At 69.1% G+C, this 922746-nt stretch carries 746 protein-coding genes, 13 tRNA genes, 28 pseudogenes and 4 riboswitches (2 of these 791 only partly in view); of the genes and pseudogenes, 409 read left to right on the forward strand and 378 right to left on the reverse strand.

What is annotated here, in order from left to right; genetic code table 11:
* From OIE13_RS07380 to OIE13_RS07450, 15 genes are all read left to right on the forward strand, one after another.
* Positions 1–557: the 3' portion of a class I SAM-dependent methyltransferase gene (locus OIE13_RS07380; protein WP_326641707.1), read on the forward strand. The gene continues 517 nt to the left of window position 1, outside the view; 557 of the gene's 1074 nt are visible here — the last part of the coding sequence; its start codon lies beyond the left edge, outside the window; its stop codon occupies positions 555–557.
* Positions 557–868 (forward strand): hypothetical protein, encoded by a 312-nt coding sequence (locus OIE13_RS07385; protein WP_326641705.1) that lies wholly within the window; start codon positions 557–559, stop codon positions 866–868. The genes OIE13_RS07380 and OIE13_RS07385 overlap by 1 nt, the downstream gene beginning before the upstream one ends.
* Positions 868–1281 carry a nuclear transport factor 2 family protein gene (locus tag OIE13_RS07390; protein WP_326641703.1) on the forward strand — a complete coding sequence of 138 codons (414 nt, stop codon included), beginning with the start codon at positions 868–870 and terminating at the stop codon, positions 1279–1281. The genes OIE13_RS07385 and OIE13_RS07390 overlap by 1 nt, the downstream gene beginning before the upstream one ends.
* Positions 1282–1295: 14 nt before the next feature.
* The gene (locus tag OIE13_RS07395) at positions 1296–2426 is read left to right on the forward strand and encodes an ABC transporter substrate-binding protein (RefSeq protein WP_326641701.1); all 1131 of its coding nucleotides are present in this window, start codon (positions 1296–1298) and stop codon (positions 2424–2426) included.
* A gap of 148 nt (positions 2427–2574) precedes the next feature.
* Positions 2575–3405, forward strand: coding sequence for an ABC transporter ATP-binding protein (locus OIE13_RS07400; protein ID WP_326641698.1), 831 nt, complete (start codon positions 2575–2577; stop codon positions 3403–3405).
* 19 nt (positions 3406–3424) lie between these two features.
* Positions 3425–4276, forward strand: a complete 852-nt coding sequence (locus OIE13_RS07405; protein ID WP_326641696.1) for an ABC transporter permease — start codon at positions 3425–3427, stop codon at positions 4274–4276.
* On the forward strand, positions 4273–5043 hold the full coding sequence (locus tag OIE13_RS07410) for an SDR family NAD(P)-dependent oxidoreductase (RefSeq protein WP_326641694.1): 771 nt from the start codon (positions 4273–4275) through the stop codon (positions 5041–5043). Before OIE13_RS07405 ends, OIE13_RS07410 begins: the two co-directional genes overlap by 4 nt.
* A gap of 30 nt (positions 5044–5073) precedes the next feature.
* Positions 5074–6435, forward strand: coding sequence for a M20/M25/M40 family metallo-hydrolase (locus OIE13_RS07415; protein ID WP_326641692.1), 1362 nt, complete (start codon positions 5074–5076; stop codon positions 6433–6435).
* Positions 6432–7688, forward strand: a complete 1257-nt coding sequence (locus OIE13_RS07420; protein WP_326829780.1) for an Ohr family peroxiredoxin — start codon at positions 6432–6434, stop codon at positions 7686–7688. Before OIE13_RS07415 ends, OIE13_RS07420 begins: the two co-directional genes overlap by 4 nt.
* Before the next feature lie 83 nt (positions 7689–7771).
* A complete protein-coding gene (locus OIE13_RS07425; protein WP_326641688.1) occupies positions 7772–8614 on the forward strand; it encodes an IclR family transcriptional regulator in 843 nt (280 codons plus the stop codon).
* A 77-nt stretch (positions 8615–8691) separates the two neighbouring features.
* Positions 8692–9894 (forward strand): CaiB/BaiF CoA transferase family protein, encoded by a 1203-nt coding sequence (locus OIE13_RS07430; RefSeq protein WP_326641685.1) that lies wholly within the window; start codon positions 8692–8694, stop codon positions 9892–9894.
* 64 nt (positions 9895–9958) lie between these two features.
* Positions 9959–10867: a cyclase family protein gene (locus OIE13_RS07435; RefSeq protein ID WP_326641683.1), complete on the forward strand. Its 909-nt coding sequence runs from the start codon at positions 9959–9961 to the stop codon at positions 10865–10867.
* Positions 10860–12296: an MmgE/PrpD family protein gene (locus tag OIE13_RS07440; protein ID WP_326641681.1), complete on the forward strand. Its 1437-nt coding sequence runs from the start codon at positions 10860–10862 to the stop codon at positions 12294–12296. Before OIE13_RS07435 ends, OIE13_RS07440 begins: the two co-directional genes overlap by 8 nt.
* Positions 12289–13794: a dihydroorotase gene (locus OIE13_RS07445; protein WP_326641679.1), complete on the forward strand. Its 1506-nt coding sequence runs from the start codon at positions 12289–12291 to the stop codon at positions 13792–13794. Before OIE13_RS07440 ends, OIE13_RS07445 begins: the two co-directional genes overlap by 8 nt.
* Positions 13795–13837: 43 nt before the next feature.
* On the forward strand, positions 13838–14749 hold the full coding sequence (locus tag OIE13_RS07450; RefSeq protein ID WP_326641677.1) for a LysR family transcriptional regulator: 912 nt from the start codon (positions 13838–13840) through the stop codon (positions 14747–14749).
* Between the two features lie 20 nt (positions 14750–14769).
* Here the strand turns inward: OIE13_RS07450 and OIE13_RS07455 are convergent, their stop codons facing one another.
* The 5 genes from OIE13_RS07455 to OIE13_RS07475 are packed head-to-tail and all read right to left on the reverse strand — an operon-like array spanning position 14770 to position 19808.
* The gene (locus tag OIE13_RS07455) at positions 14770–15651 is read right to left on the reverse strand and encodes a serine hydrolase (RefSeq protein WP_326829781.1); all 882 of its coding nucleotides are present in this window, start codon (positions 15649–15651) and stop codon (positions 14770–14772) included.
* Positions 15648–17252, reverse strand: coding sequence for an N-acyl-D-amino-acid deacylase family protein (locus OIE13_RS07460; protein ID WP_326829782.1), 1605 nt, complete (start codon positions 17250–17252; stop codon positions 15648–15650). Before OIE13_RS07460 ends, OIE13_RS07455 begins: the two co-directional genes overlap by 4 nt.
* Positions 17249–18013: an amino acid ABC transporter ATP-binding protein gene (locus OIE13_RS07465; RefSeq protein WP_326829783.1), complete on the reverse strand. Its 765-nt coding sequence runs from the start codon at positions 18011–18013 to the stop codon at positions 17249–17251. The genes OIE13_RS07460 and OIE13_RS07465 overlap by 4 nt, the downstream gene beginning before the upstream one ends.
* A complete protein-coding gene (locus OIE13_RS07470; protein ID WP_326641669.1) occupies positions 18013–18933 on the reverse strand; it encodes an amino acid ABC transporter permease in 921 nt (306 codons plus the stop codon). Before OIE13_RS07470 ends, OIE13_RS07465 begins: the two co-directional genes overlap by 1 nt.
* A complete protein-coding gene (locus tag OIE13_RS07475; RefSeq protein ID WP_326641667.1) occupies positions 18924–19808 on the reverse strand; it encodes an ABC transporter substrate-binding protein in 885 nt (294 codons plus the stop codon). The genes OIE13_RS07470 and OIE13_RS07475 overlap by 10 nt, the downstream gene beginning before the upstream one ends.
* A 69-nt stretch (positions 19809–19877) precedes the next feature.
* Here OIE13_RS07475 and lysA point away from each other — a divergent pair, with 69 nt between their 5' ends.
* The gene (gene lysA / locus OIE13_RS07480; RefSeq protein WP_442811619.1) at positions 19878–21236 is read left to right on the forward strand and encodes a diaminopimelate decarboxylase; all 1359 of its coding nucleotides are present in this window, start codon (positions 19878–19880) and stop codon (positions 21234–21236) included.
* A gap of 302 nt (positions 21237–21538) precedes the next feature.
* On the opposite strand, the gene OIE13_RS07485 is transcribed toward lysA, so the two are convergent.
* Positions 21539–22054 carry a MarR family winged helix-turn-helix transcriptional regulator gene (locus OIE13_RS07485; protein WP_326641663.1) on the reverse strand — a complete coding sequence of 172 codons (516 nt, stop codon included), beginning with the start codon at positions 22052–22054 and terminating at the stop codon, positions 21539–21541.
* A gap of 39 nt (positions 22055–22093) precedes the next feature.
* Between OIE13_RS07485 and OIE13_RS07490 the strand changes: the two genes are divergently transcribed.
* Positions 22094–23020 carry an EamA family transporter gene (locus OIE13_RS07490; protein ID WP_326641662.1) on the forward strand — a complete coding sequence of 309 codons (927 nt, stop codon included), beginning with the start codon at positions 22094–22096 and terminating at the stop codon, positions 23018–23020.
* Between the two features lie 172 nt (positions 23021–23192).
* On the opposite strand, the gene OIE13_RS07495 is transcribed toward OIE13_RS07490, so the two are convergent.
* Positions 23193–23561: a nitroreductase family deazaflavin-dependent oxidoreductase gene (locus tag OIE13_RS07495; RefSeq protein WP_326829784.1), complete on the reverse strand. Its 369-nt coding sequence runs from the start codon at positions 23559–23561 to the stop codon at positions 23193–23195.
* A gap of 60 nt (positions 23562–23621) precedes the next feature.
* Positions 23622–23880: riboswitch (cobalamin riboswitch) on the forward strand.
* A 138-nt stretch (positions 23881–24018) separates the two neighbouring features.
* Between OIE13_RS07495 and metE the strand changes: the two genes are divergently transcribed.
* Both metE and OIE13_RS07505 read left to right on the forward strand, forming a co-directional pair.
* Entirely contained in the window at positions 24019–26346 is a 2328-nt protein-coding gene (gene metE, locus OIE13_RS07500) for a 5-methyltetrahydropteroyltriglutamate--homocysteine S-methyltransferase (RefSeq protein WP_326829785.1), read from the forward strand.
* Positions 26347–27445: 1099 nt separating this feature from the next.
* Positions 27446–27973 (forward strand): hypothetical protein, encoded by a 528-nt coding sequence (locus tag OIE13_RS07505; protein ID WP_326641657.1) that lies wholly within the window; start codon positions 27446–27448, stop codon positions 27971–27973.
* A 100-nt stretch (positions 27974–28073) separates the two neighbouring features.
* On the opposite strand, the gene OIE13_RS07510 is transcribed toward OIE13_RS07505, so the two are convergent.
* The 5 genes from OIE13_RS07510 to OIE13_RS07530 form a co-directional block, all read right to left on the reverse strand.
* A complete protein-coding gene (locus OIE13_RS07510; protein WP_326641655.1) occupies positions 28074–28622 on the reverse strand; it encodes a GNAT family N-acetyltransferase in 549 nt (182 codons plus the stop codon).
* Between the two features lie 37 nt (positions 28623–28659).
* Positions 28660–29262 carry a superoxide dismutase gene (locus OIE13_RS07515; RefSeq protein ID WP_326641653.1) on the reverse strand — a complete coding sequence of 201 codons (603 nt, stop codon included), beginning with the start codon at positions 29260–29262 and terminating at the stop codon, positions 28660–28662.
* A 94-nt stretch (positions 29263–29356) separates the two neighbouring features.
* On the reverse strand, positions 29357–29635 hold the full coding sequence (locus tag OIE13_RS07520) for a hypothetical protein (RefSeq protein WP_326641651.1): 279 nt from the start codon (positions 29633–29635) through the stop codon (positions 29357–29359).
* 119 nt (positions 29636–29754) lie between these two features.
* Positions 29755–29964, reverse strand: coding sequence for a DUF397 domain-containing protein (locus OIE13_RS07525; RefSeq protein ID WP_326641649.1), 210 nt, complete (start codon positions 29962–29964; stop codon positions 29755–29757).
* Positions 29955–30785, reverse strand: coding sequence for a helix-turn-helix domain-containing protein (locus OIE13_RS07530; protein ID WP_326641647.1), 831 nt, complete (start codon positions 30783–30785; stop codon positions 29955–29957). The genes OIE13_RS07525 and OIE13_RS07530 overlap by 10 nt, the downstream gene beginning before the upstream one ends.
* 181 nt (positions 30786–30966) lie before the next feature.
* On the opposite strand from OIE13_RS07530, the gene OIE13_RS07535 reads away from it, so the two are divergent.
* Positions 30967–31437 (forward strand): ATP-binding protein, encoded by a 471-nt coding sequence (locus tag OIE13_RS07535; RefSeq protein ID WP_326646840.1) that lies wholly within the window; start codon positions 30967–30969, stop codon positions 31435–31437.
* Between the two features lie 323 nt (positions 31438–31760).
* Here the strand turns inward: OIE13_RS07535 and OIE13_RS07540 are convergent, their stop codons facing one another.
* The 3 genes and pseudogenes from OIE13_RS07540 to OIE13_RS07550 all read right to left on the reverse strand — a co-directional run bounded on the left by OIE13_RS07540 (position 31761) and on the right by OIE13_RS07550 (position 33492).
* A complete protein-coding gene (locus tag OIE13_RS07540) occupies positions 31761–32567 on the reverse strand; it encodes a WD40 repeat domain-containing protein (RefSeq protein WP_326830269.1) in 807 nt (268 codons plus the stop codon).
* Positions 32544–32747, reverse strand: a pseudogene (locus OIE13_RS07545) (DNA-directed RNA polymerase subunit alpha C-terminal domain-containing protein); the annotation flags it as partial. The pseudogene OIE13_RS07545 and the gene OIE13_RS07540, both read right to left, overlap by 24 nt.
* A gap of 268 nt (positions 32748–33015) precedes the next feature.
* A complete protein-coding gene (locus tag OIE13_RS07550) occupies positions 33016–33492 on the reverse strand; it encodes a DUF6194 family protein (RefSeq protein WP_326829786.1) in 477 nt (158 codons plus the stop codon).
* 87 nt (positions 33493–33579) lie between these two features.
* Between OIE13_RS07550 and OIE13_RS07555 the strand changes: the two genes are divergently transcribed.
* From OIE13_RS07555 to OIE13_RS07570, 4 genes are all read left to right on the forward strand, one after another.
* Positions 33580–34308 carry a MerR family transcriptional regulator gene (locus OIE13_RS07555; protein WP_326829787.1) on the forward strand — a complete coding sequence of 243 codons (729 nt, stop codon included), beginning with the start codon at positions 33580–33582 and terminating at the stop codon, positions 34306–34308.
* A 236-nt stretch (positions 34309–34544) separates the two neighbouring features.
* Entirely contained in the window at positions 34545–34679 is a 135-nt protein-coding gene (locus OIE13_RS07560) for a hypothetical protein (RefSeq protein ID WP_326829788.1), read from the forward strand.
* Positions 34680–35101: 422 nt separating this feature from the next.
* Positions 35102–35941 carry a sulfurtransferase gene (locus OIE13_RS07565; protein ID WP_326641637.1) on the forward strand — a complete coding sequence of 280 codons (840 nt, stop codon included), beginning with the start codon at positions 35102–35104 and terminating at the stop codon, positions 35939–35941.
* 329 nt (positions 35942–36270) lie between these two features.
* Positions 36271–37923, forward strand: coding sequence for an MDR family MFS transporter (locus OIE13_RS07570; protein ID WP_326641636.1), 1653 nt, complete (start codon positions 36271–36273; stop codon positions 37921–37923).
* Positions 37924–37988: 65 nt separating this feature from the next.
* Here OIE13_RS07570 and OIE13_RS36565 read toward each other — a convergent pair.
* Together OIE13_RS36565 and OIE13_RS36570 are read right to left on the reverse strand one after the other, a co-directional pair.
* Positions 37989–38186, reverse strand: a pseudogene (locus tag OIE13_RS36565) (malic enzyme-like NAD(P)-binding protein); the annotation flags it as partial.
* Positions 38183–38287, reverse strand: coding sequence for a hypothetical protein (locus OIE13_RS36570; RefSeq protein ID WP_442811710.1), 105 nt, complete (start codon positions 38285–38287; stop codon positions 38183–38185). The pseudogene OIE13_RS36565 and the gene OIE13_RS36570, both read right to left, overlap by 4 nt.
* Positions 38288–38421: 134 nt before the next feature.
* Between OIE13_RS36570 and OIE13_RS07580 the strand changes: the two genes are divergently transcribed.
* The 3 genes from OIE13_RS07580 to OIE13_RS07590 all read left to right on the forward strand — a co-directional run bounded on the left by OIE13_RS07580 (position 38422) and on the right by OIE13_RS07590 (position 39419).
* Positions 38422–38697, forward strand: coding sequence for a hypothetical protein (locus OIE13_RS07580; RefSeq protein WP_326829789.1), 276 nt, complete (start codon positions 38422–38424; stop codon positions 38695–38697).
* A 274-nt stretch (positions 38698–38971) separates the two neighbouring features.
* Entirely contained in the window at positions 38972–39109 is a 138-nt protein-coding gene (locus OIE13_RS07585; protein ID WP_326641630.1) for a hypothetical protein, read from the forward strand.
* Between the two features lie 13 nt (positions 39110–39122).
* Positions 39123–39419: a hypothetical protein gene (locus OIE13_RS07590; RefSeq protein WP_326641628.1), complete on the forward strand. Its 297-nt coding sequence runs from the start codon at positions 39123–39125 to the stop codon at positions 39417–39419.
* A gap of 124 nt (positions 39420–39543) precedes the next feature.
* Here OIE13_RS07590 and OIE13_RS07595 read toward each other — a convergent pair whose 3' ends face one another.
* From OIE13_RS07595 to OIE13_RS07605, 3 genes are all read right to left on the reverse strand, one after another.
* Entirely contained in the window at positions 39544–42972 is a 3429-nt protein-coding gene (locus OIE13_RS07595) for a chromosome partitioning protein ParA (RefSeq protein WP_326829790.1), read from the reverse strand.
* 166 nt (positions 42973–43138) lie between these two features.
* The gene (locus OIE13_RS07600) at positions 43139–43831 is read right to left on the reverse strand and encodes a hypothetical protein (RefSeq protein WP_326641624.1); all 693 of its coding nucleotides are present in this window, start codon (positions 43829–43831) and stop codon (positions 43139–43141) included.
* On the reverse strand, positions 43821–45038 hold the full coding sequence (locus tag OIE13_RS07605; RefSeq protein ID WP_326641622.1) for a hypothetical protein: 1218 nt from the start codon (positions 45036–45038) through the stop codon (positions 43821–43823). The genes OIE13_RS07600 and OIE13_RS07605 overlap by 11 nt, the downstream gene beginning before the upstream one ends.
* A gap of 206 nt (positions 45039–45244) precedes the next feature.
* Between OIE13_RS07605 and OIE13_RS07610 the strand changes: the two genes are divergently transcribed.
* Together OIE13_RS07610 and OIE13_RS07615 are read left to right on the forward strand one after the other, a co-directional pair.
* Positions 45245–46099 (forward strand): helix-turn-helix domain-containing protein, encoded by an 855-nt coding sequence (locus OIE13_RS07610; RefSeq protein ID WP_326641620.1) that lies wholly within the window; start codon positions 45245–45247, stop codon positions 46097–46099.
* A gap of 60 nt (positions 46100–46159) precedes the next feature.
* The gene (locus OIE13_RS07615; protein WP_326641618.1) at positions 46160–46543 is read left to right on the forward strand and encodes a hypothetical protein; all 384 of its coding nucleotides are present in this window, start codon (positions 46160–46162) and stop codon (positions 46541–46543) included.
* Between the two features lie 256 nt (positions 46544–46799).
* On the opposite strand, the gene OIE13_RS07620 is transcribed toward OIE13_RS07615, so the two are convergent.
* The 5 genes from OIE13_RS07620 to OIE13_RS07640 form a co-directional block, all read right to left on the reverse strand.
* Positions 46800–47924: an RNA-guided endonuclease InsQ/TnpB family protein gene (locus tag OIE13_RS07620; RefSeq protein ID WP_326829791.1), complete on the reverse strand. Its 1125-nt coding sequence runs from the start codon at positions 47922–47924 to the stop codon at positions 46800–46802.
* On the reverse strand, positions 47855–48088 hold the full coding sequence (locus OIE13_RS07625) for a helix-turn-helix domain-containing protein (protein ID WP_326829792.1): 234 nt from the start codon (positions 48086–48088) through the stop codon (positions 47855–47857). Before OIE13_RS07625 ends, OIE13_RS07620 begins: the two co-directional genes overlap by 70 nt.
* A 6-nt stretch (positions 48089–48094) precedes the next feature.
* A complete protein-coding gene (gene tnpA, locus OIE13_RS07630) occupies positions 48095–48493 on the reverse strand; it encodes an IS200/IS605 family transposase (protein ID WP_326641612.1) in 399 nt (132 codons plus the stop codon).
* Positions 48494–48621: 128 nt separating this feature from the next.
* Entirely contained in the window at positions 48622–48828 is a 207-nt protein-coding gene (locus OIE13_RS07635; protein ID WP_326641610.1) for a hypothetical protein, read from the reverse strand.
* The gene (locus OIE13_RS07640) at positions 48825–49220 is read right to left on the reverse strand and encodes an effector-associated constant component EACC1 (protein WP_326641608.1); all 396 of its coding nucleotides are present in this window, start codon (positions 49218–49220) and stop codon (positions 48825–48827) included. The genes OIE13_RS07635 and OIE13_RS07640 overlap by 4 nt, the downstream gene beginning before the upstream one ends.
* Positions 49221–49630: 410 nt before the next feature.
* On the opposite strand from OIE13_RS07640, the gene OIE13_RS07645 reads away from it, so the two are divergent.
* Positions 49631–50287, forward strand: a complete 657-nt coding sequence (locus tag OIE13_RS07645) for a response regulator transcription factor (protein WP_326641606.1) — start codon at positions 49631–49633, stop codon at positions 50285–50287.
* Between the two features lie 75 nt (positions 50288–50362).
* Here the strand turns inward: OIE13_RS07645 and OIE13_RS07650 are convergent, their stop codons facing one another.
* The 3 genes from OIE13_RS07650 to OIE13_RS07660 form a co-directional block, all read right to left on the reverse strand.
* A complete protein-coding gene (locus OIE13_RS07650; RefSeq protein WP_326829793.1) occupies positions 50363–51250 on the reverse strand; it encodes a hypothetical protein in 888 nt (295 codons plus the stop codon).
* Entirely contained in the window at positions 51247–52029 is a 783-nt protein-coding gene (locus OIE13_RS07655; RefSeq protein ID WP_326829794.1) for a MerR family transcriptional regulator, read from the reverse strand. Before OIE13_RS07655 ends, OIE13_RS07650 begins: the two co-directional genes overlap by 4 nt.
* Positions 52030–52264: 235 nt before the next feature.
* The gene (locus OIE13_RS07660; protein ID WP_326829795.1) at positions 52265–52693 is read right to left on the reverse strand and encodes a type II toxin-antitoxin system VapC family toxin; all 429 of its coding nucleotides are present in this window, start codon (positions 52691–52693) and stop codon (positions 52265–52267) included.
* 268 nt (positions 52694–52961) lie between these two features.
* Between OIE13_RS07660 and OIE13_RS07665 the strand changes: the two genes are divergently transcribed.
* Both OIE13_RS07665 and OIE13_RS07670 read left to right on the forward strand, forming a co-directional pair.
* The gene (locus OIE13_RS07665; protein WP_326829796.1) at positions 52962–53699 is read left to right on the forward strand and encodes a helix-turn-helix domain-containing protein; all 738 of its coding nucleotides are present in this window, start codon (positions 52962–52964) and stop codon (positions 53697–53699) included.
* 336 nt (positions 53700–54035) lie between these two features.
* Positions 54036–54419 (forward strand): metalloregulator ArsR/SmtB family transcription factor, encoded by a 384-nt coding sequence (locus OIE13_RS07670; protein WP_326829797.1) that lies wholly within the window; start codon positions 54036–54038, stop codon positions 54417–54419.
* Positions 54420–54734: 315 nt separating this feature from the next.
* Here the strand turns inward: OIE13_RS07670 and OIE13_RS07675 are convergent, their stop codons facing one another.
* A complete protein-coding gene (locus OIE13_RS07675) occupies positions 54735–55904 on the reverse strand; it encodes a macrolide family glycosyltransferase (RefSeq protein ID WP_326829798.1) in 1170 nt (389 codons plus the stop codon).
* 483 nt (positions 55905–56387) lie between these two features.
* Between OIE13_RS07675 and OIE13_RS07680 the strand changes: the two genes are divergently transcribed.
* Both OIE13_RS07680 and OIE13_RS07685 read left to right on the forward strand, forming a co-directional pair.
* On the forward strand, positions 56388–56750 hold the full coding sequence (locus tag OIE13_RS07680) for a type II toxin-antitoxin system RelE/ParE family toxin (protein ID WP_326829799.1): 363 nt from the start codon (positions 56388–56390) through the stop codon (positions 56748–56750).
* Positions 56747–57064, forward strand: a complete 318-nt coding sequence (locus OIE13_RS07685) for a helix-turn-helix domain-containing protein (protein WP_326829800.1) — start codon at positions 56747–56749, stop codon at positions 57062–57064. Before OIE13_RS07680 ends, OIE13_RS07685 begins: the two co-directional genes overlap by 4 nt.
* A 57-nt stretch (positions 57065–57121) precedes the next feature.
* Here OIE13_RS07685 and OIE13_RS07690 read toward each other — a convergent pair whose 3' ends face one another.
* A complete protein-coding gene (locus OIE13_RS07690; protein ID WP_326829801.1) occupies positions 57122–57436 on the reverse strand; it encodes a hypothetical protein in 315 nt (104 codons plus the stop codon).
* 270 nt (positions 57437–57706) lie between these two features.
* Here OIE13_RS07690 and OIE13_RS07695 point away from each other — a divergent pair, with 270 nt between their 5' ends.
* From OIE13_RS07695 to OIE13_RS07705, 3 genes are all read left to right on the forward strand, one after another.
* Positions 57707–58564: a helix-turn-helix domain-containing protein gene (locus tag OIE13_RS07695; protein WP_326641596.1), complete on the forward strand. Its 858-nt coding sequence runs from the start codon at positions 57707–57709 to the stop codon at positions 58562–58564.
* Positions 58561–58797 (forward strand): DUF397 domain-containing protein, encoded by a 237-nt coding sequence (locus OIE13_RS07700; RefSeq protein WP_326641594.1) that lies wholly within the window; start codon positions 58561–58563, stop codon positions 58795–58797. The genes OIE13_RS07695 and OIE13_RS07700 overlap by 4 nt, the downstream gene beginning before the upstream one ends.
* 377 nt (positions 58798–59174) lie before the next feature.
* On the forward strand, positions 59175–59570 hold the full coding sequence (locus OIE13_RS07705; protein ID WP_326829802.1) for a hypothetical protein: 396 nt from the start codon (positions 59175–59177) through the stop codon (positions 59568–59570).
* A 62-nt stretch (positions 59571–59632) separates the two neighbouring features.
* Here OIE13_RS07705 and OIE13_RS36575 read toward each other — a convergent pair whose 3' ends face one another.
* Positions 59633–59971, reverse strand: a complete 339-nt coding sequence (locus tag OIE13_RS36575; protein ID WP_442816047.1) for a 3'-5' exonuclease — start codon at positions 59969–59971, stop codon at positions 59633–59635.
* Complete coding sequence (locus OIE13_RS07710) at positions 59972–60931, reverse strand: UvrD-helicase domain-containing protein (RefSeq protein ID WP_326830270.1); 960 nt, start codon at positions 60929–60931, stop codon at positions 59972–59974.
* A gap of 44 nt (positions 60932–60975) precedes the next feature.
* Here OIE13_RS07710 and OIE13_RS07715 point away from each other — a divergent pair, with 44 nt between their 5' ends.
* On the forward strand, positions 60976–62286 hold the full coding sequence (locus OIE13_RS07715; RefSeq protein WP_326638736.1) for an ISAs1 family transposase: 1311 nt from the start codon (positions 60976–60978) through the stop codon (positions 62284–62286).
* A gap of 28 nt (positions 62287–62314) precedes the next feature.
* Here OIE13_RS07715 and OIE13_RS36580 read toward each other — a convergent pair whose 3' ends face one another.
* Both OIE13_RS36580 and OIE13_RS07720 read right to left on the reverse strand, forming a co-directional pair.
* Positions 62315–62554, reverse strand: coding sequence for a UvrD-helicase domain-containing protein (locus tag OIE13_RS36580; protein WP_442816048.1), 240 nt, complete (start codon positions 62552–62554; stop codon positions 62315–62317).
* Between the two features lie 80 nt (positions 62555–62634).
* Positions 62635–63327, reverse strand: a complete 693-nt coding sequence (locus tag OIE13_RS07720) for a hypothetical protein (RefSeq protein WP_326830342.1) — start codon at positions 63325–63327, stop codon at positions 62635–62637.
* Between OIE13_RS07720 and OIE13_RS07725 the strand changes: the two are divergent.
* Positions 63235–64547: pseudogene (locus OIE13_RS07725) on the forward strand (protein kinase domain-containing protein). The gene OIE13_RS07720 and the pseudogene OIE13_RS07725 sit on opposite strands and share 93 nt — an antisense overlap.
* Here OIE13_RS07725 and OIE13_RS07730 read toward each other — a convergent pair.
* The 6 genes from OIE13_RS07730 to OIE13_RS07755 are packed head-to-tail and all read right to left on the reverse strand — an operon-like array spanning position 64537 to position 74531.
* Complete coding sequence (locus tag OIE13_RS07730) at positions 64537–66639, reverse strand: DEAD/DEAH box helicase (protein WP_326641582.1); 2103 nt, start codon at positions 66637–66639, stop codon at positions 64537–64539. The pseudogene OIE13_RS07725 and the gene OIE13_RS07730 overlap by 11 nt on opposite strands.
* A complete protein-coding gene (gene brxD, locus OIE13_RS07735) occupies positions 66636–67943 on the reverse strand; it encodes a BREX system ATP-binding protein BrxD (protein WP_326829803.1) in 1308 nt (435 codons plus the stop codon). Before brxD ends, OIE13_RS07730 begins: the two co-directional genes overlap by 4 nt.
* Positions 67940–70678 carry a BREX-2 system phosphatase PglZ gene (gene pglZ, locus OIE13_RS07740; protein WP_326829804.1) on the reverse strand — a complete coding sequence of 913 codons (2739 nt, stop codon included), beginning with the start codon at positions 70676–70678 and terminating at the stop codon, positions 67940–67942. Before pglZ ends, brxD begins: the two co-directional genes overlap by 4 nt.
* Positions 70675–73242, reverse strand: coding sequence for a hypothetical protein (locus OIE13_RS07745; RefSeq protein WP_326829805.1), 2568 nt, complete (start codon positions 73240–73242; stop codon positions 70675–70677). Before OIE13_RS07745 ends, pglZ begins: the two co-directional genes overlap by 4 nt.
* Positions 73134–73706: a DUF6079 family protein gene (locus OIE13_RS07750; RefSeq protein ID WP_326641575.1), complete on the reverse strand. Its 573-nt coding sequence runs from the start codon at positions 73704–73706 to the stop codon at positions 73134–73136. The genes OIE13_RS07745 and OIE13_RS07750 overlap by 109 nt, the downstream gene beginning before the upstream one ends.
* A gap of 3 nt (positions 73707–73709) precedes the next feature.
* A complete protein-coding gene (locus OIE13_RS07755; RefSeq protein ID WP_326641573.1) occupies positions 73710–74531 on the reverse strand; it encodes a DUF7008 domain-containing protein in 822 nt (273 codons plus the stop codon).
* 244 nt (positions 74532–74775) lie between these two features.
* Between OIE13_RS07755 and OIE13_RS07760 the strand changes: the two genes are divergently transcribed.
* Positions 74776–75213 (forward strand): hypothetical protein, encoded by a 438-nt coding sequence (locus tag OIE13_RS07760; RefSeq protein WP_326829806.1) that lies wholly within the window; start codon positions 74776–74778, stop codon positions 75211–75213.
* 318 nt (positions 75214–75531) lie between these two features.
* On the opposite strand, the gene OIE13_RS07765 is transcribed toward OIE13_RS07760, so the two are convergent.
* From OIE13_RS07765 to OIE13_RS07780, 5 genes and pseudogenes are all read right to left on the reverse strand, one after another.
* A complete protein-coding gene (locus tag OIE13_RS07765) occupies positions 75532–76575 on the reverse strand; it encodes a protein kinase domain-containing protein (protein ID WP_442816061.1) in 1044 nt (347 codons plus the stop codon).
* A gap of 58 nt (positions 76576–76633) precedes the next feature.
* Positions 76634–76792, reverse strand: a pseudogene (locus tag OIE13_RS36585) (hypothetical protein); the annotation flags it as partial.
* A 65-nt stretch (positions 76793–76857) separates the two neighbouring features.
* On the reverse strand, positions 76858–81486 hold the full coding sequence (locus OIE13_RS07770; protein ID WP_326829808.1) for a DEAD/DEAH box helicase: 4629 nt from the start codon (positions 81484–81486) through the stop codon (positions 76858–76860).
* 93 nt (positions 81487–81579) lie between these two features.
* Positions 81580–84897, reverse strand: coding sequence for a hypothetical protein (locus OIE13_RS07775; RefSeq protein WP_326829809.1), 3318 nt, complete (start codon positions 84895–84897; stop codon positions 81580–81582).
* A gap of 303 nt (positions 84898–85200) precedes the next feature.
* Positions 85201–86226 (reverse strand): hypothetical protein, encoded by a 1026-nt coding sequence (locus tag OIE13_RS07780; RefSeq protein ID WP_326641563.1) that lies wholly within the window; start codon positions 86224–86226, stop codon positions 85201–85203.
* A 297-nt stretch (positions 86227–86523) separates the two neighbouring features.
* Between OIE13_RS07780 and OIE13_RS07785 the strand changes: the two genes are divergently transcribed.
* From OIE13_RS07785 to OIE13_RS07795, 3 genes are all read left to right on the forward strand, one after another.
* A complete protein-coding gene (locus tag OIE13_RS07785) occupies positions 86524–87000 on the forward strand; it encodes a hypothetical protein (RefSeq protein WP_442811617.1) in 477 nt (158 codons plus the stop codon).
* Positions 87001–87291: 291 nt separating this feature from the next.
* Positions 87292–89235: an FHA domain-containing protein gene (locus tag OIE13_RS07790; RefSeq protein WP_326641561.1), complete on the forward strand. Its 1944-nt coding sequence runs from the start codon at positions 87292–87294 to the stop codon at positions 89233–89235.
* 82 nt (positions 89236–89317) lie between these two features.
* The gene (locus OIE13_RS07795) at positions 89318–91678 is read left to right on the forward strand and encodes a serine/threonine protein kinase (RefSeq protein WP_326829810.1); all 2361 of its coding nucleotides are present in this window, start codon (positions 89318–89320) and stop codon (positions 91676–91678) included.
* Between the two features lie 188 nt (positions 91679–91866).
* On the opposite strand, the gene OIE13_RS07800 is transcribed toward OIE13_RS07795, so the two are convergent.
* The 8 genes from OIE13_RS07800 to OIE13_RS07835 all read right to left on the reverse strand — a co-directional run bounded on the left by OIE13_RS07800 (position 91867) and on the right by OIE13_RS07835 (position 102593).
* A complete protein-coding gene (locus OIE13_RS07800) occupies positions 91867–93930 on the reverse strand; it encodes a prolyl oligopeptidase family serine peptidase (protein ID WP_326641556.1) in 2064 nt (687 codons plus the stop codon).
* 83 nt (positions 93931–94013) lie between these two features.
* Complete coding sequence (locus tag OIE13_RS07805) at positions 94014–95705, reverse strand: ABC transporter ATP-binding protein (protein WP_326829811.1); 1692 nt, start codon at positions 95703–95705, stop codon at positions 94014–94016.
* A 144-nt stretch (positions 95706–95849) separates the two neighbouring features.
* Positions 95850–97655 carry an ABC transporter ATP-binding protein gene (locus OIE13_RS07810; RefSeq protein WP_326829812.1) on the reverse strand — a complete coding sequence of 602 codons (1806 nt, stop codon included), beginning with the start codon at positions 97653–97655 and terminating at the stop codon, positions 95850–95852.
* 71 nt (positions 97656–97726) lie between these two features.
* Positions 97727–97858: a SapB/AmfS family lanthipeptide gene (locus OIE13_RS07815; protein WP_326641550.1), complete on the reverse strand. Its 132-nt coding sequence runs from the start codon at positions 97856–97858 to the stop codon at positions 97727–97729.
* Positions 97859–97907: 49 nt separating this feature from the next.
* Positions 97908–98036: a SapB/AmfS family lanthipeptide gene (locus OIE13_RS07820; RefSeq protein WP_326641548.1), complete on the reverse strand. Its 129-nt coding sequence runs from the start codon at positions 98034–98036 to the stop codon at positions 97908–97910.
* A gap of 4 nt (positions 98037–98040) precedes the next feature.
* Positions 98041–100695 carry a class III lanthionine synthetase LanKC gene (lanKC, locus tag OIE13_RS07825; protein ID WP_326829813.1) on the reverse strand — a complete coding sequence of 885 codons (2655 nt, stop codon included), beginning with the start codon at positions 100693–100695 and terminating at the stop codon, positions 98041–98043.
* 148 nt (positions 100696–100843) lie between these two features.
* Positions 100844–101581, reverse strand: coding sequence for a sensor histidine kinase (locus tag OIE13_RS07830; protein WP_326641544.1), 738 nt, complete (start codon positions 101579–101581; stop codon positions 100844–100846).
* A gap of 295 nt (positions 101582–101876) precedes the next feature.
* Positions 101877–102593, reverse strand: a complete 717-nt coding sequence (locus OIE13_RS07835) for a M50 family metallopeptidase (RefSeq protein ID WP_326641542.1) — start codon at positions 102591–102593, stop codon at positions 101877–101879.
* A gap of 108 nt (positions 102594–102701) precedes the next feature.
* Between OIE13_RS07835 and OIE13_RS07840 the strand changes: the two genes are divergently transcribed.
* The 3 genes from OIE13_RS07840 to OIE13_RS07850 are packed head-to-tail and all read left to right on the forward strand — an operon-like array spanning position 102702 to position 104824.
* Entirely contained in the window at positions 102702–103178 is a 477-nt protein-coding gene (locus tag OIE13_RS07840) for an amidohydrolase family protein (protein WP_326830271.1), read from the forward strand.
* Between the two features lie 13 nt (positions 103179–103191).
* The gene (locus OIE13_RS07845) at positions 103192–103668 is read left to right on the forward strand and encodes a nuclear transport factor 2 family protein (RefSeq protein WP_326641539.1); all 477 of its coding nucleotides are present in this window, start codon (positions 103192–103194) and stop codon (positions 103666–103668) included.
* 10 nt (positions 103669–103678) lie between these two features.
* Complete coding sequence (locus OIE13_RS07850; protein WP_326829814.1) at positions 103679–104824, forward strand: magnesium and cobalt transport protein CorA; 1146 nt, start codon at positions 103679–103681, stop codon at positions 104822–104824.
* Between the two features lie 81 nt (positions 104825–104905).
* Here OIE13_RS07850 and OIE13_RS07855 read toward each other — a convergent pair whose 3' ends face one another.
* The gene (locus OIE13_RS07855; RefSeq protein WP_326641535.1) at positions 104906–107122 is read right to left on the reverse strand and encodes a thiamine pyrophosphate-dependent enzyme; all 2217 of its coding nucleotides are present in this window, start codon (positions 107120–107122) and stop codon (positions 104906–104908) included.
* Positions 107123–107379: 257 nt separating this feature from the next.
* Between OIE13_RS07855 and OIE13_RS07860 the strand changes: the two genes are divergently transcribed.
* A complete protein-coding gene (locus tag OIE13_RS07860; protein WP_326641533.1) occupies positions 107380–108249 on the forward strand; it encodes a universal stress protein in 870 nt (289 codons plus the stop codon).
* Between the two features lie 6 nt (positions 108250–108255).
* Here OIE13_RS07860 and OIE13_RS07865 read toward each other — a convergent pair whose 3' ends face one another.
* Positions 108256–108855, reverse strand: coding sequence for an SACE_7040 family transcriptional regulator (locus OIE13_RS07865; RefSeq protein WP_326641531.1), 600 nt, complete (start codon positions 108853–108855; stop codon positions 108256–108258).
* 92 nt (positions 108856–108947) lie between these two features.
* Here OIE13_RS07865 and OIE13_RS07870 point away from each other — a divergent pair, with 92 nt between their 5' ends.
* Genes OIE13_RS07870 through OIE13_RS07885 form a run of 4 tightly spaced genes read left to right on the forward strand, consistent with a single transcriptional unit; the run spans position 108948 to position 114727 of the window.
* Positions 108948–110516, forward strand: a complete 1569-nt coding sequence (locus tag OIE13_RS07870) for a carboxyl transferase domain-containing protein (RefSeq protein ID WP_326641529.1) — start codon at positions 108948–108950, stop codon at positions 110514–110516.
* A gap of 8 nt (positions 110517–110524) precedes the next feature.
* Positions 110525–112561 carry an acetyl/propionyl/methylcrotonyl-CoA carboxylase subunit alpha gene (locus OIE13_RS07875; RefSeq protein WP_326829815.1) on the forward strand — a complete coding sequence of 679 codons (2037 nt, stop codon included), beginning with the start codon at positions 110525–110527 and terminating at the stop codon, positions 112559–112561.
* A 52-nt stretch (positions 112562–112613) separates the two neighbouring features.
* A complete protein-coding gene (locus tag OIE13_RS07880; RefSeq protein ID WP_326641525.1) occupies positions 112614–113567 on the forward strand; it encodes a hydroxymethylglutaryl-CoA lyase in 954 nt (317 codons plus the stop codon).
* A 2-nt stretch (positions 113568–113569) separates the two neighbouring features.
* Positions 113570–114727: an acyl-CoA dehydrogenase family protein gene (locus tag OIE13_RS07885; RefSeq protein WP_442811614.1), complete on the forward strand. Its 1158-nt coding sequence runs from the start codon at positions 113570–113572 to the stop codon at positions 114725–114727.
* Positions 114728–114974: 247 nt separating this feature from the next.
* Here OIE13_RS07885 and OIE13_RS07890 read toward each other — a convergent pair whose 3' ends face one another.
* Positions 114975–115478: a MarR family winged helix-turn-helix transcriptional regulator gene (locus tag OIE13_RS07890; RefSeq protein ID WP_326641521.1), complete on the reverse strand. Its 504-nt coding sequence runs from the start codon at positions 115476–115478 to the stop codon at positions 114975–114977.
* A 79-nt stretch (positions 115479–115557) separates the two neighbouring features.
* Between OIE13_RS07890 and OIE13_RS07895 the strand changes: the two genes are divergently transcribed.
* Positions 115558–115980 carry a DoxX family protein gene (locus tag OIE13_RS07895; RefSeq protein WP_326641519.1) on the forward strand — a complete coding sequence of 141 codons (423 nt, stop codon included), beginning with the start codon at positions 115558–115560 and terminating at the stop codon, positions 115978–115980.
* A 431-nt stretch (positions 115981–116411) separates the two neighbouring features.
* The gene (locus OIE13_RS07900; RefSeq protein WP_326641517.1) at positions 116412–117227 is read left to right on the forward strand and encodes a hypothetical protein; all 816 of its coding nucleotides are present in this window, start codon (positions 116412–116414) and stop codon (positions 117225–117227) included.
* Here OIE13_RS07900 and OIE13_RS07905 read toward each other — a convergent pair.
* The 3 genes from OIE13_RS07905 to fxsA all read right to left on the reverse strand — a co-directional run bounded on the left by OIE13_RS07905 (position 117163) and on the right by fxsA (position 120277).
* Complete coding sequence (locus OIE13_RS07905) at positions 117163–119148, reverse strand: tetratricopeptide repeat protein (RefSeq protein ID WP_326829816.1); 1986 nt, start codon at positions 119146–119148, stop codon at positions 117163–117165. The two genes, OIE13_RS07900 and OIE13_RS07905, sit on opposite strands and share 65 nt — an antisense overlap.
* Positions 119145–120020, reverse strand: coding sequence for an SIR2 family NAD-dependent protein deacylase (locus tag OIE13_RS07910; protein ID WP_326641513.1), 876 nt, complete (start codon positions 120018–120020; stop codon positions 119145–119147). Before OIE13_RS07910 ends, OIE13_RS07905 begins: the two co-directional genes overlap by 4 nt.
* A 77-nt stretch (positions 120021–120097) precedes the next feature.
* Positions 120098–120277, reverse strand: a complete 180-nt coding sequence (fxsA, locus tag OIE13_RS07915) for an FxSxx-COOH cyclophane-containing RiPP peptide (protein ID WP_326641511.1) — start codon at positions 120275–120277, stop codon at positions 120098–120100.
* A gap of 253 nt (positions 120278–120530) precedes the next feature.
* On the opposite strand from fxsA, the gene fxsT (OIE13_RS07920) reads away from it, so the two are divergent.
* Positions 120531–123068 carry an FxSxx-COOH system tetratricopeptide repeat protein gene (gene fxsT / locus OIE13_RS07920; RefSeq protein ID WP_326641509.1) on the forward strand — a complete coding sequence of 846 codons (2538 nt, stop codon included), beginning with the start codon at positions 120531–120533 and terminating at the stop codon, positions 123066–123068.
* On the opposite strand, the gene OIE13_RS07925 is transcribed toward fxsT (OIE13_RS07920), so the two are convergent.
* On the reverse strand, positions 123065–124372 hold the full coding sequence (locus tag OIE13_RS07925) for an HEXXH motif domain-containing protein (RefSeq protein WP_326641507.1): 1308 nt from the start codon (positions 124370–124372) through the stop codon (positions 123065–123067). The two genes, fxsT (OIE13_RS07920) and OIE13_RS07925, sit on opposite strands and share 4 nt — an antisense overlap.
* Before the next feature lie 695 nt (positions 124373–125067).
* On the opposite strand from OIE13_RS07925, the gene OIE13_RS07930 reads away from it, so the two are divergent.
* Positions 125068–126243 carry an FxsB family cyclophane-forming radical SAM/SPASM peptide maturase gene (locus OIE13_RS07930; protein ID WP_326829817.1) on the forward strand — a complete coding sequence of 392 codons (1176 nt, stop codon included), beginning with the start codon at positions 125068–125070 and terminating at the stop codon, positions 126241–126243.
* Positions 126240–127550, forward strand: coding sequence for an HEXXH motif domain-containing protein (locus OIE13_RS07935; RefSeq protein WP_326829818.1), 1311 nt, complete (start codon positions 126240–126242; stop codon positions 127548–127550). Before OIE13_RS07930 ends, OIE13_RS07935 begins: the two co-directional genes overlap by 4 nt.
* Positions 127551–127556: 6 nt before the next feature.
* Here the strand turns inward: OIE13_RS07935 and fxsT (OIE13_RS07940) are convergent, their stop codons facing one another.
* Complete coding sequence (gene fxsT, locus OIE13_RS07940; RefSeq protein WP_326641501.1) at positions 127557–130088, reverse strand: FxSxx-COOH system tetratricopeptide repeat protein; 2532 nt, start codon at positions 130086–130088, stop codon at positions 127557–127559.
* Between the two features lie 192 nt (positions 130089–130280).
* Between fxsT (OIE13_RS07940) and OIE13_RS07945 the strand changes: the two genes are divergently transcribed.
* The 3 genes from OIE13_RS07945 to OIE13_RS07955 all read left to right on the forward strand — a co-directional run bounded on the left by OIE13_RS07945 (position 130281) and on the right by OIE13_RS07955 (position 133549).
* Positions 130281–130445 (forward strand): hypothetical protein, encoded by a 165-nt coding sequence (locus OIE13_RS07945; protein ID WP_326641499.1) that lies wholly within the window; start codon positions 130281–130283, stop codon positions 130443–130445.
* A 195-nt stretch (positions 130446–130640) separates the two neighbouring features.
* Positions 130641–131531 carry an SIR2 family NAD-dependent protein deacylase gene (locus tag OIE13_RS07950; protein WP_326646838.1) on the forward strand — a complete coding sequence of 297 codons (891 nt, stop codon included), beginning with the start codon at positions 130641–130643 and terminating at the stop codon, positions 131529–131531.
* Positions 131528–133549 carry a tetratricopeptide repeat protein gene (locus tag OIE13_RS07955; protein WP_326641497.1) on the forward strand — a complete coding sequence of 674 codons (2022 nt, stop codon included), beginning with the start codon at positions 131528–131530 and terminating at the stop codon, positions 133547–133549. Before OIE13_RS07950 ends, OIE13_RS07955 begins: the two co-directional genes overlap by 4 nt.
* Here OIE13_RS07955 and OIE13_RS07960 read toward each other — a convergent pair.
* The 5 genes from OIE13_RS07960 to OIE13_RS07980 form a co-directional block, all read right to left on the reverse strand.
* Complete coding sequence (locus OIE13_RS07960) at positions 133533–134780, reverse strand: MFS transporter (RefSeq protein WP_326641496.1); 1248 nt, start codon at positions 134778–134780, stop codon at positions 133533–133535. The two genes, OIE13_RS07955 and OIE13_RS07960, sit on opposite strands and share 17 nt — an antisense overlap.
* 259 nt (positions 134781–135039) lie before the next feature.
* Positions 135040–136821, reverse strand: coding sequence for a hypothetical protein (locus OIE13_RS07965; RefSeq protein WP_326829819.1), 1782 nt, complete (start codon positions 136819–136821; stop codon positions 135040–135042).
* A gap of 64 nt (positions 136822–136885) precedes the next feature.
* Positions 136886–137836, reverse strand: coding sequence for a carbohydrate kinase family protein (locus tag OIE13_RS07970; RefSeq protein ID WP_326829820.1), 951 nt, complete (start codon positions 137834–137836; stop codon positions 136886–136888).
* A 7-nt stretch (positions 137837–137843) separates the two neighbouring features.
* Positions 137844–138785, reverse strand: a complete 942-nt coding sequence (locus tag OIE13_RS07975) for a pseudouridine-5'-phosphate glycosidase (protein ID WP_326829821.1) — start codon at positions 138783–138785, stop codon at positions 137844–137846.
* Between the two features lie 123 nt (positions 138786–138908).
* Positions 138909–140006, reverse strand: a complete 1098-nt coding sequence (locus OIE13_RS07980; RefSeq protein ID WP_326641489.1) for a YeiH family protein — start codon at positions 140004–140006, stop codon at positions 138909–138911.
* A gap of 70 nt (positions 140007–140076) precedes the next feature.
* Between OIE13_RS07980 and OIE13_RS07985 the strand changes: the two genes are divergently transcribed.
* From OIE13_RS07985 to OIE13_RS08015, 7 genes are all read left to right on the forward strand, one after another.
* On the forward strand, positions 140077–141036 hold the full coding sequence (locus tag OIE13_RS07985) for a LysR family transcriptional regulator (RefSeq protein ID WP_326641487.1): 960 nt from the start codon (positions 140077–140079) through the stop codon (positions 141034–141036).
* The gene (locus OIE13_RS07990; protein ID WP_326641486.1) at positions 141017–142531 is read left to right on the forward strand and encodes a phytoene desaturase family protein; all 1515 of its coding nucleotides are present in this window, start codon (positions 141017–141019) and stop codon (positions 142529–142531) included. Before OIE13_RS07985 ends, OIE13_RS07990 begins: the two co-directional genes overlap by 20 nt.
* Before the next feature lie 94 nt (positions 142532–142625).
* Positions 142626–143333 (forward strand): response regulator transcription factor, encoded by a 708-nt coding sequence (locus tag OIE13_RS07995; RefSeq protein WP_326641485.1) that lies wholly within the window; start codon positions 142626–142628, stop codon positions 143331–143333.
* A complete protein-coding gene (locus tag OIE13_RS08000) occupies positions 143330–144730 on the forward strand; it encodes a sensor histidine kinase (protein ID WP_326641484.1) in 1401 nt (466 codons plus the stop codon). The genes OIE13_RS07995 and OIE13_RS08000 overlap by 4 nt, the downstream gene beginning before the upstream one ends.
* An 86-nt stretch (positions 144731–144816) precedes the next feature.
* Positions 144817–145671 carry a dioxygenase family protein gene (locus tag OIE13_RS08005; RefSeq protein ID WP_326641483.1) on the forward strand — a complete coding sequence of 285 codons (855 nt, stop codon included), beginning with the start codon at positions 144817–144819 and terminating at the stop codon, positions 145669–145671.
* Between the two features lie 116 nt (positions 145672–145787).
* Positions 145788–147314 carry a glycosyltransferase family 39 protein gene (locus OIE13_RS08010; RefSeq protein WP_326641481.1) on the forward strand — a complete coding sequence of 509 codons (1527 nt, stop codon included), beginning with the start codon at positions 145788–145790 and terminating at the stop codon, positions 147312–147314.
* Positions 147315–147530: 216 nt separating this feature from the next.
* Positions 147531–148184, forward strand: a complete 654-nt coding sequence (locus tag OIE13_RS08015) for a TetR/AcrR family transcriptional regulator (RefSeq protein ID WP_326641479.1) — start codon at positions 147531–147533, stop codon at positions 148182–148184.
* 139 nt (positions 148185–148323) lie between these two features.
* On the opposite strand, the gene OIE13_RS08020 is transcribed toward OIE13_RS08015, so the two are convergent.
* The 11 genes and pseudogenes from OIE13_RS08020 to OIE13_RS08070 form a co-directional block, all read right to left on the reverse strand.
* Positions 148324–148596, reverse strand: coding sequence for a hypothetical protein (locus OIE13_RS08020; RefSeq protein WP_326641477.1), 273 nt, complete (start codon positions 148594–148596; stop codon positions 148324–148326).
* A 64-nt stretch (positions 148597–148660) separates the two neighbouring features.
* On the reverse strand, positions 148661–149512 hold the full coding sequence (locus tag OIE13_RS08025) for a helix-turn-helix domain-containing protein (protein WP_326641475.1): 852 nt from the start codon (positions 149510–149512) through the stop codon (positions 148661–148663).
* Positions 149513–149624: 112 nt separating this feature from the next.
* Positions 149625–149849: a hypothetical protein gene (locus OIE13_RS08030; protein ID WP_326641473.1), complete on the reverse strand. Its 225-nt coding sequence runs from the start codon at positions 149847–149849 to the stop codon at positions 149625–149627.
* A 107-nt stretch (positions 149850–149956) separates the two neighbouring features.
* Positions 149957–150403, reverse strand: coding sequence for an acyclic terpene utilization AtuA family protein (locus tag OIE13_RS08035; RefSeq protein ID WP_442811613.1), 447 nt, complete (start codon positions 150401–150403; stop codon positions 149957–149959).
* A 67-nt stretch (positions 150404–150470) separates the two neighbouring features.
* Positions 150471–151283 (reverse strand): enoyl-CoA hydratase-related protein, encoded by an 813-nt coding sequence (locus OIE13_RS08040; RefSeq protein ID WP_326641472.1) that lies wholly within the window; start codon positions 151281–151283, stop codon positions 150471–150473.
* Between the two features lie 215 nt (positions 151284–151498).
* Positions 151499–151810 (reverse strand): annotated as a pseudogene (locus OIE13_RS08045) (ATP-binding protein); the annotation flags it as partial.
* Between the two features lie 80 nt (positions 151811–151890).
* Positions 151891–153140, reverse strand: a pseudogene (locus OIE13_RS08050) (acyl-CoA carboxylase subunit beta).
* 82 nt (positions 153141–153222) lie between these two features.
* Complete coding sequence (locus OIE13_RS08055; protein WP_326641469.1) at positions 153223–153576, reverse strand: gamma-glutamylcyclotransferase family protein; 354 nt, start codon at positions 153574–153576, stop codon at positions 153223–153225.
* Positions 153577–154054: 478 nt separating this feature from the next.
* On the reverse strand, positions 154055–154258 hold the full coding sequence (locus tag OIE13_RS08060; protein WP_326641468.1) for a DUF397 domain-containing protein: 204 nt from the start codon (positions 154256–154258) through the stop codon (positions 154055–154057).
* Between the two features lie 32 nt (positions 154259–154290).
* Positions 154291–154488: a DUF397 domain-containing protein gene (locus OIE13_RS08065; RefSeq protein ID WP_326641466.1), complete on the reverse strand. Its 198-nt coding sequence runs from the start codon at positions 154486–154488 to the stop codon at positions 154291–154293.
* Positions 154489–154495: 7 nt separating this feature from the next.
* On the reverse strand, positions 154496–155314 hold the full coding sequence (locus OIE13_RS08070) for a helix-turn-helix domain-containing protein (protein ID WP_326641465.1): 819 nt from the start codon (positions 155312–155314) through the stop codon (positions 154496–154498).
* A 291-nt stretch (positions 155315–155605) separates the two neighbouring features.
* On the opposite strand from OIE13_RS08070, the gene OIE13_RS08075 reads away from it, so the two are divergent.
* Positions 155606–156004 (forward strand): ATP-binding protein, encoded by a 399-nt coding sequence (locus tag OIE13_RS08075; protein WP_326641463.1) that lies wholly within the window; start codon positions 155606–155608, stop codon positions 156002–156004.
* Entirely contained in the window at positions 156001–156237 is a 237-nt protein-coding gene (locus tag OIE13_RS08080; RefSeq protein ID WP_326641461.1) for a hypothetical protein, read from the forward strand. The genes OIE13_RS08075 and OIE13_RS08080 overlap by 4 nt, the downstream gene beginning before the upstream one ends.
* Before the next feature lie 122 nt (positions 156238–156359).
* Here the strand turns inward: OIE13_RS08080 and OIE13_RS08085 are convergent, their stop codons facing one another.
* Positions 156360–156983, reverse strand: a complete 624-nt coding sequence (locus tag OIE13_RS08085) for a hypothetical protein (protein WP_326641459.1) — start codon at positions 156981–156983, stop codon at positions 156360–156362.
* Between the two features lie 270 nt (positions 156984–157253).
* Between OIE13_RS08085 and OIE13_RS08090 the strand changes: the two genes are divergently transcribed.
* Positions 157254–158381 (forward strand): IS4 family transposase, encoded by a 1128-nt coding sequence (locus OIE13_RS08090; protein WP_326829822.1) that lies wholly within the window; start codon positions 157254–157256, stop codon positions 158379–158381.
* Here OIE13_RS08090 and OIE13_RS08095 read toward each other — a convergent pair.
* Positions 158283–160460 carry a recombinase family protein gene (locus OIE13_RS08095; protein ID WP_326641456.1) on the reverse strand — a complete coding sequence of 726 codons (2178 nt, stop codon included), beginning with the start codon at positions 160458–160460 and terminating at the stop codon, positions 158283–158285. The two genes, OIE13_RS08090 and OIE13_RS08095, sit on opposite strands and share 99 nt — an antisense overlap.
* Before the next feature lie 268 nt (positions 160461–160728).
* Here OIE13_RS08095 and OIE13_RS36590 point away from each other — a divergent pair.
* A pseudogene (locus OIE13_RS36590) lies at positions 160729–160983 on the forward strand (IS4 family transposase); the annotation flags it as partial.
* Between the two features lie 635 nt (positions 160984–161618).
* Positions 161619–162998, forward strand: coding sequence for a group II intron reverse transcriptase/maturase (gene ltrA / locus OIE13_RS08100; protein ID WP_326829502.1), 1380 nt, complete (start codon positions 161619–161621; stop codon positions 162996–162998).
* 188 nt (positions 162999–163186) lie between these two features.
* Here the strand turns inward: ltrA (OIE13_RS08100) and OIE13_RS08105 are convergent, their stop codons facing one another.
* From OIE13_RS08105 to OIE13_RS08115, 4 genes are all read right to left on the reverse strand, one after another.
* Positions 163187–164200: an IS630 family transposase gene (locus OIE13_RS08105; RefSeq protein WP_326829503.1), complete on the reverse strand. Its 1014-nt coding sequence runs from the start codon at positions 164198–164200 to the stop codon at positions 163187–163189.
* A gap of 324 nt (positions 164201–164524) precedes the next feature.
* On the reverse strand, positions 164525–165145 hold the full coding sequence (locus OIE13_RS08110) for a DUF6461 domain-containing protein (protein ID WP_326641454.1): 621 nt from the start codon (positions 165143–165145) through the stop codon (positions 164525–164527).
* 81 nt (positions 165146–165226) lie between these two features.
* Complete coding sequence (locus tag OIE13_RS36595) at positions 165227–165595, reverse strand: NucA/NucB deoxyribonuclease domain-containing protein (protein WP_442816062.1); 369 nt, start codon at positions 165593–165595, stop codon at positions 165227–165229.
* Entirely contained in the window at positions 165490–170649 is a 5160-nt protein-coding gene (locus tag OIE13_RS08115; RefSeq protein ID WP_326829823.1) for a DNRLRE domain-containing protein, read from the reverse strand. The genes OIE13_RS36595 and OIE13_RS08115 overlap by 106 nt, the downstream gene beginning before the upstream one ends.
* A gap of 1607 nt (positions 170650–172256) precedes the next feature.
* Here OIE13_RS08115 and OIE13_RS08120 point away from each other — a divergent pair.
* Both OIE13_RS08120 and OIE13_RS08125 read left to right on the forward strand, forming a co-directional pair.
* Positions 172257–172379, forward strand: a complete 123-nt coding sequence (locus tag OIE13_RS08120; protein ID WP_326641450.1) for a hypothetical protein — start codon at positions 172257–172259, stop codon at positions 172377–172379.
* Positions 172380–172526: 147 nt separating this feature from the next.
* Positions 172527–173483 carry a TIGR01777 family oxidoreductase gene (locus OIE13_RS08125; RefSeq protein WP_326829824.1) on the forward strand — a complete coding sequence of 319 codons (957 nt, stop codon included), beginning with the start codon at positions 172527–172529 and terminating at the stop codon, positions 173481–173483.
* A gap of 307 nt (positions 173484–173790) precedes the next feature.
* On the opposite strand, the gene OIE13_RS08130 is transcribed toward OIE13_RS08125, so the two are convergent.
* Both OIE13_RS08130 and OIE13_RS08135 read right to left on the reverse strand, forming a co-directional pair.
* Positions 173791–175692: a serine/threonine protein kinase gene (locus OIE13_RS08130; protein WP_326829825.1), complete on the reverse strand. Its 1902-nt coding sequence runs from the start codon at positions 175690–175692 to the stop codon at positions 173791–173793.
* Positions 175693–175892: 200 nt separating this feature from the next.
* A complete protein-coding gene (locus tag OIE13_RS08135; RefSeq protein WP_326641444.1) occupies positions 175893–177254 on the reverse strand; it encodes an FAD-binding oxidoreductase in 1362 nt (453 codons plus the stop codon).
* Between the two features lie 333 nt (positions 177255–177587).
* Here OIE13_RS08135 and OIE13_RS08140 point away from each other — a divergent pair, with 333 nt between their 5' ends.
* From OIE13_RS08140 to OIE13_RS08150, 3 genes are all read left to right on the forward strand, one after another.
* Positions 177588–178016 carry a hypothetical protein gene (locus OIE13_RS08140; protein WP_326829826.1) on the forward strand — a complete coding sequence of 143 codons (429 nt, stop codon included), beginning with the start codon at positions 177588–177590 and terminating at the stop codon, positions 178014–178016.
* On the forward strand, positions 178006–178824 hold the full coding sequence (locus OIE13_RS08145) for a hypothetical protein (protein WP_326830272.1): 819 nt from the start codon (positions 178006–178008) through the stop codon (positions 178822–178824). The genes OIE13_RS08140 and OIE13_RS08145 overlap by 11 nt, the downstream gene beginning before the upstream one ends.
* Positions 178825–178907: 83 nt before the next feature.
* Positions 178908–179846 (forward strand): diacylglycerol/lipid kinase family protein, encoded by a 939-nt coding sequence (locus OIE13_RS08150; protein ID WP_326641440.1) that lies wholly within the window; start codon positions 178908–178910, stop codon positions 179844–179846.
* Positions 179847–179870: 24 nt separating this feature from the next.
* On the opposite strand, the gene mads6 is transcribed toward OIE13_RS08150, so the two are convergent.
* The gene (gene mads6 / locus OIE13_RS08155) at positions 179871–181487 is read right to left on the reverse strand and encodes a methylation-associated defense system protein kinase MAD6 (protein WP_326829827.1); all 1617 of its coding nucleotides are present in this window, start codon (positions 181485–181487) and stop codon (positions 179871–179873) included.
* A gap of 403 nt (positions 181488–181890) precedes the next feature.
* Here mads6 and OIE13_RS08160 point away from each other — a divergent pair, with 403 nt between their 5' ends.
* The 9 genes from OIE13_RS08160 (at position 181891) to OIE13_RS08200 (ending at position 191381) form a co-directional block, all read left to right on the forward strand.
* On the forward strand, positions 181891–182289 hold the full coding sequence (locus tag OIE13_RS08160) for a phage holin family protein (RefSeq protein WP_326641435.1): 399 nt from the start codon (positions 181891–181893) through the stop codon (positions 182287–182289).
* Positions 182286–182987 carry a DUF3618 domain-containing protein gene (locus OIE13_RS08165; RefSeq protein WP_326641433.1) on the forward strand — a complete coding sequence of 234 codons (702 nt, stop codon included), beginning with the start codon at positions 182286–182288 and terminating at the stop codon, positions 182985–182987. The genes OIE13_RS08160 and OIE13_RS08165 overlap by 4 nt, the downstream gene beginning before the upstream one ends.
* Before the next feature lie 759 nt (positions 182988–183746).
* Positions 183747–184574 (forward strand): HpcH/HpaI aldolase/citrate lyase family protein, encoded by an 828-nt coding sequence (locus OIE13_RS08170; protein WP_326641431.1) that lies wholly within the window; start codon positions 183747–183749, stop codon positions 184572–184574.
* Between the two features lie 179 nt (positions 184575–184753).
* Positions 184754–185950, forward strand: coding sequence for a sensor histidine kinase (locus OIE13_RS08175; RefSeq protein ID WP_326641429.1), 1197 nt, complete (start codon positions 184754–184756; stop codon positions 185948–185950).
* A 239-nt stretch (positions 185951–186189) separates the two neighbouring features.
* Positions 186190–186951, forward strand: a complete 762-nt coding sequence (locus OIE13_RS08180) for a LytR/AlgR family response regulator transcription factor (protein ID WP_326641427.1) — start codon at positions 186190–186192, stop codon at positions 186949–186951.
* Positions 186952–187253: 302 nt separating this feature from the next.
* Positions 187254–187601, forward strand: a complete 348-nt coding sequence (locus tag OIE13_RS08185) for a hypothetical protein (protein WP_326641425.1) — start codon at positions 187254–187256, stop codon at positions 187599–187601.
* A 49-nt stretch (positions 187602–187650) separates the two neighbouring features.
* Positions 187651–189150 (forward strand): sodium/solute symporter, encoded by a 1500-nt coding sequence (locus OIE13_RS08190; RefSeq protein ID WP_326641423.1) that lies wholly within the window; start codon positions 187651–187653, stop codon positions 189148–189150.
* Between the two features lie 231 nt (positions 189151–189381).
* Complete coding sequence (locus tag OIE13_RS08195) at positions 189382–189711, forward strand: DUF485 domain-containing protein (RefSeq protein WP_326829828.1); 330 nt, start codon at positions 189382–189384, stop codon at positions 189709–189711.
* Positions 189708–191381: a solute symporter family protein gene (locus OIE13_RS08200; protein ID WP_326641419.1), complete on the forward strand. Its 1674-nt coding sequence runs from the start codon at positions 189708–189710 to the stop codon at positions 191379–191381. Before OIE13_RS08195 ends, OIE13_RS08200 begins: the two co-directional genes overlap by 4 nt.
* A gap of 105 nt (positions 191382–191486) precedes the next feature.
* On the opposite strand, the gene OIE13_RS08205 is transcribed toward OIE13_RS08200, so the two are convergent.
* The 10 genes from OIE13_RS08205 to tnpA (OIE13_RS08250) all read right to left on the reverse strand — a co-directional run bounded on the left by OIE13_RS08205 (position 191487) and on the right by tnpA (OIE13_RS08250) (position 203374).
* Complete coding sequence (locus tag OIE13_RS08205) at positions 191487–192410, reverse strand: aldo/keto reductase (RefSeq protein WP_326641417.1); 924 nt, start codon at positions 192408–192410, stop codon at positions 191487–191489.
* Positions 192411–192711: 301 nt separating this feature from the next.
* Entirely contained in the window at positions 192712–194211 is a 1500-nt protein-coding gene (locus OIE13_RS08210; protein WP_326641415.1) for a WS/DGAT/MGAT family O-acyltransferase, read from the reverse strand.
* 371 nt (positions 194212–194582) lie between these two features.
* Positions 194583–195893 carry a sulfite oxidase gene (locus tag OIE13_RS08215; protein WP_326829829.1) on the reverse strand — a complete coding sequence of 437 codons (1311 nt, stop codon included), beginning with the start codon at positions 195891–195893 and terminating at the stop codon, positions 194583–194585.
* A gap of 92 nt (positions 195894–195985) precedes the next feature.
* Positions 195986–197671, reverse strand: coding sequence for a DNA polymerase/3'-5' exonuclease PolX (gene polX, locus OIE13_RS08220; RefSeq protein ID WP_326641412.1), 1686 nt, complete (start codon positions 197669–197671; stop codon positions 195986–195988).
* A 241-nt stretch (positions 197672–197912) separates the two neighbouring features.
* Positions 197913–198548, reverse strand: coding sequence for a DUF4142 domain-containing protein (locus tag OIE13_RS08225; protein WP_326829830.1), 636 nt, complete (start codon positions 198546–198548; stop codon positions 197913–197915).
* 324 nt (positions 198549–198872) lie between these two features.
* Positions 198873–199847, reverse strand: a complete 975-nt coding sequence (locus tag OIE13_RS08230; RefSeq protein ID WP_326641409.1) for an aldo/keto reductase — start codon at positions 199845–199847, stop codon at positions 198873–198875.
* Positions 199848–200245: 398 nt separating this feature from the next.
* Positions 200246–200533, reverse strand: a complete 288-nt coding sequence (locus tag OIE13_RS08235) for a hypothetical protein (RefSeq protein WP_326641407.1) — start codon at positions 200531–200533, stop codon at positions 200246–200248.
* A gap of 106 nt (positions 200534–200639) precedes the next feature.
* A complete protein-coding gene (locus tag OIE13_RS08240) occupies positions 200640–201782 on the reverse strand; it encodes a baeRF10 domain-containing protein (protein ID WP_326641405.1) in 1143 nt (380 codons plus the stop codon).
* Positions 201783–201818: 36 nt separating this feature from the next.
* Entirely contained in the window at positions 201819–202715 is an 897-nt protein-coding gene (locus OIE13_RS08245; protein ID WP_326829831.1) for a Gfo/Idh/MocA family protein, read from the reverse strand.
* Between the two features lie 209 nt (positions 202716–202924).
* Positions 202925–203374 (reverse strand): IS200/IS605 family transposase, encoded by a 450-nt coding sequence (tnpA, locus tag OIE13_RS08250; protein WP_326829832.1) that lies wholly within the window; start codon positions 203372–203374, stop codon positions 202925–202927.
* A 19-nt stretch (positions 203375–203393) separates the two neighbouring features.
* On the opposite strand from tnpA (OIE13_RS08250), the gene OIE13_RS08255 reads away from it, so the two are divergent.
* A complete protein-coding gene (locus OIE13_RS08255; RefSeq protein ID WP_326829833.1) occupies positions 203394–204554 on the forward strand; it encodes an RNA-guided endonuclease InsQ/TnpB family protein in 1161 nt (386 codons plus the stop codon).
* 294 nt (positions 204555–204848) lie between these two features.
* Here the strand turns inward: OIE13_RS08255 and OIE13_RS08260 are convergent, their stop codons facing one another.
* Together OIE13_RS08260 and OIE13_RS08265 are read right to left on the reverse strand one after the other, a co-directional pair.
* A complete protein-coding gene (locus OIE13_RS08260) occupies positions 204849–205538 on the reverse strand; it encodes an SDR family NAD(P)-dependent oxidoreductase (RefSeq protein WP_326829834.1) in 690 nt (229 codons plus the stop codon).
* Between the two features lie 192 nt (positions 205539–205730).
* Positions 205731–206765: a zinc-binding dehydrogenase gene (locus tag OIE13_RS08265; RefSeq protein WP_326641399.1), complete on the reverse strand. Its 1035-nt coding sequence runs from the start codon at positions 206763–206765 to the stop codon at positions 205731–205733.
* A gap of 345 nt (positions 206766–207110) precedes the next feature.
* Between OIE13_RS08265 and OIE13_RS08270 the strand changes: the two genes are divergently transcribed.
* On the forward strand, positions 207111–208547 hold the full coding sequence (locus OIE13_RS08270; protein ID WP_326641397.1) for a glutamate--cysteine ligase: 1437 nt from the start codon (positions 207111–207113) through the stop codon (positions 208545–208547).
* An 88-nt stretch (positions 208548–208635) separates the two neighbouring features.
* The gene (locus tag OIE13_RS08275) at positions 208636–209682 is read left to right on the forward strand and encodes a hypothetical protein (RefSeq protein WP_326641395.1); all 1047 of its coding nucleotides are present in this window, start codon (positions 208636–208638) and stop codon (positions 209680–209682) included.
* A gap of 84 nt (positions 209683–209766) precedes the next feature.
* Here OIE13_RS08275 and pcp read toward each other — a convergent pair whose 3' ends face one another.
* The 10 genes from pcp to OIE13_RS08325 all read right to left on the reverse strand — a co-directional run bounded on the left by pcp (position 209767) and on the right by OIE13_RS08325 (position 217626).
* On the reverse strand, positions 209767–210393 hold the full coding sequence (gene pcp / locus OIE13_RS08280) for a pyroglutamyl-peptidase I (RefSeq protein ID WP_326641393.1): 627 nt from the start codon (positions 210391–210393) through the stop codon (positions 209767–209769).
* Positions 210390–210767 (reverse strand): thiol-disulfide oxidoreductase DCC family protein, encoded by a 378-nt coding sequence (locus OIE13_RS08285; protein ID WP_326641391.1) that lies wholly within the window; start codon positions 210765–210767, stop codon positions 210390–210392. Before OIE13_RS08285 ends, pcp begins: the two co-directional genes overlap by 4 nt.
* Before the next feature lie 28 nt (positions 210768–210795).
* The gene (locus OIE13_RS08290; protein WP_326641389.1) at positions 210796–212649 is read right to left on the reverse strand and encodes an endonuclease/exonuclease/phosphatase family protein; all 1854 of its coding nucleotides are present in this window, start codon (positions 212647–212649) and stop codon (positions 210796–210798) included.
* Between the two features lie 85 nt (positions 212650–212734).
* Positions 212735–213655, reverse strand: coding sequence for a hypothetical protein (locus tag OIE13_RS08295; RefSeq protein WP_326641387.1), 921 nt, complete (start codon positions 213653–213655; stop codon positions 212735–212737).
* Between the two features lie 101 nt (positions 213656–213756).
* The gene (locus OIE13_RS08300) at positions 213757–214644 is read right to left on the reverse strand and encodes a hypothetical protein (RefSeq protein ID WP_326641385.1); all 888 of its coding nucleotides are present in this window, start codon (positions 214642–214644) and stop codon (positions 213757–213759) included.
* Between the two features lie 235 nt (positions 214645–214879).
* Positions 214880–214954: transfer RNA gene (locus OIE13_RS08305), tRNA-Val, on the reverse strand.
* Between the two features lie 14 nt (positions 214955–214968).
* Positions 214969–215040: transfer RNA gene (locus OIE13_RS08310), tRNA-Gly, on the reverse strand.
* Positions 215041–215113: 73 nt separating this feature from the next.
* Positions 215114–215184 (reverse strand) — tRNA-Cys (locus OIE13_RS08315).
* Between the two features lie 25 nt (positions 215185–215209).
* Positions 215210–215281, reverse strand: a tRNA-Gly gene (locus tag OIE13_RS08320).
* Between the two features lie 92 nt (positions 215282–215373).
* Complete coding sequence (locus tag OIE13_RS08325; protein WP_326829835.1) at positions 215374–217626, reverse strand: N-acetylmuramoyl-L-alanine amidase; 2253 nt, start codon at positions 217624–217626, stop codon at positions 215374–215376.
* Between the two features lie 153 nt (positions 217627–217779).
* Here OIE13_RS08325 and OIE13_RS08330 point away from each other — a divergent pair, with 153 nt between their 5' ends.
* The 7 genes from OIE13_RS08330 to OIE13_RS08360 all read left to right on the forward strand — a co-directional run bounded on the left by OIE13_RS08330 (position 217780) and on the right by OIE13_RS08360 (position 226091).
* Entirely contained in the window at positions 217780–218055 is a 276-nt protein-coding gene (locus tag OIE13_RS08330) for a hypothetical protein (protein WP_326641381.1), read from the forward strand.
* Between the two features lie 11 nt (positions 218056–218066).
* Positions 218067–219887, forward strand: coding sequence for a glutamine--fructose-6-phosphate transaminase (isomerizing) (gene glmS / locus OIE13_RS08335; RefSeq protein WP_326641379.1), 1821 nt, complete (start codon positions 218067–218069; stop codon positions 219885–219887).
* Positions 219888–220020: 133 nt separating this feature from the next.
* Positions 220021–221052, forward strand: a complete 1032-nt coding sequence (locus tag OIE13_RS08340; protein WP_326641377.1) for a tripartite tricarboxylate transporter substrate-binding protein — start codon at positions 220021–220023, stop codon at positions 221050–221052.
* A 4-nt stretch (positions 221053–221056) separates the two neighbouring features.
* A riboswitch (cobalamin riboswitch) is annotated at positions 221057–221258 on the forward strand.
* A gap of 116 nt (positions 221259–221374) precedes the next feature.
* Entirely contained in the window at positions 221375–223654 is a 2280-nt protein-coding gene (locus OIE13_RS08345; RefSeq protein ID WP_326641376.1) for a ribonucleoside-diphosphate reductase subunit alpha, read from the forward strand.
* A gap of 77 nt (positions 223655–223731) precedes the next feature.
* A complete protein-coding gene (locus OIE13_RS08350) occupies positions 223732–224727 on the forward strand; it encodes a ribonucleotide-diphosphate reductase subunit beta (protein WP_326641374.1) in 996 nt (331 codons plus the stop codon).
* A gap of 45 nt (positions 224728–224772) precedes the next feature.
* Entirely contained in the window at positions 224773–225903 is a 1131-nt protein-coding gene (locus tag OIE13_RS08355) for a mechanosensitive ion channel family protein (RefSeq protein ID WP_326641372.1), read from the forward strand.
* Between the two features lie 11 nt (positions 225904–225914).
* The gene (locus tag OIE13_RS08360) at positions 225915–226091 is read left to right on the forward strand and encodes a hypothetical protein (RefSeq protein ID WP_326641370.1); all 177 of its coding nucleotides are present in this window, start codon (positions 225915–225917) and stop codon (positions 226089–226091) included.
* Between the two features lie 63 nt (positions 226092–226154).
* Here the strand turns inward: OIE13_RS08360 and glgC are convergent, their stop codons facing one another.
* Positions 226155–227381, reverse strand: coding sequence for a glucose-1-phosphate adenylyltransferase (gene glgC / locus OIE13_RS08365; RefSeq protein ID WP_326641369.1), 1227 nt, complete (start codon positions 227379–227381; stop codon positions 226155–226157).
* 171 nt (positions 227382–227552) lie between these two features.
* Between glgC and glgA the strand changes: the two genes are divergently transcribed.
* The 3 genes from glgA to pgeF all read left to right on the forward strand — a co-directional run bounded on the left by glgA (position 227553) and on the right by pgeF (position 231207).
* Positions 227553–228752 carry a glycogen synthase gene (gene glgA / locus OIE13_RS08370; protein ID WP_326641368.1) on the forward strand — a complete coding sequence of 400 codons (1200 nt, stop codon included), beginning with the start codon at positions 227553–227555 and terminating at the stop codon, positions 228750–228752.
* 361 nt (positions 228753–229113) lie between these two features.
* Entirely contained in the window at positions 229114–230421 is a 1308-nt protein-coding gene (iscB, locus tag OIE13_RS08375; RefSeq protein WP_326829836.1) for an RNA-guided endonuclease IscB, read from the forward strand.
* A 99-nt stretch (positions 230422–230520) separates the two neighbouring features.
* Positions 230521–231207, forward strand: coding sequence for a peptidoglycan editing factor PgeF (pgeF, locus tag OIE13_RS08380; protein WP_326646835.1), 687 nt, complete (start codon positions 230521–230523; stop codon positions 231205–231207).
* Positions 231208–231397: 190 nt separating this feature from the next.
* Here pgeF and OIE13_RS08385 read toward each other — a convergent pair whose 3' ends face one another.
* From OIE13_RS08385 to OIE13_RS08395, 3 genes are all read right to left on the reverse strand, one after another.
* Positions 231398–231805, reverse strand: coding sequence for a nitroreductase family deazaflavin-dependent oxidoreductase (locus OIE13_RS08385; RefSeq protein ID WP_326641364.1), 408 nt, complete (start codon positions 231803–231805; stop codon positions 231398–231400).
* A gap of 67 nt (positions 231806–231872) precedes the next feature.
* Positions 231873–232700: a sirohydrochlorin chelatase gene (locus OIE13_RS08390; RefSeq protein ID WP_326641362.1), complete on the reverse strand. Its 828-nt coding sequence runs from the start codon at positions 232698–232700 to the stop codon at positions 231873–231875.
* 150 nt (positions 232701–232850) lie between these two features.
* A complete protein-coding gene (locus OIE13_RS08395; protein WP_326641360.1) occupies positions 232851–233408 on the reverse strand; it encodes a GNAT family N-acetyltransferase in 558 nt (185 codons plus the stop codon).
* A gap of 258 nt (positions 233409–233666) precedes the next feature.
* Here OIE13_RS08395 and OIE13_RS08400 point away from each other — a divergent pair, with 258 nt between their 5' ends.
* Entirely contained in the window at positions 233667–234794 is a 1128-nt protein-coding gene (locus OIE13_RS08400; protein ID WP_326641358.1) for an alpha/beta hydrolase, read from the forward strand.
* A gap of 14 nt (positions 234795–234808) precedes the next feature.
* Here the strand turns inward: OIE13_RS08400 and OIE13_RS08405 are convergent, their stop codons facing one another.
* A complete protein-coding gene (locus tag OIE13_RS08405; RefSeq protein ID WP_326646834.1) occupies positions 234809–235234 on the reverse strand; it encodes an Lrp/AsnC family transcriptional regulator in 426 nt (141 codons plus the stop codon).
* 149 nt (positions 235235–235383) lie between these two features.
* On the opposite strand from OIE13_RS08405, the gene OIE13_RS08410 reads away from it, so the two are divergent.
* On the forward strand, positions 235384–236238 hold the full coding sequence (locus OIE13_RS08410; protein ID WP_326641356.1) for a tryptophan 2,3-dioxygenase: 855 nt from the start codon (positions 235384–235386) through the stop codon (positions 236236–236238).
* 22 nt (positions 236239–236260) lie between these two features.
* Here the strand turns inward: OIE13_RS08410 and OIE13_RS08415 are convergent, their stop codons facing one another.
* The 4 genes from OIE13_RS08415 to OIE13_RS08430 are packed head-to-tail and all read right to left on the reverse strand — an operon-like array spanning position 236261 to position 242759.
* Positions 236261–237070 carry an Fpg/Nei family DNA glycosylase gene (locus tag OIE13_RS08415; RefSeq protein ID WP_326641354.1) on the reverse strand — a complete coding sequence of 270 codons (810 nt, stop codon included), beginning with the start codon at positions 237068–237070 and terminating at the stop codon, positions 236261–236263.
* A gap of 33 nt (positions 237071–237103) precedes the next feature.
* Complete coding sequence (locus OIE13_RS08420) at positions 237104–237517, reverse strand: ribosomal maturation YjgA family protein (RefSeq protein ID WP_326641352.1); 414 nt, start codon at positions 237515–237517, stop codon at positions 237104–237106.
* A 29-nt stretch (positions 237518–237546) separates the two neighbouring features.
* Positions 237547–238839, reverse strand: a complete 1293-nt coding sequence (locus OIE13_RS08425; RefSeq protein ID WP_326641350.1) for a M1 family metallopeptidase — start codon at positions 238837–238839, stop codon at positions 237547–237549.
* Between the two features lie 32 nt (positions 238840–238871).
* Positions 238872–242759 carry a Pls/PosA family non-ribosomal peptide synthetase gene (locus tag OIE13_RS08430; protein ID WP_326641348.1) on the reverse strand — a complete coding sequence of 1296 codons (3888 nt, stop codon included), beginning with the start codon at positions 242757–242759 and terminating at the stop codon, positions 238872–238874.
* A 212-nt stretch (positions 242760–242971) separates the two neighbouring features.
* On the opposite strand from OIE13_RS08430, the gene OIE13_RS08435 reads away from it, so the two are divergent.
* Positions 242972–243367 (forward strand): methyltransferase family protein, encoded by a 396-nt coding sequence (locus OIE13_RS08435; protein WP_326641346.1) that lies wholly within the window; start codon positions 242972–242974, stop codon positions 243365–243367.
* A gap of 31 nt (positions 243368–243398) precedes the next feature.
* On the opposite strand, the gene OIE13_RS08440 is transcribed toward OIE13_RS08435, so the two are convergent.
* Positions 243399–244385, reverse strand: a complete 987-nt coding sequence (locus tag OIE13_RS08440) for a helix-turn-helix transcriptional regulator (RefSeq protein WP_326641344.1) — start codon at positions 244383–244385, stop codon at positions 243399–243401.
* A 358-nt stretch (positions 244386–244743) separates the two neighbouring features.
* On the opposite strand from OIE13_RS08440, the gene OIE13_RS08445 reads away from it, so the two are divergent.
* From OIE13_RS08445 to OIE13_RS08505, 13 genes are all read left to right on the forward strand, one after another.
* Positions 244744–245112: a hypothetical protein gene (locus tag OIE13_RS08445; RefSeq protein WP_326829837.1), complete on the forward strand. Its 369-nt coding sequence runs from the start codon at positions 244744–244746 to the stop codon at positions 245110–245112.
* A 152-nt stretch (positions 245113–245264) separates the two neighbouring features.
* Entirely contained in the window at positions 245265–245420 is a 156-nt protein-coding gene (locus OIE13_RS08450; RefSeq protein ID WP_326641340.1) for a hypothetical protein, read from the forward strand.
* 66 nt (positions 245421–245486) lie between these two features.
* Positions 245487–246785: a SidA/IucD/PvdA family monooxygenase gene (locus OIE13_RS08455; RefSeq protein ID WP_326641338.1), complete on the forward strand. Its 1299-nt coding sequence runs from the start codon at positions 245487–245489 to the stop codon at positions 246783–246785.
* Between the two features lie 30 nt (positions 246786–246815).
* Positions 246816–247181 (forward strand): cupin domain-containing protein, encoded by a 366-nt coding sequence (locus OIE13_RS08460; protein ID WP_326641336.1) that lies wholly within the window; start codon positions 246816–246818, stop codon positions 247179–247181.
* Entirely contained in the window at positions 247178–248713 is a 1536-nt protein-coding gene (locus OIE13_RS08465) for a class I tRNA ligase family protein (RefSeq protein ID WP_326641334.1), read from the forward strand. Before OIE13_RS08460 ends, OIE13_RS08465 begins: the two co-directional genes overlap by 4 nt.
* Complete coding sequence (locus OIE13_RS08470) at positions 248710–249969, forward strand: ATP-grasp domain-containing protein (RefSeq protein ID WP_326829838.1); 1260 nt, start codon at positions 248710–248712, stop codon at positions 249967–249969. Before OIE13_RS08465 ends, OIE13_RS08470 begins: the two co-directional genes overlap by 4 nt.
* A complete protein-coding gene (gene ddaH, locus OIE13_RS08475; protein ID WP_326641330.1) occupies positions 249966–250814 on the forward strand; it encodes a dimethylargininase in 849 nt (282 codons plus the stop codon). The genes OIE13_RS08470 and ddaH overlap by 4 nt, the downstream gene beginning before the upstream one ends.
* Positions 250811–251188, forward strand: a complete 378-nt coding sequence (locus tag OIE13_RS08480) for a hypothetical protein (RefSeq protein ID WP_326641328.1) — start codon at positions 250811–250813, stop codon at positions 251186–251188. Before ddaH ends, OIE13_RS08480 begins: the two co-directional genes overlap by 4 nt.
* Complete coding sequence (locus tag OIE13_RS08485; RefSeq protein WP_326641326.1) at positions 251185–252990, forward strand: ABC transporter substrate-binding protein; 1806 nt, start codon at positions 251185–251187, stop codon at positions 252988–252990. Before OIE13_RS08480 ends, OIE13_RS08485 begins: the two co-directional genes overlap by 4 nt.
* Positions 252983–254344 carry a cation:proton antiporter gene (locus tag OIE13_RS08490; protein ID WP_326641324.1) on the forward strand — a complete coding sequence of 454 codons (1362 nt, stop codon included), beginning with the start codon at positions 252983–252985 and terminating at the stop codon, positions 254342–254344. Before OIE13_RS08485 ends, OIE13_RS08490 begins: the two co-directional genes overlap by 8 nt.
* Position 254345: 1 nt before the next feature.
* On the forward strand, positions 254346–255584 hold the full coding sequence (locus tag OIE13_RS08495) for an ATP-grasp domain-containing protein (protein WP_326641322.1): 1239 nt from the start codon (positions 254346–254348) through the stop codon (positions 255582–255584).
* Complete coding sequence (locus OIE13_RS08500) at positions 255581–256888, forward strand: MFS transporter (protein WP_326641320.1); 1308 nt, start codon at positions 255581–255583, stop codon at positions 256886–256888. Before OIE13_RS08495 ends, OIE13_RS08500 begins: the two co-directional genes overlap by 4 nt.
* 12 nt (positions 256889–256900) lie before the next feature.
* Positions 256901–257947 carry an FAD-dependent oxidoreductase gene (locus OIE13_RS08505; RefSeq protein WP_326641318.1) on the forward strand — a complete coding sequence of 349 codons (1047 nt, stop codon included), beginning with the start codon at positions 256901–256903 and terminating at the stop codon, positions 257945–257947.
* Here the strand turns inward: OIE13_RS08505 and OIE13_RS08510 are convergent.
* The 3 genes from OIE13_RS08510 to OIE13_RS08520 are packed head-to-tail and all read right to left on the reverse strand — an operon-like array spanning position 257931 to position 259864.
* Positions 257931–258617 carry a hypothetical protein gene (locus tag OIE13_RS08510; RefSeq protein WP_326641316.1) on the reverse strand — a complete coding sequence of 229 codons (687 nt, stop codon included), beginning with the start codon at positions 258615–258617 and terminating at the stop codon, positions 257931–257933. The genes OIE13_RS08505 and OIE13_RS08510 overlap by 17 nt on opposite strands.
* A gap of 33 nt (positions 258618–258650) precedes the next feature.
* Positions 258651–259484: an AfsR/SARP family transcriptional regulator gene (locus OIE13_RS08515; protein ID WP_326641315.1), complete on the reverse strand. Its 834-nt coding sequence runs from the start codon at positions 259482–259484 to the stop codon at positions 258651–258653.
* A gap of 41 nt (positions 259485–259525) precedes the next feature.
* Entirely contained in the window at positions 259526–259864 is a 339-nt protein-coding gene (locus OIE13_RS08520) for a hydroxyisourate hydrolase (RefSeq protein ID WP_326641313.1), read from the reverse strand.
* Positions 259865–260118: 254 nt separating this feature from the next.
* Between OIE13_RS08520 and OIE13_RS08525 the strand changes: the two genes are divergently transcribed.
* Positions 260119–260268: a hypothetical protein gene (locus tag OIE13_RS08525; RefSeq protein WP_326641312.1), complete on the forward strand. Its 150-nt coding sequence runs from the start codon at positions 260119–260121 to the stop codon at positions 260266–260268.
* 358 nt (positions 260269–260626) lie between these two features.
* Positions 260627–263713, forward strand: a complete 3087-nt coding sequence (locus OIE13_RS08530; RefSeq protein WP_326641310.1) for an AfsR/SARP family transcriptional regulator — start codon at positions 260627–260629, stop codon at positions 263711–263713.
* Positions 263714–263776: 63 nt separating this feature from the next.
* On the opposite strand, the gene OIE13_RS08535 is transcribed toward OIE13_RS08530, so the two are convergent.
* Positions 263777–265417: a DUF885 domain-containing protein gene (locus OIE13_RS08535; protein WP_326641308.1), complete on the reverse strand. Its 1641-nt coding sequence runs from the start codon at positions 265415–265417 to the stop codon at positions 263777–263779.
* Between the two features lie 313 nt (positions 265418–265730).
* Between OIE13_RS08535 and OIE13_RS08540 the strand changes: the two genes are divergently transcribed.
* Positions 265731–266195: a DUF397 domain-containing protein gene (locus OIE13_RS08540; RefSeq protein WP_326641306.1), complete on the forward strand. Its 465-nt coding sequence runs from the start codon at positions 265731–265733 to the stop codon at positions 266193–266195.
* Positions 266196–266422: 227 nt separating this feature from the next.
* Here the strand turns inward: OIE13_RS08540 and OIE13_RS08545 are convergent, their stop codons facing one another.
* The gene (locus OIE13_RS08545; RefSeq protein WP_326641304.1) at positions 266423–267517 is read right to left on the reverse strand and encodes an XdhC/CoxI family protein; all 1095 of its coding nucleotides are present in this window, start codon (positions 267515–267517) and stop codon (positions 266423–266425) included.
* 33 nt (positions 267518–267550) lie between these two features.
* The gene (locus tag OIE13_RS08550) at positions 267551–268201 is read right to left on the reverse strand and encodes an SRPBCC family protein (protein ID WP_326641302.1); all 651 of its coding nucleotides are present in this window, start codon (positions 268199–268201) and stop codon (positions 267551–267553) included.
* 203 nt (positions 268202–268404) lie between these two features.
* Between OIE13_RS08550 and OIE13_RS08555 the strand changes: the two genes are divergently transcribed.
* The 14 genes from OIE13_RS08555 to OIE13_RS08620 all read left to right on the forward strand — a co-directional run bounded on the left by OIE13_RS08555 (position 268405) and on the right by OIE13_RS08620 (position 286588).
* Positions 268405–270465 (forward strand): hydantoinase/oxoprolinase family protein, encoded by a 2061-nt coding sequence (locus tag OIE13_RS08555; protein WP_326641300.1) that lies wholly within the window; start codon positions 268405–268407, stop codon positions 270463–270465.
* Complete coding sequence (locus OIE13_RS08560; RefSeq protein ID WP_326829839.1) at positions 270462–272330, forward strand: hydantoinase B/oxoprolinase family protein; 1869 nt, start codon at positions 270462–270464, stop codon at positions 272328–272330. Before OIE13_RS08555 ends, OIE13_RS08560 begins: the two co-directional genes overlap by 4 nt.
* A 156-nt stretch (positions 272331–272486) precedes the next feature.
* The gene (locus OIE13_RS08565) at positions 272487–273323 is read left to right on the forward strand and encodes an IclR family transcriptional regulator (protein WP_326641296.1); all 837 of its coding nucleotides are present in this window, start codon (positions 272487–272489) and stop codon (positions 273321–273323) included.
* A gap of 272 nt (positions 273324–273595) precedes the next feature.
* Entirely contained in the window at positions 273596–275077 is a 1482-nt protein-coding gene (locus OIE13_RS08570; protein WP_326641294.1) for a sugar ABC transporter ATP-binding protein, read from the forward strand.
* Position 275078: 1 nt separating this feature from the next.
* The gene (locus OIE13_RS08575; protein ID WP_326641292.1) at positions 275079–276095 is read left to right on the forward strand and encodes an ABC transporter permease; all 1017 of its coding nucleotides are present in this window, start codon (positions 275079–275081) and stop codon (positions 276093–276095) included.
* A 31-nt stretch (positions 276096–276126) separates the two neighbouring features.
* Positions 276127–277215, forward strand: coding sequence for a sugar ABC transporter substrate-binding protein (locus OIE13_RS08580; RefSeq protein ID WP_326829840.1), 1089 nt, complete (start codon positions 276127–276129; stop codon positions 277213–277215).
* Between the two features lie 61 nt (positions 277216–277276).
* Complete coding sequence (locus tag OIE13_RS08585) at positions 277277–278146, forward strand: FAD binding domain-containing protein (RefSeq protein ID WP_326641288.1); 870 nt, start codon at positions 277277–277279, stop codon at positions 278144–278146.
* Positions 278146–278664 (forward strand): (2Fe-2S)-binding protein, encoded by a 519-nt coding sequence (locus tag OIE13_RS08590; RefSeq protein WP_326641286.1) that lies wholly within the window; start codon positions 278146–278148, stop codon positions 278662–278664. The genes OIE13_RS08585 and OIE13_RS08590 overlap by 1 nt, the downstream gene beginning before the upstream one ends.
* Before the next feature lie 6 nt (positions 278665–278670).
* A complete protein-coding gene (gene cutA / locus OIE13_RS08595) occupies positions 278671–281073 on the forward strand; it encodes an aerobic carbon-monoxide dehydrogenase large subunit (protein ID WP_326829841.1) in 2403 nt (800 codons plus the stop codon).
* Positions 281070–282539 (forward strand): amidase, encoded by a 1470-nt coding sequence (locus OIE13_RS08600; protein ID WP_326829842.1) that lies wholly within the window; start codon positions 281070–281072, stop codon positions 282537–282539. The genes cutA and OIE13_RS08600 overlap by 4 nt, the downstream gene beginning before the upstream one ends.
* The gene (locus tag OIE13_RS08605) at positions 282536–283717 is read left to right on the forward strand and encodes a CaiB/BaiF CoA transferase family protein (RefSeq protein ID WP_326641279.1); all 1182 of its coding nucleotides are present in this window, start codon (positions 282536–282538) and stop codon (positions 283715–283717) included. The genes OIE13_RS08600 and OIE13_RS08605 overlap by 4 nt, the downstream gene beginning before the upstream one ends.
* A complete protein-coding gene (locus tag OIE13_RS08610; protein WP_326641277.1) occupies positions 283714–285201 on the forward strand; it encodes a carboxyl transferase domain-containing protein in 1488 nt (495 codons plus the stop codon). Before OIE13_RS08605 ends, OIE13_RS08610 begins: the two co-directional genes overlap by 4 nt.
* Positions 285198–286061, forward strand: a complete 864-nt coding sequence (locus tag OIE13_RS08615; protein WP_326641275.1) for an SDR family oxidoreductase — start codon at positions 285198–285200, stop codon at positions 286059–286061. The genes OIE13_RS08610 and OIE13_RS08615 overlap by 4 nt, the downstream gene beginning before the upstream one ends.
* Before the next feature lie 164 nt (positions 286062–286225).
* On the forward strand, positions 286226–286588 hold the full coding sequence (locus OIE13_RS08620; protein ID WP_326641273.1) for an arsenate reductase family protein: 363 nt from the start codon (positions 286226–286228) through the stop codon (positions 286586–286588).
* A gap of 233 nt (positions 286589–286821) precedes the next feature.
* Here OIE13_RS08620 and OIE13_RS08625 read toward each other — a convergent pair whose 3' ends face one another.
* A complete protein-coding gene (locus OIE13_RS08625; RefSeq protein ID WP_326641271.1) occupies positions 286822–287754 on the reverse strand; it encodes a nitroreductase/quinone reductase family protein in 933 nt (310 codons plus the stop codon).
* Between the two features lie 539 nt (positions 287755–288293).
* On the reverse strand, positions 288294–289865 hold the full coding sequence (locus tag OIE13_RS08630; protein WP_326639485.1) for an IS1182 family transposase: 1572 nt from the start codon (positions 289863–289865) through the stop codon (positions 288294–288296).
* Positions 289866–290078: 213 nt separating this feature from the next.
* On the opposite strand from OIE13_RS08630, the gene OIE13_RS08635 reads away from it, so the two are divergent.
* Both OIE13_RS08635 and OIE13_RS08640 read left to right on the forward strand, forming a co-directional pair.
* Entirely contained in the window at positions 290079–290825 is a 747-nt protein-coding gene (locus OIE13_RS08635; protein ID WP_326829843.1) for a hypothetical protein, read from the forward strand.
* Between the two features lie 19 nt (positions 290826–290844).
* Positions 290845–291744, forward strand: coding sequence for a hypothetical protein (locus OIE13_RS08640; protein ID WP_326641267.1), 900 nt, complete (start codon positions 290845–290847; stop codon positions 291742–291744).
* A gap of 264 nt (positions 291745–292008) precedes the next feature.
* Here the strand turns inward: OIE13_RS08640 and OIE13_RS08645 are convergent, their stop codons facing one another.
* The 7 genes from OIE13_RS08645 to OIE13_RS08675 form a co-directional block, all read right to left on the reverse strand.
* Positions 292009–294063, reverse strand: coding sequence for a DNA/RNA non-specific endonuclease (locus OIE13_RS08645; RefSeq protein WP_326829844.1), 2055 nt, complete (start codon positions 294061–294063; stop codon positions 292009–292011).
* Positions 294064–294570: 507 nt separating this feature from the next.
* Entirely contained in the window at positions 294571–295971 is a 1401-nt protein-coding gene (locus OIE13_RS08650; RefSeq protein ID WP_326829845.1) for a DUF6297 family protein, read from the reverse strand.
* On the reverse strand, positions 295968–296603 hold the full coding sequence (locus tag OIE13_RS08655; protein ID WP_326641262.1) for an ABC transporter ATP-binding protein: 636 nt from the start codon (positions 296601–296603) through the stop codon (positions 295968–295970). Before OIE13_RS08655 ends, OIE13_RS08650 begins: the two co-directional genes overlap by 4 nt.
* A gap of 181 nt (positions 296604–296784) precedes the next feature.
* The gene (locus OIE13_RS08660; RefSeq protein ID WP_326641260.1) at positions 296785–297963 is read right to left on the reverse strand and encodes a Cmx/CmrA family chloramphenicol efflux MFS transporter; all 1179 of its coding nucleotides are present in this window, start codon (positions 297961–297963) and stop codon (positions 296785–296787) included.
* A 444-nt stretch (positions 297964–298407) separates the two neighbouring features.
* Complete coding sequence (locus OIE13_RS08665; protein WP_326829846.1) at positions 298408–299289, reverse strand: nickel/cobalt transporter; 882 nt, start codon at positions 299287–299289, stop codon at positions 298408–298410.
* Positions 299286–300032, reverse strand: coding sequence for a hypothetical protein (locus OIE13_RS08670; protein ID WP_326829847.1), 747 nt, complete (start codon positions 300030–300032; stop codon positions 299286–299288). The genes OIE13_RS08665 and OIE13_RS08670 overlap by 4 nt, the downstream gene beginning before the upstream one ends.
* An 87-nt stretch (positions 300033–300119) precedes the next feature.
* The gene (locus OIE13_RS08675) at positions 300120–301811 is read right to left on the reverse strand and encodes a metallophosphoesterase family protein (RefSeq protein WP_326829848.1); all 1692 of its coding nucleotides are present in this window, start codon (positions 301809–301811) and stop codon (positions 300120–300122) included.
* 417 nt (positions 301812–302228) lie between these two features.
* Here OIE13_RS08675 and OIE13_RS08680 point away from each other — a divergent pair, with 417 nt between their 5' ends.
* The gene (locus tag OIE13_RS08680; protein WP_326829849.1) at positions 302229–302744 is read left to right on the forward strand and encodes a hypothetical protein; all 516 of its coding nucleotides are present in this window, start codon (positions 302229–302231) and stop codon (positions 302742–302744) included.
* 156 nt (positions 302745–302900) lie between these two features.
* Here the strand turns inward: OIE13_RS08680 and OIE13_RS08685 are convergent.
* Positions 302901–303227 (reverse strand): annotated as a pseudogene (locus OIE13_RS08685) (transposase); the annotation flags it as partial.
* A 183-nt stretch (positions 303228–303410) separates the two neighbouring features.
* Here OIE13_RS08685 and OIE13_RS08690 point away from each other — a divergent pair.
* A complete protein-coding gene (locus tag OIE13_RS08690) occupies positions 303411–304280 on the forward strand; it encodes a bile acid:sodium symporter family protein (protein ID WP_326829850.1) in 870 nt (289 codons plus the stop codon).
* Between the two features lie 106 nt (positions 304281–304386).
* On the opposite strand, the gene OIE13_RS08695 is transcribed toward OIE13_RS08690, so the two are convergent.
* On the reverse strand, positions 304387–304509 hold the full coding sequence (locus tag OIE13_RS08695) for a hypothetical protein (RefSeq protein WP_326641247.1): 123 nt from the start codon (positions 304507–304509) through the stop codon (positions 304387–304389).
* Between the two features lie 334 nt (positions 304510–304843).
* Here OIE13_RS08695 and OIE13_RS08700 point away from each other — a divergent pair, with 334 nt between their 5' ends.
* Entirely contained in the window at positions 304844–306328 is a 1485-nt protein-coding gene (locus OIE13_RS08700) for a HEAT repeat domain-containing protein (protein WP_326641244.1), read from the forward strand.
* A 653-nt stretch (positions 306329–306981) separates the two neighbouring features.
* Here the strand turns inward: OIE13_RS08700 and OIE13_RS08705 are convergent.
* From OIE13_RS08705 to OIE13_RS08720, 4 genes are all read right to left on the reverse strand, one after another.
* Positions 306982–307056: transfer RNA gene (locus OIE13_RS08705), tRNA-Val, on the reverse strand.
* A 17-nt stretch (positions 307057–307073) separates the two neighbouring features.
* A tRNA-Cys gene (locus OIE13_RS08710) sits at positions 307074–307144 on the reverse strand.
* A gap of 25 nt (positions 307145–307169) precedes the next feature.
* A tRNA-Gly gene (locus OIE13_RS08715) sits at positions 307170–307241 on the reverse strand.
* Between the two features lie 117 nt (positions 307242–307358).
* Positions 307359–308012, reverse strand: coding sequence for an amino acid-binding protein (locus OIE13_RS08720; RefSeq protein WP_326829851.1), 654 nt, complete (start codon positions 308010–308012; stop codon positions 307359–307361).
* Between the two features lie 90 nt (positions 308013–308102).
* On the opposite strand from OIE13_RS08720, the gene dusB reads away from it, so the two are divergent.
* Both dusB and OIE13_RS08730 read left to right on the forward strand, forming a co-directional pair.
* Positions 308103–309224, forward strand: coding sequence for a tRNA dihydrouridine synthase DusB (gene dusB, locus OIE13_RS08725; RefSeq protein WP_326829852.1), 1122 nt, complete (start codon positions 308103–308105; stop codon positions 309222–309224).
* Positions 309225–309234: 10 nt separating this feature from the next.
* On the forward strand, positions 309235–309405 hold the full coding sequence (locus OIE13_RS08730) for a TAXI family TRAP transporter solute-binding subunit (protein WP_326641238.1): 171 nt from the start codon (positions 309235–309237) through the stop codon (positions 309403–309405).
* Position 309406: 1 nt separating this feature from the next.
* Here OIE13_RS08730 and OIE13_RS08735 read toward each other — a convergent pair whose 3' ends face one another.
* The 3 genes from OIE13_RS08735 to OIE13_RS08745 all read right to left on the reverse strand — a co-directional run bounded on the left by OIE13_RS08735 (position 309407) and on the right by OIE13_RS08745 (position 314017).
* Complete coding sequence (locus OIE13_RS08735) at positions 309407–309925, reverse strand: DUF2087 domain-containing protein (protein ID WP_326641236.1); 519 nt, start codon at positions 309923–309925, stop codon at positions 309407–309409.
* A gap of 116 nt (positions 309926–310041) precedes the next feature.
* Positions 310042–312534 carry a DEAD/DEAH box helicase gene (locus tag OIE13_RS08740; protein WP_326829853.1) on the reverse strand — a complete coding sequence of 831 codons (2493 nt, stop codon included), beginning with the start codon at positions 312532–312534 and terminating at the stop codon, positions 310042–310044.
* Between the two features lie 172 nt (positions 312535–312706).
* Positions 312707–314017 (reverse strand): acyltransferase family protein, encoded by a 1311-nt coding sequence (locus OIE13_RS08745; RefSeq protein ID WP_326829854.1) that lies wholly within the window; start codon positions 314015–314017, stop codon positions 312707–312709.
* Between the two features lie 250 nt (positions 314018–314267).
* Between OIE13_RS08745 and OIE13_RS08750 the strand changes: the two genes are divergently transcribed.
* The 3 genes from OIE13_RS08750 to rbsK all read left to right on the forward strand — a co-directional run bounded on the left by OIE13_RS08750 (position 314268) and on the right by rbsK (position 317470).
* Positions 314268–315518 (forward strand): sensor histidine kinase, encoded by a 1251-nt coding sequence (locus tag OIE13_RS08750; RefSeq protein WP_326641230.1) that lies wholly within the window; start codon positions 314268–314270, stop codon positions 315516–315518.
* Positions 315509–316156, forward strand: coding sequence for a response regulator transcription factor (locus tag OIE13_RS08755; protein ID WP_326641228.1), 648 nt, complete (start codon positions 315509–315511; stop codon positions 316154–316156). The genes OIE13_RS08750 and OIE13_RS08755 overlap by 10 nt, the downstream gene beginning before the upstream one ends.
* A 417-nt stretch (positions 316157–316573) precedes the next feature.
* Positions 316574–317470, forward strand: a complete 897-nt coding sequence (rbsK, locus tag OIE13_RS08760) for a ribokinase (protein WP_326641226.1) — start codon at positions 316574–316576, stop codon at positions 317468–317470.
* Between the two features lie 7 nt (positions 317471–317477).
* On the opposite strand, the gene OIE13_RS08765 is transcribed toward rbsK, so the two are convergent.
* Positions 317478–317879 carry a GlcG/HbpS family heme-binding protein gene (locus OIE13_RS08765; RefSeq protein WP_326641224.1) on the reverse strand — a complete coding sequence of 134 codons (402 nt, stop codon included), beginning with the start codon at positions 317877–317879 and terminating at the stop codon, positions 317478–317480.
* A 268-nt stretch (positions 317880–318147) separates the two neighbouring features.
* Here OIE13_RS08765 and OIE13_RS08770 point away from each other — a divergent pair, with 268 nt between their 5' ends.
* Together OIE13_RS08770 and OIE13_RS08775 are read left to right on the forward strand one after the other, a co-directional pair.
* Positions 318148–319017 (forward strand): class I SAM-dependent methyltransferase, encoded by an 870-nt coding sequence (locus OIE13_RS08770; protein ID WP_326641222.1) that lies wholly within the window; start codon positions 318148–318150, stop codon positions 319015–319017.
* A 36-nt stretch (positions 319018–319053) separates the two neighbouring features.
* Complete coding sequence (locus OIE13_RS08775; RefSeq protein ID WP_326641220.1) at positions 319054–320091, forward strand: phosphotransferase enzyme family protein; 1038 nt, start codon at positions 319054–319056, stop codon at positions 320089–320091.
* A gap of 305 nt (positions 320092–320396) precedes the next feature.
* Here the strand turns inward: OIE13_RS08775 and OIE13_RS08780 are convergent, their stop codons facing one another.
* Positions 320397–322193, reverse strand: coding sequence for a tetratricopeptide repeat protein (locus OIE13_RS08780; protein ID WP_326641218.1), 1797 nt, complete (start codon positions 322191–322193; stop codon positions 320397–320399).
* A 417-nt stretch (positions 322194–322610) separates the two neighbouring features.
* On the opposite strand from OIE13_RS08780, the gene OIE13_RS08785 reads away from it, so the two are divergent.
* The 4 genes from OIE13_RS08785 (at position 322611) to OIE13_RS08800 (ending at position 325730) form a co-directional block, all read left to right on the forward strand.
* On the forward strand, positions 322611–323324 hold the full coding sequence (locus tag OIE13_RS08785; protein ID WP_326641216.1) for a class I SAM-dependent methyltransferase: 714 nt from the start codon (positions 322611–322613) through the stop codon (positions 323322–323324).
* A 12-nt stretch (positions 323325–323336) separates the two neighbouring features.
* Positions 323337–324269, forward strand: a complete 933-nt coding sequence (locus OIE13_RS08790) for a Ppx/GppA phosphatase family protein (protein ID WP_326829855.1) — start codon at positions 323337–323339, stop codon at positions 324267–324269.
* Positions 324270–324306: 37 nt separating this feature from the next.
* On the forward strand, positions 324307–325125 hold the full coding sequence (locus OIE13_RS08795) for a DUF1206 domain-containing protein (protein ID WP_326641213.1): 819 nt from the start codon (positions 324307–324309) through the stop codon (positions 325123–325125).
* A gap of 164 nt (positions 325126–325289) precedes the next feature.
* The gene (locus OIE13_RS08800) at positions 325290–325730 is read left to right on the forward strand and encodes an ATP-binding protein (protein WP_326641210.1); all 441 of its coding nucleotides are present in this window, start codon (positions 325290–325292) and stop codon (positions 325728–325730) included.
* Between the two features lie 79 nt (positions 325731–325809).
* On the opposite strand, the gene OIE13_RS08805 is transcribed toward OIE13_RS08800, so the two are convergent.
* From OIE13_RS08805 to OIE13_RS36600, 9 genes and pseudogenes are all read right to left on the reverse strand, one after another.
* Positions 325810–327000, reverse strand: a complete 1191-nt coding sequence (locus OIE13_RS08805; RefSeq protein ID WP_326641208.1) for a DegT/DnrJ/EryC1/StrS family aminotransferase — start codon at positions 326998–327000, stop codon at positions 325810–325812.
* The gene (locus OIE13_RS08810; RefSeq protein WP_326829856.1) at positions 326997–328088 is read right to left on the reverse strand and encodes a GNAT family N-acetyltransferase; all 1092 of its coding nucleotides are present in this window, start codon (positions 328086–328088) and stop codon (positions 326997–326999) included. The genes OIE13_RS08805 and OIE13_RS08810 overlap by 4 nt, the downstream gene beginning before the upstream one ends.
* Positions 328089–328347: 259 nt before the next feature.
* A complete protein-coding gene (locus OIE13_RS08815) occupies positions 328348–329508 on the reverse strand; it encodes a DegT/DnrJ/EryC1/StrS family aminotransferase (protein ID WP_326641204.1) in 1161 nt (386 codons plus the stop codon).
* Positions 329509–329578: 70 nt separating this feature from the next.
* Complete coding sequence (locus OIE13_RS08820; protein WP_326641203.1) at positions 329579–331129, reverse strand: lipopolysaccharide biosynthesis protein; 1551 nt, start codon at positions 331127–331129, stop codon at positions 329579–329581.
* Positions 331130–331445: 316 nt separating this feature from the next.
* The gene (locus tag OIE13_RS08825) at positions 331446–331568 is read right to left on the reverse strand and encodes a hypothetical protein (protein WP_326647124.1); all 123 of its coding nucleotides are present in this window, start codon (positions 331566–331568) and stop codon (positions 331446–331448) included.
* A gap of 101 nt (positions 331569–331669) precedes the next feature.
* Positions 331670–332053 (reverse strand): histone-like nucleoid-structuring protein Lsr2, encoded by a 384-nt coding sequence (locus tag OIE13_RS08830; RefSeq protein ID WP_326641202.1) that lies wholly within the window; start codon positions 332051–332053, stop codon positions 331670–331672.
* Positions 332054–333090: 1037 nt separating this feature from the next.
* On the reverse strand, positions 333091–333285 hold the full coding sequence (locus OIE13_RS08835; RefSeq protein WP_326641199.1) for a hypothetical protein: 195 nt from the start codon (positions 333283–333285) through the stop codon (positions 333091–333093).
* Between the two features lie 6 nt (positions 333286–333291).
* Positions 333292–333492 (reverse strand): annotated as a pseudogene (locus OIE13_RS08840) (DUF5925 domain-containing protein); the annotation flags it as partial.
* Positions 333489–334042, reverse strand: a pseudogene (locus OIE13_RS36600) (LysR family transcriptional regulator substrate-binding protein). The pseudogenes OIE13_RS08840 and OIE13_RS36600, both read right to left, overlap by 4 nt.
* Here OIE13_RS36600 and OIE13_RS08855 point away from each other — a divergent pair.
* From OIE13_RS08855 to OIE13_RS08920, 14 genes are all read left to right on the forward strand, one after another.
* Positions 334041–334439 (forward strand): DMT family transporter, encoded by a 399-nt coding sequence (locus OIE13_RS08855; RefSeq protein ID WP_326641195.1) that lies wholly within the window; start codon positions 334041–334043, stop codon positions 334437–334439. The pseudogene OIE13_RS36600 and the gene OIE13_RS08855 sit on opposite strands and share 2 nt — an antisense overlap.
* A gap of 662 nt (positions 334440–335101) precedes the next feature.
* The gene (locus OIE13_RS08860) at positions 335102–335656 is read left to right on the forward strand and encodes a peptidoglycan-binding domain-containing protein (protein ID WP_326829858.1); all 555 of its coding nucleotides are present in this window, start codon (positions 335102–335104) and stop codon (positions 335654–335656) included.
* A 104-nt stretch (positions 335657–335760) separates the two neighbouring features.
* The gene (locus tag OIE13_RS08865; protein WP_326641191.1) at positions 335761–337500 is read left to right on the forward strand and encodes a methylmalonyl-CoA mutase family protein; all 1740 of its coding nucleotides are present in this window, start codon (positions 335761–335763) and stop codon (positions 337498–337500) included.
* Positions 337497–339647, forward strand: coding sequence for a methylmalonyl-CoA mutase (gene scpA, locus OIE13_RS08870; protein WP_326641189.1), 2151 nt, complete (start codon positions 337497–337499; stop codon positions 339645–339647). Before OIE13_RS08865 ends, scpA begins: the two co-directional genes overlap by 4 nt.
* The gene (meaB, locus tag OIE13_RS08875; RefSeq protein WP_326829859.1) at positions 339631–340617 is read left to right on the forward strand and encodes a methylmalonyl Co-A mutase-associated GTPase MeaB; all 987 of its coding nucleotides are present in this window, start codon (positions 339631–339633) and stop codon (positions 340615–340617) included. The genes scpA and meaB overlap by 17 nt, the downstream gene beginning before the upstream one ends.
* 476 nt (positions 340618–341093) lie before the next feature.
* Positions 341094–342452 carry a cytochrome P450 gene (locus OIE13_RS08880; protein ID WP_326641185.1) on the forward strand — a complete coding sequence of 453 codons (1359 nt, stop codon included), beginning with the start codon at positions 341094–341096 and terminating at the stop codon, positions 342450–342452.
* Positions 342449–343342, forward strand: a complete 894-nt coding sequence (locus OIE13_RS08885) for a terpene synthase family protein (protein ID WP_326641183.1) — start codon at positions 342449–342451, stop codon at positions 343340–343342. Before OIE13_RS08880 ends, OIE13_RS08885 begins: the two co-directional genes overlap by 4 nt.
* Positions 343339–345000, forward strand: a complete 1662-nt coding sequence (locus OIE13_RS08890; RefSeq protein ID WP_326641181.1) for a prenyltransferase/squalene oxidase repeat-containing protein — start codon at positions 343339–343341, stop codon at positions 344998–345000. The genes OIE13_RS08885 and OIE13_RS08890 overlap by 4 nt, the downstream gene beginning before the upstream one ends.
* Before the next feature lie 197 nt (positions 345001–345197).
* Positions 345198–347780, forward strand: a complete 2583-nt coding sequence (locus tag OIE13_RS08895; protein WP_326641179.1) for a sensor histidine kinase — start codon at positions 345198–345200, stop codon at positions 347778–347780.
* Positions 347781–347880: 100 nt separating this feature from the next.
* Entirely contained in the window at positions 347881–348312 is a 432-nt protein-coding gene (locus OIE13_RS08900; RefSeq protein ID WP_326641177.1) for a roadblock/LC7 domain-containing protein, read from the forward strand.
* On the forward strand, positions 348309–348695 hold the full coding sequence (locus OIE13_RS08905; RefSeq protein ID WP_326641175.1) for a DUF742 domain-containing protein: 387 nt from the start codon (positions 348309–348311) through the stop codon (positions 348693–348695). Before OIE13_RS08900 ends, OIE13_RS08905 begins: the two co-directional genes overlap by 4 nt.
* Positions 348676–349317: a GTP-binding protein gene (locus OIE13_RS08910; protein WP_326641173.1), complete on the forward strand. Its 642-nt coding sequence runs from the start codon at positions 348676–348678 to the stop codon at positions 349315–349317. The genes OIE13_RS08905 and OIE13_RS08910 overlap by 20 nt, the downstream gene beginning before the upstream one ends.
* A 178-nt stretch (positions 349318–349495) precedes the next feature.
* On the forward strand, positions 349496–350281 hold the full coding sequence (locus OIE13_RS08915; protein ID WP_326641171.1) for a polyphosphate kinase 2 family protein: 786 nt from the start codon (positions 349496–349498) through the stop codon (positions 350279–350281).
* A gap of 278 nt (positions 350282–350559) precedes the next feature.
* A complete protein-coding gene (locus OIE13_RS08920; RefSeq protein ID WP_326641169.1) occupies positions 350560–352011 on the forward strand; it encodes a bifunctional phosphatase PAP2/diacylglycerol kinase family protein in 1452 nt (483 codons plus the stop codon).
* A 132-nt stretch (positions 352012–352143) separates the two neighbouring features.
* On the opposite strand, the gene OIE13_RS08925 is transcribed toward OIE13_RS08920, so the two are convergent.
* The 3 genes from OIE13_RS08925 to OIE13_RS08935 all read right to left on the reverse strand — a co-directional run bounded on the left by OIE13_RS08925 (position 352144) and on the right by OIE13_RS08935 (position 354676).
* Positions 352144–352518 carry a hypothetical protein gene (locus tag OIE13_RS08925; RefSeq protein ID WP_326829860.1) on the reverse strand — a complete coding sequence of 125 codons (375 nt, stop codon included), beginning with the start codon at positions 352516–352518 and terminating at the stop codon, positions 352144–352146.
* Positions 352519–353461: 943 nt separating this feature from the next.
* On the reverse strand, positions 353462–353737 hold the full coding sequence (locus OIE13_RS08930; RefSeq protein WP_326829861.1) for a TFIIB-type zinc ribbon-containing protein: 276 nt from the start codon (positions 353735–353737) through the stop codon (positions 353462–353464).
* A gap of 45 nt (positions 353738–353782) precedes the next feature.
* Positions 353783–354676, reverse strand: coding sequence for a phosphotransferase family protein (locus OIE13_RS08935; protein WP_326641164.1), 894 nt, complete (start codon positions 354674–354676; stop codon positions 353783–353785).
* A 58-nt stretch (positions 354677–354734) separates the two neighbouring features.
* On the opposite strand from OIE13_RS08935, the gene OIE13_RS08940 reads away from it, so the two are divergent.
* The 3 genes from OIE13_RS08940 (at position 354735) to OIE13_RS08950 (ending at position 357104) form a co-directional block, all read left to right on the forward strand.
* Entirely contained in the window at positions 354735–355634 is a 900-nt protein-coding gene (locus OIE13_RS08940) for a TIGR03619 family F420-dependent LLM class oxidoreductase (RefSeq protein WP_326641162.1), read from the forward strand.
* Between the two features lie 24 nt (positions 355635–355658).
* Complete coding sequence (locus OIE13_RS08945) at positions 355659–356090, forward strand: nuclear transport factor 2 family protein (protein WP_326641160.1); 432 nt, start codon at positions 355659–355661, stop codon at positions 356088–356090.
* Positions 356091–356321: 231 nt separating this feature from the next.
* Entirely contained in the window at positions 356322–357104 is a 783-nt protein-coding gene (locus OIE13_RS08950; protein WP_326641158.1) for an HAD-IIA family hydrolase, read from the forward strand.
* 87 nt (positions 357105–357191) lie between these two features.
* Here OIE13_RS08950 and OIE13_RS08955 read toward each other — a convergent pair whose 3' ends face one another.
* A complete protein-coding gene (locus tag OIE13_RS08955; protein WP_326641156.1) occupies positions 357192–357830 on the reverse strand; it encodes a hypothetical protein in 639 nt (212 codons plus the stop codon).
* 241 nt (positions 357831–358071) lie between these two features.
* Between OIE13_RS08955 and OIE13_RS08960 the strand changes: the two genes are divergently transcribed.
* The gene (locus tag OIE13_RS08960) at positions 358072–358443 is read left to right on the forward strand and encodes a hypothetical protein (protein ID WP_326641154.1); all 372 of its coding nucleotides are present in this window, start codon (positions 358072–358074) and stop codon (positions 358441–358443) included.
* Positions 358444–358502: 59 nt separating this feature from the next.
* On the opposite strand, the gene OIE13_RS08965 is transcribed toward OIE13_RS08960, so the two are convergent.
* Positions 358503–358946, reverse strand: a complete 444-nt coding sequence (locus OIE13_RS08965) for an NUDIX hydrolase (protein ID WP_326641152.1) — start codon at positions 358944–358946, stop codon at positions 358503–358505.
* A gap of 28 nt (positions 358947–358974) precedes the next feature.
* Between OIE13_RS08965 and OIE13_RS08970 the strand changes: the two genes are divergently transcribed.
* The 4 genes from OIE13_RS08970 to OIE13_RS08985 all read left to right on the forward strand — a co-directional run bounded on the left by OIE13_RS08970 (position 358975) and on the right by OIE13_RS08985 (position 361293).
* Complete coding sequence (locus tag OIE13_RS08970) at positions 358975–359193, forward strand: hypothetical protein (RefSeq protein ID WP_326641149.1); 219 nt, start codon at positions 358975–358977, stop codon at positions 359191–359193.
* A 129-nt stretch (positions 359194–359322) separates the two neighbouring features.
* Positions 359323–359499 carry a hypothetical protein gene (locus OIE13_RS08975; protein ID WP_326641147.1) on the forward strand — a complete coding sequence of 59 codons (177 nt, stop codon included), beginning with the start codon at positions 359323–359325 and terminating at the stop codon, positions 359497–359499.
* A 5-nt stretch (positions 359500–359504) separates the two neighbouring features.
* Positions 359505–360191, forward strand: a complete 687-nt coding sequence (locus OIE13_RS08980; RefSeq protein WP_326641146.1) for a DnaB-like helicase C-terminal domain-containing protein — start codon at positions 359505–359507, stop codon at positions 360189–360191.
* Positions 360192–360267: 76 nt separating this feature from the next.
* Positions 360268–361293 carry an IS630 family transposase gene (locus OIE13_RS08985; protein ID WP_326829862.1) on the forward strand — a complete coding sequence of 342 codons (1026 nt, stop codon included), beginning with the start codon at positions 360268–360270 and terminating at the stop codon, positions 361291–361293.
* Positions 361294–361460: 167 nt separating this feature from the next.
* On the opposite strand, the gene OIE13_RS08990 is transcribed toward OIE13_RS08985, so the two are convergent.
* Positions 361461–361742, reverse strand: a complete 282-nt coding sequence (locus OIE13_RS08990) for a transposase (RefSeq protein WP_326830273.1) — start codon at positions 361740–361742, stop codon at positions 361461–361463.
* Positions 361743–362373: 631 nt separating this feature from the next.
* Here OIE13_RS08990 and ltrA (OIE13_RS08995) point away from each other — a divergent pair.
* On the forward strand, positions 362374–363753 hold the full coding sequence (ltrA, locus tag OIE13_RS08995; protein WP_326829863.1) for a group II intron reverse transcriptase/maturase: 1380 nt from the start codon (positions 362374–362376) through the stop codon (positions 363751–363753).
* Positions 363754–365243: 1490 nt separating this feature from the next.
* Here the strand turns inward: ltrA (OIE13_RS08995) and arfB are convergent.
* The 11 genes from arfB to OIE13_RS09050 all read right to left on the reverse strand — a co-directional run bounded on the left by arfB (position 365244) and on the right by OIE13_RS09050 (position 376731).
* Entirely contained in the window at positions 365244–365666 is a 423-nt protein-coding gene (gene arfB, locus OIE13_RS09000; RefSeq protein WP_326641142.1) for an alternative ribosome rescue aminoacyl-tRNA hydrolase ArfB, read from the reverse strand.
* A gap of 253 nt (positions 365667–365919) precedes the next feature.
* The gene (locus tag OIE13_RS09005; RefSeq protein ID WP_326641140.1) at positions 365920–366540 is read right to left on the reverse strand and encodes a TetR/AcrR family transcriptional regulator; all 621 of its coding nucleotides are present in this window, start codon (positions 366538–366540) and stop codon (positions 365920–365922) included.
* Positions 366541–366546: 6 nt separating this feature from the next.
* Entirely contained in the window at positions 366547–367380 is an 834-nt protein-coding gene (locus OIE13_RS09010) for an ABC transporter permease (RefSeq protein ID WP_326641133.1), read from the reverse strand.
* Positions 367377–368342: an ATP-binding cassette domain-containing protein gene (locus OIE13_RS09015; RefSeq protein WP_326641131.1), complete on the reverse strand. Its 966-nt coding sequence runs from the start codon at positions 368340–368342 to the stop codon at positions 367377–367379. Before OIE13_RS09015 ends, OIE13_RS09010 begins: the two co-directional genes overlap by 4 nt.
* Positions 368343–368427: 85 nt before the next feature.
* Complete coding sequence (locus OIE13_RS09020) at positions 368428–370059, reverse strand: amidohydrolase (RefSeq protein WP_326829864.1); 1632 nt, start codon at positions 370057–370059, stop codon at positions 368428–368430.
* Between the two features lie 30 nt (positions 370060–370089).
* The gene (locus OIE13_RS09025) at positions 370090–371505 is read right to left on the reverse strand and encodes an amidase (protein ID WP_326641127.1); all 1416 of its coding nucleotides are present in this window, start codon (positions 371503–371505) and stop codon (positions 370090–370092) included.
* A complete protein-coding gene (locus tag OIE13_RS09030; protein ID WP_326641125.1) occupies positions 371502–372329 on the reverse strand; it encodes an ABC transporter ATP-binding protein in 828 nt (275 codons plus the stop codon). The genes OIE13_RS09025 and OIE13_RS09030 overlap by 4 nt, the downstream gene beginning before the upstream one ends.
* A complete protein-coding gene (locus tag OIE13_RS09035; protein WP_326641123.1) occupies positions 372322–373290 on the reverse strand; it encodes an ABC transporter ATP-binding protein in 969 nt (322 codons plus the stop codon). Before OIE13_RS09035 ends, OIE13_RS09030 begins: the two co-directional genes overlap by 8 nt.
* A complete protein-coding gene (locus OIE13_RS09040) occupies positions 373290–374153 on the reverse strand; it encodes an ABC transporter permease (protein ID WP_326641120.1) in 864 nt (287 codons plus the stop codon). The genes OIE13_RS09035 and OIE13_RS09040 overlap by 1 nt, the downstream gene beginning before the upstream one ends.
* Positions 374150–375100 carry an ABC transporter permease gene (locus tag OIE13_RS09045; RefSeq protein WP_326641118.1) on the reverse strand — a complete coding sequence of 317 codons (951 nt, stop codon included), beginning with the start codon at positions 375098–375100 and terminating at the stop codon, positions 374150–374152. Before OIE13_RS09045 ends, OIE13_RS09040 begins: the two co-directional genes overlap by 4 nt.
* A gap of 8 nt (positions 375101–375108) precedes the next feature.
* A complete protein-coding gene (locus tag OIE13_RS09050) occupies positions 375109–376731 on the reverse strand; it encodes an ABC transporter substrate-binding protein (RefSeq protein ID WP_326829865.1) in 1623 nt (540 codons plus the stop codon).
* 162 nt (positions 376732–376893) lie between these two features.
* Here OIE13_RS09050 and OIE13_RS09055 point away from each other — a divergent pair, with 162 nt between their 5' ends.
* Positions 376894–377985 (forward strand): LacI family DNA-binding transcriptional regulator, encoded by a 1092-nt coding sequence (locus tag OIE13_RS09055; protein ID WP_326641114.1) that lies wholly within the window; start codon positions 376894–376896, stop codon positions 377983–377985.
* A gap of 368 nt (positions 377986–378353) precedes the next feature.
* On the opposite strand, the gene OIE13_RS09060 is transcribed toward OIE13_RS09055, so the two are convergent.
* The 7 genes from OIE13_RS09060 to OIE13_RS09090 all read right to left on the reverse strand — a co-directional run bounded on the left by OIE13_RS09060 (position 378354) and on the right by OIE13_RS09090 (position 382931).
* Positions 378354–379052 (reverse strand): 2-hydroxychromene-2-carboxylate isomerase, encoded by a 699-nt coding sequence (locus OIE13_RS09060; protein ID WP_326640864.1) that lies wholly within the window; start codon positions 379050–379052, stop codon positions 378354–378356.
* Between the two features lie 149 nt (positions 379053–379201).
* Positions 379202–379702: a 3-hydroxyacyl-ACP dehydratase FabZ family protein gene (locus tag OIE13_RS09065; protein ID WP_326641112.1), complete on the reverse strand. Its 501-nt coding sequence runs from the start codon at positions 379700–379702 to the stop codon at positions 379202–379204.
* Positions 379689–380075: a 3-hydroxyacyl-ACP dehydratase FabZ family protein gene (locus OIE13_RS09070; RefSeq protein WP_326641110.1), complete on the reverse strand. Its 387-nt coding sequence runs from the start codon at positions 380073–380075 to the stop codon at positions 379689–379691. Before OIE13_RS09070 ends, OIE13_RS09065 begins: the two co-directional genes overlap by 14 nt.
* A 13-nt stretch (positions 380076–380088) precedes the next feature.
* Positions 380089–381180 carry a beta-ketoacyl synthase N-terminal-like domain-containing protein gene (locus OIE13_RS09075; RefSeq protein WP_326640860.1) on the reverse strand — a complete coding sequence of 364 codons (1092 nt, stop codon included), beginning with the start codon at positions 381178–381180 and terminating at the stop codon, positions 380089–380091.
* Positions 381177–382397, reverse strand: coding sequence for a beta-ketoacyl-[acyl-carrier-protein] synthase family protein (locus OIE13_RS09080; protein ID WP_326640858.1), 1221 nt, complete (start codon positions 382395–382397; stop codon positions 381177–381179). Before OIE13_RS09080 ends, OIE13_RS09075 begins: the two co-directional genes overlap by 4 nt.
* A gap of 31 nt (positions 382398–382428) precedes the next feature.
* Positions 382429–382680: an acyl carrier protein gene (locus tag OIE13_RS09085; RefSeq protein ID WP_326640856.1), complete on the reverse strand. Its 252-nt coding sequence runs from the start codon at positions 382678–382680 to the stop codon at positions 382429–382431.
* 41 nt (positions 382681–382721) lie between these two features.
* Entirely contained in the window at positions 382722–382931 is a 210-nt protein-coding gene (locus OIE13_RS09090; protein WP_326640854.1) for an MbtH family protein, read from the reverse strand.
* A 420-nt stretch (positions 382932–383351) separates the two neighbouring features.
* Between OIE13_RS09090 and sbnB the strand changes: the two genes are divergently transcribed.
* The 16 genes from sbnB to OIE13_RS09170 all read left to right on the forward strand — a co-directional run bounded on the left by sbnB (position 383352) and on the right by OIE13_RS09170 (position 422043).
* The gene (gene sbnB / locus OIE13_RS09095; RefSeq protein WP_326641108.1) at positions 383352–384398 is read left to right on the forward strand and encodes a 2,3-diaminopropionate biosynthesis protein SbnB; all 1047 of its coding nucleotides are present in this window, start codon (positions 383352–383354) and stop codon (positions 384396–384398) included.
* Positions 384399–384420: 22 nt separating this feature from the next.
* On the forward strand, positions 384421–385401 hold the full coding sequence (gene sbnA / locus OIE13_RS09100) for a 2,3-diaminopropionate biosynthesis protein SbnA (protein ID WP_326640852.1): 981 nt from the start codon (positions 384421–384423) through the stop codon (positions 385399–385401).
* A gap of 158 nt (positions 385402–385559) precedes the next feature.
* Positions 385560–389999, forward strand: a complete 4440-nt coding sequence (locus OIE13_RS09105) for an amino acid adenylation domain-containing protein (RefSeq protein ID WP_326829866.1) — start codon at positions 385560–385562, stop codon at positions 389997–389999.
* A 456-nt stretch (positions 390000–390455) separates the two neighbouring features.
* The gene (locus tag OIE13_RS09110; protein ID WP_326829867.1) at positions 390456–406466 is read left to right on the forward strand and encodes a non-ribosomal peptide synthetase; all 16011 of its coding nucleotides are present in this window, start codon (positions 390456–390458) and stop codon (positions 406464–406466) included.
* Positions 406467–406632: 166 nt separating this feature from the next.
* Entirely contained in the window at positions 406633–406905 is a 273-nt protein-coding gene (locus tag OIE13_RS09115; RefSeq protein ID WP_326640844.1) for an acyl carrier protein, read from the forward strand.
* Positions 406906–406959: 54 nt separating this feature from the next.
* Entirely contained in the window at positions 406960–408192 is a 1233-nt protein-coding gene (locus OIE13_RS09120) for a beta-ketoacyl-[acyl-carrier-protein] synthase family protein (protein ID WP_326829868.1), read from the forward strand.
* Between the two features lie 3 nt (positions 408193–408195).
* Positions 408196–410013, forward strand: a complete 1818-nt coding sequence (locus tag OIE13_RS09125) for an alpha/beta fold hydrolase (protein WP_326640841.1) — start codon at positions 408196–408198, stop codon at positions 410011–410013.
* Positions 410010–411143, forward strand: a complete 1134-nt coding sequence (locus tag OIE13_RS09130; RefSeq protein WP_326640839.1) for a beta-ketoacyl synthase N-terminal-like domain-containing protein — start codon at positions 410010–410012, stop codon at positions 411141–411143. The genes OIE13_RS09125 and OIE13_RS09130 overlap by 4 nt, the downstream gene beginning before the upstream one ends.
* A complete protein-coding gene (locus OIE13_RS09135) occupies positions 411140–411487 on the forward strand; it encodes a 3-hydroxyacyl-ACP dehydratase FabZ family protein (protein WP_326640837.1) in 348 nt (115 codons plus the stop codon). The genes OIE13_RS09130 and OIE13_RS09135 overlap by 4 nt, the downstream gene beginning before the upstream one ends.
* Positions 411484–411948: a 3-hydroxyacyl-ACP dehydratase FabZ family protein gene (locus tag OIE13_RS09140; protein ID WP_326640835.1), complete on the forward strand. Its 465-nt coding sequence runs from the start codon at positions 411484–411486 to the stop codon at positions 411946–411948. The genes OIE13_RS09135 and OIE13_RS09140 overlap by 4 nt, the downstream gene beginning before the upstream one ends.
* A 1-nt stretch (position 411949) precedes the next feature.
* Entirely contained in the window at positions 411950–412681 is a 732-nt protein-coding gene (gene fabG / locus OIE13_RS09145; RefSeq protein WP_326640833.1) for a 3-oxoacyl-ACP reductase FabG, read from the forward strand.
* A 16-nt stretch (positions 412682–412697) separates the two neighbouring features.
* A complete protein-coding gene (locus tag OIE13_RS09150) occupies positions 412698–413822 on the forward strand; it encodes an acyl-CoA dehydrogenase family protein (protein ID WP_326830274.1) in 1125 nt (374 codons plus the stop codon).
* 348 nt (positions 413823–414170) lie between these two features.
* Positions 414171–415721, forward strand: coding sequence for an argininosuccinate lyase (locus OIE13_RS09155; protein WP_326641100.1), 1551 nt, complete (start codon positions 414171–414173; stop codon positions 415719–415721).
* A complete protein-coding gene (locus tag OIE13_RS09160; protein ID WP_326641098.1) occupies positions 415711–417957 on the forward strand; it encodes a pyridoxal-phosphate dependent enzyme in 2247 nt (748 codons plus the stop codon). Before OIE13_RS09155 ends, OIE13_RS09160 begins: the two co-directional genes overlap by 11 nt.
* A 136-nt stretch (positions 417958–418093) precedes the next feature.
* Entirely contained in the window at positions 418094–421144 is a 3051-nt protein-coding gene (locus tag OIE13_RS09165; RefSeq protein WP_326641096.1) for a non-ribosomal peptide synthetase, read from the forward strand.
* Between the two features lie 2 nt (positions 421145–421146).
* A complete protein-coding gene (locus OIE13_RS09170) occupies positions 421147–422043 on the forward strand; it encodes a GHMP family kinase ATP-binding protein (protein WP_326641094.1) in 897 nt (298 codons plus the stop codon).
* Between the two features lie 118 nt (positions 422044–422161).
* Here the strand turns inward: OIE13_RS09170 and OIE13_RS09175 are convergent, their stop codons facing one another.
* A complete protein-coding gene (locus OIE13_RS09175) occupies positions 422162–423064 on the reverse strand; it encodes a TauD/TfdA family dioxygenase (protein ID WP_326641092.1) in 903 nt (300 codons plus the stop codon).
* Positions 423065–423084: 20 nt separating this feature from the next.
* Here OIE13_RS09175 and OIE13_RS09180 point away from each other — a divergent pair, with 20 nt between their 5' ends.
* Positions 423085–423357 (forward strand): hypothetical protein, encoded by a 273-nt coding sequence (locus OIE13_RS09180; RefSeq protein ID WP_326641090.1) that lies wholly within the window; start codon positions 423085–423087, stop codon positions 423355–423357.
* A gap of 191 nt (positions 423358–423548) precedes the next feature.
* On the opposite strand, the gene OIE13_RS09185 is transcribed toward OIE13_RS09180, so the two are convergent.
* A complete protein-coding gene (locus tag OIE13_RS09185) occupies positions 423549–424361 on the reverse strand; it encodes an integrase core domain-containing protein (RefSeq protein ID WP_326641089.1) in 813 nt (270 codons plus the stop codon).
* 78 nt (positions 424362–424439) lie between these two features.
* Positions 424440–424513, reverse strand: a tRNA-Met gene (locus OIE13_RS09190).
* 97 nt (positions 424514–424610) lie between these two features.
* On the opposite strand from OIE13_RS09190, the gene OIE13_RS09195 reads away from it, so the two are divergent.
* The 4 genes from OIE13_RS09195 (at position 424611) to OIE13_RS09210 (ending at position 429442) form a co-directional block, all read left to right on the forward strand.
* Positions 424611–425444, forward strand: a complete 834-nt coding sequence (locus OIE13_RS09195) for a hypothetical protein (RefSeq protein ID WP_326641087.1) — start codon at positions 424611–424613, stop codon at positions 425442–425444.
* A gap of 269 nt (positions 425445–425713) precedes the next feature.
* Positions 425714–427252, forward strand: coding sequence for an alkaline phosphatase D family protein (locus OIE13_RS09200; RefSeq protein ID WP_326641086.1), 1539 nt, complete (start codon positions 425714–425716; stop codon positions 427250–427252).
* Positions 427253–427814: 562 nt separating this feature from the next.
* The gene (locus OIE13_RS09205; protein WP_326641085.1) at positions 427815–428234 is read left to right on the forward strand and encodes a phosphatase domain-containing protein; all 420 of its coding nucleotides are present in this window, start codon (positions 427815–427817) and stop codon (positions 428232–428234) included.
* A 677-nt stretch (positions 428235–428911) separates the two neighbouring features.
* Positions 428912–429442 carry a hypothetical protein gene (locus tag OIE13_RS09210; protein ID WP_326641083.1) on the forward strand — a complete coding sequence of 177 codons (531 nt, stop codon included), beginning with the start codon at positions 428912–428914 and terminating at the stop codon, positions 429440–429442.
* 170 nt (positions 429443–429612) lie between these two features.
* Here OIE13_RS09210 and OIE13_RS09215 read toward each other — a convergent pair whose 3' ends face one another.
* Complete coding sequence (locus OIE13_RS09215) at positions 429613–431067, reverse strand: FG-GAP repeat protein (protein WP_326829869.1); 1455 nt, start codon at positions 431065–431067, stop codon at positions 429613–429615.
* A 95-nt stretch (positions 431068–431162) separates the two neighbouring features.
* Here OIE13_RS09215 and OIE13_RS09220 point away from each other — a divergent pair, with 95 nt between their 5' ends.
* Positions 431163–432392 carry a cytochrome P450 gene (locus tag OIE13_RS09220; protein ID WP_326641076.1) on the forward strand — a complete coding sequence of 410 codons (1230 nt, stop codon included), beginning with the start codon at positions 431163–431165 and terminating at the stop codon, positions 432390–432392.
* Positions 432393–432396: 4 nt separating this feature from the next.
* Here the strand turns inward: OIE13_RS09220 and OIE13_RS09225 are convergent, their stop codons facing one another.
* Positions 432397–432660: a hypothetical protein gene (locus tag OIE13_RS09225; protein ID WP_326829870.1), complete on the reverse strand. Its 264-nt coding sequence runs from the start codon at positions 432658–432660 to the stop codon at positions 432397–432399.
* Between the two features lie 243 nt (positions 432661–432903).
* Between OIE13_RS09225 and OIE13_RS09230 the strand changes: the two genes are divergently transcribed.
* From OIE13_RS09230 to OIE13_RS09250, 5 genes are read left to right on the forward strand one after another with little or no spacing between them, the layout of a single operon-like run.
* On the forward strand, positions 432904–433854 hold the full coding sequence (locus tag OIE13_RS09230) for an STM4015 family protein (protein WP_326829871.1): 951 nt from the start codon (positions 432904–432906) through the stop codon (positions 433852–433854).
* Entirely contained in the window at positions 433851–434990 is a 1140-nt protein-coding gene (locus OIE13_RS09235; protein WP_326641072.1) for an STM4014 family protein, read from the forward strand. Before OIE13_RS09230 ends, OIE13_RS09235 begins: the two co-directional genes overlap by 4 nt.
* 32 nt (positions 434991–435022) lie before the next feature.
* Positions 435023–435829, forward strand: a complete 807-nt coding sequence (locus tag OIE13_RS09240; protein ID WP_326641070.1) for an STM4013/SEN3800 family hydrolase — start codon at positions 435023–435025, stop codon at positions 435827–435829.
* Between the two features lie 56 nt (positions 435830–435885).
* Positions 435886–437247 (forward strand): STM4012 family radical SAM protein, encoded by a 1362-nt coding sequence (locus OIE13_RS09245; protein ID WP_326641068.1) that lies wholly within the window; start codon positions 435886–435888, stop codon positions 437245–437247.
* Positions 437244–438278, forward strand: coding sequence for an STM4011 family radical SAM protein (locus OIE13_RS09250; RefSeq protein WP_326641066.1), 1035 nt, complete (start codon positions 437244–437246; stop codon positions 438276–438278). Before OIE13_RS09245 ends, OIE13_RS09250 begins: the two co-directional genes overlap by 4 nt.
* Before the next feature lie 33 nt (positions 438279–438311).
* Here the strand turns inward: OIE13_RS09250 and OIE13_RS09255 are convergent, their stop codons facing one another.
* Both OIE13_RS09255 and OIE13_RS09260 read right to left on the reverse strand, forming a co-directional pair.
* The gene (locus OIE13_RS09255; protein WP_326641064.1) at positions 438312–438929 is read right to left on the reverse strand and encodes a TetR/AcrR family transcriptional regulator; all 618 of its coding nucleotides are present in this window, start codon (positions 438927–438929) and stop codon (positions 438312–438314) included.
* 59 nt (positions 438930–438988) lie between these two features.
* Entirely contained in the window at positions 438989–439339 is a 351-nt protein-coding gene (locus tag OIE13_RS09260; RefSeq protein WP_326641062.1) for an SbtR family transcriptional regulator, read from the reverse strand.
* A 9-nt stretch (positions 439340–439348) separates the two neighbouring features.
* Here OIE13_RS09260 and OIE13_RS09265 point away from each other — a divergent pair, with 9 nt between their 5' ends.
* Positions 439349–439609, forward strand: a complete 261-nt coding sequence (locus OIE13_RS09265) for a DoxX family protein (RefSeq protein WP_326641060.1) — start codon at positions 439349–439351, stop codon at positions 439607–439609.
* Between the two features lie 143 nt (positions 439610–439752).
* Here OIE13_RS09265 and OIE13_RS09270 read toward each other — a convergent pair whose 3' ends face one another.
* Positions 439753–440406 (reverse strand): biliverdin-producing heme oxygenase, encoded by a 654-nt coding sequence (locus OIE13_RS09270; protein ID WP_326829872.1) that lies wholly within the window; start codon positions 440404–440406, stop codon positions 439753–439755.
* Positions 440407–440724: 318 nt separating this feature from the next.
* On the opposite strand from OIE13_RS09270, the gene OIE13_RS09275 reads away from it, so the two are divergent.
* The 5 genes from OIE13_RS09275 (at position 440725) to OIE13_RS09295 (ending at position 446684) form a co-directional block, all read left to right on the forward strand.
* The gene (locus OIE13_RS09275) at positions 440725–440910 is read left to right on the forward strand and encodes a hypothetical protein (RefSeq protein ID WP_326641055.1); all 186 of its coding nucleotides are present in this window, start codon (positions 440725–440727) and stop codon (positions 440908–440910) included.
* Between the two features lie 131 nt (positions 440911–441041).
* Complete coding sequence (locus tag OIE13_RS09280; protein WP_326829873.1) at positions 441042–442520, forward strand: ABC transporter permease; 1479 nt, start codon at positions 441042–441044, stop codon at positions 442518–442520.
* Complete coding sequence (locus tag OIE13_RS09285; RefSeq protein WP_326641051.1) at positions 442517–443572, forward strand: ABC transporter ATP-binding protein; 1056 nt, start codon at positions 442517–442519, stop codon at positions 443570–443572. Before OIE13_RS09280 ends, OIE13_RS09285 begins: the two co-directional genes overlap by 4 nt.
* A 527-nt stretch (positions 443573–444099) precedes the next feature.
* Positions 444100–446469, forward strand: a complete 2370-nt coding sequence (lon, locus tag OIE13_RS09290) for an endopeptidase La (protein ID WP_326641049.1) — start codon at positions 444100–444102, stop codon at positions 446467–446469.
* 83 nt (positions 446470–446552) lie between these two features.
* Positions 446553–446684, forward strand: a complete 132-nt coding sequence (locus OIE13_RS09295; RefSeq protein WP_326641047.1) for a hypothetical protein — start codon at positions 446553–446555, stop codon at positions 446682–446684.
* Between the two features lie 246 nt (positions 446685–446930).
* Here the strand turns inward: OIE13_RS09295 and OIE13_RS09300 are convergent, their stop codons facing one another.
* The 4 genes and pseudogenes from OIE13_RS09300 to OIE13_RS09315 form a co-directional block, all read right to left on the reverse strand.
* Positions 446931–448502 carry an IS1182 family transposase gene (locus tag OIE13_RS09300; RefSeq protein WP_326639485.1) on the reverse strand — a complete coding sequence of 524 codons (1572 nt, stop codon included), beginning with the start codon at positions 448500–448502 and terminating at the stop codon, positions 446931–446933.
* A gap of 125 nt (positions 448503–448627) precedes the next feature.
* Complete coding sequence (locus OIE13_RS09305; RefSeq protein ID WP_326639485.1) at positions 448628–450199, reverse strand: IS1182 family transposase; 1572 nt, start codon at positions 450197–450199, stop codon at positions 448628–448630.
* 125 nt (positions 450200–450324) lie between these two features.
* Positions 450325–451896 (reverse strand): IS1182 family transposase, encoded by a 1572-nt coding sequence (locus OIE13_RS09310; RefSeq protein WP_326639485.1) that lies wholly within the window; start codon positions 451894–451896, stop codon positions 450325–450327.
* Between the two features lie 125 nt (positions 451897–452021).
* A pseudogene (locus OIE13_RS09315) lies at positions 452022–453592 on the reverse strand (IS1182 family transposase).
* A 623-nt stretch (positions 453593–454215) separates the two neighbouring features.
* Between OIE13_RS09315 and OIE13_RS09320 the strand changes: the two are divergent.
* The 6 genes and pseudogenes from OIE13_RS09320 to OIE13_RS09345 all read left to right on the forward strand — a co-directional run bounded on the left by OIE13_RS09320 (position 454216) and on the right by OIE13_RS09345 (position 460235).
* Positions 454216–455241 (forward strand): annotated as a pseudogene (locus OIE13_RS09320) (ATP-binding cassette domain-containing protein).
* A gap of 173 nt (positions 455242–455414) precedes the next feature.
* Entirely contained in the window at positions 455415–456950 is a 1536-nt protein-coding gene (locus OIE13_RS09325; protein ID WP_326829874.1) for an acyl-CoA synthetase, read from the forward strand.
* A 29-nt stretch (positions 456951–456979) separates the two neighbouring features.
* Positions 456980–457111, forward strand: coding sequence for a hypothetical protein (locus OIE13_RS09330; protein ID WP_326641042.1), 132 nt, complete (start codon positions 456980–456982; stop codon positions 457109–457111).
* A 432-nt stretch (positions 457112–457543) separates the two neighbouring features.
* Positions 457544–458422, forward strand: coding sequence for an oxidoreductase (locus OIE13_RS09335; protein WP_326646832.1), 879 nt, complete (start codon positions 457544–457546; stop codon positions 458420–458422).
* A 179-nt stretch (positions 458423–458601) separates the two neighbouring features.
* Positions 458602–458727, forward strand: coding sequence for a hypothetical protein (locus tag OIE13_RS09340; protein WP_326641040.1), 126 nt, complete (start codon positions 458602–458604; stop codon positions 458725–458727).
* A 170-nt stretch (positions 458728–458897) separates the two neighbouring features.
* On the forward strand, positions 458898–460235 hold the full coding sequence (locus OIE13_RS09345) for a S1C family serine protease (protein WP_326641038.1): 1338 nt from the start codon (positions 458898–458900) through the stop codon (positions 460233–460235).
* Positions 460236–460298: 63 nt separating this feature from the next.
* Here the strand turns inward: OIE13_RS09345 and OIE13_RS09350 are convergent, their stop codons facing one another.
* The 4 genes from OIE13_RS09350 to OIE13_RS09365 form a co-directional block, all read right to left on the reverse strand.
* Positions 460299–461036 (reverse strand): ABC transporter permease, encoded by a 738-nt coding sequence (locus tag OIE13_RS09350; RefSeq protein WP_326641035.1) that lies wholly within the window; start codon positions 461034–461036, stop codon positions 460299–460301.
* 1078 nt (positions 461037–462114) lie between these two features.
* On the reverse strand, positions 462115–462690 hold the full coding sequence (locus OIE13_RS09355) for a hypothetical protein (RefSeq protein WP_326641033.1): 576 nt from the start codon (positions 462688–462690) through the stop codon (positions 462115–462117).
* Between the two features lie 180 nt (positions 462691–462870).
* Positions 462871–463329, reverse strand: coding sequence for an ATP-binding protein (locus OIE13_RS09360; RefSeq protein ID WP_326641031.1), 459 nt, complete (start codon positions 463327–463329; stop codon positions 462871–462873).
* A complete protein-coding gene (locus OIE13_RS09365) occupies positions 463326–463589 on the reverse strand; it encodes a hypothetical protein (RefSeq protein ID WP_326641029.1) in 264 nt (87 codons plus the stop codon). The genes OIE13_RS09360 and OIE13_RS09365 overlap by 4 nt, the downstream gene beginning before the upstream one ends.
* A gap of 381 nt (positions 463590–463970) precedes the next feature.
* Here OIE13_RS09365 and OIE13_RS09370 point away from each other — a divergent pair.
* The 3 genes and pseudogenes from OIE13_RS09370 to OIE13_RS09380 all read left to right on the forward strand — a co-directional run.
* Positions 463971–464210: pseudogene (locus OIE13_RS09370) on the forward strand (helix-turn-helix domain-containing protein); the annotation flags it as partial.
* 225 nt (positions 464211–464435) lie between these two features.
* Positions 464436–465224, forward strand: a complete 789-nt coding sequence (locus OIE13_RS09375; protein ID WP_326647123.1) for a hypothetical protein — start codon at positions 464436–464438, stop codon at positions 465222–465224.
* A 10-nt stretch (positions 465225–465234) separates the two neighbouring features.
* A complete protein-coding gene (locus tag OIE13_RS09380; protein ID WP_326641027.1) occupies positions 465235–465708 on the forward strand; it encodes a hypothetical protein in 474 nt (157 codons plus the stop codon).
* 399 nt (positions 465709–466107) lie between these two features.
* Here OIE13_RS09380 and cydC read toward each other — a convergent pair whose 3' ends face one another.
* The 4 genes from cydC to OIE13_RS09400 are packed head-to-tail and all read right to left on the reverse strand — an operon-like array spanning position 466108 to position 471460.
* Positions 466108–467808, reverse strand: a complete 1701-nt coding sequence (cydC, locus tag OIE13_RS09385; RefSeq protein ID WP_326641025.1) for a thiol reductant ABC exporter subunit CydC — start codon at positions 467806–467808, stop codon at positions 466108–466110.
* Positions 467805–469481, reverse strand: coding sequence for a thiol reductant ABC exporter subunit CydD (cydD, locus tag OIE13_RS09390; protein WP_326829875.1), 1677 nt, complete (start codon positions 469479–469481; stop codon positions 467805–467807). Before cydD ends, cydC begins: the two co-directional genes overlap by 4 nt.
* A 16-nt stretch (positions 469482–469497) precedes the next feature.
* Positions 469498–470265 carry a cytochrome d ubiquinol oxidase subunit II gene (locus OIE13_RS09395; RefSeq protein WP_326829876.1) on the reverse strand — a complete coding sequence of 256 codons (768 nt, stop codon included), beginning with the start codon at positions 470263–470265 and terminating at the stop codon, positions 469498–469500.
* Positions 470266–470275: 10 nt separating this feature from the next.
* Positions 470276–471460 carry a cytochrome ubiquinol oxidase subunit I gene (locus tag OIE13_RS09400; RefSeq protein WP_326641019.1) on the reverse strand — a complete coding sequence of 395 codons (1185 nt, stop codon included), beginning with the start codon at positions 471458–471460 and terminating at the stop codon, positions 470276–470278.
* Positions 471461–471626: 166 nt separating this feature from the next.
* Here OIE13_RS09400 and OIE13_RS09405 point away from each other — a divergent pair, with 166 nt between their 5' ends.
* Entirely contained in the window at positions 471627–471956 is a 330-nt protein-coding gene (locus OIE13_RS09405) for a PadR family transcriptional regulator (protein WP_326641017.1), read from the forward strand.
* A 166-nt stretch (positions 471957–472122) separates the two neighbouring features.
* On the opposite strand, the gene OIE13_RS09410 is transcribed toward OIE13_RS09405, so the two are convergent.
* Both OIE13_RS09410 and OIE13_RS09415 read right to left on the reverse strand, forming a co-directional pair.
* Complete coding sequence (locus OIE13_RS09410; protein ID WP_326641016.1) at positions 472123–472812, reverse strand: permease prefix domain 1-containing protein; 690 nt, start codon at positions 472810–472812, stop codon at positions 472123–472125.
* Positions 472813–473010: 198 nt separating this feature from the next.
* Positions 473011–474072: a pentapeptide repeat-containing protein gene (locus tag OIE13_RS09415; protein WP_326641014.1), complete on the reverse strand. Its 1062-nt coding sequence runs from the start codon at positions 474070–474072 to the stop codon at positions 473011–473013.
* Between the two features lie 163 nt (positions 474073–474235).
* Here OIE13_RS09415 and OIE13_RS09420 point away from each other — a divergent pair, with 163 nt between their 5' ends.
* Positions 474236–474850, forward strand: a complete 615-nt coding sequence (locus tag OIE13_RS09420; RefSeq protein ID WP_326641012.1) for a lamin tail domain-containing protein — start codon at positions 474236–474238, stop codon at positions 474848–474850.
* A 91-nt stretch (positions 474851–474941) separates the two neighbouring features.
* Here OIE13_RS09420 and OIE13_RS09425 read toward each other — a convergent pair whose 3' ends face one another.
* Positions 474942–475361, reverse strand: a complete 420-nt coding sequence (locus OIE13_RS09425) for a VOC family protein (protein ID WP_326829877.1) — start codon at positions 475359–475361, stop codon at positions 474942–474944.
* Between the two features lie 208 nt (positions 475362–475569).
* Between OIE13_RS09425 and trxA the strand changes: the two genes are divergently transcribed.
* On the forward strand, positions 475570–475941 hold the full coding sequence (trxA, locus tag OIE13_RS09430; protein WP_030908921.1) for a thioredoxin: 372 nt from the start codon (positions 475570–475572) through the stop codon (positions 475939–475941).
* A gap of 189 nt (positions 475942–476130) precedes the next feature.
* On the opposite strand, the gene OIE13_RS09435 is transcribed toward trxA, so the two are convergent.
* From OIE13_RS09435 to OIE13_RS09445, 3 genes are all read right to left on the reverse strand, one after another.
* Positions 476131–477462: a class II 3-deoxy-7-phosphoheptulonate synthase gene (locus OIE13_RS09435; RefSeq protein ID WP_326641006.1), complete on the reverse strand. Its 1332-nt coding sequence runs from the start codon at positions 477460–477462 to the stop codon at positions 476131–476133.
* Positions 477463–477525: 63 nt separating this feature from the next.
* A complete protein-coding gene (locus tag OIE13_RS09440) occupies positions 477526–478743 on the reverse strand; it encodes an FAD-dependent oxidoreductase (RefSeq protein WP_326829878.1) in 1218 nt (405 codons plus the stop codon).
* A 146-nt stretch (positions 478744–478889) separates the two neighbouring features.
* Positions 478890–479132 (reverse strand): hypothetical protein, encoded by a 243-nt coding sequence (locus OIE13_RS09445; RefSeq protein WP_326641003.1) that lies wholly within the window; start codon positions 479130–479132, stop codon positions 478890–478892.
* A gap of 599 nt (positions 479133–479731) precedes the next feature.
* On the opposite strand from OIE13_RS09445, the gene OIE13_RS09450 reads away from it, so the two are divergent.
* Positions 479732–480241, forward strand: a complete 510-nt coding sequence (locus tag OIE13_RS09450; RefSeq protein ID WP_326641001.1) for a hypothetical protein — start codon at positions 479732–479734, stop codon at positions 480239–480241.
* Between the two features lie 30 nt (positions 480242–480271).
* Here OIE13_RS09450 and OIE13_RS09455 read toward each other — a convergent pair whose 3' ends face one another.
* Positions 480272–481600: a sensor histidine kinase gene (locus OIE13_RS09455; RefSeq protein WP_326640999.1), complete on the reverse strand. Its 1329-nt coding sequence runs from the start codon at positions 481598–481600 to the stop codon at positions 480272–480274.
* Entirely contained in the window at positions 481597–482265 is a 669-nt protein-coding gene (locus tag OIE13_RS09460) for a response regulator transcription factor (RefSeq protein WP_326640997.1), read from the reverse strand. Before OIE13_RS09460 ends, OIE13_RS09455 begins: the two co-directional genes overlap by 4 nt.
* Before the next feature lie 356 nt (positions 482266–482621).
* Here OIE13_RS09460 and OIE13_RS09465 point away from each other — a divergent pair, with 356 nt between their 5' ends.
* Together OIE13_RS09465 and OIE13_RS09470 are read left to right on the forward strand one after the other, a co-directional pair.
* Positions 482622–483767 carry a branched-chain amino acid ABC transporter substrate-binding protein gene (locus OIE13_RS09465; protein ID WP_326640996.1) on the forward strand — a complete coding sequence of 382 codons (1146 nt, stop codon included), beginning with the start codon at positions 482622–482624 and terminating at the stop codon, positions 483765–483767.
* Between the two features lie 21 nt (positions 483768–483788).
* On the forward strand, positions 483789–484568 hold the full coding sequence (locus OIE13_RS09470) for a hypothetical protein (protein WP_326640994.1): 780 nt from the start codon (positions 483789–483791) through the stop codon (positions 484566–484568).
* Between the two features lie 469 nt (positions 484569–485037).
* Here OIE13_RS09470 and OIE13_RS09475 read toward each other — a convergent pair whose 3' ends face one another.
* Positions 485038–485751 (reverse strand): CHAP domain-containing protein, encoded by a 714-nt coding sequence (locus tag OIE13_RS09475; protein ID WP_326640991.1) that lies wholly within the window; start codon positions 485749–485751, stop codon positions 485038–485040.
* 18 nt (positions 485752–485769) lie between these two features.
* Positions 485770–485908, reverse strand: a riboswitch (cyclic di-AMP (ydaO/yuaA leader).
* A 577-nt stretch (positions 485909–486485) separates the two neighbouring features.
* Between OIE13_RS09475 and OIE13_RS09480 the strand changes: the two genes are divergently transcribed.
* Together OIE13_RS09480 and OIE13_RS09485 are read left to right on the forward strand one after the other, a co-directional pair.
* Positions 486486–487526 (forward strand): hypothetical protein, encoded by a 1041-nt coding sequence (locus tag OIE13_RS09480; protein WP_326640989.1) that lies wholly within the window; start codon positions 486486–486488, stop codon positions 487524–487526.
* A 140-nt stretch (positions 487527–487666) separates the two neighbouring features.
* Positions 487667–488869 (forward strand): DUF6716 putative glycosyltransferase, encoded by a 1203-nt coding sequence (locus OIE13_RS09485; protein WP_326829879.1) that lies wholly within the window; start codon positions 487667–487669, stop codon positions 488867–488869.
* Positions 488870–488923: 54 nt separating this feature from the next.
* Here OIE13_RS09485 and OIE13_RS09490 read toward each other — a convergent pair whose 3' ends face one another.
* A complete protein-coding gene (locus OIE13_RS09490; protein ID WP_326640986.1) occupies positions 488924–490552 on the reverse strand; it encodes a (2,3-dihydroxybenzoyl)adenylate synthase in 1629 nt (542 codons plus the stop codon).
* A 401-nt stretch (positions 490553–490953) separates the two neighbouring features.
* Between OIE13_RS09490 and OIE13_RS09495 the strand changes: the two genes are divergently transcribed.
* On the forward strand, positions 490954–494385 hold the full coding sequence (locus tag OIE13_RS09495; RefSeq protein ID WP_326640985.1) for an amino acid adenylation domain-containing protein: 3432 nt from the start codon (positions 490954–490956) through the stop codon (positions 494383–494385).
* Between the two features lie 31 nt (positions 494386–494416).
* Here OIE13_RS09495 and OIE13_RS09500 read toward each other — a convergent pair whose 3' ends face one another.
* From OIE13_RS09500 to OIE13_RS09515, 4 genes are all read right to left on the reverse strand, one after another.
* Positions 494417–495706, reverse strand: coding sequence for a polysialyltransferase family glycosyltransferase (locus tag OIE13_RS09500; protein ID WP_326640983.1), 1290 nt, complete (start codon positions 495704–495706; stop codon positions 494417–494419).
* Positions 495703–496632, reverse strand: a complete 930-nt coding sequence (locus OIE13_RS09505) for a glycosyltransferase family 2 protein (protein ID WP_326640981.1) — start codon at positions 496630–496632, stop codon at positions 495703–495705. Before OIE13_RS09505 ends, OIE13_RS09500 begins: the two co-directional genes overlap by 4 nt.
* A 253-nt stretch (positions 496633–496885) precedes the next feature.
* Entirely contained in the window at positions 496886–498946 is a 2061-nt protein-coding gene (locus OIE13_RS09510) for an N-acetylneuraminate synthase family protein (protein ID WP_326640979.1), read from the reverse strand.
* Between the two features lie 391 nt (positions 498947–499337).
* Positions 499338–500297 (reverse strand): alpha/beta hydrolase, encoded by a 960-nt coding sequence (locus tag OIE13_RS09515; protein WP_326829880.1) that lies wholly within the window; start codon positions 500295–500297, stop codon positions 499338–499340.
* 239 nt (positions 500298–500536) lie between these two features.
* Between OIE13_RS09515 and OIE13_RS09520 the strand changes: the two genes are divergently transcribed.
* The 4 genes from OIE13_RS09520 (at position 500537) to OIE13_RS09535 (ending at position 503955) form a co-directional block, all read left to right on the forward strand.
* Complete coding sequence (locus OIE13_RS09520; RefSeq protein ID WP_326829881.1) at positions 500537–500818, forward strand: hypothetical protein; 282 nt, start codon at positions 500537–500539, stop codon at positions 500816–500818.
* Between the two features lie 84 nt (positions 500819–500902).
* Positions 500903–501625, forward strand: coding sequence for an MgtC/SapB family protein (locus OIE13_RS09525; protein WP_326640973.1), 723 nt, complete (start codon positions 500903–500905; stop codon positions 501623–501625).
* Positions 501626–501892: 267 nt separating this feature from the next.
* Positions 501893–503320, forward strand: coding sequence for an AAA family ATPase (locus OIE13_RS09530; RefSeq protein ID WP_326640971.1), 1428 nt, complete (start codon positions 501893–501895; stop codon positions 503318–503320).
* Positions 503317–503955, forward strand: coding sequence for a hypothetical protein (locus OIE13_RS09535; protein ID WP_326640969.1), 639 nt, complete (start codon positions 503317–503319; stop codon positions 503953–503955). Before OIE13_RS09530 ends, OIE13_RS09535 begins: the two co-directional genes overlap by 4 nt.
* A gap of 18 nt (positions 503956–503973) precedes the next feature.
* On the opposite strand, the gene OIE13_RS09540 is transcribed toward OIE13_RS09535, so the two are convergent.
* The 3 genes and pseudogenes from OIE13_RS09540 to OIE13_RS09550 all read right to left on the reverse strand — a co-directional run.
* Positions 503974–504552, reverse strand: coding sequence for an alpha-amylase family glycosyl hydrolase (locus OIE13_RS09540; protein ID WP_326829882.1), 579 nt, complete (start codon positions 504550–504552; stop codon positions 503974–503976).
* A gap of 92 nt (positions 504553–504644) precedes the next feature.
* On the reverse strand, positions 504645–507617 hold the full coding sequence (gene pulA, locus OIE13_RS09545; RefSeq protein WP_326830275.1) for a pullulanase-type alpha-1,6-glucosidase: 2973 nt from the start codon (positions 507615–507617) through the stop codon (positions 504645–504647).
* Positions 507615–508022, reverse strand: a pseudogene (locus OIE13_RS09550) (pullulanase-associated domain-containing protein); the annotation flags it as partial. The gene pulA and the pseudogene OIE13_RS09550, both read right to left, overlap by 3 nt.
* A 667-nt stretch (positions 508023–508689) precedes the next feature.
* Between OIE13_RS09550 and OIE13_RS09555 the strand changes: the two are divergent.
* From OIE13_RS09555 to OIE13_RS09570, 4 genes are all read left to right on the forward strand, one after another.
* Complete coding sequence (locus OIE13_RS09555; protein ID WP_326829883.1) at positions 508690–510306, forward strand: glycoside hydrolase family 13 protein; 1617 nt, start codon at positions 508690–508692, stop codon at positions 510304–510306.
* A complete protein-coding gene (locus OIE13_RS09560) occupies positions 510296–511348 on the forward strand; it encodes a LacI family DNA-binding transcriptional regulator (RefSeq protein WP_326829884.1) in 1053 nt (350 codons plus the stop codon). The genes OIE13_RS09555 and OIE13_RS09560 overlap by 11 nt, the downstream gene beginning before the upstream one ends.
* Positions 511349–511676: 328 nt before the next feature.
* Positions 511677–512915: a right-handed parallel beta-helix repeat-containing protein gene (locus OIE13_RS09565; protein WP_326640962.1), complete on the forward strand. Its 1239-nt coding sequence runs from the start codon at positions 511677–511679 to the stop codon at positions 512913–512915.
* 95 nt (positions 512916–513010) lie between these two features.
* The gene (locus OIE13_RS09570; protein WP_326640960.1) at positions 513011–513655 is read left to right on the forward strand and encodes an amino acid-binding protein; all 645 of its coding nucleotides are present in this window, start codon (positions 513011–513013) and stop codon (positions 513653–513655) included.
* Positions 513656–513834: 179 nt separating this feature from the next.
* Here the strand turns inward: OIE13_RS09570 and OIE13_RS09575 are convergent, their stop codons facing one another.
* On the reverse strand, positions 513835–514050 hold the full coding sequence (locus OIE13_RS09575) for a hypothetical protein (RefSeq protein ID WP_326829885.1): 216 nt from the start codon (positions 514048–514050) through the stop codon (positions 513835–513837).
* Positions 514051–514108: 58 nt separating this feature from the next.
* On the opposite strand from OIE13_RS09575, the gene OIE13_RS09580 reads away from it, so the two are divergent.
* Positions 514109–514684, forward strand: coding sequence for a hypothetical protein (locus tag OIE13_RS09580; RefSeq protein WP_326829886.1), 576 nt, complete (start codon positions 514109–514111; stop codon positions 514682–514684).
* Between the two features lie 279 nt (positions 514685–514963).
* Here the strand turns inward: OIE13_RS09580 and OIE13_RS09585 are convergent, their stop codons facing one another.
* The gene (locus OIE13_RS09585) at positions 514964–515470 is read right to left on the reverse strand and encodes an ABC transporter ATP-binding protein (RefSeq protein WP_326829887.1); all 507 of its coding nucleotides are present in this window, start codon (positions 515468–515470) and stop codon (positions 514964–514966) included.
* 297 nt (positions 515471–515767) lie between these two features.
* On the opposite strand from OIE13_RS09585, the gene OIE13_RS09590 reads away from it, so the two are divergent.
* Positions 515768–516832 (forward strand): LacI family DNA-binding transcriptional regulator, encoded by a 1065-nt coding sequence (locus OIE13_RS09590; protein WP_326829888.1) that lies wholly within the window; start codon positions 515768–515770, stop codon positions 516830–516832.
* A 232-nt stretch (positions 516833–517064) separates the two neighbouring features.
* On the opposite strand, the gene OIE13_RS09595 is transcribed toward OIE13_RS09590, so the two are convergent.
* The 6 genes and pseudogenes from OIE13_RS09595 to OIE13_RS09620 form a co-directional block, all read right to left on the reverse strand.
* Positions 517065–517391, reverse strand: coding sequence for a cupin (locus OIE13_RS09595; RefSeq protein ID WP_326829889.1), 327 nt, complete (start codon positions 517389–517391; stop codon positions 517065–517067).
* Between the two features lie 66 nt (positions 517392–517457).
* On the reverse strand, positions 517458–518078 hold the full coding sequence (locus OIE13_RS09600; RefSeq protein ID WP_326640951.1) for an AAA family ATPase: 621 nt from the start codon (positions 518076–518078) through the stop codon (positions 517458–517460).
* 375 nt (positions 518079–518453) lie between these two features.
* Positions 518454–519071, reverse strand: a complete 618-nt coding sequence (eda, locus tag OIE13_RS09605) for a bifunctional 4-hydroxy-2-oxoglutarate aldolase/2-dehydro-3-deoxy-phosphogluconate aldolase (protein ID WP_326640948.1) — start codon at positions 519069–519071, stop codon at positions 518454–518456.
* Positions 519068–520024, reverse strand: a complete 957-nt coding sequence (locus OIE13_RS09610) for a glucokinase (RefSeq protein ID WP_326829890.1) — start codon at positions 520022–520024, stop codon at positions 519068–519070. The genes eda and OIE13_RS09610 overlap by 4 nt, the downstream gene beginning before the upstream one ends.
* A 43-nt stretch (positions 520025–520067) precedes the next feature.
* Positions 520068–521936 carry a phosphogluconate dehydratase gene (edd, locus tag OIE13_RS09615; protein ID WP_326829891.1) on the reverse strand — a complete coding sequence of 623 codons (1869 nt, stop codon included), beginning with the start codon at positions 521934–521936 and terminating at the stop codon, positions 520068–520070.
* A 50-nt stretch (positions 521937–521986) separates the two neighbouring features.
* Positions 521987–522208, reverse strand: a pseudogene (locus OIE13_RS09620) (glucose-6-phosphate dehydrogenase); the annotation flags it as partial.
* A 300-nt stretch (positions 522209–522508) separates the two neighbouring features.
* Here OIE13_RS09620 and OIE13_RS09625 point away from each other — a divergent pair.
* Positions 522509–523711 carry an ROK family transcriptional regulator gene (locus OIE13_RS09625; protein ID WP_326640942.1) on the forward strand — a complete coding sequence of 401 codons (1203 nt, stop codon included), beginning with the start codon at positions 522509–522511 and terminating at the stop codon, positions 523709–523711.
* A gap of 49 nt (positions 523712–523760) precedes the next feature.
* Here the strand turns inward: OIE13_RS09625 and egtD are convergent, their stop codons facing one another.
* The 5 genes from egtD to OIE13_RS09650 form a co-directional block, all read right to left on the reverse strand.
* Positions 523761–524741: an L-histidine N(alpha)-methyltransferase gene (gene egtD / locus OIE13_RS09630; RefSeq protein WP_326829892.1), complete on the reverse strand. Its 981-nt coding sequence runs from the start codon at positions 524739–524741 to the stop codon at positions 523761–523763.
* A gap of 89 nt (positions 524742–524830) precedes the next feature.
* Positions 524831–525547 (reverse strand): ergothioneine biosynthesis protein EgtC, encoded by a 717-nt coding sequence (gene egtC / locus OIE13_RS09635; RefSeq protein ID WP_326640938.1) that lies wholly within the window; start codon positions 525545–525547, stop codon positions 524831–524833.
* On the reverse strand, positions 525548–526885 hold the full coding sequence (gene egtB / locus OIE13_RS09640; RefSeq protein ID WP_326640937.1) for an ergothioneine biosynthesis protein EgtB: 1338 nt from the start codon (positions 526883–526885) through the stop codon (positions 525548–525550). It abuts the gene before it with no gap.
* 70 nt (positions 526886–526955) lie between these two features.
* A complete protein-coding gene (gene egtA / locus OIE13_RS09645; protein WP_326829893.1) occupies positions 526956–528233 on the reverse strand; it encodes an ergothioneine biosynthesis glutamate--cysteine ligase EgtA in 1278 nt (425 codons plus the stop codon).
* Positions 528234–528901: 668 nt separating this feature from the next.
* Positions 528902–530434: a S1 family peptidase gene (locus OIE13_RS09650; protein WP_326640934.1), complete on the reverse strand. Its 1533-nt coding sequence runs from the start codon at positions 530432–530434 to the stop codon at positions 528902–528904.
* 629 nt (positions 530435–531063) lie between these two features.
* On the opposite strand from OIE13_RS09650, the gene OIE13_RS09655 reads away from it, so the two are divergent.
* Positions 531064–531642: a ClpP family protease gene (locus tag OIE13_RS09655; protein ID WP_326640932.1), complete on the forward strand. Its 579-nt coding sequence runs from the start codon at positions 531064–531066 to the stop codon at positions 531640–531642.
* Between the two features lie 222 nt (positions 531643–531864).
* On the opposite strand, the gene OIE13_RS09660 is transcribed toward OIE13_RS09655, so the two are convergent.
* A complete protein-coding gene (locus OIE13_RS09660) occupies positions 531865–532590 on the reverse strand; it encodes a DUF2470 domain-containing protein (RefSeq protein ID WP_326640930.1) in 726 nt (241 codons plus the stop codon).
* A gap of 88 nt (positions 532591–532678) precedes the next feature.
* On the opposite strand from OIE13_RS09660, the gene rpsD reads away from it, so the two are divergent.
* Positions 532679–533293 (forward strand): 30S ribosomal protein S4, encoded by a 615-nt coding sequence (gene rpsD, locus OIE13_RS09665; RefSeq protein WP_326640928.1) that lies wholly within the window; start codon positions 532679–532681, stop codon positions 533291–533293.
* A 67-nt stretch (positions 533294–533360) separates the two neighbouring features.
* Here rpsD and OIE13_RS09670 read toward each other — a convergent pair whose 3' ends face one another.
* Genes OIE13_RS09670 through OIE13_RS09680 form a run of 3 tightly spaced genes read right to left on the reverse strand, consistent with a single transcriptional unit; the run spans position 533361 to position 534158 of the window.
* Positions 533361–533495 carry a hypothetical protein gene (locus OIE13_RS09670; protein WP_326640926.1) on the reverse strand — a complete coding sequence of 45 codons (135 nt, stop codon included), beginning with the start codon at positions 533493–533495 and terminating at the stop codon, positions 533361–533363.
* 26 nt (positions 533496–533521) lie between these two features.
* Entirely contained in the window at positions 533522–533830 is a 309-nt protein-coding gene (locus OIE13_RS09675) for an acyl-CoA-like ligand-binding transcription factor (RefSeq protein ID WP_326640924.1), read from the reverse strand.
* A 13-nt stretch (positions 533831–533843) separates the two neighbouring features.
* Positions 533844–534158 (reverse strand): TetR/AcrR family transcriptional regulator, encoded by a 315-nt coding sequence (locus OIE13_RS09680; RefSeq protein WP_326640923.1) that lies wholly within the window; start codon positions 534156–534158, stop codon positions 533844–533846.
* A 163-nt stretch (positions 534159–534321) separates the two neighbouring features.
* On the opposite strand from OIE13_RS09680, the gene OIE13_RS09685 reads away from it, so the two are divergent.
* Positions 534322–534813: a TetR/AcrR family transcriptional regulator gene (locus OIE13_RS09685; protein ID WP_326640922.1), complete on the forward strand. Its 492-nt coding sequence runs from the start codon at positions 534322–534324 to the stop codon at positions 534811–534813.
* 261 nt (positions 534814–535074) lie between these two features.
* On the opposite strand, the gene OIE13_RS09690 is transcribed toward OIE13_RS09685, so the two are convergent.
* Both OIE13_RS09690 and OIE13_RS09695 read right to left on the reverse strand, forming a co-directional pair.
* Positions 535075–535308: a hypothetical protein gene (locus OIE13_RS09690; RefSeq protein ID WP_326640920.1), complete on the reverse strand. Its 234-nt coding sequence runs from the start codon at positions 535306–535308 to the stop codon at positions 535075–535077.
* 4 nt (positions 535309–535312) lie between these two features.
* Positions 535313–536671: a S8 family peptidase gene (locus OIE13_RS09695; protein WP_326829894.1), complete on the reverse strand. Its 1359-nt coding sequence runs from the start codon at positions 536669–536671 to the stop codon at positions 535313–535315.
* A 171-nt stretch (positions 536672–536842) separates the two neighbouring features.
* Here OIE13_RS09695 and OIE13_RS09700 point away from each other — a divergent pair, with 171 nt between their 5' ends.
* Positions 536843–538897 (forward strand): spermidine synthase, encoded by a 2055-nt coding sequence (locus tag OIE13_RS09700; protein WP_326829895.1) that lies wholly within the window; start codon positions 536843–536845, stop codon positions 538895–538897.
* Positions 538898–539001: 104 nt separating this feature from the next.
* Here OIE13_RS09700 and OIE13_RS09705 read toward each other — a convergent pair whose 3' ends face one another.
* Entirely contained in the window at positions 539002–540345 is a 1344-nt protein-coding gene (locus tag OIE13_RS09705) for an LCP family protein (RefSeq protein ID WP_326829896.1), read from the reverse strand.
* Between the two features lie 110 nt (positions 540346–540455).
* Complete coding sequence (locus OIE13_RS09710) at positions 540456–540611, reverse strand: hypothetical protein (protein ID WP_326829897.1); 156 nt, start codon at positions 540609–540611, stop codon at positions 540456–540458.
* Between the two features lie 785 nt (positions 540612–541396).
* On the opposite strand from OIE13_RS09710, the gene OIE13_RS09715 reads away from it, so the two are divergent.
* Together OIE13_RS09715 and folP are read left to right on the forward strand one after the other, a co-directional pair.
* Positions 541397–542266 carry a LysR family transcriptional regulator gene (locus OIE13_RS09715; RefSeq protein WP_326640910.1) on the forward strand — a complete coding sequence of 290 codons (870 nt, stop codon included), beginning with the start codon at positions 541397–541399 and terminating at the stop codon, positions 542264–542266.
* 97 nt (positions 542267–542363) lie between these two features.
* Positions 542364–543197: a dihydropteroate synthase gene (folP, locus tag OIE13_RS09720; RefSeq protein WP_326640909.1), complete on the forward strand. Its 834-nt coding sequence runs from the start codon at positions 542364–542366 to the stop codon at positions 543195–543197.
* A gap of 10 nt (positions 543198–543207) precedes the next feature.
* Here the strand turns inward: folP and OIE13_RS09725 are convergent, their stop codons facing one another.
* Genes OIE13_RS09725 through OIE13_RS09735 form a run of 3 tightly spaced genes read right to left on the reverse strand, consistent with a single transcriptional unit; the run spans position 543208 to position 545706 of the window.
* Complete coding sequence (locus tag OIE13_RS09725) at positions 543208–543522, reverse strand: TetR family transcriptional regulator (RefSeq protein ID WP_326829898.1); 315 nt, start codon at positions 543520–543522, stop codon at positions 543208–543210.
* A gap of 59 nt (positions 543523–543581) precedes the next feature.
* Positions 543582–545018, reverse strand: a complete 1437-nt coding sequence (locus OIE13_RS09730; RefSeq protein ID WP_326640905.1) for a sensor histidine kinase — start codon at positions 545016–545018, stop codon at positions 543582–543584.
* Positions 545019–545031: 13 nt separating this feature from the next.
* Positions 545032–545706, reverse strand: a complete 675-nt coding sequence (locus tag OIE13_RS09735) for a response regulator transcription factor (protein WP_326640903.1) — start codon at positions 545704–545706, stop codon at positions 545032–545034.
* Between the two features lie 193 nt (positions 545707–545899).
* Here OIE13_RS09735 and OIE13_RS09740 point away from each other — a divergent pair, with 193 nt between their 5' ends.
* From OIE13_RS09740 to OIE13_RS09750, 3 genes are read left to right on the forward strand one after another with little or no spacing between them, the layout of a single operon-like run.
* Positions 545900–547060: a LolA family protein gene (locus OIE13_RS09740; protein ID WP_326640902.1), complete on the forward strand. Its 1161-nt coding sequence runs from the start codon at positions 545900–545902 to the stop codon at positions 547058–547060.
* The gene (locus OIE13_RS09745) at positions 547057–548085 is read left to right on the forward strand and encodes an ABC transporter ATP-binding protein (protein WP_326640900.1); all 1029 of its coding nucleotides are present in this window, start codon (positions 547057–547059) and stop codon (positions 548083–548085) included. The genes OIE13_RS09740 and OIE13_RS09745 overlap by 4 nt, the downstream gene beginning before the upstream one ends.
* Positions 548072–549079 carry an ABC transporter permease gene (locus OIE13_RS09750; RefSeq protein WP_326829899.1) on the forward strand — a complete coding sequence of 336 codons (1008 nt, stop codon included), beginning with the start codon at positions 548072–548074 and terminating at the stop codon, positions 549077–549079. The genes OIE13_RS09745 and OIE13_RS09750 overlap by 14 nt, the downstream gene beginning before the upstream one ends.
* Positions 549080–549170: 91 nt before the next feature.
* Here the strand turns inward: OIE13_RS09750 and OIE13_RS09755 are convergent, their stop codons facing one another.
* Positions 549171–549911 (reverse strand): YcnI family copper-binding membrane protein, encoded by a 741-nt coding sequence (locus OIE13_RS09755; protein WP_326640896.1) that lies wholly within the window; start codon positions 549909–549911, stop codon positions 549171–549173.
* Between the two features lie 43 nt (positions 549912–549954).
* A complete protein-coding gene (locus OIE13_RS09760) occupies positions 549955–550482 on the reverse strand; it encodes an MFS transporter (protein WP_326829900.1) in 528 nt (175 codons plus the stop codon).
* 167 nt (positions 550483–550649) lie between these two features.
* Between OIE13_RS09760 and OIE13_RS09765 the strand changes: the two genes are divergently transcribed.
* Positions 550650–551057: a hypothetical protein gene (locus OIE13_RS09765; protein ID WP_326640892.1), complete on the forward strand. Its 408-nt coding sequence runs from the start codon at positions 550650–550652 to the stop codon at positions 551055–551057.
* A 79-nt stretch (positions 551058–551136) separates the two neighbouring features.
* On the opposite strand, the gene OIE13_RS09770 is transcribed toward OIE13_RS09765, so the two are convergent.
* The 3 genes from OIE13_RS09770 to OIE13_RS09780 are packed head-to-tail and all read right to left on the reverse strand — an operon-like array spanning position 551137 to position 553698.
* Positions 551137–551886 (reverse strand): ABC transporter ATP-binding protein, encoded by a 750-nt coding sequence (locus OIE13_RS09770; RefSeq protein ID WP_326829901.1) that lies wholly within the window; start codon positions 551884–551886, stop codon positions 551137–551139.
* 3 nt (positions 551887–551889) lie between these two features.
* Positions 551890–552678 (reverse strand): ABC transporter permease, encoded by a 789-nt coding sequence (locus tag OIE13_RS09775; RefSeq protein WP_326829902.1) that lies wholly within the window; start codon positions 552676–552678, stop codon positions 551890–551892.
* A gap of 33 nt (positions 552679–552711) precedes the next feature.
* Positions 552712–553698: an ABC transporter permease gene (locus tag OIE13_RS09780; protein ID WP_326829903.1), complete on the reverse strand. Its 987-nt coding sequence runs from the start codon at positions 553696–553698 to the stop codon at positions 552712–552714.
* 76 nt (positions 553699–553774) lie between these two features.
* On the opposite strand from OIE13_RS09780, the gene OIE13_RS09785 reads away from it, so the two are divergent.
* The 3 genes from OIE13_RS09785 (at position 553775) to OIE13_RS09795 (ending at position 557654) form a co-directional block, all read left to right on the forward strand.
* Positions 553775–554911, forward strand: coding sequence for an alpha/beta hydrolase fold domain-containing protein (locus OIE13_RS09785; RefSeq protein WP_326640886.1), 1137 nt, complete (start codon positions 553775–553777; stop codon positions 554909–554911).
* Positions 554912–555235: 324 nt separating this feature from the next.
* Positions 555236–556840 carry a serine/threonine-protein kinase gene (locus OIE13_RS09790; RefSeq protein WP_326640884.1) on the forward strand — a complete coding sequence of 535 codons (1605 nt, stop codon included), beginning with the start codon at positions 555236–555238 and terminating at the stop codon, positions 556838–556840.
* A 394-nt stretch (positions 556841–557234) separates the two neighbouring features.
* Positions 557235–557654: an ester cyclase gene (locus OIE13_RS09795; RefSeq protein WP_326640882.1), complete on the forward strand. Its 420-nt coding sequence runs from the start codon at positions 557235–557237 to the stop codon at positions 557652–557654.
* Between the two features lie 93 nt (positions 557655–557747).
* Here OIE13_RS09795 and OIE13_RS09800 read toward each other — a convergent pair whose 3' ends face one another.
* The 4 genes and pseudogenes from OIE13_RS09800 to OIE13_RS09815 all read right to left on the reverse strand — a co-directional run bounded on the left by OIE13_RS09800 (position 557748) and on the right by OIE13_RS09815 (position 559474).
* Positions 557748–558233, reverse strand: a complete 486-nt coding sequence (locus OIE13_RS09800) for a UTRA domain-containing protein (RefSeq protein ID WP_326830276.1) — start codon at positions 558231–558233, stop codon at positions 557748–557750.
* A gap of 42 nt (positions 558234–558275) precedes the next feature.
* Positions 558276–558392, reverse strand: a pseudogene (locus tag OIE13_RS09805) (GntR family transcriptional regulator); the annotation flags it as partial.
* A gap of 298 nt (positions 558393–558690) precedes the next feature.
* On the reverse strand, positions 558691–558978 hold the full coding sequence (locus OIE13_RS09810; RefSeq protein ID WP_030909250.1) for an HU family DNA-binding protein: 288 nt from the start codon (positions 558976–558978) through the stop codon (positions 558691–558693).
* A 322-nt stretch (positions 558979–559300) separates the two neighbouring features.
* A complete protein-coding gene (locus OIE13_RS09815) occupies positions 559301–559474 on the reverse strand; it encodes a hypothetical protein (RefSeq protein ID WP_326640877.1) in 174 nt (57 codons plus the stop codon).
* 163 nt (positions 559475–559637) lie between these two features.
* Here OIE13_RS09815 and mihF point away from each other — a divergent pair, with 163 nt between their 5' ends.
* Positions 559638–559946: an integration host factor, actinobacterial type gene (gene mihF, locus OIE13_RS09820; RefSeq protein ID WP_326640874.1), complete on the forward strand. Its 309-nt coding sequence runs from the start codon at positions 559638–559640 to the stop codon at positions 559944–559946.
* A 211-nt stretch (positions 559947–560157) separates the two neighbouring features.
* Here mihF and aceA read toward each other — a convergent pair whose 3' ends face one another.
* A complete protein-coding gene (gene aceA / locus OIE13_RS09825) occupies positions 560158–561450 on the reverse strand; it encodes an isocitrate lyase (protein WP_326640872.1) in 1293 nt (430 codons plus the stop codon).
* 401 nt (positions 561451–561851) lie between these two features.
* Between aceA and OIE13_RS09830 the strand changes: the two genes are divergently transcribed.
* Positions 561852–563321 carry a helix-turn-helix domain-containing protein gene (locus OIE13_RS09830; protein WP_442811608.1) on the forward strand — a complete coding sequence of 490 codons (1470 nt, stop codon included), beginning with the start codon at positions 561852–561854 and terminating at the stop codon, positions 563319–563321.
* Positions 563322–563344: 23 nt separating this feature from the next.
* Here OIE13_RS09830 and OIE13_RS09835 read toward each other — a convergent pair whose 3' ends face one another.
* A complete protein-coding gene (locus OIE13_RS09835) occupies positions 563345–565189 on the reverse strand; it encodes a hypothetical protein (protein WP_326829904.1) in 1845 nt (614 codons plus the stop codon).
* Positions 565190–565320: 131 nt separating this feature from the next.
* Here OIE13_RS09835 and OIE13_RS09840 point away from each other — a divergent pair, with 131 nt between their 5' ends.
* Entirely contained in the window at positions 565321–566271 is a 951-nt protein-coding gene (locus tag OIE13_RS09840; RefSeq protein WP_326640866.1) for a glucosyl-3-phosphoglycerate synthase, read from the forward strand.
* Positions 566272–566397: 126 nt separating this feature from the next.
* Here OIE13_RS09840 and OIE13_RS09845 read toward each other — a convergent pair whose 3' ends face one another.
* From OIE13_RS09845 to OIE13_RS09870, 6 genes are all read right to left on the reverse strand, one after another.
* A complete protein-coding gene (locus OIE13_RS09845) occupies positions 566398–567096 on the reverse strand; it encodes a 2-hydroxychromene-2-carboxylate isomerase (RefSeq protein WP_326640864.1) in 699 nt (232 codons plus the stop codon).
* 149 nt (positions 567097–567245) lie between these two features.
* The gene (locus tag OIE13_RS09850) at positions 567246–567575 is read right to left on the reverse strand and encodes a hypothetical protein (protein WP_326829905.1); all 330 of its coding nucleotides are present in this window, start codon (positions 567573–567575) and stop codon (positions 567246–567248) included.
* Position 567576: 1 nt separating this feature from the next.
* Positions 567577–568668, reverse strand: coding sequence for a beta-ketoacyl synthase N-terminal-like domain-containing protein (locus OIE13_RS09855; RefSeq protein ID WP_326640860.1), 1092 nt, complete (start codon positions 568666–568668; stop codon positions 567577–567579).
* The gene (locus OIE13_RS09860) at positions 568665–569885 is read right to left on the reverse strand and encodes a beta-ketoacyl-[acyl-carrier-protein] synthase family protein (RefSeq protein WP_326829906.1); all 1221 of its coding nucleotides are present in this window, start codon (positions 569883–569885) and stop codon (positions 568665–568667) included. The genes OIE13_RS09855 and OIE13_RS09860 overlap by 4 nt, the downstream gene beginning before the upstream one ends.
* 31 nt (positions 569886–569916) lie before the next feature.
* Positions 569917–570168 carry an acyl carrier protein gene (locus tag OIE13_RS09865; protein ID WP_326640856.1) on the reverse strand — a complete coding sequence of 84 codons (252 nt, stop codon included), beginning with the start codon at positions 570166–570168 and terminating at the stop codon, positions 569917–569919.
* Positions 570169–570209: 41 nt separating this feature from the next.
* Complete coding sequence (locus tag OIE13_RS09870) at positions 570210–570419, reverse strand: MbtH family protein (RefSeq protein ID WP_326640854.1); 210 nt, start codon at positions 570417–570419, stop codon at positions 570210–570212.
* Positions 570420–571009: 590 nt separating this feature from the next.
* On the opposite strand from OIE13_RS09870, the gene sbnA (OIE13_RS09875) reads away from it, so the two are divergent.
* The 11 genes and pseudogenes from sbnA (OIE13_RS09875) to OIE13_RS36605 all read left to right on the forward strand — a co-directional run.
* Complete coding sequence (sbnA, locus tag OIE13_RS09875) at positions 571010–571990, forward strand: 2,3-diaminopropionate biosynthesis protein SbnA (RefSeq protein ID WP_326640852.1); 981 nt, start codon at positions 571010–571012, stop codon at positions 571988–571990.
* A gap of 38 nt (positions 571991–572028) precedes the next feature.
* Complete coding sequence (locus OIE13_RS09880; RefSeq protein ID WP_326829907.1) at positions 572029–585810, forward strand: non-ribosomal peptide synthetase; 13782 nt, start codon at positions 572029–572031, stop codon at positions 585808–585810.
* A gap of 424 nt (positions 585811–586234) precedes the next feature.
* Positions 586235–602512, forward strand: coding sequence for a non-ribosomal peptide synthetase (locus tag OIE13_RS09885; protein WP_326829908.1), 16278 nt, complete (start codon positions 586235–586237; stop codon positions 602510–602512).
* Between the two features lie 231 nt (positions 602513–602743).
* The gene (locus OIE13_RS09890; RefSeq protein ID WP_326640844.1) at positions 602744–603016 is read left to right on the forward strand and encodes an acyl carrier protein; all 273 of its coding nucleotides are present in this window, start codon (positions 602744–602746) and stop codon (positions 603014–603016) included.
* 54 nt (positions 603017–603070) lie between these two features.
* Positions 603071–604303 (forward strand): beta-ketoacyl-[acyl-carrier-protein] synthase family protein, encoded by a 1233-nt coding sequence (locus OIE13_RS09895; RefSeq protein WP_326829868.1) that lies wholly within the window; start codon positions 603071–603073, stop codon positions 604301–604303.
* A gap of 3 nt (positions 604304–604306) precedes the next feature.
* Entirely contained in the window at positions 604307–606112 is a 1806-nt protein-coding gene (locus OIE13_RS09900; protein WP_326829909.1) for an alpha/beta fold hydrolase, read from the forward strand.
* Positions 606109–607242 carry a beta-ketoacyl synthase N-terminal-like domain-containing protein gene (locus tag OIE13_RS09905; protein ID WP_326640839.1) on the forward strand — a complete coding sequence of 378 codons (1134 nt, stop codon included), beginning with the start codon at positions 606109–606111 and terminating at the stop codon, positions 607240–607242. The genes OIE13_RS09900 and OIE13_RS09905 overlap by 4 nt, the downstream gene beginning before the upstream one ends.
* The gene (locus OIE13_RS09910) at positions 607239–607586 is read left to right on the forward strand and encodes a 3-hydroxyacyl-ACP dehydratase FabZ family protein (protein ID WP_326640837.1); all 348 of its coding nucleotides are present in this window, start codon (positions 607239–607241) and stop codon (positions 607584–607586) included. Before OIE13_RS09905 ends, OIE13_RS09910 begins: the two co-directional genes overlap by 4 nt.
* Entirely contained in the window at positions 607583–608047 is a 465-nt protein-coding gene (locus tag OIE13_RS09915) for a 3-hydroxyacyl-ACP dehydratase FabZ family protein (RefSeq protein WP_326640835.1), read from the forward strand. Before OIE13_RS09910 ends, OIE13_RS09915 begins: the two co-directional genes overlap by 4 nt.
* A gap of 1 nt (position 608048) precedes the next feature.
* Positions 608049–608780 (forward strand): 3-oxoacyl-ACP reductase FabG, encoded by a 732-nt coding sequence (gene fabG / locus OIE13_RS09920; protein WP_326640833.1) that lies wholly within the window; start codon positions 608049–608051, stop codon positions 608778–608780.
* A 16-nt stretch (positions 608781–608796) separates the two neighbouring features.
* Positions 608797–609018: pseudogene (locus OIE13_RS36605) on the forward strand (acyl-CoA dehydrogenase family protein); the annotation flags it as partial.
* A 78-nt stretch (positions 609019–609096) separates the two neighbouring features.
* Here OIE13_RS36605 and OIE13_RS36610 read toward each other — a convergent pair.
* Both OIE13_RS36610 and OIE13_RS09930 read right to left on the reverse strand, forming a co-directional pair.
* Positions 609097–609249: pseudogene (locus OIE13_RS36610) on the reverse strand (methyltransferase domain-containing protein); the annotation flags it as partial.
* A 171-nt stretch (positions 609250–609420) separates the two neighbouring features.
* A complete protein-coding gene (locus OIE13_RS09930; RefSeq protein WP_326640830.1) occupies positions 609421–610122 on the reverse strand; it encodes a CBS domain-containing protein in 702 nt (233 codons plus the stop codon).
* 162 nt (positions 610123–610284) lie between these two features.
* Between OIE13_RS09930 and OIE13_RS09935 the strand changes: the two genes are divergently transcribed.
* Complete coding sequence (locus OIE13_RS09935) at positions 610285–610980, forward strand: GntR family transcriptional regulator (RefSeq protein ID WP_326829911.1); 696 nt, start codon at positions 610285–610287, stop codon at positions 610978–610980.
* Positions 610981–611008: 28 nt separating this feature from the next.
* Positions 611009–612016 carry a 1-aminocyclopropane-1-carboxylate deaminase gene (locus OIE13_RS09940; RefSeq protein ID WP_326640828.1) on the forward strand — a complete coding sequence of 336 codons (1008 nt, stop codon included), beginning with the start codon at positions 611009–611011 and terminating at the stop codon, positions 612014–612016.
* A 104-nt stretch (positions 612017–612120) separates the two neighbouring features.
* Here the strand turns inward: OIE13_RS09940 and OIE13_RS09945 are convergent, their stop codons facing one another.
* Positions 612121–613083: a threo-3-hydroxy-L-aspartate ammonia-lyase gene (locus OIE13_RS09945; RefSeq protein ID WP_326640827.1), complete on the reverse strand. Its 963-nt coding sequence runs from the start codon at positions 613081–613083 to the stop codon at positions 612121–612123.
* Between the two features lie 318 nt (positions 613084–613401).
* Between OIE13_RS09945 and OIE13_RS09950 the strand changes: the two genes are divergently transcribed.
* Together OIE13_RS09950 and OIE13_RS09955 are read left to right on the forward strand one after the other, a co-directional pair.
* A complete protein-coding gene (locus OIE13_RS09950; RefSeq protein ID WP_326640825.1) occupies positions 613402–614031 on the forward strand; it encodes an SRPBCC family protein in 630 nt (209 codons plus the stop codon).
* A gap of 359 nt (positions 614032–614390) precedes the next feature.
* Complete coding sequence (locus tag OIE13_RS09955) at positions 614391–614816, forward strand: cold-shock protein (protein WP_326640823.1); 426 nt, start codon at positions 614391–614393, stop codon at positions 614814–614816.
* 295 nt (positions 614817–615111) lie between these two features.
* Here OIE13_RS09955 and OIE13_RS09960 read toward each other — a convergent pair whose 3' ends face one another.
* On the reverse strand, positions 615112–615732 hold the full coding sequence (locus OIE13_RS09960) for a S1 family peptidase (RefSeq protein WP_326640821.1): 621 nt from the start codon (positions 615730–615732) through the stop codon (positions 615112–615114).
* 363 nt (positions 615733–616095) lie between these two features.
* Between OIE13_RS09960 and OIE13_RS09965 the strand changes: the two genes are divergently transcribed.
* Entirely contained in the window at positions 616096–617424 is a 1329-nt protein-coding gene (locus OIE13_RS09965; protein WP_326640819.1) for an aminotransferase class V-fold PLP-dependent enzyme, read from the forward strand.
* Positions 617425–617578: 154 nt separating this feature from the next.
* On the opposite strand, the gene OIE13_RS09970 is transcribed toward OIE13_RS09965, so the two are convergent.
* Complete coding sequence (locus OIE13_RS09970; protein ID WP_326640817.1) at positions 617579–618691, reverse strand: extracellular solute-binding protein; 1113 nt, start codon at positions 618689–618691, stop codon at positions 617579–617581.
* 712 nt (positions 618692–619403) lie between these two features.
* Here OIE13_RS09970 and OIE13_RS09975 point away from each other — a divergent pair.
* Positions 619404–623285, forward strand: a complete 3882-nt coding sequence (locus OIE13_RS09975; protein WP_326640815.1) for an NB-ARC domain-containing protein — start codon at positions 619404–619406, stop codon at positions 623283–623285.
* Positions 623286–623333: 48 nt separating this feature from the next.
* Here OIE13_RS09975 and OIE13_RS09980 read toward each other — a convergent pair whose 3' ends face one another.
* Positions 623334–623624, reverse strand: coding sequence for an IclR family transcriptional regulator domain-containing protein (locus tag OIE13_RS09980; protein ID WP_326640813.1), 291 nt, complete (start codon positions 623622–623624; stop codon positions 623334–623336).
* Here OIE13_RS09980 and OIE13_RS09985 point away from each other — a divergent pair.
* Entirely contained in the window at positions 623544–624308 is a 765-nt protein-coding gene (locus OIE13_RS09985; RefSeq protein ID WP_326640811.1) for a class I SAM-dependent methyltransferase, read from the forward strand. The genes OIE13_RS09980 and OIE13_RS09985 overlap by 81 nt on opposite strands.
* Here the strand turns inward: OIE13_RS09985 and OIE13_RS09990 are convergent.
* The 3 genes and pseudogenes from OIE13_RS09990 to OIE13_RS10000 all read right to left on the reverse strand — a co-directional run bounded on the left by OIE13_RS09990 (position 624292) and on the right by OIE13_RS10000 (position 625472).
* Positions 624292–624717: an MmgE/PrpD family protein gene (locus OIE13_RS09990; RefSeq protein WP_326640809.1), complete on the reverse strand. Its 426-nt coding sequence runs from the start codon at positions 624715–624717 to the stop codon at positions 624292–624294. The two genes, OIE13_RS09985 and OIE13_RS09990, sit on opposite strands and share 17 nt — an antisense overlap.
* Before the next feature lie 58 nt (positions 624718–624775).
* Positions 624776–624970: pseudogene (locus OIE13_RS36615) on the reverse strand (MmgE/PrpD family protein); the annotation flags it as partial.
* A gap of 70 nt (positions 624971–625040) precedes the next feature.
* Positions 625041–625472 (reverse strand): CoA transferase, encoded by a 432-nt coding sequence (locus OIE13_RS10000; RefSeq protein WP_326829912.1) that lies wholly within the window; start codon positions 625470–625472, stop codon positions 625041–625043.
* Between the two features lie 125 nt (positions 625473–625597).
* On the opposite strand from OIE13_RS10000, the gene OIE13_RS10005 reads away from it, so the two are divergent.
* Complete coding sequence (locus OIE13_RS10005) at positions 625598–626362, forward strand: IclR family transcriptional regulator (RefSeq protein WP_326640804.1); 765 nt, start codon at positions 625598–625600, stop codon at positions 626360–626362.
* A gap of 139 nt (positions 626363–626501) precedes the next feature.
* Here the strand turns inward: OIE13_RS10005 and OIE13_RS10010 are convergent, their stop codons facing one another.
* Positions 626502–626669 carry a hypothetical protein gene (locus OIE13_RS10010; protein ID WP_326640802.1) on the reverse strand — a complete coding sequence of 56 codons (168 nt, stop codon included), beginning with the start codon at positions 626667–626669 and terminating at the stop codon, positions 626502–626504.
* Positions 626670–627269: 600 nt separating this feature from the next.
* On the opposite strand from OIE13_RS10010, the gene OIE13_RS10015 reads away from it, so the two are divergent.
* Positions 627270–627740 carry a signal peptidase II gene (locus OIE13_RS10015; RefSeq protein ID WP_326640801.1) on the forward strand — a complete coding sequence of 157 codons (471 nt, stop codon included), beginning with the start codon at positions 627270–627272 and terminating at the stop codon, positions 627738–627740.
* A gap of 168 nt (positions 627741–627908) precedes the next feature.
* On the forward strand, positions 627909–628529 hold the full coding sequence (locus OIE13_RS10020; RefSeq protein WP_326640800.1) for an L-threonylcarbamoyladenylate synthase: 621 nt from the start codon (positions 627909–627911) through the stop codon (positions 628527–628529).
* Between the two features lie 27 nt (positions 628530–628556).
* Here the strand turns inward: OIE13_RS10020 and OIE13_RS10025 are convergent, their stop codons facing one another.
* Entirely contained in the window at positions 628557–629003 is a 447-nt protein-coding gene (locus tag OIE13_RS10025) for a hypothetical protein (RefSeq protein WP_326829913.1), read from the reverse strand.
* An 81-nt stretch (positions 629004–629084) separates the two neighbouring features.
* Here OIE13_RS10025 and OIE13_RS10030 point away from each other — a divergent pair, with 81 nt between their 5' ends.
* Positions 629085–629468 (forward strand): hypothetical protein, encoded by a 384-nt coding sequence (locus tag OIE13_RS10030; protein WP_326640795.1) that lies wholly within the window; start codon positions 629085–629087, stop codon positions 629466–629468.
* Entirely contained in the window at positions 629465–630427 is a 963-nt protein-coding gene (locus OIE13_RS10035) for a carbohydrate kinase family protein (RefSeq protein ID WP_326829914.1), read from the forward strand. The genes OIE13_RS10030 and OIE13_RS10035 overlap by 4 nt, the downstream gene beginning before the upstream one ends.
* On the opposite strand, the gene OIE13_RS10040 is transcribed toward OIE13_RS10035, so the two are convergent.
* The 6 genes from OIE13_RS10040 to OIE13_RS10065 all read right to left on the reverse strand — a co-directional run bounded on the left by OIE13_RS10040 (position 630420) and on the right by OIE13_RS10065 (position 635336).
* Positions 630420–630740, reverse strand: a complete 321-nt coding sequence (locus OIE13_RS10040; protein ID WP_326640792.1) for a plasmid stabilization protein — start codon at positions 630738–630740, stop codon at positions 630420–630422. The genes OIE13_RS10035 and OIE13_RS10040 overlap by 8 nt on opposite strands.
* 159 nt (positions 630741–630899) lie before the next feature.
* Entirely contained in the window at positions 630900–631901 is a 1002-nt protein-coding gene (locus OIE13_RS10045) for an ABC transporter ATP-binding protein (protein ID WP_326829915.1), read from the reverse strand.
* Positions 631898–632056 carry a hypothetical protein gene (locus OIE13_RS10050; RefSeq protein WP_326829916.1) on the reverse strand — a complete coding sequence of 53 codons (159 nt, stop codon included), beginning with the start codon at positions 632054–632056 and terminating at the stop codon, positions 631898–631900. The genes OIE13_RS10045 and OIE13_RS10050 overlap by 4 nt, the downstream gene beginning before the upstream one ends.
* A gap of 5 nt (positions 632057–632061) precedes the next feature.
* The gene (locus tag OIE13_RS10055; protein WP_326829917.1) at positions 632062–633975 is read right to left on the reverse strand and encodes a dipeptide/oligopeptide/nickel ABC transporter permease/ATP-binding protein; all 1914 of its coding nucleotides are present in this window, start codon (positions 633973–633975) and stop codon (positions 632062–632064) included.
* Entirely contained in the window at positions 633965–634948 is a 984-nt protein-coding gene (locus tag OIE13_RS10060; protein ID WP_326647109.1) for an ABC transporter permease, read from the reverse strand. Before OIE13_RS10060 ends, OIE13_RS10055 begins: the two co-directional genes overlap by 11 nt.
* 31 nt (positions 634949–634979) lie before the next feature.
* Complete coding sequence (locus tag OIE13_RS10065; RefSeq protein ID WP_326647122.1) at positions 634980–635336, reverse strand: hypothetical protein; 357 nt, start codon at positions 635334–635336, stop codon at positions 634980–634982.
* Here OIE13_RS10065 and OIE13_RS10070 point away from each other — a divergent pair.
* The 12 genes and pseudogenes from OIE13_RS10070 (at position 635293) to OIE13_RS10125 (ending at position 646415) form a co-directional block, all read left to right on the forward strand.
* A complete protein-coding gene (locus OIE13_RS10070) occupies positions 635293–635955 on the forward strand; it encodes an ATP-binding cassette domain-containing protein (RefSeq protein WP_326829918.1) in 663 nt (220 codons plus the stop codon). The genes OIE13_RS10065 and OIE13_RS10070 overlap by 44 nt on opposite strands.
* Positions 635952–637130: an ATP-binding cassette domain-containing protein gene (locus OIE13_RS10075; protein WP_326829919.1), complete on the forward strand. Its 1179-nt coding sequence runs from the start codon at positions 635952–635954 to the stop codon at positions 637128–637130. Before OIE13_RS10070 ends, OIE13_RS10075 begins: the two co-directional genes overlap by 4 nt.
* A 222-nt stretch (positions 637131–637352) precedes the next feature.
* Complete coding sequence (locus tag OIE13_RS10080; protein ID WP_326830277.1) at positions 637353–637919, forward strand: TetR/AcrR family transcriptional regulator; 567 nt, start codon at positions 637353–637355, stop codon at positions 637917–637919.
* A pseudogene (locus OIE13_RS10085) lies at positions 637919–638821 on the forward strand (acetyl-CoA C-acyltransferase); the annotation flags it as partial. The gene OIE13_RS10080 and the pseudogene OIE13_RS10085, both read left to right, overlap by 1 nt.
* Entirely contained in the window at positions 638818–639555 is a 738-nt protein-coding gene (locus tag OIE13_RS10090; protein ID WP_326829920.1) for an SDR family oxidoreductase, read from the forward strand. The pseudogene OIE13_RS10085 and the gene OIE13_RS10090, both read left to right, overlap by 4 nt.
* The gene (locus OIE13_RS10095) at positions 639552–640307 is read left to right on the forward strand and encodes an SDR family oxidoreductase (RefSeq protein ID WP_326829921.1); all 756 of its coding nucleotides are present in this window, start codon (positions 639552–639554) and stop codon (positions 640305–640307) included. Before OIE13_RS10090 ends, OIE13_RS10095 begins: the two co-directional genes overlap by 4 nt.
* Positions 640308–640348: 41 nt before the next feature.
* The gene (locus tag OIE13_RS10100) at positions 640349–642139 is read left to right on the forward strand and encodes an acyl-CoA dehydrogenase (RefSeq protein WP_326829922.1); all 1791 of its coding nucleotides are present in this window, start codon (positions 640349–640351) and stop codon (positions 642137–642139) included.
* Between the two features lie 31 nt (positions 642140–642170).
* Positions 642171–643256, forward strand: coding sequence for a cytochrome P450 (locus OIE13_RS10105; RefSeq protein ID WP_326829923.1), 1086 nt, complete (start codon positions 642171–642173; stop codon positions 643254–643256).
* A gap of 510 nt (positions 643257–643766) precedes the next feature.
* Entirely contained in the window at positions 643767–644396 is a 630-nt protein-coding gene (locus tag OIE13_RS10110; RefSeq protein WP_326640771.1) for a hypothetical protein, read from the forward strand.
* Between the two features lie 59 nt (positions 644397–644455).
* Positions 644456–645013 carry an SdpA family antimicrobial peptide system protein gene (locus OIE13_RS10115; protein WP_326640770.1) on the forward strand — a complete coding sequence of 186 codons (558 nt, stop codon included), beginning with the start codon at positions 644456–644458 and terminating at the stop codon, positions 645011–645013.
* On the forward strand, positions 645007–646029 hold the full coding sequence (locus OIE13_RS10120) for a sporulation-delaying protein SdpB family protein (protein WP_326640768.1): 1023 nt from the start codon (positions 645007–645009) through the stop codon (positions 646027–646029). Before OIE13_RS10115 ends, OIE13_RS10120 begins: the two co-directional genes overlap by 7 nt.
* On the forward strand, positions 646026–646415 hold the full coding sequence (locus OIE13_RS10125; protein ID WP_326640765.1) for a thiol-disulfide oxidoreductase DCC family protein: 390 nt from the start codon (positions 646026–646028) through the stop codon (positions 646413–646415). Before OIE13_RS10120 ends, OIE13_RS10125 begins: the two co-directional genes overlap by 4 nt.
* 114 nt (positions 646416–646529) lie before the next feature.
* Here OIE13_RS10125 and OIE13_RS10130 read toward each other — a convergent pair.
* The 12 genes and pseudogenes from OIE13_RS10130 to OIE13_RS10185 form a co-directional block, all read right to left on the reverse strand.
* Positions 646530–646733 (reverse strand): annotated as a pseudogene (locus tag OIE13_RS10130) (transposase); the annotation flags it as partial.
* Positions 646734–646965: 232 nt separating this feature from the next.
* The gene (locus OIE13_RS10135) at positions 646966–647997 is read right to left on the reverse strand and encodes a CaiB/BaiF CoA transferase family protein (protein ID WP_326640763.1); all 1032 of its coding nucleotides are present in this window, start codon (positions 647995–647997) and stop codon (positions 646966–646968) included.
* Between the two features lies 1 nt (position 647998).
* Positions 647999–648736: a cyclase family protein gene (locus tag OIE13_RS10140; RefSeq protein WP_326830278.1), complete on the reverse strand. Its 738-nt coding sequence runs from the start codon at positions 648734–648736 to the stop codon at positions 647999–648001.
* Between the two features lie 184 nt (positions 648737–648920).
* Positions 648921–650588: a class I adenylate-forming enzyme family protein gene (locus tag OIE13_RS10145; RefSeq protein WP_326640758.1), complete on the reverse strand. Its 1668-nt coding sequence runs from the start codon at positions 650586–650588 to the stop codon at positions 648921–648923.
* Positions 650581–651114 carry a Zn-ribbon domain-containing OB-fold protein gene (locus OIE13_RS10150; protein WP_326640756.1) on the reverse strand — a complete coding sequence of 178 codons (534 nt, stop codon included), beginning with the start codon at positions 651112–651114 and terminating at the stop codon, positions 650581–650583. Before OIE13_RS10150 ends, OIE13_RS10145 begins: the two co-directional genes overlap by 8 nt.
* The gene (locus OIE13_RS10155; RefSeq protein ID WP_326829924.1) at positions 651111–652304 is read right to left on the reverse strand and encodes a thiolase family protein; all 1194 of its coding nucleotides are present in this window, start codon (positions 652302–652304) and stop codon (positions 651111–651113) included. Before OIE13_RS10155 ends, OIE13_RS10150 begins: the two co-directional genes overlap by 4 nt.
* Positions 652301–653203: a hypothetical protein gene (locus tag OIE13_RS10160; RefSeq protein ID WP_326640754.1), complete on the reverse strand. Its 903-nt coding sequence runs from the start codon at positions 653201–653203 to the stop codon at positions 652301–652303. Before OIE13_RS10160 ends, OIE13_RS10155 begins: the two co-directional genes overlap by 4 nt.
* A gap of 165 nt (positions 653204–653368) precedes the next feature.
* Positions 653369–654100 carry a hypothetical protein gene (locus OIE13_RS10165; protein WP_326640752.1) on the reverse strand — a complete coding sequence of 244 codons (732 nt, stop codon included), beginning with the start codon at positions 654098–654100 and terminating at the stop codon, positions 653369–653371.
* 38 nt (positions 654101–654138) lie between these two features.
* A complete protein-coding gene (locus OIE13_RS10170) occupies positions 654139–655143 on the reverse strand; it encodes a formylglycine-generating enzyme family protein (RefSeq protein WP_442816050.1) in 1005 nt (334 codons plus the stop codon).
* A gap of 27 nt (positions 655144–655170) precedes the next feature.
* Entirely contained in the window at positions 655171–656226 is a 1056-nt protein-coding gene (locus tag OIE13_RS10175; RefSeq protein ID WP_326640748.1) for an ABC transporter substrate-binding protein, read from the reverse strand.
* 67 nt (positions 656227–656293) lie between these two features.
* Complete coding sequence (locus tag OIE13_RS10180; protein WP_326640745.1) at positions 656294–657118, reverse strand: ABC transporter permease; 825 nt, start codon at positions 657116–657118, stop codon at positions 656294–656296.
* Positions 657111–657926, reverse strand: a complete 816-nt coding sequence (locus OIE13_RS10185) for an ABC transporter ATP-binding protein (protein WP_326640743.1) — start codon at positions 657924–657926, stop codon at positions 657111–657113. Before OIE13_RS10185 ends, OIE13_RS10180 begins: the two co-directional genes overlap by 8 nt.
* Positions 657927–658160: 234 nt before the next feature.
* Here OIE13_RS10185 and OIE13_RS10190 point away from each other — a divergent pair, with 234 nt between their 5' ends.
* Genes OIE13_RS10190 through OIE13_RS10215 form a run of 6 tightly spaced genes read left to right on the forward strand, consistent with a single transcriptional unit; the run spans position 658161 to position 665476 of the window.
* Positions 658161–658907 carry an IclR family transcriptional regulator gene (locus tag OIE13_RS10190; protein WP_326640741.1) on the forward strand — a complete coding sequence of 249 codons (747 nt, stop codon included), beginning with the start codon at positions 658161–658163 and terminating at the stop codon, positions 658905–658907.
* Entirely contained in the window at positions 658908–660359 is a 1452-nt protein-coding gene (locus OIE13_RS10195) for an aldehyde dehydrogenase family protein (RefSeq protein WP_326640740.1), read from the forward strand.
* Between the two features lie 11 nt (positions 660360–660370).
* Positions 660371–661135: an SDR family NAD(P)-dependent oxidoreductase gene (locus tag OIE13_RS10200; RefSeq protein ID WP_326640738.1), complete on the forward strand. Its 765-nt coding sequence runs from the start codon at positions 660371–660373 to the stop codon at positions 661133–661135.
* Positions 661132–662079: a cyclase family protein gene (locus OIE13_RS10205; protein WP_326640736.1), complete on the forward strand. Its 948-nt coding sequence runs from the start codon at positions 661132–661134 to the stop codon at positions 662077–662079. Before OIE13_RS10200 ends, OIE13_RS10205 begins: the two co-directional genes overlap by 4 nt.
* A 12-nt stretch (positions 662080–662091) precedes the next feature.
* Positions 662092–664440, forward strand: a complete 2349-nt coding sequence (locus tag OIE13_RS10210; protein ID WP_326640734.1) for an arylsulfatase — start codon at positions 662092–662094, stop codon at positions 664438–664440.
* Positions 664441–664468: 28 nt separating this feature from the next.
* On the forward strand, positions 664469–665476 hold the full coding sequence (locus OIE13_RS10215; RefSeq protein WP_326829926.1) for a TIGR03619 family F420-dependent LLM class oxidoreductase: 1008 nt from the start codon (positions 664469–664471) through the stop codon (positions 665474–665476).
* 19 nt (positions 665477–665495) lie between these two features.
* Here the strand turns inward: OIE13_RS10215 and OIE13_RS10220 are convergent, their stop codons facing one another.
* The gene (locus OIE13_RS10220) at positions 665496–666023 is read right to left on the reverse strand and encodes a hypothetical protein (protein WP_326640730.1); all 528 of its coding nucleotides are present in this window, start codon (positions 666021–666023) and stop codon (positions 665496–665498) included.
* Here OIE13_RS10220 and OIE13_RS10225 point away from each other — a divergent pair.
* The 5 genes from OIE13_RS10225 to OIE13_RS10245 all read left to right on the forward strand — a co-directional run bounded on the left by OIE13_RS10225 (position 666001) and on the right by OIE13_RS10245 (position 671022).
* Positions 666001–666123: a hypothetical protein gene (locus OIE13_RS10225; RefSeq protein ID WP_326640728.1), complete on the forward strand. Its 123-nt coding sequence runs from the start codon at positions 666001–666003 to the stop codon at positions 666121–666123. The two genes, OIE13_RS10220 and OIE13_RS10225, sit on opposite strands and share 23 nt — an antisense overlap.
* Before the next feature lie 120 nt (positions 666124–666243).
* A complete protein-coding gene (locus OIE13_RS10230) occupies positions 666244–667041 on the forward strand; it encodes a PIG-L family deacetylase (RefSeq protein ID WP_326647106.1) in 798 nt (265 codons plus the stop codon).
* Positions 667042–667148: 107 nt separating this feature from the next.
* On the forward strand, positions 667149–668765 hold the full coding sequence (locus OIE13_RS10235) for a penicillin-binding transpeptidase domain-containing protein (protein WP_326640726.1): 1617 nt from the start codon (positions 667149–667151) through the stop codon (positions 668763–668765).
* An 80-nt stretch (positions 668766–668845) separates the two neighbouring features.
* Entirely contained in the window at positions 668846–669436 is a 591-nt protein-coding gene (locus OIE13_RS10240) for a phosphoribosylanthranilate isomerase (protein ID WP_326640724.1), read from the forward strand.
* 662 nt (positions 669437–670098) lie between these two features.
* A complete protein-coding gene (locus OIE13_RS10245) occupies positions 670099–671022 on the forward strand; it encodes an ADP-ribosylglycohydrolase family protein (RefSeq protein ID WP_326640722.1) in 924 nt (307 codons plus the stop codon).
* Positions 671023–671186: 164 nt separating this feature from the next.
* Here OIE13_RS10245 and OIE13_RS10250 read toward each other — a convergent pair.
* Positions 671187–671325, reverse strand: a tRNA-OTHER gene (locus OIE13_RS10250).
* Between OIE13_RS10250 and OIE13_RS10255 the strand changes: the two genes are divergently transcribed.
* The 4 genes from OIE13_RS10255 to OIE13_RS10270 all read left to right on the forward strand — a co-directional run bounded on the left by OIE13_RS10255 (position 671322) and on the right by OIE13_RS10270 (position 675403).
* On the forward strand, positions 671322–671714 hold the full coding sequence (locus OIE13_RS10255) for a hypothetical protein (RefSeq protein WP_326640720.1): 393 nt from the start codon (positions 671322–671324) through the stop codon (positions 671712–671714). The two genes, OIE13_RS10250 and OIE13_RS10255, sit on opposite strands and share 4 nt — an antisense overlap.
* A 243-nt stretch (positions 671715–671957) precedes the next feature.
* A protein-coding gene (locus OIE13_RS10260) for an IS3 family transposase (protein ID WP_442811606.1) occupies positions 671958–673135 on the forward strand; the annotation gives its coding sequence in 2 pieces (ribosomal slippage) (positions 671958–672216 and positions 672216–673135; 1179 coding nt in all).
* A gap of 330 nt (positions 673136–673465) precedes the next feature.
* A complete protein-coding gene (locus OIE13_RS10265; protein ID WP_326829927.1) occupies positions 673466–675025 on the forward strand; it encodes a tetratricopeptide repeat protein in 1560 nt (519 codons plus the stop codon).
* Between the two features lie 15 nt (positions 675026–675040).
* Positions 675041–675403 (forward strand): ASCH domain-containing protein, encoded by a 363-nt coding sequence (locus OIE13_RS10270; protein ID WP_326640714.1) that lies wholly within the window; start codon positions 675041–675043, stop codon positions 675401–675403.
* A gap of 231 nt (positions 675404–675634) precedes the next feature.
* Here the strand turns inward: OIE13_RS10270 and OIE13_RS10275 are convergent, their stop codons facing one another.
* From OIE13_RS10275 to OIE13_RS10305, 7 genes are all read right to left on the reverse strand, one after another.
* Complete coding sequence (locus tag OIE13_RS10275; RefSeq protein WP_326829928.1) at positions 675635–676027, reverse strand: hypothetical protein; 393 nt, start codon at positions 676025–676027, stop codon at positions 675635–675637.
* A 104-nt stretch (positions 676028–676131) separates the two neighbouring features.
* Entirely contained in the window at positions 676132–676593 is a 462-nt protein-coding gene (locus OIE13_RS10280; protein WP_326640710.1) for a hypothetical protein, read from the reverse strand.
* Positions 676590–677114, reverse strand: coding sequence for a hypothetical protein (locus OIE13_RS10285; RefSeq protein WP_326640708.1), 525 nt, complete (start codon positions 677112–677114; stop codon positions 676590–676592). Before OIE13_RS10285 ends, OIE13_RS10280 begins: the two co-directional genes overlap by 4 nt.
* 162 nt (positions 677115–677276) lie before the next feature.
* A tRNA-Arg gene (locus OIE13_RS10290) sits at positions 677277–677349 on the reverse strand.
* Between the two features lies 1 nt (position 677350).
* Positions 677351–677426, reverse strand: a tRNA-Met gene (locus tag OIE13_RS10295).
* Positions 677427–677831: 405 nt separating this feature from the next.
* Positions 677832–678191, reverse strand: coding sequence for an imine reductase family protein (locus OIE13_RS10300; RefSeq protein ID WP_326640706.1), 360 nt, complete (start codon positions 678189–678191; stop codon positions 677832–677834).
* Positions 678192–678722 carry an NAD(P)-dependent oxidoreductase gene (locus OIE13_RS10305; protein ID WP_326830279.1) on the reverse strand — a complete coding sequence of 177 codons (531 nt, stop codon included), beginning with the start codon at positions 678720–678722 and terminating at the stop codon, positions 678192–678194. It lies immediately after the preceding gene.
* A 456-nt stretch (positions 678723–679178) separates the two neighbouring features.
* Here OIE13_RS10305 and OIE13_RS10310 point away from each other — a divergent pair, with 456 nt between their 5' ends.
* The 9 genes from OIE13_RS10310 (at position 679179) to atzF (ending at position 688432) form a co-directional block, all read left to right on the forward strand.
* Positions 679179–679742 (forward strand): carboxymuconolactone decarboxylase family protein, encoded by a 564-nt coding sequence (locus OIE13_RS10310; RefSeq protein WP_326640702.1) that lies wholly within the window; start codon positions 679179–679181, stop codon positions 679740–679742.
* A gap of 120 nt (positions 679743–679862) precedes the next feature.
* Positions 679863–680597 carry a GntR family transcriptional regulator gene (locus OIE13_RS10315; protein ID WP_326640700.1) on the forward strand — a complete coding sequence of 245 codons (735 nt, stop codon included), beginning with the start codon at positions 679863–679865 and terminating at the stop codon, positions 680595–680597.
* A complete protein-coding gene (locus tag OIE13_RS10320; protein ID WP_326640699.1) occupies positions 680578–682110 on the forward strand; it encodes an ABC transporter ATP-binding protein in 1533 nt (510 codons plus the stop codon). The genes OIE13_RS10315 and OIE13_RS10320 overlap by 20 nt, the downstream gene beginning before the upstream one ends.
* 34 nt (positions 682111–682144) lie before the next feature.
* Positions 682145–683212 (forward strand): ABC transporter permease, encoded by a 1068-nt coding sequence (locus OIE13_RS10325; RefSeq protein WP_326640697.1) that lies wholly within the window; start codon positions 682145–682147, stop codon positions 683210–683212.
* Entirely contained in the window at positions 683199–684113 is a 915-nt protein-coding gene (locus OIE13_RS10330) for an ABC transporter permease (RefSeq protein ID WP_326640695.1), read from the forward strand. The genes OIE13_RS10325 and OIE13_RS10330 overlap by 14 nt, the downstream gene beginning before the upstream one ends.
* A gap of 12 nt (positions 684114–684125) precedes the next feature.
* The gene (locus tag OIE13_RS10335; RefSeq protein WP_326640693.1) at positions 684126–685268 is read left to right on the forward strand and encodes a BMP family ABC transporter substrate-binding protein; all 1143 of its coding nucleotides are present in this window, start codon (positions 684126–684128) and stop codon (positions 685266–685268) included.
* Entirely contained in the window at positions 685265–685858 is a 594-nt protein-coding gene (locus tag OIE13_RS10340; protein ID WP_326640691.1) for an isochorismatase family protein, read from the forward strand. Before OIE13_RS10335 ends, OIE13_RS10340 begins: the two co-directional genes overlap by 4 nt.
* Positions 685855–686556 carry a biuret amidohydrolase gene (gene biuH / locus OIE13_RS10345; RefSeq protein WP_326640689.1) on the forward strand — a complete coding sequence of 234 codons (702 nt, stop codon included), beginning with the start codon at positions 685855–685857 and terminating at the stop codon, positions 686554–686556. The genes OIE13_RS10340 and biuH overlap by 4 nt, the downstream gene beginning before the upstream one ends.
* Positions 686557–686641: 85 nt before the next feature.
* On the forward strand, positions 686642–688432 hold the full coding sequence (atzF, locus tag OIE13_RS10350) for an allophanate hydrolase (protein WP_326640686.1): 1791 nt from the start codon (positions 686642–686644) through the stop codon (positions 688430–688432).
* 112 nt (positions 688433–688544) lie between these two features.
* Here atzF and OIE13_RS10355 read toward each other — a convergent pair.
* The 3 genes and pseudogenes from OIE13_RS10355 to OIE13_RS10365 all read right to left on the reverse strand — a co-directional run.
* Positions 688545–688841 (reverse strand): annotated as a pseudogene (locus OIE13_RS10355) (5,10-methylene tetrahydromethanopterin reductase); the annotation flags it as partial.
* 137 nt (positions 688842–688978) lie between these two features.
* On the reverse strand, positions 688979–689461 hold the full coding sequence (locus tag OIE13_RS10360; protein ID WP_326640685.1) for a RidA family protein: 483 nt from the start codon (positions 689459–689461) through the stop codon (positions 688979–688981).
* On the reverse strand, positions 689458–690264 hold the full coding sequence (locus tag OIE13_RS10365) for an IclR family transcriptional regulator (RefSeq protein ID WP_326640683.1): 807 nt from the start codon (positions 690262–690264) through the stop codon (positions 689458–689460). Before OIE13_RS10365 ends, OIE13_RS10360 begins: the two co-directional genes overlap by 4 nt.
* Before the next feature lie 110 nt (positions 690265–690374).
* Between OIE13_RS10365 and OIE13_RS10370 the strand changes: the two genes are divergently transcribed.
* Positions 690375–691325: a DUF6282 family protein gene (locus OIE13_RS10370; RefSeq protein WP_326640681.1), complete on the forward strand. Its 951-nt coding sequence runs from the start codon at positions 690375–690377 to the stop codon at positions 691323–691325.
* Between the two features lie 107 nt (positions 691326–691432).
* On the opposite strand, the gene OIE13_RS10375 is transcribed toward OIE13_RS10370, so the two are convergent.
* Complete coding sequence (locus OIE13_RS10375) at positions 691433–692227, reverse strand: polysaccharide deacetylase family protein (protein ID WP_326640679.1); 795 nt, start codon at positions 692225–692227, stop codon at positions 691433–691435.
* Positions 692228–692491: 264 nt separating this feature from the next.
* Between OIE13_RS10375 and OIE13_RS10380 the strand changes: the two genes are divergently transcribed.
* From OIE13_RS10380 to OIE13_RS36620, 10 genes are all read left to right on the forward strand, one after another.
* On the forward strand, positions 692492–693496 hold the full coding sequence (locus tag OIE13_RS10380) for an ABC transporter substrate-binding protein (protein WP_326829929.1): 1005 nt from the start codon (positions 692492–692494) through the stop codon (positions 693494–693496).
* Positions 693493–695004 (forward strand): FAD-dependent oxidoreductase, encoded by a 1512-nt coding sequence (locus tag OIE13_RS10385; protein WP_326829930.1) that lies wholly within the window; start codon positions 693493–693495, stop codon positions 695002–695004. The genes OIE13_RS10380 and OIE13_RS10385 overlap by 4 nt, the downstream gene beginning before the upstream one ends.
* A complete protein-coding gene (locus tag OIE13_RS10390; protein ID WP_326640674.1) occupies positions 695001–695411 on the forward strand; it encodes a nuclear transport factor 2 family protein in 411 nt (136 codons plus the stop codon). The genes OIE13_RS10385 and OIE13_RS10390 overlap by 4 nt, the downstream gene beginning before the upstream one ends.
* Before the next feature lie 95 nt (positions 695412–695506).
* Entirely contained in the window at positions 695507–696373 is an 867-nt protein-coding gene (locus OIE13_RS10395) for an ABC transporter ATP-binding protein (RefSeq protein ID WP_326640673.1), read from the forward strand.
* Positions 696370–697158, forward strand: coding sequence for an ABC transporter permease (locus OIE13_RS10400; protein WP_326640671.1), 789 nt, complete (start codon positions 696370–696372; stop codon positions 697156–697158). Before OIE13_RS10395 ends, OIE13_RS10400 begins: the two co-directional genes overlap by 4 nt.
* Before the next feature lie 20 nt (positions 697159–697178).
* Positions 697179–698180, forward strand: a complete 1002-nt coding sequence (locus OIE13_RS10405; RefSeq protein ID WP_326829931.1) for an ABC transporter substrate-binding protein — start codon at positions 697179–697181, stop codon at positions 698178–698180.
* 62 nt (positions 698181–698242) lie between these two features.
* A complete protein-coding gene (locus tag OIE13_RS10410) occupies positions 698243–699232 on the forward strand; it encodes a hypothetical protein (protein ID WP_326829932.1) in 990 nt (329 codons plus the stop codon).
* Positions 699229–700497: an amidase gene (locus OIE13_RS10415; RefSeq protein ID WP_326640666.1), complete on the forward strand. Its 1269-nt coding sequence runs from the start codon at positions 699229–699231 to the stop codon at positions 700495–700497. Before OIE13_RS10410 ends, OIE13_RS10415 begins: the two co-directional genes overlap by 4 nt.
* Positions 700494–701552 carry a histidinol-phosphate transaminase gene (hisC, locus tag OIE13_RS10420; RefSeq protein WP_326640665.1) on the forward strand — a complete coding sequence of 353 codons (1059 nt, stop codon included), beginning with the start codon at positions 700494–700496 and terminating at the stop codon, positions 701550–701552. The genes OIE13_RS10415 and hisC overlap by 4 nt, the downstream gene beginning before the upstream one ends.
* Before the next feature lie 114 nt (positions 701553–701666).
* The gene (locus OIE13_RS36620; RefSeq protein ID WP_442811605.1) at positions 701667–701945 is read left to right on the forward strand and encodes a hypothetical protein; all 279 of its coding nucleotides are present in this window, start codon (positions 701667–701669) and stop codon (positions 701943–701945) included.
* On the opposite strand, the gene hutI is transcribed toward OIE13_RS36620, so the two are convergent.
* From hutI to hutH, 5 genes are read right to left on the reverse strand one after another with little or no spacing between them, the layout of a single operon-like run.
* Positions 701885–703054, reverse strand: coding sequence for an imidazolonepropionase (gene hutI, locus OIE13_RS10430; protein WP_326829933.1), 1170 nt, complete (start codon positions 703052–703054; stop codon positions 701885–701887). The two genes, OIE13_RS36620 and hutI, sit on opposite strands and share 61 nt — an antisense overlap.
* Positions 703051–704388: a formimidoylglutamate deiminase gene (locus OIE13_RS10435; protein WP_326829934.1), complete on the reverse strand. Its 1338-nt coding sequence runs from the start codon at positions 704386–704388 to the stop codon at positions 703051–703053. Before OIE13_RS10435 ends, hutI begins: the two co-directional genes overlap by 4 nt.
* Positions 704379–705602 (reverse strand): allantoate amidohydrolase, encoded by a 1224-nt coding sequence (locus OIE13_RS10440; RefSeq protein WP_326829935.1) that lies wholly within the window; start codon positions 705600–705602, stop codon positions 704379–704381. The genes OIE13_RS10435 and OIE13_RS10440 overlap by 10 nt, the downstream gene beginning before the upstream one ends.
* Entirely contained in the window at positions 705602–707257 is a 1656-nt protein-coding gene (gene hutU / locus OIE13_RS10445) for a urocanate hydratase (protein ID WP_326829936.1), read from the reverse strand. The genes OIE13_RS10440 and hutU overlap by 1 nt, the downstream gene beginning before the upstream one ends.
* A 58-nt stretch (positions 707258–707315) precedes the next feature.
* Positions 707316–708854, reverse strand: coding sequence for a histidine ammonia-lyase (gene hutH / locus OIE13_RS10450; RefSeq protein ID WP_326640655.1), 1539 nt, complete (start codon positions 708852–708854; stop codon positions 707316–707318).
* Positions 708855–708945: 91 nt separating this feature from the next.
* On the opposite strand from hutH, the gene OIE13_RS10455 reads away from it, so the two are divergent.
* Complete coding sequence (locus OIE13_RS10455; protein WP_326640653.1) at positions 708946–709731, forward strand: IclR family transcriptional regulator; 786 nt, start codon at positions 708946–708948, stop codon at positions 709729–709731.
* Between the two features lie 64 nt (positions 709732–709795).
* Here OIE13_RS10455 and OIE13_RS10460 read toward each other — a convergent pair whose 3' ends face one another.
* Positions 709796–710014 carry a hypothetical protein gene (locus OIE13_RS10460; protein WP_326647121.1) on the reverse strand — a complete coding sequence of 73 codons (219 nt, stop codon included), beginning with the start codon at positions 710012–710014 and terminating at the stop codon, positions 709796–709798.
* On the opposite strand from OIE13_RS10460, the gene OIE13_RS10465 reads away from it, so the two are divergent.
* The gene (locus OIE13_RS10465) at positions 709958–710326 is read left to right on the forward strand and encodes a phosphopantetheine-binding protein (protein ID WP_326829937.1); all 369 of its coding nucleotides are present in this window, start codon (positions 709958–709960) and stop codon (positions 710324–710326) included. The two genes, OIE13_RS10460 and OIE13_RS10465, sit on opposite strands and share 57 nt — an antisense overlap.
* Before the next feature lie 193 nt (positions 710327–710519).
* Here OIE13_RS10465 and OIE13_RS10470 read toward each other — a convergent pair whose 3' ends face one another.
* Positions 710520–711545, reverse strand: a complete 1026-nt coding sequence (locus OIE13_RS10470; RefSeq protein ID WP_326640649.1) for an aldo/keto reductase — start codon at positions 711543–711545, stop codon at positions 710520–710522.
* Between the two features lie 117 nt (positions 711546–711662).
* The gene (locus OIE13_RS10475; RefSeq protein WP_326640647.1) at positions 711663–712292 is read right to left on the reverse strand and encodes a hypothetical protein; all 630 of its coding nucleotides are present in this window, start codon (positions 712290–712292) and stop codon (positions 711663–711665) included.
* 199 nt (positions 712293–712491) lie between these two features.
* Here OIE13_RS10475 and OIE13_RS10480 point away from each other — a divergent pair, with 199 nt between their 5' ends.
* The 4 genes from OIE13_RS10480 to OIE13_RS10495 all read left to right on the forward strand — a co-directional run bounded on the left by OIE13_RS10480 (position 712492) and on the right by OIE13_RS10495 (position 716647).
* On the forward strand, positions 712492–712938 hold the full coding sequence (locus OIE13_RS10480; protein ID WP_326640645.1) for a MarR family winged helix-turn-helix transcriptional regulator: 447 nt from the start codon (positions 712492–712494) through the stop codon (positions 712936–712938).
* 114 nt (positions 712939–713052) lie between these two features.
* A complete protein-coding gene (locus OIE13_RS10485; protein WP_326647105.1) occupies positions 713053–713544 on the forward strand; it encodes a hypothetical protein in 492 nt (163 codons plus the stop codon).
* A gap of 325 nt (positions 713545–713869) precedes the next feature.
* Complete coding sequence (locus OIE13_RS10490) at positions 713870–714541, forward strand: hypothetical protein (protein ID WP_326640644.1); 672 nt, start codon at positions 713870–713872, stop codon at positions 714539–714541.
* Between the two features lie 987 nt (positions 714542–715528).
* Entirely contained in the window at positions 715529–716647 is a 1119-nt protein-coding gene (locus tag OIE13_RS10495) for a right-handed parallel beta-helix repeat-containing protein (protein ID WP_326829938.1), read from the forward strand.
* 191 nt (positions 716648–716838) lie between these two features.
* Here OIE13_RS10495 and OIE13_RS10500 read toward each other — a convergent pair whose 3' ends face one another.
* On the reverse strand, positions 716839–717483 hold the full coding sequence (locus OIE13_RS10500) for a recombinase family protein (protein WP_326829939.1): 645 nt from the start codon (positions 717481–717483) through the stop codon (positions 716839–716841).
* Positions 717484–717866: 383 nt separating this feature from the next.
* Between OIE13_RS10500 and fdhA the strand changes: the two genes are divergently transcribed.
* Entirely contained in the window at positions 717867–719090 is a 1224-nt protein-coding gene (gene fdhA / locus OIE13_RS10505; protein WP_326640637.1) for a formaldehyde dehydrogenase, glutathione-independent, read from the forward strand.
* Between the two features lie 137 nt (positions 719091–719227).
* Here the strand turns inward: fdhA and OIE13_RS10510 are convergent, their stop codons facing one another.
* The 3 genes from OIE13_RS10510 to OIE13_RS10520 form a co-directional block, all read right to left on the reverse strand.
* Complete coding sequence (locus OIE13_RS10510) at positions 719228–719707, reverse strand: hypothetical protein (RefSeq protein WP_326640634.1); 480 nt, start codon at positions 719705–719707, stop codon at positions 719228–719230.
* A gap of 185 nt (positions 719708–719892) precedes the next feature.
* Positions 719893–722106 (reverse strand): cytochrome P450/oxidoreductase, encoded by a 2214-nt coding sequence (locus tag OIE13_RS10515; protein ID WP_326640632.1) that lies wholly within the window; start codon positions 722104–722106, stop codon positions 719893–719895.
* Positions 722107–722261: 155 nt separating this feature from the next.
* A complete protein-coding gene (locus OIE13_RS10520) occupies positions 722262–723344 on the reverse strand; it encodes an NAD(P)-dependent alcohol dehydrogenase (RefSeq protein ID WP_326829940.1) in 1083 nt (360 codons plus the stop codon).
* Positions 723345–723419: 75 nt separating this feature from the next.
* Here OIE13_RS10520 and OIE13_RS10525 point away from each other — a divergent pair, with 75 nt between their 5' ends.
* The 10 genes from OIE13_RS10525 to OIE13_RS10570 all read left to right on the forward strand — a co-directional run bounded on the left by OIE13_RS10525 (position 723420) and on the right by OIE13_RS10570 (position 734087).
* Positions 723420–724889 (forward strand): aldehyde dehydrogenase family protein, encoded by a 1470-nt coding sequence (locus OIE13_RS10525; RefSeq protein ID WP_326640628.1) that lies wholly within the window; start codon positions 723420–723422, stop codon positions 724887–724889.
* Between the two features lie 258 nt (positions 724890–725147).
* Complete coding sequence (locus OIE13_RS10530; RefSeq protein WP_326640626.1) at positions 725148–726134, forward strand: zinc-binding dehydrogenase; 987 nt, start codon at positions 725148–725150, stop codon at positions 726132–726134.
* Positions 726131–727597 (forward strand): amidohydrolase family protein, encoded by a 1467-nt coding sequence (locus OIE13_RS10535; RefSeq protein ID WP_326829941.1) that lies wholly within the window; start codon positions 726131–726133, stop codon positions 727595–727597. The genes OIE13_RS10530 and OIE13_RS10535 overlap by 4 nt, the downstream gene beginning before the upstream one ends.
* Positions 727594–728262, forward strand: a complete 669-nt coding sequence (locus OIE13_RS10540; RefSeq protein ID WP_326640622.1) for a flavin reductase family protein — start codon at positions 727594–727596, stop codon at positions 728260–728262. The genes OIE13_RS10535 and OIE13_RS10540 overlap by 4 nt, the downstream gene beginning before the upstream one ends.
* A 119-nt stretch (positions 728263–728381) precedes the next feature.
* Positions 728382–729491 (forward strand): BMP family ABC transporter substrate-binding protein, encoded by a 1110-nt coding sequence (locus tag OIE13_RS10545; protein WP_326640621.1) that lies wholly within the window; start codon positions 728382–728384, stop codon positions 729489–729491.
* 1 nt (position 729492) lies between these two features.
* The gene (locus OIE13_RS10550) at positions 729493–731079 is read left to right on the forward strand and encodes an ABC transporter ATP-binding protein (protein ID WP_326640619.1); all 1587 of its coding nucleotides are present in this window, start codon (positions 729493–729495) and stop codon (positions 731077–731079) included.
* A complete protein-coding gene (locus tag OIE13_RS10555) occupies positions 731076–732272 on the forward strand; it encodes an ABC transporter permease (RefSeq protein ID WP_326640617.1) in 1197 nt (398 codons plus the stop codon). Before OIE13_RS10550 ends, OIE13_RS10555 begins: the two co-directional genes overlap by 4 nt.
* Complete coding sequence (locus OIE13_RS10560) at positions 732269–733183, forward strand: ABC transporter permease (protein WP_326640615.1); 915 nt, start codon at positions 732269–732271, stop codon at positions 733181–733183. Before OIE13_RS10555 ends, OIE13_RS10560 begins: the two co-directional genes overlap by 4 nt.
* A 59-nt stretch (positions 733184–733242) precedes the next feature.
* Entirely contained in the window at positions 733243–733695 is a 453-nt protein-coding gene (locus OIE13_RS10565) for a VOC family protein (RefSeq protein WP_326640613.1), read from the forward strand.
* A complete protein-coding gene (locus OIE13_RS10570; protein ID WP_326640611.1) occupies positions 733677–734087 on the forward strand; it encodes a nuclear transport factor 2 family protein in 411 nt (136 codons plus the stop codon). The genes OIE13_RS10565 and OIE13_RS10570 overlap by 19 nt, the downstream gene beginning before the upstream one ends.
* A 170-nt stretch (positions 734088–734257) precedes the next feature.
* Here the strand turns inward: OIE13_RS10570 and OIE13_RS10575 are convergent, their stop codons facing one another.
* Both OIE13_RS10575 and OIE13_RS10580 read right to left on the reverse strand, forming a co-directional pair.
* Positions 734258–735337, reverse strand: coding sequence for a TauD/TfdA family dioxygenase (locus OIE13_RS10575; protein WP_326640609.1), 1080 nt, complete (start codon positions 735335–735337; stop codon positions 734258–734260).
* 440 nt (positions 735338–735777) lie between these two features.
* The gene (locus OIE13_RS10580) at positions 735778–736119 is read right to left on the reverse strand and encodes an ArsR/SmtB family transcription factor (RefSeq protein WP_326640607.1); all 342 of its coding nucleotides are present in this window, start codon (positions 736117–736119) and stop codon (positions 735778–735780) included.
* Positions 736120–736282: 163 nt separating this feature from the next.
* Between OIE13_RS10580 and OIE13_RS10585 the strand changes: the two genes are divergently transcribed.
* Complete coding sequence (locus tag OIE13_RS10585; RefSeq protein WP_326640605.1) at positions 736283–736477, forward strand: DUF1918 domain-containing protein; 195 nt, start codon at positions 736283–736285, stop codon at positions 736475–736477.
* A 151-nt stretch (positions 736478–736628) separates the two neighbouring features.
* Here the strand turns inward: OIE13_RS10585 and OIE13_RS10590 are convergent, their stop codons facing one another.
* Positions 736629–736844, reverse strand: a complete 216-nt coding sequence (locus OIE13_RS10590) for an alpha/beta hydrolase (RefSeq protein WP_326830280.1) — start codon at positions 736842–736844, stop codon at positions 736629–736631.
* Between the two features lie 496 nt (positions 736845–737340).
* Here OIE13_RS10590 and OIE13_RS10595 point away from each other — a divergent pair.
* From OIE13_RS10595 to OIE13_RS10625, 7 genes are all read left to right on the forward strand, one after another.
* Positions 737341–737412: transfer RNA gene (locus tag OIE13_RS10595), tRNA-Gly, on the forward strand.
* A gap of 120 nt (positions 737413–737532) precedes the next feature.
* Positions 737533–737605: transfer RNA gene (locus OIE13_RS10600), tRNA-Pro, on the forward strand.
* 361 nt (positions 737606–737966) lie between these two features.
* Positions 737967–738056, forward strand: a complete 90-nt coding sequence (locus OIE13_RS10605) for a potassium-transporting ATPase subunit F (RefSeq protein ID WP_326640603.1) — start codon at positions 737967–737969, stop codon at positions 738054–738056.
* The gene (gene kdpA / locus OIE13_RS10610) at positions 738056–739717 is read left to right on the forward strand and encodes a potassium-transporting ATPase subunit KdpA (RefSeq protein WP_326640601.1); all 1662 of its coding nucleotides are present in this window, start codon (positions 738056–738058) and stop codon (positions 739715–739717) included. The genes OIE13_RS10605 and kdpA (OIE13_RS10610) overlap by 1 nt, the downstream gene beginning before the upstream one ends.
* Positions 739717–741840, forward strand: coding sequence for a potassium-transporting ATPase subunit KdpB (kdpB, locus tag OIE13_RS10615; RefSeq protein ID WP_326647103.1), 2124 nt, complete (start codon positions 739717–739719; stop codon positions 741838–741840). The genes kdpA (OIE13_RS10610) and kdpB overlap by 1 nt, the downstream gene beginning before the upstream one ends.
* Positions 741840–742700 carry a potassium-transporting ATPase subunit C gene (locus tag OIE13_RS10620; protein ID WP_326640599.1) on the forward strand — a complete coding sequence of 287 codons (861 nt, stop codon included), beginning with the start codon at positions 741840–741842 and terminating at the stop codon, positions 742698–742700. Before kdpB ends, OIE13_RS10620 begins: the two co-directional genes overlap by 1 nt.
* A 49-nt stretch (positions 742701–742749) precedes the next feature.
* Positions 742750–745314, forward strand: a complete 2565-nt coding sequence (locus OIE13_RS10625) for a DUF4118 domain-containing protein (RefSeq protein ID WP_326640598.1) — start codon at positions 742750–742752, stop codon at positions 745312–745314.
* Positions 745315–745393: 79 nt separating this feature from the next.
* Here the strand turns inward: OIE13_RS10625 and OIE13_RS10630 are convergent, their stop codons facing one another.
* Positions 745394–745717 carry a cation:proton antiporter domain-containing protein gene (locus tag OIE13_RS10630; protein ID WP_326640595.1) on the reverse strand — a complete coding sequence of 108 codons (324 nt, stop codon included), beginning with the start codon at positions 745715–745717 and terminating at the stop codon, positions 745394–745396.
* A gap of 254 nt (positions 745718–745971) precedes the next feature.
* On the opposite strand from OIE13_RS10630, the gene OIE13_RS10635 reads away from it, so the two are divergent.
* A complete protein-coding gene (locus OIE13_RS10635) occupies positions 745972–746916 on the forward strand; it encodes a sulfite exporter TauE/SafE family protein (RefSeq protein WP_326640593.1) in 945 nt (314 codons plus the stop codon).
* A gap of 518 nt (positions 746917–747434) precedes the next feature.
* Here the strand turns inward: OIE13_RS10635 and OIE13_RS10640 are convergent.
* The 16 genes from OIE13_RS10640 to OIE13_RS10715 all read right to left on the reverse strand — a co-directional run bounded on the left by OIE13_RS10640 (position 747435) and on the right by OIE13_RS10715 (position 766981).
* Entirely contained in the window at positions 747435–748424 is a 990-nt protein-coding gene (locus OIE13_RS10640) for a zinc-dependent alcohol dehydrogenase (RefSeq protein ID WP_326640592.1), read from the reverse strand.
* Positions 748417–749064, reverse strand: coding sequence for a hypothetical protein (locus OIE13_RS10645; protein WP_326640590.1), 648 nt, complete (start codon positions 749062–749064; stop codon positions 748417–748419). The genes OIE13_RS10640 and OIE13_RS10645 overlap by 8 nt, the downstream gene beginning before the upstream one ends.
* Complete coding sequence (locus OIE13_RS10650; protein ID WP_326640587.1) at positions 749061–750086, reverse strand: phosphotransferase family protein; 1026 nt, start codon at positions 750084–750086, stop codon at positions 749061–749063. The genes OIE13_RS10645 and OIE13_RS10650 overlap by 4 nt, the downstream gene beginning before the upstream one ends.
* Before the next feature lie 275 nt (positions 750087–750361).
* Entirely contained in the window at positions 750362–752332 is a 1971-nt protein-coding gene (locus OIE13_RS10655; protein WP_326640585.1) for an alpha-ketoacid dehydrogenase subunit alpha/beta, read from the reverse strand.
* Positions 752329–753513: a CaiB/BaiF CoA transferase family protein gene (locus OIE13_RS10660; RefSeq protein ID WP_326640582.1), complete on the reverse strand. Its 1185-nt coding sequence runs from the start codon at positions 753511–753513 to the stop codon at positions 752329–752331. Before OIE13_RS10660 ends, OIE13_RS10655 begins: the two co-directional genes overlap by 4 nt.
* A complete protein-coding gene (locus tag OIE13_RS10665) occupies positions 753510–754217 on the reverse strand; it encodes an SDR family NAD(P)-dependent oxidoreductase (RefSeq protein ID WP_326640580.1) in 708 nt (235 codons plus the stop codon). Before OIE13_RS10665 ends, OIE13_RS10660 begins: the two co-directional genes overlap by 4 nt.
* A gap of 26 nt (positions 754218–754243) precedes the next feature.
* Positions 754244–754870, reverse strand: coding sequence for a TetR/AcrR family transcriptional regulator (locus tag OIE13_RS10670; RefSeq protein WP_326640578.1), 627 nt, complete (start codon positions 754868–754870; stop codon positions 754244–754246).
* A 3-nt stretch (positions 754871–754873) separates the two neighbouring features.
* A complete protein-coding gene (locus OIE13_RS10675) occupies positions 754874–756118 on the reverse strand; it encodes an acyl-CoA dehydrogenase family protein (RefSeq protein WP_326640576.1) in 1245 nt (414 codons plus the stop codon).
* Positions 756105–757667 (reverse strand): class I adenylate-forming enzyme family protein, encoded by a 1563-nt coding sequence (locus tag OIE13_RS10680; protein WP_326640574.1) that lies wholly within the window; start codon positions 757665–757667, stop codon positions 756105–756107. Before OIE13_RS10680 ends, OIE13_RS10675 begins: the two co-directional genes overlap by 14 nt.
* 46 nt (positions 757668–757713) lie before the next feature.
* A complete protein-coding gene (locus OIE13_RS10685) occupies positions 757714–759207 on the reverse strand; it encodes a sugar ABC transporter ATP-binding protein (protein WP_326640572.1) in 1494 nt (497 codons plus the stop codon).
* On the reverse strand, positions 759204–760316 hold the full coding sequence (locus OIE13_RS10690; RefSeq protein WP_326640570.1) for an SMP-30/gluconolactonase/LRE family protein: 1113 nt from the start codon (positions 760314–760316) through the stop codon (positions 759204–759206). Before OIE13_RS10690 ends, OIE13_RS10685 begins: the two co-directional genes overlap by 4 nt.
* Positions 760313–762439: an ABC transporter permease gene (locus OIE13_RS10695; protein WP_326640569.1), complete on the reverse strand. Its 2127-nt coding sequence runs from the start codon at positions 762437–762439 to the stop codon at positions 760313–760315. The genes OIE13_RS10690 and OIE13_RS10695 overlap by 4 nt, the downstream gene beginning before the upstream one ends.
* Before the next feature lie 99 nt (positions 762440–762538).
* Positions 762539–763618, reverse strand: a complete 1080-nt coding sequence (locus OIE13_RS10700) for a sugar ABC transporter substrate-binding protein (protein ID WP_326640567.1) — start codon at positions 763616–763618, stop codon at positions 762539–762541.
* 46 nt (positions 763619–763664) lie between these two features.
* On the reverse strand, positions 763665–764681 hold the full coding sequence (locus OIE13_RS10705) for an ABC transporter permease (protein ID WP_326640565.1): 1017 nt from the start codon (positions 764679–764681) through the stop codon (positions 763665–763667).
* Positions 764682–764863: 182 nt separating this feature from the next.
* Entirely contained in the window at positions 764864–765691 is an 828-nt protein-coding gene (locus OIE13_RS10710; RefSeq protein WP_326829942.1) for an SDR family NAD(P)-dependent oxidoreductase, read from the reverse strand.
* 90 nt (positions 765692–765781) lie between these two features.
* On the reverse strand, positions 765782–766981 hold the full coding sequence (locus OIE13_RS10715; RefSeq protein WP_326829943.1) for a thiolase family protein: 1200 nt from the start codon (positions 766979–766981) through the stop codon (positions 765782–765784).
* A 198-nt stretch (positions 766982–767179) separates the two neighbouring features.
* Between OIE13_RS10715 and OIE13_RS10720 the strand changes: the two genes are divergently transcribed.
* On the forward strand, positions 767180–767827 hold the full coding sequence (locus tag OIE13_RS10720) for a TetR/AcrR family transcriptional regulator (RefSeq protein ID WP_326640559.1): 648 nt from the start codon (positions 767180–767182) through the stop codon (positions 767825–767827).
* Between the two features lie 45 nt (positions 767828–767872).
* On the opposite strand, the pseudogene OIE13_RS10725 reads toward OIE13_RS10720, so the two are convergent.
* The 3 genes and pseudogenes from OIE13_RS10725 to OIE13_RS10735 form a co-directional block, all read right to left on the reverse strand.
* Positions 767873–768043: pseudogene (locus tag OIE13_RS10725) on the reverse strand (IS110 family transposase); the annotation flags it as partial.
* An 88-nt stretch (positions 768044–768131) separates the two neighbouring features.
* Complete coding sequence (locus OIE13_RS10730; protein ID WP_326640557.1) at positions 768132–769040, reverse strand: bifunctional helix-turn-helix transcriptional regulator/GNAT family N-acetyltransferase; 909 nt, start codon at positions 769038–769040, stop codon at positions 768132–768134.
* A 142-nt stretch (positions 769041–769182) separates the two neighbouring features.
* The gene (locus OIE13_RS10735) at positions 769183–769389 is read right to left on the reverse strand and encodes a hypothetical protein (protein WP_326829944.1); all 207 of its coding nucleotides are present in this window, start codon (positions 769387–769389) and stop codon (positions 769183–769185) included.
* Between OIE13_RS10735 and OIE13_RS10740 the strand changes: the two genes are divergently transcribed.
* The 3 genes from OIE13_RS10740 to OIE13_RS10750 all read left to right on the forward strand — a co-directional run bounded on the left by OIE13_RS10740 (position 769360) and on the right by OIE13_RS10750 (position 772114).
* Positions 769360–769779 carry a DoxX family protein gene (locus OIE13_RS10740; RefSeq protein WP_326829945.1) on the forward strand — a complete coding sequence of 140 codons (420 nt, stop codon included), beginning with the start codon at positions 769360–769362 and terminating at the stop codon, positions 769777–769779. The genes OIE13_RS10735 and OIE13_RS10740 overlap by 30 nt on opposite strands.
* Before the next feature lie 92 nt (positions 769780–769871).
* The gene (locus tag OIE13_RS10745; protein ID WP_326640549.1) at positions 769872–770522 is read left to right on the forward strand and encodes an LUD domain-containing protein; all 651 of its coding nucleotides are present in this window, start codon (positions 769872–769874) and stop codon (positions 770520–770522) included.
* Between the two features lie 137 nt (positions 770523–770659).
* On the forward strand, positions 770660–772114 hold the full coding sequence (locus OIE13_RS10750; RefSeq protein WP_326640547.1) for an MDR family MFS transporter: 1455 nt from the start codon (positions 770660–770662) through the stop codon (positions 772112–772114).
* A 226-nt stretch (positions 772115–772340) separates the two neighbouring features.
* On the opposite strand, the gene OIE13_RS10755 is transcribed toward OIE13_RS10750, so the two are convergent.
* Entirely contained in the window at positions 772341–773048 is a 708-nt protein-coding gene (locus OIE13_RS10755) for a helix-turn-helix domain-containing protein (protein WP_326640544.1), read from the reverse strand.
* Positions 773049–773272: 224 nt separating this feature from the next.
* Here OIE13_RS10755 and OIE13_RS10760 point away from each other — a divergent pair, with 224 nt between their 5' ends.
* The 12 genes from OIE13_RS10760 (at position 773273) to OIE13_RS10815 (ending at position 788769) form a co-directional block, all read left to right on the forward strand.
* Positions 773273–774829 (forward strand): ABC transporter substrate-binding protein, encoded by a 1557-nt coding sequence (locus OIE13_RS10760; protein WP_326640543.1) that lies wholly within the window; start codon positions 773273–773275, stop codon positions 774827–774829.
* 50 nt (positions 774830–774879) lie between these two features.
* Complete coding sequence (locus OIE13_RS10765; protein WP_326640541.1) at positions 774880–776562, forward strand: amidohydrolase; 1683 nt, start codon at positions 774880–774882, stop codon at positions 776560–776562.
* Positions 776555–777919: an amidohydrolase family protein gene (locus OIE13_RS10770; RefSeq protein WP_326640539.1), complete on the forward strand. Its 1365-nt coding sequence runs from the start codon at positions 776555–776557 to the stop codon at positions 777917–777919. The genes OIE13_RS10765 and OIE13_RS10770 overlap by 8 nt, the downstream gene beginning before the upstream one ends.
* The gene (locus tag OIE13_RS10775; protein ID WP_326640537.1) at positions 777916–778860 is read left to right on the forward strand and encodes an ABC transporter permease; all 945 of its coding nucleotides are present in this window, start codon (positions 777916–777918) and stop codon (positions 778858–778860) included. The genes OIE13_RS10770 and OIE13_RS10775 overlap by 4 nt, the downstream gene beginning before the upstream one ends.
* Complete coding sequence (locus tag OIE13_RS10780) at positions 778857–780794, forward strand: dipeptide/oligopeptide/nickel ABC transporter permease/ATP-binding protein (protein ID WP_326640535.1); 1938 nt, start codon at positions 778857–778859, stop codon at positions 780792–780794. The genes OIE13_RS10775 and OIE13_RS10780 overlap by 4 nt, the downstream gene beginning before the upstream one ends.
* On the forward strand, positions 780791–781792 hold the full coding sequence (locus OIE13_RS10785; RefSeq protein ID WP_326640533.1) for an ABC transporter ATP-binding protein: 1002 nt from the start codon (positions 780791–780793) through the stop codon (positions 781790–781792). Before OIE13_RS10780 ends, OIE13_RS10785 begins: the two co-directional genes overlap by 4 nt.
* An 81-nt stretch (positions 781793–781873) precedes the next feature.
* Positions 781874–783124 (forward strand): M24 family metallopeptidase, encoded by a 1251-nt coding sequence (locus OIE13_RS10790; protein ID WP_326640531.1) that lies wholly within the window; start codon positions 781874–781876, stop codon positions 783122–783124.
* Between the two features lie 17 nt (positions 783125–783141).
* A complete protein-coding gene (locus OIE13_RS10795; protein ID WP_326640530.1) occupies positions 783142–784170 on the forward strand; it encodes a thiamine pyrophosphate-dependent dehydrogenase E1 component subunit alpha in 1029 nt (342 codons plus the stop codon).
* 75 nt (positions 784171–784245) lie between these two features.
* Complete coding sequence (locus tag OIE13_RS10800) at positions 784246–785226, forward strand: alpha-ketoacid dehydrogenase subunit beta (RefSeq protein ID WP_326640528.1); 981 nt, start codon at positions 784246–784248, stop codon at positions 785224–785226.
* 25 nt (positions 785227–785251) lie between these two features.
* Entirely contained in the window at positions 785252–786181 is a 930-nt protein-coding gene (locus OIE13_RS10805; protein ID WP_326640526.1) for an NAD(P)-dependent oxidoreductase, read from the forward strand.
* Between the two features lie 294 nt (positions 786182–786475).
* Positions 786476–787930, forward strand: coding sequence for an NAD-dependent succinate-semialdehyde dehydrogenase (locus OIE13_RS10810; protein WP_326640525.1), 1455 nt, complete (start codon positions 786476–786478; stop codon positions 787928–787930).
* A 194-nt stretch (positions 787931–788124) separates the two neighbouring features.
* Positions 788125–788769 carry a hydrolase gene (locus OIE13_RS10815; RefSeq protein WP_326829946.1) on the forward strand — a complete coding sequence of 215 codons (645 nt, stop codon included), beginning with the start codon at positions 788125–788127 and terminating at the stop codon, positions 788767–788769.
* Between the two features lie 55 nt (positions 788770–788824).
* Here OIE13_RS10815 and OIE13_RS10820 read toward each other — a convergent pair whose 3' ends face one another.
* On the reverse strand, positions 788825–789892 hold the full coding sequence (locus OIE13_RS10820; protein WP_326640521.1) for a hypothetical protein: 1068 nt from the start codon (positions 789890–789892) through the stop codon (positions 788825–788827).
* Between the two features lie 146 nt (positions 789893–790038).
* Positions 790039–790341 (reverse strand): AMP-binding enzyme, encoded by a 303-nt coding sequence (locus OIE13_RS10825; protein WP_326640520.1) that lies wholly within the window; start codon positions 790339–790341, stop codon positions 790039–790041.
* Here OIE13_RS10825 and OIE13_RS10830 point away from each other — a divergent pair.
* On the forward strand, positions 790330–790539 hold the full coding sequence (locus OIE13_RS10830; protein ID WP_326640518.1) for a hypothetical protein: 210 nt from the start codon (positions 790330–790332) through the stop codon (positions 790537–790539). The two genes, OIE13_RS10825 and OIE13_RS10830, sit on opposite strands and share 12 nt — an antisense overlap.
* Positions 790540–790789: 250 nt before the next feature.
* Positions 790790–791995: pseudogene (locus OIE13_RS10835) on the forward strand (RNA-guided endonuclease InsQ/TnpB family protein); the annotation flags it as partial.
* Positions 791996–792913: 918 nt separating this feature from the next.
* Here the strand turns inward: OIE13_RS10835 and OIE13_RS10840 are convergent.
* Together OIE13_RS10840 and OIE13_RS10845 are read right to left on the reverse strand one after the other, a co-directional pair.
* On the reverse strand, positions 792914–794704 hold the full coding sequence (locus tag OIE13_RS10840; protein ID WP_326640515.1) for an ABC transporter ATP-binding protein: 1791 nt from the start codon (positions 794702–794704) through the stop codon (positions 792914–792916).
* Between the two features lie 215 nt (positions 794705–794919).
* Positions 794920–796725, reverse strand: coding sequence for an ABC transporter ATP-binding protein (locus OIE13_RS10845; protein WP_326640513.1), 1806 nt, complete (start codon positions 796723–796725; stop codon positions 794920–794922).
* Between the two features lie 465 nt (positions 796726–797190).
* Here OIE13_RS10845 and OIE13_RS10850 point away from each other — a divergent pair, with 465 nt between their 5' ends.
* Positions 797191–798426: an MFS transporter gene (locus OIE13_RS10850; protein WP_326640511.1), complete on the forward strand. Its 1236-nt coding sequence runs from the start codon at positions 797191–797193 to the stop codon at positions 798424–798426.
* Positions 798427–798537: 111 nt separating this feature from the next.
* On the opposite strand, the gene OIE13_RS10855 is transcribed toward OIE13_RS10850, so the two are convergent.
* The 3 genes from OIE13_RS10855 to OIE13_RS10865 all read right to left on the reverse strand — a co-directional run bounded on the left by OIE13_RS10855 (position 798538) and on the right by OIE13_RS10865 (position 800605).
* The gene (locus tag OIE13_RS10855; RefSeq protein WP_326640509.1) at positions 798538–798666 is read right to left on the reverse strand and encodes a hypothetical protein; all 129 of its coding nucleotides are present in this window, start codon (positions 798664–798666) and stop codon (positions 798538–798540) included.
* A gap of 73 nt (positions 798667–798739) precedes the next feature.
* Complete coding sequence (locus tag OIE13_RS10860; RefSeq protein WP_326640507.1) at positions 798740–799786, reverse strand: LLM class flavin-dependent oxidoreductase; 1047 nt, start codon at positions 799784–799786, stop codon at positions 798740–798742.
* Positions 799787–799954: 168 nt separating this feature from the next.
* Positions 799955–800605, reverse strand: a complete 651-nt coding sequence (locus OIE13_RS10865; protein WP_326640505.1) for a class I SAM-dependent methyltransferase — start codon at positions 800603–800605, stop codon at positions 799955–799957.
* 202 nt (positions 800606–800807) lie between these two features.
* Here OIE13_RS10865 and OIE13_RS10870 point away from each other — a divergent pair, with 202 nt between their 5' ends.
* Positions 800808–801224: a hypothetical protein gene (locus OIE13_RS10870; RefSeq protein ID WP_326829947.1), complete on the forward strand. Its 417-nt coding sequence runs from the start codon at positions 800808–800810 to the stop codon at positions 801222–801224.
* Positions 801225–801363: 139 nt separating this feature from the next.
* Here OIE13_RS10870 and OIE13_RS10875 read toward each other — a convergent pair whose 3' ends face one another.
* Positions 801364–801981 carry a hypothetical protein gene (locus tag OIE13_RS10875; protein ID WP_326640501.1) on the reverse strand — a complete coding sequence of 206 codons (618 nt, stop codon included), beginning with the start codon at positions 801979–801981 and terminating at the stop codon, positions 801364–801366.
* Between the two features lie 333 nt (positions 801982–802314).
* Here OIE13_RS10875 and OIE13_RS10880 point away from each other — a divergent pair, with 333 nt between their 5' ends.
* From OIE13_RS10880 to OIE13_RS10900, 5 genes are all read left to right on the forward strand, one after another.
* Positions 802315–803118: an SAM-dependent methyltransferase gene (locus OIE13_RS10880; protein ID WP_326640499.1), complete on the forward strand. Its 804-nt coding sequence runs from the start codon at positions 802315–802317 to the stop codon at positions 803116–803118.
* A gap of 383 nt (positions 803119–803501) precedes the next feature.
* A riboswitch (S-adenosyl-L-homocysteine riboswitch) is annotated at positions 803502–803576 on the forward strand.
* Positions 803577–803591: 15 nt separating this feature from the next.
* Positions 803592–807329 carry a methionine synthase gene (gene metH / locus OIE13_RS10885; RefSeq protein ID WP_326640497.1) on the forward strand — a complete coding sequence of 1246 codons (3738 nt, stop codon included), beginning with the start codon at positions 803592–803594 and terminating at the stop codon, positions 807327–807329.
* 244 nt (positions 807330–807573) lie between these two features.
* Entirely contained in the window at positions 807574–808623 is a 1050-nt protein-coding gene (locus OIE13_RS10890) for a hypothetical protein (protein WP_326640495.1), read from the forward strand.
* Between the two features lie 336 nt (positions 808624–808959).
* Positions 808960–809418, forward strand: coding sequence for a hypothetical protein (locus OIE13_RS10895; protein WP_326640493.1), 459 nt, complete (start codon positions 808960–808962; stop codon positions 809416–809418).
* A gap of 454 nt (positions 809419–809872) precedes the next feature.
* Entirely contained in the window at positions 809873–813076 is a 3204-nt protein-coding gene (locus OIE13_RS10900; RefSeq protein WP_326640491.1) for an AfsR/SARP family transcriptional regulator, read from the forward strand.
* Between the two features lie 190 nt (positions 813077–813266).
* Here the strand turns inward: OIE13_RS10900 and OIE13_RS10905 are convergent, their stop codons facing one another.
* The 6 genes from OIE13_RS10905 to OIE13_RS10930 form a co-directional block, all read right to left on the reverse strand.
* Complete coding sequence (locus OIE13_RS10905) at positions 813267–814538, reverse strand: Zn-dependent hydrolase (RefSeq protein ID WP_326640489.1); 1272 nt, start codon at positions 814536–814538, stop codon at positions 813267–813269.
* The gene (locus OIE13_RS10910; RefSeq protein WP_326640487.1) at positions 814535–814711 is read right to left on the reverse strand and encodes an MbtH family protein; all 177 of its coding nucleotides are present in this window, start codon (positions 814709–814711) and stop codon (positions 814535–814537) included. The genes OIE13_RS10905 and OIE13_RS10910 overlap by 4 nt, the downstream gene beginning before the upstream one ends.
* Positions 814712–814799: 88 nt before the next feature.
* Positions 814800–817910, reverse strand: coding sequence for a condensation domain-containing protein (locus tag OIE13_RS10915; RefSeq protein ID WP_326640485.1), 3111 nt, complete (start codon positions 817908–817910; stop codon positions 814800–814802).
* Between the two features lie 19 nt (positions 817911–817929).
* Complete coding sequence (locus OIE13_RS10920) at positions 817930–818538, reverse strand: TIGR00730 family Rossman fold protein (RefSeq protein WP_326640483.1); 609 nt, start codon at positions 818536–818538, stop codon at positions 817930–817932.
* 10 nt (positions 818539–818548) lie between these two features.
* Complete coding sequence (ccrA, locus tag OIE13_RS10925) at positions 818549–819889, reverse strand: crotonyl-CoA carboxylase/reductase (RefSeq protein WP_326640481.1); 1341 nt, start codon at positions 819887–819889, stop codon at positions 818549–818551.
* Positions 819886–821382 carry an amino acid adenylation domain-containing protein gene (locus OIE13_RS10930; protein WP_326640479.1) on the reverse strand — a complete coding sequence of 499 codons (1497 nt, stop codon included), beginning with the start codon at positions 821380–821382 and terminating at the stop codon, positions 819886–819888. The genes ccrA and OIE13_RS10930 overlap by 4 nt, the downstream gene beginning before the upstream one ends.
* A 143-nt stretch (positions 821383–821525) precedes the next feature.
* Here OIE13_RS10930 and OIE13_RS10935 point away from each other — a divergent pair, with 143 nt between their 5' ends.
* The 8 genes from OIE13_RS10935 to OIE13_RS10970 are packed head-to-tail and all read left to right on the forward strand — an operon-like array spanning position 821526 to position 840245.
* Positions 821526–826133 (forward strand): SDR family NAD(P)-dependent oxidoreductase, encoded by a 4608-nt coding sequence (locus OIE13_RS10935; RefSeq protein ID WP_326829948.1) that lies wholly within the window; start codon positions 821526–821528, stop codon positions 826131–826133.
* Positions 826130–827827 carry a fatty acyl-AMP ligase gene (locus tag OIE13_RS10940; RefSeq protein ID WP_326640475.1) on the forward strand — a complete coding sequence of 566 codons (1698 nt, stop codon included), beginning with the start codon at positions 826130–826132 and terminating at the stop codon, positions 827825–827827. The genes OIE13_RS10935 and OIE13_RS10940 overlap by 4 nt, the downstream gene beginning before the upstream one ends.
* Positions 827824–830694: a beta-ketoacyl synthase N-terminal-like domain-containing protein gene (locus OIE13_RS10945; protein ID WP_326640473.1), complete on the forward strand. Its 2871-nt coding sequence runs from the start codon at positions 827824–827826 to the stop codon at positions 830692–830694. Before OIE13_RS10940 ends, OIE13_RS10945 begins: the two co-directional genes overlap by 4 nt.
* Positions 830691–832286, forward strand: a complete 1596-nt coding sequence (locus OIE13_RS10950; RefSeq protein ID WP_326640471.1) for an amino acid adenylation domain-containing protein — start codon at positions 830691–830693, stop codon at positions 832284–832286. The genes OIE13_RS10945 and OIE13_RS10950 overlap by 4 nt, the downstream gene beginning before the upstream one ends.
* 8 nt (positions 832287–832294) lie before the next feature.
* Positions 832295–835420: an amino acid adenylation domain-containing protein gene (locus OIE13_RS10955; protein ID WP_326640469.1), complete on the forward strand. Its 3126-nt coding sequence runs from the start codon at positions 832295–832297 to the stop codon at positions 835418–835420.
* A 13-nt stretch (positions 835421–835433) separates the two neighbouring features.
* Complete coding sequence (panD, locus tag OIE13_RS10960) at positions 835434–835862, forward strand: aspartate 1-decarboxylase (protein WP_326647102.1); 429 nt, start codon at positions 835434–835436, stop codon at positions 835860–835862.
* Complete coding sequence (locus OIE13_RS10965; RefSeq protein WP_326640467.1) at positions 835859–836158, forward strand: phosphopantetheine-binding protein; 300 nt, start codon at positions 835859–835861, stop codon at positions 836156–836158. The genes panD and OIE13_RS10965 overlap by 4 nt, the downstream gene beginning before the upstream one ends.
* A gap of 22 nt (positions 836159–836180) precedes the next feature.
* Positions 836181–840245: an amino acid adenylation domain-containing protein gene (locus OIE13_RS10970; RefSeq protein WP_326640465.1), complete on the forward strand. Its 4065-nt coding sequence runs from the start codon at positions 836181–836183 to the stop codon at positions 840243–840245.
* Between the two features lie 138 nt (positions 840246–840383).
* Here the strand turns inward: OIE13_RS10970 and OIE13_RS10975 are convergent, their stop codons facing one another.
* Positions 840384–841151 (reverse strand): ATP-binding protein, encoded by a 768-nt coding sequence (locus OIE13_RS10975; protein ID WP_326829949.1) that lies wholly within the window; start codon positions 841149–841151, stop codon positions 840384–840386.
* Positions 841152–841398: 247 nt separating this feature from the next.
* Here OIE13_RS10975 and OIE13_RS10980 point away from each other — a divergent pair, with 247 nt between their 5' ends.
* The 3 genes from OIE13_RS10980 (at position 841399) to OIE13_RS10990 (ending at position 843644) form a co-directional block, all read left to right on the forward strand.
* Complete coding sequence (locus OIE13_RS10980) at positions 841399–842775, forward strand: helix-turn-helix domain-containing protein (protein ID WP_326829950.1); 1377 nt, start codon at positions 841399–841401, stop codon at positions 842773–842775.
* Between the two features lie 234 nt (positions 842776–843009).
* A complete protein-coding gene (locus tag OIE13_RS10985) occupies positions 843010–843234 on the forward strand; it encodes a FitA-like ribbon-helix-helix domain-containing protein (protein WP_326829951.1) in 225 nt (74 codons plus the stop codon).
* Positions 843231–843644, forward strand: a complete 414-nt coding sequence (locus OIE13_RS10990; RefSeq protein ID WP_326829952.1) for a type II toxin-antitoxin system VapC family toxin — start codon at positions 843231–843233, stop codon at positions 843642–843644. Before OIE13_RS10985 ends, OIE13_RS10990 begins: the two co-directional genes overlap by 4 nt.
* 737 nt (positions 843645–844381) lie before the next feature.
* On the opposite strand, the gene OIE13_RS10995 is transcribed toward OIE13_RS10990, so the two are convergent.
* From OIE13_RS10995 to OIE13_RS11020, 6 genes are all read right to left on the reverse strand, one after another.
* Positions 844382–845587 (reverse strand): MFS transporter, encoded by a 1206-nt coding sequence (locus OIE13_RS10995; RefSeq protein WP_326829953.1) that lies wholly within the window; start codon positions 845585–845587, stop codon positions 844382–844384.
* 149 nt (positions 845588–845736) lie between these two features.
* The gene (locus OIE13_RS11000; protein ID WP_326640432.1) at positions 845737–846840 is read right to left on the reverse strand and encodes a GntG family PLP-dependent aldolase; all 1104 of its coding nucleotides are present in this window, start codon (positions 846838–846840) and stop codon (positions 845737–845739) included.
* A gap of 137 nt (positions 846841–846977) precedes the next feature.
* Positions 846978–848285, reverse strand: a complete 1308-nt coding sequence (locus OIE13_RS11005; RefSeq protein WP_326829954.1) for an ATP-grasp domain-containing protein — start codon at positions 848283–848285, stop codon at positions 846978–846980.
* Positions 848282–849313 (reverse strand): PLP-dependent cysteine synthase family protein, encoded by a 1032-nt coding sequence (locus OIE13_RS11010; RefSeq protein WP_326640430.1) that lies wholly within the window; start codon positions 849311–849313, stop codon positions 848282–848284. The genes OIE13_RS11005 and OIE13_RS11010 overlap by 4 nt, the downstream gene beginning before the upstream one ends.
* Positions 849310–850215, reverse strand: a complete 906-nt coding sequence (locus OIE13_RS11015) for a GHMP family kinase ATP-binding protein (protein WP_326829955.1) — start codon at positions 850213–850215, stop codon at positions 849310–849312. Before OIE13_RS11015 ends, OIE13_RS11010 begins: the two co-directional genes overlap by 4 nt.
* Positions 850212–851711, reverse strand: a complete 1500-nt coding sequence (locus OIE13_RS11020; protein WP_326640425.1) for an argininosuccinate lyase — start codon at positions 851709–851711, stop codon at positions 850212–850214. Before OIE13_RS11020 ends, OIE13_RS11015 begins: the two co-directional genes overlap by 4 nt.
* A 127-nt stretch (positions 851712–851838) precedes the next feature.
* On the opposite strand from OIE13_RS11020, the gene OIE13_RS11025 reads away from it, so the two are divergent.
* Both OIE13_RS11025 and OIE13_RS11030 read left to right on the forward strand, forming a co-directional pair.
* Positions 851839–852573 (forward strand): helix-turn-helix domain-containing protein, encoded by a 735-nt coding sequence (locus tag OIE13_RS11025; RefSeq protein ID WP_326640423.1) that lies wholly within the window; start codon positions 851839–851841, stop codon positions 852571–852573.
* A gap of 6 nt (positions 852574–852579) precedes the next feature.
* Positions 852580–853236 carry a response regulator transcription factor gene (locus OIE13_RS11030; protein ID WP_326640421.1) on the forward strand — a complete coding sequence of 219 codons (657 nt, stop codon included), beginning with the start codon at positions 852580–852582 and terminating at the stop codon, positions 853234–853236.
* Positions 853237–853281: 45 nt separating this feature from the next.
* Here the strand turns inward: OIE13_RS11030 and OIE13_RS11035 are convergent, their stop codons facing one another.
* The gene (locus tag OIE13_RS11035; RefSeq protein WP_326640419.1) at positions 853282–853542 is read right to left on the reverse strand and encodes an SAV_915 family protein; all 261 of its coding nucleotides are present in this window, start codon (positions 853540–853542) and stop codon (positions 853282–853284) included.
* A gap of 416 nt (positions 853543–853958) precedes the next feature.
* Here OIE13_RS11035 and OIE13_RS11040 point away from each other — a divergent pair, with 416 nt between their 5' ends.
* The 4 genes from OIE13_RS11040 to OIE13_RS11055 all read left to right on the forward strand — a co-directional run bounded on the left by OIE13_RS11040 (position 853959) and on the right by OIE13_RS11055 (position 858896).
* On the forward strand, positions 853959–854771 hold the full coding sequence (locus OIE13_RS11040; protein ID WP_326829956.1) for a potassium-transporting ATPase subunit C: 813 nt from the start codon (positions 853959–853961) through the stop codon (positions 854769–854771).
* Entirely contained in the window at positions 854768–856423 is a 1656-nt protein-coding gene (kdpA, locus tag OIE13_RS11045; protein WP_326829957.1) for a potassium-transporting ATPase subunit KdpA, read from the forward strand. Before OIE13_RS11040 ends, kdpA (OIE13_RS11045) begins: the two co-directional genes overlap by 4 nt.
* A 54-nt stretch (positions 856424–856477) precedes the next feature.
* Positions 856478–856855, forward strand: a complete 378-nt coding sequence (locus OIE13_RS11050) for a hypothetical protein (RefSeq protein ID WP_326640413.1) — start codon at positions 856478–856480, stop codon at positions 856853–856855.
* A 61-nt stretch (positions 856856–856916) separates the two neighbouring features.
* The gene (locus tag OIE13_RS11055; RefSeq protein ID WP_326640411.1) at positions 856917–858896 is read left to right on the forward strand and encodes a DUF6571 family protein; all 1980 of its coding nucleotides are present in this window, start codon (positions 856917–856919) and stop codon (positions 858894–858896) included.
* A gap of 88 nt (positions 858897–858984) precedes the next feature.
* On the opposite strand, the gene OIE13_RS11060 is transcribed toward OIE13_RS11055, so the two are convergent.
* Together OIE13_RS11060 and OIE13_RS11065 are read right to left on the reverse strand one after the other, a co-directional pair.
* On the reverse strand, positions 858985–859428 hold the full coding sequence (locus OIE13_RS11060; protein ID WP_326640409.1) for a hypothetical protein: 444 nt from the start codon (positions 859426–859428) through the stop codon (positions 858985–858987).
* Between the two features lie 320 nt (positions 859429–859748).
* On the reverse strand, positions 859749–859889 hold the full coding sequence (locus tag OIE13_RS11065) for a hypothetical protein (protein ID WP_326640407.1): 141 nt from the start codon (positions 859887–859889) through the stop codon (positions 859749–859751).
* 403 nt (positions 859890–860292) lie between these two features.
* Here OIE13_RS11065 and OIE13_RS11070 point away from each other — a divergent pair, with 403 nt between their 5' ends.
* Positions 860293–860970 (forward strand): hypothetical protein, encoded by a 678-nt coding sequence (locus tag OIE13_RS11070; protein WP_326640405.1) that lies wholly within the window; start codon positions 860293–860295, stop codon positions 860968–860970.
* Positions 860967–861338, forward strand: coding sequence for a type II toxin-antitoxin system PemK/MazF family toxin (locus tag OIE13_RS11075; protein ID WP_326640403.1), 372 nt, complete (start codon positions 860967–860969; stop codon positions 861336–861338). Before OIE13_RS11070 ends, OIE13_RS11075 begins: the two co-directional genes overlap by 4 nt.
* A gap of 144 nt (positions 861339–861482) precedes the next feature.
* On the opposite strand, the gene OIE13_RS11080 is transcribed toward OIE13_RS11075, so the two are convergent.
* Positions 861483–862133, reverse strand: coding sequence for a 4'-phosphopantetheinyl transferase family protein (locus tag OIE13_RS11080; protein ID WP_326640401.1), 651 nt, complete (start codon positions 862131–862133; stop codon positions 861483–861485).
* Positions 862130–862969: a metallophosphoesterase family protein gene (locus OIE13_RS11085; RefSeq protein ID WP_326640400.1), complete on the reverse strand. Its 840-nt coding sequence runs from the start codon at positions 862967–862969 to the stop codon at positions 862130–862132. Before OIE13_RS11085 ends, OIE13_RS11080 begins: the two co-directional genes overlap by 4 nt.
* 277 nt (positions 862970–863246) lie before the next feature.
* On the opposite strand from OIE13_RS11085, the gene OIE13_RS11090 reads away from it, so the two are divergent.
* The 4 genes and pseudogenes from OIE13_RS11090 to plsX all read left to right on the forward strand — a co-directional run bounded on the left by OIE13_RS11090 (position 863247) and on the right by plsX (position 866604).
* Complete coding sequence (locus tag OIE13_RS11090; RefSeq protein ID WP_326640399.1) at positions 863247–864353, forward strand: M4 family metallopeptidase; 1107 nt, start codon at positions 863247–863249, stop codon at positions 864351–864353.
* A gap of 10 nt (positions 864354–864363) precedes the next feature.
* On the forward strand, positions 864364–864684 hold the full coding sequence (locus OIE13_RS11095; protein ID WP_326640397.1) for a protealysin inhibitor emfourin: 321 nt from the start codon (positions 864364–864366) through the stop codon (positions 864682–864684).
* 55 nt (positions 864685–864739) lie between these two features.
* Positions 864740–865195 (forward strand): annotated as a pseudogene (locus OIE13_RS11100) (AMP-binding enzyme); the annotation flags it as partial.
* Between the two features lie 437 nt (positions 865196–865632).
* Positions 865633–866604, forward strand: coding sequence for a phosphate acyltransferase PlsX (plsX, locus tag OIE13_RS11105; RefSeq protein ID WP_326640395.1), 972 nt, complete (start codon positions 865633–865635; stop codon positions 866602–866604).
* A gap of 65 nt (positions 866605–866669) precedes the next feature.
* On the opposite strand, the gene OIE13_RS11110 is transcribed toward plsX, so the two are convergent.
* A complete protein-coding gene (locus OIE13_RS11110; RefSeq protein WP_326640393.1) occupies positions 866670–866789 on the reverse strand; it encodes an NAD(P)-binding protein in 120 nt (39 codons plus the stop codon).
* Positions 866786–867136 (reverse strand): toxin-antitoxin system YwqK family antitoxin, encoded by a 351-nt coding sequence (locus OIE13_RS11115; RefSeq protein ID WP_326640391.1) that lies wholly within the window; start codon positions 867134–867136, stop codon positions 866786–866788. Before OIE13_RS11115 ends, OIE13_RS11110 begins: the two co-directional genes overlap by 4 nt.
* A gap of 79 nt (positions 867137–867215) precedes the next feature.
* On the opposite strand from OIE13_RS11115, the gene OIE13_RS11120 reads away from it, so the two are divergent.
* Complete coding sequence (locus OIE13_RS11120) at positions 867216–867959, forward strand: sulfite exporter TauE/SafE family protein (protein WP_326640389.1); 744 nt, start codon at positions 867216–867218, stop codon at positions 867957–867959.
* Positions 867960–868079: 120 nt separating this feature from the next.
* Here OIE13_RS11120 and OIE13_RS11125 read toward each other — a convergent pair.
* A pseudogene (locus OIE13_RS11125) lies at positions 868080–868415 on the reverse strand (transposase); the annotation flags it as partial.
* A 470-nt stretch (positions 868416–868885) separates the two neighbouring features.
* Here OIE13_RS11125 and ltrA (OIE13_RS11130) point away from each other — a divergent pair.
* From ltrA (OIE13_RS11130) to OIE13_RS11140, 3 genes and pseudogenes are all read left to right on the forward strand, one after another.
* Complete coding sequence (gene ltrA / locus OIE13_RS11130) at positions 868886–870160, forward strand: group II intron reverse transcriptase/maturase (RefSeq protein WP_326640388.1); 1275 nt, start codon at positions 868886–868888, stop codon at positions 870158–870160.
* A 399-nt stretch (positions 870161–870559) separates the two neighbouring features.
* Positions 870560–893077, forward strand: coding sequence for a non-ribosomal peptide synthase/polyketide synthase (locus OIE13_RS11135; RefSeq protein ID WP_326829958.1), 22518 nt, complete (start codon positions 870560–870562; stop codon positions 893075–893077).
* Between the two features lie 93 nt (positions 893078–893170).
* Positions 893171–893248, forward strand: a pseudogene (locus OIE13_RS11140) (IS5/IS1182 family transposase); the annotation flags it as partial.
* 45 nt (positions 893249–893293) lie between these two features.
* Here OIE13_RS11140 and OIE13_RS36625 read toward each other — a convergent pair.
* A pseudogene (locus OIE13_RS36625) lies at positions 893294–893395 on the reverse strand (hypothetical protein); the annotation flags it as partial.
* Between the two features lie 216 nt (positions 893396–893611).
* Here OIE13_RS36625 and OIE13_RS11145 point away from each other — a divergent pair.
* From OIE13_RS11145 to OIE13_RS11155, 3 genes are all read left to right on the forward strand, one after another.
* Positions 893612–893959: a bifunctional 3-phenylpropionate/cinnamic acid dioxygenase ferredoxin subunit gene (locus OIE13_RS11145; RefSeq protein ID WP_326640382.1), complete on the forward strand. Its 348-nt coding sequence runs from the start codon at positions 893612–893614 to the stop codon at positions 893957–893959.
* Positions 893960–894029: 70 nt separating this feature from the next.
* On the forward strand, positions 894030–895181 hold the full coding sequence (locus OIE13_RS11150; RefSeq protein ID WP_442811601.1) for an aromatic ring-hydroxylating oxygenase subunit alpha: 1152 nt from the start codon (positions 894030–894032) through the stop codon (positions 895179–895181).
* A 72-nt stretch (positions 895182–895253) separates the two neighbouring features.
* Positions 895254–897542: an FdhF/YdeP family oxidoreductase gene (locus tag OIE13_RS11155; RefSeq protein ID WP_326640378.1), complete on the forward strand. Its 2289-nt coding sequence runs from the start codon at positions 895254–895256 to the stop codon at positions 897540–897542.
* Here the strand turns inward: OIE13_RS11155 and OIE13_RS11160 are convergent.
* Positions 897508–898305 carry an IclR family transcriptional regulator gene (locus OIE13_RS11160; RefSeq protein ID WP_326829959.1) on the reverse strand — a complete coding sequence of 266 codons (798 nt, stop codon included), beginning with the start codon at positions 898303–898305 and terminating at the stop codon, positions 897508–897510. The genes OIE13_RS11155 and OIE13_RS11160 overlap by 35 nt on opposite strands.
* A gap of 132 nt (positions 898306–898437) precedes the next feature.
* Between OIE13_RS11160 and OIE13_RS11165 the strand changes: the two genes are divergently transcribed.
* The 3 genes from OIE13_RS11165 to OIE13_RS11175 all read left to right on the forward strand — a co-directional run bounded on the left by OIE13_RS11165 (position 898438) and on the right by OIE13_RS11175 (position 901533).
* A complete protein-coding gene (locus OIE13_RS11165) occupies positions 898438–899631 on the forward strand; it encodes a choline dehydrogenase (RefSeq protein WP_326829960.1) in 1194 nt (397 codons plus the stop codon).
* 181 nt (positions 899632–899812) lie between these two features.
* Entirely contained in the window at positions 899813–900457 is a 645-nt protein-coding gene (locus OIE13_RS11170; protein WP_326640374.1) for an NAD(P)/FAD-dependent oxidoreductase, read from the forward strand.
* Entirely contained in the window at positions 900442–901533 is a 1092-nt protein-coding gene (locus tag OIE13_RS11175; protein WP_326829961.1) for an FAD-dependent oxidoreductase, read from the forward strand. Before OIE13_RS11170 ends, OIE13_RS11175 begins: the two co-directional genes overlap by 16 nt.
* A 308-nt stretch (positions 901534–901841) precedes the next feature.
* Here the strand turns inward: OIE13_RS11175 and OIE13_RS11180 are convergent, their stop codons facing one another.
* The 11 genes from OIE13_RS11180 to OIE13_RS11230 form a co-directional block, all read right to left on the reverse strand.
* Entirely contained in the window at positions 901842–902645 is an 804-nt protein-coding gene (locus tag OIE13_RS11180; RefSeq protein ID WP_326640370.1) for an SDR family NAD(P)-dependent oxidoreductase, read from the reverse strand.
* A 24-nt stretch (positions 902646–902669) separates the two neighbouring features.
* Positions 902670–903614: a carbohydrate ABC transporter permease gene (locus OIE13_RS11185; RefSeq protein WP_326640368.1), complete on the reverse strand. Its 945-nt coding sequence runs from the start codon at positions 903612–903614 to the stop codon at positions 902670–902672.
* Entirely contained in the window at positions 903598–904476 is an 879-nt protein-coding gene (locus OIE13_RS11190) for a carbohydrate ABC transporter permease (RefSeq protein ID WP_326829962.1), read from the reverse strand. Before OIE13_RS11190 ends, OIE13_RS11185 begins: the two co-directional genes overlap by 17 nt.
* Positions 904477–904553: 77 nt before the next feature.
* Complete coding sequence (locus tag OIE13_RS11195) at positions 904554–905912, reverse strand: ABC transporter substrate-binding protein (RefSeq protein ID WP_326640364.1); 1359 nt, start codon at positions 905910–905912, stop codon at positions 904554–904556.
* Between the two features lie 67 nt (positions 905913–905979).
* Positions 905980–906969 (reverse strand): dihydrodipicolinate synthase family protein, encoded by a 990-nt coding sequence (locus tag OIE13_RS11200; protein ID WP_326640362.1) that lies wholly within the window; start codon positions 906967–906969, stop codon positions 905980–905982.
* Between the two features lie 160 nt (positions 906970–907129).
* Positions 907130–907873 carry an amidohydrolase family protein gene (locus tag OIE13_RS11205; protein WP_326640360.1) on the reverse strand — a complete coding sequence of 248 codons (744 nt, stop codon included), beginning with the start codon at positions 907871–907873 and terminating at the stop codon, positions 907130–907132.
* A complete protein-coding gene (locus OIE13_RS11210) occupies positions 907863–908750 on the reverse strand; it encodes an amidohydrolase family protein (RefSeq protein WP_326829963.1) in 888 nt (295 codons plus the stop codon). The genes OIE13_RS11205 and OIE13_RS11210 overlap by 11 nt, the downstream gene beginning before the upstream one ends.
* Entirely contained in the window at positions 908747–909853 is a 1107-nt protein-coding gene (locus OIE13_RS11215; RefSeq protein ID WP_326640355.1) for a mandelate racemase/muconate lactonizing enzyme family protein, read from the reverse strand. The genes OIE13_RS11210 and OIE13_RS11215 overlap by 4 nt, the downstream gene beginning before the upstream one ends.
* Entirely contained in the window at positions 909850–910608 is a 759-nt protein-coding gene (locus OIE13_RS11220) for an amidohydrolase family protein (RefSeq protein ID WP_326640353.1), read from the reverse strand. Before OIE13_RS11220 ends, OIE13_RS11215 begins: the two co-directional genes overlap by 4 nt.
* A complete protein-coding gene (locus tag OIE13_RS11225; protein ID WP_326640351.1) occupies positions 910605–911339 on the reverse strand; it encodes a creatininase family protein in 735 nt (244 codons plus the stop codon). Before OIE13_RS11225 ends, OIE13_RS11220 begins: the two co-directional genes overlap by 4 nt.
* 47 nt (positions 911340–911386) lie before the next feature.
* Complete coding sequence (locus OIE13_RS11230; RefSeq protein WP_326640349.1) at positions 911387–912208, reverse strand: IclR family transcriptional regulator; 822 nt, start codon at positions 912206–912208, stop codon at positions 911387–911389.
* A 130-nt stretch (positions 912209–912338) separates the two neighbouring features.
* On the opposite strand from OIE13_RS11230, the gene OIE13_RS11235 reads away from it, so the two are divergent.
* The 5 genes from OIE13_RS11235 (at position 912339) to OIE13_RS11255 (ending at position 919260) form a co-directional block, all read left to right on the forward strand.
* Positions 912339–912992 carry a bifunctional 4-hydroxy-2-oxoglutarate aldolase/2-dehydro-3-deoxy-phosphogluconate aldolase gene (locus OIE13_RS11235; protein WP_326640347.1) on the forward strand — a complete coding sequence of 218 codons (654 nt, stop codon included), beginning with the start codon at positions 912339–912341 and terminating at the stop codon, positions 912990–912992.
* Complete coding sequence (locus tag OIE13_RS11240; RefSeq protein ID WP_326640345.1) at positions 912985–913932, forward strand: sugar kinase; 948 nt, start codon at positions 912985–912987, stop codon at positions 913930–913932. The genes OIE13_RS11235 and OIE13_RS11240 overlap by 8 nt, the downstream gene beginning before the upstream one ends.
* A 417-nt stretch (positions 913933–914349) precedes the next feature.
* Positions 914350–916860, forward strand: a complete 2511-nt coding sequence (locus OIE13_RS11245) for a hypothetical protein (protein ID WP_326640343.1) — start codon at positions 914350–914352, stop codon at positions 916858–916860.
* Positions 916860–918743 carry an FG-GAP repeat domain-containing protein gene (locus OIE13_RS11250; RefSeq protein ID WP_326829964.1) on the forward strand — a complete coding sequence of 628 codons (1884 nt, stop codon included), beginning with the start codon at positions 916860–916862 and terminating at the stop codon, positions 918741–918743. Before OIE13_RS11245 ends, OIE13_RS11250 begins: the two co-directional genes overlap by 1 nt.
* A 112-nt stretch (positions 918744–918855) precedes the next feature.
* The gene (locus tag OIE13_RS11255) at positions 918856–919260 is read left to right on the forward strand and encodes a RidA family protein (protein WP_326640339.1); all 405 of its coding nucleotides are present in this window, start codon (positions 918856–918858) and stop codon (positions 919258–919260) included.
* Between the two features lie 88 nt (positions 919261–919348).
* Here OIE13_RS11255 and ligA read toward each other — a convergent pair whose 3' ends face one another.
* From ligA to OIE13_RS11270, 3 genes are all read right to left on the reverse strand, one after another.
* Positions 919349–920938, reverse strand: a complete 1590-nt coding sequence (ligA, locus tag OIE13_RS11260) for an NAD-dependent DNA ligase LigA (protein ID WP_326640337.1) — start codon at positions 920936–920938, stop codon at positions 919349–919351.
* A complete protein-coding gene (locus OIE13_RS11265) occupies positions 920938–921489 on the reverse strand; it encodes a DUF6444 domain-containing protein (protein WP_326640335.1) in 552 nt (183 codons plus the stop codon). The genes ligA and OIE13_RS11265 overlap by 1 nt, the downstream gene beginning before the upstream one ends.
* 128 nt (positions 921490–921617) lie before the next feature.
* The gene (locus OIE13_RS11270; protein ID WP_326640333.1) at positions 921618–922190 is read right to left on the reverse strand and encodes a Tn3 family transposase; all 573 of its coding nucleotides are present in this window, start codon (positions 922188–922190) and stop codon (positions 921618–921620) included.
* On the opposite strand from OIE13_RS11270, the gene OIE13_RS11275 reads away from it, so the two are divergent.
* Positions 922176–922746: the start of a hypothetical protein gene (locus OIE13_RS11275; RefSeq protein WP_326640329.1), read on the forward strand. It continues 1118 nt past the right edge of the window; 571 of the gene's 1689 nt are visible here — the first part of the coding sequence; its start codon is at positions 922176–922178; its stop codon lies off the right edge, out of view. The two genes, OIE13_RS11270 and OIE13_RS11275, sit on opposite strands and share 15 nt — an antisense overlap.

A 922746-nucleotide genomic window follows, 5' to 3' on the forward strand; every position in this document is an offset into this window, starting at 1 on the left:
TGGTCGACATCGGCTGCGGCTTCGGCAAGAGCACCCGCCCGCTCGCGAACCGCTACCCGCAGGCCGAGGTCATCGGCATCGACTTCGCCGCCCCCGGTCTGCGCCTGGCGCACGCCGAGGCCGAGGCCGAGGGCGTCGCGATCACCTACCTCCAGGGTGACGGCAGGGCGACCGGTCTGCCGGACGGCTCCTGCGACGTGGTCACCGGCACGATGGTGCTGCACGAGATGCCCGCCCAGGCCGTGAAGGAGACCATCCAGGAGGCCGCACGCCTGCTGCGGCCCGGTGGGGCGCTCCGCTTCCTGGAGTTCCAGCCGACCGGTGACCCGTTCAGGGACGCGACGATCTTCGAGCACGCCGAGCGCAACAACGAGCCCTTCTTCCATGACCTGTTCGCCTCCGACCTCCTGGAGTTCTGCCGCGAGGCCGGTCTGACCGACACGTCCTGGTCACCGTTCGACGAGCGCAACGACGGTGTGCGCCCCGAGGGCTGGGGCGACCGGCGCGAATGGCACTTCCCGTGGGCGGCTCTCGCCGCGAACAAGCCGGAGAACTGATGAGCGACGAATTCGACTACTTCCGCGACCGTCACCTTGGCAAGCTGCTCGACCTGGCCCTGCAGCTCAGCACCGACCTGCACGTCGCCAACCAGCGGCTGCACGGCCTGGAGGCGCTGCTGGTCCGCCACGGCGTCGTCGCCGAGGGAGAGCTCGACTCCCTGGTACCCGACGAGGCGGAGCGCCGGATCCTGGAGCGCCAGCGCGACGCGATGATGAACCGCCTGATCAGGATCATCGCGGAGAGCGGTCCCGCCGAGCACCCGCTGCGCGACCAGTGGGAGGCCGCCCTGGCGGCCAAGGCCGGCTGATGGCTACCGGCACGGCGGCCAAGCTCGTCGACCACTACCTGCGACTGTGCGAGGACCGCGACCTCGACGAGGCCGCCAGGCTCCTCGCGCCGGGGGTGCGGCTCGTCTTTCCCGGGGACCTGGTCTTCACCTCACTGCCGGAGATGGTCGCCGGCGCAGGTGGCCGCTACCTGTGGGTGCGCAAGAACCGCGAACGGTACTTCGAGGGTGAGGGTGACGACGACGCCACCGTCGTCACCTCCCTGGGCACCCTGTACGGCGAGGACCTGGCCGGAGCCCCCTTCTCCGGCATCCGATACGTGGACGTGTTCGTCATCCGCGACGGTCTCATCGCCGAGCAGCACGTCTACAACGACCTCACCGAGGCCGGGTTCCCCCTCCCCGGTCTGACACCCCCCACCCCATTGGTTTGATAGAGGTGCCGTACGTGAAGAAATCCCTGCGACTGGGCGTTGGCGCCCTCACCGTCGCGACACTGACCATGCTGGCCGGCTGCGGTGGAGGCGACACCGCCGCACCCGAGGGCGCCGATGGTGCCCAGGCCGCCCGAGGAAAGATCACCTTCGCCATCGCCTCGGCGGTCATCGGCCCCAAGGAGGAGGTCGCCGCCTACGCGGTGGCCAAGGACCAGGGCTTCTTCGACGAGCAGAACCTGGACGTCGAGACCATCAACACCGACGGGTCCGTGGCCGCCATCCAGGCCGTCGCGTCCGGCAGCGCCGACATCACCGCCGCCGACGCGGGCTCGATCCTCGCCGCGGCGGAGAAGGGCGTACCGGTCAAGGCGATCGGCGGCCTGGTGCAGAACTGGCCGTGGGTCATGGCGGTCAAGCCGGGCAGCGATATCAAGAGCGGCGCCGACCTCAAGGGCAAAAAGATCGGTGTCATCAGCCTGGCGTCGGGTTCCAGCCCGTACGCGCGGGGCTACGTCCGCGAGGCCGGGCTGGACCCGGAGAAGGACGTCGAGCTGCTGCCCGTCGGCGTGGGCGCGCAGGCCGCCGGCGCGATCAGCAGCGGCCAGGTGGACGCGCTCGCGCTCTACACCCAGGCGTACGCCACGATCGAGAACTCCGGCGTCACCTACGAGTATCTCCCCAACCCGGACATGTTCCAGGGGATCCGCTCCATCACCTTCGCCGTGCGCAAGGACACCTTCGACGAGAAGAAGGACGTGCTGACCCGCTTCCTGCGCGCCGGCTACCAGGGCATGCTCTTCTCCGCGGTCAACACCGAGGCCGCCACCCGCATCGGCTACCAGGTCTTCCCGCAGATCCTGGCGGGCAAGTCCGCCGAAGACCGGATCGCCGACGACACCAAGGTCATGGCGGCGTGGCTGAAGACCTCGACCCCCACCACCGGCGAGCCGGAGACCTTCGCGGACTGGGGTGCGATCAGCGACCAGGAGTGGACGAAGACCGCCGCCTACACCAAGGGCGCCGGGCAGATCACCAAGGACCCGGTGATCGCCGACGTCTGGGACGCGAGCCTGCTGCCCGCGGCCAACGAGTTCGACTCCGCCGCGGTGGTCTCCAAGGCCAAGGCCTACAGCCCGAAGTAACCCGAGGCGTACGCCCGAGGTGACCCGTGGCCGCACACCCCGGAGTATGCGGCCCCGGGTGACCCGGGGCCGCACCGCCAGAAGTGGATCAGGGCCGGAGCGACCGGCGACCACGACCGACACACCCGAGCATCGAAGAGGAGGGCCGATGGCCATCAGGACCCCCGGCCGCCGCCAGGCCACCGCCGCATCGGCACCGGTGGACGAAGACGCGTGGATCGAGGTGGCCGGCCTGCAGAAGCTGTACCGGCCCCGCAGGTCGGAGCCCACCCATGCGCTGTCCGACATCGGCTTCACCGTCAGGCGGGGGGAGTTCATCTCCGTCGTCGGGCCCTCCGGATGCGGTAAGACCACCCTGCTGAAGATCCTTGCCGGGCTGATCCCCAGGAGCGAGGGCGTCGTCCGCGTCGCGGGACGGGACGTGACCAAGCCGCTCCCCGAGGTGGGCATGGTCTTCCAGGCCGCGACCCTGCTGCCCTGGCGCACCATCCTGGAGAACGTGATGGTCCCCGTCGAGGTGCAGAGACTCGACGCGGCCGTCTACCGCGAGCAGGCCAGGAACCTGCTGAACATGGTCGGCCTGGACGGCTTCGGCGACAAGTACCCCCATGAGCTCAGCGGCGGCATGCAGCAGCGCGCCGGGATCTGCCGGGCCCTGGTGCACGACCCGTCCGTACTGCTCATGGATGAGCCCTTCGGTGCCCTGGACGCCATGACCAGGGAGTACATGAACGTCGAGTTGCTGCGTATCTGGAAGGAGAGCGGCAAGACCGTCGTCCTGGTCACCCACTCCATCCCCGAGGCGGTGTTCCTGTCCGACCGGGTCATCGTGCTCAGCTCCCGCCCCGGGCGGATCGCCGAGATCGTCCCGATCGAGCTGGGGCGCCCCCGCGATCTCAGCGTCATGTCCTCCGACCGCGCCGGGGTCTACGTGTCGCGAATCCGCCAGCACTTCAACGCCGCCGGCGTCATCGACTGACGAGGTACACACCATGACAATGACCAAGGCCACTGACGGCCGCCCCGCCCGTCCGCCGGGCCCGGCACGGAAGAAGAACCGCCTGAGCGGGTTCGACCTGCGCGAACGCCCCGAGCTCATCATGGTTCCCGGGGTCTTCCTGATCGTGGTGCTCGCCTGGGAGTTCCTGGTGCAGCCCCTCGGCATCGACGACTACGTGCTGCCCCGGCCCTCGCAGATCGTCGCCTCGCTGGGCACCCAGCTCACCGACGACCAGTTCTGGTCGCACCTGCTGGTCACGCTCCAGGAGTCCCTGGTCGGCTTCGTGATCGGCGTCGGCGCGGCGATGGTGCTGGGCACGCTGATCTCGCAGGTGCGGCTGGCCGAGCGCACGCTCATGCCCTACATCGTCGCCTTCCAGACGGTGCCGAAGGTCGCCCTGGCACCGCTGTTCGTCGTCTGGTTCGGCTTCGGCATGACCAGCAAGATCGTCATGGCGGCGGTCATCTCCTTCTTCCCGATGCTGGTCAACGTCATCGAGGGGCTGCGCTCGGCCGACGCCGACCGGATCCAGATGCTGACCGTGTTCGGCGCGGGCAAATTCCAGGTGTTCCGGATGGTCCGGCTGCCGAGCGCGCTGCCCTTCATCTTCGCCGGGCTCGACATCGGGATCGTCTTCGCCATCCTCGGCGCGGTCGTCGGCGAGTTCATCGGCGCCAAGGAGGGCCTGGGCTACCTGCTCCTGCAGACCAACTACAACTTCGACATCTCCGGGATGTTCGCGGTCCTGGTGGTGCTCTCCGTGCTCGGCCTCATCGCGCACTCCCTGATCCGTCTCGCCCAGCGGCGCTTCGCCTTCTGGGCCGAGGACAGCCGGGTGATCGGCGCATGAGCGATCCGAACCGCTTCGACGGCAGGGTGGCGCTGGTCACCGGCGCGGGCAAGGGCATCGGCGCGGCGATCGCCGCCACCCTCGCGGCCCGCGGCGCCCGCGTGGCCCAGGCCGACGTGACCTCCGGCGACGACTGGCAGGCGCCGCTGCCCGAGAGCGACGGGCACACCCGCCACCACGTCGACGTCCGCTCGGCGGAGTCCTGCCGCGCGTTGGTCGCCGAGGTGCTCGCCGCGCACGGCCGCCTCGACCACCTGGTCAACAACGCGGGCATCGTACGGCGTGGGCCGGCGGTCACGATGAGCGAGGACGACTTCACAGACGTCCTCGACGTCAACCTCACCGGCACCTTCCGCATGTCCCAGGCCGCCTACCCGGCACTGCGCGACGCGGGCAGGCCGGGCGGCGAGAGCACCGCGAGTGTGGTGAACATCGGCTCGACCAACGGTCACATCGCGGTCCTGGACACCCTCGGCTACTGCGTCAGCAAGGCCGGGGTGATGCACATGGCCAAGGTGCTCGCCCTGGAGTGGGCCCCCGACGGCATCCGTGTCAACGCCGTCGGACCCACGATCGTGCCCACGGACATGACCGTCGACGTCCGGGCCAGCTCGGCGTACATGCAGGACAAGCTGGCCACCATCCCCCTGGGGCGGATGGCCGGCCCCGGAGACGTCGCCAACGCGGTCGCCTTCCTGCTCAGCTCCGCCGCCGCCATGACGACAGGCCAGACGGTCTACGTCGACGGCGGAGTGACCATCCACTGACAACCGGCAGACCCTCGCGAGGAGCACCCCATGCCCAAACCAGACGTCACCGCCGCGCTGGCCGCCGTCGACGCACACCTCGACACCTTCGTCGAGGAGCTGCGGCAGCTCTGCCGGATCCGCAGCCGCCGCCAGGAACCCGACCAGATGGTGGCCACCGCCGAGTTCCTCGCCGCCTCGATCGGCCGCTGGGGCGGCACCGCCGAGGTCATCCCCTGGGAACACTCCCACCCGTACGTGCTGGGCGAGATCGGCGGCGGCGAGCCCGCCCTGCTGCACTTCAACCACTACGACGTCGAGGTGGAGCCGACCGGAGACGAGGAGCGGTGGATCAGCCCGCCGTACGCGGCGGAGATCCACGATGGGCGGCTGTACGCGCGAGGCGTCGCCGACGACAAGGGCGCCCTCATGTCGCGCGTCCACGCCGCGGCCGTGTGGTGGCTGTCCGGCCAGGAGGCGCCGGTCACCAGCCGTTACATCATGGAGGGCAAGCAGTGGCTGCACAGTCCCGGCCTCGGCTCGTTCGTCCGCGCGCACGCCGACCGGCTGGCGAGCGACGGCACCCTGTGGGAGAACTCCTGGACCGACGCCCAGGGCAGGCCGCTGCTCAAGCTCAGCGAGAAGGGTGTGCTCTACCTCAGGCTGACCGCCACCACACTGACGCGTGAGCTGACCAGCCAGAACACCGTGCTGCTCCCGTCGGCGACCACCCGCCTGGCCACGGCGCTGGCGAGCCTGCAGCGTCCCGACGGCACCGTCACCGTGGAGGGCTTCGCCGACGACGCGAGAGTCCCCACCGACGAGGAGCGGGAGCTGCTGGCCCAGCTGCACTTCGACGGCGACTTCCTGCGCGCCAGGGCCGGAGTCGACTCCTTCATCGGCGGCCTCGACGACGCCCAGGCGGCGGTCGAGATCCGCACCAGGCCCACCCTGACCGTCGCCGGCATCACCGGGGGCGACAACCGTGACGACATCACCCTCGGCATCCCGGCCACCGCCGTCGCCAAGGTGGAGATCCGCCTGGTCGCCGGGCAGGACCCCGAGCGGGTGCTGCGGGTCGTCGGCAAGCACCTGGCCGACGGCGGCTTCGGTGACATCGCGATCGAGGTCATGGCCACCAGCAGCCCGAGCATCACCGACCACCGCGATCCGTTCGTGTCGCTGGTCGCCGACGCGGCCCGCCGCGTCTACGGCGCCGAGCCCGTCATCGAGCCGTACACGCAGTGGATCGGCAACCAGGGTGTCATGGGTGGGCGCCCGATCGTCGGAGTCGGCGTCTCGCGCGCCGACTCCGGGGTCGACGGCCCCAACGAGAACATTCTTGTGGAGGACTACCGCAGGGGTATCAAGCACGTCGTCGAGGTCATGGCCGCGATGGCGGTGGACCGATGAGCGCCACCCACCTGCGCGGTGCCTCCGAGCGCGGCTACCTCGACCTGCCCTGGGGCCAGGTCCACTACCGGCGCGCGGGCGACCCCTCGGCGGTCCCGCTGCTCATCCTGCACCAGTCGCCGCTGTCGTCGGCGACCTACGAGCCCGCCCTCGCCGCCCTCGCCGCGCACGGCCTGCACGTCGTCGCGGTCGACACCCCCGGCTTCGGGATGTCGGACGCGCCCGGTGAGCAGTGGTCCATCCCCGACTACGCGGCGGCGACGTGGCGGATCGCCGACGCCCTCGGCCTGGGGAAGGTGCACCTGCTCGGGCAGCACACCGGCGCCGTGGTCGCCGCCGAGGCGGCGCTCACCGCCCGTGAGCGGGTGAACGGCCTGATCTTCCAGGGGCTGCCGCTGTACGACGACGCCGAGCGCGAGGAGAAGAAGGCCTCCTACGCGCCGGGCTACGAGCTCGCCCACGACGGCGGCCACCTGTCGACGATCTGGGAGCGGGTCCACTGGCTCTACCCGAGGATCTCAGCGGAGTCGGCCAGCCGCCAGGTCGCCGAGTATCTCAGCGTGGGCCCCGACTACGCGGTCGCCTACCGCGCGGTCTTCGACCACCGCCTGGACACCGCCGCGCTCGCCGGCATCCCCATGCTGCTGCTGCATGGCGGCGACGACGTCGTGGCCAGGATGAACGACGTCGTCCAGGCGGCGCTGCCGGGCGTGCCGCTGGTCAGCATCCCCGGCGGCACCGACTTCGTCGCCGAGGAACAGCCGGAGATCTTCGCCAGGGCGGTGGCCGAGCACGTACTGGCACACCGGGCCGCGCAGCCGGACGCCGCGTTCAAGCCGCTCTACACCGCGACCGTCGAGGTCCAGGGCGGTCGCGCGGGCAGCGCGCGCTCGCTCACCGGCTCGCTGGACCTCGCTCTCACCCGGCCCGCGGCCCGCACGCCAGGCGACACCGGAACCGACCCCGAGGAGCTCTTCGCCGCTGGGTACGGCGCCTGCTTCGCCAGCGCACTGGCGATGGTGGCGCGGCGCGAGCGGATCGGCCTCGACCCGGTGAGCGTCACCACGTCGGTGACGCTCGGCTCCGTGCCCGGCGGGAAGTACGCGATCGCCGCCGCGCTCAGGATCGCCGCGCCGCACGTTCCGCAGGCGGACCTGGAGCGGCTCGTCGGCATCGCCGACGGCATGTGCCCCTACTCCAACGCGGTCCGGGGTAACGCTGACGTCACGATCGAGGTTCTCGGCGCTCCTTAGGACAGCGTTGCCCTATGACATTCACATGATCTTCCCCCCTTACGTGCCGCCCGCCGCGTGCGCCCCGACCAACCGAGGAAACCATGACCACCGATGACATCGGAGAGGACCGGGAGCCCGAACGCTCCCGCTCCGGTATCGCGCGGGTTCTCGCCGTGATCGATGTCATCGGCAGATCGCCCCAGCCCCAGGGTGTCTCCACCATCGCGCGGCAGACCGGCCTGCCCAAGGCCGTGGCGCACCGCATACTGCGGGAGCTGGTGACCGGCCAGTTCCTGAGCTTCGACGAGGACAGGAAGCTCTACCGTCTCGGCCCCGGGGCGCTGAGCGTCGGCCTGGCCGCCATGCGCGAACTCGACGTGCCGGCCGTCGCCCACCGCCACCTGGTGGCGCTGGCCGAGCGGACGGGCGAGACGGCGACGCTCTCGCTCCGCCAGGGCTGGTCGCGGGTCTACGTCGACCAGGTCCTCTCCTCACAGGAGATCCGCATGTCGGTGGCGCTGGGCACCAGCCACCCCTTGCACGCGGGCTCCTCCTCCAAGGCGATCCTCGCGGCGCTGCCCGACGCGGAGGTGGACGACTACGTGGCCCACCACCGCCTCGACAGCGTCACCGACGCCACGATCACCTCCACGACCGCGCTGGGCGAGGAGATCATCCGGATTCGCACCCTCGGCTACGCCGTCAGTTTCGGCGAGCGGCAGTCGGGGGCGACGAGTGTGGCGGCGGCCTTCCGCGGCGCGACCGGGCAGGTCGTCGGATCGGTGTCGGTGTGCGGGCCGCAGGACATGTTCACCCGCAGCCGGAGGGAGTCGCTGGGGGAGTGGGTGGCCGCAGCGGCCGCCGACATCTCGGCCGACCTCGGCTTCCGTACGGCGGACCGGGACCGGGACGGGGAGGGCGGTCGCGTGACACCCACTCCGTGAGACGGCGGAGGCGGCCTGCCGTACCGGAAGCAGACCGGAAGAATATCGATGAAACCATTTCTGACCTGGGGGTAAGCATGCGCGACGGGCCATTGGAAGGTCTGCGAGTCGTCGACGCCTCGACGATCCTGGCGGGGCCGCTGTGCGCTCAGATCCTCGGCGACTTCGGTGCCGGCGTGGTGAAGATCGAGCATCCGACGGCGGGCGACGGCATGCGCGGCCACGGCGAGTCCAAGGACGGCGTCTCGCTGTGGTGGAAGGAGATCTCCCGCAACAAGCAGACGATCGGGCTCAGCCTGTCCGCGCCCGAGGGGGCCTCGCTCTTCCTGCGGCTGATGGAACGCACCGACGTGCTCATCGAGAACTTCCGGCCAGGCACCCTGGAGCGCTGGGGGCTCGGTCCCGACAGGCTGCACGAGGTCAACCCCGGGCTGGTCATCGTCAGGATCACCGGCTTCGGGCAGACGGGGCCGTACGCGGGGCGGGCCGGGTTCGGCACGCTCGCCGAGGCGATGAGCGGCTTCGCCCACCTGACCGGCGAGGCCGAGGGACCACCCACGCTGCCCGCCTTCGGGCTGGCCGACAGCATCTGCGGCATCGCGGCCTCCTCGGCGACGATGATGGCGCTCTGGGAGCGCGAGCGCGACCAGGAAAAGCGCGGGCAGGTCGTCGACATGAGCCTGCTGGAGCCCATCATGACGGCCGTCGGCCCCTCGCCGACCGTCTACCAGCAGCTCGGGATCGTCGAACACCGGCACGGCAACCGTTCCACCAACAACGCGCCGCGCAACACCTACCTCACCTCCGATGGCCACTGGGTGGCGGTTTCGACCAGCGCCCAGACGATCGCCGAGCGGGTGATACGCCTGGTCGGGCACCCCGAGGTGATCGACGAGTCCTGGTTCGCCACCGGCGCGGGCCGCGTCCGGCATGTGGAGCTGCTGGACAGGCTGCTCGGCGACTGGATCGCCGCCCGCACCCGGGAGGAGGTCGTCGCGGAGTTCACCTCGGCGGGCGCCGCGGTCGCCCCCGTCTACGACGCCCGTGACCTCGTGGAGGATCCCCACGTCCGCGAGACCGGGATGCTCACCTCCGTCGACGACGCCGACCTTGGCTCCGTGCTGATGCACAACGTGATGTGGCGGATGTCGCGGACACCGGGCCGGATCCGGTTCACCGGCCGCGGCCTGGGAGCCGACACGGAGCATGTGCTCGTCGAGGGGCTGGGCTGCGACCCCGCGACCCTGAGCGACCTACGAGAACGAAAGATCATCGCCTGATCCGCGACGGCGCGGCGACGCGTCGATCGGGGGGACAGACGGACATCGGGAGAGACGAGACGACGTGAGCACATCCACCACCCTGGCCACCTCGCCGGGAGAGACGGTAAGCGACCCCCTACTGGAGGCGGTACGCGGCGGCGTGACCGTGTACGACCTGGGCCGCCCGTTCTACGCGGGCATGCCGCAGTCGCCCAACCACCCCGCGTACACCCACACGCTCCCGCGCCGCCACGGCGACAAGGTGCGCCCCGACGGTGGGTCCGCGGCCAACGACATGCTCGTCATGGGCACCCACGTGGGCACGCACATCGACGCGCTGGCCCACGTGTCTCACGACGGCAGGCTGTACGGCGGCGTGGACGCGGCGGCGGCCTGTGTCGGGGGCCGCTACCCCGACCACGGCATCCACACGGTCGCGCCGATGGTGTGCAGGGGCGTGCTGCTCGACATACCCGCCGCGTTCGGAGTGGCCTCCTGCGAGCCGGGCTACGAGATCACCCCGGCCGACCTCGACAGGGCCGTACGGGAGCAGGGCACCGAGGTCGAGGCCGGTGACGTCGTGCTGATCCGCAGCGGGTGGGGCAGCCGTTTCTCCGATCCCGACCGCACGGCCTACATCGGCTCCGAGTCCGGCGTCCCAGGGGTGGGGGAGGCGGGGGCGTACTGGCTGGCCGAGCGCGGGGTGCGCGCCGCCGGGGCCGACACCATCGCCTTCGAGTGCCTGGCCCCGGGCCAGGGGCACAGCGTGCTGCCCGCGCACCGGGTCCTGCTGGTGGAGTCCGGCGTCTACATCATCGAAACGATGAACCTGGAGGAGCCGGCCCTGCACGGTGTGCACGAGTTCACCTTCGTGCTGTCGCCGCTGGCGCTCTTCGGCGCCACCGGCTCGCCGGTGCGGCCCCTGGCGGTGGTCGGCCGCCCGCCGGCGCGGGGCGCCGAGGCCGAAGGGCAGGGCGGTCGCCGTGGCTGAGCCGACGCTCGGCCGCCAACTGGCCGACTTCGCCGTCGACACCTCCTACTCGACGCTGCCCGCCGACGTCGTCGACAGCGTCCGCAAGCGCGTGCTCGATGTGATCGGGCTGTGCGTGGCCGCGCACCGGCTGCCGACCAGCACCGCCATCGTGGAGTACGTCCGCGACCAGGGCGGGCGCCCCCAGGCCCACGTGGTGGGCGGCGGCTCCGCGGTGCCCGCACCGCTGGCCGCCCTCGCCAACGGGGTGCTCGCCCACTCCCTCGACTATGACGACACCCACCTGCCCTCGGTGCTGCACCCCAGCGCCTCGGTGGTCCCGGCCGCGCTGGCCGCCGCCGAGCTGGCCGGGGCGTCCGGCCGCGAGACGATCCACGCCATCGCGATCGGCCTGGAGGTGTGCGTACGGGTCGGCATGGCGGGCTACGACCGCGAGGCCGGCAACTCGACGTTCTTCGAGCACGGCCAGCACGCCACGTCCATCTGCGGCGCCTTGGGCGGCGCCGTCGCCGCGGCCGTGCTGCTCGGCCTGCCGCGCGAGGGTGTGCTCGACGCGCTCGGCGTCGCCGCCTCCACCGCCTCGGGCATCATCGAGGCCAACCGCACCGGCGGCACCGTCAAGCGGCTGCACTGCGGGTGGGCGGCGCAGTCGGCGGTGACCTCGGCCGAGCTGGTCAGGCGCGGTTTCACCGGGCCGCCGACCGTGCTTGAGGGCAGGTTCGGCTTCTTCCAGGCGTTCCTGCACGGGCGGTACGAGGCGTCGGAGATCACCTCCGGTCTCGGCATCGACTGGGCGGTCCCCGGGATCTTCTTCAAGCCCTACCCCGCCAACCACTTCGTGCACACCGCGGTGGACGCCGCGATCGGGCTGCGCGAGCAGGGGCTCGACCCCTCCCGGGTGGAGAGCCTGACGCTTGGCGTACCCGCGCCCGTCATCCGGACGATCGGCGAGCCCATCGAGGGCAAGCGCACTCCCGAGACCGGCTATCAGGCGCAGTTCAGCGGTCCGTACGCGGTCGCGGCCGGGCTGCTGGGCGGCGGCGGCCTCGGTGTGGGGCTGGCGGACTTCACCGACGAACTGGCCCGCGACCCGCTCCGCCGGGACCTCATGGCAAAGGTCGAGGTGGTGGCGGACGAGCGGGCCACCGCGATCTTCCCCCACCAGTTCCCCGCGGTGCTGCGCGCCCGCGACACCGACGGCCGCGAGTGGAGCCAGGAGGTGCTCACCAACAGGGGCGGCCCCCAGCGGCCGCTCTCGGCGGACGAGCTGGCGGCGAAGTTCCGCGACAACGCCGAGGGGCGGCTGTCGGCCGCCACCATGGACGCCGTGACCGACCGGGTGGTACGGCTCGACGAGCTGGACCACATCGGAGACCTGCTCCGCCTGGTGGCGGAGCCGCAGTACGCGACAGGAGACGGCCGTGACTGAGTACGACCTGCTGGTGAAGAACGTCCGCGTGGTCTCGCACGAGCGCGACGAGCCCATCGAGGCGGACATCGCCATCAAGGACGGGCGGATCGCCCGGGTGGAGCCCGGCCTGGACACCTCGGCGGCCCGCGAGGTCGTCGACGGCGGCGGCAAGCTCGCCTTCCCCGGCGTGGTGGACGCTCACCAGCACTGGGGCATCTACAACCCGCTGGGCGAGGACGCCGTCTCCGAGAGCAGGGCGAGCGCGCAGGGTGGCGTCACCACCGCGCTGACCTACATGCGGACCGGCCAGTACTACCTCAACAAGGGCGGCGACTACGCCGACTTCTTCCCCGAGGTGCTCGACGCCACCGCCGACCGCGCCTACGTCGACTACGGCTTCCACCTCGCGCCGATGTCGCGCGGCCACATCGGGGAGATCCCCGACCTGATCGAGCGCTTCGGCGTCACCTCGTTCAAGGTCTTCATGTTCTACGGCAGTCACGGCCTGCACGGCCGCTCCGCCGACCAGAACTCCTTCCTGATGATCCCGCCAGGGGAGCGCTACGACTACGCGCACTTCGAGTTCGTGATGCGCGGCGTGCAGGCGGCCAGGGAGCGCTTCCCCGACCTGGCCGACGAGATCTCGCTGTCGCTGCACTGCGAGACCGCCGAGATCATGAGCGCGTACACCAAGATGGTGGAGGACGCCGGCGACCTGAGCGGCCTGGCCGCCTACCACGCCTCCCGGCCGCCGCACTCCGAGGGCCTGGCCGTCTCCATCGCCTCCTACCTGGCCCACGAGACCGGCCTGCCCACCATCAACCTGCTGCACCTGTCGTCCAGGAAGGCGGTGGACGCCGCGGTCCGGATGGCCGGCGCGTTCCCGCACATCGACTTCCGGCGCGAGGTGACGGTCGGCCACCTGCTGGCCGACATCACCACCGCGCACGGCCTCGGCGGCAAGGTCAACCCGCCGCTGCGGCCCCGAGAGGACGTCGAGGCACTGTGGGAGTACGTGCTGGACGGCACCGTCGACTGGGTGGTCAGCGACCACGCCTGCTGCCGGGACGAGACGAAGTTCGGCGAGCCGCGCGATGACATCTTCGTCGCCAAGTCGGGCTTCGGCGGGGCCGAGTACCTGCTCCCGGGGATGATCACCGAGGGCCGTCGCCGTGGCCTGTCCTACGGCCGGATCACGGCGCTCACCTCGCAGAACCCGGCCAGGCGCTACGGCCTGCGTACCAAGGGCGCCATCGCGGTCGGCCTGGACGCCGACCTGTGCCTCGTCGACCCGGACGAGACCTGGACCGTCCGGGCCGCCGAGTCGGAGTCGACCCAGGAGTACACCCCGTTCGAGGGTTTCGAGCTGACCGCTAAGGTCACCGACACCTTCGTCCGGGGCCACCGGGTGCTCGACGCCGGCAAGATCGTCGGCGACCCGGTGGGCCGCTACGTCCACCGTCCCGCCGGCGGGCGCCGAGCGGTCCGGGCGAGCGGGGTGGGAACGGCTCCGTGACCCCCCGCTGTCCGGCCGCTTCGCCGACGCCGATACTGGAACGGTGCTGAGCAGCCAACGCCTGCGGGTGCTTCTGGAGATCTTCAGGACGGGGAGCATCGCGGGAGCCGCCCGCACCCTGCGGCTCTCGCCCTCCGCCGTGTCCCACCAGCTCTCCAAGCTGGAGGAGGAGGCCGGCGTGGGCCTGGTCGAGCGGGGCGCGCAGAGCCTGCGGCTGACCGCGGCCGGGCGGCGGCTCGCGACCCGGGCGCAAGAGGTGCTCGACATCATCGAGGCGGCGGAGAAGGATCTGCTGGCGCAGGCCAGGGCCGACGCCGGGCAACTGCGGATCGGTTTCTTCGCCTCCGCGGGATACCGGTTGCTGCCGCTGGCGCTGTCGACCTTCACCGCCCGCCATCCCGCCGTGGAGCTCGATCTGGTGCTCGGCCAGCCGCACGAGCTCCTGCCCGACCTGGAGCGCGGCGCGCTGGACGTCCTGGTCGTCTTCGAGCACGCGCTCGATCCCTGGAAGCCGCCGGAGGGGGTCGAGGTCATCCACCTGTTCGACGAGCCGCAGCTTCTGGTCGTGCCGCCGGGCCATCCGGCGGGGCAGCGGCAGCGGGTACGGCTCGCCGACCTGGCCGGCGAGCCGTGGATCACCACGTACGGCACCGACACCCCGGTCTCGGTGCTGGAGCGTGCCAGCGCGCTGGAGGGGTTCAGCCCGATGATCCGCTGCCGCAGCGACCACTACGAGGTCACGCTCGGACTGGTCAGGGCCGGGCTGGGGGTGGCGCTGGTGCCCAGCCTCGGCGCGCAGAGGGCCTCGGGCATCCAGGTGTGCAGGTTGGACGGCCCCCGCCTTTATCGCAGGATCGGCGCCGCCACCCGTCCGACCAATCCCAACCCGGCGCTGCGCTCCTTCATCGACTACCTGCGCGACGCCTCGGCCCAGATCCGCAACGCCCTGCGCTGACTCCTCCGGCGTGTCCCGGGTCAGCGGTCGAGAGGCAGGCCGGCGAGAGGCAGGCCGGCCAGGCGGCCGATGGCCAGGCCGGCCTGGCGGGCACGCTCCACCAGGGCGTGCTCGCCTCCGGCGGGACCGTTGGCCAGCACGGCGTAGCCGATCCGGCGCTCGGCGCCGATCATCACACCCACGTCGGCCCGCACGCCGACGTCGGTGCCGGTCTTGTTCGCCACCCACACCGTCCCGGCGGGAACGGAGCCGGGGATCTCCAGGTCCTCCGGCTCGCTCGGCAGCAGGGCGGGAACCAGGCTCCGGTCGGTGTTGCTGGCCATCCAGCCCAGCAGGAGCCGGGTCCACTCCCGCCGGCCGTCGAGCCCGGCCGCGAACCGGGCGAGCTCGCCCGCCGTACCGACGGCGAAGGTCGGCGGGTGCGAGGGCAGGCGCGGCTCGCGGATCCGGTCGAGGATCCGCGTCCGTGCGAAGCCGAGTGCGGCGGCGCCCTCGGCGACCCGGTCCAGGCCGAGCCGGCGCAGCAGCGCGTTGGTCGCGGTGTTGTCGCTCACCGACGCGGTGAGCACGGCGAGATCCCCGATCGCCCAGCGGCGGCCGGACAGGACGCCGAGGAGACCGGAACCTCCGCAGCGGTCGTCCTCGCGCAGCTCCACGATCTCGGTGGGATCGAGTTCCCCCTCGGTGATCCCCCGTGCCAGCACGGCGAGCAGCAGCAGCTTGCCGACGCTGGCGAGGGGCAGTTCGGCGTCCTCGTCGACGGAGATCAGCCTCGGCACCGACACGGCCACCCTGGCGATCACCGGGGCGGCGCCGCTCTCACCCGGGAGGCCGATCCCTGTCATCGCCCCATTCTCCCGGAACCCGGTGTCCTTCCCGAGGTCACCGTCATTGTCGGTCACGTGGCCAGCACCGTCCCCGGCCGGGCGCCGGTCTCGGCACCGTCGCGGATCACGCTCTCACCGGCGACGATCACCGAGTGGACTCCTGTCGGGGGGACCAGCGGCGCGGCGAAGGTGGCGCCGTCGGCGATCGAGGCGGGGTCGAAGACGACCAGGTCGGCGTGGGCGCCGTCGCTGATCACGCCGCGCCCCGTCAGCCCGAACCTGGCCGCGGCCATGCCGGTCATCTTGTGCACCGCCGTCTCCAGGTCGAGCAGTCCCAGCTCCCGGGTGTAGTGCCCGAGCACGCGTGGGAACGTCCCGGCCCAGCGCGGGTGGGGACGGCCGCCGGGCTTGGGCACGCCGTCGGAGCCGATCATCGAGTACGGCGCGGTCAGCACCCGCCGTACATCGTCCTCGATCATGGAGTGGCTGATGATCGTGACCTCGCCCTGCTCGGCGACGAGCAGGGCGGCGGCCACGTCGAGGGGGTCCTGGCCGCGGGCGGCGGCCAGCTCGGCGATCGTGTGCCCCTCCGTCTCGGGGTGGCGTGGCGCGCAGGCGATCGAGATGCGGTCCCAGCCGCCGTTGCCGACGGTGTTCTCCCAGCCGGGGAAGCCCTCGGCGATGGCCCGGCGCATCCGATCGCGCTGGCCGGGGTCGGCCAGCCGCGCCATCAGCGCGGACACCCCACCGTCCGAGGCCCAGGGCGGGAGCATCGCGCCCAGCGCCGTGCTTCCCGCGGTGTAGGGGTAGACGTCGCAGGTCACGTCCATGCCCTCGGCCCGCAGCCCGGCGATTCTGGGCAGGGTGCGCTCGGTGAGTCCCCAGGCGTACTTGCCCGCCGTCTTGTGGTGGGAGACGTGCAGCGGGGCGCCGCTCCTGCGCGCGATCTCGACGGCTTCCTCCAGAGCCTCCTCCACGCGCGACATCTCATCGCGCAGGTGGGTGACGTACGGCTTGCCGTGCCCGGCCGCGACGGCGGCCAGCGCGACGACCTCGTCGGTACTCGCGTAGGTGCCGGGGGTGTAGATGAGCCCGCTGGAGAGCCCGGCCGCGCCCGCCGAGAGCGCCCGGTCGAGCAGCGCGCACATGGTCTCCAGCTCGCCGGGGGCGGCGGCCCGATCGACGGGGCCGATCACTCCGGCGCGGAGCGTGCCGTGCCCGACGAGGGAGGCGAGGTGGTTGGCGCGGGGCACGGCCGCGTGCGCGGCGGCGAACTCGGCGAAGCCCTCGTACATCCCGACGTCGCCGCCGAAGTAGACCCGGCTCTCCGCGCGCATCGCGGCCAGCCGTTCCGGCAGGGCGGGAAAGAGGCTGGAGCCGCAGTTGCCGCAGATCTCCGTGGTGACACCCTGCAGGACGGCGGCCTGGACCATGTCGCCGCCCAGTTCCCCGTCGATCAGGGTGACGCCGTCGGAGTGGGTGTGCACGTCGATGAAGCCGGGGGCGACGACGAGGCCGGTCACGTCCTCGGTGTGGCGGGAGCCGGCCGGGCTTCCCGGGGGCAGCAACGTGAGGCGACCGGCGAGGACGCCGACGTCGGCGAGGTGGGCGGCATCGGGCGCCGCCGTGCCGTCGACCACCAGGCCGCCTCGGAGCAGCAGGTCGAAGTGGGTCACAGGACCTGCCCGAGGAAGGTACGGAAGCGTTCGTGGCGCGGGTTGGCGAGCACGTCGCGGGGGTCGCCCTGCTCGACGATCACCCCGCCGTCGATGAAGACCAGGCTGTCGCCGACCTCGCGGGCGAAGCTCATCTCGTGGGTCACGACCATCATCGTCATCCCGCTGGCGGCCAGATCCCGCATGACCGCGAGCACCTCCTGGACCAGCTCGGGGTCGAGCGCGCTGGTCGGCTCGTCGAAGAGCATGAGCTTGGGGTCCATCGCCAGGCTGCGGGCGATCGCCACGCGCTGCTGCTGGCCGCCGGAGAGCTGGGCGGGGTAGTGGTCCGCACGGTCTGCCAGGTCCACCCGTTCCAGCAGTTCCAGCGCCCTCCTCCTGGCGTCCCTCTTGGAGATGCCCTTGACGACCACCGGGCCCTCCATGACGTTCTCCAGCGCCGTGCGGTGCGGGAAGAGGTGGAAGCGCTGGAACACCATGCCGATGTCCTGCCGCTGGCGGCAGAGCCGGGTGGGGCTCAGGTGATGGAGCCGGTCGCCCTGTTCGGCGTAGCCGATCAGGTCGCCGTCCACCCGGATGCGGCCGGAGTCGATGGTCTCCAGCCGGTTGACGCAGCGCAGCAGTGTTGACTTGCCGGACCCGGACGGGCCGACGACACAGACCACGCCGCCTACGGGCACGTCCAGGCTGATGCCTTTGAGCACCTCGACGGAGCCGAAGCACTTGCGCACCGAGCGGATGCTCACCATGGGTTCGGTCATCAAACGTTCCCCCTGCTGAACGGCCGCAGGTTGCGGCGGACTCTGACCTGCAGCGCGTGGTGGCCGCGCTCGAACCGCTTCTCGATGAAGTGCTGGCCGACGCTGGCGATGGTGGTGAGCACGATGTACCAGATGGAGGCCACGATGAGCAGCGCGATCACCTCGAAGTTGCCGAGGTAGATGCGCTGGGAGACGGTCAGCAGCTCGGCCCCGGCGATGACCGAGACCATCGAGGTGGTCTTGAGCATCGAGATGAACTGGTTGCCGGTGGGAGGGATGATCACCCGCATCGCCTGGGGGAGCACCACCCGGCGAAGCACCTGCCGGTGCGACATGCCGAGCGCCTCGGCCGCCTCGCGCTGGCCGGGGTCCACCGAGCGGATGCCCGCCCGGACGATCTCGGCCATGTAGGCGCCCTCGTTGATCGCCAGACCGAGCAGGGCCGCGGTGAAGGGCGTGATCAGCTCGTTGGCCTGCCACTCGATCAGCTTGGGGCCGTCGAACGGCACGCCGATGCCGAAGGAGGGGAAGACCAGCCCGATGTTGAACCAGAAGATGAGCTGGACCAGCAGCGGGGTGCCGCGGAAGAACCAGGTGTAGAGCGCGGAGGCGCCCCGCAGCACGGGGCTGCCGGACAGCTGCATCACCGCGGCGAGGATGCCCAGCGCCAGGCCGATCACCATCGACAGCACGGTGAGCTGGATCGTGACCCACAGGCCGCCGAGGATCCTGCCGTCCATCAGGTACGCGGCGATGACGTCCCAGTGTAGGTTCTCGTTGACGATGATCGTGTAGGCCAGCCAGACCAGGATGAATCCGGCGACCGTCGCCATGATCCACCGGCCGGGCCGCGGCGGGCGGAGCGCGTCGATCGGCAGGTGCGGATTCTCGGTGTCCGCGGCGGTTCCGGTCACTTCCACGGCTTGGTGTTGACCGTCACCTCGGGCACGGCGTTGCTCGCGACGCCGTACTTCTCCAGGACCGCCTGGTAACCGCCGTCGGCGGTCAGTTCCTGCATGGCCTTGGCCACGGCGTCGCGCAGCGCGGTGTTGCGCCGGTCGATCGCGATGCCCCAGGGGCCGGCGTCGTACTGCTCGGGCAGCACGTCGTACTTGCCGGTCTCCTTGGCGTACATCGCCGCGACGGGCGAGTCGACGATGGTGGCGACCGCGCGGCCGGAGTCGATGCTCAGCAGGCCGGTCGGTGCGTCCTCACTCTGCATGATCTGCATCTTCTTGGCGCACTTCTCGTCCTGCCGCTGCCCGATCGCGAGGTTCGAGCTGCCCTTGGCCAGCACGACGGTACGACCGCACAGGTCCTCAAGGGTCTTGATGCCCTCGGGGTTGCCCTTCTTGACCATGATGGCCCCGCCGGCGTTGAAGTAGTCGACGAAGTCGACGGCCGCGCGGCGCTCCTCGGTGTCGCTCATCGAGGACATCACCACGTCCCAGCGGCCTGCCTGCAGGCCCGGGATCAGGCCGTCGAAGGCGGCGTTGGTCACCTTGGCCTTCAGACCGAGCTTGGTCGCGATCGCGGCGGCGAGGTCCGGGTCGACGCCGGTGAGATCCTGGGTGCCCGGCTTGTACATCTCCATCGGCGGGTAGCCCTCCGAGGTCGCCATCCGGAGCTCGCCCGTCTTGCGGACGGCCTCGGGCACCAGGTCCTTGGCGGTCTTGCCGGCCGCCGCGCCGGCGCCCGCGCCGGCGTCGGTTCCCGACGACGAGCGCCCGCAGCCTCCGGCGAATGCCGATACCGCCAGCGCGACAGCAATGACCGAATACAGGCGCTTTGTCACGAAACCTCCTAGTTTGCGAATAGTTGAGTTTATGGTGTCGACGGGAGGTAACAGCCCCAACACACGTGAATGCTTGCGAGCCTTAGCATCGAAAACTTCGCTGCTAAGACCGGACAAAAGCCATCAGTCCCTACCTTCGACCTCATGACCTTGGTGATGGAGAACGGCTGGCCGCGCACTGCGGCATGGACCGGCGGGGAACTCCGCATCGGCGGGATCGGCGTGCGGGAGCTCGCCGCCGAGTTCGGCACGCCCGCCTACGTCCTCGACGAGGAGGAGTTCCAGGGCCGCTGCGCGGAGTGGCGGGAGGCGCTCCCCGACGGGGAGGTGCACTACGGAGGCAAGGCCTTCCTCTGTCCCGAGGTGGTGCGCTGGCTGGACACGGCCGGACTCTGCCTCGACGTGTGCACCGGGGGCGAGCTGGCCGTGGCCCTGGCCGGGGGCATGGACCCCGCGCGGGTGGTCTTCCACGGCAACAACAAGTCGGTCGCCGAGCTGCGCCGCGCCGTCACCTGGGGCGTCGGCTGCGTGGTCGTGGACTCCTTCACCGAGATCGAGCGCCTGGCCGCCCTCGCGGACGAGGCGGGGGTACGGCAGCGCATGATGATCCGGGTCACCCCCGGAGTGGAGGCGCACACCCACGAGTTCATCGCCACCGGGGGTGACGACTCGAAGTTCGGGTTCTCGCTCAGCGCCGGACTGGCGGCCGAGGCGGTCCGCCGGGTCCTGGCCACCACCTCGCTGGAGCTGACCGGGCTGCACTCCCACATCGGCTCGCAGATCACCGACCTGGGCGGCTTCACCCTGGCCGCCCGCCGGATGGCCGACTTCCTGCTGGCCTGCGAGCTTGAGCACGGCGTGACGATCCCCAAGCTTGACCTCGGCGGCGGCCTGGGAATCGTCTACCGGCCCGGCGACCCGGTCCCGCCACGCCCGGCTGAGGTGGTCGCGGCGCTGCGTGCGGCCGTACCCGCCCGGGTGCGGCTCGCCGTCGAGCCGGGCCGCTCGATCGCCGGACCCACCGCCGTCGCCCTCTACGAGGTGGGCACGGTCAAGGAGATCCCCGGCGTCAACACCTACGTCAGCGTGGACGGCGGGATGAGCGACAACCCGCGCCCCGCCATGTACGGCGCCGCCTACACCGCGCTCCTGGCCTCCCGCTCCTCGGACGCCCCGCTGCGTAAGGTCACCGTGGTCGGCAAGCACTGCGAGAGCGGCGACGTGCTCGTCCGAGACCTGCCGCTGCCCGCCGACGTACGGCCCGGCGACCTGCTGGCGATCCCCGCCTCGGGGGCCTACCAGCGGTCGATGGCGAGCAACTACAACCATGTGACGCGGCCCCCGGTGATCGCCGTCCGCGACGGGGCCGCCAGGGTGATCGTGCGCCGGGAGACCGAGGAGGACCTGCTCCGCCTCTACCTGCGTTGAACGTGCCGGGCTGGGACCGTTCCCGGCCCGACGCGGCGCCGACGTCCACACCCAGGGAACCCACCCGACGGCTGGGAGCGAATCGCGGCTGGGCCGTGCGCTCACCCTAGCCGGCGCGACCAGAGGACGGGCGTCAGGATCGTGTGGTGGCCACGGCCACCACACGATCCTGGAGTGTCCCGGCCGGCGACCTCCCGGTCGGGGGGACGGACATCGACCATCGTGTGGGACGGCGGATTTCAGCGGCGTGCGGGTGGAGGGCCTGAGCCCGCCCGAGCTGGGACGCCGTCTGGGCGCCGGGCTCAGGTCTCTGTCTGGAGAGGGGTTTCGAAGCGGGTCAGCCAGGTGGTGAGGAGCGATTCGAGGTGTGCGGACTCTTCGGGGGTCAGCTCGTCGAGGAGGCGGCGTTCGTTGCGCATATGCTCGGCGAACGCCCGGTCGATCAGCTCCTTGCCCGCGGCGGTGAGCGCGACCACCCGTCCGCGGCCGTCGCTCTCGCTCGGGCGACGGGTGACCAGCCCGTCACGTTCGAGCCGGTCGATGCGTTTGGTCATCGCACCGGTGGTGACCATGGTGAAGGCGGCGAGCTCTCCGGGGGCGCGCTCGAACGGCGCGCCGCCGCGTCGCAGGGTGGCGAGGACGTCGAACTCTCCCTCCCCGAGCCCGTACCGCCGGTAGACGACACAGAGTTGTTCGGTGAGGTGCCCGGCGAGGCGGTGCAGGCGCCCGATCACACCCTGCGGGCTCACATCCAGGTCCGGCCGCTCGCGAGCCCATTCCTGCTGGATGCGGGCTACATGATCCAGGTGTTCGCTCATGCCTGCAATATAGCTTCCAGAGAAGCTATATTGCCTTCTATGGAAGCTAATTTTCGCTGGGCGTTGGTCACGGCGATGGCGCCGATCACCTGGGGGACGACCTACTTCGTCACCCACCAGTTCCTCCCGCCCGGCTACCCCCTGTACGGGGCGGCCATCAGGGCGCTGCCCGCGGGACTCCTGCTCCTCCTCATCAGCAGAAGGCTTCCTTACGGGGCGTGGTGGTGGAAATCCCTGGTCCTCGGAACTCTCAACATGAGCGCGTTCTTCGCGTTGATCTACCTGGCGGCTCAGCTGCTTCCGACGAGCATCGCCTCGACGATCATGGCGACGTCGCCCGTCGTGATGATGCTCCTGGCCTGGTCGCTGCTCTCGGAGCGCCCGCGGATCCTGCACCTGGCCGGAGCCGGCGTCGGCATCGCGGGGGTGTGCCTCATGCTGTTCACCGGCGCGGCCGCCGTCGACGCCCTCGGCGTGCTCGCGTCCGTCGCGGCCATGGTGATGTCGTCGGTCGGCTACGTGCTGGCCAAGAGATGGAACGAGGATGTCGACGTGCTGTCGTCGACCTCGTGGCAGCTCATCGCCGGGGGAGTCGTCCTGCTGCCCTTCGCCGTCGCGGTGGAGGGCCCGCCGCCGAGCCTGGACGGACCTGCGATCCTCGGGTTCGGTTATGTCAGCGTCGTCGCGACGGCTCTCGCCTTCGCCGCCTGGTTCGCCGGACTACGGCACCTGTCGGCGGGAACGGTGGGACTCGTCGGGTTGCTGAGCCCGGTGACCGGGGTGCTGATCGGTACGACGATCGCCGGAGAGGCGCTCACCGCGCAACAGTTCTGCGGGCTGATGCTGGCACTCCTCGGCATCCTCCTCGGGCAGCCCGTCGCGGCCCGCCTCGTCGCGATCAGGCGGCAACGACGCCGGGCAAGGCCGGCAGGGCCTGCCCGGCGTCGAGAACGAATCAGCCGCTGACAGTGCCGTGTGGCCACGGACTTCGACTCCGACTCCGACGGCGCTCGGTCGGCGCCCTCCTGAGCGCGGATCCGACGGCACCCGGTCGGTCTCTCATCCCGGTCACGCTAGGCGATCAGGATCGGCCCCCGCACTCCGATATCGAGCCAGGCCGATGGCACCTGGAATATCGTCAGCCTGCGGCCAGGTCCATGCGGAGGAACTCGGTGATGCGGAGCAGCCTCGGTGGGCGTGGCACCTCATCGGAGAGAGCCTGGAACGCCTCGTCTTTCCCGACGAGGCGTGGGGCGGCGAGTTCCACCTCCCTCCCGTCGACCCGGAGCCGCGCCCCGTCGGCCGCCAAGATGTTCTGCACCCAGTCCGAGCGCGATCCATACACCAGAACGAACAGGTAGCCGCCGTCGACGGGGTGCGTATCGAGCGGCGTGCGGTACGTCGTGCCAGAGGTGCGACCGACGTGAGTCAGCACCGGCCATGTCCCGCTCGCGATCGCGCGAGGGTTGAACACCCGCTTGTTCACGTGCCCCCACCACTTCGGCATCGGCATCGGGGTCTTGGCGGGGCCGATCGCTCCCCTGTCACCTGGGGGAACCGAATGCGTCTAGGCTGGACCCGCAGTCGGTTCGCCCTGCCCTCCAGGCAGGCGCGTCGTAAGAGGGAACCCGGTGCGGCCGGCGCTCGCCTGTTTGGCTCGCGAGCTCGCCAATTCCGGGACTGCCCCGCAGCGGTGAGTGGGAACGACCGCCGTCAAACGCACTGGGTCCGAGTACCGGACCGGGGAAGCGACGGCCAGTAGATGCCCGGGCGAAATCCCGGGCGTGCCCGCGAGTCCGAAGACCTGCCACTGCCCGCGTGCGACCACGCACGCGGTGACTTCGGTGACCTCGAGGGCGGGTCGGCGCTGCGAGCGGGCACCAGATCAGGGTGCTCGCCGGTCAGCCGTTCCTTCGCGCCCATGAGAGCACCGGGGTTCTCCATGACTCGCGAAGGAGAGTTTCGTGGCTGAGACTTCCGCCACCCCCGCATCACTCGCCACCGTCCACGGCTATCCACGCCAGGGGCCGGACCGCGAGCTGAAGAAGGCGATCGAGGGCTACTGGGCGGGCCGCGTCACCGCCGATGAGCTGCATGACACCGCGGCCCGGCTGCGCCGCGACAACTGGCGGCACCTGGCCGGTGCCGGCGTGCGGGAGGTCCCCACCGGCGACTTCTCACTGTACGACCACGTGCTGGACACCACCGTCATGGTCGGCGCCATCCCTGAACGTCACCGGGCCGCCGTCGAAGCAGACGCCCTGGACGGCTACTTCGCCATGGCGCGCGGCACCCAGGCCGTCGCTCCGCTGGAGATGACCAAGTGGTTCGACACCAATTACCACTACCTGGTGCCGGAACTGGGGGCGGACACCGTCTTCACCGCCGATCCGGCCAAGCAGGTCGGCGAGCTGCGTGAGGCTCTCGCACAGGGGCACAGCCCGCGTCCGGTGCTGGTCGGCCCGGTGACGTACCTGCTGCTGGCCAAGCCCGCGCCCGGCATGGACCCCGGCTTCGACCCGACCACCCTGCTGGACCGGCTGCTGCCGGTCTACGTGCAGGTGCTCACCGCCCTGCGCGCGGCGGGCGCCGAGTGGGTGCAGCTGGACGAGCCCGCCCTGGTACAGGACCGCGACCAGGCCGTGCTGGACGCCGCGGCCCGCGCCTACCGGGAGCTCGGCTCCCTGACCTACCGGCCGAAGATCCTGGTCGCCAGTTACTTCGACCGGCTGGGAGAGGCGCTGCCGGTTCTGGCCGAGGCGCCGATCGAGGGACTGGGCCTGGACTTCACCGGCCCGGCCGCGGCGAACCTGAACGACCTGGCCAGGGTGGGCGGGGTTGTCGGCAAGCGTCTGATCGCGGGCGTCGTGGACGGCCGCAACGTGTGGATCAACGACCTGGAAAGGTCACTGTCCACCCTGGCCACCCTGCTCGGCCTGACCGACCGGGTGGACGTGGCGGCCTCCTGCTCGCTGCTGCACGTCCCGCTGGATGTCGCGCTCGAGCACGGGGTGGATCCGCAGGTCGGCCGCTGGCTTGCCTTCGCCCGGCAGAAGACGGCCGAGATCGTCACCCTGGCCAGGGCACTGAGCGAGGGCACCGGCGCCATCGCCGGGCAACTGGCCGCCAACCGGGCCGATCTCGCCTCGCGGGCGGCCTCGGCGCTCACCCACGACTCCGCCGTACGGGCCCGTAGCGCGGCGGTCACCCCGGCCGACGCACGCCGCTCCCAGCCCTATCCCGAGCGGGCCGTCGCGCAGCGTGCCCGCCTTGGCCTGCCGTTGCTGCCGACGACCACCATCGGCTCCTTCCCGCAGACCACCGAGTTGCGGGCGGCCCGCGCCGACCTACGCGCCGGACGCATCGACGCCGCCGCCTACGACGAGCGGATCGCCTCCGAGATCCGCTCGGTTCTGGTCTTTCAGGAGGCGGCGGGCATCGACGTCCTGGTACACGGCGAGCCCGAACGCAACGACATGGTCCAGTACTTCGCCGAGCAGCTCAACGGATATCTGGCCACGCAGCACGGCTGGGTGCAGTCCTACGGCACCCGCTACGTGCGGCCGCCGATCCTCGCCGGAGACGTCTCCCGCACCGAGCCCATGACGCTGCGCTGGACCCGCTACGCCCAATCCCAGACGGCGCGTCCCGTCAAGGGCATGCTCACCGGGCCGGTCACCATGCTGGCCTGGTCCTTCGTCCGTGACGACCAGCCCCTGGCCGAAACCGCCCGCCAGGTGGCGCTGGCCCTGCGTGATGAGGTCGCCGACCTGGAGGCCGCCGGCACCGCCGTCATCCAGGTCGACGAGCCCGCCCTGCGTGAGACCCTGCCACTGCGTGCCGCCGACAGGCCCGGCTACCTGGCCTGGGCAGGCGAGGCCTTCCGGCTCACCACCGGCGGGGTGCGGGCCGACACCCAGATCCACACCCACATGTGCTACGCCGAGTTCGGGGAGATCCTGGCCGCGATCGACGACCTGGACGCGGATGTGATCAGTCTGGAGGCCGCCCGTTCGCACATGCAGGTGGCGCGCGAACTCGCCGAGGCGGGCTACCCGCGCGAGGTAGGACCAGGGGTCTACGACATCCACTCCCCGCGCGTCCCCGGCGTCGGGGAGGTCGCGTCCCTGTTGCGTAAGGGGCTCGATGGTATCCCGGCCGAGCGGCTGTGGGTCAACCCCGACTGCGGCCTGAAGACCCGCGGCTGGTCGGAGGTGCGCGACTCCCTCGACAACCTGGTCGCCGCGGCCCGTGAGATCCGTAAAGAGGTGGCCGACCAGCCATCGGCCTGACCCGTCCGGTCCCGGCGCGGCATCGCGCCGGGGCCGGATCCCGTCGCCGTTCGGCCGGCTGGATCGCTGCGAGGCGAAGGCTCCGGCAGCGATGGCGGCGAAGAGCCGGTGGCGTCGCGCCTCGCCAGCGCGGCGGCGAACCGCTCCTCACAAGAGTGGGTCGCCTCTCCCAGGCTGATCTGGCGGGGCACCGGTGAGGTGACCGGTGGCGGGGCGCCGGTCACCGTTTTCTCGCCGCGGGCCAGACGACGGATCTCGTCCAGGTTCGTGCTCGTACCCGCGGGCAGGACGGCCTGGGAGCCGGGCCGCCGGATCGTCACGCGTCCCCGGCCGGCCACCAGCGCCTCCTCGGTGTTCAGGTCGACGACCAGCGCGGTGTGCTCGTCGATGCCCAGGACGGCGGCGCCCGGCGGCAGTTCAGGTTCCATCCGGGTCAGCCGCCGCTCGCCCAGGTAGCAGTAGCGGGTGTCGTGGGTGCCGCCCTCGGCGTTGTCGTAGTGCGGGACGACCGCTACCTTGAGGCCGAGGACGCCCAGCAGGTCCAGGCCCGGCCGCCAGTGGGGGGCGGCGCCCACCTTGTAGATCTCGTACACCGGCACGGTCGCCACGCCCGCCGTGCAGGCGGCGGCCGAGGCCAGCACCGTCGCCCCCTCCCGCGCCCGGACACGGGCACGCAGGTCGCCGGCGACGTGCGTCGAGACCCATCGATCGAGGGCGAAGGTGGGGCTGCCGGGGCCGGAGAACACCCAGTCGGCGCCACCGACCTCGTCACCGACCTCGACCTCCAGGCCGACGCTGCGCGCGAAGTATCCCCGGGCGCGGGCGGAGATGTCGGCGGCGTTCTCCTGGAAGGCATACGGGGTGTCGAGCAGCACCGCCCGCGCCCCGCCACCCAGCTGGCGGATCACCGCGCGATGGACCTCGACCATCGTCGGGCTCGTCTCGCCCGAGCCCATGAGCACCAGCACCCCAGGCCGTCCCGCCATCGAGTCCCGCCTCTCTGTCGTCCTGCGCCAAGCCACGCACAGGAACGCTCCGACGGCAATAGCATCTCTGCGATAAACACGTTGTTGCATAATCAATGCAACAGTGCGGCCGGATGACGGGACATCATGTGAACGAGCAGCTCAGCCACCTCGTACCGGTATCGGTCGAGATCCTGTTGCTGCGGGCCGACCCGGCGGGCGCATGGCGCTACCGGCGCATCGTGACCTCACTGGACAGAGGAGAAAACCCGGACCAGGCGGTCCGCCGCGCCGGCGGCCTCACCGCCGAGGCGACGTCCACCGTGGTGCACTCCACGAGTTGGCGCTACCAGCCCGAAGGCCAGGTCGTCCTGACCTACGCCGTCTGCCCCGATCCCGCCGCCCACCTGCCGGCGATCGCGCTGACGGATTTCCAGCTCGTCAGAGGATCCGCGCCTTCGGCGCCGTCACCCGAGCACCTGCAGGTCGAGAACGTGGTCGCCCACGCCCTGCGGCACCTGGCCTTTCTTGTGCTGACCGACCCGGTCGTGGGCGAAGCCCTCACCCGCGACCCGGCCCTGGCCGCCGGCTTCGACGCCCTCAAGCGCAACGCCGTACCGCTTGGCGTCGCCGGAGGACTACGGCCCGTGGGGGAGCGGTGAGGACGCTCGCGGGCATGGGAGGGCAGGTCGGCGGAGATGCCGACTCGGTCTCGTCGGATAGCTTGCAGATTCCTTGCAATTGAGAGGATTTCGTATTAAGTCAACGTAAGTGGCGATCAGGGACCAGGCAATGGGTGCCTCGGCGCGACATGATCAGTTGCTCGTTGCCCGTCAGGGCGACCGCTCGCCACCCTCGGGCGCGGTAGAGGCCCAGGGCCGCGGCGGCGCAGGGGTGGGTGGTCAGCCAGTGCATTCCCGGCACGGCGCGGGCGAGCACGGCGTCATGGAGCGCGGCTCCGAGCCCCAGCCCGCGCCGCTGCGGCAAGACGCCCAACTCCTTGAGCGTGAAGTCCTGGCCCGGCTCATGACAGGTCAGCCTCGCCAGGTGCGAGCAGCGCACGCCGTAGGCGAAGCCGTACAGCTCCTCGCCGCCGAGGGCGAGGGCGAGCACGAACCCGGGCTGCTTACTGTCGGCGAGCAGCCGCGCGGCCACCCCCCGTGCGGCGGGGTACGGCTCGCGCCAGGGCGGCAGGGTGAAGACGTCGCCGCCGACGTCGGCGATGGCCACAAGGTGGGAGGCGGCGGCCTTCGGGCCGACCACCTGGATGTGGAAGGAGGCGACGCCCAGCCGTCCGGTTGGACCATTCACCAAGGAAGGACGGACGGTGGGCGCCGCGGTCATCGGGTCAGACGCCCTTGGCCTCGGTGAAGCGGGCGATGACGTCGTTCCAGTTGATCAGTGACCACAGCTTCTGCACGTAGTCGGGGCGCACATTGCGGTACTGCAGGTAGTAGGCGTGCTCCCAGGCGTCGAAGACCAGCAGCGGCGTGGTGTTGAGCCCGACGTTGCCGTGGTGGTCGTAGACCTGCTCGACCACCAGGCGCCGGCCCAGCGGCTCCCAGGCCAGGATGCCCCAGCCGGAGCCCTGCACGGTCGCGGTGGCGGTGGTGAGCTGCTTCTGGAACGCCTCGAAGGAACCGAAGTGCTCGGTGATGGCATCGCCCAGCTCGCCGTCGGGGCGGTCACCGCCATCGGGGGAGAGGTTCTGCCAGAAGATCGAGTGCAGCACGTGCCCGGACAGGTTGAAGGCGAAGGTCTTCTCCAGGCCGACCAGCCCGCCGAACTCGCTCTTGTCGCGGGCCTCGGCGAGCTTCTCCAGGGTGTCGTTGGCGCCCTTGACGTAGGCGGCGTGGTGCTTGGAGTGGTGCAGCTCCAAGATCTCCCCGGTGATCGCGGGCTCCAGGGCCGCGTAGTCGTAGGGCATATCCGGAAGGGTGTAGTCACCCATGGGTGTCTCCTCTGCGAGCTCTAATGCATTTATCTCGCAACAACAATAATCATGCAACTACCCGAGACGGTGCGCGGCATGCCGCTGCGGGTTCTCAGCAGGTCCGGCAACACCGGCAGCAGCCGCGCAACACCTGGCCCGGGGGGGTGACCTCGAATCCGGTTCGTGCCATCAGGCTCGCGGCCGTCTGCGCCAGGTCCTCAACGGCTACATCGGCCAGGACCCCGAACACGACCGTGAGTACGATCAGAGCGGCTCCGCCCACCCACAAGGGCACGCGCAGCCCGGCCACCGACGCCAGTGCTCCACCCGCCACCCCGCCAACCGCGCCGACGGCGAGCATGACGCCAAAAGCGCCCTCGGACAGGTGCATGCCACACCACACTGCAGGGCTTGTTGCAGTGCTGGACCGGCGCGTGCCCTACCTGCTACCGCGATCTCCCCGCCCCAACCGCAGTCCCTCGGCACCCACCAGGCTCAACCGAAGTACTACTAGTCGAAGTCGCCGTTCCTGATGCCGTTGATGAAGGCGGTCCATTCGGGGGTGGTGAAGATGAGGGCGGGGCCGGTGGTGTTCTTGCTGTCGCGGACGGCGTGGCGTCCGCTGGACAGCCTGGCGACCTCGACGCATTCACCGCCGTTGCTCGCCGAACGGGTGGACTTGATCCACTTCGCCGCTGCCAGTTCCCGGTTCAGGTCCATCGCTTGATCGTCTCCTTGATCAGCTTCAGCGATTCGCGCTGGGACAGTGCTTCGACGCGGATCGTCTCGTATCTCAATGCTAGGACGGCGACCTCGTCGGGTCGATCGGTCACTTGACCCGCACTGGCCGACTCGACATAGGCCGCGTTGAGCATTCCCCGATGCGCCTGCGCGACGACGAAACCTCCGCTGACGCCGGTCGTCGTGCGGGCCTGGGTCGGAAGGACTTGGAGCGCGATGTCAGGACGTTCGCCCGCCTCGGCGAGGTGCTTGAGCTGTGCCGCCATCACGTGGTCCTCGCCGACAGGACGGAACAGGACGCTCTCGTCGATGACCGCCCACAGCATGGGAGGGGTCGGCCGGCTGAGGATGCTCTGACGGTCCATCCGGGCCGACACGTACTCCTCCAACTGCTCGGAGGTGATGCGGGGCTCGCCGCGCAGCATGGCCTCGGCGTAGTCACGGGTCTGAAGCAGGCCGGGAACGACGAGAGGTTGCCAGGCCCTCAGGGTTTCGGCCTCCCGCTCGATCTCGATCCAGGGTCTGAACCAGTCGGGTAGGTGGCTGCCCACGTGGTTGAGCAGGTCCCACAGGTCGGTGAGGGCGGTGCCGAGCTCCAGGACCTCGTCGATCTTCTCGGCCATCTCTCTGGGCGCCTTCCGATGTCCGAGTTCCACCATGCTCACCAGGCTGACCGACCACCCGATGCGGTCGGCCAGTTCCTTCTGGCTGAGACCTGCTTCCTTGCGGCGCCTGCGTAGTTCTGCGGCGAAATATTCCTTTGGGGAGACTGTGGGGCTAATGCCCGGGGAGATGGACATTTCCCTTCCTCTCGTTAATGCACGACCCTCCACACATATCTGTGTAGTGACCGTGAGTCCGGGGTTGCTACCGAGCGTAGTCCTTTTTTGGGAATCTCGGAATAGACATCGGGTAGACGCCGGGAGTTGAGGCGAGAAAGCCCGAAAGGCGGACCAAAGGGCTGGGTGAAAGGGCATCGTGATGCAGTCGACCAGAAAGTCAGGGGAGATCTTCCTGCGGAGAGAACCGGAATCGGTTTCGCGCGCACGGGAGATGGTGCTCGATCTCCTCGGCGCCGATCATCCGGCCTACGAGCAGGTGCGGCTGGCCGTCTCCGAGATCACCACGAACGCCGTCGAACACTCGGAATCCGGCCCGGTAGGGGACCTGGTCATGGTCGTACTGAAGGTGGTCAACGACTTCGTCCACATAGAGGTCACCGACCCCGGTTCCGAGTCCAGCAAACCACACATAAGGGAGAATCAATCCACGAATGCGGAAGACGGACGAGGGCTTTTCATCGTCAACCAGCTTTCATCGGGAAACTGGGGCATTCGCGACTTCGGTGCCGGTGGCCGGACGGTATGGTGTGCGATCCCGGCAAATCCCTCAGGCTCCGATGAAACTCCGGTGGATATGTATGTCATTCCCGCCGTCCAGTCGGAGGCGTAGCATTCGGTAATTTTCTTCAAGCGAGGAATGCGCTCAAAACCCGGTCCTCGACCGTCATGGTGTGTACGTCTTCCTTCGGAAGAGCTGCCCCGAACCTGAATCGGCAGGGGCCGCCGCCTCCACGCCGGGCGAGGCGTGGCTGTGAGGTTCTCTCCAGGCCCTGTCCCCACTGCGGTCAGGTGGCGCCCCGCCGCGTTGTCGTCGGTCACCGAGGCGCGCCGCGACTCCCTCCTCCGTCTCGCGAGGCACCACCTGACCGATCCTCGCCACGGCGAGATCCGCCAGGCAGGGCCTGGTGCGTTTCGACTCTCCGTTCTGACAGGTCACGGATGTGGTGCTGAGATGTCCCACAGTCGTGTCGCGCTATCGTGGCCGGCGGTGGCCAGCAGGTGTCCGCCGGGGTGGAAGGCCACCGAGGCGACGGTCCCGAGGTGGCCGCTGAACAGGGCGACGGTCTGGCCGGCGGCGTCCCACAGCCGTACGGTGCCGTCCTCGCTCGCGGTGGCCAGGTAGTGGCCGGCTGGGTGGAAGGCCGCCGACCAGACGGTGTCGGTGTGGCCGGTGAACAGGGCGATGAGCCTGCAGGTGGAGACCTCCCACAGCCGTACCCCGTAATCCCAGCCCGCGGTGGCCAGCAGATGGCCGTCAGGGTGGAAGGCCACCGTGTGAACAGATCTGATGTGGCCGGCCAGGGGAGTGCCGACGGGCTTTCCGGTGATGGCGTCCCACAGCCGCGCCGTGTCGTCCTCGCCGGCGGTGGCCAGCAGGTGGCCGTCGGGGTGGAAGGCCAGCGTGTGGACCGGCTCGGTGTGGCCGGTGAGCGGAACACCGACGGGCCGGCCGGTGGTGGTGTCCCACAGCCGTGCTGTGCGCTTGGCACTGGTGTCCCACAGCCGCGTGTGGTCGCTGTCAGGCCGGAGGGGCGCGGTGTCGGTGTGGCCGGGAAGGGAGGCGCCGACGGGCCGGCCGGCGCTGGTGTCCCACAGTTGCGTTGTGTCGTCCCAACCGGCGGTGGCCAGCAGGTGGCCGCCGGGGTGGAAGGCCACCGCGCGGACGGACGCCCGAGAGCTGTGCCGGATGAGGGCGGAGTGCTCCCGGACGCCGTCGGGTGGGGCGGCTCGCAGGGACAGGCCGACGTCGGCAAGCCTCTGCTTGACATCTTCGGCCAACTCGGAATTGAAGCCCTCGATGGCCAGCAGATCCCGTTCGCCGAGGGCGGTCAGCTCGCCGCAGGTGTGGACGCCCACGCGCTTGAGACTGTTGTACGCACGGACCGTGAGGTTGAGTTCCTCGATGGGCAGAGCCAGGTCGCCGCCCGACGAGTACCCCAGGCACAGTGAGTCGTGGTCCGTTGTCCATGACTGGCGCAGTGACACCGTGGACCTTCCTTAAGATCACACTCTCCCCGCCGGGAGTCTTTCCACCGCCTGCCGAGGTGTCAACACGCGCCGTTCCGTACAGGCGCCCTCCGGCACTGCTCACACCGCGGTTGAGGTGGTCGTGTGCCGGATCTGCCGGACCCGGGAGCCTGATGGCACACCGCCGGTGTCCGGGCTACAGGGGGAACCTCACCTCACGTCAGCGCGCCGTAGATTCAGCGCGTCGCTCATAGCGCGAGCGTGCGAGGTGATGGGCCGTACACAGCAGCTCACGCGTTGCGGCTTCAGTACGCGAGCCCGGGTTCACCACGGCCAGCCAGCCGACGGTGCCGTAGACGGGGTGCGCGATCACGGTGTCGGTGGCGCTGGGGTCGACCTCGACGGTGGCTGATTCGCGTGGCGCGTGACCGGTCCACCGGATGAACGCCTCCTTCCCGGGGGAGATGTTCACGCGGAAGGTGTCCGGCCGGTCCAGGCGCGATGCCTCGTCGCCGGGGTAGTTCTTGGTCACGACCGTCGCGAAGGGCTGGGTCGTTGTCGGGGTGACGCCATCAGGTGCGTAGTAGAAGAACGTGTCGCCCCAGCTGATCTCCGGCGAGCCGTCGCCGGGCGCCGGCCTAAGGGTCAAGACGCCGTCGAGGCCGTCGATGAAGCTGATGATCTCGTCTATGGTCATGTGCTCCAGCGTTGCATTAAAGTGCTTGTGGAGACTTTGGGGCTGAGGGTTAGGGGCTTCAGGGGGTCAGGTCTCAAATCGCGGGACATGCGTACCGTCGATGTCGCGCGGCGTGCCGGGTACTCCGTCCAGCAGGTGCGCAATCTCGAACGCGACGGTGTGCTGCCGCCGGCGACGCGCACGGCCACGGGCTACCGGATCTATGGAGAGATACATCTACAGTCCGCGTTGGCCTACCGAGCCCTCGCAGCAGGCGCGGGTCCGATTGAGGCCAAGAAGATCGTTCGGGCCGTCCATCGGTTCCCTGCCTCGCAGGTGCTTGCCCTTCTCGACGCGGCGCACGCCCGGCTCGACGCGGAGCGCACGGAACTGAGGCAGGCCGAGGAGGCCGCCCAGACGATCTCCAGCGAGCCGATCGAAGACGTATGCGCATCGGACTCGATGGGCGTCTCCGAACTCGCCGCCGCCCTCGGCGTGCGCCCTTCGACGTTGCGGCACTGGGATGCGGAGGATCTTGTCGTCCCTGACCGCGACTCCGCGCGAGGAACGCGACGGTACACACCCAACCAAGTGCGGGACGCACGGATCGTTCACCAACTGCGCAGGGCCGGTTACCGCATCGCACCCCTTCGGGCCCTCATGCCGGAGCTACGGCGCGCCCGCCGATTGGCGGATGTCGCCTCCGCACTGGCTGCCAGAGACGCCGGCATTACGGCTCGCTCCAAAGCCCTCCTCGATGGTGCCGCCGCACTCGGCGCTGTGCTCTCGTCCGCCACCTCGGCACCCCGCGACCCTGCCGACGCGAAACCCGCGTAGGCGCACCCCAAGTCCCACGAGTGTTTGTGGGTCCGGATCGGACCATGACTTAAAACCTACTAAATCGGTATGGAAATATGGCTTTTATGTTCGCGGCGCCGGCTGTTGACAACGGCTTGATAGTGACTGTTTGCTATCAAGCATTATGGAAGGACGACGTCCCCGAGTGGACGCGAGTCGGCGGCGTGAGGAGATCCTCGAAGCCGCTCTGGCCGAGTTCGGCCATAAGGGGCTGCATGCCGGGCGTCGACGCCGACAAGGCGCATTCCTTTGTCGCCGAGGGGATGCTGTACATGGCCTCCGCAGCGATGGATCTGCCGACCCGGATCAAGGAGGACCCGTGGGTCGAGCGGTTTCCGACCTCGGGCTGAGCGGTGTTTTTTTCGACATTTGATAGTGATTACTCACTACAAAGGAGATGTGACATGACCACAGCAACCGCCTGTCGCCGCCGGCAGAGCACCGCGGCCACCGGCCGGGGAGGGGCCGCCACCGCCCTCCCGCTGCCCGCCTGAACCGGGCCGGGGGGCAAGCAGCTGGATCTCCTCTCAACCCGCCCAACGAGGATGTCGTGATCGACGCCGTCGACCTGAGGGGTACACCAATGTCACCTATTCTCGAATCGGTGACACTTGCCGACATCGCCGGGGGAGAACTTCCCGGCCATGTTCGCGAACTCGCCGGGTGACCCCAACGCCTGGGTGACCCACTGGTTCCAAAGCCCCGGCCAAATCCAGGAAACAGGCCGCAAGGTCTGATTCACGCCATAGTCGAATCTCAGGGGGACGAAACGATGAGCGGGAGCTCCACCGGACTGATCACCGCGGACGAGCTGGCCGAACGACTCGGGTCGGGGTCGCGTGTCCGGCTTCTCGACGTTCGCTGGCAGCTCGGTGACCCGCACGGCCACCGCGCCTATCTCGAAGGCCACCTGCCAGGTGCCGTCTTCGTCGACCTGGACACCGAACTGGCCGCCCCGCCCTCTCCCGAGGGCGGGCGCCACCCGCTGCCGGACCTGGACACGCTCCAGCGCGCCGCGCGCCGCTGGGGGCTGGACGACGGTGACGAGGTCGTCGCGTACGACGCCGGTGGCGGTCTGTCCGCGGCCCGCGCGTGGTGGCTGCTGCGCTGGGCGGGGGTGTCCTCGGTTCGGCTGCTCGACGGCGGCCTGCGGGGCTGGACGGCGGCGGGCCATCCGGTGGAGACCGGCGAGGTCCGGCCAGAACCGGGAGGCGTGACGCTGACCTCCGGCGCCCTGCCCGTCCTCGACGCCGACGCCGCGGCCGAACTCGCCGGCACCGGCGTGCTGCTCGACGCGCGGGCGGCCGAGCGCTACCTCGGCCGGACCGAGCCGATCGACCCGCGCGCCGGCCACATCCCCGGCGCGGTCAACGCCCCCACCGGGGAGAACCTGACGCCGGAGGCGACCTTCCTCGACGAGGAGGCACTCGCCGTCCGCTTCGGCGCCCTCGGGGTGAAGGAGGGCACGGCGGTCGGCGTCTACTGCGGTTCGGGGGTGACCGCCGCGCACACCGTCTTCGCGCTGGAGCGGATCGGGATCCACGCGGCCCTGTACGCCGGGTCGTGGTCGCAATGGTCCAACGACCCCGACCGGCCCGCGGCCACCGGCTGACGGGGACTCGCCCACCGTGCCTTGGTGAGCGCAGCGGCCGCCGCGAGCCGCCGTGCCCTCCGAGGATGGTGGGCAGGGTGCCTGGACCCCCAGCCGGGACACGGGTACGGAGGTCTTGGACAGGGGCCGGTCTGGGCCGTGAACGGTGTCGCCGCCGGAACACGTACCCGACCAGGGTGTGATAAGCGGGGCATGGGATAGTTGGAGTGACGACGGGGCGCGGTGTTGACATCGCCGCCCGTCGGCCCGGGACGATCGTGTCCCGCGCCGCGCCTCCTGCCGCCGTCACCGCCGCACAGAGCGAGCGGAGACCCGCGGAGAAGTCTCTCGTGGATCATCCCCCTGTCATGCCCGACGCCCTCGCGCAGCTCAAGGCCCTTCCCTTGACTTCGCCTCCCGCCCCCGTTCCTTCCGCCGCCGCCCTACCCGGGGCGCCCGATTCCCCCTTATCCCCGCCCGAGGTTCCCGTCTCCGCCGCGTTCGAGGAGACTTCCTCCGCACCCGCCCCCCGGCTCGGGCGGGTCTTCGTCGCCCTGCTGCTGGTCACCTTCCTGTCCGCGCTGGATCAGACGATCGTCGCCACGGCCCTGCCCGCCATCGTCGGAGAGCTCGGCGGCCTGGAACACATGTCGTGGGTCGTGGCGGCCTACGCGCTCGCCGCGGCGGTCGCGATGCCGGTCTTCGGGAAGCTCGGCGACGCCCTGGGGCGCAAGTCGCTGCTGCTCGGGTCGATCGTCGTCTTTCTGGTGGCGTCGGTGCTGTGCGGCGCGGCCCAGGACATCGTCCAGCTCGTCCTGGCCCGCGCCCTGCAGGGCCTCGGCGCCGCGGGACTGATGATCCTGTCGCAGGCCGTGGTCGCCGACCTGGTCCCGCCGCGTGACCGGGGCAGGTTCCTCGGCCCGCTGGGCTCGGTCTTCGGCGTCGCCACGGTGGTCAGCCCGCTCATCGGGGGGACGCTCACCGACGGCGCCGGATGGCGCTGGATCTTCTGGATCAACCTGCCGCTCGGCATCGTGGCGCTCGTCCTCGTCGCCACCTCGCTACGGCTCCCGAAGCGGCGGCTGTCGGCCCCCCTCGACGTGACGGGCACCGCGCTGATGGCCGTCACGACGACCGCGCTCGTCCTGATCGGCACCTGGGGCGGCACGCTCCACGGCTGGGCGTCCCCGACGATCCTGGGCTTGGGCGCGTTCGCCGTGGTGGGAACGTTCCTGTTCGTGCTCGCCGAGCGCCGTGCGGCCGATCCGCTCATCCCGCTCGGCCTCCTCGCCGACCGCACGGTCCTGGTCGCCGGTGGACTGAGCATCGTGGTCGGTGCAGGGCTGTTCAGCGTGGTCAGCTACGTGCCGTCGTACGTCCAGATGGTGTACTCGATGAGTGCCACCGCGGCGGGCCTGTTCCTGGTGCCGCTGACGCTCGGCCTGCTCACGGCGAACATCGGCACCGGTCTCCTGATCAGCAGGTTCGGGCGCTACAAGATTTACCCGATCGTGGGCACCGCCCTCGCCGCCGCCTCGACGCTGCTGCTCGGGTCGATGACCACGCAGACGCCCTGGTGGCTGCTGGCCGCCTACCTGGTGTTGCTCGGCCTCGGGGTCGGCTGCTTCATGCAGGTCTCGATCACCGCGGTGCAGATCGCGGTGCCTCAGTCCTCGGTCGGCACCGCCACCTCGACCGTCGTCTTCGTACGGGAGATCGGCGTGACGGTCGGGGCGGCGGTGATCGGTTCGGTGTTCGCCAACCGGGTCGCCGCGGGGCTGGGCCCCGTGCTCGGCGGGGCCGGTGACCCGCACCGCCTGACCCCCGAGGCCGCCGCCGCGCTGCCTCCCGCCACCCGCGCGCTCGTCGCCGGCGCGTACGCCGACGGCCTGGTGCCGATCTTCCTGTGGTTGGCGGTGGTGTTCGGCGCGGGACTGGTGCTGGCGCTGCTGCTCAAGGAACGCCCGCTCACCGGATCACCCGGCACGGCCGCCGACGGGTAGCCCTCCGCGACCGCGACCGTGGCCGAGACCTCCCTCAGGTTGTCCACCTGGGGCAGCAGGGAGGCGCCCGGGGCCGAGACGTCCACCATGCCGCCGACCGCCTCGGCGGCGGCCTGGAGCATGCCGTCGCTGACCCGCCGCGCTCGCGACACGACCGCGCCCAGTCCCAGCCCCGGGTACAGCAGGGCGTTGTTGGCCTGAGCGATGACGTAGGTGACGGCGTTGTGAGTAATGGGGGCGATCGGGATGCCGGTGGCGATCAGGGCGCGGCGGTGTAGACGGCCAGCTTGCCGACGGCGATGCCGGAGCCGCCGCCCACCCCCCAGTCCCCGATGCCCAGGATCTCCTCCGCGTCGGAGCTGATGGCTGCACGCCTTCCCGGACACCGAACCCGCTACCGCGACATCCGCCCCGCAGTGGCCTGAACACCAACCGCCATCGCTCAGGAGAGTCGCCCACGCCCACGGCTGGTGGCCCTTCTTCCGTCACTACCCGGAGATGCTCGCGGCGATGTTCGTCGGCATGGCGATGTTCGTCGGCATGGCGGTGCTCGGCGCCGCCGTGCGCGCCGGCCTGGCGCTCGCGGGCCTGGAGTTCCCGGCGCGATCGGAGGCGGCCGCCCTGGAGATGGCCGTCAACATGTCCGCCGGGATGATCGCCTGGATGCGCTACCGGGGCCACGGCTGGGCCGCGACGCTGGAGATGGCCGGCCGTGCTGCGTTTTGCGGCGGCGCCGACGTTCTCGTCGCCGCGCAGCTCGTGTTCCTCGCATGAGCGGCGCGCACGGGTCCGGACCTGTGCGCTCCGCTTGAAGCCGCTTTTGCCGTGGCGTGGGTCCTGTCCTGCCTGCGCCTCCCGTTCGGGTGATGCCTTGACCTCGGGTAAAACATTGCGGGAACCGTATCGACTGGTCCTTACTTCGGGTAAACAGTAAGAAAAGCTCCCGTCCGGCCCATGTCGTCGGCTGGTTTCCGCCCGGTGGACGCCGGAGTATCGGCGCCCGGCGTCTGGCCGGGACATCAAATGATCAATCGGAAGTCGACCCGTCATGAGTGCACACGTTCACGTCCGTCTCGACCACGGCCTGACCATGAACGAAAAGAGCGAGCTGGTCGAGCTGAAGCACTGCCAGTGTGGCGCCGTATGGACCACGACCCACTGGGCCGGGGACGGCGACCTGGAGTGACCGCCGGGCGGCGGTGGCCGGGGACCGCACGCTGTTCTCGCGGTCTTCGCGGTCTTCGCGGGACGACATCGACGAGCGGCTCAGGGAGTGGATCACGGCCGATGCGCCGATCATGATCGACAGCCCGTCCCCGTCCCTGTCGGCGCGGCGGATGTGGCACTGCTCGCTGCCCGAGGGGGAGGCACGCATACCCTGCGGCGGGACGCATGTCTCGCGGACCTCCGAACTGGGTCCCGTGCGGGTCTCCCTCTCCCTCCAGGACGCGGAGCTCACGATGCGCACCGTCGTGGGCCTTCCCGCACAGCGGTAAGGTCTGGCCGCGCGGGAGGGGCCGGCCGCGAGGGGAGGTCGGCTCGCGGTCCCACCGGGCCGGTGAGCAGCGGCCCAACCCGCTCACCGGTCTTCTCGCTGATCCGCTCATCGGTCTTCCCCGCTCATCGGCTCACCGCCGAAGCCAGGGCGCGCACCCGTTCGGCGTTCTGGTCGTGCCCGATGACGACCGGTGGCTCGTTGTACGGCATGGCGTCGGAGGAGCGGCGCAGTTTGACGTACTGGCCGCAGGCGTCGACGGCGTAGGGCTCCATGTCGTCCTGGAGCGCGCCGATCACCGTGATCCCGTACGTCTCGCCGATCCGGCGGAACAACGCCACGGCCTCCCTGCGGTGCTCCTTGCCGAGGTTGCGGCCCAGCTCGTCGAGGACCAGGCACAGGTGCCCGCCGCCGGAGGACGCGATCGCCGCCGCGCAGACCAGCTTCACCGCCTTCTCGTCCATCAGCGCGGTGTTGGCCCGCCGGTTGTACGGCACGAACCCCTGCCCCTCACCCCTGCGCCACTTGGGCGTCACCCGCCACGCCCAGCGCTGCTCGGGGTCGGCGGGAGCGGGAGGCACGGGGAACTCCAGCGTCGCGCCGTAGCCGCCGTAGGAGGTGTCGAGCTTGTCGAACTCCTCGGCCACCCGGGTCAGCCGCGCCCTGATCGCGGCGGTCAGCGCGGCCCGGTGCACGGCGGTGGACTGCGCTGCCTCCTCGGCGCCCCTGGCCGCGGCCGTCAGGTCGCGCTGCCGGGTGGTGATCTGCGTCTCGATCTGGCGACGCCGGTGCCGCTCGTACTCCTCCTGGCCGCGCAGGTAGGACGCGAGCGCCGAGCACACACCGGGGAACGTCGCCTGCTCGCGGGCGGTGCGCCCGGCCCCGGGCGCGGTCCGCTCCCTGACCAGGAAGCGCAGCTCCTCGGGCATCTCCTCGTCCTCACCGGGGAAGGTGTCGCGCAGCGCCTCGTCCAGGCGGCGCTCGGCGGCTCGCCACCACTCCTCGGCCGTCAGTGGGCGCTCCTGCTCGTCCAGGGTGCCCAGCCACTCGCGGGCACCGTCGACGGTTCCGCCCCAGTCGTCGGCCAGCGCGGCAAGCCTGAGAGCCTCGCGGTCGGCGGCGATTCTCGCCGCCTGCTCAGCGGCCTGGTCGCGGTCGGACTCGTGCCGGGACCTGCGGCCCTCCAGGCGCTCGACCTCCATGCTCCTCGTACGGGCACGGAAGTCCAGCGTGCTCGCCCGGCGCTCGGCCTCGCCCACCTTCGGCGTGACCTCGGCCAGCGCCCCGGCCAGCTCGGCGAGCGCGCTCCGCCGCCCGGCCAGCCGCCGTTCGATGTCGGCCAGCTGCACCGACGCCTTGGCCCCCTCAAGCCGCCGGCCGGCCTCGGCCACGGTGTCCTCGGCGGCCCGCACGGCCGACGCGGCGCTCTCCTGCGTGTCGCGTGCCCGGTGCAGCCGCTGCTCGGCGGCCTTGATCCGGGCCTCCCTGCCGGTGACCGCCACCTCGAACGACCCCACGACGGTGACTCCCGCCGCGCTGACCAGAACCGAACCGGGCAGCGCGTCCAGCGCCCGCGCCGCGGCCTCCAGATCGGCCGCGTCAACGATCACCGCGTGTTCGTGCGGCCACCCGCGCGACCCGAGCGCAGGAGCAGCCTCCTCGTCCCGGGCCTGCTCGGCGACGTCGATCGCGTCGAGCAGGCCCGTCGCTCCGACACCCGCTCCGGCGAGCGCGTTGAGCTGTGCCGCCGCGGGGCCGCCCTCGGCGTCGTCCAGCGCGGCCTTCGCCCCCTCGACCTCGCGGTCGGCCACGCCCAGTGCTTTCAGCGCCTCGTTCAGCCGTGTCCTGGCCTCGGCCAGCTCCGCGCCCGCCGTCGCCACGTCGCGCCCGTCGGCCAGACGGCGCTGCTCCTCAAGCCCGGGGATCCAGCCGCGCAGCTCGTCCACCGAGTTCTCCGCCACCGCCCGGTCGGCGTCCAGTTTCGCGGCGCGTGCCTGCAGGGTGGCCAGCTCCCTTCGGGCCTCGGCCAGGCCGCGCTCCAGGGTGTCGTCCTTGAGGGTGGCGATCTCCGCCCTGATCTCGCCGATCGCCTCCGTGGCGCGCTCGCCCGCCGCGCGGGCCCGCTCCAGCTCCACCGCCAGCGCCTCGTCCCGCTGCCCGGCGTCGGCGAGCCTGCGCGCCAGCCGTCCCCGCCAGCAGCGCATCGCCTCGGCCAGCCGGACACGGGCACGGTCGCGCCGGTCGAAGGTCTCCAGGAGCGTACGGGACTCGCCCTCGAACTCCCGCAGCATCTCCACGGCCCGCGTCGCGCGCACCCGCCTGGCGTGCTCGTCGCGGCGGGCCTCCCGCTCCTGGTCGAGCTCGGCGTCCAGACCGGTCAGCGCGGCGATCGCCTCGAAGACCCGCTCAGGGGAGATCTCGTTGAGCGGCTGGGAGAGCAGGTTGGTGGCGACCTTGCTCCGTACCGAGGTGGACAGGAACGACACGCACCTGACCCGGTCGCCGTACAGGAATCTGGTCAGGTCGCGCGCCACCACGTCGCGTCGGCCCGCCGAGCGGGGCAGCGCCGCCCACAGCGCGTCGGCCCGCGTCACCCGCTCCGCCTCCGAGGTCGCCGACGCCAGGTGCACTCCCCGGGTCCACCTGATCTCCAGGTGCGGGGCCTCCTGGTTGACCCGCAACCACACGGTCACCGCGTCGTCCAGGGAACCGGTGTCCGCGGGGCTTGTGTGTACGGAGCCGGCCGGCGCGAAGACGCCGACGATGTAGCCGTGGTCGGCGCTGGCCCAGGTCCGGCCGCCCCCGCCCGCGGCGAGTTCGGCGTTGAACAGCAGCTCCGACACCGACTTGGCACCCGAGGCGAAACGCCACTGCTCGTCTCCGAGCAGCGCGGTGATCATCGCGATGAACGACGACTTGCCGGCACCGTTGGAGTCCTTGGGACCGGCGCCCGCGACCACGATCAGCGTGCCCGGCACGGTCGGCACCGGGTGGGTCGAGAGCCGGGAGATGTTGACCGGCTGCACGGCGATCAGCACCCGGTCACCCACCACGTTCTCGGTCGGAGCGGTGGCGCGGATCTCCACGGGGACCAGACTCGCCTGCGTCCCGGCCGAGGCCACGGAGGTCTCGGTACTCGTGGCTCGACCCCTTTTGGCCGGAACATCCTCGGTCGGAGCGGTTACGGCCCGACTGCCCTCGGCCGGAACGTCCACGGTCCGAGTGCTCGCACCTCGGCGGCCCTTGGCCGATGTGTTCCCGGTGCGGGCGTTTCCGGCTCCGGCGGCTCGGGTGGCTCCGGCGGCTCGGGTGGCTCGGGAGGTTCCGGTCTGGACGGCTTCGACCGTGTCGGTGTCGGTGTCGGTGTCGGTGTCGGTGCCGGTGTCGGTGTCCGTGTCCGTGCCCATGCCCGTGTCCGTGCCGGTGCCGGTGCCGGTGTCCGTGTCCGTGTCCGTGTCCGTGCCCATGCCCGTGTCCGTGCCGGTGCCCGTGCCGTCGGCCTCCGCGCGGCTCCCGCGTGAACTCTTCGCGGCCTGGTTCCGCTGGTCGGTCAACCCCGTCGTTCCTTTCTTCCATCCTGTTCCCGGTGCCGGGAGCGCCGGGTCCTCGGCACCTCCCACCGGGGTCGACTCATCGCGCGGTGTGGTCGCTGCACTCCCGCTCACCGCCGGTTGGCCCGTACGGCCGCCGCCAGCGGGGTGTGCGGCCCCGCCGCGAGGATCAGTTCCTCCTGCAGGCGCGCATCAGCTCCCGCAGTTGGGCGTGGGACGCGGGGGGCCAGGAAGCGCACCGGGGGCCGAGCCGTACGAAGCCGTCCGCGACCTCCAGCCAGGCCGAGTCGTGCAGGCGGCGCAGCGCGCCGATCGCCCAGTTGCGCATCAGGTCGTCGCCGCGCCCGATCAGTGCCCGGTACGCGGACAGCACGTCGTCCACCGTGGCCGGAGTGCCCGGCCACGGGTCGGTGGTCAGGTCGCTCCAGCAGCACCGCAGCGCCGCGGCCAGCACCCGCCGGGTCTCGCCGGATCGTTCCACCGTGACCGGCGCGACCTGGTACTCCTCCAGAAGCGACGGGGTCGCCCCATCGGGCCAGACCGGCAGCGCCATGCCCGTCCCGTCACCGCGCCCCAGTCGCGCCATCCCCACCGGAGCCGCCTGCCCGGCACGGAGCGCGAGAGGCCCGCCCGCCCTGGCACGGACATGTGCCGTCGCGGACGGCTCGGCCTCCGAGGCCCGCGGGTATGTCTCGATGGCACGGACATGTGCTGTCACGGACGGTTCAGGTGCGACTCCCTGGACCCGCGCGTACGTCTCGGAGCCGGCCTCCCCGGTCGTCACCGTGTGCCCGGATGCCTCGGCGTCGGCGCTCGCCGGTCCGGTCGTCGAGGCCGGTACGTTTCGCGGATCAGCCGACACCGCCGGTCCTTTCCAGATGGCCGTGGGAGAGCCAGGCGGGCTCGGCGCCGGGGATGGCGGTGAGACCGTCGGACCAGCGCAGGCGATAAGGGGAGTCGGGGCGCAGGTCGGCCGAGACGAGGTCGGCCAGCAGGCGGCGGGCCGAGACCCACTCGCCGTCGGCGGTGAGCAGCTCCTCCAGCCGTGCGGTGGAGCGCCCGGCGAGGGCGGCCTCGGCCACGGCGGTCAGGTGGTCGAGGCCGTCGGTGGCGGGGTCGTAGGTGTCGGCGGGGCCGGTGTCGGGCAGAGCCGAGCGCGGGGGAGTGGGCTGGGCGGGCGCCGGGCGGGGGCTCTCGTCCACGGCCCTGACGATCGCCGCCGGGTCGTGCCAGGGGGCGGGGGCGTCGAAGACGAAGCCGTCGAGCACCGAGGCCAGCCGCTCCTTGCTCGCGGTCTGGGCGAAGGTGCGCCAGAGCTCCGCGGGGAGCAGCGTCAGGTTCCTCGTCGTACCCGCGGAGTCGGCCAGGCGTCCGGCGGCGCGGCGCGAGGCGTCGCTGTAGGAGTAGATCGCGGCGCGCAGCTCGGTGCAGACGCGGTCAAGGTCGGGCCAGCGGGTGAGGATGGTGCCGTGCAGGTTCTGCGCCCGCCGGGCGATCTCCTCGGTGCCCCACAGCTTGGGCGCCTGCTCGCGCAGTTCCTCGATGGTGCCGCCGGTCAGCGTGATCAGCTCCAGGGCCCAGAGCCGGAAGGCACGCGAGAGGTTCTGCGCGCTGGTACGGGCCTCCTCCATCGTCGTGCGGGGGTCGGCCACGTTGAGGTCTTCGAGCGCGAGCAGCCGGTGCATCTCCGACTGGCCGCCGTCGTCCATCATCCGGCGGATGAACATCAGCCCCACCACGCTGGTGAACGACGCGCGGTAGCGGAGCTGGTTGGGTTTGGGGAACACCTCGCGGATCGCGCCGAGGCCCCGCAGGACCCGGAGCCGGTTCTCGAACCGGTCGAGCGGATAGGCGCGGCAGACGTGACGCATCTGCTCGTGGGTCAGCCATTCCTCGCCGGCCTCGGCGAACGCCGCGAACAGGGTCTCGGCGATGTCGACCAGCGCGGGGTCGTCCACCACCGCGCCGCTGTCGCGGGCGAGCGCCGCGAACATGCGGCGGTAGGTCGAGAGCACGGCCTCCTCGGTGAGGGCCGAGTCGAGCGTGAGCTCGTGGTTCGTCTCTGGCACGCGCCCTACCGTAAGGCTTGTGCCCGACATCCCTGACCCGCACGAGCCAGAAGCGCAGATGGGGCGGGTCCGTCGGATGCCTCTCGCGGAACGGAGTGGGAGCGTGCTCACCATCGTTTTCGCAACTATTCGCAACTTTCAGGACAGATCGCAACATCCGACGTACGGTCGGAGGATCAACCCCCCGCGGTGACGAGGTGACGGAGATGGCGACCTCCACAGCACGCATCGACGAGGCCAAAGGCATCCTCGCCGCCCGGCTCAGAGCGCTCCGCGCCGACGCCGGGCTGACCGGGCGAGCGCTGGCGGCCAAGACCGGCCTGGACCACACCAAGATCTCCAAGATCGAGAACGCGGTCCAGATGCCCAACCAGGCCGACATCCGGACGTGGTGCGAGGCCTGCGACGCGGACGAGCAGGTGGTCGACCTGATCGCGGCCGCCCAGAACATCGACGCGATGTACACCGACTGGCGCCGCCTTGAGGAGAGCGGTCTCGGCCACGTGCAGCGCTCCTTCCAGCCGCTGTACGACAGGACCCACCAGTTCCGCGTCTGGCAGCACTCGGCCGTCCCCGGCCTGCTCCAGACCGGCGACTACGCCCGGGGTCACCTGCGTGCCGTCATCGACTTCCGTGGCATCCCCGACGACATCGACGCCGCGGTCGCGGCGAGGATGAAACAGCAGGAGATCCTGCGCAACGGGAGCAAGCGGTTCGCGTTCATCGTCGGTGAGCAGGCACTCCGCACGCCGCTGGTCGGCCCGGCGGAGATGGCCGCCCAGCTCGACCGGCTGGCGGAGCTGACCTCGGGTGTCGCGAACGTGTCCTTCGGCATCGTTCCCGCGACGATCAGGCCGCCGCTCATGCCGCCGGAGAACTTCTGGATATACGACGCCAACCGGGTCCGCGTCGACACCGTGCCGGGCCAGATCCAGCACAAGGCCCCGAGCGACGTGGTCGTGTACGAGAAGGCGTTCCGGGCACTGAGCGGTGCCGCGGCCTACGGGCAGGAGGCCCGCGTCCTGCTGCGTTCCGCGGCCGCCGCGTTCCGCGAGATATGAACTCGCAACATCGCGCAACATGGTTGAGGCGGCCATCTCATGATCTCTAATCTCGCGAGTGTGACCGTTGATCACACATCCCCCGAAGATCTCGCGCCTCACCCAGCCGAACTCCGGGCCCGTGAACTGGCGGCCCTGCTGGCCCGAGCCCACAACATCCCGGCTGACGTCCACCGCCTGCCGTCCGGCAAGGTAGTCGTCTCCGTCTACTACGGGCTGGTCGCCCGCCTCGACGACGCCTGCCGTTTCTGGTGGGTCGTCCCGGCCTCTACCGGCCGGCACAGACCGCTGTGGACGAGCGCCGCCACCCCGGTCGCGGCCGCGTTCCGGATCGCCGCCCACTACCGGGAGATACGGGCCCATCCGCTGACCCACCTGATCTGCGGCGGCTACCTGCTGACCGACGTCCTGCTGGAACACCACGCCGCCGTCGCCCCGATCTGACGCCGCCGAGATTGCCGCTGTCACTGCTGCGCAGCAGTGGCCTCTGGACCGTGGAGTAGGGCAGGGCCTGGTATTCGGGAGGGGTTCCGGTTGTCAGGTCCGTCGTCGCCTGGGTCGCCAGGTGGAGCTCGTTGGCCTGACCGACCAGACCGTGTCCCACGTAGTAGAGGACGAGCACCTCGGTCGCCTGCCGGGCCGCGTCGTCAAGAAGGCTCGCGAAGTGTTGCGGATCCGCTGGTTGAAGCGCTCCCCACGGCTAAAGCCGGGGGATTCCAGCCGGCCCGGACGCCGCTGTTGCGGTGGTCTGCGCTGCTGTTGCTTGGCGGCCGGCCTTCCGGCCCACGCGGTTGCGTGGTCTGCGCGCCCCAGCTCGCACACCCGGCCTGGGCTGTGCGAACTCCGCCCTCCCGGCGGTGAGTACGTTCTTGGCGGCGTTCACGTCGGCGTGTTCGGTGTGTTTGCAAGAGGTGCACCGAAAGACCGCTTGGCTCTCGCGGGACCTCCGATCCACCACCTTGCACACGTTGCACGTCTGACTCGTGTACGCCGGGTTGACAGTGATCACGTGGGTGCCCGTATACCGGGCCCTACCACGGGTGGCCACCTCGATCCGGTACCAGCCCTTGTCCAAGATGGACCGGTTCAGTCCGGCCTTGGCGGCGGCCCCGTTCGGCAAGAACGCGCCCGGCTGCTCAGGGTCTGGCCTGGGTTCGACGCCGGCGGTCATGTTCTTGGTCTTGAGCGCCTCGAACATGACCATCTCAAAACCCGTGGCCAGGGTATGGGCGGTCTTGGCGGCGAAGTCCTCCCGGCGTCCGCGGACCGTCCGCACCATGTCGGCGACCCGCGCGGCGGCTTTCTTGCGCCGAACCGACCCCTTCGTGGTCCGGGCGAAGTCCCGCTGAAGCTTCTTGACATGCTCGACCTCCCGATCACGGGCGAACACCCGGTGGTGGAAGCGGCCGTCCGAGCGGGTCACGACCTTGACCACGCCCCGATCGATCCCCACGGCGCTGCCGGGGCCGGCGTGCCGCTCAGGCGGGGTGACCCCGTCCTCGACGAGAAAGCCGATGTACCAGTGCTCGCCGTCCCGGCTGACGGTAGCGTTCTTGACCTTCCCGCCGAGCGGGCGGGTGATCCGGAAGCGGACCCAGCCGAGTTTCGGCAGCCTCACCCGCGCCCAGCGCCGGTTGAGCCGCTCGACCGTGATTTTCCCGCCCTCGGGGAACCGGAAGCTCGGCGGATTGGCGGCCTTCGACTTCCAGCGGACTTTCCACGTGCCGTGCTTGGCACACGCCTGATCCAGGTCGATCAACGCCTGCTGGGGACAGTGACCGGGTACCTCGGCCAGCCAGGGGAAGTCATCTTTCGCCTCAGCCACCTGGCGGCCTGGTCGTGGTAGCCGATCCACCCACCGCGCCGACGGTGGATCCGGCGCTGTTCCAGCGCGGTGTTCCACACCGACCGGCACGCCCCGCCGATGCGTTCGGCGAACTCCCCCTGTTCGGGGGTGAGGTCCAGGCGGTACCTGCGTCCGGTGAGCATCGGCGATCACCGGTTCTTCTGGTTCTCGACGTAGCGCTTGACCACGTCCGGGGGCGCACCGCCCACGGTCGCCACGAAGTAGGAGTTCGTCCACAAGGTCGGCAGCTTCGACCTCAGCGCCGGGAATTCCTCGCGAAGCAGGCGAGAAGTACGGCCTTTGACGGCCTTGACCAGCTTGTGGATCCCGAACTGGGGGTCCACCTCGACCAGCAGGTGAACGTGGTCGGGCATGACGTCGAGCTCCACCGGCCACGCCTCCTTCTCCTCGATCACCTCACGGATCAACTGTTTAAGCCGTTCTTCGATCCGGCCGCCCAGAACCCGCCGCCGGTACTTGGGGCACCACACCACGTGGAACGCGCACTGGAAGGCGATGCTGCTGTTCGTCCGGAGCGTCACGGTCACACTGAGTCACCATACAGAAGGAAGCTATCTACCGCTCAAAGATTCGATTACCCATCAAGGAGAACTCTCATCAGGTTCAGAGCACGCTCGGGCCTGGCGGCCCTCCCGCGCCGGGCTTACCCCCATGGCTAAAGCCAGGGACCCGCGCCCGGCATCTCCGATCGACGCACCTGGTGAGCCGTGCGGGGATCCAGGCCGGCCCTGTCCACCAGGCAGTCCCCGAGGTCCTGAACCGTCGTACGGCTCGCCGGCACGGAGGGCAGGTGTGAACCGGGAACGTAGCTTCCCGAACCGACGAGCAGCACGCGCGTTCCCTCGTGGGACAGCAGGCTCACCGCTCAAGCTCCGATGGGCGACCCGCGACGGTTTCGGCGATCGGGTGACCCGCGACGGCTTCGGCGATCTGGCCGGTGAGCGCCCGTACTCCTTCCGGGGTCAGCGACTTGACCCCTTTGGCGGTCACCTCGATCTCCTGACCGTCGCGCGAGATCCGGATCGAGACCTCGCCGGGTCGGCTGTTCAGCCAGGCGATGACGATGCCGGCGAGGGCCGCCACCGCGCCCCCCGATCCGAGGGCCACCTGGAGGAGGTCGGTCGTCGGGCCGAGCTCGTGAGGTGCCCCGTCCCGTTCGAGAATTCGGACACGTCCGCGGAATTCCGGTTCCTCGATCAGCCACGAGTAGAGATTACGAAGCTGGTCGGCCTCTGCCCGTAAGAGTGCGTCCACGATTCCTCGCCACCTTTCCGCCTGCCGTCAATTTAGCCGCGACTTAGCCGCGACCCTGATTATGGTGGCCGGTTCGAGTAGATCGCCAGAACGGGGCTGCTGCGCGGCGTCGGTGGAGGGCGATCCGACGGGATGCTGAGCAGTCGGTCCTCATTCGGGCCGGATATCCACGCAGTCGGTCCTCATTCGGGCTGGATGTCCACGCCGATTACCTGATCCACGGGGCGCGGCCCAGGTGGGGCTTGCGCTGGAAATCCTCTCTTGCGAGGACGATAGCCTCATGTCGGGTGTTTCGGTGTTTAACTCTGGTACGCAGTAATCAGCTGAATTCTGTGGGTAGTCTCCTCGCGTGTGGGCAGTGGCCCCGGGCCAGGCACGAGCGCACCGCGAAACGACGGGGGAGACAACCCATGATCAGCGTCCTGATCGCCGAGGACATGCACCTGGTCCGGGGGGCCATGGTCGCCCTGCTCTCCACCGAGGACGACATCAAGGTCGTCGGCGAGGTCGGTCACGGCGACGAGGTCGTCCGCTCCTGTCTGCACCATCGGCCGGACGTCGCGCTCCTCGACATCGGCCTGCCCGGCACCGACGGCCTCACCGCCGCGGCGGAACTGCGCAGAAGGCTTCCCGACTGCGCGACGGTGATCCTGACCGGACTCGCGACCCCGGCCGCGCTGCACCGCGCACTGGACGCCGGCGCGCGCGGCTTCGTCGTCAAGGACACCCCGGCGGGCCAGCTCGCCGACTGCGTGCGCAGGGTGGCCGCCGGTCAGCGGGTCGTCGACCCCGAACTGGCCGTCGCCACCCTCAACGCGAAGCCGAACCCGCTCACCGCACGCGAACTAGAGGTCCTGCAGGCCGCCGCCGAGGGCGCGCCGGTCGGCGAGATCGCCGACCGGCTCTGCCTGTCCGGCGGCACGGTCCGCAACTACCTGGGACGAATCCTCACCAAGGTCGGTGCCCGCACACGAGTGGAAGCGGTCAGAATCGCCAAGGAGGCGGGCTGGCTCTGGTCCGACGACCTGGCCGAACTCGGCCTGATCCGCTATCGGAGGACAGGGTAGGCGCGTCGGCCGGTGAACCCTTTGAAGAGATGCCCATTCCCTACGATGAGGCCATGGGCAGCCGGTCAGGGCTCCCTACGAGGAGGCCATGGGCAGCCGGTCAGGGCGGGCAGGGGGTTCGGGCGCCGATGCGGTCGCCTGTGCTCCGTCGAGGGCTCGCCGGATCGCGGCGACGGCGGCGTTCGGGTCGTCGGCGTAGAAGCGGAGCCGCCGGGCGGTGACGACGGCTCCCAGCGGGCGCACCGCGGTCACCGGCTCCGCCAGGTCGACGACCAGGTTCGTCTGGGACGACACCGCCAGGGAAAGCTCGTCGCCGGTCACCTGCAGGAGCCTCTCGTGGTCGTAGCGCCGGTCCACCCGTACCGACTCGACCAGCGCCATCGGCACACGGAGATCGAACAGGGCGCCCCAGCGGAGCCTGAGCTCGCCCGGTGCGGCGACGTGGGGCCGGGTGATGCCGGCGGCCGTCATCGCCAGCATCGTGACCACCGCGTACACGTCCAGGACCGTTACGACCGCGTGGACGACGGGCCAGGGCAGCAGGATGGCCAGAACCACCGTCTCGATCACGCACACCACGAGCAGGATGAGCATCATGGGGGTCTGCTCGCGGGCGTAGCCGATCGCGACGGCGTCGCCGTGAACTCCCTGCCGCCGCCCGGCGACCAGGTATCCGATGCTCGCCGCGGCTTTCGCCTCATGCGCCGTCAACCGCAGGATCGGCTCGGGAACCAGCTCCCGCAGTGCCGCCCCGGCAGCCTCGGCGGCCGTCAGGCCCTGTGACCGGTGCCTCCTGAACGCCCCGGCCAGCAGGAACGCCTCCACCCCGACGAGGGTGGCGACGGCCACCTCGGCCACCACGATCACCGGCATCGGGACGGGGACGCCCGCGACCAGGCACACCACCAGAGCCATCTCAGCGGGGAGCACCGCGTAGGCGATCGCGCGGACCAGCCGTCTCATGACAGCCGTCCGGTGAGAAGCCGCAACGTCTCGCGTACGACCTCGGCCTGGGCCGGGGGAAGCTCCGCCAGGAAGGTCTCGCCGAGTGGATCGGTGGAGGCCCCCGGGAGATCGGAGCCGAGGAGGGCCAGTAGGTCGGCCGGGATGTGGTCGGCGAACTCGGCGTCCAGTGAGGGGATCCGCGGATCGTCGGCGGTCGCCTCGGTCAGCTCACCGAGCCTGCGGTAGAGCTCGTAGGAGCGGGCCACGGCGCCGGGGTCGGTGGCCATCGGCCGCATGGCGGCGAACAGCCGTTCCCGATCCTCGGGAGTGGCGGTCGTGTCCATCAGCGCGAGCAGTTCGCGGTCCCAGGCCGCCGGCGCGGGTTCCGGCAACTCGCTCGCAGAGGCCGACATCGCACCGAACAATCCGGCCAGTCCGGGGGAGACCACGTCGTCGGGGTCAAGATCGGCGCCGGAGGCCTTTTCCAGCAGCACCGCCAGCCGGGACCGGCGCTCCTGGATCGCCCGCTCCTGGCGGGCGAGGTCGGCGTCCAGTTCGACGAGCACCTCGTGCAGGTCGCGGCCCCGGTCGTCGGCCAGGACGTCGCGCACCTCCTCAAGGGCCAGGCCGAGTTCGGTGAGCCGCCGTATCCGTGCCAGCTCGACCGCGTCCCGCAGGCCGTACGCGCGGTAGCCGTTGGGTCGTCGCGGTGGTTCTGGCAGCAGTCCCTGGTGGTGGTAATGACGTACGGCGCGGGTGGTGATGCCGACCAGCGCCGCGACCTCTCCGATTCGCATACCTGCATTACAGACGTTGACGTCGCGTCAAGGTCAAGCTCCTCCCTGACCGCGACCTACCGCGGGGGCCCTCCTTCACGAAAGCGGTGTACGGGCGCCTCGGGGCTGAAAGCGTGGCGAGGGCGAGTGATCATCTATGTCAGCGCTCGTCACGCCCCTTCGGCGAGTCTCCAACACCGGCCCGCGCCCGTCACCGTCGCGCAGCGGCCCCCTCCAGGGGGTGGTGCCGCGGGGATCAACTCGGCCGTAGCAGTTCGACGAGTTCCGGGGCGATGCCCGGGAGTTTCCGGTCCGCGGTGAGCAGTGCGTCGGCCCCTATTCCACGTGCGGTCGCGATGATGAGGGCGTCCGGTACGCGAATTGTCAGGTCCGCGGCCCTGAGCAGGTCCGCGGCCCTGAGCAGGGCCGCGCTCTCAGTCGTCGCCTCGTTCACCTCGACGATCCGGTCGATGACGGCGGCACGGAACGCCCCGAGCATCTTCCCGGCTGTGACGCCCTTGCGAACCGCGCCCACCCGCAGTTCGCTCCAGGTGATCACGGAGATGGCGAACGAGGCCGCCTTGTCCTCCCAGTGGCGGACCGCGTCACGAGCATGGCTGTGCAGCGCGTCATCGGGATGGAGTAGGCCGGCGATGACGTTGGTGTCGAGCATCACGGTCGGCACTCGTCATCTCCAGCTCTCGCGGTTCGCCTCGACGAGCCCTACTTCCACCCTTCGGCCCCGACGACGTGTGACCATCGAATAGCCCATCTAGCTCAGCGGACGTGCCTCGGAGGTGGCGGTGACGATCGCGCCGAACACGAGAAGGGTCACCGGATCCGCAAGCGTGGCGGTCATCGTGCGGGCGTCGTACGTGGGCATGGGCGTCACTGTAACCGCGTTGAGCAGTCTGCTGCGTCTCTATGCTTCGGCATCGGTAGGTTGAGTTCTCATGGACAGCGCAGAATTTCTGGATCAGGTGCGGGAGCTACGCGGCCAGGGCAGATCTCCGAAGGAGATCGCTCGCACGTTGGGTGTGTCGCCATCGGTTGTTGCCCCGCTGATACGGGCTGTCGCGGCGGAGAACCGTGCGACGGCTCCTGCACCGGAGATTGTTGGTTGCTGGGTCAACGTCGGCTGGAGTGTGGGCCTGTCAATTGACGAGGGGCGCGGCTGGGTGGACGAGGCCGCGTCCGAAGACGGGACCGCGGGCATAGTGAGCGTGCTGGTCGCCCGGCGGCATCGCTGGGACAAGGTGGCGGTGTGCGGCTACCTGGTAGATGTGTACTGCCTGGGGGTGAAGAAGGCTCTGGGGCCTGACATCATGGATGAGCTGGCTCTGCTTCGGTTCCTCCCTGACTACTACTCCGCCTATTCATCCGGGTGGCAGGAGGCGCCAATCGAGCTCGCACAGGACATCGTCTTTGGCGCGATCGAGTACGCGCGCGGCCTTGGCTTCGAGCCCGCTGCGGATTTTGCGCAGACCGCCGACCACCTCGGCACGTGGGAAGGGCCGTCCGCGATCACCTTCGGCAAGGACGGCCAGCCGTTCTACATCTCAGGCCCGCACGACAATCCCCGGAGCGTCGTCAAGACCCTTGAACGAACGGTTGGGATAGGCGACTTCCACTACATCGTCACGGTACCGGAACGTCCCTTCGGGCTTACCGGCCATGCTTGGGGCGGGTGATCTGCCGAGTCGGGTGATCGTGGGAGCGGTCGTCTTACGGCAGGTAGCTTCCCCCGAGGACTTCGGGATATAGCTCCGAGGGCTGGCTTGCTTCCGGTCGTCTCGGGTCCTGCCGAACGATCACCATGCCCATGCTCCCTGGCAGATATGACCGGGGTACCGGCAGACCAACACCACCTCCCGCACGCGCGCCTGGATTGCGCTGAACACGGGACATGCGAGTCCTCCTTCGGTGAATGGGATGCCGGTCACCACCCGGCTCTGTTTAGATGAACATCTAGACAGTGATTCGACTTCAGCTTGCAATGCTGTCTAGAGGTCTGTCAACTTAGAGGTATGTCGAAACAAGCATTGCCGATCGTGGACCTGGCCGGGGCTGATGAGGCCGGGCAGGCGTGCTGCGCGCCGCTGGTGTGCGAGCCGCTGAAGGTGGCCGAGGCCGAGGAGCTGGCGCCGTTGTTCAAGGCGATCGCCGACCCGGTGCGGCTGCGCCTGCTGTCGCTGATCGCCTGCCACGAGGGCGGCGAGGCGTGTGTGTGCGACCTGACCGGCGCCTTCGAGCTGACCGGGCCGACCATCAGCCACCACCTGAAGGTGCTGCGCCAGGCGGGGCTGATCGACTGCGAGCGGCGCGGCACGTGGGTCTACTACTGGGTGAATCCGGGCGTGCTGGAGCGGCTGTCGGCGATTCTGGGGCCGCGCGTCACGGCGATGGCATGAGCGGAACCGCGCAGGCGCCGTCCGCACCGGCGGCCGAAGCGGCGGTGTCGGCTCCACGCTGCTCGCGGCGCTGATCGCCTCCACCGAGGCCGCCGGAATCTGGACGATCCAGTCCGGCATCTTCCCCGAGAACACCGCCAGCCTCGCGCTGCACGCACGCGCCGGGTTCCGGGTGATCGGCACCCGGGAGCGGATCGGCTGCCATCACGGCATCTGGCGTGACGTCGTGCTGATCGAGCGCCGCAGCCCGGTCATCGCACTGTCATGATGTCGGCCTCGCGGGGCAGGGTGGTCCTGCCCCGCGAGGCCGAGGGCTCAGCTCAGGAACGACTCCACCGCTTGCACGGCGCGGTCGACACCGCCGTCAGCCCGTACGGTCGCACGGATCTCCGCCAGGCGGGCGGCCACCTCCGCCGATCCCGCGACCTCCTCGACCGAGGAGCGCAAGGTCGCCGACGTGACCTCCTCGGTGGGCAGATGCCTTCCGACACCGAGTTGTTCGAGCATGGCCGCGTTGCCGAACTGGTCCACGGCCTGGGGGATCGCCACGGTCGGCACGCCGAACCACAGCGACTCGACGCATCCGCCCATTCCCGCGTGGGTGATGAACGCCGAGGCCTCGGCCAGTACGGCCAGCTGCGGCACGGTGCGGTGCACCTCGAAGCCGTCCGGGAGCGGACCGAGATCCGCAGGGTCGATGTTCGCGCCCACCGCGAGTACCACGTGCCAGTCCGAACCGGCGAAACCTTCGAGACACGCCCGGTAGATGTCGAGCTTGTCGTTGTAGGTGGTGCCGAACGAGACGAGCAGCACCCGCCTGTCATCGCCGGGCGGCGTCCAACCGGTGTCCGCCAGCCGCTGGGGAGAAAGGCACGGCCCCACGAACCGGACGTTCGACGGCACCCGGTCGGCGTTGGGCTGCATCGCACGCGGGATCAGGGAGAGGGCGTGGTCAGGGCGTGACTGCCAGTCCCAGGCGTCCCGCTCGATGCCGTTGTCGCGTAGCCAGGCGGTGAGCGCCGTGTAGTAGCGCTCGCCCGACTCCGACGTCCGCATCGCGTCGATGTGTTCGGCCAGGTCCTGCTCGTAGCCGTCCCACGCGACGAGCGTGGGGGAAAGCTGCACGGCGGGGATGCCGGACCGCGCGGCCAGCACGGGTGCGAGCAGCCCGCCGATGTCATAGAGCAGGAGGTCGGGCCGGTCGTCGTCGTAGCGGTCGATGAGGTGCGGCAACACCGCGATCGCCTCGTCGAGGAAGACGTGCATGGCCGAAGCCGGGTCGTCCGGCCAATCGGCCTCGCTGGTCGGAAGCAGTGAGGGATGGGCGACGATTTCGGCGCCGGTGGGCTCCACCAGCCCGGTCAGGGCCTCACCGACCGCGTAGCTCACTCGGTATCCACGGGATACGAGCTCGGTGATGATGGCCAGCGAGGGATAGATGTGACTCGGCGCAGTGCAGCCGATCATGGCGATGTGTTCGCGCATACGCATGATGTCCTGTCGGTTCTCGAACGAGGTGTTCCGACGGCGCGCAGGAGAAGACCCGAAAGGACAGGGTCGCTCAAAGGGGGCCGCCCGATGGCGGGCAGGCCCGGCGGTCGCGCCGTGTCAGGCCGAGCGCAGGCGAATGAAGTAGATCATGCGCGAGAGCCTAACCTATCCGTCCATTTCGGCCCACCGAATTATTGCCGAGACTTGTGCCTACGACGACGGTGGAGTACGTCGAGTGGGTGCCCGAACTGGTCGAGCGGATCATTCTCCGGCTTCCGAACATAGATTCCATCTGGCAGCACAGGTTTCAAGGTCCCAAGCCTTCAGAGAGACAGCCGTACAGGAGGCGGCGGTCCGAAGGAGGTGGCTCAGACACGACGACGAGGCAGCTCATGTCTCGCGTAAGCCTGACGCAGAGGGGATTCCTAGCCGTACACCACACACTGCAGATGTATACCGTTCGCTATACTGCAACATGTGGCTGCCGAAGAGTGGGATGTCTACATCGTCGACGAGGTGAGTGAATGGATAGAGCAACTCGACGACGCGACACACACGCGCGTCGTGCAAGCGATCGATGCTCTCGCCGAAGGAGGACCAGGTCTGGGGCGGCCGTTGGTCGATACGATCACCGCCTCACGACTCCAGAACTTGAAGGAACTCCGGCCGGGTACCGTGCGCATCCTGTTCGCCTTCGATCCATGGCGGTCCAGCATCCTGCTGGTAGCGGGCGACAAGGCCGGGCAGTGGAACGCCTGGTATAGGCAGGCCATCCCACTCGCCGAGCAGCGCTATGAGATCTATTTGAAAGAACCTCAGGTGGAGGAGGACAGATCATGACGGGATACGTGCGCTGGAAGGATATTCGCGCCGAGCACGTCGAGCGTGCCGGTGGCGAGGAAGCGGTGGAAGCGGGCAAGCAGGAACTTCTCGCCAAGGTACAGGGACACCGCCTTGCCGAGATCCGCCACAGCCGCGGGATGACCCAACAGGACATCGCACGACGCATGGGGGTCACCAAGGGCCGTATTTCGCAGATCGAGCAAGGCAAGATCTCTGGGCAGGATGTTCTCGCCCGGTACGCCACCGCCTTGGGCGGTCGACTCCATCAGTCGATCTACTTCGACGACGGTGACATCGCTGCCATCGCCTAACACGAGACTGTATGGGTTTCGACACACCCAAACAGCTCCATCAACCAGAAGCGATCTTTACACACTTGAAGTTACAGGCCCGTTGGTACCCGGTGGTGGGTGTTGGAGTTCGACGTCGTTGATCTGGGTCAGTAGGTCTTGGACGTTTCTGGCTTCGATGGGTTCGGGGGTGTTGGTGTTCCAGGTGGGGAAGGCCCAGTAGCGGCGGGCCCAGTGGCGCCAGAGGATGACCCATCCCGGATGGCGGGCTTCCAGGTCGCGGGCCAGCTCGGTGGCGTTGTCCGTGCTTGCTGCGGGTGGGTCGGTACGGGCAGGATCTGTGCCGCGGCGGCGGCCTTTGGGGCGGAGGGGTTCGTTTGCCGGTGTGACCATGGGAACCATCGCTTTCTGCCAAGTCACCGTGGGGTGGGGAGGCCGGCGTCCCGGACGAGGGGGGACCAAGTCCAGGGACGCCGGCCTTTTTGTACGGTCCGCGCCCGGCGCGGGGGAGCCGTCGGCGTGGACCGGCTCCGGGGTCGGCGGGGATCGAGGGGCGATCCCGGCTGCCCGGAGGTCGGGAGGTCAGGGTTGGTGAGGCCGGGTGGGGAGGTCGAACCAGACGCCGCTCCGAGCACTACGCTCCCCACGAGGAAGGAGGTGGCCATGCCCGTCGAACCCACCCCGCGGCGCCGCCGTCTGGGCGCAGAGCTCAGGCGCATCCGCGAAGCCCTCGGCTGGACCCAGGAAGAGGCGGCGAGCCGCCTCGGCTACCAGTCCCTCTCCACGGTCAGCAAGATCGAAAACGGGCTGCAAGGATTGAAGATCCAGCAGCTTCCGCACTTCTTCGAGGTCTTCGGCATCACCGACGCCGCTCTACGAGAAGAACTCCGCGACCTCGTACGCCGCGCCGGCGAAGCCGACTGGTGGCAACGTTACGAGGGCGTGGTCGATGACCCACTCGGCGACTACCTTTCCCAGGTTGAAACTGCCAATGGCCTGTTCGTCTTCAATCCACTCGCCATCCACGGCCTGCTCCAGACCTCCGAGTACGCCCGAGCGGTGACCGAAGGAAGCAGGGTCTGGAAGACCCCCGAAGACATCGACCACTTCGTGGCCCTGCGACTGGAGCATCAGCGCACCATGCTGGAGCGTCGACCTCCGCTGAAGATCTGGGCAGTGTTCCCCGAGGGCCTGCTGCGACAGGAAGTCGGCGGCCGATCCTGCATGCGTGCCCAGATCGAGCACCTGATCCACCTCGCCCGTACCAACCCCACCGTCACCATCCAGGTTCTGCCGTTCTCCGCCGGAGCCCACGCGGGAATGGACGGCCCGTTCATGCTCATGTCCTTTCCCACCGGCCGAGACCTGGTGTGCGTCGAGTCCTTGCGCGCCTCCCTGCACTTGAACGAACCTGAGACCGTCGAGCTTTATCGCACGACCGGCGACCTGCTGAAGTCCGACGCCCTGTCGCCGAAGGCCTCCCTCCCGCTTCTCACCACGATCGCCAAGGACCTCTCGTGAACAAGAACACCCTCCCCCCCGACTGGATCGAGACCCAGCTCCGCAACGCTCGCTGGCAGACCAGCAGCCTCAGCAGCGGCGGCACCAACTGCGTCCAGATCGCCTTCCTGGAGCAGGGCATCGTGGCCCTGCGCGACTCCAAGAACCCCGAAAAGGCCCCGCACCTGTTCACAGACGCCGAGTACGACGCCTTCACCGGCGGCATCGAACGCGGCGAACTCCGACGTCCCTGAACTTGCGAGCCCATCTGAATGAGACGGAATGATGGTGACCGCTGACCTGGCCATATGAGCCAACCGTGACCCTCGTGTCGTCGTCGCGTCGGATGCCCAGGCGCTCGACGCGGCCTTCGTGGAGTTGAACGAGAAAAGGCTTGGTGACCTCGGGGCATCAGATTCGATGTCGTCGGCCGACGGGGCGGGGCCAGGGGCCGAGTTCGGAGGGCGGGGGACCGGGGGGCGGACGAACCGGAGCGACAGGATGATTGATAAGGGCTGTTGGCGGAGAGTCGCTTCAGATGGTCGGTTCTCCTGGTTTGATGTCGATGGGCGCTGAAGCAAGATCGCCGCGTCCTCTGTTGTCCTTCTGACTTCATGCTGGAGGCCCCCCGATGACCGATGACAGGAAGAGGCTGACCGCCTCCGAGGAGCGCCTGGTGGCACTCGCGGACGAGCGCGCTTTCAAGGTCTTGAGGAGTCCGACAGTGAAATACCTTGAGCTTGAGCACGCAGGTCAAGGCCAGGTCGGCTACGTCGGACGCGAAACGCCGCAGGGAACCATCTCCGTGCTTGTCTCGCCTGAGACCGATCTCGGGCGCCTGACCTCAATTCCCGGGCTCACCATTCCTGACAAATTCCGCTTTGGTGCCGCTATGATCAAGTTCCCTAAAGGCATGAACAAAGGGAAGGAAGAGAGCCACTATGGATATCGGATCGTCTGCGCGGACATCACCGCCTACTGCCGTCTATTGGAACGGCTGGTCAGTGAAGAGTGCGGCCCCGTGTGATTGGCGATGTGACTCCACTGGTGGTCTCTTTGGTAGCCGTAATACTTTTCCTCGGTAGCTGATCAAATAGCAACGGTAGAAAACCGGGCGCGGGTCAGGCCGACATACAGAATTCGGTGCTCTTCGTTTTCCGAATCTAGTCCTTTACGGAGTGTCTCATGCTCCCCAGAGGTTAGCCGCACTGCGACTCGATCCCATTCGCATCCTTTGGCTTGGTGGATTGTTATTCCGAGAATACGGTAAGGATGAGTGTTCGTTACACGTTTTTTAATATTTTCGAGCTCTCGGTATGGGCCTGTTTCCGGAAGGTATTGCTCGGTCTCATGCCGGATAGAAAGGGAAAGTTTTTTCCATGTATCCTGAACCGGGTCGGAGGCGAGAGAAGCCAGAACGCCGCCCAATCACTCGAAAAGGCGCTGCGGGGCGGCGGGGTCGAGAATCCCCAGGTTGCGAAGGGCATCGTTCAGAAAGGTGGACGACAGCCCGAACTCGACTTGTGTCAGTTGGTTGAGCAAGAGAGCGACTGCCGACTCTGCGGCTGTGTGAGGTGGCCCGAACGAGAGCGGAAGGATTTCCGTACCCGCACTCCAGAGAGACTGCCACTTCCAGGCAAGGGCGACATCGACTTTCTCCCCTTCCCCCGCAGAGAGTTCGACAGGTTTGCGTGCGCGTAGACACTCTGCAAGCAGGATGGTTTCGGGAGAACGGAAGCGGAAGGATTCAGACAGCGGGCAGCTGATGAAGCCGTACCGGGACACGAGTTTGTGAACGAGTTCGGGAGTAGCACCCCGGAAGGCGTATAGAGCCTGCCAGGGGTCGCCGATGATGGTTGTTTTGATGTCCTGCTCGCAGGCCATGCTGACGAGTCGCAGGTCCAGCTCGTTGGCGTCGAAGATTTCGTCAACGATCAGCGCACGTATTGAAGTCTTTATATGTGTGGAGATCGCATCCGCAAGTGCATGGTTTTCTAATGCCTGATTCAGAACGGTTCGTATTTCGGCGTGGGTGCACTTTCCCTGTTCCAGGTGATCGCGATATGTGGTTATATCACAAGGAACTACTTCGCCATCTATGATCGACAGCCAGGAGCTCGTGTCAGGGTACGTGTAACCCCAGGCTTTCCAGGAGTCCGCGACCGTTAATTCGACGCAACCACCGGGCCATGTCAGCAGACCATGGCGGAGAAGATACCCGAGTAGATCGTGCAGGTAGGCATCGATGGTGGCAACCCGATGGGGCCAGGTCAGCGCGGTTCTTCCCCACCGGGTATTCAGGGCCCCGGCGTTCCCGGGTTCTGATGCGGTATGCCGACGTTGAGCGTTTGGCCAGGTGGAACGCGAAAGAGCGCGACTTCTGCTGATCTTTCGGGTGTCGAAATCCGGAGATCATCGCAGGAGTCGCGCTCGTGTCCCCATCTTCTCTGACCAGTTCCCCGCATGTCTCGTGTCTTGACCAGCTCGCCGACTTGGCATTGTGGGAGTCCGAACTGGCACCCGATCCGGTCGTGGTGGAATCGGCGTTGATGCGCCGGTTGGCGACGGTTCCCGATCGGCGGTCTGCTTGCGGTCTGCGCCATCCGCTGGTGGCCATCTTGACGTTGGCCGCGTGCGCGACCCTGGTCGTCGGCGGCGACAGCGTCGCGGCGATCTGGCAGTGGGCCGCCCGAAGCCCGCAAGCGGCGCTGGAGCGGCTGGGCGCCTACCGTGATCTGTTCACCGGGTTGTTCCTCGTGCCCAGTGAGCGTACCTTCCGCCGTGTTCTGGCGGAGCTGGACGCCGATGCGCTGGACGCCGCGATCAGCGGCTATGTCGCCGAGGTGATACGGCAGGAGGCTCTGACGCCACAACTGCCCGACACTCCCGGCCCCGCCGAACGGGAACAGCGCCGCGCGGCACGACGCCGGCTCAGCCATCCCGCCCCGGCCGGGCTGCTGCCCGCAGCGGCGCTGGACGGCAAGGCCCTGCGCGGGGCACGCACCAGCGAAGACGGGAGGGTCTTCCTGGTCGGCGCGATCAGCCACGAGCACGGCGTGATCCTGGGCCAGTGTCAGGTCGCCGGCAAGAAAGGCGAGGGTCCCGCCGCCCGCGCGATGCTGCCCCACCTGCGGGTGGCCGGGATGGTCTTGACCTTGGACGCCCTGCACACCACCAAGACCACCGCCCGTCTGATCACCCAGCTGGGCGGCCACTACGTCCTCATCCTCAAGGGCAATCAACCGCTGGCACGCGCCGCCGCGCACGCGCTGTTGTCCGGGCCGGATGCCGACTGGACGCAAACCACCGCGGTCGATGACGATCACGGGCACGGCCGCAGGGAACGCCGCACCATCCGCACCGCCTCTGCCGATGACGGCCTCTTCCCCGGCGCCCGGCAAGCCTTCCGGCTCCGCCGCGACGTCGGCGAATTGGATGGCGCCTGGACCAGCAAGGAGATCGTGTTCGGCATCACCAGCCTGCCCGTTGAATTGGCAGGCCCCGCGCACCTCAACCACTACGAAAGGGCGCACTGGGGGGTGGAAAACCGGCTGAATTGGGTCAGGGACGTCACATTCGCGGAGGATCATTCCCAGGTCAGGACGGGTACCGCACCCAGAACCCTAGCCAGCCTCCGGAATCTGGCGATCAGCACCATCCGTCTGGCCGGCCGGGCCAACATCGCCCACGCTCGCCGCGATCTCCTCGACCACGATGCCGCATTCGCCGTCTACAACATCTGATCAACAGGACGGACTTGGACATAACAATTCAACGCCGGGGCCCTGACCGGGTATTGATCCGTTCTCGAAGTTCGGTAGCTGCAGCTCGATTGAAGCAGAGGGCGAGTACGGCTCGGAAGTCCCCCCTGCTGGTATAACGGTGCACGCCAAAGCGTTCAGCGGCGATAACGGTCTTTCCCGATCCGGGTTCAGCCTCGATATAAACACGTCCGGCTTCTGTGCCGGCGGCTTTGATCTGCGCAGGGGTTAGATCAAGGTTGGAGGTCACTGTTTCCTTCTTCTGAACTTAAGAAGTGGTTGAGATCTGCAAGGACGAGGATGCTTGGCGCGGGTTTGTCGTATAGGAAATCAAAAAGGCGATGCATATGGTCGGGAACGTGTACCGAGGAAGGGTCCTTGTCGATGCGATCCTGCAGTTCCTCGGCCAGTGCAAGGGCGAACTCTCCCTTTTTTTCTGGATGCGGATCCAGCACTGGTTTTGTGCTTTATCGAGGCGCTACGGAACAGCAATTGAATCTCGTCGGGGGTGATCCGAAGAGGAATAATCACACCAATTTTCCCAAGTGCTGCTGCGACTGCATCCTCGTTCCCGGCTGTGATCGCAGGCTCCAGGGTCGGCTCGCTTGCGAAATGCTTCACGATTTTTTGATCATGGGAAGCGAGCCATGCCGGATCCGTGAGCAAATTGCCGCTTGATGGCTTATCCGTATCGCCGAGTACGGCGATACGGTCACAGAGTTCTTTGCCTTTGATAGCGAGAAGCTGCACGGCCCAAGGCCTTCCTTTGAAGCCCATCGGAATGATAGCCAGCGCATTGACGAACGATGTTCGATTTTGGTTGCCCGCAGCCCACGCCAGGCCAAGCTGGCGGAGCAGCGCCACATCCGTCACTCCTTCGACGAGAGCCATACGTTCGGCGAACAAAGCTGAGGATCGGGTGGCGTCCAGATGCAGACGCGCCTTAGAAAGGACGTCTTTTTTGATGTTCAGGTGCGCTACAGCACAGGCGATTCGTTTTCCGGACTGAAGGCGCCTCAGCACTATGAGCTCCTCAGGCTGACAGGCCGAGATGACATTGGGAGCGTGCGAACTGAGGAGCTGACCAAGCGCTTCGTCCGCGAATCCCGGATCACCGCCCGGTTGGAACACCCCGGTGTTCCGATCGTCTACGACCACGGAATCTACGACGGCGAGCTCTATCTGGTGATGCAGCTCATCGACGGCTCCCCGGTCTCCACCGTGATCGACGAGGTTGAGCGGCTTCCGATCGGCTGGGTTGCCGCCATCGGCGCGCAGGTCTGCACGGTGCTGTCGGTCGCGCACGCGGCCTCGCTCGTTCACCGGGATCTCAACCCGGCAACCTGATGCTCTGCCTGGACGGGACCGTGAAGGTTCTTGACTTCGGGGTCGCTGGCGCGTTCGAGGCGTCGAGCATGCCCCGGATCCCCCAGACCGGCGTGACGACGGGCACCCCTGACTACATGGCCCCGGATCAGGCGTTCAGTGCCGTCACCACCCCGCAGTCCGACCTCTACTCCCTCGGGGTCGTCCTGTATGAGCTGCTGACCGGAGAACTGCCGTTCAGAGGGCCGACGCCCCTCGCGGTGATGCGTGGACACACCGACGAGCCACCCCGGCCTCCGCGCGAGCTCCGTTCCGGGATTCCGGTCCGGCTGGAGGAACTGGTCCTTCAGCTCCTGGCCAAGAAGGCGGAGGACCGGCCCGAGGACGCGGCGGAGGTCTTCGCCAGGCTGACCGAGTTCTGCCGCTCGGTGCTCGCCGAGGTGATCGAGCCGGCCGTCCAGATTCTCGGCCCTGCCAGTTCCGAGCTGAACGGTCTCCGGCTGGAACTGGCCAATGTGCTCTTCCTCGGCGGCGACTACCGAAAGGCCGCTCCGGAGTTCCACCGGCTCGCCACGGACCTGGCCGCACGCGAGGGGGCCGACCATGATCTGGTGCTTCGCTGCCGTCTGCAGGAGGCCGTCTGCCACGCGAAGGTGGGGGAGAACAGCCTGGCTCTCCGGCAGCTCCGCGGTCTGCCGGCCGACGGATACAAGTTCGGCGTCGACGAGGATCGCATCCTGGAGCTTCGCCGCGAGATCGGACTGCTGGAGCTCGCCGCCGGCGACAAGGCGGTGGCGATCCACACGCTGTCCATGCTCCTTCCGGATCTGGAACGCCGCTACGGCCCGCGGCACCCCGCGGTGGACCAGATCGCCGAGATCCTGGCCGACCTGGACCTGCACACCACTACCCGGTGATCGACCAGCGAGACGACTCGCCGAGCACCTCCTGCGCGCCGTCCAGATCGGCCAGGCGTGCGGCGAGCGTGGCGACCGCCAGCCGTTCGGGCAGGGCCACCGCGAACTTCAGCCCCGTCAACGCCCTGGGGTCCACCTCGGGCAGGCAGAGCCGGTCCGCCGCTCCGTCCATCGCCTTCCGCCACCCGTCCGGAGTCAGGTTCGTCCGGAGCCGGATGGATTCCTCCTCCACGCGCTGACCGCTGTCGGCGATCTCCGACAGGGTGGCCGCGAGGGTCGCGTTGACCCGGGAACCGGCCCAGGTCCACCAGTGCACGTCGCCGGTCTCATCCCTGGTGACGACGGTTCCGCCGGGGTGGACCGTTGCCAGACCGTCCTCGCGGATCACGGCGAGCCGCTCCCGCGCCCGGCGGCTCAGCTGAACCGATGGGTCCTCGCCCAGCAGCACCGAACGCATGGCACGGCAGAGGACGAAGGAGAGCCCACCCAGCCCTCGTCCGTTCCAGCGGGCCTTACCCCTGCCGTCGGCGGGTTCCACGTGGCAGCGCCGCCGCCGCCAGTCGATGTGGTTGACCCGCCAGGTCCGCCCGGCGAGCAGCAGCAGTCTCGGTCCCTCGATCTCCTCGGTGAGCAGTGCGGGATCGGTCCGCCCGATCTCCTTGCGCCCGTGCAGCACGGCGAATTCCGGGGCGGCGGTGAAGACGGAGGTCATCTCCATGAAATGCCGGAACCCGAAGCGCCGCTCGGCCTCCGGGCCGATGAACAGCATCCCGGAGTCCTCGTCCAGGTATCCCGACGCGACCAGGTGACCGACGACGGGTTCGGAGCCCGGGCCGAACGGCCACAGCCCGTTCCACCACCGTGGCCAGATTCGGTCCCCGACCCGATGCTCCTGCAGGCAGAGCGCCAGCATCTGCTGGGCCATGATGTGCCGGGGCTCGGGGGGCGGGGTGACCGGCTCCACCCAGCCGCGCCCCCAGAGCAGCAGCAGCGCCGCGGCCCGCAGCAACGATCCCTCGTCCAGGGCGAGGAACAGGCAGTTCCGTACGCTTCCCGCCCGGCGCCCGGTCCTGCCGATCCGCTGCAGGAACGACGCGACGCTGAACGGCGCGTTGATCTGGATCACCCGGTCCAGGTCACCGACGTCGATGCCCAGCTCAAGGGTCGAGGTCGCGATGATGACACAGTCCCGGGCCTCAGCGAACGCCTCCTCCGAGCGCCGTCGCTCGTCGGCGGAGAGCGAGGCGTGCGAGAGGAAGACGGTGATGCCCAGACCGCCGAGCGCGTGCCCCAGCTCCTCGACGAGCTGTTTGGAATCGCAGAAGACCAGCCGCTTCTCACCCCGGTGCAGCGCCGAGATCACCTTCGCGGCGTTGGACACCGAGCCCACGTAGTCCAGCTGCACCTCTCCCGGCGGTACGACCTGCGCCTGACCGGGCGGGCCGGGCGCGACCACGTGCGCGGGGCGCTCTCCCGCGCCGGATCCCTGCAGCCAGGTCAGCAGCTCGCCGGGGTTGCCCACGGTGGCGGACAGGCCGATCCGCTGAAGTGGGCGGCCGAGCAGGTGGGTGAGGCGTTCCAGTACGGCGAGCAGGTGCCAGCCTCGGTCGTCGCCGGCGAAGGCGTGCACCTCGTCGACGACGACGGCCCGCAACCCGGCGAAGAACTGCCGGTGGTCGACGTTGACGCTGACCAGCATCGACTCCAGCGACTCCGGCGTGGTCAGCAGCACATCGGGCTGCTCCCGGAGGATCCGCCTGCGCCGGGGGGAGGTCACGTCACCGTGCCAGAGCGCGGTACGCCGCCCGAGCCACCCGGTGTAGCCCTCCAGCCGGGGCAGCAGGTTGTTCAGCAGCGCCTTGATCGGGCAGAGGTAGAGAACCGAGGTGCCGTGCCACTGCTCCATCGCCATCCGCGACAGCAGCGGGAACATCGCGGCCTCGGTCTTCCCACCCGCCGTCGGGGCGAGTAGCAGCGCGTCCGCGCCGGTCAGCACCGGCGCGATCGCGTCCTGCTGGAACGGTCGCAGCTCCGGCCAGCCGAGCGTGTTGACGATGTGGTGCAGCACCACGGGGTGGAGCTCGGAGCTCACGGCAGATCCAGCGAGATGTCGTCCATTGACAGCGCGTTCCTCTCCACCTCGGTCAGCTCGTGCGCGCCGACGGTGAGCCGGTAGTGCACCCGGGGGTCGAAGTCGGGGAACTGGTCCACTCGGTCGAGCACCTCGCCGACCAGCTTCTTCAGGAACAACCTGGGTGCGACCCCTACCCTGTCGCCCAGTGAACCCGCGACCGCCCGCGCGAGATCTGCCAGATAGGCGTCGTCCACCACCGAGGCCACCCGGGTGGACGCCCCCGCGGCGTACAGGTCCCTGACCCGGATCCCCAGCTCCAGCAGGCCGTCGTGGCTGAACCCCGGCAGCCGGGTCTGCACCGCCCGGGGGTTGTCGAACCGGGCGTCGGTGTCGAAGTCGGTGGCCAGCCTGGCCGCCAGCGGTGCCAGTCGCTGAACCCCCTGGGAACCCTCCGAGAAGAAGGCGGGTGTCCCGGTGATGAGCACGTACAGCCCGGGAAACCGGCCGGAGTCGACCTCGTCGATGAGCTGGCGGAGCGCGTTGAGCGCCTTGTCCCGCACGTCGGAGCGGACCCGCTGCAACGTCTCCACCTCGTCGAGCACCAGCAGCAGGCCCTGGTGCCCCGAGTCCCGCAGCACGGTCAGCAGACCCTGCACGAAGCCGAGCGCCCCGAAGTGGTCCAGGTCACCGCGGACTCCCGCCGCCCGCTTGGCGGACGCCGCCACATGCGGCTGCCCGCCCAGCCAGGCCAGTACGGCTTCAGCGGTCACCGGATCGGAGGCGGCCAGCGCCGCCCGGTAGCCTCGGAGCGCGGCGGCGAACGCGGGCGCGGAGCGGCTCACCTCGGCCAGCCGCTTCTCCAGCAGGGCCGCCACGGCCGGGTCCAGCTCGGCTTCCGGCACCCCGGCGGCGAGCGAGTCCTCCTCCAGGGTGTACATCCACGCGTCGATCACGGAGCGGAGCGCGCTCGGTGCGAACTGCGCGGTCGACAGGTTCTCGCAGAGCCGCCGGTAGACGTTCTCCAGCCGATGCAGCGGCGTCTCGGTCTCGGAGATCTGCACCTCGGCCACGGCCGGCCCGGCACGCTTCGCCCGCTCGGCGAGCCAGCGGGCGAAGAACGTCTTGCCGGAGCCGTACTCCCCGCGGACCGCCTTGAAGACCGCGCCGCTTCGCGACGCGACGGCCAGCTCGTCGTCGAGGGCGGCGGTGAACCGGCCCAGGCCCACCGCGAGCAGGTCCAGTCCGGCAGACGGGACGGTGCCGCGCCGCAGCGCGTCGATGACCTCGCGGCGGCGGCGCTCGCTGACGTTCCCTACCGTCACGACACCCCGAACTGCTCGATGAGGATGCCGATGTCCAGCACGACGGTGACCCCGTCGCGGTCGTAGCCGATCGGGTCGTAGCCGTCGACGCTGAGCACCCGCCGGACCGCGGCCAGCACGCTGCGCAGCCGGGTCGCGGGCACCTGTGCGAGCGCGGAGAGCGTCGACTCGTGCAGCCGCCCGCCGCCGTCGAGCAGCGCGATCAGCACGGCGCGGACCCGCTCGTCGTCGGAGGCGGCCCGTCCGGCGCTCTCCCGCTGCCGCGCGTAAAGCGAGGTGGCGAGCAGTTTGTCGACGAACCGCTCGGCGGCGCGTCGCAGCACCGGTGGCGCGGCGGGGAGCGCCAGTTCCTCGAAGGAGATCAGCTCCTCCTGGTTCTCCGGAAGCCTCGAGGAACTCGGCCGCTGGGCCTTCCGGGGAGCCGGGGGAGTCACGGGAGCCGCCGTGGATGCGGCGAGGGTGACCGTACTGTGCCACCAGGCGGGTTCCTGCGCCGGGGCGGGCCGCCAGCCGGCGATCCCGTCCACCGGAGCGGCGCTGAACACCGCGAACGGCACGGCGACCTCGGCGGCGGAGACACCGCCGTGGTATCCGGCGCGCTTCGCGGTGTAGCGCAGCCCCTCGCGCCAGGGCAGTACGGCCGCGCCGCCGCCGAGCAGCACCCGGCGTCCCTCGATGGCGATCTCCCCCTCGGTAACCGGGCCGCCGACAGGACGCCAGCGGGCCGACTCGGCTCCGGTGCCGGTCAGCGGCACGCTGTCACGTTCAATGACATGCCCGTGGTCACTGGTGAGGATCAGGGTCCGGCCGGTCGCCCTGGCCGCCTCGGTCAGCGCCGTCAGATGCCGGACCTGGGCGCGCGTCCAGGTGGTGCCACCGGGATCCATCTTGTCGAGCGCGTCGTCGACGGTGTTGAGCACCACGCCGACCACCCGGGCCTCGCCCTCCACCGCGCCGCGGACCTCCGAGTGCAGGGAGTGGCCACCGGGGGCGCGCAGCTCGTACTTGTGGAACAGCCGGGCCGCCGGATCGCCCGTCGCGGCGGCGAATCCGGATTTCTCCTCGCGCTGACCGCCGGTCCGCAGCGTTCCGGTGAGCAGGCTGGTCCGGCAGGTCTCGGTGACGGTGGGCAGCGCGGGCAGCAGCACCCGTCGATGACCCAGCGCGGAGTCGATCAGCTCGATCCACCGGCTGCCCACCAGTTCGGCCGCCAGCTCGGCGAGCACTCCGGCGGACATCCCGTCCAGGACGATCAGCAGCGACCGGCCGAGCGGCCTGACCAGCGTGGACAGCGCCGACTCTATCGGCACCAGGGTGCCGGGCGGGGAGTCGGCGGCGACCATGGTCGCCAGGTGTCCGGCGAGCACGCGGTCCCGCGCGTCGCGCCGGGCCGCGACCACCTCCAGCAGCGACCGGTAGGCCCGGCCCACCTGCTCGTCGAGATCACCGTCCCACACGTCGGCGAATGCCCACTCGGCGTAGGCGCCGACCCTGATCTGGTGGTGCAGGGTGTCGGCGAGGGTGAGCGCGGGCTCGTCGGGGACCGCGAGCGACCGAAGCAGCCGGAGCGCCATCTGGGCCACCACGGCCCGGCGCTCCCGGTCCATTCCGCGCTGGGCCAGTTCGTGCGCCGCGAGCTGGGCGTACGCCTGCTCGGCCCGGTCCAGCTCCGCCGGGCCGGGGACGGGAAGCGCGTTCCGTACGGTCTTCGCGAACTCGCGCAGCCGGCTGTCGTACGCGCCGGGCAGCAGGGTGGAGCGGGTGATCAGCGCCCCGGCGTTGAACTTGCGGAGCAGCTCTTCGGCCCGTTCGAGCAGGCCGTCCGGCTGGTTCAACTGGACGATGGCCGCCTCCGCCGCGCGGCTCCAGGTCTGGGCCTGCTCGGCGGGCAGATCGGCGCCGCCGAGCCTGGCCCGGAGCAGGCCGCGGGCCTCACCGATGGACTGGACGCCGGTCCTGCCCTCCGGCCACAGCAGCCCGGCGGCCAGCGCGAGCGGGAGCGCGTCGCCGCCGTGCCCGGCCGCCGCGGCCCGCAACGTCCAGATCCCGGCGGGTCCGGTGACGCCGCCCAGCCAGTTGGTCAGCCCGATCCGTACCTCGCCGGGAAGCGCGGCGACAGCGGCCGTCGCCACCGGGTCGAGCGACCAGCGCAGCAGTCCGGTCGCGTCCGGGTGCCCCGGGGTGAGGTACGGCTCGCCGTCGGCCCGGGCCCCGAACAGTACCGAGGCGAGGTGCCCGAGCGCGTGCTCACGGGTGAGCGCCCCTCCGGGAGCGGGCGGCCAGCCGGAACCGGCCGGTTCCCACCTGCCCAGCGCCGACGCGGCCCAGTCCTCGGCCAGCAGCAGCGGATCGACGCTCCGTGCCGCGAACGACTGCTTGAGCAGGTCCCACGGCTTCAGCGGGATCAGCATGCCGCGTACCAGGTGGGTGAGCAGCCCGAGCCCGAGGTCGGCGGCGTCCGTGTCGGTGAGGACTACCAGGTAGCCGGGGTTTCCCCGGTGCGCGATGAGCTCCTCCCGGACGGCCAGCGCGGACGGGCAGGCCCTGACCTGGACGAGGGTCTCGCCGGAGGCACCCTCCAGCGGGAACGACGGCTCCCCGGCCCATTCGGGACGGGCGTGGATGCCGATCACCCGTTTCGACTGGCCGGGCTTCGCGACCCCGCTCACGATGCTGCGGATCGCGGGCAGCGTCGCGGCGGCGAGCCGGGTCCCGGTCCCGGAGGTCTCGATCACGACTGCGCCTCTCCCGTCGAGATCCGCCAGCTGATGGTGATCTGCGCCCCGGGGTGTGCGTCGGCCAGCGCCTTCAGCGTGCCGAGCGCCCCGTCGATGGTGCCTGCGGTCACGGTCGTCGTACCTGTCTTATCCGTCACGGTCACCGGATCGGGGTCGGATGACCCGTCGATCGGATCCGGCCAGATGATGATCGGGTCCGGATCGATGATGATCGGGTCCGGGATGACGATATTGGCCAGGAGTTGCTGTGCCTCCCGCTTGGCGTCGGCGAGCGCCGGGCCGAGGGACAATTGCACCTCCTGATATCCGGCCGCGTCGCGGAGCCGCCTCACGAGGTCGGCGGCGGTCTGGTCATGGGACGAGCGGGTCTCGACCGCGCGCAGCAGGTCCCAGTCCATACGGTCCAGCGCGGCCACCATGCTTTCGGCCGTCTTCAACGACCGGGCCACGGTTTCCGGTGCGGCGTCCAGTGCCGCCGAGGCCAGGCCGCTGACCAGGTCATAGGCTTCGGGTTCCGCTGCCAGCGAGGTGACCAGCGAGGCCGCGTTCCTGACGAGGCCCAGCCGGTCCGAGGTCCCGTCGGCGGCCTGGCTCCCGGTGAGGCCGAGCGCGTCGCGGTGGGTCTCCAGCAGCGCGACCAGCTTCCGGGCCGGCTCCTGCAACGCCCTGGCCTGGGTGCGCACGGCTCCCGCGAGCCGGTTGACCGTGGCGGCCGACCGGCGCTCCCCGGACGGCACCCCGAAGATCCGGGCGGCCCGGTCGACGGCGCCGCGCCAGATGGACTCGTCGGGCAGCCGGGGCAGTCGCAGCTCGTAGGCGGCGTCGATCCGGTCCACCGGTGGCCGGGGGACCGGTCCCTCCTCGCCGCGGAACCATTCGCGGTCCTGTGCCAGCGCGAACGCCGCGACGACCAGCCCGCGAACGGCCGGGTCCAGGCCGCGCGCCTGCGGCTGGTCCAGCCAGCCGATCAGCTTGCCGACCCCGATGGACTGCTCCAGGCCGTCCTGGGCGGCGAGCTGGGTGAGGTGCCGGCGCAGCGGGAAGGTGTCGGCGGTCAGCAGGAACGCGTTCTCCAGCGCCTCACCGAGCTTCAGCGGGTTGGCCACCTTCTTGAGCACCTCGCGGTCCTTGGCCGCGATCGGGACTCGGCCGTGCTCGTCGGCCGCCGCCGCCTCCAGATACTCCAGCACGGTGGTGAGGTCGCTGCGCCGCACCTCGGACTCGATCCTGGCCAGGTCGTCGTTGGGGCCGAAGTTCTGCTCGTCGAACGGGAAGTCGATGACGAGCTTCCACCGGTCGCCTTCGGCGAGCAGCGCGGAGTCCGGCAGCTCCTCGGCGTTGCGGACGTTGCCGTAGACCAGGTCCACCGTGCGGCGGCTGCCGCGCCAGACGAACGAGTGCGTGTACCCGCCGCCGATGGTGTCGGCGGGAGCCGACGCGCCGAGCGAGGTGAAGACCAGCTTGCGCAGCAGCTGCCGGCGCTCTCCGTTGGTGTCCTGGTTGCGGACCCGGTCCAGCACGCTCTCGTAGTCGACGCCCGCGAGCTGAATCGTGATCAGCGGGTTTCTCTGGTCGTCGGAGAGGTGGATCTCGCTCACCCCCGACTGCCCGAGCTCCTTGAAGAGGGCCAGCACCTTGCCGGTCTCGTCGCCCACCAGCCGGACCTTGATCGTGCCGTGGTTCAGCGCGGCCAGCTTCAGCGCGGCCAGCTTCAGCGCGGCCAGCTTCAGCGCGGCCAGCTTCAGCGCGGCCAGCTTCAGCGCGGTGAGGTTGCGCAGCGCGGGGACGTTCGGCGCGATCGCGGTGAGCAGCGCCGTCTTAACCAGCCGGGCGTCGCTGACGAAGGCGTGGGTCCGCGGCAGGCCCTCGGCCCGGTCGCTGGTGAGCCGGTGCCGGTCCAGCAGCCGGGGCAGCAGCTTCTCCTCGAACAGGGTCCGCGCGTTGGCGAAGTGCTGCGCTATGTCGTCGGTGAGCGGCACCATGCCCGCGCTCATCAATACGTCGTAGACGTCGCCGACCGGGATCAGATCGTCCACCCTCAGCTCGTCCCGGCCCCGGCGGAGCAGCTCGGCCATGGTCCGCAAGCCGGTCCGCTCCCGCTGCAGCAGGCCGGCGAGGGCGACCATGGTGGAGACCAGCGCCGGTGAGAACGGATAGGTCCGGCGGAAGGAGAGCTGGTCGGAGGAGTCGTCCAGCCCGTCCAGCAGCACGTTCCAGACCTTCGGCTCCCGGGTCACATGCGCGAACGCCGCCTCCGGCTTCTCCCGGCCGCCGGGCTTGAGGGAGAGCAGCCGCCGTTCCACGATCAACGGGAGGTTGCCGTCGGCAAGGACGATCTTGTTGAAGCGGTCCTCCCACCAGCGGAACGTCTGGCCGGTGGCGTACTTCTCCGCGCCGGTGAAGTTCGCGCCGAGGAAGTCCTTGATGTCCCGCTGCCTGGCGACGAACGACATCAGCGGGATCGGGCGCCTGCTGGACGCCGACTCCACCAGCTTGGAGAGCTTGGGGCCCTCGCGGTTGACGAACGTCGTGTCGTTGCTGCGGGAGGCGAGCCAGAGCACCAGCTCGTCGATGAAGAGGGCGATGCCCTGGTAACCGAGCCGCCGAGCAGAGCCTCCTCGACCGTCGAGGCGCCCATCAGGTGGTAGTTGAGGCAGAGCAGCTTTTTCCCGGCCAGCCAACGGTCATGCCTGTCGAGCACCCCCTCCAGGTCACGGAGCCCCCGGGCGTCCGGGTTGTGCTGGAGGATGGCGTTGAGCACCGCCATGAAATGGCTCTTGCCCGAGCCGAACGAGCCGTGCAGGAAGACCGCGTCGCTGGCCCCCTTCTCCAGGGTGCCCTGGACGTAGCCGAGGGCCGCGTCGAAGCTCTGCGCGAGCTGCGGGGTGACCACGTAGCTGGCCAGGGTCGCGTCGATACGCGAGACGCCGTCGCTGAGCTTGAGCACGAAGTCGTTCGCGCTCAGCGACTCGGGGATCTCGATGACGTCCCTGAGCAGCACCGCACCGTCGGGAGAGGCCGCCATTCGTCAGTTCCCCTTCTCAGCCGTCGGTTGGGTGTTCTTGACCTTCTTTTTACCCTTGGTGCCGCGGGCGGGCGCCTTCGGCCGCCAACTGGCCAGATCCGGCCGGGTCAGCTCGTGTTCGGTGAGCCGGTCCCGCAACCAGCCGGAGAAGTGCTCGGCTCGGGCGGCGGTCCAGGCGTCCTCCCGGCGCTGGAGCTCCCAGACCTCCTCCCACTCCGCTCGCTTGCGCAGCCCGCTCTCCTTGTAGCGGTACGCGGCCAGGAACGGCACCTGCTCGTCCTTCAGCAGCGCGGCCAGGCTCGCGGTCAGGTCGTGGTCGGGGGTTCCGACGTAGAGGTCGAGCACCTGCCGGAAGTCCGTGTCCAGCCGGGCCAGGTCGGCGAGCTGCGCCACGCTCAGCGCTCGGGGGTCCCCGTTCCGGTCGGACCAGAGGCTTGGCTTCTCAAGCCGGTCCAGCAGCCAGTCGCGCAGCGCGTTCGCCCGCGTCGTCTCGTACGGCTCCGCCGCCCAGCGCCGCTTGCACTCCGGACGCTCCACCAGACCGAGCAGCGGCTTGTTCGCGATGAAGTCGATCCGCCGGCGGACCAGCTCTTTGTACGCCTCCGGCCAGTGTTCCGGGAGGTCGGTACGCATGGTCGAACGGTGCCGCTCGAACCAGGCGGTCTCCGTCCCCCCGGCCTCGACCTGCCTGCCGAGCACGATCTCGAACGCCCGCTCCCCGAGCGCCAGCCCCGGCAGGTCTTTTCCGCCGTAGGTGAGATCCTCCTCCAGGATCCCGTAGAGCTTGTAGACCTCCCAGTCCAGCTCTTCCTGTATTGAGATCATCTGTGCCCGGATCGGCGTTCTCGTCTTTCTTTCCGAAGTCTTCTCCAGTGACCTCGACATTGAGTTCGGTCTGACGGCCGCCGGACATGCCACCGCCGTAGATGAGGGAGTCGCCGGTGCCGATGTTCAACTGCAGACCGGGAGTGTTGGGGCCGTCCAGGCGGGTCACCCGGCAGGCGCGGAGCGCGGCGACCATCAGACGGAACTTGGTGATCGCGGTCGCGGTCGGGTTGATGTCCACGCCGTGCACGCTGTCCAGCGCACGCTGCACCCGGACCCGCAGGTCGGTGCCCGGTTCGAGCCGCCCCCACTCCTCCAGCAGCCGGTCGAACGCACCGAGCAGGAAGTGCCCCGACCCGCAGGTGGGGTCGATCAGCTTCAGTTCCGTCAGATCGAAACGTTCCAGGGCCGGGGTGAGGGTCTGGTCGAGGATGAACTCCTCCACGAAGACCGGCGTCTGCAGCAGCGCGTACTTCTTCTGGACGTGCTCCGAGAGATCCTGGTAGAGGTCGCCGAGGAAGCGGGTGTCCAGGCTCTCGCTGTGGAAGTCGTGCGCGAGCCGGATGCCGTCGCTGTCCCGGCGCTGGAAAGCCTCGATCAGCGCCTCGGCCCGGTCAGCCGAGATGTCCCACCACCAGACGAAGTCGGTGTCAGTTGGCCGTGCGATGGGAGATCATTTTAAGAGCAGGTAAAGACTCCCCGCAGGTGGCGCGATGTCAGCTCCATAACGAGCTACGAGAGGACATGCGGGTGCCCATCGGACCCGGTCCAACCCCCGGTGCCCCGTACGCAGCCCCCCTCGAAGGACACCAAAAGCCGAGCGAGGGAAGGCCGAAAGTCAGAACAGCCGGAAGTCGGAGAAGCCACAGGCCAGAGCAGCCGGAGGTCAGGATGGTCAGAGTCGGGAGGACCAGGGGATGGGGCGGTCAGGGATTGAGGTGGTCAGGGATCAGAAGTCGGAGGTTGAGGCGGTCAGGGATCAGAGGTCAGGAGGTAGGGCTCAGGAGACCGCGGCGTGCTGATGTGCCTTGATCCAGGTGGTGGAGAGCTGGACCGCGCCGATGGCGCCCGGAGCCGGGTGCCCGTCCAGGTGTGGCCGGCCGCTCTGGTTGGAGGGGAGCACCGTGGCCTCGTCGAGCAGCCGCCGCCTGGCGCCCTCCTCGTCCAGTGCGACCTTCAGGACCGCCTCGCCGTGCCGGGAATCCTTGACGAGCAGGGCGACGGCGGTGGACCCCTGCCCGAGCCGCTGGATGACCTCGAACCTGCCGGGCTCCTCCTTGGTGCCGAGGACGGCGCCCTGTCCGGCGGTGAGCGGGTCGACGCGCGGCTGACCGCCGAGCTCGGCGATCAGCTCTTCCAGGGCCTGCGCGAACCGGTCCACCGACTCGGTGCGGAGGTCCACGTCACCGGTGGTCGCCTCGCGGACCAGGTCGGCCATCGTCTGCGAGGCGCCGGGCAGTTCCAGGGTGAGATCGAGGCCGTTCTCCCGGACGATCCGCAGCAGCAGCTCCTCGTTGGACTCGGCGGGGGCCTTGCCGGTCAGGATGAGGAAGGTCAGCGCGCCCAGGCCGAACACGTCGGCCAGGACCGCGTCGGCGTCCGTGTTGTGCAGCGTCTCCCGGGCGAGATAACCGTGCGCGCCCCGGTCGGTCAGTATCTCCAGGGTGCGGGTCCCGGCCACCTGTCCGGTCTGCCCGGGCAACATCCGACCGGCGGTGTGCCAGTCCCGGACGCGGGCACCGTACCGGCCGTCACCGAGGGTGCGGACGTAGACCGAGAGCGGGCTGAGCCTGCGGTGGATCAGGCGGCGCGCGTGCGCGTACCGGAGCGTCCCGGTCAGGGTGCGGATCAGCTCCACCCGCTGGTCGACGCTGAGGGAGCCGCCTTTCTGCCGCAGGAAGTGGTCGAGGCGGACCTCGGTCGGGTCGTGCGTGAAGACGACCGCCGGGCCGCGTTCGTGCTCGTACAGCTCGATGGCCCGTGCGATGCCGGGATAGGCGGCGTTCTCCAGGACGGAGTACTCCCGCTTGGCGGCCCGCAGGATCCCGCCGCTTGAGCTCCAGCAGGTAGATGCCGCCCCGGCCGATGACCAGGAGGTCCACCTCGTACTGGCGGTTGGTCTTGGTGGTGAAGGTGAAGTTGCTCCACGCCCGGTAGGGGTCGCTCTCGCTGAGCAGCTCACGGATCGCGGCCAGACCGCTCCGCTCGTGCGCGTACTCGGAAGGCGTGACCTCGACCCAGCGCTTACTTCCGGGCTCCACCCAGTCCCTCTTGATCCTCAATGGCTGCCAAGTTTAGACATGTCCTGTCCGAAGCTGTAGATGGACTACTCCTCGGCCCTGAGGGGACCGTCCCCGGTCAGAAGTTCGAGGACCTTGACCGCCTCACCGCGGCGGAGCATGTCGTGGCTGCGCTCGTTGCGCCGGTTGCGCAGGCACCCGTAGCAGGAGGTCTCCTCGCCGCAGTCGCAGTTGGACATCCGTTTCAGCGCGGTCTCCACGACCAGGTCCAGCGAGTCGGCGATCCGCGTCACCGAACCCGCCCCGCCCGGCACCGCGTCGTAGACCACCAGGCTGGTCTGGCCGTCGTGCCCGGGGTGAACGGCGCCGTCGATGTCACCCCTGCTGATCTCCAGCCCGTCGGCGGCCCCTTCGAGCAGGGCGTACAGGGTGGAGATCCACTGCGACCAGGACAGCGACAGGGACTCCAGCCGCAGCTCCATGATGTCGGTCTCGTAGGTGTGCGCGAGAGAGCGCCAACTCAGCTTGCCCTTGCATTCCGACTGCCGCATCGGGTGGGTGTGCGTGGCGCTCTGCCTGCCCTTGCCGAAGTTGGGCGTGGCCCAGCCGCACCAGTCGCAGATCAGATAACCACTGCCGGTCGGCCCCTCGGCGAGCGCGATCATCTCGCCGCGCGAGCCGGACCGGCACAGTACCGACAACCCGCTCGCCGAGCGCCAGAGCCGCTTGACGGGGTCGTCCGCGAGCGACACCACATGGGCTGCCCCGTTCCAGGAGGTCTTCGGCGGGGCCGTACCGGGCTTGGCCGTCTTGTAGTCGGCGACGAAGCCGAACTCCGGCTTGTAGTACTTGCGCGCCTGGAAGTCGGCGACGGTGCCGCAGGCCGGGCAGACCGGATCGAGTTTCTCGCCGCCCTGCCGGAAGTGCTGGCACTGCCTGCACACGTAGTAGTAATTGCTGATCAGCTCCCGGCCGGGCAGCCGGTAGAGGCCGGCCGACCGCCACAGCACGCCTCCGGCGACCACCTCGGAGCCGGGCGCGTACTCGTAGATCGCGCTGGACAGGTCGCGGTCCAGCTCCAGCCTCGCTCCGACGGAGCTGTCACAGTGCGCGGTACGCAACTCGACGACATCCACCGGGAAGCCGTACTTGGGCAGCACGTTCCGGTTGGCCAGGAAACCGATCAGGTTGCGCCGGGTGATGGTGTTGATGGTCCGCTGGTAACGGTCGGCCTGAGCGAACTTCCTGCTCTCCGCGTACTCCCTGATGCGCTGCTCGAAGATCTCGATGTCCTGGGCCATCTCCTGCCGGACCTTCTCCAGGTGGACACACAGCTTGGTCACCCAGGCCTCCGACTCCACGCCGATCTCCGCCTGCACCGAGGTCGGCAGGATCCGGCGGAGGGACGCGGTGATCTCCTCCGGTACGGGGGTGAGGAAGTTCGCGACCCTGGTGCAGGGCGCGTCCCCACCGTCGGTGGCCCGGAAGAACTCACCGGCCGTGCGCCAGACCTCCCCGCTGGTCGCCTTGGCGTGCCGGAAGAACGCGGCGATCGCCACCGAGTGCGCGTGCCTGCGGTCGATCCGCTCGTTGCCCAGCGGCACGTACGGTGCGCGTACCTTACCCGCGATCATGGTCTCGGGTTCCTGGTAGCGGGACAGGTCGTGCGAGCGGCGCTGGGCGTAGGTCACCACCAGCGCGGCGGAGTCGGCGCGCCGACCGGCCCGGCCGGCCCGCTGGATGTAGTTGGCCGTGGTCGGCGGCATGTTGCGCAGCATGACCGTCTGCAGCTCGCCCACGTCGACGCCGAGTTCGAACGTCGTCGAGCAGGACAGCACGTTCACCTCGCCGCGCAGGAACCGCTGCTGGATGTCGGCGGCCTCGTTGCCGGTCCACTGGGCGGTGTGCTCCTGGGCGACCAGCGGGATGGGCGTCATGCCCTGGTAGAGCGCCCGGTAGTGGTCGGAGTCGTCGGCCGCCCACTCCTGAAGGGTGCCCTCGCACTTCAGTGTGGGGCAGATGCCGCGTACCGCCACCGTGGTGATCCGCCGGCAGAGGTCGCACCTATACATCTCGGTGGCCGGGACGAGCCTCAGGCTGCGGTGATCCACCTGGTGGACCACCCCGATCCGGGGAACCTGGTCCCTGGGCAGCCACCCCTCCCTGAGCGCGGTCAGGAACTCCCAGCACTTCATGAGCACCCGTCGCGGATCCTCGGCGGAGCCGGCCGTGGCGAGCACCCGCTGGAGATAGTCGAGCCGCCGATTGCCCCCTCGGGTCGGCACCCAGCTCAGCACCTTCAGCTTGGGCTCCGAACCGTCGCCGCGTACGTAGATGGGGCCCCGGCGTGGGTCGAAGGCCTCGTCGCCGGGGTCGACCTCCTCGGGCATGGTGATCGCCCCCTGGGTGCGGAGCGAGCGGGTGAGCTCGCCCAGCAGCGTCCAGACCTCCTCTTCCGAGAGCCCCAGGTAGAGGAACGCCGGAGGGAGCCGCCAGCGCGGATCCCGGTCCAGGTCGACGCGGATCAGGCCCCGGCCCTCCAGGGACTGGCGGTCGTCGAGGGCGACCAGCTCGTGCATCACCCAGAGGGAGACGGCGCGCAGCTTCGTCTGCTTGCTGTCCTTGCGCTGGAAGACGCCCGCCTTCGTGGCGGCCACGGTCACATGATGCACCAGGTCCTCGACGGGTACCCGGTCGTCGTCCCTGGTCGCCCGGCGCAGGCCGTCCAGCACCAGACGCCGCCGCTGCAGGTTCGTGTAGCTGTTCTCCAGATAGGGCGCGAAGAAGGCCGCCTGCTGGCGGCTGTCGCTGAACGTCAGCAGCTTGCGACCGCCACCCGGCTGGTCGGCCGCCTCCTCGTCCGGTGCGGGAGGCAGATCCTGGTAGAGCGCAGTGGCCAGTACGGCCGCCGCGGCGTCGTTACCGCTCTCGAACTGCCTGATCTGACCGGCTCCCCGGGCGCCGCAGGCATGGCAGCCGGTGGGCGAACTGGCCTTCGTGTTCAGCTTCCTGACCGGCCGGAGCCGGGTCTCCTGGCAGCCGCCGTACCCGCAGACCAGCGGCGCCGCCGCGTGCAGCGCGCCGCACCGGGGACACAGGTGCCCGTCCTGGGCGTCGATCTCCGGGCCGGCCTCCAGCGTCACCTCGTCCTCGTCGACGACCTCGGGAGCGTCACCGACCAGCAGCCAGGTACGGGAGTCCTTGTGCTTGATCCGGGGCGTGAAGACCGTGCCGCCCGCGGACATCTCCACCGAGCCGATGAGATGGACCGCGCCGCAGCGCTTGCAGCCGGCCAGCTCGAACATGGCGCCGCCGCAGGAGGTACAGACCTCGTGCCTGCCCAGCGAGACGTGCGGACCGGCGCTCGTTAGGCAGGTGAAGGCGCCCTCGGTCGCGCGGGCGAACAGGTGGTAGCGGGCCGAGAGCACCGAAGAGCCCGACCGGTCCTGCACCTGGCTGCCGACCTGCACCAGCGCGGAGAGGCCGCCCGCCGGGTCGTCCTGACCGCCGAAGATCAGCTGGGCGAGCTTGTCGAACGACCGCGGTCCTGCCAGGAGGGCGTTGCGGAGGGCGGCCATCGCGTGCTCACGGGCGAGAGCCGTACCGGCGTCGGTGAAATCCGCGCCCGCCGAGGCCGCGCGCCAGCACAGCTCCTCGCCGAGGTCCTCGCTCTGGGCAAGTTCCCGGTAGTCCTGAGCCGACAGCGGTCCCCAGAACGGGCCCTCGGGCATGTCCACCCTGGTCGCGCCAACGAGGTCCTTGCGGCTCTCGTCGCCGTCCACCCATTCGAAGTCGACGTTGAACAGCTTCTGGGCGAAGTCCATGACCGGGGGCGGCTGGTCTCCCACCGTGGCACTGGTGGCGATGCACTGGAGCCGCTGCCGGGGAGCCACCCGGTCGTGCAGGCGCCGCAACAGCATGCCGAGTTCCTCGGCCTTCGCGCCGTCGTAGACATGAGCCTCGTCAAGCGCGATGAACCGCCAGTGCCCGCCGTGCTCGCCCTCGAAGAGGTCCATGTCGGCCGGGCGGAGCAGCAGGTACTCCAGCATCGCGTAGTTGGTGAGCAGGATGTGCGGCGGGTTGGCGCGCATCTCCTCACGGCTGAGCAGCTCGTTCGGCAGCCTCCGCTGTCCGGGGTTGAGCTCCTCGAACTGGGCGATCCCCTTGAGAGTCTGCTCGGGGGTGTCGCCGGTGTAGCGGCCGAAGGTGATGTGCGGCACGGCCTCCAGCAGCTGGCGTAGCCGCTTGAGCTGGTCGTTCGCCAGGGCGTTCATCGGGTAGAGCAGCAGCGCCCGCACCCCCGGGCCGAGCTCGCCGTCGGCGTGCTCCTTCGCCAGGGTGTTGAGGATCGGCAGCAGGAAGCTCTCGGTCTTACCCGAGCCGGTGCCGGTCGCCACGACCAGGTTCCGTCCGGCCACCGCCTTGCGCAGCGCCCGCTCCTGGTGCAGGTAGAGGGGGCGATCCAGCGGCAGGGCGGGCCCGCCGAGCTTGGCGAACTCCTCGCCCAGCACCCCGGCGGCGATCAGCTCACGGAGCGTGGCCCCGGTCCGATAGGGCGGCGTCGCTTCGAGCAACGGCCCCTTGGTGAGCATCGGACTGTCCGTGATCTCCGCTGCCAACGCCTCGGCGATCCTCGGATCCCGTACCGGCAGGATCGACCGCAGATAACGCCGGTAGGTATCGGTAATGAGCGCACTGGTCTTGAGCGGGTCCACGCGTCAACTCCGGGGGGAGGCTTGGTCGGTTGTCGGGGCAGGCCGGCTCGCTCGGCGAGTACGAGCGCACCGGTCCTGGGGGCCATGCGTCGATTACCTGCCTGCTTGGTCGGCTCGGCCCGCGAGGAGAAGTTCGGCGCGGATGAGGTCGATCGTGGTCAGGTCTGGGGCGATCTTCGACAGGGCCCGCCACATGGGGCGGAATTCCCTTTCCAGGTGGCGGCAGCCGCTGTGGCCTCGGGCGGCGATCCTGGCGACCAGGGCGAACGCGATGGACGCGGCCGGTAGGGCCAGCCACCCGTCGCGACGCAGGGGATGGCAGCGGGCCTCGATGGATCGCTCCACCCCCCGGTAGTCGGTGAGCTTGATACTCATCGCCTCCCGGAGCACCCGGGCCGCCTGGTTGGCCACGTCACGGGCGTCGTAGCTGGTGCGCTTGTCGAACAGTTGCCGGGCGGCGGCGACGCGGGTGTCCTTGTCGAGCAGGGCGGAGGGCACGACATTGACCGCCCTCCACAGGTTCTCCAGCTGCTCGGGAGTCTGCTGGGCCATCCATTCGGCATCGGGGCCGAACCTGCCGACCTCGGCGTCGGGATCCGCCTCTCCGAGAAGCAGCCGCCCGGCCGTCTCGCCGCACTGGGCCTCGATGTTCGCGAGCAGATCGGACTCCTCGGTTGCCTGGCCGGGCAGGGCCGAGCCGGTGAGCAGCGCCGCGACCGCCGGATACTTTCGCCACAGGCGGCCGTGGGACTCCCGGTATTCGGGGGCGGGCGCGGCGGCGAGACCCGTGGTGATCAGGGCGACGATGGTCCGATCGGGCGGCAACGCCGCCTCGGGAAGCACCTGGACCGCATCCGAATGATGTCGCAGGACGGTCGCGATCTCGTCGATGCGCCGGTTCGCGGACCGGTGGTCGATGCGATTGGCCAGGTCGACGATCGCCCAGAGCCGCTCCAGCCGGGAGACCTCAGTGGGAAGCTCGTTCATCCCGGCGAGATAGCCGGAGATGGCGGCCTCCTCCTCGTCGGCCCCGCCGAACCGGCCGGGGGCGTCGCAGACGAAGATCTCGCGGGGATGCGGCCAGCGTGGCCACTCCTCCCAGAGCCACGGATCCTGAATGGCGAGCCGTACGTGCAACTGCCCGGCATCGACCAGATGCGCGGGGAGGGGGATCGAGCAGTCCTGCTCCACCGGGATGATCTCCGGTTCCCGCCAGGGAGCGGTCGTCAGGTAGATCCCCGCTGACAGCCCTTCGATCCAGATGCCGTCCTCCAGCACCAGGCGATTTTCGCGGTAGGTAACTGCCGAGGCGAGCTTGGCCGGCCGGACACTGGCGACGGGCACCGCCCGGCCAAGGAACGGCAGGATGAGATCGGCGCTGCGGTGCGCCTTCAGCGTGGTGGTGGCGCGCTTGAGGTTGTAGAGCCCCCGGCCGGAGGAGGGAACCTCCTGCACCGACTTCCCGCCGGCCAGGATCTCGACCGAAGGGAGCGCGTCGACCCCAGGGACCTCCACGCGGAGGGATTCGAGCCTCTCCACCTCCTCGGTCACCAGGCGGAGGGGGCTCGCGTGCCAGCGGGGGCTCTGCCCGGCCTCCTCGACCAGCACCCTCATGTGTGGGGGCGCGACGATGAACGGCTCCGCGTGCTGGTCGGTGCTACAGGTGATGACGTGTTCGCGCTCGCGAGGAGTGTAGGTGAGCACGGCCGGCTCCACCCGCATGCCGGAACCGGCGGCCAGCGACGCCTGCCCGGCGACCAGTCCCTCATGGTTGAACAGGCGGATCTGGGGAGTGCACCGGGAGGTGAGGCTCTCGGCGATGACGATGGAGCGGCGGGTGTTACGCCCGATGGGGCCTCGAACCGTGATCTCGAAGGCGCCGAGCACCGGCCGGGGCAGCGTCTCCCAGAGCCGTTCCGAGATCTCGGTGGGTTCGCTGACGGTGAAGGACCCGGTGAAGACGGTACGGCCACCGGCGGACGGGCGGATGTCGACCAGCCAGGTGGTCTCCCGCTCGGCGGGAAGCCAGATCGACGGGAGCTCGGCGAACACGGCGGAGCCGTACGGCGTGGTCACACCGGTGACGGGGGCACCGGTGAGGACGCGCGGCTTGCTGTGCCCGCGAACGGGGCGGCGAGCGGCGCCGCCGCCCAGGCCGATCCAGGTCGCACCCTCCAGCGAAACCAGGACCAGCCGCCAGCCGTCCCAGCCGATGGGCAGCGGGCTCTCGGTGACCACGCGCGGTGCGACGTCACAGGCCGGCTCGCGGTCGGCAGGGTGGAGCAGCCAGACGGTGTCCGGCGGGAGGGCCAGATGGCCGGGCAGGTGTCTGCCGTCCTCGGTGAAGACCAGCAGCGGATCGGCCGGATCCACGATCTCCAGCTCCACCTCGTGGGCGGAGCCGTACAGCGAGACCTGGGCCCGTCGGGCGGGTTGGGCGATCGCGAACGTCGTGCTGGGCGCGGCCTCGGCCGTCCCCACCCAGAGAGACCGGCTGCGGACGATGTTCTGCAGCCCATCGACGGTCACGGTCCACCGCGCCGTTCCGTCCGGGGCGTCTCCAACGGGAGGAAGCACGACCTGGACGCCCTGGCCGAACGGGTCGAGGCTCAATCGAGGTCGCTCGGTACGGCCTCGCCTGGCCTCGGCCGCGTCATACCGGGTGAGGTCGAGCCTGCCCCGGGTGGCGAGGTTCTGCGCCTCCTCGACGAACCGGGTGGGCAGGCCGAGCCCGTCCAGGTCGGGGTCGGGGGAGTGGAGCCGGTCAGTCAGGTCGAAGCAGCGGTCCAGGACGTCCATGGCGTAGTCGGTGCCGTGCCGGATGAATCGCCGTGCGGGCTCGTCAAGACTGTTGAGCCGTCCCTCGCGGCCGACCGCCCAGGTGAGGAACGCCTCGGCGTCCAGCCCGGGGTCCTGGGCGCGCCGCTGCAGGAGGAGCCGGAAGACGTCCTCCAGGCAGTAGGTCGGGATGCCCGCGTGCATCAGGATCGGGCCGACGTACGTCAACGACATGTCGGGGAAGGTCGGCAATCCGAAGGTCTCCAGGGCATGGGCGAAGCCGCGGCCCCATGCCGTCTGGTCCTGGGCGGTGCCGTGCTGGTAGCCGGTGGCCTTCCACCAGTACGGCCAGAAGGTGCCCTGGCGGTAGTCGGTGGCGGCCACCCCGGAGAGCGCGACCGCCACGCATCCGGGCCAGCGGTCGAACAGCGTCTGGAACTTTCCCTTGAAGACCTTGAGGCGGTACAGCTCGCCCAGCGCCGCCGCGGCCATGGCGAGCGTCTCGCCGCTCGCCTCGACCTCGGTGACGAGCGAGACAGCGCGAAGCCGGGGCCGCCACTCGGTTTCGAGAATGTCGAGGAGCTCGGATGGCTGCGTTCGGATGGATGAACCGAGGCTACCGATCTGTGACATGTCGTTACACCGTGTCCGTCAGGGGGCCGTGGAAGGCGCCGTGCTGCACAGGCTAAAGAGTTGGTCGCCGCATCACATCGAGCGTTACATAGATGAAGCTTCAATCTCAGCGCTGGAAAGTCACCCCGGATTTCCATCCGACAGGCGCTAGGCACAAGTAAAGCAGTTGTTTATGCGATTCACAACCAATATTTGTCGGTATGTATGGTTGGAGGCTATCCGCGGAACCGGCTCCGGTGCGTGTCTTCCCTGGTCTGCGAGGAGCGGCTCGAGAGCCGCGCACAGAGCTCACCGGACGAGGACTCAGCCGGTTTTCAGTGCGTCGTGCAGGGTGCGGGTTTCCTCGCGGGCGGGCCAGTGGTTTCGAAGCTCGTTGTCCAGGGTGTGCAGCTCACGCATGATCCGTGCCGAGTCGGTCTGGCGGGCGATGGTGAGTGCGGTGAGTCCCAACTGGGTGGCCCGGCTCGGATCGGGCCGGCCGGCCTGTGAGACGGCGAGGGCGAGTTTCGCGGTGAGGTGCCCGCGGTCCCGGGTGAGGTTCTCGCCCGTCGCGGTGATCCTGTTCTCCAGGATGGTGACGGCGGTGTCCGCGCGTCCGGCGGCGCGGTGGCAGACCGCACTCTGCTCCTGAAGCGTGTCCAGGTCGTAGTGGTGCAGGTAGACCGGCGCGTTCGGATCGCTGACGGATGGATGGTCGTTCAGGAGATCGGTGGCCTCGTCCAGGAGGGCGAAGCAGCGGTCGTACTCGCCGAGCATGGCGTGTCCGCGAGCCTGCTGCTGGCCGGCCGGCGCGCGGAGTTTCGGGTCGAGCGGGCCGGGGGAGTTGCGGGCGGCCGTGGCCAGCTGGACGACGGCTGCCGGATCGTCGGTGAGGCAGGCGATGTTGGATTCGCGAACGAGCAGGTAGGCGGCCATCTGGAGGTCACCGGCGCACTGTGCCCATTCGGCCGCGCGACGCGACCAGTGTCGCGCCGCGTCAAGATTGCCGATGTCCTGGTGCAGCCAACCGGCCATCTCCCCGTACTGGGCGAGGACCTGGAAGAGCGGCTCCACGCTCGTTGACCGGGCGCCGCGGCGAAGCTCGTTCAGCACCTCGATGTGTGCCATCACAGGCCGGAGCAACAGCCGGGGGCCGAGCATCTTGTCGGCGGCGTAGTGCTCTGCCAGCAGGCGGCGGAAGTAGTCGATGACGTCGGCGTCGACCCGGGTGGGTTGCTCGATCGCGCGGGCGATCCGTTCGGTCTGGGCGATGTCGACGGTCCCGGGAAGGACCGAGGAGAGCGCACCGGTGGTGAGCAACCGGGCGAACTCGCGTCGCGACATGGTCACGTGGACGCTCCCTCCGTCAGGCGTTCGCAACTCCAGCATGACCGGTCCGTCATCGGAGGCGCCATTGGGTAGAGCGGGTGATCTCGATGCGGTGTCACAGCCGATCGCTTCGCGTAACGCGATGAGCATTCCCTCGGCATTGAGCAGGCGATCGAGCTGCCGGACCTGCTCCAGTGGGATGAGGATCTCGCCGTTCTCCGCCCGGGAAAGGCGCGTGTAGTCGTACAGCGCCAGCTTGCCGAGTTCGCGCAGCTCGCCTCCGCGGCACCGGGGTTCACCCCCGAGGATCGGGCGCTGTTGCTGCGGGAGTCCGGCGGTGGCTGGTCGCCCGCCGATGTGCCGCTGCTGGACGAGGCGGCCGAGCTGCTCGGCGAGGACACCCGGGCGGAGCGGATCCGGGAGGAGTACGAACGGCGTAGGCGTGTCTGCTACGCCCAGGGTGTGCTGGACGTCGCGATGGGGTCGCGGGCCACCGACCTGGAGGACGACCAGGAGGCCGAGATACTCACGGTCAACGACCTGGTCGACGCGGACACGCTCGCCGAGCGGCACCAGGAGGCGGACCACCGCACCTCGGCCGAGCGCGCGGCGGCCGACCGGACCTGGACATTCGGGCACGTGATCGTTGACGAGGCGCAGGAGTTGTCGGAGATGGCCTGGCGGCTGCTGATGCGGAGGCTTGGCCGGACCGGCGTTGGCCTCGGCACGGTTTGGCCCCTCCTCCTTGGTCGTTCCACCTCCGGTACCGAAGCCCACCTGAACCGCTTTCCATGAGTACACGGCCCCGCACCCGAAAGCTGTCCATGCAATAATCCTCGGACGGATTGTGGATTATTACCTGGAGCCCTACCCGCCAATGGTGGAATATTCGCCTGACCGCCTGCGGGGGACCTGCGGCCATCCGGGTGGGGCGACGCCTATGCGTGGGTTTTTGTGGAATCGGGTATGAGCGTCGCGATCACGCTGACATACTGTTGTCTGAGCTGTCCGGGATCAGCGTTGTTGGCCGGTCATGGGCCCGACGGAGGGCACGGGCAAGGCTTTACCTGTGAAAGGGAGTGACCCATGCCACCTTCGATTGTCGGACGTGAGGGCCCGCTTGCCGGGGAACGTTTTCCGGTGGGTGACACACCCGTTACATTCGGTCGAATGGACGGTAACAGTGTGGTGATCGACAGTGGCAGGGCCTCGCGCTTTCATGCGGAGGTGATTCCCGAGGCCGGCGGCTATGTGTTATACGACCGGGGTAGCCGCAACGGCACGCTGGTCAATGGGAAGCGCGTGATTTCACACGTGCTCCAGCCAGGCGATCTCATCACAATCGGCGATGAGACGTTCTGCTTCGAGGTGACCGGCGCGCTGGAGACGATCCTCGATCCGGCCGCGGTCCAGGACTTGATCGCATCCGCCGCTCCCGCTGATCCGAGGGTGCTCAACGTCACCGTTTCCGGCGGCGGTCCCGTCGGCCTGGGTTTCGCCTTGTTGCTCGAACACCTCATGGGCGAGCGGGTGTCCATCACCGTATATGACGGTCGCTGGACCCAGAATGGAACGCAGGTCGTCTGGAAGGACGAAGGGCAGGGAAACATCCGGCGGCAGCAAGTGGTGACGGTCCAGAGTCGCCAATTTCTGAACCTCCCAGAAGAGGTGCAGGACCGGTTGTTCGGCGCCGGATCGTATACCGAGATGTGGCCCTCGGGCCCCGATTCCATTCGCGGCTACAGCCCGCGGAACATTCGGATCGCCTATATCGAGGATAAACTACTGGAATTGGCGAACGAGAAATCCGGCCGCATCCGGCTCGTTCCTGCACGCTTCGACCCGGCCGAATACCACGATGCCGCGGCCAAGGACCATGTGCTCGCCGTTTGCGAGGGAGGGCGCTCGCGCACCCGGGAGCATTTCACCGACAAATTCGGCAACGCCGACAAGTCCATCTACTCGCTGGACGGCCGGCATATCCAGGACGTCGTGCTGGGCCTGCGGGTGAAGTCGGATCTGTCGGACCCCATGACGGTCCTGCTCACTGTCACCCAGAACCGCTTCCTCCTGAACTCCCTGCGCGGCGAAGGCTTCCTGAACATGCGCCTCACCGATGCCGAGGCCAAAGAGGTCGTCGGGATCGACCCCGTCCGGCAGGTGTTCGAGGAGTGCATCGCCTCGCGCCCATGCGTGATGGGACGGGACGAGCACGGCGACTTCCACTGCTCGACCCACAGCACGCTGTTCCTGCCCGCTCTGATCAGAGGCTCCGCACTATGGAAGCGGGTGCAGGAAGGGCTGACGTTCTTCGGCGTCGCCGAGGGGAACCTCAGCGCCGTCACCGCGTTCCGGCTGGACATGGTGCAGCGACCGCGGTTCACCGCGCAACTGTTCCCCGCGACGTCGGTCGCCCCGGGCACGTACGGATTCCTCCTCGGCGACGCCGCCAATGCGATCCACTTCTGGCCGGGGCGCGGGCTCAACAGCGGTTTGGCATCGGCCATCTCGCTGGCGCGGTCTCTCAGCAACGCCTGGCGCGGTAAGCCCTTGCGCGATGCCGACTTCGTCCGCCATGAAGCAGCGATGTCGATGCTGCAGTACCGGCACAAGAGCCGTGCGTGGAACGCGATGGTGGCCGCCGACGAGCGCGGCGTCAGCCATGCGATCAAAGACAAGATCGCCCAGAGCATCGAGGAGGCGTCGGGCGAAGACCTGGACAAGGACGCGACCATTGACGCGCTCATGGAGCAACTGCGATCGGTGCGGAGCCGCCTGGCGCCACGCATTCCCGGAATGCCCGACGACGCGACCCTCAAGGATCATCTGCGAAAGCTGAAAGGCGAGACGGTGCGAACCCTGCTGCGAAGCGGGGCATGGGACACGTTGATCGTCGGCGGCGAAGAGGTGGACATTGACATCTTCTACCAGCAGGATTCGCCGGTCCCGTCCGCGCCGGAAGAACTTCGGGCCGGAGACCGCACCAGGATGATTCCCAGGAAATCGAACAACTCGATGCTCTCAGGATGACATCGGCGAGCACAGGCTCGTATATTCGCGAGTCTCTCCGAACCAGACGTGGAGCTTTCCCCTGATGCCATCATTCACGGCTTTGAGAACCGGAGACCCGTCCCGGCTGGGAGACTACGATCTCCTCGGGCGGCTCGGCGAAGGCGGGCAGGGCGTCGTCTATCTCGCCACCGACGAGTCGGGACGACAGGTGGCGCTCAAATGGCTGCGTCCGCAGTACGCCGAGGACGCGGTCATGGTCGAGCGGTTCGTCCGCGAGGCCGCCGTCGCCAAGCGGGTCGCGCCCTTCTGCACCGCGCAGGTCCTCGGTAGCGGGGTAGAGGACGACCGGCCGTACATCGTCAGCGAGTTCATCGAGGGCGCGTCGCTGCAGAGCGTGGTGGCCCAGTCGGGACCTCGTACGGGCGCCGGCCTGCACCGCCTGGCCATCGGCATGGCGACCGCGCTCGCGGCCATCCACCAGGCCGGAATCGCGCACCGGGACTTCAAGCCCGCCAACGTGATCATCGCCCCCGACGGCCCGCGCGTCATCGACTTCGGCATCTCCAGGGCCCTGGACGCCACCTCGACGCTCAGTTCCTCGCCCATCGGCACGCCCGCCTACATGGCGCCGGAGCAGCTTCTCGGTCAGATGGTGGGCTCGGCGGCCGACATGTTCTCCTGGGGCGCCACGACGCTCTTCGCCGCCACCGGCCAGGCCCCGTTCGGCAGTGACACCCTGCCCGCGGTGATCCACCGGGTGCTCAGCAAGGAGCCGGACCTCTCCTCCTTGGACGGACCGCTGCGCGACCTCGTCGTCGCCTGCCTGAACAAGGACCCGGAGCAACGCCCGTCGGCCGAGCAGGTGATCCTACGCCTGATCCAGAGTCCGGTCACGGCCAGCGATCCCGTCCTCCTCAGGGAGGCGGCCGCCGTAGCGGCCCCCGGCCAACCCTCGTCGCCGCCGCCACCCGCGGGCGCCAAGCCCGCCGAGACCATCGCGGGCCCGCCGGCCTCTGGCGAGACCATCGCGGACCGGCCGTCTTTCCTCGAGACCATCGCGGATCCGCCGGCCTCTGGCGAGACCATCGCGGACCGGCCGTCTTTCCTCGAGACCATCGCGGACCCGTCGACCCTTCCCCAGTCAGCGGAGCGGTCGACCGCCTTCGGTGTCGCGGGCCCGCCCACCGCGTCCGCCCCTCCTGCTCCGGCGCCACCCGACCAGCACGCCGCGCCACCGCCCCTCCACTACCCGCACCCCAACATCCAGCCCACCCAGCCCACCCATCAGGTCCGATTCTCCCAGGCCGCCCAACTTCCCTCGCCTGGACCTGGGCACCCACATCCCGCTCCACCGTCCTCTCCTCCGCCGCCTGGCGAAGGAGGATCGGGGCCACGTGGCCGTACGCTCGCCTTCGCCCTGGGCGGCGTGCTGGCGGTAGTACTGGTGGGCGTCCTCGCTGTGGTGGCGCTGCGCGGCCAGGACGCGAACGGCGAGCAGAACAGCCCCGTAGCCGTGCGAACGGCCGACGCCTCGTCGGCGCCGGTGCCCACGGAGGGCCTGACCGCCATCCCGCTTCCCGGGGGCGGGGAGACCAAGCTCTACGAGGACCCGGCCGACCGTCTCACGCTCACCTCCTACGAGGTCCAGGATGCGGGAACGCAGGGGCAGGTGGACTACGCCCGCGACTCTCTCACCGGAGATTTCACGAAATATCTGGATCAATCGGAGACAGTGGTGTCGCCGAACGGCCGCTACCTTGCCGTCCACGGCAACTCCGCCGCCGAAGACGGCTACGACACCGTGACGATCGTCGACAGGGAGGCCGGCAAGCAGAGCACGGTCAAGACCGTGCAGCAGCCGAGGACCACCGCCATCGGACGATGGTCCAAGGACAGCGCCCGCCTCCTGCTCGTCATCCAGCGAGGAGCCGGCGCGAGCCGTACGACCGAGGGCTTCGTCATCCTCACGGCCAAGGACCTGGCCGCCGACGTGGTCGGCAACGACGACTCCGCCGTGGACCAGTCGCCCTATGGCTGGGCGGGCAACACGGGCGGCACGGTCGCCGTCGCCGACGACGGCTACCAGCGGTCCCTGCGCTTCTACGACACCAGCGGCAAGCAGGTGCGCAGCATCGACGGGGTCGGGAAGGTGCCGGACACGATGGACTTCTTCTCACCCTCCGGAGCGTTCTTCGTCACCGACTGCCCCGGCGACACGCCGAACATGCAGTGCATCTGGAACACGGAGAGCGGTCAGCAGGCCGACACCATCACTTCCGCCTGCGACAAGGTGCTCGGTTGGTACGACGAGAGCCACCTGTACTGCTGGGAGTCGGCGGGTACCGGCAGAAGGGTCAGCGTGATCGACCTCCAAGGCCACCCGGTACGGACCCTGCTGGAGACGCCCCCCGGCGTCACGATCGAGGTGACCTTCACCCGCAGACCATCCACAACCAGCTGATCCACTGAGCCTGCTCCAATACACGTTCCACGTGGCCGCCGGCGCCCTGCGGCTCTCACCGGACGAAATGACCCGTCTCGGCTCCCTCCACCAGGGTGGAGAGTGAGCAGCAGGACCGGAGGGCGCCGGAGATCTTAAAGCCGGGCGGAGGTTTCAGGCGCCGGAGATTCTAAAGCCGGGCGGAGGTTTCAGGCGCCGGCCTCCAGGCCGGTGTGGGCGGCGAGGAAGGTGAGCATGTCGGTGGCCAGGGCGACCGCGCGGCCGGTTGCGCGGGAACCGTGGCCGACACCCCCCTCGTGGCGGAGCAGGATCGGCCGCGAGCCCGAGGTCGCCCACTGCAGGGCCGCGCACATCTTGCGCGCGTGCAGGGGATCGACCCGGGAGTCGCCGCCGAAGGTGGTCAGCAGCGTCGCCGGGTAGTCGACGCCCTCGGTGACGCGGTGGTAGGGGGAGTAGCCCAGTAGCCGGCCCAGCTGCTCGGGGTCGTCGGCCGAGCCGTACTCCGAACGCCAGGCCGGGCCGAGCCCCGAGCGTTCGTAGCGGACCATGTCGAGCAGCGGTGCCGAGCAGACCGCGGCGGCGAACAGGTCGGGGCGCTGGGTCAGCGCGGCGCCGACCAGTAGCCCGCCGTTGGACTCGCCGCAGGCGCCCAGTTGCGCGGGAGTGGTCCAGCCGCCGGAGACGAGCGCCTCGGCCGCCGCCGCGAAGTCGTCGAAGACGTTCTGCTTGCGTTCCAGCATGCCGTCGCGGTGCCAGGCGGCGCCCTCCTCGCCGCCGCCGCGTAGCTGGGCGAGGGCGAACACCCCGCCGGCCTCGACCCAGGGCAGGATGTAGCTGGAGTACGACGGGGTGAGCGAGAGCCCGAAGCCGCCGTAGCCGTACAGGATCGTGGGCCGGGGGCCCGCGCCCGGCCGCGCCAGCACGACCATCCGCACCGGGGTGCCGTCCGCCGAGGCGAAGACCACCTGCCGGGCCTCCAGCTCCGGCACCTGCACCGCGCCGGGCGCGGCACTGTACAGCGAGATCTGCCCGGTACGGGTGTCGTAGCGGTGCACGCCCGGTGGAGTGACGCTGTCGGTGTAGCCGAACCAGACCTCGTGGCCGCCCTCGGGACGGGTGGTCATCGCGCCGGCCGAGCCGAGGCCGGGCAGCGGCACCAGGCCGCGCCGCTCCCCGGTCGCCAGGTCGTGGACGCTGATCTCGCCGACCGCGTGCCGGGTCCAGCCGACGAGCAGCGTCTGCCCGGCGATCGCGAACTCGCCGATCACCGCCTCCGGGTCCTCGCCGACCAGCTCGATCCAGTGCTCGGCGCCAGGGCGCGCGGGGTCGGCCACGCAGAGCCGTCCCCGTGGCGCGTCCAGGGTGGTGAGCAGGTACAGGCGCCCGTCGCGGCCGACCGCGCCCGCCGTCACCGTGTCCGCCGTCACCGCGCCCGTCACCGTGTCCGCCGTCACCGCGCCCGTCACCGTGCCCGCCGTCACTGTGCCCGCCGCCCGCTGGACGACCCGCAGGTCAGGGCGCTCGGGGGAGGAGGCGGACAGGTCAGCCAGCCAGAGGTCGTTGCCGTCGTCCGCCGCCGCCGAGACGGTCAGCCAGCGCCCGTTGTAGCTGATCCCCAGCCCGTAGGAGCGATCCTCGCCCATGATCACGGCATCATCCTCGGCCGGGGTGCCGAGCCGGTGCAGGCGGACCTGGCGGGCGCGGACGTAGAAGAACGCCTTCCCGTCGGGCAGCCATGCCACCGGGGAGTACCGGCAGCGGTCGATCGGGCCGTCGACCACCCGCCGGGTGGCGACGTCCATCACCCGCAGTTCCGAGCGCTCGTCGCCGTGCGTGGAGAGCTGGTAGGCCACCAGCCGGCCGTCCGAGTCGGGCTGCCAGTGGTCGAGCGTGGTCAGTCCGCTCGGGTCCAGCTCCACCGGGTCGATCAGCGCCTCCTCGACCCCGTCGGGGCCGGTGCGGTAGAGGACCGCGTGCTCCTGGTCGGCCGTACGGCGCAGTTGGAACCGGCTCCGGCCGCGCCACATCGGCACGCCGGCCATCCCGGCGCCGGTCAGCGCGGCCACCCGCGCGTGCCACCGGTCGCGCCCCGGCAGCGCGGCGGCGTGGCCGCACCACAGCTCCTCCTGGGCGGCCGTCCAGTTCTGCGTCTCCGGGCTGCCGGCGTCTTCCAGCCAGCGGTACGGGTCGGGCACCGGGTGGCCGTGCAGGTGGTCGACGACCGGTTGCCGTTCGGCGGGAGGGTAGATCATCGAGTCTCCTTCGGCGTGGATACCTCGGGCTTTGGCCCCGGGAAGAAAGTCAAGGCACCAGCTCCTGGGCTCCGGGAAGAGAGTCAAGGCACCAGCTCCTGTCTGCTCGACGGGTTCCACTGTCCGGCCAGGTCGGCGTAGAGCGGGGAGGCGGCGAGCATCTCCTCGTGCGTGCCCAGCAGGACGCCGGTGCCGTCCATGACGAGGATCCGCCGGGCCCGCAGGGCGGAGGTCAGCCGGTGGGCGATGACGAGGAGTGTGCCGCCCCGGCGGGCGAACGCCTCCTCCGCGCGGGCCTCGGCCGCCGGATCCAGATGACAGGTCGCCTCGTCGAGGATCACCAGCCGGGCCGGGGCCAGGTAGGCGCGGGCCAGGGCGATCAGCTGCTGCTCGGCGGGTGAGAGCAGGCCGGAGTCGATCTCGGTGGAGTAGCCGCCCAGCCGCGCCACCAGGTTCGTCAGGCCGACCTCGGCCACGGCGGCGTCCACCGCCTCCTTCGGGGCGTCGGCCAGGTAGGTCAGGTTCTCCAGCACCGAGCCGCGGAAGACGTACGCCTGCTGGGGGATGAGCACCCGGTCGGCGGGGTCGAGGCGGTCGGCGGGCACGCCGCCCACCATGACCTGGCCGGAGCCCGGCGGCAGCAAGCCGGTCAGCAGTGCGGCGAGGGTGGACTTGCCGATGCCGCTCGGCCCGACCACGGCGATGTGGTCCCCCTCGGGGATGGACAGGTCGAGGCGGTCGATCACTGGTTCGGCGTGCGGGCCGTAGGCGAACGTCACGCCGTGCAGCTCGGCACCTCCGCTCTCGGCCGCGAGCCGCCCGCGCGCCCGTACGGGCGGGTCGCCGTCGCGCAGCAGCCGGTCGAGTGCCACCCGGAGCCGGACGCCGTTGATCCCCAGTCCCTCCACGAGGTTGCCGAGCGCGGGTGCCAGCGACTGCGTGACATAGGCCAGCGCGCCCAGGATCACCCCGGCGCCCGCGCCCTCGCGGAGCAGCCAGGGGGTTCCGGCCAGCACCAGCAGTACCGGCAGCCAGCCGCCCACCGCCAGCGACGCGGTGCGCAGCGCGGTCACCCGCGCCAGTGACCTGGCCGCGCGGGCCTGCTCGGTCACCCGGAGGCCGACGTCGCCCGCGACCCGCTCCTCGGCTCGGCAGGCGGTGATGTCGCGCAGCCCGCCCACCATGTCGGCCAGCGCCTCGGCGGTGCGTTCGTCGGCCAGGATGAAGTCCCGCTGCCGCCGGGCCAGGGCGCGCAGCGACAGCAGGAAGAGGACGAGGCCGGCGAGGAAGGGCGGCAGTACCAGCGCGAGCACCCCGGGGACGAGGGTCGCCAGCCCGAGTACGACGCTCACCACGGTGAACGCGAACGACCTGACCACGGTGATGACCGAGGCGAAGGCGTCGCGGGCCAGCTCGACCTGGAGGTTGGCGCGGGCCACCGCCCCCGCCCCCGGCCCTCGCCCGGAGGTGACCGAGTGGCGCAACGCGTCGTCGACGACATGTGCGAGCAGCTCCTCACGGAACGGCTCCACGATCGCGGCGACGGCCAGCACCACCTGACGGGCGCCGACGGCGGCCAGCAGCCAGGCGCCGCCGAGCAGGGCCAGCCAGGCGAACCCGGTCGCGGGGCGCCCCGCGCCGAAGCCGTCGTCGATCGCGCGCGCGATGGCCAGGCCGATGACCAGCGAGGGCGCGGTCTCCGCGACGGACCAGCCCGCGAGCCTGACCAGCTGGTACGGGTCTCTTCTGAGCGCCCGCCCGATGGGCCGGTTCACGAGGCACCTGCCTGGAAGGCGGTACGTACCCTGTCCTCGCCCGGTCGGAGCCTTCCCCTGATGGGCCGGTTCATGAGGCACCTGCCTGGAAGGCGGTACGTACCCTGTCCTCGCCCGGTCGGAGCCTTCCCCTGATGGGCCGGTTCACGAGGCACCTGCCTGGAAGACGGCGCGGTAGGCAGGGTCGGCCCAGAGGGTGTGGTGGCTGCCGCAGGCGCGTACCCGGCCGTCGTCCAGCCAGATCACCCGGTCGGCGGCCGCGGCGGTCGCCACCCGGTGGGTCACGATCAGGCGGGTACGGTCGCGCAGCTCCCCGGACAGTGCTCGGGCGACCTGGCGCTCGGTGACGGTGTCCAGGCTTGAGGTGGCGTCGTCCAGGATGAGCAGGCGCTGTCCCTGCGCGAAGGCGCGGGCCAGACCGAGCCTTTGCCGCTCACCGCCGGACATGGGTGCCTCCTGCAGTGGCGTGTCGTATCCGAGCGGGAGCCGCCGGACGAAGGTGTCGGCGCGGGCCGCCCGCGCGGCGGCTCTCACGACCTCCCCGTTCCCATCCGGCTGCCCGGTCCGGCCGTCGCCGGAACGGGTGGCTTTCTCGGTGCCGGTACGACGACGGCTGTGGCGGCCAGGGCCAGGGCCAGGGCCGGTGTCGGCGCCGGGGACGCGGGCGGGGGCGGGGGCGGGGGCGGGGGCGCCCAGGGCGATGGCGGCGGCGACGGTGCCGCCGAGCAGGACCGGGCGCTCGAAGGCGTACCCGACGGCCCGGCGGAGCGCCTCGCGGGAGAGGTCGGGCAGTGGGACGCCGTCGAGGTGGACCGTACCGTGGCGCGGATCCACCAGCCGTCCGGCGACCGCGGCGAGCAGTGACTTACCGGCGCCCGAGCGGCCGACCACGGCCACCGCCTGCCCGCCGGGGATGACGAGGTCCACCTCGTGCAGGCCGCCCGCGTCGACATCGCGGAGCTCCAGCGTGCCGGGACCCGGCGGCAGCGGCCGTGTGCCGTAGGACCGGGGACTCTCGGCGACCAGCTCGTCCACCCTGGCGGCGGCGGCCCGTGCCCTGGCCAGGCGGCCGACGTAGCCCAGCGCCGAGCCGAGGCCGGCGCCGAGCACGACGTAACGGGCGGCGGCGTACAGCTCGCCGGCCGTGAGGTCGCCGCCGGCCAGCCGTAGCCCGCCCACCCCGAGTACGGCGACCTCCAGCAGCGGGACCACGGCGCCGGCCTGCACGCCGGCCCGCGCGTTGGCCCGCCACATGGCCATGGCATGCCTGCGCAGCAGGGGCAGCGCGGTCAGCACCCGCGCCCGCTCCCGGTCGGCGGTACCGGCCGCGGCGATCGTACGGGCCCCGGCGAGGGCGTCGACGAGGCGGGCGGCGATGTCGCTCTGCGCCGCCTGGTAGTCGCCCGCGATCGCGGTGCTCACGGTGAGGAAGGCCCGCAGGACGAGCGCGATGAGAACGAGCCCGACGACCAGCGTCGCGGTCAGCAGGGGGTCGATGAGGGTGAGGGCCACGATGCCGCCCGCGGTGGGGATGACCAGCGCCGCCCCGGTGACGAGCGACTCGGGGACGTGCCCGATCTCCTCGGTGTTCAGGCCCATCCGGGTGACCAGGTCTCCCTCGGGGAAGCGTCGGGTGACCGCCGGCCCGATGCCGAGAACGTTGCGCACCACCCGTTCCCTGAGCCAGGCCGAGGAGCGCGCGCCGCTCGATCCCGAGGCCCAGACGCCGAGGGTGTCGCAGGCCACGGTCAGGATCACCACGCACGCGCAGGCGCCGAGCCAGGTCGCCGTGCCGGTGCCACCGGCCACGAGCTCGTCGACGGTCCTGCCCAGCACCAGCGGGAGCGCGAGCTGCGCGAACGCGCCCAGCACGGAGGTGACCGCGAGGACGGCCAGCCAGGGTCCGCCACGCCGTACGGTCTCGGCCACCAGCCGGTCCGCTGCCCGCACGGTCCCTCCTTTCGGGAACGGGTGTGCCCGGGGCGGCCGCCGTCGCTGGCCGTCCCGGGCACGGGTTCTCACTAGTGGCAGAGCAGCAGGCTCAGGTTGCTGGGTCGGCCGGACTGGCAGCCGAGGACGGTGAGGGTGCTGCCACCGCCGCCGCCGTGGCCGCCGCCGGGGGTCTCCAGGGACTGCAGGTCGAGAAGGACCATGGGAATCGCTCCGTTTCCAGGTTTTCTGGGTCTTTGTGGAACAGGGGGACTAGTGGCAGAGCAGCAGGCTCAGGTTGCTGGGCCGGCCGGACTGGCAGCCGAGGACGGTGAGGGTGCTGCCACCGCCGCCGTGGCCGCCACCGGGGGTTTCCAGGGACTGCAGGTCGAGAAGAACCATGTCGTTACACCTCCTTCGGTGAGTCGCAGGAGCCAAACCGTCCGGCGGATCCGTGCGCGGACGCCCAGGCAGGGGCGTTCGTGCCGCCGGGCGGCTCGATGAAGGGGAGGAACACCGGCCGGTCGTGCAGCACGGCGCTCATCGCGAACAGGACTCCGGCCGTGCCGGTCGCGAAGTCCATGGAGAGCCTGAGCAGCTGGTCGCCGGGGAAGGCCAGCCCGCCGCCGTGGGGCAGCGCGTGCCAGCCAAGCCCGCGCAGCTGCTCGGCCAGGTCTGTGTGGTCTGTGTGGTCTGTGTGGTCTGTGCGGGAGGTCTCGGGTCCCAGGCCCCACCCGAGGGCGGCGAGCATGCCGCTCCTGCCGGTGAACAGGCCGGACTGCACGAAGTACCGTCCTCGGGTGACGAGCCGGCAGCCGTCGAGCGCGGTACGGAGGTCCGCGTCGTCGCGGTGGGCCAGGTGGCGGGCGAGCACCATGCCGATGCCCACGGACCCCTCGTCCAGGTAGGGCAGCGTGCGCCAGCCCTGGTTGACCTGAAGGGTTCCGTCCTCGCCGGTGACGCAGCGCCGCAGGTCCTGCCGGAGCGCCGTGGCCGCCCGGTCGAGCAGCGCCGTGTCGCCGGTGCGCTCGTAGGCGTGCAGGAAGAGAAGGGCAGGCCCGGAGGAGCCGTACATCAGCCCGGCGCGGGGATGGCTGCCGCCGCTGATCTCCGGTACGTCGTCGGGCCCGCCCAGCCTGTCGGAGCAGATGTCGACGATCCGCAGGGCAAGGTCGGTGAAGGTCCGCTCGCCGGTGGTGGTGCCCAGATGGAGAAGGTTCAGGCCCATACCCGCCAGGCCGCCGAACAGTCCCGGCTCCAGTGCCTCCCACTTCTCGCGCAGGCACAACTCGACGGTGTCGATCGCGTCCTGGCGGTGCCCGAGCAGGTCGAGGACGTAGGCGACGCCGTGCAGCCCGTCGTAGAAACCGATGCCGGTCCCCGAGGCGGGGGCCAGCGCCCTGCGGCGCAGCCAGTCCTCGTGGGCGGGGAGGCGCTCGGCCCCGGCCATCGCCAGCGCGTAGAGCACGCCCGCCGCGCCGTGCGCGAGGTTGACGCCTCCGCCGGGCTGGAACTGGGCGACGTCACCGGGGAAGAGCCGGTCGTCGCGGTCGGGGGTGGCGCTCGCCAGGATGGCCCGGGTCATCGCCTCCCTGAGCTCGGGCCAGCCGTCGTGGCCGGGTCTCGGCAGGGGGGTGACCGTCGCCGGGGCGGGGCCCGCGATGGTCAGGACCGCCTCGTCGATCACCTCGGGCGGCACGGGGAAGGTCTCGGTGATGAGCCTGGCCAGGTCGGCCACCTTGGCGCGGTCGAGTGGCAGCATGATCGTGAGCTGGGGGGCGAACAGGCCGAGGCAGAGGCAGGCGAGGGCGTAGTGGTCGACGTCCGTGCCCTGCCGGTCGGCCGGTGCGCCGAACGCCGGGTGGGCGAGTGCCGCGCGGCCGCGATCGGTGGTGAGGGTCGCCACCTCGTAGTCGATCAGCGCCAGGCGGCCGTCCGCGGTCACCAGGATGTTGTTCGGGTGCAGGTCGCCGAAGACCACCCCGCGCCCGTGCAGGGACTCGATCGCCCGCCGGACCTTGGGAAGCGTGCCGAGCACCCAGGCGGTGTACTCGGCGAGGGCCGTCTCGTCGCAGGTCGCCCTGGTCAGCGGGTATCTCTGGACGAGCTGCCGCTGGAGCGGGTTGCCGTCGACGAACTCCTCGACCAGGAAGTGGTGGCCACCCAGGGTGAAGTAGTCGATCAGCGCGGGCACCGCGTCCAGCCCGGACAGGCGCTCCAGCATGTCGCGCTCGTGTGCCAGCCGCGCCACGGCGTCCCGGCCGGCGGCGTCGAGTCCGGCGTGCGGACGGGCCTCCTTCAGCACGACCCGCTCCCCGGTGCGCAGGTCCTCGCCGAGGTAGACGCCGCCGCCGTTGGAGAACTGCATGACGCTCTCGACCCGGTACGGCAGGTTCTCGGTGGTGACCGCGTTGCGGGCGGCCAGGTGGGGTTCGAGGAAGGCGGGCAGCGTCACCCAGGGCGGCACGCCGAAGGAGGGCTCGCGCACGTCGGGGACGAGCCGCCCCTCGCCGTCCTCCACGGCCAGCACCAGCTCACCGTTGCCGGCCAGGCAGCGCCGCCCGGCGAACCCGCCGTACCGCACGAAGAGCGGGCCCTCGCCGTAGCGGAGGTCACTGAGGATGTACGGCCCCTCGACGCCCGCGAGCAGCTCGTCGAGCTCCTTCAGCGTGAGCTCCAGCTGTGCCTCGTCCACCGGGTAGATCGTCACGAGCTTGCCGCTGGCGCCGCGGGGGGCGGCCTTGGAGTTCAGCATGGTCATGACCGGCAGGCTGCGCAGGAACTTGAACGCGATGCCGCGGGGCACGCAGTAGTCCCAGACCGCCGCTATGGCGCGCTCGGCGTCCTCGGTACGGGCCGAGACGTGGATCTTCCAGCCCTGGGCGGGGATACGGCCCGCGAGCGGCGCGTAGTGCATCCACGTGTCGGTCGCCTGGTGCTGCCAGCCGTCCGGGACCTCCCGGGCCGCGAGCGCGAAATCGGGGTGGTCGCCCCGCCGGCCGTCAAGCGTGTCATAAAAAAGCGGGTCCGCCAGGCAATAAAGCTCATACTGGTCATCCACGGCATTCTCCCCTGCTGTCTTCCAGAAGAGAGAATTACGGATAACCCGAGAAACCACTAGTTACAAACTAAACCACTCGTATATGTGAAACACACGGTGTCGACCGTGAAGGCGGGCGCTACCTGTGCTTTTGTAGGGGACGTGAAGACTATTCGGAATAATTACCGGGAACCTCGGCTATCAGGGTGAACCACCCGTCAGAGCCGCCGGCCACCCGTACCGTGCCGCCCAGCTCGTCCAGGCGGTGACGCAGGTTGCCCACCCCGCTGCCCACCCCGCCGCCGATGTCGCCGCCGATGTCGCCGCCGGTGGAGGGCGCCTCCCGCCGGGGAGCCCCGTCGTTGACGACGGTCAGGCGCAGCAGGCCGCCGTGCTCGACCAGCTCGATCGCGCACCGCTTCACCTGGCTGTGCCGCAGCATGTTCGTCACGCCCTCGCGTACCACGGCACCCAGCGCCGTGCTCACGGGCTCGGGCAGCTCGTCGGCGTCCATCCGGACCGAGCAGTAGGCTCCGAACCCCTCCATCAGGGCCCTGGCCCGGGCCGCCTCGCCGGGGAACGACAGCCGGTGGCGGGCCGCCGACACGTTTCGTACCGCGTGCGCGGCCTGCCGTACCGCCTGGAGCACCTCTTCCAGATCCTCACGCAGGCGCGTGTCGCCGGCCGCCCGCCGGTGGGCCAGCTCTCCCCTGACAGAGGCCAGCCAGAGCCAGTGCCCCACGATGTCGTGCATGTCGCGGGCGAACCCCTCGTAGGCCCTGGAGAGGGCGCGCTCCCGCTCGGCGCGCAGGCGCCTGATCCGCAGGGTGAGGGCGAGCGTGACGCCCAGAGAGATCAGCAGGATGCCCACCCCGGCCGCTCCGACGAGGTAGGCGGGGTGCGGCATGGAGCGCCTCTCGCAGAGGAAACGATATTCCTGTCAATAAACTCAAAAAGATGTTGGCTGTCAATCAAGGAGGGGCCTCGCGGCGCGGTGCGAGCAGGCAGGAAATGTCGTGAAATCAGGTGTAAATATGTCGATATAGACAGAATAATGATTCAGTCGTACCTGGCGATCTTTGTCGCGCCGTCGCCGGTCAATGGGGTGGCGGTCAATGGGGTGGCGGTCAATGGGGCGCCGGTCAGGGGGCGCCGGTCAATGGGGTGGCGGGCGCGGGCTTTCCCGCCGCCTCAGCCGGCGTTCACCAGGTGAGCTTGAACGCCGTGGGCAGCAGCAGGTAGGCCCCGGCCACCAGGCAGGCTCCCGCCACCGCCAGGAAGAGGAACACCCAGAACCCGCCGGGCAGGAAGGTCAGCCGGGCGAGCTGGTCGGCGTCGGAGTCGGGCGCCCGGCCGTAACGCCGCTTGCGCTGCAGCTCCACGATCGGCCGCACGCCCCCCAGCAGCAGGAACCACACGGCCAGGTAGGCGAGGATCGCGTCCATGTCGGGCGCGGCATACCAGGTGAACGCGAAGATGGCCCCCCCGGTGGCCAGCAGGCTCACCACGCCGAACAGGTTGCGGATCAGCAGCAGCATGCAGAACAGCAGTCCGATCACTATCGCGATCAGCACCGCCACGTAGCCGGAGGCGGTCAGCCACGCCCCGCCCAGCCCCAGCAGGGACGGGGCGATGTATCCGGCGGCGGCGGTCAGGATCATGCCGGGCCCGCGGGGCCTGCCCCTGGTCAGGGTCACGCCAGAGGTGTCGGAGTGCAGGCGGATGCCCTCCAGCTTGCGCCGGGTGAGCAGCGCCACCAGCGCGTGCCCGCCCTCGTGGGCGATGGTGATCAGCCCCCGCGACAGCTGCCACGAGGTGGACCACGACACCACGCCCAGTGCGGCCAGCGCGGACAGCAGCACGACCCACAGGGGCGGCCCGGAACGGGCCGTGGTCAGGGTCACCCAGAGGTCGGACAACGCTCACTTCTCCTTCGCGGCATGAGAGCAAAGCGTCCCACGACCACCGGTGTGTTGGCGATAAAGTCGGAGTCGTGCAGAACATGATTCCGGCCCAGGCGTGAGGAGATCGACGAGGTGTGGGGGCTGCTGGCCGAGCGGGGCGTCCCCGTCGTCGTCCACGCCAGCTCGATCCCGCTGCCCGGCCGTTGCACGGGGCCGGCGCCGATCGGCGGGTTACTGGAGTACCATCCCACCCTGCCGCTGGTCGTGGCGCACCTCGGCATGCCGGAGTACGACGAGTTCTTCGAACTGGCGGAGACCTTTCCGAACGTGCGGCTCGACACCACGATGACCTTCACCGACTTCGCCGAGCGCGGCATGCCGTTCCCCGCGCGCCTCCGGCCGCGCCTGCGCGACCTCGGGCTGGCCGGCAAGGTCCTGCTCGGCAGTGACTTCCCCAACATCCCCCCCTACGCCCACCAGCTTCACGCGCTGGACAGGCTCGACCTGGGCGACGACTGGCTCCGCGCGGTCTGCTGGGACAACGCGGACAATCTTTTTGACCTTTCCTCGCACTACACTCGGTCGGCAGGACATCTGTGATCGGGAGAAACTCGTGAACGATCGGAACGCCGAGCTCATCAAGGCTTTCTATGACGCCTTCGCACGCCGTGACGCCGACGAGATGGAGCGCTGCTACCACCCCGACGTCACGTTCGGCGACCCCGTCTTCCAGGACCTCGAAGGGCGCGACAAGGTCATGGGAATGTGGCGGATGCTGCTCGGCCGCAGTACCGACCTCGGGGTGAAGGTCCGCGACATCGCCACCCGCCCGCACGAGGGCACCGCGCACTGGACCGCGAGTTACACCTTCGGTAGGACGGGCAGGAAGGTCGTCAACGAAATCGACGCTCTCTTCCGTTTCGAGGACGGACTGATCGTTCGCCACCACGACGACTTCGACCTGTGGCGCTGGTCCAGGATGGCCATGGGCCTGCCGACCGGGATCGTCCTCGGCTGGACCCCGATGCTCAGGGCCAAGATCCGTAACACGGCGAGGCAGTCGCTGCGAGAGTTCATGACCACCCGATAAGGAGACACGTGTGACCGACCGGCGAGTGCGGGGCCTGCGGAGCCTGATGCGTGGGCGTCCCGGTGCCGGCCGGGAATCCCCCGAGCGTTCGATGGACCCCAGATCCGTCGGCGAGGGGCAGCCGGTCCCACCTCGCTCGCGCGTCATCGACAACGCGATCTACGTCAACGGGCACCGCGCGGCCACCCCCGAGTCGCTTCCCGATGCCTTCGAGTACCTGAAGAACACCCCGGGCAGCATGGCCTGGATCGGCTTCTACCGGCCGGAGGACAGCTTCATCCTCGATGTCGCCGAGAAGTTCGACCTGCACGAGCTGGCGGTCGAGGACGCCATCGTCGCCCACCAGCGGCCCAAGGCCGACCGCTACGGCGACACCCTGTTCGTGGTGCTCCGCCCCGCCAGGTATCTCGACGAGGCCGAGGAGGTCGACTTCGGCGAGCTGCACGTCTTCGTCGGCCAGAACTTCGTGATCACCGTACGGCACAGCGAGGCCCCCGACCTGTCCCAGGTCCGCCGCAGGATGCAGCACGATCCCGACCTGCTCGGCCAGGGCCCGCAGGCGGTGCTCTACGCCATCCTCGACGCGGTGGTGGACGGCTACGCTCCCGTGGTCGCCGGTCTGCAGAACGACATCGACGAGATCGAGGTGCAGGTCTTCGGCAACGAGCCCGGGGTCTCCCGCCGCATCTACGAGCTGTCGCGAGAGGTGATCGAGTTCCAGCGGGCCACCCAGCCGCTGCTTGGCATGATCGAGGGTTTCATCGCGGGGGCCGCCAAGTACGGGGTGGATGAGGAACTGCAGAGATACCTGCGGGACGTGGCCGACCACGCGATCACCGTCGCGGAGCGGGTCGGCGGCTTCCGCCAGATGCTCCACGACATCCTCGTGGTCAACTCGACCATGGTCGCCCAGGCCCAGAACGAGCACATGACCAGGCTCACCGAGGCGAGCAACGCCCAGAACGAGGAGGTCAAGAAGATCTCCGCCTGGGCCGCCATCTTGTTCGCCCCCACCCTCGTCGGCACCATCTACGGCATGAACTTCGACGTGATGCCCGAGATCCACTGGACCTGGGGCTACCCCTTCGCGGTCCTTCTGATGGCGGGCGTCTGTCTCACCCTGTATCTGGTGTTCAAGCGCCGCGACTGGCTCTGAGCCGGCCGGGCCCGAACCCGACGGGCTCCGGAGCCTGCGGGGGGAGGGGTGTCAGCCGAGCTTGGCCGGGATCCGGAGGAATCAGCCGAGTAGTTTGCGGGCGGCCGCCTCGATCTCGGCCTCCGACAGCAGCACGTGCCTGGACGCCTCGCCCAGCGGGATGAAGCTGTCAAAGGAGGTCACCCGGGCGATCCTGCCGGTGAAACCCGCGTCGAGCAGTTCGGTGACGATGCCCTCCGAGACCCCCCCGGTACGGCGGGTCTCGTCGGCGATCAGCACCTTTCCGGTCAGCTCGGCGGCCCGCATCAGATCCTCCACCGGCAGGGGGGAGAGCCAGCGCAGGTCGAGCACCCGGCAGCCGTGGCCCTCGGCGGTGAGCCTGACCGCGGCGCGCAGGCTCATCCGCAGGCCGTTGCCGAAGGTCACGATCGTCAGGTCGCGGCCGTCGCCGTAGCTGCGGGCACGCCCGATCGGGATGTGCGTCTCCGCCCAGCGGGCCGGGGGCGCGTACGGGGAGAGCCAGCCGTTGTCGCCCTCCTGGAACATGTCGCGGGTGCTGTAGAGCGCGATGGGCTCAAGGAAGACGCAGACGCTGCCGTCGGTGCGGGCGGCGGCCAGGCAGGTACGCAGCATCGAGGCGGCGTCGTCGGGGCGTGCGGGGGAGGCCACGACCAGGCCGGGGATGTCGCGCAGCGCGGCGACGGAGTTGTCGTTGTGGAAGTGGCCGCCGAAGCCCTTCTGGTAGGCGTAGGAGGCGACGCGCAGCACCATCGGGTTGCGGAAGGCGCCCCGGGAGAAGAACTGGAGCGTCGCGGCCTCGCCGCGGATCTGGTCCAGGGCGTTGTGCAGGTAGGCCAGATACTGGATCTCGGGCACCGGCAGCAGGCCGGAGACCCCTGAGCCGAGCGCCAGGCCGAGCACCGCCTGCTCGTCGAGGTGGGTGTCGAAGACCCGGCCGAGGCCGAAGCGTTTCTGCAGGCCGCGCGTGACGCCGTAGACACCGCCCTTGCGCGCCACGTCCTCGCCGAAGACCAGCACGTCGGGGTGGGTGGCCAGGGAGTCGGTGAGAGTGCGGTTGATGGCCTGGGAGAGGGTCAGCGGGCCCTCCTGCTCGGGGAGCCTGCCGCCGAAGGCCCTTGCCCTGGTCTCGGGGGCGGCTGCCTTCGCGCCGGCCGCGGCGACGGCCGCGGGGGTGCGCGGGGCCAGTGGTTCGACGATGTCGAGGGCGGAGACCAGCCGGGGCCGCCGTGAACTCTCCATCGCCATCTTGAACAGGTGCTCGCGCGTCGTCTCATACCGGAGCAGCAGCTCGTCGGGGGTGATCAGACCGGCTTCGACGAGCAGTCTGGCGGTCGCCACGAGCGGGTCGCGCGCGAGGTCGGCGTCGATCTCCCGTTTGGTCCGGTAGGAAAGCTCCACGTCCGAGCCCGCGTGGCCCATCAGCCGGACGGTGCCGACACGCAGCAGGGCCGGGGCGCGGTTCACGCGGACGTGGTCGGCGGCGGCCGACGCCACGTCGTGGACGTCGGCCAGGTCGCAGCCGTCGGCCTCGAAGTACCTCAACAGCGGGTGGTGGGCGGCCTTGACCCAGCCGTCGGGGGTGCGCACGCTGATGCCCAGGCCGTTGTCCTCGCAGACGAACAGGATCGGCAGCGCCAGCTTCTGGTAGGAGCCGTAGGCGGCGGTGTTGAGCCCCGACAGGGCGCTGGCGTGGTTCGTCGAGGCGTCGCCGAAGCTGCACATCGCGATCGCGTCGGCCGGCCATGGTCCAGGCAGGCCGAGCTGGCGGGCGCGCTCGATGGCGAAGGCCACACCCACCGCGCGTGGCAGGTGGCTGGCGATCGTGGAGGTTTGCGGGATCACCGCCAGGTCGGGATGGCCGAAGACCTTGTGCCGCCCACCGGCCATCGGTTCCTCGGCCGCGGCGGTCAGGCCGAGCAGCACGTCGCGCATCCCCTCCTCGGGCAGCCGTCCCGCCATCGCCGACCGGGTCAGGTAGAAGGCGCCGGACCGGTAGTGCGGGAGGACGGGGTCGGTGACGCGCAGCGCGGCGGCGATCGCGGCGTTGCCCTCGTGCCCGGCCGAGCCGATGGTGTAGAAGCCCAGCCCCTGCTCGCGGAGCCAGCGGGCGGTGACGTCCAGCAGCCTGCTGCCGAGCTGGAACTCGAACAGTTCGCGGCAGCGGGCCCCGGTCAGGGTCGTGCCCTCCCGTATGGGCAGGCCGGGATCGCGCGGCGCCCCGGGGGAGAGGGCGGCCACGGCCTCGGTGAAGTGGGTCTCAACAGTGTCGCGCGCCACAGCCCGATTATGTCCCCATCGACGGACGCCGTCCTCAACCTTGACATCTTTGGTGCGGCCGGGGCGCGGAACGGCCCCATTCGACAGTCGTCCATGACAGGTTGTCGGGGTTTGTCGCCGATCATCGGAAACGGCGGTCAAGGAGGAATCTTTGCCGGTGCGAGCCGGAAAACGAGGAAAGACTTGTGAAGGGCCGCCTTTCCGGGGGTGAGGATCAGTGAAGTATGGAAGGTGAGCGACGCGGGAGGGGAGCCGCAATGCCGGTACGGGACGACGAGCGGCCGGTGGTCGTCGGATACGACGACTCCACGGAGAGCAGGCGGGCACTGCGGTGGGCCCTTGTGGAGGCCCGCCTCAGGTTTCTCCCGCTGCTGCTGTGTCACGCCTGGCAGTGGCCCTACCCGATGCTCTCCGTCACCTCCGAGACCACGGCGGTCCTCCGGCGGATGGGTTCGCACGTCCTGGAAACGGGGCTGGCCCTGGCACACGACCTGGCCCCCCGCGTGCAGGTGCGCGGTCAGCTGGTGGAGGGGTCGTCGGCGGCGGCCCTGGTGGGCGTGTCGAGTACGGCCGAGTTGATCGCGATCGGTCCGCGCGGCTCCGGCGGCTTCGACGAGCTGAAGATCGGCTCGACAACGGTCCAGGTCGCCTCGCACGCCCGCTGCCCGGTGGCCGTCGTCAGGCAGCCGGGCCACCTGCGCACCGGCCGTGTCGCGATCGCCGTGGAGGAGGCGCACCTGGACTCGGCGGAGCTCGGTCTGGCCTTCGAGGAGGCGAGTCTGCGCAGGGCGACGCTGCTGGTGATCTGCCTCTGCCCTGAGGGCACCGGCGACACCCGGCGGGTGGCGGTCCACCTCAACACCAACGTCGCACTGTGGGAGGAGAGGTATCCGCAGCTGGAGGTGGAGACCCTGATCGAGACGGGATCCCACGCCGAGGTGCTCCGCCACGCGGCCGACCGCTCGGATCTGCTGGTGGTGTCCGACAGGGAGCGCGACGACCCGCCCGGCCTCGCCATCGGCCCGGCCTGCCAGATGCTGCTGCGCGAGGCGCCGTGCACGGTCATGGTGAACCCCTCGCAGGCCTGGCTCGTGTCCCCGCGCAAGGGTGCCCACGTCGCGAGTTAGTGGTTGCTAACTTTTGGGTGCGGCCAGCGCCGCGCGGGCCATGCCACGCAGCAGTTCGGCCATCACCGGGGGCGGCAGTTCGCCCGCGCTGTGCGGTGTGGAGTTGAGCAGCCCGAAGACGGCGTGGGTCGCGGCGCGCAGTTCGGTCTGGGGGCGGCCCGGGTAGATCTCGCTCAGCACGGTGACCCACTCCTCGACGTACAGCCTCTGCAACCTGCGGATCCGCCGCCGGGCGGGCTCGGGCACGTTGTCCAGTTCCCTGTCGTGCACGGTGATCAGCGCCGGGTGGTTCAGCGCGAACTCGATCTGGCAGCCGAGCAGAGCGTTCAGGGCCTGCTCGGCGTCGGCAGCCTCGGTCACACGGTGGGTGCCCGAGGTGTGCAGGTGCTCGCTGACGTCCAGCAGCATCTCGGAGAGCAGTGCCTCCTTGCCGCTGAAATGCCGGTAGAGGGCCGGACCCGAGGTGCCGACCGCGCCGCCGATGTCCTCGATCGAGACGCCGTGGAAGCCGCGCGCCGCGAACAGTTCCGCCGCGGCGTCCAGGATCTCCGCGCGCCGCGAGCCGCGATTGCGGGTACGGGTCTGGGCAGTCGTCACCTCTCGCATGGTAGACGGTAGCGTTAATAATGACTAACATCTGCGGTGGAGTTAGTGACCGTTAACCCAGCGGCGACGGAGCCGTACAGAGGAGGGCCCGCATGAGTGGCTGGCCGGTGCTGCGAAGCGCCTGCGACCCGGGCGGCGAGGGATTCGGGCGCAACGCCGAGGTCAACGAGCGCCTGGTCGCCGAGCTCGGAGAACGCGTAGCCGCCGCGAGGCTGGGAGGCCCGGAGAAATCGCGCGCCAGGCACGTCTCCCGGGGCAAGCTGCTGCCCCGCGACCGCGTCGACTCCCTCCTCGACCCCGGCTCGCGGTTCCTGGAGCTCTCCCAGCTGGCGGCAGGAGGGATGTACGGGGACGAGGCACCCGCCGCCGGGATCATCACCGGGGTGGGCCGCGTCTCCGGCCGCGAATGCGTGGTCGTCGCCAACGACGCCACGGTCAAGGGCGGCACCTACTACCCGATCACCGTCAAGAAGCACCTGCGGGCCCAGGAGGTCGCCCTCCACAACAACCTGCCGTGCGTCTACCTCGTCGACTCCGGGGGCGCGTTCCTGCCCAGGCAGGACGAGGTCTTCCCGGACCGTGAGCACTTCGGCCGGATCTTCTACAACCAGGCCACCATGTCGGCGCGCGGCATCCCGCAGATCGCCGCGGTCCTCGGCTCCTGCACGGCCGGCGGCGCGTACGTCCCGGCGATGAGCGACGAGGCGGTGATCGTCCGTAACCAGGGCACGATCTTCCTCGGTGGCCCGCCGCTGGTGAAGGCGGCCACCGGGGAGGAGGTCAGCGCCGAGGACCTGGGCGGCGGCGACCTGCACGCCCGGGTCAGCGGCGTCACCGACCACCTCGCCGACGACGACCGCCACGCGCTGAGGATCGTCCGCGACATCGTCTCCACCCTCGCACCGCGCACGCCCTCCCCTTGGGAACGCCTGCCGTCGGAGGAGCCGGTCTGCGACCCCCGCGACCTGTACGGCATCGTCCCCGCCGACACCCGCACCCCGTACGACGTCCGTGAGATCATCGCCCGCGTCGTCGACGGCAGCAGGTTCGGCGAGTTCAAGGCCGAGTACGGCAGCACGCTCGTCACCGGATTCGCCCGCATCCACGGCCACCCCGTCGGGATCGTCGCCAACAACGGCATCCTGTTCGGCGAATCGGCGCTCAAGGGCGCCCACTTCATCGAGTTGTGCGACCGGCGCAACACCCCGCTGGTCTTCCTGCAGAACATCAGCGGGTTCATGGTCGGCAGGGCGTACGAGGCGGGCGGCATCGCCAAGCACGGCGCGAAGATGGTCACCGCCGTCGCCTGCGCCCGGGTGCCCAAGTTCACCGTGGTCGTCGGCGGCTCGTTCGGGGCCGGCAACTACGCGATGGCCGGGCGTGCCTACTCGCCCCGGTTCCTGTGGATGTGGCCGGGAGCCCGGATCTCGGTGATGGGCGGCGAGCAGGCCGCCAACGTCCTGTCCACGGTCGGCAACGCCGACCCCGACGCCATCCGCAGGCAGTACGAGGAGCAGGGCAACCCCTACTACTCCACGGCCCGCCTCTGGGACGACGGGGTCATCGACCCCCTCGACACCCGAACCGTCCTGGGCCTGGCCCTGTCAGCCTCGGCCAACGCCCCCCTCGACCCCGTCGGCTACGGCGTCTTCCGGATGTGATCGCACCCATGACCCACCCATCAGCACCCCGCCGGATGTTCGACACCGTCCTCGTCGCCAACCGCGGCGAGATCGCCCTGCGGATCACCCGCACGCTCAGGAGGCTGGGCATCCGTTCCGTGGCCGTGCACAGCGACGCCGACGCCGGGGCGCGGCATGTCCGCGAGGCCGATGTCGCGGTGCGACTCGCCGGCGGCTACCTCGACGTCGACGGCATCCTCGCCGCCGCCGCGGCGACCGGCGCCCAGGCCGTGCACCCCGGCTACGGCTTCCTCGCGGAGAACGCCGCCTTCGCCAGGCGCTGCGCCGAGGCCGGGCTCGTCTTCGTCGGCCCGCCGCCGGAGGCCGTCGAGGCCATGGGCGACAAGATCCGCGCCAAGGCCGCCGTCTCCGCGGCCGGCGTCCCCGTCGTCCCCGGCGGAGCCGAGCCGGGAGACGACCTGGCCGAGGCCGCCGAGCGGGTCGGCCTCCCCGCGCTGATCAAGCCCTCGGCAGGCGGTGGGGGCAAGGGCATGGTGCTCGTGCGCTCCGCGGCGGAGCTGCCGGAGGCACTGGCGTCCGCCCGCCGCACCGCCGCCGCCGCCTTCGGCGACGCGACCCTGCTGATCGAGCGGTTCGTGGAGAACCCCCGGCACATCGAGATCCAGGTGATGGCCGACGCCCACGGCGGCGTCATCCATCTGGGCGAGCGCGAGTGCAGCCTCCAGCGCCGCCACCAGAAGATCGTCGAGGAGGCTCCTTCCCCGCTCCTCGACGCCGCGACCAGGGCCGCCATGGGCGCCGCGGCGGTCGAGGCCGCCAGGTCCGTCGGCTACACCGGCGCCGGCACCGTCGAGTTCATCGTCCAGGGATCCACCGGCGACTACTACTTCATGGAGATGAACACCCGCCTGCAGGTCGAGCACCCCGTCACCGAGCTGGTCACCGGCCTGGACCTGGTCGAGCTCCAGCTCAGGGTCGCCGCCGGCGAGCCCCTCCCGCTCACCCAGGAGCAGGTGCGGCTCGACGGCCACGCCGTCGAGGCCCGCGTCTACGCGGAAGATCCCTTCCGGGGCTTCCTGCCGACCGGCGGCCGGGTCCTCGCGCTGCGCGAACCGCCCGGCGTGCGGGTCGACTCCGGCCTGCTGGCCGGGGGCGTGGTCGGCAGCGACTACGACCCGATGCTGTCGAAGGTGATCGCCTGGGGGCCGGACCGGGCGAGCGCCCTGCGTCGGCTCGACGGGGCGCTCGCGGCCACGGCCGTGCTCGGGGTGCCCACCAACATCGCCTTCCTGCGAGCCTTGATCGGCCACCCCGCGGTGGTCGCGGGAGACCTTGACACCGGCCTCGTCGAGCGCCACCTCGACGAGCTGGTCGCCCGCGAGGGCGTCCCCGACGACGTCCTGGCCGCCGCGGCCCTGGTCCTGCACCACGAGCACGTCCCCGCGGGGCCCGCCGACCCGTGGGACGTCCCCGACGGCTGGCGGCTGGGCGAGGCGGCGTGGACCGTCTACCGGCTGGAGAGCCGCGACGGCGTCCGCGAGCTCAGGGTGCGCGGCCTGCCCGCCTCCGGTGCCGAGGTCTTGCTCTCCGCCGACCTCTCCGCCGACGTCTCCGGCGACGTCTCCGGCGACGGCGCAGGTGCCGGCGCCGGGACAGTACGGGCGCTGCTGGCCGACGAGGGCGAGGACCTGCTCGTCACCCTCGGTGAGACCACGAGGCGCTACGCCGTCGCCAGGGACGGCGACACGGTATGGCTCGGCCACGACGGCGACGCCTGGGCGTTCACCCGCCGCCACCTGGGCGACCCCGGTGACAGGGCGGGCGCGGGCGGGCCGGGGGACGGCCTGGTCCGCAGCCCGATGCCGGGCACCGTCCTGGTGGTGAAGGTGGCCCCCGGTGACCGGGTCACCGAGGGGCAGCCGCTGCTCATCGTGGAGGCGATGAAGATGGAGCACACGGTGACCGCGCCGATCGACGGGGTCGTCGCCGAGCTGCGGGTCCGGACGGGCCAGGCGGTCGGCATGGACGCCGTACTGGCCGTGGTCGGCGGGGAGGAGCCGTGATGCGCGTCGTACCGGGACGCCTGAGGGCCGAGACGGGGAAGGGCGAGGGAGCATGATGCGCGAGCCGCAGCGGATCGGGGCGGCGGGGCTGCCCGAGCGGGTCACGATCTACGAGGTCGGGCCGCGCGACGGGCTGCAGAACGAGGCGGCGGTGGTCCCCGTCCGGGTCAAGGCCGAGTTCATCGCCCGGCTGGCCGCCGCGGGACACCGGGTGATCGAGGCCACCAGCTTCGTGCACCCCAAATGGGTGCCCCAGCTCGCCGACGCCGCAGAGCTGCTGGCGGGCATGGAGCGGGTCCCCGGTGTGCGATACCCGGTGCTCGTGCCCAACGAGCGCGGCCTGGACCGCGCGCTGGAACACGGAGTCCAGGAGATCGCCGTCTTCGCGAGCGCCACCGAGACGTTCGCGGGCAGGAACCTCAACCGGACGCTGGAGTCGCAGTTCGACATGTTCGAGCCGGTGGTCGCGCGGGCGCTGGCGCACGGACTGAAGGTCAGGGCGTACGTGTCGATGTGCTTCGGCGACCCGTGGGAGGGCCCGACGACGATCGCCCAGGTCGTCTCCGTCGGGCGCAGGCTGCTCGACCTGGGCTGCTTCGAGCTGTCGCTCGGCGACACCATCGGTGTCGGCACTCCGGGCCACGTCGCCGCGCTGATCGAGGCCTTCGGCGACCCCTCCCGGCTCGCGGTTCACTTCCACGACACCTACGGCCAGGCCCTGGCCAACACCCTCACCGCGCTGCGGGAGGGCGTGACCGTGATCGACGCCTCCACCGGAGGCATCGGTGGCTGCCCGTACGCCGAGAGCGCCACCGGCAACCTCGCCACCGAGGACCTGGTCTGGATGCTGCACGGTCTCGGCGTCGAGACCGGTCTCGATCTTCCGTCGCTGGTGGAGACCAGCACCTGGCTGGCCGACAGGCTCGGCCGCCCCAGCCCGTCGCGGGTCGTCCAGGCACTGGCCGGGAGCCTGTCCCGCACCACCGTAGAGAACGTCGAGGAGTGACCATGCCCAAGCTGACCGACGAGTACGAGGAGCTACGCAAGACCGTCGAGGCGTTCGCCCGCGACGTGGTGGCCCCGGTGATCGGCGACCTCTACGAGCGCGAGGAGTTCCCCTACGACATCGTGCGGCAGATGGGCGCGATGGGCCTGTTCGGGCTGCCGATCCCCGAGGAGTACGGCGGCATGGGCGGCGACTACTTCGCGCTCTGCCTGGCCCTGGAGGAGCTGGCCAGGGTCGACTCCAGCGTGTCGATCACCGTCGAGGCCGCGGTGTCGCTGGGCGCGATGCCGATCTACCGGTTCGGCACGGCGGAGCAGCGCGCCGAGTGGCTGCCCAGGCTGACGTCGGGCGAGATGCTGGGCGCCTTCGGCCTCACCGAGCCGGGCGGCGGCTCCGACGTGCCGGGCGGCATGAGCACCACCGCCGTGCTGGACGGCGACGAATGGGTGATCAACGGTACGAAGGCGTTCATCACCAACTCCGGCACCGACATCACCGGCGTCATCGGCGTGGCCGCGATCACCGGCGAGCAGGCCGGGGGCAAGAAGGAGATCTCCACGATCCTGGTGCCGGCCGGAACCCCGGGCCTCACCGTCGCCAAGAAGTACTCCAAGGTGGGCTGGAACTGCTCCGACACCCGCGGGCTCTCCTTCGACGACTGCAGGGTTCCGGCACGGAACCTGCTCGGCGAGCGCGGGCGCGGCTACGCGCAGTTCCTGCAGACCCTCGACGAGGGCCGCGTTGCCATCGCCGCCCTCTCCACCGGCCTGGCCCAGGGCTGCGTGGACGAGTCGCTGCGCTACGTCCGCGAGCGCCAGGCGTTCGGCCACCCCATCGGCCACTACCAGGCCATCCAGTTCAAGATCGCCGATATGGAGGTCCGCACCCACACCGCCCGCCTGGCCTACTACCACGCCGCGGAGAAGATGCTCGCGGGGGAGCCGTTCAAGAAGGAGGCGGCCATCGCCAAGCTCGTCGCCGGCGACGCCGCCATGGACAACGCCCGCGACGCCACCCAGATCTTCGGCGGCTACGGGTTCATGAACGAATACCCGGTCGGCCGCTTCTACCGCGACGCCAAGATCCTGGAGATCGGCGAGGGCACCAGCGAGGTCCAGCGCATGCTCATCGCCCGCCAGTTGGGACTCGGAGACCTCTGAGTCGTCGAGAGGGCGGCGGTCCCGGCCGCGTGAGCGGGCGCAGGGCCGCTCGGCGATCGACGCGTTCCTCTGGATCAAGCTGCCGGGCGAGGCGGACGGCTGCACCGCCGTCTGACCCGGTGGTGCGGCCCTGATCCGGTACGGCTCGCACGGTATGCCCCCCGTGCGAGCCGTACTGGATTCTCGCGTCTTCCCCGCGGTTCCGTGGCCGAAAGCGAGAACCGGGGTCCTGGGCCAGAGCTGCGCGTTAACCTGTGCTTTTGCCCGGCGCGGAGACGCGGAGCGGGCCGGCCGGCGCCGCCTCCATGGCCGCGGTGGCCTTCGTCATGATCTGCCGCATGATTTCGACCTCCTCGGGGCTGAGCCGGTCGATCAGGAAGGCGCGCACGACGGCCAGATGCCTCGGGGCGGTCCGCTTCAGGCAGCGCAGGCCCTCCTCGGTGAGTACGGCGAGCACGCCCCGCTCATCCGAGGGGCAGGTCGCCCGTGTGACGAGTCCCCGCCTCTCCAGCTGCCCGATCTGGTAGGTGAGGCCGCTTTTGGAAAAGATCAGCCGGCGGGCGAGTTTGGTCATCCGCATCTGCCGGTCGGGGCTCATGGAGAGTTTCACCAGGATCTCGTACTGGGCGTGGGTCAGATCTGAGTCGGCTTTCAGCTGATCCTCGATGCGGCGCTCCAGCAGATGCGTCGCGGACAGGTAGGCCACCCACATGGCCATCTCGCTCTCGCTGAGCCATCTCGTGTCGCTCACCGGCACATCTTATGGCTTGTTCGAATTTGAACCAACTGTTAGGGTTTGGTTCAAATTCGAATGACAGTGAGGAGTCATCGTGATTGACCAAGTACGCCCCTACGCCCTGCTGCTGGCGCGGATCGGCATCGGTGTGGTCTTCCTGGTCCACGGGCTGCAGAAGTTCATGACCATGGGGTTAGCCCAGACCACGGCCTTCTTCGACTCGCTGGGCATCCCGCTGGCGAGCGTCGCGGCTCCGGCGGTCGCCGTCCTCGAAGTCGTCGGCGGCATCGCGCTCATCCTGGGCGCGGCCCTGCCGGTCTTCGGCACTCTCCTCGTGCTCGACATGCTCGGCGCGATCGTCTTCGCCCACGCCGCGGCCGGCTTCTCGGTGAGCGAGGGCGGCTACGAGTTCGTCCTCGCCCTCGCCGCCGGCACCCTGGCCATCGCCTTCAGCGGTGGTGGTGCCCTCGCCGTTGACGGTCTCAGGCAGGGGCGCCGCCGTCCGGTGGCGGTCTAGGCACGGCCCTCTGGATCCTCTGCCCGCCGTGACCGGTCAGGCGGCCTCGCCGTGTTGCCGCCGGTCACCGTGGCCCGCCGGGACTCCCTCCGCCGCCTCGCGAGGCTCCGGTCTGACCGGTCCTCGCCACGGCAGGCTCCGGTCTGACCGGTCCTCGCCACGGCAGGCTCCGGTCTGACCGGTCCTCGCCACGGCAGGCTCCGGTCTGACCGGTCCTCGCCACGGCAGGCTCCGGTCTGACCGGTCCTCGCCACGGCAGGCTCCGGTCTGACCGGTCCTCGCCACGGCAGGCTCCGGTCTGACCGGTCCTCGCCACGGCAGGCTCCGCGGGACAGGGCCTGAAGTCACCCGGAACATCGGGCGCCACGAGGTCCTGGCCCCCCGACAATGGGCATAGCTGTTTCGACGGTGCCGAATGGCTGGGGGTCGATGTGCGGTGGCTACGAAGAATCGGCAGTGATTTCAAGGCTCGGCAGCACATCGACGCGTACGCTCTCACGATCGTCGTCTTCGGCTTCGCATTTCTGTCAATTGTCAGCGACGCACTGGATGACGACATCAGATGGGCGGTCCTGCTCTCGGGAGTGGGATTGCTGCTCTACCGGATCACCCTTCCCACGGAGCTCACCGAATCTCCCGACAGTCTCCTGAACGACCGGTCGGTATACGACATCGCACCGCTGTCGTCGCTGTTCGCCCACGCGCGTGACGTCCGCGTGTTCGCGCCCTCCGCGGTCAATCTGCTCTCCGCGCAGACCTGCGAGATCATGCGTAACACGGTGCTCGCGCGGGAGAAGGGACGCGTCAGGATCGTCATTCTCGACCCCCTGGAGAGGGCGGCGGTCCAGCAGGCCGCGAAGCAGCTGGACGAATCGATCGAGTTTCCGGTGCAGAGGCTTCCCGCCGCGCTGGAGAGCACCATGGAGCGCCTCCGCCTGATGAACGGCTGGAAGACCGCGGGTGAGTTCGAGTATCGCCTGCTCTCCTACAGCCCGGGATTCAGCCTTGTGCTTCTCGACCCGGAAACCCCGCGGGGCCGGGTCATCGTGGAGATTCACGGGTTTCACAACCCGTCGACCTCGTCACGCATGCACCTGGAGCTGACCCGCGGTCGCGACGAGCGCTGGTACACCTACTGGGTGGAGCAGTTCAACCACATATGGGAGGCGGCGAGATCCGATGTCACGCCGTTTTCCGGAGAAACTCCTCAGCCTGCTTCCGGAGATGCGGCGGAAGCCCGGGAGTGACCGCGTCGAGCGCCCGCGAGGCGAACTCCTCGGCGGTCGCGCGCTGACCCAGCAGGGCGTGGACGCGTGCGGCCCGCAGCAGGACCGGACCGCTGTCCGACTCGTCGGCGGTCGCGTCGAGGATCTCCTGTCCCGCGGCGTCGAACCGCTGAGCCAGGGCCAGGGCCAGCGCCCTGGCGGCGATCGTGGTGGGCCGCTGGTGCCGTCTCACCCGATCCAGGTCGCGCAGGGCCTCGCCGGGCCTTCCGAGATCGGCGAGGATCTCTCCGCGCAGCGCCAGCGCCTCGGCGGGGGGTTCGCTCGCGAGCGCCACGGCGCCGTTGAGAAGGGCGAGTGCGGCGCGCGGCTGTCCCAGATGCCACAGCGCCTCCCCGAGCGCCAGTTGCGCGGGCAGGTCGTTGGGAACCCAGGAGAGAGCGGCACGCAACTGCTCCACCGCCCTGTCGTACCGGCCCTGGGCCAGCCAGAGCCGTCCTTCCGCGGTCAGCGCCGAGGCCACCCCGTCGAACCGCTGGAGCGTCGCGAACACGTCGGCCGCCTCCTCGAGGAGGCGCCGCGCACCCTCCACCTCGCCTCCCACCGCCGCGACCTCCCCCAGGACGACCAGGGCCTCGGCCCGCACCCACGTCTCGCCGGGCCCCGAGGCGCGGACCGCCTCCTCCGCGAGGCCGCGGGCCGTCTCCCAGCTCCCCCTGGCCAGTGCCGCCCGCGCGTCGCCGAGGTAGGTCGCCGGGTGCTGCGACTGGCGCACCGAGCCGATCAGGCGGTCGTGCTGCAACTCGTACCAGCGGATCCCCAACCGGTGCTCGCCCCGCAGCAGGTGACGGTCCTCCAGCGCCTCGGCGATGGCGTTCGGCATGCCCGCCGTCTCACGGAGGCCCTCGTAGACGGTGTTGCGCGTCCCGTGCTCGGTGACGAAGGTCCTGCGCAGCCAGGAGCGGATCTCGCTCGACGTGACCCCCGACTCGGCCGCGACCTGCGCCAGCATCCGCTCGCAGAAACCGGTCAGGAAGTGGTCGACGTTCACGTGCAGGTTCACGTGCTCGGTGGTGATCTCGCGCAGGCCCGGCGGCAGCGAGTCCCAGAGCGCGGAGCAGACGACCTGCAGCTGGACGGGCTCCACGGTGTTCAGCGTCACCGTGGTCGTCTGCCCCTCGTCGTTGAGGAAGGGGACGGTACGCAGGTCGTCGACGAGTCGTTCGGCGGCCCCGGGGGCGAAGGATCGGCCGGTGCGCTCCAGGGGTCTCGTCGTGGCGTCGAGCGCCGCCGCGCGCGACAGCGGCAGCAGCTGGAACCGCGCCCGCGAGCCCCGGCCGAGCGGGCGCTCGTACGGCAGCACGGAGGCCAGATACTCCTCGCGCAGCGAGAGCAGCAGGTGGAGCCCGTCGTGCTCCTCGACGGCACTCGCGAGCTGGCGCAGCAGCGCGTGACGCTCCTCCTCCCGGTCGGGCGGACCGCCGAACAGCTCCTCCGCCTGGTCGACGGCGACCAGGGTGGGCACCGGGTCACCGTACCGGTCGACGCGTTCCGGGCGCCCGGCCAGGAAGTCCGAGACCGTCAGCCCGGCCAGCACGGGCAGTGGCTCCTCCGGCGCCCAGGCCGACAGCAGCGCCAGCGCGTACGGGTTGCCGGTGACCCTCGGGCGCAGTGAGACGATCCCGCGGGGCGACACCCGGGCCACGGGCAGAACGTCGGCGCGTTCGGGTTCGATGCGCGGCAGGACACCCGCGTGCAGCAGGGACGTCTTGCCCACTCCGGAGGCTCCGAACAGCACGGTGAGACCGGTGGCCTGCCAGATGGTGGCGATGTCGCGGCCCTCGCGCTCCCGCCCGAAGAACAGCGCGTGCTCGCCGCGATCATAGGGGCGTAGCCCCACGTACGGGTGGGTGGCCCTGTCGCTTTGGTGAGTCGCGCCTGTCATGGTGCCCGTCCCATTCTCCGCAGGAGCTCCGCGCAGAACTCCGAGGCGGTCCCCAGAAAGATCGAGATGTTCCAGCCGTCGAGATAGTGGGTGATGTAGCGTCTGGCCTTGCTCTCCGCGTCGCTCGCCGATCCGTTGATCTCGGGCATCAGCTGCACGCTCACGTGCCGCCGCTTGTTGCTGCGGGGCGTGCCGCGCACCAGGCCGTGGAACAACACCCGGAACGTCCAGTCCTGCAGGCTGTAACCCACGAAGAGCAACGGGCGGGTGGTCATCGCCTGAAGGATCGGGATCGGCAGCGGATGCCGTCCGTCGGTCGCGACCGCGTCCACCATGTTGACGAGGTAGGTCAGGTAGTCGGCCTCGGTCAGCACCAGCGACGCCGGTTCGGACCAGCTTCCGTGCAGATGGTAGACGAGGGGCCGTTCCACCGTCGGCTCCGGCAGGACGGGCGTGGCGGAGTCGGCTTTCCACCAGGGGGAGACGGCGACGTGGGGCTCCTTGCCCTCCGCCCGCAGCGCCTCGACCAGGAAGTCGTCGTAGTTCGTGGTGAGGAACGTCGTCACGGGGAAGCCGGCCAGCAGCCGGTGCGGCTCCCAGGGATCGCTCGCGGGAGGACGCCCGTGTGACCGGAGGTGGCTGCAGACCGTCTCCTTGAGGTCCACCGGATCTCGCACCACGGCCTCGCCGTACTGCATCACACGGGCCAGGTTGCCGGGGTCGGCGAACGGATAGTCATAGCGCATGGCGTACTGGTTGCTCAGGGTGGTGCCGGTGGGAAGCGTGCCGGCGCAGGCTCCCGCTCCGAGAAAAGGGGCGCAGTCGCCCCTGCCGAGCTGGTCTATCAACCGTTTCCAGTCGACATCATCCATGGGCCACCCTGATCATTGGGAAACAGTCCCTTATAGGACTCTATTTCCCGTCATGGCTGCACAGAAGTCAAGATCTTTCATATGGACGATGTGAATCCGGCGGCCGGTCCGGTGTCGTCGTTGTCAAGTATCCGCCTTAATGCACGCTTAAGGTGGGAATCATCTATATGATCAAGGTCGGTCAAACTCAGTCCGGTGACGTCGATGAGAACGCTCTCGATGGAATCGATCTCTCCCGTGATGACTTCCTCGCCCATGCGGACTCCCCTGGCCGTGGCCGGTTCACGCGAGCCACTCACGCCGCGTGCACCACTTACACCATTATCTTTCCACGCTCACCGAGCGCTTCCAACCCAGGGTATCCGGTTATCCTGGCATCATAAAGAAGGAAAACATTCACGTCTTATCCTCTCTTTGGTATGTCGCCATGAGACTCTGGCCTCAGCGTACATGCGCTCGGTCCGCCGGGAGTCTAAGCTGGACGAGAATCGGGCGAGCGGAGGCGGTCGCATGTCCATTTCAGAGCCATCGGGAATTTCCCGGGCCACGGGGCGCCAGCCCAAAATCTGGGGCAAGGTCCCACAGCGGAACAAGAACTTCACCGGTCGTGAAGATCTGCTCGACAAGCTGCACACCGGGGTCACGGCTGAGGTCACCGCGGTGGTGCCCCATGCCCTTCACGGGTTCGGCGGTGTCGGCAAGACCCATGTCGCGATCGAGTACGCCTATCGCTTCCGCCACGAGTACGACCTGGTCTGGTGGATTCCCGCGGACCAGCCGATTCTGGTGCGCTCCTCACTGGCCGCGCTCGCTCCGCACCTTGGCGTGTCCTCCTCCGTCACCATGGGAGTGGAGGAGGCGTCCAGGGCCGTGCTGGACGCCCTGCGCCGAGGCGAACCCTACTCCAGGTGGCTGCTCGTCTTCGACAACGCCGAGCAACCGGAGGACGTCAACGACATCATCCCGCGCGGTCCGGGGCACGTCCTGATCACTTCGCGCAGCCACGCCTGGCAGAGCGTGGTCGACACCGTCCCGGTCGACGTCTTCAGCAGGGCTGAGAGCATCGACTTCCTCAGCAAGCGCGTGCCGAGGTCGACCAGTCTCGACGACAGGAACCTGCTGGCCGAGCAACTCGGTGATCTCCCGCTCGCGTTGGAACAGGCGGGAGCCCTGCAGACGGAGACGGGGATGTCCGTCGGGCAGTACCTCCGTCTGCTCGACGAGCAGACGGTCCAGCTGCTCGACGCCAACAAGGCGTCGGACTACCCGCTCTCCATGACGGCGGCGTGGTCACTGTCGGTGTCACAGCTCAAGGCGAAGTTGCCCGAGGCCGTGGAGGTCCTGCGTTGCTGCGCCTTCTTCGGCCCCGATCCGATACCCCGTGATGTCTTCGGAGTGCTTCCCGAGGAGTTCGCGCAGGGATCGCGTCTCGGCCCGCTCCTCGCCGACCCGATCCTGCTGAGCAAGGCCATCAGGGAGCTGGGGCGTTACGCCCTGGTGCGGATCGACTCGGAGAACCGGACCATCCAGGTGCATCGCCTGGTCCAGGCGCTCCTGCGCGACGAGCTGCGCGACGAGGAGCACGTGTCCTTCCGCAGGGAGGTTCATCTCCTGCTGGTGGCGGCGACGCCGGGCCTGCCCGACGACAACGGCTCCTGGCCACGCTACGCGGAGTTGCTCGGCCACATGAGGCCCGCGCTGGTGGAGGAGAGCGGGGATCCCCGCGTCCGTGGCTTCGCCCTCGACGTCGTTCGCTATCTCTACTCGTCGGGTGGTTACCAGTCGGCTGTCGAGCTCGTGGAGAGCTTCATCAGGAGGTGGCGGGCCGACAGCGGCGAAGATGACCAGAATGTGCTCTCCGCGCGGCGACATCTCGGCATCGTCCTGCGCGAGCTCGGCGACTATCGGGCTTCCTTCGAGCTCAATCGCGACACCCTGGCACGCATGCAGGTGACCCTCGGGCCCGAACACGAGGAGACCCTCCTGCTTGTCAACAGCCACGGTGCCGACATGAGGATGCGGGGCGACTTCGCGGACGCGCTGGAGCACGACAAGGAGTCGTTCGGCCGGCACCAGGCGGTGTTCGGCCCCGATCACCGCCGGACGCTGCGCGCCATGAACAATCTCTCCGTGGACTACATGCTGCTCGGTGACTATCCGCAGGCCTTCGAGCTGCAAAAGGTGCTTTACACGAAGCAACGCTCCTCGGACTCGACGTCGAGCTCACTGGTCCTGCTGGCGGCGAGAAACGGCCTCGCCAGAATCGTCCGGCTCAGAGGCGACTACTCCGAGGCCTGCGACCTCGGCGAGGACGCGTACGAGTTCGGCGTGCAGGAGCTGGGGCCCGACCATCCATGGACCCTGCGCGTGGCGAAGGATCTGTCCATCGCCAAGCGCAGGGCGGGACTCATCGACGAGGCGTTCGAGATCGCCGAGCGGACGTACGAGCGGGAGAACCGCATCTTCGGCCGTGACCACCACGACACGCTCGCCGCGGCTCTGTGCCTGGCCAACGCGCAGCGCACCAGAGGAGAGATCACCGAGGCGCTGGAGTTGCTGCGCGATACCGCGGCACGCTACCCGGAAAGGTACGGGGACGAGCATCCGTTCACGTTCGGCTGCGACATGAACCTGGCGCTGCTCCTGCGGGTCAACGGAGAGATCGAAGAGGCGAGCCGGCTCGACCGGAGATCCCTGGAGGGCCTCGATCGTACGCTCGGCCGTGGGCATCACTACTCGCTGACCTGTGCGATCAACCTCGCCAGCGACTTCGCCGCCATGGGAGACACTCCGGCGGCCAGGCAGCTGGGCCAGGAGACTCTGACCCAGCTGCGGGAGCTTTTGGGGGTGGACCACCCGCTCACCCTGGCCTGCGCGAACAACCTGGTCGTGGACATGCGGGCGGAAGGTGACACCGAGGAGGCCGGCACGCTGGAAGCCGACACCTTCGAGCGCTACCAGCGGGTGCTGGGTAATGATCATCCTGATACGAAGGTGGCCCTGAGGGGTGAGCGGCTCGACTTCGACTTCGATCCGCCCGCGCTCTAACCGTTACGTTCGAGCCAGCGCGCGTGGTGGTCGTCCGCGCGTGCACGGCTCAGGGCCCGCGCGCGGGCGGGCACGCTCTCCCGCGACCAGTCGTCCAGGCGCCGCGCCATTCCGGTGGTGAAGCTCTCACCGGCTCGGGTCAGCCGCCCGCTGCCGAGGAGGGTGGCGGTGACCAGGCGGGCGGCCTCGCGCCACTGGAAGAACTCCGCACTCGCGCGCAGCGCCGCCTCCCCCGATTCCAGGTCGCGCTGGCGCATCCAGAAGCCGGACACACCGAGGAACGCGTACGCCCCCTGGAGCAGCCCGGGCACGGGACGGGGATCATCGCGCCAGGGGGCGTAGTAGCGGGAGCCGTCGTCGGGGAGCGTCAGCGGGACGAGGTCGAGCAGGGCGGAGAGTTTCGCGTGCTGCGTCTCGTGCGCCAGGGTGACCGCGAGCGCCGCCGCGTCCGGCGGCGTCGACAGGGCCACGCAGCCGAAGGTCTCCCGAGAGGTCGAACTCGACTGGCCTCCGGGGGGTGCGACCAGTGGTGTGAGGACCGTGATCGCCGTGGCCACCTCCTCGGCCACGATCCGGTGGTGGCGCACCAGCAGGTCCCAGGCCGCGTGCAGTGTCGACTGCCAGCGCTCGGTCTCGGTCTCGGTGAGCCGCTCGCCGATATTGGCCGTCTCCGGCATCCGGTAGGGGTCGAGATCGTCGATGATCAGGCGAAGCGACATGCCGTCCACCTCGGTGTACAGCGAGCGCAGGCCCTTCCAGCCCGGCGCGTCCCGGCGGGGATCACGGGGAACTCGGACGACGGTCCGGTCCGCCGTGACCTCGGCACCGTCCGCGGCGCACTCGACGGTGGCCCAGGAGACGGTCGGTGACAGGATCGCCTGACCCAGCGACGGCAGGGTGACCACCCCGTCCAGCGCGGGCACGTCGACGTCGCAGGCCGTGCGGGAACGGATCGCCGCTGCGGCGGCCAGCGCCGCGAGCTGTCCTGGCGCCGCGGCGGCGTCGCCCGCGTGGAGCATCCTGATCGTCCGCCGCGCCCAGGCACCCACCGCCGAATGGCGGAGCACGGTGTCGACGGCGTCGGGGTGACGGCGCTGGACGGTGGCGAGCAGGTCGTAGGCGCGGCGGGTGGTCGCCGCTTCCGGATGATCGACCGTGCGAGCCGTCTCCATCACTCCGCGTACGAGAAGCACGTGCTTGCTGTGCTGGGCGGCGGCCAGACGGCCGACCGCGGGGGCACCGCCGCCGCCGTGGGCCAGCTCCGAGAACACCTTTGCCGGAATCCGATGCTCGCGTAGGTTCATCGTTCCCCCTCAATTCCCGTTCTTCGATCGGAAGGCCGGATCGGCTCCGACTGTGTTATCGATATGCCCGGTGAGGAGAAACAGGTAGGCACGTTGGGAGGCGCGTGGCGGAGTCGACCCGCGGCCGGACCCGCGGGACGATCTCATGGAGCGGTTCGCCGCCGTGCCGCGCCGACTCGATGCCGTCGAGTCGGCGCGGGTGAACGTGTTCGGGGATTCTCCCGGCCGCGGCGGCGAAGGTCTCCTGCGGCACGTACTGCGGGCGGCTATGCCAGCCAGAGCCTGCCATTTCGTACATATAGCAATATTTGCATGCAGGGTTGCGTCTACTACGGATCTTCCGAATAAACCGGTAAAAAGGCGTCGGTCTCCGGTCGAGGGCGGGCGGCTTGCCGGTACCCGGGTTCGGCGGCCAATCGCGCACTGTTGATCAGCCTCCCCCGACACGGCGTTATATGTGATGCCCGAAAGCTGACTTCAGGGTAGGTGGAAGATGGGTGTCGCCGCGGCGGAAGGAGTCATCCCGCTGTACGACTCTGACGCGTGGCTGAATCAAGTTTTACAAGTTTTAATCTTGACTAACGGCACAAAGTAGTGCGAGATGGAAATGGCGCAAGAGAGGCGTGCCGCATTTGTCAGAGAAGCCGAAACTGGAAATTCTGTCGCCCGAAAATGCGTTTCCAGCCACGCTCGATGTGGCCGGACTGCTGGCCTCGGGATGGAGGCCGTCCGCCTTCCGACAGTTCATCCTGAAGATTCACAGTAGATGCGATCTCGCCTGCCGGCACTGTTACATCTACGAGATGGCGGACCAGTCCTGGAAGGCCCAGCCGCGGCGCATGTCCGAGGCGATCGTCAATCGAACGGCACAGCGCATCGCGGAGCATGCCCTGGCCCACGAACTGGCGGAGGTGGAGGTCATACTCCACGGCGGAGAACCGCTTCTGGCCGGCCCGGAGCTCATCTCCCACGCTGTGCGCACGATCAGGGGAGCGGCCGCCGACGTCGGGACCCGCGTCCACGTCGGCGTGCAGACCAACGGACTGCGCCTGGACGAAACCTACCTGCGGCTCTTCGACAGCCTGGAGGTCCGTGTCGGGGTGAGCATGGACGGCTACGAGGCCGCTCATGACCGGCACAGGCTCTTCACCAACGGAAAGGGGAGTCACGCCATGGTCACCGCCTCGCTGCGGAGACTGACGGCCGGCCCCTTTCACCATCTCTTCAGCGGCCTTCTGTGCACGATCGACATCCGTAACGATCCACTGGCCACCTACGAGGCACTCCTGGAGTTCGACCCGCCGGCGGTCGACTTCCTGCTGCCGCATGGCAACTGGCTCACCCCGCCACCCTTTCGCGACCCCGACTCGGCCGCCACACCGTACGCCGACTGGCTGCTCCCGATCTTCGACCGCTGGTATGGGGCCGCCGTGGAGGAGACCGAGATTCGCTTCTTCAACGAGATCGTCCGGCTGCTCACCGGGCGTGCGTCCCGTACCGAGGCCATCGGTCTCTCCCCGGCACGGATGGTCGTCATCGAGACGAACGGCAGCATCGAGCAGTCCGACATCCTCAAGTCCAGCTACCACGGTGCTCCCGCGACTCTGCTGCACGTCCTGCGTGACTCCTTCGACACCGTGCTCGAGCACCCGTCCATAGTGGCCCGGCAGATCGGCGAGCTCGCGCTGGCACCCGTCTGCCAGGCCTGTGACATCCGTTCCATCTGCGGTGGGGGGCTCTACCCGCACCGCTACAGCGAGGCTCGCGGATTCCTCGGTCCTTCGGTCTACTGTCCCGACCTCTACCGGCTCATAGATCACATTCGTGCGCGGCTGCTACGAGACGTCGCCCGGCTGAAGGGAAGCGGATGAGGCTCATCTCGCGTCCGGTGTCCGAAGAGACGTTCTCCAGGCTCGCGGCGGGTGGGGGCGGGGCCGGTGCCATGGCCGAGCTGCGCGCGATGCAGTGTTTCAAGAACAGGCTCCTCATCCGTGAGCTTGTCCTGGAGGCGCGGACGGCGGGGCACCCCCACGCCGACCTCTCGGCTCGCGCCTACGACCTCATGGTCGAGATGGAGACGCACGGCAGGGGCCGGGTCGAATCGGAATTGTGCTACCCGGCCGTGGGCGCATGGGCGTTGCGAACGTACCTTTCGCTCAAGGCCGGTACGGGAGTGAAGGACGACCCCGGCAGGCTGGCCGCCCTGGTCGTGGCGGTCGCCGTCAGATCGCAGATCGCCTGCCAGGTCCGCCTCGCGCTCTCCGACGACGCCATCGTGCTGCCCGGCCTCGGCCGTCTCAGCGCACCGGCCGGTGCCCGGGGAGTGTTCGACGTCACCGTGCGACCGGACGGTGAGGGGGCCGAGCTCGACATCGGCCGGTCAACGGTACGCGTCGACCCGCTCCGTGACGACACCGGCTGGCAGGTCCTGCGCCGGCTGCCGGTGGGCTCCGGGTTCAGCCTCGTCGTCGACGACGCGGACCCGTACCGGTGGCCCGCGGGTCACGTCACCGAGCCGAGGCTGAGCGACGCGAAGCTGGATCACTGGGCCCGGTGCCTGCGCGAGGCATGGCGTGTACTGACCGCCCGTCACTGGACCGTCGCCGAAGAGATGACCTGCGGTGTCTCGGTGCTGACCCCCATCCACGCGCCGGCTTTCGGCCAGAACAGTGCCACCTCCCGTGAGACGTTCGGGACCGTCGCCCTGTCCGAGCCGCAGCACGGCCTGGGAATGGCCGCGACGTTCGCCCACGAGATCCAGCACGCGAAGCTGACGGCGCTGACCGGCATGGTCGATCTGACCCGGCCGGAGAACGGACGGCGGCACTACGCGCCCTGGAGGAACGACCCCCGTCCGGTCAACGGGTTGTTACAGGGAGCGTACGCATATCTCGGGGTGGCGGGATTCTGGAGGCGCCAGCACCGTTTCGAGCAGGGGGCTCGCGCCTTTCGCGGACAGGTCGAGTTCACGCGCTGGAGGGAGGCCGCCCACCGCGTCACCGGCACCCTCCTGGCCTGCGGGGGCCTGAACGACCGCGGTGAGGAATTCGTGAAGGCGATGAGAGGCACGCTGGAACGGTGGCTGGACGAGCCGGTGGACCTCGCGGTCGCGGCGCAGGCCCGACGCGAGGCCGACCAGCATCTCAGAGCCTGGACCCGCCGCAACTCCCGGATCTAGAAGCGGTCAGATCGGCGGAGGGTCGAAGTCACAGTCGATGCGACGACCCTCGCTCGCGAACAGGGCGTCGGGGTGACCGATCTCCAGCGGGCGTTCGTAGCGCCGCATCGTGTCGGCGTACAGGAGTTCGGCCTCTTGCTCCGCGCCCGTCGCCCGTCGGTCGAGGACGAGGTTGCTGGCGCAGGCCAGGCTCAGGAAGTGGTTCTCGCCGAAGAGGCCGCGCAGTTTGGCGAGCGTGTCCTCGCCGAGCTCACGGGCGCGGCTGGTCTCTCCGGAGGCCGCGAGGTCCGTCTGGAGGCTGATGGCACAGGTCAGCGGGTAGTGATGGTTCTGGCTGACCTTGGCGATCAGGCTCTTCCTGACCTTCTCGTTCAGGTCGCGGGCCGTTGAGACGTCTCCTCGCAGCCGGTGGAGGATCGCCAGGTTGCCGAGGCACGCGTTGGTGTAGGGGTGGTCGGCGCCGTACACCCTGGGATAGCGGGCAACCGTCCTGTCCGCGATCGCGAACGCCTCGTCGATCTCCCCGGCTGTCCGCAGGGCGTTGGAGAGGTTGATCGCGGCCGCCATGGTGTCGGGATGGCCGTCTCCGAAAAGCCGCTGGAAGCGGGTGTGCGTGTCGTGCGCGAGCTCCAGGGCCTCGGGGATCTCTCCCGCCCGCCGTTTGGCGATGGAGAGGTCCTTGGCGGCCAGCAGGGTGTAGTGGTGGTCGAGGGTCAACTCCTGGACGCCGTAGGCGTAGGCCTCGTCACCCAGGTCGCAGGCCTCGGTGTAGTCACCGCAGAGGCGAACGGCCCTGGCCAGGCTGTTCCAGGACAGCAGCAGGGTGCCCTTGCTGACCCCCTCCGTCGCGTCGCTCTGCTCCAGGTAGGTCTCCTGGTGCAGCCTCCGCGCCTGTGCGTAGTCGCTGGTCAGCGCGTAGTCGAGGGCCAGGTTGTACAGAACGCGCAGGGTGGACGGTGCGGTCGGACCCGGCCCGTTGATATGCGTGGTCCGCGACTCCTCGTCCAGCCTGCGCGCGCCGAGGAAGTCGCCGCGGGCGCGAAGCGAGGCGGCGTACCCGTTGATCGTCGAGAGGGTCTCCGGGTGATCGGGACCGAGAGTCTCCGTCATCCTGTCGAGGGTCTCGTGGTCGACGTCGTAGGCCAGGGCGTACTGTCCGAGACCTCGCAGGATGTTGCCGAGGTGCTTGTGCGCGACGAGCACGTCCTGGTGTTTCGGCCCGCTTATCTCGGTCCATCTCCCGATGAAGCCGTTGATGAACGAGTGAGCGGACTGGTAGTTGCCCGATCGATACAGGTAGCGCACCATGTCCATGGCGAACAGCCTGGCCTGGGGGTCCGTGCATTCTTCCAGGCCGGAGGGGGCGACGTGGGCGACCAACTCCTCGAAACTACGCCATTTGTCGGTGTCATCGGGATCGTTCGGGGCGCTGCCGGCCAGCAGCACGTGGACCTCGTGCCGGATCTCGTGCTGGTCCTTCTCCGGCAGGTCGTCACGGAGGAGCGCCTGGACCAGGCGGTGGACCTGGATCGTGCGGGTCTTGGGCTCGATCCTGGCCAGGGCGAAGCGCCTGAGCTCGCTCAGTGCCGTGGCGAGCAGGATGGGGTCGGACAGGATCGCGTTCAGGCGGGGGACGTCCGCCCTGTTGCCCCTGCGGAACACATCGCGCGGGATGGGCTCGGGGCCGAAGAAGGCGCAGCACCGCAGGACCGTGATGGCCTCGGGGAGGCGGTCCTGCAGGAGCGACACCGACACCTTCCAGGCGGCCGTCATCGACAGCGGGTACCCCGGTGCCCGGTTCGCGCCCAGCAGACGGCTTGCCTGCTCGCTGAGCTGTTCCAGGTATTCGTCGACCGACATCCCGGTCTCGTACTGCAGCGCGCCGGCCTGCTCAAGGGCCAGGGGAAGGTCTCCGAGTTGCTCGGCCAGCCGTGAGGAGTCCTCGTCGGGAACCTCCCTGCGCAGGCGCTTCTTCAAAAACGCCACGCTCTCCTCGCGGGTGAAGACGTCGACCTGGAGGGTCTCGAAGTGGTCCTCCCACTTGGGGTTGCGGGAGGTGATCAGGACGTGGCCGGGACCGCGGGGGATGAACTCCTCGACCTGCCCGGGGTCCTCGGCGTTGTCGAAGATCAGCAGCCAGCGGCGGTAGGGGTCGCCGCTCTGCAACGTCCTGCGCACGGCCTCGGCGGCCTCCTCGACACCGGTGGCCGACACCGGTGGCAGGCCCAGGTAGGGCGCGAGCGCCGCCAGCGCTGAGGGCACCAGCACACGCTGGTCGGCGGGGATCCACCAGACCAGGTCGTAGTGCGAGCGGTAGCGGTGGGCGTACTCGATGGCCAGGTGGGTCTTGCCGACGCCGCCCCATCCCTGGAGCGCCTGGGGTTGGGGGACGACGGCGGTGACGGTGCTGATGCCCTGGCGGAGCTTGAGGAGCAGGTCGTCTCGCCCGGTGAAGTTCCTGTTGCGAGGCGGCACTTTCTCCCAGACCTCGGGCTGCCGTTCCGGCACCGTGTTCGCGGCGTGTGAAAGCTCCACCACCTATGGCCTCCACCCTGTCAAGCCGAAGGATTCTGTCGCCATCTTAGAGCTTGATTCGAGGAGCCGGGCATAACAGAATAAAATAAATGGCGGGCGCATCTTGAATTTCATGCGCAGCGGAGAAGGCCGTCGCACCGTGTTTTGGATGGCCGAAACCAGGCTGGCGATAGGGTCGCGAAGCAGGGAGCATAAATGCATCATGACGGTGCGGCGTCAACGGTCTCCATCGACATCACCGGTCTGTCGTTCAGGGATCTTGAAAAGGTCGGGAGTGCCTCTCTCAGAAGGGTGCTGGAAGAACTTCTCGGGCATGGTGCGGATCTAGAGCCGAGTGCGGGGTTCGACAGCTCGATATGAGCGATCGCCTTGCGGTTCCGGGCAGACTGCGACAGAAAGATAACCGTGAAGCATCAGCCCGTTTCCTGGCGATCGGCGAGTCAGACGCCCACATCCGGACCGCCGGGGGTTGACCGCGGCAATAGAGTCGTCCGGCATCGGGTCCGACGTCCGGCCGGGCCTTCGGTCTGTGAGGTGGTGCCCCGCGTGCACGACATGGGGGAGGCCGAGTGGGAGCGCCTGCTCGACCAGTTGAACAGCGGAGACTGCACGCCGTTCCTGGGATCCGGGGCGTGTGCGGGCACTCTGCCGACCGGGACCGCGTTGAGCCGCGACATGGCGCGCCGATGGGACTATCCGTTCGACGACGACCATGATCTTCCTCGTGTGACGCAGTTCGCGGTGATGCGATATGGGGATTCCGTATATGTGAAGAGGCGGATCTGCGACGAGCTCGACGCCGGGGGCGCGCCCGACTTCCTGGATCCCCTCGAACCGCACGGCCTGCTCGCGAGCTTCCCGCTTCCGGTATATCTGACGACGAACTACGACGACTTCATCCTGCGCTCGCTCGAAGCCGTGGGAAAAAGACCGAATGTGGCCGTCTGTCCATGGAACAAAGGGCTGGCCTACGCCGAGGAGCTGTTCAGCAGCGAGGCAGGGTGGAATCCCAAGCCCGAGGCCCCGCTCATCTATCACCTGCACGGCAACCTGCAGGATCCGGCGTCGATAGTGCTGGCGGAGGACGACTATCTGGAGTTTCTCACCAACCTCGCGGTGGACGGTGTCGCGGGCGGCCAGCGGATGCTGCCCACCTCCATTCTCGCGGCGCTGACCAGGAGACCTCTGCTGTTCATCGGATACAGCTTGCAGGACTGGACATTTCGCGTGCTTTTCCATGGGTTGTTGAAAGCCGTTCCCGGCATCAACCGCCGCAGGCACGTGAGCGTCCAGCTCGCCCCCTCGATCGCCAGCACGAAGGCGGACGTGCTGGAAGTCCAGCGCCAGCTGGCCAGATACTACGAAGACTGGCGGATCTCCATCTTCTGGGGGACGGCGGAGGAGTTCTGCCGTGAGCTGCGCCGGCGGATGGGACCGGTGCCGTGACCTCTGACGTGACCTCCGACCTTGTCCGGCCAGACGCGGCCGGCCAGCCGTACGTCGGCCTGCGGGCCTTCCGCCGCGAGGACCGAGCCAAGTTCTTCGGCCGGGACAGGGAGGCCTGCGAGGTCTCCGACCTGTGGCAGGCCGGACGCCTGACCGTGCTGTACGGGCCGTCGGGCGTGGGTAAGACCTCGCTGATCCAGGCGGGTGTGCTCCCGCTGCTGGACGCGGGCAGGACCGACGTCCTCCCGATAGGCAGGGTGTCGCACGGCTCGCCCTTCCCCTCCGCCGCGCTGTCCCGGCACAACCCGCACGTGTTCGCGCTGCTGTCGTCGTGGTCCCCTTCCGAGACGCCCACCCGGCTGGCGGGGCTGACGATCCGTGAGTTCCTGAGCCGGCGCCCACCGCGCCAGGATCCCTACGGCGACCCGATCCTCACCCTGGCCGCGATCGACCAGGCCGAGGAACTCTTCGGGGACTTCGCCCACCGCCAGCCGTACCGGGAATGGTTCATCAGCCAGCTCGTCGAGGCGCTGGACGGCGACCCGAACCTGCGTCTTCTCGTCTCGATCCGAGAGGACTACCTCGCCGCGATCCTGCCCCACGAGCCGAAGCTGGCGGGCATGGCCAGGAGCCGCTTCTCCCTGACCGCTCTTGACACGGCCGCCGCGGTCCGGGCGACCGAGGGCCCGCTGGAGGGAACGGGACGCTCGTTCGCCCCGGGCGCGGCGCGTGGCCTGGTGGACGACCTCCGCATGATCAGGGTCGGCAGGGCGCTGGGTGAGGAGGTCGTCGCCGACGCCAAGGTGGTCGAGCCCGTCCAGCTGCAGGTCGTGTGCTCGGCCATGTGGCGCTCCCTGCCCGAGGACGTGCGGATCATCTCCTCGGACCACGTCCGCAGGTTCGCCAACGCCGACCGTTCCCTCACCGACTTCTCCGAGCGGATGATCTCCGAGGTGGCCCATGACCACTTCGGAGACGACGTCGCCGAGCTCAGGAGCTGGCTGCGTCGCTGCTTCATCACCGAACTCGGCACCCGCGAGGTCGTCTACCAGGGGGAGACCGTCACCGCGGGCATGCCGAACGCGTTGGTCAGGGCGCTGGTGGACCGCCACATCCTGCGCGAGGACATCAAGGCGGGCACCCGCTGGTGCGAGCTGTCGCACGAACGCCTCATCCAGCCGATCCTGCAGAACGACCACCTCGTCGTGCAGGCCGAGAGCCGGACCTTTCCCGAAGACCACCTGCGGGCCGCCGAGCTCTCGTTCCGCGACGGTGAGTTCGCGCTGGCCGCCAAACAGGCCGAGGAGGCTCTGGAGCGGTGCGGTGACAACACCAGGATCCGCGCGGAGATCGAGTCCTTTCTCGGCAACGTGGCGCACCGGCGGGAGGACTTCGAGAAGGCCGTGTCGCACTACCGCACCGCCGCGGTCCTCTTCGAGACGCTGGGGGCGACCTCGGCCGTCGGCGGCCTTCTCGCCGGGATCGGCCGGCTGCGGCTGGCCCAGGGACGTCCCTCGGTCGCGGTGCGGGAGCTGTACTCGGCGATACGCCGTGTCCCCAATGACATGAGCATCCAGACCGAGCTCGCCTGGGCGCTCTGGTACGACGGCCATCCCGACGCGGCGCGTGACGTCCTCAACGACGTTCTGGGAAGGGAGGGGAACCTCACCGAGGCGTTGCGGGCGCGGGGCGAGATCCTCGCCGGGCTCGGCCGGGCGGAGGCGGCGCTGCGCGACCTCGACCGGGTCAGGCCGCTGCAGTGGCCCTCCACCCGGGCCGCCCACGCGCTCGCACTGGCTCTCCTGGGGAACCTTTCCGAGGCGGAGCGGGCTGTCAGAGCGGTGCTACCGGAGGCGGGAGATCACGGTCCGGCGCTGCTGTACGCCGCTCGGGTCAGGGCTCTGGCGCATGACGCCGAATCGGCGGCCGATCTGGCCCGCCGGGCCAGATCGGCGAGGGCACCCGCACTCCCCGCTCACCTGGCCGCCGAGGCCGACCGGCTCATCCAGCCACCCTGATCGGGGGGCCCTGTGCCGGGGCGGCACCTCTCGGCCCGATCAGGGCACCACGCAGCGAGGGGACGGCTGTCACCAGCACCGCAACCACGATCATGGTGAGGAAAAGGACCGTCGTCGCCCCCTCGTTGCCGAAGCAGGTGACGAGAAAGGCGCCGAGCGGTGCCGCCACCGATATCGCCGCGCGGCTGGTGAGCCGGGACACGCTTGCCACCCTGGCTATCCTGTCCGGTCCGATCTCGTGGGCCTCGAACGTCCTGACCGTGATGTTGCTGAGAGCGCCGGTGCATCCGGTCACCAGTGTCGCCAGGGCGAAGAAGACGGGATGGTGGCCGACGGCGGCGATGGAGAAGGCGGCCGCCCAGATCCACACCTGCAGGAACAGCATGCAGGGCGGCGGTGTGAGGCGCAGGACCACAAAGGATCCCAGGGCCCCGCCCGCCCCGCCCCCCGCGAGCACCAGGCCGACGACCAGCGGCGACAGCTCCGCCGAGCCCGAGAGGAAAACCATGGTCAGCGCGTTGACCATCAGATTGGTGAAGGCGGTCAGCCCCATCGCGGTGCGAAGAAAAGGCTGCCGCGCGACTTCCCGCAGGCCGTCGCCGACCTTGACCAGCGGGCGTGGACGTGCTTTCTGCCGGACGCCGTTCGTGTTCATGCGCAGCAGAAAACCGAACGAGAGAAAGAAAAGCACCGTGTTGACGGCGGACGGTACCGCCTGCCCGATCCCCAGCAGGAAGCCGCCGAGAGGTCTTCCCGCCAGGACGGCGGTGTGGAAGCTCATCTCGCTTCGCGCGAGCGCGCGGGGAAGCCGGTCGCGGCTGACGAGCGAGGGGATCAGCGCGGTCTCCGCCAGTGAGTGCAGGACCCACAGGGCTCCTTCGATGACCGCGGCCACCACCAAATGGGCCAGCGAGGCCGAACCGCACAGCAGGGCCACGAACACGCCGGCCGCGGCGATCCCCCGGATCGCCTCCGTCCAGAGCATGACCCGGCGCGGGGTGAGGCGGTCGATCAGGACGCCTGCCGGGATGTACAGCAGGAGGCCGGGGACGGTCGAGGCGAACCCCACCCATCCGGCGGCCATGGGAGAGCCGGTGAGCATCAGGGCTATCAGCGGATAGGAAACGCCAAGGGTCCGGAACGCGGTCATGGAAAGCGTCGACCCGGCCCACGCCAACCTGAAGTCCCTGGTGTTGTGGATCCGGGTTGCCCGCTCCGGTCCTTCCCTCACAGCTTGCGTGTTCCTGTTCTCGTGTCAGCCGCTGGAAACAGCTGACACCGGTCCGTGAGGTAAGTGGCCGAAACCGCCGAATAGAAGATGAGAAATGGGGGTTTGTTGACACGAAAACGACTAGTGGCACCCATGTCACATGGGGTTCCAGTAGTTAATTCCGGTCTTGGGAGGCCCAAGCATATCGCCGATTCACACAAGCGAATCAACGTTCGCCCTCCCCGCGGGATCGCTTTCCGGGGGAGGGCCTTTCCGAAAGTCAGGCGGGCAGCTGGGCGTCCAGGCGGTAACCGTCCACGGTGACGTAGACCTGGTCGCCCGGCCGGGCGTTCAGGCGCATCAGGACGGGCTGCAGGGAGTCGAAGACAGGGTGGTCCCGCCAGACCAGGACCACCGCGTTGTCACCGGGGCCGGTGACCGACAGCAGCGTGCCGGGACGCATGCCCAGCCGGGTGGCGTACCCCTCGGGCACGGCCACGGGACCGCCCCGCAGGTGGTCGCTGGTCACCTCGATGCGCTGCCAGCGGCTCGGGTCGGCCGACGGGCTCGCGGGCGGGTGGAGCGGAGCCCGCCGGCTGGTGATCAGGTGTGGCCGGGTGTTACCGCCCGACAGGGCCGACAGCGTGGCCAGGGCGGCGCGGGGGTCGATGCCGCCGGCGTTCACCTGCGGTATCGGCTGGCCGCCGCGGTGGTGGTGGCCGTTGCTCCCCGGAGTGCGGCGAGGCAGCTGCCTGGTCGCATCGGAGGCGGCCTCCTGGGGAGGCGTCTCCTGCCCGCTCGCGGCGAGGGCGTCCAGCCAGGCCTGGGCCGAGTGGGCCCGGATGCCGAGCTGGTGCTCCATGAGCGCGGCCGCGTCGGTGTCGATCGGCTTGTTCGCCAGGAGTTGGCGGGTCCTGTCACGCAGGCCGCCCAGATCGCCCACGACGAGCCAGTCGTCCTGGAGCCGTCGGTCGGGCATGAGAGTGACCAGCACCCGCCAGAGCGGGGTCTGGAGGGTGGGGACCTCGACAGGGTGCGCGGGGTCGGCGCCGATGAGCTGGTCCTTGGTGGCGGCGGCGCCCAGCCACTCGGTCAGCCCGAACATGTGCCCGGTGAGCGGTGCGGACTCCGAGGAGCGCAACCAGAGCAGGATGCGCTCCTCGGCGGTGCGCTGGGCCGAGGAGAGCGCGTCCCGGTCGGCGTTCAGCTTGTGCGCGAGTGCGCGCAGGCTGATCGGGTCCACCGCGAAGAGCCGTTCCACGGCGACCGCGCGCTCCAGCACGCTCCAGTCGCGGAACATGTTGTCCATCAGGCGCACCAGTGGATAGTCGCTGAGCCGGACCGGGGGTTTGGCGGCGGGAGGCTCGGGGGCGGGAGAGACAGGGGCGGGAGGGGCGGGGGCGGGAGAGACAGGGGCGGGAGGGGCGGGGGCGGGAGAGACAGGGGCGGGAGGGGCGGGGGCGGGAGAGACAGGGGCGGGAGGGGCGGGGGCGACCGGCGCCTGGCGCTGCTCCTGCGGCGGAGGTGGCTGGGCCGGGATCGGTGGCACGGGCATCTGCGCGGGGGCCTGGACCTCTGCCTGGACCTCTGCCGGGGACTGAGCCTGAGCGGCGGCCGGTGCGGCCTGTTCGGCGATCCCCGGGATACGGCTGAGCACCTCGTGGAACATGGCGGTGACCAGGACCTCGGGAGAGGCGGGCATCGCGGGCCCGCTCAGGTCTCCAGCGGTCAGGCGGCGCAGTCGGCTCCAGCCGCCCAGCCCGGCGATGGCCGAGCGTGCGGGCTCGGGCCAGCCTGGCAAGGTGGGGTCGACCGTGTGCACGTGCAGGGCGGGCAGCACGTCGCTCAGCGGCAGGTGGTCCCAGCGCGACAGTGAGAGCCGGGCCAGCCTGTCGCAGACCCAGTCGAGCCCGGCGGCGCCGAGGGCCTTGGGCAGGGCGACCGAGGACCACCAGCCGGCGGGCAGTCGGGGGTCGGTCAGGGCTTCGGCGACTTGCTGGGGTCGGCTCCAGCGCAGGGCTGGGACCAGATCACTCAGGCAGATCGATGACTCGGCATCCATCGGCGGACCGCAACCTCCCCAAAGTGACGCGTGTGGCTAATGGTGCAGCCTACGCCGCAAGCTATCAATTGGTGCTAAGAGGGTAAAGCTCATTCGTATCCAACTCCGACGGAAGGATACGTGGACGGCCCCCCAAGACCGTCACGGCCTCCGCTCCGGCACGGCGTCCGGCGTCCAGCGCGGCCTCGTCGCCGGCCCCGCTCAGCAGGGCCGTCAGCAACCCGGCCGCGAACGCGTCCCCCGCTCCAATGGAGTCAATCACCTCGGTGGTGAGCGCGGGAACCCGGGCGGCCAACTTTCCATTCCTGGCCATCAGCGCGCCGCGGGAGCCGAGTTTCACCGCCGCCGCGCCGTAGCGCAGGCTCAGGATCTCCGCCGCCCCCTCGGCCGAGGTCTCGCGGGTGAGCAGCAGCGCCTCGTCCAGGTTGGGAATGATCAGCTGGGCGGTCAGGGTCTCCTGGATGAACCGCTCGACACCGAACGAGCGCAGGAATCCGGTCGAGGCGGGGTCCACGCTGATCGAGACGCCGCGCCGGGACGCCTCGGCCATGGCCAGCCGGGAAAGCTGGAGCCCCGGTTCGGCGAACAGCGTGTATCCGGACAGGTGGAGATGGCCCACCCCCTCCAGCAGGCTCTCGTCCCAGTCGCCCGTGCCGATGTGCCCGCCCGCCCCCCGGTTGGTGAGCATGGAACGCTCCCCGGTCACGTCGACCATGGCGATCACCACGGCCGTCGGCCGGTCGGGGTCGATCCGCAGATGGGGCCGTACTCCGAAGCGCCGCAGCTCGGCGGCGTGCCAGTCGGCGGTGTCGAAGCCGACCCGGGTCAGGATGCGCGTGTCGGCGCCCAGCCGGGCGGCCCAGGAGGCGGTGTTGGCCCCCGAGCCGCCGGGCCGCAGCACGATGTCGGCGGCGGTGTCCGTGCCGACGGCCAGGACGCTCCTGGCCGACCCGCCGTGCAGCGCGACGACGTCGGTCACCACGTCGCCGATGACCAGCAGACCCGTTCCGGTCATGGTTTCCTCAGTTTCCCCGGCTCCAGGAGGCCGCGATCTGCCCGGCGACGCGGACGTTGCCCCGCACCGCGGCCAGGTTCGCCTCAAGCGAGGCGCCGCCGGTGCCGCGTACCAGGTAGCCCAGGAGGAACGGGGTGATGGCCTGGCCGGTGATCTTCTGTTCTTCGGCCGCGGCGAGGGCCTCGGCGAGGACGCGGTCGTGCAGGTCGGGGTCGAGCTGCTCCGCCGGCGGCACCGGGTTGGCGACGATCAGCGCGCTCTCCGGGCCGCCCAGCGCGTCCTGGGCTCGCATGATGTCCGCGGCCTCGGCCGGAGTCTCGATCCGCCAGTCGATCGGCTCGCCCGAGGTGTGCAGGTAGAAGCCGGGGAACTCGTCGGTACGGAACCCCGCGATCGTGACGCCGCGCGTCTCCAGCCGCTGCAGGGTGGCTCCGACGTCCAGGATCGACTTCACGCCCGCGCAGACCACGGTGATGCGGGTCCGGCTCAGCATGTCGAGGTCGGCCGACTCGTCCTGGCTGTCGGTCCACCCGCGGTGCACACCGCCGAGACCGCCGGTGGCGAAGATCCGGATTCCCGCCCTGGCGGCCAGGAACGAGGTGGCGGAGACCGTGGTCGCCCCGCTCGCCCCGAGTGCGGCGGCGGCGGGCAGGTCGCGGAAGCCCAGCTTGCGAAGCCCGGGCTCGCCGGCGATGCGCTCCAGCTGGCTCTTGTCGAGACCGATGCGCGCCACGCCGTCCAGTACCGCGATCGTCGCCGGTACCGCCCCGGCCTCACGGACGAGCCGCTCCAGCTCCACCGCGACCTCGAGGTTGCGGGGCTGGGGCAGGCCGTGCGAGATGATCGTGGATTCCAGGGCCACGATCGGGGCGCCCTGCTCCAGCGCCTCGGCCACCTCGGTCGAGGGGCGCGGCATGCCGCGGGTGAGGGACTGTCGGGTGGTACGCATGAGCTGGTTCTGTCTCCTTGTCCGAGCTCGTAATCGTTGCTTGCTTTTGGAACGGTGTAAACGACACCGTCTTCCCCAAAAAGAGCACGTTACGGCGGTTGCCGGGAGACGTCTACTTAAAGATCAGCTAATGAGTATGACTCCGATCAGTGAGATCCAGCCGATGATGGCCGTGGCGATCCCGCCCAGGAGCAGTGACCGCCCGCCCCGCACGAGCTTCCGGAGATCGACACCGGTGCCCAGGGCGAAGAGCGCCGCCGCGAGCAGCGTCGCCGTCAGACCGGGGACGGCCCGCGTGACCTCGGGTGGCACCGCGCCCAGGCTCCGCGCCGCCACGGCCACGACGAAGCCGGCGACGAACAACGGCAGCACCGGAGGCCGGCCTGCCGTCCGCCCGGCCTCCGGAGGCTCCGTCGAGGCAGAGCGCAGGGCGGCGGAGGTGAGGCCGACGATCGGGGCCAGCAGGACGACCCGGACCAGCTTGACGGCCACCGCGCTCACCAGGACTCCCGCGCCGGCCGCCGCGCCGATGGCCGCGACCTGCGCGACCTCATGGACCGAGGCGCCGGCCCACATGCCCAGCTGGTGCGGTGTCAGGCCCAGCGATCCCGCGAGCAGCGGCAGCGCGACGATCGAGGCACTGCCGTACAGGACGACCACGCCGACCGCGGCCGCCACGTCGTCGTCGTCGCTTCCGGCGACCTCGTGCATGGCGGCCACCGCCGCCGCCCCGCAGACGGACACGCCGGTCGCGATCAGCAGGGACCTGCGCGGGCTCACCCCGACCCGGACTCCGATCCACCGCGTCGCCGCGAACGTGACACCGGTCCCCGTCGCGACCACCGCCAGCACCGGCCAGCCGAGCGCCAGCAGCTCCGGCAGTGCGATCTGCAGCCCGAGCAGCACGATCGCCAGGCGGAGCACCCGGCGGGAGACGAACCTCAGCCCGGGGGCCAGCGAACGGTGCAGGCCGCCGAGGTTGGTGAGCGCGACCCCGAACGCCACCGCGATCACGGCGGCGCTCACCTCGGGCACGATCCGGGTCGTGGCCGTGGCCAGCACCACCGCGACGGCCACGGCCCCGAGCCCCGGCGCGAGCCCCCCGAGCCCCGATGCCGATGCCGATGCCGATGCCGTCGCCGGTGCCAGGCCCGTCCCCGCGGGCACCGGGTGGGACCGCCGGGGAGGTTCCGGTGAACGGGTGGGCGGGGAGGAGAACATGGTCCGAGTGTCGGCGTGGTACGGCGGGGCCGGTACCCGTCTCCTTACTGGTAGGTCATAGCCTGGGGCTATGAGTGAGCTGCCCGACATCGAGTCCCTGCGCCTGCTCGTCGATGTGGAACGCCTGGGCAGCCTCGGCCAGGCAGCCCGGGCCGCGGGCATCGCACAGCCGTCGGTGAGCAAGCGCATCTCGCTGCTGGAACGACGCCTTGGGCTGGAACTGCTGGAACGCACCCCGCGAGGCTCCGTCCTCACCCCGCAGGGCGCGATGGTCTCGGCCTGGGCCGCGCAGGTGCTGGCGGCGGCCGAGGAGCTCATGAGGGGGGTGGAGGCGGTACGGCGCGGCAGGGCCGCCCACCTGCACATCGCCGCCAGCATGACCGTGGCCGAGTACCTGCTGCCGCGCTGGCTGGGAGAGCTCCAGAATCGTGAGCCCCAGGTCCAGGTCGGCTTGGACGTGCAGAACTCGGCAGAGGTGGCGAAGCTGATCGGCGGCGAGATCGAGCTCGGGTTCGTGGAGGGCCCCTCGGTGCCGTCAGGGCTGGTGTCGCGGGTGGTGGCCACGGACCGGCTCGTGGTGGTGGTCGCGCCGGGCCATCCGTGGGCGCGCCGCCGTACCCCGCTGCTCGCCGCCGAGCTGGCCGCCACCCCGCTGGTCGTGCGGGAGCAGGGGTCGGGCACCCGTGAGACGCTGGACCTCGCGCTGACCGGCCACGTTGTCGCCGCCCCGAAGCTGGAGCTCGGCTCCAACGCCGCGGTCAAGGGCGCCGCCCGAGAGGGCGCGGCCCCGGCCGTGCTCAGCGGCTACGCGGTGGAGGCCGAGCTGGCCACCGGCCGCCTGATCGAGGTGCCCACCAGGGACATCGACCTCGCGCGCCGCCTTCGGGCGGTCTGGCGCCGAGGTCGCACCCCCAGCGGCCCCGCCGCCACCCTGCTGAAAATCACCCTCTCCGCCGCCGAGCGGCCGGAGCCCCCGGCCTCGCCGTCCCCCCAACCCGCAGGGAAGTCTCGTGCTCCGCTCTCGCTATGAAGCAGTGATCGTCGGAGGCGGCCACAACGGCCTGGTCGCCGCCGCCTACCTCGCCCGCGCGGGCCGGCGCGTCCTCGTCCTGGAGCGCCTCGACCACGTCGGTGGTCTCGCCGTGTCGGCGCGGGCGTTCCCCGGGGTCGACGCACGGCTCTCGCGCTACTCGTACCTGGTCAGCCTGCTGCCCGCCAAGGTCGTGGCCGATCTGGGGCTCAATGTCACGCTGCGCCGACGCCGCTACGCCTCGTACACGCCGGTGGGGGAGAGCGGGCTGCTGGTCGACAACGGCGACGCCGCGCGGACCGCCGCCTCCTTCGCCAGGGTCACCGGGGGCACCGGTGAGCTGGACGCGTGGCGCCGCTTCTACCGGATGACCGCCGACGTGGCCGGGAAGGTCGCGCCGACGCTGCTGGAACCCCTCGCCGACCGCGCGGCGATGCGGCGCCTCGTCGGCGACGAGGCGTGGCGTGACCTGTTCGAGCGGCCGATCGGTGAGGTGGTGGACGAGCGGTTCGCCGACGACACCGTGCGCGGGGTGGTCCTCACCGACGCCCTCATCGGCACCTTCGCCGACCCCTCGGACCCGGGCCTGTCGGCCAACCGGTGCCTGCTCTACCACGTGATCGGCGACGGGACCGGTGACTGGAACGTCCCCGTCGGCGGCATGGGCGCGGTCTCCGGCGCGCTCGCCGACGCCGCCCGCGCCGCGGGGGCTGAGATCCTGACCGGCGCGGAGGTCCTCGCGGTCGACGCCTCGGGCGAGGTCGTCTTCCGCGACGAGGGCGGGGAGCACACGGTGGTGGGCGAGCGGGTGCTGGCCAACGTGCCGCCCGCCGTGCTCGCCCGGCTCCTTGGCGGTGCCGAGCCCGCCCCGGAGGGCGCCCAGCTCAAGGTCAACATGGTGCTGTCGCGGCTGCCGCGCCTGAGGGACCCCGGTGTGGACCCCGAGGCCGCGTTCAGCGGCACCTTCCACATCAACGAGGGCCGCGACCAGCTCGCCCGGGCGTACGCGGAGGCGTCGGCCGGGCGGATCCCCACCCTGCCCCCGGCCGAGGTCTACTGCCACTCGCTGACCGACCCGTCCATCCTCGGCCGGGGGCTGCGGGAGGCCGGAGCCCACACGATGACGCTGTTCGGCCTGCACATGCCGGCCAGGCTGTTCCGCGACGACCCGGCCGGGGCGCGCGAGGCCGCGCTGCGCGCCACGCTCGCCTCGATGAACCGGGTGCTCGCGGAACCCGTCGAGGACTGCCTGCTGCGCGCCCCGGACGGCAGCCTCTGCCTGGAGGCCAAGACACCGGTCGACCTGGAGGCCGAGGCGGGCCTGCCGGGCGGCCACATCTTCCACCGCGACCTGTCCTGGCCGTACGGGGAACCGGGGCGCTGGGGCGTGGAGACCGACTTCGAGCGCGTCCTGCTCTGCGGGGCGGGCGCGCGGCGCGGCGGCGGCGTCAGCGGCATCCCCGGCCACAACGCCGCCATGGCGCTGCTCACCTGAGGCCATGGCGCTGCTCACCTGAGCCCGTCCGGCCTGGGCAAGGGGGCCGGAGGTGTTCATCGGGTTCTCATGATGAGCGTCTAACGTGAGGGCCATGGGTGACGGTGAGGCGGCGCGGGTGCTGGTCGTGGACGACGAGCCCGCGCTCAGGGAGGCGCTGCAGAGCAGCCTGGAGTTCGAGGGCTACCGGGTCGGCGTGGCCTCGGACGGACAGGAGGCGCTGGAGACGCTGGAGCGGGAGCCGTACGAGCTGGTCCTGCTGGATGTGATGATGCCCCGGCTGGACGGGCTGACCGCCTGCCGCAGGCTCAGGGCGGCGGGCGGTCAGCTGCCGGTGCTCATGCTCACCGCCCGCGACGCCGTGGGCGACCGGGTGTCGGGCCTGGACGCGGGAGCCGACGACTACCTGGTCAAGCCGTTCGAGCTGGACGAGCTGCTGGCGCGGGTCAGGGCGCTGCTGCGGCGCGGCGCGCTGAGCGCGCCCGCGGCCGAGGACGGCGCGCGCCTGGCCTTCGGCGACCTGCGGATGGACATCGCCAGCCGCGAGGTCACCAGGGCGGGCGAGCGGCTGGAGCTGACCCGTACCGAGTACCTGCTGCTGGAGCTGCTCATGGTCCATCCCCGTCAGGTGCTCACCCGCGAGCAGATCCTCAGCGAGGTGTGGGGCTTCGACTTCGAGCCCTCCTCCAACTCCCTCGACGTCTACGTCATGTACCTGCGCCGCAAGACCGAGAGCGGCGGGCGTCCCCGGCTGATCCACACGGTCCGGGGGGTCGGCTACGTGCTGCGGAACTCCGCGTGAACGGTCGCCGCTCCCTGCGCTCGCGGCTGACCCTGCTGGTGGCGGCGGCCGTGGCGCTGGCGATCGCGGTGTGCGCGGTGCTGTGCTGGTTCGTCGTCAGGGCAGAACTGCTGCGGCAGGTGGAGCGCTCCCTGGGCGTGCAGAAGGGGCCGCAGGGCATCGAGTGGATCGAGGCGTACTGCTCGGGAGGGCTGAAGGGTCCGAGGGAGCTCATCGACGAGCGCAGGCCGCCGCTCCGCCTCCCGCCCACCCAGCTGATCTACGCGGACGGCGGCCGGTGCGTCGTGGGCGCCACTCCCGTCAGGGTCACCCCGGCCGATCTGGCCCTGACCCATGCCCTGCCGGGCACGAGGGCTTACCGGAACGGGGTGACCGAGGGCGGCGAGGAGGTCCGGGTGATGACGAGGAACGTCGGGCCCGGCCTCGCGATCATGGAGTCCCGGTCGCTGGAGGAGGTCCACGCCACCCTCGCCGCCCTCGCCTGGATACTCGCCGGGGTCGCTGCGCTCGGCGTACTCGGCGCGGCCTCGGCCGGGCTGCTGGTCTCCCGCACCGCACTGCGCCCGGTCGGCCGGCTGACCGAGGCCGTCGAGTACGTCGCCAGGACCGAGGACCTCGACACCAGGATCCCCGTCGAGGGCACCGACGAGATCGCCAGACTCGGCGTCTCCTTCAACGCGATGACCACCGCGCTGGCCGGGTCCCGCGAGCGCCAGCGACGGCTGATCGCCGACGCGGGGCACGAGTTGCGCACCCCGCTCACCAGCCTGCGCACAAACATCGACCTGTTGCTGCGCAGCGAGAACACCGGGCGCCCGCTCGACCCCGCCCCCAAGCGCAGGCTGCTGACCAACCTCAAGGCCCAGTTCGAGGAGATGTCCACGCTCGTCGGTGACCTGCTGCAGCTCTCGCGCACCGAGGACGAGCACGAGCCGTACGTCGAGGTCGCCTTCCACGACGTCGTCGAGGCGGCCGTGCGCCGGGCGCGGCCGCGCGCCCCCGACATCCCGATCGAGGTGGAACTGCGCCCCTGGTACCTGCGAGGTGACCAGGCCGCTCTGGAGCGGGCCGTGCTGAACCTGCTGGACAACGCGGTGAAGTTCTCGCAAGGGCAGGAAGGCCCGGTGAGCGTGCGGCTCCGCGACGGCGAGCTGACGGTCAGGGACCACGGTCCCGGCATCCCCCAGGGGGAGCTGCCGTATGTGTTCGACAGGTTCTGGCGGTCGTCCTCGGCCCGCAGCATGCCCGGGTCGGGGCTGGGTCTGGCCATCGTGGCCAAGGCCGTGCGCGACGCCGGGGGAGAGGTGGGACTGGAGAACGCCGAGGGGGGCGGAACCCTCGCGCGCCTCCGCCTGCCGGGCTCCCCCGTCCGCGCCCGCCTTCCCGCGGCGCCGTGAGGTCTCTCATCAGGCGTCAAGAATTCGCTCAGCGAGATCGCAGAGGGCACGGTGAGCGTGGGAACCGATACGAGGAGGACATCACCATGAAGAACATCGACCGGAGGACGGCCCTGGCCGGGTTCGGCACCGTGGGCCTGGGGGCGCTGCTGGCCGCCTGCGCCGGGCCGGAGAGCACCACCAGGCAGGTGGCGACGACCACGGGTGGCACCGCGACCGTTCAGCCGACCACCGCGTCCTCCACCGGACTGGCCGCGCTGTTCGAGGACGCGTCGACGTGCGTCCTGACCGAGGAGGTCACCCAGGGCCCGTACCACTTCGACGCGGACAGGATCCGCAGCGACATCCGCGAGGACCGGCAGGGGAGCACGCTGCGGGTGGCGATCCGGGTGCAGGACGCCACCACCTGTGAGCCGATTCCCAGCGCGGTGGTGGAGATCTGGCACTGCGACGCGGGAGGCCTCTACTCCGGTTTCGAGAGTGCCTCCCGGGCGGTTGGCGGCGACGGCCCCACGGGGGAGCGCCCGACCGGCGTGCCGCCGAGCGGCGGTCCCGGCGGCCCGGGGGCGGGCGGCCGGAGGCCGGGGGCGGGCGACGGCACGCCCACCGACGAGGGGCGCTACCTGCGCGGTGCCCAGGTCACCAACGCCGACGGCATCGTGGAGTTCGTCACGATCTACCCGGGCTGGTACCAGGGGCGCAGCGTGCACATCCACGCGATGGTGCACATCGGCAACGCCCGGGTGCTGACCACCCAGATGTTCTTCGACGAGAAGGTCTCCGACCGGGTCTACGCGGCGCGGCCGTACGCCGGCCACACCGGGCAGCGACTGAGGAACGACTCCGACTCCTTCTACGACGACAGCCTGCTGATGAAGCTGACCAGGGAGGGCGCCGGCCACCTCGGGGTCATGACGTTCTCCGCCCCCGCCAAGAGGTGACCGCTTGAGAGCCCCCGGCCGGGCGGATTCAAGGGGTCGTCGCACCCCCTGAACGGATCAGCCGTCGCGACGATCCCTGGAACCCGAGTGCTTCCCACCGCCAGTAAGTGATCACTGTGTTGCGACGACCCCTCGAATTCGTCGCGGCCTGGTTCTGTCAGGAGGCGGTACGAACCGGCCGGATGCGCACGCTCGTCGCCTCGGCGGTGTTCGTCGGCCTGGCGTTCAACACCAAGATGCTCCAGGCCTACCTGGTGCTCCCGGCCTTCGCCCCGCTCTACCTGGCCATGGCTCCGGGGGCGCTGCTCCGCCGCCTCGGGCACCTGCTCGCGGCGGGTGTCGCGCTGGTGGCCTCCAGCGCCTGGTGGATGGTGATCGTGGACGCGTGGCCCGCGGCGAGCCGCCCCTACGTCGGGGGCAGCACCGACAACTCCGTCTGGGATCTCGTCATCGGCTACAACGGCCTCGGACGGATCTTCGGCAACGGCGGGGGGCGGGGCGGCGGGATGGGGTTCGGCGGCGAGGCGGGCGCCGGACGCCTGTTCAACGACATCATGGCCGGGCAGATCTCCTGGCTGCTGCCCTTCGCCGTGATCGTCCTGGTCGCGGGCCTGGTCCTGACCGCCCGCGGCCCGCTCCGCGGCGGCAGGATCGCCCTGCTGCTGTGGGGCGGCTGGCTCGCGGTCCACTACGTCGTGTTCAGCTTCTCCAGCGGTACCTTCCACCCGTACTACTCCACCGCGATGGCCCCGGCCGTCGCCGCCCTGACCGGTCTCGGCGGGGTGCTCACCTGGAGGGCCTACCGGCACTCCAGGGCGTGGTCGTGGGTGCTGCCCGCGGGGATCGCGGTCACCGGGGCGTGGGCGTTCATCGTGCTCCGCCGCAGCGCGGACTTCGTGCCCTGGCTGGCCTGGGCGGTCGCCGCGACCACCGTGACGGCGGTCGCCGGGCTGTTCCTGGCCCGCTTGGGGCCGCGGCTCAGGCTGCGGATCGCCGCCGTCGCGCTGGCGACCGGGCTGGCGGCCGGCCTCGCCGGGCCCGCCGCCTATGCGCTGACCCCGCTCGGCTCGGCCGTCAACGGCACCAACCCCACCGCGGGTCCCGCCGGGAGCGGCGGTTTCGGCGGCATGCGGGGCGGCTTCCCCGGTGGAGTCCCCGGTGGAGTCCCCGAGGGTGACGCGGGCCCTCCCAGCGGCGTACCGGGACAGAATTCGCAGCGGGGGGCGACCGGTGACGCCGCCCCGCAGCTGGGCGACGGCCTCCCGGCCGGAGGCGGGATGCGGGGCGGCCCCGGCGGGGCGATGGACCAGCAGATGATCGAATACCTGAAGCAGCACCGGGACGGCGCGACCTGGCTGGTGGCGGTGAGCAGCGCGCGGGGCGCCTCCTCGGCCATCCTGTCGACAGGGCTGCCCGTCATCGCCATGGGCGGCTTCACCGGGAGTGACCCCGCCATGACCGTGGACCGGCTCGCAGGGCTCGTCTCCTCGGGGCGGCTCAGGTACGTGATGACCGGAGACGACCGGGGTGGTCCCGACGGGGGTGGCTCCCGGGCGACCGAGTGGGTGCGAGGCAACTGCACGGCGGTCAAGGCGTCGGAGTACGGCGGTTCCGCCGACCGGTCCCTGTACCGCTGCGGCTGAGCCGGCACGCCGGCCGGTCCCTCTGTACCGCTGCGGCTGAGCCGCACGCCGGCCGTCCGGGACGGACTGTCTCCGGGCGGCCGGCGCCGTGCCGCTCCCGCTCTCCTCGCCCGTGCGGTGACCGGATACGGTCGGTGCGGCAGGGGCGGAGCCATTGACTGATCAGCCGGTCAGGAGTACGGAGGCGGCGGGCCCGCGCTGCTGTAGTCTTGCGCCGTGCACAGCGGAGGAGGAGCGCGCAGCCGCCGCGCCGACCAGGCCGACCAGCGCCGAGCGGAGCTCCTTGAAGCCGCCAGGCGGGTCGTGCTCGAGCGCGGGCTGGCCAGCACCCGCGTCGCCGACATCGCCAGGGCGACGAACGTGAGCGGCGGCCTGATCCACTACCACTTCGCCACCAAGGACGATCTCATCACCGAGATGCTCCGCAGCACCAGTGACTCGGAGGTCCAGCGGCTGAAGGAGATCGTCGCGGGTCCCGGCACCGCCGTCCAGCGCCTCGACCGTGTCCTGCGCTTCTACATCCCGGCCTCCCGATCCGACCAGAGCTGGATCCTCTGGGTCGACGCCTGGGCCGTGGGAGTGCGCGAGGAGCACGTCCGCACCATCCTGCTGGAGCTTGAGGGCGCCTGGATCGAGATCCTCGGCCGGGTGATCTCCGACGGTGTGGCCTCGGGCGAGTTCATCTGCGACGACCCCCTGGGCTCGGCCGAGCGGATCGACGGCATGCTCGACGGCCTCGTGGTCCGGTACACCCTGCACACCGGCAACATGTCCCGGAGCCGGATGCTCCATCACGCCAGGGTCGCCGCCGCCAGGGAGGTCGGCCTCCGCCTCTCGGACTTCCCCGACGAGCCGGCCGAGGCCCCGTAACGGCGGGAGGCCGCTCGGGGGCGGTTTGCGCGGGGGAGATCGTGGGCCGCCGAGGCGGGGGCGTCCGGGCGGCCTGGTCGGCTCTGAGCAGGTCAGACCTGGGGAGCTGGTCGGCTCTGACCAGGTCAGATCTGGGGAGTCAGACCTGGGGGGTGGGCAGGGCGGCGAGCAGGAAGGCCAGCCGCGCCGCGGCGCCGTCGATGTTCTCACTGGTGCCGAGCCGGTAACCCCACGAGGTGATGAAACGGCCGTCCTGGGAGCAGGTCACGGTCTCGGCCAGGGTGTTGCTGAAACGGTTGCGGACGTACACGTACGCGGGATCGCCGAACGAGATCCGCTGCACGGAAAGGTCGGCGTGCAGCCGTATCGCGGTTGCGAACCTCTCCAGACAAGACAGCGTGTCCAGCATCATGCGTCACCTCCGTCCCGACAGAGACTTGCACGATCTTGGGATGCTAATCAAGCAATTGCGGCGTTTAGTCTGCTGGTTGTCCGGAGAAATCGTTGAGTACGCGGACGATCACAGACCTGGCACTCTCCCCGAAGGCCGCGACCTCGCAGAGTTCCTCGAAGGTTCGCGCGTAGAAGGCGACGTCGTCCGGGTCGCGGAGAAGCAGGTCCCTCGTCCTGGTCGGCACCGAGACATGGTCGTCGTCGTACACCCAGAAACCGTTGAGCGGCGCCGAGGGCAGGGGTGCCTCGAAGGGGATCACGCCGAACGCCACATTCGGCAGCGCGGTCACCGCCAGTAACCGGTCGAGTTGCCCGCGCATCACGTCCAGCGGGGCCAGCCGGTAGCGCAGCACCGCCTCCGGCAGGACGAGCCTGAACCGCCTGCTCTGGTCGTAGAGGATGTCCTGGCGCCGCATGCGGATCCGGATGGCCGCGTCGATCTCGTCAGGGGTTTGGTGGAGGCGCCTGATCCGGGTGAAGATGCTCCGGGCGTACTCGGTGGTCTGCAGCAGGCCGATGACCACGCCGGGCTCGAACACCCGCAGCAGCGTGGTCCGCGCCTCCATGTCGCGGACGTCCTCCTGGAGGGCGGCCAGTCCGCCGCGGTGCCGCTGCCGCCAGGAGTCCTGGCGATCCGAGAGTCCCAGCGCGTGCTCCACCAGGTCCTCGACCACCTCGGGGGAGGCGTCTGTGGCCCGTGCCCACTGGACGATGTCGTCCTCGGTGACGGTCTGGCGGGCGTTCTCGATCCGGGAGACCTTGGAGGCCTGCCACCTCAGCCGCTCGGCCAGCTCCTTGCCCGACAGGCGGGCGGTCTCCCGCAGGTGCCGCAACCGTGCGCCGAGCTCGGTTCTGGCCTGCTGGAACCCGCTCACACGACCTCCCTGGCCGCTCTTGCCCGCCTGCTCTTCCCATGAGTTCAGGTCATCTCCCGCGTGGTGCGCACGACGCTAGACCCGAGCATATGGATCAAGCCAGAGAGCACTCCTAATCGTGACCAATATTTACAGAAAGTACTCGGCGCGCGATGTCCACGAGCAACTCGCGGGGCACCTCGACGGCGGTTTCACCCTCCAGGACATGGCGCAGATCGGCCAGCGCCTCCGCATCGGTCACCCGAAGGCCCTGGACCACGATGGTCCCGCGGTCGGTCTCGTAGAGGGAGGGGCAGGCGCCCGCCTCGGAGGTGGAACCAAGAAACCGGAGGCGCATGACTGAATCCTTCCCCGAACCACGCTCATGGAGCAATTGCGAGCAATCCTAGAGTTTGGAGGGTTGCGTGAAGGTTTCAAGCACGAGATAACGCATATGCCGGGGGATCACAGGAGGCGCCGCGGGATGTCGGCGAGTACGGCGCGGAGTTCCTCGCCAAGGGCCTTGGCCTGCGCGTCGAGGCGGGGGCCGGCGGCCACGCCGCGGCCGAGGAGGCCGTGGACGACGAAGTTGAGGGCGAGCAGGTTGGGCAGCCCGAGGCGCCCCGCCAGCTCGGCCACCGCCCCGGCGCACCCGGCGGGATCCAGCCCGCCCGCGTTAGAGACGATCTTGATGCCCCGCTCCAGGCAGGTCCCGAGGACCTCCTCCAACTGTTTCAGGAAGGTCGGCGCGTAGCCGGGGCGGCCCTTGAGCCGGTTCCCGGCCAGGATCAGCATGGTCAGCTCGGCGAGCCAGTCGCCGGTGAGCACGTCGATCGGACCGCCCTCCACCATCTCCCTGGCGGCCGACAGCCGGTCGCCGTAGAAGCCGGAGCAGTTGGCGACGCGCAGCATCAGATCTCCTCGGGCAGGGGCGTCTCGGACGCGCGCCCGGTGAGGAGCGCTGGCCCGCCATGGCGCATCAGCCCGCCTCGGGCCCGGGGATCCACGACGCGGGCCGCTTCTCCATGAAGGCGGCGATCCCCTCCTGCCCCTCGGCGGAGGTGAAGCGCCGGGCGGACAGCTCGGCCATCTGGCGCATGCCCTCCTCCACGCTCAGCCCGGGCACGGTCCGCACGAGCTGCTTGGTGAGGGCGAGCGACTCGGGGCCGCCGCGCAGCAGCATGCCGGTGTAGTGGGCGACCGTCGCGTCCAGCTCCTCCTCCGGCACGGCGCGGGTGAGCAGCCCGATCTCCCTGGCGCGGGCGGCGTCGAACGTCTCCCCGGTGAGCAGGTACTCGGCGGCGGCGCGCGGGTCGAGCCGCCGCAGCACGGTCACCGCGATCATCGCGGGCACCACGCCGAGCCGCACCTCGCTGAACGCGAACGACGCCGAGTCCGGGGCGATCGCGAAGTCACAGGCCGCCACCAGACCGAGCCCCCCGGCCCGCGCGGTGCCGTTCAGCCTGCACACGACCGGCTTCGGGCTCTCCCAGATCAGGCTCATGACCTCCGGAAACGACGCGGTCACCGGTGCCTCGTGCGCGCTGCCGGGGGCCACCCGCTGCTCCTTCAGGTCGGCGCCGGCGCAGAACACCGGTCCGGTCCCGGTGAGCACGATCACCCGGACGCTCTCCTCGGCCAGCGCCCAGTTGAGCCGGTCCTCCAGGTCGCCCAGCAACCGCACCGACAGGGCGTTGCGGTTGCGGGGGGAGTCGAGGGTGATCGTCGCCACCCCTCCGGACACCTCCCTGTGCACCAGGCGCTCCACCGGCCAACCTCCATCGGTTTTCATCTGAATCCTTCCAGCGGCAAGACCCCGCACTTCGGCTCCGGAGAGCCCGGGGAGGGGATCAAGTCTGCTCCTCGATCACGACCAGCACGAACCCGGCCTCGACCTGGCGGCCCGGAGTCACGTTCACCGCCGCCACCGTGCCCGGCGCGGGGGCGGCGATCCGGTGCTCCATCTTCATGGCCTCGAGCACCACGAGCACCTGCCCCGCGCCGACCCAGCCGCAGGCCGTGCCGCCCGCCGGGGGCGGGCGCGAAGCGGGAGTCCACGCCGGGGATCTCGAAGCGGTGCAGGGTGCCGCTCTGCGGGAGCCAGTCGCGGGCCGGGTCCTCGGCGTACAGGCGCACCTCGACGGCGTGTCCGGACGGCTCGGGCGGCGACGCGGGCAGCCGGGCGCCCTCGGCGATCCGCAGCTGCAGCTCGACGAGGTCGACGCCGTGGACGCACTCGGTCACCGGATGCTCCACCTGCAGGCGGGTGTTCATCTCCAGGAAGGCGACCAGCTCGCCCCTGACGAGGAACTCGACGGTCTCACCCCGGTTGGCGACGAGCAGGCGGCGGATCCGCGGGGCGGTCACGGGCATGTTCGCGGGCATGTTCGCGGGCATGGTCACATCCGGAAGACGCCGAAGCCCGCGGGCTCCGGGGCGGGGGCGTTGTGTACGGCGGACAGGCACAGGCCCAGGACCATCCGGGTGTCGCGGGGGTCGATCACCCCGTCGTCGTAGAGGCGGCCGGACAGGAAGAACGGCAGCGACTCGGCCTCGATCTGCGCCTCGACCATCCGGCGCATCGCCGCGTCGCCCTCCTCGTCGTAGACCTGCCCCCGGGCCTGGGCCGCGGCCCTGCCGACGATGGACAGCACTCCGGCGAGCTGGGCGGGCCCCATGACCGCCGACTTCGCGCTGGGCCAGGAGAACAGGAAACGAGGGTCGGCGGGTCGAACGGGATCTTCAGGTCCTCGGGCACGATGCCCAGCAGTTCGTCCTCGTCGTACAGCGGATCACCTGCGGCCCCGGCGGAGACGCCGGGCTTCCGCCGGTTCAGGCCCCTGACGATCTGCCGCCCGATCCGCAGCGCGTCGTGCTCGTCGGCGGCCAGGTAGTCGGCCAGCCCGCTGACCCGGGCGTGCATCTCGGCACCGCCCAGCGACTCGTCGTCGGACTCCTCCCCGGTGGCCATCCTGACCAGCGGTGGACCTCCGAGGAAGACCTTCGCGCGTTCCTTGACCATGACCACGTGGTCGCTCATCCCCGGTACGTACGCCCCGCCGGCGGTGGAGTTGCCGAAGACCAGGGCGATCGTGGGGATCCCGGCCGCCGACAGGCGGGTCAGGTCGCGGAAGATCCGGCCGCCGGGGATGAAGATCTCCTTCTGGGTCGGCAGGTCGGCCCCGCCGGACTCCACCAGGTTGATCAGCGGCAGCCGGTTCTCGAAGGCGATGTCGGCCGCCCTGAGCGTCTTGCGCAGCGTCCACGGGTTGGACGAGCCGCCCCGCACCGTCGGGTCGTTGGCGACGAGCACGCACTCGACGCCCTCGACCACCCCTATCCCGGTGACCACGCTCGCTCCCACGGGGAAGTCGCTGCCCCAGCCCGCCAGCGGCGAGAGCTCCAGGAACGCCGAGTCGGGATCGACGAGCAGCTCGATCCGCCCCCTGGCCGGCAGCCTGCCCCGCGCGCGGTGCCGGTCGACGTACTTCTCGCCGCCGCCGGCCCCGGCGCCGATGTTGACGACGGTACGGGCCTCGCCCAGCGCGGCGTGGACGAGGGCGGCGATGCGCGGATCGGTACGGCGCTGGACGGCGTATCCGTGGCCGTGGGTGTCGTAATCGAAGCCTCCCGCGGGAGCGGTGGTCATCGAGGTCGTCCCTTCCGTGCTTCTGTGAGGCGAACGCGCTGTCGACCGGGCCGGTCGAGCGCCCTCTCCCGGACCCCGGAGCTCAGGAATCGATGTAAACCCAGGCGAGCACGCCCGAGGCGAGCCTCACGAACACCCGGCGGTAGTCGGCCACCTCGTAGTCGTCGGCGGCGGCCAGTTCGGCGTCGGTGATCGCGAACACCGTTCCCTCGACGGCGTGGGAGAGGTCGCCCGTCGCGCGCACGATCGGATGACGGGCGGTGCCGCTGACCGCGATGACGTCGGGGTCGGTGATCTCCACCGTCGTCACCGTGTAGCCCGGCAACAGGTCCGGGGTGCCGTCCAGCTCGCGGCCGAAGGTGGACAGCTGTACCTCGCGCTGGCGCAGCGTCCCGTAGGAGAACAGGTACGTGCGGCCCTGTGCGCTCTCGGACAACGGACGCCCCCTTTTCCGTGCCTGGGTGAACCCCCACCCGCCGAGTCTAGAACGAGGCTGATCATTACTTCGCGGCCGGACAGGCCCCCTCTTTCGTCTCGGCGGACGTCGTCATCGGTCTGGGCCGAGCGCGACCTCGCGCGGGAAGGCGGCCCGGTGACCGTCGACGACCTGGGCGGCGCACCCGCCAGGCCGCTGTATGAGGAGCGTTACCTGCTGCTCACTCGCGACAATGGAGAGCTCGCCGACCGGGACGTGGTGCGCTGAGCGGAGGCCGCCGCGCTCCCTCTGCGCCATTCGGCGACAGATCCATCGGTGCCTCGCAACCGGTCGGTGAGTTCGGACAGATATGTGATCGGCGCGTCACCGGGGCGCATTGGACTCGCCGTTCATCGGCATGCGCTTGAACCCGACCAGCCGCCAGCTGAGATGGAAATCTTGGCTCGGTGGCTGGTTGTACACGTACAGCGGGTGTCCGTCAGCCGAGCCGGCCGTCCTTGATACCGCTGATGAAGGTGTTCCATGCGCCAGGGGAGAACTTCAGGACGGGGCCGGTGGGGTTTTTGGAGTCCCGTACGGCCTGGCCTCCGTTGGGGAGCGCCGCGACTTCGACACAGTTGTCGCCCGAGCCGGAATAGGAACTCTTTCGCCAGGCGAGGGGATGAGGCTGGGGGAGATCCATGATTACCTCTCGGTTTGTACAGCGGGTTTTGGTCAGTCGAGCTGGCCGTTTTGTATATTGTCGATGAAGGCGGACCACGCCGAGGGGGTGAAGATCAGGCTCGGCTCGTTAGGGGCCTTCGAATCACGTATCGCGACGATACCGGGAAGGTTCAGTGCGACTTCCACGCAATTGTTGCCGTCGCCCTGGCTGAGGGTGCTCTTGTGCCACTCGGCGTTAGAAAGATCCATTGGTGCCTCACAACCGGTCGATGAGTTCGGACAGATACGCGATCGAGGCGTCAGCTCCAAGTGCGTTGGCAGCGAGGCGCTGCATCACCAGGTTATAACGTTCGAGATGTTTAGGCTCTTCGAGATAGAGATTGTCTGTCGGGGTTTCAATGTAGACAACGTCCTGATCAGTGGAGTCAGGAAACCCGAGAATGACGAACTGACCCCATAGGCCGATGTGCGGACCGGCCGACATCGGAATGACCTGAATGGTCATGTGCTCAAGCGGATGGGTGTCGATCAACTTGCGAAGCTGGTCGCGCATGACCTTCGTGTCGCCTACAGGCCGTAGCAGGGCTGCTTCATCGATGATCGCGCGGTATCGGGGTGGGTTTGGACGCTGGAGGATCTCCTGTCGGCGCATCCGCGCTTCCACGCGCTTGTCGATCTCAGCGGGGTCAGCCAGAGAGGCTCGGATCAACTCGGTTGTGTATGCGGAGGTCTGCAGCAAGCCAGGGATCACAAGGGGTTCGAAAGTATCGATTGAGGATGCTTCCGCTTCGAGTCCTACATAGGTGCCGGTGAGGACGCCCTTGTACTGCTCCCACCATCCTCGTTCGCGGGCACCTCGGGCAAGGTCCATGACCGCCTCCCGCTGTGGATCTCCTACCTTGTACAGCTGGAGGATGTCCCGAATGTCGCGTGGGCGTGGTCGGGCTGTTTTGCCCGCTTCGAGGCGCGAAATCGTGGCTCGTGACAGATCCAGCGATTGAGCGACCTCCTCCATGGTCAGACCGGCGGCTTCGCGTAGACGCCGGAGTTCGGCGGCCAGACGTCGGCGGCGCACAGTTGGACTCTGGCCACTGTTTGTCATCGCTTGCCTCCAAAGCGTAGGGATGCTGATCGTAGAGCACTCGACGCAAGAGAAGACATATCGGTCGAGTTTCAAAATGAGAGTTGCAGTATCGACTGTGCGGGCCACATCATGGGGCCGTCAAGCGAACACGTTCTGTAAGTAGCTCGTGATGCTGTGTGACATCGGTCGCTGTCCTGGTCGGATTCGGACCTCGCAGTTCTGATCCCACGCACGGTAAGCGCGGCATTCACTCTGTCGGTCTCGCCTCGGCTGGAGAAACTTATGAAGACACCTCGCAAGGCTCTTGAGGCGTGCTGGGACCTGCCCGCCGATCCCGAAGTGGTCGGTGCGGCGCGGCGGCTGGCGCGGGAAGCCCTCGTCACCTGGGGCATCTCCGCCGTGACGGAGGACGTGACCATGGTCGTGTCCGAGCTGGTGAGCAACGCGGTCGTGCACGGGCGGGCGCCGATCACCCTCTCCCTGCACCGGCACGGGCGGATCGTGTGCGGGGAGGTCACCGACCACGGCGCGGTGTGGCCGACCCCGCTCCTGGCCGGTCCGGACTCGGAGCACGGTCGCGGGCTGGCGATCGTCTCGGCCTACGCGGAGCGGTGGGGGGTGGAGTCCGCGCCGGGGGGCAAGACCGTCTGGTTCGTCTGCGTGGAACCGGGATCTCGGTGAGCGGTCCGCTGCCCGTGCTGGACACGCCCGGCGACGTGCGCGTCTGCGCGCGGTGCGGCACCTGCATCGTCACGCTGGCCGCCGCCGTACGCCTGATCTGGGCTGATGTCACGGACGAGGTGATCTCGGCCGAGGTCGTCGAGCAGATCACCGCGCCGGTCGCCGACGTGTGGGTCGACGTGCTCTGTAACCCGTTCTGCCCGCCGGGCGACCACGAACCACACCCAGGCTGACCACGATGCCACCGCGCCGGTCAGCTCGGGTAGTTCGTGGTCCACACAGCGGTATGCGACGCCCCCTGCCGGTACTGCTCGATTCCGGCAGGGGACATCGGTCTTTTCCCGAAGCGGGCGACCTACCCGCACACCCCAGGCAGGTCGCACACCTTCTTCGTCATCTTCTTCGCCTGGTTGACGATTTTCTTGCCCGCTCCCAGGCCGTTGCCGATGTCGGTGTAGATGAACAGCGCGGCGCCCCGGCGGGCGACGACCCCCATCTCGACGGGCTCACGCTCACGCTTCCCCTGCTTGTGGAAGTAACCCGCGACAGACAGGGCCTCGTCTCCGACCCGCAACGGCTTGCCGACGTAGCCGAACCTGGAGCCGGTGTCGCCCTTCGCCGTTTCCCGCCTCGGGCACCTGGCCAGGTCCGTCCGAAGCTTACGGAACGCGGCCTGGGCGGGCCTGGTGCTCCTGTACAGCACGAGCTGTTCGCTGCTCCCGGAGGGAGCGCTGTTCGAGTACGTGATGGTGCGCATCGCGACCCGGCCGTCACGGGGTTTCCCCTTCGTGCGACAGGGATTGAGTTCGAGCTGCCGGGACAGACTGTTACTGATCTTCCACCACTCCTCGTCCTCCATGATCGGTCCCGCGGTCGCTGCGGGCTCGGTCAGCAGGAACCCCTTGGGGATCTCGGTGGCGCCCGCGTGGGCCACGCCGGTTCCGCCCAGCAGCGATCCGATCACCAGTACTGTTGCCATCGCTTGGTTGATCACGACTGTTGAGACGCGGGACCTTCTCGACGGGTTCCCCCGCTTCCTCGCGACGAGCCGGTCACAGGAGGAGCCTCCCTGTGACTCGCTCCTGGCGAGGGTTTGACCTGGCTGCCGGGGTCGAGGTCTCCCGGGGGACCCCTCGGGTATGGCCCCGGCGCGATCTCGCACCCCGGCCGGGCGCACCGTTACCGCCGTCAGCGGCCCGAGCCAATGCCGTTTAGATAGGGTTTGTGCTGGTAGCGTCGCCGGATGTAGTTGATCAAGGTCGGCGGTTCGGGCCGGTTGACGGATCTGGTGGGGTTGGGCGCGTTGACATCGCTGGTGCCCCGGCACGTGCTCGATGCGGCGATTGAGCTGCACGGGTGCCGTGAGGAGAGGATCCGGAAGCTTCCCGCACATGTGGTCGTCTACCTGTTGATGGCGTTATGCCTGTTCCCGGACGACGACTACGAGGAGGCCGCGGAGAAGCTGACCGGGCTGCTGGCTTCGGTGCCGGGTTCGGGTTGGGAACCGCCGACACGCGGCGCCGTCACCCAGGCTCGTCAGCGATTGGGGGCCGAGGCAGTCCGGGAGGTATTCGAGCGTGTGGCCCGCCCAGCCGCCTTCCCGACGACGACGGGTGCCTGGCTCGGCCGCCGGCGGCTGATGGCGATCGACGGGTTCGTGCTCGACCTGCCCGACACTCCGGCGAACCTCGAAGAGTTCCCCAAGGACAGCTCGGGCGGGTACGAAACCGCCTTCCCGCAGGCCCGGGTCGTGGCGATCAGCGAGTGCGGCTCTCACGCGATCGTCGCGGCGGATATGTCGGGCTGCTGGGACGGTGAACAGACCCTGGCCTACTCCTTGTACGAGCGGCTGGAGGAGGACATGCTGCTGCTCGCCGATCGCGGCTTCTACAGCTTCTACGCCTGGGGGCAGGCCCGCCGTACCGGCGCCCAGTTGCTGTGGCGGGTGCAGGCCGGGCTCCGCCCGTACTGGCTGTGTGACCTGGACGACGGGTCCTGGCTCGCGGTCATCACCAACCCCGTGGTCGGCCTGCACAGGTCACAGAAGGACCGGTTGCGTGAAGACGCCCGCCAGGGCCGGGACCTCGACCCCGACCGGGCTGTGGTCGTTCGCGTGGTCGACTACACCGTGCCCGATCGCAAAGGCGACCACATCAGGCTGATCACCGGCATCCTCGACCCGACCGACGCCACCGCCGAGCACCTGGCCTCCTGCTACCACCAGCGGTGGGAAGCCGAGATACGCCACCTGTGGTGCCCCTCAAGTCGTGTTCGTCTTTCACTGTGGGACTCCGTCCTGCGGGGATGGTTCGTCGGGGGGCTCGGTCCAGCGGGCGCGGGTGTAGAAGCCCGGCGGCCGACTCCGGCGCTGGTGTAGCCGCCGCAGTTCCGCGGCGTCGGCTGTGATGATCCAGTAGTTGCCTTCGGGGGCGTGCCGGGCGGTGATCCATCCTCGGTAGATCCAGTTGTAGACCGTGGCCAGGGGCATCTCCAGGGCGGCGGCCAGGCCCGGGACCGTCCACTCGCCGGGGTCCAGGTCAGCCAGGGCAGTGGGTCGATCGCGTCGCCGCGGGGCGACGATGCGGTACTGGTTCAGTAAAGTCCGGATCTGGGCGGGTTCGAAGCGGCTGGTCCGCTTGGGCGGCCGGAGCCCTTCGGCGTTGAGCGTGTCGGCGATCTGCCGGGTGGTCTTACCCTGTTCGGCGAGCTCGGTGACGCGGGCGAGCAGCCGCGGGTGGTACGACAGCTGGTCCAGACGGGCGACGGGCCGGATGGCCTGGCCGGTGGTGTGGTGCCCGCCGGCCCAGGTGATGGTGACATCCACCAGTTCGCTGTTCCCGATGACCGCGACGGTGATCTTCTCGATAAGGGTGCGCAGGAGTTCCTTGCGGTCTGCCTGGCCAGTGGTGGGCGCGTTCCAGATCTGCGGCAGATCGCCGGCCAGCTCCCCGATCGCCTGACGTTCTGCGTCAGTGAGTGTCATCGGCAGGGACTCGGTGAACCGCTGGTAGTCGGTTTGCAGGTGGTCGGCCTCGGCCAGGGCGGCTTCCCATTCCTTTTCCAGCTGCCGGACGACCAGGCGGTTCTCCGGTTCGGCCAGCTGGTACTGGCGGCGGGCCCGGTCGGCGGCGTACTGTGCCCGTTCCAGGCGCTGGCGCCAGAGCTTGTCGAGCATGGCCCGTTCGGCCTCGGCCTGGGCCGCCGCGTGGATCGAGATCTCCAGCGCGGCCGGCGCCACCGCGGCCAGCACCTGGCCGGTGACATAAGCGTCCAGGGCGGGCCCGGCGATGTGCTGGCAGGGCCCGCCGGTGCCGTAATTGACCTGGTTGTAGGCGCATACGTAGCCGTGGGCGGGGTTGCGGCTGCTGGGGGTGTGGTAGCGCACGCTCATGCGATGCCCGCCGCCGCATCGGCCGCATCGCAGCAGCCCGGCCAGCAGCGCCGAGCCGTCCCGCGGGGCTCCGGGCGAGGCGGCGGTCTGCCGGTTGGCCGCCATCCGGGCCAGATTCGCCTCATACCGCTCGATGGTGATGTAGGCGGGCATCCGGTCAGGCAGCAGCACCAGCCATTCGTCGCTATCACGGACGATGCGCCCGGTGCTGGGCCGACCCGGTTGCTTGCGGCGCGGGTCGACCCGGCGCCGCCCGTAGGCGTAGTATCCGGCGTAGATCGGATTGTGCAGCATGATCTGCAACGTCTCCCGGGTCGGGCGCCGCCACTCCAGCTCGCCCTTGGCCAGGCCGCCACGCACCCGGACCGGCAACTGGATCTGGTGGTCGACCAAGTAGCGCAGCACCGCGTTCAGCGTGCCCAGCCGGGTGAAGGTGTCGAAGACCAGGCCGACCACGTGCCGGGCCTGCTCATCGGGGTCGAAGACGACCTCTCCCGACGGGCGGCGAACATACCCGATCGGCAGTTGGAAGGCCAGCTCCCCACGTTCGGCCTTGGCCAGCCTGCCCGACAGCATCCGCTGCCGGATCAGGTACAGCTCGGCCTCGCTCATCGTGCCCTTCAACCCCAGCAGCAGCCGGTCATTGTAGAAACTCGGGTCGTAGACACCATCTGGGTCGGCCAGCAGCGCCCCCGACAGCGAGCACAGCTCCAGCAGTTGGTGCCAGTCTCGGCCGGTGCGCGCCAGCCGGGACATCTCGATGCCCAGCACGATGCCCACACGTCCCATCGTGACCTCGGTGACGAGTTTGGCAAAGCCCACCCGGGCATCGGCCATCGCGGCCGAGACCCCTAGATCGTCGTCGATCACCACGATCCGGGAACGGGCCCAGCCCAGCGCCGCCGCGCGCTCGACCAGCGCGTACTGCAACCGGGTCGATTCGGTGTGCTCAAGCACCTGCTGCCGGCTGGATTGGCGAACATACACCACCGCCGTCCGGTCCCGATGCTCCGGGCGGATCTTCTCCTGAGGCTGGCCCCAAGGCCGATACCCCGCCAGGCTCATCACGCCCGCCTCCGCTCCGGCCGACCACGGCCCGAGCCGCCAACACGGCCAGCAACCTCACCGTTGCTTGCCGGCTCTCGATCGGTAACCTCACCCAGATCCGGGATCGGGGGGCTCACCGCGCTCACCGGGCACTCGGCCTCACCTGCCTCACCAGACACCGGGGACCGCAACCGGTCGACCAAGGCCACCAGTCGCAGCAACGCCTCCACGCTGAGTATCGCCCCAGGCCCAGACGGTGCAATAGAGAGCAGTCCAGCTACAGGTGCATCACCGGTGGCGGATTGAAACCGGGTTCGACCAGCTGAAAACCCATCTGCGCGGGCCGGGTCGGATCCTGCGGTCCCGCACCCCCGATCTGGTGCGCCAGGAGATCTGGGCCTACCTGCTCACCCACTGGGCCCTGGCCACCCTGATCTGCGTCGCGGCCACCACCGCAGGGATCGACCCTGACCGGATCAAGTTCCTGGCCACCTTGCGTATCGTGCGCCGCTCGGTCACCGACCGGGCGGCCTTTCCCCCCCGAACCCCACGACACACTCTGGGTGCGCACCGTCTACTGAGCCGATCATGTGCGCCCAGTAGAACTGGAGGTGAAGCCGTGACATAGCGGCTGATCTGCATGTTCGTAAGCTCGTCGTCGCTTGCCGGTGAAAGTCCGGTCCGGGTAGCTGCCAGGAGGCCCGGTAGCAGGCTGGCGGCTTCGTCTGGAAACGGGCGGGGTCGAAGCCCAGCGTCAAAAGCCCTTAAGGGGGAGCGACGATGCGGTCCGTAGCATGACGCGAAGCCTGCGGCGTCGTTACTCAGCCGTCTTCGGACGGGACAAGGGAGAGCCGAGCCCCTCGTGATCGGGGTGAAGGCCATGGAAGCGGCGAAGAGCCTGGAAATTGCAGCCGCGAAGAACTCCCCGGCGTATGGGGCGCGGAACGTATCGATAGTGACGGCGGGAACTGGGGAGGCCCTCCCCGGCCCGGTGACCTGCGGAAGGTGTTACCGGAGCGTGGCGTCCTATAACCGGTCAACGCCGGGAAGTGGATTGCTGGCCGGGTGGGCGTCGGAGGCGGCCGTAGTACTGCTTGAGCCGACCGGACAACATAACCGGCGGTGAGGGAAGGGCCGCTACTTCGTCGATGCATATTGAGGTGGAGGAGGGGCTCGGTGAGTGCCGTTTTGGCTATTCCCGCCGCCGTGGGGCCGCGTGTTCCGCGTGATCCGGTCCGCGCCTTGCAGCATGTGCTCTACCGGGCGGCCAAGGCCGATCCCGGACGTCGGTTCCACGCGCTCATGGACAAGGTCTATCGCAGAGACGTTCTGGAGCGCGGGTGGGTCATGGTGCGCAGCAACAACGGCGCACCGGGCATCGACGCGACCACGCTGGCCGACATCGAGGAGTACGGGATCGTCCGGCTTCTTGAGGAGTTGGCCGCGGAACTTCGGCAGGGCCGGTATCGGCCATTGCCCGCGCGCCGGGTGATGATCCCCAAGCCTGGGCTGAAGGACGAGTACCGGCCGTTGTCGATTCCCGCTGTTCGGGATCGGATCGTGCAGGCCGCTGTGAAGATCGTGTTCGAACCGGTCTTCGAGGCGGACATGGCTGATTGCTCATTCGGGTTTCGCCCGAAGCGCTCAGCACACGATGCTCTGCAAGTGCTCATTGAGGAGCAGGCGCGGGGCCGCCGGTGGGTGGTCGAGACGGACATCGCCAACTGCTTTTCGGCGATTCCGCACGATGAGTTGATGCGTGCGATCGAGGAACGCGTCTGCGATCAGTCGCTCCTGAAGCTCCTGCGGGTGATTCTGCGCGCCGGGGTGATGGAGGACGGACAGATCCGGCGAGAGGTCACCGGCACGCCACAAGGCGGCGTGGTTTCACCCGTCCTCTGTAACGTCTACCTGCACCGATTGGATCGGGCGTGGGACGAGGCGGACGGCGTGCCGGCCCGCTATGCCGACGACGCGATCGTGATGTGCTGGTCCCGCGGTCAAGCCGAGCGGGCCCTGGCCCGCCTGACGGAGCTGCTGGCGGCACTCGGTTTGGAGCCGAAGGCCGCCAAGACCCGCATCGTGCACCTGGAGGTCGGTGGGGAAGGCCTGGACTTCCTGGGCTTTCACCACCGGCTGGTGCGCTCACGCGGGTTCAACGGGAAACGGCCGTTCGTTTTCCTCGCTCGCTGGCCCTCAGACAGGGCGATGCAACACGCCCGCGACCGGATCCGTGACCTCACGGACGGCCGCAGGCTGCTGCTTCGCACCGAAGCGATCACCAAGGAGGTCAACCTGTTCCTGCGGGGATGGGCTGGCTATTTCCGGTACGGGCATTCTGCCCGGCGCTTTAGCAAGATCAGAGAGTTCGCCTGGATGCGCCTGGCGCTGTTCCTCAGCCGAAAACACCGGCGCAGCCGGAGCTACGGCCGGGGCGTGCTGAAACGCTCGCTCAGCGATCTCGGCTTGATCAGCCTGTATGGAATCGTCGTCGCGCCCAGGGCGGGCAAGCCCTGGCGGGAAAGGCCGAATGCCGGCGGTGAACGACGTCGGTGAGCCGTGTGCGGGAGAACCGCATGCACGGATCGAGGTGGCGGGGGTTGGAAACGGAGCGAAGAACCTGGTCACGGCCACTGGGGTGGCACACCCGTCCGGGAAACCGACGGAAGGAAGGCCCCAGGCCCTCCCGCCAGGAGAAGCCACCGCGCCAGCCCCCGACCCTACAAGTTTTGGGACTATCGGCGTTATGCGCCGATGTAGGTCAGGTGCGGGTCGGTGAAGAAGGCCCGGACGATGTCGGGGCGTTTCTGTAGCCGGTGCATGCCGCTGTGCATGGCCGCGGCCAGTTCGTGTTCATCGGCGACCGCCTCACGAGCCACCCGGGCCTTGATGTTTTGGTTGACCCACTCATCAGGGTTGAGATCGGGGGCGTAGGCGGGCAGGAAGAACAAGCGCAACCGGCCGCCGGTACGTGCGATGAAATCACGCACCGCGGCGGCGGCGTGGATCGAGGAGCCGTCGACGACCAGGAAGATCGGCCCGATGACGGTGCGCAGCAGCTGCGCGCAGAACCCGAGAAACGCCCAGCGGTCCATCGAGCCGTGCCACAGCCGGTAGCGCAGCGTGCCGTCCGCGGCGACCGCCGAGAACATCTTCACCGACCGGCGCTGCGCCCCGGCGCACACCACCGGGGTCTGTCCGATCAGTCCCCAGGTGGTCCCGGCGCGGTGATCGACGCGCATGCTCATCTCATCGGCGAACAACACCAGCGCCCCCCGTGCCCGGGCCAGGCGACAGATCTGCGGCAACAGCACCGTCGTCCACCGGGTGACGGCCGCCGGATCACGCCGCCATGCCCGATAGGCCGGGCGTTGCGGCGACAGGCCCAGCCCGCGCAGCAACCTCCCGGCCGCCGCCACCGACAAACCGATCCCGAACCAGGCCGCGATCACCAACGCCACCAGCGCCCGCGTCCACAATGCCACCGCCGTCCCCAGTACCTGACGGGGGGTGACATCACGCACCACCGCCTTGACGCTCTGCTCCTGCCCAGGCGTCAGCCGCCGCGGCCGACCCGGCGCCTTCTTGATCCGCAGCGCCTCGTCACCACCTGCCCGGGCCTGGCGTTTCCACCGAAACACCGACTCACGGCCCACCCCCAGCGCCTCGGCCACCCGATCCGGTGACATGCCCTCCTCCAGCAACCGGAGGGCGAAAACCTTCTCCTCGAACGTCGCTCTGCGACCTTTTCTCGCCATACCCCCAGCATGCGCCTGCCGGAACTCGATCTCCCACCGCTACCCAACACGTACCAAAACTTACGATCGGCTCAGTACCAGGTCGGCCGGCCCCGCAACCCCTCCCGCCGCCACCGCAGCTACCCCCGAGCCGTCAAACGCACCCGACGAAGCAGCTACAGGGAACGCCGCCCCTCCGACAAGGGAATCCGGCACGCAGGACCGCCCACCGTCGCGCTCCTACCCCGACAACCCCGAGCCAGAGGATGATCATTAACTAAACGGCATTGGGCTCCCCCCTCAAGATCGAAGAACCCGTAAAGGTGCCGAGAGACCGGGATCTTCTCACTCATTCACGGTTGCCGGGAGAACGTAACAGGCATAAACAGCGTCCAGCCATTCTTTGTTGATTTTCTGTCCAGTGATCCGCTCTACGAGAATCAACGCCGAGGTGAAGCTCTCACGCAAGTCGGTGACCCCGTCCTCGACGTCGTCATCAATGATGTCGAAGCGCAGACCTTCCATATGTGAATCCAGGGCGTTGGGGTCGCCTCCGTATCGGTCCTCGGTGTAGGTGATGTCGAGAACAGTGGCGATCTCGCCGTTTGCCGCATACCTGAGGATGGTTTCTCCATGGACACTCCATTCGATGCTCAGGGCCCGCCCGTTGTTTTTCGACAGGCCGACCACCGAGTCGATGCCAACGCAGCGATAATCTCCCAGCAGGAACGTCCATGTTCCGGCCGCCCCTACGAGAATGTTGCCGTCCTCGCGTCCGCTTCCGTCCGAGCCGGATCCCCAGCCTACGATTTTGCATGGCGTCACCGTATCGATATCGGCGCCCATGACACGAGCGACGTTCTCAACGCTGACACCTTCACACCACGTCACATAAAAATCGGCAAGGGAGCCATGGCCTCCTTCGTGAGCAGAAACAAGATCGTAGAGACTGTAAGGTGTGGTCATATCTCCTCGTTCGCCGAGGGTGTCGCCGTCCTGTCGGTTCGACAGGACGGCGACACCCTCATGTTGTGGCGAGCTTATTATCTATGGATTTTGGGGCGGTGGCCCGGTGACGCTGACCCAGTACTTATCCCCGTCGAGACGGGTTGTGCCGTCGGGGACAAGAACGCGGTAACGGGAGTAGAAGATTTGCAGTTGCCGCCCGTCATTGGTGTTTTCTATGCCAACTATTTTTTTGACCGAGAAGTTGCCGTCTCCCCACCCAGGTCCCTGTTTGGCGGTATTGAATGGGTACTCGTCGCAATGACCGGCGGTCTTCAGCGGCCTGCACGCTTTCTTCCTCGCACTCAGCTGAACCGCGCCCCATGTTCTTCCCTTGGGGTCCCCGGGCGCAGCAGACCTTCGTTGACGCGCGTCAATGCAGCCTTGGTGCCAGCCGTTGTCCCATTCCAGTTTCCTGGAATGATCTTCGGTACGGGAGCCTTCGAGGGAACGGTGGAATCCGGCTGATTGAACGCCTTCCAAAGGTGCTGGGCGACGGCACCTCTATCGGGGTCGTCCGTCTTTATCCTGTAGATGCGGCTGACTTCCGGGAAAGTGCACGCACCTGTGTATCTGATCTGCTTATCGTCGGGAACGTTGTTGAGCATCCCTCCCATCACCTCGTCCTCGCAGCAGACAGTGGGCGGGTTCCAGCTGCCGTTTTGCTCCTCCTTCGGCCTGTCCCACAAAGGAACGGCCTCGTTCGTGTCCATGAAATTGGCGTTGATGAACACCAGCCACGGGAAGACGCTGCACCGACGCACGTCATCGCTGGAAGACGTGGATCTGAATCGGTAGTACCGAGTGCGTGTTCCCCACTCGTCGATCCTCCCTGCCCAATCTCCGTCGACCGTTTTAGCGCAGGTCGAATTAGGCCCACTTGATGCGGCGGTCATCTCCAGCGACATTTCCTGCTGGCCTGCGGCTATGTGATCCGGAGTGATGTTGTCCAGGCTGACCCATACCGAGATGTCCTTGGGCTTCAGTGAGCCTGTCGCTCCATCGCTTCCTGGATCGCGGATCAACTCTCCGTCAGGCATGCCCAGGTAGGTGTTGACGACCACCGTCGACCGCCATATCAGGTCCGTCTCCTCTTCGACGGTACCGTCCGGCCTCTTCTTCGTCTTTCTCTTCTTTCCTCCGAAGATGTCCTCCGGGTCCGGGACCCAAATACTCATTCCATACCATCTGACGGTGCAGCCGCTGTAGACGGAAGCGGCGGTCCAGACGCCCTTCTTGTATTGCTTCGGTCCTTCCGCCTTACACGTGTCGAGTGTGAAATGTTGGTAATTGAACGACGGGTCGGGTACGGCACTCTGCTGGCTGGACCGTACGGTTTTCCCGGGAGAGGACTCGGACGGCTCGTCACGCTCGCCTTCGCCACCCCTCTCCGACTCCCACGGTGAGGCGGCGACCGTGGTCGTGCTGCCGTGAAGCGCGCCGACCTCGTCGGCTGACAACGCCTTTTGATACACCCGAACGTCGTCGAGGTCTCCGCGCATGACGGTACCCAACGTCATAGCGGCGTCGGCGTCCCATCCGGAGAAACCAATCACGTCGTTTCCGATTGGGGTGCCGTTGAGATATAGCGTCGCGGTGTCAGCCTCGGCGTCGTACACCCCGGCGAGGTGGAACCATTCGCCGACCGGTGGTTCGACACCGGAGAGCACGCCCTGGGGGGTGGCGCCGGCAGCGTCGGCGTTGGTGAGCGTGAACACCAAGCCGTGGTCGGCGGTGTTGCCCAGGCGGAAAGGAGCCTGGTGGACACCCTTCTGTTCCAGGACGATGTAGTCGCCGTCCTTGTCGCTCCACCGTAGCCAGGCCGCCGCGGTGAAACTCTCATCGGTGCGGATGACCGATCCAGCGGTCTGCGCCAGCGGTTCCTCACCCGACTGGACGACGTCGATCTTGATCTCTTGCCACGCCGACCAGGCCGAGGCTGATTCTCCGGCGACCGCACGGGCGCGCCAGCGGACCTTCCAGCCGTCGATCAGTTTCCCGTCTGGAACAGCGATGTCCGCCTGGCTGCCGGAGGCGGCGCCGTCCACGGCCCCGGCCCAGATCTGCCCGGTGCCCTGGCCTTCAGGCGCGGCCGGGTCGTGTTCGAGCTCGAACTCGGCTCGCAGCGCCTGCCCACCCGGGTGGGTGACCGTGGCGTTGAGGGTCGGAATGATCGTGCGAGTCGTGGTCGTGCCGTCCACTACCGCTGACGGGGTGACCGTGAGGTTCCCCACCGTGGGTTTGGGCATGTCGACGGTGACCTGCTGCCAGTCCGACCAGGCGGAGGAGGCGGTGGCCGAGGTGGCGCGGGCACGCCAGCGCACCAGCCATCCGTCGGCCAGTTCGCCCTCGGGGACGACGACGGCGGCCTGGGTGCCGGAGGCCACCGCGGTGGAGGTGCCGGCCCAGATCTGGCCGGTGCCCTGCCCGGTGGCGGCCGGGTCGTGCTCGACCTCGAACTCGGCCCGCACTGGCTGGCCAGCGGGGTCGGTGACCGTGGTGAGCAGGTTCGGAGTGAGGCTGGTGGTGACGGTCTTGCCGTCTACCAGGGTGGAGGGGGTGACCTGGAACTGGCCGACCGTGGGGTTGGGCACGTCGACGGTGACCTGCTGCCAGTCCGACCAGGCGGAGGAGGCGGTGGCCGAGGTGGCGCGGGCGCGCCAGCGCACCTTCCAGCCGTCGGTCAGCTTGGCGGCTGGGACGGTGATGGTGGCCGGGCTGCCGGAGGCCACTGCGGTGGAGGTGCCGGTCCAGATCTGGCCGGTGCCCTGCCCGGTGGCGGTGGGGTCGTGCTCGATCTCGAACTGGCCGGTCAGGGTGCCGCCGATGGTGTCGGAGACGGTGGCGGCCAGTTGCGGGGTGAGCGAGGTGACCGTGGTGATGCCCGCCACGTTCTGCGCCGGGGTCACCGTCAAGCCGGTGATCGCCGGAGCCGAGGCCTGGCCGGAGGTGGTGACGGTCAGCTTGGGCGGGGAGTTGAACTCGAAGGTCTCCTCGGCGGAGGGGAAGACCCGGTAGTTGTCGTTGGTGTTGGCCTCGTTGGGGTGTTGCAGCACCAGGCCGTGGTTGGCAGCGCCGCCGGCCCAGTCCTGAGCGATGGCGGTGACCGGCCACTCTAGCGGAGCCGGCTCACAGGTCGGGCCGAGGGCGACCCTGTTGATCTGGGCGTCCTCGGTGGTGGAGGTCGGTTTGTTGGCCCAGTACAGGTTGTTCTCATCCCACGCCGAAGTCAGGCGTCGGACTTGAATGCCCGGCCCGACCGTGGGGCCGCAGCCTTGGGCGTCGATGTTGAGCAGCGACAGCCTGGCATCGGTCACTGTGCTGCCCGCCAGGACGGCGGTGTCGAAGCGCAGATGCACCCGAGACAAGTCGCCGAACAACCGCCCGGCCATCAGATACCCGGCGGTCGGATCGGCCGGCAAGTCGGCGTCGCTGGTGGAGGCGACCTCCACATCATGGTTGAACGGCAAGGTAGTGGTCGGATCCACCCGCACCGGATACCGGGTGGCGGGGTCGGACAGGAAGGCGTGGTCGGGCTTGAGCACCAGCTCGGTGCGGCCGCCCGTGGTCACCACGTCGGTGGCGATCTTCGCGTGCCGGGCCTGGGGCAGGCGGCCCTTGGCCAGGCGAGCTCCGGCGGAGGCGTCCCACATCACCGGCTGCGGCGCCGAGGCGACGAGCTTGTCGTCCTTGCTCTCGTCCGTGCCGGTCGCGCCGGCCTTGGTGTCGGTGAGCAGCAGGCGTCCACCCTTGCCCTTGGTCAGGGTCAGGCCGCCGGTGTCCACCCCGATGCGCAACTCCAGGGGTTTGGCGGGCCGCTCGCGCAGCACCACGTCATGATGGAATCCGGTCGGTAGCACCGTCACCACCAGGTCCGCGCCGCGGCCCGCCGCATCGACGTACGTGGCCACGTTCTTGCTGATGGCCGGCTTGGGCAGCGCGGTCGGCCACCGCAGCGCATAGGACCGCCCGTCAGCGGCCGTCATCTTCACGAACGCGTCTGTACCACCGGTGGAAATTCCCACGGTGACACCTGATGGCAGCATCCTCGGGCGAAGTCCGCCGCCATGCGCCACCAGCGAGGTGTCGATCGGCACCCATTTGCCGCCCTGCCTGGTCCGTACAGGACCTGCGGCGATCTCGGTCTTGAACGTCTTCCCGTCGGGCTGCGCGTAGGTGAGGCTCGTTTCGGACGTCTCACCGACGACCGCAACAGCCTTCCCCTGCTTGACGGCATCAAGGGAGGCGGCTACCCGCGACTGAGAAGCCGCGTTCGAAACGGCGCTACCGTTTTTACCTGGAATCCAGGAAGCCGTATCGTTCAGAATCGCATCGTTCTGGTTTCTGGATGAATCCTCTGCGGTGTTTCCCGTTCCCTCGTCGAACGTCCAGCGGCCACTTTCCGGAATCTCTGTCGTAAAGGACCACAAGTGGGGGGTGAAGGGGTTGGCGGCTGCGTCGACGGCGTCGCTGACCTGTACCGTGTAGCGAGTCCCCGAGGACAAAGGATGGGTCGGCGTGAAGGTGAATGTTTTGTCATCGGCGGCTGCTGTTGTGTCGCCGGGAACCTCCACTCCCACAGCGTCCTTCATTGAGATGTCCGGTTCCCATACCGGCTCGCTGAAAGTCACCTCGACTTCGGTGCCCGGAGACACGTTCTCCGCATCGCTGCCGGGGGTGGTGGCAACCACGGTCGGCGAGCTTGTGTCACCTGTCTCGCTTCCCTCGACACCCTTCCCGTCCCAGTCGCCTAGTTCGTCACCCCTTGCTTCTCCGTCGATCGGTTGCAGTTGTTCCGTCGGGATCTCTTCCGGGTAAAGCTGCTGCTCTGTGAGAAGCTGTTCATTCCCAGCGCTCATCGCAGGAAGACTGGGAATGTTTTCCGCTGTGTCGACCTGCATGGCGAGGGCTTCCGCGTAGGTCGGTGGTGTCGTCCTTTGCGCTCCGTCGTATGAGTAGACGACCACTTCGATCGGAGCGGGCGTGAAGTCGACGGTGAGCTTGGGAGCGTGGGCCCCCGAGCTGCAGCAGGTGTATTCCTGGGTGCGGTAGCGGCGCCAGTTGGTGATGTCGGATTCGTTGCCGGCGGTGAGCTGGAAGCCGTAGTTCGGCTGGCCATCGGCCCATGCCTGGACGATCCCGTTCACAGAGTGGATCAGGTCATGCTCGTAGTCCATGTAGCCGCGGGTGCAGCCGGGGAGATAGGCGCCGTACTCGGTGTTCGCACTCGCGCCGGTGACCGGCGGCTGGTTGTTCCACGTCAGGGTGGAGACATCCCACCGCTGGGTGATGCGACGGGCGGTGACGCCGGATCCGACGAACTCGCCGCAGTCGTTGGACAGGTGGTTCCACAGGACCAGGTCGGCGTTGTCAACCGCCCCGCCCAGCAGCAGGGAGTCCGCGGGGATCTCGTCGAAGCGGATGTAGCTGCGCCAGCGCACCGACCCGTTGTTGGACTTACCCACCAGGATCCGGTCCAGGCTGCTGTTGTAGTAGCCGTCCTGGTATTCAGGCTGTTGACGAAGGTGTCATTGCCCAGGGACGGTTCCCACCAGTCGGAGTCGATGGCCATCAAGGTCACCGGGTAGGAAACCGCCGGATCGGCGAGGAACGTCACGTCGGGGGTGAACACCAGGGTGGAGGTGTCCTGCTCCACACCGACGGCGGCCTTGCCGACCTTGCCCGCGTCGATCGGCCCGTTGCCGTCGGCGGCCACAGCGTCGAGCAGCGGCGCCGGCCGAATATCGGCGATCTTCTTCTTGCCGTCCTCGGCCAGCAGGGTGGGCTGTCCGGCGGCGTCCTTGCCGTAGGACATGCCCGTGGGTAGATCCACCGGAAGCCGGAAGGTCAACGGGCCGGCGGGCCGCTCGCGGATGATGATCCGCTGCCGGAAGCCGGTCGCGGTCACGGTGACCACCAGGTCTATGTCCTCGCCGTAAGCGGACTGATAGGTGGCGGCGTTCCCGGCGAGTTTCGGCTTGGGCAGCTTGCCGGAAGCGGCGATCTCCGCGGTGCCCTGCGCGCTCTTGCTCTTCACCAAGGCGGTGTCGTCGCCCACCGACAGGGTCAGATCGCCCTTGACGGCTTTGGGCTTGATGACCCCGTTTTCCTCGACGAGGGTGGTGTCGATCGGCGTGAAGCCGTTTCCCTTGGCTTTTTTGACTCGGATGGGCTGTGCGTGCAGTTCCATTCGCAGGGTCTTGCCGTCAGGATTGGCGAAGACCGTCGTGGTCTCGGTCCGCTGAGAGGGAATCTCCACCCGTTTGCCGGTCTTGCCGGCCTTCTCCTTGGCGGCTTCCACCACCTTGTCCACAACCGGCCTGCCACCCTTTGGTGCCGGTTTCGGTGCCGGCGCGGGTTGCGTTTGCGCGGGGGTTGGTGCCGGTTCCTGCTGTGCCCATGATGGGACCGCGGCCAAACTGACGATCATCGTCACTGCCAGTCCTACCGCGGCGGCATTCACCAGTCGGCGTCTGCCTCGTCTGCGCCGAGATAAGAAGGGTGAGTTCTCTCTTATCCCTGGGGTTGGTGTCACTCATCACTCCTGCAGGCATGCGTTTGGCCCGCACGACGTGCGGGTCATGCGAACAAGGGTTCGACTCGAAGGAAGCTATCAGTAAAATTCACCCAGGAAAAGGGAATGATCAAGCGAGCAATCGCGGGCGGCTGGGCAAATGTCAAACACGAAAAATTGTAACGATCAAGTAAAAATCGTTCAGCGGTTGTGCGGAGTAATCGCGCCTCCGCGAGGCTTTTTCGTCCTGATGGTCGGCAGCATGAAGATCTACACCACCCGCCCCGGCCCGCCTTGTCACCCACCGCGAGGACGCCCGCAGGGTGGGGGCCGGCACCGCTCCCCGAATCCCGGCCGGTCTGCGCGACCTGGCCGTCGGCCTGGCCCGCCTGATCGGCTGGGCCCACATCGCCGCCACCCAGCCCACGGCCTTCGATCATTCGGTCTCACCACGTGAGAACGCTTCAGCCCTGGGATCGGCGAACGGCCTTTCGGATCGAAGGGGCTGAGAACGGCCTGCCGAGCGGTGTCGTTCTGGCGGCTCCGGATCCCCAGAGGATGATCTTCGACAACGGCTCGAAGCTCGTGGGCGGGCAGGAAGACCTGGAGGGCGAGTGGAAGACCATGGGGAGCATCGACGAAGTCGCCCTCCGGGTGAGGAAGGCAGTGAGCGTCGAATGACCTGACGACACACCGCCGGTGTCCGGACCATGGGGGGAACCTTCGCGAGGTCGTCGCGTGTGTGCGCGGGGCGGTGAGCGAGATCGACCTCTTTTGAACGCGTTCAGCGCGCCGCGCTAAGCTGGCCTCACACATTCTGGGGGCCCGATGAAGATAGTGATACCCGGAGGAAGCGGTCAGGTGGGTGCGGTCCTGGATCGCGCGATGACCGCCGCGGGGCATGACGTCGTGGTGCTGACCAGGCGGCCGGTGCGGGAGCGTGACGTCCGCTGGGACGGGGAGACCCTGGGGCCCTGGGCGGAGGCGATCGACGGTAGCGACATCGTGGTCAACCTGGCCGGGCGCAGCGTCAACTGCCGCTACACCGCCGCCAACCTGAGGGCCATGATGGACTCGCGTGTTCACTCCACCCGGGTCGTGGGCGAGGCGATCGCGGCCGCCGCGCGGCCTCCCCGGGTCTGGTTTCAGATGAGCACCGCCACCGTCTACGCTCACCGCTTCGACGCGCCCAACGACGAGGCGACCGGCGTGATCGGCGGTACCGAACCCGGTGTCCCGGCCTACTGGGCCTACAGCGTCGAGATCGCGAAAGCGTGGGAGCGGGAGCAGGAGCGGGCCAAAACCCCGCATACGCGTAAGGTCGCTCTGCGTACCGCCATGGTGATGAGTCCCGATCGCGGCGGCGTCCTCGATGTCCTGCTGCGGATGGTGCGGCTCGGCCTCGGCGGCCCGATCGCGGGCGGCGCGCAGTACATGTCCTGGATCCACGACCGCGACTTCGTCCGTGCCGTCGAGTTCCTGGCCGATCGGGACGACCTCGCCGGGCCGGTGAACCTCGCCGCCCCCGATCCTCTGCCGCAGCGTGCGTTCATGCGCGTGCTGCGCGCCGCGTGGGGGATTCGGGTCGGCCTGCCTGCCACGAGGTGGATGGCCGAGCTCGGCGCGTTCGCGCTGCGCTCGGACACCGAACTCCTGCTGAAAAGCCGCCGGGTCGTCCCGGGTCGCCTGCTCGAAGCGGGTTTCGCCTTCGACCACGCCCGGTGGCCGGAGGCCGCCGGCGACCTCGTGCGGCGCGTGCGCGGCGGGGGCCGCGTCCCCGTGTGAGCCTCCGGGGCTCCTGCGGACCACCGGCGCGGCCTCGCCGTTCCGCGTCGCGCGGCCCGTGCGGACACGCTCTCCGGCGTTCAAAGGATCAGGCGCGCCGCCACCGCGAGAACCGTGATCACGATGGATACGTCCACCGGGTTCGACGATCTGCCCGGGGTCCGGGCGCAGGTCGTCCCCGCTGAACGCCACGATGCCCGGGTTTCACCGCTCTCGGCCAGCGTACGCACGCGAGGCGGCCGAAACGACCGGAGCCGGCCGGGCCGGATGAAACGGAAGCCGACGAAGCGCGCGGGATCTCCCGTGCTCAGCCGCAGTGGCTCCAGCCGCTCTTCCACGACAGCGACCCGTGTGAACCTCCCCAGATGACGCACTTCTTGGCCGCGGACAGGCGTACGGGGCCCGCGTAGACGGTGAACCTGCCGGGGTTGCTCCCGCTGGAGCCGCCCTGCACCTGGAGTATCGCGTTCATCGCGACCTTGGCGGGGACCACGTACCTGGACATGGTGACGACACAGTTCTTGCCCGCGGCGGAGTTGTAGAGCAGGTAGATCGTCGCTACACCACCCAGGGCCCTGGAGTTGACGACCTTGTAACCGCTGCCGCAGACGCCGGTGGCCGTGTAGGGATTGGGCTTCTGGGGGGTGGGCTTCGGGCTCGGCTTGACGGTGGTGGTGGGTCTCGCCGTCGGTCGCGCGGTGGTGGGCTTGGGCGTCGGCTTGGACGTCGGCTCGGAATCCGATGAGGGCTTGATGGCGTTGTCCGGGTCCGACGGGTTCGCCGACGGGGTGGGCTTGGCGGTGCCGGCCGCCGGGTTGGGAGTACGGGAGGGGGGCCTGGTGGGCTCCCTCGTCGGCTTTCCCGCATCGCTGTTCGGGTTCTCGGCCGGCCGGGAGGACGGCCGTGCGATCCGCCGGGACGGGGGAGGCGTGATCGGGGAGACCTCTTCGGCGTCCTCCCCGATCTCCGAAGGCAGGGGCGGCTTCTTGCCGGCCGTGGGCGGACCGTCGGTAACGGATGCCGGGGCCGGCCTTGAGGTCTCCGCCGCGGCGGACGCCGCTCCGGCTCGCGCCACCGCGGTCTTCTCGTCGTTCTGGAGGACCGTCACGGTCCCGGCGGCGGCCACGCCGAGCGTGGCCACGACCGCCACCCCGGTGAGCAGGAGCCCCACAGGGCCGCGTGCCTTCCTCCGCCCGGACCCGTCCTGGCCGGAGCCGCCGTGTCCTGGCCCGCCGTGTCCTGGCCCGCTGTGTCCTGGCCCGCTGTGTCCTGGCGCGATGTCTCCCGGCCTGCCCGCCGGCGGTCCGTCCTGGCGTTGCCCGCTCTGCCACATGGCCGCCGCGGACATGTGGCCGGGATCCGGCGCGGGACCGGTGAGGGGCGCCGGCCGCCGGACCGGGGTGGTGGGGGCGGTGCCCATCAGGCGGTTGACGAGTTGCTCGGCGGTTGGGCGCAGCGCCGGGTCCTTCGACAGGCAGGCCGCGACCAGTTCGCGCAGCTCTCCCTCCAGCGCGCCCAGTTCCGGCTCCGTGTTCAGGATCCGGTTGATCACGACGGGGATGGAGTCCTGGCCGAACGCGGGCGTGCCGGTCGCGGCGAAGACCATCGTGACGCCCCAGGCGAACACGTCGGCCGCGGGCGTCACCTCGCCCGGCCCGAGCTGCTCGGGCGCGAGATAGGAAGGGGTCCCCATCGCCACCCCGGTCGCGGTCATCCCCGGAGAGTCCAGGGCTCTGGCGATACCGAAGTCGATCACCACCGGGCCCTCGGGGCCCATCAGTACGTTGGCGGGCTTGAAATCACGGTGCAGGATGCCCGCGCGGTGGATCGCCGACAACGCGGTGGCCGTACTGACGGCGAGACGTTCCAGGGAGGCGCCGCGCCGCGGCCCCTGGCTGTCGACCAGTTGGCGCAGGGACGGGCCCGGGACGTACTCGCTCACGATGTACGGACGGCTGCCGGCGAGGTCGGCGTGGAGCACGGAGGCGGTGCAGAACCGGGCCACCCGTTGCGCGACCGACACCTCGCGCAGGAAGCGGGCCCTGGCCTCGGGGTCGCCGGCCAGCCCGTGGTGGAGAAGCTTGACGGCGACCTGCTCGCCCTCCGGCCCCCGCCCGAGGTAGACGATCCCCTGCCCGCCCTCCCCGAGCCGCCCGGTCAGCTCGAACGATCCCAGGCGCGGGGGATCCTCCGCTGTGAGTGGTTCCATCAGCTGCCCCCCGGCAAAACCCGAAAAATGGTTTAGGTGGGGCAGAACGCTACCAGCGTGAGAGGGGAGCGAACGGCCATGGAGATTCGAGGGAACCGCGGAATCCCGCGCTCGGCCGGAGGGGGATTCGCTGAGATCCCGGCTCCCCGCCTGGTAAGAGGGGATCTCCGGATCTCCCCGCCCGGTGGGCGGGGGTCCGCTCAGATGGCCTTGCCGGGGTTGAGGATGCCGAGCGGGTCGAAGACCCGCTTGATCCCGTGGTGGATCTCCTCGGTGACCGGCCCGGTCTCCATGGACAGCCAACGCTGTTTCAGCAGACCGACACCGTGCTCGCCGGTGAGCGTGCCCCCCATCTTCAGGGTCTCCCTGAAAAGCTCGTCGGCCGCCGCCCACACCTCGGGCGGCGGTTCGGCCAGGGCCTTGTCGAAGACGAAGACGGGGTGCAGGTTGCCGTCGCCCGCGTGGGCGACCGTGGTGATCAGCACGCTGTGTTTGGCCGCGATCGCCTCGATCTTCTCGATCATGTCGGGCAACAGAGAGCGTGGCACGCACACGTCCTCCACCAGGCACTTGCCCAGCCGTTCCTTGGCCTCGTACGCCATCCGCCGGACCCCGATCAGCTGCTCGGCCTCCTGCGCCGACGACGACACCGCCACGAAGGCCGCGCCGTTGGCGGTGCAGAGTTCCGCCATGCGCTCGGAGACGGCCGGGCCGTCCACCGCGTCCGACTGCGCGATCAGCATCGCCCGGGTCGACTCCTCCAGCCCGATGTTCCGCCAGTCGTCGATGGCCTTGAGCGTGTTCCGGTCGAGCAGCTCCAGCAGGGACGGCTCGCACCCGGCCGCGATGATCGCGGAGACGGCGGCGGCCGCCTCCCTGAGGGAGGCGAACTCGGCCGCGATCGTCGCCGGGTAGACCGACGGCGCTCTGCGCAGCCGCACCGTCGCCGCGGTGATGATCCCGAGCGTCCCCTCGGAGCCGACGAACAGGCCGGTCAGGTCGTACCCCGTCACGCCCTTCACGGTGCGCCTGCCGGTGTTGATCACCCGCCCGTCCGCGAGCACGACCTCCAGGCCGAGTGCCGAGTCGCGGGTCACGCCGTACTTCACGCACCGCAGGCCGCCCGCGTTGGTCGCCAGGTTGCCGCCGATGGTGGAGATCTCGTAGGAGGAGGGGTCGGGGGCGTACATCAGCCCGTGCTCGCGGGCGGCCCGGTCCAGGTCGGCGGTGATGACCCCAGGCTCGACCACGGCGATCTCGTCGTCGGGGGAGAGTTCCCTGATGGCCGCCATCCTGTGCAGCGCCAGTACGACGCACCCCTCGATGGCGGTCGCCCCGCCGGCCAGGCCGGTCCCGGCACCCCGGGGCACCACGGGAACCCGGTGCCTGGTGGCCCATCTCATCACGGCGACCACGTCGTCCCTGGTGTGCGCCAGCACCACGGCCAGAGGTCTCCCGGGTTCCAGAAAGGTCCGGTCCCGGGCATAGGCGTCGGTCACGTCGGAGTCCGTCAGCACCCTCTCCGGTGCCAGCGCTGCGACGAGTTCGGAGATAGCGGTCACAACTGGACTGTACGACCTGGTTCCGCATGAACGTTCAGGCGGCACGCTCATCGCGCCCCCGCATGCCAACGCGGCACCTCAGGAGGCGGGCAGGCGACGCCGATCCGGATCGGAGTGAAAATCACCACCATTTTCTAACAAAAGGCATTTTATTTCAGTTTTGCAACATCATTTGGCGCCTTGACTCTGGCTTTGCTTTCTCGTCGAACCTCCCGGTTCGGTGCGCTTATCCGGCGCGCCGGAGATGTCCGCGCCCGGTAAACCCGCGCGGAGGGAGGGGACACGTTGTCCGGCAGAGTCAGCAGAGGAGGCGCTCCCAGGCGCCTTCTCGCGATGGTTCCCGTACTCGGCCTGGCCGTCACGGGCCTGGCTGTGAGCGGTGCGTCGGCCGAGAGCGACTCCTTGGTCGCGCGGTACCAGCCGACCGCGGCCGACTACTACATCAACTACGCACCGCCCAGGGACGAGCCGGAGGTCGGCGACCCTGCTCTGCCGTCGGGCAAGGCACGCAAGGCCGCTCCGTCCAGGAAGATCGACCAGAAGTACTCCGAGGGCAACCCCGTCGCCGCGCGGGTGCTGGCCGCATGCGAGGCCGAGGCGATCAGGACGGGGCTCGACCCCGCCGACCTTCTCTTCAAGAAGGTGAAGACCCCCAAGACGGCCAAGCTCCTCACCCTGCTGGTGGAGTTCAACGACCAGCGGCACCAGCACGCTGTGGTCCAACTTCGACCAGGAGTGGGCCAACGTCAAGATCGCCCGTGACGTCCAGGTGCCGGCCGGGACCGATCTGAAGTTCTGGCTCTGGAACAACTACGAGATCGAAGAGGACTGGGACTACGGTTTCGTCGAGGTCTCCGTCGACGGCGGCACGACCTGGGCTCAGCAGAGGGTCTACACCGAGGGCGGCGCCCTGGTCTCCACCGACGATGACTACACCGACCCCAACGGGAACCTCGTCGCGTTCGGCAACAAGAGGTACGGCCTGACCGGCAACACCGACGGCTGGCGGCACGACTACGTCGACCTCGCCCCGTTCGCCGGTAAGGCGATCAAGCTCCGCCTGGCCTACAACACCGATGCCGCCTACACTCCGCGCGGCTGGCACGCCGACGACTTCGCCCTCAAGAACATGAGCGGTCGCGTGCAGTCCTCGAACGCCGCCTTCTCCTTCGCCAAGACCTACCCCTTCACCGAGTGCATCGAGGGACTCGACGAGCCCTTCAGCGCGTACTGCACCAAGGTGGACGGGCTGAAGGGGGTCTCGGAGTTCACCGACGCCAAGACCTGGTACCCCGGCTTCGAGGCGCGCGGCGACAGCCTGCTTCTCCGCGACGCCGACGCCTCGACGGTCATCCCGTCGGCGGGCGACCAGATGTACAGCACCCGGGTCGTCAACCCCGACGGCAGCCCGGCCACCCAGGCGTACGGCATCGACATGGGCGGCGGCCACGTCCTCGGCTCCGGCAACCCCGGCGACGAGGGCAAGGCGCTGAGTGTGAAGCTCAAGCTCATCACCCCGCTGCCGGGTAACCTCGGCGCGATCGTGCAGGTCACCCCGCCCAAGAAGTAAACCCCCCAGGATATGGCCCCGCTGTCACCGATGGCGGGGCCATACCATTTGAACGGGCAGGCACCCGATCGGATGGGAACAGCGTGGGAGAGCTCCGAAGCAAGGCCGAGCACACCGAGGCCATCAGGACCGAGGGCAGGGTCTGCGTGGTCGTCAACACGCGCTCGCGCCGAGGCCGGCGCCACTACCCGGAGGTGGTCCGCGCACTGCGGGCCGAGAGGTTCGGATCGATCCGCTTCTTCCCCGTGGAAGATCCCAGGCGTCTGCGCGCCATCATCGAGGAGGCCCTGGCCACGGGCCCCGACCTGCTCGTCGTGGGCGGTGGCGACGGCACGCTCAGCTCCGCCGTCAAACACGTCGCCCACCGTGACGTCGCCCTCGGCGTGCTGCCCCTGGGCACCACCAACAACTTCGTCCGCAGCCTTGGCGTCCCCCTCGACCTCGCCGGAGCCGTCCGGGTGCTGCGCACCGGCAAGGTCGCGGACATCGACCTGGGCATCGCCGGAGACCGGGAGTTCGCCAACCTGGCCAGCTTCGGGGTCTCGGTGGAGGTGGCGGGCAAGGTCAGGCACGGGGTGAAACGTCTCCTCGGCCGCGCGGCCTACTCGCTCACGGCCCTGATGATCCTCCCGGGTCACCAGCCGTTCCGGGCTTTCCTCACCGTGGACGGCCGCCGCCACGAACTGCTCACCCACCAGCTCAACATCGCCAACGGCCGCTTCCACGGCGGCTGGCAGGTCGCCAAGGACATCAGCATCGACAACGGTCGTCTGGTCGCCTACCAGCTCGGCTCGGGCAAGCGCCTGCGCCTGCTGGTAGAGACCATGATCCGGGCCGGCAGCGGCCGCTGGCGCAGCCTCGCGGGAGGTCCCTTCGTCATAGGGCGGGAGATGCACCTGGAGACCGACCCGCCGCTGGCCGCCGACATCGACGGTGAGGTCCGTCTGATGACCCCCATCACGATCCGCACCGTCCCCAACGGCCTGCGGGTGATGGTCCCCGACGACTTCGTCGACTCCTGAGCCGCGTTCAGGTTGGGTTCGCCTTCACGGCTGTTTTCCGGTGATACGCCGGAATCTCCCCCTGAGCCTGGCGAGTAGCGGCTTCTGTCCCGGTACGTTCCTGTCAGGCAGGCTCTCCTCGTGCTCATCTCCGTTCCACGCGGGCGCGTGGGCGTCTCGCGGGTGGTGTCCCGGCCCGTGCCTCTCCGGGCGTTCGGGAACCGCCACGCCGGTGTTCGCCGTACCGGGGTCCTGGAGAGGGAGGGCCGGTACGCCGGAAGCCGGCGGGGAGAGGGTCGGCGGGGAGAGGGCCGGCGGGCGGGGACGCCGCGCCCGCCGCAGGTCGGCCAGGGCCTCGGCGGCATCGGGGCGCTTGTGCGTCGCGTGGTCACGCATCCGCCGGAGCAGGTCCATGATCTCGGCGGACGCCTCACCGGGGGCGGGTTCGGCGTCGGGATTGGCCGGGGGGAGCTCCCCGGTCAGCAGCTGGAAGGCGATCACCCCGGCCGCGTACACGTCGGAGGCGGCGGTCATCCGCTCGGGCATGGCCTGGCACTCGGGGGCCGCGTAGTGGGTGTCGAGCACGTTGGGCAGCTCGTTGGCAACGGTGTGCGCACGGGGGCCCGGCTTGGCGTAGTCGAACCCGGTGAGCATCGCCCGGCCGTCCTCCGTCACCAGCACGCAAGCGGGACTGAGCGCCCGGTGGATCACGTTGTTGGCGTGGACATGGGCCAGGCCCAGCAGCATGTCCTCCACCACGTCCAGCCGGGCGGCGGTGGAGAGCGTGCGGGGGGAGGCGGTGAGGTGCAGGTGCAGCGCCTGGCCGTGCACGTCGTCGAGGACCAGCACGAACCGGCTCTCGTCGTCGATGGCGAAGAAGTCACGGGCACGCACCACGCACGGGTGCGCCGGGATCCTGGTGAGGGCCTGGTAGGCGTTGGTGATCAGCCGTCGTTCGGCCGCTCGCGGTTCCTCCTCCGCCAGCGGGTCGGCCCGGTAGACGCGTAGCAGGACCGTCTCGCTGCCGGGGACCGTCGCGTTGATCGCGCGATACTCGGTGACCCGGTTGTCGCCGCCCAGCTGCTCCTCCACCTCCCAGCTGCCGAAACGCGGCGGCGCCGTGGAACGTCGCACGCTCCCGTTGAGCGCCTCGATGATCGCGGTGCCGTACGGCGCGGTATCCGTGGTGTGGCCGCGTCTGACGCGGGAGGCGTCACTCAGCGTGCCGACAAGCCCGGCCAGGTCGGTGACGTGGCGTGAGTCGCGGCCGGCCGGGTCGACCAGCTCCGCGTCGGCCCCGGTGAGAACCACGAGGCTGTCGACGTAGACCCGGTCCAGCTCGCGCCGCTCCTGGGTGAGCAGGCCCTTGAGCGCGCGCCCGTTGCCGCGCAGCTTGGTGACAGGGGAGCCGAACGCCTCCCGCCGCAGCGGGAACCAGCGGTTCCCCGCGACCTCGATCCTGCCCCGGGTGCCCTTGACGTCGATGACGCAGAGCGAGTGGCCTGTCAGGACGATCAAGTCCACCTCGAAGGTGTCGTCGCCGCGGGGCACCTCGATGTTGTGCAGTAGCAGCCAGTCTTGCGGGGCGCTGTCTCGCAGGTGTGCGATGACCCGTCGCTCGGCGTCGTTGACCGGGCTTCCGCCGCCGACGATCTGTGCCATCTCTAGCGTGCCGCCTTCCTAATCGTGCTCATCGTGCCACGCAGTATCTCAAGAGGCTCATCTTTGCCCGTAGCTTTACTTTTCCACCACTCGGACACGCGGGCCTCCCTATGATCATGGCGTAGTCCCGGCCGTGAGACGTGATCGACGTGTCCGGCACGTCGGCGCTGTCGCTCCGGCCGGCCCTCGGATGGCAGGCGGGACACCGCGGCCGGTCAGGATGCCGGACATCTTCTTCGGTTTCCGTGGTCGCCGTGGGTCGTGCCGGCAGGTCGTGCTGGTGGGCCGGCCCGTGACGTGGCACGGTGTTGCCCCTGAGGCTCCCGTGAGCACCGCCGCCGTACGGATGTTTGCCGTGGCGGGACAGGGTAGGCGTCCTTTCCTGTAGGGGAGGAGGCAGTCCATGGTCAATACCAAGGAGTCACTGCCGACATCCGAGCTGATCCGGCAGATGTCGGAGCAGGTCTCGCGTCTGGTCAGGGACGAGCTCCGCCTGGCCAAGGCGGAACTGACCAAAAAGGGCAGGCATGCGGGAATCGGCGTGGGACTGTTCGGCGGGGCGGGAGTCGTGGCCCTGTTCGGGGCGGGATCTCTGGTCGCCGCGGTGATCCTGCTTCTCGCGTACGTGATGCCCGCCTGGTTGGCCGCGGCGGTCGTGGGCGTGGTGCTGCTGGCCGTGGCCGGCGCACTCGGGTTCTTCGGCAAGCACCAGGTCGCCGAGGCGTCCCCGCCGACTCCCGCGCGGACCATCGAGAGCGTCAGGGACGACATCTACGCGGTGAGGGAGAGGGCCCACCGATGACTGAGACAGACCCGGGCGGCTCCGACCGCCCCCCGGCCGAGGCCGGAATCACCGGATCCCGAAGAAAAAGGGTCGGTGCTCCCATAACGCCGGATGAGAGGGAGTCGCTGAACATCCCGCCGAAGCAGCCGTACGGCACGCCCGGCGAGGATCTAGGTGTTCCGGAGTCCGAGCGCGACGACACGCCCCGGCTCCCGGAGAGCGCGGTCGCCGGCGCCACCCCGTACGGCAAGACCGTCAACACCGCCGGCACCGGTGTCGGCGAGACGAAGACCGGAAAGATCATCACAAAAGACGAGAACGATGCGGAAACCGTGCGGCGGGACATCGAGGACGCCCGCCGCGAACTGGGCGACACTGTGGAGGCACTGGTGCACAAGACCGATGTGAAGGGCCGTTTCCAGGAGACCGCCGCCCATGTGGGCGAAGATCTGCGCAGGGCGGGGGCGGCGACCGCCACCACCGCCACCGAGATGGTGGAGCGGGTCAAGACGGCCGCTCCTGAGATGGTCGGGCGGGTGAAGGAGACCGCCCCCGAGATCGTCGGCCGGGTCAAGGAGGCGACCCCCGTCGAGATCAAGGACGCGGCGGAGAAGGTCGCGACCGAGGCGGGCAAGCGTCCCGTCCTGACGGTCGCGGCGGTGGCCGCGTTCGCCCTGCTCGTCTTCCGGGTCCTGCGGCGAGGCAAGAGGAGGTAGATGCCCGGCAGGGCCGTCCCCGAAGATCTGATGGGTGTCCCGAAGCCTTCGGAACCGCCCTGACGGGAGGATCCCGGGGGTCGTCTGGCGGATGGTCCGGGAAGATCTGGGGGCGTCCCGAAGCCTTCGGAACCGCCCTGACGGGACTCTCGGACCGAGGATCCCGGGGGTCTGGCGGGATGGGTCCGGGTAACCCCCGGAACCGCCGAAAGCGGCGCGACCGCCGGATCTTCGGAGATCCGGCCGACACCTGTGCGCCCAGGCAAGCCAAACTCATGTCTGTCGGGGTAATCTGACCGTTTCCGGGTGGGCGGCGGACCCCCTCCTCTCCGCCTGCCCGGATCTCCCCCACGGATGTCCCGCCGGACAGCCTCCGCTCGGCCCTGGCCTTCACACCGGGTCTTCGCGGTCAGGGGCGCCGCGTCGTCTTCGCGGTCAGGGGCGCCGCGTCGTCTTCGCGGTCAGGGGCGCCGCGTCCCTGTTTTCGTATTTCGTAACCAACGGCGAAGTATCCCGATCTTGGGCACACGCGTGCCCGAGCACATGTAGCGTTCCTGGGCGGGACATGTTCTCGGGGCAGGACACACGGGAGGTTTCATGCGCCACGCTCTGACGAGTGGAACGCCCGGCTTCCCCCTGCTCCAAGGGGTCGGAGCTGAGACGTCCGCCCGCAATGGCCATCGGCGAGGGCACCAACGACATCCAGCGGATGGTCATCGCGAAATCCCTCATCTCGGGTACCGCTAAGGTCGGATGGTGATGCGATCTGCCCTTTATGTCCCGGGTGACCAGCCCGAAAAACTCGCGAAGGCGCTCGACAGGGGAGCCGACAGCCTGATTGTGGACCTGGAGGACGCGGTCCTGCCCGTGCACAAGGAGGCAGCCCGCGCGGCCGTCGCCGTGTGGCTGCGCGGGCTCGGCCCCGACACCTCCGAGATCTACGTACGGATCAATCCCGGCGCGGCCGGACACGACGACCTCCGGGCGGTCGCCCTGCCCGGGGTGCGCGGAATCTGCGTGGCCAAGACCGAGTCGGCCGCCGAACTGGAGGCCGTCGACGCCGTGCTCACCGCCGCCGAGGCGGCCGAGGGAGTGCCCGGCGGCTCCATCGTGGTGTGCCCCCTGCTGGAGAGCGCGGCCGCGATCCTGGCGGCTCCAGAGATCGCCAGGGCGCCTCGTGTCGCGCGCCTCCAGATCGGTGAGGCCGATCTCCGCGCCGACCTCGCGGTTGAGACCGGCCCCGACGAGCGCGAGCTGCTGTGGGCTCGCTCCCAGGTCGTCCTGGCCTCGGCGGCCGCCCGGCTCGACCCACCCCTCGCTCCGGTCAGCACCGACTTCCGTGACCTCGATGCCCTGCGCGTCTCCACCCTCGCCCTGAAACGCCTCGGCTTCCGCGGCAGAGCCTGCATTCACCCCGCCCAGGTGGCCGTCGTCAACGAGGTCTTCACCGCCTCGGCGGAAGAGCTCGACCGGGCTCGTGACCTGATCGCCCGCTTCGAGGCATCCGGATCAGGTGTCGTCACCGACGCCAGGGGGCAGATGGTCGACGAGGCGGTGGTGAGGGCCGCCCGCCGCCTCCTATCCTGACGTGATGCCAGGTGAACGGTGTCTGTTCTGCGCCATCGCGACCGGAATCCCCGGCGTGAGGAATGGCCACCGATCCGCACAGCGGAAGTCCTCCAGGTCCTGCTCTGGCCGGATACGGAAGGCCGGTGTGATCTGTATGGGCCGGGCGCGGGTGGGGCTTGGCGTATAAGGTCCGGAGCGTGGAACCCGTCATCGCAGTGTTGCTGGTCGTCGCCCTGATCGGGGTGCCCGCCCTGGTGCTGTGGCGGGTGTTGCGCGGGCGCAGGGAACTGGGCAGCAGCCCAGCCGAGCGGGCCACGTTCGAGACCCTGCACACGGCCTCCCTCGCCGCGCCGCCGCTGCGGGCCGGGCTGACCGAGGCGGGGGCGCAGAAGGCGTCCCGGTACCTGCGTGAGCTGCTGGGTTCCCCGGCGCTGGCGGTCACCGACGAGGAGCGGCTGCTGGTCTACGACGGCGAGGGCGACCATCACGCCCGTGAGGCGTTCACCCACGCCGCCAAGACGCTCGCCGGGGGCCGGACCCGGGTCCTCGGCCCAGAGGTGGTCTGGTGCGATCTTCCCGAGTGCCCGATCAGGTTCGCCGTGGTGGTGCCGCTGACCACCGACGGGCGGGTGGTCGGCTCCCTGGCCGCGTACGGCGGGCACGCCTCGGCGGGTCTGGTCAGGGCCGCCCACGAGGTCGCGAATTGGGTCGACTCGCAGCTGGAGCTGGCCGAACTCGACAGGTCGAGGACACGCCTGATGGAGGCCGAGGTCCGGGCGTTGCGCGCGCAGATCTCCCCGCACTTCATCTACAACTCGCTGACGACCATCGCCAGCTTCGTCCGTTCCGACCCTGACCGCTCCCGTGAGCTGCTGCTGGAGTTCGCCGACTTCACCCGCTACTCCTTCCGGCGGCACGGGGAGTTCACCACGCTGGCCGAGGAGCTGCGTTCCATCGACCGTTACCTCACCCTGGAACGTGCCCGCTTCGGCGACCAGCTTCAGGTGACGCTGCGCATCGCCCCTGAGGTGCTCGCGGTCGCGGTGCCGTTCCTGTGCCTGCAACCGCTGGTGGAGAACGCGGTTCAGCACGGGCTGGAGAGCAAGCCCGGGATCGGGCGCATCTCGATCGTCGCAGAGGACGCCGGGGCGGAGTGCCAGATCAGCGTGGAGGACGACGGCGTCGGCATGGAACCGGAGCGCCTGCGCCGCATTCTGGCCGGTGACGCCGACGAGCGCTCGGGGGCGGGAGGAGTGGGGCTGGTCAATGTGGACGAGCGGTTGCGTCAGGTCTACGGTGACGAGTACGGCCTGGTGGCGGAGACGGCCAAGGGGGCGGGCACGAAGGTCAGCGTCCGCCTGCCGAAGTACCACCCGGGTGTCTCCGCCCGTTGAACCGTGCCCGATCGGTCGCCCCCGCTCACGGTCGGGCCCCCTCGTTGAACCGCCCGTCCGCCTGCCACACCGTTCACCGCCTGCGCATCCACCTGTCGGGCTCTCCGGCCTACCTGGTCGCCCATCGTTCGTTTGCCCGGGCCCGTTCGATTCTTCTCCCGAGTACGACAAAGTTGACAGGCGATGTCTGATTCATCACCCTCTAGAAATTCCCACGTGAACGACCCGGAGGAGTGACCGTGACCGGCCTGCGCGTCCTTGCGGTGGACGATGAGCTTCCCGCGCTGGAGGACCTGGCCTACCTGCTCAGGGACGACCCTCGTATCGGGGAGGTCTCCCTGGCCAGGGACGGGGCCGCCGCGCTGCGCGTTCTGGACCGGGCGATCGCCGACGGGCGGCCGATCGACGCGGTCTTTCTCGATATCCGGATGCGCGGCCTGGACGGGGTGGTGCTCGGCCGCCTGCTCTCGCAGTTCGCCAACCCGCCCCGGGTGGTCTTCGTGACGGCCTACGAGGAGCACGCGGTGGACGCCTTCGAGATCAAGGCGGAGGACTATCTGCTCAAGCCGGTGCGGCCGGAGCGACTGGCCGAGGCCATTCGGCGGGTGTTCGTCTCGGCGGAGCTGCCGGAGAGCGAGGGCGCGGGCCGTGGCGACCCCGACACCATCCCGGTCGAGCTCGGCGGCGTCATCAGGTTCGTGGCCAGCACCGAGGTCCGCTACGTCGAGGCGCAGGGTGACTACGCTCGCCTGCACACCGCGGGCGGCAGTCACCTTGTGCGCATCTCGCTGGCCACGTTGGAGGAGCGCTGGTCGTTGGCGGGTTTCGTCCGGGTGCACCGCAGCCACCTGGTCGCGGTCAAGCACATCGACGAGCTGCACATCGACTCGGGCCGGTGCGTGGTCCGCATAGGCGAGACCGAGATCCCGGTCAGCCGCCGTCACACCCGCGAGCTGCGCGACCTGCTGGTCCGCCGGGCGCGTAGGGGCAGGTCGGAGTGAGTCGCGACTCCGGGTCCAGGGAGGAGGCCGAGCCGCGTCGGTGGATCACCGAGCGTTCGCGTAAGGATTCCGAGCGACTGCGTAAGGAGTCTGACCGCTCGCGTAAGGATTCCGAGCGACTGCGTAAGGAGTCTGACCGCTCGCGTAAGGATTCCGAGCGACTGCGTAAGGAGTCTGACCGCTCGCGTAAGGATTCCGAGCGACTGCGTAAGGAGTCTGACCGCTCGCGTAAGGATCTCGAGCGACTGCGTAAGGAGTCTGACCGCTCGCGTAAGGATTCCGAGCGACCGAGGCGCGAGGTGGTGACCAGCCCTCGCACCATGGCGCCCCGCCACCCCCGCTACCCGGTCACTCGTGAGATCGACGAGCAGACCCGGCTGGGCGAGATCTACATGCACTCGCTGGTCCGTACCCAGTTCCGGCTGGCCCTGTTCGTCTGCACGGTGCTGGGCTGCGTGGTGATGGGGCTGCCACTGTTGTTCCTGCTGGTGCCCGAACTGCACGCGGTCCGCCTGCTGGGGATCCCGCTGCCCTGGGCGGTGCTGGCCGGTCTGATCTACCCGGCGTTCGTGATCGGTGCCTGGCTCTATGTCCGGCAGGCTGAACGGAACGAGCGCCACTTCGCCGAGTTGGTGGACAGGGCCCGTTGACCTCCGCCCCGGGCCCGGAGCCCGAGGTCTCCACGCCGGGAGGCATCAGATGAACACCGCGTACGGTGTGACGGCGGTCGTGCTGGTGGTGCTGGCGGCGGTGCTGATCGGCGCGTTCGGCATCCGGCTGTCGCGGACCACCTCCGACTTCTACGTCGCCTCCCGCACCGTCTCCCCGCTGTGGAACGCCTCGGCCATCGGCGGGGAGTATCTGTCGGCCGCGAGCTTCCTGGGCATCGCCGGGCTGATTCTCACCTACGGCGCCGACATGCTGTGGCTGCCGGTCGGCTGGACGGGTGGCTATCTGGTGCTGCTCGTACTGGTCTCGGCACCGCTGCGCCGTTCGGGCGCGTACACGCTGCCCGACTTCGCCGAGGCGCGGCTGGAGTCGATGGCGGTGCGGCGGATGGCCGGGGTGCTGGTCGTGCTGATCGGCTGGCTGTATCTGATGCCGCAGTTCCAGAGTGCGGGCCTGGTCCTGCGGGCCATCACCGGCGCCCCCGAGTGGGCGGGAGGCCTGCTGGTGGCGGCGGTGGTGGCGGTGAACGTGATGTCAGGTGGCATGCGGTCGATCACGTTCGTGCAGGCCTTCCAGTACTGGCTGAAGCTTACGGCCCTGGCCGTGCCGCTGGTGTTCCTGTTGCTGGCGTGGCGGAGCGGGGGAGCTCCGGGGCTGAGTGAGCGGGACGCGGCCACCTGGGCGCTGCCGCTCTCCAACGGCAGGGAGTACGGTCTTTACTCGACCTACTCGCTGATCCTGGCCACGTTTCTGGGCACCATGGGACTGCCGCACGTGCTGGTCCGCTTCTACACCAACCCCGACGGCCGGGCCGCCCGGCGTACGACGCTGGTGGTCCTGTCGTTGCTCGGGGCCTTCTACCTGCTGCCGGCCGTCTATGGCGCGCTGGGCAGGATCTACGTCCCGGAGTTGAAGGGCAGTGACACGGTGGTGCTCACGCTGCCCGGACGGTTGATCGGCGGTGTGGCCGGCGACCTGCTGACGGCGCTGGTGACGGCCGGGGCGTTTGCGGCGTTCCTGTCGACCTCCTCAGGGCTGACGGTCTCGGTCGCCGGGGTCATCGGGCAGGACATTCTCAAGGGAGGGGTGCGTTCGTTCAGGACGGCGGCGGTGCTTGCCGTGATCGTTCCGCTGGGCCTGGCGGCGCTGGCCCGCTCGCTACCGGTCGCCGACGTCGTCGGTCTGGCGTTCGCGGTGGCGGCGTCCTCCTTCTGTCCGCTGCTGGTGCTGGGTATCTGGTGGCGTCGGCTGACTCCTACCGGGGCGATGGCCGGACTGCTCGCCGGCGGTGGCCTGGCCTGCGGCGCGGTTCTGATGACGATCGGCGGGGGGCCTTACGCCGGTCTGGCGGGTGCCATGCTGGCCCAGCCCGCCGCGTGGACGGTGCCGATCGCCTTTCTCGTCATGGTGGTGGTCTCGCTGCTGACGCCGGGGCGCATCCCGCCGAACGTGGCCCGTACGATGGTGCGCCTGCACACCCCCGAGATCCTCAATCTGGACCGGGGTGATTGGCGGCCTCGGTCTTCTTGACGGGGCGGGCCCACCGTTCCTTCCGGCCGGCCGGGGCAATCGGTGGCGCGCCCCCGCGGGACCCTCCGGCGGGAACCGTTCGTCGCGCGAGACAGACCTTTCACCGCAAGCCATGTCCAGCTGAACGCGGCGCGGCGGCGCCTCGGCGAAGAGTCCGCGAGCGGGTCTCCACGAAAGGTAGCTTCCCCTCTTACGTTGTCCGTGATCCAGATCACATTCGTGGGAGGTCTTGTGACCGCCAGGCAACATGACTCATCGGTCTATGAAGAGATTCAGGCCGGTGAACAGTTCCAGGAGTTGAAGAGGCGTTTTCGGGCCTGGGCGTTCCCGATGACCGCGGCGTTCCTCGCGTGGTATCTGCTTTACGTCGTCCTTTCCGGCTGGGCGCGTGACTTCATGGGCGCGAAGGTCCTGGGCAACATCAACGTGGCGCTGATCTTCGGTCTGCTCCAGTTCGTGTCGACGTTCGGGATCGCCTGGGCCTACTCCCGTTTCGCCGAGAAGAAACTCGACCCGCTGGCTGACGAGATCCGTCACAAGGTCGAGGGGAAGACCGAATGAGCCACCAGAGCCTGTCCACGATCCTGTTCCTGCTCTTCGTCGCGGGAACGCTGGGGATCACCTTCTGGGCCAGCCGCAACACCAAGGACGCCACCGACTTCTACGCCGGTGGCCGGTCCTTCAGCGGTGTGCAGAACGGCCTCGCCATCGGCGGCGACTACATGTCGGCCGCGAGCTTCCTGGGTATCGCCGGGATCATCGCCCTGTCGGGCTATGACGGCTTCCTGTACTCGATCGGCTTCCTGGTCGCCTGGCTGGTGGCACTGCTGCTGGTCGCCGAGCTGATGCGCAACTCCGGCAAGTTCACCATGGCCGATGTGCTGGCCTTCCGGATGAGCCCTCGCCCGGTCCGTACGGCGGCGGGTGTCTCCACCATCACTGTGTCGATTTTCTACCTACTGGCCCAGATGGTCGGCGCGGGCGCGCTGGTCGGCCTGCTGCTCGGCGTCACCTCGCCGACGGGTAAGGCGCTCACGATCGTCGGCGTCGGCATCCTGATGATCGTCTATGTGGTCGTCGGCGGTATGAAGGGCACGACCTGGGTGCAGATCGTCAAGGCGGTGCTGCTCATGGGCGGCGCGACCCTGGTCACCCTGCTGGTGCTCGGCCACTACGGTTTCAACCTGTCCGGCCTGCTGGGTGACGCCGCCGCGCAGAGCGGCAAGGGCGACGCGTTCCTCAACGCGGGCCTGAAGTACGGCACCGAGGCGCAGGGCATCGCGGGCAAGATCGACCTGATCAGCCTGGGCCTGGCCCTGGTGCTCGGCACCGCAGGTCTGCCGCACATCCTGATCCGCTTCTACACGGTGCCCACCGCGCGGGAGGCTCGCAAGTCGGTCCTGTGGGGCATCGGCATCATCGGCGTCTTCTACCTGCTGACCCTGGTGCTCGGCTTCGGCGCCGCGGCACTGGTCGGCGGCGAGAAGATCCTGGCGCAGGACAAGGCAGGCAACACGGCGGCGCCGATGCTCGCCGAAGCGGTCGGTAAGACCATCTTCGGCGACGTCGGAGGCACGATCCTGCTGGCCGTCATCGCGGCGGTTGCGTTCGCCACGATCCTGGCGGTCGTCGCCGGGTTGACGCTGGCGTCGAGTTCCTCCTTCGCCCACGACCTGTACGCGCATGTGTTCAAGCGCGGCAACGTCACGGACAAGGAGGAGGTCCTGGTCGCGCGGATCTCAGCCTTCGTCATCGGCGCGGTCGCCATCGGGCTCGGCATTCTCGCTCAGGGGCAGAACGTGGCCTTCCTGGTCGCGCTCGCCTTCGCCGTGGCGGCTTCGGGGAACCTGCCGGCGATCCTCTACAGCCTGTTCTGGAAGCGGTTCAACACCGCGGGTGCGGTCTCGGCGATCTACGGAGGCCTCGTCTCGGCCCTGCTCCTGGTGGTCTTCTCGCCGGTCGTCTCGGGCAGTGCCACCGCGCTGTTCCCCGATGCGAACTTCGCCTGGTTCCCGCTGAGCAACCCCGGCATCGTGTCGATCCCGCTCGGCTTCCTGGCCGGGTTCGTCGGCGCGCGTCTCAGTAAGGAGTACAGCGCCGGCAAGTACGCGGAGATCGAGGTCCGCTCGCTCACCGGCATCGGGGCCGAGCAGGCCACCTCGTACCAGCCCGTCGGCGAGGTCCAGCGGCAACCCGGCACCAACCCGAAACTGGAGCCCAGTACCGATTAGGCTCCGACCCGGAACCGGAGCCCGGTACCGACTAGGCTCCAACCCCGCACAGCTCCTGAACCCGATCGAGGCCCGGCCGTACCACGGCCGGGCCCCGTCGTCCTTCTAGCGGGACGCCTCGTCCAGCAGGGCCAGTTCATCCTCTGACAGCGTCAGATCGGCGACCGCGAGCAGCGGCCGCAGCTGCTCGACGTTGCGGGCGCTGGCGATCGGCGCGGCCACCGTGGGCTGGGCGGCCAGCCAGGCGAGGGCGATGGTGGCCGGGGCGGCTCCGTGGGAGGCGGCGATCTTGTCCAGGGCGTCGAGCACCTTCGGCCCGCGCTCGCTCCGAAGGTATTCCGACGCCTGGCCCGCGCGGGGGCTGTCCACTGTGACCCCCGGCCGGTACTTGCCGGTCAGGAAACCTCGGGCCAGGCCGAAGTACGGTGTGCTGGTCAGCCCCGCCTTGGCCACCACGTCTCGCAGTGCCCCCTCGTAGCCGCGTTCGAGAAGGTTGTAGTGCTGCTGCAGCACCCCGTACCGCGCCAGACCGTCCCGCTCGGAGATCTCCAGCGCCTCCGCGAGCCGCTCGGCGCTGTAGTTCGAGGCGCCGATGTTGCGTACCTTGCCCTCGGTGATCAGGTCGTCGAACGCGCCAAGGGTCTCCTCCAGAGGCGTGGCCGCGTCGTCGATGTGGGCCCAGTACAGGTCGATGTGGTCGGTGCGCAGCCGCCGTAGCGAGTCCTCGGCCGCCGCGCGGATGTTGGCCGCCGACAGCCCGGTGCGGCCGTTCAGTGAACCCACCTTGGTCGCCACCACTATCCGGTCACGGTTGCGGCGGGAGGTCATCCACTCGCCGATGACGGTCTCGGACTCCCCGCCGACGTGTCCGGGCACCCACGCGGAGTAGGCGTCCGCGGTATCGATGAGGTTGCCGCCCGCCTCGGCATAGGCGTCCAGGACTGCGAAGGAGTCGTTCCGGTCCGCGGTCCAGCCGAATACGTTGCCGCCGAGACAGAGAGGAAACAGGTTCAGCTCAGAAAAGCTCATGGGCTAACTCTATTTCTCGAATAATCGCGCGGTTGCGGGGCATCGGTGGCGGCCGTCGGAGCACTGTTATGTACGGCGTCAATAAGACTGCCGGAGGCTCTCTTGGCCCCCGGTTACCCGGACTCCTCATCGGTGCTGTCGCCGACCACGCCGAGAAGTTCCTCACGGACGAGTCGGCGGACGGGCCCCGCCGTGGGCGCACGGCAGACGTACGTGCGTCACCAGCCGCTGGCCCACTCCTTGGGATCACGCCGTGGGACCTTCCCCTCCGGCAGGTGATCGGATTTGCCGTGCCGGCCCTTCAGGCGGGCACCATCTGCCTGACCGGGGGGCTGTCCACCGGGGCGATCCGCCCGGAGGGCTCGATCTGCTCGATCAACTCGTCCATGGCCTCCTGCAGGTGGCCCATGAGCCGCCACACGTCGGCCACCCGGTCCGGGCAGGACAGGATGCCGAAGTCGAGCGAGCCGTCGTAGGAGAAGCAGGTGATGTTGACCCCGCCGCTCAGGTCGGTCAGCACGGACATGGGGTGGTAAGCGAGCACCCTGGCCCCGCAGAGGTACAGCGGGAGCTGCGGCCCCGGCACGTTCGAGACGATCAGATTGATCGGCGGCAGCACGATCGAGGCCAGCCGGAACACCGTGGAGGTCGCCAGCGCGGTGACGGCCGCGGGCAGCATCGACGACAGCTCTCCCAACCAGCCGGTGGGGGAGCCGGCGAACCGCCGCTTGGCGGTGCGCATCGTCCGCGCCATGACGCGCAGGCGCTCGCGGGGACAGGCCAGGTCGGTCGGGATGGGGGTGACCATGACGGAGATCTGGTTGCCGACCACCTCCCGGGCACTCGCGGTGCGGACCGCGACCGGGACGGCGGCGATCAGCGGCCGGTCGGGCAGCGCGTCACGCTCGCGTAGCCATGCGCGCAGCGCCGAGGCGCACAGCGTCATGACCACGTCGTTGACGCTGGCTCCCGAACTCCTGGCCACCCGCTTGACGTCCGCCAGCGGGATCGACCCGTAGGAGAAGCGCCGCTCGGGGCCGATCGGGCCGTTGAACGGTGTGCGCGGCGCCGTCAGCACGGGCAGCTCCGGCAGCTCCCGCACCCTTCCGGCGATCATCCGGGTGGCGGCGGCCACCCGCCGGGCGCCCGGTAGCGCCGAGGCCAGCGGCATCGTGTCGAGCTCGGTCGCCATCCGGCCCAGCGAGTACAGTGTTCTGGCGGGCTGCATCACCGACCTGGCCACGGCCCCGGCGAGCATGCCCGCCAGACCCGGGGCGGTGGTCCGCGGTGTGGGCGCGGGCCGCTCGACGATGCGAGGCTCGGGCGTCAGGTCCAGCAGCGCGGCCAGTGTCTCCGCCCCCGAGACCCCGTCGATGGCGCAGTGGTGGACCTTGGCGTACAGGGCGACCCGGCCGCCGGTCAGCCCCTGGATGAGATGCATCTCCCAGAGCGGGCGGCCCCGGTCGAGGCGCCGCTCGTGGATCCGGGCCACCTCCTCCGCGAGCTGGGCGTCGTCGCCCGGCGCCGCGAGGGTCACCTCGTGGACATGGCCGGCGACGTCGAGATCGGAGTCCTCCGTCCAGTACGGCCGGTCGAGGTCGAACGGCACGGTGGCCAGGCGGAGCCTCAGCGCCGGGGCCAGGTGCACCCGCTCGCGGAGCAGCTCGACCAGGCACTCGCGGGTGACGGCCCCGGCCCGGGAGTAGGCGGGGTCGAGGATGGCCAGCCCTGCGACGTGGGCCGCAGTGGTCGCCGATTCTGCGTGAAGAAACTGCGCGTCGAGCGCGGTCAGCTGGCGCATCGGTCGAGCCTCCTGGCGAAAGATGGGAGAACACGTATTGCCATCATCAGGTCGGCACGTTTCCCTCTCGTTTCCTCCGTGGGACCTCGGAATGTCTTTCTGGCGAGGTCTGAAGGCCCAGCCGATCATCGCGTTCCGTAACGTTCCCATTCCGCTCGGTAGTCACGCCTTGTGGATGGAGATGTCCTGGCGATTCTTTCCGAAGGTGATACTCGGGTACGGGCATCAGGAGCCGTGGGCCGAGGCGTTCACCCGGATGGGGCTCCCGGTCATCCGCTCACGACGGTCATCCGCTCACGACGGTCATCCGCTCACGACGGTCATCCGCTCACGACGGTCATCCGCTCACGACGGTCATCCGCTCACGACGGTCACCTGCTCACGACGGTCACCGGGTGGCGGACGACGGCGTCGAAGAGGTAGCCGAAGTCGTTGTGCGTGGTGCGCGGCGGCTGGACCGCGCCGGTCTCGTCGGTGGCGCGGGCGAGTAGGAGGTGCCGGCCGGTCTCGGTGGGTTTCCAGGTGACCTGCCAGCGGGTCCAGGTGGATGCCACGTGCGGTCCGCGTAGCGGGGCGCGCTGCCAGGTGGCGCCGCCGTCCAGGCTCACCTCCACATCGGCGATCCGGCCATTGCCCGACCATGACCGCCCGCGCAGCAGGTACGGGCGTCCGGCGACCAGTGTGGCGTTCCACGGCAGCTCGAAGGCGCTCCTGACGCCCCGCGTGGTCAGCGGGGCGCTGCCCTGCGGCGGATAGGCGTCGCCGAACATCCGGTAGAACTCGGTGTTCCACGGTGAGAACAACGGTGAGGTGGAGACCTCGATGTCGCCGACCCACTTGACCGAGGCCAGGCCGATCCAGCCGGGGACGATCAGCCGCACGGGGTGGCCGTGGTCGGGCGGGAGCGGCTCGTCGTTCATCTCGTAGGCGAGGATGACGTCCCGCATCGCCTTGGCCACCGGGATCGGGCGGCGCACCCGGCCGTAGTCGACCCCGTCGGCCACGTAGGCGGGGTCCAGTCCGCGGGCCATGACGTCGACGGCGTCCGGGATGATCCCGGATCGTTCCAGCACCGTGGCCAGCGGCACCCCGCGCCAGCGGGCCACCCCGATGCCGCCGAGCCGCCACGGGGTGCCGGCGACCTCCTGGTGCTGCTGGGCGGTGAAGAGGCTTCGCCCGTTGCCCGCGCACTCGATCGCCACGTCACGCGTCACCGAGGGCAGTGCGAGCAGCTCCTCGTAGCCGAAACTTCGGGGGCCGTTCAGGCCCGTGCCGTGCAGCCGCAGCCGCCAGGTGGCCGCGTCGATGATCGGGGTGGAGGTGTGATTGCGTACGAAGAACCGGTTGTTGGGCACATGGAACCCGATATCGCCCATGGCGTCCCAGCGCATCTCGGCATTGGTCTCGTGCTCGATGAACAACTCCGGCGGCAGGGGCTTGACGATCCCCGAGGCGGACGGCTCGCCGCCGACGGCCTCACCGCCACGGGTCCTGTCATCGACGGTCCTGTCGTCGACGTCATCGGCGGCCTCGCTGTCACGGGTCCTGTCATCGATGGCCCTGCCGTCGGCGGTCCTGCAGTCGACGGAGGCCGACCTGAGCCGGTCGGGGGTCTCCCGCAGGATCTGCCCGGCTCGGGCGCGCTGGTAGGTGGCCTCGTCGTTGAGGTCCTCGTACGGCATCCGGCGCCACTCCTCTCCCTGCATCTATTTCCTACCAGTAAACTATGTAATATGTGAAGGATGCCACACCCCTGCCGCTTTCAATCATCCCCTCAACGGCCGAGGAAAGCCAGCAACCGCTCCAGGGGCCAGGTGTTGATCACATCGTCGCCGGTGAGCCAGCCGCGCTGGGCGACACCGATGCCGAACCGCTGGTTGTCGAAGTGCGGAACCGCGTGGGCATCGCTGTCGATGGAGAACTTCACGCCGTGGTGCTGTGCCAGCCGCACCAGGTCCGAGGGGAGGTCGGAGCGGTCGGGGAAGGAGTCGATCTCCATCGCGGTGCCGGTGCGGGCCGCGGCGCGGAACACCTCGTCCCAGTCGGCGTCCACCGGAGGGCGGATGCCGATCCTGCGGGTGGTCGGGTGGCCGATGATGTGCACGTGGGGGTTCTCGCACGCGGCGACGAACCGTCGGGTCATCTCCTCGCGCGACTGGGTGAAGTGCGAGTGGACGCTGGCCACGCACACGTCGAAGCCCGCCAGCACCTCGGCCGGCCAGTCGACCGAGCCGTCGGGGGCGATGTTCAGCTCGCTGCCGTGCAGCAGCCGCATCTTCGGGTATCTCTCCTGCAGCCGGTGCAGCCGCTCGCGTTGCTCCAGGGCCTTGTCCAGTGTCATCCGCTGCATCGCCAGGTCGGGCGCGTGGTCGGTCACCGCGTAATAGGAGTAGCCGCGAGCGTGGGCGGCGGCGACCATGTCCTCCAGCGAGGCGATCCCGTCGGTCAGGTCGGTGTGAGTGTGCAGGTCGCCCCGCAGATCCTCCAGAGTGACCAGCGTGGGCAGCTCACCGGCGAGCGCGGCGGCGATCTCACCGCTGTCCTCGCGCAGGGTCGGGGGGATCCACTGCATGCCGAACGCCTCGAAGATCTCCTCCTCGGTCGCGGCCGCGATCACCCGCTCCTTCTCGAAAAGGCCGTATTCCGACAGTTTCCAGCCCTTCTTCACCGTGATCTCCCGTAGGTGCACCGTGTGCTCCTTGGAACCGGTGAAATACATCAGCGCGGCGCCCCACGACTCGGCGGGGACCAGGCGCAGGTCGACCTGGACGCCCTGGGTGGTGCGGATCGAGGTCTTCTTGTCGCCCGAGGCGATGACCTCCGCGACGTAGGGCTGTGCCTTGAAGTCGTCCATCAGCGACTCGGGGCCGACCGCGAGGATGTCGACGTCGCCGATGGTGTCCTTCATCCGGCGCAGCGACCCGGCGTAGGCGATCCGCTCGGCACCCGGCAGCGAGGCGATGACCCGCTCCGCCAGGTCCATCGCCATCCCGGTGTGCATCCTGGCACTGTTCTCTGCCAGGTGCTCGACACCTTTGAGCAGGTTTTCCACGGTCTTGGCGCCGAAGCCCTTGACGCCCTGGAGGCGGCCCTCCCCGATGGCCTTCACCAGCGCCTCGGGAGAGTCGATGCCCAGCTCCTGGTAGAGGAAGATCGCCTTCTTCGGCCCGAGCGAGGCCACCCGGGTCAGCCGCCGCACCCCCTGGGGAACCTTTTCGCGCAGGTCGTCGAGTTGCCGGAAGCCGCCCCGCTCCAGGTATTCCTCGACCTTCTTGGCGATCGCCTCACCCACCCCTGACACGCTTCGCACCGGCACGGTCGTGATGTCCCCGGGAAAGCCTGCGATCGCCTTGGCCGCCTTCTGGTAACTGCGGACCCGGAAGGCGTCGCCGCCGGTCATCGCGAACAGCTCGGCGTACTCCTGCAGAGCGGCCGCGACATCGTCGTTAGCTCGTGCCATGGAGCCAGCCTAGAAGATCGCACCGACAGTTCCCGCTCCCGGCGGCCCGCCGCGACCTCTGCCGGCCTCAGGCCCCGTCCCGTTTCACAGCCAGGTGCCAGACAAACCCAGGTCCTACCTCGGCTCCGCAGGCGTTTCGCGACCGTCGTTTCGTGGCCGGCCGGGCAAGGTCGCCGGAGCGACGCTCGGCCTCGCGGGAATCTTCGAGTGGGGAGCCGCCCGGAGCGCCGCGCTGCTCGCCTCAGCTCTCCGAGGGGCTGGGGCTTTCTGAGAGGCTCGGGCTTTCCGAAGGGCCGGCACTTTCCGGGGGGCCGGCACTTTCCGAGGGGCCGGGAGTGGAGGCCCTCTCGGCCTTGAGCAGCAGGTCTATGTGCTCCTGCACGATGGGCTTGGCCTCGGTGGCGAGCTCCTTCACCTCGGGGGAGGAGCCGTTCTCGATCTCCTGCTCCACGGCGGCGAGGGTCTCGTGGTGGCCGTGGAGTTCCGCGCTGATCCAGGCCCTGTCGAACTCCGCGCCGCTCAGGGCCGACACCTCGTCGAGCTGCTTGCGCTGCTCCGTGTTGGGCGTGTCGGGAAGTTTGACGCCGAGCTGATCGGCCACCTGGCGGACGGCCTTGTCGAGTTTCTTGTGGTCCTTGATGAATTTCTTCGCCAGCTTGCGGACGGTCCTGGTGACCTCCCGGTCCTGCTGGCCGGCGGTCTTCTCCCGGGCGGCCTTGCTCGACTCGATCTCGGTCAGGTTGGCCTGGTGTGCCTGGACGAGGAAGTCCCTGTCCTGCTGGGGGATGGCCTGGGGAGAGGGGGAGACGACGGCGCCGGCCGTACCGCCCATCGCGGCCATGGTGACGGCCACCAGGATGATCATCTTTCGAACCATCGGATCCTCCGTTGATCAATCCACGGTCGGAACTACTATCTCCCCCTCATATGCGCGTATCTCTGGAGATGTAGCGCCACAGGCGGTAAATCCTGACAAAAGCTCACATGTGGTCCTGTTGAGTAAGCCAGCCGGTCGGGCGCCCGCCGAACCTCGCTCGTCCCGCCCGGTACGGATGCGGACGCCCCGCCGGGCCCGGATGTCCTGGCGGGGCGTCATGCCGTGATGCCGGGCGGGCAGGGGGCCGGTGCGCGCTGTGCCGCCCGGGTGGGCCTCCCGGACATCGGGTGGCCCACCCGGGCACACGCGGGTGAGCCGGAAAGGTCAGTGCTTGACGGCCCGGGGGCGGTACGGCTCGGCGAGGAAGGCGAGCTCCTTCTCGCTCAGGGGCAGGTCCACCGCGGCGACCGCGTCGTCCACGTGCCTGTTCTTGGTCGCGCCCACGATCGGCGCCGACAGGCCGGGCTGGTGGAGCAGCCAGGAGAGCGCCACCTGGGCGGGAGGGACCTCGCGCTCCCCGGCCAGCTGGGCGACCCGCTCCAGGATCAGCCGGTCGTTGTCGGCGTCGTCATAGAGGGCCTCGATGCGCGGGTCGCTGCCCGCGCGGGTGGTGGCCTCCTCGGCTCCGGCGCGGGCGAGCAGCCCCCGGGCCAGCGGGCTCCACGGGATCAGGCCCACCCCCTGGTCGCGGCAGAGCGGGTTCATCTCCCGCTCCTCCTCACGGTAGAGCAGATTGTAATGATTCTGCATTGATGCGAACTTTGTCCATTCGTGGACCTCGGCGACGTGCTGGGCCTTGGCGAACTGCCAGGCGTACATGCTGGAGGCGCCGATGTAGCGGGCCTTGCCCGCGCGGACCACGTCGTGCAGGGCCTCCATGGTCTCCTCGATCGGGGTTTCCGGGTCCCAGCGGTGGATCTGGTAGAGGTCCACGTAGTCGGTGCCCAACCGGCGCAGCGAGGCGTCGATCGAGGACAGGATGTGCTTGCGCGACAGGCCGCGGTCGTTGACACCCTTGCCCATCGGCAGGCACACCTTGGTGGCCAGCACATAGTCGTCCCGGTCGGCGAAGAGCCCGCTCAGCAGCCGGCCGGTGACCTCCTCGCTGCCGCCCAGCGAGTAGACGTCGGCAGTGTCAAAGAAGGTGATCCCCGCCTCGACCGCCCGGCGCACGATCGGCTCGGCGGCGGCCTCGTCGAGCACCCACTCACCCCACTTGGCGGGATCACCGTAGCTCATCATGCCGAGGCAGACCCTCGACACCTTCATGCCGGTGGATCCCAGGCGCACGTACTCCATGTCAAACCTCCCGATCTTCACAACCCTGGGCCCCAGCCTACGACCGCCGACTCCGGCCACTCCCCGCCCGGATGCTCCTCGACCCGCCCGATTCGGTAGAAGAGAGCACGATCACCCTGGCTGCTGGTGATGTCCGGGACCTGTAGTCCTCGCTGAGCGTAGGTGACCCCTCGGGCATGATCACCTCGGTAGAGGCTGACCCGGCTCAGGCTGTCGTACGCGCGGGCCTGCTGTGGCCCACCGCGGGCTTGCGGTGCCGTGGCTGGTGGTCTGTTTCGCGGAGAAGTACGGCGTGCGCCCCGACGGCACCAGGGTCAAGCACTACTACGTCAACGAGAGCGTCGGCATCGCCTGCGGGTTCTTCATCGCGGCCCTGCACGCGATGGGCCTGTCCACGCTCACCCACACTCCGAACCCGATGGCGTTCCTGACCGGTATCTGCGGACGGTGCGCCCTGTGGTGGAACCGGTGTCCGCGACCCGCAGGCCGGCGGCCTGGACGGTGGCGGGACGCGCGGGTGTGCTGCCTGGTGCGGGGGAGAGGCTCGCGGGAGCGCCGGCGGAAGCCTGGGCGGTGCCCCGAGTGGAGGAGGCGGTCGGGGCGCACGCGGTCGTGGTCGCCAGCATGGCCACCGCCGCCACCGCCGAGGTGGTGGCGAGCAGTCCGGCGCCGATGGATCGTTTCATGATCCGTTGGACGCGTACCGCACCCTCCTGGTTGCCGTACCGGGACATTCCACGAGGCTCAGGTTGTCTGAGTGATACGGGACAGCACAGCCGGTCCAGCCGGCGGTCAGGGTTTCGGAGGGAGCGGGAAGCGGAGGGCGGCGGCTGTGACGTGGTCTTTCAGTTGGGTGTCGACGGCGACGTGTTCGACGGAGCCGCCCTCGTTGATGACCGTTTCGGTCAGTTCGTCGAGGACGTCGGGGACCTGGCGCGTGGCACCGCCGCAGAGAGGACAGGTCTGGCCGGAGCGGGCCAGCCAGCCGGATTCATCGCAGATCACGCCAGGAACCTCGGCGCCGTCCTGGATGAGCAGGGTGTCGATCGCGGCGGTGGTGCCGCCCCACAGGCATTCGTCGACCCCTATCGCGGCGTTGCCACCGACGGCGGCCCTCTCGAAGACCTGCTGCACCAGGCGGCGTTCCTCCTCGCGTTCGTAGTCGGCGACGATGCGCTCGGCGCTCTCCCGGATCTCCTCGGGCGTCGCCACCTTGCCCATGTCGACGTTGAAGACGCCCGCGACCTTCGGGCGCAGTTGCTGCGGCAGGAAGTCCAGGAAGACGGTGACCTCATCGTGGTAGCCGCCAATGATCAGCAGGTCGTGGCCCTCGGCGCGGAAGATCTCGTCCAGCAGGCTCACGGTCTGGCGATAGTGGCGTTTGGTGAGGTCGTCGGCCTTGTTGCGGACCCGGTACTCGGCGAGACCGGCCCAGCCGGCGTAGTCGGGCTTGCGCAGGGTGCGCCCTCGCACCTCGCCGATCTCGCGCATCTCCGTCTGGTACAGCTCCCACGCGCGGGCCGACTCCTTGTTGACGACCAGGACACAGCAGCGGTGGTACTCGTCGAGCACCGCGAGCATGGGACGGACGTACGGGGTCTGGTCCACCACGACCTGGTCACGCACCTTGCGCGGGAGCAGCACGACCTCGAACAGGCCACCCTCACCGCATGCGAACACCGCGACGGCGCCGATCGTGCCCCGCCCGAGATCCGGCGTGCCCTCGATACGCTCGATGTCCTGCCGCAACGAGAGCCGTGCCCGCCGGTCGAGCGACGGGTCCTCGGTGAGCGGGCGGATCTGGGTGATGAGGCTGTTCAACCGGGTACGGACGGCGTCAAGGCCGTCGTGGCCCACGGCGACGTACATGGAGAGAACCGGCAGACCTCCGCTGTCGAAGCGGATGAGACGGTCGACAGTGCCCTTGGTGATCATGCGATGTCCTCGTCATGGCGGTCGGATGCTTGAGTTTCAGGGGGCGATCGTGGACGGCCCGCTGCGGATCAGGTCGGTCTCCGCCGCCTCGATCACCTGTTGCAGGTGCAGGCCGTGCCGTACGTCCGTGGGGGGCGGTGTGCCGCGCTCGACGGCCCCGGCGAAGTCCCGGTACATCGCCTCGTACGCCTCCCGGCCCACCGCGGCCACGCAGTCGATCGACGTGGCACCGCCGGGCCCGTAGATCTCGACCTCGGCTCGCGGTGGGTCGATCACCGCCCTGGCGTACAGGGAGGCCTGGCTGAACCGCCCGCCCTCGTGCTCAAGCAGCAGCCCGAACCAGCCGGACGGATCCCCCTGTGCGCGTACGTCGACCACCCTTCCCAGCGCGGCCTCCAGCAGATCGACGAGGTCGGGGCCGAGTTCGAGCACGACGCTGCGTTCAAGCCGCCACGGGCTCGCCGATGATTCGTCGGTCTGCGTCCCCGAGATGGCAAGGCCGCTGCCGCCCACCGGCCACGTCCGCTCGGCCGCGTCCAGAAACCGCTGGATCGCGGGAGCATGGCGCCAGACCAGCGCGACCTGCGAGACGGCTCCGCCCCGATCGACCGCCATGAGAAGGTTCTCCGCACCCGCGATGTCCCCGGCGATCGGCTTCTCCAGCAGCACCGCCTTGCGTGCGTGCGCCGCGTGGGCGCCGAGCTCGGCCTGGGCGGCGGGCGGCACCGCGAGGGCGACGGCGTCGCACTCCTCAAGCAGGTCGTGGTAGCTCTCGAAGACCCGTGCCCGGTACCGGGCGGCCAGCTCGGCCGACGCGCCGTGAGAACGCGCCCACACCCCGGCGAACTCGGTTTCGGCACATGCGGCGAGCGCGGGCGCGTGAACCTCCGACGCCCGCTGCCCGGCACCGACCAGGCCGACCCTTATCGTCATGGAAGTAAATCTAGGATCCGCTAAGTAACGCGAAAGGCGAAACCGGACAACGTGCCCGACAAGATGTCAGCGAGAGCGCCTGACGGCGTAGCGCCTGTTCAGCGTGATCTGTCGTGGAACCCTGGGCGTTCACGCCCGGGAGGAAACGGCAGCGCGGGAGGCCCGCCAAGGGCCGAGCGGTGCGGTGACGGCAACTTTCGGAGAGCGGCTCAGCCTGAGCGTTTCTGGCTCTCGATGTATTCCTTGATGATGGACAGCGGTGCTCCGCCGCACCGGGCCGCGAAGTACGAGGGCGACCGGAAGTGGGCACCCCACAGGTATTTGCCGATGTGGTCGGGGTATTGCTGTCGCGATCTCCGGGCGGACACGCCCTTGAGGGAGCCGACCAGCCTGGACAGGGAGCCGACCAGCCTGGACAGGGAGACTTTCGGCGGGTAGCGCACCAGCAGGTGCACGTGATCACGCTCGCCGTTGAACTCGACCGGTTCGGTCTCGAAGTCGGCGCGGACGGCCCGCATGACGTCTTCGCACCGCCTGAGGATTTCGTCGGTGAACGGTCCGCGCCGATACCCGGGTGTGAAGACCACGTGTGCGCAGAGGGTGCAGACGAGTGTACGGCCCCTGCGAATGTCGGGGTTCGGCTCCCGGCGTGGTGACACAGATCATACGATCTTCCAAGTGAAGGTCGTCGTGCAGGTGAAGCTGATGCCGCAGGCCGATCAGGCCACTGCGCTGTCGGCTACCCTGCATGCGGTCAACGACGCCGCGAACCGGGTGTCGGCCGTGGCATTCGAGCACGGCGTGCCGCGTGAGTATGAGCTGCGCAAGCACACCTACGCCGAGTTGAAGGCGCGGGGGCTGGGGGCACAGGCCGCTCAGCACACCATCAAGAAGGTCCGCGATGCCTACACCACGTTGAAGGCGAACGTCCGTGCCGGCAACCTCGGCAAGAAGGGCTCCAAGCGCCGGATCAAAGCGGAGTCCACGCCGATCACCTTCCGTCCACAGGCGGCGCACCCGTTTGACGACCGGTGTCTGAGCTGGCAGTACGACGCTCAGACCGTCAGTATCTGGACCACCGCCGGGCGTATCAGGAACGTCCGCTTCGTCTGTTCGGCCGAGGCGCTCAAGGCGCTGCGTGAACACCGTAGGGGCGAGTCCGATCTGATCGAACGCGACGGCGCCTTCTACCTGATCGCTGTGTGCGAGGTACCTGAGGCCCCGGTCAACGAGTACCCCGACGGCTGGCTCGGCGTGGACCTCGGCATCGTCAACATCGCCACCGTGGACGGCATGACGCCGTTCAACGGACGTGGTCTGAACCGGCACCGCAAGCGGCAGCTCGAACTTCGCCGTAAGCTTCAGGCCAAGGGCACCAAGTCCGCCAGGCGACGGCTTAAGCGCCGCCGTCGCAAAGAGCGGCGGCACGCCGCGAACGTCAACCACATCATCTCGAAGAAGATCGTGACCGAGGCTGCACGCACCTCGTCCGGTATCGCCCTGGAAGACCTGGGCGGAATCCGGGAGAGGGTACGGCTCCGCAAGCCCCAACGGGTCATGCTCCACTCCTGGGCTTTCCACCAGCTCGGGGCCTTTCTTGAGTACAAAGCGCGGCGGGCGGGCGTCCCGCTGGTGCGCGTTGATCCGGCCTGTACCAGTCAGGAATGCGCCGACTGCCACCACATCGAGAAGAACAACCGGGTCAACCAGGCCCTCTTCGTCTGCCGGAACTGCGGGGTCGTTGCCCACGCCGACCGGAATGCCTCCCGCAACATCGCCGCACGCGGCGAGGCTGCGTGGATTGCGGGGCGTGAGTCACGCGTCCCAGCCACCCCGTAGGTGGTCTGGACGGAGGAGGCCACACCACAGCCAGTGGTGCCCTACCTCCAAGCCCGGTCCTTTAGGGCCGGGTCAAGTTGACGAGCCCCAGGTATCTGTGCGGCCGGCTCGAAACCCCGGCCTTCTGATCTTTATCCGGTTTGAAATCGTCCACCGACGTCCACGGGTGTCAGATGCGGATGTCCTCGACGCAGACGAACGTCCACCGGCCCTCCTTGGCTCCAACCGGCCGGCGGCGGGCCGGGGAGCCACCCACTGAGGCTCTCCCCGGCCCGCCGCCGTTGGTGGGTCCGGCTACCAGGGGATGGGGCCCTCCTGGGAGCTGAACGTGCCGGTCGGGCCGTCGCCGCCGAGGGTCGCCATCCGTACGGCCACCGCCGCGCCCTCCGCCGCCGTACGGGTTCCGGTGTGGCCGGTCAGGTCGGTGGCGCAGTGGCCGGGATCGACGGCGTTGACCAGGATGCCGGAGCCGCGCAGCTCGTTGGCGTAGAGCACGGTGAGCGCGTTGAGCGCGCTCTTGGCGGAGTTGTAGGCCAGCATCGGCCACGCGACGTTGAGGTCGTCTCCGGCGGAGGTGAGGCTGATCGAGGCCAGCCGGGTCGTCATGTTGACGATCCTGGCCTCGCCGGCCGCCCGCAGCAGCGGGATCATCGCGTGGGTGACCGTGACGACCCCGAAGACGCCCACCTCGTAGGTGGCCCGCATGTGCTTGGCGGTCACCTCCGCCGGGGTCATGCCGAAGTCACCGCAGGTCGCGGCATTGTTGACCAGTACGTCCAGTCGTCCGAACTCCTCACCGACGATCTTGGCCGCGCTCGCGACCGCCGCCGGGTCGGTGACGTCGAGCAGTATGGGACGGGTGCCTTCGGGAGCGTGGTTCTCCTCGCGGACTCCGGCGAACACGATCATCTCGCGTTCGGCGAGCTGTCGGGCGGTCTCCCGGCCGATGCCCCGCCCGGCCCCGGTGACCAGTGCGATCTTCACAGGTCGTTCTCCTTCTGTTGAGTTCGCACAGTCTGGGCGCGGCCTCTTGGAAGTGACCTGTGGATCAGTTGGGGAGTCCGGTGAGCAAGGGGTGACGGCCGAGGTCACGCGGCCGGCTGAGGTTCAGCAGGGTCCTGGAGACCTCTCTCAGGGTGAGCAAGGGGTGACGGCCGAGGTCACGTGGCCGGGCCGTCACCGCAGAGATGGAATGATCATCGTGACGCCGGGGACGGATCCGATCGAGGCGAGTGCGGCTCCCGCCTCCTGAAGGCCGATGGAGCGGGTGATCAGGGCGTCCGGGCGGAGGGTGCCGTCGGTGACGGCCTCCAGCATCGCCGGGTAGGCGCGCGCGGCCATGCCGTGGCTACCGAGAAGTTCGAGTTCGTAGCCGATCACCCGGTCCATCGGCAGCGCGGTGAGCCCCGGCAGCAGACCGACCTGAACGTGGCGTCCCCGGCGGCGTAGGCTCTCGATCGACGCCGCGCACGTTTCGGGGCTGCCGAGCGCGTCGATGGAGACGTGGGCGCCCCCCGAGGTGAGCTCCATGACCCGCGCGGGGACGTCGGCCTCGGCCGGGGCGGCACTGACGCAGGCGGTGGCGCCGAACGCCCGGGCCATCTCCAGGGCGCCCGTGGAGATGTCCACGGCGATCACCCTGGCCCCGGCCGCGGCCGCGATCATGACGGCGGACAGGCCCACACCGCCGCAGCCGTGCACGGCCACCCACTCGCCGGGCCGCGCCCGGCCCACGGAGGCCACGGCCCGGTAGGCGGTGGCGAAGCGGCAGCCCAGGCTCGCGGCGGTGCCGAAGCTCATCTCCTCGGGGAGCCGCACCAGGTTCACGTCCGCGTGATCGATCGCCACGTACTCGGCGAAGGACCCCCAATGGGTGAATCCCGGCTGGGTCTGACGCTCGCAGACCTGCTGCTCACCGGCCGCGCACGCCGCGCAGGAACCGCAGGCGCAGACGAACGGGACGGTCACCCGGTCGCCGGGCCGCCACGAGGCGACGCCCGCGCCCACCGCCTCGACCACCCCGGCAAGCTCATGCCCTGGCACGTGGGGGACCTGGATGTCCGGGTCGTGACCCTGCCAGCCGTGCCAGTCGCTCCGGCAGAGCCCGGTGGCCTCCACGCGGATGACCGCTCCGCCGGGTGGTGGTTCGGGGGCGGGCACCTCCCGGACCTCAAGATCGGCTCCAAACTCGTCGAAGACCACCGCTCGCACTTGCGCACACTCTCTTCCGGCTGTCGGCCTCTGCCTTTCGGCCCCGCTCGAACCTGACACTACTCAAGCCGGTCCCGGCCACCGTTCCCTTCTCGGCGTCCACGAGGCATCGTGGGAAGTCGGGGAGACCATGGAAAGGGCGCGCAGGCTCCCGGAACGCGCCGCGCGCCGTCGTTCACGGAGGGCTGTGACGAAAGTACTGAAGGGAGACCGTGGAAAGGGGGACGGGCTCCCGGGACGCGCCGCGCGCCGTCGTCCACGGAGGGCTGTGACGAAAGCACTGATTAGAAGGCGCAAGCTGGGAGAGAGGGAGGGAGCACGAGGACCAACTGATCGGACGGTGTGATGGGGCAGAAAGTCGACAAGGACCGTTTCTCCGAAGTGGAGTTCGTCCGCTTCGGGGAGAGACTGGTGGAGCAGATCGACACCCTCCGCGAGGTGCTCGCGCGGCCTGATTTCGGTGCAGGTCCCGTGACGATCGGGGCTGAGCTGGAGATGTTTCTCATAACGCCCGACGGTCGGCCGCTTCCACGTAACCGCGAGGTGCAGGTCGCCGCCGACGACGCCCGGCTCACGCTGGAACTGGGCAGGTTCAACCTGGAGGCCAACCTGACCCCGTTGCCGATCGCCGGGCGGCCGTTCACCGCTCTGACGCGCGAGATGCGGGAGATCATGGCCGTGGTGGACGCGGCGGCCGCGACCCAGGGCGGGCAGGTCGTGGTGATCGGGATCCTGCCCTCACTGAGCGAGTTCGACTTCAACCACGAGGCGCTGAGCGGCGAGGGCCGCTACCGAGCGCTGGCCAGGGGCATGCGGCGGCTGCGCACGGAGCCGTTCCGGGTGCGCATCGAGGGGGTCGAGCTGCTGGAGCTTGAGGTCGAGGGGGTGATCCTGGAGAGCGCCAACACCTCCTGGCAGGTCCATCTCCGTACGCCTCCCGGCGATTTCGCCCGCGTTTACAACGCCGCCCAGCTGGCCATCGGCCCGGTCCTCGCGGTCAGCGGCAATTCACCCGCCTTCCTGGGCAGGCAGCTCTGGGAGGAGACGAGGATCGCGCTGTTCGAGGAGGCCGCCGACGACCGGGACGTGGAGCGGCTCGACCGCAGGGACCGGCGGGTGGCGTTCGGCTCCGGCTGGGCGCAGAGCGCCGAGGAACTGTTCGAGACATGCGTCCGCGACTACGAGCCGGTGCTGCCGATGAGCTCGGTACCGGAGGAGGTGCCCGAGGGCGGCGTCCCGAAGCTGGCCGAGCTCCGGCTCCACCAGGGCACCGTGTGGCAGTGGAACCGGCCGGTCTACGACCCGGTCGACGGCGGCCACCTCCGAGTGGAGATGCGCGCCCTGCCCGCGGGGCCGAGCGCGGCGGACATGGCGGCCAACAGCGCGTTCCTGCTCGGGCTGACCGCGGCCCTGGCCCTCCAACCGGTGGAGGAGTTCCCCTTCGCCGGGGCCTACCGCAACTTCTACCGAGGCGCGATCCACGGCCTGGACGCGCCGCTGATCTGGCCCGGCCTGCGCGAGGAGGTCCCGGCCTGGCGGCTCGCCCTGGACCTGCTGCCGGTCGCCGAGACCGGTCTCGGCAGGATGGGCGTGGAGCCGAGTGAGATCCGGTGGGCGCTGGACATTGTGCGGGAACGCGTCACGCGCCGCCGTACCGGTGCGATCTGGCAGCGGAAGACCCTGGTCGGGATGGGGGGCGACCAGGCGGCGCGGGCGCGCCTGGTGAGCCGGTACCGGGAGCTGTCGCTGACCGGGGAGCCCGTCCATACCTGGCCCTTCTAACTACAAAAGGGATTTGAGTAAAGGCATACTCATGAACTCCGTATCTTGATCCGCCAATCCTGGCGAGACCGGACAAGGAGACCCCCTCATGAGTCAGATGAAGGCCGCATCGGCAGAGCCGTTCGGGTTGAAACGGGACGCCGGCGGCCTCACGGCCGGGATCAAGATCCTGGAGAGGGAACTCCAACGTGTGTCCCTCGACGCCGTGCTGGCCAAGGCGAACCGCGTCGCGGCCAGAAAGGGATCGACCGGTGCCGGGGCGTTCGCCAAGATGACTCCCAAACCCGTTGACTGGTACTGCTTCGACGCGGACGACAACGTCACCAGGGAGTGGTATCCCCAGGGCCTGACCTCCGCCTCCGACGCCGGGATCGGCGGGAGCACGTTCGTGGTGAGCTGGTACCACTCGCCGACGTCGGGAGCCGAGCGGGGTGCGCGCCTGACCTTCCTGAACACCGCGACACTCCGGTACCGGCACGTCCTGCTCGTGCGGGTCGCCGCCGACGGGAACATCACGCCGATCAACATCCACGCCGGCGGCGTCGCCTGGTACGGCGGCCTGCTGTACGTCGTCGACACCACGCGGGGCCTGCGGGTGTTCGACACCCGGCAGATCTTCGAGGTCAACGGGGACGGCACGGCTGCGATCGGCAGGAAGGACGGCGGATACGAGGCGTTCGGCTACCGGTACGTGATGCCGCAGACCGATGCCTGGACCACCACCAGCGGCACCGTGCGCTTCTCCCACACCGCCGTCGACCGCAGTACCGCCCCGCACACCCTGATCTGTGGCGAGTACGTCGACACGGCGGGCACGATCGGACGGGTGGCCCGCTGGCAGCTGACCGCGCAGGGAGCACTGAACGCCCCCGCCGGCGGCGTCGTCCAAGCCGTGGACGCCTACGCGCTTCCCGCGGGCAAGATTCAGGGCGCGCTCTCCTACAACGGCACCTGGTACCTCAGCCAGACCGCGGGCGCCACGGGGAACGGCACCCTGGTCGTGGTCGGCGACACGGTGCGCAGACGGCCCTATCCGGTGGGCCCTGAGGACCTCACCTGCGTCCGGGACAAGAGGACGCTGTGGAGCGTGACCGAGTTCGCGGGCCGTCGGGTGGTGTACGGCGTGCCGCTCTGACCGGCCGCGGACCGGCTTTCACCGGACCGGGGAAGGGGAGCGGCCGGCCCCGATGCGGGGGCGCCTTCCCGCACGGGTGTCCGGTCAGTGGAGGGAGCCACCGACCAGGCGGAGATCGCCGCCCAGCGAGACGGAGACGGCGGTGGTCACGATCGCGGTGAGCGCCTGGGCGGTCACCGTGACGGGCATGGAGGGTCTGGCCTCGCCGAGGACCTGCTCGGGGCTGTACGGCACGTGCACGAAACCACCGCGGACCCCCGGCCGCTCGGTGGCGATCAGGTGCATGAGGCCGTAGAAGAGGTGGTTACACAGGAACGTGCCGGCGCTCTGCGAGACGCTAGCGGGCACCCCGACCGCACGCGCCGCCGCCACGCACGCCTTCACCGGCAGCGTGGCGAAGTAGGCGGCCGGGCCGCCACGCACCACCGGCTCGTCGATCGGCTGCCGCCCGGTGCCGTCGGGGACGCACGCGTCGTCGAGGTTGACGGCCACCCGCTCCACGGTCACGTCCGGCCGTCCCCCGGCCTGCCCGACGCACACGACCACCGCCGGGTCGTGCTCGGCCACCACAGCGCGCAACTGCTCCAGCACCTCGCCGAACCGGCAGGGGAGCAGCGCGGTCCGCACCCCGGGCACCAGGGCGACCGCCTCCCATGACGGGTTGCCGCCGCCGTCGAGCGGCTCGAACGCGGCGAGCAGGACGCCCTTCATCGGGGGTCCGGAGGAAGGGCGCAGGCGGGGGTGCCGCCGGGCAGGCGGTGCCGGTTGCCGGCGATCAGCCGGTAGAGCCCCTGGGCCGCCCAGCGCAGCGGCGGGACCCGCAGCACGAACCCCAGCGGGCTCCAGGGGAGACCGGCGGCGATCAGCAGCCTGGCCACCGCCTGCGCCCCGCCGTGCACCTCGCCGTCCTGAACCCAGAGCACCTCGCGCTCGGCCCGCTCGCGGGTGACGCCCAGCGCCGGAAGGTCGGTGAACTGCCAGGGGACGACCAGGGCGTGAACCCCGATGCGGCGCTCGGCGAACCTGACGCTCGTCGTGCAGAAGCCACAGTCGCCATCGAAGATCAGTACAGGTCGTCCTGTCATGCAACCGACACTACCCAGCGGAACCCGATCAAGGCCCGGCGACCAGGGTGACCGCGATCGGGCGGTGGTCGGAGTGCGGAACATCAGGGTTGACCTGGTCTTTTCCGGTGAAACCCGGGGTGACGAGCACGTGGTCGATCTGCTCGACCGAGTGTCCCTGGGACGGAATGGTGTTGAACGGCCTGACCGGGGCGATGGGGTCGGTCAGGCCCGCGCCGGTCAGCACCTCCCAGGCCCGGTCCCCGGGCTGAAGGTTGAGGTCACCGGCCACGATCACCGGGGCGCCGCTTCTGGAGGCATCCCTGACGATCCCGCCGAGCTGCTCGACCTGGTCGAGCTCGCGCCAGCCCGGCGGAGGTTGCAGATGGGTGCCGATCACGGTGATGTCCCCGCCCTGCCAGCGCAACCCGACCTCCAGTGCCTGCGCGCCGGTCGGTCCGCCCTGGACCAGCACGTGGTTCCTTATCGAGGTGATCGGCAGCGTGGTGAGCAGGGCGTCGCCCCACACCTCGTCGGCCGCCGGGGCCCAGATGTAGTGCATGTCCAGCCGTTCGGCGATCAGCCGCACCCCGTCGTGGCCGCCGTTGAGCAGCCAGCCCCTGTCGGCCTCGCTCAGCACCACCACGTGCGGCCGCAACTCCCTGAGCGCGTCGGCCTGCTGCTCCAGGGAGAGCCTGCCGGATTCGCCGTACCCCATCCTGATGTTGTACGCGGCGACCCGCAGCCCGTCACGCGGTGCCTCCCAGCGAGGCCGCTCCCCCTGCCAGAGGGGGACAGCCGCCGCCAGCGCCACCGCGGCCACGGCGACCGCCGCGAACCGCCGGTCGTAGGAGCGGCGCGGCAGGCCCGCGCTGCCCGCCAGGCCCAGCACCGCGACGACGAGTGCCGCGCAGACCGGCACCCACTGGTTGGGAAGGTAGAGGTCGTAGGCGGCGTAGTAGCCGAAGACGAACACGACGAACAGCAGCATGCCCCCTGCCGCGGCCAGGCCCCGCCGAGCCGCCCTGTCCGGGCCGAGGGTCGCCGCGGCGTGCGCCAGACAGGCGCCAAGCGCGAGCTGGCCGATGATCTGCGCGGCGATCGTCCAGCCGGGTGCCACTCCGTGGACACCGTCCACGGTGGCCCTGCCCAGCGTGAACGCCACCGCCGAGGCCACCAGGGCGATGGCGGGCGGCAGCGGGCGGCGCAGCACCGGCAGCGCGGCGGGCGCCGCCGACACCACCGCGAACGCCGCCACGACCACGGCGGCGGCCTGCTGGGCGGAGACGGTCGCCGCCTGGGCGTGCGCGGTGTTGCCCGTGTAGAGGCCCCAGAGCAGCAGGGCGGGGCCGATGGCCAGCCAGGCACGGGGGGCGCCGGAGTACTCCTCGTCCGGGGGTTCCGCCCGGATCAGGAACGAGCCGAAGAGCACGAGCTCCACAGCCAGCAGCGCCCACGGGACCGCTCCAGGCCGCCACATCAGGTCGATGCCGTCCAGTGCCGCGTGGATCACCGTGGCGGCCGCCAGGCCGCCGATCACCCCGGCCGTCACGGGCCGGGCGTCCCGGCCGCCCATCGCGGTCGCCACCAGCCAGACCAGCCCGGCCAGCAGGCCGAGGCTGGCCACGTACAGCTGCGGGTCCCCGCCCTCGGTCAGCTGAAGCGCCGGCCGGGCCAGGAGCAGCAGGCATCCGGCACCGAGAGCGATCAGCCGCGGCCGGACGAGTCTGGCCAGCGGGACGGTCAGGAAGGCCAGCACGAACCAGGAGAGGGCGTACAGGCCCATCATCTCCGCGGGAGTGCTTCCCGCCCGGCCGAAGAGCGTGATCAGCGAGGGCAGGAAGACTCGTAACACGTCTACCAGCACGACCACGCCGAGGGTTACATCCAGGCGGATCCGCATGCTACCTCCAAAGAACGCGAGCTATCCTCGCCTTCTTTGTGATCCGTGACAAGGGCCGGTTCGCCCGGGGAGGGGAGATCCGTCCTCAGGGGGTCGAGGGGTCCTCTCGGGGGCCTCGGGGGCCTCCGGAGTTCGGGGGAGAGGAGGGTTCGCTCGGAGCGGTCGAGGGGCCGGCGGCTCCGCCGGCGGCAGCGCCGTCGAGGTGGCGGAAGGCCTCGTGCGCCGAGCGGACACTGTCGCGCAGCGCCTGCTCCAGGTGATCGGCGTCCTCGGTCAGCCTCCCTATCTCCGGTACGGCGAAGGCGTCGGCGCCCGACTCCGCCAGGAGTTCCTCATAGCGGGGAAGCCGTGAGCGGAGTACCTCGATCTGCTCGTGGGCGCGTAGCGCCTGCTCGGCGTCGGACACGTGGCCCGCGTAGCGTTCCAACGCCTCCACCCGTGCGAGCACGGCGGCCTCGCTGGCGGCCAGGGCACGCTCCAGCGGTGCCATGGCCGCGGCCACCTCCGGCGTGCTGCCGCCGTGCACGAACTCGTGGTGCTCGTTCCGCAGTGCGGAGAGCTTGGTCAGCAGCTGGGCGATCTCCCACTCCTGGGAGGGGAGCGTCACCGCGTTGCGCACGTCGTCGAGCATGCCCATGGCGTTGACCCGGGAGCGCAGGATGAGGTCGATCGCCCGCTGGGCCCGTTCGAGCAGCCGGCCGGCGTTGTAGTCGAAGTCCTCGGCGGGCAGCAGGTAGCGGCCCTCGTACCAGCGGGCCTCGCGATACAGGTCGTGCTCGGTCGTGTCCGGCTCCAGCGGCTCGCGGGCGGTGAGGAAACCGACGAGGACCACGAGGGCGAGCAGGGCGAGCACGAAGAAGAACAGCTGCCCGGCGTCCGCGAGAAAGAGCAGGCAGGCCAGGAGGAGCGCCGACATCGCCCCTCCGGACCACAGGAAACGGACGGGCAGCCTTGAGGCGGGCTCGGGAGGGTCGGGGCTCCAGCCGGCGCGGATGCGCGACAACATCGATGCGTGCTGGCGGAAGAGATCGGCGGTCCGGGAGGGAACCTCAGGATCGACCACCACTCGCCGCACAGGCCCGCCCCCTCCATCCGGTCAGGTTGACATCATCGGTCGAGATGGCGGAACGCCTCGTGCGCCGAGCGTACGCTCTCGCGGAGCGCCCGCCGGAGCATGTCGGCATCATCGCTGAGATGCCCGATCTCCGGTGCGGAGAACCTGGCCGCGCCCGTTTCGGCGACGAGCTGCTCGTACTCGGGCAGGTGAGCTCGCAGGACCTCGATCTGCCCATGGGAGAGCAGGGCGCGCTCGGCGTCGGACACGTTCCGGGCGTAGCGTTCCAACGCCTCCACCCGTGCGAGCACGGCGGCCTCGCTGGCGGCCAGGGCACGCTCCAGCGGTGCCATGGCCGCGATCACCTCGGGGCTCCTGCCGCCCCTGGCGAGGTGGTGGTGCTTGGCCCGCAGTGCGGAGAGCTTGGTCAGCAGCCGGGCGATCTCCCACTCCTCGGCGGGGAGCATCACCGCGTTGCGCACGCTGTCGAGCATGCCCATGGCGTTGACCCGGGAGTGCACGATGAAGTCGATGGCCCGCTGGACCCGGCCGAGCAGGCTTCTGGCGTCGTGGTCGAAATCCTCCAGGAGAAGGAAGCGCCCCTGCCACTGCACGGAGTGCCGGTACAGGACCCGCTCGACGGAGTCGACGGGTGAGGGCTTCCTGGCGAGATAGATCACCGTGAGGATGAGGAGATACAGACTGACCAGCGTGGTGAGCACGACGGCGGCCGCCGGGAGCGGGAGGTCGGTGAGTGTCAATCCGCCCGCCGCGACAACCGTCGACCCGCCGAAGAGCCCTATGAGCACTCCCGGAATCCGGGGGCCGTCGTCCTCCCTCGGGACGCGTCCGGTGCGAAGGCGATAGAGCAGGGGCCCGTTACGACGGAGCAGTTCGGCGATGTTCCTGGGCACCTCAGGATCGACCACCACGCGCTGCACAGGCTCGCCCCCTTTGCCACGTTTCAAGAGCATAGCGATTAACCGTGTTTCAGGTCATGCGTCCTCCCATGGTGCCTCTTTGTCGGCCGGTGACGCGTGCCAAAAAGATGATCGTGATGATTGTTCCGGATCCGAGATCGCGTCAGGCGAGGGCGGCCTCCGTTCGGAGTCGCTCCGTGCGTGCGTCACGGTGCCGGGAAACAGAAAATCCCAGGCGGATGGCCTGGGATCTGTCTGGTGGACGATACAGGGATTGAACCTGTGACCTCTTCCGTGTCAGGGAAGCGCTCTCCCGCTGAGCTAATCGTCCTCGGGTGTCATCAGAGCGGAAGACGGGATTCGAACCCGCGACCCTCACCTTGGCAAGGTGATGCTCTACCACTGAGCCACTTCCGCGTATTCGCTTCGGGTTTCCCCTCGGCGTTCGCCCTACCTTACCGGATCCTGGGGGTCCGCAGGTCGTGCGCTGAGGTGGAGACGGGATTTGAACCCGTGTAGACGGCTTTGCAGGCCGTTGCCTCGCCTCTCGGCCACTCCACCAGTCAGATCCCGGAGGATCTGCCGGAGCGGAAGACGGGATTCGAACCCGCGACCCTCACCTTGGCAAGGTGATGCTCTACCACTGAGCCACTTCCGCGTGTTCACCGGAGACGACTCCGGCGGCGCACGTGAAAACTCTAGCGCCTCCGCAGGGCGGATGTGCGCAGGGAGCGGGTCTGACGAAGATCTTCACTTCCTGAGCGGTTGAACGTCGGAGGCCCGGACGAACATGATCCGGTGCCCGAACTGGATCTGCCGGTAGCGGATCTCGCCCCTGACCACGCGGTGCTCGGACGGGTCGAAGGCGGCCGCTCGCAGATAGGAGGCCGTGGTCATCGGGCCGGAGCTGTAGACCTGCCCCGCGGGTATCGAGTACTGCAACGGGGTCAGGGCCTGTACGGGGACGCCCCCGGGGTAGGCATGCGCCTTCGGGTAGGCCCTGCCGTACACCTTCACCGGGGAGCGGCCCGGCCTGGGCGTCACCAGCGGGCCGGAGGCGGGCAGGGAGGTGGGGGCTCCGGCGGGATCGCTGAACCACGCCTTCTGGCCGAGGTACCAGATCGCGGTCCAGCCGTCCCTGCGCTCGGCGAGTGCGTACCGCTGGCCGGTGGAGGCGCGGGCGGCGTGGTCGTAGACGCTGTACGTGGAGTCGCCGGTGGGGTGCTTGCCGATATCCCTGACCAGGGGCGCGGTGAGGGAGGGACGGGTGTGCAGCCAGACCGAGGCGGCGCCCAGGCTGCGGCACCCCCCACTGCAGCCGGTGAAGTTCGGGCTGTTCGTGCCGTAGTCGGGCTTGATCAGCACCGAGCGCGCGGTGTCGCCGCCCGAGGCGCGCAGCGGGCTGCCGAGCAGTTCGAAGTAGTGGCTCCAGTCCCAGTAGGGGCCGGGGTCGTCGTGCATGCCGCCCACGGTCTCCGGGGTGGTGCCCGGCACGTTGTCGTGTCCCAGGATGTGCGCCCGGTCGAGAGGGATGTCGTACTTGGCCGCGAGGTGGCGTACCAGTCTGGCCGAGGCCAGGTACATCGCCTCGGTGAACCAGGCTCCGCCTTTGGCCAGGTAGCCCTCGTGCTCCAGGCCGACGGAGCGGGAGTTGACGTACCAGTTTCCGGCGTGCCAGCCGATGTCCCTGGCCCGTAGGTGCTGGGCGATATGGCCGTCGCTGGAGCGGATGGTGAAGTGCCAGCTCAGGTAGTCGGGGTTCTTGACCAGGCGGGTCATCGCGTCGTAGCTCGTCTCGCCGTCGTGGATCACGATGTAGTCGATCTTCCGGGGGCCGTCGGAGCGATCGTGGTTGCCGTACCCGCCGCTCTTGAGCCGCCTGTAGACGGCGGGGAGCCACTCGCAGGAGACGTTCCTCGGGCAGTCGGGCCCCACGGCGGGTTCCACGGCGGGTCCTATGGCGGGTTCCACGGCGGGCCTCACATCGGGTGCCACGGCGGACGCCGCAGGTCTCGCCACGGGTCTCGCCATGGGCAGGGGGGAGGGGGCCGCAGGGAGCACTGCGGCGATCTTCGTTGCGGGCTCGGTCACGGGTTTCTCGGCGCGCTCCGTGCCGAGGGAGGGTGCGGCGGTGGGTGTGGGTGCGGGGCCGTGCGCACGGCGCTGTGCCTCCGGGGCGAGCGGTTCGGGGAGAGACGGTTCGGGGAGAGACGGTTCGGGGGTGAGTGGCGCCCGCGGTGTGGAAAGGTCCGGTATCGCGGGCAGCACCACCCGTTCGCCGTCGTCGGTCACGCGTGCGGCCCCGGCCTGGATCGTCGCGTAGACCTCGTCGGCGAAGGACCGCGCCGCCTCCGTTCCCGCGGCGCCCCTTTCCGGTGTGCCGGGGTAGCGGGCCACCGCCTCGTACCAGCCCGCCGGACCGGTGTCAGGGCTCCCGCCGGTGCGGCGCCGGTAGTCGGCGAGCAGCGCGGCACCGCCCATGATGTTGGCGGAGGCGTCCTCGCGCAGCCGGCCGAGGGGCAGGCCGGTCAGTTTCGAGGCCCGTCGCAGGGTGTCCTGGGGCGGGGGCGGCGCGACGGGGGGAAGGGCGATCGCGCGCGGCCGGGTCTCGTCGCCGCGCGGGTCCTCGCCGACGCCGTGGGGGCGGCCCGGCCTGGCTCGGCCGTCGACCAGGTGCATCGGACCGTAACCGGCCGAGACGCTGGGCAGCCCGCCGTGGCCCTCCCAGCGGGACTCCAGATAGGAGACCGCGAGCAGCACGCTCTCCGGCACCCCGTACGCCCGCGCAGCCTCGGCGAAGGCGGCCTGCCTGCCGGACCGCGCCCTCGTTCCGGTCGGTGACGGCGTGTCGGTGACGGCATCGGGGGACGTCGCGGTCGTGAAGGGGGCGGGGTGCTTCCAGGGCCATGCCACCCGGTCCTCCGGACGTGTCGCCTGTGCTGGGACGGCTGAGACCAGTACGGTGAGAGCGGCGACGACGGTGATCCCCGGCAGGCGGCGCATGAAGGTTCCTCCCCCTCTGATGGCTACTTAGAGTTATCAGAGATTGCCGACTGTCGCGTGCTGTGGCGGGGTTACCGCATTGTGGAGATTCTCTGCCCGGAATCGGGCAGAAAACTTGGTGTCCGCTCTCCCGGGTGCGTATGGTCCTGCTCTGTGTCCACGACGCGGCATCCGTATGAGGATCTGATCACCCACCTGACCCGGACGAGCGCGCTCGGTCCGGGCGAGGCGGCGCGAGTCGTCGCCGAGGTGCTGGCCTACTTCTCCGAGCCCGTCGAGGAATTCGTACGGCGGCGTCACGCGGAACTCAGGGCGAGGGGGCTGGTCAACGATGAGATCTTCCCCCGGGTGGCCGTCGAGCTGGCGGTACGTCGTGTCGCGGCACCCGAACTCTCCCAGCGCCAGCTGCGCCGGATCGTCTATGGATAAGGAACGGTTACATGTGTGGAATCGTGGCCTATGTAGGGCCCAAGGACGCGGCCCCCATCCTGCTGGAGGGCCTGCAGCGCCTTGAGTACCGGGGTTACGACTCGGCCGGGGTGGTGGTCTCCAACAAGGGTCTGAAGATGCGCAAGGTCAAGGGCCGGGTGGCCGACCTGGCGGCGGTCGTGCCCGCGCGGTTCAAGGGCGGGCTGGGCATCGGCCACACCCGCTGGGCCACCCACGGCGTGCCCAGTGACGTCAACGCCCACCCTCATCTGTCCAGCGACGAGCGCATCGCCGTCGTGCACAACGGCATCATCGAGAACGCCGACGAGCTGCGCGCCAAGCTGGAGGCCGACGGCGCGGTCTTCCTGTCGGAGACCGACACCGAGGTGCTCTCGCACCTGATCGCCCGTACGGTCAAGGATTCCGACTCCCTGGAGGATGCCGTCAGGGCCGCGCTCAAGCGTGTCGTCGGCACATACGGCATCGCGGTGATCGACTCCGAGCGCCCCGGCGAGGTGGTGGTGGCCCGCAACGGCAGCCCCATCGTGCTGGGCATCGGTGAGAAGGAGATGTTCGCCGCGTCCGACGTCTCCGCGCTGGTCCGCTACACCCGCCAGGTGGTCCACCTGGAGGACGGCGAGATCGCCGTGCTCAAGGCCGACGGGTTCAACACCTTCGCCAGCGACGCGCGGGAGACGGCCAAGGAGACGCTGACCGTTGACTGGGAGGCCGGGCACTACGACACCGGCGGGTACGAGCACTATCTGCTCAAGGAGATCTCCGAGCAACCCGACACCGTGGCCAGGACGCTGCGCGGGCGCCTGGACGACCGCTTCCACGTCGCCCACCTGGGCGGCCTCAACATGGACGCGCGGGAGACCCGCTCGTTCCGCCGGGTGAAGATCATCGGCTGTGGTTCCGCGTACTACGCGGGCCAGATCGGCGCGCAGCTCATCGAGGAGCTGGCGCGCATCCCGGCCGATGCGGAGCCGGCCAGCGAGTTCCGTTACCGCAGCCCGGTGGTGGAGGCGGACACCCTGTACGTGGCGATCAGCCAGTCGGGGGAGACCTATGACACCCTCGCCGCCGTCCAGGAGCTCAAGCGCAAGGGCGGCCGGGTGCTCGGCATCGTCAACACCGTGGGCAGTGCGATCGCCCGCGAGTGCGACGGCGGCGTCTACCTGCACGCGGGTCCCGAGGTCTCGGTGGCGAGCACGAAGGCGTTCACCTCGACCGCCGTGGCCTTCGCGCTGCTCGCGCTGCACCTCGGCCGGGTGCGTGACCTGTCTCCCGCCGACGGCCGCCGGATCTGCGAGGGGCTGCGGAGGCTGCCGGACCAGATCAAGGAGATCCTGGCGCTGGAGCCGCAGCTCAAGGAGCTGGCGCAGGAGTACGCCGAGGCGCCGAGCATGATGTTCGTGGGCCGGGTCCGGGGGTATCCGGTGGCCCGTGAGGGCGCGCAGAAGCTCAAGGAGATCTCCTACGTGCATGCCGAGGCGTACCCGGCCAGCGAGCTCAAGCACGGGCCGCTGGCGCTGATCGGCCCGGACATGCCGACCGTGGCGATCGTCCCCGACGACGAGCTGCTGGACAAGAACCTGACCACTCTGGGTGAGATCCGTGCCCGGGGTGGCCGGGTGCTCATGGTCGGTCACCGTACGGTCGACTCCAAGCTGGCCAACGACTGCGTCGTGGTACCCAAGAACGAGACCGAGCTGGACCCGATTCTGCTGTCGATCCCGCTTCAGCTCTTCGCCTACCACGCCGCCGTGGCGCTGGAGCGGGACGTCGACAAGCCTCGCAACCTGGCCAAGAGCGTCACGGTGGAGTGAGACGGCTACCGGTGCGACCGCCGACGATGGTCGCCCCGTCAAGGGATGGGCTGCGGTCACCTCCCCGACCTGTAGCGGAAAGTGATTGAGGGGTAACCTATGGTATAGGAGGTTCTTGGGGGAAGGGGCGCTTATGCGCCGTAGGAGGTTTTTCGCGCTGGTGGCGGGAGCCATGGTCGTCGCGAGCTGCGGCAGAGTCGGCGACTCCGCCGACTCCGCCGACTCCGCCGTGGGCCGCCTGATCATCCTCGAGCCCACCGCCGACGGCCACGGCTGGGGCGGGATGGCGGGCAGGCTCGCCTCCGTCCTGGTCCTGGCGGGGCTGGCGCGCTCCGCCATGGTCGTCGAGCGGCCGGGAGCGCTGGGTTCCGTCCCCCGTGACGCGTTCGGCGCCGTCCGCGGCTCGTTCGTGCGCGAGGGCAGGCTGCTCGTCACCGCGATGCCGATGGTGACGGCCGCGGAGATCGCCAACACCGCCGCCGTGGTGGACGCCACCACCCCCCTCGCCCGCCTGGTCGGGGACTGGACGGTCCTGGTCGTCCCCGCCGACTCCCGCCTGCACACCTTCGAGGACTTCGCCGCGGAGCTGCGCCGCGACCCGGCGGCGCTGACGGTCGGCGGACGGCTGGAGGGCGGCTCCGACCACGTGCTCTACGGCATGATCGGCAAGTGCCTCGGGGTGGACGCCCGGTTGCTGGAGTACGCCGGCTTCCTTGCCGCCGAGGATGCCGCCGAGGCGCTTCAGATCGGACGGGTGGCGGCCCTGCTGGGGTCGGCCCGCGCCCTGCGACCCGAGATCGCAGCCGGCCGCCTGCGTCCCCTGGTGGTCTCCTCGGGCGGCCGGCTCGACGGGATCGACGCGCCGACGCTCCTGGAGGTCGACGTCCGGCTGGAGTACAGCGACTGGTGCGGTCTGCTGGGGCCCAAGGGCATGAGCCCGGCGGACCGGGACGCCGCGATCGCCCTGTGTGACAGGATCGACGCCGCGCCGCGCTGGCGCGCCCTGTGCGCGGCCAATGAGTGGAGCCGGGTCTACCTCAGCGGCGACGACTTCCGTCAGTGGCTCCTCACCGAGACGGCCCGCACCCGCGGGGTACTCCACGAGCTCGGGTTGCTGAAGTCCTCCGACACAACTTGTTGGGGTAGTTGCGTCAGACGCCCCTAGATGTAGGATCCTGCTCGTTGCTGGTTCGCCCCGGAAGGGGCGAGGCAAGAGGGAACCCGGTGAGATTCCGGGACTGCCCCGCAGCGGTGAACGGGAACGAAAGCCGTCATGTGAGCACTGGGTGAACCATGCCCGGGAAGCGACGGCCGGTAGGCACGCGCAGGGCGCCCGTGAGTCCGAAGACCTGCCGGTGACGTGATTGTCCAGGGCCTCGTGGGAGGGCCCGCGGAACGAGGCGGTCCGGCGTGCCCGGGATCGCTCGCGGACGCGTGCCCATCCGGCGGAGCCGTACGGGGAAGTCCGAGCGAGCGAGGGGCACCAGGTGACAGAGACCTTGGCAGGGACCGCGGTGGAGAACGCGGCAGGGGTCGTGGCGGAGAACGCCGGGGACGACCGGGGCAGCGGGAACGCGACGGTCGATCGCAGGCAGGCCATCGACGAGGCCGCCGCCAGGGTGATCACCGACCCGGAGAACTCCAGGGTCGCCGCCGCGCTGCTGGCCGAGCTGATCGCCGACGAGGCAGCCGAGCACGGCGTCCGCGACTTCTCCGAGTCCGTCGCCGCGACGCACCGGGCGGGGCTGATCGCCGACGGGCTCGCGGAGTTCGTGGCCGCACACGCCGAAGTCCTGGACGCGCTCATCGAGCCGGACGCCGACACCAGGTTCGAGTACTTCGGGCTGCGTACCGTCTACGATCGCTACCTGCTGCGTCACCCGAGCACCCGCAAGGTCCTGGAGCGCCCGCAGCACTTCTTCCTCCGGGTGGCCTGCGGCCTGTCCGAGACCGTCGAGGAGGCAGCCGAGCTGTACGCGCTCATGGCCACCATGTCCTACCTGCCCAGCTCGCCCACGCTGTTCAACTCCGGCTCGCGCAGGCCCCAGCTCTCCTCGTGCTTCCTGCTCGACTCGCCCCGCGACGAGCTGGAGGCCATCTACGAGCGCTACGGGCAGGTCGCGCGGCTGTCGAAGTACGCGGGGGGCATCGGGATCGCCTGGAGCCGGATCCGCTCGCGGGGCTCGCTGATCCGCGGCACCAACGGTCACTCCAACGGCATCGTGCCCTGGCTGCGCACCCTGGACGCGAGCGTCGCCGCGGTCAACCAGGGCGGCCGCCGCAAGGGCGCGGCCTGCGTCTACCTGGAGCCCTGGCACGCCGACATCGAGGAGTTCCTCGAACTGCGCGACAACACCGGCGAGGAGGCCCGCCGCACGCACAACCTGAACCTGGCCAACTGGATCCCCGACGAGTTCATGCGCCGGGTCGAGGCCGACGGCGTGTGGTCGCTGTTCGACCCCAAGGAGGTCCCGCACCTCACCGACCTGTACGGTGCCGCGTTCGACGACGCCTACCGGACCGCGGAAGCCGAGGGCCGGTTCGCCGCGCAGCTGCCCGCCCGCACCCTGTACGGCCGGATGATGCGCACGCTCGCCCAGACCGGCAACGGCTGGATGACCTTCAAGGACGCGGCCAACCGGACCTCCAACCAGACGGCCAGGCCGGAGAACGTCATCCACCTGTCGAACCTCTGTACCGAGATCCTTGAGGTCACCGGCGACGCCGAGACCGCGGTCTGCAACCTCGGCTCGATCAACCTGGCCGCCCACCTGTCTCCGGCCCCCGGAGACGGGGTCGACTGGGTACGGCTGCGCGCGACGGTCCGCACCGCCGTGCGGTTCCTCGACCGCACCATCGACCTGGGCTTCTACCCGACCCCCGAGGCCAGGAGCGCCAACCAGAGGTGGCGCCCGATCGGGCTCGGCGTGATGGGCCTGGCCGACGTGCTGTTCACGCTGCGGCTGCCGTTCGACTCGCCGCGGGCACTGGAGCTGTCCACCCGGATCTCCGAGGAGATCGCGCTGGCCGCCTACCGGACCTCCTCGGACCTGGCCGTGGAGCGTGGCCGCCACCCCTCCTACCAGGAGACCAGGGCCGCCACCGGGGTGCTCCACCCCGACCACTACCGGGCCGCGACGTCCGAGGAGTGGACGGAGATCAGGGAGCGGATCGCCAGGACGGGGCTGCGCAACTCGCTGATGATCGCGATCGCGCCCACGGCCACGATCGCCTCCATCGCCGGTTGCTACGAGTGCATCGAGCCACAGGTCTCCAACATCTTCAAGCGCGAGACCCTCTCGGGGGAGTTCCTCCAGGTCAACCGTTATCTCGTCGCCGACCTGCGGGCCCGCGGCCTGTGGACCTCGCGGATCCGCGACGTGATCAAGCGTGCCGACGGCTCCGTCCAGGACATTCCCGAGATCCCCGCAGACCTGAAGCTGCTCTACCGGACGGCCTGGGAGCTGCCGCAGAAGGCGCTGATCGACCTGGCCGCCGCGCGCACCCCGTACATCGACCAGTCGCAGTCGCTGAACCTGTTCATGGCCACCCCGACCATCGGCAAGCTCTCCTCGATGTACGCCTACGCCTGGAAGTCGGGCCTCAAGACCACCTACTACCTGCGCTCGCGTCCGGCCACCCGGATCGCGCAGGCCACCGTGGCGGCATCGGTGGCCGGGGAGGTCCCCGTCCCCGCCCCTGTCCTCGACCCCGAGGCCGTCGCCTGCTCCCTGGAGAACCCCGAGTACTGCGACGCCTGCCAGTAGACCGGCCGGCGACCATCCGCGGGCGGGCACCGATCCGGTGCCCGCCCCCTCAGTCACCCCGAAAGGGCGTTTTCCCGATGTTGCTCGACCCCGGCATGGATCTCACCCTGCGGCCGATGCGCTACCCCGAGTTCTACGAGCGCTACCGGGCCGCGATCCGCAACACCTGGACCGTCGAGGAGGTGGACCTCGCCTCCGACCTGGCGGACCTGGCGAGGATGACACCCGAGGAGCGTCACCTGATCAACCGCCTGGTGGCGTTCTTCGCCACCGGTGACTCGATCGTGGCCAACAACCTCGTCCTCAACCTCTACCAGCACCTCAACGCCCCCGAGGCGCGTCTCTATCTCAGCAGGCAGCTGTTCGAGGAGGCGGTGCACGTCCAGTTCTATCTGACGCTGCTGGACACCTACCTGCCCGACCTTGACGAGCGGGTCAAGGCGTTCGCCGCGGTCGAGCACATCCCCTCGATCCGCGACAAGGCGGAGTTCTGCTTCCGCTGGATCGACTCGCTCGGCGGCCTGACCCGGCTGGAGACGAGGGAGGACCGGCGGGCGTTCCTGCTCAACCTGATCTGCTTCGCGGCGTGCATCGAGGGCCTGTTCTTCTACGGGGCCTTCGCCTACGTCTACTGGTTCCGCTCCAGGGGGCTGCTCAGCGGCCTGGCCACCGGGACGAACTGGGTCTTCCGCGACGAGTCCATGCACATGGAGTTCGCCTTCGGCGTTGTGGAGACCGTACGGGCCGAGGAGCCCGAACTGTTCGACGACAAGCTCGCCGAGCAGGTCACCCGGATGATCGAGGAGGCGGTGGCGGCCGAGCTGGCCTTCGCCGCCGACCTGTGCGGCGACGGCATGCCGGGAATGGGGGTGGAGCAGATGCGACGCTACCTTGAGTACGTGGCCGACCAGCGGCTGGTCAGGCTCCAGATGCCCGTCCGGTACGGCACGGCCAACCCGTTCGCGTTCATGGAGTTGCAGGACGTGCAGGAGCTGGCCAACTTCTTCGAGCGGAGGGTTTCGGCCTACCAGATAGCCGTCGAGGGGAATGTCGCCTTCGACGAGTCCTTCTGATTAGCTAATGGCCCGGGGAAGAGAACGACGAGAGGGACGCCGTCAGTGTCCAACTGGATCATCCTGATCGTTTCCGTGGTCGCCGCCGTCGTGGCGGTGGAGGTGGTGCGCAGGGTGCTGCGCTCGCGGCTGATCGGCGAGAAGTGGGCCCTCGCCGGTCCGGTCGTGAGCCGCTGCACCTGGCCGGGGTTCGTCACGGCCGCCGTGGCGACGGCCTACACCGTCTACGAGCCCGGTATGGCGGAGGGCTCGGTCAGCCAGGTGATCGACCGAGGCCTCAGCGTGGCGATGATCGGGGGTGCCACCTGGCTGGTCATCCAGGCCGCCTACGCCGTCACCGACGTGGTCCTGAAGCACCTGGTCACGGTCCAGGGCGAGGGTAACCGCAAGGCCCGTCGCATCCGCACCCAGATCACCCTGGTCCGCAGGGTCGCCTCGGCGGTGATCATCGTGGTGGCGCTGGGCGCGATGCTCTTCACCTTCCCGCAGGTACGGGCGCTCGGCGCCGGTCTTCTGGCATCGGCCGGGATCGCCGGCGTCGTCGTCGGCATCGCCGCCCAGTCGACACTGGGCAACCTGCTCGCCGGCCTCCAGCTGGCCTTCAGCGACGCGCTCCGCCTGGACGACGTCGTCGTGGTGAAGGGCGAGTGGGGCCGCATCGAGGAGCTCAGCCTGACCTACGTGGTGCTGCGGCTGTGGGACGAGCGCCGGCTGGTCCTGCCCGTCTCCTACTTCACGACCAACCCGTTCGAGAACTGGACCCGGCACAGCAGCAGGGTGATCGGCCACGTGTTCATCCGGGTCGACTGGTCGGTGCCGATCGAGGAACTGCGCACCGAGCTCTACCACGCCCTGCGAGAGCACCCGCTCTGGGACCAGAAGGACTGGGCCATCCAGGTCACCGACACCCTTCCCAACGGGCTGCTGGAGCTGCGCGCCCTGATGAGCGCCGCCGACTCCGCCAGCGCCTGGGACCTCAAGTGCGACATCCGCGAGCACCTGGTGGCCTTCGTCCGCGAGAAGTACCCCCAGGCCCTGCCCCGTTTCCGGGTCGAGACCCCGCCCGTGCCCGCCACCGTTCCCGGGACACTCACCGGGCTGATGGGCAAGGACCCGACGGTGCCGCGACCGGGCCGTTCCGGTGGCCAGGGCGACGGCCGGCCCGATCCGTTGTGAGATGACCGTCGTTGGCCGCCGCGAAGGAGATCGTGGACGGCCGCGCCGACGAGGCGCGCTTCCTGCTGTGGCAGCAGGAAGCGCGCGAGGAGGTCACCGAGGGCGTCGCGGCCTTCCTCGGACGTCGCCCGCCCCGCTTCACCTGGACCGGCGCGGGGCGCGGCGGTCAGTCGGCCATGACCTCGTAGAGGTTGCGCGTCTCGTCGACGAGGAACAGGCCGCGCGCGGGTATGGAAGGTCCCCGGGCCGGGTCAGCGTTCGACGATCTCGTTCTTGCCGATGATGACGACGCCTCCCCTGGTCACCGCGAATCGGCTGCGGTCGTACTCGAGGTCGAAGCCGATCCGGGCGCCGTCCGGGATGATCACATTCTTGTCGATGATGGCCTTGCGGACGATGGCCCCCCGGCCCACCTTCACGTTGCCCATCAGGACCGAGTCCTCGACCTGGGAGTGGGAGTGCAGCACCACGCCGGGGGAGAGGATGGAGCGCTCAGCCAGCCCACCGGAGACGACCACGCCCGCGGAGACCAGGGAGTCGATCGCCCGGCCCACCCGATCGCCGTCGTTGTGCACGAACTTGGCCGGGGGGAGCGGATCGTGGCCGGTGTAGATGGGCCAGTGGCTGTTGTAGAGGTTGAAGACCGGATGCGCCGAGATGAGGTCCATGTGGGCCTCGTAGTAGGCGTCGAGCGTCCCGACATCCCTCCAGTAGCCCCGGTCGCGCTCGGTGGAGCCGGGCACGACGTTGTCGGCGAAGTCGTAGACCTCCGCGCTGCCCGACTTCACCATCATCGGGATGATGTTGCCGCCCAGGTCGTGCTTGCTCGTCGGGTCGAGCGCGTCCTCCCTGAGCGCGTCGATCATCGCCTGGGTCTTGAAGACGTAGTTGCCCATCGACGCGTAGACCTGGTCGGGCGCGTCCGGCAGGCCCACCGCGTCCTTCGGCTTCTCGTGGAACGCGACGATCCGCCGTCCGGCCGGATCCGCCTCGATGACCCCGAACTGGTCGGCGAGGGAGAGCGGCTGCCGGATCGCGGCCACGGTCACGTCGGCTCCGCTCTCGATGTGCTGCTCCACCATCTGCCGCGGGTCCATGCGGTAGATGTGGTCGGCGCCGAACACGATGACGTGGTCCGGCATCTCGTCGTAGATCAGGTTCAGGTTCTGGAACAGCGCGTCGGCGGAGCCGGAGAACCAATGCGGACCGAGACGCTGCTGGGCGGGGACCGGGGTGACGTAGTTGCCGAGCATCGCCGACAGGCGCCAGGTCCGGGAGATGTGCCGGTCGAGACTGTGGCTCTTGTACTGCGTCAGTACGACGATCTGTAGGTAGTTGCTGTTGGCCAGATTGGATAGCACGAAATCCACGAGCCTGTATATCCCCCCGAAGGGCACTGCGGGCTTCGCCCGATCAGCTGTCAGAGGCATGAGCCTCTTACCTTCTCCGCCGGCGAGCACGATCGCGAGGACTCTCATGTGTGGACCTTAACCTGATGAATCAGAGGTGAAACACTAGTGCGACGTTCCTCACCGAAAGTGCGGATCCACCTCGGTCCTGATATGCAGGAGAAGGCAGGCCCGATAATCTCGGTTTCCCCGTAGCGCATTCGCAACCTCCGCTGAGGAACGGAGCACTAGGCTGTTCATATGCGAGTGGATCTACTGACCCGTGAATATCCCCCCGATGTGTACGGAGGTGCGGGAGTTCATGTCGAGTACCTCGCCCGGGAGCTGCGCAGGCTCGCCGACACCCGGGTCCATTGTTTCGGAGCGTCACGGCACGAGGAGGGCGTCGCGGCCTACCGGGTGCCCGGCGGACTGGAGGCGGCCAACACCGCGCTCCAGGTGCTCGGTGTCGACCTGGAGATGGCCGCCGGGTGCGAGGGCGCGGACCTGGTCCACAGCCATACCTGGTACGCCAACTTCGCCGGTCACGTCGCCAAGATGCTGTACGGAACACCCCACGTGGTGACCACGCACAGCCTGGAGCCGCTGCGACCGTGGAAGGCCGAGCAGCTGGGCGGCGGTTACACACTGTCGTCGTGGGCCGAGCGCGGCGCGCTGGCGAGCGCCGACGCGATCGTCGCGGTCTCGGAGGGGATGCGCCGCGACGTGCTGGCGAGTTACCCTGAGATCCCGCCGGAGAGGGTCACGGTGATCCACAACGGGATCGACACCGGGGAGTACGCCCCCGACCACGGCACCGACGTCCTGGTCCGGCACGGCATCGACCCGAACCGGCCGTACGTCGTCTTCGTCGGCCGCATCACCCGGCAGAAGGGCCTCGTCCACCTGCTCCACGCGGCGCGTGACTTCCACCCCGAGGCTCAGCTGGTGCTGTGCGCGGGCGCGCCCGACACCCCGGAGATCGCCGTCGAGGTGACCAAGCTCGTGCACGGGCTCGGTCGCGAGGGCGTCGTCTGGATCTCGGAGATGCTTCCCCGCTCCGAGGTGATCCAGATTCTCACCCACGCGACGGTGTTCGTCTGCCCCTCGGTCTACGAGCCGATGGGCATCGTCAACCTGGAGGCCATGGCCTGCGAGACCGCGGTCGTGGCCACCGCCACCGGCGGCATCCCCGAGGTCGTGGCCGACGGCTCGACCGGCCTGCTGGTTCCGATCGACCAGGCGGCCGACGGCACCCCGCACGATCCCGACGCCTTCGCCGCCGACCTCGCCGAGCGGGTCAACCGGCTGCTCGCCGACCCGGCCCTCGCGGCCCGGATGGGCGAGGCCGGGCGCCTGCGCGCGGTGGAGCACTTCTCCTGGGAGCGCATCGCCGATCGGACCATGGAGCTCTACCGGCAGGTAGCGCGTGGCCGGATGACGGCTTCCGCAGGGGTGTGAGGGATTCCTAGGCGGTCAACGACCCCCTCCTGAAGGAGGGGGCTTGAGGCGCGGTAATGCGCTTTGAAGCCCCGCGTTGACCAGCCCTGGCCATCGCTCAAGGAGGTGCGTTTTGATGGCTACGTTGAACACGAGATCGCAGACCCACCGGCAGGTGCTTCCTCAGCCTGCCGCTCTGGAATTCGTGGGAGCAGACACGCCCGAGGGTGGGCACGAAACGGCTCACGGACACCGCCGCCAGGCGGTACCTGGTGTTCAACCCGGGCGAGGGGAGATCGAGCGGACCGGCACCCGGTCTGCTCGGCGTCACCCCGAGGACGCTTCGGCGTCCGAGGGAGCCAACCGTGAGGTTCACCCCGTCGTGTTCGTCCTGGACAGGCACGGCCACCCGCTCGACCCCTGCCATCCCGCCCGTGCCCGTCGCCTGCTGGCGGCCGGGCGGGCGGTCGTGGCCCGTCACACCCCGTTCGTCATCCGTCTCAAGGACCGCGACGCGGCGACCTCGACCGTCGAAGGCGTGCACGTCGGCATCGACCCTGGCAGCAAGCACACCGGTCTGGCCGTGTTCACCCCGCGTGGCGCGAACCGGAGGGGAAGGTACGCGATCCAGCTCGACCACCGAGGCGCGGCGATCCGCGACAAGCTCACCGCCCGCTCGCGGTATCGACGGCGACGCCGTGGCGCGAACCTGCGTTACCGCGCGCCCCGGTTCCTCAACCGGGCCAAGCCGAAGGGGTGGCTCGCGCCGTCGCTGCGACACCGCGTCGATGTCACCTTGTCGTGGGTGGCGCGGCTGACCCGGTGGGCGCCCGTGGCCGCCGTCCACGTGGAGAAGGTCTCCTTCGACACGCACGCCCTGTCGGCCGGGCGGCCGCTCGAAGGAGTGGAATACCAGCAGGGCACCCTCGCCGGGTACGAGGTCCGCGAATACCTGCTGGCCAAGTGGGGGCGCACCTGCGCCTACTGCGGCGCGAGCGGCCTGCCACTCAACCTCGACCACATCCACCCCCGCAGCCGGGGCGGCTCCGACCGGATCAGCAACCTCACCCTGGCCTGCGTCGGCTGTAACCAGACCAAGAACGCCACCCCGATCGAGGAATTCCTCAACGGCAGGCCCGCCCTGCTAGCGAGGATCCTCAAGCAGGCGAAAGCACCGCTGCGCGATGCCGCCGCCGTCAACGCCACCCGCTGGGCGCTGTGGCGGGCACTGGAAGCCACCGGCCTGCCCGTTCACACCGCCTCCGGCGGCCGCACGAAGTGGAACCGCTCGCGCACCGGCGCGCCGAAGTCGCACACGTTGGACGCGTTGCACGTCGGCGAACTGGAGACCGTGACCGCCTGGCCGCCGGTGGTCCTGGTGGTCGCGGCGACCGGGCGCGGCACCTACGCCCGCACCACCCCCGACCGATACGGGTTCCCCCGCCTTGTCCGGCCACGGAGCAAACTGCGCCACGGCTTCCAAACCGGCGACCTGGTCCGGGCGAACGTCCCGGCGGGCAAGAAGGCCGGGGTGCACGTCGGGCGAGTCCTGGTCCGCTCCTCCGGCTCGTTCGACATCACCACCCGGCACGGCCGCGTCGCCGGGATCAACCACCGCCATGTCCATCATCTTCAGCGCGCGGACGGCTACGGCTACACGACTCAGAAAGAAGCCGATCGACATGGCTGACCGGTCAGGGCACGCTCGGGCCTTGGCGGCCCTCCCGCTCCCGACTCCTCCCCGGCCTGAAGGCCGGGGCATCCTCGGGAGGTTCTGGTGAACTTTCAGATGAGGATCACCGATCGTCATGGTGGCGTCAGCACCGGTCCGTACGGCAGCCGCAACCTCGGAGGCCTGTGTGGTGACGAGCCGGACGCGGTCGCGGCGAACAGGGCCAGGACGGCCGCCGAGTTCGGTCTGGAACGGGTCGTGTTCATGCGGCAGGTTCACAGCGCCGACGTCCGTTACGTCAGCGCGCCGTTCGGTGACGACCCGCCGCCGCTGGACGGGATCTGCACCGACGTGCCAGGCCTCGGCCTGGCCGCGCTCTGTGCCGACTGCGCGCCCGTCCTGCTGGCCGAGCCGCGGGCAGGTCTGGTCGGGGCCGCGCACTCGGGGCGGGTCGGCACCGTGTCCGGCGTGGTGACGGCCCTGGTCGAGGAGATGGCCAAGCGCGGTGCGGTCCCGGCGAGGATGACCGCCCTGATCGGTCCGATGGCCTGCGGCACCTGCTACGAGGTTCCCGCCGAGCTGCGGGAGGAGGTGGCGGTGGACCTCCCTGAGGCGTGGTCGATCACCTCCGGGGACACCCCGGCCCTCGACCTGCGGGCCGCGATCACCTCGCAGCTCGGCAGGGCGGGTGTCGGAGAGATCATCCACGACACCCGCTGCACCATCGAAACCGCCGATCTGTTCTCCCACCGCAGGGAGGGCACGACCGGCAGGTTCGCGGGTTACGTCTGGCTGGAGCCCTGACCCGGACCTTGTCTCGGTCGGGTATGGGGCGGCTCCCACAGCACCAAGTGGTGAGCTCCGGCGCGACATCTGGCTGGAGCCCTGACCCGGACCTTGTTTCGGTCGGGTATGGGGCGGCTCCCACAGCACCAGGTGGTGAGCTCCGGCGCGACCGAACGCGGTGGAACCCGGCAGGTTGCCGTAACGCCGGTCACGAGGGGACGCGTTCCAGCACGACCACCGGAATCTCCCGGCCGGTCTTCGCCTGGTAGTCGTCGTAGGCGGGCCAGGCCGCCGTCATGATCTGCCACAGTTCCGGCTTCTCCTCCGGGGTGGCGGTGCGCGCCCTGGCCGTGAACCGGTCCCCCAGCACCTGGACCTCGACCTCGGGGTTGGCCTGGAGGTTGAGATACCACAGCGGAGGGTTGTCGGCACCGCCCTTGGAGGCCACCACCAGGAAGTCGTCGCCATGGCGCTGGTAGATGAGCGGGGTGTCGTGCCGTTCGCCGCTCCTGCGGCCTGTGGTGGTGAGGATCAGGGCGGTGGTGCCCTGCCATTCGTGTCCTTCGGCACCATCGGTCGCCCGGTACCGCGCAACGTGCTCTTTTCCGTACAGCATGATCTGTCCCCTCTGACAACTTACGCAGGTCAGTACCCGTCAGAGGGGATCTGTCACATCGGGTCGCTCAGTCCGCCGCCAGGATGCTTCCGTAGGCGCGGGCGGCCAGATCCGCGATCAGGTCGTGAGAGCCGAGGAGATCGGCGCACTCGGCCCCGATCTCCGCCGCCGCCGCGCTCGCGAGCCCCGGGGCCGCCTCGGGGCCTAGGACGCACGGGGACAGGGCGATCCGCTGGGCGCCGATGCCGCGGAGCCGCTCGGCCGCGTCGGCCACGGCGGGTGCGCTGTCCAGCGAGGCGACCAGAACGGGCAGCGTCAGCCGGGAGGCCAGCAGCACGGCCGTCGACTGCGCCTCCGCCGCCGCGTTCTCTCCGCCGACGGTGGCGAGGATGACCGCGTCGACCGGGGTGTCGACCGGGTTGGAGATGTTGAGCAACCGCATCCGGTCGGCCCGTGCCAGGTTCTTCTCCGCCAGGCGGATGTGTAGTGCCTCGGCGAGCAGCGGGTGCGGCCCCAGTGGATCGGTGACCGTCACCGACACGCTGCTGGCCGTGACGGCCGTGGAGATCAGCTGCTCCGCGACCGGGTGCGGGCCGGTCAGCAGCGGCACCACGATGGCGGCTGTGGCGTCTTCGGGACGCTCCCTGGCCGCCGACTCCAGCTCGGAGGTCAGCTCCTTGGCGTCCTCGCCGAGCCCGGCCAGTCTGACCTGGATCTGCGGGTTGTCCACCCGGATGAGGGCCGCGAGCTCCGCGGCGGTGCCGGAGGTGTCGCCGAGCGTGGCCAGCACCAGTGCCGGCGCCTCGGGCGGGAGCTGGGAAGGCACGGGCCTGCGGTGCCTGCCGGAGGGCCGTACCGGGCGCCCTCGTACGGGGAGGATGGGACTCTCACTCACATGCGCGGACTCTAGGGCCATTTGACTCTTCCCGTGACCGGAAACGGCGGCATTTCCGTCACAACATTCCGAAAGGCGGGGTGCGCGGGATCATCCGGGACGGGTCTCCCGGTGTCTCCGGTCGGTGCGCGGCCGGGGGATCCTCCGAGGTCAGACATCGCGGTGGCCTTCCCACTCGTCCTCCAGGGCCGAGTGCACGATGGAGTCGCGCCAGACTCCGCGGGCCCGGACGTGATGCCTGATCCTGCCCTCCTCGACCATTCCGGCGACCAGCATCGCCAGCTGGGCGGCGGTGTTGGCGGGGGAGCGGGCGCCCCAGATACGGTGCAGGCGCAGGTCGCGGAAGCCGAACGCCAGGATCAGCCGGATCAGGTCGGTGCCGATGCCCCGGCCCCAGTGGTCGGGGCGGAGCCCGAGGCCGATCTCCGCGCTGTGCGGGTGGTCGGCCTCGATGTGCAGCCGGGCGACGCCGAAGGCCTCGCAGCCGTCGAGGTCTGTCACCGCCAGCATGTAGAGACGCCGGGGCTCGGTCTCCGAGGACTTGATCGCCTCGATGATCGACTCTTCGACCTCCTCGCGCGTGCGGGGGTCGAACGGCAGGTGTTCGGTGGCCGTTGGGTCGCCGTATACCGCGTGCAGGGCGTCCACGTCATCGATGGTGACTTCCCTCAGCCGGAGTCTCCGGCCCGAGATCTCAACGTGGCGCATGCGCAGACGTTAACGTCTCGGGGGTTCCACGGCTAGAGATCATTCCAATAAGTGGACATACCATCATTTTAGTGATCTTATACTCACGCCTCCGCGTGTGCCCAGGCCCAGCTCCAGGCCATCGTGTGGCCCCGGCCGGCCGGCCCGGGACCCGTCGCCGGCGAGAGGGCCGGCGGGGTGCGGGAACGGCCGGGGAGCTGCTGACACGGGCCCGAGGGTTCGAGCGGTAGTCGCGGAGTTATGGGGCAGAATGGGCGGATGATTCCTCCGAGTCTGCATGTGCCGGTAGTCATCGGCCCCGGCCTGGTCGCGGACCTCCGCCTGCTCACCGAGGTGGCCGACCGCGAGTTCGCGGCCCTCGGGGTCAGCGGGACGGTGTCGATGACCTCCGACCTGCCCGGCTTCCGGGCGGCGCTGGACTCTCCCGGTGCCCTGGTCGTGCTGCCGGGTCCGGATCCAGGGGCCCGCGGCCTGTTCGCCGAGCGTCCCGAGGCGGTCTGGCTCGACGTGACGAAGTCCGAGGCCCCTCTCCCCGGGTCGGCCGGCGGCGCGTTGGGCACCCACCTGCACGGGCGAGGAATCTGGGGGCTGACCTGGGCGATCAGACACGCCGTGCACCGGCTGCGCCGACCGGCGCACCGGGTCGCCTATGGTGATCATCCCGACCAGTGGGCGGAGATACGGCCGCCGTACGGGACCGCGGGGCAGGCGCCGTCGCCCGAGGCCGACGGGCAGACGCCCGTCGCGGTGCTGCTGCACGGCGGTTTCTGGCGCTCGATCTGGGGTGCGGACCTGATGGACGCGCTCGCCGTCGACCTCGCCGAGCGCGGGTTCGCCGCCTGGAACCTCGAGTACCGTCGCCCCGACCTGCACGGCTGGGACGCGACCACCGCGGACGTCGCCCGGGGCATCGCCCTCGCGGCACAGGGCGCCCGTGGCCCGCTTGTGGTGATCGGCCACTCCGCGGGCGGGCAGCTCGCCCTCCGCGCCGCCGCCGACGACGCCGCCGCCGACGACCGGCGGATCACCCTGGCCGTCTCCCTGGCCGGAGTGCTCGACCTGGCCGAGGGGGACCGCAGGCACATGAGTTCCGGCGCGGTCGCCGCCGCGCTCGGCGGATCCGTGGCCGAGGTGCCCGAGACCTACCTGCGGTCGGGGCCGCTGGAGCGACTCCCCCTGGTGGTTCCCCAGCTCATCGTGCAGGGTACTGGGGATGATCTGGATCTGGTCGACTTCGGCCGCCGCTACGCGCGAGCCGCCCAGGAGTCAGGTGATCAGGTGATATATCTCGAAATGTCGGGTGATCATTTCGACGTCATCGAGCCCGCGTCGCCGATCTGGCGGGCCACCGCCGAGGCGATGGCCGAGCACTGCAAGGCCACCTGACGCGACGTCCCATCTCAGGCGGGTGACAGGGGACGCCAGGGGACGGGGCTGGACAGCACCATCATGCTCGACGGGTGGCCGTACGGAGCGAGCCGGTCGATCATCTCCTCGAACGTCGTCATCGAGGAGGTGGCGACCCGCAGCAGGCAGCAGGCGTCACCGGTCACCCGGTGCACCTCAAGGATCTCCGGCCAGGCCAGCGCCTGCTCGTCGCGGAGCACGCAGCGGGGGCCATAACACGACATCCTGATCAGGGCGGCCACCCCGCGCCCGGCCCGTGACGCGTCGACCCGGGCATGGTAACCGGTGATCACCCCGGTCTCCTCCAACCGCCGTACCCGCTCCGCCACCGCCGGAGCCGACAGATGCACCCGCCGGGAGAGCTCGCTGTACGACAGTCGCGCGTCCTCCTGCAACTCGGCCAGCAGTGCCCAGTCCATCGTGTCCACGATCACGCTCCGTCATGCCGTAAGTTGATCTGCTCGATGCCTTCCGTTCCGAAGGCACAACCTAATAATCACCTTTCCTGCATCATTTTCGTACAGACCGATACGGAGCACTATGGAGGTGCACAGGCGTAGGAGGAGCGATGACCGCTATCAAGCAGCTCACGGAGCAGGACCGCAAGGCGCGCGCGGAGGCCAATGACGGGCTGCCAACGCTGGGATTCGAGGCCGGCACGCCCTACGACGACTACGTGGGCACCGCCGCCCTTCATGATCTTCAGCACACCGTCACCGACGCCCCGGAGGAGCTGGCGTTCCTGGTCACCACACAGGTGATGGAACTCTACTTCGGGCTGCTCCGCTCGGAGTGGCGGCTGGCCCAGCGGCAACTCGACGAGGACGACGTCACCGCCGCGACGGGGACGATCAGGCGCACGGTACGGCACTTCGAGGCGCTCAACGCCGCCTGGGCCGCGCTGAGCTGGCTGACCCCGGCGCAGTTCAACACCTTCCGCGACGCCCTCGGCGAGGGTTCGGGCTTCCAGTCGGCGCTCTACCGCCACGTGGAGTTCCTGCTCGGCAACAAGTCCGAGGCGCTCATCAGGCCACACCGCCGCAACCCCGAGGCGCACCGGGAACTGGTGGAGGCACTGCACCGGCCGAGCCTCTACGACTCGGTGCTCGCCATGCTCGCCCGCGCGGGCCACGCGATCCCCACGTCGGTGCTCGAACGCGACCTCGCCGCGGAGTACGAGCCCAATGCCGAGGTCGAGGCGGTCTGGGTCGAGGTCTACGCCGGGCCGCTCGCCCCGCTGGCCGAGACGCTGACAGACCTGGCCGAGCAGTTCTCCGACTGGCGCTACCGGCACCTGATGGCGGTGCGCCGCTCGATGGGCGCCAAGCCCGGCTCGGGCGGATCCAGCGGCCTGAGCTGGCTGGAGCGGAGCATGCGGCGGGAGGTCTTCCCCGAACTCTGGACGGCCCGCACCCTGATGTGACGCGACGCCGTCACCGCCCGGGTCAGCCGGTCTGGCAGACCGGGCACCAGAAGAGATTGCGCCCGGCGAGCACCTGAGTACGGACCTCGGTGCCGCAGAGGAAGCAGGGCATGCCGGAACGCCGGTAGACGTAGACCTCGCCGCCGTGGTCGTCGACGCGGGGCGGACGGCCCATCGCCTCCGGAGTGTGCTCGGGCCTGACCGTGTCGATGCGGCCCACCCGGACACCGTCGGCCATCAGGACCACCAGATCCGCCCAGATCGCCTCCCACCGCTCGCGGGTGAGGTCGCGGCCGGGCCGTGACGGATCGACGCCCTGCCGGAACAGTGCCTCGGCCCGGTAGATGTTCCCCACGCCCGCGACGACCGACTGGTCCATCAACAGGACCCCCACGGAGGTGCGGCTGCGGCCGATCCGCCGCCAGGCCGACTCGGGGTCGGCGTCCGCGCGCAGCGGATCGGGCCCGAGTCTGGCGTGCAGCGCGGCCTTTCCCGCCGGGTCGAGCAGCTCGCAGGTGTTGGGGCCACGCAGATCCGCGTACTCGCCGGTGTTGCTCAGGCGTAGCCGCACCATCCCGGTCGGTGCGGGAAGGGGGACCGGGCCGAAGGCGTACTTGCCGTAGATGCCCAGGTGGACGTGGAGCCACCGCTCGTCGTCGAAGCCGAGCAGCAGGTGCTTGCCGTGGGCGTCGGCCTCGGTGAGCACCCGTCCGTCGATCCGCAGCGCCCCGGCGGCGAACCGCCCCTGAGGGCTTTCCGCGCGGACCTCACGGCCGCCGAACGCCCGCCGGTGCTCCCCGGCCAGTCGATGAATGGTGTGTCCTTCAGGCATGATCCCGAAATCATACGGCGCGTCCGGTGATGGTCAGGGCGGCGTGGCCACCGTCTCCGGCCGGTGCCCGTGCCGTCGCCGGAGCAGGGCGTGGGCCGACGCGGCGAGGGCCGCCCCGGCCGCGTAGGCCACCAGGTCGGCCGCGCCGAACGTGCTGCCGAGCACCAGCCTGGCCAGCACGCTCACCTCGGAGAGCGCGGCCGGAACGGGTGTCAGCTGGGCCAGCTCGACCGCCCAGCTGAACGCCGGCGCGCCGAGCGCGGCCCGCACCGGTGTGATCCGGGGCCACACCAGCACGATCAGCGCGTACACCAGCGCGGTGTAGAGGGCGTCGCCCGCGTACTTGCCGAACCAGCCGCCGGTGACCGCGCGGACGGTCAGCCCGGCGGCGACGGTCAGGGCCGCGGCGAGCGCGGCGAGCAGACGGGTGCGGAGGGTGGGCGACACCCGCCCACGATAGCGATGATGTACGGAGGTCAGGGAAGGGATGGCAGGCGGCGGTCGTGCAGCCAGCCCGCGAACAGCCTGTTCAGCGGCCGCACCGTGTGGCGCGTGGCCAGCGCGGTGAACGCCTCGGTGCTGACGCTCCCGTGGCGGTGCCCGGCCGTCCACTCCCGCAGCAGCGCGAAGAAGGGGTCGTCGCCGATGGTGCGCCGGAGCGCGTGCAGGGTGAGCGCGCCGCGCCGGTAGACGCGTTCGTCGAACAGGCGATGGGGGCCGGGGTCGGCCAGGACGAAGTCCTGGGGGAGGTCGGAGAGCAAACGGTGCCAGTGGCGCGCGTGGTCATCGGATGACAGGCCGCCGGAGTTCTCCGACCAGATCCACTCCGCGTAGGACGCGAACCCCTCGTGCAACCAGATGTCGCGCCAGTCGGCCACTGTCAGACTGTTGCCGAACCACTGGTGGGCCAACTCGTGGGCGACCAGCCGCTCCTCGCCCCGTCTGCCGTCCACGTGGTTCACCCCGAAGATCGACATGCCCTGCGCCTCGACCGGGATCTCCAGCTCGTCGTCCACGACCACCACGGTGTAGGAGCCGAACGGGTAGGGGCCGAACCGCTCGCGGAAGACCTCCATCATCCGGCCCTGACGCTCGAAGTCGTGGCGCACCCGCGAGGCGTGCCCGGCGGGGAAGAGCAGCTCCATCCCCGGGCCCGGCTCGGCCCGCTGGTAGCGGCCGATCTGCACGCTCGCCAGGTAGGAGGCCATCGGCTCGGTCTGCTCGTACACCCACGTGGTCGTCGAGGCCGCCCGCCGCCGCGCGACCAGCTCCCCGTTGGCGGTCACCTGGTACGCGGAGGCGGTGGTGACCGAGATCCGGTAGGTGGCCTTGTCATCGGGCCGGTCGTTGCACGGGAACCACGACGGGGCCCCGATCGGCTGGCTGGCCACGATGACGCCGTCGGTGAGCTGTTCCCAGCCGAGCTCGCCCCAGTGGCTGGCCACCGGCTGGGGACTGCCCGCGTAGCGGACCTCGACGGTGAAGGGGCCGGGGCGCAGCCCGACCGGCGACAGGTGGAGCTTGCCTCCGCGATGGGTGAAGCGCACCCGCGCGCCGTCGACCAGCACCCCGCTCACCCGCAGGGCACCCAGATCGAGGGAGAGCCGGGTGAGCCGCCGCAGCGCCACGGCGGAGATCCGGGCGACGCCACCCAGGCGGTTCGGGCCCACCCGGTAGTCGAGGGTCAGGTCGTAGTGCTCCACCCGGTAGCCGTCGTCGCCGTGCGTGGGGAAATACGACTTGGGGGTAAAGGGCGTGCTCAGCACCACACCGGCTTCCTCTGTTCCACTCTCTTCGTACGCTATCCCCGCCGGGTCCATGCCGCGATCGGGTTGCCGAACCAGCGGGTCCCGGCGGGCACGGACTCGCCGCGCATCACCAGGGAGGCCGGTCCGACCGTGGTGTTCTCCCCGATCACCGCCGCGGGCAGGATCACCCCGTGGGGCCCGAGCGTCGATCCGTCCCGCATGACGACAGTATCGATGCTCATCACGCGGTCGTGGAACAGATGAGTCTGCAACACGCATCCCCGGTTCACCGACACCCCGTCGCCCAGGCTGACCAGGTCGACCTCGGGCAGCCAGTACGTCTCGCACCACACGCCCCGGCCCACGCGCGCGCCCAGGGAGCGCAGCCACACATTCAGCGGTGCCGTCCCCAGCCAGCGCTGGGCGAACCAGGGCGCGGCCAGCACCTCCACGAAGGTGTCGGCCAGTTCGTTGCGCCACACGAACGAGCTCCACAGCGGCCGGTCGCCCACTGCGATCCGGCCCACCAGCGCCCACTTGGCCACAGTGGTGACCGCCGCGGCGAGCACCCCGCCGCCCAGCACCACCACGCCCGACAGGACGATCGCCGCCGCGAAGCCGTACGCCCTGGCCAGCCACTCCAGAGCCGCCGCCACGAGCACGGCCACGGCGACGGTGCACATCACCGGGACGACGCGGCACACCTCGACCGCGGCGCGGGCGACCTTCAGTCTCGGCGGCGGATCGTAGGTGCGGCTCCGGTCGATCTCCTCGGTGGCCCTGCGCAGCTCCACCGGTGGCATGCCCAGGTAGGACGAGCCCGCCTTGGCCTTCTTCGGCGCCGCCGACAGCACCGCGACCAGGCCGTCCTTGGGCACCTTGCGCCCCGGTGCGGTCATCCCCGAGTTGCCGAGGAACGCGCGCTTGCCGATCCGCACATGGTCGACTCGCAGCCGGCCGCCCTCCAGCTCGTACGGTGCCACCATCGTGTCGTCGGCGAGGAAGGCGCCGTCCCCGACGGAGGTCATCGACGGCAGCGCCAGCACCGTCGACAGCTCCACGTCCCGGCCGACCTTCATACCCAGGGCGCGTAGCCAGGCAGGGGTGGCCATGCTCGCGTACAGCGGGAACAGCCAGACCCGCGCCATCGACATCAGCAGGCCCGTCGCCCACGCCTGCCAGGCCTGGCGGCTGTGCACCGGGTGCTGCCCGGGGTGCAGGCCGGCCGAGAGCAGCCGCACCGAGGCAACGGTCAGCAGGACGAGGGTGGCCGCGGAGACGACGGTGGCCACGGGCACCCCGGAAAGGACGGAGGTCAGGGAGGGGGCGCCGCCGCGCAGCAGCACGGCGAGGCCGGGCAGCACGGCGATCACCGGGAAGAGGCCCAGGACCGGCGCGGACAGCCCGTAGACCGCGGCCCAGCGCCACGAGCGCGGCGGACGGTCGGCCGACGGCTGGCGGGCCTTGCCCATCCGGCTCGCGGGCACGCCCGCCCAGCGCTCCCCGGACGGCACCGAACCCGCCACCGCCGAGCCGGGCGCGACCTGGGCGTTCTTGCCGATCTTCGCGCCGGGGAACAGGGTGGTGCGGGCGCCGACCGTGGCGGAGGCGCCGATCTTGATCTCGCCGACACGCACCCGGTCGCCGTCGATCCAGTAGCCGCTCAGATCGACCTCGGGTTCGACCGCCGCGTACTTGCCCAGCTTGAGCATCCCGGTTATCGGCGGCATCGAGTGCAGGTCCGCGTCATCGCCGATCTGGGCGCCGAGCGCCCACGCGTAGTGGGTGAGCCACGGGGCGCCGGACACCTCGCCCACGCCGAGCCGCTCGGCGAGCTGCTCGGCGAACCAGAGCCGCAGATGCGTGCCGCCACCTCGGGGGTAGGTGCCGGGTCTCAGCCCGCGCAGCAGCAGCCGGGCGCCGCCCGCGGCCAGCGCGATCCGCCCGGCGGGGCTGACGAACAGCAGCGCGCCCGCGAGCACCCACCACCACGAGACGGCCGGGGCCCAGGGCAGGTTCACCAGGTTGTTCAGCGCGGCCAGCGCCACCACCCAGCGCAGCGCGCCGGCGGTGAGCAGTGGGATGGTGAGCACCGCCTGCGTGATCGCGGCACGGCGCGGCATCGGCGTGACGATCCGGTCGGTGGTCACGATCTCCGGCGCGTCGAGTGCCGACAGGTGCCCGGCGAGCCGGGGCAGCGTCGGGTTGTCGTAGACGTCGCCGACGGTGACCGCGGGGTAGCGGGTCCGCAGCGCCGAGACCAGCCTGGCCGCCGCGAGGCTGGTGCCGCCCTCCGCGAAGAAGTCGCCCTCGACGCCGCCGAGGATGTCCAGCCAGCACTCGGCCACCCACGGGTCGGCGTCCGGCACCCCGGTAGGGGCCGGGCCGGGCCTCTTGGGCAGCGGCCAGGGCAGGGCATCCCTGTCGATCTTCCCGGAGGTGCGCGTCGGCAGGTCGTCCACCAAGGCGATCCGGGGGACCAGCGCGGCGGGCAGGGTGTGGCGGAGGCGGTCCCTGGCGTCCTGCTGGTCGAACTCCTCGCCGGGCACGACGTAGCCGACGAGCAGCTGGTGCCCGCCACCGGTCGTGCGGACCGCCGCGGCCGCCCCGGCGACCCCGGGCAGCGCCCGCAGGGCCGCGTCGACCTCGCCCAGTTCGATCCTGCGGCCGCCGAGCTTGATCTGCTCATCCGCCCGCCCGACGAAGAGCAGTCCCTCCGGCTCGGCCCGTACCAGGTCGCCGCTGCGGTAGGCGCGTTTCCAGCCGAGCGACCCGAGCGGGGCGTACTTCTCGGCGTCCTTGGCCGAGTCCAGGTATCTGGCGAGCCCGACCCCGCCGATGACCAGTTCCCCGGTCTCGCCCATGGCCACCGGCTCGCCGTCCTTACCGACGACGGCCAGATTCCAGCCCGCCAGCGGCAGCCCGATCCGCACCGGCCCCTCCCCGGTCAGCGGCGCCGCGCACGCCACCACCGTCGCCTCGGTCGGGCCGTAGGTGTTCCACACCTCGCGCCCCGGCACGGCCAGCCGCTCGGCGAGCTCCGGCGGGCACGCCTCGCCGCCGAAGATCAGCAGCCGTACGTCGTCGAGCGTCTCGACCGGCCAGAGCGCGGCCAGGGTCGGTACCGTCGACACGACCGTGATGCCCATGTCGACCAGCCACGGCCCCAGGTCCATGCCGGTGCGCACCAGCGCCCGCGGTGCCGCCACCAGGCAGCCGCCGTGCCGCCAGGCCAGCCACATCTCCTCGCAGGAGGCGTCGAACGCGACCGAGAGCCCCGCCAGCACCCGGTCACCGGGCCCGATGGGCTCCCCGGCCAGGAACAGCCGCGCCTCGGCGTCGACGAATGCCGCCGCGTTGCGATGGGTCACCGCCACGCCCTTGGGCTTTCCGGTGGACCCCGAGGTGAAGATGATCCACGCGTCGTCCTCGGGGCCGGGCCGCCCGCCGTCGCCGTGAGACGGGACGGCCGGGCTGTGTGTCAGGTCGTGTGCCGGACCGCCGTCGAGAGGGGAGACGCCAAGGTCGCCGTAGGGGATGATCTTCCCGCCGTCGACGATGACGGCGCGGACTCCCGCTTCGCCGAAGACCAGCTCGGCCCGCTCGTCGGGGTCGTCGGCGTCGACCGGTACGTAGGCGGCGCCCACGGTGAGCACGGCGACGATCGCGAGGTACAGTCCGACGGTGCCCGAGGGGATCCGCACCCCGACCCGGTCGCCGCGCCCGACCCCGGCGGCCCGCAGCTCCAGGGCCATCCGTCCGGCCTCGGCCCGCAGGCCGGTGTAGTCGAGACGGGTCCGCCCGTCGTCCAGCGCGGCCGCGTGGGGGTGGCGCCGAGTGGTCCGGTCGAGGATGTCCAGCAGCGTCCTGGCCTGCGGCGCGTTCCCTCCCGGCAGGAGCGCCCGCGGTGGCACGTCGGTGTCGGCCGGTAACGGACTCACGGTCTTCCCCCATGTGGTGTGAGGCCCTTCCGGCCACGGAACAGCTTATGCGCATGGGGTTAACGCATTTCGGGTGCCTGGTTGTACGTCGGGTGAACCCTGCCTTTCCGATCATATTCCGGCTGGTCGGCCGCCCGGAGGAGGCTTCACTCGAAGCGGGGTGCGCATCGTGTCCATGCGGTGCGGGACCGTGAGCGGACCCGCTACCGGCGGTGCCGTCCTGGGTCACTGCCCCGCTACGCCTCATCGGCGCATCACTTGTCGTCGCCGGGGTCGTGGTGCTGGTCAGGGCATTCGTCGGGTTCGTCGTGGAAGGGCTGGGCACTCCCGCCCCGATCGCACCGCCCGAGCGCCTGGTCGTCGGCGGGATGTACAGATACGTCAGGAATCCGATGTACGTGGCCGTCCTCGCGACGATCGGCGGGCAGACACTGCTTCTGGGGCGGCCCGTCCTGCTGCTGTACGGCGCCGTCATGGCCGCGTCCGTCGTCGCGTTCGTCCACTGGTACGAGGAACCGAATCTGCGCCGCAGGTTCGGCGCCGACTACGAGAGGTACCGTGCGGCCGTGCCCGGCTGGTGGCCCCGTATGCGCGCCTACAACCTCTGATCCCCTCACCTGGCGGGAGGCGGAGCCGCCGTCACGGACGGGGCAGCCACCCTCTGGTGGCCGCGAGGTAACCGGCCTGGAAACGGCTGCGGGCTTCGAGCCGCTCCATCAGGTCGGCGGTGACCCGGCGCAGGGTGCGTACCGAGACATCGAGCCTGCGGGCCACCGCCTCGTCGGTGAGTCCGGCGGCGAGCAGGCGGAGCACCTCGCGCTCCTGGTGGCTTAGGCCCTTCTCGTCGCGCCTGCGCTCCTCGCCGAGGGGGGCGGCGGCACCCCAGGTCTGCTCGAACAGTGCGACCAGGGCGGTGACGACGCCCGCGCCGCGCAGCAGGACCGCGCCGACGCTGCTGTCCTCGGGATCCGTCGGCAGTAGGGCCACCCGCCGGTCGAAGATGAGCATGCGGAGCGGAAGGCCGGGAATGCTGCGCACCCGGCCGCCGCGGTCGGTGAGCCAGGCCGCGTATGCGCTGGTCGGCTGGTCGTTGCGGACGCTGTCGGGGTAGACGACGCGGATCGCCACACCCCGGTCGAGCAACGCCTCGTCCAGGGGGCGGCTCGCCGCGATGTTGTCCGGCGTCTGGGCGCTCTTCGGCTCGAACCCGAGTAGCTCCTGCCGGCAGTCGGCGACCAGTTCCTCGATCCTGGTACGGATCGTGTCGATGCCGACGAGGGACTCGGAGTCCTCGCCGGAGCGCGCCGGGTTCTGGTCGGCGTAGGCCGCGATCATCTGGGCGACGGCCGTCCGGCTCCGCTCGATCTCCTGCTGCTTGGCCAGCAGCGCGGCCTCCTCGCGGGCCAGCAGCGCGGCCAGTCCCACCTCGGGCCGGACCAGGCGCAGCACGTCCGGCTCCTCCCAGGAGGGGCGTAGCAGCGACAGCTTGGCCAGCTCGTCCAGCGTGCTGCGGATCCGGTGGACCGGCCAGCCCAACTCCAGGCTCAGTTCCATCACGCCGTAGGAGGGATTTTCCAGAATGGTGCGGTAGACGGTTTCCTCGGCGGACCCGATGCCAAGCAACATGAGCACGACTCCTCCCCGGTTCGAGCATGACCGAGACCCGATCTGCGGGCAGGACCCACGATGGTCTCAGCCTGAAACTAGCCAGGCGTAGTGACGACGGGGTTATGTGATCACCTTCGGGCACGCGTCTTCGGGCACGCGTCTTCGGGCACGCGTCTTCGGGCACGCGTCTTCGGGCACGCCAAGGGCGGGAACGGCGGGGCGGGAGAGCCGTTCCCGCGTCGGCCGGTAGTCACCGCCCGCGGCGGAACGGGAGCTCGCCGACCGGCCTGCGGCACGCTGGCATGACCCTGCCACGTTAGGGACCTGCCAGGCGAAATGCCTGGTTTATTCGTGGTGCGCCGACCACTGTCGATTCATGTATCTCATCAACGCGCACCTACGCGCCCCCGAGATCGAAGGCCGCCTGGCCCCACCCGGCGGCCGGATGTCCGCGCGCGAGATCCGGCGCCTGCTCCTGATGCTGGCGGAGCCCGAGGAAGGGCTTGAGCATGTTTACGGCGAGGACCACGCCGACGGCGTCGACCTCGGCCTCTTCATTCGCAGGCCCACCCTCGACGCCGCCGAGAGCGCGGCGGCCCGGCTCTGCGCGCGCTGTCTCGACAGCGTGCCCGGACTCGCAGGCTGGTCGCTGGCGGGCTGTGGCACCGACCTCGTCCTCGCTCTCGCCCGCTTCAAGGCCTCCGGCGGCCAGGCCTGTCAGCGTCCTGCCATTGCAGCGCGCTGACAGCCCCTAGGTCTTCCGGAATACCCAGATATCGACCAAGAATCGAAGTGTCAGAACAAAGCGGGAAATGTCCGAAGGAAGTAGTTCGGAAAACCACCCGCGAAACAGCGAAAAAGGGCGCCGAGAATTACCGGCCGAAAGGAAGAAGAACGATGAATGCCGCGGTCCGTTCAGTCGCCACCGTATTCGGCGTCCTCTCGCTCACCGTCACCCTCACGACCGCCGTGGCGGTCGTGGCCGGGGAGAAGGTCGGTGGCCCCGCGGCCACCACGGTTCTCATTCTGGCCGGCGGAGCCGGCTGGCAGTGAGCCGATCAGGAGAAACCCATTCGTCACGGGCACCGCGCCCGAGAAGTCGTCCGGGAGGCGACCATCGTGAAGCACCAGGAAGTCGAGTTACTCGCTCTCGGCGCAGGGCCGTCGAACCTCGCCCTCGCCGTGGCTCTTGAAGAGCTCGCTCCGGAACTGGCAACCAGAACGCTGATCATAGAGCAGCACGAGAACGTGGCCTGGCAGCGGGGAATGCTGCTGCCCTGGACGCAGAGCCAGGTCTCCTTCCTCAAGGACCTGGTCACCCTGCGGAACCCGCAGAGCAGGTTCTCCTTCGTGAATCACCTGCACTCGGTGGGACGGCTCAGTGAATTCGTCAACCTGGGTAGTTTCACCCCGTACAGAATGGAGATTTCGAATTACCTGCTCTGGGTCGCGGAGTCGCTCGCCCAGGTGCGCATCGAGTACGGCCGGCGCTGCGTGGCGGTCGAGCCGATCCTGGCCGGCGACGGCCGGGTCGAGCGCTGGATCGTCCGGCTCGCCGACGGCTCGACCATCGGCTGCCGCACCCTGGTGGTCGGCGCGGGCCGCGATCCGCACATCCCCGAGGTGTTCGAGACGCTCCCTCGGGAGCGGATCATCCACAGCACCGAGTACAGCAGGGGGATCGCCGGGCTCGACCACGACGCCCCGCACCGGGTCGCGGTCATCGGCGGCGCGCAGAGCGCGGCCGAGATGCTGTGGGCCACCCACCAGAGCATGCCCAACGCCGAGTGCACGATGATCATGCGCTCCATCGGCCTCAACGGCTACGAGAGCAGCAAGTTCACCAACGAGCTCTTCTACGCCTCCTTCGTCGACGAGTTCTACGATTCGCGCCCGGATGCCCGACGCCAGCTCCTCAGCGAGATGCACCGGACCAACTACGCGGGTCTCTCACCGGGCCTGCTCGAAAGCCTCTACCGGCAGATCTACCTGGAGCGCCTCACCGGACAGGAGAGGATCCGGATGATCACGATGGCCGAGATCGCCCAGGCCAGGATCGAGAGCGGTGAGATCATCCTCACCCTCAAGGACAGGAAGAGCGGCCGTCTCGACGAGCTGCCCTGCGACGTCCTGCTGCTCGGCACCGGCTTCGACCGCCGGATGCCCTCGCTCATCCGCGACCTGGCCACCAGGACCGGCCTCGGCGAGATCGACGTCGACCGTTTCTACAAGCTGACCCTGCCCGCAGGGTCGAGCGCCGCCTGCTACCTGCAAGGCGTCAACGAGGACACGCACGGCATCGCCGACTCCCTGCTCAGCACGCTGGCCAACCGGGCGGAGGAGATCGTCGGCGACATCCAGGAGAGCCTGGCCACGGCCGAGATCCTGTCGCCGTTCGCCCTGCCGGTCGCCTCCTGATCCCCCCGAACCCCTGCAAGGAGAATCCCCGTGGACCTCCGTTCCTATGACCCTGCCCACCTACGCCCGGACAACGGCCTGCTCGCCAAGAGGCTGCTGCCCTGGGAGACGCTGAACGCCCCGTTCGAGGGGGCCTGGTGCGTCATCGCGCCCGGCACCGCCTCGACCCGGCACGCCCACCACGAGTACGAGATCTTCATCGCGGTCTCCGGCGAGGCGGTCCTGGAGAGCGAGGGCGAGCGCGCCCCCTTCGCCGCGGGGGACGTCGCCTACTTCCCGCCCGGTACCGACCACCAGGTGGTCAACGACGGCACCGCCGACTTCGAGATGTACGGCATCTGGTGGGACCACGACCTCGCCCGCACGTTCGAGACCCGGCACCTGGAGGAGAAATGACGGGGACGATCGTCATCGCCGCCACCCCGACGCCAAACGGCGACCTGCACGTCGGCCACATGGCCGGCCCCTACCTGGCCGGTGACGTCTACGCCCGCTACCTGCGGGCCGACGGCCGCCCCGTCAACTACAACACCTGCACCGACGACAGCCAGTCCTACATGATCTCGACCGCCCGTAAGCACGGCACCACGCCCGCCGAACTGTGCGCGACCTCCACCGCGGCCATCCAGCGGTCGGTCGAGGCGATGGGCATCTCGCTGGCCCCGCTGCCGCCAGTCGACGACGCCTACCGGCAGACCGTGCTCGACTTCGTCGCGACCCTGCACAACCAGGGCCGCTTCGAGCTCCGCACCGTGCGCATGCCGTACGCGGAGAACGCGGGAACCTACCTGTTCGACGGGCTGGTCAAGGGCGAGTGCCCGGCCTGCCTGACCGAGAGCTGCGGCGGATCGTGCGAGGGCTGCGGCCACCCCAACCACTTCGACGACCTCGGCGACCCGCGCTCGGTCCTGGACCCCGACGACCCGGTGACCTCGCGAGAGGTCACCGTCCTGGTCCTGCCCATCGAGAACTACCGGAAGGAGCTCACCGCCTACTACGCCGCCAGGGAGAGCACCTGGCGGGGGCACAGCAGGCAGCTCATCCGCGAGATCCTGGCCCGGCCGCTCCCGGAGATCCCGATCACGGTGCCGTCGCCGGGGTGGGGGGTCGACGCCCCGTTCGCCGAGACCCCCGGCCAGATCCTCTACCCGTGGGTCGAGGCGATGCCCGCCTCGATCTACAGCACCTGGAAGGCGGCCGGCGAGCCCGAGGGCCCCGTCGACAGCGCCTGGCGCGCCGGGAGCGGCAACGGCCTGGTCTACTTCCACGGCTTCGACAACGTCTACTTCTGGGGCATGGTCGACCTGGTCATGCTGCTGGCCCACGGCGACCGCTACATCACCCCGGACGCCAACGTCTGCAACGAGTTCTACGAACTCGAGAACGAGAAGTTCTCCACCAGCCGCAACCACCTGATCCGCGGCGCCGACCTGGTCGCCGAGGTGCCGCGCGACCTCGTCCGGTTCTACCTCGCGCTCACCTGCCCGGAGGACCAGCGGGCCAACTTCACCAGGGAGGGACTCGACAAGGTCACCGGCCGGCGGCTGCGCGAGCCGTGGAACGCGCTCGCCGACCGCCTCGACACCATCGTCACGGACCCGGGGGAGGAGCTCAAGGTCACCGCCGCCGGCCGGCACCGGGCCGCGGTGATCGTCGAGAGGTTCCGGCTCTGCTACGACCTCACCTCCTTCAGCCTGACCAGGGCGGCGGACGGCATCGTCGCCCAGCTCGGCAGGCTGCTGACCGCCGAGCGTGACGAGCCCGGTGACCTGCTGATCGAGGTGCGCGCCTTCCTGGCCTGCGCCGCGCCCATCCTGATCGACGTCGCGGCCGAGGCCGAGGCGGCCGGTGTCGAGCTCACCCTCGACACCTCCGCCGAGACGATCGACGCCTTCTCACTACCGCGACTGCCCGGGAGTCCCCGATGAAGCTCCTCGCCCTTGAAGCCAGACAGAACGCCACCTACTACCAGTCCCGCTACCAGCAGGTTCAGGACTTCGGCGCCGAGCTCTACGTACTCAACGGCATCGGCACCCCGGACTTCTGGCCCACGGACCGCTACCGCGTCGCGGGCTCCCAGCGCATCGACGACCTCATCACCGAGGCCAAGAACTGGCACGAGCAGGAGCGCTTCGACGGGATCATCACCTTCTCCGAGTCGGCGGTGACCACGGTCGCGGCGGTCGCGGAGGCGCTCGGCCTGCCGGGCGTGGGCGTCGAGGCGGCCAGGACCAGCCGTAACAAACTGCTGATGCGCGAGGCGCACCGCAGGCACGACGCCCCGCACCCGGACTTCCGCTTCGTCACCGACCTACCGGAGGCGCTCGGGGCCGCGGACGACTTCGGCTACCCGGTCATCCTCAAGCCCACCCTGGGCGCCGCGAGCAACTTCGTGTTCAAGATCGACGACAGGGAGGAGATGGCGGAGCTGTTCCCGCAGGCCCTTGAGGGCATCGAGGGGATGTCGTGGTTCGAGATGGAGGCCCACGGCCTCGACCTCGGCCCGCACGGCCTGCTGATCGAGTCGTTCCTGGACGGTGAGGAGTTCCTCATCGAGGCCGTGGCCTGGGACGACGAGGTCTACCTAGGTTCCATCGTGGACCGGATCACCGTCGAGGGCGGCACCTTCGACGACGACGTGCACCACGCGCCGACCTCGCTCACCACCGAGCAGGTGGCCGCGGTCCACCGGGTGGTCAGGGCCGGCGCGCACGCCCAGGGGCTGCGGCGCAGCGTGCTGCACGCCGAGGTCCGCTTCCACCGGGGCGAGCCGTACCTGCTGGAGATTGCGATCCGGCCCGGCGGCGGGGGACTGGATCTCATCGCCGGGATCACCGCCGCGCACAACCCGATCCGCGCGGTCATGGACGTGGCGCGCGGCGCCACGCCGAGAGTGCGCCACTACCGGCCGACCGGCGTCCACGTCACCGCGATGTGCCTGCTCTGCGACGCCGGCCAGGTCGCCTCGATCGAGGTGCCGGCCGAGGTCGCCGAGTCCGATCGGGTCTTCTTCCTCAAGGTCACAGCCAGGCCCGGAGACGTCATCCGGCGCCCGCCCGAGGGCAACAGCATCCTCGGCTTCCTCGGCACCACCGGCACCTCGCTGGAGGACGCCAGGGAGACGATGCTCGACTACGCATCCAAGATCAACGTCACTTTCGTCCAGGAAGGAGAACTGACATGACACAGCTGGCCACCGAGGCGCCGCAGCGGATCCGGCGCGTGGCGCGCACCCGCCGCTACCTGATGTGCCCGCCCACCCACTTCGACGTCGTCTACTCCATCAACCCCTGGATGAACCCGGACAAGCCGGTCGACGGAGCGCTGGCCCGGCTCCAGTGGGACGGCCTGCTCCGCGCCTTCCTGGCACTGGGCCACCAGGTGGAGTTCATCGAACCGCTGCCCGGCTACCCCGACATGGTGTTCGCCGCCAACGGCGCGACGGTCATCGACGGGAAGGTGCTGTCCGCCCGCTTCCGCTACGAGGAGCGGGCCGCGGAGGGCCCCGCCTACCTGGAGTGGTTCCGCGCCCGCGGCTACCAGACCCGCGAGGCGGTCCACGTCAACGAGGGTGAGGGCGACTACCTGCACGCCGGAAGGTACCTGCTGGCCGGCACCGGGTTCCGTACCGACATCCGCTCGCACCGTGAGGCGGAGCGGTTCTTCGGGATGCCCGTGGCGGGGCTGCGCCTGGTGGACCCGCACTTCTACCACCTCGACACCGCGCTGGCCGTGCTCGACCGCGACCAGATCATGTACTACCCGGGAGCCTTCTCCAAGGAGAGCCAGGGCGTCCTGCGCGTCCTGTACCCCGACGCGATCATCGCCACCGAGGCCGACGCCGAGGTGTTCGGGCTGAACGCCGTCTCCGACGGCCGCCACGTCCTGATGCCGCCCTCGGCCACCCAGCTGATGGACCGGCTGCGCGAGCGCGGCTACGAGCCCATCGGTGTCGAGCTCTCCGAGCTGTTGAAGTCCGGTGGCAGCGCCAAGTGCTGCACCCTCGAACTCAGGGCGGGCCGATCATGATCGACTACGACGGGCGCCGCTTCACCACCGGCGGCGTGCCCTCCACCGAGAAGCACCCGATCGCCCTGTACCGCCAGGACGGGGACCTGCTGTGGGGCGAGTTCTCCGGCGGGCACGCCCGCCGGGGGACCCTCACCGGGCTCTGCGCCCCCGACGGCACCCTCGACTTCGCCTACACCATGGTCCTCGACAACGGCGCCGTCGTGTCGGGCCACTGCCGCAGCACCCCCGAACTGCTCCCCGACGGCCGCGTGCTGCTCCACGAGACGTGGGAGCGCTACGGCGCCCACGCGGACAGCGGCGTGTCCCTGCTCGAGGAGATCGACCCGAAGACGTTCGCCCAGAACCACCAGACGACGGAGAGCCGGACATGACCCTGAACACCATCGCCCGCCCGAACGTGCAGAAGCCCGTCAAGGGCGGCACCGTGACCTGGGCCTGCGCGCCGGGATTCCCCCCGTCCATCATCTTCCCCTTCACCCCGCCCGAGCGTTTCGGCACCCGCAACCTGCTCGAGTTCCAGATCCTGATGTACCGGCCGCTCTACTTCTTCGGCACGCACGGCACCCCCGAGGTCGACTACGACCTCAGCATCGGCGAGCCGCCGCAGTGGAGTGAGGACGGCCTGACCGTCACCGTCACCGTCAAGCCCTGGAAGTGGTCCAACGGCGAGACGATCTGCGCGGACAACGTGCTGTTCTGGGTGAACATGATGGCGGTCAAGGGCGAGCGCTACGGCGAGTACGTCCCCGGCTGCTTCCCCGACAACCTGGTCTCCTACGGCAAGCTCGCCGAGGACAAGGTCTACTTCACCTTCGACAAGGTCTACTCCAAGCGCTGGGTGCTGATGAACCAGCTCAGCACCATCACCCCGATGCCCAAGGCATGGGACCGCACCGCCGACGGGCCGTCCGACGCCTCCTACAGCCTGGAGAACGTGGCCGCGGTCTACGACTTCCTGATGGGCGAGAACGGCGGCGTCATCGAGGAGGACAACTCCGACCGGGTGCACTGGGCGACGAGCCCGGTGTGGAGCGTGGTCAGCGGCCCGTGGCGGCTGAAGAGCTACACCATGGAGGGGGTCGTCACCTTCGTCCCCAACGAGCACTACTCGGGGCCGAACAAGGCGCACCTGGACGAGTTCCGGCAGGTCCCCTTCATGTCCGACGGGGAGGAGTACCGGAAACTGCTGGAGGGGCCGGACGGGCCCGACGGCATCCAGGTCGGCTACCTGCCGCTGAGCTTCAGCGCCGAGCCGACGGACGACCCCACCAAGGGCGGTCCCAACCCGCTGGGCGAGAACTACACGCTGGTCCCGCAGGCGGCCTTCTGCATCCGCTACATCCCGCTCAACTACAACAACCCGACGGTCGCCGGCAAGATGCTCGCCCAGACCTACATCAGGCAGGCGATGCAGCACGCGCTGGACCAGGACCGCGCGTCCCGCGACATCTACCACGGCTACGCCTACCGGCAGGACGGCCCGGTGCCCCGCTACCCGGTGAGCGACCTGGTCTCGCCCACCCTGCAGGGCGCGCCGATCCTGCCCTTCGACCCCGACCGGGCCCGCGAGCTGCTGGAGGCCAACGGCTGGGACACCAGCGTGACGCCCGCCGTCTGCGTCAACCCCGGCGAGGGCCCCGGCCAGGCCGGGGCGGGCATCCCCGGCGGCACCAGGCTCAGCTTCTCCCTCAGGTACGCCGAGGGCCGCCCCGCGCTCACCCGGCTGATGGAGCAGTTCCGCGACGACGCCGCCAAGGCGAGCATCGAGATGCGCCTGCAGGAGGTATACGGCTCGGTCCTGGTCGCCGAGGACGCCCCCTGCGTCGCCGGACCCGACAGCCCCTGCCTATGGGAGCTGAGCACCTGGGGCGGCGGCTGGGTGTACCACTACCCGAGCGGCGAGATCCTGTTCCGGACCGACGCCGGCGGCAACTTCGGCCACTACACCGACCCCAAGGCCGACGAGCTCATCGACCGCACCCTGACCAGTGACGACCCGGCCGCGCTCTACGAGTACCAGGACTACATCGCCGAGCAGGTCCCGGTCATCTTCATCCCGAACTTCTCGCTGCGGCTGTTCGAGGTGGCCAACAACCTCCGGGGCTTCGAGCCGATCAACCCCTTCGGGATGATCAGCCCGGAGAACTGGTACTACGTCGAGAACGGTGACTGACCCCATGACGCTCGCCGCGGCGCCGGTCGCCGTCATCCCCGCGCAGAACCTCATGATCCTGCTGCTGCAACTCGGGCTGCTCCTCGGCCTGGCCACCGTTCTGGGCCGGCTGGCCGTCAGGTTCGGGCTGCCCGCCCTGCTCGGCGAGCTCAGCGCGGGCATCCTGATCGGGCCCTCGCTGCTCGCCAACGTCGCCCCCGACTTCTCCGCCTGGCTGCTCCCCACCGATCCGGCCAGATTCCACATGATCGACGCGGTCGGACAGCTCGGCGTCCTGCTGCTGGTGGGTCTGACCGGAATGCATCTCGACCTCGGCTTCATCCGCCGTCAGGGCAGGGCCGCCGCCTGGATCAGCGGCACCGGGCTGGTCATCCCGCTGGTCCTCGGCGTCGGGATCGGCTTCCTGGCACCCGCCGAGATGATCGCCGAGGGCGTCGACCACACGGTCTTCGCGCTCTTCCTCGGCGTCGCGCTCTGCGTCAGCGCCATCCCCGTCATCGCCAAGGTGCTGATGGAGATGCGCCTGCTCCACCGCGACATCGGCCAGCTCATCCTGAGCAGCGCGGTCGTCGACGACGTGGTCGGCTGGCTGCTGCTGTCGGTGGTCTCCGCGCTCGCCACCGCCGGGGCACGTACCGGGCAGGCCGCGCTGACCGCGATCGCGCTGCTCGCCGTGCTCGTGCTGGTGGCCGTCCTGCTCGGCCGCCGGGTGGTCGCCAGGGTGTTGCGCGCCGCCGACCGGGGCGGGAGCGTCACCACCATCGCCGCGGTGGCGATCATGATCCTGCTCTCGGCCGCGGCCACCCAGGCGATGGGGTTCGAGGCCATCCTCGGCGCCTTCGTCTGCGGCGCGCTCGTCGGCTCCTCACCGGACCTGAAGGTCGCCAGGCTGGCGCCCCTGCAGACCCTCGTCGCCGCGGTGCTGGCACCGATCTTCTTCGCCACGGCGGGCCTGCGGATGGACCTGACCGAGCTGGCCAAGCCGCCCGTACTCGTGGCGGGCATCGTGGTGCTGCTCGTCGCCATCGCCGCCAAGTTCGCCGGCGCCTACCTCGGGGCGCGCATCGCCAAGCGCACCCGCTGGGAGGCCCTCGCCCTGGGGGCGGGTCTCAACTCCCGCGGCGTGATCGAAGTGATCATCGCGATGGTCGGACTCCGCCTGGGCGTGCTCACCACCGCGTCCTACACGGTCATCGTCCTGGTCGCGGTCGTGACCTCGATGATGGCGCCGCCCCTGCTCCGCTTCGCGGCCTCCCGGATCGCCCCCACCGAGGCCGAGTCCGCCCGCGAGGAGTTCTTCGACGCCCTGCAGAGCCCCGACCGGGAGCTCGTGACCACCGCCAAGGAGGCGTGAGATGACCACCGACACCAGACCGCTGATCCTGGTGATCGCGACGGGAATGCGGCACTACCGCGAGTACCTGCTGCGCTCCATCGCCACCGAATACCGCATCCATCTCCTGGTGACCGCGGAACCCGGCTGGGAGCAGGAGTACGTCACCGGCTGGACCGTGGTCGCCGACACGACCGACGGCCCCGCGATGGCCGGCGTCGCACTGGAGCTGGCCGCCCGCGAGCCCGTGCACGGGGTGCTCTGCTGGGACGAGGCCAGGATCCTGGCCGCCTCGTACGTCTCCGAGGCCCTCGGCCTGCCCGGTGGCGACCCCGAGATGGTGCGCCGCTGCCGCGACAAGCACCGCACCCGCGTCGCACTCGACGCGCTCGGCGTGCCGCAGCCCAGGTCGCTGGCCGTCGCCACGCTGGAAGAGGCCCTGCGGGCCGCGGAGGAGGTCGGCTATCCGGCCATCCTCAAGCCGCGCGGCCTCGGCGGCAGCCTGGGCGTCATCAAGGTCGAGGACTCCTCGGAACTGACGGAGCGGTTCACCTTCGTCCGGGACCTGACGGTCCCCGACGGGGCGACGTACGAGGTCCCCGTCCTGGTCGAGGAGTTCGCCGACGGCCCCGAGGTCAGCGTGGACGCCGTCGTCCAGGGCGGCGTGGTGACCCCGCTCTTCCTCGGCAGGAAGGTCCTGGGCTTCGAGCCGTACTGCGAGGAGGTGGGGCACTTCGTCGACGCCCAGGACGTGCTCCTGCAGGACCCGGAGTTCTGCCGCGTCCTGCAGGACACGCACACCGCGCTCGGGTTCACCGACGGGTTCACCCACACCGAGATCAAGCTCTCCTCCAGGGGACTGCGCGTCATCGAGGTGAACGCGCGCCTGGGCGGCGACATGATCCCCTACCTCGGGCTGCTCACCACCGGGATCGACCCCGGCCTGGCCGCCGCCGCGGTGGCCTGCGGCCGCGCGCCCGCGCTCGCCCCCGAGCGCAAGCTCGTGGGCGGGGTGCGCTTCTTCTACGTCGACGAGGACGACACCACGATCGAGTCGATCGAGTTCGACGAGGCCGGCCTGCCCCCGGAGATCGACAGGGCGATCACGGTGGTCGCCCCCGGGGCGACCGTCTCGCCACCGCCCAAGGGCACCCTGTGGGGGCGTATCGCCTACGCCACCGCGCTGTCAGAGACCGTCGACGAGTGCCGGGCCGCGCTGGACGCCGCCCAGGCCAACCTGAAGGTGAAGGCAACCGCGTGACCGCCGTTATCGAGAACGAGAAGAATGTGTCCTCGACACCCCCTGACAAGCCGGACGACGGGGTGTTCGTCACCCTGCGGGAGACCCCGCGTGCCGTCAAGGCACTGCTCTTCGGCGGCTTCATCAGCAGGCTTGCCGCGTTCATCCAGATCTATCTGGTGCTGTTCCTGACCGACAGGGGATTCTCCGCCACACAGGCCGGGCTCGCGCTGGGCATGTACGGAGCCGGCGCGGTGGTGGGCTCGCTGGCCGGCGGGTCGCTGTCGGACCGCCTCGGCGCCCGGGCGGTCACGCTGATCAGCATGGGCGGCTCCGCGCTCCTGATCGTGTCCATCCTCTACGCCCCGACCTACGCGCTGCTGCTCGCCGCGGTCTTCGCGGTCAGCACGGTCGGCCAGTTCTACCGGCCGGCGGCCCAGACCATGCTGACCGAGCTGACGCCGAGGCACCGGGTGGTGATGATCACGGCGATGTACCGGCTCGGCCTGAACCTCGGTATGACCGCCGCCCCGCTGATCGGCGCCGCGCTGCTGTCCGTCTCCTACAACGCGCTCTTCTGGGGCGAGGCCGCCGCGGCGCTGATCTTCGGCGTCACCGTGATGTTCGCGCTGCCCAGGCGCGCCGCACACGCCGCGCACGTCGCGAAGCAACAGGAGGCGGCGGCGGAGGAGGAGGCGGACCCGGCAACGCAGGGCCGCTCCGGCTACCTCGCGGTGTTCGCCGACTGGCGCTACAGCGTCTACCTGCTCGCGATGCTGCTCACCTCCATCGTCTACTGCCAGTACACGGCCACCCTCCCGCTGGACATCTCCGCCGCCGGGATCAGCCTGTGGTGGTACGGCGCGGCCGTCTCGCTGAACGGCTTCATCGTCATCACCTGCGAGCTGGCGATGACGAAGGTCGTGCAGAAGTGGCCGATCCGGCTGACCGCGCTGCTCGGCCTCGGCCTGGTCTCGGTCGGCTACGCGATCTATGCGATCTCCCCGCTCCCGATCTGGTTCATGGTCGGCACCCTGGTCTGGACGCTCTCGGAGATCATCGGCGGGCCCACCACGTTCGCCTACCCCGCCCTGGCCGGCCCCGAGCGACTCCGCGGACGCTACATCGGCGCCATGCAGAGCGTCTTCGGGCTCGGCACCGCGATCGGGCCGGTGATCGGCACCCTGGTCTGGTTCCAGGTCGGCCGCTCCGTCTGGCTGTGGGCGGCGCTGGTCTCCGCGGTGGCGACCGTGGCCGGACTGATCGGCATGCGTGACCCGAACCGAGCCGACGAGTCGCAGCCCGCGACCGCCTCGGCGACATGAAAGGAGGGTGAGATGCTCAGAATCGCCGTCGTGGGTGGTGGGATCGCAGGAGCCATGCTGGCCTGGCGGCTGTGCGAGGTCATCAGGGGCAGCGCGGTCCACCTGTACACCGGAGAACCGCACCGGCGGGCCGATGCCAGCGCCGCCTCCGGCGGCCTGACCAGGGCGTTCGAACCCGACCCCGCTCTGTGCCTGGAGGCCGCGGACAGTCTGGCCGAGCTCCACTCGAATCCGGAGCTGAGGGAGTGGGCCTCCTACCGGGAGACCGGCTCGGTGTACCTGCTCCCCGGTCTGGGGCCGGGCACCGAGGGCCTGGTGGAACTGGTGCGCAGCCGCCTGCCGGGCTCGATCTCCCTGGTCGGCGGCGAGGAGCTCAGCACCCGCGGCACGTTCCGCGAGCTACCCTCCGGGAGCGTGGCCGTCGTCGAGAAACGCGCCGGCTACCTCTCCCCGAACGGCTTCCGCGACCGGCTCCTGGTGGAGCTCGCCCGCTCGGGCGCGTTCGTCACCGACGGGCAGGTCGACGGGATCACCGCCGATGCCGAGGTCCGCCCCGCCGAGGGCAGCCCGGCCAGGTTCGACGCCGTCGTGGTGGCGGCGGGGGCCTGGACCCAGGATCTGCTCGCCCGCACGGGCCTGTCGGACGCGGGACTGCGCACCAAGGTGATCCAGTACGTGCTCGGGCCCTCGGCGGGGAGGGACCCCGGCGCGTTCGTCGACGAGACGTCCGGCCTGTACGGCAGGACGTACGCGGAAGGAAGGGTCCTGCTCGGACTGCCCACCAACAGATGGGACATAACCCCTGGAACCGCGCCTACAGACCCCGCCCTCACCAGCAGGATCCTGGACGTCGCCGAGTCCAGGATCGGGTACCGCCCGCCGGGGAGGAAGGTCAGGGCCGTCACCGCGGTCGAGTGCTACCACCCCACGGGCGGGCTGTCGCTGCGCCCCCTGGCGAAGGGTGTCTACACCTTCACCGGGGGCAGCGGCGGCGCGGGCAAGACGGTGCTCGCCGCGAGCCGCACGGCCGCGCGAAGCCTGGTCAGGTCTCTGCGGTGAACACCAGATAGCAGTAGTCGTCCAGCATCTTCGCCAGTGGCCGGCCGGGCCGGCCCAGCTCCACCGCCAGCGCCTCCTCGCCGAGCCCCGCCTCGGCAAGGAGGCGCTGCGCCCATTCTCGGCCCAGCCGCAGGTGCGCGCGATAGGCGTCGGCCGTACGGGCACCGTGCAGGGTGTCGGCGATGGCGGCGTCCCAGGGCATCAGCGCTCGCGGGCGCAGGGCGTGCAGCATCTTGGTCGCCGCCGTCGGTCCCAGCGAGCGGGGTCTGGCCCCGGGAGCCGCCCGCATCGCCGAGAGGTCCGCGTAGCACTCGCCCACCACGTCGATCTCGACGTCGTCCAGGTGCGCGAGCGCGACGTCCCGGCCGGGAAGGCGATCCCGCCAGCGCTCCCACCAGGCCCCGGTCTCCGCGCAGAAGACGTCGTGCTCGCCCTCACGCGGGTAGCGCAGCCGGCACCCCCAGGCGTTCAGCCAGGTCAGCAGTGCCCGGCGATGGGCCGCGAGCGCCGGGTCGACGCACGGCCCGGTCGCCAGCAGCAGCCGCTCCCAGGATCGCTCGGCCGCGGTGTAGCCGGCGAACTCACCGACCGCCGCGCGCAGTCGGGCCAGGTCGGGCCCACGACCCGGGAGGCGAGCCCCCGGATCGTGGGCGGCGAGATGGATGTCCATCCTCTGCGGTGAAGTCGTCACGGTCACGGCCGGTCAGCGGCCGGCCAACGGTGGCCGGCTGCGGCCCCGCATCAGCGAGGCCAGCAGCCGTTCGGTGCGCTCGTTCGGCTCCACCCCGAGGTCGGTACGGAGCCGGTGGCGGCACACCTCGTACCAGCTCAGGACGCGGCCGAGCTCGTCGAGCTCGCCGTGCATCATCATCAGGGTCTGGTAGGTGGCCTCGTGGTAGGGGTCGACGTCGAGGGTCCGGCGGCACCAGTGCATCGCGGCCGGCCAGTCCTCTCGCTCCAATGACTCGCTGCGCAGCGCGGACAGTGCGCGCAGGGCGGTCCCGCGCATCCACTGCCGCTGCTCGTTGATCCAGGCGCCGCTCTCGCCGGTGAGGAAGTCACCGATGTAGAGATCGGCGGTGCGCTGGAACCACGCGATCGCGGTGTCGTGGTCCTTGGCGACCCACGCGTCCCGGCCCCGGTCGAAGGCGCGCTGGAACTCCTCGATGTCCACCCACGCGCTGTTCGTCTGCAGCAGGTAGCCGTGCTTCTGGTGGAGCAGCGTGAAGCCGTCCCGGTCCTCGAACTCGTTGAGCACCCGTCGTACGCCGTGCACGGCCACCTTGAGCGAGCTGGAGTGGTGGTCCGCTCTTTCCGGCCACAGCACCTCGTGCAGCCGGTCCCGGTGGACGAACCGCTCGCGGTTGACCAGCAGATACTGGAACAGGGCACGGGCCTTGCCGGCGCGCCAGTGTGACACGGCCTGCCCGTCGACCTCCAGACGGAAGTTGCTCAGGCAGCGGGCGACGACCGAGGGTGTGCCCTCGTCGGCTCCGGGGTTGTAGGGGCCAGGTTCCGCCAATTGTTGAACAGGCATGTTCGCTTCCCTCAGGAGAACGGACTCCGCCGCTCGCGGAGTCAACCGCGGACGCCGAAATACGTCGTGTACGAGTGCGGTGCCAGCACGACCTGGATGTGATAGGGCATGCACTCGTCGTGCATTCTGAACATCACCGTGACCTCCGGGTAGGAGGTGGTCATGCCAAGCCCGGCGAAATAGTGGTCGGTGGCGAGGACGAGACGATAGAGCCCGCGCTCCATGAATTCGTCCATCCATTCTTTTACGTTTCCCTCGATGTCGGTCTCTCCTTCGGAGACCTGCTGCCAGTCCGCGCCCACGGCTCGCTCCAGGCGAGCTCGGACACCGGCCGCGGAGCGGCCGTAGACGCCGTCAAGTGCCTGCGTGGCGATGCTCATGGTGAGGATACCCATCTTCTGGTCAAGGCCGGGTGACCTGTATCACGCGACCTCGGTTCCATCAGGTTCCACCGGGGCGTTATCCGTCCGCTTTCGGCCCGCTATCCATCGGCTACCGCTCCCTATCTTTTCGTGGCGAATGCGGCGGATGCCGCATCAGAAGAGATCGGATAAAGGCCGGATAGGGGGGCTGCCTAACTTTTGAAGCAGACAGGCGAACAGCAGCCAGGAAGACACGACAAGAGGTGCAGAAAATGCGGGAATTCGCTAGCTCCAACGCTCTCCGGTCCATCGTCGCCGCCGCCATCCTCGGGTGCCTCGGCCTCACCGCCGTCCTTCCCGCAGTCGCCGCCGGCGGGTCCCCGGAGACCATGGTGCTCGCCAGCAACACTCCCTGGGGCTGAACTGCACTCCCCGCCCGGTGGTCACCGGCGGCGGGGGTTCGCCGGAGCGGTCGGAGCCGTCCAAGGCCCGGCCGCTTCTTCGCGTCTCAAACCCACCCGTTAGTCGCAAATCAGGGCAGACCTTAACAAACCCCCCTGGTTCTCCACTCGGTGACGTTGTATGATCCCGGACAGGCGGTGGTTCATACACATAAAATCACCCGTCGTGGCCTCTGGGGCATATGTCCAGGATTGCAGACGGTTGGGATTCGGTATATTTTCTCTGAGTTTAAGTTAATAGTCAGGTGCCTGACGTCTCTCTTACGCCAAACCATGCGGTGATTTCCTGGACAGGCCGCGACTCTGTAAGGAGATTCGGGTGGAGTATCGAATCCTCGGTCCTCTGGAAGTCGTGGCCGGTTCCCAGCGCCTGGATCTGGGAGCACCTCGGCAACAGGTGGTTCTCGCCTGCCTCCTGCTGGAGGCCAATCGGATGGTCACCATCGGGCGACTGACGGATGCGATCTACGGTGAGGACCTTCCCAGCACCTCGCGCGCGCAGGTGCAGATCTGCATCTCCTCGCTCCGGCGACTATTCACCGCCCACGGCAACCTCGATGTCATCGCGACCCATTCCCAGGGGTACACCCTCCGGGTCACCGAGGGGCAGCTCGACTCCCAGAATTTCGAGAACCTGCTGAGCCAGGCACGCCAGGCGCGTGAGAACCGCCGGCCGGAGGAGGCGGTCAGGCACTACCGGGACGCGCTCGCCCTCTGGCGAGGCCCCGCCCTCGACGGCCAGGAGAGCCGGCTCGTGCAGGCGGCGGTCGGCAGGCTGACCGAGCGCCGGATCAACGCCAACGAAGACTGCGTCGATCTGGAGCTGGAACTCGGCAGGCACCACGAGCTGGTCGGCGAGCTCAGCGAGCTCGTCGAGGAACATCCGCTCAGGGAGCGGCTACGCGGCCAGCTGATGCTCGCGCTCTACCGCTCGGGACGCCAGGCGGAGGCGCTGACGGTCTACCGCCGTGCCCGCCAGACGATGATCGACGAGCTGGGCATCGAGCCCAACGAGAGCCTGCAGCAACTCGAGTACGCGATCCTCACCTCCGACGAGAGTCTCGACCCGCCGGGGCAGCAGCAACAGCAGCAGCAGCCCCAGCGCCACGGGGAGACGAACGAGGTGCCGGTCGCCCACCGGACCGTACCCCGGCTGCTTCCCACCGACATCGCGGACTTCACCGGCCGGATAAAGCTGGTCGAGGCCATCCGCCGGCAGCTCACGTTCGCCGCCGAGGACCGGCAGCGACTCGCCGTGCCCATCATCGCCGTCGTCGGCAAGCCGGGGATCGGCAAGTCCACGATCGCGGTGCACGTCTCGCACAGCGTCGCCGGCCGCTACGAGGACGGCCAGCTCTTCGCCGACCTGCACGGAGGGGAGTCGCGCCCGCTCGGTTCCGGGCAGGTGCTCGAACGATTCCTGCGGGCGCTGGGCGTGCCGGGCACCGCCATACCCGACGGGGTGGACGAGCGGGCGGAGATGTACCGCGCGCTGCTCGCCGGACGCAGGATGCTGATCGTCCTGGACGACGCCAGAAGCGAGAGCCAGGTGCTACCCCTGCTTCCCGGCAACCCCGAGGCCGCGGTGATAATCACCAGCAGGACCCGGCTCGCCGGCCTGCCCGGTGCCGCCCACCTCGACGTGGACCTCTTCGACTCGCGGCAGTCGGTCGACCTGCTCTCCCGCATCGCGGGCGTCGAACGGGTGCAGGCCGAGCACGAGGCGGCGGCCCAACTGGCGGACCTCTGCGGCCACCTCCCGCTGGCGCTGCGCATCGCGGGCGCCAGGCTCGCGGCCCGCCCGCACTGGACGATCGACCAGTTGGTGGGCCGGCTCGAAGACGAGACCCGCAGGCTCGACGAGCTCAAACACGGAGACCTGGGCATCAGGGCGAGCATCTCCCTGACCTACGAAAGCGTCAGCGAGGACGCGCGGAGGCTGTTTCGGCGCCTGGCCATCCTGGAGTTCCGGCACTTCTCCGGCTGGGTCGCCGCCGCGCTGCTCGACAGCGACCCCTATGACGCCCAGGACCTGCTCGACGACCTGGCCGACACCCAGCTGATCGAGGCGACGGACACCGGGTACGGCGTGCACGGCCAGTACCGCTTCCACGACCTGATCCGCGTCTTCGCCCGCGAGCGCCTGGCCGGCGAGGAGGCGGTCGCCGACCGCAAAGCCGCGCTGGAGAGGGTACTCGGCGGACTGCTCTTCCTGACCGGTGAGGCGCACCGCCGCGAGTACGGCGGAGACTACGTGCAGGTCCACAGCGACGCCCCACGCTGGCCGCTGCCCGACCGGCTGGTCGAGAAGCTGGTCATGGCCCCCCTGCCCTGGTACGAGCGCGAGCGGCTGACACTGGTCGCGGGCATCCGCCAGGCGGCGCAGGCCGGGCTCGTCGAGCTCTGCTGGGATCTCGCGATCAGCGCCGTGACCCTGTTCGAGTCGAGGATCTACTTCGACGACTGGCGGGAGACCCACGAAATCGCGCTGGCCGCCGCCCGGCGGGCCGGAGACCGCAGGGGGCAGGCGGCGATGCTCTACTCGATCGGCTCGCTCTACATCGCCGAGCAGCGCTTCGGAGACGCGCGCCGCGACTTCGAGGCGGCCGCGGAACTGTTCGAGGAGGCGGGCGACGACCTCGGCGTGGCCCTCGTCATCCGCAACATCGCCTTCCTGGACCGGATCAGCGGCCGGCTCGACGACGCGGTGGAACGCTACGAACGCGCGCTGACCATCTTCCGCAGGACCGGCGACCAGGTCGCCTCCGCCTACGTGCTGCACAGCGTGGCCCAGATCAGACTGGACTGCGAGGACCTCGACGCGGCCAAGCGGCTGCTGAGCGAGGCGCTGGAACTCAGCAGGGTCGGCGGCAGCCGGCGCGTGGAGGCACAGGTCCTGCACCGGCTGGGCGAGACCTACCTCCGCTCGGGAGAGCCGCGGTCGGCGGCCGAGGTCTTCGAGCGGACGCTCACCACGGTACGCAACATCGGGGACCCGACCGGAGAGGCGTACGCCCTGCACGGCCTGGGCGTCGCCCAGCTGCGCCAGGGTGACTTCACCGAGGCCGACCTCACGCTCCAGCGGGCTCTGGAACTGGCGAGCACCACGGGAGAGAGGCTGGCCGAGGCGCGGGTCGTGCTCGGCCTCGGCGAGCTGGCGCTGGCCACCGACCAGACCGAACAGGCCATCGGCCGCTTCCACCAGGCCCTCGGCCTGTTCCACAAGATCGACGCGCCGTTCCACGTGGTCCGCGTCCTGGTCATGCTCAGCGAGGCGTACTCGGCCGTCGGCGAGACCGAGGCGGCGCGGAGCGTCTCGGAGGAGGCGCTCGAACTGGCCGACACGATGCCACCCGCGATCGCCGCCCAAATCCGCACCCAGCTGACCCACCCTCCGGCCGCCTGACCTCGGCGGCCGGAGGGTGGGTCAGGGACGTATGGACACCGATACGTCCCTGACCGGAGTGAGTCAGCCGATGCGGCGCAGGGCCTCGGCCAGGCTGGACAGGCCGACCGGTCCGAGCTCCAGCGCCGCGGTGTGCCAGGCCCGCAGGTCGAAGGCGTCGCCCTGGCGCAGCCTGGCCTCCTCACGGGCCTGCACCCAGGCCCGCTCGCCCAGCTTGTAGGCGATGGCCTGGGCCGGCCAGCCGAAGTAGCGGACCACCTCGGCCTCGACCCGGTGCGGCTCGCAGCGGCCCCGGTCGCGCAGCACCTCGCAGGCCTTCTCGAAGGTCCACTTCGAACCGTCGGGGAGCGGCAGGTCCAGGTGGACGCCCAGGTCGATGACCACCCGGGCGGCGCGCAGCGCCGACCAGTTGAGCATGCCCAGCCGGGTACCCGGATCGGTGAACCAGCCCAGCTCGTCGGCCAGCCGCTCGGCGTACAGGCCCCAGCCCTCACCGTGGCCGTCCACCCAGGAGACCTTGGCGAACCTGGACAGGCCGTCCCCGGCCATCCGCATCGCGCCGAACTGCAGGTGATGGCCGGGAACGCCCTCGTGGAAGATCGTGGTCAGCTCGGTCCAGGTGGCGAAGCGCGTCCGCCCGCCGACCGGCCACAGTGTGCGGCCGGGGCGCGACAGGTCCTCGCTGGGCGAGTTGTAGGAGGCCGCGCCGGAGGTGGAGCTCACGTCGACCTCGGCCACGATCAGCTGCAGCGGCTCGGGGATGTCGAAGTGGGTGCCGTGCAACTGCTTGATCGCCCGGTCGTGGCGCTCCTGCAACCACGCCTGGTACTCCTCCAGGGAGTCGACGGCCTGGGTCTCGTTGAGGATCTCGGTGGCCTCCTCGATGGTCGCGCCCGGCTTGATCCGCTCGACCTCGGCGGCCATCTCGGTCCCGATGCGCTCCAGCTCGGCCCAGCCCCACTCGTACGCCTCGCGCAGGTCGATGTCGGAGCCCAGGCTGATCCTGGCCGCGACCGCGTAGCGCTCGGGGCCCACCGCGTCGGCCTCGTCCGCCCTCGGGGCGTACTCCTCGCGCAGGTAGCGCCCGGCGTCGGCGTACGCGGCGTGGGCCGCCGCCGCCGCGCTGAGCAGCTCCTCCTTGACCGGACCCTCGCCGTAGGTGGCGACGAAGGCGTCGTGCGCCGGGGGAGTCCCGCCCGCGCCGGCGAACTGGTCGGCCTGGTCGGCCATGGCCAGCGCCTGCCTGCGGGCGCCCCGCAGGCCCGAGGCCAGGCCGGCCTCCAGGCTCTCCCGCCATCCGGCGAGCATCGTGGGGATCGCCGCCAGGCGGGCGGCGACGTCGCGCCACTCGTCGTCGTTGCCGTGCGGGAGGAGGACGACGCTGGAGCGCACCCGGTAGGGCAGCCCGTACGGCGCCGCCACCCAGCGGAGCGGCTCGCCCATGTCGTGCCAGCCGAGTTCGGCCTCCAGCCGCTCCCGCAGGTGGGCGGCCGCCCGGACGTCCGACTCCCCGGTCGGGGCCATCTCGTCGAGACGCTTGAGGGTCGTGCGGATCAGCTCGGCCCGGGCGGCGCTCCCGGCGGGGCTGTGGTCGGTGGCGGCGACGAAGTCGGACACGATGCCCTCGGCACCTGCCGCGATCGGGTCGAGGGCCGCCCAGCGGGTGACGTACTCATCGCAAAGCGCAAAGATCGGAGTGCTCATGTCCTGGACCGTAGGAAGGTCCAACATCCATGCCTTATCGCTCCGCTATCGAGCCTGGTACCGGGCCTGCGTGACGTCGGCCACCCGGTCCCGCGTCCCCGGGCGGCCAAAGAAGGGGGCGGCGCCGGCTCCTCGACTCCCCGGTCTCCTGGCCGGCGGGTCTCTTGGATCGAGCCCGCTTCCCACGGGCGGCGGGCCTGGGTTCGATGGATACCGGGTTGGCAGGTCGTCGGGTGGGCTTCTTCCAGGGAAGACCGTCTCGTCTGGCCTTCTTCGGCGCGCGGAGCATGTTCCTCACCCTGGATGCCGGAACTTGCGATCCACCTGTAACCGGCTGGTACTGGCCGAGATAATCCACTTCAGCGAGTCCCTGATCAGCGGCGTCGAGACCGGTCTGCTTCCGGCCAGCCCGGAGTTCGCCGACGCCTGCGACGCGGCCCTTAACACGGGCGGAGCCCTCCGCCGCCTCCTCGACTGGCGGAAGTGGATCCAGGCTGAGTATGTCCATCGATCTAATCAAGAGGACGGTAGAGGAAAAATGGACCTGAGTGGCGCCAAGTGGTTTAAGTCAAGCTTCTCTGGAAGTAATGGTGGCGACTGTGTTGAGGTCGCGGAGCTCAAGGGCGTCGCCGATGGCCTCGGTCACAAGGCCGAGCACCCCGACCTGATCGCCGTACGTGATTCCAAGGACCCCGACGGCCCCAAGCTCTTCTTCACCCCCGCCGAGTGGGACGCCTTCGTCAACGGTGTGAAGGCCAGCGAGTTCGACCTCGGCTGAGAGGTCCCCTACCGGCCGCCCGGACATCCCCTCCTGGCGGCCGGTTGCCTGCCGGAGACGATTCGCGAGGTCAGACGGGTCTCGTCGGTATCGGGCAGGAAGACACGGGGCTGAGACGACGGTCTGTCAAAGTCCCGGGGGGAGGCCGCGTGCTCGCTGAGAACAGAAGGTCGATCTCAGGTCCCCGGTCTTGCCAGGCTCGCCGGTATGCGAGGCGACACCGCTGGTCAACGATGGATGGCCGACTTGATGGTGGAGAGCCGGGCGCCCGTTCCGTTCCAGGTGAGGGCGATGATCTCGGCCGCGATCGCCACCGCGGTCTCCTCCGGCGTCCTGCCTCCGAGGTCGAGACCGATGGGGGAGGACAACCGGGCCAGGTCGGCCTCGGACACGTTCTCCTCGCGTAGCCGTGCCATCCGGTCGTCATGCGTGCGGCGGCTACCCATGACGCCGATGTAGGCGGCGGGCGTTCGGACGGCGAGTTTGAGAAGCGGGACATCGAACTTCGGGTCGTGGGTGAGCACGCAGATCGCGGTGCGCTCGTCGACGACCGTCTCGGACAGGAAGCGGTGCGGCCAGTCGACGACGACGTCGTCCGCGTCCGGGAAGCGTTTCGCGGTGGCGAAAACCGGCCGGGCGTCGCAGACGGTGACGTGATAGCCGAGGAACTTGCCGATTCTGGCGACCGCCGCGGCGAAGTCGATCGCGCCGAACACCAGCAGGCGCGGCGGCGGGGCATAGGAGCAGATGAACACTCGCACGTCGTCGAGCCGCCGCTCACCGCCGGGGCCGAAGGTCAGCACACCGGTCCGTCCGGCGGCCAGCATGCCGCGCGCGTCATCGGTGACGGCGTGGTCGAGCGGGTCGTTTCCCAGCGAGCCGGCGATGCGGTCCGGCCAGATCACCAGCCGCGCGCCGAGGCGGCCGTCGCCGTCGAGGACCGTCGCGACGGCGACCGGCTCGCGTGCCTCGACGGAGGCGAACACCTCGGTCAGGGCGGGGAACGTCTCCGGCGACACCCGTTCCACGAAGACGTCGATGAGGCCACCGCAGGTCAACCCGACGGAGAAGGCGTCATCGTCGGCTATGCCGTAGTGCTCAAGCCGGGGCAGGCCCGAGGACAGCACCTCGCGCCCGGCCTCGTACACCGCGGCCTCCACGCAGCCGCCGGAGACGGAGCCGACCGCCTCTCCGGCCGCGTTCACCGCCATGATCGCGCCGGGCGGACGCGGTGCGCTGCTCCAGGTGTCCACCACGGTGCACAGGGCGAAGGGTGTCCCGCGCCGGTACCAGTCTCCGAGTTCGGCCATTGCCTCACGCATCGGTCGGCCCCTTCCCAAGTGTGATCGAGGCGGCTACTTCGTGGCCCACCAGGCGATCAGCGCGATCGCGACGACCCCGGCGATCGCGACCGGGGCGAGTCGCTTCAGGGCCGCGCCGCGGGCGGCGCCGAGCAGGTCCAGCGCCTCGACCGGTTGCGGTGCGGGTCGCACGGCCGCCACGGGCGCCGCGGCCGAGTTCGGGTGCGGGGTGGCGGGCTGTGCCGGGGCCGGCTGGTCGCCCGCGGCGAGGCTCGCGGCGAGATTGGCGGAGAACTGGCCGAGGACCTTGTTGCCGACCTCGAGCATCATGCCGCGGCCGAACTGCGCGGGCCGGCCCGTGACGTTGAGGTCGGTGACGATGGAACACCTCGTGCTCGACGTCGAGACGGCGTGCAGGGTGGCCGTCACCTGCGCGGAGGCGTTGCCGCCGCCCTTGATGTCGGCGCCCTTGGCGTCGATGAGGACGCGGTGGTTCGCGGCGTCCTGCTCCTTGAACTCGGCCACGCCGTTGTAGTTCAGCAGGACCGGGCCGAGTTTCACCTTCACCGAGCCGTTGACGACGTTCCCCTCTACCGACGTCAACGACATACCGGGAAAACACGGAGCGATCCGCTCCACGTCCAGCAAAACCTCCCAGGCGCGATCGACCTCGACGGGGATGGTGAATTCCTGCTCGAGCTTCATCGGGTACTCCAGACGAGGGTCGTGGGGACGGTGACAGCAGCGAGTCCCGCACTCACTGAAGGGATGTGAGATCCGTTCAGTGAAGAAAATCCCTACTGCTTGACCGCCAGATGTTCCGTTGACAGTGGACCTTTGGTAAAGCTACTGTCCCTTCAGCGCATAGTATGTCCGTTCAGCGGATACGAGTCAATAGGAGCGATCACGTGGCCAATACTTTGCGGATCTCGGTGGACACCGGGGGCACGTTCACGGACGTGATCGGCATCGATGGGGAGACCGGCGACGTTCACGTCGTCAAGACCCCAAGCGACCGGGAGGATCCAAGCAGGGCATTGCTCACCGGTATCGAGAAGGTCCTCACCCAGGCGAACCGCGGCTTCGACAGCGTCGAGATGGTCGTGCACGGCACCACCACGGCGACGAACGCCGTCCTGGAGCACGAGTTCGGCGGCATCGGCCTGCTCGTCACCGAGGGCTTCAGGCACATCATCGAGATCGCGCGCCAGTCCGTCCCCGACGGTTACGGAAACTCGTTCTTCTGGGTGAAGCCCCCGCGAATCGTGCCGCTGCACCTGGTGCGCGAGGTTCCCGAGCGGCTCACCTACGACGGCTCGGTCCATCGCGAGCTGGACGAGGCGGTGGTGCTGAGCGCGGCGCGGGAACTCGTGGACGCCGGGGTGACCCGGCTCGGGGTCTGCCTGCTGCACTCCTACGCGAACCCGATGCACGAGCAGCGGATCGGGGAACTGCTCAGGCAGGCGTTCCCCGATCTCTTCGTGTCGTTGTCCAGCACCGTGCTGCCCGAGTACCGCGAGTACGAGCGCGCCATGACCACGCTGCTCGACGTGATGGTCAAGCCGTACTGCCGCACCTACCTCGACCGGGCACACCAGGAACTTCGTACCCGCTCGGGCGAGCTGCCCTTCCTCATCATGCAGTCCAACGGTGGCGTGGTCAGTGCGCGTGCCGCCGGGGAAAAGCCGGTCACCATGCTGCTGTCCGGGCCCGCCGGCGGCGTGCTCGGCGCCGTCGAATCGGCGCGCAGCGCCGGTATCAAGAACATCATCACGCTGGACGTCGGTGGAACCTCGACCGACGTCGCGCTGATCGAGGACCTGACGATCCGGCTGACCAGTGAGACCGTGATCGAGAACTACCCGGTGAAGATCCCGATGATCGACATCGCCACGGTGGGAACCGGCGGTGGCTCGCTGGCGTGGGTCGGTCCGAACGGGGCGCTCAAGGTCGGTCCGAAGAGCGCGGGTGCCGTGCCCGGGCCGATCTGCTACCGGCGCGGTGGTGAACTGCCCACGGTGACCGACGCGGCAGCGGTCCTGGGATACTTCCCGGCCTCCCTGGTGGGGGGCGATCTCCTGCTCGACCGGGCCTCGGCGCACTCCGTCTTCCGCGAGTTCGGCGCCAACTGGGACATGTCCGCCGAGGAGATCGCGGCCGGCGTCCTGGAGGTCGCGGTGGCCGGTCAGGTGGCCGGCATCCGGCAGGTGTCGACGCTCAAGGGCCGCGACCCCGGTGACTACACGCTGGTCGCCTTTGGTGGCGCGGGGCCGCTGCTCGCCACGGAGGTCGCCGAATTCCTCGGCATGACCTCGGTGCTGGTCCCGCCGAACCCCGGCAACCTGTCGGCCTTCGGCCTGCAGGTGACCGACGTCAAGCGCGACTACGTCAGGACGTTCGTCCGCCAGGTGGCGGACGGGGTCGACGCCGAGGTGACGCCGGTCTGGCAGGAGCTGGAGCAACAGGGCCGGGACGAGCTCTCCGAAGAGGGCATCAACGCCGCCCGGGTGGAGCTGATCCGGGGCGCGGACCTGCGGTACGTCGGCGAGGGGTACGAGGTATCCGTGTCGATCCCGGCCGGCGTCTCGAACGAGGACTCACTGGCCGCGGTGACGGCCGAGTTCCACGCCGAGCACGACCGGATCTACGGCTTCTCCTACGAGGGCAAGCAGGAGGTCGAGATCGTCAACCTCCGGGTGCAGGCGATCGGCCGGCTGCACCGGCCGGAACTGGTGGGAGTGCCCGCCTCGACCGGTCCCGTCGAGCCGACGGCGCGGCGCGAGGTCTACTGGCGAGGCGTCGGCCGGCAGGACTGCGCTATCTACCAACGCTCGGAGCTGGGCGCGGGCAGCCGGATCAGCGGCCCCTGCGTGGTCGAGGAGTACGGCGCCACAGTCGTCGTACCCGCGAACTGGGCGGCTTCGACGGACTCCTTCGGCAACTTGATCATGGTGAGGCGGCAGGCATGAAAACCACACTCGGACCCATCGAGCTCGAAGTCATCACCGGAACGATCCGCTCGGCCGAGGTCGAGATCGAGGCGGCCGTCGAGCGAGCCGCCCGGTCCCCGATGATCCGGGACCAGCACGACTACCGGGTCGGTCTGTACGACGCCAAGGGGCGCAAGCTCACCGGCCGGTCGTACGGCTCGCTGGTCGAGCCGGTGTTCGAGTTCTTCGGCGACGACATCAACCCCGGAGACGTGTTCTTCTGGAACGATCCGTACAACAGCTCCGGTTCGTGTGGTCACGTCCCGGACCTGTGCACCACCGTGCCGATCTTCCACGAGGACCGGTTGCTGGGGTTCGCCCAGGTCTTCGGCCATCACGACGACGTCGGCGGCTGCGTGCCGGGCAGCCTGCCGGTGCAGGTCCGTGACCAGTGGGGCGAGGGTCTGGTGGTTCCGCCGGCCAAGCTCTACGACCGGGGCGTGCTGAACGAGACCGCTTTCAGGATCATCGAGCGCAACTCGCGGCTCCCCGAGCACCTGCGCGGCGACATCGACTCCGAGATCGGCGCCTGCCAGCTGGGCTCCCGCCGGCTCATCGAGCTCGCCGAGCGGTACGGTGTCGAGACCCTGGAGAGCGCGTTCGACTCCATCATCGACAACTGCGCCGAGACGATCCGCAGGGAACTGCTGCCCAAGATCGCCGATGGGGTGTACACCTTCGAGGACTACATCGAGTCCGACGGTTTCACCCGCAAGCTGTTCGCGATGCGCATCACCATGACCAAGACCGCGGAGAAGATCACACTTGACTTCACCGGTACCGACCCGGAGGCCGAGGGGCCGATCAACTGGGCGATCGACTACTGCGAGGGGCGTTTCGTTCGCAAGTGGCTGGGACCGGTGCTGCGCTGCCTGGCGGACTCCCCCGAGCGTGCGGCCGAGATCGACATCAACGAGGGGATCCTCGACGTTCTCGATGTGAGGTTCCCGGAGAAGGGCACCCTGGTCACCCCGCATTTCGGGCGTCCCACCGGGCTCCGGTTCTTCATCCTGATCCGCTCCCTGGGCATCTTCGCCGGAGTCCTCGCCAAGGCGACCGGCGGGAAGATGCCCGCGGACCACGAGACCATCCGCATCTGGGGCATGCACAGCCGCGAGAGCGACGGCAAGCTGAGCCTGTTCCGCGAGGTGCTCGGCGGCGGCGGCCCTGGGCGCCCCTGGGCCGACGGCAGCGACGTGGTGCACATCGTGCCGAACTCCCGTAACCTGCCCGCTGAATTCTCCGAGCAGCGCTATCCCGTGCTGGTCGAGAGCCTCGCGCTGCAGACCGACTCGGCCGGCGCGGGCAAGCGCAGGGGCGGGTTCGGCTACGACAAGCGGGTTCGGGCGCTGCGCGACTGTTTCCTGCTGTCCAACGCGGACCGCTCCGAGCTCGCTCCCTACGGGGTGAACGGTGGAGTCGCCGGCCAGCCGTACGGGGTGTCCATCGAGAGCGACGGCGGCGGCCCGCGGTCGCTGCCGGGGATGGTCGACGACGTGCCGGTGCGCGCCGGTGATCTGGTGCGCCTGTGGACGACAGGCGGCGGTGGCTGGGGAGACCCGCTGGATCGGGAGACCGAGCTGGTTCACTACGACGTGCTGTGCGGTCTCGTCACTCCCGAGGCCGCCGAATCCGAGTACGGGGTGGTGGTGACCGGAACCGGAAACGATCTGGTGGTCGACGCCGACGCCACCGAGCGCCTCAGGGACGAACGGCGGCGCGGTCGTGACACGCTCGGCATGTTCGACCGCGGCGAGCACTTCCGCAAGGTACAGAGCGCCGGTGGCCTGGTCTGGCCCGAGGGGTGGTCCGATCCGGACGACTGGCCGGCCGTCACCGGATGAGCCCAGACGGGGGAGGCGGCCCGGGCCCGGTCCTCCCCCGCCGGACTCCGTCCGTAGATCGTTGTCGTGCGTTAGAATCGCCACTGCCGCGGGCCGGGTCCGCATATCTACCGCTCGGGGCCGGGAAGCTCGGGGCCGGGAAGGGAGTGGGTGAACGTGGCGCGACGCACCGCGAAGTCCTCTGGGCAGCCCACCGACTCCGCCGGTCGGGCGAAACCGACGCTACAGGGAGTCTCCCGCGCGCTGCGGGTCATGGAGTTGCTGTCCCAGCAGCCGATGCGCGCCTCCGAAGCCGCCGAGGCGCTGGGCATGTCGTGGGCGACGCTGCACCGCACGCTGTCGCAACTGGAGGCGGACCAGTTCCTGGAGCGGGACGCGTCCGGTGTCTTCAGGATCGGCCGGCGCACGTGGTTGCTGGGCTCCACCTACCTGGTCGGGCACCGACTGCTCGAACTGGCCATCCCGTTGATGAACCGCGCGACCCAGGACACCCCGTTCGCCGTTTTCCAGTTGGTCGAACGGAGTGAGGGCATCGCGGTGGTCCTTTACTCCCATGAGGCGCTGTCCGGCGAAATCATCACCAGAACCACCTATGGTTACCATTTCCCGCTGCATACCGGCTCGAAAGGCCATGTGCTACTGGCCTACGAGCCCGATGAATTCATCGAGGAATATCTGGCCGGCGATCTCATCGCGCTGACTCCCGGATCGATCACCGATCCGAAGGAGCTTCGCGAGGTGCTCGCCACCGTCAGGAAACAGGGCTACGCCGTCACCATGGGTGACGTGCAGACCTTCACCGGCTCGGTGTCCGCGCCCGTGTTCGACAGTGAGGGCGCGGTGGTCGCGGCGGTCTGCGCGGTCGTCTCGCGAGCCCATCTCGACGGTGGCCAGAACCAGGTCGTGGTCACCGACGCGGTCCAGCGACTGGCCCAGGCGCTCTCGCTGGGCATCGGCTGGCAGCCGATGCGCAACCTCCGCTACCAGGCCTGATCCGCCACCACTCGGTTTCGCTCCCACATCGCCACACCGGACCCGGTCGGCGGCGATGCCGCCGCGTCGTGACGTGGCGGTCGCCGCCGACCGGTGATCGCGGCGTCGCGTCGCGGGCATCGTCGCAGCGTAGGAGCCGCGTCCCTGGTCACAGGCGACCTCGCCGGAAAAGAACTTCAGTGGTGAGACCTATTGACACGGGTACTTCTCGCCCTAAACTCTCATCATCGACTAGCGAACACGGTATCCGCCCAGCGAATAAGGGGTATGGCATGCGCGCCACGCTAGAACTGCGCAATGTGGAGAAATCCTTTCCTGGCGCGCGGGCACTCAAGGACGTCTCGCTCACCGCTTTCGCCGGCCGCGTTCACGCTCTGCTGGGTGAGAACGGCGCGGGCAAGTCGACACTCATCAAAATCGCCTCCGGCGCACTGCAGCCGGACGCGGGTCAACTCCTGGTGGACGGTCGCCGGCAGCGGCTCACGCCGCGGTCCGCCAGGGCCGCCGGGGTGCGGGTGCTGCACCAGGAGCGCCAGATCGCGCTCACCAGGACCGTCGCGGACAACGTTCTGCTCGATCTGCCGCCTCGGGGCAGGTTCGGTCTGGTCACCGGTCGCGGGGTGGCCCGCGAGGCCGGTCGGCGACTGGCGCGAGTCGGAGCCGACCTCGACCCCGATGCCCCCGCCTGGACCCTCAGCGTCGCCCAGATGCAGCTGCTCGAACTGGCACGGGCGGTGTGCGCGGATGCCAAGTGCATCATCATGGACGAGCCGACGGCGACCCTGCACCGCGCGGAGATCGACCAGCTGTTCTCGGTCGTACGGCAGGTGCGCGACAGCGGCATCGCGGTCATCTACATCAGCCATCACCTCGACGAGGTGATAGAGCTCGCCGACGACTACACGGTGCTACGCGACGGGACGAAGGTCCACGACGGCCTGGTCGCGGAGGTGACGACCGGCGAACTGATCAGCCACATGTTCGGCGACGAGGTCTCGATGCGACGTGCCGACATCCACGAGGGCGCCGCGACCCCCGGCCCGGTGGCGATAGAGCTCAAGGACGCCTGCTTCGGCGGAGCCGTCCGGTCGGTGAGCCTGAAGGCGCACCGGGGCGAGGTGCTGGTGGTGACCGGGGCGGTCGGCTGCGGCAGCCGCGAGGTCGCGCAACTGATGGCGGGCGCCATTCAGCCGACGTCCGGCACGGTGCGGATTCTGGACGGGCACCGGAGCGGACGCCGGGCGGCGACCCGGGCGGGCGTCGGCTTCCTGCCGGCCGACCGCAAGCGTGAGGGCCTGATGCTGGATCGCTCCATTATCGAGAACGCCCTGCTCGCCGAGAACGGCATGCTGCGAGCTCCCGCCTTCAACCCCCTCTCGGCGGCGCGTCGGACAGCCGAGGTCTGCCGGCGGCTGTCCGTGAAACTCTCCGACGTCCGCGCGCCGATCAGAGGACTGAGCGGCGGCAACCAGCAGAAGGTCATCCTCGCCCGCTGGCTCCAGGTCGGTAGCGACGTCCTGGTCCTGGACGAACCCACAGCCGGAGTCGACATCCCGTCCAAGTCCGAGATCTACCGGCTGCTTCGCGAGCGGGCCGTTGCCGGTGACGCGGTGGTGGTGTTCTCGACCGAATACCAGGAGATCTGCTGCATCGCCGACCGCGTCGTGGTGATGCGGGACGGCCGGATCGCCGGTGAGCTTGACGGCGAGAGCGCCACCGAGCACCGAATCTTCGAGATGGAACTAGGAAGCTGATATGTCGGCAACGCAGACTCAGGTGGTCCTCCCGACGACCGCCCGGCGAAAGTGGCTCACTCCGGCGGTTCGCGAGCACCTCCAGGTCTATCTGCCGCTCTTGGTGATCATCATCGCCCTGTCGGCGCTCGCCTCCTCTCGCAACGGCGCCTTCCTGTCGACCATGAACCTGGAGCGGATGCTGGTCGCCAGTTCGGTGCTGGGCATTCTCGCGGTGGGCCAGACCTTCCTGCTCGTCGGTGGCCAGCTGGACCTCTCCGTGGGCAGCCTGGTCTCGCTGGGCAGTGTCCTCACCGCGAAGCTGGTGGTGGGCGAGGTGCCCGACGTCGTGATCGTGCTGGTCGCGGTCCTGGTCGGTGCGGCCTCCGGAGCGCTGTGGGGCCTGCTCGTGTCGCTGCTGCGGGTTCCACCGTTCATCCTGACGCTCGGCGGCCTGGCGGTCTTCGCCTCGATCGCGCTGACCGTGGCGAAGAGCACTCCGATTCCGCTGCCGACCGGCCTGGACTGGCTGCAGACGGGCAGCTTCCTCGGCCTGCGTACCCCGACCCTGATCTGGCTGCTCTGCGTGATCGTCGGCGGTGTACTGCTGCATTTCACCCGGTTCGGCCGTAACGTCTTCGCGCTCGGCGCGAACGAGGAAGCCGCCTTCCTCTCCGGTATCGCGACCACCCGGACGAAGATCGCGATTTTTGTCCTCAACGGCACGCTCGCCGGCCTGGCCGCGGTCGTTATCACCGGCCGGGTCGGCGCCGGCGATCCTCGGGCGGGCGTCGGGCTCGAACTCGTCGTCATCGCGGCGATCGTGCTGGGTGGCGCCTCGCTGGCCGGCGGCCGCGGCTCGATCCTGGGAAGTCTGCTCGGTGTGCTCGTGCTCGGTGTCGTCACCAGCTCGCTGACGTTCCTGAGCGTTCCCGACTCCTACGACCAGTTCGTCTTCGGCGCGATCCTCATCGCGGCCGTGTCGGTGACCGCCGGGGCCGACTTCCGTAGACGCCGCAAGGTCCAGCGACGTGCCTGACCCGGCCGGCCCGAACGAAACGGAGAAAGTAATGACCCAGCAAGAACCCGTATCCGGTGCCGCGATGACGGGCATCAGCCGACGGACACTGTTCACCGGCGCCGCCGCACTCGGCGGACTGGGACTGCTCACCCCGATCCTCAGTGCCTGCGGGTCGTCGACCGGCTCCGCGCCGACCGGCTCCGCGCCGACCGGTTCCGCGGCGATCGGCTCCGCGGCGGGGATCGGTTCCGGCAAGACGATCGGGGTATCGCTCAACGGCCTCGTCGAGTACACCAGGTACGTCGCGGAGGGCGTCGCCAAGGTGCTGGACGGCACCTCGTACAACCTCAAGATCGTACAGGCCAACTTCGACGTACAGACCGAACTGAAGAACCTCGAAAGCCTTATCTCGCAGGGCGTCGCCGGGCTGGTGGTGCTGCCCAACACCGTCGACACCGTGCTGTCGGCCGTGAAACAGGCCAAGTCGGCGGGCATCCCGACCGGCATCGCCCTGTGGGCGGCACCGGGTCCGCTGGACGAGTACGCCAAGGGCGTCGCCCACGTCGACTCCGTCGGCGGCGGCCGGCTGATCGGCGACTGGCTCAAGAAGAACGCCAAGCCCGGCAAGGTCGTGGTCGTGCAGGGCGTGGTCGGGCAGGGATTCTCGGAACGGATCGACCAGGGCCTGGACGAATCGCTCAAGGGGAGCGGATTCCAGATTGTGCTCCGCGAACAGGGGTACTTCGACCGTAGCAAGGCGGTCGGTGTCGTCGAGCGCGCGCTGCAGGCGCACCCGGACGTGACCACGGTCGTGTCCTACGCCGCGGCGATGGGCAACGGCGTCTCCGCGTACCTGAAGCAGAACGACATCAAGAACATCACCCACGTCACCAGCGACGCGGATGCGGAGATGCTGACCTGGCTGGGCACGCCGTACCTGGCGGCGACCCGCTACTACTCGGCGGCCGAGACGGGGGTGCTCGCCACGGAGGCGGTGCGCGCCGCGATCGAGGGCGGCAACCCGACTTTCAAGAACACCGTCTTCCAGGACATGATGACCGGCGAGAACAAGGATTCGATCGTGGCGAAGTCACCGATGAGCTACCCGGAGTACGAGGGCAAGCTGACGGACCTGTGACGACGGCACCGTACCGGGTCGCCGGCGGTGCCGATCGATTCGACCCTTGTAGGAGTGACAGTTGAAACCATCCGCTTTTCGATACGCGTTGCCGTCGACGTTGCGGGATGCCATCGACATCCGGGCCAGGTTCGAGGACTCGGTGATCCTTGCCGGTGGACAGAGCCTCATCCCGACGATGAACTTCAGGCTGGCCAATCCAGAGGTCGTCATCGACCTGCGGAAACTTGACGAACTCAACTATGTTCGAGTGGCGGACGGCGTCGTGCGGATCGGTGCGATGGCTCGGCAGCGAGTGGTCGAGCAGAACGACGAGGTCGCTGCGGCGAACCCGCTGATCCGCGAGACCCTGCTGAACGTGGCACATCCGGTGATCCGCAACCGGGGCACGGTCGGCGGCAGCCTGGCGCACGCCGATCCCTCCGCGGAGTTGCCGACGCTGCTGACCACGATGCGTGGCGCGATCACCGTCTGCGGGCCGTCGGGCAGCCGGACCATCGCGGCCGAGGATTTCTTCGAGTTCATCTTCACCACCGTCATGGAGCCCGACGAGCTGCTCGTCGAGGCGGCCATACCGGCGCTGGAGCCCGGTGAGGGCTGGGCGTTCGCCGAGTTCGCCCGCAGGCACGGCGACTACTCGGTGGCCGGGGTCGCCGTCACGCTCAAGCTCGGCGCCGACCGGCGGATCGACCGGGTACGGCTCGGCGCCTGCGGAATCGCCACCACACCGGCCCTGCTGACCGAGTGCGAGCGCCTCCTGACCGGCAAGTCGCCGTCGCCGGAGCTGTTCGCCGAGGCGGGGGCACTGGCCCGCGACGCGGTGACCGTTTCCGACGACAGCGCGACGAGCAAGGCGTACCGGCAGCACGTACTCGCCGGCCTCGTCGAACGAAACCTCACAACGGCGATGACCAGAACAGATGGTGCGTGATGACCGAGACCACTGAATTCGAGCCGAACGCCCTCGTCCAGATCAACGTCGAGGTCAACGGACGCGCGGTCAGCGAGGAGGTGCCGACCAGGCTGCTGCTGAGCGACTTCCTGAGGCACCGGCTCCGGCTGACCGGTACGCATGTCGGCTGCGAGCACGGGGTGTGCGGCGCCTGCACGGTCCACATCGACGGCACCCCGGCGAGGTCGTGCCTGACGCTGGCCGTCCAGGTGGACGGATGCTCCATCCGCACCGTCGAGGGACTGGCGAACGCGGACGGGAGCCTGCACCCGGTGCAGCAGGCGTTCAAGGAGTGCCACGCGCTGCAGTGCGGGTTCTGCACCCCGGGATTCATGATGGCGGTCGCCGGTCTCCTCGATGAGCGAGACGACCTGCGGACCGCCGAGGACGACTCGATTCGTGAGGACATCGCGGGCAACGTCTGCCGGTGCACCGGCTACATGAACATCGTGTCGGCGGTGCGGCGTGCTGCCGAACTCACCAACGAGAAGGGGTGACGGCCGGTGTCCACCCGCCAGTTCGGCGCTCGGGTACAGCGCAACGAGGACGACAGGCTAATCCGGGGTAAGGGCCGCTACGTCGACGACATCCCGCTGGAGGGCGCGCTGCACGGAGCGTTCGCACGCGGCAACGTCGCGCACGCGAAGATCACCCGCCTGGACGTCTCCAGGGCCGCGGCGCTGCCCGGCGTGCTGAAGGTATACACCCACGAAGACCTCGGCAGCCTCGACATGAAGATGCCGCTGCTGATCCCGCACCCGTGCATCACGCACGGCCGGACCCAGTATCCGCTCGCCCGCGACGAGGTGTTCTACGTCGGCCAGGCCATCGCGTTCGTCGTTGCCGTCGACCGCTACGTCGCCGAGGACGCCGCGCTGCTGATCGATGTCGAGTACGAGACGCTGCCCGTCGAGATCGACCTGCGACGCGCCGCCGAGCCCGGGGCGCCGCTCGTGCACGCCGACGTCCCGAACAACATCGCGGCGAACCTGGTGCAGGAGAGCGGCGACGTGGCATCGGCGTTCGCCAAAGCCGACCACATCACGTCGATCACCGTGCACTGCGAGCGGAGCACCGCCGCACCGATGGAGTGCCTGGCGACCGCGGCGCGCTGGGACGAGGTGTCCGGCGAGCTGACGGTCTGGGACGGGACCCAGGCACCGATCGGGCTGCGCGGGGCACTGGCCAGCCTGTTCGATCTGGACGAGCACGCGGTGCGGGTCATCGCTCCCGACGTGGGGGGCGGCTTCGGCCCGAAGATTCACTTCCCGTACGCGAACGAGGTCCTGGTGCCCCTGGCGGCCCGTGAGTTCGGCCGTCCGGTGAAGTGGATCGAGGACCGCTCCGAGAACTTCGTGCACATGACCCACGAGCGGCTGCAGATCCACGACATCGAGCTCGCGGCCACCAGGGACGGAATCGTGCTGGGGCTGCGTGACCGGTTCCTGCACGACACCGGGGCGTTCATCCCCTACGGCATCGCGGTCGCCCAGGTGGCCTCCTGTCAGATCGCCGGTCCCTACCGGATCCCCAACATCCTGGTCGAGTTCTCCTGCGTCTACACGCCCACCGTGCCGGTGACGCCCTACCGCGGCTGCGGGCGGCCCCAGGCCAACTTCGCGATCGAGCGGGCGATGGATCAGCTCGCCGACGAACTGGGGCTGGATCGGTTCGAGATCCGCCGGCGCAACTTCATCCAGCCAGAGGAGTTCCCCTACACCCGGCCGAACCTCATCTTCGCCGACGGCCTGCCCGTGACGCACGACTCAGGAGAGTACGAGCAGGCGCTGCGGGCGCTGATGGACGCGATCGACGTCGACGCGTTCAAGGCGGACCAGCAGGCGGCCCTGGAACAGGGACGCTACCTGGGCCTTGGCCTGTCCTTCTACGTCGAGGGCACCGGCCTCGGCCCGTACGAGGGCGGCCACGTCCGCGTCCATCCGATCACCGGAAAGGTGTTCGTCAACACCGGCCTGACCACCCAGGGACAGGGCCACGCCACTGTGTTCGCGCAGATCGTCTCCGATCAGCTCGGCGTGGCCGTGGAGGACGTCATTGTCGTCGAGGGCGACACCGGGGTGTACGACTGGGGCGTCGGCACCTTCGCCAGCCGCGCCGCGGTCGTCAGCGGCAGCGCGGTGCACAAGGCCGCCGTACTGGCCAGGAAGCAGCTGATCGAGGCCGCGGCCAACATGCTGGAGGCGAACCCGGACGACATCGAGCTCTCCGACGGCCGGGCCTTCGTCAAGGGGGCCGGGGTCGACGGGGTGACGCTGGCCGAGATAGCGACGGCCAGCAACCCGCTGCGCTACGCCTTCAACAAGGCCGCCGAGCGCGCGACCCAGTTCGCGCCGGCGGCCCGCAGTGACGGCCCGCCGCTCGCCGAGGGGGCCCACCCGGGTATCGAGGCGACCGACTACTACTCGCCGCCGCACGCCACCTGGGCCTACGGCGTGCACGGTGCGATCGTCGAGGTCGACCCGGCGACCTACGGGATCAAGATCCACCGCTACGTCTGCGTGCACGACTGTGGAAACATGATCAACCCGATGATCGTCGAGGGCCAGATCGCCGGTGGGGTGGCCCAGGGGATGGGCGGCGCGTTCTACGAGAAGCTGGAGTACGACGAGGACGGTGCCCTGCGCAACGCGAGTTTCATGGACTTCCTGATCCCCTACGCGACCGAGATCCCGCACGTGGAGATGATCCACCAGGAGACGCCGTCGCCGCTGAACCCGCTCGGCATCAAGGGCGTCGGCGAGGCCGGCACCATCCCGGTGGCGCAGGTGATCGCCTCGGCGATCGAGGACGCGCTGCGACCGCTGGAGATCGCGCCGATCAGGAAGGTGCCGCTGAGCCCGTCCCTGCTCCACTCGTATGTCGCCGAGGCCGGGCTTCGGAAGTGAACGAGGTGCGGGCACCGCGACGCCCGGAAACGGAACTCACCGACCTCTCGGCGGTCGATCTGCAGGCGCTGCTGCGGTACGGCGAGGTCTCCGCGACCGAGGTGCTCGACGCGCATCTGGCGCGGATAGCGGAACGGAACCCGGTGATCAACGCCGTGTGCTCGGTCAGCGAGGACCGCGCGCGGGCCGAGGCGAGGCGAGCCGACGACCGGATGGCCCGCGGCGAGTACCTCGGCCCGCTGCACGGCCTGCCGATCCTGCACAAGGACCTGATCGAGACCGCGGGGGTGCGCACCACCTTCGGGTCGGCGGCATACCGCGACCATGTCCCTGACCAGGACGCGCTGATCGTGCGGCGGGCGGCCGACGCCGGAGCCGTGATGCTCGGGAAGACGAACACTCCGCAGTTCGGCACCGGTGGCCACACCTGGAACGCGCTGTTCGGCACGACGGTGAACCCGTACGACACCACTCGGAGCGCCGGGGGAAGCAGCGGAGGCTCGGCGGCGGCGCTCGCCGCCGGAATGGCGCCGCTGGCGACCGGTACCGACATGGCGGGATCGCTCCGGATTCCGGCGGCGTTCTGCAACGTGGTCGGGATGCGCCCCTCACCGGGTCGGGTGCCGTGGGTCCCGTCGCGGATGGGATGGTTTCCCTATGTGGTGCCGGGGCCGATGGCGCGGACCGTCAACGACCTCGCGCTGCTGCTGTCGGTGACGGCCGGACCGGACGCCCGGGCGGCGATCTCGATCGAGGAGCGGGGCGACCGGTTCACCCCGCCGCTCAACGCCGCCGTCTCGAAGCTCAAGGTCGCCTGGGCACCCGGCATCGCCGGACTGCCGGTGGACGCCGACGTCCGTCCGGTGCTGGAGCAGCTGGGCGGCACGCTCTGCGGACTCGGCGCCGAGGTGGTCGAGGCGGAACCGGACCTCACCGGTGCGGAGGAGGCGTTTCTCACCTGGCGATCCTGGTACTACGCCACCAGCTACGGAACGTTGCTGCGCGAGCGCCCCGAGGTGCTTGACGAGTTCACCGCGGCCAACACCCGGGCGGGCCTGGCCGTGAGCGGCGAGGATCTCGGCCGGGCCGAGGTGCTGCGGACCGCTCTGCACCTGCGGATGGCGGACTTCTTCGCGGAGTATGACATCCTCGTCATGCCGTGCGTGCCGGTCGCGCCGTTCGGCGCGGACAGCCGCCACCCCGAGACGCTGGGCGACGCGCCGGTGGTCTCCTACCTGGACTGGATGCGGCACCTCTACTACATCACCGCCACCGGGTTGCCCGTGGTGAGCCTGCCGGCCGGTTTCACCGAGCGGGGGTTGCCGGTGGGCGTGCAGATCGTGGCCGGACCCAGACGCGATCTCGACGCGCTGAGGTTCGCCCGTGCGCTGGAGACGGCGACCGGATTCGGCGCTGTGCGGCCGGGTGATACAGCTCATGATTCTGCTCGAAAGGTATTGAAGTGACTGGACCGCTGGCGGGCACCGTTGTCGTGGACCTGTCGCGGGCGCTGGCCGGCCCGCATGCCGCGATGATGCTGGGCGACCTCGGAGCCCGTGTGATCAAGGTGGAGAGCCCGGGGGCCGGCGATGACACCCGGGGCTGGGGCCCGCCGTTCGTCGGCCCCGAGCATGCTCGCGAATCAACATATTTCCTGAGTTGTAACCGGAACAAGGAGTCGATCACCCTCGACCTGAAGTCCGAAGACGGCAGGGAGACGCTGAGCAGGCTGGTCCGCCAGGCGGACGTGCTGATAGAGAATTTCCGCACCGGCGTGCTGGATCGCCTGGGATTCTCGATGGACGCGCTGCGCGAGCTGAACCCGAGGCTGGTGATCCTGTCGATAACCGGCTTCGGCCACGACGGTCCCGAAGGCGGCCGGGCCGGCTACGACCAGATCGCCCAGGGGGAGGCCGGCCTGATGTCGCTCACCGGCGCCTCGCCCGACGAGCCGACCCGGGTGGGGGTGCCGATCGGCGACCTGCTCGCCGGGATGTACGGGGCCTACGGAGTGGTCTCCGCGCTGCACGAACGTAGCGGCACCGGCACCGGGAGCGTGGTCAGGACCAGCCTGCTCGCCGCCCTCGTCGGGGTACACGCCTTCCAGGGCACCAGGTACACGGTGGCCGGTGAGACACCGCACGCCACCGGGAACCACCACCCGTCGATCTGCCCCTACGGCCTGTTCCGCTGCGCGGACGGCATGCTGCAGCTGGCGGTCGGCTCCGAGGGACTGTGGGACACCTTCGCCGCGGCGTTCGGCCTGCCCGCGGGCGAGGACGGCTTCGCCGGCAACGCCCAGCGGGTCGAGAACCGCGAAGCCGTGATCGACGCGGTCAACGCCGCGTTCGCCCCCTGGAAGCTCGACGACCTGCTTACCAGGCTCGCCGAACTCGGCATCCCGGCAGGTGAGGTCCGCACCCTCGACCGCGTCTACGAGTGGGAGCAGACCCGATCCCAGAATCTGCTGATCGAGGTCGAGCACGCCACCCTCGGGCGGGTGACACTCCCGGGATCACCGCTCCGATTCGACGGGGCGGCACCGGTCGAGCATCTGGCGCCGCCCACGCTCGGGCAGCACAACGAGTCGGTACGGGCCTGGCTCGACGAAGTCGACCCGCGAGGCAGGGGAGGGGACTCATGACCCCGCGGCCGACCTCGCACGAGCTGATCGATCAGGTCCTGGACCCCGGAAGCTGGATCTCCTGGGACATTCCGGTCAGTGATCGACGCGACAACGACGCCGAATATCGCGAGACGCTCGCCCGCGTCCGGGAGTCCACCGGGCTGGACGAAGCGGTGACGGTCGGCGAGGGCACCATCCGCGGGCGCAGGGTCGCCGCGCTCATCGGCGACTTCCGTTTCCTGGCCGGTTCCATCGGCGTTACGACGGCCGAGCGGCTCGTCCGGGCCATCGACCGCGCCACCCGGGAGGGCCTGCCCCTGCTGGCCGCGCCCGTTTCCGGAGGCACCCGGATGCAGGAGGGCACGGTCGCCTTCGTGCAGATGATCAAAATCACCGACGCCATCGCCGCGCACCGTGCCGCACGGTTGCCCTACCTCGTCTACCTCAGGCATCCCACCACCGGAGGCGTGTTCGCCTCCTGGGGCTCGCTCGGACACCTCACCGTCGCCGAACCGGGCGCGCTCGTCGGCTTCCTGGGGCCGAGGGTGCACGAGGCGATCAACGGCGAGAGGTTTCCCGAGGGGGTGCAGACCGCGGAGAACCTGTTCGCGCACGGTCATCTCGACGCGGTCCTGCCGGTCACCGACCTCGCCGAGACGGTCGATCGGGCGCTCAACGTGCTCTGCGCGCCGACCGGGCACCTGAACCGGCCGTACCGCTCGGCCGACGAGGAGATCGCGGACACTCCCGCCTGGGATTCCGTGACGCGATCGCGCCGGCCCGACCGCCCCGGAGTCCGCGCGCTGCTGGAGAGCGCCGGACAGGATGTGGTCCGGCTGGGCGGCGCCCGAGGGGACGGAATCCTGCTCGCCCTGGCCCGCTTCGGCGATGCACCGTGCGTGGTCCTCGGACACGACCGTAGCATTGGCCGACAAGGCGGGCCGGTGGGTCCGGATGGTCTACGGATGGCGCAGCGCGGCATGCGGCTCGCCCGGGAACTGGGCCTGCCGCTCGTAACGATCATCGATACGTCCGGAGCGGAACTGTCCAAGGAGGCGGAGGAGGGCGGCCTGGCAGGGGAGATCGCGCGGAGCCTGCACGCTCTGATCACCCTGGAGTCACCGACGCTCTGCGTCCTGCTGGGCCAGGGGACAGGCGGCGGAGCACTTGCTCTGCTGCCGGCCGACCGCGTCGTCGCCGCTCAGCACGCCTGGCTGTCGCCGCTGCCTCCCGAGGGTGCCAGCGCCATTCTGCACCGCACCGTCGACCGGGCGCCCGAACTCGCCTCGGCACAGGAGATCCGTTCGACGGACATGTTCCGCCACGGCATCGTCGACCGGATCGTGGGGGAGGACTCCGGGGACCCCCAGGAGTTCCTGTCGCGCCTCGGCCAGGTCATCGAGGACGAACTCGCCGGACTGCTCAAGGTCCCGACCGCCTCCAGGCTCGCGGACCGCCGCGCTCGCTTCCGCCGGCTCGGTAACGAGGTGCTCAGCGCGTGACTCCGGTGATAGCCCTCACCGGCGCGGCCGGATACACCGGCCGCGCCGTCACGGCCGCGCTGTCGCGCCAAGGTGTCGAGGTGATCGCACTGGTGCGTCGCGCGCGGCAGGCACCCCAGATGCTCGCCGCCGGCGCCGGGCGGGCAGTGGTGGTCGACCTCGCGGACCTCTCGTCGCTGACCGACGCGCTCGGCGGCGTCGCCGCCGTCTACCACATCCCGCCGAACATGCATCCGGCCGAGGACACGCTCACCGCCGTGGTGATCGACGCCGCGGAGCGGGCCGGGGTGCCGAGGTTCGTGCTGCACTCGGTCCTCGCGCCGTACCTGCCCCGGATGCCGCACCACCTGCGCAAGGCGAACTCCGAGCTGACCCTACGCGAATCAGGCCTGACCTGGACGATCCTGCAGCCGGGGTGGTACGCGCAGAACCTGCTGCCGCACGCGGAACAGGCCCGGGACACCGGGCGGATCGCCGTGCCGTACTCGGTCTCGGCCCCGTTCGCACCGGTGGACGTGCACGATGTCGCGGAGGCGGCGGCCGTCGTGCTGACCGAGAGCGGTCACGACTTCGCCACTTATGAGCTCAGCGGGCCGCGGCTGCTGGACACCCGCGAGATGGGTGCCACGCTCGGCGAGGCGCTCGGCATTCCGGTGGTCGCGGTCGAACAGACCCTCGAAGAGTGGCGGGCCGGCGCGACCTCGCTGCCGGACTCCACGGCCGACGGCCTTGCGGCGATGTTCCGCTACTACGACGACCACGGCCTCCCGGGCAACCCCCGGGTGCTCGCCATGCTCCTGGGACGCGCCCCCACCGAGCTGAGCACCGTCCTTGCCCGCGACCTCCCAGGTGCGCCCTGACAACAAGCTGATCTTTCTCGGATGAACGCCGGTCGATCCAGGTGGAACACGTGCCAGGACCGGGGGCTCGTGCACCACGCACCAGGTCCGGACAACCGTTCCACTACGGTTCACAGGGCGGGTTCTTCTTCCTCACCCGCCGCCCGAGCCCAAAGGAGGACAGTATGGAAATCTGGATCAATCCCGACTGTTCCAAGTGCCGCTCCGCGCTGTCCGTCCTGGACGCAGAGAAGGCCGAGTACACGGTCCGCCGCTACCTGGAGGACCCGCCCGACGAGCGGGAACTCCGCGAGGTGCTGACCAGGCTCGGCCTCGAACCCTGGGACATCACCCGGACGGGTGAGAGCGCGGCCACCGAGCTCGGCCTGGCCGACTGGCCCCGTACCCCCGAGAGTCGTGACCGCTGGATCCAGGCGCTGGCCGCCCATCCGATCCTCATCCAGCGGCCCATCATCACCGCCGACGACGGACCGGCCGTCGTCGCCCGAACGGAGGAGGCCGTCCGTTCACTGCTTCCACCCGGGTAGGCACCGGAGAGCAATGCTTGAGACCTAGGTCATGTTCCTGGTTTGGATCTAGATCTTCGGATTCTGCCCCTCTTCGCGGTTGGGCGACTCCCGCTTGAGGACAACTCAACGCCTGCTATCGAGGGCGACCGGAACCGGGATTTCCGGGCCTCGGCATGCTCCTGCCGGGGCCCGGCGCGCAGCGGACACCCCCGCGCCGAGGAAGGGGGCGGCCCGGGGGTGCTGGTGGATGATCAGCCGAATTTGGGAGCCGGGGCCGTGGCGTTGAGCGCCGTCACGATCGTCTCCTCCTCGTACCTGAAGTGGGACTCCAGCTGGTTCGCCAGCCGCTCCAGGTCGGTGCGCAGCTGCACGGAGTCGCTTTCACCGGGTACGAAGCTGTCGACGAGCTGCTGGATGTCGTCCTGCAGCCGCGCCACCACCTTGTGCTCCTCGCCGAGCTGCGTCAGTGCCGGAGCGAGTGCGGGGAACTGCTTGGCCAGCATCGGGAACACGGCCATGTCCTCGCCGCCGTGATGCTTCTTCAGCGCCCCGCAGAAGTTCAGGCAGTGGGTGCGCATCTGCTGGGCGAGGTCCGGCGACGTCCGCTCGATCGTGTCCACGCCGCCCTCGATCGCCTGGTCCGCCTGGGCGCGGAGCGTCTCGAGCTCCTTACGCAGCCAGTCGTGCACCTCGACGATCCAGTCGCCCATGCCCTTGACCCGCTCCTCGCCGGGCTTGGGGCCGATCCGGTGCAGTACGACGACCGGGATCTCCCGGGTCGTCTTGGCCTGGTAGTCGGCGTACCCCGGCGCCTCGGTGATCACGCGGTCGAAGAGCTTGTCACGCTCCTGGGTCGGCGGGATGGCGGCGATCGCCTGATAGGTGTCGCCACCCGTCTCGACCGTCACGATCGGGTTCTTGCGGATGTTGTGGTACCACGCGGGGTGCTTGTCGGCGCCATTCGAGGACGCGACGACGATCCCTTTTCCGTCGAATTCGAGATACCCCAGGATGCTCTCCCGTCGCAGGCCGCTCTTGGCTCCGACGGTCGTCAGCACGGTCAATGTCCAGCCCTCGAACATGCCGCTCATCTTCCCGTTGTTCGCCCGAAACTCGGCGATGACCTGACGCTGGAACTCATTGACGTCGAAGCCCGCCCAGGTCTCGGCCTGTTCCTTGCTCATGCACTGCCTTTCCGTGTCGATTGATCGCGAAGAAGGGCCACGCCACCGGAAATCGACACAGAAATACCCCGCATGCCTACGCAATGAAGATGGGCGCAGCAATCCCAGGACAGGGATTGACAAGCTGCGAGAGACGGAACGTGCCGACCTCTGCAATGGCTGAGTAGCCGCTACCTCCATGCGTAGGCCCATACGGGGCTCGGTGAGACCGTAACACCGTCCCCGCTGATCGAGCAACGTCACGTTGGCGGGTGCAACCGGGAGCCGGTGGACCGGAGTTGGGCCTGATCTCGAGTCAGCTCCCTAACGGACCGAACTCGCCTATCGGCAGGAACGGCTCGATCAACATCCACTCGTCATCCGTCACTTCAGACCGCGTCACACCAGCCTGCTACCAGCACGAACCGCGAAGAGGGGCAGAATCCGAAGATCTAGATCCCAATCCGCAACATCATGATCTCAACCCCGTACTGGCCCTAGAAGTGCACTGAAGATCTTGGTTTGAGTGGATATCGGCGCGGAGCAGGCGCCCCGGCGGCTTATGCAGTGGCGGGGTTCAGTGCCCAGGCGCCGCCTGTGTGGGTGAGTCCGAGGTTGATGAGGCGGCGGAGGTTGAGTGCGGCAGCGCGGTTGTGGAGCCAGATGTTGTTCTTGAGGACGCCGCGGTAGGGAACGCGACGGTTGCCTTTGGCGACCAGCCAGGCGATGGCGCGTTCGACGGGTGGTCGCCAGCGGCGGTACTCCTGCTGCCATCGCTGACTGGTGGCGGCCTGCTGCCGGGCGGTTTTGAGGAGGTCATAGTGGGGGTGGACGTTGAAGGTGCGTCCGGTCTTGGACGTGGTGCAGCGTTCGCGCAGTGGGCAGGTGCGGCACAGGATCTTGAACTGGGCCTGGCGGTTACCACCTGCCAGCGGGCGGCCGAGGGTTTTGGTGTGGCCTGCCGGGCAGGTGACGCGGCCGGTTTGGGTGTCGACCTGGAAATCGTCGGTGGTGAAGCCGCCGGGGACGGCTTGGCGTAGCGGCGGCGGCTTGATCACCAGGGTGTGGCCGTCGGCTTGGAGGGTCTGTCGCAGGTCGCCGGTGCCGTAGGCGGTGTCGCCCAGTACCGTCAGGGCATCGTCGTCGCCGGCGAGGAGGCTTCGGGCGACGGCGGCCTCGTGGTTGTCCGCGCCGCTGCCCGCGGTGAGGGCGACCTCGGTGAACAGCCCCGCCTCGGGCTCGAACGCGGCATGTGCGCGAAAGCCGTCCTGGTGGCGGGTGCGGTTCTTGTGGATGTGGCGGGCCTCGGGGTCGACCGTGGACACGATGCGGTCGTGGGCGGTGCGCCGGGCGATCCGCCATCGGCCGTCGGAGCCGTCGGCGGGCTCGACGTCTTGTCCTGCGACCAGTGCCAGCAGTCCGAGGGCGCCTGCCGCCGTCTCGCCGAGCGGTTGGCCGGGCACGTGAGCGATGAGATTAAGGGCGTCGGTGACCAGGGCGTCGACCAGTGTGTCCCGCGCCTGCTGGTCGTTCCAGGCGATCTTCGGCTTGCCGGGGTCGGTGTAGTCGTGGGCGGTGCACCACTGGGCGGCGACCGGCTCGGCGCCGGGGACGTCGCGGATGACCCGGCGGATCGCGGCGATGAGCTGGGTGACGGTGTCCTGGGTGGCGACCGCGTCGTCCAGCACGGTGGAGTCCAACGCCCGGCGCTGCCTGCCTTTGAGGACGCCGGTGGCCGCGACGACTTCCCTGACCTTGGTGAACAGCCGGTTCGGATCGGCCGAGCGCTGCAGGCGCCGTCGGAAGTAGGTCAACAGCGACGGGTCGAACGCGGTGTCGTACAGACCCAGGCCGCAGGCGGCCTTCCACCTCAGGTCACAACGCAGTTCCTGAACCGTCTCGAAGTCCGACAGCCCGTGCAGGCTCTGCAGGACGATCACTGTGGCGAGCACCTGCGGCGGCATGCTCGGCCGCCCGTTCGCCGAGGGATACATGTCCGTGAACATGTCTGCTGGGAACAGCGTCTGCCGATGTTCGGCCAGGAACGCGAAAACGCTCCCGGCTGGGATCAGCTCCCGGCAGGTCTGCCACACATCCGGCCCTACCGGTTCTCCAGCCCATTCACCCTGCACGCAACGAGTCTGGCCCCGAATCATCCGAGGCGGGACCAGAACGCAAGATTTTCAGTGCACTTCTAGGCGGCGTAGTCAACGATCAGCAGGAGGTCAGACAAGGATTCACCAGCTCATGGTGATTGGTGAGTTCTACGAGAGTAGGACCCACTCTGGCGCGGTATGACCTGACTTCGACACCAGTAAGGGATCGAGGGAACGGTGGAGAGGACCTTGTCAGCTGTGGTGGCGGTGTTCGCGGCCGCCGTGGTGCTGACGGGCGGTTGCGGCGGCGGCTCGCCCGCGCAGGCACAGCCGGTCATCACGCCAGCCGGCAAGATCGTCCCGGACAAAGGCAGCGGGGACCTTCCCGAGGCCACGGCCAAGGTGGGTCTGGACTGCCAGACAATGCTGGAAAACCGCGATTTCGCGTCGGCGGCCACAAAGATGGATCAGGTGGCGTCCGCCGACGACAGCACAGACAGCGAAAAAGCTATCGCGCAGATCTGCGCGGCGGCGGCGAAGGCGAACATGAGACACTATCGCGAGGCGCTCGAAAGCATCGACGCGGCGAAAGAGAATCTCTCCGATCTTCCTCCTGAGATGCGCTCGCTACTGTCGGAACTTCGCTACCACACAGAGCTGATCAGCGCCGCTGCCGTAGGCGAGTACAACAGGGCCCAAGAGGCCCTTGCCCGCCTCCTGGAGCTCGGACACAAACTGGGCGACTACGTCAGGGACGCGTGCGCGGTGGCGTCCGATCCCGCCGCTCTCCCGGAGTGCACGACGGCCACGCCTTCAGCCACCATGACCGAGTCCCCGTCGGGCAAGCCGAAAACACCAGTGACGTCCCCACCCGAGGACTCCACTACCAGGCCGACAGGCGACACCACCACCCCCACCGGCGGCGCTAGCAAGTCACCCAATGAAAGGAAGTCCGTATCGCCGGACGTTGATGACGATGGCCCGGCGCCAAGCTAGGCGTGGAATGCCTCCGCCCATGAACACATCCGCACGTAACGACGGCGAGGCCGGTCAGGACTTCACCCGCGTGTGGCCCGTCCTCGCCCACATCGTGACACCGACCACCTTGGTCACGGCGATCATGATGTATTTCGGAGCGGTACGCACCAACGCCATGTACGGGCGCCTCGGTGTGGATTCGAGCATGCTGGGCCTGCCCTTTCAGGAGTACGTGCTGCGCAGCGTCACACTGACCATTGAACCGCTGGTGCTGGTCCTGGTCGTGGCCCTGATCGCTCCCCCAGTGCACGTATGGCTGACCCGGTCCGTCGCTGGGCATCACACTGCCACGATGCGGATGGTTGCGATAGTGGCCGTGCTCGGAGTCGCGGGCGCCATGGTAGGCGTCATGGGGATGGCCGGCTGGGTGGGACTTCCGCCCTTCGTCATGCCGATCTGCCTGGGCCTCGGCGTCTTCGTACTGGTCTACAGCGCTTCTCTGTACCGCAGGGTCAACCCGCAACGAACGACCTCCCCCACGGACCAGATCGTCCAGCGCACGGTCTGCGCGGTGCTCCTCCTGCTCCTGCTTTTGTGGTCGGTCACGGAGTTCGCGGAGCAGCGGGGATGGGAGGCGGCCGACCAGTACCGGGCGGACCCAGGCATGCTACCGAACACGGTGGTATATGCGACACGACGTCTGTATTTGGAGGGTCCCGGGATTACAGAGACCACGCTGCCGGACCCGAACGCGATGTTCCGCTACCGATACACCGGCCTGCGCCTGCTGATCCATTCGAACCGGCGGTACTTTCTCCTCCCCGCCTGCTGGACGACGAGCCCGTGGGCCCGAGCGATAGCCCTTCCTGCCGACGATTCGCTGCGGCTTGAGTTCTTCTTGATCAACGTATTGCCGGAATGCCCACATGGGCAATGAGGACAGCACTTGACCCGATAGGTCTCGGCCTGCCCTTGAGAAGCGTGTCACCAGGTACACAGTGAGAATGGCAGTGGCGCCACCGAGCGAGACCTGTACGACCAGGTCAGAGACGCCGTCAAGAGCATTGGACCTGACAGGGAAACGCCCGTTTCCTGTCACATCAGCGATCTCGCCCAGGTGCTCCGCGTCGACGCTGGTCGGCGATATCCGGCCTGGCAGGGTTCCGAGGGCTGGGGGCGGGTCCCGGCGATTCGACGGTTGTCAGAGGGTGAGTTGGCGGGGGTGGGTGATCTCCCGGGCTGTGGTGGCCGCCGCTTCCCTACGGGCCAGGGGGTCGGCGTCGGCGAGGGTGTCGAAGGACAGCCGGGTGAGGTCTTCGATGCGCTGGATCGGGACTTGGTAGGTCTTGTAGGCGCCGTAGGAGAACTCCGCGGGGGCGGTTTCCAGGCCGTCGATGAGGTGGTCTTGGCTGAGCAGGTAGCCGGTGGCCGACAGCTCACCGTTCTGTTTGATCATCGCCACGACTTTCCAGTATTGGCGGGGCAGCTGGACGCCGCGGTAGGGGTCGTCGTCGGCGGCCAGGACCGGGCCGGTGAAGACGGTGGCTTTCAGGTCACGGGTGTCGGCGTTGTCCAGGATGTAGTCCTCCAACCCGGCCCAGGTGGTCTGGTTCTGGTTGAAGTCCTTGTGCTGCGGGGTGCAGTTGGTGAAGTGGAAGGTGTCGTCGTTGCCGGACTTGGCCACCACGTTGCTGGCCCCCCACGCCGGGTCCAGGCGGCGGACCAGGTGGCCGCGGTCCAGAGGGTTGTCGCGGTAGACCTCCTCCCCGGCCTGTTCGCTGTCGGGCAGGCGGGGGTCGAAGATCCAGCGGTCGGGGTCACGGCGGATACGCAGGCTGGTTGCGCCGTCGATGTTGACCGCGGTGAAGAAGGCCAGCCGCCGCTGCCGGTTCATCACCACGCTGAAGTGGTGATAGTTCAGCACGTGCGCCTGCCCGTCCGCCTGCCCGTCGCCAGCGTGCCGGTTGAGCGCCGCCAGCGCGACGAGATCGGGGGGCAGGGCGGGCAGCGGCACCCGAGGCCCGCCGGGCAGGAAGTCCGGGTCGTAGCCGCGGCGGCCGGCATAGTCCGGATCGATCCGGATCGCCTCCGGCGCAGCTGCGGCCGGCCCGTCCGCGGCTGCCGGCTCGCCGCGGAGTCGGATGTCGAAGGGGACCGTCAGCGTCAGTGTCAGCGGCACCTGCCCGGCGGCCGGCCGCCCCACCGGCTCGGCCGGCTCGATTGCTCGGGTGAGTGACCGGTCGGTCAGAGCGGTCACAGTCGGTGGGGCGGGCGGGAGGCTGATGCGTTCGGTGAACAACCGGTCGACCAGGGCCTGCTGGGCCGGCGGGAACGGCTGGCCGCGTAGGAAGGCCAGCAGCCGGCTGACCCGCACCCCTTCGTTGATGACGCCGCCGAACGCGTCGTGGTCGGGGGCGGGGATGCCGGCGTGGTGCAAGGCCACGATCTCCCACTGGTCGTTGAAGACTGGGGAGCCGGAGGACCCAGGCTCGGTGTCGGTCTGGTAGTGCAGGAACAACTCCAGGATGTCGACGATCCGGTTTTCCCGCAGGGCGACCTGTTTCTTCTCCCCGCCCGGATGCTGGATGATCGTGACGAAGTCGCCGACGATGGCTTTGCCCTCGGACGCCACCAGCCGGTTGAACCCGAACCGGGCCAGCTCGCCTGTGCCGGCCTTCACCGCCACCAGCGCGAAGTCCAGCTCTTGGTCGGCGAAGAAGAACCGGCCCGGATCCAGGGAGAAGCCCTGCAGCGGGAGTGGCCGTCCGTCGAGGCCGTCCTGGTAGTCGAACTCGACGCCACTGCGGCCTGCCGTGCGGGCATCAGCGAGCACGTGCTGGTTGGTGAGCAGCAGGTCCGGGGAGACCAGCGATCCGGTGCCATAGCCGGCCAGCCGCCCGCGCGCGTCCCGGACGACCACGCGCCCGACCGCCCGCGCCGCCGTCGCCCCGCCTTCCAGGTAGCCGACAGGCAGCAGGTCGTTGGTTTGGATGATCCGTTCCAGCACCGCCGCCGCCGCTGTCACGGCCGCCGGTTGCGCTGCGGTTATCGCTGTGGGGTCGATCGGGCGGATGTCCCGGTAGTGGCGGCTGAGTCGATCGATGCGGGCGGCCACCCGCACCGGCTCATCGGCTCGGGCGATCCCGCCCGGCTCGGCGAGCACGGCGATCTTCCGTCGGCGCTGCTCGCTCCTGTCGGCTACCCGCGCGGCCACATCCTCCTGCAACCCGGCGGGCGGTCCTTCAACCGAATCCATGCCCTGCCCCCATCCCGCCGCCCCCGGCCGGCCTCGTCGCTTTCCTGGTGGGGGCGTTATTCCCCGACCGGTATCAAGTAATTCTCCCAGGAATGGGCTGGTTGTGGGGGCTGGCCAAGGTATGCCGGAAACCTGCTACGCCGCAGTAAACCCCGGATTTACTGCGGCAGAGCCCGAACGGCCCCCACAATGACGACGCCTATCTGACCGCCGCCGGAATCGGCGCCCCCTCCCGGAGCTCCACCGGCCCGCCCCCTGTCACCCACACCCGACCAGCGCCCGCCACCACCCCGCACGATGCGTTACCGGTGAGCGGCCCCACACCACTCCACCGCCCTCGCTGCGCTTTTCTCCACGTACTACGCCGCGCTTTTCAGCGGCGATCAGCCAGGCGCGACGCAGGTACCGATCTCAAACACTCGTACATCACCTGCGCGGACGCGACCGGGCCCGACAATCTTGGTTTCCCCGCAGCGCGTTCGCGATCTCCGCTGAGGAACGGAGCACTTAGCTCCTCCGTTGGTGGCGCAGATAGACGCCGAGCAAAACGATACTCAGCAGAGCCTGAATCGCGAGCGAGGTCGGTGTCACAGCCAGCAGCAGCGGCGTACTGCCGAGAGCGGCCAGATCTATTCCCGTGATCGCCCACAGCACGGGACCGGTGGGAATCCCTCCGGAGCCGAGGTCGATGACGGGCATCGCATGGTTGATCGCACCACGCTGCGCCATACGCAGGGCTCCCGCGGCAAGGCCGGGAGCCATCGCCAGACCGTACAAGCAGCTCCAAATGGGCATGAACCCCGCGATGGACAACAGGACAAAAGCCAGGCTGACCCAGAGGAAGGCGAAGACGGCAGGCATCACAGCCCTCGCGGCGGACCACTTCATGGTGAACAGACGGGCCAGTTCGGGGTGCTGAACATCCCAGCGTGCCCCGGCGGCCGCCGTTGTCGCCGCGGCCAGGCCTCCGCAGAAGAGTACGATCATGGCCAGGCCGGTCGTTCCCCCGGCGAAGCGGACGAGGACCGGCAGTGAGATCAGGGCCGCCAGTACGGCGAGTCGGCCCGGACGGCGACTCAGCATGCGCGCATCCGACCGCACCATCGCCAGTCGACCGGTAACCGGCCAGGCGCGTGAGCGCAGCCGTTTGGACCGCCAGAACCGTTGCTCGGCGATCGACGTCAACACAGCGGGTTCGAGGTTGAAGGAAGCGGCGACCAGCGTGCCCATCCGAATCGAAGTGTTCAAAAGCGCGCGCGAAGGGAAGCTCGACAATGCCTGCCACGCGTGCCATGCCAGGAACGCCGCGACCACCGGAGCCGAATACGCGATCAAAGCGATGGGCAGACCGGGAAGGGCCGGACGCAGCAGGATGAGCAGCCCCACCACCACGGCCAGGAGAATCACGGTGAGCCGAAGCCAGTCGTACCTCGCTTCGGCCGCCTGAAGCAGCACAGCCGCCGAACCCGCGGCGATCGCGACGGAGACGCCCAGGGACACACAGGCGATCACATCCTGCGGCCTGCCGAACACGGCCGTGCCCAGGGAGCCCAAGGCCAGTCCCGCGACCGTCAAGGACGCGAGGAGCACCAGCGCGTTACGGGCGAGTACCCGGCGGCGATTCAGCGGGGAAAGAATCAGCCACCGCATATCAGCGGGCGACGCCACCACCGGCCCCACCCATGCCAGGAGCATGAGAAGGCCGGCCAGAAGGGCCAGAAGGAGGGCCAGCCCTCTTGCGGGGTCGGCCAGTCCGGCCCCGCTGAAGAGCCAGGAGGTGAACCGGACGAGCTGCGGGACGCCGATCGCGGCGGCGAACCCCACGGCGATCAGCCAGTAATACGTTCGCTGCCAACCCGACTCCCGGACCGGTCGGCGACGCCGGGTCAGTTGAGCAACCGTCGTCAAGCGCCGTCCCCTCCGTGGAGTGTGACCATACGCGCCCCTGCGGACTCGGCGAGCCGCACGTCGTGTGTCGCCATCACGAGGGTGCCGCCGTCACCGGCGTACTTCGCGAGCAGGCCGCCGAGGCTATGGCGGAAAGCCTGGTCCAGTCCCTGCTCCGGCTCGTCGAGCAGGAGTAGACGGCTCGGCCTCGCGAACATCGCGGCCAGCGACAGCCGTTGCCGCTGGCCGGTCGAGAGCATCATCGGTGCGACGTCGGCTCGGTCGGACAGACCGAACATCTCGAGCAGCACCTCCGGTTCCAGGCATGAGCCGTCAATCGGCGCGTGGATCTTTCTGACCAGTTCCAGATGCTCACGGACTGTAAGCCACGGGTACCACGCCTGTTCGTCCGTGACCAGACCGACATCGCGCCAGAACGCCGCGTCATCCCTCAGTGGAGCGCCGAAGACTTGAATCTCTCCCGCCGCCACCCGCTGGATACCGGCGAGGCAGCGCAGCAGGGTCGATTTCCCGACACCGTTCACACCCGTCAGCGCGACGACTTCCCCCTGATCCACGCTGAGGTCGAAATGGTCGAGTACCGTGAAAGCGCCTAATGCAACGCACACGCCTTTAACCGTGATCACCGGCACCCGGTCGTCATTGACTTTGGACCGCACTACTCGGGGGACCCGGGCCATCGAGCTCCAATCTTCCGAAGGGACCGGCTGGTCCGGCTGGACCGACGACTGGGCGCCCTTTCCGCCAATGACATCATCGACTTCCAGATATGGCCGGGCACAGGCTCAGTGCACGATCATAGGATGGGGCGGCCTATGGCGTTACAAGCTCCTCCCGGGGGTTCGCCGTACTGCGTCGAATCCCCTGGGCTACGCCGGCGGTGGCGAGTGCCAGGGCCACCAGCAGCGCACTGACCCACAGTGGCGAGCGGTAACCGAGTCCCGCACTGATGGAGATCCCGCCGAGCCAAGGACCGATTGCGGCGCCCACGTTGAACGCGGCCGTGGCGAACCCCCCGGCCAGGGTCGGCGCCTCGGCCGCCGCGTAGAGCACCTGCGAGATCAACGTCGACCCGACGGCGAACGAGAGGGTCCCCTGGACGAAGACGAGCACTATCGCCGCCACCGGGTTCCCGGCGGTCACCGCGAATACCGTCCAGCCGATGAGCAGGGCCACCCCGCCGGTCACCAGGAGTGGAATGGGTCGCACGTCGGCCATTCGGCCGCCGATGGTGACACCGAGGAATGAACCCAGCCCGAAGAGCGCCAGTATGGCGGGCACCCAGGTGGATTCGATTCCGGTGACGCCGGTGACCAGCGGTGCGAGGTAGGTGAACGTGCAGAACGTCGCGCCGTTCACGAGGGCCCCCAGTAGCAGGGTCGCCACAAGCCGCCGGTCGCGCAGTGAGCGCAGTTCCCCGCGCGCGCTCGGGTGGGTGGATCCGGGGTTGCCGGCCGGTACCGACCGCAGGATCGCGATGATGGCCGGCACCGACACGATGGCCACCGCCCAGAACGCTGAGCGCCATCCCCACAGCTGACCGAGCAACGCGCCGGCGGGGACGCCCACGACACAGGCGATGGTGATGCCACCGAGCAGGATTGAGGCGGCGCGGCCCTTGGCGTTCGGCGCGACCATATCGGTGGCGGTCGCCAGGGCCACCGCCAAGAAGCCGGCGTTGGCCAGCGCCCCGACGATCCGGGTGGCCAGCAGTACTCCGTAGCCGGTGGTGAGCGCGCCCAGGACATGGACGAGCAGGAAAGTGATCAGGAAGGTCAGGAGTGAGCGACGTCGTGACCAGCGCAGGCTCAGAATCGCCATCAGTGGCGCGCCGATGACCATCCCCACCGCGAACGCCGAGGTCAGAGCTCCCGCAGTGGGGATGGACACGTGCATGTCCCGTGCGATGCCCGAGACGAGGCCGGACAACATGAACTCGGACGTTCCCTGGGCGAAGACCGCCAGTCCGAGCAGGTAGATAACGAATGGCATGACAAAACTCCGCAACCACATTGTGGGTCGGTAAGGAAGCGGTGGGCCGCAGCGGCACCCGCATCGACGTCGGAGAGAACGACGGTCCGATCGGGGGCGCGGCCATTCCGCGAGAGACCCTGCCGACGTCACGGAGGTGACGTTCGGCCCAGGTCGAGCACAGCCCGCTCTACGGTGATCCGGTGGCGGTGGTCGCAGACAGCAGTGATCGCGGCCTCATTGGCCGCGAAGCTTCAACGCGACGACGTGAGTGGCCACCGGACGACCGGTGGCTAGCGTCTGGACGCCTCGGGGCTGGACATACGCGAAAGCTAGCAACGCCAAACGCATCATGTCCAGTTGTTTGGCCGCGAGCTCATCGGGCGGTGTTGATCTCCATACCCAAGAAACGATCTTCTTCGTCGCCGTCCGAATCGGCGGACGTCCCGATGCGCGGCCGGAGTGTCAACCGGTGATGGTGCCCAGTGCCGAGATGAGGTAGAGGCCTCCGGCGGAGGAGACCGCGAGGCCGGCGGCGGCCGGGGCCCAGGTCATCGCGGTGGAGGCCAGTGACCACCTGTGGGTTCCGTGGGCCAGCAGGGTGTAGCCGCGGATCGTCACGACGCCCACGCCGGTCAGGGTGAGGGCCATCCCCACGCCGAAGGCGGCGACGAGCGCGACGGCGTCGAAGGCACGGCCGGTGAGCAGCCCGCTCATCAGGACGATGAACGCCGAAGGGGAGGGCAGCAGGCCGCCGGAGAGGGCGAGCGCGACGAGGCCCCGGCGTGACCAGGGATCCGGCCCGTCCTCGACCTGATGCCCGTGCCCGTGGCCATGTCCATGTCCATGTCCGTGCCCGTGCCCGTGTCCGTGCCCGTGTCCGTGCCCGTGTCCATGTCCGTGGCCATGTCCATGTCCATGTCCGTGCCCATGTCCATGTCCGTGCTCATGCCCGTGCTGGGTCTGTGTCTGGCGCCGACGTCCTCGGAGGTGGCGGTAGATCAGATGGATGCCGACGCCGATCGTGACCAGGCCGGCCAGCACCTGCATCCAGGCGGTGACGCTCTCGGTGCCGAAGCTCGCGGCGCTGCTCAGCCCCACCCAGGCGAACGCCAGCACCAGCACCGAGAAGGTGTGCATCAGCGCGACGATGACTCCCAGGCGCAGCGCGTCGCGGTAGTTGCCCCGGGTGCCGACCAGGTAGGCCGCGGTGACGCTCTTGCCGTGGCCGGGGGCGACCGCGTGCATCGCCCCGGCGACGAGGGCGACGGCCAGGACCACCCAGAAGACGCCCCTGTTGTCGAAGAGCGAGATGAAGCGGCTCTCGAAGCCGCTGAGCTCCGTCATGATCGCGTGCCTGTCGTGTCTGTCGTGTCTGTCGTGTCTGTCGTGTCTGTCGTGTCCGTCGTGCCCGCCGTGTCCGTCGTATCCATCGTGCTCGTCGTGCCCGCCCTGCGCCGGGTCCGCAGCATGACGAACGCGCCCGCCCCGGCCAGTAGTACGGCGGAGCCGACGGCGACGCTCGTCGTCTGCCCGGACATGGCGTTCCCGCCCGAGCCGGAGAAGCTCAGACGCTGGGTGCTGACGGCCTCGGTGAAGAGTGCCTGCTTGGGGGTGGCGGGCGTGTCCGCGACGAGCATCGTCCGGTACGCCGTGTTGAGGTCGGTCAGGGCGGCGACGGTCACGTCCACCTCGGTCACCGGGTTCCGGCAGTCGAAGACGAACCGGGCGCCGTTGACGAGCAGCGCCCGGAGTTCCGCCAGCAGGCTCTCGCACGGCTGACCGGCCTGGGCGACAGTGATCTTCTCCAGCAGGTAGTCGCGGAGGGCCGTTGAGCGCTCCAGCTTCTGCTCACCGGTCAGCTCCGTCGAGACGGTGCCGGTGGACGGGTCCTCGAACGCGCCGAGCGACTGGCCGAGCGCGACCCAGTCGTCCTCGGCGGGGAGCCACGAGATGGTCACGCGTGAGCCGTCGGCCTCGATCCGCGCGGTGGACGGCGGCCCGAAGGGGTGGGCGGCGGCCGGGGTGGCCCAGCCGGCCAGGGCGCAGACGAGCAGCGCGCCCGCCAGCGCACGGGCATGGGTCTTCATGGATTTCCTGTCCGACGAGGCTCCGGAACGGCTCTGGCGTGTCCGGGGTACGGGGCCGCGGTGATGGCGGCCCCGTACCCGGCGGAGTTATTTCTTGGCGACCGTGATGGCCGGGCTGGTGATCTTCTGGTTGGCGCTGTCCAGGTAGACCACGTAGGTCTCGCCCTTCTTCGCGTTGCTCGGCAGCCTGAAAGTGTAGGTCAGGCGGCCCAGCTCATCGGCGTTCCGCACGCCGACCGAGACGGTGTCTTTGCGGTCGTGTTCTCTGCCACGCGCGTTCGCGTTCGCGTCGGCCTTCCGCAGGGAGACGGAGACGCGTTCGGCCGGGTCGTAGCCGTACGCGGAGATCGTGAGCTCGCCGCGGTGGTCGACGGTGGTCTTGTCGACGGTGACCTGCTCGCCGACGGTGTTCTCCGCGGTGCGGACCTCGTTGACGGTGCGCTCGCCCTTGTTGTTCTTCCGGACGACGAAGCCGTCGTGGTGCTCGCCGTTGGCGTAGCGGGCCTCGAACGTGATCTTGTCGGCCTCGACGTCGATCAGCTGGTAGAGCTGGGTGTTCTGGCTCTTGCTGACGACCTCGGCGCCGTTGCCGGTCCAGTTCTCGCCGTTGTTGAGGGCGTACATCTTGCCGCCGGAGACGGACACGACGTAGGCGACGCCGTTGTTGACCGTGACCGACTTGCGGGCGGTCGCCAGGTTGCCACGGCCGTAGGAGTGGTCGTGGCCCTGCAGGACCAGGTCCACCCCGTACTTCTCGAACAGCGGGCCCCACTGGTCGCGTACGGCGGGGTTGTTGCGGGTGCCGGTGGTGGAGTAGACGGGGTGGTGGAAGGTCACCACGGTCCACTTGTTCGGGTTGTCCTTGAGTAGACCCTCCAGCCAGGTGGCCTGCGCGGCCATCAGAGCGGCGTTGCTCTGCACGTTGGAGTCCAGGCCGATGAAGCGCACGCCCTGGTAGTCGACGGTGTAGGCGGTCTGCTTCAGCTCCGGGTTACCCGGTCCGTTGTCCGGATAGGGGAACTGCGGACGCCAGAAGGTGGACAGGCCGCCGCTGTACTCGTGGTTGCCGGGGATGGAGATGTTGTTGACCTGGCTGTCGATGAAGCCGGCGGCCTTGTACCACTGGCCCCACTCCTCCTCGTTGTTCGCGGAGTTGATGAGGTCACCGGCGTTGACGATCACCTTGGCCTGCGGGCGGTCGCCGAAAGCCTGGCGGAAGACGCGCGGCACCGCGGAGTCGATGTAGTTCTGCGCGTCGCCGTAGTAGATGAACGAGAACGGCTGGAGGTCGGCCGCCGCGGTGGTGAAGTCGCTCCACTCGGCCCAGTTGGTGCCGTCGCCGACCCGGTAGCTGTAGCGGGTGTTCGGCTTCAGGCCGGTGAACTCCACGGTGTGGTAGACGGAGGCGTACCCCAGCGTGGTGTTGACCGGGGTGGTGCTTGCCGCCTTGACGTTGGTGACCGCGCCCGCGGCCGGTGCGACCCCGCCGAGCGCGCGCGGGGCCTCGAGGATCTCGGCCTGCGCGGACTCGGCGTCGGTCACGGCCCGCCAGGTGACCTTCTGGCTGGCCGACGGTGTGGTGGTCGGGGTGAGGATGACCCGGTCGGGCATGGGGGAGGGCTTGTGGATATCGGCGGCGGGGTACTTCGGCGGCGGGGCCGCGCCGAACGCCACCGGGCTGAACGCGAGGCCGCTGACGATCAGTACGCCCGCGCCCGCCGCCGCCAGCCTCGTACGCCGGGATCCGGCGGATCGGGGCAGCTTGACTTTGCCCATCATGAGCTCTTTTCCAGGGAGGATCACATTCCACCGAGGGAGTGCGGTGGACGTCCGTATTGATCCAGAAAAGAGGGGCGAATACCTATATAGAGCGTTGCGTCCGGATGAACACGTTCCCTTTTGTGTCTCTGGCCCCAGACGCACCACTGATGTCGCCGGAAGGCCGCGCGCTCGCCACCTTCCGTTGCCCTCGCGTTCGATGGCGCACACCTAACATCGTGCGGGCAGGCTCGGCTGGAAAAGGGACACGTACGCCTGCTTCGCGACCTGCGCCACGGCACGCGGTTTCGGTCAGGGTCTCGATGAATCCATCGGGTGGCATCGGGTCACGTTTCCTCCCGGACCGAGGCCGAGATCCCCAGAGGTTCCCAGACGATCCCCAGAGGTTCCCAGAGGTCCCCGAACGGAAGGTACTTGATGACGGGCACCCGGCAGGCCGGTGACCGGCGGCTCGCCCGCCGCTGGACGCTGCTTCCCGGCTTCCTGGTGCTCGGGGCGCTGTTCCTGCCGCCGTCCACGGTGGGGACGGCGGGGCCGACGGTCAAGGGCGAGACCTTCATCACCGCGGAGACCGGCGGGCTCCTGCACATCGAGGCGGGGGAGTGCTTCACCGACCCGGCCTACTCCCCGGAGGCGGCCGAGGTCGTCGTGCTCTACACGCCCTGCGAGGAGCAGGCGGCCAACCAGTCGTACGGCTTCGTGCACGCCCCCGATGGTGAATGGGATCCGGCCGCGCTCGCCACGTTCGCGTGGGAAAGCTGCCGACGGGGATTCGACAGCAACTGGAGCGGTGAGTCGGCCTCGGGACTGGCCTTCTATCCGGTCATGCCGACCAGGGAGACCTGGGACGACGGCGACCGCGACGTCATGTGCGCGGTCTACAGCCCCGAAGGCCCGATGAACGGCTCGGCGCTCCCCCTGGCGAAGTGGTGACTGCGGATCGTCTATATCGCCTCGACGACCTCCACCAGAACGTCCGGCCCGCCCACAGTGGTCTTCTATTAGGGCTTGGTTAGGTGGGGATAGGCCGGCCGCACCTGCAACGCGGCGAAACGCGAGCGCAACGGCCCTCTGGACCCGTGCTCCTCACGGCGACTCCTCGCCGTCCTTGGGAAAGGACACATCATCGACCACCCAGGCGGCCGGGTCGATCGCTGCGTCCATCCGCCAGGCCGGCTCGGCCGGCACCAGCTGATGCGACCAGGGGGCGTCGGTGAGGAACTGCTGCAGCCCTTGGCAGTCCACGCCCAGCCGGGCCGCCATCGGCTCCATCGATTTACGCGCCCCATCGCTCAGCAGGCCACGCACATACCGCTCGCCCCACCGCCGCTGATCAGTACGGGCGAAACCGGAGAACACCTCGGCGGCAAACGTCTCCAGTCGCGCCCGCACGGCCTCGAGTTCTTGAGGGGTCATGTTCCCTCACCCCCAAAGCAGGTGAAATACCGTCTCCTACCCGAGGTAACCAAGTCCTACTAGGTGACGATCTGTGTCGGTGGGTTGCTCACCGCCATAATCGTGACGATGATCGTGTGGGTGGTACCTCAGCTATGGCACTACGCCGCCCCAGCGATAGATCGCTGATAAGGAGCACCCCCCGTGGCCCTTGCCGGAACCCTCCTGCCCATCGCGTTGGCGATCATCATGTTCGGCCTCGGGCTGAGCCTGACGATCTCCGACTTCCGCCGTGTCGTCGTCTATCCGAAGGCCACCGTCGTGGCGCTCGGCTGCCAGATCCTGGTGCTGCCCGCGATCTGCTTCGGTCTGGTGGTCGTCTTCGACCTGCCGTCGGCGCTCGCCGTCGGCATGATGCTGCTGGCCGCTTCGCCCGGCGGCACGACAGCCAACCTCTACAGTCATCTGTTCGGCGGTGATGTCGCGCTCAACGTGACGCTGACCGCGATCAACTCGGTGCTGGCGGTCGTGACGCTGCCACTGGTAACCAACCTGTCGCTGTCCTACTTCGAGGCCGGCTCGGGCACGCTCGGCCTGCAGTTCGACAAGAGCCTGCAGGTGATGGCGGTCGTGCTGGTTCCGGTCGCCATCGGCATGGCGGTCCGCGCCATGGCACGGAGCTTCGCCGAACGGATGAATACGCCCGTGAAGATCGCCTCAGCGGTCATCCTGGCGCTGGTGATCGCCAGCGCCCTGCTCCAGGAGCTCGACAACCTCAGCGGCTACATCCAGTCGGTGGGCCTGATCACGCTGGTGTTCAGCGTGATCAGCCTGACCGTCGGCTACTGGGCGCCGCGCCTGGTCGGGGTGGAGCGCGGCCAGGCCGTCGCCTCCTGCATGGAGATCGGGATCCACAACGCCACGCTGTCGATCGCGGTGGCGCTCTCCCTGCTGAACAGCTCCCAGATGGCCATCCCGGCCGCCACGTATGGCGTGCTGATGTTCTTCACCGCGGCAGGAGCCGGGTTCCTGCTCAGGTCTCGCGCGGTGGAGTCGATGCCTTCGGATCGGTGATCGCCGCGATCGTCCTGGTGGTCACCCGTCGCTCCGTCCGCCCATGCCTGGCCGAACGCCGGCGACCAAGCGGGCGTGGCGCCCGCTTGGTCTTGGCGATCATGTCCTACTCCACATCGTTGAGAGCGAGGGGATGCGCGAGCACCTCGGGATCCACGGCGACCACGCCGGAGAACCGCCCGGGAGCGAGGAACTCCTCGGCCGCGGACACCACGGCGTCCGGCGTCACAGCGGCCAGACGGGGTGAGGTTGCCGCCTGACGGCTATGGCTTCCCAATAGGCCCCCGGCTATGGCCGGGGGCTTCCTGCTTCAACGTCGCGCAATATTTGATCATCCTCTTGCGTACGGGCACGCATGAAGTCACGATAGGCCAGTACAGGGTGCACTGAAATCTGCTGCGGCGGCGTCCAGCCCGGCAAGGCCAACGAAGGCCTGTCGTGCCGTTGAGGAAAAAATCGGGTCGAAGGTGCTGCTCAGGTGATGCAACGATGTGCGGATGACAGGCTTCTTAGACCGGTTTCTACAGCGTATCGGGCATCTGAACGTCTCCGATGAACCCACCGTGGACTCGATTCATCGGCTGGTCCTCGCGGGCGCCCGGGGTGGCCGGGATCCTCTTGAGGATCTTGCACGTGCCCTGTTCATCGCCGTTTCCAATGATGAGCTCGCCGAGCTGACCCTGGGCCTTCTCACTGCGGCCGGGCCGAAGATCTGGCTGGAGCTCGACTCTGTGTTGCGTCCGTGGATGTACGGTTACCAGGATCCACGCATCACGCTGGCGCAAGCCGTACGCGAAATGAGCAATCCCCTTGCGGTCGCATTGACCGCCTGCAGCCGGGATGGCCGCGAGCGTGCGAAAGCAGTCAAGCACCCCGCCATGCGTACCGATGTCCGGCTGTTTCCCGTGTTGGCGATCAGAACGGCTGACTGGGCCAACGCGGTGCAGCGCCAGGCCCTGCGAGCCCTGAGCGAGGTTGTCTCCCGAGCGGACGCGGCGGCGTTGCTGACCCTCGTACCGGTCGTGGTGCGGCTCGATGACCGGCGGCGTGGGCAGCCCGCCACCGAGATGATCCGCGCTGCTCTGTTGCGAGCCGACGGAGACACGCTTGGCACCGTACGCAGATGCGAAGACCTTCGAGGGCGGCGTTTCGTATTCGAGGTCTCGCTGGAGGCCAGGCGGATGGATCAGCGGCAGCTGGCTGAGGCGGCCCTTCACGAGTCCGACATCATCTCCCGGACTCGGTGTGCCGAAGCTCTGGCAGCCGAGGCAGTCGAACAGAACCGACCGGAACTGGTAGAGGAACTCCTGGACAGCTCCTCGGCCCGGGTCCGCGTCGAAGCGCTCACCGCCCTGGTACGGCTCGGCCGTACCGAATCGGGCCCGCGATTCCTATGTGACGGCGCGTCGATGATGCGCCTGACCGCGCAGTGGGCGGTTCAACGGGCGGGCGGCGATCCGGCCGAGCTCTACAGGCGATACCTCGCGGCACCTTCTGGCCAGGGGCTGCGTGGGTTGCTCGCCGGACTCGGCGACTGCGGCACTCGGGCTGATGCCGGACTGGCTCTTCCCTTTCTGAGTGACCCACGGCCTCGAGTCCGGGCAGAGGCGGTGCGGACACTTCGTCGCCTGGGTGCGACGGTCGATATCGCCGACCTGTTGGAGGACCCCGCTCCGGTGGTGGTCCGGAATGTGGTCAACTCACTGCGGGCGTCGGGTCCTGCCGTGCGGATCGAGCAGCTGTGGGCGCTGCTCGGGCCTGATAAACCCCGTCATGTACGGCAGGCCGCCCACCGGCTCCTGGCCGACCGCGATGCCTGGAGCCGGATCAGAGCGGATCTTCTCCTGCTCGGCGATCTGGACCCAGTGCTGAGTGCGTGTGCCCGCACCGACCTCGGCTCTTGGTGCTCGCGTGATTCGACGAGGGTGTATCGCGGCTGCCCCGACGAGATCCGCAGCGAACTGGAGGACATGCTGGCAAGGTCGGAGAGCATCGTGGGCGTGGAGAACGCCCGCCTGCTGCGCTGGCTGATCCGGACGAGCAGATGACCGCCGCGGAGTTCTCGGGCGTCTCGACACCCACCTGACCGTGGCCGCGAGCGACGACGTCGAACGGCTTGGCGTCTGGGCGAACGCGAACGGCGTGAAGTTCGCGCACATCGTGCTCGCCCGGGGCATCGGGGGTATGCCCGAGGGTCGCTTGATCCCTAGCCGTTCATCGACACGGGCACGGACACAGGGCCAAGGTTCGGGGATTGGATGACAGACGGTGCAGTGCAGGCTTCCGCAACTCGCGATGCAGAACGGGTCTCCACCCCAGTGAGGTAGCCAGTCTGCGCATGCCATGGGTCGACGGACACCTTGGATGTTCACTACGCGACCCCCTGAAGGACTTCTAAGAGCAGAGCCGCGACAGCCTTGGGACTGTGCCGGAGCGACCAGATCGCGGCGCGGTTTGAGGCGCTGAAGGCATCGCGTGACCAACTGAAATGGAGCGGTGATATGGATCACTGCAACTTCTCAGGTTGATGGATCTTGGGGCGTTCTGGTGAGCCGCCACGGGTCAGCACAACATCAGCACCGGTGCTGACAAAGACGGGGAATGACCCGAAGCAACAAGAAGCCCCAGACTCACGATCTAGGCCGTGAGCTGGGGCTTTGTCTCCTGTTTGACCAGGTCAGGCCTGGTCTGCTATGGAGCGTGGTGGACGATACAGGGATTGAACCTGTGACCTCTTCCGTGTCAGGGAAGCGCTCTCCCGCTGAGCTAATCGTCCGCATGGGGAAGGACCAGAGGTGGAGACGGGATTTGAACCCGTGTAGACGGCTTTGCAGGCCGTTGCCTCGCCTCTCGGCCACTCCACCGGAGTGAGAGCCCGAAGACCCTTCGAGCGGAAGACGGGATTCGAACCCGCGACCCTCACCTTGGCAAGGTGATGCTCTACCACTGAGCCACTTCCGCGTGTTTCCTCCGGGTTTCGCTCCCGGTGGCGACGAGAGAACTCTAGCGGGTTTTCCCCGCGGTTGCGTAACCGTGCGTTCAGCCGTCCGCCCGGCGCCCGTCGGCTGAGCGGGCGGTTCAGTCGGCCGGATGGCGCAACTGGCGGGCGACGGCGCGTTCCACCGCGGGCAGGGTGAGGAAGATCTCCAGGATGCGGGTGAGGCGGTGCACCTCGATGCGGTGGAAGGCGGGGCCGGTGGTGCGGGCCAGCAGGAAGGTCAGGGCCAGCGGGGGCAGCGGGGCGACGATCACGTGCAGGCCGGAGTCGAGGGTGAAGGCGGTCGGCCGGGCGGGGGTCTCGTCGGGGAAGGGCACCTGCTCGGGGGCGCGCCAGCTGGAGTGGACGGTCGCGCGAGGGATCTTCTCGGTCGCCGCCGCGGCCCAGTCGGCGCTGAACAGCACGGGCATGGAGTCGATCAGGGTGGCCAGGGCGCGGTCGCCCGCCGTGGTGATGTATTTGAGGATCTCCAGCTCCGGGTAGGTGCCAGGTGCCTCGCGCGTGCTCCAGACGCCCTCGATCGTCACCCCCGGCACGCTCTCCAGCCCATCGATCAGGGTCTGTCTGGGAGCGGAGTCTGGCCAGTAGACGGTGATGTCGTCCAGCGCCCGGCCCTCGCCGCGCTCCAGGACGACCATCTGGGTGATGTCGGCGCCCGCGACGCCGAGGACACGGGTGACCTTCCCCAGGGAGCCCGGCTGGTCGGGCAGTGCGATCCGCAGTCGCAGGAGCATCCGGGGCCTCCCAGGTCACGTCTGACTACTCAGGGACACCATATCCAGCGAGGATTCGTCCCGCTCGCCGCGGTGCGGTAGAAAAGCCAGGTGGAGTCGTTGAAACTGGGATCGCTGGAGGTATGGCCGCCGGTCGTCCTCGCCCCGATGGCCGGTATCACCAACACGGCGTTCCGCGCGCTCTGCCGGGAGCAGGGCGGCGGTCTGTTCGTCTGTGAAATGATCACAACGCGGGCGCTGGTGGAGCGCAACCCCAAGACGTTCAAGATGATCCGGTTCGAGTCCGACGAGCGTCCCCGGAGCATCCAGCTCTACGGGATCGATCCGGTGACGGTCGGCAGGGCCGTCCGCATGATCGCGGAGGAGGGCCTGGCCGACCACGTCGATCTCAACTTCGGCTGCCCGGTGCCCAAGGTGACCCGCAAAGGCGGTGGTTCCGCCCTGCCGTACAAGCGGAACCTGCTCCGGGCGATCCTGCGCGAGGTGGTGCGCAACGCCGGGACGCTGCCGGTGACCATGAAGATGCGCAAGGGCATAGACGACGACCACCTGACCTATCTGGACGCCGGTCGGATCGCCGTGGAGGAGGGCGTCTCCGCGATCGCGCTGCACGGCCGCACCGCGATCCAGCACTACGGCGGGACCGCCGACTGGGAGGCGATCGCGCGGCTCAAGGAGAGCGTTCCGGAGATCCCGGTGCTCGGCAACGGCGACATCTGGAGCGCCGACGACGCGCGCCGCATGATGGACGCGACCGGATGCGACGGCGTCGTCGTGGGCCGGGGCTGCCTGGGGCGCCCGTGGCTCTTCGCCGACCTGGCCGCCATGTGCGAGGGCGGCGACGAGCGGCGCCGCCCCCTGCTGGGCGAGGTCGCCGCGACCATGGACCGGCACGCCACCCTGCTGGCCGAGTGCTTCGAGAGCGAGCCGCACGCCGTGGCCGACTTCCGCAAGCACGTCAGCTGGTATCTCAAGGGCTTCACCGTCGGCTCGGCCCTCCGCCGTCGCCTGGCCACCTCCGAGACCCTCGCCGGTCTGCGAGAGGGTCTCGCCGAGCTCGACGCCGCCCAACCCTGGCCCGAAGGCGTGGACGTCCCCCGGGGCAAGACCAACCCGCGTGACCGCGTTCACCTGCCCGCCGGCTGGCTCGACGACCCGTACGACCTCGCGGTCCCCTGCGCCGACGCCGAGACCGACACCCCGGGCGGCTGACCTGCTCGTGGTGACCGAGAAGATGGACCCCGCCCTGGTGGAGAGCCTGACGAGGCTGCTCTTCGAGCGCGGAGCGGAGCTGGAGAAGATCCACCCCGTGGCCAGGGAGATCAGCCGCGACAATGCGCGGAAGACCGAGCCGCTGCCCCTGCACGACGGCGCGCGGAAGTACTACGGCTGATTCAGGCCTCGACGGAGCCGCCGCTGCGCCAGTAGAGGTTGTTCTCCCTGCTGAGCATGCCCTCGTCGACCAGGTAACGGCGCAGTGCCGCGTGGTCGTCGTGGAAGGCGCGCAGCGCGACGTTGACCTCCTTCTCCGGGTAGCGGACCCCCGGCTCGAAGACCTGGACCACGTAGTCGAGCACGACCAGCTGTTTGTCCCGCTTGCTGGGGATCGCCCGCAGCCGCCCCTCGACGAGGAAGGAGCGCAGCACCTTCTCCTCGGCGGAGACCGCGGGCGCGGGCTTGGCCGTGGTGTGCAGCAGCTCGCGGAACCGCTCGCGCCGCACCTGCCACTCGCCGCCCTCCCCCCGCACGGCGAGCCCGCCGCGTTCCAGGCGGTCCAGCGCGCGCCTGACCGCCTCCCTGTCGAGGCCGGACTCCTCCTCTGGCTTGCCGCCCAGTGCCAGAGTCGCCAGCACCCGCAGCGTGTCCTCCTGGTAGAGCAGGCCGAGCACCTGCCTGATCGCTTCGTCGCTCATCCCGCCATTCTCGTCGGTCGAGCCCGGTGTTTCCGTGCTCACGGACAATCGGGGAGCGGGGGAATTCCCCGCCACACTGAACGAGTACGGCGAGTGGCGGACCCCTGTCGGGGCGGTCAGAGGCGGTTCAGGCCGATGACGTGGACCACGGCGCGGCCCTCCTCGTCGGAGGAGGCCAGGTCGACCTGGGCGTCGATGCCCCAGTCGCCGTCGCCGGCCGGGTCGGAGACGACCTGGCGGACCCGCCAGAACTCCTTCTCCTCCTCGATGCGGAGCAGGCCGGGACCCCGGGCGTCCGGGCCGGTGCCGACCTCCTCGTGGTCGGCGTAGTAGGCGTCGAGCGCGGCGCCCCAGTCGACGTCGGGGGCCAGCTGCTCCAGCTCCTGCTCGTTCTCCAGAGCGGTCAGCTCGATCAGGCGGAACATCGCGTTGCGGACCAGCACGCGGAACGCGCGGGTGTTGGCGGTGACCGGCTTGGTGCTCTCCTCCAGGGAGGGCGCCTCCAGTTCCCCGGTCGGGTTCTGCAGCTGCTCCCACTCGTCCAGGAGGCTGGAGTCGACCTGGCGGACCAGCTCGCCGAGCCACTCGATGAGGTCGACCAGGTCCTCGGTCTTGAGATGCTCGGGGATGGTCCGCGACAGGGTGCGGTAGGCGTCGGCGAGGTAGCGGAGGACCGTGCCCTCGGACCGGGTCAGCTCGTAGAACTGCACGTAGTCGGCGAAGGTCATCGCCCGCTCGTACATGTCGCGGATGACGCTCTTGGGGCTGACCGTGTAGTCGCCCACCCAGGGGTGGCCGCGCCGGTAGGTCTCGTACGCGCCCAGCAGCATGTCGGCCAGCGGCATCGGATAGGTGACCTCGTTGAGGAGCTCCATCCGCTCCTCGTACTCGATGCCGTCGGCCTTCATCTGCGCCACCGCCTCGCCGCGCGCCTTGTTGAGCTGCGCGGACAGGATCTGGCGGGGGTCGTCGAGAATCGACTCGATGATCGAGACCATGTCCAGGGCGTAGTTCGGCGCCTCGATGTCGAGCAGTTCGAGGGTGGCCAGCGCGAAGGTGGAGAGCGCCTGGTTCAGCGCGAAGTCCTCCTGCAGGTCGACGGTCAGGCGGGCCATCCGGCCGTGCTCGTCGGGCTCGTCCAGCTTCTCCACCACGCCTCCGGCCAGCAGTGACCGGTAGATCGCGATGGCCTGGCTGATGTGCCGCCGCTGCCACTTGCGATCCTCGTGGTTGTCGGTGAGCAGGTGGCGCATGGCCGTGTAGCAGTCGCCGGGCCGGTTGATCACCGCGAGGAGCATGGCGTTGCTGACCTTGAACCGGGAGTTCAGCGGCTCCGGCTCGGCGCTCTGCAGCTTCTCGAAGGTCTCCTCGCTCCAGCCGACAAACCCCTCCGGCGGCTTCTTACGGGCGAACCCGCGCCGCCGCTTGGGGTCGTCGCCGATCTTGGCGAGTGCCTTCTCGTTCTCCACCACGTGGTCGGGGGCCTGGCAGACGACGTAGCCGATGGTGTCGAATCCGGCCCGCCCGGCCCGTCCGGCGATCTGGTGGAACTCGCGGGCACGCAGCCGCCGCACCCTGTTGCCGTCGTACTTCGACAGCGCGGTGAAGAGCACGGTCCTGATCGGGACGTTGACGCCGACGCCGAGCGTGTCGGTGCCGCAGATGACCTTCAGCAGGCCCGCCTGGGCGAGCCGCTCCACCAGGCGGCGGTACTTCGGGAGCATCCCGGCGTGGTGCACGCCGATGCCGTGCCGCACCAGGCGGGAGAGCGCCTTGCCGAACCGGGTGGTGAACCGGAAGTTGCCGATCATGGAGGCGATCGCCTCCTTCTCGGCCTTGGTCGACATGTTGATGCTCATCAGTGCCTGTGCCCGCTCCATGGCCGAGGCCTGGGTGAAGTGGACGACGTAGACCGGGTACTGGTTGGTGGTGAGCATCTCCTCCAGCGTCTCGTGGAGGGGGGTCATCCGGTAGGAGTAGACCAGCGGGACCGGGCGCTCGGCGTTCTTCACCACCGCGGTGGGCCTGCCGGTGCGCCGGGTGAGGTCCTCCTCGAACCTGGTGACGTCGCCCAGCGTCGCCGACATCAGGATGAACTGGACGTTCGGTAGCTCCAGGAGCGGTACCTGCCAGGCCCAGCCGCGGTCGGGTTCGGAGTAGAAGTGGAACTCGTCCATCACCACCTGGCCGATATCGGCCTGGGCGCCGTCGCGCAGCGCGACGTTGGCGAGGATCTCCGCGGTGCAGCAGATGATCGGTGCCCCGGGGTTCACGCTCGCGTCGCCGGTCATCATGCCGACGTTCTCGGTGCCGAAGACCGCGCAGAGGTCGAAGAACTTCTCGGACACCAGTGCCTTGATCGGGGCGGTGTAGAAGGTGCGGATGTCCTTGGTCAGCGCGGTGAAGTGGGCTCCGGCGGCGACCAGGCTCTTGCCCGAGCCGGTGGGGGTGGCCAGGATCAGGTTGTTTCCCGAGACCACCTCGATCAGAGCCTCCTCCTGCGCGGGGTAGAGGGTCAGCCCTCGCTCGGAGTTCCATTCGACGAAGGCGTCGAAGATGGCATCGGGATCGGCGTCGATCTCTTCTGGCAGGCGGTCTACAAGGCTCACAGTCCAATACTGCCGAAGAACTTGTGGTGGTCGAACCGGTGGCGGCAATGGATCGCATTACATTTTGTGTAAAACGTGTAACATTATGTAGTTATGATCGCTTTTTTTGGTATAAACAGCTACTAAAAGGACTTAGCGTCGAGTGGGGTGTGCGGTGAGCGTGCCGGAACCGTCAGACGCGCCGCGGGTGCCGGTGATCCGAGGCCGGACGCGGTCCGGGAATGCTCGTCCGTGAGGCGGGTGAGGTGCGAAAGGACGGACCGGTGAGCGCCAGGCCCGCCACGATCGCGCCCGCCCCGAGCAGGGGAGCCGTCCCCGGGACGAAGCCGATCGCCGTGAGCGTGAGCAGACCCAGCCCAACCAGCACGGTGGCCACGACGACCCTGGCCGTCCCCCCGGTGTACGGTCTGCCCGCGGGGGGAGTCTCGAACCGCGCGAGGCCCCGCAGCAGCGGCCACATCGCCAGGATGAGCATGAGCAGCCAGTGCGGCCAGCCCGACAGCCAGGCCGAGGTGCCCGGCTCGGGAGTGGAGACTCCCAGACCCACCACGACCATCGAGACGATGACGAACAGCGCGCTCATGTGCCACAGGTAGAGGGTCGTCATCCGGCTGCCGGCCCAGCCGAGCGCCCTCGACACCCCGGGCCACCCCGCGAAGGAGACGATCCAGCGGCGCAGTGCCAGCGCCAGCCCGATCTGGCCGACCCCGACCGAGAGCAGCGCGAGCGTGGGCGGTGCCATGTTGGAGACGGGGGCGCCCGGCATCCCGATCATGCTGAGTGGATAGGGGCCGAAGGTCACCAGTGCCGTGGCCAGACCGTACCCGGCCGACGCCAGGATCCAGGGGCGGCCCAGCCGTCCGTCGGCGTACAGGAAGCCGAGTTGGTGCACCGCCAGCCAGACCAGCACGATGTTGGGAAAACCGGCGACGTCCAGGCCGCTGGTGAAGCGCAGGATGTCCACCGCCACCGCCCCCGCCGCCAGCGCGACCGGCACCCGCCAGCCGTACGCCATGTTGAGCCTGAGCATCGACGGGGTCAGCGCCACCGTGACAAGGTAGATCGCCAAAAACCAGAGCAGCTGCCCGGCCAGCCGCGAGGCGGTCATGACCGGTTGCTCCGGCATGCCGAGCGCCAGGAGCAGGTGGGGGAGGGGCAGCCAGACCGCCGCCAGCGGCACCACCGGCCAGGCCAGGCGGCGCAGGCGCGTCGCAAGCCACGCGGGAGCGCTGTCACCGCGCCGCACTGCGGCGCGGCTACTGATCGCGCCCGCCGCACCCCCGGCGAAGAACACCAGCGGCATCACCTGGCTGATCCACGTGAGCATCCAGCCGCTTCCGGCGGCCAGCGCGTTGCCCATGGTGATCCGGCCGTCGGTGAAGGAGAGCACCGGCATGCTCCAGTGCTGGAGCACCACCAGGGCCATGCCGAACACACGGAGCACGTCGATGAACGGGTCGCGACCGGCGGACGCCGGTGTCACAGGGGTTATCGGACGCGTTGCCGGACTGGGGATCACGGCGGTCAAGGGGGTCTCGATTCTCGGGGAGGGCAAGTGGAAACCTCGGGAAAGGCTGTGTGAAAAGCCTCCCGCCGGGACCCCGGCGGCGCAGTGACGTACGCGGCACTCTTCTCGCCGGATCCCCTCACCCCCGGGGGTAGTGCTGGCCCCACCCCCGACAAGCAGGTGCGCAGGGTCGATTGCCGCAGCCGGTACTCATAGCGTTGGCGGTATGAGAACCCTCCTGAGCCGCATCGGCGCCGACACCCGCTACCTGCTCGTGGGCTTTCCCCTCTCCATCATCTGGTTCGTCATCATGGTGGCTGGTTTCTCCGCCGGGACAGGCTTGGCTGTGGTGTTCGTGGGCCTGCCCATCCTCGCGACGACACTCCTGGTCGCCCGGGGCCTCGCGGACGTCGAGCGGCGCTGGCTGCCCGAGGTGCTCGGCCGCCCCGTCGCCAGGCCGAGGTACCGGCCCGCTCCACAGGGCGCCGGATGGTTCCGCAGGATGATCAATCCGTTGACCAGCGGCCAGTCCTGGCTCGACCTGCTCTACGGCATCGTGGCCTTCCCGATCTCCATCGTGACCTTCGTCTTCGCGGTGGTCTGGTGGGCCGGGACGATCCTCGGCCTCACCTATCCGCTCTACGGGTGGATCATCTACGCCATCCCCGGCAATAACGGCGGGCTCGGCCCGCTCCTCGGCCTGGGCGGCAGTCTCTGGGTCGAGGTGGTCATCAACACCGTCATCGGTGTGCTGTTCGCGATCACCCTCACGCCGGTCGTGCGGAGCGCCGCGCTCATCCAGGCCGGGCTCGGCAGGGCCATGCTGACCGGCGTGGCCGAGCTGCACGACCGCATCGACGACCTGGCCGAGGGCCGGGCCGCTGCGGTGTCGGCCGAGGCCAACGCGCTGCGCCGGCTGGAGCGCGACATCCATGACGGGCCGCAGCAGCGCCTGGTCTCCCTGGCCATGGACCTGTCACGGGCACAGCGCCAGCTCAGGCGCGACCCGGCGGCAGTCGAGCAGATGCTCAGCCAGGCCATCACCTCGACCCGCGAGACGCTGGACGAGCTGCGTGCCCTCTCGCGCGGCATCGCCCCTCCGGTCCTCAGCGACCGCGGCCTGGCCCCCGCGCTCGCCGCGCTCGCCGGGCGCTGCACCGTCCCCGTCGAGCTGGACGTCCAGGTGGAGGGACGCTTCTCGGCCGCGGTGGAGAACAGCGTCTACTTCGTCGTCGCCGAGTCCCTCACCAACGTCGCCAAGCACAGCCATGCCACGATCTGCACCGTGACGCTGACCAGAACGGGTGACTTCCTGATGCTGACAATCGGGGATGATGGGGTCGGCGGCGCACACGTCGCCAAAGGGCATGGCCTGTCCGGTCTCGGCGACCGCCTGAAGGCGGTCGACGGCGAACTGGCCGTTGATTCACCCGTCGGAGGGCCGACGGTCATAGTGGCGGAGGTTCCGTGCGGGTAGTCGTGGCCGACGACGCGGTGCTCATCAGGGAGGGCCTGATCAGGCTCCTGGAGGAGTTCGGCTGCCAGGTGGTCGCAGCGGTGGGGGACGGTGACCGGCTGGTGGCCGCCGTCGCCGAGCACAGGCCCGACGTCTCGGTGGTGGATGTGCGGATGCCGCCGGGCTTCACGGACGAGGGACTGCGGGCGGCGGTGGAGGCGCGCCGGAGGGTGCCGGGCGCGCCGGTGCTGATCCTGTCCCAGTATGTGGAGGTCTCCTATGCCGACGACCTGCTCGCCGACGCCAGAGGCGCGGTGGGATACCTGCTCAAGGACCGCGTCGTGGACGTGGACGACTTCATGGCGGGCCTGCGCACCGTCGCGGCGGGCGGTACGGTCTTCGATCCCCAGGTGGTGGCACAGCTGATGGTGAGGCGCCGTCGTGACGACCCCCTCGCCCAGCTCACCCCACGCGAGCGCGAGGTGCTCGGCCTGATGGCCGAGGGCAGATCCAACCCCGCCATCGGCCGTCAGCTGGTGGTCAGCGACGGGGCGGTGGAGAAGCACATCCGCAGTATCTTCGCCAAGCTCGGCCTGTACGCCGAGGACGGCGATCAGCACCGCCGCGTCCTTGCCGTCCTGGCCTATCTGCGCTCCTGACCGTGAGCCCACCCGCGGGACCCCGGCCTGCGCGTCCCCTCCCGTGGAGCCCCCGCGCCGCGCCCCTGGACGCCTGCCCGGCCATCATGGGGGCTGGGAGAGTGACGCCGGGAGCGCGACCGTAGGCTCGGCCTCGGCTGGACGCCTGCCCGGCCATCATGGGGGCTGGGAGAGTGACGCCGGGAGCGCGACCGTAGGCTCGGCCTCGGCTGGACGCCTGCCCGGCCATCATGGGGGCTGGGAGAGTGACGCCGGGAGCGCGACCGTAGGCTCGGCCTCGGCGCGCCGATAAGCGTGTCGGGACCAATGTGGAAACGGTCTCCGAGGAACCGGCTGACCCACGGTGTCAGCGGATTCGGAGGGATCGAAGTGGACGAATCGGCAGGCCGGACGCCGGCGCCGGTGGTGGAGGAAAAAATGATCTCGGTCTTCGGCAGTGCCAACATGGACCTGGTGGCCTACGTCGATGCCGCCCCCGCGCTCGGCGAGACCGTGACCGGCCGCGCCTTCAGCACGGTTCCCGGCGGCAAGGGCGCCAACCAGGCCATCGCCGCCGCGCGGGCGGGTGCCAAGGTGGCCTTCCTCGGGGCCGTGGGTGACGACGACTTCGGGACCGAGATGCGCAGGACGCTCGCCGAGGCGGGCGTCGACGTGACGAACCTGCGCACGGTCCCCGGCCCCTCGGGCATCGCCCAGATCGTGGTGGACGGCGGCGGCGGCAACTCGATCATCGTGGTTCCCGGTGCCAACGGGGCCGTGACCGCCCCCACCGAGGCCGAGATCGAGGTCATCTCCCGCTCAGACGTGCTCCTGCTGCAGTTGGAGCTCCCCATCGAGGCGGTCACCGCCGCCGCCAGGGCCGCCCGCGCCGCCGGGACCACGGTGGTCCTCACCCCCGCGCCTGTCCAGCCTCTGCCCGCTGAGCTGCTGGAGGCGGTGGACATCCTGGTGGCCAACGAGCACGAGGCCGTCGCGATCACCGGCCAGGCGGACCACGAGCGTGCCCTGGAGGAGCTGAGGGGCACGGTCGGCTGGGTGATCATCACCCTGGGATCGCGCGGCGCGCTCACCGCCTCCGGCGACGAGGCCGCCGTGTGGGTCGAGGCGCCCAGGGTGAACGCGGTGGACACCACGGCCGCGGGCGACACCTTCGTGGGCGCCCTCGCCGTGGCCCGCGTCGAGGAGCAGCCCGCCGACCGGGCCGTCCGCTTCGCCACCGCGGCGGCGGGTCTGTCCGTCCAGCGCGCGGGTGCCAGCAGCTCGATGCCCACCCGCGCCGAGATCGACCGGAGCCTTTCAGGAGCCGGCGCCTGACATCCGGCTATGCCCCTTCCCAGAGGGCGGCGGCGGCCTCGGCGCAGGCCACGTCCTGACCGATGGTGCCGCCGCTGACGCCGACCGCGCCCACCACGTCGCGGCCGTTGCCGGGCTCTCCGAGCGGGATGCCGCCGCCGAAGCACACGTACCGGTCGCCGGCCAGGCCGTACAGTTCGCCTCCCGGCAGGATCAGCGGCGCGAGGTCGGCGGTCGGCATGTGGTGGGCCAGCGCGGTGTGGGCCTTGCCGGGGGCGAGGACGGGGCCGGAGATCCGCGCGCCGTCCATCCGCTGGAACGCCACCAGATGCCCGCCCGCGTCGACCACCGCGACCGAGATGAGCGCCCCCTCCCGCAGGGCCTGCCGCACCGCGGCCTCACACATGCGCAGCGCGAGTTCCAGGTTCACCGGGCTCCTCACTGTTTCGAAAGCCTCCGGTGCGGACGGTCGGATGCGCACGTGTCGCCGCTCGGGGGATGCGAGGTGTCATAACGATTCGACGCTCATGTGCGCTCTTCGGAGGACCGGGGCGAGCCGGGATCACTGCCCGGTGAGGAGAGGAGAACGCGCGGCGACATTCCGACGACTCTTACCAAGAGTGATGATCACCTTACTTCAAGCTACGATCTCGTCACCGGCGGAATCGTTGAGGTGTCGTCTCGACGTGGGGAGAGGCATGCACAGTCATAACCGTGCGAACATCGTTCACCAGCTCAAGTACGCCCTCAGTCATCCGGGGCGAGTTCCCAGGCACCTGAGCCGGCTGAGCAGGAACATGTGGCTGCGCCTGAGCACCCGCGACCATGTCTCCTACTATCGGGCCATCATGAGGTCCGACGCCGCGCGCAGCCCCCACGCGGCCGTGGGCAGCAGGTCCTACCGGCGTTGGACGGTCCTGGGGAAGATGCAGTTCGACTACCTGGTGCGGCACGGGCTGAAACCCGAGCACCGCATGCTGGAGATCGGTTGCGGCAACCTGCGGGCCGGGCGCCTGTTCATCGGTTACCTCGACACCGGAAACTACTACGGTCTCGACATCTCCCCGGACATCCTGATCGCCGCCCAGGAGACCCTGGTCTCCTACGAGCTGCGTGAGAAACTCCCCTACCTCATGCTGGTCGGGAACCTGCGCTTCGCCGCCCTGCCCAGTGAGATGTTCGACGTCGTGCACGCCCACAGCGTCTTCTCCCACTCCCCGCTGCCGGTGATCGAGGAGTGCTTCCGGAACATCGGCCGGGTCGTGAAGCCGGGAGGCTGGTTCGACTTCACCTTCGACCGTACCGAGGGCAGGGAGCACCAGGTCCTGGGTGAGGACTTCTACTACCGCGCCGAGACCCTGCTCGACCTGGCCTCCGGATGCGGCCTGCAGGCGACTCTCATGGAGGACTGGGAGCGGCTTCCGCACCGGCAGTCCAAGATCCGTATCACATTCCCCGGCGACGGGTCCCCAAAGGAGTGGACCGCACCCGGCCGCGCCCGGCCTGAGGCGGTCCGTCAGGGACATCTCGACCGCGAAGCCGAGCAGGAGACGCCGGATCTCGTATAAGATCGAGCGTTTCGCGCGACCGATCTGGGGGAACCGATGCGGGCCCACGACCTGTCCGCCGGGGGCGGCGTACTGGCCCGTGTGCATGACGTGGCACGTGCGGCGACGCGGATCCACGGCCTGCCCGACGCCGAGGTCACGCTGATCAACGTGTCGGAGAACGCCACCTACCGGGTGGACGACCCGGCCACAGGAAGGCGTTCCATCCTGCGGGTGCACCGCCTCGGCTATCACTCCACCCCGGCGATCCTGTCCGAGCTGGCCTGGCTGGAGGCGCTCCGCGAGCAGGAGGGGATCCGCACCCCCCGGGTGATCCGGGCTCCCGGCGGCTCCCGGGTGCTGACCGTCCCCGGCGCCGAACCCCGGGAGCGCGTCATGTTCGAGCCCGGCGCCGAACCCCGAGAGTGCGTCATGTTCGAGTTCCTGCCCGGCGCCGAGCCGTCCCAGGAGAACCCGGTGCCCGGCTTCGAGCGGCTCGGTGCCCTCACGGCGCGGATGCACCGGCACACGCGCCGCTGGTCCCCGCCCGAGTGGTTCACCCGCTTCCACTGGGACTACGAGGCGGCCCTCGGCGCCGGGTCGCGATGGGGCCACTGGCAGGACGGCCTGGGCATGGGGGCCGAGGCGCGGGCCGTGCTGGGGCGGCTGGACAAGGAACTGCGCGAGCGGCTCCACCGCTTCGGCCGGGGGCCGGAGCGCTACGGTCTGATCCACGCCGACCTGCGTTCCGCCAACCTGCTCGTGGCGGGCGAGGGACCGCCCAGTGTCATCGACTTCGACGACTGCGGTTTCGGCTGGCACCTCTACGACCTGGCCGCGGCGGTCAGCTTCATCGAGCACCGGTCGGAGGTCCCCGAACTGGTCGACGCGTGGGTGCGGGGTTACCGGACCGTCCTGGACCTTCCGGCCGAGGACGAGGCGGAGATCTGGACGTTCGTCATGTTCCGCCGCCTGCTGCTGGTCGCCTGGATCGGCACCCATACCGGCGCGGACATCGCCGCCGAGCTGGGCTCCGGTTACACCGAGGGCACCTGCGAGCTGGCCGAGCGCTATCTCGGCGGCTCGCTTCGCTGACCCGGCCCGCCACCTGGTACGCGCGATGTTCCCGTACGGGCTGTCCGGCGAAGTGGCGCGCCGTGACCGCGCATCGGGAAATCGTCCCTATCCGCTCCCGGGTCCCGGCGGGTCCGGGATGGCGAATACGCGCCGGCGTCCGCATCACCGTCGCATCACCGTGCGCGCGACGGATATTCCGATAATGAGATTTCCGAGATGGGATTCTGTCTTCCCGAATCCTGATTTCCGGTTCCCGCCGCCCAATGCGGGGTGTTTTCCAGTTGACTTCGTCTCCGTGGCCACGGGCGGCGGTCCCGGTAAGGTCAGGATTTCAGTTCGCGCCTGATGTCCTCGTCGTCCGGTGCCAGTTCCAGTGCCCGGGTGAGGTCGGCGACCGCCTCCCCCTCTCGCCCGGCGGCGCGCAGCGCCATCGCCCGGTTGAACAGCAGGGCGGGGTCCGCTCCGGGTTCGAGGGCTCGGGTGAAGTCCGCGACGGCGCCCTCGGGGTCACCGGTCTCGAACGCGAGCAGCCCCCGGTTCGCCCAGGCGGCCGCCAGCGAGGGGGAGAGCTCCAGCGCCCGGTCGAAGGCGGTACGCGCCCTGTCGTAGCGCCCTTCCGCGGTCTCCACCTGGCCCAGCGCGCACAGCAGGTACGGGTTGGCGGGATCGATGGCAAGCCCGGCCTCCGCGTCCGCCCTGGCCCTGTCGTAATCGCCGAGCGCGGCCAGCAGCCCGGCCCGGTTGGCCAGGCCGTCCACGAACCCGGGGTCCAGCTCCAGCGCATGGTCCAGGTCGCTGAGCGCGCCCCGGTGGTCGCCCCTGGAGAAGCGGATCTCGGCCCGGTTGTAGTAGGGCTCGGGGAAGGGCGGGCCGGCCCGCATGGCCGTCTCGTAGTCGTCGATCGCCGCGTCCATCCGGCCCAGCCGGTGCAGCAGGTTGCCCCGGTCGATGTAGTAGTCGGGGTAGCCGGGGTCGGCCGCGATCACCGCGTCCAGGTCCTCCAGCGCCTCCTCGGGGCGGCCCAGCATCACGGTGAGCTGCGCCCTGTTGGCCAGCAGCACCAGCCGGTGTATCGGGTGCTCGCCGGGACGCAGGTCGCGGTCGGCCAGGGCGACGGCCTCGGAGACCAGCTCCAGTGCCTTGGCGGGGCGGCCCCGCCGCACCTCCACCAGTGCCCGGCCGTTGAGGTCGAACCCCAGCTTGAACGCCCGCTCGCGCGGATCGGGCAGCAGCGAGGAGATGGCGATCGCCTGGTTCACCAGCGCGAGCGCGGCGTCCGGGTCACGCCGGTTCTGGTCGTGGTGGCGTACCTTCAGCATTCCGGTGGCGTAGGCGGCCGAGGCGTGGACGGCCGGGGAGATGCTTTCCCGCCTGGCCAGGTCGAACAGGGCCTCAGCCTCGTCCTCCCTGCCCAGCGCGGCCAGCGCGGTCGCGGTGCTGTGCAGGAGCCGCCACCAGGTCCCGGGGGCGCCTTCGGGATCGGTGAGGCGCAGGGCGCGCCTGCCGAGGTACACCACGGCGTCGTGGCAACCCGCGTCCAGGCACCACTGCACCGCGAACAGGAACGCCTCCACCGCCTTCGAAGGGTCGCCGCCGCGCTCGCGATGGTAGGGGACCGCTCCAAGTCGCGCGCCGACCGTCCCCTCTCTCTCCAACTCGTCGGCGAGGGCGTCGTGCTCCTCCTCGCCAAGCGGATCCTCGGTGGTGATCCCCTCGCGGGTCACCACGGTCAGCAGCTCGGTGGGGACGCGGCGCCGCAACACGGCCAGGAACTCGAGGTCGGTGGGGTCGGCTCGGCCGGTGTTCTCGACGACGAGCGTCCGGGGACCGGTTTCGGCCAGGTACTCGCGGACGAACTCGGCCAGGCCGTTAGCCAGGCGTAGCGTTCGCCGCGGCGCGTGCACCAGGATCCGCTCCGCGCTGGGCAGGCTCGCGGCCACGGAGCTGCGCCGGGCGGGAACCAGATCCCGTAGGTCGGGCGCCACCGCGAGCAGTTCGATGTCGTAGCGGGTGACCAGCTCTGGCCGGGCGGTGGGCACCAGGGCGGAGACGAGCGCGCCCCCCGCTGTGTAGGGCCCGCGCAGGTGCCGGTCGGCGTCCACCGCGAGCAGCGGCGGCATGGGAAGAGGCGGGTTTTCTGGCGGTTGCGGTCCCCGACTCACCGGACTCCTCTAAGTCGATTTAGATGATATTCGATGATATATCGCGCTATGTCGTGACAGGGGCCGGCGCCCACCGCTGGACGCCGGTGCTGTGATTCGTGTCAGCCGATGTGCTTAGCGCTTGCGGTGCCACTGAGCGTGACGGTGCCGGGTTTGTGAACAATAATGCGCTTCATTACAGGCCTCTCTCGCAAATAACAACAAATCGCAAGTATTCGCAGTAATTACCCATATTGACAAGATCTATTTCTTAGAGTGGCCGGATCCGGACAACCCTATGGACAGCGGGGCGTGCCGGTGTTCACGGATGCTTCGCGGACCACGCCCGGTCTGGCCGCTGTGAGCGGCTCCCGCGGGGGATGCGACCCTGGTGTGATGGAACAGAGGAGTCGCTGGGCGGACATCGCGGGAGATGACGCCGGGGAGCGGTATGCGGCGAGGTTCGCCAGGCTGGCCGAGTCGGGGGCGGACACGCATGGCGAGGCGCGGTTGTGCGCGGGGCTGCTGCCGCCGGGTGCGCGGGTGCTGGACGCCGGGTGCGGTACCGGGCGGGTGGCGATCCGGCTGGCGGAGCTGGGATACGACTGCGTGGGTGTCGACCTCGACGCGTCCATGCTTGAGGTCGCCCGGCGGACCGCGCCGGAACTGCCCTGGATCCTGGCCGACATCAGCGACATCAGCGACATCAGCGATCTCGGCGATCTCAGCGATTTCGGCGGCTCCGCGGATCCGGCGGAGCGGGTCGTATCCGGCGAGCGGCGTGGGCAGGGCGAGCGCTTCGACATGGTCGTCGCCGCGGGTAACGTCATCCCCCTGCTCGCCCACGGGACCGAGGCGCGGACCGTCGCCGGGCTCGCCGCACTGCTGCGGCCCGGCGGGCTGCTGGTGAGCGGGTTCGGGCTGGACACCGCGCATCTCCCGCTCGCCTCCGCCACGGTCACCCTGGCCGACTACGACACCTGGTGCCAGGCCTCGGGGCTCGCCCCGCTGCGGCGCCTGGCGACATGGGACGGCGCCCCCTACGACGGTGGTGGATACGCGGTAAGTGTCCACATACGCACCCCTGGTGGACGAGCCTTCGAGGAGTAGTAGCTTCATCCCATGCGACTGGGCGTTCTAGACATCGGTTCCAACACGGTCCATCTGCTGGTGATGGACGCGCATCGAGGGGCCCGGCCGCTGCCAGCGTACTCTCACAAGGAGGAGCTGAGGCTCTCCGAGCACATGGACGAGGGCAACCGCCTGTCGGCGCAGGGCGCGACGCGGCTGCGGGAGTTCGTCGAGGAGGCGCTGCGGATCGCCGAGGACAAGGGGGTCGAGGACCTCATGGCCTTCGCGACCTCCGCGGTCAGGGAGTCGGTGAACGGTGAGGAGGTCCTCGCCGGGATCAAGGCCGACACGCAGGTCGACATCGAGGTGCTGTCCGGCCAGGACGAGGCGAGGTTGACTTTCCTGGCGGTGCGCCGCTGGTTCGGGTGGTCCTCCGGGCGGCTGCTGGTGCTGGACATCGGCGGCGGGTCGCTGGAGATCGCCTCGGGTATCGACGAGCAGCCCGACGCGGCGGTGTCGCTGCCGCTGGGGGCCGGCCGTCTCACCCGCGACCACTTCACCGCCGACCCGCCGCCGGCCGACGAGGTACGGGCGCTGCGCAGGCACGTGCGGGCCGAGATCGCTCGCGCGGTGGGCAAGGTGTCGCGATACGGCCGGGCCGACCACGCGGTGGCGACGTCCAAGACGTTCAGGCAGCTCGCGAGAATCGCCGGCGCGGCGCCCTCGAACGAGGGGGCGAACGTACGCCGGGTGCTCGGGCACGCGGACCTGGTCGGCTGGACCGACCGGCTGATCAGGATGAGCACGCGGGAAAGGGCCGAGCTGCCCGGGGTGTCGGAGGGGCGGGCGCCGCAACTGCCCGCCGGTGCCATCGTCGCCGACGCCGCGATGGACCTGTTCGGAGTGCCCCGGCTGGAGGTGTGCCCGTGGGCGCTGCGTGAGGGGGTCATCCTGCGGAGGCTGGACGCCATGCCCGAGCAGTAAGGTTTATTCGGCCGCCTGAGGGTTAGCGCGCAAAGCCATGAACAGCCCTCAGACTCAGCTGGAAGGTGCCGCTCGCAGAGCGGCCAACAGTCAGACGCTGGACAGGCTGGCGCGGATCGGCCTGGCCTGCCGAGGTGTCCTGTACGGGCTGATCGGTTTCCTTGCCCTGCAGATCGCCTTCGGCGGGGGCAGCGGTGGCAAGGAGGCCGACAAGACCGGGGCCATCCAGACGGTGGCCGAGCAGCCGTTCGGCATGGTGCTGCTCTGGCTCATGACCGTCGGTTTCGCGGCCCTGACCCTCTGGCAGCTGTCGGAGGCCGTCATCGGCCGGGGCCGGACCAAGGACCGGGTGGAGGCGGCGGCGCGCACGGTGGTCTACGGACTGATCGTGTTCACCCTGATCAACGTGGTGCTGCGCGGGGACTCCGGCGACTCGATGGACGAGCAGTCGAAGGACCTCACGGCCAAGCTGATGGACCTGCCCGGCGGCCAGGTCATCGTGGGACTGGTCGGCCTGGGACTGATCGCCCTGGGTGCCTACTGGATCCGCAAGGGCTGGAAGAAGAAGTTCCTCCAGGACCTGCGCACCGGCGAGATGCCGGCCGAGGCGCGTGACCTCACCGAGCGGCTGGGCATGGCCGGTTACGTCGCCCGTGGTGTGGTCGCCGTGGTCGCCGGTGTCTTCGTCATCCAGGCCGCGGTCACCTACGACCCCGGCAAGGCCAAGGGCATCGACGCGACGCTGCGCTCGCTGGCCGAGACCCCGGCCGGTCCGTGGCTGCTCGGGGTCGTCGCGATCGGACTGCTGCTGTTCGCGGTCTACTGTTTCTTCGAGGCTCGCCGGCACCGGATGTGACGGGTGAAACCGCACGGTACGGCAGGTGCGGGCACGCAGCTGAAGGCCCACCTGGCAAGCCCTACCTATCTATCCGGTAAGTGATCGCATTCCTACTTTTCCGAGACATCTTCCCTTTCGAGCTCCGCGTCTTCCCAGAGGCAGGAACAATATCGGAGGGGCATATGGACTCGTCGGAGTACGACGGCAGCGAATGGGTTCTCCGCCTTGCGGGTTCCCCGGACCAGGTGGTCAGAGCCCGCCGCCTGGTCTCGATGACCCTGGGGCGAGACCATCCCCTCCATGACGACTGTGTCCTGCTGACCAGCGAGATCGCCACCAACGCGGTGATCCACTCCCGGTCCGGGGACGGCGGGGCGTTCACGGTCACCGTGGCCTACTCGGCAACGGGCGTGCGGGTCTGCGTCCAGGACGAGGGCTCGTCACAGGCCCCCTGCGTGTGTCACGCCTCGGCGGACGAGACAGGGGGCCGCGGCCTGCCCCTGCTGGAGGCGCTGGCCCACCGCTGGGGCCTGGTCAGGGAGGCGGGGGCCAATAAGGTCTGGTTCGAGCTGGTGCTCGAACTGGCCGGGATACGCGCGGGCAGCCTGGCCGGTGCCAGGTGAGCGCCGGTCGGATCGGCCGTTCCGAGGGCGAGGTGGGCGCCGGTCGGATCGGTCGTTCCGAGGGCGAGGTGAGCGCCGGTCAGGCCGGCCGCTCCGAGGGAGAGGTCGGGCGTGTGGCGGGGCGGGCGTCGAGTTCGGTCAGCAACCTGGCCATGCGGGTGGCGCGGAGCGGGTCGACGGGCAGGACATGGCCGGTCCACCAGCGGGCGATCTCCTGGGTCGGCCCCCCGGACACCAGGTCCAGGTAGTCGTCCAGCGGCGGATCGTAGATGAAGCCGGGCACCACGCCCCGGCTCTCCAGCCGGGCGACCACCACGTCGCGGTTCTCGACCAGCAGGGGCACCCGCAGCAGCGGTTGTGGCGCCGCGTCGCGGACACCCTCGGCCGCCCAGGGCAGGGTACGCAGCAGTTCGACCCCGGCCACCCGCCGCTCGCGCTCGCGGTCGATCACCCGGAAGCGGGAGCGCTGGTAGCGGCGGAGCAGCGGCCCCTGGCGCATCCGCCAGTCGTCGAGGTCGATCCGGAGCCAGTGGTCCATGGCGCGCAGGTCGACCGGATCGGCGGTGGTGACCGCGCGCAGCTCCTTCTCACGGGGCGGGCAGCGGTGGCCGGTCCACTGGACGAGCCCGAGTGCCTTGAGGGCGTGCCACATCGGCCTGACCAGCCCGGTGCGGTAGATCGTCTCGCGAAGTACGGGCCGCAACGTGCCGAGCAGCTGGGCGCGCGCTCCGCCGGGGAGCAGCAGCTCGTCCCTGGCACGGGCCAGCTCGGGCAGTGCGGCCGGGTCCCGCGCGGTGAGGAACCCGCCGGACATCGACCGCCCGTGCTTGGCGAGGCTGAACACCCCGGCGGTGCCGAACGTACCCGCGGGGCGGCCGTCCACTGTCGTCTGCATGGCGTGCGCCGCGTCGTCGAGGAGGATCACGCCGCGCCGGTCGCACTCGGCCCGCAGCTCGGTCACCCGGTCGGGCTGGCCGTACAGGTGCGTGGTGACGACACCGGCCAGGCCGCTCCAGTCGACGTTGGGGACGTCGATGTTGCCGTCGCGCCAGGAGACGGGCGCCATCACCGGTTCCAGCCCGGCGGCCAGCACGACGAACAGCACGGTTTCGCAGTTCGTCGGCGAGATGAGCACCCTGTCGCCGCGCCTGAACCAGTGACGCAGTGCCAGGAGCAGGCCGAATCTGGCGGACGGCACATGGAGGCACTCCTGGCCGATCCGGTCACGCATGGCCGCCTCAAGCTCACGGCCGCCGTTCTGTCCGTTCAACGGACCTTCCCTCGGGTACGCAGCCGCCCGTACCGCTTCATGGCCCTGTCGGCGGCGCCGTACAGGGCCGGACTGTCAAGGATGAACCGCCGCACGCGGCGGACCGGTGCGGTGCGCAGCCAGTGCGCCGCCGCACCGGCCGAGCGGCGGCGCACGATGCCCTCGGTGACTGGAACGGTCCTACTGCACAGCGCGTCCTTGTACTCCGAGCCGTTGCTGATACCGAGGTCCAGCGAGCCGACACCGATCTTCGCGGCGGCCTCGACCATGTGCAGGTGCTGGATCAGGCCGGGGGAGTACTTGGCATAGTCGGGATCGTACGCGGGGAACCAGCCGATCATCATCGTGCCGGTGCGCAGCCCGAAGTGGCCCGCGACGGGCCTGCCGTCCGCGTACAGCATGGACAGCGGCCCGGCGAAGTCGGGGGTGTCGACGGAGTGCAGGCGCTCGGTCAGCTCCACCACCCATGACTTGGCGAAGCGGTCGGGGCGGCCCATCCGCTGGTACTGGGCCGACTTCCACTCCCGCAGCAGCCGGAACTGCTCCGCGTCGCGCACCGCGAACTCGGAGGTGACCTCGCCCGCGTCGCGGCTCAGCTTCCGTTCCTTGTACAGGGTGGTCTTGACGAACTTCGGAGAGCGTTCGCGCAGCTCGTCGAGGAAGGCCGGGTAGCCGTCGGCGAAGTCGAGGACCACGGCCTCCTGCCTGAGCGTCTCGAACGGCTGGAACCACGGCTGGTGGTCGATCATGCAGCCGAACTCCCACACGTTCAGCCCGCACTCCTTGAGCAGGGTGTTGGAGTCGAATTCGGTGCCGGGCGCGTGGACCACGCCCTGGGAGAGCGAGACCCATCCGCCCAGGGCGGTGCCCACTCCGCCGCCGTGCCGCTCGAAGGGAAAGAACCCGACGGGCCCGTCCGACTCGGTGATCACCGCCACCCGCGCTTCGGCGCGGACCTCACCCATCGCGATCGTGAAGTCCGGGCTGAGAAAAGGGTTGGCGAGGTGCGCGCCGGAGCTCTGCATCTCGCGCCAGGCCGCGACCTCGCCCGAGCCCAGCTCCGCGGGCCGGATGACGTTGACCCTCATGTAGCCCCTCCCGCCGCGCCGGGGTGACCGGCGACCGTACCTGCGGTGCACGTCAACCTACCGTTCACGAGGAGGTGATCCTTTCTCGAAGCCCGGGCTCAGGAACTGAACGTCGTCCTCGGAGCGGAGCACGCGCGATCCGACTGGCCCGCAGAAATGGGTGGCGTGCGTCACGGAGCGCGGAAACCGTCCCGGAACCGGGCGGCGATCCCCCACCGCCGTCCGATACAGCGAATCTACCTAAATTTTACCTTACCTGCTAAGCGATATCGGAGATGGCCGGACTCGGCAGCACCGGGGGAACCCTGGGAAGGGCGGGGGGGATCGCCGGGACGAGTCGTTCGACGACCGGCAGGGCGCGGTGGGCGTAGAGCGGATCGACCGGCAGTACATGCCGGCCCCACCAGCGCGCGATCTCGGGTGCAGGTGAGGGTCTGGTGAACCCGGGCAGGTAGCTGTCGTACGGCGGGTCGTAGAGGTATCCGGTGGCGACCCCGTGCCGCTCCAGCTCGGCGATGGCCTCGTCCCGGCCCGAGACCAGCAGCGGGACCCGGAACAGCGGCTGGTCCAGATGGCGGTGAACGGCCGGTGCCACGGTGGGCAGTGCGGCCAGTGCCGAGACGCCGACGATCCGCCGCGACCGCTGCCGGGGCAGCGTCCGCAGGCGCCGCGACTGGTACCAGCTTGAGAGGTGGCCGCGCCTGGCCCGGTAGTCGTGCAGGTCCGCCTGGACCCAGGAGTCGAACGCCGGTAGTTGCGGCGCGTACTCCAGCGCCCTGAGCAGCTCTGCCGGGCGCGGGGCGATCCGGTAGCCATCGCGCTCCTCCTCCATGCCGAGCGCGCGCATCGCCCTCAGCGCCGGGCGGACCATGTTCAGCCGCAGCGCGGCGTGCCGGCCCACCGAGGTCAGCACGGTATGGATCTCTTTCCTGAAGGCGCCGGGCTGTAGCAGCCGGTCACGGTCGCGCTCCAGGGCGCGCAGGTCCTCCAGGCGCTCGACCGCGATCACCCCGCCGGAGCCCGCTCCGGCGTGCTTGGACAGGCTGAACACGCCGGCCACCCCGAAGGTGCCCAGCGGCCTGCCGTGCACGCTCGTCTCCATCGCGTGCGCGACGTCCTCGATCAGGATCTTGCCGGTGAAGGCGGCCACCCGGTCCGGCAGACCGTACAGGTTGGTGGTCAGTACCGCGTCGACCGTGTCGAGATCGACGGCGTCCGCATCGATGTTGCCGTCGTCGATGGAGAGCGGTGCGATGACCGGGCGCAGCCCGGCGGCGAGCACGAGGAAAAGGATCTCGTCGGCCGACAGCGGCGACATCAGCAACCGCTGGCCGGGGCTGCACCAGTGCCGCAGGGCCAGATACAGGCCCAGGCGGTTGGAGGGCAGCGGAAGGCAGAAGCGGCCTGTTCGCTTCGCCACAATGTGCTCAGGAGTCACTGGAGACCCTCTATCACGGGCGAGATCAGGACTGCAAATGGAACCGCGCTCCCTAGTCGGCGGCCACCTGGGACGTCTTACCGTGGTTGATCACCCTGCGGATGTTCGGGAGGATCAGCAGCGCGACCAGGAGTTGGCTGCCGAGCATCGCGTAGCCCACCGCGGCGATCCCGAAAAGGGGGAACAGCACGGTGATCGAGGTGAGGACCAGCACCGCCATCCCGATCTGGATGAGTGCGAGCTTGCGGGCCTCGCTCTGCGCGCGCAGCATGCTGAGGCAGATCTCTATCACTGTCTGGGGAAGTACGGCGATCGCCATCAGGCGGAGCAGCGGCGTGCCCGCCTCGGCGAACCCGGGGCCGAACACGCTCAGGATCAAGGGTGCGCCGACCACGACCACCGTGATGACCGGTCCGACGATCAGGAAGGTGCGGCGCAGCGCGTTGCGCACGCTCTGCGCCAGTCGGGTGGCGTTGAAGGACCCCTCGACCGTGAGGGACACCGCCATGTTGGCCGCCAGCAGCCCGACCATGGAGCCCAGCGTGTGGGCTATTGAGAAGTAGCCGAACGTCGGCGCGTCGTCGAGCCAGCCCGCGATGATGACCGGGACCAGGTAGAGGATCAGCAGGATGGAGAACGCGCCGGGGAAGTCTCCGGCCAGGAACCGCCCCACCTCGCGCAGGCGCGGCGGGTTCGCGGCGCTCTCCTCGGTGTTCTTGACGTGTTTGGGGATGATGACGCCGAAGATGAACCAGCTGATCGGGATCAGCGCCATGGCCGTCGGTATGATCCACGAGACGAAGATCCCGCCAAAGAGGCCGCCCTCCGGCAGCGCGAACGCCAGCGCGGCGAGCATGCCCATCTTGACCAGGCCGAACGCCAGGCTGTTGACCGGCACCCAGACGGCCTTGCGTAGCCCGGCCAGAGTCACGTCCTGGAGGGTGAAGATCGTCCAGATGAGAACCGAGACGAGGAAGAACAGTCCTGGGCCGAACCCGGCGAGGTCGGCGTAGACCGTCCCCCACGCCGGCAAGGTCAGCAGGAACCCCAGCGCCGCCACCAGGCCGGTGGCCCCGGCGATCGCGTAGCCGCGCAGGACGAACTCGGCGGTGCGGCGGCCGGCCACCGGGATGAACCTGGCCAGCGCGCCCGCGAAGGCGAGCCCGGTCAGAGAGGCGAACAGCCGCATCGCGCTGATCACAGCCTGGCCCTCACCGAACGCGGAGGCGGTGTACATGTGCGTGGCGAGGAACCAGTAGCCGAGGCCCAGCACGGCGGTGATCCCGGTATTGATCATCAGTGCGTAGCCCTGGAGGAACAGGGGGTTTCTCAGGTCCTTGCGCAGGCGGTCCATCAGGCCGTTCCTGCGCTCCTCGGTCACTGTCCGGCCCATCGCCTGGTCGCCTCCGTCGCGCGTCACCTCGTCGTCATCATGGGGCGGAGCGCTTGCATCGACCTTGCCGTCGGCTGTACGCAGGCCGGTGGCCGAGTCCGGCCAGGTGTCCGGTGGGTCCGGCCGGGTGCCCGGCTGGTTCGGCCGGGTATCCGGCGAGAGAGTGCCGCCCTCGTGCCGGGCAGGCAGCCCCGTGCCGTCCTCATTCACCTCGACGCTCCCGATCCGCACCGTTTTCCGGGGCGGTGCCGGATGCCCGCCCATCGCTCGCGCGGGGTGGTTCGACGGCATTCCCGGGGGGAGCGGGATGGCGCCTCACCAACGTTCGCGTCTCGCCACGAGACCGGCCGGTCACCGAGGGGTACATGAGAGTCGGCACGTGAGCCATGATGCCCCAGTTTCAGGCGGGCCGTGTCCGGCATGTATCCGGAAGTACCCGGCAGGACTCGATTGCGATGGGGGCCGCCCTGTTTTATCCGGGATTGGCGCTGCCACCCGCGGAGGCGGCCGGGGTGGCCGGAAGGATTCAGGAGGTGAGGAGGCGGTCCAGGACGCGGACGCCGAACTCCAGGCCCTCGACGGGGACCACGTCGAGATGGCCGTGGATCAGCAGGGCATCGGGCGAGTCGCCGGGGATCCTGGCGACCACGCCGGTCCTGCCGGGGCGGGAGCGGCACCTCCGGGTTCGCCCTGTGTACTCCCGGTCGGCTGTGACGCCGTTACCTCCAAGAGGGGCCGGGAGCTTGGTCGCTACTCGCTGAGCGCGGCCTGCGAGGTCTTCTTGGCCGCGGCCTTGGCCACGCTGGGGTCGCCCGCCGCGAACGCCGCGGCGACCTTTCCCCCAATGCGCCCGCGCTCGCTCACCTCGATTCCGTGGGACTTCGCCCACGCCCGGATCTCGGCGCTCCGCTCGCGGTTGCCGCCGGACCCCTTCGTCTTGCCCTTACGGCTCAGGGCGGTGCTCGCCTTGCGGGCGGCGGACTGGAAGGGTTTAAGGGCCTCTCGAAGTTTTGTGGCGTTCTTCGTGCTCAGGTCGATCTCGTAGGCGGTCCCGTCCAGGCCGAACGAGACGGTCTCGTCCGCCCGTTTCCCGGTGATGTCATCGGTGAACGTGACGACTTGCTGACGTGCCATTGTGTCACTCCTTAATCTTGGCGCCAGAGTGTGCGGCTGTGAACCCGGCCGGCGACGGCTCCCGCGTCTCTTCTCCGCGAGTAAAACTCTAGCCCCTCCTTTCGCCGTCGCGCCGGGAAACCCTGTCCGCCGGAGATCCACTCGATCAGGTTAATTACCCAAGGTTGAACTCCGGCGTCTCCGCGTCATTGGGAAATGCTTCCCGCTCGCGAGGGATTAAAAACGACGGAGGTGCGGTGCGCCCCTTGGTGTCTTGGCTACCGAGATCTGTCGGTTGCCCATGGCGGGTTTTCTGGACGGAGGTGTCTGAGCGCTTTGGAGTTTCGTGACCTCCGAGTGGTTTCCGCCCCGGTCGCCGTGAAAAAATCGACTTCGGCCACTTGGGGGGGTCTGGTCCATCGTTCCACTGCCGCTCGCTTCGAGGCCTCCACCGCGCCGGCCGTGATGTCCCACCGGTGCGCGAGTGAGTCCTCCATCCCCTTTTCGCTGGCCGTGACACTTGATGGGGTGAGGGGCCGGCGAGTGAACCGGGTCCGGAGGGAGGGGCGTGGCAGGGGAGAAGCGCTGTGGGACCCGCTCCGGATGCCCGTCGGACAATTCGCGCATGCCAGGTGTCTGCCACCGAACATGTTCCAGGATTTCCGGAGGACAAATGACTTCCTCGCGCTCCGGAATGCGGGCCGCAGGTCTCCGGTTTTGCCGGCACTTGAGATCGGATGCGTTCGAAGGTGGTCGCCGACACGTGGCCGATCACCTTGGGGCATGGTCTCGACACGCTCGGGTGAGGCGAGGCCTGCCACACGGACCGTACGATTTCGGGCGCCTCCCATTGTGGGCGAGGAGGAGCCGCAGGCTCCGTTTGCCCCTTGACCGCCATTGGCCCGTTCCATCGTCTGGGCGGATCAACAGCCGGTGTTCCCTGAATTGTTCGTGTAACGGCCGGAGAGTGATATGGGCATTGCCGGTCCCCCGCGCCCGGGGGCGCCGGTCGATGACCGCCTGGACGAGATCGGCCGTACCTCCCGCACGGCCGGGGGTCAGAGGTAGAGGCCGGTGTGCTCAGGGACGGCAGTGCGGCTGAGCAGGCCGTCGCGGAGGGCGAAGAGTTCGGCGAGGGTCGCACCGGAGGGGGAGAGCCCTTCGGTGCCGCCGAGCCAGTGGGCGGCCTCGTCGTAGGGGAGGCGGCCGACCTCGATCTGGGCGAGGCAGCGGCCCGGGCGGGTGACGGACATCAGCCGCGACAGCGGCTCGCCGACCGACCTGGCGTAGTTGCCGCGGACCTCCGCCCAGGGGGAGGCGGTGATCGGCCTCTCCGAGCGGCGGCTGCCGCCGGGCGTGGCTCCGGCGAGAAGTGGACCTCCTTGAGTACGGACATGGCGGTAATGATCCTCTTGGCACGCCCGCCGGTCGACGGGTTTTCGCGAGGTGGCCGGGCTCAGGGTGCCACCGGCGGTGCGGGGGCCTCGGGGGCGGTGCGGAGCAGGGCGTCGACCAGGGGGCTCGGCGGGCGGGTCAGCGGGCCGGTGAGGACGAGGGCACGTTCCAGGGACGGTTTCAGCGGGATCATGACGAGCCCGGGGGTGAGGAGACCGCGGCCGAGGTCGGGAACCGTCGAGACGCCGATGCCCGCGGCGATCATGCCGATGAGCGTGCCGAGCTCGCGCACATGCTGGGCCGGAGCGTAGGGGACACCCGCCATGGAGCACAGGGTGCGGGTCTGCGGCTCGCAGCCCCCCTGGAGACCAGCAGCGGATCCTCCAGCAGCTCGGCCATCGCGATGTGTTCCTGGCCGGCCAGGGGATGGTCGGTGCGGACCACCGCGTGGAAGGCGTCGCGGCCCACCACCACGTGCGCGGGAGGCGGGGGCGTCGGGTCGACGAGGATCGCGGCGTCGACGACTCCGGTCTCCAGCCAGGGGGACAGCTCGTCGTCGTCGCCCTCGAAGACCTGCACCTCGACACCGGGGAGTTCCGCGCGCCACGTCCGCATGAGCCGGGGGAGCAGCCCGCAGCAGACCGTGGGCGGGGCGGCGACGCGGACGACTCCGGCGAGCCAGTCCGTCCTTGCCCGATATCTCGCGCTGAGCCCGCTGCTGGCCACCGGTCCCGTGCACCTGGACCTGCCCGTCGTGGCGAGCATGGCGGCCCTGGGCATCCTGGGCACGGGGCTCGCCTACATCTGGAACACCACGGTCATCGCCCGTTGGGGGGCGACGGCAGCCTCGACGGTGACGTACCTGACCCCGCTGGTGGGTGTCGTCCTCGGGGTGCTCGTCCTGGGCGAGGCGCTGACGTGGAACCAGCCGCTAGGGGCGGTGGTGGTCGTCGTCGGCATCATGACCGGCCAGGGTGTGTTCACCTCCTGGACAGGTCGCCGGTCTCGGTGACAAGGGTTTGGTCGAGGTGACGCCGTCACCCGCCCACGCGCCGGCGAAGGAGGCCGGACCTTGATCGCCACTCGCTCGCCGCCGGGGGCGTGCGCGAGGTAGACGACGCCCCGCCCGCCCTCGCCTATTCTTCCGGCCGGAAGGCGCCGAGCCGGGTCGGATCGTCAGGGGTGAGGGGGGCGCGACCATGAGGGCAAGGCTATCCATGCCCGTCTGAAATGGGAGGAGACGCGGGTGGACGGCGGCTGCCGAGAGGAGTGCGGGCGTTTTCCTGGTTCAAGCCATCCGGTTGCGGTTAAGGGGACGGCTGTTTCGCTGCCCGACGACTATCCGGTGTGCTCTCAGATCCTGATACGACGGAGATCGGTTGATTAATAGCACTGTATGGTGCCGTGTCAACCGTTACCCTCCGTAGGGCAGTATCCCCCAGACAGTGGAGACATTCCGTGGCCATCGATCTTGTTACTCGCCGCGAGTGGGGCGCTCGCCAGCCGCGCGGTTCCTACAGCAGGCTCAGCTCCACTCGGGGAGTGAAGGTCCACTACACGGGTGGCCAGGTCAGTCCGGACATCGTGAACGACCACGCCAAGTGCGTTGCTCTAGTGAAATCCATCCAGAGCCACCATATGGATGGCAATGGATGGATTGACGTCGGTTATTCGATGCTGGTCTGTCCGCACCGGAAGGTCTTCGAGGGCCGGGGCCCGAATCGCGTGCCGGCCGCCAACGGTGCCGGTCTCAACAGCGACCACTACGCGGTGCTCGGCCTGGTCGGCTCGTCGGGGCTCACCAAGCCGACCGACGGCATCCTGCACGGCATTCTCGATGCCGTCGAATACCTCAGGGACAAGGGCGGGGCAGGCAAGGAGATCAAGGGCCACCGCGACGGCTACTCGACCAGCTGCCCCGGCGAGCCCCTGTACGCCTGGGTCAAGCGGGGTGCCCCCCGTCCCGGTGGAGGGCCCGCCAACCCGCCGGAACCGCACCCCTCCTTCCCCGGCCGTACGCTCAAGCAGCCGCCGGTCATGAAGGGGGAGGACGTTCGCACCTGGCAGCGGCAGATGCGCGACCGAGGCTGGAACATCGACGTCGACGGCCTGTACGGCCCCGGCTCCAGCGACGTCTGCAGGAGGTTCCAGAAGGAGAAGGGCCTGTCCGTCACGGGCGCCGTCGACCGCGCCACCTGGGACGCGGCCTGGCAGGAGCCCGTCAGCTGAATGGTCCGGGAATCCCCCGCCCGATCCCCCTGACGACCCTCCTGTTGATGTTTGTCAGGAGCCCGGCGAGAGTTCGAAAAAAGGCAACGTTTAGTATCCGGTGCATGACGGTGCCGCCTGAGGAACCCCGACCGGCCGCCGAGTTCCCGCCGACCACGCGTGAGCGGTGGCGGGAGCTGGCGCTCGGGGTGTTGCGCAAGTCCGGGGTCGAGACCGGTTCCCCGGAGGAGGCGTTGGCCTCCACCACGTACGACGGTGTGACGATCGCGCCACTCTACGACGCGTCCGACCTGCCCGGTGATCCCGGCCTTCCAGGATCCGCCCCCTACATCCGGGGCTCCGCCCCCGAGGGGGGCTGGGAGGTGCGGCAGCGCCACGAGGTGCCCGATCCCGAGGCGATCCTCACCGACCTGGAGAACGGTGTCACCTCGCTGTGGCTCACCCTCGACCCCGAGGACCTGCCGCGAGCCCTGGAGCGGGTCCACCTGGATCTGATCTCGGTCACGCTCGATGCGGGCAAGCGGACCCGCGAGGCGGCCGAGGTGCTCATCGGGCTGGCGGGTGAGAAGGCCGGCACGCTGAAGGGGAACCTGGGAGCCGACGCGCTCGCCGACGCGGAGACCGCGATCGAGCTGGCCCGCCGCTGCGTTCGAAGCCACCCCGGCCTCAGGGCCGTCACGGTGGACGCCACCGCCTACCACGACGCGGGAGGCGGTGACGCCGAGGAGCTCGGCTGCTCCCTCGCCGCCGGGGTCGCCGCGCTGCGTACCCTGACCGGCGCGGGCCTGACCGTGCCCGAGGCGTTCGGGCAGCTGGAGTTCCGGTACGCGGCCACCGCCGATCAGTTCCTCACCATCGCCAAGCTCCGGGCCGCCCGCCGGCTCTGGGCGCGCGTCACCGAGGTGTGCGGCGCCCCCGACGGGGGACAGCGGCAGCACGCGGTGACCGGCTCGGCCATGATGACCGCCCGCGATCCGTGGGTGAACATGCTCCGCACCACGCTCGCCTGCTTCGCGGCCGGGACCGGCGGGGCCGACGCGGTGACCGTCCAGCCCTTCGACGCCCGCCTCGGCCTTCCGGACGCCTTCGCCCGCCGCATCGCGCGCAACACCCAGTCGCTGCTCGTGGAGGAGGCCGGTGTGGCCCGGGTGATCGACCCGGCCGGGGGCTCCTGGTACGTCGAGCGGCTCACCGAGGATCTGGCCTCCAGCGCCTGGGAATGGTTCCAGGAGATCGAGCGCGCCGGGGGCATCGGGGCCGCCGAGGGCTCCACGCTCGTCGCCGAACGGCTCGCCGCCACCTGGGAGCGGCGTTCGGCCGCCATCGCCAGGCGCCGCGACCCGATCACCGGTGTCAGCGAGTTCCCCGACCTCGCCGAGAAGCCTCTGGTCAGGCAGGCCAGGCCCACCGGGGATACCGGGGTGCACTACGCGCAGGAGTTCGAGGCGTTGCGCGACCTGGCCGACGCCCAGGCGAGCCGGCCGAAGGTCTTCCTGGCGACCATCGGCCCGGTGGCCGCGCACACCGCCAGGGCGTCGTTCGCGGCCAACCTGTTCCAGGCGGGTGGTATCGCCACCGTGGCCGGTGGCGCCGCGACGGACCCCGCGGAGATCGCCGCCGCGTTCTCCGCGGCCGGTACCGAGGTCGCGTGCCTGTGCTCCAGCGACCGGCTGTACGCCGAGCACGCCGAGGCGGTGGCCGCCGCGCTGAGGGGCGCGGGGGCGCGCAGGATCTGGCTGGCAGGAAAGGGCGGGTTCGAGGGCGTGGACGCCAACCTCTACACCGGGTGCGACGCGCTCGGCGCGCTCCGGACGACCTTCGAAGACCTGGGGGTGGCTCGATGATTCCCGACTTCTCCGAGATCGAACTCGGCACGCGACCGGCGGTGGCCGCCCCGGCCGCGGCGGACGGACCTCGTGGCCCGGTGTGGGAGACGCCCGAGGGGATCGAGGTGAAACCGCTCTACACCGCCGCGGACACCGATGGTCTCGACTTCCTGGGGACCTACCCCGGCGTCGCGCCCTACCTGCGCGGCCCGTACCCGACCATGTACGTCAACCAGCCGTGGACCATCCGGCAGTACGCCGGGTTCTCCACCGCGAGTGAGTCCAACGCCTTCTACCGGCGTAACCTGGCCGCCGGGCAGAAGGGGCTGTCGGTCGCCTTCGACCTGGCCACCCACCGGGGCTACGACTCCGACCACCCGCGCGTCGCCGGGGACGTCGGCATGGCGGGCGTGGCCATCGACTCCATCTACGACATGCGGCAGCTGTTCGACGGGATCCCCCTCGACAAGATGAGCGTGTCGATGACCATGAACGGCGCGGTGCTTCCGGTGCTCGCGCTCTACGTCGTGGCCGCCGAGGAGCAGGGGGTGGCACCCGAGCAGCTCGCCGGGACCATCCAGAACGACATCCTCAAGGAGTTCATGGTCCGCAACACCTACATCTACCCGCCGGGCCCCTCGATGCGGATCATCTCCGACATCTTCGCGTACACCAGCGAGAGGATGCCGAAGTTCAACTCGATCTCGATCTCCGGGTACCACATCCAGGAGGCCGGGGCCACGTGTGACCTGGAGCTCGCCTACACCCTCGCAGACGGGGTGGAGTACCTGCGGGCGGGTGTCGAGGCGGGCATGGACATCGACAGGTTCGCGCCGCGCCTGTCGTTCTTCTGGTGCATCGGCATGAACTTCTTCATGGAGGTCGCCAAGCTGCGGGCCGCCCGGCTGCTCTGGTCGCGGCTGGTGTCCGGGTTCGACGCGAAGAACCCCAAGTCGCTCTCGCTGCGGACCCACTCGCAGACCTCCGGCTGGTCGCTCACCGCCCAGGACGTCTACAACAACGTCGTCCGCACCTGCGTCGAGGCGATGGCCGCCACCCAGGGCCACACCCAGTCGCTGCACACCAACGCCCTGGACGAGGCGCTGGCCCTGCCCACCGACTTCTCCGCGCGGATCGCCCGCAACACCCAGCTGCTGCTCCAGCAGGAGTCGGGCACCTGCCGGGTGATCGACCCCTGGGGCGGTTCCTACTACGTCGAGCGGCTCACCCACGAGCTGGCGGCCAAGGCATGGGCCCACATCGAGGAGGTGGAGGCCGCCGGGGGCATGGCGAAGGCGATCGACGCCGGGCTGCCCAAGCTCCGCATCGAGGAGGCCGCCGCCCGTACCCAGGCGCGCATCGACTCCGGGCGCCAGCCGGTCATCGGCGTCAACAAGTACCGGCCCGACGCCGACGAGCCCATCGAGGTGCTCAAGGTCGACAACACCTCCGTACGCGCCCAGCAGCTCGACAAGCTGCGCCGCCTGCGCGCCGAGCGCGACCCCGAGCGGGTGGAGGAGGCATTGACGGCACTCAGCAAGGGGGCCGCGAGCGACGGGAACCTGCTCGCGCTGGCGATCGAGGCGGCCCGTGCGATGGCCACGGTCGGGGAGATCTCCGACGCCCTGGAGCGGGTGTTCGGGCGGCACGCGGCACAGATCCGTACGATCACCGGCGTGTATCGTGAGGAGGTGGGATCAGGCGTGGACACGGTCCGCGAGGCGTGCGCCGAGTTCGAGCGGCTGGAGGGCCGCCGCCCCCGCATCCTGGTGGCGAAGATGGGCCAGGACGGTCATGACCGGGGCCAGAAGGTGATCGCCACGGCCTTCGCCGACCTCGGCTTCGACGTGGACGTCGGCCCGCTGTTCCAGACGCCCGAGGAGGTCGCCCGGCAGGCGGTCGAGGCGGACGTGCACGTGGTCGGCGTGAACTCGCTGGCCGCCGGCCACCTCACGCTCGTGCCTGCGCTCCGCGAGGCGCTGGCCGAGCTGGGCGCGGAGGACGTCATGATCGTGGTCGGCGGCGTCATCCCGCCGGGCGACTTCGACGAACTGCGCGCCGCGGGCGCGAGCGCGATCTTCCCACCCGGCACCGTCATCGCCGACGCGGCCAGGGGACTGCTGGCGGACCTGCTCACCCGGCTGGGTCATGACGCGCACGCTTGACGACTACGTCCAGGGGGTGAAGGAGGGCTCCAGGGTGTGGATCGCGCGGGCGATCACACTGGTGGAGTCCTCCAGGGCCGACCACAGGGAACTGGCCCAGCGGCTGCTGGTCGAGCTGACCCCGCTGGCCGGTGCGGCGCGCAGGGTCGGCATCACCGGTGTGCCCGGCGTCGGCAAGTCCACGTTCGTCGACGCGCTCGGCACGTTGCTGACCGGGGAGGGCCACCGGGTGGCGGTGCTCGCCGTCGACCCGTCCTCGACCCGTACCGGCGGGAGCATCCTGGGTGACAAGACCAGGATGTCCCGCCTGGCGGCCGACCCGGACGCCTTCATCCGCCCCTCGCCCACCTCGGGCACCCTGGGCGGGGTCGCCAGGGCGACCCGCGAGGCGATGGTCGTGGTGGAGGCGGCCGGGTACGACGTCGTCCTGGTGGAGACCGTCGGCGTCGGCCAGTCGGAGACCACCGTCGCCGACATGGTCGACACCTTCCTGCTGCTCACCCTGGCCAGGACGGGCGACCAGCTCCAGGGCATCAAGAAGGGGGTGCTGGAGCTGGCCGACGTGATCGCGATCAACAAGGCCGACGGAGCCGAGGGCAGCCCCCACGAGCTGGACGCGCGCAGGGCCGCCAGGGAACTCGCCGGCGCGCTCCACCTGCTCGGCGCGGAGCGTACGCCTCCGGTGCTCACCTGCAGCGGGCTGACCGGTAACGGCCTGGAGGAGCTCTGGCTCCAGGTCGTCAGGCACCGCGACGCCCTGGAGGCCTCGGGGGAGCTCGCCGAGCGCCGCCGCCGCCAGCAGGTCCGCTGGACCTGGGCCATGGTCACCGACCGGCTGCTCACCCGGCTCCGTGAGCACCCGGGGGTCGCGGCGATCATCGCCGAGATGGAACGCGAGGTCGCCGAGGGTGAACTCACCCCCTCGCTGGCCGCCGACCGCATCCTCGCGGCCTTCGGCAGGGGCGACTGACGGCTCCGGGCGCGAATCTCCGGTAACCCTGGGTGACATCGGGTGACGGCGCGCTGGGGAGCTGATCCGTCATTTAAGCCGCCGTGTTAAGCGCATGTTAACGAAGCTCGTGTCCGAAACGGGCAGGGTTTATATCAAATACGAGCTTGATCACTTCTGGTAGGTCATGTGATACTTCATGTGAAGACTTACCAATGATGTGATGTGATGCGCTTTAGTACGTAAATCCGGTACTGAGACAGGCGAGGAGACCCGGAGTACTCTGGAAGGATTTCGGTCGGCCGGTTCTGATCCGCTGGTCGGCCAGTCGTTATCCATGCACCGGGTGGGAGCGGGACAAGTGGAATGTCCCCGTTTCCGAACGCTGCCGCGCTCACCCGCGCGGACGGTTGTCTCACGCTGCGCGAATTCACATCACGTGAGGTGGGAGACGTTTGCCTATGTCCGTCGACGTGCATACCGGTCCCGGTCGCCGAGTGAGATCCATTCCGATACGCCAGGCCCTGCCGAAGCTGCTCCGTGAACCGGCGGGCGCGCTCGCCGAGTTCGCCCGGGAGGCCGGCGGGGAGGTCGTCCGGCTGGAGTTGGGACCGTTCCGCCCCTACCTGGTCACCCATCCCGACCACGTCCAGCAGGTGATGCGCGTCGAATGGACGAACTACCGGCGCCTGGGGATGTTCTGGCGCCCCCTGGAGCGGCTCTTCGGGCACAGCATCATGAGTGACGGCGAGCACTGGCAGAACAGCCGGAAGGTCCTGCAGCCGCTGTTCACCACGCGGTACATCGCCACGATCGCCGAGGAGGTGTCCAGGCGCGTCGCCGGGCGCGTCCAGGAGTGGGACGGGTACGTCCAGTCGGGGCGCGACTTCGACGCGGCCACGGAGATGTCCGGGATCCTCAGCTACATCGTCAACCGGGTGCTGTTCGGGGACAAGCTGAACCGGGAGGACGGGGAGCGCATCATCCCCGCCTTCGACCGGGTGTCCCACTCGCTTGTCTACCGGATCCTCATGCCGTTCATGCCGTATTTCATCCGGATCCCCGGCGACCGGGCCTTCCTGAAGGCCGTCAGGGAGATCGACGACGTGGTCTTCCCCGTGGCGAGAAAGGCGATGGCCGACCCCGACGACAACGTCGACGTCATCTCCGTGCTCTGCCGGTCCGTCGACGAGAACGGCGACAGGCTCACCGAGAAACAGATCCGCGACGCCCTGGTCAGCGTGTACGCCGCGTCGTCGGAGACCACCGCGATGGTCCTCACCTGGCTGTGGCTGCTGCTGGACGAGCACCCGGACGTCGAGGCCAGGCTCCAGGCGGAGATCGACGAGGTGGTGGGCGCGGGGCCGGCCCGCCCAGAGCACATCCCCCACCTCACCTACACCCGCATGGTCCTTCAGGAGACCCTGCGCCTGTACCCGGCGGGCTGGCTGCTCCCTCGCATGGTCATGGAGGACGCGGAGATCGGCGGTGTGCGGATCAAGGCCGGCTCGACGGTGCTGGTAACCCCGTACGCCACCCAGCGGCTTGAGGAGTTCTGGGAGCGCCCGGACGAGTTCGACCCCGAGCGGTTCGCGCCCGGCAGGTCCGAGAGCGAGGAGCGCAGGCACAGGTACGCCTACTTCCCCTTCGGCGGCGGGCCGCACAAATGCCTGGGCGAGCCCCTGTTCTACATTGAGGCGCCGCTCGTGGTCGCGAGCATCCTCAGCCGGTTCCGGATGTCGGTGCGCACACCGGGGCCGTTCATCACGGGGTGGGCCGCCTCGCTGCGCCCCAAGGGCAAGGTCGAGCTGGGCGTATCCTCCGCCCGGCACGATCAGGGCGGGGTCTTGCGATGACGGCGCGACTCGACCCCGGCATCCGGCCGGAGGCCATGGAGGCGACGGCCGCCGGGACGATCTGCGCCCGCGCCGGCCGCTCCCAGCGGGACATGCGCGAGTGGGCGGAGACCTATCCCGGCCTGTTCTCCGCGAAGCCCTTCGACGCGGCCCTGTACAGCACCCTCTCGCTCGCCATGGCGTTCGGCGGGCCCTGGTTCACCGCCGAGCAGCTGCGGATGGCGAACAAGACCTCCCTGTGGGCGTTCGGGCTGGACTGGCTCGTCGACTACGTCGCCACCTCGCCGGCCGAGGTGGCGGACATCTCCCGGCGATGCCTGGACGTGGCCGCCGGGGGTCCGCCGGTCCCCGGCGACGACCTCACCCGCATGCTCGCCGGCATCCGCGACGAGCTCGCCTCCTCGCCGGTCTTCCCCGAGCTCGGGCCGATCTGGCGTGACGAGCTGGAACGCATGCTGGACGGGATGCTCGTGGAGTGGCGCTGGAAGAGCGACAAGGTCGTGCCGACCTTCGAGGAGTATCTCGGCAACGCCGACAACCTCGGCTTCTCCTTCGTGTTCGCCGCCCACTGGATCCACGTCACGGGCCGGGGCGCGGTCGCGGACGTCGGCCCGCTGCGCGAGGCGGGCTGGGCCGTGCAACGGGTCATCCGCCTCCTCAACGACCTGGGCACCTACGAGCGGGACGTCGCCTGGGGAGACCTCAACGTCCTGCTGCTCGACATCGGCCGCGCTGAGGTGGAGCGGCGGATCGCCGAGCTGGCGGCCCGGAGCAGGGAGCTGGTCGCCCCGCTTCGGGAGGCCCATCCGGAGCTGGCGGGCTACATGGAACGGCAGATGGACTTCTGCGCTGGTTTCTACCAGGTCGGTGACTACTGGGGGACGTTGTGAGCATCGACGACCTGTCCGCCCCCGCGGCGCTCGACATCTCGCCGGAGATCGGCCGGAGGGTCCCTACCGGGTCCGACGCCGGGAGCGGCACGAAGACCGGCACCGGGCCAGGCGACGGGATCGACATGGTCGCCGAGGCGCGCGAGCTGGTCGCCGGGCTGCTGGCCCAGCCCTGGGGGCAGGTGTCCGCCTCCCCGTACGAGACCGGCCGGGTGGTGAGCCTGGCCCCGTGGCTGGCCGGGCACGCCGAGCGGGTCGGGTTCCTGCTCGCCACCCAGCGGCCGGACGGCGGCTGGCACTCATCCGGCGACCATGCCCTGGTCCCCACGCTGAGCGCGGTCGAGGCGCTGCTGGCCGAGATCGGGCGCGGCGCCTCCGCCGACCTCGACCTGCTCGCCAAGGCGGCCGACCGCGGGCTGGAGGCCGTGAGGAAGCGGTTCCGCCGCGCCGAGTCCCTGCCGGACACGCCCGCGATCGAGCTCATCGTGTCGTCCCTGCTCTCCCTGATCGACGGTCACCTCGGCGGGGCGGGGCCGAAACCGCCCCCGGGCATGGACGGTGCCAAGTTGGCCTCGGTCAGGGCGTGGCTGACGTCGGGCGCGGAGATCCCGCAGAAGCTGGTCCACGCCCTTGAGGTCGCGGGGGCGGAGGCGACGGCGGCCTCCGGGATCCTTCCCACGCCGATGCCCGGCGGGATGGCCGCCGTCGGTGCCTCGCCCGCGGCCGGCGCGGCCTGGCTGGCCGCGTCGCCCGGCTCCAGGCCAGGCCAGGAGGCGGCCGTACGGCGTTACCTGGAGGCGGTCGTGGCCTCCACCGGCGGGCCGGTGCCCTGCGCCCTCCCCATCAGCGTGTTCGAGCGCGGCTGGACGCTCAGCTGGCTGCGGCGCGCGGGAATCCCGGTGGACGTGTCACCGGAGCTGGTCGCGAGCCTGCGGGACGGGCTCGGTCCCGAGGGGGCCGCCACGGGGCCCGGTCTTCCCGCGGACGCCGACACCACCTCCGTCGCCCTGTACGCGCTGGCGCTGATCGGCGAGCCACGCGAGCCCGAGGGGTTGTGGCCGTTCGAGACGGAGACCCACTTCTGCACCTGGCGCGGAGAGGAGGGAATGTCCCCGACGACCAACGCGCACGTGCTCGACGCCTTCGGCGAGTACCTGCGCCGGTGCGGGGGGGAGCCCCGCCACGAGGCCGTCGTGACCAAGCTGGCCGGGTGGCTGCGTGACCGCCAGGAGGCGGACGGCAGCTGGACGGACCGCTGGCACGTCTCGCCGTACTACGCCACCGCCTGCTGCGCCATCGCGCTGCACGAGTTCGGCGGTGAGGAGTCGGTGGGCGCGGTGGACAGGGCACTGGAGTGGGTGTTCGGCACCCAGCGCGCGGACGGGTCGTGGGGCCGGTGGGAGGGCACCGCGGAGGAGACCGCCTACGCGCTGCAGACCCTGCTGCTGACCGGCGCGGCGCGGGGGGAGCGGTGGCGGGAGGCCGTGGAACGTGGATACCGCCGCCTGGCGGCCACCCGCGACGGCGAGGCGCCGTCGCTCTGGGTCGACAAGGACCTGTACCTGCCGGTGGCGATCGTCAGGGCGGCCGTTCTGGGCGCGCTTCACCTGGCACGGCGCGGGCTCTCACTTCCGGAGACGACTCGTATTGAGAATTGACGATGAATGCGAAACGGGACAGAAGGGTACATCTGCTCTGTCCCGCCTTGAGTGTGTTTAGTGACATTGCTAGGGTTCGGCGGGTGTGATGCGGGATGTCCCGCTGATCCGTGCGATGCGGCGACCGTTTGACCTATGTGCGTCGACTGCCGCAAAAAGTGCCGTCTATTTTCTTTCTGCTTCCCGGGGTGGACACCATGCGCTTGCGTAACGCGAGCTTGCGGACCAAGGTCACGGCACTTCTGGTGTCGCTCACCGCGCTTTGGGCGTTCACGGCATGGGTGACGGTCCGTGACGGTGTGAACATGCTGGGCGTGGCGACCCTCAACACCGACGTGGCGGAGCCGAGCGAGCGGCTCATCGTCGAGGTGCAGGCCGAACGAAGGCTTACCGCGATCACGCTGGGCGCGGGCGGCACGGAACACCGGCGCGACGCGCTGGCCGCCCAGCGCGGGCGCACCGACGCCGCGGGCGCGAACTTCCGGGAGCTCACCGCCGGTAGCAGCGTGCAGCTTCTGGGAAGCTCGGCCCTGCAACGCCGTATCGCCGAGACGCGCCGGTTGCTGGACGACCTGGCCGCCGCGCGCAAGGCGATCGACGCGGGCCGGGTCAACCGGACCTGGGCCGCCGAGGAGTTCACCGACATCGTCGACTCCATCTTCCGCGTCTACGACTCGCTGGCCACGCTGGACGACGAGGAACTCGCCAAGGACACCCGCACGCTCATCGAGATGAACCGGGCCCGGGACATGCTCTCCCAGGGGGACGCCCTGGTGATGGGCGCCTTGACGGCGGGCCGGTTCGCCGACGGCGAGCAGGTCAGATTCACGCAGATCGTCGGCACGCGGCGTTTCCTCCTCGCCGATGCGGTGGCCGAGCTGCCCGCTGCCGACCAGGAGGCCTACCGGCGGCTGGCCGCCGGCGAGCAGTTCACCCGGCTGAGAGCCATGGAGGAGCAGCTGATCGGGGGCGCGAGCGTGGTGTCGACCGGAATGGTCGACGTCACGCGGTGGAGCTCCGACGCCCAGCCCGCACAGACCAAGCTGACGGAGACGGTGCTCACGGCCGGCAGCGGCGTGGTCGAGCGGTCGGGCCCGGTCGCGGCCGGCGTGATCGTGCGGCTTGCGCTGGCCGGCGGCCTGGGCCTCGTGGCCGTCATCGCCTCGGTCGTCCTGGCCATCACCACGGCCCGCGCCCTGGTCCAGCAGCTGGAGAAGCTGCGGGCCGCCGCCTGGGAGCTCGCCAACGAGAGGCTGCCCTCCGTGGTCGAGCGGATCGGCCACGGGCAGATCGTGGACATCGAGGCGGAGGCGCCGCCACTCAAGTTCGGCGACGACCAGATCGGGCAGGTCGGCCAGGCGTTCAACGCCGTGCAGCAAACCGCGATCAAGGTCGCGGCGGAGCAGGCCCAGTTGCGCCGTGACATCGCCGACATCCTGCGCAACCTCGCCCGCCGCACCCAGTCGCTCGTGCACCGCCAGCTGGGCGTGCTCGACATCATGGAGCGGCGCGAGAACGACCCGCAGGAGTTGCGCGACCTGTTCCGGCTCGACCACCTGGCGACCCGGATGCGGCGCTACGCGGAGAACCTCCTCGTCCTCTCCGGTGCGGCGCCCGGCCGGGCCTGGCGCGAGGCGGTCCCGATGATCGACGTGGTCCGCGGCTCGCTCGCCGAGATCGAGGACTACACCCGGGTCGACGTGATGCCCCTGGGAGAGGTGGCGCTGGACGGCCGGGCCGTGAGCGACGTCATCCACCTGATCGCCGAACTCGTCGAGAACGCCGCCTCCTTCTCACCGCCCTACACCACGGTCCAGGTCGGCGGGCACCTCGTGGCCCACGGCTACGCGCTGGAGATCGAGGACCGGGGGCTGGGCATGAGCGCCGCGGACATCGCGAGCGCCAACGAGCGGATCGCCAACCCCCCGGAGCTCAAGCTCTCCGGCAACGCCAGGCTGGGCCTGTACGTCGTCAGCCGCCTGGCCGAACGGCACAACGTCCGGGTGGCCTTCAAGGCGTCCCCGTACGGCGGCACGACCGTCGTCGTCCTCATCCCACAGGACCTGATCAACGAGGAGGGGCCGGGCGCCTCCGTCGGCGTCGGCGTGCCGCAGGCACGCCCGGCGAGCACCGGCGAGATGAACGGCACCACGTCCGCGGTCGCCGCGGTCCGCAGCAGGGTCGGCGATCCCCTGGGCATCGCCGGTGGTCCCGTGCGGGCCGGCGGCGCCGAGGGAGAGCCCGTCGGCGAGCCCGTCCTGGGGGCCTGGCCCGAGGCGTGGGAACCCGCGTCTCCTGGTCGCTTCGCCGACCAGGGTCTCGCCGCTCAGGCGCCCGCGGAGGGGTTCGCCGATCCCGCGGCACTCAGGCGGCTGCCCGACTCCGGAGCACCTATGAGCCTGCCCGACTTCACGAACCCCGGACATCCCGCCTCACCGGGCGCGCCTGCGGGCGGAGCCCTCGACGGCTCCGCGGCTCCCGGACGTCCGGGAGGCCCAGGGGGGGCACCGCCGCCCGTGCTGCCCCCGCCCGACAGCAGCCACACACCGGGCGGCCTCCCGAGACGCGTTCCCCAGACACATCTCGCCGCCCCGCTGCAGGACGACGAGCCGGCGGCGCCGGTGCCTCCGGACGACGGTGGCGCCGACGAACGCTCCCCGGAGATGATCCGCGCGGCCATGACGTCCTTCCAGACGGGCACGCGCCGCGGCCGCGACGTCGCGGCCCAGTTGACCAGGCAGGACGGCGACCCCGTGAACGAGGGTGGGCCTGCCGTGTGACCCCAATATTTGATCTTGAGTCGCGCGTGCCAGGTTCGGTGCCGACGAGGCGCCGAGGGCCGGCGACGGAACATCGGCAGGCAGAAGGAGAGGACAACGAGTGGTGCAGGGAACAGGATCTTTCACGGACCTGGCCTGGTTGCTGGACGACCTGGTCTCGCGGGTGGAGGAAGCTCAGCACGGAATCGTGTTCTCCACGGACGGCCTGCTGCTGGCGGCCTCGGCCGGATTCCCTCCCGCCGACGCCGAGCACCTGGCCGCCGTCGGGTCGGCGATCCAGAGCCTGGGCCGCGGGGTCAGCGACCGGGTCGGCGGCGGGCCGATGCGCCAGACCATCATCGAGATGCGGACCGCGTACCTGATCGTGACGGCAGCCGGGAAAGGGGCGTGCCTGGCGGTGCTCTGCGGCGCCGACGCCGACGTCGGCCTGGTCGCCTACGAGATGGCCATGCTCGTCACCCGCGTCGGCCAGTACCTCACCTCGCCCACCCGGACTGCCGACACCTCCTTCAGAGGCGACGGCACGCGATGAGCATCTTCGACGAGCAGCCCGAGGCCCAGTGGGTCGGGGACGAGGCAGGGCCGATCGTCAGGCCGTACATCCTGACGCGAGGCAGGACCGAACCGACCCGCGGTAGGTTCGACCTCATCACCCTGGTGGTGACCATCCGGCAGGTCTCGTCGAGGGAGCCAGGACTGGACCCGGAGTGCCTGGCCATCGTCCGGCTCTGCCAGTTGGCCCAGTCGGTCGCGGAGATCGCCGCCCACATGAACCTTCCGGCAGGCACGGTCCGCGTCCTGCTCAGTGACCTGCTCGACCAGGGATTCATCGCTATACAAGAACCGCATTCGGAGACGGATATGCACGACGAGAGGTTGTACAGGGCGGTGCTCGATGGACTCCGCGCGCTCTAGCCGTGACGCCGGGCGCGCGAAGATGCCCAAGGCGATCAAGATCCTGGTCGCCGGAGGGTTCGGCGCGGGCAAGACCACGCTGGTCGGCGCGGTCTCCGAGATAGAGCCGCTGCGCACCGAGGAGACCCTGAGCGACCGGGGCATAGGCGTCGACGACCTGTCGGGCGTGGAGACCAAGCAGACCACCACCGTCGCGATGGACTTCGGCCGGATCACCATCGGCGACGACTACCGCCTCTACCTGTTCGGCACGCCGGGGCAGGAGCGCTTCTGGTTCCTCTGGGACGAGCTGGCGCTGGGCGCGCTGGGCGCGGTGGTCCTCGCCGACACCCGCAGGCTGGCCGACTGCTTCCCCTCGCTCGACTACTTCGAGCGGCGCGAGACGCCCTTCATCGTCGCGGTCAACTGCTTCGACGGGGCCCGTCACTACGAACTCGACGAGGTCAGGCTCGGGCTGACCCTCCACGAGGACATCCCGATCGTGCTGTGCGACGCCAGGCAGCGGGAGTCGGGCAAGGAGGTGCTCATCGCCCTCGTGGAGCACGCGATGCGGATGCGGCTGGGCACGACATCCCCGCAGGGGAGTGCCGAACCCTCCGCGGAGCGGACCGGGACCCGCTGACGAGCATGCCCCCTTCCGGGACGGGCGGGGCTCCACCGAGCCCGTCTTCTCGCTCGCCGACCACCTTGACCTGATCGGCCGGGCCAGAGAGGTCTACCGGGACGCCTGACCTGACGGCGCGCGACCGGAGCCGCTCTTCGGGAGTGCGCACAGGATGGGACATGCGAGGCTTGTCAGCATGAATCGCCTGGCTGAGGTTGACCTGTCACGGAAACTCACCAAGAAAGAGGCCTCCGAGCGTCTCGACGCCGCTCTCGAACGCCTGCTCCACCTGCGGCTCACGCTCGGCGGCCAGGTCGGCGAGCAGCGCATCGGTCCACCGCTGTGCGTGGTCTTCGAAGGGTGGGACGCCTCGGGCAAGGGAGGTGCCATCAAGCGGCTGGTGCGCCCGCTGGACCCGCGCCACGTTCGCGTCGCACAGTTCGCCGCGCCGACCTACGACGAGAAGCGCCACCACTTTCTGTGGCGGTTCTGGCCGGTCCTGCCCGGCTGGGGCGGGATGACCGTGCTCGACCGCTCCTGGTACGGCCGGGTGCTGGTGGAGCGGGTCGAGGGCTTCGCCACCGAGGAGCAGTGGTCCCGCGCGTACGGAGAGATCGTGGAGTTCGAGCGGACCCTCGTGGCCGAGGGCATGATCATGGTCAAGTTCTGGATGCACGTCTCCGAGGACGAGCAGCTCCGGCGCTTCCAGGACCGGGCCGGCGACCCGCTGCGGGCGTGGAAGCTCACGGACGAGGACTGGCGCAACCGCGAGAAGCGTCCGCTGTACGAGGCCGCCGTGGAGGACATGCTCGCACATACCGACCACCCGAAGGCGCCGTGGCACGTGGTCCCCGGCGACGACAAACGCCTGGCCCGGGTCACGGTGGTGGAGACCGTCTGCGCCGCGATCGAGGCCGAACTCACCGCCCGGGGCTACAGGCCGACGACCCCCTCCGGGGCGGAGGGGATGGCGGACGACTAGCGAGACCGTGTCGTTAAAAGGGCGGAGGGGATGGCGGACGACTAGCGAGACCGTGTCGTTAAAAGGGCGGAGGGGATGGCGGACGACTAGCGAGACCGTGTCGTTAAAAGGGCGGAGGGGATGGCGGACGACTAGCGAGACCGTGTCGTTAAAGCCGTTCTGACGAGAAGTATGGAGGTGGTGGAGACGTGCCACGCACCGTGGATCGGGGTAGGCGGCAGAATCAAATGACCGTCCATTCGTCGGTCATTGTTCTTCGTCATCGCGGGAGGGGACGCATGCGGTTGAGCTCGCGGCTGAGCAGGCTGGACCGGAGGGTGTTCGCCATGGTGGCGAGCGCGAGGTTGCCCGGTCTTGAACGTGTGGTGCCCGCGCTGTCACGCGCGGCGGACAACTCCCTGCTGTGGGCCGGGGTGGCCGGGGCGTTCGCGGTCAGTGGGCGCCGGCCGCTGCGCCGCGCCGCGACCAGGGGGCTGCTCGCGGTCAGCCTGGCCAGCCCGCTGGTCAACCTGGTCGGCAAGCAGGCCTTCCGCCGGAACCGGCCGTCGGCCGAAGGGCTCCCGCTCGCCCGGATGATCAAGATGCCCACTTCGGCGTCGTTTCCCTCGGGCCACTCCGCCTCGGCCGCCGCCTTCGCCGCGGCCGTGGCGATGGAGGCGCCCCGAGCGGTCGCGGTCCCTGTCGGGCTTCTCGCGGCCGCCGTCTGCTTCTCCCGCGTCTACACCGGTGTGCACTATCCGGGCGACGTACTCGCGGGGGCCGGGATCGGCGTGGTGGCGGGACTGGCCACCCGCCGTATCTGGCCCGACGCGGGAGAGGCGGGGCACGCCCGTGCCGCCCTGACGGCGCCCTCCGTGCTGCTCGATCCGGAGGGCGAGGGGGCGGTCGCCGTGGTCGACGGCTCAGCCGACGCCGCCGCGGGAACGGCCGAGACGCTACGCACGGCCCTTCCCCGGGCCGAGATCGTCGAGGTGGCGCCAGGTGCCGACCTCGGGGCCGCCGTGCGGGACGCCGCTTCGCGGGCCAAAGTGCTCGCGGTGGCCGGGGGAGACGCCGTGGTCAATCTCGCCGCACAGGAGACGACGGGCGCGGCGACCCCGCTGCTGGTCGTTCCCACGAGCCTCCGCGGTCGGTTCGCCCGCGCGCTCGGAGTCGAGACCGCCCAGGAGGCGGTTGAGGCGTACCACAGCGGTGACCTCGTGGCTGTCGACGTCGGCGAGGTCGCGGGCCGGAGGTTCGTCAACTCCGTCAGTGTGGGCCTCCACCAGGCGCTGGTGGAGAGCGGGGAGCGACGGCAGAGCCGGGTCGGCACGTGGCCCGCGCTGTTCTGGGCCATGGCCGAGGTACTCGGCCCGGGGGGCGCGCGGCCGGTGGATCTCGTCGTGGACGGTGTGCCCAGGCGTGTCTGGACGGTGTTCGTGGGCAACTGCCGTTACGAGGCGCGCGGTGGCGCTCCCGCCAGACGGCAACGGCTGGAAGACGGTCTGCTGGACATCCGTGTGCTCACCGCCGCCGACCGGCTGCCCCGGGTGCGGGTATTCCTCAGCCTGCTGGCCGCAAGGGTGAATCTCTCACGCCACTACCAGCAGTGGCAGGCCGACACGCTGTGCCTTTCGGCCCCCTCGGGACGACTGCGGCTGGCGTGCGACGGTGAGACGTTCACGGTCACGGGCGAGGCGGAGTTCACCAAGCGCCCGCGGTCGCTCCTCGTGGTCCGGCCGACCGGCTGAGATCCGGACGAGGTCTCGGCTGCGATCGGGTTCCGCGCCGGCCGCCTTCGGCGACCGGCGCGGAACATCCTGATCTGTTGGCGCGGGTTCACTGCCGGAGCTGTCCCGGCCGTTGGGCGGGCGCCGGTGTTTCTACCGCCTCATCGCTTGGCACGTGCGGTGTCGAATGCCTCTGGCGATGGTCTCTGCGGCTGTCGGTGGATCAGCCTCCGCCTCCGCCTCCGCCGCCGCCTCCTCCTCCGCCGCCGCCTCCACCGCCGCTGCGGTCGCCGCCGCCGCCTCCGCCGCCGCCGCCTCCGCGGTTGCCGCCTCCGCCGCCGCCACCTCCACCGCCGCCGACGATGTTGGTGTTGGTGTTGACGTTGCTGACATTGGCGCCGCCTCCGCCTCCGCCTCCGCCTCCGCCTCCGCCTCCGCCTCCGCCTCCGCCTCCGCCTCCGCCACCGCCTCCGCCACCGCCGCCGCCTCCACCGCCTCCGCCGCCACCACCACCACCGCCTCCGCCACCGCGCCTGGCGAAGCATCTCGCGGGATTCTTGTGGAACCTGCAGGGCTTCTCAGCGGAGATGAGGGTGGTCGTGACGACCTCCTGTGCCACGGTGCCCGCACTGGCGGGCTGGGCCGACATCGCTACGGGGGCGGCGAGGGTTGAGACGACCATCGCGCCGGCTGCGAGCATGTTCCTAAGGATGATCATGAGAGATCACTCCCTGCCGAATTGGTGGAACCCTGGGAGATACCCGGGCTGCCAAGACGCCTGAGCCGGTATCGAGGACGACACCTGCACAGCGTCTGGATCTGACTCACGCTAGGTGCGAAGCGTGAGAACGGTCATCTCAGGGAGGCAAAGGTAGCGGTTCAGTCTGATTGCCCTCGGGTTCCCGGCAAGAATTGATCAGAGGCGTTTAATCACTCTGAGCTACACCTCCGGTGACGAGGGTAGTTGTTTTCAAATGTCTCCTGATCCGATGGCATGGTTTTCCGGGAACTCCTCATGGCACGGGCGGTCTTCTGGCGCGAAAACCTTGTTTAGGTAAACCGCGGAGCCTTCCGTCGCACACTCCAGCGGGAGCCGGGCCGACACGGAGCACGCGCCGGCAGGCATGGGGGGAACATGCCGGCGCCCCGGCCCTCCAGGTGAGGTGGGGGTAGATCATGCTGTCCTGCCCGCAGTGGTGAGCATGACCTCAAACCGCCATATCGGAGCCCTGGGAGCCGGAGGGTGCCTGAGACTCCGGCGTATTTTACGAATGTCCCGCGGCCGGTCCGGGCGTTGGGGGTCTACCGGCGCGCGCCTGTCATCGTCGGTCACGACCTGCGGTTCCTGAGGTCCGCCGGTATCACACGACGGCCGTCCATGAATCTGGAGGGGGCCCGAGCAGTTAGGAGACGGACGCGAAGACCGCGATCTCGCCGTGAGATCGCGGTCTCTGTGTCCCTCCGGCCCGGATCAGGTCGAGAAGAGCATCCCCACCCAGCTGCGCTGGCGGTGGTGACCGTAGTGACCGTGGTGCGGTGCGCCCCAGCCGGGAGCGCCGTGCACGGGCGGCGGCGGAGGAGGAGGCGGAGCAGCATGGGACTGCTGTGACCACTGGCTCTCCATGCGGGTCAGCGTCTCAAGCTCGCCGTAGTCCAGGAAGATTCCGCGACAGCTCTCGCACTGGTCGATGTGGACGCCGTTGCGCTCGTAAGTGCGCATGGCACCCCGACACTTGGGGCACTGCATCTGGCTGCTCTCCTTGTTCGGGCCTGGTTGCCAAGTAACCACAACCTACTGCGTGGGCACAGCATGGCAGGCGCTTCTGTGCCGGACAATCCTCAGGCACGCCTCAACGAGGATCTCCTCGACCTCGTCCAGGGGGCGCCCCGCCCGCCCGGCGGTGGACACCGCCGCCGCCGCGAGCTGTACGGTCATCGCCTGCGCCGGGATATCCAGTCGTTCCCACGGGTCACCGTCCGGTGGAACGGCGACTCCGCCCGCGGCGCGGTAGGCATCCAGGAAGCGGTGCCACACCTGTGGTTCCAGCAGTCCGGCCGCGAACCAGGCGGCGGGCCTGGACAGGTCCCATGCCTGGTCGCCGATGCCCAGGTCGTCGATGTCGATGAGGATCCACTCGTCAGGCGCGCGGACCATCTGGCCCATGTGCCAGTCGCCGTGGGTCAGGCCGCCGGGGCCCGCGGAGGGGAAGGGCAGGCAGCTGAAGGCCCGGCGTACCGCCAGCTCGGCGGCGGAGCGGTCGCCCAGGCGGGCGACCGTCGCGGCCACCCGGCTCGGCCCTCCCGCGTCTCCCAGCGGGGGCAGGGCCCGCGCGGGTACGGTGTGCAGCCGTGCCAGCAGCCGGGCGGCGGCCTCCCAGGGCGCCGCGTCCGGATCCTCGTGATCCACCGGAGTTCCGGCGGGCCAGACGGTGATCAGCCGGTCCTCGACGGTCATGACCTCCTCGGTCACCGGCTGGAGCATGATCCCGCGCAGCGCCGGGTGGGCGGTGGCCCGCATCCGCTCCGCCAGCGGCTCCCGCTCCGCTCCCGGCGCGTGCGCCTTGACCACGATGGAGCCGGCCCGCAGGATGATCACGTCTGGCCTGGTCGGCAGCACGGTGGCGGGCACACCGCCGTATCCGACGCCGATCCGGCGCAATTTGTCGATCAGGTCGTCGCTGTTCACCGGGCAAGTGAACCACTCGATCCATGATCCTTCCGGGCTGCCGCATAAAGTACGGGATATGAGGATCGGTTTTGCGGTGCCGGTATCGGGATCATGGGCGACGCCGGGCAACATGACGCGGGTCGCCCGCAGGGCCGAGGAGCTCGGCTACCCCGAGGTGTGGACCTTCCAGCGCCTGCTCTATCCGCAGCGTCACGACATGGGCCCGGTCTACCGCAGCGTGCACGACCCGGTGGTCACGCTCGCCTACCTGGCGGGGTTGACGAGCCGGATCAGGCTCGGGGTCGCGGTGCTCAACATGCCGTTCGCCTCGCCCGCGCTGCTGGCCAAGCAGCTGGCGAGCCTGCAGGCGGTCTCCGGCGGGCGGCTTGACGTGGGACTCGGGCTGGGCTGGCTGCCCGAGGAGTTCGCTGCCTCGGGGGTGTCGTTCGAGCGGCGCGGACGGCGTGGGGAGGAGTTCGTCACGCTGCTGCGGCGCCTGTGGACGGAGGAGACCGTGGAGCACAGCGGCGAGTTCTACGAACTGCCGGCCGCGTACCAGGACCCCAAACCGCCCACCGTGCCGCCGATCCTGCTGGGCGGGTCGGCGGAGGTGGCGCTGCGGCGCGTCGGGCGGCTGGCGGACGGCTGGATCAGTTCGAGCCGAGAAGACCTCGACAACATCGACAAGAAGATCTCCATCGTCAAGGAGGCGGCTCGTGACGCCGGGCGCGATCCCGAGGCGCTGCGCTTCGTCACCCGGGGTGTCACCCGCATACGCCCTTCCGGGGCGGCCGGACGCGAACCGCTGACCGGCTCGTTCGAGGAGATCAGGCAGGACGTCGACAGGCTCGCCGCCAAGGGGGTCACCGACGTCTTCCACGACCTCAACTTCGATCCGGAGATCGGATCGCCCGATGCCGACCCCGAGGAGTCGATGTACCGGGCGGAGGCGGCACTGGAGGCACTCGCGCCCTGATCAAGCGTTTGGTTCGATAGGGGCATGAGGGCACAGGAGATGGCAGACCGGCTGGAGATCGGCGAGTTGCTCGCCAGATACGCCTACGCGGTGGACACCGGAGACTGGGAACGGCTCGATCTGGTCTTCACCCCGGACGCGGTGATCGACTACACCTCGGCGGGCGGCATCAGGGGCAGCAGGGACGAGGCGCGGCGATGGCTCGCCGAGGTGCTGCCGACCTGGCCGGGACGCCAGCACCTGATCGGGGCGATGACCATCAGGTTCGACGGGGACGAGGCGGCGGTCACCGCCTCGTTCACCGACACGCTCGCGCCGTCCAGGGACATGATCGCCGCCGACACCGCAGGGCTCATCCGCGGCGGCGGCTGGTACCACCACCGCCTGGTCCGCACCATGTACGGCTGGCGCAGCAGAGAACTGATCGAGGAACAGACCTGGCGGACCATGTGTTAGTCCGCGGTCCCTGGGTCTTTCGCCCACCGTTCCCCGCCACGGCAAGATCCGAGGGACAGGGTCCGGCGGGGAACCGGTCGAAGGGCGGTCCGGCGCCGCGCGGCGGCCGCAGGCCCGATTGGACGACCGTTCATCTGTGCGATGCTCCGATGTACGGGTCTGATGGCGCATCATCGGCCTCGCCCTGTCATCCTTGTTCTCGTACATATACGGCCGAAACAGGGGAGAACGGTGGACGAGCGCAAGCCGATCGAGTGCTGGCTGTCGGACATGGACGGGGTCCTCGTCCATGAAGGACAGCCGGTGCCCGGTGCAGACGAGTTCATCCGCCGCCTGCGCGAGTCCGGAAAGCGGTTCCTGGTTCTGACCAACAACTCCATATACACCCCGCGTGACCTCGCCGTACGGCTGCGCGCGGCAGGCCTGGACATCCCGCCGGAGTCGATCTGGACCTCCGCACTGGCCACGGCCAAGTTCCTGGACGGCCAGCGCCCCGGCGGCTCGGCGTACGTGGTCGGGGAGGCGGGCCTGACCACGGCCCTGCACGAGATCGGCTACATCCTCACCGACATCGCCCCCGACTACGTGGTCCTGGGCGAGACCCGCACCTACAGCTTCACCCAGATCACCCGGGCGATCCGGCTGATCGAGGGTGGCGCCCGGTTCATCGCCACCAACCCCGACGCGGTCGGGCCCTCCAACGAGGGGTCGCTGCCCGCCTGCGGTGCGGTCGCCGCGATGATCACCAAGGCGACCGGGGTGGAGCCCTACTTCGTGGGCAAGCCCAACCCGATGATGATGCGCAGCGCGCTGCGGGCCATCGACGGCCACAGCGAGAGCACCGCGATGATCGGTGACCGGATGGACACCGACATCGTCTCCGGCATGGAGGCGGGGCTGCACACGATCCTGGTGCTGACCGGGGTCGTCAGCAGGGACCAGATCGACCGCTACCCGTTCCGCCCCTCCCTGGTGGTCGACTCCGTCGCCGACCTGATCGAGCTGATCGACTAGGCCAGGTCCGCACGCAAGGTCGGCGTCCGCCACAAGCCCCCGCGCGAGCCCCACCCTCTACACGCCCATGGCGGCGAGCCCCACCCTCTACACGCCCATGGCGGCGAACACCGCCCACGCCACGCCCGCCCCGGCCACCGCACCCGCGGCGGCTTGGGCGAGCGTGTGGTGAGAAATCCGCACCCGCGCCCACCCGATCACCGCCACCAGCGCCGCACCCACCGTGAGCGTCACCGCGGCCGGCAGCACGTACGCCAGCATCACAACGACGCCGGCCGCCGTGCTCGTGTGAAACGAGATCTTCCACACCAAGGTGATCGGGCCTAGCACCGCCAGCCAGCCGAGCATCACCACGACCATCGCCGTCAGCTCGACCGGCTCCCCGTCGGCCAGCAGCAACATCAGCAGTGTCACCAGCACGGCCGCCAGCGCCGCCAGCATCGGCTTGAAGCGGCTCGTCCGCTCCACGATGTGCCGTGAGTCCAACCGGCCCCGCCACACGCCGATCGCGATCACCGTGGCCGGTACGCCGCCGCACACCGCCGAGATCGCCGCACCCCATGCCGCACCCGCCCAACCGGCAGCCAACCCGCCGACTACCGGCGGCAGGCTCAGCATCAGGTTCTGCGGCGCGAATACCTCCGTCACCGCCCACGCGAACCCGTTCAGGCCGGTACGCGAATCGGCCCCGGACGCCTCCACGCCCGCCACAGACTGATCAGCCACTGCGCCTCCTGCACATCGTTTCCACCTTCGACCGCCTGGCCGGCCACCAACCCGCCACCCGGGGCGCCGGTCTGCCTCACCGTGAGAGCCTCACGCAGCTGGAGCGCCGCAGTTTCCGCATCCACCCGGCCGCTTTCGTAGCTGTGCTACGCCGCGCTGCCGATGGTGAGCCGGTGCGCCCAGGAGACCCGGAGCTACGCCATCGTGACGGCGGTGGTCGTGCCGGCCCCTGGTCGCCCTCATGATCTTCGGGGTGATCTCCGGCGGGCGGCTGACCGGGGTCGCGCTGCCCTGGGCGCTGCTGCCGTTGGTGTCCATGGTGATCTCGCAGATCCATCCGGTCTACAGCCCGAGATACCTGCTCTTCACCGTCCCCGCCATGGCGCTGATCGCAGGTGCGGGCCTGGACGCCCTGCGGCCCCGGGCGTCGGCCTGTGGCAGGAGGCGCCAGAACAGCGCCTTTGTGGAGGACGACGAGCGCTACCTGGCACTCATGGGCAACCGTGATTTCGTGCTGAGATTCACAGATGATTTTGGGTATTCGTGGATCGGCCTTTATGCCCGCAGGTCGGCCTGCTGCGGTGCCACTGCCTCGCCCGGCGCGAGCCGGTAAGACCGTTCGCGATGACCTCGGCGGGCCCCGATGGACGGGAGGATCAGGCAATCAGGCGATCAGGCGATCAGGCCGGGCAGCAGGGTGACGGTGCCTGCCAGGTAGGTGCCGAGCTCCGGGGGGACGAGGTTGATGGCGGAGATCTCGGCCGGATCGAGCGGGAGCCGCACCACCTCGTACCGGCCACGGGCGGGGTCGTCGAACTCCGGGCCGCAGCGCAGGGCGAGATCCATCGAGACCAGGCGGCAGCCGTAGACGTGCTGGGTCTTGATTCCCTCGTCGCGCACGCATTCCAGGGTGGTCAGCGGGGTGACGCCGGAGACCACGGCGCCGAGCTCCTCCATGACCTCGCGGTGCAGGGTGTGCTCCAGCGAGGCGTCCTCGGGCTCGACATGGCCGCCGGGGACGGACCAGTAGAGCTCCTTGCCGGGGACCGTACGCCGGAAAACCACCAGCCGGTCGTCGTCGAGGAGGACGGCGCGAACACTCGGCACGTCAGGCATGGGGCCATTGTGCCACCGACCCGGTGACGTGATCCGCATCCGGGCCCCGGGGAGGCGGGATTTCCTTGCCGAGGTCGACCTCCCCGCGCAGGTCGCCGCCGTTCCCCAGGCCCGCCGCTACGTCCGCGACCTGCTGGACGGCGTGAACCACCCGCACGCCGACGACGCGCTCCTGCTGCTCACCGAACTCGTCACCAACTCGGTACGCCACTCCGACTCCGGCCGTACCCGGGTCCAGCCAAGGTGAGCCCAAAAGCCGCAACGCAAGATCAGACAATGCTGCGGCTCGCGCGTGAATCGCTGGATCGCCGCCCCTCGGAGTTTCCGGTTTTTTCGGACGCCCCTCCAGCCGCCTTCGACTGGCAGGATGGCCGCCATGCCCTACGACCCCGCCCCCGCCCCGGCCCGCGAGGAGTTCCTCGGTCTCCTGGACCACCTCGACTTCACAGACCGCCCCGGTGCCGGACACCTCCACAGCCGGCCTCCCGGCCACATCCTCACCGGCGTCACCGACCTCGACGCCGTCCTCATCAGCCTGCCCCCGGCACCCTGACCGTCGTGGCCTCCCGCCCCGGTGTGGGAAGCACGACCCTGCTGCTCGCCTTCTGCCGGGGAGCCGCCCTCGTCCGCAACACCCCCACCCTGCTGGTCAGCTACGAGTCCTCCCGCCGCGACCTGCTCACCCGCATCACCTCGGCCGAGGCTCGCGTCGTCGGGCACGCGCTGCGCTCCGGCGCCCTGCGCGACGACGACCGGGCCACGCTCGCCCGCGTGATGCCCCGCCTCGCCGAAGCCCCCCTGCACCTGGCCACCCCGGCCGACTGGACCCTGGGCGAGCTGAGCGCCCGCATCACCCACGCCTGCACCGCCGGCGAGCCCGCGGCCCGCCTGGTCGCCGTCGACGGCCTGCGCCACATCCGCCCCGACGTGCGCGGCGGCACCCGCGAACGCGAGGTCACCGAAACCGTCCACACCCTCAAGGCGCTCGCCGTGCGGCTGGAGGTCCCCATCGTCGTCTCCGCCGACCTCGACCGCCTGCCCGAGGTGGGTTCCGGCCGGCTGCCGGCCCTGCACACCGATCTGTGCGACGCCGTCGCCCGCACCGCCGACCTCGTCGTCCTGGTGCACCGCGAGGACGCCGCCGAGCGCGACTCCCCCCGCGCGGGGGAGGCCGACCTGATCGTGGCCAAGCACCGTAACGGCCCCACGGCCACGATCACCGTGGCCTTCCAGGGCCACTACTAAGCGGAAACTAGATTACTGGACCAAATTCGTCGTTGCATACCACTTCGCTTTACCTTTCAGATTAGACAATAATCGCATGGAGAAACCATCTCGGCGCATTCCGCGGCGCACCCTTGAAGGCACCCGAACACTAGTTCTCAGCGCAATTGACAAGGGAATGCGCGTGGATGAAGCCGCCACTGTCTTCGGTGTTGGGCGATCCACAATATTCGGTTGGCTCAAGCTGCGGAAAGAGTCGGGTCCAGCGGCATTGGTGGTGAAAAAGGCTCCGGGACGCGAACCGCAACTGACAGAACGTCAAATGGCGCAGCTGCGGGGATGGATAATCGGTAATGACCCCCGCCAATTGCAGTTCGAGTTTGGTCTGTGGACTCGCGAGATGGTCGGTGAGCTTATCAAGCGCAAGTTCGGTGTCGTGTTCACATCGCAATGGGTCGGGACACTCCTGCATCGGCTCGACCTGTCTCCACAGCGACCATTGGTCCGCGCGTATGAAAAGAATCCAGAACGCGTGCGGCAGTGGAAAGAAGAGGAGTATCCGAAGATTCGAGCTATGGCCATCACCGCAGGTGCAAGCGTCTTCTTCGCTGACGAGGCGGGTGTCCGCACTGATTACCACTCCGGTACCACATGGGCTCCAGTCGGGAACACGCCGATTGTAATCGGGACTGGAAGTCGAGTTTCAGCAAACATGTTCTCCGCAGTGAACACGCAGGGGAAGCTGTACTTCTCCTTCTTTGAAGGAAACCTCAACGCCGAGGTGTTCATTGAATGCCTCAAGAAGCTGCTCGACGACATTCCCGGGAAGATCTTCTTGATCATAGATGGTGCGCCGGCCCACAGATCTAACGCCGCTAAGGAGTTCGCGAAGTCCACCAAGGGCCGACTGAAGTTGTTCTTCCTTCCACCCTACTCTCCTGAACTGAATCCCGATGAGTGGGTGTGGAAGAATATAAAGCACGATCATGTTGGGCGGATGGCCGCGCGAACCAAGGATGAGCTCAAGAAGGGGATCGAGAAGGCAGTAGCACGGATGCGCAACCTTCCCGAAATCGTCCGAGGCTTCTTCGCGGATCGAGGCCTCCGCTATATGACCACATGAGTAAAGTTTCTTACAGTCCAGTAACTTAGTTTCTGGTTAGTAGTACCTGGGAGATGTCGAACTCATCGGCCATGCGAGGTTCGCCCGGAATCGGGTTACCTGGCTGATATTCGCCATTCTTGATGCGTCGCCGTATCTCTTCAAGGACGGCTTGCCATTTGAGCTGGTCAGGCCGGAAATCGATCACAACACAAGAAGGAAAGCCTCTCTCGGAGTTCGGAGTTTTCTCGCTCAAGTTCACGCAGTCGGGCGCGCTCGGGGCCGCTGAGGGAGTGCGGTTCTTCTTCCGCGCGCGTTCGCTTGTAGGTGCTCACCCAATTGCCGAGCGTGGTGTCGTGGACGCCGAACTCTCTGGCGACCTCGGCGATCGTACGGGGGCCGTCGAGGACCATGCGCACAGCCTCGTCCTTGAACTCCTGGCTAAACCTACGCCTGGAGCCTTTCAGTATGTTTCTATCTCCTTCGGACTTTTACCACTCTACTGAGGCGATCATGTGCGCCCAGTAGAACTGGAGGTGAAGCCGTGACATAGCGGCTGATCTGCATGTTCGTAAGCTCGTCGTCGCTTGCCGGTGAAAGTCCGGTCCGGGTAGCTGCCAGGAGGCCCGGTAGCAGGCTGGCGGCTTCGTCTGGAAACGGGCGGGGTCGAAGCCCAGCGTCAAAAGCCCTTAAGGGGGAGCGACGATGCGGTCCGTAGCATGACGCGAAGCCTGCGGCGTCGTTACTCAGCCGTCTTCGGACGGGACAAGGGAGAGCCGAGCCCCTCGTGATCGGGGTGAAGGCCATGGAAGCGGCGAAGAGCCTGGAAATTGCAGCCGCGAAGAACTCCCCGGCGTATGGGGCGCGGAACGTATCGATAGTGACGGCGGGAACTGGGGAGGCCCTCCCCGGCCCGGTGACCTGCGGAAGGTGTTACCGGAGCGTGGCGTCCTATAACCGGTCAACGCCGGGAAGTGGATTGCTGGCCGGGTGGGCGTCGGAGGCGGCCGTAGTACTGCTTGAGCCGACCGGACAACATAACCGGCGGTGAGGGAAGGGCCGCTACTTCGTCGATGCATATTGAGGTGGAGGAGGGGCTCGGTGAGTGCCGTTTTGGCTATTCCCGCCGCCGTGGGGCCGCGTGTTCCGCGTGATCCGGTCCGCGCCTTGCAGCATGTGCTCTACCGGGCGGCCAAGGCCGATCCCGGACGTCGGTTCCACGCGCTCATGGACAAGGTCTATCGCAGAGACGTTCTGGAGCGCGGGTGGGTCATGGTGCGCAGCAACAACGGCGCACCGGGCATCGACGCGACCACGCTGGCCGACATCGAGGAGTACGGGATCGTCCGGCTTCTTGAGGAGTTGGCCGCGGAACTTCGGCAGGGCCGGTATCGGCCATTGCCCGCGCGCCGGGTGATGATCCCCAAGCCTGGGCTGAAGGACGAGTACCGGCCGTTGTCGATTCCCGCTGTTCGGGATCGGATCGTGCAGGCCGCTGTGAAGATCGTGTTCGAACCGGTCTTCGAGGCGGACATGGCTGATTGCTCATTCGGGTTTCGCCCGAAGCGCTCAGCACACGATGCTCTGCAAGTGCTCATTGAGGAGCAGGCGCGGGGCCGCCGGTGGGTGGTCGAGACGGACATCGCCAACTGCTTTTCGGCGATTCCGCACGATGAGTTGATGCGTGCGATCGAGGAACGCGTCTGCGATCAGTCGCTCCTGAAGCTCCTGCGGGTGATTCTGCGCGCCGGGGTGATGGAGGACGGACAGATCCGGCGAGAGGTCACCGGCACGCCACAAGGCGGCGTGGTTTCACCCGTCCTCTGTAACATCTACCTGCACCGATTGGATCGGGCGTGGGACGAGGCGGACGGCGTGCCGGCCCGCTATGCCGACGACGCGATCGTGATGTGCTGGTCCCGCGGTCAAGCCGAGCGGGCCCTGGCCCGCCTGACGGAGCTGCTGGCGGCACTCGGTTTGGAGCCGAAGGCCGCCAAGACCCGCATCGTGCACCTGGAGGTCGGTGGGGAAGGCCTGGACTTCCTGGGCTTTCACCACCGGCTGGTGCGCTCACGCGGGTTCAACGGGAAACGGCCGTTCGTTTTCCTCGCTCGCTGGCCCTCAGACAGGGCGATGCAACACGCCCGCGACCGGATCCGTGACCTCACGGACGGCCGCAGGCTGCTGCTTCGCACCGAAGCGATCACCAAGGAGGTCAACCTGTTCCTGCGGGGATGGGCTGGCTATTTCCGGTACGGGCATTCTGCCCGGCGCTTTAGCAAGATCAGAGAGTTCGCCTGGATGCGCCTGGCGCTGTTCCTCAGCCGAAAACACCGGCGCAGCCGGAGCTACGGCCGGGGCGTGCTGAAACGCTCGCTCAGCGATCTCGGCTTGATCAGCCTGTATGGAATCGTCGTCGCGCCCAGGGCGGGCAAGCCCTGGCGGGAAAGGCCGAATGCCGGCGGTGAACGACGTCGGTGAGCCGTGTGCGGGAGAACCGCATGCACGGATCGAGGTGGCGGGGGTTGGAAACGGAGCGAAGAACCTGGTCACGGCCACTGGGGTGGCACACCCGTCCGGGAAACCGACGGAAGGAAGGCCCCAGGCCCTCCCGCCAGGAGAAGCCACCGCGCCAGCCCCCGACCCTACAAATATTGAGATTTTCCGGAGGTCCAGGTGGTCCGCCTGCCACTCCAGCAGGGCCGACGCGCCTTCCGATCTTCTCAAAAGTCCCAGAACTTATGATCGGCTCAGTACCAGCTATGGACAACACAGGGAAGCGCGTTGCGGAATGTGGCCACCGGGCGGTGCCTGGACAGCAACTCTTCGGGCAGCGTCTATGCAGGTGGGTGCGCGTCTGGCGACGCGGGTCAGCAGTGGTACAGAAATTAGTAGTAAAGGCCAGGTCGCGCCGGCGCTGCGGGAAGAGGTCGGCGACCTGGGGGGGCGTCCATGGACGTGGTGTACGAGCATCCGAATCCGGTAAGCCGGTCACGGTGGAAAAGCGCGGCGTCGTCCGTGGTGAAAAGCGCGGCGAGGGGGGTGGAGTGGCTCAGGGCCGCTCGTCGGTGTCGCGTCGTGCGGGGTGGAAGGTCAAAAGCGCGGCGAGGGGGGTGGAGTGGTTCAGGGCCGCTCGTCGGTGTCGCGTCGTGCGGGGTGGAAGGTCAAAAGCGCGCCGAGGACCGTGGAATGGCCCCAGACCGCCCATCGGTACGGGTCCGCCGCGGTGCGGAAGGATCCGGGGCCGCTCCTCGCCGCCGCCTCGCGCGGGGCTCTCGCCGTGCGGGGTACGAAGGTCCGCGGGGCGTCCGGTCAGGGGTCGCCCTCGGCCGGGTGCGGGGACGAATCGGGCCTTCCACCACGAAAAGCGGCCCATCCGAGGGGGTGGGAGTGGCGCTTTCCTTGATCGGGGTGAATCCGCACGCCCCCAGCGTGCCAACTCACCCAGATCATGGAAAATCCCCGATCGTCACCACCACGGCCCCGCCTCCACGCCCGCCATGACCCGCTTTGCCCCCTTCCGGAGCTCCACCGGCCCGCCCCCGGTCACCCACACCCGGCCAACGCCCGCCACCACCCCGCACGATGCGTTGCCGGTGAGCGGTCCTGAGCCACTCCGCCGCTCTCGCTGCGCTTTTGGTCTTCGGCTCCGTGTGATGCGTTGCCGGTGAGCGGTCCTGAGCCACTCCGCCGCCCTCGCCGCGCTTTTCCCCACGGACGACGCCGCGCTTTTCAACGGCGATCAGCCAGGCGCGACGCAGGTACCGATCTCAAACACTCATACACCACCTCCGCGGACGCGACCCCTGGAGGCCGCCGGGACGGTGATCATCCAGGTGGACGAGCCCGCCCCTGCAGGAGACCCTGCCGCTGCGCGCCGCCAACCGGCCCGCCTACCTGGCCTGGGCGACGCTGCACGTCTTTTCGTTCGGGGCCGTTCCCTCTGCTCAAACGGCGTAGCGCTTACTCGGTCAGCGGTGGTCCCTGCGCAGGCGTTTGAGGTCGGAGCGTTGCTTCTTGGCGGTGATCCGCCGTTCGATCGCGCCCCTGCTCGGTTTGGTCGGGCGGCGCTTCTTGGGGGGCGGGGCGATCGCCTCGCGGAGCAGCTGGGCCAGGCGCATCTCGGCGGCCTCGCGGTTGCGCAGCTGGGAGCGGAACTCCGAGGCGGCGATGGTGATCACGCCGTTCACCAGGCGGGAGGCAAGACGTTCGAGGGCTCGGGACTTGAAGACCTCTTCGAGGGCCTCGGTGGCGGCCAGGTCGAAGCTGAGCTCGACCCGGCTGTCGGTGGTGTTGACCCCCTGGCCGCCGGGGCCTGAGGAACGGGAGAACCGCCAGCCGAGCTCGGCCTCGGGGACCGAGACCGAACCGCTGATCTGGAGCGGACCGGGCATGGCGGCGACTTCCTTCTCACGGGGGTGTGCGTGTTCTCAGGGTACCGAGGGAGTACAAGCCTGGATCAAATAGTTTTATGCCCCGTTCCTCGACGGAGACTACGAACGCAGGGCCGAAACGGAGCCGTCTGCACGACGTGGTAGAGCAGTCCGGGGCCGTCCCGCGCGGACGTCCCCGGACACGCTCACCGCGTGTCGCAACCCGGTGAACCCATGTGGTCGGCGCAGTGGTGGGTTTTCGAGACCGCCTTGGTCAGGTCATGGGCCGATCCGGGACGGCTGCCCCTCGCAGGAAGAGGTCGACGACCTCGTGGACCAGCTGATCGGCGGGAGGCGGAACGGGACGCTCCTGCGGGGGCATCGCCACATCGGCGGGCATGGGCTGGAGCATGCCGGCCAGTTCCATGAAGGCCATGGCCAGGAAGCTCGGATCAGCCTTCCGTAGCTCGCCCGTCTCCACTGCTTGGGCCATCAGGTCGGTGACGGGTGTGATCAGGCTACGCACGTAGGCGTGCGAGACGTCGGCGCGCTGTGCGTCATCCAGGTGGCGGGTGGCGTAGTAGATCTGGTCACCGAGAGCGGAGTTGTACGTTCCCCGCGCATAGGTGTCGGCGAGGGCGAGGAGACGGTCGCGGAGATCACCGTCGCCCCCCAGCGCCCGCTGGAGCGCGGCGGAGGTCTCCTCGATGTAGTGGTGGGCGACTTCCATGAACAGGGCGGGCTTCCCGCCGGGGAAGTGGTGGTAGAGGCTGGCCTTCTTCACGTCCACGGTTTTTGCGATCTCGTCGAGGGAGACCCCGAGGTAGCCGCGTTCGGCGAGGAGGCGGGCGAATTCATCGCGGGCGCGGACGCGGGTATCGGCTTGACGTGGCATGGCGGTTCAGACTCCTGTTCGGGTACGGAGGGTAAGGGCGAGGCGGGCCGCGACAGCGCCCGCGGCGAGAGTGCCGGCGGTGACGAGGGCGCCGGGGAGAAGGTTCTGCTCGCTCCAGGGTGAGGTGAGCAGGCCGCGCATCGCTTCCAGGGGCGGGGTGAGGGGGTTGATGTCGGCCGCGTAGGCCATCCAGCCGTCGAGTTGGTCACGCGGTACGAAGGTGGCGGTGAAGAACGAGAGAGGGAAGAAGACCAGGGTGACGGATCCGATCGCCGAGCCGTTGCCGGTGTGGAGGGCGACCGCGGCCGTCAGCAGCTGGAATCCGATACCGAGGAGTACGGTCGCGCCGACCAGGGCGAGCAGGGCGGGGAGGCCGGAGACGGGGCTCAGACCGAGCAGCAGGCCGAGTGCGGTGAGCGCGCCGGCCTGCGCGGTGAGGATGAGGATCCCGGCTAGGACGGGGGCGGCGGTGAGCGTCCAGCGGCCCACCGGGGTGAGCCATAGCCTGGCGTGATAGCCGGAGCCGATGTCGCGTACGAGGAGCTGGCCGGCGGTGGCGCCGCCGGTGAAGACCGTGGTGAGCAGGCACAGCGGTAACACCATGTCGATGTAGCGTCCGCCGGGCGTGGTCGCGGAGGCGACCGTGGAGAGCTGCGCCTCGTAGACGATCAGGAAGAACGCACTCATGAACAGCGGTGAGTAAAGCAAGGAGGGGGTACGGGCGCAGGCCCTGAGCGAGCGGGCGGTCAGGGCCCGGAACGCGGCGAACGATGTCGGCGCCGCGGACAGGGGCATGCGGTCGGCATCGAGGGCGGTGATGGTGGCCGGGGCGGTGCTCATGCGGCGGATTCGCCTTTCGGCGCGGTGGCGAGGCGGAGGAAGACGTCCTCCAGGCTGGGCTCGTCGACGCTTAGGGAGTCGGCGTGCAGTCCGGCGGAGGCGAGGGCGAGCAGTATCTTCCCGTCGGCGCCGGGGTGTGCGAGCCGGGTGCTCAAGGCGCGGGCATCGGGTCCGGTCAGGGCGGCCTGCTCGCCCCGGTCGGTGAGCAGCCGCAGGGCGTGGCCTGTGGTGTCGGCGTCACGGAAGCGCAGGGTCAGGACGCGGTCGCCCGCCTCCGCCTTGAGGGCGTGGGGGGCGGCGGAGGTGACGAGGCGGCCTTCGCGCAGGATGCCCACGCGGTCGCAGAGCTGGTCGGCCTCCTCCAGATACTGGGTGGTCAGCAGGACGGTCATGCGGTGGCCGGCGGACAGGGTGCGGATTTCCTCCCACAGGCGGCGTCGGCTGATCGGGTCGAGGCCGGTGGTGGGTTCGTCCAGGAAGAGGACCAGGGGGCGCTGGACCAGGGCGACGGCGAGGTCGACGCGGCGGCGCTGGCCTCCGCTGAGCCGGCTGACGGGAGTGTCGGCGAATTCCTCCAAGGAGAAGGACGCGAGGAGTTCGGCACCGCGGTCACGGGCCTGCCGGGCGGTGAACGACTGCAGCCGGCCCTGCAGGTGCAGCAGTTCGCGGGCGGACATGAGAGGGTCGAGGGCTGTTTCCTGCAGGACGATTCCGATGCGGCGGCGCACGGTCTCGGGCTCGCGGGTGATGTCGGCACCCGCGACGTGGGCGGTGCCCCGGGAAGGGCGGAGCATCGTGGTGAGCATGCGGACGGTGGTGCTCTTGCCGGAGCCGTTGGGGCCGAGCAGTCCGTAGACCTCTCCGGTGTTCACTTGAAGATCGAGCTGGTGCACCGCGGAGCGGTCTCCGAAGTCCCGGCCGAGTCCGGCCACCCGAATGGCCGGTGGGGTGGTTCTGTCCATCCATAAAACCTACCTATTGGTAGGTAGGTTTTGCAAATGGACACCCTGTGCCGCGATAGACCGATCGCGCCGCTCGCCGCGGTGTTCAGCAGAAGGCCGGATCGGCGTGGACTCGATCGCCTTCGACGTAGGTGGCCAGCACCGTGGTCTCGCCGATCTCGCCGGCCGGGATCGAGTAGGGGTCGCGGTCGGTGATCACCAGGTCGGCGAGCTTGCCCTTCTCGATCGTGCCGGTCCGGGTGTCCAGGTGGTTCACTCGTGCCGTGCCGATCGTGTAGGCGGCCAGCGCGGCCGTCAGGCTCAGACGCTGTTCCGGCAGGAACACCTCGGCACTCTCGCCGGGGATCGTCCGGTTGACCGCGACATGGATGCCCAGGAACGGGTCGGGGCTGCTGACCGGCCAGTCGCTGCCCGCCGCGAGCGGCGCGCCGACGCGAACCAGATCTCCGAACGGGTACTGCCAACCTGCCCGTTCCGGGCCGAGGAACGGAATGGTCAGTTCGTCCATCTGCGGCTCGTGCGCCGCCCACAGCGGCTGCATGTTGGCGGTGATCCCGAGGTCGGCGAACCGCGGCACGTCGTCCGGGTGCACGACCTGGAGATGGGCGATGTGGTGGCGATTGTCGTTCGTTCCGTTGGCGGCCCGAGCGGCCTCGAACGCGTCGAGGGCTTCGCGGGCCGCCCGGTCCCCGACGGCGTGCACGTGAACCTGGAAGCCCTCGGCGTCCAGGAGGGTGACGTACGCGCGCAGCCTCTCCGGATCGACGAAGCTGATCCCCTGGTTGCCGGTCCCGCAGCCGCAGCCGTCCAGGTACGAGGAGGTCATCGCGGCGGTGTAGTTCTCCGCCACACCGTCCTGCATGATCTTGACGCTGGTGGCCCGGAACCGGCCCGCGTCGCCTCTGCGCGCGAGCAGTTCGGGGATCTGCTCCTCACCCCTTTCGCGGTCCCACCACAGCGCGCCGACCACGCGGCCGGTGAGCAGTCCGGACTCGGCGGCGGTCAGGTAGGCCCGCTGCACCTCGGGGTTGACCATCGCGTCCTGCCAGGCGGTCACCCCGGCCGAGTGCAGCCGCTGCTGGCCGGCCCGCAGGGCGCGCAGCATCGTGTCCGCGGCCGGCTCGGGGATGTGCCGGCCGACCAGGTCCGACGCGCCTTCGTGGAGCGTTCCCTGTGGGTAGCCGTCGGCCTCCCGCTCAATGCGCCCGTCGACCGGGTCCGGGGTGCCCGCGTCGATTCCGCACAGCTCGAGAGCCCTGGTGTTGACCCAGGCTCCGTGGCCGTCACTGTTGATCAGGTGGACGGGCCGGTCGGGGACCGCCGCGTCCAGTAGGCGACGGCTGGGCGTTCCCCGGGGGAACCATTCCATGGACCAGCCGCCTCCGCTGATCCAGCCGGCCTCGGGGTTCGCCCTGGCATAGGCGCGGACGGCGGCAACGGCCTCGTCGGCGTCGCCGGCGTCGTGCAGGTCGCACCGGATCATGGTGAGGCCGGCGAGGACCGGATGCACGTGGGCGTCCTGGAACCCGGGGAGCAGGGCTCGACCGGCCAGGTCGACGATCTCGGTGGTCGCGCCGATCAGCGGCTTCACGTCGGTGTCCTCCCCGACTGCGACGATCCGGCCGTCGCGGACGGCGACCGCCGTGGCGGCGGTACGGCCGGGGGCGAGCGTGTGCACCGGACCGCCTTGGAAGACGAGGTCGGCGGGGGTGGTCATGCGAGTTCTCCTCGAGATGAGATCAGGGGATCAGAGCGAATCGGGGCGGAAGGCCCACGGGCGGACCCGCTCGACGGCGGCGCCGATGTGGAAGACCGTCGCGTCGTCGTAGCTGCGTCCGACGATCTGCACCCCGGTCGGTACGCCGTTGGACGCCCGCCCGGACGGGACGTTGAGCACCGGGCAGCGGCTGGCGATGTTGAAGACCGGCGTCAGCGAGTACTCCAGATACTGGTCGAGCTCCACGCCGTTGACGGTGAGCTTGGTGTCGACGTACTCCTCGCCGGCGCGCAGGCCGGGAGCGCCGGTGGTCGGGCAGATCAGCGCGTCGTAGCGGTCGAGCAGCTCGCCGATCGGCGCGTAGATCGCCGCCTCCAGCTCCAGACCGGCCAGGAAGGCGCCGCTCCGTCCCATCGCCCGCTCGGCGTCCGCGGCGAAGGCGAGGGCGTAGGGGGTGAGCTTGTCGCCGTGCTCGGCAGCGACGCGGGTGACCATGGGGCCGAAGATGGCGCCGAAGTGGATGAAGACGGCTTCGGTGACGTCGGCGCGGCGCAGGCCGACCTCGACCTCCTCCACGATCGCCCCGGCCTCCCGCAGAGCGTCCGCGACCGCCCGGGTGTTGGCCGCGATCTCCGGCTCGATCTCCCAGTCGCCCAGGTTGGGCGCGTACGCGACGCGCAGGCCGGTCACGTCCCCGAGCCGGTCCGGGATCTGAACGGCCGGGCGGAGCGAGACCACGTCGTGCGGGTGCGGGCCGACGATGACGTTCTGCAGCAGCGCGCAGTCGGCGACGGTGCGGGCCATAGGCCCGTCGTGGCAGTAGTGGTCGAGGTTGAACGGCGGCATCGCGGGCACCCGGCCGTAGGGCGGCTTGTAGCCGACGGTGCCGGTGTTGGCGGCGGGCATCCGGATCGACCCGCCGATGTCGGAGCCGGTCGCGAGCGTTGCCGTACCGGAGGCGAGCGCCGCCCCGGAGCCGCCGGAGGAGCCGCCGGGCGAGTAGTCCAGGTTCCACGGGTTGCGGGTGATCCCCCACAGCTTCGAGTGCGTGAAGCCCGCGCAGCAGAACTCGGGCGTCGTGGTGCGGGCGTGCACGATGCCGCCGGCGGCCAGCACCCGCTCGATGACCGGGTGGGTCACCTCGGCCACATGGTCGGTGTAGGCGAGGGAGCCGTCCGTGGCGAGCCGTCCGGTGATCGGCTGCTCGTCCTTCGTGGCGATGGGAATGCCCTCCAGCGGTCGCGGGGAGCCGTCGCGGTAGGCGCGTTCGGCCTGCTTGGCCTGGAGGAGGGCCTCGTCGAAGGTGCGCTCGCTCAGCGCGTTGACCTGTGGCTCGACGGCCTCGGCGCGCTCGACGACGGCGGTCATCAGCTCGACGGGGGACAGCTCTCGGGACGTGAACAACCGCAGGGCCTCGGTCGCGGAAAGGTAGGTGAGGTCTGTCATGAGAGCTCCTTCGAATCGGTTGCGAGGGCACGTCGGTCTGCCGCGATCTGGGAGGGGTCCCAGCCGGGGCGTGGCACCGAGTGCAGCAGCAGGCGGGTGTAGGGGTGCTCGGGGTCGGCCAGCACCCGCGGGCTGGGACCTGACTCGACCACGCGCCCCTGGTAGAGCACGAGGATGTCGTCGGCGACGTGCCGGACGAGTGCCAGGTTGTGGGTGACGAACAGATATCCGACGCCGGTGTCACGGCGGATCTCCGCGAGCAGGTCGAGGATCTGGGCCTGGATGGACACGTCGAGGGCGGCGGTCGCCTCGTCCAGGATCAGCACCTTCGGCTCGGTCGCCAGCGCGCGGGCGATGGCGACCCGCTGGCGCTGGCCGCCGGACAACCGTTTGGGGAGCGCGTCCGCCTCCCGCTCGCCGAGGCCCACCCGCGCCAGCAACTCGTCGCGGCGGGCTTGCCTTTCCCGTCGGCTCATCGCGAAGTGCAGGCGCAGCGGCTCCTCGACGCACTGCGCGACGCTGACGCGGGGGTCGAGCGAAAGATAGGGGTCCTGGAAGACCATCTGGATCTCTCGGGCACGGGAAAGCCGGGTCGCCTTGCCGCGGGCCACATCGGAGCGGTCCCGCCCGCCGACGCGGATCCGGCCGGAGTCCGGCCGCTCCAGGCCGACGAGCATCCGCGCGGTGGTCGTCTTCCCCGATCCCGACTCGCCCACGATGGCCAGGGAGCCGCCGGGCCGCATCGAGAAGGAGACGTCGTTGACGGCCACATGGTCGCCGAACGACTTGCGCAGGTCCTCGACCTCCAGCGCGTACTCAGCCATGGATCAGTTCCTCCGCGCGCAGGCAGGCCACCTGGACACCGTCGATTTCCCGCTGGACCGGCGCTTGCTCGGCGCATCGGGGGCGCGCATGAGCGCATCGGGCCGCGAACGCGCACCCGCTCGGAGCCTCGGCGAGCGACACCGGCCGCCCCGGTACGCCGCGCGGTGGCCGGTCCACGTCCAACCGCGGGGTCGCGGCCAGGAGCCCCATCGTGTACGGGTGGCGGGGCCGGTCGAACAGCCCCGCTGTGGACTGGACCTCCACGATCCGGCCCGCGTACATCACGCAGATGCGGTCACAGATCGCCGCGGCCAGTTCCAGGTCGTGGGTGACGAAGAGCATCCCCATGGCACGCTCGGCCTGCAGACCGGTCAGGATCGAGATGACCTCGGCCTGGGTGGTGACGTCCAGCGCGGTGGTGGGCTCGTCGGCCAGCAGCAGCCGCGGCTCTCCGGCGAGCGCGCCGGCGATCATCACGCGCTGCAGCATGCCCCCGGAGAATTCATGCGGGTACCTGCGCAGAGCCGCGCGCGGCTCACGGATGCCGACCGACTCCAGCAACTCCGTGGCCCGCTTGAGAGCGTCCTTCCGTGACACCCCGCCGGCCCGCATCCCCTCGGTGACGTAGTCGCCGATCCTGCGCAGCGGGTTGATGGAGGCCCGAGGATCCTGAAAGATCATGGAGACGTCGCGGCGGCGCAGGTCGCGGAGCCGGGTGGAGGACATCGTCAGGACGTCTTCTCCGTCCACCCGCACGCTGCCGGCGGCTTCGGTCTCCTCGGGAAGCAGGCCCAGCACCGAACGGCAGGTGACGGACTTGCCCGACCCCGACTCGCCGACCAGCCCGACGGTCTCGCCGCGTTCGACGTGCAGCGACACGCCGTCAAGGATGGGACGCGCGGCCTTGCCGGCCGCGAGCCGCACGTTCAGGTTCTCGATCTCCAATAGCCGACTGGTCATCACCGCTCCCGCCTGGCGACGCGGTCGGCGATGGACTCGCCGACGATGCTGAATGCGACCACCGTGATCACGATGGCGGCGCCTGGGGCGAGGGCGGGAAGCATCGCGCCCTGGAGCAGGGCCGGGGCACCCTCGTTGATCATCGCGCCCCAGTCGGCGGTGGGCGGCTGGACACCGAAGCCGAGAAAGGAGAGCGCCGCGAGATCCATGAGCGCGTATCCGAAGTTGATCGCGGACTGGGCCAGGATCAGCGGAGCGATGTTGGGAAGCAGATGCTTCACGCAGATCACCCAGCCGGACCAGCCCTGCACCCGGTACGCCTGGATGTAGGGGCGGGACTTCTCCTGCAGGGCCACGCTGCGGGCGAGCCGGCCGACGTACGGGGCGTAGGCGACGCTCATCGCGATCACCGGTGCGGTCAGCCCGGCCCCGAAGACCGCCACCAGGATGATGGCCAGCAGCAGGGCGGGGAAGGAGAAGACGAGCTCCATGGCGCGCGACAGCACGGAGTCGACGATCCCGCCGTACCAGGCGGCGGTCACCCCGATCAGCGCGCCGAGCACCGTCGATACGACCACGACCATCAGCGGGCCGAGCAGCCCCGTCCGGGCACCGAAGATCAGCCGGGACAGCACGTCGCGGCCGGACTGGTCCGCGCCCAGCAGGTGGTCGGAGGTGGAGCCGCTCAGGGTCGCGGACAGATCGACGGCGTCGGGGTCGTACGGGGCGATCAGCGGGGCGAAGACCGCCGTGACGAGCAGCACGGTCAGCACGGCGAGGGCGGCCGTGACGAGCTTGTCGCCTCCCACGATGCGGGCCAGCGGCGCGAGGAGGCTGCGCCGGTGGATGGGCAGGGGGGTCATCTTGTGCCTCCCTTCGCGTGGGACAGGCGGGGGTCGATGAGCGGATGGATCAGGTCGACGATGAGGTTGGCGCAGACGAAGGCCAGCACCACCATCAGGCTGATGGCCTGCACGACCGGGAAGTCCTTGACGGTGACGGAGCCGACCAGTAACTGGCCGACCCCGGACAGGCCGAAGGCGGTCTCCACGATCGAGGTGGCGACCAGCAGGCCGGCCACGATCGTCCCGGTCACGGTGGTGATCGGGACGAGGGCGTTGCGCAGCACATGCCGCCGTACCACGTCCGAGCCGGGCACCCCGCGGGAGCGGGCCACCTCGACGTGCTCGCGTCCCAGCTCTGCCAACATGGACGTTCGGGTCACCCGGGCCAGCAGGCCGATGAAGGTCAGGGCGAGCGCCGCCGCCGGGAGCGTCAGATGGTTGATCCGGTCGCCGAAACCGCTGCCGTTGCCGAAGGCGGGGAACCAGCCCAGCTGGACGGAGAACAGCGAGATCAGCCCGATCGCGGCGACGAATGACGGGGTGGCCGTGGCGACGCCTGTGCCGATGAGGACCACCCGGTCGACCGTGCCCCGCCGCAGCGCGGCCAGTGCCCCGATCGCCACCCCTCCGATCAGGATGAGCAGGCCGGCGTAGCCGATGAGCCACAGCGTCGTCGGCAGCCGGGCGCCGATCAGGCCGCCCACGTCCTGCCGGAACTGCACGGACTTGCCGAAGTCTCCGGTGACGATGCCGCCGATCCACTTGGTGTACTGGACCAGGAACGGGTCGTTCAGGTGGTACTGCTCTTTGATGGCCGCGACCGCCGCCGGTGACGCCGAGCGGCCTCCCAGGAGGAAGGACGCCGGGTCACCGGGGGCGAGATGGACCGAACCGAAGACCAGGAACGACGTGACGAGCAGTGTCACGATGATCCCGGCGGCCCGGCGGAGGAGAAAGCCTGCCATGGTCGAACTCAACCGGCTGAGCCCAGACGAGCCGCCCACGGGTAGACAAGCTGCGAGATGCTGGTCGGCGCGCCGGTGAGCCGCTTGTTGAGGAACATGTTGTGCGGCACCTCGTACAGCGGGATCCAGACCACATCGCGGACGGCGATCTCCTGCAGCTTGGCGATCGTCGCCGCGCGCGCGGCCGGGTCGGGCTGGGCGGCCGCCTCCTCGACGATGGCGTCGTACTCGGGGTTGGAATAGCCGCCGTAGTTGGCGAAGTTGCCCGTCTTCAGGATCCCGTAGAACTCCAGCGGGTCGGGAGTGGAGTCGTACCAGATCGTCATGACCAGATCGATCCCCTCGCGGGCCTTCGGGTCGGAGAACAGCGCCGTGTAGGCCTCCGGGGCGACCGCCTTCAGCTCGACCTGCAGGCCGATGGCCTGGCCTGCCGACTGCACCGCGTTGGCGATGACGCCGATCTCCGGGGAGAGGGTGCTGGTCGCGATCACGATCTTCTTGCCGGTGGCGCCCGCCTCCTCGATCAGCTTCTTCCCCCCGGCGATGTCCCGGGTGAGGGCCGGAAGCTTGGCGTAGTAGTCCTTGGCCGCCTCCGGGGCGATTCCCCAGGCGCCGATGGCGCCGGGCGCCTTCGCCGGTGTGGCGACTCCGCCCGCGGCGGCCTTGATGATGCCGTCACGGTCGATCGCCATGGACAGCGCCTTGCGGACCTTGATGTCGCCGAGCGTGCCCTTGAGGTTGGTGGGGATCATGCTCACGGCCGTCGTGTTGGGGCCGAAGTAGAGCGTGCCGTTGGTGGCGGTGCGAAGCTTGGGATATCCGGTGGACGGCAGCAGGTAACCGCCGTCGACCTCGCCGGAGAGCAGTGCGTTGACGCGGGCGGCGGGGTCCGGGATGAACACGTTCTTGATCGTGTTCACCTTGGGTGCGAGCGATGCGTCCCAGTAGCCGTCGAACTTCTTGAGGTTGATCGACTGGCCCTTCTGCCATGAGTCGAGCATGAACGGCCCGGTGCAGTTGACTCCGACATCCGGGGTGCCGTAGCCCTCCTTTGCCAGGGAGGCGGCGCTCGCGATGGTTCCGGCGGAAGTGCCCATCTCCTCGTTGAAGACCTGGTCGGGCTCCTTCAGATGGACCGTGACCTCCATCGGGCCGGTCTTCTCGATCTTGTCGACGTTCTCGTAGGTCGAGACCCAGTACGAGCCGACCTTGGGATCCAGGTGGCGGCGCATGCTCGCGACGACGTCATCGGCGGTGAGTGTGGAGCCGTCGTGGAATTTCACGCCGGAGCGGATCGTGTAGACCCAGCGCTTGGGGTCGGGAGAAGACGCGGCGCCGGCCAGGCCGGGCTCCAGCTTCAGGTCAGGAGTGATCCGCATGAGCTGCTCGCACACGTTGGCGAGCACGGTGTTGGGGTGGTAGTCGAAGGCGTACACGTAGTCGAGTGACTGCGGTTCGGCGTAGAGCGACCAGGTCACCGAGTCCACGGGGCCCTTGGCCGGGGGAGTGTCCTTCGTGATCTCGAAAGCGGCGGAGTCGCCGCCGCCCTTGCCGGTTTGCGAAGCGCCGCCGCAGGCGGCGACCGCGAGGGCGAGCAACGCCGTTGCGGCGGCGAAACGGGAGGTGCGCATCAGACCACCTCTTTCTGAACGGGCCGCAACGATCCGGTGTGCGGCTGAGGTGGCAGTGAGTATTCGTGAAGGAACGTTCCTGCACAAGGGAGTGAAGGAACGATTCTGCAACGCTGGGAGACTGGGTGACGAACCACCCGGCCAGATGACAGGATCCTGCTCATGAGCATGTCGGATCGCAGGTCCCGGGTTCGCCTCGTGGACGTGGCCCGTGCCGCGGGGGTGTCCAAGACGACCGTGTCGGACGCACTGAACGGAGCCGGGCGCCTTCCCTCGGCCACCCGCGAGCATGTCCAGAAAGTGGCGCGAAGCCTCGGCTACCGCCCGAACGCCACGGCACGGCTGCTGCGCAGTGGGCACACCCGGCTGCTCGGCCTCGCGGCACGGGAGTATGTTGAGGCGCCGTGGGTCTATGCGGAACTGGCCTACTTCGGGCTGCTTGTCACTGAGGCGACCCGGGCGGCCCTTGCCCACGGATACGGCGTCGTCCTGCTGCCCACCTCCGGGCCGGACGACTGCTGGCTGGACATGCCGCTGGACGGCGTGTTCGTCGTCGACCCGGTCGAGAGAGACCCGATGGTCGGAGACTTCCTCGCGGCAGGTGTCCCCGTGGTCACCGACCGCCGGGCCCTGGCGGAGGTCGCGAGCGGGGAATGGGAGACCGGCCGGTGGGTCGACTTCGACTACGACAGTGCCGTGCGTCAGGTCCTCGATCACCTGAAGGAGGCCGGCGCCGAACGGATCGCGGTCGTCGCGGCCGCGACCACGGCCTGCTTCCACCAGCAGTCGGTCGGCGCCTACCAGGACTGGTGCGCCGAGCAGGGGCGCGAACCCCGGATCGTCTGCCTTCCCGGCCCCGGTGTCCAGCAGACGCTCGACGCCGTGCGGGAACTGCTCGCGGCCCGCGTCCCGCCCGACGCGCTCTTCACCCTGGTCGAGCTCAGCCCGCCGCTCCTGCTGGACACGATTCGCAGGCTCGGCCGCTCCGTCCCCGATGATCTGCTGCTCGTCTGCGCCACGGAGGATCTGGCGGCCGTCTACACCGATCCGCCGATAAGCACGCTCGGCTTCCTGCCCGGTGAGACCGCCCGGGCGGCGGTGGAACTGCTCGTCGACCGCATCGAAGGCCGGGAGGGCGACCAGGGCCGCCTCTTCTCCGCCGACTTCCAGATTCGCGCGTCTTCGGCCTTTCCCGGCCGGCGGCCCACGCGGCGGACACGACGGCCGGTGGTGTCCCCGATCACCCCCGGGTGACGTTCAGGCGGAATCGGTCCCGGCGACCCACGGATTACGAGCTGCGGCCTGGGTCGTTCAGTCCCGATTCCGATCACCGATCCAGAGCGAATCATCGATCTGAACATACGCCGAAGAGACAGGCTCGGCGGAGTCCTACACGAGTATCAACATGCCGCTTGAACTGCATGGATGATGTTTTCGGCAGACACAGACCTCACCGCAGAATGTACACGGCGACATCGGCCGACTCGAACACCGAGAACGCCGCAGCATGACGAAGAAAACTCCGACGGGAACCGCAGGACCGCCATCGGCACGTTGGCCGGTGGAGCGGCAGAGGCGCCGTTAACAGCCTTCGCGCCGAGATCGGGCGCGGCGATCGTCGGTCAGCCGCAACCGCCCGCGTGGCCGGCGTCTCCGGCTGCGGCCGGCGGCACCACCGTCTCGATCGGCTCGGGCTGCGGCGCCCATGTGCCACGGACCGATGCCACGAAGTCCAGTACCCGGTCGGCGCCCCAGAACTTGTCGCGCCCGTTCATGAACATGGGCACTCCGAACACGCCGTCCTTCTCGATATTCTTCAGGTAGGCAACGCTCCGCGCCTGCATCAATGGATCCTCATGGGCACCCGCGATGCGGACCGGGTCGAGGCCGATCTCCTTGGCGACAGCGGCGACAACGTCAGGATCGGAGATGTTGAGGCCGTTCTCCCAGCGGGCGCGGTAGGTCGCCGCGACGAACTCCTCGCCCTTGCCCTCGTCCAGCGCCGCCAGGTAGCCGAGGTGTGCCACGTCCCATTCCGGGTCCTTGTCGACAGGCCAGGTCATGGTCAGCCCTCTGGCCCGGGCCAGCCGACGTACGTCCTGGAGGATGTAGAGGTGTTTTGCCTTGGACATGACCGTGTAGGGCAGTTCGATCCCCTGCTCGGCCACCAGACGCGAGCACTCCTCACCGGGTTCCCACATCGGTAGCCACTCTACGGCGGCCAGAACGTCCGGGTGGTGCGCGAGCAGGTCACGATAGGCGATCCAGGAATACGGGCTACGCAGTGAGAAGTACCACTTCAGCCGCTTGGGTTTGGCCATCGAATCATCAGTCCGTTTCTATCGCGTTCATTGACTGCACAACGTCTCCTGCGGCAAGAAGATTGGACCGAGGCCGGCTTCTACGCGGGCGCCCCACTCCCGCACGGCCGATACCCCGAGAGCCGCCGCTGACAATGGCGACCCTGGACTCAATGGTCATGTCCGCCTGTCGCTGCACGCAGTTGTTCGGCGGGGCGGTAGGCCACCACCATTTTGGACACGGTGAACACGAGCTCGCCGCGCACGACGCATTCACCTTCAAAGATCACGGTCTCGCCGATGGCCCGGGACACCCGCACCCGGTGCTCCAGCACGTCACCGGGCAGTACACGACGGTGGAACTCGATCCCGGCCAGCGATCCGAGGAGCATCACCTGTCCGGCCGGCACGTCCGGGTCGAGCAGCCCGACCCGGACGTGCCGGCCGTCCGGGTCGGGCTGCTCGACGCCGAGGATTAGGCCCGCGGCCTGCGCCCAGGACTCGACGAGCAGCACCTCTGGGTAGGGCCCGTCCACATGATCGCGATACCATGGCTCGTTGCGGCTGACCGACTTCAGCGCGGTGATCCGCTCACCGGGAGAGATATCGAGCACCTCGTCCACCAACAGCATCGGGTAGCGGTGTGGCAGAATTTTACTAAGGTCGGCCATTGGTCATCCCGCTCCGGTACCGCAATTTGACAGATGCCACGTTCCGGTCGGCCACCCTGGCCTTGGCCGAACAGTGCCAGTGCTCCCGGCCCTGCCTCCACTCGATGACCACGGTCAACTCGTCGCCCGGGAATACCGGCGTCATAAAGCGGGCCGACTCCAGCGCCGCCATTGTCAGCTCGCCCGCCTCCGCCGGCGCCGTGAGAAGCGCTCCGCGATGCACCACCTCCACCACGCACATGCCGGGGAAGATCGGGAATCCGGGGTAGTGACCGGCGAACACCGGCTCGTCCGGGCTGATCGTGATCGCCACCTCGTTGCCGGACAACAGGTGTATCTGTCCGGTAACCGGGCTGATCGCACTACGATTCACCGGCGGCGTCATGTCATCTCGCCAATCGGAGCAGGGCGCAGGCCACAACGCCGTGGTTGTCGACGGCTGTGACGACCGCGAGTTTTCCGGCGGCCTCCGGCGAACGCCTGGCCACACTGAGCACCGTCGCGATGCGAAACGCCGACGACGCTGCGCCGGTGTCGCCCAATAGGTCTGTCGCCGGCAGCCGCTGCACGGCGTCATCACCGAACATTCGCCGCAGGACCGCCTGCTCGTGGTCGCCCTCGATGCCCGTCATCGAGCCCGATGCAGCCCAAACGTCACCCGGCGCGGCCGGCACGCTGGACAGTGCGCCGCGGACAAGCGACTCGAGTGTGGCCCGCGGGTCTTGGTCCAGGTAGACCCGCGACCCGATGGCCAGCACCTCGGCCAGCGGCTCACGGCCCTCGCCGATGCCGGCCAGCGGCTCTACGAGGAAGAACGCGCAGCCCTCGCCGAGGGTGGAGGTTCCACCGTAATGGTGGTGCAGCCAGGCCCGTACGCTGGAGTACTCCTCCGCCGCGCCGACAAGGACCTTGCGTGCCCGGTTGTTGTCGAGCAGTCGGCGGGCGTAGTCCATCGCGAGCAGACCCGCGGTGTCACCGCCGGCGAGCGTGGCGTTGGGTCCGCGTAATTGGTGCCAGATAGCGCATTGGCCCGCGGCGCTGTTCATCACCGTGTTCAGCATCCGGCCCGGGTCCACTTGGTAGGGCAGTTCGGCGGCGGAGGACTCCCGGGCGAAATCCATCGCAGACTGCGCGCTGCCCATTGTGGTGCCCAGCACCAGTGCTGTGTCGGTGCCCGTCTCTACGACCTGATTGCCCTCGGCGTCGCTCAACACCAACCTGACCGTGCTCACCGCCAGGCCCGTCACCCGATCCATCGAACGGGTTCCCTTGCGCCCCAAGACGTCCTTCGCGGAGAAGTCCGGGACCAGGCAGGCGGTGGTCGCAGGTCCCGGCCACAGCTCGCGGTCGAGCGGAGCCACGGTGGGCTTGGCCGTGGAAACACCGTCCACGAAGGACTGCCGGCCGAGGCCGAACGGCGACACCGCGGACCATGCCGTGATCACAGGCCGGGCGGAGAGCAGAGGTGGGGCGTTCACCGGCCATCCTCTTTGACGTATTTGCCGAGGATCACGCTGGCGTTGTTGCCGCCGAACGCCAGCCCGTTGTTTTGCACCACGCGCAAGTCGGCGGCGACCGACGTGTTGGGCACGCAGTCGATCTCGCACCCGGGGTCGGTGACTCGATGGTTGATGGTCGGCGGGATGAATCCATGCGTGATGGCCAGTGCGCACGCGATGGAGCCCAGCGCGCTCGCGGCGCCCATGGTGTGGCCCAGCATGGACTTGATCGAGACGGTGCGCGGCGGCTTGTCGCCGTAGACCTGGCGGACGGCCCGAGATTCGGTGATGTCGTTGGCCTGCGTGCCGGTGCCGTGCGCGGAGACCAGGTCCACCTCGTGGGGCTTGACTCCTGCGTCGTCCAGCGCCAGCCTCATGCAGCGCTCGATGCTGGATTGGTTCGGCGCCACCTGATGGTATGCGTCGCAGTTCAGGCCGTAGCCAAGCACCTCGGCGTAGATGCGGGCACCACGTGCCAGCGCGGAGTCCAGGCTCTCCATCACCAGCACGCCCGCGCCCTCACCGGTCAGGATGCCTCTACGATCAGCGTCAAAGGGTTGGCAGACCTGCGGTGCGATGGCGCCCAGCCGGTAGAACGAGGCAAAGGTCTTGCGGCACATGGCGTCCGCGCCACCGCACAAGGCGAACTCGACGTCACCCGAGCGCACGGCATCGAAGCCGTCGCCGATGGCGTAGTTGCCCGCAGCGCAGGCCGTGCCGATGGTGTATGCGCTGACGTTGCTCATACGCAGCTCGCGAGCGATGGAGATGGACAACATTAGAGGGGGGACCCAGCGGCTCGTCGCCGGGGCCGTTGCCCTCACCCCCTCAGCGATCCGTGGCTCCATCAACACGTCGAGGTCGAACGGCTCTCCGTTGGTGGTGCCGACGGTGACCAGTCCACGCTTGCCGGCCAGTTCTTTCTCGTCCAGTCCCGCGTCGGTGACCGCCATCCTCGCCGCGGCGGCGGAGAACTGACTTGCCCTGCCCAACGTGGCCGGATCGATGTTGCGCAGCCAGACGGTCGGGTCGAATCCCATGACCTGGCAACCGTTGGCGTGCTCGAAGCCCGAGGTGTCGAACACGGAGATCGGCCTGGCGCCGCTACGGCCGGCCCGTAGTCCCTTCGCGAACTCCGCGCTCCCCAAGCCGATGCTGGATACCACCCCAAACCCGGTAAGCACCACCCTGTTCACGGGGCTTCCTCCTGCTTTCGCGGTTTCGGGCCTACCAGCCGGCAGCTTCGGCGGTTACCTCGTAGACGCCGTTGATGTTGATCATTCTGGGCAGTTCGGACTGCTCGATGACGATCCGGAACTCCTTCTCCAGCGCGGCGAGGATCTCGATCGCCCGCAGTGAGTCGGCCTCGTGGTCCTCGATGAACAGACTGGATTCGGTAACCTCGTCCTCTTCAAGCTCCAGGACCTCGCAGACGATCTCCCTGATCCTGGCGGCACGCTCGTTGGTTATGGCGGTCATCTTGTGCTCCTTGATCTCTGCCGGAAGGAAACGCGGTTCGTTCAGGTGTTGTGCAGGGCTATCAGTGACAGGGGCCGCATGTCGGTCCAGTTCTCGGTGACGAACCTCAGCGCCTGCTCCCGGCTGCCCGGCCCGAACACCTGACGCCAGCCGTCGGGCACGGCTGCGAACTCCGGCCACAAACTGTGCTGGCCCTCGGCGTTGACCAACACCAGGTACGTGCCGGCCTCGTCATCAAAAGGATTGGTCATCCAAGTGCTCCCTATCTCTCAGTGGACGGCAAAGTCGCGGGTGACGGCGACCACCGAATCGGTGACGTCCCTTGACTCATCAGAAGCCGGCCACAGCACGGCCCGCGCGACGTCACGCGCCCGCGTCGGCCGGTTAGTTGATTGGCTCGCTGTGAACACCCGCTCACTGACGTCCACTGCGTCTGCGATAGTTGCAGTTGCCGCCGACGCCGGCTCGGGTAGCCGCCGCGCGTCCAGCCTTCCGTGGGGCTGGTACCGCCGTGCCGGACATGAACGACTCCCTAGGCTCACGACGAAAGTGACTATATCGAGGACCAATCAAGGAAATCACTAGTGATTCCCTTAGAAGCGACCGGATATCGTACGCTTCGGTGAGTCAAGCCTCCGTTGAGGGCCACTTTCTGTGATTGAGGGTCGTCTATGTCCGGTAAGGCGGCGGCGCCGGCTTTCTCCGTTATATCCGGCACTCAGGTAAGTCATGCGCTGGATGGAAGGGAGAAACAGGTTGTCGATCTGGTGGAAGCCGCATACAGAGTGCACGGTCAACGTGACACGGTAAACCCTCCCTCCTATTTCTTGACGTTCCCCGACCGGCCTACCTCGCGCATCATCGCGCTGCCGGCCTCGCTCGGCGGGAGCAACAAGGTGGACGGCCTCAAATGGATCTCCAGCTTCCCGGAGAACGTGGCCGCGGGGTTGCCCAGAGCGTCAGCCGTGTTGATCCTGAACGATCGCGACACCGGCTACCCGTTCGCCTGTCTGGAAAGCTCGATCATCTCCGCGTCGCGCACCGCGGCCTCGGCCGCGCTGGCCGCGGACTGGCTGTCTCGGGACCGCGAGGGCGGCAGGCCGTTGCGGGTCGGCTTCTTCGGTGTCGGTCTGATCGCCCGGTACATCCATACCTACCTGGTGGGTACCGGCTGGCAGTTCGACGAGATCGGTGTGCACGACCTGTCGCCGGCGCACATGAGCGGTTTCAAGGACTACGTGGAGACGAGGGACGCCAGTGCGTGCGTCAAGGTCCACGAGGCGGCCGAAGACCTCATCCGGTCGAGCGATCTGCTGGTGTTCGCAACCGTTGCCGGCAGCCCGCATGTCACGGACCTGGGTTGGTTCTCGCATAATCCGTTGGTCCTGCACGTGTCGCTGCGCGATCTTGCGCCGGAGATCATCTTGGGCAGTGCCAACGTGGTTGACGACGTGGAGCACTGTCTGAAGGCCAACACCTCGCCGCACCTGGCCGAGCAGCGGACCGGTAAGCGTGAGTTCATCGACGCCACCCTGTACGAGGTGATGGCGGGTATCAAGAACGTGCGCACCGACCGGCCTGTCGTGTTCTCGCCGTTCGGGCTCGGAGTGCTTGACCTTGCCGTCGGCAAGTATGTCCACGATGAGATCGCCCAACACGGCGGACTTGTGACGGTCGATGGGTTCTTCCATGAGTTGACGCGTTACGGCAAGGGCTGAGGCTGTAGAAGAGGACCATGGCGTGCCAATCATTTCCGCTCCACAGGACTTTCACGTCGAAGATCTTTACGTTGCGTTGGAGGGGCTGCTCGGCCGGGCACTTCATCTGAAGTGCGAGGGGTTCAACTTCGCGGGCTCCGGGAAGCTCAAGGCCGCTTCGGAAATGATCTCGGCCGCCGAGCACAGTGGTTTGCTCGATCACAGCTCGGTGCTCATCGAGTCGTCGTCGGGCAACATGGGTGTGGCGCTGAGCATGATCGCGGCGAGCAGGGGTTACACGTTCGTGTGTGTCACCGATCCTCGGTGCAACCTGACCACCAAGCGGCTGATGGAGTCTTTGGGCAGTCAGGTGCATACGATTACCGAGCCGGACGACGACGGGGGCTTTCTTGGCGCACGGTTGTCCTATATCCGTACGTTATGTGCGTCTGATGATCGTTACCTCTGGCTTGACCAGTACCGCAACCCCAATAACTGGCAAGCGCATTATCGGCGGACGGCGCCTGCGATCAGTCGCCGGTTCCCGGAGTTGGACGTGCTGTTTGTCGGTGCGGGTACGACCGGGACGTTGATGGGCTGTGCGCGCTGGTTTGGTGAGTTCGCGCCGCAGGTGCGGGTGGTTGCTGTGGACAGTGTCGGTTCGGTGACGTTCGGCGGGCCGCCCGGTCGGCGTATGATCCCTGGTCTTGGTACCAGCGAGCGGCAGGTCCAGGTCGACGAGTCCTATCTGTGCGATGTGGTGTATGTGTCCGAGCCGGACACGGTCCGGATGTGCCATCGGCTCGCGAAGAAGGGGTTTTTGTTCGGGGGGTCGACCGGGACCGTGTGCAGCGGTGCGTTGCAGTGGCTCCAGGTGCACGATCCTGGTCATCACCTGTCCTCGGTGGCGGTTTCACCTGACCTTGGTGAGCGCTATCTGGACACGGTTTACCAGGAGAGCTGGGTGCGTGACGTTTACGGCGATGACGTGCTCGCGGGGGACCGGCGCGAGCCGGTTGGGTGAGTCCAGGGTTTCTACTGAGCCGATCATAAGTTCTGGGACTTTTGAGAAGATCGGAAGGCGCGTCGGCCCTGCTGGAGTGGCAGGCGGACCACCTGGACCTCCGGAAAATCTCAATATTTATGATCGCCTCAGTACGCGTGTCGAGGAGTTTGTGGAAGATGAATGAGCTGCAGGGGTCAGGTTGTAGTTTGCCGTTGTCGGCTGCTCAGCTGGAGGTTTGGTTTGCCCAGCAGCTTGATCCTGATAATCCGATCTGGAATATCGCGGAGTATTACGTTATTGAGGGTGAGCTTGATGTAGCGCTGTTGGAGCGGGCTGTGCGGGTGGCCGTGGGGGAGGCGGAGTGCCTGCGGGTCCGGTTCGGCATTGTTGGTGATGAAGTGCGGCAGACGGTGGTTCCTTGTGAGGATTGGGAGTTCTCGGTCGTTGATTTCACGGGCGAGGTTGATCCTGATGGGGCGGCGCTGGGGTGGATGCGGGCTGATGCCGGGACTGTGGTGGCATTGGATGCGCCGGTGTTGTTCCGGTTCGCGTTGTTGAGGGTTGGCCCGGATCGTGCGGTGTTGTATCAGCGTGCTCATCATTTGTTGTGGGATGGTTTTAGTGAGGCTTTGTTTGTCGCTCGTGTGGCGGGGATTTATACCGCGGTTCAGGAGGGCCGGTCGTACGGGGATGGTGTGTTTCCGCCGTTGGCGGGTTTGATCGAGGAGGAGCTGGCCTACCGGGAATCGGCGCGGTTCGAGAAGGATCGCGGGTTTTGGGCGGGGAGGTTCGCGGGGCCGGTGGAGTTGACGAGCATGTCGAGCCGGCCGATCACCGCGGTGCGCACCTTCGTGCGTCGTGGTGTGACTTTGGGGGTGGGGGTTGCGGAGCGGATGCGGGCGGTGGCGTGGGGGCATCGTGTCGCGTGGCCGACGTATCTGATCGCGGCGACGGCGTGTTATGTGCAGCGGGTTACCGGGGTTCGTGATGTGGTGTTGTCGTTGCCGGTGACCGCGCGTACGTCGGCTGTCGCCAAGGCGACTCCTGGTATGCGTGCGAATTTGGTGCCGTTGGTGTTGGCTGTTCGGCCGGGGATGGGCCGGGGTGATGTGCTGGCGCACGCGTCGCGGGAGGTGGGTCTCGTTGTGCGTCATCAGCGTTTCCGCACCCGGGAGATCCGGCAGATGATGGGACTGGGCCGCCACCGGATCGGCCCTGAGCTTAACGTGGCGAATATCTTCGGCCAGATGAGCTTCGGCACCGCGACGGTGAAGGCGTTGAACCTGACAACCCCGCCCAGCGACGATCTCACGATCATGGTGCGTGACAGTGAGGACGGCGGCCTGCGCGTAGAGATGGACGCGAACACCGACCTGTATGACGTGGCGGATGTGGAGGCGCATCTCGCGCGTTTCACTGCATTCCTGGACACCTTTACCGCTGCGCCCGCGGACCAGCCGTTGAGTGCGATCGATGTGCTCGGGCCGCAGGAGCGTCGCCGGTTGTTGGTGGAGTGGAATTCGTCGGCGGTCGAGGGTGGTTTCGCGGGTGTGGTGGAGCGGGTTCGTGAGTGGGCTGTTGCGGTTCCGGACTGTGTCGCGGTCTTGGACGATGCGGGTTCGGTGTCGTATCGGGAGTTGGTCGCTCGGGCGAACGCGGTGGCGAAGAAGTTGCCGGCGGGTGTGTTGGTGGGGTTGCTGGGCGATCCGGGTGTCCGGTATGTGTCGGCGGTGCTGGGCGTGCTCGGCGCCGGGGGGGCGTATGTGCCCTTTGATCCGGCCGCGCCGGTGGCCCGCATAGCGGGTCTGGTCGCCGACAGCGGTGTTGAGGTGTTGATCGTCGCGCCGGAGTATCTGGACTTGGCCCGCGAGGCCGTCGGGGCCGGTGGCGTGCGGGTGCTGGTGTTCGACGATGCGGTGGACGGTGATCTGGGCCCGGTGCGGGGGGTTGAGGACGACCTGGCGTATGTGATGTTCACGTCGGGGTCGACGGGTCGGCCCAAGGGTGTGATGGTGTCTCGGCGTGGGATGGTCAACCATTTGTTGGCCAAGGTGGAGGATTTGGGGTTGGGGGCGTCGGATGTGGTGGTGCAGAACGCGCCGGTGACGTTCGACATCTCGGTGTGGCAGATGCTGGCCGGTCTGATCGTGGGTGCGCGGGTGCGGGTGGTGTCGCGGGAGACTGCGATGAACCCGGAACGGTTGTTTGGTATTCCGGGTGTGACGGTGCTGGAGGTGGTGCCGTCTGTGCTGCGCGCTGCTCTGGATGCGTGGGATGCCGGTGCCGCGGTGCCGGGGTTGAGATTGCGGTGGTTGGAGTCGGCTGGTGAGGCATTGCCGGCGGAGTTGTGTCGGCGTTGGCTGCAACGATTCCCTCGGATTCCGGTGGTGAATGTGTATGCCCCGACGGAGTGTTCTGATGGTGTGACGGGTGCGGTGATCCGCAACCCCGATGACGCTACGGGGTTGCGGGTGCCGATTGGTCGGCCTATCCGTAATACCCGGGTTTATGTGTTGGGTGATGATTTGCAGCCGGTTCCGGTGGGGGTGCCGGGTGAGTTGTATGTGGGCGGTGTGGGTGTCGGTCGTGGGTATTTGAATGACCCGGCCCGGACTGCGGCGGTGTTCGTGGCCAGCCCGTTCGGTGGGGGCCGGTTGTATCGGACCGGTGACCGGGTGGTGTATCGGCCGGATGGGCGGTTGGAGTTCCTGGAGCGCCGCGACTTCCAGGTGAAGATCCGCGGGCACCGGATCGAGCTCGGTGAGATCGAGACCGCGATCCGGTCGGCCGACGGGGTGCGGAACGCGGTCGTCACTGCCAACCGGCAGCGCCTGGTCGCCTATGTGGTGGGCCAGGTCGAGCCTGGCGCGGTCCAGGCGCATGTCGCCGCCCTGTTGCCGGACTACATGGTCCCCGCGGTGGTCATGATCCTTGACGCACTACCGCTGACCTCGAATGGCAAGCTGGACCGTAAAGCGTTGCGGGAGCCGGACTTCACGGCCACCGCTGAGGGGCGTGGGCCGCGTGATCCGCGTGAGGAAGTGTTGTGTGCCTTGTTCGCCGAGGTCCTCGATGTGGACTCGGTGGGTATTGACGACAGCTTCTTCGATCTGGGTGGGCATTCACTGCTCGCGGTGAGGTTGATCAGCCGGGTCCGTGGCGCGTTGGGTGTTGAGCTGTCGGTGCGGGATGTGTTCGACGCGCCGACGGTGGCGGGTCTGGTCGGACGGATGGGTGATGAGGGTCGGAGCCGGCCGGTGCTGGTGGCCGGACCGCGGCCGGGCGAGTTGCCGTTGTCGTTCGGCCAGCAGCGGCTGTGGTTCCTCAACCTGCTCGACGGGGAGTCTGCGGCCTACACCATGCCGTTGGTTTTGCGGTTGACCGGTGAGCTGGACCGGGATGCGTTGGGGCAGGCCTTGGCGGATGTGGTGGGGCGGCATGAGGTGCTGCGGACGGTGTATCCGGAGGTTGACGGCCGGCTAGTGCAAGAGATCAGGGATCAGGGGCCTGAGCTGGTGGTCAGAGCGGTGACTGAGGCTGAGTTGCCGGGCGCGATCCAGGCCGTGTGTTCGACAGGTTTTGATCTCACTGTTGAGTTGCCGATCCGGTGTCAGCTGTTCGTCCTGGGACCGACCGAGTCTGTGTTGCTGTTGGTGTTGCATCACATCGCCGGTGACGGCTGGTCGATGATGCCGTTGGCGCGTGATTTCGCCGCGGCGTATGAAGCACGCTGTTCGGGGCTGGTGCCGGGGTGGAAGCCGTTGCCGGTGCAGTATGTGGATTACGCGTTGTGGCAGCGGGAGCTGCTGGGGAGTGAGGATGACGAGCAGAGCCTGATTTCGGAGCAGCTGGGGTTCTGGACCAAGGCGCTGAAGGGGTTGCCGGAGGAGATCGCGCTGCCGGCCGATCGGCCGCGTCCGGCGATCGCCAGCTACCGGGGTGACGCGTTTGAGTTCGTGCTCGCTCCGGAACTCACGGCCGGGCTGGGCGTGTTGGCCAGGGAGAACAACGCGAGCCTGTTCATGGTGTTGCAGGCCGGGTTGTCTGTGTTGTTGAGCAAGCTGGGTGCGGGCACGGACGTCCCGCTGGGCAGCCCGGTCGCCGGCCGGACCGATGACGTTCTCGATGATCTTGTCGGGTTCTTTGTCAACACGTTGGTGTTGCGTGCGGATCTGTCCGGTGATCCGACGGTGCGGGAGTTGCTGGGCCGGGTGCGGGATGCCGATTTGGCGGCGTTCGCGCATCAGGATGTGCCGTTCGAGCGATTGGTCGACGTACTCAAGCCCGCCCGGTCCAGGTCGCGGCACCCGTTGTTCCAGGTCGTGATGGTGCTGCAGAACAACGCGGCCGCACAGATCGAACTGGCCGGCCTGGACGTGAGCGCCAAACCGCTCATCGCTCCGACCGCTGACGACGACTTGTATTTTGATTTCACCGAACACGACGACGGCGGTATCAGTGTGCTGGTCACGTACGCCACTGATCTGTTCGACCGCTTGACGATTCAGCGGATTTCGGCCGGGCTGGAACGGGTGTTGAGCGGCATGGTGTCTGATGTGGACGCCCCGCTGAGCGCGATCGATATGCTCGGCCGGCCCACTCCGGCGGCGAGGTAGCGGAGAACTGGTTTTCCCGGCCCGTCAAGGGCGGCCCGAGGTTGACCGGTGCCAAGAATTAAAGGAAGCCGCTAGCCTTCGTGGCTCATTTCCCGCCGTAATAAGCACATGCCGCCCTGTCGAATGAACATAGTGAACATCATATGAACATGATCCGGGTTCCGGTGAACTAATCCGGTGTGTTTACTAGTGATTGCCTTAGAAAGGGCTGGATATGGTGAGCGAGTCTCAGTTGAGGGCCGTTTTATGGCGATGGGAGTCGCCTATGTCCGGTGAGGCGGCGCCGGCTGGATGGAAGGGAGAGACGGGTAGTCGATCTGGTAGATGCGGCGTACAGGATGCACGGTCAAGGCGATACGGATAGTCCTGCCCGGTCGACGCATGATCCTGGTCTTGGTGCCGGCGAGCGGCGGGTTCAGTTCGATGAGTCCCAGCGTGTCGAGGAGCTTGTGGAAGATGAATGAGCTGCGGGGTTCAGGTTGTAGTTTGCCGTTGTCGGCTGCTCAGCTGGAGGTTTGGTTTGCCCAGCAGCTTGATCCTGATAATCCGATCTGGAATATCGCGGAGTATTACGTTATTGAGGGTGATCTTGATGTAGCGCTGTTGGAGCGGGCTGTGCGGGTGGCCGTGGGGGAGGCGGAGTGCCTGCGGGTCCGGTTCGGCATTGTTGGTGATGAAGTGCGGCAGACGGTGGTTCCTTGTGAGGATTGGGAGTTCTCGGTCGTTGATTTCACGGGCGAGGTTGATCCTGATGGGGCGGCGCTGGGGTGGATGCGGGCTGATGCCGGGACTGTGGTGGCATTGGATGCGCCGGTGTTGTTCCGGTTCGCGTTGCTGAGGGTTGGCCCGGATCGTGCGGTGTTGTATCAGCGTGCTCATCATTTGTTGTGGGATGGTTTTAGTGAGGCTTTGTTTGTCGCTCGTGTGGCGGGGATTTATACCGCGGTTCAGGAGGGCCGGTCGTACGGGGATGGTGTGTTTCCGCCGTTGGCGGGTTTGATCGAGGAGGAGCTGGCCTACCGGGAATCGGCGCGGTTCGAGAAGGATCGCGGGTTCTGGGCGGGGAGGTTCGCGGGGCCGGTGGAGTTGACGAGCATGTCGAGCCGGCCGATCACCGCGGTGCGTACCTTCGTGCGTCGTGGTGTGACTTTGGGGGTGGGGGTTGCGGAGCGGATGCGGGCGGTGGCGTGGGGGCATCGTGTCGCGTGGCCGACGTATCTGATCGCGGCGACGGCGTGTTATGTGCAGCGGGTTACCGGGGTTGGTGATGTGGTGTTGTCGTTGCCGGTGACCGCGCGTACGTCGGCTGTCACCAAGGCGACGCCTGGCATGCGTGCGAATTTGGTGCCGTTGGTGTTGGCTGTTCGGCCGGGGATGGGCCGGGGTGATGTGCTGGCGCACGCGTCGCGGGAGGTGGGTCTCGTTGTGCGTCATCAGCGTTTCCGCACCCGGGAGATCCGGCAGATGATGGGACTTTCACCCGAGGACCGTCGTCCGGTTGGTCCCGAGGTTAACGTGGCGAATATCTTCGGCCGGATGAGCTTCGGCACCGCGACGGTGAAGGTGTTCGACCTGACAACCGCGCCCAGCGACGATCTCACGATTCTTATGCACGACAGTGAGGACGGCGGCCTGCGCGTAGAGATGAATGCGAACACCGACCTGTATGACGTGGCGGATGTGGAGGCGCATCTCGCGCGTTTCACCGCGTTTCTTGACACCTTTACCACCGCGCCCGCGGACCAGCTGCTGAGCACCATTGATGTGCTCGGGCAGGAGGAGCGTCGCCGGTTGTTGGTGGAGTGGAATTCGTCGGCGGTCGAGGGTGGTTTCGCGGGTGTGGTGGAGCGGGTTCGTGAGCGGGCTGTGGCTGCTCCGGATGGTGTCGCGGTCTTGGACGATGCGGGTTCGGTGTCGTATCGGGAGTTGGTCGCTCGGGCGAACGCGGTGGCCAAGAAGTTGCCGGCGGGTGTGTTGGTGGGATTGCTCGGCGATCCGGGTGTCCGGTATGTGTCGGCGGTGCTGGGCGTGCTCGGCGCCGGGGGGGCGTATGTTCCCTTTGATCCGGCCGCGCCGGTGGCCCGCATAGCGGATCTGATCGCCGACAGCGGCATCGAGGTGCTGATCGTCGCACCGGAGTATCTGGACCTGGCTCGTGAGGTCGCCACTGGCGTGCGGGTGCTGGTGTTCGACGACGCGGTGGACGGCGACCTGGGCCCGGTGCGGGGGGTTGAGGACGACCTGGCGTATGTGATGTTCACCTCGGGGTCGACGGGCCGGCCCAAGGGGGCGATGGTGCACCGGCGCGGGATGGTCAATCATCTGCTGGCCAAGGTGGAGGATCTCGGGCTGGACTCGTCGGATGTGGTGGTGCAGAACGCGCCGTTGACGTTCGACATCTCGGTGTGGCAGATGCTGGCCGCCCTGATCGTGGGCGCGCGGGTGCGGGTGGTCTCCCGGGAGAGCGCGATGGATCCGCAACGGTTGTTCGGCATTGCGGGTGTGACGGTGCTGGAGGTGGTGCCCTCCCTGCTGCGGGCCGCCCTGGATACCAAAGTGACGGTGGCTGAGCCGGGGTTGCGGTGGCTGCTGGTCACCGGGGAGGCGTTGCCGGCGGAGTTGTGCCGCCGGTGGCTCCAGAGTTACCCGGCCGTCCCGGTGATGAACGCCTACGGCCCGACCGAGTGCTCCGATGATGTCACTCATGCGGTGATCCGTAACCCCGGTGAGGTTGCGGGGCTGCGTACCCCGATCGGTCGGCCTGTTCGCAACACCCAGCTTTATGTGCTGGGTGATGACCTGCAGCCGGTTCCGGTGGGGGTGCCGGGTGAGCTGTATGTGGGCGGTGTGGGTGTCGGTCGTGGGTATTTGAATGACCCGGCCCGGACTGCGGCGGTGTTCGTGGCCAGCCCGTTTGGTGGGGGCCGGTTGTATCGGACGGGTGACCGGGTGGTGTATCGGCCGGATGGGCAGTTGGAGTTCCTGGAGCGCCGCGACTTCCAGGTGAAGATTCGTGGACACCGGATCGAACTCGGTGAGATCGAGACCGCGATCCGGTCGGCCGACGGGGTGCGGAACACGGTGGTCACCGCCGATCGGCAGCGCCTGGTCGCCTATGTGGTGGGCCAGGTCGAGCCCGGCGCACTCCAGGCACATGTCGCCGCCCTGTTGCCGGACTACATGGTCCCCGCGGTGGTCATGATCCTTGACGCACTACCGCTGACCTCGAACGGCAAGCTGGACCGTAAAGCGTTGCCGGAGCCGGACTTCACGGCCACCGCTGAGGGGCGTGGGCCGCGTGATCCGCGTGAGGAAGTGTTGTGTGCCTTGTTCGCCGAGGTCCTCGATGTGGACTCGGTGGGTATTGACGACAGCTTCTTCGATCTCGGTGGGCATTCACTGCTCGCGGTGAGGCTGATCAGCCGGGTCCGTGGCGCGTTGGGTGTTGAGCTGTCGGTCCGGGATGTGTTCGACGCGCCGACGGTGGCGGGTCTGGCCGGGCGGATGGGTGATGAGGGCCGGAGTCGGCCGGTGCTGGTGGCCGGGCCGCGGCCGGGTGAGTTGCCGTTGTCGTTCGGCCAGCGGCGGTTGTGGTTCCTCAACGTGCTCGAAGGGGCCTCGGCGACCTACACCATTCCGGTGGCCTTGCGGTTGACCGGTGAGCTGGACCGGGACGCATTGGCCGCTGCCCTGGCCGATGTGGTGGAGCGGCATGAGGTGCTGCGCACGGTGTATCCGGAGGTCGACGGCCGGCCGGTGCAAGAGATCAAGGGCCAGGGGCCTGAGCTGGTGATCAGCGAGGTGATCGAGGCGGAGTTGCCGGGCGCGATCCAGGCCGCGTGTTCGGCCGGGTTCGATCTCATCGGCGAGTTGCCGATCCGTTCTCAGCTGTTCATCCTCGGTCCGACCGAGTCCGTGTTGCTGTTGGTGATCCATCACATCGCCGGTGACGGCTGGTCGGCGATGCCGCTGGCGCGTGATTTCGCTGCGGCGTATGAGGCACGCTGTTCGGGGATGGTGCCGGGGTGGAAGCCGTTGCCGGTGCAGTATGTGGATTACGCGTTGTGGCAGCGGGAGCTGCTGGGGAGTGAGGATGACGAGCGGAGCCTGATTTCGGAGCAGCTGGGGTTCTGGACCAGGGCGCTGGAGGGGTTGCCGGAGGAGATCGCGCTGCCGGCCGATCGGCCGCGTCCGGCGATCGCCAGCTACCGGGGTGACGCGTTTGAGTTCGTGCTCGCTCCGGAACTCACGGCCGGGCTGGGCGTGTTGGCCAGGCAGAACAACGCGAGCCTGTTCATGGTGTTGCAGGCCGGGTTGTCTGTGTTGTTGAGCAAGCTGGGTGCGGGCACGGACGTCCCGCTGGGCAGCCCGGTGGCGGGCCGGACCGATGACGCCCTCGATGATCTTGTCGGGTTCTTTGTCAACACGCTGGTGTTGCGTACCGACTTGTCCGGTGATCCGACGGTGCGGGAGTTGCTGGGCCGGGTGCGGGATGCCGATCTGGCGGCGTTCGCGCATCAGGATGTGCCGTTCGAGCGGCTGGTCGATGTGCTCAACCCGGCCCGGTCCAGGTCGCGGCACCCGTTGTTCCAGGTGATGATGGCGCTGCAGAACAACGCGGCCGCACGGATCGAACTGGCCGGCCTGGAGGTGAGCACCGAACCGCTCATCAGCCCGGCCATTGACGACGACTTGTTCGTCGAATTCACCGAGCACGGTGATGGCAGTGTCGGTGTGCTGGTCACGTATGCCACCGACCTGTTCGACCGCGCGACGGTTCAGCGGATGTCGGAGCAACTGGTCCGCGTTCTCGACGGCATGGCATCTGGCGTGGATGCGGCGTTGAGTGCGATCGATGTGCTCGGGCAGGAGGAGCGTCGCCGGTTGTTGGTGGAGTGGAATCCGCCTGCGGTCGAGGGTGGTTTCGCGGGTGTGGTGGAGCGGGTTCGTGAGCGGGCTGTGGCTGCTCCGGATCATGTCGCGGTCACCGATGATTCCGGCTCGGTGTCGTATCGGGAGCTGGTGGGTCGGGCGAACGCGGTGGCCAAGAGGTTGCCGGCGGGTGCGTTGGTGGGGTTGCTGGGCGATCCGGGGGTCCGGTATGTGTCGGCGGTGCTGGGCGTGCTCGGCGCCGGGGGGGCGTATGTGCCCTTCGATCCGGGCGTGCCGGTGGCCCGCACCGCGGGTCTGGTCGCCGACAGCGGCATCGGGGTGCTGATCGCCGCACCGGAGTATCTGGATCTGGCCCGCGAGGCCGTCGGGGCCGGTGGTGTGCGGGTGCTGGTGTTCGACGACGCGACGGACGGCGATCTGGCCCCGGTGCGGGGGGTTGGGGACGACCTGGCGTATGTGATGTTCACGTCGGGGTCGACGGGCCGGCCCAAGGGGGCGATGGTGCACCGGCGCGGGATGGTCAATCATCTGCTGGCCAAGGTGGAGGATCTCGGGCTGGATTCGTCGGATGTGGTGGTGCAGAACGCGCCGTTGACGTTCGACATCTCGGTGTGGCAGATGCTGGCCGCTCTGATCGTGGGCGCGCAGGTGCGGGTGGTCTCCCGGGAGACCGCCATGAACCCGCAACAGCTGTTCGGCATCTCGGGTGTGACGGTGCTGGAGGTGGTGCCCTCTCTGCTGCGGGCTGCTCTGGATGTGTGGGATGCGGGTGTCCCGGTTCCCGAGCTGGGGTTGCGGTGGCTGGAGTCAGCCGGGGAGGCGCTGCCGGCGGAGCTGTGCCGCCGCTGGCTTCAGCGTTACCCGGCTGTGCCGGTGATGAACGTTTATGCCCCGACCGAGTGTTCCGACGGTGTGACGGGTGCGGTGATCCGTAGCCTTGATGAGGTTGCGGGGTTGCGTACCCCGATCGGTCGGCCTGTTCGCAACACCCAGGTCTATGTGCTGGGTGATGATCTGCAGCCGGTTCCGGTGGGGGTGCCGGGTGAGTTGTATGTGGGCGGTGTGGGTGTCGGCCGCGGGTATCTGAACGACTCGGCCCGGACTGCGGCGGTGTTCGTGGCCAGCCCGTTTGGTGGGGGCCGGTTGTATCGGACCGGTGACCGGGTGGTGTATCGGCCGGATGGGCAGTTGGAGTTCCTGGAGCGCCGTGATTTCCAGGTGAAGATTCGTGGGCACCGGATCGAGCTCGGTGAGATCGAGACCGCGATCCGGTCGGCCGACGGGGTGCGGAACACGGTGGTGACCACCGGCGAGCAGCACCTGGTCGCCTACGTGGTACCGGCGGCCGGGCCGTTGGATACTGCTGTGTTGAGGGAGTATCTGACCGGTTTGCTGCCGGAATACATGCTGCCTGCGGTCTATGTCACGCTGGATGAGCTGCCCTTGTCGTCGAACGGCAAGCTGGACCGCAAAGCGTTGCCGGCGCCGGACTTCACGACCCCGGCTTCGGGCCGTGGCCCGCGGAACCCGTGGGAAGAGGTCATGTGTTCGGTGTTCGCCGAGGTACTCGGCGTCGACTCGGTGGGCATCGATGACAGCTTCTTCGATCTGGGTGGGCATTCACTGCTCGCGGTGAGGTTGATCAGCCGGGTCCGTGGCGCGTTGGGTGTTGAGCTGTCGGTGCGGGATGTGTTCGACGCGCCGACGGTGGCGGGTCTGGTCGGGCGGATGGGTGATGAGGGTCGGAGCCGGCCGGTGCTGGTGGCCGGGCCGCGGCCGGGTGAGTTGCCGTTGTCGTTCGGCCAGCGGCGGTTGTGGTTCCTTAACGTGCTCGAAGGGGCCTCGGCGACCTACAACGTTCCGATGTTGCTCCGGCTGAGGGGCAGCCTGGACCGGGATGCCTTGGCCGCTGCCCTGGCCGATGTGGTGGAGCGGCACGAGGTGCTGCGCACGGTGTATCCGGAGGTCGACGGCCGGCCGGTGCAGGTCATCAGGAGCGACCGGCCCGAACTCGTGGTCAGGTCGGTCACCGAGGCGGAACTCCCGGCCGCGATCCCGGCCGCTTGCTCGGGCGGTTTCGACCTGACTGCGGAGTTGCCGGTGCGGGCCGAGCTATACGTGCTCGGCCAGTCTGAGTATGTGCTGCTTGTCGTGTTGCACCACATCGCCAGTGACGGCTGGTCCATGATGCCGCTGGCGCGTGATTTCGCTACGGCCTATGAAGCACGCTGTTCGGGGATGGTGCCGGGGTGGAAGCCGTTACCGGTGCAGTATGTGGATTACGCGTTGTGGCAGCGGGAGCTGCTGGGGAGTGAGGATGACGAGCAGAGCCTGATTTCGGAGCAGCTGGGGTTCTGGACCAAGACGCTCGACGGCTTGCCCGAGGAGATCGCGCTGCCGACCGATCGGCCGCGTCCGGCGATCGCCAGCTACCGGGGCGACGCGTTCGAGTTCGTGCTCACCTCGGAACTCACGGCCGGGCTGGAGGTGCTGGCCAGGCAGAACAACGCGAGCCTGTTCATGGTGTTGCGGGCTGGGCTGTCGGTGTTGTTGAGCAAGCTGGGTGCGGGCACGGACATCCCGCTGGGCAGCCCGTTCGCGGGCCGGACCGATGACGCCCTCGATGATCTTGTCGGGTTCTTTGCCAACACGCTGGTGTTGCGCACCGACTTGTCCGGTGATCCGACGGTGCGGGAGTTGCTGGGCCGGGTGCGGGATGCCGATTTGGCGGCGTTCGCGCATCAGGATGTCCCGTTCGAGCGGCTGGTCGAGGTGATCAATCCGGCTCGGTCTCAGTCGCGGCAGCCGTTGTTCCAGGTGATGATGGTGCTGCAGAACAACGCGGCCGCACGGGTCGAGCTGCCCGGCCTGGACGCCGGTGTCGAGCCCCTCACCGCGCCCGCCGCGGACTTCGATCTCGAATTCGACTTCGACGAACACGATGATGGCAGCATCGGCGTGCTTGTCACGTATGCCACCGACCTGTTCGACCGCGCGACCGTTCAGGAGATTTCAGCCCGGCTGGAGCGGGTGCTGAACGGCATGGCATCTGGCGTGGATGCGCCGTTGAGTGCGATCGATGTGCTCGGGCAGGAGGAGCGTCGCCGGTTGTTGGTGGAGTGGAATCCGCCTGCGGTCGAGGGTGGTTTCGCGGGTGTGGTGGAGCGGGTTCGTGAGCGGGCTGTGGCTGCTCCGGATGGTGTCGCGGTCTTGGACGATGCGGGTTCGGTGTCGTATCGGGAGTTGGTCGCTCGGGCGAACGCGGTGGCCAAGAAGTTGCCGGGGGGCGCGTTGGTGGGATTGCTGGGCGATCCGGGGGTCCGGTATGTGTCGGCGGTGCTGGGCGTGCTCGGCGCCGGGGGGGCGTATGTGCCCTTTGATCCGGGCGCGCCGGTGGCCCGCATAGCGGATCTGATCGCCGACAGCGGCATCGAGGTGCTGATCGTCGCACCGGAGTATCTGGACCTGGCTCGTGAGGTCGCCACTGGCGTGCGGGTGCTGGTGTTCGACGACGCGACGGACGGCGACCTGGGCCCGGTGCGGGGGGTTGAGGACGACCTGGCGTATGTGATGTTCACCTCGGGGTCGACGGGCCGGCCCAAGGGGGCGATGGTGCACCGGCGCGGGATGGTCAATCATCTGCTGGCCAAGGTGGAGGATCTCGGGCTGGACTCGTCGGATGTGGTGGTGCAGAACGCGCCGGTGACGTTCGACATCTCGGTGTGGCAGATGCTGGCCGCCCTGATCGTCGGCGCGCAGGTCCGGGTGGTCTCCCGCGAGACCGCGATGGATCCGCAACGGTTGTTCGGCATTGCGGGTGTGACGGTGCTGGAGGTGGTGCCCTCCCTGCTGCGGGCCGCCCTGGATACCAAAGTGACGGTGGCTGAGCCGGGGTTGCGGTGGCTGCTGGTCACCGGGGAGGCGTTGCCGGCGGAGTTGTGCCGCCGGTGGCTCCAGAGTTACCCGGCCGTCCCGGTGATGAACGCCTACGGCCCGACCGAGTGCTCCGATGATGTCACTCATGCGGTGATCCGTAACCCCGGTGAGGTTGCGGGGCTGCGTACCCCGATCGGTCGGCCTGTTCGCAACACCCAGCTTTATGTGCTGGGTGATGACCTGCAGCCGGTTCCGGTGGGGGTGCCGGGTGAGCTGTATGTGGGCGGTGTGGGTGTCGGTCGTGGGTATTTGAATGACCCGGCCCGGACTGCGGCGGTGTTCGTGGCCAGCCCGTTTGGTGGGGGCCGGTTGTATCGGACGGGTGACCGGGTGGTGTATCGGCCGGATGGGCAGTTGGAGTTCCTGGAGCGCCGCGACTTCCAGGTGAAGATTCGTGGACACCGGATCGAACTCGGTGAGATCGAGACCGCGATCCGGTCGGCCGACGGGGTGCGGAACACGGTGGTGACCACCGGCGAGCAGCACCTGGTCGCCTACGTGGTACCGGCGGCCGGGGCGCTGGATACCGCTGTGCTGAGGGAGTATCTGACCGGTTTGCTGCCGGAATACATGCTGCCTGCGGTCTATGTCACGCTGGATGAGCTGCCCTTGTCGTCGAACGGCAAGCTGGACCGCAAAGCGTTGCCGGCGCCGGACTTCACGACCCCGGCTTCGGGCCGTGCCCCGCGCAACCCGCGGGAAGAGGCCATGTGTTCGGTGTTCGCCGAGGTCCTCGGCGTCGACACCGTCAGCATCGATGACAGCTTCTTCGATCTCGGTGGGCATTCACTGCTCGCGGTGAGGTTGATCAGCCGGATCCGTGGCGCGTTGGGTGTTGAGCTGTCGGTCCGGGATGTGTTCGACGCGCCGACGGTGGCGGGTCTGGTCGGGCGGATGGGTGATGAGGGCCGGAGTCGGCCGGTGCTGGTGGCCGGGCCGCGGCCGGGTGAGTTGCCGTTGTCGTTCGGCCAGCAGCGGCTGTGGTTCCTCAACCTGCTCGACGGGGCCTCGGCGACCTACAACCTGCGGATGACCTTGCGGTTGACCGGTGAGCTGAACCAGGACGCATTGGCCGCTGCCCTGGCCGATGTGGTGGAGCGGCATGAGGTGCTGCGCACGGTGTATCCGGAGGTCGACGGCCGGCCGGTGCAGGTCATCAGGAGTGACCGGCCCGAACTCGTGGTCAGGTCGGTCACCGAGGCGGAACTCCCGGCCGCTTGCTCGGGCGGTTTTGACCTGACTGCGGAGTTGCCGATGCGGGCCGAGCTATACGTGCTCGGCCAGTCTGAGTATGTGCTGCTTGTCGTGTTGCACCACATCGCCAGTGACGGCTGGTCGGCGATGCCATTGGCGCGGGATTTCGCGGCGGCCTATGAAGCACGCAGCTCGGGGATGGCGCCGCAGTGGAAGCCGTTGCCGGTGCAGTATGTGGATTACGCGTTGTGGCAGCGGGAGCTGCTGGGGAGTGAGGATGACGAGCAGAGCCTGATTTCGGAGCAGCTGGGGTTCTGGACCAGGACGCTGGAGGGGTTGCCGGAGGAGATCGCGCTGCCGGCCGATCGGCCGCGTCCGGCGATTGCCAGCTACCAGGGCGACGCGTTCGAGTTCGTGCTCACTCCGGAACTCACGTCCGGGCTGGAGGTGCTGGCCAGGCAGAACAACGCGAGCCTGTTCATGGTGTTGCGGGCTGGGCTGTCGGTGTTGTTGAGCAAGCTGGGGGCGGGCACCGACATCCCGCTGGGCAGCCCGGTCGCCGGTCGGACCGATGACGCCCTGGATGATCTTGTCGGGTTCTTCGTCAACACGCTGGTGTTGCGTGCGGATCTGTCTGGTGATCCGACGGTTCGGGAGTTGCTGGGCCGGGTGCGGGATGCCGATCTGGCGGCGTTCGCGCATCAGGATGTGCCGTTCGAGCGGCTGGTCGACGTACTTAACCCCGCCCGGACCAGGTCGCGGCACCCGTTGTTCCAGGTGATGATGGTGCTGCAGAACAACGCGGCCGCACAGGTCAAGATGACCGGCCTGGACGCCACCGTCGACCCGCTCCGCCCCTCGGTTACGGACTTCGACCTGAATTTCGATTTCACCGAGCACGGTGATGGCGGTGTCGGTGTGCTGGTCACGTACGCCACCGACCTGTTCGACCGCGCGACGGTTCAGCGGATGTCGGAGCAACTGGTCCGCGTTCTCGACGGCATGGCATCTGGCGTGGACGCGCCGTTGAGTGCGATCGATGTGCTCGGGCAGGAGGAGCGTCGCCGGTTGTTGGTGGAGTGGAATCCGCCTGCGGTCGAGGGTGGTTTCGCGGGTGTGGTGGAGCGGGTTCGTGAGCGGGCTGTGGCTGCCCCGGATGGTGTCGCGGTCACCGATGATGCGGGGTCGGTGACGTATCGGGAGTTGGTCGCTCGGGCGAACGCGGTGGCCAAGAAGTTGCCGGCGGGTGCGTTGGTGGGATTGCTCGGCGACCCGGGGGTCCGGTATGTGTCGGCGGTGCTGGGCGTTCTCGGCGCCGGGGGGGCGTATGTGCCCTTTGATCCGTCGGCGCCGGTAGCTCGGACCGTTGGTCTGGTCGCCGACAGCGGTGTTGAGGTGCTGATCGTCGCGCCGGAGTATCTGGACTTGGCCCGTGAGGCCGTCGGGGCCGGTGGCGTGCGGGTGCTGGTGTTCGACGATGCGGTGGACGGTGATCTGGCCCCGGCGCTGGGGGGTGAGGATGATCTGGCGTATGTGATGTTCACCTCGGGGTCGACGGGCCGGCCCAAGGGTGTGATGGTGCACCGGCGGGGGATGGTCAATCATCTGCTGGCCAAGGTGGAGGATCTCGGGCTGGATTCGTCGGATGTGGTGGTGCAGAACGCGCCGTTGACGTTCGACATCTCGGTGTGGCAGATGCTGGCCGCTCTGATCGTGGGCGCGCAGGTCCGGGTGGTCTCCCGCGAGACCGCGATGGATCCGCAACGGTTGTTCGGCATTGCGGGTGTGACGGTGCTGGAGGTGGTGCCCTCCCTGCTGCGGGCCGCTCTGGATGTGTGGGATGCGGGTGTCCCGGTTCCCGAGCTGGGGTTGCGGTGGCTGGAGTCGGCCGGTGAGGCGCTGCCGGCGGAGCTGTGCCGCCGCTGGCTTCAGCGTTTCCCGGCTGTCCCGGTGATGAACGTTTATGCCCCGACGGAGTGTTCCGACGGTGTGACGGGTGCGGTGATCCGTAGCCTTGATGAGGTTGCGGGGTTGCGTACCCCGATCGGTCGGCCTGTTCGCAACACCCGGGTGTATGTGCTGGGTGATGATCTGCAGCCGGTTCCGGTGGGGGTGCCGGGTGAGTTGTATGTGGGCGGTGTGGGTGTCGGCCGCGGGTATCTGAACGACTCGGCCCGGACTGCGGCGGTGTTCGTGGCCAGCCCGTTTGGTGGGGGCCGGTTGTATCGGACCGGTGACCGGGTGGTGTATCGGCCGGATGGGCAGTTGGAGTTCCTGGAGCGTCGTGATTTCCAGGTGAAGATCCGCGGGCATCGGATCGAGCTGGGTGAGATCGAGACCGCGATCCGGTCGGCCGACGGGGTGCGGAACGCGGTCGTCACCGCCGGTGAGCAGCATCTGGTCGCCTACGTGGTGGGCCAGGTCGAGCCTGACGCGCTCCAGGCACACGTCGCCACTCTGCTGCCGGACTACATGGTCCCCGCGGTGTTCATGATCCTTGACGCACTACCGCTGACCTCGAACGGCAAGCTGGACCGCAAAGCGTTGCCGGCGCCGGACTTCACGACCCCGGCTTCGGGCCGTGCCCCGCGCAACCCGCGGGAGGAGGCCCTGTGTTCGGTGTTCGCCGAGGTCCTCGACGTCGACTCGGTGGGCATCGATGACAGCTTCTTCGATCTGGGTGGGCATTCACTGCTCGCGGTGAGGTTGATCAGCCGGATCCGTGGCGCGTTGGGTGTTGAGTTGTCGGTGCGGGATGTGTTCGACGCGCCGACGGTGGCGGGTCTGGTCGGGCGGATGGGTGATGAGGGCCGGAGCCGGCCGGTGCTGGTGGCCGGGCCGCGGCCGGGCGAGTTGCCGTTGTCGTTCGGCCAGCGGCGGCTGTGGTTCCTCAACCTGCTCGAAGGGGCCTCGGCGACCTACAACATCCCGATGCTGCTCCGGCTGAGGGGCAGCCTGGACCGGGATGCCTTGGCCGCTGCCCTGGCCGATGTGGTGGAGCGGCACGAGGTGCTGCGCACGGTGTATCCGGAGGTCGACGGCCGGCCGGTGCAGGTCATCAGGAGCGACAGCCCCAAACTCGTGGTCAGGTCGGTCACCGAGGCGGAACTCCCGGCCGCGATCCCGGCCGCTTGCTCGGGCGGTTTCGACCTGACTGCGGAGTTGCCGGTGCGGGCCGAGCTATACGTGCTCGGCCAGTCTGAGTATGTGCTGCTTGTCGTGTTGCACCACATCGCCGGTGACGGCTGGTCCATGATGCCGCTGGCGCGTGATTTCGCGGCGGCCTATGAAGCACGCAGCTCGGGGATGGTGCCGCAGTGGAAGCCGTTGCCGGTGCAGTATGTGGATTACGCGTTGTGGCAGCGGGAGCTGCTGGGGAGTGAGGATGACGAGCAGAGCCTGATTTCGGAGCAGCTGGGGTTCTGGACCAAGACGCTCGACGGCTTGCCCGAGGAGATCGCGCTGCCGGCCGATCGGCCGCGTCCGGCGATCGCCAGCTATCGGAGTGAGACGGTCACTTTTGAGTTGGATGCGCTGTTGTATCGGGGGTTGGCTGAGCTCGGGCGTGAGACTGGGGCGAGCCTGTTCATGGTGTTGCAGGCTGGGCTGTCTGTGTTGTTGAGCAAGCTGGGTGCGGGCACGGACATCCCGCTGGGCAGCCCGGTGGCGGGCCGGACCGATGACGCCCTCGATGATCTTGTCGGGTTCTTTGTCAACACGCTGGTGTTGCGCACCGACTTGTCCGGTGATCCGACGGTGCGGGAGTTGCTGGGCCGGGTGCGGGATGCCGATCTGGCGGCGTTCGCGCATCAGGATGTCCCGTTCGAGCGATTGGTCGAGATGATCAATCCGGCTCGGTCTCAGTCGCGGCAGCCGTTGTTCCAGGTGATGATGGTGCTGCAGAACAACGCGGCCGCACGGGTCGAGCTGCCCGGCCTGGACGCCGGTGTCGAGCCCCTCAACGCGCCCGCCGCGGACTTCGATCTCGAATTCGACTTCGACGAACACGATGATGGCAGCATCGGCGTGCTCGTCACGTACGCCACCGACCTGTTCGACTGTGCAACGGTTCAGCGGATGTCGGAGCAACTGGTCCGCGTTCTCAACGGCATGGCATCTGGCGTGGATGCGCCGTTGAGCGCCATTGATGTGCTCGGGCAGGAGGAGCGTCGCCGGTTGTTGGTGGAGTGGAATTCGTCGGCGGTCGAGGGTGGTTTCGCGGGTGTGGTGGAGCGGGTTCGTGAGCGGGCTGTGGCTGCTCCGGATGGTGTCGCGGTCTTGGACGATGCGGGTTCGGTGTCGTATCGGGAGTTGGTCGCTCGGGCGAACGCGGTGGCCAAGAAGCTGCCGGGGGGCGCGTTGGTGGGATTGCTCGGCGATCCGGGTGTCCGGTATGTGTCGGCGGTGCTGGGCGCTCTCGGCGCCGGGGGGGCGTATGTGCCCTTCGACCCGGCCGCGCCGGTGGCCCGCATAGCGGATCTGATCGCCGACAGCGGCATCGAGGTGCTGATCGCGGCGCCGGAGTATCTGGATCTGGCCCGCGAGGCCGTCGGGGCCGGTGGCGTGCGGGTGCTGGTGTTCGACGACGCGACGGACGGCGACCTGGGCCCGGTGCGGGGGGCCGAGGACGACCTGGCCTACGTGATCTACACCTCGGGGTCGACGGGCCGGCCCGAGGGGGCGATGGTGCACCGGCGCGGGATGGTCAACCATCTGCTGGCCAAGGTGGAGGATCTCGGGCTGGATTCGTCGGATGTGGTGGTGCAGAACGCGCCGTTGACGTTCGACATCTCGGTGTGGCAGATGCTGGCCGCCCTGATCGTGGGCGCGCGGGTGCGGGTGGTCTCCCGCGAGACCGCGATGGATCCACAACGGTTGTTCGGCATTCCGGGTGTGACGGTGCTGGAGGTGGTGCCCTCCCTGCTGCGAGCCGCCCTGGATACCAAAGTGACGGTGGCTGAGCCGGGGTTGCGGTGGCTGCTGGTCACCGGGGAGGCGTTGCCGGCGGAGTTGTGCCGCCGCTGGCTCCAGAGTTACCCGGCCGTCCCGGTGATGAACGCCTACGGCCCGACCGAGTGCTCCGATGATGTCACTCATGCGGTGATCCGTAACCCCGGTGAGGTTGCGGGGCTGCGTACCCCGATCGGTCGGCCTGTCCGCAACACCCAGCTCTATGTGCTCGGTGATGACCTGCAGCCGGTTCCGGTGGGGGTGCCGGGTGAGCTGTATGTGGGCGGTGTGGGTGTCGGCCGCGGATACCTGAACGACTCGGCCCGCACCGCGGCGGTGTTCGTGGCCAGCCCGTTCGGCCAGGGCCGGCTGTATCGCACCGGTGACCGGGTGGTGTATCGGCCGGACGGCCAGTTGGAGTTCCTCGAACGCCGCAAGTCGGACCGTGAAACGCTACCAGAACCGGCTCCGGACTCCATGTCGGCGCCTGTGCCGCGCGGGCCACGCAACCTGCGGGAAGAAGCTCTGTGTGCCCTGTTCGCCGAGGTACTCGGCGTCGACACCGTGGGCATCGACGACAGCTTCTTCGACCTGGGCGGCCATTCGCTACAGGCCGTCAAGCTGATCAGCAGGATCCGCAACACGGTCGATGCTGAACTTTCCATTCGGGACCTGTTTGACACGCCGACGGTGGCGGGCCTGGCCGGGCGCGCGGATGTCAGTGGCTCGGTCAACTCGTTTGAGGTGTTGCTGCCACTGCGGGTGACAGGGCATCATACGCCGATTTTCTGCGTGCACCCGGTGGGCTGCGTCGCCTGGCCGTATATCGCGCTGACCGCGCAGCTCGGCCCGGACTTCCCGGTGTACGGCCTGCAGGCGCGGGGCATGCTGGAGCCGGACCGGGTACCGGAAAGTGTCGAGCAGATGGCGGCCGACTATCTCGAGCAGGTCCGCACCGTCCAGCCCGAAGGGCCCTACCACCTGCTGGGCTGGTCATTCGGCGGTGTGGTCGCCCATGAGATGGCGCGGCAGTTGCAGCAGGCAGGGCAGACCGTCGCGTTGCTGGCCAGCCTGGACAGCCACCCGGTGGCCGAGGCAGGCGAGGTGGAGCTGACCAGCGATACCGAACTGCTGCGAGCCATCCTTGCCCTCTTCGGGCATGCGGCGCCGCAGCGGCCTTCGGCGGCCGAGGTACTGGAGATCCTCAGGCACGAGCACAACCTCGCGGTGCTGGCGACAGAGGAACAGTTGATGAACGTGGTCGCCGCATGGCGTGCGAACGTCGAGCTGAACCTGGCTCACCGGCCCGGCAGGGTCGGAGGCCGGATGTTGCACTTCGTGGCCGGCCGCGAAAACACCCCGGGCGATTGGACGCCGTTCGCGGAGACCGTCGACAACCACCGAATCGACTGCGGGCACGATGAGATGCTGCAGCCCGAGCCGCTGGCTGAGATCAGCCGAGTCCTCGCCAAGGAAATCATCCCGAAGGAATAGGAGGCCGATCGTGCCTGACGCGCTGATCCCGTGGCGGGGCAAAACCATTGTCGCGACAGCGGATCGTGAAAGAGATTCTGAATAGGAAAGGTGTGGAGCACTACCACCCTTTCACGGCATATGGACCGAATGTTTGGTTCACCGGATTCCGGCTGGAGAAAATGTCATGACTACCACTAATTCTGGCTCGTTCGTCGATGAGGAGCGCCGCGCGCAGATCAAGGAGATCGTCTGCGAGATCCTTGAAATCGACCTGGATGAGATGACCGGCGACAGCCTGTTCAAGGAGGACCACGGCGCCGACTCGATGGGCGCCATCGAGATCCTCTCCTCGCTGGAGCGCACCCTCGGGGTGGACATCGACCAGGGCGAGCTGGTCCGGATGGTCAACCTGGACGGTGTCGTCGCCGTCGTCGACGAGGCAGCCGCCGCCAAGTAGCAGGCAGGCGACGGCGGCCAGGAAATCGCCACCGACAAAGAGATGGAGCACTAAGTGTACGACGAACGCCAGCCACCGCGCCGGGTGGTGATTACAGGTCTTGGCGTGGTCACCAGTATCGGCATCGGTGTCTCCGACTTCCTGGCCGGCCTGCGGTCCGGTCGTAGCGGCGTCAAGCCGATCACGTCGTTCGACACGAGCGGCTACGCGTACGCGAACGGTACCGAGATCACCGGGTTTCGTGCGGAGGACTGGATCGTCAACGTCGATCCCGGCCGGCTCGGCCGGGCCGGTCAGTTCTCCGCCGCGGCCGCCAACCTCGCGGTGGCCGACGCGTCGATGTCGCTCAAGGAGGTGCGCGCCAGGCGGGTCCTGGTCTCCATCGGTACGACGGATGGAGAGTCAAGGGATCTGGACAACCTGGCCGTCGAGCAGTTCGAGTCGGGTCCCGAGCGGCTCAGCCCGGTGCTGGCCGGCCGGATCCAGGCAGGCAGACTCTCCACGAGCATCGTGCGCGAGCTTGGCCTGACCGATGTGGAGGCGGTCACCATCCCCACGGCGTGCGCGGCGGGCAACTACGCGATCGGCTACGGCGTGGACGCGATCCGCGCCGGTGACGTGGAGATGGTGCTCGCCGGCGGCGTGGACGCCTTGTGCCGTAAGACCTTCGCCGGGTTCTACCGGCTCGGCGCGATGGCACCCGAGGTGTGCCAGCCGTTCGACAAGGACCGCAAGGGCATCCTCACCGGTGAGGGGGCGGGCATCTTGGTGATGGAGAGTCTGGAGTCGGCGAAGGCCCGCGGTGCCCGGATCTACGCCGAGTTACTGGGCTACGGGCTGAACTGTGACGCGCTCAGCCCGGTCGCGCCGGACCGCAGCAGCCTTGCCCGGTGCATGCAGCTGGCGCACCGCAACGCGGGTGTCAAGCCGCAGGACATCGATTTCATCTCCGCGCACGGCACAGGGACGAGGGCCAACGACCAGACCGAGGTCGAGGCGATCATGGAGGCGTTCGGCGACACGCCGCCGCCGACCGTGTCCATCAAGGGCATGCTGGGCCACACGATGGGGGCCGCGAGCGCGCTGGCCACCGCGGCGTGCGCGCTGGCGATCACCGAGGGATTCATTCCGCCGACGATCAACCACAACGAGACCGACCCGGCGTGCCAGGTGGACTGTGTGCCGAACGTGGCGCGGGCCGCGGAGGTCCGAGTGGCGCAGAACAACTCGCTGGCGTTCGGCGGTAACAACGCGGTGGTCATCGTCGGGCGGCACGAGGAGGCGTGATCTGTGGCACCAGCGAGTGTCCGGCGGCCAAGGCGCAGGCGGCCGGCCGGCGGCAAGCCAGTGGCCCGGGTGCTGTTGTTGCACGGACTGGGCTGCACGACCAGCATGTGGGAGCCGCTCGACCGGTACCTGCCCGATGACGTCGAGTTGTGGGATGTGAAACTTCCCTGGCACGGTATCGAAAGCGCGGACTGGAGTCGGCAGTGTGATCCGGTCTCCCTGCTGGTCGACTCGATGGACACCGGTGAGGCGGGCCGATTCGACGCTGTCGTCGCGCACTCGTACGCGGCGAACCTGCTGATCGAGGCGATGTCGGAGGGCAGGCTCGCGCCGGGGGCCGTGGTGCTGGTCAGCCCGTTTCACCGGCACAGCGCCGCCGACTTCGACTGGCCGACGATCTCCTACTACCTCAACGATTTCCACCGTATCTTCGCTGAGGCGCTGGACATCGGCGCCCGCGGCATCCCGGAGGTGTGGCGCGCCGCGGCCGCGCTGCACGTCCGAGACCAGATCGGCGTATACGGCTGGATGCGCTTTTTCGAGGCGTATCTTCGGTCGCCGTTCGTTGATCTGTCCACGATTGACGCTTCGGTGCTCGTTATCACCGGGCAAGACGACATCGCCACCCGGGCCTCCGACGGCAGGCAGCTGGCCGCGGCCCTGCCGGAGGGCCGGTTCGAGCTGATCGAGGACTGCGGTCATTTCCCGATGGCCCAGCAACCGGGCCGGTTCGCCTCACTCGTGCACGGCTTCCTGCGTGAGGCCCTGTCCCTGCCGATTGTTTCTCCCATCACCATGCCTGGAGTCGATGTGAACCCGACAGCCCCTCAGACCCCGATCGCGGCGGGCCTCGCCGCGGGGGAGCCGACCACCACCACGCTCAGGCCCCGGTATGAGGGGTCGAACATCTGCACCTGGATCGGTTTCAAGCACGTCAACTATCTGGTCGAGGAAGCGGTGCTCGATCACCTGAGGCAGCGCGGGTATCCGGCGGGCGAGCTTTATGAGCGGTACGGCATCTGCGTTGACATCGCAGACATCGACACTCGCATGTGGACCGCGTACCACATCGACGACGTCGCCGTGGCAACCGTGCGGCCGGTCGCCTCGAAGGGCGGTGCGCAGCTGCGGTTCGTGGTCGAGATGATCGCCCAGCGTGAGACGCCGGTGAAGACCGTGACCTCGAAGGTCGCTGTCACCCTGCGAAACGATCCGCGGGGGTTTCCGGCCGAGGCCGCGCCGGCCGAGCTGGGGCCGCACATCGTCGAGCGGCTCGGCGAGCGGCTCGGCGAGCGGCTCGGCGAGCCGGTCGCGCCGATCGAGATCATCGGCGATGACCCGCTCAAGCAGCTGATCGGCGACGCCAACGCCTTTGGCTGGGTCTGGCGGATGCCGTACTTCTACTGCCACTTCACCGAGCGTGTGCAGATGACCGGCTACCTGCGGCTGATGGAGGAGGTCGTCGACCTGTTCCTCCAGGAGCGCGGCGTGTCCATCAAGACACTGCTCGATGAGCAGAACTGGATCCCGGTGGTGCCCTCGTCCAAGGTCAGGATCTTGGACGAGGCGTGGATGGAGAACGAGGTCTACACGGTTTTCACCGTGGAGGAGGTGTTCAAGCGATTGACCTACACCGCGCGGATGGACTGCTACGTCAAGCGGGACGGAAAGCTGGTCCAGGTCGCCACCGGTAAGATCACCCATGGTTACGCGGTGATCGAGAACCGGCGTGACTGGAGCCAGGTCGACTTCGACGACCGGCTGGCCAAGGCGCTCACCGGTGGCGCGGGCTCGGCGGCACGGGCGGGGCGAGGTCAATGAGCGCGCCGACGGTTTCCTCCACTGTGGACGGCAAGACATCGGCGGGGCAGCTTGTCTTGTCGGCCTGGTCCACGCTTTCTCCCTACGGGGTGGGCGGCGAGGCCTTCAGTGCGGGCATTCGTGCCGGCCGAAGCGCCGTCCGCCCGTTGGACCGGGATGCGTTTCCCGGACCGTTCACGCGGGGCGGTGTGCTGGCCGACTTCTCACCTGCCGGGTTCCTCGGTAAGCGAGGCACCCGTGCGATGGACCGGCTGACCGCGCTGGCGATCGGCACGCTGGGCCTGATCGTCGAGGAATGCGGTCCGCAGCTGACCGCGGACGCCGAGCGGATCGGCCTGGTGCTTGGAACCGGTTCGGGCAGCATTCAGTCCATCATGGACTTCACCCGGGACTCGCTGGCCGGCAGGAAGCCCTACCACGTCGACTCGGCCCTGTTCCCGAACACCGTGATGAACAAGGCCGCCGGGCAGAGCGCGATCTGGCACGGCATCAAGGGGCCGAACACCACCATCACCGGTGACTGGAGCACGTGTCTGCTCGCGCTGAGCTACGCGATACGACTGGTCCGCGGCGGGCAATGCGATCGTGTTCTTTGTGGAGCGGTCGAGGAGCACTCGGCTCAACGGGCCTGGCTGGAGTGGCATGCGGGCGCGAGCCACAGCCAAAGGCCCGCGCTTGCCGAGGGGGGCGCGTTCTTCCTGCTGGAAACGTTGGCTGGAGCAAGGAACGCGGGGCGTACCCCGGTCGCCCGGGTGCTGTCGACGCGATTTCGTGGCGTCGGCGACCCCGCGGACCCGAGGGCGGCGCTGGCCGCTTGCGTCAAGGCGGCTGTGGAACAGGCGGGCGTGCGCGGTGAGGACGTGCGTGTTGTGGCGCCGTCCGCTGCCGAGGGGGACATCGGTAGCGCGGAGAAAGCCGGAATCACCGACGTGCTCGGCGCGACGGCGAAGTGGGTGGGCTGCAGGTCGCTCATCGGGGACGCCTCCTCGGTGTCCACCGGGTTTCAGATCGCGGCGGCGCTGTCGGTCGCCGAATCGTTCGGTGACAACGATCTGGCGTTGGTCACCACGATCGACCGTGACGGCACGGTCGGGTGCGCGTTGCTCGGCGGATACGGAGCCGGGTCATGACGGCCGCGCAGGTGAGCGGAGTCACTGTCACCGTGGACGTTTCCCCGGACGATCCGGTGTTCGCCGGCCATTACCCGGGCTTTCCGATCCTGCCCGGCCTGTTCCTGGTGGAGTACGTCAACTCGGCCTTTCGTGATATGTGCGCCGCCCGCGGCGCGGATCCGGTGCGCCCCGTCGCGCTGGAGAGGGTCCGGTTCATGCGGCCGGTCTACCCCGGCGACCAGGTGAGGCTTGAGCTGGCCGTCGAGCAGGTGGGCGGGTTCACCCGGTGTTCGGCGTCGGCCGTGGTCAACGAGGAGCGGGTCGCTGAGATCCGCGTGCGCTACCCGGCGGTGACGGCATGATCGGAGTCGCGGAGATCAAACAGATCATTCCGCACCGGTACCCGATTCTTCTCCTGGACCGGGTAATCGAGGTGCGGCCGGGTGAGAGTCTGGTGGCGCACAAGGCGATCACGTGCGCTGAGCCGTGCTATCAGAACACCGACGATTACGCGTATCCGGTGAGCTTGTTGGTGGAGTCATGGGCGCAGGCGGCCGTGTTGCTGGCGTGCTGGGAGACACCGAATCCGGACGTGCTGGCCGGCAAGGTCGAACTGGCCGCCGGGATCAAGAACGTGGACCTGCTCGAGCCGGTGTTCCCGGGTGAGGTGCTGGAACATCACGTACAGATCCTGCGTAACGTCGCAGACGCGGCGATCGTCGCGGGCAGCAGCTTCGTGGGCGGCCGTAAAGTCCTTGAGGTGGGCAGTTTCTCCGTGGCGTTGCGTGGTGTCGAGGTCTTGATGCGTCCTGGAGGTGACTGACATGCGTCCTGTGGCATTGGTGACGGGTGGTTCACGCGGGATCGGCGGCAGTGTCGTGACCCGTCTGGCGGCCGATGGATATGATGTCGCGTTCTGCTACCGCTCCAACAAGGAGGCCGCCGACCTGGTCGTCGGGCAGGTTGCCGAGGGTGCTTCGGTGCTCGCCGAGCAGGTGGATGTCACGGAGTTGGGTGCGGTCAGGCAATTCGTCCGCCGGGCCGAGAAGGAACTCGGCCCGCTCGGCGCGGTGGTCTCGTGCGCGGGGATCATCCGCGACAACCCGCTCGTGATGATGAGCGAAGAGGACTGGCACACGGTATTGCGTACCAATCTCGACTCCACGTACAACGTTTGCAGTGTGGCGGTGTTCGGGATGATCAAGCGTAGGGCGGGTTCGATCGTCACGCTGTCTTCTGTGGCGGGTGTGTATGGGAACGCCGCGCAGACCAATTACTCGGCGTCCAAGGCGGGCATTATCGGTTTCACTCGTGCGCTGGCCAAGGAGTCGGGCCGGTATGGTATCCGGGCCAATGTCGTGGCGCCCGGTCTTATCGAGACCGACATGACGGCGTCCATGGCGGGTAAGGCGCGTTCGGGAATCGCGGAGCGGATTCCGCTTGGCCGGTTCGGTAGGCCGGAGGAGGTCGCCGATCTGGTGTCCTTCCTCGTTTCGGAGCGTTCCAGCTATATCACCGGTCAGGTATTGGGGATCGACGGCGGTCTCGTTGTCTGAGTGTTAGGGGGGCATGATGTCCGGGGGGTTGCCGGTGAACGGTCTCGAACTGCGGGAGTTACGCGATCTCGCGCGGGCGTTCTGTGGGAAGGAGTTGGTGCCCAATCAGGAGCGTTGGGCGTCGCAGAGGTGTGTCGATGCGCGGCTTTGGCGGGCCGCGGGTGATACGGGCCTGCTTTGTATCGGGATTCCCGGGCGGTACGGCGGTGGTGGCGGTACTTTCGAGCACGAGATGGTGTTGATCGAGGAACAGGCCATGGTCGGGGACACTTCGTGGGGTGTCAGTGCGCACGGCGTCGTCGCGCACTACGTACTGGCATACGGCACCGAGGAGCAGAAGCGGTCGTGGCTTCCCCGGATGGCGTCCGGCGAACTGGTCGGCGCGATCGCGATCACCGAGCCGGCCGCCGGTTCGGACATCCAGGCCGTCACCACCAGGGCGGAGCCCGACGGTGACGGCTACCGGGTCAACGGCTCGAAGACCTTCGTCACCAACGGCACCCAGGCCGGGCTGATCCTCGTCATGGCGCAGACCACGGGATTGTCTTTGCTGGCAGTCGAAACCGCCGGCGTGACCGGGCTTCGGCGGGGCAAAGCGCTTGAAAAGATCGGCAGGCACGGCCAGGACACGTGCGAGCTGTTCTTCGACGACATGCCGATCCCCGCCGACGCCGTGCTCGGTGGCAAGCCAGGGCTGGGACTGCGTCAGCTGATCCCGTTCATGTCGATGGAACGCCTGCACATCGCGGTCGCGGCGGTCGCGTCGATGGCCGCGTCGGTCGATGCGGCGATCCAGTACGCCAAGCAGCGAAAGGCGTTCGGGCGCAAGCTCATCCGCATGCAGAACACGCAGTTCAAGCTTGCCGAGTGTGCCACGGAGGTCGCGGTCGCCCGTGCGTTCGTGGCCGAGTGCGTCCGCGAACAGGCGGCGGGCGAGCTGACCATGGCCAAGGCCGCGATGGCCAAGCTGTGGGCGACCGAACGACTGTCCACAGTGGTTGACGACTGCCTGCAAGTGTTCGGCGGTTACGGCTACATGAGCGAATACCCGGTCGCCAGAGCATGGACCGACGCGCGGGTGGCTCGGATCTTCGGCGGCACCAGCGAGATCATGAAGGGGATCATTGCGGCCTCGCTGTAGACACGATGCGGTAGGCACGATGCGAGGTGTACGCACAGCCGCCGAGCCGGGCGACAAAGCGGCTCGGCGGCTGTCGGTGCGAGCACGTGATCGTCACGCCGCGGTCCGCGCGGTGAGACATCAGCACCTTGTGCGGCAAAAAGACCGGTGAAACCCATAGTCATAGTCCCGCCGCGTTGACCACCCATCGGCATTCTGGGCACGCTGGAACGGACTCGGCCGCAGCCTGTCAGGGAGCCTAAGACACTGGGACAGATGAGTACAGTTCGGGAACGGACCATGCGATAGCGCCTCGATCGCATTTGGCGGCGATCGGCGGATATCCCCTTTCGCGAAGGAGGTTCATCGGTGTGCGCGGATAGGCGTCGGCACGACAGCGCGTCCGGGTTGACCGGGCGGATCAGTGCGGGCCCTGACGAGCTGGTGCGGCGCGAAGTGCTGCGCCCGCAGCTGGAGTTCGAGGCCGAGCACCTGCTACCCGGCTATCTCCGGCTGGAACAGGTGCTGTTGCTGGAATACCATCGGATGGGCCTGCTCAGTACCATCGACGTCGCCACGATCGCACCGGTTTTGTCCGAGTTGGACAGCGAAACAGTCCGGAATCTCGCCGATGCGGCGATGAGCGACATCGCGTTCACCATCGAGCGGTACGCCATCGAGCGGATCGGCGACATCGCGCCCGCGTGGCACGTGGATCGCAGTCGCAACGATCTACAGGCCACCGCGCAGGCGATCTACGGCCGCGACCGTGTGCTGGACACCGTCGACGATCTGATCGGTCTCGGCAGGGCCGCGCATCAGCTGGCCTGCCGTGAGATCGACACCATGATGCCCGGGTACACGCATTCGCAGCCGGCGCAGGTCGCCAGCGCGGGGTTCTACTTCTCCGCGATGTCCGCTCAGGTGTTGCACAGCCTGCACCGCATGGACACCGTGTACGCCTCCGTCGACACCTCGCCGATGGGCGCGGGCGCGATGACCGGCGGCGAGCTCGACTGGGACCGGACACGGATGGCGCGGCTGCTCGGCTTCAGCTCCGGGGACGGGCACGCGCTGATCGGCGTGGCGACCCGCGACTGGGCGCTGGAGGCCACCGCGGAGCTGTGCCTGATCGGCGTGTCGCTCAGCCGGTTCGCTACCGACCTGTTGACCTGGAGCGGCGCGGGTTACGGCTTCATCGACCTGCCCGACGAGTTCAGCGGGATCTCCTCGGCCATGCCGCAGAAGAAGAACTTCCCGGTGCTGGAGCGCCTGCGCGGCCGGACCGCCCAGCTGGCTGCCGGGTTCGTGGGCGTGGTGCTCGGACAGCGTGCGACGCCGTTCAGCAACACAATCGAGGTGTCCAAGGAGGCAGGTACGCACGTCCCCTTGGTGTTCGACCAGGCAGGCTCGGTCCTGCGATTGTTCACGGCCGTCTTGGCCGGCTTGCGGCTACGGACCGACCGCCTGCGTGAGGTCTGCGAGACCGAGTACCTCGGTGGTCTCAGCCTGGCCAATCGACTGTGTCTCGACGCAGGCGTGCCTTGGCGTACCGCGCAGGTGATCGCGGGCCGCTACATCGTCGCCGCCGTTGACCGAGGGCTGACGCCTGCCGAGCCGGACGCCGTCCTGCTCGAACAGGTGGGTCGGGATGCAGGTTTCGAGGTGACCGACGCCGAGCGGCTGTTGACGCAGGCGTTCGATGTGGACAAGGCATTGTCGGCGAAGCGCACGACAGGTTCGGCCAGTGGGCAGAGCGTGCGCGCCATGTTGAACCAGCAGGCCGCCGACTTCGACTTGGTGCAACAACGCTGGACGGCCCGCCGTCGCCGGATCACCGCGGCCTACGCCACGACAGACCGATTACTCCAAGCGCTCACCGAATCCACCGATCTGCAGGAGCCACCGCGTGATCTGTGAGAACCTGCTCGACGCCATCGGCAACACCCCGCTCGTACGGCTGGCGATTCGCGGCGGCCCCACCTGCTACGCCAAGCTGGAGATCCAGAACCTGTTCGCGATGAAGGACCGGGTGGCACGCAACATCCTGCTGCGCGCCAAGCAGAACGGTGACCTCGCCGACGGCGCGCCGATCGTGGAGAGTTCGTCCGGCACGATGGCACTGGGCGTGGCACTGGTCGGCACCCTGATGGGGCATCCCGTGCACATCGTCACCGACCCGAGAATCGACCGTATGACGTTGGCCAAACTGGAATCGCTGGGCTGCGAGGTCCACGTCGTGCCGAAGATGGACGAACACGGCTGGCAGGGAGCACGGCTCAAGCGACTCGCTGAGATCATGGTGGCCAACCCCGGCGCCTTCTGGCCGAAGCAGTACGAGAACCCTGACAACCCGGCGGCGTACCAGACGCTGGCCGATGAGCTGATCGACGACCTCGGCGAGATCGACGTCCTGGTCGGATCGGTCGGCAGCGGCGGATCGCTGTGCGGCACGGCACGGGCGCTGCGCGAGCGCCTGCCGAGTATCCGGGTGGTCGGCGTCGACTGCGTCGGCAGTGTCCTGTTCGGACAGCCGGACTGGCCGCAGCGGCTGCAGAGCGGGCTGGGTAACAGCATGCATCCGAAGAACCTCGACCAGGGTCAGATCGACGAGGTGCACTGGCTCAACGACCGCGAGGCCTTCGAGGCGACGGTGGCATTGGCCAAGGAGCAGAAGCTGTTCGCGGGTAACACGTCCGGCTCGGTGTACCGGGTGATGACGCACCTGGCCGGGCACGAGCCCGCCGGCACGACCATTGTCGGGATCTTCCCCGACCGCGGTGACCGGTACGCCGAGACCGTGCACAACCAGAGGTACTGGGCCGAACGCGGCCTGCCTGACCAGCCGTTGGCCACGCGACCCCGCCAGGTTCCGCCCGGCACCGTAGTACGCTCCTGGGCCTTTTCCCGGCTGACCGATCCCGACGCGGCTCGGCCGGTCCTCGCGTTCGTCGAGTCCAACACGTCCGGCACCGGGATGGCGGCGATCGGTATCGCCGAACGCCTCGGCTACGAGCCGATTCTCCTGACCGACAAGCCCGAACGGTACCTGGGACTGCCGGAGACCGGATGCAGGGTGCTGCGGTGCGACACCGCGGACCCCGATGCGCTGGCCGCGGCACTCGATTCTCAGGTGCCGCGCCGCCGGATCAGCGCGGTGACGACGACCAGCGAGTTCTACCTGTCCACCGCGGCGAGGCTGGCTGCCGGGCTGGGGCTGCACGCCGAACGGCCCGAGGCGATCGACTGCTGCCGCAACAAGGCTGAGCTGCGTGCTCGGATCGACAAGGCGGGGTTGCCGCAACCGATGTGGGTGCGGGTCGAGAACGCCCTGGAAGTGCCTGCCGCGGTGGACAAGGTGGGCCTGCCCTGCGTGGTGAAACCGATAGACGAGTCCGGCTCGACCGGCGTGGTCCGCTGCGACACGGCCGACCAGGCGCTGGCCGCGGTCGAGGCGATCCATGCTGTGACGGTGAACGTCCGCGGCATGCCGAGGGCGAAAGGTGCGCTGATCGAGTCCTACGTGGATGGTCCGGAGTACAGCGTCGAGATGTTCGCGGTGGACGGGCGACACGAACTGGTGGCCTTGGTCCGGAAATCGGTGGTGGGCGAGCCGAACTTCGTGGAGTCACGGCACATCGTTCCCGCGTCCGTGCCCGAGGACGTGGCCGACCAGGTCGCCGACGTGGTACGGGACGCTCTGCGGGCGGCCGGACTGACCAGGGGCGCGAGCCATACCGAGGTGAAGGTCACCGAGACCGGACCCGTCATCATCGAGATCAACCCCCGGCTCGCCGGCGGCATGATCCCGGAGCTGATCCGCCTGGCCACCGGCGTCAACCTGCTCGAACAGCAGCTCAGGCAAGCCTGCGGATTGCCTGTCACGCTGCCGTCCGGCACGACCGGCTTCGCCGGTATCCAGTTCCTGACAACGCCGGACATCGGGGTGCTCACCGAGATCTCCGGTGTTCAGCGCGCGGAGGCGGTGCCGGGCGTGCACCAGGTGACAGTGACGACCGAACCGGGACGCCATGTCGCGCCGCCGGTCGACGCGTACGGCCGCCTCGGGTACGTCATCGCGACCGCGCCCAGCCGGGAAGATCTCGTCGACGTGCTGACCACCGCGTCCACGTCGATCCATTTCACGGTGAACTGAAGGAAAGAACGATGATTCTCACTGAAGGCCAAATCAACGTCCGTCGGGGGCTCCGATGACAGACCGGCTGCGACTGAGCCCTACCAGGATTCGGCCGTGGATTGCGCCTGGTGGAGCGCCCGCCGCCGGGCCGGACTTGTTGCGCAAGGCGGTGCCCGCCGAGGTGGTCGCGCGACTCCGCGCACTCGGCTCACTGCCTGACACCCTGCTCGCCGCGCACCTGAAGGTCCTCGGTGTGATGGGCGGCGAACGGTCGCCACTCACCGGATATCTGGCGCCGGGCGCCGATCTGGCGCCGCGCGGGATCGCCTTGGCCGAGGCTACCTGGCGTGACCTGATCGGCAAGGTGAACGAACCGGTCGACGTCGTGGACGACGCGCCCGCGTTTGACGTCGTCTTCGGCCTTTCCGGGGCCGGGATGATAACCGGCGCCGTGCTCGACGTCGGCTATGTGGACGCCGAAGACGGACTGTGGCTGGAGCTGCGGTTCCGGCCGGACGTGATCGACCGCGCGCACGCTGACCGGTTCGCCGGATACGAACTACGGGCACTGGAACTGCTCGTCACCGATCCCGACGCCCCGCATGACGCGAAGAGCCTGGTGGAGCCGGACGAGTACGAGTACCAGATGCATGCGCACTCTGGCGCCGACATCCCGTGGCACGGCAAGCTTTTCGTGGAGCTGTTCGAGGAACAGGTACGCCTGCGCCCGAACGACTTGGCTGCTTCGCACGGCGACAGCCGCTGGACGTACCGCGACTTGAACGCGAACGCCAACAAGGTCGCGAACACGTTGCTGCGGCGCGGGTCACTGCCGGAGGACCCGATCGCGGTCGTGATGAACCGGGAGCTGAACTGGGTCGCGGCCATGCTCGGCGTGTTCAAGGCGGGCGGTGTTTACCTGCCCGTGCGCCCGGACTTCCCACCTGACCGCGTGGCCACGCAATTCGAGCGCGCGGACTGCAAGTTCGTCCTGTCGTCCGCGGATGCCGTCCGCACGGCGAACGAAGCGCTGGCCGGCTTGGCCCATGACTGTCCGGTGTCGCTTGTGGAGGACGTGCTGCGCGACGAAACCGACGACACCAACCCGGACACGTCCATCGAGCCAGGACAGCTGGCGTACATCTACTTCACCTCGGGTTCGACCGGTGCGCCGAAGGGCGCGATGTGCGAGCACGCCGGGATGCTCAACCACCTGTACATGAAGATCGACGACATGGAGCTGGCCGAGGGCGAGGTGGTCACCCAGACCGCGTCGCAGTGCTTCGACATCTCCCTGTGGCAGGTGATCGCGCCATGGCTGGTCGGCGGGAGCACTCGGATCATCGACACCGAGACGCAGCTGGACGTCGACTCGTTCGTCGAGGAGATCGCCGCGGGCGGCATCCAGGTGATCCAGATCGTGCCCGCCTATCTGGACGTGATGACCTCGCACCTGGCCAAGCACCCGAGGCCACTCGGTGACCTGCGGACCATCTCGGTTACCGGTGAGGCGCTGAAACTTCGGCTCGTCCGCCGGTGGTTCGAGCTCTACCCGTCGATCTCGCTGGTCAACGCCTATGGTGCGACTGAGGTTTCCGACGACACGATGCACGAGGTGCTGACCGGTTTGCCGGAGCGTGACTTCGTCACGGTCGGCCGTCCACTGCGGAACGTGTACACGTACGTGCTGGACGAGAAGCTCCGACCGGCACCGCTCGGCGCGCCCGGCGAGATCGCGTTCTCAGGTGTCGCCGTTGGTCGTGGCTACATCAACGACGAGGAACGCACCGCGCACGCATTCGTCGAAGACCCGCACCGGCCGGGCACCCGGATGTACCTGACCGGTGACTTCGGCCGCTGGCTGCCCGAAGGCAAAATCGAGTTTCTGGGCCGCCGGGACGAGCAGGTCAAGGTCCGCGGGTTCCGGATCGAAATCGGCGACATCGAGACCAAGATCCTCGGCGTGTCGGATGTCCGTGACGCCGCCGTGGTCATCGAGGGCGACTCGGACACCAAGACCCTGGTGGCGTTCTACAGCGGCGCGGCCTCGCTGAAAGCCGAGGATATCCAAGACCACCTGGCCACACAGCTGCCGGAGTACATGATCCCGACGTATTTCCACCGGCTGGACACGTTGCCGCTGACCGAGAACGGCAAGGTCGACAAGATGCTGCTGACTTCGCTCGCCGGCACACTCGGCCACGCGGGCGCATCCTATGTCGCCCCGGTGACCGACGTGGAGCGCAGGCTGGCGACCGCGTGGGCGGAGGTGCTGGGCGTTCCACTGGAGCGCATCGGCCGCCGCGACAACTTCTTCGAACTCGGCGGGACCTCGCTGGCGGCCGTACGGCTCGTGATTAACCTGGACCGCCAGATCTCGCTGACCCAGGTGGTGACGAACCCGGTGCTGGAGGACCTGGCCGCGGGCCTCGTCGCTGTCGGCGAGCCGGTCGCGGGCCTGGTCCAACGGCTGTCCATCGGTGAATTCGACTCCGTGGCGACGCTGATCTGCCTGCCTTACGCGGGCGGAAACGCGGTCAACTTCCAGCAACTGGCGAAGGCACTGCAGGACAGGAACATCGCGGTGCACGCCGTCGAGCTGCCCGGGCACGACCTGGTCGGTGGGCAGGACGCGTCCCTGCAGGAGGTCACCGAGATCGCCAAGGCGGTCCATGACGAGATCCGCGGCATCACCGGTCCGATCATTCTGTGGGGACACTGCGCCGGTGCGGCGTTCGCGGTGGAGATCGCCCGGCTGATGGAGGAGAACGGGCGTCCGCCGTTGCGGATCTTTGTCGGCGCGCTGATGCTCGACCCCGTGTCGGACCTGAACGCCGAGAGCGCCGAGGTATCCGCGATGAGCAACACGGAAATCACGGCGTTGCTGCGGCAGGACAGCGCGTTCGTCGACCTGGACTCGCTCAAGCCGGAACGGATGGATGTGGTGGGCTCGGCCTACCGGCACGATGTCTGCTCCACCAACCGCTATCTGGCCGACATTCAGCAGGGCGGGGTGAGGCTCACCGCACCACTGGAGATCGTTGTCACCGCGGATGACCGCACGACTGCCGGTTACGCGATGCGGCACGGGCGGTGGAGTTTGGTCGCTGACCGCGTTGTGCTGCGTGAACTCGCCGAAGGTGGGCATTACTTCACGCGTACACGGGCGGACGAGGTCGCGGGACTGGTCGCCGAGGCGGTATAGGCATGTCACTGGCTGTCCAGCCGCTTTACCGCGGCGCCACCGGGTTGAGCACCGCGTTCGGCACCTTCGGCGAACTGCTGCAGGGCAGGCTGGACGAGGCCGACGGGGATTTCCTCGTCACGTTGCCGATCGCGCGCTGGACGGTGGCCACGTTCCTGGCCGACCCGGCCATGTCCACGATCGAAGTCCGGCCACGGCACAAGACGAAGTCGCTCAAACTGGCCCAGATGGTCATGCAGACCATGCCGAAGCCAGTCGGCGGAGTGCTCACTCTGGACAGTGGACTGGCCGAGGGCAAGGGCATGGCCAGCTCATCGGCCGATCTGGTCGCCACCGCGAGGGCGATCGGCAACGCGCTGGACGTGGAGCTGACGCCAAAGTTCATCGAAAGGCTGCTCTGCCAGATCGAGCCGACCGACGGCGTGCTGTATCCCGGAATCGTGGCGTACCACCACCGCAGTGTCCGACTGCGGCGGATACTGGGCTCGCTGCCGTCAATGACCGTGGTCGGCCTGGACGAAGGCGGCGCGGTGGACACGGTTGCCTTCAACCGGATCCCAAAACCTTTCGGCATGGCGGAGAAACGCGAGTACGCCCGGCTGCTCGACCGTCTCGCTTCGGCGGTGGCCACCGGAGACCTGGCTGAGGTAGGAGATGTGGCAACCCGCAGCGCCGAGCTCAACCAGGTCCTGCGTCCGAAGAGGACGCTCAAAGCGATGATTGGGATCTGTGCCGACATCGACGCACTCGGCGTGGTGGTCGGGCACAGTGGAACCGTGATCGGCGTGCTGATCGACCGTTCGACCCCAGCCTATCCCGACAAAGTCGCGGCGGCGGCGAAAGCATGTGCCACGCTGATCGGCAACGTGACGATGTACTCGACCTTGAGCTTCGACTGAAACGCTGGGAGGACAAAGCAAGTGAACGCATCGCCCGACTGGCAGCCGCGGGAGATCCGCCCGGCCGCCGTCGGAGCCGAGGCGAGCACCGGCGGGCTGATCTCGTACCTGAAGAACGTCAGTACTCCTTGATCCGGACGGCCTCGCCCATAGCCACGACGATCTCCCGCTCACCCTTGTACGGCTCGACCGCATGGGCCATCCGGATGTTGTCGACGAGCATGATGTCGCCGTCCTGCCAGGGCTCACGGATGGTGTGGGTGTCGTACACGGCGTTGATGGCGTCGACGGTCGCCCGGTCGAGCGGAGTGCCGTCTCCGGCGAACGTGTTGAACGGCAGGCCGCCGTCGAACGCCGTGATCAGGTAGTCACGGACGTCCGGGTCCATGGTCCACTCATTCAGGAACGCGATCTGGTTGAACCAGCCGAGCCGCCCTGACGCCGGGTGCCGCACCAACGCAGGACGGGTCTGCGTCGTCCGGAGGCTGCCATCCGCGCCCCAGGTTAACGAAATCCCGTGGGCCTCGCAGTACGCCTCTATCACATCCTTGTCGGAACTACCGAACGCGTCCGCCAGCGAAACTCCGACCAGGCCGTTGTAGTGGCGCACCAGCTGCCAGCCGTGCTCCGAGAACCGAGCCACCACATCCGGGTCAAGGGAGTCCAGCACCGCGTGCGAGTCGGCCAGAGCCGTCACGCCACCCGAAACCGGGGCACGCAAGCAGGTGAACGCCAGCACAGTCGGCACATCGGTCACGTAGCTCAGCTCGTGATGCATGCACATCGGCTGGTCCGATGGCCACTTCGTCGCCGAGTACACGCCATGCTCGAGCGAGTCACGTGGCGCGAAGCCCTCACGTTCGGTCACGAACGAGTCGATCAAGGCACGGCTGACGGCTGCGGCCGTGGACACATCCGCGATTTCCAGGCCACGCACCAGCACGGCGCCGTCGGCGGCCAGCAGCGAACGGAGGTCGGCACGGTTGTCGGCCGCCCAGGATGCGGGGTCCGTTTTGGACACCGGAAGGATCTTCACCGGGCGTGCTCCAGTTCGGTGGCGGCGAGACTGAGGTACATGTCGTCGAGCGTGGGTTCCCGATGGCGGGCTCGGCCGCCTCGATCACGGCTTTGTCCAGTGCGCGCACCATGACCGCGAGGTCCGCGGACGTGTCGACCGGCGCGGTGATCGTCAATCCGTCCGCCTCCGCGGTCGATCCAGTCCGCGGCTGCGCTTCCATGTACTGCATGGTCAGCAGCACAGTTGTGCTGTCGGAGGCCGGTTTCTCGACGGCCTCCCACGGCCGAACCTGCTGACCCGGATGTCCCGTGCGTCGATCATCAACTCGGTCACGCATACGAGGGTAGGGCAATTTCCAGGCCGAATCTCTAGCGAAAGACCCAGACCCTGTGTACGGCCGGCAGAACCACGTGCAGCACGTCCGGGTCCGGCCCTGTGGGGTGCGAAAACCCGGATGTGGCCTCTGGTCTGTGGTTATCCGCCCCGTCTATGCGGTCCGCCGGTACTGGTTGATCAGGCCGTCGAGTATCTGTCGGCGTTGCAGGCGGATTTGATCGAGATTGCTGGGTGTAGCCGGGGCATGTGGTGGCTGAGGTGGTTGACGGTCTCGTGAGCGATGGGGACGGTGCCGGTTGTAATGCCACTGGTATGCCTGCAGGACCCGGCGGAGATGGCGGTCGTTGTAGACCAAGAGCCGGTCGGTGCATTCCCGTCGAACGGTGCCGCCCCAACGCTCGGCGATCGCGTTGGCCTGCGGCGCGCGAACCGGCGTTTTGATGACGCGGGCGCCGAGTGAGGTGAACACCTCGTTGAAGACCGCGGTGAATTTGGCGTCGCGGTCGCGAATGAGGAATCTGATGCGCTCGGCCTGCTCTCCCAGGTCCGTGAGCAGGTTGCGGGCCTGTTGAGCGACCCAGGCTTCGGTCGGATGCGCCGTGACACCCACGACGTGAACGGCGCGTGTGGCGTGCTCGATGAAGAACAGAACGTAGAGCCGCTTGAGGAAGACGGTGTCCACGTGGAACAGGTCGCACGCCCAGATGCCCTCGGCCTGCGCTTTCAGGAACTCGCCCCAGCTCAAGCCGCCCGAGTGGGGCCACCTCAAGTCGTCATAACCACTCGGGCCGGTGCGACGTGGTGCCGGACCGAGCCCGGCTCTTTTGAGGATGTCGCGCACTGTGCTGGGCGGCACCCGTAGCCCGACGCCGGCCAGTTCGCCGCTGATGCGCTGATAGCCACCCAGCAGGACCAGGAGCTGAACGACACGTCCGAGGATGAGGTAAAGCAAGGACCACGACACCGTCAGCAGGATGCCCGAGACCTCATCATGCTCGAGCCACGAACCTCCAGGTCAACCACTACGGCCGAGTTTCCGCACCCCACAGGGTGGGGCTTGAACCCACGACCCACGGATTATGAGTCCGTTGACGGTTTTCGCCGGTGCCGCCGTGGTCTTGTGACGCGGGGCTCGCTTCCGCCACAGTTGCTCGGGGGCGTATGTCATCAACGCCCGTGAAAACCGGGCATGCGAAACAGGAGGCGGGGGAGTATGGACACGATCGTCGGGGTGCACGGTATCGGTAAGTACCGCTACTACCGCGACGCGGGTAACTCGGTCGGCGGCGCGGCGGTCGCGATGCGCGACAAGTGGGACCGCTACCTGCACAAGGGCCTGACGGGCGGCAAGCCGCACGTCAAGGAGCGCTACATCACCGAGATCGCCTACTACGCCCATCTGCTGGGTGAGAGCAAGGAGGACTCTCCGCGCGCGGTGCGGAGCATGAACGTCGGCGCCCAGGAGGTCTTCGTCGCCTGGGCCAAGCAGCTCGACTCGGTGGGGGAGGGGCTGACCGGTGCCCTGCACCGGATGACCGGCTGGCTGCTGGACCGGTTGCAGGCCAACGCCGCCGACTTCGCCAAGCTCTTCTGTCCCGAGGTCGCCACCTACATGGCGGCCGGGGGTGAGGCGCGCGAGAAGTCGAGGGCGGCCGTGGCCGAGGTGATCAGGCGGAACCGGCCCAAGGTGGTGATCGCGCACTCGCTGGGCAGCGTGGTGACCTACGAGACGCTCTGGGCCAACCCCGACCTGGAGGTGGACCTGCTGATCACTCTGGGCAGCCCGCTCGGCATGCGCAACGTGATCTTCGAGCGGCTGATGCCCGCACCGGTCAACGGCTGGGGCGAGCGGCCCCCCAAGGTCAGACGGTGGGTGAACATCGCCGACAAGGACGACATCGCGGCGATCCCGCCGGGGCTGCGGACCTGCTTCACCGGCGTCGACCAGGAGGCGCTGGTCAACCTCGACTGGCTCGACTTCCACACCGCGGAGAAATACCTGGGCTGCGGCGCCCTCAACCCCCACCTCAAGCCCTACCTGGGATGACCCGGGCCGGGGTCTCCCCGCCGGCTCGCACTCACCGCCGCGGAGGTCGGCACCTCCGGTTCCCTGACGTGAGCCTCGTCGCTTCCCGAGCCGTCCCTCCGGGTTCCGGTGCGACCACCACCGGGAAGCCGGCCCTTCGCCCCGATGTCGCCCGCCGGTCGGCCGGCGTTAAATCACCGCGGGTAGGGCACTCGCCTGTGCAACGGCTGTTCATCATGCCTTGATGCGCAGGCCATGGCGGGGAAAGCTGGAACGGTTGCACTGGTGGTGTGGAGCAGAAGCTGTCACGCAGAGTGTTTCTTTCCGCCGCCGCCGGTGCGGGCGGCCTGTTGCTCACCGGGGCCGGGCCCGGCCCGGCCCGGACCCTCGCCGGCGACCCGTTCACGCTCGGCATCGCCTCCGGCGACCCGTCGGCGGACGGCGTCGTGCTGTGGACCAGGCTCGCCCTCGACCCGCTCGGCCCGGACGGCCGGGGCGGGATGCCGGTCCGGGACGTGGACGTCGAATGGCAGCTCGCCACCGACGAACGGTTCGCCAGGGTGGTCCGCGCGGGTACCGAGACCGCACGCCGGCAGCGGGCGCACAGCGTCCACGTCGAGGTGGAGCACCTGGAGCACGGCCGGGAGTACTTCTACCGCTTCAGAGCCGAGGGCCACCTGTCGCCGACCGGCCGCACCCGCACCGCCCCGTCCGCGCTGTCCCCGCTGACCCTCGCCATCGCCGCCTGTGCGCACTACGAGCACGGTTTCTACACGGCGTACCGGAGGCTGGCCGAGCAGGATCCCGGGCTGGTCGTCCACCTGGGCGACTACATGTACGAGTACGCGCCACGGGGGTACACGGCCCTCGCCGGGAGTGTCCGGCAGCACACCTCGGGCACCTGCGCCACGCTGGCCGACTACCGGATGCGGCACGCGCAGTACAAGAGCGACCCCGACCTGCAGGCGGCGCACGCGGTCGCGCCGTGGCTGGTGGCCTTCGACGACCACGAGATCGAGAACAACTGGGCGGGAGAGGTCTCCAGCTCCGGGGACCCGGCGTTCGCCCGGCGCAGGGCCAACGCCTTCCAGGCGTACTACGAGAACATGCCGCTGCGCCGGACGAGCGTGCCCGGCGGGGCGTCGATGCGGGTCCACCGCCGGGTGGACTGGGGGCCGCTGGCCCGTTTTCACCTGCTCGACACCCGGCAGTTCCGCGACGACCAGGCCTGCGAGGACGGGCTCAGGTCCGGCTGCGACGACAGGCTGGCCGCCGGGCGCACCCTGCTCGGGGAGGACCAGCGGAACTGGCTGCTCGACGGTCTTGCGACCTCCGGCGCCCGCTGGAACCTGGTCGGCCAGCAGATCCTGATGGCCCAGCGTGACTCCAAGGTCGGGCCGGGTACCGAGGTCAACATGGACTCCTGGGACGGCTACGCCGCCGAGCGCACCCGCCTGCTGACCGGATTCCGGGACTCGGGCGCGGCCAACCCGGTGGTGTTGACCGGAGACGCGCACATGCACCACGCGGCGGACCTGAGGCTCGACTTCGACGACCCCGACTCGCCCCGGGTCGCGGTGGAACTCGTCACCTCCTCGATCGCCAGCGACGGCGACGGTTACCGCGACGAGAGCCGGATCGCCGAGACGATCGCCGAGAACCCGCACATCTCCTATCTCGACCAGCGGCGCGGCTACATCGTCTGCCGCCTTACCCCGCAGGAACTGCACGCCGACTTCCGCACGCTTGAATACATCAGCAGGCGCGGTGCGCCCGCGAAGACCGGTGCTCGGTTCACCATTCCGGCAGGACAGGCGGCACTGACCTAAAGCACCAGAGGAATTTCTGAAGAAATTCCTTCTTGCATATATCTTTCATTTACCCTTCGGTCATGTCTTTCGCGCCAGGTGCTGCCCTTCGGGCTGCGGTCTACAGGCGAGTCAGCAAGGACAAGAGCAAGCGCTCCGGGCTTGTTGGTGATGCTCGGTCTGTTGAGGATCAGAACACAGCCAACGTGAAATCATGTGCTCAATACGGTTAGACCGTAGCTGAATTATTTGCCGATCCAGATCGGAGCGCCTCTCGATTCGCGCGCTCTGGCCGCCCCGACGGGGAGCTCCTCCTGGCGAAGCTAGAACGAGAAGGCGTTCGATGTTCGGGTCCTATGGGAATCCAGCCGCGGTGATCGCAAACCCGTGAGCGGTTCACTTTCCTAGGCCTACTGAACCTGAAAGCTCGACGTGACACGCGATCATGCCTCTGACCTGCAGTGACAGGCGCGTTCTGCGTAACGTCGACCTTTGATCATCAGTATGTCGCGAGCGTGGTGTCTTCATCCACATCACCAACCATGACCGTACCTACGACATGGGCCGGTCTCGTGACTGGAAAGTGCTTGCCGATGAGGGGATCGACTCCGCCTTGGAGTCTGAAGAGATCAGCGAGCAGATCCGGCGAGGCACGGGCCCTCGTGCGTTAGAAGGGGCCTCGCATGGCCGAAAACTGTACGGCTATGACCGCGTCCATGCCGGACACCCGATCGCCTACGTGTCTGGGCGCAAGGAGCAGTGCCGCCGCCAAACGGAGATGTGGCTGGCCGCCAACGTCGGCCACCTCGACGACGCTGAGGGCTTGTGGATGCGCGACGACCACGACAACCAGCCCGACGTGCAGGTGAAGCACGACATCTACACCGAACACTTCGCCCACAGGGAGATCGCCGGAGTCATCGACGACCGCGCGGCCGTCGTCCGCATGTGGCGCGAAGAGCTTGGCCTGACCGTCTTTCAAGTCGCAGCAGGGGATTACTGAGCAGATCAGACAGTGCGGCAATCCGCTCCCCCCTCACCGACCTTGACGAACAGATGGCGCTGTGCCTCATGGCCGGCCGTGATGACGCTGGCGGAGTTCCAGGGGCACGTCAAGGATGAAGCTGACGCCGAGGTCGCCCGGCGGGCATCATGACCAGCCGAGAGGACGCTCGACGAGACCTGAGACGATGCCTCATCATTCGTCTCGCTTTGTACAGCTTCGTCATCGTGGTAGGCGTGGCTGCTCTTTGGTGGGGACGGGGTGCGGCATCGCGAGCGAGTCCTGCCCGACCTGCCGAGGCCGCGGCACTCTCCCTGACACGAAGACGTGCGCTCTCGCGGACTGTGGTCGAGAGTTCAAGTGGCAAGACGAAGGCCGCGGCCGAGAGCATCCGCGCGAGGATGCCGCCTACTGCTCGAAGTCCTGTGGACATTCCGCGACGCGCTCCTCTGACGAGGGCGCGCCGGCTCCGTGCACGCTTCCCCGCGGTGCACGTCGAGCCTGGGGGCCGGCCGGCCCTCCGAGGGCGCCGGCTTGTCATCACTCTGTGGAAACAGTGACGCCTCCAGTTGGCCTACACCCTGCCTGCGGAAACTCTCAAGGGATACAGCTTTATGGGTAGCCGGAAAGGTATATCTAAGGAGGAATTTCTGAAGAGTTGTTGGATGATGCCGCTTATGAGTCCCCTCACCAAGAGGCTCGGCGCCGTGGCTCTCGCCATGGCGCTGGGTGGCACCCTCCTTGTCCAGACCCCAGCCTCGGCCGCCGGGTCCGCCTTACCCGCCGCACCTGCCCGGTCACCCGCCGCTGCGGCGCCCACCGACTTCAGATACGTGATCTCCTTTCCCAAGCACGTCCGCAGGGGCGGATCCCTCGTCTACACGGTCAAGGTCCGTAATGCCAAGGCCCGCGGCCAGCACTACGTGGCGCTCGTCGGGGACTTCTCCACCCGGTTCCGCAAGATCAAGGTGATCTCCAAGCCGCGCAGCGTCAAGTGCTCGGTCAAGCGCCGTGACCTTTCCTGCTGGATCACCTCTCTCGACAAGGGCGACTCGACGACGGTGCGGATCCGCGCCTGGGCGGGCTCGCGCCGGGGCACCGCCACGGCCAGGTTCGGCGTGATCGTCACCACCGACGCGAAGGCCGACATCGACAAGCTCCGTAAGGAGATCCGCCGCACCGTCAAGGCCAGTACCCGCATCCGTTAGTCACCCGGTGGACCGGGGCCGTGCGGCCAGGCTCCTTGAGGTCCTGGCCGCACGGCCCGTCGCGTGGAACGGGCGCCCGCGGCTCCCTCGGAACCAGCCGGAACGAACGGTCAGATCCCGGCGCGGTTACGGGGACGCACGGTCGTCTACCGGGTCGTCTACCGGGTCGTCTACCGAGGGGAGGAGGGGCTGGTGAAGGCGTAGCCGAACAGGGTGTCCCCGGGAGCGCCTGCCAGGGGCCTCGCCGTCGACGGGCGGATACCGGGGTAGGGGCCCTTACGCACGGCCCCGCGCAGCAGGGTGAGCCTGCCGTCGCCCGGGGCGGCGACGACCAGGCCGCGGCCCGGGACCGTGGCCAGAGCACCGCCGAAGTCGCCGCCCGTGCCGGTGACCAGCAGATTGTTGTTCTTGGTGAGGCCGCCGGAACGGGTACCCGCGAGCACCTGGACGGCGTTCTCACCCGGCACCCCGATCGCCAGCTCGTCGTCGCCGTCACCGTTGAGGTCTCCGGCGGCGAGGGCGGCGCCGAAGCGGTCGAAGTAGCGCGGTTCCCCCTTCAGCGAGCGCTGCGACCAGGTTTCCGAGCCCGCGGTGCGCAGCCCGGCGCGGGAGCCGTAGACGACGTGTACCGTGCCGTCGCCGTAGTCCATCGCCCGCTGGTTCTCGGTCAGGCCCTCGCCCGGTACGCCGATCGCCAGGTCGTCGCGGCCGTCGGCGTTGAAGTCACCGCCTGCCAGGGACTCGCCGAAGAAGTCCCAGACCTCGGCGCGGCCGCTGATCCCCGGGCTGTCCTGGGTGAGCAAGGCCGCCTTCCGCCGCCGGACGTCGAGAACGGTGACCGAGCCCTGGCCGTTCTTCAGGGCCGTGTCCGCGGGCGCGCCCACGGCGACCTCGGTCCGGCCGTCGCCGTCGAAGTCCCCGGTGGCGAGCACCGCGCCGAACTGGTCGGTCTCCTTCTCGGGCTGTCCCACCCATCCGGTCTCCTGCGTGATCATGTATGGCTCGCGTCCGCCGAACCCGTACACCCCGATCGCGCCGCCGCCCAGCCCCGGGGCGCCGATCACCAGCTCGTCGTCCCCGTCGCCGTCCAGGTCCCCCGCCGCGAGCGCGGCCCCGAACCGGCCGGACTCGCGCTCGCGGCCCAGGTCCCCGGCGTCGATCACCCGGCCGGGCCGCAGACCGCCCGGCGAGCCGTGAAACAGCTGCACCACTCCGTCGCCGTCGGCCCCCGGCAGGGAGCGGTCCTCCTCGGAGACGCCCACGGCCAGGTCGGCGCAGCGGTCGCCGTCGAAGTCACCGGTCGCCAGCGCCGAGCCGAATGCGTCCCCGGTCTCGCTCTCGCCGGGCACGCCGGGCTCGTCCTGGGTCAGTCTCCGGGCGGTGCGCATGTCGTACAGGACGGTGACCGCCCCCGCTCGGGTGTGGCCGCCGGAGCGGGTGTAGGGCGCGGCGACCGCGAGATCGGCCCGGCCGTCGCCGTCGAAGTCGGAGGGCACGCCGGAGCAGACGCCCGCGATGGAGGTGGCCCCGGCGGCCCCGGCGGCCCCGGCGGAGGAGGCGGGGAGCAGAAGGGAGGGGAGCAGAAGGGAGGCGAAGGTAATGGAGGCGAGAAACGCGGCTCTCATGTATGTGATGGTTTCTGGTAATTCGGACACGCGGCCCACCGGGACATGAAATTCGCGTGGCCGGTACGGGTAAAGAACGTGCCAGGATTGGCAGCATGGAAATCGACCTGGCCGACCTGGGATTCTGGCGGCGGCCGCTCAAGGAGCGGCATGAGGCGTTCGCGCGGCTTCGGGATCTCGATCGGCCGGTGTTCTTCGAGGAGAAGCGGGTGCCGCTGCTCCGCTCGGGCAGGGGTTTCTACGCGCTGGTCAGGCACGCCGACGTGGTGGAGGCCAGCCGCAACGCCAAGGTGTTCTCCAGCGAGCCCGGTGTGACCAGTCCCGAGCCGCCCGGATGGGTCAAACACGTCTTCGGCGAGTCCATGGTCAACATGGACGACCCCCGGCACGCCCGGCTACGCCGCATCGTCTCCCGGGCGTTCAGCCCGAAGATGCTGAGCAACCTGCAGGGCGACATCGACGCCGCGTGCGCGCGGATCGTGGACGACGTGACGGCCTCGGGGCCCGGCGACTTCGTCCAGCAGGTGGCCGCAAGGCTGCCTATTCACGTCATCTGCGACATGATGGGCGTCCCCGACGAGGTGAGGGCCAAGGTCCACCAGCACGTCGACATCTCCACCGCCTACTCCGGCGTGCGGCCCAGCCTGGCGCACACGGTCAGGATGGCCGCCCAGAACACGCTCGCGCTGCTCGCCCTGCAGCGCCTGGTGATCAAACTGGGTAGGGAACGCTCGGGGGCGCCGGGCAACGACCTCGTCTCCGCGCTGGTCACCGCCAATGTCGACGGTGAGAGGCTGACCGACAGGGAACTGGGGTCGTTCTTCACGCTGCTGCTCGTGGCGGGCAACGAGACGGCACGCAACACCATGGCGCACGGTATCAAGCTGCTGACCGACAACCCCGAGCAGCGGCGCCTGCTGGTAGACGACTTCGACGCCCACATCGGTGGTGCCATCGAGGAGATGGTCCGTTACGTCTCGCCCATCATGCAGTTCCGCCGCACCGTCACCGAGGACTACGACCTGCGCGGCCTGCACCTGAAGGCGGGCGACAAGGTGGTGCTCTTCTACGGCTCGGCCAACCGCGACGAGACGGTCTTCCCCGACGCCGACCGGTTCGACATCACCCGGGACACCAAGCCCCACGTGGGCTTCGGCGGTCCGGGGCCGCACTTCTGCCTGGGGGCCAACCTCGCCAGGCAGGAGATCAGGGCGATGTTCCGCGAACTGTTCACCCGGCTGCCCGAGGTCCGCTCGTTCGGCGAGCCGGAACTGCTGGTGTCCAACTTCGACAACAGCGTCCGCAGCCAGGCGTTCACCTTCTGACGGCTCACCTGCCCGGCTGGGGAGCCGTCACCGGGCAGCCCGTCTTCGGCTCCGAGCGGATCAGGACGTTCTCCCGGATGGTGAGGAAGGTGAGCAGCGCCGCGAGGCCCATCATCGACGCGCTGACCAGCCTGGTCGTGTGGAACCCGGTAGTGAAGATCGCGGGAGAGTCGAAGGCGTCGCCGGTCAGCCCGGCCAGCGGGGGGATCGTGGCCACCGCGAGCAGCCCGCCGGTCCTGGCGACGGCGTTGTTGACGCCGCTGGCCACCCCCGCGTGGCGCTCGTCGGCGCTGGCCAGCGCCGTGCCGTCCAGCAGGCGATACCGGAACCGAGCACCGTGGTGAGCAGAACCCGGCGTCCCGTCGCGGAATTGAGACGGATGTGACCGTTGTCCATGCCGTCCATCATCGCTGACGCCCCATGCCCGGCTGACCTGCTCGCATGATTCCGAGAATGTCGGGTGACTCTGGTAGGACGGATCCTGCCACGTTAAGCCTGACGGGAGTTTCCGATGGACCACAGCGAGTTCAACGACGACGTCGACGGTCTCTACCGTGGAGAGTACGCGGGCCTGCCCATCGTGAGCCTGCGTCCTCCAGGGGCGCCCATGCCCGCGGCGGGCGAGGCCGCGTGGCGCCTCTCGGTCCGCGTCTACGACGCGAAGGAGACCTTCGAGGAGCACTTCGCGCGCTTCGTCGCGACCGTCGACACCACCGAGGTCAAGGCGATCATCGTCGGCGGCTGGGGCGAGGCCTACGAGAACGACGCCTCGGGTCCCATCCGGCTGCTGGCCGAGAACGCGGCGCGTCTCCCCGCGCTGCGCTCGCTCTTCCTCGGCGCGATGCCGTCGGAGGAGTGCGAGATCTCCTGGATCCAGCAGGGCGACGTCACCCCGCTGCTGGAGGCGTTCCCGCTGCTGGAGCGGCTGGAGGTCCGTGGTGGCACGGGGCTGGAGCTGCGGCCGATCCGGCATGACAGCCTCAGGATCCTCCGGTTCGAGACAGGCGGTCTGCCCCCCGCCGTGGCCAGGGCGGTCGGCGAGAGCGACTTTCCCGCGCTCGAATACCTGGAGCTCTGGCTTGGGTCGGAGAACTACGGCGGAGACACCACCGTGGCCGATCTGGAGCCCATCCTGTCCGGCGAGCGGCTGCCCGCGCTCAGGCATCTCGGCCTCCAGGACAGCGAGATCCAGGACGAGGTCGCCGCGGCCGTCGCCTCCGCCCCGGTGGTGGCCCGGCTGGAGTCGCTCGCCCAGTCGATGGGCACGCTCACCGACATGGGCGCCGAGGCACTGCTCTCCGGCCGGTCGCTGACCCACCTCAGGCGCCTGGACCTGCACCACCACTTCCTGAGCGACGCCATGGTCGAGCGCCTCAGGACGACGTTCTCCGGCGTCGAGCTCGACGTGTCCGAACAGGAGAAGCCCGACGACGACTGGTACTACGTCGCGGTCTCCGAGTGACCGCGCTCGCCGTCGTCGGCACGCCGGGGGAGCGGCGGGTGACCATGTTCGCCGACGCCTGCGTCCGGCAGGGACTGCGCGAGCCCGCGGTCCTGCCGTGGACGTCCGTGCTGCGCGGTGCGGAGATCCGGATCGAGCCGGGCACGCTGGTAAGGATCGACTCGCCAGGGGAGGACGCGGAGACGGACGAGCTGCTGCGCGGAGGCGGCGAGCCGTCCCGGGTCGGTGGTGGGGCACGCTGGCACGCCGCGTTCGTCGCCGGGGCGGCGCGGGTCCGCGAGGCGGTCGACCGGATGCCGGGGGCCGTGCTGCTCGCCGATGTCGAGGACATCTCGGTGATGTTCGACAAGCGGCGCTGTCACGCCGGGCTGTCGGCGGCCGGGGTGCCGGTGCCGCCCGCGCTTTTCGGGCCGATCCGCGGCTATGCCGAGCTGCGCGAGCGGATGGGGGAGGTGCGCTGGGGGCGGGTGTTCGTCAAACCGGCCCATGGCTCGTCGGCCTCGGGGATCGTCGCCCTGCACGCGTCGGGCGACCGGGTCAGGGCGGTGACCTCGGCGGAGCTGACCTCCGAAGGGCTGCGCAACTCCCTGCGGATCAAGGTTTATGAGAACGAGTCGGACCTGGCGGCGATCGTCGACCTGCTGGCCGGAGACGGTCTCCACGTCGAGCGCTGGTTTCCCAAGGCGAGCATCGGCGGGCGCGCGATAGACCTGAGGGTGGTCGTCGTGGACGGCACGCCCACCCACGCGGTCGTCCGTGCCGGGCGCGGCCCCATGACCAACCTGCATCTCGGTGGCACCCGGGGTGACCTCGGCGTGGTCACGGCCATGCTCGGTCCCGAGGCGTGGGCGGGGGCGCTTGAGGTCTGCGCGCGGGCGGCGGCCTGCTTCCCCGGGAGCCTGGCCGTGGGAGTCGATCTGATGGTCGGGGCCGACTGGCGGAGCCTGGCGGTGGCCGAGGTGAACGCGTTCGGCGACCTGCTGCCCCGGCTGGGGGGCCTGCCCGGAAGCGGCGCGGAGGGCCTCGACACCTACGGCGCCCAGGTCCGCGCGATCCTCGCCCGGCACTCGCGGGAGGAGCCGGAGAGCCTCGCGTCCCGGGCACCGCGACGGCTCGCCGCACGGGCGGTCCGGTGACATCGGGGGCAAGGGAAGGTCCGGTGCGTGCCATGAACGAGGTCGTGGGCAGTCACGACCTGTTGCTGGTGACGCTCGACACGCTCCGCTACGACGTGGCGGAGGAACTGCTGGCCACGGGGCGGCTGCCCACGCTGGCACGGGCGCTGCCCGGCGGGCGGTGGGAGCGCAGGCACAGCCCTGGGAGCTTCACCTACGCCGCGCACGCCGCGATCCTCGCCGGTTTCCTGCCGACCCCCGCCTCGCCGGGACCGCATCCTCGCCCGTTCGCCGCCGCGTTCCCCGGCAGCGAGACCACGGTCCCGGGCACCTGGGTGTTCGACGCGCCCGACCTGCCCGGCGGGCTGGCCGGGGCGGGCTATCACACGATCTGCGTCGGGGGAGTGGGGTTCTTCAACAAGCTGACCCCGCTCGGGTCCGTGCTGCCGGCGATGTTCGCCGAGAGCCACTGGGAGCCGGCCTTCGGGGTCACCGCTCCCGCCTCGTTCGAGGCGCAGATCGTCTGCGCCGAGAGGGCGGTGGCGGGAGTGGACGGCCCGGTGTTCCTGTTCGTCAACGTGTCGGCGCTTCACCAGCCGAACTGGTTCCACCTGCCGGGGGCCACCCGCGAGCACGGCGACAGCCGCCGGAGCCACGCCGCCGCGCTCGAATACGTCGACAGGCACATCGGCAGGCTGTTCGCGCTGATGAGCGAACGGCGGCCGGGGTTCGCGATCGTCTGCTCCGATCACGGTACCGCCTACGGTGAAGACGGATATGTCGGGCACAGGATCGGCCACGAGGTCGTCTGGACCGTGCCCTACGCGGAGTTCACGATGGAGCGGGGGCAATGGCGGTGACCACAGGTTCAGGCCGGGGGCGGGAGACGGCGGGCGGCGAGCGGCCCGTGTTCCCCATGTCCTCTGCATCCCCGGCGCGACCCGCCGATGCCGTGGCGCATGCGGGTCCGTACCAGGGCTACGTCTACGCGTACCCGCACAAGACGGCCTACCGGCCGCTGGAGGACCGGCCTTCGCTGACGGAGGTGTGGGCGGAGGAGCCCACCGACCACCTCTTCCTCTACCTGCACATCCCGTTCTGTGAGATGCGCTGCGGATTCTGCAACCTGTTCACCCGCACCGGCGCCTCCGAGGAACTCGTCGACGCCTACCTCGGTGCGCTGGCACGTCAGGCGAGGGTCGTAAGGGACGCTCTGAGCGGCCCTCGTTTCGTGGCGGCGGCCGTCGGCGGTGGCACGCCGACCTATCTCGACGCCGCCGAGCTCACCCGGATGTTCGACCTCACCGAGCGGATCATGGGCGCCGACCTGCGGGCCGTCCCGGTGGCTGTGGAGACCTCGCCGGCGACCGCGACGGCCGACCGGCTCGCGGTCCTCGCCGAGCGGGGCACGACCCGCGTCTCGATCGGCGTGCAGAGCTTCGTCGACGCCGAGGCCCGTGCGGCGGTCAGGCCGCAGAGACGGCAGGAGGTCGAGACGGCGCTCGGCCGGATCCGTGAGGCCGGATTCGAGACGCTCAACATCGACCTGATCTACGGCATCGACGGGCAGACGGAGGCATCCTGGCGTTACTCGCTGGACGCCGCGCTTGCCTGGAAACCCGAGGAGATCTACCTCTACCCCCTGTACGTCCGCCCGCTCACCGGTCTCGGCCGCCGCGCCCGCGACTGGGACGACCACCGGCTCACCCTCTACCGAGCGGGCCGCGACCACCTGCTCGCCGCGGGGTACGAGCAGGTCTCGATGCGGATGTTCCGGCTGCCGGGGCGGTCGAGCCCCGCCGAGTACACCTGCCAGAGCGACGGCATGGTCGGCCTCGGCTGCGGTGCCCGCTCCTACACCTCCGCTCTGCACCACTCCTACGAGTACGCGGTCGGCGCAGGCCAGGTGCGCGCGATCATCGACGACTACGTACGGCTGGAGACGGAGGGGTTCGCGGTCGCCAACATGGGTTTCCGGCTGGACGACGACGACCGCCGACGCCGCCACCTCATCCAGTCGCTGCTCCAGGCCGAAGGGCTCGACCCGATGGCCTACCGCGCCCGCTTCGGAGCCGGGGTCGAGACCCACTTCGGCGAGGAGCTGGAGCGCCTGGCGGAGAGGGGCCTGCTGGAGCGGGACGCGCCGCCGCCCGGAGGCACGGCGCGGCCCGGGTGGTTCCGGCTCACCGCCGAGGGCCTGGCCCACTCCGACGCGATCGGTCCCGGGCTGTTCTCCGGCAGGGTCCGCGCGCTGATGGCCGGACATGAGGAACGATGAGCACCTCAACAGACTCGCCCGGCTCGCCTGACGCTCCTGTCGCCGGAACCCGCCGCCCGCGGCTCCTGCCGCTCCTGCCGGGCGAGCCCGGTGGACCGGGACAGGGTGGACCGGGACAGGGTGGATCGGGACCGGGTGGGCCGGGTGGCCGGAGCCCCGCCGACGCCGGGGAGTCGTGCGACGGTGGCCAGGGGCGCGACCACCTGACGATCCTCTACCGGGGACCGCTGGCGAGCTGTGACTACGACTGCCCCTACTGCCCGTTCGCCAAACGACGCGACAGCCCGGGGCGGCTGAGGCGGGACCGGGTGGCGCTGGAGCGGTTCACCGCCTGGACGGCCGGGCGAGACCATCCGGTCTCGGTGCTGTTCACCCCGTGGGGCGAGGGCCTCGTCCGCTCGTGGTACCGCCGGGCGATGGTCGAGCTGAGCCACCTCCCGCACGTGCGGCGGGTCGCAATCCAGACCAACTTCAGCTGCCGCCCCGGCTGGCTGGCCGAGGCCGACCTGGACACGCTCGCCCTCTGGGTGACCTACCATCCCGGCCAGGTCACCCACGAGCGCTTTCTCACCCGCTGCCGTGACCTGGTCAGGCGTGGGGTCCGGTTCAGCGTCGGCGTCGTCGGGCTGCCCGAACACCTCGGCCACGCCCGCCGCATCCGGGCCGACCTGCCCGGGGAGGTCTACGTCTGGGTGAACGCGGCGGAGGGCGTCGCCTACACCGACGACGAGGCGGGTGCCTGGACGGCGATCGATCCGCTGTTCCGGTACAGCCGGACACCGCACCGCAGCGCGGGCCTGCCCTGTCGTACGGGCGACAGTGTGATCTCCGTCGACGGCGACGGCACCGTGCGGCGCTGCCACTTCGTCCCGGCCGTGCTCGGAAACCTCTACGAGGGCACGTTCAAGCCGAGGGCCACGGTGTGCCCGGCGGCGATTTGCGACTGCCACATCGGCTACGTGCATCTGGAGACGACCGGCCTCTACGACGTCTTCGCCGGGGGGATCCTGGAACGCATCCCCGCCCGCTGAGGTCAGGCCACCCCCCCGCACCGCCCGACGGGCTCAGCCGGCGTCCGGGGGGTGCGGGAGGGAGCCCAGGCCACGCAGCACGAACTCCAACACCATCTCCTCGGCCTCCTCGGGTGTCACCGCGCCGCTGAGCAGCGGGACCCGCTCGGCGCCGATGACGGCGAGGATGAAGCGGGAGGTGGCGGCCACGTCGAGGGTGTGGAAGTCGCCTGAGGCCACGCCGCTGTCGATGATGCCCGTCAGGATGCGCTGCATCGGCTCGACGTGGTCGGCCAGGCGCTGGTAGGCGTCGGGGCCCAGGGCGGCGGACAGGTCGGCGGGGCCGGGATGGGGGTGGGCGAGCAGCCCTTCGAGCTGGAGCCTGACGAAGACCCGCAACTGCTCGGCGGAGGAGGCCCGCTCGGGCAGTTCCCGCTCGTAGCCGTCGATGAAGTAGTGCGTCACCCGCTCGGTGAAGGCCAGCAGCAGCGCGGCCTTGTCGGGGAAGTAGTTGTACAGAACGGTGCGGGTGATCTCGGCCTCGCTCGCCACGTCGGTCATGGAGATGGCGTCGATGCCCTGCTCCCGGGAGAGACGTGAGACCGCACGCAGGATGCGGTCCTGTGTCTGGGCGCGGTGCTCGCCGATGGTAGCGGCCGAAATCCGGGGCATGGCCCCATGGTCGCACAGTGCCGCAGCCCCGGTCAGGTCGTCCGCGTCCGGCCGCGAGGTCAGCGCTGGGGGCGGGTCGCGATCATGGCGGTGTGCAGGTCCTTGGTGCTGGGGGCCGGGGGGAGCGGGAGGCCGGCGCGGTCGGTGCGGCAGGCGTCGAGGATCAGGCCGATCAGTCGCCGCCACGCCTGAGGGGCGGCGTAGCGCGTGGAGCCGAGCACTCCGGCGTTGGCCATCATGATCAGCATAAGATCCTGGCCGGTGAAGTCGGCGCGTAGCGTCCCGGAACGGCGGGCCCGCTCGATCACCCGGTCGATCGCCGCCATCGCCCGCGCTCTCGGTGCCTCCAGCGCGGCTCCGGGGAAGCAGGTGGTGAGAGCCTCGGTCACCCCCTGGTCGGCGGCCTGCATCCCGCAGACGTGTTCGACCAGCCCGGCGAACGCCTCCCAGGGGTCGTCGGCGAGCTCCGCCGCCTCGGGATCGGGCTGATCCTGCCCGCTCTCACCGGCGTCCTGCCCGTGCTGACCCCGCTCGCCGCCGCCGGCCTGGTGGTCACGATGATCGGCGCCATCATCGTGCACGTCCGGCGCAAGGAGTATTCGGCACTCGTGATGAACCTGGTGCTCCTCGTGCTGGCCGCCTTCGTGGCCTGGGGGCGTTTCGGGCCGTACGCCTTCTGAGCACCGTACGTCTTTGAGGGCCTTTGCCGGGACCGTGCGATTTCCGAAGGTCCAGCGCCTCCTGGAGGGCGCCGGACAGCTGAACGCTCCGGTGCGGAGACATCCGTGCCGGAGCGTTCTCTCGTGCTGTGGGACGACCGGGTTCAGGCGGCGACCTCGGACCGGGCCACCCGGCCGAGCTCGCCCAGGACCTCGGTGTTGAGCAGGTAGGCGAGCTTGGTCTCGCGGATCAGACGCTGCTTCTCGGCCTCGTCCAGGGGCAGCGCGTCCAGCCGGGCCCGGTACTCGTTCTTGAAACGGGGCAGGCTGCCGATCTCGTCGAACAGGTAGAAGTCGATGCCGCCACCCGGCTGGTAGCCGTAGATCTTCTGCAGCTCCATCCGGATGAACTGCCCGCCGGACAGGTCACCCATGTAGCGGGTGTAGTGGTGGGCGATGTAGCCGGCCGGCCAGGTGGCGACCTGGTTGATGCGGGAGACCAGGGTCAGGGTCGGCTTGGAGGGCTCGATCCTGGACCGCCAGCCGGACCCGTAGATCGTCTCCAGGTCGCGGACCAGGGCCTCCTCCCGGTAGAGCTCGGGAAAGACGAACGGTGCCGCGACGGGGTCCTCGGCGAGCGACCGTGAGGCGCCGTCCAGGGCCACGTAGGCGAAGTAGTGCTGGGCGACCATCTCGCCGTACGCCTCGGGGGTGAGCTGGCCCGCCATCAGGGCCTTGAGGTAGCTCTCATCCTCGGCGGATTCGTGGTCGCCCCAGGTGGCGTTTCTGAGGACTTCGGAGAACGGTGACTCACTCATGATCACTCCGCGGCGAGGAAACTTTTCATGACACAGTGTCACAAAAATCGCGCCACCTCGTCAAGCCGATGACGACACCTTGTCATTAAACCGGCCGTCCTTCGCGTCGAGTTCGGGTGGGACGCGCGGGGACGGGCTTCTTGGCGCGAGCGGGTGGGGCCTGTCGCAGGGAGCCGGGCGCGTCGGATGGTGCCGTGGCCTCCGAGGGGGGTGCCTTCGCCGCCAATCTACCCTTAGGTTAGGCTCGGCTAACTTTTACAGCGTTGTCGTTGAAACCGTGGTCGGACTCCTCCCGATCGACAGAAGGAAAACATCGCCATGCCCGTTGAACTCCCCAAAGCTGTGCTCGCACCGGCAGCGGGAGCCCTGCTGTCCGGGATCACCGCCTGCGGAAACGAGTCCGACAGCGGTTCCACCGCTGCCGGCGCCGCGAACGACAAGAAGATCACCGTTTGCGGCGGCCGCAGCGAGTCGCCGGTCAAGGGATCAGGACTCCTCCCCTGACCACGCGACCACATCTCGCCAGGCGGGTCCGCCGCGACGGACCCGCCCTACGGCCGTTCGGTCGTATCCTGCCGACGGGCGGGCGTCCTCGCCGGCCGCTACTGCTCGCCCTGTCGGTACTGGCCGTCGCGGTGGCCCTCATCCCGGTGCTCTACCTCGGCGTGCGGACGGCCGAAGCGGGCTGGGAGCGTATCGCCGAGGAGGTGTTCACCGCGCGGGTCGCGCTGCTCGCGCTCCGCACCCTCGGCCTGGCCGCGGTGGTGAGCGCCGGGTGCCTCGTGCTGGGGGTCGGTTCGGCGTTCCTGGTCGTACGGACCGATCTGCCCGCCAGGCGCGCGTTCGCGGTCCTGGCGGCCCTGCCACTCGCGGTACCGACCTACATCGCGGCATTCGCGTGGAGATCGACCGTTGACGGGTTCGAGGGCTTCTGGGCGGCGGCGCTGGTGCTGACGCTGTGCTCCTATCCCTACGTCTTCCTGCCCGTCGCCGCGGCGCTCAAGGGCGCCGACCCGGCCCAGGAGGAGGTGTCCCGATCACTGGGCAGAAACGCCTGGCGTACCTTCACCGGTGTGACACTGCGGCAGGTCCGTCCCGCGGTCGCGGGTGGCGCGCTTCTGGTGGCGCTGTACGTTCTGTCGGACTTCGGCGCGGTGTCGATCGTGCGGGCCGACACCTTCACCCGGGCCATCTTCGTCGCCTTCGACCTGGGCTTCGACCGAACCGGAGCGCTGGTGCTGTCAAGTGTGCTCGTCATCTTGACGATGCTCATACTCGCGGGTGAGACGGTGAGCCGCCAACGCGGTGCCCGCTACGCTCATCTGGGCGCTACTCGCCGGGCCCCGGCCAGGTTCCGCCTCGTCCGGACGCGCTGGCCCGCCACCTTCATGCTGCTCGTTCTCGCGGGGCTCTCCATCGGCGTCACCGTGGTGAGCCTCGGCCACCGGATGATCGAGGGTGTCTCGCGGCCGGGGACCTGGTCCGAGGTGGCCGACGCCGCGGGCAACTCGCTCTGGCTCTCCTTCGCGGGCACCGTGCTCACCGTGCTGCTCGCGCTGCCACTGGGCGTGCTCACCGCCAAGGCGCCAAGCCTGCTGACCGCACTGCTCGATCGTCTCGGCTACCTCAGCCACGCCCTGCCCGGCCTGGTCATCGGCCTTTCCCTGGTCTCCTTCGGGATCAGCCTCGCCTATCCGATCTACCAGACGACCTGGCTGCTCGCGCTCGGCTACGTCGCCCTGTTCCTCCCGCTGGCGGTGGCCGCGGTCACCGCGGCGGCGGCACAGGCGCCCCCCGTCCTGGACGACGTCGCCCGCTCACTGGGCCGGGGACCGCTGGCCGTGCTGCGTACGGTGACCCTGCCCCTCACCCTGCCCGGCATCGGGGCCGGTGCCGCGCTGGCCTTCCTGGCCTGCATGAAGGAACTGCCCGCTACACTCCTTTTGCGGCCGACCGGTATCGACACCCTCGCCACCGAACTGTGGACGCACACCACCGTGGCGGCCTATGCCGCCGCTGCCCCCTACGCGGCGTTGCTCGTGCTGCTGTCATCGGTGCCCGCGTGGCTGCTCACCTCGCGCACCGGCATCCTCACCCGGGAGTCCACCAGATGAGCCGGCTGGAACTGCGCGGTATCGCCAAGAAGTACGGAACGATGACCGCGCTCGCCGGGGTCGACCTCACCGTGCCGAGCGGCACCCTGACCGCCGTACTCGGCCCTTCGGGCTGTGGCAAGACGACCCTGCTGCGCTGTGTGGCGGGTTTCGAACGGCTCGATGCCGGTGAGATCGCCGTTGATGGGCGGACTGTCGCAGGCCCGGGAGTGCACACATCCCCAGAACGCCGGCATATCGTCACCGTCCCGCAGGAGGGCGCGCTCTTCCCGCACCTGTCGGTGGGCGACAACATCGGGTACGGCCTGAACCGGGAGGAACGGCGTTCTGGCCGCATCGAGGAAGTGCTCACCCTGGTGGGCCTGTCCGGACAGGGCGAGCGGATGCCACATCACCTGTCCGGCGGACAGCAGCAGCGCGTGGCGGTCGCCAGGGCGCTGGCACCGCGCCCCTCCCTCATCCTGCTCGACGAGCCGTTCAGCGCGCTGGACGCCGGGTTACGCGTCGAACTGCGGCGCGATGTGCGCGACGCGCTGCGAGCCGACGGGGCGACCGCCATCCTCGTCACCCACGACCAGGGCGAGGCCCTCTCCAGCGCCGATCAGGTCGCGGTGATGCGCGACGGCCTGGTCATCCAGAGCGGACCGGCGGTCGGCGTCTATCGGGAACCGGTGGACCCATGGGTGGCGGCATTCGTGGGCGACGCGGTGTTCCTGCCCGCCGGAACCGGTATCGGCCCAGGTACGGGTGACGCCGTGCTGTCCACGGCACTCGGTCCCATCCCGGTGGGCGAGGTACCGGCAGGGACCGGTGCCCTCACCGCCATGGTGCGCCCCGAACAGATTCGCATCACCACGGCATCGGCCCGCCCGGCGGTGGCCGCGACCGTGATCGGTTACGACTTTCACGGCCATGACGCGGTCGTCACACTCCGGCTCGCCGATGACACACGGATCATCGCGCGAGTGCCCGGCCACGCGGCCCCGGTGACGGCGGGAGCCGCTGTCGGGGTGCTCGTGGAAGGAACATGTCAGGCCTGGCGTGGGGCTTGAGGAACAGCGCGCACGCCGGTTGTCCGTGATGGAGGCGGGTGCGCGGCGCGTGCGCATCCGGTAAAACGAACGGTTTGTCGTGCCGCGGACGGGTTGCGCGCCGTCGTTGGCCGTTCCCGGCCCGGCACCGGTGGCGCGGTGTCGCGAGGGCCTGCCGATCGTTTCCGTTGACGGGAAAAGTCCCTCGTCGCTCCAGGTGGGATCGCGGAGCAGGAAGGCGACGAGGGGGAGTGAGCTGGGGCCGTCCTATTCTGTGGCGGCCTGTAGCGGAGTGGCGCCGAGGGGGCCGGTCTCGGGTGGTGTGAAGTCATGGTCCGCGGTTGGCGGTAGGTCGCCGAGCGCCGGGAGTATCGCGATCGACCGAGCAGATCGATGGCCTGCTCGGCCTGCTGCGCGGTGATGGACTTCTTCCGGCAGGATGGCAGAAATTACACAATTACGATCGCTCACAGCGAACACGCTCAACCTCGGGAACATTCTCAGGCTCCCATTAATTGAGTGAGTACAACTCAACCCTTGGAGTTCACATGAGTGAGAGCTTGATCCTCCCGGTCCTGCCGCTCGACGACGAGGTCGTGCTGCCGGGCATGGTGGTTCCGCTTGACCTGTCGGAGACCGAGGTCCGGGCTGCGATCGACGCGGCTCAGGCTCTCGCTGACAACAAGCCCGAAGTCCTGCTCGTTCCCCGGATCGACGGAAGATACGGCTCGGTGGGCGTCCGGGCGATCGTCGAGCAGGTGGGCAGGCTGCCGGGCGGCGAGCCCGCCGCCGTGGTGCGCGGTGTCGACCGGGTCCGCGTGGGCACCGGCACGACCGGGCCGGGCGCGGCCCTGTGGGTGCAGGCCACCCGGGTTCCCGCCGTCGCGGCGGACGAGCGCGCCCACGAGCTGGCGAAGGCGTACAAGGCGCTGGCCACCACGATCCTGCAGAAGCGGGGCGCCTGGCAGGTCGTCGACGCGGTCAACCAGATGGACGACCCGTCGATCCTGGCCGACAACTCCGGTTACGCCCCCTGGCTGAGCACCTCGCGCAAGGCCGAGATCCTGGAGACCGCGGACCCGGCCGACCGGTTGGAGAAGCTGGTCGAGTGGTCGCGCGAGCACCTGGCCGAGATCGACGTGGCCGAGACGATCCGCAAGGACGTCCAGGAGGGCATGGAGAAGCAGCAGCGTGAGTTCCTGCTCCGCCGGCAGCTCGCCGCGGTCCGCAAGGAGCTCGCCGAGCTGAACGGCGACACCGCCGCCTCCGAGGAGGAGGACTACCGCTCCCGCGTCGAGGCCGCCGACCTGCCGGAAAAGGTGCGTCAGGCCGCGCTTAAGGAGGTCGACAAGCTGGAACGGACCTCTGACCAGTCTCCCGAGACCGGCTGGATCCGCACCTGGCTCGACACCGTTCTCGACATCCCGTGGAACGAGCGGACCGAGGACTCGTACGACATCGCCGCGGCCCGCGCCGTCCTCGACACCGACCACACCGGCCTCGAGGACGTCAAGGACCGCATCATCGAATACCTCGCGGTCCGCGGGCGCAGGGCCGAGAAGGGGCTCGGCGTGGTCGGCGGCCGTCGCAGCGGCGCCGTGCTTGCGCTGGCCGGCCCGCCCGGGGTCGGCAAGACCTCCCTCGGTGAGTCCGTCGCCCGTGCGATGGGCCGCAAGTTCGTCCGGGTCGCCCTCGGCGGTGTCCGGGACGAGGCCGAGATCCGCGGTCACCGGCGTACCTACGTCGGCGCCCAGTCGGGCCGGATCGTCCGCGCCATCCGGGAGGCCGGCTCGATGAACCCGGTCGTGCTGCTCGACGAGGTCGACAAGGTCGGCTCCGATTACCGGGGCGACCCGACGGCCGCGCTGCTCGAGGTGCTCGACCCGGCGCAGAACCACACCTTCCGTGACCACTACCTGGAGGTGGAGCTCGACCTCAGCGACGTGCTCTTCCTGGCGACCGCCAACGTGCTGGAGGCCATCCCCGGCCCGCTGCTGGACCGCATGGAGATCGTGACGCTCGATGGCTATACCGAGGACGAGAAGGTCGCCATCGCCCGTGACCATCTGCTCCCGCGCCAGCTCGACAAGGCCGGCCTCACCGCCGAGGACGTCACGGTCGACGAGGACGCGCTGCGCAGGCTCGCGGGTGAGTACACCAGGGAGGCCGGGGTCCGGTCCCTGGAGCGCTCGATCGCCAGGATTCTGCGCAAGGTGACGGCCAATGTCGCGCTCGGTGAGGGCGAGCTGCCCGTGGTGGTGGGGGACCTGGTCCCCTATCTGGGCCGCCCGCGTAACGTGCCGGAGTCCTCGCTTCCCGAGTCCAGCCAGCGCACGGCGGTTCCCGGTGTGGCGACCGGTCTGGCGGTCACCGGGGCGGGAGGTGACGTGCTCTACGTGGAGGCGTCCCTGGCCGACCCCGAGACCGGTGACACCGGCCTGACCTTGACCGGCCAGCTCGGCGACGTCATGAAGGAGTCGGCCCGGATCGCGCTCTCCTACCTGCGCTCGCGGGGCGCGGAGCTGGAGCTGCCCGTCGGTTCCCTCAAGGACCGCTCGGTGCACGTCCACTTCCCGGCCGGAGCCGTTCCCAAGGACGGCCCGTCCGCGGGCGTCACCTTGATCACGGCCCTGGCCTCGCTGCTGTCGGGCCGTCAGGTCCGCGCCGACGTGGCCATGACCGGCGAGGTCTCCCTCACCGGCCGGGTGCTCCCGATCGGCGGGGTCAAGCAGAAGCTGCTGGCCGCCCACCGGGCGGGCATCACGACGGTGCTGATCCCGGCGCGCAACGAGCCCGACCTGGACGATGTCCCGCAGGCCGTCCGCGACGAGCTCACCGTTCACGCGGTGAGCGACGTGCGCGAGGTCCTGGACATCGCGCTCACCCCGGCCAAGGTGGCCGAGCACATCGCCGCCTGACCCACGGCCCGCACCACGGCCCGCCCCCTCACCGGAGGGGGCGGGCCGTCCGGCTGCCCGATCTGGCGGCCAAGGGCCGGCTCATGTCGTACGGGGAGACCAAGGGCCGCTTCTACGCGCCGGGGGCGAGGATGCGGGCGATCAAGGACGACTTCGCCCAGCGGATCGTCCCGCTACGGGATCCGTACTGGCATGACCAGCGCTTCGTTCCGTAGACCGAACTTGAGGGCGAGGCCGGCACCGACCACCTCGCCGCCTGGTTCGCCGCTCGCTGGGGCACCGCCGCCGCGACCGTCAACGCCCGCCTGGACGCGCTGAGGCGGCGAACGGCAGAGCTACTCCCCCTGGTCGCACGAACCCGAGCGGTGGGCAGTGAACCGGGGGCGAGGAGGGTCCGGGTAGAAGTGCACTGAAGATCTTGGTTTGAGTGGATATCGGCGCGGAGCAGGCGCCCCGGCGGCTTATGCAGTGGCGGGGTTCAGTGCCCAGGCGCCGCCTGTGTGGGTGAGTCCGAGGTTGATGAGGCGGCGGAGGTTGAGTGCGGCAGCGCGGTTGTGGAGCCAGATGTTGTTCTTGAGGACGCCGCGGTAGGGAACGCGACGGTTGCCTTTGGCGACCAGCCAGGCGATGGCGCGTTCGACGGGTGGTCGCCAGCGGCGGTACTCCTGCTGCCATCGCTGACTGGTGGCGGCCTGCTGCCGGGCGGTTTTGAGGAGGTCATAGTGGGGGTGGACGTTGAAGGTGCGTCCGGTCTTGGACGTGGTGCAGCGTTCGCGCAGTGGGCAGGTGCGGCACAGGATCTTGAACTGGGCCTGGCGGTTACCACCTGCCAGCGGGCGGCCGAGGGTTTTGGTGTGGCCTGCCGGGCAGGTGACGCGGCCGGTTTGGGTGTCGACCTGGAAATCGTCGGTGGTGAAGCCGCCGGGGACGGCTTGGCGTAGCGGCGGCGGCTTGATCACCAGGGTGTGGCCGTCGGCTTGGAGGGTCTGTCGCAGGTCGCCGGTGCCGTAGGCGGTGTCGCCCAGTACCGTCAGGGCATCGTCGTCGCCGGCGAGGAGGCTTCGGGCGACGGCGGCCTCGTGGTTGTCCGCGCCGCTGCCCGCGGTGAGGGCGACCTCGGTGAACAGCCCCGCCTCGGGCTCGAACGCGGCATGTGCGCGAAAGCCGTCCTGGTGGCGGGTGCGGTTCTTGTGGATGTGGCGGGCCTCGGGGTCGACCGTGGACACGATGCGGTCGTGGGCGGTGCGCCGGGCGATCCGCCATCGGCCGTCGGAGCCGTCGGCGGGCTCGACGTCTTGTCCTGCGACCAGTGCCAGCAGTCCGAGGGCGCCTGCCGCCGTCTCGCCGAGCGGTTGGCCGGGCACGTGAGCGATGAGATTAAGGGCGTCGGTGACCAGGGCGTCGACCAGTGTGTCCCGCGCCTGCTGGTCGTTCCAGGCGATCTTCGGCTTGCCGGGGTCGGTGTAGTCGTGGGCGGTGCACCACTGGGCGGCGACCGGCTCGGCGCCGGGGACGTCGCGGATGACCCGGCGGATCGCGGCGATGAGCTGGGTGACGGTGTCCTGGGTGGCGACCGCGTCGTCCAGCACGGTGGAGTCCAACGCCCGGCGCTGCCTGCCTTTGAGGACGCCGGTGGCCGCGACGACTTCCCTGACCTTGGTGAACAGCCGGTTCGGATCGGCCGAGCGCTGCAGGCGCCGTCGGAAGTAGGTCAACAGCGACGGGTCGAACGCGGTGTCGTACAGACCCAGGCCGCAGGCGGCCTTCCACCTCAGGTCACAACGCAGTTCCTGAACCGTCTCGAAGTCCGACAGCCCGTGCAGGCTCTGCAGGACGATCACTGTGGCGAGCACCTGCGGCGGCATGCTCGGCCGCCCGTTCGCCGAGGGATACATGTCCGTGAACATGTCTGCTGGGAACAGCGTCTGCCGATGTTCGGCCAGGAACGCGAAAACGCTCCCGGCTGGGATCAGCTCCCGGCAGGTCTGCCACACATCCGGCCCTACCGGTTCTCCAGCCCATTCACCCTGCACGCAACGAGTCTGGCCCCGAATCATCCGAGGCGGGACCAGAACGCAAGATTTTCAGTGCACTTCTAGAAGTGCACTGAAGATCTTGGTTTGAGTGGATATCGGCGCGGAGCAGGCGCCCCGGCGGCTTATGCAGTGGCGGGGTTCAGTGCCCAGGCGCCGCCTGTGTGGGTGAGTCCGAGGTTGATGAGGCGGCGGAGGTTGAGTGCGGCAGCGCGGTTGTGGAGCCAGATGTTGTTCTTGAGGACGCCGCGGTAGGGAACGCGACGGTTGCCTTTGGCGACCAGCCAGGCGATGGCGCGTTCGACGGGTGGTCGCCAGCGGCGGTACTCCTGCTGCCATCGCTGACTGGTGGCGGCCTGCTGCCGGGCGGTTTTGAGGAGGTCATAGTGGGGGTGGACGTTGAAGGTGCGTCCGGTCTTGGACGTGGTGCAGCGTTCGCGCAGTGGGCAGGTGCGGCACAGGATCTTGAACTGGGCCTGGCGGTTACCACCTGCCAGCGGGCGGCCGAGGGTTTTGGTGTGGCCTGCCGGGCAGGTGACGCGGCCGGTTTGGGTGTCGACCTGGAAATCGTCGGTGGTGAAGCCGCCGGGGACGGCTTGGCGTAGCGGCGGCGGCTTGATCACCAGGGTGTGGCCGTCGGCTTGGAGGGTCTGTCGCAGGTCGCCGGTGCCGTAGGCGGTGTCGCCCAGTACCGTCAGGGCATCGTCGTCGCCGGCGAGGAGGCTTCGGGCGACGGCGGCCTCGTGGTTGTCCGCGCCGCTGCCCGCGGTGAGGGCGACCTCGGTGAACAGCCCCGCCTCGGGCTCGAACGCGGCATGTGCGCGAAAGCCGTCCTGGTGGCGGGTGCGGTTCTTGTGGATGTGGCGGGCCTCGGGGTCGACCGTGGACACGATGCGGTCGTGGGCGGTGCGCCGGGCGATCCGCCATCGGCCGTCGGAGCCGTCGGCGGGCTCGACGTCTTGTCCTGCGACCAGTGCCAGCAGTCCGAGGGCGCCTGCCGCCGTCTCGCCGAGCGGTTGGCCGGGCACGTGAGCGATGAGATTAAGGGCGTCGGTGACCAGGGCGTCGACCAGTGTGTCCCGCGCCTGCTGGTCGTTCCAGGCGATCTTCGGCTTGCCGGGGTCGGTGTAGTCGTGGGCGGTGCACCACTGGGCGGCGACCGGCTCGGCGCCGGGGACGTCGCGGATGACCCGGCGGATCGCGGCGATGAGCTGGGTGACGGTGTCCTGGGTGGCGACCGCGTCGTCCAGCACGGTGGAGTCCAACGCCCGGCGCTGCCTGCCTTTGAGGACGCCGGTGGCCGCGACGACTTCCCTGACCTTGGTGAACAGCCGGTTCGGATCGGCCGAGCGCTGCAGGCGCCGTCGGAAGTAGGTCAACAGCGACGGGTCGAACGCGGTGTCGTACAGACCCAGGCCGCAGGCGGCCTTCCACCTCAGGTCACAACGCAGTTCCTGAACCGTCTCGAAGTCCGACAGCCCGTGCAGGCTCTGCAGGACGATCACTGTGGCGAGCACCTGCGGCGGCATGCTCGGCCGCCCGTTCGCCGAGGGATACATGTCCGTGAACATGTCTGCTGGGAACAGCGTCTGCCGATGTTCGGCCAGGAACGCGAAAACGCTCCCGGCTGGGATCAGCTCCCGGCAGGTCTGCCACACATCCGGCCCTACCGGTTCTCCAGCCCATTCACCCTGCACGCAACGAGTCTGGCCCCGAATCATCCGAGGCGGGACCAGAACGCAAGATTTTCAGTGCACTTCTAGAAGTGCACTGAAGATCTTGGTTTGAGTGGATATCGGCGCGGAGCAGGCGCCCCGGCGGCTTATGCAGTGGCGGGGTTCAGTGCCCAGGCGCCGCCTGTGTGGGTGAGTCCGAGGTTGATGAGGCGGCGGAGGTTGAGTGCGGCAGCGCGGTTGTGGAGCCAGATGTTGTTCTTGAGGACGCCGCGGTAGGGAACGCGACGGTTGCCTTTGGCGACCAGCCAGGCGATGGCGCGTTCGACGGGTGGTCGCCAGCGGCGGTACTCCTGCTGCCATCGCTGACTGGTGGCGGCCTGCTGCCGGGCGGTTTTGAGGAGGTCATAGTGGGGGTGGACGTTGAAGGTGCGTCCGGTCTTGGACGTGGTGCAGCGTTCGCGCAGTGGGCAGGTGCGGCACAGGATCTTGAACTGGGCCTGGCGGTTACCACCTGCCAGCGGGCGGCCGAGGGTTTTGGTGTGGCCTGCCGGGCAGGTGACGCGGCCGGTTTGGGTGTCGACCTGGAAATCGTCGGTGGTGAAGCCGCCGGGGACGGCTTGGCGTAGCGGCGGCGGCTTGATCACCAGGGTGTGGCCGTCGGCTTGGAGGGTCTGTCGCAGGTCGCCGGTGCCGTAGGCGGTGTCGCCCAGTACCGTCAGGGCATCGTCGTCGCCGGCGAGGAGGCTTCGGGCGACGGCGGCCTCGTGGTTGTCCGCGCCGCTGCCCGCGGTGAGGGCGACCTCGGTGAACAGCCCCGCCTCGGGCTCGAACGCGGCATGTGCGCGAAAGCCGTCCTGGTGGCGGGTGCGGTTCTTGTGGATGTGGCGGGCCTCGGGGTCGACCGTGGACACGATGCGGTCGTGGGCGGTGCGCCGGGCGATCCGCCATCGGCCGTCGGAGCCGTCGGCGGGCTCGACGTCTTGTCCTGCGACCAGTGCCAGCAGTCCGAGGGCGCCTGCCGCCGTCTCGCCGAGCGGTTGGCCGGGCACGTGAGCGATGAGATTAAGGGCGTCGGTGACCAGGGCGTCGACCAGTGTGTCCCGCGCCTGCTGGTCGTTCCAGGCGATCTTCGGCTTGCCGGGGTCGGTGTAGTCGTGGGCGGTGCACCACTGGGCGGCGACCGGCTCGGCGCCGGGGACGTCGCGGATGACCCGGCGGATCGCGGCGATGAGCTGGGTGACGGTGTCCTGGGTGGCGACCGCGTCGTCCAGCACGGTGGAGTCCAACGCCCGGCGCTGCCTGCCTTTGAGGACGCCGGTGGCCGCGACGACTTCCCTGACCTTGGTGAACAGCCGGTTCGGATCGGCCGAGCGCTGCAGGCGCCGTCGGAAGTAGGTCAACAGCGACGGGTCGAACGCGGTGTCGTACAGACCCAGGCCGCAGGCGGCCTTCCACCTCAGGTCACAACGCAGTTCCTGAACCGTCTCGAAGTCCGACAGCCCGTGCAGGCTCTGCAGGACGATCACTGTGGCGAGCACCTGCGGCGGCATGCTCGGCCGCCCGTTCGCCGAGGGATACATGTCCGTGAACATGTCTGCTGGGAACAGCGTCTGCCGATGTTCGGCCAGGAACGCGAAAACGCTCCCGGCTGGGATCAGCTCCCGGCAGGTCTGCCACACATCCGGCCCTACCGGTTCTCCAGCCCATTCACCCTGCACGCAACGAGTCTGGCCCCGAATCATCCGAGGCGGGACCAGAACGCAAGATTTTCAGTGCACTTCTAGAAGTGCACTGAAGATCTTGGTTTGAGTGGATATCGGCGCGGAGCAGGCGCCCCGGCGGCTTATGCAGTGGCGGGGTTCAGTGCCCAGGCGCCGCCTGTGTGGGTGAGTCCGAGGTTGATGAGGCGGCGGAGGTTGAGTGCGGCAGCGCGGTTGTGGAGCCAGATGTTGTTCTTGAGGACGCCGCGGTAGGGAACGCGACGGTTGCCTTTGGCGACCAGCCAGGCGATGGCGCGTTCGACGGGTGGTCGCCAGCGGCGGTACTCCTGCTGCCATCGCTGACTGGTGGCGGCCTGCTGCCGGGCGGTTTTGAGGAGGTCATAGTGGGGGTGGACGTTGAAGGTGCGTCCGGTCTTGGACGTGGTGCAGCGTTCGCGCAGTGGGCAGGTGCGGCACAGGATCTTGAACTGGGCCTGGCGGTTACCACCTGCCAGCGGGCGGCCGAGGGTTTTGGTGTGGCCTGCCGGGCAGGTGACGCGGCCGGTTTGGGTGTCGACCTGGAAATCGTCGGTGGTGAAGCCGCCGGGGACGGCTTGGCGTAGCGGCGGCGGCTTGATCACCAGGGTGTGGCCGTCGGCTTGGAGGGTCTGTCGCAGGTCGCCGGTGCCGTAGGCGGTGTCGCCCAGTACCGTCAGGGCATCGTCGTCGCCGGCGAGGAGGCTTCGGGCGACGGCGGCCTCGTGGTTGTCCGCGCCGCTGCCCGCGGTGAGGGCGACCTCGGTGAACAGCCCCGCCTCGGGCTCGAACGCGGCATGTGCGCGAAAGCCGTCCTGGTGGCGGGTGCGGTTCTTGTGGATGTGGCGGGCCTCGGGGTCGACCGTGGACACGATGCGGTCGTGGGCGGTGCGCCGGGCGATCCGCCATCGGCCGTCGGAGCCGTCGGCGGGCTCGACGTCTTGTCCTGCGACCAGTGCCAGCAGTCCGAGGGCGCCTGCCGCCGTCTCGCCGAGCGGTTGGCCGGGCACGTGAGCGATGAGATTAAGGGCGTCGGTGACCAGGGCGTCGACCAGTGTGTCCCGCGCCTGCTGGTCGTTCCAGGCGATCTTCGGCTTGCCGGGGTCGGTGTAGTCGTGGGCGGTGCACCACTGGGCGGCGACCGGCTCGGCGCCGGGGACGTCGCGGATGACCCGGCGGATCGCGGCGATGAGCTGGGTGACGGTGTCCTGGGTGGCGACCGCGTCGTCCAGCACGGTGGAGTCCAACGCCCGGCGCTGCCTGCCTTTGAGGACGCCGGTGGCCGCGACGACTTCCTGACCTTGGTGAACAGCCGGTTCGGATCGGCCGAGCGCTGCAGGCGCCGTCGGAAGTAGGTCAACAGCGACGGGTCGAACGCGGTGTCGTACAGACCCAGGCCGCAGGCGGCCTTCCACCTCAGGTCACAACGCAGTTCCTGAACCGTCTCGAAGTCCGACAGCCCGTGCAGGCTCTGCAGGACGATCACTGTGGCGAGCACCTGCGGCGGCATGCTCGGCCGCCCGTTCGCCGAGGGATACATGTCCGTGAACATGTCTGCTGGGAACAGCGTCTGCCGATGTTCGGCCAGGAACGCGAAAACGCTCCCGGCTGGGATCAGCTCCCGGCAGGTCTGCCACACATCCGGCCCTACCGGTTCTCCAGCCCATTCACCCTGCACGCAACGAGTCTGGCCCCGAATCATCCGAGGCGGGACCAGAACGCAAGATTTTCAGTGCACTTCTAGACGAGAAGTTCCGAAGTAGCGGCGACGCTGATGGTTGGCTGCGCCGGGTTGGCCGCTTGCGGCCCGCCCGTGGAGCGGATGCTTCGGTGGTGCACCTGCTAAGAAATAAGCTCTGAGTTCCCGAGTGCCTCTCCGGGTCATCTCACCCCAGGACCAGGGCGTTCTCCGTGTAGAGCACGTCGCTCCGGCGGTTGAGGAGATCTCGGGATCGGTGAAGCCTCCCCCTTGTCGCCGAGGTTTTTGTAGCGGTGGTGAAGCTGAGGAGTCGCGTGCCGGCCCCGGTCGATCCCGGTGTACGAACGAGGGGGAGGGGGACGGGCTGCCGGACGACTCCGGGCACGGGTGTTCGTGAAGGCCGATCGATTTAACATAAAATGTCGGGAATGACGGTAAATAAGGGTTGCGTTGGGCCAGGTGTGGACCGAGGCCAGAGACCATGATCTGATCGCTGGACCATCTCCTCCCGCACCGTCCGGGCCACCTGCCCTCCTTCCGGGACGCCCGTCGGCTCCCTCCCCGGAAGCCTGCCGAGATCCGTTCCATGTTGGGGTACAGCAGTGATTGACGTGTCGGACCTGCGAAAGGTCTATCGAGATCGGGGGCGCGAGGTGGTCGCCGTCGACGGCGTCGACCTCCACGTCCGCGAGGGTGAGACATACGGCGTGCTCGGGCAGAGCGGCGCCGGTAAGAGCACCCTGCTGCGCTGCGTGAACCTCCTGGAGCGGCCCACCTCGGGCACCGTCTCGGTGGCGGGTCAGGAGCTGACGAGCCTGGCCGAGCGGGACCTGCGCAAGGCGAGGCAGCGGATCGGGATGATCCACTAGCATTTCGCGCTGCTCTCCTCCCGTACCGTCGCCGGCAACGTCGCCTTCCCGCTGGAGGTCATGGGAGTGGCAAAGGCCGAGCGCGGCAGGCGGACCGCCGAGTTGCTGGAGCTGGTCGGGCTGGCCGACAAGGCCGGGGCGCACCCCGCGCAGCTGTCGGGAGGGCAGAAGCAGCGGGTCGGCATCGCCCGCGCGCTGGCCGGCAGTCCTCCGGTCCTGCTGTCGGACGAGGCCACCTCGGCGCTCGACCCCGGCACCACGCAGTCGATCCTGGCCCTGCTCAAGAGCCTCAACCGCGAGCTCGGCCTGACCATCCTGCTGATCGCGGTGATCCCGTTCACCAGGCTGATCGTCGGCACGACCATCGGCACCATCGCCGCGGTGGTCCCGCTGACGCTCGGCGCGGCGCCGTTCTTCGCCCGCCTGGTGGAGACCGCGCTGCGCGAGGTCGGCAGGGACAAGGTACAGGCGGCCCAGGCCATGGGGGCCGGGCGCGCGACCATCGTCGGCAAGGTGCTGCTGCCCGAGGCGATGCCCGGCCTGATCGCGGGGCTCACGGTGACCGTGGTCGCGCTGATCTCGTACTCGGCGATGGCCGGGGCGATCGGCGGGGGCGGGCTCGGAGACCTGGCCATCCGCTACGGCTACCAGCGCTTCGAGACCATCCTCATGATCGTCACCGTTGTCGTGCTGGTCGCCGTCGTGCAACTCGTGCAGAGCCTGGGCGACACCGTCGCCCGCCGTCTCGCGCGCGACTGACCGGCCGAGCCGATGACCTTCTGCCGCCGCGCGGCCACACCGGGGTGACCGGGGGAGCGCTTCCACGGCCGTGAGAACCGTCATCCCAGGGCCGCGACCTCGTCCGCGAGGTCGCGGCCCTGCCGCGTTCGAGTACTTCTCACCGAACCTGAAGCCGAGTAATGTTCTGCTCCATGCACCCGGGAGCCATCGCAGCAGTTTCGCCGGACAAGCCCGCTGTGATCATGGCGGGCTCCGGACGGGTCGTCACCTACCGCGAGCTGGACGAGGAGTCCAACCGCCTCGCCCACCTCTTCCGCGCAGCCGGCCTACGGCCGGGTGACCACATCGCCTTCATGCTGGAGAACCACCCGCTCTTCCTGGTGGTCGCCTGGGCCGCGCACCGCTCGGGCCTGTACTACACGGCCATCAGTTCGCGTCTGAAGACCGACGAGCTCGCCTACATCGTCGACAACTGCGGGGCCCGGGTCTTCATCTCCTCGGCCGCCCTCGCGGACGTAGCGGTCTCCATCACCGACCTCGCGCCCAAGGTCGGGCTCAGGCTCATGCTGGACGGTGTCGCCCCCGGTTTCGACTCCTACGAGAAGGCCGTCGCGGCCCACCCCGCCACGCCCGTCGAGGACGAGTGCCAGGGCGTGGACATGCTCTACTCCTCCGGCACCACCGGGCGCCCCAAGGGCGTCAAGCCCACGCTCTCCAAGGCCCCGCTGGAGGAGCCCGGGCCGCTGCTGCGGCTCATCCAGTTCCTGTTCGCCCCCTCGGCCGACAGCGTCTACCTCTCCCCGGCTCCGCTCTACCACGCCGCCCCGCTGCGCTACTGCATGAGCTTCCAGCGGATGGGCGCCACGATCGTCGTCATGGAGAGGTTCGACCCGGAGCAGGCGCTCACGCTCATCGAGAAATACCGTGTCACCCACTCGCAGTGGGTGCCGACGATGTTCATCAAGATGCTCAAACTGCCCGAGGAGGCCCGCGTGCGCCACGACCTGTCGTCGCTGGCCTGCGCGATCCACGCCGCCGCCCCCTGCCCCATCCCCGTCAAGGAACGGATGATCGACTGGTGGGGGCCGATCATCCACGAGTACTACGCGGGGACCGAGGGCAACGGCTTCCTGTACGTCGGCTCGCAGGACTGGCTCGCACACAAGGGCACGGTCGGCCGCCCGCTGCTCGGCGTCACCCACATCTGCGATGAGGACGGCAACGAGCTGCCGCCGCGCCAGCACGGCACCGTCTACTTCTCAGACGGCCCGCAGTTCGTCTACCACGGCGACGAGGCCAAGACGGAGGCATCCCGTGACCCGCGGGGCCGGGGCTGGACCACCCTCGGGGACATCGGCTACCTCGACGAGGAAGGCTTCCTCTACCTCACCGACCGCCGCTCCTACATGATCATTTCTGGCGGTGTCAACGTCTATCCGCAGGAGGCCGAGAACGTCCTGTCCGTCCATCCCAAGGTGGCGGACGTGGCGGTCCTCGGCGTTCCCGACGAGGAGATGGGCGAGCAGGTCAAGGCGGTCGTCCAGCCGGCCTCCATGGACCTGGCGGGTCCGGAGCTGGAAGCCGAGCTGATCGAGTACTGCCGCTCCCAGCTGGCGTCCTACAAGTGTCCCAAGTCCGTCGACTTTCGCGAGGAACTGCCCAGGCACCCCACCGGGAAGCTCTACAAACGCCTCCTGCGCGACGAATACTGGCCCGCCGGCTCCTGATCGCCTCCCGCACCGCTGCGGACTTGGTCTTGACCAGGCGCTGCTGGACGGCCTCGGTGGCCGCGCGCAACCTGCGGATCGAGTCCAGCCTCACCTCGGCCGTCGGCGCCGGGAGGTCCCGCTTGAGTTCGTCGGCGATCGTCTTGACCAGGGAGGCCTAGACCTCGCGGTAGAGGTCGGCGACGGTGCTGGCGATCTGGTCGAGGAGGTCCTGGTCTACAGCCATGAGGTGGACCTCCTCGTGGCATCAGCACTATGTGTCTGGCTGATCGAGCCAACATCGCCCACGCTCGCCGCGACCCCATCGACCGCAATGCCGCATTCGCCGTCTACAACATCTGATCAACATGCCGGAACCGGACATGGCGAATCAACGCTGAGGCCGGGACTGAACGGGGAAATCCGGACGCCCGGTCAGGCCCGCCCGTCCGGCGCGCAGCCCCGCAGGATGAACGCGATCACCTCGTCCAGCCCGTGTTCCACGATCTCCGGAGCGAGCATGCCGGTCGCGGCCAGGTTGGCGTAACCGTGAAGCGTCGCGAAGACCGGGACGCCGAACTACTGCACCCAGCACCGCACCCGGCAAGTGGAACATCACCGACATACCTGACTGGAACGGTCGCACTGCCGTCGTTACCGGCGCCAACAGCGGTATCGGCATCGCCACCGTCGAGGCGCTGGCCGCCGTGGGTGCCCATGTGGTGCTCGCGGTACGGGACCCCAAGCGTGGCGAGGCCGCCGCCGCGGGCGTGCACGGCAGCGTGGAGGTACGCCGGCTCGACCTGGCCGACCTCGCCTCCGTGCGTGAGTTCGCCGCCGCCTGGCGGGGCGATCTGGACCTGCTCGTCAACAACGCCGGCGTCATGAACACCCCGGAGTCCAGCACCAAGGACGGCTTCGAGACGCAGTTCGGGACCAATCATCTGGGCCACTTCGCCCTGACCAACCTGCTGCTGCCGCACATCACCGACCGTGTGGTGACCGTGTCGTCCGAGGCGCACAAGAAGCCGGGCACCCCGCACATCCACTTCGACAACCTCAACCTCACCGGCGAGTACGCCCCGAGGAAGGCATACAGCCAGTCCAAGCTGGCCAACCTGCTGTTCACGCTGGAACTCCAGCGCCGCCTCGCCGCATCGCACTCGCCCGTGTGTGCCCTGGCCGCGCACCCCGGCCGGGCCGCCACGAACCTGCAGCGCCACGACGGCAGCGCGCTGGGCCGCGTCGTCATGCGGGCCGTGGCCCAGGACAACAAGGCCGGCGCACTGCCGACCCTGTACGCCGCCGTCCAGGACCTCCCCGGCGCGAGCTGCGTCGGCCCGGACGGCTTCGGCGAGGTGCGCGGCGCCCCGACCCTGGTCGGCCGCTCCCCGGCGGCCAGCGACCCGGCGACGGCCCGGCGCCTGTGGACGGTCTCCGAGGAGCTGACCGGCGTCACGTTCCCGCAGCCGACCGCGGTCACCGGAGCGTGAGGGCGCCGCGCCCTACTACCCCCGCCCGGGGTCGGTCAGCCGTGCGCCCGGAGGCGGAACACGGGATGGTCCGCGGGGTCGGGCAGCGCCGTGAAGACCGCGGAGACCGTCGGCATACTGCCGTACTTCTCCGGTAGGCCGCCATCGGCGGCGGCCGCTCCGCCACGGGCACCTCTTCCGTGCGCCGCGCGGAACTGGACGGGCTCGAAGAGCAGCCGGCCAAGCAGTTGGCGGAGGTGCAGGCCGAGCGGGAGGAACTCGCCGTCGCCGAGCGGGTCCTTAGAGGGGCCGAGGAAGATTTTTGAGCTGCCCTCCGGGGTCTGAGCACGGCTGATAAAGCCGTTGTCAGGAGATGCGGATCACCGCGATCAGCCCCTTAACCTGCGCTTACACGCCATCGGGCATCGTTTCTACCAACCGGTGAGCACCGGCCTCCGCCCCGTCGAATCGGGGGGACGTGGGACTTGGGGAAGACATGGACCCGAACAGGAACGAGCAGCAGGACACACCGGCCGAGGCGACCCCGGGGAACGACGGCTGGACCCAGTTCGGCAAGGTGCCGCCGAGCGCCGGCGCCTATCGTGCCGGTGAGGACACCGGACCGCAGCCGACGCTGATCCACCCGGTGCCGGAGCAGCTCGCCGCCGAGGCCCCGGAGAAGGCCGGAGGACCGGCGGTGGTCCCCGCTCAGCGCGGCAGGCTCACCGCCGGGCAGAAGATCGGCGCCGGTCTCGCGCTGGCGGCCATGGCCGTCGGCGGCGGGGTCGCGGGAGCCTTCGCCGCGACGAGCCTCAACGGCACCGCCACCGTGGTGTCGTCGTCCAGCCCGATCGTCAGCCCGGTCGGCAACGTGACAACGGTCGCGGACATCGCCCAAGCGGTCCAGCCCTCAGTGGTGTCCATCGAGGTCAGGACCGCCGCGGGCGGGGGCGAGGGGTCCGGAGTGGTGCTGTCGGCCGACGGCCTGATCCTGACCAACAACCACGTGGTGACGGCCGGCGGGCAGGGAGGCCCGGACAGCCGGGTGACCGTCAAGTTCAGCGACGGCAAGACCGCCACCGCGAAAATCATCGGCACCGACCCGGCCACCGACCTCGCGGTCATCAAGGCGGAGGACGTCTCCGGCCTCACCAAGGCCGCGATCGGCGACAGCGACCGGCTCAAGGTGGGCGACTCCGTGCTCGCCATCGGCAGCCCGCTAGGCCTGTCAGGGTCGGTCACCGCCGGGATCGTCAGCGCGTTGAACCGTACGCTCACCGTCGGTGGAGACCAGGGCCAGCGGCAGCTCCCGCCCGGCTGGGGCAACCAGGCGGAGGGCGGCCAGAGCCCCACCACCATCGGTGGCGCCATCCAGACCGACGCGGCCATCAACCCCGGCAACTCGGGCGGCGCGCTGGTCAACGCCGCCGGGCAGGTGGTGGGTATCAACACCGCCATCGCCACCAACGGCGGGGAGGGCAGCATCGGTGTCGGCTTCGCCATCCCCATCAGCACCGCCAAGCATGTCGCCGAGCAGCTCATCAAGAGCGGCAAGGTCTCCCACGCCTTCCTGGGTGTGAGCGTGACCGATGCCACCGGGGATGCGGATGGCGCGCTGGTCGGCCAGGTCACCGAGGGCAGCCCGGCGGCCAAGGCGGGCCTCAGGCAGGGCGACCTGATCACCAAGATCAATAACACGGCCGTGGACGAGGCGGCCACCGTGGTCGGAGCCGTCCGCGGCTTCAAGCCCGGCCAGCAGGTGACCGTCGCCTACGTCAGGGACGGGCAGCCCCAGACCGTCACCGTGACCCTCGCGGAGAAGACCGGCGAGTAGTTCCACCCGCAGGTCGTGCCGCCGGAGCCCTTGTGATCCGGCGGCACCACCTGTTTTCGGGACTCAGGAGAAGCGGCGGCCCTCGTCACGCCGGTAGGCCCAGACGGCCAGGGCTCCGGCCGCCAGGGTCCAGAGGCCGAACATGACCATCGACAGTGTCCCGGGGGTGCCGTGGCCGATCGCGGCCCAGACCAGCTCGACCGCGCCCCGGCTGGGCAGGAAGGGCGCGACCAGCTCGATGAACGCCGGTGCGTCCGTCGGGTTCATGAACAGCCCTCCGCCCACCGCCATCGGGAACAGTGTCAGCTGCACCACCGCCATCGCGGCCTTGGAGGGCAGTGCGCAGCCGATGAACAGGCCCAGGAGCTGGAACGGGACCGAGGCGACCACCAGGGCGCCGAGGCCGAGCAGCAGCCGCGCCGGCGTCACGACGGCCTCGGTGAGCAGGGCGGCCACCAGCAGCACCGGTACGATCCCGATCGTTGTCATGGCCAGCGCGTTGAGGATCCGGGCACCGAACCTCGGCCAGGGACCCGCGGGAAGGGTGCGGGTGTAGGAGTCCCAGGGCTGGGCGCGGTCCTCGGCGATGCCCAGGCCGTGGGTGAACAGGGAGCTGGACATAGCCGAGTAGATCAGTATCGACGCGGTGGCCAGGGTGGCTCCGACGGGGTGGTCCCCGGCGAACGGCACTACGAAGAAGAACATCGAGGCGGCGGGGAAGAAGCCGTTCCCGATCAGGGCGATCGGCACCCGGACGGTCTCCAAGAGCTGGTACCGGGTGTAGGTGAGAAGAAGCGACATGGGTGATCCTCCCAAGAAGGCTGGACGCGCCGGAAGAGCCGGGCAGGGCGAACCGTTCCAGCAGCGCCCCCCCGGTCGACGCCGCGCGGGTAGTGGGCGGCGACGAAGTCCAACACCTCGCCGACCCGCAGTGTCGCCGGCAGTCCGGTCTCCTGCGGGGTGACGCCGATGCGGCGCCGCCGCCCGGAGTCGGTGGGGGAGCCGCCCAGCAGTTCGACCCGGCCCACACTGGGCCTGCGCAGACCACAAGGAGGTTGATCAGGGTGGACTTCCCGACTATCGGTTTGGGACGCTTTTCCCGGTTTCCCAGCCAGCCCTACCCCTGGTACCGGGCACAGGCCCCCAGCCCAGGCACTGATGATCTTGAACGTCCCTGCACCGGCCCGCCGCAACCCACCCACCCTCCCTCGAGTCCGTCGTGGCTCAGCTCGCCCCCACCCTGACGACGCCGACCGTCCAGATATGGAGCCTTTGGCACCGACCTTCCAGGACAACCCGCGACGCTGACGGCAAGTGGGCTCAAACCTTCTTTACTGGTTTCAAGGCGCCAGCGCTCCGCGCCGCCGCTCCCCGAGCCGCCGGAACAGTTGCCGAATTAATCAGCGACCCTCACGACACCCCCGCCACCGACGAGTTGCCGAAAGAACCAGCCGCCCCCGCTACCGCCGCCATCGGTTGCCGAAAGAACCGGCGATCTCCCCCGCGCACACCCGTAGCGTACGAATTGCCGAATTAATCTTGTATAGGTCAAGCAGGCGGCAGCGCTCCGCGCCGCCGCCCGGCGCGGCATGCCCGCCCCCGCCGGACAGACATCGAGGCCGGGCATGCGGCCTGGAGGCCGGTCCCGCCCCGCGCCCGCCCGACAGGGACGCGCAGACCCCGCCGCCCACCGCACAGCCCGCCGCCGCAGCCAACCGCACCCGCCGACCACCCACGCGCAGCCGCCCCAGGCCCCAGACGACGAAATGACGTACGCACGGTCAGTACGTCACCCATAAGACGTACCGATCACCAGAGCCCGTCATGTTCACCCGCCGACAGGCCGCTCCGACCACCGGCCCCAACCGCTACGCGGCCCCTACGGGGTGCTTCGCATTGGCGCCGGCCGCTCCGCTCCGTAGTCCCGGTACGGCTTCCCCCGTAACAGGTAATCCGGTCTCACCGCCCATGGATACGTCAGCGACCGGCAATCAACACACCTGCACTTAAGCTTCTTCGCTACGCGCCACGATCCGTGCTCCACACCGGGGTCACGCACAGCGATGAGCGCCCCTTCGAAGGCAGCGGCCCACTGATCATCGTAGGCCCGCCACATCAGCACCTGCCGGAGTCGGTACCCATGCTTTTCCGCCACCCGCACCAAGTCACTCTCCAGACAACCACCCCCCTTCAAGACGTCGTCAACGATCCGCGCCTGCAACAAACGATTCTTATACGGAGGCGTCTCCCGGTACACCGGGAAACAGTTCCCCCCGACAGCGAACGACGCATCAACAACGACCCGATCAAACTCCTGATCCGCGCAACGGTAACTGTGAATCGTGGTCGTATCCACACCTACCTTCACCGACACTTCGGCCATGGTAAGACCGGACGCGATCCCTTCAATTATCTGACGTCTCACGCCGTCGTCATCGAGGATTAAAATTGACACCTATAATCCCGCACTCCATCAATTATTCCGACATTACCGCTTCAACTCGTAAGTCGAAAGTGACGTACTCAGCGTTGGGCCGGGGATCTCAACAAGCGCCCTCTTGACTCGCGCAGCCCCCCGGCCAGGTGCGACGGCCATTAGCGCGGGGATGGCGCACCGCCGCACCAGCTCAAAGCATCAGCAGGCCAGCCGGAACCAGACCGCGCGACCTATCTCCGGATCATGGTCAGAACCCCAACCGCTCGACAGGCGATGGACCCAGTCCAGACCCCGCCCGCCGAGACTGTCCTCACCCGCCGACCGCATCGCGGGCACGTTGACCGACGACCCCTGATCGATCACCTCGATGTGGATCACGTCCCTACCCAGCCCCACGGCGACCGTGACCAGCCCCTCGGGGTCAATGCCCGAATCACTGTGCAGGATGCTGTTCGTCACGACCTCACTGACCAGCAACCGCGCCGTCTCCAGGACCTCACCCGAGAAGCACTGCGCACTCAGCAGCTCCACCACCCAGCCACGAGCCTGCCCCGCCGACCGCACCTCACCACCGAAGTTGCGCATACCGACGATGCACAGCCCATCCCAGCGCCGGAACATCGTCTCCACCGCGCCGTAGACGTCTTCCCGGCTCACCGCGCCGCCGCCTTGAGAATGCGCCGCACCGCGTCCTCGCTGAACGCGTCGACCCGCTGAGTACGCCCCCGCCCCCAGGTGAAGATCCACCCTCCGTGCTGGAACAGGGCAGTCACTCGCAGATCCCCCACCGCGCGCGGCATCACCACACGCGGTTCGCCGGTCAGCGGGAGTTCCACCGTCGTCGCCACACCCAGATAACGGAGATCCCAGGCCAGCCGGACAAGATGGATGAACCGGTCCTCCTGCGGATCTTTCACGACTGATCGCTGTACGACAGCGGATACTTTGTCCCGCTTCTCTGCCGTCGCTTCACTAGAGCGCCTGGCTCTAGGATGATCCATGGATCGCACCTCCCTGTGCGGTCAAGGACCCGTCCAGTGCGCAATCACTGAGGCGGGTCCGCTCTTTTATGAGCTTGGATGAGAGCGAGAGCTACGCCACGCCTCTAGTGCAGGCAGGAGGGGCGTCGCGACTCTTGAGCGCAAGCCGTAGCCCCTGCTGTACGGAGCGGAGAAGCACTCATAGGGCGATCATCGCTGCGGGCATTGGCCCTAGTTAATGCCGTAGCACTGGCAGCACTAGGATTATTCTTCTCACGAATATCTGTGCGGTAGCACTTCCGCGCCTAACCTAAAGTTATGAGACAGGACCAAGGTCGTCCCTCGCTTCAGTTCTGGTCCACGCCCGCCGTAGCAGCCGCTCTCGCGGAGTGCGACATCCCCGCCGTCCTCGCTGAGGTGCAGCGGGCCAACGGATGGACGCAGGGCCAACTAGCCGAGGCGATCGGCTACTCCCAGAGCTGGGTTTCTAAAGTGCTGCGGAATCGTCAGCCGCTCACGGTGGACCAGGTCCGGGAAATATCAGTCCGAATCGGACTTCCACTTCATTTGCTCCGATTCGGTGCCCGAGGGGATGACGATCCAACGAAACGCAGAGACTTCGGCAAGGCGGTGGCTTTCACGGCTCTCGCAGCCCTACCCCTGCCTAAACGTGCGGAGGTGGACGAAACCACCGCACCCACTTTGACCAGCATCACCGGCGCTCAACGACGCCTAGAGGCAACGACGCCCGCTAATGAGCTAGCCCGAGGAGCCGTAGCCCATGTGAATCTGGCGAACCGTGTCCTCGGACGCGCCGCCCAGTCCGACTACGCCAGTGACATCCGTGCAGTGATGAGCGAAGCCGCTGGTTTCGCCGCATGGCTTCATGCCGACATGCACGACATCGGCACCTCGCGCACCTACTACCGCTTGGCGATCGACAGCGCCCGTCAGGCCGAACACTCCCTGTTGGCGGCTTACATGATCGGCAGTCTGGCCGCCTTCGAGATCGACGCCGATGACCCCATGTTGGCGCTGGACCTACTCGCCCAAGCGCGAAGGGAACTAGGTGAACAGCCACCGGCAACCGCACGAGCATGGCTGTACAGCATTGAGGCACTCGGCCACGCGACCGCCCATGACGCCCCCGCCGCTGTAGCCGCGTTACGAGAGGCTGAATCCGCAGTGATTGCCAGCGAACGGGCAGCAGCACCGCCGTGGCCTTGGGTCTTTCCGTTCGATGATGCGAAACTCGCGGGCTATCGCGCACTGGTCATGGTACGACTCGGCCGCGCAGACGAAGCCGTGGCCGCGTTCGCTGAGTCGTTGTCATCGGTCCAACCAGCCATCAAGCAACGTGGAGTGCTCATGACTGAGATCGCCACTGCCAAGGCCATGTCCGGGGACTATGACGAGGCTTTTCACCTGGTATCAAACGCCCTGACGGTAGGGATCACCTACGGCTCAGAGCGGATCATCCAACGTGCTAGACGGTTCCGCCGAACCTATGGCGGTCCAATGACAGGCAGCGCCCGCGCGTTCGACGAGCGTCTTCGCGCGACTCTCCTTTAGAAAGAAGGCCATGATCCGTATCGCCGTCTCCGGACACCGGGGCCTTTCCCCCGCGATCACTACCCTGATCGACGACGCTATTCGCTCACTGCTTGCCGAACATGCCCCTACGTTCACGGGCCTGTCATGTCTCGCGGACGGAGCTGATCAGATTTTCGCCCGAGCCGTCATCGACCTAGGTGGAGTGCTGGAGGTCGTGACCCCCGCCAGACAGTACCGGGAAGGGCTACCCGTCGAGGCGCACCAGGAGTACGACGCGTTACTCGTCAGAGCCGAGCAGGTTCACGCCATGGATTTCATCGAGTCCACATCTGAGTCACACATGGTGGCCAGCCGTTTCATGCTTGATCACGCTGACGAGCTACTTGCTGTCTGGGACGGCAAGCCTGCCAGGGGATACGGCGGAACGGCAGATGTCGTAGCTGAAGCCAGAGAGCGAGGGCTGAAGATTCATGTCATCTGGCCTGAAGGGGCTCAGCGCTGACGGCCAAGTCTGTCGCGGATAGTCAGCCTGTTTGGTCTACACGGCCCGCTCCGCGCGCCGATTCGCGTGGCGCGTGCGGGTGGGCGCCCCCGTCGCCCAATTGTCCGGGGCTCCCGGAACCCGTCAAGCACGGCTGTGATCGTAGGACAACCAGTCTGTACGGAAGGTCACCGGGAACATGTACACGCAAAGCCGCCCTTGACAGAACCCGGTCGCAGTCCCGGTGTCGGCAGCTATGGGGGTTGAGGGAGATGTGGGACCCGCATGGTGCCGACCGTTCCGAAGAGCTGGACCTAGACAGCGAGCCGACGCATCCGGCAGGGGAGCGCCCTAGGCAACTGGCATGGGAAGGTGCCCATGAGGCCCCTTGAGCTGCCGTGCCAACTTAAGCGGGAGTGCTCAGTGCCCGGTGGTCAGTGCCTCGGAACGCCACAGGTCCCGGTAATACCCAGGCAGGTCCACCAGCTGCTCGTGGGTGCCCCGCTGGACCACCGAGCCGTTCTCCAGCACGACGATCTCGTCCACCCGCTCCAGCCCGCGCAGGCGATGGGTGACGAGCAGCGTCGTGTGGCCGTGGGTGGCGTCCAGCAGGTCGGTCATGAGCGCGTCCGCCGTCGTCTCGTCCAGAGCCTCGGCGGGCTCGTCCAGCAGCAGCACCGGCGGGTCGTGCAGCAGCGCCCGCGCGAGCGCCAGCCGCTGCAGCTGCCCCCCGGACACCGTCCGGCCGTCCTCTCCGAGCACGGCGTCCCAGCCGGTCCGCTCCACCCATCCCTCCAGGCGCGCCCTCCGCAGGGCCCCGGCGAGCTCCTCGTCACCGGCCTCGGGGCCCGCCAGCCGCAGGTTGTCCCGCACCGACGCCTGGAACACGTACGGATCCTGGGTCAGCCCGGTCATCACCCGCCGGACGTCGTCGGACGCCAGCTCCCTGACGTCCACCCCGCTGACCCTGATCGTCCCCGACTCGGGCTCGACCAGGCGCATCAGGGCGGACAGCAAGGTGCTCTTGCCGGCGCCGCTCGGGCCGACCAGGGCGACACGCCTGCCGGGAGTGAGGGTCAGGCTGACGCCGTCCAGCGCGGGGGCGCGGTCGGCGCCGTGCCGGACCACCAGCTCCTTGATCTCAATGGTCGGCGGCCCGGCGGGTACCTCGACCGCGGTGGCCGGCTCCGGCACCGCCGGAGCGGTCGCGCCGACCTCCCGCAGGCGGCGCAGGGCGGCGAGCACCCCGGTCAGCCGCTCGGCGGCCGAGGCCATCGGCAGCACCGGTTCGAAGGCGACCAGCGAGGTCAGCGCGAGCACCGCGGCGGCCACGGAGCCCGCGCCGGAGTTCTGCGCCACGAGGACGATCGCCGCCACGGTCAGGCCCTGGGTGAGCATGCCCAAGGCGGAGGCCGCCGCGTTCGCCCGTGCCTGGCGGCGCTCCAGCGCAGCCAGCCGGCTGTCGGTCTCGGCGGCGGCGGCCAGGGCCCGCTCGTTCGCCCCGTAGGCGGCCAGGTCGGCCGCGCCGTGCACCAGGTCGGCGACCCGGGCCGCCAGGTCGGCCCGTGCGGGGGCGATCCGCGCCGACCAGCGCCGCGCGGCGGCGGCCGTGCCCGCCGGGATCAGTACCCCGGCCACCAGCAGCCCGGCCACCAGCACCAGCGCCGCGGCCGGGAGCAGGAACAGCCCGATCACCACCGCGGTCATGCCGGTGACCAGCGCCGCGACGGCCGGAAGCAGGCAGCGTACGAGCAGGTCCTGCACCGCGTCGGTGTCGTCGACCATGCGGCTGAGCAGGTCGGCCCCCCGCTGGTTCAGCGGTCCCGCGGGGATGAGCGCCTGGTAGAGCCGCTCCCTGGTCGTCGCCTGGGCTCGCAGCGCCACGTCGTGTCCGGCCAGGCGCTCCCCGTAGCGGAAGACCCCCTTGGTCGTCGCGAACGCCCTGACCCCGACGATCGCCACGCTCAGCGCCGCCAGCGGAGGCTGCTCGGCGGCCCTGGTGATGAGCCACGCGGCGGATCCGATCAGCCCGAGTCCGGCCAGCTCGGCCGCCGCTCCGGCCGCCGCGGCGAGGGCCGTCCGCCTGCCGGTGCCGGACAGGATCCCGTTGGAGTGGATCATGGGGAGGGGATCTCCTCTCGCGTCCCGGCCACCACGCGGCCGTCGGTGACCCGGATCACTCGGTCGGCCAGTTCGATCATCGCGGGCCGGTGGGCGACGATCACAGCGGTTCGGCCCTCGGCGAGGTCGCGGGTCGCGCTCACGACCGCGCTCTCGCTACGGCCGTCGAGCCGTGCGGTCGGCTCGTCCAGCAGGAGCAGGCCGGCTCCCGGACGGCAGAACGCGCGGGCGAGCGCGACCCGCTGCCGCTGCCCGGCCGACAGGTTCGTCCCGCGCTCGCCCAGCACGGTGTCGTAGCCCTCCGGCAGCGCCGAGATGAACTCCTCGGCCTGCGCGGCCCGCGCCGCGGCCCTGACCTCGTCGATCGTCGCGCCGGGGGCGCCGAGCCTGATGTTGTCGGCCACCGAGGTGGCGAAGAGGTGCGGGCGCTGGGGGACGAACGCCAGGCGCGCGCGCCAGGAGTCGTGGTCGCCGATCGCGGCACCGTCGACGAGCACCCTGCCCTCGGTGGGGGTGACGAAGCCGAGCAGCAGGTGGAGCAGGGTGCTCTTTCCCGCGCCGCTCTCGCCGACCAGCGCCACCCGCTCACCGGGGGCGATCACCAGCGACACGTCCTCCAGCGCGGCCTCCTCCCGGTCCGGGTAGCGCACCGTGACATGCTCCAGCCGGATCTCCGGTGCCGTCGTCGCTCCAGAGCCCGCGTGCCCGACGGCGGGTGCGCCACGCGGGGACGGAGCCTGCGCGTGGCCGTCGAGCACGGCGAACGCCTCGTCGGCGGCGGCGACGCCCTCCATCGCCGCGTGGAACCTGCTGCCCATGTTGCGCAGCGGCAGGTACGCCTCCGGTGCCAGGAGCAGGACCAGCAGCGCGGTCGACAGGTCCAGTGAGCCCGACAGCAGCCGCAGGCCCACCGGAACGGCGACCAGGGCCAGTGAGAGCGACGCGGCCAGCTCCAGCACCAGTGAGGACAGGAACGCCACCCGCAGCGTGCGCATCGTCGTGGCCCGGTGGGCGTCGGCCACGGACGCGATCACCTCGGCCTGGTAGCGGGCCCGGCCGAAGGCGCGCAGCGTGGGAAGGCCCCGGACCACGTCCAGGAAGTGGCCGCCGAGGCGGGACAGGGCCCTCCACTGACGTTCGGTGACGGCCTTGGTGTGCATGCCGACCAGTGCCCCGAAGATCGGGATGAGCGGCAGCGTGACCAGCACGATCACCGCGCTGGCCAGGTCGGCGGTGAAAAGCCGGACGAGCACCGCGATCGGCACGACGCCCGCGACCGCCACCGCGGGCAGGTAGCCCGACAGGTAGGGGTCGAGGGCGTCCAGACCGCGGCCGGTCAGGGTCACCAGCTCTCCCGAGCGCACCGAGGCCGGCCTGGTGGGGCCGAGCTCCTGCAGCCGCGCCAGCAGGCGGTGTCGCAGGGCGGACTTCACTCCGGTGCTCATGCACCCGGCGGCGACCCCCTGTACCAGGGCGAACAGCGCCCGGACGCCGACGAGCAGAGCCAGCAGGATCAGGGCGGAGGTCGCGAACCGCCCGGACAGCACCCCGGCGAGCAGCTCCGCCTGACCGAGGACGAGCAGTCCGGTCAGGACGGCGGAGGCCAGGCACACGGCCAGATGGCGGCGGACCGCCCGCTCGCCCAGCGCCAGCCGTACAAGATCCTTGTGCATGCCAACCTTAGAGACCTCAGAAGAACGATGGAACCCGGTCGGCGGCACGCCAGGGACCGAACGTCCGCCATACCCATACTTGCGCACCCACCATGAAGGGTGCGAACGGCAGAATCATGAGACTCAGCACATTTAGCGTCCCAGCGGGCGCCATATGGTGCAGAAGCCAGGGGGCGAGCACGACGAGCAGCACCGTGACGGGCGCGGCCGCGGCGCACGCCGAGCCCAGGAGCGCCCATCCGGTGCGGCGCGCCCCGGTCATCCGCTCGGGCAGCCGCCAGGAGAGGAACGTCCAGCCGTGGAGGGCGAACAGCGCGGCCATCGCCAGAGCGCCCGCCAGACCGAGCAGACCGATCACCGGCCCCGACAGGCCGCCGGCCACCGCGACCAGTGCCATGCCCCAGCTCAGTGCCAGGCCGTAGGAGCCGGCGCAGATCGCCCAGTCCCAGGTCGCACGCCATGCGCTCCCGTCGGCACGGCGGCGGAACCAGAGCCCGGCGTCGCGCAGGATCCACGACACCAGCAGCAGTACCACCAGCGGGTAGAGGCCGAACAACACCTTCCCCTCGATCGAGGGGAAGGCGCCGAACAGCACGCCCGCCACGGCCACCAGCCACACCTCGCCCGCCAGGACGAACGGCGCCATGGCGGCGACGATCTCGTCCCGGTCCCGTTGCGTCCTGCCGAGCACGGGCAGCAGCATGCCCACTCCGATGTCGAAGCCCTCCAGGGCGAAATAGCCGACCAGCAGGAGTGCGAAAACGCCCAGCCAGAGGATGTCCACGATCAGCTCCCTAGTAGCTGAGCGCGTGCGCGCGCTCGTTGGGGTCGGCGGGGGCGTCCGCGCCGAGGGTGGCGACGGCGGGTCCGTGCCGTACGGTACGGGCGATCAGCAGGTAGTCGACGAGCGCGAGCAGGCCGAGCACGCCGCCGAAGGCGATGAACGAGACGGTGACCATCCCCGGGGTGAGTCCGGGGGACATGGCGTCGGCGACGGTCAGCCTGCCGTTGATCAGCCAGGGTTGCCGCCCTGACTCCCTGGCCAGCCAGCCGAGGATCGCCGCCAGGAAAGGCAACGGGGTGATCGCCATCAGGACGGGGTGCGCCCAGCGCCAGCGCGGCAGCCAGTACACGGTCGGCGTCAGCGCGAACATGATGACGAACTGCAGCAGCTGGCCGATCATGATCATGAAGCCGAGCCCCAGCCCCGAAAGTCCCCCGCCCCCGAACTTGTCCGGCTGGACCCCGGAGATCGCGCCGAACTGGGCGTAGCCGAAGCCGACCGTGATCAGCGAGCCGACGAAAGAGGTGATCACCCCCGTACGGAGCGAGCTCGTGAAGAACTCCCGCTCGGAGGTGTGCCTGAACAGCTGGTAAGCGCTGGCCCCCATCACCACGAAACCGCCGGCCCACAGGCCGGCGCCGAGCACGTGCGGCAGCGCCATGGTCAGCGTCGGGTTGGTGAGCAGCGCGCCGAAGTCGGTCAGGACCAGGCGGCCGCCCCGCTCCACGGCTCCGGCGGGGTGCTGCAGGAACGAGTTGGCCACCATGATCCAGAAGGCGGAGGCGTAGGCGGTCAGCGTCACCATCCAGATGCACATCAGGTGCAGCCATCTGGGCAGCCGATGCCAGCCGAAGATCCACAGGCCCAGGAAGGTGGATTCCAGGAAGAACGCGCCGAGTGTCTCGATCGCGAGCGGCGCCCCGAAGATGTCCCCGGCGTAGTGGGACAGGCCACTCCAGTTCAGGCCGAACTGGAACTCCATCACCAGCCCGGTGAGGATGCCGAGCGCGTAGTTGATCACATAGATCTGGCCCCAGAAGCGGGTCGCCCGCTCGTGGATCGGCTTGCCGGTGATGGCGTAGCGGGTGTGCATGATCGCGATCAGGGGGGCCAGGCCCAGGGTCAGCGCGACGAACAGGAAGTGAAGACTCCCCGTTACGGCGAACTGCGTCCGGGCCAGGTCGAGCACGTCCACACTCTCACCTCCAATATTATGGCTGCCTACCTGTAGGCACTCTACATGTAGAACGCCTACAGGTAGAATGCCTATACGAGAGGTAGGCTGACGACGTGAGTGAGCGAAGCGAACGGGCCGCCCGATGCGGCGATGCGGGATCCGTCCGGCCCGCGGAGGCGATCGCGTGAACACCGACGCGCTCCGCGGCCACATGGACGCCCTGCTGCTCTCCGTGCTGGAGCACGAACCCCTGCACGGCTACGCGATCATCGAGGCGCTCCAGGCGCGCAGCGGCGGCGCGCTGAACGTGCCGACGGGCACGGTCTACCCGGCGCTGCGCCGGCTGGAGCAGGCGGGATACCTGACCGGCGAGTGGGCCACGGTGGGCGGCCGCAGGCGGCGCACCTACCGATTGACCTCCTCCGGTCGCACGACCCTCGCCGGCGAGCGCTCCGCCTGGCAGAAGTTCGCCGGAGTCATCGGCGGCGTCCTGGAGCCGCGGACCACCCGCTGACGTCCGGCATGTCCGGCGGAGGCGGGGCCTGTGCACAGTCGGGGCTTATGCGCAGTCGGGGCTTATGCGCAAGTCCGGGTTTATGTGCAGTCGGGGCTTATGCGCAAGTCCGGGTCTATGTGCAGTCGGGTTTATGTGCAGTCGGGGGTCATGTGAAAGCCGGGGTTTATGTGCAGGCGGGGACGGGGCCGCGGCGGGTGAGGCTCAGGCATCGGAAGGCGCCATAAAGCTGCAGGCCCCAGAACGCGTAGCTCACCAGCGCCGCACCGACTCCCGGCGGGTAGTCGCTCAAGCCGATCGCCGCGCGGGAGCCGAGCATCAGTGCCCCCGAGAGCACGAGCATGACCGGCAGCATCGCCCAGACGAACATGCCCAGGAACCGGGTGATGAGCCGGGGGCGCCTGATCCTGCGCAGCCCCCGGCCCAGCGCGAACAGCGCGATCCCGCCGAGCACGCCAATGAGCATCTGGAGGATGTCCAGGCCACGGGCGACCGGGACAAACCAGTCGGGACTGGTCTCGTACCCCATCGGGGTGGTGGGGAAGATCTTCCAGATCGCGCTCCACATGACCGTGGTGAGCGGCACGGTGAGGAACAGCACGACGGCCAGCCTGCGGCCCGCCGCGATGGACAGCTCCTCCTGGTAGTCCGGCGCGATCTCACCGATCGCCCCGAACTCCTCGACCGCGGCACGCTCGGCCTCCTCGCGCCCCAGGCCGCCGCTCTCCAGCGCCTCGGCGGTGTCGAGCAGGCTGTCGCGGGCCTCGGTGATCATGTCAAGTCTCGGACCCCTGGGACCTCTGAGAGCGCGGCTGAGCCCGGTCACGTAGTCGTCGATGACCCCGGTGCCTGCCATGCGCTCTCCAGATGTTCTCCAGCGGCCTGATCCCCGCCCAGGGTATGGATATCCCATCCTGGTCGCCCATCCGGGACCGTCGCATCGGGGACCACCCTGAGAAGACCCCGAGTCGACAGCCGGCCACCCGCGGAACACGCTCGGATCCCGTGGGAGCGTACGGTCTTCCGCGGGCACGCGCGGTCTCACGGGCGGGTCTCAGCCGTGGTTGGGCACGCGCCGCAGAGGCCACCAGCGCAGCCTCGGCCATGGACTGCGCGAGGCGACGGCGAGTGCGCAGCCGCTCAGCCGGAGCCCCTCGGGATGGCGGATTCCGGTGAAGAGGCAGGCGCTGAGGTCCAGGTCGGAGAGTTCCAGTTCCCCGGCGTCCACCTCGTGCAGCGAGGTCACCCGGGCGCCGGCCCGGCCCCGCACCGTGGCCGGGCCGCGCAGGGTCGCTCCCTCCAGGTCGGCCCGCGCGTTGTCGAGCCGGACGGTCAGCCGCCCGTCCACTTCCAGGCGCCGCAGGTCCACCGAGCACCCGCCGGTGGTCACGTCGAGACCCTTGCCCGCCCACGCCCCGGCGAGGGTCAGGTGGCGGCCGACCGAGATCGGGCCCAGGTAGCCACCCGCCGAGAATCGCGCCCCGTCGAACCCGGCCAGCCCGCCGAAGCTCGTCTTGCGGAACGACACGGTACGGCGGAACCTGCAGCCTCTCAGGGTCGCGTCGCCGGTGAATCCGGTGCCGTCGAAGGTGACGAAACCCCGGAAGTCGGCGTTCTCGAAGGACGCGGTCCGGTCGAAAAGCGCTCCTCCGAACAGCGCGTCGCCGTTGATGGACACTTGGTCGAAGGCCGCGTGCCCGGTGATGGCGACCCCGTGCAGGGAAAGTTCCCTGTCGAACCTGACCTCCCTGAAGGAGACGTTGCGGGCGAACCTGGCGTTGAAGAACGAGGCGAGGCGCTGGAAACGCGCATGGTCGAAGGAGACGTCCCCGCCGAATGCGATGTCGCAGAACCGCACGCTCTCGGGAAAGGTCGCCCAGTCGAACCGGGCCCGCCCCAGGCGCCCGCGGGTCGCGGAGAGGATCCGCTCCAGCAGGTTCCTGCTGACGACTGTGGCCCGCAGGTCGATCGTGGAACCGGGGGAGAGGCCGCGGACGACCTCGTCGAGTTCGGCGGCGTCCAGATGGGCCAGGCAGCGCCGGTACGGCTGCCGCGCGGATCCGGCGCACCCCTGGGATGCGGCGCAGGTGTCCCAACCCACGTCCAGAGTTCTCATAACCGCAGTGATACCCGCAGGCGCCGAGGCAAGCGACCTCTAGGTCAAGGAAAGCCATATCTGGCCGGGCTGGATAGACATGAAGTGTCAAGATTCTTGAATTCGCCCTCTATCCACTTTTGGGTGGATGTTCTGGAATTCATCCCGCTCTACGCTCCCGGTCATGCGTGCTTTATCCCGGGCGTTCGCCGCCCTCGTGACCGTCGGTCTCGCCGCCACCGGCGTCGCGACCCTCGCCTCATGCCCGGCCCTGGCGGAGCCGGGCACCATTGTCATCAGCCAGGTCTACGGTGGTGGCGGTAGCGCCGGCGCGCCACTCACCAACGACTATGTCGAGCTGTTCAACCGCAGCGCCGCGCCCGTCGCACTGGACGGCTGGTCCGTCCAGTACGCCAGTGCCACCGGCACCGGAAACTTCGGCGCCAACCCGGTCGTCCCCCTGGCGGGCACGCTCGCACCCGGTCAGTACCACCTCCTCCAGCTCGCCGGCGGCGCCGTCGAGCCCACGCCAACGCCCACCCCGACCGTGGAACCCACGGTGGAACCCACGCCGACGCCCACCCCGACGGGGGAGCCGTGTGAGATTCCGGTCACCCACCAGATCGCCCAGGTACAGGGGAGCGGTGACGCCGGCCCGCTGGCCGGCCAGGTCGTCCGCGTCGAGGGCGTCGTGACCGCCGACTTCCAGGAGACGAACCAGCTCAGCGGGTTCTTCTTCCAGCCCGACGCCTTCCGTGCCTCCGACCACGACCCCGTGATCGTCGGCCTCACCCTGTAGGCCTGGCCCCGCAGGCCGGCAAGAGCTGACAGACGGTGGCCCGGTGCCGATCGGTGCCGGGCCACTCGGCCGTCCTGGTACTGAGAGGCCGCTAGGCCGACGAGCCGTGCAGCTCCGCGACGACCACCGTGTTCCCGTACAGGTCGGCGAAGTGCAGGGAACGGCTGTCGGCGTCCTCCTGCTCGCCCCACACGCGCACGCCACGCTCGCGAAGGCGCTCGCCGACCAGATCGAGATCGGCGGTGTACAGGACGAGCAACGGCCGGCCGCCGGACTGCCGTCCGATCAGCTCGCGATCTTGGTCGTCGACGACGGGCATGAGCCACAACCCGACCGCATCCTGACCTGGCAGGCCGATGTGCAGGTAGCGGTAGCCGTTCGTGACCTGGTCGTGGAGCACGGAGAAACCGAGGACGTCCCGGTAGAAGGCCAGGGCCGCGTCGGGGTCGTCGACGAGCACCACCAGGCGTCCAACGGCGGAGAACAGGTCCTTGGCAGGGGGAGCGATCATGCGGGGAACCCTAGCCGGGGCGACCGACGTTTCCGCCGGGCCGGTGAACACCGGGGACGCGCGGTGAGCCCGGGTCTCGTGGCCCCCGCGGGCGGCGACTTCCCAGGTCGCCCGGTTCGAGGGGGCCGGCGGCCGGCGGGATGGAATGCACGTGGACGGGAAGTGGTTATGCCAGCCATACAGACGTGAACGACAGGAGGAGCCACCGGTGGCCACCATCGAGGTAACCGAGAAGAACTTCAACGACATCGCCGATGAGGGGATCGTCCTGCTGGACTTCTGGGCGGCCTGGTGCGGACCGTGCCGCACCTTCGGGCCGATTTTCGAGAAGTCGTCCGCGAAGCACACGGACATCAAGTTCGGCAAGATCGACACCGAGGCCGAGCAGGCCCTCGCGCAGGGATTCGAGATCACGTCGATCCCGACGATCATGGCCATCCGCGATGGCATCGTCGTCTTCGCCCAGCCGGGCGCGCTGCCCGAGCCCGCTCTCGAGGACCTCATCGGCCAGGTCCGCGCGCTCGACATGGACGCGATCCGAGCCGAGCTCGCCAACGAGCTCGGTGTCCAGAAAGGCTGACACAGATCGGGAGAGCCTCGCGACCGGCTGCGGCGCGGGGCTTTCGCACGCTCGGGGATCGTGTCCGCGGGCCCGGAACGACCTCGCGGGCCTGTGAGCGCCTTTGCGGATCCTCGATCGTTCGGATGGATCCGGATCTCCTCGCGGCCCGGGCCCTTTGAAGGGTTCGGGCCGCGGCGGAGGCGGGTATCAGACCGAGCGGTAGAGCTCGGCCACCCGGAAGGCCAGGTCGAGCGACTGGCTGCGGTTGAGGCGCGGGTCGCAGGCCGTCTCGTAGCGCCGGGCCAGGTCGTCTTCGACGATCTCGGCACCGCCGCCCACGCACTCGGTGACGTCGTCGCCGGTGAACTCGATGTGCACGCCGCCCGGGTGGGTGCCGAGCGCGCGGTGCACCTCGAAGAAGCCCGCCACCTCATTCAGCACGTCGTCCAGATGGCGGGTCTTGTGGCCGCTGGGCGCCTCGAAGGTGTTGCCGTGCATGGGGTCGCAGATCCACGCCACCTGGGCGCCGCTCGCGGTCACCTTCTCCACCAGCTCGGGGAGGTGGTCACGGATCTTCGACGCGCCCATCCGGGTGATGAAGGTCAGGCGCCCCGCCTCGTTGTCGGGGTTGAGCTTCTCGATCAGCGCGAGGGCGTCCTCGGCGCTGGTCGTCGGGCCGAGCTTGACGCCGATCGGGTTGCGGATGCTGGCGAAGAACTCGACGTGCGCGCCGTCGAGCTGGCGGGTGCGCTCGCCGATCCAGACCATGTGCGCCGAGACGTCGTACGGCCGGCCGGTCCGCGAGTCGATCCGGGTGAGCGCCTGGTCGTAGTCGAGGATCAGGGCCTCGTGCGAGGAGTAGAACTCGACGGTGTGGAACTCCTCCGGCTCCGCCCCGCAGGCGCGCATGAAGGCCAGTGCCTGGTCGATCTCGCGGGCGAGCTGCTCGTAGCGCTTGCCGGCGGGGGACTCGCCCACGAAGTCCTGGTTCCAGGCGTGCACCTGGCGCAGGTCGGCGTAGCCGCCCTTGGTGAAGGCGCGGACCAGGTTGAGCGTCACAGCCGAGGAGTGGTAGGCGCGCAGCAGCCGCCACGGGTCGGGGACGCGGGATTCGGCGGTGAAGTCAAAGCCGTTGACCATGTCGCCCCGGTAGGCGGGCAGCTCGATGCCGTCACGGGTCTCGCTGTTCTTCGAGCGGGGCTTGGCGAACTGCCCGGCCATGCGGCCGATCTTCACCACGGGGACCTTCGCCGCGTAGGTGAGCACGATCGCCATCTGGAGCAGCGTCTTGAGCTTGTTGCGCACATCGTCGGCGGTGGCGCCGGCGAAGGTCTCGGCGCAGTCTCCGCCCTGCAGGACGAAGGCCTCGCCCCGGCTCACCGCCGCCAGATCCGCCTTGAGGTTGTCGCACTCGCCCGCGAAGACGAGGGGCGGAAGCCCTTTCAGCTCGGTGACGACCTTGTCCAGCTCGCCGCGGTCGGGCCACTCGGGTTGCTGCGCCGCAGGCAGCCGCCGCCAGGAATCGAGGTTGATGCTCACGGCATCAGGCTATTGCAACCGGCTGGGCGAACGGACCCGACTGTCCACATGGTGAGAAGGCCTTCATACCTGGTGAGATCCCGCGGGATCGGCGACGTGTTCGGGCAGGACGCCCAGGCCGATGAAGCGCCTGGCCAGCGGGCCCATCAGGGGAAGGCGGGAGATGTCGCGCGGCAGCCGCACCGGGCGGCTGCGCTCGGTCAGCGCCGGCCGGATCAGCCGGTTCTGGACAACGCGCTGGGCGAACTGGGTGATCACGGTGGGCGGGGTGCGCCGCCGCTGGACCCCTGCGAGCAGCGATTCGGGAATCTCGGCCCCGGCGGCGAGCGGTCCGGCCAGCAGGTTCGCGGCGGCGACCGCGTCCTGCACGGCCAGGTTGATGCCGACGCCGAAGACCGGGGACATGGCGTGCGCGGCGTCACCGATGACCAGCAGTCCCGGCCGGTGCCAGCGGCGCAGCCGGTTGAGCGCGACCGACAGCACGCTGACGTCCTCAAAGCCGGACAGCAGCTCGACCCGGTCCGCCAGGGAGGGCAGGAGCCTGGCGACCGGCTCGCGCAGCGCCGCTATCCCCGCCGAGCGCAGTTCCTCGAAGCCGCCCTTGGGGATCACGTAGGCGAGCTGCCAGTAGGTCTCGCGGTTGATCGACACCATCAGGTGGCCCGCCGACAGCCGCAGGAACGTCGAGTCGGAGTCGGTGGGCTCGCGCGGCAGCCGGAACCAGACCACGTCCATCGGGGCACCGTGCTCCAAGGGGACGAGTCCGGCGGACCGGCGCACGTCCGAGTGGCGGCCGTCGGCGGCGACGGTGAGCGTCGCGCGCAGCTCGTGCTCACCCGAGGCGTCCCGATAGCGCACCCCGCGCACCGCGTCGCCCTCGCGGATCACCCCGCGGACCTCGGCCTCCATGCGGAGGTGGAAGTTCGGATACCTGGCGGCGGCACTGGTCAGCAGGTTGAGGAACTCCCACTGCGGCACGAAGGCGATGTACTGATATTTGCCTTTAAGTCCTGATAGGTCAGCGATCGGCACCGTGGCGTCGTCGGTCTGGATCTCCATTCCGTACGCCTTGCGGTGCGGGAGCCGGTGGAATTCCTCGGCCAGGCCCAGCTCGTCGAGAATCTGGAGGGTCGACGGGTGGATGGTGTCGCCCCTGAAGTCGCGCAGGAAGTCGCCGTGCTTCTCCAGGAGCGTCACCTCGACGCCGGCTCTGGCCAGCAGTAGTGCGAGCATCGCCCCGGCGGGTCCGCCCCCGGCGATCACGCATGTGTTCCGAGCCATAATTCATCACCCCATGAAATTCTGGCACGAGATGCCGCCTAAGAGAACAGCGGGCGCGGTCTTTTCCTCGGCGCCGCGTCCGCACCGATCGGGCCGTGGCGGCTGGCCGGTGGCGGCGCCCGATCCGAGCTCTGGGCGTAGATCTTCTACTTGACCTGGATGTCGGGGTGTGCCGCGTTCCAGGTCTCCACGGCCTTGTCGTAGCCGAAGTTCTCGCCGCCGCCGAAGGTGTGCACGGTGATGGTCACCGGCTCGGCCGCGGCGGTGGCGCCGCCGTCGCCCGCCGCGGGCTTGGCGGGCTCGCTGGAACCGCACGAGGTGATGGCCAGGGCGGTGGCCGCCATGACCGCTACGGCGGCGAGCGTGCCGTGCCGCTTGTTGTTCAACATTTCCGGACCCCTCTCAGGTGGTCGCCCGAATCATTGGGAGGTGACACCGCGGGCCGCTCCCCGACAAACACGGCCTCGCGGTGCGGTGGTTCCTCAATATGTTTTGGGAGCGCTCCCACGAGGAGTGGGCGACGGGCAACCGGAACGTCAATATGCCGAAACTCAACCGTTACATCTGATCGTTTTAGGTGGGATTATCGGCATGAAGTAAGGATATACCCCTTCATTGGGGCAGTTGGGAGCGCTCCCATCTCACGGATATACAGTCAGGGCATTTCGTGTCCGTGCGGAGGCCCGCCGGGGAGCGGCGGACAGCCCGCCGAGCTCCGGTCGAGGGCCTCCGCCCCCGGTCCGGTGTTCGGTGAAACCCGCTAGGCTTATCCAAGACGTTGAAGGGTGAACCGCGAACCGACAGACCCGACCATCAGGTCGGGTGCTGGAATCCCCGGCTTTCGAGCCATGGGAGGGCGTCAATCCAGGCGGCGAAACGGCCGGGTAAGCGAGTTGTCGGTCGCCGAAAGGTCTCCGGCAAGGAAGATCTCATCGAGTACCACGGCGGCGGGGAGGCATCCGGCGGGCTGTCCAGGCAAACTATGCCCATGAGTCGACGTTCACGGTGGGCGGCGCTCCTGGCGGGACCCGCCGCCGCCCTGATGGTGGCGGGCTGCACCACTGACGGCGGAGCGCTCCGACCCGACACGGAGCTGACCAGAATGTCGAGCCCCAGCGCCGCGCCCGGCCCCGGCCTGTTCGCTGTCAACTCGCAGCGACTCAGCGGCCTCATCGTCATCGACGTCCAGGGATACGTCCTCTACCGTAGTGACGCCGACGACGCGAGCCCGTCACGTTCGGCCTGCGTCGACGAGTGCGCCGAGATCTGGCGCCCGATGCCGGTCAGCGACATCGGGAGGCTGCGGATCGTCGGCATAGACCGGGGAAAGATCGGCAGGGTCATCAGGCCCGACCGCACCGAGCAGCTCACCCTCTCGGGGTGGCCGCTGTACGGTTACAGCGGTGATCGCATGCCGGGTGACACCAGCGGGCACGGCCGGAACGGCTGGTTCGCCATCTCACCCGCCGGAGCCAGAGCCGGCCGCTCCACTCCCTGACGCTGCCTCGCCACGACACCGCGGTGAGCGTCATCGCCTGTCAGGCGGAGGCTCGTCGGGCAGGGTCATGATCGCGGCAGTGCCCCCTCCGGGCGCCGGATGAAGCCGCAGCGCCCCACCGTGCAGCTCCGCCACCCATAGTGCGATGGTCAGACCCAGGCCGGTGCCGTCCGCCGCATCGCTCCGGAAACGCTGCGCCGGTCGGCCGTCCGGACCCGGACCCGGACCGGCATCCTTGATCATAACCATGCCGGCGGTGACGACGAGGGTGATCGTCGCGGGTTCGGCACCGGTCCGGCCATGCCGGACGGCGTTGTGGACCAGATTGCGGATGGCGATGCGGACCAGGGTCGGGTCACCGCTCGCCACCGTGGGCGAGACCGACACCGCCGCCGTGTGCGGCGGCTGCACGGTCTCGGTCACCACCTCTTCGGCCAGCTGGTCGAGGCGGAACGGCTGCCGCTGGAGCTCTCGCAGCCCGGCGACGAGACGCGCCCGCATGAGCAGCGCCTCAACCGAGTCGGCAAGCCGTTCGGTGGAGCGCAAAACCTGCCGCAACGCCTGAGACTGCTGGCCGGGATCTTTGATCGCGGCCTCCGACAGTGCCCGGATGACCGTCAGAGGGGTGCGCAGCTCATGCGCCGCGTCGGCGACGAACCGCTCCTGCTGGCCCAGCGCCTCGACAGCCGGCCGGGTGCCCCGCCGGGCCAGCAGATGCCCGCCGAAGCCGGCCAGGAGTGTGAACACCGCTCCTCCGATGAACAGGATCCACCCCAGCCGCCGATGGGCCCGCTGAACGGGCTCAAGATCGACCGCGACCACGATGGTGCCCGACACCACTCCGGTGACGGCGTGCGAGAACGGGACCGCGAGCAACCGTGAACGACGCCCCACGCTGGTGACGGTCGCGGCGAGCTCGCCGCGCCCCTGCCAGACGGGCCGGGCGAGGCCGCGCAGAACCTCTGGCGCGATCACCGGCAGGCTCGACGGATACGCGAAGACGAGGCGGACGTCGGTGCGGGTACCTTCGTACACGTGCACCGCGGTCGGGCCCTTCGACGCCGGATCGGCGAAGAGGCGGTCCAGCCGCAGCGCGCCGGACTCGTAGTACAGCAGGGCTTTCGCGGTCCGGGCGGTGCGCTCCAGCTCCGCCTTGACGAGACCGTCGCGCTGCTGCTGGTCGACGACCATCGCGACGGTTCCCATGCCGGCCAGACCCATCACATTGAGAGCTGTCAGCAGCAGGGCCAGGCGGATCCGAAGCCCGTTGAGGCGCCCGGTCGTCTGCAGGTGCGTCGGCTGCGCCCCCTTCTGCCCCCTGCCGCCGGGACCGGGGCCGCGAAGACGTAGCGGGTTCACAGCCGCACGGGCCCGGCCCGGTAACCGGTACCCCGCATAGTGAAGATCACGGCAGGCTCACCGAGCTTGCGTCTCAGCTGGTTGACGACGACGTCCACCACATTGGACGCCGGGTCGGCCCGCTCGTCCCAGCAGTGCTCGATGAGCTCGGTACGGGTGACGACGGCCGGTTGGTGGGTCATCAGGATCTCAAGGACCGCGAACTCCTTGGGCGTGAGGGTTTGCAGCACCCCGGCACGGCGGACCTCCCGGCGGGCCACGTCGAGTGTGACGTCACCGACGCGCAGGATCGGCGGGACCATCGTGGTGCGGCGCCGGCACAGGGCGCGCACCCGCAAGACCAGTTCGTCGGTGGAGAACGGCTTGGTCAGATAGTCGTCGGCGCCGGCCTCCAGGCCTGCCACCCGGTTGCTGATGTCGTCGAGCGCGGTCAGCATGATCGCTGGTATGGCCATGCCGGCCTGACGGCGCCGGTGGAGCTCGTCGGCCGAGTCGCCTTCCGGGAGCATCCGGTCGAGGATCAGGCAGTCGTAGTCGTTGACGCTCATGCTGAGGTCGGCCTGGCTCCAGTTGGCCGCCTCGTCGACGGCGAAGCCGGCCGAACGCAGCCCGGAGACGACGACACCACGCACGTCGGGATCATCCTCGACGACGATCACACGCATGGGACGAGGGTAGCGACCTGCCGGGGAAGTTCAAGACGAGGGTGGCGACCTGCCGGGGAAGTTCAACCAGCCGCGTGCGGAGCGGGCCGGGGGCGTCCGAGCGTTCAGCCGCCCGGTCACCGCGCGTGATCACAGGGCATCGCGGAACTCGCATGAAGGCTCCTGACGAACCTCTCCTCCGGAGATCGGATCGGTTCCCGTTTCCGTGGTCCATCTCGCCCTTCACCGGATCTTCATCGAATCCTCATGATCATCATCGCAGAATTCATGTCGGGTGACCGCGACGCGGAACGCCCCCGTACGCTGTGGCATCCGCCAGGCGGCGGCTGGACGGCCTAGACGCCTGGAGGCGATCGATGCGCAGCGCCCGCCGGTTGACCGCCTTCGCCGCGGCGGCGCTGCTGGCAGCCGTGCCGGGGTGCGCCGACATCGGGGGGCGCGTCCCGGATCCGGGGCGCTGTGGCCTGCGTGTCGCCTTCTTCGGGCCACTCACCGGCGAGTCCATGAACCTCGGGCGCAACATGCGCGAAGGCGCGCTGCTCGCCGTCGAACAGCACAACGCCCGCAATCCGGCCTGCCCCGTCGGGCTCGTCGACTTCGACACCCAGGGTGATCCGAAGCAGGCGCCCGAACTCGCTCAGCAGGTCGTCGCCGACCCCGCGATCATCGGTGTCGTCGGGCCGGCGTTCTCCGGCGAGTCGCACGCCGCCAACCCGATCCTGAACCAGGGCGGGGTCAGCACCATCACCCCGGCGGCCACCGACCCCGGCCTCAGCCGCTGGGGGCGATCGACCTTCCATCGCATCCTGGGCAGCGACGCCGCGCAGGGACCGGCGGTCGGCCGGTACATCAAGGAGAGGCTGCTCGCGCGGAAGGTGTTCGTCATCGACGACATGAGCCCCTACGGGCGCGGCCTCAGCGAGTTGGTCATGAAGGAACTTGGCTCGCTGGTGGTGCAGAGCGCCTCGGTTCAGCCGAATGCGGTCGACTTCCGCAGCGCGGTCTCCGAGGTCGAATCGGCAGCCCCCGACGTGATCTTCTTCGGCGGTTACTACACCCAGGCCGGCCGGCTCCTGCGCGAGCTGCGCGACGCGGGCGTGAGCGCCGTCTTCGTCTCGGGCGACGCGGTCAAGGACGACGGATTCGTCCGCACGGCGGGGGCCAAGGCCGCCGAGGGTGCGGTTCTCACCTGCCCGTGCCGGCCGCCGGAGGAGGATCCCGGGTTCGCCCGGCGCTACCGGATCCGTTTCGACCACGACCCGGGCACCTACAGCGCGGAGGCCTACGACGCCGCCACCGTCTTCCTTCGGGGCATCGACGCAGGCAGGACGCGACGCTCTGACATGGAGGAGTTTGTCGACGGCCACTCCGGCGCCGGTATCACTACGAAGATCCGATTCAACGGCGACGGCGAGCTCGCCAGATCCTCGGTCACGGTGTGGGCCTATCGGGTCCGCGGCGGCCGGATCGTCGCCGACGACAGGCCGATCCCCGGAAACTGACCGCACAGGAGATCAGAGATCATGACAAGCACCCCGATCGCTTATCGGATCCCCGGCCCGACCGCGTCGCCCCCCCTCACGAGGTCACCGTCCGCCGGACGCCACGACTGCGCGAGCGGCAACGTCCACCGCGCCCTCGCGGAGGCTCCGATCGGCGGGTACGGCATGCTGGAGGCGGCGCTCGCCTGGCAACATCTGCGCCCTGCCGGACCCGGGAACACCGGCGGGGGGACACCCGCCACAGCGTCGCGTCATCTTCCCGTCGTGGAGACGCGCAGCGAGGCGGTGGCGGCACGGATCGCCCGGCTGCTGTCAGGGCTGGCCTGGGCCATCGTCACCCAGGCCGACGCCGGCGACACCGGCTTCAAGCGGTCGCCGGCCGTGCGCGTCGAGGTACCCAGAACACTACACCGTAGGGTCCTGCGGGCGTTGACCAACGCGTGGCGCGACGCCCGGCGGCAGTTCGACCCGCGCGTCCCGGGCACCGCCACCGACGACGACGCGGCCATCGCCCTGTGGCGCATGGGCATTCTCGTCGCCGGGCTCGGTCCCAGCCACAACATGGTCTACCTGCATACCGGCACGTCCACGATGGCCGAGATGATGGCAGCCGCCGCCAGGCGTCTCGGACTCACCCCGATCGTGGACAATGTCCACGGCGCTCCGGCGGTAGCCCTCTACCACCTGGGTGAGGTGCACTGGCTGCTCGCGGAAGCGGGAGCGGGAGGCGCGGCGACCGGGTGGGTGCGCGGCGGCCGTCCCGCCGGTGCCGCCGGTACCGGCGTCGGACCCTGGCCGTGAAATAGGCCTGACCGCCGAGCAGTTCGGAACCGTCCCTGCTCGGGCTGGTCCGGAACCTGCTGCGGCAGCGCACCACGCGCTGGTACAGTCAGTCGCGGTCGAACGCGTGAGCGATAACCAAGCTCGCAACCTTGGCCATTACTCACCGCCGGGAGGGCGGAGCCCACGTCACCCGGAACGGGATCGTGGGCTGGGGCGTGGAAACCCCCGTAAACGGGGCCGGAAGGTGAACCGCCAAGCAACAGCATCGCGACCATGCGCAGAGCCGCACGGTTGGGACGGCTGGAATCCCCCGGATTCATCCGTGGGGAGCGCTTCAAGCGAAGGAGTCGCGAAGGCGGCCGGGGGAACGCCGTCAGGGGCTCCGCGCGAGCGAGCGGAGCCCCTGGACGAGTGCGGATCGGCCCGCGTTCACCGGCGGGGGCCGGGTGCCCGCCCCATGGGGGATGGTGCGGGCGGCGGGTGTGGATCAGTTGGAGTAGACGGGGTAGCCGTAGCCGACGACCTGGGAGACGGGCCGGATGCGCTGCTCGACGTTGCCGTTGCCGGTATTGCCCTCGATCGTGGTGATCGTGCCGTCTCCGTTGTCCTTCTTCACGAAGCCGACATGGTCGATGCCGTCAATGCTCTTGCTACCGGCCCAGTCGAAGTAGACGACGGCGCCGGGGGTGGGGGTGGTGCCCCAGTGCTTGTTCTCCTTGAACCACTTGGCGTGGGTGACGGTGTAGGCGTCCCAGCCCATCGTGGGCCGGATGCCGGCCATCTCGCCGACCCAGGAGACGAACATCGCGCACCAAGGGGCGTTGGCGTAGCCGCGCAGGGTGCCGCCGTCGCGGGCGACGGTCTCCTGGGCGCGCGGGGAGGACATGTACCACGAGTGGAACTTGGTCCCGCCGCCCTGGGCGTTCTCGTGGACGCCGATCTGCTTGGAGGCGAGGTCCAGGACCTGCGCGGCGGAGACCTTGGGCAGCCTCTCGGCCGCGGTCTCGAGCGGGGTGCTCGCGAGCCTGTTCTGCGAGGCATCGGAGACCTTCGCGTCGGCGGGCGGCGCGTTCAGGGCGGTGTGGCTGTCGGCCAGGGCGGCGGAGCCCACGGAGCCGGTCGCCAGGACGACGCAGGCGCCCAGGAGGGCGCTCACCACGCGGGGGGCGCTGAGGGTGGGGGTGAGGCGGTTCTTGGTCATACTGGGGTTCGACTCCTTGCTTCGCTTCCATGCCGCCTACCGGGTTAGCTGACGGGTTCGGGCTGGGAAGTGCCCTACGGCGCGAGAACGCGCTGATTCACCCCAGGAACGTGGTTCCCCGGTTCCGCAGACCTCGCGGATTCGGCGGCCGTGCTCACCGCGGGCGGGGGTTCCGCCCAGGTGGAGCGCGGTCGGGCAATGTGACGGCAATGCGTAGACCTATACAGACCCAGACATTTGCCATGAACAGGACGAACGTACGTCACCCGGGCAGACGATTACAAGTAGGACACATTGCTCTGACTTGGTAAAACGTCAGATTTGAGGGGTTGGGGCGGGAAGTCGCTTGGTCGGGGAAGGGGGTGGATCGCGCCCGTTCCCGGCCGGTCGCGTCGGCTGGGGTCGCCGCGCCGTCATGGGCGGGATCCCCTGTTTTTCCGGTGCTCCGGGCGTGTGGTACCCGCCGGTGGACCGCCTGTCCCGGGGTGCTACGGCATGATCGGGGGCCCATGGGTAGGAGGGGACGGGTCGACTTTTTCTTGAACAAGTATTCGATGGTAAAAAGTGCGGAGAGGCTGCGTCCCTCCCCCTCGGGAGGCTCGAACATGGTCCGGCGACAGGGTGCTGCCCCGAAGACGGCCTCGCCCCGAAGACGATCATGACGGACGCGCGTGGGCGGCTGTTCACCCGCAGTTCCCAGGCGCTTAAGGCCACCGGGTTAGCTTGGGTCAGTCGTGAACGGGTCATTACCCGGCGTGGAGGACGGTCGAGACCACGCGCGGGAGCAGGGTTCGGCCATCGCCTGGGTGGAATCCCCGCTGCAGATGCTCTGCGCCGTGGAGGCCCACCACGCAGGGCTGCTCGGCGCCCGCAGCCACCTCGTGCCCAGGGCGAGGCTACGCCCCCTGGCCGTGACGGGACGTGAGCTCGGCCGCCTCACCCTGCCGCCGGGCCTGGAGCTCACCGCCGCGCGGCCGGACATGCCCAGGCCGCGCCGGGGCGCGACCTGGGCGGTGGGCGACGCCTTCTCCGGCAAGGTCCAGCTCCGCTGGCTCACCGGGCTCCCTGGCCGGATCGTGATCGTCGACGACGGGCTGGCCACCATCAGGCTCCTGGAGCTGCTCGTCGGCCACGCGGGTACGCCCCTGCTGAGAGCCAGGGGAAAGGCGGGACGGTTCAGAACCGTCCTCGGTGCGGCGGCCGGACTCAGGTTGCGCGCCGCCGCCCGCTCGGGGCGGTTGTCGATCTTCACAGCGCTGCCCGTCCCCGTGGACCTGGCGAAGGCCGTACGGGCGGGAGGGGCCGAGCTGGTCACCCACGACTTCGCCTGGCTGCGGTCACAACCGCTGCGCAGGCCACGTCCCGAGGAGCGCACGGTCGTCCTCGGCACCTCGCTGGTCCGCAACGGCCTGATCCATCGAGACCACTACCTCGGCTGGCTGGCCGCTCTCGGCTCGGCCGGGCCGGTGGCCTACTTCCCGCACCGCAGGGAGGACCCCCACGATCTCGCCGGTGTCGGGGAGCAGCCCGGCATCACCGTCTACGACGGTGGGATCCCCGCCGAGATCACTCTGCGCGGGCTGGCCGCCGGGCAGCGGGTGCTGAGCCTGCCGTCCACCGCGGTCACCTCCCTGCGGGTCCTGCTCTCGGCCAGGGGCGTCTCGATCGAGACGGTTGACGTCCCGGACGAGTGGTGGACGGCGGAGGCGGCCCCCTCGCTCCGCTCCCACCTGTCGATGTTCGCCCATCACGACACGGGAGCCACCGGGGCATGACCTTGTGACCTTGTGACCTCGTGACCTCATGGCCTCGCGGCCGGAGCCCGAGGGCGCGCCGCCCCCGGGATGCGAGCCGCGCCGTGTCCACCCATGTGAAACCGGATATGCACCCGGGGGATCCCCGTTGGAGGTTCTCGTTGAAGGTCCTGGCCGTGGCCGATTCCGACTCCTACCTGAAGTGGGCGGCCTGCCTGCTGCGGGACCTGCCCTCGGGATGTGTGCGGGAGTTGGCGGTCATCCGCACCCCCATCACCCCGTCCCCGGCGCAGATCCGCGCCGCGGTCGCGGGCTCGTCGGAGGATCCGCCCGTGCTCTCGGCCCGCGCGCTGCGCCGGGCGGCGGAGCGGTTCAGGCCTGACGTGGTGCTCGCCGCCTGCACCGGGCCCGTGGTGGACGTGCTGGTCAGTGAGGTGCTGGCCGGGTTGCGGCCACGGCCCGTGTTCGTCTCGGGCCTTCCGGGCATCTCCGTCCCCGCCACCGAGAAGGCCTGGCTGTTTCGCAGCGGATGCGAGCTGTTCGTGCTGCACAGCGGGCGGGAGGTCGAGGAGTTCTCGGCGATGGGTCGTGAACTGGGCGGGGGCGGCCAGGTGGGGCTGGCCCGGCTGCCGTTTCTGCGCGGCCAGGAGGAGGTCGCCCGCATCGGGCCGCGGGACCGGGTGGTGTTCGCCACCCAGGCCAAGGTGCCCAGGCGGAAGGAGGAGCGCGAGCGCATCCTGCTCGCCCTGGCCGAGCTGTCCGGGCGGCGACCGGATCTGGACGTCGTCGTCAAGCTCCGCGCCCTGGACACCGAGCGGCAGACCCACAACGAGCGCCACCACTACCAGCGCCTGTGGCAGTCGCTCGTGGGGGAGGGCAGGGTGAGCGCCGAGGCCGTGCGCTTCGCGGTGGGGTCCATGCACGAACACCTGGCCCACGCGGCCGGGTTCGTCACCGTCAGCTCGACCGCCGCGCTGGAGGCGATCGCCCAGAAGGTGCCCCTGCTGGTGCTGTCGGACTTCGGGGTGGGCGCCGAGATGATCAACCTGGTCTTCGAGGGCAGCGGCCTGCTCGGCACCCTCGACGACCTTTCCGCGGGGCGCTTCCTGGCCCCGGACGAGGCCTGGTGCAGGGACAACTACTTCCATCCCGGCGACGAGAGCGACTGGGTCTCACGGATGGTCTCCCTGGTCGGGCAGGCCCGCTCGGAGCGTCTGGTCCCCGCCAGGTCCCTGCTCGACGGCCCCGAGTACGCCGCCGCCCGCCGTCGCGCCCGGATGCGTGTGGAGGTCCCGCCGAACGTGCTGCGCGCCGGCTACCGCGCCAAGCGCCGAATGCGCCGCTACCTCAGGGCACTGGGCTAGTGATCCGTTTCTCGAAGCGGGTAGGTCGGATCACCGGCGGCCGAGGGGGGATGTTCACGCACTCCGGCCGGCGAAGCGGCGGATCAGAGCCTGTTTGTCGATCTTACCGACCGCGGTGACCGGGAGGTCCTGGACGGTTTCGATCCGGTCGGGCACCTTGAAGGCGGCCAGTCCGCGGCCCATCAGGTGCAGGCGCAGCTCCGGCAGGGTCGGCGGTCGGGACCAGGGCACCACGACCGCGCACAGCTGCTCGCCGTAGCCGGTGCCGGGCAGGCCGATGGCGACGCCGCGGCGGATCGCGGGGTGGGTGAGCAGGTGGGCCTCCACCTCCTCGGCCGAGACGCTCTCGCCACCTCTGTCGATGGTGTCCTTGATCCGGCCTTCGACGACGAGGTGTCCGCTGGGCAGGACGCGGACCAGGTCGCCGGAGCAGTAGTAGCCGTCGGGGGTGAAGGCGGTGGCGTTGTGCTCGGCGGCCCGGTAGTAGCCGCGCAGCGTGTACGGCCCGCGGACCAGCAGTTCGCCGACCTCACCCGGTGCGATGTCGTGGCCGTCGGCGTCCACGACGCGCAACTCGTCCTCGGCACTGAGGGGACGTCCCTGGGTGTGCTCCACCAGGTCGATGTCGTCGTCGGCGCGGGTGTAGTTGAGCAGGCCTTCTGCCATGCCGAACACCTGCTGGACGGCGCAGCCCAGGCCGGCCGGGATGAGGCGGGCGGTCTCGGCGGACAGCTTGGATCCGCCGGCCTGCAAGAGTTTGAGGGAGGTCAGGTCCGCGGGGTCCCACTCGGCGGCCTCCAGCCACAGTGGTACCAGTGGTGGGACCAGGGCGGTGATGGTGATCTGCTCGGCTTCGATCAGGGCGAAGGCGTCGGAGGGGGCAGGCGAGGGGGACAGGACCACCTTCCCGCCGGCACCGAGCGTGCCCAGGACGCCGGGGCAGGCCAGTGCGAAGTTGTGCGCCACCGGCAGGCAGGCCAGGTAGGCCGCATCGGCGTTCAGGCCGCAGATTTCGGCGCTGGCCCGGGCGTTGAAGCCGTAGTCCTGGTGGGTGCGCGGGATGAGCTTGGGCGCGCCGGTGGTCCCGCCGGACACCAGTAGCAGGGCCAGGTCGGAGGGGTCGGGGTCGGCGTGCGGCACCGGGTCGGCGTCGACCTGGTGCAGCGGGGTGAACGGGCCGGGCTCGCCGGCCACCAGGACGTGGCGTAGGTCCGGGGCCTCGGCCAGGACGGCGGTGGCCAGATCGCGGTAGTCGAATCCGCCGGCCTGGTCGGGGATGACGTAGGCGACGGCACCCGACAGCCGGGCCAGGTGGCCGATCTCGGTGATCCGGTGGGCGGGCAGGGTGAGGACCGGCACCGCTCCCAGGCGTGCCAGGGCGAAGAACAGGACCACGAACGCGCCGATGTTGGGCAACTGGACCAGGACTCGGTCGCCGGGACGGATGCCCAGGCCTGCCAGTCCGGCGGCCATCCGGTCGGCGCGCCGGTCGAGGTCGTGGTAGGTGAGACGGTCCTCGCCGGCCACCAGCGCGGTGTTCTCGCCGTAGGCGCGGGTCCATTCGGTGAGCAGGGTTCCGAGTGTGCGGCCGTCCCAGATGCCCTGTTCGCGGTAGCGGGCGGCCAGGTCGGGCGGCCAGGGGGTGAGGCCGGAGGGTAGCGAGGGGGGAGCGGCTGAGGGCATCGAAGCTCCAGCGGAGTCAGGGTTTCCATCGGGGATTCGCGCCGCACGATTGTGCGACACGGGCCTGCAAGATTAACTTAGGTCAGGCTAACCAAACTTTCTTTAGGTTAGCCTACCCAAATAAAAATCTACCCTATGTTCGACCGGAGGCCCCGGATGTCCCAGCGTCCGTTCACCCTCACCCCGATGGGCCGGCGGAAGTTCCTTGCCACCCGAGCACATGGTCCCCTCCGTCGTGATGGCGCTGTCGGCCCTGCCGCTGCTGCCCAACGGCAAGCTGAACCGGGCCGCTTCACGCACAAGACCCCGGCCGCGCTCGCCGCCGCTTCGGCCTCCTCCCAGCGCACAGCCGTCCCCCGACCCGTCCGCACCATCAAGCAAGTAAAGGACACCCTCACTCCATGCTGACGATCGACGATCTCCGGCAGATGGCCACCGAGTTGCTCGGTCCAGGTACCACCCCGCCAGGCGACCACGACGATCTGATCGCCTTCGGACTGGACTCGATCCGATTCATGCAGATCGCCAACCGCTGCCGGCGAGCCGGCTTGACCATCGGCTTCGGCGACCTGGCCCGCACCCCCACCTTGGCCGAATGGTCGCGCCTGATCGCTCCCTCACCCGACCCCGAACCCGAACTTGAACCGGCCTCGGTGCTCGTGGACGCGAGCGGCCCGTTCCCGCTGGCCTCGATGCAGCACGCCTACTGGGTCGGCCGGGGTGGATCAGCTGACCTCGGCGCGGTCGCCGCCCACCTCTACACCGAGTTCGACGGCCACGGCGTCGACCCGGTCAGGCTCGGCGCCGCGGTCGCCGCGCTGGCCGACCGGCACCCGATGCTGCGCGCCCGCATCACCGACGACGGCCGGCAGGTGATCGAAGAATGGAGCCGAGGGGAGGAGCCGGAGGTTCTTGACCTGCGCGAGGCCACCCCGCAGGAAGCCGAACGCCGCCTGGCGGAGCTGCGCGACCGGCTCTCCCATCAGCTCCTCGACGTGGCCGCCGGCCGCATGTTCGACATCAGGGTCACCCTGCTGCCCGGCGGCGGCACCCGGGTGCACGTGGACGTCGACATGCTCGCCGCCGACGCCCGCAGCTACCGGGTGCTGCTGTCCGACCTGGTCGCCCTGTACCGGGACCCCGCCGCGCGGCTTCCCGAGATCGGCTGCACCTTCGCCGGCTACCAGGCGGCCCGCGGCGCCCAGCGCCCGGCCGAGCGCGATGTCACCTGGTGGCGCGAGCGGGTGCCGAACCTGCCCGGCGCGCCGGCCCTGCCCCTGCGCGCCGACTCCGCGGAGCCCGACCGGGTCACCCGGCTGCACCACTGGCTCTCTCCGGCCGAACGCGACCGGCTCACCACCTTGGCGCGCGCCCGCGGCCTCACCCCCGCGGTCGCCGTGGCAACCGTGTTCGCCGAGGTCGTCGGGGCCTGGAGCGGTGAGCCGCGATTCCTGCTCAACGTGCCGCTGTTCGACCGCCGTCCGCTGCACCCGGATGTGGACAACCTGGTCGGTGACTTCACCAGCTCGATCATGCTGGAGGTGGACCTGACCGAGCGGCGCACCTTCGCGCAGCGAGCCGCCCAGGTCCAGGAACGCATGCACGAGGCCGCGGCGCACTCCTCCTATCCGGGGCTGGACGTCCTGCGCGACCTGGCCCGCGAGCAGGGCGCGCCGGTGCTGGCCCCCGTGGTGTTCACCAGCGCCCTGGACCTGGGCGAGTTGTTCGGCCCCGAGGTCGAATCCTGCCTGGGCGAGGCGGTGTGGATCGTCTCCCAAGGGCCGCAGGTACTGCTCGACGCGCAGATCACCGAGTTCCACGGCGGGCTGCTCGCCAACTGGGACATACGCGCCGGGGCGTTTCCCGACAGCCTGCCCGAGGACATGTTCGCGGCCTTCCGCACGCTGCTGGCCAGGATCGGCGACCCCGAAGCCTGGGACGAGCCCGTCGGGCCACTGCTGCCCGCCGCCGCCCTGAAGGTCCGGGCCGAGGCCAACGACACCGACGGCCCGCTGCCCGCCCTCCCGCTGCACCGGCTCTTCTTCGACCAGGCCGCCCGCACCCCGCAGGCGCCCGCCCTGCTCGGACCCGGAGGGCCGGTCGCCTACGGCGAGCTGGCGGAACAGGCCTTGCGGGTGGCCGGAGCGCTCCGCGCGCACGGCGTACGCGACGGCGACCCGGTCGCGATCCGCCTGCCCAAGGGCCCCGAGCAGGTGGTGGCCGTCCTCGGCGTGCTCGCCGCCGGAGGCCACTACGTACCGATCGGCGTCGAGCAGCCGCAGGCCAGAGCCGAACGGATCACCACCCGGGCCGGGGTCGGCGTGGTGCTCGGCCAGAACCTGCCCTACCAGGACGCGGTGAGCTGGCCGGAGCCGCTGGCCGAGCCGGTCGCGACCGCACCCGAGGCGATCGCCTACGTGCTGTTCACCTCGGGATCGACCGGCGAGCCGAAGGGCGTGGAGGTCTCCCACCTCGCCGCGGCCAACACCGTCGCCGATCTCGCCGACAGGTTCGCCCTCGGCCCGGCCGACCGGACGCTCGCGCTGTCGGCGCTCGACTTCGACCTGTCGGTCTTCGACGTCTTCGCGCCGCTGTCGACCGGCGGCGCCGTGGTCACCGTCGAGGAGGAGGCGCGCCGTGACGCCGCGTCCTGGGCGCGGGAGGTACGCACGCATCAGGTGAGCGTGCTCAACTGTGTGCCGAGCCTGCTCGACATGCTGCTGACGGCCGCCGAACGCGACCCGCTCGGCCCGACCCTGCGCGCGGTCCTGCTCGGCGGCGACCGGGTCGGCGTCGACCTGCCGGCCCGGCTCGTCGCCCAGGTACCCGGCTGCCGCTTCGCCGGTCTGGGCGGCACCACCGAGACCGCGATCCACTCCACTTTCCAGGAGGTCACCGCAGGCCGCGTCCCCGCAGGCTGGACCGGCGTCCCGTACGGCACGCCGCTGCGTAACGTGCGCTGCCGGGTGGTCGACGCCCAAGGCCGGGACTGCCCCGACTGGGTGCCCGGCGAGCTGTGGATCGGCGGCGCGGGCGTGGCGGACGGCTACCGCGGCGACCCCGAGCGCACCGCCGACCGGTTCGTCCCCCTGGACGGTGTGCGCTGGTATCGCACCGGTGACCGGGCCAGGTACTGGCAGGACGGCACGATCGAGTTCCTCGGCCGTGCCGACCACCAGGTGAAGATCCGTGGCTTCCGGATCGAGCTCGGCGAGGTCGAGGCGGCCCTGGGCGCCCACCCCGCCGTGCGCCAGGCCACCGCCCTGGTCCTCGGGACCGGTGCACCGCGGCTGCACGCCGTCGTGGCCGCGGCCGGCGGCCTCACCGAGGAGGAGATCACCGCGCACGCGGCCGAACGGCTGCCCGCGCACATGATCCCGGACCGGGTGGTCGTCGTCGACGCGCTGCCGCTGACCGGCAACGGCAAGGTCGACCGCCGTGCGCTGACCGCTCTGGTCACCGCCCAGGCGCAGGCACCCGGGCAGGCAGAGCCGGTCACCGCGCTGGAACAGGTGATCGCCCTCATCTGGGCTCGGGCGCTCGGGCTGGAAAAGGTGGGCAGAGACGACGACTACTTCCTGCTCGGTGGCGACTCGGTGCTGGCCACTGTGATCGTCGGCAGACTACGGGACGTGCTGGACACCGACGCGGTCTCGGTTCACGACGTCCTGCGGCACCCGACGGTGGCGCGGCTGGCCGCCCAGGTCCGTGACGACCGCACCGCTCAGGTCGCCGAGATCTACCTGGAGATCGAGGCCATGACCGACGACGAGCTCAACGGTGAGTTCGACGGCGAGTCGGGCGTCGGGGAGCCGGAGGCGCCGCGCCGGTAGTCCAGAGGTGCCCCGGCGCGGCGCCTCCGGCTCAGGGGGACGTTCTCGACAGGCGGCTGCGGAGCCTGCCAAGGGGGCTCCGCCCCCGGGGGGCGGCGACCGGAGTGGTGGTCGGTGCGGCGATCAGGTCCAGGGCGGCGAGTCGCCGGTGCTTGAAGTAGCGGGCGGGGCCGCAGGCCTGGAGATAGGCCACGGTCTGCTCGCGCAGCCCCGGATACGCCTCGCTCCGCATGCAGTAGCCGACCGCGCCCACCAGGGCGGAGATGTCCACCGGCGGGGGCTCCCACAGCGAGCCGTCCGTCGACAGGCGGGGCAGCAGGGCGTCGGTGATGGTCGCCGGGATCCGGTTGCCGTTCTCGTACGGGGTGAGCCTCTCCAGGATCAGCTCGCCGCCCACCGTCGCCACCGGGAGCCCGAAATACCGCCCGGCGGTGATCAGAGCGGTGGAGAAGCAGCCGACCACGAGCTCGGGTCCGAGGGCGGCGAAGCACGACTCGGCCGGGACGGTCTCCGCCACCACGTCCAGTTCGACGTCCAGCTCGGCGGCCGTCTCGCGCAGCCGCCGGGCGTGCCGCCGCCCGGCGGCCGGGTGCGGCTTGAACAGCACGCGCGAAAACCCCCGGGCGACGAGGCCGCGCAGCATGTCGGCGTGGAGTTCCGCCTCCTCCTCGGGGGTCACGATGCCGAGGGCGGACAGGTACTGGCCGAGGATCATCGCCCGGCCCGGGGGCGGGTCGCCGGTTCGGCGGCCGGCCACGTCGAGAAAGGCCCGGTCGGGGAGGGGCTCGGCGGGCACCCCGTACTCCGACAGCAGCAGCGGCCGAAGACCCGGCACCAGGTCGAGGTGGAGCAGTCGGGTGATCCGCCCGGAGATCTCCTGCGGCAGCGGGTCGCGGGTCGGGCCGTAGCTCATCAGGCCGTCGGAGTAGACCGAGATCGGGCAGTCTCTGACCAGTCCCGCCAGCGTTCTGGCAGGGGGGACCGCGATGGACTCCAGGACCAGCTCGGCGGGCCCGTCATCCAGGGACAGGTGCGAGCAGAGCAGGCGGCCCAGCATCGGCACCTCGACGACGCGCGCCTTCCAGTCCGAGGGATGCAGCGGGGCCACGATCTCGTTCCACGAGTGGATCTCGTCGAAGCGTGGGCGCAGCGTGGCGAAACCCGGGCTCTCGTGCAGAGCCGGGGTGATCTCCGGGATGGCCGCGTTGTTGGAGACCAGCAGGATCCGGCGCCCCCGGCGGGGACCGAAACGGCCGTCGTCGATCGCCGCCGCCAGCGTCATCGCGCCGAACAGGGTCGAGGCGTAGAACAGCTGCGTCATCGGTGCTCCAGGAGGCCGAGCAGGATCTGATCGCGTTCGGCGTCCAGGGTGGTCCCGGCGAGCAGGTCGGCGGGGAGCCGCCTCAGGGCCGCGGCGCCGCGCTCCTCGAAGCGGGTACGGAGCTCGGGGGAGAACCGCTCACTCAGCTCCAGATGGTGGGCCAGCAGCGCGCGGAAGGTGCGCACCGCCTTGGGCATGAACTCCTCCTCCAGGTCCGCGAAGACCAGGTCGAAGGCGTCGAAGAAGTGCAACTGCCTGGCGTCGCCGATCCGCGTCAGCGAGCCTGTCACCATCCGCCGGTAGAACAGCCCGGCCAGCGACACCACCGCGAACGAACCCGCGTCGCGGTGCAGCCGCCAGATCCACGGCCTGTCCTCGGCGGTGTGCAGGTGCCCCGGGAAGGTCAGCAGGTCGCCGAGGTCCCGGCGGTAGATCCCCGCCCAGGCATACGGGTAGTCCACCATCGTCCTGGCGTGATCGGGCAGGATGTGGTCGCGCGGCTTCAGCACCACCTCGCGGGTGGCGAGCGGCGCCCGGTGGATCGTCCGCCTCCGGCCCTCCGCCTGCACGTGGTCGACCCGGACGAAGTCGCAGCCGAGCCGCTCGATCGCTCCGACCAGGTCCCCGAGATATCCGGGGGCGAGCCAGTCGTCGCCGTCCATGAACGTCAGGTAGCGGCCGGAGACGAGGGAGATCCCGAGGTTACGCGCGTCGGCCAGTCCGACCGGCGCGTCGTTGCGCACCACCACCAGACCGGGCAGAGCTTCGCGGAAGTCCTCGATGATCTGTCCGGTAGCGTCCACGGACCCGTCGTCCACCACGATGAACTCGAAGTCCCGCCGCGCGTTCCTGACCAGCGATGTCAACGCGTCCCCGATGTACTCCTCCGCGTCCCGCACCGGAACGACCACCGACAACTTGATCAACTTTGCCTCCCGTCCCAACTCGGACGACCCAACCAAGCCCCCCGAACCAAGCCCCCCTCACCCTCCCCTCGACGGGACGACCCGTGAGGCCGCGCCGGCGACTGGACTGAGGAGAGCGGGGTCGTGAGGAACGAGCGACCCCGCTCGACGAGGGAAGGAGTCGGGTCCCAGCGGCCTCACCGCGACGCGCCAGCGTCGCCATCGGCGCGAGCCGGATAAGAGCGGCCGAACCGCGACGCGTTAGCGTCGCAATTCATACCGTGACCCGGCGGAGGCGGGACTTGGGGGCCTCCTCACCCGGAAAGACCCGCTTGACGCCGTCGCCCAGGGCGGTCTCGATGATGCGGATGTCGCGGACCAGGTGCTCAAGCCCGGCGGGCTCCAGCGAGGCGGCCTGGTCGGAGCCCCACATGGTGCGGTCGAGCGTGATGTGCCGCTCCACGGTCACCGCGCCCAGGGTCACCGCGGCGAGCGAGATCTGCAGGCCGCGCTCGTGGCCCGAGTAGCCGACCGGCACGCCGTACCGCTCCTGGAGTGTGGCGATCGTGCGGAGGTTGGCCTCCTCGGCGGGGAGGGGGTAGGTGGAGGTGGCGTGCATCAGCACCAGCTTGGAGGTGCCGAGAAGCTCAACCGCCCGGTCGATCTCCTCCAGCGTGGACATGCCGGTGGACAGGATGATCGGCTTGCCGGTCGCGGCGAGCGCGCGGAGCAGCTCCAGGTCGGTCACGCTCGCCGAGGCGACCTTGTGGGTGACCACGTCCATGGACTCCAGGAACTCCACGGACGGCACGTCCCACGGCGAGGCGAACCAGTGCAGGCCCCGATTCCGGCAGTGCTCGGCGATCTGGGTGTACTCGGCCAGGCCGAACTCGGTCCTGAGCTTGTACTCCATGTAGGTCATCTCGCCCCACGGCGTCTGCCGGATCTGGTCGCGCTGCTCCAGCGGTACGCAGATCTCCGGCGTGCGCTTCTGGAACTTGACGGCCTGACAGCCCGCCTCGGCCGCCACGTCGATGAGCCGGCGCGCGATGTCCGGGTCGCCGTTGTGGTTGATGCCGATCTCACCGATCACGTAGACCGGCTGTCCGGCCCCGACCAGCGCGTCGCCGATCTGGACGGGCCTGGTGGCCGGGGCGAGCCTCAGCTCGGCGCGGGGCGCGGTCCTTCCGGTGGCCACCTCGTCCGCCGGGCGGGCCGCGAGGACCCGGTCGCACAGCTCCCGTACGGCCCCGGCCCCGCCGGGCCTGGTCAGCACGGTCCTGGCGGCGGCGCGGACCTTCGGGTGGGCGTCGGGGACGCTGACGGGCCAGCCGACGTCGCTCATCGGGCCCAGGTCGTTGACGTCGTTGCCGACGTAGGCGACGCGGGCCGGGTCGATTCCCTCGATGGCCAGCCAGTCACGCAGCACGGTCTGCTTGTCGGTCAGACCTTGCAGGACGGGCACGCCGAGCTTGCGGGCGCGGGCCGCGACCACCGGGTTGTGCTCGGTGGACATGATCATCAATTTGACGCCGGAGCGGCGCAGTAGCGAGATGCCCATGCCGTCGGAGCGACTGACCGCGACCATCTCACGGCCGTCCTGGTCGACGTAGGCGCGGTCGTCCGTGTGCACGCCGTCGAAGTCGGTGATCACCGCGTCCACGTCGATCGGCTCGGGCTGGTCCACGAACGGTGCCAGCGCCCGTACGATCTCCAGGTCCTCGGGGGTGTCCACCTCGACGGCGTGGTGCGGGGGCACCTGCTGCACGGCGACGGAACCGAAGAAGCGGTGACCGTGCTCGCGCAGACCCTTGGTGCGCATCACGTAGAAGGCGCCGGTCTCGCGGAACTGCGGCTCGCGGTCCTGGCGGCGCGGGCGGTAGGAGGGGTCGTGGTTGACGCCCGCACCGCTTGAGCTCCACAGGAACTCGTGCGTCTCCAGCCCGGAGAACACCACGTCGGCGCTGCCGTCCAGGACCTTGGCGACCGCGCCGTCCAGATCGGCGGGGTCGATGAACGCGCTGGTGCACTGCACCAGGATGACCACGTCGGGGACGTCAGGGGTGTGGTCGAGCGCGTGCAGCACCGCGGACTCGCTGGAGGCGGTCCCGCCGCTCAGCTCTTCCGGCCGGTCGATCACGGTCGCGCCCGCGGCGCGGGCCACCTCGGCGATCCCGGCGTGGTCGGTGCTGACCACGACCTCGTCGACCAGTTCGGCCCGCACGCAGGCCCGTACCGCACGGGCGACCAGGGGGGTGCCGCCCACCGGGGCCAGGTTCTTAAGGGGAACGCCCACCGAACCTCCGCGGGCGGGGACAACGGCCAGGACTCGCAAGGTGACTCCTCATGACATACGGCGAACGCCCCTGAGCCGGGGTGTCATAGGAACCTAGTCACGAGGGTGACCGGCCAGGGGTGCCTGAGCTGAACGCCCAGAGTCGTCCGTCTTAACTTTCCGCGCCCCCGGGCCCCGCGCGGGTACGCCCCGCTCCGGGGCGTACCAGGGGGCTGAGGAGCATCCACGCGGAAACTGGTGGTACGGGCGTTGTCGCAGATAACGGGCTGCTTCGTGTAGAGGGGGACGCGCGAAACAGCAGGCGGATTTTCAGCCGGTCCGCCGTCCGGCACAGGTGCTGGACGGCCTCGAACAGGTCGTCGCCCTTTTTCGGTCGGATGTTCCTCGACCCCCTACCAGCGCTCGTGTCCTCCCCGAACGGAGCGGATCGTCAGGGGGCGGCGCCGATGGAACCCATGAGCATGGGAAGCGCGCGTTCGAGGCCGCGGCGCCAGTAGGGCCAGCTGTGGGTGCCGGGCCCGTAGAAGTCGGCGGTCACGTCGGCGCCGTTGGCCCTGGCCCGCTCGACGAAGGTCACGGCCTGGCCGAGCAGGGCGGTCTCGCCCTCGTCCGGTACCTCGGAGGTGTCGTCCAGCGGGCCGGGGGAGCCGTCTCCGCTGGAGACGAAGAGCCGTACCCCGTGCAGCGCGCCGGTGAGATCGGCCGGATTGTGGGCGGCCCACTCGGGGTCCCGCAGAGGGCCCCAGAGCTTCGCGGAGTCCTCGCCGTTCCGGTTGAGCAGCCAGTCGACGCCGCCGTTGCCGTCGCGGGTGTGCAGCACTCCGGAGAAGGAGGCGGCCGCCTGGAACATGCCGGGATGGCGGGCCGCGTACGACATCGCCCCGAATCCGCCCATGGACAGCCCCGCCACCGCCCGCCGGTCCCCGGCGCCGTAGTCGCGCTCCAGGATCCGTCGTACCTCGGTGAGGTGGAAGGTCTCCCAACCGGGGCCGTCGCGCCAGTCGGAGTAGAAGCCGACGGAGCCGCCCTCGGGGATGACCACGATCGCCCGGTAGCTCGAGGTGAGGCTTGCGGCCTCCCCCTTGGTGACCCAGGTGTCGTAGTCGGACTGGCAGCAGCCGTGCAGCAGGTACAGCACAGGCCACGGACCCGAGTCCGGCGTCCACCCCTCGGGCAGCAGGACCCGGACCATGCCCTCGCGGCCGAGCGCGGCGGAGGTCACGGTGAGCTCGTGGTCACGGCCGCCTAGCTTCTTCACCGCGACGGCGGGGGCTTGCGAGGCCCCGTCACGCGTGCCGGGCGAGGACGGTGGCAGCAGTGCGATCAGCACCGCCACGACCGCCGCGGCGGCCAGCAGGAGCACTCCCAGACGTACAGCGGTGCGGTTCACGCCGCCAATACTCTCGCTTCTCGCCGATCGCGTGAAGCCCGCTTGACGCGTCGCGGGCCGACCGGACGGGCAAAGTTCCCGCCGCACCGTCACACTGCCCGCCGACGGCCCGGCCTTCCACATCCGGCGCCTGGCCCGGAGCTGAGGATCCGGGACGGGGCAAAGTTCTCACCAAACGGCGTTACAGGCCTCGTGGGCCGGGGATTTGCGACAGTACGTCGTGATTCACGGAGGCTGTCATGGTCAAGGGAACCGTCGCCGCACTGGATGGCAGAGCGGGTGACCAGGCGGGCGGGACGGTGGACGGGACAGAGAGACCGCACATCAGCCTGCCGCTGATCGGCACGTTGACCGTGCCGCCACCGGATCGACTGGTCTTCTACGGCGTGCTGGGCGTGCTGGGCGCGTTGGGAGTCGTCGAATGGCCCCTCGTGCTCGTCGTCGGGATCGGTCACTATCTGACCGAACAGCGGTTCTCGCCCCTTTTACGGGAAGCCGGACAGGCTGCGGAGACGGCGTAGCGAGGAAAGAGATGCCGAGCGGCGGCCCGGCCCTTCCCGGCGGACAGGGGCCGGGAGCGGACCTGCCGGTCCGACCTGGGGGTGGTGGCGCTGGCACCTCTCGGTGACCTGGCAGGACAGGGCTGGACGCAGATCGGTGAGCTGGTCCTGGCCTTCGTGCTTTCGGCCGCGATCGGCCTTGAGCGGGAGATCCGCCAGAAGAGCGCGGGACTGCGCACCCACACCCTGGTCGGCTTCGCCGCCGCCCTGATCATGCTGGTGTCGAAATACGGCTTCGCCGACGTGCTGGGAGCGAACGTCTCTTTGGACCCGTCCCGGGTGGCCGCCCAGATCGTGTCCGGCATCGGCTTCATCGGGGCCGGCCTGATATTCGTCCGCGGTGACGCGGTCCGCGGTCTCACCACCGCCGCGGCGATCTGGCTCACCGCGGCGGTGGGCATGGCGGCGGGGGCGGGACTGTGGCTGCTGGCGGTAGCCGTGACCGTGGGACATTTCATGACGGTTTTCGTTCTCACCCCGTTGGCGGACCGGCTTCCCCGGTCCAGGTACGCACCCTCGCGGCTCCATCTGACCTACCTCGACCGGCGGGGCGTGCTCCGGCTGGCGCTGGCCGAATGCACGCGCAGGGGATTCGGCGTGGACGAGCTCTCCATTGACCAGCGCAGCGAGCACCGCGCCCCGGCGACCGTCTCACTTTGGCTCACCGTGCACGGCACCGGCCTGATAACCGAGCTGACCACGGCACTCTCCGAGATCGACGGAGTGCTCGCCGTGGTGAGCCAGGACGCCAACGCGCCCACGCTCTGACGGTCGCCGCCCGTGACATCACGGTCGATCTCCTATGACCCGACTCCAGGGCCCGGCTGCTTTCGATACTGGCCGAGACCGTCTCCGTACCGGACTTCGATCAGCACCTCTGAGTTCGGTGAAGGAACGCTACTGTGAAGCAGCGGCAAGCCGAGACGCGTTCGGCTCGGCTCGGATGTGCGTCGCTGCGGCTTGTGAAGACGCGAAGCCGAGGATGATGCAGATGAGTGGCCGTAACGGTGCGGTACTGATCGGTGGTGATGTCACGTGTTGACCCGGCTTGAGGTGCGGGGATTCAAGAACCTGCTGGACGTTCAGGTGGATTTCGGCCCGTTCACCTGTATCGCTGGTGCGAACGGCATAGGCAAGTCGAATGTGTTCGACGCTGTCGAATTCCTGTCCTATTTGGCCACGGACACTCTGATCGAGGCCTCACAAAGGGTTCGTGGAGCGTCGGGGATCCGTGGCGGGGATCCGAGGGACCTCTTCTGGGACGGATACAGGGACCATCCGCGACACATCTCGCTGGCTGCGGAGATGATCGTCCCCGCAGAGGTGGAGGACGACCTCGGGGCATCGGCCAAACCGACGACGACGTTTCTGCGCTATGAGCTTGAGCTGGAATACGCGTCTCCTGAGGGGGAGAGCAGCGTAGGCCGGCTGGTTCTGGCCCGGGAGGAACTTCGCCACATCAACAGGGGAGAGGCGGCCAGGCATCTTCGCTTCGCACACAGCGCGAAGAACTTCAGGAACGCCGTGGTCATGGGCCAGCGCCGAGGCGGGGCTTTTCTCTCCACAGAGAAACGGGAGAGTGGCACCGTTATCAATGTCCACGGCGATGGCGGAAGCTTCGGCAAGCCGCAGCCGCGAGCCGCGGTTCGAGCCGGTCGGACAGTTCTCAGTACGGTGACCACGAACGACTACCCGACGATTCTGGCGGCACGCCGTGAAATGCAGAGCTGGCGTCGGCTGGCCCTGGAACCGTCAGCGCTGCGTGCCCCGGACAGTTTCGGAGACCCAAGATCACTCGGCGCGGACGGCCGCCACCTGGCCGCCACTCTTTTCCGCATCGCCACTGAGAGCCGACGCCCGGACGGAACCTCGGATGCCGAAGCCGTCTACGCGCAGGTCGCCGATCGCCTGTCCGACCTCGCCGCCGTCGGGGTGGAAAGCCTCCGCGTCCAACCCGACCCGGTCCGCGAGGTCTTCACGCTCTTCCTGCAAGAGAGAGGCGGTCTCCAACTGCCGGCGAGGGCGCTCTCCGAAGGAACTCTGCGCTTCCTGGCGCTCTGTGTGCTGCTTGAGGATCCGACGGTTACCGGGCTTATTTGCATGGAGGAGCCCGAGAACGGCATTCACCCCGCTAATCTTCCGGCCATGGTGGATCTGGTGCGGGATCTGGCGGTGGATCCGAGGGAAACTCCCGACGCTGCGAATCCCTTCCGACAAGTGATCATCAACACGCACGCTCCAGGCGTCGTGCAGCTGTGTGATCCGGCGGACCTGCTCCTTGCCGAAGGGCGTTTGCTGCGCAATCCGGACGGGGTGGTCACCTCTGCGCTCTCCCTCACCCCCTTCAGCGGGTCATGGAGAGCGGTAGCGGGCGAACCATCCTTCTCCGAGGCCGATGTGGTCGCCTATCTTGTCGCGCCTCCCGGGGCTCAACTGCGCCTGCCACTGGACATCGCCGGATGAACGCGCGGTCCTTCGCCGGCCTTTTCATAGCTGAGGGAAGCTCCGATCTGCCACTGGCCGACCTTGTGGAGGCACTGTTCGTTGACAGAGGCGTGACGCTCAGGTTGAGCAAACCGGACTTCTCGCTTCTCGGCAAGATTCCCAAAGATGTCAGGTCACGGGTCACCGCAGGTATGAAGCTGCTGCGAGATCCCGTTGATCTTGTTGTCGTGCATCGTGATTCCGACAACGTCGGACATGAGATCCGCCGGACCGAGATCGAAAAGGCGGTTCGGGAAGCGGGGGTGGTCTCCTCGGTTGTTCCGGTGATACCGGTGCGTATGACCGAGGCATGGTTGCTTCTGGATGAGGATGGGATACGCCAGGTGGCGGGTAACCCGCGAGGACGGCATGATCTCCGGCTTCCCCGGGTTCATGAGGTTGAAGGAGTGGCCGACCCCAAGCAGATGCTCCAACAGTGCCTCATCACGGCAGCAGATGTGGTGGGGCGGCGCCATGACCGTGTCACGAAGCGGTTCTTCCAGCACCGCCGTCAACTCCTGGAGCGGTTGGACTGCGCGGGACCGGTCTCCAGGTTGCCGAGCTGGAAGCGGTTGGTGGCGGATGTCGACGCGGTTGTCGAGCAGTGGAAGTGAAGCCGCCCGGTACGGGTCTCATGGCATGATCCCGCGAAGAGAGCACCCCGGGATCACCCGGCTCCCAGCAGGGCGATGACGGACAGGGGCACCAGGGGTGTAGTCGGAGTTGTTGATCCCGCAGACGGGGGAGTGGAAGTCGGCGGAGGAGTAGAGCCCCGGGTAGTCGTACGTGCCGAAGCCGTAGCCGCCGTAGCTGCTGCTGCCCTGGCCGGTCATGTGGTTGACGACGGCGTCGGCGTGGACCTTGACGCCCGCCGCGTGACAGGCGTTCACCATGTTCCTGAACGCGTTCTCGTCACCGAACTTGCTGGTGAGGGTGTGGCGGGCGGGCTGGTAGATGTCCCACCAGACCGAGCCGCCCTTGGACGTCGAGTCGCTCGGCGGGGAGACCTGCACGGCGGCGTATCCGGCGGGGCCGAGGACGTCGGTGCACTCCCTGGCGACGGAGTTCCAGTTCCAGTTCCACAGCTTGACGATCGGGCCGGGGGTGGGCGGTGCCGCCTGGGCGGGGGTGCTCAGCGCGACGGGCACCACGACCGCGGCGCCTGCCAGCGCGCTTAACGTGGTGGCAACGACGGCTCTGTAGGGTTTCATGGGTGGGGGCCTCCAGGATCGATGGACGGGTTCCTTGGCCGGGCCGGGTGCTGCAACACCTGGCCCGGCCGTCTTTCCGGGGTATGCGGGGGTCAGGGCTGGACGAAGACGGCGACGGTGCGTGCCGGGACCGTCAGCGTGCCCGTGGCGGGATCGAACGTCGACTGCTTCACGACGGCGTCGTCGCCGGCCGTCTGGACGGGGTGGAGCGTCACCTGGGTGCCCTTCAGCGCGGCGACGGTCTGCGGCCGAGCCTCGGGGGTCGCGTTGAAGACGACGGTGATCGACTTCCAACGCGGGTCGATCCCCGAGGCGTCCAGGTGCATGGTCACGACACCCGGGGTCTCCGAGGTGCCGCTGGTCGGGAAGGTCAGGCGCTTCTGCACCTCGGCCAGGCTGCCCAGGCCGAACACCGGTGAGGACGATCGGATCTTCAGCAGCTCGCCGTAGCGGGCGCGGGCCGCGCCGATCGCCGCGCAGTCCGGCTTCAACGCCGGGTCGGCGAGCAGCGGCCTCGCGTACTGCCACTTGTCCTCGTTGTCGGCCTTCGGGGGGAGCCCGGCGCCGAAGCCGTTACCCGCGGAGCAGTCCCACAGCAGCCGGTTGAACCAGTCGCCGGAGTCGTAGGAGTTGCGATCCAGCGACTTGGAGCGGAGCCGCTCGCTGCCGGCGTGCACGAACGAGGTGCCCTGCCCGAGCACGGCCGTGGCCAGCGAGAGCGACTGCATGCGCACCCGGTCGGCCATGGTCGTGGCCTGTGGCAGCTTGTAGGCCAGCGCGTCGAACAGTGTCTCGTTGTCGTGGGCGTCGATGTAGGTGACGACCTCACCCGGCGAGGCGGTGTATCCGGCGGGGGAGCCGTTGTAGCCGACCTGTGAGCCCTTGACCTCCTTGCCGCTGGAGGCGGTGAAGGTGTAGTCGCGGAGGTTGCCGGCCAGCCCGACCTTGATCAGATCCTGGTAGCCGAGCAGCCGGGCCCGCTGCTGGGCCTCGTCGCCGTTGGCCGGTGACCCGTTGGGCGCCCCGGCCAGCCCGGAACCGAAGCCCTGGACCCGCGGGTCGGGGTCGAACGGGCTGCCGCCGCGCACCGCGTCACGGAGCCGGTCGCTGAAGGTGCCTATCCCGGTGCCCGCCATGTTGGCCTGGGTGGCCTGCTCGAAGCGGGCGTCGTCGGCGACCTCGCCGAAGTTCCAGCCCTCCCCGTACAGGATGATCGACTTCCCGTCCACGCCGTCGCGGGCCACGGTCAGCCTGTCCAGTGCGGCGCGGACCGCGAGCATGTTCGCCTTGGGGTGGTGGCCCATCAGGTCGAACCTGAAGCCGTCCACCTTGTACTCGCGGGCCCAGGTGACGACGGAGTCGACGACGAGTTTGCCCATCATGGCGTGCTCGGGCGCGGTGTTGGCGCAGCAGGTGGAGCTGGCCACGGTGCCGTCGTCGAGCAGCCGGTGGTAGTAGCCGGGCACGATCCGGTCGAGCACCGAGGTCGGATCCTGGCCGGCGGCGTGGGTGTGGTTGTAGACCACGTCCATCACCACCCGCAGCCCCGCCCCGTTCAGCCCGCCGACCATGCTCCGGAACTCCCTGATCCGCGACGACCCCTCGGGGTCGGTGGCGTAGGAGCCCTCGGGCACCGTGTAGTGCAGCGGGTCGTATCCCCAGTTGAAGGAGTCCCCTGCCGCGGTGCGCGCGACGCAGGCCTGCTGCTCCTCGGAGTCGGGGGGCATCGAGGCCAGGTCGCAGCCGGGTTCGGTCCGCTCCGCCCTGCGCTCGGGGACCGTCGCGATGTCGAAGACGGGCAGCAGGTGCACGTGGGTCAGGCCGTCCTTGGCCAGCCCGCGCAGCTCCTTCATTCCCGCCGAGTCGCCGGTGAACGCGGAGTAGGTACCGCGCCTGGAAGCGGGGACCGTCGTGTCGGAGGCGGAGAAGTCGCGTACGTGCAGCTCGTAGATCGACGACTTCTCCTGCGGCACCGCCTTGGGCTTGGCCAGTGACGACCAGCCGTCGGGCCGCAGGGAGCGGTCGGACAGGTCGACCAGCTGGCTGCGGCCCGAGCCGGCGGCCAGCGACAGGCTGTAGGGGTCGGTCACCTCGTTGGTGACGACCTTGCCCTCGGCGGGCACGTAGACCGTGACCAGGAAGGTGTAGTAGCGGTCCTTCCAGCCCTGCTGCCCGCTGACCGACCAGACGCCGGTGCCGTTGTCGCGCCGCATGGCGTGGACGGTGCGGGTCCCGCCGGAGGGGGCGCGGTGGAGCGCCAGCTCGACCTTGCACGCCGTCGGCGCCCAGACCGACAGCCTGGGCGTGCCGCCGCTCCACGAGGGGCCGAGGTCGGCGGTCACCGCCTTGGCGTGCAGGTCGTCGAGCACGCCGGGCAGCTGCACGCCGGTGGCGGCCAGCAGCGCGCCCGAGGCGTCGCGCTCGACGGCCACGACCTGGCCGCGCGACGCCTTCCCGGCGAGGTCGGCGTCGCGCGGGTCGATCGTGAACGCGGCGTGCCCGGCCAGGTGCGGCCACTTCGCCTTCTGCGCCTCGGTGAGCGCTCCCGGAAGGAGGCGAATGATCCGGATGTCGCCGGTTAGGTCGCCCTTGGCGTAGGTGATGTCACCCTTCTTGGAGAAGGCCAGGGAGTGACGGAGCGAGGAGGACGGCTCGACCTTCCAGGCGACGGTGCCACGGTCGATCCAGTGCGCCGAGGACTTCGACAGGTCGGCGTCCGCGCCGCGTGCCGCCGGCTGTGGCAGCAGGTGGCCCTCGGTGGCCGCGGTCCGCCAGGCCTCGTGGCCGGTCGCCACCAGGTCCAGCGCCTGGTTGTCGGGCAGGTCCTTCTCGTCGCCCTTGTGGATGATGTAGCTCACGTTCTTGGCCCCCTCGGTCAGGGGGACGCGGAAGTGAACGCCGAAGGCGTCTTCGCCCGCGGGCTGGAGCGGGGTGGCCCACTCGGTGGGCTGGGCCACGTCACCCCAAAGGTGCAGTCCCCAGCCTTCATATTTCCCGTCGGGACGGTTGTAGTGCAGGATCGCCACATTCTCGGCTGAGGCCCGGCTCGGGTGGACCTTCGCCACACCCGAGACGACGGCGGCCTCCGGCTGGAGCGCCGGGGTGAACGACTGGTCGGGACCGAGGTCCTTGGTGTCGCCCTTGTGGGCGATGATCCCGACGTTGGACGCTCCGGGCTTGAGCTTGATCCAGGCGAACCGGCCGTAGGCGTCCTCGCCGGTGAGCTTGAGCGGCTCGGCTCACTCGGTGGGGTTCTCGACATCGCCCCAGACGTGCAGGCCCCAGCCGTCGTAGTCCTCGCGCTGGTAGTGCACGACCAGCCAGTCGCGCCTGACCGCGCCCGGCTCCTCGGGGGCCGGCTCGGCGCCGACGGTCGCCGCCGCGCCCGCCGTGCCGCCGCTGAAGGAGCGGGCGGCCTCCTGGAACTCGCGCGCCGTGGGGGGAGTGGCCAGACCACGGGGGGCCTCCACGGGATTTGTTTCGAGGGTGTTGCCCGGAAGTTACTCACTGGGAATGCTCTATGCAATCCCTTGCGACAATTTTCTGAATCCAGGCAATCCGAGATGGGGCAGCAGGGGGTCGACGAAAGGATAAAAGCATACAAATAGTATTTTTCGCCCTCCGAGAGACAGTGGCGCCCCTGCCGCGACTTCTGATCGAAGGTCCTTTGGTTCTCGGTTTTGGGCTGATTTGTAACAAGTTTGCAGACTCTTGCAGAAAGTTCTTCCAATGGGGTTCACGTCGGCGTAACGTCCGGCGTACTCCAGACCCGGCCGGACGGCTCCCCGACGCCGGCCGCCCCCCTTGAACCTGAGGAGAAACACATGCGGGAAAGTCGATCCTGCTGCACGCGACCCTGCTGGCCGCGGTCGCCGTCTCGCTGTTCCCGATCGTCTGGCTGGTCCTGACCTCGCTCAAGCCGCGCGACGGCTGGCTCTCCAGCGAGCTGGAGATCTTCAGCCAGCCGTCGCCGGACAACTACATCCGGGTGCTGACCGAGACGCAGTTCCCGACCTGGCTGCTCAACTCGGTGATCGTCGCCGGGCTGACCGTTGCCGGGCTTACCGCCGGTGCCACAAAGTCGTAACACCGCCGTGCTATTACATCCTGACATGTCACCTGATCGGGGGATTTAACATGACCGAGCTTGTCTATGCGGACCGTGCTGCCGGGACCGCCACCCGATGGTGGCGCGACGCGGTGATCTACCAGGTCTACGTGCGCAGCTTCGCCGACGGCAACGGCGACGGTGTGGGCGATCTGCTCGGCGCGCGCGGCAGGCTCCCGTACCTGGCGGACCTCGGGGTCGACGCGATCTGGCTCACCCCGTTCTTCACCTCACCGATGGCCGACTTCGGCTACGACGTGGCCGACTACCGGGACGTGGACCCGATCTTCGGCTCGCTGGACGACGCCAGGGCGCTGATCGACGACGCGCACGGGCATGGCCTGCGGATCATCATGGACGTGGTGCCCAACCACACCTCCGACCAGCACGCCTGGTTCGCGGAGGCGGTGGCGGCGGGTCCGGGAGCCCCCGCGCGCGAGCGTTACATCTTCCGCCAGGGCCGGGGCGCGGCCGGAGAGCTGCCGCCCAACGACTGGGAGTCGATCTTCGGCGGCTCCGCGTGGACCCGGCTGCCGGACGGCGAGTGGTACCTGCACCTGTTCGCACCCGAGCAGCCCGACCTGAACTGGGAGAACCCCGAGGTTCACGCGGAGTTCGAGTCGATCCTGCGGTTCTGGCTCGACCTGGGGGTAGACGGCTTCCGCATCGACGTCGCCCACGGCATGGTCAAGGCCGAAGGACTGCCCGATGTCGGGCACAGCGACCATATCCGGATGATCGGCACCGACGTGGTGCCGTTCTTCGACCAGGACGGCGTGCACGAGATCCACCGCGCCTGGCGCAGGCTGCTCGACTCCTACCCCGGAGAGCGGATCGGCGTCGCCGAGGCGTGGGCACCGTCCCCGCAGCGGCTGGCCAACTACGTCCGTCCCGACGAGCTGCACCAGGCGTTCAACTTCCACTTCCTCAACACCCCCTGGGCGGCGGAGGGGTTCCGTGCGGTCATCGAGGAGTCGCTGGCGACCGCCGGGCTGGTCGGCGCGCCCAGCACCTGGGTGCTCTCCAACCACGACGTCAAGCGCCACCTCACCCGGTACGGCGGCGGCGAGGTCGGTCTGCGCCGCTCCCGCGCCGCGGCCCTGCTGATGCTCTCCCTGCCCGGCTCGACCTACGTCTACCAGGGTGAGGAGCTCGGCCTGCCCGAGGTTCTCGACCTTCCCGAGGAGTTCCTGCGCGACCCGCAGCGGCTCCGCAGCCCCGACGACGGCCGTGACGGCTGCCGGGTGCCGCTCCCCTGGTCCGACGGCGAGCCGCACTTCGGCTTCAGCCTGCCGGGCGTCAACGGGACATGGCTTCCCATGCCGTCCTCCTGGGGCCCGCTCAGCGTCGAGTCCCAGCTGGAGGATCCGGCCTCCACGCTGAACCTGTACCGGGACGCGCTCCGGATCAGGCGCGAGTGGACGGCCTTCGGCGACACCCCGCTGGCCTGGCTCGACTCCCCGGAGGGAACGCTGACCTTCACCCGCGACGCCGGCTTCACCTGCACCGTCAACCTCACCGGCGACCCCGTGGAGCTGCCCGCCCCCGGACGGGTTCTGCTGGCCAGCGCCGAGCCGGTCGTCCAGGGCGGTGTCGCGTGCCTCGCCCCCGACTCCGCCGTCTGGTGGCAACGCGATGACGCCTAGTGCCGTCGGCCCGCTCGGCAACGGCACCGCCCGGCTGACCGACATCGCCGCGCAGGCCGGGGTCAGCGAGGCCACGGTCAGCCGGGTGCTCAACGGCAAACCCAGCGTGTCGCAGGCGACCAGGCAGGCGGTGCTGACCGCGCTCGACCTGATGGGGTACGAGCGCCCGCAGCGGTTGCGTCAGCGCAGCAACGGGCTGATCGGCCTGGTCACCCCGGAACTGGACAACCCGATCTTCCCGGCGTTCGCCCAGGCGTTTGAGAAGACGTTGACCCAGCACGGCTACACCCCGGTGCTCTGCACCCAGCTGCCCGGCGGCGCGGTCGAGGACGAGTTCACCGAGCTGCTCGTGGAGCGCGGGGTCAGCGGCATCGTCTTCGTCTCCGGGCTGCACGCCGACGTCACCGCGCGTTCGGACCGCTACACCCAGCTGATCGGGCAGGGCGTGCCCATCGTCCTGCTCAACGGGCACGCCGCCGACGTCCCCGCCCCCTTCATCTCTCCTGACGACCGGGCCGCGGCACGGCTGGCGGTTCAGCACCTGGTCGACCTGGGGCACGAGCGGATCGGCCTGGCCGTGGGGCCACGCCGGTTCGTGCCGGTGATCAGGAAGATCGAGGGGTACCGGCGGGCGATGGCGCAGCTGCTGGGGGCGACGGACGTCGACGAGCTGATCTCGCATTCGCTGTTCTCCGTGGAGGGAGGTCAGGCGGCGGCGGCGCAGCTGCTTGAGCGCGGCTGCACGGGGATCGTGTGCGCGTCGGACCTGATGGCGCTGGGCGCGATCCGGGCCTGTCGTGACCGGGGTCTTTCGGTGCCGGGGGAGGTGTCGGTGGTGGGGTTCGACGACTCGCCGTTGATCGCGTTCACCGACCCGCCGCTGACCACCGTGCGCCAGCCGGTCCAGTCGATGGTGACCTCCGCGGTCCACACCCTCCTGGAGGCCATCGCCGGCACCCCGGGACAGCACTCCGAACTGATCTTCCAGCCCGAGTTCATCGTCAGGGGATCGACGGGATCCGGCCCCAAGGTACTTCGCTGACGACCTTTCTCCCCTGACCCTCCTCCCGCCGGTCCTCCGGCACCTCCCTCGGGAGAACACGCCTACTCCGAGCTGCTCGACCGGGTCAGAGAGGTGCCGGTGGGGGCGGTGACGCACCGGTTCCACTGTGCGGCTGGAGCCGCCATGGGATCCACGCCGTCGAACCGCCCCGGAGCGCGCGGGTGAAGCGGAGGTAACGACCGGCTGTGGGTCCGCCCTTGCAGATCGCTGAGTAAACCCCGGATGTGCGAAGATCTGCGCCTGACACACCCGTGGTGAGGCGATGGAGAGTACCAGAATGAACTCGACGAGACGGTGGGCCACTCCGGTGGCAGTGGCTTTCGTGGTGGGAGGCATGCTCGTCGCGCTCCCAGAGGCCACCGTGGCCGCGGCAGGCACCGTTTACTACGTCGACTCCAGGGCGGGTGACGACTCCGCGGCGGGCACCTCGGCCACGGCGCCCTGGCGCAGCCTGGAGAACGTCAACGCCGCCACCCTGCGCCCCGGTGACATCGTGCGTCTCAAGCGTGGCAGTGGCTGGCCGGGCGCGTTGACGCTGTCCGGCCGGGGCACCGCCGCCAGTCCCATCTCGGTCGAGCCGTACGGCAAGGGCGCGGCCCCGAAGATCAGCGGCAGGGACGAGGCGTGCGTGGTGATCTCAGGCTCCTACGTGCGGGTGGTGGGGGTGCGGGCCACCAACTGCCGGTGGGCCGGCTTCGAGGTCGGCGGCAGCCGTAACGAACTCGACCGCGTCATCGCCGACCGTAGCGTCACCGGGGTCCACTTCTTCGGCGCGTACAACGTCGTCAAGAACAGTGTCCTGACCGACAACAACCGTATGAGCGTCAACGACGAGGGTGGCGACGACGACTCCGGCGCCTTCGGCGTGCTGCTCAACGGTGACGACAACCTCGTCACCGGGAACCTGATCACCGGCAGCTACGCGAGCAGCAAGGACTACGGCACCGACGGCGCCGCCGTCGAGGTGTTCAACGGTGACCGCAACCGGATCACCCACAACGTGGCCAGGGAGAACAAGACCTTCGTCGAGCTGGGCGCGCAGAAGGGCAAGACCGCCGAGGGTAACGTCTTCGCCCACAACGTGGTGACCGCCTCGCGCAAGAGCACGTCCTTCCTCGTCACGCGCGGTGCCCGCCACGCGGTCGGGCCGGTGAAGGGCACCATCGCGGTGCACAACTCGGTTTACCTGTCCGCTCGCAGCACCCTCGGCTGGGCCTGCCACGACGGTTGCTCGCCGAGCATCCTGAAGCTGCGCAACAACGTCATCGTGGTCGGCGGGCAGGTGGGTTTCGAGGACGGCAAGGGAGCCGATGAGGACGCCGGCGTCTACAAGGGCCGTTCCCTCAAGTTCAAGCTCGGTCCCAGGTCGATCGTGGCCGATCCCCGCTTCAAAAGCCGGAAGGACCTGCGGCTGAGCCCCGGCTCTCCGGCGTTCGGCCGCGGTGTGAAGCTCGATCCCGCCTGGTACGGAGGCGCGCCCCTGGCCCGTGACCTGTCCGGCGCCGCACTGCCCGGAATCCCCGCCGCCGGAGCTTATCAATCCTGATTTTTACGCATTCTAGGTCTTATTCTGGACATCTTTCCGGAACCTTCGTGAAACCTGGCTAGGACAGTGTGGTGCGCAGAGCGAGGTGATCGGCAATGATGTTGCGGCTACGTATTTCCTTCCCCGACAGGCCGGGGGCCCTGGGGCAGGCGGCTCGGGCGCTCGGCGCGCTGGGCGCGGACATCCTTCAGGTGACGGTCCTGGAACGTGAGGTCGGCCGGGCGGTGGACGACTTCACGGTCTCCTGGCCCGGCACTGTGGACGCCGAGACGGTCAGGGACCGTCTCTCGGGCGTCCCGGGGATGAAGGTCGAGGGTGTCTGGCCCACCCGTGAGATCCCCGGCGCCGCGCCGGACTACGACCTGCTCAAGTACGTCGCCGCCGATCCGGGCAGGGCGCTGGCCACCCTCGTGGACGCCCTGCCCGACCTGGTGAGCGCCGAGTGGGCGGTGACCATGTCGTCGGAGAGCGGCGAGTTCGTCCACCGCAGCTGGCAGGCGCCGTCCGCCCTCGACGGGGCGGGTGGTCTCGTCGACGTCAAGGCGGCGGACCTCGCCACGTTACGACCCGCAGTCCTCGGGTCGGGCGATCACCAGCTGATGAGCATTCCGATGCCCGGGATGAGCATGCACCTGGTTCTTGCCCGCACCGACGGCCCGCCCTTCCACCGCGTCGAGCTGGATCGTGCCATCCGCGTCTTGGAGATCGTCTCCATCGTGGGGCGTACCTCCCAAGCGTGAGTGTTTCCGATATGTCGGATATTGGGTAGAAGGTGGGAAGTGGTGTGGTGCCACTTCCCGTGACCGTGCCACGTCGCCCGTCGTGACCGGCTCCGTCGAAGTCGTCCGGCTACGGCCCGGCAGGCGGGTAACCAGCGCGCACGTCCGCGTCAGCTCTCCCCCCGATGGACAGCAGCAGGTCATATCGGTACCGGGCCCTCGCGGGTCCGCGAGGAGGGCAGCCTGATGCCTAAGCACCACCACATCGTGGCCACGAGCCTGCTGGGGCTCTGCCTGGGCACGAGCACGGCCTGCGGGAGCGGGAACTGGACGGCCAGGGTCGGGGTTCCCGCCGATCCGGCGCGAAACTCCAGCCCCGGGCGGAGCGCCGAACCCACCACGAGCCCAGGTGCCACGAGCCCAGGTGCCACGAGCCCAGGTGCCACGAGCCCAGGTGCCACGAGCCCGGGTTCCGTGAGCCCCGCTCCGGGGCAGAGCACCGGTGCTGCACCCGTGCCCAAGGGTTTCAAACCGATCGGCGGCCCCGCCAACGGGGTCAGCGTCGCGGTTCCGAAGGAATGGGTCGCGATCGACCTGACCAAGGACGATCTCAACAAGGGGCTGAAGAACAGCGGACTGTCCGGCCCCACTCTGGAGCAGGCCAAGAAGAGCCTGCAGCCCCTGGTCGACAACAGGGGAATCTGGGCGGCGGACCCCGAGTCGGCCAAGACCTCCCCGAACGGGTTCCCGACCAACCTCAACGGCTTCTGCCAGGCCGGCCGGCAGACCTCGACGGACCAGCTGATCAAGGAGACCAGAGCCCAGTTGGAGCAGCTCAAGGCCAAGGTCATCGCGGCGGGGAAGGTGACCATCGGCTCCAGGGAGGCGGCACGGATCGTCTACTCCTTCCCGACCAACGGCGTCGACGTCAAGGGCACCCAGTACTACGTGCCGACCGAGAACAAGACCTGCATCGTCACGCTCAGTACCGACGTCGAAGGCAAACAGGAGCTTTTCGACCGGATCGGTCAGACGATCCGGCCGGTCTGACGGCCGCCTCGAATCCTCGGAGACCGCCGCAGCCCCGCCGCGCACCCGCCCGGCCCATGGCCGCTCCGGGTCAGCGCTGCGGAGGGTCGATGCGGGCGCCGTCCATGGTGAAGAGCATCAGGCGGGTGACGTCGACACCCACCTTGGCGGACTCGCCGGCCCGCCAGACCGGGCGGGAGCCGAGGCGGACGATGAGGTCGGCGCGGCGGTGGTGGCCGCCGCTGACGTGCTCCTGCTCCTCGTGCGGCTCGGCGTCCTCGTCGAATAGGTTGCCGGGGATCAGCCGGCGCAGGACCGACGATGATCTGGTGGCCGACGTACTGGGAGATGACGTACGCCCTGGGGTCGGTCCAGGGGATCACGATCTGGTGCGGGCCGAAGTCCAGCAGGATGAACTGGTTCTGCGGGGTGCGGACGGTGGCCGCGAGCAGGCAGTTCCGTCACGCGTTCCCTGACCAGCGTGGGATCGGTCTTGGCGATCTCCAGCGGGAAGGCGATGTTGTCGCGTACGGTCCGGTGCGGGTAGAGCGCGCCGTTCTGGAAGACCATCGCCACGTCGCGGTCGCGGGGAGCCAGGTCGTTGGCGAGCGTGCCACCCAGCCACAGGTCCCCTTCGCTGACCTCCTCCAGGCCCGCGATCATCCGGAGCAACGTGGACTTACCGCAGCCGGAGGGGCCCAGCAGAACGAGCAACTCCCCGTTTTCCGCGCGCAGGCTCAGGCGATCGACCGCGAGGTATCCACCTGGGTATACCTTGCTCACATTGTCGAGGACGACGGTACTCATGCTCGCTCGTTCCTCCCGGGCGCCCCCGCCCGGATCCCATGCCGTGTGATTGATGAGGTAGTACATCGCGGCACTTGCCCGTGTGTCCATAGATGTCATTAGAAATTGCTCATCCGAAGGTTACTTCTCCATTTCCTGCACGTGACGGTTAGTCGCGACCGAAGAGCTTTACCGAAATGCCAGTGCGAGGGATGGGATGTTACAGTTTGCGAAAAGTTGCAGAAACGAATTTCACTGCGGGTGTCGGATGCCGATCGGTTTGCGCCTGGTTCGGCCACATGGTGGGGTGACTCCTTGATGGACGGTGAGCTCGCGCAGACCTCACGCTCCCGCTCCGACGGGACGGCGATCCGGCTGGCCGACATCGCCGCGCAGGCCGGGGTCAGCGAGGCCACGGTCAGCCGGGTGCTCAACGGCAAACCCAGCGTGTCGCAGGCGACCAGGCAGGCGGTGCTGGCCGCGCTCGACCTGATGGGGTACGAGCGCCCGCAGCGGTTGCGTCAGCGCAGCAACGGGCTGATCGGCCTGGTCACCCCGGAACTGGACAACCCGATCTTCCCGGCGTTCGCCCAGGCGTTTGAGAAGACGTTGACCCAGCACGGCTACACCCCGGTGCTCTGCACCCAGCTGCCCGGCGGCGCGGTCGAGGACGAGTTCACCGAGCTGCTCGTGGAGCGCGGGGTCAGCGGCATCGTCTTCGTCTCCGGGCTGCACGCCGACACCACGGCCAAGATGGACCGTTACACCCGCCTGGCCGAGCGCGGGCTGCCGATCGTCCTGCTCGACGGCTACAGCGAGCGGATCGATGCCCCCTTCATCTCTCCTGACGACCGGGCCGCGGCACGGCTGGCGGTTCAGCACCTGGTCGACCTGGGGCACGAGCGGATCGGCCTGGCCGTCGGCCCCGGCCGGTTCGTGCCGGTGATCAGGAAGATCGAGGGGTACCGGCGGGCGATGGCGCAGCTGCTGGGGGCGACGGACGTCGACGAACTGATCTCGCATTCGCTGTTCTCCGTGGAGGGAGGTCAGGCGGCGGCGGCGCAGCTGCTTGAGCGCGGCTGCACGGGGATCGTGTGCGCGTCGGACCTGATGGCGCTGGGCGCGATCCGGGCCTGCCGTGACCGGGGTCTTTCGGTGCCGGGGGAGGTGTCGGTGGTGGGGTTCGACGACTCGCCGTTGATCGCGTTCACCGACCCGCCGCTGACCACCGTGCGCAAGCCCATCGGCGCCATGGCCTCGGCGGCGGTGGTCACCCTCCTGGAGGAGATCAACGGAGTCCGCGCCAAGCACGTAGAGCTGATGTTCCAGCCCGAGCTCGTCGTACGCCGCTCGACCGGCTCGGGTCCGCTGGTCAACCGTTAGACATGCTCGCCGGTGAAAGGTCTGACCCCTACGACCACCTGGCCGACGAGGTGATCGACGATCCCATCGGTGTCGCGGTCCCCCGTCTCTGCCGGTCCCTCGCCTGACGGAGGGCGGGGCGGCCCGGTCACCGGCGACCTCCACGGGTGGGTCGCCGCGTCCCGCGAACGGGGGCCGCCGGGATCGAACGGGTGAGGACGACGGCTACCCGCTGGATGTCACCCGGCCGATCTCACTCGGAGATGTTGACGACACTGGTGAGGATGACCGCGGAATCCTCGTCGGCCTTCAGAGAGTGCCGTCGCTGTGGGATCGGGGCGGCCTGCCCCGTGCCGAGTTCGATGCTCTGCCCCTCCTCGACGATCTGTACCCGCCCCGACAGGACGTGCAGGCTCGCGGCCGGCGGGGCGTCGTGGTCACCGAGGACCGTCCCCGCGGTCAGCGCGATGACCGCCTGGCGTAGCGTGCCCTCGTTGAGGTAGGTGTGGGCGCTACGGCCGTGCGCGCTCTCCCTGGCGAGGGCGAGATGTTCCTCGGCGAGAGCCAGTACGTCGATCATGTGTTCCTCCCGGTTGTTCTGAACCTGCCCTGGGAGGGGAATGCGCAGAGCCAGGCGGAGGTAAAGTCATCCGTCTCGCCGGGTGGGGGGCCGCTCGTCGAAGCGGATGGCCCGGAGCAGGTCCGCGGCGGGACGATCGAGGATCGTGACGCCCGTGGCCGGAGGGAGCACGCCGCTGCGGGCACGCTCGATGAGCACCCGCCAGCGGCGGCAGTGCCGGGCGAAGGTGGTGTCCGTGACGACCCGGCCGCGCGAGAACTGTCCGTCGCGTGCCGTGCCCGGTTCCACGTCGAGCAGGATCAGGTGGATCTCGCTGCCGACCCTGCGCGCCAGCCATGCGAAGCCGTAGAGGATGTGCGGCCATGTGCCGCGGGTGTGCGCGACGACGCCGTGCCCCTTCAGCAGGGCGCGGGCGATCCGCACCACGTGGGTGGTGTGCACCAGCGGGATGCGGGCTCGCGGCGGGATCGGGCCGAGGTAGCGGGCCCACCAGTTGCGGGACTGGCGCGAGTCGACGACGCGGACCTCACCGGCGTGGACCGGTTCCCTCTCGTCGCCGCGCAGTCCGTACAGCCGGTCGAGCAGGGTGCTCTTGCCCGCGCCGGGGAGCCCCGCGAGGAGCACCAGCGATCCCGCCGGATAGTGCAGATCCTCGACAAAGGACCGGCTGGCCGGTGTGGTGGCCATCACGTGCACCTCGCAGGAAAGGGGACTCACCCCATAATGCGTCTCGCGGGCCTCCCACGGCGGAATCGAGTTCGCCGCCGATCCGGCGGGCGCCGGAGGGGACGGCGTCCGTGCGGAGGAAAGCCGGGAAGGCGGTACCTGCCGGGGCGGGAGACCGTCGGTGGGCATGCTCACTCCTCGAATGCGCTCGGTCATTCGAGGTCTCCTTCACCCGCACCTCGCGGGCAACCGTCCGGGGACGCCGCAGAGCGTCCGTATTGACCGGGGCGGTTCTTGGGAAGTACTCCCCTCGTTTGTTCAAGGTTAAGGGAATCCGGCCGGTGGCGTGGTCACCGAGAGGAGACTCTCCGGTGACCACGCGGCGCCGGCCCCCTGCTAGCGGCGGAGGGCGGCCGCCTCGGTGGCCAGTTTCTCGATCCGCGCGTAGTCACCGGTGGCGAGCGCGTCGGCGGGGGTGAGCCAGGTCCCGCCCACGCAGCCGACGTTCGGCAGTGCGAGGTATTCGGGGGCGGTCGCGGGCCTGATGCCGCCCGTGGGGCAGAACCTGATCTGCGGCAGCGGGCCGCCGAGCGCCTTCAGGTAGGGCAGGCCGCCGGCGGCCTCGGCCGGGAAGAACTTCATCTCGGTCACCCCGCGCTCGGCCAGTGCCATGACCTCGGACGCGGTCGCCGCGCCGGGCAGGAACGGCACCCCGCCGGCCTCCAGGGCGTCGACCAGCTTCGGGGTGGTTCCCGGGCTGACCAGGAACGCGGAACCGGCCGCCACCGAGGCGGCCACGTCGGCCGGGGTGCGGACGGTGCCCGCGCCGATCACCGCCTCGGGGACCTCGGCGGCGATGCGCGCGATGGCGTCCAGGGCGGCGGGGGTGCGGAGGGTGACCTCGATGACCGGCAGGCCGCCCGCGACCAGGGCGCGGGCCAGGGGGACCGCGGTCTCCGGGTCGTCGATCACGACGACCGGGATGACGGGGGCGATGTCGAGCAGGCTACTCACACGTACTCCAGGTTGGACAGGCGCTGGTTCAGCCACGCCGCCGCGCCGGCCAGGGCGGGCTGTGGGGCCACGATCAGCGTGGTGGCGATGCCGGAAAGGTAGTCGTTCAGGGTGGGGGTGGCTTCGAAGCGGCGGCGGAAGTCGCTGGAGCGGACCCGGTCCACGATACGCGGCAGCACGCCGCCGCCCAGGTAGATCCCGCCCCGGGCGCCGAGGGTCAGGGCGACGTTGCCGGCGAAGGTGCCGAGCATGGCGCAGAAGACCTCGACGGTCTGCGCGCACAGCGAGTCGTCCATCCGGGCCACGATGTCGGAGGCCGACAGTCTTGGCGCGTTCACCCCGCGGACGAGGGCGAGCCCCCGGTGCAGGCGTGACAGCCCCGGCCCGGAGAGCAGGTGCTCGGCCACCACGTGCTCCAGGCCGTCCGCGCGCAGCGCCCGGACGATCTCGTGGTCGCGCTCGTCGAGGAGCGGCATGGTGACGTGGCCGCCCTCCCCGGGGATCGGCACCCAGCCCTCGGCGGCGGGTACCAGGCCGCCCACGCCGAGGCCGGTTCCGGGGCCGAGTACGGCCTTGACGCCGCGTGAGGGCTCCGGGCCGCCCAGACAGACCAGGTCCTCGCCCCGCAGGTACGGCAGGGACGCGGCCAGGGCCTCGAAGTCGTTGAGCAACCAGGCGTTCGGGATGCCCAGCTCGCGCACCGACCCTGTCCATCCGGCGTTGGTGAGCCGGTAGCGGTCGCCCTCCACGGGCCCCGCGATCGCGACGCACGCGGCTCCCGGCCGAACTCCGCTCGCATGGTCTGCGAGATAGGCGGCTACGGCTTCGGGGAGGCCGTCGTGTTCCGCGCCCGCGAGCACGGCCACTGTATCGGGCTGACCGCCGGGCTCGGTGACCAGCCCGAACCGGGCGTTGGTGCCGCCGACGTCCGCGACGAGCCAGGGAAGGCTCACATGATCTCCTTCGCGGGTCGTATCGGAGGGAGGGTGCGCGCGATCATGCCCGGCCGCCGTCCGCGACGGCCTCGGCGTAGCCGTTCAGGGCGAAGATGCCCGCGCCGCGCTCGGCCGGGCCCACCGTGTGGCGGAAGGCGCCGAACAGTTCGCGGCCGGTGCCCACCCACTGGGCGTCGGTGAGCGGCGCGCCATGAGGGGACCGGGCGGTCAGCTCGTCGGCGGGGACCAGCAGCTCCAGGGTGCCGGCGGCGGCGTCGAGGCGGATCGGGTCGCCGTCCAGCACCAGCGCGATGGGGCCGCCGTCGGCGGCCTCCGGCGACAGGTGGATGGCGGCGGGAACCTTGCCCGACGCGCCGGACATGCGGCCGTCGGTGACGATCGCCACCCGCTGTCCCCGGTCCAGCAGCACCGCCATCGGCGGGGTGAGCTTGTGCAGCTCGGGCATGCCGTTCGCGCTCGGCCCCTGGTAGCGGATGACCGCCACGAAGTCCTGCCCGTCGAGCTCGCCCGCGTCGAAGGCGCGCAGCAGCTCCAGCTGGTCGTCGAAGACCTTGGCGGGGGCCTCGATGACCAGGTGTTCGTCCTTGACCGCGGAGACCTTGCTGACCGCGCGCCCCAGATTGCCGTTGAGCATGTGGATGCCGCCGTCGGCGGAGAACGCGTCGGAGACCGGGCGCAGCACGTCCAGGTCGGTGCTGCCCTCGGTGCGCTCCTGCCAGACCAGCTCGCCGTCCTTGAGCTCGACGGCCGAGCGATAGTGGTCCAGCCCGCGCCCGGCGACGGTCAGCACGTCGCCGTGGAGCAGCCCGGAGTCCAGTAGGTCGCCGATGAGCACCTGCATGCCGCCCGCGGCCTGGAAGTGGTTCACGTCCGCCTGGCCGTTGGGGTACATGCGGGTCAGCAGCGGCACGACCTTCGACAGCGCGGCCAGGTCGTCCCAGAGGAGCTCGATGCCCGCCGCCGCGGCGATGGCGACGATGTGCATCGTGTGGTTGGTCGAGCCGCCGGTCGCCAGCAGCGCCACGCAGGCGTTGACTATCGCCTTCTCGTCGACGACCTCGCCCACCGGGGTGTATTCGTCGCCGTGCGCGGTCAGCGCCACCGCCCGCCTGCCCGCCTCCTTCGTCAGGGCCTCGCGCAGCTCGGTGTGCGGGTTGACGAAGGTCGAGCCCGGCAGGTGCAGGCCCATGACCTCGATCATGACCTGGTTGGAGTTGGCGGTGCCGTAGAAGGTGCAGGTGCCGGGGGAGTGGTAGGACTTCGCCTCGGCGTCGAGCAGCTCGCCCCTGCCGACCTTGCCCTCGGCGAACAGCTGCCGGGTGCGGGCCTTGACCTTGTTGGGCAGGCCGGAGGTCATCGGCCCGGCGGGGACGAACACCGCGGGCAGGTGGCCGAAGTGCAGCGCCCCGATCAGCAGGCCGGGAACGATCTTGTCGCAGACGCCGAGCATGAGGGAGGCGTCGAACATGTCGTGCGAGAGCGCGATCGCGGTGGCCATCGCGATGACCTCGCGGCTGTAGAGCGACAGCTCCATGCCCGCCCGGCCCTGGGTGATGCCGTCGCACATCGCGGGCACGCCGCCGGCGAACTGCGCGACGCCGCCGGCCTTCCTGACGGCCGCCTTGAGGATCGCCGGGTAGGTCTCGTAGGGCTGGTGCGCCGAGAGCATGTCGTTGTAGCTCGACACGATCGCCACGCCGGGCTTGACGCCGGCCCGCAGGTCGCGCTTGTCGCTTTCTCCCACGCCGGCGAAGCCGTGGGCCAGGTTGGCGCAGCCCAGGCTCGCCCTGGCGGGACCGCGCCGGCGGGCCGCCTCTGCCTCGGCGCGCAGCCGGGCCAGGTACGCGGTGCGGCTGGGGCGGCTCCGCTCGGCCAGCCGGTCTGTCACTTCTTGGATCACGGGATGCATCCGGTCTCCTGCGTCGCGGTCGGTTCGGTCTGTGCGCTGTTCCCGGCCGCTCACGCCAGTCCCTCCCCGTGCAGGCCGCGGCCGCTGCGGCCGACGAGTTCGTGGGCCGAGGCGGGGCCCGCGCTGCCCGCGGGGTAGGGCTCGGGCGCCGTGCCCCGTGACTCCCACTCGCTGATGATCGGATCGATCCACCGCCAGGCGGCCTCGACCTCGTCGCGCCGCATGAACATGGTCGGGTTTCCGGCCAGGACGTCCATGAGGAGCCGCTCGTGAGGCGGGGTGACCAGGCCCGCGCGGTGTGCCTCCCGGCAGAACGGGCCGAACGTCATGGGCGGGCCGGCCAGGTAGGGGAGGAGCTTCCGGATGGAGAGGTCACCTGTGCCACCGAAGACGATGAGGTCGGCGGGTTGCGGGGTCTCGGCCATGGGGGGAGCGCTCCGTGATGATCTACCGAACTTGGGGATAGATCGGACAGTAGCCATATCTTGCGCTCCACACAACCCGAGTTTTGTAATTTGAGATGAGAAAGTACGTAGTTTTCATTCCCTAAGCAGGTGTGGTTCACTTGGCCGATGCCTCGACGTCCCGCTGCCGCGCTGGCCACCAGTGGTGAGGTGCTACGCCTCATCCGCTCCGGTGAGGCGGTCACGCGCGCCGACATAGGGCGCGTCACCGGTCTGTCCAGGCCCGCGGTGTCCCTGCGCGTCACCGAACTGCTGGAGCGGCGCCTCGTCGTGGAGGACACCGAGGGCCCCTCCACCGGAGGTCGTCCGCCCACCCGCCTGGTCCTGAACGCCTCCGGGGGCCTCGTCCTGGTCGGCTCGCTGGGCGCGAGCCGCGCGCAGGTCGCCGTCTGCGACCTGACGGGCGAGGTGGTGGCCCGCGCGGAACTGTCCGTGGACGTGGAGGAGGGCCCTGACGTCGTCCTCCCCCTGGTCATGCAGACCTGGAGCGAGCTGCTCGGCGACCGCCCGGCCTCCCTGGTCCGCGGCGTCGGCCTGGGCGTCCCGGCCACCGTCGAGTTCGCGGCCGGACGCACGGAGAGCACCCGGATCATGGCCGGCTGGACGGGCGTGGCCATCCCGCCGATCATCGCCGAGCGCTTCCCCGTTCCGGTCCTCCTCGACAACGACGTGAACGTCATCGCCATCGGCGAGCACCGCGCGATCTACGCGGGCGAGGCCGATGACCTGCTGTTCATCAAGGTCTCCACCCGGATCGGCTCCGGGGTCATCGCCGGCGGCGAGATCCTGCGGGGGGCACTGGGCGCCGCGGGGGAGATCGGGCACATCCCGGTCCGCGACGGCGGGGGAGTGCTCTGCCGCTGCGGCAACATCGACTGCGTCGACTCGGTCGCCAGCGGTACCGCGATCCTGCGCGAGCTCCGCGCCCGGGGGCACGAGGTCAAGACCATGGCCGACGTGGTGAGCCTGGTCCGCTCAGGCGACGCGGAGACCATGACCGTGGTCCGCAACGCCGCCCGGATGCTCGGCGAGGTCGTCGCCAGCGCGGTCAACCTGCTCAACCCCGCGGTGGTCGTGCTCGGCGGCGATGTGGCGGAGACCTTCCAGCCGATGGTCTCAGGGGTCCGCGAGGTGATCCACCGCCGCTCGACGGCCCTGGCGACCCGTAACCTGCGCATCGAGCGCAGCCGCCTCGGCCCGGGCGCCGGGATCGTCGGCTGCGCCCACATGGTCCTGGATCACATCCTCTCCCCGGAGGCCGTCGACTCCGCCGTCTGGCAGACGGTCCGTCCCGTCCGCTCCCTCGTCTGACACCCGTCCCCTCGTCGGCGTCACCGCCCGGCGCTCAGGTCATCAGTGATCACGTGCCGGCCAGGACGAGGCTGAAGTCGCCGGTCGGGTCGGTGTAATGGTGGATCACCCCGAATCCGGCCGTTACCAGCTCTCGCCGCAGGCCCTCGGGGCGGAACTTGGCGCTGATCTCGGTACGCATCTCCTCCCCGGAGGCGAAGGAGACCCGCAGGCCGAGGCCGGCGATCCGCACGCGCATGGCGCGGCTCGCGCGCAGCCGCATCTCGATCCACTCGTGCCGCGCGTCGTACAGCGCGACGTGCTCGAAGGCGTCCGGGGCGAAATCTGCGCCCAGCTCCCTGTTGATCACGTGCAGGACGTTCCGGTTGAAGGCCGCGGTCACCCCGCTCACGTCGTCGTAGGCCGCGACCAGCCGGTCGGTGTCCTTGACCAGGTCCGCGCCGAGCAGGAAGGTGTCGCCGGGACGTAGCGTGGCACGCAGCTCCTTCAGGAAGACCTCGCGTGCCGCCGGGGCGAGGTTGCCGACGGTGCCGCCGAGGAAGGCCACCAACCGCCGTCCCGTACGGGGCAGCAGTGCCAGGTGCGCCTCGAAGTCGGCGCAGATCGCGTGCACGGTCAGGCCGCGGTAGCGCCAGGTGAGCCACCGCGCGGCGTCGCCCAGGGTCGCTGCGTCGACGTCCACCGGAGTGTAGGCGCGCAGCGTCCCCGTCGCGGAGAGGGCGTCGAGCAGCAGCACGGTCTTCTCGCTGGTCCCCGAGCCGAGCTCGACCAGGGTGTCGGCGCCGGCGCGCGTGGCGATGTCGAGGGCGTGCCGGCGCAGGATGGCCAGCTCACGGCGGGTGGGGTAGTACTCGGGCAACCGGGTGATCCGGGAGAACAGCTCGCTGCCGGCCTCGTCGTAGAACCACTTGGGCGGCAGCCATTTGGGAGTCGACGTCAGCCCGGTGCGGACGTCGTGTTCGAGTGCCTGGCGAAGGTGGTCGCGGCCGAGATGGTCGACCAGGTGTACGGCTGACTGGCTGACTGACACGGGGGCCTCCTGGGTCCGTGGGTCACGGGTCCCGGCTCGCCGGTCCCTGGCCGGGGTGCTGTGCTTTCCTGTGGTCCGGCTCCGCTCTGTCACAGTGGCTGGACGCGCACGCCGTCCGCGGAGGCGAGGACCAGGGTCCGATCCGGTACGGCCTGCCAGCCGGGCCGATCGTCCAGTGGTTCGCTCGCCACGAGCACGCCGTCGCGCGGATGGTCTCCGAGGTGGAGGAAGAACGTGTCGCCCCAGACGGTCGCGGCGATCGACCCGCCGTCGCAGGCGAGCAGGTTCAGCCGGGCGTCGGGATCCTTCACCCCGGCATGGGTGACGACCTCGACCAGGGCCTCGCCGAGCGGGGCGCCCGCTCGTCGCCGGGCGAACACCGCGGCGGCGAGCCACGCGGAGTCGCAGGAGCTCTCCGCGTCGTCGGTGAGTTCCCTGATCGCCTCCCGTGCGACCCGGCCGTTGTGGCTGAGCAGCCACGGCCCGTCGGCGAAGGGCGCGGTCGCGCTCTCCTCGATCGGCATCCCCGCCGTGGCCGACCGTACGGTGGCCAGCAGGCAGCCGGAGCGGGCGACCCGGGCGAGGCCGGTCAGGTTGGCGTCCGCCCAGATGGGGATCGTACGGCGGTAGCGGACCGGTTCGGCGCGGGAGGCGTCGTACCAGCCCATGCCGAAGCCGTCGGCGTTGACGGTGCCGTAGCGCTGCAGGCGCGGGGCGTGGGACTGCCGGAGCAGGCCGTGGCCGGGTTCGTGGATCAACGAGGCCAGCAGTCGGGGAGCGCCCAGCCAGGCCGCGTGGCGGCACATCTACCCTCGCTCCGGCGGGGGTACGGGGAAGCGCGCGGGGCACTGATCCGGGGAGGCCGAGCGGGCACATCGGAAGCCGGAGAAGATCTGCCTGCGGGCCGGGCGGTCCCAGTTCCTGAACGTGGTGCGGACCACGGCCGGGTCGGACGCCCAGGATCCGCCGCGCAGCACCCGGTGGCGAGAGTCGAAGAACACCTCGCTGTACTCGCGGTAGGGGAAGCTGTGGAAGCCGGGGTGGGGCAGGAACCACGAACCGGTCCACTCCCACACGTCCCCGATCATCTGCTCGGTGCCGTAGGCGCCCGCCCCCGCCGGGAAGGCGCCGAGCGGTGCGGGCCGTGCCGCCCGGTGCCCGAGGTTCGCCGTGGCGGGCCCGGGGTCGTCGTCCCCCCACGGATATCTCCGCGCCCGCCCGGCCTCGGGGTCCCAGCCACAGGCCTTCTCCCACTCGGCCTCGGTGGGCAGCCGCCTGCCGGCCCATCGGGCGTAGGCGTCGGCCTCGTACCAGCACACGTGCTGGACGGGCTCGTCCATGGGGACGGGCTCGGTCCGGCCGAAGCGGGTACGCCACCAGGTGCCGCCGTCGGAGATCCAGAACAGCGGGGCGAAGGCGCGGCTCCGCTGCCGCCAGAGCCGGCCCTGCGGAGACCACCAGCGGGGATCGTCGTAGCCGCCGTCGGCGATGAAGTCCGCGTAGGCGCGGTTGCCGACGGGGAACCTGTCGATCCAGTAGCCGGGCAGGTCGAGCCGGTGGGCGGGGCGCTCGTTGTCGTAGGCCCACGGCAGGATGTCGGTGCCCATCGTGAAGGGACCCGCGGGGACGAACACCTCGTCGGCACCCGAGGGCCGGCCGGGCGGCAGGTCGCCGTCGCGGACCAGGCCCGGTTCACCGGACAGCTGCAGGGTGGCGAGCATCGTCTCGTCGTGCTGGTGCTCGTGCTGGATCACCAGGCCGAAGACGAAGCCGTCCCGGTGCAGGGGGTCGGGGTCGTGCGGGTCGATCGCGTCCAGGACGTCCAGCACCCGGCCGCGCACGCCCTCGATGTAGCGGCGCGCCTGGTCCGGTCCCAGGATGGGCAGGGCCGTGCGGCCCGCGCGCGGATGCCTGAACGCGTCGTACAGGTCGTCGATCTCCGGGCGGAGCGGGGTGATCCCGCCGACCTGCCGCAGCACCCACAGCTCCTCGTAGTTGCCGACGTGCGCCAGATCCCACACCAGCGGCGACATCAGCGGCGAGTGCTGCCTGACCAGCAGGTCGTCCTCGGCGTCGGTGTAGGCGGTGGACCGGCTCCGCGCGGCGGTCAGCCCGGCGGCGATCCGTTCCTTGAAGTCGCTCATCAGATACCTCCGTGGTGGAGATTCCGGGTCCCGGCTCCGGTCAGGTCCTGAGCCGGCCTTGAGGAGGACGTCAGATCCGTCCTTCCCGGGCCAGCCAGTCGGGCAGGCGCCGTCCCGGCCCTCCGGCCAGATCCAGCAGATCGGCGGCCGGGGAGCGGCCGGGGCTCACGTGGCGGTTGGCGAACGAGGCGACCTCGCAGACCAGGGCCGGTGCCGCTCCCAGCCTGGGCAGCGCCGCGAGGGCGGCGCGGAAACAGGCGTCGGCGGCCCTTCGCAGCATCGGGTCGGCCAGGCCGCGGCGTGCCGCCCGTAGCCACATCCCCGCGCACGGCTCGGCCGCGGCCAGCGCCGAGTCGGCCGCGCGGTCGTCCGTCACCAGGGCGTGGGTCACCGCCGCGCACACCGGCCAGCTCGCCGGGTGCTGGGCGTCGAGGTAGCGGATCTCCAGCCAGCCGCGCGGCCGTACGGGTGGGAAGAGCGTCGTGGCGTGGTAGGTCAGGTCCGCCAGGGTCGGCGGCCGCGCGGCCGCGGCCAGCAGGTCGCGGAAGGTCGAGCCGTCGCGGACCGGGTGGTACCGCGTGCCCTCGGCGTCCCCGGCGTCCCCGGCGTTCTCCGGGTTCTCAGGGCTCTGCGGGGCCTCGCGCACGGCCATGAGGCGGGCGTCGAGCAGGTACTCGGCCCAGTCGGCGGCGGGGTCGCCGGTGGCGGGGACGGCGGCCGTCCGAGTGCGGTCGAGCCGCTCCCACACCGCCTGGCGGCCCGACATCCACCCACATGGCCGGCTCTCGCTGAGCGGCGAGTTGGCGAAGGCCGCCACCAGGACGGGACCCAGCAGGTGGGCGCGCTCCCACCGCGTCGCGGGTCTCTCGCCCAGGTCCAGGTTGACCTGGATCGACGCCGTCGAGCACATCATCAGCGCCCCGTACGGCATGCCGAGAAACTCCGCCATCGCCTCGTACCGGGGCAGGCGCAGCTGCCGCCGGGCCGGCCGCAGCGGGTCGAGTCCCACTCCGACCGGCACCAGGCCGGCGTCCCGCAGCGCTTCGCGCACGGCGTCCACATCGGCGGTGAGGCGGGTGATCGCGTCGGGCAGCGAGCCCGGTGGTCCGGAGAGCTCCAGCTGGCCGCCAGGCTCGAAGGTCACCAGGCTCCCGCCGGGTAGCCGTGGCAGGGCTTCGGCGATCCTGCCCCACGGAACCTGGCGGGCGGGAGCCGTACGGTCGAAGACCAGGAACTCCAGCTCGACTCCCACCTGCTCGCCGGGGGAGGCGAGAAAGCACTGTCGTGCGAAGGCCTCCACGTCCGAGGCGTTCCGGATCAGCGTGTTCTCGGTCGCCAGACCGGTCATCCCCGTCCCCTTTCGACATTTATCTGTGGATTTACAGACTCGTGCGGTGGTGCAGGGGGCGGACGGTTTCATTGAGTAACGGTGGTGTGGCGCCCTGTTTCGACTCCCGGGCATCGCGGCGCCATGTCCGTCGGGGTGCTCCCGGAAGCGATGATGTGCCTAGGGGGAAAGTTCCCATTGTGAGTGATTTCGACACATTTGCCGGTTCGGCTGAACGGTCGCCTCCCCGGCGCCCCGTGACCGGGCTGGAGACCGCGTGCCGTCGGTCACGCCGTTGTCAGCCACGCCGTTGTCGGCTGCGCCGTTGTCGGTCACGCCGTTGTGCCGTGCGGATTCGTCAGCGGTCCCCGAAGGGGTGATCGCAGGAAAGGGGCGCCGAGACACCTTTGACTCTCCTGATCGTCTCTTCCTCCTTCCGGGGGGCAGCGGAAGATAATATAAGATGTGAAAAAAGTTCGGTCCCCTTGAGAAACGCTTTGGTAACACGGAGGAGAGGTAGGTGCGGGTCACCCGTGAGGTGGGGTTCCCGACAGGAGCGGGATGCCGGACACCGGGTGGGTGCCCATAGCGATGGGGCACCCACGGCCGGGCTCCGCTACGCGGGAATCCTCAAGGGGCCGCGAGGACGGTGTGGCGGGAATCTCCGGCGGTTCGCGCCGGGAAGGACGTCACGGCGTCTTGTACTTCAGGGTGTAGGGGCCGGAGCCGCTCGCGGAGGTCACGCGGTAGCGGTAGTAGCCGCGCGTACCGGTGTAGCTGGTCTGCTCGTCGGGCCCAGGGCTGTCGGAGGTGGCGACGGTGACCCAGGTCATGCCATTCCATTTCTGCAGGAAGAGGTCGAAGTCGACGCTGCCGTCGCTGTCCAGGCAGGCGGAGTGCTGGCCGGTGACCGTCGTCTGGTAGTAGCTGTTGTTCGGCTGGTAGGCGGACTGGCCGTTACCGAGCCTGCCGGTGACCGTCTTCGGATAGCCGCTGCAGGAGGATGCGCTCGGCGGGGTGGTGCCCGGTGGGGTGGTGCCCGGTGGGGTGGTGCCCGCGCCCACGGTCGTCAGGGTCAGGCCGTAGGTGGTGAGGATCTCGTCGACCGGCTGGAAGTAGGTGACGCCCCCGGAGGTGCAGTTGCCGGAGCCGCCGGAGGTGACCCCCTGGGCCTGGTCCACGGAGATGAACGAGCCGCCCGAGTCGCCGGGCTCGGCGCAGGCGCTGGTGCGTACCAGTTGGGAGACGGTTCCCTGGGGGTAGGTGACGCTGGTGTCGCGTTGCTGGATGGTGCCGCAGTGCCAGCCGGTGGTGGAGCCGGACCGGCAGACCGAGGCGCCCTCGATGGCCGCCCTGGAGCCGGTGACGGGCACGGTGCCTCCGGCGCCGTTGTTCACCGTTGGAGTGGGCGTCCAGTTGGCGTTCACCGAGATCCAGGCGTAGTCACTGCCGGGGAAGGCCGACCCCTGGAAGACACCCTGAGGGAGCCGGTTGGAGCCGCTCGTGGTGTCGCCCTGCTTGCCGCAGTGACCGGCGCTGACGAAACCGTTCTGGGACTGGCGGACCACGGAGAAGCCGATGGAGCAGCGCTCCGTCGTGCCGATGTAGTAGGCGTTGCCGCCCACGAGGTCGTCGAGGAGTCTGGGGGTCTCGTCGGAGGGCTCCACCTTCACCGCGACCGGGTCCGCACCGGAGGCCTCCAGAGCGTTCGAGGCTATCGCGACATCCTTGGAGAGGACGACCACCTTGTTGGTCCGCACGTCGATGTAGCGTACGGCTCCGGTGTCCTTGTGGGCAGCCGGAGTGTTGTCCACCTGATTCTTGATGGCGGCGAGGTCCGCCAGGGAGCGTGTGACGATCTCGGCCCGGGCGCCTGTGGCGACGATCTGGGGGATGTCGGCCTCGGAGGTGGTGGCGACCACGAGTCGCTGCGCGACGATTCCGACGAACCAGGAACCGGCGAAGCGCTCACCGAGCTTCCCGCGCAGGTCCGCCTCGACCCCTGCCAGGCGGGCCTCGTTGACCAGGCGGGTCTGGGCCTGCTCCTTGGTGAGGTGCAGGTCGCGCTGGAGTGCCTCGATCATGCCCGCCGGCGGCTTCCAGGCGCCCGGGGCGGCAGGAGCGTTCGCGGCCCTGGGCTGGGCGGTGGCCGGGACGGGCACCAGGGCGAGCGCGGTGATGGCCAGGGCGCACCCCGTGGTGATGGCGTGTCTGCGGGACATGGGTCTCTCCTCGACCTCAGCTTTCCGGGCATGAGGGGGGAGAACGCCACATATCACAGGGTGATCATGCGATGTGGGCGACGCCATGCTAATCCAGCCGTTGCCGGTCAAGGCCTCAACGCCGCGCGCCACGCGGAGGGTGATTTCGACTGAGGTCCGCCGCTGTGTTCCGCTCTCGCGGCGCTGTGAAACGCCGGGGCGCGTTTCCCGGTCGATCGTCGGCCACGCCGCGGTGACGGCCGCCCGCCGTCACCGGGATGCGGGCGGTGGATCAGAATCCCCCGAGGGCGCCGCGCCGGACGCCGTGACGCGGGCTGGACGGAAGGGGGCGGACACGGCGTGGCGAGCATCACGTATGGTGAGATCCCTTCGCCGCCGTGCTCCCCGGGCAGGAGGTCGCCTCCGCTCTCGGGCATCGCGCGACGAGGGTGAAACACTCATGCCTCGCGAGTGAAACTGTTGTCCCTCGCGAGTGAAACCGTCGTCTCCGGCGTGAAATCGAAATGACCGATGCTGCGCTTTCAGCGGAAAGCGCTCACAGCGAACGAACGGAAATCACGCTCCCGTACCGGGCTATGGTCACGGGTATTCGTTATTCGTAAATCCTGGGTTCGGAGTAGGTGGAGAACATGAGCGGTCCCCAGATCGTCCCCGAAGATCAGTTGTACCAGCGGCTGCTGCGCAAGCGGATCGTCGTGCTCGGCAGCGAGGTGAACGACGAGGTCGCCAACCGGATCTGCGGGGAGTTGCTCCTGCTCTCCGCCGACGACGAACGGCGCGACGTCTGGCTCTACATCAACTCGCCCGGCGGCTCGGTGTCGGCGGGCATGGCCATCTACGACGTGATGCAGTACATCCCCAACGACGTCGCCACCGTGGCCATGGGCATCGCCGGGTCGATGGGGCAGTTCCTGCTCTGCTCGGGCGCGCCCGGCAAGCGTTACGTCCTGCCGCACGCCAGGGTGATCATGCACCAGCCCTCGGGGGGACTCGGCGGCACGGCCACCGACATCGCCATCCAGGCCGAGCAGATGCTCTACACCAAGCAGATGATGCGCGAGCGGATCGCCTTCCACACCGGCCAGCCGCTGGAGCGGATCGAGGAGGACTGGGACCGCGACCGCTGGTTCACCGCCACCGAGGCCAGAGACTACGGTTTTGTCGATCAGGTCATCACGAACACCAGCGAGGTGGCGTCCGAGAACTGATATTCCGTTCCCGAGAAGATTCCCCTTGGCCGGTTTCCCGGTGAGCGATCCTGCTCTCGGGGCGGTTTCGTATGGAACAGCCTGGCGCCCATTTCCGGCCGTCGCCGGAAATGGAGCCGCGCGGTAATGCGCCGTCGGTCGTACTCCGGTTCTTTCTCCGCGCTTTCCCGGCCGATTGGCCGACCTTTTCCAGCCGTCGCCCGGGCGCACCCGGCCGCTGGGTCAGCGGTGGCAGAGCAGGCAGCGTACGGCCTGTTCGAGAGACTCGGCGTCGGTCATGGGTGAGGGCCAGGGGAGCCGGATCAGGGTCGGGTCCTCGACGCCGCAGCGGACCGTCGCCCCGAAGCGGTCGAGCTCCCAGAGCCAGGCCCCCGGCAGCGGCTCGGCGAGCAGGGAGCCCAGGGCGGCCTCCAACTGCCTGCGATGGGCGCCGTTGACGTGGTTGAGCATGCGCTCGGCCTCGCCCATCAGCGGGTCGGGAGCGGCGCCGAGATACTCCTCGGCCTCCAGCACGCCCGACTCGGGGCCGGTCATATAGATCACCCTGCCGACGTCGACGCGTAGCAGCCTGGGGCCGTCCGTCCCCTCCAGCACCTCGAACAGCGCCTCGTCGGGGCAGCGCTCGGCGATCGCCACAGCGGTCTGCCTCACCTCGGCCACGGGCACGACCTGCGCCCATCCCTGCACCTTGAGCAGGCCGCGCGAGAGCTCGTGCTCTCCCAGCGAGCGGTTCGATGTCAGGTCCACGGTCACCACGGGCTCGTCCCGCACGTCGTGGAGCGGGTCGCCCGGCAGGACGAGCAGCACCGGCCGGCCGACGCCGTCCACGCCGCCTCTGGCGGGCGTCGCGGGGCTGGTGCCTCCGGCGACGGACACGTGGGTGAGAGTGGCGCCGGCGGCGAGGGTGCGGACCCGCTCGGGGATCGGCGGAGCGGTGACTGGCTGCATGGACCGGCTCTCCTTGAGGTCGGGGAGAAACTGCTGTATAAGATTAGCCTTGCCTAACTAAGGTAAACCTAACCATAGAGGAGCGAGCGTGCGCTACACCGGACCGAAGGTGCGCCTGTCCCGCCGGGCGGGCGTGCCGCTGACCCGCAAGGCCGTCCGATACTTCGAGGAGCGCCCCTACCCACCGGGTGAGCACGGTCGCAAGACCAATCGGCGGCAGACCGGTGACTACGGGCTGCGACTGATGGAGAAGCAGAAGTTGCGCTGGTATTACGACGTCTCCGAGCGCCAGATGCGTCGATACTGGGACCTGGCGTTGCGCGGCGGTGGCCGCGCGGGAGCCGAGCTGGTGGTGCTGCTGGAGACGCGGCTGGCCTCCCTGGTGCTACGTTCCGGCCTCGCCCCGTCCATCTACGCGGCCCGCCAGTACGTCGCCCACGGTCACATCGCCGTGGACGGCCGCAAGGTCGACATTCCCAGCTACCTGGTCAGGCCGGGCCAGGTCGTCGCGGTGCGCGAGAAGTCGCGCCGGATGCAACCCTTCGTCGCCGCCTCCGAGGGCGTGTACGCGGACGACAGGGTCGCCGCCTATCTCGGCGTCGACCACGCCGAGCTTCGGTTCACCCTGCTGAGCCGCCCGCTGCGCGAGCAGGTCGTGGTCCCGGTGGACGAGCAGCTCGTGGTGGAGTTCTACTCGCGCTGACCTGACGCCTATCCTCGGCGCCGGCCCGCCGCCCTCCGGGCGGCGGGCTTTCTCACGCCGTTGCCTCTCACGCCGTTGCCTCCCACGCGGTTTCCCGCACCACGAACGTGCACACCAGCATGAACGCCACGAAGAACACCCACGCCTCCGGGTGCTTGGCCATCACCTCGCGGGTGATGTCGGACCAAGCGTCCCCGGTCATCTTCCGCCGGGGTGAGTCGGGTCAGGTCACCGTGGGACGCTCGGTGACCTGACGCAGTAGTCGCCGATGCCCGACTCCAGGAGTTCGAAGGCGCGCTCGGCCTGTCGCCGCAGGTCAGGGGCGATGGTGTCGAGCGTCTCGCCCGCGAGCATGCGCTGGACGGCGTGGCCCATCAGCCCGCGCAGCACCGCGCAGATCTGGGCGGCGGCGAACGCGGGAGTGAGGTCGTCGGGGTCGGCGTCGGCCTCGTCGGCGAGCGTTCTGGCCAGGGCCTGCTCGCGCGCCTCGTTCATCTCTCTGATCCGGGCGTTGAGTGAAGGGCTCTCGGCGACCATGCGGGTGAAGGCGTCACTCCCCTCGTGGAAACCGTAGCGGTGGTGCCGGGTGTCGAGCGCGTCCAGGAAGTCGCAGCGCGCTATCCTGCCGCCCCCGCTCCCGTACGACCCTGCTCGGCAGGTCCTCCACCTCCTCCTGCCGGTCGAAGAGCAGGTCCTCCTTGGTGCCGAAGTAGTTGAAGACCGTGTTGACCGACACGTCGGCGGCCCTGGCGACCTCGGCCACCGTCACGTTGTCGAAGCCCCGCATCATGAACAGCCCGGTGGCGATGTTGGAGATGCGCTCCCTGGTCTCCCGTTTCTTGCGCTCTCGCAGGCCCTCGCTCATGAGGTCATTCTGAGGTCCTCCCGCCAAGGGAGCACGGCAGTTACGGCTCACAACATGTGGGAAGGTCGTTGACATCTGACGATAGTGAGTGAACACTATCTTCATGCCGGAACAAGCACCCCGACGGCGTCCTCGGATCGCGGCGTCACAGCGACGACAGGAGGTGCTGGCTGCTGCGCTCCGCGAGTTCAGCCAGAAAGGACTGCACGGCGGATCGACGACGACGATCGCTGCCGCGGCAGGAATCTCCCAGCCGAATCTGTTCCGGCTCTTCGCGACCAAGAAGGAACTGTTCATCGCCGTGCTCACCCACGTGTTCGAGGCAATCGAGCGCGAGATGATCCAGCGCGGCGCCTCCGCCCCGGACCCGTTGACCGCGATGGAGTCAGCATGGGGCAGGCTGCTCGTCGCCGACGACCTGATGGCGATGTACCTGCAGGGATTCGCCGCGTGCCACGACCCTGACATCCGCGTGGAAATGCAGCGCGCGACGCGCGCGATCTTCGAGAGGGTCGAACGGATGCCCGGGCTCGATGCCGCTCAAGCCCACCGCTTCTTCGCCGAAGGCCTGCTCTTCATGGCCGGAGCAGTGATGAACCTGGAGGACGAAGCCACCGAAGACGGCTGGGGGCGCCGCTTCCTGTACTCCGGCTGAATCCAGCCGGAGCAGGATCCCGATCAATCCCGACGTGGCCACGCACTATCTGTCCATCGTGCTGCACGGCCTGCCTGCCAGCCTTGCCCTCTTCCTCGGCCCACTGCAGTTCATCACCCCGCTGCGCGTCCGCCGACCGCGCCTGCATCGGGTGATCGGTGCGGTCGGCGACGGCTCCCAGCATGAAGAGGATGTTTGTGCACACTGGTGGCACGCGCCACGACCCCGGCCGGCTCTGACACACGATGACCTCCGGGGATCTCAGGCCGGGGGGCCGTACGGCTCGATCCTCGGGTCGGCGTAGGGGCCCCCGCCCGCCGCGGGATCGACGCGGCGGGCCGCGGCCTCGGTCACCCGCAGGCCGTACAGGTTCTGATCGGGGTCGATGAGCACCAGGCCGTAGCCGGTGTCGACGTCCTCTTCCGGCAGCCCCAGGTGCCGCATGGCCTGCGCGAGCGTCGCGTCGGACGGGAGCCGTACGGTGATCAGGAGCATGACCTCACGGTACGCGCTTGGCGCGGCGCCGCAACGAGGCGAGGATCCCGGGGGCGTCGATGACGCCGTAGCCGTGGTCGTGGTCGAAGCCGACGTCGCTCCGGTCGTCCGCGGTGCGCCGGAGCAGGGTGCGCAGCTGGCCGGGGGTCAGGAGCGAGGAGGGCCAGCGGGTGCGCACGGCCGCGATCAGGCCTGCGGTGACGGGGCACGCGGCCGAGGTGCCGGAGTCGGCCTCGTCGTCGCCGAAGGCCCGGGAGCCGGAGAAGTGGGTGTAGGCGCACAGGTCCGGCTTGCGGGCGACGAGGCGGCCCGGACCCTGTGAGGAGTAGCCGACCCGCTCGCCACGGGTGTCGACGCCGCCGATCGACAGAACGCGCGGATGGGAGTTGGCGCCCGTGATGGGCCGATCCGGGTAAGCGCACCGGCCGTCAGGGCAGTCACGCCCGCAGTTTCCCGCGGCGAACAGCACGTCGGCGCCCGCACGCTCCAGGCTGGAGACGATCAGGTTGAACGGGTGGGCCGGGTTGTCGGAGTAGTTGCCGGGGTGACCGGCGGGGAAGTCCCAGCTGGGAGAGAAGGAGCCCCAGCTGTTGCTGACGACCAGTGATCGCGAAGCGGCGGGCTGGGCTTCGAGGACGGTGCGCAGGTGGGCGAAGGCCGCCACCGCGTCCGACAGCAGGCCGTCCAGGGCCGAGCCGCCGGGCCTCCGGGAGAGTAGCACGGGCACGTCGATCAGCGACGCCCTCGGGGCGGCGATGAGCGCGTCGAAGGCGCACATCGTGCCGTGGTCGACAGGGAACTCACCCGCCCTGCCCTCCACCCCCGACGGTTTCCAGCTGCGCCGTTCGTCGACGGTGACGTCGCGGCCGAGGTGCCGGGCGACGTGCGCCGAGTTGATTCCGGTGTCGAGCACCGCGAGCGCGACGCCCGAGCCGTCGAGGCCGTCGCGAGCCAGCTCGGTGACGTGGAGCAACCGCTCCACGTCCCGCCAGTCGCCCATCGGGGGCGTGCCGCCGCAGGTGAGGCCCCGCTCGATCACCGGGTCGGCGAAGACCCCCACGACGTCTGGGCGGAGCGTGGGCAGCAGGGTGATCCGGGTGGATATCTCGTCGTCGGAGATCTCCCCGCGGACCAGGACAGAGGCCTCGTCGTCGGCGAAGGAGAACGTCAGCGGCTGGTTGAGCGAGAGGGGATCGCCTCCGGCGCCGGGTATCGGACGGGGGGCGACGACAGGCGAGAAGGAGGGGTCCACGACGACCCCCGGTAGCGTGTCGGCGACGTCGACCGCCGCCGTGCTCACCGAGGGGTCGGCCACGGCCGCGACGACGTCGGGGGAGGGGCGGAGCTGGAGCAGGACTCGCATGTGCACCACCGGGACTCGGGGGAATCGGGTTCCACCACATTCCTGCATCCACCTCGATCGCGTCCAGCCGTTGAAACCAGCCCCTATCAGGCTCCACACCACCTAACCGGCGCAAACAGCGAGCATGGATTTCCTTCCCTGAGCGAGTACCGGTCACTAGCGTTGGACGGCATGACCGCAGCGGCGGAGACGACGCCACCCCCTCATCCCGATGTCCGGCACACGCACTGGCTGGGCACCCGGCCCAGGCTGATCGTGGCCAGTGGTTTCATGCTCTTCCTGGAGCTGGCTTTGATCCGGTGGACCGGGTCGAACATCGTTCATCTGAGTTACTTCACCAACTTCGTCCTGCTGGGATCCTTCCTCGGTATCGGGCTCGGCTTCCTGCGGGTGGGGCGCAGTACCCGACAGCCCTACTACTCGCCGATCGTGCTGGCGGTCCTGGTCCTGGTCGTGCTGATCTTCCCGGTGACCGTGGACCGCCAGACCGAGGGCGTCCTGTACTGGACGAGCCTGAGCGCCAGCGGGCCGCCGGCCTGGCTGATCCTGCCGGTGATCTTCGCCGCGGCGGCGATCGTGCTGATGGGCCCGGCCGAGCTGGTCGGCCGGTGCTTCCCCGAGCTCGACCGGCTGGAGGCCTACCGCTACGACCTGATCGGCAGCCTCAGCGGCATCGGGCTGTTCACCGCGCTGTCGTTCCTCAGCGCGCCCCCGGTGGTGTGGGGGACGATCGCCGCGATCGTCTACGCGGTGCTGCTCTGGCCCCGCAGGGTCTGGGCCCGGGTGGCGCTGCTGGTGCCGTCGCTGGTCATCGTCGGTGCCCTCGCGATGGAGACGCTGACGGCGGGGGCGCTGTGGTCGCCCTACTACAAGGTGACCTACGAGCGTGGCTACTGGAACGACGTGCCGCTGATGGACATCAAGGTCAACGGCATCCCGCACCAGCAGGCCACCCCGGCGAAAAGCCGCCTGGAGTGGGAGCGCCAGTACGCCCTGCCGTACGAGCGGGCCGCCTCGGGCAGGCTGGACGACGTGCTGATCGTGGGCGCGGGCAGCGGCACCGACGTGTCGATCGCGCTGTCCAAGGGGGCCAAGCGCGTTGACGCCGTGGAGATCGACCCCAAGCTGCTTGAGCTCGGCCGCTCCTACCACCCGGACAGGCCCTACGACGATCCCCGGGTCACCACCCACGTCACCGACGGCCGCGCCTTCCTGGAGAGAACCTCCGACAAGTACGACCTGATCCTCTTCGCGCTGCCCGACTCGCTCACCCTGGTCTCCGGGGCGAGTTCGCTGCGGCTGGAGAGCTACCTGTTCACCCAGCAGGCGATGGAGGCGGCCAGGGACCACCTCAAGCCCGGCGGTACCTTCTCGATGTACAACTACTACCGCGAGACCTGGCTGGTCGACCGGCTCGGCGCGACCATGCAGGCCGCCTTCGGCCACAAGCCCTGCGTCGACATCGTCAGCGAGGCCGGCCAGCAGGCGGTGATCACCGCAGGTCTCACCACCGAGGCGCAGACGTGCGGCGCCGAGTGGGCGGGGGCGACCGCCGACACCCCGCCGCCGAGCGGTGACGACCGGCCCTTCCTCTACCTGAAGGACCGGACGATCCCGCAGATCTACATCATCACCCTCGGCCTGATCCTCATCGTCAGCCTGCTCGCCGTCCGGGCCGTCGCCGGCCCGTACCGGCGCATGCGCCCGTACGCCGACCTCTTCCTGCTCGGCGTGGCGTTCCTGCTGCTGGAGACCAAGAGCGTCACCGGGTTCGCGCTGCTGTTCGGCACCACCTGGGTGGTGAACGCGATCGTGTTCGGCGGAGTGCTGGTCGCCGTGCTCGCCGCGGTGGAGGTGACCCGACGCTTCAGGGTGCCGTCCCTGCCGGTGATGTACGGTGTGCTGCTCGCCGGGCTGGTCCTGGCCTGGTTGGTGCCCAACTCCTGGCTGCTGGGCCTGCCGCTGCCGCTGCGCGCGGTGGTCGCCGTGGTCGTGGCGTTCCTGCCGATCTTCGCGGCCAACGTGGTGTTCGCCAAGCGCTTCGCCGACTCCGCCGACGCCACCGTGTCCTTCGGCGCCAATCTGCTGGGCGCGATGGTCGGCGGCTGCCTGGAGTATCTGGCACTGGTCATCGGCTACCAGGCGCTGCTGATCGTGGCGGGCCTCGTCTATCTCGGCGCCTTCGCCCTGCTGCCCAGGACCACCAGGACCGTCGGGGCGGGCTGAGCCGGGGACACGGCGGCCCCGGCGGGCGCGGGTTCGAGGAAAAGCGTGGCCCGTCCTCCTCCGGGAGGACGGGCCGGCTGCGCGCGGGGTGGTCGTTGGACCGGTCAGAACCCGCAGGCATCGTCCAGCGACTGGGCGTTGCCGTTCTGGGTGGGGGTCTGGCTCGGCTGGACCGTCGTGCTCCTGGAGGGCTTGGGCGTGGCGGCGGGCGTCGCGCCGCTCGTGCCGGGGGAGGCGGTCACCCCCGCGGCCTGGGGGCGGCGGGCGGGCCTCAGCGACTGGCGCAGCGTCCTGGCGGTCGCGGCCCGGATCTTTTGCCAGTCCGGCGAGCCGGTGTAGAACTCCGGCGGCACGAACTGGAGGCTGACGATCCTGGCGTCCTTGACCTTCAGCCCCAGTTCGGTGATGTGCTCAAGCAACTCGCGGGGAATGTCGGTCTTGGCGGACTTCTTGGCCGCATTTGCGATCTTGGCGAAGTTGGTGAGCACCACCGAGGGAGTGGCCTGCTGGGCGAAGGCGCCGATGACGCAGCGCTGGCGGGCCATCCGGGAGAAGTCGTCGCTGCCGACGCGGGAGCGCCCGTACCAGAGTGCCTCCTCGCCGGAGAGCTTCTGGTATCCGGTCTTGATGGTCCCGGCGGTGCCGTAGAGGCCGCCCCACGGGACGTCGCGCTCCACCTTGATCCTCAGACCGCCGATGGCGTCGACCAGGTGGGCGAAGCCGTACATGTTCACCAGGGCGTAGTAGTCGATCTTCAGATTGAGCGTGTAGCCGATGGCGTCCATGAGCGCCGCGGGGCCTCGCTGCCCCGTCTTCTTGCCGGGCATGACCTCGGGGTGGTCCTCGGCGTACTGCCAGACCTCGTTGAGCAGGCCGCCGTTGGGCAACTCGCGCATGAAGCCGTTGGGGAACTGCTTGGCGAGCGTGGTGCCCGGTGTGAAGCGGACGTGCTGAAGGTTACGGGGAAGGCTGAACATGGCGGTGTTGCCGGTCGCGACGTGCACGCTGGCCACGTTTATGCTGTCGGTCCGCACGCCTTCCCGGTTCCCGGCCCCGTCACCGCCGATGAGCAGGAAGTTCACCCGATCGCGCCCGCCCCACGGGTCCTCGTGCTTGATAGGTACGGCCGACGCTTTGTCCGCGTTGCTCTCGAAGATGCTGTTGGCCGCGTCCTTGATGGTCAGCACGGTGCTCGCGGTCAGCGCGAACGGCGCCATCACCGACACGCACAGCAGGCCCACCGCGATGCCCGACACGATCTGCCCCCTGCCGCTGAGCCTTTCCGGCCCCAGGGAGATGTAGGAGAAGAGCACCAGCAGGAACCAGGCGATCGCGCCGACGATGGCCAGGGTCGCCCCGGTCGTCAGCGTGCTGTCACGGGCGAAGAATCCGGTGTTTCCCCCGCCGCTGAGGACGAGCCCGCCGACCAGGGCGGTGAGCAGCAGCACACCGAAGATCGTTAGCAGGATGTATCCGACACGGCGGCGTCCCGACCGCAGGTGCGCCGCACCGGGGAGAATCGCCGACAGTGCGGTCCAGCCGATGAGCGCGCCGACCGTCAGCGGCCTGGCGAAGCGGGGCCGTCCGCCGGGACCGGGTGGTGGTCCACCGGGACCGGGTGGTGGTCCACCGGCCGGTCGGGGTGGTGGTCCGCCGGGACCGGGTGGTGGTCCACCGGCCGGTCGGGGTGGCGGGGGGAGCGTCCCCTGTCCATCGGGAGCGCCCTGGGCCCCGTCTGACACGTTGTGAACCTGGGGCGCGTCGGGCGTGCGAAGGGGAGCCTGTGTTTCGGCCGGACTCTGCGCGCCGCCGTGGCCTGTATCGGCGCCCGCACCGGGACCCCCGCTGCGGCTCCCGCCGCGACGCCGGGGGCGCCGTTTCCCGCTTTCGCCGGCGAGATCCCCCGAGTCTTCCCCAAGGTGCATCGTCACACCGCTTCCTACTACGTTTGCCCCGGTCCACCTGGCAAAACAGCCAAGGTTCCCCGATTGAACGGAATTTGCCAGGATTCTAGTCCCCATACCTGGACATGACAGACAGATGGCCAATCTACGGTGAATGGTCTCTTAACCTGCGGCGTCACCTATGAGGTCGGTGCCGGTCGGATGCCGCTCTTCTCGTGGCCCGGTGCGGGCACCGGTTGTCGGCTCACCGGCGAGCCAAGGTCACGGGGGTTCCGGGTGACGGAGACGGCTCCCCGGGCGAGGGCGGTGAGGGCCGAGAGCGGCCCTGAGCCGCCCGTACGGGTGGTGCCGGATGTGGTCCCCGGGGTGGTGGGGACGGCTGAGGGTGCTGTTCGCTGACTGTCAAGCTGTCTCCCCGGTTAATCCGAGGTCCGGTATGCACTACAAGTCCGGACCTTTGCCGAATTCGGGGCGTAAGCATACTGATTTATCATCCGTCACGGATGTCGCTGCATTCGATTACATTCCGAAATCATCCAAGGTGATCTCTGTGATGTGCCGGACCGATCCGGGGCACGTGTCCTAGCTTCAAACCATGAATCTGCAGCAGCTCCGCTATGTGGTCGCGACGGCGGAGCATCGCACCATGACCGACGCGGCCAGATCGCTGTACATCGCGCAACCCGCGCTCTCCCGTGCGATCAGGGATCTGGAACGAGAACTCGGGATGACGTTGTTCGCACGTTCCGGACGTGGCGTGGTCGTCACGGCGCAGGGACGCCGGGTGGTCAAGCTGGCCCGGGAGGCACTCGACGCCGTTCGCGAGATCGAGGCACTGTCCACGCACGGCCACGCATCCGAGGCGGAGCTCCGCATCGCCTCGATACCCAGCCTCGAACCGGGGCTGGCCGGTCGCCTTCTCCCCGCGTACACCGCGGAACATCCCGGGGTACGCATTCACATTGTCCGCTGTGACGGGCGGGACGGCGTGGTGAGCGCCATCAGGGACCAGCGGGCCGACCTCGGCCTGACGGATCTGCCCGTCCCCACCGATCTGGTCAGCCACCCGCTGGAGCGCCAGGAGATCGTGCTGATCTCCCCGCCCGGTGTGGACCTGCCCGACCCGGTGCCGATGAGGAGACTCAACGGCATGCGGCTGGTGCTGCCGGTTCCCGGCAGCTCCCGGCGCAGGGAGTTCGACGCGCTCTTCGCCAAACACGGTGTGGCCCCCGTGGTGGCGACGCAGCTCGACGAGCGCGGCAACTGGCTGGGCACCGTCCGTTCGGGTACGGCCTCGATGCTCTGGTACCGGGGGATGGCCGAGCAGGCCGCCCGCGCCGGACTCGTGGTCCGCACCCTCGATCCCTCGGTCCGCCGGGTGATCGCGATCGTTCACGCGCGACGGCGGCTGCCCGCCATCGCCCAGGAGTTCCTGTCCGTGGCCGAAAGTGGGTCGGCCGCGTAGGAGCCCCGAGGCTCGTCAGTTTTCCCCAAGTTTCCCCCAGAGGCGGCGCAGGTGGGAGCGCCGTCCTCTCCGAAGCCGGGCTATAGGCTCGGTCTCGATGACTATTCTGCAGCTGCGAGGCCGTGAGTTCCGGCCCGGCGAGTTCGCGATCATGGCGGTGGTCAACCGCACCCCCGACTCCTTCTTCGACCGGGGAAGGACGTACGGTTTCGAGGCGGCCCTGGAGGCGGTGGACGGCGCCGTCGCGGGAGGCGCGGACATCGTCGACATCGGCGGCGTCAAGGCGGGTCCCGGCGACGAGGTCGACCCCACCGAGGAGATCCGCCGGGTGGCCGACCTGGTCACCGCGGTCAGACGACGCCACCCCCGGCTCATCATCAGCGTCGACACCTGGCGCGCGGAGGTCGGCGAGGTCGTCGCCGAGGCGGGCGCCGACCTGCTCAACGACACCTGGGGCGGGGTCGACCCCAACCTGGCCGGTGTCGCGGCCAAGCACGGCATCGGCCTGGTCTGCGCGCACGCCGGACGGGTAGCCCCCCGCACCCGCCCGCACCGCATCGCCTACACCGACGTGGTCGCCGATGTCATCGGCTACACCGTCGACCTCGCCGAGCGCGCCGTCGCCGCGGGGGTGCCCAGGGAGTCGATCCTCATCGACCCGGCGCACGACTTCGGTAAGAACACCTGGCACTCCCTGGAGGTCAGCCGCCGGCTGAACGAGATGGTCGCCACCGGCTGGCCGGTGCTCGTCGCGGTCTCCAACAAGGACTTCGTCGGTGAGACCCTCGGCGGGCTCCCGGTGGACGAGCGTCACGCGGGAACCATGGCCACGCTGGCGGTCTCCGCCTGGCAGGGAGCCCGGGTCTTCCGGGTCCACGACGCCGCGTCCGCACGCGCCGCCCTGGGCACCGTCGCCGGGCTCCGGCGATGACGCCGGCGCGTCAAGAGTAGATGACCGACAGGAAGCGGATCAGGACCGCCTCCCGGCGGTCGGCGGGAAGGGCGTCCAGGACGGCGTTGACCACGGCCATCTCCGGCTGTCCCGAACCGCCTGGATCCACCCCGACCGCGGCCGCCAACTCGCCGAAGGCGGCGTCGTCCAACGCGTCCAGATCCAGGCCCGCGACCAGCTCCACGCTCAGCCCGGCGGCCTCGGCGATCTGGCTGATGGACGTGCTGTCATATCCCAGGGCGGCGAACAGGCTGGTCGCGACCCGGAGGATCGGCTCTCGCCGGCTGCCGTCACCGGAAGTCATGAATGTGACGTTAGGTGTTGATCGATCACCTGGCCAAGGAGGCCGGTGACAAGCCTTGGTCAAGATAGGGGAAGTCGTACGACAGCTCGGAGGCCCGGTGAGGCGTCCTCCAGGTGGACCGCGCCGCCGTGGGCGTGGACCGTCTCGCGCACGATCGCCAGACCGAGACCGGCTCCGCCCTCGTCGCGGCTGCGCGCGCTGTCCAGCCGGGTGAAGCGGTCGAAAACCCGCTCCCGGTCGAACTCGGGAATGCCGGGCCCGTCGTCGGTGACGGTCAGCACGGCGTCGGCTCCCTCGGCTCGCAGCTCGACCAGTACGGAGGTACGGGTGTGCCGGAGCGCGTTGTCGACCAGGTTGGCCGGCACCCGTCCCAGATCCAGCGCGTCCCCGGTCACCACGATCGGGTCGTTGCCGATCCTCACCGTGACGGCCTGGCCGTACCGCTCGACGGTCTGCTGGACCAGCTGGTCCAGCTCCACAGGCTCCCTGCGCGCCGGTGTACCGCCGCGCTCGTCCAGGCGGGCCAGCGCGAGCAGGTCCTCGGCCAGCCGGGACAGGCGCATGGTGTCCTCCAGCACGCCCTCGGCCGTCTCCCGCCAGTCCTGCCCCCCGGGATGGCCGAGCGCCACCTCCAGCTGGAGCCGGATGCTCGCCAGCGGGCTGCGCAGCTCGTGCGCCGCGTCCGAGACCAGGGCCCGCTGCCGGATGTCCGCCTTCTCCAGCCGGGCCAGCATCGCGTTCAGCGTCGTGGCCAGGCTGTGCACCTCGTCGCGCGCCTCGGGCACCGGCAGGCGGCGCGAGCGGGCGGTGTCGGTGATCTCCTCCGCGCCCCGGCGCAGCGCCGCGATCGGCCGCAGGGTCCCGCCGATGATCACCCAGCTGACCCCGGCGAGCAGGATCAGCAGCAGCGGCGTGCCGACGAGCAGCACGTGCCCGGCCGTGGAGATGCTGGTCTGCACCTCGCTGAAGGGGCGCGCCGCGATCACCGTCCTTCCCCCGTCGGCGCTGAGCACCCGGACTCGCAGCACGTGCGGGATGCCGTACGGCTTCCCGTTCAAGAAGCGCGCCTCGGCCGCGCCGATCGCCTTGGCTCGGCAGGCGGCGTTCAGCAGCGGCACCAGCCTGTCGGTGCCGGCGGTGGTGTGGGTGATCCGCCCCGCACCGTCGATCACCTGCAGGAGCGTGCCGTCCGGCGAGGTCATCTCGCCGGGCAGCCGCCCGGCGTCGGCCAGTGAGACAGTCTCCCTGGCCCGCTGGTAGATCGAGTCGTCGATGGTGCTCAGCAGCGCGTTGCGGAGCACGCCGATCATCACGTACGCCGAGACCACGAGTGCCACCGCCAGCACGGCCGAGGCGACCGCGGTCAGCCGGAAACGCAGGCTCCTGCGCCGCCACAGGCCGACCGCTCGACGTTTTCCCCCCGGTGCCGCGCCGGTCGCCGGGAGCGGGTCGGCCGGGGGAGCCCGGCGGGGCCGGGGCGCGGAATCAGCCGCCATGTCAGCCGCCATGTCAGCCGCCATCGCCGGCCAGCCGGTATCCCGCTCCCCGCACCGTCTGCAACGCGTTCCTGGAGAACGGCACGTCGATCTTGCGCCGCAGATAGCCGACGTAGACCTCGACCACGTTGGGGTCGGTGTCGAAGGTGTCCCAGACGTGCTCCAGGATCTCCGTCTTGGAGACCACCTCGTCGTGGTGGCGGATCAGGAACTCCAGCAGCGCGAACTCCCTGGGCGTCAGCTCCACCGGCGTCTCGCCCCTGGTGACGCGCCGCCGCGCCGGATCCAGTGCCAGGTCCCCGGCCCTCAGCACGGACGGGCGCCGGTGCGCGCCGCGCCGCAGCAGCGCCCTCAGCCTGGCCACCAGCACCACGTACGAGAACGGCTTGGTCAGGTAGTCGTCGGCGCCGAGGTCGAGCCCGTCGGCCATGTCGTACTCGCCGTCCTTGGCCGACAGCATCAGGATCGGCACCCAGTTCTCCTCCGCCCGCAGCTGCTTGCAGACGTTGTAGCCGGAGATCCTGGGCAACATGATGTCCAGCACCATCACGTCGTACTCGCCGTGCCTGGCCTGGTGGAGGCCGTCCTCCCCGTCGTGCGCGAGGTCGACCACGAACCCCTCGGCCTGCAACCCCCGCCGCAGGGCCGCGGCCATCCGCCGCTCGTCCTCCACGACGAGAACCCGCATGATCCACCTCTTCCCTCACCTCGAACGTCCCCATCCTCGACCACCCGGCCTGAGAGGCGGCTGAGAATCCTGTGAGTCCTCTCAGACTGTCTCAGCCTCGGCACAGGAGCCGTCCAGCAGGCTGCTGCTTACCGGGATCGACGGCATACCGTGGAGGAATGAGATGTCAGAACGAGCGAGACGCGGACGCACGGTGAGATGGGCCGTGCCGGTCGCCGCGGTCGCGGTGATCGCCGGAGCCATCGGAGCCGGGCCGGTCATCGCAGCTGTCCAGGGGGATCCCATCCTGCCCGAGCGTACCGCCGAGCAACTGCTCGCGAGTGCGGCCCAGGCAGGCCGGACCGGGTTGAAACCCATGTCGGGCACCGTCATGCAGACCGCCTCGCTCGGGATCCCCGGACTGCCGGAGGTCTCTGGCATGGGCGGATCCTCACCCGCCGCCCTGCTCGCGGGCTCGCACGAGCTCAAGGTCTGGTACGGAGGAGCGGGCAAGGTCCGCTTCGCCCTCCCCGGCCGGATGAGCGAGACCAACCTGATCACCAACGGCGACCAGGTCTGGCTGTGGCAGAGCGACGAGAACAAGGCCACCCGCGTCAAGGTCGAGGGCGGGGAGCAGGGTGAGGGGGCGGCCCGCGCCCACGAGGCGCTGCCCACGGCGACCACGCCGCAGCAGCTCGCCCAGCAGCTGCTGCAGCGGGTCGGCGCCGACACCGTGGTCAGCGTGAGCAACACCGAGAAGGTCGCCGACCGCGCTGCCTACCAGCTCGCGTTCGCGCCCAAGGACACCTCGTCCCTGATCAAGGAGGTCAAGCTGGCGCTGGACGGGGAGACCCTGGTCCCGCTGCGGGTCCAGGTCTACGCCAGGAGCGCGGCCGAGCCCGCCTTCGAGGTCGGCTTCACCTCGGTCACGTTCTCCCCGCCCGCCGCGGAGAACTTCACCTTCACCCCGCCCGCGGGCGCCAAGGTCGAGGAGACGTCGATCGGCGAGATCCTCAAGGAGCAGAAACCGGTGCAGGACGAGGGGCTCGAAGACGCGCAGAAGCTCAAGGGCGAGGTCAGCACCGTCGGCGACGGCTGGACCACGGTCGCGGTGCTCCCCGTCTCCGAGCGGGAGCTCACGGGCGGGGCACCGGGACAGGGCGGGGCGCCGGGCCAGGGCGGGGAAGCCGCGGGACAGGACATCGGCGCGATCGGCGACGCCCTGCTGAAGTCGGCCAAGCCGATCAGCGGGACGTGGGGCAGCGGCAAGGTCATCCAGACCAAGCTGCTCTCCGCGCTGCTGACCGACGACGGCCGCCTGCTGGTCGGCGCCGTCACCCCGGAGAAGCTGTCCGAGGCGGCCGGTCGAAAATGAGCCGGACGCCGACAGACGCCGGGCCGGCGATGGACGCCCCCGGATCCCACCTCGGGGATCCGGGGGGCGGTGCCCGGCGAGAGACGCCCGGTGCGGAGCTCTCCATCGTCACCAGTGGGCTGACCAAGCGGTTCGGGAGCGGGCAGGTGGCCGTGGACGCCCTCGACCTCGCCGTGCCCAGCGGGTCGGTGTTCGGCTTCCTGGGCCCCAACGGTTCGGGCAAGACCACCACCATCCGCATGCTGCTCGGCCTGGTGGTGCCGACGGCGGGCGAGTGGCGACTGCTCGGCACATCGATGCCGGGCGGGGTGGGCGGCGTGCTGTCGAGGGTGGGGGCACTGGTCGAGGGGCCGGCCTTCTACCCCTACCTGTCGGGTGAGGCGAACCTGCGCCGCTACGACGCCGCCGACCCGTCGGCCGACCCGCGCACCGTCTCGGCCAGGATCGGACTCGCCCTGGAACGGGTGGGCCTGGCCGCCGCGGCGGGCAAACGCTATCGGGCCTACTCGCTCGGCATGCGCCAGCGGCTGGCCATCGCCGCCACGCTGCTCGGCCCCAGAGAGCTGTTGATCCTCGACGAGCCGACCAACGGGCTGGACCCGCAGGGCACCCGCGAGGTACGCGGCCTGGTCAAGGAGATAGCCGCCGAGGGGACCACCGTTTTCGTCTCCTCCCACCTGCTGGCCGAGGTGGAGCAGATGTGCTCCCACGTCGCGGTCATGCGGACCGGGCGGCTGGTCGCGCAGGGACCCATCGCCGACCTGCGAGCCTCGGAGACGGTCAGGATCCGGGTGGAGACCCCCGACACCGCGACGGCGGCGGCCGTGCTCGCCGGGCTCGGCCTGCCGGAGGTCCGTCTCGGTGACGGCGGCGTCAGCGCGGCGCTGGGAGCCGTCCTGCCGGAGCGCGTATGCGCGGCCCTGGTCACAGGCGGGGTCGCCGTCCGCGGCCTGGCCGTCCAGCGGCCAAGTCTCGAGGACGTGTTCGTCGGCCTGACCGGGGAGGGATTCGATGTCGACGGTTAGCGGGAAGGAAGCCGTGTTCACCGAGAACGCCGTACACGCCAGCCCTGACCATGCTCCGTCCCCGGCGGCGGGCTCCGCACCGGGCTCCGCACCGGGCTCAGTGCCGGGCCCGGCCATGGCGGCGGGTGGGCACGCGGCCGGAGGCCCGATTCCTGCGCGGCGGGCGGTGAGCGCCCCCAGGGCGTGGCTGCGGCTGCTCGGCTCGGAGATCGGCATGACATTCCGGCGGCCCAGGAACCTCGCCATGCTCGCGGTGCTCACCGTGATCCCGGTACTGATCGGCATCGCACTGCGGATGTTCGCCGGAACCGGCGGAGGCGGCGGTCCGGCGATCTTCGAACAGATCACCGGGAACGGGCTGTTCCTCACCTTCGCCGCGCTCTCGCTCCTGGTGCAGCTCCTGCTGCCGGTCTCCGTCGCGGTCGTCGCCGGAGACTCGATCGCCGGGGAGGCGGGCATCGGCACGTTGCGCTACCTGCTCGTGGCCCCGGCGGGCCGGACCCGCCTGCTGGCTGTCAAGTACGCGGGTGTGGTCGTCTTCTGCCTGGCCGCCGTCACCGCGGTGGCGCTGTCCGCGCTCCTGACCGGCCTGGTGCTGTTCCCGGCGGGCCCGATCACGCTGTTGTCCGGAGGGACGATCCCGTTCCTCGACGGGCTGCTGCGGATCGGCGTCGTCGTGCTGTACGTCACCGCGGGCATGGCCGCCCTCGCCGCCGTCGCGCTGGCCATGTCGACCCTGACCGAGGTGTCCGTCGGAGCCATCGCCGCGACAGTGGTCGTCGTCATCGTGGCCCAGGTCCTGGGGGCCGTTCCGCAGCTGTCCGCGATCCAGCCGTACCTGCTCACCGAGTGGTGGAACGGCTTCGACGGCGTCCTGCGGGACCCGGTGGCCACCGGTGACATGGGGCAGGGCCTGCTGGTCTTCGCCGCCTACGCCGCCGTCTTCTGCTCCATCGCCTGGGCCCGCTTCACCGGCAAGGACATCACCGCCTGAGCTCCTGCCCCGACGGGCGCGCTCGAAGGCGCAGTGGTCTCACGGTGAGCCGGCCCCGGAAAGGTCCTTTCCGGGGCCGGCTCGCACAGGATCAGGAGGCGCGGCCGCCGCGGCGCAGGCCGAGGGCGCCGACCACGGTCCCGACCAGCCCGAGCACCAGGCCGGCCCCGCCGAGCAGGCGGGCGGTTCCGTCCGAGCCCTCGGAGGAGGAGGCGGGGGCCACCGACGGCGCGGCCGGTGCGGCGACGGCCGACGGCGTCGCGGAGGCGGAGGCGTCGTGACCGTCACCCTCGGCGGAGGCGGGGGTGAGCTTCAGCACCGGGGCCGGCCGTTCGACCTCGGAACCGTCGGCCTTGGGCTCGTCCGCCCACTTGACGACCTCACCACCGGTGTAGGTCTGGGTGGTGGGGAAGACGAGCTGGTCGGTGTCGGTGGGCAGCTTGCCCATGGACACCTCGAACTCCTGGAACTGGCCGGGCTCGATCCGCCCACCCGACCAGACGACCTTCGTGACCGCCTCGGTGAGCTCGCCGTACTCGGTGGTGACCGGTTTGGGCAGCTTGCCCTCCAGCACCTTGACCTTCCACCCGGGTACCGGCTTGACCGAGACGAACGCCAGCGGGTGGTCGACGGGGAAGGTCACCTCCAGCTTGGTCGTCGAGGCGTCGTCACGCTCGTTCGGGACCCGGAAGGCGACCTTGGTGAAGCCGCCCTGCTGGGCGCTGTTGGGATTGATGGTGACGTGCGCGAGAACGGGCAGGGCGAGACCGAGAGTGAGGGCGGTGACACCGGCGGCGACGGTGACCAGGCGGCGGGCATGGAAAAGCGGCATGGGAGTTCTCCACTTCGGGATTTCATGATTTCGGGGGGATGGGTCAGGCGGCGGGGAGTGGAGGACCGCGCCGGCTGACGGAGTGACGGAGGACGGCACGCGCGAAGACGGGCGTGACCGGGGTACGGGGGGAGCGCGGCGGAGCCGGGGCCTCAGCCGGGAGCGGCAGCAGCCGGAACATCGCGCCGAGGCGGTGCCGGGCCGAGCGGAGCAGCGCCCACAGGGCGGTCTCGCCGCGGGCCAGCCACCATCCGGTGACCAGCGTCGCGGTGAGGTGCGCGAGGAGCATGCCGAGACTCTCGCCCAGCCCCCTGACGTGCGGGTGCGGGGCCACTGGAATCCCCGCGGCGCCGCCCAGGAGGAACAACTCGTGCAGGGACAGTTGCAGGACCGACAGCCCGGTGCTGATCGCCACGGTGGACCGCTCGCGCCCGGCGAGTAGCACGCTGATCGCCATGACCGCGGCCCCGCCGCCCGCCACCGCCCACGGCTCCGGCCCGGAACCGCCCGCGACCACGTGGCCGAGGACGGCGAGCGTCACGCAGACGGCCGAGAAGGCGGCCGCGCGCATGAGGCGTAATGGGAGGCGGGCGCGCATGGTGCCCCATATGCTCTCACGCCTCTGCGATGTCTGCCGTTTTAAGATTTTTGTCGCTATGGTTGCCGCGATCCTGACAGATCCTTCAATCCGAGGTGGTAGGGATGCGGCACGTTTCTGGGGTGCTTGTCGGATTGGTTATGGCAGCGGTGCTGCTCTTCGGCGCCGGTTGGGCGGTGCAGGAGGCGGGGGCGAGCCTGGTGCCCCTTCCCGCGGAGAGCGACTCGAAGATCTGGATCGCACTCGGCGTGATGGCCGCCATCGGCCTCCTGGTCGGCCTGGTGGTCGCCGGCCGCGTCTCCCCGCTGGCCACCTTCGTCCCGTCGATGGTGCTGCTCGCCTGGACCGTGGTGTACGCCCTGGACGTCAGGCGCGCCATGGGCCTGATTCCCGACGACCCCGCCTTCCATCGGCTGCTCCTGCAGGCGGGGCGCGGCATGGGCCTGCTGCTGACCACCGGTGTCTATGCCCTCCTCGGCGTTCTGCTGTTCCTGCCGGTGCTGATGCCATCCCGCTGGGCGCCGCGGTTCCGGGACGAGGAGGAGTAGGAGGAGTCCGGAGAGCGGGACTATCGCTGAGCCCCCGGCCACCGGCCTGCTCGGGCCTTGAGGACTCGGGCCTTGAGGATCAGCCGGAGTACAGGCGGGCGACCACGTCCTCCATGGAGTTCTCCTTGGGGGCGGTGGCGCGCAGCTCGTCGAGGGTGCCGTCGAAGGCCAGGCTGCCGTGGTCGATCAGCATGACGCGGCGGCAGAGCTTCTCGATGTCGCCCAGATCGTGGGTGGTGAGCAGGACCGTGGTGCCGCGCTCGGCGTTGAGGCGGAGCAGGAAGTCGCGCATGGCGACCTTGCTGACCACGTCCAGGCCGATCGTGGGCTCGTCGAGCACCAGCACGGCTGGATCGTGCAGGAGCGCGGCGGTGATGTCGCCGCGCATGCGCTGGCCGAGGCTGAGCTGGCGGACCGGAGTGCCCATGAAGCCGTCGAGGCCGAGGAGTTCGGTCAACTCGGCCAGCCGCCGCCGGAAATCCGACCGATCTACTTTGTAAAGGTGTCGGATCAGTTCAAAACTGTCCCGCAGCGGCAGATCCCACCACAGGGTCGTCCGCTGGCCGAACACCACCCCGATCCTGCGCGCCAGCGCGGTGCGGCGGCGCGTCGGGTCGAGCCCGGCCACCCGGATGCTGCCGGAGGTCGGCGCCAGGATGCCGGTGAGCATCTTGATGGTGGTGGACTTGCCCGCGCCGTTGGGGCCGAGGTAGCCGACGAACTCCCCGGCCTTCACGCTGAACGACAGATCCCGTACGGCGTGCACGGTCTTTCTGGCCCTGCGGCGGCCCGCGGTGAACGAGCGGCCGACCCGGTCAACTTCGATCATGTGTCAACTCCCCGTCGAGCGGTAGCGGCGGATGCCCGTCCGCCAGGCGAGGGCGGCGAGGGCGGCCAGGGCGACGGCCGCCAGGGGCGAGGCGAAGCGGAGCCAGTACGGCAGGCCGAAGGGGTCCTCACGGTCGAGCACGAACAGTGCGGGCTGCCAGTTCACGAACGCCAGCGGTACGACGAAGGTGACGCCCTTGACGAGTTCGGAGCCGTAGACGCTCAGCGGGTACTGGGTGAGGGTGCTGCCGCCGTAGGTGAAGGCGTTGGCCACCTCGGGGGCGTTGATCAGCAGGAACTGCATGGCCCCGCCAAGGGTGAAGACCGAGGCGAAGATGACGATCCCGCACAGGACCATCAGCGGGATCATCCAGATCCTGCCCTGGTCGAGGCCGAGCCGGGGTAGCGCGACGGCGAGCACGACGGCGGCCTGTGCCGTCCTGCCGAAGCGGTGCACGCTGAAGCGGTCGACGGCCATCTGCGTGAACGCGCTCGCCGGACGGATCAGCATGGTGTCGAAGCTGCCGCTCCTGATGTGCTGGCTGAGCCGGTCGACGTTGCCGAAGAGCATGTCGGCCAGGGCGAAGGACAGGCCGGCGGTGCCGTACAGGAACATCACCTCGGCCAGGCCGAAGCCGCCCAGTGACCCGGTGTGCTCGAAGATCACCCAGATCGCCGCCACGTCCAGCGCGTTGACCGCGAACGAACCCAGCAGCATCATGATCAGCGGCCCCGGGTACTGTGCCGAGGCTCGTAGCCAGGTCCAGGCCAGCAGGAGGTACGTCCTCACCATCGGCTGTCCCGCCCGGCAGCCTTCCGCGCGTCGTCACCCACCCTGGATCACGACCTTTCTGCGGGCGGCGCCGGTGGCCAGGGCTCCCAGGATCAGCAGCGCCACCGCCCAGGCGGCCTGGAACCCCAGGGCCTCCAGGACCTCTCGCTTGCCGAGGTAGAGGTCGGCGGGGACCTGGACCATGGCCGACCAGGGGAGCGCCTCGGCCAGGGTGCCGAGCCAGCCGGGGAAGAGGTTGAGTGGCAGGACCATGCCGCTGAAGAAGAGCGTTGTCACCAGCGACAGCGACTGCACGCCCCGGTCGTCGACCACCCAGCAGGCGGACAGTGCGACCAGATAGCGCAGGGCGAAGCTGACGACCACCCCGAGGCCGAGGCCGGCGGTGAACGACACCCAGGTCATCGGGTCGACCGGCACGACGAGGCCGAACAGCATGGCGCCGATGGCCGTCGGAGGCAGGCTGCGCAGCAGGAGGAGGTAGGCGGCCCGGCCGAGATCGTCGGCGAGGCTCCACATCTGCAGGGACGCGGGGCGGACCAGGTCCAGGGCCACGTCTCCGCTGCGTACGCGTTCGGAGAGCTCCAGGCCGCCGCCGAAGACCTGCATCGGGCCGATGAAGGCCTGGCTGAGGAAGCAGAAGGTGACGGCGTCGGCGAGGTCGTATCCGGCGAGGCCGGGGCGGGCCTGCCAGAGGGCGATCAGGACGTAGGCGCGGAGGATGCCGAAGACGGTGTTGGTGAAGGCTCCGGCGATGGCGGCGGCGCGGTAGGTGGAGTGGCGGCGGAAGCCGTACCCGGCGATACGCGCGTAGAGCAGGAAGGCTGCCTCCCGGTGGGTGTCAGGACAACCCTCCCATCTTCCTGGGTGGCATGGGGAGGGGCAATGGATTTTCGGCGCATCGGATGCGGGCCCGTCGCGGGATCCGGGTGGCGTGCGGTGGTCGGGTCCGATGTCGGGCTTCGGCGGGGGTGCCGCCTGGATCCGGTCGTGTTTCCAGGGGGGGACATCTGTTCGATACATGTTTGCAATCTTCTTGATATGTGTATCGCCACTAAAAGTGTGTTATGAGGGGAATGTCCTTTTGTGGAGGTCCCCCATGCGCTATGAGATAAATACGGACGTCAGCCCGGCCTACCCCTTCAGCTGGCAGGCGGCGACCCTCAACGCGATCATGCGCGGCACCTTCAAACCCGCCTCCCAGTTTCTGCTGAGAACCGACATCGGTTTCGTCGCGGCCTCCCGCATCGCCGCTCTGGCGGGCAGGGTCCCGCTCCGCCTGCCGGTCCACGTACGCGTGACACCTGACGAGGCCGGGCCGTGCCCGGGGGAGTGGGTCCGCGCGGGCGAGGAGCTCGACGAGCGCAAGGTCCTGCTCTACTTCCACGGCGGGGGCTATTTCGCCGGCTCCCCGGCCACCCATCGGCCGATCACCTGGCGCCTGTCGGCCGCGACCCGGCGGCCGGTGCTGGCGGTCGACTACCGTCAGGGCCCGGTCCACACGCCGGCCGAGGCCCTTGCGGACGCGATCGCCGCCTACCGGTGCCTCCTGGAGCACGGTTACCACCCCGCCGACATCGTCTTCGGCGGGGACTCAGCCGGCGGCCACCTCACCCTGGCCACGCTCCTGGCGCTCCGCGACCAGGACATGCCGTTGCCGGCCGCCGCCGTGTGTCTGTCGCCGTGGACGGATCTCACCGACGTGCCCCGCAGGGTCAACCGGACGCTCGACCCGATGATCCCGGCCGGCAGCGTCGAATGGCTCGCCCGCCGCTGGACCGCGGGTCTCGACCCCCACGACCCTTTGCTCTCCCCGGTCCTCGGCGACTACACCGGCCTGCCGCCGCTGATGGTCGTCACCGGCTCCACCGAGGTCCTGCGCGACGAGGGCCGCCGGGTGGCCGAGCGGGCCCGCGCGGCCGGGGTGTCGGTCATGTACGAGGAGTGGCCCCGCATGCCTCACGTCTTCGCCATCCTCGCCGACGTCGTCCCCGAGGCCCGCGAGGTCTATCCGCACATCGCCCGCTTCCTCGACGCCGCGCAGGACCTCCTGCCCGACCAAGAGGTCGCCGCGCAGGACCTTCTCGCCCGAGACGTACCCGACCAGGGCCTCGCCGCCCAGGATCTCGTGGCCTCGGATCTTGCCGTGTCCGACCTTCCGGCGCCAGGCCTTCCCGGCGAGGACGTCTCCGCTCTCCGGATCCCGCCCGTACAGTCCGGTTCCACGGCCGCCTGATCGCCGCGATCGCCTGAGCGCGCCACGGCCGCTTGAGCGCGCCGAGACTGCGGGCTCGCCGCGGCCCGGGTTCCCGATGTCCGGCGGCGACTCGTCCGGCCGTGCTCGGCAGCGCGGGCCTTTCCCGCTGGTCACGCCGTCCCGTCCAGGCTCAAAGGCATCCTGTGCACCACGGATTTCTTACCCCCGGGGATCATTCGCCTTACCTCTCATATCCCTTCTGGCCTGTCGGGAGCGAAGAGCGCTCGAATCCCGTCACAGTGTGCTTGCCGTAGCCCGCGCACGAGAGGCTCAACGAGGATGGCACGTGGGGGAACAGATCCCATGAACGGTATGCCGGCCGGTGTGCGGCCGCTGACCGTCGGGGACCCGGTCATCATCGGCCGTTATCTTCTGCTCGGCCGCCTCGGAACAGGCGGCATGGGCATCGTCTATCTGGCCGAACATCCGCAGGGCGGAGTGGTGGCGATCAAGACCCCGCATCCGATGCACCTCAACGATGCCACGCTCCGCGCCCGTTTCGCCGAGGAAGTGAGATTCTCCCGGAGAGTGGTGCCTTTCTGTACCGCCGCGGTCATCGAGGACGGTACGGACAAGGACCGCCCATATCTGGTGTCGGAGTACGTTCCGGGCCCCGCGCTCTCCCAGGTGGTCTCCGCGCACGGCCCGCTCACCCCCGATCTGGCCTACGGCGTCGCCCTGGGGGTGGCCGCCGCGCTGGTCGCGGTGCACGAGGCGGGGTTGGTTCACCGAGATCTGAAACCGGGCAACGTGCTGCTGTCGGACACCGGTCCCCGGGTGATCGACTTCGGCATCGCCAGGGACATCGACGTCCTCGCCGCGCACACGCAGGCGGGGCAGGTCATGGGCAGTCCCGGCTGGGTCGCCCCGGAGCGGCTCACCGGCGGGCTCGCGCTGCCCGCCTCCGACATCTTCGCCTGGGGCTGCCTGGTGGCCTACGCGGCCGGTGGCCACCACCCCTTCGGCACGGGCGAGGTGGACGTGCTGACCCGGCGCATCATGGTCGAGCCGCCGAGGGTGGCCTCGGTGCCCGCGCTGCTGCGCCCGGCCGTCGAGGCCTCCCTGGCCAAGAACCCCGCCGACCGGCCGGGGGCCGCCGACCTGCTCGGCGCGCTGCTCGCCGCGGGTGGTGTGGGTGATCCGTGGGACCTGCGCGAGGCGGTCGCGGAGGTGCTGGCGGAGATCTGGACGCCGGTGCCCCACACGCCGGGAGCCGGGAGGGTGCGACTCGCGGTTCCGTCCTCGTTCCATGACGAGCCCTCGGTTCCGGTGGAGGCCTCCGCCAGGGCTTCGCGCAGGGCCAGGCCGAGCAAGGGCGCGCACCTGTCGCAGGCCGGCTTCGCGGCGCTGGCCACGGTCTCCATGGCGGCGGTCACCGTGGCCGCCGCGGCCGGCGGCGGGATCGGCTCCGGCGGCACCGGTTCGGGGATGCCCGAGCCGGTGCCGCCGGTCCTGCCCGCCGACGGCACGCCCTCCGGCTCCGTCTTCCACGGTGGCACCCGGCCGTCCGCCGGCAGGCCGCGGACAGCCCTTCCGGTCACCCCCTCCACGGTCCAGATCACCACCACCCGGACCGTCTCGCTGCCCATCGCCGGCCACGACGGCCGAGGCGGCCGAGGCGGCCATGACGGCCGTGACGGCCGCGAGGAACCGATGCCGGAGCGTCCGCGCGGCTCAGGCGGCTCTCCCGGCGGCGGTGACGACGGGCAGGACTGCGCGGACACGACCGCGAAGGGCAGGGGCAGGAACAGGGACTGCCCGACGGCATCGGGTGGTCCCAAGCCCTCCTTCACCCAGATCCCGCAGACCGGGGACGGGGAGAGTCCGTCCCCGACGCCCACCGCTCCCGCTCCCTCGGGGACGACCATCACTCCGCCCATTCCCAGCCCTTCTGTGCAGATGGGCTGAATAGCCTGTTTCGGGTGATTTACGGGAAAATATTGCTGGATCGGGTAAAGCGGGCGCCGCGAACCGAGGCGGAGGGGAGACCGATGGGCGAGCCTGTGCCCGGTGCGGTGGAGTTGAGCGGCGTCGGTCCGGGTGGTCGGCCGGACCCTGCTGGACGGCATCGGAAGCACGGATCCACACCGGCCCGGGAGGCCGGGGAGGCCGTCCTGACGGCCTCAGGTTTTCGGCCGCGCGTTCGCGCCCTCCGGTGAGGAGCGGAGCAGTAGCGGGTTCCGTGAGGTGTTTGCCCCAGTCATCGCGGCAATCTACCCAATAGGCCTCCTTCAAGAGGCGGCCTGCCGGGGGAGAGAAAGCCGCGTCGTATGCATCCACTCGCGGCGAGGAGGGCGAAACCATGACCGATGCCCGGGAAGTGCGCGACAGGTACACCGCCGCGTTCAACGCCCATGACATGGATGCGCTGCTGCGCACCGTCAGTCCGATCGGGGTGACCGTCAGCCCAGAAGGCCTGTCCCAAGGGCACGAAGAACTCGCCTCATACCTAGAACAGTTTTGGGAAGCCTTTCCGGACGTTCGCGCAGTGGTCGTGGAGTCGTTCGACGTCGAGGATGTGACGATCGACGAGCTGTTGATGGTGGGCACCCATATGGGACCGTACATGTTGCCCGATGGCCAAGTGATCACGGCGACGGGTCGCTCCGTGTCGATACGCTGCTGCTATATCTGCACGATTGAGAACAGGCTCATCGTGAGCCTGCGCCTCTACTTCGATCAGTCAGAGTTGCGCGCCCAACTCGGTCTCCCATGTGAGTGACCTCCTACTCGACGGCCGCCGGTCCGCACGCGCGGTACGCGACTGAGAGCCCGCACACGTCGAAGCGGAGCGGCTCCCTCCGGAAACGCCGGATCAGCGGGTGATGCGGATTCGCACGATGTCGGTGCGGTGCAGGGCGACGCCGTAGACGAGCGGCACGTCACCGTGTCCGAAAACGGTCTGCAGCGTCCGGGCCAGGGGATAGCCCACGGGGACGCGCAACGCGTCGGCCCCCTGATCGGAGGCGAGCACGGCTTCGAGGTCGGTGATCACCTGGGCGGCCGGGCGCAGGACGACCCGGTCGAGGAACATGAACAGGTCGGTGTCGATACCGAGCATCGGACTCGGGTCGATCTCGTTGGCGCCGATCTTCAGCGGTACGTAGTCCCGCATGTACGCGGCCCGCACGTCGTCGACGCTGAAGATCCGCGTCACCTGCCACACGGGCGACCGCGCCGGTAGGCCCAGCGCCTCGGCCGCCGCGGGCGGGCTCGGCACGGTGTCGCACGACGACGTGACCAGCTCGGCCGTGTGCCCCGCCATCTGGATACGGTCACGGTAGGCGAGGATCTTCGACATGCTCAGCGGCGCCAGGTCGCGGGTGCCGGCGAGGAACGTGCCGATTCCCCAGCGCCGGACCACCGCGCCCTCGATGGCCAGGACGCCCAGCGCCTCGCGGACGGTGCCGCGGCTCACGTCCAGCATCTCGGAGAGATCCTGCTCGGTCGGCAGCCGGTCTCCTGGCTGGACCTTAAACGTCTGAGGTGCAACCTTCCTTGGGAGACGTCTGGGCTACAAGAAGCTCGATGTGACATTCGGGTCACGGCGGCCAGGTGTACGGCACGGGTCCCGGGGGTGTCCGGTGGCGAAATACGGGGCGGGGGCGGAGTTTTCGCGCGGGTCGCCGGGATGACGGAGATCTGTGGGCGTGAGTGAGATCACACTTGGTGGACCGGACGGGAGCTCGCACGGTGGTCGTATCCGCGCGGACCATGACCCACAGGACCGTGCCCCGCGGGGTCGTGACCTAAGGGTGTCAGTCCTTCTTACGCTGGCGGATCAGGCCCATGAACCCCGGGCTGGGCTTGAACTTCGCCGTCCAGGTCTCCGCGATCTCCAGTGGCTCGCCGGTCTGCGGGTTGCGCCCGGTCCGTGCGGGTTTGTGGACGATCTCGAAGGATCCGAACCCGGGGATCGCCACCTTGTCCTCGGCCGCCACCGCCGTCTGGATCGTCCCCAGGATGGCGTCGAGAGCCGCGGCCGTCTGCCGTCGGGTGAGCCCGGCCTCTGCGGCGGCCTTCTCGATCAGCTCGCGCTTGTTCATGGGGACAGTTAACGCCATCACCGCCCGGTGAATCGAGCCCCGTCCTTCATCGGTCGCCGGTGGGACGGGTGCCCGCCCGGTTCGTGGGACGGGCACCCGCCCCCGTTCAGCGGTCGGGCTGGGCGGCCAGCCGTTCCGCCTCGGTGTGCAGTGCCTCGACGAGGATGAGCTCCAGGCGGAGATCTTCGTCAACGAGGCCGACCAGAACATCCATCGAGCCTCCCTGACCATTCTGACGCCCCAGCGGTCGCAGAAGTTGACAGCCGTACCGGACTGGACTCGGCTGTGTGCCGACCCTGAGCGTTCGCATAGGTGGGGTCCGCTACGCCGGGACGAGCTCCGCCAGATCGACGTGCTCTCCAACCTCGCGGATGCTCATGCAGTACGCCACGAGAACCCGCCGCCCGTCGATCCGGCGGGTGACCAGCAGACAGGGGCCGTCGTGAACCACGATGGCCTCAACCTCTATGCCCTGAGGGCTTCGCCAGATACCCATGAGCCCGAGGCTACGGAGGGCCGGGTAAGGGCGGGGTAACCAAACAGGCATATCGTGATGCACAGTACGGACCTTATGGATCTATCCGTAGGCTCTCCGATGATTAACCCAGTCGCTTTGGGTAACAGGACGCTGGAATTACCGTCATCAGGGAGAAAACACCATGGCTTTGCCCAAGCTCACCCCCGAACAGCGTCAGGCCGCCCTGGTCAAGGCCGCCGAGACCCGCACGGCCCGTGCCAAGCTTCTCGCCGAGGTCAAGAACGGCGCCCTCAGCCTGGAGCAGCTGCTTGGCCGCGATGACGACATCGCCAGGCGGATCAAGGTGTCGCAGGCTCTCCGGGCGCTGCCCGGAGTTGGAACGGTCAAGGCCGCGCAGCTGATGGCGCAGGCCGACGTGGACGAGGCACGCCGCCTGGGCGGCCTCGGCGCTCAGCAGCGCCGCAAGCTCATCGAGGCCGTCGGCCGCTGAGGCGCTGCCCCTCCCCCCGCGATCGCGCGCGGGGCACGCCGCCCTCACACCGGTCATGCCGCGGAGCGCGGGACGGATACGGGGAGGCCCCGCCGTACGGATTCGGGGGAGATCCGTACGGCGGGGCCTCATCCGACGACCTGATCATCGCGCTCGCCCGGGGAACCGTTCCATGCCCCGGAAGTCGTCTGGGCGAGCTCGGTCCGGAGAGTCAGTGAGCCTCTGCGAACTGCTCCTCCTCCGTCGACCCCTTCAGGGCCGTGGTGGAGGAATCCGGCGCGATGGCCGTGCTGACCAGGTCGAAGTATCCGGTGCCGACCTCGCGCTGGTGGCGGGTGGCGGTGTAGCCGCGAGCCTCGGCGGCGAACTCGGCCTCCTGGAGCTCGACGTAGGAGGTCATGCCGTCCTCGGCGTAGCCTCGGGCGAGGTTGAACATCGAGTGGTTCAGCGAGTGGAAGCCCGCCAGCGTGATGAACTGGAACTTGTAGCCCATGTGACCGAGTTCGCGCTGGAACTTGGCGATGGTGGAGTCGTCCAGGTGCTTCTTCCAGTTGAACGAGGGCGAGCAGTTGTAGGACAGCATCTGGTTGGGGTACTCGGCCTTGATGGCCTCGGCGAACTCGCGGGCCACGTCCAGGTCCGGGGTGGAGGTCTCCATCCAGAGCAGGTCGGAGTGGGGCGCGTAGGCCAGGCCGCGGGCGATGCAGGCGTCCACGCCGTTGCGGACCCGGTAGAAGCCCTCCGCGGTGCGGTCGCCGGTGGTGAACGCCTGGTCACGGGGGTCGACGTCGGTGGTCAGGAGCGTCGCGGCCTGGGCGTCGGTCCGCGCGATGACCAGGGTCGGCACGCCCAGCACGTCCGCGGCCAGGCGGGCGGCGCTGAGGGTCTTGATGTGCTGGCCGGTGGGGATGAGCACCTTGCCGCCCAGGTGGCCGCACTTCTTCTCCGAGGCGAGCTGGTCCTCCCAGTGCACGCCCGCGGCACCCGCGGCGATCATGCCCTTCATCAGCTCGAAGGCGTTCAGCACGCCGCCGAAGCCGGCCTCCGCGTCGGCCACGATCGGCGCCAGCCAGTGCGGCGCGTCGTGGTCGCCCTCCGACCAGGTGATCTGGTCCGCGCGGAGCAGCGCGTTGTTGATCCGGCGGACCACGGCCGGAACCGAGTTGGCCGGGTAGAGGCTCTGGTCGGGGTAGGTCTGCGCGCCGAGGTTGGCGTCCGCGGCGACCTGCCAGCCTGACAGGTAGATCGCCTTCAGGCCGGCCTTGACCTGCTGCACGGCCTGGTTGCCGGTCAGTGCGCCCAGGGCGTGCACGTAGTCCTCGTTGTTCAGCAGGTCCCACAGCCGCTCGGCGCCGAGCCGGGCGAGAGTGTGCTCCTCCTGGACGGACCCCCTGAGTCGAACCACGTCCTCGGCCGTGTACGTCCGCTCGGTGCCCTTCCAGCGAGGGTTGTTCTCCCACTCGCGCCGCAGCTCGTCTGCGGCTCCCTTGAGGCGATCACTCATGGTGTAACTCCTTTTCGTCCCCTGGGTGCCTTACTTCGAGTGTGTGCCCCGACGAAACGGTCAAACAAGGCCGGTTCTCGCGAAAAAATGAAGATTCTTCTCCTGTTGTCAATACTCGCCGGTATTCAGATGGGAAGAACTTCATAGTTTTCGCTATGGACTAGACCAATTCCGGTGGCGCGCTTTGCGGCTTGCCGGCTGCGAGCCGCAGGAGGTCGTCGCTCCGGGATTTCGCCCCCCGGCACCCTTCGGCGCCGACCTTCGCGTCGCCTTGAAGATCACGGTCTCGCCTCCCCGCCCTGAGGAGCCGACCGGCACTCCCGGCGCGGGTACGGCGGCGCTCTCTCAGGTGGCAGGTGAGGTGGTGAAATTTCCCGGGAAATTTCGTTTAGCATCGTGCTATGGCATCTTTGGTGGGTGAAGAACCGCTTTCCTTGACGCAGGAGCTCGATCTCATCGCGTTCGGCCAGCGCCTCCGGCACTTGCGCAAGCAGCGCGGCCTCACCCTGTCCGACCTGGGAGAACGCGTGAACCGCGCGCCCAGCCAGCTTTCCCTGCTGGAGAACGGCAAACGCGAGCCGAAGTTGTCGCTGCTGAAGTCCCTGGCCGCCGCGCTCGGCGTGCCGATCGAGGAACTGCTCCGCAGGCAGGCCCCGAACCGCCGGGCACAGCTGGAGATGGCCCTGGAGGAGGCGCAGCGTGACCCCCTGTACGCCGGGCTCGGCCTGGCCAGGCTGAAGGTCTCCGCTCGCGTCCCCAACGACGTGCTCGAACACATCCTCGGCCTCTACGGGGAGCTGCGCTCACGCCAGGCCAGAGGGACCGCCACCCCCGAGGAGGCCCGTGCCGCGAACGCCGAGCTCCGCCGCAAGCAGCGTGAGCAGGGCAACTACTTCGCGGAGATCGAGCAGGCCGCCGCCGAGGCGCTCGCCGCGGTCGGCTACCGTTCCGGAGCGCTGTCGCAGAGCACCGTCCAGGCGCTGGTCGGCCACTTCGGTTACACCGTGCAGACGGTCCAGGACCTGCCGCTCACCGTGCGCTCCATCTCCGACCTGCGCAACCGGCGGATCTACGTCAAGCACGAGCAGGTCGGCATGCACACCCCCCGCACGATCCTGCTGCAGACCCTCGGACATCTCTCCCTCGGCCACCACAAGCCCCGCGACTTCGCGGACTTCCTGCGTCAGCGGACCGAGGCCAACTATTTCGCCGCCGCCATCCTGGTGCCCGAGGCGGCCGCCGTGCCGTACCTGAGGGAGGCCAAGAAGGACCGGGCGCTGAGCGTGGAGGACCTGCGCGACGTGTTCGCCGTCTCCTACGAGATGGCCGCGCACCGTTTCACCAACCTGGCCACCCACTTCCTCGACCTGAGCTGCCACTTCGTCCGCAACAACGCCGGCGGGATCATCTACAAGGCGTACGAGAACGACGGCATCGTCTTCCCCGCCGACGAGCAGGGCGCGATCGAGGGCCAGCGCATGTGCCTGCAGTGGTCCGGACGCCAGGTCTTCCTGTCACCCGACCGCTTCTCCGTCTACTACCAGTACTCCGACTCGCCCACCGGCACCTATTTCTGCGTCGCCCACGTCGACCCGTCGCGCGAGCGCGACTTCGCCATCACCCTGGGCGTCCCGTACCGGGAGTCGCGCTGGTTTCGCGGGCGCGAGACCACCAGCCGTACCAAGTCGGACTGCCCCACCGGAGACTGCTGCCGCCGCCCGCCCGCCGAGTTGACCCAGCGCTGGGAGGGCTACGCCTGGCCCTCGGCCCGGGGCAACTCCCACATCCTGGCCGCGCTGCCGCCCGGATCCTTCCCCGGTGTCGACGAGGCCGATGTCTACACCTTCCTGGAGCGCCACGCCATCAGCTGAGCACGCGGTCCGGGCACGGTGTGTCATCCCGAGGGCGGGGCCGTCCGGCGCAGCGTCAGGGACGGGTGGCCGTGGAACCGGTAGGCGCCCGCGCTGTCGGGGTCCTGCCCGCGCATGGACCGCAGCACCTCGGCCGGGGGCTCACCGGTGAAGCAGCGCCGGTAGAACTCCCGCGCCAGGCCCCCGCCGACCGGCCAGAGCGGTTCGACGACCCCGCTCGCGCCCGCGAGCAGGAACGCCTGGGCGTCCCCCGGTTCCTCCAGGAAGACGAACGGGGCACCGGTCAGGTCACGGCCCAGCGCCTCGGCCGCGGATCCGCCGGCCGTGAGGTGGACGATGTCCGGCCCCTGGCCGAGTACGCCCAGGATGTCGCCGAGCGCGGGGGAGACCTGCACGGCGCCGTACTCGGTCACCAGCGGATGTGCCTGTGCCTCGTCGTACACCACCGCGACATGATCCGCCCGTGCGCTCACCGGGGGAGGCAGTTCGGGGCGCCGGCCGCCGAGGGGCCAGCGGCCGGTCACCGTCTGGCAGTTCAGATAGCGGGGGAGCGACGGGTCGTACGGGTGCTCCAGTGCGGCCAGTTCCCAGGGCACGTGCGGTTCCTGGGAGAGGATCAGCACGCTCGGCCGGCGCGGTGCCACCCGGCCGGCCACCGCGTTCAGCAGTTCCCAGAACCCCCGAGGCACACGCGAGCCGACCTTCCGTCCCAGTTCCTCGGAGAGGCGGCCCTGCCCGGTCAGGTTCCGGCCGAACTCCGAGGCCCGCATGCCGAGGTCGCAGAACTCGGCCCGGTCGGGGGTGACGAAGTGCGGCGACCGGTAGGTCCACCACAGCCGCCCCGGCTCATCACCGTGGACGATGACCGCCGTGACGTCCGCCGGCTCGCCCAGGAGGGCCGGACGGATACGGGTGCCGGAGACCGGCTCCGGCGCCTCCTCCAGGCCGAGCCTGCCGGGCGAGCCGTGGACCGTGATCGCACGCAGGCCGAACCCGACCACCTGGCCGCGCACCGAGTGGATCGTCTGGATCTGCCGGGCGACCTCGGGCCCCTCCTGCGCGAGGGCGATGAGGTTGACCGCCGCGCGGGGGTACGGTGACGCCGCGTCTGCGCGCAGCCGCACCCGCCACCCAGCCGGTGCGTCGAAGCCCTCGGCGACGAGCTGGATGTCCAGCTCGACCGGCTCGCGCGGTGCCGCGGTGCCGTCCCGCCCCTGGCCGGGGGCGACGCCGATCGACACCTCCGTGCCCCAGCCCGAGACCGACTCGGTGGGTGCCTCGATCAGCGGGACCCCCTCCCACTCGGACCCGGGCGCCGGGGCGGGCGCATCCCCGCGCCGCCTGCGGAAGGCCCCGGTCAGCCGGTCGAGCACCGAGGGGCCTCGGTTCCCGGCGGGAACCCGTGAGGCGGCGAGCGGCTCGGGCGGCGTCGGTGGTGCCTGTGCCTGCGGTGCCTGCGGTGCCTGCGATGCCTGCGATGACGCGGGGCCCGCCGCATGGCCGGGGGGTATCCAGTCGACGCTCATGGCGCCGGTGGAGGGTATGTCGTCGTATCCACCGTCGTACGCGTCCCCGCCCCGGTCCTGCGGCGGGTGCGTCTGCCCGCCCGTGTCGGCGAGCATGGGGATCACCTGCTCGGCGGCGAGGCCGTGCTCCAGGTTCAGCAGTGCGGAGAGCCGGTTCCAGGCGGGGCCGTACTGGGCGATCAGCATGACGATCGCGTCGGCCAGTTGCCCGGGAGGACGGCTGCCGGCCTCGGCCAGCAGAGGATCCAGCCGGTCGCGAAGCTCAGCGGAGGCACCGCCCATCAAGCTGTCAAGCTCGTCGCGGACAGCGCGCGCCGCCCGCATCACGGCTACCGGGTCCATGCCTTCCCTCCTCGTGCCGGACTGGACTGATCTTCCCACCTGTGGGGCGAGGACGGGAGCCGGTACTTGTACGGAATCAGCGCCACATAAGGTGATACCCGTAAGTACCGAGGTGATGGGAAGGGTGGGCTGTGCTGCCTGAGGTCGAGGCATGGCTGAGCGGGCGCACCTCATCCTCGGGCGACTGGTCGCTGCCGGAGCTGCTGAGAGCCAAGGGTGAGACGACGATCAGCGTCGTGTTGCCCGCACGCGACGAGGAGGAGACGGTCGGGGAGATCGTTACCGCGATCCGCCACGATCTCATGGAGGCCGCGCCGCTCGTCGACGAGCTCGTGGTCATCGACTCCCGCTCCGTCGACGACACCGCCGGAAGCGCCGCGCGTGCCGGGGCGACGGTGATCGCGCAGGACGAGGTCCTGCCCGACCTCAAGCCGTTGGACGGCAAGGGCGAGGCACTGTGGAAGTCCCTCGCTGTGACCTCCGGTGACCTGATCGTGTTCATCGACGCCGACCTGCGCGAGTTCCGTACGTCCTTCGTGACCGGGCTGCTCGGCCCGCTGCTGGCCGATCCGGCGGTGGTCTACGTCAAGGGCTGCTACGACCGGCCCCTGCAGAACGTGCAGAGCGGCGGCGGCCGGGTCACCGAGCTCGTCGCGCGCCCCCTGCTCAACCTGCACTGGCCGCTGCTGGCCGGATTCGTGCAACCCCTCGCCGGAGAGTACGCCGGGCGCAGGTCCGTGCTGGAGAGCGTTCCCTTCGTCACCGGCTACGGCGTGGAGCTCGGCTTGCTGATCGATCTGCTCGACCTCGCCGGGCTCGACGCCCTGGCCCAGGTCGACCTGGGCCGCCGGGTCCACTCCCATCAGTCGACGGAGGCGCTTGGCGGGATGGCCGCCCAGATCCTGCAGACCTCCTGGTCGCGCCTGGAGCGCCAGAACATGATGGTGTCCCTGCACAGCCCCTCTCCCCGCCTGGCCCAGTTCCGCCGGGGCGCGAGCGGCCACCAGGTGAGCGTCCGGGACGTCGCCGTTGCCGAACGCCCGCCGATGATCACTGTTCCCGCCTATCGCTCCGCTCGCTGACCACGCCGTACGAGCGTGCTTCCGGGCGGTGCACGGAGCCCTCGACGCGGGCGATGGCCGTTTGGCCGGTGGAGCGGCAGAGGCGCCGTTAACAGCCTTCGCGCCGAGATCGGGCGCGGCGGTCGGTCAGCCGCAACCGCCCGCGTGGCCGGCGTCTCCGGCTGCGGCCGGCGGCACCACCGTCTCGATCGGCTCGGGCTGCGGCGCCCATGTGCCACGGACCGATGCCACGAAGTCCAGTACCCGGTCGGCGCCCCAGAACTTGTCGCGCCCGTTCATGAACATGGGCACTCCGAACACGCCGTCCTTCTCGATATTCTTCAGGTAGGCAACGCTCCGCGCCTGCATCAATGGATCCTCATGGGCACCCGCGATGCGGACCGGGTCGAGGCCGATCTCCTTGGCGACAGCGGCGACAACGTCAGGATCGGAGATGTTGAGGCCGTTCTCCCAGCGGGCGCGGTAGGTCGCCGCGACGAACTCCTCGCCCTTGCCCTCGTCCAGCGCCGCCAGGTAGCCGAGGTGTGCCACGTCCCATTCCGGGTCCTTGTCGACAGGCCAGGTCATGGTCAGCCCTCTGGCCCGGGCCAGCCGACGTACGTCCTGGAGGATGTAGAGGTGTTTTGCCTTGGACATGACCGTGTAGGGCAGTTCGATCCCCTGCTCGGCCACCAGACGCGAGCACTCCTCACCGGGTTCCCACATCGGTAGCCACTCTACGGCGGCCAGAACGTCCGGGTGGTGCGCGAGCAGGTCACGATAGGCGATCCAGGAATACGGGCTACGCAGTGAGAAGTACCACTTCAGCCGCTTGGGTTTGGCCATCGAATCATCAGTCCGTTTCTATCGCGTTCATTGACTGCACAACGTCTCCTGCGGCAAGAAGATTGGACCGAGGCCGGCTTCTACGCGGGCGCCCCACTCCCGCACGGCCGATACCCCGAGAGCCGCCGCTGACAATGGCGACCCTGGACTCAATGGTCATGTCCGCCTGTCGCTGCACGCAGTTGTTCGGCGGGGCGGTAGGCCACCACCATTTTGGACACGGTGAACACGAGCTCGCCGCGCACGACGCATTCACCTTCAAAGATCACGGTCTCGCCCGCCTCCGCCGGCGCCGTGAGAAGCGCTCCGCGATGCACCACCTCCACCACGCACATGCCGGGGAAGATCGGGAATCCGGGGTAGTGACCGGCGAACACCGGCTCGTCCGGGCTGATCGTGATCGCCACCTCGTTGCCGGACAACAGGTGTATCTGTCCGGTAACCGGGCTGATCGCACTACGATTCACCGGCGGCGTCATGTCATCTCGCCAATCGGAGCAGGGCGCAGGCCACAACGCCGTGGTTGTCGACGGCTGTGACGACCGCGAGTTTTCCGGCGGCCTCCGGCGAACGCCTGGCCACACTGAGCACCGTCGCGATGCGAAACGCCGACGACGCTGCGCCGGTGTCGCCCAGCAGGTCTGTCGCCGGCAGCCGCTGCACGGCGTCATCACCGAACATTCGCCGCAGGACCGCCTGCTCGTGGTCGCCCTCGATGCCCGTCATCGAGCCCGATGCAGCCCAAACGTCACCCGGCGCGGCCGGCACGCTGGACAGTGCGCCGCGGACAAGCGACTCGAGTGTGGCCCGCGGGTCTTGGTCCAGGTAGACCCGCGACCCGATGGCCAGCACCTCGGCCAGCGGCTCACGGCCCTCGCCGATGCCGGCCAGCGGCTCTACGAGGAAGAACGCGCAGCCCTCGCCGAGGGTGGAGGTTCCACCGTAATGGTGGTGCAGCCAGGCCCGTACGCTGGAGTACTCCTCCGCCGCGCCGACAAGGACCTTGCGTGCCCGGTTGTTGTCGAGCAGTCGGCGGGCGTAGTCCATCGCGAGCAGACCCGCGGTGTCACCGCCGGCGAGCGTGGCGTTGGGTCCGCGTAATTGGTGCCAGATAGCGCATTGGCCCGCGGCGCTGTTCATCACCGTGTTCAGCATCCGGCCCGGGTCCACTTGGTAGGGCAGTTCGGCGGCGGAGGACTCCCGGGCGAAATCCATCGCAGACTGCGCGCTGCCCATTGTGGTGCCCAGCACCAGTGCTGTGTCGGTGCCCGTCTCTACGACCTGATTGCCCTCGGCGTCGCTCAACACCAACCTGACCGTGCTCACCGCCAGGCCCGTCACCCGATCCATCGAACGGGTTCCCTTGCGCCCCAAGACGTCCTTCGCGGAGAAGTCCGGGACCAGGCAGGCGGTGGTCGCAGGTCCCGGCCACAGCTCGCGGTCGAGCGGAGCCACGGTGGGCTTGGCCGTGGAAACACCGTCCACGAAGGACTGCCGGCCGAGGCCGAACGGCGACACCGCGGACCATGCCGTGATCACAGGCCGGGCGGAGAGCAGAGGTGGGGCGTTCACCGGCCATCCTCTTTGACGTATTTGCCGAGGATCACGCTGGCGTTGTTGCCGCCGAACGCCAGCCCGTTGTTTTGCACCACGCGCAAGTCGGCGGCGACCGACGTGTTGGGCACGCAGTCGATCTCGCACCCGGGGTCGGTGACTCGATGGTTGATGGTCGGCGGGATGAATCCATGCGTGATGGCCAGTGCGCACGCGATGGAGCCCAGCGCGCTCGCGGCGCCCATGGTGTGGCCCAGCATGGACTTGATCGAGACGGTGCGCGGCGGCTTGTCGCCGTAGACCTGGCGGACGGCCCGAGATTCGGTGATGTCGTTGGCCTGCGTGCCGGTGCCGTGCGCGGAGACCAGGTCCACCTCGTGGGGCTTGACTCCTGCGTCGTCCAGCGCCAGCCTCATGCAGCGCTCGATGCTGGATTGGTTCGGCGCCACCTGATGGTATGCGTCGCAGTTCAGGCCGTAGCCAAGCACCTCGGCGTAGATGCGGGCACCACGTGCCAGCGCGGAGTCCAGGCTCTCCATCACCAGCACGCCCGCGCCCTCACCGGTCAGGATGCCTCTACGATCAGCGTCAAAGGGTTGGCAGACCTGCGGTGCGATGGCGCCCAGCCGGTAGAACGAGGCAAAGGTCTTGCGGCACATGGCGTCCGCGCCACCGCACAAGGCGAACTCGACGTCACCCGAGCGCACGGCATCGAAGCCGTCGCCGATGGCGTAGTTGCCCGCAGCGCAGGCCGTGCCGATGGTGTATGCGCTGACGTTGCTCATACGCAGCTCGCGAGCGATGGAGATGGACAACATTAGAGGGGGGACCCAGCGGCTCGTCGCCGGGGCCGTTGCCCTCACCCCCTCAGCGATCCGTGGCTCCATCAACACGTCGAGGTCGAACGGCTCTCCGTTGGTGGTGCCGACGGTGACCAGTCCACGCTTGCCGGCCAGTTCTTTCTCGTCCAGTCCCGCGTCGGTGACCGCCATCCTCGCCGCGGCGGCGGAGAACTGACTTGCCCTGCCCAACGTGGCCGGATCGATGTTGCGCAGCCAGACGGTCGGGTCGAATCCCATGACCTGGCAACCGTTGGCGTGCTCGAAGCCCGAGGTGTCGAACACGGAGATCGGCCTGGCGCCGCTACGGCCGGCCCGTAGTCCCTCCGCGAACTCCGCGCTCCCCAACCCGATGCTGGATACCACCCCAAACCCGGTAAGCACCACCCTGTTCACGGGGCTTCCTCCTGCTTTCGCGGTTTCGGGCCTACCAGCCGGCAGCTTCGGCGGTTACCTCGTAGACGCCGTTGATGTTGATCATTCTGGGCAGCTCGGACTGCTCGATGACGATCCGGAACTCCTTCTCCAGCGCGGCGAGGATCTCGATCGCCCGCAGCGAGTCGGCCTCGTGGTCCTCGATGAACAGACTGGATTCGGTAACCTCGTCCTCTTCAAGCTCCAGGACCTCGCAGACGATCTCCCTGATCCTGGCGGCACGCTCGTTGGTTATGGCGGTCATCTTGTGCTCCTTGATCTCTGCCGGAAGGAAACGCGGTTCGTTCAGGTGTTGTGCAGGGCTATCAGTGACAGGGGCCGCATGTCGGTCCAGTTCTCGGTGACGAACCTCAGCGCCTGCTCCCGGCTGCCCGGCCCGAACACCTGACGCCAGCCGTCGGGCACGGCTGCGAACTCCGGCCACAAACTGTGCTGGCCCTCGGCGTTGACCAACACCAGGTACGTGCCGGCCTCGTCATCAAAAGGATTGGTCATCCAAGTGCTCCCTATCTCTCAGTGGACGGCAAAGTCGCGGGTGACGGCGACCACCGAATCGGTGACGTCCCTTGACTCATCAGAAGCCGGCCACAGCACGGCCCGCGCGACGTCACGCGCCCGCGTCGGCCGGTTAGTTGATTGGCTCGCTGTGAACACCCGCTCACTGACGTCCACTGCGTCTGCGATAGTTACAGTTGCCGCCGACGCCGGCTCGGGTAGCCGCCGCGCGTCCAGCCTTCCGTGGGGCTGGTACCGCCGTGCCGGACATGAACGACTCCCTAGGCTCACGACGAAAGTGACTATATCGAGGACCAATCAAGGAAATCACTAGTGATTCCCTTAGAAGCGACCGGATATCGTACGCTTCGGTGAGTCAAGCCTCCGTTGAGGGCCACTTTCTGTGATTGAGGGTCGTCTATGTCCGGTAAGGCGGCGGCGCCGACTTTCTCCGTTATATCCGGCACTCAGGTAAGTCATGCGCTGGTTCGACGAGATCGGTGTGCACGGCGGACTTGTGGCGGTCGACGGGTTCTTCCATGAGTTGACGCGTTACGGCAAGGGCTGAGGCTGCAGAAGAGGACCATGGCGTGCCAATCATTTCCGCTCCACAGGACTTTCACGTCGAAGATCTTTACGTTGCGTTGGAGGGGCTGCTCGGCCGGGCACTTCATCTGAAGTGCGAGGGGTTCAACTTCGCGGGCTCCGGGAAGCTCAAGGCCGCTTCGGAAATGATCTCGGCCGCCGAGCACAGTGGTTTGCTCGATCACAGCTCGGTGCTCATCGAGTCGTCGTCGGGCAACATGGGTGTGGCGCTGAGCATGATCGCGGCGAGCAGGGGTTACACGTTCGTGTGTGTCACCGATCCTCGGTGCAACCTGACCACCAAGCGGCTGATGGAGTCTTTGGGCAGTCAGGTGCATACGATTACCGAGCCGGACGACGACGGGGGCTTTCTTGGCGCACGGTTGTCCTATATCCGTACGTTATGTGCGTCTGATGATCGTTACCTCTGGCTTGACCAGTACCGCAACCCCAATAACTGGCAAGCGCATTATCGGCGGACGGCGCCTGCGATCAGTCGCCGGTTCCCGGAGTTGGACGTGCTGTTTGTCGGTGCGGGTACGACCGGGACGTTGATGGGCTGTGCGCGCTGGTTTGGTGAGTTCGCGCCGCAGGTGCGGGTGGTTGCTGTGGACAGTGTCGGTTCGGTGACGTTCGGCGGGCCGCCCGGTCGGCGTATGATCCCTGGTCTTGGTACCAGCGAGCGGCAGGTCCAGGTCGACGAGTCCTATCTGTGCGATGTGGTGTATGTGTCCGAGCCGGACACGGTCCGGATGTGCCATCGGCTCGCGAAGAAGGGGTTTTTGTTCGGGGGGTCGACCGGGACCGTGTGCAGCGGTGCGTTGCAGTGGCTCCAGGTGCACGATCCTGGTCATCACCTGTCCTCGGTGGCGGTTTCACCTGACCTTGGTGAGCGCTATCTGGACACGGTTTACCAGGAGAGCTGGGTGCGTGACGTCTACGGCGATGACGTGCTCGCGGGGGACCGGCGCGAGCCGGTTGGGTGAGTCCAGGGTTTCTACGCGTGTCGAGGAGCTTGTGGAAGATGAATGAGCTGCAGGGGTCAGGTTCTAGTTTGCCGTTGTCGGCTGCTCAGCTGGAGGTTTGGTTTGCCCAGCAGTTTGATCCTGATAATCCGATCTGGAATATCGCGGAGTATTACGTTATTGAGGGTGAGCTTGATGTAGCGCTGTTGGAGCGGGCTGTGCGGGTGGCCGTGGGGGAGGCGGAGTGCCTGCGGGTCCGGTTCGGCATTGTTGGTGATGAAGTGCGGCAGACGGTGGTTCCTTGTGAGGATTGGGAGTTCTCGGTCGTTGATTTCACGGGCGAGGTTGATCCTGATGGGGCGGCGCTGGGGTGGATGCGGGCTGATGCCGGGACTGCGGTGGCGTTGGATGCGCCGGTGTTGTTCCGGTTCGCGTTGTTGAGGGTTGGCCCGGATCGTGCGGTGTTGTATCAGCGTGCTCATCATTTGTTGTGGGATGGTTTTAGTGAGGCTTTGTTTGTCGCTCGTGTGGCGGGGATTTATACCGCGGTTCAGGAGGGCCGGTCGTACGGGGATGGTGTGTTTCCGCCGTTGGCGGGTTTGATCGAGGAGGAGCTGGCCTACCGGGAATCGGCGCGGTTCGAGAAGGATCGCGGGTTTTGGGCGGGGAGGTTCGCGGGGCCGGTGGAGTTGACGAGCATGTCGAGCCGGCCGATCACCGCGGTGCGCACCTTCGTGCGTCATGGTGTGACTTTGGGGGTGGGGGTTGCGGAGCGGATGCGGGCGGTGGCGTGGGGGCATCGTGTCGCGTGGCCGACGTATCTGATCGCGGCGACGGCGTGTTATGTGCAGCGGGTTACCGGGGTTCGTGATGTGGTGTTGTCGTTGCCGGTGACCGCGCGTACGTCGGTTGTCGCCAAGGCGACTCCTGGCATGCGTGCGAATTTGGTGCCGTTGGTGTTGGCTGTTCGGCCGGGGATGGGCCGGGGTGATGTGCTGGCGCACGCGTCGCGGGAGGTGGGTCTCGTTGTGCGTCATCAGCGTTTCCGCACCCGGGAGATCCGGCAGATGATGGGACTGGGCCGCCACCGGATCGGCCCTGAGCTTAACGTGGCGAATATCTTCGGCCGGATGCGCTTCGGCACCGCGACGGTGAAGGTGTTCGACCTGACAACCGCGCCCAGCGACGATCTCACGATCATGGTGCACGACAGTGAGGACGGCGGCCTGCGCGTAGAGATAAATGCGAACACCGACCTGTATGACGAGGCTGATGTGGAGGCGCACCTCGCGCGTTTCACCGCCTTTCTGGACACGTTTACCGCTGCGCCTGCGGACCAGCCGCTGAGCGCCATTGATGTGCTCGGGCCGCAGGAGCGTCGCCGGTTGTTGGTGGAGTGGAATCCGCCTGCGGTCGAGGGTGGTTTCGCGGGTGTGGTGGAGCGGGTTCGTGAGCGGGCTGTGGCTGCCCCGGATGGTGTCGCGGTGTCGGATGATGCGGGTTCGGTGACGTATCGGGAGTTGGTGGGTCGGGCGAACGCGGTGGCCAAGAGGTTGCCGGCGGGTGCGTTGGTGGGGTTGCTGGGCGATCCGGGTGTCCGGTATGTGTCGGCGGTGCTGGGGGTGCTCGGTGCTGGGGGTGCGTATGTGCCGTTCGATCCGGATGCGCCGGTGGCCCGCACCGCGGCCCTGGTCGCCGACAGCGGCATCGGGGTGCTGATCGCGGCGCCGGAGTATTTGGATCTGGCCCGCGAGGCCGTCGGGGCCGGTGGCGTGCGGGTGCTGGTGTTCGACGATGCGGTGGACGATGATCTGGCCCCGGCGCGCGGGGCTGAGGATGATCTGGCGTATGTGATGTTCACCTCGGGGTCGACGGGCCGGCCCAAGGGGGCGATGGTGCACCGGCGCGGGATGGTCAATCATCTGCTGGCCCAGGTGGAGAATCTTGGGCTGGACTCCTCGGATGTGGTGGTGCAGAACGCGCCGCTGACCTTCGTCGTCTCGGTGTGGCAGATGCTGGCCGCTCTGATCGTGGGGGGGCGGGTGCGGGTGGTCTCCCGGGAGACCGCGATGGATCCGCAACGGTTGTTCGGTGTTCCGGGTGTGACGGTGCTGGAGGTGGTGCCGTCCCTGTTGCGGGCTGCCCTGGATGTCGGGGTGACGGTGCCCGGGCCGGGGTTGCGGTGGCTGCTGGTCACCGGGGAGGCGTTGCCGGCGGAGTTGTGCCACCGGTGGCTCCAGCGTTTCCCGGCCGTTCCGGTGATGAACGCCTACGGCTCGACCGAGTGCTCCGATGATGTCACCCATGCGGTGATCCGTCACGCTGATGACGCCACGGGGTCGCGTACCCCGATCGGGCGGCCCATCCGCAACACCCAGCTCTATGTACTCGGTGATGACCTGCAGCCGGTTCCGGTGGGGGTGCCGGGTGAGTTGTATGTGGGCGGTGTGGGTGTCGGCCGCGGGTATCTGAACGACCCGGCCCGGACCGCGGCGGTGTTCGTGGCCAGCCCGTTCGGCCAGGGCCGGCTGTATCGGACCGGTGACCGGGTGGTGTATCGGCCGGACGGCCGGCTGGAGTTCCTGGAGCGCCGCGACTTCCAGGTGAAGATCCGCGGGCATCGGATCGAGCTGGGTGAGATCGAGACCGCGATCCGGTCGGCCGACGGGGTGCGGAACGCGGTGGTGACCGCCGGTGAGCAGCATCTGGTCGCCTATGTGGTGGGCCAGGTCGAGCCTGACGCGCTCCAGGCACACGTCGCCACTCTGCTGCCGGACTACATGGTTCCCGCGGTGGTCATGGTCCTCGACGCATTACCGCTGAGCCCGAACGGCAAACTGGATCGTAAAGCGTTGCCGGCGCCGGACTTCACGGCCCTGTCTTCGGGTCGTGCCCCGCGCAACCCGCGGGAGGAGGCCCTGTGTTCGGTGTTCGCCGAGGTCCTCGATGTGGACTCGGTGGGCGTCGACGACAGTTTCTTCGACCTGGGTGGGCATTCACTGCTCGCGGTGAGGTTGATCAGCCGGATCCGTGGCGCGTTGGGTGTTGAGCTGTCGGTGCGGGATGTGTTCGACGCGCCGACGGTGGCGGGCCTGGCCGGGCGGATGGGTGATGAGGGTCGGCGCCGGCCGGTGCTGGTGGCCGGACCGCGGCCGGGCGAGTTGCCGTTGTCGTTCGGCCAGCGGCGGTTGTGGTTCCTCAACCTGCTCGAAGGGGCCTCGGCGACCTACACCATCCCGATGCTGCTCCGGCTGAGGGGCAGCCTGGACCGGGACGCCTTGGCCGCCGCCCTGGCCGATGTGGTGGAGCGGCACGAGGTGCTGCGCACGGTGTATCCGGAGGTCGACGGCCGGCCGGTGCAGGTCATCAGGAGCGACCGGCCTGAACTCGTGGTCAGGTCTGCCACCGAGACGGACCTCCCGGCCGCGATCGAGGCCGCATGCTTGGCCGGGTTCGATCTCACCGGCGAGTTGCCGATCCGCTCTCAGCTGTTCATCCTCGGTCCGACCGAGTCCGTGTTGCTGTTGGTGTTGCACCACATCGCCGGTGACGGCTGGTCGATGGCGCCGCTGGCGCGGGATTTCGCCGCGGCGTATGAAGCACGCTGTTCGGGGATGGTGCCGGGGTGGAAGCCGTTACCGGTGCAGTATGTGGATTACGCGTTGTGGCAGCGGGAGCTGCTGGGGAGTGAGGATGACGAGCAGAGCCTGATTTCGGAGCAGCTGGCCTTCTGGACCAAGGCGCTCGACGGTCTGCCGGAGGAGATCACACTACCGGCTGATCGGCCGCGTCCGGCGATCGCCAGCTACCAGGCTGACGCGTTCGAGTTCGTGCTCACTCCGGAACTCAAGTCCGACCTGAATAGCCTGGCCAGGAAGAACAATGCCAGCCTGTTCATGGTGTTGCAGGCCGGGTTGTCTGCGTTGTTGAGCAAGCTGGGTGCGGGCACCGACATCCCGCTGGGCAGCCCGGTGGCGGGTCGGACCGATGACGCCCTGGATGATCTTGTCGGGTTCTTCGTCAACACGCTGGTGTTGCGTACCGACTTGTCCGGTGATCCGACGGTGCGGGAGTTGCTGGGCCGGGTGCGAGATGCCGATCTGGCGGCGTTCGCGCATCAGGACGTGCCGTTCGAGCGGCTGGTCGATGTGCTCAATCCGGCCCGGTCCAGGTCGCGGCACCCGTTGTTCCAGGTGATGATGGTGCTGCAGAACAACGCGGCCGCACGGATCGAGCTGGCCGGCCTGGACGCCGGTGTCGACCCGCTCCGCCCCTCGGTTTCGGACTTCGACCTGACTTTCGGTTTCACCGAGCACGGTGATGGCGGTGTCGGTGTGCTGGTCACGTATGCCACCGACCTGTTCGACCGCGCGACCGTTCAGGAGATTTCAGCCCGGCTGGAGCGGGTGTTGAACGGCATGGCATCTGGCGTGGACGCGCCGTTGAGTGCGATCGATGTGCTCGGGCAGGAGGAGCGTCGCCGGTTGTTGGTGGAGTGGAATTCGTCGGCGGTCGAGGGTGGTTTCGCGGGTGTGGTGGAGCGGGTTCGTGAGCGGGCTGTGGCTGCTCCGGATGGTGTCGCGGTCACCGATGATGCGGGGTCGGTGACGTATCGGGAGCTGGTGGGTCGGGCGAACGCGGTGGCCAAGAGGCTGCCGGCGGGTGCGTTGGTGGGGTTGCTCGGCGATCCGGGGGTCCGGTACGTGTCGGCGGTGCTGGGCGTGCTCGGCGCCGGGGGTGCGTATGTGCCCTTCGACCCGGGCGCGCCGGTGGCCCGCATAGCGGATCTGATCGCCGACAGCGGCATCGAGGTGTTGATCGCGGCGCCGGAGTATCTGGACTTGGCCCGTGAGGCCGTCGGGGCCGGTGGCGTGCGGGTGCTGGTGTTCGACGACGCGGTGGACGATGATCTGGCTCCGGTGCGGGGGGTTGGGGACGACCTGGCGTATGTGATCTACACGTCGGGGTCGACGGGCCGGCCCAAGGGCGCGATGGTGCACCGGCGCGGGATGGTCAACCATCTGCTGGCCAAGGTGGAGGATCTCGGGCTGGATTCGTCGGATGTGGTGGTGCAGAGCGCGCCGTTGACGTTCGACATCTCGGTGTGGCAGATGCTGGCCGCTCTGATCGTGGGCGGGCGGGTGCGGGTGGTCTCCCGGGAGAGCGCGATGGATCCGCAACGGCTGTTCGGTGTTTCGGGCGTGACGGTGCTGGAGGTGGTGCCCTCTCTGCTGCGGGCTGCTCTGGATGTGTGGGATGGGGGTGTCTCGGTTCCTGAGTTGGGGTTGCGGTGGCTGGTGTCGGCTGGGGAGGCGTTGCCGGCGGAGTTGTGCCGCCGCTGGCTTCAGCGTTACCCGGCCGTCCCGGTGATGAACGCCTATGGCCCGACCGAGTGCTCCATCGACGTCACCCACGCGGTGATCGCCAACCCCGATGACGTCGCGGGGCTGCGTACCCCGATCGGCCGGCCCATCCGCAACACCCAGGTCTATGTGCTGGGTGATGATCTGCAGCCGGTTCCGGTGGGGGTGCCGGGTGAGTTGTATGTGGGGGGCGCCAGTGTCGGCCGCGGGTATCTGAACGATGCCGCCCGGACTGCGGCGGTGTTCGTGGCCAGCCCGTTTGGTGGGGGCCGGTTGTATCGGACCGGTGACCGGGTGGTGTATCGGCCGGATGGGCGGTTGGAGTTCCTGGAGCGCCGCGACTTCCAGGTGAAGATTCGCGGGCATCGGATCGAGCTGGGTGAGATCGAGACCGCGATCCGGTCGGCCGACGGGGTGCGGAACACGGTGGTGACCGCCGATCGGCAGCGCCTGGTCGCCTACGTGGTACCGGCGGCCGGGCCGCTGGATACCGCTGTGTTGAGGGAGTATCTGACCGGTTTGCTGCCGGAATACATGCTGCCTTCGGTCTATGTCACGCTGGATGAGCTGCCCTTGTCGTCGAACGGCAAGCTGGATCGTAAAGCGTTGCCGGCGCCGGACTTCACGGCCCTGTCTTCGGGGCGTGGCCCGCGCAACCCGCGGGAAGAGGCCCTGTGTGCGGTGTTCGCCGAGGTCCTCGATGTGGACTCGGTGGGCGTCGACGACAACTTCTTCGATCTGGGTGGGCATTCACTGATCGCGGTGAGGTTGACCAGCCGGATCCGTGGCGTGTTGGGTGTTGAGTTGTCGGTGCGGGATGTGTTCGACGCGCCGACGGTGGCGGGTCTGGCCGGGCGGATGGGTGATGAGGGCCGGAGCCGGCCGGTGCTGGTGGCCGGGCCGCGGCCGGGTGAGTTGCCGTTGTCGTTCGGTCAGCGGCGGTTGTGGTTCCTCAACCTGCTCGAAGGGGCCTCGGCGACCTACACCATGCCGTTGGTTTTGCGGTTGAGCGGTGAGCCGGACCGGGACGCATTGGCGCAGGCCCTGGCCGATGTGGTAGAGCGGCACGAGGTACTGCGCACAGTGTATCCGGAGGTCGACGGCCGGCCGGTGCAGGTCATCAGGAGCGACCGGCCCGAACTCGTGGTCAGGTCTGCCACCGAGGCGGACCTTCCGGCCGCGATCGAGACTGCTTGCTCGACGGGTTTTGACCTGACCGCGGAGTTGCCGGTGCGGGCCGAGCTGTTGGTGCTCGGCAAGTCTGAGTATGTGCTGCTTGTCGTGTTGCACCACATCGCCGGTGACGGCTGGTCGATGGCGCCGCTGGCACATGATTTCGCGGCGGCCTATGAGGCGCGTTGTTCGGGGATGGTGCCGGGGTGGAAGCCGTTGCCGGTGCAGTATGTGGATTACGCGTTGTGGCAGCGGGAGCTGCTGGGGAGTGAGGATGACGAGCGGAGTCTGATCTGCGAGCAGCTGGGGTTCTGGACCAAGGCGCTGGAGGGGTTGCCGGAGGAGATCGCGCTGCCGGCTGATCGGCCGCGTCCGGCGATCGCCAGCTACCGGGGTGACGCGTTTGAGTTCGTGCTCGCTCCGGAACTCACGTCCGGGCTGGGCGTGTTGGCCAGGGAGAACAACGCGAGCCTGTTCATGGTGTTGCAGGCCGGGCTGTCTGCGTTGTTGAGCAAGCTGGGTGCGGGCACCGACATCCCGCTGGGCAGCCCGGTGGCGGGTCGGACCGATGACGCCCTGGATGATCTTGTCGGGTTCTTCGTCAACACGCTGGTGTTGCGTACCGACTTGTCCGGTGATCCGACGGTGCGGGAGTTGCTGGGCCGGGTGCGAGATGCCGATCTGGCGGCGTTCGCGCATCAGGACGTGCCGTTCGAGCGGCTGGTCGATGTGCTCAATCCGGCCCGGTCCAGGTCGCGGCACCCGTTGTTCCAGGTGATGATGGTGCTGCAGAACAACGCGGCCGCACGGATCGAGCTGGCCGGCCTGGACGCCGGTGTCGACCCGCTCCGCCCCTCGGTTTCGGACTTCGACCTGACTTTCGGTTTCACCGAGCACGGTGATGGCGGTGTCGGTGTGCTGGTCACGTATGCCACCGACCTGTTCGACCGCGCGACCGTTCAGGAGATTTCAGCCCGGCTGGAGCGGGTGTTGAACGGCATGGCATCTGGCGTGGACGCGCCGTTGAGTGCGATCGATGTGCTCGGGCAGGAGGAGCGTCGCCGGTTGTTGGTGGAGTGGAATTCGTCGGCGGTCGAGGGTGGTTTCGCGGGTGTGGTGGAGCGGGTTCGTGAGCGGGCTGTGGCTGCTCCGGATGGTGTCGCGGTCACCGATGATGCGGGGTCGGTGACGTATCGGGAGCTGGTGGGTCGGGCGAACGCGGTGGCCAAGAGGCTGCCGGCGGGTGCGTTGGTGGGGTTGCTCGGCGATCCGGGGGTCCGGTACGTGTCGGCGGTGCTGGGCGTGCTCGGCGCCGGGGGCGCCTATGTGCCCTTCGACCCGGGCGCGCCGGTGGCCCGCATAGCGGATCTGATCGCCGACAGCGGCATCGAGGTGTTGATCGCGGCGCCGGAGTATCTGGACTTGGCCCGTGAGGCCGTCGGGGCCGGTGGCGTGCGGGTGCTGGTGTTCGACGACGCGGTGGACGATGATCTGGCTCCGGTGCGGGGGGTTGGGGACGACCTGGCGTATGTGATCTACACGTCGGGGTCGACGGGCCGGCCCAAGGGCGCGATGGTGCACCGGCGCGGGATGGTCAACCATCTGCTGGCCAAGGTGGAGGATCTCGGGCTGGATTCGTCGGATGTGGTGGTGCAGAGCGCGCCGTTGACGTTCGACATCTCGGTGTGGCAGATGCTGGCCGCTCTGATCGTGGGCGGGCGGGTGCGGGTGGTCTCCCGGGAGAGCGCGATGGATCCGCAACGGCTGTTCGGTGTTTCGGGCGTGACGGTGCTGGAGGTGGTGCCCTCTCTGCTGCGGGCTGCTCTGGATGTGTGGGATGGGGGTGTCTCGGTTCCTGAGTTGGGGTTGCGGTGGCTGGTGTCGGCTGGGGAGGCGTTGCCGGCGGAGTTGTGCCGCCGCTGGCTTCAGCGTTACCCGGCCGTCCCGGTGATGAACGCCTATGGCCCGACCGAGTGCTCCATCGACGTCACCCACGCGGTGATCGCCAACCCCGATGACGTCGCGGGGCTGCGTACCCCGATCGGCCGGCCCATCCGCAACACCCAGGTCTATGTGCTGGGTGATGATCTGCAGCCGGTTCCGGTGGGGGTGGCGGGTGAGTTGTATGTGGGGGGCGCCAGTGTCGGCCGCGGGTATCTGAACGATGCCGCCCGGACTGCGGCGGTGTTCGTGGCCAGCCCGTTTGGTGGGGGCCGGTTGTATCGGACCGGTGACCGGGTGGTGTATCGGCCGGATGGGCGGTTGGAGTTCCTGGAGCGCCGCGACTTCCAGGTGAAGATTCGCGGGCATCGGATCGAGCTGGGTGAGATCGAGACCGCGATCCGGTCGGCCGACGGGGTGCGGAACACGGTGGTGACCGCCGATCGGCAGCGCCTGGTCGCCTACGTGGTACCGGCGGCCGGGCCGCTGGATACCGCTGTGTTGAGGGAGTATCTGACCGGTTTGCTGCCGGAATACATGCTGCCTTCGGTCTATGTCACGCTGGATGAGCTGCCCTTGTCGTCGAACGGCAAGCTGGATCGTAAAGCGTTGCCGGCGCCGGACTTCACGGCCCTGTCTTCGGGGCGTGGCCCGCGCAACCCGCGGGAAGAGGCCCTGTGTGCGGTGTTCGCCGAGGTCCTCGATGTGGACTCGGTGGGCGTCGACGACAACTTCTTCGATCTGGGTGGGCATTCACTGATCGCGGTGAGGTTGACCAGCCGGATCCGTGGCGTGTTGGGTGTTGAGTTGTCGGTGCGGGATGTGTTCGACGCGCCGACGGTGGCGGGTCTGGCCGGGCGGATGGGTGATGAGGGCCGGAGCCGGCCGGTGCTGGTGGCCGGGCCGCGGCCGGGTGAGTTGCCGTTGTCGTTCGGTCAGCGGCGGTTGTGGTTCCTCAACCTGCTCGAAGGGGCCTCGGCGACCTACACCATGCCGTTGGTTTTGCGGTTGAGCGGTGAGCCGGACCGGGACGCATTGGCGCAGGCCCTGGCCGATGTGGTAGAGCGGCACGAGGTACTGCGCACAGTGTATCCGGAGGTCGACGGCCGGCCGGTGCAGGTCATCAGGAGCGACCGGCCCGAACTCGTGGTCAGGTCTGCCACCGAGGCGGACCTTCCGGCCGCGATCGAGACTGCTTGCTCGACGGGTTTTGACCTGACCGCGGAGTTGCCGGTGCGGGCCGAGCTGTTGGTGCTCGGCAAGTCTGAGTATGTGCTGCTTGTCGTGTTGCACCACATCGCCGGTGACGGCTGGTCGATGGCGCCGCTGGCACATGATTTCGCGGCGGCCTATGAGGCGCGTTGTTCGGGGATGGTGCCGGGGTGGAAGCCGTTGCCGGTGCAGTATGTGGATTACGCGTTGTGGCAGCGGGAGCTGCTGGGGAGTGAGGATGACGAGCGGAGTCTGATCTGCGAGCAGCTGGGGTTCTGGACCAAGGCGCTGGAGGGGTTGCCGGAGGAGATCGCGCTGCCGGCTGATCGGCCGCGTCCGGCGATCGCCAGCTACCGGGGTGACGCGTTTGAGTTCGTGCTCGCTCCGGAACTCACGTCCGGGCTGGGCGTGTTGGCCAGGGAGAACAACGCGAGCCTGTTCATGGTGTTGCAGGCCGGGCTGTCTGCGTTGTTGAGCAAGCTGGGTGCGGGCACCGACATCCCGCTGGGCAGCCCGGTGGCGGGTCGGACCGATGACGCCCTGGATGATCTTGTCGGGTTCTTCGTCAACACGCTGGTGTTGCGTACCGACTTGTCCGGTGATCCGACGGTGCGGGAGTTGCTGGGCCGGGTGCGAGATGCCGATCTGGCGGCGTTCGCGCATCAGGACGTGCCGTTCGAGCGGCTGGTCGATGTGCTCAATCCGGCCCGGTCCAGGTCGCGGCACCCGTTGTTCCAGGTGATGATGGTGCTGCAGAACAACGCGGCCGCACGGATCGAGCTGGCCGGCCTGGACGCCGGTGTCGACCCGCTCCGCCCCTCGGTTTCGGACTTCGACCTGACTTTCGGTTTCACCGAGCACGGTGATGGCGGTGTCGGTGTGCTGGTCACGTATGCCACCGACCTGTTCGACCGCGCGACCGTTCAGGAGATTTCAGCCCGGCTGGAGCGGGTGTTGAACGGCATGGCATCTGGCGTGGACGCGCCGTTGAGTGCGATCGATGTGCTCGGGCAGGAGGAGCGTCGCCGGTTGTTGGTGGAGTGGAATTCGTCGGCGGTCGAGGGTGGTTTCGCGGGTGTGGTGGAGCGGGTTCGTGAGCGGGCTGTGGCTGCTCCGGATGGTGTCGCGGTCACCGATGATGCGGGGTCGGTGACGTATCGGGAGCTGGTGGGTCGGGCGAACGCGGTGGCCAAGAGGCTGCCGGCGGGTGCGTTGGTGGGGTTGCTCGGCGATCCGGGGGTCCGGTACGTGTCGGCGGTGCTGGGCGTGCTCGGCGCCGGGGGCGCCTATGTGCCCTTCGACCCGGGCGCGCCGGTGGCCCGCATAGCGGATCTGATCGCCGACAGCGGCATCGAGGTGTTGATCGCGGCGCCGGAGTATCTGGACTTGGCCCGTGAGGCCGTCGGGGCCGGTGGCGTGCGGGTGCTGGTGTTCGACGACGCGGTGGACGATGATCTGGCTCCGGTGCGGGGGGTTGGGGACGACCTGGCGTATGTGATCTACACGTCGGGGTCGACGGGCCGGCCCAAGGGCGCGATGGTGCACCGGCGCGGGATGGTCAACCATCTGCTGGCCAAGGTGGAGGATCTCGGGCTGGATTCGTCGGATGTGGTGGTGCAGAGCGCGCCGTTGACGTTCGACATCTCGGTGTGGCAGATGCTGGCCGCTCTGATCGTGGGCGGGCGGGTGCGGGTGGTCTCCCGGGAGAGCGCGATGGATCCGCAACGGCTGTTCGGTGTTTCGGGCGTGACGGTGCTGGAGGTGGTGCCCTCTCTGCTGCGGGCTGCTCTGGATGTGTGGGATGGGGGTGTCTCGGTTCCTGAGTTGGGGTTGCGGTGGCTGGTGTCGGCTGGGGAGGCGTTGCCGGCGGAGTTGTGCCGCCGCTGGCTTCAGCGTTACCCGGCCGTCCCGGTGATGAACGCCTATGGCCCGACCGAGTGCTCCATCGACGTCACCCACGCGGTGATCGCCAACCCCGATGACGTCGCGGGGCTGCGTACCCCGATCGGCCGGCCCATCCGCAACACCCAGGTCTATGTGCTGGGTGATGATCTGCAGCCGGTTCCGGTGGGGGTGGCGGGTGAGTTGTATGTGGGGGGCGCCAGTGTCGGCCGCGGGTATCTGAACGATGCCGCCCGGACTGCGGCGGTGTTCGTGGCCAGCCCGTTTGGTGGGGGCCGGTTGTATCGGACCGGTGACCGGGTGGTGTATCGGCCGGATGGGCGGTTGGAGTTCCTGGAGCGCCGCGACTTCCAGGTGAAGATTCGCGGGCATCGGATCGAGCTGGGTGAGATCGAGACCGCGATCCGGTCGGCCGACGGGGTGCGGAACACGGTGGTGACCGCCGATCGGCAGCGCCTGGTCGCCTACGTGGTACCGGCGGCCGGGCCGCTGGATACCGCTGTGTTGAGGGAGTATCTGACCGGTTTGCTGCCGGAATACATGCTGCCTTCGGTCTATGTCACGCTGGATGAGCTGCCCTTGTCGTCGAACGGCAAGCTGGATCGTAAAGCGTTGCCGGCGCCGGACTTCACGGCCCTGTCTTCGGGGCGTGGCCCGCGCAACCCGCGGGAAGAGGCCCTGTGTGCGGTGTTCGCCGAGGTCCTCGATGTGGACTCGGTGGGCGTCGACGACAACTTCTTCGATCTGGGTGGGCATTCACTGATCGCGGTGAGGTTGACCAGCCGGATCCGTGGCGTGTTGGGTGTTGAGTTGTCGGTGCGGGATGTGTTCGACGCGCCGACGGTGGCGGGTCTGGCCGGGCGGATGGGTGATGAGGGCCGGAGCCGGCCGGTGCTGGTGGCCGGGCCGCGGCCGGGTGAGTTGCCGTTGTCGTTCGGTCAGCGGCGGTTGTGGTTCCTCAACCTGCTCGAAGGGGCCTCGGCGACCTACACCATGCCGTTGGTTTTGCGGTTGAGCGGTGAGCCGGACCGGGACGCATTGGCGCAGGCCCTGGCCGATGTGGTAGAGCGGCACGAGGTACTGCGCACAGTGTATCCGGAGGTCGACGGCCAACTAGTGCAAGAGATCAAGGGCCAGGGGCCTGTGCTGGTGGTCAGAGCGATAACTGAGGCTAAGTTGCCGGGCGCGATCCAGACCGCATGCTTGGCCGGGTTCGATCTCACCGGCGAGTTGCCGATCCGCTCTCAGCTGTTCATCCTCGGTCCGACCGAGTCCGTGTTGCTGTTGGTGTTGCACCACATCGCCGGTGACGGCTGGTCGATGGCGCCGCTGGCGCGTGATTTCGCCGCGGCGTATGAGGCGCGCTGTTCGGGGATGGCGCCGCAGTGGAAGCCGTTGCCGGTGCAGTATGTGGATTACGCGTTGTGGCAGCGGGAGCTGCTGGGCAGCGAGGATGATGAGCGGAGCCTGATTTCGGAGCAGCTGGCCTTCTGGACCAAGGCGCTCGACGGTCTGCCGGAGGAGATCGCGCTGCCGGCCGATCGGCCGCGTCCGGCGATCGCCAGCTACCAGGCTGACGCGTTCGAGTTCGTGCTCACTTCGGAACTCACGTCCGGGCTGGGCGTGCTGGCCAGGGAGAACAACGCGAGCCTGTTCATGGTGTTGCAGGCTGGGCTGTCTGTGTTGTTGAGCAAGCTGGGCGCGGGCACCGACATCCCGCTGGGCAGCCCGGTCGCGGGCCGGACCGATGACGCCCTGGATGATCTTGTCGGGTTCTTCGTCAACACGCTGGTGTTGCGCACCGACTTGTCCGGTGATCCGACGGTGCGGGAGCTGCTGGGCCGGGTGCGGGATGCCGATCTGGCGGCGTTCGCGCACCAGGACGTGCCGTTCGAGCGGCTGGTCGAGGTGATCAACCCGGCCCGGTCCAGGTCGCGGCACCCGCTGTTCCAGGTCGTGATGGTGCTGCAGAACAACGCGGCCGCACAGGCCGAACTGGCCGGACTGGAGGCGATCGCCAAACCGCTCACCACTCCGACCGCTGACGACGACTTGTATTTCGATTTCACCGAACACGACGACGGCGGTATCGGTGTGCTGGTCACGTACGCCACCGACCTGTTCGACCGCCCGACAGTTCAGCGGATTTCGGCCGGGCTGGAGCGGGTGTTGAGCGGCATGGTGTCTGATGTGGACGCCCCGCTGAGCGCGATCGATATGTTCGGCCGGCCCACCTCGGCGACGAGGTAGCGGAGATCTGGTTTTCCCGGCCAATCAAGGGCGGCCTGAAGTTGACCGGTGGCAAGAATTCGTGGCTCATTTCCCGCCATGATAAGCAGATGCCGCCCTGTTAAATGAAAATCATGTGAACACGATTCAGGTTCCGGTGAACTAATCCGGTGTGTTTACTAGTGATTTCCTTAGAAAAGTCCGGATATGGTGAGCAAGCCTCAGTCGAGGGCCGTTTCATGGCGATGGGAGTCGTCTGTGTCCGGTGAGGCGGCGCCGGCTGGATGGAAGAAGACGGGTAGTCGATCTGGTAGATGCGGCGTACAGGATGCACGGTCAAGGCGATACGGATAGTCCTACCCGGTCGACGCATGATCCTGGTCTTGGTGTCGGCGGGTGGCGGGTCCAGTTCGATGAGCCCCAGCGTGTCGAGGAGCTGTGGAAGATGAATGAGCTGCGGGGTTCAGGTTCTGGTTTGCCGCTGTCGGCTGCTCAGCTGGAGGTTTGGTTTGCCCAGCAGCTTGATCCTGATAATCCGATCTGGAATATCGCGGATTATTACGTTATTGAGGGTGAGCTTGATGTAGCGCTGTTGGAGCGGGCTGTGCGGGTGGCCGTGGGGGAGGCGGAGTGCCTGCGGGCCCGGTTCGGCATTGTTGGTGATGAAGTGCGGCAGACGGTGGTTCCTTGTGAGGATTGGGAGTTCTCGGTCGTTGATTTCACGGGCGAGGTTGATCCTGATGGGGCGGCGCTGGGGTGGATGCGGGCTGATGCCGGGACTGCGGTGGCGTTGGATGCGCCGGTGTTGTTCCGGTTCGCGTTGCTGAGGGTTGGCCCGGATCGTGCGGTGTTGTATCAGCGTGCTCATCATTTGTTGTGGGATGGTTTTAGTGAGGCTTTGTTTGTCGCTCGTGTGGCGGGGATTTATACCGCGGTTCAGGAGGGCCGGTCGTACGGGGATGGTGTGTTTCCGCCGTTGGCGGGTTTGATCGAGGAGGAGCTGGCCTACCGGGAGTCGGCGCGGTTCGAGAAGGATCGCGAGTTCTGGGCGGGGAGGTTCGCGGGGCCGGTGGAGTTGACGAGCATGTCGAGCCGGCCGATCACCGCGGTGCGCACCTTCGTGCGTCGTGGCATGACTCTGGATGCGGGAGTCGCGGAGCGGATGCGGGCGGCGGCTTGGGGGCATCGTGTCGCGTGGCCGACGTATCTGATCGCGGCGACGGCGTGTTATGTGCAGCGGGTTACCGGGGTTCGTGATGTGGTGTTGTCGTTGCCGGTGACCGCGCGTACGTCGGCTGTCGCCAAGGCGACTCCTGGCATGCGTGCGAATTTGGTGCCGTTGGTGTTGGCTGTTCGGCCGGGGATGAGCCGGGGTGATGTGCTGGCGCACGCGTCCCGGGAGGTGGGTCTCGTTGTGCGTCATCAGCGTTTCCGCACCCGCGAGATTCGGCAGATGATGGGACTTTCGCCCGAGGACCGTCGCCCGGTTGGTCCCGAGGTCAACCTAATGAATTCCCTCGGTGGGATGCGCTTCGGCACCGCGACGGTGAAAACGTTCAACCTGACAACCCCGCCCAGCGACGATCTCACGATCATGGTGCACGACAGTGAGGACGGCGGCCTGCGCGTCAAAATAGACGCGAACACCGACCTGTATGACGAGGCTGATGTGGAGGCGCACCTCGCGCGTTTCACCGCCTTTCTGGACACGTTTACCACCGCGCCTGCGGACCAGCCGTTGAACGCGATCGATGTACTCGGCGAGCAGGAGCGTCACCGGCTGTTGGTGGAGTGGAATCCGCCGGCGGTCGAGGGCGATTTCACGGGTGTGGTGGAGCGGGTCCGTGAGCGGGCTGCCACTGCCCCGGATGGTGTCGCGGTCACCGATGATGCGGGGTCGGTGACGTATCGGGAGCTGGTCGCTCGGGCCAACGCGGTGGCCAAGAAGCTGCCGGCGGGCGCGCTGGTGGGGTTGCTGGGCGACCCGGGTGTCCGGTACGTGTCGGCGGTGCTGGGCGTGCTCGGCGCCGGGGGCGCGTATGTGCCCTTCGACCCGGCCGCGCCGGTGGCCCGCACCGCGGCCCTGGTCGCCGACAGCGGCATCGAGGTGCTGATCGCCGCACCGGAGTATCTGGACCTGGCCCGCGAGGTCGCCGGGGCCGGTGGTGTGCGGATGCTGGTGTTCGACGACGCGGTGGACGATGATCCGGCCCCGGCGCGGGGGGTCGCGGACGACCTGGCCTACGTGATCTACACGTCGGGGTCGACGGGCCGGCCCAAGGGCGCGATGGTGCACCGGCGCGGGATGGTCAACCATCTGCTGGCCAAGGTCGAAGACCTCGGCCTGAACCCCTCCGACGTGGTGGTGCAGAACGCGCCGCTGACCTTCGACATCTCGGTGTGGCAGATGCTGGCCGCCATGATCGTGGGCGGGCAGGTCCGGGTGGTCTCCCGGGAGACCGCGATGAACCCGCAACGGCTGTTCGGCGTTCCGGGCGTGACGGTGCTGGAGGTGGTGCCCTCCCTGCTGCGGGCCGCCCTGGACGCCAAGGTGACGGTGCCCGGGCCGGGGTTGCGGTGGCTGCTGGTGACCGGTGAGGCGCTGCCGCCGGAGCTGTGCCACCGGTGGCTCCAGCGTTATCCGGCCGTCCCGGTGATGAACGCCTACGGCCCGACCGAGTGCTCCGACGACGTCACCCACGCGGTGATCGCCAACCCCAATGACGCCACGGGCTCGCGTACCCCGATCGGCCGGCCCATCCGCAACACCCAGCTCTACGTCCTCGGTGATGACCTGCAACCGGTCCCGGTCGGTGTGCCGGGTGAGCTGTATGTGGGCGGTGCCGGTGTCGGCCGCGGCTACCTCAACGACCCCGCCCGCACCGCGGCCGTGTTCGTGGCCAGCCCGTTCGGCCAGGGCCGGCTGTATCGGACCGGTGACCGGGTGGTGTATCGGCCGGACGGCCGGCTGGAGTTCCTGGAGCGCCGCGACTTCCAGGTGAAGATCCGCGGGCACCGGATCGAGCTGGGTGAGATCGAGACCGCGATCCGGTCGGCCGACGGGGTGCGGAACGCGGTGGTGACCGCCGGTGAGCAGCATCTGGTCGCCTATGTGGTGGGCCAGGTCGAGCCTGACGCGCTCCAGGCACACGTCGCCACTCTGCTGCCGGACTACATGGTTCCCGCGGTGGTCATGGTCCTCGACGCATTACCGCTGAGCCCGAACGGCAAACTGGATCGTAAAGCGCTGCCGGCGCCGGACTTCACGGCCCTGTCTTCGGGTCGTGCCCCGCGCAACCCGCGGGAGGAGGCCCTGTGTTCGGTGTTCGCCGAGGTCCTCGATGTGGACTCGGTGGGCGTCGACGACAGCTTCTTCGACCTGGGTGGGCATTCACTGCTCGCGGTGAGGTTGATCAGCCGGATCCGTGGCGCGTTGGGTGTTGAGCTGTCGGTGCGGGATGTGTTCGACGCGCCGACGGTGGCGGGCCTGGTCGGACGGATGGGCGAGGGCGGCCGGAGCCGGTCGGTGCTGGTGGCCGGGCCGCGGCCGAGTGAGTTGCCGTTGTCGTTCGGTCAGCGGCGGCTGTGGTTCCTCAACCTGCTCGAAGGGGCCTCGGCGACCTACACCATCCCGATGCTGCTCCGGCTGAGGGGCAGCCTGGACCGGGACGCCTTGGCCGCCGCCCTGGCCGATGTGGTGGAGCGGCACGAGGTGCTGCGCACGGTGTATCCGGAGGTCGACGGCCGGCCGGTGCAGGTCATCAGGAGCGACAGGCCCGAACTCGTGGTCAGGTCGGTCACTGAGACGGAACTCCCGGCCGCGATCGAGACTGCTCGCTCGGTCGGTTTTGACCTGACTGCGGAGTTGCCGATGCGGGCCGAGTTGTTGGTGCTCGGCCCGTCTGAGTGTGTGCTGCTTGTCGTTATGCACCACATCGCCAGTGACGGCTGGTCCATGATGCCGTTGGCGCGGGATCTGGCTGCGGCGTATGAGGCGCGTTGTTCGGGGATGGCGCCGCGGTGGAAGCCGTTGCCGGTGCAGTATGTGGATTACGCGTTGTGGCAGCGGGAGCTGCTGGGCAGCGAGGATGACGAGCGGAGCCTGATCTCCGAGCAGCTGGCCTTCTGGACCAAGGCGCTCGACGGCTTGCCCGAGGGGATCACACTACCGGCCGATCGGCCGCGTCCGGCGATCGCCAGCTACCGGGGCGACACGTTCGAGTTCGTGCTCACTCCGGAACTCAAGTCCGACCTGGATAGCCTGGCCAGGAAGAACAACGCCAGCCTGTTCATGGTGCTGCAGGCCGGGCTGTCCGTGTTGCTGGGCAAGCTGGGCGCGGGCACCGACGTCCCGCTGGGCAGCCCGGTCGCCGGCCGGACCGATGACGCCCTCAACGATCTCGTCGGGTTCTTCGTCAACACGCTGGTGCTGCGCACCGACTTGTCCGGTGATCCGACGGTGCGGGAGCTGCTGGGCCGGGTGCGAGATGCCGATCTGGCGGCGTTCGCGCACCAGGACGTGCCGTTCGAGCGGCTGGTCGAGGTGCTCAATCCGGCTCGGTCCCAGTCGCGGCAGCCGCTGTACCAGGTGATGGTGGTGCTGCAGAACAACGCGGCCGCACAGGTCGAGTTGCCCGGCCTGGACGCCGGTGTCGAGCCCCTCAACGCGCCCGCCGTGGACTTCGATCTCGAATTCGACTTCACCGAACACGATGATGGCAGCATCGGCGTGCTGGTCACGTACGCCACCGACCTGTTCGACCGCGCGACCGTTCAGGAGATTTCAGCCCGGCTGGAACGGGTGTTGAACGGCATGGTGCCTGGCGCGGACGCGCCGTTGAGTGCGATCGATGTACTCGGCCAGGAGGAACGCCGCCGGTTGTTGGTGGAGTGGAATCCGCCGGCGGTCGAGGGCGATTTCACGGGTGTGGTGGAGCGGGTACGTGAGTGGGCTGCCACTGCCCCGGATGGTGTCGCGGTCACCGATGATGCGGGGTCGGTGACGTATCGGGAGCTGGTCGCTCGGGCCAACGCGGTGGCCAAGAAGCTGCCGGCGGGCGCGTTGGTGGGATTGCTCGGCGACCCGGGTGTCCGGTACGTGTCGGCGGTGCTGGGCGCTCTCGGCGCCGGGGGGGCGTATGTGCCCTTCGACCCGGCCGCGCCGGTGGCCCGCACCGCGGCCCTGGTCGCCGACAGCGGCATCGAGGTGCTGATCGCCGCACCGGAGTATCTGGACCTGGCCCGCGAGGTCGCCGGGGCCGGTGGTGTGCGGATGCTGGTGTTCGACGACGCGGTGGACGATGATCTGGCCCCGGCGCGGGGGGGCGCGGACGACCTGGCCTACGTGATCTACACGTCGGGGTCGACGGGCCGGCCCAAGGGCGCGATGGTGCACCGGCGCGGGATGGTCAACCATCTGCTGGCCAAGGTCGAAGACCTCGGCCTGAACCCCTCCGACGTGGTGGTGCAGAACGCGCCGCTGACCTTCGACATCTCGGTGTGGCAGATGCTGGCCGCCATGATCGTGGGCGGGCAGGTCCGGGTGGTCTCCCGCGAGACCGCGATGAACCCGCAACGGCTGTTCGGCGTTCCGGGCGTGACGGTGCTGGAGGTGGTGCCCTCCCTGCTGCGGGCCGCCCTGGACGCCAAGGTGACGTTGCCCGGGCCGGGGTTGCGGTGGCTGCTGGTGACCGGTGAGGCGCTGCCGCCGGAGCTGTGCCACCGGTGGCTCCAGAGTTACCCGGCCGTCCCGGTGATGAACGCCTACGGCCCGACCGAGTGCTCCGACGACGTCACCCACGCGGTGATCGCCAACCCCGATGACGCCACGGGCTCGCGTACCCCGATCGGCCGGCCCATCCGCAACACCCAGCTCTACGTCCTCGGTGATGACCTGCAACCGGTTCCGGTGGGGGTGCCGGGTGAGCTGTATGTGGGCGGTGTGGGTGTCGGCCGCGGCTATCTGAACGACTCGGCCCGCACCGCGGCGGTGTTCGTGGCCAGCCCGTTCGGCCAGGGCCGGCTGTATCGGACCGGTGACCGGGTGGTGTATCGGCCGGACGGCCGGCTGGAGTTCCTGGAGCGCCGCGACTTCCAGGTGAAGATCCGCGGGCATCGGATCGAGCTGGGTGAGATCGAGACCGCGATCCGGTCGGCCGACGGGGTGCGGAACACGGTGGTGACCACCGGCGAGCAGCACCTGGTCGCCTACGTGGTACCGGCGGCTGGGACGCTGGACACCGCTGTGCTGAGGGAGTATCTGACCGGTTTGCTGCCGGAATACATGCTGCCTTCGGTCTATGTCACGCTGGATGAGCTGCCCTTGTCGTCGAACGGCAAACTGGACCGCAAAGCGCTGCCGACGCCGGACTTCACGGCCCTGTCTTCGGGCCGTGCCCCGCGGAACCCACGGGAGGAGGCCCTGTGTTCGGTGTTCGCCGAGGTCCTCGACGTGGACTCGGTGGGCGTCGACGACAACTTCTTCGACCTGGGTGGCCATTCGCTGCTGGCGGTGAGGTTGATCAGCCGGATTCGTGGCGCGTTGGGTGTTGAGCTGTCGGTGCGGGATGTGTTCGACGCGCCGACGGTGGCGGGCCTGGCCGAACGGATGGGCGAGGGCGGCCGGAGCCGGTCGGCGCTGGTGGCCGGGCCGCGGCCGAGTGAGTTGCCGTTGTCGTTCGGCCAGCAGCGGTTGTGGTTCCTCAACCTGCTCGAAGGGGCCTCGGCGACCTACAACTTGCCGATTGCCTTGCGGTTGAGCGGTGAGCTGGACCGGGACGCCTTGGCGCAGGCTCTGGCCGATGTGGTGGAGCGGCATGAGGTGCTGCGCACGGTGTACCCGGAGGTCGACGGCCGGCCGGTGCAGGTCATCAGGAGCGACAGGCCCGAACTCGTGGTCAGGTCTGCCACCGAGACGGAACTCCCGGCCGCGATCCTGGCCGCTTGCTCGGTCGGTTTCGACCTGGCTGCGGAGTTGCCGATGCGGGCCGAGTTGTTGGTGCTCGGCCCGTCTGAGTGTGTGCTGCTTGTCGTGTTGCACCACATCGCCAGTGACGGCTGGTCGGCGACGCCGCTGGCACATGATTTCGCTGCGGCCTATGAAGCACGCAGTTCGGGGATGGCGCCGCGGTGGAAGCCGTTGCCGGTGCAGTATGTGGATTACGCGTTGTGGCAGCGGGAGCTGCTGGGGAGTGAGGATGACGAGCGGAGCCTGATCTCCGAGCAGCTGGCCTTCTGGACCAGGACGCTCGACGACCTGCCCGAGGAGATCACACTACCGGCTGATCGGCCGCGTCCGGCGATCGCCAGCTACCGGGCTGACGCGTTTGAGTTCGTGCTCACTCGGGAGCTCAAGGCCGGGCTGGACGTGCTGGCCAGGGAGAACAACGCGAGCCTGTTCATGGTGTTGCAGGCCGGGTTGTCGGTGTTGCTGGGCAAGCTGGGTGCGGGCACGGACGTCCCGCTGGGCAGCCCGGTGGCGGGTCGGACCGATGACGCCCTGGATGATCTTGTCGGGTTCTTCGTCAACACGCTGGTGTTGCGTACCGACTTGTCCGGTGATCCGACGGTGGAGGAGTTGCTGGGCCGGGTGCGAGATGCCGATTTGGCGGCGTTCGCGCATCAGGACGTGCCGTTCGAGCGGCTGGTCGAGGTGCTCAACCCGGCCCGGTCCAGGTCGCGGCACCCGTTGTTCCAGGTGATGATGGCGCTGCAGAACAACGCGGCCGCACAGGTCAAGATGACCGGCCTGGACGCCGGTGTCGACCCACTCCGCCCCTCGATTACGAACTTCGACCTGACTTTCGATTTCGCCGAGCACGGTGATGGCAGCATCGGTGTGCTGGTCACGTATGCCACCGACCTGTTCGACCGCGCGACAGCTCAGCGGATGTCCGAGCGACTGGTCCGCGTTCTCGACAGCATGGCGTTCGACGCGGATGCGCCGTTGAGTGCGATCGATGTACTCGGCCAGGAGGAACGCCGCCGGCTGTTGGTGGAGTGGAATCCGCCGGCGGTCGAGGGTGGTTTCGCGGGTGTGGTGGAGCGGGTCCGTGAGCGGGCTGTGGCTGCCCCGGATGGTGTCGCGGTGTCGGATGATTCCGGGTCGGTGTCGTATCGGGAGCTGGTGGGTCGGGCGAACGCGGTGGCCAAGAGGCTGCCGGGGGGCGCGTTGGTGGGGTTGCTGGGCGATCCGGGTGTCCGGTATGTGTCGGCGGTGCTGGGCGCTCTCGGCGCCGGGGGCGCGTATGTGCCCTTCGATCCGGGCACGCCGGTGGCCCGCACCGCGGCCCTGGTCGCCGACAGCGGCATCGGGGTGCTGATCGCGGCGCCGGAGTATCTGGATCTGGCCCGTGAGGCCGTCGGGGCCGGTGGCGTGCGGGTGCTGGTGTTCGACGATGCGGTGGACGATGATCTGGCCCCGCCGCGCGGGACCGTGGACGATCTGGCGTATGTGATGTTCACGTCGGGGTCGACGGGCCGGCCCAAGGGTGCGATGGTGCACCGGCGCGGGATGGTCAACCATCTGCTGGCCAAGGTCGAGGATCTTGGGCTGGGGGCGTCGGATGTGGTGGTGCAGAACGCGCCGGTGACGTTCGACATCTCGGTGTGGCAGATGCTGGCCGCTCTGATCGTCGGCGGGCGGGTCCGGGTGGTCTCCCGGGAGACCGCGATGGATCCGCAACGGCTGTTCGGTGTTCCGGGCGTGACGGTGCTGGAGGTGGTGCCGTCCCTGCTGCGGGCCGCTCTGGATGTGTGGGATGGGGGTGTCTCGGTTCCCGAGTTGGGGTTGCGGTGGCTGGAGTCGGCCGGTGAGGTGCTGCCGGCGGAGTTGTGCCGCCGGTGGTTCCAGCGTTTCCCGGCTGTGCCGGTGATGAACGTTTACGCCCCGACGGAGTGTTCCGACGGTGTGACGGGTGCGGTGATCCGTAGCTCCGATGACGTCGCGGGGCTGCGTACCCCGATCGGCGGGCCTATTCGTAACACCCGGGTGTATGTGCTGGGTGATGATCTGCAGCCGGTTCCGGTGGGGGTGCCGGGTGAGTTGTATGTGGGCGGTGTGGGTGTCGGCCGCGGGTATCTGAACGACCCTGCCCGGACCGCGGCGGTGTTCGTGGCCAGCCCGTTCGGTGGGGGCCGACTGTATCGCACCGGTGACCGGGTGGTGTATCGGCCGGACGGCCGGCTGGAGTTCCTGGAGCGCCGCGACTTCCAGGTGAAGATTCGCGGGCACCGGATCGAGCTGGGTGAGATCGAGACCGCGATCCGGTCGGCCGACGGGGTGCGGAACGCGGTGGTGACCACCGGTGAGCAGCATCTGGTCGCCTATGTGGTGGGCCAGGTCGAGCCTGGCGCGCTCCAGGCACACGTCGCCACTCTGCTGCCGGACTACATGGTTCCCGCGGTGGTCATGGTCCTCGACGCATTACCGCTGAGCCCGAACGGCAAACTGGACCGCAAGGCGCTGCCGGCGCCGGACTTCACGGCCCTGTCTTCGGGTCGTGCCCCGCGCAACCCGCGGGAGGAGGCCCTGTGTGCGGTGTTCGCCGAGGTCCTCGATGTGGACTCGGTGGGCGTCGACGACAGCTTCTTCGACCTGGGTGGGCATTCGCTGATCGCGGTGAGGTTGACCAGCCGGATTCGTGGCGCGTTGGGTGTTGAGCTGTCGGTGCGGGATGTGTTCGACGCGCCGACGGTGGCGGGCCTGGCCGAACGGATGGGCGAGGGCGGCCGGAGCCGGCCGGTGCTGGTGGCCGGGCCGCGGCCGGGCGAGTTGCCGTTGTCGTTCGGTCAGCGGCGGTTGTGGTTCCTCAACCTGCTCGAAGGGGCCTCGGCGACCTACACCATCCCGATGCTGCTCCGGCTGAGGGGCAGCCTGGACCGGGACGCATTGGCCGCTGCCCTGGCCGATGTGGTGGAGCGGCACGAGGTGCTGCGCACGGTGTATCCGGAGGTCGACGGCCGGCCGGTGCAGGTCATCAGGAGTGACAACCCCGAACTCGTGGTCAGGTCTGCCACCGAGGCGGAACTCCCGGCCGCGATCCAGGCCGCGTGTTCGGTCGGCTTTGATCTCACTGCCGAGTTGCCGGTCCGCTCTCACCTGTTCGTCCTCGGTCCGACTGAGTCTGTGTTGCTGTTGGTGTTGCATCACATTGCTGGTGATGGCTGGTCGATGATGCCGTTGGCGCGGGATTTCGCCGCGGCGTATGAGGCGCGTTGTTCGGGGATGGTGCCGGGGTGGAAGTCGTTGCCGGTGCAGTATGTGGATTATGCGTTGTGGCAGCGGGAGCTGCTGGGCGGTGAGGATGACGAGCGGAGCCTGATCTCCGAGCAGCTGGCCTTCTGGACCAAGGCGCTCGACGGTCTGCCGGAGGAGATCACACTACCGGCTGATCGGCCGCGTCCGGCGATCGCCAGCTACCAGGCTGACGCGTTTGAGTTCGTGCTCACTCCGGAACTCACGTCCGGGCTGGACGTGCTGGCCAGGCAGAGCAACGCGAGCCTGTTCATGGTGTTGCAGGCCGGGTTGTCGGTGTTGCTGGGCAAGCTGGGTGCGGGCACCGACATCCCGTTGGGCAGCCCGTTCGCCGGTCGGACCGATGACGCCCTGGATGGTCTTGTCGGGTTCTTCGTCAACACGCTGGTGTTGCGTGCGGATCTGTCTGGTGATCCGACGGTGCGGGAGTTGCTGGGCCGGGTGCGGGATGCCGATTTGGCGGCGTTCGCGCATCAGGACGTGCCGTTCGAGCGGCTGGTCGAGGTGCTCAACCCGGCCCGGTCCAGGTCGCGGCACCCGTTGTTCCAGGTGATGGTGGTGCTGCAGAACAACGCGGCCGCACGGATCGAGCTGGCCGGCCTGGACGCCGGTGTCGACCCGCTCCGCCCCTCGGTTTCGGACTTCGACCTGACTTTCGGTTTCACCGAGCACGGTGATGGCGGTGTCGGTGTGCTGGTCACGTATGCCACCGACCTGTTCGACCGCGCGACCGTTCAGCGGATGTCCGAGCGACTGGTCCGCGTTCTCGACAGCATGGCGTTTGATGCGGATGCGTCGTTGAGTGCGATCGATGTGCTCGGGCAGGAGGAGCGTCGCCGGTTGTTGGTGGAGTGGAATTCGTCGGCGGTCGAGGGTGGTTTCGCGGGTGTGGTGGAGCGGGTTCGTGAGCGGGCTGTGGCTGCTCCGGATGGTGTCGCGGTGTCGGATGATTCCGGGTCGGTGTCGTATCGGGAGCTGGTCGCTCGGGCGAACGCGGTGGCCAAGAGGTTGCCGGCGGGTGCGTTGGTGGGGTTGCTGGGCGGCCCGGGGGTCCGGTTTGTGTCGGCGGTGCTGGGGGTGCTCGGTGCTGGGGGTGCGTATGTGCCGTTCGATCCGGATGCGCCGGTGGCCCGCACCGCGGCCCTGGTCGCCGACAGCGGCATCGGGGTGCTGATCGCGGCGCCGGAGTATCTGGATCTGGCCCGCGAGGCCGTCGGGGCCGGTGGCGTGCGGGTGCTGGTGTTCGACGACGCGGTGGACGATGATCTGGCCCCGGCGCGCGGGGCTGAGGATGATCTGGCGTATGTGATGTTCACCTCGGGGTCGACGGGCCGGCCCAAGGGGGCGATGGTGCACCGGCGCGGGATGGTCAACCATCTGCTGGCCAAGGTGGAGGATCTCGGGCTGGACTCCTCGGATGTGGTGATGCTGAACGCGCCGTTGACGTTCGACATGTCGGTGTGGCAGATGCTGGCCGCTCTGATCGTGGGCGGGCGGGTGCGGGTGGTCTCCCGGGAGAGCGCGATGGATCCGCAACGGCTGTTCGGTGTTCCGGGCGTGACGGTGCTGGAGGTGGTGCCGTCCCTGTTGCGGGCTGCCCTGGATGTCGGGGTGACGGTGTCCGGGCCGGGGTTGCGGTGGCTGCTGGTGGCCGGGGAGGCGCTGCCGGCGGAGCTGTGCCACCGGTGGCTCCAGCGCTACCCGGCCGTCCCGATGATCAACGCCTACGGCCCGACCGAGTGCTCCATCGGCGTCACTCAGGCGGCGATCCGTCACGCTGATGACGCCACGGGGTCGCGTACCCCGATCGGGCGGCCCATCCGCAACACCCAGCTCTATGTACTCGGTGATGACCTGCAGCCGGTTCCGGTGGGGGTGCCGGGTGAGCTGTATGTGGGCGGTGTGGGTGTCGGCCGCGGCTATCTGAACGACTCGGCCCGCACCGCGGCGGTGTTCGTGGCCAGCCCGTTCGGCCAGGGCCGGCTGTATCGGACCGGTGACCGGGTGGTGTATCGGCCGGACGGCCGGCTGGAGTTCCTGGAGCGCCGCGACTTCCAGGTGAAGATCCGCGGGCATCGGATCGAACTCGGTGAGATCGAGACCGCGATCCGGTCGGCCGACGGGGTGCGGAACACGGTGGTGACCACCGGCGAGCAGCACCTGGTCGCCTACGTGGTACCGGCGGCTGGGACGCTGGACACCGCTGTGCTGAGGGAGTATCTGACCGGTTTGCTGCCGGAATACATGCTGCCTTCGGTCTATGTCACGCTGGACGCGCTACCGCTGACCTCGAACGGCAAACTGGACCGCAAAGCGTTGCCGGAGCCGGACTTCACGGCCCTGTCTTCGGGTCGTGCCCCGCGGAATTCGCGGGAAGAAGTGTTGTGTTCCGCGTTCGCCGAGGTACTCGATGTCGAGACCGTGAGCATCGATGACAGCTTCTTCGATCTGGGTGGCCATTCGCTGCTGGCGGTGAGGTTGATCAGCCGGATTCGTGGCGCGTTGGGTGTTGAGCTGTCGGTGCGGGATGTGTTCGACGCGCCGACGGTGGCGGGCCTGGCCGAACGGATGGGCGAGGGCGGCCGGAGCCGGTCGGCGCTGGTGGCCGGGCCGCGGCCGAGTGAGTTGCCGTTGTCGTTCGGTCAGCGGCGGCTGTGGTTCCTCAACCTGCTCGAAGGGGCCTCGGCGACCTACAACATCCCGATGCTGCTCCGGCTGAGGGGCAGCCTGGACCAGGACGCATTGGCGCAGGCCCTGGCCGATGTGGTAGAGCGGCATGAGGTACTGCGCACGGTATATCCGGAGGTCGACGGCCGGCCGGTGCAGGTCATCAGGAGCGACAGGCCCGAACTCGTGGTCAGGTCTGCCACCGAGGCGGAACTCCCGGCCGCGATCGGCACTGCTTGCTCGACGGGCTTCGATCTCACTGCCGAGTCGCCGATGCGGGCCGAGCTGTACGTACTCGGCCAGTCCGAGTATGTGCTGCTTGTCGTGTTGCACCACATCGCCAGTGACGGCTGGTCCATGATGCCGTTGGCACGTGATTTCGCTACGGCCTATGAGGCGCGCTGTTCGGGGATGGCGCCGCGATGGGCGTCGTTGCCGGTGCAGTATGTGGATTACGCGTTGTGGCAGCGGGAGCTGCTGGGCAGCGAGGATGACGAGCGGAGCCTGATCTCCGAGCAGCTGGCCTTCTGGACCAAGACGCTGGAGGGGTTGCCGGAGGAGATCGCGCTGCCGACTGATCGGCCGCGTCCGGCGATCGCCAGTTACCGGGGCGACGCGTTCGAGTTCGTGCTCACTCCGGAACTCAAGTCCGACCTGAATAGCCTGGCCAGGAAGAACAATGCCAGCCTGTTCATGGTGTTGCGGGCCGGGTTGTCGGTGTTGCTGGGCAAGCTGGGTGCGGGCACGGACATCCCGCTGGGCAGCCCGGTGGCGGGCCGGACCGATGACGCCCTGGATGATCTTGTCGGGTTCTTCGTCAACACGCTGGTGTTGCGCACCGACTTGTCCGGTGATCCGACGGTGCGGGAGCTGCTGGGCCGGGTGCGGGATGCCGATCTGGCGGCGTTCGCGCATCAGGATGTCCCGTTCGAGCGGCTGGTCGAGGTGCTCAATCCGGCTCGGTCTCAGTCGCGGCAGCCGTTGTTCCAGGTGATGGTGGTGCTGCAGAACAACGCGGCCGCACGGGTCGAGCTGCCCGGCCTGGACGCCGGTGTCGAGCCCCTCAACGCGCCCGCCGTGGACTTCGATCTCGAATTCGACTTCACCGAACACGACGACGGCGGTATCGGTGTGCTGGTCACGTATGCCACCGACCTGTTCGACCGCGCGACCGTTCAGGAGATTTCAGCCCGGTTGGAACGGGTGTTGAACGGCATGGCATCTGGCGTGGACGCGCCGTTGAGTGCGATCGATGTGTTGGGAGAGCGGGAGCGTCGCCGGCTGTTGGTGGAGTGGAATTCGTCGGCGGTCGAGGGTGATTTCACGGGTGTGGTGGAGCGGGTTCGTGAGTGGGCTGCCACCGCTCCGGATGGTGTCGCGGTCTGCGACGATTCCGGCTCGGTGACCTATCGGGAGCTGGTCGCTCGGGCCAACGCGGTGACCAAGAAGCTGCCGGCGGGCGCGTTGGTGGGGTTGCTGGGCGACCCGGGAATCCGGTACGTGTCGGCGGTGCTGGGCGTGCTCGGCGCCGGGGGCGCCTATGTGCCCTTCGACCCGGGCACGCCGGTGGCCCGCACCGCGGCCCTGGTCGCCGACAGCGGCATCGGGGTGCTGATCGCAGCGCCGGAGTATTTGGATCTGGCCCGCGAGGCCGTCGGGGCCGGTGGCGTGCGGGTGCTGGTGTTCGACGACGCGGTGGACGATGATCTGGCTCCGGTGCGGGGGGTTGGGGACGACCTGGCCTACGTGATCTACACGTCGGGGTCGACGGGCCGGCCCAAGGGTGCGATGGTGCACCGGCGCGGGATGGTCAACCATCTGCTGGCCCAGGTCGAAGACCTCGAACTGGACTCATCGGACGTGATGGTGCAGAACGCGCCGCTGACCTTCGACATGTCGGTGGGGCAGATGCTGGCCGGTCTGATCGTGGGCGCGCAGGTCCGGGTGGTCTCCCGCGAGACCGCCATGAACCCGCAACAGCTGTTCGGCGTTCCGGGCGTGACCGTGCTGGAGATGGTGCCCTCCCTGCTGCGGGCCGCTCTGGATGTGTGGGATGCGGGTGTCCCGGTTCCTGAGTTGGGGTTGCGGTGGTTGCTGGTCGGCGGGGAGGCGCTGCCGGCGGAGCTGTGCCACCGGTGGCTCCAGCGTTACCCGGCCGTCCCGGTGATGAACGAATACGGCCCGACCGAGTGCTCCGTCTGTGTGACGAGTGCGGTGATCCGTAACCCCGATGACGCCACGGGGCTGCGTACCCCGATCGGCCGGCCTGTCCGCAACACCCAGCTCTATGTACTCGGTGATGACCTGCAGCCGGTTCCGGTGGGGGTGCCGGGTGAGCTGTATGTGGGCGGTACCGGCGTCGGCCGCGGCTACCTCAACGACTCGGCCCGCACCGCGGCCGTGTTCGTGGCCAGCCCGTTCGGCCAGGGCCGGCTGTATCGGACCGGTGACCGGGTGGTGTATCGGCCGGACGGCCGGTTGGAGTTCCTGGAGCGCCGCGACTTCCAGGTGAAGATCCGCGGGCACCGGATCGAACTCGGTGAGATCGAGACCGCGATCCGGTCGGCCGACGGGGTGCGGAACACGGTGGTGACCACCGGCGAGCAGCACCTGGTCGCCTACGTGGTACCGGCGGCCGGGCCGCTGGACACCGCTGTGCTGAGGGAGTATCTGACCGGTTTGCTGCCGGAATACATGCTGCCTTCGGTCTATGTCACGCTGGATGAGCTGCCCTTGTCGTCGAACGGCAAACTGGACCGCAAAGCGCTGCCGACGCCGGACTTCACGGCCCTGTCTTCGGGCCGTGCCCCGCGGAACCCACGGGAGGAGGCCCTGTGTTCGGTGTTCGCCGAGGTCCTCGACGTGGACTCGGTGGGCGTCGACGACAACTTCTTCGACCTGGGTGGCCATTCACTGCTCGCGGTGAGACTGATCAGCCGGATCCGTGGCGCGTTGGGTGTTGAGCTGTCCATCCGGGATGTGTTCGACGCGCCGACGGTGGCGGGCCTGGCCGGGCGCGCGGATGTCAGTGGCTCGGTCAACTCGTTTGAGGTGTTGCTGCCACTGCGGGTGACAGGGCATCATACGCCGATTTTCTGCGTGCACCCGGTGGGCTGCGTCGCCTGGCCGTATATCGCGCTGACCGCGCAGCTCGGCCCGGACTTCCCGGTGTACGGCCTGCAGGCGCGGGGCATGCTGGAGCCGGACCGGGTACCGGAAAGTGTCGAGCAGATGGCGGCCGACTATCTCGAGCAGGTCCGCACCGTCCAGCCCGAAGGGCCCTACCACCTGCTGGGCTGGTCATTCGGCGGTGTGGTCGCCCATGAGATGGCGCGGCAGTTGCAGCAGGCAGGGCAGACCGTCGCGTTGCTGGCCAGCCTGGACAGCCACCCGGTGGCCGAGGCAGGCGAGGTGGAGCTGACCAGCGATACCGAACTGCTGCGAGCCATCCTTGCCCTCTTCGGGCATGCGGCGCCGCAGCGGCCTTCGGCGGCCGAGGTACTGGAGATCCTCAGGCACGAGCACAACCTCGCGGTGCTGGCGACAGAGGAACAGTTGATGAACGTGGTCGCCGCATGGCGTGCGAACGTCGAGCTGAACCTGGCTCACCGGCCCGGCAGGGTCGGAGGCCGGATGTTGCACTTCGTGGCCGGCCGCGAAAACACCCCGGGCGATTGGACGCCGTTCGCGGAGACCGTCGACAACCACCGAATCGACTGCGGGCACGATGAGATGCTGCAGCCCGAGCCGCTGGCTGAGATCAGCCGAGTCCTCGCCAAGGAAATCATCCCGAAGGAATAGGAGGCCGATCGTGCCTGACGCGCTGATCCCGTGGCGGGGCAAAACCATTGTCGCGACAGCGGATCGTGAAAGAGATTCTGAATAGGAAAGGTGTGGAGCACTACCACCCTTTCACGGCACATGGACCGAACGTTTGGTTCATCTGAATAGGAAAGGTGTGGAGCACTACCACCCTTTCACGGCACATGGACCGAATGTTTGGTTCACCGGATTCCGGCTGGAGAAAATGTCATGACTACCACTAATTCTGGCTCGTTCGTCGATGAGGAGCGCCGCGCGCAGATCAAGGAGATCGTCTGCGAGATCCTTGAAATCGACCTGGATGAGATGACCGGCGACAGCCTGTTCAAGGAGGACCACGGCGCCGACTCGATGGGCGCCATCGAGATCCTCTCCTCGCTGGAGCGCACCCTCGGGGTGGACATCGACCAGGGCGAGCTGGTCCGGATGGTCAACCTGGACGGTGTCGTCGCCGTCGTCGACGAGGCAGCCGCCGCCAAGTAGCAGGCAGGCGACGGCGGCCAGGAAATCGCCACCGACAAAGAGATGGAGCACTAAGTGTACGACGAACGCCAGCCACCGCGCCGGGTGGTGATTACAGGTCTTGGCGTGGTCACCAGTATCGGCATCGGTGTCTCCGACTTCCTGGCCGGCCTGCGGTCCGGTCGTAGCGGCGTCAAGCCGATCACGTCGTTCGACACGAGCGGCTACGCGTACGCGAACGGTACCGAGATCACCGGGTTTCGTGCGGAGGACTGGATCGTCAACGTCGATCCCGGCCGGCTCGGCCGGGCCGGTCAGTTCTCCGCCGCGGCCGCCAACCTCGCGGTGGCCGACGCGTCGATGTCGCTCAAGGAGGTGCGCGCCAGGCGGGTCCTGGTCTCCATCGGTACGACGGATGGAGAGTCAAGGGATCTGGACAACCTGGCCGTCGAGCAGTTCGAGTCGGGTCCCGAGCGGCTCAGCCCGGTGCTGGCCGGCCGGATCCAGGCAGGCAGACTCTCCACGAGCATCGTGCGCGAGCTTGGCCTGACCGATGTGGAGGCGGTCACCATCCCCACGGCGTGCGCGGCGGGCAACTACGCGATCGGCTACGGCGTGGACGCGATCCGCGCCGGTGACGTGGAGATGGTGCTCGCCGGCGGCGTGGACGCCTTGTGCCGTAAGACCTTCGCCGGGTTCTACCGGCTCGGCGCGATGGCACCCGAGGTGTGCCAGCCGTTCGACAAGGACCGCAAGGGCATCCTCACCGGTGAGGGGGCGGGCATCTTGGTGATGGAGAGTCTGGAGTCGGCGAAGGCCCGCGGTGCCCGGATCTACGCCGAGTTACTGGGCTACGGGCTGAACTGTGACGCGCTCAGCCCGGTCGCGCCGGACCGCAGCAGCCTTGCCCGGTGCATGCAGCTGGCGCACCGCAACGCGGGTGTCAAGCCGCAGGACATCGATTTCATCTCCGCGCACGGCACAGGGACGAGGGCCAACGACCAGACCGAGGTCGAGGCGATCATGGAGGCGTTCGGCGACACGCCGCCGCCGACCGTGTCCATCAAGGGCATGCTGGGCCACACGATGGGGGCCGCGAGCGCGCTGGCCACCGCGGCGTGCGCGCTGGCGATCACCGAGGGATTCATTCCGCCGACGATCAACCACAACGAGACCGACCCGGCGTGCCAGGTGGACTGTGTGCCGAACGTGGCGCGGGCCGCGGAGGTCCGAGTGGCGCAGAACAACTCGCTGGCGTTCGGCGGTAACAACGCGGTGGTCATCGTCGGGCGGCACGAGGAGGCGTGATCTGTGGCACCAGCGAGTGTCCGGCGGCCAAGGCGCAGGCGGCCGGCCGGCGGCAAGCCAGTGGCCCGGGTGCTGTTGTTGCACGGACTGGGCTGCACGACCAGCATGTGGGAGCCGCTCGACCGGTACCTGCCCGATGACGTCGAGTTGTGGGATGTGAAACTTCCCTGGCACGGTATCGAAAGCGCGGACTGGAGTCGGCAGTGTGATCCGGTCTCCCTGCTGGTCGACTCGATGGACACCGGTGAGGCGGGCCGATTCGACGCTGTCGTCGCGCACTCGTACGCGGCGAACCTGCTGATCGAGGCGATGTCGGAGGGCAGGCTCGCGCCGGGGGCCGTGGTGCTGGTCAGCCCGTTTCACCGGCACAGCGCCGCCGACTTCGACTGGCCGACGATCTCCTACTACCTCAACGATTTCCACCGTATCTTCGCTGAGGCGCTGGACATCGGCGCCCGCGGCATCCCGGAGGTGTGGCGCGCCGCGGCCGCGCTGCACGTCCGAGACCAGATCGGCGTATACGGCTGGATGCGCTTTTTCGAGGCGTATCTTCGGTCGCCGTTCGTTGATCTGTCCACGATTGACGCTTCGGTGCTCGTTATCACCGGGCAAGACGACATCGCCACCCGGGCCTCCGACGGCAGGCAGCTGGCCGCGGCCCTGCCGGAGGGCCGGTTCGAGCTGATCGAGGACTGCGGTCATTTCCCGATGGCCCAGCAACCGGGCCGGTTCGCCTCACTCGTGCACGGCTTCCTGCGTGAGGCCCTGTCCCTGCCGATTGTTTCTCCCATCACCATGCCTGGAGTCGATGTGAACCCGACAGCCCCTCAGACCCCGATCGCGGCGGGCCTCGCCGCGGGGGAGCCGACCACCACCACGCTCAGGCCCCGGTATGAGGGGTCGAACATCTGCACCTGGATCGGTTTCAAGCACGTCAACTATCTGGTCGAGGAAGCGGTGCTCGATCACCTGAGGCAGCGCGGGTATCCGGCGGGCGAGCTTTATGAGCGGTACGGCATCTGCGTTGACATCGCAGACATCGACACTCGCATGTGGACCGCGTACCACATCGACGACGTCGCCGTGGCAACCGTGCGGCCGGTCGCCTCGAAGGGCGGTGCGCAGCTGCGGTTCGTGGTCGAGATGATCGCCCAGCGTGAGACGCCGGTGAAGACCGTGACCTCGAAGGTCGCTGTCACCCTGCGAAACGATCCGCGGGGGTTTCCGGCCGAGGCCGCGCCGGCCGAGCTGGGGCCGCACATCGTCGAGCGGCTCGGCGAGCGGCTCGGCGAGCCGGTCGCGCCGATCGAGATCATCGGCGATGACCCGCTCAAGCAGCTGATCGGCGACGCCAACGCCTTTGGCTGGGTCTGGCGGATGCCGTACTTCTACTGCCACTTCACCGAGCGTGTGCAGATGACCGGCTACCTGCGGCTGATGGAGGAGGTCGTCGACCTGTTCCTCCAGGAGCGCGGCGTGTCCATCAAGACACTGCTCGATGAGCAGAACTGGATCCCGGTGGTGCCCTCGTCCAAGGTCAGGATCTTGGACGAGGCGTGGATGGAGAACGAGGTCTACACGGTTTTCACCGTGGAGGAGGTGTTCAAGCGATTGACCTACACCGCGCGGATGGACTGCTACGTCAAGCGGGACGGAAAGCTGGTCCAGGTCGCCACCGGTAAGATCACCCATGGTTACGCGGTGATCGAGAACCGGCGTGACTGGAGCCAGGTCGACTTCGACGACCGGCTGGCCAAGGCGCTCACCGGTGGCGCGGGCTCGGCGGCACGGGCGGGGCGAGGTCAATGAGCGCGCCGACGGTTTCCTCCACTGTGGACGGCAAGACATCGGCGGGGCAGCTTGTCTTGTCGGCCTGGTCCACGCTTTCTCCCTACGGGGTGGGCGGCGAGGCCTTCAGTGCGGGCATTCGTGCCGGCCGAAGCGCCGTCCGCCCGTTGGACCGGGATGCGTTTCCCGGACCGTTCACGCGGGGCGGTGTGCTGGCCGACTTCTCACCTGCCGGGTTCCTCGGTAAGCGAGGCACCCGTGCGATGGACCGGCTGACCGCGCTGGCGATCGGCACGCTGGGCCTGATCGTCGAGGAATGCGGTCCGCAGCTGACCGCGGACGCCGAGCGGATCGGCCTGGTGCTTGGAACCGGTTCGGGCAGCATTCAGTCCATCATGGACTTCACCCGGGACTCGCTGGCCGGCAGGAAGCCCTACCACGTCGACTCGGCCCTGTTCCCGAACACCGTGATGAACAAGGCCGCCGGGCAGAGCGCGATCTGGCACGGCATCAAGGGGCCGAACACCACCATCACCGGTGACTGGAGCACGTGTCTGCTCGCGCTGAGCTACGCGATACGACTGGTCCGCGGCGGGCAATGCGATCGTGTTCTTTGTGGAGCGGTCGAGGAGCACTCGGCTCAACGGGCCTGGCTGGAGTGGCATGCGGGCGCGAGCCACAGCCAAAGGCCCGCGCTTGCCGAGGGGGGCGCGTTCTTCCTGCTGGAAACGTTGGCTGGAGCAAGGAACGCGGGGCGTACCCCGGTCGCCCGGGTGCTGTCGACGCGATTTCGTGGCGTCGGCGACCCCGCGGACCCGAGGGCGGCGCTGGCCGCTTGCGTCAAGGCGGCTGTGGAACAGGCGGGCGTGCGCGGTGAGGACGTGCGTGTTGTGGCGCCGTCCGCTGCCGAGGGGGACATCGGTAGCGCGGAGAAAGCCGGAATCACCGACGTGCTCGGCGCGACGGCGAAGTGGGTGGGCTGCAGGTCGCTCATCGGGGACGCCTCCTCGGTGTCCACCGGGTTTCAGATCGCGGCGGCGCTGTCGGTCGCCGAATCGTTCGGTGACAACGATCTGGCGTTGGTCACCACGATCGACCGTGACGGCACGGTCGGGTGCGCGTTGCTCGGCGGATACGGAGCCGGGTCATGACGGCCGCGCAGGTGAGCGGAGTCACTGTCACCGTGGACGTTTCCCCGGACGATCCGGTGTTCGCCGGCCATTACCCGGGCTTTCCGATCCTGCCCGGCCTGTTCCTGGTGGAGTACGTCAACTCGGCCTTTCGTGATATGTGCGCCGCCCGCGGCGCGGATCCGGTGCGCCCCGTCGCGCTGGAGAGGGTCCGGTTCATGCGGCCGGTCTACCCCGGCGACCAGGTGAGGCTTGAGCTGGCCGTCGAGCAGGTGGGCGGGTTCACCCGGTGTTCGGCGTCGGCCGTGGTCAACGAGGAGCGGGTCGCTGAGATCCGCGTGCGCTACCCGGCGGTGACGGCATGATCGGAGTCGCGGAGATCAAACAGATCATTCCGCACCGGTACCCGATTCTTCTCCTGGACCGGGTAATCGAGGTGCGGCCGGGTGAGAGTCTGGTGGCGCACAAGGCGATCACGTGCGCTGAGCCGTGCTATCAGAACACCGACGATTACGCGTATCCGGTGAGCTTGTTGGTGGAGTCATGGGCGCAGGCGGCCGTGTTGCTGGCGTGCTGGGAGACACCGAATCCGGACGTGCTGGCCGGCAAGGTCGAACTGGCCGCCGGGATCAAGAACGTGGACCTGCTCGAGCCGGTGTTCCCGGGTGAGGTGCTGGAACATCACGTACAGATCCTGCGTAACGTCGCAGACGCGGCGATCGTCGCGGGCAGCAGCTTCGTGGGCGGCCGTAAAGTCCTTGAGGTGGGCAGTTTCTCCGTGGCGTTGCGTGGTGTCGAGGTCTTGATGCGTCCTGGAGGTGACTGACATGCGTCCTGTGGCATTGGTGACGGGTGGTTCACGCGGGATCGGCGGCAGTGTCGTGACCCGTCTGGCGGCCGATGGATATGATGTCGCGTTCTGCTACCGCTCCAACAAGGAGGCCGCCGACCTGGTCGTCGGGCAGGTTGCCGAGGGTGCTTCGGTGCTCGCCGAGCAGGTGGATGTCACGGAGTTGGGTGCGGTCAGGCAATTCGTCCGCCGGGCCGAGAAGGAACTCGGCCCGCTCGGCGCGGTGGTCTCGTGCGCGGGGATCATCCGCGACAACCCGCTCGTGATGATGAGCGAAGAGGACTGGCACACGGTATTGCGTACCAATCTCGACTCCACGTACAACGTTTGCAGTGTGGCGGTGTTCGGGATGATCAAGCGTAGGGCGGGTTCGATCGTCACGCTGTCTTCTGTGGCGGGTGTGTATGGGAACGCCGCGCAGACCAATTACTCGGCGTCCAAGGCGGGCATTATCGGTTTCACTCGTGCGCTGGCCAAGGAGTCGGGCCGGTATGGTATCCGGGCCAATGTCGTGGCGCCCGGTCTTATCGAGACCGACATGACGGCGTCCATGGCGGGTAAGGCGCGTTCGGGAATCGCGGAGCGGATTCCGCTTGGCCGGTTCGGTAGGCCGGAGGAGGTCGCCGATCTGGTGTCCTTCCTCGTTTCGGAGCGTTCCAGCTATATCACCGGTCAGGTATTGGGGATCGACGGCGGTCTCGTTGTCTGAGTGTTAGGGGGGCATGATGTCCGGGGGGTTGCCGGTGAACGGTCTCGAACTGCGGGAGTTACGCGATCTCGCGCGGGCGTTCTGTGGGAAGGAGTTGGTGCCCAATCAGGAGCGTTGGGCGTCGCAGAGGTGTGTCGATGCGCGGCTTTGGCGGGCCGCGGGTGATACGGGCCTGCTTTGTATCGGGATTCCCGGGCGGTACGGCGGTGGTGGCGGTACTTTCGAGCACGAGATGGTGTTGATCGAGGAACAGGCCATGGTCGGGGACACTTCGTGGGGTGTCAGTGCGCACGGCGTCGTCGCGCACTACGATCAGCAGCACGAGGTCGAAGGTTCTCGGCAGGGCCAGGGTCTGGATCGGGGAGCACACGGTCTCGGTGCCGCGGATGTGGGCGAGCATCTCGGGTGACTCGTCGACCGCGACGACCTCGTGTCCGAGTTCCAGCAGGCGGTGGGTGATCCGGCCCACGCCCGCGCCGAGCCGGCTCCCTCAACCCCTGCACCAGTCAAGCCGCGTCATATGGTCCGCTGGATCATAGCGAACTTCGACCTCCTACGTGCCATGGCTCTCCGCAACTGATCACCGAACGTGATCGCTCCCCATAGATCGCGCTAGGGCCCAATTGGGCGACCGCTGACACTACCGGCTCTGCCATGTGGGGGTGTCGTCCTCGTCCCACTCCAGTTCGTCGATCAGGTCGACCACCCCGTGGACCCGCAGTGCCATCCGGGCCGCGATCAGTGTGTCACTGCGCCGTGCCATGCGGCCGCTCAGCTTCGCGATGCCCTGGTGCACCGTGACCTTCACCTGGGAGGTGTCCACCCACAGGGAGTGATCGAGAACGTCCTCCCTGATCTCGCGGGCGATCTCGTCGTCCTGACGCAGGAACACCTTGAGCAGGTCCTGACGGCTGACGATGCCCTCCAGCCTGCCTTCCCGGTCGACCACCGGCAGGCGCTTGACGCCGTGCTCGTCCATCAGCCGCATCGCGGACACCACCGGGGCGTTCGGGGCGATGGTGACGGCGGGCGCGGTCATCAACTCGGCGGCGGTGTCGCCGTGGGCCTTCTGCTCGGCCGAACGCCCCTCACGGCTGAGCCGGTACCGCAGCCGGGCGCGCAGCGGCGGCCGGTAGCCCTCGCGGTAGTACTGCTCCTTGAACTCCTCCTTGGCCAGCAGATCCGCCTCCGAGACGACGCCGAGGACGTGGTTCTCGGCGTCGACGACCGGCACCGCGCTCACTCCATGGGCGATGAGCACCTCGGCGACGTCCTTGAACGGCGTGCTGCCGTTGACCGACGCGACAGCTCGCGTCATGACCTCGCTCACCTTTACGCGCATCGTTTCCTCCTCAAAGGGTGGAAGCTCCTCTTTCATTGGACAGCGGCACCCGTCCCGTGTTGAGGGTCGGAAGTCCTTCATCGGCGGTCTTTCGGTCCTGGTACCGCGGTCGATGTTCGGGGCTGATTGACAATACGCAAAATGTGATGTGCAATATTTTGCATGCCGGTCCCGAAAAGCCGAGGTCTCGTCGCCAAGTCCCTGTTGCGGGAGGACGCCTACCGCGCCCTCCGTGACGCGATCGTCGACGGCACTCTCGCGCCCGGCGAACGCCTCAACGACGCCGACCTGATCAGCTGGCTGGGCATCAGCCGCACACCGATCCGCGAGGCACTGGTCCGTCTCGAACGGTCAGGTCTCGTACAGACGAAACCGGGCCGGTTCACCATCGTCAGCCCGCTGGACGACAGAGAGACCCGCAGCGCCCAGTCCGTCGCCGCGGCCATGCACGAACTGGCCGTACGCGAAGCGGTGCCGGTGCTGTCGGACGGGGAACTCGATCTGATGCGCCAGGCCAACGAGCGATTCGCCGTGGCGCTGCGGCGCGGTGACGTCGACGGGGCGCTGGCCGCCGACGACGATTTCCACGCGGTCGCCGTCACGGCGTGCGCGAACAACGTGGTCGGGTCGGTGCTTGAGCAGGTCACTCCCGCGCTGCGCCGAGTCGAGCGGCTGCGCTTCTCCTCGCTCACCGGCCGGGGGTCCGTGGAAATGCACGACGAGATCATCGCGCTGTGCGCGGCCGGGGATGTCGAAGGCGCCGCGCTGGCCGCGCGGGCCAACTGGCAGACCCTCGCACCGCTGCCGGACTCGGCGACCGGGGACACGGCCGGCAGCACGTGGAAACTCTCAAGCTGAATCACCCCGGAAATCCAAGGAGCACGACATGTCCCTCGCGGACTTTCCCCGCCATCCCCTGCTGTTCGGGCCGAGCCCGGTGCACCCGCTTGATCGACTCACCGCGCACCTGGGCGGAGCGCGAATCTGGGCCAAGCGGGAGGACTGCAACAGCGGTCTCGCCTTCGGCGGCAACAAGACCCGCAAGCTGGAATACCTGATCCCCGAGGCACTCGCCCAGGGCGCCGACACCCTGGTCTCCATCGGCGGTGTGCAGTCCAACCACACCCGCCAGGTCGCGGCGGTCGCGGCCAAGCTGGGGCTGAAGGCCCTGCTGGTCCAGGAGAGCTGGGTGGACTGGCCCGACTCGGTCAACGACCGGGTCGGTAACATCCTGCTCTCCCGGATCATGGGTGCCGAGGTACGGCTGGTCGACGAGGGGTTCGACATCGGCTTCAGGGACAGCTGGGAGCAGGCCCTCGCGGAGGTGCGGGAGGCGGGGGGCGTACCGTACGCGATCCCGGCAGGGGCATCCGACCACCGCCTCGGCGGTCTCGGCTTCGCCAACTGGGCCTACGAGGTCCAGCGGCAGGAGCGGGAGCTCGGCGTGTTCTTCGACACGATCATCGTCTGCAGCGTCACCGGTTCCACCCACGCCGGGATGATCGCCGGCTTCGCCGGTCAGGAGCGTCCCCGCCGGGTGATCGGTATCGACGCCTCCGCCAAGATCGAGGCGACCCGGGCGCAGGTGGAGAGGATCGCCCGTAACACCGCCGAGCTGATCGGCCTCGGGCGTGACCTGCGGGAAGACGAGATCACCGTGCTGGAGGGCTGGGCCGGTGACCTCTACGGCATCCCGGTCTCCTCGACGCTGGACGCGATGCGGCTCACCGGTGGCCTGGAAGGCATGATCATCGACCCGGTGTACGAGGGCAAGTCCATGGCCGGGCTCATCGACCTGGTCAGGAGCGGTGAGATCGGTCCGGACTCCAACGTTCTCTACGCCCACCTAGGCGGGCAGCCCGCCGTCAACGCCTACAGCGCCCTCTTCCGCTGACCTCCGCGTCCCCTGACGACCCGGCTTCCGGAAACGGAAACCTCGTCGCACAGGTCCAGGAACGCCGGGCGCGGCCGGAGAGCACCGTGCCGATGCTTCCCGGGTCACAAAGTCAGCAGTGCCGCGTAACGGTCGAGGTCGACGTTGCCCCCACTGATGATCACGCCGACCCGCCGCCCGCGCAACTGGGGGGCGAGGTTGCGGACGGCGGCGAAACCGAGGCATCCGGTGGGCTCGACGACCATTTTCATGATGGACCCGAAGATCCGCATGCCCTCGACGAGTTCGGCATCGGTGGCGGTGAGGATGTCGTCGACATCGCGGCGGATGATGTCGAACGGGTAGGTGCCCAGGTGCTGGGTCTGCGCGCCGTCGGCGATGGTCTTCGGGGTGTCGATGTGGACGATGCTGCCCTGGCGCAGCGATCGCCGGCCGTCGTCGCCCGCTTCGGGTTCGACGCCGTACAGCGCGCACCCCGGTGACAGCGCCCGGGTCGAAAGCGCCGTGCCGGAGAGCAACCCGCCGCCGCCCAGAGGTACGAAGAGTGCGTCGAGCTCACCGACCTCGTCGAACAGTTCCTTGGCGGCGGTGCCCTGACCGGCGATCACGTGAGGGTGGTCGTACGGGGGGATCAGCGTGAGGCCGCGGTCGGCGGCCAGCGCGCGGCCGATCTCCTCCCGGTCCTCGGTGTAGCGGTCGTAACGGACGACCTGCCCGCCGTAGCCCTCGGTGGCGGTCACCTTCGCGGCCGGCGCGTCGTGCGGCATGATGATCGTGGCCGGGATGTCCAGCAGCCGGGCGGCCAGGGCGATCGCCTGGGCGTGGTTGCCGGAGGAGTAGGTGATCACGCCGGAGCGTCGCTGGTCGGGGGTGAACCGCGACAGGGCGTTGAACGCGCCGCGGAACTTGAACGCGCCCACGCGTTGGAAGTTCTCGCACTTGAACACCACGTCGGCGCCGACGCGTTCGTTGATCAGTCGCGAGCGCAGCACCGGGGTGCGGTGGGCCTGTGACGCGATGCGGGCGGCGGCGCTCCGGACATCGTCATAGGTCGGCGGCTGGGGCATCGGCTGGCTCTTTTCTGTCGGACACGGCTGGGGCCACACCTTGACGACCTGGGGCCGGGGGTGATCCGCGTTCCTCCTGCAAAGGCAGGATCTTACCCAGAGCGCGGAAAGCGCCCCTTCCACTCCCTATGGTGGTGACAAGCTTGACATGTTCTCGATAGTCAATCGAACGTATTTCCCGAAATGCGCGCTCACCGCTCAAGCGCGTTCTAATATTTCCTGGCGCGCTCAGAGGCGGCCCCCATGCGGTGAGCACCAAACCGCCGCGCGATGTCGACTCCACCGTCCCGGCGAAGGACCAGACCCAAGGAGAACCGCATGATCGATGTCACCCGGCAGATCAATGCCGTACGGCGACAGGTCGGCAGCCGCGTGCTCGAGGCGGGTGAGGCGCGTGTCGTGACCGTCAGCCAGACATACGAAACCGAGATCGAAGACCTCTGGGACGCCTGTACCAATCCCGAACGCATCCCCCGGTGGTTTCTGCCCATCTCCGGTGACCTGCGGCTCCACGGCCGCTATCAACTCCAGGGCAACGCGGGCGGAAGGATCGAGCGTTGCGACCCGCCCAAGAGCTACGCCGCCACCTGGGAGTACGGCGGAGACGTCAGCTGGATCGAAGTCCGGCTGACGGCCGAGCCCGGGGGCGGGACGCGTTTCGAACTGGAGCACACCGCTCATGTCGACGACGAGAGGTGGGAGGAGTTCGGGCCCGGCGCGGTCGGCGTCGGCTGGGACATGGGACTCATCGGCCTGGCCGTCCACCTGTCGTCCGGACAGGCCACAGACCCGCAGGAGGTCGCGGCATGGGCGGCCTCCGACCAGGGCAGGCGGTTCATGTCGCTCAGCAGCCTGGGATGGTACGAGGCGGATGTCGCGGCAGGAGCGGACGAGGCCGGCGCGCGGGCCGCGGCGGATCGGGTCACGGCCGCCTACACCGCCCGCTGAGGGATCGGGCGAGCCCTGACGCGTCGGGCCCGGCCGGGAGATCGGCGAACGGGTGGTGAAAGCGGCAGAGGTGGACGTGGACCGATGCGCGCGGTGCGCCGTCCGGGCTAGCATCGGGTCGTCCGGTCTGAACGGGTGGGGCGGATCCGGCCCCTCGGCGGGTCCCGGCATGGGCGGCCGGTGCCGGAACCGCCCCGTGGATCCGGTTGTGGGGTGCCCGAGCCGGTCGGGCGGTGGGAAGGTCGATTGATGAGGAGGAGAGTGGTGATCCGGCGCGGCAGGCAGGCCGGATCCTTGGGCCGGAGGGTTCCGGCAGGATCAGATAGAGCGTTGCGATTCTCTGTGTAGGTGGTGTTGTGGTGGCAGTCGGTACGATCCTTCGTTTCGACGAGGTACGCGGATACGGTTTCATCGCCGCTGTCGGAGGGGGCGAGGATGTGTTCTTCCACGCCAACGACTTCGGTGAGAACCGGCATGTGGTTCAGCCCGGTCTCCGGGTGGAGTACGAGGTCATGGAGGGTGAGCGCGGCCTGAAAGTGTCGACGGTCAGCCTCGTGGACCCGCCGCCGACGCGGCGGCCGGTCGCGGTGACGCCGTCCTCGGTCGCCTCCCAGCAGCTCGGCGACGACGACGGCGTGTGTGACGTGCTGTCGGCGAAGTCCTTCAGCGGTGCGGTGACCGAACTGCTCATCGAGCACGCGCCCACGCTGACGGGCGCGCAGATCGGGCAGGTCAGGCAGCATTTCCTGGCGTTCGCCCGATCCCACGGCTGGGTCGACGACTGACGCCTCTCGCGGTGGGTCCTGCGCGTCCTCCTGGATGCGCGGGCCGTGGCCGGTTCGGTTGCCGAACGAGAACCAGCCGATGTCGGCGAAGCCGGTGGGGTGCCCGCCGGTGAAGATGGGCCGGGCCGTCTCTCCGCTTCGCGGACTGAGCGGCGGAGCGAAGATCATCAGGGCGCCGATCCCGGCGTGGCCCGAGATCCGGTCCGAGATCCGGTCCGAGATCCGGTCCGAGATCCGGTCCGAGATCCGGTCCGAGATCCGGTCCGAAACGGCAGGCGCCGTGGCCCGTCGGGTGTTAGGAGGGCCGAGGGGTCTCCGTCGAGGGCTGCACGACCACCAGGGACCTGTCCACCGGGATGGAGGCGACCAGGAGCCGGGTCGCCGCGGCGTATCTGGACAGGACGACCACCTTGTTGCTCTTCACGTCGATGTAGCGGACGCTTCCTCCGGTCGGGTGGTTCGGCAGAGACTCGTCGAGTTTCTGTTTGATCGCCCTGAGCTTCGCGAGCGACGCGGTAACGATCTTGGGTTGGGCGCCCGCCGCGACGATCCGGGGGATGTCGGCTGTGCTGGTGGTGGCCACCACGAGGGTCTCGGAGAGGGTTCCCATGAGCCAAGATCCGCCGAAGCAGTCGCGGAGCATGTCGCGGAGTCCCGCCTCGACCACCGTCAGCCGGGCCTCGTTGCGCAGCCGGGTCTCTGCCTGTTTCCTGGTGAGACCGAAGTCGCGTTGGAGTGCTTCGATCACGCCCGGTGGTAGCCGGTCGATGGGATCCGGCGGTGGCTTCCGTTTCCCGGCGGTCAGGACGGCAACGGCGCCGGCTTCCCGGACCGGGACGACAGCCGGGATGACCGACGGCGTAAGCGCGGTGAGCGTCAGAACGCACCCCGCGGTGACGATGTGCCTACGGGACATGAGTCTCTCCTCGACCCCGGCTTCTCCGGACGTGAGGGGACCCCGTATCCGCGGTCAACGACGCGATACGGGTGATGTAACTCTAATTCAGCCGTCGCCGGTCACGACCGCAGGGGTCGGACGCCACGCGGGTGGCGATTTCGAACGGAGCCACCGGCGCGTCGCGGCTCCCGCGGGGAAAGCCGGCCTGCCGGTCGCCGCCGGAGACTCCCCTCGGGGGCGGCGACGCCACGCCACGCCACGCCTGAACAGCGCGGATGCCCGCCTGGGGAGTCCGTTTCACGCACACTGTGACTGATCCGTTGGAACAGGTCGGGGCTGCGCCGTGCCGTGGGCTCTCGCTGATCGGTGTGGAGTGGTTCGATGAGCTTGTCCAGGCGTGAGATGGTCGCCGGGCTGGGTGTGCTGGGCCTGCCCCTCGCCCCGCGGCCGCCGGTCCCGCCCTCAGCGGAGCCCCGATCGACGGCCGCCGCCCTACCGGTCGTTCCCGCCGGTGTCGCTCCCGAGCGGCTCGCCCGGGACGAGGGCTTCTGGAACACCGTGGCGCGGCAGTACCGGGTCAGCCGGGATTTCGTCAACCTGGAGAACGGCTACTACGGGATCATGCCCGAGCCGGTGCGCCGCGCCTACCATCGCAACACCGACCACCTCAACGAGGTGAGTTCCTACCTGCTGCGCAACACCTACAAAGGGCAGGCGGACCAGGTCAGGAAACGCATCGCGACCATGCTCGGAGTCTCCATGGAGGAGATCGCGCTCACCCGTGGCGGTACCGAGGCCCTGCAACTGCTGATCGCCGGCTATCTGCGGCTGCGCCCCGGCGATTCGGTGATGTACGCCGACCTGGACTACCACAGCATGCAGTACTCCATGAACTGGCTGCGCGACCGGCGCGGCGTCCGGGTGGAGCGGCTGGTCATCCCCGAGCCGGCGACCCGCCAGGCGGTGCTGGACGCCTACGCCCAGGCGTTCCGCGAGCATCCTCGGGTCAGGCTGCTGCTGCTCAGCCACATGAACAACCGCACCGGGCTGGTGGTGCCCGTGCGTGAGATCGCCGCGATGGCCCGCGAGCGAGGCATCGACGTGATCGTCGACGCCGCTCACTCCTGGGGGCACCTGGACTTCACCCTGGGCGACCTGGACGCGGACTTCGCCGGGTTCTCCCTGCACAAGTGGATGGGTATGCCGCTGGGAGCGGGGTTCCTCTACATCCGCAAGGATCGCCTGGCCGACATCGACGTCGCCTTCGGCGACGAGACCTTCCCGCGTGACGACATCCGTTCCCGGGTGCACGCCGGCACCCTGAACGTCGCCCCCGTCCTGACCGCCGACGCCGCTCTGGACTTCCACGACACCTTGGGCGCCGCCGCCAAGCAGGCGCGGCTGCGCTTCCTGCGCGACCGCTGGGTGGGCCAGGTGCTCGACATCGACAACCTGGAGATCCTCACCCCCGAGGAGCCCGCCATGTACGGCACGATCACCGCGTTCCGGATCACCGGGCGTACCTCCGAAGCCGAGAACGTCGCGATCGCCACCGACCTGATGAAGCGGTACCGGATCTTCACCGTCAACCGCGGCGGCCCGGCCAGAGGCTCCTGCGTGCGGGTGACACCGGCGCTCTTCAGCACCTGTGACGACGTCGACCTGCTGGCCGTGGCGGTGCGTGACATCGCGGGGCGGATGCGCGGCTGAAGGTCTTCGCGGTCTGGAACATCGCCGGCACCGCCAACGCCTGCCACTCCTGCGCCGACCTGCGGCGCTGACCCGTTCCCCGACCCGCTCCCGCTCCCGCTCCCGTTCCCCGACCCGCTCTCGCCGCGGCCCGGTGGGAGCGGGACGGGTCCGGTCATCCCGGCCGCCACTCGTGTTTCCCGCAGTGGGCGAGTGACCCGGCCGTGCCCTCCGGGGCCCTGCCCTGCCGGGCGGCGCGCAGGGCGTCGGCGAACCGGGCGAGGTCCAGTTCCCTGGCGGGCAGGTCACCGTTGACCACCGCGCGGGCGCATCCGCGAAACACCTCACTGAAAGCGGAGTAGTAGGAGTACTGCGGCCGCGATTCGGCCTTGCACAGGGCCTGGTGGATCTTCCCGGCCAGCTCCTGAAGCATGGGGGCGGTGATCTCAGGGTTCTCACCGAAAGGTCCGGCGGCGCTGTCCGCCCCCGCCGTGGGACTCACTCCCGCCCTCGTCGTGCAGTCTTTTCTCCCGGAGAAGCCCGTTTCCGTCCCGGGGGAGGTGGACAGCTGGTCGCAGGTGCGCGGGTCGCGCCGGTACTCCTCGTAGACGGACTCGAGCACGGGCGGATAGCCGCTGCAGGCGAACAGCCGAGCCTGGGCCTGGTGGCCGGTCAGGAAGTCGATGAGCATCCGTGCTTTTTCTGGATTGTCGGAGTGTGCGGAGATCGCCAGGTTGAAACCACCGAGGATGCCGACGCCGGGGAGTGCGGCCATGCCGAAGCGCAGGCGCCGGTGGCCGTCGTACATCGAGCGGTCTGTGGCCAGGCGGTGGAACGCGAACGGCCAGTTGCGCATGTAGGCCGCCTCCTCGTCGCGGAACGCCTGCAGGCTGCTCTCCTTCGCGGAGTCCTTCGGGCCTCGCGCGAGGAATCCGTCCCTGAAGGCGTCGAAGGTGTCCTGCTTGGAGAAGTTCTCCGCCCCGCGTGTCAGGGTGCCGTTCTCCAGCAGCGCTCGCCAGCGCGCGAGCGCCTCGCGCACCCGCTCGCCGTGTACTCCCTCGTCCGCCACGATCCGGTCACCGTCGGTGATCCTTCCGCCGGCGGACCGGACCGCCTCCAGCAGGTTGACGGTGCCCCCCTCGTAGTCGCCGAGCTGTACGGCGTACCCGCCGTTCGCGGCGGCGTACTTCCAGAGCTGCTCCGTCGTGGTGGGCACGGGCACGCCGCGGCGGTGGAACAGCAGGGGCACGTCGGTGACGAAGGGCACCGCGTACTGGACGCCGTCCACCCGGCCCGTCTTCAGGTGACAGGGTTTCGGGGACGGTGCCTTGGCATGAGATGAGCGGGGAGCGGCTTTTCCCGGCTCGGCTCTGGCCGCGTCAGATCCTAATCCGAAGGTCCGTCGAATGCGGCGGATACCTTGATTTCGCTGTCTTTTTTATCGAAACTAAACATTGATTCGGACACGCGGTATTCTGCTCGGCTTATAGCCGCATTTAGTGACAGGGGAAGCGTTTGCGGCAAACCACTGTCCGCGGCCTGGCCGTGCGCGGCGGCCCTCTGGGAGGGCCCTGGCCGCTGAGGGGCGTGGCCGGCCCGGCCGGCGACTCGAAAGAGATGGCCGAGGGTGATCGTGGCGACACGGAAAAAGATCTTCGTTGAATGTGAGTCGGAATGGCCGGTGTCGGTGCTGCGGACATAGCAGCGCAAAGCGTGAAACACGGCTTTCTGTGCGCGCGTTAATTACCTGAACCTCGGTGATTCAACTCAGCGGCAATGGGGAACAGATATCGTGCGTCCAGGGTTCCCAGCGCCCGTCGGGGCAGGGGTAAGCACTGTCGAGGTGATCGTTGGCTCGTCGCACAAAAAAACTCGCCGATATGGCAACGGCACTTCTGGTAATTGTTGGAATCCTGGTCGGACTGCCAGTTGGAATGGTCGGAGAATATTTCCCGGAAACGGTGGCCGAGCACCGGATAACATGGGTCGCGATTTTCGGATTGACCGCCTTCCTCATCGTCCTGCTGACCCGGCTGACGCCGGGACTGGTGAAGTCGCGCGCTCGCGGCGGGCTCTTCCAGGCGCCCGAGAGGAAGGCGGGGTGGGTCCGCAGAACCGAGTTGGACGATGTGGTCTCCACCCTGACGATGAGGAGTTCGGGAACGGTCGGCCTGACCACCGGCATCGCGGGGGCGGGCGGTTTCGGTAAGACGTCCCTGGCCGTGGAGGCGTGTCACAGCGGAGAGGTAAGGAAGCGGTTCAAGGACGGCGTCATATGGGTCACCGTGGGTCGCGACCGCGCCGGTGTCGACATCGCGGCGCTGGCCAACGACGTCACGGAGGCCGTGACGGGCAGCCGGCCGGAGTTCTCCAGTCCCGAGCAGGCCGGCCACCGGATGGCCGAGATCCTGGCGGAGCGGGGCCAGGTGCTGCTGGTGGTCGACGACGTGTGGAGCCTGTCGCAGCTGAGACCCTTCCTGGCCGCGGCCGTGCGGTCCCGGGTGCTGGTGACGACCCGCCTGCCCAGAGCCCTTCCCCCGAACGCGATCGCGATGATCGTCGACGAGATGGCGCCGCGGGTGGCCGTCCAGTTGCTGAGCCGCGGGCTACCGCCGATGAACCCCGGCGTCGTCAACAGCCTGATGGGCCTGACGGGAAGATGGCCACTGCTCCTGGACCTCGTCAACGCGCGCCTGCGGGACGAGCACGGCAGCGGGATGAACGCCGACGTCGCCGCCCGCCGGGCGGTCGAGCGGCTCGGCCGGGCCGGACCCGCCGTCCTGGACGTCACCATCCCCCGCCGGCGGGAGACCGCGGTGCGCGTGACGGTCGAGTACGGCCTCGAAGCTCTCGGCGCGTTCGACCGTGCTCGCTTCCTTGAGCTGGGTGTCTTCCCACAGGACGCCGACATACCGGTCGGCACCGTCGAGCTTCTCTGGCGCGCCACCGCCGGACTGACCTCCGAGCAGACCGAGCATCTCTGCGCGAGGCTGCACGACCTGTCACTGATCGGCAGGCAGCAGGCTGAGGGAACGGTGCCGTCGATCACCGTCCACGACGTCATCCGTTCCCACCTCCGCTCGGAGTACGGGCTGGGAAGAGAACGCGTCGAGGCGGCCAACCGGGACTTCCTCGACGAGGCCCGAAACCTGGTACCCGGCGACGACCCCGCGGCGGACGCCGAATGGTGGAGGCTTCCCGGGGAAGTGCCCTACCTCTGGGACCACCTGCTGTTCCACCTCGCCGAGGGGAGAAGACATCGGGAGCTGGAATCGCTCCTGCACGACGTGCGATGGTTCGTCACCCGGATACGCGCGTCCGGGGTGGCCGCGGCGGAGTCGGATCTGCTGCTGTCGACCTCCCGCTCCGTCGCCGGGGTCCGGCAGCTGATCGCCCGGAGCACCCACCTGCTCGCCCCCTTCGAATCGGATGCCGTCTCCACCGCGAACCTGCTGGCCCGTCTGTACGCGTTCCCGCCGATGCGGGCGTCGATCGAGCGCTACAGCCAGGAGACCGAGACTCCCTTCCTGAGAACCCGCTGGCCGCTGCCCGACATCGGTGCCACCTGCCTTTTGAGAACACTGACCTCGACGACGAAACGGCTGAGGGACGTGTCGATCACACCGGACGGATCGAGATTCGTCGTCCACGGCCGCGACGGTGTGCAGGTATGGAAGACCGACGGCACTACCCGGACAACGCTGGCCACGCACAAGAAGCCGGTTCACGAGGTCGCCGCCGCGCCGGACGGCTCATGGCTGGTGACCCGTTCCGGACGCCGGAGGGTGCAGGTCTGGGGGATCGACGGCACCCAGAAGGCGCTCCTGGAGAACGGCCTCGGCAGGCTTGCCGGGATGGTGGCCGCGCCGGACGGCTCGTGGCTGGCGACCCTCTCCGCGAGGGGAAGGGTCGCCCTGTGGAACGCCGACGGGAGCAGGCGTGCCGTCCTGAAGAGCGGGATCGGCAGGCTTGCCGGGATGGTGGCCGCGCCGGACGGCTCGTGGCTGGCCACCTTCTCCGCGAGGGGAAGGGTCGCCCTGTGGGACCCCGACGGGAAGAAGCGCCTGACCCTCAGGAGCCAGGTCCGGGTGAGAACCAAGTCGCGAACCCTGAGGGACGCCCTGCTGATGCGCGGCTGGAACCAGGAGAACGAGAAGGTCTCCGGCCGCAGCAGACCGATACGCGAGGTCTCCAGGATGGCCGTCTCGCCTGACGGCGGCTGGCTGGCGACCCTGTCCGGAGATGGGAGCGTGCGCCTGTGGGGAGTCGACGGCGACGAGCGGGCCGTCCTGACCGGGCACACCGGAGCGGCACCCGGGATACGCATCGCCCCCGACGGCACCTGGCTGGCCACTTGGACGTCCACCGGCCCGGTCCGTCTGTGGGAGTCCGACGGCAGGCAGCGGGCCGTCCTGACCGGGCATGCCGATCCGGTGCGTCAGGTGGTGATCGCCCCTGACGGCGGCTGGCTGGCGACCCTCTCCGAAGATCGGAGCGTGCGTCTGTGGGAGTCCGACGGCAGGCAGCGGGCCGTCCTGACCGGGCATGCCGATCCGGTGCGTCAGGTGGTGATCGCCCCTGACGGCGGCTGGCTGGCGACCCTCTCGGGGGAACAGAGCGTGCGGTTGTGGGAGTCCGGCGGCAGCGAACGGGCAGCTCTGACCGGGCATGCCGATCCGGTGCGTCAGGTGGTGATCGCCCCTGACGGCGGCTGGCTGGCCGCCTGCTCGCAGGACGGGGAGATCCGGATCTGGCAGTCGGAGCGCCCCGGGCGGCAGAGCCGCAGGGGCCGGACCGGGATGGTGCGCCGGGTGACGATCTCCCCCGAGGGGAGCTGGATCGCCACACACTCCGGCGACGGGTCGGTGAAGCTCTGGAACGGGGACAGGATAGAAGGGGCGACCCTCACCGTTCCCATCGAGGCCGGCCATTACGGCACGATCTCGCCGGACAAGACCTGGCTGGCCGTCTGGTCCGGCGATCACGTGATCCGGATACGCGGAGCCGGTGGCCGCAGGCGGGCCATTCCGACGGAGCACACCGGACGTGTGCGAGGAGTGGCGATCGCCCCCGACAGCACCTGGCTGGCCACCTGGTCGGCCGACCGGACCGTACGGCTCTGGGGCGCGGGCGGCAGCAGGAGGGCGGTGCTGACCGGTCACACCGGGCCGGTGCGCGAGGTGGTGATCGCCCCCGACAGCACCTGGCTGGCCACCTGCTCGGAAGACGGCACCGCGCGTGTCTGGTGGGCCGACGGCACCGAGCGGGCCGTCCTGATCGCGAACGTCCGGGCGACCGCGCACCTCCTCATCTCACCGGACGGCGCCTGGCTCGCCACCCTGTCCATCTACGGAAAAATCCAACTCTGGAAACCGGACGGCCGGCGGTACGCCACCCTGAAAAGCAGGGTGGAGGCCATGGACGAGATCACCGTGGCCCCCAACGGCAGGTGGTTCGCCATCGTCTCGGTCAACGGGGCGGCGGGCCTGTGGGGAGCCGACGGAAAGCTGCGGGCCTCGCTCAAGGGATGCCCGGGGGCGGCACGGCAGGTGGCGATCGCCCCCGACGGCACCTGGCTGGCCGCCTGCTTCGAGAACGGCGCCGCACGCGTGTGGTCGGCCGGCGGCAGGGACCGGGCGACGCTGCCCACCGGCCTGGGAAAGATCCGCGGCGTGGCCGTCTCCCCGGACAGCAACCTGCTCGCCACCTGCTCCGACGACGGCACCATCCGGCTGTGGGACAGGTACGGAGAGTCGGTCGGCGCCGGCACCCGCGTCGAGGCGGGCCTCAACTGCCTGGCCTGGTTCCCCACCGGCTTCGGCCTGGCGGCAGGCGGCGACCAGGGCCTGTACGGCTTCGACCTCTACCCGCCACCCGCCTGAACCAGGGGCGAACGGCTTTCGGCGGAGGTGATCGCGGCGCAGGCTGGATCAACGGAAGGTAGAGGTCCGGTGGAGCACGACGGTGGAGATACGCCCGGCCACCTCGGCGACCAGCGGCCCATAGGAGGCGCGAGTGGTCTCGTCGAAGCGGGTGATCGGGCCGCAGATGGAGACCGAGCCGAACACCGTGCCGTCCGAGCGGAGTACGGCCGCCGCCACACTGCCGGCGGCCGACTGGCGTTCGCCGGCGCTCTCGGCGTGGCCCAGGCGGCGGATCCGCCCGACCTCCGCCAGCAGGGCTTCCAGGCGCCCGCGTATTACACGGGATACGACTTCCACCGCCAGGACGGCGGCATCTGGCGCGACGACCGCGGCGCGCTCGTCTACGCCCTCGGCGCCCGTCTCGTGCACGCGGGCCGGCGTGCGCCCTCGGCTCTGCACGACGCTCTGACCGCCGCGATCCCCGAGGATCTCGCGCCGCGCCGGGTGATCGATATGGGCTGCGGGTTCGGCAAGACCACCTTCTCCCTGGCCCGCCGCTATCCCGACGCCCAGGTCTCCGGTGTGGACCTGTCGCTGCCCGTGCTGCGGCTCGGCCGCAAGATGGCGACCGAGGAGGGACTGGCCGTCGACTGGGTTCAGGCGGACGCCGAGGCGCTGCCCGGCCCCGAGGGAGGCTCGGACCTCGTGGTGGTCTCGATGGTGCTGCACGAGATGCCGCTCTCGTCCGTCGAAGGGGCCATGCGTGAGGCCAGGCGGGTGCTGCGGCCAGGCGGGGTGTTCGTCGCCCTGGAGACCAGGTTGATCGGCGACCCGTTCCGCGACGTGCTCGGCGCCTACCACAGCGAGATCACCGGCGAGCCGTACATCAATGCCTTCCGGGCGCGTGAGTTCGGTTCCTTCGCCCGCGCGGCGGGCTTCGACGACGTGACCGTGCGCGGTTTCGCCCCGCCCGGCGCGCCGGAAAAGGTGGACCGGCACATTTGGTCCACTCCGTGGGCGCTGCTCACCGCCCGTAATTAGGCGCGAACCAATGAACGAACGAGACGATGAGAAAGGCGCAGCGGTGAATTTGCCGAGAGGGGACGCCGAGAGTGATCGACTTGATCTCGCCGGGGTCGAGCCCCCGCGCCCGCAGTGCCAGGGCCGCGTCGATGGCGGTGTGGGTGAAGTGGTTGGCCGGGTACGGCTTGAAGAAGATGCCGGGTACGGCCCATGCGGTGCCCAGGCCGCAGGTGATCTCCTCGGCGTCGAACTCGCCGCGCAGGAAGGCGGTGAAGAAGCCGAACCTGCCTTCGAGGACGGTCGGCGGCCCGGTGATGCCCCGCTGGACGAGCTGGGTCGCCGTCACCCCGGAGTGCGCGGCCCAGCCGCAGTGCGTGCGCTTGACCGTGCCGCCGGTGCGGTTGGCCTCGATGATCCCCGAGGACATGGTTGGCCAGCGCCGCGAGCGCGGCGGGCACGGGCTCGGGCTCGCCGATCACGTGGCTGTCGCGCCGCCCGCCCTGGTCGGTGACATATCCGAGCACCGCCTGGCTGGAGGGCAGGCCCCTGGCCGCCAGGCACAGGCCGAGGATGTCGAGGACCCGGCTGCGGACGCTGTCGGTCACATCGGGGGGCAGTTCGTCGTAGCGGCAGGCCGCCGCGAAAGCGGCGATCCGCTCCGCGAGGGTCTTCTCACTCACCGATTTCTCCAGAGATTGTTCCGATATTTGTAACCTTGTACCACTATGCGGACCGGGGGCAAGGTGGCCACTAGATCACACCCTGGTCCCGGAGCCCGCTCAGTTCCCCGGCCGACATGCCGAGGCGTTCGCCGTACACCTCGTCGTTGTGCGCGCCGAGCGCCGGCCCGGTCCACCGGATCGAGCCTGGCGTCCGTGACAGGCGGAACAAGACGTTCTGCATTCTGATCGGCCCGAAGTCGGGGTCCTCGACCGTGGTGATCGAGTCCAGCGCCTGGTACTGCGAGTCGGCGAAGACGTCGCGGATGTCATAGATCGGGGCGACCGCCGCCTCGGCCTTCTCGAAGGCCGAGACCACCTCGGCGACATCGCGGGCGGCGATCCAGTCGCCCACGTGGGCGTCCAGTTCGTCGCCGTGCTCGGCGCGGCTCTTGCCACCCTTGAACCACGGCTCGTCGATGACCTCGGGGACGACGACGCCGTCCAGAGGGCCACTGGCCATGTTGGGCCTCCTAATGTTCCTTTTTTTGGAATATTGTTCCGAAATATACTGAGATGCTGATGGCGTGCACGACGCGCGGCCCGATGCGAAGATCTGTTGAGCCCCTGTGAAAACGGAGTCAGCCCATGTCCGAAGACGACCCGGCCCAGCCCACGAGTCAGACGGCATCGACGGTCGAGCGGGCGGCCGACGTGCTCGTGCTGTTCGCCGAGTCGGCCACGCCTACCCTGGGCGTCACCGAGATCGCCGACCGGCTGTCCCTCTCCAAGGCCGCCGTGCACCGGATCCTCGCCTCGCTGCGCAGCCGTCAGCTGATCGAGCTGGACGAGGAGACGCGCAGATACTCGCTCGGCGTGATGTCGATGCGACTTGGCCTCGCCTACCTCGACCGTATCGATATCCGGGGCGTCGCCGCCCCGGAGCTCGCGGCGCTGTCGGCCGAGACCGGGGAGACCGCGACGCTCTCGGTGCGCAGCGGCAAGGGCCGGATCTACGTGGAGCAGGTCACCCCCGCACGCGAGGTCCGCATGTCGGTGACGCTCGGTGTGCCGTATCCCCTGCACATCGGGGCCTCCTCCAAGGTATTCCTCGCCTTCCTGCCGGACGCCGAGCGCGACGGCTATCTCTCGCGGCACGCTTCCGGCGAGCAGACCACGCTGCGAGAGCAGCTGGAGCACATCCGCCAGGTGGGTTACGCGGTCTCCTACGGTGAGCGCCAGCCCGGCGCGGGCTCGGTGGCGGCCCCGGTCTTCGACCACGCGGGGCGCCCGCTCGCCGTCATCAGCGTCTGCGGACCTCTTGAGCGGTTCAGGAGCGAGGCCGACGGCTGTGCCGACGCGCTGGTCAAGGCCACCGCTCGCGTCTCCGGCCGACTGGGGTACATGTCCTGATCCGCGGCTCACGGTCTAGAGCACCGGTCAAGTAAGGACCAAGCGGTGTCCGGCCTTCGGGTAAACCCCGGGTCGCAACAGGTCGGCCTGGCCGTATCTGGTGTTGATCAACGCTCCGTGCGGTTACTTGACCGGCTCTCTAGGCCAAGGCGGACGTCTCGACGACGGCCAGTGCCATCTTGAACCCGGGATGGTTCGGCGAGGTGGGCATGCCAGGCTCCAGCGGCTGGGATAAGTCGAAGATCCGCACTCCTCGCCGGGTGATGTCCAGCAGCCCGCCGGGCATTGTCGATCTCTCGTGCGCCATGTCCCTCGTGCTCAAGACTCAGCTCGGCCATGACCGGTTTCTCCTTATTTGGGGGGTATGCCCTTTCAGTCTGGCATGGATGGGCTCAAATATGAAACACTGTTCCTATAAGAGGGACGGTCGGGCTAAGAGGAGCGGCTGGGTTAGGAGGAGCGGTTTAATTAACTTCCGGGGGTGAGGACTCGCACACGCTCGTCGCCCTGTTCAGCGGCCTGGCGCAGGTGCTGCCCGCCGAGGGCCTGGCACGTGCTACCCGCCGAGGGCCTGGCACGTGCTACCCGCCGAGGGCCTGGTCGGCGAGGAGTTCCCGTGTCAGCGCGCCACTGGGCCGCCGGAGCTCACCGCACTGCTCGTCGGGTACCCGCCGGACCGGGTGGCCGCTCTTGCAGTGAGCCCGGCCGGTGCCTCACGGACCAGACGCCTCCCACACCTCGTATGCGATGCTGACGTCGCTCAAGCACGGTGCTTCCCGGCCACGAGGCTCAGGGGCAGGGACGCTCCCCATGGGTTCGATGCGAGAAAGTCGCAGATTGCGGGGTAAGTGTGTCGGTCGGAGGGAATTCGCAGACGGCGAGGGGAGAGCCACGGCTGTACGGTCGGATGATCGTGCTGGCCGCGGTGGTCCTTCTCGCGGACCAGGCTTCGAAGGTCTGGGCGATCTCGGCGCTTTCGGGCGGCGAACGCATCCCGGTGATCTCACAGCTGATCCAGCTACGGCTGCTGTACAACCCCGGTGCTGCGTTCTCGATCGGGACGGGGGCGACGTGGGTGTTCGCCCTGGCGGCGGCCGTCACGGTCGCCGGCATCCTGTACGCCGGGCGGCGGCTACGCTCGCCTGCCTGGACCGTCGCGCTGGGTGGGCTCCTGGGCGGCGCCTTCTCCCACCTACTCGACCGCCTCTTGCGTTCCCCCGGGTTCGGCCGGGGTCATGTCGTCGACTTCATCGACTATGGCGGACTGTTCGTCGGTAATGTCGCCGACATCGCTCTCGTGGGAAGCTGTGCCCTGCTCGTGCTGCTCAGCCTGCGTGACGTCCCCCTCGGGGGCATAGCCGACAAGGGGCATGCCTGAACCACGTCCTCGATTCTCGTCGGGGACTCCGCTGGTCAGGACGGTTCGGATCGGTGTTTCGAGGCTGCCCCGGGCGAGTCGTGGGGTGATGGTGACCTTCAGTTCACCCGGCACCTGCGGGCCGCCTGCATGTCATGTGGTGGCGTGTCTGCTCCTAAACTCCAAGGTGTGACGAAATACCTTGATGTGCATCCGGACGATCCGCAGCCTCGGCTGATCCACCAGGTGGTCGAGCTTTTGCGCGCGGACGGGCTGATCGCGTACCCGACGGACTCGTGCTACGCACTGGGATGCCGACTGGGCAACAAGGAGGGCATCGACCGGATCAGGGAGATCCGCCAACTGGGCAGTGACCACCACTTCACCCTTGTCTGCGGGGACTTCGCCCAGTTCGGCCAGTTCGTTCATGTGAGCAATGCGCTGTTCCGCTCGGTCAAGGCGGCGACACCCGGCGGATACACGTTCATCCTGCCCGCGACCAAGGAGGTGCCGCGACGGTTGCTGCACCCCCGGAAGAAGACGGTCGGCGTTCGGATCCCCGACCACGTCATCACACAGGCGCTACTGGCCGAGCTCGGCGAACCGCTGCTGTCGAGCACCCTGCTGCTGCCCGATGAGACCGAGCCCCTGACGCAGGGCTGGGAGATCAAGGAGAGGCTCGACCACGTGGTGGACGCCGTCATCGACTCAGGCGAGTGCGGAGCCACCCCGACGACGGTCGTCGACCTTTCGCAGGGCGAGGCTGAGATCCTCCGCCGGGGCACCGGAGACCCGTCCCTCTTCGAGTAAGGCGACCGGCACCATTCGTCCCATGTCTCACAAGAGTTTGACAGAGAGGGTGATGGAGGCCAGAGCGTTGGCCGCGTGAGCATACAGCTCGTTGTGCCCGGCCTGGTCAGCATGTTCGAGAGCGTCGATGGCGTAGGCATGGGCAGCGGTCGAGTTGCCCAGTTCGTGAGCCAGCCAGGCGAGCTCCTGCGAGAGCCAACCGGCGTACACGTACAGCTCGCGACTTTCCTTGAGCGTGTGCAGGCTGCGGATGAGCTGATCTATCCGTTGTCGGTAGGCGTGGGCCACTGTGAACATGTCGGCGGGTGAACTGCGGTTGACGTTTGTGGCGATGTCGGTGATCACGACCTCAAGATGATCCAAGGTGCTCTGCCCGACAGCGGACTGGCCGGCGCGGCGGGTGAATTCCATGGCCTCGTCGGCGGCGTCGCCCAGGACTCGTCCCATCGCGGCGGCCAGGCCGACTCTGAGCACGTCTCGGCGGTTCGTAGGATCACCTTCTCCCTCGACAGGTTGGTGCTCGGGTACCGCGCAGATGTCACGGTGGCCGGGTGAGTGGCTGCGAATTCCCACTGTCTCGACCGCACGGGCTCCTACGAGTCGGTCGACGTATCGGCCGTTCCCGATGAGACGATCTTCCCGGGACCGGCTTCCAAGACCGTGGAGTTCCATTCCGAGCCGTTCCGGGCGATGATCTGGTGGACATCGGCACCCTCCGGAGCCTTCCAGATCGTCCAGCGGCGCCAGTCCGGCTGGGTCGACTGGGGGACGAACGGCGAGAACGAATGCCCGGAACTCCCGGGGGGCGTCGAGATCAAGACCGCGTACGGCATGTTCAAGAACTTCTGGAGAGACGTGGCAGACCAGCTCGAAACCCCTCCCACGGTGACGACGGCCCATCCGGGATCGGCGACCCGCGTGCCGGGCGGCACGCCGTGATCAGCGTCATCGGCGAGTCGGTCGTCGACATGGTCGCCGAGGACGGTGGCCGGACCTACACCGGGCATCCGGGCGGTAGCCCGCTCAACGTCGCGGTCGGCCTGGCCCGCCTGGGCGACCCCACCGCGTTCGTCGCCCGCCTCTCCTCGGGGGTGCTGGGCCAGACGCTGCGCGCGCACGCCGCGGCGAACGGGGTGGACCTGCGCTGGGCGGTCACGGCGAGCGAGCCGGCCACCCTCGCCGTCGTCTCCGTCGACGAGGCGGGTCAGGCCGCCTACGACTTCTACGTCGAGGGCACCGCCGACTGGCAGTGGCGGGACGGCGAGCCGCACCTGCCGGCGGAGACCCAGGTGATCCACACCGGGTCCGTGGCCGCCTGGCGGCCGCCCGGCGGTGACCGGATCGCCGACGCCGTCGCGCGGGCAAGGGCCGAAGGCCGCGTGCTGATCAGCTACGACCCGAACATCCGGCCCGCCCTGCTCGGCGACCCGGTCTCCGCGCGCCCGCTCATCGAGCGGTATGTGACCCTCGCCCACGTGGTCAAGGCGAGCGAGGAGGACTTGGGCTGGCTCTACCCGGAGCGGCAGGCGAGCGAGGTGGCCGAGGGATGGCTGGCCCTGGGCCCCGACCTGGTGGTGGTCACCTACGGTGGTGAGGGCTGCCTGGGGCTGACCCGAGGCGGCCACGCGCTCCGGCGACCGGCGATCCCAGTCCAGGTGGTGGACACCGTCGGTGCCGGAGACGCCTTCACCGCCGGCCTGCTCGACGGGCTGCTGCGGGGCGGTCGTGCCACCCCGGCCCTGATCGGCGAGTTGTCCGAGGCGGAACTGGTCGGCATCCTCGACCGGGCGACCATCGTGGCGGGCCTCACCTGCAGGCGCGCCGGAGCGAACCCGCCGACCCGCGCCGAACTGGAGGCCGCCGGTTGGGCGGCGACCGCCCAGAGGACCTTCAGCTGAGAGCCTTCTCCAACTGCGCCTTGCTCATGGTCGAGCGGCCCTTGACGCCGCGGCGCCTGGCCTCCGCGTAGAGCTGCTCCTTGGTACGGCCCCCGGCCCCGGAGTGCGAGCGTAGTCCGCCGCGCCGGGACGAGGAGATGTCCTGGGTCGAGGTACGGCTCGCCGTCCGGGACTCCCCGGCGCGGGCACGTTCCTTGTTGACCGTCCGGGCCGCGATCTCCTCGGCCCGGCTCTTCTTCTCCCCGCGCCGCAGCGCGCTCTCCTTGACGCGCTTGTACTGCCGCTCGCGCTTGGAACTGGAACCACGCGGCATGGCGATCACCTCTTCGCATCGTTCACTTATGCCTTACCACTCCGCTACCCGCGCCGTCCCGCCTGACACCGGTATCACCGCCGTCCCAGACCGACTTTTGACGATGACCATTCCGTGTACGGAGACGTGAAGAACTCTCGCTACGTGATCAACACATAGTCAGTCACCGGACGTGCGAACGCCCGGGGTCGGTTGCCGGATGCAGGCCACCGGGTGCCCCGTGCCTCGTTCGATCAACGCCGGTGGGTGCTCCGCGCAGGCGTCGACGGCTTGCCGGCATCGGGGACGGAACGAGCAGCCGCTGAGCGACTTCATCGGGCTTGGTGGATCGCCGCGCAGGATGATCCGCTCACCCCGGTGGTGCGGATCCGGTACCGGCGCCGCAGACAACAGAGCACGCGTGTAGGGGTGTGACGGCTGCTCGAAGATCTCGGGTGCCGTGCCGATCTCCACGATTTTTCCCAGGTACATGACCGCGACCCGGTGCGAGATGTGCCGCACCACGGCGAGGTCGTGCGCGATGAAGACGTAGGCCAACCCGAGGTCGCGTTGCAGTTGCCGGAGCAGGTTGATGATTTGAGCCTGGATCGACACGTCCAGTGCGGACACCGGCTCATCGCACACAAGGACATCGGGACGCAGCGCGAGGGCACGTGCGATGCCGATGCGCTGCCGCTGCCCACCGGAGAACTGATGCGGGTACCGGTCGATGTGTTCGGGGTTGAGCCCGACCGTCTTCAGCAGCTCCCGCACCCGGCGGCGCCGGTTGGTCGGTGCCGGCTCGCGGTGCACCGCGAACGGCTCCGCGATGATCTGGCCGACCGTCATCCGGGGATCCAGCGACGAGTACGGATCCTGGAAGACGATCTGCACCTGGCGGCGCAGGTCGCGCAGTTCCCGCCCGCGCAACGCCGCGATGTCGGTACCCCGATACCGGATGTGCCCATCGGTCGGCTGCTCCAGCCGGATGAGCAGCTTCGCGAGGGTCGACTTGCCGCACCCGGACTCGCCGACGATGCCCAGCGTTTCCCCCGCCCGCAACTCGAAGGACACGCCGTCGACCGCCTTGAGCACGCCGGCCGACCGCTTGATGATCTGCCCCCGGCGTATCGGGTAGTGCTTGGTCACTCCCTCGACCGCCAGCAGTTCCTCGCCCGTCACGACGTGCTCCGGCGAGGCCGGCCGATGACGAACCGGATATCCATACCGGTGACCACGTGGGCGTGGATGGCGACGTCCGACCCGTCGAGGTCGGTCGGCACCGGGTACCGGAACAGCTCGCGCCGCCCGGCGGCGCCGCGCAGGGGAGAGGACATCAGCGTCACATCCTTTCGACAGTCAGGTGCAGGCAGGCGGCGAGGTGCCCGGCGGACACCTGGCGCAGGTCGGGCTCGCGCTCGGCGCACTCGGCGGTACTGATCGCGCAGCGGGGCGCGAACGCGCAGCCGGCCGGCAGCGCGGTCATGGTCGGTGGCGAGCCGGGGATCGCCCACAGCTCGTCGTCGGCGGGCCGGTCCAGCCGGGGTATCGAGTCCAGCAGGCCACGGGTGTACGGCATGGCGGGGTGGTCGAAGACATCGACGGCGGTACCGGTCTCCACCAGCCGGCCCGCGTACATCACCGCGATCCGGTCCGCCACCTGGGCCACGATCCCCAGGTCATGGGTAATCAGCAGGATCGCCGCCCCGGTACGTTCCCGGACGGCGCGCAATGCCGCGAGCACCTGCGCCTGTACGGTCACGTCCAGCGCGGTGGTCGGCTCGTCGGCGATGATGAGGTCCGGGTCATTGGCGATCGCCATCGCGATCACCACCCGCTGGCGCATCCCGCCGGAGAACTGGTGCGGGTAGTCGCGCAGCCGGTTGCGGGCGTCGGGTACGCCGACGACATCCAGTAGTTCGACGGCCCGGTCGCGGGCGGCGGCCCAGGAACAGCCCTGGTGTACCCGGACGGCCTCGGCCACCTGGTCGCCGATGGTGTGCACCGGGCTGAGCGAGGACATCGGGTCCTGGAACACCATCGCGACGCGCCGGCCGCGCAGCCGTCGGTACTGCGGCTCCGCCAACCCGATGACCTCCTGCCCGGCGAAGCGAATGGAACCGCTGACCGTGGCGGTGGGCGGTAGCAGACCCATGATCGCGGCGGCGCTGACCGACTTGCCTGAGCCGGACTCCCCGACCAGGCCGACCACCTCGCCCCGGCGTAGGTCCAGGTCCAGCCGGCGGACCGCCGGCACGTCGCCGCCGTCGGCTGCGAACACCACCCTCAGGTCCCGAATGGACAGCAACACCTCATCGGGTATCACGTCGGTGCGCTGCGCCGGCTGGGCCAGGTACCGGCGCCGACGCGGACCCCTCGTGTGCGCCGGGTCCAGCGCGTCACGCAGCCCGTCCCCGATGAAGTTGATCGACAGGGCGATCAGCAAGATGACCACACCCGGCGAGTAGAACAGCCAGGGCCGGGTACTCACCGCGGACTGGGCGTTGGCGATCAGCAGGCCGAGCGAGGTGTCCGGCGGCTGGACACCGAAGCCGATGAACGACAGCGCGGTCTCGGCGAGGATCGCGCTGGCGACCAGGATGGTCACCGACACGATGATCGGACCGGCCACGTTGGGCAGGATGTGCGAGGCCATGATCCGGGCGTTGGACGCGCCGAGCGAACGGGCGGCCGCCACGAACTCGCGTTCCCGCAGGCCGAGCACGACCCCCCGGACCACCCGGGCCACCGTGGTCCACATCAGGGCGGCGAGCACCGCGGCGATGAGGAACCAGCCGCTCTCGCCGGCGAAGTTGTGCCCGAGCACAGCGGCGACCGCGATTGTCGGGACGGTGAGGAACAGATCCACCACCCGCATCAGCACTGCGTCGGTGCGGCCTCGGTAGAAGCCGGCGACGATGCCGGTCACGGTGCCGATCAAGGCCGCACCCAGGGCCACGCTCAGCGCGATGAGCAGCGACTGCTGGGTACCGCGCATCACCTGAGCCAGCAGGTCGTGACCGAGCGAGTCGGTACCCAGTGGGTGGGTCGCCGACGGCGGCTGCGAGTTGTCCGGGGTGATCTGGTCGTACCGGTAGTGCCACAGCAGCGGTCCGACAAAGGCGAACAGCGCGACGAGCACGAGCACCACGAGCGAGACGACGGCGAGCCGGTGCCGGCGGAACCGGGCGATGACGGTGCGCCACTGGCCGGGCTCGGCACCGGCCGCGGGCATCGGTGAGGATTCAGCGGACACTACGGATCCTCGGGTCGAGAGTGGCGTACAAGATGTCGGCGAGCAGGTTGAACACCACCACCGCCAGGGCCGCCACGAGCAGCCAGGCCATCACGGCGTTGACATCCCGCGCGTTGATGGACGACAGCAGGTAGTCGCCCATGCCCCGCCACTGGAAGACCGTTTCGGTGATCACCGCGCCGGCGAACACCGCGGTGAAGTCCAGCGCGATGATCGTGATCAGTGGGGTGAGCGCGGTGCGCAGCGCGTACTTGCGCAGCACCGTGCGCCGTGGCAGTCCCTTGGCGGTGGCCAGCTTGACGTAGTCGCTGTTGAGGACCTCGAGCATGGACGAGCGCTGGAACCGGCTCCACACCGCGAAATGGATCAGCACCAGGGTGATGGTCGGCAGGATCATGTGCCCGGCGATATCGGCTATCTGTGCGCCGAGGGTAGGCGGTGGTGGCACAGACCTGTCGCCGATCATGTAGAAGGTCTCCGTGCCGGTCGCCCGGTTGAACTGGATGCCGCCCTGCTTGAGCAGGATCGCCAGCCAGAACGACGGCATCGCCAGGAACAGGAAGCCGGCCGAGGTGAACAGATAGTCCAGCCAGGAGTACTGGCGGACCGCGCTGACGACCCCGACCAGGATCGCCAGCACGGCCGCGATCAGCATCGCGATGAGCACGAAGCGCATGGTCATGCCCAGGCGCGTGCCGATCTCCGTGGCAATGTGGGCGTTGCGGTTGACCGACGGACCGAAGTCGCCCTGCACGACTCCGGTCAGCCAGTGCCAGTACCGCTCCAGCACGGAGTGGTCCAACCCGAGCCGCGTTTCCTCGGCGGCGATCGTTTCCGGCGGCACCGGTGGTTGACGCTCCCGGAGCTCGGCCAGCGGGTCACCCGACCCGGCGACTGTGAGGAAGATGAGGAACGTCGACACGAGCAGCACCGGGATGGCGACCAGCAGCCGCCTCAGGGCGAAGCCCAAGATCTCCATGAGGAATCTCCGCGCTCGTTATCCGTTAGCCTTCGCCGCCGGTGATCTTCCGGATCCGGCCCCAGTGCCAGAACGGCACCCGGAAGTCGATCTGGTCGGCCCACCCGGAGAACTCGTTGCTGCGTAGCAGGTAGATGCAGTACCAGAAGAGCGGGATCACGCTGACGTCGCGCGCCCACACCTCCTGCAGCCGCCAGTAGTGCGCGATCCGCTCGTCCTGGTCGATGGTGCTCCGGGCGGCGGCATAGCAGGCGTCGGCGTTCGGGTTCGACAACTTCAGGTGGTTGCGCTGCCCATCGGTGGCCAGCCGGCTGGCGGTGATGTCCGGGTCGGGCATCATGTTGCCGCCGCTGATCGTCAGGTCGAAGTCGCCGATCGACATCCTGTGCGGCCAGAACAGACAGGACGGCGGGACGATCCGACTCGACGGCCGCGTACTGAGTGGTCGCCCGGGGCGCCGCAGCCGGATGGGTCTGGCGCGCACGTTCCAGCAGCCGCAGGTCGCCGATGACCTGACCCTTGCCGAGAACATCAGCGTCGGCCTCGCCGGGAGGGAGCTGCCCGGCCTGCTCCGGATCCTGTCCCGGATGGGGCGCGACCTCTTCCTCCCCGCCCGGCGGCTCGACCCGCGCGTGCGGGCCGCCGCCGAATCCGTCGGTCTGGAGCAGCTCGACCGGCTGGTGGGCGGTGTCTCCTTCGGCGAGATGCGCCTCGTCGAGGTCGCGCGGGCGCTGGTCGCCGAACCGGCCCTGATGATCCTGGACGAGCCGTTCCCCGGTGTGGGTGACCGAGGTCTCGAGTCGACCCTGGCCGCACTCCGCGGGCTCCGCGAGGCCGGTCACAGCGTGCTGCTCGTGGACCACAACATCGACGTGGTCCTCGACCTGGCCGACCAGGTCAGCCTCCTCGCCAACGGGCGGATCGCGTTCGAGGGGACGCCAGAGGCGTGCCGGTCGAGCCAGGTCTTCAGGAACGTCTACCTGGGGGAGGTCCCTGCATGAACAGCACATCACGCCTCGAGGCAGAGAACCTCGTCGTCACCTACGGCCGGGCGCGCGCCGTGGAGGGGGTGAGCTTCACGCTCATCCCCGGCAGTACCACGGCCCTGATCGGACCCAACGGCGCCGGCAAGTCCAGCGTGCTGCACGCGCTGGTCGGATCCGTCCGCGGTGCCTCCGGGCACGTCCGCATCGGAGGTGACTCCCTTGACGGGCTGGACCCCAATGGGCGCGCCGCACGAGGGCTGACCCTCGTGCCCCAGGGGCGCCACGTGTTCAAGACACTCACCGTCGAGGAGAACCTCGCGGTCATCGCCGACTCCCAGCGGCTTGATCGCAGCACGGTCGACGAGGCGCTGAACCGCTTCCCCATTCTGAGGCAGCGGCGCAAGATCCATGCCGGTCTGCTCAGCGGCGGCGAGCAGCAGATGCTCGCCATCGCCCGCGCACTCATGTCGAAGCCGCGGGTACTCCTCCTCGACGAGCCTGCCCTGGGCCTTGCGCCGGGCATCGTCGACGAGCTGATGTCCACTGTCGCGGCGGTGGCCGGGGCGGGGGCCGCCGTACTGATCACGGAACCCTCCACCGCCACCCTCCGCACGCACATCGACCACGGTCTGGTGCTGCAGCGCGGCCGTCTCGTCGGCAGGTGCGGGGGGGGAAGAGCTGGCCGAGACCTACCACCGCGCCCTGGGCAGGCACGTCTGACCGGGACACCAAAACGCGCAGCGCGACAGGGCTGCGAGGAACATCCACAGAAAGCAGAGAAAGTCATGGCGCTCGCCATCAACGGAGTGAACATCGCGGTCAAGGACCTGGCCGCGGCGACCGAGAAGTATGAGCAGTTGTTCGGGGTGAAGGGCGAGTACGTCGGAGAGGGCGGCTTCGCCTTCCCCGGTCTCAAGGGGACCAGACTCGACATCGGCGGCTTCGTCGTCAACCTGATAACCTCCGACGTCGAGGACACCTCGGTGAGCCGGTTCCTCGAGCGCAAGGGTGAGGGCTTGTTCCTCCTCTCGGTCAAGGTCAACGACATCGACAAGGCAGTGCAGGCAGTGTCGGAGCAGGGGATGTCACCGCTACTCGAGAAGTCCGCCCGCGGCTCCTACGGCGCCGTCAACTTCGTCCACCCGCGCGACATGAACGGCGTGCAGCTCGAGCTGATCGAGCTCCCCTGACAGATTCGCACCGGCCGTCCATCGGGGCCGCCCGGGCGGCCCATCGGCGCTCGGCGAAGCGGAGAGGCGGTTCGGCGCACGCGGTCAGGCGCGTACCCGCGCACGCCGACCGGCTGCGCGAGGCCGGTCACCACGCAGAGGAGGAGCCAGAATGTCGGTCCGGAACACAGTGATGCGCGAACGCATCACCAGCGCTGCAGCCCGGCTGTTCCAGTCCGAGGCATCGGCGGCGTGAGCATGCAGGAGGTCGCCAAGGAGGTTGGTCTCTCGAAGGCTGCGCTCTACCACTACTACGACAGCCGTAACGACCTGCTGCGCCACCTCTTCGGCGACTGGGCACGCCGTGAGCTGGAAGGGGCGCGCAAGATTGCGGAGTCTGAGGCTGACCCCGGAGCCAAACTCACCCAGTTCATCACGCTCCACCTCAACTCGATCGCCGACAACCTCGACCTCTACTCGCTCTCCTTCCGTGAGGAGGAGCAGTTGCCCGACGACGTGCGTGAGGAGTTCCGTGGCCTCAAGCACGAGAACGACCTCCTGGTACGTCAGATCATCCGGGAGGGCGTCGAGGCGGGTGCCTTCGAGCCGGTCGACGAAACGCTCACCGTCTTCGCCATCATCGGCATGTGCAACTGGCTGTGGAAGTGGTATCGCCCCGATGGTGCCAAGCGGCCTGACGAGATCGCCGAGACTTTCTCCCACCTCGTCCTCCGCGGGCTCATGTCGACCGATCACGAGCTCGCCGCCCACGCCGATCAGGGTGAGGCCCCGATGGCCGCGGCGACCTAGCAGGTGAGGGTGACGTCTTCATCTCCGCCGGTGTCGAGACCGTCAGTCGCTTCGGCAAGGGCATGGCCGACGACATGCTCGACACCCACAACCCCGTCATGGGCGGGGCGGAGCAGCGTACGGCCGCACTTGCCGAGGGAGGCCGCACCTGGGTCGACCCGCGCGAGCAGGGACTGCTGCCCGATCTCTACATCGCCATGGGACAGACCGCCGAGAACGTCGCCCAGCACACCGGCGTGAGCCGCGACGACCAGGACGAGTTCGCCCTGCGCAGTCAAAACCGCGCCGAGAAGGCCATCGCCAACGGCTTCTTCGCCCGCGAGATCACCCCGGTCACCCTCCCCGACGGGTCGACCGTCTCCGCCGACGACTGCCCCCGCGCGGGCGTCACCAAGGAAGCCGTCGCCGGCCTCAAGCCCGTGTTCCGCCCCGACGGCACCGTCACCGCGGGCAACTGCTGCCCGCTGAACGACGGCGCTGCCGCACTGGTCATCATGAGCGACACCAAGGCCGCCGAGCTGGGGCTCACCCCGCTGGCTCGTATCGTCGCCACCGGCGTGTCCGGTCTCTCACCCGAGATCATGGGGCTCGGTCCGGTGGAGGCCAGCCGGCGCGCTCTTGCGCTCGCGGGCATGACCATCGACGACATGGACCTGGTCGAGATCAACGAGGCGTTCGCCGCCCAGGTGATTCCGTCGGCGCGCCAGTTGGGTATCGACTTCGACAAGCTCAACGTCAACGGTGGTGCGATCGCACTGGGGCACCCCTTTGGCATGACCGGCGCCCGGATCACCACCACGCTGCTCAACGCGCTACAGGAGCGGGATAAGCAGTTCGGCCTCGAGACGATGTGTGTCGGTGGCGGCCAGGGCATGGCGATGATCCTGGAGCGACTGTCGTGAACGCACTCACCTTCGACTTCACCGGCCGCACCGTGCTCGTCACCGGGGCCGCCCGCGGCATCGGACGTGCCATCGGCGAGTTCTTCGTGGCAGCCAAGGCGGACGTGTACCTGCTCGACTTCGACGAGGCCGAGGTCAAGACCGCCGCCGACGAGATCGGGGCACGGGCGATCTGCTGCGACGTCTCGCAGACCGACTCGGTGGAGGCTGCTGTCGAGCAGGTCGTCCGCGCCACCGGCCGCATCGACGTACTCGTCAACAACGCCGGCATCCTGCGCGACCGGGTCCTGTGGAAACTCAGTGACGACGATTGGGAGCAGGTGCTCGCAGTGCACGCGGGCGGCACCTTCCGGATGACCCGGGCCTGCGTGCCGCATTTCCGCGAGGGCGGCTTCGGACGGGTCATCAACGTCACCTCCTACAGCGGCCTTCACGGCAACACCGGCCAGGCCAACTACGCGACGGCCAAGGCGGGCATCCTGGGCTTCACCCGCACCGCGGCCAAGGAGCTCGCGCGCTTCGGCATCACCGTGAATGCCATCTCGCCCAACGCCGAGACCCGGATGATCTCCTCGATACCCGAGGAGAAGAAGGCCGAGATCGCCGCCACCATCCCCATGGGCCGTTTCGCCGACCCCGGTGAGATGGCCGCAGCCATCGGCTTCCTCGCGTCGCCGGAGGCCGGCTACATCACCGGTGCGGTCCTGCCGGTGGACGGAGGGCTGTCGATGTGACCGCCCGACGACTCGAAGGCCGGACCGCGCTGGTCACCGGCGCCAGCCGCGGCATCGGTCTCGCCATCGCCCACCGGCTCGTCGACGAGGGCGCTCGAGTCTGCATCACCGCCCGCAAGGAGACGGCGCTCAAGGAGGCCGTCGAGGAGCTTGGCCCTGACGTCGCCTTCCACGTCGCCGGCTCCGCCGACGACCCCGATCACCAGCAGGAGGCCATCGACCGCGCTGTCGAACGGTGGGGCGGTCTCGACCTGCTGGTGAACAACACCGGCATCAACCCGGCATACGGCTCACTGCTTGAGCTTGAGGATTCCGCGGCGCGCAAGATATTCGAAGTCAATCTCCTCGGCACGCTCGGTTGGACACGCCGGGCCTGGCATACGGTGCTCGCCGACCGGGGAGGTGCCGTGGTCAACGTCGCCTCCGTCGCCGGTCTCCGTCCCGCCGGCGGAATCGGCTTCTACGGCGCGACCAAGGCAGCCCTGATGCACCTCACCCAGCAGCTCGCCGTCGAGCTCTCGCCGACCGTGCGGGTCAACGCCGTCGCGCCCGCCGTCGTCCGCACCCGCTTCGCCACCGCACTCTTCGAGGGCAAGGAGGACGAGGTCACCGCCGCCTATCCGGTCGGACGCCTCGGCGAGCCCGAGGACATCGCCGCAGCCGTGGCCTACCTCGGCTCCGACGACGCCGCCTGGACGACCGGCCAGACCCTCGTGCTCGACGGAGGCCTCACTCTCAACGGAGGAGTCTGATGACCACCCTTGACGACACCGCCAGCTGAGGGAGCACCACCGTGGAACATGAGCTGCTGTCACGACGAGACCTCGACTTCCTGCTGTACGACTGGCTCGACGTCGAGTCCCTGACCCGATGCGAACGCTTCGCCGACCACTCTCGCGACACCTTCGACGCCGTCCTCGACCTCTCCCAGGAGCTCGCGGCCGAGCAGTTCGCCACCCACAACGCCGCTAGCGACCGCACCGAGCCGGTCTTCGACGGCGAGACCGTCACCGTCATCCCCGAGGTCGGCCAGGCGCTCAAGGCGTTCGCCGACTCTGGGCTGATTGCCGCGGCCATGGACGCCGACGCCGGTGGCATCCAGCTGCCCTACATCGTGCACCAGGCATGCTTCGCGTGGTTCCAGGCCGCCAACATCGCCACCGCCGCATACCCCATGCTCACCATGGCCAACGCCAATCTGCTCCAGGCGCATGCCTCCCCCGAGCAGGTCGCGAGGTTCGTGCCGCCCATGCTCGAAGGACGCTGGTTCGGCACCATGTGCCTCTCCGAGCCGCAGGCCGGCTCCTCACTCGCCGACGTGGCGACCCGGGCCGTGCCGCAGGGCGACGGCACCTATCGCCTCTTCGGCAACAAGATGTGGATCTCCGGCGGCGAGCACGAGATGGGCGACAACATCGTCCACCTCGTGCTCGCCCGCGTCGAAGGCGCACCCACCGGGGTCAAGGGGCTCTCGCTCTTCGCCGTACCCAAGCGGCTGGTCGGCGCCGACGGTGAGTTCGGCGAGCGCAACGACGTCGTGCTCGCCGGCATCAACCACAAGATGGGCTACCGCGGCACCGTCAACACGGTGCTCAACTTCGGTGAGGGACGACATCGCCCCGGCGGCTCCGCCGGTGCCGTCGGCGAGCTCGTCGGCGACCAGGGACGCGGGCTCGCCGTCATGTTCCACATGATGAACGAGGCCCGCATCGGCGTCGGCGCAGGCGCCGTCGCGCTCGGCTACGCCGGTTATCGCACCGCACTCGCCTATGCGAAGTCGCGTCGGCAGGGCCGACCGCTCGGCGCGAAGGACCCGTCGAGCGCCCCCGTGCCGATCATCCGGCACGCCGACGTGCGTAGGATGCTGCTCGCCTCGAAGTCCTACGTCGAGGGCGGGCTCGCGCTCGTGCTCTATGCCGCCCGCCTCGTCGACGAGCAGCGTACGGCCGAGACTCCTGCCGAGCGGGCGGCGGCCGGTGAGCTGCTCGACGTGCTCACCCCCATCGTCAAGAACTGGCCGTCGCAGTGGTGCCTCGCCGCCAACGACCTGGCCATCCAGGTGCACGGCGGCTACGGCTACACGCGCGAATATCCTGTCGAGCAGCTTTATCGCGACAACCGGCTCAACCTCATCCACGAGGGCACCCACGGCGTCCAGGCCCAGGATCTCCTCGGCCGCAAGCTCGTCATCGACGGGGGCCGCGGTCTGCGGGTCCTGCTCAAGGCCGTCGACGGCACCGTCACGCGTGCACGGGCCGCCGGGTTCGAGGTCTACGCCGATGCTCTCGCTGCGTACACCGCCGGGCTCGGTGACCTCGTCGGCGAGGTGTGGGCCGAGGGCAAGCCCGAAGAGGCGCTGGCAAATGCCTCGACGTTCCTCGAGGCCGCCGGCCACATCGTCGTCGCGTGGATCTGGCTTGAGCAGCTGGTCGCGGTGGGGGAGCGCGAGGGGGACTTCTTTGCCGGGAAGCGTGCTGCGGGGCGTTATTTCCTGACCCACGAGCTGCCGAAGGTCGGCCCGATGCTCGATCTCGTCGGCAGCGGGGACCAGCTGTTCAACGAGATCCGGGAGGCGTGGTTCTGACTCGCGGCGTCCGACACGGCCGTGGTCGCGGATGTTCGACGCCGTCATCACGTTCAACGGCGAGCGCCACCGGCGGTCCCGCAGGCTGCTGATGCCGATCGTGCACAGGACCGCGTTGGAGCACTACCGGGAGGTCTTCGCCGACACCTTCAAGCAGTCCCGGTTCGCGTCGGCGGACCGCGAGCCGTTCGACATGGTCGCCGAGTTCCTCCGCATCACCCGGGCCAACCTGCTCACCTGCCTGCTCGGGCTCGAACCGGACAGGAGGAACGTCGCCCTCGCGCAGTCCGTCAGCGACCTGTTGCAGGCCACCCTGAACCCGATGGTGTTCATGTACCAGAAGGACCGGGACTGGACGCCCTACGGCCGGTGGGTGCGGCGGGTCGCCGGGGTGTACGACGGGTTCGAGGCGATCATCGAGCGTAAGCGGGCCGAGGAGCCCCGGCCGGACGCGCTGTCCATCCTGTGCCACACGACCGATGAGGACGGCGACTCACTCAGCACGCCGGAGATCGCGGGGGAGTTGCACGGGTTGTTCGCCGCCGGGTTCGAGACGACCGCGATGTCGATGACGTGGGCCATGCTCACCATCCTCGGCACGCCGGAGCTCACGGTCTCCGACGAGGAGACGCTGGACACCGTCGTCAAGGAGTCCCAGCGGCTCATCCCGACCGTTCCGCTCTCGTTACCCCGGCGGGTCATGCGCGAGGTGGAGATCGACGGCTCGCCGCCGATCCCGCGGGGCGTGCTGGCGTTCGCCGCGCCGTTGCTGGAGCATCGCGATCCCGCGGCGTTCCCGGACCCGGACGTCTTCCGGCCGTCGCGGTGGGCCGACTCCCGGCCCTCGCCGTACGAGTTCCTGCCGTTCGGCGTGGGACAGCGCCGCTGCCTGGGCGCGTCCTTCGCCGACCTGCAGATCCGGACGACCCTCGGCATGGTGCTGGAGTACGGTACGCCGGAACTGCTCACCACCGAGGTCGACTACCGCATCAAGTCCGGCGCCACCGCGTTCCCGAAGAAGCCGATCATGATCGGGGTAGGCCGGGACGGGTCCTTCGCCCAGCCGTGTGTCACCGGCAGCGTCACCAAACTCTGGAACCGGCTCCCGCCGCCGTGAGCGCGGTGGCCGACGATAAAAGCCTGTACTGTCCTTCCTGACACCGATATCACCGCCCTCTCAGGCCAACTCTTGACGATGACCATGCTCTGAGCCGAGGTCCATCAGGCCTGCCGCTGCAGGCCGATTGCCGAGCGGGTTGGCGGGCGCCCTGCCGTGAATTTTGGTGATCCGGGACATCGACTCGGCGTACGACCGTGCCTTCACTCCGGCAGCCAGAGCATCACCGGCTTGATTAAGTCGCCCCTTCTCGGCCTGCCGCTTTAAAGCGGACGGTACAAATATGTTGCCGGTGGCACAAGTGATTCACAAGTCTGTTCCAAGCTCGCGCTCAATCGCATGTGCAATCCTCCATCGCAACGGCGAAAAGCCAGCGGGGATGGCGGCCGAAATGCATCCTGCTCGCGACCGGAGACGTCACGGTCCGCGACGAAGGGCAATTTTGAGCTGCTGGCTCATTGGTTCCCAGCCGGATCTCGTTCATTGTTTCAGTCCCATGGAGGGTAATTAATGCGGGCATCCAAAATGCTGGTGGCGACTTTGGCTGCGACGGCGGTGGTCACCGCCGGAGCCGTACCGGTCCACGCCGCCGGCATTCGGCCGGTCACCGCGGCCGAGGCTTCGAGCACGCTGCCGTCCTATGACGGAAAGACCGTCTATCGCGGCCTGATCCTCGGAATCGGTCCGGTGGCCGAGAAGTTCCCCGAGATCGCGCGCCCGGCCGGTCCGATAACCGCCGCACAGGAGAAGTTCGCCAACGCGGTCGTCGCCGCGGTCGACGCCAAGGACCCGGCCTTCCTGACCTCGTTCGGCCTCGACATGACCAGCGGCGACCGGGTCCGGGTCGACCGGGCGTTCGTCGCCGCGCAGAAGATCACCCGCGAGGTGCTGACGGAGCGCTTCGGGTTCCGTGCCGACTCGTCGGCCACCGACCAGGCAGCCGGCCTGGCGTTCTTCGTGTTCGCGATCTACCTCGGCAACGTCTACGAGATCGTCAACGTCTACAAGGTGGCCAACGCGGTCCGGGAGTCCAACGTCTACGAGATCGAGAACTGGACCGAGTCCATGGTGAGCAAGGACATGGCCAGGATCGACCGTGAGCGCTTCGTGAACCTCGTCGCCGAGCGGCTCGCCGCCTGACCTCCGGCCCCCGGCCTGGCGTCCCGGGCCGGGGGCCCCATCAACTCACGGAGCCTCCGTTGACCGAAAACACCATGGCGAGGCGTCTCGGGTGGGCCCTCGTCGCCATCGTCGCCTTCTGGGTATCAGTGATCTTCTACGTGGTCCACTCCCAGCTGCCGAGCAATGCCATCCGGCTCCCGGGGCAGGAGCAGTCAAGGCTGACCATCACTACCCTCACCCCGCAGGGCTGGGCCTTCTTCACCAAATCACCACGCGAACCACAGATCGGCGTATGGCGGCTCGCGGGCGCGAGTGGCTGGCAGGACGCGCGCCTCGGCCCGCACTCCGAGCTCTGGAACGTCCTGGGATTCGACCGACGGTCCCGGGCCCAGGGCCTGGAGCTGGGCATCATGCAGACCGCCGTTCCCCAGGGCAAATGGACGCCCTGTGACGGCGCCGACGTCCACGCCTGCCTCGCCCGGACGCCCAGCGTCGTGACGATACGCAACCTCGCGCCGAATCCCATCCACTGCGGCTCGATCGGCCTGGTCCAACGCGAGCCGCTGCCCTGGGCGTGGGCCGGAAGCCGGACGGTCATGCCCGCCACCGTCGCCCGTTTGGAGGTCACATGCTGACCAGAGTCGGCCTCGCGGCTGCGCGCCTCACACGAGTGTCGCCCTGGACGAACGTCTACGGCCTGGCCCGTACCCTGATGGCGCTCGGCACGCTCGGAACACTCCTGTTCAGTCACAGCAGTTCGATCCTGCGCCCCGCGCAGGGAATGCCGACCTTCCCCAACTGCGAGGGCCTGGCCCGGTTCAGCGTCTACTGCGTGGTCCCCGACGGTCAGCTGGAGCTCGCTCGTTTCGTGTCGATCGGCCTGCTCCTGCTCGTGGTCATCGGCTGGCGGCCCCGTTTCACCGCTCTCGGGCACTGGTGGGTCACGGTCAGCCTGATGGCGTCGGCCACCATCCCCGACGGGGGCGACCAGATCAGCTCGGTCATCACCCTGCTACTGCTCCCCATCGCGCTGCTGGACGGGCGCAGGTGGCACTGGGGGCCACCCGTCGACGTGGCCGACCGCCCGGTCCGCTCGCTGCTGGCCTGGAGCACCTTCTTCGTCATCCGCCTCCAGGTCGCCGGACTCTACTTCCAGGCCTCGGTGGCCAAGCTGAGCCACACCGAATGGGCCGACGGCACGGGACTGTGGTACTGGCTCACCGACCCGTTCTTCGGCATGCCGAGCTGGGCCAAACCCTGGCTCACCCCGGTCCTGGTCAACCCGGTCGGCGTCACCGCGATGACCTGGGGACCGCTCGTCATCGAGTTCGCGCTCGCGCTCGGCATGATCGCCCGCCGTCCGGTCAGGCCGTACCTGCTGGCCGCGGGATTCGCCTTCCACATCTCGATCGGGCTGCTCATGGGCCTCGGGAGCTTCATGTTCGCGATGCTCGCCTGCCTGGTGCTCCATCTACGCCCGGTCGACCTCCCGGTCCGGCTGCCCCACCTCGCCCTCCCCGACCGGGTATGGGCGGCATGGCCGGCCTCGCCCCGCCCCGCGATCGCCGCCGCCGGTGACCTCCCAAGCGTGACCGAGCCGTCTCCCGCCGTCCCCGCCCAGGTCGGCCCGGCTGTGGAAGGACGCCCATGACGCCGGACCCCCTCCTCGTCTACGACGGAGACTGCGGCTTCTGCGCCGCCTCACTGCGCAGGCTCCGCCGTACCCTCCCCGCCTGGCCAAGGACCTCCGCCTGGCAGACCCTCGACCTCGAAGAACACGGCCTCTCCCCGGAACAGGTAACCAGGGCCGCCTGGTGGATCGAACCGGGAAAAGCCCCGGCCGGCGGCGCGAGGGCTTTCGCCGCCCTGCTCACCTGGCAATCTTCCCGCAGGTGGCGCGGGATGGGGAGGCTTCTGTCGACCCCCCCGGCCTCCTGGGCCGCCGAACTGGTCTACACGGCGGTGTCTCGCTCGCGGCACCGCTTGCCCGGCGGCACTCCCATGTGCTCGGTACGCGGGGACGGTCGGGAACCGTAGGCCGACCTCGTTGACGCCATGATCACGGCATCTAGGTCGTACGTGGCCACGTGGCCGTTGACATTTTTGACCGGCTCGCTGTGGGCGGATTCCAGCGATCATTGCAACACGTGATCATTTGACTGTTGCGACGAGCTTAGCGAAGAGCTCGGCGGGCGTTCGCCAGCCGAGGGTCTTGCGGGGGCGGTTGTTGAGTTCGGCGGCGAGGGCAGCGAGCTCTTCGGCGCTGTAGACGGACAGATCGGCGCCTTTGGGGAAGTACTGGCGGAGCAGGCCGTTGGTGTTCTCGTTCGAGCCGCGCTGCCAGGGGCTGGCCGGTTGAGGTCTGAGCTAGCCGGCAGGGTCGCCCATCAGCCGCAGGTAGTCGCGGATGTAGTCGGCTTGGCCATGAGCAACACAGAGCCCAGTCGTCGACACTGTAGTTGTTGGAGCCCGCCTTGAGGTCGACCGTATGCAGTTCGAGCAGCGTCTCGATCAGCACCGACGGGAGCCGTCGACTGCCAAGGTCGCCTCGGACGGGACGTCAGGCGACGCTCCCTCGCAGAGGTCTTCACCTTGTCGATTGATCCTCGATCCCGTGATTGTGGACCGCTGGGCAGCTCTCGACGTCGACGAGCAGGTGCTCTGGAATGGGCACACAACGGGCGCCTGGTCGGCTGGCTGAGCGCAGGCGCAGCTGCTGTTCGGTCTTGACCTCCGTGGAGTCAAGCACCCGGTTGATGGGCAGGTCGAACTCGGCGGCGAGTGCCACCACCTCTCCTGTGCTTCGCAGTGCGAACTCCTGCTCCAGCCGGCTTCTGACGCCTTCCGCGTCGGCTTGCCTGGCTCGATAGTGCTCCAGATGGTGCTTCGCCGACCAACTCGTCAACCTGAGCGCCCGACACAGACGCACCCACATGTCGTCCTCAAGGAGCGCCAACACGAACACGTCCCCATCGCGCGACATGAAAGTCCCGTAGCTGGGCTCGATGTCGGACACGGCGCGTGGCTTTACCGCCGCCCACGAAGCAGCCAGGTCGAGCATGGCCAAATCCAGATGGACGCCCACGCCTGCGTGCCAGTATGCGGCGATCGCCAAGGCGGCTGTGGTGGCCGTTCCGAGGTCGACCCAGGGCACGCCGATACGGTCCAGCCGGGCGAACCTCGGTATCGCCCCAACCATGGCTTGGAGGTTGAGATCGTGGGTCGGATGCCCGGCCAGCGGGCCCTTCTGGCCATAGCCGCTGATCGAGCAATAGATAAGAGAGGGGTTCAACGCGTGCAGATCCATGGCGGAGCACCCCAGCCGGTCCATAACCCCTGGGCGGAAGCCCTCGATGAAGACATCCGCGCTGGTCATCATCCTGTGTAGGGTCTTGCGGCCGACATCGGACTTGAGGTCCAGGCGCACTGAGACCTTGCCATGATTGACGGCCTCGAACATGTCAGGGTCCAAGCTTCTTGCCGCGTCTCCCCAAGGTGGCTCAACCTTGGTCACATGGGCGCCGAGCGAGGCCAGGAGCAGGCTCGTGTATGGCCCGGGCAGTTGTTGCGAGAGGTCGACGACCCGCATGCCCTTCAGCGGTCCGGTGGGGTCCTGCACGTCACAGCACCGCCACAGGACACACCGGTGCCGCGGTCGATCCTTGGAGCGGCAAGGGTGCGACGACGAGTGCGAACACCGATCGCCCGCGTTGACGAAGCGCCTCGGCCAGGCGGCTTAGGTCAAGGTTCTCGAGCATTGGCACACCAAACTTATGCAGCAAGCAGAGATGGACCGGAAAGGAAGTGCCAGGCGCGCTGGGCTGCTGCTCGATCGCGTAGTTGTCCGCGCCGACCAGGCTCACGTCCTGCTCAGCTAGGAACCAAGCCGCAGCGAGGTCGATCCCGGGCTCGGCCCGGTGATAGACCTCGGCGCTCAGGCCTCTCTCCCACCATCCGGTCCTGATCAAGACGGCGTCGCCGGGTTCCAGATGCACGCCGCGCTCGTCCAGGCACAACCGGAGCAACTGGGCGGTGACGGCTTCACCGGCTTCCAGGGGGCGGCCCAAGTGCTCCTGCATATCCACCAGGACCCCCCGCGTGACGACCGGTCGGAGAGCCTCGGCCCCACAGCGGTCGGCTCCGCGCGTCGACCTGACACCGCTGGCGGGATGACCATTGTAAAGAGCATCTCCCTCCCACACATGGCACAGCGCGTCGAGATGGGTCCCGCTGTGGGTCGGAAGCTGCACGGTGTCCTCGGCGAACCTAAACCCATGAGGGGCACGAGCACCCAAGGCGTAGTCACCGGCGTCTCTGTCCATGAACCGCGCAGGCCGACGTCGATGCGGAGATACCATCCCGTCCGGCCCGCATGGCTGCGCGAGCGATACCACCTCCCCGTCGGTCGCCGCCTGTATCGCCACTCGGACCTGGGCTGCTTGAACAAGGTTGAGCGCACCCGCCTCGTCCTCGGTGCCCCAACGCCCCCAGTTACCGACACGGCTACGCACTCGGTCGTCCGCACTGTGGCCGGGCCGCAACTCAGGCAACGGTACGCACCACCTTCCGAGCCTCGTCCAGGAGCGCCTTGCGCGCGAGCTTGCCGGTGGAGGTGAGCGGGAGTGCGGGCACCAAGACCACTCGAGCGGGCATCTTGTAGGAAGACAACGCGTTTCGACAATGCTCGGTCAATTCGGCCTCGCTCGTAGATCCTGACGTTACGACAAAGGCGATCGGCACCTCGCCCCGCCGCGGGTCCGGCGCCGCGACCACGGCAGCCTGGACCACAGCTGGATGGGCGCGCAGATGGGCCTCGATCTCGGCGGGCGAGATATTGATACCGGACGTCTTGATCATCTCGGAGTGCCGCCCGACAAAGACCAAACGTCCGTCCTCCCGGATGAAGGCCGTGTCACCCGTGTCGTACCAACCATCACTCGTGATTGGGTCCGGAACCTGCTGCCCGTCTGCGGTAGGCAGATAGCCGGGCATGACCCTGCCACGGACCTGGAGATGCCCCGGCTGGGTCCTGGGAACCACTGCTCCGCTCTCGTGGTCGACTACCCGAATCTCCACTCCTGGCAGTGGTAACCCCTGCGAGACCATACGGATATCGAGAGGGTCGTCCGCATCGGTAACACAGCAGTTGCCGTAGACCTCCGTTGAGCCGTAGATGTTGCAAATAGATTTGATGCCGAGCTCATCCACGATGCACTTCAGTTCGTCGGGGCGACCGATGGTCAGCCCAGTACGAAGGTGGTCGAGCTTCGCGACGACGTCGCGCGCACTGCTCCGGATGGACTCCACCATTGCCGGCAACAGATACGCCACCGTACAGCGTTCGCGACGCATCGTCTCCGCGGCCCGCTGGGCATCGAACCGGTCCTCGAGCACAAGGCAGGCCCCGTGAGTGAAGGTGGCCATAGCCGCGTTAGCGATGCCGTAGCTCCAGAAGAGAGGACTACCGAGCCACACCCGGTCGTCGCGCCTGAGGTGCATGCGGGTCCCTATGGCAAAGCCGTTCTCGATCATGTCGAACTGAGTGAGCGGCACGGCCTTGGGAAACCGGGTCGACCCGGAGGTATAGACGACGACGGGTGCCTCCGTCGGACGACTGTCATCTGCTCGGAGCGGGTCAGCTTGTCCCGCGAGTGGGCCCCAGCACTCGAAACCGCTTACTGAGCACTCCCCGTCAAGGATCGCGACAGTCCTCAGATGAGGGTACCTATCACTGGACCAGCCACCTGGTGCGTCTAGCTGCGCCTCCTGGAGCAGTCCGGCCAAGGTGCCGAGGATGTCGTTCGAGGCGAAGCCGGCAGCGCTGACCAGGAGCTCGGCCCGTGACGCTCTGAGCAGGTAGTCCAGCTCGCTCGGCTTCACCCAGGTATTGAACACATGGACCTGAGCACCGGCGCGTACGGCGCCGATGGTGAGCGCGAGCCAGTCGACAGAGTTGGGGGCGAGCAGTCCGACGACGCTGCCGCGCCCAACCCTCAACCCCCTGAGGGCAGCGGCAACCCGCTGGCTGCGCTCCGCGAGCTCACCGTAGCTGATCTCGCGTCCCTCGAACACGACAGCCGGCCGATCCCCGTGGGATTCGGCGAACGAGTCAATGAGTCCGGGGAGGGTTGAGATTGCCGGTCGCGGAGCCGTCGCGGGCCACTGTATCGGACCGACATGGCTCAGTGCCGGTGACGCCGAGCTAGCCATTGGCCCCGACACTCGGGTCGGCGGAATCCGTCTCGAGCTCGAACCAGTAGTCGGCGACACTGCCGACCGAGTTCTCGGCGAAGGCGACCCGGACCCGCGTTCCGATGGCCAGCGTCTTGGTCACCGCCTCGACGTCGGTCAGGTCGAGGCCACGGACATAGCCGGGGAGCGCGGTGTCCGCTCCGTCGAGCATGACGTACGCGAGAGCGTACGGCGGTTCGGGAAGCCCGCGGAAGGGTTCGTATACCACGGTGAACATCTCGATGACGCCGCTCGTGCTCACCTGGAGCCAGTCCCCGGTGGCGCGGTGGCAACGGTCGCAGAACGACCGTGCAGGGACAAGCACACGCCGACACTGAGAGCACGCGCGTCCGTACACCCGGCCCGCGGCCAATCCGGCAAGGAACCTGGAGGTGGTGTTACCGAGTGCGTGCCGGTACGACAGGTCCCAGGTCTGCTCGTAGAAGCGAGGGCCGGTGGACGGCTCGGGAATTACAACCGCCTGTGACCGGGGGGTGCTGGTCATGCGATCTCCTCCAGGGAGTTGGAAAGAACCATGGTCGAGTAGAACTGGTGGTCGCCACCGATGGCGCTGGCGATCGCGGTGGTGGCGCCAGGCACCTGGCGCTCCCCTGCCTGGCCGAGGACCTGCAGCGCGGCCTCACCCACCCGGATCACGCCGGTGACGGTGATCGGGTTCGAGCACTGGGTTCCGCCCGAAGGGTTGACCACGGGCCCTGCCGAGCCGAGGGTGAACTCACCGGCCGCGAGCCGCTTCGGGGCCTGGCCCTTCGCGGCCAGTCCGGCGGCCTCGATGACATGCAGTTCGACACTTGAGAACGGTGCGTAAATCTCGGCCGCATGGACCTGGGAGCGCGGGTCGGTGAGCCCTGCCATGTCGTAGGCACGCTGGAACGCCGTCGCCAACGCGTCCGCGTCGGCGTGGTCCCCCTGGGCCTTCGGGCCGACCCGGTCACCCATCCAGAACGTCTCGGTGTTCTGCCCTATGCCGCGTATCCAGGCCGCCCGGTGTCCGTGTGCCTTGGCGTAACGCTCGGAGACCAGGACCACGCCGGCCGCGCCCGTGGAGGCGGGACAGGCATCGCCGAGCTTGATGGGCCAAGCCAGCTGCCGGCTGTTCAGGACCTCCTCGATCGAGATCCGGTCGCGTAGGTGCGCGTACGGGTTCAGACTCGCGTGGTACCGGTTCTTGACGCTGACCCGCGCCATGTCCTCCTCCGTGGAATCGTAGAGGTACATGTAGCGAGCCGCGGACAGCGCGAGCATCGTGATGGTGTTGAGCGGCAGCGGCCGTTCGTAGCCGACGTCCCACATCTTGTTCAGAACGGACTGCGCCGAGCCGGACTCCGAGACCCGGTCGGCCCCGGCCACCAGCACCACGTCGAACATCCCGGAGGCGATGTGCGTCCAGGCGGTGAGGACAGCGCTCATGCCCGTGGCTCCGCCGTTGTTCACCCGCATAAACGGCTTGCCGACAGCTCCGACGGCGTCCACGCACCACCGTTCGCCGTTGCCGACGCCGACGAGCGCATCAGGAGCGAGCGGGAAGACGACCGCGTCGACATCATCGATGCCGATGCCGGCGTTCTCCAGCGCGAGGTCCGCTCCCTCCTTCACCAGCTCCGGGAATGTGACGTCCTCGCGGCGAGTCACATGCTTGGTTTGACCGAAGCCAATTATGCCCACGTTGCTCACAGGTTGCCTCCCTTCCCACCGAAGACCATGACTGCTGCTCCTTGTCCGGCGAATCCCTGGAGCCCGATGCCGGCGGAGATCGAGCCGGCGGGCTGGGAGTCGAGCGCGTCGACGGCTGCGATGAACCGTCCCAGACCGGACGTCGACGACGTCGACATGAAGTCCGCAGTGCTGCCGGCCGCGTTGATCCGTACGTCGTCGCGGAGGCCTAGCTTGCCGACCACCGCCCTCGTGGCCACCTCGCTCGGTGCGGCAATCTCGACGATGCTCCACCGGGCCGCACCGGGCACCCCTCGCTTCTCGATCTGCTGAAGCGCCGCGGCAAGTGCGGGCATCTCGGCGACGTCCCGGGTACCCATGTCATAGCCATCCATGGCCCAGCCCGCCCCGAGCACCCAGGCCAGCTCGGTTTCCGGCTCAAAGCTGCCTTCGGCAGCGAGGATGGCCGCGTAGACCACGTCGTTATCGGCAGGGAGGTCCGCGGCCGTCAGGGGCCATGCGGTAGCGCGCCCGGTTGCGGCGGTCGTCGTCATCCGGGAAGCCTGGAGCGCGGCTGCGATCGTGTCGTTCATCCCTACGCGCCGGAGCAGATACGGCTCGGCACTCACCAACTGCGCGTGCTCAGGTGACACGCCCTCGCTCGGTTTGCCCCAGCCGACCAGCAGGACGTTCTGGTCCTGACCGGCCAGCAACCGGAGATAGGCATAGATGAAGGCGTGCTCGCCCGATGACGCGATCATCGTGACGTCGCGGTCGACGCCGCCGGCTGGACCTGCACCGACCATGCACGAGATAACTCGCCCGTTCATCTGGTCGTTGCCGTAGAGGACAATGCTGCCGACAGTGGAGGCCTGGAGCCCAACCGCACTCAACGCCGCCGCGGCAACAGCAAAGATCATCTCTTCGAGACTGCGGTCGTCCTCCCGCGGAACAGCCAGCTGCCTCGTGGCCAGGACGGCGACTCTGGGCCGTTCGGGGGCTTCTCTAGGGCCGGTCGAGCTCCGCATCTCTTCTCCATCCATTCGTTTCTCCAAGCTTCAGGTGACCTCGTGGGGGCACATACTTCAGCGACGGTCGAATCCGCACGACTCCTGGGCCTCGAACACCTCGGTCCTGCTCTCGCCGTAGTGCAGCCGCTCCAGGACGTCGGCGCTCGCGAAGAAGCTGCGCGCGTCGAAGGGGTTGTCGAAGTACAGCTCCACGACGTGGTGGAAGGTCGGCACAGCGACGTACCGGTCCGAGGGCACGACCGCCTGGCCGACCGTGGTGCTCTCCACCTCGCCTATGACCTGGTTAACCAGAGCGAGCCTGCAGCCGACTGCGGACGATGCCGCTTCCATGAACTCGTCGACGGCGGCGCTCCTGCCCGATGCCATTTCACCCGCCGACGCGAACGCGACGACGTACTTGTTCAACGCGCTCTGGGCTCCCAGGGAGTCGTGAACGGTGACCTCACGTGCTTCGAGACGAGTGATCGCCGACAGGAAGTTGGGGTGGTCGAGTTCGACGACACGTTGCAGCTCGGGGTTGTTCGGACGGAAGGCGCGGCCGCCGCCCGCCTCCTCAGCCACCCCTCTGAGCAGCACAAGGCGCCAGCGGTCAGGCCGCTTGCTGAAGCCGCCCAGGGCGTCGTAGCCGGCGACGAGGCGGTTCTGGTAGTAGCTGACCCACCGCGGATCCTCTCTGAGGGTGCGCGCGATCAGCGGCACGTGCACCGTGCGGTAGTACTCCTCGCAGTAGTCCTCGGCCCCCGCGATGGGCTCGACGAAGTTGAGGATCTTGATCGTTTCTGACATCGTCCGATCCGCTCGTCAGGGCGCTCAGGCCCGGGTCGTCATAGGACGGGCTCGCCCGGCATCGCGTCGCGCGCACAGCGGAAGCCCATGTGCCCCGTGCTGCTGTCGGGGGTGTTGCCGCTCCTGGCCGCCGGCCGGTAGCGGAAGCAGTACGAGTCGTGGCAGAGATAGGAACCGCCTTTGATGACCCTCGCGGTTCCCTGCGGAGGGCCTGCCGGGCTTCGGCGCGTGTGTGGACGATCGACGGCGTGCCAGGTGTCGCTGAACCAGTCGGCGCACCATTCCCAGACGTTGCCGCACGTGTTGTAGAGGCCGTGCCCGTTGGGCTGGAAGGATCGCGCGGGGGCCGTGCCGACGTACCCATCGTCGGCCGTGTTGGCGCCGGGGAACTCGCCCTGCCAGATGTTGCACCGGTGCTCACCGCCCGGTGTCAGCTCGTCCCCCCATGGATAGACCGCGCCGTCCAGCCCGCTCCGTGCGCCGTACTCCCACTCCGCCTCGGTCGGCAGCCGCTTTCCAGCCCATCGGCAGTACGCGTTCGCGTCGTTCCAGGACACGTGCACGACGGGATGGTCCGCAAGCTCCTCCACCGGGGAACCATGGCCGTGAGGGCGCCGCCACGAGGCACCCTCGACGGCGACCCACCAGCGAGGCACGACACCGGGAGCGGCCTCCAGGCGCCGAGCGACTCGCCGGTCGACGAACCGCTCGAAGACAAAGCTCCAGCCGAACGCCTCCGCTTCCGTGACATAGCCGGTCTCCGCCACGAACTCCGCGAAGTCGGCGTTGGTAACGGCCGCCACGTCGATCCAGTACGGATCGACGATCACTCGCCGCGCCGGCGCCTCCCCGTCCCCACCGGGTCCGAGGCGCCGGTCGTCACCCATGGTGAACGCAACCCCGCCGAGCCGGACCATTCCCTGTGGATGCGGCCCGCAGTAGTCCCGGTCGGCAGGGCCGACAACACCGGACTCGGTTGCCCACAGAGAGGCCGGGGTGTTCGGGACAGACTCCCCACGGCCGGGGCTACAGCAGCTCGTCATCGTCGTACCCGGAGACGCCGTGACCGGCTAGCTCCGTGCTCCTTCCGCCACATAGTCCTCGTAGGTGATCGGCTTCTTGATCAGCCCCGTCTGGACGAGGTAGTCGAACGCCCGCTCGACTCGATCGCGGCGCAGCTCGAATCCGAAGACATCGATGTTCGTCTCCAGGAGTGTGTCCACAAGCTGGGCGTTGTCGGAGATGCGCTTCATGGCGATCTCTTTGACCTTCGGGCGGTTCGTGGGATCCGCCATGAACGCGAAGACGTCCTTCATGGCCGCCTGGAAGGCACCGATGGTGTCTCGTTTGGCGTCAACGGTCTTCGTGATTGAGGCCCACTGGTTGTAGGGCCAGTCCAGCTCGGTCAGCTCGCCGGGCAGCGGCGTCTTGCGAAGGTCGAGGACGACCTTCCCGCTCTGGTCGAGCGAGGTCAGGCTCGCGGCAGGCTCAATGGACATGTAGGCGTCGATCTGGTTCGCCTTCAGCGCCGGGACACCGGTGGCCGGCAGGCCGGCGCTGACCAGCGTGACATCCTTGTCCGGGTCAACCTTCGCGGCCTTGAGGACGTAGCGAAGCATCTGCTCGACACTGCCGCCCGTCGCCATCACGCCGATCTTCTTGCCCTTGAGGTCCTGCACCGAGCCGGGGAACCCGGCCTCCGCGTTCGGGGTGGCCAGCTTGGACCCTGCGAGCAGCGTGAAGACCGGACGCACGGTGTTCCCCGCGACGGCGACGATCGGCTGACCCTGCTCGATCACCAGGGCGTTGTTGTCGATACTGTTGAGCTCGATGTCGATACTGCCGCTCACCACGGCGGAGGTCATATTCCTGCCGTCGGAGATGTCGACCAGATCGACGTCGAGACCATGTTTCTTGAAGAGGCCGGCGTCGGCGCCGACGTACGCCGGCAGACTCATCAAGGCGCCCGGGTAAACACCGATTTTGAGGCCGGACGTGCTCGCCGTCTCACCGCTGGAGCCGCAGGCGGACAGAAGGGCCGAGGTGACGACAAGGGCGACGAGCGCCCCGGTCAGGGACCGTGGTCGTGACCGACGGGCTCCGCCCGTCGACGTGAGTGCGTGCATGTGTGGTCGTACCTTTCCGATGGGGCTGCGCTCTGGCCGAGGCCAGAGCGGGCTGCGTCGGGGCGGTCTAGAGCCGCCCGCGGTCCTGCCAACGCAGGAGACGTCGTTCGAGGAGCACCGTCGCGGTGTTCATGGCGGCCGCGATGAGCGCGAGCACGGCGAGCACCCCGAGCACGCCGGCTGTGTTGAACTGGCCAGAGTAGAAGGCGATGCGTTGGCCCAGCCCCGCCTCAGCCGCGATCATTTCGCCCACCACGACACCGAGAAGCGAGTAGATGACGGCCAGGTGGAGCCCGGCGGCGATGCTGGGTACGGCCGCCGGCAGGATCACCTTCAGAAAGAGCCGCCAGCCGCCTCCACCCAGCAACCTCGACACGGTCACAATGTCCGCCTCGACGTTCCTGACACCGGCCCGGGTGTTGATCAGGAGGATGAAGAACACCAGGCTTACGGCCAGCGCGACCTTCGACGCGCCGCCCAGACCGAACCACAGGAGGAACAGCGGGGCCAGGGCGACCCGCGGAAGCGAGTTGAGGATCGTGAGGAACGGGTCGAGGAGTTCGTTCAGCCACCGCACACTCGCCAGCACGAGACCCGCGGCAATCCCTGCAGCGCTGCCAATGATGAATCCGAGCAGTGTCGCCTGCAGCGTCACCCAGAGATGATGCCAGATGTCCCCGGAGCCGACGAAGTCGCGCAGGAACTTCCAGATCGCCTCCGGACTGCTTATGAACGCCGGGTCGAGCCAGCCGATCTCCACGCCGAACTGCCAGACGGCCAACACCGCTGCAGCCAGACCCAGGCGCGCGGCGGACAGCGTGACGATCCGAGGCACGGCAGGCAGCCAAGCCGGAGGAGCCTCCAGGGACGCTGTTGCGGTCTTCTCAGTCATCGTGTGAAACCTCGTCCTTCAGGGCATCCCAGATCTGGTGCGAGATCTCCTGGAACTTGGGGTCGAACCGGAGGCCGTCCAAATCGCGTGGTCGGTCGAACGGCATCATGAGATCTGCCTTGATCCGGCCCGGAGAGGCCGTCATGACGATCACCCGGTCGGCCATCGCAGCGGCCTCGACCAAGTCGTGCGTCACGAAGACCACCGTCTTCCCGGTGCCCTCCCAGATCCGGATAAACAGCTCCTGGATGACCAGCTTTGTCTGCGCGTCCAGGGCGCCGAACGGCTCGTCCATCAGCAGGTAGTCGGGGTCGAGGACCAGCACACGCGCCAACGCCACTCGCTGGCGCATGCCCTGGGAGAGCTCCGAGGGCAGTGATGCCTCGGACTTGGATAACCCGACCTGACGGAGCAGCTCACTGGCCATCTCCCTCGCGCGGGACTTGCTCACGCCGCGAAACTCCAGCCCCAGTTCGACGTTGCCCCGCGCGGTCCGCCAGGGCAGCAGGCCGGGACGGGCGAACATGTAACCCACGTTGCGGGCCAGCGAGGTGGCGGGGCGGCCATCGCGCGTCACCACTCCCGACGAGGCCTTGATGAGGCCGGCCATCATGTTCATCAGAGTGGTCTTGCCGCACCCACTCGGGCCGACGATCGCGAGGAACTGGCCGCGAGGAACAATCAGGTTGATGTCCTCGAGCGCGTTCATCCGCCCTCGGGACGTCGCATCGCCCCTGGATCGGCCGAACTCGTGCGTCACGCCACGAACAGTGATGGCTCCCTGCGCATCGTGGTTGTTGTTGTTCACGGCTCGATCTCCATGGTCTCGGGTGATCAGCACACTCACGGGCGCCTTTTCCGATATTTCGGAACTTTCTTCGTTGTACCGGAGAGACTAGGTTCACGAAAAGTGGCTGTCAATGCCTGATTCGATCGGTATCGACCCGTTGACGCCTGACAGTACTCAGGCTACGTTCCGAATATTCGAATGAGTGCTTCAGATAGCTGAAGAAGGGTGCCAGCAGGCATGAGCGGTGACAAGGTGGACCGGCTCGTCCGGGTCCTCGACTATGTGCTGAGGCAGAACTATGCTGGCGCTCCGCTCTCGCAGATCGCCGAGTCCGTGTCAGGGCCGTTGAGCAGCACGCACGACCTGCTTCGCTCCATGGTGAACGCTGGACTCCTGGTCATCGATGACCGGAAGCTCTACCGCGCCGGTCCGGTCTTCGTGCGACTCGCCGTGGCGGCCATCGAGCAGGTCGACCTGGTGAACGCGGCGCGACCACATCTGAAACGTCTCGTGCAGTCCATTGAGCACGATGCCTACCTGGCCGTGCGTGTCGGCAACACGGTGACCTACGTCGAGCGCGTTCCCGGTCTGCACCGGGCCGGTCTGGATATTCGACTGGGAGATCCCGTGCCGCTGCACTCCAGCGCAGTCGGCAAACTCTTCGCCGCCTACGACCCTGAGTTGGAGAAGGTCGCGACGTCATCGGATCTGGTGGCCTTCACTCCCAACACCATCACAACCAAGTCGGCGCTTCGATCAGAACTCGAAGCCATCCGGGAACGTGGCTTCGCCATGAGCATGGAGGAGACCATCAGCGGGATAATCGGCTTCGCGGCCCCCGTCCACGATCGCAACGGGGTCCTCATCGCAGCCGTGCACGTATCGGCCTTCAAGGACTACCTGGCCAACGCCGACATTCCTGAGATCACGCGCCAGGCAAAGCACTGTTCAGGAGCCATCCAGGAGCTGTTGACCCGAACCTCGGCCCCGGAGGAATGAGTGCCTGTCACCGGCTTCATCATCGACGGTTATATCGACGGCAAGGTCAGCAAGCTGTCAAGCAGAGAGCGGCTCGACACAATCAACCCGTCCACCGGCGAGGTACTCGCGGCGGTAGCGCACGGCTCCGCGGAAGACGTCGATGTCGCGGTGCGGTCTAGCGATCGCGCCCACCGGGCTTGGCGCAGGTGGAAGCCGTCGGCGCGCGGCCGCATCCTCCAGACGATCGCCGGCCAGCTCCGCGAGAAGCGCCAAGAGTTCGCACGCGTGGAGAGCCTTGACACCGGCAAGCCCCTGTCCCTCTCGCTAGGCGACGTTGAGGTCGCGGCCCGGTACTTCGAGTTCTATGCAGGAGCGGCGGACAAGCACCACGGGGATGTCATCCCGCTCGGGGCCGAGTGGCACGCCTACACCAGCCACGAACCCTACGGCGTCGTGGGAGTGATCCTGCCTTGGAACGCCCCCCTCCAACAGGCGGCCAGAGGCCTCGGTCCCGCCCTGGCAACTGGTAACACGGTCGTGGTCAAACCCGCCGAGGACGCACCGCTCACCTGCCTCATGCTGGCCCGGCTGGCCAGCGAATGCGGCCTCCCCGACGGTGTCCTCAATGTGGTCCCAGGCGACGGCCCGACCACCGGGCAGGCGCTGATCCATCACCAACTGGTCCGGCGGGTCATGTTCACCGGCTCCGCCGAGGTCGGCCGACTCGTCGCCCACGCGGCAGCGGACCGGCTCATCCCGGCCGGACTCGAGCTCGGCGGCAAGAGCCCCAACATCGTCTTCTCCGACGCCAACCTCGACGCTGCCGTCGAAGGATCCTGTCTGGCGATCACCTACAACTCCGGCCAGGCATGCTCGGCGGGAAGTCGACTCTTGGTGCACTCCACCGTCTACGACGAGTTCTTGTCCCGTCTGCAGTCGCGGCTGAGCGATGTCCGGGTCGGACACGCCCTCGACGACCCGGACATCGGGCCGATCGCCACCAAGGAGCAGTACGCCCGGGTCCAGGGTTACCTCGACCAGATCACCTCTTCCGGGGCTACTGCCCTGCTCGAGGGGCCGCCGAAGGTGCTCGAGAACTACCCGGGCGGGCTGTATGTAGCACCGACCCTGCTTGAGGCGCCGCACGGATCCCTGCTCACGCGTGAGGAGATCTTCGGGCCTGTCCTGGTAGCAACCAGGTTCAACGACGAAGACCAAGCCGTCGCCCTCGCCAACGACACGGACTACGGGCTCGTATCGGGTTTGTGGACCCAGGACATCGACCGGGCCCACCGCGTCGCGGCACAGCTGGAGTCGGGTCAGGTGTTCATCAACAACTGGTTCGGCGGCGGCGTCGAGACACCGTTCGGTGGCTACAAGAACAGCGGCATCGGCCGTGAAAAGGGCTTCGAGGCCCTGGCGCACTACACCCAGGTCAAGACAACCATCATCAGGCTCGCAGGCAAGTGAGGACACGTGACATGACAAAGCTCCTGCACGGAAAGATCGTTATCATCACCGGGGCGGCCTCGGGGATGGGCCGGGCCGGAGCCGTGCTCTTCGCAGCCCACGGCGCGAAAGTCGTGGTCGCGGACCTAAACACCGACGGCGCCAAGGAGACGGTCACCCAGATCGAGGAAGCGGGCGGACAGGCCAGGGCGTTCACCTACGACGCGACGAACGCCGCGGACAGCTCCGCCTTGGTCGACTTCACCAACGCGACCTACGGCCGCATCGACGGCGCGTGGGCCAACGCCGGTCTCCCTGCGCCTTTCTCAGCCTTGGAGGACTATGAGGAGTCTTTGTTCGACCGCTTGATGGCCGTCAACGTCAAGGGGCCGTGGCTGCTCGCGAAGTACGCCGCAGGGGCCCTCGAGGCGTCCAGGGGTTCCTTCCTCATCACCGCATCCCTATCCGGATTGAAGGGCCGGGCCCACCACTCGGGATATCAGGCATCTAAGGGCGGCACCGTCATGCTGACCCGGTCGCTTGCCAAGGAGTTCGCCCCGCGCGGCGTGCGCGTCAACTCTATCTGCCCCGTCGCCGCCGACACTCCCATGCTTCCCCAGTTTGTACCGGTCGAGGCGGCCGACCTGATGGACCGGGAGCGGCTGACAACCGACATCCCGATGGGACGGCTGGCTACCGCCGACGACGTCGCAAAGGCGGCTCTCTTCTTCTTGTCCGACCTGTCGGCGTTCGTCACCGGGGTCAACCTGCCCGTGGACGGCGGTGTGAGCGCTTGAGCAACGTCCTGCCCTCGTACAACGAACTCCCCCCGTCGACCGCGGCACCGAACTGGCGCACCGCCTGGGGCGTGTTCGGCGACCGGTCGCAGCTCGGAACGCTGGAGCTGCTGACACCCGAACGCCGGGCTCGGGCGCTCAGGCTGGCCACCGAGGGAATCTGCGTCAACCTCGACCACCCGTTGAGCATCCCCCTGTCGATCTTCAAGCATCGTCAGCAGTTCGTACACGACGTTTTCGAGATCATGCCGGGCTACTACGACGAGACCCTGGACAACTTCGCCCCGCAGTTGTCCAGTCAGTGGGACGGCCTACGCCACGTCCGCGGGCCCGACGGCTTCTACAACGGCCTGCTCCCTGACGATCGGGCGCTCGCCCCCGGACACAACTCTCTCGGGATCGACCAGGTGGCCGAGCGGGGCATCGTGGCGCGCGGCGTGCTGCTGGACCTGGAGCGGCACCTGCGGGACACACCGGAGGCGATCGAGCCGAACACGCGCAGGGAGATACCGCCCTCGCTGTTGGACGAGGTCGCCGCCGCCCAGGGTGTCCGCATCGAGGAGGGCGACGTACTGCTCCTGCGGTTCGGCGTCGACGCGTTCATCCGCAGCCTCAGCGACGGCACGACGACGACCGAGATGCGCTATGCGGCCCCAGGACTCCAGCAGGACGAGGAGACCCTGCAGTGGCTCTGGGACAAGCACATCGCCGCTGTGTGCGCGGACAACATCGCCGTCGAGGTGACGCCTCCGCGTGGTAAGGACACCAGACTCCACCCGGCTCTGCTGGGCTTGCTCGGTCTGACGCTAGGCGAGCTCTTCGACCTTGTCGAGCTGAGCGAGGCGTGCGCCGGACGCCACCGCTACGAGTTCTTGTTCATGGCGAAGCCCGTTCGCCTCCCCGGAGGCCTCGGCTCCCCGGCCAACGCAATGGCGATCTTCTAGGAGCGGACCAGCATGACCGATTCCCGACTCTCCAGAACCCACCTTCCGTCCCAGGAGGCCTACGCCTCCCGCATCGCCGAGACGACGGCCGCCTCAGTCCCGCACTTCCCCCGCTCGCTGACGGCCCCTGACGGCGCTCCCAATGTGGTCGTCGTGCTGCTCGACGACGTGGGCTTCGGCCAGCCCAGCGCGTTCGGCGGTCCGGTGGACATGCCCAACCTGGACGCGCTGGCCGGGCGCGGCCTGCGGTACAACCGGTTCCACACTGCGGCGATGTGCTCCCCGACGAGGGCGGCACTGCTCACCGGCCGCAACCATCACCAGATTGCGAACGGCGCGGTCGCCGAGATGGCCACCGGCTATCCCGGATACAGCACGATCTGGCCGCGCAGCGCCGCGTCCGTCGCCGAGGTCCTCCGCCTCAACGGGTACTCAACGGCAGCGCTCGGCAAGTGGCACAACACCCCGGAGTGGGAGATCAATCCCAACGGACCGTTCGACCGCTGGCCCACGGGTCTCGGATTCGAGATGTTCTATGGCTTTATGGGGGCGGACGCCAATCAATGGGAGCCCACGCTCTACCGGAACACGACGCCTATTGACACGCCCTACACCCCTGAGGAGGGCTACCACCTCGACCGGGACCTGGCCGACCAGGCCATCTCCTGGGTGCGCTTGCAGCGCTCCGTCGCCGCGCACCGGCCGTTCTTCCTCTACTGGGCCCCCGGCACGGCGCACACGCCACACCACGCCCCCCGCGAGTGGATCCAGAAGTACGCCGGCAGGTTCGACGCTGGTTGGGATCGGATCCGGCAGGAAACATTTCAGCGGCAGCTCGAGCTCGGCATCATCCCGGCTGACAGCCAGATCTCAGAGCGGCCCAAGGAGATCACCGCGTGGGACTCGCTGTCCGACGACGAGCACAGGCTCTACGCGCGGTACATGGAGGCATTCGCCGGCGCGTTGTCGCACTTCGACCATCAGTTCGGGCGGTTCGTCGCCGCCCTGGAGGAGCTCGGAGAGCACGACAACACACTGATCATCTTCGTTGCGGGAGACAACGGACCGGCCGCCGAGGGCACCCCCACCGGGCAGTTCAACAAGTGGTCGGTCATCAACAGCCTCCCGGAGGACCAGGCGGAGAACCTCCGCCGCATCGACGAGATCGGCAGTCCGACCAGCTACAACAACTACCCCGTCGGCTGGGCATGGGCCGGCGCGACCCCGTTCCCGTGGTTCAAGCAGATCGCCTCGCACCTCGGCGGCACCAGGAACGGAATGGTGCTGTCCTGGCCCGCCCGGGTGTCCGCGCGGGGCGACCGCAGCCACTTCGGACACGTCGTGGACCTGACGCCCACCATCCTCGACGCGATTGGGATCCCACGGCCGGAGGCGGTGCACGGAGCGGAGCAGTTGCCCTTCGCGGGGATCTCGCTGCTGCCCTCCGTCGACGACGAGGCCGGCTCCTGGGCGCCGCCACGCACGCAGTACTTCGAGATCCTCGGCAATCGGGGCGTCTACCAGGACGGGTGGATGGCGAGTGCGCGGCACGGGCGCCTTCCCTGGCAGTACACAGGTGGCTCCACCGGAATCTTTGAGCACGACCGCTGGGAGCTGTACGACCTGTCGTCGGACTACGCCCAGAGCCGAGACCTGTCCGCCGCGCAGCCTGGACGTCTGGAAGAACTCCGGAAGGTCTGGGACCAGGAGGCGCGGGACAATTTCGTCTATCCGCTGGACGACTCCCTGGGCGAACGGCTGGCGGTGGACCACAAGCCCAACCCCGGGAATGCGCGGCGGTCGTTCACCTACTACCCGGGCGCGGTGCGCATCCCCGAGGGTTCCGCACCCAACGTCAAGGGCCGTTCTCATCGCATCACCGCGCGCGTCACGCACGGCGCCGGCGACCGGGGCCTGCTGCTCTCCGCCGGGGGCCGGTTCGCCGGCTACTCGCTGTTCGTGGACGAGAACCGCTTGATCTACGCGCACAACGTGGCCGGCCGCGCAACGTTTGAGTTCGTCTCCGGCGTCGAGCTGCCCGGGGGTGAGCACACCCTGTGCTTAGACTTCGTGACGCACCGGCCGGTGCTCGGGTCGGGCGGTACGGTGCGGCTGCTCGTCGACGGCACCGAGGTCGTGGTGGGAGACCTGCCGCAGACCGTGCCGTATCGGTACTCCTACGCCGAGACGTTCAACGTGGGCCGCGACAGCGGGACCCCGGTGTCCTCACGCTACTCGGGCGCGTTCGAATACTCTGGAGTCATCCGCCGGGTCGACGTGGAGATCCTGTCGGAGCTCGGCGCCGTGGAGTCCGGACACGAGAAAAGCAAGGCCCTCGAACTTGAGATCGAGTCGCACTGAGCGGCATGGCGACGGTGATTCAGGTGAGGTGGACGGCGACGTGAGATTCGGGCTCTTCATTCCCAACTTCATGGCTCAGGGCATCGACGTGCCCGAGCTGACACGGCTCGCGGAACTGGCCGACAGGGCCACACGGTTCGACGACATCTGGGTGGGCGACCACATCGTGCTCGCAGACCGCATCCGATCCCGGCATCCGAACTTCGGCCGTGCCGTGCCCTCGGGGGCCCTGGAGGACTTCACCCAGGTGGGGCTGGGAGGCATGCCCGCCAGTGACCCTGTATTCGAGCCGTTGACGTTGTTGTCCTACCTCGCCGGGCTCACCTCGCGCGTCCGCCTTGGTATCGGGATTATGGTCACTCCGCTGCGCCATCCCGTGCTGGCGGCCAAGATGCTCGCCGCGATCGACGTGCTGTCGAACGGCCGGCTGATCGTCGGTACCGGGACGGGATGGCTGCGCGAGGAGTACGACGCCGTCGGCGCCACCTGGGCAGGGCGCGGCCCGCGGACGGACGACTACATCAAGTGCATGCGCTACCTGTGGGGCCCGTCGACCGACGAAGGCTTTCATTCTCCATCGGTGCGCGTCTCACCGGGCGTGCAGATGTATCCCAAGCCTCCGCAGGGCCGCGAGCTGCCGGTGTGGATCGGGGGCAACAGCGAGCTGGCCCTGCAGCGGGCTGCGCGCCTCGGGTCGGGGTGGCATGGGGCTCAACTGTCTCCAGACGCCGCTAAGAAGGCGGTGACTCGCCTTCGGGAGCTGCTCGAGGAGAACGGGCGACCTTCGGATGCGCTGACCCTCTCGCTCCGGCTGACGTCTTGGGTGCAGGCGCGGGCCAGGAGGGACAGCACCAATCCACTCGTCGGCAGTGAGCAGCAGATCCTAGAGGTCCTGTTCGAGTATCAACAGGCAGGGTTGCACCACATCCAGCTCGCGCCACCGCCAATGGTGGACCTGAAGGACCTCTCGGGCCAGACCGAGCGGCTCGACCGGATTACAGCCGAGTTTCGAGCGAGCGACGGTATCACTTCGTAACTAATTGCCGGTCAGTGACTCAGCCTGGCCGCATGGCGTCCTCCAGCGCTGCATGGGCTTCCTCCATCTGGGCGCGGGCCACCGACAGAGCCCCGCCGTGGAGCCAGGCGGGCGCCCGCTCAGCCAGCATGTCTGGGTCGACGTCGTCGAACATCTCACGCAGCCGCTGTTGTAGGTCGCCGGGAACATGGGTGCCCTTCTCCTGGATGGCCTCCAGAGTCTGGACCCGCACCGACGGCCGCTGTGCGGCCTCGAGCACCGGATGGGCGGAGCGGCCGAACCTGGCGGCGTCGTCGACCAGGACTTCGTCGACGGCGAGGGCGCGGACCAGCGCCAGCAGGGCTTCGACACCGGGACCGGGCTTGCCGACGTCGTAGCACTCGGCGTGGACGGCGCCTTTGCCTTCGCCCTCGATGTGGGCTCGTAGTTCGGCGAGCCGTGCCCGTACGGTGGCGGGCGCGGCCGCGCAGGTGTACAGGGACCTCGACCATCTGGCGGAGGTGTTGCGGGGCGCCGGAGTCGACGTGGACGGCCGCGTCGGCCACAACTCGGTCGGCGTCGCCTTCACGAACGCTCGGGCCGCGCTGGTGGGCCTTCACGACGCGCTGATGCGGGACTGGGACGAGTCCGTCGCCGACATGATCTAGACGCAGTCCCGGTGCTTCGCCTGCCAATCTCGGCTCCTCGGTGGTCGCCGTAGAGTGGGCCGGTCCGCAAGACTATTTCCTACGAATGGGTCGAAACTCATGGATAACGAGTTGACGTTAATGGCCGTTCACGCCCATCCCGACGATGAGGTGCTCGGCACAGGCGGTGTCTTCGCCAAGTACGCAGACGAGGGCGTCCGCACCGTCCTAGTCACCTGTACCAACGGTGAGCAGGGCGACGGCCCCGGTGGGGTGAAGCCGGGGGATCCTGGCCACGACGAGGCGGCGGTGAGCGCGCGGCGGCTGGACGAGCTCCGCGAGTCCGTGGCCCATCTAGGGATCGACCACTTGGAGTTGCTCGGCTACCGCGACTCTGGCATGGTCGGCTGGGCCGCCAATAAGGCACCGGATTCCTTCGCTAACATCCCGTTCGAGCAGGCCGTGGGCAGGCTCGTCGCGCTGATGGAGCATTACCGCCCGCAGGTCGTCGTCACCTACGACGAGAACGGTGGATACGGTCACCCCGACCACATCCAGGCACACCGGATCGCGGTCGCCGCGGCCGAGGCCAGTGGAATTCCCGGCAAGCTCTACTACACGGCGGTGCCCCGCGAGCGGATCGCCGAGATGTTCGCCTATCTCCGCTCGACCGGTGAGGCCCCCGAGGACCTGGAGCTTCCCGACGACTTCGGCGTTCCTGAGGAGGAGATCACCGCCGTGGTCGATGTGTCGGACCAGGTGGAGCGCAAGCGCAAGGCGCTGGAGGCGCACGCGAGCCAGGGCGAGAACATCTTCCTGCTGCGTATGCCCGCCGAGGCGCAGCACCAGGCGTTCGCGTACGAGTCCTTCATCCGCCACATCAACCGTGTCCCGGCCGCCGCCGACCGCGAGGACGATCTTTTCGACGGTCTCCGGTAGCCACGCTCCGGTACCGAAGTCCAGAAAAGCCTGGTTCACCACTGGTCATCACCTTTACGATCTTTTCGCTGGTGAGCAACCGTGGAAACCCAGGGGAGTAAACGGTTATGCGGGATCGACGGCTCCTCGTGCTGGCAGCCTCGGCGGTCGCGATCGTCGCCTTCGGTGTGTACGGGGTGATGGCGGCACCGGGGGCGGTGGTGGCCTCGCCGTCGCCGCGGTCCACCTCCACCGAGGAGTCGCGGCCCGACCAGAAGCTGACCCTGTCCGATCCGGCGCCGGTCACACCGACCCCGGTCACACCGACCCTGGTCACACCGACCCCGCAGGACGGTCCCGGGCAGGCCGGGGCGAGATACCTCACCGCCTGGCAGTCCGGTGATCTCGCCACCATGGCGGACCTGGTCGCCGATCCTCCGGCCGACTTCGCCGACCGGCACCGCCGGTTCGACGCCGATCTGCGGGCCTCGTTGTCCTCCCTCGCCCCCGGCGAGCTGCACCGTGAAAGCGAGGCGGCCGAGTTGTCCTTCACTGGGGTGAGGGAGGTCGCGGGTCTGGGCCGCTGGCCGTTCACCTCGGTCCTGCGCCTGGTGATGCGGGCGGACACCTGGAAGGTGCTCTGGAGTCCGGAGACGATGCACCCCGCGCTCAAGGACGGGGGGCGCCTGGTGCTGAAGGAGACGGAGGTCCGGCGCCCGGCCACGCTGACCCGCGAGGGGGTGCCGTTCCCCCGCGACAGCAGGGCGGGCGACTACTTCACCGGGCTGGGTGACACGGTCCTCGATGCGAAGCTGGAGGAGGAGAGCTCCGGCCGGGTGCTGCTGGCCTCCTCGCCCCGGCCGCCCTCGGGGAAGAAGACCACGATCTCCCAGCCGGTCCAGGCAGCTGCCGCCCGTGCCCTGGACGGTGTCGAGCAGCCCGCCGCGATCGTGGCGGTGGACATCAAGACGGGCCAGGTGCGCGCGGTGGCGGACGGGCTGGGCGGCAGGGAGGCGTTCAACGGCCTCTACCCGCCGGGCTCGACGTTTAAGGTGGTGACCGCGGCCGCGCTGCTGCGCAACGGCATGACTCCGGAGTCGCAGGTGGCCTGCCCGGCGGGCTACACGATTCCGAACGGCAGGAGTTTCACCGACTCCGACGGTGTCGACCACGGCACCGTGAGCCTCAGCACGGCCTTCGCGCTCTCCTGTAACACCACCTTCGCCCAGCAGGCGTACGAGCGGTTGCAGGACGACCGGCTGCGCGCCGAGGCGGCGGAGCGGTTCGGGTTCCGGGAGAAGCCGGGGTTGAGCTCCTGCCGGATTCAGCCGTACGAGGGCCCGGACCAGCTGGGTTCCGACGCCATCGGCCAGAACTCGGTGCAGGCCAGCCCGCTCTGCATGGCCGAGGTCGCAGCCGCGGTCGCGAGCGGCGTGTGGAGACCCGCGATCACGACCGCCGAGCCCCCTGCGGACTCGCCGCAGCCGGTGCCGCTGGACGAGGGGGTGGCCTCGGGCCTGCGGACGATGATGGGCGCCGCGGTCAGCCGGGGTACGGCCGCCGGGGCGGGCCTCCCACCGGACACCGCGGGCAAGACCGGCACCGCGGAGGTCGTGGACGGCGGGGACCACGCCTGGTTCATCGGCTACCGGGGCTCCCTGGCCTTCGCGGTGTTCGTCCGGCACGGCGGCGCCGGGGGCACGATCGCGGCGCCGATCGCCGCGAGGTTCCTGAATGCCCTTTGACGCTCTGGCCGTCCCGGCGTCAGGGGCGGGAACCCTGCCGTCGGCCGGTCGCGGGCGGAGAACGGGCTAACGTACACAGGGTGTATGTGAAGATCTGCGGGCTGCGCGAGCCCGGACATGTGACGGCCGCCGTCGAGGCGGGCGCCGACGCCATCGGATTCGTCCTCACCAGGAGCTCGCGACGGGTCACCCCAGCGCGGGCGCGTGAGCTGGCCTCGGCGGTGCCGCCACACGTGCTGACCGTGGCGGTGTTCGCCGGTGAGCCCTCCGAGGAGGTCAGGGCGGCCACCCTGGAGTCAGGGGTACGCGCCGTCCAACTGCACGGCGAGCACCCGCACGCGGACTTCACCGCGCTGAAGGACCTCGGCGTCATGCTGGTCCGCGCCGGGGCCGCGAGCACCGACCTGCGCTGCGGCGCCTTCGACGAGGACCTGCTCATTGTGGACGCGCCCAGGCCGGGCTCGGGGGAGCCGTGGGACTGGGCGGCCGTGCGCGGACGCCCGGAGGGCCGCTGGATGCTGGCCGGGGGCCTGACCCCGTCGAACGTGGCCGAGGCGATCACCGCGGCCAGGCCCTGGGGGGTCGACGTGTCGAGTGGCGTGGAGGTCGCCCCGGGAGTGAAGGACTCCGGGCTCATCAGGGACTTCATCGCCGCCGCCCGCGCGGGGTGAGATCGGCGGGTGCACGCTTGATCGTTTATGTTGATCGTTATGACGACTCACGAAGACATGTCCACGCGTGCCACCGTTGAGGAGTTGTGTGCTTTTGATGAGGAATGTCGCACTGGAGCGCATTCCCGTATCGGGGTGTTCGGCCATGGGGGACATCCGGTTGCCTGGTACAGCACCTCTGGCTGGAGTCGAACCAGCGGCCTCCTCCTCCGCAAGCAGTCAAAACACCTTTGTGTTCAGCACCATCGAGGGGGCCCACCTGCGAGAGCGGTCCGTGAAGGACCGTGAGAGTCCGCCGCCGTTCGCCATGGTTGTCACGCGCTTAGTCACGCAGAGCTGTGCCATGGTGATGTGGCTGTGGGACCCGCAATGAGGCCCGGCGGTGAAACCGGGATGGAGCCTCCGCGTCGCGGTCCTGGATGCCCTGTCCAAGCGGGTCCCGCAATGAGGCCCGGCGATGAAGTCGGGATGGAAAGGCTACGGGATTTCTGCGACGGACGCGGAGAAGGCGATCCCGCAATGAGGCCCAGCGATGAAGCCAGGTTGGAGGGTCGATTTTCTTGGTGCGGATGTTCCCGCAATGAGGCTCGGCTGGGAACGTGGGCCGGGGCCGCTTCTCCCGTCATGACGGTGAACGTGCGGCGTACCCCACAATGAAGGGGATGTCCTCTGATTTTCTTGTGCGTGCCACCGCGTCTCTTCACGGCCTGGCTCTGGGCGACGCCTTCGGTTCCCAGTTCTTCGTTCCGGCCAACCAGCATGCTCTGTCCGGCCGTCTGCTCCCGCCCGACCCGTGGCAGTGGACCGATGACACCGAGATGGCGTGTTCCGTCTACCGCGTCCTGGCTGACCACGGCACCGTCGACCAGGATCGGCTCGCCGCCGGCTTCGCCACCCGTCACGACTTCGACCGCGGGTACGGCCCGGCCACCAACCGAATGCTCCGCCTCGTCCGTGAGGGCGGTGACTGGCGGATGCTCTCGGCCGAGCTGTTCGACGGCAAGGGCTCATGGGGCAACGGCGCCGCGATGCGGGTGGCGCCGCTCGGTGCCTGGTTCGCCGACGATCTCGCGAACGTCGTCCACCAGGCCGCCCTGTCGGCACAGGTCACCCACACCCACCCTGAAGCGGTGGCCGGCGCGATAGCCGTGGCCGTGGCCGCGGCGACGACTGCCACGGAGCCTGGTCTCTCGCCAGGGGGGTTCCTGGACAGGATCAGGGAACACGTGCCCGCGAGCATGGTTCGCGACGGCATCGCCGAGGCCAGGCGACTCCTCACCATCAGTGATCCCGGCCTCGCCGCCACGATGCTGGGTAACGGGCGACAGGTCAGCGCGCACGACACGGTGCCCTTCACCCTCTGGGTCGCCGCTCGCGAACGCCAGGACTTCGAAGCGGCCATGTGGACCACCGCAGCGGCAGGTGGTGACATCGACACCACCTGCGCCATCGTCGGCGGCATCATCGCGGCTTCAGGGAGCGCCCGTCCGCCTTCGGAGTGGAGGAGGCGATGCGAGCCTCTACCGGCCTGGGCAGGCGCCCCCCTCGGCCGTGAGCCGGGTGCCTCGGACGGTTCTCAGACGTAGGGCTGGAATGCTGGGGGAGCGATGATCGATCCTGATCCCGTGGGAAGGCATTGGGAAGGATCAGCCGCAAACGCCCGGCGCCAACTGTAGACGGCCGGACATGAAGAACCCTCGCGTGCCTGCGTCGCCGCAGGTCAGGCAAGGGTTTTCGCTGGTCCTGATCGCGCACCCTGCAGGATTCGAACCTAATGACTTCGTACGGCCCCGAGTTTCCCGGCTCGGGGGCTCATCCCGCTGCGACCGTCGGATTAGAAGTCCGATTCCATGCCGTTTCTATTGTTGCTTACCATGATCTAACGGTGCCAAAAACCCTGGTTATTGCCCTTTTGCGTTGCCTACCGAGACCGAGGATTACCGACCGGCGCGCTCCCGTCTCCGGGCCACGCGCGCCTGCGGCCGCCGACATCTGCCCGGTCACCGGCCGCGGCCGGCTGTCCTATCCGCGGGCCGAGTACCTGTTCAAGACCGCTTCCGCCGAGCTCGACCCGCACGGCCAGGGCTGGAAGCTGCACCAGCTGCGCCACAGCGCGCTCCAACATCTGGCCCAAGCCGGGCGCACCGCGCCGGAGTTGCAGGCCAAGAGCCGCCACCAGCACCTGGCCAGCCTCGGCCGCTACGTTCGCCTGGGCGAGGAGACCTCCGCCCGTATCACCGCCGAACACGATCCGGCAGCACGCCGACGCTCCCGCTGACGACCTCCTCCAGTCTCAATGCTCGAGGCTTGGGGGTGAAAAGGCGAGCACATCGGGAAGGGGGCTGTCGTAGCGCTCAACGTCGACCAGCGCACTGAGAGCACTCGGTCCTTGGGACAGGCGCGAGCACGGCCGATCCGCGGTGAGAACGTTCGGATTACCGTGGCGGTCCAATCTGAGGTGCTCCAGAGATTCCGGACAGGCCGCTCGCTAGGGTGGTAACAGTCCGAAGGAGATAGAAACATGCCGAAAGGTTCCAGGCGTAGGTTCAGCCAGGAGTTCAAGGACGAAGCTGTGCGCATGGTCCTCGACGGCCCCCGTACGATCGCCGAGGTCGCCAGAGAGTTCGGCGTCCACGACACCACGCTCGGCAATTGGGTGAACACCTACAAGCGAACGCGCGCGGAAGAAGAACCGCACTCCCTCAGCGGCCCCGAGCGCGCCCGGCTGCGCGAACTCGAGCGAGAAAACTCCGAACTCCGCGAGAAGCTTTCCTTCCTAAAAAAAGCCGCGGCCTTCTTCGCGGCCGAGAACAATCGGTGACCGCGAAGTTCGAGTTGATCGACGCGGAGAAGGCCAACCATAGGATTGTGAAAATGTGCGACTGGCTGGAGGTGTCCCGCTCGGGGTATTACGAGTGGCGCGACCGGCCCGCCTCGGCGACCGCGCAGCGTCGCGACCTGCTCCAGGACCTGATCGCGGGCATCTTCTACGAGCACGAGGAGGTGTACGGCTACCGGCGCGTCCACGCCGAGTTGCTGCGCCGCGGTGAGCGCTGTTCGGCTGAGTTGGTGCGGGTGTTGATGCGCGAGCTGGGCCTGCTGCCGGCGCAGGTGCGGCCCTTCACGCCGAAGCTCACCGAGCAGGGTGCTTTCCGGGGCATTCCCGACCTGGTCAGACGCGATTTCACCGCCGTCCGGCCCGGCGTCAAGCTGGTGGGCGACATCACGTACATTCCGACCTGGGAGGGGTTTTGCTACCTGGCCACGGTGATCGACTGCTACAGCAAGGCCGTGGTGGGGTGGGCGATGGCCGATCACTACCGCACCGAGTTGATCACCGAGGCGATCGAGAACGCGGTACAGACCTTCACCATCGAAAAGGACGCGATCTTCCACTCCGATAGAGGGTCGAACTACACGTCCGATGAATTCGGCACCGTGCTGAAGAGGCTGGATATCCGGAGGTCCGTTGGCCGTACCGGCATATGTTACGATAATGCCATGGCCGAATCGTTCTTTTCGGCATTGAAGAATGAATGGCTGAAACGGTACGTTTTCACCAGCCGGGCGAAGGCTCGCCGGGCCGTGATCCGTTATATCGAGGGCTTCTACAATCGGCGCCGACTTCATTCATCCGTTGGTTACCGGACACCGTTCGAAGTCCTCGACGAGTACACAGCGCTTCAGTCGGTTGCGTAGTTCGCAGCCGCAGATTCCGCTGTCCGGAATGATCTCAGCCCCTCACCCGGCCAAGCCAGGGGTTACGTGGACAGGGTGCGCGCCCCGTCCGGCCGGATGCCCTTGGCAGAGTCCGTCGGCCGGACGCGGCGCCTTCCACCAGACTGATCCGCCGACATCTGCGAAGGTAGTGAGAGGTTCCCGCCCCGCATGGGCGACCTGGCCGCCCGCAGCGGGCGCCCAAGCCGCCTTCAGACGGGGGTTTGACCGCATCACGCGGCAGGCAAGCAATCTTCGACAGCGCGCGGCGCATCCAGCGTCCAGGCCCGTGGCACCCCGGCGGAGGTAGACGTGAGCGTCCAGTCGACGAGGCGATCAAACCCGGTGCACGGCATCTCCTGCGGCCGAGCCCAGCGCGAACGCATACTCGGCCAGGCAGGATCCCCCGACCCTGTGCTCTCAGCACTGGTCGCGGTGATCGCCGCTCAGATCGCCGAGCACTGCGGGCACCGGCTCCTCAAATGCCGCCGCCTGGCCATGGGCTGGACAGTCGCTCAAGCCGTCAAAGCCACCCACGATTTCGTCGAACAGGAGTGCCTGACCAGCGTCGGGTTGACCGTGCGCTCATGGAAAGACTGGGAGGCAGGCCAGCCGCCCAACCCTGACTACCAGGACCTGCTGTGCCACCTGTTCACCACCAACCCGGTCGAGTTGGGCTTCGCCCGCGACTACTCTCCTGCCCCGCCGCAGCACAACAGCCCGCATTGGAACACGGTACGAGGGGATATAACACTTTCAGAAGGAGGGGCCGACCACGCCGGCATGGGACCGCAGACCATGGAGGTGGAGGAGACGAAGCGTCGTGACGCGCTGAAGTTCGCCGGGCTGGCCCTGACCGCCCCGGCCGCCGCAGCGCAGATCTTGCAGCAGGCCGCCACCGAAGCGATGGAGTTCACCCGGCAGGCCGAGGCAAGCGCGTTGGGCTCCGGAACCCTCGACCACCTCGACCTCGCGGTCACCGAGTTCAACCACGCCTACTCACTCAAACCTCCCCAGCAGGTCTTCGGCGCCGTACTGGACTACCGGCGCAAGGTCGACGGCCTGCTCAAAGGTAAACACACCCACCCGCAAGGCCGGGAACTACTCGCCTTCGCCGGGTGGCTGTCGGAACTGCTGGCCTGGCTCGCCCACGACCTGGGCGACGCCCACACCGGCCTCGCTTTCGCGAACGACGCGTTCATCCACGCCCAGCAGGCCGGACATGGCCAGCTGTGCGCATGGGCGATGGACGCGGCCGCCTCCATCAACCTGTACGAACAACAGCCCGGCAAAGCCCTGGCCGCCGCCCGCAAGGGCCTGGCCGAAGCCCCCGTCGACCATCCGCTGACCGTGCGGCTACACGCCCAAGCCGCCCGCGCGGCCGCCGCCGCCGGAGACACCGCAGGCTTCACGGCTGACTTCCAAGCAGCCGAGGACGCCTATCGGCTCCTGCCGCCCCGTTCACCCCGCCGGTTCGGCATGGATGTGCTGCCGCTGGCCGACTACGCACTCACCTCTTACCCCGCGACCTCCTTCATCTGGCTCGGCCAGGCCGAACAGGCCCGCCGACATGCCGAACACGCTCTGTCGGTATACGAATCGGCTCCCGAGACGTCCCGATCGCCCAGCCGGGAAGCCATCGCCCGTATCGACCTCGCCCTTGCCCACGCCCAACTCGGCGACCCCGACGACGCCGTTGCCCTTGGCCACCAAGCCCTCGACTCCACCCGCATCGTCGGCTCCGTCTTGGGCCGGGCCGGCGACCTCACGTCCTTCCTCGCCCGCCGATACCCCCGCCAGGCGGCCGTGGAAGGACTGCGTGAACGCCTGGCCGCAACCGGCGCGGCCGCCCGTCCCGTAGCCCGACCCTGAGAGTGAAGGAGACCAATGGCTTCCCAGCGGCCGCAGCCTCACGAGTACTCGATCACCATCCGCAGGCCGTACTTCGAGCTGATCGCCAAGGAAGCCAAGACCATCGAGGTGCGCGTCGGCTACCCCAAGATCCGTAAAATCTCCGCTGGAGACACGCTGTGTTTCGTCTCCGGGGAGGACTCCTTACGCGTCCGGGTCACTGCGGTGAAGGAGTACCCGTCGTTCGAGGCGATGCTGGACGCCGAGGACAACACCATGATCGGCGGCCAGGGCATGACCCGCGACCAGCTGCTGGCCGCGTGCCGTGACATCTACCCGCCTGAGAAGGAAGCCCTCGGCGTCTTCGCCATCCACCTGGCACCGCTGCCCGACGCCTGATATCCGCCCGAGCACGTGGGTGCGGCCCTCGCCTCCGCGGGGTGAAGCGAGGTCCGCCCGGCCTGGGGGCCGGTCAAACACGGTGGTCTTCACCCCGGGAAGGTGAGGCAGGACCACCGGCCCTTGCCGCCACGTGACCTGAACGACGCGGCGGCCGGGCGATGTGAGGCGCGGCGGCACGGCATGGGGGGTCCGACGCCGCCGCGCCGGCTTAAGCGGGTGCAGCCGAGGTCAGGAGTTGACGCGCAGGACGCGGGCGATCGCGTCAGCGGCGGGCCCGATGTCCTCGCCGGCACCGAAGCGCTCGGTTTCGGGGTCGCCGGCACTGCGGAACTCGCTTCCCCAAACCCATGACCAGGCGTAGGCACGTGTCTCGCTGCGTCGTTGGGAGTCGGGGGTGAGGACGACGGTCTGTGACAGGGCCGGAACGTTGGCGAGTCCGCCTTCGATGGTGTCGCCGCCACCAGAGGCCGCTGGTTGGATCACGTGCAGGATGACGGCGTTGGTGGTGCGTTTGCCTTTGACCTGCAGGTCTCGCCTGTGGAGTTCGGAGATCAGCGCGGTGACCAGCGCATGCGGGTTGCGAGGGTCTACGGCCTGTATGGGCCTTTCAGCCGCGGTCATGAGAGGGTTCCTTTGATGGGCTGTCTGTCCCCGGGGAACTGCTCACTGAGCGTATTGACGCGACTGCGCAAAGAAGGGGCAGGGTTTCTGCCCCTTCGATGAGGTCAGACCAGAAGCCCGATTCGGTCCGCGAGACTGCGCGCCTGCGCCTGAAACGCCGCAGGGCCTTCGGCGAGTTCCAACAGCATCCGCCGCGCATACCCGTTGTACCGAATCGTCTCCGGGGCGGCCTGCTGGGCCAGCTGCAACGTGCCGAGCACCGCCGCGTGATCACGCTGCAAATGGTGAGCTCGGGCGACCTCGATCAGATGGCGGCCCCGGCGCGGCCGAGACGGGATCGGCGCCGCCAGCGCACCACTGGCCTGCCGGGCCGACTCGCCGCCCTGGTGCAGCTCCACGGCGATCGTGACGGCGTGCGGCGCCATGATGACCTGCGAGAAACTGGTCCACGGCTGGTAGTAGCCCTCGGGGAGACGTTCGGCGATGCGCGCCGCCTCCTCCCAGTGCATCCAGGCGTCGCCGGCGTCGCCGAACCTCGACGAGGTGTGCGCCAGCTCGAAGTTCAACGCCCCCACATCGCCCGCAGGTCGACGCCCGCCTCGTCCATCGCCGGGGCGAGCGCCGTCATACCGTCCTCGTTGATGTCGTGGGCGGCCTCCAGATCACCCGCGTCCCGGTGCGCCGCGGCGAGGAACCACACCGCGCACGACAGGGCGAGCGGATCCTCGGACTCCTGAGCGGCCAGCAAAGCCCGATCAGAGACGCGCCACACCAGATCCCGGGCGGGCTGGAAGGCCAAGAACATCTGAGACAAGCCGTAGGTCTCGGCGAGCAGGGCGTTCGCGCGCCGCCTGTTGGCGCCGTCGTACATGGTGGCGGCGAGTTGCATATCCCGGATGAGGTCGGGCAGGAGTGCGCCCAGCGCGGTCCGGTGATCAGGGGAGGAATGCCGGGTCCGCCAAGCGGCATCCAGGCGAGCCTGCGGCGTGACCAACGGTTGCACGGTGCCAGCCGGCAGGAGTAGCGCGGTGGCGTTGATCGCCGCCCGGACTGCGGGGAGCGCGGGGTGGCCGGGGCCGGTGAACATGCGTACCGGGACGGACTGGTCGCCGGTCAGTTCCGATAGATCCCGGACGCGGAGAGCTCCGGCGAGAGGGAAGGACGGCCGTGCACGACATACTTTCAGGACACAACGAATCACATCACGGACCGGCCGCTCACATGTCGCGAGTTAACCAGCAGGGTCTAGCACCTCTGGCTGGAATCGAACCAGTGGCCTCCTGCTCCGCGAGCAGGCGCGCTCTCCACTGCGCCACAGAGGCTTGGTAGCGGGTGCGGGAATCGAACCCGCCCACAGCGGCTTATGAAACCGCCGAGCACACCAGCGCCCTCACCCGCTCCAAGGAAAGAGCCGTCTCGGACCGTGCGGTCCGGGACGGCTCGCGTCGTGACGGCGGGTGTCAGACGCGAGCCTCCCGGGGCATGCGCATACGGCGACGAGCACGCATGACGCGACGGCTCCGACCGTGATTGCGGCGCATGATCCCTCCTGGTGAAGCTCGACTGACCTGATATGAGGATGCCGGATCTCCGGAACCGGCCGCAACGCGTTTTCTCCAGGAGCCCCGGCGGAAGAGGAGCAGGCCTTGTCGGCGGCCGGAGCCCGGCGGGCTCCGGCCGCGCCCACTCCTCATCGGTCAGATCGTGCCGCTTCAAACGGTCCTCAGTCACGGAGCGGACCTATCAGACGAACCCCACCAGGATCTACTGAACAGGCCCCGGTCGAACCCTCGCTGCCTAGAACTCACTGTCTTCTGAAGTGCTCAACCAGGCGTGAGTAGCCGTCGTTGGCATGGCCCTCTGCGACGGCCTTGGCCACCAGTGCCCGGGTGTAGCCGGGAAACTCATCATTGATGCTTCGCGCCCGGCTCTCCCGGACCAGGTCCTCGACCGACGGCAGGTGATGCTGGAGCGCCCCGTACTCCGCCGCGTGTTCGCCACGATCGACCTCATCGGCGATCGACGGCAAGACTGCCGACAGCGCGGAGATCGATGCGCCGGCATGGTCCAAGAACCGCTTCACCTCTATGCCCTCGCTCGACAGCAGCGCGGCCGCGTGCAGGAATCCGTCGAGCGTTCCCCACATGGTGCCGTGCACGGCCATCTACAAGGCCGGTATGCCGGCACCGGCCGCGATCAGGCTCCCTCGGCCACCGAGAAGCCGAAGCGTCGAGCGATAGCGGTCGTACACGGCGCCCGCGCCGCCATAGAACACCACTGTCTCCGGGTGCCCGACACCCGGGGCGATCGTCATGATCTGTCCGTGGAGGTACTCCGTTCCTTGGTCCGCGGCCCACTCGGCCACTGCCCTGGCCTCCGCTGATGTCCCATCCGTCAGGTTGACCACGGCGCGGCCGGCAAGAGCGTCGCCCGCCGATTCCAGGATCCGACGGGCGGCGGCGTTGCCCTTCACACTGATGATCACGAGCGGGCCGGCGGCGACCGCATCACGGACGGTCGCGGCCCATCGCGCCCCCTTGGCGACCAGAGCGTCGGCCTTTCCCGGCGTACGGTTCCACACCGTGGTCGGGTGCCCGCTGTCCAGGAACACCCCCGCAAGCGCAGAGCCCATCTCCCCCAAGCCGATCACAGTCACGGCCGATCGAGTGCTGGTATTTCCAGAGGTAGTGGTCATGAATGTTGCTTTCTCGCGAGTTGCCGGGGCGCCGGTTCCCTGTCCGGGGTCACTGCGGCCTGTCAATCAAGAACCACGCTAGAAACTCAGCCACACTTGAGGTCAAGGGCCGATCTTGGGCAGGAACCCTTGGGGGCGTCGCTTTCCTCCGGGTAGCGCATCGCGGCCGGCGGCCAGGTATGCCAGGTCGACGCGGCCGAGGCGTTTGAGCGCGCCGCGAGCCAGGATGTACGCGTCGGATTCAGGTTGGAATTCGGAGCCTTCTCCGTGCGAGGGCTTGGTGGTTGTGGCCACCTCGGAAGACGTCGATGTCTCCGTAGGGGAGTCCGGCCTCGATCATTGCCAAAGTCGTCAACCATGTTTACTATATAGACAACCGTGTTGACGATATTGTCTCAGCGTGCGTCCGCCGGGCCCGTCTTCGGCGTGCCCGGAGAATCCAGAGAGAAGGTCCCCGTGTCCCACGACGTCTTCGTCACCCACACCGCCGAGAGCGCCCCTGCCGACGCCCGCGCCACGGTCGAGGGAGTGGAGCGGAAATTCGGCTTCATCCCCGCGCCGGTCGGCCGGATGGCCACCTCCCCGCAACTACTCAAGGGGTTCCTGACGGCCAGCGCCGTCTTCGAACAGACCACCCTGGCCCCGATCGAGCGCGAGATCGTCATTCTGACGGTCGCCACCCGCAACGGCTGCCATGTCTGCGTGGCGATGCACACCGTCACGCTGGTCAGGCTGGAGGCTCCGGCCGAGGTCATCGAGGCACTGCGGGCACAGAAGCCCCTCGCGGACGCCCGCTCGGAGGCGCTGCGGTCGTTCACCCTCGCGGTGATGGATCACCGCGGCGCGGTCGGCGACGAGGAGACGCGGGCGTTCCTCGGCGCCGGCTACACGCCGCAGAACGCCCTTGAGGTCGTCCTCGGTGTCGGTGCCTACACGATCTCCACGTTCGCCAACCGGCTGATCGACGCCCCCCTCGACCCGCCGTTCCAGGCCTACGCCTGGGACGGCGACGACGCGTAAGAGTCCCTCCGATTCGACCACTGTGCGCACCGGGGAATCCCACGATGTGTGAGGGTATTGCCGCACTGAATTAACGTGATCCGACCTGTCGGGAAATCTGGCCTCCCTAGTTTATGGCCCATGGATACGGGGCTGTATACAGAGCGGGATACGCCGATCAGGCTGCGCCGTGATCAGGTGTACGGCGAGCTGCGCCGCAGGCTCATGCTGGGCGAGTTCGCGATCAGGACCCGGCTGGTCGAGGAACGGGTCGCCTCGCTGCTCGGGGTCTCCCGGACCCCGGTGCGCGAGGCCCTCGTCCGGCTGCTCGCCGACGGCCTTGTCGAGCGTGGCTCCGACGGCGGCTACTACGTCGCCCAACCCGACCTGTCCGATCTCAGAGATCTGTACGAACTGCGGATCACCCTGGAGCTGCGCGGGATCAGCCGTGCCCTGGATGCCAACGTGCAGGGGCATGACGCGGCGATCCTGGAGCCGCTCCGGGACCAGTGGCGGGCGATGCGGGACGACCAGCCCGAACCCGACCCGCAGTTCGTGCTGATGGACGAGGACTTCCACATCACGATGAGCCGCGCCTCGGGGAACGCGGCCCTGACCGGCACCCTGGAATCCGTCAACGCGCGGATCCGGGCGGTGCGCATGTACGACTTCCTCACCGCGGACCGCATCACCCTCACGATCCTCCAGCACCTGGAGATCGCCGAGGAGGTTCTGGCCGGGCGGCTCGCCGAGGCCCTGACCGCGATGCACCGCCACGTGGGGGAGTCGATGGACGTCGTGGAGCGGCGCGCCGCTCACGCGATCACTCAGATGGCCCTCAACCGAGGCAGGCGCCATGACCCTGACCGAAGCTAGTCCCACCGACATCATCGACCTCCCCCTGCTCGCCGTGCGCGGACTGACCCGCAGGTTCGGCGAGGTCCTGGCCAACGACGCGATCGACTTCGACGTGCGGGCCGGGGAGGTGCACGCCCTCGTCGGGGAGAACGGCGCGGGCAAGAGCACCCTGCTCAAGCTCGTGTACGGCCTGCACCGCCCCGACTCCGGGGAGGTCTCCGTGGACGGCGCCCAGGTCCGCATGACCAGCCCGGCGCGGGCCCGCTCGCTCGGCATCGGCATGGTCTTCCAGGACCTCCGCCTGGTCCCGGCCCTCACCGTCGCGGAGAACATCGCCCTGGCCCTGCCGGGCAGGCCGAGACCGGCCCGGCTGTCCAGGCGGATCACCGAGGCCGCCGCCGAACACGGGCTGGCGGTCGACCCCCGGGCCCGGATCTCCCACCTGTCGATCGGGGAACGGCAACGTGCCGAGATCCTCAAGGTCCTGATGACCGGGTCACGCGTGGTGATCCTGGACGAGCCGACGAGCGTGCTCGCGCCACAGGAGGTCGGCGCGCTGTTCACGGTGGTACGGCGACTGCGTGCGAGCGGCTACGGAGTGGTGATCGTCACGCACAAGCTGAACGAGGTGCGGGCGATCGCCGACCGGGTGACGGTGCTGCGTGCCGGCCGGGTCGTGCTGAACGGTGTCGATCCGACGGCGTACGACGACGCCGAGCTGGTCGAGGCGATGGTCGGCCGGGCCGTACCCCCGCTGCCGGACAGCCGCCCGGCACCGCGGGACGCGGGCCCCCCGGCCCTGCGCCTGGCCGGGGTCAGCGCGTACGGCGAGAGCGGGGTGCTGCGGCTGCGGGATGTCAGCCTGGAGGTGATGCCCGGCGAACTCGTCGGGGTGGCCGGCGTGGCGGGCAGCGGGCAACGGGAGCTGTGCGAGGTCGCCTGCGGGCTGCGGCCGGCCGCCTCGGGCACCGTGACAGCGGCCGGAACGGGGCTGACCGGGCCCCGGCAGGCACTGGCGGCCGGGGTGGCCGACGTGCCGGAGGACCCGGTCGCCGACGCGGTGGTTCCGGGGCTGAGCGTCGTGGAGCACATGGCGCTGGGCCTGCCGGAGATCCCCCGCCGGTGGCTGAACGTGGACTGGCGGCAGGTCGGCACATCGAGTGACGAGCTGGACGGGCGGGTCTCGCTGCGGATGGCCCCCGGGCATCGGCGGGTGGCCGAACTGTCCGGCGGCAACATCCAGCGGGTCATGCTCACCCGGGCGCTCGGCAGGAAGGACACCGTGCTGGTGGTGGCCGCCTACCCGAGCCGGGGACTCGACGTCGCCACCACCCGGCGCACCCAGGAACTGCTGCTGGAGCGGCGGAACGCGGGGGCCGGAGTGCTGGTCGTCTCCGAGGACCTGGACGAGCTGATCGCCATCAGCGACCGGATCGCGGTGATGCACAACGGGGAGATCGCCGGAATTGTCCCCGCCGGGGACGCCGACCGTCAGGAGATCGGCCGGCTGATGCTGGGTGGGGTGTCGTGACCGCCGCCGGGACGAACCGGAAGGACGGGGTCCGATGACGGTGACCCTCACGCCCGTGGAGCCGGCTCCAGCCCGAACCGCCGATGCCGTGCGGGCGATACGGCGATGGGTGGGGGCCCTGGCCGGAGCGGTGGCGATCTTCAGCGTGCTGTTGCTGGTCAAGGGGGCCGATCCGGTCACCGCGCTCGCCGACATGGTCGTCTCGACCTTCACCGCGGCCGGCGTCGAGCAGATCGCGATCAAGGCGACCCCGCTGATCCTCGCGGCGATGGCCGTGGTGCTGCCCGCACGGGCCGGACTGGCCAACGTCGGCGGGGAGGGGCAGGTGATCATCGGGGCGGTGTGCGCGGCGGGGGCGGGCCTGGCGTTCGACTCGACCGGGCCGGTGGCTCTGGCCGCGATGCTCGTGGCCGGGGCCCTCGGCGGGGCGCTCTGGGCCGGGATCGCGGCGGTGTTGCGGCTCACCGTCGGCGTCAACGAGGCCGTCACGACCCTGCTGCTCAACTATGTCGCGCTGGACGTGATGCTCTACCTGATCTACGAGCCGTGGAAGGACCCCGCCGGCTCCGGCCAGCCGGCGACCAGACCGCTGGAGGTCGCGGCGAGGCTGCCGCTGCTCGGCGGCACGGCGGTGCACGTGGGCCTCGTGGTCGCGGCGGTCGCGGCGGTCGCGGTCTGGCTGGTACTGCGCGGCACCGCCTTCGGATTCCGCCTCGGCGTCATCGGGGGCAACCCCGAGGCGGCGCGGCGGGCCGGGCTGCCGGTGAAACGGCTGCTGCTGACCGCGATGCTGCTCGGCGGGGCGCTGGCCGGGCTGGCGGGCATGGTCCACCTGGCCGGGGTGGAGTTCAAGCTCCGCCCGGGGCTGACCGCGAACATCGGTTACATCGCCTTCCTGGCCGCGTGGCTGGCCAGACACCAGCCGCTGCCCGCCGTCGGCGGGGCGTTCCTGCTGGCCGCGATCAGCATCGGCGGGGACAGCCTCCAGCTCGACAGCGGTCTGCCCGCCGCCGCGGTGAACGTCCTGATGGGCCTGGTACTGCTCGCCGTACTCGGCTGGGCTGCGAAGGGAACGGGAAGAGGGACGGATGCTCTTCGTTGACGTGCTCGCGGGCGGCGTCCGCGGCGGAACCGCGATCATGTTCGGTGCGCTCGGGGAGACGGTGTCCGAGCGTGCCGGGGTGGTGAACCTCGGCACCGAGGGATGCATGCTCGTCGGTGCACTCGGCGGGTACGCGGTGGCCGCCGAAACCGGAAGCCCCTGGCTGGGAATACTGGCGGGTGCGGCGACGGGCGCGCTGCTCGCCTTGGTCCACGCCCTCCTGGTGGTCTGGCGGGGAGCCGACCAGTTCGCCACCGGCCTGACGCTGATGTTCCTCGGCCTGGGCCTGACCAGCCTGTACGGGGCGGCCTACGTAGGCGAGGCCGCCCCGGGCTTCGCTCCCGTCCACGTGCCGCTGCTGGCCGACCTCCCGGTGGTCGGCGAGGTGCTGTTCCAGCACGACTGGATCACCTACCTGTCCTTCGTCGCGGCCCCGGCGCTCTGGTGGTGGCTGCGGAGCACGAAGGGCGGACTGCTGTTGCGCACCGCGGGGGAGCGTGCCGACGTGCTGCACGTCCACGGCTACCGGCCCGGCCTGATCAGGGGCCTGGCGGTGGTCGCCGGAGGCGCGCTGGCCGGGATCGGCGGCGCGCAGCTGTCCACGGCCTACGCGCACGCCTGGTTCGAGGGGATGACGGCGGGCCGGGGATTCATCTCCGTCGCCCTGGTGATCTTCGCCGCGTGGCGGCCGCTCTGGGTCATGGCGGGTTCCTACCTGTTCGGGACGGCGCTCGCGCTGGCCCCCGCCCTGCAGGCCCGGGGGTACGCGCTCAACCAGTTCGCGCTCGACGCCCTGCCCTTCGTGATCACTCTGGTGATCCTCGCGGTCCTCGGCAAGCGCACGCTGCGCGCGGCCCCCGAGGAACTGCGCCGTGTCTTCGAATCCGTTTCATCCAGGTAGGAGAGACCCCTTATGCGAAAGATCGTTACTCTCGGGGCGCTGGCCGTGCTGGCGACCGCCTGTTCGGCCAACACCGCGGGAACCACCCAGGCCGCACAACCCGGCGGGGCCACCGGTGCCCCCGGCAAGGACGCTACGTCCGTCGGCTTCGTCTTCGTCGGCCCCAAGGACGACTACGGCTACAACCAGGCGGCCTACCAGGGCAGCCAGGAGGTGGCGAAGGCGTTTCCCGACCTGGAGGTCATCACCGCGGAGAACGTGCCAGAGGACGACAACGCCGCCCGGGTGATGAACTCGATGATCGCCAAAGGCGCGAAGATAATCTTCGCCACCTCCTACGGACACCTCGACGCGGCGCTCAAGGTCGCCGCCGAGCACCCGGACGTGGTGGTGGTCCAGCAGGGCAATCTGATCACCGGGGCCGCCCCGAAGAACGCGGGCACTTTCTTCGGCACCGTCTACGAGCCGGTCTACCTGGCCGGGATCGCGGCGGGCAAGGCCACGAAGACCGGCAAGCTCGGCTACGTCTACGCCTTCCCGATCACCCAGACGATCGACAACATCAACGCCTTCCAGCTCGGAGCCCAGTCGGTCAACCCGTCGGTGAAGACCTACACGGTCAACACCTCCTCCTGGTGCGACCCGGCCAAGCAGGCCGAGGCGGCGGCGAACCTGCTCAAGCAGGACGTGGACGTGATCACCCAGCATCAGGACTGCACCGCGACGGTCATCAAGGCCACCGAGGCCGCCGGGAAGTTCACCGTCGGCTACCACGCCGACGCCTCCTCGATCGCCCCCAAGGGCTGGCTGACCGGTTCCCAGTGGAACTGGGGCCCGCTCTACGCCGACATCGTGAAGACCGCACGGGCCGGGACGTTCACCGGGTCGAAGTACAACGCCAACTTCCGGGTCGGCTACAAGACCGGGGACAACCCCTTCGTGCAGTCGCCGTACGGACCGCCGGTCGACGCGGAGACCAAGGCGGCGATCGAGAAGGCGAAGGACGGGCTGGCCGCGGGTTCCCCGTTCGCCGGGCCCGTCGTGGACCAGACCGGCACGGTCCGCGTCCCCGAGGGCACCATCCCCGACTACGAGGTGATCGAGAAGATCGACTACTTTGTCGCCGGTGTCGTCGGCTCCCTGCCGAAGTCGTGACCTTCGTCGAGGGGACGACCCCGTACCCGTGGCCCTGGGACGGCGGCCTCGACCCGGCACGGCTGGCCCTGCTGGTCGTGGCCTGCCCCCTCCACCCGGGACGGGAACGGCCCACCGACGCCGATCACCCGGCCGAGACGCTGGCCGCGGCCGTGCGGCGGGCCGGAGGGCGGGTGCTCTCGGTAGGCGTACGGCCCCCGATCCAGATGTCCGTACGGCCGAGGCCCAGGCCGGTCGCGCCGGGGACGGACGATCCCGTGCTTCACCCCGGCCGGCTGATCCGGGCGGCCGGGTGGGACGGCTTCCACGGCAGTCGTCTGGACGCCGTGCTCCGGGGCGCCCAGCGGGATCTGCTGCTGATCGCCGGGTGCTGCCTGGAGACCGGCGTGCACTCCACGATGCGGGCGGCCAACGACCGAGGCTACGAATGCCTGCTCGTGACCGACGCCTGCACGAGCGCCGAGCCCGATCTCACGGCGGCGGCACTGTCCACGATCGAGATGTCGGGCGGGATCTTCGGAGCGGTCGGCGACAGCGGGGCCGTCGTGGAAGCCCTGCACACCCTGATGACCGAGAGGACGACCTCATGAGATATCCACAGATAGAGGCGGAGCCCTACGGCTGGCCGTTCAACGGAGGGCCGGACCCCGCCACCACTGCGGTGATCTGTATCGACTGGCAGGTCGACTTCTGCGGCCCCGGCGGTTACGTCGACCGGATGGGCTATGACCTCTCTCTCACCCGGGCAGGCCTGGAACCCACCGCCGCCGTGCTCGCGGCCGTACGGGAACGGGGCTTCCTGGTGATCCACACCCGTGAGGGCCACCGTCCCGACCTGTCCGACTGCCCGCCCAACAAGCTCTGGCGGTCACGCAGGATCGGCGCGGGGATAGGTGACCTGGGACCGTGCGGGCGGATCCTGATCAGGGGCGAGCCCGGGTGGGAGATCGTGCCCGAGGTGGCCCCGATCGAGGGCGAGCCGATCGTCGACAAGCCCGGCAAGGGCGCGTTCTACGCCACCGACCTGGATCTGCTGCTGCGCACCCGCGGGATCACCCACCTCATCCTGACCGGCATCACCACCGACGTGTGCGTGCACACCACGATGCGGGAGGCCAACGACCGGGGCTACGAGTGTCTGCTGTTGACCGACTGCACCGGAGCCACCGACAAGGGCAACTACGAGGCGGCGCTGAAGATGGTGACGATGCAGGGCGGGGTCTTCGGCGCGATCGCGCCCTCGTCGGCTCTGCTGCGGGCGCTCGGGGCGGGGGAGCGTGTCGGCTGAGCACGGGAGAGTCCGCGGGACCGGAGAAGCCAGGGAAGGCGGAAGGGCCGCAGGGACCGGGGAGAGCCTGGAGGTTTGGAAGGGCATGAAGGCCCAGACGGCGAGAAGAGGCGGAGAGGACCTGGCGGCCAGGGTCACCGAGATCTTCCGGAGGATCAAGGAGCGAGGCGACGACGGGGTGTGGATCACACTCAGGCCGGAGGAGGAGGTCCTCGCCGACCTGGCTCGGCTCGACCCCGACGGCCCGCTGTACGGGGTGCCGTTCGCGGTCAAGGACAACGTCGATGTCGAGGGACTGCCCACCACGGCCGCCTGCCCGGCCTTCGCCTATCATCCGGCACGTTCCGCTCCCCTGGTGGAGCGGCTGGTCGCGGCCGGGGCGCTGCTGATCGGCAAGACCAATCTCGACCAGTTCGCCACCGGGCTGTCCGGCACGCGCAGTCCCTACGGGGCGTGCGAGTCGCCGCTGGTGGCCGGGTTGATCTCAGGCGGATCCAGTTCGGGATCGGCGGTCGCGGTGGCCGCGGGGCTGGTGGACTTCGCCGTCGGCACGGACACGGCGGGTTCGGGCCGGGTCCCCGCGGCGATGACCGGGACGGTCGGGCTCAAGCCGTCCCGAGGTCTGGTCCCGACGGTGGGCGTGGTCCCCGCGTGCGCGTCGCTGGACTGCCCGAGCGTGTTCGCGAACTCGGTGTCCGTCGCGGCCGCCGCGCTCGCGGTCATGGCCGGGCCGTATCCGGGCGCCCCCTGGTCCCGGGAACTGCCCTCGCCCGTCCCCGTCGCCCCCGCGCGGGGGCGACGGATCGGCGTGCCCCGGAGTCCGGAGTTTCTCGGCGATCCGGGCGCGGCGGCGGGCTTCACCGAGGCGACCACGCGCCTGGCCGAGCTCGGTCACGAGATCGTCCCGATCGACCTGACGCCGTTCCTGGAAGCCGGGAGGCTGCTCTACGAGGGACCATGGCTCGCCGAGCGGTTCGCCGCGGTGGGGGACTTCGTCGCCGCGTATCCCGACGAGGTGCATCCGGTGACCCGGCAGGTGCTCGGATCCGGCTGGGAGATCACCGGGGTGGAGGTGTTCCGCGGGCTGCACCGGCTCGCGGAGTTGCGCGCGGAAACCGCCCCGGTGTGGCGGGAGATCGACATGCTGGTCGTGCCGACCGTGCCGACCACGTTCACCCTGGCCGAGATGGCCGAGGACCCCATCCGGCGGAACGCCGCCCTCGGTCTCTACACGACCTTCGCCAACCTGCTGGATCTGGCGGCGGTGGCCGTACCGGCGGGCATGACCCCCGCGGGCAGGCCCCACGGAGTGACCCTGCTGGCCCCCGCGGGCTCCGACGGTCTGCTCGCGGGTCTCGGCGCGGCCTTCCTCGACGAGCCCGCGGAACCCCTCGGTCCCGCGAAGTCCCTCGGGCCTTCCCACCAGGTGACGGAGACCTCCGCCTTCCCGGATCGGGTGGCCGTGGCCTCCCTCGCGAGCCGGACTCCGCCGGAACCGGCGGACGTCACGCTGCTGGCGGTGGTCGGCGCCCACCGCACCGGCCAGCCCCTCCACCCCCAGCTCGTCGCCCTCGGCGCGGTCCGCCACGGCCTGGCCCGTACGGCCTCCGCCTACCGTCTCCACGACCTGGGCGACCGTCCCGGAATGATCAGGGATCCCGCGGGAGCCCACATCGAGGTCGAACTCCACCGGATGACCCCCGAGGCTCTCGGCAGGCTTCTGGTGCGGATCCCGCCCCCGCTCGGCCTGGGAACCGTGGAACTGGAGGACGGCCGTCAGGTTCACGGCTTCCTCTGCGAGCCCCACGCGCTCACCCACGCCCCGGACATCACCGCCCACCAGAGCTGGCCCGCCTACCTTGATTCACGCCTTTGAGCCGCGCGGGCCGATCACCGCCGAGGGGGTCGACCACCTCCGGCCTCGGCCGGTGGGGGAGACGGCGGTCGTGCCCCCTCCGCTGTGAGACGGGTGAACGAACGCGGGCCGGTCAGAGCGGGGAACCGGACGGGGCGGGCGGCTGCCCGCCCGGTTCCCCCTCGATGTCGCGCCTGGCGAGCAGGGCCGCGTGGGTGGGGCCGTCCGGCACCTCGGCCGGCCTGCCGGCGGCGAACTCCCCGCGCAGTACCGGGACGACCTCCTCGCCGAGGATGTCGAGTTGCTCCAGCACCGTCTTGAGCGGGAGCCCGGCGTGGTCCATCAGGAACAGCTGACGCTGGTAGTCGCCGAAGGACTCCCGGAAGGTCAGGGTCTTGTCGATGACTTCCTGGGGGCTGCCCACAGTTACCGCCCACCGCCACCGTCGCACAGGCCACCACCGCCAGGACCCAGGTCAGTGAGTGGCGTCGTCCGCGCCGCGAGCGCGGATCGCAGATCAGCGCGAACCGGTCCAGAAGCTCCAACCGAGTGACGGCGGGTCAGCGCCTACTGGTCCTCCTCACGGGTAGTCGCGGTCAGATGGATCTCCACGGGAATGCCGAACGGCAGCGATGCGACGCCGATCGCGGTCCGGCTGTGCGCCCCACGGTCAGGCCCCAGGACGTCGATCAAGACGGCCGAAGCCCCATCGGCGACCGCAGGATGCTCGGTGAAGTCCGGTGTCGAGCGCACGAAGACCTGGACGTGCAACATCTGCTCCACGAGGTCGAGAGAGCCGAGTTCCTCATGCAGGCTGGCCAGCACCAGGAGCATCGTCGACTCGGCAGCAGCACGCCCCTGCTCCACGCTCAGGTCGAGGCCCAGGGTGCCCACGGTGGCCACTCCTGGCCCATCCACCGGCCCGTGACCAGAGGTGGCCAGCAGCTTCCCCGAGCGAGTGATCTCCTGGTACCGCCCCGCAGGGCGGGCAGGGGGCGGCAGGGTCCAGCTCCCTGTCGAGGTGACGACGGTGATCGGCTCGGGGTTCATCTGGCCCCCTCCATGAGGGGCCGCCAACCGAGCTCGCGGGAGAGCTTCCCCGCGAACTCGCAGACGGTCCCAGCGTGCTCGGCGACCTGATCCGGGCTCATCTGGTCGGTCACGAATGTGATGCCCAGGGCGGCGACGGGCTGAGCCTCATGGTCGTAGACGGCTGCCGCGACGCAGGTGATCCCGGCGGTGGTCAGGCCCGACTCGAGCGCATAACCCAACTCCCGGACCTGTCTCAGATCCTCGATGAGCTCGCTGACCGTCCGGGGACCCAATGTCGTGCGTCGCGGGAAGGGGTAGTCGCGGTAGAGGTCGCGTAGCTCCGCATCACTCGACGTTGCCAGCAGGGCTCTGCCAACAGCGGTCAGGTGGGCGGGCAGCCGGATGCCGGTCTCGGTGACGAGCTGGGTCATCGCGCTCCCGGTACGTTGCTGCTGCTTGTCGATGTAGAGCACCTCGGCCCCGTCGCGAACTGCCAGGTGAGAGGTGGTCGAGGTCGCCTGGCACACTTCGATCAGGATTCCGCGGCCTATCTCCTCCAACGGCCTACCCCGGCGATATGCGGCACCGAGCTCGAACAACGCCACTCCCAGCGCCCAGGTGCGCTTCACCGGGTCGTAGCGCACGAAGTTGCGGGTAGCCAGATAGTTGAGCAGCTGATGAGTGCTGCTCTTCGGGATGTTGCAGGCCGCGGCGATCTCCAAGGCTGTCAGCTGCGCATCCCTGTCTCCTAGGAGGGTCAACAGGTCGACGATGCGCTCAGCGGTACGCGACGTCGCCGGCGCTGCGATCTTCTGGGGCACACCACTCCTTAGGTTCGCGGGGACGATTGACCTGCCCGGTTTGTCCTGTCTAGGATTGCGGAGTCTAGTCTAACATTTGAGACAGTCTGTTCGAGACAGGGGAACCCAATATGACACGCCAGCTGACCGGCTTCGGAGGTCCGCTCATCGATGTACGTGGGGCGATCGACATGCACGTCCATTCGCACCCCGACATCTTTCCCCGACTTGGTGACGACATCGATCTGGTGACCGCGGCCCGCGACGCAGGACTCCGGGCGATGGTGATCAAGTGCCACCATGAGAACACCGTCAGTCGCTCCTACTTCGCCAACGGGGCCGTCCCCGGGATCGAGGTCTTCGGGGGCGTCGTGCTGAACTCCTATGTCGGGTTCGCGAACCCTGCAGCCGTCGAGGTGGCACTCAAGCTGGGCGGGAAGTTCGTCTGGATGCCGACCGTGGACGCCGCCTACCACGCCGAGGTCCACGGCGGCACCGGCACGCTGGTCGGACTCAGCGGCGGCCGAGTCGGCGGGCCCACCTATACCGTGCTCGACGAACACGGTGCCCTCAAGCCGGAGGTCATCGAGATCATCGGCCTGATCGCCGAACACAACGGCGTTCTGGCCACCTCGCACCTCTCCCCTGCGGAGATCAAGCCACTGCTGATCCGCGCCAAAGCCGACGGCGTGGCCAACGTGGTCATCACCCACCCCTTCTACAAGGCACCCGGCCTGTCCATGGACGAGCTCAAGGAACTGGTGCAGCTCGGCGGCATTGCCGAACTCGGCTACTGCGACTACTCGGCGATGTGGCATGTCGGCCTCGTCGAGGAGGTCGTCGAAGCGGTCAACGTGCTGGGTGCTGAGAACTGCGTGCTGGTCTCCGACTGCGGCCAGCGACACAACCCCCTGCCGAGTGAGGCGCTGCGCATCTACGCCCAGACGGTCTTCGAGAAGGGCGTGTCCGAGGAGGACGTCTACACGATGATTCGAGACGTGCCGGCTCGGATCCTCGGACTCGACAACGGCGCTCAGCCGCCGCGCCCAGCGGTGCCCTACTGGAGCCATGACGAGGACTGACTGTCGACGATCGCGCCAGAGCCCAATATCGAGATAGTTGACAGACCTGACTCCTCCCGCCCGGCCGGCTGCCCACCCGCCAGAGTCCGACGGGTGGACAGCCACGCTCAGCCGTCGGCACCCAGATATGCCCGGGCGATCAGGTCAGCGGTGGTCGGCCACACCTCGGCGTCGGCCATCACCACTGACAGCACTTCTTCCAAGTAACGATGCCGAGAGGGCTGGTTGGCAACGAAGGGGTGGATCGGCAGCGGCAGCACCCGCCCCGTCTGCGGCAGGTCGAGCTTGAGCTGGTCCAGCCAGTCCAGACACATCCGCACGTACTGCTCCCCGGGCATCGCCTTGTCCAAGAAGACGCGAATGTCATTGAGTTCCACCGAGTACGGCACCGTCACGAACTCCCTGAGCCCCGCGACCGCTCCCGGCTGATCATCGTGACACCAGTCCAGAGTGTAGTTCAGACCCAGATCGGCCAACAGCGGCAGCGTGGCCTCGGTCTCGGTTAGGGCGGGGCCGAGCCAGCCCATTGGCCGCGCCCCGGTCGCAGCGCAGAGCACGTCCAGCATCTGCTCGAGATGGGCTCGCTCCTCTGCGGGTGAGGAGAAGCCGGTGTGCAGCCGCGAGCGCGACGTGCCGTGCGCGACCCAGCACCAGCCGCGCTCGATACCGGCCTCGATCACCTCTGGGTAGTGCGCGCAGACATCGGAGTTGACGATCGCGGTCACCGGCACGCCCAGCCGGTCAACGGTCTCCACCAATCTCCAGATACCGACCCGGAGTCCGTAGTCACGCCACCCGTGGTTGAGGGGGTCGACAGGCAACCCGGCGGTCGCCGGGACGATCGAGGTCGACGGCACCCCCGGCACGAAGTGCTCCAGGTTGACTGCCAGATAGAACGCCACACTGGCACCCCCTGGCCAGTCCAGCCGCGGACGCGCCGGAAGCGCGGAGTAACGGTACGGCGGAAGCGAACCTGCGGGGATCTCCGACTCGGGATTCATCCATGACTCCAAGGGCGTCGGCACCGGTCCAGCCGCGACGACGACCGGACACAGGTGATTTCGAGGGTTGACCGGCCACCACACCACGGTTAGCCTGGGCGCCTCAGTCCAGAATGTCAGGCTTTTATCTAGAATATCAGACACTTGGGGTCGAGAGAAGGAACCATGCGTCCACGCCTTTGGGTCACCGCCCTCACTGCTGCAGTGCTGGTGATCTCACTCACCGCCTGCGGCGGTACCGAGAAGAGCTCCTCGGAGAAACTCACTGATATCGGGTTCCAGACCTCCTTCCTCTTCGGCGGCTGGGACATCCCGTTCTTCCTGGCCCTGGACAAGGGCTACTACCGGGACGAGGGGCTCAACGTGACCATTCGCGAAGGCACAGGCTCCTCGGCCTCGATCCAGTCGCTGCTGGGCGGCGCCAACCAGATAGTGGAGTCCGACGGAGGGTCGACGGCGATCCTCGCAGCCGAGGCCGGCGGGTTCGTCTCGGTCGCCACCTTGGCGGACAGATTCGGCTCCACCATCGTGTCCTACAAGTCCGACGGCATTCAGGAGCCGGCCGATCTCAAGGGCAAGAGCATCGGCATCTCGATGGGCGGCACCGACGCCAAGCTGCTGGACTCCTTCCTCAAGGTCAACGGGGTGGATCCGTCGACCGTCACCATCCAGAGCCTGCGACCCGACCAGAAGGCTCAGTACCTCAAGGCCCGCAAGGTCGACGCGATCACCTTCGTGGACTACTCCGCAGTCAGCATCGAGCCGTTGGAGAAGCTGAACCTGATGCGACTCTCCGAGCACGGGATCAGCCAGACCGGGCTGAACCTCGTCGTCCGCAACGACTGGCTTGAGGAGCACCCCGACGCCGTGCGCGGCTTCCTGCGCGCCACCGCCAAGGCGTTCGCCGAAGCTCGGCAGGACCCGGGCCCCGCTGTCGACGCGCTGATGAAGCGGAGCCCGGTCATGCCTGCCGCGGCGGCCACCACACAGTGGAAGCTGTATCAGGAGTCGTTCGATCTGGATCCGGAGTCCAAGGAGAAGGGCTTCGGCCGGCAGTCCGACACCAGCTGGTCGGCCATGCTGGACAGCCTGCTCGGCGCCAAGATCATCTCCACCACGAAGCCGCTGAGCGACTACTTCACCAACGACTACCTGTCGGGTGAACGATGAACCCGACCATCCCAGAGGCCTCCGATGACGGCGAGCACTCGCTGATCGTCATCGGAGCCGGCACCGCAGGCCTTCCCTGCGCGATCGGCGCCGCCGCTGCCGGAGCCAAGGTACTCGTCATCGAGAAGAGCCACCGTATCGGCGGCACCCTGCACTACTCGACCGGGCATCTGTCTGCCGCCGGCACCTCACTGCAACGCAAGCGCGGGATCACCGACACAGTTGAAGACCACCTCGCCGACCTTGACCGGATCAGCCACTGCCTGTCCAGGGCCGACCTGGTCCGCCAGGCCGTCACCGCGGCGCCCGACACCGTGGAGTGGCTGCTGGATCGTGGTTTCGACGTCGACCCGGAAACACCACGAATCCTCTACGGGCACGAGCCTTACTCGATCCCGCGCACCTACTACGGCCGTTCGGGAGGGCTCTCGATCCTGGAGGTTCTCCACGGCGAACTGGAGAAGTGGCAGCGGCGCGGTTCGATCGAGGTCTGGTTGGCGACCGCCGTAGTGGGCTTGCGAGCCACCGCCTCCTGCATCGAGATCGAAACCGAGGGACGCCACGGCAGTCGGCTTCTCACCGCCACCGAGGTGGTGCTGGCAACCGGTGGGTTCGCCAGCAGCCCCGAACTCCTTGCCGAGTTCGACGGGGCCCCGGCAGCCGTCTCCGCCGCCTCGCCGACCTCTACCGGCGACGGCCTTCTCCTCGCCCAGGAGCTTGGCGCTGCCGTCGCGAGCACCGGACGACAACTGCCCGGCTTCGGCTGCCTGGAGCATCCGGGGACTTCCGGCCGGATCGACCGAACGGTCGAGCGCGTCGCTTTGATCGCCCAGGAGCGGGAGCCGGCCGAGATCTACGTGACCGAACAGGGCCGCCGGTTCATCGCGGAGGACGACCCGAGCATCGATCGCAAGGAGCGTGCTCTCGCGGCACTTCCCGGCTGGCAGTTCTGGGCCGTCTTCGATGCCGCCGCACTGGAGCTGCCGGGGCCCCGGCTGGTCCCCGGCTGGTCGGTGGCGGACTTCACTCGCCACGCGAACGCCCGGCCTGACCTGGTCATGGCCGACTCCATCCCCGGGCTGGCCGAAGCAGCAGGTCTCCCCACCGGACAGTTGAACACCACGATCGAGGACTTCAATCGGTTCGCCGGCGGAGCCGCCGACGATCCGCTGGGCCGCCTGCGCGGACGTCACCCGATCGGCCGGGCTCCGTACTTCGCACTGCGCCTGCGCGGACAGGTCTCGGTCTCCTTCGCCGGCATCGATGTCGACTCCCAGCTTCGGGTCAGGCGCGCCGACGGCAGCATCATCCCGGGCCTAAGCGCAGTCGGCGAAGCGATCGGATGCGGCGCCACCGGGGGTGACGCCTACTGCGGCGGAATGATGGTGACTCCGGCGCTGAGCCTGGGCCGCGCCCTGGGAGAACGATTGGCGAACCGAGCCTGCGCTCCTCGGGACCGTTCGGTCGCCGACCTCCAGACTCCACCAGAAGAAAGAGCAGACCGATGAGCTATTCCGATCCGAGCGCGGTCGCCTTGGTCGAACGCTACCTCCAGCACTACGAGGACCGCGATCTCGACGGCGTCTTGTCGTGCGTCAGCACCGATTTCACCATCGAGTTCCCGGGTCCGGTGCTGTTCGGCTCCGTGGCACACCTGATGCACACCGCCGCACAGATGTTCCGCAGCCTGCGCAAGCATCGAGATCACTACGCCTGCGGCACCGACGACCAGGGGCGGACGGTGGTGACCTCGCGGGGCCGACTGTACGGCGAGTGTCATGACGGCAGCCGGATCGACGACGTCCGCTACTGCGACGTGTTCCTCGTGGCTGACGGCCTGATCGTGCAGCAGTTCGTCTTCAACGACATGGCCGTGGCCGCCCCCGGGTCCGTGCTTGGCATCGACCCGGCCTAGCTCCGTGCGTCCGACGCACGTTGGCACAGAAAATCCTATAAGTCTATTTTTGTGCTTATATGTCTGATATTTCAGATCTTTTGGAGAGGAAGTCCATGAATGCGGTAACCGGAGTCGGTGGCACCGACGACGGCAAGCACGTCGAGGTCGCAGACGACATCGTGACCCTGTCGGAGGTGTCGAAGACCTACCGGACGGCGACCGGCATCACTCACGCCCTGTCGCCGACGACACTGAACATTCGCCGCGGCGAGTTCTTGTCGGTCGTGGGCCCCTCAGGATGCGGCAAGTCCACCTTGCTTACGATGATCTCCGGTCTGGTGCCACCGAGCTCCGGCGAGGTCCGTATCGATGGTCGGCTCATCGACAAGCCCTACCACCAGTGCGGGATCGCCTTCCAGACCTCCGTGCTCCTGGAGTGGCGCTCGGTCCTGGACAACGTCCTGCTCCAATTCGAGATGCGCGGCATCGACCCGGCGCCGCATCGGGACAAGGCAATGGCCTTGTTGGACTCCCTCGGCCTGGAGGGCTCGGCGCGGCTCTACCCGCGCGAGCTCTCGGGCGGAATGAAGCAGCGGGTCAGCATCGCCCGCGCCCTGATCCATGATCCTCAGCTACTGCTGATGGACGAGCCGTTCTCAGCGGTGGACGCCCTCACCCGCGACCAGCTCTCGATGGACCTGCAACAGGTATGCGTGGAGCGCGGCCGCGACCTGACGGTGCTGTTCATCACCCACCACATCGAAGAGGCGGTCTTCCTCGGCGACAGGGTGCTGGTGATGACCCCCCGGCCGGGCATGATCGCCGAGATCATCGACATCGACCTTCCCCGGCCGCGTCGCCTCGAAGACACCGGGCGCGAGAAGCAGGCTCAGTACGCCGCGCACATTCGCGAGACCTTCACCCGAGTCGGGGTCTTCCGTCAGGCCAAGACCGAGCAGCCCGAAGGAAACACGGCATGACCGAGGAAGCCCGCCTGCGCAGACGCGCCAAGATCATCAATCTTCTCTCGACTACGGGCTATCCCACCGCGCTCTGCCTCGTCCTGCTGGTGCTGTGGCAGATCCTGGTACCCGCCTTCAACGTCAAACCGGCGATTCTGCCGGTTCCCAGCGACATCGTCTCGGCGGGTTGGGAGAACCGGTCCCTGATCCTCGAGCACACCTGGCCGACTCTGATCGAGACCGTTGCCGGCTTCGTGATCGCGGCCGTGCTGGGCATCATCGTCGCGGTCGCCATCACCTCCGTACCGGCTATTCACAAGACCATCTACCCACTCCTGGTCGGCTCCCTGGTGGTGCCAAAGATCGCCGTGGCTCCGTTGTTCGTGATCTGGTTCGGCTTCGGCTACACCTCGAAGATCATCATGGTGGTGCTGATCGCCTTCTTCCCTGTCGTGGTGGACATGGCTCTCGGCTTGACCTCCATCCCGTTGGAACTGCGGATGCTGAACCGCTCGATGGGCGCCAGCCGCTGGCGGGCGTTCTGGAAGATCTCGTTCCCATTCGCTCTCCCGAACCTCTTCGTCGGTCTGAAACTCGCGATGGCGCTGGCCATCATCGGCGCGATCGTCGCCGAATTCGTCCAGTCCTCCCAGGGCCTCGGGTACCTGCTCCTGCAGGCCAACAGCACCCTGCAGACCTCGTTGTTCTTCGCCACCATCGTCGCGCTCACTGTGCTGGGCGTAGCTCTCTACATGGTGATCGAGGTCCTCGAGTCAATCATCCTGCGCACCCGTAAGCGCTGAGTCGCACAAGAAAGGCACACATGAACATCATTGGGTCTACCCAGGGACCGGTGCGGCGTGGCACGACGCTGCTCAGGACCCTCCTCACCGCAGTGTTGGCGCTCGCCCTCACCGCCTGCGGCGGCGGGAACAGCGAAGGCGCCACCAAGATCGGCTTCCAGACCAGCTTCTTGTACAACGCTTGGGACGCCCCGTTCTTCCTGGCGCTGGACAAGGGCTACTACAGCGACGAAGGCCTGGACGTGGAGATTCGCGAGGGCCAGGGCTCCGGCGCGGCCATCCAGTCGCTTCTCGGCGGCGCCAACCAGATCGTCGAGGCCGAGCGCGCGGCCATGTCGATCCAGGCGACAGAGGTGGGCAACCTGGTTTCGGTGGCCGGCCTCAAGACCTCCAACGGGTTGGCGATCGTCTCCAACAAGGACCGGGGCATCAAGACTCCGGCGGACCTGCGCGGCAAGACGATCGGCATTACCTTGGGCAGTAGCGAATCGGGCATCTTGCCGGCGTTCTTGAAGCAGAACGGCATCTCCCTGGACGAGGTCAAGATCGAGAATCTCGCTGCCAGCCAGAAGGCCCAGTTCCTCGCCGCGGGCAAGGTCGACGCGATCAGCTTCGTGGACTACTCCGCGGTGAGCATCGCTCCACTCGACGAGCTGAACATGATCACCTTCACCGACTACGGCCTGACCCTGCTAGGGACCGGCTTGATCACCACCACCGAGTTCGCCAAGGACCATCCCGACGCCGTCAAGGCATTCAACCGAGCCACGATGAAGGCGTTCAACGAGGCGATCGCCGACCCGGATGCGGCCATCGACGCCCTCCTCAAGCGCACCAAGGTGCTCAGCCGCGACGCGGCCATGACCCAATGGGCGCTGTACGTCAAGGGGGCACCGAAGCCCTTTACCGGCGCCCAGGACGCGGCTGAGTGGACCGCGATGCTGGCCAGTCTCAAAGACGCCGGAGTGATCAAGGCGCCGAAGCCGACTGATCAGTACTTCACCGACGACTTCGTCTCCTAGCCCCGGCCTTCCGACTTCCGCCGGACTTATCCACCATCCGGCCCGTTCCCTGGGAGGAACCCGTGTCCGCTCTGCCCTTGTCATTCGCCTGCGGCTCCTACGACCGCACTCGCGCCCTGCGCGACGGCCGAGTGCCGGTGCATGGAATCGACCTGAACTCGATGGAAATCGGCCCGGTCGAACTGTTCTGGCGGCAACTGCGCCATCTGGAGTTCGAGATAGCCGAGATGTCCCTTTCGGCGCACATCATGGCCACCGCGAACGGCACCTCGCCGTTCGTCGGGCTGCCTGTCTTCCCTTCGCGAGTCTTCCGCCGCGCCTACGTCTTCCTGCACGCCGACGCCGGGATCACCCGCCCCGAAGACCTCGCCGGCAAGACCATCGGCGTCCCGGAATATCACATGACCGCAGCCCTGTTCATCCGCGGCTTCCTCAGCGACGACCATGGTGTCCGCGCCGAGCAGGTCCAGTGGGTGCAGGGCGGCCAGGAGGTTCCCGGACGGCTTGAGCGGATCGAGCTGAACCTGCCCGCGTCGATCTCACTGCGGCACGAGCCCGACCGCGGTCTCGACGAGATGCTCGTCGACGGCGCCATCGACGCGTTGATCACCGCATCTCCCCCACCGAGCTGGCTGGCCGGGAACCCAGCGGTCACCAGGCTCTTCGCGGACCCGCGGGCCGCCGAGGTCGAGGCGTATCACCGTACCGGGATCTTCCCGATCATGCACATGGTCACCGTCCGCCGAGACGTGGTCGAGCGGGCACCCTGGGTGCCGGGCAACCTGGTCACCGCCTTCGCACAGGCCCGCGACCTGGCCTACCAGGAGAGCCGCGATCACGGAGCATCCTCGAACATCCTGCCGTTCTACCAGCTCGAGCACGAGCGGACGCTCCGCGAGTTCGGCGAGGACTACTGGCCCTACGGCGTCGAGGCCAACCGGGCGACCCTCGAGGCCGCCGTACGGTACTCCTACGAGCAGGGCCTCTCCCAGCGGATCTGCGACATCGAAGAACTGTTCAGCCCGGCGCTGCTTGAGGAGCACCGGGTATGACCGAGAGCAACGGCTGGATCCATGGTGACCATCAGGCGAACGTACGCCGCACGTTGGCGGCGGTGGAGCACCTCGAGGACCGGGTCAGCGCGTGGGCGCACCTGGACCGTTCCGGGCTCCTCGCGCAGGCCGATCGCCTCGGCCAGGACAACCAGCCATCGGCCGAGCAAGGACTGCTTCGCGGCCTCCCTCTGGGTGTCAAGGACACCATCGACGTCGCCTCGATGCCCGCCGAGCGCGGCTCTGCCGCCTTCGCCGGCCGACGCCCGGAACATGACGCGGAGGTTGTGCGCCGTGCGCGCGCCGCCGGCGCGCTGATCGCCGGCAAGACCGTCACCACCGAGCTCGCGGTCACTTTCCCTGGCCCGACCACCAACCCGCATGACTCCGCCCGGACACCCGGCGGCTCTTCCAGTGGTTCTGCCGCGGCTATCGCGGCCGGCATGGTTCCACTCGCGCTCGGCACCCAGACAATCGCTTCGACTCTTCGTCCGGCGTCGTTCTGCGGCGTCGTCGGATTCAAGCCGACCCATGGCCGAGTCCCGATCGACGGAGCCTTGTCAATGAGCCCAGAGGTCGACACCATTGGGCTGCTAGGGGCGGATGCCACCTTGGTGTCGGCACTCTTCAGCGCGGTAGCCGACTCAGTGCGGGATGTGTCACCGATGCCACGACACCCAGTGGTCGGTGTGCTGCGGACCCCCTGGTGGCACCATGCGGAGCCCAGCTCCAGGGCTGCTGTCGACGACACCTGCGACGCGCTGGCCGAGACCGGCGCCCAACTGCGGCAAGTGGATCTGGACGCCGAGCTTGTCGCCGTCATCCCCGCTCATTGGGACGTGGTGCGCAGCGGCATCGCCCGGCAGATGGGGGCGGTCGCCCGAGCACAGCCTGAGCTGCTGAGTCCGGAGCTGCGGCAGGTCGTTGACCTCGGTGCCGCGATCGACCGGCGAGTGCTTGAAGGCGCGCGACGGACGCTGAGAGATCTCGCCACCACAGTCGCCGACCGACTCGGGGAGTGCGACGTGGTAGTCACGCCCTGCGTCGTCGGTGAGGCTCCCCGCGGGCTGACCTGGACAGGCGATCCGATCTTCTGCCAGCCCTGGTCCGCCTTCGGGTTCCCGGCCATCTCCCTCCCCCTGGCTGTCGGAAGCGCGGGACTGCCGATCGGCGTACAGTTCGTCGCCGCTCCCGACCGGGATGAACACCTGCTCGCCTTCGCACGGGCATGGATGGAACGTGATCCGAGGATGGCACGCCGATGACCCTAGCTCCGCGCCCCTGGATCTTCGACGTGCCGGCGTACGTGCCCGGCCGCCCCGCGAGGGACGAGGAAGGCTCGTTGGCCTCCAACGAATCCCCCCTCGGCGCCTCACCCGAGGTGGGCACGTCGATCGCTCGAGCGATCCGTCGAATCCACCGCTATCCCGACCCATTGGCAAGCGAACTCAGGTCGGCATTGGCCGACTACCATCGCGTCGACCCCGAGCAGATCCTGGTCGGCAACGGCTCCGACGAACTGATCGTGCTCGTCGCCACGGCGTATCTCGCTCAGGGTGGGCACGTGGTGACCGCAGATCCTGCTTACCGGATCGACGAGATCAGCGCCAGGCTGGTTGCCGGCACGGTGACCGGCGTGCCCCTGGTCAACGGGGTGCACGACCTCGACGCGATGGCCAAAGTGGAGGCCGACATCGCCTATGTGGTCAACCCGCACAACCCGACCGGAACCGCTCACCAACGACCGGAGATCGAGAACTTCCTGCGAGCGGCACGCTCTACGTTCACGATCGTCGACGAGGCATACATCGACTTCTGCGACGAGCCCGAGAGTGCCTCGGCGGTAGGTCTGCTGGATCTCGGCGGCTTCGCCGTGCTGCGTACCTTCTCCAAGGTGTACGGCCTGGCCGGTCTGCGAATCGGCTACCTGATCGCGCCGACCGAGGTGATCTCGATCCTGCGGCGCGTACGCACGCCGTTCTCTGTCAACAGCCTGGCGCAGGCAGGTGCTCTGGCCGCGCTGCGGGATAGGGCGCACTTCACCCGAGTGCGCGAGCATGCGATCAAGGCGCGTCTGGAACTCGTCGACGAACTCCGGGCCATTGGCCTCCAGCCCTACCTCTCCCAGGCGAACTTCGTCTTGGTACCGGTTCCGGACGAGAGCGCCGCAGCGGCCCACCTGGGCAGCCACGGGGTCCAGGTCAGACCCGGCACCGCATTGGGCGTTCCCGGCCACCTCCGGATATCGGTCCCGACGCCGCGGGGAATGGACCGCCTCCGCGCGGCTATCAGGACTTTGTCAGTTGGAGGTCTCAGGTGAGACGATCTCCGGGCGGCTCCGGCTGAGTCGACTGAGGCGCGTGGCCGTCTCAAGGACTTCGCAGGCGAAGCGTTCACCGCGTTCACCCGTCGCGACCGGCGGGCCAACGGCGGGTTGTACCTGCTTGGTCTGATCCTGGATGGCCGGCGCAAGTCAATGGTGCCGATGGCTGAGCGGCTGGGGGGATCACCGGCGGCTGCAGTAGTTCATCACCTCCTCGACCTGGGACTACACGGCGGTACGGCGTCGCCTGGCGGGCTGTGCCGCCGACCTGGTCGGCGCGGGCATCCTGGACAGCCGGAGCGTCAAGACCGTTACCTGCCCCCGCCGCCTCAGATACGGCGCTGCCCGGCCCGCCAGACGGCGGCGACGAGGGGGACGCCGGGGCGGTAGGCGAGGTGGACGTGGGACGGGGCGTCCAACAGGACGATGTCGGCGCGGGCGCCGGAGGTGATACGGCCAACATCGGTACGGCGTAGGGCCGCGGCACCACCGGCGGTCGCCGACCAGACCGCCTCGTCCGGAGTCATGCCCATCTCCCGTACCGCCAGGGCTATGCAAAAGTGCATGGAGCTGGTGAACGACGAGCCCGGGTTGCAGTCGGTGGACAGGGCGACGGTGACGCCCGCGTCGAGGAGACGACGCGCGTCCGGATACCGCGCACGCGTGGAGAACTCCGCTCCGGGAAGGAGCGTTGCGACGGTGTCGCCCTGCGCGAGGGCGTCGACGTCGGCATTGGCGAGGTGGGTGCAGTGGTCGGCGGCGGCCGCCCCGAGTTCGACGGCGAGCTGGATGCCGGGACCATAGGACAGCTGGTTGGCGTGGATCCTCGGCATGAGCCCGCGGCCGGTTGCGGCCCTGAGGATGGCCCGGGCCTGGTCACCGTCGAAAGCGCCATCCTCACAGAAGACATCGGCCCAGCGGGCGTGCGGCGCGCAGGCGTCCAGCATCGGGCCGGTCACCAGGTCCACGTAGGCGGCCGGGTCGTCCGCGTACTCGGGAGCGACGATGTGCGCGCCGAGATAGGTGAGCTCTTCGGTGTGAGCGGCAGCGATGCGCAGAGCACGTGCCTCGTCCTCGACCGTGAGGCCGTAGCCGGACTTGCACTCGATGGTCGTCGTTCCCTGGCGCAGCGCTTCGGCGACGTAACGGGCGACGTTGGCGTCCAGTTCCGCGTCGGTCGCGGCGCGCGTGGCGGCGACGGTGGAGCGGATGCCGCCCGCGCTGTAGGGACGGCCGGACATTCGGGCGGTGAACTCAGCGGTGCGGTCGCCCGCGAAGACCAGATGCGCGTGAGAGTCGACGAAGCCGGGAATGACGGCGCGGCCGTCGGCGTCGACGTGGTCGTCGGAGGCCGGGGCATGGGCCGTCGGGCCGACCCATGCGATGAACTCACCGTCGATGACGACTGCGGCGTTCTCAATCGTGCCCAATGAAGGATCGTTGGTGAGCAGGCTGCCAATGTTGGTGATGGCGGTGGCCATGGGCAGGTCTCCGTTCATCCGCGGCAGGCTTGGGCGATCGCGTCAGCCAGGGCAGCGGGGACGTTTTCGACGAGCTGGTGGATGCCGTCGCGGACGATGGTGCGACCGCCCACCACGACGTGGCGCACGTCGGCAGCGGACGCGGCGAAGATGGCGATCTCCGCACCGAGTCCGGGCGGCGGGCCGGCGGTGCGTACCGAGTCGAGGGCGATGGTGGTGAAGTCGGCGAGCGCGCCCGGTTCGAGTCGGCCGGCTTCGTTCCAGCCCAGGGAGGCGTGCCCATCCTCGGTGGCGGCCCGCAGAAGCTGGGCAGCGGTCCAATGGCCGCGGCGCCGTATGCGCAGCCGTTCGTTCAGCTCCACCGCCCGCGCCTCTTCGAAGAGGTCGATAACCGCGTGGCTGTCGCTGCCCAGGCTGAGCGGCGATCCCGCATGGGCGAGGGCGGCAGCCGATCCTATCCCGTCCGCAAGGTCCCGCTCTGTTGTCGGGCACATGCAGACAGTGGTGGAGGACTCGCCGAGCATGCGGACGTCCTCGTCGGTGAGGTGCGTGGCGTGGACGGCCGAGGTGCGGGGTCCGAGCACCCCGTGGTCCTCCAGAAGCCGCGTCGGTGTGCAGCCGTAGGCTTCGAGGCAGGCTTCGTTCTCGGCGGTCTGCTCGGAGAGGTGAATGTGCAGCGGGGCGTCGCGGTCGCCGGCCCACCGGGTTATCGTGGCCAATTGGCTCGCGGGCACAGCGCGCACCGAGTGGATCGCCGCGCCGACCCGAGCGTGCTCGCGCCCCTTGAGTGTTGATGCGCGCGCTGCCCAGCTCTCCGCGTCGCCGTCACTGAACCGGAGCTGATGCTCGTTCGGCGCGGCACCGAAGCCCGAGGACAGGTAGCACGTGTCAAGGAGCGTGATCCGGATGCCGGCCTGGGCGGCGGCCTCGATCAACACCTCGCCCATCGCGTTCGGGTCGGCGTACGGCACGCCTCCCGGCGCGTGGTGGAGATAGTGGAACTCCCCTACGCAGGTGATGCCGGCGAGCGCCATCTCGGCGTAGACCGCGCGGGCCAGGGCTAGGTAACCTTCCGGGTCGAGACGGCTTGCCACGCCGTACATGATCTCGCGCCAGGTCCAGAACGTGCCGGAACGCCCCTGCGCGGTGCCGCGCAGAGCGCGGTGGAACGCGTGCGAGTGCGCGTTGGCGAGACCGGGGACAGTCAGGCCGCGCAGGACGACGGCACCGGGCGGCGGCGCCGCGACGCCCTTGCGCACGGTGGTGACGCGACCGTCGGCGACCTCGATGACGACACCGGATTCGACGGCGGCGCCGACCCATGCGTGCTCGGCGAAGTACGTCACCCGCATGCGAGGCCCTCCAACACGTCGGCGAGTGCGGCGACCCCGGCGAGACAGTCATCCTCCAGTGCGCTCTCTGCCGGGGAATGGGAGATCCCGGTGGGATTGCGCACGAACAGCATGGTGGTGGGGATGGCCGCGGACAGGATTCCCGCGTCGTGTCCGGCGCCCGTGGGCAGGACCGGCACCTGGTACGGCCGGCGCTCGGCCAGTAGTCCGGCGACTTCGTCCCGCAGCCCGTGTGCGAACTCCACGAGGGGCGTGAACGACTCGCGGGTGACCGCCACATCGATCCCGTCCCGCTCACCCCATTCCAGCGCTGCACGCTCGATCCCGGCGACGACGGCGGCCAGGGTCTCCTCATCGGCGGCGCGGGAGTCGAGCCAGCCACGCACCAGACTCGGGATGGCGTTGACGCCGTTGGGCTCGACGGACACCTTGCCGAAGGTGGCCAGCGCCCTCGCCGCCCGGGCCTGGGCCCGGGCGGCGAGGACGGTGTTGGCGTAGGTCAGCATCGGATCGCGCCGGTCTTCGATCCGAGTGGTTCCGGCATGGTTCGCCTCGCCGCGGAAGTCGAACCGCCAACGCCCATGCGGCCAGATCGCGGACGCGACACCGACCGGTGAGGGCGTCTCCGCGAGGTAGCGACCCTGCTCGATATGGAGCTCGACGAATGCGCCGATGCGGGAGAGCCGTTCGGGGTCCGGGCCGATGGCGTCGGGGTCGTAGCCCGCGCGCTCCATCGCCTGGGCGAGCGTGACTTCGTCGTCGTCCCGCAGTTTTCGCGCCTGCTCGGGGGCGAGCTGTCCGGCCGTGAGTCGCGAGCCGACGCAGGCGAGACCGAAACGGGCGCCCTCTTCGTCCCCGAAGTTGACGACCGCCAGCGGCCGGTTGAGCATGGCCCCGCGCAGGCGCAGCTCATCGAGCGCGGCGAATGCGGACACGACGCCGAGCGGACCGTCGAACGCGCCGCCGTCCGGCACCGAGTCCAGGTGGGAGCCGGTCACGACCGCGTCGCCGGCTGTGGGGTCGCCAAGCCACGCCCACTGATTGCCGTTGTGGTCGACCTCGTAGGTGAGCCCGCGCGCCTGCGCCTGGGCTTGAAACCAGGCGCGGCAGTCCGCGTCGGCCGCCGTCCAGGCGAAGCGGCGGTACCCGCCGGAGGCGGAACCGCGGCCGATCGGCAGCAGCTCCGCCCACATCTGGTGGAACGTGGCGGACATCAGCTCTCTCCCATGGGCACGCGGACTCCGCGCTCGGTTGCGACCTCGTTCGCGCGGTCGTAACCGGCGTCGACGTGCCGGATGACGCCCATGCCAGGGTCGTTGGTGAGCACCCGGCGAATCTTTTCGCCGGCCAGGGAGGTGCCGTCCGCGACGGTGACCTGGCCGGCGTGGATCGAGCGGCCGATGCCGACTCCGCCGCCATGATGGATGGAGACCCAGGACGCACCGGAGGCAACGTTGACCATGGCGTTGAGCAGCGGCCAGTCGGCGATGGCGTCCGAGCCGTCGAGCATTGCCTCGGTCTCTCGGTACGGCGAGGCGACCGAGCCGCAGTCGAGGTGGTCGCGGCCGATGACGACGGGGGCGCTCAGTTCACCGCTGGCCACCATGTCGTTGAACCGTTCGCCGGCCTTGTCGCGTTCGCCGTAGCCCAGCCAGCAGATGCGCGCGGGCAGGCCCTGGAAGCGGACCTTCTCTCTCGCCATCGCGATCCAGCGCGCGAGCGACTCGTTCTCGGGGAAGAGGTCGAGGACAGCGCGGTCGGTGGCGGCGATGTCCTTCGGATCCCCCGACAAGGCCGCCCAGCGGAACGGGCCCTTGCCCTCACAGAACAGCGGGCGGATGTAGGCGGGGACGAAGCCGGGGAACGCGAACGCCCGATCGTAACCGGCGAGCTGTGCCTCGCCGCGGATCGAGTTGCCGTAGTCGAAGACCTCGGCACCGGCGTCCATGAAGCCGACCATGGCCTCCACGTGCCGGGCCATGGACTCACGGGCCCGCTGCGTGAAGTCGGCCGGCTTCTCGGCCGCGTACGAGGCCATGTCGTCGAAGTCGACGCCGATCGGGAGGTAGGACAGCGGGTCGTGGGCCGAGGTCTGGTCGGTCACGATGTCGATCGGCGCGCCGTCGGCGAGCAGGCGCGGCAGCAGGTCGGCGGCGTTGCCGAGCAGGCCGATGGACAGCGGGCGCCGGGCGTCACGCGCCGTAGTGGCGAGTTGGAGGGCGTGCTCCAGACTCTCGGCGCGCACATCCAGGTAGCGATGCTCGATGCGCCGTTCTATGGCACGCGGGTCGCAGTCGATGCAGATGGCGACGCCGCCGTTCATGGTGACGGCGAGCGGCTGGGCTCCGCCCATGCCGCCCAGGCCGGCGGTCAGGGTGATCGTCCCTGACAGAGAACCGCCGAACCTTTTCGCGGCGACGGCCGCGAAGGTCTCATACGTGCCCTGGAGGATGCCCTGGGTGCCGATGTAGATCCAGGAGCCGGCCGTCATCTGCCCGTACATCGTGAGTCCGAGCTGCTCCAGACGCCGGAACTCCTCCCAGTTCGCCCAGTCGCCCACCAGGTTGGAGTTGGCGATGAGCACGCGCGGCGCCCATTCGTGGGTGGTCATCACGCCGACCGGGCGGCCGGACTGGACCAGCATCGTCTCGTCCTGCTTGAGCGTCCGCAGGGTGCGGACCATTGCCTCGAAGGATCGCCAATCACGGGCGGCCTTGCCCGTACCGCCGTAGACCACCAGATTGTCCGGGTGTTCGGCGACCTCCGGGTCGAGGTTGTTCTGCAGCATTCGCAGCGCGGCTTCCTGCTGCCATCCCTGAGCGGTGAGACCCGAACCACGAGGAGCGCGGACTGGGCGGGCGCCTTTCATAGTGTCTTCCCTGTCTGAACTTTCATAGTGTCTTCCCTGTCTGAAGTCGAAAGAGTTTTCAGTGCAGCGGTCCGGTGACCGACTCGGCCGCGGCGAGCGCCTGGCCGGAGGCCACGTAGCCCACGGTCGATTCGATTTCGGGAGCGAGATAGCGGTCGGTGCCGGGCCCAGGCACGTGCTGCCGAAGTCCGGCACGCACCGCCGCCGTGGCCGGCGCGGGAGCCAGGGACGCGCGCAGGTCGAGGGCGCGGGCGGCGGTGAGCAGCTCTACCGCGATCACCTGGGTGAGCCCGTCCACGGCACGACGCAGCTTGCGCGCCGCGGACCACCCCATCGACACGTGGTCCTCCTGCATTCCGCTGGAGGGAATCGAGTCGGCCGATGCCGGTACCGCCAGGCGCTTGAGTTCGGAGACGATGGCGGCCTGGGTGTACTGGGCGATCATGTACCCGGAGTCCACTCCCGGATCATCGGCCAAGAAGGCGTTCAACCCATGGTTGCGCGCCACGTCGAGGAACCGGTCGGTACGCCGCTCCGCGATGGAGGCGACGTCGGCGGCCGAGATCGCGAGGAAGTCCAGGACGTAGGCCACCGGGGCACCGTGGAAATTGCCGTTGCTCTCCACCCGGCCGTCCAGGGTCACCACCGGGTTGTCAATGGCGCTGGCCAGTTCCCGGGACGCCACCAGTTCAGCGTGCGTCAGGGTGTCCCGGGCCGCGCCGTGCACCTGCGGCGAGCAGCGCAGCGAATACGCGTCCTGCACCCGGGTGCACTCCGGGCCGCGGTGGCTGGCCACGATCGCCGAACCAGCCAGCAGGGCGCGCAGATTGGCCGCGCTGGCGGCCTGGCCCGGGTGCGGGCGCAGCGCCTGCAGATCGGCGGCGAACACCGCGTCGGTGCCCAGCTGCGCTTCGACACTCATGGCCGCGCTGATATCGGCGGTTCGCAGCAGCTTCCGCAGGTCGTGGCAGGCCAGCACCAGCATGCCGAGCATGCCGTCCGTGCCGTTGATGAGGGCGAGGCCCTCCTTTTCCCGCAAGGTGACCGGCTTCAGGCCCGCAGCGGCGAGGGCCTCTCCGGCCGGGCGCAGCACGCCGTCGGCATCGCGTACCTCGCCCTCCCCGGTGAGCGCGAGCGCGCAGTGCGCGAGCGGGGCCAGATCGCCGGAGCAGCCGAGTGAGCCGTACTCGCGCACCACCGGGGTGATGCCGGCGTTGATCAGGTCGGCGTAGGCGCAGGCGGTCTCCAGCCGAACCCCGGTTCTTCCGGTCGCCAGAGTCGACAGCCGCAGCAGCATCAACGCCCGCACGACCTCGCGTTCCACTTCGGGCCCAGAGCCCGCGGCGTGCGACCGTACCAGGCTGCGCTGCAGCTGAGCGCGCAGCTCCGCCGGAATTTGCCGGGTAGCCAAGGCCCCGAAGCCGGTCGAGACGCCATAGTGCGGCTTGGCATCCTCGGCGAGCCTCTCAATCACATTACGGCTACGAGTGATCTCGTCCCCCGCCTCGGGCGTCAGAACCACTCGTGCGCCGTGGCGGGCGACCGACACGACATCGTCGGCGGACAAAGGGCCGACTCCTATGACAACTTCAGGCATGAGTCCATGAAACGACAGGTCACAGCCCTGATGTCACGGCCGAGATCGACCCTCTGTCTGGGATCCAAGACATTAGGGTTATTCTTGGAAAATGTCCGTCGTTCCCGCCGCCGCCCAGGTGCTGGCCATCTTGCGCTACCTCGCGGGTCAGGCCGGCCCGGTGTCGGCCGCCGCCATCAGCCGTGACGTGCGCCTGCCCCGCTCGACGACGTACCACCTGCTGGATACGCTGGCCCGCGAAGGATTCGTCGTGCATCTGCCCGAGGAACGGCGCTACGGCCTGGGCGTGAGTGCCTTCGAGCTCGGTTCCGGATACAGCCGACAGGCCCCGCTCCAGCGGCTGGCCCGGGTGCCGCTGGCCGGGCTCGTCGATCGCACCGAGCACAACGCGCACCTCGCCGTACTGCACGGCCGTGAGGTCATTTACATCATCGAGGAACGTGCACCCGGGCGCGCGCCGCTGGTCGTCGAAGTCGGGGTACGGCTACCGGCGCACCTGACCGCCAGCGGCCGGGCCATGCTGGCGTGTCTCTCGCAAGCCCAGGTGCGGGCGGTGTTTCCCGATCCCTCGGCTTTCATTATGCGGACCGAGGTCGGACCACGCTCACCGTCCGCGCTCCGCCACCTGCTGGTCGACGTACGGCGCCGCGGGTATGCGACAGAGGAAGGGGAGGTCACGACAGGCTTTTCTTCCGTCGCCGCCGCTGTACTGGACCACAGGGCCTACCCGATCGCGGGAATAGCGGTCACTTTCCCCGTCGGCGATGTCGAGTCGGCGCAACGGGAGGAGATCGCGGGCCAGGTCGGGCGGACCGCTCACGAGCTGAGCCGCCGCATCGGAGGCATGGCCGACACCGTGAGTCGCATGCGAAAGTGAGAAGCGAGGGGGAGACGGGGGCGGAACCGGATCTGGACGCCTGGTGCCGTGCGCGACTGCCCGCCTACATGGTCCCGGCGCACCACGTACCGCTGCCCGCGATCCCGCTCAACGCCAACGGCAAGGTCGACCGCAAGGCGCTGCCGGAGCCGGGCGACCTCGGCCGACGGAGCACGTCGCCCCGCGCACCGACGCTGAGCGGCGCGTCGCCGAGCTCTGGGCCGATGTGCTCGGCGTCGCCGAGCCCGGCGTTACCGACGACTTCTTCGCTCTCGGTGGTCACTCCATCCTCGTGGTACGGATGGTCGCCCGGCTCAGGGAGATCTTCGGGACGTCGTATGTGGTTCTTGTTGCTGGGGGTGGGGTGGGGTGGGGTGGGGGAGGGGGAGTTGCTGGAGTGGTTGCGGGGGCGGTTGCCGGAGTATTTGGTGCCGTGGCGGGTGGTGGTGGGTGGTGTTCCGTATGTCGACCTTCTCGTCCGTATCAGCTCCACAGTGGGCTCACTGTAGCTGTGCTGCGGCGGCCGCGGCCCCTTTCGCGGCCAACGCGGCAAGTAGTCGCCAGGCCTCTGGTAAAGGGCATCGGACCTGGGTAAAGTGCCGCACCGGCCCCGTTCCCGAGGCGGCGGGGTGTGAGCAGGTGGCGGCCGCCGACCCGTCGTTCTTCCGAAAACGCGAGGTGGGTCCGAGCAGGCCGTACCGGCACTGCTCGGACCCACCTCGTGCCCCCCGCCCGGGCCCCGGGCGTTCGCGACCCTCAGGTGGCGCCGGCCCGGTCCCGGGGTTCCGTCAGCGGCGGCGGAGAGCGGGATTGGTCAGGGCGGGCGGCAGGTAGCCGACGTCGTCGGGGCTGATGTTCGTCCCCGGCGGGACCAGCTCGTCGATCGCGTTGAGGATCTCCGGTGACAGCCGCACCTCGTCCGCGCCGAGCTGGCTGGTGAGCTGCTCCAGCGTGCGCGGGCCGATCACCGCCGAGGTGACGGCCCGATGGGAGAGCACGAAGCCCAGGGCCAGGTGGATCATCGAGATGCCCGCCTCGTCGGCCAGGACAGCCAGCTTCTCGGTGACGTCGAGCTTGCGGGCGCGGACCTCCTCGGCCTTGAAGTCGAAGTGGTCGCCGTTGCGGGAGGCCCGGGAGCCGTCGGGCAGCGGCGCGTCCCGGCGGTACTTGCCGGTCAGCCAGCCACCGTTCAGCGGGCTCCAGACCATCACCCCCAGGTTGTGGCGCTCGGCCACCGGCAGGACGGCGGCCTCGGCGTGCCGGGCGAGGATCGAGTACGAGGGCTGCTCGGTCGAGAACCGCTCGCGCTGCCGGTGGTCGGCGACCCACTGGGCCTCGACGATCTCCTCGGCGGGGAAGGAGGAGGTGCCGATCGCCCGCACCTTGCCCTGGCGCACGAGGTCGGACAGGGCGCCGAGGGTCTCGTCGATGTCGGTCTGCGGATCGGGACGGTGCACCTGGTAGAGGTCGATCCAGTCGGTGCCCAGGCGGCGCAGGCTGTCCTCGACGGCCTGCATGATCCAGCGGCGGGAGTTGCCACGCCGGTTGGGCGAGTCGCCCATCTGGTTGTGGAACTTCGTCGCCAGCACGATCTCGTCCCTACGGCCCTTGATGGCCCTGCCCAGGATCGTCTCGCTCTCGCCGAACGCGTACACGTCGGCGGTGTCGATGAAGTTGATGCCCGCGTCGAGCGCGGTGCCGACGATGCGCTCGCACTCGTCGTAATCGGTGTTTCCCCAGGCCCCGAGCATCATCGTGCCGAGACAGAGCGGGCTGACCTGGATGCCGGTGCGGCCAAGCGTGCGATGGTTCACGGCCCGATCCTGCCAGTCGGCCTTCGGCCACCTTCGCGCAGGGGTCGTATGTACCATCCTGTGCCGTTTCGGGGGGATCGTGTGGCAGAGCTGTCCGACATCGGACACCGGTTCCGTTCACCGGGCAGGGGGCCAACAACGCCGCCAAGTGCGCGGCCTCCTAACCGGATCGCGCGACATCCGGACCAGCACTGCGAGACCCGCCACGAGCAGCAGTGACCAATAGAGATGGGCCACCACCCAGTCCTGTGGCCGGAGCGTGGACATCGCGACCGGCCCCGGCAGAATGAAGATCAGTAGCCATGCGCCCGCCGCACCGGGCGCCGCCACGACACCCGGCTCCCGCATGCCGAGCCTCCCGGCCAGCATTGCGGCGCCTGCCAGCCCTGTGGCGAGCAGTCCCGCCGGCTCCACCGTCGACCACAGGACCCACACCGCCGACATACGCGGTGCCAGAACCAGCAGCGATACCCCCCACACCGGAACAATCCAGACCAATGTGAACCCCACCCGCGGCGCGGTCCGCGCCCCCAGCGGCAGCGGCATCGGCGCCAGCACGTCGGCCGCCGCGTTGTCCAGCACGAACACCGCGGCCAGCGTGACCAGAACGGAGATCACCCGCAGCGACCAGACCGCGCCCTTCCACGTGAGCGGTTCGTCATGGGGCCAGGCCAGGACCACGCCGCTGAACAGGAGCGAGTCCAGCATCGGCTGCCATCGGACCACTCTGCCGCTCAGCCGCGTCATGGCGATGGACCTCGTACTGTGGTCTGACTGTCCTCCGCGAGGCCACTCGGAAGACGCGGAAGCGGTGGAACAGCTCGTAGGCGCCGAATGCCCTGAAGGGGTCATCCGCAGCATCGCCGTAGTGCCGACAGGTGAGATCGCTTACGCAAGGTGCCGTCCACATCGTCGCAGCCGATGGGGACTGCGGGAGACTTGGGAGGTGACAATCGAGAACGCCCGTCCAGGTCCGCCGGAGACCAGCCCTTCCATCGTGCTGCTCACGCTGGCGCACCGGATCGAGTCCGAGCTCGGTGCCGCCCTCGCGCCGATCGGCCTGACGGTCAGCAGGCTCGGCCTGCTCGGGCACATCGCCGGTGTGCCCGGCGCGTCGTTCAGCGACTTGGCGCGGATGTCCGGAATCACCGTGCAGAGCGTCCATACGGCGGTGAAGGCGCTGTCCGGCGCCGGGCTCGTTCGGGACAACACCGCCCGTGCGGGGTCCGCTTCGGCCATCGAGATCACACCTGAAGGCGCACATCTCATGCAGGAGGCGATGAAGGCCGTGGCGGTGGTCGACGAACGGCTGTTCGGCCCGGACGCCGATCCGATCCAACGTCAGATCGCCGACGCCGTACGCGCCGCGTTCGGGGGCCGTTCACCGCTCTGACCTGATGGGTGAGAGGCCCCAGACGGTATGGGGCACAGCTCCGCTGCAACCTTCAGACAGACTGAAGCCTATGTTAGGCTTCAGTCTGTCTGAAGGTAATGGAGAGGGGTGCCTGTGGAAGGCGTGTTGTTGTCGGTCCATGTACTGGCCGGCATTGTGTTCGTCGGAGGATCGGCCGTCGCCGCAAGCCTGTTCCCCCGCTATGCCCCGGTCGCCACGAGCGTCGCGGCCGGCCCGGCCACGGCGGGTGCGCTCCTCGACCCGCAGCTGGAGACCCAGGGAGACCGCAATCGGGCCGTGGCTGTCGCGCTGCACCGCATCACCCGCGGTTACGGCGTCTTCGCTGTCGTCGTGCCCGTCGTGGGGATCGCCCTGGCTTTCGTCCAGGGCAGGATGGGCGAGATCTGGATCAACATCTCCATGGTCCTCACCACCGCCGCGGGCGGGTTGCTCGCCCTGCAGATCTATCCGCGCCAACGTGATGCCCTCGCCGCCCCCGACGACGGCAAGCGGCTGCGTACCTTGAGCATGCTCGCCGGAATCTACAACCTGCTGTGGGCGATCGTCGTGGTCCTTATGATCGTCCGCCCAGGGGCCTACTCTTGAGCGCCTGCCCCGGCACGAGGCCAAGTCTCCCGATGACTTCGTGCTGGACCAGAGCGATCTCGATGGACGGGTGCTCTGGACCTGTGTTCAGCAGATCGCGGACTCGCGGGTGAACCCGCCGGAGGCCGTAGACGATGTGCTCGACGCTTTGGAGAAAGCAGGTCTGGTCGAGTCGGTCGCCGCCCTCCGGGCTGGTTGGCGGATCGTCGAGGCTGGGGTGACAGTCGGTTTCCGAGGAATCGAGGGGATCACATATCCATCATTGTTCTCTGTGGGTACGTAACGTATGTTCCGGCTGTATACCGTCGATAGTCAGGGAGAAGTCGTGTCCGAAATCGTGGCTCCCCAGCTCGTCGTCAACAGCCGGATGATCTACTTTGGCTGGGTGCCGGCCGATCCCGAAGCCGTTGCGGCCCTGGTGCCTGACGGTCTGAAGCCCATGGCCAACCGCCAGGTCTTCATGAACCAGTACGTCGTCGACCGGCCTGAGCAGACTTCAGGCTTCGGCGCGTACTCGCTCACCTACATTGGGCCGGACCTGGAGGACGCCTACGCTCCCGACGGTGTGACCCCCGGCCGCTGGTGGACGCACTACTTCAACTCCAGTGTGGCGGTACGTGAGTACGCGGCCGCCCGAGGTGTGCCCGCCACCGCGGGCCGTACCACGATCGAGGTCGAGGGCAGGGATCTGGTCGCGACGACCGAGTCGGACGGTGTGCCGGTGATCCGTACGACTGCGCGGGTCGGTGACACCGGTATGGCGGTCAACCGTGGCCAGTTGCGCTACATCACCGAGGTCGGCGGGCAGAAGCTCAGCGGGATCTATCCGTTCGTGGCGGAACCGGTCGACCCGTTCGAGATCGTGTCACTGGAGTTTCTGGAGCCGAGCCACCCCGTCTATGCTCTCCGCCCCGCCGAGCCGCTGCAGATCGTGTGGGGCTTTTACTCGCCTCGGTCGTCCTTTGCCTATCCCGGTGGGGAGTCGGTAATGGTCTGACGCCCGTCACCGGGTGAAAAGCAAAGCCAGGTCATGACAGGTCTGTGATGCCGCCGCGGGTGGTCTGGGGAGTGCTCGTCGCGCACGAACCTTGTGGCTACCGCGGTTTCGATGGGACCGGGGTTGCGTGCCCCGCGAGACCGACCTCCGGCGACGCGTAGACCTGCGAAGACAGCCGAAACTTGGCCCAGGTCGGCCCGGTCCATCCGGTGTCGATTTGGGACTGGTGTCGTTTTCGGCGAGGAGTTTCATTACAGGGTTGAAGGCGCTCCGCCTGTGGCGTCTCGCCGCGCGTCAGGCGGTCGACGACCGTGCTGCGGTTCTTCGGCCGGTCGCAGCCGGCGCCGCCCACCATCCCTTTAGGGGCTCTTCGATGTTGAGGGTGAACATCCCCCTCAACATTGAAGAGCCGGATTGCCGACTCCTGAAAAGAATCTTCCCGGTGCGGTTGAGGATATGCTGGCCAGTCTTGAAAGAAACGGCCTTGTCCAGTCGGTCGCCGAACCGAGGGCTGTCTGAGAAAAACCGACTCTCCGCAGGTGGGCAACATTTTTCGAAGTGCAGCGGTCACTACGGCCTCGGCGGAGCCGGTGTGGCCGGTCCTGTCGGCCTCAGCGCAGACAAGACCGGCCATTCCGCAAGCGCATCATTCACAACGTCAGACACGTCGAAACCGAGCAACTGATCCGAGTCGGACAGTGACCGACTGTGAAGACCAAGCCTTGTGAAGGTGTTGCCCCGCTGGAGGGGTGATCGGTTGGAACGGTCGTGGCGCGCATGGCCATGCCCCTGGTGACATGCCTTCACTGAACCTGAAAGCTCGACGTGACACGCGATCATGCCTCTGACCTGCAGTGACAGGCGCGTTCCGGGTGGCGTCGACCTTTGATCATCAGTAAGCGTCACCTCAAGAGTTTTCGCAATAAAGCAAGTCCTGTGTTCCTGGTGGAGTAATCGTCTGTCGACCCCCGGAAAGGGAGACGAGTTATGAAGATCGATATCAAGTTAGTCGTCGGGCTGGTGGGCCCGCTGGTCATGGCCACGGGGCTCTGGCCGGTGGCCGGCGGCAACGAGGGCATGGGCCTTGGGAACGGCGCCGACACCGGCGGTTACGGAAACAACGGCGGGGACAAGGAGGCGAGAGACCTCAAGGGCTTGAGGATGGTGTCCGTGTCCGCTCCCGCACCGGTCATGACCGTGCCGACCGGCCCCGGCATGGTGCGCTGCCCGCAGCCGACCAAGACCGTCGGCAGCGCCGATGAGCTCCAGCAGGCGCTCAGGTCGGCCCGGGCGGGCGACGTCATTCGACTGCGCCCGGGCACCTACAGGGGCGAGTTCGTCGCCCAGAGGTCAGGAACACGGGGTAAGCCGATCTTTCTGTGCGGCACCGCCCAATCGGTTCTGGAGGGCGGCGGCATCAAGAAGGGCTACGCCTTCCACCTCGACAGGGCGAGTTTCTGGCGGTTGGTGGGCTTCACCGTTCAGAACGCGCAGAAGGGCGTCATGGCGGACAGGACCAACGGCTCGATCATCCAGGGCCTCACCGTGCATGACATCGGCGACGAGGCCGTCCATCTGCGCAATTTCAGTACCGGCAACATGGTGCAATACAACAAGATCTACAACACTGGCCTGCGCCGTGCGAAGTTCGGCGAGGGCGTCTATCTCGGATCGGCAGAGTCGAACTGGAAGAAGTATTCCGGCGGGCAGATGGACAAGAGCGACAACAACCTGGTACGCGGAAATGTGATCCGGGCCACGGCTGAGGCCGTGGACATCAAGGAAGGCACCAGCGGGGGCCACATCGTCGGCAACGTCTTCGACGGGTCGGCACTCGGCGGGGACAAGCTCAACGACTCCTGGGTCGACGTCAAGGGCAACAACTATGTGATCGAGGGCAACACCGGAAAGAAGACGCCGCAGGACGGCTTCCAGACCCACGAGATCGTCGATGGCTGGGGCACCGGCAACGTCTTCCGCAAGAACACCATCGATCTCGCCGGCGGCAGGGGCGTCGGCATCAACGACACCGTGGGCGGCAACACGATTGCCTGCGACAACAAGGTCATCGGCGGTCAGCTCACCAAGAAGGGCAGCTGTTCCTGACGCTCCGGCGGCGGCATCGGGCTGAGGTGATGCACTGGTTCTGCAAACCTCGCCCGAGCCACCGCACGCATCAACTCCACCTGGTTCCGTAGGGGGAGCGCAGGGCCGCCAGGCCCGAGCACCGGAAGCGGGGTGAGCCTATACCGGCCGCCTCCCAGGCTGCCTGAAGTCTCCTCCGGGGGCGCGGGTGTCTACTCGGTTGACGTCGGCGCGTGGGAGGCGTGGCCGCGACCGGCCGAAGAGCAGCAGCGCGGCTGGCATCCGCCCGCCTGCGGCGGGTCGCCGCAGGCCGCGGTGCCCGGTACGTTCGGGCACACGTAGCGCGGCACGCCGGAGCGGGGGCGGCCGTTCATCCGCCGGCCACACCGGCCGCACCGGCCGCACCGGCCGCACCGGCCGCACCGGCCGCACCGGCCGCACCGGCCGCACCGCAGAATCCCGGACAGTAAATAGGTCCGCCCGGTGGCGGCCTGGGCACGGAAGTCACGGGCCGGATCACTCAACAGGCTGCTAAGCCGATCCGAATCGGTGGCACTGATGATGGCGGGCCAGACGGCGTCGGCCACGATCTCCCCCAGCAGTGGGCGCGTGGTCTCGGAAGTGCTGCGGGGTGTGTGCTCGCGTCGTCCGCTGATCCGCGCCGACGCCAGCAGCCGATGCAATGTCGTCGGGATCCAATGACCCCCGGTAGGAGTCGTGATCTCACGCGTGCGGAAGTCTCGACACACGCTCGACAGCGACTCTCCGGCGAGCAACCGTCGAGCGGCCTCCCGGATCACCTCGGTTTCCTTGTCGATGACCGTGACGCGGTCCTCGGCGTAGCCGTACGGGCGCATCCCCCGCCGGAGACCTTGCCCGCCTCGGCACTCTGGCGCCGCTGACGCCTCTGCCGCTCGGCCTTGTGCTCGGCCTCCTGGCGGGCGACGCCCAACCCTGCGCCCTCGCGGTCCTGGCTGATCCGGCAGTAAATCGCGGCTCGTCACATGGGTCACATAGATACACGTTGGTAGGACCGGGCGTTGCCGGACCCTTCGTGCGGAAAACGGCTCCCGAGGTGACGCCGAAAACAGCGGGTATATGGTGGAAAACGGGCAGAGAACCATTGTCTCCGGTCCGGACTCGGCCGTCACAGCCCCCTCGCAGGTCCCCTCGCGGGCGACGACCGGCTGCTCCACGAGCATCACGCGGAAGGGCGCCACGAGGAAACACGGAGGACGTCATGCCGAGCAACAAAGCCGTCTCCTACCAGGGACCGGGCAAGGTGGAAGTCCAGAACATCGACTATCCCGAGTTCGTCCTCAAGGACGGGCCGGGGGTCAACCCGGCCAACGTGGGCCGCAAGGTGCCGCACGGGGCGATCGTCAAGACCGTCGCGACGAACATCTGCGGCAGCGACCAGCACATGGTCCGTGGCCGTACCACCGCGCCCATCGGTCTCGTCCTCGGCCATGAGATCACCGGCGAGGTCGTCGAGATCGGCGGCGACGTGGAGTTCACGAAGGTGGGCGACCTCGTCTCGGTGCCCTTCAACATCGCCTGCGGCCGCTGCCGCAACTGCAAGGAGGGCAAGACCGGGATCTGTGAGAACGTCAACCCCGACCGGCCTGGCTCGGCGTATGGCTACGTCGACATGGGCGGCTGGGTCGGCGGGCAGGCTCAGTACGTCCTGGTGCCCTATGCGGACTGGAACCTGCTCAAGTTCCCGGACAGGGACCAGGCGATGGAGAAGATCCTCGACCTGGCCATGCTCACCGACATCTTCCCGACCGGCTTCCACGGTTGCGTCACCGCCGGGGTGAAGCCGGGAACGACCGTCTACATCGCGGGCGCGGGCCCGGTCGGGCTCGCCGCGGCGGTCTCGGCGTTTCTCCTCGGGGCCGCCGCGGTCATCGTCGGCGACCTGAACAAGGACCGCCTGGAGCAGGCTCGCAGCTTCGGCTGCGAGACCGTCGACGTGTCGCGGGGTGAGCCGAAGGACCAGATCGAGCAGATCCTCGGCGTGCCGGAGGTCGACTGCGGCGTCGACGCCGTCGGCTTCGAGGCGCGCGGCCACGGCGCCGACGCGGCACAGGAACGCCCGGCCACCGTGCTCAACTCGCTCATGGAGATCACCCGCGCGGGCGGCGCGCTCGGCATCCCCGGCCTGTATGTGACCGGTGACCCGGGTGCCCATGACGAGGCGGCGAGGCAGGGATCGCTCTCCATCCGGCTCGGCCTCGGCTGGGCCAAGTCGCTCTCCTTCGGCACGGGGCAGTGCCCCGTCATGCGCTACAACTACTACCTGATGCAGGCGATCCTGCACGACAGGGTGCAGATCGCGAAGGCGGTCAACGCGGTGCCGATCCCCTTGGAGCGGGCGCCCCAGGGGTACGAGGACTTCGACCAGGGCGCCGCGTCCAAGTTCGTGCTCGACCCCAACGGCGTGCTTGGCACGACGGGCTAGCGATCCGTCATCGACGCCGGATCCCGCGTGCGGGCGGGGTGAACCGGCAGATCATCCCTCGATGACGGGTCACCGGCCCCTTTCTCGCGCGTGCCGTGTCACCGCTTCCGGTGGTCGCTTGGGGGCGAGTCCCGGATTCAGAGGGCTTCGACGAACAACTCGGCCTCGCGCTCGCCCATGCCGGTCTCACCGCGCACCAGATAGACCGCCTGCTCTGCGCGGCCGGCGGCCTTGAGCTCGCGCACGCGGGTGGCCAGGTCGGGGACCGCGGCACCGGCGTGCGGCAGGGCCGTGGGCTGGGAGGGCTTGAACCGGGCCATGGCGGGTTGGCTCCACAGATCGTGTCCCATGGCCACGTCGTCGACGATCATCTTTGATTCTCGCAGGCTGAGCCCGGTGTGGTGGCGCAGCTCCTTGATCGCCTCGATCTTGCGTCCCCGGCGCGTCAGCTCGGTGACGAGCTCGTGCAGCCCCTGCGGCGTCGCCATCGGTATCGGCATCGGCATCGGCACCCGGCTGCCCTTTCTGGCGGCCATGACGACCCCGATGACGATCACCAGGATCACCGCGAACAGGACGGCGACGACCAGCAGTTCCATTGGTCCGATGTTCGGCATGTGCGGCATCGTACGACGCGTTCGCGCGAGCCGTACAGGTGACGAGGGAGGGCGGAGACCGCCCTCGGGTGCCGATGGGACACCCGCGGGCGGTTTCTCCTCCGGTTCCCCGCTCCCTTCCCCGCTCCCTTCCCCGCTCCCTTTTTCCGCTCCCTTTTCCGCTCCCCGCGAATTTCGCCGGGCCGTCAGAGGTCCAGGACCAGGCTGGGCGACGACGAGCGGCCGACGCAGATCATCATCGTCCGGCTCGCCTCCCGCTCCTCGGCGGTCAGCAGCGAGTCGCGGTGCTCGGGCGTCCCCGCGAGCACCCGGGTCTCGCAGGCGCCGCAGTACCCCTTCTCGCAGTCGTAGGAGAGGCCGGGGGCGACCTCGCGGATCGCCTCGATGAGGCGCTGGTCGGACTCGACCCGTACGGTCTGCCCCGTCCTGGCGAGGTGGACGTCGAAGGCGGTGTTGGCCGCCGGGTCTGTGACCACCTCAGGGGCGTCACCGGCGGTGAAGCGCTCGACGTGCAGCCGGTCGCCGATGCCCAGCCGCTCGCAGGCCCGCTCGACGGCCTCGATCATGCCGGAAGGGCCGCAGCAGTAGATCGCGGTGGCCGGCCCCGCCGAGGCCAGGATCACGTCCAGGTCGGGAAGGCCGAACTCGTCCTGTGGCACCAGTTCGGCGCGCTCGCCCGCGCACTCCACCAGTTCGTCGCCGAAGGCCATGGACGTGCGGGACCTCCCGCCGTAGACGGCGCGCAGGGCGCCGCCCCGGCGGGCGACGGCACGGGCCATGGCCAGGATCGGCGTGATGCCGATGCCTCCGGCGATGAACAGGTAGTCCTCGGCGGTCACCAGGGGGAAGTGGTTGCGCGGTCCCCGCACACCGACGGTGACACCCTCGCGGGCGATCTCGTGCAGCTCGGCCGAGCCGCCGCGGCCGTTCTCCTCGCGCAGTACCGCCACCCGGTAGCTGTCTCGCCGCCCGGGGTCGCCGCACAGGGAGTACTGCCGGACGCGGCCCGACGGCAGGCGGAACTCCAGGTGCGCGCCGGGCTCCCAGGCGGGCAGCTCGCCGCCGCCCGCCCTGGCCAGGGTCAGCGCCAGCACACCGTCGGCGACCGGCTCGGCTCGGGTGACGACCGCCTCGAAGGAGGCGGCCGGGGTGAAGGCCGACTGGGTGCCGGGCGCGGATCCGGCACCCAGCCGGGGTCCCGGCGGGAAGATCGCGGGGATCGCGTCCCAGCCGGACTGGTTCCCCCGCGTGGGGTAGGCGACGAGCCCGTCCTCGAGCACCTGGAATTCCGGCAGCCTGGTCAGCACCTGGGTGATCATCTCGCGGAACATGGCGCGGGCCAGGTGGGCGCCGGCGCAGCGGTGCGTGCCGATGCCGAAGCTGAGGTGCCTGGTGGCGTCCCGGTCCAGGCGCACCTCGGCCGGGTCGGGGAAGACGGCCGGGTCGTGGTTGGCGGCGACCCACGGGATCAGCACGCGCTCACCGGCTCGCACCGGGCACCCGCCGATCTCGGTGTCGGCGCGTACGGTGCGCGCCATGGACTGCGAGGGGGCGAACGCCCGCAGGAACTCCTCGGTGGCCGTGTCGAGCAGGTCGGGCGACTCGATCAGGCGGCGCCGCTGCCCGGGATTACGGCTCAGGTGCACGAGGACGGAACCGGTCAGCGACGTGGTGGTGTCGACACCGCCCGCGATGAGCAGCCCGATCACCGACACCAGTTCGTCCTCGCCGTACGGGGTGCCGTCGGGACGGTGCTGCGAGGCCAGGACGCTCGTCGCGTCCGAGGTGGGCTCGGCCCGGCGCAGCCGGACGATCTCGCGGATCCGCCGTTCCATGTAGGCGAGGCCCTCGGCGCCCTTGCGGGCCCTGTCGCTGTCGGCGGGCGCGGCGAAGATGTCGTGGATCGGCCCGGCCAGCCGGGCCCAGTCCTCCTCGGGGAAGCCCAGCCAGTCCAGGGTGACCGCGGCGGGCAGCGGGTTGGTCAGGTCACGGACGAAGTCGGCCGAGCCGTGTTCGATGAACGCGTCGACGACGCGCGTCGCGTGCCTGGCGATCATCGGCCGTAGCCGGTCGACGGCGTCCGGGGTGAGCAGAGGGTTGATCAGGTCGCGGTACCCGGTGGCCTCTGGCGGGTCCAGTTCGATCGGGTACTGCTCCAGGCCCGGCCCGCTGGGGATGACGATCGCGACCCGGTCCTCGCCGGAGGAGGCCCGGGAGGAGGAGAAGGTGTCGTCGTCGCGGGCGATCCTGGTCACGTCGGCGTAGCGGGTCGTGTAGACGAAGCCGCCGTGGGCCGAGGTCCGGCCCACCGGGCACTGCTCGCGGAAGGAGTCGTAGTAGGCGACCGGGTCCGCGGTGCACGCCGCGGAGTGGTGGTCGAAGTCAACCTGCTGGGTCATGGCGCACAGGCCCCATATCCATACGAACGATGCGCGGTGTTGCCCAGCCGCGCCACTGGGTGTCTGGGTGCCGGAAGTCTACTCACGCGCGGATCACGAGACAATGTCTCGTATATCGCAGCGATGTCTCGCGGTCTCCGGCGAAGAGCGCGAGGTCAGAAGGTTAGGACGGCCTTCGCTGTCCTGCCGGCGCGCAGGTCGGCGATCGCCTCGTTGATCTGCTCGAAGGGATAGGACGTCATCATCCTGTCCACGGGGAACCGCCCCGCGACGTACAGATCGAGCAACTTGGGCAGGAACACCTGGGGGAGGCTGCTGCCGCCGATGATCCCGGTGACGGTGCGCCCGTTGAGGATGCTGCGCCAGTCGAAGCTCATCTCCTCGCTGGGGCCGACGCCGATCACGCCGCACCGGCCGAGCGGGCCGAGTGCCTCGACGGCGGTGCGCAGCACGTCCTGGCGGCCGGTGGTGTCGATGACGAAGTCGAAGCCGTGCGGTGCGATCTCGCGCAGCGCCTCGGCCGAGCCGGAGGCCGAGGAGTCGACCGTGTGCGTCGCGCCGTAGGAGCGGGCGGCCTCCAGCTTGGCGGGGTTGACGTCGACCGCCGCGACGATCGAGCAGCCGCTGATCGCCGCCGCGATGATCGCCGCTACCCCCACCGCGCCGGCCCCGAAGACGGCGATCGAGGAGCCGGGGGACGGGCGCAGCACGTTGAACACCCCGCCCGCTCCGGTCTGCAGGCCGCAGCCGAACGGGCCGACATGGGTCAGGTCGATGCCCTTGTCGACGGGAACGACGGCGCGCTCGGTCGCCACGACGTGTGTGGCGAAGGACGACTGCCCGAGGAAGTGGCCGTTGACCGGCGCGCCGTCCAGGGAGAGCGCGGAGGAGCCGTCGGGCCGCCTGCCGCCGAAGTTGAGGGCGTCGAAACTCCGGCAGTAGGCGGGGGAGCCGGTCAGGCAGAGGGGGCAGGCCCCGCAGGAGGTGAAGCTCATCGCCACATGGTCGCCGGGGGCCACCGAGGTCACCCACGGGCCGACCCGCTCCACGACCCCGGCGCCCTCGTGGCCGAGCACCGCGGGGGTGGGGAAGAACGTGGCGAACTCCAGGTCGGTGCCGCAGATGCCGGTGCTGCTCACCCGGACCAGTACCTCGTCGGGGCGGGGCTCTTCGAGTTCTGTCTCCCGGAGGGAGAAGGACCCTCCGGCGGTCTCCAGAACGGCGGCGGTGATACGCACGGGTCCTCCACAACTATTTTCATAAAACGAGATGGCATCTTGACATGCAGAACGAGGGGGGTCAAGGATTCCGGCATGGCCGAACTTGCGATCCCTTCCGCCCAGCAACTGATCGACGGAGAGTGGGCAGCCGCTCATGACGTCGGTGAGCTCCACGTCGCCGACCCCGCCACCGGCCAGACCATCCAGACGGTGGCCTGCGCGGGCCGAGCGGACGTCGACGACGCGGTGGAGGCCGCCAGGCGGGCCTTCCCCGGCTGGGCCGCGACCTCGGCCTCCGAGCGTGGCAGGCTGCTGCGCCGCTGGTCGGAGCTGATCGGTGAGCATGTCGAGGACCTCGCCCGCTTCGAGGCCCGGGACGTCGGCAAGCCGCTGTCGGGCGGCCGGACGAACATCTTCATCACCCAGGGCATCGTCGAGTACTTCGCGGGCGCCGCCGACAAGCTGACCGGAGTGACGCTCCCCACCCGCACCCCCGACTATCTTGGGTACACCCTGCAGGAGCCGTACGGCGTCTGCGCGGTCATCATCCCTTGGAACGTTCCGGCAGTGCTCACCGCGGCCAACGTGGCCCCCGCGCTGGCCGCGGGCAACACGGTGGTGCTCAAGCCCTCTGAGGTGGCGCCGCTGGCGCCGTTCGCGCTGGCGGAGCTGGCCCGGCGGGCCGGTTTCCCGCCGGGCGTGCTCAATGTGCTCACCGGAGTCGGCGCCGACGCCGGTGCCGCGCTCACCTCCCACGCAGGGGTGAACCACATCAGTTTCGTCGGCTCCACGACCACCGGTCGCGCGATCATGCGGGCCGCGGCGGAGAACCTGGTGCCGGTCAAGCTGGAACTGGGTGGCAAGTCGCCCAACGTGCTCTTCGCCGACGCCGATCTCGACGTCGCGATCCCGGCGATCGTGGGCTCCATCACCGAGAACGCCGGGCAGAACTGCTACGCGGGGTCGAGGCTGCTCGTCGAGGCGTCCATCAGGGACGAGGTCGTGGAGCGGGTGGCGGAGCGGATGCGCGCCGTGCGGATCGGCCCGTGGGACGCCGACCTCGACATGGGGCCGCTGGTCAACGAGGCGCAGTACCGCCGGGTGCTCGGCTTCCTGGAGGGCGCCCCCGCCGAGGGGGCTCGCCTGGTCACCGGGGGCGGGCCCGCCGAACGGGCGGACGGCGGCTGGTTCGTCCCGCCGTCGCTCTTCGACGGCGTGGACCCGCGCTCCCGGCTGTCCAGGGAGGAGGTGTTCGGCCCGGTGCTCGCCGTGCAGGAGTTCTCCGGCGCCCGGCAGGCGGTGGAGATGATGAACGACACCGACTTCGGACTGCTGGCGTGCATCTGGACGAGCGACGTCTCCCGGGCGCTGCGCCTGGCCCAGGAGGTGCGCTCGGGGCAGGTCTCGGTCAACCAGTTCGCCGACGCCGGGGTCATCGGCTTCCCCTTCAACATGCAGAGGGACAGTGGCTTCAGCCGTGGCGGCGGGTACGCCGCCATGCGGGAGTACACGCAGGAGAAGGCTGTCGCGGTACGTCTGCTCGACCGGTCACCTGTGGAATGAACATGGCAGCAGCGGGGCGGCTGTTAAATGGCAGCGTTCCAACCTGCACATATTCACGCCACGAGGCACGCAGGTAACAAGCATGTGACGCGCGGGGCAGTTGGCTCCGGGGGCATTGACACGCCTATCGGAGCGGCGGCAGAGTACGACGCGTTACGGGCGATGAATCACAATGCGAGATGCCATCGTGAATAACGATCGCTTGGAGGGGTAGAGTTGCGAGCACTTGTCCAGACGGCCTTCGGAGGCCCGGAGGCGGTGAGCGTTCAACAGGTCGCCGACCCCGAGCCCGGTCCGCGCGACGTGGTCGTCAAGGTCAGCGCCTGCGCCCTCAACCGGCTCGACCTGCTTCAGCGGCGCGGTCCCGGAGTGCTCCCCGGCTTCAGTCTGCCGCACATCGCCGGCATGGACATCGCCGGCCACGTGGCGGCGATCGGATCCGCGGTCACCGACCGTCAGGTCGGTGACCGGGTCGTGATCGATCCTACGATGGGCTGCGGATCGTGCTCGCACTGCCTGGCCGGCGACCGCGGCCACTGCGCCCACCTGCGGGTCATCGGCGGGAACGTGCCGGGCGGCTACGCCGAGTTCGTGGCGGTCCCCGCCAACCTGGCGCACCCGGTGCCGGGCCACGTCGACCTCGACGAGGCCGCGGCCCTGCCCACCCCGTGGAGTACCGCCTGGAACGCCACCTACGCCGTCGGGGAGGTGGCCGCCGGTGACTGTGTGGTGATCCAGGGTGCCGCCGGCTCCGTCAGCATCGCCGCCGTCCAGCTGGCCAGGCGGGCCGGTGCCCGGGTGGTGGCCGTGGCCGGCAGCGACGAGAAGCTCGCCGTCGCGGCCGGGCTCGGTGCCGACCTGCTGCTGCGCAACGACGCCCCGATAGCCGACGCCGTCCGCGACTACACGGGCGGCAGGGGTGCCGACGTCGTCCTCGACCACGTGGGCGCCGCCACCTGGCGGCAATCCCTGAGCTGCCTGCGGATCGGCGGCAGGCTGGTGACCTTCGGCAACACCAGCGGCGACCAGGTCGCCCTCTCCCTCGCCGAGATCTACCACCGAGGGCTCCGCCTGCTGGGCGCCGGCGCCTATGCCCCGGCGGACTTCGCCGCGATGCTCGACGCGTACTTCGCAGGAGGCATGCGCACCCTCCGCGCCGCCGAGTGCGGCCTGGGAGACCTGCACGAGAGCTTCGGGCTGGAGCGCTCACGCGATCTGGTCGGCAGGGTGCTGGTGCGGCCATGACGGCAGGACAGGCAGGACAGGTGGAACAGGCGGAGCAGGCGGAGCAGGCGGAGCGAGCGGGTCGCGACGACGTCCTGCTGATCGTCGGCGGGGACGTGGTGACGATGTCGCCGCGCCGGGAGGTGGTCACCGGCGCCACCGTCGCCGTCACCGGCGGGCGCATCGCCGCGATCGGTCCCGCCGTCACCCTGCGGAAGGACTTCCCCGGCGCCGCCGAACTCGACGCGAGCGGCTGCGTCGTCATCCCGGGCCTGATCAATGCCCACCAGCACACCACCACCGACCCGCTGGTACGCAGCATGATCCCGGAGGACATCGACTCCCAGGAGGCGATCTTCGACTGGGCCGTCCCGCTGCACGGCCAGGTCACCGGCGACGACGACGAGCTGTCCGCCACCCTGACCGCCGTCGAGTCGCTCCTGCGCGGGGTCACCACCATCCTGGAGCCGGGCACCGTCGCCCACCCGCTGCGGGTGGCGGCGGGGCTTCGGGCAGCCGGCATCCGCGGCCGGGTCGGCAGGTGGGGCTGGGACGTGCCAGGCGCCCCCCACGCGCTGCCCGCGGCGGAGACCCTGGCACTACAGGAGGAGACGGTACGCGCGCTGCCGCCGGGCGGGACCGTCACCGGCTGGGTCACCCTGGTGGGGCATGACCTGGCCAGTGACGAGCTGTTCACCGGTGCCGCCGAGCTGGCCGAGCGGCTGGATGTCGGCCTCACCTGGCACATCTCGCCGGGCGAGGCGGACGTCCACGCCTACGCGCGGCGCGCGGGAAGGCGACCGGTGCTCCACTTCGAGCAGCTGGGCGTGCTGGGCCCGAGGCTGGTGCTCGGCCACGCCGTCTGGCTCGACGACGCGGAGCTGGACGCCCTCGTCGAGACGCGGACCGCGGTGGCATCCTGTCCCGGGGCGTACCTGCGCCTCGGCCAGGGTTACACCCGCGCCGGCCGGCACGCCGAACTCGTACACCGAGGCGGCAGGGTCGCCCTGGGATGCGACTCCCACAACGCGGGCGACGTGCCCGATCTGCTGCGTGCCGCGTGGCTGCTGACCGCGCTGGAGCGCGACCGCGACGTGCGGCCCGTCCTCCGCGCCGACCAGGCGTTCGCGCTGGCCACGATCGACGGCGCCGCCGCGGTGGGCCTGGGTGACCTCGTCGGCTCGATCGAGGTCGGCAAGGCCGCCGACCTCGTGATCCTGGACACCGGGGACCCCGTCTGGGCCCCGCGCGGTGACCTCGCGACCCATCTCGTCTGGGGCGCCCCGAGCCACACGGTCCGGGACGTCCTCGTCGACGGTCAGGTGGTCGTGCGCGACCACCGGATCACCACCGTCGATCTCGAAGCCCTGTCGGAGGAGGCGGAGGCACGGTCCGCCGCGCTGCTCCGCAGGACCGGCATCGACGTTCCCCACCGCTGGCAGGCTCTGTCGGCGGAAGAGTACCTCCAGGGAGTACGCGGATGAGGATCATCGATCTCGCAGACAGGACGCCGGCGCAGAAGCAGGGACTGCTCTCCCAGCTCGTCGTGCCGCGCCCGATCGCGATGATCACCACGGTGGACGCCGAGGGTGGTGTGAACGTCGCCCCGTTCAGCTACTACATGCCGGTCTCCGGGGAGCCCCCGCTCGTCGCGGTCACGGTGGGCTCGGTCAGGGAGGCGACGGACGAGCCCAAGGACAGCTGGGTGAACCTGAACGCCTCGGGCGAGTTCGTGATCAACGTGACCACGACCGCCCTGGCCGACCACATCGAGACGGTGGCCAGGGAGTATCCTGCCGGCGTCGACGAGGCCGGGCTCGTCAGCTGGCGGACCGTGCCGTCGCAGGTCGTCCGGCCCCCGTCGCTGGCCGACAGTCCGGCGCACCTGGAGTGCCGGGTGCGCGAGGTCATCGACCGGGGGGATCCGTCCTCCTGCTTCTCCGGTGTGCACATCGTGCTGGCCGAGGTGGTCTGCATAACGGCGGACGAGTCGATCATGGCGTCCCCTACCAGGATCGATCCGACCAAGGTGCACGCGGTCGGCAGGATGGGCTTCCCGTGGTTCGTCGCGGCGTCGTCGGAGTCGACCTTCAGCCAGGATCGCATCGCCTACGCCGACCTGCCGGGTGGCGAGGAGGTGCTCGCCTGACCTGCCGCGCGGGCAGGGGAGAGGCTCCGCTGAAGCCCGCACCCCCGCCGGCGATCAAGATTCGTCCCCCACTCGCGCACCGTGGGCGGTGCGCGAGCATTCAGATCGAGAGGATCGTCATGGCCGCATACTATCGAAAGGGCCGGGCCACGGCCGCACTGACCGCCTGCCTGAGCGCGCTGGCGCTCGCCGGCTGCGCGAGCAACGACGCCACCGCGCCCCAGGCCACGGCACCCGCCCCGGCCGACGCGAGCGCGAAGACCGACGGCGGCAACGTGCTGGCCGGTCAGCCGGACATCAACGGCGACGGCAAGGTCGTCATCGGGGTGCTGAGCCCCGGTGACATCAACGACAAGGGCTACTACCAGAGCTTCGTCGACACGGCGGAGCAGTTCGCCACCTCGAAGGGCTGGACGATCATCAAGCGCGGCAGCGTCAACACCAGCGAGGCGCTCAACGCCGCGCGGGCGCTCTGCCAGCAGAAGGTCGACATGGTGGCCCTCGGCGCCTCGGAGCTCAGGGACGCGATCCCGGCCTCGGAGGAGCCGGTGTGCGCCAACACCGCCTGGTACGTGCCGTCCTCGGCCAACATCCTGCAGACCCCGAAGATCATGCTCTCCACCGACCGGGCCGACCAGAGCATGCTGGCCGCGGGGTACGCGGCGGGCCTGGTCATGAAGGACAACGGGGACACCAAGGCCGGGTTCGTGACCGGCCCCGAGGCCGACTTCACCACCACCGCGGCCGCCGCGTTCAGGGCCGGCATCCGGCTGGTGATCCCGGAGGCCACGATGACGACCACCTACAGCGGAGACCTCAACGACTCCGCCAAGGCCAAGGAGGCCACCCAGGCTCAGATCAGCCAGGGCGTCAAGGTCATCTACCCCTACCTGGGCGGTGCCACCGACGCGTCGGCGGAACTCGCCAACGCCAACGGCGTCCTCACCCTCACTCCCGGTACCGACCGGTGCGACTCCACCAAGCCCAAGTTCGACATCTCGGTGCTCTTCAGCCCCGGAGACTACTTCAAGGCCGCACTGGAGGAATTCGCCGCCGCGAAGCTGCAGATGGGCGTGGAGAAGGTCTGGACGCTCGGCGTCGACGCGTTCCCGACCGTCAAGATCTGCAACGGCACGCCCGAGCAGAACAAGAAGCTGGAAACCTTCATGGCCGATGTCGGCAGCAAGAAGATCGACACCCAGGCGACAGTGAAGAAGCTCGGCTCCTGAGATGACAGAGGACGAACGGGCGAGGGAGCTCACCCCGCCACCGGCGCCCGCGCTACGGCTGCGGGGAATCAGTAAGAGCTACGGTCCGGTCGTCGCCTGCGACGCCGTGGATCTCGCCGTGCACCAGGGCGAGATCCACGGTCTGCTCGGTGAGAACGGGGCCGGCAAGTCGACGCTCATGAAGATCCTGCTGGGCCTCGTCCAGCGGGACGCCGGGACCGTGCTGCACCACGACGGGCCCGTCGAGATCGGCAGCCCGCAGGAGGCCGTGGCGCTCGGCATCGGCATGGTGCACCAGCACTTCAGCCTGATCGAACCGTTGGCCGTCTGGGAGAACGTCATCCTGGGCGACACCGGGAAGATCGACAAGGCGGCCGCCTGCGACCAGGTACGGGAGGTCTCCCGGCGCTACGGCCTGCCGATCGACCCGCTGGCCAGGGTCGCGAGACTCTCCGCCGGCGAGCGGCAGCGGGTCGAGCTGATCAAGTGCCTGCGCAGGGATCCGTCGGTGCTCATCCTCGACGAGCCGACATCCGTGCTGACCCAGGCGGAGTCGGCCGAGCTGTTCGGCGTGCTGCGCCGCGTGGTCCGCTCGGAGAACCGCGCGGTCATCCTGATCAGCCACAAGCTGGCGGAGATCACCGCGGCCACCGACCGGGTGACCGTGCTGCGCAAGGGGAAGGTCGTCTTCCATAGCGCGACCGCGGACACGGGTCCGCAGGAACTGGCCCGCCAGATGGTCGGCAGGGAGGTCTCCCTGGGCACCGAGGCCGCCGCCCTCGGCCTGCTGCCGGTGGAGGCCCCGGAAACCCGCGAATCCGAGGCCGGTGCGCCGGGTGCGGAGAAGGCGGCCGCGCTGCGGCTGCGCGGCCTGACCGTCACCGTCGACGGTGTGCGCGTCCTGTCGGACCTGGACCTGGACGTCGCCCCCGGCGAGATCGTCGGTCTGTACGGGGTCGAGGGCAACGGCCAGTCGAACCTGGGCAACGTGCTGTCCGGGCTCGTCCTGCCGGACTCCGGGTCTGTCGAGATCTCCGGCAGGCAGGTCGACCTGAACCGGCCCGGGGCCCTGCACGCGGCTGGGCTCGGCATCGTGCCGGAGGACCGGCACAGCTCCGGGGTGGTGCTGGACATGAGCGTCGCGGAGAACCTGGTCATGAAGTCGCTGGACGCCGTGAGCGGCCGCGGCTTCGTCAGCCGGAGTAAGGCGCACGCCGTGGCCCGCCGCCTGGTGGCCGAGTTCAACATCGTCACCCCGTCGATGGACACCCCGGTGCGCAGCCTGTCGGGAGGCAACCAGCAGCGGGTCGTGCTCGCCCGCGAGCTCTCGGCGGGACCGCTGGTGCTGGTCGCCGCGCAACCCACGCACGGGCTGGATGTGGGCGCCATTGAGGACATGTACCGGCGATTGCGCGACGTCGCGTCAGGAGGGGTGGCAGTGCTGCTGATATCCACCGAACTGGAGGAGGTCATGGCGCTGTCCTCCCGGATCGCGGTGATCTCCTCCGGGAGGATCACCGGAGTGCTCTCCACCGGTGAGGCCACGGCCGAACGGCTCGGGATGCTGGTGGGCGGGGTGGCCGCATGAACGAAGTCCGCCAGGAATCGCTCGATCGAAAGCCCGGCCCGGACGCGTCCGGGCGTCGTCTGCTGGCCTTCCTCACCCCGAGAGGGGGCGGCTGGCAGACCGGCCTCGCGACCACCCTGGGCGTGGTCGTGGCGCTCGGCCTGTCGTCGCTGCTGATCGCCGTCACCGGCGGATCCCCCCTGGCGTCGGTGCAGGCGCTCTTCGAGGGCAGCATGGCCACCTGGACGGCCTGGACCTCCACCCTGCTGTACGCGGCGCCGCTGCTGTTGGTCGCCGTGGGCGCCTGCGTCAGCGCCCGATCGGGCACGTTCAACATCGGCCAGGAGGGCCAGGTGCTGATCGGCGCCCTCTTCGGGGCCTGGGTCGGCCTGCGCCTGGCGCTCCCCGGCCCGCTGCTACTGGTGATCGTCCTGGTGGCCGCCGCGCTGGCGGGCGGCGCGTGGGCGGCCCTCAGCTCGCTGATGTACCGGATCCGCGGTGTCAACATCGTGGTCAGCACACTGCTGATGATCTTCATCGCTCAGCAGGTCGTCGCGTTCGCGGTGAACACGCCGTGGCTGCTGCAGGAGTCGCGGATCGGGGACGCCATCGTCTCGCCGCAGTCCAACCCGCTGCCGGCCGGCGCGCTGCTCGGCTCGGTCGGTGAGTACCCCAACCTTCAGGTCAACGGGGGTCTGCTGCTGGCGCTGGTCGGCGCCGTGGTGGTCGCGGTGGCGCTCGCCCGCACCCGGTGGGGTTTCCGGCTCACCATGCTCGGTCTCAACCCGCTCGCCGCCAAGCACGCGGGGGTACGCGTCAACGCGCTCGGCGGTATGGCGCTGGCCATCTCCGGCGCCTTCGCCGGCCTGGCCGGGGCTGTGCTGCTGGCCAGCCCGGTGGGAGTCAACCGGCTGCAGCCGGGCATAGCGATGAACATCGGCTGGGACGGCCTGCTGGTCGCCCTGGTCGCCCGCAACCGGCCGCTGCTGACCATACCCGTCGCCCTGCTCTTCGGCGTGCTGCGTTCCGGCGGAGGCTTCCTCGCCGCGACCGGTGTGCCCCCGTTCCTCGTGGACGTGGTCAAGGCCCTGCTGGTGCTGGCCTTCGTCGCCCCACCCGTCGTCATCGCCATGATCCGGCGTCGCAGGGCCGGTGTCCGTACCGCGCGCGCCGAGTCCCGGCCCGCGCCCGTCGCAGAGAGGGTCGCCCTGTGATCGGCGCAGACGACATCTCCACCATCCTGTCCAGCGGGATCAGGCTCACCGTTCCGCTGGCCTTCGCGGCGTGCGGGGAGTACCTCGCCGAGCGGGCCGGCGCCATGAACATCTCCGTCGAGGCGATGATGCTGGGCGCCGCGTTCGGCGCGGTCGCCACGGCCAGTGCCACCGGCAGTGCCACCACCGGGCTGGTCGCGGGCGTGCTGATCGGGCTCCTGATCGGGTTCGTGCACGGCAACCTCTCACATCGGCTGGAGATCAACACCTTTGTGATCGGCCTGGTGCTGAACGCGCTCGTGCTCGGGCTGACCAGCTACCTGATCACGATCAGCTCCTTCGACTCCCACCAGGTGTCGCAGGTCAGCATCCCCTGGCTGCGCGACATCCCGGTGATCGGCCATCCGTTGTTCGTCGAGCGCTGGCCGGTCTACCTGCTGATCGTCATCGTCCCGCTGACCTGGTGGCTGGTGGAACGCAGCAGATGGGGCCTGGAGTTGCGGGCGGTCGGCGAGCAGCCCCAGGCCGCCGACGTCACCGGCATCCGGGTCAACCTGCGCCGCCGCCAGGCGCTGCTGTGGTGCGGCGCGCTGGCCGGGCTGGGCGGCGCGTACCTGGCGGTCGGCGAGGTCGGCTCGTTCAACCAGAACATGACCGCCGGGCGCGGGTACATCGTCATCGCGGCGGTGATCTTCGGTGCCTGGCGGCTACGGCGGACCCTGATCGGCTGCGCGCTCTTCGGGCTGGCCGACGCCATGCGCCTGGCGCTGCCGGCGCTGGGCCTGACGATGAACTCGCAGCTGCTCGTGGTGGCGCCGTACCTGTTCGCGCTGCTGGCGATGCTGCTCTTCGCAAACCAGAACCGTGAACCCAGGGCGCTCGGCCAACCCTTCGAACGGGGATCCACCTGACGAGTGGGCCGAGCCCCGATGACCATCCGTAGTGAAACACCCGATATTTGGAGGAATCAATGAGTAACCTGACCCAGGCGAGATGGACCCACGTCGCGCTGCCCACCGGCGATCTCGACAAGGCGATCGAGTTCTACACGTCGCTGACGCCACTGGTGGTCGTCGAGCGTTTCCGCGACGCCGACGGCGAGAGCGCCTGGCTCTCCAACGACAAGCAGGTAGAGACCCCGATGGTCCTGGTGCTCGTCTCGTTCAACAAGGACAAGGGCGGGCAGCTGGGGCTGCTGACGCCGTTCGCGCACATCGGCATCGAGGTGCCCGAGCGCACCGACGTGGACGGTGTCGCCGAGCGGGCGCGCGAGCTGGGCTGCCTGCACTGGGAGCCGCGCGACATGCCCGACCCGGTCGGCTACATCTGCGCGCTGAAGGACCCCGACGGCAACGTCATCGAGATCTCCCACAACCAGCAGGTCTTCAACACGGTGCGCAAGCTGTGGGCGAACCCCTCCTGAACGGAGAGCTCACCCGGGCCGCGGTCGCACGGTACGTCGAGGCGCTCAACGCGCACGACGCCGACGCGATCGCGGCCTGCGTGAGTGAGGACTTCGTCAACGAGCACACCTCGGTCCTGGGGCGGAACGTGACCGGCAGGCACCGCTACCGTGCCAACCTCACCGGTTTCCTGGCCGATTTCGTGGACCTGCGCTACGAGGTCGAGGACCTCCTCGTCGAGGGCGACCGGGCGTCGCTCGCCTACCGGATGTCGTTCCGGCTGGCCTCGGCGGGTGGCAGACCGGTGGGGGTACGTGGGGTGTTCAGGTTCCGGGTCGACGCCGACGGCATGATCGCACACCGCATCGACTACTGGGACAGCGGCGAGGTACGGCGACAACTCGACACCTAACCCTAAACGCCCCTAAATCGCCCGTGAGGGTTTATTGAGGCCTCAGGGGCTTGCCCCGCCGGAACAGGCGCCGGCAGCCCCCTGAGAGGTTCCGGGGGTCGTAAAAGGCCCTGAACGAAAGACGGCCGGTGGGAAGAACCCCACCGGCCGTCTCCTCCGTATGGCGCGGGTCAGTTGCCCCAGTCCTGGTTGGGCACGACCGCCTCGGAGATGCGGAAACTGCCGCCCGGCAGCGGCTTCTTGTCCTCCTCGTCGCCCCGCGCCTTCACGACGTTCTTACCGAACCCCGCCACGAGCGGGCGGCCCACGTCGCGCTTGAGCCACAGGCGCAGCAGGTGCCGGCGGCGCTCCGGCTCGGGCCAGTCGACGTAGCCGGTCCGCGAGTGCAGGGCGGCGTAGTTCAGCAGCCACTGGACGTCGCCCGGCTGGAAGTCCATGTCGAGTGCGAGCCCCGGCTCCTGGGTGATCTCGTCATAGAGGTGCAGCAGCTCGATCTGCGCCTCGGTGAGCGGCGGCACGCCGGGGTACTTCTGGGCGGAGAAGATCATCGTGCTGCCCGCGTAGGTGCTGAAGATCCCGTCGACGTGGCTGCAGATCGGGGAGACGTAGGTGTCCGCGAGGGAGTCGGGGTCCTGGCCCCGCCAGTCCCAGTGCCAGGGCTCGAACAGCAGGGGAGCGAGGTCGGGGCGTCGGCGCAGGACCTCGTTGTAGATCGTCGTGCCGCTCACCAGACTGCTGGAGCCGCCCTCCTTCGACGCGCGCAGGCACATCAGCGCGACCACGTCGGAGCTGTCGGAGTGGAAGGGCAGCCGGTCGCGTACCCGCGACGGCAGCGCTCCGGGATCGTCGAGCGTCTTGTTGGAGGTCGCGATGACGTGGTCGAGCACATTGCCGAGCTGGTTCTGCTCCATCGGCGTGCCGAGGTGCAGGCCCATCAGGAAGAAGATCGCGCCGGCCAGCGTGTCACCGTACTCCTCGGTGCGCAGGCCTCGGACCAGGATGAAACCGCGCCCGGCGTCCATCTGCCGTGCGCACTCCTCGATCATGCCGCGCGCGGCGACGAGCGGGTAGCTCTCGGCGGCCACGTTGCGCAGGTCGGGGTCGTCCTCGACGAACCGGCGGCCGAGGGTTTCCAGCTCCTCGCGCTCGGCGTCACCGAGAAGGTAGATCCACTGGGTCGATCCGGCCAGTTCGTCACCGCGCCAGGCGGAGGGGCCGGTGATGGGGGATGGGGAAAGGTCTGTGGTCATGATGCGCTCCGAGTGCTCAGGGTCGTCTCAGAAAGTGCTCGCCGGGGCGATATACGCGTGATCCGGGAGGAAACGCGACGGGAGAGGCCGCACGAACCGATCGTGCGGCGGACCCGCCGCGACGCCAGGGTCAGAAGGGAGTCTGTGGATCCCCGGCGGCGGTACCTGGGCGCAGGCCCTTGCGCGGCGGGCTGATCCGCATCGGATCCCTACGGCAGGGCAGGCTGGACCCGGAGCCTGGCACGGCTACCTGGGTCATGGTTCTCTCCTGCGGCTGGTGGTTCTCCCGCCACGCTAGACCGGTCCCGGAGGTTCCGTCAATAGAGATGTCGTCTCGCCCTCCGTTACGCCTGTGTGCTGTCGACCGCTGCCTGCGCGCCTCGTCGGCCCTCCAGGCGGTGACGGCTTCGGGCAGGCGGACTCCGGTCGCGGGGGAGGGGTCAGCGGGCCTCTCCGGCGCGGCGCTCCCGCTTTCCCCGGACGATCTCGGTGCCCAGGGCGTCGAGGTGCTGGGTCCAGAAGTGCCGGTAGCGATCAAGCCACATGTCCACCTCCCGCAGCGGGGCGGGGTCGACGGCGTACAGACGCCCTGTTCCCTGGGCACGCACGGTCGCGAACCCGTTGTCTCGGAGCACGCGCAGGTGCTGCGAGACACCGGGCTGGGAGATCCCGAACTCCTCCTGCACCACGGCGCTGATCTCGCCGGCCGCGCGCTCGCCGTCGGCGAGCAACTCCAGGATCCGGCGCCGGACCGGGTCACCGAGAACGTCGAGTGCGTGCATGGCCTCACTATCTCAGCGTCAACTCATCTGAGGGAATTCCGGAGCCGACTAAACCGTCCAGCCGACCTCATTGTGCCCCCCACCTGGACGTATGCGTCACAGGATGGTGCCATGGAAGGAGAGGATGCCCGGAGAACCGGCACCTGCGATCCAGGAGGCCACAGTGAAGGCAACCATAGGTGACAAGCTGATCGTGGAGGGCACTCACAGCGGCGATCCCCGCAAGGTCGGGTGCATCGTCGAGCTCCATCACCAGGACGGGAGCCCGCCCTACGTGGTCCGCTGGGAGGGCGACGAGCACGAGAGCCTCGTCTTCCCGGGGCCTGACGCCCATGTGGTGTCCAAGACGCCGGACTAGGCGGCGTTTCACACCCGATTGGGGAAAATTTCCTATGGCGGAGCGGCCGGGACCGCTCCGCCTCGGGGCCTCTCCGCCCCGGGCGCCGGTGATCCCGCGGGCCGGCTCCGGGCGCACCCGGCCATGCGGCTGGTGCGCCTGCGTCCGGCCGTCAGGGAAGCAGTGCCCGGCGCAGCACGACCATCCGCTCGTCGGCGGCCCGGCGACTGATCTCCGCCTGCGGAATCATCCCGTCGAAGCCGTGGAAGGCACCCGGGTAGAGGTGGAACTCGGTGGAGACGCACGCCCGGACCAGCCGCAGGGCATAGTCGATGCACTCGTCCCTGAAGACCTCCAGCTCGCCGACGTCGATGTACGCCGGGGGCAGCCCCGACAGGTCGGCCGCCCTGGCCGGGGCCGGGGAAGCGGTGAACGGTGAGCGGGCGAGGTGAATTCCATGCCGGCCGCGGCGGCCACCGCCGGAAAGAAACCCCGGTGAAAATCATTGGCGCCGGGGGCCGCCTTTGCCCTTCAATGAACAAAGGCCGGGACGCCCGTTCCGGCCCAGGAAAAGGAGTAACCGTGAACCACGGCGCATCGCCGGCGTGGCAGGAGAAGCTCTTTGAGTTCCCCCTGTTCGGCAACTTCGGCCATGCCCCAGGGTGGTCAGGCGGATAATCTTCGCGAGAGAAACCGTCGAGCCGCCCATTCGCAGGCGGCTTCTCCATTTCCGCAACCGGGTACCACCGCTTTCACGGCGATAAGCCGGATCGCTGTTTTCCGAGATTGACAACTGCACAGCGCAGCACTTTGAACGCGAATCCGTTCGGCCTCCCTTCGAAAGGGCGCGAAAGGATTCACGCCCGGGATCTTCCGGGAGACACGCCGCAGAGGCCGAACAGGTAAGGCAGCCGGCTTCCACCCGGCAGGACGGGGTTCGAGGCCCCGCTGCGGCTCCGCCCTGAAAGAAGAGGGCCATGGGACTGGGACTCGGCGACGGGAGTGGCGACCCCCGCCCGGTCGGCAGGCCCGCAGCGCGTCCGGTACGGCCCACGCCAACCGGCCCGGACGCGTGACGGGACGTAGCTCAGCAGGAAGAGCATCCGGCCAGGGACCGGAAGGCCGCAGGTTCGAGCCCTGCCGTTCCGACGACGCCGTGTCACCGCGACACGGCGACCGCCACGGAGAGCGGACCTGTGGGTCTGTGGACCTATACCCGCTCACCCCCGCACGGCGGCGGGAGCCTGTGATCGGGTGTCAAGCGGTCGTCAAGGTCTGCCGGGCACTGTGTGGGGGAGGCGTCAAGCCTGGGTGCTGGGGCTTATGGAAACCGTCAAGAGGCGCAATAAGCACAGAAAACAGCGGTTTTATTGCATGTGCCTCGCCCGTCGGGTGGTGGTGAGAACAAATCCCGGATGCGAGGAGTGGGGATGGCAGACGTCATCTTCGTCGCCCTGACGATCGCGGTCTTCGCGATCCTCGGGCTGGTCGTCAAGGCGGTGGAACGGTTGTGAGCGCCGTCAACGCGGCCGGTCTGGCCGTGGTCGTCGTTCTGGTGGTCTTCATGGTCGCGGCACTGCTCTTCCCGGAGCGCTTCTAATGTCGTCGAGCACAGCCGGAATCCTGTTCATCGGATCCCTCGTCGTCGCTCTCGCGGTGGTCCACCGGCCGCTGGGCGACTACATGTACCGCGTCTACCACGACACCGGGCACCTCGCCCCCGAGCGGGTGATCTACCGGTTCGTCGGCGTCCGGCCGGACGCCGAGCAGAGGTGGGACCTCTACGCCCGCAGCCTGCTGGCGTTCTCGGCGGTCTCCGTCCTGCTCCTCTACGGGCTGCAGCGGCTGCAGGACAGGCTGTTCCTGTCGCTGGGCCTCCCGCCGGTGACCGACCACGTCGCGTGGAACACCGCGGTCAGCTTTGTCACCAACACCAACTGGCAGGCCTACGCCGGTGAGTCGACCATGGGCCACCTGGTGCAGATGTCCGGCCTGGCGGTGCAGAACTTCGTGTCCGCCGCGGTGGGCATGGCGGTGGCGATCGTGCTGGTCCGCGGCCTCGCCCGCAGGAAGACCGAAGAACTGGGCAACTTCTGGGTGGACCTGGTCCGCGGCACCTTCCGCGTCCTGCTGCCGCTCGCCCTCGTCGGCGCGGTCGTGCTGCTGGCGGGCGGGCTGGTGCAGAACCTCGCCTCCCCGCACGAGGTGACGACCCTGACCGGCGGCACGCAGGCGATCACCGGTGGCCTGGTGGCCAGCCAGGAGATCATCAAGGAGCTGGGCAACAACGGCGGCGGGTTCTACAACACGAACTCGGCCCACCCATTCGAGAACGCCACGAGCTGGACCAACTGGGTGGAGATCTTCGCGATTCTGCTGATCCCCTTCGCGCTGCCCCGCACCTTCGGCCGCATGGTCGGTGACAGACGGCAGGGCTACGCGATCGTCGCGACCATGGGGATCCTGGCGCTGGCCGGCGTCGCGCTGCTGACCGGGCTGGAGGTCGCCCACGGCGGCACGGTCCCGCAGGCGGTGGGCACCGCGATGGAGGGCAAGGAGGTGCGCTTCGGCGTGCCCGGCTCCGCCACCTTCGCCGCCGCCACCACCCTGACCTCCACCGGCGCGGTGAACTCCTCCCACGACTCGTTCACCGCGCTCGGCGGCATGATCGCGATGTTCGACATGATGCTGGGCGAGGTCGCCCCCGGTGGCGCCGGCGCGGGCCTGTACGGCATGCTCGTGCTCACGATGATCACGGTCTTCGTGGCCGGGCTCATGGTCGGCCGTACCCCCGAATACCTGGGCAAGCGGATCGGCTCCCGCGAGATCAAGTTCGCCGCGCTGTACTTCCTGGTCACGCCGGTGCTGGTGCTGACCGGCACGGCACTGGCGATGGGCTCGGCCGAGCGGCGGGCCGGCATGCTCAACAGCGGCCCGCACGGCTTCTCCGAGGTGCTGTACGCCTTCACCAGCGCGTCCAACAACAACGGCTCCGCGTTCGCCGGCCTCGCCGCCAACACACCCTGGTACGACGTGGCTCTCGGCCTGTGCATGGCCTTCGGCAGGTTCCTGCCGATCATCTTCGTGCTCGCCCTGGCCGGTTCCCTGGCCGTGCAGGCGCCGGTGCCCGTCTCCGCGGGCACGCTGCCCACCTACCGGCCGCAGTTCGTCGGCATGGTCGTCGGCGTGACGGTGATCCTCGTCGGGCTGACCTTCCTGCCCGCTCTGGCGCTCGGCCCGCTCGCGGAGGGACTCCGATGATGTCCGCCCAGACGCTCCAGAAGCCGGGCCGTGCACCCACCCCCGGGAGTGGCGGCACCCTTCTCGACCCCAGGCAGCTGATCACATCGCTGCCCGAGGCGCTCAGGAAACTCAACCCGGCCACGCTCTGGCGCAACCCGGTGATGCTGATCGTCGAGATCGGCGCGGTCTTCACCACGGTGCTGGCGGTGGTGACCCCCTCGTTCTTCGCCTGGGCCACCGCGGCGTGGCTCTGGCTGACCGTGCTCTCCGCCAACCTGGCCGAGGCCGTCGCCGAGGGGCGCGGTAAGGCACAGGCGGCCACGCTGCGCGCCGCCAAGCGCGACACCACGGCGCGGCGGCTGCGCGGCCGCGACTCCACCGAGTGGGACGTCGTCGAAGCTCAGGAACTGCTGCGGGGAGACTTCGTCGTCGTGGAGGCCGGGGAGATCATCCCCGGTGACGGCGATGTGGTCGACGGCATCGCCTCGGTGGACGAGTCGGCCATCACCGGCGAGTCCGCCCCGGTCATCCGCGAGTCCGGCGGCGACCGCTCGGCGGTGACCGGCGGCACCAAGGTGCTGAGCGACCGGATCGTCGTGCAGATCACCCAGAAGCCGGGAGAGAGCTTCATCGACCGGATGATCGCCCTGGTCGAGGGCGCCGACCGGCAGAAGACGCCCAACGAGATCGCGCTCAACATCCTGCTGGCCGCCCTGACGATCATCTTCCTGGTCGCCACCGCCACCATGCAACCGCTGGCGATCTACGCCAAGGCCCAGAACCCCGGCGTGCCGGACTCACCGGCCCTGACCGGGGACGGCGTCACCGGTGTCGTGCTGGTCGCGCTGCTGGTCTGCCTCATTCCGACAACCATCGGGGCACTGCTGTCGGCGATCGGCATCGCCGGCATGGACCGCCTGGTCCAGCGCAACGTGCTGGCGATGAGCGGCCGCGCGGTCGAGGCCGCCGGCGACGTCAACACCCTGCTGCTGGACAAGACCGGCACCATCACACTGGGCAACCGGCAGGCGTCGGCGTTCCTGACCGCCCCCGGAGTCTCCGCCGACGAGCTGGCAGAGGCCGCACAGCTGGCCAGCCTCGCCGACGAGACCCCCGAGGGCCGCTCCATCGTGGTCTACGCCAAGCAGGAGCACGGGCTGAGAGAGCGCCTGCCGGGAGAACTCGCCCGAGCCCAGTGGATCGGGTTCACCGCGCAGACCCGGATGAGCGGCGTCGACCTCGAAGGCCGTCAGGTCCGCAAGGGCGCCGCCACCGCGGTGATGAAGTGGGTCCGCGACCACGGCGGCCATTCCGTCGAGGCGGTCGGCGGCATCGTCGACGCCGTCTCCGGCTCCGGCGGCACCCCGCTGGTCGTCGGCGAGATCGCCGACGGCACGGCGCGGGTGCTGGGGGTGATCCATCTCAAGGACGTCGTCAAGCAGGGCATGCGCGAGCGCTTCGACGAGATGCGCCGGATGGGCATCCGCACCGTCATGATCACCGGTGACAACCCGCTGACCGCCAGGGCCATCGCCGACGAGGCCGGCGTGGACGACTTCCTGGCCGAGGCCACCCCCGAGGACAAACTCGCCCTGATCAGGTCGGAGCAGGAGGGCGGGCGGCTGGTCGCGATGACCGGCGACGGCACCAACGACGCCCCCGCGCTCGCGCAGGCCGACGTCGGGGTGGCGATGAACACCGGCACCTCGGCCGCCAAGGAAGCCGGCAACATGGTCGACCTGGATTCCAACCCGACCAAGCTCATCGAGATCGTGGAGATCGGCAAGCAACTGCTCATCACCCGGGGCGCGCTGACCACCTTCTCCATCGCCAACGACGTCGCCAAGTACTTCGCGATCATTCCGGCGATGTTCGCGGCGGTCTATCCGGGCCTGGACGCGCTGAACGTCATGCGCCTGTCCAGTCCGCAGTCGGCGATCCTGTCGGCGGTCGTCTTCAACGCGATCATCATCGTGGCGCTGATCCCGCTCGCGCTGCGCGGGGTGCGCTATCGCCCCTCCAGCGCCTCCAAGCTGCTCAGCCGCAACCTCTACGTATACGGTCTGGGCGGCATCATCGTGCCGTTCATCGGCATCAAGCTGATAGACCTGCTCATCCAGTTCCTTCCGGGGATGTCGTAATGGAACGCCTGCCCAGCTGGCTGCGCCAGCATCTCGCCGCGCTCCGCGCGCTGCTCGCCCTGACCCTGCTCACCGGTGCCCTCTACCCGCTGGTGGTCACCGGCATCGCCCAGGTCGCCTTCAACGGCGGGGCCAACGGCTCCCTCGTGGAGAAGGACGGAAGGGACGTGGGCAGCGCGATCGTCGGCCAGAACTTCACGGACGCCGGAGGCAGGCCCGTCGGGAGGTACTTCCAGAGCCGGCCGTCCGTGGCCGGTGACGGTTACGACATGCTCTCCACCGCCGGGAGCAACCTGGGGCCCGAGGACATCGTGGACGTCCTGCCCGTCCCGGGTGCCGGGGGCGGCGAGGGCAGGCGGAGCCTGCTCACCCAGGTCTGCGCCCGGTCCAAGGCGGTCGGGGAACTGGAGGGCGTCTCCGGGGCCAGGCCGTACTGCACGCCGGACGGCGTCGGCGCGGTGCTGAAGGTCTTCCCGGCGGTCGGCACCCCGACCAGGGCCGTCAGCGTCAACCAGGCCTGCCCCACGCCCCCGTTCGTCGCCGAGTACCGTGGTGTCAGGGTCGAGTGCGGTAGACCCGGCGAAGACTACGCGGTCGGCCGCACCGTTCCGGTCCGCGGCACGACGGCCCTGGCGGTCGTGCCCGCCGACGCGGTCACCGCCAGTGGCTCCGGCCTCGACCCGGACATCTCGGTCGCCTACGCCGAACTCCAGGCGGCCCGCGTGGCCAGGGAGCGCGGAGTCCCCGTGGCGAGGGTCAGGCAGCTGATCGCGGAGAACACCACGGGCCGTTCCCTAGGCTTCATGGGCGAACCGGCGGTGAACGTCCTCGCGCTCAACCTGGCGCTCGACCGGAGTTGACCTCCTCCCCGGGCCGAAGACCCGAGGTCGCCACGCTCAAGGAGATGTGATGAACAAGAGAAGGGGGCGGCTGCGCATCTATCTCGGAGCCGCCCCGGGGGTCGGCAAGACCTACATGATGCTCTGCGAGGGCCACCGCCGTCTCATGAGAGGCACCGACGTGGTCGTGGGCCTCGTGGAGACCCACGACCGTCCCCGTACCGCGGAGCTGCTCAAGGACCTGGAGATCATCCCACGCAGGAGCATGGCCCACCGCGGGTGCACGTTCACCGAGCTCGACGTGGACGCCGTCATCGACAGGAGGCCCAAGGTGGCGCTGATCGACGAGCTGGCGCACACCAACGTGCCCGGCTCGCGCAACGCCAAGCGCTGGCAGGACATCGAGGAGGTCCTCGACGCGGGCATCGACGTCATCTCCACGGTCAACATCCAGCACCTGGAGTCGCTCAACGACGTCGTCCAGGAGATCACCGGGGTGGCCCAGCGTGAGACGATGCCCGACGAGGTGGTGCGCCGGGCCGACCAGGTGGAGCTGGTGGACATGGCCCCGGAGGCGTTGCGCCGCCGGATGGCGCACGGCAACGTATACGCGCCCGAGAAGGTCGACGCGGCGCTGTCGAACTACTTCAGGGTCGGCAACCTGACCGCGCTGCGCGAGCTGGCGCTGCTGTGGGTCGCCGGCAAGGTCGACGACCAGCTCGACCGCTACCGCGCGGAACACGGCATCTCCGGCACCTGGGAGACGCGGGAGCGCGTCGTGGTCGCGCTGACCGGCGGCCCGGAAGGCGACACGCTGGTGCGCCGGGCCGCCAGGGTCGCGGCCAGGAGCAAGGGAGCCGACCTGCTGGCCGTGCACGTCACGCGCGCCGACGCGCTGGCCGGAGCGGATCCGGCGAGCATGGCCCGCCAGCGCACGCTGGTGGAGGACCTGGGCGGCACCTACCACCAGGTCGTCGGTGACGACGTGCCGCGAGCCCTGCTCGACTTCGCGCGCGGTGTCAACGCCACCCAGCTGGTGCTGGGGGCGTCCCGGCGAGGCAGGTTCGCCCAGATCCTCTCCCGGGGGGTCGGGGTGACCACGATCGCGCAGTCGGGGTCCATCGACGTTCACATGATCACACATGAGGAGGTGAGGAGAGGGCGCGACCGCGCCCCGTCGCAGGCCGCGCTGACCCGCCCCCGGCGGCTGGCCGGCTGGGCGCTCGCGATGCTCGGGCTGCCGATCCTGACCCTGGCGCTGTACCTCTTCCGCAATGATGTGAACCTGCCGAGCGACATATTGCTCTTCCTGCTCACGGTGATCCTGGTCGCCCTGGTGGGCGGCATGTGGCCGGCCGTCACCGCGGCCGTGTTCGGCTTTCTGCTGCTCAACTACTTCTTCACGCACCCGCTCGACGGCTTCACCATCGCCGACCCGGAAAATCTGTTCGCGCTGAGCGTCTACGTGCTGGTGGCCGTCATGGTGAGCGCCGTCGTCGACCTCGCCGCCCGCCGGACCCGGGAGGCGGCCCGAGCCCGTGCCGACGCGGAGGTCCTCTCCACCCTGGCAGGACACGTGCTCCGCGGCGAGCATGTGCTCGCCTCGCTGCTCGCCCGGCTGAGGGAGACCTTCAACCTGGCCTCGGTCACCCTGCTGGAACGGACCGGAGAGCCGGTGCCCGAAGACCAGTCCGACCCCGAGGCGTGGCGGATCGTCGCCGCCGCCGGCGTCGACGTGCCCTGCACCTCGCCGGGCGCCGCGGACACCGACGTGGTCATCGACGAGCAGCTCGTGCTCGCCATACGGGGCAGGCTGCTCGAGGCCTCCGACCGGCGGGTGCTGGAGGCGTTCGCCGCCGAGGCGGCAGTGGCCCTGCGGCAGGACCGGTTGGAGGAGGAGGCGGAGCAGGTCAGGCCGCTGGCCGAGGCCGACAGGATGCGCACCGCGCTGCTCGCCGCGGTCAGTCACGACCTGCGCACCCCGCTCGCCTCGGCCAGGGCCGCCGTGGAGGGCCTGCGAGCCACCGACGTCGACTGGTCCCCCGAGGACAGGGAGGAGTTGCTCGCCACCGCCGACGAGTCCCTGGTCAAGCTGGACCGCCTGGTCGCCAACCTGCTCGACATGAGCCGGCTGCAGGCGGGGGTGCTCGGGGTGACACTGGAGGCGACCGCACTGGAGGAGGTCGTGCCGCGCGCCGTCGACGACCTCGGCGACCTGTCCCGGCGGATCGAGTGGGACGTCTCCGCCGAGCTGCCCGAGGTCGTCGCCGACCAGGTGCTGCTGGAGCGGATCCTGGTCAACCTCATGTCCAACGCCGTCCGCTACAGCCCCGAGGACACGAAGGTCCTCGTCACGGCCAGCAGGCACGGCGACCAGGTGGAGATCCGCGTCGTCGATCGCGGCACGGGCATACCGTCCGAGGCCTACGGCCGGGTCTTCATGCCCTTCCAGCGGCTCGGCGACCGCGACAGCCACACCGGTGTCGGCCTGGGCCTCGCACTCTCCCGGGGGTTCGCCGAGGCGATGACCGGCACCCTGCTGCCCGACGAGACGCCCGGAGGCGGTCTCACCATGATCGTGACGCTTCCCGTCTCTCCGGACTCGCGGGCGCACCTCGTCGAGGAGGACCTGTGATCCGCGTCCCGGTCGCCAAGGGCCGCCCCTCCCCGGCATGGACGGGGTGGACGGCCCGCGCGGCCGGGCCGGCGTTCCGCTAAAGCGGGTCGGCGCTGCCCGTCTGGGACTGTTTCGACCAGGCGAGCTGCTCGTTCCTGCGCAGCTCCTCCTCGGTGGTCTGCTCCACCCTGGCCATGGCCCAGCGCAGGATCGGCGGAGCCATGAGGGAGGTCACGATCGCCACCAGCACCACGATCGTGTAGACCTCGACGCTGAGAATGCCCAGCCGCAGGCCCACCATGGCCACGACCACCTCGATGACGCCTCGCGCGTTGAGCCCGGCGCCCAGGGCCAGGGCCTCCCACCGGTTGAGCCTGCTCTTATGCCGCAGTTTTGTGCGAGGTATCGCCTCATTGATCACACTTCACATGCCGGTTCCGGTGGAGGTGTGTTGGGGCTCGACACCGTCAGCCTGGCCACCCTCCTGTCGCCGGTGGTCGAGGGCGTGAGGCGACGCGGGGCCTGACGGCGGATATCAACCGAGATGACAGCGCTTGTGAGACAAAGGTGTCCACGAGTTGAGACGCCTTACCCGAAACGTGACTTGACGGCACCTTGAAGTTCAATCACTATAATTCCTATCAACAGAGTAGGGAAAATAGGAAGGGGGGCGTCGTGCGTGCGCTCATCCTCTTAGGCCTGGTCGGCTTCGCGGCGCAGCTCGTCGACGGCAGCCTCGGCATGGCCTACGGTGTCACCTCGACGACGCTACTCCTGGCCATCGGCACCAACCCCGCTGCCGCCTCGGCCACCATCCACCTCGCCGAGATCGGCACGACCCTCGCATCCGGCGTGTCCCACTGGCGCTTCGACAACATCGACTGGAAGGTCGTCGCCAAGATCGGTCTCCCCGGCGCCGTCGGCGCGTTCGTGGGAGCCACCTTCCTGTCCGGCCTCTCCACCGAGGTCGCCGCCCCGGTCATGTCGATCATCCTGCTCGCGCTGGGCGTCTACGTCCTGATCCGCTTCACGGCCTTCGGCCTCCCGCGCGGCAACCTGGGCAAGCCGCTGCGCAAGCGCTTCCTCGCCCCCCTCGGCCTGGTGGCCGGATTCGTCGACGCCACCGGCGGCGGCGGCTGGGGTCCGGTCGGCACCCCGGCGATCCTGGCCAGCGGCCGCCTGGCACCGCGCAAGGTGATCGGTTCCATCGACGCCAGCGAGTTCCTGGTCGCCGTCGCCGCCAGCCTCGGCTTCTTCGTCGGCATCGGCTCGGAGAACATCGACTTCTCCTGGGTGGCCGTCCTGCTGCTCGGCGGCGTCATCGCGGCCCCCATCGCCGCCTGGCTGGTCCGCCACATCCCGCCGCGCATCCTGGGCTCCGCCGTCGGCGGCGTCATCGTCCTGACCAACGTGCGGACCCTGCTGCGCAGCGACTGGATCGACGCCTCCGGCGGCGTCCAGGCGGCCGCCTACATCACCATCGCCGCCATCTGGGCCGCCGCCATCGCCTACTCGCTCCGTGAGTACCGCCGTGACCGCGACAACGAGATGGCCGAGGCGCTCGAGGCAGAGGAGCGGCGCCGCACCGAGGAGCAGGAGACCGCCGGCTCCCCCAGCTGAGCCCGGCGGCGCGAATCCGGCCGTGGTTCCGCGTGAAGGCCTCCCTCGCATGTGGCGAGGGAGGCCTTCCGCGTGCCGGGCCCCGGTCGAGCGCCGCCGGTGCCGGGCGTCGCGCGAAGGTCGTACGCCACCCGTACGAGGTCGTACGAGGTCGTACGAGGAAGCCGGAGGTGTCAGCCAGGGAAGGCGGAGAGGCCCTGCGGGCGGCGCTGGTGCCGATCTCACTGCCGATCTCATGCACATGAGGGATTACCTCCCGGCGGCGTGGTGCGGGTGCGCGCTTCATGTGGCGCGGGCCGATCACCAGGCGTCGCAGGAAGGGGCGAGCGGCCGGGGCAGGTGCTGGAATGTCGCGTGGGCTGAGCCGTACGGCAGAGCGGGGCAGGGCGGTCGGTGCGGCGGTGGCGCGGGGCCGGTCGCCGGGGTCCGTACGGCGGGGCGGGCACCTCGGATCGTCGCCGTGAGGTGCCCGCACGCTTCGGGGTCAGGGGGTGATGGCCACCTTGACCGCTTCGGGGTCAGGGGGTGATGGCCACCTTGACCGCTTCGGGGTCTTCGGTGGCGTAGGTGAAGGCCGCGTTGATCTCAGCCAGGGGGAAGCGTCGTGAGACGGCGCCGCCGAGCCGTACGGTGCCGTCGTTGATGAGCGCGGCGGCCTGGGCGAACTCCTCGTCGTTGTAGCCGAACGAGCCGCTCACCTGCACCGGGTGGGTAAGGGTGGGCACCGGGGCGGGGCCCAGGGCGGTGATGGAGATCCGCCCTCCCGGCCGGGTGGACTCGATGGCCTGGCGCAGGGCGGCGGGTGTGCCGGCGGCAATGACGGTCCAGGGGTATCGGCCGGTGAGGTCGTGGGGCAGGTGGACCGCCGAGGCGCCGGCGGCGTGGGCGGTGGCGTGGCGGGCCTTTCGTGGTTCGACGACGGTCACCTTCAGTCCGCGCGCGGCCGCGGCGGCGGTGGTGCAAAGGCCGAGAGGTCCGGCGCCGATCACCAGGAGCGGGTCTGCGGGGCGCGGGCCGCCCAGGGTGTTCAGGCTGTGTACGGCCACGGCCAGCGGCTCGGCCCACATGCCGTCGGTGATGTCGGCTTCCTCGGCCAGGGGTAGGGCGTCGCCGGGTTCGGCGTCGCGCAGGATCACCTCCTCGGCGAAGCCTCCGGGGCGTTGGAAGGACAGGGTGAGTTCTTTGGAGTGGTCGCACAGGTGGGTGTGGCCGGAGGCGCAATACCAGCAGCGGTGGCAGGAGCGCATGGGGCGCAGCATGACCCTGGTGCCGGTGGGCAGGTCGGTGGCGCCGCCCGTCTCGGTGACGTGCGCGACGATCTCATGGCCGAGCACCTGGTGGGGGTCGGCGTCTCCGCTTCGGTAGGTGGCCAGGTCGGTGCCGCAGATGCCTGTGGCGAGTACGGCAAGGCGCACGTCGCCGGGTCCCAGTGGCGTTTCGGGGCCGGGGCCGACCTGGAACCTGCCGGGGGCGGCCAGCAGTGCCCGGCGGGGGCCGTGGTCAGCCATGGAGTTCTCCTGAACGGGTGAGGGCATCGGTGAGCGGGGCGATGGCGCCGCAGGGGTCGCGCAGGGACACGATGCTCACTTCGCGGGTGACCAGGGTGTCCAGGGCGGGCATGATGGTCTCCCCCGCGCAGGTCAGGCTCGCCACGCGTCCGCCTCGTCGTACCCAGCGGGAGGCCAGGTCGAGCCGTCCCCGCAGGGAGACGATGGTGTCGGCGCGGCCGGTGCCGCTCTGTCCGGCCATCGCGGCCCTCGCCGCCGCGAGGGAGAACTCGTCGTCGCCGGTGAGGGTCTCATCGGCGACGTGTACCGCGCCGATGCGGGCGTGTGCCAGGACCACACGCAGGGGTGTGAGCACCTGGGCCGGCCCAAGGACCAGCAGTGTCGTGTCGCCGGGATGGGCCGTGGTGTCCTGGGCGAGGATGTCCAGGCAGCCCAGGGCCGCGGCCAGGGCGTGTTCCATGCGCGGACGGTGGGGCACGTGGGGGGCGAGGGGTTGCCAGTGGCCGGGCGCCGGTGCGGTGGTGCACCAGGCGCTCCAGCCCGAGCGGCAGTTGTCGCAGGCGGAGCAGGCGCCGCACCAGGCGAAGGCGCGCCGGTCGCTGTCGATGCGGACGGCGGGCAGTGATCCGGGGGCGCTCATCGAAGGCCCGCCAGCAGTTCCTCGGCGCGGTTCATCATGTACGGCGCGGCGTCGCCGAGTACTTCCCAGGCCGGGTCGGGGCGGCGGCCGGTGCGGTGCAGGCGCAGGCCCATCGCGGTGATGCAGCTGAGGCGAAAACCCGCCAGGGCGCGGAACCAGTCCAGGTCGGGTACGGCGGGGCCGCCCGCGGCCAGGTAGGCATCGACGAGGAAGTCCGGTTCGGGTGACCACTGGGACCATTGGTGGCGGGCCGGGCTCCAGCTCTTGGGGTCGTACATCATGCAGATCCACCCGATGTCGAGTCCGGGTGATCCGATGGAGGCGATCTCCCAGTCCAGGACGGCGGTCAGGCTTCCGTCGGCGAACAGCCAGTTGTTGGAGTAGAAGTCGCCGTGGACGATGCTCATGAGGGGGGTGTGGGGTCTGGTGGCCAGGAGCCGGTCGTGGATCTGCATCCCTTGGGAGATCCATTGGGGGTCGTCGGATTTGAGCAGGCTGGGGGTCCAGAAGGAGATCTCGGCCTCCAGGTCCCTGGGGGTGGACCAGCCGGGGAGCTCACGCCGCCAGTCGATCTGGTGGATGGCGGCGAGTACGCCCATCGCTTCGACGAATACCGGTTCGAGGCCGGTGCCGTCGATCTGTTCGGCTCGTCCCTTGTCGAACATGTGGGTGGAGGTGCCGCGCATGTGCTCGACCATGTGGTATGGCACGCCGAACCATGACTCGTCCTCGTCGTACCAGCGGACCTCGGGCACGGGCAGGCCGGCCCGTTTGAGCGCCTGCAGCAGCGGGACTTGGCGCATGATGTCGGTGTTGCCTTGCCGTACGACGCCGGGTGGGGTCAGGCGTACGACCAGGCCCTCGCGGTCGCCGTGGTGGGTGATGTCGAATCCGTAGCTGATTCCGGAGTTGCCCGGCATCCGGCGTACGTCGCCTACCACCGCTTGTGGCCCGTAGTGGGTCTGTGCCCACGTGCTGAGCCGTTCGGTGAAGATGGCTTGGTCGGTCGGTGTTGCGCTCACGGACAGCCTCTTTCTTGGTCTTTGAGCCACGCCCTCGTCTCTTTTCCGGTGCGGGCGAAGCGCGGTGATCGCGCCGTGAAGCGGTGGCCGAGGTGTGCGCGGGCCACCGCCGGGCGATGGAGCGGCGAAGGCGCCGGGCTGCGGCGGTTCTTCGTCCTCGTCGTCGATCGTCATGTTCGGTGCGGTCATGAGGGCGCCCGGATCCGCCGGCACGAATCGATCGCGGGTGCCCGCGCTGCGCGAGGGCAGCGAAGTGGTTGTCAGGGAGTGGTTTTTCAGTAGGCGAGGAGTCGTTCGACGGCGCGGATGACTGCGGCCTGGTCAGGCAGCCACAGGCGTTCCAGGCCGGGCGCGTAGGGTGCGGGCATGCGGGTGGCGCCCACGCGGGTGATGGGCGCGTCGAGCAGTTCGAAGGCGTGCTCGCCGATGTGGGCGCTGATCTCGGCGCCGACGCCGAAGTCGGTGATGGCCTCGTGGGCGATGAGCAGGCGGGAGGTCTTGGCCAGCGAGTCGATGATCGTCTGGTAGTCCAGGGGGGTGATCGTGCGCAGGTCGACGACCTCGCATTCGATGCCGCGCCCGGCCAGTTCTTCGGCCGCCGCCAGGCAGACCTGGGCCATCCGCGAGTAGCTGACGATGGTCACGTCGGCGCCTTGGCGGGTGATGTGCGCCCGGCCCAGTTCGAGGTGTTGGCGGCGGTCGGGTGCGGGTCCGGAGGTTTCGTACAGGAGCCGGTTTTCGATGAAGACGACGGGGTTGGGGTCGCGTACGGCGGCGCGGAGCAGGCCGTAGGCGTCGGCGGCGGTGGAGGGCATGACGACTTTGAGGCCGGGGATGGCCGCGAGCAGGCCTTCCAGGCTCTGTGAGTGCTGGCTGCCCGAGGAGCGTCCGGCGCCGAACTGGGTGCGGATGGTGAGGGGCACCTGGACGGCGCCTCCGGTCATGAAGCGCATCTTGGCTGCCTGGTTCATGATCTGGTCCAGGCAGACCCCGACGAAGTCGAGGTACATGAGTTCGACGATGGGCCGCATGCCGGACATGGCCGCTCCCACGCCCATGCCCATGACAGCGGTCTCGGAGATCGGGGTGTCGATGAGGCGGCCGGGGAAACGTTCGTGCAGTCCCCGGGTGAGGCCGAAGACGTTTCCTCCGGCGGCCACGTCGATGCCGGCCAGGAAGACCGTGGGGTCGGTGGCCAGTTCGTCTTCCAGGGCGGTGCGGATGGCGCGGCTGGTCTTGATGGTGGGGGTCGGTGCGGCCGCCTGTGCGGGGACGGGCAGCGGGGATCTGGGGCCGGGGTCGGCGTAGACGTGGTCGCTCAGGGTCTCTGGGGCCGGCGGCGGGGAGGAGCGGGCGAAGGCGATGGCCTGCTCCACCTCGCGTTCGACCTCTTCGGTGATCTTGGTGAGCAGGTGGCCGTCGCCGTCGGCGTTGATCCGTGCGGCCAGGATGGCCAGCGGGTCGTTGGTCTCGCGGGCGGCCAGGTCCTCAGGTGCGCGGTATCTTTGCTGGTCGCCTTCGTAGTGGCCGCGCGCGCGGTAGGTCTCGGCCTCGACCAGGACGGGGCCGGCGCCTGAGCGGGCGTGGGCGATCTGGCGGGCCATGACGGCGGCCACGGCCTCCACGTCGTTGCCGTCCACGTGGGCATAGGCGATGCCATAGCCGCGTGCCCGCCCTTTGAGGGAGATCTCGCGGATGATGCTGGCGTCGGAGAACTCGGCGAAGTGGTTGTTCTCGCACAGGAAGACGATCGGGAGGTCTTTGACCGAGGCCAGGTTGACCGCTTCGTGGAAGGCGCCTTGGGCCACCGCGCCATCGCCGAAGAAGGCCACGGCGACCTGGGGGCGCTCGCGCAACTGCATGGCGGTGGCCGCGCCCGCGGCGATGGGGAGGCCGGCGCCGACGATGCCGTTGGCGCCGAAGACTCCCACGGCCAGGTCGGCGATGTGCATCGATCCGCCGCGGCCGCGGCAGCTGCCGTCGGCGCGGCCGAACAGTTCGGCGAACATTTGGCCCATGTCGGCGCCTTTGGCCAGGACGTGTCCGTGGCCTCGGTGGGTGGAGGTGATGATGTCGTGGGTGCTCAGGGGTGCGCAGGCGCCGACCGCGACCGCTTCCTGCCCGACTGAGACGTGGACGAAGCCGGGGATCTGCCCGTCGCGGTAGAACTGCGCGGTGCGCTCTTCGAAGCGGCGGATGCGCAGCATGCGCCGGTAGAGCTCGGCTCGTGGGAGGGATTCGTTCATGAGGGCGCCTCGCTTTCGCCGGGTGTGGTCTGGTGGATCGTTCCGTCCCCGGCGAGGTCGTCGATCTCGGCCTGGGTCAGTCCCCAGGCGGTCAGCGCGGAGACGGTGTGCTCGCCGGGCGAGGGGGGCGGTGTGGGCGTCTGGGGGACGGTACGGCTGAAGCGCGGCGCCGGCGCGGGCTGCGTGGCCGAGCCCACGCGCACGAAGGAGTCCCGTTCGAGGCTCAAGGGGTGCTCGGCCACCTCGGCCAGGGGCACGACCTCGGTCAGGCAGGCGTCGGTGCCGGCGAACACCGCCAGCCACTCGGCCTGGGGCCTGCTGCGGAACACCTCGGCCATGCGCTCGCGCAGATGCGGCCACAGGTCCTGGCGGTGCTGGCCGTGGGCGAACTCGGGATCGGTGTCGAGTCCGAGGCCGGTCAGCAGCCGGTGGTAGAACTGCGGCTCGATCGCGCCCGCGGCGACGTGGCGGCCGTCGGCGCATTCGTAGACGTTGTAGAAGTGGGAGCCACCGTCGAGCACGTTGGTGCCGCGTGCCGGCGACCAGACACCCTGGCCGGCCATGGCGTGGAACATGGTCATCAGGATGGAGGCGCCGTCCAGGATGGAGGCGTCCACCACCTGGCCCTGGCCGGAGGCGCGGGCCTCGTACAGGGCGCAGACCAGGCCGAAGGCCAGCAGCATTCCCCCGCCGCCGAAGTCGCCGGCGACGTTGAGCGGAAGCACGGGGGTCTTGGGGGTGCCGATGGAGTCGAGCAGGCCGGTCAGGCCGATGTAGTTGATGTCGTGGCCGGCCATGGGCGCGTGCGAGCCGTGCTGTCCCCAGCCGGTCATCCGTCCGTAGACGAGGCGGGGGTTACGCGCGGCGCAGTCCTTGGGCCCGATGCCGAGACGTTCCACGACGCCGGGGCGAAAGCCTTCGAAGATGATGTCGGCCGATTCGACGAGCCGAAGCACGGTCTGGGCACCGCGCGGGGATTTGAGGTCGATCGCCACCGACCGGCGTCCCCGGTTCATCAGGTCGGCCTGGGGCGGCAGCAGGTTGGCCGGGCTGTGATAGCCGGGCCGGTCCACGCGCAGCACCTCGGCGCCCATGTCGGCGAGCATCATCCCGCAGAACGGTCCTGGACCGATTCCGGCGATCTCGATGACCCGCACTCCGCTCAGCGGTCCTGCGTTCACAATGTCCACCCACCATCTGCACTCAGCACCGTTCCGGTGCAAAACGTCGCGTCTTCCGCGAGAAAGACCGCGGCGCGGGCGATCTCCTCGACCGTGCCGAAGCGGCCGAGCACGGTACGGTCCAGAATCCGGTTCCGTGCCTGTTCGCTGATGTCGGCCGTCATGTCGGTCTGGACGAATCCGGGTGCCAGGACGTTGACCCGGGTTCCTCCGGCGTTCTCTTTGGCCAGTGCGCGGGCCAGGCCGGTCATGGAGGCCTTGGCGCTGGCGTAGGCGCTGTCGCCGGGGAAGCCGATGATCCCCACGGCCGAGGACACGAACACCAGCGATCCGGCCGCCGACTGCCGCAGCAGGGGCAGTACGGCACGGGCCAGCAGATAGTTGCCGCGCAGGTTGGTCTCCACGACCCGCCACCATTCCTCTGGCGGCAGCGTCTCGATGCGTCCGCCCTGCCACATGCCGGCGTTGAGGATCACGATGTCCAGCCCGCCCAACCGCTGTTGGCAGCGGGCGGCCAGTGCCTGGGCGTCTCCGCCGAGCAGGTCGTACGGCTCGGCCACCACTGTGGCGGTGTCGCCGTCGTGGACGTCGGCCACGGCCTGGGCCTGGGCGCCGGCCTGCCGGTAGGTGAACATGACGTCCACGCCACGGGAGGCCAGTTCGGCCACGATCGCCTGGCCGATCCCCCGTGCTCCGCCCGTCACCAGAGCACGCCGGCGTGCGGGGCCCACTACCGGCCCGCCATGCCGTTGAGGATCAGTGTCAGCAGTCGTTCGGCTATCTCATCGACCGAGGTCGGGCCTTTGGGGTCCAGCCAGACGTAGGTGTAGTTGAGCATGCCGAGTACGCCCATGACGTCGATGGGGCTTGCGGCGTGAAAGGTACCGGCGTCGGTGCCTCGTGCGAAGACCTCCTCGAACAGGTTCTGGTATTCGCGGCGCAGGGCGCGCAGCCGTACGGCGCGCTCCCCGGTCAGCGAACGCATCTCGTGTTCGGCGACGATGACGTCGTCGCGGCGTTCGGCCAGGGTGTTGAGGTGGGCGTGGACGAGCCGCCGCAGTTGTTCCTGCGGCTCGTCGGCGCTGTCCACCGCGGCCCGGCCTCGGGCGAGGGCCTCATCGACGTGGCGTTTGCACAGGTCGAACAGCAGATCTTCCTTGGATCCGATGTGGTAGTAGAGGGCGCCGCGTTGAATGCCCGCTGCCTCGCCGAGTTCGGACATGCCCGTCCCGTGGTAGCCCTTTTGGGCGAAGATCCGGGTCGCCGCTTGCAGGATGCGGTCGCGGGTGTCCATGGGTTGGGGTGGCTGGCCGGACAAGGATGCGTCCTCCGTCTCGTCGGGATGCTGGGTGGTCATCGGTCAGTGGGCCCTCGTCGCGGTCTCGGGCACGGTCGCGGACGGGACGGGGTGGGTGGCGGTATGGGACTTCAGCACGGCGCGGGCCACCGACTGGCGGTGGACCTCGTCGGGGCCGTCGTAGATCCTGGCCGACCTGGCGCGGCGGTACATGTCCTGCAGGGGCAGGTCGGTGGTCAGGCCCAGCGCGCCGTGCACCTGCATCGCGCGATCGATGACGTCGTGCAGCATCTGGGCGCCGCGGAACTTGATCGCGCTGATCTCGGTGCGGGCCTCCTTGACACCGTAGTTGTCGATCTTCCAGGCGGCGTGCAGGGTCATCAGGCGGGCCGCGTGCAGGTCGGCCCAGGATTCGGCGATCCAGTTCTGCACGGTCTGCTTGTCGGACAGCAGGGAGCCGTGGCTGTAGCGGGTGAGCGCGCGTGCGCACAGCAGTTCCAGCGCCCGGCCGGCCTGACCGATCCAACGCATGCAGTGGTGGATGCGGCCCGGCCCCAGACGTTCCTGGGCGATGCGGAATCCCTGGCCGCGGGGGCCCAGCATGGCGTCGGCGCCCACACGGACGTCCTGCAGGATCACCTCGCTGTGGTTTTCCAGGCGTCCCCATTCGGGGCGTGAGTCCTCCAGGGTGCCGATCTCCCGGACGATCTTCAGGCCTGGGGTGGTGGTGGGAACGATGAACTGGCTGGCGCGTTCGTGGGGCCGGGCGTCGGGGTCGGTGACCGCCATGACGATCATGAAGTCGGCGGCCGAGGCGTTGGTGATGAACCATTTCTCGCCGTCCAGGCGCCAGCCGCCCTCCACCTGGGTCGCCCGGGTGGCCAGCAGGGTGGGGTCGGCTCCGGCGCCGGGTTCGGTCATGGCGTAGCTGGAGCGGATGCGCCCGTCCAGCAGCGGGACCAGCCACTGTTCACGCTGTTGCTCGGTGGCGTGCAGGGCGAGGATCTCGCTGTTGCCCGAATCGGGTGCCTGGTTGCCGAACACGTAGGGCGCCACGACGCAGCGGCCGATGATCTCGTGCATGAGGCCGAGCTTGAGCTGGCCGAAGCCGCGCCCGCCGAGCTCGGGGGAAAGGTGAGCGGCCCACAGACCGCGTTGCTTGACGGTCTCTTGCAGCGGGACGATGAGTTCGGCGAACTCCTGCCGGTCGGGCCGGTGGGACTCGATCGGCACGATCTTCTCGTCGACGAAGGTCTTCATCCAGTCGAGTTCGGCCTGGAACTCGGCGTCGGTCTCAAAGCTCCACATGTGATGTCCCCTCCGTCGCCGGGATGCTCCGCAGCGTCGACTTCTGTACCTTGCCCGAGGTGGTCCGCGGCAGCGGTTCCGGTCCGATCGCCCACACTCGGGGCACCTTGTAGCCCGCCAGGCTTTGCCGTACGTGGTCTTCCAGGTCGGCCGCCGTCGCGTTCTGGCCGGGGGTGAGCACGACGTGGGCCCGCCCGACCTCGCCGAACCGCTCGTCGGGGACGCCGACCACGGCGACCTCCCGCACGGCCGGGTGGGTGAGCAGGACCCGTTCGATCTCGGCGGGATAGACGTTCAGGCCACCGGAGATCATCATGTCCTTGGCGCGGCCGGCCACGTAGAGATATCCCTCGGCGTCCAGGGAGCCGTTGTCGCCGGTGTGCATCCAGCCCTCGTGCAGGGTCTGCGCGGTCTGGACCTCGGAACGGTGGTAGCCGATCATCGATCCGGGTGACTGTACGACGATCTCGCCGATCTCGCCCACGTCGGCGGTGGTGCCGTCGGGGCGCCTGATCTGGATCGTGGTCATCGACATCGCGCGCCCGGCTGAGCCGCGTTTGCGGACGGCGTTGGCCTGATCGAGGAATGTCATGATCATCGGCCCCTCGGTCATACCGTAGCATTGCGACACCCGGCATCCCGGGAGCGCCGCTTCGAACTCTTCGATGAGTTCCACCGGCAGCAGTTCACCGCCGGACATGAGCAGCCGGATCGTGCCGCAGGCGGCGGGCGAGACCAGGCCTGAGCGCAGCACCATGCGCAGCACCGAGGGCACGAGGACCACGATGGTGACCTGGTGGCGTACCAGCAGGTCGCAAAAGGCCGCGGGGTCGAAGGAGCGGCTGGGCATGAGGCTCACCCGTCCCCCGGTCCACAGCAGCGGCAGGGTGAAGTCGTGGAACCCGGCCGCCCAGCACAATGCGGGGACGCACAGGTAGGAGTCGCTTTCGGTCAAGGAGAAGTCGACGACCTGCTGGACCATGTTCCACATCAGGCTGTTGTGGGTGTGCACCGCGGCCTTGGCCAGGCCGGTGGTGCCTGAGGTGTATTGCAGCAGCAGCACCTCATCGAGGGCGATCAGCGGCCGGTGCTCCAGGGTGCCCGCGCCGCGCAGCACCTCATAGTCCTGGTGGCCGGATCCGGGCTGGGCCGCGCCCCGCGTGAAGACGCGCATGCGTGACAGTTCCGCCTGCTCGATCCCGGCCAGGCGGTCGGTCATCGAGGCGTCCACGACGATCCAGCCGGCCTCGGAGTCGTCACGGATGTGACGTACCTCCTCGGCGCTGAGCAGGTAGTTGACCGGGACGATGACCCCGCCCAGGGTCGCGATCGCATAGAACAGTTCGACGTATTCGACGCAGTTGGGCAGCACCACCATGACGGTGTCGCCCCGCTGGAAGTCGAGCACGGCCAGGCCGGCCGCGACCTGGTCGATGCGCGTGCCGAGCTCACGGTAGGTGATCTGCTGCTCTCCGAACGTCAGGGCCACCCCGTCGGGTGAGCGGGCGGCGCCCACGTCGAGTGTGCCGCGCATCGTGAAGCCGCTCATCGTTGTCCTTTCCGTTGGCGCGTCGTGGTCTTGTTCCGCGCGTTTCTCAGTGCACGGCCGCGAACATGACCGATTCCTCGGTGGCGGTGTCCGGGGAGAACTCGGCCACGATCCGGCCACCGCGCGCCACCAGGATCCGGTCGGACAGGGAGAAGATCTCCGGCAGATAGGACGAGATCAGCACGACCGCGACGCCTTGGTCGGCGATCTGGCGGATCAGCTGGTGGATCTCCTCGATCGAGCCGACGTCCACTCCCCGGGTCGGTTCGTCGAAGATGACCACGCGCGGGTCGCCGGTGAGCGACTTGGCCAAGACGACCTTCTGCTGGTTGCCGCCCGACAGTTCGATCACGCGCGCGTTGGGGTTGATGGCGCGGATCTGGAACCGTTTGATGAACTTGGCCGCGACCTCCTTGACCCGGCGCGTGCCTCGTAGCAGGGCCAGTCTCTTGGCCGAGGCGGCCTCACCGATCGCGATGTTCTCGGCGATGGACATGGTCTCGAAGAAGCCGTTGACCTTGCGGTCTTCGGTGATGTAGACGATGCCGTCCTGGATGGCCTGGCGCGGGACGCGGTAGCGTACGGGCCGCCCGTCGAGCAGGACTCTGCCGCCGTTGACGCGGTTGCGTTTGAGCGCGCCGGTCACCACCATGCAGGCTTCGGTACGGCCGGAGCCCACCAGGCCCGCGATGCCGACGATCTCGCCGGCGTAGGCGGAGAAGGACATGTTCTTGACCGTGGTGCCCATGGTCAGGTTCTCCACGCTCAGCACCTTGGGGCCGCGTACCGTGCCTTCTTCGGGCGGGCGGCGGGCGTATTCGACCGACCGGCCGACCATGAGGCGGATGATCTCGTCGCGGCCGATGTCGGCCGCTGCGGTGGTGAGCTGGTGGCGGCCGTCTCGCAGGATGGTGACCCGGTCGGCGATCTGCAGGGATTGTTCGATGGCGTGGGAGACGAAGATGACTCCGGCGCCGGAACGGGTGAGCTGGCCGATGGCGCCGAACAGTTGCTCGGTCTCTTCGGGGGTGAGGGTCGCGGTCGGCTCATCGAAGATCACGATCTTGGCGCGTCGGCGGATCGCGCGGGCGATCTCCACCATCTGCTTTTGCGCGCTGCCCAGTGAGGACACCAGCGAGGTGACCTGGACGGGGAAGTTCATCGACCGCATCAGCTGGCGGCCTTCGATGTTGAGCGAACGAAAGCGTGACAGCAGGGCCTCATCGCCCAGCCGCAGGTTCTGGGCCACGGTCATCGTGGGGACCAGGCTGGTCTCCTGATAGACCATCGCCACACCGTCGCGCAGGGCCTGGCTGGGATGGGTGTACTCCCGCTTGCGGCCCTCGATGTCCAGCCGCCCGCCGTCGAGCCGGACGGCGCCCGCGATGACCTTGCACAAGGTCGATTTGCCCGCGCCGTTCTCCCCCAGCAGCGCGTGCACCTCGCCGGGGTAGAGGGTGAAGTCGATGTCCTGGATGGCCCGCACACCGGCGTAGCTCTTGGATCCGGCGCTGATCTCCAGCAGGGGTTGTGGCGTCATCGTGGCTCCTCCTGTTCGGCGAGCACCATCCGCCCTCCTTTACTGACCATGACGATCCGGCCGCCGACGGCGTGGGCGGAGGTGATCCCGGTGCGGGCCGACCCCGTCCGGGCGTGCCAGCTTCGGGTGAAGGTGCCGTCGGGCTCCATCTGTGCCAGCAGGCCGTAGGCGCGTGAGGGCGCCCAGGGTTTGGTCTGGTTGAGATGCTTCATGGAGCCGATCTGCAGCGGCTCCCACCGCTCTCCCGTCGAGCGCAGCGCGGGTGAGATCCAGAACTGCGGCGGGACGGTGCGCACCATCTCCTCGCGGAAATAGTCCTCCCGCAGCACGAAGTCGATCAGGTGGGTGCGCAGCGCCATGAAGGCGAGCAGATATCCGCCGCGGCCGTCAGGTGACAGGCGCATGGGGTAGCCGGGCAGGTTCGGCAGCAGCGTACGGCCCGCGCCGCCGTTGAGGTCGAACGTCAAGACGCGGTGGCGCCAGGACTCCGACACCAGCAGCGTGGAGCCCGTGGGCCCTGCGGTGACCCCGGCCGGCCAGGCCAGGCCCGAGGCCAGGGTCTTGGCCCGCCCGGAGGAGAGGTCGATGCGCAGCAGGCTGCCCGAGGCGCCCTTGCTCATCAGGTCGTGCGCCCACTGCTGCGCGGAGAACCCCGTACTGCCCTGGGTGACATAGACCGAGCCGTCCACGCAGGTGAGGCTCGTCGCGCAGGACAGGGGGTGTTCGCTGACGCGCGTGACCCGGCCGTCGCGGGCCGTCAGCCGGTGAAGGCCTTCGCCTTCCACGGCCACAAAGTGGCCGCCGCTGCCGTCGGCGCAGATCGCCGAGGCCGGGCCGGGCAGCGAGGCGACCTGGCTGGTCTGCCCGGATCGCAGGTCCAGGCCGTGTACGGCGCGGCCCACGGTGAACAGCACCGAGTGCTCACCGGCGGGCGCCATGTCGTCGGGTTCCTCCTCGGTGCTCGACCAGTGGGCGCGCAAGGAGTCGATGGCGTCGTTGGCGGCCAGGCCTCCGTCCAGGGAGGGGATGGCGCGGTTCTCCGCCCGTGAGGGCATGAGGAACTCGGTGACGATGTTGAGGCTGCGGCGCAGCTCGGCAGTCAGATTCACGGGGTGCTCACCGCCCGCGCGTGACGCCGGGCGCCGTTTCGCTCTTGTGCGGTCAGCCGTACCCGGCCCAGGCGGTCGTTGGTGAGCCCGCCGAGGTAGAGGTAACCCTCGTGTTCGCGCATGGAGGTGATCACGGCGTGATCCTTCTGTTGTCCGTCCCACATGGACTCGACCACCTCTCCCTCCTCGGTGATCTTGATGACGCATGACGTGTTCAGGTTGGGGACGAGCCATTCGTCGAAGGGCAGTTCCTTGACCATGCGCCTGCGGAACTTGGGCATGGAGATGGCCAGGTCCCACACCGGTGTGCGCATGCCGGCGAAGGCCACCCAGTAGCCTCCGTCGGAGGCGCGGTTGATGTTGTCGGGGATGCCCGGCAGGTTCTCGATGAACGGCTCCAGCCGGCCCGCCTTGGGCCCGGCGATGTAGAAGCGGTCGATCCGGTAGAGGTTGGAGGAGTTGATGAGCACCGACATGCCGTCGTGGGAGACGCAGATGCCGTTGGGGAAGGCGTAGTTGCGCAGCGCGACGCTGGTCTGGCGGGTCTTGGGGTCGTAGCACAGCAACCGGCCGTTGGGCCGCGACTCGATCAGGTCCAGGAAGTACTCATCACCGTCGAACCTGGTGCTGGCGTCACTGAAGTAGATCTTGCCGTCGGGTGCCATGTCCAGGTCGTCGGCCAGTCGGATCGCCGAGTCGTCGTTGATGCGGTACCAGGTGCGTTTGACGTCGGTGGCCAGCGGCTTGACCTCGCCTTGCGGGCTGATGCCGTACAGACCCATGCCTGCCACGCAGATGGCCACATCGCCGCCGGCGTCCATGACCACACCGAGCGGGTGCCCGCCGATGCGGGCCACCAGTTCGGGCTTGGCGGCCGGGTCGTCGATGCGCCACAGCCAGCCGCGCCGGTCACCGCAGTACATGCGCCCCTGGTCGTCGACCACCACGTCCTCAGGGCCGTCGAGTTCCCCGGTCCCGATGGCCTCGGCCCCGGTGAGCCGGTCGTTCAGTGCCCACACGCTGCCCTTCTCATAGATGTCGGGCGAGGCTTTGAGCCGGAAGCGGCCGGGCGCCATGTAGATCTTCTGGATGGCCTTGCCGCGGTTCTTGCCCCATTTGAGGTCGAAGGCGGCGAACAGCAGCAGGATCACGGCCAGCACCATCGAATACACGTAGCGCGGCTGGGCCTGCAGCGTCAGTCCTTGAGAGATCGCGACCACGGCGAGCGCGCCGATGAGGGCGCGCATGGCCGTACCGCGGCCTCCGGCCAGGCTGACGCCGCCGAGCACGACGGCCGTAAGGACCGCGAACTCCATGCCCACGCCGGTGGAGGCCGAGCTCTGCTCCAGCCTGCTCGCGGTCAGCAGCCCGGCCGCGCCGGCCAGCGCGCCGGCGGCGGCGTAGGTGCTGAAGGTGATGCCGGGAAGGTTCATACCGGCCCGGCGGGCCGAGGTCCTGGAGGAGCCGATGGCCGTGATCCGCCATCCCCAGCGGCTGCGGCTGAGCAGGACGTGCACCACCATGGCCACGACGATCAGCCACACGAACTGGGTGGTCAGACCGGCGATCTGTCCGGCGCCCAGCATGTCCCAGGCGGGGTCGATCCGAGTGGTGGTGGTCAGTTCGGGACTGTAGGTCGCGTCGATGTACTCGGCCACCGTGCGATAGGCGAGCAGGGTCACCAGCGTGGTGATGAAGGGCCGGGTCTTGGCGTAGGCGATCAGCAGGCCGTTGACCGACCCGAGCAGCGCGCCCAGCGCGATGGCGGCGACGGCGACGACGGCGACCGGCCAGCCGAGCAGCTTGTAGCCGATCAGCGCGAAGCCGTTGACGACCGCGAAGACCGAGCCGACGCTCAAGTCGATGCCGCCGCCGATGAGCACGATCGTCATACCGAGCGCGACCAGGCCGAGCTCGGCGAAGTTCTGGGACAGCGTCGAGGCGTTGTCCGGGGTGAAAAAGCCCTCGGTGGTGATGCTGAAGTACGTCAGGACACCGACCAGCAGCAGGCAAGGGACCACCGCCTCCATCCAGCGTTTGCCGAGAAGTTCGGCAAGGGATCGCTGGAAGGAGAACCTGTGTCGCCAGGACATACCGGTGAGAGCGAATGCATCCTTGGGCACGTGTCGTTCCCCATTCGTGAAGCGTGAATACCCCCAAAGGCCCGCAGGTGGAAGGGCGCCCACCCGCGGGCCCACCCGGGGGCCGGGTGGCGGTGGGGGCTACTGCGCCGTCGCGGCGTAGCAGGAGCCGACGCGCTGGTAGTTGGTCTTGTCGATGATCTGGGTCGGGGTGAACAGGGCGGTCTTGACGCCGCCGGGGGTCAGTCCGCTCTGCAGCAGATACTGGGTCAGGGCCACCGCGTTGTCGCCCATGGTGGTTCCGCCGCCGTAGTTGACCGCGGCGGCCATGGTGCCCTTGCCGATGCCGTCGCAGGCGACCTGGCTGGAGTCGGTGGTGTAGACGCCGACCTGGCCGATCTTGCCGGCCTGGGCCACGGCGTTGGCGGCGCCGGTCATCATGCCGTCCCAGTTGCCGAGGACCGCGCACAGGTTGGGGTGCTGCTGCATCAAGGTACGGGTGATCTCGTTGGCCTTGGTGGGGTCGTATTGGCCGGGCTGGCTGGCCACCAGGTTCATGCCTTGTTCCTTGAAGGTCTTGGTGGCCGCCTCGACCGTCAGCAGCGAACCGGTGTCGGATCCGAAGCCGTTGATGATGGCGACGTCTTTTTTGTTCATCGCCTTGCAGTCCGAGGAGGCGCGTTCGGCCAGCTCCGACACCATCGACAGCCAGTTGGGGCCGATGTAGGCGTCGCTTTGGGCGTTGGAGCCGAGGTTCATCACGATGACGTAGATGCCGCTCGCCTGGGCCTGCTGGATCAGTTTGGCCAGGCCGCTGAGGTCGGCGTTGTGCAAGATGAGGGCGGCGGGCTTTTGGTCGATCGCCGTCTGCACCTGCTGGGCCAGGACCTGGGTGTCGAAGTTGGCGGTGATGGCGGTGAAGTCGACGCCGACCTCCTTGAAGCCCAGTGCGGCGCGTTCACGCCAGGCGCGGGTCAGCGGGGCGCCGTCGCCGCTGATGGTGATCATCTGCACCTTCTTGCCGCGCATCGCGTCCAGCGACTTGGCGATGACTTCTTGGGGGGCGGCGACGGCGGGCAGCCCGCCGGTCCCGCTCGCCGGGGTTCCGTTCGCCGGGGCGGGGGAAGCGGCGTCTCTAGTGGTGGTGCAGCCTGTCAGAGCGAGCGTCAGGACCATCCCCGCGGCGATGGTCGCCGCGCGTGCCTTCTTACGGATGCTCATTGCTACCTACCTCTCCAATGAGCTGAGTTGCCCTGGCGGGGCCTTGCTACATATCTCCGACTCGTGCGGTCTCTTCATCACGCGGATGCAGGAGACTGTCGAGCACGATCGCCAGAAGGACGATGAACGCCTTCGACAGGGACTGTTCGATGACGCTCATGTTGAGCAGGGTCATGGCGTTGCCGATGACCCCGAGCAGGAGTGCGGCGCACACGACGCCGCCGATGCTGCCTCGCGCACCCGCGAGGCTCACTCCGCCGATGACCACGACGGCGATGACGTCGTAGAGCGTCGTGCCGGTGGCCGCCGCCCGCAGGTCATAGGCTCCCGCCACCGAAACCCCCACCACGCCGGCGATGAACGCGGCGCTCGCGGACACGAGGTAGGTGGAGACCAGCAGCGGGCGGGTGGGCAGGCCGAACAGCGAGGCAGCGGCGGGGTTGTCGCCTTGCGATCGCACGAAACGGCCGTAGTTGCGGGACATGAACCAGGTGGCGGCCGCGGCCGCCACGGCCAAGACCAGCACCGGGCTGGGGATCCCAAGCACCGTTCCATTGCCGAGCCAGTTCATGGCCGTGGCGCTGGAGAGGATCGCCTGTTGGTCCTTGGGAAGGAAGAAGATGCGGAAGAAGCCGAGGTAGAGCAGGCTGGTCGCCAGGGTGACGAACAGCGGAGGCACCTCGACATAGGCCACCAGGAGACCGTTGATGAGCCCCAGGGTGAGCGCGATGAGCAGGCCGGCGGCCAGCGAGACGAGTTCGCCGTGACCGGCGATCATCAGCTCCACGGCCATGGCGCAGCTGACGCCCATGATGATGACGACGGACAGGTCCAGGCCTCGTGCGATGACCACCACGGTCATGCCGATGGCCAGCAGCCCGAGCGTCGAGGCGCTTCTGGCGGCGTTGAGCAGGTTGTCGGTGGAGGAGAAGCCCGGCAGCGTGACGGAGAACAACACCACGAGGGCGAGGAGTACACCCGCGACGATGTATCCCTGATCCATCGAGGCGAACCGTCGGCGGACGACGCCGAGTGGGGACTTGGAGATCGTTGAGCTTGTCACCTTGGGCTCCTTGGACGTCCCAATGTACTGACTGATCGGTACACATCATGTGGCGCTTTTCGGCTGGACCGCAATAGCACCTTGTGGCCGTTATGTTTTCGTTGTTTTTCGGGGAATTGCCGGCCCACGGCTACGCCCACGGAGGCCCCGACAACCTCCGTGGGCGCTTCTGAACCGCGGGTTCAGAAGTGGTAGCCACCTCCGCAGACGAGCGTCTCGCCGCTGACGTAGTCGGATTCGGGCGAGCAGAACAGGTAGACCGCGCCGGCGGCCTCCTCCGGAGTGCCGGCACGTCCCATCGGGATGGCCTCCTCCAGCATCGAGACACGGTCATCGGTCATGCCGACACGGATGTCGTGCCCCTCCACGCTGATGTGGCCGTCGGCCACCGAGCGCGCCTGGGTGAGACGGGTCTGGATGTAGCCGAAGGCGACCGCGTTGACGGTCACGTCGTAGCGACCCCACTCCTTGGACAGCGTCTTGGTGAGACCGACCACGGCGGCCTTGGCGCTGGAGTAGTTCGCCTGGCCCGGATTGCCGTCCAGCCCCGAGATGGAGGAGATGTTGACGACCTTGCGCGTACGGCGGCCCCCGGCCTCCCGCTCCGCCTTGTGCATCCGGCTGATCAACGGCTGGGCGGCGCGCAAGATCTTGAACGGCGCGGTCACGTGTACGGCCAGCATCGCCTCCCACTGCTCGTCGGTCATCCGCTGGATGACCGCGTCCCAGGTGTATCCGGCGTTGTTGACGATGATGTCCAGGCCCCCGAAGCGCTGCATCGCCGTGTCGACGAAACGCCCGGCGAAGCCCTCCTCGGTAACGCTGCCCACCACCGCGACCCCGGCCGCACCGGTCTTGGCGACGGCCTCCACCGTCTCGTGCGCCGCCTCGGCGTCGATGTCGTTGACCACGACCCGCGCGCCCTCGGCCGCCAGCTTCAGGGCGATCGCGCGCCCGATCCCTTGGCCTGCCCCGGTGACCAGAGCCACCCTGTCTTGAATCGAACCCACTGATGTTCTCCTCTTGGCCCGCCTTGCCGCGGGCCCGTTCCGATCCGCCCCACCGCGCCGGGTGGCGCCGCCGTGGGTGTCGTGCTCTGGCTAGCCGAGCCGTTCGATGATGGTGGCGTTGGCCATACCGCCGCCCTCGCACATGGTCTGCAGGCCATACCGGCCGCCGGTCTGCTCCAGGTGGTTGACCAGCGTGCACAGCAGGCGTACGCCCGAGGCGCCCAGCGGGTGCCCCAGCGCGATGGCGCCGCCCCGGGGGTTCAGTCGTTCAAGGTCTGCGCCCAGTTCATGGGCCCAGGCCAGCGGCACCGGCGCGAACGCCTCGTTCACCTCGAAGGCGTCGATGTCGGCCATGGACAGGCCGCCGCGCCGCAGCACCTTACGTGTGGCCGGAATGATCGCCGTCAGCATCTCCACCGGATCATCGCCGGTGACGGAGAAGGAGTGGAACCTGGCGCGCGGGCGTAGGCCCAGGCGCTCGGCCATCACGTCGGTGGTGATCAGCGCGGCGGCGGCGCCGTCGGTCAGCGGGGAGGAGTTGCCCGGGGTGATCCGCCAGTCGTCGATCTCGGGGAACCTGCACCCCATCGCCTCGTCCTGGAACGAGGGCCGAAGGCCCGCCAGGTCGTCCGCCGTCGTGGTCGGCCGTACCGTCTCATCGGTGACGTGCACGGTCTCGACGCCGTCCTCGCCGGTCACCGTCAGCGGGATGATCTCCCGCTCGAAGCCGCCCGATGCGGCGGTCCGGGCGGCGAGTTCATGGGAACGCGCCGAATACTCGTCCAGCATCCGGTGGTCCAGCTTCCAGCGCGCCGCGACGAGTTCGGCCGAGATGCCCTGCCCCACCAGCCCATCGGCGTAGCGGGCGGCCAGCCTCTCCCCGTAGGGGTCCTCGCCCATCTTGCCGGCGAACATCGGGACCCGTGACATGGACTCCACGCCGCCCGCGATGACCATGTCATAGGCGCCGGCGAGGACGCCCTGTGCGGCGAAGGCGACGGCCTGCTGACCCGAGCCGCACTGCCGGTCCACGGTCGTGCCCGGCACGCTTTGGGGCAGCCCGGCGGCCAGCGCCGCGTTGCGGGCCACGTTGACCGACTGCTGGCCGGCCTGGGTCACACATCCGGCGATGACGTCGTCGAGGGCGCCCGGGTCGATGCCCGTGCGCTCGACGAGGGCGGATATCACGTGGGCGAGCAGATCGGTCGGGTGCACGCCTGACAGCGCACCGCCAGGCTTTCCACGGCCGGACGCCGTCCGTACGACGTCGACCAAGACGGCTTGAGGCATGAGGTCTCCCTATGAGGGGTGGGCGCCGGGTACGGCGATCGAGCCCGGCGGCACTCACGGGCCCGTTGACTTAACGGTCGCTAAAGTAGCCTGAACAATGTTCTTCGCACAAGACCCGCCCCGAAGAGGCGGCACAATTGACGGGGAAGCAGATCAGGGCCGGGGACGCCTGCCCGGACGAGGAAGAGAGTGGACCAGATGGAGCTCGTGGAAGAGTCGGCGCACGTGCAGGACTCACTGCCGCCCATCGGCCACTGGCGCGACTTTCCCCCGTTGGAGTTGCCGGGCATCCTTCTCGGCGCCCTTGAGGTCTTCACCGCGCGCGGATATCACGGCAGCTCCGTACGCGACCTGGCGAGCAAGGCCGGGGTGACGGTGCCCGGTCTCTACTATCACTACCCGAGCAAACAGGCCGTGCTGGTCGCCCTGCTGGACACCTGCATCAGCGAACTCGTCGCCCGGGCCAGGGCCGCCCACCAGGCGGCCGAGGACACCCCGCGCGCACGTTTCGCCCACGTCGTCGAGAGCATCGTGCTCACCGTCGCCCACCGGTCGTCGCTGACCGTCCTTGACTCCGAACTGCGTTACCTCGATCCGGAGAACCGGCGCTACTACGCCGGCATGCGCAAGGAACTGGAGAACCTGCTGCTGGAGGTGGTCCGGGCCGGTCAACGCGATCACAGCTTCGCCGTCTCCCTGCCCGAGGACACGACCAGGGCCCTGCTCGGCATGTTCCAGGCCGTCGCCACCTGGTATGACCCGGACGGCCCGCTCCCCCCCGAACAGATCGCCCGGCGCTACGTCACCATCTCCCTGCACACAGTCGGCGCCCGGCCCCCCGCCTAGTCGGCGGTTTGTTGACGTGGGGCTGATGCCGCAGTAAGCCAGTGGATAGGGCTTGCGGTCGCGGAGCATGGCGTGGGTGACGTCTGAACGGCGACGGGCGAGGCAGATCAGGGCGGCGTTGTGCTTTTTGCCCTCGACGCGCTTCTTGTCGTAGTACTCCCTGCTTTCGGGGTTGGACAGGGACGCGAACGCGGCGAGGAACATGGCCCGTTTCAGTACGACAGGGGCAATCGGTCATGCCGGGCCGGGTGACCTGGCTCCCCGACTCTCATCGGGGAGGATCAAAAAGGTAACAGGACAGTTGTCAGCCGGTCCCCGCGGTGTCGGAGCCGAGGGTCTTCTCGAACCAGTGGTGGGCGTAGGTCTCGTCGTTGAACGCGTCCACCTCGCGGAATCCGGCCGTGCGGTAGAGCCCGATCGCTTCGGACAGGGCGCGGTTGGTCTCCAGTCGGAGAGTGCGCACGCCGTGGACCGCGGCCTGAGCCTCGAGTTCGGCGAGGAGCCGACGGCCCAGTCCCAGCCCGCGCACGGTGGGGGAGATCCACATCCGCTTCACTTCCGCGGAGGTGTCGTCCTGGTGGAGCTTGAGCGCGCCGCAGCCGACCGGGTCGCCGTGCAGTGTGGCGACCAGCAGCAGGCCCGCCGGTGGGGTGAGTTCCTCATCGTCGGCGGAGATGCTGAGGTCCGGGTCGAAGCCGCTGTCGAACCGGTGCGCCAGCTCGGCGAAGTAGGCGCGGAGGCAGTGGCGGGCGTCCGGGTGGCAGGGGTCGACGACGGCGACGTGAACCTGGGACGCGGCCAGCAGGCGCTCGACCTCGGCCATGGCGGCGACGAGCCGCTCGCGCTGGTGGCCGGTGAGCGGCTCGAGGATGGACGTGGCCAGATCGTCCGAGCATCGGTCCAGTTCGGCTCGCTCGGCCAGCCCCGCCCGCGTGAGCCGTGCTGTGCGTACCCGTCCATCGGCGCCGTTCGCGTCGACCGCGACCAGCCCGTCGGCTTGCAGGGCGCGTAGCAGCCGACTCAGATAGCCGGAGTCCAGGCCGAGTCGCGAGCGCAGCGACCGCACCTCACTTCCCTCGGCACCGATCTCCCATAGCAGGCGCGCCTGCCCGAGCGGGCGGCTGCGAGAGAGGAACGTGTCGTCAAGGGCACCTATCCGCTGGGTGACGGTCCGGTTGAACCGTCGCACCCGATCGATCAACATGGATTCCATTCTCTGACCTTAGTCAGAGAATGGAATCCATGTCACCCCGCATCGCTCGCTAATCCGGCCTTGCCGGTGGGAACTCGACCGGCGTTGGCCTGCCCGCCGGGGGCGGGGTGCTTGCCGCCCAGAGAGAGTCGAACAGGCCGGACTACAGCTCGGCGTACTCACTGCTGTCGATCATCATGGCGAAGTTCTCGCGTCGTGAGGAGATCACCGCCACCGAGTCGGAGCCGATGTGGGCGAAGAACGCGGTCGAAGGAAGATCGCCGTGGCGGCCGTCCAGGCGGCACCCGTATTCCTCGACGTCGAACGGACCCTGGACAAAGTGGCGGAGCTGGTCTCCGCGGCATCGCATCAGGGCGCCGATCCTGTTGCCTCCGGCGAGAGCTTCGTCGCTGGATACCCGCTGTGGGGCGGGGTCCTCCCGGCGGTTCGGCAGCACACGCTCTACGAGGAAGAGGAGGGTGAGGCGACCTCACCCTCCTACTCGATCCGGGCCCCGGGTCGATCGCCGCCGGTTCCGGGTGCCCGCGGCGGGCTGGAGATCCTTGGAGCCGTTGGGCTGGTCATCGGTCTGTGGATCGAAGGCCTCGGCATCGCGGCCGCGGCCGGCCTGGCGCTCCTCATGGCCGGCGCCGTCCTGTACCACGTCAAGGCCCGCGACACCGCGAAGAACACATCGGCATCGCTGGTTCTGCTGGTGCTCAGCGTGGTCACGATCGCCCTCAGGCTGGCCAGCCTCTGAAGCGCCACCGGGTGACGCCGATGCTTTCGCGATCGGTGTGTCAAGCCCCGGCCCGTCACGCCGCCTAACACAAACCAACACGAAGGACTGTGATGACCACTCCGACCACGACCGAGACCGGCCTCGCGATCGACACCCGGTTCCAGCGGCCCGCGACGGAGGAGCGGCTCCAGCGAGCAGCGGCCGCTCTTCGCGAGAAGGGTTATGCCGTCGAGATCGTCGACACCCCGGCGGAGGCCCGTGCCGCCGTCAACCGGATGCTGCCCGACGACGAGAGCATCCTCACCGTCTCCAGTGAAACGCTCCGCACATCGGGCCTGGACGACGACATCAACACATCCGGCCGGTTCGATGCCGTACGCCCCAAACTCATGCGACTCCGGGAAGAAGAGCGACTCCACCAGATGCGCGCCATCGGCGCCGCCCCCGACGTTGTCGTCGGCAGCGTCCACGCACTGACCGAGGACGGGCGGCTGCTGACCGCCTCGGGTAGCGGAAGCCAGCTCGGCCCCTACAGCTTCGGCGCGGGCCGGGTCATCTGGGTCGTCGGCTCCCAGAAGATCGTGCCCGATCTCGATACGGCACTGCGCCGCATCGAAACGTACGCCTACCCCCGCGAGGACGTACGCGCCCGCGAGGCCTACGGCGTACCGGCCACGCTCTCCAAGATCCTCATCGTCAACAACGAGATGTTCCCCGGCCGCATCACCGTAGTCCTTGTCCGCGAGCCCATCGGCTTCTGATCACGTACATCCCTGAACGAGGACTTCATGACTGACTTCCCCCGAAACCACGCGATGCCGATCGACGTCCACTTTGAAGATCCGGTCCGATCGGCCGACGTCAGGAGCCCGATCGGCGGACGGGCAGGAGTCGTACCGTGTTGAGACGGGTGCCGTACAAGTGGCTGGTCGCCACCGCGTTCGTGTTCGGGCTGTTCATGGAGATCCTTGACATGACGGTGCTGAACACGGCGTTGCCCGCGCTGGGCCGGCATTTCGGCGCCGGGACCGAGACTCTGCAATGGCTGGTCACCGGTTACCTGGTGAGTATGGCGGTGTTCATCCCCGCCTCGGGGTGGGTGGCCGACCGGTTCGGCACCAAACGCACCTTCCTGTTCGCGCTGGCGGTCTTCACCGCGGCCTCGGCCTGGGGCGGTTTCGCCGGCTCCCTTGGCGAGCTGATCGTGGCCAGAGTCGTCCAAGGCGTCGGCGGCGGACTGCTCACCCCGGTCGGCACCGCGATGCTGTTCCGTGCCTTTCCCCCGGCCGAGCGGGCCAAGGCGTCGGCGGTGCTGTCCATACCGACCACCATCGCCCCGGCCTTCGGCCCGGTGCTCGGCGGGTGGATGGTCGACAACATCAGCTGGCGGTGGATCTTCTTCCTCAAGGTGCCGATCGGCGTGCTCGGTATCCTCTTCGCGGCGGTGGCACTTCGCGAAGAACGTGCGGACCATCCTGGTCGCTTCGATGCCGCCGGGTTCCTGTCCGGCGGCGCCGCGCTCGCGCTGCTGCTCCTCGGCCTCGACCGTGGCGCCCGAGAGGGATGGGGTACCCCCGCAGTGCTGGTGCCACTGGGCGCCGGCCTCGCACTGGCGGCGGCGTTCTGCGTGATCGAGTTGGCCCGTGCCGAGCCGATGATCGACCTGCGCCTGTTGAAGGACCGGCTGTTCCGGACCGGCAACCTGCTGATGCTTCCGGCGTCGGGAGCGCTGATGGGCGCGTTGTTCCTGGTGCCGCTGCTTTTGCAGTACCAGATGGGTGTCGACGCGACAGGCTCCGGCCTGGTCACGATGTTCCAGGCACTGGGAATGGTGGCGCTCCTTCCGCTGGCAGGCCGCCTGTACCCGAAACTCGGACCACGCCGCCTGCTGGCGACCGGATTCGCCGTCATCGCCGCGGCACAGGCGATACTGATCACGGTGGATCCCGGCACGACCCTATGGGTTGTCCGGCTGTCACTCTTCGTGATGGGCGCGGGCATGGCACTCACCGTCATCCCGCTGCAGGCCGCCTCCTTCGCCACGATCACACCGGCGGCGATCACACGAGCCTCATCGGTGTTCTCCACCACCCGCCAGGTCGCCAGCGCCGCCGGCGTGGCCGTGGCCGCCACCCTGCTCACCACGAGAACCGACTCCAGACTCGGCGACCTCGGCGACCGCGCCGCCGATCTCACCAGCAGGCAGGGAGCGCTCTTCGCCGCCTACCACGACATCTTCCTCGTCACCACCGCGCTCGCACTGCTCGGCTTCCTCGTCGCTCTGCGCGTTCGCGACGCCGACGCCATCACCAGCATGCGTCCGGCCCCGGCAGTGACGGGCGCCGACCGGTAGGTACCCGACGGTGAGCGCTCGTTGTCCCGAGGGACTCCGAGCGCTCACGGCGGCCTGGGAACATCCGTATCCCGCACGTGCGCGACCGCGTCCGGGTCGGCGAACGTGCATGATCGGCCCAGGTCGGGACTTCCGGCCTCGCGGCGCCCCGGCCACGCCTCGCACGAGACGGCTCCGGGTCCGAAGTACGCAACCGAGCTCTTGCGGCTCGCCGAGGCGGGTGGGGTCAGGTTTCGTAGTGCACGACGACGGAGACGCAGCGGACGATGCCGTCGGTCATGTTCCTGTACTGATGTGGGGTCGCGGGGTTGAACGCCAGGGAGTCCCCGGCTTCGAGTACGTAGGTCTCGAAGCCGATGTCCGCGTGCAGAACCCCCTCCAGTACGAGTTGGTACTCACGTCCATCGTGGCGGATCGGATATCGAGAGTCGGTGGAGCGCCCGAACGGCTGGTACACGACTTCGAGGAAGTCGACCTGTGCGTCTTTCTGCGGGGTGAGGCGCTCCCAGCGGACACCGCTGGCAAGGTCGATCGTGTGTCGAGATCCGCCGAGCTGCAGGATGCTCGTGACCGCCGGCGGGAGTTCGGGGCCAACAGACATCGTCGTCGCGGCTGTGTGGCCATTGAGGGGTGCCCGGTCATGGTTCTGCTCGGCTGTCTGTACGGCTGAGAGCAGCTGAGGGAACTCGGAATGCCCAGGGGAATCACCCTCACCCGCGCCGAACAGGTAGCCCAGCGGGATGTCCAGTTCGTTGGCCAGTGCGTACACCACGCCGGCGGATGGAACGGTCTGGTCTCGCTCGACCTGCGAGATCAGGCTGGCGGAACAGCCGGCGCGCTTGGCGAGCTCGCGCAGGGAAAGTCCGCGTTGCATGCGAATGTTCCGTAGCCGCTTACCGAGCCCGGAACTCCCCCTGGCCTTGGGAGAGTGCATCAAGCCTCCTCAGGCATGAACGATCCAATCATAGGGACACCATCGAACCGTACAAGATCCTGATCGCGGGCACATGTCTGTGCACGGCCGAAACCCCCTCCAGTCTGCGACCAAAACGGTCAATGTTCAACTATTGACATCGATACTGCACATGCGTTCACTATAACGCACAAGCTGTTTACGAGATCACACAGAGCCCCCACGGCTCTGCGGAGGTGCTTGCGGTGTTGTACAGAGGTTCACTACGCGATACCGGTACGGCCGGCCGCAGGGTGTTGATCGGTCTGTGCGGAGTGATGGCCGCCACCGTCCTGGCGGGGTGTGGTGGTGCGGACCCGGCCTCGCCGCCCGCGGCCGTGTCGGGGGAGGGCCCAAGCGGAACCCTCCGGTTCGGCACCAACCAGCGGCTGGACGACTGGGAGACCATCACCAAGCAGAACGCGACGTACACCGCGCTCGTCTATGAGGGCCTCCTGTCCCTCGCCAAGGACGGCTTCACCATCGCGCCCCAGCTCGCGACGGGCTGGAAGGAGAGCGGTCGCGAGGTGACGTTCACGCTCCGCGAGGGAGTCTTCTTCCACGACGGTACGCCATTCGACGCGGACGCCGTGGTCAAGAACCTGGAGCGGGTCAGGAGCACACCCAGCGCGTACCGAGGGGATCTCGAAGAGATCACCAGCGTGACCGCGACCAGCCCCACGGAGGTGGTCATCAAGCTCAAGCGGCCGGCGCCCAGCCTCCTGACGAACCTGGCCCGCCTGGGCACGTACATGGTGTCGCCCAAAGCGCTGGACGACGGCAGCTGGAAGACGAACCCGAGCGGGACCGGCCCGTGGAAGTTCGATCCGAAGGGGTCGGTCAGGGGGCAGAAGGCCGTCCTCACCTACTTCGACAAGTACTACGACCCAAAGAGCGTGGGCGCCGCCAAGGTTCAGGTCACCTATATCAACGACGCCGACAGCCTGTATAACGCGCTGCGCACCGGCCAGATGGACGTCGTCTGGACCACTCCGACCCTGGCCGCCAAGGCCGAGACGGAGGGGCTCAAGTCGGAGTGGTTCCCCTCGGTCCTCTGGCACCCCGAGATGTTCGACACGGTCAACACGTTCAAGGAGAAGAAGCTTCGTCAGGCCATGTGCTATGCGCTGAACCCCAAGGACTACATAGACGCGGTCCTCGGAGGCAAGGGCAACGTGCATCTGCAGCGGTTCAGCGAGGGACAGCCGGGCTTCAACCCCGACGTTCCCGGATATCCGTTCGACCTGATCAAGGCCAAGCAGCTCATGCAGGAGCTGGGCAACCCCAAGGTGTCGTTCACCCTGATCAGCTGGGACACCCAGCGTCCGATCGCCGAGCTCTTCCGCAGCCAGCTGGCCCAGATCGGCATCGACGTCAAGCTTGAGGTTCCGACCTTTCCCCAGTTCCTGAGCACCTACGAGAGCGGCAAGTACCCGCTCGCGATCCTGTCGGACGGCTCGCGCGCCGGCGTGGACGACTACTACAACAAGAAGTTCGCCCCCGACGCCTCGGGCAACCCGTTCAAGGTGAAGTACCCCGAGATCACCGCGGCCGTCGAGGAGGGACTGAACGCCGAGACGCCCGAGGCCAGGGACGTGGCCTGGCGCAAGGTCACGAAGATCGTCTATGACGAGGCCCTCGACTGCGGCTACTTCGACTACACCGCCTTCTGGGCCTACAACCCGAAGAAGGTCGGCAACATCGTGTCCACGAACAATGACGTCGCGGTGTTCCGTTACAAGGAAGCCCAGGTCAAGGAGTGACCGCCACAAGCGGTCATCCCACTCGTCATCACAACCAAGACGGAGACACCATGGTTCTGCCCTCGCCTGCGCACCATACGCCCGACCTGATAGTCGTCAACGGCCGGATCACCACGATGGCGGCCGGTGACGACCCCGCCGAGGTGGAGGCCGTCGCCGTCGTCGGCGACCGCATCTCGGCCGTCGGAACCACGGACGAGATCAGGAGTCTGGCCGGACCGGCCACATCCGTGGTCGACGTCCAGGGCAGGCGGGTCATCCCCGGCCTCATCGACTCGCACGTCCACATCATGCGAGCCGGACGCACCTGGAACGACGAGGTGCGCTGGGAGAACGAGCAGACCCTCGACTCGGCTCTCGACGCCATCCGGCGGCGGGCCGCCGCGCTGCCCCCCGGCACCTGGATCAGGACCATCGGCGGCTGGCACCCCGGACAGTTCTCCGAGGGACGCGGCCCGACCCGTGAAGAGCTCGACGCCGTGGCCCCCGACCACCCGGTCTACGTGCAGTTCCTCTACGACTGGGCGGTCCTGAACACCGCGGCGTTGAGGGCGATCGACCTCGACGACGAGCTCGTCCGCGAACTCGGCGCCGAGCACTTCGAGACCGACGCGGACGGCGAGCTGACCGGCAAGGTCACCGGCACGCAGATGATGAAGTGGTTCTACCGGAGGATGCCCACCCCCACCTTCGAGGAGCAGATCGCCTCCACCGCGGCGATGGCCCGCGAGCTGAACAGGCTCGGCATCACCGGAGCCATCGACGGCGGCGGCATGAACAGCGGCCCCGACACCTACCGGGCGATCTACGAGACGTGGCGGCGTGGCCTGCTGACGGTACGTACCCGCCTGACCGTGCATCCCTCCGAAGCCGGCACCGAGTTCGAGGAGTTCGCGGGCTACCAGCGGTTCACCCCGCTGGACCTGGGCGACGGGATACTCAGCGTCCTCGGCGCGGGTGAGCTCATCCTGTACCGCTCACTCGACAAGATCAGCCAGCCCGCCGACGTCGGCGAGGGCGCCCGGCACGATTTCCTTCAGATCTTCCGCGACCTGGCCAGGAGCCGCTGGACGATCCACGCCCACGCCCACCAGCACGAGACCATCGACGCGATCCTGTCCGCCTGGGAGAAGGTGCACGCCGAGTACGACATCAGCGGCCTGCGCTGGTCTCTCGTGCACGCCGAGCCGCTCAAGCCCGTCGACCTTGAGCGGCTGAAGGCGCTCGGTGGCGGCGTGCTCGCCCAGGGCCTCTTCCGCTTCCAGGGCGAGGACGCGCTGAAGATCTGGGGAGCGGAGGTCGTCGCCGAGGCGCCGCCGTTCCGGAAGATGCTGGAGATGAGCCTTCCGGTGGGCCTCGGTTCTGACGCCATGCGCGTCGCGTCCTACAACCCCTTCACCACGCTCGCGTGGTTCCTCACCGGTCTCACCGTCCACGGCAACCGGACACTGGCCCCGCACAACCTGCTCTCCCGCGAGGAAGCACTGCGCGGCTACACCGCCTCCGGTGCCTGGTTCAGCTTCGAGGAGGCCGAGCGCGGTCGCCTCCAGCCCGGTTACCTGGCCGACCTCGCGGTCCTCAGCGAGGACTACTTCGCAGTCGAGGTGGAGCGGATCCCGCTCCTTGAGTCCCTTCTGACCATCGTCGGCGGCCAGGTCGTGTACCGCGCCGAGCCGTTCGACAACCTGCCCGTCACCACCGTGACCCGACCCCTGGGAGTGTCTCGTGTCTGAACGTCGCCTGCTCGTCAAGGGCGGAATCGTCCTCACCATGGACCCCGTGCTGGGAGACGTCCTGGGTGACGTCCTCATCGAGGACGAGCACGTCACGGCGGTAGGCTCCGGCCTGTCCGCGGAGGGCGCCGAGGAGATCGACGCCCGAGGCATGATCGTGCTGCCCGGTCTCATCGACACGCACATGCACTCGTGGCAGACGCCGCTCAAGGGGCTCTACGCGAGCGGGTGGACCTCCGAGGACTACCAGGACAACGTGTTCTCGCTGCGGGAGAGCTTCACCCCCGCCGACATGTACGACGCCACGTTCGCGGCGGGCGTCGAGATGATCGACGGCGGCGTGACCGGCGTGCTCGACTTCTGCCACAACATCATGTCGCCCGAGGCCGCGGACGCGTCGCTCCGCGCCCACCGTGACAACGGCCAGCGCGCCCTGTTCGGCTTCGGCATGCTGGGCAGCTTCGACCAGCTCGGCGTCGACCACCAGTGGCGCCTGGACAAGGTCCGCGACCTGCGAGGCGAGGTGGGCACCGACCCCGCCTCGCTCATCCGGATCGGCATGGCCGTGTCGTCCATGGAGTACCGCTCGGTCGAGCAGGTCGAGGCCGAGGTCTCGATGGCCCGCGAGCTGGGCCTGCCGATGACCTTCCACCAGAACGTCGGCGGCCAGATCCGCGAGCTGCACGGCCTCGGCCTGCTGGGCGGCGACATCCTTCCCGCGCACGCCAACGTCGCCGCCGACGACGAGCTGGAAATGCTCGCCGACTGCGGAGGGGGCATCTCCTTCACCCCGGAGGGCGAGTTCGGCGGTGGGCGCTCCATGACCGTAATCGGCCGTGCCCTGCGCGCCGGGGTCACCCCGAGTCTCGGTGTGGACACGGCGGCGCGGAGCAACGTCGACCTGTTCGCCCAGATGCGGCTCACCTTCGCGCTGATGCGCTGGATCCAGGCCGCTGAGGAGCGCGAGGCGGGCCGGCCGCAGACCAGGCGGCCCGGCGTGCCCTTGGTCGACCCCCGGCACATGCTGGAGTTCGCCACGGTCAACGCCGCCCGTGCCATCGGCCTTGGCGATCACCTGGGCAGGCTGGCCCCCGGCTACCTGGCCGACCTGATCGTGGTGGACCCCGGCCCCTACGGCATGGGCCTCGGGGACCCGGCCGACCACGTCGTGCTGCGGACCTCCCCGGCCGACGTGGACAGTGTCGTGATCGGTGGCGTCGTGCGCAAGCAGGGCGGAAAACTCACCGACCTGGACGCGGGTGACGCGGGCGCGGCCGTGCAGCGAGTCAGGAAGCGGGTGCTCGGCGAGAGCCACCGCGCCATGCCGCCACACCTCAGGAAAGAACCGGTCGCGTGATCAAGTTCGTCGCCGGACGGCTGCTGTCGGCCCTGCCCACGCTGCTGCTGGTCTCGTTGTTCGTGTTCCTCCTCGTCCACGCGGCGCCGATCGACCCGGTCGCGCAGATCCTTGGTGAGGGGGCCTCGATCGAGGACAAGCGGATGCTCGCCGAGCAGCTCGGCCTGGGCAGGCCGGTCGCGGAGCAGTATGTCTCCTGGCTGCTGTCGGCACTGGGCGGCGACCTCGGCGCATCGCTCTACACCAGCCTTCCGGTGTCACAGTCGATCGCCGACGGCATCGGCATCACGCTCTCCCTCGCCGTGGGGGGCATGGCCATCGCGCTCGTCATCGGCATTCCCCTCGGTGTCCTGGGCGCGCTGCGCCCGGGCAGCCCGGCCGACCGTCTCCTGACGGTGCTGGTCTCGGTGGCCCTGGCCGTCCCGAGCTTCTGGCTGGCGCTGCTGCTGGCCCTTGTCTTCGCGGTGAACCTGGGGTGGTTCCCGGTCATCGGATACACACCGCTCACCGAGGATCCGGTGGCCTGGCTCATGGGCCTGGTGCTTCCGACGTTCGCGCTGGGCGTGCACACAGCCGCGGTCATCGCCCGCCAGGTGCGCAGCGCGATGATCGAGGCCCTGGACTCGCCCTACGTGCAGACCCTGCTGGCCAGAGGGATCCGCCGGAGGACCATCGTCCTGCGCTACGCGACGAAGAACGCGATGGTGCCGGTGCTCGCCGTCGTCGCCATCCAGATGTCGGTGCTCGTCGCGGTCAGCTTCGTCATCGAGCGCATCTTCGCCGTCCCCGGCCTGGGGACGCTGCTCATGGACAGCGTCGTACGGGCCGACTACCCGGTGCTGCAGGGCACGATCGTGGTGGTCGCGGTCATCGTCCTGCTGGTCAACCTCGCCGCCGACATCGCGTACGGCCTGATCAACCCGAAGGTGAGGCCACAGTGACCACAGAACCCGTCGCCCTCGCCGCCGCCGGCGCGACCTCCGGCGACGCCCCGGACGTCCCGCGCACGTCCGGAATGTTGCGCCGGGCCCTTCGGCAGCCGGTCACGCTCGTCTGCCTGGCCATTCTGGCGCTCCAGCTCGTCCTCGCCGTGGCGGCTCCGCTGGTGGCGCCGTACGACCCCCTCCAACCCGATGTCCAGCACAGGCTGGCAGGTCCCAGCGGCGTCCATCTGCTGGGCACCGATGACCTCGGCCGGGACACCTTGTCGCGTCTTGTATACGGCACCCGGACGGCGCTGATCGCCTCAGCGCAGAGCGTGGCGATCGGTCTCGTTCTGGGGGTGGGCCTCGGCATCTTCGTGGGATACCGCGGAGGCTGGTGGGACCGGGTGGGCATGCGGATCGCGGACGTCATGCAGTCGATACCCGCGCTGCTCATGGCCCTGGCTCTAGTGGCCGTCATCGGCAACGGCCTGGGCAAGGCGATGCTCGCCGTGGGCATCGTCTTCGCGGAGAGTTTCATGAGGATCTCCAGGGCGGTCGTCCTCGCCGAACGCGAACGGCTCTACGTGGACGCGGCCAAGGTGGTGGGCCTGCGACCGTCGGCGATCATGTTCAGGCAGGTGCTGCCCAACATCGCCCCGCCGCTCATCGTGCAGGCCTCGATCGCCCTCGGTACGGCCCTGCTCATCGAGGCGACCCTGAGCTTCCTGGGCATCGGTGTCGACTCCACCCAGGTGAGCTGGGGGTCGATGCTCGACGCCGCGCGACAGCACGTCAGCGAGCAGCCACTGCTGGCGATCCTGCCCGGGGTGGCCATCACCCTCAGCGTGCTCGTGTTCAACCTGCTGGGCGACGGCCTGCGCGACGTCGGCTCCCCGCGCGGCTCCGCCACCCCCGTCAAGAAGGCGCGGCCGCTGTCGGTGAAGGAGCGGCCGGCCGAGGCCAGGACCGCAGCCGACGCTCCGCCCGCCGACGCGCTGCTCGCCGTCCAGGGGCTGACCGTCACCGGCGGCGCGGGCGCCGAGCTGGTGTCAGAGGTGTCGTTCCACATCGGACGCGGAGAGACCTTCGGCCTCGTCGGAGAGTCGGGGTGCGGCAAATCCATCACCGCTTCCGCCATCCTCGGGCTGCTGCCCAAGGGCGTCGCCGTCTCCTCGGGGTCGGTCAGGCTCGGCGGAACCGAGCTCACCGGGCTCGATGGCGACGAACTCCGCCGGACCCGCGGGCGCCGGATCGGCATGGTGTTCCAGGATCCGATCTCGGCGTTGTCCCCGGTGCACACCGTGGGGCGCCAGCTCGCGGACTCGATCCGGGCGCACAGTGACATGTCCCATGCCCAGGCGGAGGAACGGGCGGCGGAACTGCTCGCACTGGTCGGCGTTCCCGCACCGCGCAAGCGGCTGCTGGACTATCCGTACCAGTTCTCGGGAGGCATGGCCCAGCGCGTCGTCATCGCCGGTGCGCTGGCCTGTGACCCCGAGCTGCTCATCGCCGACGAACCGACCACGGCGCTCGACGTCACGCTCCAGGCGCAGGTGCTGGATCTGCTGGCCGAGCTCCGTGAACGCCTGTCGATGTCCGTCCTGCTCATCACCCACGACCTCGGAGTGGTGGCGGACCTGTGCGACCGGGTCGGCGTCATGTACGCCGGGCAGGTCGTCGAGGTGGGCACCGTGAGAGGGACGTTCACACAGCCCCGCCACCCCTACACCGAGGCGCTGCTCGCGGCCATGCCGCACGGTGACGGCCACGGCACGACGCTCGCCACCATTCCGGGACGGGTGCCACCCGCCTGGGCGTGGCCGCAGGGCTGCCGGTTCCACCCGCGTTGCGCGTACGCGGTCGAAACGTGCGCGACCGACGCCGTACTGCTCGACGACGGAGTACGGTGCCGCAGGACCGCCGAGCTGAAGCTGGCAGGTGCTCGATGAGTGGCGAACCCTTGCTGTCCGTTCAGCACCTCACCGTCAGATATCCGCTCGGCCGGAGCATCGTCGGACGCTCCACCACCCTCACCGCCGTACGCGACGTCAGCTTCGCCATCGGGAGCGGGGAGACCCTGGGGCTCGTCGGGGAGTCCGGATCCGGCAAGAGCTCAATCGGCCGGGCCATCCTGCGGCTGGCTCCGATCTCCGGGGGGCGCGTCGTGTTCGACGGAAACGACGTCGCCGCCTTCGGCCGCAGACCCCCGCTCTCCTTCAACCGCGACGTGCAGGTGGTCTTCCAGGACCCGATGTCGTCGCTCAACCCCCGCCAGACGATCGGCGTGACCATCGGGCAGGTCATGCGACGTCACCGACGTCTATCGAGCCGGGAACGCGACCGCGAGGTCGTCTCCGTGCTCGACAGCGTCGGACTGCCCGCCTACCACGCACACCGCTACCCGCACGAGCTCTCGGGTGGGCAGCGCCAGCGCGTGGCCATCGCGCGAGCGCTGGCGACCAAGCCCCGGCTCATCGTCTGCGACGAGCCGGTCAGCGCTCTCGACGTCAGCACCCAGAGCCAGGTGATCAACCTGCTCATGGATCTCCAGCGGGATCTGGGCGTCAGCTACCTGTTCATCGCCCACGACCTCGACGTCGTGCGCCACGTCAGCGACACCATCGGTGTGCTCTACCTCGGGCGCCTCGCCGAGCTGGGACCGGCGAAGCAGGTCTACGACACCCCGGCGCACCCCTACACACAGACGCTGCTGGCCTCGACCCTCGTCGCCGACCCTGACCGCCAGGCAGAAAGAACGGCCCGGCGCAGGGAACTGGGGCCCGGATCCGAACCCCCCAGCCCGCTCGACCCCCCACCTGGCTGTCCCTTCCACACACGCTGTGCCTGGGCCGATGACGTGTGCAGGACGACGGCACCGCGTCCGGAGGCCTTCGAGTCACCGGACCGCCTGGTGGCCTGCCACCACGCCGCCCTCGTACGCGGCTGATCACCCGATCGACAGAAGTACGGTCCGTGCCGGAAGACCGGCACGAGCCGTGCGTCTTCGCCAATCCCTCAGGAGATACATATGACCGTTCCAAGCATGCCCGTGGCTCCGGCTCCCGGTCACGCGCTCGTCGACTTCGAGGAGCGCGTCAACTTCGACCGGCTCCGGCGCTACCGGATCGAACGTATCCAGCAGGCGCTGGAGGCGTCCGAGCTCGGCGCGGTGCTGGTGTTCGACAACAACAACATCCGCTACCTGACCGGCATCGCGATCGGCGAGTGGACCAGGGAGAAGCTGTCCCGTTACGCCGTTTACACCCGTACCGGCGAGCTCATTCTGTGGGACTTCGGATCGGCCGCGGTGCACAACCGGATGTATGCGCCGTGGATGAAGCCGGAGAACTGCCTGTCGTCGTGGACCACCATGCGCGGCGCCGTGCCCCCGGCGGCCGATCTGATGGCGAACGCGGTGCGGGAGATCAAGGGCCGTCTCGCAGACGCGGGAGTGGGCGGGATGCCGATCGGCGTGGACATCGTCGACATGCCGATGCTGACCGAGCTGGGTCGGCAGGGCGTCGAGGTGCGCGACGGCCAGCAGGTGATGCTCGACGCTCGCCAGATCAAGAACCGGGACGAGATCACCCTGCTGTCGATGGCCGCCGCCATGGTCGACGGCGTCTACCAGGACATCGTCGAGGCGCTGAAGCCGGGCATCCGTGAGAACGAGATCGTCGCCCTGGCCAACAAGCGTCTGTACGAGATGGGCTCCGACGACGTCGAGTCGATCAACGCGGTCTCCGGAGAGCGCTGCAACCCTCATCCGCACAACTTCTCCGACCGTATGATCCGCCCCGGCGACCAGGCGTTCTTCGACATCATGCACTCCTACAACGGCTACCGGACCTGCTACTACCGCACGTTCAACGTGGGCCGGGCGACCTCCGCGCAGCGGGACGCCTATGTCCGGGCGCGCGAATGGATGGACGTCGCGATCGATGCGATCAAGCCGGGCGTCTCCACCGCCGACGTCGCCCGGCTGTGGCCGACCGCCGCCGAGATCGGCATGGAGGACGAGAAGACCGCCTTCGGACTGCTGTTCGGGCACGGCCTCGGGCTCGCGCTGCACGAGCGGCCGATCATCAGTCGCCTCACCTCGCTGGAGAGCCCCATGCAGATCCAGGAGGGCATGGTCTTCGCCCTGGAGACCTACTGCCCGGCCACAGACGGGGTGTCCGCCGCCCGGATCGAGGAGGAGGTCGTGGTCACCGCCAACGGTGTCGAGGTGCTGACGAAGTTCCCAGCTGAAGAGCTCTTCATCGCCAACGAGTACTGATCGGAGCAGACGCAACCATGTTCACCGACGCCACGCACACACCCGCGGGTACGGACGACGACGAGGCGATCTCGACGGAGATCGCGCTGGCCATGTACCGGACGATGAGCACCGCCCGCAAGTTCGAGAAGCGGGCCTACGACCTCTTCCTGCAGAACCTGGTGAAGGGCACCACCCACCTCGGGATCGGGCAGGAGGCCGTAGCGGCGGGTGTGGCCGCCGCCATGCGGAAGGACGACTACTCCTTCATCACCTACCGCGGCCACAACCACCTCATCGCGCGGGGAACGCCCCTGCCTCCGCTCATGGCCGAGCTACTCGGCCGGGACAACGGCCTCATGCACGGCAAGGGCGGGTCGATGCACCTGATCGACGTCGAACGCGGGATCCTCGGCTCCTACGCGATCATCGGTGCCCAGCTGGTCATCGCCAACGGCGCGGCATGGTCCGCCCAGTACCGGGGGAGCGGGCAGGTCACCGTGTGCTTCTTCGGTGACGGCGCCACCAACATCGGGGCCTTCCATGAAGCCCTCAACTTCGCCGTCATCTGGAAACTCCCGGTCGTCTTCGTCTGCGAGAACAACCTCTACATGGAGTACACGAGAATCGACGGTGTCACCGCGGTCGCCCACCCGGCGGCCGACCGCGCGAGCGCCTACAACCTGCCCTCGATCCTCATCGACGGCAACGACCCCGACGAGGTCTACCTCACCGCGAAGCGGGCCGTCGACCAGGCGCGAGCCGGTGGCGGGCCGTCCCTCATCGAGGCGGTCACCTACCGGCACGGCGGGCACTCCAGGGCGGATCCGGCCAAGTACCGCGATCCGGAAGAGGTACGTGACTGGCTGACCAGAGACCCGCTCCCCGCCTATCGTTCGAGGCTCGTCGCGAGCGGTGTCCGGGAGGCGGTGCTGGACGCGATCGACGCAGAGATCATCACGCAGGTCGACGAGGCGACCGAGCAGGCCAAGGCGGGGGCATGGCCCAGGCCGGAACGTCTCCACACCAATGTCTGGAGTGATGGTGGAGCGACCTGGCGTAACTGAACACCGGGCGGGCGGCAGGCCATCCTCACGGCCGGGCCGTACGTCCGGCCGCAACATGAAAGTGGGACACACACCGTGACTTTGCTGACCTACCGGAGCGCTGTCGCCCGCGGCATCGCCCAGGAGATGCGCCGAGACCCCAACGTGGTGTTCTTCGGCGAGGACGTCGCCGCCGCCGGCGGCGTTTTCAAGACGACCGTCGGCCTGCTGGAGGAGTTCGGCCCGGACCGCGTCCGCGACACCCCGATCAGCGAGCAGGCCATCCTCGGCGCGGCCATGGGCGCGGCCATGACCGGTCTGCGGCCGATCGCCGAGATCATGTACAGCGATTTCTTCGCGGTCTGCTGGGACCTCGTCGCCAACGAGATCGCCAAGAGCAGGTACATGTCCGACGGGCAGGTGTCCTTTCCCCTGGTGATCCAATGCGGCAACGGGGCCGGGCTGAGGTTCGGCGCCCAGCATTCGCAGTCGATCGAGAACTGGGCCATGGCCATCCCGGGCCTGAAGGTCGTCGCCCCCGCCACGGCCGCCGACGTCGTGGGCCTGATGGCAGCGGCGGTCCGTGACGACGATCCAGTGATCTTCTTCAACCACAAGGCCCTGTACGCCTCCAAGGAGGAGGTTCCTGATGGGGAGATCGTGGACCGGCTCGGCCGGGCCGTCGTCCGGCGCGAGGGCGGCGATGCCACCGTCGTGGCGCTTGCCGCGATGGTCCCCAGGGCGCTGGCCGCCGCGGAGCGCCTCTCCAGCGAACAGGGCATCGAGTGCGCGGTCGTCGACGTGCGTAGTCTGGTCCCACTGGACACCACGACCATCCTGGCGGAGGTCGCCAAGACCGGGCGCCTGTTCACGGTGGAGGAGAACCCGCGGCTGTGCGGCTGGGGCGCTGAGATCGTCTCCATCGCCACCGAAGAATGCTGGGCGTCGCTGACCGGCGCACCGGTACGGATCACCACCCCGCACATTCCGCTGCCCTCCGCCGATTCTCTGGAGGATCTCGCGATCCCCTCGGTGGACCGGATCGTCGACACGGTCTCCACAGCACTGTCCCGATGACCCGGGCGCTTTCCACACAACGCAGATGACCGAACGTAAGGAACGAACGATGAACAGCAATTTCTCTGACAGGCTCGGCTGGCTCGGCACCGGGCGCATGGGCGCCGTGATGGTCGAACGCCTCCTCGCCGGGGGCGCCGACGTGACCGTCTGGAACCGTACCCGGGCCAAGACCGAGCCCTTGGTCGCCAAGGGGGCCAAGGCCGTCGACGTGAAGGGCGATTTGCGAGACGCGGACATCGTGTTCGTCATGGTGTCGGCATCGGCCGACCTCCTCGACGTGACTCTCGGCGAGGGCGGGCTGCTCGACGGCGAGCGGCTGCCGGCCGTCATCGTCGACTGCTCCACCGTGTCCGCCGAGGCGTCGGCGGAGGTACGGCAGGCCGCCGCGGAGCGGGGTGTGCAGTTCCTGGCCTCCCCGATCAGCGGCAACCCGCACATGGTCGCCGAGGGCGGCGGTGCCATCGTGACCTCCGGTCCCGAGGAGACCTTCGAGCGCGTGCTGCCCTACCTGAAGCTCATCGCCCCCACGGCCGTCCACGCCGGTCCGGACGAGCAGAGCAGGCTGGTGAAGATCTGCCACAACCTCATGCTCGGCATGATCACCCAGTCGCTGGTGGAGGTCACCGCGCTTGCCGAGAAGGGTGGCGTGCCCCCGGCGGCGTTCGTCGACTTCATCAACGGCTCCGTGCTCGGCTCGGTCTTCATCAAGCACAAGGGCAGGGCGATCGTCGAGCGCGACTACACCCCGACCTTCAACAACAAGATGCTGCGCAAGGACTTCGACCTCGGCCTTGGCGCTTCCCGCGCTCTGGAGGTTCCGATGCCGGTCGGCGCCATCGTCCACCAGCTCATCCAGACGGCCATCGGCCACGGGTTCGCGGAGTCGGACTACGCGGCCCTGTACGAGGTCGAAGCACGCGCGGCCGGCCTGCGCCCGCAAGAAGCCCGATAGGCGACGCCGGAGGTCGGCGTCGAAGCGGAAGGACCAGAGATGACCCGCAAGCCTCTCGGGGGTATCGCCGCGATGTCTCGCGGGAGTCCTGGTCACCGCATGTTCCGGTGCCGACGGCGGGTCCTCGCCAATTCGTGACAACCCCGTGGAGGCGCGGTGCCGCAACCCACCCGGGCCGGGGCTTCGGGCGAACGACCGCGGTCGCCCGGAGCCCCAAGGAGGACATATGACAACAACCGATCCGTACTCGCCGCCCGCCTCACCAGCGGGCGCCACCGGAATGGACGTGGAACGATGAGCACACTGAACGCGCTGGAACGGTGCCCCACCGAGCTGCTCATCGACGGTGAGTGGCGCCCCTCGTCCGACGCGCACCGCCTCGACGTCGTCGACCCCGCCACCGGCGAACGCCTCGCCGAGGTCGCCTCGGCCTCGCAGGACGACGCGGTCGCCGCCGTGGACGCGGCCTCGCGTGCTCTGCCGCGATGGGCGAAGACGCCATCGAGGGAGAGGTCGGTCATCCTGCGCCGTGCCTTCGAGTTGATGACGGCACGCGCCGAGGAGTTCGCGACCCTCATCACCCTGGAGAACGGCAAGGCGCTCTCGGACGCCCGCGCGGAGGTGAGCTACGCGGCGGAGTTCTTCCGCTGGTACTCAGAGGAGGCCGTACGGCTCGCGGGAACCGTGCAGACCGCCCCATCCGGCGACTACCGCATTCTGGTGGAGCGCGCTCCCATCGGGGTGGCCGTGCTCGTCACGCCGTGGAACTATCCGGCCGCAATGGCCACCAGGAAGATAGGGCCCGCCCTGGCGGCCGGCTGCTCCGTCGTGCTGAAACCCGCCAGCGACACCCCGCTCACCGCCCTGGCGATCGGCGCGCTCCTGCTGGAGGCCGGGGTGCCCGCCGGGGTGGTCAACGTCATCCCCGCGCACCGCTCCGGGACGGTCGTCAAGACCATGCTGGACCAGTCGGCCGTGCGCAAGCTCTCCTTCACCGGCTCCACGGAGGTCGGGCGGTTGCTGCTGCGCGACGCGGCGGACCGGGTGATCAGTACCTCGATGGAGCTCGGGGGGAACGCGCCGTTCCTCGTCCTTGAGGACGCGAACCTCGACGCGGCGGTCAAGGGGGCGATGGTCGCGAAGATGCGTAACGGTGGGGAGGCCTGCACCGCGGCGAACCGGTTCTACGTCCACGAGTCGGTCGCCGACGAATTCGGTGCGAGGTTCGCGGAGGCCATGCGCGATTTGCGGGTGGGGCCGGGACTGGACGAGGACACCCGGTTGGGGCCGCTGATCAACGCTTCGGCGCGGGAGAGGGTACACGATCTCGTGTGCGACGCGGTCGAGCGCGGAGCCAAGGTACTTACCGGCGGCCGGATCCCGGATCGGCCGGGCTACTACTATGAGCCGACGGTTCTGGACGGGGTCACCGCCGGCTCCGCGATCCTGAAAGAGGAGATCTTCGGCCCGGTGGCGCCCATCGTCAGGTTCGGCAGCGTCGCGGAGGCGGTCGAACTCGCCAATGACACCGAACACGGGCTGGTCTCCTATGTGTACACGGCGGACCTGCGCCGGGGGCTCCAGCTCGCCGAGGCGCTGGAGACAGGGATGGTGGGGCTCAATCGAGGCGTGGTCTCCGACCCGGCTGCCCCGTTCGGCGGGGTGAAGGCGAGCGGCCTCGGGCGCGAAGGCGGCCACGAAGGAATGCTGGAGTACACCGAGACCAAGTACATCGCGACCTCCTGGTGAATCCCTCGGGGTGTATCGCGCCGTGGCGTCCGCTGATCTCCTGGTCGGCGTAGCCCGGTGGCAGGGCCGGTTCAGGGCGGTTACTCCAGGTCAGAAGGGGTAGCCCATGCCTGACGACACCGAGAGTGAGCGATTGGCGACGATGCGCCGTCTGTTGGCCGCATGACTCACCATGACTGAGGGGAGCTGCCGTGATGACCAGCGAGCGCATCCGAGATCCGGAGACCGATGAGCTTTTGACGCCGAAGAACGCGGCGGTTGTCATCATCGACTATCAACCGGTCCAGGTGAACTCGATCGCTTCGATGGACCGCCAGTCGCTTGTCGACAACATCGTCGGGCTGGCGAAGATCGCACGCGCCTACGAGTTGCCGATCGTGCACTCGACGGTCAACGTCCAGACCGGGCTCAACAAACCACCGATCCCGCAACTGCGGCAGGTCCTCGGTGACCTACCCACGTACGACCGCACGTCGATCAATGCCTGGGAGGACCGCGAGTTCGTCGACGCGGTCAAATCCACCGGCCGCGGGAAGCTGGTGATGGCGGCTCTGTGGACGGAGGCCTGCCTGACGTTTCCCACGCTCGACGCGCTGCGTGAGGGCTACGAGGTCTATCCGGTCGTGGACGCCGTCGGTGGCACGTCGCTGATCTCCCACGAGGTCGCGCTGCGTCGAATCGAGCAGGCCGGAGCACGACCGATCACCTGGGTGCAACTGTTGTGTGAACTGCAACGCGACTGGTCCCGCAAGGAAACCGTTGGTGATTTCACGAGGCTCTTCATCGAGACAGGCGGTACCGCGGGCCTGCAGTTCGCCTACGACCGCGACGAACGCTGACCGACCAACCGTGAGGCTCGCAGAACTACTCGGCGGCCGGGGTCACGTGGGGCCCTCATCGCCCCTGACACCCGGACGCCCCGGAACGCTCCGGCACCTCGAAGTGCTCCGACACACGCTCGGCGTTGAAGGCGCCGCGCTCGGTCACGATTCTGGTCACCAGGTGCGGAGGGGTGGCGTCGAAGGCGGGGTAGTGGCCGGTCACGCCCTCGCCCGCGGTGCGCTTCCCCAGCACGTGCAGGACCTCGTCGCCGTCCCGCCGTTCGATGACGACGTCGTCGATTCCCGGCGCCTGGGGGTCGGGCGCCGGGATCAGCACGTAGTACGGGACGTCGAAGGCGCGGGCGGCCAGTGCCACCCCGAGGGTGCCGACCTTGTTCACCACGTGGCCGTCCATCGTCACCCGGTCCGCCGCGGTCAGCGCCACGTCGGCGAGCCCGTCGGCCAGCACCGAGGCGACCATCCCGTCGGTGATCAGGGTGGGCCGGTAGCCCATCTCCACCAGCGTCGGCGCGGTCAGCCGCGCTCCCTGCAGGTAGGGCCGGGTCTCGGTGCAGACGAACTCCAATCGCTTGCCCGCCTGCTGTGCGGCCTCGACCGTCGCGATCAGGTAGGCGTCGGCCCAGCAGTGGGTGAGGACGCGGGCGCCGTCCTCCAGCAGCGCCGCCGCGTGCCTGCCCAGGGCCGCGCTGCTCGCCTGGTAGGCCGCGTCGTGCTCGGTCGCGGCCCGGGTCACGGCCTCCACCAGTTCCTCCCCCGACGCCTCGGATAGCGGCCCGTCCACGGTGGCGGCCAGGATCGCGTGGACGGCGTCGCGGATGTGGTTGTTCGTGGGCCGGGTCGCGATCAGCCGGTCGCCCGCCCCGCGCAGCCGGGCCGCCGCCAGGATCGGCGGCTCGGCACGCGCCTCACGGGCGGCCAGGGTCATCCCGGCGGTCGCCGCGAAGGAGGGGCCGGTGCTCTGCGTGACCATTCGCTCGATGGCCACCGCGACGTCCTCGCTGGTGGCGCAGCGCACCCAGCGATGCTCGAAGGGGTAGACGCGGCGGTCGAGGATCTCCACGGCGTCGTCGGTGATCCTGACGGAGTCGGCGAGGAGGGGTCGTCTCCGGGTTATCTTCATCAGATACCTCCAGCGGTGGGCGGGACCCGATCACAGTACCGGCGCCGCCTGGCGTCACCGCGATCCGGTCGTGCCCCGCGCTGCTGCCCTCTTCCGCTCTGTTCGAACGGTGACATGCCACCAGGGTCCAGGTGTGGCCCTGTCGGTTATCGGCGAATGGGCGGATCTGCGCGTGCGGCCTCCCGGTCCCAGGTGGCCGGGGTGATCCCGGCCTGTCTGAGGTGGAACTTCTCCACCTTCTGCGTCGGCGTCTTCGGCAGCCGGTCGAGGAACTCCACGTACCGGGGGACCATGTGCGGAGCGGCGTTGTGGGCGCAGTGCTCGGTGAGCTCCTCGGCGGTGAGGCTCGCGCCGGGGCGCAGCACCACGCAGACCTTCAGATCCTCCTCGGTCAGCTCGCTGGGCACGCCGACGGCCGCGGCCTCCAGCACGCTCGGGTGCCCCTCCACGACCTGCTCGACCTCGTGGGCGGAGATGTTCTCGCCCCGGCGGCGGATCCCGTCCTTGGCGCGGCCGCAGAAGTAAAGGTGGCCGTCCTCGTCGAGGCGGCCGAGGTCGCCCGTGCGCAGCCACTCGCCATGGAAGGCGGCGGCGACCTGCCTGGCCGCCCGCGCCGCCGCCCGAGAAGCGGCCGGGATGTTCGGTGACCACCTGGACCAGTGCCTCGTTCAGCGCCTCCGGGGGCTCGCCGCACTCGGACTCGGCGTGCATGATCGCCCGGTCGACGCCCTCGGAGTCCATGGCGGCCAGCAGGTCGGGCAGCGTGCCGTCTTTCATCTAAACCCTTCCAGCGTGGAGACCCCCACCTCTAGGCGTGGGGAGGAAACACGGCACACTGCCGCGCGGATGGAGTCGAACGTACTCGCGAGGCCTAACGGATCGTGCAGGATGTGAGGCATGGCGCAGACGGTGAAGCGGGCTTTCAAGTTCCGTTTCTATCCGACCCCTGAGCAGGCTGCTGAGCTTGCCCGGACGTTCGGCTGTGTCCGCCTGGTCTACAACAAGGCGCTGGCGGAGCGCAGTCGCGCTTACACCCTCGAAGGGCGCCATGTCTCCTATGTGCAGTCGTCGGCGGAGCTGACGGCGTGGAAGCGCACCGATGAGCTGGCGTTCCTGAACGAGGTGTCGTCGGTCCCGCTCCAGCAAGCCCTGCGTCACCTTCAGGCGGCGTTTGCGAACTTCTTCGCCAAGCGGGCCAAGTATCCGACGTTCAAGTCCCGCAAGAAGTCGCGGGCCTCGGTCGAGTACACCCGCTCCGCGTTCAAGTACCAGGGCGGTCAGCTCACCTTGGCAAAGATGGACGGCCCGCTGAACATCGTGTGGTCGCGCCCGCTGCCGCAGGGGGCCGAGCCGTCGACGGTGACGGTGTCGAAGGACGCGGCCGGGCGGTGGTTCGTGTCCATCCTGTGCGAGGACAGGATCCGTCCCCTGGACCCGATTGACGACATGGTCGGCATCGACGCCGGGATCACTTCCCTGCTCACCTTGTCGCGGCCGATCGCCGGTGTCACCGACGAGGCGGGGAAGGTCACCAACCCCCGGCATAAGCGCGCCGACCGCGACCGGCTGGCCCGCGCGCAGCGCGCCCTGGCCCGCAAAGAGAAGGGCTCGAACAACCGGGCCAAAGCGAAGGTGAAGGTCGCGCGGGCGCACGCCCGGATCAGCGACCGGCGCCGTGACCACCTGCACAAGCTCACCACCTCGATCGTCCGCGAGAACCAAGTGATCGCGATCGAGGACCTCACAGTGCGTAACCTGGTAAAAAACCGCCGACTGGCCCGCGCCATCTCTGATGCCTCCTGGCGTCAGGTGCGGTCCATGCTGGAGTACAAGGCCGCCTGGTACGGCCGGGAGCTGCTGGTCGTGGACCGCTGGTTTCCGTCGTCGAGGCTGTGCTCGGCGTGCGGCAGCATTGCTCAGTCCATGCCGCTTGGTGTCCGCGAGTGGGTGTGCGCTTGCGGCGCGGTCCACGACCGCGACGTCAATGCCGCGAAGAACATTCTCGCCGCCGGGCTGGCGGAGAGGTGAAACGCCTGTGGAGGGCTGGTAAGACCCGACCCGCGAAAGCGGCGAGGGCGCGGCCCGGTGAAGCAGGAAACCCGACCCGTGAGGGTTGGAATCCCCCGGCTTCAGCCGTGGGGAGGAAGTCAACTTGCCGGTCAGTCCCAGCACGCGGTCGTACTGTTCGGTCTGCCGAGAGGGGGTTATGAACTGCTGATTGTTGCGTCAGCATTCGTCGGTTTTTCCCCGTGTCCTTCGGCACGGTGGACGGACGCCGTGGAGGGAACGGCACGCGATGCCGGGGTGGACACCACCACGAGGGCGGACTCCGTGCTTGGGGCGAGAGCGACCATTCCCCAAAGCTAGGCTCTCCGTCATCGAACGACGGCAATGAGTAAAAGGCGGGGTAGGGAGGTGCGGTCCACCGGCCGCCGGTGTCTCTTCGGTGGGACGTGCCCGGATGGTGGTGTAGCGAAAACCAAGCCTGTCCTGTCTGGGCGCACCCGCGGTCGCACCGGGTGGTGTTCTGGGCCCGGGGCGGGAGTTGAGCGTGGCCCGTCCTTCAGCCGTTTGCGTGGTCTCGACGTCGCCCAGAGTTGCGGGGAGACGCCAAACGCCCGTGGAGGAGCGGTAAGACCTGGCACTCGTGTCGGGCACGCACCGATGAAACGGGAACTTCCGAAAAGGAGAACGCAGCCGCGGCAACGCGGCGGCTCGCTGAGCCTCGCAGGAAAACACCGAGAATCAGCGAACGGCGTTGTAGGTTGCGGTCTTGCGCAGATGCTGGGGAACCGGACCTGCGCGTCGATGATTCTCATACGGAGGACTTCGGGAAGCGGAATGACAAAAATATCAATCGGTTGATTAGTGCAGAAGCGCTCCTGGATCTTCTGGGCTCCATGATTTCTCAGCCGGAGGCGACCTGCGGGAAGAGCATCGATCGATTGGCCACCCTTGAACCGGTGGTGCGATGGCCCACTCCTAGGCCATCGCACCGGTCTCCTGACGCGGGCCGACGGGTCAGCCGGGAAGGTCCCGGTGGTCGGAGATGCTGTCGATCCAGGCACGGTGCAGGTCGGCGTAGCGCCCCGCCCGCCCGGCGAGCTCGCCTGGTGATCCGTCCTCGATGATCCGGCCGCCGTCCATCACCAGCACCCGGTCGGCGATCTCGACGGTCGACAGGCGGTGCGCGATGATCAGGGCGGTCCGGTCCGCCAGGATCGTCCGCATCGCCCGCTGCACCAGCCGCTCGCCGGCGACGTCCAGGCTGGACGTCGCCTCGTCGAGGATCAGCACCGCGGGGTCGGCCAGGAACGCCCTGGCGAACGCCACCAGCTGCCGCTGCCCCGCCGACAACCTGCCGCCGTGCTTGCCGACCTGCGTGTCGTACCCCTCGGGAAGCGCCGAGACGAACGCGTCGGCGCCGATCGAGCGGGCCGCGGCCACGATGTCGGCCATGCTCGCGCCCGGCCTTCCAAATCCGATGTTGTCCGCCACCGAGCCGCTGAACAGGAAGTTCTCCTGTGTCACCAGGACGATCGCGGCGTGCCGCGACTCCTCGCCGAGGTCGCGCAGGTCGACCCCGTCCAGCAGCACCCGCCCCGCCACCGGGTCGTAGAACCTGGCGACCAGTTTCGCCAGCGTGGTCTTGCCCGCCCCGGTGGTGCCGACCAGCGCCACGGTCTGCCCGGCGGGGACCAGCAGGTCCAGCCGGGGCAGCACCGGGGTGCCGTCCAGATAGGAGAACTCCACCTGCCGGAACTCGACCCTGCCGTGCGGCCGCTCCAGCGCCACCGGGTCGCCCGGCTCGGCCACCGCGGGGCGCTCCTGCAGTACGCCGGAGAGCTTCTCCAGCGCGGCCCCCGCCGACTGGAACGTGTTATAAAATTGCGAAATCTCCTGCATCGGCTCGTAGAACTGGCGAAGGTAGAGCAGGAACGCGGCCAGCACGCCCACCGTGACCTCGTCCCGGATCGCCAGCATGCCGCCGTAGAGCAGGACCGCCGCGACCGTCACGTTCCCGATCAGCTTGACGCCCGGTGAGAAGATCGCGATCAGGCGCATGCTCCGCAGGTTGGCGTCCCGGTAGTCGGCGTTCAGCTGGGCGAAGATCGCCTGGTTGCGCGGCTCCCCGCGGAACGCCTGGACCGCGCGCATGCCGGCCATCGACTCCACGAAGTGGACGATCACCAGGGCCACGGTCTCCCGGGTCCTGCGGTAGATGATGCTCGACTGCCGCCGGAACCACCCGGTGAACAGCACCAGGACCGGCAGCGGCAGTAGCGCGACCACGCCGAGCTGGACGTCCAGGACGAGCAGCAGGACCGCCGTGCCGACCAATGTCAGCACGGCGGTGACGAGATCGTCGAAGCCCGACTGGAGCATCTCGGAGATGGCGTCGATGTCGGAGGTGAGGCGGGAGACGACCCGGCCCGAGGTGTAGTCGTCGTGGAAGGACAGCGACAGCCTCTGAAAGTGGCCGAAGACCCGCCGCCGCAGCTCCAGCAGGATGCTCTGGCCGATGCGTCCGGCCATCCTGAGGAACACCTGCCGGGTCACCAGCTGGATGACCGCCGCGGCCAGGATCGCCGAGACGACGGTCAACAGCGTCTCCGGCCCCGCGCCCGCGACCATCGGCGGGATGCCCGCGTCGATGCCCACCTTGACCAGGTAGGGGATGGCGAGCGAGGCGACGTTGCAGGTCACGATGATCGCGACGAGCAGGACGATCTCCCCGCGGTACGGGCGCAGCAGCTCGCCCAGCAGCCGCCTGGACCTGCTGCGCAGCAGGAACGACACCTGCTCCGACAACTCGTCCTGGTTCTCCGCGGCGACCCCGCGCCATTCCCCGTTCCCTTTCCCGTTCCTTTTCCCTTTCCCTTTCCCTTTCCCTTTCCCGTTCCCTTTCCCGTTCTCGCTCTCGCTCTCGCGCCTTCGCCCGTTGCCGGAAGGCGCTCCGGGAGCGGGCGCGGTGGAGCTCCCGTTCTCGGGGACGTGTCCGGCCTGCACCGGGGGGTCCGTCCTGCTCACAGCCGTGCCTCCTCGGCGTCCGGGTCGGCCGACAGCAGCGCGCGGTACTCGGACACGCTCGCCATGAGCTCGTGGTGCCGGCCGACGTGCGCGATCGTGCCGTCCAGCAGCAGCGCCACCCTGTCGGCGAGCAGCACCGTGGAGGCCCGATGGGCGACGACGATGCCGGTCGCCTCGCGCAGCACATGCCGCAGCGCCTTCTCGACCAGGGCCTCGGTCTCGACGTCCAGCGCCGACAGGGTGTCGTCCAGCACGAGGATCCTGGGACGGCTGAGGACCGCCCGGGCCAGTGCGAGCCGCTGGCGCTGGCCGCCGGACAGGGACATGCCCTGTTCGCCGATCCTGGTCTCCAGGCCCCATGGCAGCTCGTACGCGAATCCGGCCTGGGCGATCCGCAGCGCCGTCGCGATCTCCTCCTCGGCCGCGTCGTGCCGCCCCAGCGTGAGATTCTCCCTGACGCTCATCGAGAACAGCGTCGGCTCCTCGAAGGCGGTGGCGACCAGCGAGCGCAGCTCGGGCAGCGGCAGATCGCGGACGTCGACGCCGTCGATCGTGACCCGGCCCGCGCTCACGTCGTACAGGCGCGGCACCAGGGAGGTCAGGGTGGTCTTGCCCGACCCCGTCGCCCCCACGACCGCCACCGTCTCCCCTGGTCGCACCTCCAGCCAGACATCGTGAAGCACCGGCTCGGCGGCGCCGGGGAAGCGGAACCCCGCGCCCTCGAAACGCAGGTGTCCACGGGGCCGCCCGATCACGCGGACGCCCCCGACGATCTCCGGTTCGGTGTCGAGCACCTCCATCACCCGGTCCGCCGCGGTCATCGCCTCCTGGCCCATCGTCAGAATGAAGCCGAGCGCCGAGATGGGCCAGACCAGCTGCAGCATCAGGGTCGTGAAGGCCACCAGCGTGCCCAGCGTCAGGGTGCCGGAGCCGGCCGCCAGGGCGCCGAGCAGCAGCACGAGCGCGAGGGTGATGTTCGGGATCACCTCAAGAAAGGTGAAGAACCTCGCCGACAGGCGGACCTTCTCCATCGAGGTCCGGTAGACCTTCACGGCTCCCTTCTCGAAGATTCCCAGGACGTGGCGACCGCGGCCGAACGCCTTGATCGTCCGGATGCCGGCCGCCGACTCCTCGACGACGGTGGCGAGGTCGCCCTGCTCGTCCTGGACACGGCGGGAGATGAGGATGTACCTGCGCTCGAAGTGCAGCGAGGTGAGCACGATCGGCACCGCCGAGGCGACGACCAGCAGCCCGAGCGGCCAGTACATGCGCAGCAGCAGCCCGGTCACCGTCACGATCTGAATGGTGATCAGGACGAGGAAGAGCAGGCCGAAGCCGAGGAAGCGCCGGATCGCCGACAGGTCGGTCGTCGCCCGGGACAGCAGCTGGCCCGACTGCCAGGAGGCGTGAAACCCCATCGGCAGCCGCTGCAGGTGGCTGTAGAGGTCGTCACGGATGCTGGTCTCCAGGCTCAGGACCGCGTCGGCCAGCAGCCATCGCCTCAAGAAGACGAGCAGTGCCTCGGCCGTGCCCAGCCCCAGGGCGAGCAGCGCGAGGGGGAGCAGGGCCTCGCTGTCCCCCCGGGCCACGGGGCCGTCGATGATCTCCCTGCCGATCAGCGGGATGGCGATGCCGATCCCGACCGCGGCGAAGGCCGGTATCCAGATGAGGACCAGGCGGGTGGCGTAGGGGCGCAGGTAGGACTTCAGCCGCCACAGGGAACGGGCCCCGCCACGGCGAGGGAGGGGCGGGGATTGTCGGGTTCGGGATTCTGTTTCTGTGTCCGAGGTATCAGGAGGCATCAACAGGCGGCACGCTCCTCACGGTGCTCACACCAGGTGATCGCCGCTCGAGGGCATGGCGAACCGGAGGCCCATCCCCGCTCAACCGTTCTCCCGCACCACCGCTCCAGGTGGACGCCCCGTCGGATCACCCTCACCCGCACGGCGCGGGCGACCATTCAGTTTCCGTGCCCGAATACGGGGTCGGCAATTGATGTGACGGCTCCCATCCTGTAACCGCCAGGTCAGAAAGGCCGATGACCTCATGCCTTCCACCGAGCCCGCGGCCCGGGGGATTGCCGAGGGAACGGACACCCGTACCCCGCAGGAAAAAGGGGAGGCGGCGACCGGCGAGGCGGTTGTAGGGTCGGCACCATGACCTGGCGACATTGATCCTGAACCAGAGGCCGGTCCGGCGCGCGCTGCCGCGGACCCCCGGAGATGCCGAGCATCCCGAGTCCGCACAGTCCCCGCGAGAAGGACCTCATGACCATTTCTTCCTTTCGCGCGCCCGGCGGGCGCGCGAAGCGCCTGGCCGCGACGCTCTACACCTACGCGTTCCTCGATGAGTTCGTCCTGCTCTATCCGTTCTACGCGCTGCTCTTCGTCGACACGGGCCTGTCGACCGCGGAGATCTCCTCGCTCCTGGCGATCTGGTCGCTCACCTCCGTCGTGATGGAGGTCCCGTCGGGGGTGTGGGCCGACACCGCCTCGCGGCGCGCCCTGCTCGCCCTGGCGCCGCTGGCGGCCGCGATCGGCTTCGGCCTGCTGGTCGCCGTCCCCACCTACTGGGTGTTCGCCGCGGGCTTCGTCCTGTGGGGCACCTCGGGAGCGCTGCAGTCGGGCGCGCTGGAGGCGCTGGTCTACACCGAGCTCGACCGTCTGGGCGCCGCCGGCCGCTACGCCGCGATCATGGGCCGGGCCCGTGCGATCGGCACGGGCGCCGTCATGGCGTCCATGGCCGTCGCCGCCCCGGTGTTCGCCCTGGGCGGCTACCCGCTGGTCGGCGCCGGCAGCGTCCTGGCATGCGTGCTCGCCACGGCCGTCGCACTGACCTTTCCCGAACATCGCGTACGAGGGCAGCGGGAGGAGACCTCGCCGGGCGGCTACGCCGCGACCCTGCGCGCCGGGCTGCGGGAGGTACGCGCCGACCGGACGACGCGCCGGGCGCTGCTGCTGGTGCCGGCGGTGACGGCCCTGTGGGGGTCGCTGGAGGAGTACGTCCCGCTGCTCGCGGTCGGTGCCGGGGTCGCCACGCATGCCGTGCCGCTCGTGGTGCTCCTGGTCTCCGCGGGCATCGCGGTCGGCGGCCTGTTCGCGGCGGCCGGGCGGGGCTTCACCGACAGGGAGCTCGCGGCCCTCCTCGCGTTCGGGGCGCTGGCGCTCGGCGCGGGTGCGGCCGGCGGGGTCGCGGTGGGGTTCGTCGCCGTCGCGGCCGCCTTCTGCGCCTTCCAGATGGCGAGCGTGCTGGCCGACGCGCGGTTGCAGGAGAGCATCACGGGCCCGGCCCGCGCCACCGTGACCTCGCTGGCCGGGCTGGGCACCGAGGTGGGCGCCGTCCTCGCCTACGGCGGCTACGCCGCCGCCTCGGCGCTGACCGACCACGCCACGATCTTCACGGCCTCCGCGGTGCCGTACGCGGTTCTCGCCCTGGTGCTGTTCCTCGGCGGGTCTCGCTCACGGAGGGCCGCGGCCGTCCGGGCACCGCTCGGTGGCCCGTGAACCGGGGCAGGCCGAGCTCGGCGAAGACCGGGCGGTGGTCGGTGTCCGGCAGGGAGTGGACGCCGAAGGTGTTGACCGCCATGCGCGAGTCGGCGAGCACGTGGTCGATCGTCACGCCGGGGAGGGACTCCCAGCCCAGCTGCGGCCAGGTGGGCTGGTCGCCCTGAGCGCCGCCCACACCGCGAGCGGCAGCACCGCCGGCCAGACGAGCAGCAGGTCCACCCATCTCGATCTGATCATAAAGCGGGAGCGTAACGACCTTGTGTGCAGATTCAATGGAGATTGGCGGCTTTATCCGCGCACGTCGGTGGCCTCAGATGAGGCCGTACGCCTGGGCGATCAGCTCGTAGGAGCGGATCCGGTCGGCGGGGGAGTGCACCATCGTGGTGATCATCAGTTCGTCGGCCTCGGTGCGCTTGCGCAGGTCCTCCAGCCCCTGCCGCACCTCGACGGGGTCCCCGATCACCACCTTGGACAGGTGGTCGTCGAGGAAGTCCTTCTCGATCGGGCTGTAGGGATATGCCTCGGCCTCCTCGGGCGTGGGGACCGGCTGCGGGGCCCCGCGCCGCAGCCGCAGCATGGACAGAGCGCCCGGGCGGGCCAGGCGCAGCGCCTGCTCGGAGGTGTCGGCGGCGACGGCGGAGACGCCGATCATCGCGTATGGCCGGCCGAGGACGGCGGAGGGCCGGAAGGCCGACCGGTACAGCTCCAGGGCGGGGATGGTGTTGTTCCCGCTGAAGTGGTGCGCGAACGCGAACGGCAGGCCGAGCATGCCGGCGAGCTGGGCGCTGAAACCGCTGGAGCCCAGCAGCCAGATCGGCGGGCGGCCCGACTCGGGGGAGCGGGGTACCGCGACGACCCGTTCGAGCGAATGGCCCTGCGGGAACGAGCCGTCCAGGAAGGCGGTCAACTCGGCCAGCTGCTCGGGGAAGTCGTCGGCGTCCGGACCGTTCCTGCGCAGCGCCCGCGCGGTGGCGGGGTCGGTGCCCGGGGCCCGGCCGAGCCCGAGGTCGATGCGGCCCGGGTGCAGCGCGTGCAGGGTGCCGAACTGCTCGGCGACGATCAGCGGGGCGTGGTTGGGCAGCATGACGCCGCCGGATCCCAGCCGGATGCTCCTGGTCGCGGCGGCCAGATGGGCGATCAACACGGCGGGGGAGGAACTGGCCACGGACGGCATGCCGTGGTGCTCGGCCACCCAGATCCGGTGGTAGCCCCACTCCTCCGCGCGCCTGGCCAGCTCGGTGCTCGCCTCCAGGGTCTCGGTGGGCGTCACTCCCGAACCGACGACGGCCAGCTCGAGGATCGACAGGGGGACCTCGGAGGAGCCGCGGGCCGTGCCGCAGATGGTGTCTTCAGCCATGCAGGCGGCAACCCGTGCCAAGCGGAAGTTTATTCCGATTAGCCGGATTATCGGTTACTGAAGTTGCCGCTGGAGGGGCAATTCGACCACAGGCGGGCGGGCGTCGATCAGCACTGCGGGAACCCCCCCGCCACCCGGACGGGAGGGATGCCGCTCCAGCAGGTGATGTCAACCCTCGCCCGGCTCGCCGGAGACGTCCTCTGCCGGCCGCTCACTCGCCCGGACCCCGGTGTACACCAGGGCGGGCGGCACGTTGAACCAGATCGGGCCCAGGGTGCCGACGGTGGCGAAGGCGTTCTCCATGAGGCCACGGAAGTGCCGGAAACGCTGTAGCGGCAGCACGGTCAGCGTCGTGATGGTGCTGAAGGTGCCGCCGGGGGCGAGCGAGGCCGAGATCTCCTCCAGGATGCGCTCCTGCCGCGACTCCTCGAACAGGGTCCAGGGAAGGGAGGAGACGATCGAGTCGGCATGGGACAGACCGGCCTGCCTCAGCAGCTTGCCCAGATCCCCCGCGTCACCGGCGACCACCTCAAGCCAGGGCCTGCTGCGTCGCAGGTGGCTCACCATGCCCTCGTTGACCTCCACGGCGAGCTGCCGCCCTCCGGACGGCAGGCGGTCGCGGATCGCGTCGCTGATCACCCCGCCGCCGGCACCGAGCTCGACGACCACGGCTCCGGGAGTGGCCGGGATCACCGACGCGGCCAGGCGGGCGACGGCCTTCGAGCTGGGGGCGATCGCCCCCAGCTGCTGGGGATTACGCATGATCGCGCCGAGGAAGGCGAGAGTGTCCCCGCTGGCGGGACGAGTTTGAGAGAGCACCGACAGCTCATTCCCCCAGATGAGGGGGTTATGCCAGTTTGGCGGGCTTTGATGATCGAAATTCCGCCGCCGTACCGGGGAGGACGGCCCGGAAGTCGTCCGCGGGCTCCCGCCACCACCTTGTCGCCGGGCCGCCTCTGCCCGGTGGCGGCGGGGCGAGGTACCGTCGTCTTATCGGATCCCGGTCAAGAGGGGAGCCGCCATGCCAGACGATTCCGATCACGTGCTCGACTCCATCGACGGCGCCGTCGACGAATGGCTCGCCATGAGTGACGACTCGATGCGCTGGACACCGCCGGAGAAGGCCCACCCCAAGTCCCAGTCGGGCCTGCCGGTGCCACCGCTGCCGCAGGTGCTGGAAGACCTCCTCCAGGAGGTCGGCAGCCGCCTTGGTCCGCCTGCCCAGGCCGTGGTCGACGCGTTCCGACCCCTGGGGGAGGGGGTGGTCGAGGCCGTCTCCACGTTCCTCGACAGGCCGCCCGTGCGGCAACTCCTCGACCCGTCCGACCCGTCGGAGGATCCGGAGACGCTCGGAGAGCGCGCCTTTCCCGACACGTTCGGTCCGTCGCCCGAGGAACCGCCCGAGGAACCGCCCGAGGAACCGCCCGAGATTCGATGAGGTTGCCGGACCGCCGAGACAACGACTCCCTTGGCCGCCGTCGAGGGAACCTCGCCGGGTGCCTCCGGGCTCCCTGCCGATGACCGGTGCTGCCCGGGCCTCAGAGGGCGGGGGACTCCCCGATCGCCGAGGCGGCAGGTCAGAGCGTCGGCCGGACGGTGAGCCGGAGCCCGAGGTGGGCGTAGGTGCCCAGCAGCCACGCCGCGCTGACGTAGGTCGACACGATCGAACCGCCGAAGATCTGGGCCAGCATGGTCACGGGGAACCAGAGTCCCGCCAGCAGCGGCAGCCAGCGCAGCAGCCCCTGGTAGCGGCCGGTCACCGCGACCGCGATGCCCTGAACCAGCATGCCGAGCATGCTGAGCGGCCAGCAGGCGTCGAGGATCATCAGCGCGAGCGGGAAGTCGTCGTGGGTCGCGTAACCGAAGGAGAACACGTTCAGCAGGAACGCGCCGGGAAGCAGTGCCAGCAGCCCGGCCGGGATCACCCGGCTCCACCCGTCGCCTGTCCCCCGGGTGGCCAGGACCACCCGGACCAGGGCGAAGACCCCCACGATGAAAAGCATTCCGGTGACGGTGTCGAGTGTCTGGATGCCTTCCTGGATCTTGTCACCCACGATGACCGTACCGGCCCCCCATGCCGTGGCCCCGATGGCCAGGAGTACCCCGGCGATGCGGATCTGCTGCGGTGCCGCGGCGGCGAAGGGCGCGGCGGCCCCGTCCGGATTGACGTTGCTCGGCTGTATGTGAACGGACACGGTCTTCCTCCTTGATTGCTGGAGGTACCACTGTCTCCGCGCCGCGTCCCGGGCGGCCAGGGAGCGGGGTCATGCCGGGAGTCCTGGATCTTCCTGGCTCCAGGGGACTTCTGTCCCGGGTGGGGCGGGACACGGCTCCCCTGCCGGCGAAGTCGGACAGGAGACGCTGCCCGGATCGGATGGTGGTCGCCGGACACCTTTTGGCTGCGGCGGGGCGCCTGACCCGAGGTCGGGGCTTTCGTGATCGTGATCGTGGTCGAAGGGCCATCTTTACTGGCTTTCTACGTCATATGATCTCTCGGATCACCCCGAGATCACGAGGAAAGGACCCCTGTGACCGACAAGAGGGATGAGCGGGACGTCGGCATCGACACGACCAGGCCCAGCATCGCCAGGGCCTACGACGTCGTCCTCAACGGCAAGGACAACTTCGAGGTCGATCGGGCCTTCGTCGCGGAGATCGTGAAGATCGTCCCCGAGATCTACGACGTGGCGACCTACAACCGTCAGGTCCTCGGCCGGGGGGTGCGGTTCCTGGCGAAGCAGGGCATCACCCAGTTCATCGACCTCGGCTCGGGGTTGCCGACCGTGGAGAACACTCACCAGGTCGCCCAGGGCGTGAATCCCGAGGCGCGGGTCGTCTACGTCGACAACGACCCGATGGTGCTGGCCCACGGCCGGGCGCTGCTGGCGGAGAACGACCGTACGGCGATGGTCACCTCCGACCTGCGTGACACCGAGGCGATCCTCGCCGACCCGGCGGTCAAGCGGCTCATCGACCTCGACCGGCCGGTGGGCGTGATGCTGGTCGGGGTCCTGCACCACCTGCACGACGACGACGACCCCCGGGGAATCGTCGAGACCTACATGGCGGCGGTCCCGTCGGGCAGCTACCTCTTCATCACCCACTTCTGCGCCTCCAGCCAGGACTCCCGTGACGCGGAGCAGAAGTACCTCGCGCTGCTCGGCACCGGCCGGTTCCGGACGCCGGAGGAGATCACCGCGTTCTTCGACGGGTTCGAGCTGCTCGAACCGGGCGTCGTCGCGCTGCCCCTGTGGCGACCCGACGGGCCGATCCCGGCGCAGCTGACCGTCGGCCAGCGGCTCATGTACGGCGGGATCGCCTACAAGCGATAGTCCCGCGGATGCCCCGGTCGACCTTCGCGCCAGGCATACCGGGGACGAGATCCAGCCCCATGTCGCACTCGTTCGCCGGTTGATCGGTGGCTCACCATCGCCCCTGCCGGTCGTAGCCGGCCAGGCCCACGGCGATGTCCGGTGCCTGGTCGAGGCAGGCGGCCAGAACGACGGCGTCTTCCAAGCCTGGCAGGCGCCCTGCCCCGCCACGCCGGCGGGAAGGCCACGCCGAGAGATTTTAAATCTACATTGTAAAGGTCGCAGGCCGCAGGGTGACGGTAACGACCCGCACCGTCCCCTGCGGCTCGCGCGGTCTGGTCGGCAAATCCAAGTTGAGAATCAGCTTTTGGTGCAGTCATCCCTTTTTCGGTACCCTCGGTTCTCAGGTCGAGAGGCGCTGCAACGGACTCAGGTCCGCCACGCTCGGCCTCGATCGTTCACCAAGGGCGCCTCCCACAGTGGGAGGTGGTCTGGTGGACAGGTCCTTGAACAACGGCGACGAGCACGGGCGTGACAGCGGGGCGTGTCGCGGAAACGGCACTCCAGCAGCCGACGGCGGCGCACAGGCCCTGCGAGAGCTGCTGGACCGGCGGATCGCGGTGCTCGACGGGGCCTGGGGCACGATGCTGCAGGGCGCCTCGCTCACCCCGGCCGACTACCGTGGGGAGCGGTTCGCAGAGCACCCGCGTGACGTGACCGGTGACCCTGACCTGCTGAACCTGACGCGCCCCGACGTCATCCTGGACATTCACCGTCAGTATCTCGCGGCGGGCGCGGACATCACCACCACCAACACCTTCACCGCGACCGGCATCGGCCAGGCCGACTACGGGCTGGAGTCGCTGGTACGGGAGATGAACCTGCGGGGCGCCCAGCTGGCGCGTCAGGCCGCGGACGAGGCGGGCGGGCGTTTCGTGGCCGGCTCGATCGGCCCGCTGAACGTCACGCTGTCGCTGTCCCCGCGCGTCGAGGACCCGGCCTACCGGGCGGTGTCGTTTGACGAGGTCCGTGCCGCCTACGCCGAGCAGATCCAGGCGCTGGCCGACGGCGGGGTCGACCTGCTGCTGATCGAGACGATCTTCGACACGCTCAACGCGAAGGCCGCGATCGCCGCCGCGCGCGAGGTCGCCCCGCACCTGCCGCTGTGGATCTCGGTGACGATCGTCGACCTGAGCGGGCGCACGCTGTCGGGGCAGACCGTCGAGGCGTTCTGGAGCGCGATCCGGCACGCCGAGCCGCTGGTGGTCGGCGTGAACTGCTCGCTGGGCGCCGAGGAGATGCGCCCGCACGTCGCCGAGCTGTCGCGCCTGGCGGGCACCTACACGGCCTGCCATCCCAACGCCGGTCTGCCCAACGCGTTCGGCGGCTACGACCAGACCCCGGCCGAGACCGCGGCGCTGCTCGGCGAGTTCGCCTCGTCGGGAATGGTCAACGTCGTCGGCGGGTGCTGTGGGACCTCGCCGGGGCACATCGAGCGGATCGCGGCCGCCGTGTCCGGCCTCCCGCCTCGCGAGATCCCGGCACCGGCGGCCCGTACCCGGTTCAGCGGCCTGGAGCCCTTCGAGATCGGCCCGGACACCGGGTTCGTCATGATCGGGGAGCGCACCAACGTCACCGGTTCGGCGCGTTTCCGGCGCCTGATCGAGGCGGACGACCACCAGGGCGCCGTCGACGTCGCGCTGGAACAGGTGCGCGGTGGGGCCAACCTGCTCGACGTCAACATGGACGCCGACCTGCTCGACAGCGTGCGGGCGATGACCACCTTCCTGAATCTGATCGCGACCGAGCCTGAGGTCGCCCGTATCCCGATCATGATCGACAGTTCGCGGTGGAGTGTGCTGGAGGCCGGGCTCAAGTGCGTGCAGGGCAAGGGCGTCGTCAACTCGATCAGCCTCAAGGAGGGCGAGGAGCCGTTCCTGGAGCAGGCGCGGATCATCCGGGACTACGGTGCCGGCGTGGTGGTCATGGCCTTCGACGAGCAGGGGCAGGCCGACACCGTCGAGCGTAAGGTGTCGATCTGCGCCCGCGCCTACGACCTGCTGACCCAGCAGGCCGGGTTCGCCGCCGAGGACATCGTGTTCGACCCCAACGTGCTCGCGGTCGCCACCGGCATCGCCGAGCACAACGGCTACGCGAAGGCGTTCATCGAGGCGCTGCCGCTGATCAAGCAGCGGTGCCCGGGGGCGCGGACCAGCGGTGGCATCTCCAACCTGTCGTTCTCCTTCCGGGGCAACGACGTCGTGCGCGAGGCGATGCACTCGGCGTTCCTGCTGCACGCCGTGCGTGCCGGTCTTGACATGGGCATCGTCAACGCGGGGCAGCTCGCGGTCTACCAGGACATCCCCGCGGACCTGCTCGAACTCGTCGAGGATGTGATCTTCGACCGGCGCGAGGACGCCACCGACCGGCTCGTCGCCTTCGCCGAGACGGTGAGCGGGTCCGGCACGCGTCGGGTCGTGGACCTGTCCTGGCGGGACGCGCCGGTGGAGCAGCGGCTGGCGTACGCCCTCGTGCACGGCATCGTCGACTTCATCGAGGCCGACACCGAGGAGGCCCGGCAGCGAAAGGCGAGCCCCCTGGAGGTGATCGAGGGGCCGCTCATGGACGGCATGAAGACCGTGGGCGACCTGTTCGGCGCGGGGAAGATGTTCCTGCCGCAGGTGGTCAAGAGCGCGCGGGTGATGAAGCGCTCGGTCGCCTACCTCGAGCCCTACATGGAGGCGGAGAAGGAGCAGGCGCGGCTGGAGGGACGCCTCGACACCGGTCGCGGTCAGGGAAAGGTGGTGCTCGCGACCGTCAAGGGCGACGTGCACGACATCGGCAAGAACATCGTGGGCGTCGTCCTCGGCTGCAACAACTACCAGGTCATCGACCTCGGGGTGATGGTTCCGGCCTCCGTCATCCTCGACACCGCGATCGCCGAGGGCGCCGACGTCGTCGGGCTCTCCGGGCTGATCACCCCGTCACTGGACGAGATGGTCACCGTCGCCGCGGAGATGCGGCGCCGCGGGCTGAAGCTGCCCCTGCTGATCGGCGGCGCCACGACGTCGCGACAGCACACCGCGGTCCGTATCGCCCCCGCCTACGACAACACCACGGTCCACGTGCTCGACGCCTCCCGCGTCGTCGGCGTGGTCTCCGACCTGCTGGACACCGAGCGGGCCGGAGAGCTGGACGCGAGCAACCGCGCCGACCAGGAGCGCCTGCGCGAGCAGTACGCGAGCAAGCAGCGCACCCCGCTGCTGACCGTCGCCCAGGCGCGCGCGAACCGTGAGCGGGTCCCGTTCGACGACCTGCCCGTCCCCGACTTCACCGGCGTCCGCACCGTGCGGCCGGACCTGGCCGCCCTCCGGAAGATGATCGACTGGCAGTTCCTCTTCCTGGCCTGGGAGCTGAAGGGCAAGTACCCGGCGATCCTCGACCAGCCGGTGGCCCGCGAACTTTTCGACGACGCGAACACCCTGCTCGACCAGATCATCGCCGAGGGCCACTTCCAGGCCCTGGGCGCCTACGGCTACTGGCCCGCCCACTCCGAGGGCGACGACATCGTCATCGACGCCACGCTCGACGGCGTGCTCGATACCGTGCTCGACGACGGTACGGCGGGTGCGAACGGTCTTCGCCTGCCGATGCTGCGCCAGCAGACGGCCAAGCCCGAAGGACGGCCCAACAGGTGTCTCGCGGACTACCTGGCTCCGGCCGGGGATCACCTCGGCGGGTTCGCCGTGACCGTCCACGGCGCCGAAACCCTCTCGGCCACCTACGAGGCCCAGAATGACGACTACCGGGCGATCATGGTGAAGGCCCTCGCCGACCGCCTGGCCGAGGCGTTCGCCGAGCACATCCACCTGCAGGCGCGGCGGGCCTGGTACGAGCCGGACGCCGACCCCCGCATCGAGGACCTGCACGCCGAGCGCTTCCGCGGCATCCGCCCCGCGCTCGGCTACCCCGCGAGCCCGGACCACAGCCAGAAGCGGGACCTGTTCGGCCTGCTCGACGCCGAGCGGATCGGCATGGGCCTGACCGAATCCTTCGCGATGACCCCCGCGGCCAGCGTCAGCGGGCTGCTCTTCGCCCACCCGTCGTCGCGGTACTTCACCGTGGGGCGCGTCGGCAGGGACCAGATCGAGGACTACGCCCGGCGGCGGGGCCTCGACCTCGCGGAGGTCGAGCGCTGGCTGCGCCCCAACCTCGCCTACGACCCCGAATGATCCGAACCGGCGGCCGGCGTCGCCTGTGACCGGTCTCGACACCGCCGTCGAGCACTTCACCGCATTTCTTTATCTTTGCGGCCTGGTGCTGATAACAGATCGGTAAGACCGTACTGTCATGTGCCGCATACAGTGTGTGATTTTTGCCAGGCTAGGGGAGGTCGGACGCGATACGGGAGGCGAGATGTACGGTGAGCACGATCGGACTCACGGCCACGGCCTCAACGCCAGACCGCGAGGACGCATGCCGTACAGCGACTCGCGGCTCCGGCCGGCAGATCCTCCGCACTCCGCCGGGCCCGCGACCCTTCCCGAACCCGATGGACGGTGGCAGGAGGAAGCACCGACACCCCACGGGATCGCGCGGCACGGGAAGGACGAGCAGGCGGACGAAGAGACCGCCCGGCCACCGGCCCGTCATTCCTGGACATACCTCGACAGCAGGCCTTTCTCCATGCCGCCGCCGCCCAGCCCCTGGCAGCGGCCGTGGTCGAGGCTCTCGCGCGACCAGCTCCTGGGGCCGGCGCTGGTCGCCGGGTTCCTCGTCGCCGCAGGGGTCGGCGTCTGGTCGTCCGGCTGGTCCCCGTGGGCCGGGACGCCCACCGCGAGCAGGGCGCCGGCGCCTCCCGCGGAGCGCCTCCTCGCGGATCACGACATGGTGATCACGCCACCGCGAGCCCCGGCGGCGGCCGGGGCCCCCGCGGGAGAGCGGAAGGCTCCGGTGGGCAGGGGAAGGGGGCCGCACCGTGACCCGGTGCGGGTCCTGCCGGCTGAGCGGGCCCTTTCCGGCACCGCCGGCGGTTCCCGGAACGAATGGGTCAAGCGAGTCAAGCGGAACCGCGAGAGCCGGGAGGACCGGGGCTCCGCGCGGGCCGGCGCCACGCCGGTGACCGGCAACGCCAGGCAGGCGAACGGAAGCACCGGCCAGGGGGTCGGCGACGCCGCGGGGAACACCGCGAACACCCTCGGGAACGCGGGGAACGCGGGGAACGCGGGGAACGCGGGGAACGCGGGGAACGCGGGGAACGCGGGGAACACCGCATCGAGGCGGTCGCGCCCCGGGGCGCGGAAGGCACGGTCGCAGTCCCGTACGACCAGGGCGGGCGCACCGGTCACCAGGTCGCCCTCGCCCTCGGTGTCCAGGAGCCGGCCGTCGGATCCGGGTGCCGGGGGCGGGAGCGCCGCCGGAATCAGCGCCGCCTACGCCTGCCGCCACCTGCCCCCCGGCGACTGGCGCTACGCCTACTGCGTGCGGGTCTGGAACGACTACAAGAGCAGGAACGGCCTGCCCTAGCGAGCCGGTCGGGAGATCGGCTCGCCGCCGACGGGATACGTCGGCGGCCGGGTGTGGGACCGGGCCGCCCGAACAGGCGAGGTCGGCATCGCCCGGTAGCACCGCATGTCTTCCCGAACCGTCGACGGCGGGAACGCGGTACGTGCACCGAGGGCCACGCGGTGGAGGGCGGCCGTCGGGAGTGGCGAATTGTGGCCGATGTCCCGGCTGGGACCGCGGGGGTGCGCGGGGCGCACGATCCTTGGTGTGAACTTGAGGTATCCCGGCGATTACTCATGGTCATCGCGGTGCATGAGGTCCCGTGCAGATCAACCCTCAGCACTAACGGGAGTACCCATGCACATCCGCATCGCCGCGACGGGGCTCGTCGCCGTCGGCCTTCTCGCCACCCTGGCCACCGCAGGTGTCGCCGCCACCACTGCCACCGCCACTGCCGCCACCGCCGCGGTCGTTCCCGCTCCGGCCGCGTGTGCCCAGGAGCATCTCGCGCTGCTGGACGCCGAGGACGCCATCGCGGGCGTCGAGGCGGTCCCGGAGGTCAAGGTCGCCCATGACGCCTTGGCGAAGGCCGGCGCCGCCGCGGACGTGGACAAGCTCTCTTCGAAGACGGCCCCGCAACCGCTCGGGGCAGGCGCGCCGGAGGCGGATCCCGCCACCGCGAAGGCAATGGAGGCGTACAACGCCGCCGGGGCCAAGTATCTGCAGGCGCGCGACGCGGCGCTCTCGAAGGTCGCGCCACTGCACCGGAGCTCCAGGGACGCGCTCAAGAAGTGCCTCAAGGTCGGCTCCGCCTGAACCCGATGACACAGGCCGGCGTCCCCCAAGCCGTGACCAGGGCGGATGGCCCATGGTGGCCGGGGACTCCGGCGGGAGGTGACACAAGCCGGTACAGATCTTCTGCCTCCGTGACGGGGAGGATCGCCCCGCCCTCCGCCACATGACCACTTCGCACCGGAGGGCGGAGCCTGAGGAGGCGCCGGAGTCCGGGCGGCCACACCGGTATCGCCCGGGCCTGTCGCGCCTCTTTGTGTCCTTCCGGTACCCCTCGTGGTTCCGGTTGCGTCGTTCGGCGTGAATACGGATGTCCGGTCGCGGTAATCTCCAACAATCCCGCAAGTGGCGCCGTGTTCGGCTGCGCACGCAAAATAAGACTGGACATCCCATGATAAATACTGCTGAAATGGTGTTTTTCGTGAATAAGTAATTCACCCTACGCAAGGGGCAGTCGGACACTCCCTGATGGTGGCGCATGGACACTGCTCTGTCGTTTCGCGTTCTCGGTCCACTTGAAGTCCTGGTAGGTGAGCAACGGGTCTCGATCGGAGGGTCACGCCAGCGAATTATTCTCGCCACGCTCATCCTGCGCGCGGGGCGGGTCGCCCCCGTCGACCTGCTCGCCGGGGCGATATGGGGTGAGCGCCCGCCGCCCACCGCCCGCAGCCAGGTGGTCATCTGTGTCTCCGGGCTCCGCCGGGCCTTCGTGGAGGCGGGCGCCCCGGCGAACCTGCTCGGTACCTCCTCGCCCGGGTACATCCTGCAGGCCGACCTCTCCCAGGTCGACGTCCTGCTCGCCGAGCGCCTCGCCGCCAAGGCGAGGGCCGCGGAGAGCGCCGGCGACCTCTCCGGCGCCGCCCGGCTGTTCGCCGAGGCGTGCGGCCTGTGGCGCGGCCCGGTCCTGGCGGGTATCGAGAGCGCGTTCGTCGAGTCCGAGGCGCGACGGCTGGACGATCGCCAGCTGACGCTGACCGAGGAGCGCGTCCAGCTGGAGCTCGCACTCGGCCGGCACCGGGAGCTGATCGACGACCTCGCCGTCTTCGTCGACGCCAACCCGCTGCGCGAGCGGCTGCGCGCCCAGCTGATGCTGGCCAGATACCGGTGCGGGCGGCGGGCGGAGGCGCTGGACACCTACCGGATCGGGCGGATGCACCTCGTCGAGGAGCTCGGCATCGAGCCGGGCACCGAGCTACAGGTCCTGCACGACGCCATCCTGCGCGACGCCCCCGAGCTGACCCCGGCACCCGCCCGGGTGACCGTTCCCGCCTCCGTTCCCGCCTCCGTTCCCGCCTCCGTGCCCGTCTCCGAGGCCGCCACCGGATCGGAGCTCGCGCCCGCGGAGCCGGTGGCCCCGGTCGAGCACGGGGTGGTGCCCGCGCAACTGCCCGCGGACGCGCCCTGCTTCGTCGGCAGGACCATCGAGATCGCCGAGTTGGACGCCCTGCTGGACAAGCGGATCGGCCAGGGGCTGCTCACCATCGCGCTCATCACCGGGGTGGGCGGGGTCGGAAAGTCGGGGCTCGCCGTGCACTGGGCGCACCGGGTCGCCTCCCGCTTCCCCGACGGCCAGCTCTTCGTGAACCTGCGCGGCTACGACCTCAACGCCCAGCCGCTGGCCCCCGGCGCGGTCATGGACCGCTTCCTGCGGGCTTTCGGCATCGCCGGCGAGCGCATTCCCGAGGATCTGGACGAGCGCGCCGGCCTGCTGCGCACCGTCATCGGCAGGCGCCAGGTGCTGCTGCTGCTGGACAACGCCCGGGTCATCGACCAGGTCAGGCCGCTGCTGCCCGGCTCCGGCACCTGCTGCGTGATCGTGACCAGCAGGGACCCGCTGGGCGACCTGGCCGCCAGGGAGGGGGCCAGCGTGATCCATCTGGAGGTGCTGGGCGCTGCGGACTCCGCCGCGCTGCTCGCCGGGGTCGCCGACTCCGTGGTCATGGACGAGGACCCCCAGGCCGCCGCGCTGCTCGGCGAGCTGTGTGACGGGCTGCCGCTGGCACTGCGGATCGTGGGCGCCCGCCTCACCACCCGCTCGTACTGGACCCCGGCCCGCCTGGCCAAGCGTCTCGCCGACGAGCGGCGCCGGCTGGACGAGCTGAGTTACGGCCAGCTGACCGTACGGGCCAGCTTCGCCCTCAGCTACCGCGACCTGAGCTCCGAGGCGGCGCTGATGTTCCGCAGGCTGGGGCTGCTTGAGGCGCCCGACTTCGCCTCCTGGGCGGGCGCGGCGCTGCTCGACATCGACGGCCTCGACGCCGAGGACCTGATCGACCAGCTGGTGGACGCCCAGCTCGTCGAGGTGCTCGGTCCCGACGGCGCCGACCAGGTCCGCTACCGCTTCCACGACCTGGTCCGGCTGTATGCCAGGGAGCGGGCCCATGAGGAGGAACCGCCCGAGGACCGGCTCGCCGCCGTCACCCGCGCCCTGAGCTGCTGGCTCGTGCTGGCCGAGGAGGCACACCAGCGGGAGTACGGCGGGGCCTTCACCCAGCTGCACGGCTCGGTGCCCCGGTGGCGGCCGGCCGACACGGACGAGCTCCTGGAGCGGCCACTCGACTGGCTGGACGCCGAACGCGGCGCTCTCGTCGCCGCCGTCTCCCAGGCCGCCCACCTCGGCGCGTCCGAGCTGTGCTGGGACCTCGCCGTCACCGCCACCACCCTGTTCGAGGCCCGGAGCCACTTCGATGACTGGCGCACCACCCACGAGACGGCCCTCGCCGCCGCTCGCCGGACCGGCGATCTGCGCGGTGAGGCGGCCGTTCTCTGCTCGACGGGAAGCATGTATCTCTTCCAGCAGATGCCGGAGCGGGCGGGCGAGTGCCTGTGGGCGGCGCGTGAGCTGTTCGAGCGGCTCGATGACTCGTACGGGATGGCGCTGGCGCTGCGCAACATCTCACTGCTGGACCGGCTCGCGGGCCGCTTCGACACGGCGCTCGAGGGGTTCCTCACCGCGAAGAGGATCTTCGCCGCGGTCGGGGACCGCTTCGCCGAGGCCCACGTGCTCGGGGGCATCGCCCAGGTCCACGTTGACCAGGGGAGAGCGGAGCTCGCCGAGCCCCTGTTGAGACAGGCCCTGGAGGTCTTCCGGCAACTGGGCAGTGAGCGGGGTCAGGCGCAGATACTCAACAGGCTGGGGGAGACACTGCTGCGCCAGGACAGGCCAGGGGAGGCGGAGGCGACCTCCCGGGCCGCGCTCGCCCTGGTCAGGGAGCGGCAGGACGGCATCGGGCAGGCGTACATCCTGTGTGGGCTGGGGGAGATACAGGTCCGCCAGAACCGGCTGGAGGCCGCCGTGGAGAGTCTCGACGAGGCGCTGGCCATCGCCCAGGAGGTGCGCGAGCGCTTCGTGGAGGCGCGGATTCACCTGGCCTTCGGCCAGTTGCACGCCCGGCGCGGCCGGTTCGACGAGGCGGTGGCCCATCTGCTTGAGACCTTCGAGATATCCACCGAGCTGGATACCCGGCTGTGGCGGTTCAGGGCACTGTCCGCGCTGGGGGAGGTGTTCCTCCTCAAAGGGGACGAGGCCGCCGCCTCCGATGCGCTGAATCGCGCCCTGGATTGTGGCACCGATACCGATTCCGAGGATTACCGGCGAATCAGGGCGCGACTGGCTACTTTATCGGGAATTTCTGCTGAATCATCAGGTCCATGTGCTGTCGCCGGTGATGTGAGCGACTGATGACGCTGCGGTGATCGTACCCTGAACGACGGCCACAGGCAGGGTGAAGAGCGCGGCACTGGCGGTGACCTTCGCGACCCAGGTAATCCACCGAGACATTTTCTACCTCATTCATCCGTGGTGTTTTCTTTCCTTCTTCCGTTCTGTGACAAACGTAGAATGGGACGCGATCGAGTCGATATCACATCGGCTACCGCTCGATATCCGGGGTCGCGTCGCGCATCAGCACCGCCGTGAGCAGCACGTCCGCTCCCCACGCCAGGTGCTCGGGGGCGGTGTACTCCCCGGGGGCGTGGCTCACCCCGCCCCTGCTCGGCACGAATATCATCCCGACGGGCGCGATCCGCGCCACGATCTGCGCGTCGTGGCCGGCGCCGCTGGGCAGGCGGTGGTAGGGCAGGCCCTGCCCGGCCGTGGCGCGGGCGATGAGCTCCCGCAGGCCCGCGTCGCAGTCGACCGGCGCGGTGCGCGCGCCGGGGACGACCGTGACGCGGGTGCCGGTCGCGCCGGCCACCTCGGCGGCGACCTCGGCCAGCCGCGTCAGTGCCGCGTCCAGTGCCCCGGCCGAGGTGTCGCGGAACTCCACCCCGAGCCGGACCCTGCCGGGGACGACGTTCCACATGCCGGGCTCGACGGCGCATGTCCCGGTGGTGGCGCGCAGCACCAGTCGCTCGTCGGCGGCGATGGCCCGCACGGCCAGCACCAGCCGGGCGGCGCCGTCCAGCGCGTCCGCCCGGTGCTCCATGGGCGTGGTGCCCGCGTGCCCGGCCACGCCGTCGACCGTGATCGAGACGTTCACCCGCCCGGTGATCGTCTCCACCACCCCGATCGGTACGCCCAGGCGTTCCAGCACCGCTCCCTGCTCGATGTGCAGCTCCAGGTAGGCGGCGATGTCGCGGGGTGACCAGGCCGCCTCGGCCAGCCGGTCGGCGTCGCCCCCGACCGCGGCCAGCAGGTCGGCGACCGGGACGCCGCGATCGTCCAGGGCGCGCGCCGCGCCGGGCGGCAGCACCCCGGCGAAGCCGTGCGAGCCCAGCATGCCCATCGTCCCGTGGGCGCCCTCCTCGTCGCAGAAGGCCACCACCACGAGCGGGTGGTTCAGCCGCACGCCCTCCTCGTGCAGGGTCCTGGCCACCTCGATGCCGGCCAGCACCCCGTAGGCCCCGTCGTAGGCGCCGCCGTCCGGCACCGTGTCGATGTGCGAGCCCAGGACCAGCGCGGGCGCCCCCGGTGCGGCGCCGGGGCGGCGGCCGATCAGGTTGCCGGCCGCGTCGATCCGCACGGCCAGGGCGGCCTCCTCCATGAGCCGCGCGACGTAGGCGCGACCCTCCACGTCTCCGGGGGTGAACGCCAGCCGCGTCACCCCGCCGCCGGGCACCGCGCCGATGGCGCCGAGCCTGGCCACCTGCTTCACCAGACGTCCGGCGTTGACACGGGGCCGGGTCCCCTGCAGGACGGTCATGGCGTACGCAGGGATTTAGGGCGCATGTCTGTCCAGACCTGCTCGATGCGGGCCAGGCAGTCGTCCCGGCCGCCGAGGGTTCCGGTGGCGGTCCACCCGGCGGGCAGGGCCCGGTCGTGCGGCCAGATGGAGTACTGCTCCTCGTGGTTGACCACCACTACGTAGGTGCTCACGTCAGACCTCCAGGTCACCGATCGTGGTCGAGTCGTCCCGCACCGCGTCCGTCCGGGAAGGACGGCACCGCCCGCGCGGTACGCCGTGTCATCTCGCAAGGGGAAGGCCGGGGCCGGACACCAGGGCGGTGATCGACCGCTCCAGTTCGCCGGCCATCGCGGCGACCGTCTCCGGAAGGAACAGCGCCGTGTCGTACTCCAGGACCGCGCGCGCGTGGCCGCCCAGGTCGGTGACCTCCAGGGCCAGGTCGAACTGCGAGGTGCCCAGCGGCATGACCAGCCGGTCGGCCGTCACCCCGGGCAGCCGGTCGTCGGCCGACTCCAGCAGGCGCCGGTCGTGCAGGGTGAACAGCACGTCGAACGGGCTCCTGCGGTCCCTGCCCAGCTCCGCGGTCAGCTTCGACAGCGGCAGCTCCTGGTGCTCGTAGGCGCCCAGCAGGCTCTGCCGGACCCGGTCGACGACCTCGGTGAAGGTGTGCGCCTCGGCCAGCGGGGTGCGGACCGCCACCGTGTTGACGAAGTGCCCGATCAGGTCGGCGACCTCGCTTCTGGAGCGGCCGGACACCACCGAGCCGACCGTCACGTCCCAGACGCCGGTGCGGCGGGCCAGCCAGACCTTGAAGGCGGCCAGGTAGACCATGTGCGGCGTGGTGTCGGTGGCGCGGCACAGCCCGCGTACGTCGACGGGCAGTTCGAAGGCGTGCTGGGCGCCCTGGAACAGCGGCCGTCTGGGGCGGGGCAGGTCGGGGCGGAGCGCGGTGCGCGGTGCGCCCGCCAGCTGCTTTCGCCAGTAGTCCACCAGGCCGGACAGCCGCTCACCGGTCAGCGACTCGCGTTCCCAGACGGCGAAGTCGACGTACTGGGTGCCGGGCGGCGCCGGTTCGGCCGAGCCCTCGACCCGGTTGCGGTAGAGGGCGCACAGCTCCCGCCAGAAGATCGCGGTCGACCAGCCGTCGAAGACGATGTGGTGCGCCAGGACGAGCAGCACGTGCTCGGTGGGGGAGACCCGGTACAGCACGGGCCGCAGCAGCGGGCCGCCGGCGAGGTCGAACGGTCTGCGGTACTCCTCCAGGATGAGCCCGGCGGCGTCGGCCGTCTCCACCACCGGCAGCGGCACCGGCGCCGGGTCCGCCACCCGCTGCACCGGCCCCTGCCTGGTCGTCGTGAACGTGGTGCGCAGCGACTCGTGCCGGGCGACCACCCGCCCGATCGCCCACTCCAGCGCCTCGACGTCCAGGTGTCCCCGGAGCCGGAACGCGTGCGGCGCGTTGTAGGCGGGGCTCGCCGGGGCCAGCTGGTTCAGCACCCACAGGCTCTCCTGGGCGTGGGAGAGCGGGTATCCGGCGCCGGGCGTCCTGGGCAGCGGGCGGGGCCCGGTCCCGGCGGGACCGGCCAGCCAGGCGGCCAGCTGGGCGGCCGTCAGGTGGTGGAAGACGTCGGAGATCGACACCTGCACGCCCAGCCGGTCCTGGATCCGCATCGCCACCTGGACCGCGGCCAGCGAGTGGCCGCCCAGGCCGAAGAAGTCGTCGTCCGGGCCGATCTCACCGGGTTCCAGATCGAGTACCTCACTCCAGACGGCGGTGACGACATCCAGCAACTCGGCCGGAACCCGGCCGGTCGTGCCCGTGTTCCCGGTCGCGACGCTCTCCCCGGCCGGGGCGCCCGCGCGCGGGGCCGGACCGTGCGGGATCGCCGGGGGACTCACCACCGCGGCGGCCGGGTCCCCGCTCGGTACTCCGGCACCGGGACGGGGCTCCCACGGGAACGCCGCCACCGGACGGCCGGGGTCGCCGGCCGCGAAGTCCAGCACCCGCAGGTAGCCCTCGGCGAGCCAGGCGATCGTGTCCGCGTCGAACAGATCGGTGTTGTAGCGCAGCAGGCCGGAGATCTCGCCGTCCGCGGCGACCAACTCCAGCTCCACGTCGAAACGGACGGTCCGCTGGTCGAGGGGGTAGGTCGACAGGGTCAGCTCGCCCAACCGCAGCAGCATGCCCCGCTCGCCCGCCGAGGAGGCGCCCAGCGGCGACGCCGCCTCGGGGGACTCGGTCCGGACGATCTCCCCCCGGTGCGAGGCGCGCAGCGTGAACGCCACGTCGAACAGCGGGGAGCGGCTGGGGTCGCGGTGCGCGCCCAGCCGCTCCACCAGCAGCGGGAACGGGTAGTCCTGGTTGTCCAGGGCGCCGAGCACCGCCCGCCGGGTGCGGTCGAGCACCTGCGAGAAGCCGGGGTTCCCCGACAGGTCGGCGCGGAGCACGACCGGGTTGACGAAGTAGCCGGCGACGTCGGAGAACTCCGGGCGGCTGCGCCCGGAGGTCCAGGTGCCGAGCAGGAGGTCCCGCCGGCCGGAGGCCCGGCCCAGCAGCACCTGGAAGGCGGCCAGCAGCGTCGTGTACAGGGTGGCCCCGCCGCCCGCGGCCAGCTCCCCGACCGCCGCCGACCGCTCGGCGCCCAGCCGGAAGGCGTGCGAGGCGCCCCGGAAGGTCTGGTCGGCAGGGCGCGGCCGGTCGGCGGGCAGCGCCGGCCCCGGCGGGGGATCGGCCAGCAGCTCCGTCCAGTACGCCGCCATCCTGGCCCCGTCCGGCCCGGCCAGCATCGCCGCCTGCCAGGCCACGAAGTCGGCGTAGGTCGCGGCGGGTGGCGCGCAGGTGGGCTCGGAGCCGCCGCGCAGCGCCGTGTACGCCTGCCCCAGCTCCTCCAGCAGCGCGAACAGCGACCAGCCGTCGATCGCGATGTGATGGGTGACCCAGAACAGCACGGGCGCCGCCGCCGGGCGCCGTACCAGCACGACCCGCAGCACCGGGCCGCGCTCCAGGTCGAACGGGCGGGCCGCCTCGGCGCCGAGCAGGGCCGCGAGGTCCTGGTCGGATGCGAGGGCGACGACGCGGAAGTCCAGCTCCCCCTGCGGGGCGACCCGCTGCACCGGCATGCCCTTGACGTGCCCGTACGTGGTGCGGAAGATCGGGTGCCGCGCCACCAGCCAGGCGAACGCGCCGCGCAGCGCCTCCGGGTCGGCCTCACCGTGCACCGTCCAGGCGAACGGCATGTTGTAGGCGACGCCGGCCTCGCTGCGCATCCGGTCCATGAACCACAGGGACTGCTGGCCGTAGGAGAGCGGAAAGGGTACGGCGCCCGATTTCATCAGCTTGGCGAGCAGGGCGCGCTTGTCCGCCTGGGACAGCGGCGCTCGGGTCTCCATCGAGGTCCTCCAGTGGGGGTCAGGTCGCCGGGACGGTCAGGCGCTCGACGAGGGAGACGGCCTCCTCGGGGGAGGTGACGGAGTGGAACATCGGCTGCCCGGCCCGGGAGATCAGCTCGAACCGCCGCAGGGTCTCGACCAGGCTGATGAAGCCGTCCCAGACGCCCTCGGCGTTCACGATGACCAGCGGTTTCTCGGACATGCCCAGGTAGGTGGCGGAGATCACCTCAAGGATCTCGTCCAGCGTCCCGTAGCCTCCGGGCAGCGCGATGAAGGCGTCCGCGCCGCGCAGCATGTGCTCCTTGCGCCGGTGCAGGCTGTCGGTCAGGTGCGTCTCCTGCGCCGGAGCGGCGATCGCCTGCTCCCGCTCGTACAGGAACCGGGGGATGATCCCCCGGATGGTCGCGCCGGTCTCCGAGGCGGCCCACGCCACCTCGCCCATCAGGCCGGAGCCGCCACCGCCGTAGATCAGGCGGTGGCCGCGCTGCCCGATGAGCCTGCCGGTCGCCCTGGCCATGTCGACGATGACCTGTGAGTTGCTTCGGCCCGCGCCGCAGAAGACGCAGATCTCCAGTGGTTTGCCGCCCCCGCGCACACCCGCGCCGGGTTGGAGGATCGTCGAGGTCATCGTTGTCTCCCTAGGAGGACCGGTAGCGCGTGATCGCCGGCAGGTGCCGTTCGCGGAGTTCGTGGTCGCGCACGCCGAGACCCTCGGCGGGGGCGAGGCAGAGCACGCCGATCTTGCCCTGGTGGGTGTTGCGGCGGACGTCGTGCACGGCCTCGGCGCTCTGCTCCAGGGCGTAGGTGCGCGACAGGGTCGGGTGGACGCGTCCCCGGATGACGAGCCGGTTGGCCTGCCAGGCCTCGTGGTAGTTGGCGAAGTGCGTGCCGACGACGCGCTTGAGGCTCATCCACAGGTAACGGTTGTCGAAGGAGTGCATGAACCCGGTGGTGGAGGCGCAGGTCACGACCGTCCCGCCGCGCCGGCAGACGTAGACGCTGGCGCCGAAGGTCTCCCTGCCGGGGTGCTCGAACACGATGTCGGGGTCGTCGCCGCCGGTCAGCTCGCGGATACGGCTGCCGAAGCGCCGCCATTCGGCGACGTCGGGGGTGTGCTCGTCGAGCCAGAAGGAGAACTCCTCCGCGGACCGGTCGATGATCAGGGAGGCGCCCGCCTTCCTGGCCAGCTCCGCCTTCGCGGGGGAGGAGACGACGCAGATCGGGGTGGCGCCGCCGTTCAGCGCGTACTGGGTGGCGTAGGAGCCGAGCCCGCCGGAGGCGCCCCAGATCAGCACGGTGTCGCCCTGCTTCATGGCCGCGCCGTTGCGCGAGACCAGCTGCCGGTAGGCGGTGGAGTTGACCAGCCCGGAGCAGGCGGCCTCCTCCCAGGTCAGGTGGGCGGACATCGGCATCAGCTGGTTGGCCTTGACCAGTGCCAGCTCCGCCAGGCCGCCGAAGTTGGTCTCGAATCCCCAGATCCGCTGCTGCGGGTCGAGCATGGTGTCGTCGTGCCCCTCGGGGTCCTCCAGCTCCACCGACAGGCAGTGCGCGACGACGCGGTCACCGGGCTTCCACTTGGTGACGCCGGGGCCCACCCGCAGTACGACGCCGCTGACGTCGGAGCCGAGCACGTGGTACGGGAGGTCGTGGCGGCGGGCCAGCTCGCTGCGGCGGCCGTAGCGGCGCAGGAACCCGAAGGTGGGCACCGGTTCGAAGATCGCCGACCAGACGGTGTTGTAGTTGACCGAGCTGGCCATCACCGCCAGCAGCGCCTCGCCGGGACCGACCTCGGGGGTGGCGACCTCCTCGATGTGCAGCGATTTGCGCGGGTCCTTGTCCTCGCCGCGCATCCCGGCGAACATGTCGACCTCGTCGGCGTGCACGGTGACGCCCCAGTAGGACTCCGGTACGGCCAGCGCTTCGAAGTGGCCGGGGTCGCTCTCGCCGGACAGGATCGCGTCTCGGATCGCGGTGGTCATCGAGCTGCCTCCAGGGCGAGTCGGTCGAGCTTGCCGTTGGGGTTCAGGGGGAGGAGGGGAACGGTGCGGAACCGGGCGGGGACCATGTGCGCGGGCAGCCGCTCGCCGCACAGGGAGCGCAGCTCGCGGGGGGAGAGCGGGGTGCCGACCAGGTAGGCGACGATCAGCGGCTCGCCGCCGGGCGGGGTCCGCACGATCACGGCCGCGTCGCTCACGCCGGGCGTGCGCCGCAGCACGGCCTCGATCTCGCCCAGCTCGACGCGGAACCCGCGGATCTTGACCTGGGAGTCGATGCGGCCCAGATACTCGAAGGCCCCCGACTCCAGCTGCCGTACCAGGTCGCCGGTGCGGTACCAGCGCCGCCGGCCGTCGCCCAGGTCGGCCACCGGGAACTTCTCGGCGTTGAGCGCCGGGCGGCCGACGTAGCCGGTGGCCAGGGCGGTGCCGCCCACCCACAGTTCGCCCTCGGTGCCGGTGGGCACCGGGTGGCCGTCCGCGCCGACGACGGCGGTGCGGACGTGGCGCAGCGCCCGGCCGATGTTCGTGGGCCCCGAGGTGTCCTCCACCATCGCGCGGTCCACGACCGTGCAGGTGGAGAAGACCGTCGTCTCGGTGGGACCGTAGATGTTGACGATCTGTTCGCGCCCGCCGGTCAGGTCCATCCAGGCGCGGATGGTGTCGCGGTCGATGGCCTCGCCGCCGAAGATCAGGTAGCGCAGCGCGAGCGGCCGGGGGCTCTGCTCCATGGCCCAGGCCAGATACCTGAACATGCTGGGCACCTGGCAGAGTACGGTCACCCGCTCGGTGTCCAGTGTCGTCAGCAGCAGCCGTGGGTCGCGCCCGGCCGCGACCGGGATGGCGACCACGCGCCCGCCGTGCAGCAGCGCCCCCCACATCTCCCAGATCGAGAAGTCGAAGCAGTGGCTGTGAAACCAGCTCCACACGTCGCCGGGGCCGAAGGAGAACCGTTCGCGGGCGGAGCGGAACAGCTCCAGCACCGCGCCCTCAGGGGTGGCGACGCCCTTGGGGGTCCCGGTCGAGCCGGAGGTGTAGATGATGTGGGTGGGGATCTCACCGGAGCGCTCGACGGGCGGCAGCACGTCTCCGGTCGCCCCGGTGATCTCGACCCTCGGCACCCCGGCGAACGGCCATGGCCCGTCCGGGTCGGCGCAGATCGCGCGCAGCTCGCTGTCGCCGGCCATGAACCGCACCCGCTCGGCGGGGTAGTCGGGGTCGAGGGGGACGTAGGTGCAGCCGTGGCCGATCACCGCCACGATGGCGGCGACGACCCGCCAGGAGCGCCGCATGAAGATGCCGACCCGGTCGCCGGGGACCAGTCCCAGCTCGTCGAGCGAGCGGCGGATCTCGGAGGCGGCGCCCGCCAGTTCCGCGTAGCTCACGGATCGGTGTTCGTCGGTGACGGCGAGTGCGCCGGGCCGCCGCCGCACGTGCTCGTAGAAGGCCGAGGCCAGGGAGCCGAATTCTTCGTCCACAGATCAGGACGATCTCCAATAGCACGACATATGGGTATTCGTCGGCGGGCTAGGCTTCCCCCGGCGACCCGGCCGGGAGGCTAGGTGCCGTCCGCGTCCCGCGACGGAAGACGCCGGAGCCGCGCCTGGCGATGCTTCTCGGCATGAACGGTGTCGTTTTCGTCTTTCCCGGCCAGGGTGCCCAGTGGCGTGGCATGGGAAGTGCCCTGCTGGAGCAGGAACCGGTCTTCGTCGCGGCGATCCGGGAGTGCGAGCTCGCGCTCGAACCGTACACGGACCGATCCGTCACCGACGTGCTCGCGGGCAGGATCGACGCCGACCGGATCGACGTGGTCCAGCCTGCTCTCTTCGCCCTCCAGATCGGGCTGGCCAGGCTCTGGGCGGCCAACGGCGTCGTACCCGCCGCGGTGGTCGGGCACAGCCTGGGCGAGATCGCCGCCGCCCACGTGGCGGGCGCCCTGACCCTGGCGGAGGCGGCCAAGGTCGTCGGCGTACGCAGCCGGCTCTACCGCAGGCTCAGCGGGGCGGGCGCCATGGCGCTGGTCGGCCTCGGCTGGGAGGAGACCGCCGCCCTGGTCGCCGAGCAGAACGGCCACCGTGGGGCCGCACCCGGCATTCCCGGGGTTCCCGGTGGCGGTGGAACCGGCGCCGGCCGGATCTGCCTGGCCGCCGCCAACGCGCCCGGCTCGACGGTGGTGGCGGGCGACCACGACGCGGTCCACGCGCTCGTCGAGCAGCTCCGCTGGGAGGACGTCTTCTGCCGCCTGGTCGGCGCCGACGTCGCCGGCCACAGCCACCACGTCGACCCCCTCCTGCCGGAGCTGCGCGAGGAACTGGCCGCCCTGGTGCCGAACCGCGCGGGGATCCCGCTCTGGTCGACCGTCACCGGCCGCCCCGGCGCGGTGCTCGACGCCGACTACTGGTGCCGCAACCTGCGCGAGCCCGTCCTGTTCTGGCCGGTGATCCGGCAACTCCTGGACGCGGGCTACGACACGTTCGTCGAGCTCAGCCCGCACCCCACCCTGCTGTCCGGGCTGCGCGACGTCGACGCCCGGCTGCTGGCGTCCGTGCACAAGGAGGACGGCGCCGCCTTCGCCGGCTCGCTCGCCCGCCTGCGCGAGGTGGAGCTCACCGCGGACGGCCCTCTGGGCGACCACCGGGTCGAGGGCCGGCCGGTCTTCCCCGGCGCCGGATACCTGGCGGCCGCCCTGGAGCACTCCGGCGCGCTGGCCGGGGTGGAGTTCCACGCCCCGCTGCTCCTGGACGCGCCGCGCCGCCTGGCCACCCGGCTCGACGGTGACTCGATCGACCTCACCGTCGAGGGGCGGACCCACGCCTCGGCCTCCCGCGCGACCCCGCAGACCGTGGCGCACCTGGAGCTGTCGCCGCTCAGGTCCAGGTGCGCCACCCGGATCGCAGCGGAGGAGCTGTATTCGGGCTTCACCGCCAGGGGCATGCGCTACGGCCCGGCCTTCCAGCGGATCGAGGAGGTCTGCACCGCCCCCGGAGAGTCCCTCGCCCGCCTGCGCGCCGCCTCCCCCCTCTCGCGGGCCCGCGACGGCGAGCTCGCCTCCGGCCCCTGGCCGTACCGCCTCGACGTGGCGCTGCTGGACGCCTGCCTGCAGGCGGCGGCGCCCATCCTCGCCGAAGGCGACGACCTCTACCTGCCCCGGGGGGTGGCCCGGGTGTCGGTGCTCGGCGAGGTGGGCGCGGCCCGCTGGGCGCACGCCAGGGTCGCGTCCGCGACGGGCCCCGGCGACGACATCGGCGACGGGGGCGGCGACGTCGGCGACAGGGCCGGCGACAGGGCCGGCGACAGGGCCGGCGACAGGGCCGGCGACAGGGGCGGCGACAGGGGCGGTGCCGGGGGCGGTGCCGGGGGCGGCGCGCACCCGGAGGCGGACGCCGCTCCGTACCAGAACGCCGGAACGGGTGACGGGGCGGAGGTGACGCTCGACATCGACGCCTGCGACGAGGACGGCCGGGTGGTACTGGCACTGCGCGGGGTGCGGCTGCACCGGATCGCGCGCGGCGCCGGGACCGGCGGCTGGACGTACAGCACGTGCTGGGTGCCGGTGGAGATGGGCGCGGACGAGCCGTTCGGCGGCGTGGTCCACCGGGTCGAACCGGGACGGCCCGCCGAGGAGGCGCTGCGGTCGCTGCTGGACCTGACCCGGGAGCTGATCGCCCAGCCGGAGCCGGACCGGCTGTGGGTGGTGACCAGGAACGCCCAGCCGGTCGAGCCGGGCGACCCGGTGGACCCCGACGCCGCCGCCGTGTGGGGGATGGCGCGCACGATCAGGCACGAACACCCCGAGCTGCGCTGCACCCTGATCGATCTGGACGGCGAGCACGAGCCGTCCTGCTGGACCCCGGCCGACCTGGGCGCGGGAGGTGGATCGTCCTCCCGGATCCCGGGCGACACCGACGCGGGGAACGAGTGGTCCTCCCCGGACTCGGCCGACCTCGGCGGCGGGCATGAGCCGTCCTCCAGGATCCCGGCCGACGCCGAGGACGAGCGGCCCACCTGGAGGCTCGCGGGTGAGAACGAGGTCGCGTTGCGAGGCGGCAGGCCGTTCGCGCCGCGCCTCACCCCGCGACCGGCCGGGCCGCGCGGCCCGCACAGGCTCGTCCAGCGTACCCGGCAGGACCTGGCCACCCTCTCTCTGGCCGAGGACGTTCCCCGGGCGCCGGGGGCGGGAGAGGTACTGATCCGGGTACACGCCGCCGGGCTCAACTTCAACGACGTGCTGCGCGGGATCGGCATGCTGGGCGAGCAGCCGGAGCCGTTCGGCTACGGCCTGGAGTGCGCGGGCGAGGTGACCGCCGTCGGCGACGACGTCACGGGCCTGGCCGTAGGCAGCCGGGTGGTGGCCCTGGTCGCCGAGATCGGCGCGATGGCCTCGCACGTCACAGTGGACGCCCGGCTGGCCGTGCCCATCCCCGGTGATCTGGACTTCACCGCGGCGGCGACGCTCCCCGCGGCGTACGTCACCGTGGTCTACGGCATGGAGCGGCTGGCCCGGCTGGAGGCGGGGGAGCGGGTGCTGATCCACGCCGCGGCCGGAGGCGTCGGCCAGGCGGCGGTACGGCTGGCCCGGCGGGCGGGCGCGGAGGTCCTCGCCACCGCGGGCTCGCCCGGCAAGCGGGCCTGGCTCAGGGAACAGGGCGTCCGGCACGTCTTCGACTCGCGCTCGCTGGACTTCGCCGACCAGGTCCTGGAGGTCACCGGCGGCGCCGGGGTCGACATGGTGGTCAACTGCCTGGCCGGACAGGCCGTCGACGAGGGACTGCGGATCCTGGCGCCCTTCGGCCGGTTCGTCGAACTCGGCAAGCGCGACATCGCGGAGAACCGGCCGCTGCCGCTCGCCCCCTTCGCCAAGAGCCTGTCCTTTCACGCGGTGGAGGCGTTCTCGCTGGCCGGACGGCGCCCGGCGCTGGTCGGCGCGATGCTGCGCGAGGTGGTGGACACGGTCGGGGCGGGCGAACTCGGCCCGCTGCCGGTGACGGCCTTCCCCGCGGCGGAGGCCGAGGCGGCGTTCCGGCACATGGCCTCGGCCAGGCACATAGGCAAGGTGGTGCTCACCTTCGACCGGCCCCGGCTGCGCGCCGACGGCACCTACCTGGTCACCGGAGGTCTGGGCGGTCTCGGCCTGGCCGCGGCCGAGGGGCTGGTACGGCAGGGAGCCAGGCACCTCGCCCTGCTGGGCAGGAGCGAGCCAGGGCAGGCCGCACGGGAGCGGATCGCCGCGCTCCGCGAGCAGGGCGTGCGGGTCGTGGTGCTGGCCGCCGATGTCGCCGACGCGGGCGCGCTGGAGCGGGCGCTCGACGGGCTTCGCGCCCAGGCGCCGCCCATCCGTGGTGTCCTGCACGCCGCCGGGGTGCTGCGCGACCGCACGATCGCCGCCGTCGACCTCGACGAGGTGGCCGAGGTGCTGCGCCCCAAGGTGGCCGGCACCCGCAACCTGCACCGGCTGACCTGCGACGACCCGGTGGAGCTGTTCGTGCTGTTCTCCTCGGCGGCCGGGCTGCTCGGCTCCGGCGGCCAGGCCGGTTACGCGGCGGCCAACGCCTTCCTGGACGGTTTCGCGCACTGGAGGCGGCGGCGGGGCCTGCCCGCCACCAGCGTCGACTGGGGCGTCTGGTCACAGATCGGGCTCGCCGCCCGGCCGGACCGGGCGGGCAGGCTGGCCGACCGGGGCATGGGTTCCATCGACACCGCGTCGGGCCTGCGGATCCTCGCCGAGCTGCTCGCCGAGCTGCCGGCCCAGGTGGCGGTTGTCCCGCTGGACGCGCCCACCTGGTTCGCGAACAACCCGGGACACGAGCACTGGTCGATCTTCGCCGGGCTGGCGGCCGGCCACGCCGGGGCCGGCCGGCTGAGCATCACGACCCCCCAGGAGCTGGAGCGGGCGCTCGTCGAGTGGGTGGCGGGGGTGCTGCGCACCTCACCGGCCGCGATCGACCCGAAGACGTCGCTGACCCGGCTGGGACTGGACTCGCTGATGGCCGTCGAGTTGCGCAACCTCCTGGAGGCCCGGCTCGGGGTGCGCCTGCCGGCCCCGGCCTTCCTCGACGGTCCCACCGTCACCGAGCTGGCCGGGCGGGTGAGCGCCCATCTGGACGACAGGCCGGTCGGCGAGATCGATACCCGTGACCCGATGGCGGCGCGGCTGGACGCCCTGTCCGACGCCCAGGTGGACGCCCTGCTGGACGAGCTTCTCAACGACCACATCGGAGGTATGGCATGACATTTCATGATTCGGTGCTGGCGTCGCTGCTGAGCACCGCCGACGAGCACGGTGAGCGCCCGGCGCTGACCTTCCTGGGCAGGGGCGAGAGCACCCGGTGGACCTTCGCCGAGCTGGCGCTGCGTGCCCGCCAGGTCGCCACCCGCCTCACCGAGGCCGGCGCGTGCGGCGAGCGCGTGCTGCTGGTCTGCCCCTCCTCCGCCGAGTACGCGCCCGTCTTCTACGGCTGCATGCTGGCCGGCGCCCTGCCCGTGCCCGTCTACCTGCCCTCCCTCGCGCACTTCAGATCCGCCTGGTCGAAGATCGCCTCCATCGCCCGCGACTCCGGCGCCGCCTACGCGATCGCCCCCGAGCCGCTCCCCGACGCGGACGCGCCGGCGACCCTGCCCGGCTTCCGCGGCTGGCTGCACTTCGCCGACCTGTTCCTCGGCGACGCCGCCGACCACTGGGTGCTGCCCGCCCCCGGCGACCTGGCGTTCCTGCAGTACACCTCGGGTTCCACCGGCAACCCCAAAGGCGTCATGGTCACCCACGGCGGCCTGACGCACAACGCCCGCGCGGTGGCCGCCGCCGTCGGGGCCGGCCACGAGACGACCACGGTCTCCTGGCTGCCGCTCTACCACGACATGGGGATCATCGGATCGCTGCTGTCGCCGCTGCTGTGGGGAGCGCACGTGGTGAAGATGTCGCCGCAGGCGTTCGCCGCGCGGCCGTTCGCCTGGCTGCGAGCCATCTCCGACCACGGCGGGCAACTCTGCTACGCGCCCAACTTCGCCTACGAGCTGTGCGCCCGCAAGGTCACCGACGCCGAGATCGCCACCCTGGACCTGAGCGGCTGGCGGGTGGCGATCAACGGTGCCGAGCCGATCAGGCGGGACACCCTGCGGCGCTTCGCCGAGCGGTTCGCCCCCGCCGGGTTCGACGCCGCGAGCCTGCACGTCGGGTACGGCATGGCCGAGGCCACCCTGGTCGTCTCCACCGGGCCGCTGTCGGTCGCCGACCCCGGCGTACAGGTGGGGGAGCGCCACTACGTGCGCTGCGGCACCCCGCTGGACGACACGGTCGTCCAGATCGCCGACCCCGACACCGGGCTGGCGCGGGAGCCCGGCGAGGTGGGCGAGGTGTGGGTGTCGGGGCCCTCGGTGGCGGCCGGCTACTGGCAGCGCCCCGACGCCACCGCCGAGACCTTCCACGCCCGGCTGCCGGGGCGCGAGGAGAGCTTCCTGCGTACCGGAGACCTCGGCGTGCTGGACGGCGACAGCGTGGTGATCGTCGGCCGGCACAAGGACCTGATCGTGCTCAACGGGGTCAACCACTACCCCCAGGACGTCGAGTACACCGTCGAGCGGGTCAGCCCCGCCGTGCGGGGCGGCTGCGGCGCCGCCTTCGCCACCGAGCCCACCGGCGACGTGCCGCAGGCCGAGGCCGCGGTGGTGGTCGCCGAGGTCACGGCCGCGACCGCGGGGGATCTCGGCGAGCTGATCACCGAGATCCGTCTCGCGGTGGCCAGGGAGCACGACGTGCTGCTCGACGGGGTGTTCCTGGTCGAGCCGCGCAGCGTCCCCAAGACCACCAGCGGAAAGATCCGGCGCCGCGAGTGCAGCGCCATGCTGGCGGAGGGCCGCTTCACCGTGCTGGCCGGATGGACCTCACCCGCCCTCGCGGACGCCGACCCGGTGGCGGCCGGGCGATGAGCCTCCTGGACCTGCTGACCTCCCTGGTCGCCGAACGCGCCGGCCTGGCCGCTGTCGACGCCGACCGGCTGTTCATCGACTACGGCATCGGCTCGGCCGACGCGGTCGCCCTCGCCACCGAACTGGAGGCCCGGCTGGGCACCCCGTTGCCGAACACGGTCTTCTACGACCACCCCACCCCTCGCGCCCTGGCCGAACATCTGGCGGGAGCCGTACGGCAGCCGGACCCTCCGCTACCGAACACCGTCCTTCCCGACCGCGACACCTCCCGCGCTTCGGAGGGGCCGCTACGGCAGCCCGACCGCGAGACCCCCGCCTACTCCGTCGAACCGGTGGCGATCGTCGGCATCGGCTGCCGCCTGCCGGGGGCCGACGGCCCCGGGCGGCTCTGGCGGCTGCTGGCGGACGGCGTCGACGCGGTCGGCACGGTGCCGGGCGAGCGGGCCGCGCACCACCCGGGCTGGCGCGAGCCGGGGGTGGGCGAGGGCGGGTTCCTGCCGGACGTGGAGGGCTTCGACCCGGCGTTCTTCACGGTCAACGCCCGCGAGGCGGAGGCGATGGACCCGCAGCAGCGGATGCTGCTGGAGGTCGCGCACGAGTCCCTGCAGGACGCCGGGCTCCGCCTCGCCGATCTGGCCGGGAGCCAGACGGGCGTGTTCGCGGGCATCAGCAGCGGGGACTTCCTGGTCCGCAGCTTCAGCCCCGGGCCCGCCGCGGCCGAGCCCGGCCTCTACACCCCGACCGGCGTGGCGCACAGCGTGGCCGCCAACCGCATCTCCTACGTCTTCGACCTGCACGGCCCCTCGATGTCCGTCGACACCGCCTGCTCGTCGTCGCTGGTCGCCGTCCACCAGGCGGTGACCGCACTGCGGACGGGTCAGTGCGACACCGCCCTCGCCGGCGGGGTCAACGCCATCCTCTCGCCGGACATCGGCCTGTGCTTCCGTACGGCGGGCGTGCTGGCCCCCGACGGCCGGTGCAGGTCCTTCGGCGCCGGGGCCGACGGCATGGGCCGCTCCGAGGGCGCCGTCATGGTGACGCTCCGGCGCCTGGGCGACGCGATTGCCGCCGGAGACCGGATCTACGCGCTCATCCTCGGTGGCGCGGTCAACAGCGACGGGCGTACCAACGGTCTGATGTCGCCGAGCGCCCCCGCGCAGGTACGGCTGCTGCGCGCGGCGTGCCGCGCCGCGGGGGTCGACCCCGGTGACGTCGGCTACGTCGAGGCGCACGGCTCGGGCACCCGGCTGGGCGACCTGATGGAGCTGCGCGCCCTGTCGGAGGTGCTGGGCACGGCGCCACGCCGTGCCGCGCTGCGGATCGGCTCGGTCAAGAGCAACCTGGGGCACCTGGAGGCGGCGGCCGGCGCGGCCGGCCTGGCCAAGCTGGCCCTCGCGCTCTTCCACGGCACGCTGCCGGCCAGCCTGCACGCCACCGACCTCGCCGAGGATTTCGACTGGTCCGGCGGCGGCCTGCGTGTGCAGCGGAGCCTGGAACCCTGGGCCGGCCGCCTGGCCGGCGTCAGCTCCTTCGGTTTCGGCGGCACCAACGCCCATCTGATCCTCCAGGCGCCGCCCGAGCGGCGACGCACACCCGTCACGCCCGTCACGCCCGTCACGCCTGGAGGCGCTCCTGCCCGGCGGCAGGACTGGGAGGACTGCGAGGGGGGACCGCCCGCCGAGACGTGGTCGTATCCGCCGACAGCGGTTTCGCGCACCCGCCACTACCTGCCGCTCTCGGCGCACACGCACGCCGGGCTGCGGGAGCTGGTCGTGCGCTGGCGGACCGCGCTGGACGATCCGGAGCTGGACCTGGTGGCGGCCTGCCACACGGCCGGGGAACGGCGCGACCACCACGCCTACCGGGTCGGGGTGACCGGCGCCGACGCCGCCGAACTGAGCCGGGAGCTCGACAGGGCACTGACCGACCTGGCCGCCGCGACACTCGGCGGCGCGGCACCCGGCGGCCTGGCCCTGGTCTTCGCCGACGAGCCGGCCGCCGGGACGGCCGCCGTGCACGCCGACCTCGCCGCCGAGCTGCGCCGGGCGGGCGTCCGTCCCGACCTGGTGATCGGCCACGGCGCGGGGGAGGTCGCCGCCGCCCGCTACCGCGGCGTGCTGTCGCTCACCGCCGCGGACGCCGTCGCCGGGCACCGCGCCAGGCTGCTGGCCGGGCCTGCGCCGGTGCATGCCCTGCGGGTGCGGCTGGCGCGCAGGCTGGCGGAGGCGCTGTGCGCGCGAATCGGTCCCGCGCTCGCGGTGGCCACCGTGGAGGACGCGCAGACCTGTGTCATCGTCGGCCCCCGGGCCGCGCTGGCCACCCTGGCCGCCACCCTCACCGCGGGGGACGTGCTCTGTGGCGACCTCGGACCCGCCACCGCCGACCACAGCGCGCTGGCCGCGCCACTCGCCGCCGAGCTGGAACTCGCCCTGGAGGGGCTGCCGGTCAACGCAGGTGAGACGGTGGCGCTGTCGACGCTCACCGGCGGGCCGATCGACGGCCATGCGCAGGGTGCCTGGCACTGGGCGCGCCACCTGGTCACCCCGAGCCTGCTCGGCGACGCGCTCGCCGTCGCACTGGACCGGGGAGTACGCACCTTCGTGGAGATCGGTGCCGCCGAACTCGGCCCCCGGCTGCGCGGCGCCCCGGGTGGCAGACAAGCCCGCGTGGTGCGCTGCGCCACCGCGAGCGACCTGCCCGGTGTGCTGATCCGCCTCTACGAGCTCGGCCACGACCTCGACTGGGCCGCGCTCAACCCGCCGGGGGCCGTGGCGTCCATTCCGCTGCTTCCCTGGTCTCGCGAACGGCCCGCGCACCTGCCCGCGCACGGCCACATCGGCACCGTCCCACAGGAGATGGTCGCGTGAACACCGTCCCGGATGAGGTGGCCCGGCAGGGAGACGACCGCGTGAACACCATCCCGGATGAGGTGGCCCGGCAGGGAGACGACCGCGTGAACACCGTTCCGCATGAGGTGGCCAGGCAGGAAGACGACCGCGTGAACACCGTTCCGCATGAGGTGGCCCAGCAGGAAGACGACCGTATGAACACCGTCCTGCACGAGGTGGCCCGGCAGGTGAGACGCGCTCCCGGCGCGGTCGCCGCCCTCGACCCCGCCTCCGAGCTCACCTACGGGCGGCTCGCCGCCCGTGCCAACGCGGTGGCCGGCATCCTGCGAGAGAGGGGTGCGCGCCCCGGTGACGTGGTCGGTGTCGCGCTGCCCCGTTCGGCCGACTACGTGGCGGTGATCCTGGGCATCTGGCAGGCCGGCGCGGTCTTCCTGCCTCTCGATCCGGCCCTGCCACCCGAGCGGCTGCGCTTCCAGCAGCGCCAGGCGGGCATGAGCCTGCTGCTCGACTCCGTACCGCGCACCGGGGACACGCGCGAGCCGTGCGAGGACACGGACGAGCTGCGGACCGGTGACGCCGAGCCGGAGCGGTGCGCGTATGTGATGTTCACCTCCGGTTCCACCGGGCGGCCCAAGGCGGTGCGGGTCTCGCACGCCTCGCTGCACAACTGCGTGCGCGCCGTCGCCGAACTACTCGTCCCCGGTCCCGCCGACCGGTACGCCGCCAACCAGACCTTCTCCTTCGACATCGCGCTGCTGGAGATGTTCGTCCCGCTCAGTCACGGCGGTGCGACCCTGGTGACCTCCGAGGCGCTCCAGGCCGCCCCGGAACGGCTGGTGGGCTGGCTGGAGAGGCACCGGGTCACCGTCGTGCACGCCACCCCCACCGCCTGGCACTTTCTGCTGCCGTACCTGACGCCGGGGCGCGAGGAGTTGCAGGCCGTCTGCGGCGGCGAGGTGCTGACCGCCCGGCTGGCCGCCGAGCTGGCCGGCCGCGCCGGGCGCGTCTGGAACTTCTACGGTCCCACCGAGGTCACCGTGTGGTGCACCGCCGGGCTCGTCACCGCCCAGGAGCCGGACCCGCTGCCGGTGGGCAGGCCGCTGGCCGGTTACCGCGTCGTCCTGCTCGACGACGCCGGTGAGCGGGTACCGGACGGCGAGCAGGGCGAGATCCACGTCGGCGGGCTCGGCGTGGCCCTCGGCTACGGTGGCGCCCCCGAGCTGACCGCCGAACGGTTCGTCGACCACCCCGAGTACGGCAGGCTCTACCGGACCGGTGACCTGGGCCGGCTGCGCCCCGACGGCCGGCTCTGGTTCACCGGACGCCGCGACCGGCAGGTCCAGCTGCGCGGCTACCGGATCGAGCTGGGCGAGATCGAGTGCGTGGCCCAGGAGCACCCGCTGGTCGAGCTGGCCGCCGCGCACGTCGTGGACGAGGGCCTGCTGCTGTTCGCCCAGGGAGACGTCACCCCCCGGGCGCTGCGCAGGCACCTGGCCGCCCACCTGCCCGCGTACATGATCCCGTCCAGGATCGAGGTGCGCGGCGCCTTCCCGCTGACCCCCACCAAGAAGATCGACCGCGTCGCCCTGCTGGCGTCGGCGAACCGTTAGGAGAAGTCGTGGCCGGATTGCACGAGCTGGTCGAAGCCCAGGTGGAGCGGACCCCGCGCGCCGTGGCCGTCATCGATGCCGACGGCCACACCCTGACCTACCGCGAGCTGGACCGGCGTGCCAACCAGCTCGCCCACCACCTGCGCGAGCTGGGAGTGGTCGCCGACACCCCCGTGGCGGTGTGCGTGCACCGGGGACTGGACCTGGTCATCGCGCTGTGCGGCATCCTCAAGGCGGGCGGAGCCTACCTGCCGATCGACCCCGACGCACCGCCCGCCCGGGTGCGGCTCATGGTCGCCGAGGGCGCGGCGCCGGTGTCGGTGGGCGAGCAGGCACTCGCCCACCTGCTGCCCGGCGACCTCACCCGCGTCGTGCTGCTCGACCGCGACAGCGCGCTGATCGACCGCCACCCGACGACCCCCGCCGACTCCGGGGTACGCCCGGGCGACCTGGTCTCCCTCTACTACACCTCCGGCTCGACGGGCATCCCCAAGGGGGTCGCCAGCACGCACGGGGGCTGGGTCAACCGGATGCGGTGGATGCAGGCCGAGTACCGCCTCGAACCAGGCGAGGCCGTGCTGCACAAGACCACGCTCAGCTTCGACGACTCGGCGGTGGAGGTGTTCTGGCCGCTGTCGACCGGCGGGGTGGTGGCGATCCTGCCGCCGGGCGAGCACCGGGACCCGGTGGCGCTGCTGGAGGCCACCTCGCGCTTCGGCGCCGTCGTCGTACAGTTCGTGCCCAGCATGCTCGCACTGTTCCTGGCGGCGCATCGCCGCGCCGGGCTGCCGCCGCTGCCGCACCTGCGCCACGTGATCTCCAGCGGGGAGGCGCTGACCGCACCCCTGGCGCTCGCCTTCCACGAACAGATCGGCGTGTACGGCTGCGGGCTGCACAACCAGTGGGGCGCCACCGAGGTGTCGATCGACTCCACCATGTACACCTACGACCCGCACGACCCGCACGCGGGCCCGGTCGTCTCCGTCGGGACGCCCTTCACCGGCAACACCGTGCACGTGCTGGACGAGGCGGGAGACCTCGTACCCGACGGGGCGGCGGGCGAGCTGTTCATCGGCGGGATCGGCCTGGCACGCGGCTACCACCGCAGGCCCGCGCTGACCGCCGAGCGCTTCGTCCCCGACCCGTACGGCCCGCCGGGCTCGCGGCTGTACCGCACCGGCGACCTGGGGCGGCGCCGCCCCGACGGCGCCCTGGACTTCCTCGGCCGCACCGACCACCAGGTCAAGATCCGCGGGGTACGGGTCGAGCTGGGCGAGATCGAGGCCACCCTGGACGCCCACCCCGGGGTCGAGCGCTCCGCCGTCACGGTCGCCGGGGAGCGCCTGCTCGGCTACGTGGTGGCCTCCGGCGCCGCCCCCGACCCGGCGGAGCTGCGGGCCCATCTGGTCGACCGGCTCCCGCCGTATCTCATCCCCGCGCAGCTCGCGGTGATCGACCGGATGCCGCTGACCAGCAGCGGGAAGGTGGACCGGGCCGCGCTGCCGGAGATCGCCCCGCCCGCCGAGCGGGCCGAGGGGAGGCCCCCGGTCACCGCCGTGCAGCAGACGCTGGCCACCATCTGGGCCGACGTCCTGGATCTGGACACGGTCTGCCTGGACGACAACTTCTTCGAGCTGGGCGGCAACTCCCTGCTCGCCACCCAGGTCATGTTCCGCATCCAGGACGACCTGCGCATCGACTTCCCGCTCTACCTGCTCTTCTCCGCCGAGTCGCTGGAGGAGCTCGCCGAGGAGGTGGCCGAGACTCGCGCCGAGCAGCTCCCGCCGCTGCCGAGGGTGTCCCGCGAGGGGACACTGCCGCTCTCCTACGGTCAGGAACGCCTCTGGTTCCTGCACCGGCTGGCGCCGGGCTCGACCGCGTACAACGTGCCGACCGCCTGCCGCCTGCACGGCCACCTCGACGTGGCGGCGTTCCGCCAGGCGTTCGACGAACTGGTCGCCCGGCACGAGATCCTGCGGACCCGGTACGTGGAGAGCCCCGCAGGCATTCCCGAGGTGCGCATCGACGCCCGCGGACCCCGGCTGACGGTCGGCGTCGCGCCCGGCCAGACCCGCATCGCCCGGGAGAGCGCCGCCTCCGACGCCCTGCAGGCCGACTGGGAAACCCCCTTCGACCTCGCCGCCGCCGCGCCGGTGCGAGCCAGGCTGACCCGGTTGGACGCCTACGAGCACGTGTTCTCCCTGGTCGTCCACCACGTCGCCTACGATGCCGCCTCCGAGCAGGTGCTCTGGCAGGAACTGGCCACCCTGTACGAGGCCGCGCTGGCCGGGCGGCCCGCGGTGCTCCCCGAGCCGGCCGCGCAGTACGTGGACTACGCCGCCTGGCAGCGCGAGCACGCCGCGGGCGGCGAGCAGTTCGACTACTGGCGCGGCCGGCTGGCCGGGATCACCCCGGCCGAGTTGCCCGTCGACCGGCCGCGCCCGCCGGTGCAGACCTACGCGGGCGCCAGGGTCTCCTTCATGATCGACGAACGGGTCACCGAGGAGCTGCGCCGGCTCGGCCGCGAGGCGGGCACGACGCTCTTCGCCGCCCTGCTCGGCGCCTTCCAGGCCACGCTCTTCCAGGCGTCCGGCGGCGCCGACGTCGCGGTGGGCTCCCCGGTACCCGGCCGGACCCGCCCGGAGACCGAGCAGATGATCGGTTTCTTCGTCAACACGCTGGTGCTGCGCACCCCCTGCGGCGGCGACCCGACCTTCGTCGAACTGCTCGGCCGCGTCCGTGAGGTGGTCCACGGCGCCTACGCCCACCAGGACGTCCCGCTGGAGCGGCTGGTCCAGGCGCTGCGCCCGCCGCGCGCCCCCGGCCGCTCCCCCTTCTTCGACGTCATCTTCAACGGCGTCCCGCTCAGCGCGCTCACCGGCGCCGAGGGCGTACGCCTGCCACAGCTGACGGTGACCCCCATCGACCTGGCGACTCGTACCACGGTCGCCGACCTCGTCTGCTCGGTCGCGGAGACCCCGGACTCGATCATCGGCGAGGTCGCCTACAACACCGGCCTGTTCGACGGACCCACCGTCGAGAGTCTGGTGGATGCATGGCTGCATCTGCTGGGAGCGGCGGTGCGTGACCCGCACGCGCCGCTCTCGGCACTGTCACCGGTTCCCCATGCGTGAACGGAAGTTCGAGATGCTGCGCACGATGTTCAAATCCAAGATCCACCGAGCGACGGTCACCCACGCCGACCTGCACTACGTCGGCTCGGTGACGATCGACGAGGAGCTGATGGAGGCCGCCGACCTGATGGACGGCGAGCAGGTGGCGATCGTCGACATCACCAACGGCGCCCGCCTGGAGACGTACGTCATCACCGGGGAGCGCGGCAGCGGGGTGATCGGCATCAACGGAGCCGCCGCACACCTGGTCGCCCCGGGGGACATGGTGATCCTGATCTCCTACGGCCAGTACTCGGGCGCGGAGTTGCGAGGCTACCGGCCCCGGGTCGTCCACGTGGACGGGGCCAACCGGATCGTCCACATCGACCACGACCCCGCCCGCCCGGTGCCGGGGGCCGAAGACCAGTTCGCACCCGCGGGTGCGGCCAGGAGGCCACGATGAACACGCACACCCCCGTCCACCGGGCGCTGGCCGACGACTGGGCGCTACTGCTCGGCCTGGAGAGCGTCGGTCTCGACGACGACTTCTTCGAGGCCGGGGGGCACTCGCTGGTCGCCATCCAGCTTGTCGCCAGGATCCGGGCACGGCACGGCGTCGAGGTGCCGGTCGCGGACGTGTTCACCCACCCGACGGTGGCCGAGCTGGCGCAGGTCGTCATCGACCTGCTGGAAGACGGGGCGTCACCGCACCCGTCGCACTCGTCGCTGGAGGTGGAAGGTGCCGGTCGTAGCGCCTGAGACTGGGCCATCCTCGTCCGGGGTGTCCCCCGCCGGGACGCCGACGCCCGAGTCCACGCTCCCCGGGACGTCCTCGCCCGGAGGGCGGCCGCTCGGGGGAGGGCTCTCGTACGCGCAGGAACGGATGTGGCTCAGCCACCAGCTGGACCCCACGGGGACGGAGTACAACGTCTGCCTGGCGCTGCGCCTGCGCGGCCCGCTGGACGTCCCGGCACTCGCCGGTGCGCTCGGTGACGTCGTCGCCCGCCACCAGGCGCTGCGCACCGTCTACCCGAACGTCGAAGGACGGCCGGTGGCCTCGGTGCTGCCACCGGCGCCGGTCGAGCTGCCGGTACACCCCATGGCGTCGGAGGAGGAGGTCCGCAGGACGGCCGTCGCCGAGGCGCGGCGGCCGTTCGACCTGGCCGCCGGGCCGGTGCTGCGCGTCCAGCTCGCCCGGCTGGCCGCCGACGACCACGTCCTGGTGCTCGCCGTGCACCACATCGCCTTCGACGAGTGGTCCATGGGCGTCTTCCTCGGTGAGCTCGACGCCCTCTACCAGGCCCGCCTCGCGGACCTGCCCGACCCGCTGCCCCCGCTGCCCGCCGGGTACGACGAGGTGGTGGCCGCCGAGCGGGCGGTGGATCCGGCGCCCGCCCTGGCGTACTGGCGCGGCGCCCTGGCCGGCCTGCCCGCGCTCGACCTGCCCACCGACCGCATCCCCGCCGCGAAGATCTCCGCGGAGACCTCCGCGGAGACCTCGACGGAGACCTCGGCGCAGGGAGAGACGGTGACCTTCACCGTGCCGGCCGCCACCGCCGCCGCGCTCGGCGCCGTCGCCCGGCGCTGCCGGGCCACCCCGTACATGGCCGGGCTCGCCGCGTTCGCAGCGCTGTTGTCGCGCCACTGCGGCCAGGACGACATCGCGCTCGGCAGCACCGTCGCCAACCGCGCCGCGCCGCACTCCGAGCACCTCGTCGGTGCCTTCTTCAACACCGTGGTGATGCGCGCCGACCTGTCGGGTGCCCCGAGCTTCACCGAGCTGCTCCGCCGCGTCCGCGCCTACTGCCTGGACGCCCTCACCCACCAGCACCTGCCGTACCCGATGCTCGCCCAGGGCCGTGCCCCGCTGTTCCGCGTCCTGTACGAGCTGCACGCCGGCCTGTCGGGGACCACCAAGCTCGGCGACCTGGGAGTGGAGCCGTTCGAGTTCCCCGACACCGCCGCCAAGTACGACCTCGCACTGTCCCTGATGCCCGAGGGCGACCACCTGCTGGGTCACCTGACCTACCGCGTCGACCTGTTCGAGCCCGGCACCGCCCGGCGGCTCGCCGAGTCCTTCGTCCACCTGCTCACCCAGGTCGCCGCCGCACCCGACGTACCGCTCAGCGCCCTGGAGATCCTCCCGCCCGCCGAGCGCGAGGCGCTGCTCGCGGCCTGCCGGGGGCCGGAACCGCTGGGTTCACCGGAGGTCTGCGCGCACGAGCTCTTCGAGCGGCAGGCCCGGCTCACCCCGCAGGCCGTCGCGCTGACCTTCGGCGGAACCCGGCTGAGCTACCGGGAGCTGAACGCCAGGGCCAACCGGATCGCGCACTGGCTGCGCGGCAGGGGCATGGGCCCGGAGAGCATCGTCGCCGTCCGCCTGCGACGCTCCGACTGGCTCGTCGCCGCCTTCCTCGGCATCTGGAAGGCCGGGGCCGCCTACCTGCCGCTCGACCCCGGGCTGCCGGCCGCCCGCCTGGAGTACATGCTGGCCGACTCCGGTGCCCGGCTGGTACTGGACGACGCGGGTGCCCTGGAAGCCGAGACCGCCGGATGTCCCTCCGGTGACCCGGACCCGACCGCCGCGTCCGGCAACCTGGCCTACCTCATCTACACCTCCGGCTCGACCGGGCGCCCCAAGGGCGTCATGGTCCCGCACCGGGGCCTGGTGAACTTCCTGCGCTGGTGCGTGTCGGCCTACGCCGTCGGTGGCGTGGGCGGGGCCCCGCTGTTCTCCTCGGTCGCCTACGACATGGTCGTGCCCAACATCTACACCCCGCTGGTGGTGGGCCAGTGCCTGCACGTCGCCGCCGAGGACACCGCCCTGGACGAGCTGGGCACCGCGCTGTCGGCCCGGCCTTACGGGTTCGTCAAGCTCACCCCCGGACACCTGGAGGTCCTGGCCGGGCAGCTCTCCGCCGAGCAGGCCGCGGGCCTGGCCGGGGTCCTGGTGGTGGGCGCCGACGCCTTCCCCAGCCGGGCGCTGGCGTTCTGGCAGGCGCTGGACCCGGCGCCGGTGCTGCTCAACGAGTACGGTCCGACCGAGGCGTCCGTCGCCAACTGCGTGCACACCGTGACCGGCCCGATCGGCGGCGAGCTGGTCCCCATCGGCAGGCCCATCCCCGGCACCGCCATGTACGTGCTGGACGAGACCATGCGCCCGCTCCCGATGGGGGTGCCCGGCGAGCTCTACATCGGCGGCGAGTGCGTGGTGCGCGGCTACCACGGCAGACCCGCGCTGACCGCCGAGCGCTTCCTGCCCGACCCTTTCGGCCCGCCGGGCTCGCGGCTCTACCGCACCGGGGACCTGGGCAGGCTCCGCGCCGACGGGGAGTTCGAGTTCCTCGGCAGGCTTGACGACCAGGTGAAGATAAGGGGATTCCGTGTCGAGCTGGGAGAGGTCGAGGCCGCCCTGGACGAACTGCCGGGCGTCGACCAGTCGGTCGTCATCGCCGCACCCGTCCCCGAGCCCCGGCCTGGAACCGTACCTGTCCCCGAGCCCCGGCCCGGATCCGGAACCGTACCCGTCCCCGAGCCCCGGCCTGGACCTGGAACCGTACCCGTCCCCGAGCCCCGGCCCGGATCCGGAGGAGGGCGAAGGCTCGTCGCCTACGTCGTCGGCACCGCCACGGCGGCCGAGATGCGCGCGGGTCTGGCCCGGAGCCTGCCCGAGTACATGGTGCCCTCGGTCTTCGTGCCGCTGCCCGCGATCCCGCTCAACCGCAACGGCAAGGTGGACCGATCCGCGCTGCCGGAGGTGAACGCCGCCACCGCGCGGGACGCGGAGGAGGAGCCCGCTCCGCGCCGGGCGCGCACCGCCGTCGAGGGGCAGATCGCCGACCTGATCGCCGGACTGCTCGGGATCGGCTCCGACGACGTCGGCGCGGACGAGGACCTGTTCGCCAGGGGTATCGACTCCCTCGGCGCGGTACGGCTGATGGCGAGTGTGGAACAGCGCCTGGGCGTGAAGGTCAAGCTCCGCAGGTTCCTCGCCAACGCCACAGTCAGCGGCCTCGCCACTCTCGTGTCGACCGCCCTCCCCGACCGAGGCCCCGAGCGCACTTCCGCCGTACCACTTCCCGTGATCACCCCGCTGGTCGTCTCCGCCTCCGGCGGAGACCCGCTCTACTGTTTCCACCCGCTCGGCGGCTCCGCGCTCTGCTACGCGGGGCTGGCCGCCAGGCTCGCCGCGCACCGGCCGGTCTACGCACTACAGGCGCTGGAATCGGGGGTGAACGCCGGGTCACTGCCGTCCATGGCCGCCAGGTACGCCGCGGAACTGGCGGAATCAGGCCTGGACCTGGCGCGTCCGTACACGCTCGCCGGCTGGTCCGCGGGCGGTGTGCTGGCCTTCGAGACGGCCAGGCGGCTACAGGCGCTCGGCCACCACGTCGACCACGTGGTGCTGATCGACTCGGTGCTGCCCGAGGTGTTCGTGACCGACCTGCTGGGCGAACTGGCCGAGCTGGAGGCGCTGATCGACCGGCTGGCCCCGCTGGGCGTGGCCGAGGCCCGGCAGGCCCTGCTCGACTCGAAGGTGGGGTTCTTCGCCGGGCTGGGCATGACGTCCTCCCAGGTGGCCGCCTACCACGAGGCGTACGGGCCGGAGCTGCTGGGGCTCTGGCGCGACAGCCTGCGCGGCCTGGCCGACTACCGGGCCGGCTGGTTCCACGGCCGGGTCACCCTGCTGGTCAGTGAGTCGCACCCGCCCGCGCTGCGCGCCGTCCAGGAGGCGGGCTGGCGCCAGACCGTCTCCGAGCTGACCGTCCACGAGGTCCCCGGTGAACACCACGAACTCCTCCGCGCCCCCCACGTCAACCTGATCAGCCGTTTCCTCACCCCCTGACGTCGGTGGGGCCGCCAGTTCGAGCGCACCAAGAAGGCGATCCTGGACATCTACGACGCGATGCGGGATGCCATCGACGGGCGACAGCCGTACCGGACCCCGCTCAGCCTCCACCCGGACACGGCCGGGGGACGTAGCTCACCCCGATGACCGGCGGCGGAGTTCGGCCAGGCCGGGGTGGAGGTCGGGGCGTGGGGGAAATATCAGGCGGTTGCCCGACAGGGTGGGGAGGGCGAAGGCGACGGCCTTGCCGGGGGTGGCGGTGGTGAGGGTGATGGCCGGGTAGGTCTGGCAGTGGCCGCCGGAGAGTTGGTGGGCCAGGAGCAGGCCGCGGCCGTTCTCGGCGAGCAGGGGCAGGCCGATCTCCCGTACTGAGTGCAGCAGGTTAAGGATGAGGCGGATCTCGTGGGTGTTGGGGTCGCCGTCGACGATCTCGCACCAGCTGGGGATGCCGTCCAGACTGAAGACGCGCAGCTCGTACGGGGGACAGGCGTGCTTCTCGGCGTTGGCGGCCAACTCGGCGACGATGAGTTCGGCGGTGTCGATGTCGTCCTCGGGCAGGCCCGCCCGTTGAAGCACGTCGCGGACGACGGCGCGGGCACGGCGTGAGGCGGAGCCGGGCCGCAGCACCTTGACCAGCGCACGGATATCACTCTGCCCCGCCGCGTCGCTGTCTCGTCCCGTCGTTGTGCCGCTGTATGGCTCCGTCGCGCCGCCGGCCCTTCCCGGGGTTTCGGTGTCTTGTCTCGGCGTCTCGGTGTTCCGGCCCGTCGTTCCGGTGCCGTACATCGGCGGGGTGGCCGCTCCGGCCGGAGTGAAGGGCTTCCAGTTGTGGTCGGGCGGGGGAGCCGGGCTTTCGGCGGGGTGGTGCGGGGCGCCTGAGGGGATGTCGCCGGCTGGTGGCATGGGCGTGCTCCGTTCGCTGTGGGGCTGTGCCCAGCAGGAAACGCCAGCATGGGGACGAGGGTGAACGTCGACACCTGATCGTTGATCACTGTCCGATGAGACCCGGCCAACGGCGAACGTGGCTGGGTGTCAGCCGGTCGTATCGAGCGTTGGTGGGCGAAAATCTGTCGTTTGGCTGGGCGGATGGTGGCCGGGGGCCTGCGGACATCACAATGAGTGGTGATTCGACTACCAAAGGAGAGTGATCATGGGGAAGGCAGGCGGCGGGAAGGGGCGTCCGGATCTGCTGAGGGCGCGCCTGGAGCGGGGGATGACGCAGGAGGAGGCGGCGGCCGCGGTGGGGGTGGCCGTGGGGACCTGGGGGCGGTGGGAGCGGAGCGAGCAGGGGATCCGGCCGCACAGTCGCAGGAAGATCGCGGCGGTGTTCGAGGCGGAGGCGGGGGAGGTCGAGCAGTGGATAGAAGGGTGGGCCCTCGGGGAGACATCTTCGTGGCCGGTCGCGGAGTACGGCGACACGTCGACGGCGGCTAGCGTGAAGTCGGCCGCCCTGCTGTGGAGGTATGAGATGGACGAATCCCGTCGCCACCTGCTGGCCACGTTGCCGTTCGTGCCTTCGGTTTTGGCGGGGTGGATAACCGCGTGGAACTACGGTGATTCACCTCAAACGGTCGCGCTGCGAGGAAACAGGCGCACTGTAGGGCAAGCCGACATCGATCGGATTAACGAGGCCCGCCAGGTGTTCGGTCAGATAGACGACCAGTTCGGGGCCGAGTTGGTCCGTCCGACGGTGGTGCGCTACCTCGACAGCACGGTAACCCCGTTGCTGCGGGGCCGCTACGACGACCAGGTGGGGTCGGCGCTGATGTCAGCGGCAGCAGGGATGACTCTGTTGGCAGGCTGGACAGCCTTCGACCTGAACCAGCACGGTCAGGCACAGCAGCACTTCGGTCAGGCGCTACGACTGGCGAAGACGGGGAATGACCCGCTGACCGGTGTCTGGATACTGGCGACGATGACCCGGCAGGCGATTCATCTAGAGCAGGCCACCTTGGCGGTATGGCTGGCACGAGCCGCGACCGACGCCGCTCGCCGGGCGCAGGTCTCTCCCCGTGTCATGGCGTTTGTGCTGACCAGACAGGCATGGGCGACGGCCCTGCGGACCAAACCGGCTGAGACCAACGACAAGCACAGCGCCAAGCAGGTCGAACGCTTGCTCGCCGAGGCGGAGAATGCCTATGCCCAAGGACCCACGGATCGTGATCCGGACTGGGCTACCCGGTATGAAGAGGTGGAACTGAACGCTCAGGGAGGTCGTTGCTGGAGCATGCTTGGCGACCACCAACGAGCGGCAGTCCGTGCGGAAGCGGCCGTGACCGCTTTCAGGGAACGTATCCCTCGGTCCGCCCAGTTCAACCAGGTGCATGTCGCTGAGGCATACCTGGGGATGGGTGAGCTGGAACAATCCCTCGCCGCCGCCCGAGCCGCGATCCCGGCGACGAAGGCGCTGACCTCCGCCCGCTCGGTCGATCTGATCCGGCAGTTCGCCGGTCGGCTTGAGCCGTACAAGGGCAGCATGATGGTCCGCGAGTTCCGCGACCACCTCAACCACGAACTCGCCGCCTGAGCACATACGAGACGGGAACGCGACCGATCGGTGGGTGGGTCTCACCGGTTGGTTCGTCCCGTTTCCGTGATCACCTGAGCCACGAACTCGCCGCCTGAGCGCCATCCGCCAAGCCGCCAGGTGGTGACCATTGCCGCGGCGCCAGGGGCTGGAGAGGCATCTCGCGGGTTTCGGCAACACCGTAACGGCAACTGGCAACGGATTTGCATGCAAGCTGCATGCTAGCGTGGAAGGATGGGAATCATTCAGATTCGAGATGTCCCCGAAGCGACCGAGCGGACGCTGAAGGCGCGAGCCGAGCGCGAGGGAAAATCACTGACGGCCTACCTACGTGACCTGCTGAACGAGGAGGCGGCCACCCCGGCGTTGGACGAGGTGATGGCCAAGATCGCCACCGACGAGCCGGTGCCGTACGACCCCGATTTCGTACGCGAGACGCTGCGCGAGGGCCACCGGTGAGCCTGGTCGTGGACGCCTCGATCGTTTTCCGCCTGCTGGCCAATGTGAAGGGCGACGACCTTCTCCGCCGGAGGTTGGCGCGCAAGGTGCACGCCCCGGCGTTGATCGATGTGGAGATCGCCTCGGTGGTGCGCGGGCATGTGATCACCAGTAAGCCGGAGGTACGGATCTCCGAGGCGCGGGGCCGGGTCATGCTGGAGCGCTACGCCCAGCTCAGGATCGTCCGGCATCCGATGCTGCCGCTGCAGCCGCGGGTGCTGGAACTGCGCAACAATCTCACCGCCTATGACGGCATGTACGTGGCCCTCGCCGAACTGCTGGGAATGCCGCTGCTGACCGACGACGCCAAGTTCGCCGGTGCGACGGGACACCGAGCGGAGATCCACCGCTACCCACCCCCGCTGCCGTAATCACGACTGGAGAAAGCGCGAACGCCAGACTCCCGATTTCGTCGGAGAGTTCCCGGCGCCACTTCCGTGCCCCAGAGGACACGCTTATCGCACTACTGATGATCAAAGGTCGACGTTACGCAGAACGCGCCTGTCACTACAGGTCAGAGGCATGATCGCGTGTCACGTCGAGCTTTCAGGTTCAGTATGTCGTCGGGGTCCACTCGGTGGCGAAGGTTTCCATCTGCTTGATGACGAGGTCCACGGCCGCGTACGTCTCATCCGGCGGAGTGATCCGTGTCGGCAACGGAGACTTTCACTCCGCTCCGGTGCCGGATGGCGCTCCGTTTCCCTCATCGGTGCAGGACTTCGAAGGTCAGGCGTTCACCGCACCGCGACGGCCTCCGTGACCGCCGGTCCATCCGGCGAATTCTGCGACCGAGATCGCGTCCTGTGTCCGTGCCGGTACGGTGAATTCGTCGTACCAGGACAGCATCGTGGCGGGCACTTATGAACCACTTTCGATAGGGATGACAAGGTGCTTCCGATCCCTGTGATAACTTTCGTCGATCACGAAACGACCGGGACGGAAGACGCCGTTACCGGCAGGCCGGATGCCGTTCGCCACCAAGTGGCAGCCGGTCACGACCATGTTCCCCCGGGCGCTGGAGACCAGGGTTTCATTTCGCCGGTTCACCGCCGATGAGCCCTTTCGCGCCGGCGATAATCTGCGGCCGCTTAAGAAGTCTTAATCATCCTTAACGGTCGCTTATGGCCTCCCCGCCGCGCAGGATGAGAGCCGCAGCGAGCAGGGAGAACGCGGCGGTGGACCAGAAGACGGCGGGCAGGCCCGCCAGGGTGGCGAGGAGACCGGCGGTGGCGGCGCCCAGCGGCATGGCGCCCATGCCGATCAGGCGGCAGGTGGCGTTCACCCGGCCGAGCAGCCCCTCGGGGATGAGCCGCTGGCGCAGCGAGACGGAGACGACGTTGGTGACGGCGTTGGCCGCGCCGATGCCCGCGGCGGCGGGGAAGACCGCCAAGGGAGAGGGGAGGAGGAGAGGCACCAGCAGCAGCAGGGCGTTGAGCAGCGTGACGCCCACCAGGGCGCCGTTCTCGCCGGTCAGGCGGGTGAGTGAGCCGGAGAGCACCGAGCCGGCCACCGCTCCGGCGGCCAGGGTCGCCGCCAGGAGGCCGTACTGGCCGGGGGTGAGCCCCACCCGGGAGCCGTCGCCGACCACCCAGAGCACGAAGACGGCGAAGTAGGCGCCGTAGGCGAGGTTGAGCACGCCGGAGTAGGCGGCCAGGCCGCGCAGGGCGCGGTGTCCCCACAGGTAGCGCATGCCGTCGGCGATGTCGGCGCGCAGCGCCTGGGCGGGGGCGGCCTCCGGGCGGAACCGGCCGCGCATGCCGAGCAGCAGCAGCGCGCCGGCGGCGTACAGCAGGGCGGCCGTGCCGAACACGGCGGTGGTGGCGACGCCGACCAGCAGGCCCGCGAGCGGGGCGCCGAGGAAGTGGTTGCCGAGGGTCTGGGTGGCGACGAGCCGCCCGTTGGCCGCGCCCAGCCGGTCGCCGGTCACGATCATCGGCAGCGCCGACTGGGCGGAGGTGTCGGCGAACACCTCGGCGGCGCCGGCGAGCAGCACCGCCGCCACCAGCACCGGCAGGCTCAGCAGGTCCAGCCAGGCGGCGGCGGCCGTCGCGGCCAGTACGGCGGCGCGGGACCAGCCCGCCAGGACCATGATCCGGCGCCGGTCGAGGCGGTCGGCGATCGCGCCCGCGTGCAGGGCCAGCAGCAGCCACGGCAGCGTCGTCGCGGCGCTGACCAGCGCCACCTGCGCCGGTGAGCGAGTGAGGGAGACGGCGAGCAGGGGGACGCCGACGAGCAGGAGGCCGTCGGCCAGGTTCGACAGGCCGGACGCCGCCCACAGGTGATGAAACGAGCGCCCCAGCCCCGGACGGTTCACGTTTCCCCCGGCCCGCTGTTTCGATGCTTCGTTCTCCGTGCTGCTTGCCGCTCGTTGTTCCACAGACCGGTTCCCGTCGGTGTCCGCTGTCGACTGTGCCGACGTGCTGCTTTCGTCCGTTCGCATGGTCTCCCCGCCCCGGTGGATTCTCATCGGCCGGTGGGGGCGAGCAGTTCGGCGAAGACCCCGATCGCCCGGTCGACGGCGTCCGCGGTGACCCCCGCGTGGGTCACCGCCCGGATCCGCCCGTGCCCCAGCTCCTCCACCCGGACACCTCTGCGCCGGGCCGCCGCGATGAACGACCGGGTGGTGTAGCGCTCGTCACGGACCCGGAAGAACACCATGTTCGTGATCGGCGGGCCAGGATTCAGCCGTACGCCGGGCAGCCGTGCCAGTCCGCGGGCGAGGCGGGCGGCCTTCTCGTGGTCCTCGGCCAGCCTGCCGGTCATCTCGGTGAGGGCGATGATGCCGCAGGCCGCGATCATTCCGGCCTGCCGCATGCCGCCGCCGAGCATCTTCCGCATCCGCCTGGCCTGGGTGATGATCGCCCGGTCGCCCACCAGCACCGATCCGATCGGCGCGCACAGGCCCTTGGACAGGCAGATCTGCACGGTGTCGGCGTAGAAGGCGATCTCGGCGGGGGTGACGCCCAGCGCGACCGAGGCGTTGAAGATGCGCGCCCCGTCCAGGTGCAGCGCCACGCCGTGCGAGCGGGTCAGCTGGGCCACCTCGGCGAGGTAGTCGAGCTGGAGCGGCAGGCCGCCGCACCGGTTCTGCGGCGTCTCCAGGCTGACCAGCGCCGGAGGGGCGATCTGCGGGTCGGTGCGGTCGACGGTGCACGCCTCGGCGATGTCCTCCAGGCTGATCGTCCCGTCGGGCAGGTTGGCGAGCGGCTCGTAGACGATGCCGCCGCACATCGAGGCGCCCCCGGCCTCGTAGACGTACAGGTCGGACTCGTGGCCGACGATCGCCTTGCCGCCGCGCGGGCAGTGCGCGAGCAGCGCGGCGAGGTTGGCCATGGTGCCGCTCGGCATCAGGCAGCCCGCGGCCTTGCCGAGCAGGTTGGCCGCCAGCCGTTCCAGCTTGGCCACCGTCGGGTCCTCGCCGTAGACGTCGTCGCCCAGCGGCGCGTTCGCGGCGGCCTCCAGCATCGCGGGGGTGGGCAGCGTGAAGGTGTCGCTGCGCAGCTCGATCTCGCCGCCGTCGTCGTTCTCTCCGGCGACCAGGTGGGGGGTGTCCAGCACGCTCGTCATGGGACTTCCAATCGGGGGAGTTCTGAGTACGGAGGCCGGGTTCACTCGGGAAAGCCGGTGAACGTTCGGAAGCCGAGGACGGTCAGGGACAGTCGGGGACGGCAGGGGAAAGCCGGTGGCAGCCGCGGGGCGGAGACTCAGGAGAACGAGGTCCGGTACTCCTGGCGGGGGATCTCGATCGGCGGAAACTCGTGGAGCAGCACGGGCCGCAGGTGGCCGAGCGCGGTGTTCAGCGTCTCGTCCAGCTCGCGATGGCCGGACGCGTGCGCGATCACATAGCCCAGCCGGTCGTAGCTGCTGCGGGCCGGCCGCACCTCGGAACCCTGCGGCGCGGTGACGGCCACCGTGTCGACGCCCGGCACGGCGCCGGCCTCCCGCATCCCGGCCACCTCCCGCAGGACGGCCTTCCCCCGCCCGGTCGAGGCGTGGTCCGGGGGCAGCAGGAAGGCGATCCCCGCCGGGGCGAACCGCTCGGGCAGCGGCAGCTGGTCCAGGTCGACCGCGGCCCGTAGGTGGGCGTCGAGCAGGTCGAAGCCACCCGCCCTCGCGATGACCTCGGGGATCATGCCTCCCGCGGGACGGGCGTTGATCTCCACGACGTACGCGTGGCCGTCGATGAGCTTCATCTCGATGTGGGTGGCACCGTGGGTGACGCCGACGGCGGCCAGCGCGCGGAACGCGGTTTCGGCGAGGATCCGGGTCTCGTTCGCCGGAAGCGGCGCGGGGAAGACGTGCCCGCGCTCCACGAAGTGCGGCGGCGCCGTCACCCGCTTGGCGGTGACGCCGACACACCGGTGCGATCCGCCGGAGCCGACCGTCTCGACGCTGTACTCGGGGCCTGCCAGGTAGCCCTCGATCAGCGCGGTCCTCGCGGTGGCCTGGCCCCGCACGTTGACGGCGGCCGAGGTGATCCGGCGGCAGTGGGCCGCCACCTCCCCGGGCGTGTGGCAGAGCACCACGCTCAGCGAGCCGGTGTCGTCGACGGGCTTGACGACGCAGGGCAGCGCGATCCGCGACAGCGCGATCACGACCCGGGTGTCGATGTCGTCGCGGGGGCCGACCAGTTCGAAGGCGGGGGAGGGCAGCCGGGCGGCGGCCAGGATCCGGCGGGTCCGTCCCTTGTCCCGGCAGGCGGCGACGGCCTCCGGCGGGTTGCCGGGCAGCCCGAGGTCGGCGGCCAGCCGGGCGACCGCGACGGTGTAGAACTCACTGGTCGTGGTGACCCCGGCGATCTCGCCCAGGGCGCGGCGCAGTTCTGTCGCCAGGGTGGCGGGGGAGTCCGTGTCGCAGGTGACGACCCGCACCCCGGTGGCCGCCGGCCCGGTGTAGCGGGCCGGGTCGGCGGTGGCCAGCACCGGGGTGAACCCCAGCGCGGCGGCCTTGGCGAAGGCCAGCATCCCGGAGCCGGTGGTGTTGGACTCGACGAAGACGAGGACGGGGTTCATGCGTACTCCAAGGACCGGCCGAGCGTCGCGTAGGACCAGGTCACGGCGGTGTCGGTGAGCTGGATCGGTTCGGGGGCGAGCGGCGGGCGCAGGTCGGTCAGGCCGTGCGCCGCCCGGTACCCGGCGCTGTAGATGGTGTTGACGTACCGGTCGCCCCGGTCGGGGAAGATCACCACCACTGACACGTCCGGGTCGAGCCGCGAGCCGAGCCAGCGCGCCACCTGGTAGGCGGAGCCGGAGCTGTTGCCCGCGAAGACCTTCTCGTGCGAGGCGAGCTCCAGGGTGGCGGCGAAGGCCTCCCGATCCGACAGCCAGTGGACCTCGTCGATGACCGAGAAGTCGACGTTGGCCGGAACCAGGCTGTTGCCCAGGCCGCTCTGCAGCCGCTTCGGCACGTCGGGCTGGCCGAAGATGGCGCTGCCGACGGCGTCCACGGCGACCACCCGCAGCGCGGGGTTGGTCCGGCGCAGCGCCCGCGCCGTCCCGCACAGCGAGCCGCCGCTGCCCACCGCGCCCACCAGCACGTCGACCCGGCCGATCTCCGAGGTCACCTCCTCGGCGAGGCGGTCGTAGGCGGCGGGGTTGGCCGGGTTGTCGTACTGCCTGGGCCAGAACGCGCCGGGGTTGGCGGCCAGTACGGCCCGCAGCCGCTCCAGCCTGGCGCTCTGCCAGCCGTTGCCGGTCATGGCGGGCACGATGTCCAGGGTGGCGCCCAGCGCTTCCAGCTTGGCCATGGTGATCGGGTCGATCCGGGGGTCGGTGACGATGTGCACCTCGTGGCCGAGATACGTGCCGACCAGCGCGACCCCCATGGCCAGGGTGCCCGAGGAGCTCTCCACGATCAGGCCGCCGTCGGCCAGTACCCCCTCGGCCCTGGCGGTCAGGATCGCCTGCCTGGCGACGCGGTCCTTCATTCCGTACGGGTTGGCCAGCTCCAGCTTCGCGTGGACGGTCGCCCCGCCGGTCGCGCGCAGCCGCATCAGCGGAGTCCGGCCGATGGCGTCGATGGCGTCGGTTCTGAGTGTCATGTCCGGCTCGTGCTCCTACAGACGATGAGGGGCCGCCCCAGCCGCTCCAGCTCCGTGAGGGCGCGGGCCAGCCGGGGACCGTGCTCGGGGTCGTGCCTGGCCAGCAGGATGCCCAGGCACGTACCGCTGTGACCGACGACCGTGCCGAGCCCGCCGACGTCGTGGCAGATCTCCTCCACCGCCGCCAGGTGGGGTTTGGGGTTGAAGGTCTGGAACAGCCGCGCGCTGGCGGTGGCGACCTGGCCCACAGCGGCCAGGTCGTGGTCGCGTACCGCGTGGGTGAGCTGGTCGAGCAGCTCGCCGTAGCGCACCGCCCAGTGGGCGGGGATCGGCTTCCTCGACCGGTTGAAGGCGACGGTGTCGACGCTCTCCCCGTCGTCGATTCCGGCGATGGTCAGCTGGGGGAGCGTGCCCATCCGCCGGTGCAGCCGCACCTGCCGGTGGAAGAACGCGGTGATCCCCGGATGCATGACCCCGTCGGACGGCTCGATCTCGGCCATCATCTGTTTCAGCAGCCGGTTGGGGAGCTTGAGGCGGAAGGCCGAGTCCACCGCGCGCGCGGTGGCGACCAGGTCGGCGGTGGAGCTGGCCATGCCCTTGCCCTCGGGAAGCGCGCTGTTGAGCATCAGCCAGCCGCCGGTGTGCACCCCGTAGTGGGACATGATCCCGGTGGCGAGGCGCCGTGCCTTGTTCTTGTGCGGCGGTGAGACGACCACCTGGTCCAGCTGGGGATCGGGTTCGAAGGCGGCCTCCACGTACAGGTCGACGGGGAAGGTCACCAGGAAGTCCGTACCGGATCCCAGGATCCCCTGCAGAAGTTCGCCGAAGGTGCCTGGGGCACGCCCCCGGCCGACCCCTCCGCTGCGGCCGTCGCTCTCCCGGGTCGGCATCTGGATGGTCATGTCAGCTCGCCCGCCTTCGTGCCAGTGGTGTGCTCCCAGGCGTCTCGCAGCCATCGGGACCGCTCGGCGGCTCCCTGGTCGACGGCGGCCAGCCGGTCGCCGACCTGCTCCAGGAGGAGATGAACCTGTTCGGGATGGGTCGAGCCGGCGGTCTGCTTGCGCCACACGCCCGCCTCCGCGTCCAGCAGCTCGCGCACCTCCTCCTCCGTGAGGGCCAGGGTGAAGCCGAGCCGTTCGCCCGCGGCGACCAGGTCCGGCGCCGAGAGCAGGCCGGGGGTGAGGTTGTCCGCGGGGCCGAGCCGCTCCAGGGCGGCCGAGATCCACGCGCCGACGAGCACCTGCGCGTCCCTGGCCGGCACGCCGTGCTCCAGGGTGAGGTGGTTGGCGACGGTCGAGGCGGCCATCAGCTCGTCCCGCACCACCCGGCGGGCCCGCTCCGGGTGGAACCGCACGTCCGTGACCACCCGTTCGAACAGCGCCAGCATCGTGTGGCAGGTCGTGAAGAGGTCCTCCAGGAAGCGGGTGCTCTCCTTGGAGACCTCCACGAGGTTGGTGTAGCCGGTGTTGCGCTGACCGATCATGAGGTCGTACGAGAGCCCGACCAGGTGGCCGCTCATCCCGCGGATCCGTTCCAGGATCGGGAAGTTGCGCTTGTGCGGCATCGCCGAGGAGATCCCGGCGAGCTCGTCCGGCAGGTCGATGAAGCGGCAGCTCGACCCGCTCCACCAGATCAGGTCGGTCAGGAAGCGGCTCAGCGTGGTGCCGAGCACCGACAGCTCCCCGGCCGTGCGCAGCACCCAGGAGCGGGAGGCGACCGAGGTCAGCGCGTGCGGCTGCGGGCCGTCGAAACCCAGCGCGACCGCGATCCGCCCCCGGTCCCAGGGCAGCTCCAGACCGGCCATCGCCCCGGCGCCCAGCGGGCAGAGGTTGACCGCGTCGAACAGCGCGTGCAGCGACTCGGCGGCACCGGTCACCGCCTCGGCGAGCGCGGCCAGGTAGAAGCCGAAGGTCATGGTCTGCGCGGTCTGGTGCTGGGTGTAGCCCGGCATGATCGATTCGGTGTGCCCGGCCGCGGTCTCCAGCGTGGCGCGGGCCAGCCGGCTCACCGCGGCCGCGGTCTCCAGCAGCCGTTCCCTGCCGAGCATGAGCTGGGCGCACGCCTGGACGTCGTTGCGGCTGCGGTCGACGTGCCAGGCGTGCGCGCTCTCGGGTACGTGTGCCTGGACGCATCTCTCCAGGGCGAACAGCGGATCCGACATGGCCGCCGCGCGCTCGGCGCGGACCTGCTCGGGCGTCAGGTCCAGCACCGCCCGGCGGATCCGCTCGGCCGCGTCCCGGTCGAGCAGCCCCATGCGGGCGTACTCGCCGGTGTGGGTCAGCTCGATCCAGCGGTAGTGCCGCAGCAGGGTGCGCGTCTCCCAGTCGAACCGCTGGGTCAGGACCGCGTCGTCCAGTAGCGGCGCCGGGCCCCGTCGTATCCGTCCTGTCGGAAGCATGCATCTCACGCTGCCAGCGCGCATGGGGGGGTGACCAGGAGGAATGACCGGCGATATCGAGACGATAGCCGATGATTACCGGAGCTTCCTACGTTGACGGCATCTGATCGTCACCGGGAGGATTCACGTGAGGTCTGCACTGTTGTCCGACAGCCTGGGATTCGCTCAGCTGCTGCGCACCCATCGCGACAAGGCGCGGCTGACCCAGGAGGAGCTGGCGGAACGCGCCCGCCTGAGCGTGCGCACACTGCGTGACCTTGAGCGGGGCCGCACCCGCTACCCGCACCGCACCTCGGTGCGCCGCCTGGCCGCCGCCCTTGAACTGACCGGTGAGGACCGGGTGACCTTCGAGGCGGCGCCGCCCCGCTCGCTCGGTGCTCCCGCCGTGGCGCCGCCCCCGGAGTGGGGCCTGCCCTCGGTGAGCGGCACCGTCGCGCTGAGCCGGCTCCCGCTGCTGCGGGAGGTCGAGGACACGGTGTCGGTCGCCTCCGGTGGCGGGGAACCCGCGCTGGTGACCGTCACGGGCCCGGCCGGAGTCGGCAAGACCACCCTCGCCGTCCAGTGCGCCCACGTGCTGCGCCAGCGGATGGCACTGGACGTGCTCTTCCTGGACCTCGGCCGGGACCGGCGCGGCCCCGGCGAGCTGCGCACCGCCGTGCGGCTGGCGCGCATCGGCCGCATGACGTCCCCTGCCTCGGGCGGGCGGTGCCTGCTGCTGGTCGACGACGCCGACGGCGCGCGGGACGCCGACCGCCTGCCGTCACTGCTGACGCTCGGCTTCACCGCCGTCGTCGTCACCGGCAGGGAACCGCTCGCGGGGCTCGTCCCGTCCCGGCACCTCGTCCTCGCACGCCTGAGGTGAGCGGGAGTGAACAGCGCGAACACCGACATCCGGGTCCTGATCTGCTACTCGGAGAGGCTGCTCCGTACGGCGCTGTGCTCGATCCTCGCCGCCGAACCGGGGCTGCGCGTCGTGGGGGACGCCGGTGACGGATTCGAGGCGGTCTCCAAGGCCCGCGGCCTGCGGCCCGACGTGGCACTCGTCGACGAGCGGCTCACCGGCCTCGACGGCATCCAGGTCACCGAGCGGCTCCGCGCCGACTCCCTGGCCGGTCCGGTGCGGAGCGTCATCCTGACCGAGCAGCCGGAGGCCATGTTCGACGCGGTACGCGCCGGAGCCCGCGGCTTCCTGCTGCGCTCCAGTGACCAGGACGAACTGGTGGGGGCGATCAGGGCCATCGCGCGGGGGGAGGCGTTCTTCGCGCCGCAGGTCGCCAGCAGTTTCCTGCGGCGGTTCGAGAACGGGCTGCCCTACCGCCCGCCCGAGGCCGTCAAGTCGCTCACCGAGCGCGAGCACGAGGTGCTGGTCCTGGTCGCCGACGGGCTGAACAACACCGAGATCGCGAGCAGGCTGTACGTGAGCCAGGCGACCGTCAAGTTCCACGTCTCCAACCTGCTGTGCAAGCTCAACCTCCGCGACCGCCTGCAGATGGCCGTCTTCGCGCACAAGGCCGGCGTCGTGTGACCCGCTCGCCGCGCCGCAGCGCCAGGTCCTGTTCGAGCGCGCACATCAGGCGGCTCCTGCGGCCGGGCGGGTCATCGTTTCCGCGGGGTCGACGACGACGCCGATGACGTCCAGGTCCCTGAGCATGCCGCTCAGGGCGGGCTCGCTGAGCCGTACCCACTGCTGGTCGGAGCCGAGCACCTTGGCCAGGAGCAGAGGGGAGGTGAAGGCGACTGCGGTCTTCTTGCCCGCGGCGGTGCGGAACAGCCGGAGCGAGGCGCTGAACCGGCCCTGTCGGACCGGGACGAGTAGCTGCACTTCTGACATGTGGTTCCTCCTGGGGAGCTCGTACAGAGAGGGACGCTATGGCGCGGACATTCGGGCTGGTGGGTTTGATACGGGATCTGAACGGCGACCGCCGAAAACCTGACGCGTGATTGACGCCGGACCTCAGGTGGATCGATCGGCATCAATATCGCGTCAGGATTCGTCATTGAAATGGAGGGATGTCGTAGTGATTCGCCATGCGCTTCCCGGAATGCGGTGGCGCGTCAAGTTGATGCATCGATTCTGGAGCTCGGCGTAGCGAACCTATCAAGGGTGGTTGTCGGCCGATGGCGACAGGACTTCCATGTGCAAGACAGATGGAAGAGAAAATTCGTGACTATTGAGAACTTTGTCGGCTTGTTCATCTCGATCGCCGTACTCGGCTATCTCATCCGGTTCATCCCAGGAATTTGATCATGAAACGCGTGCTGGCCGCCCTCCGGGTGGTCCTGATGCTCACCGTCACCGTGGGCCTGCTCTACCCCTTGGCCATGACCGGCGTCGCCCAGGCGCTGTTCGCCGGCCAGTCCAACGGCTCCAGAGTGGGCGACCACGGCAGCAGGCTCATCGGGCAGTCCTTCACCGACAAGGAAGGAAACCCGATCAGGACGTACTTCCAGAGTCGCCCGTCCGCCGCAGGCGATGGCTACGACCCGACGTCGACGGGAGCGAGCAACCGCGGCGCGGAAGACGTCGTCGACACGCCGGACCGTCCCAGCCTGCTCACCCAGGTCTGCGACAGGAGCAAGGCCGTGGGCGAGTTGGAGGGGGTCAGCGGGGCCAGGCCGTACTGCACCCGGGACGGCGTGGGCGCCACGCTCGGGGTCTTCCGCGACAGTGGGCTGAGCGGTCGTGTCACCCGCGCGGTCAGCCTGAACCAGCCCTGCCCCGCCAGGCCCTTCGTGCAGAGCCACGCGGGCGTCGCCGTGGAGTGCGCCGCCAAGGGTGAGGACTACAGTCGCGCCCTGATCGTGCCGGTGCGCGGTTCCGCGGGGACGCCCGCCGTACCCGCCGACGCCGTCACCGCCGGCGGCAGCGGCCTTGACCCGCACATCTCGCCCGCCTACGCCGAACTGCAGGCAGCGCGGGTCGCGAAGGCGCGCGGGTTGAGCCTGGGCCAGGTCAGGGTGCTCATCGAGGAGCACACGGCCGGTAGGGCGCTGGGCTTCCTCGGGGAGCCCGCCGTGAACGTGCTGACCCTGAATCTCGCCCTCGACGGGAAGACATGATCATGCTGCAGGCACTGTTCATCCTGACGATCCTCCTGGTCGTCCACGTCCCGCTCGGCGACTACATGGCCAAGGCGCTTGACGGCGGCCGTCACCTCAGGATCGAGCGCGCGCTCTACCGGATCTGCGGCGTCGACCCCGACGCCGAGCAGGACCGGCGCCACTATCTGCTCGCGCTGCTGGCGTTCTCCGCGCTCAGCGTCGTGTTCCTGTTCGCACTGCTGACCTTTCAGGGCTCGCTGCCGTGGTCGGGCGGCCACGAGGGCATGCCGTGGGAGCTGGCCCTGCACACAGCGGTCAGCTTCACCACCAACACCAGCTGGCAGAACTACGCGGGCGAGTCTCCGATCGGCCACACCCACCTCGCGGTGATGGCGGGACTCGGCGTGCAGGCCTTCGCCTCGGCCGCTGTCGGCATGTGCGTCGGTCTCGCGCTGATCCGCGCCCTGGTACGGCGCGGCGGCACCGGCCTCGGCAACTTCTGGGTGGACCTGATCCGCAGCGTCTTCCGCGTCCTGCTGCCCCTGGCGGTCGTCTTCGGCCTGGCACTGATCGGCCTGGGCGTCCAGCAGAACCTGGCAGGAGCCGAGACCGTGCGGACCATCGCCGGCGGCACGCAGACCCTGCTGGGCGGGCCCGTCGGCTCGTGGGAGTCGATCAAGCTGATATCCGGTGACGGCGGCGGCTTCTTCAACGCCAGTAGCGCCCACCCCTTCGAGAACCCATCGGCCATGACCAATGCGATCGAGATCCTGCTCATGCTGCTGGTCCCGACCGCCTTCATCCGGCTGTTCGGCCGCATGTCGGGCGACCTCAAACTTGGCTGGACCCTGCTCGTCGTGGTCGGCATCCTGTTCGGCCTGCTGCTGACCGCGGGCACCCTCGCCCAGGGCGCGCAGACCGGGACGGTGGCGCAGGCGGTCGGTGGCCAGTTCGAGGGCACGGAGACCCGTATCGGCGTCCCGGGCAGCACGCTGTTCGGCGTCGCGGCCACCGCCAGCGCCGACGGAGCGCTCAACGCCTCCTACGACAGCTTCTCCAGCCTGGGCGGTGGCGTGCTGCTGGCGGCCATGATGCTGGGCGAGATCGCCCCCGGCGGCACGGGCAGCGGCCTGTATGGGCTGATCATGGCGGTGCTGATAGCCGTGTTCCTGGGCGGTCTCATGGTCGGCCGCACGCCCGAGTTCATGGGCAAGCGCATCGGCTACGTCGAGATGCGATACGTGGTGCTCTACTCCCTGGTCGCCCCGACGCTGATTCTGGGTTTCACCGCCCTGGCCGTCGCCCTGCCCGAGGGGCGGTCGTCGATGGGCAACGTGGGCGCGCACGGGCTCACCGAGGTGCTGTACGCCTACACCAGCAACGTCACCAGCAACGGCAGCGCCATGGCGGGGCTCAACGGCAACACGATGTTCTACAACCTGACCATGACGGCCGCGATGGCCCTCGGCAGGTATCTGCCCATCGCGTTCGTCTTGGCCCTGGCGGGGCGGCTGGTGCACCGGCAACCCGTCGCGATCACCGCGGGTACCCTGCGCACCAGCGGGATCAACTTCGTGGTACTGGCCACGGGAGCCGCGTTGATCCTGGCGCTGCTCAACTTCCTGCCCGCCCTCTCACTCGGCCCGCTGGCCGATGGCCTGCTGGGATAGAGCACCCCGCCGTCAACATCTTTCTGCGCCGCCTGCAGTTCGCCGTCCGCCACGATGCCGTCCTCCACGTTGCTCACCACGCGGGGACACGACGTCGCCGCGGCCGTGGGCGACGGTGTCGCGCTGCGCGCCGCGGTGGACGAGCACCGGCCGGACGTCGCCGACGTCGGCGACTTCTTGGCCGCGCTCCTGCGGATCGCGGCGGGCGAGACCGTGCTGGACCCGGAGGTGGTCACCCGGATGACGGCGACCGGCAGGCGCGCCGACGCCCTCGACACCCTCACCTCCAGGGAGCGCGAGGTGCTCGTCATGATGGCCGACGGCCGCTCCAAGTCCACTATGCCTGGCTTCCGTGTCGGATCCTGGGAGGGCCGGTCCACCTCGTTAGTTGGGGGAAATTATCCGTTGATATCGAGCGAGTTTGATAATTAACTGCTTGATATCCTTGTTCGGTATTTATGGTGGAATGATCGGGAATGCGATCAGGGAGATCATGGAACCGACGTCACCGGGAACAGGGCCGCTGTCGCCGGACTTCGCCGGCATCGACCCGGGTCTGATGCAGAGTTTCATCCCCGCCCTGGAACGGGGCCGTGACGTGATCGGCGAGCAGTCCGAGCGGATCCGCCAGTTGCTCGTGGCGGCGGAGGTGTCGGCATCCGGTCTGCAGCCGATCAAGCAGATCGAGGGCTGGATCGACGACGAGCTGCCGGGGCTGCGACAGCGCCACTCGACGATCCGGGAGAGCGACAGGTTCGCGCTGTGGCTGCCCGGCGCAGGACCGATCGCCTACGACGAGAGCCGTTCCAGGACCGCGGAGGAGTCACGCAAGCAGGGCACGACGCTGGGTGAACGTCTACTGGCCATCGGTCCCGTCGGATTCTGGTCCCACCACGCCAACGTCGAAAAGTACGTCAAGGTCCTCGCGGAGCTGGACGCCAACAAGAACGACGCCGACTTCACCGCTGCCTTCTTCGCCGCTCTCGGTACGGAGGTGGCCCTGAACCTCCCCGTGCTGCTGCGGGAGAGTGTGCACACGGAGCCCTTCCGGGGGGTCGCCAGCCCGCCTGACCCCGACGAGCCGATGCTCCGTACGTTGAGCCAGGCCTTCGGCAGCGCGGTCATGGGAGGGGCGCGGGTCCCGGGGTTCGCCAAGATCAAGACTGCGGTCCAGAGTGCGAACCCGTCCGACCGGGGCGCCGCCGATCTCCTGCTGACCACGGGGGAGTTCCCCACCGAGTGGCTGGCGGGGGTGGCGTCGGCCTGGGGCGGGCTGGCGGACCCCCGCAAGATCACCCCAGGACTCCTCTACGCCCTGGGAAACAATCCGGCCGCCGCCCGGCTGGCCGTCGAGAAAGTGACGGGGGCATACACGAAGGACCAGTCGAAGCTGAAGGAGTTCCTGAAGAAACTCAACGAGCATGCCGGGGGCAGGTACGCGGGCGGAGCCCAGAAGGCGGACGCCTTCGGCCGCATGCTCGCCGCCGCCTCCGGAGCCTACGACGAGCAGGACGGCAGGCACAGCAAGGAGGCCGCCGCGTTCGCCTTCGCGGTGATGACGACGCTGGACGAGGTCAGGATCGGGGAGGCGGCCCGGGTGCACATGGCGGAGATCGCCGGCGCGTACACCACCGAGATCACCGAGGGCGCCAACATCGGCGACGCCAACATGACCGATTCCAGCGCACTGAAACCGACGACCTCGGCGCTGGGCCTGAAATCGGCGTTCACCCTGAGCCCGGGGGACACCTACGCGTTCATGAAGGTCTTCGCCGACACGGATGAGAACCTCGCCCCGTTCGAGGAGGGGATGGGACGGTTCTCCCAGCGACTGATCGCCGACACCCTGGCGACGACCAAGCAGGGCCGGGATACCGATTCCCTGGAACAGGCGCTTGATGCCCTGGGCAACGTCCGGGGCTTTGAGATGGCCGCAGCCGAGAAGGTCCGGGGCACCATGGACGTGGCCGACGCGCAGGCCCAGAAGCTCAACAGCTTCGCCATCGGCGCGACGCTGGGGGTGACCGGTCTCGGTGTGCCGGGCATGGCCGGTCAACTGACCTGGCTGGCACTGGGCACGGGCTTCTCCGGTAAGGACGCCTTCCTGTCGGAGGACCAGAAGCGGGTGGACAAGCTCGACAAGGCCGACGGGAACGCGACGCTCGGCCGTCAGCATGCTCTCGCACAGACGCTCATCGCCAACGGCTTCGCGCCGAAGGTGACGCCCGCCGAATATCAGGCGACCTGCCCGCCGGGCGTCGCCATCGCCGACGACGAGGGCAACCTCAGGCCGTTCCCCGACTTGCTCAAGCAGGGTGACAAGGGCCTGGTGGCCTTCGAGAAGTGGGCCGACGCCAACGGGATGGGTGGCCGCGACAGATTTTCGGTCGGGAACCTGTCCAGCCGTATGGCGAACTGGTTCGAAGGCGGCAACGGACGAGGCAGACAACGAGCCTTGGTATTTGACAATTAGGGCCTGGCTCAGCGCGTTGTCGGAGAGCCTCGACCCTGGCAAAGGGAGCGGTTCCCGGCAGCCTGGCTGACGTTATTGAATGACCGGATTACGAGGTTGGGAGACACTCGGTCTCGCCGCGAACCCTGAATTGTCCGTCGGCCGTCGATTCCAGGATGAGCGCTGTCTTGGCCGTCTTGCTGGCCAGCTTGATGGGAGCGTTGCCCGGGTCTTCGGTGATCTCGTAAGAGGCGACGGCGGAGAGCGCGCCTACCATGAGCCCGTTGAGCCCGTCCGCGTCAGAGTGCGGTTCGGTGTCCTGGCCAGTGGCTGCGAAGGTCCGTTTGGCCCGGCCCTCACCGCAGGGAATGTCCCTCTCCCCGGGATCAGTGATCTTGACGTCCAACGCCTGGCTTCTCTTCATCAGCCCGGTGATATGGAGCTTCAGGGTCTCACCGGCCTCGGCGGCGGTGGGCTCTTTTTCGGCGCAACCGGAAATCGCCAATAAAACCACCACACAAATCATGACGCCCTGCCGTACGAGACGTGCCATGAAGTCCTCCAGGGGCTGATCGATTTCCTGCTGGTTTCATAATGTCCAACGGATCGGCCCGGCGCCTCCACCTGAGTGGAGGGATGCTCGCCGGGACGGTTCCTGGCTGGAGCGGAGTCCGGTGCACGGGGAACAGACTTCGGTGGGGATCAAGGCGCTCCGGCGGCTGCTGGAGCAAGTGGGTGCCGGGCGAGGGGAGGGGATTTCTGGTCGTTCTTCCAGGTGTCTCGCTCGTCGCCGAGAGCATTTGGGACGTCGTGGTGGCCTGCCTGGGTTGGTTGCGGGTCACCATGAACCGGGAGGTGTGACCTTCGCGCAGGTCAGGTCTCGGAGAGCCGGAACCACACCACCCGGCTGGTCGGGGTTTCGTACCACCCCCAGGCGGTGGACAGTTCCTGGACCAGCCAGAGGCCGCGTCCGCCGCTGCTGTCGGGGTCGACGTCCGGGCAGATCCGGGGCACCTGTCCTGGGGTGCCCCGATCTTTCCGGACACGGACCCAAGTAGGGTTTGCGCTAGGGCCCCGGCCGGCAGCCCCCCAACGGTATCGGCCACGGAGGCGGACCGGAGCGGCGGATCGACGACCTGGTCCTGCGAGACATACCGCTGTACATGTGGAACTTCGGTAGCTACCAGCACGGCGCCACCCCCTTGGGCGAGCAGAACCGCCACGCCTTCGGTGGCCTGACCGACGCGGTCTTCCGGATGATCCCCTTCTGGAATCCGGCCGCACCGCCGACTGGCCTTTCCCATGATCCACTGACATTGCCGTAGCCGAGTGTAATGATGGCCTCACGTACTGCCATTGACTCATCTCGGTGGCGAGTGAATGCCGGTAAGGGCCGAAAATGACTGATAGGAGTAGCGTGGCACTGGGACAGATCATGGGAGGCGCGGTGATGAGCAGGTCTCTTGAGTCGCCCAACCCCCTGGCCAGTTCGGTTCTTGCGATGCTGAAGGTGGCTCGTGATCTGGACGTCGAGCTCACTCCGGAGACGCTGGCGATGCTCCTCTATCTCGCCGACCTGGATGCCATCGAGTCGGGGCGGACGCAGTTCAGCGGGGCCACCTGGCGATGGGACGACTCCGGTCCCTACGATCACGCGCTGATGCGGGCCGAGGAGTGGGTGGTGGAGAGCGAACTGGTGGAGCGGAGAGAGGCGCCGCACGCCGATCGCGATTCGTACGTGCTCACCGTGACAGTCGACATCGAGGATCCGTTGAACGCGGCAGACATGGAGTGCGTCCGGAGCGTGGTGCGCCTCCACGGCGGTAGAGGTGTGACCGGCCTGGAAGAGCTGTCCGCCGAGACCGCGCCCGTGATCGAGGCCCAGGTGGCGGGAGATCGGGGGGTGCTGCTCGATCTCAACCGGGCACGGCGCCGTCAGCAGGTGAGGACGCGTCTTGAGCGGTTCCGATCGCGGCGTGCGGCACGGCCTCCGGTGGAGGACTCTCCCGGAGTGGATGACGCCCTCAGGGCGGAGTTCCTGGAGATGAGAGCCGGTCTCCGGCGAGTCAACGTGAAGATGCTGGATGACCAATGAAGGGATCCATCCGCAAGGGTGGCGTCTACCTCGTCTCCGACCGGTCGCTCACGATGCCCCCCAACGATCAGCGCAACTACCACCTCAAACGGCCGGTGATCATTCTCAGCGGCGATGCGAAGAACGAGCAGGCCACCTGGTCTCTGGTCCACGTCGTCCCCACGTCGACATCGACCACGCTCAGGACCGAATACTGCGTCAAACTTGCCCAGGGGACCGGCAACCTACCGAGCAAATGCTGGGCGAGGACGATATGCGCACAGCCCTTCCTCAAGGAGGAACTCGGCGACTACCTCGGGCAACTGTCTCCCCAGGCCCTCCTCCTGATCGAGGAGAACTTGTTCGCCTATCTGGGCAGCACCGACTGAGATCGTGGGCTTTCCAAGCCTGCACCGATCTCGGCGTTGGCCGGATTCCCCACCTGGATGTTCCTCGACGAGGACGCCCGATCGCTGTTCGTGGAATGGCAGGATCAGGCCTGGGCCGCGGCCGAAAGCTTGCGATCGGCATGGTCAGGGGGCGGGCCGGTCCGGTACGGCGATGGAGGTCACCGCCAGGCCGTCGGCCACCAGCCAGCGGCCGGTGAAGCCGGTCAGTTCCCGGCCCGCCACCAGGGGGCCCGGGACGAGAAGGCGGGCGGTGAACGTACCGGACGGGTCGAAGACGAGATGGGCCTCCTCGAAGCCGAGCCAGCGCCTGGCCAGTGGGAACCACGCCTTGTAGACGCTCTCCTTGGCGCTGAACAGCAGCCGGTCCCAGTGCACGCCGCGGTCGAGCCGCGCGATCGCCGCCCGCTCCTCGTCCAGGGAGACCGCGTCCAGGACGCCTTCGGGGAGCGGCTCGTGCGGCTCGGCGTCGATACCGACGGTCAGCGCGTCACGGGAGACGGCCGCGGCACGATACCCGACGCAGTGCGTGATGGCGCCCACCACCCCGCCGGGCCATCCCGGGGCGCCGCGCTCGCCGGGCAGGATCGGCGTCGGCGGCAGCCCGATGCGGGCCAGGGCCTGGCGGGCGCAGTGGCGCGCGGTGGTGAACTCGCGCCGCCGCTTGTCCACCGCGCGGGCGATGACCGCCTCCTCCTCGGGGAACAGCGTCACGCCCGGCGGGTCGTCGAAGGACTCCGCGCTCGCCACCCACGGCGGCAGGATCTTCTCGATCATGCGACGGGCTGCGGGCTGGGCAGGATGCGCCGCAGCCGGCCGGGCGCGGTGGAGCGGCGACGCCATTCGCGCGGATAGCCCAACGAGACCTCCTCGAAGCGGACCCCGTCGTGCCAGGTGGTCCGGGGGATGTGCAGGTGACCGTAGACGACCGTGGCGGCGTCGAAGCGCAGGTGCCAGTCGGCGGTCCGCTCGGTGCCACACCAGATCGCGAACTCCGGGTGATGCAGAATCAGGGTGGGCTCGCGCACCAGCGGATAGTGGTTGACCAGCACCGTCGGAACGCCGGACGGCCTGGCCTCGAGGCGTCGCTCGGTCTCGGCGATCCTGGCCTCGCACCACGCGTCCCTGGTCGGGTACGGGTCGGGGTGGAGCAGCATCTCGTCGGTGCAGACCACGCCCTTGTCGTACGCGCGGGCCAGCGCCTCCTCCTTCGTCGCCACGCCGGGCATCCGGAAGGTGTAGTCGTACAGCACGAACAGCGGGGCGACGGTGACCGGGCCACCGGGCCCGGTCCAGGTCGGGTACGGGTCCTCGGGCGTGGCCACCCCCAGGTTCCGGCACACCTCGACCAGGTGCCGGTAGCGCTCCTCGCCGCGCAACTGGACCGGGTCGCTGGGATGGGTCCACAGCTCGTGGTTGCCAGGCGCCCAGACCACCTTCTCGAACCGGCCGGCGAGCAGCCCCAGGGCCCACTCGACGTCGGAGACCTTCTCTGAGACGTCCCCGGCGACCAGCAGCCAGTCGGAGGCGGAGGTGGGCCGCAACTCCTCGAGGATGCGCCGGTTCTCCTGGTAGCCGATGTGCAGGTCGCTGATGGCCAGCAGTGACGTCATGCGTGGCCCGTCCCCGATGAGGCGGCCGCCGCGGGCCGCCCGTCGCGCGCCGGCACCGGAAGTGCCCCCGGTACCTTCTCGTCCCCAAGCATCATCGCCTCCGTCCCGCCCGCTTCCCCGGGCACGGTCCCGCCCCCGTGATCACCAAGCAAGAGAACCTTCTCACGATCGCTCCCCGGAGGCACACCCCGGTCCGCCACGCAGTTGTCTCCGGCCGGTGCCATCCGAGTACGGCGATACTCATGCGTTTGCCGTGGATGGCGATGATTCTTGGCGTATGACTACCTTCGACAGCATGCCCGCGTGCTGCATCGCGCCCCCCGACCTGCTTGAGGCGGTCGCCGAGCAGGGCACCCCCGAGGAGCGGGAGGCCGCGCTCCGGACCCTGACCGCATCGGAGACCTCCCGGGCTCAGCGCGCGTCGGTCACCGGCGCGCTGAGCCGGCTCACCCTCACCATCGCCGACGTGGCGCCCGCCCCCGGCATGGTCCGTACCGTCTACGACGCGGAGAACGGCGGCGACTTCGACCTTCCCGGGAAGAAGAGGCGGGGGGAGGGCGATCCGCCGTTCGGTGACGCGGCGGTCGACGAGGCGTACGACGGGGCGGGGGCCACCTACGACTTCTACCGGACCGTCTTCGGGCGCGACAGCATCGACGGGCGGGGGTTGGAGATCGTCTCCTCGGTCCACTACGGGAACGACTACGACAACGCCGCCTGGATCGGCTTCCAGATGATCTACGGTGACGGCAGCGGGCAGATCTTCACCAAGGGGTCCCTCACCAAGGCCGTGGACATCGTCGCCCACGAGCTGACCCACGGCATCACCCAGTTCACCGCGCACCTGGTCTACAGCAAGCAGTCCGGGGCGCTCAACGAGTCGTTCTCCGACGTCTTCGGATCCCTCGTCAAGCAGTACGGCCTCGGGCAGAGCGCGGAGCAGGCCGACTGGCTGATCGGCGAGGGCATCCTGGGCAGCGCCCTGCGTGGGACGGCCCTGCGGTCGCTGAAGGCGCCGGGGACCGCCTGGTCGACCCCCACGGGCGGCCGCGACCGTCAGCCCGCGCACATGCGCGACTACCTGGACCTGCCCGACGACGGCAACCCCTCCAACGACCACGGAGGCGTCCACCTCAACTCCGGCATCCCCAACCACGCCTTCTACCTCGCCGCCACCGCCATCGGCGGCAACGCCTGGGAGCGCGCCGGCCGGATCTGGTACGTCACCCTCACCGAGCGGCTCCGGCCGCGCTCCAACTTCCGGCAGGCCGCGGAGGCGACGGTGGAGGTGGCCGGAAAGCTGTTCGGCGCCGACGGCGACGAGCAGCGCAAGGTACGCGCCGCCTGGCAACAGGTCGGGGTTCTCCAGACGGGGCCGGTTTAGGATCGTGCCCATGAAGGTGTCGATCGTCCGGGGTGGCGGCATCGCCGGTCTGGTCACGGTCACCACGGTCGACTCGGCGTCGCTGGCGTCGCAGCAGGTCGCCGAGTTGCGCTCCAGGGTGGAGCGGGCCGGGCTGTCCGATGCGCCGGAGCGCTCCGGTGCCTCCGGCGGGCAGCCCGACCGCTTCGACTACGAGCTGACCGTCGAGGACGGCGGCCAGGCGCACACGGTGCGCGCCGGCGAGGGCGACCTTTCCGGCCCGCTCCGCGCGCTCATCTCGTACGTGACCTCGCTGCCGGGCAGGCAGGAGCGGATCGGCCCGCCCGGCTGACGAGCGGGTGCGACCCGTTGCGGTGGTGTCCGGACGGGCCGCACCGCGAAGCCGCTACTCGGTGATGCTCGGCTACTGGGACGAGCCCGTCAGGACCGCCGAGGCGATCGACGCCGCCCGCTGGATGCACACCGGCGACCTGGCCACCATGGACGACGACGGCTACGTCAACGTCGTCGGACGCATCAAGGACATGGTGATCAGGGGCGGTGAGAACGTCTACCCCCGCGAGCTGGAGGAGTTCCTGCACGGCCACCCGGACATCGACGACGTCCAGGTGATCGGTGTGCCCGACCCGAAGTACGGTGAGGAGCTGATGGCCTGGATCGTCATGCGGCCGGGGGCCGTCCCGCTGACGGCCGAGGCGGTCAGGGACTTCTGCGCCGGGCGGCTGGCCCACTACAAGATCCCCCGCTACGTCCACCTGGTCGACGGGTTCCCCATGACGGTGACGGGCAAGATCCGCAAGATCGAGATGCGCGAGCAGGCGATGCGGCTGCTCGACATCTGATCCCCGTCCTCGCTCCCGCCGAGCCGGACAGCGGCGGCACTTCACCGGAGTCGCGGCTCGTTCACCATGCGTCGGCTCCCCGGCCCGGAGGGGCCGGGGAGCCGACGCTGTCTTTACGCCTTCTTGCGCGATGAGTTGATTTATCCGCAGCCCGGTCCGGGGATGGGTCGTCCGACGCCATTGATCATGGGCCGTGCGCCCGCCGCCGGACAGACACATCCGAACGCGTACGCGCAGACCCTGCGGACCTGGCGACGAGGAGGAGCGCGTGCGCCATGTCGTGGTGATCGGCGCGGGTCTCGGCGGCCTTGCCGCCGCGGGGCGGGACGTCACGATCGCGGCCGGCCGCGCCGAACGCCTGCTGATCGCCGAGGTGCCGTGAACCGGCCGGGTGGGGCCGGTACGAGGTCGTCCAATGCCGTCGTCGGGAGGGTGTGATGTCGGAGCCGGTGGCCGTCGACGCGATGGGCGGAGACCACGGACCAGGCGAGACGGTCGCCGGGGCGGTCGCGGCCCGGCGCGAGTTCGGAATCCCCGTGGTGCTCGTGGGCCGCTCCGGCGCGGTCCGCGCCGAGCTCGCCCGCCACGGCGCCGCCGACGAGATCGACGTGGTGCATGCCGAGGACGTCGTCCCGATGACCGAGCGGGGCGCGGGAGCGGTCTTCTCCACCATGACCAGTTTGATGGTCGGTTGCGACCTCGTACGGCGGAAAGAGGCTTCGGCGTTCGTGTCGGCCGGTTCCACCGGCGCGGTCGTCTCGTGCGCCATCCACAGCATCGGGCGCGCCCTGGGCGTCCTGCGGCCCGCCCTGGCCATCGCGCTGCCCTCGGCCACCGGCGGCGCGACCGTGCTGATCGACGCCGGGGCGACCTCCGACCCCACCCCGGAGATGATCGCCCAGTTCGCGCTGCTCGGCGCCTCCTACGCCCAGCTCCTGCTCGGTGTCGCCGACCCGTCGGTGGGCTTGTTGTCGATCGGCTCGGAACCCGGCAAGGGCAACCGGCTGACCCGCAGGGCCGGTGAGCTGCTCGACGGGCTGCCGTTGCGCTTCTGCGGCAACGTGGAGGGACACGATGTGCTCGCGGGGACCGTCGACGTGATCGTCACCGACGGTTTCACCGGGAACGTGGTGCTCAAGAACGTCGAGGGTTCGGTAAGGGCCGCGCTGACGCTGGTGGCGCGTTCCGGTGCCGCCGGGGCCGAGGAGTTGCGGGCGGTGGCCCGCCGCTACGCCCCGGAGGCCCATGGCGGGGCGGCGCTGCTCGGCCTGATCGGCACTGTCGTCGTCGTGCACGGTTCCTCGCGAGCGGTGACGATCGCGCGTGCCTGCGCGGTGGCGCACGATCTCGCCGAGGGCGGGGTCGTCACCCGGTTGGCGGACCGGTTCACCGCGGAGGCCGCCCGTTGAGCGGCGTGGCGGAGCCTCGTCGAGGCGGGGCGACGGAGCCGAACCGGCGTCGCCGCCGGGCGAGGTCAGCGGAGCGAGTTTGCCGCCGAGGTGGGAGGCCGCTCGTACAGGCGCACCCGATGCCCCCTGCGGGCCGGCAGCAGGGCGCAGACCATGCCCCCGGCACCGCCCCCGATCACCGTCACCTCCAGCGGTGCATCGTCCGCTTCGTTTCCTTGCCGTTCTTGTCGTAGGTGACCCATTCGCCGGTCTTCTTGCCGGCGTTGTACGTGCCCTCGTCCAGCAGGTTGCCGTTGTCGTGCCGGCGGCGCCACGGGCCGTGCTGCAGGCCGTCCACGAAGGCACCCCGCTGCAGCAGGCCGCCGCCCTCGCGGTGCCAGACCCACTCACCGACGAGCTGTCCGGCCTGGTAGGCTCCCTCAGCCTTCAGTCGGCCGTTCCGGAAGTAGAACGTCCACGGTCCACTTCGCTGACCGTCCGAGTAGTCACCCCTGCCCAACAGGGTTCCGTCCTTGAAGTGCTCCTCCGCCATGCCGACAGCGTAGAAGCGATCATGTGGAGGAAGATGGCGTTTGGGACCAGGGCGGTGCCGTGTGATTGGCTGTCCCTCCGTGAACGTCGCTGAGGTGCTGGGGTTGTTCGGAGCCGGGGTGCTGGCCGGGGTGGTCGGAACGGTGGTGAGCCTGGCCTCGATCATCTCCTACCCGGTGCTGCTGGCGTTCGGCCTGCCGCCGGTGACCGCGAACGTGACGAACACGGTCGCGCTGACCTTCAACGGGGTGGGCGCGGCGTTCGGGTCGCGGCCGGAACTGGTCGGACAGGGCGCGAGGGTCCTGCGACTCGGCACGATGACCCTGCTCGGCGGGGCGGTGGGGGCCGGGTTGCTGCTGGCGACCCCCTCCGACACGTTCGAGGTGATCGCGCCCTGGCTGATCGCGTTCGCCTCGCTGCTGCTGCTCCGTCTGCCGAACACGATGACGGGGTACGGCGGCGAGGACGGGTGGAAGGCGCGCGCCGCCATGTTCACCGTCGCGATCTACATCGGCTACTTCGGGGCCGCCGGTGGGGTCCTCATGTTCGCGGTGCTCTCGGCCATGCTCGACCAGCCACCCGTCAGGATCAACGCCCTGAAGAATGTCGTCTCCGCCCTGGCCAACGGAGTGGCGGCGATCGGCTTCGCCCTCTTCGGGCCGGTGGAGTGGGCGGCGGCGGTGCCCCTCGCCCTGGGCTTCCTGCTGGGTGGCCGGCTTGGCCCGGTGATCGCCCGCCTCCTGCCCGGCCGTGCCCTCCGCCTCGGCACCGCCGCCTGCGGCCTGCTCGTCGCGCTCAAACTCGGCGTCGACGCCTACACGTGAGCTGTCCTCGTCGTACGAGCATCCAGAGTTCGGGAGCTGTCCTGGAAGCCGGTCACCGTCGAAAGGCGCAGTGCCGCGCCTGGTGGTCGCCACGGCGGTGGCGTAGGTGATCTCGTCGGGGTCGGCGAAGGTCTGCTCGGCCAGGGCCTGGCGGCGGAAGATGCGCCACCAGGCTTCTTGCAGGTTGAGCCAGCAGGCGCCTTTGGGGATGAACACCTGCTGGATCCGTGGATGCTCAGTGAGCCATTGACGGGTGGAGATGCTGTTGTGGCTGGAGAGATTGTCGGTGATCACCGCAATCGTGCCGGTTGGGTTGCTCTTCTCCAGCAGGGCCAGAAAGCGCTGCCAGCCAATACTGTTGCGCGATGCGGCGGTCTCGGACGTTCGTGGCTGTGTGTAACTGTGCTGGAGATGGAGGTAGGCCCTCCGGGATCGCCTTGCAGGAGGAGGCCCCAAACCACCGCATGCTGCGTCGGTTAAGAGCCGGGGTGGTGAGCGATGCGGAAACGGCGCGGCGGGACCGCGTCAGGTAGGGATCAAGAAGGCGAGCGCGAGCGAACCATCGCTGAAGTGTCGAAAGAAACAGACGACGTCGAAACCGGGGGCTGCTCTTGCCTTCGGGACAAGCCCGGGGGATACCTGTCTACCGCTCGGGCGGCGTCCGGCATGGAGATGGCGCGAGCTTGATCTGGGCTCTGGCATGGAACGCGGGAACCTGTCGCCCGTGAAAGTGTCCCCGGCGGCCGGTCGGGGCGAGAGGGAGAACCCCAAGGAGCGATGAGCTTGCAAGGGGCTGAGTACCGGTGGCCGGGCACAGGGGCGGACCGTCTCGTAGTAGCGGTGAAGCGCCGTAATGGGCGTGGAGCGAAGGGGACGGGTCATTCAGGTTTGTCTGATGGTCAACCGAAGTTCTCGGGAGGAGCCGGATGAACGAGCCAGGCTCGAAGCCGTACGACATCTCCAAGCAGGTGTTCGTGACGGCGTTTGAGAAGGTCAGGAGTAAGAAGGGGGCGGCCGGGGTCGATGGCGTGACGGTCGAGCAGTTCGAACAGGGCCGCAAGGACAACCTGTACAAACTGTGGAACCGGATGTCGTCGGGGAGTTACTTCCCGGCCCCGGTGCGGATGGTGGAGATCCCCAAGAAGAGCGGCTCGGGATCGAGGATTCTTGGAGTGCCGTGCGTTGCAGATCGCATCGCGCAGACGGTGGCGGTCGCCTATCTGGAGCCGTTGGTGGAACCGATATTTCACCAAGACTCCTACGGGTATCGGCCAGGCAGGTCGCCGCTGGATGCGGTGGCCACCTGCCGGGAGCGCTGCTTCCGGTACCCCTGGGCGATTGATCTGGACATCGCGGGTTTCTTCGACAATCTCGATCACGATCTGATCCTCAAGGCGATCGCTGCCCACACCGCCGAGGCGTGGATCCTGCTGTATGTCGAGCGGTGGCTGAAGGCCCCGCTGTCGATGCCGGACCGAACGCTTGCCGCGCGGGATCGGGGCAGCCCCCAGGGCGCGTCGATCTCCCCGCTGATCGCCAACCTGTTCATGCATTACGTCTTCGATGCCTGGATGGCCAGAGAATTTCCGGCTGTGCCGTTCGAGCGGTTCGTCGATGACGTGATCGTGCATTGTGTGAGCGAGCAGCAGGCCTGCAGGGTGAAAGAGGCGATCGCCTGGCGACTGGCGGAGTGTGGCGGGTTGCAGCTGCACCCGGACAAGACCCGCATTGTGTACTGCAAGCAGACTGGACGCTACGGCAGGCACGACACCGTGTCGTTCGACTTCCTGGGGTACACCTTCAAGCCGCGGATGGCCATTCAGAAGGGTGGAGCGCTGTTCACGACCTTCTCTCCGGCCATCAGCGGTAGCAGTGCTAAAGCGATCCGGCAGGAACTACGCCGGATGCGATTTCACCTGCGCAGCGACCTGAGCTTCAAGGACATCGCCAAGTTGATCAACGTCAAGGCCGGGCCGTGGGCCGCCTACTTCGGGCGCTTTCGCCCGTCGGAGGCTGCTCATGTGCTGTCTCACATCGATCAGTATCTCGTTCGGTGGGCCCGACGGAAGTACAAGCACCCGCGGCGCTCTCCACGTCGGGCGTGGGAGACCCTGAAGAAGATCATGAGATCTTATCCGGGGCTCTTCGCGCACTGGAAGCGGAATGCGCTCAGGAGATCAGCAGCGGCGCGAGCTGGATGACAGGAGCCGGATAAGTCGAGAGGCTTACGTCCGGATCTGTGGGAGCCGGAGGGTGAGATTCCCTCCGGCCACCCGACCGTCAGAGGCGGCCTGAAGTTGACCGGTGGCAAGAATTAAAGGAAACCACTGGCCTTCGTGGCCCACTTCCGCCGTAATAAGCACATGCCGCCTTGCCAAATGAACATCATGTGAACACGACCAGGTTCCGGTGAACCAATCCGGTGTGTTTGCTAGTGATTTCCTTAGAAAAGGCCGGATATGGTGCGCCTTGGTGAGCAAGTCTCAACCTACAGGGCGCACGGTTATTCCTGCCCGGTCGGCGCATGATCCCTGGTCTTGGTGTCAGCGAGCGGCGGGTCCAGTTCGATGAGTCCCAGTGTGTCGAGGAGCTTGTGGAAGATGAATGAGCTGCAGGGTTCAGGTTCTAGTTTGCCGTTGTCGGCTGCCCAGCTGGAGGTTTGGTTTGCCCAGCAGCTTGATCCTGATAATCCGATCTGGAATATCGCGGAGTATTACGTTATTGAGGGTGAGCTTGATGTAGCGCTGTTGGAGCGGGCTGTGCGGATGGCCGTGAGGGAGGCGGAGTGCCTGCGGGTCCGGTTCGGCATTGTTGGTGATGAAGTGCGGCAGACGGTGGTTCCTTGTGAGGATTGGGAGTTCTCGGTCGTTGATTTCACGGGCGAGGTTGATCCTGATGGGGCGGCGCTGGGGTGGATGCGGGCTGATGCCGGGACTGTGGTGGCATTGGATGCGCCGGTGTTGTTCCGGTTCGCGTTGCTGAGGGTTGGCCCGGATCGTGCGGTGTTGTATCAGCGTGCTCATCATTTGTTGTGGGATGGTTTTAGTGAGGCTTTGTTTGTCGCTCGTGTGGCGGGGATTTATACCGCGGTTCAGGAGGGCCGGTCGTACGGGGATGGTGTGTTTCCGCCGTTGGCGGGTTTGATCGAGGAGGAGCTGGCCTACCGGGAATCGGCGCGGTTCGAGAAGGATCGCGGGTTTTGGGCGGGGAGGTTCGCGGGGCCGGTGGAGTTGACGAGCATGTCGAGCCGGCCGATCACCGCGGTGCGCACCTTCGTGCGTCGTGGTGTGACTTTGGGGGTGGGGGTTGCGGAGCGGATGCGGGCGGTGGCGTGGGGGCATCGTGTCGCGTGGCCGACGTATCTGATCGCGGCGACGGCGTGTTATGTGCAGCGGGTTACCGGGGTTGGTGATGTGGTGTTGTCGTTGCCGGTGACCGCGCGTACGTCGGCTGTCGCCAAGGCGACTCCTGGTATGCGTGCGAATTTGGTGCCGTTGGTGTTGGCTGTTCGGCCGGGGATGGGCCGGGGTGATGTGCTGGCGCACGCGTCGCGGGAGGTGGGTCTCGTTGTGCGTCATCAGCGTTTCCGGACTCGGCAGATCCGGCAGATGATGGGACTTTCACCCGAGGACCGTCGTCCGGTTGGTCCCGAGGTTAACGTGGCGAATATTTTCGGCCGGATGAGCTTCGGCACCGCGACGGTGAAGGTGTTCGACCTGACAACCGCGCCCAGTGACGATCTCACGATTCTTATGCACGACAGTGAGGACGGCGGCCTGCGCGTAGAGATGAATGCGAACACCGACCTGTATGACGTGGCGGATGTGGAGGCGCATCTCGCGCGTTTCACCGCGTTCCTGGACACCTTTACCGCTGCGCCCGCGGACCAGCCGTTGAGTGCGATCGATGTGCTCGGGCAGGAGGAGCGTCGCCGGTTGTTGGTGGAGTGGAATTCGTCGGCGGTCGAGGGTGGTTTCGCGGGTGTGGTGGAGCGGGTTCGTGAGCGGGCTGTGGCTGCTCCGGATCATGTCGCGGTCACCGATGATTCCGGCTCGGTGTCGTATCGGGAGCTGGTGGGTCGGGCGAACGCGGTGGCCAAGAGGTTGCCGGCGGGTGTGCTGGTGGGGTTGCTGGGCGATCCGGGGGTCCGGTATGTGTCGGCGGTGCTGGGGGTGCTCGGCGCCGGGGGGGCGTATGTGCCCTTCGATCCGGGTGCGCCGGTGGCCCGCACCGCGGCCCTGGTCGCCGACAGCGGTGTTGAGGTGCTGATCGTCGCGCCGGAGTATCTGGATCTGGCCCGCGAGGCCGTCGGGGCCGGTGGTGTGCGGGTGCTGGTGTTCGACGATGCGGTGGACGGTGATCTGGCCCCGCCGCTGGGGGGTGAGGACGACCTGGCGTATGTGATGTTCACGTCGGGGTCGACGGGCCGGCCCAAGGGGGCGATGGTGCACCGGCGCGGGATGGTCAACCATCTGCTGGCCAAGGTCGAGGATCTCGGGCTGAACCCCTCCGATGTGGTGGTGCAGAACGCGCCGCTGACGTTCGACATCTCGGTGTGGCAGATGCTGGCCGCCCTGATCGTCGGCGCGCAGGTGCGGGTGGTCTCCCGCGAGACCGCGATGGATCCGCAACGGTTGTTCGGCATTCCGGGTGTGACGGTGCTGGAGGTGGTGCCCTCCCTGCTGCGGGCCGCCCTGGATACCAAAGTGACGGTGGCTGAGCCGGGGTTGCGGTGGCTGCTGGTCACCGGGGAGGCGCTGCCGGCGGAGTTGTGCCGCCGCTGGCTCCAGAGTTACCCGGACGTCCCGGTGATGAACGCCTATGGCCCGACCGAGTGCTCCGATGATGTCACTCATGCGGTGATCCGTAACCCCGGTGAGGTTGCGGGCTCGCGTACTCCGATCGGGCGGCCTGTCCGCAACACCCAGCTCTATGTGCTCGGTGATGATCTGCAGCCGGTTCCGGTGGGGGTGTCGGGTGAGTTGTATGTGGGGGGTGTGGGTGTCGGCCGCGGATACCTGAACGACTCGGCTCGTACGGCGGCGGTGTTCGTGGCCGATCCGTTTGGTGGGGGCCGGTTGTATCGGACGGGTGACCGGGTGGTGTATCGGCCGGATGGGCAGTTGGAGTTCCTGGAGCGTCGTGATTTCCAGGTGAAGATTCGTGGACACCGGATCGAGCTGGGTGAGATCGAGACCGTGATCCGGTCGGCCGACGGGGTGCGGAACGCGGTGGTCACCGCCGATCGGCAGCGCCTGGTCGCCTATGTGGTGGGCCAGGTCGAGCCCGGCGCACTCCAGGCACATGTCGCCGCCCTGTTGCCGGATTACATGGTCCCCGCGGTGGCCGTGATTCTCGACGCTTTGCCGCTGACCTCGAACGGCAAGCTGGATCGTAAAGCGTTGCCAGCGCCGGACTTCACGGCCACCGCTGAGGGGCGTGGGCCGCGTGATCCGCGTGAGGAAGTGTTGTGTGCCTTGTTCGCCGAGGTCCTCGATGTGGACTCGGTGGGTATTGACGACAGTTTCTTCGATCTGGGTGGGCATTCACTGCTCGCGGTGAGGCTGATCAGCCGGGTCCGTGGCGCGTTGGGTGTTGAGCTGTCGGTCCGGGATGTGTTCGACGCGCCGACGGTGGCGGGTCTGGCCGGGCGGATGGGTGATGAGGGCCGGAGCCGGCCGGTGCTGGTGGCCGGGCCGCGGCCGGGTGAGTTGCCGTTGTCGTTCGGCCAGCGGCGGTTGTGGTTCCTCAACGTGCTCGAAGGGGCCTCGGCGACCTACACCATTCCGGTGGCCTTGCGGTTGAGTGGTGAGCTGGACCGGGACGCATTGGCCGCTGCCCTGGCCGATGTGGTGGAGCGGCATGAGGTGCTGCGCACGGTGTATCCGGAGGTCGACGGCCGGCCGGTGCAAGAGATCAAGGGCCAGGGGCCTGAGCTGGTGATCAGCGAGGTGATCGAGGCGGACCTCCCGGCCGCGATCGAGACCGCATGCTTGGCCGGGTTCGATCTCACCGGCGAGTTGCCGATCCGTTCTCAGCTGTTCATCCTCGGTCCGACCGAGTCCGTGTTGCTGTTGGTGATCCATCACATTGCCGGTGACGGCTGGTCGATGGCGCCGTTGGCGCGGGATTTCGCGGCGGCCTATGAGGCACGCTGTTCGGGGATGGTGCCGGGGTGGAAGCCGTTGCCGGTGCAGTATGTGGATTACGCGTTGTGGCAGCGGGAGCTGCTGGGGAGTGAGGATGACGAGCGGAGTCTGATTTCGGAGCAGCTGGGGTTCTGGACCAGGGCGCTGGAGGATCTGCCGGAGGAGATCGCGCTGCCGGCCGATCGGCCGCGTCCGGCGATCGCCAGCTACCGGGGTGACGCGTTTGAGTTCGTGCTCGCTCCGGAACTCACGGCCGGGCTGGGCGTGCTGGCCAGGCAGAACAACGCGAGCCTGTTCATGGTGTTGCAGGCCGGGTTGTCGGTGTTGTTGAGCAAGCTGGGTGCGGGCACGGACGTCCCGCTGGGCAGCCCGGTGGCGGGCCGGACCGATGACGCCCTCGATGATCTTGTCGGGTTCTTTGTCAACACGCTGGTGTTGCGTACCGACTTGTCCGGTGATCCGACGGTGCGGGAGTTGCTGGGCCGGGTGCGAGATGCCGATCTGGCGGCGTTCGCGCATCAGGATGTGCCGTTCGAGCGGCTGGTCGATGTGCTCAACCCGGCCCGGTCCAGGTCGCGGCACCCGTTGTTCCAGGTGATGATGGCGCTGCAGAACAACGCGGCCGCACGGATCGAACTGGCCGGCCTGGAGGTGAGCACCGAACCGCTCATCAGCCCGGCCATTGACGACGACTTGTTCGTCGAATTCACCGAGCACGGTGATGGCAGTGTCGGTGTGCTGGTCACGTATGCCACCGACCTGTTCGACCGCCCGACGGTTCAGCGGATGTCGGAGCAACTGGTCCGCGTTCTCGACGGCATGGCATCTGGCGTGGACGCGCCGTTGAGTGCGATCGATGTGCTCGGGCAGGAGGAGCGTCGCCGGTTGTTGGTGGAGTGGAATCCGCCTGCGGTCGAGGGTGGTTTCGCGGGTGTGGTGGAGCGGGTTCGTGAGCGGGCTGTGGCTGCTCCGGATCATGTCGCGGTCACCGATGATTCCGGCTCGGTGTCGTATCGGGAGCTGGTGGGTCGGGCGAACGCGGTGGCCAAGAGGTTGCCGGCGGGTGCGTTGGTGGGGTTGCTGGGCGATCCGGGGGTCCGGTATGTGTCGGCGGTGCTGGGCGTGCTCGGCGCCGGGGGGGCGTATGTGCCCTTTGATCCGGGCGTGCCGGTGGCCCGCACCGCGGGTCTGGTCGCCGACAGCGGCATCGGGGTGCTGATCGCCGCACCGGAGTATCTGGATCTGGCCCGCGAGGCCGTCGGGGCCGGTGGTGTGCGGGTGCTGGTGTTCGACGACGCGACGGACGGCGATCTGGCCCCGGTGCGGGGGGTTGGGGACGACCTGGCGTATGTGATGTTCACGTCGGGGTCGACGGGCCGGCCCAAGGGGGCGATGGTGCACCGGCGGGGGATGGTCAATCATCTGCTGGCCAAGGTGGAGGATCTCGGGCTGGATTCGTCGGATGTGGTGGTGCAGAACGCGCCGTTGACGTTCGACATCTCGGTGTGGCAGATGCTGGCCGCTCTGATCGTGGGCGCGCAGGTGCGGGTGGTCTCCCGGGAGACCGCCATGAACCCGCAACAGCTGTTCGGCATCTCGGGTGTGACCGTGCTGGAGGTGGTGCCCTCCCTGCTACGGGCCGCTCTGGATGTGTGGGATGCGGGTGTCCCGGTTCCCGAGCTGGGGTTGCGGTGGCTGGAGTCAGCCGGGGAGGCGCTGCCGGCGGAGCTGTGCCGCCGCTGGCTTCAGCGTTACCCGGCTGTGCCGGTGATGAACGTTTATGCCCCGACCGAGTGTTCCGACGGTGTGACGGGTGCGGTGATCCGTAGCCTTGATGAGGTTGCGGGGTTGCGTACCCCGATCGGTCGGCCTGTTCGCAACACCCAGGTCTATGTGCTGGGTGATGATCTGCAGCCGGTTCCGGTGGGGGTGCCGGGTGAGTTGTATGTGGGCGGTGTGGGTGTCGGCCGCGGGTATCTGAACGACTCGGCCCGGACTGCGGCGGTGTTCGTGGCCAGCCCGTTTGGTGGGGGCCGGTTGTATCGGACCGGTGACCGGGTGGTGTATCGGCCGGATGGGCAGTTGGAGTTCCTGGAGCGCCGTGATTTCCAGGTGAAGATCCGCGGGCATCGGATCGAGCTCGGTGAGATCGAGACCGCGATCCGGTCGGCCGACGGGGTGCGGAACGCGGTCGTCACCGCCGGCGAGCAGCACCTGGTCGCCTACGTGGTACCGGCGGCCGGGCCGTTGGATACTGCTGTGTTGAGGGAGTATCTGACCGGTTTGCTGCCGGAATACATGCTGCCTGCGGTCTATGTCACGCTGGATGAGCTGCCCTTGTCGTCGAACGGCAAGCTGGACCGCAAAGCGTTGCCGGCGCCGGACTTCACGACCCCGGCTTCGGGCCGTGGCCCGCGCAACCCGCGGGAGGAGGCCCTGTGTTCGGTGTTCGCCGAGGTCCTCGATGTGGACTCGGTGGGTATCGACGACAGCTTCTTCGATCTGGGTGGGCATTCACTGCTCGCGGTGAGGTTGATCAGCCGGATCCGTGGCGCGTTGGGTGTTGAGCTGTCGGTGCGGGATGTGTTCGACGCGCCGACGGTGGCGGGTCTGGCCGGGCGGATGGGTGATGAGGGTCGGCGCCGGCCGGTGCTGGTGGCCGGGCCGCGGCCGGGTGAGTTGCCGTTGTCGTTCGGTCAGCGGCGGTTGTGGTTCCTCAACGTGCTCGAAGGGGCCTCGGCGACCTACACCATTCCGATGTTGCTCCGGCTGAGGGGCAGCCTGGACCGGGACGCGTTGGCCGCTGCCCTGGCCGATGTGGTGGAGCGGCACGAGGTGCTGCGCACGGTGTATCCGGAGGTCGACGGCCGGCCGGTGCAAGAGATCAAGGGCCAGGGGCCTGAGCTGGTGATCAGCGAGGTGATCGAGGCGGACCTCCCGGCCGCGATCGAGACCGCATGCTTGGCCGGGTTCGATCTCACCGGCGAGTTGCCGATCCGTTCTCAGCTGTTCATCCTCGGTCCGACCGAGTCCGTGTTGCTGTTGGTGTTGCATCACATTGCCGGTGACGGCTGGTCGATGGCGCCGTTGGCGCGGGATTTCGCGGCGGCCTATGAGGCGCGTTGTTCGGGGATGGTGCCGGGGTGGAAGTCGTTGCCGGTGCAGTATGTGGATTATGCGTTGTGGCAGCGGGAGCTGCTGGGGAGTGAGGATGACGAGCGGAGTCTGATTTCGGAGCAGCTGGGGTTCTGGACCAGGGCGCTGGAGGATCTGCCGGAGGAGATCGCGCTGCCGGCCGATCGGCCGCGTCCGGCGGTTGCCAGTTACCGGGGTGACGCGTTTGAGTTCGTGCTCGCTCCGGAGCTCACGGCCGGGCTGGGCGTGCTGGCCAGGGAGAACAACGCGAGCCTGTTCATGGTGTTGCAGGCCGGGTTGTCTGCGTTGTTGAGCAAGCTGGGTGCGGGCACCGACATCCCGCTGGGCAGCCCGGTGGCGGGTCGGACCGATGACGCCCTGGATGATCTTGTCGGGTTCTTCGTCAACACGTTGGTGTTGCGTACCGACTTGTCTGGTGATCCGACGGTGCGGGAGTTGCTGGGCCGGGTGCGAGATGCCGATCTGGCGGCGTTCGCGCATCAGGACGTGCCGTTCGAGCGGCTGGTCGAGGTGATCAATCCGGCTCGGTCTCAGTCGCGGCAGCCGTTGTTCCAGGTGATGATGGTGCTGCAGAACAACGCGGCCGCACGGATCGAACTGGCCGGCCTGGACGCCGGTGTCGACCCGCTCCGCCCCTCGGTTTCGGACTTCGACCTGACTTTCGGTTTCGCCGAGCACGGTGATGGCAGCATCGGTGTGCTGGTCACGTATGCCACCGACCTGTTCGACCGCCCGACGGTTCAGCGGATGTCCGAGCGACTGGTCCGCGTTCTCGACAGCATGGCGTTTGATGCGGATGCGTCGTTGAGTGCGATCGATGTGCTCGGGCAGGAGGAGCGTCGCCGGTTGTTGGTGGAGTGGAATTCGTCGGCGGTCGAGGGTGGTTTCGCGGGTGTGGTGGAGCGGGTCCGTGAGCGGGCTGTGGCTGCTCCGGATCATGTCGCGGTCACCGATGATTCCGGTTCGGTGTCGTATCGGGAGCTGGTGGGTCGGGCGAACGCGGTGGCCAAGAGGTTGCCGTCGGGTGCGCTGGTGGGGTTGCTGGGCGATCCGGGGGTCCGGTTTGTGTCGGCGGTGCTGGGGGTGCTCGGTGCTGGGGGCGCGTATGTGCCTTTTGATCCGGGCGTGCCGGTGGCCCGCACCGCGGGTCTGGTCGCCGACAGCGGCATCGGGGTGCTGATCGCGGCGCCGGAGTATCTGGATCTGGCCCGTGAGGCCGTCGGGGCCGGTGGTGTGCGGGTGCTGGTGTTCGACGACGCGACGGACGGCGACCTGGCCCCGGTGCGGGGGGCCGAGGAGGATCTGGCGTATGTGATGTTCACGTCGGGGTCGACGGGCCGGCCCAAGGGGGCGATGGTGTCTCGGCGGGGGGTGGTCAATCATCTGCTGGCCAAGGTGGAGGATCTCGGGCTGGGTTCGTCGGATGTGGTGGTGCAGAACGGGCCGCTGACGTTCGACATGTCGGTGTGGCAGATGCTGGCCGCTCTGATCGTGGGCGGGCGGGTGCGGGTGGTCTCCCGGGAGACGGCGATGGATCCGGAGCGGTTGTTCGGCGTTTCGGGTGTGACGGTGCTGGAGATGGTGCCGTCCTTGTTGCGGGCTGCTTTGGATGTGTGGGATGCGGGTGTCTCGGTTCCTGAGTTGGGGTTGCGGTGGCTGCTGGTGGCCGGGGAGGCGTTGCCGGCGGAGTTGTGCCATCGGTGGCTCCAGCGCTACCCGGCCGTCCCGATGATGAACGCCTACGGCCCGACCGAGTGCTCCGTCGGCGTCACTCAGGCGGTGATCCGTCACGCCGATGACACCACGGGCTCGCGTACTCCGATCGGGCGGCCTATCCGTAACACCCAGCTTTATGTGCTGGGTGATGATCTGCAGCCGGTTCCGGTGGGGGTGGCGGGTGAGTTGTATGTGGGTGGCGCCAGTGTCGGCCGCGGGTATCTGAACGATGCCGCCCGCACCGCGGCGGTGTTCGTGGCCAGCCCGTTTGGTGGGGGCCGGTTGTATCGGACGGGTGACCGGGTGGTGTATGGGCCGGATGGCCGGTTGGAGTTCCTGGAGCGCCGTGACTTCCAGGTGAAGATTCGCGGGCATCGGATCGAGCTGGGTGAGATCGAGGCCGCGATCCGGTCGGCCGACGGGGTGCGGAACGCGGTCGTCACCGCCGGTGAGCAGCACCTGGTCGCCTACGTGGTGGGCCAGGTCGAGCCTGGCACAGTCCAGGCACACGTCACCACTTTGCTGCCGGACTACATGGTCCCCGCGGTGGTCATGATCCTCGACGTTTTGCCGCTGACCTCGAACGGCAAGCTGGATCGTAAAGCGTTGCCGGCGCCGGACTTCACGACCCTGGCTTCGGGCCGTGGCCCGCGCAACCCGCGGGAAGAGGCCCTGTGTTCGGTGTTCGCCGAGGTCCTCGATGTGGACTCGGTGGGCGTCGACGACAACTTCTTCGATCTGGGTGGGCATTCACTGCTCGCGGTGAGGTTGACCAGCCGGATCCGTGGCGCGTTGGGTGTTGAGCTGTCGGTGCGGGATGTGTTCGACGCGCCGACGGTGGCGGGTCTGGTCGGACGGATGGGTGATGAGGGTCGGCGTCGGCCGGTGCTGGTGGCCGGGCCGCGGCCGGGCGAGTTGCCGTTGTCGTTCGGTCAGCGGCGGTTGTGGTTCCTTAACGTGCTCGAAGGGGCCTCGGCGACCTACACCATTCCGATGTTGCTCCGGCTGAGGGGCAGCCTGGACCGGGACGCCTTGGCCGCTGCCCTGGCCGATGTGGTGGAGCGGCACGAGGTGCTGCGCACGGTGTATCCGGAGGTCGACGGCCGGCCGGTGCAAGAGATCAAGGGCCAGGGGCCTGAGCTGGTGGTCAGTGCGGTGATCGAGGCTGAGTTGCCGGGCGCGATCGAGGCCGCATGCTTGGCCGGGTTCGATCTCACCGGCGAGTTGCCGATCCGTTCTCAGCTGTTCATCCTCGGTCCGACCGAGTCCGTGTTGCTGTTGGTGTTGCATCACATCGCCGGTGACGGCTGGTCGATGGCGCCGTTGGCGCGGGATTTCGCGGCGGCCTATGAGGCGCGTTGTTCGGGGATGGTGCCGGGGTGGAAGTCGTTGCCGGTGCAGTATGTGGATTATGCGTTGTGGCAGCGGGAGCTGCTGGGGAGTGAGGATGACGAGCGGAGTCTGATTTCGGAGCAGCTGGGGTTCTGGACCAGGGCGCTGGAGGATCTGCCGGAGGAGATCGCGCTGCCGGCCGATCGGCCGCGTCCGGCGGTTGCCAGTTACCGGGGTGACGCGTTTGAGTTCGTGCTCGCTCCGGAGCTCACGTCCGGGCTGGGCGTGCTGGCCAGGGAGAACAACGCGAGCCTGTTCATGGTGTTGCAGGCCGGGTTGTCTGCGTTGTTGAGCAAGCTGGGTGCGGGCACCGACATCCCGCTGGGCAGCCCGGTGGCGGGTCGGACCGATGACGCCCTGGATGATCTTGTCGGGTTCTTCGTCAACACGTTGGTGTTGCGTACCGACTTGTCCGGTGATCCGACGGTTCGGGAGTTGCTGGGCCGGGTGCGAGATGCCGATCTGGCGGCGTTCGCGCATCAGGACGTGCCGTTCGAGCGGCTGGTCGATGTGCTCAACCCGGCCCGGTCCAGGTCGCGGCACCCGCTGTTCCAGGTGATGATGGTGCTGCAGAACAACGCGGCCGCACGGATCGAACTGGCCGGCCTGGACGCCGGTGTCGACCCGCTCCGCCCCTCGGTTACGGACTTCGACCTGAATTTCGATTTCACCGAGCACGGTGATGGCAGCATCGGTGTGCTGGTCACGTATGCCACCGACCTGTTCGACCGCCCGACGGTTCAGCGGATGTCCGAGCGACTGGTCCGCGTTCTCGACAGCATGGCGTTTGATGCGGATGCGTCGTTGAGTGCGATCGATGTGCTCGGGCAGGAGGAGCGTCGCCGGTTGTTGGTGGAGTGGAATCCGCCGGCGGTCGAGGGTGGTTTCGCGGGTGTGGTGGAGCGGGTTCGTGAGCGGGCTGTGGCTGCTCCGGATGGTGTCGCGGTCACCGATGATGCGGGGTCGGTGTCGTATCGGGAGCTGGTGGGTCGGGCGAACGCGGTGGCCAAGAGGTTGCCGGCGGGTGCGTTGGTGGGGTTGCTGGGCGGCCCGGGTGTCCGGTTTGTGTCGGCGGTGCTGGGGGTGCTCGGTGCTGGGGGTGCGTATGTGCCGTTCGACCCGGGCGCGCCGGTGGCCCGCATAGCGGCCCTGGTCGCCGACAGCGGCATCGGGGTGCTGATCGCGGCGCCGGAGTATCTGGATCTGGCCCGCGAGGCCGTCGGGGCCGGTGGCGTGCGGGTGCTGGTGTTCGACGACGCGGTGGACGATGATCTGGCCCCGGCGCGCGGGGCTGAGGATGATCTGGCGTATGTGATGTTCACCTCGGGGTCGACGGGCCGGCCCAAGGGGGCGATGGTGCACCGGCGCGGGATGGTCAACCATCTGCTGGCCAAGGTCGAGGATCTCGGGCTGAACCCCTCCGATGTGGTGGTGCAGAACGCGCCGCTGACGTTCGACATCTCGGTGTGGCAGATGCTGGCCGCCCTGATCGTCGGCGCGCAGGTGCGGGTGGTCTCCCGCGAGACCGCGATGGATCCGCAACAGCTGTTCGGCATCTCGGGTGTGACGGTGCTGGAGATGGTGCCCTCTCTGCTGCGGGCTGCTCTGGATGTGTGGGATGCGGGTGTCCCGGTTCCCGAGTTGGGGTTGCGGTGGCTGGAGTCGGCCGGTGAGGTGCTGCCGGCGGAGTTGTGCCGCCGGTGGCTTCAGCGTTTCCCGGCGGTCCCGGTGATGAACGTCTACGCTCCGACCGAGTGCTCCGACGGTGTGACGGGTGCGGCGATCCGTGACCTGGATGACGTCGCGGGGCTGCGTACCCCGATCGGCCGGCCTATCCGTAACACCCAGGTGTATGTGCTGGGTGATGATCTGCAGCCGGTTCCGGTGGGGGTGGCGGGTGAGTTGTATGTGGGTGGCGCCAGTGTCGGCCGCGGGTATCTGAACGATGCCGCCCGCACCGCGGCGGTGTTCGTGGCCAGCCCGTTCGGTGGGGGCCGGTTGTATCGGACGGGTGACCGGGTGGTGTATGGGCCGGACGGCCGGTTGGAGTTCCTGGAGCGCCGCGATTTCCAGGTGAAGATCCGCGGGCATCGGATCGAGCTGGGTGAGATCGAAACCGTGATCCGGTCGGCCGACGGGGTGCGGAACGCGGTCGTCACCGCCGGTGAGCAGCACCTGGTCGCCTACGTGGTGGGCCAGGTCGAGCCTGGCACAGTCCAGGCACACGTCACCACTTTGCTGCCGGACTACATGGTCCCCGCGGTGGTCATGATCCTCGACGCTTTGCCGCTGACCTCGAACGGCAAGCTGGATCGTAAAGCGTTGCCGGCGCCGGACTTCACGACCCTGGCTTCGGGCCGTGGCCCGCGCAACCCGCGGGAAGAGGCCCTGTGTTCGGTGTTCGCCGAGGTCCTCGATGTGGACTCGGTGGGCGTCGACGACAACTTCTTCGATCTGGGTGGGCATTCACTGCTCGCGGTGAGGCTGACCAGCCGGATCCGTGGCGCGTTGGGTGTTGAGCTGTCGGTGCGGGATGTGTTCGACGCGCCGACGGTGGCGGGTCTGGCCGGGCGGATGGGTGATGAGGGTCGGCGCCGGCCGGTGCTGGTGGCCGGGCCGCGGCCGGGCGAGTTGCCGTTGTCGTTCGGTCAGCGGCGGTTGTGGTTCCTCAACGTGCTCGAAGGGGCCTCGGCGACCTACACCATTCCGATGTTGCTCCGGCTGAGGGGCAGCCTGGACCGGGACGCGTTGGCCGCTGCCCTGGCCGATGTGGTGGAGCGGCACGAGGTGCTGCGCACGGTGTATCCGGAGGTCGACGGCCGGCCGGTGCAAGAGATCAAGGGCCAGGGGCCTGAGCTGGTGATCAGCGAGGTGATCGAGGCGGACCTCCCGGCCGCGATCGAGACCGCATGCTTGGCCGGGTTCGATCTCACCGGCGAGTTGCCGATCCGTTCTCAGCTGTTCATCCTCGGTCCGACCGAGTCCGTGTTGCTGTTGGTGTTGCATCACATTGCCGGTGACGGCTGGTCGATGGCGCCGTTGGCGCGGGATTTCGCGGCGGCCTATGAGGCGCGTTGTTCGGGGATGGTGCCGGGGTGGAAGTCGTTGCCGGTGCAGTATGTGGATTATGCGTTGTGGCAGCGGGAGCTGCTGGGGAGTGAGGATGACGAGCGGAGTCTGATTTCGGAGCAGCTGGGGTTCTGGACCAGGGCGCTGGAGGATCTGCCGGAGGAGATCGCGCTGCCGGCCGATCGGCCGCGTCCGGCGATCGCCAGTTACCGGGGTGACGCGTTTGAGTTCGTGCTCGCTCCGGAGCTCACGGCCGGGCTGGGCGTGCTGGCCAGGCAGAACAACGCGAGCCTGTTCATGGTGTTGCAGGCCGGGTTGTCTGTGTTGTTGAGCAAGCTGGGTGCGGGCACCGACATCCCGCTGGGCAGCCCGGTGGCGGGTCGGACCGATGACGCCCTGGATGATCTTGTGGGGTTCTTCGTCAACACGTTGGTGTTGCGTACCGACTTGTCTGGTGATCCGACGGTGCGGGAGTTGCTGGGCCGGGTGCGGGATGCCGATCTGGCGGCGTTCGCGCATCAGGACGTGCCGTTCGAGCGGCTGGTCGAGGTGATCAATCCGGCTCGGTCTCAGTCGCGGCAGCCGTTGTTCCAGGTGATGATGGTGCTGCAGAACAACGCGGCCGCACGGATCGAACTGGCCGGCCTGGACGCCGGTGTCGACCCGCTCCGCCCCTCGGTTTCGGACTTCGACCTGACTTTCGGTTTCGCCGAGCACGGTGATGGCAGCATCGGTGTGCTGGTCACGTATGCCACCGACCTGTTCGACCGCCCGACGGTTCAGCGGATGTCGGAGCAACTGGTCCGCGTTCTCGACAGCATGGCGTTTGATGCGGATGCGTCGTTGAGTGCGATCGATGTGCTCGGGCAGGAGGAGCGTCGCCGGTTGTTGGTGGAGTGGAATTCGTCGGCGGTCGAGGGTGGTTTCGCGGGTGTGGTGGAGCGGGTCCGTGAGCGGGCTGTGGCTGCTCCGGATCATGTCGCGGTGTCGGATGATTCCGGTTCGGTGTCGTATCGGGAGCTGGTGGGTCGGGCGAACGCGGTGGCCAAGAGGTTGCCGTCGGGTGCGCTGGTGGGGTTGCTGGGCGATCCGGGGGTCCGGTTTGTGTCGGCGGTGCTGGGGGTGCTCGGTGCTGGGGGCGCGTATGTGCCTTTTGATCCGGGCGTGCCGGTGGCCCGCACCGCGGGTCTGGTCGCCGACAGCGGCATCGGGGTGCTGATCGCGGCGCCGGAGTATCTGGATCTGGCCCGTGAGGCCGTCGGGGCCGGTGGTGTGCGGGTGCTGGTGTTCGACGACGCGACGGACGGCGACCTGGCCCCGGTGCGGGGGGCCGAGGAGGATCTGGCGTATGTGATGTTCACGTCGGGGTCGACGGGCCGGCCCAAGGGGGCGATGGTGTCTCGGCGGGGGGTGGTCAATCATCTGCTGGCCAAGGTGGAGGATCTCGGGCTGGGTTCGTCGGATGTGGTGGTGCAGAACGGGCCGCTGACGTTCGACATGTCGGTGTGGCAGATGCTGGCCGCTCTGATCGTCGGCGGGCGGGTGCGGGTGGTCTCCCGGGAGACCGCGATGGATCCGGAGCGGTTGTTCGGCGTTTCGGATGTGACGGTGCTGGAGATGGTGCCCTCTCTGCTGCGGGCTGCTTTGGATGTGTGGGATGCGGGTGTCTCGGTTCCTGAGTTGGGGTTGCGGTGGCTGCTGGTGGCCGGGGAGGCGTTGCCGGCGGAGTTGTGCCATCGGTGGCTCCAGCGCTACCCGGCCGTCCCGATGATGAACGCCTACGGCCCGACCGAGTGCTCCGTCGGCGTCACTCAGGCGGTGATCCGTCACGCCGATGACACCACGGGCTCGCGTACTCCGATCGGGCGGCCTATCCGTAACACCCAGCTTTATGTGCTGGGTGATGATCTGCAGCCGGTTCCGGTCGGGGTGGCGGGTGAGTTGTATGTGGGTGGCGCCAGTGTCGGCCGCGGGTATCTGAACGATGCCGCCCGCACCGCGGCGGTGTTCGTGGCCAGCCCGTTTGGTGGGGGCCGGTTGTATCGGACGGGTGACCGGGTGGTGTATGGGCCGGATGGCCGGTTGGAGTTCCTGGAGCGCCGTGACTTCCAGGTGAAGATTCGCGGGCATCGGATCGAGCTGGGTGAGATCGAGGCCGCGATCCGGTCGGCCGACGGGGTGCGGAACGCGGTCGTCACCGCCGGTGAGCAGCACCTGGTCGCCTACGTGGTGGGCCAGGTCGAGCCTGGCACAGTCCAGGCACACGTCACCACTTTGCTGCCGGACTACATGGTCCCCGCGGTGGTCATGATCCTCGACGCTTTGCCGCTGACCTCGAACGGCAAGCTGGATCGTAAAGCGTTGCCGGCGCCGGACTTCACGACCCTGTCTTCGGGCCGTGGCCCGCGCAACCCGCGGGAGGAGGCCTTGTGTTCGGTGTTCGCCGAGGTCCTCGATGTGGACTCGGTGGGTATCGACGACAACTTCTTCGATCTGGGTGGGCATTCACTGCTCGCGGTGAGGTTGACCAGCCGGGTCCGTGGCGTGTTGGGTGTTGAGCTGTCGGTGCGGGATGTGTTCGACGCGCCGACGGTGGCGGGTCTGGTCGGACGGATGGGTGATGAGGGTCGGCGCCGGCCGGTGCTGGTGGCCGGGCCGCGGCCGGGCGAGTTGCCGTTGTCGTTCGGTCAGCGGCGGTTGTGGTTCCTTAACGTGCTCGAAGGGGCCTCGGCGACCTACACCATTCCGGTGGCCTTGCGGTTGAGTGGTGAGCTGGACCGGTACGCGTTGGCCGCTGCCTTGGCCGATGTGGTGGAGCGGCATGAGGTGCTGCGCACGGTGTATCCGGAGGTCGACGGCCGGCCGGTGCAAGAGATCAAGGGCCAGGGGCCTGAGCTGGTGGTCAGTGCGGTGATTGAGGCTGAGTTGCCGGGCGCGATCGAGGCCGCGTGTTCGGCCGGGTTCGATCTCACCGGCGAGTTGCCGATCCGTTCTCAGCTGTTCATCCTCGGTCCGACCGAGTCCGTGTTGCTGTTGGTGATCCATCACATCGCCAGTGACGGCTGGTCGACGGCGCCGTTGGCGCGTGATTTCGCGGCGGCCTATGAGGCGCGCTGTTCGGGGATGGTGCCGGGGTGGAAGCCGTTGCCGGTGCAGTATGTGGATTATGCGTTGTGGCAGCGGGAGCTGCTGGGCGGTGAGGATGATGAGCAGAGCCTGATCTCCGGGCAGCTGGCGTTCTGGACCAGGACGCTGGAGGGCCTGCCGGAGGAGATCGCGCTGCCGGCCGATCGGCCGCGTCCGGCGGTTGCCAGTTACCGGGGTGACGCGTTCGAGTTCGTGCTCACTCCGGAACTCAAGTCCGACCTGGATACCCTGGCCAGGCAGAACAACGCCAGCCTGTTCATGGTGTTGCAGGCCGGGTTGTCTGCGTTGTTGAGCAAGCTGGGTGCGGGCACCGACATCCCGCTGGGCAGCCCGTTCGCCGGTCGGACCGATGACGCCCTCGATGATCTTGTCGGGTTCTTCGTCAACACGCTGGTGTTGCGTACCGACTTGTCTGGTGATCCGACGGTTCGGGAGTTGCTGGGCCGGGTGCGGGATGCCGATCTGGCGGCGTTCGCGCATCAGGACGTGCCGTTCGAGCGGCTGGTCGATGTGCTCAATCCGGCTCGGTCTCAGTCGCGGCAGCCGTTGTTCCAGGTGATGATGGTGCTGCAGAACAACGCGGCCGCACAGGTCAAGATGACTGGCCTGGACGCCGCCGTGGTCCCGCTCCGCCCTCCGGTTACGAAATTCGACCTGAATTTCGATTTCGCCGAGCACGGTGATGGCAGCATCGGTGTGCTGGTCACGTATGCCACCGACCTGTTCGACCGCCCGACGGTTCAGCGGATGTCCGAGCGACTGGTCCGCGTTCTCGACAGCATGGCGTTTGATGCGGATGCGTCGTTGAGTGCGATCGATGTGCTCGGGCAGGAGGAGCGTCGCCGGTTGTTGGTGGAGTGGAATTCGTCGGCGGTCGAGGGTGGTTTCGCGGGTGTGGTGGAGCGGGTCCGTGAGCGGGCTGTGGCTGCTCCGGATGGTGTCGCGGTCACCGATGATTCCGGTTCGGTGTCGTATCGGGAGCTGGTGGGTCGGGCGAACGCGGTGGCCAAGAGGTTGCCGTCGGGTGCGCTGGTGGGGTTGCTGGGCGATCCGGGGGTCCGGTTTGTGTCGGCGGTGCTGGGGGTGCTCGGTGCTGGGGGCGCGTATGTGCCTTTTGATCCGGGCGTGCCGGTGGCCCGCACCGCGGGTCTGGTCGCCGACAGCGGCATCGGGGTGCTGATCGCGGCGCCGGAGTATCTGGATCTGGCCCGTGAGGCCGTCGGGGCCGGTGGTGTGCGGGTGCTGGTGTTCGACGACGCGACGGACGGCGACCTGGCCCCGGTGCGGGGGGCCGAGGAGGATCTGGCGTATGTGATGTTCACGTCGGGGTCGACGGGCCGGCCCAAGGGGGCGATGGTGTCTCGGCGGGGGGTGGTCAATCATCTGCTGGCCAAGGTGGAGGATCTCGGGCTGGGTTCGTCGGATGTGGTGGTGCAGAACGGGCCGCTGACGTTCGACATGTCGGTGTGGCAGATGCTGGCCGCTCTGATCGTCGGCGGGCGGGTGCGGGTGGTCTCCCGGGAGACCGCGATGGATCCGGAGCGGTTGTTCGGCGTTTCGGATGTGACGGTGCTGGAGATGGTGCCCTCTCTGCTGCGGGCTGCTTTGGATGTGTGGGATGCGGGTGTCTCGGTTCCTGAGTTGGGGTTGCGGTGGCTGCTGGTGGCCGGGGAGGCGTTGCCGGCGGAGTTGTGCCATCGGTGGCTCCAGCGCTACCCGGCCGTCCCGATGATGAACGCCTACGGCCCGACCGAGTGCTCCGTCGGCGTCACTCAGGCGGTGATCCGTCACGCCGATGACACCACGGGCTCGCGTACTCCGATCGGGCGGCCTATCCGTAACACCCAGCTTTATGTGCTGGGTGATGATCTGCAGCCGGTTCCGGTGGGGGTGTCGGGTGAGTTGTATGTGGGTGGCGCCAGTGTCGGCCGCGGGTATCTGAACGATGCCGCCCGCACCGCGGCGGTGTTCGTGGCCAGCCCGTTTGGTGGGGGCCGGTTGTATCGGACGGGTGACCGGGTGGTGTATGGGCCGGACGGCCGGTTGGAGTTCCTGGAGCGCCGTGACTTCCAGGTGAAGATTCGCGGGCATCGGATCGAGCTGGGTGAGATCGAGGCCGCGATCCGGTCGGCCGACGGGGTGCGGAACGCGGTGGTGACCGCCGACCGGCAACGCCTGGTCGCCTATGTGGTGGGTCAGGTCGAGCCTGGCGCGGTTCAGGCGCATGTCGCCGCCCTGTTGCCGGACTACATGGTCCCCGCGGTGGTCGTGATCCTGGACGTTTTGCCGTTGACTCCGAACGGCAAGCTGGATCGTAAAGCGTTGCCGGCGCCGGACTTCACGGCCCTGGCTTCGGGCCGTGGCCCGCGCAACCCGCGGGAAGAGGCCTTGTGTTCGGTGTTCGCCGAGGTCCTCGGCGTCGACTCGGTGGGTATCGACGACAACTTCTTCGATCTGGGTGGGCATTCACTGCTCGCGGTGAGGTTGACCAGCCGGGTCCGTGGCGTGTTGGGTGTTGAGCTGTCGGTGCGGGATGTGTTCGACGCGCCGACGGTGGCGGGTCTGGCCGGGCGGATGGGCGAGGCCGGCCGGAGCCGGCCGGTGCTGGTGGCCGGAGCGCGGCCGGGCGAGTTGCCGTTGTCGTTCGGTCAGCGGCGGTTGTGGTTCCTCAATCTGCTCGAAGGGGCCTCGGCGACCTACACCATTCCGGTGGCCTTGCGGTTGAGTGGTGAGCTGGACCGGGACGCGTTGGCCGCTGCCTTGGCCGATGTGGTGGAGCGGCATGAGGTGCTGCGCACGGTGTATCCGGAGGTCGACGGCCGGCCGGTGCAAGAGATCAAGGGCCAGGGGCCTGAGCTGGTGATCAGCGAGGTGATCGAGGCGGACCTCCCGGCCGCGATCGAGACCGCATGCTTGGCCGGGTTCGATCTCACCGGCGAGTTGCCGATCCGCTCTCAGCTGTTCATCCTCGGTCCGACCGAGTCCGTGTTGCTGTTGGTGATCCATCACATCGCCAGTGACGGCTGGTCGACGGCGCCGTTGGCGCGTGATTTCGCGGCGGCCTATGAGGCGCGTTGTTCGGGGATGGTGCCGGGGTGGAAGTCGTTGCCGGTGCAGTATGTGGATTACGCGTTGTGGCAGCGGGAGCTGCTGGGGAGTGAGGATGACGAGCGGAGTCTGATTTCGGAGCAGCTGGGGTTCTGGACCAGGGCGCTGGAGGATCTGCCGGAGGAGATCGCGCTGCCGGCCGATCGGCCGCGTCCGGCGGTTGCCAGTTACCGGGGTGACGCGTTCGAGTTCGTGCTCACTCCGGAACTCAAGTCCGACCTGGATACCCTGGCCAGGCAGAACAACGCCAGCCTGTTCATGGTGTTGCAGGCCGGGCTGTCTGTGTTGTTGAGCAAGCTGGGTGCGGGCACCGACATCCCGCTGGGCAGCCCCGTCGCCGGTCGGACCGATGACGCCCTGGATGATCTTGTGGGGTTCTTCGTCAACACGCTGGTGTTGCGTACCGACTTGTCTGGTGATCCGACGGTGCGGGAGTTGCTGGGCCGGGTGCGGGATGCCGATCTGGCGGCGTTCGCGCATCAGGACGTGCCGTTCGAGCGGCTGGTCGAGGTGATCAATCCGGCTCGGTCTCAGTCGCGGCAGCCGTTGTTCCAGGTGATGATGGTGCTGCAGAACAACGCGGCCGCACAGATCGAACTGGCCGGCCTGGACGCCGGTGTCGACCCGCTCCGCCCCTCGGTTTCGGACTTCGACCTGACTTTCGGTTTCGCCGAGCACGGTGATGGCAGCATCGGTGTGCTGGTCACGTATGCCACCGACCTGTTCGACCACGCGACGGTTCAGCGGATGTCGGAGCAACTGGTCCGCGTTCTCATCAGCATGGCGTTTGATGCGGATGCGTCGTTGAGTGCGATCGATGTGCTCGGGCAGGAGGAGCGTCGCCGGTTGTTGGTGGAGTGGAATCCGTCGGCGGTCGAGGGTGGTTTCGCGGGTGTGGTGGAGCGGGTTCGTGAGCGGGCTGTGGCTGCCCCGGATGGTGTCGCGGTGTCGGATGATTCCGGTTCGGTGTCGTATCGGGAGCTGGTGGGTCGGGCGAACGCGGTGGCCAAGAGGTTGCCGTCGGGTGTGTTGGTGGGGTTGCTGGGTGATCCGGGGGTCCGGTTTGTGTCGGCGGTGCTGGGGGTGCTCGGTGCCGGGGGGGCGTATGTGCCTTTTGATCCGGGCGTGCCGGTGGCCCGCACCGCGGGTCTGGTCGCCGACAGCGGCATCGGGGTGCTGATCGCGGCGCCGGAGTATCTGGATCTGGCCCGCGAGGCCGTCGGGGCCGGTGGTGTGCGGGTGCTGGTGTTCGACGACGCGACGGACGGCGACCTGGCCCCGGTGCGGGGGGCCGAGGAGGATCTGGCGTATGTGATCTACACGTCGGGGTCGACGGGCCGGCCCAAGGGGGCGATGGTGCACCGGCGCGGGATGGTCAACCATCTGCTGGCCAAGGTCGAGGATCTCGGGCTGAACCCCTCCGATGTGGTGGTGCAGAACGCGCCGCTGACGTTCGACATCTCGGTGTGGCAGATGCTGGCCGCCCTGATCGTCGGCGCGCAGGTGCGGGTGGTCTCCCGCGAGACCGCGATGGATCCGCAACAGCTGTTCGGCATTCCGGGTGTGACGGTGCTGGAGGTGGTGCCCTCTCTGCTGCGGGCTGCTCTGGATGTGTGGGATGCGGGTGTCCCGGTTCCCGAGCTGGGGTTGCGGTGGCTGGAGTCGGCCGGTGAGGTGCTGCCGGCGGAGTTGTGCCGCCGGTGGCTTCAGCGTTTCCCGGACGTCCCGGTGATGAACGTCTACGCTCCGACCGAGTGCTCCGACGGTGTGACGGGTGCGGCGATCCGTGACCTGGATGACGTCGCGGGGCTGCGGGTGCCGATCGGCCGGCCTATCCGTAACACCCAGCTTTATGTGCTGGGTGATGATCTGCAGCCGGTTCCGGTCGGGGTGGCGGGTGAGTTGTATGTGGGTGGCGCCAGTGTCGGCCGCGGGTATCTGAACGATGCCGCCCGCACCGCGGCGGTGTTCGTGGCCGACCCGTTTGGTGGGGGGCGGTTGTATCGGACCGGTGACCGGGTGGTGTATCGGCCGGATGGGCAGCTGGAGTTCCTGGAGCGCCGTGATTTCCAGGTGAAGATCCGCGGGCATCGGATCGAGCTGGGTGAGATCGAGGCCGCGATCCGGTCGGCCGAGGGTGTGCGGAACACGGTGGTGACCACCGGTGAGCAGCGGCTGGTCGCCTACGTGGTACCGGCGGCCGGAACGTTGGACACTGCGGTGCTGAGGGAGCATCTGACCGGTTTGCTGCCGGAATACATGCTGCCTTCGGTCTATGTCACGCTGGACGCGCTACCGCTGACTCCGAACGGCAAGCTGGACCGTAAAGCGTTGCCGGCGCCGGACTTCACGGCCCTGGCTTCGGGCCGTGCCCCGCGCAACCCGCGGGAAGAGGCCCTGTGTTCCGCGTTCGCCGAGGTACTCGACGTCGACACCGTGAGCATCGACGACAACTTTTTCGATCTGGGTGGGCATTCACTGCTCGCGGTGAGGCTGATCAGCAGGATCCGCAACACAGTCGACGCCGAACTTTCCATTCGAGACCTGTTCGACACGCCGACGGTGGCGGGCCTGGCCGGGCGCGCGGATGTCAGCTCGGTCAACTCGTTTGAGGTGTTGCTGCCATTGCGGGTGACGGGGCGTCGTACGCCGATTTTCTGCGTGCACCCGGTGGGCTGCGTCGCCTGGCCGTATATCGCGCTGACCGCGCAGCTCGGCCCGGACTTTCCGGTGTACGGCCTGCAGGCGCGGGGCATGCTGGAGCCGGACCGGGTACCGGAAAGCATCGAGCAGATGGCGGCCGACTATCTGGAGCAGGTCCGCACGGTCCAGCCCGAGGGGCCGTACCACCTGCTGGGCTGGTCATTCGGCGGTGTGGTCGCCCATGAGATGGCGCGGCAGTTGCAGCAGGCAGGGCAGACCGTCGCGTTGCTGGCCAGCCTGGACAGCCACCCGGTGGCCGAGGCAGGCGAGGTGGGGCTGACCAGCGATACCGAACTGCTGCGAGCCATCCTTGCCTTCTTCGGGCATGCGGCGCCGCAGCGGCCTTCGGCGGCCGAGGTACTGGAGATCCTCAGGCACGAGCACAACCCCGCGGGGATGGCGACAGAGGAACAGTTGATGAACGTGGTCGCCGCATGGCGTGCGAACGTCGAGCTGAACCTGGCTCACCGGCCCGGCAGGGTCCGAGGCCGGATGTTGCACTTCGTGGCCGGCCGCGAAAACACCCCGGGCGATTGGACGCCGTTCGCGGAGACCGTCGACAACCACCGGATTGACTGCGTACACGGCGACATGCTGCAGCCCGAGCCGCTGGCTGAGATCAGCCGAGTCCTCGCCAAGGAAATCATCCCGAAGGAAAAGGAGGCCGATCGTGCCTGACGCACTGATCCTGTGGCGGGGCAAAGCCATTGTCGCGACAGCGGATCGTGAAAGAGATTCTGAATAGGGAAGGTGTGGAGCACTACCACCCTTGTCGTCGAGCGAAGCCTGGGCTGGATCATGCTGTACCGTCGCCTGGCCCGCGACTATGAAACCCTCCCCGCCAGTTCCCCGTTCGACCTGGGCGATCAGGCTCTTGGAACAGGGCACCCGGTCAGCGAGTCGCTGCCGCGTCAGACCGCGCAGCTTACGAGCCTGGGCGATCCGCCGTCCGACAGCTTCTTCGGCGGCTGGGCCATTCGTACTGCCGTCGCGCATGAGCAGGCCCTACACGTATCTGTAACGGTTCAGGCTACGTGCGGAGCCTTTGGTGTGTCAGGGGAACGTCGTGCGGATCGGTTGAGTGGCGATGGCGGGTGCGCCACTCGGCCTTCGCGTGACCATGGGGAAGACCCTTGACAGTGGGATTTCCGGAGGTCACGCTGTTGCGTATAGCGCTGCTTGTTCTGCTTTACGAAACCGGGGTTTGTTGCGATGATCCCTGTCTGCCCCCTCGCGGCCCTTCCTCCGGGTGAGGCCCATCGGCTCGACGTCGACCCGCCCATCGCGGTCTTCCACACCGAGGACGGCGAGATCTACGCCGTGGACGACACCTGCACCCACCAGGACGCCTCGCTCTCCGACGGGTGGCTGGAGGGGTGTGAGATCGAATGCCCGCTGCACGCGTCGAGCTTCGACCTGCGGACGGGACGGCCGAGCAGTCCCCCTGCCAAGCTGCCGCTGCGCACCCACCGGGTGGTGGTCTCCGACGACACCGTCTACGTGGTGCCCTCCGAGGAGCCTCCGAACCTGCCGCCCGGCGTGCGCGCGGGTACGGCATGACGCGGGCGCGCGGGCGAGGGTTCGCGCCGGGCCGCGCCCTCCCCGTCAACGGCCGCCCCAACCCGTCAACATGGCAGACCAGGGAGCGATCGTGACCGCGAGAAGCCTGCCGCCCAGTGTGATCGCCACCTTGCCCGGCGGCTACTACACCGACGAGAACGTCTTCGCGCTGGAGCAGGCCCGCATCTTCGAGTCGATGTGGTTCTGCGTCGCCAGGGCCTCCGACCTGGGAAAGCCGGGAGCCTTCAGAACCGTCCAGGTGGGCCGGGAGAGCATCCTGGTCACCCGGGCCAGGGACGACTCGATCCGGGCCTTCCTCAACGTGTGCCGCCACCGCGGCGCCCGGATCCGCACCGAGGAGTCCGGCGAGGTCAAGCGGGCCTTCCAGTGCCCGTACCACGCCTGGACCTACGACCTTGAGGGCAGGCTGATCGCCGCGCCGAACCTGACGAAGATGCCCGACCTCGACCGGGCCGAATACGGGCTGGTCAACGTGGCGGTGCGCGAGTGGATCGGGTACGTGTGGGTCTGCCTGGCCGATGAGCCGCCGTCGTTCGAGGCGGACGTGATCGGTGAGGCGACGGCCCGGCTGGGCGACGAGCGGGCCATCGAGAGCTACGACATCGCCAACCTGGCGGTGGGCCGCAGGATCGTCTACGACGTGAAGGCGAACTGGAAGCTCATCGTGGAGAACTTCATGGAGTGCTACCACTGCGCCACCATCCACCCCGAGCTCACCGAGGTGCTGCCCGAGTTCGCCGACGGGTACGCGGCGCAGTCCTTCGTCGGGCACGGGGCGGAGTTCGGCGAGGAGATCCGGGGTTTCACCGTCGACGGCTCGGCGGGGGTGGACCGCATCCCGGGGGTCGGCGAGGAGCAGGACCGCCGCTACTACGCGATCACCATCAAGCCGCAGGTCTTCGTCAACCTGGTGCCCGACCACGTGATCCTGCACCGGATGTTCCCGCTGGCGGCCGACCGGACGATCGTGGAGTGCGACTGGCTCTTCCTCAAGGACGTGGTGGACGCGGGCACCGACCTCGGCCCGTCCGTCGAGCTCTTCCACCGGGTCAACGAGCAGGACTTCGCGGCCTGCGAGAGGTGCCAGCCCGCGATGAACTCCCGGGCGTACGCTCAGGGTGGGGTCCTGGTGCCCAGCGAACACCACATCGGGGCCTTCCACGACTGGGTGATCAACAGACTGAGGGCCGGATCCGGTTGACGGCGGGCAGACGCCTATAGTGTGCGAAACCCTCCGTTTCGGGACGCAGGGCGATCGGAAGGGGGCGCGAGGATGGCCAGGAAGGCTCCGCGCGACGACGTCAACGAGGACGGCATTGAGATCGGGCCTCCCAAGGAGTGGGCAGCCGGCATACCAGGGGTGACCCGGTCGCTACTGACCGCCAACGCCCAGATGGGAGTCGGCCGCACCCTCCTCACCCTGGCCGGGGTCAACCAGAAGGAAGGCTTCGACTGCCCGGGCTGCGCCTGGCCCGAGGGCGAGCACCGCAGCCCGTTCGAGTTCTGCGAGAACGGCGCGAAGGCGGTGGCCGAGGAGGCCACCGTCCGCAGGGTCACCCGCGACTTCTTCGCCCGGCACACCGTCGACGACCTGGCCGGGCACACCGAATACTGGCTGGGCCAGCAGGGGCGGCTCACCGAGCCGATGCGTAAACCCGAGGGCTCCGACCACTACGTGCCGGTGAGCTGGGATGACGCGTTCTCCCTGATCGCGCGGGAGCTGCGCGCGCTGGACAGCCCGGATGAGGCGCTCTTCTACACCTCGGGGCGCACCTCGAACGAGGCCGCGTTCGCCTACCAGCTCCTGGTGCGCAGGTTCGGCACCAACAACCTGCCCGACTGCTCCAACATGTGCCACGAGTCCAGCGGCTCGGCGCTCAACGAGACCCTGGGCATCGGCAAGGGCACGGTCTCGCTGGAGGACCTGTACCGGGCCGACCTGATCTTCGTGGTCGGTCAGAACCCCGGCACCAACCATCCGCGGATGCTCTCGGCGCTGGAACGGGCCAAGCGCGAAGGCGCCCGGATCGTCGCGGTCAACCCGCTGCCCGAGGCCGGACTGCTCCGCTTCAAGAACCCGCAGCGGCCGTCGGGGCTGGTGGGGCGGGGGACGACGCTGTCCGACAGGTTCCTGCAGATCCGGCTCAACGGCGACCTCGCGCTCTTCAAGGCGATGTCGCTGCTGCTACTCGAAGCCGAGGAGGCCGCCCCCGGCACCGTGATCGACCGCGACTTCGTCGAGGCCCACACCCACGGCTTCGACAAATGGGCCGAGGACCTGCGCTCCCTGGACTGGGCGGAGGTAGAGGAGGCGACCGGGCTGGGCCGCCCGGCCATCGAGGAGGCCGTACGGGAGGTGCTCGGCGCGAAATCGGTGATCGTGTGCTGGGCGATGGGGCTCACCCAGCACAAGAACTCCGTCGCCACCATCAGGGAGGTCGTCAACTTCCTGCTGCTCCGTGGCAACGTGGGCCGCGCGGGCGCGGGGGTCTGCCCGGTCAGGGGCCACTCCAACGTCCAGGGCGACCGCACCATGGGCATCTACGAGAAGCCGCCGGCCCGCTTCCTGGACGCGCTGCGCGACGAGTTCGGCTTCGAGCCGCCCCGCGAACACGGCTTCGACACCGTGGAGGCGATCAGGGCGCTCCGCTCCGGGCAGGCGAAGGTCTTCATCGCGATGGGCGGCAACTTCGTGTCCGCCACCCCCGACACGGCGGCGACCGAGGAGGCGATGCGCCGGGCCAGGCTGACGGTGCAGGTCTCCACCAAGCTGAACCGCTCGCACGCCGTGTGCGGGCGGGAGGCGCTCATCCTGCCCACGCTGGGGCGTACCGAACGCGACGGCGACCGTTTCGTCACGGTCGAGGACTCCATGGGCATGGTGCACGCCTCGCGGGGCAAGCTGCGGCCCGCCTCCGACGACCTGCTCTCCGAGGTGGAGATCGTCTGCCGGCTGGCCGTGGAGCTGTTCGGCGCCGACCCGCACGTGCCGTGGCAGGAGTTCGCGGCCGACTACGACGCGATCCGCGACCGCGTCTCCCGGGTGGTGCCCGGGTTCGACGACTTCAACGCCCGGGTCCGCGCTCCCGGGGGCTTCGCGCTGCCCAACGCACCCCGTGACGAGCGCCGCTTCCCGACCGCGACGGGCAAGGCCAACTTCACGGTCAACGACCTGGAGGTGCTGCGGGTGCCGCCGGGGCGGCTGCTGCTCCAGACGGTCCGCAGCCACGACCAGTACAACACCACGATCTACGGCATGGACGACCGCTACCGGGGCGTGCGCAACGGCCGCCGGGTGGTCTTCGTGCACGCCGACGACCTGGCCGAGCGAGGTCTGGCCGACGGGGACATGGTGGACCTGGTCAGCGAGTGGCCCGACGGGGAGCGCAGAGCGGAGTCCTTCCGCGCGGTCGCCTACCCGACCGCGCGCGGCTGCTGCGCCGCGTACTTCCCGGAGACCAACGTGCTCGTGCCGCTCGACTCGGTCGCGGAGACCTCCAACACCCCCACCTCCAAGAGCGTGGTGGTCAGGCTCGTCCGGCGTAGCCCAGACGGTGGCTGATGTCGCGGGCGCCGGCGATCACGAGCGGTGCCAGCTCGTGCAGCCGGTCCTTGCCGAAACGGTAGGCGGGGCCTGACGCGCTGACCGCGGCGACGATCTCACCGTCGTAGGAGCGGATGGGCGCGGCGATGGCGTTCAGGCCGATCTCGTACTCCTCGACGGTGACCGCGTAACCCCGCTCGCGGGCCTGGAGAAGCTGCTTCTCCAGGGCGGCGGCGGAGGTGATCGTGTTCGGGGTGTAGCGCTCCAGGCCGCCCGCGGTGACCAGCTGGTCCCGGTGCGCCTCGTCGAGGTGGGCCAGCAGGACCTTCCCGCTGGAGGTGGCGTGCAGCGGGGTGAGCTGGCCGACCCAGTTGTGCGTGGTGACCGCCGCGGGACCGCGTACCTGGTCCAGGTTGACCGCGTAGTGGGAGCGCAGCACCGCCAGGTTCACCGTCTCGCCGAGCTCCTCGGCGAGACGGCGGCAGACCGGGCGGCTCTGCTGGGTGAGGTCGAGCCGGGAGGCCACCCCGCCCGCGAGGCGGATGAGCCCGAAGCTGAGGCGATATTTTCCCCGGTCCTCCGCCTGCTCGACTAGGCCGCGCGCCTCCAGCGCGCCCAGCAGCCGGAACGCCGTCGACTTGTGCACCGATATCTCCTGGGCTATCTCGCTCACCCCGGCCTCGCGGCGCTCGGAGAGGATCTCCAGGATGGTGATGGCCCGGTCGACGGACTGGACTCCACCGCTGCTGTCGGTGCGACCGCCGAGAGGATCGTTGCCCATAGCGCAACTGTAGGCGCTGGAAAGGGAAGGAACGTCAGCGGGGCCGACAATGTTTGTTGCGAATAGTGCACTATATTGCGCTATTAGCTACAATTTCGGACACTGTTCCTGCTTGAGCGAGGCGAGGTGGACATGTACGACTTTGTCATCGTTGGAGGTGGCTCGGCCGGCAGCGCCCTCGCCAACCGGCTCTCCGCCGACCCCGCCAACCGGGTGCTGGTGCTGGAGGCGGGCTGCCCGGACTACCCGTGGGACGTCTTCATCCACATGCCGGCCGCGCTGCCCTTCCCCATCGGGAACCGCTTCTACGACTGGAAGTACGCCTCCGAGCCCGAGCCGCACATGAACGGCCGCCGGATCTACCATGCCCGGGGCAAGGTGCTGGGTGGCTCAAGCAGCATCAACGGCATGATCTTCCAGCGGGGCAACCCGCTGGACTACCAGCGCTGGGGCGCCGACCCCGGCATGGAGACCTGGGACTTCGCCCACTGCCTGCCGTACTTCAAGCGGATGGAGAACTGCCTGGCGGCCGACCCCGCCGACCCGATGCGCGGGCGGGGCGGCCCCCTCGTGCTGGAGCGCGGGCCGGTGCGCAATCCGCTGTTCGGGGCCTTCTTCGAGGCGGTGCAGCAAGCCGGATACCCGCTGACCGACGATGTCAACGGCTACCGGCAGGAGGGCTTCGCCCGGTTCGACCGCAACATCAGCAGGGGGCGCCGGCTGTCCGCCGCCCGCGCCTACCTGCACCCGGTCGCCGGCCGCCCCAACCTGGAGATCAGGACGCGGGCGCACGTCACCGGAATCCTCTTCGAGGGGAGGCGTGCCGTCGGAGTTGAGTACGACGGCCGGACGGTCCGCGCGGGCGAGGTCATTCTCTGCGGCGGCGCGATCAACTCCCCGCAGCTGCTCCAGCTCTCCGGCGTGGGCAACGCCGCCGAACTGGGCGCCCTCGGCGTCGACGTCGTGTGCGACCTGCCGGGCGTCGGCGAGAACCTCCAGGACCACCTGGAGGTCTACATCCAGTACGGCTGCAAGCGGCCGGTGTCGATGCAGCCCGCGATGAAGTGGCGCAACCGGCCGTGGATCGGCGCGCGCTGGCTGTTCGCGCGGAGCGGCCCCGGCGCTACCAACCACTTCGAGGCGGGCGGCTTCACCCGGAGCAACGACGACGTCGACTATCCCAACCTGATGTTCCACTTCCTGCCCATCGCGGTCCGCTACGACGGCTCGGCTCCGGCGGGCGGGCACGGCTATCAGGTGCACATCGGGCCGACTTCCGCCTGGCATGCCAGGCTCCCGCCGGGGTGCCGCTCGCCCGAGCCCTGAAGAAGCCGGCTGTCGTGCCTGTTCACCGATCGGACAATGACGGCGGGTGAGGTTTCCTGCGATGCCGTGCCCGGTCCCTGCACCGGCGGGTACGGCCCGTTCTTGACAGCGCCGCACGCAAAAGGACAATCTGTTGCGGGAAGCGCACCGCGTTCCGGACTGTGCAACGACGGAGGTGGGTATGGCAGGCCAACGCGTCGTCATCATCGGAGCCGGTGTCGTCGGGGCGGCCCTGGCCGACGAGCTCTCGGCGAAGGGCTGGGACGACATCACGGTCGTCGACCAGGGCGCCGTGCCCGCCACCGGTGGATCGTCCTCCCACGCGCCAGGGCTGGTGTTCCAGACCAACCCGTCCAAGACCATGACCGAACTGGCCCGCTACACGGTCGAAAAACTTGTCGCGCTCGACTGCTTCCTCCAGGTGGGCGGCCTGGAGGTGGCCACCACGCCAGAGAGGCTCGCCGAACTGCACCGCCGCCACGGCTGGGCCACCGCCTGGGGGGTCGAGGCGCGCCTGCTCACCCCCGAGGAGTGCGTGGAGCACCACTCCCTGCTCGACGGGGCCAGGGTCCTCGGCGGGCTGTTCGTCCCGACCGACGGCCTGGCCGGAGCCGTACGCGCCGTCGAGGTCCAGCTGGAGCGAGCACGGGAGCGGGGCGTGCGCGTGCTGGACCGGCACGAGGTGCGAGACATCCGGGTCGAGGACGACCGGGTGGCGGCCGTCGTCACCGACCGGGGCGAGATCCCCGCCGACCTCGTGGTCTGCTGCGCCGGCATCTGGGGCCCCAAGGTCGCGGGCATGGTCGGCGCATGGCACTGCCGCTGACCCCCCTGGCCCACCAGCTCGCCTGGACCGGCCCCCTCCCCGCACTCAGTGGGCAGAGCGCGGAGGCCGTCCGGCCGATCCTGCGCCACCAGGACGCCGACCTGTACTACCGGGAGCGATTCGAGCGGCTCGGCATCGGCTACTACGGCCACCGCCCGATGCCGATCACCCCGGAGGAGATCCTCCCGGTCGCCGACGCGGAGGTCATGCCCTCGGTGCTGCCGTTCACCGGCGACGACTTCGCCCCCGCCTGGGCCGAGACCCGGGCGCTGCTGCCCGCCGCCGAGCAGGCCACCCTCGAAGAGGGCGTCAACGGCCTGTTCTCCTTCACCACCGACAACATGCCACTGCTGGGGGAGTCACGCGAGGTACGAGGCTTCTGGGTGGCCGAGGCGGTGTGGGTCACCCACTCGGCGGGGGTGGGCCGGGCCATGGCCGAATGGCTGGCCGACGGCCACTGCTCCTCCTTCGACCTGCACGAGTGCGACGTCAACCGGTTCGAGGCCCACCAACTGGCCCCCGAGTACGTGCGCACCCGCGACTGCCAGAACTTCGTCGAGGTCTACGACATCATCCACCCGCTCCAGCCGGCCGAGAAGCTGCGCCCGCTGCGTACCAGCCCCTTCCACGCCCGCCAGCGCGAGCTTGGCGGGTACTTCCTCGAGGCGGGCGGCTGGGAGCGTCCCCAGTGGTACGACGCCAACGCGCCACTGCTCGAAGACCGCGACATCCCCCGGCCGAACGACTGGGCCGCCCGTTACTGGTCACCGATCGTCGGCGCCGAGGCCCAGGCCTCGCGCGAGGCCGTCGCGCTCTACGACATGAGCGCGCTCAAGCGGATCGAGGTCGCGGGCTGGGGAGCCGCCGCCTTCCTCCAGCGGATCTGCACCGGCGACGTCGACAAGTCCGTCGGCTCCGTCACGTACTGCCTGCTGCTCGATCACGACGGCGGTATCCGCAGTGACATCACCGTGGCCAGGCTGGGTCGCGACCTGTTCCAGGTCGGTGGCCCTGAACCTGGCTGGAGCGGCTACGGATCCGACCGGGACTCGCGGTCACCGCGACGGCGGACGTAACGGCTACCGTCCGTGAGCGGCCGGGCAAGGAGGCGGGCCACTGTCCGTCCCGCGGACGTGGCCCTCGCGCCTCTCCCCGGGCGGTGACCACCCGGCAGTGCGGACGCCGTTACGGCATGGGGACCTCCTTTGTGCTCGCGCCTTCGGCTCCGAGCGCGAGGGGCGGCCGACGTGTTCTCGGCCTCTCCCGGCGACGTCCCGCGAACTTCCAGCCGCGGGACGTCGCAGGGAGAGGTGTACGACATCCTGGGGAACCGAGAAGAAACGCGCTGATCGTGGCTTTCGCGAGCTAACGAGGTGTTCTCGCGTTATCCGGCGTCGACGACGGCCGCGCCGATGTCCACGGCCATGGCGCGGCTTCCGGCCAGGAGGCCGCCGTCCACGGGCAGGTCGATCCCGTTGATCCATGATGCGCGGTCGCCCGCCAGGAACGCGACGGCCTCGGCGACGTCGTCCACGGTGCCGACCCGTCCCATCGGGTACCACGAGGCGGCCTTGTCCAGGGCGTGCGGATCGGTCGCGAGCCGCTCCTCCCAGATCGGGGTGGCGATCGTGCCGGGCGACACCGAGTTGACGCGCACGCCGTACGGCCCGTACTGGGCGGCCAGACCGCGGGTGAGGTTGAGCAGCCCGGCCTTGGCCGCGCTGTAGGTGTCGTTGCCGAAATAGCGGTGGCCGTTGACCGAGGCCACGTTGACCACGGCTCCCCGCCGGGCCTCGCGCATGCCGGGCAGAACCGCCTGGCACAGGCGGATCGCCCCGCCGAGGACGACGTCCACGTCGACCGACCAGACCGGTTCGGGCACGGACTCGAACTCGAGGTTGCTGCAGACGGCGGCGTTGTTGACCAGGACGTCCACCGGGCCGTGGCGCGAGGTGATCGAGCCGATCGCCGAGCGGACGGACTTCTCCGAGCGCACGTCGAGGTGGACCGCCTCGGCGCCCTCGATGGTGTCCGCGGTCGCGCGCGCCGCGTCCAGGTCGACGTCGGTGACGATCACCGTGGCGCCGCCGGTGTGCAGGACCCGCGCGATCGCCGCCCCGATTCCCCCGCCGGCGCCGGTGATCAGCGCGCGGCGCGGTGACGTCGTGTCCCGAGGACCAGATGACATGAATCTCCCTCTCTCCGCTGTGGCTCAGCCCTTGAGCGCGCCGGCCGTCAGCCCCTTGGTGATCTGTTTCTGCAGTACGGCGAATCCCAGCAGCACGGGGGTGACCGTGATCATCATCCCGGCGAACAGCGTGGCCCAGTTGGTGCCGTAGTCGGCGGCCTGGCCCAGCTGGAACAGCCCGAGCGGCAGGGGCATCTTCTCCGGAGAGTGGATCAGCAGCAGGGCGTAGAAGAACTCGTTCCAGTTCTGCAGGAAGCTGATGATGGCGACCGACGCCAGCCCGGGCCCCATGAGGGGGAGGATCACCGAGAGGAACGTGCGTGCCGGGCCGGCCCCGTCCATCGCCGCCGCCTCCTCCAGTTCGTACGGCAGGGTCTTCATGAAGCCGACCAGGACGAAGACGTTGAACGGCAGGTTGTAGGTGGCGTAGACGAGAATCAGGCCGAGCCGGCTGTCGAGAAGCCCGAGATCCTGCATGATCAGGTAGAGCGGCGCGAAGGTGACCATCCACGGGATCATCAGCCCGAGCAGGAAGGTGCTGAGCACCACGCCGCTGAACCTGAAGGCGATCCTGGCCAGCGGGTAGGCGGCGAACACGGCCAGCACGACGCCGACCGCGGTCGAGGCGACGCTGATGACCACGCTGTTGCCGAAGAACAGGCCGATGTTCGCGCGGTCCCAGGCGTTGGCGTAGTTCTCCCAGCGCCACGTCTCGGCGACCTGCCAGGGAGGCGAGGAGACGAACTCGCTGTTGGTCTTCATCGACACGTTGAAGACCCAGGTGTATGCACTGATCGAGGAGAGCGCGACCACGCCGAGCAGCAGGTAGAAGAAGAGATGGTGCGGGCGGAACGGCGCACGGGGCCGGGGTGGGTCACTCCTCCGCCGCGAGGTGGGGGCGGACGGGCGGGGCGTGTCCGCGGGACCGGCCGGTGTGGGGGGCGCCGTCAGGTCAGTACTGGAGGTCATCGCGCTTCATCACCTTGTTGAGGAGCTTGGCCACCGTCAGCATGACCACCACGAGCACGACGCCGATGGCAGCGGCATAGCCGAAGTCGGCCCGGTCGAAGGCGACGCGGTACATCAGCGTGCCGACGGTGTCGGTCGAGCCGAAAGGGCCGCCTCCGGTCATGATGTAGACGAAGGCGAAGGTCTGCAGGCTCTGCACCACCCACAGGATGGCGAGCATGCGCAGCAGGTCGCGCATCATCGGCAGCATGATGCTCCAGAAGACCCGCCACTCGCCCGCCCCGTCGATGCGCGCGGCCTGCAGCACGTCGGTGGGCAGGCGCTCGAAGCCGGCGCACAGCAGCACGATCCAGATGCCGATGCCGTGCCACACGGACACGAACGTCACGGCGGCCAGCGCGGTGGCGGGGTCGCCGAGCCAGATCTTGGCCAGGGCGCCCAGTCCCATGGACTCCAGCGCGGGATTGATCAGGCCGAGGGTGGGGTGGTAGAGGAACTTCCACATCAGCGAAACGACGGCGACCGACAGGACGACCGGGGCGAACACCACGAACCTGAAGAAGCGTTCGCCGTGGATCCGCTGGGACAGGGCCCAGGCGATCGCCATGGCGGGCGGGAACAGCATGCAGCTGCCGATGATGGTGATCAGGAACGTGTTCTTGAGCGAGTTGAAGAAGGCGGGGTCGCCTGCCAGCAGGCGATACTGCTCAATCCCGACGAATCGCATCGTTCCCGTGCGAGAGAACTCGTTCAACGACAGGTCCACCGTCTTGACCAGCGGGTAGAGAAAGAAGACCCCCAGCAGCGCGAGCGCGGGTATCAGGAATGGGATGATGATGCGTCGCTGGGCCGCCTTGAGCATGTGGCCTCCCGGGGTTCACACCTGCCACGGGCTCCGGCTCGAAAAGAGGAGCCCGTGACGGGTTTGGTGGACGGGGTTCAGTTGCCGTAGACCCGGCGCAGTCCCTTGTCGAGGTTGTCGAGAGCCTGCTGCGCGTCCTGCTTGCCGAACAGCAGCTTGGCGATCTCGGGATAGACGACCTCCTTGGCCTTGGACTCCATCAGGCCGTAGTAGCTCGCCTGGAGCCGGTCGGCCTTGGCCACGACGTCGGAGATGCCCGGCAGTCCGGGAGGGCTCGCCACTCCCTTGACCCCGGAGACCTCGCCGATCTCGTTGGCCCTGCGGGTCTGGGTCTCCACGCTGGTGACCCGGCGGATCCACTCCAGCGAGAGCGGGATGTTCTCGCTCTTGGCGGACACCGACATCAACTGGGCGGCGGCGAGCATGCTCTCCTGGTCACCGGTCCCGCCGGTCACGGTCGGGAACTGCAGGACGCCCAGCTCGAAGTCCTTGGGGATCACGTCGGCCATCTCGCTGACGAGCCAGCTGCCCATCATGATCATTCCGGCCTTGCCCTGGAAGAACTGGGCCTGGGCCGCGGTGAAGTCGGTTCCCTCGAACCCCTTGAGGAAGCCCTTCCTGTCCCGCAGGTCCTGGAGCATCTGCAGCCCCTTGAGGAAGCCCGGGTCGTCGACGATGCTCCCCTTGCCCTCGGTGACGACGTCGTGGACCTTGTCGTATCCGACGGTGCGCAACCAGATGTTGTCGCTCCACATGCCCATGTAGGGCTCGAACAGGCCGGTGACCGCGATCGGGTCCACCCCGGCGGCCTTGAGCCCGTCGGCGGCCTGGATCAGTTCGTCCCAGGTGGCGGGCGGGGTGATGTTGTGCTTCTTGAAGAGCCCCGCGTTGTAGAACAGCACCTGCAGGGACAGCTCGGAGGGGATGCCGTAGATCTTCTTGCTCGTCGGGTGCTGCATGAACTGCATGACCGCCGGACTGAACTGGTCCAGCCAGGGCTTGCCGGTGGTCGTGTCGACCTGGTCCAGGTAGGGCTTGAGGTCGAGCAGGGCGCCGCTGTCGGCCCACTCCAGCAGCGCCGGGTTGGTGCCGTCGAACATCGTGTAGTCGACGTCGAGCCCGTCACCCGCGCGCCACCTTTGTTCCAGGGCCGCGCGCGCCTTGGTGTTGGCGAAGGTCTGCTTCAGGTCGGCGCCGGCGTGGTCCTTCTCGATCCCGGCGGCGATGTCCTCCATGAACTTCAGGGAGGGGGTGCCGACGGCCGGGAGCACACCGACCTCGATCGAGCCGCCCTTGATGTCCTGCTGCCAGCTCTTGGCGTCGGGAGCCTGCTGGGGGGCCTGGTTCGCGCCGGTCGCGCCGCCTGTGCCGCACGCGGTCAGAACCAGGCTGGGCACAACGATCAAACCGACCAGTACCTTACGTGCAACTTTCACCGAGAAACCTCCATTCTTAGTGATATCGGGTTTAGTGTCGTTATTTCTAGATTTTTGTCTCATTTACCTAGCCTCGTCCGGACAAATCGGGCAGCAGGTCCGCGAACTCCTGGAGAAAGACCTCGATCCGGCGCAGTTCCTCGGCGTCGAGCAGGTGGGCGGGCCGGCGGCAGTGGGCGCTGTCGATGAGGCCCCGGCGGAACGAGATCTGCTTCTCGGCGGCGATGATGAGCTCGGTGTCGAGCATCCAGTAGGAGATGTAGGGCAGCAGCCGCCGGTGCAGGTCCTCGCCACCGGCCTCGTCGCCCGAGGTGAGCCGGCGCCAGATCTCGACGTAGATCTCGGTGAACGAGCATCCGGGCTGGCTGCCCACCGCGCCGCGCCGCCAGGCGTCTGGGAGTTGCACTCCGGCGTAGCCCTCAAGCGAGGTCACCGGCGGGTCGAGGGCGGCCAGCTCACCGATGAGCCGCCCGGGTGGGTTGGACTCCACCTTGATCAGCCGGAGGTTCGGGTGGGTGCGCACCAGGGCGGCGATGGTGGCCGCGTCCAGGCTGCTTCCCGTCTCGTTCGGGGCGTACTGCAGTACCACCGGGATCGGGGCGACCGCGTCCAGGACCGTTGTCACGTGCTCGATCTGGGAGCGGCGTGAAGGGCTGAGAAAGTGCGGCGCCAGCAGGTTGATCAGGTCCGCCCCGGCGGCCACGACCTCGCGGGCACGGGCGACGGCCATCCGGGTGGTGTGGTCCTGCACCGCGACGATCGCGGCGAGGCCTCGCCGGTGGGCGGTCCGCCGCAGGAGGATCCCGGTCAGCTCGCGGCGCTCGTCCTCGGTGAGTTTGTAGTACTCCGAGGCGAACCCCGGAAACATCACGCTCGTCACGCCCGTGCCGAGGACGTGGTCGACGACCCGGCCGAATCCCTCGAAGTCGACGTCTCCGGTGTCGGTGAACGGAACCCCGAGGACGGGCGAGATCCCCCGGACGAGGGTCGAGGCGTCAGTGAGGCCATCGGCGCCGAGAGGAGTCGCCATGGGTGAGGCACTCGTCTGGACGTTCATTCGCCCTCCTGTCTCAATGAAGCTTGATGTACGAAATACCGAAAATATTTTCTTAAATAGGAACGATAGACGCCCCGGCCCGCATCCGACAAGGGGGTGCGGGGGAGACGATCGTCAGCCGAGAGGAGGTGGCAAAAAGGAGTTGCGGGGGAAACGACTGTCAGCCGAGAGAAGGTGGCAAAAGACGCATGACGGTGCCGCCGAGCACCTCGCGCCGCGCGTCGTCGTCGATCGGCCAGTCCAGCACCCGGCGCAGTTCGGAGCGCGGCACCGCGTAGGGGGCGTCGGTGGAGAAGACCAGCCGCGACGGGCCGATCTGCGGATCCCGGCCCAGCTCGACCAGGACGGTGTCCCACGGCGCGTAGCTGGTGTCGCCATAGAGGTTCGGCGCGTAGCGCAACGCCGGCGCCGCGTCGATCCAGAAATCGGTGGCACCGCTGCGGCCCATCACGAACGGCGTCTCCGGCCGGCGCCGGGCCAGGCTGGCCAGGGGCAACGGCAGCGCACTCGGGGGAGTGCCGGTGCGGACGTAGACGGGCCAGCTCGCCTCGGCCGCGAAGTCCAGCAACGGGTCCAGGAGCCCGTCGAGAAGATCGAAGCCCTGAAGCACGCTGTCCACGTTGAGAGCGCGGGCACCGGCGTCCCTGGCACGTTCCAGCTCCTCCACGGCCGCTCGTCCACGCCATGGATTGGCGACCGCGTACGGGATCAGCCGTCCCTCCGACGCGGCCGCGGCCGCGGCCACCCGCTCGTTGCCGGCCCGGTTGTCGTAGGCGATACAACGTTCGTCCGGTGCCACCAGGGCCACGTCGATGCCCAGTGAGTCCATCGTCGCGATCAGCTGATCGGCCTCCAGACCGGCCTCACGTCCCTGCCCCAGCCGTACATGCGCGTCAACGATCAACGGGTTCTCCCACGGTCAGGCCGAGGGCGGAGAGCGCGTCGGCGTGGATGATCTGCTCGATGAGTTCGGCCGGCACGCGCGGCAGCGCGGTGCCCTCCAGGATCCTGTTGACGCCGCGCAGCCCCGCCATCGCCTCGCCGGTGTTGGCGATCGGGTAGTCCGAACCGAGCAGGAGCTTGTGCGTGCACCCCCATTCGACCGCGGCCAGCAGCGACTCGTAACAGACCCACGGCCGCAGATAGATCGAGGAGACGTCGGCGTAGACATGGGGGTGCTTGCGGATCGTCGCCACGGTCTCCTTACCCCAGGGATGGCCCATGTGGGCCATGACGATGCGCAGCTCGGGGAAGCGCAGCGCGACCTCGTCGGTCACCAGCGGGTAGGTGTAGCGCAGCGGCGCCGCGCGGATCGGCGACGCCCCCTGATGAAAGAGGATGGGCAGCGCGTTCTGCTCGCAGTAGGCGTAGAACGCCAGCGCGGGCTCCCCGAGCGGATCGAAGTTCTGGTAGTTCGGGCCGAGCTTGACGCCGACGAGTCCCATCTCACGACATCGCTCGGCCTCCTCCAGGCAGTCGGCGGACGTGGGGTCGACGGACATGAACCCGATGCGGCGGGCGGGATCGTTCGCCACGAACTCCGCGGTCGCGTCGTTGGTACGTTCCGGAGCGTGCGGTATGCCGGTCGCGGCGGCCGGGTCGGCCACCGCGATGTTGAACACGATCGCGACGTCCGCCGCGGACATGGCGCTGTCGAAGTCGGCCCAGCTGTTCGTGGTGACGACGGGACGGTCGGTGCGCCAGGAGGTGAAGACGCACGCCTCCTCGGCCGGCACCGCGTCACGGTGGGTGGGAGTGTGGGCGTGCACATCGACGATCATTGGAATTTCCTCATCAGGTCCGCTCGTGGCCGGACTCCCAGTCCGGGTGAGTCGCCGAGCTTGACGCGGCGGCCGTCGCTGTCCAGTGGCTCGGCGAGGATGTCCTCGGTGTAGTAGTGCGCGCCGATGATGTCGGAGGGGAACTCCGGTGACAACGCCGGCAACGCGCAGGCGACGTGGAGCTGTGCGGCGGCGCCGATGCCCAGCTCGCCGTTGGAGCCCAGGAGCGTGTCGATTCCGAAGGACGAGGCGAGCCGCCCCATCTCCACGGCGCGCCCGGGCCCGCCGCTCTTGCCCACGTACAGGCTGACGCAGTCGGCGGCCTGTGCCCGTACGAGCGCGGCCAGGTCGGCCAGGCCGAAGACCGACTCGTCGGCGATCACCGGCAGGCCGAGGTCTCGCAGCTGCCGCATGCCGTCCAGATCGGCCGGTGCGACCGGTTGCTCGACGAACGAGACGCCCTGTTCGGCCAGTGCGGGGATCGCCCGGGCCGCCTGGCTGCGGGTCCACCCTCCGTTGGCGTCGGCTCCCAGGAAGGCCGCGGGACCGGCGAGCTCCCGGGCCCGGGACACCCGGGCGACGTCACCGGCGACGCCGAGCCCGACCTTGACCTTGAACGCCTGGAATCCGGCCGCGGTCGCCGCACGGAAGACCGAGTCCAGCGCCGTGGCGTCGCCGGACAGGGAGAGCTTGATCGGGACCTCGTCGCGGTACGGGCCGCCGAGCGCCACGGCGAGCGGGACGTCGAGGGTCCGGGCGAACGCGTCCCACAGCGCGATGGACACGCCCGCCTTGGTGAACGGGTTGCCCGCGAGCAGCCGGTCCATCAGGAGCTCCAGGCCGCCGACCGGCGCGAGCGGCCGGCCCACCAGGGCGGGGGCCAGGATCTCGCGGATGAAATGGGCGGCGCTGACGCCGTCCTCGCCGCTCCACAGCGGCGTCGCGCTGACCTCGCCGTACCCTTCGACGCCGGTGCTGGTCACCACGCGGACCAGCAGGAAGTCCGAACGGGCGTGGGTTCCCCTGGCGCCGGTGACGACCAGGTCCGGATGTACCTGGAGGCTGATCGCCGCGGTGTGGACCGCGGCGACGGTCGGTCTCACCGCCCCGCCAGCAGTGCGCGGGGGTTGTCGACCAGCATCGCCCGGCGCTGCTCGTCGGTGATCCCCCACCCGTCGATCTCGGCCACCCGGGCCACCGCGTAGTCCTGGCTCTTGCGGTCCGACAGCCCGGCGTCGGTGCCGAACAGGACCTTGTGGGAGGGCGCCCGGGAGAGGATCTCGCGCGCCGCGTAGGGCGGCGTGCCGCAGATGCAGATGTAGAGGTTGGGGGTCTCGATGGTGAGGGCGAGCGACTCCCGCCAGGTGTCGTGCAGCCCGGCGTGCCCCAGGACGACCGGCAGGGAGGGGTGCCGCCGGGCCAGAGCCGCGATCTGACCGCCGGTGGAGTAGGGCGGTGTCCCGTCATGGCTGAGCAGAATGCCGCCGCTCTGGGCGAGAACGTCACAGATCGGGTCGAGCGCCGACTCGTGCATGCTGAAGCCCTGCAGCCACGGATGCAGCTTGAGGCCGCGCAGCCCGAGCTCGTTGAGCATTCGGTCGACCTCTCCGGGGGCGTCCGCGCGACGCGGGTGCACGGTCCCGAAACCGGCGAGTCGCTGCGGGTACTCCCCGACGAACGCGGCGAGGTCGTCGTTGGCCTCGGGAGTGGCGTCGAAGAGGCCGTCGTGGCTGAGGACCACCGCCTGGTCGATGCCGGCCGAGTCCATGAAGGCGACGAACTCGTCCGCGCCGAACGTGACGCCGCCCAGCCAGCTGGTGGTGCGCCAGGTGGGGGTGTGGGTGTGGAAGTCGATCACAGGACGCCCGCCAGCTCGACCAGGCGGTCCGCCGCCCGGCCGACGAGGTCTTCCAGCCGCCGTTTGCCCTCGTCGGCCTGGGCCAGTTCGGGCCGGTCGGTGAAGCCGTCGATCCGGCGCCACACGGCACCGGAGTGCAGGTCCACTCCCTGGACGGTCACGACCTCGGGCGCCTGGGGCCGGGGGGCGCGCGGGCCGACCAGGCCGGGCCGGAGGGCCAGGACCATCGAGGTCTCGAACTCCCCGGCGTGTCCCGGCACCGGCGGCTCGCCCTCGGTGTCGGCGAGCCGCCAGTAGTCCAGGTGCGCGACGGACAGGTCGAACCGGGTCGAGCCCGCGGCGGCCGCGGCGTGGCAGACCCCGACGTTGCCGCCGTGCCCGTTGAGCAGGACCACCCGCCGCCCGCCCTGCGCCGCGATCGAACGGAACAGGTCGCAGATCACGGCCAGCAGCGTCTCCGGTGACAGGGAGAGCGTCCCGCCGTAGGGCAGGTGGTGATCCGAGGCACCCCAGTCGATCGCGGGGGCGACGATCAACGGCCTGTCGCTACGACCGGCCGCCGCCGTCGCCGCGCCGTCGGCGACCGCGGCGGCGATGAGGGTGTCCGTCGAGGTCGGCAGGTGCGGCCCGTGTTGCTCGGTCGCACCGACCGGGATGATGACGACGGCCTCGGGCAGGTGCCGCCTTAGCCGGTCACGATCCGTTTCGGACCATCGCAGAGCTATCGACACATCAAACATCCTTCGATATATCGTATTTATTTCCGATACATCGAATCTTAGGAGCCGACGAACTCGGATGGCAATGACCCGCTCCGACATCCGAGCCGCCGGGAGATCACGATGCCGAGATGGACGACGCCCGCCGCGGCGGCGTCGCGCCGGTCACCGATGAAGTCACGGGCGAAACCGGTCACCCCGACCGCCCCGGTGATCCGGCCCTCGGCGTCGAAGAACGGCGCGGCCAGGCAGGAGATCTCGGCCTGTTCCTCTTCCTCCTCGATGGCGTAGCCGTCGGCGCGCACCCTCTCCAGCAGTTCCATGAACGCCTTCGAGTCGGACTCCCGGGCCCGCGGTCCCTGCCCGGCCGCCAGTCGTGGCAGCAGGACGGCGAGTTCGTCGGCGGGCAGGTGGGCCGCGATGGCCCGGCCCAGCGCGGTCAGGTCGAAGGGTGCGACCTTGCCCGGATAGGTGTCGAACTGGATGAAACCCGGGGTCGCGGCCTTGGCCACGTAGACCACCGACGCGCCGTCCAGGACCCCGATGTGGACGGGCATCCCCAGCTCCTCGGCGAGCGCGCGCATCTCGGCGGTCGCGATCTGCGACAGGTCGACCTTGCGCACCAGCTGGCTGGCCAGACTGTAGAGCCGCAGCGTGGGACGCCAGAAGTGACTGCGCCCGACCACCCGGCGGGTGGCGTACCCGCGGTGCTCCAGGGTGTAGACGATGCTCGCGCAGGTCGCCAGCGGGATGCGGGTCACCTTGGCCAGTGCGGTCAGCGTGAGGTCCTCGTCGGCCGTCACCAGCTGCTCAAGAACGGTCAGCGTGCGGTCCACACCCGGAGACGCCGGACGCTCCGCCCCACTGCCACCATCAGACATCGATCGGTCCTACCTTTCGGCTCGTCGTTCCCGTGCCCCACGGCGCCGGCGTCGGTGGCTGCCTCTCGGAACGGGGTTCGATATTCTGGTATTCCGATAATAATTTCATCATATCGAAAGGATGGGATTCATGAGCGCCGAACACACGAACCCGGGGCCGGCCGTTTCCGGTGTCGTAGCCATCATCCGCCTGCGTGAGGGGGAACCCGACGACGCCATCGCGACCGCCCTGCTGGATGGCGGGGTGGAGGTCATGGAGGTGACCCTGCCCACCCCCGGGGCACTCGCCGCCATCCGCCGCTGGAACACGCACCCCGACGTTCTCGTCGGAGCCGGAACCGTGCGCACCGCCTGCGACGCCGGCGCCGCGATCGCCGCGGGCGCCCGCTTCCTGGTCACCCCCACCACCATGCCGGACGTCCTGGCCGTCGCTCACGCCGCCGGCATACCGGTGGTGTGCGGTGCGCTCACCCCGACCGAGATCGACCTGGCCTGGTGGCACGGCGCCGCCGCGGTCAAGGTCTTCCCCGTCTCCGCCCTCGGTGGCGTCGGCTACCTGCGGGCCGTGCGCGAACCGCTCGACGACGTTCCCCTGCTGCCGACCGGCGGGGTGAGGCTGGAAGACCTCGTCCCCTATGCCCGGATGGGGTGTGTCGGTGTCGGTGTCGGCGGCGCGCTCGTCTCGGCGGACCTCGTTGCGGACCGCCGTTGGGGGACGATGACCGAACGCGCAGCCGCCTTCGCCGCGGCGTGGCACGAAGGGCTGGTACGACGAGATGCCTGATGTCCTGACACTCGGTGAGGTCATGGCCTGCCTGCGGGCCGACGGCCAGGTCCGGCTCGGGGGAACCGCCCGCATCGGCGTCGCCGGCGCCGAGGCCAACGTCGCCATCGGCCTGACCCGGCTCGGGCACGACGTCGCGTTCGTCGGCGCCGTCGGACCCGACCAGCTCGGGGAGCTGGTACGGCGCACCCTGCGCGCCGAGGGGGTCGGCATCGCCGCGATCCGGACCGACCCGGCGCAGACCGGCATCGTGGTCTTCGAACAGCGCGTCGCCGGGCTGACGCGGGTGGACTATCACCGGCACGGCTCGGCCGGCGCGAGGCTCTCCGTCTCCGACGTGGAGGAGGCGTTCGCGGCGATCCCGGCCCCACCGCGAATCCTGCACATCACCGGGGTGACCCCGGCCCTCGGTGAGGGCCCGGAGCGGGCCGTGCGCGCCGCGGTGCGCCTGGCCAGGGCCGCCGGTGCGAGAGTCTGCCTGGACGTCAACCACCGCAACCGGCTCTGGTCCGAGACCACGGCCCGCCAGGTGCTGACCGAACTGGCCGCCGAGGCCGACATCGTCATCGCCTCCGACGACGAGCTCACGCTCGCCGCGGCCGGTGACGACGAGGCGAGCAGGGTACGGACGCTGCTCGCCGGGGGAGTGGCCGAGGTCGTCGTCAAGCGCGGGCCGGCCGGTGCCACGATGTTCACCGCCGACCAGACGCTCACCCTTCCGGCCAGGCCCGTCACCGCCGTCGATGTGATCGGCGCCGGTGACGCCTTCGTCGCCGGATACCTCTCCGGGCTGCTGGACGGCCTGCCGCCGGCCGGACGGCTGGGGCGGGCGATCACCACGGGAGCCTTCGCGGTCGCCGGCCACGGCGACTGGGAGGGAGCGCCGACTCGCGCGGAGCTGTCCATGCTCGACCTGCCGGACGGCACAGCGGTCCGGTGAGGGCAGGCCACCCGGGGTAAAGCACGGCCTTGGCATCCGGCGGTCGCGGACGGGCGCCCACGTTGCGGGCGAGCCCGGACTCCGGCGACATGGCGCGCCTCAAGCCCGCCAGGGGAGGGCCGCCGCGCGGCGCCGCCGATTCGCGATGCCGCCGATTCGCGATGCCGCCGGATCCGCCTGCTGTCACCGGATCCTGACACTGCCCAGTGCGAGTTTCATGCTATCCGTCTGACAAATCCCGTCGCGGGCGAATTGTCGCTTACTGTGACGCACCCCCTTGCCTTTCCCGGATACCGGTGCCACAGTTTCCAATTATCGATACTCCGAATATATTTTCGGAATGCCGAAAAAACCTTCCCCCCTGTCATCACGTCCGGCACCGACGCTGTGCGAGTGCCGTTCGAGGAGGCTGTCCAAGTGACTGAACCATCCAGGCGCCGAATGCTCCAGATGACCGGCGGAGCCGTCGTCGCCGGAGGCGCGTTGGCCGCCACGACCCCCCTGACCGGACTGTCGGCCGCACACGCCGACACGTTCGTGCCGACCCCCTTGGCCGCGACCGACCCTGAGCCGAACATCGAGCGCTCCAAGCACTGGTGGCCGGCGCAGCGCAACGTGTGGACGCCCATCGGCTGGAAGGGCCACCTCTTCCGGTTCAACGTCGTCTACAACGGCGCGCTCATCTGCGACCCCAGCTGGGTCATGGCGGCCAAGCCCAACACCCAGCCCTGGCACGGGAAGAACTTCCAGACGACCGTCGTCATGCCCATGCGCGGCGGCGGCTTCCGGCCCTTCCCGACCTTCCAGTACGAGGTCTGGGACGACGACCTCGGCCAGGGCAAGCAGGGCTGGGAGGAGGACAGCGACACCCCGGTCCTGTGGACCGAACACCGCCGCCAGGAGGGCCTGGTCATCAAGCAGTCGATCTTCGCGCACGTCCCGGGGGAACAGGCCGTCCAGACGGCGACCGAGCCGATGTACTCCTGGACCCGCTTCGAGGTCACCCACGTCGACCCGGTCAACGCGGTCAAGGACTTCGTGTTCCAGCTCTGGCTCAGCGGCTCGTACATGAAGCCCGCGGGGCCCTACCAGGACGAGGACGGCGTGCCGCTCACCGTCTTCCCCGAGACGGCGCCGATCCTCGCCGGCCTGACGATGGGCCGGGTGTGGAACCCGACCGGCAAGCCCATCACGGTGCCCATCACCGACAACGAGGGCAACGTCAAGGTCATGGTGACCACCGCCGACAAGGGCTCCATCGCCATGACCGAGAACAAGGTCAAGGGTGTGTACGACCTGCGGCTCGGCCTGCCCGCGACGGTCGGGGCCTACATCGACGTGCTGATTCCGATGATCCCCGCGCCGCTCGCCGACGCCAAGGCCGAGGCCGCGCTCGGCCGCGACGCGGCGCTCGCCAAGTGCCAGGCGTTCTGGAAGGAGAACGCGGCGTCCATCGCCGTGGTCGACACCCCGGAGAACTACATCAACCAGGTCATGCGCCGTGGTCCGCAGCTCGCTCAAGTGGTCGCGGAGAAGAGCCCCGACACCGGGTTGTTCACGTTTCTGTCCGGCTCGTACGCCTACGACGTGCTGTGGAGCACGCCGACCTCCATGGTCAGCCACATGTTCATGGACCGGCTCGGCTACCACGACGTCGTCGAGAACCACATCGAGATCTACGCGGCCACCCAGGGAACGCGGACGCCACCCGGCGCGGTCTTCGCCGGGGGAACCTACCCGGGATACCTGTCGACCCCGAAGACGCTGCAGGCCGTCGACTGGATCAGTGACCACGGCGCGATCCTGGAGATCCTGTCGGTTCACGCGCTGCTGACCAACCGGCCGGCGTTCATCGCCAAATGGACCGACGTCATCGTCAAGGCCTGCGACTACATCGTCCAGGCCTGCGGGCTCACCAACCACAGCGGCGTCCAGGGCCTGATGCCCCCCGGTCACTCCACCGACGAGGGCGTCGAGACCCAGGGCTTCATCAGCCAGTGCTTCACCTACAAGGGGCTCGCCTCCGCCGTCGAGTTCCTGCAGCGGATCAAGCACCCCCGGGCCGCCGAGTTCGCCACGTTCGCGAACACCTTCCGTACGACGTTCGTCCAGGCCGTTCGTGACCTCGCCGACCGGTCGGTGAAGTGGACCGACGCCAAGGGCAAGCAGTGGCCGGTCTTCCGGCCGCAGTTCGCGGGCGAGGGCGTCTGGGACGCCTTCACCATGCTCGACACCGGCGCCCTGATGTCGGTGTGGGCCGGACTGATGCCGGCCTCCGACCCGATGATGAAGTCGTTCGTCGAGTTCTTCCGGGTCGGCCCCAACACCCTGGTGTTCGACGCGGTGCACCACAACGCGCTGGACCGCGCCGTCCTCGACCACGAGCAGTCCTCGGCCGAGCCCTGCTACAGCTGGAACATGTTCCACACCTGGCAGCTGGGGGAACGGGCGCCCTTCATCGAGGGGTTGTACGGCCTGCTCACCGGCGGCCTCTCGCAGGACACCTACATCTCCAGCGAGCACCGCAACGCGATCTACGGCAACCTCTTCTCCCACCCCATCATCACCTGGTCGCTCCTGCACGCGGTCATCGACGACAGCCTTGTCCCGAACCAGCTGCAGCTGCTGCGGCTCTGCCCGCTGGAGTGGCTGTCGGGCAAGAAGCAGACCCGCTTCGAGAAGGTCCCGACCAAGTTCGGGCCGGTAACGTTGCGCTTCAAGCTGGAGGGCGGCCGCGGCCGCGATCGGGACGACGACCGCCACGTCGACGACGACCGCAGCGGTCACGACACGCTCAAGGTGGAGTTCAGCGGGGACTGGCACCACAAGCCGGGGCGCGTGATCGTCGAGACACCGCCGCTGCCGGGACTGAAGTGGATCGTCGTGAACGGAAACAGGTACCGCGCCGGACGAAGGATTGAACTCTGATGACGACGTCGATTCGCGCGACCGCGGTCGCCGCGGCCCTCGCCCTCGCGGTCCTCACCGTCGCCCCGGCCGCGCACGCGGCGCCCGGCGACGACCGCAAGCGGCCTGCCCCCGGCCCCACCGAGTCCTACCACTCCGGCAAATCCGGTAAGCCCGGTAAGGCTGGCAAAACCAAGAAGTGGGACGTCAGCGGAATTCGTGCCAAGACTCTGGCCGTGGCCCCCGAGCCGGCCACCCGCTCGGGCTCGTCCCGCACCGCCGCGACCCCGTCGCCGGCCGCGAACGACGTCACCGGCGACGGCCGGGCCGACCTGGTCGCCCAGCTGTCCGGCACCGACGCCGGAGCGCTGCGCGTCTACACCGGCAACGGGGCCACCACCTCCAATCCGTGGGAGACGACCTACACCGCGACGCCGCCGCAGTGGGAGTTCGCCGACACCCTGATCGTCGCCGACGTCACCGGCGACAACCGCGCCGACGTCGTCGTGCGCGACCCTTCGGCGAACAACGGCACGCTGTACATCTACCCCAACGACGGCTCCGGCTCGGCGAACCCGTGGCCCGGTCGTTTCGCCGCCGGCACCGGATGGAACATCGTCGACCGGATCCTCGTCGGCGACGTCACCGGCGACGGCAAACCCGACCTGCTGGCGCGCAACCCCACCGAAGCCAGCGGAACCCTCTACGTTTACCCGAACAACGGCTCGGTCACCTCCAACCCGTGGACCCAGTCTCCGATCTGGTCGGGCAACGGGTGGAACCTCGCCCAGATGATGATGCTCGACGACGTCACCAATGACGGCAAACCCGAAATCGTCGCCCGCGACACCACCGGGGCCCTCCTGGTCTACCCGCACAACGGGTCGACCACGTCGAACTTCTGGACCTCGATCGTGTACGGGAGCACCGGCGGCTGGAGTGGCGCCGACCGGCTGTCCATGGACGACGTCACCGGCGACGGGCGTCCGGACGTGATCTCGCGGGACCCCTCCGGCGCCCTGTGGATTCACCCCTGGCAGAGCGCCACGGCGGGCTCGATGTGGTCGCCGACGACCCGCTTCGCCGCGGGCACCGGCTTCGAGTACGCGCTCGACGTCGTGACCGGCGACGTGACCGGCGACGGCAAGCTCGACCTGGTCGCCCATGTCGCCCGCAGTGGCGATCTGTGGCTCCTGCCGAACACCAAGGCGGCCACCGGCAATCCCTGGCCCGACAGGGTCAGTGCCGGAACCGACTGGGGCTTCGCCTCGCAGGTCCTCCTCGCCGACGTCAACGGCGACCGGCTTCAGGACGTGCTCGCGGTCGACAAACGCCTGTCCAACGGCACCCTGTGGATCTACCTCAACAACGGGTCCACGACCGGCCTGCGCTGGACCGGCCGCTACTTCGGCGGAACCGGCTGGAACATCTTCAACCACCTGATGGCCGGGGACGTCACCGGCGACGGCCGCGCCGACCTCGTCGGACGCGACAACGCCGGCGACATGTACGCCTACCCCGGCAACGGATCCAGCACCGCCTTCCCGTGGACGCCGCGCGCGTGGGTCGGCAGCAACTGGCAGACGGCCACCCGGCTCGCCCTGGGTGACGTGGACCGCGACGGCATCGCCGATCTCGTCGACCTGGAGAACGACGGATCCCTGTGGGTCTTCCCGACCGGCGCGTCAACCGATCCGATCGTGGTGCCGGGCAACTGGACCGGAACGCGGTCGCTCGGCCTCGGCTATGTGACCGGCGGCTCCGGGCCGGACCTGGTGGTCGGCGACGCCTCCGGCGGACTGTCGATCTACGCCAACAACGGCGCCACCTCGGGCAACCGCTGGTCCAGCACCCCCAGATCGGGCGGCACCGGCTTCCAGAGCGCGCTCTCCCTGGTGCTTTAGTGCCCGTGACACCACCCTTGCCGGGAAAACCGGTCCTGGTAGGAGCCGGTCACCCGGCGGCGACACCCGGTCGACCTTCGGAGCCGGCACCGGCCATCGAGAGGAATCAGGCATGACAGATCATATGAAGGTGGGTATCCACACCGACCAGGCTCCGCCTCCGCGAGGCGCCTACTCCCAGGCGGTCGTCGTCGGAGATCTCGTCCACACCGCGGGCTTCGGGCCGGTCGACCCGGTGACCCGGACGATCGTCGGCGACGACGTCGCCGAGCAGACCCGCCAGACGCTGCGCAACGTCGCGGCCGCACTGGAGGCGGCGGGCGCGGACCTGCAGGACGTCGTCAAGGTGACCGCGCACCTGGCCGACATCGACAACGACTGGGACGGTTTCGACACGGCCTACCGCGAGTTCTTCGACGAGCCGCGCCCGGCCCGCACGACCGCTGGATCCAGCCTCGGCGGAATCCTCGTGGAGATCGACGTCGTCGCGGTCAAGGGCAGCCGCCGACGGTCCTGATCCTCACCGCGCGCGCCGAGCCGGCCTTCGGGGCCGTCGGCGCGCGCGGTGAGAAGGACCTGGCCGGACACGCCGGACTCCGTCCTGATCAAATGAACGGGCCGACGAGGCCGGCGAACTCCTCCGGGCCGACGAGGCCGGCGAACTCCTCCGGGCCGACGATCCGCACGCCCAGGCTCTCGGCCTTGGCCCGTTTGGAGCCCGCCTTCTCCCCGGCCACCAGCAGGCTGGTCTTCTTCGAGACGCTGGAGGAGGATTTGCCTCCGGCGCGTTCGATCAGCTCGTTCATCTGGTTGCGGGTCAGCGCCTCCAGCGCTCCGCTCATCGCGCCGGTGACCACGACGGACATCCCGGCCAGCGGACCCTCGGCCGTGCCCCTCGCCTCCGCGTCGGCGCGGGCCTCGGTGTCAGGACCGGCAGGTGGCGTCCAGCCCGGCTCGGTCATGGTGACCCCGGCCTTGACCAGCTTGTCGATGAGGTCGGCGAGCTCGACCAGCTCGGCCACCACCACCGGCGCCTTCTCCGGGCCGATGCCCTCCACCGCCTGGATCGCCTCGGCGTCGGCCGCGCGGATGGCGTCCATATTGCCGAAGTGCCGGGCGATGCGGCGGCTCATGGAACGGCCGGTGCCGCGCACGCCCAGCGCGCAGAACACCCTGCTGAGCGGTTGCGCCTTGGCCCGCTCGATGGCGGCCAGCAGGTTGTCGGTGCTGGTCTCGCCCATCCGTTCCAGGCCCAGCACCTGCTCGCGGGTCAGATAGAACAGGTCGGCGAAGTCGGCGATCAGCCCGGCGTCCAGCATCTGCTGGATGCGGTTTTCGGCCAGGCCCTCGATGTCGAGCTGGTCGCGGCCGGCGGCGTAGCCGATGGAGGCGATCGCCCGGCAGGCACGTCCGCGTACGCACCGCCACCGCTCCTGGGAGGCGTCGATCGCGTCGCCGCAGGACGGGCAGACCTGCGGGATCGCGATCGGCTGCTCGTCGCCGGTGCGCAGGTGCACGACCGGGGCCTCGACCCGGGGAATCACGTCTCCGGCCTTGTAGACGACCACGCTGTCGCCGAGCATCAGACCGTGGCGGGTGATGTCGGCGACGTTGTGCAGCGTGGCGTAGGTGACGATGCTGCCGTCGAGCTCGACCGGCTCCAGCACGGCGCGCGGGGCGATGACGCCGGTGCGGCCGGTGTTCCACTCGACACCGATCAGCTTGGTGATCTTTTCGGTGGCGGGCAGCTTGTAGGCGATCGCCCACCGGGGCGCACGCGAGCTGAAACCGGCCTCTGCCTGGTCCGCGGCGAGATCGCACTTGATCACGATGCCGTCGATGCCGAAGGCCAGATCCGCCCGTTTGGCGGCGATCTGTTCGACTCGCTCCTGGACCTGTTCCAGGGTGGCGGCGACGATCCCGCCGACGTCGGTGACGGCGGGAGTCTGCACGCCCTGCCCGGCGACCCAGGCCATGACCTCGCTGTGCGGCAGCTCGCGCAGCCGCACGGCCGGCTCGGAGGCGTCGTCGGGGTGTGGCAGCGCGCCGTAGCCGAAGAACGTCAGCTCGCACACGTACGGCCGGTCCTGTGCGCGCAGTGTGCCGGCGGCGGCGCTGCGCGGGTTGGCGAACGTGCTGCCGTCGTGCGCGTGGCGCTTGGCGCACGCCTGCTCGAACTGCGACGCGGTCATCATCACTTCCCTGAAGAATGAGTATGTTCAAGGGACAGCGGAGGTGAGTGCGTGGGCGAGTGGCGTGTGGTGTGGGTTCCCGATCCGGAACGGTTCGGCGCGGATGACACTCCTGGCGGCCGGGCTGCGGTGTGGACCTTGCCGCAGCCGCAGGCCACCGTGTGCAGGTTGTGCTGGATGGTGGTGGCGCTCATCAGCGGTACCTCGACCTGCTGATGGCGGGCCGTGACACCCAGATCGGCCGCGCCGGTCAAGGCAGCGCCGCATCCGCACATCCCGGACGGGAAATGATCGAGGGTGTCGTCAGGATCATCCGACCAGGCCAGAGTGGCTCCCGGCGCACCAGGTTGTTTACCCGGACGGCGTTTCGCGCCGCGGCCGGGCTTGGCCTTCGGCTGCGTCTTGCCGGGCAGATCGTCACCGGCCGAGGACATCCCGGAATTGCCACTGTTGCGCGAGAGCAGCCGCTCCAGTCGCGTGACCCGTTCGCGGAGCTCGGTGTTCTCCTTCTCCAAGGCGGTCACCCGCTCGGTCAACCGGGCGTTCTCGGCCAAGAGAGCCCGCGACAGAGCGATCAGCTCCTCGCGTGACATCTCCTCCAGGCCAGACACCGGATGATCTCACCACGATCCGCACACTTGATCAAAGTGACGCAACGTGAGAGACACGGCTCACTCGTTACTCATCGCGCAGGGGATGAATGCTTACAGGTGAAGTTGTAGTAGGTGACGCCTTTGGCGCCTTTGCCCTTGCCGAAGTACTTGGTGTTGGGCCCGGCGTTGATCGTTTTGACCGGGACGATGAACCGCAGCCCGTCGGCGGAGGCCAGCTCGCCGCCGCCCCAGGCGGCGACCAGCCCCAGGCGGGCGTGGTGGTCGACCAGGGCGGCGTTGGCGGCGGTGATGGTGGCGGCGCGGATGTAGTTCTGCTCGACCCAAAACAGCCGGTCGACGCTCAGGGCGGGGTCGCCGTCGCTGACCATCGGGCCCATGCCGACGTTCATCGCCTGGGCGACCAGCACCGCGGCGATCGAGGTGGTCATGTCGTCTTTGCGGGAGGGGGCGTGGGACAGGTGGACGAAGTGCTCCAGGCAGCCGGTCCACGAATGCACCTCCAGCAGCGCCTCGGGCAGGTCGACGGCGGGGATGCGGGCGTCGACGTCGGCGCGTAGCGCGGTAAGAGAGGCGGGTTCGTCGAGTTTGTCCAGACCGGTCAGCGCGAGATGGTCCTTGCCGTCACGGTGCTCGATGCGCACCGAGGGGTTGAGGGCGAGCTCGCCGCGGTAGCCCGCCAGTTGGCCACGGTGGGCGTGGCATCGGACCCGACGCCGTTCAAGGCCGCCGCCATCGCTGCGGTCAAAGTGCTGATGGCCGCGGTGGCCGACCCGGTGATCGTGCAGGCGGCATGGCGTGATCTGGGCAAGGCGTGTGAGCCGTGTACGTCGACGGCCCAGACCACGGCCCAGACCATCGCGCTTCGCCGCGACCTGTTCCTGCTGCTGGCCCGTCGTAGCGGGCGCAACGTGGAGGATCTGTGCCGCGCGCTGGCCGGGGTACTGGCTGATGAGCCGGTCGCCGTCTACGCCGCGCGGGTGGCGGTCGGTGACCAGGAGCCGGTCGGCTCCGGTCTGAGCCATCTCACCGTGGGGGCTCTGGCGGGCTTGAAGGTCACCCAGCAACGTGATCTGTGCCTGCGCCTGCTGGCGTTGCCCCTGCGCACCGGCGGGCATGTGGTGTGGCTGGCCTTCGAGCGGGCCCGGCTGCGTACTGGTGTGCTGCGCGCCGAGCGGGTGATCTTCTTCGACAGTGAGC

Source organism: Streptosporangium sp. NBC_01810 (assembly GCF_035917355.1).
In the GTDB taxonomy this organism is placed as follows: Bacteria; Actinomycetota; Actinomycetes; order Streptosporangiales; family Streptosporangiaceae; genus Streptosporangium.

Coding starts and splice junctions, on each gene's coding strand:
- OIE13_RS07385 (WP_326641705.1), top strand. CDS start 557: ATGAGCGACGAATTCGACTACTTCCGCGACCGTCACCTTGGCAAGCTG.
- OIE13_RS07390 (WP_326641703.1), top strand. CDS start 868: ATGGCTACCGGCACGGCGGCCAAGCTCGTCGACCACTACCTGCGACTG.
- OIE13_RS07400 (WP_326641698.1), top strand. CDS start 2,575: ATGGCCATCAGGACCCCCGGCCGCCGCCAGGCCACCGCCGCATCGGCA.
- OIE13_RS07405 (WP_326641696.1), top strand. CDS start 3,425: ATGACCAAGGCCACTGACGGCCGCCCCGCCCGTCCGCCGGGCCCGGCA.
- OIE13_RS07410 (WP_326641694.1), top strand. CDS start 4,273: ATGAGCGATCCGAACCGCTTCGACGGCAGGGTGGCGCTGGTCACCGGC.
- OIE13_RS07415 (WP_326641692.1), top strand. CDS start 5,074: ATGCCCAAACCAGACGTCACCGCCGCGCTGGCCGCCGTCGACGCACAC.
- OIE13_RS07420 (WP_326829780.1), top strand. CDS start 6,432: ATGAGCGCCACCCACCTGCGCGGTGCCTCCGAGCGCGGCTACCTCGAC.
- OIE13_RS07425 (WP_326641688.1), top strand. CDS start 7,772: ATGACCACCGATGACATCGGAGAGGACCGGGAGCCCGAACGCTCCCGC.
- OIE13_RS07430 (WP_326641685.1), top strand. CDS start 8,692: ATGCGCGACGGGCCATTGGAAGGTCTGCGAGTCGTCGACGCCTCGACG.
- OIE13_RS07465 (WP_326829783.1), bottom strand. CDS start 18,013: ATGACCGAACCCATGGTGAGCATCCGCTCGGTGCGCAAGTGCTTCGGC.
- lysA (WP_442811619.1), top strand. CDS start 19,878: ATGCTTGCGAGCCTTAGCATCGAAAACTTCGCTGCTAAGACCGGACAA.
- OIE13_RS07485 (WP_326641663.1), bottom strand. CDS start 22,054: ATGAGCGAACACCTGGATCATGTAGCCCGCATCCAGCAGGAATGGGCT.
- OIE13_RS07490 (WP_326641662.1), top strand. CDS start 22,094: ATGGAAGCTAATTTTCGCTGGGCGTTGGTCACGGCGATGGCGCCGATC.
- OIE13_RS07495 (WP_326829784.1), bottom strand. CDS start 23,561: ATGCCGAAGTGGTGGGGGCACGTGAACAAGCGGGTGTTCAACCCTCGC.
- OIE13_RS07505 (WP_326641657.1), top strand. CDS start 27,446: ATGACGGGACATCATGTGAACGAGCAGCTCAGCCACCTCGTACCGGTA.
- OIE13_RS07515 (WP_326641653.1), bottom strand. CDS start 29,262: ATGGGTGACTACACCCTTCCGGATATGCCCTACGACTACGCGGCCCTG.
- OIE13_RS07520 (WP_326641651.1), bottom strand. CDS start 29,635: ATGCACCTGTCCGAGGGCGCTTTTGGCGTCATGCTCGCCGTCGGCGCG.
- OIE13_RS07525 (WP_326641649.1), bottom strand. CDS start 29,964: ATGGACCTGAACCGGGAACTGGCAGCGGCGAAGTGGATCAAGTCCACC.
- OIE13_RS07530 (WP_326641647.1), bottom strand. CDS start 30,785: ATGTCCATCTCCCCGGGCATTAGCCCCACAGTCTCCCCAAAGGAATAT.
- OIE13_RS07535 (WP_326646840.1), top strand. CDS start 30,967: ATGCAGTCGACCAGAAAGTCAGGGGAGATCTTCCTGCGGAGAGAACCG.
- OIE13_RS07550 (WP_326829786.1), bottom strand. CDS start 33,492: ATGACCATAGACGAGATCATCAGCTTCATCGACGGCCTCGACGGCGTC.
- OIE13_RS07555 (WP_326829787.1), top strand. CDS start 33,580: ATGCGTACCGTCGATGTCGCGCGGCGTGCCGGGTACTCCGTCCAGCAG.
- OIE13_RS07560 (WP_326829788.1), top strand. CDS start 34,545: ATGCCGGGCGTCGACGCCGACAAGGCGCATTCCTTTGTCGCCGAGGGG.
- OIE13_RS07565 (WP_326641637.1), top strand. CDS start 35,102: ATGAGCGGGAGCTCCACCGGACTGATCACCGCGGACGAGCTGGCCGAA.
- OIE13_RS07580 (WP_326829789.1), top strand. CDS start 38,422: ATGCTCGCGGCGATGTTCGTCGGCATGGCGATGTTCGTCGGCATGGCG.
- OIE13_RS07585 (WP_326641630.1), top strand. CDS start 38,972: ATGAGTGCACACGTTCACGTCCGTCTCGACCACGGCCTGACCATGAAC.
- OIE13_RS07610 (WP_326641620.1), top strand. CDS start 45,245: ATGGCGACCTCCACAGCACGCATCGACGAGGCCAAAGGCATCCTCGCC.
- OIE13_RS07625 (WP_326829792.1), bottom strand. CDS start 48,088: ATGCTCACCGGACGCAGGTACCGCCTGGACCTCACCCCCGAACAGGGG.
- OIE13_RS07645 (WP_326641606.1), top strand. CDS start 49,631: ATGATCAGCGTCCTGATCGCCGAGGACATGCACCTGGTCCGGGGGGCC.
- OIE13_RS07650 (WP_326829793.1), bottom strand. CDS start 51,250: ATGAGACGGCTGGTCCGCGCGATCGCCTACGCGGTGCTCCCCGCTGAG.
- OIE13_RS07655 (WP_326829794.1), bottom strand. CDS start 52,029: ATGCGAATCGGAGAGGTCGCGGCGCTGGTCGGCATCACCACCCGCGCC.
- OIE13_RS07665 (WP_326829796.1), top strand. CDS start 52,962: ATGGACAGCGCAGAATTTCTGGATCAGGTGCGGGAGCTACGCGGCCAG.
- OIE13_RS07670 (WP_326829797.1), top strand. CDS start 54,036: ATGTCGAAACAAGCATTGCCGATCGTGGACCTGGCCGGGGCTGATGAG.
- OIE13_RS07675 (WP_326829798.1), bottom strand. CDS start 55,904: ATGCGCGAACACATCGCCATGATCGGCTGCACTGCGCCGAGTCACATC.
- OIE13_RS07685 (WP_326829800.1), top strand. CDS start 56,747: ATGACGGGATACGTGCGCTGGAAGGATATTCGCGCCGAGCACGTCGAG.
- OIE13_RS07690 (WP_326829801.1), bottom strand. CDS start 57,436: ATGGTCACACCGGCAAACGAACCCCTCCGCCCCAAAGGCCGCCGCCGC.
- OIE13_RS07695 (WP_326641596.1), top strand. CDS start 57,707: ATGCCCGTCGAACCCACCCCGCGGCGCCGCCGTCTGGGCGCAGAGCTC.
- OIE13_RS07705 (WP_326829802.1), top strand. CDS start 59,175: ATGACCGATGACAGGAAGAGGCTGACCGCCTCCGAGGAGCGCCTGGTG.
- OIE13_RS07750 (WP_326641575.1), bottom strand. CDS start 73,706: ATGGCGGCCTCTCCCGACGGTGCGGTGCTGCTCAGGGACGTCATCGAG.
- OIE13_RS07755 (WP_326641573.1), bottom strand. CDS start 74,531: ATGATCTCAATACAGGAAGAGCTGGACTGGGAGGTCTACAAGCTCTAC.
- OIE13_RS07775 (WP_326829809.1), bottom strand. CDS start 84,897: ATGTCACAGATCGGTAGCCTCGGTTCATCCATCCGAACGCAGCCATCC.
- OIE13_RS07790 (WP_326641561.1), top strand. CDS start 87,292: ATGCCACCTTCGATTGTCGGACGTGAGGGCCCGCTTGCCGGGGAACGT.
- OIE13_RS07800 (WP_326641556.1), bottom strand. CDS start 93,930: ATGATCTACCCTCCCGCCGAACGGCAACCGGTCGTCGACCACCTGCAC.
- OIE13_RS07815 (WP_326641550.1), bottom strand. CDS start 97,858: ATGGTCCTTCTCGACCTGCAGTCCCTGGAGACCCCCGGCGGCGGCCAC.
- OIE13_RS07820 (WP_326641548.1), bottom strand. CDS start 98,036: ATGGTTCTTCTCGACCTGCAGTCCCTGGAAACCCCCGGTGGCGGCCAC.
- OIE13_RS07830 (WP_326641544.1), bottom strand. CDS start 101,581: ATGCCGCACCCCGCCTACCTCGTCGGAGCGGCCGGGGTGGGCATCCTG.
- OIE13_RS07860 (WP_326641533.1), top strand. CDS start 107,380: ATGCCGGTACGGGACGACGAGCGGCCGGTGGTCGTCGGATACGACGAC.
- OIE13_RS07865 (WP_326641531.1), bottom strand. CDS start 108,855: ATGCGAGAGGTGACGACTGCCCAGACCCGTACCCGCAATCGCGGCTCG.
- OIE13_RS07870 (WP_326641529.1), top strand. CDS start 108,948: ATGAGTGGCTGGCCGGTGCTGCGAAGCGCCTGCGACCCGGGCGGCGAG.
- OIE13_RS07875 (WP_326829815.1), top strand. CDS start 110,525: ATGACCCACCCATCAGCACCCCGCCGGATGTTCGACACCGTCCTCGTC.
- OIE13_RS07880 (WP_326641525.1), top strand. CDS start 112,614: ATGATGCGCGAGCCGCAGCGGATCGGGGCGGCGGGGCTGCCCGAGCGG.
- OIE13_RS07885 (WP_442811614.1), top strand. CDS start 113,570: ATGCCCAAGCTGACCGACGAGTACGAGGAGCTACGCAAGACCGTCGAG.
- OIE13_RS07905 (WP_326829816.1), bottom strand. CDS start 119,148: ATGACAGGCGCGACTCACCAAAGCGACAGGGCCACCCACCCGTACGTG.
- OIE13_RS07910 (WP_326641513.1), bottom strand. CDS start 120,020: ATGGATGATGTCGACTGGAAACGGTTGATAGACCAGCTCGGCAGGGGC.
- fxsA (WP_326641511.1), bottom strand. CDS start 120,277: ATGGGCGAGGAAGTCATCACGGGAGAGATCGATTCCATCGAGAGCGTT.
- fxsT (WP_326641509.1), top strand. CDS start 120,531: ATGTCCATTTCAGAGCCATCGGGAATTTCCCGGGCCACGGGGCGCCAG.
- OIE13_RS07925 (WP_326641507.1), bottom strand. CDS start 124,372: ATGAACCTACGCGAGCATCGGATTCCGGCAAAGGTGTTCTCGGAGCTG.
- OIE13_RS07935 (WP_326829818.1), top strand. CDS start 126,240: ATGAGGCTCATCTCGCGTCCGGTGTCCGAAGAGACGTTCTCCAGGCTC.
- OIE13_RS07945 (WP_326641499.1), top strand. CDS start 130,281: ATGCATCATGACGGTGCGGCGTCAACGGTCTCCATCGACATCACCGGT.
- OIE13_RS07950 (WP_326646838.1), top strand. CDS start 130,641: ATGGGGGAGGCCGAGTGGGAGCGCCTGCTCGACCAGTTGAACAGCGGA.
- OIE13_RS07965 (WP_326829819.1), bottom strand. CDS start 136,821: ATGGATGCCGAGTCATCGATCTGCCTGAGTGATCTGGTCCCAGCCCTG.
- OIE13_RS07970 (WP_326829820.1), bottom strand. CDS start 137,836: ATGACCGGAACGGGTCTGCTGGTCATCGGCGACGTGGTGACCGACGTC.
- OIE13_RS07975 (WP_326829821.1), bottom strand. CDS start 138,785: ATGCGTACCACCCGACAGTCCCTCACCCGCGGCATGCCGCGCCCCTCG.
- OIE13_RS07980 (WP_326641489.1), bottom strand. CDS start 140,006: ATGTTCTCCTCCCCGCCCACCCGTTCACCGGAACCTCCCCGGCGGTCC.
- OIE13_RS07985 (WP_326641487.1), top strand. CDS start 140,077: ATGAGTGAGCTGCCCGACATCGAGTCCCTGCGCCTGCTCGTCGATGTG.
- OIE13_RS07995 (WP_326641485.1), top strand. CDS start 142,626: ATGGGTGACGGTGAGGCGGCGCGGGTGCTGGTCGTGGACGACGAGCCC.
- OIE13_RS08005 (WP_326641483.1), top strand. CDS start 144,817: ATGAAGAACATCGACCGGAGGACGGCCCTGGCCGGGTTCGGCACCGTG.
- OIE13_RS08020 (WP_326641477.1), bottom strand. CDS start 148,596: ATGATGCTGGACACGCTGTCTTGTCTGGAGAGGTTCGCAACCGCGATA.
- OIE13_RS08030 (WP_326641473.1), bottom strand. CDS start 149,849: ATGCGCCTCCGGTTTCTTGGTTCCACCTCCGAGGCGGGCGCCTGCCCC.
- OIE13_RS08035 (WP_442811613.1), bottom strand. CDS start 150,403: ATGCTGCGCGTCGCCAACTGCTCCGGCTTCTACGGCGACCGGCTGTCG.
- OIE13_RS08040 (WP_326641472.1), bottom strand. CDS start 151,283: ATGAAAACCGATGGAGGTTGGCCGGTGGAGCGCCTGGTGCACAGGGAG.
- OIE13_RS08060 (WP_326641468.1), bottom strand. CDS start 154,258: ATGGATCTCCCCCAGCCTCATCCCCTCGCCTGGCGAAAGAGTTCCTAT.
- OIE13_RS08065 (WP_326641466.1), bottom strand. CDS start 154,488: ATGGATCTTTCTAACGCCGAGTGGCACAAGAGCACCCTCAGCCAGGGC.
- OIE13_RS08075 (WP_326641463.1), top strand. CDS start 155,606: ATGAAGACACCTCGCAAGGCTCTTGAGGCGTGCTGGGACCTGCCCGCC.
- OIE13_RS08085 (WP_326641459.1), bottom strand. CDS start 156,983: ATGGCAACAGTACTGGTGATCGGATCGCTGCTGGGCGGAACCGGCGTG.
- OIE13_RS08095 (WP_326641456.1), bottom strand. CDS start 160,460: ATGAGCCTGGCGGGGTATCGGCCTTGGGGCCAGCCTCAGGAGAAGATC.
- OIE13_RS08105 (WP_326829503.1), bottom strand. CDS start 164,200: ATGGCGAGAAAAGGTCGCAGAGCGACGTTCGAGGAGAAGGTTTTCGCC.
- OIE13_RS08110 (WP_326641454.1), bottom strand. CDS start 165,145: ATGACCACACCTTACAGTCTCTACGATCTTGTTTCTGCTCACGAAGGA.
- OIE13_RS08120 (WP_326641450.1), top strand. CDS start 172,257: ATGATCTTCGACAACGGCTCGAAGCTCGTGGGCGGGCAGGAAGACCTG.
- OIE13_RS08125 (WP_326829824.1), top strand. CDS start 172,527: ATGAAGATAGTGATACCCGGAGGAAGCGGTCAGGTGGGTGCGGTCCTG.
- OIE13_RS08130 (WP_326829825.1), bottom strand. CDS start 175,692: ATGGAACCACTCACAGCGGAGGATCCCCCGCGCCTGGGATCGTTCGAG.
- OIE13_RS08140 (WP_326829826.1), top strand. CDS start 177,588: ATGGTTCCCGTACTCGGCCTGGCCGTCACGGGCCTGGCTGTGAGCGGT.
- mads6 (WP_326829827.1), bottom strand. CDS start 181,487: ATGGCACAGATCGTCGGCGGCGGAAGCCCGGTCAACGACGCCGAGCGA.
- OIE13_RS08160 (WP_326641435.1), top strand. CDS start 181,891: ATGGTCAATACCAAGGAGTCACTGCCGACATCCGAGCTGATCCGGCAG.
- OIE13_RS08165 (WP_326641433.1), top strand. CDS start 182,286: ATGACTGAGACAGACCCGGGCGGCTCCGACCGCCCCCCGGCCGAGGCC.
- OIE13_RS08170 (WP_326641431.1), top strand. CDS start 183,747: ATGCGATCTGCCCTTTATGTCCCGGGTGACCAGCCCGAAAAACTCGCG.
- OIE13_RS08190 (WP_326641423.1), top strand. CDS start 187,651: ATGAACACCGCGTACGGTGTGACGGCGGTCGTGCTGGTGGTGCTGGCG.
- OIE13_RS08200 (WP_326641419.1), top strand. CDS start 189,708: ATGAGCCACCAGAGCCTGTCCACGATCCTGTTCCTGCTCTTCGTCGCG.
- OIE13_RS08205 (WP_326641417.1), bottom strand. CDS start 192,410: ATGAGCTTTTCTGAGCTGAACCTGTTTCCTCTCTGTCTCGGCGGCAAC.
- OIE13_RS08210 (WP_326641415.1), bottom strand. CDS start 194,211: ATGCGCCAGCTGACCGCGCTCGACGCGCAGTTTCTTCACGCAGAATCG.
- OIE13_RS08215 (WP_326829829.1), bottom strand. CDS start 195,893: ATGCCGTACGAGGACCTCAACGACGAGGCCACCTACCAGCGCGCCCGA.
- polX (WP_326641412.1), bottom strand. CDS start 197,671: ATGGCACGAGCTAACGACGATGTCGCGGCCGCTCTGCAGGAGTACGCC.
- OIE13_RS08225 (WP_326829830.1), bottom strand. CDS start 198,548: ATGGTTCGAAAGATGATCATCCTGGTGGCCGTCACCATGGCCGCGATG.
- OIE13_RS08230 (WP_326641409.1), bottom strand. CDS start 199,847: ATGGAGTACGTGCGCCTGGGATCCACCGGCATGAAGGTGTCGAGGGTC.
- OIE13_RS08235 (WP_326641407.1), bottom strand. CDS start 200,533: ATGAAACGATCCATCGGCGCCGGACTGCTCGCCACCACCTCGGCGGTG.
- OIE13_RS08240 (WP_326641405.1), bottom strand. CDS start 201,782: ATGATCACCAAGGGCACTGTCGACCGTCTCATCCGCTTCGACAGCGGA.
- OIE13_RS08245 (WP_326829831.1), bottom strand. CDS start 202,715: ATGACGATAAGGGTCGGCCTGGTCGGTGCCGGGCAGCGGGCGTCGGAG.
- OIE13_RS08270 (WP_326641397.1), top strand. CDS start 207,111: ATGGGGCAGAAAGTCGACAAGGACCGTTTCTCCGAAGTGGAGTTCGTC.
- OIE13_RS08275 (WP_326641395.1), top strand. CDS start 208,636: ATGAGTCAGATGAAGGCCGCATCGGCAGAGCCGTTCGGGTTGAAACGG.
- pcp (WP_326641393.1), bottom strand. CDS start 210,393: ATGAAGGGCGTCCTGCTCGCCGCGTTCGAGCCGCTCGACGGCGGCGGC.
- OIE13_RS08285 (WP_326641391.1), bottom strand. CDS start 210,767: ATGACAGGACGACCTGTACTGATCTTCGATGGCGACTGTGGCTTCTGC.
- OIE13_RS08290 (WP_326641389.1), bottom strand. CDS start 212,649: ATGCGGATCCGCCTGGATGTAACCCTCGGCGTGGTCGTGCTGGTAGAC.
- OIE13_RS08295 (WP_326641387.1), bottom strand. CDS start 213,655: ATGTTGTCGCGCATCCGCGCCGGCTGGAGCCCCGACCCTCCCGAGCCC.
- OIE13_RS08325 (WP_326829835.1), bottom strand. CDS start 217,626: ATGCGCCGCCTGCCGGGGATCACCGTCGTCGCCGCTCTCACCGTACTG.
- glmS (WP_326641379.1), top strand. CDS start 218,067: ATGTGTGGAATCGTGGCCTATGTAGGGCCCAAGGACGCGGCCCCCATC.
- OIE13_RS08340 (WP_326641377.1), top strand. CDS start 220,021: ATGCGCCGTAGGAGGTTTTTCGCGCTGGTGGCGGGAGCCATGGTCGTC.
- OIE13_RS08350 (WP_326641374.1), top strand. CDS start 223,732: ATGTTGCTCGACCCCGGCATGGATCTCACCCTGCGGCCGATGCGCTAC.
- glgC (WP_326641369.1), bottom strand. CDS start 227,381: ATGAGAGTCCTCGCGATCGTGCTCGCCGGCGGAGAAGGTAAGAGGCTC.
- glgA (WP_326641368.1), top strand. CDS start 227,553: ATGCGAGTGGATCTACTGACCCGTGAATATCCCCCCGATGTGTACGGA.
- pgeF (WP_326646835.1), top strand. CDS start 230,521: ATGAGGATCACCGATCGTCATGGTGGCGTCAGCACCGGTCCGTACGGC.
- OIE13_RS08385 (WP_326641364.1), bottom strand. CDS start 231,805: ATGCTGTACGGAAAAGAGCACGTTGCGCGGTACCGGGCGACCGATGGT.
- OIE13_RS08395 (WP_326641360.1), bottom strand. CDS start 233,408: ATGCGCCACGTTGAGATCTCGGGCCGGAGACTCCGGCTGAGGGAAGTC.
- OIE13_RS08400 (WP_326641358.1), top strand. CDS start 233,667: ATGATTCCTCCGAGTCTGCATGTGCCGGTAGTCATCGGCCCCGGCCTG.
- OIE13_RS08405 (WP_326646834.1), bottom strand. CDS start 235,234: ATGGACTGGGCACTGCTGGCCGAGTTGCAGGAGGACGCGCGACTGTCG.
- OIE13_RS08410 (WP_326641356.1), top strand. CDS start 235,384: ATGACCGCTATCAAGCAGCTCACGGAGCAGGACCGCAAGGCGCGCGCG.
- OIE13_RS08415 (WP_326641354.1), bottom strand. CDS start 237,070: ATGCCTGAAGGACACACCATTCATCGACTGGCCGGGGAGCACCGGCGG.
- OIE13_RS08440 (WP_326641344.1), bottom strand. CDS start 244,385: ATGTTGCTTGGCATCGGGTCCGCCGAGGAAACCGTCTACCGCACCATT.
- OIE13_RS08445 (WP_326829837.1), top strand. CDS start 244,744: ATGTATCTCATCAACGCGCACCTACGCGCCCCCGAGATCGAAGGCCGC.
- OIE13_RS08450 (WP_326641340.1), top strand. CDS start 245,265: ATGAATGCCGCGGTCCGTTCAGTCGCCACCGTATTCGGCGTCCTCTCG.
- OIE13_RS08465 (WP_326641334.1), top strand. CDS start 247,178: ATGACGGGGACGATCGTCATCGCCGCCACCCCGACGCCAAACGGCGAC.
- OIE13_RS08470 (WP_326829838.1), top strand. CDS start 248,710: ATGAAGCTCCTCGCCCTTGAAGCCAGACAGAACGCCACCTACTACCAG.
- ddaH (WP_326641330.1), top strand. CDS start 249,966: ATGACACAGCTGGCCACCGAGGCGCCGCAGCGGATCCGGCGCGTGGCG.
- OIE13_RS08480 (WP_326641328.1), top strand. CDS start 250,811: ATGATCGACTACGACGGGCGCCGCTTCACCACCGGCGGCGTGCCCTCC.
- OIE13_RS08485 (WP_326641326.1), top strand. CDS start 251,185: ATGACCCTGAACACCATCGCCCGCCCGAACGTGCAGAAGCCCGTCAAG.
- OIE13_RS08495 (WP_326641322.1), top strand. CDS start 254,346: ATGACCACCGACACCAGACCGCTGATCCTGGTGATCGCGACGGGAATG.
- OIE13_RS08505 (WP_326641318.1), top strand. CDS start 256,901: ATGCTCAGAATCGCCGTCGTGGGTGGTGGGATCGCAGGAGCCATGCTG.
- OIE13_RS08510 (WP_326641316.1), bottom strand. CDS start 258,617: ATGGACATCCATCTCGCCGCCCACGATCCGGGGGCTCGCCTCCCGGGT.
- OIE13_RS08515 (WP_326641315.1), bottom strand. CDS start 259,484: ATGCCTGTTCAACAATTGGCGGAACCTGGCCCCTACAACCCCGGAGCC.
- OIE13_RS08520 (WP_326641313.1), bottom strand. CDS start 259,864: ATGAGCATCGCCACGCAGGCACTTGACGGCGTCTACGGCCGCTCCGCG.
- OIE13_RS08525 (WP_326641312.1), top strand. CDS start 260,119: ATGCGGGAATTCGCTAGCTCCAACGCTCTCCGGTCCATCGTCGCCGCC.
- OIE13_RS08535 (WP_326641308.1), bottom strand. CDS start 265,417: ATGAGCACTCCGATCTTTGCGCTTTGCGATGAGTACGTCACCCGCTGG.
- OIE13_RS08545 (WP_326641304.1), bottom strand. CDS start 267,517: ATGCGTGAGGCAATGGCCGAACTCGGAGACTGGTACCGGCGCGGGACA.
- OIE13_RS08550 (WP_326641302.1), bottom strand. CDS start 268,201: ATGAAGCTCGAGCAGGAATTCACCATCCCCGTCGAGGTCGATCGCGCC.
- OIE13_RS08560 (WP_326829839.1), top strand. CDS start 270,462: ATGAAAACCACACTCGGACCCATCGAGCTCGAAGTCATCACCGGAACG.
- OIE13_RS08570 (WP_326641294.1), top strand. CDS start 273,596: ATGCGCGCCACGCTAGAACTGCGCAATGTGGAGAAATCCTTTCCTGGC.
- OIE13_RS08575 (WP_326641292.1), top strand. CDS start 275,079: ATGTCGGCAACGCAGACTCAGGTGGTCCTCCCGACGACCGCCCGGCGA.
- OIE13_RS08580 (WP_326829840.1), top strand. CDS start 276,127: ATGACCCAGCAAGAACCCGTATCCGGTGCCGCGATGACGGGCATCAGC.
- OIE13_RS08590 (WP_326641286.1), top strand. CDS start 278,146: ATGACCGAGACCACTGAATTCGAGCCGAACGCCCTCGTCCAGATCAAC.
- OIE13_RS08610 (WP_326641277.1), top strand. CDS start 283,714: ATGACCCCGCGGCCGACCTCGCACGAGCTGATCGATCAGGTCCTGGAC.
- OIE13_RS08620 (WP_326641273.1), top strand. CDS start 286,226: ATGGAAATCTGGATCAATCCCGACTGTTCCAAGTGCCGCTCCGCGCTG.
- OIE13_RS08625 (WP_326641271.1), bottom strand. CDS start 287,754: ATGAGCAAGGAACAGGCCGAGACCTGGGCGGGCTTCGACGTCAATGAG.
- OIE13_RS08640 (WP_326641267.1), top strand. CDS start 290,845: ATGAACACATCCGCACGTAACGACGGCGAGGCCGGTCAGGACTTCACC.
- OIE13_RS08645 (WP_326829844.1), bottom strand. CDS start 294,063: ATGGATTCGGTTGAAGGACCGCCCGCCGGGTTGCAGGAGGATGTGGCC.
- OIE13_RS08660 (WP_326641260.1), bottom strand. CDS start 297,963: ATGCCATTCGTTATCTACCTGCTCGGACTGGCGGTCTTCGCCCAGGGA.
- OIE13_RS08665 (WP_326829846.1), bottom strand. CDS start 299,289: ATGACGGAGCTCAGCGGCTTCGAGAGCCGCTTCATCTCGCTCTTCGAC.
- OIE13_RS08670 (WP_326829847.1), bottom strand. CDS start 300,032: ATGAAGACCCATGCCCGTGCGCTGGCGGGCGCGCTGCTCGTCTGCGCC.
- OIE13_RS08675 (WP_326829848.1), bottom strand. CDS start 301,811: ATGATGGGCAAAGTCAAGCTGCCCCGATCCGCCGGATCCCGGCGTACG.
- OIE13_RS08680 (WP_326829849.1), top strand. CDS start 302,229: ATGACGGGCACCCGGCAGGCCGGTGACCGGCGGCTCGCCCGCCGCTGG.
- OIE13_RS08720 (WP_326829851.1), bottom strand. CDS start 308,012: ATGCTCCTGCGACTGCGGATCGCACTGCCCGACCAGCCGGGCTCCCTG.
- OIE13_RS08735 (WP_326641236.1), bottom strand. CDS start 309,925: ATGAGCGACGAAGCGATCAGGCAGGTGCTCGGCCTGCTCTACCAGGAG.
- OIE13_RS08750 (WP_326641230.1), top strand. CDS start 314,268: ATGAGAACCCTCCTGAGCCGCATCGGCGCCGACACCCGCTACCTGCTC.
- rbsK (WP_326641226.1), top strand. CDS start 316,574: ATGATCTCGGTCTTCGGCAGTGCCAACATGGACCTGGTGGCCTACGTC.
- OIE13_RS08770 (WP_326641222.1), top strand. CDS start 318,148: ATGCACAGTCATAACCGTGCGAACATCGTTCACCAGCTCAAGTACGCC.
- OIE13_RS08775 (WP_326641220.1), top strand. CDS start 319,054: ATGCGGGCCCACGACCTGTCCGCCGGGGGCGGCGTACTGGCCCGTGTG.
- OIE13_RS08780 (WP_326641218.1), bottom strand. CDS start 322,193: ATGCCGCCGCTGCTCGCGGTGGACGCCGACCGGCACCTGCGCGGGCCC.
- OIE13_RS08785 (WP_326641216.1), top strand. CDS start 322,611: ATGGAACAGAGGAGTCGCTGGGCGGACATCGCGGGAGATGACGCCGGG.
- OIE13_RS08790 (WP_326829855.1), top strand. CDS start 323,337: ATGCGACTGGGCGTTCTAGACATCGGTTCCAACACGGTCCATCTGCTG.
- OIE13_RS08795 (WP_326641213.1), top strand. CDS start 324,307: ATGAACAGCCCTCAGACTCAGCTGGAAGGTGCCGCTCGCAGAGCGGCC.
- OIE13_RS08800 (WP_326641210.1), top strand. CDS start 325,290: ATGGACTCGTCGGAGTACGACGGCAGCGAATGGGTTCTCCGCCTTGCG.
- OIE13_RS08810 (WP_326829856.1), bottom strand. CDS start 328,088: ATGAGGGTCAACGTCATCCGGCCCGCGGAGCTGGGCTCGGGCGAGGTC.
- OIE13_RS08830 (WP_326641202.1), bottom strand. CDS start 332,053: ATGGCACGTCAGCAAGTCGTCACGTTCACCGATGACATCACCGGGAAA.
- OIE13_RS08835 (WP_326641199.1), bottom strand. CDS start 333,285: ATGTCCGTCACCCGCCCGGGCCGCTGCCTCGCCCAGATCGAGGTCGGC.
- OIE13_RS08855 (WP_326641195.1), top strand. CDS start 334,041: ATGAGCCGGGGGAGCAGCCCGCAGCAGACCGTGGGCGGGGCGGCGACG.
- OIE13_RS08860 (WP_326829858.1), top strand. CDS start 335,102: ATGCTGGTCTGTCCGCACCGGAAGGTCTTCGAGGGCCGGGGCCCGAAT.
- OIE13_RS08865 (WP_326641191.1), top strand. CDS start 335,761: ATGACGGTGCCGCCTGAGGAACCCCGACCGGCCGCCGAGTTCCCGCCG.
- scpA (WP_326641189.1), top strand. CDS start 337,497: ATGATTCCCGACTTCTCCGAGATCGAACTCGGCACGCGACCGGCGGTG.
- meaB (WP_326829859.1), top strand. CDS start 339,631: ATGACGCGCACGCTTGACGACTACGTCCAGGGGGTGAAGGAGGGCTCC.
- OIE13_RS08885 (WP_326641183.1), top strand. CDS start 342,449: ATGACGGCGCGACTCGACCCCGGCATCCGGCCGGAGGCCATGGAGGCG.
- OIE13_RS08895 (WP_326641179.1), top strand. CDS start 345,198: ATGCGCTTGCGTAACGCGAGCTTGCGGACCAAGGTCACGGCACTTCTG.
- OIE13_RS08905 (WP_326641175.1), top strand. CDS start 348,309: ATGAGCATCTTCGACGAGCAGCCCGAGGCCCAGTGGGTCGGGGACGAG.
- OIE13_RS08910 (WP_326641173.1), top strand. CDS start 348,676: ATGGACTCCGCGCGCTCTAGCCGTGACGCCGGGCGCGCGAAGATGCCC.
- OIE13_RS08915 (WP_326641171.1), top strand. CDS start 349,496: ATGAATCGCCTGGCTGAGGTTGACCTGTCACGGAAACTCACCAAGAAA.
- OIE13_RS08920 (WP_326641169.1), top strand. CDS start 350,560: ATGCGGTTGAGCTCGCGGCTGAGCAGGCTGGACCGGAGGGTGTTCGCC.
- OIE13_RS08930 (WP_326829861.1), bottom strand. CDS start 353,737: ATGCAGTGCCCCAAGTGTCGGGGTGCCATGCGCACTTACGAGCGCAAC.
- OIE13_RS08940 (WP_326641162.1), top strand. CDS start 354,735: ATGAGGATCGGTTTTGCGGTGCCGGTATCGGGATCATGGGCGACGCCG.
- OIE13_RS08945 (WP_326641160.1), top strand. CDS start 355,659: ATGAGGGCACAGGAGATGGCAGACCGGCTGGAGATCGGCGAGTTGCTC.
- OIE13_RS08960 (WP_326641154.1), top strand. CDS start 358,072: ATGATCTTCGGGGTGATCTCCGGCGGGCGGCTGACCGGGGTCGCGCTG.
- OIE13_RS08965 (WP_326641152.1), bottom strand. CDS start 358,946: ATGCCTGACGTGCCGAGTGTTCGCGCCGTCCTCCTCGACGACGACCGG.
- OIE13_RS08975 (WP_326641147.1), top strand. CDS start 359,323: ATGCCCTACGACCCCGCCCCCGCCCCGGCCCGCGAGGAGTTCCTCGGT.
- OIE13_RS08985 (WP_326829862.1), top strand. CDS start 360,268: ATGGAGAAACCATCTCGGCGCATTCCGCGGCGCACCCTTGAAGGCACC.
- arfB (WP_326641142.1), bottom strand. CDS start 365,666: ATGCCCGGTCCGCTCCAGATCAGCGGTTCGGTCTCGGTCCCCGAGGCC.
- OIE13_RS09005 (WP_326641140.1), bottom strand. CDS start 366,540: ATGCCACGTCAAGCCGATACCCGCGTCCGCGCCCGCGATGAATTCGCC.
- OIE13_RS09010 (WP_326641133.1), bottom strand. CDS start 367,380: ATGAGCACCGCCCCGGCCACCATCACCGCCCTCGATGCCGACCGCATG.
- OIE13_RS09015 (WP_326641131.1), bottom strand. CDS start 368,342: ATGGACAGAACCACCCCACCGGCCATTCGGGTGGCCGGACTCGGCCGG.
- OIE13_RS09020 (WP_326829864.1), bottom strand. CDS start 370,059: ATGACCACCCCCGCCGACCTCGTCTTCCAAGGCGGTCCGGTGCACACG.
- OIE13_RS09025 (WP_326641127.1), bottom strand. CDS start 371,505: ATGACAGACCTCACCTACCTTTCCGCGACCGAGGCCCTGCGGTTGTTC.
- OIE13_RS09030 (WP_326641125.1), bottom strand. CDS start 372,329: ATGGCTGAGTACGCGCTGGAGGTCGAGGACCTGCGCAAGTCGTTCGGC.
- OIE13_RS09035 (WP_326641123.1), bottom strand. CDS start 373,290: ATGACCAGTCGGCTATTGGAGATCGAGAACCTGAACGTGCGGCTCGCG.
- OIE13_RS09040 (WP_326641120.1), bottom strand. CDS start 374,153: ATGACCCCCCTGCCCATCCACCGGCGCAGCCTCCTCGCGCCGCTGGCC.
- OIE13_RS09045 (WP_326641118.1), bottom strand. CDS start 375,100: ATGGCAGGCTTTCTCCTCCGCCGGGCCGCCGGGATCATCGTGACACTG.
- OIE13_RS09050 (WP_326829865.1), bottom strand. CDS start 376,731: ATGCGCACCTCCCGTTTCGCCGCCGCAACGGCGTTGCTCGCCCTCGCG.
- OIE13_RS09055 (WP_326641114.1), top strand. CDS start 376,894: ATGAGCATGTCGGATCGCAGGTCCCGGGTTCGCCTCGTGGACGTGGCC.
- OIE13_RS09060 (WP_326640864.1), bottom strand. CDS start 379,052: ATGGCCAAACCCAAGCGGCTGAAGTGGTACTTCTCACTGCGTAGCCCG.
- OIE13_RS09065 (WP_326641112.1), bottom strand. CDS start 379,702: ATGGCCGACCTTAGTAAAATTCTGCCACACCGCTACCCGATGCTGTTG.
- OIE13_RS09085 (WP_326640856.1), bottom strand. CDS start 382,680: ATGACCGCCATAACCAACGAGCGTGCCGCCAGGATCAGGGAGATCGTC.
- OIE13_RS09090 (WP_326640854.1), bottom strand. CDS start 382,931: ATGACCAATCCTTTTGATGACGAGGCCGGCACGTACCTGGTGTTGGTC.
- sbnB (WP_326641108.1), top strand. CDS start 383,352: ATGTCCGGTAAGGCGGCGGCGCCGGCTTTCTCCGTTATATCCGGCACT.
- OIE13_RS09105 (WP_326829866.1), top strand. CDS start 385,560: ATGAATGAGCTGCAGGGGTCAGGTTGTAGTTTGCCGTTGTCGGCTGCT.
- OIE13_RS09110 (WP_326829867.1), top strand. CDS start 390,456: ATGAATGAGCTGCGGGGTTCAGGTTGTAGTTTGCCGTTGTCGGCTGCT.
- OIE13_RS09115 (WP_326640844.1), top strand. CDS start 406,633: ATGACTACCACTAATTCTGGCTCGTTCGTCGATGAGGAGCGCCGCGCG.
- OIE13_RS09130 (WP_326640839.1), top strand. CDS start 410,010: ATGAGCGCGCCGACGGTTTCCTCCACTGTGGACGGCAAGACATCGGCG.
- OIE13_RS09135 (WP_326640837.1), top strand. CDS start 411,140: ATGACGGCCGCGCAGGTGAGCGGAGTCACTGTCACCGTGGACGTTTCC.
- OIE13_RS09140 (WP_326640835.1), top strand. CDS start 411,484: ATGATCGGAGTCGCGGAGATCAAACAGATCATTCCGCACCGGTACCCG.
- fabG (WP_326640833.1), top strand. CDS start 411,950: ATGCGTCCTGTGGCATTGGTGACGGGTGGTTCACGCGGGATCGGCGGC.
- OIE13_RS09150 (WP_326830274.1), top strand. CDS start 412,698: ATGTCCGGGGGGTTGCCGGTGAACGGTCTCGAACTGCGGGAGTTACGC.
- OIE13_RS09170 (WP_326641094.1), top strand. CDS start 421,147: ATGTCACTGGCTGTCCAGCCGCTTTACCGCGGCGCCACCGGGTTGAGC.
- OIE13_RS09195 (WP_326641087.1), top strand. CDS start 424,611: ATGGACACGATCGTCGGGGTGCACGGTATCGGTAAGTACCGCTACTAC.
- OIE13_RS09210 (WP_326641083.1), top strand. CDS start 428,912: ATGAGTCCCCTCACCAAGAGGCTCGGCGCCGTGGCTCTCGCCATGGCG.
- OIE13_RS09215 (WP_326829869.1), bottom strand. CDS start 431,067: ATGAGAGCCGCGTTTCTCGCCTCCATTACCTTCGCCTCCCTTCTGCTC.
- OIE13_RS09220 (WP_326641076.1), top strand. CDS start 431,163: ATGGAAATCGACCTGGCCGACCTGGGATTCTGGCGGCGGCCGCTCAAG.
- OIE13_RS09230 (WP_326829871.1), top strand. CDS start 432,904: ATGGACCACAGCGAGTTCAACGACGACGTCGACGGTCTCTACCGTGGA.
- OIE13_RS09240 (WP_326641070.1), top strand. CDS start 435,023: ATGAACGAGGTCGTGGGCAGTCACGACCTGTTGCTGGTGACGCTCGAC.
- OIE13_RS09245 (WP_326641068.1), top strand. CDS start 435,886: ATGTCCTCTGCATCCCCGGCGCGACCCGCCGATGCCGTGGCGCATGCG.
- OIE13_RS09250 (WP_326641066.1), top strand. CDS start 437,244: ATGAGCACCTCAACAGACTCGCCCGGCTCGCCTGACGCTCCTGTCGCC.
- OIE13_RS09255 (WP_326641064.1), bottom strand. CDS start 438,929: ATGCCCCGGATTTCGGCCGCTACCATCGGCGAGCACCGCGCCCAGACA.
- OIE13_RS09260 (WP_326641062.1), bottom strand. CDS start 439,339: ATGCAGGCCGCCGACCAGGGGGTGACCGAGGCTCTCACCACCTGCTTC.
- OIE13_RS09270 (WP_326829872.1), bottom strand. CDS start 440,406: ATGAGTGAGTCACCGTTCTCCGAAGTCCTCAGAAACGCCACCTGGGGC.
- OIE13_RS09275 (WP_326641055.1), top strand. CDS start 440,725: ATGCCCGTTGAACTCCCCAAAGCTGTGCTCGCACCGGCAGCGGGAGCC.
- OIE13_RS09285 (WP_326641051.1), top strand. CDS start 442,517: ATGAGCCGGCTGGAACTGCGCGGTATCGCCAAGAAGTACGGAACGATG.
- lon (WP_326641049.1), top strand. CDS start 444,100: ATGAGTGAGAGCTTGATCCTCCCGGTCCTGCCGCTCGACGACGAGGTC.
- OIE13_RS09295 (WP_326641047.1), top strand. CDS start 446,553: ATGTCGTACGGGGAGACCAAGGGCCGCTTCTACGCGCCGGGGGCGAGG.
- OIE13_RS09325 (WP_326829874.1), top strand. CDS start 455,415: ATGCACCCGGGAGCCATCGCAGCAGTTTCGCCGGACAAGCCCGCTGTG.
- OIE13_RS09345 (WP_326641038.1), top strand. CDS start 458,898: ATGGACCCGAACAGGAACGAGCAGCAGGACACACCGGCCGAGGCGACC.
- OIE13_RS09350 (WP_326641035.1), bottom strand. CDS start 461,036: ATGTCGCTTCTTCTCACCTACACCCGGTACCAGCTCTTGGAGACCGTC.
- OIE13_RS09380 (WP_326641027.1), top strand. CDS start 465,235: ATGATCCGTATCGCCGTCTCCGGACACCGGGGCCTTTCCCCCGCGATC.
- cydC (WP_326641025.1), bottom strand. CDS start 467,808: ATGATCCACTCCAACGGGATCCTGTCCGGCACCGGCAGGCGGACGGCC.
- cydD (WP_326829875.1), bottom strand. CDS start 469,481: ATGCACAAGGATCTTGTACGGCTGGCGCTGGGCGAGCGGGCGGTCCGC.
- OIE13_RS09410 (WP_326641016.1), bottom strand. CDS start 472,812: ATGGCAGGCACCGGGGTCATCGACGACTACGTGACCGGGCTCAGCCGC.
- OIE13_RS09415 (WP_326641014.1), bottom strand. CDS start 474,072: ATGAGAACTCTGGACGTGGGTTGGGACACCTGCGCCGCATCCCAGGGG.
- OIE13_RS09420 (WP_326641012.1), top strand. CDS start 474,236: ATGCGTGCTTTATCCCGGGCGTTCGCCGCCCTCGTGACCGTCGGTCTC.
- OIE13_RS09425 (WP_326829877.1), bottom strand. CDS start 475,361: ATGATCGCTCCCCCTGCCAAGGACCTGTTCTCCGCCGTTGGACGCCTG.
- OIE13_RS09440 (WP_326829878.1), bottom strand. CDS start 478,743: ATGGCTCGGAACACATGCGTGATCGCCGGGGGCGGACCCGCCGGGGCG.
- OIE13_RS09445 (WP_326641003.1), bottom strand. CDS start 479,132: ATGTTGAACAACAAGCGGCACGGCACGCTCGCCGCCGTAGCGGTCATG.
- OIE13_RS09450 (WP_326641001.1), top strand. CDS start 479,732: ATGAGTCGACGTTCACGGTGGGCGGCGCTCCTGGCGGGACCCGCCGCC.
- OIE13_RS09460 (WP_326640997.1), bottom strand. CDS start 482,265: ATGCGTGTGATCGTCGTCGAGGATGATCCCGACGTGCGTGGTGTCGTC.
- OIE13_RS09465 (WP_326640996.1), top strand. CDS start 482,622: ATGCGCAGCGCCCGCCGGTTGACCGCCTTCGCCGCGGCGGCGCTGCTG.
- OIE13_RS09470 (WP_326640994.1), top strand. CDS start 483,789: ATGACAAGCACCCCGATCGCTTATCGGATCCCCGGCCCGACCGCGTCG.
- OIE13_RS09475 (WP_326640991.1), bottom strand. CDS start 485,751: ATGACCAAGAACCGCCTCACCCCCACCCTCAGCGCCCCCCGCGTGGTG.
- OIE13_RS09490 (WP_326640986.1), bottom strand. CDS start 490,552: ATGCCCTCAGCCGCTCCCCCCTCGCTACCCTCCGGCCTCACCCCCTGG.
- OIE13_RS09495 (WP_326640985.1), top strand. CDS start 490,954: ATGCTGACGATCGACGATCTCCGGCAGATGGCCACCGAGTTGCTCGGT.
- OIE13_RS09500 (WP_326640983.1), bottom strand. CDS start 495,706: ATGACGCAGCTGTTCTACGCCTCGACCCTGTTCGGCGCGATGACGCTG.
- OIE13_RS09520 (WP_326829881.1), top strand. CDS start 500,537: ATGGTCAAGGGAACCGTCGCCGCACTGGATGGCAGAGCGGGTGACCAG.
- OIE13_RS09535 (WP_326640969.1), top strand. CDS start 503,317: ATGAACGCGCGGTCCTTCGCCGGCCTTTTCATAGCTGAGGGAAGCTCC.
- OIE13_RS09540 (WP_326829882.1), bottom strand. CDS start 504,552: ATGAAACCCTACAGAGCCGTCGTTGCCACCACGTTAAGCGCGCTGGCA.
- OIE13_RS09555 (WP_326829883.1), top strand. CDS start 508,690: ATGACCGAGCTTGTCTATGCGGACCGTGCTGCCGGGACCGCCACCCGA.
- OIE13_RS09560 (WP_326829884.1), top strand. CDS start 510,296: ATGACGCCTAGTGCCGTCGGCCCGCTCGGCAACGGCACCGCCCGGCTG.
- OIE13_RS09570 (WP_326640960.1), top strand. CDS start 513,011: ATGATGTTGCGGCTACGTATTTCCTTCCCCGACAGGCCGGGGGCCCTG.
- OIE13_RS09585 (WP_326829887.1), bottom strand. CDS start 515,470: ATGAGTACCGTCGTCCTCGACAATGTGAGCAAGGTATACCCAGGTGGA.
- OIE13_RS09590 (WP_326829888.1), top strand. CDS start 515,768: ATGGACGGTGAGCTCGCGCAGACCTCACGCTCCCGCTCCGACGGGACG.
- OIE13_RS09595 (WP_326829889.1), bottom strand. CDS start 517,391: ATGATCGACGTACTGGCTCTCGCCGAGGAACATCTCGCCCTCGCCAGG.
- OIE13_RS09600 (WP_326640951.1), bottom strand. CDS start 518,078: ATGGCCACCACACCGGCCAGCCGGTCCTTTGTCGAGGATCTGCACTAT.
- edd (WP_326829891.1), bottom strand. CDS start 521,936: ATGCATCCCGTGATCCAAGAAGTGACAGACCGGCTGGCCGAGCGGAGC.
- OIE13_RS09625 (WP_326640942.1), top strand. CDS start 522,509: ATGCCTCGACGTCCCGCTGCCGCGCTGGCCACCAGTGGTGAGGTGCTA.
- egtC (WP_326640938.1), bottom strand. CDS start 525,547: ATGTGCCGCCACGCGGCCTGGCTGGGCGCTCCCCGACTGCTGGCCTCG.
- egtB (WP_326640937.1), bottom strand. CDS start 526,885: ATGAGCGACTTCAAGGAACGGATCGCCGCCGGGCTGACCGCCGCGCGG.
- egtA (WP_326829893.1), bottom strand. CDS start 528,233: ATGACCGGTCTGGCGACCGAGAACACGCTGATCCGGAACGCCTCGGAC.
- OIE13_RS09650 (WP_326640934.1), bottom strand. CDS start 530,434: ATGTCCCGCAGACACGCCATCACCACGGGGTGCGCCCTGGCCATCACC.
- OIE13_RS09655 (WP_326640932.1), top strand. CDS start 531,064: ATGAGCGGTCCCCAGATCGTCCCCGAAGATCAGTTGTACCAGCGGCTG.
- OIE13_RS09660 (WP_326640930.1), bottom strand. CDS start 532,590: ATGCAGCCAGTCACCGCTCCGCCGATCCCCGAGCGGGTCCGCACCCTC.
- OIE13_RS09670 (WP_326640926.1), bottom strand. CDS start 533,495: ATGACCGGGGACGCTTGGTCCGACATCACCCGCGAGGTGATGGCCAAG.
- OIE13_RS09675 (WP_326640924.1), bottom strand. CDS start 533,830: ATGGTCGCCGAGAGCCCTTCACTCAACGCCCGGATCAGAGAGATGAAC.
- OIE13_RS09680 (WP_326640923.1), bottom strand. CDS start 534,158: ATGAGCGAGGGCCTGCGAGAGCGCAAGAAACGGGAGACCAGGGAGCGC.
- OIE13_RS09690 (WP_326640920.1), bottom strand. CDS start 535,308: ATGCTCCTGATCACCGTACGGCTCCCGTCCGACGCGACGCTCGCGCAG.
- OIE13_RS09695 (WP_326829894.1), bottom strand. CDS start 536,671: ATGCGAGTCCTGCTCCAGCTCCGCCCCTCCCCCGACGTCGTCGCGGCC.
- OIE13_RS09700 (WP_326829895.1), top strand. CDS start 536,843: ATGACCGCAGCGGCGGAGACGACGCCACCCCCTCATCCCGATGTCCGG.
- OIE13_RS09710 (WP_326829897.1), bottom strand. CDS start 540,611: ATGGACAGGGGACGCTCCCCCCGCCACCCCGACCGGCCGGTGGACCAC.
- OIE13_RS09715 (WP_326640910.1), top strand. CDS start 541,397: ATGAATCTGCAGCAGCTCCGCTATGTGGTCGCGACGGCGGAGCATCGC.
- folP (WP_326640909.1), top strand. CDS start 542,364: ATGACTATTCTGCAGCTGCGAGGCCGTGAGTTCCGGCCCGGCGAGTTC.
- OIE13_RS09725 (WP_326829898.1), bottom strand. CDS start 543,522: ATGACTTCCGGTGACGGCAGCCGGCGAGAGCCGATCCTCCGGGTCGCG.
- OIE13_RS09730 (WP_326640905.1), bottom strand. CDS start 545,018: ATGGCGGCTGATTCCGCGCCCCGGCCCCGCCGGGCTCCCCCGGCCGAC.
- OIE13_RS09735 (WP_326640903.1), bottom strand. CDS start 545,706: ATGCGGGTTCTCGTCGTGGAGGACGAGCGGCGGATGGCCGCGGCCCTG.
- OIE13_RS09745 (WP_326640900.1), top strand. CDS start 547,057: ATGAGCCGGACGCCGACAGACGCCGGGCCGGCGATGGACGCCCCCGGA.
- OIE13_RS09750 (WP_326829899.1), top strand. CDS start 548,072: ATGTCGACGGTTAGCGGGAAGGAAGCCGTGTTCACCGAGAACGCCGTA.
- OIE13_RS09755 (WP_326640896.1), bottom strand. CDS start 549,911: ATGCCGCTTTTCCATGCCCGCCGCCTGGTCACCGTCGCCGCCGGTGTC.
- OIE13_RS09760 (WP_326829900.1), bottom strand. CDS start 550,482: ATGCGCGCGGCCGCCTTCTCGGCCGTCTGCGTGACGCTCGCCGTCCTC.
- OIE13_RS09765 (WP_326640892.1), top strand. CDS start 550,650: ATGGCAGCGGTGCTGCTCTTCGGCGCCGGTTGGGCGGTGCAGGAGGCG.
- OIE13_RS09770 (WP_326829901.1), bottom strand. CDS start 551,886: ATGATCGAAGTTGACCGGGTCGGCCGCTCGTTCACCGCGGGCCGCCGC.
- OIE13_RS09775 (WP_326829902.1), bottom strand. CDS start 552,678: ATGGTGAGGACGTACCTCCTGCTGGCCTGGACCTGGCTACGAGCCTCG.
- OIE13_RS09780 (WP_326829903.1), bottom strand. CDS start 553,698: ATGTATCGAACAGATGTCCCCCCCTGGAAACACGACCGGATCCAGGCG.
- OIE13_RS09785 (WP_326640886.1), top strand. CDS start 553,775: ATGCGCTATGAGATAAATACGGACGTCAGCCCGGCCTACCCCTTCAGC.
- OIE13_RS09790 (WP_326640884.1), top strand. CDS start 555,236: ATGAACGGTATGCCGGCCGGTGTGCGGCCGCTGACCGTCGGGGACCCG.
- OIE13_RS09795 (WP_326640882.1), top strand. CDS start 557,235: ATGACCGATGCCCGGGAAGTGCGCGACAGGTACACCGCCGCGTTCAAC.
- OIE13_RS09800 (WP_326830276.1), bottom strand. CDS start 558,233: ATGTCGAAGATCCTCGCCTACCGTGACCGTATCCAGATGGCGGGGCAC.
- OIE13_RS09810 (WP_030909250.1), bottom strand. CDS start 558,978: ATGAACAAGCGCGAGCTGATCGAGAAGGCCGCCGCAGAGGCCGGGCTC.
- OIE13_RS09815 (WP_326640877.1), bottom strand. CDS start 559,474: ATGGGTATCTGGCGAAGCCCTCAGGGCATAGAGGTTGAGGCCATCGTG.
- mihF (WP_326640874.1), top strand. CDS start 559,638: ATGGCTTTGCCCAAGCTCACCCCCGAACAGCGTCAGGCCGCCCTGGTC.
- aceA (WP_326640872.1), bottom strand. CDS start 561,450: ATGAGTGATCGCCTCAAGGGAGCCGCAGACGAGCTGCGGCGCGAGTGG.
- OIE13_RS09830 (WP_442811608.1), top strand. CDS start 561,852: ATGGCATCTTTGGTGGGTGAAGAACCGCTTTCCTTGACGCAGGAGCTC.
- OIE13_RS09835 (WP_326829904.1), bottom strand. CDS start 565,189: ATGGACCCGGTAGCCGTGATGCGGGCGGCGCGCGCTGTCCGCGACGAG.
- OIE13_RS09845 (WP_326640864.1), bottom strand. CDS start 567,096: ATGGCCAAACCCAAGCGGCTGAAGTGGTACTTCTCACTGCGTAGCCCG.
- OIE13_RS09850 (WP_326829905.1), bottom strand. CDS start 567,575: ATGACGCCGCCGGTGAATCGTAGTGCGATCAGCCCGGTTACCGGACAG.
- OIE13_RS09865 (WP_326640856.1), bottom strand. CDS start 570,168: ATGACCGCCATAACCAACGAGCGTGCCGCCAGGATCAGGGAGATCGTC.
- OIE13_RS09870 (WP_326640854.1), bottom strand. CDS start 570,419: ATGACCAATCCTTTTGATGACGAGGCCGGCACGTACCTGGTGTTGGTC.
- OIE13_RS09880 (WP_326829907.1), top strand. CDS start 572,029: ATGAATGAGCTGCAGGGGTCAGGTTCTAGTTTGCCGTTGTCGGCTGCT.
- OIE13_RS09885 (WP_326829908.1), top strand. CDS start 586,235: ATGAATGAGCTGCGGGGTTCAGGTTCTGGTTTGCCGCTGTCGGCTGCT.
- OIE13_RS09890 (WP_326640844.1), top strand. CDS start 602,744: ATGACTACCACTAATTCTGGCTCGTTCGTCGATGAGGAGCGCCGCGCG.
- OIE13_RS09905 (WP_326640839.1), top strand. CDS start 606,109: ATGAGCGCGCCGACGGTTTCCTCCACTGTGGACGGCAAGACATCGGCG.
- OIE13_RS09910 (WP_326640837.1), top strand. CDS start 607,239: ATGACGGCCGCGCAGGTGAGCGGAGTCACTGTCACCGTGGACGTTTCC.
- OIE13_RS09915 (WP_326640835.1), top strand. CDS start 607,583: ATGATCGGAGTCGCGGAGATCAAACAGATCATTCCGCACCGGTACCCG.
- fabG (WP_326640833.1), top strand. CDS start 608,049: ATGCGTCCTGTGGCATTGGTGACGGGTGGTTCACGCGGGATCGGCGGC.
- OIE13_RS09930 (WP_326640830.1), bottom strand. CDS start 610,122: ATGCGCGTAAAGGTGAGCGAGGTCATGACGCGAGCTGTCGCGTCGGTC.
- OIE13_RS09935 (WP_326829911.1), top strand. CDS start 610,285: ATGCCGGTCCCGAAAAGCCGAGGTCTCGTCGCCAAGTCCCTGTTGCGG.
- OIE13_RS09940 (WP_326640828.1), top strand. CDS start 611,009: ATGTCCCTCGCGGACTTTCCCCGCCATCCCCTGCTGTTCGGGCCGAGC.
- OIE13_RS09945 (WP_326640827.1), bottom strand. CDS start 613,083: ATGCCCCAGCCGCCGACCTATGACGATGTCCGGAGCGCCGCCGCCCGC.
- OIE13_RS09950 (WP_326640825.1), top strand. CDS start 613,402: ATGATCGATGTCACCCGGCAGATCAATGCCGTACGGCGACAGGTCGGC.
- OIE13_RS09960 (WP_326640821.1), bottom strand. CDS start 615,732: ATGTCCCGTAGGCACATCGTCACCGCGGGGTGCGTTCTGACGCTCACC.
- OIE13_RS09965 (WP_326640819.1), top strand. CDS start 616,096: ATGAGCTTGTCCAGGCGTGAGATGGTCGCCGGGCTGGGTGTGCTGGGC.
- OIE13_RS09990 (WP_326640809.1), bottom strand. CDS start 624,717: ATGTCCTCGGGGATCATCGAGGCCAACCGCACCGGCGGCACGGTCAAG.
- OIE13_RS10000 (WP_326829912.1), bottom strand. CDS start 625,472: ATGGCCAGTGGCCCTCTGGACGGCGTCGTCGTCCCCGAGGTCATCGAC.
- OIE13_RS10005 (WP_326640804.1), top strand. CDS start 625,598: ATGTCCGAAGACGACCCGGCCCAGCCCACGAGTCAGACGGCATCGACG.
- OIE13_RS10010 (WP_326640802.1), bottom strand. CDS start 626,669: ATGGCGCACGAGAGATCGACAATGCCCGGCGGGCTGCTGGACATCACC.
- OIE13_RS10015 (WP_326640801.1), top strand. CDS start 627,270: ATGATCGTGCTGGCCGCGGTGGTCCTTCTCGCGGACCAGGCTTCGAAG.
- OIE13_RS10040 (WP_326640792.1), bottom strand. CDS start 630,740: ATGCCGCGTGGTTCCAGTTCCAAGCGCGAGCGGCAGTACAAGCGCGTC.
- OIE13_RS10050 (WP_326829916.1), bottom strand. CDS start 632,056: ATGTCCTCTCCCCTGCGCGGCGCCGCCGGGCGGCGCGAGCTGTTCCGG.
- OIE13_RS10070 (WP_326829918.1), top strand. CDS start 635,293: ATGTTGCCGCCGCTGATCGTCAGGTCGAAGTCGCCGATCGACATCCTG.
- OIE13_RS10065 (WP_326647122.1), bottom strand. CDS start 635,336: ATGTCGATCGGCGACTTCGACCTGACGATCAGCGGCGGCAACATGATG.
- OIE13_RS10075 (WP_326829919.1), top strand. CDS start 635,952: ATGAACAGCACATCACGCCTCGAGGCAGAGAACCTCGTCGTCACCTAC.
- OIE13_RS10105 (WP_326829923.1), top strand. CDS start 642,171: ATGTTCGACGCCGTCATCACGTTCAACGGCGAGCGCCACCGGCGGTCC.
- OIE13_RS10110 (WP_326640771.1), top strand. CDS start 643,767: ATGCGGGCATCCAAAATGCTGGTGGCGACTTTGGCTGCGACGGCGGTG.
- OIE13_RS10120 (WP_326640768.1), top strand. CDS start 645,007: ATGCTGACCAGAGTCGGCCTCGCGGCTGCGCGCCTCACACGAGTGTCG.
- OIE13_RS10125 (WP_326640765.1), top strand. CDS start 646,026: ATGACGCCGGACCCCCTCCTCGTCTACGACGGAGACTGCGGCTTCTGC.
- OIE13_RS10140 (WP_326830278.1), bottom strand. CDS start 648,736: ATGGTATCTCCGCATCGACGTCGGCCTGCGCGGTTCATGGACAGAGAC.
- OIE13_RS10145 (WP_326640758.1), bottom strand. CDS start 650,588: ATGGCTAGCTCGGCGTCACCGGCACTGAGCCATGTCGGTCCGATACAG.
- OIE13_RS10150 (WP_326640756.1), bottom strand. CDS start 651,114: ATGACCAGCACCCCCCGGTCACAGGCGGTTGTAATTCCCGAGCCGTCC.
- OIE13_RS10160 (WP_326640754.1), bottom strand. CDS start 653,203: ATGATCTTTGCTGTTGCCGCGGCGGCGTTGAGTGCGGTTGGGCTCCAG.
- OIE13_RS10165 (WP_326640752.1), bottom strand. CDS start 654,100: ATGTCAGAAACGATCAAGATCCTCAACTTCGTCGAGCCCATCGCGGGG.
- OIE13_RS10170 (WP_442816050.1), bottom strand. CDS start 655,143: ATGACGAGCTGCTGTAGCCCCGGCCGTGGGGAGTCTGTCCCGAACACC.
- OIE13_RS10175 (WP_326640748.1), bottom strand. CDS start 656,226: ATGCACGCACTCACGTCGACGGGCGGAGCCCGTCGGTCACGACCACGG.
- OIE13_RS10180 (WP_326640745.1), bottom strand. CDS start 657,118: ATGACTGAGAAGACCGCAACAGCGTCCCTGGAGGCTCCTCCGGCTTGG.
- OIE13_RS10200 (WP_326640738.1), top strand. CDS start 660,371: ATGACAAAGCTCCTGCACGGAAAGATCGTTATCATCACCGGGGCGGCC.
- OIE13_RS10210 (WP_326640734.1), top strand. CDS start 662,092: ATGACCGATTCCCGACTCTCCAGAACCCACCTTCCGTCCCAGGAGGCC.
- OIE13_RS10230 (WP_326647106.1), top strand. CDS start 666,244: ATGGCCGTTCACGCCCATCCCGACGATGAGGTGCTCGGCACAGGCGGT.
- OIE13_RS10235 (WP_326640726.1), top strand. CDS start 667,149: ATGCGGGATCGACGGCTCCTCGTGCTGGCAGCCTCGGCGGTCGCGATC.
- OIE13_RS10245 (WP_326640722.1), top strand. CDS start 670,099: ATGTCCTCTGATTTTCTTGTGCGTGCCACCGCGTCTCTTCACGGCCTG.
- OIE13_RS10270 (WP_326640714.1), top strand. CDS start 675,041: ATGGCTTCCCAGCGGCCGCAGCCTCACGAGTACTCGATCACCATCCGC.
- OIE13_RS10275 (WP_326829928.1), bottom strand. CDS start 676,027: ATGACCGCGGCTGAAAGGCCCATACAGGCCGTAGACCCTCGCAACCCG.
- OIE13_RS10285 (WP_326640708.1), bottom strand. CDS start 677,114: ATGTTCACCGGCCCCGGCCACCCCGCGCTCCCCGCAGTCCGGGCGGCG.
- OIE13_RS10300 (WP_326640706.1), bottom strand. CDS start 678,191: ATGGCCGTGCACGGCACCATGTGGGGAACGCTCGACGGATTCCTGCAC.
- OIE13_RS10305 (WP_326830279.1), bottom strand. CDS start 678,722: ATGACCACTACCTCTGGAAATACCAGCACTCGATCGGCCGTGACTGTG.
- OIE13_RS10315 (WP_326640700.1), top strand. CDS start 679,863: ATGGATACGGGGCTGTATACAGAGCGGGATACGCCGATCAGGCTGCGC.
- OIE13_RS10320 (WP_326640699.1), top strand. CDS start 680,578: ATGACCCTGACCGAAGCTAGTCCCACCGACATCATCGACCTCCCCCTG.
- OIE13_RS10325 (WP_326640697.1), top strand. CDS start 682,145: ATGACGGTGACCCTCACGCCCGTGGAGCCGGCTCCAGCCCGAACCGCC.
- OIE13_RS10330 (WP_326640695.1), top strand. CDS start 683,199: ATGCTCTTCGTTGACGTGCTCGCGGGCGGCGTCCGCGGCGGAACCGCG.
- OIE13_RS10335 (WP_326640693.1), top strand. CDS start 684,126: ATGCGAAAGATCGTTACTCTCGGGGCGCTGGCCGTGCTGGCGACCGCC.
- biuH (WP_326640689.1), top strand. CDS start 685,855: ATGAGATATCCACAGATAGAGGCGGAGCCCTACGGCTGGCCGTTCAAC.
- atzF (WP_326640686.1), top strand. CDS start 686,642: ATGAAGGCCCAGACGGCGAGAAGAGGCGGAGAGGACCTGGCGGCCAGG.
- OIE13_RS10360 (WP_326640685.1), bottom strand. CDS start 689,461: ATGAACCCCGAGCCGATCACCGTCGTCACCTCGACAGGGAGCTGGACC.
- OIE13_RS10370 (WP_326640681.1), top strand. CDS start 690,375: ATGACACGCCAGCTGACCGGCTTCGGAGGTCCGCTCATCGATGTACGT.
- OIE13_RS10380 (WP_326829929.1), top strand. CDS start 692,492: ATGCGTCCACGCCTTTGGGTCACCGCCCTCACTGCTGCAGTGCTGGTG.
- OIE13_RS10385 (WP_326829930.1), top strand. CDS start 693,493: ATGAACCCGACCATCCCAGAGGCCTCCGATGACGGCGAGCACTCGCTG.
- OIE13_RS10390 (WP_326640674.1), top strand. CDS start 695,001: ATGAGCTATTCCGATCCGAGCGCGGTCGCCTTGGTCGAACGCTACCTC.
- OIE13_RS10395 (WP_326640673.1), top strand. CDS start 695,507: ATGAATGCGGTAACCGGAGTCGGTGGCACCGACGACGGCAAGCACGTC.
- OIE13_RS10400 (WP_326640671.1), top strand. CDS start 696,370: ATGACCGAGGAAGCCCGCCTGCGCAGACGCGCCAAGATCATCAATCTT.
- OIE13_RS10405 (WP_326829931.1), top strand. CDS start 697,179: ATGAACATCATTGGGTCTACCCAGGGACCGGTGCGGCGTGGCACGACG.
- OIE13_RS10415 (WP_326640666.1), top strand. CDS start 699,229: ATGACCGAGAGCAACGGCTGGATCCATGGTGACCATCAGGCGAACGTA.
- hisC (WP_326640665.1), top strand. CDS start 700,494: ATGACCCTAGCTCCGCGCCCCTGGATCTTCGACGTGCCGGCGTACGTG.
- hutI (WP_326829933.1), bottom strand. CDS start 703,054: ATGAACGGAGACCTGCCCATGGCCACCGCCATCACCAACATTGGCAGC.
- OIE13_RS10435 (WP_326829934.1), bottom strand. CDS start 704,388: ATGCGGGTGACGTACTTCGCCGAGCACGCATGGGTCGGCGCCGCCGTC.
- OIE13_RS10440 (WP_326829935.1), bottom strand. CDS start 705,602: ATGTCCGCCACGTTCCACCAGATGTGGGCGGAGCTGCTGCCGATCGGC.
- hutU (WP_326829936.1), bottom strand. CDS start 707,257: ATGAAAGGCGCCCGCCCAGTCCGCGCTCCTCGTGGTTCGGGTCTCACC.
- hutH (WP_326640655.1), bottom strand. CDS start 708,854: ATGCCTGAAGTTGTCATAGGAGTCGGCCCTTTGTCCGCCGACGATGTC.
- OIE13_RS10455 (WP_326640653.1), top strand. CDS start 708,946: ATGTCCGTCGTTCCCGCCGCCGCCCAGGTGCTGGCCATCTTGCGCTAC.
- OIE13_RS10475 (WP_326640647.1), bottom strand. CDS start 712,292: ATGACGCGGCTGAGCGGCAGAGTGGTCCGATGGCAGCCGATGCTGGAC.
- OIE13_RS10495 (WP_326829938.1), top strand. CDS start 715,529: ATGAAGATCGATATCAAGTTAGTCGTCGGGCTGGTGGGCCCGCTGGTC.
- OIE13_RS10500 (WP_326829939.1), bottom strand. CDS start 717,483: ATGCGCCCGTACGGCTACGCCGAGGACCGCGTCACGGTCATCGACAAG.
- fdhA (WP_326640637.1), top strand. CDS start 717,867: ATGCCGAGCAACAAAGCCGTCTCCTACCAGGGACCGGGCAAGGTGGAA.
- OIE13_RS10510 (WP_326640634.1), bottom strand. CDS start 719,707: ATGCCGAACATCGGACCAATGGAACTGCTGGTCGTCGCCGTCCTGTTC.
- OIE13_RS10515 (WP_326640632.1), bottom strand. CDS start 722,106: ATGACCCAGCAGGTTGACTTCGACCACCACTCCGCGGCGTGCACCGCG.
- OIE13_RS10525 (WP_326640628.1), top strand. CDS start 723,420: ATGGCCGAACTTGCGATCCCTTCCGCCCAGCAACTGATCGACGGAGAG.
- OIE13_RS10535 (WP_326829941.1), top strand. CDS start 726,131: ATGACGGCAGGACAGGCAGGACAGGTGGAACAGGCGGAGCAGGCGGAG.
- OIE13_RS10540 (WP_326640622.1), top strand. CDS start 727,594: ATGAGGATCATCGATCTCGCAGACAGGACGCCGGCGCAGAAGCAGGGA.
- OIE13_RS10545 (WP_326640621.1), top strand. CDS start 728,382: ATGGCCGCATACTATCGAAAGGGCCGGGCCACGGCCGCACTGACCGCC.
- OIE13_RS10550 (WP_326640619.1), top strand. CDS start 729,493: ATGACAGAGGACGAACGGGCGAGGGAGCTCACCCCGCCACCGGCGCCC.
- OIE13_RS10555 (WP_326640617.1), top strand. CDS start 731,076: ATGAACGAAGTCCGCCAGGAATCGCTCGATCGAAAGCCCGGCCCGGAC.
- OIE13_RS10565 (WP_326640613.1), top strand. CDS start 733,243: ATGAGTAACCTGACCCAGGCGAGATGGACCCACGTCGCGCTGCCCACC.
- OIE13_RS10575 (WP_326640609.1), bottom strand. CDS start 735,337: ATGACCACAGACCTTTCCCCATCCCCCATCACCGGCCCCTCCGCCTGG.
- OIE13_RS10580 (WP_326640607.1), bottom strand. CDS start 736,119: ATGCACGCACTCGACGTTCTCGGTGACCCGGTCCGGCGCCGGATCCTG.
- kdpA (WP_326640601.1), top strand. CDS start 738,056: ATGTCGTCGAGCACAGCCGGAATCCTGTTCATCGGATCCCTCGTCGTC.
- kdpB (WP_326647103.1), top strand. CDS start 739,717: ATGTCCGCCCAGACGCTCCAGAAGCCGGGCCGTGCACCCACCCCCGGG.
- OIE13_RS10620 (WP_326640599.1), top strand. CDS start 741,840: ATGGAACGCCTGCCCAGCTGGCTGCGCCAGCATCTCGCCGCGCTCCGC.
- OIE13_RS10625 (WP_326640598.1), top strand. CDS start 742,750: ATGAACAAGAGAAGGGGGCGGCTGCGCATCTATCTCGGAGCCGCCCCG.
- OIE13_RS10640 (WP_326640592.1), bottom strand. CDS start 748,424: ATGGCTGACCACGGCCCCCGCCGGGCACTGCTGGCCGCCCCCGGCAGG.
- OIE13_RS10645 (WP_326640590.1), bottom strand. CDS start 749,064: ATGAGCGCCCCCGGATCACTGCCCGCCGTCCGCATCGACAGCGACCGG.
- OIE13_RS10655 (WP_326640585.1), bottom strand. CDS start 752,332: ATGAACGAATCCCTCCCACGAGCCGAGCTCTACCGGCGCATGCTGCGC.
- OIE13_RS10670 (WP_326640578.1), bottom strand. CDS start 754,870: ATGACCACCCAGCATCCCGACGAGACGGAGGACGCATCCTTGTCCGGC.
- OIE13_RS10675 (WP_326640576.1), bottom strand. CDS start 756,118: ATGTGGAGCTTTGAGACCGACGCCGAGTTCCAGGCCGAACTCGACTGG.
- OIE13_RS10680 (WP_326640574.1), bottom strand. CDS start 757,667: ATGAGCGGCTTCACGATGCGCGGCACACTCGACGTGGGCGCCGCCCGC.
- OIE13_RS10685 (WP_326640572.1), bottom strand. CDS start 759,207: ATGACGCCACAACCCCTGCTGGAGATCAGCGCCGGATCCAAGAGCTAC.
- OIE13_RS10700 (WP_326640567.1), bottom strand. CDS start 763,618: ATGAGCATCCGTAAGAAGGCACGCGCGGCGACCATCGCCGCGGGGATG.
- OIE13_RS10715 (WP_326829943.1), bottom strand. CDS start 766,981: ATGCCTCAAGCCGTCTTGGTCGACGTCGTACGGACGGCGTCCGGCCGT.
- OIE13_RS10720 (WP_326640559.1), top strand. CDS start 767,180: ATGGAGCTCGTGGAAGAGTCGGCGCACGTGCAGGACTCACTGCCGCCC.
- OIE13_RS10730 (WP_326640557.1), bottom strand. CDS start 769,040: ATGGAATCCATGTTGATCGATCGGGTGCGACGGTTCAACCGGACCGTC.
- OIE13_RS10735 (WP_326829944.1), bottom strand. CDS start 769,389: ATGCGATGCCGCGGAGACCAGCTCCGCCACTTTGTCCAGGGTCCGTTC.
- OIE13_RS10745 (WP_326640549.1), top strand. CDS start 769,872: ATGACCACTCCGACCACGACCGAGACCGGCCTCGCGATCGACACCCGG.
- OIE13_RS10755 (WP_326640544.1), bottom strand. CDS start 773,048: ATGCACTCTCCCAAGGCCAGGGGGAGTTCCGGGCTCGGTAAGCGGCTA.
- OIE13_RS10765 (WP_326640541.1), top strand. CDS start 774,880: ATGGTTCTGCCCTCGCCTGCGCACCATACGCCCGACCTGATAGTCGTC.
- OIE13_RS10785 (WP_326640533.1), top strand. CDS start 780,791: ATGAGTGGCGAACCCTTGCTGTCCGTTCAGCACCTCACCGTCAGATAT.
- OIE13_RS10790 (WP_326640531.1), top strand. CDS start 781,874: ATGACCGTTCCAAGCATGCCCGTGGCTCCGGCTCCCGGTCACGCGCTC.
- OIE13_RS10795 (WP_326640530.1), top strand. CDS start 783,142: ATGTTCACCGACGCCACGCACACACCCGCGGGTACGGACGACGACGAG.
- OIE13_RS10805 (WP_326640526.1), top strand. CDS start 785,252: ATGACCGAACGTAAGGAACGAACGATGAACAGCAATTTCTCTGACAGG.
- OIE13_RS10810 (WP_326640525.1), top strand. CDS start 786,476: ATGAGCACACTGAACGCGCTGGAACGGTGCCCCACCGAGCTGCTCATC.
- OIE13_RS10815 (WP_326829946.1), top strand. CDS start 788,125: ATGACCAGCGAGCGCATCCGAGATCCGGAGACCGATGAGCTTTTGACG.
- OIE13_RS10820 (WP_326640521.1), bottom strand. CDS start 789,892: ATGAAGATAACCCGGAGACGACCCCTCCTCGCCGACTCCGTCAGGATC.
- OIE13_RS10845 (WP_326640513.1), bottom strand. CDS start 796,725: ATGCCTCCTGATACCTCGGACACAGAAACAGAATCCCGAACCCGACAA.
- OIE13_RS10850 (WP_326640511.1), top strand. CDS start 797,191: ATGACCATTTCTTCCTTTCGCGCGCCCGGCGGGCGCGCGAAGCGCCTG.
- OIE13_RS10855 (WP_326640509.1), bottom strand. CDS start 798,666: ATGATCAGATCGAGATGGGTGGACCTGCTGCTCGTCTGGCCGGCGGTG.
- OIE13_RS10860 (WP_326640507.1), bottom strand. CDS start 799,786: ATGGCTGAAGACACCATCTGCGGCACGGCCCGCGGCTCCTCCGAGGTC.
- OIE13_RS10870 (WP_326829947.1), top strand. CDS start 800,808: ATGCCAGACGATTCCGATCACGTGCTCGACTCCATCGACGGCGCCGTC.
- OIE13_RS10890 (WP_326640495.1), top strand. CDS start 807,574: ATGCCGTACAGCGACTCGCGGCTCCGGCCGGCAGATCCTCCGCACTCC.
- OIE13_RS10895 (WP_326640493.1), top strand. CDS start 808,960: ATGCACATCCGCATCGCCGCGACGGGGCTCGTCGCCGTCGGCCTTCTC.
- OIE13_RS10900 (WP_326640491.1), top strand. CDS start 809,873: ATGGACACTGCTCTGTCGTTTCGCGTTCTCGGTCCACTTGAAGTCCTG.
- OIE13_RS10905 (WP_326640489.1), bottom strand. CDS start 814,538: ATGACCGTCCTGCAGGGGACCCGGCCCCGTGTCAACGCCGGACGTCTG.
- OIE13_RS10915 (WP_326640485.1), bottom strand. CDS start 817,910: ATGGAGACCCGAGCGCCGCTGTCCCAGGCGGACAAGCGCGCCCTGCTC.
- OIE13_RS10920 (WP_326640483.1), bottom strand. CDS start 818,538: ATGACCTCGACGATCCTCCAACCCGGCGCGGGTGTGCGCGGGGGCGGC.
- ccrA (WP_326640481.1), bottom strand. CDS start 819,889: ATGACCACCGCGATCCGAGACGCGATCCTGTCCGGCGAGAGCGACCCC.
- OIE13_RS10935 (WP_326829948.1), top strand. CDS start 821,526: ATGAACGGTGTCGTTTTCGTCTTTCCCGGCCAGGGTGCCCAGTGGCGT.
- OIE13_RS10940 (WP_326640475.1), top strand. CDS start 826,130: ATGACATTTCATGATTCGGTGCTGGCGTCGCTGCTGAGCACCGCCGAC.
- OIE13_RS10945 (WP_326640473.1), top strand. CDS start 827,824: ATGAGCCTCCTGGACCTGCTGACCTCCCTGGTCGCCGAACGCGCCGGC.
- panD (WP_326647102.1), top strand. CDS start 835,434: ATGCTGCGCACGATGTTCAAATCCAAGATCCACCGAGCGACGGTCACC.
- OIE13_RS10965 (WP_326640467.1), top strand. CDS start 835,859: ATGAACACGCACACCCCCGTCCACCGGGCGCTGGCCGACGACTGGGCG.
- OIE13_RS10975 (WP_326829949.1), bottom strand. CDS start 841,151: ATGCCACCAGCCGGCGACATCCCCTCAGGCGCCCCGCACCACCCCGCC.
- OIE13_RS10980 (WP_326829950.1), top strand. CDS start 841,399: ATGGGGAAGGCAGGCGGCGGGAAGGGGCGTCCGGATCTGCTGAGGGCG.
- OIE13_RS10985 (WP_326829951.1), top strand. CDS start 843,010: ATGGGAATCATTCAGATTCGAGATGTCCCCGAAGCGACCGAGCGGACG.
- OIE13_RS11000 (WP_326640432.1), bottom strand. CDS start 846,840: ATGACGAGCGTGCTGGACACCCCCCACCTGGTCGCCGGAGAGAACGAC.
- OIE13_RS11005 (WP_326829954.1), bottom strand. CDS start 848,285: ATGAACCCCGTCCTCGTCTTCGTCGAGTCCAACACCACCGGCTCCGGG.
- OIE13_RS11010 (WP_326640430.1), bottom strand. CDS start 849,313: ATGACACTCAGAACCGACGCCATCGACGCCATCGGCCGGACTCCGCTG.
- OIE13_RS11015 (WP_326829955.1), bottom strand. CDS start 850,215: ATGACCATCCAGATGCCGACCCGGGAGAGCGACGGCCGCAGCGGAGGG.
- OIE13_RS11020 (WP_326640425.1), bottom strand. CDS start 851,711: ATGCTTCCGACAGGACGGATACGACGGGGCCCGGCGCCGCTACTGGAC.
- OIE13_RS11035 (WP_326640419.1), bottom strand. CDS start 853,542: ATGTCAGAAGTGCAGCTACTCGTCCCGGTCCGACAGGGCCGGTTCAGC.
- OIE13_RS11040 (WP_326829956.1), top strand. CDS start 853,959: ATGAAACGCGTGCTGGCCGCCCTCCGGGTGGTCCTGATGCTCACCGTC.
- kdpA (WP_326829957.1), top strand. CDS start 854,768: ATGATCATGCTGCAGGCACTGTTCATCCTGACGATCCTCCTGGTCGTC.
- OIE13_RS11050 (WP_326640413.1), top strand. CDS start 856,478: ATGCCGTCCTCCACGTTGCTCACCACGCGGGGACACGACGTCGCCGCG.
- OIE13_RS11055 (WP_326640411.1), top strand. CDS start 856,917: ATGGAACCGACGTCACCGGGAACAGGGCCGCTGTCGCCGGACTTCGCC.
- OIE13_RS11060 (WP_326640409.1), bottom strand. CDS start 859,428: ATGGCACGTCTCGTACGGCAGGGCGTCATGATTTGTGTGGTGGTTTTA.
- OIE13_RS11075 (WP_326640403.1), top strand. CDS start 860,967: ATGAAGGGATCCATCCGCAAGGGTGGCGTCTACCTCGTCTCCGACCGG.
- OIE13_RS11080 (WP_326640401.1), bottom strand. CDS start 862,133: ATGATCGAGAAGATCCTGCCGCCGTGGGTGGCGAGCGCGGAGTCCTTC.
- OIE13_RS11085 (WP_326640400.1), bottom strand. CDS start 862,969: ATGACGTCACTGCTGGCCATCAGCGACCTGCACATCGGCTACCAGGAG.
- OIE13_RS11090 (WP_326640399.1), top strand. CDS start 863,247: ATGACTACCTTCGACAGCATGCCCGCGTGCTGCATCGCGCCCCCCGAC.
- OIE13_RS11095 (WP_326640397.1), top strand. CDS start 864,364: ATGAAGGTGTCGATCGTCCGGGGTGGCGGCATCGCCGGTCTGGTCACG.
- plsX (WP_326640395.1), top strand. CDS start 865,633: ATGTCGGAGCCGGTGGCCGTCGACGCGATGGGCGGAGACCACGGACCA.
- OIE13_RS11115 (WP_326640391.1), bottom strand. CDS start 867,136: ATGGCGGAGGAGCACTTCAAGGACGGAACCCTGTTGGGCAGGGGTGAC.
- ltrA (WP_326640388.1), top strand. CDS start 868,886: ATGAACGAGCCAGGCTCGAAGCCGTACGACATCTCCAAGCAGGTGTTC.
- OIE13_RS11135 (WP_326829958.1), top strand. CDS start 870,560: ATGAATGAGCTGCAGGGTTCAGGTTCTAGTTTGCCGTTGTCGGCTGCC.
- OIE13_RS11145 (WP_326640382.1), top strand. CDS start 893,612: ATGATCCCTGTCTGCCCCCTCGCGGCCCTTCCTCCGGGTGAGGCCCAT.
- OIE13_RS11150 (WP_442811601.1), top strand. CDS start 894,030: ATGGCAGACCAGGGAGCGATCGTGACCGCGAGAAGCCTGCCGCCCAGT.
- OIE13_RS11155 (WP_326640378.1), top strand. CDS start 895,254: ATGGCCAGGAAGGCTCCGCGCGACGACGTCAACGAGGACGGCATTGAG.
- OIE13_RS11160 (WP_326829959.1), bottom strand. CDS start 898,305: ATGGGCAACGATCCTCTCGGCGGTCGCACCGACAGCAGCGGTGGAGTC.
- OIE13_RS11165 (WP_326829960.1), top strand. CDS start 898,438: ATGTACGACTTTGTCATCGTTGGAGGTGGCTCGGCCGGCAGCGCCCTC.
- OIE13_RS11170 (WP_326640374.1), top strand. CDS start 899,813: ATGGCAGGCCAACGCGTCGTCATCATCGGAGCCGGTGTCGTCGGGGCG.
- OIE13_RS11175 (WP_326829961.1), top strand. CDS start 900,442: ATGGCACTGCCGCTGACCCCCCTGGCCCACCAGCTCGCCTGGACCGGC.
- OIE13_RS11180 (WP_326640370.1), bottom strand. CDS start 902,645: ATGTCATCTGGTCCTCGGGACACGACGTCACCGCGCCGCGCGCTGATC.
- OIE13_RS11185 (WP_326640368.1), bottom strand. CDS start 903,614: ATGACCTCCAGTACTGACCTGACGGCGCCCCCCACACCGGCCGGTCCC.
- OIE13_RS11190 (WP_326829962.1), bottom strand. CDS start 904,476: ATGCTCAAGGCGGCCCAGCGACGCATCATCATCCCATTCCTGATACCC.
- OIE13_RS11200 (WP_326640362.1), bottom strand. CDS start 906,969: ATGAACGTCCAGACGAGTGCCTCACCCATGGCGACTCCTCTCGGCGCC.
- OIE13_RS11210 (WP_326829963.1), bottom strand. CDS start 908,750: ATGATCGTCGATGTGCACGCCCACACTCCCACCCACCGTGACGCGGTG.
- OIE13_RS11230 (WP_326640349.1), bottom strand. CDS start 912,208: ATGTCTGATGGTGGCAGTGGGGCGGAGCGTCCGGCGTCTCCGGGTGTG.
- OIE13_RS11235 (WP_326640347.1), top strand. CDS start 912,339: ATGAGCGCCGAACACACGAACCCGGGGCCGGCCGTTTCCGGTGTCGTA.
- OIE13_RS11240 (WP_326640345.1), top strand. CDS start 912,985: ATGCCTGATGTCCTGACACTCGGTGAGGTCATGGCCTGCCTGCGGGCC.
- OIE13_RS11250 (WP_326829964.1), top strand. CDS start 916,860: ATGACGACGTCGATTCGCGCGACCGCGGTCGCCGCGGCCCTCGCCCTC.
- OIE13_RS11255 (WP_326640339.1), top strand. CDS start 918,856: ATGACAGATCATATGAAGGTGGGTATCCACACCGACCAGGCTCCGCCT.
- ligA (WP_326640337.1), bottom strand. CDS start 920,938: ATGATGACCGCGTCGCAGTTCGAGCAGGCGTGCGCCAAGCGCCACGCG.